Here is a 922,746-nt window from a genome sequence, read left to right on the forward strand (position 1 = left end):
GCAGCGCGGCCTGGGCACGCAGGTCGGACCAGCGCCAGAGGGCGAGCGCCGTGCTGGCACCGGCCGCCGCGGCCCAGCCCGCGTCGACCGGGCTGACTCCGGCATACGGCACCAGGACCACCGCGGCGCCGGTGAACCCGCTGGCGAGCACGCTCCAGCGGCGGGCGGAGCGGCGCAGCCGACGCAGGGTACGGAAGTAGCGGGTGCGCGGATCGGTCACTGCAGCTCTCCTCCCCCGCCGGCTGTGGTCGTCGGGCTGGCCGGCGCTCAGCTGGCAGCGCTGGCGTCGCCGGTGGTCTTGTCCTTGCCCATCGAGGCTCTCAACTGGTCCAGCCGGGCGACACCCGCGGTGTCCGCCGCGCTCGGGGTCGGCTCGACCGCCGGCGTGGGCTGACCACCGGCGGCCTGACCACCGGCGAGCTGCTCTCCGGCCATGCTTGCCCGGATCTGCTCCAGCCGCGACGATCCGGCCAGGTCGAGAGTGGACTTCTGTACCTCCAGCATCCGTCCCTCGACGGAGTTGCCGGCCAGTTCGGCACGGCCCATGGCCGTGGCGTACCGCTGTTCGATCTTGTCGCGGACCTCGTCCAGCGACGGCGTGTTCTTGGGCGCGGCGAGCGCCGACATCGATTCGAGGGATGCGGCGACCTTCTCCTGCATCTTGGCCTGCTCGAGCTGGCTGAGCAGCTTGGTCCGCTCGGCGAGCTTCTGCTGCAGGATCATCTGGTTGTTCTCCACCGCCTGGCGGGCCTGGGCAGCGGCGGCCAGCGACTGGTCGTGCAGGGTCTTGAGATCCTCCATCGCCTGCTCGCCCGACACGAGCTGGGTGGCCAGCGTCTGCGCGGTCTGCTCGTACTTGTTGGCTTCGGCCTCGTCACCGGACGACCGGGTCTTGTCGGCGAGTACCAACGCCTGGCGGGCCATCCCCTGCAGCCGCTCGACTTCACTCATCTGCCGGGAGAGCTTCATCTCCAGCTGCCGCTGGTTGCCGATGACCGCCGCAGCCTGCTGGACCAAGGCCTGGTGTTGCCGCTGGGCGTCCTCGATCGCCTGCTGGATCTGCACCTTGGGATCGGCATGGTCGCCTATCTTGGCGCTGAACAGCGCCATCAGGTAGCGCCAACCCTTGACGAACGGGTTCGCCATCTCTGCGGTATCCCCTCACTTATCGGCACGTACGGTCGGGCTGCGCCGCCGCCCGGACCCGGGCGGTGGTGCGGCGCACCCCTATCATCGTCCCAGGCCGACGCCACCGCGTCATGGGGCCGTCCGTCGGAATTCGGTAGGCACGCCAGTAGGGGATCCACCTTACTGGCGTGGATCCAGCTGACCACGCCGACGGGTCAGGCAGCGCAGAAGACGTCCCGATCACGGCCACCGGGGCTCGGCACCCGCCGGGTCGCCCGCAAAGTCGTCTTCAGCGGCGACTCACTACGCACGCAGACGGTCACCCCGCCCTCGGTCGCGAGCTGATGCACCGAGTGGTCGCGCGCGTCGCCGGCTCGGCCCGGCTCGGCCGGTCGCAGTGCCTCGTCGACACCGGTCGGGTCACCAGCGGCCAGCGTGGCCGTCGGCGCGTCCGGCTGCCCAGGAACGGCCACGAGCACACCCTGCATCTGCTCGGCCAACTCGACCGTGTGGCTCACGTCACGCAGGATCTCGGACAGCTGCGCACCGAGCGCGTCGCAGATCGCCGACAGCAGTTCGCTTGAGGCTTCCTTCTGCCCGCGCTCGACCTCCGACAGATAGCCGAGACTGACGTTCGCGGCGGTGGAAACCTCTCGCAGGGTCCGGCGCTGTCTCTGCCGTCGGGCTCGCAGCGCGTCACCGATGACGCGGCGTAGCAGGACCATCGCACCTCCCCCTGTTCGGGACCGGCCGGCGAGTGCCGGAGGCTTCCCGCAACCTTATCTGGTGCCCATCCATTCGACACCCCACCCAGCGGCACGAATGAGCGATCACCGTCTGAAAAGGTCGGGATTACAGCATATGTCCGTTCAAGCTACCGGGTCGGACCTGTCATCAGCCGAGGCGCGCCGGACGCACCTGCGCCGTGAGCAACCGTAGCGCCGCCGTGACAGAGGCCGCCCGGATGACGTCCCGTCCGCCGTGCAGATCCAGCCGCCGCACCAGGGGACCGGTCGGGCCGGCGAGTGCGACGTACACCCGTCCCACCGGCTTGCCTCCCTGCGGCCGCGGACCCGCGACCCCGGTGGTCGCCAACGCCCAGTCCGCACCGCACCGCGACCGGCCGCCCTCGGCCAGGGCGACCGCCACGTCCGGATCCACCGGTCCCCGCTCAGCCAGCAGCTGCGCCGGCACACCTGCCAGTGACGACTTCAGATCGGTGGCGTAGACGACCAGCCCGCCGCGAAACACCGCGCTGGCCCCGGCGACGCCGACCAACGCGGCGGCCACCAGCCCACCGGTGAGCGACTCCACCGTCGCCACGGTCTCGCCGCGTTCGACCAGCGCTCGGGTCACCGATCCGGCCGGGTCGTCACCACGCACGTCAGGGCCGCCCGCCCCGGGCCGGGCCGGCACGACGCAGCCGCACCGCGCGTACGACGTAGTCCAGTCCGGTGGCGAGCGTCACCACCAACGCTGCCGCCATGATCCAGCTGCCAGCGGCGGCGAGCACCGCCGGCAGCGGAAGCAGGTACCACACGATCGCCAGGATCTGCAGTGCCGTTTTCACCTTGCCGCCCCGACTGGCCGCGATGACGCCGTGCCGCAGGACCCAGAACCGGATGAGCGTGATACCGAACTCACGAGCGAGAATCAGCCCGGTCACCCACCAGGGCACCTGGTCGTACCAGGAGAGCAGGACCAGCGCGGTGCCGGTCAACGCCTTGTCCGCGATCGGGTCGGCGACCTTGCCGAACGACGTGACCAACGCGTACCGGCGGGCGATCCAGCCGTCGACCAGGTCGGTCACCGACGCGATCACGAACGTGAGGCAGGCGGCGATCCGCCAGCCCGGCTGCGTCATCGCGGAGACCAGCACCAGCACCACGAAGACCGGTACCAGCACCATACGCAGCCCGGTCAGCGCGTTCGCCGCGTTCACCACCGGTGGTGCGGCCGTGGCGGTGGAACGGACCCCACCGGCCCCACCGGAGCCACCCGGCCCGGTCACCGGCTCACCTGGCCACCGCCGACAGCGGACGTTGCCCGGCCGTGGGAGCCGCAGACGCGGCGGTTGTGGACAGCACCCGCACCGGTACGGCGATCAGGTCGACCCCTTCGGTCCCGGTCACCGTCGCCTCGACCAGGTCGCCCGCACGCAACCGGGTCAGATCCACCGGACACCGTCCGTCGGCGGATGCCGCCAGCGCCGTGGATCCGTCCACCTCCGGGGCCTGGTGCGCGGTGCGCCCCTCCACCACCGTGCCGTCGACGGAGTCCACCAGCACTTCCACGATGCTGCCGAGGCGCTCCTCGGCCCGCTGCGCGCAGAGCTCGTCGGCCAGCGCGCACAGCCGGTCGTAGCGTCGTTTGACCGTGGCCGTCCGGATCTTGCCGGGCAGCTGGGCCGCTTCGGTGCCGTCCTCGTCGCTGTAGTCGAACACGCCGATGGCGTCGAGCCGGGCCGCCGAGAGAAAACGGACAAGCTCGTCGACGTCGGCACGGGTCTCGCCGGGAAAGCCGACGATGAAGTTGCTCCGGGCCCCGGCCTGCGGCGCCATCGAGCGGGCCATGGACAGCAGCTCCAGGAACCGTTCGGTGGACCCGAACCGGCGCATCCGGCGCAGCACCGGCTCGCTGGCATGCTGGAAGGACAGGTCGAAGTACGGTGCCACCCCGGTGGTGGTGGCGATCGCCTCGATCAGACCCGGTCGGGTCTCCGCCGGCTGCAGATAGCTGACCCGCACCCGGACGATGCCGTCGATCTCGGCCAGCTGCGGCAGCAGCTTCTCCAGCAGCCGTGGGTCGCCGAGATCCTTGCCGTACGAGGTGGAGTTCTCGCTGACCAGGACGAGCTCGCGCACGCCGGTGCCGGCCAGCCAAGCCGCCTCGGCGAGCAGTTCGTCCGGGGTACGGGAGACGAACGCCCCACGAAAGGCCGGGATCGCGCAGAAGGTGCACCGGCGGTCGCAGCCGCTGGCCAGCTTCAACGACGCCACCGGACCGCTGTCCAGCCGGCGGCGCAGCACCTGCCGCAGATGCGCCGGGGTGTGCTCGTCGACCGTGGCGTGGCCGGGCACCACGACCGCGCTGTGCTGGCGCGACACCGGTGTCAGTGGCAGCAGCTGGCGGCGGTCCCGAGGGGTGTGCGCGGACAGTCGCTCGCCGGCCAGCACGGCGGTCAGCCGGGTGGAGATGTCCGGGTAGTCGTCGAACCCGAGAACCGCCTGCGCCTCCGGCAGATGCTCGGCGAGCTCCCGGCCGTACCGCTCGGCCATGCAGCCGGCGGCCACCACCTTCGCGCCGGTGTCGGCGGCGTCGAGCAGCGTCTGCACCGAGTCCTGCTTGGCCTTTTCGACGAACCCGCAGGTGTTGACCAGCACGACGTCGGCACCCGCGACGTCGGTGGCCACCTGCCAGCCATCGGCGTCCAGTCGCGCCGCCAGCTCCTCCGAGTCGACCTCGTTACGGGCGCAACCGAGGGTGAGCAGGGCGACCCGCCGCCCCGAGGGCGGCGGTGGAGTCGAGGCAAACGCAGACACCACCCGAGGGTACCGGGCCGGTCAGCCGGCCTCGGCGCCGCGCAGGCTCTCCAGCGCTTCTGCCAGCTCGTCCGGCTTGACCAGCACGTCACGCGCTTTCGAGCCTTCCGACGGGCCGACGATGCCTCGCGTCTCCATCAGGTCCATCAACCGACCCGCCTTGGCGAATCCGACCCGCAGCTTGCGCTGCAGCATCGAGGTCGACCCGAACTGTGAGGTGACCACCAGCTCGATCGCCTGCACCAGCAGGTCGAGATCGTCGCCGATGTCCTCGTCGATCTTCTTCTTGTTGTCCTGCGCCGCGGTGAGCACGTCCGGGCGGAATTCCGGCTCCCGCTGCTTCTTGCAGAAGGAGACGATGTCGTCGATTTCCTTCTCGCCGACCCAGGCACCCTGGATCCGCAGCGGCTTGGACGCGCCCATCGGCAGGAACAGCCCGTCGCCACGGCCGATGAGCTTCTCCGCACCCGGCTGGTCCAGGATCACCCGCGAGTCCGACAGCGACGAGGTGGCGAAAGCCAGCCGCGACGGCACGTTCGCCTTGATCAGACCGGTCACCACGTCCACCGACGGGCGCTGGGTGGCCAGCACCAGGTGGATCCCGGCGGCCCGGGCCAGCTGGGTGATCCGGACCACCGAATCCTCCACGTCGCGCGGTGCGACCATCATCAGGTCGGCCAGCTCGTCGACGATCACCAGCAGATACGGGTACGGCCGGATCTCCCGCTCGCTGCCCGGCGGCGCGGTGATCTCGCCCGCCCGGACCTTGCGGTTGTAGTCGTCGATGTGGCGGACCCCGTTGGCGGCCAGGTCGTCGTAGCGCATGTCCATCTCGCGCACCACCCACTCCAGCGACTCGGCCGCCTTCTTGGGATTGGTGACGATCGGCGTGACCAGGTGCGGGATGCCTTCGTACCCGGTCATCTCGACCCGCTTGGGGTCGACCAGCAGCAGCCGTACCTCGTCCGGGGTGGCCCGGCTGAGGATCGACACCAGCAGCGAGTTCAGGCAGGACGACTTGCCGGCGCCGGTGGCGCCGGCGATCAGGATGTGTGGCATCTTCGCCAGGTTGGCCACCACGTAGCCGCCCTCGATGTCCTTGCCGAGACCGACCACCATCGGATGGTGGTCGGCGGTCGCCACCCGGGATCGCAGCACGTCCCCGAGGGCGACGTCCTCCCGGTCGCTGTTCGGGATCTCCACCCCGACCGCGCTCTTGCCCGGGATCGGGCTCAGGATCCGCACGTCCGGCGACTTGACCGCGTACGCGATGTTGCGCGACAGCTGGGTGATCCGCTCGACCTTGACCCCGTGACCGAGCTCGACCTCGTAGCGGGTCACCGTCGGCCCACGGGTGAACCCGGTGACCGCCGCGTCCACGTCGAACTGCTCGAACACCCCCTGCAGCGCGGCGATCACCTCGTCGTTGGCCTTGCTGCGGGTCTTGGCCGGGGCGCCGGTGCGCAGCAGCTTCGCCGGTGGCAGGGTGTAGTCGCCGGCCAGCCCGGTGATCGCCAACTGCTCGGCCCGGGTCGGCACCGGCGAGTGCTCGGGTGGCTCGGGGGACCTGCGGGTGGCCGGTACCTTCGCCGGTGGCCGACGCGGCAGCTCGACCGTCTCCTGCAGGTCAAGCGGCTCGTCGGGGTCGGCGCTCGCGGTGAACTCGGCATCTCCGATGCGGCTGGCCTGCCGGCGCCGCGCCGGCCGACGGCGTGGCCGGTCCGGCCCGTCCCCCGGGTCGGGCGCGTCGGCCTCGCCACCACTGTCGTCGTCGGACTCCGGCGCACGGCCGGTCACCAGGCCGGCGAGCAGGCCGAGCCGCTCCGGAATCTTGTTGATCGGGGTGGCGGTCACCACCAGCAGCCCGAAGATCAGCAGCAGGATGAGCAGCGGCACACCGACCCAGTAGCTGACCGACATCTGCAGCACTTCGCCGATACCGAGCCCGATCAGCCCGCCGGCGTAGTCCCGCTGCAGTCCGTCGGCGGGATGCTGGCCGATGTGCAGCAGCCCGGCGGTGCCCACCAGCATCGCCGACCAACCGACCAGGCCGCGCCCGCGCGGCTCGGGTTCACCGGGCGGGTCACGCATCAGCCGTACCGCGCCGATCAGCAGCAACAGCGGCACCGCGACCGAGATCGCACCGATGAACAGCCGTAGCGTGTCCGCGATGCGGACCCCGAACGGCCCGGCCGCGCCGAACCAGACCGCCATCGCGGTCAGGATGGCCAGTCCGAGCAGGAAGAGCCCGGCACCGTCCCGGCGGTGCTCAGGACCGAGTTCGCGGGCGGTGGCGGCCCGGCGGCCGGCGGCCCGCACCGCCCAGCCGACACCGTGCGCCAGCCCCATCCAGGTAGCCCCGATCGCCCGCCCGACGAGCACCGCCGGTGAGCTGCGCGCCGGACGCCGGCGAGTGGGCGCGGCGGGCCGTTTGCGCGCCGGCTGACGGGCACGGCTGGCAGTGGCGCCCCGGGTCGCCGACCCGCCACGCCGCCGACTCGCCTGAGAGGTCCGGCCCGCCATAGAGTCACACGGTAACCCCGCCGACGGATAATTCCTCGCTTTTGATGGCCGTGTCCGCGCTCCGGTCGCTGGCACGGTTGTGCCACCATCTGCGTCGGCGCTTGTCTATCGCCTCTGTCGCCGTCCGCCCGTACCGAAAGGACCCCCGATGCCCCCGCCGGACCTGGACGACCTGTCGGACGCGCCTGCCGGCAGTGGCCAGATGCAGGTGCTGCGGCCGCTGACCACCGATTTGATCGCCAGCACGCTCGACGCCCGGGGGTACCGCTTCCAGAGCGACTCCGACGGCGATCTGGTAGGCCGTTGGAACGACAACGTGATCTTTTTCTCCCGGCTCGGCGCGCAAGGTGAACTCCTGCGGATCCGCACCATCGCGGCGACCGAGTTCACCGTCGACGACGTGCCGACCCTGTACGCCTTCTGCAATTCCTGGAACCACGACCGGCTGTGGCCGAAGACGTTCGTCCACGTCGACGACGACGGGACCGCCCGGGTCTGCGGCGAGGTGATCACCGATCTCGAACGCGGTGTGACCCCCGCTCAGCTCGACCACCTGATCAGCTGCGGCATCTCCACCGGTTGTCAGGTCTCCGACGCCGCCGCCGAGTTGGCGACCTGATCGGCATGGACCACCGGGACAACGACACGGGCGCTCAGGGCACCGGGACCGAGCACCGTTTCCAGGTCGACCTGCACGGCATCGTCGACCTGCTCAGCCATCATCTGTACGCCAGTCCCCGGGTGTTCGCCCGGGAACTGGTGCAGAACGCCACCGACGCCATCACCGCCCGCCGCGAGTTCGATCCGGGTTGGTCGGCCGGCACCGTGCGGATCGACTCCGCTGCCGACGGCAGCCTGCAGGTGCACGACGACGGCATCGGGCTCACCGACGCCGAGGTGCACACCTTCCTGGCCAGCGTCGGGCGTACCTCCAAGCGTGACGACCTCGGTTTCACCCGGCAGGACTTTCTCGGCCAGTTCGGCATCGGCCTGCTCTCCTGCTTCATGGTCGCCGACGCGGTCGAGGTGGTGACCCGCTCGGCCCGTGGCGGACCGGCGGTACGGTGGACCGGCTACGCCGACGGGCGGTACACCACGAGCGTCGACGACAGCGCCCGCGCCGAAATCGGCACGACGGTCACCCTGCGCCCGCGCCCCGACGCCGGGCACTGGCTGGCCGCCGGTCAGGTCCACACCCTGGTACGTGGATACGCGCAACTGCTGGACGTACCGGTGCTGTTCGGCGCGCCCGGCGTCGCACCGGTGCGGCTGACCGAGCCGCAGGCGCCGTGGGAGGTCGACCATCCCGATCCGCAGGCACGCCGGGAGGCGTTACTCGACTACGGCGCCACCCTGATCGGCGCCCGTCCGATGGATGTGATCGATCTGCGGGTTCCGGAGGCCGGTCTGGTCGGGGTCGGTTACGTGCTGCCCTCGGCCTCGGCTGTCGGGCAGGGCGGGCACCGGGTCTACCTCAAGCGGATGCTGCTCAGTGAGGACGCCGGCAAGCTGCTGCCGGAGTGGGCGTTCTTCGTCCGCGCGGTGGTCGACACCGCGCTGCTGCGCCCGACCGCCAGCCGGGAGTCGCTCTACGAGGACGACCTGCTCAGCAGTGTCCGGGAAGGGCTCGGTGAGCAGATCCGCAGCTGGCTGCTGGACCTGGCGGTCAGCCGGCCGCAGCGGCTCACCGCGTTCCTGCGGGTACACCATCTGGGGGTCAAGGCGCTGGCCGTACGCGATGACGACATGCTGCGTCTGGTCGATGCCTGGCTGCCGTTCGAGACCAGCCGCGGGATGATGCCGTTACGCACGTTCCGCCAGCAGCTGTCGATGATCCGGTACGTGGAGACCGTCGACGAGTTCCGCTCGCTGGCCGCGATCGCCTCCGCCGCCGGCACGCCGATCGTCAACGCGGGCTACGCCTACGACGCGGAGATCCTGCAACGGCTGCCCCGGCTGGACGCGGCGATCCGCACCCGCCGGCTCGACCCGGGAGAACTCGCCGCCCGGCTGGAGACCCTCTCCCCCGGGCAGCTCGCCACGGCGGCCGGGTTCCTGCGGATCGCCCAGACGGTGTTGGCCGAGCTGGACTGCGTACCCCAGGTCCGCCAGTTCGACCCGGTCACCGTGCCCGCGCTGTACGTGCACGGCCAGGCCGCCCGCGAGCAGGACAGCCTGCGCCGGGGCCGCGACGGATCCGACGAGCTCTGGTCCGACGTGTTGTCCGCGTTCGCCGACGTCGACGTCGACCACCGGCCCGAGCTGGTGTTCAACTGGCGACACCCGCTGATCCGCCGGCTCGCCGGCCAACCGCCGGGGCCGGCGTTACGGCACGCGGTGGAGGCGCTCTACGGTCAGGCGCTGCTCGCCGGCCACCATCCCCTGCGGGCGGTGGACAGCGCCGCCCTCAACCGATCCTTCCTGGCCCTGCTGGACAGGGCCTTCACCGACCCGGCCGGGCCGGGCACACCCGCGCAGGAGACCGAGTGACCGCCGAGGAGCTGATCCAGGCGCTGGACGAGGCGACCGACCTACCGGACGGTGACGGCAAGATCGCCGAACTGGAACGGATCGCGGCGCACGCCGACGCGGCCGGGCAGCCGCGTGTCGGGTTCGACGCCCGGATGGCGCTGATCGACACGTACAACAACCACACCGAGCGGTGGCGGATGCTGCCGGCGTTCGGCTGGTGTCTCAACCTGTTCGACCAGCAACCGGAACTGTTCGACGGGTGGGACGCCGAACTGCTGCGCTGGTACCACAAGTGGGCGGTGGCCACCCTGCGCAGCACTCCCCGGGTCGGGCTGGCCCAGACCCAGGCCGCGCTGGACGACATGCAGCGTCGGTTCACCGCCGGCGGGCACAGCCTGCAGGCCGTCTACAACCTGCGCTGCAAGATCGCCGACCATGTCGGGGACGAGTCGCAGGCCCGGCACTGGTTGGCGCAGTGGCGCACCGCCGTACGCGACGAGAACAGCGACTGCGCCGGCTGTGACCCCTCGCGCCAGGCCGAGCTGCTCGCCGGCTGGGGTGCGTGGGACGAAGCCCTGCAGGTGGTCGAGCCGGTGCTCAGCGGTGCGCTCGGTTGTGCCGAACAGCCCGAGAAGGCCCTGGTCGCGGTGATGATGCCGTACCTGCGGCTCGGCCGGTACGCCGATGCCGCCCAGGCCCATGTCCGTGCCTACCGGCGGCACCGGCACGAGCGGGACGCCTTCCCGTTTCTCGCCGAGCATCTGCGGTTCTGCGCGTTGACCAGCCACCACGACCGGGCACTCGCCATCCTGGCCGAGCACCTGGAGTGGTTCGACCGTCCGTACGACGACGCGTCGGCGATGGAGTTCGCCGCCGCCGCCGCGCTGGCCTGCCGGTTGGCGTCCGCCGCCGGGTACGGCGGGCGCACCGTCCACCGGCCCGAACACGGCGACCGGGCGGCGGGCGAGGTGACCGTCGAGGCGCTGGGTGCCGAGCTGTCCGCCGCCGCGCAGCAGCTGGCGGCGCGGTTCGACACTCGCAACGGCAGCGATCACCAGTCCCGTCGGATGGCTGGGTGGCTGGCGGCCGAGCCACTGACCGACGCCGTCGAACTGCCCGCGGACCAGCCGAGCACCACCGCGTACGAGCACGTGCAACTACCTGCCGAGGGGGTTCCCGACGTCGTCTCGCCGCTGACCCTGGAGGGGATCACCGCGGCGCTCAACGAGCGCGGTGACCGCTACTTCGTCGACGACGCCGGCGTGGTCGGCGGTAAGTGGGGACGGGCGGTGATCCAGTTCGAGCGGCTCGGCGAGCAGCGGGAGATTCTGCACGCCCGGGTGCTGGCCGACCGCCGGCTGCCGGCGGAGCGGCTACCGGAGGCGTTCCAGTTCTGCAACGCGTGGAACCACGACCGGCTACTGCCGAAGGTCTACGTGCACGACACCGGCCAGGGCGAGATTCTCCTCGCCGGTGATGTCAGCACCGACCTGGAGTTCGGTGTCAGTGGAGCCCAGCTTGCCATCCTGGTCAACGCGGCGATCGTCACCGCAGCGAGCTTCGCCGACGCCGTGGCCGAACTGCCCTGACCCGGTCGGGTCTTCGAACTGCCCTGACCCGGTCGGGTCTTCGAACTGCCCTGACCCGGTCGGGTCTTCGAACTGCCCTGAACGCGCCTATCCAGCTGACCGCGACGAGGCTGGCCAGCACCAGCCTGGCCAGCCAACCGTACTGCTCGGGGTAGATCACCCCAGCGAGATAGCGGTCGATGAATCCGACGTCGAAGCCGACCTGTCCGGCCTGACGGCGGGACCAGTGTTCGGCCGCGGTCAGCGGGCAGGTCAGATCGGCCGCCACCAGGAGCACTCCCCAGGCCGCCGCGGCGACGTGCAACCAGATGGTGCGGGGCCAGCGCCAGGCCAGGAACCCGCCGACCGCCAGGTAGGCCAGGTAGCCGAAGTGCAGCGTCAGGATGGCGGTGGTCAGTAGCTGGTAGCCCATTGCGCGTGCCTCCCCACCTGCCAGGCTACGAGCGGGCGGTGGCGGCCGGCAGGGTACGCGTACTCAGGCCGCGACCAGACGCGCGGAGTCCCCGGGGAGGGCGGTCCCCGGGGACTCCATGGTGGGCGGCGGTCAGTTCACCGAAAACCCGAGGAGGTAACCGCCCACGCCTTGTTCGGACTCCACCCGGTAGCGGTAGGCACCGGCGGGTCCGGAGAATGCCAGCAACGCCAGTGCACCGGGGGTGTCGGCCCAGGCGACCGTACGCCAACCGTCGGTGGTGAACCGCTGCAGCACCAGATCGACGTCAGTCCCGTCCGGACCTTGCAGACAGGCCCGGTGGCGTCCGGTCCCGGCGCGGAAGAACCGCCCGTCCGGCTGGATCTGCCGACTGCCGGGCCGGCTCAACTCACCTTCGCGGACCACCTCGTGCGCGGCGCACCGGTCCTGCGGGGCTGCGGTCGGCACGACATCCGCCGGCCCGGTCGGTGCGGCACTCGGCGCCGGCGCGCCCGGCGTTTCGCCGCCGCTGGTGGTGACCAGGGTCAGGTTGTTGGCCTGGAGGATCTCGGTCAGCGGTTGGAAGAACGTCACCCCGCCAATCCGGCAGTTGCCGGAGCCGCCGGAGGTGACTCCCTGCGCCTGGTCGCCGGAGAGCCAGGCACCGCCCGAGTCACCCGGCTCGGCGCAGACGTCGGTGCGGGTCAGCCCGGTGACGGTGCCCTCTGGATAGTTGACCGTCGCGTTCTTCGCCTGGATCCGTCCACAGCGGGTGCCGGTGGTCGAGCCGGACCGGCAGACGCTGGCGCCTACCGGGGCTTCCAGATTGCCGGCCACCGGCACCGTCGCACCGTTGAAGTCGTTGACCACCGGCTGCGCTGTCCAGTCGTCGTTGACCTCGACGAACGCCCAGTCGTCGCCGGGGAAGGACGAGGTACGGAAGACGCCCTGGGCGGCCTGGTTGAATCCGGTGGTCCGCGCGCCTGGCCGCCCACAGTGGCCGGCGGTGACGAAACCGCCGACCACCGAGAAACCGATTGAGCAGCGCCCGCTTCGATCGATAAAGTAGGGATCGCCACCGCGTACGTCGAACAGCGGCACCGGGGCCTCGTCGGAGGCGACGACCCGGACCGCCCCGGCCGGCACACCGGCAGCGGTCGCGAACGCGCGTGCGGCCGGCTCGGCGCCGGGCTGGGCGAGCAGTACGACGGTGTTGGCGGCGACGTCGACGTACCAGCCGGCCAGATCGGGTGTCGCGCTCGCCGCGCTGTCGTCGAGGCCTCGCTTGACCGTGTCCAGCGTCCGCTGGCTGCGGGCCACCACCCGGACCTGTGCACCGGTCGCCCGCACCTGGCCGGCCAGGGTCTCGTCGGTGACCGCGACGACGAGATCGGCACCGTCGTCGGTGAGCCACGCACCGCCGTAGGCCGTGTCCAACTCGGCGCGCAGCGCGCTGGCGGTTCGGCTGGCCCACCGCTCGGTCGCCAGCCGGGCCCGGGCCTGGCCAGCGCTGATTCTGAGGTCACGGCCGAGGGCCGCGACGACCTCCGGCGCCGCGACGTCCCCGGTGGCGGCTGCGGACTCAACGGCGGTGGCTGCGGACTCAACGGCGGTGATGTCCGGCGCGTGCCGCCCGTCGCCGGCGATCGCCGGCAGGGTCACCGCGGCCAGCAGACCGACGGTAGCCACCGTGACTCCTGCAGTGGTCATCCTCCGGCGCCGCATCGTGTCTCCCTCCGCCGCGTGCCCCGCGCTGGTCGCGCCGTGCGGAGGTACGGGCAATGCCCGTCGATGGATCAGGTTCGGCTGGATGCGGCATATCACAGCTGGCCGGGTGAACCGGACCCGCCCGTGGCGCGTACGACGTATCGCGCCCGGTAGTGGTCAGCCTCCACCTGGTCCTACCGGGCGGCGAAGTCCCCGCGCCCGATCCCACGGACGAAACTGCGCCACGGTCGCGGGTCGAACCGCAGGTGCGGGCCGTCGGGCAGGGCCGAGTCGCGCAACGCCACGCCTCCTGCGCAGGTAGCGGCGACCTCGACACACGCGTTCGTGTCGCATCGGCCGCTGCGCCGCCAACCATCGGTCGTTCGCAACATGGCACATCACACCTTTCTGGCATTCTGCACATTCAACGCATAGATTGCCAGACCGATACGCACCGAGCGTGGCCGGTGTCGACGGCGTCCAACCCGACGGTCGGCTCACCCGACGGTCGGCAGTGACCCAGGCCCGGCGAGCGCGGCGAGCGCGACGCAACGCTCGGCGATCAGCCGAGCCGAGGTCTGCTCATCGTGCGCGGCCCGCCAGATGTGCGCAAAGTAGTCGCGGTGGCGGCGGATCCGATGGGCGGCATGCACGATCTCGTCGACCAGGATCCCCTCGCGGTAGAGCAACGCGTCGTCCTCGTCGCCGAAGTCGAGCAGGGTGAACGGTGCGAGCATGGCCATGATCGCGGCGTCGGCGAACGGCGCGATCCGGACCTGGACGTTGGGCCGCCGCATCACCTGCAGCAGCTGGGTGAACTGCCCCGACATGATGCGCGGCCCGCCGACGGTGCGCCAGAGCACCGACTCGTCGAGCACCAGTCGCAACAACGGCGGATCGCTGCGGTCCAACACCTGCTGCCGGCGGCGCAACCGGGCTTCCAGGCGGAGCGCCCGGTCGGCCTCGGCGAGTTCGCTACGCCAGAAGTTCAGTACGAACTCCCCGTACTCGCGGGTCTGCAGCATGCCCGGAATCAGCGTCGGCTGGAACACCCGGATGGCGCTGGCCTCGCTCTCCAGCTGCAGCAGCTGCAGCATCGCCGGGGTGAGATGCTCCCGGTAGCGCGGCTCGTCCCACCAGCCGCGCAGCCGTGAGGTCCGGGCGTCGTGCAGCAGCCGCCGCACGTCGTCGTAGTCGTCGACACCGTACAACCCCAGCAACGCCCGCAGATCGGTGGCGGAGACGGTGACGTCGCCCTTCTCGATCCGGTTGACCTTGGAGACCGACCACTCGAGCGTTTCGGCCACCCGGCCCTGGGTCAGCCCCGCCGCTTCACGCGCACGGCGCAACGCGAGCCGCAGCCTCCATCGTGCCGCTGCTGGAGACCCGTTGGGGCCGGGACCGTCACGCATGTCCGCCCTTCCGGACGACGGTGAGTGACCGGCCCTCAGTATGCCGCCAAGTCGCGGCTGGGTCAGCCCTGGTCGGCCGCTGACCGTTACCGGATCGGCGTCAAACCTCCACCACGGTCGGCACGATCATCGGCCGGCGCCGGTACGCGTCGTTGACCCAGCGCCCCACGATCCGGCGGACCACCTGCTGCAGTTGGTGCGGGTCGGTGATGCCGTCGGCGGCAGCCCGCGTCAGCGCCTCGGTGATCAACGGAATGACGGCGTTGAACGCCTCCGGATCCTCGGAGAACCCCTTCGCGGACACGGTCGGGCCACCCACCACCTTCCCGGTCACCGAGTCGACCACGACGGTGGCCGCGATGAACCCGCCGTCACCGAGGATCCGCCGCTCGGTCAACAACGACTCACCGACGTCGCCGACCGCGAGCCCGTCCACGTAGACGTACCGGCTCTTGACGTGCCCGACGAGGCTGGCGTGCCCGTCGACCAGATCGACCACGTCGCCGTCCTCGCAGAGCACCACGCGCTGCGGGTCCAGGCCGGACTCGATCCCGAGCCGGGCGTGCGCCCGCAGGTGCCGCCACTCACCGTGCACCGGCAGCAGGTTGCTCGGCCGCACCACGTTGAGCAGGTAGAGCAGCTCCCCGGCCGGGGCGTGCCCGGAGACGTGCACCTTGGCCACGTCCTTGTGGATGACGGTCGCGCCGGCCCGGGACAGCTGGTTGATCACCCGGTAGACGGAGGTCTCGTTGCCCGGCACCAGCGAGCTGGCCAGCACCACGGTGTCACCCGGGGCCACGGTGATGTGCCGGTGGTCGCCGGTGGCCATCCGGCCGAGCGCACTCATCGGCTCGCCCTGCGAGCCGGTCGACATCAGCACGATCTCCTCGGGCCGCAGCCCGGTCACCTCGTCCATCCCGACGACCAGCCCGGGCGGAATGCGCAGCAGACCGAGATCACGGGCGATGCCCATGTTGCGCACCATGGAACGGCCGATCAGCGCCACCTTGCGGTCGTACTCGTACGCCGAGTCGAGGACCTGCTGCACGCGATGCACGTGCGAGGCGAAGCTCGCCACGATGATCCGGCCACGGGCCTTGGCGAAGATCGCGTCCAACACCGGGCCGATGTCGCGCTCCGGAGTGACGAAACCGGGCATCTCGGCGTTGGTCGAGTCGGACAGCAACAGGTCGACGCCCTCGGCCCCGAGGCGGGCGAACCCGGCCAGGTCGGTGATCCGCCCGTCCAGCGGTAGCTGGTCCATCTTGAAGTCACCGGTGTGCAGCACCAGCCCGGCCGGCGTACGGATGGCCACCGCGAGTGCGTCCGGAATGGAATGGTTGACCGCGAAGAACTCGCACTCGAACGGGCCGATCCGCTCACGCTGGCCTTCGCGGACGGTCAGCGCGTACGGCTCGATGCGCCGCTCGGCCAGCTTGGCCTCGACCAGAGCCAGGGTGAACTGCGAGCCGACCAGCGGGATGTCCGGCTTGTGGGCGAGCAGGTAGGGCACCGCACCGATGTGATCCTCGTGGCCGTGCGTCAGCACGATCGCCTGTACGTCGGCGAGCCGGTCCAGGATCGGGGTGAAGTCGGGCAGGATGAGGTCGACGCCTGGCTGCTCGACGTCGGGAAAGAGCACCCCGCAGTCGACGATCAGCAACTTGCCGTCGAACTCGAAGACGGTCATGTTGCGACCGATGGCACCGAGCCCGCCAAGAGGGATGATCCGCAGGCCGCCGGCGGGCAACGCCGGGGGCAGATCGAGTTCGACGTGCGCCTGGCTCACGGCAGCTCCAGCCCGGCGTCGGCGCAGTCGGCGCGCAACTGGTCGCGTTCGGCCTCGGTCGCGTCGGTCAACGGCGGTCGCACCGGGCCGGCGGGCATCCCGAGCGCCGCCAACGCGGCCTTGACCAGCATCGTGCCCGGGCTGCGGAAGATCCCGGTGAACAGCGGCAGCAGCCGCCGGTGCAGGGCCAGCGCGGTGGCGACGTCACCGGCGGCGTACGCCTCGATCATCTTCTTGGTGGGCGCGCCGACCAGATGGGTGGAGGTGCCGACCAGACCGACCCCGCCGACCGCCAGCATCGGCAGGGTGAGCGCGTCCTCGCCGCTGTAGAAGGCCAGGTCCGTCCGGCTGGTCACCCAGGAGGTGGCGGTCAGATCGCCCTTGGCGTCCTTGACTCCGACGATGCGCTCATGCTCGGCGAGGCGGACCAGGGTCTCGCTGGTCAGCGGGATCCCGGTGCGGTGCGGGATGTCGTAGGCCAGGATCGGCAGGCTGGTCGCGTCGGCGATCGCGGTGAAGTGCCGGACGACGCCGGTCTGCGGCGGCTTGTTGTAGTACGGCGTGACCACGAGCAGCCCGTGCGCCCCGGCCTTTTCCGCAGCGGTGGCCAGCTCGATGGTGTGCCGGGTGTCGTTGGTGCCGACGCCGGCAACCACCTGGGCACGGTCGCCGACGGCCTCCACGACCACCCGGAGCAGCCGATCCTTCTCGGCATCGGAGGTGGTCGGCGACTCGCCGGTGGTGCCGCTGATCACCAGCGCGTCGTTGGCCTGCTCGTCGACCAGGTAGCTGGCCAGGCGAGCGGCTCCGTCGAGATCGAGCGAACCGTCACCGGCCAGTGGTGTGACCATGGCCGTGAGAAGTCGCCCGAACGGACCCGGGGCGCCCGGACCGCTGCCGGCGAGGTGGTGCTGCGTCATATGGACAACCTATCGGACGAGCGCACCGCCTTCCCGGCGCTCCCGTACGGGTATGAGATCTACTCCGCTTGGCCGGTGTACGGGCTGTTCGCGACCTCGGTGCCGTCCGGCAGCGCGCTGATGGTGAAGTCGGCGAACACGTTCGGCGCCACCCGCTGCAGTTGCCGCAGGCACTCCACCGCGAGCTCACGGATCTCCACATCGGCGTGCTCGGTGGCCCGCATGCCGATGAAGTGTCGCCAGGCCCGGTAGTTGCCGGTCACCACGATCCGCGTCTCGGTGGCGTTGGGCAGCAACGCCCGGGCGGCCTGGCGGGCCTGCTTACGGCGCAGCGTCGGGTTCGCCACGTCGGCGAACCGCTTTTCCAGCCCTTCGAGCAGTTCGGTGTAGGCACGCACGCTCGCGTCCGCGGCGGCCACGAACCTCTCGTGCAACTGGGGATCCTCGGCGATCACGGACGGTTCGACCATCGCGGCGTCACGCTCGGGGACGTAGCGTTGGGACAGCTGGGAGTACGAGAAGTGCCGGTGCCGGACCAGCTCGTGGGTGAGCGACCGGGAGATCCCGGTGAGGTAGAAGGTGACGCTGCCGTGTTCCAGCACGGACAGGTGACCGCTGTCCAGGATGTGCTGGAGGTAGCCGGCGTTCGTGGCGGTGACCGGGTTGGGTTTGCGCCACGACTGGTAGCAGGCTCGCCCGGCGAACTCCGCCAGCGCCTGGCCGCCCTCGGCATCGGTCGACCAGTCGACCTCGGCAGGCGGCTCGAAGTGGGTCCACGCGATCAGCGTGACCTGCGGTGACACGATTTCCGGCATTTCTCGGACTCTAGTTGCCGCCGGTACCGGCGGCAACGCCGGTACCGGGCCGGACGGGGGCACAGACGTGTCGGAGGACGGCGGCACAGACGTGTCGGACGTCAGACGTCAGACGTAGAACCAGGTGAACGGTGCCCAGGGCAGATTGCGAAGCACGGCGAAGGCCAGCCAGACGCCGAGAGACCAGCCAATGACCGTCGGGCTGAGCTGCAGTTGCGGCAGCCGCCACCGGAACACCTGCTGGCCCGCCCAGGCAAGGTAGATGTAGAGCAGGAACGGAATCGCGAAGACCAGCAGCAGGTGGTGCCGGGCAGCGGCCCCGACGTCGCCGGTGAGCACGTACCACACCGCCCGGGTGCCGCCGCAGCCCGGACAGTCCAGGCCGGTGGTGAGCTTCAACAGGCAGGTCGGCGCCGCCTCGGCGGTGCTGTTCGTGGGATCGGTGACCACGGTGTACCCGGCGGCGGCACCGATGCAGCCGAGCACCGCGAGCGGCGCCAGCCAGCGCGGCGACCTGGCCACGAGCCGGTTGACGAAGCCGGTCAGCCGGTCCGGCTGGGGCACTTGCGACGGGTACGGATGTGCGATCACCGGACCCTCGACGGCGGCGGCTCGGCTCGCGCCGCTGCCGTCGGTGCTCACCATCGTCACGTGTCCTCCCGTGGAGCGGATTTTCTCACCGTACACCGCGATCGCACGCCGCTGGTCGGGTCCGGTGCCCGGTGCCCGGTGGGGATTCTCATCCCGCCGGCACCGCGCGCCGCCCGGCCACGGCGACCAGCGCGGCGGCGAGCGGGCCGGCGAAGTCACCGGCTACCGGCGCCGACACCTCGGACAGGCCCAACCAGCCGGCCATCCGGAACAGCTCGCTGGCCAGCGCGTCAGCGGTCCGCTCGGGGTCACCCGACGCGTCGCGGGCGCCGCCGCGGGTGTCGTGCGCCGGCGGCGGGACCAGCCAGGCGGCGGGGACCCGCAACACTCCGGCCGCCCGGTCCGCCTTGAGGTCGACCAACGCGGTCAGCCGGTCGCCTTCGAGCAACGGCAACACGTAGTAGCCGTACACCCGCTGGGCGGCCGGCACGTAGATCTCGATCCGGTAGCGCAGCCCGAACAGCCGCTCGGTGCGGGCCCGCTCCCACACCACCGGATCGAACGGGCTGATCAGCGTCGCCGCCCGTACCCAGCGCGGCAGCCGGGCACGGTGGTGCAGGTAGGCGGGCTGGCGCCAGCCCTGTACGGTCACTGGCCGCAGCACCCCTTCGGCGACGAGATCGGCGACGACCGGACGGACAGCCGACGCCGGCAACCGGAAGTAGTCGCGCAGCTCCGGCTCGGCCGCCACGCCCAGACTGCGAGCGGCGGTCTCGACCAGTTGCCGGTGCGCCTGCGCCTCGGTCGGTGTCGCGGCGCCCACCACGCGCGGTGGCAGCACCCGCTCGGGCAGGTCGTAGCAACGGGCGAAGGAGCCGCTACGCCGGGCCGAGGTGACCTCCCCGGCCCAGAAGAGGTATTCCAGGGCGGTCTTCACCGCCGACCAGTTCCAACCCCAGTTGCCGCTGGGCCGGGCGGCGTCCTGCTCGATCTCGGCGGCGGTCAGCGGTCCCTTGGCGCGGATCTCGTCACGTACCCAGGCCACCAGGTCGGGTTGCTCGACGGCGATGCGCCGCATGCCGCCCCAGGCGTCCTGGCGGGCTCGGGCCATCCGCCAGCGCAGCGCCGGCTGCAGGTCGACCGGGATGAGCGAGGCCTCGTGCCCCCAGTATTCGAACAGGTCACGGGGGGCGTGGAAGGCCGCCCGGTCCAGCAGCGCCGTCGGGTACGGGCCGAGCCGGCTGTACAACGGCAGGTAGTGGGCGCGTTGCAGGACGTTGACCGAGTCGATCTGGATCAGGCCGACCCGGTCCAGCACCCGGCGCAGGTGCCGACGGGTCGGCACGCCGGCCGGGGCGGGATCGGTGAACCCCTGGGCGGCCAGCGCGATCCGGCGGGCCTGAGCGAGTGAGAGACTGTCTGGCGCGGGCATCGCAGGGCAAGCTAACGCATCGGTACGACAATCGTCGCGCCGGAGCCACCGGAGCCCCCGGTGCGGGCGAGGACGAGCAGGCCGAGCGCCACGACGTAGCACAGGGCCGCGACCGCGTACGGCAGGCGGTAGCCGGCCTGTTGGGCCGCGCCGAGGACCGGGCCGGCGAGCAGGCCGCCGATCGGAATGCTGTTGGTGTACAGGGTGGAGGCACGCCCACGGTCGCGGGGCATCATGTCCTGCATGTACGTGATGCCGAGGCCGCTCAGCGCGGCGATCGCCGTTGCGTTCAGGACCTGCCCGGCGGCCAGTTGCCACAGGTCGGTCGCGAAGCAGACCAAGGTCATGTAGGCGAACCCGCAGCCGGCGCCGACGATCAGGAGCCGGCCCACCGGGATGCGCAGGGAGAGCACGCCGAGGCCGATCATGATGGGGATTTCGAGTCCGGCGCACAGGCCGAGCAGCAGACCGGCGGACCCGACCCCGTGCCCGAGTTCCCGGGTGGTGAACAGCGGAAGTGACTGGACGGCGAGGTTCGTGGCGGCCCAGGTGAGGACGAACACGGCCAGGTTCGACCAGATGGTACGCCGCGGTGCGTCGGCACCGTGTCCGTCGACGGTCGGGCCGTCGTCGGATACCGCCGCGCGTCGCCCACGCAACGCCAGGTACGCCACGGCCGCCGCCGTGGCGTACATCAGCGACGAGGTGGTGAACGTCAGAGTGAAACCACCGGTCGTGAGCAGCACCGAGGCCAGCGGTGGACCCGCCACCCAGGCGAGAGAGAAGAGCGTACGCAGCGTACTCATGGTCATCGCTACCCGGTCGGGTTCGGTCACCGACTCACGGGCGTAGGCGAACATCTGCGGCAACATCGCCTGTGCGCAGGCGGTCAGGGTGATCGTGATGATCAGGAAGGCCCAGTAGTCGCGTACGACGGCGGCCAACGCGCTGGAGGCGCAGCCGGCCAGCGCGGCGCCGGTCAGCAGCCCGCGCCGGCTCGGCAGTCGGTCGGAGATCCGGCCGATGATCGCGGACACCACGACCGAGGAGAGTGGTGCGACGACGAGAAGGACCGCGACCTGGGTGGCGTCGGCGCCGACGGCGTCGTCGAGGAAGAGGGTGAGGTACGGCGAGACCATCGCGGCCGACAACCCGACGGTGACAAAGACCAGTCCCAGCGCCGCCCACCGCCGCAGGGACTGCCGCACCGCAGCCACGATCGACAAGACTGCCCCCGGATGGACTGGACGCACGTGATCGACCCGTGCCGAGGCGACGATGTCACACTCACCGAGGCTGACCCGGTGCCGGGGCCGTTCCGTGTGCCGTCGCCCGCAGCACGCCCCGACACCTACGGTGCGAGGGATCCGACACTCGCCGCGCACTACTGGACGTAGACGACAAATCCGGATAGAAATCCTCATATGCCAGAAGTCAGACAAGAGACTCCGGACGACGCCGAAGCCATCGCCGGTGTCCACGTCCGGGCATGGCAGGCAGGCTACGCGGGCCTCGTCCCCGCCGATGTCCTCGACCGACTGAACGTCGCCGCCTGGGCGCAGCGACGCCGGGAGGTGGGCACCACCGCGCCGGACCATCCGTTCCGCACCCTGGTCGCCACCGACGGCGAGCGGATCGTCGGGTTCGGCACCTTCGGCCCGTACCGGATAGACCAGGACCGGGATCGGCTCGACCCGGCCTACGGCGAGATCGTCAGCATGTACGTCGACCCGACGTACTGGGGCCACGGGATCGGTCGGACCCTGCTCACCGCCTCGATCGCCGGGCTGACCGGGCAGGGCTGGCGCACGATGCGGTTGTGGGTGCTCGACGGCAACCACCGGGCGCGACGGTTCTACGAGGCGGCCGGATTGCGCCCGGACGGAGAACGCAGCGTCTACCAGGTCCCCCGGTCACCGGGACAAACCCCGGTCGGCCTCGACGAGGTGCGCTACCTGGCCCGCATCGACGACGGCCGGATCCTCGCCGACACCGGCTGAGCTGGCCGCCGCCGGCCGGCTCCGGTCGGCGGCCAGCCGGCGTACCGGCAGGAACAGCAGCAGCCCGACGCTCACCCAGGCGTACGCGTTACTGCCCACGAAACCGAGCAGGTTGGCGGCATCGGCATTGCGCCAGAGCCATACCAGCCGGCTGATCAACAACAGGTACGCGACCACGGCGAAGCCCAACAACGCCCGCCGCCGGCGACTGCCCCGGGCGGCGGCCAGCCCGTTGTCGACCAGCAGGACCAGCGCCGGCAGCAGCCAGACCAGGTGGTGCACCCAGGTCACCGGGCTGACCAGGCAGCCGACCACCGCGGTCAACGCGAACCCGGTGGTCTCGTCACCGGTGGCGACCGCGGCCCGACACCGCCACGCCCACCAGACGAGCGTGGCCGCCACCAGCACCAGCCACGCCGCCGTACTCGGGTGCAGCGGATCCAGCCGGGCGACGATCCCACGCAGCGACTGGTTCGACACGAAGTCGAGCGCCCCCACCCGGTCGGTGTTCCACAGCGCCTGGGTCCAGAACTCGCGGGAGGCGTCCGGGGCGAGCGCGGCGGCGATCAGAGTGGCCACAGTGGCGGTGACCGAGGCGGTGAGCGCGGCCCGCCAGCGCCGGGTGACCAGCAGGTAGACGATGAAGATGCCCGGCGTGAGCTTGATCGCGGTGGCCAGCCCGACACCCACCCCGGCGAACCGGCGCCACCGCCGGGACATCGGCGACCGGGCCGCCACCAGCCACAGCAGGTCGGCCGCGACCAGCACCAGCAGCAGCGTGTTGACCTGCCCGAAACTGACCGTCTCACGCATCGGCTCGTACGCGGCGACCAGGCACCCGGCGATCGCGAACGCGAACCAGCGGGTCCAGCCTTGCCGCCGGGCGACCGGGTCGACCAGCCACCACAGCAACAGGGCGCTGGTCACCACCGCCAAACTCACGCTCACCACGATCGCGAGGGGCCACGGCAGGAACGCCATCGGCAGCATGGTCAGCGCGGCGAACGGCGGATAGGTGAAGCCGTACTGGCTGAACGGCTTCATGTGGTCGTAGAGTTCGCCGCCGTCGCGCACCCAGTGGTGCATCGCGCCGTAGTAGACCTTCAGGTCGAAAAAGCCGTGCCGGTCGGCCGCGACGGCGAGGAACGCGGCGACGACGACCGCGAGGCCGGCCACGATCGCCATCTGCCGGCCGGTACGCCCGGCGGCCCGCTGCGGCATGGCCGCCCTCCTGTCCGTACGCTGACCAGTCATGGCGCTCGGATATGTCCGTCCTGCCCGACCGGGCGACGCTGGTGACATCGCCCGCATCCAGCTGACCACCTGGCGGATCGCCTACCGGCGACTGCTGCCCCGGCAGGTGCTCGACGGGCTGGACGAGGCCTGGCTGGCGCAGCGCTGGGACGCCGCGATCACCGGTGCGCCGTCGCCACGGCACCGGGTGCTGGTCGCCGTCGAGCAGGCCGAGCAATCGTATCTGGTGGGCTTCCTCGCGGCGGGCCCGGCCGACGAGCAGGCACTCGCGCCTGGCGAACCGCCCACCGCGCTCACCGATCGGGTGGCCGCAGTCACCGACCTGCTGGTCGAACCGCGCTGGGGACGGCGCGGACACGGCAGCCGACTGCTCGCCGCAGCCGTCGACCTGTGGCGCTCCGACGGCTTCGACACCGCTGTGGCCTGGGCGTTCGAGCGGGATCCGGCGACCCGTACGTTCCTCGGCTCGGCCGGCTGGGCGGCTGACGGCGCGGCCCGGGCACTGGACGTCGACGACCTGCTCGTGCCGCAGCTGCGGCTGCACGTGGCGGTGCCGCCGACCGACGAGCGACCGCCACCGGTCGACGGCGGGCCGGCCGTCGGTGACGTCAGTCGAGCAACGCGTCCAGCCCGACCGTGAGACCGGGTCGCCGCAGCACCGACCGGACGGCGAGCAGCACCCCGGGCATGAACGACACCCGGTCGTACGAGTCGTGTCGGATGGTCAGCGTCTCCCCGGTGGTGCCGAAGAGCACCTCCTGATGGGCGATGAGACCGGCGGCCCGCACCGAGTGCACGCGCACCCCGTCGACGTCGGCACCCCGGGCACCGGGCAGCTCGCTCGTGGTGGCGTCGGGCATCGCGCCCAGCCCGGCCGCCGTACGCGCCTGGGCGATCACCCGGGCGGTGTGGCTGGACGTGCCGCTCGGCGCGTCGACCTTGGCGGGGTGGTGCTGCTCGATGATTTCCACCGATTCGAAATAGCGGGCCGCCCGCGCCGCGAACTGCATCATCAGCACCGCGCCGATGCCGAAGTTGGGGGCGACGACCACGCCGACGGCGGGTTTCCCGGACAGCCAGCCACGGATCTGGTCGAACCGGTCGGCGGTGAATCCGCTGGTACCGACCACGGCGTTGACACCCTGGTCGACGCACCAGCGCAGGTTGTCCATGACCACGTCGGGCGTGGTGAAGTCGACGACCACGTCCGCCCCGGCGTCGCGGACGGCTGCCAGCCCGTCACCCTGGTCGACCATTGCCACCAGTTCGAGATCGCCGCTGGTGTTCACCGCCCGGCAGACCTCCGTGCCCATCCGGCCCTGGGCGCCGAGCACCGCCACCCGGGTCGGCCCGGCGACGGCCTGGTCACCGACGACGGCCTGGTCGGTCGGGGCAGCGGTCGCGGTCGCACCATTCTCACTCACCGGCACAACCTATCCCACCGCCAGCGGCCCGGTGGCATCGAGCGCGGCGGACTCCACCGGGCCGATCACCGCCAGCGACATCGGCCGGGTCAGCAGGTCGGCGGCGATCGCCCCGACGTCGTCCGCGGTGACGGCGGCCACCCGGGCCAGCAACTGGTCGACAGTCAACTGCTCGCCGTAGAGCAGTTCACCTTTTGCCAGCCGGCCCATCCGCGAACCGGTGTCCTCCAGCCCGAGCACGTAACCGCCGCGACTCATTCCCTTGCCCCGAGCGAGTTCATCGGCGTCGATGCCGTGGGTGACGACTCCGGTGAGTTCGGCGCGGACCAGCTCCAGCACCTCGTCGACCTTGCCGGGCGCACAGCCGGCGTACACCCCGAACATCCCGCCGTCGGCGTACTGGCTGGCGTATGAGTAGACGGAGTAGGCCAGCCCGCGACGTTCCCGTACCTGTTGGAACAGCCGGCTGGACATGCCGCCGCCGAGGACGTTGTTGAGCACCCCGAGGGCGAACCGTCGGTCGTCGCCACGGCTGATGCCCGGCCCGCCGAGCACCAGATGCGCCTGCTCGGTCTCCTTGCGCCGCAGTAGGACCCGGGGCGGGCGGATCCGTACCGCCGGGGTCGTCGGCCGTGGCGGGTCCGGTCGGCCCGGCGACCGGGGATCCAGCGGGCTGGCGCGCAGCGCAGCCCGAACCTGCTGGACCACGCTACGGTGATCGAGGTTGCCGGCGGCGGCGATCACCATCGCCCCGGGGGTGTACCGGCGGCGGTAGAAGTCGTTGATCTGCCGGCGGGTCAGCGCGGAGATCGTCGCCTCGGTGCCGGAGATCAGCCGGCCGAGCGGATGCGGGCCGAAGACCGCGCCGGCGAGCAGATCGTGGACCTCGTCGTCAGGCTCGTCGTCGTGCATGGCGATCTCTTCGAGGATCACCCCACGTTCGGTCTCCACGTCGGCCGGATCTATCACCGAGTTGGCGACCAGGTCGCAGACGACGTCGATGGCCAGCGGCAGATCCGCGTCGAGCACCCGGGCGTAGTAGCAGGTGTACTCCTTGGCCGTGAACGCGTTGGTCTCGCCCCCGACCGCCTCGATCGCGGCGGAGATCTCCCAGGCGGTACGCCGTCTGGTGCCTTTGAACAGCAGGTGTTCCAGAAAGTGGGAGGCACCGGAGCGGGCCGGGGTCTCGTCGCGGGAACCGACACCGACCCAGACGCCGAAGGAGACGCTGCGCATCGCCGGGATCGCCTCGGTGATCACCCGCAACCCGTTGGGCAGCACGGTACGGCGTACCGTGCCGCCCAACGGGTCGTCGGTGAGCGTCCTGGTCACCGGGCGGGACGGACCCCGGCCGGTGACCGGATCGGTCCGTGGCACCACCGGGTCAGCTGTGCCGGTTACGCCGCCGGCGCTGCTCGCCGCCCTCGCCGTCACCCCGGCTCGGGCCGCGGTCGCCGCGCTCGCGGTCGCCGCGATCGCGCGGCCCCCGGTCGCCGCGCTCCCGGCCGGCCGGCCGCTCGCCGCTGGCGTCTTCCGCCGCAGCCGGCGCCTCGGCGCCTTCCGGCCGTACCTTGTCCAGGTAGATCTTGCCTCGGGCGTCGATGTCGGCGATCTGCACCTCGACCTTGTCCCCGACGTTGAGGTGGTCCTCCACCCGCTCGACCCGCTTGCCGTCGCCCACCTTGGAGATGTGCAGCAGCCCGTCACGACCGGGCAGCAACGAGATGAAGGCGCCGAACGCGGCGGTCTTGACCACGGTGCCGAGGAACTTGTCGCCGACCTTCGGCAGGGTCGGGTTGGCGATCGCGTTGATCCGCTCGACCGCGGCCTCGGCGGCCGGTCCGTTCGTGGCGCCGACGTAGATCGTGCCGTCGTCCTCGATCGAGATGTCCGCTCCGGTCTCGTCCTGGATGGCGTTGATGGTCTGGCCCTTCGGGCCGATCACCATGCCGATCTTGTCGACCGGGATCTTCACGGTGGTCACCCGCGGTGCGTGCTCGCTCATCGCGGCCGGTGACCCGATCGCCTGGCCCATCACGCCCAGGATGGTCAGCCGCGCCTCACGGGCCTGCTGCAGCGCGGCGGCGAGCACGTCGGACGGGATACCGTCCAGCTTGGTGTCCAACTGCAGCGCGGTGACGAACTCCGGGGTCCCGGCGACCTTGAAGTCCATGTCGCCGAAGGCGTCCTCGGCACCGAGAATGTCGGTCAGCGTGACGAAACGGGTCTGACCGTCCACCTCGTCGGAGATCAGCCCCATCGCGATCCCGGCCACCGGAGCCTTCAGCGGCACGCCGGCGGACAGCATCGACAGGGTCGAGGCGCAGACCGAACCCATGCTGGTCGAGCCGTTGGAGCCGATCGCCTCGGAAACCTGGCGGATCGCGTACGGGAACTCCTCGCGCGAGGGCAGCACCGGAATCAGCGCCCGCTCGGCCAACGCGCCGTGACCGATCTCGCGGCGCTTGGGCGAGCCGACCCGGCCGGTCTCCCCGGTGGAGTACGGCGGGAAGTTGTAGTTGTGCATGTAGCGCTTGGCCTTGTCCGGGGAGAGCGTGTCCAGGGTCTGCTCCATCCGGAGCATGTTCAGCGTGCTGACCCCGAGGATCTGGGTCTCGCCGCGCTCGAACAGCGCCGAACCGTGCACCCGGGGCAGCACGCCGACCTCGGCGGTCAGCGGCCGGATGTCACGCGGCCCACGGCCGTCGATGCGTACCTGGTCGCGCAGCACCCGCGCACGCACCTCGGACTTGGTCAGCGACCGGAACGCCGCACCCAGCTCCTTCTCGCGGCCCTCGAAGCGCTCGGCCAGCTCTCCGGCGACCTTGTCCTTGATCCGCTCCAGCGCGTCCTCGCGCTCCGCCTTGGAGGCGATCTTGAGCGCCTCGGCGACCTCGTCCCGGCCGACGGCGGCGACCGCCTCGTAGACGTCGTCGCCGTAGTCCAGGAAGATCGGGAACTCGACCACCGGCTTGGCCGCGACGTCAGCGAGCTCGCGCTGCGCCCGGCACAGCTCGCGAATGGTCGGTTTGGCTGCTTCCAGGCCGCTGGCCACGATCTCCTCGGTCGGAGCGGTCGCCCCACCGGCGATCAGACCCACCGCGTCGGAGGTCGCTTCGGCTTCGACCATCATGATCGCCACGTCGCCGTCGGGCAGTGTCCGACCGGCGACGACCATGTCGAAAGTGGCCCGGGACAGTTCGTCCAACGTCGGGAACGACACCCACTGGCCCTCGACGTGGGCGACCCGGGTGGCCCCGATCGGCCCGGAGAACGGCAGGCCGGACAGTTTGGTCGACATCGACGCGGCGTTGATCGCGACCACGTCGTACGGGTGGGCCGGGTCGAGTGCGAGGACGGTCTCGACCACCTGCACCTCGTTGCGCAGGCCCTTGGTGAACGACGGGCGCAACGGCCGGTCGATCAGCCGGCAGGTGAGGATCGCTTCCTCGCTGGGCCGGCCCTCCCGGCGGAAGAAGGACCCGGGAATGCGGCCGGCGGCGTACATCCGCTCTTCCACGTCGACGGTGAGCGGGAAGAAGTCGAAGTGCTCGCGGGGCTGCTTGCTGGCCGTGGTGGCGGAGAGCACCACGGTGTCGCCGAGCTGGGCGATCACCGAGCCGGCCGCTTGGCGGGCCAGCCGTCCGGTGGAGAAGGTGATCTCCCGGGTGCCGAAGGACCCGTTGTCGATCACCGCGGTGCTGTGTTGGGTGCCGAGAGTGTTCTGCTCGGTCATTGTGCTGTCGCACTCCTTGTGTACGTCGGGTGGCCACGACGTCGGGGAGCTGCTCGGGCGGCCGGTCATCGATCGAAGCGCCCGGGGGAGCCGGCGTCGCCGGCTGGCCCGGGGGCCACTACCGAGGACCGGTACGCTGACCGGCTCCCCTTCGACAAATCGTCGTTGGCCGATGTCAAATGTGGTCCGGCGCGGGACGGCCGGGACGACCGCCGCCGCGCCGGGACGTCACCGCCGCAGACCCAACCGCTCGATGAGCGACCGGTAGCGGTTGATGTCCTTCTTCTGCAGGTAGTTGAGCAGCCGGCGGCGCCGACCGACCAGCAGGAGCAGACCACGACGGCTGTGGTGGTCGTGCTTGTGCACCTTGAGGTGCCCGGTGAGGTCGGCGATCCGCTTGGTCAACACGGCCACCTGGACCTCCGGCGAACCGGTGTCCGCGTCGGTGGTGGCGTAGTCCGCACGGATCTTGCGCTTGGCTTCCTGATCGAGCGCCATGATCTCCCTGATCTGTTAAGGGGTTTGCCTTTCGTTCGGTGCCCGCGGCGTCGTGCAGGCATGCCGGACGAACCGTCGGTGGTCCGACGCTGCCGTTCAGGCTACCAGCAGGTCGCCGGGCGGGGCCGCAAGGCCACGGTGCGTCGAATCCGTTCCGTCGCCCGGCGGCGGCGCTCAGGCCCCCAGTACCGCCCGTACCTGGGTCACGTCCTCGTTCATCTGGGCGATCAACGGTGCGACCCCGTCGTAGCGGCGGGTCTCCCGCAGCCGGGCGATGAAGTCGATCGCGACCTGCTCACCGTAGATGTCGCTGTCGAAGTCCAGGATGAAGGCCTCGACCCGGCGATCGCGACCGGCGAACGTCGGGTTTGTGCCGATGGAGGCGGCGGCCGGCAGACCGGGTCCTCCCCCGCTGAGTCCGTCGGGGCGGACCGGACCTTCCGAGCGGACCAGCCGGGCGGCGTAGATGCCGTCGGCGGGCACGGCGGTGTAGCGCGGGGTGAGCAGGTTCGCGGTCGGAAACCCGATCTCCCGGCCCCGCCGGTCGCCGCGGACGACCACGCCCTCAAGACGGTGCGGCCGGCCGAGCGCGGCCGCCGCGGCGGTCACGTCACCCGCGTCGATACAGGACCGGATGTACGTCGAGGAAAAGACCGTGCCGTCGTCGACGACCAGCTCCGCGCCCTCCACCGCGAAGCCGAAGGTGCGTCCGAGCCGCTCCAACAACGCCACGTCGCCGCTGGCCCGGTGCCCGAACCGGAAGTTCTCCCCGACCACGACCAAGGCCGCGTGCAACTGCTCGACGAGCAGATCGTGCACGAACTGCTCGGCGGTCAGCCGGGAGAACTCGATGGTGAACGGCAGCACGCAGAGCACGTCCACGCCGAGGGACTCGATCAGCTCCGCCTTGCGGGCCGGTCCGGTGAGTACCGCCGGATGGCTGCCGGGGCGCACCACCTCGGCCGGGTGCGGGTCGAAGGTGACCACGACCGACTGGACGCCGAGGTCGTGGGCACGCTTGACGGCGTGTCCGATGATCGCCTGGTGTCCGCGGTGGATGCCGTCGAACACACCGATGGTCACCACGGACCGGCCCCAGCCGCCGCCCGCCGATGGTACTCCGCGCATCCGTTGCATGCTGCCTCCTGCCTGTGCCGCCAGGATTCCATCCGGTCGTGCCGGGCCACCGGCCGGGTTCGATGCTGTCACGCCGGGACGAAGCACCGTACCGTCACGCCGGAGCGAGCACGATCTCCGCGCGGGCCCGGCCGTCCCGCTCGCAAACCACCGCGAGCAGTTCTCCGTCGGGAGCGAACACCGCGTACGGGCCGGGCTGGCCGGCCGGGGCGATCGGCCCACCGTGGCCGAGCACCCGGGCCTCGGCGGCGTCGACGTCGCGCCGGGGCAGGAACCGGCTGGCCGCCTCCGCCATCGGCAGCTGGACCACGTCCGGGGCACGATCCGCGAGCTCGGCCAGGGTGAGCGCCTCGGCCAGGTCGAATCCGCCGACCGCGCTACGGCGCAGGGCGGTGAGGTGTCCGCCGACGCCTAGCGCGGTGCCGAGATCACGGGCAATCGCCCGGACGTACGTACCCGAGGAGCAGGCGACCTCGACGTCGACGTCGACGGCCGCACCGGCCGGGCGGACGGCGTGCGCCTCGAGCCGGGAGATCGTCACCCGCCGTGCGGTCATGGCCACCTGTTCGCCGGCCCGGACCCGACGGTACGCCCGCTGGCCGTCGATCTTGATCGCGCTGACCGCGCTCGGCACCTGGTCGATCTCGCCGGTGAGTGCGGCCAACCCGGCTCGGATCTGTTCCTGGGTGGTCCCGGTCGCCGGGGTCCGGGCGGTCACCTCACCCTCGGCATCGTCGGTGACCGTCGACACGCCCAGCCTGATGGTGGCGGTGTACCGCTTGCCCGCACCGATCACGTAGGTGAGCAGCCGGGTGGCGCGGTTGACCGCGACGACCAGCACTCCGGTCGCCGCCGGATCCAGTGTTCCGCCGTGGCCGACCCGGCGGGTACCGGCCAACCGGCGGATCCGGGCGACGACGTCGTGCGAGGTCATCCCGGCCGGTTTGTCGACCACGATCAGTCCGTGCTCACTCACGGCTGCCAAGCCTGCCAGACGCCCGACTCGGTCGGCCAACGCAGGGCCCGGCCGGCGGTCGGGCGCGACCTGTCGGCACGCCGAGCACTGTCCATCGGGGCGAACGCAGGCGGTGAGTCAACGCCGCCAGGCGGATCACCATGAACACCGCGAGCCCGGCCCAGATACCGCCCAGGCCGAGGTCGAAGGCGTACCCGAGCCAGATGGCCGGCAGGAATCCGCCGAGCGCCGCGCCGATCGTCATGTTCCGCAGATATCGCAGGTCGCCGGCGCCGATGAAGACACCATCGAGAGCGAAGACCACGCCAGCCACCGGTTGCAGGGCGACGAACCACGGCCAGGCGATCATGGCTTGCTCGTGCACGCCGGGATCGGCGCTGAACCAGCTTGGGATCACGCCGGCGCCGAGCGCGAACAACAGTGCGAACGCGGTTCCGGCGAACGCACCGAGCAGCACGACCCGCCGGGCCAGGGCACGGGCGGCCCTGGCGTCACCGGCGCCCAGCGCGGCTCCGACCAACGACTGCGCGGCGATGGCCAGGGCGTCCATGGCCAGCGCCGTGAAGAACCACAACTGGATGGCGATCTGATGGGCGGCGACCTGCACGGTGCCGTACCGGGCAGCGATCGCCGTGGCGGACAGGAAGCTCGCCTGGAAAGCCGCGCCCCGGACCAACAGATCCCGGCCGACCGCCAGATGTGCGACGACCAGGTCCGGGCGTGGCCGCAGCGAGACCGCGGTCCGCACCAGCGCGTAGCCGAACAGCCCACCGCCGACGGTCTGTGCGAGGACGTTGGCCAGCGCCGATCCGGTCAGGCCGAACCCGGCCGGATAGACCAGAACCGGGCAGAGCAACGCCGACAGTACGTTGGCCGCGAGCACGAACCGTACCGGGCGCCGGGTTTCCTGTACCCCGCGCATCCACCCGTTCCCGGCGGCGGCGAGCAGCAGCCCCGGCGCGCCCCAGGCCGCCACCCGCAGCCACTGTCCGGCGGCGTCGGCGACCGGGTTCGCACCACCTGCGAGCGCGGTACTGATCGGCCCGGCCAACACCTGCATGGCCAACGCGAAGACCGCTCCGGCGACGAGCGCCAGCCAGGACGCCTGGACGCCTTCGGCAACCGCCGCGGCGCGGTCGCCGGCACCGTACCGGCGGGCGGCCCGACCGGTGGTCCCGTACGCGGCGGCGGTGCCGAGCCAGGCGGCCACGGACATCACCGTGCCGCCGATGGCGACGGCGGCGAGCGGCACCGGGCCGAGGTGACCCACGACAGCGGTGTCCACAAGCACGTAGAGCGGCTCCGCCGCCAGCACCACCAATGCGGGCAGGGCCAAGCCGGCGATCCGCCGGCTCAGTGCCGGGGACTGGGCGGGCGCCGGCACGTCGCTCGGTTTCATCGACGCCTAGCGTCGCAGCCTCCGGTAAGGATCGCTATCGCGTAGGTCACTTACCCGCAGGGTTGGTTACTGACGGGTGTCCATCGACATCTGCAGAGCCCGGCGGGCCTGCTCGCGGGCATCGTCGACATTTTCCGGCTTGGGCTTACTGGGCATGACGGCACGACCTTCTCGAACGGAGGTTCACACCCGGCGTTTCAGGCGGGCAGGCCGGGGTCACCGGGGGCCGCAGCCAGGCGGACAAGAGGCAGGCAGGTGTGGCCCGCAACAAAAACCAAGTTATCGTTCAGGTCCACATCCTGCGCACCGTTCCCACAATACGGGAAAGAAGAATCTCTATTTATCGATCAACGCGCAAAGAAGTGCCAACCCACCCACCACCAGAACCCGAGCACTCCGATCCGGCCAACCGGTACCCGGCCCACCTCGTACTGCATCACATAGGCACAGACGTCGCCGAAGGTCGGGATTCGGGAGCCGGGCCGCCGGGCCAACGCCTCGATCGCCACGAGCAGGATGATCGCGCTAGTGAACCCCGCGATGACCACGATCCTCGTCGTGCTCATCGACGCACCAGTGCCCAGAAGCCGGCAAGCCAGGCGAAGTAGGCCGCCGAACGTGGCAGCTGGTCCTCAAGTACCGGATCCGCCAGGCTGGAGAAGGTCGGAAAATCGTCGGTCGAGCCGAGCGCGAAGGTCACCGATTCGAACGCGGTGAACACGGCGATCGGCACCACCCACCAGACGGCGCCGTCACCGAGCCGGCGCGGGGTCGGACGCCGGGGCACCCGATGCGACAGGCCGAGCCAGATCAGCGCCCCGCCGGTGCCGATCGCGTACAGGTTCGCCGCGGCCGAGAACGACGGGAGCTGACCACCGACCAACGAGAACACGGCGATGATCGGCATCGAGACCGCCGGCCGGTCCCAGGCCCGAGGCATGTCCGCGGCAAGCTCAGGTGGCTGTTCCATCATCCGATTGTCGCCGTGAACACACGTCGGGTGAAGCGTGCCCGAACCCCGGCATGTCCCGGATTCTCCGCCCGCCCACCGCCAGCCGTGATACCGGTCAGCCCAGTTGGGTCCGGATCATCGCGATCACGTCCTCGGCACTGCCCGTGCCGGTGAACCCGGCGGCGTGCCGATGACCACCACCGCCGAGCGCGACCGCCACCCGGCTGACATCGACCCCACCCTTGCTCCGCATCGAAACCGCCCACCCGGCCTCGGCGATCTGCTTGAGCACGCAGCTGACGTCCGCCTCCACGGTGCAGCGCACCGAATCGATCAGGGCCTCCAGCACGTACGGGCGCTGGTCGTGCCGGTCCAGGTCAGCCAGGGTGGCATAGGTCCAGACCAGCCCCAGCCCGCCGGCCGCCGTCGGCTCGAGCACACTACGTCGTAGCGCTTCACCGAAAAGACGGACCGCCCCGAACGGCCGGCTGTCGAGGACCCGCCGGGCGATCTCCGCCGGACGAATCCCGGTAGCCAGCAGGCGGGCAGCCATCTGATGCACCGCCGGTGTCGTCATGTCGAACCGGAAGGATCCGGTGTCGGTGACCAACGCGACGTAGAGACACTCGGCGATCTGAGCGTCCAACCCGACCCCCAGCCGGTCCAGCAGCCGTTCGACGACCATCGAGGTGGCCGCCGCAGCCGGATCGATCAGGTGAATCCCGCCGAACCGGGTGTTGGACGCGTGGTGGTCCACGACGATCGACCGCGACGACGACATCCGGTCGGCCAGCGGGCCCAACCGGGACGCGCTGGCCACGTCGAAGCAGAGGATGAGGTCCGGATCATCCCAAACCGCTTCGGCCGGTACCAACAGGTCCGACCCGGGCATGCCGTGCAGCGCGGGCGGAAGTTCGGCGCTGCCGGGGAAACTGGCCTGGATCGACCTGCCGCCAAGGCGACGCAGGCCCAGCCCGAACCCGAGCATGCTGCCCAGCGCGTCGCCGTCCGGGTTGACGTGACACAGCAGCAGCACCCGGCCACCCGGCGGCACATCCTGAACGGCGGCGACCGCCGAACGCCATTCCTGTTCGGTGGGACCGGACGTCTGCGGTCCGGCCGGAACCGATGCATCCGGTCCAGCCGGACCGGGGCTCACCGCCGAGCGGTCGGCCAGCTGGCCCGCTGGTGAGGGCACACTGATCATCGCCGTTTCCCGTTCGGATCAAGCTCCGCGCCGGCCGATTCGTCGCCGGTTCCGGCACCGTCGGCCTCGGCGCCGTCGGCCTCGTCGCCGTCCGACTCGATCCGGTACGGCTGGGCTTCACCGGCGTAGTCGGCCGTTGCCGCCAACCGCTGCACCTCCGCGTCCGCGTCGCGGGCCGCCGCCAGCAGGTCGTCGATGTGCTTGGCGTGTTCCTGGACGTCGTCGTGGACGAAGGTGAGCGTCGGCGAGTGGCGTAGTCCCAGTGCCTTGCCGACGGTGCTGCGCAACAGGCCGTTGGCGCTGTCCAGCGCGGCCTTGGTGCCGGTCTGGGCCGCGGCGTCACCCAACACGGTGTAGTAGACCGTGGCGTCACGCAGGTCGGCGGTGATCCGCGCGTCGGTGATGGTGATCATACCGAGTCGTGGGTCCTTGATCTGGGTACGCACCACCGAAGCAACCAGCTCACGCACCCGCTCCGCGTGCCTGCGTACCCGGGCTGGATCAGTCATTCGCCACCTCCGCGGTGTGGTGCCAACGTGTCGACCCTACCCGTGCGCCGACGGATGGGCCGGGCAGTGCGCCCGGCACCGCGAGCCGCGCGCTGTCAGTCGTCGGCACCGTACACGCGCCGGCGGGCAGCGAGCAGTTCGACCTCCGGGCGGGCGGCGACCAGACGCTCGCAACTGTCCAGGACCTCCCGGACGTGCGCCGCGTCGGCGGCGATCACCGCCACCCCGATCTCGGCCCGCCCGTGCCGATCCAGCGCGCCGACCTCGGCGGCGCAGACCTCGAAACGACGCAGGGCCGCGACGATCGGGCGTACGTAGGAGCGCTTGGCCTTGAGCGAGCGTGAGTCGCCAGGCAGCAACATGTCGAAGACCACGGTTCCGGTGAACATCGCTCCGCAGGATAGTCGGCGATCGCCACGGATACGTCGACCTTGACGCGAAGCCCACGACAGACATCGGGCGGTCCGCGTCGGCACGGTCGTGCCGACGCGGACCGCCCGATTCAACCGGCGGGATCCAGGTACGGGATCAGGTACGGACCTTTTCTCGCATCTCGAAGGTCTCGATGATGTCGCCGACCTGGATGTTGTTGTAGTTGCCCAAGGTCAGACCACATTCGAAGCCCTCCCGGACCTCGGTCGCGTCGTCCTTGAAGCGCTTGAGCGAGTTGATGGTGAGGTTGTCCGCCACCACCGCGCCGTCGCGCAGCAACCGTGCCTTGCCGTTGCGGCGGATGATGCCCGACCGCACCAGGCAACCGGCGATGTTGCCGATCTTGGAGGAGCGGAAGACGTCGCGGATCTCCGCGCTGCCCAGCTCCACCTCCTCGAACTCCGGCTTGAGCAGGCCCTTGAGCGCCGCGTCGATCTCCTCGATGGCCTGGTAGATGACCGTGTAGTAACGGATCTCCACGCCCTCGCGGTCGGCGATCTCCCGGACCTTGTTGGAGGCCCGGACGTTGAAGCCGATGATCGTCGCCGCCTCGGCGGACGCGCTCGCGAGCATGACGTTGCTCTCGGTGATCGCGCCCACCCCCCGGTCGAGGATCCGCAACTGGACCTCGTCCGGGATGTCGAGCTTGAACAGCGCATCCTCCAGTGCCTCGACCGAACCGGAGACATCGCCCTTGAGGATCAGGTTGAGCGAGGTCTTCTCGCCCTCCTTGATCTGCTCCATGAGCGTCTCCAGCGTGGCCCGGCCGCGCGAGTTGGCGAAGCTCGCCGCCCGCCGCCGCGCCTGCCGCTGCTCGGCGATCTGGCGGACCGTACGGTCGTCCTGCGCGGCGAGGAACATGTCGCCGGCGCTGGGCACGGCGGTGAGGCCGAGCACCAACACCGGACGGGCCGGACCGGCCTCGCCGACCTGATTGCCGTTCTCGTCGAGCATCGCCCGCACTCGACCGTGGGCCCCACCGGCGACGATCGAGTCACCGGTACGCAGGGTGCCCTTCTGCACCAGGACGGTGGCCACCGCACCGCGGCCCTTGTCCAGGTGCGCCTCGATGGCGATGCCCTGGGCCGGCCCATCGGTCGGCGCGGTGAGTTCGAGCGTCGCGTCGGCGGTCAGCAGCACCGCCTCCAGCAGCTCGTCGATGCCGATGCCCGGCTTGGCCGCGACGTTGACGAACATCGTCTCGCCGCCGTACTCCTCGGCGACCAAGCCGTACTCGGTCAGTTGCTGACGGACCTTGTCCGGGTTGGCCTCCGGCTTGTCGATCTTGTTGACCGCGACCACGATCGGCACCTCGGCCGCCTTGGCGTGGTTGAGCGCCTCGATGGTCTGCGGCATGACGCCGTCGTCGGCCGCGACCACCAGCACCACGATGTCGGTGACCTGGGCACCACGGGCACGCATGGCGGTGAACGCCTCGTGGCCCGGGGTGTCGATGAAGGTCAACGCCCGGTCGACCCCGTCGTGTGGCACATGCACCTGGTAGGCACCGATGTGCTGGGTGATGCCGCCGGCCTCACCCTCGACGAGGTTGGTCTTGCGGATGGCGTCGAGCAGCTTGGTCTTACCGTGGTCGACGTGACCCATCACGGTCACCACCGGCGGCCGGGTGACCAGCCGCTCGGAATCCACCTCGGCGTCGAGGTCGATGTTGAACTGCGCGAGCAGTTCGCGGTCCTCGTCCTCGGGGCTGACGATCTGTACGTCGAACCCGAGGTGCTCGCCGAGCAACTGCAGCGTCTCGTCGGAGCAGGACTGGGTCGCGGTCACCATCTCGCCCAGGTTGAACATCTCCTGGACCAACGAACCCGGATTCGCGTTGATCTTGTCCGCGAAGTCCGACAGTGAAGCGCCACGCGACAACCGCACGACCTGGCCCTGGCCACGAGGGGCGCCCGAGCTCATGGTCGGCGCGGACAGGTTGTCGAACTCCTGTCTGCGCTGCTTCTTGGACTTGCGACCGCGGGTCGGGCGGCCACCCGGACGCCCGAAGGCACCGGCTGCGCCACCACCGCGTCCCCGGCCACCGGCACCGGGGCGGCCACCGCCGGCTCCGGCCGGCGCACCGCCACGGAAGCCACCACCGCCACCGCCGCCCCCACCGGGACCGCCACGGAAGCCACCACCACCGCCGCCGCCCCCACCGGGACCGCCACGGAAGCCACCACCACCGCCGCCGCCCCCACCGGGACCGCCACGGAAGCCACCACCACCGCCGCCGCCGCCACGGCCACCACCACCGCCGGGGCGCCCGGCACCGGTGCCCGGCCGACCGGGTCGTTGTGCAGGCATCGACGCAGGGCTCGGCCGGGGCGGCATCGACGCGGGACTGGGCCGGGGCGGCATCGACGCCGGGTTCGGCCGCTGGCCACCGCCGGGGGCGGGGCGCTGCCCACCGCCCTGAGTGATGCCAAAGGGATTGTTGCCACCGCTGCGACCCGGCGGGCGACCGCCCGACCGGCCTGGCCCGGGCGTCGGCGTGCCGGGCGCCGGTGGGCGACCACCGCCAGTCCGACCGGCGGCCGGGCTGCCCGGGCGCGGCGGAACTGAGCCCGGTCCGGGCTTGGGCCGTGGCGCGCCGCCGTCGGCCGGTGGCTCCCGACGGGTGGTGTCACGCTGCTTTGCGGCCTGCTGCGCCGCCTTGACGTTGGCCTCCTGCTCGGCCTTGAGCGCGGCTGCCCGCGCCTCGGCGGCGGCCACTTCGATGTCGTGCGCGCTCGCCGGCTTGGCCACCGGTGTCGACGACGGTGGTGGCGGCGGGCCCGGTACCGGGCCCTTGGGCCGCATCGACGACGGCGTGGCCGGGCGACGCGGCGGAGCCGGCTTGGCGGAGACTCTCGACTCGATGGTGTTCGTCGACGGTGCGGCCGGGGGCGCCGGAGACGCCGCCGGTGCCTGCGCGGACGCGGCGAACGCGCCACGGAGGCGGCGGGCGACGGGCGCCTCGACCGTGCTCGACGCGGACTTGACGAACTCGCCCATCTCTTTGAGTTTGGCGAGAACGGTCTTGCTTTCGACCCCGAGCTCCTTCGCAAGCTCGTGTACGCGGGCCTTGCCTGCCACTGCACTCCTCACTCCGAGGCCGTGCGGGCGGCACCCGCAGCGACCTCACTCGTGCACTTGAAGCCTGGTCATTGCTGGGACTTCATCGTGTGCTCATGTCGGTCGTCCTACCTTGCTGTGCGAACCTCGGCCGGCCGGATGGCCGGACGTAACGGTTGACGCGCGGATGTACTCGGCTAGCTCGCCGGAGTCAACGACACCGGTGAACCGCAACGCCCGCCCGAAGGCACGGCGCCGCTGCGCCAGCTCGAGACACGCCGGATCGGGATGCAGGTGCGCCCCCCGTCCCGGCAATCTCCGGACCGGATCTGGTAGCAGGCGAGACACACTCTCCCCCGCAACCACGACGATCCGTAGTAGCTCGTGAACCGGTGCACGTCGCCGGCAGCCCACACAGGTGCGCTCCGGCAACGCACGTCGTACCACGAAAGAAAGTCTACCCCGACGCGCCGGAGACCGCGCCGCCCGGTTCCGGGGCGGATTCCCGGCCACCCGACGCTGCCTCGGTGTCCGGACGGATGTCGATCCGCCAACCGGTCAACCGGGCGGCGAGCCGGGCATTCTGCCCTTCGCGCCCGATCGCCAGCGAAAGCTGGAAGTCGGGAACGGTGACCCGCGCCGTCCGGGTAGCGGCGTCCACCACGTCGACCCGCAGCGCCTTGGCCGGAGAGAGCGCGTTACCGACGAACGTCGCCGGCTCCTCGGACCAATCGATGATGTCGATCTTCTCGCCGTGCAGCTCGCTCATCACCGCCCGGACCCGCTGACCCATCGGGCCGATACAGGCGCCTTTGGCGTTGACTCCCGGCGTGGTCGACCGCACCGCGATCTTCGTCCGGTGGCCCGCCTCGCGGGCGATCGCGGCGATCTCCACCGTGCCGTCCGCGATCTCCGGCACCTCCAGAGCGAACAGCTTCTTCACCAGATTGGGATGGGACCGGGACAGCGTGATCTGCGGGCCGCGGAATCCCTTGGCCACGTGCACGACCACGCACCGGATCCGCTGGCCATGGCCGTACACCTCACCCGGCACCTGCTCGGCGGCGGGCAGCACCGCTTCCAGCTTGCCGAGATCGACCGTGACGATCCCCTTCTCGGTCCGGGCCTCGTGCGCCTGGATGACACCGGTCACCAGGTCGCCGTCGCGACCGGCGTATTCGCCGAAGTGGACCTCGTCGGTAGCTTCCCGCAACCGTTGCAGGATCACCTGCTTGGCGGTCATCGCCGCGATCCGCCCGAAATCATGTGGCGTGTCGTCCCACTCCCGTAGGACCGCGCCCTCCGCGTCGAGCTCCTGCGCGTACACCAACGCCGCGCCGCTCTTACGGTCGATCTCGATCCGGGCGTTGGTCTGCGCACCCTCGGTATGCCGGTACGCGGTCAGCAACGCGGCCTCGATCGCCGCAAGAATCGTGTCGAACGGGATTTCCCGCTCGCGCTCCAGTGCGCGCAGCGCCGCGAGGTCGATGTTCACCTCTCCTCGTCCTCCACTTCGTCGTCGACCGGGCCGTCGCTGTCCGCCGGCGAGTCGTCGAAATCCGTCAGCGAATCGTCGAAATCCGCCAGGTCGTCGTCGCCGACCTCGTCAAGGCGCTGGAATTCCACCTGGACCCGACCGGGACCGAGATCGGTGTACGGCCACTGCTGCAGCACGCCGTCGACGTCCAGACTGACCGAGTCGTCGTCGGCGGCGACGATCCGACCGGCCACCGCCCGCTGGCCCGCCGTCACCCGGACCAACCGGCCGGCGTTACGCCGCCAGTGCCGGGGCAGCCGCAGTGGCCGGTCGACGCCGGGCGAGCTGACCTCCAGCTGGTACTCCCCGACTATCAACTCCGTGCCGGTCGCCGCCTCCGCCTCGTCGAGCGCGGCGGAGACCGATCGGGAGACCGTGGCCACCGCGTCCAGCCCGATGCCGCCGTCGGCGTCGACGATCACCCGGACCAGGTGCCGGCGCCCGACCCGGGAGACCGACACATCCTCGAGATCGAATCCGGCCGCGTGCACGACCGGCTCGATCAGGGCGCGCAACCGCTCTCGGCGCGGTCCGGGCTCCGGGCGGGGTCGTTGTCCCGCGTCGGGACGCGACCGTGCCGCGGTCGGAGCGCGGCGTGAGCGGGCACCCGGTGACCTGCCGCCGGCGCGGTCACGCTGCGTCATCTCCGCACCCTTTCGCAGTCAACTTCGTCGAGCCCCGCCATGGCACGGCGGCCCTGCCGCCGGATGCGGCTCATCCGCGGCTGGGCAGAGCGTAACGCGCTTCCGCAGCGATCGACCTCCCGGCGCACCGACGAAACACGCAGCCTCGCCGGGGTAACCCGTCGCTGCGCCGAACGGTCTCCATCGAGACGATCCGGTGACCACTTTCCGTGTCCGTCCGACAACCCACTGCGTTAGCGAATCCCGTCGCCTTGCCCGTAACGACTCGCCGCTTCGGCCGATGGTGTTGACTAGCCCGGTGTCCAGCGCGAACCATCAACGGCTCGCCCCTGCCGGCTGCAGCCGCCGGGGCCTGATCCGCGGCGCCGCCAGCGCCCTGCTCGCCGTCACCGCCGGAGCCGGTTCGGCCGGCTGCGATCTGCTCGATCCTGCGCCTGAGCCCACGCCCGAGCCGGACCCGCTGGCCGACTTGCTCACCGGCACGGTCGAGTTGGCCGCGAGCTACGACGCCACCCGGCTCGCCCACCCCGATCTCGACGCGGAATTGGCACCGATCGCGGCCGCCCATCGCGCCCACGCCACCGAGCTGGCCCGGATCACCGGCATCACGCTCCCGGATCCAGCCAGCGTCAACCCGGCCGGCACGGCACCGGGTACGGGCTCGACGGCCACGCCGGGCGCGAGCACCCCGCCGGACGACGGCACACCGCGGCCGGGCTCCTCCCCGACCGCGCCCGCGGCGGGTCAGCCGCAGGTGCCGAGCGACCCGGCGGCCGCGCTGGCCGCGCTGCGCAGCGCCGAGGAGGCGGCGGCTGCCGCGGCGGCCGAAGCATGCCGTGCCGCGCCGGCCGACCGGGCGGCGTTGCTGGGTTCGATCACCGCGGCCCGCACCTGTCACATCGAGGTCCTGCGATGAACGAGATGGCGGTCCGACGATGAGTGACGCGTGGCAGGAAGCGCTCATGGCCGAGTACGCGGCGATCTTCGCCTACGGCGTGGTCGGGGTCCAGCTCAGTGCCGGTGCCGCCGATCAGGCCCGGGCGGTCGAGGCAGCACACCGCGCCCGGCGCGACATGCTCGTGCTACGGGCCGCCGGAGCGAGCCAGGTCCCGGTGGACCCGGCCTACCAGACCCCGTTCCCGGTCACCGACGCGGCCAGCGCACTGCGCCTCGCGGCGGAGGTGGAGGAACGGTGCGCCGCTGTGTGGCGGGCGGTGCTGCCCGTCAGCACCGGCGAGGAACGCGAGACCGCGCTCGACGCCCTGGTCGAGTACGCGGTGAACGCCACCCGCTGGCGGCTGACCGCCGGAATCACCCCTGCGGTACCCACCTGGCCGGGACTGCCCGGCTGAGGCGGGTACGCCGGCCGGCCGGGCCCGACGGCTCAGCGGAGGTCACCGCTCAGAGCATGCCGGCACCGACCCCGATCAACCGACCGACCAGGTAGGTCGCCCCGGTGGCCGCCGCGCCGAGCAGGAGCTGCCGTAACCCGGTACGCCACCATGGCCGGCCGGTGAAGCGGGCCACCGCCGCACCGGCCGCGAACAGCCCGAGCCCACCGACCGCAAGGGCAAGTTCCAGCTGTGGGAAGCCGAGCAGGAAGGTGATCAGCGGGACCAACGCACCGACGGAGAAACAGGCGAACGACGACAGGGCCGCCGTCCATGGGCTCGGCTGATCGTCCGGATCGACTCCGAGCTCTTCCTGTACGTGCAGGCGCAGCGCCGCCTCGGGCCGGTTCCGCAGTGCGGTGGCCACCTGCTCGGCGAGGTCCGCGGGCAGCCCGTGACTGGTGAGCATGCCGGCGAGCTCATGGGCTTCCGCGTCCGGATGGCGTTCAAGTTCGCGGCGTTCCTTGTCGACCTCGGCGGCGATCTGTTCGTTCTGGGTACGGACGCTGGTGTACTCCCCCAGACCCATCGAGATCGCGCCGGCCACCAGTCCGGCCGCCCCGGCCAGCACGATGCTCCGCGCCGACGCCCCGCCGCCGCCGACTCCGGCGATCAGCGCGATGTTCGTGACCAACCCGTCCATCGCCCCGAAGACCGCCGGGCGCAACCAGCCCCCGGCCACGTCGGCATGGTGTTCACCGGCGAGCGCCGCCGGGCCGACCGGGACCGTCACGGCAACGTGAGGATCTCGTGACCGTCGTCGGTCACCAGGATCGTGTGCTCGAACTGGGCGGTCCAGCGCCGGTCCTTGGTCACCACGGTCCAGCCGTCGCCCCAGATGTCGTACTCGTGCGTGCCGAGCGTGATCATCGGCTCGATGGTGAACGTCATGCCCGGTTCCATCACGTCGATCGGACGCGGGCTGTCGTAGTGCGGCACGTACAGACCACTGTGGAACGCTTCCCCGATGCCGTGCCCGGTGAAGTCACGGACCACACCGTAGCCGAAACGTCGGGCGTAGGACTCGATGACTCGCCCGATCACGTTGATCTGCCGGCCCGGCGCAACCGCCCGGATGCCCCGCATCATCGCCTCGTGGGTGCGCTCCACCAGCAGCCGGGCTTCCTCGGAGACCTCACCCACGCAGAAGGTGGCGTTGGTGTCGCCGTGCACACCGTCGACGTACGCGGTGACGTCGACGTTGACGATGTCACCGTCGACGAGCACCGTGGAGTCCGGGATTCCGTGGCAGATCACTTCGTTCAGACTCGTGCAGCACGACTTCGGGAAGCCCTTGTAGCCCAGGGTCGACGGATATGCGCCGTGATCACAGAGGAACTCGTGCACCACCCGGTCGATGTCGTCGGTCGTCACGCCGGGCTTGCAGTGCTCGCCGGCGAGTTGGACGGCCTGGGCCGCGAGCCGGCCCGCCACCCGCATCCGGTCGATGGTCTCCGGGTTCTGCACGTGCGAGCCGCGCCACTGCCTGGGCTGCTTCTTCCCGACGTACTCGGGTCGCGCGATGTGCGCCGGCACCTGCCGCCAAGGGGTGAGCGTGCCGGGGGTTAGCGGTGCGCGGACGATGGCCATGGGGTCCAGCCTATCCCTGCTCCCAGGGCTCCCCCGATTCTTGCCGGATCCGTACGGTTGTGCCATCTTCTACGTCGTGGATCACGAGGGCGAGATGCCCGCCTTTGCCGCCTCCGGCGCAACACCCGCCTTTGCCGCCTCCGGCGAGCTGGACGGCAGCCGGCTGACCGTCACCGTACGTGGCGAGGTCGACATGTCGACGGCCGCCGAGATGTTCCGGGCGGCCATTCGACCCGAAGCCGGCGAACTCACCCTTGACCTGCGACAGGTGTCGTTCTTCGACTCGGCCGCCATCCACGCGCTGCTCCAGCTCACGGAGCGGTACCCGCAGACGCTCACCGTGCTGGCGTCCTGGCAGGTGCGCCGTATCCTGGACATCTCCGGGCTCGGCGAGCAGCCATGGTTGGCAGGCTGAGCCGCCGAGCGGACAGGCCCGGGTGGCAGTCCCCGGTCGCGGTCAGTCCCCGGTCGCGGTCAGCCGGGTTTCGGCGCCGACGCCCGGTGGCCGGGCCAGGGTCCGGCGCATGGTCACCCGGCTGCCCTGCCTGTCGTGATCGATCTGGAGGTCGGCGAGGGCCGCGATGAGAGCCAGCCCGCGGCCACGGAAGCCCGTGGCGGTCGCCTCCCGCCAACTACCGCTGTCCTGCACGGTCGCGACCAGTTCGGGGCCGGTGATACACACTTCGACCGAAATGTCGGTCTCGGTGGGTGACACCGGATGCTCGATCGCGTTCGCCGCCGCTTCGGATATCGCGACAGTCAGGTCGAAGCGGTCGTTCTCCGCCAGGCCGTGCGCGGTGCAGAAGTCCTCCAGCCGGCGGCGCAGCAGCGCCAACTTCGTCGCCTCGGCGGGCAGCCGCACCATCAGCCGGTCCAGCTCGGTCGCCTCCAGCACCAGCACGGCGACATCGTCTCGACGCGGCCGGCGGGCAACCCGCAGCAGCAACTGGTCGGCCAGGTCCTCGACGTGGTCACCGCCGGCCCAGGCGTCGGAGCGGACCTGGTCCAGTCCGGCGTCGATGCCCTGGGCGCGGTCCTCGATCAGTCCGTCGGTGTAGCACAGCAGCCTGGTCCCGGCGTCGAGGCGGGCGGAGGCGGTCGGATAGACGCTGGCCGGGATCGCACCGATCGGCGGCCCGAGCGCCCGCCGATGCAGCAGCGAGGCGTCGGTGCCGGCCACCACCACCGGCGGTGGGTGACCGGCGCTGGTGTACCGCAGCTCACCGGTGCGCGGGTCGAACCACAGGCAGACCACGGTGGCCAGCGACCGACGGCTCATCGTCGCCATCAGCCGGTTCAGCCGGGTCAGTGCCTCGCCCGGCGCGAACCCCTCCAACAGGTATGCGCGTAGCGCGTTACGTAACTGTCCCATCGTGGCCGCCGCGGCGACGCCCTTGCCCACCACGTCACCGATGACCAGCACGAGCTGTCCGTCACCGACCTCCACGGCGTCGTACCAGTCACCGCCGACCTCAGCCTCGGCGTTGCCCGGCAGGTAACGACTGGCCAACAGGGCACCGGGGACCTTCGGCAACGCCTGCGGCAGCAGGCTGTGCTGCAGGGTGGTGGCGATCCGGTGCTCCGCCTCGTACAGCCGGGCATTGCCCAGCCGCAGCCCCACCATCCGGGCGAACTCCGCCAGCGCGGCCTCGTCGATGTCGGCGTCGACCCCGTCGACCGGCCAGATGAGCAGTTCTCCGAGCCGATCGCCGGAGGCACCGACGAACGGGATGGTGGTTGCCGGCTCGGCGGACGACTGGCCGCCGCCGTCGATCTCATGCCGGGCACCCGGCGCGGTGGCCACCACCCTGGCGGCCCGCACCAACTGCTGGACGTGCTCGACCGCTACCCGCAGCACCTCGTTGGTGGTCTGCGCGGTGTTCACCGCCACCGCGGCGTCGGCCAGCGCGCGCAACTGGTGGATGATCCGGCCGCGTAGCTGGCCGAGTTCGACGTTGGCCCGCACCCGGGCCACGAGCTCCTCCGCTGCGAACGGCTTGACCAGGTAGTCGTCGGCACCGGCGGCGAGCCCGCGGACCGCGGATCCGGGGCCGGCCCGCGCGGAGAGCACCACGATCGGCACGTGCCGGGTCCGTGGTTCCCGGCGCAGCGCCGCGACCAGACCGAATCCGTCGAGATTCGGCATCATCACGTCGGTGAGAACCAGGTCGAAGGCGGCCCGGGAGGCCAACTCCAGGGCAGTGACGCCGTCGGCCGCCGTGACGACCTGCCAGTACGGTGCCAGTAGCCGGCCCACATGATCACGTAGGTCGGCGTTGTCGTCGACGACCAGCACCCGGCCGACAGGCTGATCGACGCGGTGTGGCGCGACGCGGTCCCCGGTGGCCCCAGGGCCGATGGCGGGCACGGCCCCGGATTCGGGGCCGGCCCACCGCTCGATCTCGGCCAGGTGCAGGCGGGTCGGGGCGTCGGGCGCGCTGATGAGTTCGTCCTCGGCCGTGCCCGGCGACCACGTCGGACCGGCGACCACGGAGCCGGGCAGCTGGGCGACTCCGGTCGGAATCTCGACGGTGAAGGTGCTGCCCCGGCCGACTTCGCTGCGTACCGCGACCGTGCCACCGTGCAGCCCGACCAGTTCCCGAACCAGTGCCAGTCCGATCCCGGTGCCCTCGTAGCTGCGGGAGCGGGTGCCGGCAACGCGGTGGAACCGCTCGAACAGACGAGGTAGATCGGCGGCCGGGATGCCGACACCGGTGTCGGCGACAGTCAGCTCGACCGACTCGCCACGGCCGCGCAGCCGGACCGTGACGACCCCGTCGAAGGTGAACTTCAGCGCGTTGGAGAGCAGGTTCAGTACGACCTTCTCCCACAGGTCCGGATCGACGTGGACCTCGGCGGGCAGCGGTGGACAATCCACCACCAGGTCCAGTCCGGCACGCTGCGCCGCAGACCGGAACGTGCTGGCCAGACGATTGGTGTAGTCGGCCAGGTCGACCGGGCGCAGGGCGGCCCGGGCCCGGCCGGATTCCAGCTGTGAGAAGTCGAGCACCGTGTTCACCAGCTTGAGCAGCCGCAGGGCGTTGCGGTGCATCATGGCTGCCCTGTCACGGTGCCCGACCGGCAGATCCGGGTCGGCCAGCTGGTCCTCCAACGGGCCGAGCAACAGGGTGAGCGGAGTCCGGAACTCGTGGCTGACGTTGGCGAAAAAGTTGGTCTTGGCCCGGTCGATCGCAGCCAGTTCGGCGGCCCGGGCCTGCTCGTGCAGATACGCCCGCTGATTGGTCACCGCGCTGGATATCTGGGTCGCCAGCAGGTCGAGGAAGCCTCGGTAGTCGCTGCCGAAGGGCAGGTGCCGGCTGTGGCCGACGACGACCGCACCGACCGGCTCGGTGGCCGAGAAGATCGGCAGGACCAGTACGTCGGCTGCCGCACGGTCCGGCACAGTGGCGAGAAAGTCACTCGCGGACCCGGTCCGGCCGGCAGCCTCCCGCAGCGTGTCCAACAGGGCTACCGGGGCCGCAGCGGTCGCGTCGGTGCCGGCCTGCGGGTCGGCCGGTGCGACGACCGCCTCGGCCGGCACGCCGGTGCAGCCCGCGAGCCGGGCCGTCGCGGCGTCGGCACCCAGATAGAGCAACGCGAAAGGTACGTCGGCGCGGCAACTGTCCAGCGCTTCGAGCACCGCACGGCGTAGGTCGGCCTCGCTGCGCCCGTCGGACAGCCGAGTCCCGAGATCTGCCAGGGCCCGGATCCGGCGTTCCCCGATCACTCGTCCGGTGGTCTCGTTCACGATGCAGAAGACACCGGCGACGGTACCGTCCTCGGTGCGTAACGGGTCGTACGAGACGTCGAAGTAGGTCTCTTCGAGGAACCCGTGCCGCTCGAGCAGAAAGGGATGATCGCTACCCCGGTACGCCCGGCCGGTGTCGATCACCGCGGCGAACAGCGGTTCGAGCACGTCCCACAGCTCCGACCAGTGCTCAGCGGCGGGCTCGCCGAGCGCGTCCGGATGTTTGGCACCGATCGTCGGCAGGTAGGCGTCGTTGTAGAAGGCACGCAGTTGCGGCCCCCAGTACAGCACGATCTGCGCCTGGGACGCGAGCATCATGCCGACCGCCTGGCACAGGCTCGGCGGCCAGGTGCGCAGCGGTCCGAGCGGTGTGGCGCTCCAGTCGTGATCGCGGATCCGGACGCCCATCTCGCCGCCGCAGGCCAGCGCGGCGGCGAGCATGGCAGGGACGGCAGACCCAGGCGCCGTCGGTGCCGGTCCGGCTGAGGACTCCGGCGACCGATCACCTTCTGCCATTGCTGTCCACCTTCTATCCGTCGATGCCCGGCGGGCAGACCCGCCGGCGTTGTCTGCGATGCCCGGCGGGCAGGCCCGCCGGCGTTGCCTGCCCGGCAAGTTTCTGCCGGTCAACGACCTTGTCCGGTACCGGCTCTACCGGTGGTCCGCCTTCTACCCCGCTCGCCGTCGAACGTAACCCGACCGGCCGGCTGCCCGCGCTCGGGTCGGCCGGTCATGTCACCGAACGGGCTCGCCGGCCCGTCTTGCCGTATGTCACCTGACTTGGGTTATTTAGGCGTACGACGATCGGTGCGGCGCGTCGGCTTGACGGATACTTCACGGCAGGTCGCCGCGCCGAGACCGGAAGGTGATCGTCAACGTGGCCCGGGTCGGGATTCACCATGCCGCCGCCGTGCTCGGCTGCCGGCTTACCCGTTGCCTGCCGCCGCTCAGCCCGTTGTGTCCGGCTGGACGGCGGCTGACCGTCGGTGGATGAGCCGGCGTAATCACGCACGGTCACGAATGTGATGTCACCTCCTGCCCATTTCGGGCACTGCGTCGTGCTGCCTCCGTCCAGCCATCGCCATGTCCGCGGCGAGTGGAGCCAGACTGACGTCATCCCTGGCTTTTGAGGTGTGCCAGAGTCCACTCGCGATGGAGATCCCGTGTTACCCGGGCCGGCTCCAGCTCCCTGGTCACCGTGAGTGACCCGACTGGGGTCATGTGGTGCGTACGACGATCGGTGCGGCGTTTCCGCTGGTGGCAGCGGTGCCGCCCGTTGAGCGCCCCGACTGGAGGAGCGCCTTCGCACGGGATGGCGGCGTGTCGGCGTGGCGGATACCTGGCATCCGCCGGCGTGGGTCCTGGTGGGCACGTCGTGGTCGGCGGCCTTGCGGCTCTTCCGGTAAGTTTGATCATCCACATCGGATGCCCGCGTCTCTTCCGGGGCGTAGGGAAGTCGCCGAGATGGAACATCGTGCCGAGGTCAGGGTGTCGGGTAGTGCGCAGATTTCGACACGGTCGCGAGCAACACGGCAGGTCACAGCGCCGAGATCAGAAAATGATCTTCAACGTGACCCAACTCGGGCCCGCCAGCGCTGTCTGCGATGCCCGGCGGGCAGACCCGCCGGCGTTGCCTGCCCGGCAAGTTTCTGTCGGTCAACGACCTTGTCCGGTACCGGCTCTACCGGTGGTCCGCCTTCTACCCCGCTCGCCGTCGAACGTAACCCGACCGGCCGGCTGCCCGCGCTCGGGTCGGCCGGTCATGTCACCGAACGGGCTCGCCGGCCCGTCTTGCCGTATGTCAGGTGCCGGGAACCGGCGGGTCGACGGGTTGGTGAGCGGGTCCGGCAGGACCGGAAGGTGGCCAGTATGGCGGGTGGGATCAGGCGACTGCTGGAACAGGAGTTGGCGCAGCAGCCCGCACCGCCGATCGGCGATCTTGTGATCGACTCCGTACGGCACGGTCGTCGCCGCCGGCGGCTGCGCCGGATCGCCGTCGGCGTCGGCGTCGGCGGCACGTCCGGTGTCGCCGTCGCGACCGCTGCGGTGTTGCTGTTGTTGCCGACGCTGACCGATGGCGGCCTCCCGACGGCGGACCTCGTGCAGCCTGTCGCGGCACCACCGGCCGGGACAGCCACACCAGCGGCCGTGGCCGGATCGGACTCGTCCGCCCTGCCGGTAGCGGAACGGATCGGCGGGACGCCGATCGACGCGAGCGCACGACCGGTGGTGTCGCCCCCACGATGCGGTGGTCAGGACAGCGGCCGAGCGGAATCGACCGCAGCGGTCACTCCCCGCACCCAGATCGTCAACTGCCCGATCCCCGAGGAGCTGAACTTCAGCATCCCGTACGTCGTTGGCGGACCGGTCGCACCGGCCACCGCGTCGGGTGCGTTGGATCTACTCAGCGCCCTCCTTCCCAAGGGACGGACCAGCGGGTACGCCATGGGCGACGCGCGGGAGCTGGGCCCAGGGGCGGTGGCCGTACAGGTGTACCTGGATCGCGGCGACGGTCCCGCCATGATTCGCCTCTGGGTCTACCAGGACGAGCCGGCAGACGTGACGCACTGCGACATAGGCGAGTTGTGCTACCGACTGCCCGATGGCGGCGTCATCGCTCTTTATGATATTCCGGACAATTGCGTGGATGGCCGGTCGGTCGCGTTGCACCGGGCGGACGGAATCCGGATCCAATTGAATCTCGCCCGCTGTCTGGTGTGGAACGGCCGGACCAATCCGCCGATGCCGTTGGCGCTGAGCACCCAGGAGGCACTGACGGTCGTGCTCGACCCGCGTTGGGGCACCGAACTGCCCGCCGAATACGTCAAACGCGGTGCCGAGCGTTTCACGGAGCTGCCCTGGACCTGGGCCGACGGCGGATAGTCCCCCGCTACGCTTGACCGATGAGCAGCCTGCCTGCCTGGGACCGCGACCGCGACCGGGACCCGACCGGCCGGCCCCGCAACGCCCGGCCCCGCGACGGACTCGGCCGCCCGCTGCCGCACGGCGCCACCGGCGTCCCGACCACCCCGGATGATCTGGTGCTGACGCCGGGCGCCGCTCTCGACGAGGCGCAACGGCTGCTCGACGCCGGCCGACCGTTCCACGCCCATGAGGTCCTGGAAGCCGTGTGGAAGGCAGCGCCGCCGCCGGAGCGGGAGTTCTGGCGTGGGCTGGCCCAACTGGCCGTCGGGTTGACCCACGTACGGCGGGGCAACCCGACCGGTGCCGCCCGGCTGCTGACCCGCGCGGCAGACCGGATCGACGGTTACGCCGAGCGGTGCCCGTACGACGTACCCGTCGCGGACCTGGTGCGCTTCGGCCGCGAACTCGCCGAGCGGCTGTGCGATGGTCCGGTCAGCGCGCACGCCCCGGTTCCGGACGTTCCTCGGCTACGGCCGGCAGCGGGCCACCGCCGGACAGCCGAGCGGTGATCACCGCGGCCGGCACCGGCTTGCCGAAGTGCCAGCCCTGCGCCTGGTCGCAGCCGAGGGCGGCCAGTCGGGCCGCCTGCTGGGCGGTCTCCACCGCCTCCGCGGTCACCGTCAGGTTGAGCGCGTGGGCCAGTCGGACGAGCGCGTCGACGATCCGCTCGTCGCGGTCGGCTTCGGCGCCGGCGAGACGCATTCCCTCGACGAACGGGCCGGCGAGCTTGAGCACCTGGATCGGCATCCGACGCAGGTAGGCGAGGTTGGAGTAGCCGGTGCCGAAATCGTCGATGGCCAGCTGTACGCCGAGCCCGGCGAGGCGGCGCAGGGCACGCAGTGGCTCACCACCGGTCGCCATCACCGCGCTTTCAGTCAGCTCCAGCTGCAACAACTCGGGCGGCAGACCGGTGCGGGTCAGCACCCCGGCGACCTCGCCAACCAGTTGCGGGTCGCTGACCTGGCGGGCGGAGATGTTCACGCTCACCGCGATCGGGGTCTGCGGGCACGCCGCCCGCCATCTGCTGGCCTGGCGGCAGGACTGTTCCAGGACCCACCGGCCGAGCCGGACGATCAGCCCGGTCTCCTCGGCCAGGCCGATGAACCGGTCCGGCCCGAGCCGACCGAGTTCCGGATGCTGCCAGCGGACCAGTGCCTCCACCGCGGTCACCGTCCCGTCGGCGAGCCGGGTGATCGGCTGGTACTCCACGACGAGCTCGCCCCGGTCGAGCGCGGCCGGCAGCGCCGCGACCAGCGCCGAGCGGGTGACGTCGCGAGCGCCGCGCACCGGGTCGTACACCGCCCACTGCCCACGACCGTCGGCCTTGGCCCAGTAGAGAGTGGTGTCTGCGGCTTTCATCACGTCCGTCGGGTTGCTGCCGATCGCCGGTGCCGCCACGATGCCCACGCTCGCCGACACCATCAACTGATGTCCACCGATCTGCACCGGGGCGGCGACCGCGGCAAGCGCCGACCGCGCCACCGAGATCAGCTGGGCCGTACCGGAACAGTTCGCCACCAGGATCACGAACTCGTCCCCGCCCATCCGGGCGATCAGGTGCCCGGAGTTGGCGACGCTGTCCGCCAGCCGCCCGGCCACCACGGTCAGCAACTGATCGCCGACGTCGTGGCCGAGTGCGTCATTGATCGACTTGAACCCGTCCAGGTCGAGGAAACAGACGCCGACCCGTCGGTGCGGCTCAGCGGCGTCGGCGAGCGCCTGTGACAGCCGGTCGAAGAAGAGCACCCGGTTGGGCAGCCCGGTGAGCGGATCATGCTCGGCCTGGAAACGCAGCCGCTCCTGCATCTCGTAGCGGTCGTTGATGTCCTCCACCATGGCCACGGTGAATCGGGGACGACCGTCGTCGTGGCGGATCAGCGACATCGCCAGGTCCGTCCAGATGGCGGCACCGTCCTTGCGGTAGTAGCGCTTCTCCACCCGTACGCTGTCGTGCTTGCCCTCGATCAGCTCCAGGTAGAGCTGGTGCATCCCGGGAGCGTCGTCCGGGTGGAACAGCTGCGTCACATTGATCTCGCGCAACTCGTCGATGGTGTATCCGAGCATGTCCGCGAACGCCTGGTTGACCTCGGATATCCGGCCATCGATGTCGGCGATGCCGATGCCGATGGCGGCACCGCTGAACACCGCACGGAAGCGGGCCTCGCTGTCGTGCAGTGCCCGCTCGGCCGTGTCCCGGGCGCACCACGCCGCTTGGCGAATGCTCGACTGCTGATCGAACGTGCGGTTGCGCAACGCCCGGGCATAGCCCTCGGCGAGCGCCCCCTGCAGGTACCCGATCCGATCCCGGGCCCGCGTCGACGTGGTCAGTTCCGGCAGCACCGTCGGCAGAAAATCGGTGCCGAGCGCGCGTACCGACCAGTCGAGCACGGCCGGCTCGGTGAGGTGCCCGTCGACCAGCGCACGTCCCACCTCGCGAGCGGCCTGACTGTCGAAATCCGCTGCCTGCACGGCGAGCGCCAACCGCGTCGTGTACCCGTACAGGGTGTCGGTCGTCTCGTCGGTACTCAGCGGAAGGTAGCCGAGGGCGGCCGCGGCGGCGGCCCACTGCCGGGCGTAGCGCCACGCGCCGTCGGGGCCGCCGGCGCCGTCCGGACCGGACGCCGGCATGATCAAGCCGGAACGCCGTCGCGGTACGCCACGCCGCCGAACGCACCGAACCGCCGCGGGTGCCGTCGCGCGTCAAGCACCTCCGGATCCCGCACGTCGGCCCGCAGAATGGCGACCTGCCCGATCCCGCCCGATGCGCCGCCGGATTGCTCGGTCATCCTGCCTCAGCTCCCTTGCGGTGCGAGCTTCCTCGCTATGCGCCGGCCCATGCTAACGCCGCAACGCTGGAATGTGCACCGATGGCAGATTCACGACAATGCCCGGCTCCCGACCAGATTCACCGGGGCGATTCCAGCAGCAGTGCGATACCCTGGCCGACCCCGATGCACATCGTGCACAAAGCCCGCTGTGCCCGTCGGTGGTCGAGTTCCAGCGCGGCGGTCAGCGCCAGTCGGGCTCCGCTCGCGCCCAGCGGATGACCGAGTGCGATCGCACCGCCGTTGGGATTGACCTGCTCGGCGTCCTCCGGCAACCCCAGCTGCCGCAGCACCGCCACCGACTGCGCGGCGAACGCCTCGTTGAGCTCGATCACGTCCACCTCGGTCAGCTTGACACCGAGCCGGCCGAGCAGCCGCCGGGTGGCCGGCACCGGCCCGATGCCCATCACCCGGGGCGGGACTCCCGCGGTGGTCGCCCCGGCGACCCGGGCCAACGGTGTCAGTCCGTAGCGCTGTACCGCGGTGTCGCTGGCCACCAGCAGCGCGACCGCGCCATCGTTGACTCCGGACGAGTTGCCCGCGGTGACGGTGCCACCGTCGCGGAACGGGGTCGGCAGCGCGGCGAGCTTCTCCAGCGACGTGGCACGGGGGTGTTCGTCGATCGACACGGTCGCCGTGCCCGCGCGTCGCTGTGGTACCTCGACCGGCACGATCTCGCTGGCCAGCCGGCCACTGGCCTGGGCCCTGGCCGCCCTTTCCTGCGAACGCAGGGCGAACGCGTCCTGCGCGGCGCGGTCCACCTGGTAATCGGCGGCGACGTTCTCCGCGGTTTCCGGCATCGAGTCGATACCCCAGCCCGAGCGGATCAGCGGATTCACCAACCGCCAGCCGATGGTGGTGTCGTGGATCTCGGCCGACCGGGAGTACGGCGTGGCCGCCTTGGGCATGACGAACGGGGCCCGGCTCATGCTCTCCACCCCACCGGCGACGACGAGGTCGGCGTCACCGGCCACGATCGATCGGGCCGCGATCGCCAACGCGTCCAACCCGGAGCCGCAGAGCCGGTTGACCGTGGTACCACTCACCTCGGCCGGCAGACCGGCCAGCAGTACCGCCATCCGTGCCACGTTGCGGTTGTCCTCGCCAGCCTGGTTCGCGCAGCCGAGTACGACGTCGTCGGCCGCTGACCAGTCCACCGACGGGTGCCGGGCGACCAGCTCCCGGATCACGTGCGCGGCCAGGTCGTCCGGACGCACCGCGGCGAGGGCACCGGCGTAGCGGCCGAACGGGGTACGCACCCCGGCGACGAGATAGGCGATGGGCACGGCCTTGCCTCCTTGCTTAGGGTCGTCAGGCGGTGGCAGGGCTTCGGGTCGTCAGGCGGTGGCAGGGCTTCGGGTCGTCAGGCGGCGGATCGGCGTGCCGGCGGGCGCTGGCCCCGCTTGGCCGCCTGGATCTGCTCGTAGACGTGCCCGCGCAGCTGGGTGAAGCGTGGATCGGCCCGGGTGTGCAACTGGTCGCGGTCCACCGGCAGGTCGATCGGCAGGTTTTCCTGCACCACGGTAGGCGACGACGACAGGATCAACACCCGTTGGCCCAGGTAGACCGCTTCGTCGATGTCGTGCGTGACGAACAGGATGGTCACCCCGAGCCGCTGCCACAACTGGCGGATCAGATCCTCCAGGTCCGCCCGGGTCTGAGCGTCGACCGCGGCGAACGGCTCGTCCATCAGCAGCACGTCCGGCTGGTACGCCACCGCCCGGGCGATCGCCACCCGCTGCTGCATGCCGCCGGACAGCTGCCACGGATACGCACTGTGGGTGTCGGCGAGGCCGACCGCGGCGAGCGCGTCGTCCACCAGTTGCCGGCGCTTGGCCCGGGGCAGGCGCTTGTGCCGCAGCGGCAGCTCCACGTTGTCCCGAACGCTCATCCACGGAAAGAGGCTACGTCCGTACTCCTGAAAGACCACGGCCATGCCCGGCGGCGGTCCGGTGACCGGCTCGCCGCGCAGTCGCACCTGCCCGGAGGTCGGGGGCAGCAACCCGGCCATGCATTTGAGCAGGGTCGTCTTGCCGCAGCCGGATGGACCGACCAGGCACACCAGCTCACCGGCGTCGATCATGAAGGTGAGATCGCGTACCGCCTCGACCTGGCGCTGGCGCCCTTCGTAGACCTTGCGCAAGCCCTGGACATCGAGCATGGGCCCGTTACCTCTCTGTCTGTTCGCCGGCACGTCTGGCGGTCCGCCGGCGTGCCTGTGCCATCGACCGGCACGGATGCCGGTGGTGCTCATGAGCTGCGCTGCGCGCGCCGCAGGCCGTGGTACCAGGCCAGCGCCCGCGTTTCGACGTAGCGGAAGATCACCGACAGGGCGAACCCGAGCAGGCCGAGCAGCAGGATGCCGGTCCACATCTCCGGGATCGCGAAGCTGCGCTGGAACTGCACGATGGTGAAGCCCAGCCCGTTGCTGGCCGCGAACATCTCGCTGATCACCATCAGGATGATCCCGATCGACAGGGCCTGGCGCATGCCGGCGGCGATCTGCGGGCTGGCCGAGCGCAGCACCAGGTGACGCAGTCGGGCCGGCCCGGTCAGACCGTACGAGCGGGCGGTGTCGGCCAGCACCTCGTCAATGGCGCGCACACCCTCGACGGTGTTGAGCAGGATCGGCCACACGCACCCGGCGGCGATCACCACGACCTTCATGGTGTGGTCGATGCCGGCGAACAGCATGATGATCGGCACCAGCACCGGCGGCGGGACGGCCCGGAAGAACTCCAGCACCGGCTCCAGCACCGCCCGTACCGTCCGGAAGCTACCGACCAGCACGCCGAGCCCGACACCGACCAGCGCGGCCACCGCGTATCCGCCGGCCAGCCGCAGCAGGCTGGGCAGTACGTCGGCGCGCATCCGCTCGACCGTCCAGACCTCGGTGAACGTGGCGAGGATCTCGCGCAGCGGCGGAGAGTAGAAGTTGGTGCTGCCGTCGGTGCGCAACCACCAGATGGCCAGCAGCAGCACGGGCAACGCGACGGCCAGCAGCACCCGCCAGAGGATCCGCGTCACATGACCACCTCGTCGCGCATCGACTGGTGCCAGGACAGCGCCTGCCGCTCGACCAGCCGGGCGAGCAGGTTGATCGCGACACCGAGCAGACCGGTGACCACCACCAGGGCGTACATCAGGGGCACCGCGCCGGAGGTCTGCGCCACCGCGATCCGTTTGCCGAGCCCGGGGGCTCCGATGACGAGTTCCGCGGTGATCGCGAGCACCAGAGCGACGGCGGCGGCCAGCCGTACGCCGGTCATCACGTACGGCAGCGCGGTCGGCCAGACGACGTGCCGGATCCGGGCCCAGGCGTTCAGCCCGTAGCTGCGGGCGGTCTCGTCGGCCACCGGGTCGACGTCCTGTACGCCGTACAGCACCTGTACCAGCACCTGCCAGAACGATGCGTAGACCACCAGCAGCAGGACCGACTCGATCCCGGTGCCGTAGAGCAGCACGGCCAGCGGAATCAGCGCGACCGAGGGGATCGGGCGCAGGAACTCGATGGTCGACGCGGTCAGTGCGCGCAGCATCGGGACCGAGCCGATGAGCACGCCGGCGACGATTCCGGCGACGACCGCGATCGCCAGCCCGATCGCCCACGAGGTGAGGGTGTCGCCGAGCGCGGCCCAGAAGGTGGCGTCGGCGAGCAGCTCGGTTCCGGCGGCGAGGATGTCGGTGGCCGGTGGGAGGTATCGCGGCGAGACCAGCGGGGTGGCGGGCAGCACCTGCACCAAGACGAGCAGCCCGGCCATCCCGGCCAGGCCGAGCAGGGCCGCCGGCGGCCGACGGCGCGACGCACGGGCGTGTCGCGGCATCGCCCCGGGTACTGACGCGCCCTGGTCGGGGCCGGCGGTGCCGGCCCCGACCGAGGTCTTGTCGACCGCTGTCACGGCAGCAGGGCGTCCAGGTCGGGTTCGGTCTCGAAGACGCCGTCGGCGAGGCCGAGTTCGGCGACCCGCTCGATCGAGGCGCGGTTGATCTCGGCCGGCCACATCGGCAGCGTCATCGCGTCCAGGATGGCCTGATCGATGTCGGTGTAGCTGCGCAGCACGGTACGCACCTCGTCGGGGTGGGCGTTGGCGTACGACAGCGACTCGGCCATCGCCTCCTCGAAGGCGGCGACCAACTCGGGGTTCTCCTGGGCCAGCTTGGTGCTGGTGAAGTAGACAGCCACGGTCAGATTCGGCGCGGTGTCGACGAAGTTCCAGGCGACGACGCGGGCCCCGGCGTCCTTGGCGATCGCCAGCGACGGCTCGACCACCCAGGCGGCGTCCACGTCGCCGCTTTCCACGGCCGCAGGCATCTGCGGGAACGCCATCTCGACGAACTCGATGTCGTCGGGGTTGCCGCCGGCCTTGCGGACCGACTCCCGCACGCTGGTGTCACCGATGTTCTTCAGGGTGTTGACAGCGACCTTCTTACCGGCCAGGTCGGCGGCGGTCTGGATCGGGCTGTCCGCGGCGACCACCACGCCACCGAAGTCGGCGTCCGGATTGCCGGTGGAGGCCACGCCGTTGGCGACGATCTGGATCGGCACGTCCCGGGTCTGCGCGGTCAGCAACGACGTCACGTTGCTGAAGCCGAACTGGAACTGATCGCTGACCACCCCCGGGACGATGGCGGCGCCGCCCTGGCCGCTCTCCATCGTCAGGTTGATGCCACGCTTGGTGAAAAAGCCCTTTTCATCGCCGAGGTAGATCGGGGCGACGTCGACGATCGGGATGACGCCGACGGTGACGTCGGTGACCTCTTCGGTGCCACCGGCCTCGTCCGTGGCCGAGTCGGAGCCACAGGCTGCGGAGACCAGCAGGGCGGCTGCCATGGTGAGGGCGACGAGGGGCCGTCGCATGAGACCTCCAGTTGGGGATGGATGTTGCGTTGTCCGGGAGGTCCGGTCGGGAACGGCCACCCGACCCGGGCGGCGTTCGCTAACCGAACAGTGGTTCTTATGATGAACGTACGGCGTGGCCTGGCTCACGTCAACGTCACATGTCGGAAATGACCCCGCCATCCCGGCGGGGGAAGGGAGCGCCGTGCGTACCCAGGTTGGCATCATCGGAGCGGGACCGGCCGGGCTGATGCTCTCCCACCTGCTGCACCTGGAGGGTATCGACTCGGTCGTACTGGAGATCCGTGAGCGGTCGTACGTGGAGAGCCGGGTCCGCGCGGGGGTGCTCGAACACGACACCGCGGCGCTGCTGCGCGAGGTTGGCGTGGGCGCCCGGCTGGACCGCGAAGGGCTCGTGCACACCGGCGTCGAGCTGCGCTTCGGCGGTAGCTCGCGGCGCATCGACCTGGCCGCGCTGACCAGTGGCCGCAGCATCACCGTCTACGGCCAGCAGGAAGTGGTCAAGGATCTGATCGCCGCCCGGCTCGACGCCGGCGGGCAGATCTTGTTCGACGTCGGCGATGTCGCCCTCGACGGGCTGGACAGCGACGCCCCGGTGGTCCGGTTCACGCACGAGGGCACGATACGCGAGCTGCGGTGCGCCGTCGTCGCTGGCTGCGACGGCTTTCACGGAGTTTCCCGAGGCAGCGTCCCGGCGGCACAGCGGCGGACCGTGGAGCACGTCTATCCGTTCAGTTGGCTCGGCATCCTGGCCGAGGCGACGCCGTCGGCCACCGAGCTCATCTACGCCCATCACCGGCGTGGCTTCGCCCTGCACAGCATGCGCAGCCCCGAGGTAACCCGGCTCTACCTGCAGGTTCCACCCGACACCGGACTCGCCGACTGGCCGACCACACGGATCTGGGACGAGTTGCACACCCGGCTGGCGACCGACGACGGGTTCGCCCTCAAGGAGGGACCGATCCTGGAACAGGGCGTCACCCCGATGCGCAGCTTCGTTACCGAACCGATGCGCTACGGACGCCTGTTCCTGGCCGGTGACGCTGCTCACATCGTGCCGCCGACCGGGGCGAAAGGGCTCAATCTCGCGATGGCCGACGTCCGGTTCCTGGCCAGCGCCCTGATCGACTGGTTCCGCCAGGGACGCGAGTCGGGCCTGGACGAGTACTCCGCCCGGTGCCTTCGCCGGGTCTGGCGGGTGCAGCACTTCTCCGCCTGGATGACCGGCCTGCTGCACCGTCCGGCCGACGCCGACGAGTTCGCCGACCGGCTGCAGCTGGCCCACCTGGAGTACGTGGCCACGTCCACCGCCGCGGCGACCACCCTCGCGGAGAACTACGTCGGGCTGCCGTTGGACTGGAGCGATCGCGTTGACACATCAGCGAAACCGGCCGTACCGTTCGCTTAGCGAACGGATGTTCTGCACACGCACGGAGGATGAGGCATGGGTGAAACAACCTCACTGGCCGACGCGGTCGCCGAGCTGGTCCACGACGGGGACAGCGTCGCGCTGGAGGGTTTCACCCATTTGATCCCGACCGCCGCCGGACAGGAAATCATCCGCCAGGGCCGCCGCGACCTCACACTGATCCGGATGACCCCGGACATCGTCTACGACCAGCTGATCGGTGCCGGTTGTGCCCGCAAGCTGATCTTCAGCTGGGCGGGCAACCCGGGTGTCGGCTCACTGCACCGCTTTCGTGACGCTGTACAGCGCGGCTGGCCGCGGCCGCTGGAGATCGAGGAGCACAGTCACGCCGGGATGGCCAACCGGTACGTCGCCGGTGCCGCCGGGTTGCCGTTCGCCGTACTGCGCGGGTACGTCGGCACCGACCTGGTCGACCGGACTCCCACCATCGCCCCGATCACCTGCCCGTTCACCGGCGAGGTGCTCACCGCGGTGCCGGCGCTCAACCCCGACGTCGGCATCGTGCACGCCCAGCAGGCCGATCGACGCGGCAACGTGCAGATGTGGGGCATCACCGGGGTGCACAAGGAGGTCGTCCTGGCTGCCAGGCGGTCGCTGGTCACCGTCGAGGAGATCGTCGACGAGCTGACCCCCCGCCCAGGCGCGGTGGTGCTGCCGGCCTGGGCGATCACCCGGGTCGCCGAGGTACCCGGCGGTGCCCACCCCTCCTACGCCGACGGCTACAGCGACCGGGACAACGCCTACTACCAGCGGTGGGACGAGATCAGCCGGGACCGTGAGACGTTCACCCGCTGGCTCCACGAGCACGTCTTCGCCCCGGCGGGCACCGACGGCGCGTACGGTGGTGCCGCATGAAGGGCGCCCAGACCGAAGCCGCCGCCGACGGCTTCACCCGCGACGAGATGATGACCGTCGCCGCCGCCCGGGCACTGCCGGACGGGGCCCGGTGCTTCGTCGGTATCGGCCGGCCCAGCACCGCCGCCAACCTGGCCCGCCGTACCCACGCCCCTGACCTGGTGCTGATCTACGAGTCCGGCACGATCGGCGCGAAGCCCGACCGGCTGCCGCTGTCCATCGGCGACGGGATACTGGCCGAGACCGCCGACACGGTGGTTTCCGTACCGGAGATCTTCAACTACTGGCTACAGCCCGGTCGCATCGACATCGGGTTCCTCGGTGCCGCACAGATCGATCGGCACGCCAACATCAACACCACGGTCATCGGCGCGGACTACGCCGATCCGGCGGTGCGGTTGCCGGGCGCCGGTGGTGCCCCGGAGATCGCCGCCTCCTGCGGCGAGGTGGTCGTCATCGTGCCGCAAAGCCGGCGTACGTTCGTCGAACGGGTCGACTTCGTCACCTCCGTCGGATTCGGCACCGGTCCGGGCGACCGGCAACGGCTCGGCCTGCACGGACGCGGCCCGACACTGATCATCACCGACCTCGGGCTGCTCCGCCCGGATCCGGACACCTGCGAGCTGACTCTCACCCGGCTGCACCCCGGCGTCACGCTCGATCAGGTCACCGCCGCCACCGGCTGGCCGTTGAAGGTGGCCGCAGACCTGGACACCACCGCCGAACCCACGCCGCGGGAACTGGCCGCGCTGCGGCAACTGCTGCACGCCCAGCCGGGCGACTAGGCGCGACGAAGGAGGCACCGCACAGATGCCCGATCCCACCGCACTCGATTCCAGCAAGTCCGGCGACAACGCGCCGCGACCGGCGAACGGCCCCTCGCGGCTGCTGTTGCCCCGCTACCGACGGGACGACGTCGACGCCCACCCGCCGCTGCTCTCGCCCGGGTACAAGTCCACCGTCCTGCGTGCACCGGCCGAGCCGCTGGTCCTGCTGCCGCACACGCTCACCGAGATCACCGGTCCGCTGCTCGGCGAGGGGCGGATCACCGCCGCCGACGCCGACCTGACCCGCCACCCGAACGGGGAAGCCCAGGGCCAGCGGATCATCGTGCACGGCCAGGTCCGCGACAGCGACGGGCGACCGGTGCCAGACACCCTGGTGGAGGTCTGGCAGGCCAACGCCGGTGGACGCTACCTGCACAAACTCGACCAGCACGACGTACCGCTGGATCCGCATTTCACCGGCGTCGGTCGGGCGACGACCGACGCGACGGGCCGCTACCGGTTCGTGACCATCAAGCCCGGCGCCTACCCCTGGCGCAACCACTTCAACGCCTGGCGTCCGGCGCACATCCACTTCTCGTTGTTCGGCCGGGCCTTCACCCAACGGCTGGTCACCCAGATGTACTTTCCGGACGACCCGCTGTTTCCGTACGACCCGGTGCTCAACTCGATTCCGGACCAGGCTGCCCGACAGCGGCTGATAGCCAACTTCGACCTGGACAACACCGTCGAGGAATGGGCGCTCGGCTTCCGCTTCGACATCGTGCTGCGTGGCCGCGAGGCGACCCCGATGGAGGAGTCATGACCAGCACCACCGGCACGACCCCGGTGTCCGGGGTGGGCCTGGCCGCGATCACCGGGCTGGTGCCGGACTCCGGCACCGGACTGACCCCGGCGCAGACCGTCGGACCGTACCTGGCGATCGGGCTGCCCTGGCCGGACGGACCGTTCGTGCTCGACGAGGGCGCGCCCGGCGGGATCTGGCTCCGCGGGCGGCTGCTCGACGGCGCCGGTGCCCCGGTGCCGGACGGCCTGATCGAGACCTGGCAGGCCGATCCGCACGGCCGGTTCGACCATCCGGACGACCCGCGCGGCGCGGTCACCGGGTTCCGGGGCTTCGGCCGCTGCCCGACCGACGATGCCGGCGAGTGGGCGATCCACACCTGCAAACCCGGGCAGGTGCCCGGCCCGCACGGGCAGCCGCAGGCCCCGCACATCGACGTGTCGGTCTTCGCCCGTGGCCTGCTGCACCGGGTCGTCACCCGGATCTACTTCGCCGACGAAGCGGCGGCCAACACCGCCGATCCGGTGCTGGCCAGCGTCCCGGCGGCCCGCCGGGAAACCCTGATCGCGGTAGCGCAGCCGGACGGCTACCGTCTCGACATCCGGCTGCAGGGCAAGCGTGAGACCGTCTTCTTCGCCGTCTGATCGGCCGGACTCCAGCGACGTTGGCCTGTTCGACAGCCTGCTCGCCGCGGGCGGGGTCCGCGCCGCCGTGGACGACCACGCCTGGATACGCGCGATGCTCGATGTGCAGGCCGCGCTCGCGCGTGCCCAGGCGAGGATCGGTGCGGTGCCCGCCGACGCCGCCGCGGCGATCACCGCCGCGTGCCGGGAACACCGGTTCGATCCGGTGGTAATCGGTGCCGAGGCCACCGCCGCCGGCAACCCGGTGGTGCCGCTCGTCGCCGCGCTGCGCCGCGCCGTCGGCACCTCCGCCGCCAGTCACGTCCATGCCGGGGCGACCAGCCAGGACATTCTCGACTCGGCGACGATGCTGGTCGCGGGTCGGGCGCTCGAGCCGCTGCGCCAGGACATCAACCGGGCCGCAGCCGCAGCGGCCCGCCTCGCACACGCTCACGCAGACACGCTGATGCCGGCCCGAACCCTGTTGCAGCAGGCGTTGCCGACCACGTTCGGACTGGTCGCGGCCGGTTGGCTGGTCGCCCTGGACGCCACCGCCGGTCGATTGGCGACGATCCGTGACCGGGTGCTCGCGGTACAGCTCGGCGGCGCGGCCGGCACTCTCGCCGCGTTCGGGCCGGACGGATTGCGGTTGGTCCAGCTGGTCGCCACCGAGCTGGGGCTGACCGCGCCGACGCTGCCCTGGCACACCGACCGGACCAGGATCGCCGAGCTGGCCGGTGCGCTCGGCAGCACCGCCGGCAGCACCGCCAAGATCGCCCGCGACGTCACCTTGTACACGCAGACCGAGGTCGGCGAGCTCGCCGAGGGCCGTCCCGGCGGATCGTCGACCCTGCCGCACAAACGCAACCCGATCGCCGCGATCACCGCGCTGGCCTGCGCCAGCCAGGCCCCTGGCCTGGTCGCCACCCTGTTGGCCAGCATGGCCCAGGAACACCAGCGGGCCGCCGGTGCCTGGCACGCCGAGTGGCGGGCGTTACGGGCGCTCCTCGAATCGACCGGCTCGGCAGCGTACTGGCTGCGCACCTGCCTCGACGAGGTACGGGTGAACGCGGTCCGGATGCGGACCAACCTGGACCTCACCGGCGGCGTGCTGCTCGCCGAACAGGTCACCGGCGCTCTCGTCGAACGGCTTGGCCGGCACCAGGCCCACGAGATCGTCCGCCGGGCCGCCGACGACGGTCACGACGGCGACCGTCACGACGGCGACCGTCACGACGACGACGAACCGGCCGGCAGCTTCGGGCTGGCTGACCGGCTCGCCGCCGATCCGCAGGTCAACGCCGTCCTGAGCCGGGCGGATATTGACCGCCTGCTCGATCCCGCCGGGTATCTCGGTGCCCACCGCGAGCTGATCGACCGGGCACTGCGCGCCCATCACGGCAGGCTGCTGACCGAAGGGAGCACCGATTGACCGGCGTTGGCGTAGTGGAGCTGGACCACGAGTTCAGCGGACCATCGGACGGCCCGGTCGTGCTGCTGGCGAACTCCCTGGGCAGCACCCGGCGGATGTGGGACCCGCAGCTGCCGGCACTGACCCGCGCCGGCCTGCGGGTGCTGCGGTTCGACATGCGTGGGCATGGTGGCTCGCCGGTGCCACCCGGTCCGTACGCCATCGACGACCTCGGCGCGGACGTGCTCGCGCTGCTCGACCGGCTGGGCCTGGGCCGGGTGCACGTGGCGGGAGTCTCGCTCGGCGGAATGCTCGGCATGTGGCTGGCCGCGTACGCGCCGGCCCGCGTGGACCGACTGGTGCTCTGCTGCACATCGGCCAAGCTCGGCCCGCCGTCGGCGTGGGCGCAGCGGGCGACGACGGTACGGGCCGAGGGTGTCACCGCGGTCGCCGACTCGGTGGTCGCCCGCTGGTACACCCCGGAGTTCATCGCCCGTGAGCCTGCGGCCGTGGCCGCTGCCCGGGCCATGATCGCTGCCACGCCGGCCGAAGGGTACGCCGGTGGCTGTGCCGTGATCGAGCGCCTCGACCTGACAGCGGTGTTGCGGACGATCCACGCGCCGACGCTGGTGATCGCCGGTGCGGATGATCCCGCGACACCCCCCGAACATTCGGCGGTGATCGCCGAGGCTGTCCCCGGCGCGCGCCTGGTCGTGGTCGAGCAGGCCGCGCACCTGGCGAACCTGGAGCAACCGGAGGCCGTGTCCAGACTGATCGTCGAGCACCTGACGGGGCAGGAGACGAGTGGCAATGGCGACTGAACAGCCGGCAACGGACCAGAATTCTTCGACGGTGGACGGTCGGCAGGTGGCCGGGATGGCGGTACGCCGGGCCGTGCTCGGCGACGCGCACGTCGATCGGGCCATCGCCGGCACCACCGAATTCACCGCCGACTTCCAGGATTTCATCACCCGGTACGCCTGGGGCGACGTGTGGTCGCGCGACGGACTGGACCGCCGGACCCGCAGCTGTATCACCCTCGCGGTGCTGACCGCACTGCACTGCACCGACGAACTGGCGATGCACGTACGGGCCGCGCTGCGCAACGGGTTGACCCCGGCGGAGATCAGCGAGGTGCTGCTGCACACCGCGGTGTACGCGGGCGTACCGGCCGCGAACAGCGCGTTCGGGGCCGCCCAGCGTGTTCTGTCCGAAGTATCCGATGCGGCGGTCGACGGCTCCGACGTAGAAAGTCGGATGCCCGACAGTGGAACCGGATCATCGGAGGCGACCGTTGGCCCGGAACCCCGCTAGGGTGTCCGGCAAACAACCGGGAGAGCCATTGAGCGAGCACGGGCGGGAAGCTCACTTTGTGCAGTCACTGGAGCGCGGTTTGGCCGTGATCCGCGCGTTCGACGCACAACATCCAGAGTTGACACTCAGCGAAGTGGCCCGTGTCTGCGACCTGACCCGGGCCGCCGCCCGTCGGTTCCTACTCACCCTGGTCGACCTCGGCTACGTGCGTACCGACGGCCGGATGTTCTCACTCACCCCCCGCGTGCTGGAGTTGGGCTATGCCTACCTGTCCAGCATCTCGCTACCCGAGGTGGCCGAGCCGCATCTGGAACGTCTGGTCGCCCAGGTGCACGAGTCGTCCTCGGTGTGTGTGCTCGACGGTGAGTCGATCGTCTACGTGGCTCGGGTGCCCACCTCACGGATCATGACGGTGTCGATCAACGTGGGGACGAGATTCCCGGCGTACGCCACCTCGGTCGGCCGGGTGATGCTCGCTCATCTGTCGGAGGACGACCTCGCCGCCCGGCTGGACGGTGTCCGGTTGGACCGGTTGACCCACCGCACCATCACCACGGTCGCCGCTTTGCGCACCGAACTCGGGCGGGTCCGAGCTCAGGGGTACGCCATCGTGGACCAGGAGTTGGAGGAAGGGCTACGCTCGGTCGCCGCTCCGATCCGCGACCGGGTCGGCAAGGTGGTCGCCGCGGTCAACATCTCCGTGCATGCCAGCCGCAACACCGTCGAGTCGATCCGGCGGGAGCTGTTGCCACACCTGCTCGCCACCGCCGCGAAGATCGAAGCCGACCTGCGCATCGCAGCCCCCGGCCGAGCCCGCCGCCTCCCTGGCGCCTGACACCACCCGCGCCTGCCGCAGGCCCGGTGTCGGCCTAACGTAGCTCGCGGTCCAGCGGGATACGCTGATTCGGCACACCTCCTGCACGCGAAAATGCCCTACTGGATCGCAAACGCAGTCTTCCCGACATCCGCCGTTTCGGCGACTACTACGATGCCTGCCGAACTAACCTCCGTCTTTCGTCACGTCACAACACTATCCGAGCCCGCGCCGTTACCACCGCGTCCATTCGCCGGTCACCGATCAGACCGGACAACTCAGACCGCTGCCGTTGCGTCAACGCCACAATCACGACTCGACCACCGTGCAGGAATGTCAAACTATGTAGCTCAATTGCGTGATACTAGGCCCGTTGACTGGTGTCTGTCGGAGGAACGCCAGTTTCTTGGGTAAGGGTGAGGAGATCACGGCGCAGCCGCCTTACCTGCGGATGATTTGGGCCAAGGGCGGCCTCGCCGATCAGAACAGCCTTCTTCAGTTGATCGCGGGCACCGACAAGATCGCCCAGCTTTCGCAGTACCTGGCTCAGGTTACTGCAGCGCAGGCTCAGGTCTGGGTGATCGGGACCGAGCGCAGCTTCGCCGATCGAGAGAGCTCTCTCGAGTTGATCGCGCGCGCCGCTCAGGTCGCCCAGTTCAAGTAGTGCTCGTCCGAGGTTGTTTCGCCCGACGCCGAGCTGCGGGTGGTTGGACCCCAAGGCCGCCTCGCTGATTCGCAGCGCCTTCTCGAGCTGGATCCGAGCGCCGTCAAGATCCCCTATCTTTAGTAGCGTAACCCCCAGATTACTTCGCCTGATTCCGATATCTGGATGACTGGGACCAAGCGTCGCCTCACTGATGTGAAGGGCCTTCTCGAATTGTTCACGGGCTTCATCTAAATCATTTAGACTGTATAGTACACCACCCAAATTATTGCGCCAGATGGCGATATCGGAGTGGACGGGGCCGTGTATCGCTTCGCCCAGCCTAAGCGCCTCCTCAAACTGGTTTCGGGCACCGGCGTAGTCGCCCAACGCCAACAACACCTGCCCGAGAGTGTCGCGTCGCCAGCCGACGTCAAGGTGATCGGGGCCGAACGCGGCGGTCGTCATGTCGAAGGCCTGCTCGGCCAGCGGCTTAGCCCGCCGGTACTGTCCTTGTTCTCGCAGATATGTCGACGCTCGGTCCATCAACCAGCCAACCGCTTCGGAGCAAACGCCTAGTCTCTGAGCATGATCAGCGGCGGACAGTAGGTGCGGCAGCAGCCTCTGGCACTGTGGCCAAGTCTCTATCATGTCGCTTTCGCTGGGGAATCCTGCCCTGATGAGACGGGTCGCGGTGGTGGCCCATTCACGTTCGCCGGATTGGCCAAGCCGGGCTCGGATCACGGCCTGCACCAGCCGGTGTAAGCCGATCTCGGTGGGCTGGAGCGTCGCGAGCGAGTATCGGCCTACCATCGCCAGCAACCTGTTGTAGGCCAACCGATCAAGAACCGTCGTAGCAAGTCGCGGTGGCAACGCCTGGGGAAACTCCCCAGGCAACTCTCGAGGTACCTCGGGAGCGAGAAACGCCAGTAGGTTCAGTAGATCTTCGGCGGCTGGTGCCAGCTTGTGCACGCGATCCAGTGATACCGACCAGACAGTGGCGACTCGCTTGATGTCGCCACCGGCGCTGGTAGTCGGTTCGTCGAGGTGCAGATCAAAAACCTCACGTACCCGCTCCCGGACCAACTGCAGGTACCCATCCAGGCTCTCCTGCGTTTGTTCCAGATAGGCCGCTGCTTCCGTCAGGGCCAACGGTAGGTCTCCGAGTAGATCGGCTAGTGCATCCAGTGACGATTCGTCCGCATCCTGCGCATTACAACGAAGGCGAAGGAACGATTTTGATTCCGTCCGCTGCCAAACACCCAGTCGCCACGGCAACGCCCGCGCGGCCCAGGCTGACCACTGGGACGTTATCAGCACCGTGCCGTCTCCACCTGCCGGCATCAGACTGTCCAACAGTCGAGGTTCCTCCGCGTTGTCGTAAATTAGTAGCCAACGAGTGCGATTGCGTAGTGCTTCGAGGGCGGCAGTCGCCATCTGCTGCCGATGCCTGGACCGAGGCACTCCCAACCGGCGACTTAGTTGCGCCAACTGTGTCACTACGGACGTCGGCTGTTGAGCATCAAGCCACCAGATCAGGTCGTAGTTGGCGGAGAAGCGGTGCGCGAACTCTAGTGCCAATTCGGTCTTACCGGTTCCACCTAAACCGTAAATAACCCCTATTTTCGGCGAGAACGAAGACTCGGGTGTCAAATCGCCGAGCATCCGTCCGAGAATTTTCTGTCGTCCAGAGAAGAATCGATGCCGCGCCGGAAGGTTGCTTATCGGAGGCGCTGATCCGGGGAATCGAAAGAGTTCGTTTGGCGAGTGAGCATAAGTGGCGGGCGCGCCGGGGAACCGAGCAAAAGCTGGTCGATCAGGATTCCGTTCGACTGCCTGTAGTAGCCGCGCCCGAGCGCTGGTCTCGTCAAGGCCGACTAGGTCTAGGTAGACGCGCGACGCCAGCAGTCCGGACGGTTGACAGTCCTCGACTCGTACTGGTATCAGCAAGCCCAGATCTCCCCCGGGGTCCTTGACGAACGCTGCACGCCATTCCGCTTCACCGAACTTAGAGTCAAAGTAGGCATTCGACAACACTGCGATCGTCTGCTTGGCGGAGCGTGTCGCGTCATGCATTCTTCGAACGAAATCAGCGCCTGGTTGAAAGTCCCATGCCTGCAATAGTGTCGAATATCCTCGCTGCTCCAGGCTGGCCGCGATCCACTCGGCCCAGGAGCGATCCGATGCGGCGTAGCTGATGAAGAAGTATTGATCATTTTCTGGCGGGGTCATCGCACCCCCTATGGCGTAACACGATCGGCAACCGATTTCCATCGTACGCCATCCAGGGACTAGCCTCGATGATTCGCCGTGTCTGGCCCGACTTGGCTGGCAGAGTGGTCGGCCACGGGTAGCGGCAAGCCGCGTGATCAGTGCTTGACGGCGACGACGAATGCCGACCAGGCGGCCGGGTCGAAGATGAGGGTGGCCCCGGGGCGGTCCTTGGAGTCACGGACCAACACCAGCCCTGGAAGGTTGTCGGCGACCTCGACGCAGTTGCCACCCGAGGCGTTCGAACGCCTGGCGGTACGCCAGTTCGGCTCGGTCACAGCGCCCTCACCATCCCCCGGATCAGGTCCCGGGTCTGGAAGACGTTCAGGGCCAGCGCGTTGATCGAGTGCCATGCCCGGTCGAGGCCGGTCACCCGGGGCGAGTCGGTGATGACCCGACCCTCGAATAGATCCTCCACATACCCGGCGAGGCCACCGTTGTCGAGCGAGGCGAGCGCGAAAGATACCGACCGACCGGGATGCATGCCGACCCCGTCCGGCACGACGTGCACGAACGTCCGGTACCGCTCGGACTCCGCCAACAGCCGTTCCAGTTGGGCCTTCGCGATCGTCGGGTGGGCCGAACGGACGGCGCCGATGTCCATCATGAACACGCAGACCGGTGGATCCTCGCGGTCGAGGACGACCGCCTGACGCTCCATCCGGACGGCAAGCTGCTCCTCGATCTCGCGTGCGCCGCGCAGCCCGCTGTCCAGCACCGAGCGGGCGTAGTCCTCGGTCTGCAACAGCCCGGGAATGACACCAAGTTCGTAGTACCGCAACGTGGTGGCGGATTCCTCGAGTTGGGTCCACGGACGGAACCAGGCCGCCTGGGCCAGCCGGCGCCGCTCCCGTGCCTGTTCGCGGGCCTCGGCCGCCTCGGCGGCCAGTTGCTGGATGCGCTTTCCTGAACCGAGGAACTCGTCCAATCGCCGGGCGGTGTCGGACTGTGGCACGAGCCGGCCCTGCTCGAATGCCGCGATCAGCGAGCCGGAGACCAGGATCGCCTCGCCGACCTGCTCCTGCGTGACGGAACGCTCGTTGCGTAGCCGCCGGAGAGTTTCCGGAAGGGTGTTCACGTTCCACACCTCTCGGTACAGGTGAGTCGCAGGTAGGTGGGGCGGATCGCCGCCCGCCCATCTTCCACGGATCACCGGCAGGCGTCCAGGGTGGAGTTGGCAACTATACGCATTGATTCTCCGCACCGGAGATCGGCAAATGTCCGGCGACCGAGGTGCCGGACCATCACCAGGCTGCCCCGGTCGGTGCGATCCGGTGCAGATGCAAATGCAGGTGCGGGCGCTCGGTACTGGTTCTGGATCGAGAAGATGGCGGACGGAATAGAATGATCGAATTGGCGCGGACCAGGATGGCACGGAGCGACGTGGCACGGACGTGGCACGGTGGTCGGGTGCGTCATGGCCGGATGCGTCGTACCGGTTGGTTGGCCGCCGCGGCAGCCGCCGGGTCGGTGACCGGGGCCGCCGCGGTGACGGTCGCCGTAGTCGTCGGTGCCGGTTCGCCACTGAGCGGGTACGTCAGCGAGTCGGGCGTCGGCGACGGTGGCTACCCGCTGGTCTACCGGTCGGGCGTCGTCGCTCTGGCGGTGAGTCTGCTGCTGCTCGCCGGGGCGCTGCGACCGGTCCGCGCAGCCGCCTGGCTACTGGTCACCGCCGGCTCGGCGGCCACCGTGTCGGCGGCGGTGCCCTGTCGCGCCGGCTGTCCCTTGCCGCCGCATGATCCGGTCACCGCATCCGACCTGATACATGGCGGGGCAAGCATCGTCGCGGTCGCCTGCTGCGTCTTCGCGATGGTCGCCATCTGGTGGTCACCGGTATCGCCCCGTGCGCTGCGCCGGCTGGCCTTCGTGTCCGCCGTCACCGCGCTGCCGGTGTCCGGCGCGATCGGGCTGGCGATGTTGCTGATCGGCGGCGGTCTGCTGGTCGGCGTGCTGGAGCGCCTGCTGCTGCTGGTGATCACCGTGTGGTGCCTGGTCAGCGGAGTCCGCATAGCCTGCGGCTTCGCCCAACACCGCGATCCCGTTCAGAACAGTACGGTGGCGAAGGAGCCGACGCTACGGAAGCCACACCGGCGGTAGACCTGCCGGGCCGGTGCATTGTAGTCGTTGACGTACAGGCTCACCGTCGGCGCCACCCGGCGCAACGCGTCGCGGACCACCGCCGCCATCGCCGGGGTGGCCAGTCCTCGTCCCCGCCACCTGGGGTCGACCCAGACACCTTGGATCTGCGCGGTATGCCGGGTGACGACGGCCAGTTCGGCTTTGAACACGACGGTGCCGTCGACGATCCGGGCGTACGCGCGACGCGCGCGCACCAACTCGGCGATCCGCCGACGGTAGCCTCGACCGGCGTCGTCGGCGACCGGGGAGATGCCGACCTCCTCGGTGTACATCGCGACAGCGGCCGGAAACAGTGCGTCGACCTCGTCGAGGCGGACCAGGCGTACCCCGGGGTCGGCCGGCACCGCTGGCGGCCGGTCGGCGACCAGCAGCGGCTGCTCGGTGCGGACGTCCCGGGCCGGCCCCCAGTGATAGGCGAGCCGGTCCCACAGGCCGAGCACCGCTTCGGCCCGACCCACGATCGACACGCAGGTGCGTTCCTCGATGGCGAGCCGTTCGGCGAACGCGGCGACCGCCGCCGCGGACGCCTGTACCGGGGTCAGGTGACCGCCGAGCCAGCACAGCGACTCCAGTTGCCGGCGCGGGCCGTAACCGAAGATCCGGCCGTCAGAACGCCACCAGGCGAGTCCGTGGGCGGAAACCCGCTCAGCCACCTGTGGCGCGGCAAAGGGATCGAGGTCGAGGATCCGCTCCACCGCACCGCGCTCGGTCTCGCCGAGCTGGCGTACCGGCGTCGTCAGCACAGCTACAAGCCTGCCAGATCCGACCACGCCCGGCAGACCCGTTCCGCCGACACCTGCTCAGGCGGAGCCGCGGACCACCAACTCGGTGGGGAGAATGACCGCGGCATGCGAGTCGCCGCTCAGGTGGCCGAGCAGCAGCCGGACCATCTCGGCGCTGATCCGGCCAAGCGGTTGTCGGATGGTGGTCAGTTGCGGCAGCGAGGCGGTGGCGACCTCGGAGTCGTCGAAACCGCCGACCGCCACGTCGTCGGGCACCCGCCGGCCGGCTCGGTGCAGGGTGGCGATCGCACCGGCGGCCATCAGGTCGGAGCTGACGAAGACGGCGTCCAGGTCAGGAGCCTGCCGCAACAGCTGTTCCATCGCCGCCTCTCCCCCGGCCCGGGTGTAGTCGCCGGTGACGACCAGCCGGGAATCGGTGTCACCGAGCACATCGTGGAAGCCGGCCAGCCGCTCCACCCCGCCTGGAGTGTCCAACGGGCCGGTGATGGTGGCGATCGTCCGGTGCCCGCGCGAGCGCAGGTAGCTGACCATCTGCCGGGCCCCGTCGCGGTCGTCGGCGGCGACGTAGCTGACGTCGCGTTCGTGACCCAGTGGCTTGCCACAGACCACGAACGGCAGCCCGCGGGCCTTCAGCTCGTCGATCAGCGGGCTGCCGGCGTGGGTGGAGACCAGCAGCGCGCCATCGACGTGGCCGGCGGTGACGTAGCGGCCGACCCGTTTACGGTCCTCGGTCGTACCGGCGATGGTCAGCAGCAGGGTGATGTCCCGTTCGGCGAGCGACTGGGTGCAGCCGCGCAGCAGCGCGTTGAAGTTGGGATCCTCGAAGAGGCGGTCCTGTGGCTCGGACAGGATGAACGCCACCGAGTCCGACCGCTGGGTGACCAGGCTACGGGCATGCTGGTTGACCACGTACCCGGTCTTGCGGACGGCCCGCTCGACGGCCTCCGACGCCGGACCGCTGACGTTGTGCCCGCCGTTGAGCCAGCGGGAGACCGTGCCCCGGGAGACACCGGCCACCGCGGCGACGTCGTCCATCGTCGGACGGGCCCGCGCGGGGCGGGCCCGGTTCTTCTCAGGTCCGGCCACGGTCACATTCTCTCTCTTCCCCCGGTGCGTGATCACGCGGCTGATCAGCTGTTTCGCGATGCCGGATCGCGGGTCACGCCTTGATCGATCCGGACAGCAGGTCGATCCGCCAGTACCGCTGCAGGGAGAGGAATAGCGCCACCAACGGGATGATCGACAACAGCGACCCGGTGATCACCAAACTGTACAGGGCCGGCGTGGTGGAACCCTGGTTCAGCAAGGTGTACAAACCGAGGGTGACCGGGAACTTGTCGTCGTCGGCGAGCATGATGAACGGCAGCAGGAAGTTGTTCCAGATCGCGACGAACTGGAACAGGAACACCGTGATCAGGCCAGGGACCATCATCGGCACCGCCACCTGCCGGAAGATGCGCAATTCGCCGGCACCGTCGGTGCGGGCCGCCTCGATCACCGTGTCCGGCACCGCGGCGGCGGCGTAGATCCGGGCCAGGTATATGCCGTACGGGCTGACGATGCTGGGCAGCAGCACCGACCAGTAGGTGTCGGCCAGCCCCACCTTGGCCAGCAGCAGGTACTGCGGCACGGCGAGGATCACCCCGGGCACCAGTACCCCGGCGAGCAGCATGTTGAATATCGCCGACCGGCCGACGAACCGGTACTTGGCCAGGGTGTAGCCGCTGATCCCGGACAGCGCCGCGGACAGCAGCGCACCGACCCCGGCGTACAGGGCGGTGTTGGCCATCCACCGCCAGAACTGCCCGTCGCGGTACGCGGACAGCTCGGCGATGTTGTCCAGCAGCGAATCGCTGGGCGCGAAGGTGAACGTGGTGAACAGCGTCGAGCCGCTCTTGGTCGCCGCGACCAGTACCCAGGCCACCGGCAGCAGGCAGTAGAGGGCGCCGACGAGCAGCACGACGGTGGGGACCAGTTGCGGGCGTCGCCGGTGATCGCGGCGACCCATCACCGCTCCTGTCCGAAGGCCCGGTCCTGCACCAGCCGCAGAAAGCCGAACGAGAGCACCAGGGTGACCAGGGCGACGACCACCGAGGTGGCGGCGGCGGCATACCGGTCGTCGGTGGCGAACGCGTCCCGGTAGATCTTCATCAACGGGGTCCAGGTCGACGAGATCGAGTTGGTCAGCGGGCGCAGCGTCATCGGCTCGCTGAACACCTGCAGCGTGGCGATCATGGTGAACACCGTGGTCATCACCAACGCCGGCGTGAGCAACGGGATCTTGATCCGCCAGGCGATCTGCAACTCGGAGCATCCGTCGATGCGGGCCGACTCGTACAACTCCGGTGGGATCGCCCGCAGCGCGGTGAACAGCACGATCATGTTGAACCCGACGCCACCCCAGAGCGCGATGTTGACCACCGCGTAGAAGACCGTGCCGGTGCCGAGCAGGTTGGGCTCGGGCCCACCGAGCCGCTCCAGCAGGTAGTTCAGCGGGCTGGTGGCCGGCAGGTAGAGGAATCCCCAGAGCAGACTGGCGATCACCGCCGGGACCGCGTACGGCAGGAAGATCGCGATCCGGCTGAACCTCTGCAGACCGACCCGGGGCCGGTCCAGCAGCAGCGCGAACAGCAGCGCCAGCCCGAGCATCACCGGCACCAGCAGGGCGCCGTAGCCGAACACCCGCAGCGCACCGGTGAGCAGATCCGGGTCGCCGAGCGCGGTGCGGTAGTTCGCCAGGCCAGCGAAGACCTCGGTACGCGAGCCTCGGCCCAGCCCGAGGCCGGAAACCCGCGCCTTGCGCAGGCTCAGGTAGACCGCGTACCCGATGGGCAGCAGAAAGGTCAGCACGAACAGGGTCACCGCCGGGGTGAGGAAGGCGTACGGCACCGCCGTACGCCTTCCTCGGCGGCCACCGTGACGTACGCGGGTGGCCGACGGCATCGTCATTGCGCTACCGAGAAGCCGTTGCTGCGCATGTCGCCGACCGTTGCCTCCTGCATGGCGTCGACCGCGTCGGCGAACGGGGTGCCGTCGGTGATCGCCGCGGCGAACGAGTCCATGTAGGTCTGGTACGTGACGTTGACGTTGGGGCCCCAGGTGAACCCGGCGGCGGTGTCGGCGATCTGCTGGGCGAGGGGGTAGAAGTCGGGCTGGTTGGCGAAGAACGCCGGAGGGTCGGCCAGCGCCGGGCCGGTCTGCGCGTCGCGGGCCGCCGGGTAGATGGCGGACTCGCGGATCAGCAGCTCGGTGGCGGCGGGGTCGGTGTTCATCCAGGTGGCGAACTCGACGGCGGCTTCCTTGTGGGCCGACTTGTCGGTGACTCCGGTCGAGGATCCGCCCCAGTTGCCGGTGACGTTGGCTCCGGCGCTCCACTGCGGCAGCGGCGCCATCTCCCACAGCCCTTCGGTGTCCGGGGCGTTGCCGGCGAGCACGCCCGGGCCCCAGATGGCGCTCGGCCAGGCGAGCAGGGTGCCGTCGTTGAGCGCCTGGTTCCACTCCGGGGTGTACATCGGCTGGTCGTTGACGACACCTTCGTCGACCAGGCCGCCCCAGTAGTCGGCGACCCGGGTGGTGGCGGCGTCGTTGACGGTGACCCGCCACGTCTCCCCTTCGATCGCCCACCACGACGCACCGGCCTGCTGGGCCAGACCGGCGAACCAGCCCGGGTCGTTGGCGGAGAAGGTGGTCAGGTAGTGGTCGGTGGTCCGCGCCCGCAGGTCCCGGGCGGTCTGGGCGAACTCTTCCCAGGTGGTGGGGACAGCGAGGCCGTACTCGTCGAACAGGTCGGCCCGGTAGTACAGCATCATCGGCCCGGCGTCCTGTGGGATGGCGTAGACCGCGTCGGTGCCGAGGGTGACCTGCTGCCAGACACCGTCGGCAAAGCTGTCGGCGACGCCGTCGGTGAGGCCGGTGAGGTCGGCGAGGACGTCGTTGCTGACCAGGGTGGGCAGCGACTGGTACTCGACCTGGGCGAGATCCGGCGGGTTGCCGGCCTGGTTGGCGGTGAGCAGCTTGGTGACGATGTCACCGCCGCCGGCCTGCTTGCTGAGAGTGACCTGGACGTCCGGGTTGTCGGCGTTCCACGCGTCGACGACCTTCTCGATGTTGGGCGCCCAGGACCAGAAGGTCAGCTCGACCGGGCCTTCGTCACCGGGATCGGAGCCGCAGGCGGCGACCAGGCTGGCGGCGAGGGCGGTGACCACTATCTTCGCGCCGACGGAGCGTCTCATCTCAACCTCTCATCTTTCGCCCGTGTCATCGGATGGTGATCGGGAGGAAACATCTGTGAGCGCTCACAGTCTTGGTGCGCTGTTCACCTGTGTCAAGGCCCACATTAGGTCTAACCTTGCTGCTAGACCATGTGCAATCATGCCGTTACCTTGTTGGGAGCGCGTACAGTTTCGGAGCGTCACATGGTGCAGGCATCGCCCACTGCGGGATCCACTACGGCCGCCGTACCGCAGGTCGGGACAGCTCACCTGGCCCGACCCGGCCCCGGCACGGATCGCCGGCCGCCTATCCCTCGACTCGACCGGCTGGCGTACGGCGGGGACTACAACCCCGAACAGTGGCCGGCCGAGGTCTGGGCCGAGGACGTGGCGTTGATGCGCGCCGCCGGGGTCAACCTGGTCAGCGTCGGGATCTTCTCCTGGGCGCTGCTCGAGCCCGCTGCCGGAGAGTTCGACTTCGGCTGGCTGGACCGGGTGCTCGAACTGCTGCACGGCGGTGGGATCGCGGTCGACCTGGCTACCCCGACCGCCGTACCGCCGGCCTGGTTCCGCCGGGCGCACCCGCAGGCCCGGCTGGTCGACCGCACCGGCGCGGTACTCGGCGGCGGCGCCCGCCAGTCGTTCTGCCCCAGCTCACCGGCTTATGCTCAGGCGGCGACCCGGATCACCGAGGCGATCGCGGCCCGCTACGCCTGCCATCCGGCGTTGGCGCTGTGGCACGTGCACAACGAGTACGGCGGAGTCAACGCGCTGTGCTACTGCGCGACATCGGCCGAGGCGTTCCGCCGTTGGCTGCGCGAGCGCCACGGCGACGACCTGGCCGCGCTGAACACCGCCTGGGGCACCAGTTTCTGGGGGCAACGCTACGGCGACTGGGCCGAGATCGAGCCGCCGATCGCCGCACCGACCGCGGTCAACCCGGCCCAGCAGCTGGACTTCCTGCGGTTCTCCGCCGACACGCACCTGGCCAACTTCCGCCGCGAGCGCGACATCCTGCGCCGGCACACCCCGGACGTCCCGGTCACCACCAACTTCATGCTGGCCAACTGCAAGACGCTGGACTACTGGCGGTGGGCCGGCGAGGTCGACGTGGTCGCCAACGACCACTACCTGCAGGCCGAGCGGGCGGACAACCACATCGAGTTGGCCATGTGCGCCGACCTGACCCGGTCGATCGCCGGCGGGCGGCCGTGGCTGTTGATGGAGCACTCCACCGGCGCGGTCAACTGGCAGCCCCGCAACATCGCCAAGCGTCCCGGCGAGCTGGCCCGCAACAGTCTGACGCACGTCGCCCGCGGTGCCGAGTCGGTGCTGTTCTTCCAGTGGCGGGCGGCCCGGTTCGGGGCGGAGAAGTTCCACTCGGCGATGCTGCCGCACGGCGGCACCGGCACCCGGATCTGGCGGGAGGTGCTGCAGCTGGGTGCCGACGTGTTGCCCCGCCTCGACGAACTGCGCGGTACGGCGGTGGTCGCCGACGCCGCGTTGGTGTGGGACTGGCCATCCTGGTGGGCGCTTGAGCTGGACTGGCGCCCGTCGCAGGACCTGGACTACCGCGACCGGGTCGAGGCCTACTACGAGCGGCTGTGGCGGGACCGGTTGACCGTGGACTTCGCCGAGGCGGAGCAGCCGCTGGACGACTATCCGCTGGTCGTGGTGCCCAGCCTGTACCTGACCACGCCGGGCGCGGCAAAGAACCTGCGGCGGTACGTCGCCGACGGCGGGACCGTGCTGGTGTCGTACTTCTCCGGCATCGTGGACGCGACCGACACCGTCCACGCAGGTCCGTATCCGGGTGCGTTGCGCGAATTGCTCGGGCTGACGGTGGACGAGTTCCTGCCGCTGCGCCAGGGCGAGACGGTCGGGCTGGACGCCGGCGTGACCGGTGACGTCTGGGCCGAGGTGGTCGAACTGGCCGGGGCCGAGGCGGTACTGCGCTACGTCGACGGACCGGCGGCCGGGCGGCCGGCGGTCACCCGGCACCGGTTCGGCGCCGGCACCGCCTGGTACGTGTCCACCCGCCTGGACGCCGCCGCGCTGGCCCCGATCCTGGCCCGGGTCTACGCCGACGCCGGTATCGTCCCGCCAGCGGCCGCGCCGCCCGGTGTCCCCGACGGGGTGGAGCTGGTCCGCCGGACCGGCCCGACGGCCGACTACCTGATCGCTATCAACCACAGTGGAGTCGACGCCGGCGTGCCGGCCGCCGGTACTGATCTGATCACCGGTCTGACCTGCACCGACTCAGTCACGGTCCCGGCCGGTGGGGTATGCGTGGTGCGACTGGGGCAGGCGGTGCCACTTGACACGGATGGACGGTGATGATTCCGTGAGCGCTCACAGTGTTGCCTTGCTATGACGATCATGATTCGGTTGTGTTAGCAGCACAGAGCCGATCTCTGCGGCTGTAAGCGCTCCCAGTCTGCTCGTCGCGGCGGGCGACGAGCCACTCCACGCCACGGCACAGGCCGAATGCCGCCGGCGCCCAGTTCCGTCTCCACCGAGGAGGGGCGCAGCCATGCGCATCCGAAGATCCCTGTCCGCCGCGGTCGCGCTGACGACCGCCATCGTGATCCTCTCCCCCGCGGCGTCGTCCGCCGGCCGACCGGCGCCGCAGGTGGTCAACGCCGGCTTCGAGACCGCCACCGACCCGGCCACCCCCGACGGCTGGACCGAGACCGGCGACCGGGACGCGAGTTACGTCGAAGCCGGCGGACGCGCCGGTCAGCGGCGGCTGACCCACTGGTCTGCCGCCGCGTACCGGGTGCGAACCCAGCAGCAGCTGACCGGGCTCGCCCACGGCACGTACACGCTGCGGGCCGCGGTGCGCTCCAGCGGCGGGCAGCGCTCGGCGTACCTCGGGTTGTCCGACTGCGGGCGCGGCCCGGTGCACCGGGTCGACCTGCCCCGCACCGGCGACGAGTGGTGGGTCGAGTTGGTGCTGCGTGTCCGGGTCACCGCTGGCCGGTGCACCATCAGCCTGGTCTCCGAGGCCGACGCCGGCCAGTGGGCCAATTTCGACGACGTCAGCTTCGTCCGCTCGCACGGCCTCGACGGGCTGCCGGTGGCGATCGGCGGAGCCGACGTGTCGCACCTGACCAAGAACGAGGCGCACGGCGCGGTCTACCGCGACGCCCGTGGTCGTCGGGGCGACGCGCTGCGGATCCTCGCCGACAACGGCGTCAACCACGCCCGGCTCAAGGTCTGGGTGGACCCGGCCGACGGGTTCAGCGACAAGTCCGACGTACTCGTCAAGGCTCGCCGGGCCACGGCGCAGGGCATGAAGCTGCTGATCGACTTCCACTACTCCGACACCTGGGCCGACCCGGGCAAGCAGTACAAACCAGCCGCCTGGGCCGACCTGTCCTTCGACGACCTGCGTCAGGCCGTCTACGACCACACGTACGACGTGGTCTCCGCGCTGCGTCGGCAAGGTACACCGCCGGAGATGGTCCAGATCGGCAACGAGATCAACGGCGGAATGCTGTGGCCCGACGGCCGCTGGGACGACTGGGCCGGTCTGGCCGCCCTGCTCAGCGCCGGCTCCACCGCGGTCACCGACGCGTCGCCGCGCAGCAAGGTGGCGCTGCACCTGGCCGAGGGCGGCAACAACGGCGGGCACCGCTGGTGGTTCGACAACGCCGTGTCGTACGGGGTGCCGTTCGACGTCATCGCCGTGTCGCACTACACCTACTGGCACGGGCCGCTGGGCTATCTGCAGGCCAACCTGTTCGACCTGACCGCCCGCTATGGCAGGCCGATCATGGTGGTGGAGACCGCGTACGGCTTCACCCTCGATGAGAACGACCACGAAGCCAACATCTTCGACGCCGACCTGCAGGCCGAAGCCGGGTACCCGGCGACGCCGCAGGGCCAGGTCGAGGCGTTGCGCGACATCATCAACGTAATCGCCGCCGTGCCGAACGGCCAAGGGCTCGGCGTCTTCTACTGGGAGCCGACCTGGATCGCGGTGGACGGCGCCGGCTGGGATCCGGCCGACCCGGCCTCCGGGGACGGCTGGGAGAACCAGGCGGTCTTCGACTACTCCGGCACCGCACTGCCCGCTCTGCGGGTCTTCGACGAGATGGTGGCGCAGCACAAGGGACACGCAGGAGGCACGCGATGACCGTGGACAACCGTACCCGGGGCTTCCTGGCCCGCGCGGCGCTCGCGCTGGTCACGGTGGCCGCGACCGGCGCGGCGGCGTTCGGCGGCGGCCTGGCCGGCGGTACCGGCACCGCCGCCTACGCCGCCACGACGCTGGCCAACACCGGATTCGAGACGAACGGTGCCACCCAGACGCCGGCCGGTTGGTCGGAGTACTCGTCGACCGGGCAGACCAGCGCCAGCTACACCGAGTGGGGCGGGCGCTCCGGCAACTACCGACTGTCGCACTGGGCGTCGGGCACCTACCGGGTCGAGACCTACCAGTACCTGTCCGGACTGGCCAACGGCACGTACACGGCGCGGGCCTGGGTCCGCTCGGGCGGCGGGCAGTACGAGACCTACCTGGCGCTACGCAACTGCGGTGGCAACGAGGCCCGGGTGGCCATCCCCGCCACCGGCACCTGGACGCAGATCTCGGTCTCCACGGCCGTGACCAACGGGCAGTGCACGGTGAGCATCGTCTCCGACGCCCGGGCCGGGAACTGGATCAACGTGGACGACGTCGAGTTCACCGGCGGGTCGACCGACCCCGGCGATCCGGGCTCCCCGGGCGGCTTCATCGTCGGCGCCGACTTCTCCACCCTGGCCAAGAACGAGGACCGGGGTGCGGTCTACCGGGACGCGGCCGGCAACCAGCGGGACGCGGTCCAGCTGCTGCGCTCGTCCGGCGTCGACTACGCCCGGCTGAAGGTTTGGGTCAATCCGACCGACGGCTACAACAACAAAGCCCGGGTGCTGACCATGGCCAGCCGGGCCAAGGCGCAGGGGATGCGGCTGCTCGTCGACTTCCACTACTCCGACACCTGGGCCGACCCGGGCAAGCAGTACAAGCCCCGGGCCTGGCAGAACTACAGTGTCAACCAACTGCGCGACGCCGTCTACAACCACACGTACGACGTGCTGAGCGCGTTGCAGGCGCAGGGCACCACGGCAGACATGGTGCAGGTCGGCAACGAGGTCAACGACGGCATGCTCTGGCCGGAGGGACGCAGCAACAACTGGGGCAACCTGGCGATGTTCCTGACCGCCGGGGCGCAGGCGGTCAAGGCGGTCGACGCCGACACGCAGGTGATGCTGCATCTGGCCGAGGGCGGCAACAACAGCCAGCACCGCTGGTGGTTCGACCAGGCCACCTCGCGTGGGGTGCCGTTCGACGTGATCGGGGTGTCGCACTACCTCTACTGGCACGGCTCGATCGCCAGCCTGCGCACCAACATCAACGACCTGGCGTCGCGCTACCAGCGGCCGGTCGTGGTGGCGGAGACCGCGTACGGGTTCACCACCGCGCAGAACGACCACGAACCGAACATCTTCAACGCGTCGCTGGCCTCGGCCGGCGGTTACCCGGCGACGCCGCAGGGCCAGGCCGACGCCCTACGCGCGGTGTTCGACGCGGTGAAAGCGGTGCCGAACGGGCGCGGCCTCGGTGTCTTCTACTGGGAGCCGGCCTGGACCGCGGTTGCCGGCGGTGGTTGGGACCCGGACGACCCGTCGTCCGGCAACGGCTGGGAGAACCAGGCGGTCTTCGACTACTCCGGCCGGGCGTTGCCTGCGCTGGCCGTCTTCGGCCAGGTCTGACCTGGCCGTCCTCGGCCGGGCCGGGCCTACCAGCAGGTCGACCGTGGCGCGCAACTCCTCGGCGCGCTCATGATCTGCCTCAAGCACCAGGACCGTCGCGTTCACCAACGCCAGGTCCGCACGGGTCTGAACCCGCTGCGCCTCGCCGATCTCGGGAATTCGGCCGGTCTGCCCCACCTGGGCGAGGAGCCGGGCCGCCGGGGGCAACGACGCGCCGAACACCGCGCGCCGGTCGGGGTCGTTCGGATCCGGGGCGAGAAAGTACCCGCCGAAGGTGGCGAAGTCGTGCTTCGTGACGGTCTGCCAGCGCATCGCGGTCAGCGCCGTGTCCCAGCCGGGCGGTACCGGCAAGACGACGCCGTCGCGGGGAATATGGCCGAAGAGGGCGAGCGACACGATCGACGCCACCGTGACGTGCGGGCCGGCGAGCAGCGTGAGTGGCGCGCATGGAACAGCCAGCGTGAGAACCGATGTGTTGGCCATGAGGTTCACGCCGTACGGCGCGTTGAGCTTCGTGGTGAACAGCGGATTGTCGAAATTCAGCCAAAGCGTAGCCCGACGCGGACCAAGCCAACCGGACGCTCGCTCTTCGGCTACTGGACACCCGACCACCCACTCGGCCATATATTCTGATCCATCTATGGTCGTTCAGCCCTCGGGGAGCAGGTATGTCCGGCATCGGCAGCAGTCACCTCCGTCCCGGCCGCCGACGGACGGCTTTTCTGCTCACCGCCGTACTCACCGCCACCGCCGGGCTGACCCTGGCGATGGCGGCGTCCACGCCGGCCCAGGCGGTGGTGAGCCGGGCGGAGCTCGCCCTGCGCTGGGCGCCGATCCACCATCAGGACGTCGACGTCACCGGCAGTCACGCCCTGGCCGGACGGTCCGACTACCTCACCCGCATCGACTTCGACGGCGATCTCAACGGACGCAACAACTGGGACAACGCCGCGTATCCAGGGGTTTCCGTCGAAGCGCACGCCTACTACACCGTCCTGGAAACCAGCACCCACTGGTTCATCACGTACTTCTTCTTTCACCCCCGGGACTGGATCGATCACCCGCTGTTCGAAACGGAGCACGAGAACGACGGGGAGGGCGTGCTGCTCGCAGTTGAACGGGACGGCTCGACGTACGGGGTGCTACGCGCCGCGGTCACCGTCGCACACAGCGACTTCTACTCGTACGTGCCGACCGGCAGCACCTGGTCGGACGGACGGGAGACGATCGACGGAACACTGCAGCTGCAGTCCTCGCCGCGTGACTCGGTCCTGCGTCCGGTGACTGCCCAGGAGGCGAAAGGCCACGGGCTCAAGGCCCACCCGCAGTACCGGATCATCGGCGACGGCCTTACCTATTATCCGTCGACCATGGCCGAATCACCGGAGCATCCAGACGACCGGGACGTCGGTTACCGGCTCATCGACATCTTCGCCCCCGGTGGCCTGTGGGCCCAGCGCGACAACCCGGACCTCTTCGCCCACCTGGGCACCTTCGCCGGTGACACGTCGGGCGACTGCGGGCGGGGCACCTGGGCCTGCTCGACGAACTCGGCGAACGCCCCGTGGGGCTGGGACGACCGAGACGACCTACCCGGACGGGGCGAGATCGCGATCGATCCGGCCAAGCTGTCGGTCGAGTACTTCACCGTCCCGGGTGAACTGTCCCGCAGCTACACCTACAACCCGTACGCCAGCGCGGCGGCAGCGCTGGACGAGGCGGCCCGGACCGCCCCACCGGTCACCGACTGACAGCCCTGAGCACCTGAACGACCGGTAGGCCAGGTCGATTTCGTCGAGGAACCTCGGTCAGGTTCGACCTTCCTGCGGCCGGACGATGCCGGCGTCGTAGGCGTACACGATGGCCGCCGCCCGGTCCCGGGCGCCGAGCTTGCTGAAGATCGCTCCGACGTGGGTCTTCACGGTGGTCTCGGCCAGAAACAGCTGACCGGCGATCTCCTGGTTCGACGCACCCCGCGCCATCAGTCGCAGCACATCGAGCTCTCGGTCGGTCAGCGAGGCGATCCGGTCGTCCGGCCGGCCGGCCGGGCGGGTCAGCCGACGGTACGAATCGAGAATCGGACCGAGCAGCGAACCGTCGATCCAGGTGCCGCCGGCGGCGACCGTCCGGACCGCCTCGATCAGGTTCTCCGGCGTCGCGGACTTCAGCTCGAACCCGGCGGCACCGGCGTCGACCGCCGACCACAGCACCTCTTCTTCACCGAACGTGGTGAGGATGCACACCGGTGGTCCGTCCGCCGCCCGCAGCCGGCGGGTCGCCTCGACCCCGTCCACACCCGGCATTCGGACGTCCATGCACACCATGTCGGGTGTGCAGCGGGCCACTGCGGTCACCACCTCGTCCCCGTCGTTGCACTCCCCCACGACCTCGATGTCCGGCTGGCTGCGCAGGATCAGTCCGAGGCCGGCGCGCACCATCGGCTGGTCGTCGACCAGCAGCACACCTATCACGCCGGCACCCTGGCACGACCGGGTGCCGCCGGCACACCGGCGAGACGGCGCGGCAGGGTCGCCTCGACCAGCCAGCGGTCGTGGTCGACCCGGGCCCGGAAGGTGCCGTCGATGGCGGCCACCCGCTGTTCGAGCCCGGTCAGCCCCATCCCGACCGTGGCCGGTGGCGCCGCCGGCCGCAGTGCGCTCTCCACCCGCACGCCCACGTGATCACCGTCGATACCGATCCGGATCGTCGCGGCCGGTGCGCGAGCGTGCTTCGCGACGTTGGTGAGCGCTTCGCGAAGCACATCGTGCAGCACGATGCAGGGGGCGACCGCCACGCTGTCGACGTCGCCGCGCACATCGAGATCGATCTGCATGCCGGCGTCGCGGTAGCTGGCCACCAGGCGTTCCACCCCACCGGCGTCGACCGGCGCCAGCGAGTGGGTGCCCTGGCGCATCAGCATCAACGCCTGACGCAGTTCGTCCATCCCCCGCCGGCCCATCGTCTCGGCCTGCTGCAGCGCCTCGACCGCGGCGGCGGGTGAGGAGGTGAGCACCAGCCGGGCCCCGGCCAGGTGCAGCAGGACCACGCTGAAGCTGTGTCCCACCAGGTCGTGCAGCTCCCGCGCGATGCGTTGGCGGTCCTCGGCCACGGCGGCCTCGGCCAGCTTCGTGCGGGTGCGTTCCAACTCGTCGATCAGCACCCACTGCTGGCCCACGATGTGGCCGAACACCCAGGCGATCAGCAGCCCTCCGGACCACAGCCAGGGGCCGATGCCACGGTGCCAGGGATTGGTGCCGAGCATCCAGATCACGAACGGCGACACCAGGCTCAGCGCCTTCACGACGGTGTCGAGTCGCCGTGCCCGCTGACCTGGCCGCAGCCGGGAGCGGTCGGCCGCGACCACGGCGAGCGCGGTGGTGACCACCAGGTAGGCGCTCTGCGTGACGGCCGTCGCCTCGCCGAGCAGCGCCAGGGAGGTCACCCAGGTCAGCAGCAGCCAACCGGGCATCGACCGCCACACTCCCCGTACGATCAGCGCCGGCAGAATCAGCAACGCCGGGATCCACCCCCAGGCGGAGGCGTAGGCGAGATTCAGCACGCCCAGACCCGTACCGAGGATGGCCGCGCCGATGACGAATTCGTCGCGGTCGCGCAGCGGTGAGAGCATGCCTTGAAATATAGATGGATCCGCTCACCAGCAGCTCCGACCGTGGTGCCGCGCCAGCTCCTACTCCGGTAGGAGCTGGCGGCGCTTCTCCGTCCCGGGTACGCGCCACGATCGACACCCGGCTCCGACGACGCGACGGCCCGTTGATCTCTACCTTTCTGGTATCTGCCCGGAGTGACCGGGCCGCTGGGGAGGTCATGATGTTCACCGCGATCGGCCGGCTGGTGGTCCGGCGCACCAAGCTCGTCCTGTTCGGATCGTTGATCGTGTTCGCCGTGACGGTGTTGCTCGGCAGCGGCGTCTTCAATCACCTGCTGGCCGGCGGCTTCGAGGACCCTGGCTCCGAATCGTCCCAGGCGAGACGGATCCTCGCGGCCGAGTTCGATTCCGGGACCCCGGACATCCTGCTGGTGGCGACGGCGCGAGGTGGCGATGTGGACGCTGCGGTCGCGGTGGCCGCGGGCGCGGACCTGTCCGCGCGGATCGCCGCCGTCGAGGGCATCCGGGAGGTGACGTCGTACTGGGACCCGGGTTCGCCGCCGTCGCTGCGCTCGGCCGACGGTTCCGCGGCGCTGATCCTGGCCCGCTCCGCAGGCGACGAACAGACCGCGGCCGACACCATCGAGCGGGTACGCGAGGAGGTCGCCGACGTCGGCGGCCCGCTCACCGTCGAGGTCGGCGGCCCGGTCGCCGTCGGTGAGGCCATCGGCACCAATCTGGAGCACGATCTGCTGCTCGCCGAGACGATCGCCGTGCCACTCACCATGCTGCTGCTCGTCCTGGTCTTCCGCGGTGTCGTCGCGGCGGCGCTGCCGCTGGTCGTCGGTGGCGCGGCCGTGTCCGGCGCGTTCTTCGTGCTGTGGTCGGTGTCCCGGTTCACCGACGTCTCCGTGTTCTCGATCAATCTGGTCACCGCGTTGAGCCTCGGCCTAGCGATCGACTACGCGTTGCTGCTGGTCTCCCGCTTCCGAGAGGAGTTGGCGGCGGGCCACGGCGTGGACGACGCCACCATCCGCACCGTCGAGTCGGCCGGCCGTACGATCGCCTTCTCCGGGGTGACCGTCGCGGTGTCGCTGCTGGCGCTGATCGTCTTCCCGATGTACTTCCTGCGTTCGTTCGCCTACGCCGGGGTGGGCGTGCTGCTGGTCGCCGTGCTCGCCTCGGTGGTGACCCTGCCGGCTGTGCTGAAGCTGCTCGGACACCGGGTCGACGCCTGGCGGTTGCCGGGCACCCGGCACGGTGGCGGCGAGTCCCACCGGTGGGGACGCGTCGCTGAGTGGGTGCTGCGCCGGCCCGGCCGGGTGACCGTCGCGGTGCTCGCGTTTTTGCTGCTGGTCGGCGCGCCGTTTCTCGACGTCGAGTTCGGCACTCCGGACGCCCGGGCGCTGCCGGGTGACGACCCCACCCGGGTCGCCACCGAGCGGGCGGGCGACGACTTCGACTCCGGTGCGGCGGCGTTCCCGGTCGTCGTCGCCGGGTCGACGGCAGCGTCCGAGGTGGACCTGTACCTGGCGGAGGTGTCCCGGATCGACGACGTCGCCGAGGTGGTGACCGCTCGTGGTGTGTGGGTCGACGGGCGGTCCGTGGGCGGTCCCGCGCCGCAGGCACAGCGCTATCTCGCCGGCGACGGCGAATGGTTCGAGGTGGTGCCCTCGGTGGCGCCGATGTCGGCGCGGGCCGAGGACCTGGTCCACGAATTACGGGCGCTCGATCCGCCCTTCGAGGTGTACGTCGGAGGCAGCACCGCGCAACTGGTCGACACCAAGTCGGCGATCTTCTCCCTCGCCCCGTGGGCCGGGCTGTGGATCGCCGTGGCCACCTTCGTCCTGCTGTTCCTGATGTTCGGCAGTGTGCTGGTGCCGGTCAAGGCGATCCTGCTCAACACGCTCAGCCTGACCGCGACGTTCGGCGCCATGGTGTGGATCTTCCAGGAGGGCAATCTGGCCGGTGTGCTGGGCTTCACGGCGACCGGGCTGACCGACACGGCGATGGTGATCCTCATGTTCGCGATCGCCTTCGGACTGTCGATGGACTACGAGGTCTTCCTGCTGGCGCGGATCAAGGAGGAATACGACCGCACCGGGGACAACCACCGGGCGATCGTGACCGGACTCGCCCGCACCGGACGGATCGTGACCGCCGCCGCGTTGGTCCTGTCGATCACCTTCTTCGCGTTCGCCAGCAGCGGGGTCACCTTCATGAAGATGCTCGGTCTCGGGCTGGCCATCGCCGTGCTGGTCGACGCGTTCGTCATCCGGGCGGCCCTGGTTCCGGCGCTGATGCGGCTCGCCGGAGCGGCGAACTGGTGGGCCCCGGCCTGGGCCCGGCGCCTGCACGCCCGGATCGGGATCGACGAGTCCGCTGCCCTCCCGGACCCGGTCCGGCCCGACAGCCAGCCTGAGCACGAACTGGTTCGGCCCGCCGCCTGAGCACGGACGGGTTCCGGCCCACCGCCTGATCGCGGTCAGGCCAGGTCGCGAAGTGCGCCGGCGGCCCGGTCCCGCTCGTCCTCGTCGCCGGTCTCCGTCGCGATCGCCAGGGCCAGCCGGTGCCGTTCGATCGCCTCGTCGTCACGACCCAGGGCCTGCAGGGCACGACCTATCGCGTTCAGCACGCTCGCCTCGCCGTAGCGGTGTCGGATGCCGCGGAAGATGTCGAGTGCTTCCGCGAAATGCCCGATGGCCTGCTGATGCAGCCCTTGCAGGCTGAGCGCGGTGCCCAGGTTGCTCAACGCGGTCGCCTCGCCGTCGCGGTGCCCGATCTCGCGGAACAGGCTCAGCGCCGACCGTAACCGATCGGCCGCGGGGGCCGATTCGCCGAGCGAGGTGTACATGTCACCCAGATTGGTCAGTGCGATGGCCTGCCCGGTACGGGCACCCAGGGTGGCGAAGATGTCATGCGCGGCCAGGAACCGCTGCGCGGCCTGGGCATAGTCGCCGGTGGCGGATTCGAGGTTGCCGAGGTTGGTCAACGCCGAGGCGTGTCCGTGCGGGTCGTTGATCTCCTGGTAGATGGCCACCGCCTCGCGATGGCGGCGCGCCGACGAGGCCAGCCCACCGAGCCGTTCCTCGACGATGCCCAGGTTGGACAGGACCCGGGCCTGCCCGTGCCGGTTGTCGACCCGTCGGTACAGCGCCAGCGCCCGACTGAGCTCGGACAGCGCGGAGGAGTAGTGGCTGAGCAGCCGCTCGATCACGCCGGCGTTGGTCCGCAGGTGTGCCTCGGCGGTCGGGTCGGCCAGGTCCTGCGCGGCGCCGATGGCGTGCTCGTGGATCGGCTGCGCCTCGGTGCCGTGCCCTGCTTCCAGGTAACGGTAGACGGCGGTGGCCAGGTTGACGGCGTACTCCGGCCGCCGCTGTCTGCGGGCGAACTGGCAGATCGTGGCGAACGACGGCAGCTCACTGTCCAACCAGGCCAACGCGACGGCGGCGGAAAGCCGACCGGCGCCGGGTTTGAGCACGAGCCCGGCGCGTTGCCAGCTGGCGCTCCACTCCGGGTGCAGGGCGTCACTGGCGGCGACGGCGGTGTCCACGTAGTGGGCCAGCAGACGTTCGATCGCGGCATCGCGCTCGGTCGGTCCGTCGAATGCGCGGCTGAGCTCGGCGGCGTACGCCCGCAGCAGGTCGTGGAAGGCGTACCGACCCAGCGGATCGCACCGCATCAGGTGCGCACCGGTCAGCCGGTGTAGCAGCTGGGCGGTGGCGGCCTCGTCCGTACCCGACAGGGCGGCGGCACCGGCGAGCGTGCAGTACGGGACCGGGTTGAGGCCCAGCAGCCGGAACAACCGTCGTGCCGCGGCGTCCAAGCGTTGGTACGACCAGCCGAACACGTGCCGGATCGCCGCGCTGCCGCCCGCGTCCAGCAGATCCAACGGGCTGTCCCGGTGCAGTTGCGCGACGATCCCGGACAGCGGCAGGTGTGCCTGCGCTCCGGCGTACTCGGCGGCCAGCCGCAACGCGAGCGGCAGCCGGGCGCAGACGGCGGCGAGCGCGGCGACGCTCGTCTGGTCGGCCCGGGCGCGTTCACCCAGCAGCCGGTCGAGCAGTCCGGCGGCATCCGGCGGCGGCAGCAGATCGAGTTCGATGCGGCGCGCCCCGTGCAGCGCGACCAGCGCGGTCTGGCTGTCCCGGCTGGTGATCAGCACGAAAGTGTCGGGGGTGCCGGGCAACAACGGCCGGACCTGATCGGCCGAGGCGGCGTTGTCGAGCAGCACGAGCATCCGGCGACTGTCGGTCTCGGTGCGCCACCGGGCGGCACGTGACTCGGTGTCGGCCGGGATCTGCGGATCGGGCACCGCGACGGCGGTGAGCAGGCGACCCAGCGCCTCGTACGCGCTCATGGCGTGTTCCGTGTCGTCGCCACGCAGGTCGAGGTGGATCCATCCGTCGGGGAACCGGTCCCGGCGGAGGTGACCCCAGAACACCGCGAAAGCGGTCTTACCCACTCCTGCCGTACCACAGACGACGGCGGCACCGCAGGCTCCGCTGGCGTGCGCGGCGTCGAGCAGGGCGAGTTCGTCCACCCGGCCGACGAAGTCCGGCACGGGCGCCGGCAACTGACGCGGGACGAGCGGGGTGCCCCGCTCGGCCGGCTCGTCCAGCAACTGCCGGTGTGCCTGTGCGAGCTCCGGCCCGGGTGCCACGCCCAGTTCGTCGGCAAGCGCACGGCGGGTGGCCGCATAGTGTTCGAAGGCGAGCATCCGCTGGCCGGTGGCCTGGTACGCCCGGATCAGCGTGGCCTGCACCGCCTCGTCGAGCGGTTCCGCCGCGGCCCGAGCGGTCAGCGCCGCGAGGACCTCGGCCGCGTTGCCCGCTCGCAGCGCCAGATTCCAGTACGACAGCTGGGCCTGGCGGCGTTGCGCCTTGAGCCCCAGCACCGCCGGATGGTCGTCGAGCGCAGGCACGTCACAGAGCGGGTCGTCGGTCCACAGCCGCAGCGCGTCGCGCAGCAGGCTCACCGCGTACCCCGGATCGTCGCGGTCCGCCGCCACCTGCGCCATCGCCGCCAACCGGCGGAACCGTTGCAGGTCAGTGGCGTCGTCGGGCAGCCGCAGCAGGTACCCGTCACCGACGGTCGACAACACGCCGCCCTGCCCGCGCGGGGTGTGCTGCGGGTCCAGGAGCTTGCGCAGGTGCTTCGCGTGGGTGTGCAGCACGTTGACCGCGCTCGACGGGGGCCGCTCCCCCCACAGTGACTCGATCAGCTCCCGTCGGGTGGTCAGTCGCCCGACGTTGAGTGCCAGCAGACCGAGGACGTGGCGGCGGGCCGGCGGCCCCGGGTCCACCTCGCGGTCACCGTGCCACACGCGCAAGCGGCCAAGCACCTGCACCACCAACACCATCGGCAGTGTAGTGACGCTCGTCAGTGGTTGACCAGAGGATGTCCAGAGCCGCCCGCCTATCCTCGCCCAACGACTGTGGTGGAGGGAGAACCGGAGTGCACAGACGAAAGATCGGGATCGCCGGCGTCGTCCTGGGGGTGGTGGCGGCGGTCCTGCCGGTGACGTCGGCGGCGGCCGTACCCGCGTCGGGGGCCGGTGCCGCCGCGCTGCCCGCGTCGGGGGTCGGTGCCGGCACGCTGCCCGCGTCGGGGGCCGGCGCCGGCACGCCGACGTGCGGCGACGACATCACGCAGGACGCGGCGCGGCTGGCCGCGGCCGGCCGGTCCGGGCCGGCGACGTGCCTGCGCAAGAATGAGAGCAAGGACGGCTCCGGCCGTACGGGTGGCGACGGCGTGGGACTCGCCGCCGACATCTGCGGGGGAAGCACGACGAAGGCACGGGTCACCGCGTGCGTCGTCGAGGACGGCGTCCTGCTGATCTTCCTGGTGCCCAGCGGCCAGGTCATCGGCACGATCGGCTATACCGTGTCGAGCCTGACCACGGTCGACTACCGCTCACTGAGCTGGTCGCAGTCGTTTCACTACCAGGCCGACTACGTCACCGGTCAGAACAACGGTCCGGCCGTGACCGGCACCGCCATATACGCCGAACCCCAGTGCATCGCCAGCTGTACGGTGACCAGTACCTCGCTCATCGGCGGGTCGGCGTTGCCGGGCCGCATACACTCCGCCACCGGCTATTTCGCCAGCCCGATGAGCGGTGTCCGGTGGGCCGCGCAGAGCGGTTTCAAGTTCTGGTTCGCCAACTCGCTGTGGGTGAACGGGACGAGCAACGAGTTGACCACCACGCCGGGAGCGCACCGGTGCGACATCGCGCTCGGCGGCTACCCGCCGGGTTGCGTCTACGAAACGGTGCGCCCGGTGCTCGAGGTCCCGTCCTCGCGCTACCCTGACTACGCGTACCACCTCCGGCTGGCCCTGAACTACGGCCTGCCGAGAGTGCTGACCAGGACCCAGAGCACTGCGCTGCGGGAGGCCAACAACTGGGCCGCCTGCCCGACCGGGCCCAACTATCCCCGGCCGGACGGTAAGCAGTGCGACGAGTACCCGTTCGCGTCCACCTACGAAGGTGCGTCGACGCAGCCGTACGGCCGGCAGTTCTTCTTCATCGACTGGAACACCGGTCAGGGGTTCAGCTGCAACATGCCGTGGCTGCAGACCCGTACGTTGGGCGACTCCGACGGTTTCAGCGCCTGCATGATTCCCGCCGCCCAGAACTCCCTCGGCGGCAGCGACCTCGGTAACTTCTACTACAAGTCCCGGGTCCTCGACATGGACACGTTCGAGGTCCGGGTGACCTGACCATGGTACGGCGATCGGTGGTGCACGATCGGCGTACCACCGATCGCCGTACCGGGGCTCGGAGCTGTTCTGATCCGCCCTGGCCGTCACGAGTCACAAGGTCACGAGGCACAGCATGCGTCGACACGTCCCGCAGCACACCCGCAGGCATCCGTGCGGTCGGCGGAATCGGGCAGGGCGCAGTCGTCGCACTGCTCGCCCCGCCACGCCGCGACGCCTTCACGCACCGCCACCGCCGCGACGACCAGGGCGGCCACCGGGTCGGCCCAGGACCAGCCGAACGCCGCGTTCAGCGCCAGCCCGACCAGCACGATCACCGACAGGTACGTACACAGCATGGTCTGCACGGAGTCGGCGACCACGGTGGCCGAGCCGAGTTCCCGGCCGGTGCGCCGCTTCGCCCACACCAGCAGCGGCATCACCACCACCGAGGTGGCGGCCAGGCCGATCCCGACCGGGGAGCTGTCCGCCGTGCCGCCGCCCAGCAGTGACCGCACCGCGTCGACGGTGACCCAGGCGGCGAGAGCGAAGAACGACACCCCGATCAGCCGCAACGCGCGCCGTTCCCGCGTCTCGGGCAACCGGGACCGGAACTGCCAGATCACCACGATGGCGCTGGACACCTCGACGAAGGAGTCCAGCCCGAAGCCGAGCAGCGCGGTCGACGAGGCGGCCGCACCGGCGGCGACCGCGACCACGCCTTCGAGCAGGTTGTATCCGGCGGTGGCGTAGGCCAACTGCAGGCTGCGCCGGTTGAGCTGGTCGCGGCGGTACGGCGCGGGCGGCGGCAACCGTACCGGGTCGCTCATCGCCGGGCCGTCGGCATCCCGGCGGCCCGGCCGGTCGAGGCGAGCAGCCCTTCGGCGGCGCTGAGCAGGTCGAGCAGCTCGGGGCGGGTGAGCGCGTAGAACGACTGCCGGCCCTCGACCCGGTAGTCGACCAGCCCGCAGTCGCGCAGGCAGGCCAGGTGCTTGGAGACCGTCGACTGCGCCAGCCCGAGCTCGCCGGTCAGGTCGACCACCCGGGCCTCCCCGGCCGCCAGCCGGGCCACGATCCGCAGCCGAGTCTCGTCACCGAGCGAACGGAACAGCGCCACGGTAGGCGTCGCGCCGGCCGCGATCGCCGCGGTCACACACCTGTCTTCATCCATCGCCATAGCACGATGATATCCCGATCCGGCGATAAATCAACTCGTGCACGGGTTGGCCACGGCCGGTCGGCACGAGCGGGTCGCGGTGCTCTGTTTCGAGGCCGACGAGGAACGCTGCCATCGGCGCGTGCTGCTCCAGTGCATCGACGAGTTGATCACCGCTTCGGCTTCGGTGGCCGGTAGACGCCAAGCACGCTGAACACGTGCGCTCAGGTGGGCGGTCGGCTGGTGGTCGGTTCACCGCATCGGGGGCACCAGCGGCTCTTCACTCTGAAGCTGAACAGTCCGGCGAGGAAGCCGAGTAGCGCAGCACTCGTCAACGCACAGATGTCCATGGTGACGTACCTCCTGTTGGTCCGGTGGGAGCGTTGGTCTGGTAGGAGGGGGCCGGGCCGGGTGGTTGCCGCCACCGGGCCCGGCCCGCTCCGTCTCGACCCGGTGGGCCGCCCAGTGGGCAGCCCACCGGCAGGTCAGAGCGTGGGGCCGGCCCGCGCGCAGGGTCTACGGCTGGTCGTCGGCGAAGCGGTCGACGCTGTTCGGCGGCTTCCCCCGCTGCACCACACCGAGGCGGGTCAGGGCGCTCTTGTAGACGCCGATCGCGGCCATCCGCCCGTCGACCATCAGTCGTCCCGCCCGTCGTGGACGTACCCGTCCGGCCACAACCCGGCGTACTGCAACACCGCCCGCACCCGACGCGCCCGACCGTGGTCCCACCGGTCCAACACCGCCAACGCTTTGGTAAACGGCGGGCAGAACGCCGCCACGTCACACACCCGGCATTCGGCCGCGCGATTCGGCATGTGCCTGGCAACGGTCTGCGCCGCAGCCGCCAGCGCCAACGCCCGTGGCTGCCGGCGGCTGTCCGGCCGGTCGAAAAACCGGCAATCTATTGATCATCACACAACGGCTCAGGTGCGTCTTTGCTCCGTTGCCCTCGTTTCGGTCCACCGAAGGAACCTCCCCAAGCAAGAATTGGGCGACAAGTGGTTCTCTCCACCCTGGACCGGCCTGCCGGCCCGTCGATAGGTTTGGTTCGGGAGGCCACCGCGGTCGCCCTTGATCAATTGTTCGGCACCGGCACCCGGATCCAGGATCTGGCGCGGGACGCCCGGGGCGAGGCGGTGGCGCCGTGGCTACGACCGTGGGTGGACAACGAGAAGCGGGCGGTCCTGCTGCGGACCGTCGAGCACAGCCTCATCCCCGGCCTGCTGCAGACCGAGGCGTACGCCCGGGCGATCGTCAGCAGCGGCCAGCACACTCCGGACCAGATCGACGAGTTGGTGGCCATCCGGATGGCCCGGCAGGTCGCCGCCCTGCAGCGGGCCGAGCCGGTGACGCTGACCGCGCTGGTCGGCGAGGCCGCGCTGCACCTGGGCGACCCGGCGTTCATGAAGGACCAGCTCGAACACCTGGTCGACATCGGCCACCGGTTCAACGTGCACATCCGGGTGATCCCCCGCCGGGCCGGCCTGCACGCCGGGCTGACCGGGGCGTGCGTCCTGGCCACCCTGACCGGTGGCGCGCAAATCGCCTACGTGGAGGATCAGTTGCAGGGCCGCATCGCCGCCGCCAACAAGGACATGGCCGATCTGATTCGCACGTGGGAAGCTTTGAGCGGCATCGCATTGACCTGTGCACAGTCCCGCAATCTCATCCTGAAGGTGATCGATGAGCACGAAGAACGCGCCGCAGTGGCGCAAATCGAGCCGTAGCGGCAGCAACGGCGGCAACTGCATCGAGGTCGCCGACGACCTGCCCGGAGGCGTACTCGTCCGCGACAGTAAGGACACCACCGGACCCCATCTGACCTTCACCCCACCCTCCTGGCACGCTTTCCTCACCAACCTGCCCACCACCAACTGATCACCTCACCGCCGACCGGCGATCACACATCAGGAGCCCCGGCCACCCACCAGTTCGGGTCCGGGGCTTCGCCGTCGACGCCGACACGGCACCGCCCGCAGATAGACCCGCTCCCGCCACGATCGCGGAATTGCTGGCCGCCGGTTAGCCGACCGCGCTACGGATCGGCCGTCGCTGCCACCAGGCTGATCGCCGCTACCGGGACGGCAGGCGCAGCACACGGCTGAAACGATTCATGCCAACTGTCCGCCAGCCGGTCCAAGGAATCCTGGATTCGGGCGGCGAACGCACGGGACTGGGCGTCGTCGACCTCGGCGCACCGCTCGGCCGCAAGGTGCAGCAGTGCGCACGCGTCCTCCGGCGCATGGGTCAGGCCGGCCAGCGCGTGCATGGCCTGCGCCTGACCCCACGGGTTGTCCAGGTACGCATAGATCTGGATGGCACGGCGCAGCCGGACACGCGCCTCGGCCAGCCGGCCCGACTCGCGCAACGCGATGCCTTCGCCGTACACCGCGTGTGCCTCACCGAGGACCGGCCCGGCGCCGGAGCCGGCGTAGAGCCGGGTGGCCTCCGCGTACGCCTGGGCGGCGCCCGGCCAGCGGCCCAGGCTGCCCAACGTCTGCGCGATGTAGCGCAACGCCGCCGCGCTGGCGACCGAAACGCCGGCTGCGGTCAGGCCGCTGTCCTGACGGTAGTACCGCAGGATGGCGCGGTACGCCTCGAGCGCGCCGGCATGGTCGCCCTGCGCGTTCAGGGCGCTGGCCAGTCCGGCGAGCGCGTAGTGTTCGCCCAGGCCGTGACCGAGCTCTCGGAACTGCGCGCTGGCCCGGCGGGCCAGCGGTGCGGCCCGAGCGGGTCGGCCGAGCAGGCCGTGCAGCGTGGCCGCGTACGCTCGGGCCCACGCCTGCTCCCGTTGGTCACCGCAGTTGGTGGCGAGCCGCAATGCCTGCTCGTGGCTGCGCAGCGCGGGCCGGTACCGCTGCTCGCAGCAGGCCAATGCCCAGCCGAGGAAGTTGAGCAGGGCCGCCTGCTCGGCTACCCGGTTGGCGGCGCGCGCGGCGGCGACACCGAGCTGGAACACCTCCGGCCAGGGGTGCCCGTGCGCCACATCGGAGTACCAGTGCAGGGCGAGCACGGTACGGACCACGTCGTCGTACCGGCCCTGGGCGACGGCGTCGCGCAGCGCGGCGGTCCAGTTCGACGCCTCGACGGTCAGCCAGGCGCGGGCTTCGGCGTCGACGCCGGCGGGTCGCGGTGCCGCGTCCCGGTCGGCGGCCGCCGGCAGAAACGCGGCACCCGCCTGCGCCGTACGACCCAGCAGCCAGGTCGTCATCCGCTCGTGGGCGGACACCGCCCTTGCGGGTGCCTCGTCGGCGGCGAGGCACTCCTCGGCGTACAGCCCGATGAGGTCGTGAAAGCGGTACCGCTCACCGCTGGACGACAACAGACCCACATCGACAACCTCCTCGACCGTACGCCGTGCCTCGGCAACCGTGACGCCGGCCAGCGCGGCGGCGAGTTCGACGCCGAACGTGTCACCCGGCACCAGCGCCGCCAGCCGGAACAGTTGCCGTGCCGCCGGGCTGAGCTGCCGGTAGGACACCTCGAAGGCGGCCCGTACGTCGAGGTCGCCCGCCTTGAGCCCGGTGAGCCGGTGGCGCTGGTCGTCGAGTTGCTCGACGAGTTGCCCGACCTGCCAGCCGGGGCGGCTGGCCAGCCGGTTGCCGGCGATCCGCAGGGCCAGTGGAAGCCGGCCGCACAGGTCGACGAGCCGGTCGACCTGTGCGGTCTCTCGGGCGGCCCGGGCCGTGCCGAGGATGGTGCCCAGCATGGCGTAGGCCTCGTCGGGTGGCAGCTCGTCCAGTGCGATGCGATGCACCCCTTCCAGCCCGGACAGTGGCCGACGGCTGGTGACCAGCACGAGGCACTGGTGGCCGGCCGGCAACAGCGGCCGGACCTGAGCCTCGTCCGCGGCGTTGTCGAGTACGACGAGCAGCCGACGCCGGCGGGTGACGGTGCGGTACAGCCCGGCTCGTTCAGTGGGCTGTACCGGGATCCGGGCCGCGTCCACGCTCAGCGACCGCAGGAAGCCGCCGAGCACGTCATGCGGATGACGACGGTCGTCGACCGGGCCGCGCAGGTCGACGAAGAGTTGGCCGTCGGGAAAGTCCCCGCCGAACCGGTGCCCCGCGGCGACGGCCAGGCTGGTCTTGCCGGTGCCGGGCGGACCGTGCAGCAGCGCTACCACGGTGCCGTCGAGGTGACCGGCGGCCGCCTGCCCGGCGAATGTGCGCAGTGCCGCCAGCTCGGTGTCCCGGCCGGCCAGGTCTGCCACGGCCGGGGGTAGTTCCGCGGGCGCCCGCCACAGCGGGGCCGCCGGGTCCGGCTGGGCCGGCTCGGCGGCTGGCCCGGTGGTGAGCAGACGGCGCAGTCGCCCGACCCGTGCGGCGACGAGAAACCGGTTGCGCTGGGCCTCCGACCAGCCGAGGGCATCGGCCAGGATGCTCACCGTGCGTCGCTGCGGCGAGCTGACCCGGCCACGCTCCATCTCTCGGATGGCACGCACGCTGAGCGCTGTCAGCTCAGCCAGTGCCTCCTGGGTGAGGCCTCGGGCACGCCGGGATTCGGCCAGCAGGGTGCCGAGCGCCCAGCGTTCTTCCGGAAGGCTGCCGTCGATCGAAAATGACATTGACCACCCCCAATGACAGCGTGTTTGCATGCAGGGTATGCGAACACGTCAGCCACTGCAGTAGGTCCACATTGGTTGATTTCAACTCGGCCGGTGCCGCTCAGCCCGTAACTTTCGGAAGTTTCTCGGAAGGTTACCACTACTTACCATGATTAAGATCACACCCCTGGAATCGCTGCACGCCGGGCGTGCACCAGGTACGTCAGTACCTCCGGCGGGATCATCGGAGACCGCTCGTACGAGACCAGGAAGCCCTGCCCGCGCAACAGTTCGCACACCGCTTCCAGTCGGCCGCCGAGGTCCTGCACCTCGAGGGTGACCTGCCCGATCAGCGGCCACTGGTCGGCGTCGACGCCACGCAGCACGTCGAGTTCCGCCCCCTCGACATCGATCTTCAGCAGGTCGACCGGACGACCGGCGGGCAGAAACGACGACAGCCGCTGCACCGCGACGGCGACCGGGTAGCCGGTCAGCTCCCGCCGTACGTCGTCCGGCGGCTCCAATTGGGACATGACCGAGCGCTGCAACTCCTTCTCGTGCGGGTAGCGGGTCGAGTTGCCCGGCAGCAGCGGATAGTAGGTGAACTCGGCCTTCTCCTCACTCTGCTCGCCCAGCGCGTACTCCTCGATCACGACACCACTCAGGCGGTGCTCGTCGACGTTGCGTCGCAGCGCCTCCAGCGTCTCGGGCATCGGCTCGAACGCGAGCACCCGGCATGACGGGAACGCCCTGGTGATGAAGTACGAAAACAACCCGATGTTGGCGCCGACATCCACGACGAACGCGCACTCGGGCAACTCGACGTCGGCGTAACAGCCATGGTCGAAGATCTCCGCGTACTGGAAACGCGCCTCCTTCTGGCTCGGCGTCCAGAAGGACGCTCCAGATCCCAAGCGATACCTGCCAATGGGCATGACGGACCTCCAAGTGCCTGGCCGCAGGGGGGTGTCCCTATGGGTTGTGTCAAGCAGCGAGGCGGGGTTCGTCCGCCGTTTTGGGCTGGTATGGCCGCTGGGTCCGGAGCATGGCGTGGAGGACGTCGACGCGGCGGCGGGCGAGGCAGATGAGGGCGGCGTTGTGCTTCTTGCCCTCAGCGCGTTTGCGGTCGTAGTAGGCGCGGCTGAGCGGGTCGGCGAGCGCGGCGAACGCGGACAGGAAGAACGCGCGTTTCAGCTGCTTGTTGCCGCCCTTGGGTGGGTGTTCACCACGGATGCTGGTGCCGGATCGGCGGGTGACCGGGGCCAGGCCGGCGTAGGCGGCCAGGTGGCCGGGGGTGGGGAACGAGGTGCCGTCGCCGACTTCGAGCAGGATGCGGGCCGCGGTCCTGACGCCGATGCCGGGCATCGAGGTCAGGACCGGGGCAAGAGGGTGCGCATCAAGCATCCCTTCGACCTGTTCGGCGACCTGGTCGCGTTGTCGCAGCAGGTCACGCAGGCTGTCGGCGAGTCGGGGAAGGACGGTCTCGGCGGCGGTGGTACCGGGGACCACGACGGTCTGCGCGTCGAGCGCGGTGAAGATCTGCTCGACCAGGCGGGCGCCCATGCGTGGCGCGCGGGCCTTGACGATCTCGGTGAGTTTCGCCCGGCCAGCCCTGCGGATTCCGGTGGGTCCGCCGCACCGCGAGATGGCCTCCAGGACAGCGGGGTGCTGCAGTTTCGGGCCGAGGACGCGTTCCAGGGGTGGGTGGATCTGGGTGAGCAGGCCCCGGATGCGGTTGGCCACGCGGGTCACCTCGCCGGCGAGGTCGTCGTCGTAGCCGACCATCACCTCCAGCTCGGCGAGGGTCTCGTCGCCGGTGTCGACCCGGCGCAGGGTGTGGGGCAGGGTGCGGGCGGCGTCGGCGATGACGTACGCGTCGCGGGCGTCGGTCTTCGCGGTGCCGGGGTGCAGGTCGGCCAGGCGGCGCATGACCAGACCGGGCAGGTAGGCCACCTGGTGGCCGCAGGCGCGGGCGACCGCGACGGGCAGCGCGCCGATCGAGGCGGGCTGGTCGACCACGGCCAGGATCCGGCCGTGCCGGCCCAGCTTGTCGAACAGTTTCCGCAGGCCGGCTTCGGTGTTGGGCAGCGTCGCGTCGTGCAGCCTCTTGCCGTCGCGGTTCAACGCGACCGCGTGGTGTCCTTCCTTGCCGACGTCGAGTCCGATGAAGACGCCGAACCCGTCGTGCACAGCTTGCCTCCTCACGGCGATGACCTAGCTCGGCCGCTGGTCACGGCGCCGGACTGCCGGCATCCACGTTACGGAGAGACCTACCCCACGACGGGGGTGGCCGGGTCCCTATCAGCGGTCCGCCGACGCCACCCGGCCCGGCGACAACACCCCCCGGATCATGCGTACGACAGGGGCATTCAGTCATACCGAGCCGGGCGACCGAGTCGTCCCCGGCTGGGGACGATCAAAAAGGTAACGGGGAATGCCCGCCACTGTATGGGCGCGGCGACGCCGGGACCCGGCAGAGCGACCGGCACCCTTGTTCTGCCGCCGTAACTGCCTGGCAACGCACCGGTTCCCTCGGTGTGCTTGAGGCGGCCAGCTGAGGCACGAAGCACTCGGGAGGTGCCCCATGCCCGTAGATCCAGCACCACCGCACACCGTGATGGTCCGCCTGCTCGGCCCGATCGAGGTCGTGGTGGACGGCCAGCCGCTCCAGCTGGGTCACGCCCGACAACGCAGTGTCCTGGCTGTCCTCGCGATCGAGGCGAACCGGGTGGTCTCCCGCGCGCAGCTCGCCGAGCGGGTGTGGGGCGATGACGCGCCGGCTTCGGTGACCAACCTGCTCTACGGATACATCGGCCGGTTACGCACCCTGCTCACGCCGACCTGCGGGGCGGTACGCCTGGAGCGGCGCACCGGCGGATACCGCCTCGCGGTCGACGAAAACGCCGTCGACCTGCTGCGGTTCCGGCGTCTGGTAGCCCAGGCCAGGGCTGCGGGCACCGGCGCCGACGCGACCGGGTCATGGGAACAGGCTCTGGCCGTCTGGTCCGGCGAGCCGTTCAGCGGCACCGGCGACGGGTGGCTGGCCGCGCTACGCCGCCGGCTCGACGACGAACGCCGGACCGCCATTCTCGACGCCAACGAGCACCAACTGCGGGCCGGCGGCCACGACGCGCTGCTGGGTTCGTTGCGAGAGCTCGCCGCCGAGCACCCGGACGACGAGCGGGTGGCCGCGCAGCTTGCCACCGCCCTGCACCACGGCGGCCGGTCGGCGGAGGCGCTGGCCGTGCTGGCCCGCATCCGTCGCCGCCTCAGCCGCGAGTTCGGCCTCGGCACCGGACCCGGCCTCTACGAGCTGGAGCGACGCATCCTGCACGAACGGAGTCCGGCGCAACCCGCCTACTCGGCGTGAACCGCCGCGCGAACCGCGCTCGCGGGTGCCGGTACGCGGATGACGAACACGGTATAGACAGCACCCACCGCCCAGCTCAGCACGACCGCCCACAGGATGCCGTCCACGCCGAACCAGCGACCCAGCAGGTACGACAGCGGCAGCCGCACCGCCACGAAGGACAGCACCGTGCAGACCAGTGGCGGGCCGGTACGGCCCAGTCCGATCAGCCAACCGTGCGCCACCACCATCACCGTGTAGAGCAGGAAGAACGGGTAGGCGATGACGATGTAGCGGGCGATCAACGCCTGGGTGGCCGCGTCGCCGCCGAACACCGCCGCCACGACGGACGGCCGGGCCAGCAGGGCGGCCGTGACCGCGGCGGTCAGCGCCACGGTCAGCCACAGCGTCCGGCGCAGCCCGTCGGCGATCCGGTCCGCCCGGCCCGCACCGTGGTTCTGGGCGACGAACACCGTCAACGCCCCGGACAGGTTGAGGAAGATCAAACCGGTGAACAGTTCCAGCCGGGCCACCACCGTGACCGCGGCGAGCGCCACCGTGCCGTACCGCGCGACGATCAGCACCAGGATCAGCACGCCCAGCCCGATGAGGGCGTGCTGGACGGCCAGCGGCAGACCGAGGCGCAGCGACGCGCGCAACTCGGCGCCGAAGTCGTCCGACCCGCCGGCACCCGCAGCCGGCCAGCGGCGACGCAGCGCGACCAGGCCGACCGCGAGACCGACCAGGTTGGCCACCCCGGTGGCCGCCGCCGCGCCGGTCACGCCCCAGCCCAGCGGCGCGACGAACCACCACGCCAGGATCGCGTTGAGAGCGCTGGTCAGCACCGTCACCCGCAGCGCCGACCGGGCGTCACCCAGACCACGCTGGGCGGCGGTGACCGCGCCGAGGCCGAACACGGCTGGTAGACCCAGCGCGAGCGTCAGCAGGAACCGCCGCGCATCGGCCGCCACCGTCCCCTCGACCCCGATCAGGGTCAGCACCGGTCCGGTCACCGTGACGGTCAGCAGCAGGCAGACGACGGACCAGCCGGCCGTGACCGTGGCCAGGGCTGCGGCCACGGCCCGGCCAGGGCCGGTCCCGGCGCCCAGCTGCCCGCCCAACCGCACCGAGAACGCCGTCGCCGCACCGAAGAAGACCCCTGCCATCAGTGCGAACAGCGGCTGGCCGGCCCCGATCGCGGCGAGCCCGGTCACCCCGGTGTAGCGGCCGACGATGACGCTGTCGACGAGGAGGTACCCCTGCTGCGCGAGGTTCGCCGCGCCGAGTGGCAGGCCGAACCTGACGATCGAGGTCAGGACCGGCCCCCGGGTCAGGTCGCTCACCCCGCGGCGAGCTGCGGCTGGGCCGCGGTCGGCTCGCCGTACATCTCGTCGATGAACCGGGCGATCCTCGCGACGGTACGTTCGGTGAGCAGATCGACGGCGTCGAACGGCTGCTCGATGCAGGCGCTGATGTTCGCGGCGATGGTCAGCGCGGCGATCGAGTCGGCGCCCGTGTCCCGCAGGTCCGCCTCGACATCGACGCGCGCGACGCCGAGGGCGTGGGCCACGCACCGCCCGACCAGCCGCTCCAGCCCGGTGTACCGGCCGTCGGCCCGGCCGTCGAGCTCGACCTCGACGGCCCCGATGGCCGCGCGGGCCCGCCGCACGGCCAGTTCGACCCGGGCCTGCGACTCGGCCAGCCCGGCGGCGAGCTTCTCCCGGATCACCGGTTCGAGGGCCAGTGGAGCCGTCAGGATGCTCCGGGTCAGCTCGCTGCCGTAGTTGATCTCGCCGGCCAGGAACCGGCGCCGCGACGAACGCAGCCCTTCGTCCAGCAGGGCCACCCCCTGCGCGGTCGGGATGGACTTGAACGTCAGGTCGTCGTGGACGTTGTACTCGACCGCCATGCCGGCCTCCTTCCACGACACCCAGTCGACGGCCAACACGTGGCAGTCGGGGTCGGGGTTGGCCATGGCCAGGTTGTCCAGGTAGAAGTTGGCGGCCGCGTAGTCGGCCTGGCCCAGCGTCGGCATGGTCGCCGCGACCGACGACAGGTACACCACGAAGTCGGGCCGATCGCCGGCCGTGAGCCGGTCGATCAGGAACGCCCCGCGCAGCTTCCCGCGCAGCACCGACTCGAACTCGGTTACGTCGCAGTCGACGATCGGGCCGCTGCCGGCCACGCCCGCCGCGTGGACCACGCCGTCGAGACGCCCATGCCGCTGACGGATCCCGGCGACGACGGCGGCCAGGTCATCCTCGCCGCCGACGTCGGCCGCCACCACCGAGACGGTGGTGCCGAGCGCTTCGATCTCCCGCACGGCACGGAGCCGGTCGGCGACCGCGCTCCCGGTCGGCTCGGCGAGCAGGACGTCGTCCCAGCGTTCGCGCTCGGCCAGGCCGGACCGGCTGACCAGCACGAGGTTGATGCCCGGCTCGACGGTGGCGAAATGCCGGGCCGCCGCCAGGCCGAGTGCACCGGTGCCGCCGGTGACGAGGTACGTGCCGCCGGCCCGCAGGTACGGCCGCCGCCGCTGGGCCGGCGCGATCTCCGGCAGCTCGGCGAAAAACTCCTGATAGCGGGATCGGCCACGGAGCAGGTGCACGCCCGGCTCCGGGCACAGCAGTTCGTCACGCAGCAGCCCGGCCGGCACGTCCAGGTCGGTGTCCACCACCCGGACCGTCAGGTACGGGTATTCGCGGGCGATCGCGCGGGCCAGCCCGACCAGGGCGCCGTTCTCGGTGACCACCGCCGGCTCGGCCGCCACCGCGGCGACCGCGCGCCGGGTGAGCACGGTCAGGGTGAGCCGGGCACCGGCCGTCATCAGCGCCTTGCCCAGCATGAGCAGGGACGACAGGTTCTTGTGCAGCCGCTCGTCGAGCCGCGCCACGTCGGCGACCGGCTCCGCCTCGAAGGCCAGGGCGTGGACGACGTGCAGATAGTCCTGCTCGACAGCGAGGTCGGCGACCCGCTCCAGATCCGTCTCGTCGAGCTGGAATCCGTCCGTCTCGCCAGGACAGCCGCCCTCGACCACGCCGAGCCTCAGGAACTCCGCCTGCGGCAGCGCCGCCGCGAGCACCTGCTCGGCACCGGTGGCCGGGTCGACCAGGGCGAGGACCCGGGCCTCGGCGGCGGTGGCGCTGGCGTCCGGAGCAGGTTCGGCCAGGGCGAAGCCGACCTCGTGGGTCACCGGGTGGCGTACCGCCGGCACGCCGCCCACGCTGGCCGCCCAGTCCGCCGGGAAGTCGATCCAGCAGCGCTGCTCCTCGAACTCGTACCCGGGCAGCCACACCGTCCGCGCACCCTGCCCGGTGTACGGGGCCAGGAGGTCGACGTCGGCTCCGGCGAGGTACGCCCTGCCGAGCTCACCGAGATCGTCAAAGCCACCCGGAGCGTCAAAGCCACCCGGAGCGCCAAGGTCACCGGGCGCGCCGGTCGGGTCGTGCTCCGCCGCGGCGGCCAGCCTGGCCCGCAGGTCGGCCAGGTCTCGTACCCGGAAGGCGATGCGGTGCGGATGCCCGGAGCGGGACCGGCTCGCGCTGTAGCAGACGTCGCGCAGGGTCACCTCGGGCGACAGGCCGCCGCCGAGGTGGTCGAGGTACCGGCCGATCAGCCGGCGCAGCGCCGGCCCGGTCCGCGCGCTCAGGGTGAACAGCCACGGGCCGGGCCGGGCCGGCACCGCCGGCGCGACGGGATGCTCCTGCAGCACCACGTGCGCGTTGGTGCCGCCCAGCCCGAACGCGCTGACCCCGGCCCGGCGGGGATGGTCACCCGCGTCCCACGGCCGCGCGGTCGCCGGTACGTACACCGGGCCGGTGTCGAAGTCCAGCTGCGGGTTGAGGGTGCCGAGGCCGGCCAGCGGCGGGATCCGCCGATGCCGCAGCGTCAACGCCGCCTTGATCAGGCCGAGCACGCCGGAGCCCTCGAACAAATGCCCGACGTTGGCCTTCACCGTGCCGATCGCGCAGCCGCGCACCGTCTCGGTGTGCGCGCGGAACGCCCGGGTCAGCCCGTCGAGCTCGATCGGATCGCCGATCCGGGTGGCGGTGCCGTGCGCCTCCAGATAGCCGACGGTCTCCGGGGCGATGCCGGCGTCCGCCCAGGCGGCCAGCAGCAGCCGGGCCTGCGCTACGGGATCCGGCGCGGTCATGCTGTCCGAGTGTCCGTCGTGGTTGACGGCGCTGCCCTTGATCACCGCGTACACCTGGTCGCCGTCGGCCAACGCCCGGTCGAGCCGCTTGAGCACGACGACCCCGGAGCCCTCGCCGTAGCCGGTGCCGTCGGCGTCCTCACCGAAGGTGCGCGTCATGCCGTCGGACGACTCGATGCCGACCCGGGTGTGGGGATGGCGCACCGGCAGCATCACCACCCGGGTGCCGGCGGCGACGGCCATCTCGCACTCGCCGAGCAGCAGCGAGTTGGCCGCCAGGTGCACCGCCACCAGCGACGCCGAGCAGGCGCTGTCCACGACCAGGCTCGGACCCTGCAGGTCCAGCAGGTACGACAACCGGTTGGCCAGCATCGTCGGAAGGTTGCCGGTGAGACCGAGCTGGGTCAGCCCCGGGTCGATCCGGGCGCAGTACTCCAGGTAGGAGGCACCCGGATTGGCGGCGAACCCGACGAAGACGCCGGTGCGGCTGCCGGTGAGGCGGGCACCGGTGTAGCCGGCGTCCTCCAACGCCCGGTACATCGTGCGCAGGATCAGCCGCTGGTGCGGGTCGGTGACCGCGGCCTGCTTGGGTGTCATGCCGAAGAACTCGGGGTCGAACAGGTCGATCCGGTCCAGGTACGCGCCGGGGTAGAAGGCGATCGGGTCGCTGCCCCAATCGCCGACCGCGGACTCCCGCTGGTACGTCACGTACTCCTCGACGTCGGCGCGCCGGTGCGCCGGGAACGGTCGGGTGAGCGTCCGGCCGGTGCGGACGATGTCCCAGAAGGCGTGGATGTCCCGCGCCTGCGGTACCTCGACCGACATGCCGATGATCGCGATGTCTTTCGTCACTTGCCTACCTCGGTTCGCAGTCGGACGTCAGCGGATCTGATCGATCAGAGTGGTGAGGGTGGTGCCGTTGACCTCGTCGAAGTCGGTCACGCCGGCGGCGCGCAGGGACCGCACCGTGGCGACCCACTCGACCGGCGCGGCGATCTGCCGGCTGAGCAGGTCCACGGCCCTGGCCGGGTCGAACGGTTCGCCGGTGACGCTGGACATCACCGGGGTGTGGCCGGTGGCGAACTCCTCCCCGCGCAGCACCTCGGCGAACGCCTGGCCGGCCGCGCCCATCAGCGGGGTGTGGAACGGGCCGCTGACCGGCAACGGGGTGACCCGGTGGGCGCCCGCCTCCTGCAGCACCCGCACGGCCCGACGCAACTCGTCACGCCGGCCGGCGACGGCGACCTGCCGGTCGGAGTTACGGTTGGCGACGTACACGTGCGCCAGCCCGGCGCCGCGCAGCGTGGCCGCCACCATCCGGGCCGGCAGGCCGGTCACCGCGGCCATCGCGCCCCCGGCCACGCCGGCCATCAGCTCGGCCCGGACGGCCACCAGGCGCAGGCCGGTCATCAGGCCGACGACCCCGGCCGCGGCGAGGGCGTTGAACTCGCCCAGGCTGTGCCCGGCGAACCAGGCGTACCGCCCGGCGGCATCCGGCAGCGCCCGCGCAGCCAGCGCGTTGACGAGGTAGATCGCCGGCTGGGCGTACCGGGTGTCGCCCAACCGGCCGTCCGGGTCGTCCCGGCACAGCTCGGCCACGGACCAGCCGAGCACCTCGTCGGCCTCCTCGACCACGTCCTTGGCCGCGTCGAACAGGTCCGCGCCCATCCCCCGCCGCTGCACCCCCTGGCCCGGGAACACGAGTCCGCGCATGAACGCCCTCCTTGTCGTCACTGGCCGTCACTGGTCAGCGTTCGTCCTCACTGGTCAGCGCTGGTCGTCACTGGTCGGCGCCTCGGGTCAATGGGGCACCGCCTGGAACCGCAGCGGGTATCCGCGCCCGCGCAGGCTCTCCCGGGTGAACAGCCGGGCGGCGTTGCCCGGACCGAAGTCGACCACCCGGTCCGGCCGGGCCGCCGCGACGGCGGTGGTGACCGTGGTACGCCAGTCGACCGGCCGGCAGATCGCCTGCTCCAGGAAGTCCTGCAACAGGTCGGCGCGCTGCTGCAGGTTGTGCGGGGCGTCTGCGACGTACACCGGCACCGACAGGTCCACACCGTGCACCTGGTAGCCGATCGCCCTGCCGTCGCGGTGGATGAGCGCGACGGCCGGTGCGAGCAGGCTGGAGTGGAACGGTGCCGTGCTGGCCAGGAACGCCCAGCGGACCCGGTCCCGGTCGAACCGGTCGGCATGGGCCAGCCAGAAGTCGACGAGGGCGTCGGGCGTGCCGGCCAGCACGTGTGAGCGCTCCGAGTTGACGATGGCGACCTCGACCGGCCCCTCGTCGCCCTGGTACTCCGCCACGCACCGGCGCAGGTCCGCCTCACTGATCGCGGTGAGGCCCGCCATCGGCGTCGGAGCGGACGCTTCGGTGCCGGCCCGGGCCGCGTACGCCTCGGCCAGCCGCTGGCGGGCACCGCGTGCCTCGGACACCTCGTGGCAGCGCAGCATGATCACCGTGGCCAGCCCGATGGACACCTGGCTGAACGCGATGAACGCCCGCCGGTCCAGCCCTCGGCGGCCGGCGGCGATGGCCGCCTGCACCCCCATGCTGTGCCCGACCGCCGCGACCGGCTCACCGATCGCTTCCGAATCCGGCGGGCGCGGCCCCGGCTGCAGCAGGCACAGCTGGTACGCGTGGGCGCACACCGCCTGCACCAGCGAGTGCGTCAACGCGTCAGGCGGTGCCGGCGTGCCCCGCAGCCAGTCGGCCAGCGGCAACCCGCCGGGCAGGGCCTGCCGGCAGGCGTGCTCGCCGACGTGGTCGAAGGCGTCCCGCACCGCCGCCGTGACGGCCCGGAAGAAGCGGGTGTTCTCCGGACGGGCGGCCAGCTCGCGCAGCCGGTCGAGCGGGGTTCCGCCGCTGTCGGCGACACCGCTGAAGACGTACATCGGTCGCATCGGCTCAGCCCTCGGCGTCGTGGAAGGTCACCGGCGTCCGGTGCAGGTCCTCGCGCAGCAGCCGGGCGGCTTGTTCCTCCCGGACCCGCAGCCCCTGCAGCCGCCGGTGCAACTCGTCGAGGGACACGTCGGCGCCGCCGCCGTGGTAGCGGCCGACCCGCTCCTGCACCGCACCGACCGCCGCGGTGAGCTGCTCGTAGCGGGCCAGCACCTGCGGGCTGTGCGAGGTCCGCCGCAGGAACCGGCAGAACATCCCGCGCGAGCCGGCCAGCAGGGCCAGGCTGTTGACCGCCGGGGTGCGGTACGTCTCGGCGATCGCGGCACGCTCGGCCGGCAGGCTGTCGGCGATGATGTCGTAGAGCTCGAAGCGGTCGGTGTAGCCGGCCACCACGCGGTGGTAGCGCACGGCCAGCTCGGGCAGGTCCGGTTCGCCGACCCGCAGCAGGGTCTGGCAGTCGGTGAACCAGCGCTCCGGTTCCCGGGCGTAACCGGCCGCCAGGTCCGCCATCGGGATCAGGAAGCTGGTGTACTCATGGTTGTCGGTGGTGTTGTCGACGATCAGCACCGTCTGGCGGTCCGTGCTCAACCCGCAGACCAGGTACGAGTGCAGCTCGCGGTACTCGGACTCGATGGTGCCGTGCCGGCGCATGAAGTCGACCCAGTAGGCGAAGTCGGCGCGCGGCGCCATGAACAGCACCGGTTGGTCGTTGGCCAGGTACTCGGGTAGGGCGTCGCGCACCTCGTCGAGGTCCGCTTTGGCCTGGTGACCGGAGAACCAGCCGAGCGCGGCGAGGTCGTCGTCGCGCACGTACGGCGCCGGAAAGTCCCAGCGGTATCCCTTGCGGCGGTAGCAGTGCCGGTAGATGTCGTACGTCGAGCCGAGCGCGCCGTACAGCAGCAACTCCCACCACGGGCTGCGGCTGGCCACGAACGCGAGCACCTGGCCCTTGCGGCAGTTGAGATGGTTGGCCCGGTCCCGGTTCACGATCGCGTCGATCCCACCGATCGTGGTCACCCGACTGCCCTGCTGCACTGCCATGGCGAGCAACCTAGGGGGCGGGTGTGCAACCTTCGTGGAGAGAATGTGGAATCGATGGTGGGCGCGCCACACACGGGCGTCGCACGCCCACCACGGTGATCACCTACTCGTCACCAGATGCGCACTTCGTACACCCGCACCCGGGCACCCGCGAAGTCGGTACCCCACCACTTGTCCAGGGTGATCGTGTAGTAGCGCCCGTTCCGCTCGTAGTTGACCGTCGCCTTGTTGTTACCGGTGTCGAACCGGTAGACGCCGCCGATGTTCACCGCCGTGACGCCGGAGTTCGCGAAGCACCGGGCAGTGCCGACGCCACCGCCGAGATCGACGTGCAGGGTCAGGAAATCGGTCCGGTTTCCGCAGCCGACCTGGTTGATGGCCATGGCCGGGCTCGCCGGCAGGGCGAAGGTCAGGGCTACGACGGCCATCAACCCGACGGCGATCTTCTTGAGGCTCGACCTCATCTGGCTTGCTTTCCTTCCAGTGGTCCGATGTTCGGGCATAGTCAGAACGACGCGCCGCGCCTCCCCGTTCACGGCAGGCCGATGAATTTTGGTCTTCACCATCCGTTCTTCGGTACGCAAGGTCTGTGAGCTGGTGCCGCGGATTCACGTTGCCGGTCGGGGCCACCCGGACGCCCGCCGGGCGGAGGTGCGGACGGGTGCCACGTGGTGGGCGCGGGCGTCGCACGCCCACCACGGTGATCACCTACTCGTCACCAGATCCGTAGCTCGTACACCCGGACCCTGGCACCGAAGTCGGTGCCCTGCCACTTGTTCAGGGTGATCGTGTAGTAGCGCCCGTTCCGCTCGTAGTTGACCGTCGCCTTGTTGTTACCGGTGTCGAACCGGTAGACGCCGCCGATGTTCACCGCCGTGACGCCGGGGTTGGCATAGCACCGACTGGTGCCGAAACCACCGCCCTGATCGATGCGCAACTTGAGGAAATCGGTGCGGTCGCCACAGCTGACCTGGTTGATGGCCATGGCCGGGCTCGCCGGCAGGGCGAAGGTCAGGGCAACGACGGCCATCAACCCGACAGCGGTCTTCGCGATGCTCATCCTCATTCGACTGGTGTCCCCTCAGGATCCGATTGTTCGGGCAGAACCACAACGGTGCGGAGAGCCGTCTCGTTCACCAGAATCGGGCGAGTCTAGGGAGGTCCGTGGAGCACCGGATGACTTTGCGAGCGTCCTCACGTATGGTGCGTCGCGGCACGAGGAGGTACCCCGATGACCCTGCCGGCCGGCCGCGCCAGCTCCCGATCGTTGACCGCCGTCGTGCTGGCCGGTGCGCTGCTGCTCGCGGGCTGCGCCGGGCGGCCCGCGGCCCGGACGGACCAGTCGTCGACGACGGCTGCCGGGCCCGCCCGGAGCACCCCGGTGACGTCGGGCATACCGACGCCGACGGACCCGGCTCCGACGGACCCGGCGACCCCGGATCCGGGCCCGGATCCGACAGTAATGAGCCAACCCGCACCGGTCCGGGGCGCACCGGACCAGACGGCACCGCCGCCAGCGGTGGCGCCGTCGACCCGCAAAGGGGTCGGCGTCTGGAACTTCGACGGGGTGAGCGAGGCGCTGGCGAACTCGACAGCCGGCTGGTACTACACCTGGAGCACCCAGCACTCCGGCATCCGTACCCCGTCCGGGGTCACCTTCGTCCCGATGATCTGGGGTCCGGGCAGCGTGACCCCGGCGGAGTTGGCCCGTGCCGAGCAGGCCGGTCCCTACCTCCTCGGGTTCAACGAGCCGGACCTGGCGGAACAGTCGAACATGACCGTCGAGCAGGCGCTGGACCTGTGGCCGCAGTTGGCGGCGACGGGCAACGTCCTGGGTAGTCCGGCGGTGGCGTGGGGCGGCGCGGACGCCGGTGGCTGGCTGGACCGGTTCATGTCCGGTGCGCGGCAGCGCGGTCACCGGGTCGATTTCATCGCCCTGCACTGGTACGGCGGCGACTTCACCACCGGCAACGCGGTGAACCAACTCAAGCAGTACCTTCAGGCGGTGCACCAGCGGTACGGCAAGCCGATCTGGTTGACCGAGTTCGCGTTGATCCGCTTCGGTGCCGGCGGTCCGCAGTTTCCGAGCGAACAGCAGCAGGCCGCGTTCCTGAGCGCGGCGACCGAAATGCTCGCCGGCCTGCCCTACCTGCAGCGGTACGCGTGGTTCGGACTGCCCGCCACGGACCGGGACCGCACCGGCCTGTTCCGCGGCGGCACCCAGCCCACCGCCGTGGGACGGGCCTTCCAGGCCGCACACTGACCCGCACTGATTCGCCGTTCAGGCGATAGTGAAGGCCACCAGTACCGCCGCCGCACCCGCGACGACGAAATCCGGAAGCTGCGACAGCATCAGCCACCTCGTCAGGTTGCCCGGTGCCCGCCACCACGACTCCGGGGTGTAGTGCACAAAGGCCACCTTCAACGCATGAACCAGCGAGACGAAGAAGACGAATGCCAGGAGAAATGCCAGGACCACGAATGCGATGTCACCAGGTTGCACGATGACGATCGACACCAGAAAATAGATCAGCAACGTTACCGGCAGAGCAATACAGAATGCGACAAACCAGACAGTAGCCCGGGTCAGGTGTCGGAGCAACAGGTCCTCGACCTCACCTCCGGAGCCCTTGACGTCCGCCAGAAGCGCGTCGGACCGACTCTGGCCCGGCTCGGGATGCACGTCGAGCAGTCGGCTGACCGGGGTCGCCAACAGTCGCGCCAGGAACGCGCCAACATCCATGATCATCCCATCGGCCACCGGAACACCTTCTCGTAGTTATCGCAGGGCACGAGGGCCGCGTCAACCTCCGGACGCAGCCCTCGACCCGGCCCACTCGACGTGACCGGACCAGGTAGGTCAGAAGAACCTGCCCCAGTTCGCCACACGCGAGTTTCTGCATCGCGATCGGTACTTGCAGGCAGTGTAGGCAACCGCCACCGGATATGCACTTCGGGTGTCCAGCCTGCCCCACCACTTCGACTTCGCACGTTGCCGCTTCGAATCTGAACGATACTTGTTGCGAGAATTCACAACCTTGCGTTTGTCTTTCTTCGCACCCCGATAGTGCTTCTTCTTCGGGATGTTCTTCGCGGCGCGAGCGGCCCGAAACGTCGAGTATCCAGCCTTGAGTCCGCGTGCCGCGAATCCGGCACCGGGGATCGCCCCCGCGACGTCGAACGCGGCGGCCCCCCACCGCCCACCCCTGGCGTTCTTCACCGCGGAATAGGCGGCGAAGCCGACCGCGACCGCCCCCGCGATCGCGTTCACCGGCGGCGGCGTGAACATGGCTATCGTGCTGGCCACCAGCGCGGGGTTGTTCTTGACGAACCGACCGACGGCCTTGACGCCACGCCACAGCCGTCGGCCCCACTTGCCGTCGAGGTCCGTGCAGTTGATCGGATCCGCCGAGCAGTAGCCGTACGGGTTGGCGTTGCCGCCGTCGACGGAGTCCGGCTGCAGGAACATCCCCAGCACCGGGCTGTACAGCCGCACTCCCATCAGCACGACGTCGCCGAGTGCCTCCCGGGAGCGCTGCTTACCGCCGAGCCAGCCGTACCGCTCGTCCATCTGACCCTGGGCCGGTGCGCCGAATTCGTCATAGTCGAACAGCTCTGGCTCCACCATCGACCAGTCGAGCGTCACCGCGACGTCACCGTGCAGGTTGGTCAACTGGAACCGGACGTCACCGATGGCCGAGGTGGTCGCGGCGAGGTCCCCGTCCGGGCCGGGCACGTTGCGGGTGATCCGGCCGTCGACGGTGTCCTCGGTGACCCACCGGACCTCGTCGGTGTCGTCGCCGTAATGATTGATCTTGGTCGTCTGACCGGTCCAGATCTCGTCGACCGACGTCTCCGAGGTGAAGCTCAGCAGCCGGTTGGCCGGATCACGGGTCCAGGTCAGTCGGGCGTCATCCAGTTGCTGAGCAGCGACAAGGTCGTTGGCGAAGTACGTGTTCGCCAACCCGTCCGGCGTCGCGGTGATCCGGCCGAACGCGTCGTACTGATACCCGGCGTCGACGAGCCGGTCGGCGCTGTCGTAGGTGTGCTGCTCGTGGGAGGTCGCGGTGACTTCCTGACAGTCGCCATCCGGGTCCGGAGCATGGGTTCGCCGGTCGGTCCGGTTGGTCCGGCCATCGTAGTCGTAGGTGCGGGTGACGCAGCCGAGCGTCACCGCGACGTCCTGTCGGGCCCGGACCAGCCGACCGAGCCGGTCGTAGGAGTAGATCTTCTTGCCGCCGGTGTAGTCGTGGTTCACCCACTGACCGGCGCTGTTCTCGACGACCGACTCGGAGTAGATGACAACGTCGTCGACGTCTCGGGTATACACACGTTCGACCGGTTGCAGGTTGGCGTTGAGCCTGTCCCGACGGGTGACGCCGTTCGGGTAGGTCATCTCGACCAGTTGCTCGTCCGGGGCATAGCCTGCGCCGAACGTGCCGGCGATGCTGTCGGTGATACCGGTGACCAGCCCGCGCGGCTCTACGTCGCGGTCGTAGGCGAACGTCGTCCAGCCGGTCGGGTCGCTGACCTTCGCCAGGTTTCCGAACCGGTCGAACTCGGTGACCGTGGTGGCGTCGGTGGCGTCGGAGTACGAGATGAGCCTGCCGAGTAGGTCGTAGGAGCGGGTGATGCTGTCGGCGCCGACCGTGGTGGCGGCCAGTTCACCGGTGCCGCTGTCGAAGGTGTTCGTCACCGCGGCGATCGCCACCCCCTGGTCGGCCACGACGTGAGTGCCGATCGCCCGGCCGGCCGTATCGAATTCGGTGGTCGTCGTCCGGGTCACGGCTCCCACCGACTCGACTATCACCTCCGCGTCGCCGTACCGGTGATAGGCGGTGACCCGTCGCTGCGGCAACTGGCCGGACATTCGCGCCGGATCGTGGCCCGTCACACTGCCGATGGCACGGCTGAGGCACACCCGCCCGGCCCATTCCGGCTTGTTGCCGCAGGCACCGTCCTGCGTATTCGTCCCGGCGGTGTAGTAGATGTTCTCCCGGGCGCGCGCGTCGGAGCCGGTCGAGTCGAATCCCCAGGACCGCAACGCGTCGCCGGTGGTGTTGTAGACGCCGTATGCGCTCAGCGGGGAACCGCCTGGACCGGCGTCGACCGTCGTCCGGGTGAACTTCTTCAAGATCCAACCCGAGGTGCCACCGTTGTGTCCGTCGTAGCCGTAGGTGGTGGTCCGTACGTCGGCGTCGGGGTAACCGTCGACGGCGGCACCCGCTCGCTCGGTGGTGAGCAGGTGGTAGCTGGCGCCGTCGGGTTTGCCCTCGTCGTAGCTGTTGACGGTGTGGGCGCGGCCGATGACGGTGCTGCCGGCGGCGATGGCGGGTAGTGGCCCGCCACCGTCGGGGTCGGCGACGTCGTTTTCGAGGACCATGGTGACGGTGGGTCCCAGCGCCTCGACGAGGTCGACGCCGTCGCTGCCGTAGGTGTTGATGGTGGACAGCGCGTGGGCGCGGACCGCAGTGTCGGAGTTGGCCAGGCCGAGTTCGGCGAGGTAGGTGTCGGCGTCGGGCAGGATCCCGAGGGCCAGGGCCCGGTCGGTGGACTCCAGGATGCGGACGACGTTGCCGAACCGGTCGTACTCCTGGGTGTCGATGTGCCCGCCGGGGGTGGCGGTGTTGACCTCTTTGCCGCCGGCACCGAGGTAGTGCACCGTCGCGTACGGGTAGCCACCGCTGCCGGGTGAGCCCGGTGTGGCGCGGCTGCGGCCGGGCGGGTCCTCCGGGCCGAAGATCGCGGTGGCGTCGGTGGGCAGGTCTGTCTGGCCCCAGGTGGCGATCGAGGCCGGGCCGAGGTTGTACGGGCCGCCGGCCGACTGGGTCAGCGGCACGTTGTAGACGACGTTGGTGGCGATCTCGCCGTCGGTCACGGTGGCGGAGCCTTGCTGCAGGGCGGCGCGGCGGACCCGCAGCAGCCGGCCGGCGTTCTCGTCGCCGGCGAGGGCGGCGACCTGGTCGCCGGTGAGTGCGGTGGGGTGGATGCGGACGTCGTCGATCTCGCCGTCCCAGATGTTGGTCGGCGCGCCGGCCCACTTGGCCCGGCCGATGACGTAGTTGCCGCTGGCGTTCCAGCCGCCGGTGGCGGCGGTGGTGCTCTGCGGCACGCCGTTGACGTACAGCTTCATCTGGCCGGCAGCGGTGTCGTAAACGCCGGTGAGGTGGGTCCACTGCCCGGCTACCGGGGCGGCGTCGGACGATGCCCGGATCGGGGTGGCGGCGGTGTTGTCGGCCGACACCCGGGAGAACGCCCACCGGTCGGTGGCGGCGACGTAGTTGAGGAAGAACCCGGAGGTGCTGGAGCCGTCCTTGGACACGGCGGTCCGGTTGACCGACTTGTCCTTGATCCGTACCCAGGCCGAGACGCTGTAGGAGGCGGTGTTGGACAGGGCGGTGCCGGCAACGGTGATCTGCTGGCCGGTGCCGCCGGTGAATCCGGCCGACCGGTCATCGGGGTTGTCGGGATCGTTGCCCCGGCCCCAGGCGACGCCGCCGGCCATGGTGCCGTGCCGGGCCGCGCCGGAGGAGTCGGTCACCGAGGTGCCGGAGCTGGCGTCGAGGTCCCACCGCAGGGCGGCGGTGTCGACGTCGGGGTTGGCGTAGTCGACGTGCCAGGGCAGTTCCCCGGGTGGGGTGACGGTGGTGACCCGGCCACCGGTGTAGGCGTACGTGGTCTTCAACGCCGGGGTGACGCGCGGGTCCCACACCTCGCGGAGCTGGCCGAGGTCGTCGTAGGTGTAACGGGTGACCACAGTGGCGGTCATGGCGGAGGTGTCCGGGTCCCAGGCCCACAGCCGTACCTGGCTGACCCGGTCGGTGTAGTCACCGAACACGGCCTGCGACAGCCCGGGGGTGGTGGTCGTGGCGTAGGTGTATTCGAGGACCTCGCAGCCCCGGGCCGGCGTCGCCGTGGTGCAGTTGTCGGTGTCGTCGACGCCGGGCTCGACCGGGTTGATCACCTTGCGGAGCAGCAGCCGGCCGCCGGTGGTGTCGTAGACGAAGCGGGACGTGGTGTGCGACTCCGGCGTCCACGACGAGGTGGCCGCCCACACCCCACCCTGGCTGGTGAACTCGGTGACCGTGCCGTCGACCTCCGACAGCCGGTACGCCGTGGAGCCGATCCGGTCGAGTGTCATCCCTTCGGCGCCGGGCTCGGGGGTGAAGCTGGTGCCGTCGGGGTTGCGGGAGAAGGTGATCCAGCCGCCGCCGATCAGGTTGACCTGGGCGAGTGCCGGTTCGGGCAGGCTGATGGTGGTGTAGTCGACGTCGGTGGCACCGCCGGTGGCACCGCCGGACCACGCCGACCCGAACGGGGCGACGATCTCGGTGAACGACAGGTTGTCCCAGTAGACCTTGCGGCCGGAGCCACCCTGCATGCCGTTGTAGAGACGGACGAACGCCTCGGTCGCGCCGGCCGGCACGGTCATGTCGACGGAAAGTTCCTGCCAGCCTTCGGTGAACGCCGCCATCGGCGAGGCGACCTCGTGGTAGGCACCGCCGAGACGGTAGAAACCGACGATCCGTAGCCCGCGGAACGTGTTCGGCGGCACCAGACCGGTCGCCGCCGGCACGTAGATCCAGCCGGTCATCCGGTAGGTGCGCCCGGCGACCATGCCGAGCCGCATCCCGCCCACGTCGCCGCCGACCGTCGCATAGGTGTCGTCGCTGCTGGTCGTGACCGGGGTGATCTCCACCGAGTCCGTCGGGGTGACCTCCCCTTGGCCCCGGATCGTGGACCGGACCGCCGACGAGGTGCCCGGCACGGTGAAGCCGGTCAGGTCGGTGGACACCTGCTGCTGGTTCGCGGTCAGGACCTGCGGCATCGGCAGGTAGCCGTCGGTGGGGCGGCGCGACGACGTCGCCCGCGACACCGTCAACCCCAACTCGTCGGCGTCGGTCGAGGAGAGCGCGTAGTCACCGGTCAGCAGGTTGACCGACCCGGGGCCGAGGTCGTCGGTGGCCGCGCCGTCGCCGGAGGAGTCGACCGTCACCCGCACCCACGGCACGGTGTACGCCGGGGTCTGCCCGGTCGCCGTGAACATCTGGGCACGGACCTCCACCACCCCGCCGACCAGGCCGAGCGTGTCCGTGGCGTTCCACACCGCGTACCCGCCCAACGACGCCATCGACACCGGCGACGCCGACGTCGCGGTGATCGGCACCCCGGTCGACGAGGTCAGGTTCGCCGACGGCACCGGCAGCACCGCGCCACCAGGGCCGCGCCGGTACTCGAAGTACACCCGGGTGTAGCCGGCCACCGGCGTGGTGACTTCCAACTTCGTCCGCTTGACGACCGTCGCACCGGGCAGCGGCTGCGCCAACGCGGCGCTGCCCGCCTCGAACACGTACTGGTTCGGGTTGGACAGGTTCCCGGCACTGTCCTTGGCCTGCACGGTCAGCGTGCGGTGCCCGTCGCGCGGGGACAACGTCACCTGTTTGACGCCGGCCGCCGCCACGGTGGTCGCCGTGGTGTCGTAGTCGAGCCGGTAGACGAACGCCGCCAGGTCGTCGGTGCCGCCGGCCGGGGTGAAGGTGAACGTGTCCGGCTGGCTGGCGCCGCCGTGTGGGGCACCGTCGTCGAGATAGATGCCGGCGCTCACGAACGGCACGCCGGGCGGCGCGGTGTCCACCGTGAACGTCGTCCATGCCGACCAGTTGCCGTAGTTCCACGGGTCCTTGCCGCGCACCTGCCACTCGTACGCCGTGCCGTTGGTTAGGTCGACCGGCACCTGCCAGGACGCGGTCGACCCGTTCGTCCACGCCGGGCTACCCGAGCGCAGCCCGGACGACGACACCACCGCCTGGGTCGCCTTGTTGCGCACCACGAACTCGGCCTGCAACGTCTGCCCCGCGTTGCTGTCGGCCAGCTTCGCCGACACCGTCGGCCGCAGCGCGGTCGTGCGCCCGTTTGCCGCGCACGCCGTGTAGCAGGGGGCCACCGCGAGGTTGGTCGGCACCGCCGGTGCCGCGTTGTAGGTGATCGACACCAGCGGCGGGTTCGCCCCCTCGGCCGAGTGGAACCTCTTCCACCCCGAGGTCGACGACTCCGACGTCGCCCGCAGCATCACGCTCACGCTGCTCGACGAGTTGTCCGCCGCCCACTGCAACGCCGGACCCACCTCGATGTACACCCAGCCGTCACCGCACGACGAGTTGTAACCCCGGGTCTGCGACGAGGTGCCGACCTTCGTACGCGCCGTCGGCTGGTTGGTCCACCGCGCCGACGAGTCGACGTGGTCGGTCCGCCACGCCTCCCAGGTCGCCGCCGAGCACGACCACGAGTGGTGGTTCCACAGCCGCAACTTCGCCGTCATGATCCGCGAGCCGCCGAACCCGGTCGTGTTGAACCGCAGGTACGACCGGGCGGTCCAGGTTCCGCCATCGTTGCTGTAGCCCAGCTTCAGCTCGCTGGCGCCGGACTGGTCGCTGGTGTAACCGGTCTGTACGAACGCGTCGAACGCCGGGGACAGCGACGTCGGTGGGTCGATCGTCACCGGGAACACCAGGTCCGGCCGGGCCAGGAACTCGGCGTCCGGGATCAGCTCCAGGTCGGTGCGACCCGCGCCCCGCGACACCGTACGCAGCCCGACCGGCGCCGTGTCGACGTGCTCCAACGACCGCGGCGCCAGCCGCGCGTCCCACATCAACGGCGTCTGCGCCCGGCCCACCCGCCGACCCTCGCGGTCGGTGAACACCAACCCGCCCATCTCATCGGCCACCGGCCGCAATCCGGTCGTACGCATCGACAGGTTTATCCGCCGCACGTGCGCCAGCCCGCTCCGGTCACGGACCACGAAATGTTGCTCGAAGCCGGTCGCGTGGGCATGGAACACCAGATCCACCCCGGGCAGCAGATCCGGGTACGTCACCGTCCGCCCGGACAGCACCGGCTCCGGCACCGCACCCCGCCACGACAGCCCCGCCGAGCCGCCGTCGGGTCCGCCGTCATCAGCACCGTCACCCTCACCACCGTCACCATCAGCACCGCCGCCGGCTGTCTCGGCCGGCAGGTCGAGACTGACCAGCTCGTGCTCGCCGTCACCGGCCGCCGCGCCGGTGAACACCAATCCACGCGGGTGTGCCTGCGGCGCCACCCGGCCGTCCGGCCGGCGCCGCAGGGTCAGGTCGACCGGCACCCACCCGTCGCTGTCGCGCACCCGCACCGGTGCGAGGGCTTCCTCCCGGGTCAGCGTCCCGTCCGGATTCGCGAACACCTGGGTGGTCTCCGACCGCAGGCCCGCGACCTCCACCCGCTGCCCGCACAGCCGGGCCGCCACCGCCGCCGACACCTCGTCGGCCCGGTCGTCCGGACACACCGGTGCCGCCACTGCCTCGGGCTGCTGCTGGCCAGGTGCCGCTGCGGCCGGCGCGACACGCTGGACCGGCACATCGACCAACGTCGCCACCAGCACCAGCGACAACGCCACCGCGACCCGCCGCCACCAGCTGGCGAACCGGCCACCGGCCAAGGAAATGAACACACGCGAACGCCAACGATGCAACACCACGACGTCCTCCCCCGTTCGGGACGCAGAGTGAAAAGTGCTCGCAGCGTAGGGACGGGATTAGCCGGCTATCAATATCCAGCACGGCAGTTTTGCGCCCTGGCAGTAGATGAGTCAATACGCTCCAATCTGGACTCGATCGGACGGAAGCCGCTGATCGACGACTGGCGCAGCCGACCACCCGGTGTCATCATCTGCCGGTGCCCGTCACCCGCCGTACCCTGCTCGGGCTCGGCCTGGCCGGCGGTGCCGCCGCGCTCACCGGCTGCGCCGACCCGGGCTGCCCCAGCGTGCCCACCTTCGTGGGCGACGGCACCGCCGTGCCCGGCGTCGACCCGACCGGCGGGCCGTCGGCCAGCCCGGACCCGTCCGCGCGGACCGGCCTCGGCTCCGTCGGCACCACCAGCTCCTCCGCAGCACCCGGCACAGCCGGCAACAGCCCGGTCGCCGGCGAGGTCGCCAATCGTGCCCTCTCCGACGTCCTGCGCAGGTACCTGCAGCCGACCAGCGACAACCCGAGCCACCCCACGTACGCCGGCGCTGTCGCGGTGGTCACCGTCGCCGGCCGCACCGTCGCCCGCCTCGCCGTCGGCGACGCCCTGCGCTACGCCGCCGGCCCCACCGAGCTACCGGCGGCGCAACGGGTCGCCATGCGGCCCGACTCGATCCACGACCTCGCCTCCATCACCAAGGTGCACACCGCGATCCTCGCCCTGCGCCAGGTCGACGCCGGTCGCATCGACCTCGACGCCCCGGTCGTCGACTACCTGCCCGAATTCGACGGCCCCGGCAAGGCCGCGATCACCGTCGCCATGCTGCTCACCCACACCAGCGGCCTACCCGTCGGACCCAAGATCAGCCACATCAACGGGCGCGACGCCCGCTGGCATGCCGTCCTGGCCACCGGGCTCGTCGACGGCGCCACCCCCGGCAGCACGTTCCGCTACTCCAGCATCGGGCTGATGGCGCTCGGCCGGATCATCGAGAAAGTCACCAGACAGAACCTCGCCGACGCGCTCCGTACCGGCCTGACCGGGCCGCTCGGCCTCGCCGACACCGGCTTCACCCCCACCGACCGGCACTCCGCCGCCGACATCGCCGCCCGGATGGCCGCCACCGACGCCCGGTCCTCCCGCGGCCTGCTGCGCGGCATCGTCCACGACGACGTCGCCAACCAGCTCGGCGGCGTCGCCGGACACGCCGGCATCTTCGCCACCGCCGACGACGTCGCCGCCATCGGCAACCTGCTCCTCGACGGCGGCACCTACCAGGGCGTACGCATCCTCAGCGCCGCCACCACGGCACGGATGCTCGCCAACGCCAACAGCGGCCTGCCCGCCGTCGACCCGCAACGCCCCTACCGCACCTCCGACCACGGCCTCGGCGTCGTCCTCAACCAGCCCTGGTTCATGGGCGACCTGGCCGGCCCACGCAGCTTCGGCCACACCGGATTCTCCGGTACCTCACTGCTGGTCGACCCGGACCGCGGACTCGTCTTCGCCCTGCTCACCAACCGCGCCCACCCCAACTGGAGCTGGGCGGACCCCGACCCCGCCCGGGTTGCCGCCGCCAACGTCGTCGCCCGCGAATTCGGCTGAGTCGGCCGGCCTCACCACGCGCTGGGCGCATAGTCCTTGAGAAAGCACCCGTACACGTCCTCGCCCTGCTCACCACGGACGATCGGGTCGTACACCCGGGCCGCGCCGTCGACCAGGTCCAGCGGTGCGTGGAAACCCTCGTCCGCCAGCCGCATCTTGGTCGGGTGGGGCCGCTCGTCGGTGATCCATCCGGTGTCGACGCTGGTCATCAGGATGCCGTCGGTGAGCATTTCCCGGGCGCTGGTGCGGGTCAGCATGTTGAGCGCGGCCTTCGCCATGTTCGTGTGGGGGTGCCCTGCTCCCTTGTAGCCCCGGCTGAACTGTCCCTCCATCGCGGACACGTTCACCACGTACTTACGGCGGGCCGACGCGGCGGCCATTGCCGGACGCAGCCGGCTCACCAGGATGAACGGTGCGATCGTGTTGCACAACTGGACTTCGAGCAGCTCAACCGGGTCGACCTCGTGCACCCGTTGCACCCAGCTGTTGACCGGTTCCAGATCCGGCACCAGACCTCCGGCGTCGATCGCGGTTGCCGAGGCGATCCGATCCAGCGAGGCCGAACCGCTGGTCAGCGCAAGCGCGGTCAGCGCCTGCGGGGTGAGGGTGTGCGGTGGCGTCCCCGCCGGCTGTGGCTGGTGCTGCACCGCTCCCGCGGCCGCGATGGCGGTCACCGGGGCGCTTCGCCCGACGGCTACGGACGAGAAACTCACCATCTCCGGCAGCGGGCCGTCCGGCAGCGGCGCCGACTCGGCGGCCACCAACTGGGCGTACGCCCCTGGAGTGCGACGTACGGTCTGCGCCGCGTTGTTGATCAGGATGTCCAGCGGCCCTTGCCCGCCGACCGAGTCGGCCAGCGCGATCACCTGGGCCGGGTCGCGCAGATCGATCCCCACGATTCGCAGCCGGTGCAGCCACTGCCCGCTGTCAGGCATGCCGGCGAACCGGCGCGCGGCGTCCTGCGGAAACCGGGTGGTGATCGTCGTGTGGGCACCGTCACGCAGCAGCCGCAACGCGATGTACATACCGATCTTGGCCCGCCCGCCGGTGAGCAGCGCCCGCCGCCCGCCGAGGTCGGTCCGGGCATCCCGGCGCTCGTGGTTGAGCTTCGCGCACGGCGGGCACAGCTGGTGGTAGAAGGCGTCCACCTCACGGTAGCGCTCCTTGCAGATGTAGCAGGCCCGCGGCTTGCGCAGGGTCCCGGCGGTCGCCCCGGTGGCGGTGGAGGCGAGCGGGATGCCCCTGGTCTCGTCGTCGATGCGGCCCGGCGCCGCGGTGGCGGTAGCGGCGGTGACCGCGCGGTCGGCGGCGAGGACGGCGTCCCGCCGCTGCGCCCGCCGCCGCAACTTAACCGTCTTGTAGAGCTTCGCGGTGGCTCGCTGGACCCGCAGCACGTCCGGATGGTCGGGCGGCAACGCCTCCAGGGCGGCGAAGACGCTGAGGCAGGTCGCCATCTGCGCCGGGTCGATCCCGACGGGGACCGGTCCTTCGTCCGGCCGTACGTCGTCCCCTGTCATGCCCGTGCCGCCATGTCCGTACCGCCTCGTCCCTGTGTTCGCCCGTCATCCGGTGCGACCTGAAAACTCTACGCACCGCACGGGGTGGGACGCGACATCTGTGGGCAACCACCGAATGACGCCGAGACGACATGACGCCGAGACGACATGACGCTGAGACGATGCGGCCCTGCGTCGACACGGCCGTCGCGAATGACTCCGTCAGTGACGGCCGGCGAGCATCTGCGCGTTGTGTCGCTCAGCTGCCCGGGCAGCCAGAATCGCTCCGATGGCCAGGTACGCCAACCAGGTCAACGGCAGGGTGACCCAGCCGATGATCAGGAAGGTCAGCAGGACGTTGATCCAGAACAGGACCCAGAACGACACCATCAGCACGACGCCGGTCGCCACCTTGCCGGCGTAGATGTTTCCGATCCCGAAAATGCCGAACAGGCCCAGCACGAGTTCCAACGCGACGGCCGCACCGACCGACTTCGACGACACGACGACCTGGTGGGTCACCATCGGCGAGGGCCCAGGCTGCGTCGGCGGCAGCGCCATCGCTGCGGGTGGCGGTGCCCCCCAACCCTGCTGTGGCGAGCCGGTCGCGGGAACCGGTGGATAGGGATTCTGCTGCCACGGCTGCTGCGGGCCCTGATACGTCACTGCCGAAGTGTCGCAGGGCGGTGTCTCCTGACGACACCGTACGTTCGGCCGTCCCCGACTTCATCCGCCAGACGGCCGATCAGGGGCGCTAGCCTGTGACCATGCGACAGTTCGCGGCCGGTGACCGTCCCGATGGCTGACGCCGACGACGTGCGTCGGCTGGCGCTCGCCCTGCCGCACGTGGTCGAGAACGACAGCGACGGCTTCGACTTCCGAGTCGGGGACAAGGGTTTCGTCTGGTCGTATCCCGAACGCCGGGCAGGCAAGCCACGGGTCATCCGGACCGACATCGCCGTGCTGTACGTGGGCGACGAGGCGGAGAAGCAGGCGTTGCTGCTCGGCGAGCCCGAGCTGTTCTTCACCACCCGCGCGTACGACGAACTGCCGCTGGTCATGCTGCGGCTGGCGCGGGTGGACGTCGACCGGCTCGATGAGTTGGTCACCGACGCATGGCGGATGCGAGCACCGGACTCGCTCCAGTGAGCGCCGGACCGGGTCGGCGGGCGGCCCGCAGCTAACGCAGCGAGACCAGCCGCATCCCGGTCCGGAGCAGGACGACCGCGCCGCCCGCGACCATGACCAGGCCGATGCCGGGCAGCAACTGCCCCCACCCGCCGGTGGCCGAGCTCAGGTACACCAGGCGGGCGAGTTGCCAGCCGACGATGACGGCGACCGCGAGTCCCGGCACCAGACAGTGGGCGACGGCCACCTTCCGGTACGGAAGCAACGCGCCGGCCACCGCGATGAATCCGGCGCTGAGCGTCCACAGTCCCGGGCCGGCGGTGCCGGACAGCGGCCCGAACGGCGTGATGACCCACGGCAGCAGCGAGCCGACCAACGCGAGCAGGCCACCGACGATCATCCCGAGACTGCCGGCGTGCAGGACGCGACGGCGGGCCGGTGCGGCGGCGGGAGCGGTGTCAGCCATGTCTCGGATGCTAGGTCCGTAACGACCCGCTGACCTATCGGCAATCGACGAGTGGTCGGCCTGAGCCGATGGACGGCCACCGCTCCACCACAAAGGGCCGCAAAACAGACAGCCGTCCCCGGTCGTACCGCGCTGTCGACCGTTCACGGAGTCCAACGGACCGTTCAGCGCCCCAACCCGGCCCTACCGTGGATGACCTCTTGTGTGACCAGGCCTGGTCACGTTCTCTTCCCAGATTAAGGGTGTGACCGACCGCACAACCCGTCGGGCAGGACTGCCGCGCGGGAACCGCGGATCGGGCAGCGGCACCGCCGTGTCGTGCCGACCCGCAGGTCGGCACGACACGGTCCGTCACCGGATCTGCCGTTCCCATAACGACTAGGAGGCCCCACGTTGACCGAAGTAGCCCCCGATAAGAAAGCCGGTGGCGGCGAGCCACCACCACCGACGTCACCGGCGCCACCGGACAACGGATGGCGCCGGGAGTACTGGCGCCGCAACCTCCGACTGATGGTGATTCTGCTCAGCATCTGGTTCGTCGTCTCGTTCGGCTTCGGCATTCTGCTCGTCGAGCCACTGAACAACATCGAGATCGCCGGATTCCCGCTCGGCTTCTGGTTCGCCCAGCAGGGGTCGATCTACACGTTCGTGATCCTGATTCTGGTGTACGCCAAGTTGATGGACCGCCTCGACGACCAGTACGGCGTACGCGAACGTGAAAGGGAAGGAGGCGGACAGTGAGTCAGATCCAAGGCTGGACGCTCGGCTTCATCGTCCTGACGTTCGCCATCTACCTGTCCATCGCGTGGCGCAGCCGGGTCAAGGAGACCACCGGCTTCTACGTCGCCGGACAAGGCATTCCGACGGTCGCGAACGGTGCCGCCGTCGCCGCCGACTGGATGTCAGCGGCGTCGTTCATCTCGATGGCCGGTCTGATCGCCTTCCTGGGATCGGATGGTTCCATCTATCTGATGGGCTGGACCGGCGGGTACGTGTTACTGGCCCTGCTGATCGCCCCTTACCTCCGTAAATGGGGCAAGTTTACGGTGCCCGAGTTCGTCGGCGACCGCTACTCGGAGACCGTACGGACCATCGCCGCCGTCGCCGCCATCATCATTTCGTTCACCTACGTCGTCGGACAGATGCGCGGCGGAGGCATCGTCTTCAGTCGATTCCTCGGACTGGACATCACCGGCGGCGTCATCGTGGCGGCGCTGATCATTTTCGCGTACGCGGTGCTCGGCGGGATGAAGGGCATCACCTGGACCCAGGTGTCGCAGTACACGGTGCTCATCATCGCGTACCTGATTCCCGCCTTCGCGGTCGCTCAACAGATGACCGGCCTGCCGATCCCGCAGATCACGTTCGGGCAGATTCTCGACGAACTCAACGTGCTCAGCACGCAGATGGGGCTGAGCCAGTTCACCGAGGCGTTCTCGGCCCGGCCACAGATCGACGTCTTCCTCGTGACGATGTCGTTGATGATCGGCACCGCCGGCCTGCCACACGTGATCATCCGGTTCTACACCACCAAGACGGTCCGGGGTGCCCGCTACTCCGCGTTCTGGGCGCTGTTCTTCATCGCGCTGCTCTACACGACCGCTCCGGCGGTGGGTGCGTTCACCAAGCTGAATCTGCTGCAGGACGTGAACGGTGTTTCCGCCGACGCCCTGCCACGGTGGATCGAGAACTGGGCGGCGACAGGTCTGGTCACGGTCGGCGACGGCGTGCAGACCATCCAGACGGTCAGCAACAATCCAGCGTCCGGCGCAGACCTGATCGTCAACAACGACATCCTGGTCCTGGCCAGTCCCGAGATCGCCGGCCTACCCGCACCGATCGTCGGCCTGGTGGCGGCCGGCGGTATGGCCGCCGCGATGTCGACGGCAGCCGGTCTGCTGCTGGTCATCTCCTCGTCGTTCTCGCACGACCTGTACTTCCGTCGGGTCAAGCGCGACGCGACCGACAAGCAGCGGCTGCTCGCCGGCCGGATCGCCATGGGCCTGGCGGTGCTGATCTCGGTGTACGCCGGCATCAACCCGCCCGCGTTCGTGGCCCAGGTGGTGGCGTTCGCGTTCGGTCTCGCCGCATCCACCTTCTTCCCGGTGATCGTGCTCGGCATCTTCTGGAAACGATGTAACGCGGTCGGTGCGGCGTCCGGCATGATCGCCGGTCTCGTCTTCACCGCGAGTTACATGATCTACACCCTGGAGGTGTTCGGCACCTCCGCCAACGAGTACGTCTTCAACATCAGCCCGGAGGCCATCGGCACCATCGGCGCCATAGTCAATTTCATCGTCACGATCGTGGTGTCGAAGATGACCGCGCCGCCGCCGGAGGAGATCTCCGAGATGGTGGAGAACATCCGCTACCCGGCGACTCGCCAGGCCGTAGCGGCCAGCAGTTCCTCCGAGGCGGCCTGACCCGCACCCATCATCTGCGGCGCACGTCGCGAGGCTGTCGAACCATCGACCAGCACCGGCGGCCGGCACCGACAACGACGTCGGTGCCGGCCGCCGGCTGGTGAACAGCTGCCGCCCAACGACCGAGCAGCCGCCTCGGCAGCCCGAATGATCAGGACAAAACCCCTCCTGGCCTGTCCCCTGGTTGCCACAGTTGACACGTGCCCGACGACAGCCCGAAGCCGCACCCGACCGCCGGCGGCCTCCGCCTGGTGGGCCGGGATCCGCGGGCCGGCGGCGACGTCAGCTGGATGGAACTGTTCGTCGACCTGTTCTTCGTGTTCGCCTTCCTGAAGGTGACCGCCCTGATGTCGGCGGACCTGACGCCGGTGGGCGTGGTCCGCGGAATCCTCGTGCTCCTGCTGCTGTGGCACAGCTGGACGGCCTGCGCCTGGTTGGGGAACCTCATCCACCTCGACCGGGGCGTCATGCCGCTGATGATGGCGGGTATCGCCACCGTGGTCCTGGTGATCGGGGTCGCGGTGCCCGAGGCGTTCGTCGACCGCCCCGGGAGCCTGCCCGGTCCGCTCGTGGTGATGGGTGGCTACCTCCTGGTCCGGCTCTGCATACTCGTGGTTCTCACCCGCTTCAGGTGGCATGAAGGGCCGCCCGGGCGGCGGCCGGCGGCACTCGCCTGGTCGACCTTTGTCGCGTCCGCCGCGTTCCTGCTGACGGCTGCCCTGCTGCCGCCGCGTCTGCCCCCGGATCTCGATCCCGAGTTGGTGCGGATCGTGCTGTTCGCCCTGGCGCTGGGTGCCGACTTCGTCATCCTCGCCGCTGTCGGTCGGGGCAGTTGGCAGATCGTTTCGCCATGGCACCTGGCCGAGCGACACGGACTGATCGTCCTGATCGCGCTCGGCGAGACGATCATCTCCATCGGAACGAGTCGGGGTCTCGGCATGGACGAACCGGTCACCTGGCCGGTGCTCGGTGCCGCGATACTGGGCGTCGCCATCGTGTCGGTCCTCTGGTGGACCTACTTCGACCTGGCCAAGTCGGTCGGCGAGCACGCCCTGTGGCGCCGTCAGGGCATCGCCCAGACCCGGCTGGGCCGCGACGCCTACAGCGGGTTGCACCTGTTCATGATCGGCGGATTGATCATTTTCGCCCTCGGCCTCAAGCATGCCGTCGCCGTCGTATCGAAGCAGGACACGCATCCGTGGATACCGTCGGATGCCGTGATCCTCTACGGCGGGATCATGGTCTACCTGCTCGCTCTGGTCGCGTTCGAACGTCGTACGGCGCGGTTGTTGGGCCGTAGCCCGCTGGTCGGCGTCGGCCTGCTGCTGGCGCTGCTGCCGCTGGCGGCGAACCTTCTCCCGCTGGGCTCGTTGGCGCTGCTCGCCGCGGGCGTCGCCGGGATGGTGGTGGTCGACCGTACCCTGTTCCGGCGCCGGCACGAGCACCTGCACCGGACGGTCGAGCCCGAGGCGCTCCGGTTCAGCACCGTCACTCCGACGGAACTCTTCGTCGACCTGGTCTTCGTGTTCGCGTTCGTCCAGGTCACGGTCTTGATGACGCGGCAGCCCACGCTGCTGGGGGTGATCCAAGGGCTGACGCTGCTCGCCTTGCTCTGGTGGGCCTGGACCTCGTACGCCTGGCTGGCGAACGCGATCCGGACCGAGACCTCGCTGGCGCGGTTCGGCACCGCCGGTATCGTCACGGCGATCCTGGTGCTCGGCATCGCGATCCCGCAGGCGTTCGATCCGGGCCCGGCGAGTCTGCCCGGATCGCTGCTCGTCGTCGCGTGCTACCTCGTCAGCGAACTCATCCAGGGTGCCCTGCTCCGGCAGGCCGCCCGGTCGGATCCGGCACTACGCTCCATCGCCCGCCAGACCGCCGTCCCGTCGACGGTCAGTCTGCTCCTGCTGGCCGGCTTTGCCGTGGCCGAGCTGACGACCTCCGAGGTCGTGGCCCGCAGTCCGGCTGCCACGATCCTGTGGATCGGCGCGCTCGTCGTCCAGTTCGCGGGCAGCTACCGGACCGGGGTACGCGACTGGCGGCTCCGGTCGGTCCGGCACTGGATCGACCGGTATGCGCTGATCATGCTCATCGCCTTCGGCGAGGCGATCATCTCCATCGGAATCGCGGTGAACGGGCGTCGGGTATCGGGGACCGTGGTGGTCGTCGTCATCGCCACCGCGGTCGCCCTGGGCACCATGTGGTGGGCCTACTTCACCACCATCGACTCGGCACGCCTCGCGTTGCAGGCCCGCACCGGCGTGGAACGGGCCAAACTCGCCCGGGACGCCTACACGTACCTGCACCTGCCGATGGTGGCCGGCATCGTCCTCATCGCCTACGGGCTGCGGCAGATTCTGGCCCCACCCGAGGGCTCCGCCACCACGCTCGGCCACTACGCGCTCTTCCTCGGCGTCTCCTGTTACCTCGCCGCCAACCAGATGTTCTGGTGGCGCACCTGGCGCACGCTGAGCCGGCACCGGGTCGTCGGGTCCGTCGCGGTCATCGTCCTGGCCGTCCTGACCGCCCCGTTTCCCCCGGTCCTGGCGCTTGCGGTGCTCACCACGACCGGCGTCGCCTTCGCCGCGGTCGAGATGCTGCACATCGGCGACCCGCGCACCCGCCAACCCCGACCGGCGTCCTGACCCCTCCTCCCCGGCCGCGTCCGGGTCACGCTCGGACGGCCGAAGCTGGTCCACGTCGATCTTCCCAAACAGCGCGCGTGGCTGTTAGCACTGCCGGTCAAGCGCGCACGCCCCGGCCGAGAAGCCACCGGAGCACCTGCCGCGTGCCGGATCGCGCCGCCGGCCGGCACCTCCACCCGGGCACGCAGCCACTGCGGCAACTCATTCCAGGATCGTCCGTTGCCCAGGTGCTATTCGCCGACCCGGCCGTCGATACGCTCGCGCAGCAGGTCCGCATGGCCGTTGTGCCGGGCGTACTCCTCGATCAGGTGAGTCAGCACCCAGCGCAGCGAGACCGGTCCGTGCCGTCGGTGGTTGCCGGTGACACTCAGATCGCCCGTCTCGGCGACGAAGCGCTCGGCGTAGCGGACCTCGTCGCGCCAACTCGTCCAGGCCTGGGCGACGACCTCGGCATCGGCGACCGCGCCGGTGAACTCGCCGTCGGGGTCCAACTCGCTGTAGTAGATCGGCGGGGCGTCCTGGCCGGCCATCACCCGACGGAACCAGCCACGTTCCACGTCGGCGAGATGTCGGATCAGACCGAGCAGCGACATCGTCGACGGCGTCACCGCCCTGCGGGCCAGTTGCTCCGGGTCGAGTCCGGAACACTTCAGCTCCAGAGTTTCCCGGTGCCAGGCCAGGAAACCGGTGAGGACGGTCCGCTCGTCGCCCCGCAGCGCCGGATCGGTACGTGGATCGGCGTCGGGTTCCACAAACATGCTCACGCTGCCATCATCGACCGGTGGGGGTACGACCGCCAGGCGATTCCCGCGGCGCGACGGCCCGGAGCGTCACCGGTGCCGCCGAGCAGGTCGACGACACCGGTGACGCGGTGCTGGTCAGGCGATGCCGGTCAGACGGTGCCGGTGACGGACGACCCGCTACGGGTCACCCGGTAGGTGACGGTCGCTCCGCTCCAGAAGTGGAAGGTGAGCGTCACCTGCTGGCCGTCGTTGACCTCGGCGAAGAAATCCGAGGTCAGGGTGATCGTGCCGGCGTCGTAGTTCGGTCGGAAGGTGACGTCGAACTCCTTGTACGAGGTCCAGTTGTGCGGTCCGGCGTTGGAGCCGTCGGCGTACCTCGCTTCCATGGTGGCCAACTGGTCGCCACGGAAGGTCGTCGGGATGTTGAACGACGACGTGCTGCCGGTGGCGTTCTGCAACACCGGGGTGTCGTACGAGATGATGTTGATCCGCCACGGCACGCCCGCGGAGAAGCGGGCCTGCAGGGTGGCGTTCACCCCGTACGCCCGGTTGCCCACCAGCCTGGTGACCGCGGACGTGGTCAGCGTCAACTGGCTGCCGCTGATCGTGTAGTCGGTGCCCTGCACCAGGTTGGTGCTGCCCTGGCTCAGTCCGGTGAACGACAGTCCGTTGAGGTTCAGCGCCAGGGTCTTCGCGGTGATGCTGCCGGTACGCGGGACGAAGATCATGTCGCTGGCCGCGGTGCCGGATCGGGTGGTCCAGCTGGACTTGAGCTGCGCGATCAGCTCGGGGTCGCTCCACTGGAAGCTGGTCCGGCCGAGGTGCTGGCCGTTGTCCCACAGCTGGGTGGTGATGTTGCGGGTCCGCGCGTGGTAGCCGAAGAACTCGAAGAACTTCAACTTCTCGCCCTGCTGGATGGTGCCGGTGTGCCGGTCGAAACCGAGCAGGCCGTACTCACCGATGATGACCGGGATGCCACGGGAGACGAAGCTGCTGTGCACCCGGGTGAGCGAATCGATCACGTCCTGCTGGGCGGTGGCGTCGAACCGGTACCCGCCGGCCACGTTGACGCTGAACGGCCAGTAGCCGTAGTAGTGCACGGTGGCGACCAGGTTGGGGTCGTTCAGCGCGGTGAAGGTGCTGGCCAACTCGTCGATCCGGGCCTGGTCGGCCGACGTGTGCAGGGTCGGCAGGATGAGCAGCCGGGTGGCGTTGTTGCCGCCGGAGTTGCGGACGATCTGGTGGAAGGTCCGGTTGAGCTCGTCGAGCAGCTGTGCGTTCTGCGCGTCGCCGGAGCTGCCGGTGAACTGCGGTTCGTTGACGCTTTCGAAGTGCAGCTTGGTCGACGAGTTACGGAACGTGTTGGCGATCTGGGTCCACAGTGCCGTGTAGCGGGCCAGCACCGTGGTCCGGTTGCTCGGCATCGTGTTGATCCATTGCCACGAGTCGTGGTGCAGGTTGATCATCACGTAGAGGTCCTCGGCGAGGGCCCAGTCGACGACCTCCTTGACCCGGTTGAGCCGGGCCGCGTCGATGGTGTAGCTCGGCGCACCGCCATGATGATGGGTCCAGGTCACCGGGATCCGGATGCTCTTGAAGCCCTGCGCCTTGACGTTGCGGATCAACGCCTGGGTGATGACCGGGTTGCCCCACGATGTCTCGCCGCTGCCGCCGACGTTGTCACCGGTCGAGTCGAGGCTGTTGCCCAGGTTCCAGCCGGGCTGCATGTCGTTGACGATGGTCTGCGGGTTGCCCGGCGGGCGGGGGCTGCTGGTCGGTGTCGGCGACGGCGGTGCGGTGGTCGGCGGCACGGTCGGCGACGGCGAGCCGGTCGGCGGTGGGGTGGTGCCGCCGACGTTGCCGGTGCAGGTGACGCCGTTGAGGGCGAAGGTGGTCGGGGCGGTGTTGCTACCGGACCACGACCCGTTGAAACCGAACGAGACGGTCTGGTTGGTGCCGATGTTGGCGTTGTAGCTGACGTTGGTCGCGGTGACCTGGCTGCCGGAACTGGTGATGTTCGCGTTCCATGCCTGGGTGACCTGTTGTCCTGAAGGGAACGTCCAGGTCAACTGCCAGCCGCTGATCGGGTCGCCGAGGTTGGTGACGTTCACGTTGGCGGTGAAACCACCGGGCCACTGGGCGGATGCCGAGTAGACCACCCGGCAACCGGCGGCCGCATGGGCACTGGCGGTGACCGCGAAGCTGCCGCCGACCAGCGCTGCGGTTACCCCGCCTGCGATCAGGCCGGCGCGCCACCGCCGACCACGGGCCGTCGTTGTCTGTCGAATCATGTCGCTCCTCGCCGTGGGGTGCCTGCGCCGCAGGCAGCGGGACGGGCGCCGGCGCTCAGGGGGCGGCCAGCGCCAGCGAAGTGGCCGCAGACTAAGTCGGGAGACTAAACTTTGTCAATCGGCGTAGGCCTATGTAGGCAGCTAGTGATAGGCGCTGGCCTGGGCAGACCGTTCCAGAAATGCGAGATCCCGCCGAGGATCACCCACGGCGGGATCAGTACGACGGGTCGGGTTCATGGCGGTGGCCGGCTGCGCTACGCCAGCGAAACGTGTCAGTGCACAGCGACGTGTCAGTGCACGGTGACCGTGGGACCGCCGACCAGCTCGCGCAGTTCCTCCGGCAACTCGGCGCCCATCTCGTCGGCGATCCGCAGCGCCTCCTCCACCAGCGTCTCGACGATCTGCGACTCCGGCACCGTCTTGATCACCTCGCCCTTGACGAAGATCTGACCCCTGCCGTTGCCGGACGCCACCCCGAGATCGGCCTCCCGGGCCTCGCCGGGACCGTTCACCACACAGCCCATCACCGCCACCCGCAGCGGCGCCGGGAACCCGTCCAGCGCGGCGGTCACCTGGTCGGCGAGGGTGTAGACGTCGACCTGGGCCCGGCCGCAGGACGGGCAGGAGACGATCTCCAGGCCGCGTTCACGCAGCCCGAGCGACTCCAGGATCGCCGCGCCGACCTTGATTTCCTCCACCGGCGGCGCGGACAGCGACACCCGGATCGTGTCGCCGATCCCCTCGGCCAGCAACGCACCGAACGCCACCGCCGACTTGATCGTGCCCTGGAACGCCGGACCGGCCTCGGTCACCCCGAGATGCAGCGGGTAGTCGCACTGCTCGGCCAGCAGCCGGTACGCCCGGATCATCACCACCGGGTCGTTGTGCTTCACCGAAATTTTGATATCGCGGAAGTCGTGCTCCTCGAACAGCGAACACTCCCACAACGCCGACTCGACCAGCGCCTCCGCGGTCGCCTTGCCGTGCTTGGCCAGTAACCGCTTGTCCAGCGAACCGGCGTTGACCCCGATCCGGATCGGCACCTGCGCCGCCGACGCCGCCCTGGCGATCTCGGCCACCTTGTCGTCGAACTGCCGGATGTTGCCCGGGTTGACCCGCACCGCGGCACAGCCGGCGTCGATCGCGGCGAAGACGTACTTGGGCTGGAAGTGGATGTCGGCGATCACCGGGATCTGCGACTTGCGGGCGATCGCCGGCAGCGCGTCCGCGTCGTCCTGCGAGGGCACCGCCACCCGGACGATCTGGCAGCCGGACGCGGTCAGCTCAGCGATCTGCTGCAGGGTGGCGTTGACGTCCGAGGTCAGCGTGGTGGTCATCGACTGTACGGACACGGGCGCGCCGCCACCGACCGGCACCGGCCCCACCATGATCTGCCGGCTGATCCGGCGCGGCGCCAACGGCGGCGGAGGCACCGCCGGCATACCGAGACTGACAGCGGTCACCATGACGTCACCTCGTGAACAGCGTTATCGGATTGACCACGTCCGCGGTGATGGTCAGCAGCGTGAAAGCGCCACCGATCAGCAGGACCGCGTACGTGAGGGGCATCAGCTTGAAGTAGTCGACCCGACCCGGATCGGGCCGGCCCAGCACCGCGTACAGCCAGGACCGGCCCTTCTCGAACCAGGCGATGGCGATGTGCCCGCCGTCCAGCGGCAGCAACGGCAGCAGGTTGAACACCCCGACGAAGAAGTTCAGCGAGATGAACAGCAGGACGAACAGCTCCCAGGCGTCGTTGGCGACCGCCTCCCCGCCTAGCCGGCTGGCGCCGACCACGCTGATCGGGGTGTCGATGTCCCGCTCGGCGCCGGTGATCGAGGCCCACAGCGCCGGGATCTTCTCCGGGATCCGCATCATCGCCTCTACGGTGCCGACCGCCATCTGGCGCAGATAGTCGCCGGTGGCCCCGAACGCCTCCAGCGGCGAGTAGGTGACCATGGTCGGCTTCTCGATCCGCAGCCCGACGCCGAGTGCCGCCACCGTGCTCAGCGGACCGTCGTCGGTGCCGAGTTGTGGGCGCCGCACGGCGGCGAGATCGGCGGTGACCGTATCGGTCGCGCCGTCACGCTGGTAGGTGACCGTCGCGGCCCCGGGCCGCGCCGCACGGATCACCTCGAGCATGTCGCCCCAGGTCTCGACCTGGGCGCCGTTGACCGCGACGATGCGGTCACCGTCGCGCAGCCCGGCGAGCTTCGCCGGACTCTGCGGGTCGTCGGCCGTGCATGCCCGGGAGACGTACTCGACGACGACGCAGTCGGCCACCCCGACGATCGCCGGCTCCTGGCGGGCCTGCTCCTCGGTCGACGGGAACTCCGGGTTGGGCAGGCCCATGAAGACCGCGGCCAGCCAGAGCGCGACGATGGCCAGCCCGAAGTGGGTGATCGAACCGGCGGACATCACGATCGTGCGCTTCCACACCGGGTAGCGCCACATCACCCGGGACTCGTCGGCGGGAGCGACATCGTCGTCCTGCGGCGTCATCCCGACGATCTTGCAGAAGCCACCAAGGGGAATGGCTTTCAACCCGTACTCGGTCTCACCGCGCCGGAACGACCAGATGGTGGGGCCGAAGCCGACGAAGTAGCGGGTGACCTTCATCCCGAACTTCTTCGCGGTCACCATGTGACCGGCTTCGTGGAGGCTGACCGAGATGAGGATCGCGAGGGCGAACAGAACCACCCCGAGCAGGTACGCCATCAAGCTCCCTCCGCCGACGCACCGATGAGCTCCTGGGCTCGGGCCCGGGCCCAGGACTCCGCAGCGAGCACATCATCGACCGTACCCGGTTCACCGAAATCCGGTGCGGATGCCAGCACCCGTTCCACCGTGTCGACGATGCCGAGGAACGGTAGCCGGCCGGCGGCGAACGCGGCCACACACTCCTCGTTCGCCGCGTTGTACACCGCCGGGCGGCAGCGCCCCTCGGTGCCGACCTGCTTGGCCAGCGCCACCGCGGGGAACGCGGTGGCGTCCAGCGGCGCGAACTCCCAGGTGTGCGCCCGGGTCCAGTCCACCGCCGGCGTGGCGTCCGGGACCCGGGCGGGCCAGCCGAGCGCGAGCGCGATCGGCAGCCGCATGTCCGGCGGGCTGGCCTGGGCTATCGTCGACCCGTCCACGAACTCCACCATCGAATGGACCACCGACTGCGGGTGGACCATCACCTCGATACGTGGATAAGGGACGCCGAACAGTTCGTGCGCCTCGATGACCTCCAGACCCTTGTTGACCAGCGTAGCCGAGTTGATCGTGACCACCGGGCCCATGTCCCAGGTCGGATGGGCCAGCGCCTGCTCCGGAGTCACCCCGGTCAACTCGGCCCGTAATCGGCCTCGGAACGGGCCGCCGCTGGCGGTCACCACCAGCCGCCGTACTTCGTCGGCGGCACCTGACCGCAGGCACTGCGCCAAGGCGGAATGCTCCGAATCGACCGGCACGATCTGGTCCGGGCGCTTACGCGCGGCCCGCACGATCGGACCACCGGCGACCAGGGACTCCTTGTTGGCCAGGGCCAGGGTCCGCCCGGCGCCCAGCGCAGCCAGGGTCGGGGCCAGCCCTCGGGAGCCGTCGATGCCGTTGAGCACCACGTCACACGGCCACTGCGCGAGCTCGGTCATGGCCGACGGCCCGGCCAGGATCTTCGGGATCTTGAACCCGCCGGTCGGGTAGCCGCGGCGGGAAGCCTCCGCGTAGAAGGCGAGCTGCAGGTCCTGCGCCGCTGACGCGCGGGCCACCGCGACCGCCTCGACCCGCAACTGCAGGGCTTGGGCGGCGAGCAGTTCGACGTTGCCGCCGCCGGCACCGACACCGACCACCCGGAACCGGTCCGGATTACGGGCGACGATGTCGACCGCCTGGGTGCCGATCGAACCGGTCGAACCGAGCAGGACGATCTCTCGCGGGGAGGAAGTCACCGGTTCATTCTGACGCAGCCTCGTCAGGCAGATCGGCCGGGTCGATCGAGAACTCGAACGGCTCCTTCATCACGAACGGCGTGCCGGCGGCCCGGATCGGGAAAGCTGGGCCCATGATCGGGCATCGGGAAGGCTAGACCGATGGTCTCGCGAGGTCGCCGGCTGGTCAGGGCCGCGTTCCGGCCGCTGCGCGGGCAGGATCTGTCGCTGCACGCCGCCTCGATCACCTTCTTCGGCGCGATCGCCGTGGTGCCGGTGGTACTGCTGGCGATCTGGCTGACCGGGCTGCTCGCCGGTGCCGACCGGGTGCGCCGGCTCACCGACCCGGCGGTGGCCCTCTTGCCGGACCAGCTCGGCGCGGACCGGACCGCCGCCGCGCTGATCGACGCCGGACTGCAGCTCACTCCGCTGCTGGCGCTGGCCGCACTGCTGCCCGCCTCGCTGTACGGCGAAGGGCTGCGCCGGGCGTTCGTGTCGGTGTCGCCACCGCCGGAACCGGCCGAGTCGCTGGTCGGCTGGCGTGGCCGGGTGCTGCTGCTACCGGTGCTCGGCGCCGCCCCGGCGTTGATGATGCTGGTGTTGCTCGCCCTGCCGTCCGCCGCCGGGCTGTTCGCCCGGGGCGGCTGGGCGGGCGCGCTCGGGGTGCTCGTGTCGTTCCTGGTCGTCTGGCTGGGTCTGACCCCGGTGCTGGTCTGGGTGTTCCGGGTGGTCGGTCCGGGCAAGCCCGACTGGCTGGCCACCGTGGCGGTCGGCTCGTTCACCGCGGCCAACCTGTCCGGTTTCCTGCACGGGTTCATCCTGTTCTGCTCGCTGCCGTTGGACCTCGGCGTGCCGTTCGGCGGGCTCGACGAGGTCGGCGTGGCGGTCGCGGTGCTGCTCTGGCTCTATCTGCTGCACGTGATCGTGCTGGCCGGCTACTCCACCACCCTGGCGGTCAGCCGGTGGCGTCGCCGCCGGGTCGGGCGCCGGCCCCCGCGAGTTGCCGCAGCTCCGGCGACTCGTGCAGGCCGAACCGTCGATACAGCCGACCCAGCGGACCCGGCGCCCACCAGTTCCAGCGGCCCAGCAGTCGCATAGTCGCCGGCACCAGCAGCACCCGCACCAGCGTCGCGTCGACCACGATCGCCACGATCATCCCGACCCCGATCAACTTGATGAGCGAGATGCCTCCGGCGGCGAACCCGGCCACCACCACGATCAGCAGCAAGGCGGCGGCGGTGATGATCCGTCCGGTGTGCTGCAGCCCGGCGGCGACCGACGCGGTGTTGTCGCCGGTCCGGTCCCATTCCTCGCGAACCCGCGACAGCAGGAAGACCTCGTAGTCGGTGGCCAGCCCGAACAGCACCGCCAGCATCAGGATCGGATTGGTCGGATCGATGAATCCGGTCGGGGTGAAGCCGAGCCAGTCGGCGAAGTGCCCATCCTGGAACACCCAGACGACCACGCCGAACGAGGCGCCGATCGACACCAGGTTCATCAGCACCGCCTTGACCGGCAGCACCACCGAGCCGAACGCCAGGAACAGCAGCACCATGGTGGCCGTCGCCATCAGCACCGCCATCCACGGCAGGTAACTACCGAGGCTGTCGAGCATGTCGATGTCGGCGGCGGTGCGCCCGCCGACGAGCACCTCGGCCCCGCCCGGCGGGGGCAACTCGCGAATGGCATGGACGAGCGCCTGGGCGTCGTCGCCGGTCGGCTCGCCGGGGTAGCTGACCCGGATCAGCGCCGAGTCGTCGCGGGCCGCGACGAGCTGGGCCCCGGTCGCGCCCGGCAGCGCGGCGAGCTGGTCGGCGAAGGACTGCGCCAGCGCCGGGCCGGTCCCGGAGACCAGCACCTCGATCGGGCCGACGCTCGATCCGTCGGGGAAGTCGTCGGCGATCGCCTCGGCGACCTGCCGCGACTCGGTGCCGGCCGGCAGCACCCGCTCGTCGAAACCGCCGAACTCGGCCCGCAGGAACGGGGTGGCCAGCAGCAGCAACCCGATCACGACCACGGTGGCGTAGCGCACCGGGCGGCGCATCACGCTGCGCGCGATCCGTGCCCAGGCACCACCCCGGGTCGGACCGCCCGGCTCGGCCGTCCTCGACCGGTCGTCCCTCGACCGGTCGTCGGGCTCGGCCGCCGTCGGGCGCCGGCGCCACGGCAACGGTACGGCGAGCGCGTTGATCCGCGGGCCGAGCACCGCCAGCAGGGCCGGCAGGACGGTCACCGCGGCCAGCATGGCGACCAGCACGGCGGCCATCCCACCGAAGCCGATCCCGTTGAGAAACGGCTGCGGGAAGATCAGCAGGCTGGCCAGCGAGGTGCCGATGATCAATCCGGAGACGGCGACGGTCCGCCCTGCGGTGGCGACCGTACGTACCATCGCCTCCGCCGTGGGATAGCCGGCAGCCAGCTCCTCCCGGAACCGACTGACCACGAACAGCGCGTAATCGATCGCCATGCCCAGCCCGATCAGGGTGATGACGTTGATCGCGAAGACCGACACCTCGGTGACCAAGGTCAGTGCCCGGACAGCGACGAACGCGCCCAGGATGGCCAGCACGCCGACCAGCAACGGCATCGACGCGGCCACCAGCCCGCCGAAGATGAACACCAGCAGCACCAGCAGGATCGGCATGGCGATCAGCTCGGCCCTCGTGACGTCCCGGATGATCTGCTCGTTGGCGTGGTCCAGGAACGGTACCCCACCGCCGGCCTGCGTGATCAGCCCCGGCGCGGCCAGCAACGGCCGGATCCGCTCGTACGCGGCGATCTTGGCGTCCTCGTCGGCGCCGACGAGCTGGACCAGCGCGTACGTGGCCCGCCGGTCGGTGGAGACCAGCGCCGGAGACCCGGTGGTGTACCAACTGACGACGCTGGTCACCTCGGGTTGCCCGGCGACCTGGCCGAGCGTGGTGGTCACCGGCTGCGCGAACGCGGGATCGTCCACCGATGCGGTCGTACTGCGGTAGAGCACCAGCACGTCCACGTCCTGGTCGCCCAGCTCGGCGTTGATCCGTTCCCGGGCCTGCGCCGACTCGGCGTCCGGGTCGGCGAAACCGCCACCGGAGACCGCCCCGAACAGGCCGGTCCCCCAGGTCACCCCCGCGACCACCAGCACCGCGGCCGCGGCCAGCACCACCCACCGCGACCGGATGACGGCCCGTCCCCACCACGCGAACACGACTCGACTATCGCAGGCCGACCTGAGCCAAGGGCGGCGGATAGGCTCCGGGTATGGGTACGTCACACCGGCCGGTGGCCGACGGCGGGCCGCTGCCCGCACGGGCCGACGTGGTCGTCGTCGGCGCCGGACACAACGGCCTGGTCGCCGCGATCCTGCTGGCCCGGGCCGGGCTGGACGTGCTGGTGCTGGAGGCCGCCGAGGTGATCGGCGGGGCCACCCGCACCGAACAGCCCTTTCCCAAGGCGCCGGGGCTGCGCCACTCCACCGGGTCGTACCTGCTCGGGCTGATGCCGCCGGAGCTGCTGGCCACACTCGGCGTGGACATCCCGGTGCTGCGCCGCGACCCGCACTACTTCCTGCCCACCCCGGGCGGGCCCGGCTCGCCGTACCTGCGCTTCGGTGCCGACCGGGCGGCCACCCGGGCGCAGATGGCGGACACCTTCTCCCCCGCCGACGTGGCCGCCGACGACGCCATGCAGGCCGAGCTGGCGGCGCTGCGCGCGGACCTCGCCCCCGCCTGGCTGGCCGAACCGCTACCGGTGGAGCAGACCGCCGAACGCTACGTGCGCCCGGCACTGCGGCAGGTCTTCGTCGACCTGGTCCGTGGCTCGGTCGCCGACTACCTGGCCCGGTTCGGGTTCGCCGCTGAGCTGCTGGTCGCCATGTACGCGGTGACCGACGGGCTGAGCGGGCTGACCGCCGGGCCGGACGATCCCGGCACCGGACACAACTTCCTGGTGCACAACATGTGCCGACTGCCCGGCGCGGACGGCACCTGGATGATCGCCGCCGGCGGGATGGGCACGGTGTCACGGACCTTCGCCGACGCCGCTCGCGCCGCCGGCGCGCGGATCGTCACCGGCGCTCCGGTGACCGGGATCACCGTGACCGGCGGTCCGCCGGCCGGCGCCGCCGGTGTGGTGGTCGGCGGACCGGACGGCACCGCCCGGCAGGTGGCCGCCGAGGTGGTGCTGGGCGCCTGCGATCCGTACCGGCTGCTGGAGCTGGTCCCCGACGGCGCGCTGCCGGCCGAACTGACCGACCGGATCGGCGCCACCCGGCGTCCGGGCAGCACGTTGAAGGTCAACCTGGCGCTACGCGGGCTGCCCCGGTTCAGTTGCCTGCCCGACGGGGCGCCGAGCCCGTTCGGTGCCACCATCCACCTGCTGCCCGGTTCGGCGTCGCTGCTGGGTGGTGGTGACGGCGAGTCGCCGATGGCGGCGCTGCGGGCGATGTGGGCCGACGTGCGGGCCGGACGGCTGCCGGCCGAGCCGACCATCGAGTGGTACCTGCACACCACCGTCGACGAGTCGCTGCGCGACACGGCCGGGCACCACTCGTCGGCCCTGTTCGTCCAGTCCGTGCCGTACGTCCCGGCCGGGTCGTCGTGGGCGGCCGAACTGCCCGGCTACGTCGACCGGCTGCTGGCCGTCTGCGACCGGTACGCACCCGGCACCAGCGCGCTGGTCGCCGACGCGGTCCCGCTGGCCCCGCCCGGGATCGAGGCGCACTTCGGCATCACCGGCGGGCACATCCACCACGTGGACAACACGGTGTCGTTCACCGACCGGATGCCGTACGCCACCGGGCTGCCCGGCCTGTACGCCGGCAGCGCCGGCTGCCACCCGGCGGGCAGCGTTATCGGCGCCGCCGGACACAACGCCGCCCGGCGGATCCTCCGCGACCTGGGGCGCTGACCCACGATCTGACGTTGCCCCGGCGCCGCTACGACTGTGCCACCGGCTGGCCGGCCGACGACTCGGTTGGCGAGTCGGTTGGCGAGTCGGCCGGGGCGGATGCGTCGGCGCGTCGGGCCCTGATCTCGTGTCCGACGCTGGTCAGGCAGCGCCCGCTGGCCAGGTCGAACCGCCAACCGTGCAGCTGGCAGGTGAGCTGGTCGCCGTCGACGATGCCGAACCGGGTCAGGTCGGCCTTGAGGTGCGGGCAGCGCCGCTGCACGATCCAGTCACCGATCTTGATGTCCTCGGCGTCCGGGCGCTGCTCGGCGTACCAGCCCTCGGCGTACTGCAGCCGTTCCCGCGACAGGCACTTGAAGAAGGCGTAGACGAACTCGTTGTACTGGCCGATCCGGGCGGCGGAGAAGCGGCAGGACAGGAAGAGCGAGTTGACCCAGTCGACCTCACCGATGTGCAGCAGGTGCTCCACCAGGGCCCGCTGGGTGCGGAACCGGTAGCGGACCTTCTCGTCGGCGTACCGGCGGACCTGCTTGCCCGGGAAGTCCACCACGATCGACTCGACCGACTCACCGTCGTAGTCGACCAGGTCGAACCGGACCGGGCCGCCGACTCCCTTGGCCAGGTAGACCGACTCCTCCAGCAACGGCTCGACGCGCCGTTTCATCTCGGCCAGCACGTCGATCTCCGGGTGCCGCCAGGACGTCTTCTCCGCCTCGATGATCGGCCGCTTGCGCGCGCGCATCTCGACCAGGTGAGCCTTCTTGTCGGCGAAGAACTCCGCCACCGGCTGCGGGTGCGTGGTGCGGCAGTCGTCGGCGGTCACCTCGGCGACCGACCCGGGCAGCAGCACGATGCCGTTGGTGCCGCCGACCTTGGCGTACTCGTCCAGGAAGACCTGCTGGTCAGGGAAGATGTTGCCCTCGTCGCCGTGGATGTCGTTGAACTGCCACAGCTCGTCGTCGAGGAAGCACGGCGGGCCGGCGATCGGGAACACGTACGACGCCTTCAGATCGTCGATGTAGCGCCAGGTGCGGTCGAACTGGCGCTCCCGCTTCTGCTTGCCGAACGCCGTCTTGGCGTTGCTCGGCAGCTCGTACACCATGGGATACCAGATCGCGCCGGAGAACTGCAGCATGTGCGCGTGTACGTGACCGAGCGCGGCGAAGGTCGCCAGGTCGGTGGGGCGGGCGTCGTTCTGGTTGAGCAGTCGGATGCCGTCGTGCTCGACCCAGAGCGACGAGTCGCCGATCGGACCGTCGGTGGGGCTGGTCAATGCCTGGATCATGACGTTCAGCCCGCCGTCGAGCTCGACCACCTCGTTGGTCCTGGTCCGCAGGAAGCTGGTGAAGCCGAGCTCGCGCAGCTCGTCCTCCAGCTCCGAGGTGGGGTACTCGGGCAGCAGCACGGTGGCCCTCTTCGACACGTACCGCTTGAGGTGGGCCGCGTCGAAGTGGTCCCGGTGCAGGTGGGAGACGTAGAGGTAGTCGACCTTGCCGAGACTCTCCCAGTCCAGCCGGGAGTTGTCGGGGAAGGGAAACCATGAGGCGAAGTAGGCCGGATTGACCCACGGGTCGCACAGGATGCTGCCCGCAGCCGTGTCGATCCGCATGCTGGCGTGCCCGGTACCCGTCACTCGCACCGCGAAGACCCCCTAGGTTGCAAAACGAGGTGTATGCCGGAGACGCTACCGGAGGCACAGGACGCCCCGGCCGGCGACGCCGGGATCAACCACCCGGCCGGCACGGCGGGCCATGCGCGTGCCAGACTGAGCCCGGACCGATCTCCAGGCAATGAACGCGACCCGATCGCCGGGCCAGCAGCATCCGATCCACGCAAGGAGGACACCAGTGGCCGGAACCGAGCCGGTGACGTCGCCCGACCAGCACAAGCCGGGCCACCGCAAGGCTGGGCGGATCGGTGCCGTCGTCTCGGCGCTGGTGCTGCTGGCCATGCTCTTCGGCAACCACGAGGGGCGGATCGAGAACATCTGGCTGATCGGGCTGGCCGTCGGGCTGCTGGCGATCGTGATCGGCGACATCGTCCTACGCCGTAACGGACTGCGCTCCTGATCTCCGGCGGTCACAGCGTCTCCGGCTGTCAGCGCCCCCGGAGAATGTCCTGTACCTCCTTCAGCGCCGCGTCGACCTCTGCTTCGAAGTAGCCGCCGGTGACCAGCCCGAACTGCAGGGTGTCGAGGTCGGCGGTGTTGACCGGCATCGGCCCGCGACCAGCCATCGCCGTCAGGATGTCCTCGAACAGTCGGTCGACCTGCATGGGGTCGTATCCGCTGCCGAATCGGCGGACCTGGAAGGTGCGCCGGATCTGGTCGACCCGCTGCAGATCGTTGCCGGGCCCGCCGAGACCCGGGGGCGGGCCCATCGGGGCACCACCCATCCCGCCCGGACCACCCATCCCGCCCGGACCAGGCATCCCGCCAGGGCCGCCGCCCATCCCTCCTTGGCCGGGCCTGCCCTCGGGCGGTCCGGCCATCGGTGGCCCGCCCATCCCGGCGCGGCGATCCGGAAAATAGATCTCCGCGGTCATGTCGGCTTTGCCGTGCCGCCCCTGCTCGAACCCGTCGAACCGGCCTTGCGGGCCGGGTCCGAACCCGCTGTGCGGGCCGGGCCCGCTGTGCGGCCCGGCCGGTGGTGGACCTGCCGGCACCGGTGGGTAGCCGCCAGTGGCTCGCGGATCGTCGTACCGTCCGAACCCACCCGTCGGTTGCTCCGGATAGTGACCGTACGGGTCGCGGCTCGCGCCCGGCTGGGGTTGCTGCGGCCGGGGGGGTAGCTGCTGCGGCCCCGCGGCCGGGACCGGGCGCTCGTCGCGCATCGGCGGCGGCATACGGTCGGCCGGCGAGGGCCGGACCTCCGCCGCCCGCTTGGCCGGGCCGCGTTCCTCCAGCTCGGCGAGTTGCCGTTCCACCCGATCCAGGTGCAGGTCGACCTGCCATTCGTCGTAGCCGTTGAACCGGACCCGGAAGACGACATCGTGCACTTCCTGGGCGGAAACCGGTGATCCGACGGGCTCGCCGGCGAGCGTGGCTTCGACACGGTCGAGGAAGGCGTCGACCTCGTCGACCTTGTAGCCCCGACGAAGCGCCCTGCGCCGGAAGCGCTGTCCCTGACTCGCCACTACGTCTCCTGGTTCACTCGCTGATCACATCGGCAACTCACGACGCCACCTCAGCGGCGGCGAGCTGCCCGCACGCACCGTCGATCTCCCGGCCTCGGGTGTCCCGGACGGTGGCCGCGACACCGGCCGCGCGCAGCCGACGGACGAATTCCCGCTCGACCGGTTTGGGGCTGGCGTCCCAGCGGCTGCCCGGAGTCGGATTGAGCGGAATGAGATTCACATGAGCCATCCGACCGGCCAGCAATCGACCCAGCAGATCGGCCCGCCACGGTTGGTCGTTCACATCCCGGATCATCGCGTATTCGACGGACACCCGCCGACCCGTACGGCCCGCATATTCCCACGCGGCGTCGAGGACTTCAGCGACCTTCCATCGTTGGTTGACTGGCACGAGTTCATCGCGCAGATCATCATCGGGCGCGTGCAACGACAGCGCAAGTGTCACGGAAAGGTCTTCTCCGGCGAGGCGTCGGATCGCGGGCACCAGACCGACCGTGGAAACGGTCAGATGGCGCTGCGACAGCCCCAACCCCTCCGGCGGCGGGGCACACAGCCGGCGGACCGCGGCGATCACCCGGGAGTAGTTCGCCAGCGGCTCCCCCATGCCCATGAACACGACATGGGACAGCCGCCGCGGAGCGCCGCTGACCGCGCCACTCGCCGCCACCGCAGCCAGGTAGACGACCTGGTCGACGATCTCGGCGGTGGACAGGTTGCGGGTCAGCCCGGCCTGCCCGGTGGCGCAGAACGGGCAGGCCATCCCGCAACCGGCCTGGCTCGACACGCAGACGGTGACCCGGTCGGGGTAGCCCATCAGCACGCTCTCGACCAAGGCGCCGTCGTGCAGCCGCCACAGCGCCTTGCGGGTCGCCCCGCCGTCGCAGGTGTTCTCGCGGACCGGGGTGAGCAGGGTCGGCAGCAACCGTTGCGTGATCGGGTCCCGGGTGGCGGCCGGCAGGTCGGTCATCGCGGCCGGATCACGCACCAGCCGGCCGAAGTAGTGGGATGAGACCTGCTTGGCCCGGTAGGTGGGTTGCCCGAGTCCGGCCATGACCGCCTGCCGCCCGGCGAGATCGAGGTCAGCCAGGTGCTGCGGAGGCAAGGCGGGGCGGCCGCCGGACAGCGCAGGCGCCGGGCGGGTCGGGGTCAACGGCAGGATCTCCATGGCGGGTCCAGTCTCCCACGGTCGCGCCGCAGCCGACGTGCCGCAGGGCACGGATCGATCCATCATGATCACCAACCAGGCCTATGCCAGCTCCGGCACCGGCTCAGCCGGCCGGCGTGATCAGCGTAAGGACCAGGTAGGAAACCGGCAACGCGAACAGGATCGAGTCGAGCCGGTCCATCAGTCCGCCGTGTCCGGGCAGCAGGTTGCTCATGTCCTTGACCCGGAGATCCCTCTTGATCATGGATTCGCCGAGGTCTCCGAGGACGGCCGCGATCGAGACCGCGACCCCGAAGAGCGCACCCCACCAGGGCATCACGTCGAGGAACAGGAACAGCAGCAGGGCGCTGCCTGCGCCGGCCGCAGCGACCGAGCCGGCAAATCCCTCCCAGGACTTCTTCGGGCTCACGGTCGGCGCCATCTTGTGCCGCCCGAAGAAGACACCGGCCGCGTAACCGCCGGTGTCGGACAGGATCACCGCGGCGAGCGTTGCCAGGATCTGCAGATCACCGTCCGGGCGGCTGGCCAACAACGCGGCAAAGCCGCCGAGGAACGGGACGTAGAGCGCGACCAGCGTGGCCGCCGCAGCGTCGCGCTGGTAGCCGGTCGGACCGTCGCCAAGTCGCCAGATCAGCGTGGCGAGCACCGTCACCAGCAGCCCGAGCGCGAGGGCGTCCGGCCCGATCCGCCACGCCAGAAGTGTCATCAGGACACCGCCGGCCAGCAGGGGCGGCAGCGGCACTCGCGCACCGCTGGTACGCAGCGCCCGGCTCATCTCCCAGATGCCGACGCTGACCGCCGGGACGATGACGCCGAGGAACGCCGGTCGCCACAGGAGCAGCGAGCCGACGACGAGCGCGACGAGGCCGACGCCGACGCCGATCGCAGCCGGCAGGTTACGGCCGGCCCGACCCGACGCCCGATCGGGTGTCCCGGCAGGCGCCTGGTCAGCCCTTCCCCGGTCGGGGTCGGCGGTGGCGCCCAGGGAGACGGTGGGACCAGCATGGTCGGCCGCACCGGCGTGGTCGACGGCGTCGGGACGCGCGGTGCGGCGGCGTGCCGTGGCCCGCCGCCGCGCCGACTCCGGTCCGGCGCGGGGCGGGGAGCCGACCGCGCCGTCCGGCTCGGGGGAGCGCCGGCCGGTGGCGCCGTCGGGGAGGTACCGGCCGGTGGCACCGTCGGCCGGCGGCGCGGCGGGTGGACGGCTGGCCACCGTCCAGGCCGCAGCGCCGTATCCGGTTTCGGCCGACGGAGCGCGTCCGGCGAACCGGCCCGCGCCGGAGGCGGGGCCGGCGTACGGAAATTCTCCGGTCCCGGTGTACGGCCCGGCTGGTGCCGGGGCGTCGGGCCCGGTACGGCCCGCCCAGCCGGGCGGATCAGGCCGCTCGACCGCCGGATGGCCGTTGCGGGTCCCCGGGGCGGACGATTCAGGCGCGGCGCCGGGATGCCGCGCCCGAGTACGAGCGTCCGGGTAATCGCCGCCGGCGGTCTCGGGAACGGACATCAGACCTCGAGCAGCTCGGTTTCCTTGTGCTTGACCAAATCGTCGATGCTGGCGACGTACCGGTGGGTCAGGTCGTCCAGTTCCTTCTCGGCCCGCCGCCCGTCGTCCTCACCGGCCTCGCCGTCCTTGACGATCCGGTCAAGCTCCTCCTTGGCCTTGCGCCGGACGTTGCGGATGGCGACCTTGGCCTCCTCGCCCTTGCCCCGAGCCACCTTGATCATTTCCCGCCGGCGATCCTCAGTCATCTGCGGAAGCAGGATACGTAGCTGGTTACCTTCGTTGTTGGGGTTGACTCCGAGATCCGAATCCCGGATGGCCCGCTCCATCGCGGCGAGTTGGGACATGTCGTACGGCTTGATGATCGCCATGCGTGGCTCGGGCACCGCGACGGACGCCATCTGGGTGATCGGCGTCGGGCTGCCGTAGTAGTCCAGCACGATGCGGGAGAACATCGCGGGGGTGGCCCGCCCGGTACGGATCGCGCCCAGTTCTTCCTTGGCGTGCTCCACCGCGCGTTCCATCTTTTCCTCTGCTTCGAGCAGAGTCTCCTCGATCACCTGTTCCGTCGCCTCCTTCTGGTGTTCCCTGTCCTTGGTGACACCGTCGGCCGCCGCCCGCGGGCGGCGGCCGACGCGGTCAGGTCGTGATCAAGGTACCGATACGTTCACCGGCGACCGCGCGCACGATGGTGTCGTCACCCTGCGCGCCGAACACCAGCATCGGCAGGTCGTTGTCCATGCAGAGGCTGAACGCGGCGGCGTCGGCGACGCGTAGCCCGCGCCGCAACGCCTCGGCGAAGGTCACCGTGTCGAGTTTGCGGGCGGTGGGATCGGTACGCGGATCGGCCGTATACACCCCGTCGACACCGTTCTTGCTCATCAACACCACGTCGGCGTGGATCTCCAACGCCCGCTGGGCGGAGACCGTGTCGGTGGAGAAATAAGGCATCCCGGCACCGGCGCCGAAGATCACCACCCGGCCCTTCTCCAGGTGCCGGATCGCTCGCAGGGGGATGTACGGCTCGGCGACCTGCGCCATGGTGATGGCCGACTGCACCCGCGTCTCCACGCCCTCCTTCTCCAGGAAGTCCTGCAGCGCCAGGCAGTTCATCACCGTGCCCAGCATGCCCATGTAGTCGGCCCGGGCCCGGTCCATCCCGCGCTTTTGCAACTCCGCCCCACGGAAGAAGTTGCCGCCACCGACCACCACGGAGACCTGCACGCCGAGGCGGGACACGGTCGCGATCTGCCGGGCGATGTCCTGCACCACGTCGGGATCGACGCCGATCGCGCCGCCGCCGAACACCTCACCGGAGAGCTTCAGCACCACCCGTCGGGAGCGCCCGGGCGGCGGTGCCGTCGGATCGTCCGCCGCCAGCGTGTGCCCACTCATTACCTGCGTCATCCGACCCGCCCTTCCCTAGCTGCCGTCTGCGCCGCCTCGTCCACCCTACGGAACGAGGAGGCCGTGGTGCCTGTCACGTACACCAACGGCCTCCTCCGTCGTTCGTCAACCCGGTCCGGCAGGGCGAGTGTCCATGCCCCGGCCGCCGACGCCGCCTCCAGGGCCGGTCAGGCCTGGCCGACTTCGAACCGGACGAACCCGGTGACGTCGATGCCGGCCTCGGCGAGCACCCGCTTGACTGTCTTCTTGTTGTCCGCGACCGACGCCTGCTCCAGCAGGACGAAGTCCTTGAAGAAGGCGTTGACCCGGCCCTCGATGATCTTGGGCATGGCAGCTTCCGGCTTGCCTTCCTCGCGGGCGGTCTGCTCGGCGATACGGCGCTCCGACTCGACGGTGTCCGCCGGCACCTCGTCGCGGGTGAGGAACCGCGGCCGCATCGCCGCGATCTGCATCGCCACCCCGCGGGCGTCGGCCTCGCCGGCCTCGTCGGTCCTGCCGGCGTACGCCACCAGGACACCTACCTGCGGCGGCAGGTCCTGCGCCTTGCGGTGCAGATAGACCGCGACCGTGCCGTCGAGGCGGGCGAACCGGTTGAGCACCAGCTTCTCGCCGATCTTGGCGGACTGCTCCTGTACCGCGTCGGCGACCGACCGGCCGTCGGGCAGGCTGCTGCCCAGCAGTGCCCCGGCATCCGCCGCCTTGACCTGCTCCCCGTGCTCGACCAGCTGCTGGGCGAACGCGATGAAGTCGGTGTTCTTGGCGACGAAGTCGGTCTCGCAGTTGAGCTCCAGCAGCGCCGAACCGGCGTGCGCCACCAGCCCGTTGGCGGCGGTGCGCCCGGCCCGCTTGCCGACGTCCTTGGCACCCTTGATCCGCAGGATCTCGACGGCCTTGTCGAAGTCGCCCTCGGCCTCCTGCAGCGCCTTCTTGCAGTCCATCATGCCGGCGCCGGTGAGGTCGCGGAGCTTCTTGACGTCCGCGGCGGTGAAGTTGGACATGACTCTCTCTTCGATCTCGTCAGGCTGCTGATGCGTGGTCGTCATTCAGCGGCGGCGGAAGCGGGCTCGTTTTCCTTGTTCGCTGGTCCTTCGAGCAGCTCACGCTCCCACTCCGGAAGCGGCTCGTCGGTGCCGACGGCACCCGGCTCCGGCTTGTCCTCGGCACCTCGCGACTTGCCGGAGCGAGCGATCAGCCCGTCGGCGACCGCCGAGGCGACCACCCGGGTGAGCAGCTCGGCGGAACGGATCGCGTCGTCGTTGCCCGGGATCGGGAAGTCCACCTCATCGGGATCGCAGTTGGTGTCCAGCACCGCGATCACCGGAATGCCCAGCTTGCGGGCCTCGTCGACCGCGATGTGCTCCTTCTTGGTGTCGACGACCCAGATGGCCGCCGGCACCTTCTGCATGTCCCGCAACCCGCCGAGGGTACGGCTGAGCTTGTCCTTTTCCCGGGACAGCTGCAGGGTCTCCTTCTTGGTGTAGCCCTGCGCGGTGCCGGTGAGGTCGAGGGCCTCCAGCTCCTTCATCCGCTGCAGTCGCTTGTACACCGTCTGGAAGTTGGTCAGCATGCCGCCGAGCCAGCGGTGGTTGACGTACGGCTGACCGACCCTGGTGGCCTGCTCGGCGATCGCTTCCTGGGCCTGCTTCTTGGTGCCGACGAACAGGATGTTGCCGCCGTCCGCCACGGTGTCCCGCACGAAGGTGTACGCCTTCTCGATGTAGTCGAGAGTCTGCCGCAGGTCGATGATGTAGATGCCGTTGCGCTCGGTGAAGATGAACCGCTTCATCTTCGGGTTCCAGCGCCGGGTCTGGTGCCCGAAGTGAACACCGCTTTCCAGCAGCTGACGCATGGTCACGACGGCCATGTGTTTCTCCCTGTATGTATGTCCCTGGTTGTCACGCCGGCCGGGTGGCCGGGCGTCCTGGCGCCCGGTCGGCCGGTCATGGTGGGCCTGACTGATCAGGACCAGGGGACCGTCGCCCCCACAGCTGTCGCCAGGGAGAAGGGCGCGCGAGGTCGACCGCACAGCGGTCGCCAGTTGCCCAGTGTACGCCCTACGTCCGGTCCCAGGACCGCCAGGCCGGTTCGGTCACCGGGTCGAGCACCCGCTCGCGCACTCGAAGTCGACCGGCGGGGCCGGCGCCTTCAGCCGGCCAGGATCCGGGGCTCTCGGCCGGCTGAAGTCCGGTGCCTTCAGCCGGCCAGGCCAGCGACGACGAACAGCACCAGACCCACCAGGAGGTAGGCGGTCGGCGGGCGTAACCAGGCGTTGGTCGGGTCACCCACCTTGGTCGCCCCGGTGGTCAGCCCGAGCAGACCGACGCCGAACGCGGGCAGCGCCACCATCAACGCCGTACCGGCGACCACCGCACCTACCTGAACCGGGTCGGCGAGTGCCCCGTCCAGCAGCAGGCGCAGCGCCGGCACCTCGAAGATCATCACCCCGACGGCGTACAGGATGGCCAGTGCCGGGCGCCGGCTGCGGTAGACGCCGTCGCCGAAGACCCCGCCGGACGGTCCACCAGCCGGCGGCCGGCGGCCGTACTCGCCGGGCGGCGTTTCCGCCGGCTGGCGGGGGGACACCGGCGGCATCAGCCCGGTCGGCACGTTCACCGAGCTCGGCAGCTCACCCGACCGACTCGGATCACTGCCGCGGCCCGCGTCGCCATCCCGTACGGCGTCCCCCGCGGGCGCCGGATCGCCACTGTCCGGCTCCGGCGCGGCCGCCGCACGCCGGCCCGATTCACCGACATTTCGCCGACCGGGTTCGCCGGTCGGCCGCCGACCGGGTTCCGCTACGGCCCGTCGGCCGGGTTCCAGCGGTGCCGTCCGCGCCGATCGGCCCGTGCGCAGCTCGCCGGTGCTGTCTGCGGCGGTGAACTCATCGGTGTAACCGGACTGGTCGGGGTAGCGGCCCGGCTCACCGTACCGGCTGCCCATGCCGAGCGGATCGTCATCGAAGCGGTCGGCAGCGGATTCGGCCGACGACGCGGAGCCGCCGTTGCGCGGTTCCGCGACCGGATACCGGTCCGCGGAGCCGGACGGCCAGGGCTGCTCGATGTAGGTGCGCTCGGAGTACCACCGCGGGTCGGCGTCCTCCGGGTAGCTTCGGTTGGGGTCCACGGACAGGCACCGTATGTCACCGACCAGGGCCACCGCCACCTTGCCGTTCTGAGAATCTCTGGGATTCTCGGCCTGCTTCGCAGGGCACGCCTCCGGCTTGCGCCGGGTCTTACCCGTCCTGCGCCGGGGTCTTACCCGTCCTGCGCCCAAGCGGTCGGCGTCCCCGGAAACCACCGGCCGACGGCGACCCGCGATTTCGCCATGGTCCATTAGCACATCTGCCCGCCTTCCGGCCGAGGTGTCCACAGCCCGGGCGGCTGTGCACAGCCGTGCCCGCTGTGCGGCGGCACCGGCGGACGGGCGCCGACAGTTGCCCGATGAGCGCTGTCAGACAGGCAATCGGGGCGTACGGCGAACGGTGTGCGGTGAACCATCTCGTCGAGGCTCGTCATCGTCGACCGCAACTGGCGTTGCCGGTCCGGCGAGATCGACATCGTCGCCCGCGACGGCGACATCCTCGTGTTCTGCGAAGTGAAGACCAGGCGTACCAGCCGGTACGGCGATCCGGTCGAGGCCGTCACCGCCGCCAAGGCACGGCGCATCCGCCAGGTGGCCGCCGCCTGGTTGGCCGCCCACCGCGACCACGGCCGACGTGCGGTGCGTTTCGACGTCGTCGCCGTGCTGGTCGGCGGGCGCGGTGCGGCAAAGGTCGACCACCTGCAGGCGATGTTCTGAAAGCGGGTGGGCGAGCGGGGTGGGAGAGCAGGCGAGCTTCTGTAGCAGAAACACTTCATGATCGTTTCGCCGTCCACAGCCGCCGCCGCTGTCCACAGACCATTGCGATCAGGTGGTCCGCCCGCCGCCGAACGACCACAGTCGACGACATGACGAGTCACCGGGAGAACATTCGCGGCCGATCCGGCTTCGCGCGCGGGCAGGCCGGACCCACCGTCCTGGCCCTGGAGCTACCTGTCCTACCGACACGCGTGCTGGCGGGCGTGCGATGAGCTACGCCAAGGTCCTGTGTGTCGGGTTGGTCGGCGTCACCGGCCATCTGGTCGAAGTCGAGGCGGATGTCGCCGCCGGACTGCCGGCGGTGATCATCTCGGGGCTCCCCGACACCACCCTGCACGAGGCCCGAGACCGGGTGCGAGCCGCGATCGTCAATTCCGGCCAGCAGTGGCCGAGCAGGCGGATCACCGTCAATCTGCTGCCGGCCACCCTGCCGAAGATCGGTTCCGGGTTCGATCTCGCGGTGGCGACCGCCCTGCTCGGCGGGGCCGGCGAGCTGCCGCTCGCCCCGGTCGACGGCGTGGCGCTGCTCGGTGAACTCGGCCTCGACGGCACCGTGCGGCCGGTCCGCGGAGTGCTGCCGATGGTGGCCGCAGCGGCACGTGCCGGTGCGACCCGGGTCGTCGTTCCGGTGGCCAACGCAGCCGAAGCCGCCGCCGTGCCCGGCGTCCGGGTGAAGGCGGTGGACACGCTGCACCGGCTGGTCTCCTTCATCCATGGGGAAGGCGCCTTGCTCGACGCACCGATTCCGGCTCCGGCAGCTGCCCAACCAGGTCCGGATCTGGCCGATGTCGCTGGTCAGGGCCTGGGCAAGCGGGCCTTGGAGATCGCTGCGGCCGGCGGCCATCATCTCGCGTTGCTCGGACCGCCCGGTGCCGGCAAGACCATGCTGGCCGAGCGGCTCCCCGGCCTGCTACCGGAGCTCGACGACGAGGCTGCGCTGGAAGTCTCGGCGCTGCACTCGATCGCCGGCGTGCTACCACCCGGCAGCCCGCTGCTGCGACGGCCGCCGTTCCAGGCACCGCACCACTCGGCCACCGTCGCGTCCCTGGTCGGCGGCGGCACCGGTCTGGCCCGGCCCGGAGCGGTCTCCCTGGCCCACCAAGGAGTGCTCTTCCTCGACGAAGCCGCCGAGTTCAACACCCGCGCGCTGGAATCGTTGCGGCAGCCCTTGGAGAAGGGCCGGGTGTTGATCACTCGGGCGCTCGGGGTCACCGAATACCCGGCCCGGTGCCAACTCGTGCTGGCCGCCAATCCATGTCCGTGTGCCAAGCCCGCCGGCGACCAGTACTGCGAATGCCCGCCGACGGTGCGCCGTCGCTACCGTGCCCGGTTGTCGGGCCCGCTGATGGACCGGATCGACCTGCAGATCAACATTCCCGCGATCCGGGCCGCCGAGTTGCTCGCGACCAGTTCCCCGACGGAACCGTCCGCTGTCGTCGCCGACCGGGTCGCGGCCGCCCGGACCGCCGCCGTCGACCGCTGGTCGGGGTCGGGGTGGCGGAGCAACGCCACCGTACCGGGTCCGGCGCTACGCCAGCCCCCGTGGCGGCTGCCACCGGCCGACACGGCGGCGTTGCGGCACCGGCTCGACACCGGCGCCATCTCCGCTCGCGGCTTTGACCGGGTTCTGCGGTTGGCCTGGTCCATCGCCGACCTCGACGCGCGTACCCGCCCCGACTCCGGCGACGTCGACGAAGCCATCCAGTTGCGCACCGGAGAGATGTGATGAGTCAGACCGATCCTGATACCAAGCTCGCCAGAGTGGCGTTGACCTGGCTCGCCGAGCCCGGCAACGCTGCGGTCCATCGGCTGGTCAGCACGGTCGGACCGACGGCGGCGCTGGCCCAGATCCGCGAGGGCCAGGGCCTGGACGAGCCGGCCCGGACAGCGGCGGCGGCGCGCCGCTCGACCGCCGACCCGCACGAGGTGGCCGCTGCCGCGCTCGACCGAGCGGCGCGGGTGGGCGCACATCTGGTGACGCCCGAGGATCCCCAATGGCCACGGCAGATCGACGACCTGCTGCGTCTGGTACGCCGGTCGCATCCGGCCAGCGGCCCGGCTGGCCTGCGCGACAGCGCCCCACCGCTGGCGCTGTGGGTCCGCGGGCCGCTGCCGCTGGATGCCGCCTTGAGCAAGTCGGTGGCCGTGGTCGGAACGCGGGCACCGACCGAGTACGGCCGCCACGTCGGCGGGGAGCTCGGGCATGGTCTCGCCGACCGTGGCTGGACCGTCGTCTCCGGCGGCGCCTACGGCATCGACTCGGCCGCTCACCGTGGCGCGCTCGCCGCCGGCGGACCGACCGCAGCGGTTCTGGCCTGCGGTATAGACCGGCCCTACCCGAGTGGAAACGCCGCGTTGTTCGACCAGATCGCCGAGACCGGTCTGCTGATCAGCGAATGGTTGCCCGGAGCGGAGCCGCTGCGGCACCGTTTCCTGGTCCGCAACCGGCTGATCGCAGCGGTGACCTCCGGCACGGTGGTGGTCGAGGCCGGCGCGCGCAGCGGCGCGACCCAGACGGTACGCCGAGCGCTGGCCATCGGCCGGGCGGCCATGGTGGTGCCCGGCCCGGTGACCTCGGCGATGTCGGTCGGCTGCCATGAGATCCTGCGGGATCACCCGCAGGCACGGCTGGTCGCCGCAGTGGCGCACGTGCAGGAGGAGATCGGCCGGATCGGGTTCGATCTGGCACCGACCCCGCGCGGGCCGGTGCGGCCCCGGGACAAGCTCGACCCTCAGGCCGCCCGGATCCTCGAGGCGGTACCGGGTCGGGGTCTCATCGGCTTGGACGACCTGGCCGGCCGGGCCGGGGTGGACATCCGCACAGCCCTCCGGCAGGTCTCCGCGTTGCAGGCACAGGGCCTGCTGACCGGCGTTGATGGACGGTACCGGCTCACCCAGCCGGCTCCTCGGTGAGGTTAGTCAGGCCCGATTGAGCCGGCCTGACCAGTCAGCTCGGCCAGCCCGTCGGCGAGGCCACTTGACCAAGCGCCGGATCGGTCCGACAGTCGGCGGATGGGTCGACGCGAGTCCAACCGGAGCACGGCAGGCAGGCATGACAACCTACCGACGGCGCTGCGCGACGCTGTCGACGACTTCGCCCGGCAGCTGGCGCTGGTGGAGAACCGCTCGCCGCACACGGTCCGGGCCTATGTCAGCGATGTGGTGTCGCTGCTCGACCACGCCACCCGGATGGGCCGACAGGCTCTCCACGACCTGGACATCGCCGTGCTGCGGAGTTGGCTGGCTCAGCAACGCACGCTGGGCGCGGCCCGGACGACGCTGGCCCGCAGGGCCGCCACCGCGCGCACCTTCTGCGCCTGGGCGCACCGCAACGATCTGATCGGCACCGACCCGGCCGCGACCCTGGCCAGTCCCCGGCCGCATCGGACGTTGCCGACCGTGCTCCGGATCGAACAAGCGGCCCAGTTGATGATCGAGCCCGTCGGCGTGGACGACCCGCTACGGCTACGCGACCGCGCCGCCGTGGAACTGCTGTACGCCACCGGCATCCGGGTCAGCGAGCTGTGCGGCCTCGATCTGGGTGACGTCGACCATGGCCGTCGTCTGGTCCGGGTGCTCGGCAAGGGCGACCGGGAACGATCCGTGCCGTACGGTGAGCCCGCGGACGCCGCTGTCGAGGACTGGTTGCGCCGTGGCCGGCCGGCACTGGTCGGGCCACGATCCGGCGAGGCGCTACTGCTCGGTGCCAAGGGCGCACGGATACAGGCCACAGTGGTTCGCCGGATCGTCACCGGAGCTGCGCGGGCGGCTGGCGTACCGCACGTCACGCCGCACGGCCTACGCCACTCTGCCGCCACCCATCTGCTGGCTGGTGGCGCGGACCTGCGGTCCGTCCAGGAACTGCTCGGGCACGCCTCGCTGTCCAGCACCCAGATCTACACGCACGTCTCGGTGGAACGGCTCCGCGACGCCTACCGACAGGCACACCCGCGGGCCTGACCGGCCGTCGTACCGCGCCGGCGCTGGCGCGTGGGTGCCGGGTCCGGCGGGACGGCGCCGGCCCGGTCAGGTGCTTCAGTGGGCAGCAGGCCGGATCTACCCGATTGGCCTGTCGCTCTGCGGTGCGCTGGCTCTGCGGTGCGCTGGCCGGATCTAGTATCGCTCCATGAGTGCCGGTGTGGATCCCCCTGAACCGCTGCCCGGCGCACGGCTGCTGTTCTCACTCGATCCGGCGACCGCCCACCTGAACCATGGATCCTTCGGCGCGCCGCCGATCACCGTGCAGCGGACGCAGCACCGGATACGGGATGAAATGGAGTCCAACCCGGACAGATTCTTCACCCAAGGGTTGCCGGAACGACTGGCGCACACCCGCCGGCATCTGGCTGCTTTCCTGGGCACACCCGCGGACGGGGCGGCGTTGGTCGACAACGTCACCACGGCGACCGCCATCGTGCTGCAGTCGTTGGGGCTGTCGACCGGTGACGAGATCCTGCTCACCGACCATGGGTACGGGGCGGTCACGATGTCGGTCGACCGGGCGTGCCGGCGCACCGGAGCGACCCGACGGGTCGTGCGGATTCCGATCGAAGCGGATGCGGACGAGGTCCTCGAGACGATCCGTGCGGCGCTGCGACCGGGACGTACCCGATTGCTCGTGGTCGACCAGGTCACCTCACCGACCGCCCGGCTGTTCCCGGTGGCATCGATCGCCGCCGCTGCCAGCGACGCCGGTGTGCCGGTCATGGTGGACGCGGCGCACGTGCCGGGGATGCTGCCCGTCACGGTCGGCGACATAGGCGCCGACTTCTGGGTCGGCAACCTGCACAAGTGGGCGTTCGCACCACGTGGGACCGCCCTGCTCGCGGTCGCCGACCGCTGGCGGGAGCGAATCGAGCCGCTCGGAGTCTCCTGGGAGCAGGAGTCCGGCTACCCGCAACGGGTCCAGTGGCAAGGCACCCGGGACTACACCCCGTGGCTGGCCGCGCCGGCGGGCCTGTTCGCCTTGCGAAGCCTCGGCATCGACCGGGTTCGTACGCACAACGCCGCACTGGCGCACTACGGTCAGCGGGTCATCGGCGCCGCGCTCGGTGTGCCGCCGGAGGAGTTGCCGGTGCCGGACGGGCGGCTACCGGAGGCCGCCAGTCTGGCGATGCGGCTGATTCCGTTGCCCGACGGGATTGCCGGTGGCGTCGAGCAGGCGCAGGCGCTGCGGCTACGCATCGCCGAACAGCTCGCTGCCGAAGTGTCGGTCAACTGGTGGTCCGGCCGGACCTGGTTGCGCATCTGCGCCCAGGTCTACAACCGGGCCGAAGAGTACGACCGGATCGCCGGACAGCTTCCGGGGCTGCTCGATCGTGCCGCGAGCTAGCTCCCGCAGCCAGCCCTCGGTCGGCGGGCTCGGGCGGCCCGGCCCCGGGACCGGCCGCGACGCCCTGGAGCTGCTCGCCCTGAGCCAGCGGTAGCAGACGCACCCGGCCGTTGCCGAGCAGCAGCAGCGGATCGAGATAGGTGGCGCCATCGCCATCGTGCCGCAGCCCCCAGTGCAGGCATGCCGGTACCGGACAGCCGCGGTGACCGGCTGCCACGGTGCCGATCGCCGTCCCGGGATCCACCCGGGTGCCAGCCACGAGGACCGGATCGACCGGCTCGTACGTGGTCCGCAGCCCTCCGTCGTGGGTAACGCTCACCACTGATCGATCGGCGATCCGACCGGCATAGCTGACCGTGCCCGCGCCAGCGGACCGCACCGTGGCTCCTACGGCCGCAGCGAGGTCGACACCACGATGCCCGCGGCCCCACGGCACCGCGGGCGGGTCGAACCGCCGGGTGACCCGCCAGTCGCCGACCAGCGGCGCGACGAAGTGGTGGCGTGCGTACGGCACGGCCCGGTCACCGGGCGACGGCACGGCCCGGTCACCGGGCGACGGCACGGCGTCGGTTTCGGGCCCGTCCAGCGGTGCCGGGCTGCTGGTGGCGGTGGCGAGGGCGATCGCCAACACATAGATGTGATGTCGCATTCCGGCAGGTTGGCAGCCGTCAGTCGCCGCCCACAACAATGACCGGCATGGCCTGTGGACAGCCGGTCACCTGTGGATACCGAGCCGACGGGAAGCTCGATTTGGTATGGGGCGAGCCGTCGCCGGTCGCCGGGGGGTCGACCGCTGCGCTCAGCCGTTGAAACCCGAGTCCGCCGGAAGTGATATCTCTGGTTTGTCCAGTTCTTCGACATTTACGTCTTTGAACGTCATCACTCGGACGTTCTTCACGAAGCGGGCCGGGCGGTACATGTCCCAGACCCAGGCGTCGTGCATCTCGACCTCGAAGTACACCTCGCCGTCAGAATTGCGTACGTGCAGGTCGACCTGGTTCGCCAGATAGAACCGGCGCTCGGTCTCGACCACGTACGAAAACTGGCGGACGATGTCGCGGTACTCCCGGTAGAGCTGCAACTCCATCTCGGTCTCGTACTTTTCGAGATCTTCGGCGCTCATCGCCATCCGCCTTCCATGACCACATCTTCCCCCAGTAGCGCCGGTTGGCGAAGCTGCTCGTCCAACGCCACGCCGACGGTACCCCGTACCGGGTCGGGCCGCCCCATCGGCTCACTGTTGCCGATGTCCGTGCCGGTCTCACCTGCCGGTCGACGGGCGCGGGGTGGACGCGCCGACCGGCCGGCTACGGCCGCGACGTTGACGTACGAGAATCGGTGCTCGGCGCACGGCCCTTGCCGATGCAGCGCGGCTCGGTGGTCGGCGGTGACGTACCCCTTGTGCTCGGCGAACCCGTATCCCGGATAGCGATCGTCCAGCTCCACCATGATCCGGTCCCGGGTCACCTTGGCCAGCACGCTCGCCGCAGCGACGCAGGCGGCCACCCGGTCGCCCTTCCAGACCGCCAGCCCCGGTACGCCGAGCCCGTCGACACCGAACCCGTCGGTGAGTACGTAGTCCGGCGGCACGACCAGGCCGGCCAACGCCCGGCGCATCGCGGCCAGGTTGCACACGTGCAGACCAAGCCGGTCGACCTCGTCCGCCGGGACGACCACCACCCGGTACGCCAGTGCCTGGTCGCACACCGCAGTGTAGACCCGTTCCCGGGCGGCCGGGGTGAGCAACTTCGAGTCGGCCAGACCCGCCACCTCGCCCCGCCGTCCCGGCGGCAGCACCGCCGCCCCGGCCACCAGCGGGCCGGCACAGGCGCCCCGACCGGCCTCGTCGGCTCCGGCCACATGGGCGAACCCGCGCCGCTGCAAAGCGCGTTCCAGTGCGTAGAGTCCGGCATCGCGGCGGACCACGGTCCGCGGTGGGGTCAGCACGCCTCGGCCCTCCCGAGCAGGCGGTGCAGCAGCGCCGGCAGATCGGCCGGGTAGTAGCGCTGCCGGGTCACCGCCAGCTCCGCCACCGGCCACCACCGGTGACCGTCGATCGTTTCACGTTCAAGCTGGTCGAAGCCGCTGGTGTCGACCTGCCACGCAGGCACCCGTAGCAGGAAGAACTGCTGTTCCTGCCGGTACCGCCGCCCGCCGAAGGGGAACTCGACCGTCTCCTGCCAGACCGCGGTGCCGAGCTCAGTCGGCGTGATCCGCAGGCCGGTCTCCTCGGCGAGTTCCCGGGCCGCGCCGGCGGCCGCGCTCTCGCCGGGCAGCAGGCCACCGCCCGGGGTGAACCAGTATCGGTGTCCCGGCCGGGCCGGATCTCGCCCGTGCAGCAACAACACCCGGTCGGCCGAGTCGACCAGCAGGATTCGCGCGCCTCGACGGTGCCGCGTACCGCCGAGCGCGTGATCGGCCGTCAGCTCCGCGTCCGTCACCTGTCCAGCGTAGGAGACGTACCCGGCTCGCCGGGATGCGGCCGGCACGATTCCGTGGCCTCCGTGGACTGACTCCGCCGCCGCCCTGGGTCGCCGGTCATGAATCGGGCACGGACTCGAACGGCTCGGGTACGGTGAGCCAGGTCGCCCGGTCCAGCGGCCAGAAGACCGTGAACGCCCGGCCGACGACCGCGTCCTGCGAGATGGTGGCGATCTCGATGTCGCCGCCGCGATCCCAGTGCTCCAGGGAGTCGCCCGAGGCGGACCGGTGGTCGCCCATCACCCACAGCCGGCCTTCGGGCACGGTGATGTCGAACGGGCCGACCGCGGCCGGATCCTGGATCCCGCCCTCGGAGTAGATGTAGGGCTCGTCCAGCGGCTGCCCGTTGACGATCAGCCGTTCCTCGGGGTCACAGCACTCGACCCGGTCCCCGCCCACCCCGATGACCCGCTTGATGAAGTCCTCGCCGTCCGGGTTGCTGCTCCACTCCGGTGGTGCCCGGAACACGATGATCTCGCCGCGCTCGGGTGACCGGAAGTGGTAGACGACCTTGTTGACCAGCACCCGGTCGTAGATGTCGAGGGTGTGCTCCATCGACGGCGACGGGATGTAGAAGGTCTGCAGAACGAACGCCCGGACCAGGACTGCGACGAGAACCGCCACGCCCAACAGGATCGGTAGCTCACGCCAGAAGGAATTGGGCTTTTTCTTGGTCTGCTCGTCGATCACAACGGGAGCCTACGACGTCTGGCTGACAACGGCCGAGCGGAGCGCGAGGCGAACAGTAACGGAATCAGTACGGGAAGCACGACCACCAGGTCGCCCGAGGTTTCCGGAGTGCCGTCGGGACGATCGACCGCAGCCGGGGTCGCCGCCGGCGCCGGCAGGTCGTCGAAGGTGTCCGGCACGGACAACGGATCCCAGCGGTCCTGTGGCCACACGATCACGAAGGCGCGCCCGATGACGTTGTCGATCGGCACCTGACCCTGGCAGCGGGAGTCCTGGGACACCAACCGGTGGTCCCCCATCACGAACAGGTGTCCCGGCTCGACCACGATCTCCCCGAATCGGCGGGACCGACACTCACCGGGATTAGGCGGAATGTCGAGCGGGGAATCCTCCAGAACGTAGGCAGACTCGTCCAACGGCTGCCCGTTGACGGTGAGCCGGCCCTGGTCGTCACAGCAGAGGATGCGGTCGCCCGGCACCCCGATGACCCGCTTGATGAAGTCTTTCTCGCCGGGACGGCCGATGCCGACCAGATCACCGACGGTCCGGCTGAGTTTGGCCAGGAAGCCGAGATTCGGATCGTCGACGTGTTCCGGTGCCCAGTCGTTGGTGCCCCGGAAGACCACCACCTCACCGCGTGACGGGTCCCGGACATCGTAGACGACCTTGTTGACCAGGACCCGGTCCCCGATGAGCAGCGTCTCCTCCATAGAGCCCGAAGGGATGAAGAACGCCTGCAACAGGAACGACCGGATCAGCACCGCGAGACAGAAGGCCACGACGAGCAGCAGCGGGAGCTCCTGCCACAGTGGCATCTGGCGACGCCGCCGCTGGACCATCTGCATGCTGGACCGACTTGCCCGGCGCGGGCGGCCCCGCGTCGTCCGCGTCCCGGAGCCACCCTGTCGCCGGCCACGCTCGGCGCGCTCCGACGCCGGACCGCGCCGCTGCCAAGACTCCACGTCTTCGGTTGGATACACGCTACGCATCTCCCCGGTCCCGGGACATGGCGCTACCGCCCACGGCGCCTCTTGTCAGGCGCCACGAACGGGTGCTCGGCTGCCGCCCGCCGCCGCAGCGGATGCCGCGGATGTAGCGCTCCCCATCGGTCACTACCGCAAGGGTAGTTGGCCCGAGCCGCCAGCGGCAGTCCTCGAATCGGGATCCGGGAGGTTTCAACCGGGAATCGGGAGGATCCGGGTCAACTGACCTGCTTCTCCCGCTTTTCCTTGATCTTGGCGGCCTTACCACGCAGATCGCGCAGGTAGTAGAGCTTGGCGCGGCGGACGTCACCACGGGTCACCATCTCGATCCGGTCGATCGCCGGGCTGTTGACCGGGTAGGTCCGCTCGACTCCGACGCCAAAGCTCACCTTGCGCACGGTGAAGGTCTCCCGCAGGCCCGCGCCCTGACGGCGGATCACCACGCCCTGGAAGATCTGGACCCGGGAACGGGCGCCTTCGACGACCCGAGCGTGCACCTTGAGCGTGTCACCGGCTCGGAACTCCGGGAGGTCGGTCCGCTGCGACTGGGCGTCGAGCGCGTCCAGCGTGTTCATCGCTGCATCCTTGGGCTACTCAAGGCGCACCGTCTCCTGGTGCGCGGATGGATGATTCTGATCCCACCGTCAGGTCCCGTGCACCAGCGGTTCCACCCTGTCGGCGGGTCCACTGGGCTCGGCCGGACCCCGTGGCTGGCGGGATCCTCGCAGCCGGACGCGCTCGCCCGTCTGCGGCAACCCCACTACTCTGCCATATCACCGGCCGGGATTTGAAATCCGGCCGCCGTCAGCAGCGCAATGTCTTCTTTATCCAAATTGTCGGTCGACAACCTGGCGATCAGATCCGGCCGTCGGGCTGCGGTACGCAGCAGTGCCTGGTCCCGGCGCCAGCGGGCCACCCGGCCGTGGTCACCGGATCGCAGCACCGCCGGCACCTCGTGACCACGCCAGTGCGGTGGCTTGGTGTAGACCGGCGCCTCCAGCAGCCCGTCCGCATGCGACTCCTCGTCGAGCGAGCCGGCGTTGCCCAGCACTCCGGGCAACAGCCGGGTCACCGCTTCCAGGATGACCAGCACGGCCGCCTCACCGCCGAAGATCACGAAATCGCCGAGGGAGACCTCGCTCACCGGCATCCGGCCCGCCGCGTGATCGATCACCCGCTGGTCGATGCCCTCGTAGCGGCCACAGGCGAAGACCAGTCGCGGCTCGGCGGCGAACCGCTGCGCCAGCGGCTGGGTGAACGGTTCGCCCACCGGGGTGGGCACCACCAGCCGGGCCGGCGTGCGCTCCGGACCGGTCAACTCGTCCAGCGCGGCACCCCACGGCTCAGGGCGCATGACCATGCCCGCGCCACCGCCGTACGGGGTGTCGTCCACCGTACGGTGCACGTCGTGGGTCCATCGACGCAGATCGTGTAGATCCACGCCGAGTAGCCCCGCCCGGCAGGCCCGCCCGATCAGGGACAGCTCCAGCGGGGCGAAGTACTCGGGGAAGATCGTGACGACGTCGACCTGCAAGGTGGGCGGCATCTCCGCGCTCATCGGCTCGCTCACAGATCGAACAAGCCGGCCGGAGCGTCCACCACGATACGACCGCCCGCCAGGTCCACCTCCGGCACGATCGCGCGGACGAACGGCACCAGTGCGGTACCGCCGCCGGGGCGGCTCAGCACCAGCAGGTCGGACGCTGGTGCGTGATCGATCCGGGTGATCTCTCCCAGCGAGTCCCCCGCCGGGGACACCGCGGTCAGGCCGATCAACTGGTGGTCCCGGTACTCGTCCGGGTCCGCCGGATCGTCGACCTCGCTGCTCTCGACACAGAGCAGGACCCCCCGCAGGGTTTCCGCCACGTCACGGTCGGCGACGCCGACGAACTGCACCAGCGGCCGGCCCTGATGCCAGCGGACCGACTCGACGGTCAAGCTGTCGGGCACCCGTACCCGGACCGCACCGGCCGGCAGAGCCTCCCGCGACGGCGATTCGTCGCGCCGCACGGCGGTGGACGAGGCATCGGCCACCGCTGGATTGGTGACCGCCGGTACCGCCGCCGGATCGGTGATCAACACCGATCCGGCGACGAAGCGGGCCTCCGGCTCGTCGGTCCGTACCTCGACAGTGACCTCGCCACGGATGCCGTGCGGCCGGCCGATCCGGCCGACGATGAGCAGCATCAGTACGAGTCGACGATGTCGACGCGGACACCCCGGCCGCCGATCGACCCGATCACCTGGCGCAACGCCTTGGCGGTCCGACCACCTCGGCCGATGACCGTGCCGAGATCCTCCGGGTGCACCCGCACTTCCAGACGCTTGCCCCGGCGCGAGTCGATCAACCGGACTCGTACGTCGTCAGGATGCGTGACGATTCCCTTGACCAGATGCTCCAGCGCGGGCCGGAGAACCATGTCAGGACTGCTCGCCGGAGCCGGCACCGGCGGGCTCCTCGGTCTGGGCCGGCGCCTCGGCAGCGGGCTCCGCCTTCTTTTCGGCCTTCTCGACCTTCTCGACCTTCTTGGCCGGCTTGGTGGGAGTGTCGGCGATGCCGGCCACCGCCTTCGCCTCGGCCTCGTAGGCCGCCTTGCGGTCCGCCCGCTCGGGGGCGACCTGCAGCGGTTCCGGCGCCGGCAGGCCCTTGAACTTCTGCCAGTCACCGGTCTTTTCCAGCAGCCGCTGGACAGCCTCGCTCGGCTGGGCACCGACCGAGAGCCAGTACTGGACGCGGTCCGAGGTGACCTCGATGACCGACGGGTTCTCCTTCGGGTGGTAGATCCCGACAAACTCGATCGCCCGCCCGTCGCGCTTGGTACGCGCGTCGGCGACGACAATGCGGTACTGCGGGTTGCGGATCTTGCCCATCCGCAGAAGCCGGATCTTTACGGCCACGGTTTGTTCGCTCCTGTTGCGATCTTCACCGACCCCCGAGGGCGGTGCGCGGGTGAACGCCGACCGGCACAGTGGGGTTGGGCCAGAGGCAGCTCGGGTGGACTGGCGACGTGCCCGGGTAGAGGGCGCCGGACACGCACCGGATACCAACACACTATTGTGCCAGACCGGCCGCGTATCGCCACAACCGGAGGGCCCACCGGGCCACGTTGGCCGCGAGGCCGGCCGTCAGCCGGCCACCGGCGGGCGGTCCCAGCCCGACGGCAGCTCGGTCGGTGGCGTCCACGCGGGGTCCGGTTGGAAGTCGCACCAGGTGCCGTCGAACGGAAAGTCACCCGCCTCCGCGAGCTTGATCACCCGCCTGCCTTCGGCACGCACCGCAGCCGGGTCGGATACCCAGTAGTGCTGCGGGAACGCGAGGCGCTCGACGAACTCCTCCTCGTCCTTCCACGCCCAGCTGCGGTCCGGACGCACGATCACGTCCAGATCCTGATCGACGACGTCGATCCCGGTAAGGCCGTCGTCGGCCCAGCGCACACCCGGTTCCTCAAGGTTGACGTACCAGTTGAGGAACTTCCCGTCGTCATCGCGGAACCACCACACCGAGTGCGCCGCGCCGGCCGGCATGAACTTCAGCACCGGCGGGCCGAGCCAGAAACCGTGCTTGATCCGGTACGACCGGGTGATCCACTCGGTGAACGGCATCGCCCGCATACCCCGGCCGTCGTCGGCGACCTCGTTGGTCACCGGACTGCCGCGGTCGACCCAGACCAGCAGCCCTCGTTCGTCGTCGGCGACCACCCGGGCGGGACGCACCCAGCCGATGCGTCCCCGGCGCACGTTCCGGTGCATGATCAACTGACCTGGTCGGAACCGCATCGTCATCCCTTTCGCTCACCGTGCTCAACGACGACAACCGTGCCGATGCGGTGGGACGATCTGTCAGTACGCGCGGGCCAGCACCGCGACAAGGTCGGGCTCGTCGTCGCTGTCCGGCACCGTGCCGTCCGGCCGCTGCAGGCAACGGACCGTCACGCCTTGGGCGTTGGCCTCGGCCTCGCCGGCCGTGCCCACCGCCGACCAGGGGACCCGGGCCCAGCCGTCGACGGTCGCGGCGATCGCGTCGGCCAAGCCGGCCACCTCGACCGTACGCGACTCGCGCAGCGCCTGTGCCTGCTGGTACAGCGCCTGCTGATCGGCGTCGAGCGCGCCGCGTACCGCGCCGACCACATCCGCCACCGGCACCGCGGTCTTCGATCCGTCGGTACGCCGGACCAGCACCGCGTTGCCGACGGCGAGATCGCGTGGTCCGACCTCGACGCGTACCGGATAGCCCTTGAGCTCGGCGTCGACCGCCCGGCGGCCGAACGGGGTGTCCACCCGGTCGTCGAGGGCCACCCGGACTCCGGCGTCGCGCAGCGCGTCGCGCAGCTTGGCCGCCGCCGCACCGACCCCGTCGCCGTCCTTGACCACCATGACGTACGCCTGGACCGGCGCCAGCCTCGGCGGCACCCGCAGTCCGGCGTCGTCGCCGTGCACCATGATCAGCCCGCCGAGCATCCGGGTGGAGACCCCCCATGAGGTGGTCCAGGCGTGCTCCACCGTACGCTGCGCCGAGGTGTAGGTGATGTCGAAGGCCCGGGCGAAGTTCTGGCCCAGCTCGTGCGAGGTGCCCAACTGCAGCGCCTTGCCGTCGCCCATCATTCCTTCGAGGGTGTACGTGCTGGTCGCGCCGGCGAATCGCTCACCGGCGGTCTTGCGCCCGACGATGACCGGGATGGCCAGTACGTTGACCATGAAGTCCTCGTACACCTCGTGCAGGATGCGCCGGGCGTAGGCACGCGCGTCCGCGTAGTCGGCGTGCGCGGTGTGCCCCTCCTGCCAGAGGAACTCACTGGTACGAAGGAAGACCCGGGGGCGCAGCTCCCACCGCACGACGTTGGCCCACTGGTTGAGCAGCAGCGGCAGGTCCCGGTAGGAATCCACCCACTTGGCCATGAACTCGCCGATCACCGTCTCGCTGGTCGGGCGGACCACCACCGGCTCGGCGAGCTGTTTACCGCCGCCATGGGTGACCACGGCGAGCTCCGGGGAGAAGCCCTCCACGTGCTCGGCTTCCCGACGCAGGTAGCTTTCCGGAATGAACAGCGGAAAGTAGGCGTTCTCCGCTCCGGCCGCCTTGATCCGGGTGTCCATCTCGGACTGCATCCGCTCCCAGATGGCGTACCCGGTCGGTCGGATCACCATGGTCCCGCGCACCGGGCCGTTCTCGGCGAGCTGCGCCTTGGCGATCAGATCCTGGTACCAGCGGGGGAAGTCCTCCGCACGGGGTGTGAGCACGCGGGCCATGACCGGACATCCTATGCGCCCGCCGGAACGGTCGGTACCCGACCCGCCCGCGACGGTCGCCGTTGGCCGCGCCCACCCGGCGGTCAGTACCCGACCCGGACAGGCGCGGTCAGTACCCGACCCGGACAGGCGCGGTCAGTACACGACCCGCCCACGCAGGATGATCCGCTGCGGGGCCCGGACCACCCGCAGGTCGGCACGCGGGTCCGCCGGGTAGGCGACCAGGTCGGCCAGCCCGCCCTCGACCAGCCCGGGGAGCCCGAGCCAGTCCCGGGCGCCCCAGCTGGCGGCGGCCAGCACCGCCTCGGCCGGCAGCCCGGCCCGGGTGTGCAGGGCGAGCATCTCGTCGGCGGCCCGGCCGTGGACGATTCCGCCGCCGGCGTCGGTGCCCACGAAGATCGGCACCCCGGCCTGGTGCGCGGCCCGGACCACCTCGGGGAACCCGTCGCGCAGGGCGAGCATGTGTGCGGCGTACCGGGGGAACTTCTCCCGGGCCCGGTCGGCGATGCTGCCGAAGGTGGCGATGTTGATCATTGTCGGAACGAGCGCGATCCGCCGCCGGGCCATCTCGTCGATCAGGTCCAGGCGCAGCCCGGTGCCGTGTTCGACCGAGTCGACCCCGGCCCGGACCATGATCTCGACCGCGGTCTCGTCGAAGGTGTGCACAGCGATCCGGACGCCGGCGTCGTGGGCGGCACGGACCGCGTCGGTCATCGCCGCCGGGTCCCACGCCGGGGCCAGATCACCGGCGGAGCGTTCGATCCAGTCGCCGACCAGCTTGACCCAGCCGTTGCCCGCCTTGGCCTGTTCGGTGACCGTGTCGCGCAGCTGCTCCGCCGGCACCTCGACCCCGATGTCGCGCAGGTACCGCCGGGGCGGCGCGATATGTCGCCCGGCGCGGGCCAGCCGGGGCAGGTCCGGCTCGTCGTCCAGCTCCGGATACGGGTACGGCGAACCGGCGTCGCGCAGCGCGAGCACGCCGGTGTCCCGGTCGACGCGGGCGTGCACCCGTGCCTCGTCGAGCGAGTCGATCGACCGGCCGCCGTAGGCGATGCCGAGGTGGCAGTGCGCGTCGACCAGGCCCGGCAGGATGAACCCGCCGTCGACCACGGTGGTCGCCCCGGGCACCGGGGTCAGCGTCACCCGGTCGCCGACCAGCCAGAGGTCGCGGGTCTGGTCCTCGGGCAGCACGACGCCGCGCACGTGTAGCGCGGCCGGTACGGTCACCGCGGTACTCAGTCCTTCTCCCGCTTGGTCAGCTTGTTGAAGTCCAGCTTGGGCAGCTTGACTCCGGGCGGCAGTCCGTCGCCGCCGCCGAGCGCGTTGGGGTCGAAGCCGGGTGGCAGCTGCGGCATGCCGCCGCCGGGGAAGCCAGCCGGCATCCCACCGGTACGTTGGCGGGCACCGCCACCGCGGCCGCCCTTGGCACCCTTGCGCTTGTTCTTCGGCGACTTGGTCGCCTTGCGTCGGCCGCCACCGCCGGGCAGACCCATCATCCCGCCCATCTGCTTCATCATCTTCTGCGCCTCGGCGAAGCGGTTGAGCAGCTGGTTGACGTCCATCACGGTGACCCCGGAGCCGCCCGCGATCCGCGCCCGCCGGGAGCCGTTGATGATCTTGGGATTGGTTCGTTCGCCCGGCGTCATCGAGCGGATGATCGCGGTGACCTTGTCGAAGTGCTTGTCGTCGACCTCGGCCAGCTGGTCCTTCATCTGCCCCATGCCGGGCATCATGGCCAGCACGTTGGCGATCGGCCCCATCCGCCGCACCGCGATCAGCTGGTCGAGGAAGTCCTCCAGGGTGAACTGCTCGCCGCCCATCAGCTTGGCGGCCATCTTCTCCTTCTGATCGGCGTCGAAGGCCTGCTCGGCCTGCTCGATCAGGGTGAGCACGTCGCCCATGCCGAGGATCCGGCTGGCCATCCGGTCCGGATGGAAGACGTCGAAGTCGGCGAGCTTCTCGCCGGTAGAGGCGAACAGGATCGGCTGTCCGGTGACCTGCCGTACGGACAGCGCGGCACCGCCGCGGGCATCGCCGTCGAGCTTGGAGAGCACCACACCGGTGATGCCGACCCCGTCACGGAACGCCTCGGCGGTGCGCACCGCGTCCTGGCCGACCATCGCGTCGATGACGAAGATGACCTCGTCCGGGTCGACCGCGTCACGGATCGCCGCCGCCTGGGCCATCATCTCGGCGTCGATGCCGAGCCGGCCGGCGGTGTCGACGATGACGATGTCGCGGGCCGAACGCCGGGCGTGCTCGATCGAGGCGGTGGCGACGGCGACCGGGTCACCGACCCCGTTGCCCGGCTCCGGGGCGAAGACCTCGACACCGGCCTGACCGCCGAGTACCTGCAGCTGGCCGACCGCGTTGGGACGCTGCAGGTCGGCGGCGACCAGCAGCGGCTGGTGGCCCTGCGACCTCAGCCAGCGGGCGAGTTTGCCGGCGAGCGTGGTCTTTCCGGAACCTTGCAGGCCGGCCAGCATGAGCACGGTCGGTGGCTGCTTGGCGAACTGCAGCCGACGTTGCTCGCCGCCGAGGACGGCGACCAACTCCTCGTGCACGATCTTGATGACCTGCTGGGCCGGGTTGAGCGCCTGGGAGACCTCCGAACCGCGGGCCCGTTCCTTCACCCGGAAGATGAACGACTTCACCACCGGCAGGGCGACATCGGCCTCCAACAGCGCGAGCCGGATCTCCCGAGCGGTCGCGTCGATGTCGGCGTCGGTGAGCCGACCCTTGCCCCGGAGCTTGCCGAAGATCCCGGACAGTCGATCACTCAAAGTGTCAAACACGACGAAACTTCCCGTATGTCGATCCGGCAGGGTCAACTCGCAGCGGCAGCGGGTGACACGGCACCCCCGAGACCCGGCACCCCCGACCTCGCAAGCGTAACCGTCGACCCGACGACCCGCCGCCGCCACTCCACCAACCCGGCGATCTTGGACTTATCGCGGAATAGAACGGACAATCCTCACGGCCGGTCCAAGATCGTCGGACAGCGGGGAGGTCGGGACCGGGGGCGTCAGCCGGCGGCGGCGAGGACGGCTGCGGCGAACCGGTCCCGCTCGGCATCGTCCGGCCAGCCTCCGACCAGGTAGAAGGCGTCCACCACGTCGCCGCCGAGAGTCGAGATCCGGGCCGCCCGGACCTGCGCCCCGGCCTCGTCCAGTGCGCTGGTCACCCGGTAGAGCAGCCCGGCCGAGTCGGCCGCCCGTAGCTCCAGCACCACGGCATCGGTGGCGGCCGCCCGGAGCCAGACGACCCGGGGCTCGGCCCCGCCACGGCGACCGGCCAGCACCCGACCCCGCAGCCGCTGGACCACCGACACGTCACCGGTCACCGCCCGCCGCAGGTCGGCGGCGAGGGCGATGCTGTCCGGCGGCGTACCGTAACGGGGCTGCACCCGGAACTCCACCAGCGCCCGCCCGTCGACCAGGGAGGCGTCCGCGGTGAGTACGTCGAGCCGGTGCAACGCCAGCACCCCGGCGACCGCCGCGAGCAGCCCGCGCCGGTCGGCGGCGGCCACCGCCACCCGGTCCTCCCCGTCGATGTGCACCGCCGGCAACGGGCCGGCGACCAGCGCCGGATCGGGCCGTGGCGGATCGGGCAGCACGCCGGTATCCAGCGCGGTGTGCACCCGACGGACCAGTTCTGCGATCAGCCGGCCCTTCCAGCCCGACCAGGCGGCCGGTCCGGTGGCCAGCGCGTCCGCCCGAGCCAGGCCATGCAGCAGGCTCAGCGTGGTGGTGTCGCCGACCGCCTCGGCCACCCCGGAGATGGTCACCGGATCGCTGAGGTCCCGGCGGGTCGCCACCTCCGGCAGCAGCAGGTGCAACCGGACCATCTTCTCGATCACCGCGACGTCGGCGGGTGGCAGACCCACCCGGGCGGCGATCCGGGCGGCGATCGGCGCCCCGACGGCACTGTGGTCGCCGGGCAGCCCCTTGCCCACATCGTGCAGGAACGCCCCGAGCAGCAGCAGGTCCGGCCGGTCCACCTCGCGCGTGTACGCGGTGGCTTCCTGCGCCGCCTGCACCAGGTGACGGTCCAGGGTGAACCGGTGCACCGGGTTGTGCTGCGGCAGGCTGCGCATCCGGGGCCACTCCGGCAGCCAGCCGTCGACCAGCCCGTACCGGTCGCAGGTCTCCCAGGTGGGCACCAGATGAGGACCGGCGCCGAGCAGGGTCACCAGCGCCGCCCGGGCCGCGTCCGGCCACGGGGCCGGCAGCGGCGGGCAGTACGCGGCGAGCCACTCGCAGGTGGCCCGGGCGATCGGCAGCCGACTGGTGGCCGCCGCCGCGGCGACCCGCAGCGACAGGCTCGGATCGGGCCGGGCACCGATCGCGGCCCGGGCGAGCACCAGCTCCCCGTCGTGCTCGACCACGTCGCGGGCGACCGGACGGCGTACCGGCGGAGCGGCACCGCTGCGCCGCAGGCCGGAGCGCAGTCGCTCGGCGCTGCGCCAGCCGTCGTCGAGGGCGTGCGCGATGGTCCGGGCGTCGGAGGCGACCCGACGCAGCAGGGCCTCCGGATCGTCGAGGTCGAGCAGCCGGGCCACGGTCGCCCGTTCCTGGGCGACCAGACGGTCGACCCGACGGCCGACGGCCACGTGCAGGGCGTCGCGGGTGTCCAGCAGCCGCAGGTGGGCCGCACGGGCGGCGGGACGCATGCTGTCGGCGATGCCGGCGAGGGCGATACTTCGCAGGATCCCGACGTCACGCAGGCCGCCGGCAGCTTCCTTCAGATCGCCTTCGAGCAGGAAGGCCAGCTCGCCGTGGGTGCGCCAGCGGGCCTCGGTGATTTCGCGCAGCACCGGCAACTGCCGCAACGCGGTCCGCCGCCACTGGTCGGTCGCGGCGACCTGCAGGGCGGCGGTGAGGTCCCGGTCTCCGGCGACGTGCCGGGCGTCCAGCAGGCCGAGCGCGACCTTGACGTCGTCGTGCGCGACCGACAGGGCCTCCGGAAGGGTACGTACCGAGTGGTCCAGCCCGAGGCGCGCGTCCCAGATCGGGTACCAGATCCGGGCCGCCAGCTCGTCCATGCCGGGTACCCCCCGGTGCAGCAGGACCAGATCCAAATCACTGTACGGGGAGCACTGCAGCCGCCCGAGGCCGCCGACCGCGACCAGGGCTATCCCACTGATTCCGGCCGGCATCAGTCTGGTCAGCCAGACGTCGAGCGCCGCCGCACGCTCCACGCGTGCGGCGGCGCCGATGCCCATCGACAGTGACGGGCCGGGGCCGGCCGCGTGCTGTTGCCGGACCCCGACTCCGTCGACCATCTACTCTCCTGCGGGCGGCTCAGAGCGCGTCGAGACCGCGCTCACCGGTACGGACCCGGATAACGTCCTCGACGGCCGTCACCCAGACCTTCCCGTCGCCGATCTTCCCGGTCCGAGCCGCGGTGACCACCGCGTCGACGACCTTCTCGACGTCGATCTCGTCGGTCAGGATCTCGATCCGGATCTTCGGCAGGAACTCCACGGTGTACTCGGCACCCCGGTACACCTCGGTGTGCCCCTTCTGCCGTCCGTACCCCTGGACCTCGCTCACGGTCAGGCCGGCTACGCCCAGGGCGTGCAGGGCCTCCTTGACCGCGTCGAGCTGGTACGGCTTGATGACCGCAGTCACCAGCTTCATGTCTAACCCCTCCATCAGGGAACGTTAACCGGCGACCTTCTCGCTGACCGGAGCGGATTCGCCCGATGCGGCGGGCGCCTTCCCGATGCCGGCGGAGGCGAACCCGCCACCCGTGCTGCTGCCGAACTCGTACGCGGTCTCCGCGTGCTCGGCGGTGTCGATGCCCTCGACCTCGGTCTCGGTGCTGGCCCGGAAGCCGATGGTCTTCTCGATCGCGAAACCGATGATGTACGCCACCACGAACGAGTAGACGAGGACCGCGACCACACCGATGGCCTGCAGGCCGAGCAGGTCGATTCCGCCACCGTAGACCAGACCGGCGTTGCCCTCGCCGGCCAGGACCTCGACGGCCAGGAAACCGATCAGCAGCGAGCCGATGATGCCGCCGACCATGTGTACGGCGACCACGTCGAGCGAGTCGTCGTACTTGAGCTTGTACTTCAGGCCGACGGCCAGCGCGCAGACGACACCGGCGATGATGCCGAGCGCGATGGCACCGAGCGGCTCGAGGAAGGCACAGGCCGGGGTGATGCCGACCAGACCGGCGATGGCACCGGAGGCGGCACCGAGGGTGGTCGGCTTGCCGTCACGCAGCCACTCGACCACGATCCAGCCGAGGACCGCGGCGGCGGTGGCCACCTGGGTGTTGATGAAGGCGACCGACGCCGCGCCGTTGGCGGCCACGGCCGAGCCGGCGTTGAACCCGAACCAGCCGAACCACAGCAGGCCGGCGCCGAGCAGCACCATCGGCAGGTTGTGCGGCTTGAACTTGTCCTTGGGCCAGCCGACCCGTCTGCCGAGGACCAGCGCCAGCGCCAGCGCCGCGGCACCGGCGTTGATGTGCACCGCGGTACCACCGGCGAAGTCGAGGACGCCGAGCTCGAAGATCCAGCCACCGCCCCAGACCCAGTGCGCGACCGGGAAGTAGACCAGGGTGGCCCACAGGCCGGCGAAGAGCAGCCAGGAACCGAACTTTGCCCGGTCCGCGATCGCGCCGCTGATCAGGGCGACGGTGATGACCGCGAACATCATCTGGAAGGCGACGAAGAGCAGGTCCGGGATCCCGCCCTCGGTGCCGGACTCCAGCATGCCGCGCAGGCCAGCGTAGGACAGGTTGCCCGTGATGCCCGCGACGTCGTCACCGAAGGCGATGCTGTAGCCGTAGAAGACCCACAGCAGGCTGACCAGGCCGATCGCCCCGAAGCTCATCATCATCATGTTGAGCACGGACTTGGACCGCGTCATGCCACCATAGAACAGCGCCAAACCGGGCGTCATGAGCAACACCAGGGCGGCTGAAGTCAAAATCCAGGCGGTGGCACCAGAATCTAGTTCCGGCACGCTGCCTCCTCTCAGTTGGAAAACAAAACCGGCACCAAGAGGCAGCATCGCCCGCTCGCCGGTTGCGCGAAGCTTGCTGGGCTGCTGTTTCACACAGGGTGCCCACGCGGTTTCCAACACGTGACGGGTTGTTTCCAACATGTGAAGAAAACTTCACGATCCACGGATCAGGCGGGGGCATATCAACCGAATAGCCCCTGCCAACTGTCCGGAGAGCGACAGAACCTTGCGGCTTGGTCTCATCGACAGTGCCAACTGGCGCAGATGCCCACCCAGACTACCGACAGTCATTACGCTCTAGCGCAGCGCGTACTCCAGGATGTGGCGCTCGTAGTCGAGCAACCGCAGGTCCCGCATCGGGCGGCGCAGGTGCCCCTTGTGCACGATCCGCACGAACGCCGGATCACCGGCCGCCGCCATCCGCCGGATGCCCTCGATGTGGTCGACCACCCGCTTGCGGATCGTACGGACCAGTCGGTGCCGGTCCCGCGGGATCAGCCCGTAGGCGTCGGCGAACAGCCGCAGCCGGCGCGGCCGGTCGGGGCGCTGCCAGCCGAGCGTGTAGGAGTCCCGGTCGGAGAACAGCGGGACCCAGGTCCACGCGGCGTACGCCACGTCGTAGATCCGCGCACCCGGCGAGGCCAGGTCGAAGTCGATCAGCGCGAGGGTGCCGTCCGGCCGCCAGATGACGTTGTGCGGTGCGGCGTCGTGATGGCAGATGACCTCGGTGTCCGGCGGCGGCGGACCGAAGGAGCGCCAGACCGCGTTGGGCTGCGGCCGAAAGCCGTACTGCGCGTCATGGAACATCCGCAACATGGTCGCCACGGTCACCAACGCCTCGTCGCTGACCCAATGCGGCGCCAGGGGATACTCCCCGCACTCACCCTCGACGTACGACAACACCTCGCGGTTGCGTTCGTCCATGCCGAGCGCGCGGGGCGAGCCGGTGAACCCGACGTACTCCAGGTGTCGCAGCAGCGCGTGCACCGACGGGGTCCACGGGCCGACGTTGCGCCGCACCGTGTCGCCCACCCGGACCACGGTGCTCACGTTGCCGCCGCGCAGCGGGATCTCCTGCTGGGTCACGTACGGTCTGCCGAGCCGACGTGACCCCTGATCGCGACTAATCACCCGAGGCTACGCATCCGTTCCGCGTGATTCGACACCCATCAGGGCGTCGACGAACTGGGCCGGGTCGAACGGGGCGAGATCGTCCGGCCCCTCGCCCAGACCGACCAGCTTGACCGCGATGCCGAGCTTGCGTTGCACCGCGATGACGATGCCTCCCTTGGCTGTGCCGTCGAGCTTGGTCAGCACCACTCCGGTGACCTCGACCGCATCGGTGAACACACGGGCCTGCTCCAACCCATTCTGACCGGTGGTAGCGTCCAGCACGAGCAGTGTCTCGTGCACCGGACCGTGCTTGCTGACCACCCGCTTGACCTTGCCGAGTTCGTCCATCAGGCCGATCTTGTTCTGCAACCGGCCGGCAGTGTCGATCAACACCGCGTCGACCTTGGTGTCGACCCCACGCTTGACCGCGTCGAAGGCGACACTGGCCGGATCAGCTCCCTCCGGACCCCGGACGACCTCGGCCCCCACCCGGGAGGCCCAGGTGGTCAGCTGGTCGGCGGCGGCGGCCCGGAAGGTGTCCGCCGCGCCGAGCAGCACACTGCGGCCGTCCGCGACCAGCACTCGGCCGATCTTGCCGCAGGTGGTGGTCTTGCCCGCGCCGTTGACTCCGACCACCAGGATGACGCTGGGCTCGCCGGTCAGATTCAGTGTCCGGTCCAGCTGGGGATCGAGCGCGGTGACCAACTCCTCGGACAGCAGGGTCCGCAGCTGCGTCGCACTACGCGTGCCGAGCACCCGGGTGCGCTCCCGCAACCGGTCGACGATCTCCGCCGTCGCGTCGATGCCCACGTCGGCGCTGATCAGGTTCTCCTCGATCTCCTCCCACACGTCCTCGTCGAGGTGGTCGCGGGAGAGCAGGCTCAGCAGCCCTTTGCCGAGCAGGCTCTGCGAGCGCGACAGCCGGGTGCGCAACCGCACCAGCCGCCCGGCGGTCGGCTCGGGGCGCTCCAGCACCGGTGGCGCCGGTGCGACCGGCTCGGCCGGTGCCTGCTCCGGCTCGGCCGGTGGCGCCAGCGGCGGCTCGGCGATCACCACGCCGCCGGTGCGTTCGCCGTCCTCGCCGACGGGCGGGCGCTCCTGCTCCAGCCCACCACCCGGCTGGGTCGGTGGAGCCGGCGGCAACGGCGGCTGCCGGCGCAGCCGGGGCACCAGCAGCCCCACGCCCGCCAGGAGCAGCACGCCGAGCAGGATCGCGGCGAGGACGAGGTAATCCATGGGGAAATCCTGACAGATGGCCGGCGCGACTTCCCGCCCACCGCCAGCCTTCGGCCGGCGGGCCGGCCGGTACAGTGTCGCCGCCAGGGCCGGGGCGCGACCTGCCGGGGCGAACCGGCCACGTACCGCCGGAGAGAACCGACCACGTACGGCCACAGGAGTCCCAGCCGTACCCCGTACGGCAGGAATTCAGCCGATGCACAGGTCAGCACAGTCGGAAGCATCGCCACCACGGGTAAGAATGGGCGCGGCATCCCCCCGCCACCTTGGAGGTCGTTCATGTCGCGACGGCACGGCGCCGAGCTGCTGATCGGGCCGGTGTTGCGCCGCGTCGTCGGCCTGCGGGCGACCGTCTGGGTCGAGACCAGCGCGCCGGCCGCGGTCCGGGTCGACACCCAGTACGGTGCGACCGGAAGCGCCCACACGTTCAGCGCGTTCGGTCACCACTACGCGATCGTCGTCGTCGACGGGCTGCAACCGGGAAGCGTCGACCGGTACCAGGTGTTCCTCGACGACCGGCGGGTCTGGCCCGAACCGGACTCGCGGTACCCGGCGAGCGTGATCCGGACCCGCCGATCGGACGACACCGACCAGCCGGTACGCCTGCTGTTCGGCTCGTGCCGGGAGACCACCCAGCACTCGACCGCCCGGCGGCTGCCACCGGACGCGCTCGACGCGTACGCCCGGCGGCTGGCGCACCTGGACCCGGTCGGGGACGCCTGGCCGGATCTGCTGCTGCTGCTCGGCGACCAGGTGTACGCGGACGAGACCTCACCGCTGATCCGGCGGTTTCTCCGGCGCCGGCGCAAGCACCGTGGCCGGCCTCCGGGCGCCCCGGTCGACCAGGTGGTCAGCTTCACCGAATACACCCGGCTGTATCTGGAGTCGTGGCGGGACCCGGAGATCCGCTGGCTGCTGTCGACCGTACCCAGCGTGATGATCTTCGACGACCACGAGATCATCGACGACTGGAACACCTCCGCCGCCTGGCGCGCCGACATGCGCCGCGAGGCCTGGTGGTCCGAACGGATCAGCAGCGGGCTCGCGTCGTACTGGGTCTATCAGCACCTGGGCAACCTGTCACCGGCGGAGATCGCCGCCGACCCGGTTCACCGGGCGGTCGTCGCCGCCGGCGACGACGCCACCGATGTGCTGCGCGAGTTCGGTGAGCGGGTGGACACCGAGTCCGACGTGGCCCATGACCAGCGGCGTTGGGCGCAGGCCCAGTACCAGTGGAGCTATTCGCTGGACGTGGGCAACACCCGGGTACTCATGCTGGACAACCGCTGCAGCCGGGTGCTGCGGCCAGGTGCCCGTAGCATGCTGCCGGCCGGCGAATGGTCCTGGTTCACCGACCGGGTACACGGCCGCTACGAGCATCTGGTGGTCGGCTCGTCGCTGCCGTGGCTGCTGCCGCCCGGCATCCACCATCTGGAATCGTGGAACGAACGGATCGCCGAGTCGCCGCGCCGGTGGGTGGCCTCCGCCGCCGAGTGGATACGGCGAGGAGTGGATCTCGAACACTGGGCCGCGTTCCGGCGTTCCTTCGACGACCTCGGTCACCTGTTCACCCGGATCGGTTCCGGCCCGCGTACCCCCGGGGAGCCGGCCACCGGCGTGCCCACCGCCACGGCCGAGCGGGTCGGGGCCGGCCCCAGCTACCCGCCGCCGGCCTCGATCAGCGTCGTCTCCGGCGACGTGCACCACTCGTACGTGGCCCGAGCCGGCCTGCCCGGCCAGGTGCGCACCCCGGTGCACCAGCTGACCTGTTCCCCGATCCACAACCAGGTGCCCGCGGTGATGCGGCCGCTGATGCGGTTGGGCTGGTGGCGTGGGCCGGCCATGGCGGTACGCGTGCTGGCGCGCGGTGCGGGCCTGCCCGCACCGTCGGTACGGTGGCGCAAGCTCGACGGCCCGTACTTCGGGAACGCGGTGAGCACCCTCCTGCACGACGGGGCCACCGCGGAGGTGGTGCTGGAGGGCACCACCTCCGACGGCCTGTTACGAGAAGTGATCCGCCGCCGGCTCACCGCGCCGGTCACCGACCAGCCGGTCACGGACCAGCCGGTCGGTCCGGGCCGACGGCCTGCGGCTGATCCGGGCCGGGAGTCGGCTCCGGTTCCGGAGCCGGAGCCGGCGATCGACCGGCCGGGCGGTCGTCGGCCGACTTGAGCCGCTGGCTGATCACCTGGGTGACGCCGTTGCGCATGGTCACGCCGTACAACGCGTCCGCCACCTCCATGGTGCGCTTCTGGTGGGTGATGATGATCAACTGGCTACGGTCCCGCAGCTGGGCCATCAGCGTGATCAGCCGGCCCAGGTTGACGTCGTCGAGGGCGGCTTCGACCTCGTCCATGATGTAGAACGGGCTCGGCCGGGCCCGGAAGATCGCCACCAGCATCGCCACCGCGGTCAACGACCGCTCGCCGCCGGACAGCAGCGACAGTCGCTTGATCTTCTTGCCCGGTGGCCGGGCCTCGACCTCCACCCCGGTGGTGAGCAGGTCGTCCGGCTCGGTGAGCACCAGCCGGCCCTCGCCGCCGGGGAACAGCACCCGGAAGACCTCCTCGAACTCGCGGGCGGTGTCGGCATAGGCACTGGAGAAGACCTCAAGGATGCGCTCGTCGACGTCGGAGACGACGGTGAGCAGGTCCCTGCGGGTGGCCTTGAGATCCTCCAGCTGGTCGGAGAGAAACTTGTAGCGTTCCTCCAGCGCCGCGAACTCCTCCAGCGCCAGCGGGTTGACCTTGCCGAGCAGGGCCAACTCCCGCTCCGCCTTGCCGGCCCGCTTCTCCTGGGTCGCCCGGTCGAACGGCACCGGCACCGGCACCGGCTTGCCGTCGGCCGTGGCGGCGGCAACCTGCGCCTGGGTCGGCGGGACCGGCTGGTGCGGGCCGTACTCGGCGAGCAGCGTCTCGACGTCCAGCGAGAAGTCCTCGGCCGCCTTCGCTTCCAGCTGCTCGATCCGCAACCGCTGCTCGGCACGGGCGACCTCGTCACGGTGCACCGCGCTGGTGAGCCGTTCCAGCTCTGCGCCGAGCCGCTTGGCCGCGCCGCGTACCTCCTGCAACTCGGCCTCACGCGCGGCCCGGGACCGGGCGATCTCGTCGCGGGCGTGCGCGGCTTCGTCGAGGGACTCGGCGAGCCGGGCGAGCGCGAGCCGGGCACCGGCGGTGACCGCCCGGGCGATCGCCGCTCCCCTGGCCCGGGCCGCCCGACGGGCCGCGGCCCGCTCCCGCGCGGCACGCTCGGCCGCGGCCTGGCGCAGCAGCGAATCCGCCCGCCCGGATATCGAGGAAACCCGTTCCTCGGCGGTCCGCACCGCGAGCCGGACCTCCATCTCGTTCTGCCGGGCACCCGGCAGCATCGCCGCGAGCTGGTCGCGTTCGGCCGTCGAGGGATCCTCGTCGAGCGGGGTCGCCTCAGCCAGCCGCAGCCGTTCCGCCAGCTCGGCCAGGGCAGCCAGGTCGCGTTCCCGGCCCTGCGCGGCCTTGTCCCGGGAGGCGGCCAGCCGCTCCGCTTCCGCCCGCGCGGAGCGGGCGGCCGCGCCCAGCTCGGCGAGGCGGCGGGCGGCGGCGTTGCGCTGGCCCTCGGCCTGCCGGCGGGCGGCGGCGGCCTGCGTGACCTGTTCCTTGGCGGTGGCCGCGGCTTCCCGGGCTGCGGCGAGCTGGTCGTGCAGCTCGGCGACGGTGGTCTCGGCGGTGAGCCGGTTGCTGCGGGCTTCCTCGACCGCCGCCTGTACCTCGATGAAGCTGGGCGCCTTGGCGGAGCCGCCGGCCGCGGCGTACACCCCGACGATGTCCCCGTCCGGGGTGACCGCCCGCAGCCCTGGATTGTCCGCCACCGCCCGGGTGGCGCCCGCCAGGTCGGCGACCAGGATCACGTCGCGCAGTGCCCAGTGCAACGCCGGGCGCAACTGGTCGACGCAGGTGATCACGTCAGGTGCCCAGGTGGCGCCCGACGGTAGCGCCGGGCGCAACGCGTCGGCGGAGCCGATCATCCCCGGCCCGGCCGCACCGGCGACCAGCAGGCTGGCCCGGCCGGAATCCTGAATCTTCAGCAGCCGCATCGCCTCGGCGGCCTCGTCGACGCCGCTGACCGCGACGGCATCGGCCAGCGAGCCGAGCGCGGCGGCGAGCGCCGCCTCATGGCCCGGCGCGACGGTGAGCATGCCGGCCAGGCTGCCGAGCAGGCCGGGCACCTGGTCGGCCCGGGCCAGCAGGGCACCGGCGCCGTCGGCCCGGCGTAGTCCCATGGCCAGCGCATCCTCCCGGGCCTGCCAGGTCGCCGCCTCCTTCTCGGCCCGGCGTTCGGCGTCGGACAGCTGCCGGACCTGGGCGGCCGCGGCGTCGTGGGCGGCGACCGCGTCGGCGTGCCGCGCGTCCAGGTCGGCGTTGTCCCGATCGGCCTCGGTGGACTGCTCGGCAGCCATGTCCAGGTCCAGTTGGGCGGCCTCGGCCCGGGACTGCGCGTCGGCGTGCGCGGCGGTCAGCCGGGAGATCTCCTCGGCGGAGCTGGAGGTACGGGCCCGCGCCGAGTTGACCTGGCCGGTCAGCCGGGCCAGCCCTTCGCGCCGGTCGGCGATGGCTTTGGCGGCGACGACCAGCGCCCGTTCGGCCTCCGCCAGTTGCGCTTCCAGCTGCTGGCGGCCTTCCACCGCCTCGGCGAGGCGGATCTGGTCCTCGGTGAGCGCGGCTCGCAGGTCCTCCTCCTGAGCCCGAATCCGTTCGGCTTCGGCGGTCAGCTGCTCCGGGTCGCGACCGGGGCGTTCGTCGTCGGGCACCATGGACAGGTGCCGGAGCCGCTCGCCGGCGAGCTGCTCGGTGGAGCGGAACCGCTCCTGCAGGGTGGAAAGGGTGTACCAGGTGTCCTGCGCTGCGGTCAGCAGCGGGGCGTCAGAGGCCAGGGCGGCTTCCAGCTCGGCGAGGCGGACCTGCACCTCAGCGTGTTCTTCCTCCACCTCGGTGCGGCGCTGGCGCAGCGCCGTCTCATCGGCGATCTCCTTGTCCAGCGTGGCGCGCAGGGTGCTCAGGTCGTCGGCGAGCAGCCGCAGCCGGGCGTCGCGCAGGTCGGCCTGGATGCCGGCGGCCCGGCGGGCCACCTCGGCCTGCCGACCCAACGGCTTGAGCTGGCGTCGTAGCTCGGCGGTGAGGTCGGTGAGCCGGTCCAGGTTGGTCTGCATGGCGGTCAGCTTCCGCAACGCCTTTTCCTTGCGCTTGCGGTGCTTGAGCACGCCGGCGGCCTCCTCGATGAAGGCTCGCCGGTCCTCCGGCTTGGCGTGCAGTACGGCGTCGAGCTGGCCCTGGCCGACGATGACGTGCATCTCCCGGCCGATGCCGGAGTCGGAGAGCAGTTCCTGGATGTCGAGCAGCCGGCAGGAGTTGCCGTTGATCTCGTATTCGCTCTCGCCGGAGCGGAACATCCGCCGGGTGATCGACACCTCGGTGTACTCGATGGGCAGGGCGCCGTCGGTGTTGTCGATCGTCAGGGTCACCTCGGCCCGGCCCAGAGGTGCCCGGCCGGCGGTGCCGGCGAAGATGACGTCTTCCATCTTGCCGCCGCGTAGCGCCTTGGCGCCCTGCTCGCCGAGGACCCAGGCGATGGCGTCCACGACGTTGGACTTGCCGGAACCGTTGGGGCCGACCACGCAGGTGATCCCCGGTTCCAGCTTCAAGGTGGTGGCGGAGGCGAACGACTTGAAGCCCTTCACCGTCAAACTCTTGAGATGCACGGTCCGATTCCTCGTCCGACGGTCGTCGGGCGGCCGTCAGTCCTGGTCAGTACCGCACAGGCTAACTCGTCGACGCGACGACCACCGGTTTCGGCGCACGGCCGCGGGTGGCGCACGGCCACCCGAGCGGGTGGTCCCCAGGATGCCCACCCGGTCAGGCGGCAGGGCACTGGCCGGGGCCGGGCGCGGACAAAAAGCTGCGCGCCGCCACGGGTGGTGGTCGGCGCGCTGTGGGTGCGTGCGGTCAGTTCATGCACTGGCGGTGGGCGCCGGCGTGACCGGCGCCCCGAGATCAGGTGAGCGCAGGCTCAGCCAGCCGCAGCAGGCCGTCGGTCTCGGCGGCCGCCGCCGCGAGCCGATCGTTCTCCGCCCGCAGCCGGGTGATCTCGAACTCCAGTGCCTGTACCGTGGCACGCAATCGGGTGACCTCGTCGAGCAGACGCCGATCGGGTGCTGCACCAACGTGGCCGTAGAGGGCCTTCGCCATTTCGTCTCCTTGTAATGCGCTGCCGGAAAGGCCGGCCAACGCGCGCCCGTGAATCCTCGCGACTGTCCAACCCTCGGGCATGCGAGGGCGCGACTGGGCGCGACTGGCGACCTTCTTATGGTCCGCCGAAGTCGTCGCTTCGTCAAGTTCCACCAGACGAGGATCCCCACCGTTACAACAGAATCTTCGTCTCAAAAGGTACGAATAGGTCGAGAATTGCGGCACAGGTCACAACAACCTCGTCTACCAGGGCGATCGGGCATCCGGACCGGAAGAACCCCTGGCACCCGCCTTATCTCTTCCTTAGCGTGATCGCCGGGGTTCCTTAGAGGCGTTGCCGGCCGGCCGCGCACGACCGTAGCGTCACGTCCGGCTGAGCGCCCCGGCGAGCAGGCAGCACCGTCTGTCGTCGATCCCGGCACGTGGACCGCACACGTGCCCACCACAGGCGGAGGAACCGACGTTGTACCGGCGCAGCGACCCGGTCGATACCCCCGGCCCGGGCAGCCCGCCACCGTTCGGAGCACCCGCTGGCGAGCATCCGGTCACGTACCGGGAATCCGACCGCCTCGGGCAGAGCTCGTGGCGTGATCATCTCGACACCGAGCGGCACGCGGGCGAGGCTTCCGACCACGTCGGGTACCCCGGCGACCGGCAATGGGACGACCACGCCCAGTGGGACAGCAATCGCTCGCAGTGGGGCGAGGACGCCCAGCCGTACGGTGAACCCTGGGACAGCGGTCCGCAGGCCGGTAACTGGCCCGACCACGGGCGGTGGCGCCCAGAGGTTTCGGGTCCGCACCGGGACGTCGGTTACGACGTCGACTACGTGGATGCCACCCAGTACGCCGGCCGGCCGGATTCGTACCCGGACCAGGACTCGTACCCGGACCAGGACTCGTACCGGGATTACGACGGTCGGGATCCGGCCGACGCGGACGGTACCGACGGCTGGGCTGCCGAGCTCCCGCCTGAGCGCACCGACGGCTGGGCTGCCGAGCTTCCGCCTCCGGGTAGCGAGGACCCGACCAGCGCCCTGCCGTCGACCCGGGCCGCCCGCAGACGGGCGGCGACCGCCACGGCGCAGGCGGACAGGTCCGCCGGGCGGACCGGTCGTGGTCGCCGGGCTCCTGGTCCGGCCATGCTGGCCACTCTGGTGGCGGTGCTGCTGGTCACCGTCGGCGGCGGCGTGGCCATGCTGCGGTCCGGGTTGACCGACGCCGCCGGCACCGGGGCGGATCCGGCGGGTACGGTGGCGGCCGGCCCACAGACCACCGCGGACCGGTCGGGGCTATCCGACGAGACCGACGCTCCGCAGATCGGCGAACCCGAAGTGCTCGGGTTCGACCTCGGTCCTGCCCCGACGCCAAGCCCGGCACCGCCGCCGACCACCGCGACGCAGCCGACCCCGAGCAGCGGCGGCGGCACACCGCAGCAGCCATCGCGGACCACCGCGGCTCCGCCACCGGCGACAACCGCTGCCGCGCCCGAGCCCTCCGGCGGCGGCGACGGCGGCAACCAGTTCGAGCAAGAGGTCCTGGCCATCGTCAACCAGGAACGCGGCGCCAACGGGTGCGCGGCGGTCACCATCAACGCCAGGCTCTCCGAGGCGTCCCGGCTACACAGCGAGGACCAGGCGGCCAACAACACCATGTCGCACGAAGGCAGCGACGGCAGCTCTCCGTGGGAACGCGCCGAACGGGCCGGCTACCAGCAGGCGATCGGCGAGAACGTGGCTGCCGGCTACCCGAGCGCCGCAGCGGTGATGGAGGGCTGGATGAACAGCTCCGGCCATCGGGCCAACATCCTCAACTGTGACGCCGTCGCGATGGGCGTCGGCACCGCGAGGTCGTCGGACGGCACGCTCTACTGGACTCAGATGTTCGGCGCGGTGGCGTAACTGGACCTGCCCCCGGTGCCAGGCTGCGGCTGTCGGATCCGGACTTCCGGCTCCGCGACGGGACGAGGTCGCGGCTGGCACCGGGGACAGCTGAACGATGAACGGTTCATGAACGCCTCCCGACGGATGGCCGCGCCACACCGCCGGCACGGACGCCCTTCCTGCCCGTACGCGTTGAGCGACCGGTCGAAGTAGCCGCTGTCCCCGTTGACGTCGACGTACAGCGCGTCGAAGCTGGTGCCGCCCTGTCCGATCGCCTCGCGCAGCACGTCGCGCACGTGGGCGAGCAGTCGGGTGATGGCCGGTCCGGTCAGCCGGTCGGTCGGTCGGGTGCCGTGCAGCCTTGCCCGCCACAGCGCCTCGTCCGCGTAGATGTTGCCGATACCGGAGATCAGCGACTGGTCGAGCAACGCCCGCTTGATCTCGGTACGCCGCCGGCGCACCGCGGCGACGAACGCCGGGTCGGAGAATTCCGGATCGAGCGGATCCCGGGCGATGTGCGCGATCTCCGCCGGTAGCGCGGCGCCGCCGGCCGAGACGGCCAACCCGCCGAACGTACGCTGATCGACGAAACGTAGTTCCGGATCGCCATCGCGGAACCGGAACCGGATCCGCAGATGCGGTCCGTCCCCGGCGGTCGCCGGTTGCAGCAGGAACTGGCCGGACATGCCGAGATGACCGACGATCGCGTCGCCACTGTCCAGCGGCATCCACAGGTACTTGCCGCGCCGGCACACGTCCAGGACCTTCCGGTCTACCAGCACCGCGGCGAAATGGACGGGCCCGGGCGCGTGCCGGCGTACCGCACGTGGATGTCGGACCTCGACGGCGGCGAACCGGCGGCCGACGACCCAGCCGGCCAGGCCCTGCCGGACCGTCTCGACCTCGGGTAGCTCGGGCATTTCGCTCCTCAGTGGCCGGGGTCCGGGCTGTCTGGGCCATCCTGCCCGTCCGGGTGGTTGGCGCCGCGCTCCGTATCCACGTCCAGACCCAGAGTGACCGCGCCACCGGCGACGGCAGCGGCATCGGCCACCTCGGTCGAGAGGATCCGCCAGGCTGATTCGGCGGCCCGCTGCTCGGCTTCCTTCTTGCTCCGGCCCTCGGCCCCGCCGTAGCGCCGCCCGGCCACCACCACCCAGGCGGTGAACGTCTTCGCGTGGTCCGGTCCGGCATCGTCGATCCGGTACTCCGGCACGCCGAGTCCGAGCATCGCGGTGAGCTCCTGCAGACTGGTCTTCCAGTCGAGCGCGGCACCCCGGCGGGCCGACTCGGCCATCAACGGGTCGAACAGCCGGTGGATCACCAGCGCCGCGGTGTCCAGCCCGTACTGCAGGTAGATCGCACCGAGCAGGGCCTCCAGGGTGTCGGCCAGGATGCTGGCCTTGTCCCGCCCGCCGGTGGTCTCCTCCCCCTTGCCGAGCAACAGGTACGGGCCGAGGCCCTGCGGACCGAGCGCCCGCGCCACTTCGGCCAGCGCCCGCATGTTGACCACACTCGCCCGCAGCTTGGCGAGCTGCCCCTCGGGCAGGTCGGGATGGTTGTGGAACAGCGCCGAGGTGATCACCACCCCGAGCACCGAGTCGCCGAGGAACTCCAACCGCTCGTTGGTGGGCAGGCCGCCGTTCTCGTACGCGTACGACCGGTGGGTGAGCGCGCGCATCAGCAGGTCCGGTTCGAACGCGACGCCGAAGGCGGCTTCCAGATGGGTGACGGGCGGACGGCGGGACTGATTGTTGCTCATGGCGAAACCTCGTCTTGATCAGCGAGCAGCCGGGCGATGTCGGCGAGCATCCGGGCGATCATCGCGGTCACCTGGCGACGGTGCAGGTCGGCGGCGAGCGCGATCCCGGAGGCGAGGTCCGCCCCGGTCGCCGCACCGTGGCAGACCACGACCGTGCCGGCCACCCCGAGCAAGGTCGCTGCCCGTGGCGCGGTTGCGCCCGGTTCCCGGCCGCCGGCCATGGCGTACGCGCCCTCGATGCCCTTGAGTAGGACGTTGCCGGTGAATCCGTCGGTGACGACGACGTCCGCCCGGTCGCCGACCGTGGCGTCGTGCCCCTCGACCAGCCCGACGTACTCGCCGCCGGCCGGCAGGGTCAGGGTCTGCAGCAGGGCGTCGGCACCGCGACGGGCCCGGTCACCCTTGCCGGGCTCGGTGCCGATGGACAGCAGCCCGACCCGGGGGCGGCCACGGTCGAGCATCGCCGCCGCGTACGCGGCGCCGAGCAACGCGTGTCGGGCCAGGGTGGCCGGTCGGGCTTCGATCGAGGCACCGACGTCGAGCAGCGTGACCGGTCCGGCGACCGCCGGCAGCACGGCGGCGAGCGCGGGGCGGCGCACCAACGGCCAGCGACCGAACCCGAGGGCGGCGGCGGTGACGATCGCCCCGCTGGACCCGGCGGAGATCAGTGCGTCGGCCGCGCCTTCGGCGACCGCCGCCACGCTGGCCTGGGTCGTCGTGCCGGCACGGCCACCACGGACCGCCGGATCCGTCATCTGGGCGGTGTCACGCACCGGGCGTACGGCGATCCGGTCGCGCTGCGCGCCGGGCAGCGCGCCACGCACCTCGCCGGCCACGTCCGGCGGGCCGACGAGCAACAGGTGAAGATCGGGATCGGCGCGGCAGGCACGCAGAGCGCCGTCAACCACGACGGCGGGTGCCCCATCCCCGCCGAGGAGGTCAACGGCGATCCGCGGAGTGCCCGGTGCGAGGGCAGGGCCAGCCGGTTCCGGCCGGCCGGCCCGGTCCCAGGTCGGAACACTCCCGGTTCGCCAGTTGGTCCGCGCCGCCCGGTCGAAGACCGGCGGCGTCACGACGACGGGTCAGACCTCGACGACCTGGCGGCCGTTGTAGGTGCCGCAGACGGTGCAGGCGGTGTGCGGCCGCTTGGCGGACTTGCACTGCGGGCACTCGACGGTCACCACCGCAGCCGCCTTCCACTGGGACCGGCGGGAACGGGTGTTGCTGCGGGACATCCGGCGCTTGGGAACGGCCACGGTTCTTACTCCTCTTGGCGGATCAGTTTCGACAGGCCGGCCCACCTCGGGTCGACCTGCTGGTGGCTGTGGTCGTCCGGCAACTCGTCCCAGCGCACCCCGCATTCGGAGCACAGTCCCGGGCAGTCGTGCCGGCAGAGCGGGTTGGTCGGCAGCGCGAGCACCACCGAGTCCCGCAGCGCCGGCTCCAGGTCGATCAGATCGCCCTGCAACCGGCCCACCTCGTCGATATCGGTCGTCTCGTCCGTGGTGCTGTGTTCGTACGCGTACAGCTCCTGGATCATGACGGTCAGCGACTCGCTGATCGGACGCAGGCACCGCCCGCACTCGCCGGTGACCGGTCCGGAGACCGGTCCGGAGACGAGTACCCCCTCGGAGACCGACTCGAGCCGTAGTTCGAGGCTCAGGTCGGCGCCCTCCGGGACGCCGTTCAACTCCAGCCCGAGGTCCGCCGGCGCGGGGACCACCCGGCTCACGGTACGCAACGCCCCGGGGCGGCGCGGCAGTTCCCGGGTGTCGAGAACCAGCGGCGACCGAGGATTGAGTGTGTTCGACGAGTGATTGCGCATAGTCAGACTCCGGCCTGGTAGTGGCCGACAAAACAGGTTACCCGAGCGGCGGGAGCAGCGTCGAGTTGGGGCAGGGTCCGCCGGTTGTCGGCCAGGGCCCCCGGGGCCCGCCCGGCCGCCCCGAGGTGGGCAGGTGGGCAGCTCAGAAAGGCAGCGGCCGTTCGCTCTCGTCCCCGGCGAAGGTGCCGATCTCGCGCAACGCGTGCATCTTGTCGCGACCACGCTCGATCGAGGCCAACGCCCGGGTCAGGAACTGCTCGAAGTTCGCCAGCGCGGTGTCGACGTAGTCGTCCACCTCGGCCCGTAGCCGCTGCGCCTCGGACCGTGCCTCGGCCACGATCCGGGCACCCTCGTGCTCGGCGGAGACGGTGATCTCGTTGACCGACACCAGCCGGGCGTGCTCGGCCTCGGCTTCGGTGATGATCCGGTCGGCCTCGCGCTTGCCCGCTTCCATGATCTTGTCGCGCTCTTCCAGCAGCGCCGCGGCCCGGCGCAGGTCGGCGGGCAGCTCCGCGCGGAGTTGGTCCAGCGCACCGATCATCTCGGCCCGGTCGATCATGCAGTTGTTCCGAGACATCGGGACGGCCCGCGCGGTCTCCACCATCGCGATGATCTCGTCGATGCGGTCGAACGGATCCACCAGCATCTCACTCCCTGTTGTCGGAGGGTCGACCCAACATGATGGCAAGGCCGGGCCAGGACGTCATCATCGCAAGCGGCGGACCGGTCGGCGCTCCACCAACGATGCGAACCTGCGCAAGCCAATGATGCGATCCTGCGCGACAGGTGGTCCAACCCCCTAGGCTCCGGCGCGTCGGACCCACCGCACCATGCCGATCGGCGCATCCCGTCGATCGGCGCATCCCGTCGATCAGGTGGCGGCTGGCGGTGCGGCGCCCACCCGGGCGAGCAGCCGCTGCGCGACCAGGTCCGGCAGATGGGCGGAGACGTCACCGCCCCACTTGGCGACCTCCTTGACCAGGCTGGAGGACAGGAACGAGTAGAGCGGGTTGGTCGGCATGAACAGGGTCTCCACCCCGGCGAGCCCGATGTTCATCTGGGCCATCTGCAGCTCGTAGTCGAAATCGCTGACCGCCCGCAGCCCCTTGACCACGACCGCAGCCTGCTGAGCCTGGCAGAAGTCGACCAGCAGGCCACGGAACGATGCGACCCGGACGTTGCGGTACGATTCGGTGACCTCCCTGAGCATCGATATCCGCTCGTCGACGGTGAACAGACCAGCCTTGGACTGGTTGATCAGGACACCCACGATGACCTCGTCAAACAGCCGGCTCGCCCGGCCGATGATGTCGAGGTGTCCGTTGGTGACCGGGTCGAACGAGCCAGGACACACCGCACGTCTCATGATCGCCGACCGTACCAAAGCATTGTCTCGCCGTAACGCCGCCCGCGCCTGGCTGTGACGCCCTCCACCCAGGTCAGCGCCGGCCCTCTGGCCGATCGCTCGACCACCACCACGGCGTCGGGGGCAAGCCAGCAACCGGTGACCAGCGCATCGAGCACCGTACGGAGCTCCTCGTCGCCGACCGCGTACGGCGGGTCGGCGAAGACCACGTCGTAGCCGGCGGCCTCCGGCGGCGGCGCCGCCAGCGCGACCGCGACCTTGGCGGTGATCAGCCGGACGTCACCGCCGACCCGCAGCGCGGCGATGTTGTCCCGGATCGTGCGGGCGGCCCGAGCATCGGATTCGACCAGCAACACCTGCGCCGCGCCCCGGGACAGCGCCTCCAGGCCGACCGCGCCGCTGCCGGCGTACAGGTCGGCGAAGCGGGCGCCGGACAGTTCCGTCATCGTGGCCAGCGAGTTGAACAACGCCTCACGCACCCGGTCGGAGGTCGGTCGGGTGTGCGCCCCGGCGGGTGCCGCGATCCGGCGACCGCCGAACTGCCCGGAGATTATCCGGGTCATCGCCGGTCCACAGCGGGCAGCCGACCCACAGCGGGCAGCCGGCCCACGGCCACGACGGGCGAGGTGTCTACAGCCACGGACCGGACGCTACGCGATCACCGATCGGACGGCACCGTGACGGTGCCGCCGTGACCGCTGTGACCAATGTGACAAGTGGGGCGAAAAAAGCTACCAACAGCCGGGGAGTGAGCACATTGGGTACATCAACAATCTCGAATCAATAACATAAATCTTAGGTCGACCTGTGGGTCACCGCGGCGATTCGGGAGCCGCTATGGTCTGGCGCTGTGTCGGCGGGACCTCGCCGACCCGCACGACTCGCAGTGGCGTCGCACCACCACCAGCCGCCGATCGACCGGCCGATGGTCCGCTCTCGCGTCGTGCCTGGACCCCTTCAACAGGAGTACGTGTGAACCGTCTGAAGTCTCCGCTTCGGCGCGCCTTGGCCGTCGCGGCCGGCGCGACGATCGGCCTGACCGGCGCGGTGGCCCTCGCCACCCCCGCCAGCGCGCACTACACCGACCCGGTCGGCAGCGCGGTCTGTGACACCACCACCGGCGAGTGGGTCGTCACCTGGAGCGTCTCCAGCAACTGGCACTTCGATTCGACGCATTTCAGGCTGAAGGCCGTGCTGCACACCCCGCTCCGGTCACCGGTGGCGGGGATCGAACGGACCCCGATCCGGGACGGATACCCCTACCCCGTCGACGAGCCGATCGTCGGCGAGCAGCGGGTCCCGGGCAACGCCGAGCGGGCCAGCCTGGCCGTGATGGGCAGCTGGAACGACGGGTACGCGGAGGACGAGTTCCGCACGAGCAAGATCCGGTTCCTGGGCGAGTGCGCGATCGAGACGCCTGACCCCACCCCGTCCCCGACGGTCGACCCGAGTCCCGACCCGACGCCGGAGCCGAGCCCGACCGTCGACCCGACGCCGGAGCCGACCCAGTCGCCGGAGCCGGAGCCGATCGTCAGCCCGGCAGCCAGCTTCCTGTCCGACTGCGACGGCTTCGTCTGGGTGACCCTCAGCAACGGTGAGGATGCCACCGAGCCGGTCGAGATGACCGTCGTCGCCGATGACTTCAGCGAGACCCACACCATCGAACCCGGTGCCAGCAAGGACGACGTCGTCGTTCCGGGAGACGCCGGTCCGATCACCGTGTACGTCGGTGAGGAGCCGATCGGTGAGCCGTACACCTGGGAGGAGCCGGAGAACTGCGTCGAGCCCGGTGAGCCCGAGGGTGGCTACGAGTCCACCTGCGACGAACTCGTCATCGGCTTCGCCAACCCGGAAGACGGCGAAGCGTTCACCGTCATGCTCACCCCCAACTCGGGTGAGGCACAGACCGTGACCGTCGAGCCTGGAGCCACCGAGATCATCTCCTTCCCCGGTGAGGAGGGCCTCGAGGTCCACGTGCTCAGCGAGGAACTCGAAATCGACGAGACCATCGTGTGGGAGATGCCCGAGGACTGCGAAGGCGGCGAGGGTGGCGGCGGCGGTCTGCCGGTCACCGGTGCCGCCGCGGGCGGCATCGCCGCAGGCGCGCTCGTCCTGCTCGCGGTGGGGATCGGCCTGTTCCTCATGGCCCGCCGCCGGCGGATCACCTTCACCGCCTGACGGCAAGAGCCGCCGGGCGCAACGGAACCGCCCGGCGGCAGACAGGACATGCACGGACTGACTGACAGGTAGCAGCTGGATCAGCTCACCCCCCGGCGGGTCCGGCTGCACGGGCGGAAGGCGCGTCGATCGAAAACGATCGGCGCGCCTTCCGTCTTTGATCGGTCCTTGTGTCCGTTGACCGGATCTTTGATCGGTCCCTACGACCACTGACAGAGATGACGCACCGCCAGCGCGACCGGGCTCAGCCTTTTTCGAGATACTCGGCGCGTTCCTCGTCGACCAGGGCGCCGACCGCGTCGGCCAGCGCCGGGTGGCGGGTCAACTCGGGATCGCCGTCGAGCAGCTCGATCGCCTCGGACCGGGCCTCGACGATCAGATCGGTGTCCCGCAGCAGTGACAGCAACCGCAGGTGGGACCGGCGCCCGGACTGGGTGGCGCCGAGCACGTCGCCCTCCCGTCGCTGCTCCAGGTCCAACTCGGCGAGACGGAACCCGTCGGTGGTCGAGGCGACCGCGTCGAGGCGCTGGCGGGCCGGCGTACCCTCGACCGCGTCGGTGACCAGCAGGCACAGCCCGGCGGCTGAGCCCCGGCCCACCCGGCCACGCAACTGGTGCAGTTGGGACACCCCGAAGCGGTCGGCGTCCAGCACGATCATGACGGTCGCGTTGGGCACGTTCACCCCGACCTCGACCACCGTGGTGGCGACCAGCACGTCGAGGTCACCGGCGGCGAACGCACGCATCACCGTGTCCTTGGCGTCGGCCGGCAGCCGTCCGTGCAGCACGCCGAGCCGCAGTCCGTGCAGTGGTCCGTCGGCGAGCAACTCGGCGACCTCGGTCACCGCCAGCGGTGGTCGGCGCGCCGCCAGGTCACCGCCGGTGCCGGCACCGCTACCGCCGCCCGGGCCGGTGCCGTCGTCTGCCGCCGGGGCCTCCTCGTCGGTGCCGGTGCCGGCACCGTCGCCGATACGCGGACACACCACATACGCCTGGTGGCCGGCGGTCACCTCCTCACGCACCCGCCGCCAGGCCCGCTCCAGGAACGCCGGCTTCTCCGCCGCGGGCACCACGTGCGAGGCGATCGGCGAGCGGCCGTTCGGCAGCTGGGTCAGCGCGGAGGTCTCCAGGTCGCCGTAGACGGTCATGGCGACCGTGCGCGGAATCGGTGTCGCGGTCATCACCAGCACGTGCGGCGGCTGTTCCGCCTTGGCCCGCAGCGCGTCGCGCTGCTCCACTCCGAACCGGTGCTGCTCGTCGACTACCACCAGGCCGAGGTCGGCGAAGTCGACGCCCTCGTACAGCAGGGCGTGGGTGCCGATGACGATGCCGGCCCGGCCGTCGCGGACCTCGTCCAGTGCGGCCCGTCGGGCGGCGGCGCCCAGCGAGCCGGTGACCAGCACCACCCGGGTGCCGTCCGGGTCGCCGTCCAACTCACCGGCCCGGCCCAACGGGCCGAGCAGTTCCTGGATACCGCGATGGTGCTGGGCGGCGAGCACCTCGGTCGGGGCAAGCAGCGCCGCCTGCCCACCCGCGTCGACGACCTGCAGCATGGCCCGCAACGCGCAGACCGTCTTGCCGGAGCCGACCTCGCCCTGCAGCAGCCGGTGCATCGGGTGCGCGGTGGCCAGGTCGGCGGCGATCTCCTCACCGACCCGCTGCTGGCCGTCGGTCAGCTGGTACGGCAGCCGCGCGTCGAAGGTGGTCAGCAGGCCGGCGTCCGCGCGCGGCCGGGGCCGCGCCGGCGAGTCGGCGGCGCGCATCTTGCGCTGCACCAACGTCAGCTGTACGGCGAACGCCTCGTCCCACTTGAGCCGACGTCGGGCCCGGAACAGCTCCGCCTCACCGGCCGGGCGGTGGATCTGCCGCAGCGCGGCGTCCAGCCCGATCAGGTTGCGGCCGGCCCGCACCGCCGCCGGCATCGGATCCTCCGGCGCGGTGAGCACGTCCAGCACGGTACGCACACAGCGGGCTATCACCCAGGTCGGTACGGCGGCGGCCGCCGGATACACCGGGATCAGCGCGCCGGCGAACTCCTCCATCTCGTCTGCTTCGGTGGCCACCTCACCGTCGGCCGGGCCGTCGCCGAGCAGCACGTACTCGGGGCCGTTGAGCTGGCGGGCACCCCGGAACTCCGTCACCTTGCCGGCGAACAGCCCCCACCGCCCCGGTTTGAGGTCGCGCTCCCGCCACGCCTGGTTACCGAAGAAGGTCAACGTCAGGGTGCCGCCGGAGCCGTCCTCGACGACGGCTTCGAGCAGCTTGCCACGGCGCTGGCGCATCGGCCGTACGGTGGTCCTGCGCACCTGGCCGAGGACGGTGACCTGCTCCCCCACGGTCAGCGACCGGATGTCGGTGTGCTCGCCGCGCTGGTCGTAGCGGCGCGGAAAGTGGTAGAGCAGATCGCCGACGGTGTGCAGGCCGAGCTGGTCGGCCATCGCCTTGGCGGTCTTGCCGCCCAGGTTGGCCGCCAGCGGGGTGTCCATGGTGCACGGCTGCGTCATTCGACCCCCACGAGCAGCGGAAAGTGCGGCTGGCCGCCGACGAAGGTGTGCACCTCCACGAACGGCCACCGACGTTTGACGTGCGCTTCGACGGCGGCGGCGAGCCCGGCCGGGGCCTGCGCGCCAAGGATCAGCGTGATCAGCTCGCCGCCACCGCCGAGCAGCTGGTCGACCAGGTTGCGGCAGGTGGTGTCCAAGACGGCGCCGATCAACAGCACCTCGCCGTCGACCAGGGCGAGCACATCGCCGGGACGACAGCGGCCGGCCACGGTGAGCGCCTCACGGGCGGCGAAGCAGACCTCGGCGTACCGGCAGGCGCCGGCGGCCTCGGCCATCGCGATCACGTCGTCGTCGAAGCGGCGCCGCGGGTCACGTACCGCGAGGGCGGCGAGAGCCTGCACCGGGGAGCGGGTCGGCACCACCGCGACGGCCAGCCCGGCGGTTTCCGCCTCGCGGGCGGCCAACCCGGCCGCGGCCTGGGTGTCCGGGTCGTTGGGCAGCAGCACCACCTCGGTGGCGCCGGTGGCGCGAATCGCGTCGAGCAGTTGGCCGGTCGACGGCGACCCGCCGACCGTGGCGGCCCCCTCGCCGGCGAAGATCGCCGCCAGCCCGTCACCGGGCGCGGCCACCACGGCCGCCCGGCCGGGCACGGCCGTGACCGGTGCGGCCGTGACCGGCGCTGGCGGCTGGTCGGCGAAGCGGGCCACGGTGATCTGGTACGGCCGGCCGGCGCCGATCCCGGCCTCGATCGCGGCACCGACATCGTTGACATGCAGGTGGACGTTCCACACCGGAGGGTGATCGGGCGCGCCGGGCTCCTCGCCGGTGCCGACGACGATCAGCGAGTCGCCGAGGCGGGCGAGTTCGGCGCGCATCCGGCGGACCGCGTCGGCGGGCGCGTCGAGCAGGAACTGCACCTCGTAGGCGTACTCGCCGGACCTGGCCTCGCGCGCGGCGGTCGGCTCCCGGCCGGCGGCGCCGTCGTCATCCGATGCCCCTGCCGGATCCGTGCCGCCGGTGCCGGTGCTGGTGCTGGTGTGGACGGTGGTGCTGGTAACGGTGGTGCTGGTAACGGCGTCGGTCTCGGTGCCGACGTCAGCGCCGCCGCTGACCACGGTGAGCAGGGCGTCGAGCAGCACGCACAGGCCCCGGCCGCCGGCGTCGACGACACCGGCTCGGGCCAGCGCCGGCAACTGCGCAGGGGTGGCGGCGAGGGCGTCGCGGGCGGCGTCGGTGGCGGCGCGCAGCACGGTGGCCAGGTCGTCCGAGGTGGTCCGCTCCGCGGCCCGTGCGGCGGCGGCCACCACGCTCAACACGGTGCCCTCGACCGGCTTGGCGACCGCGGCGTACGCGGCCTCGGTGGCGGCGGTGAGCGCGGCGGACAGGGCCCGGCCGCGCACCACGGCGGTGTCGGTCAGCGCGTCGGCGAGGCCGCGCAGGATCTGCGAGACGATCACCCCGGAGTTGCCCCGGGCGCCGAGCAGCGCCCCCCGGGCCATCAGCCGCAGCACCCGGCCGTGGGAGGTCTGCTCACCCTCGGGCGAATTGTCCAGGTCGAGGGCGAGGGCGTGCTGCGCGGAGGTGAGGGTCAGCACCAGGTTGGTGCCGGTGTCGCCGTCCGGCACCGGATAGACGTTCAGCGCGTCGATCTCGCTCTGGTGCCGGCGCAGGGCGGCCAGCGCACCCGCGCACCACCGGCGGATCGCGGTGGCGTCGAGGGTGTCCAGCACGGCGATGAGCCTACTTGCGTGCCCCGACACCCGCCGGCATGTGCCCCGCCAGTCGCCGGCCGGAGGGTTGGGGCCGGGCCGGGCACGACACGACCTGCGAGTCGGGACGGGGAGGTGATTGGCCGGCCCGTGCCCCGATCGGGTAATCTGTTCAGGTTGTCTGGGCGGCGTGCGTGTCCAGCGACCGGCGACTTGATGAACGACAAATCCCCAGGAGTATCCCGTGGCTAGCGTGTGCGACGTCTGTGGCAAGGGGCCGGGCTTCGGTCACAACGTGCCGTGGTCGAAGAAGAAGACCAACCGTCGCTGGAACCCGAACATCCAGACGGTCCGCACCCCCGCCGGTGGCGGCAACACCCGCAAGGTGAAGGCCTGCACCTCCTGCCTGAAGGCCGGCAAGGTGGTCCGGGGCGCCTGAGCCTCACCCACGATCGTCGTTTCACCCAGCCGCCGGGTCAGTTGACCCGGCGGCTACATGTGTTGACGTCGTCGGTCGGCTGTGCGGAGGTCAGAGGACCCGGCCGAAGGAGAGGCAGCCGGGCGCGTCCCGGTAGTAGCCAAAGTTGGGAATCCGGGCGTACCCGGCGCTGTGGTAGAGCGAAACCGCCTCGGGCTGCTTGTCGCCGCACTCCAGGATCAGCCGGCGGCGGCCCTGCTTGGCGGCCGAGCGTTCCACGGCGGTGAGCAGCGTCCGGGCCAGCCCACGCCCACGCGCGGCGGCGGCGACGAACATCCGTTTCAACTCGGCGTCCTCGCCGGACGTGCCGTGACTGCGCCAGCCGGCACAGCCGACCGCAGCACGGTCGAGGTACGCCACCAGGAACGCGCCGCCGGGCGGGTCGAAGTCGGCCGGATCCACCGGGGTGTCGTCGCCGCTGCCGCCGTACCGGGCGCCGAGATCGGCCATGGCGGCGGCGACCAGCCGTTGCGCGGCGGTGTCGGTGTAGCGGACCCGGCGAATCTCGACGCCGGCCTTGTCGAGCAGATCGGTCACGGACAAAGGGTATGTCCGTGACCGCGCCTCACCCAGCAGCGGCCCCCGGCGGGCTCAGCAGCGGCCCCCGGGCCGGCTCACCGGAAGTGGTCCCAGCCGGCCGGCCCCTGCCAGGGGCGGCTGTCGACGGTCACCCCGCTGCCCTTGATGACGTGGCCGATGTGCCGCCAGCCCTTGGGCAGCGGCAGATCCTCGGGGAAGGTCGCGGCCAGGGCATGATCGTCCCCACCGCCGAAGATCCACTGGTACGGATCGACGCCGAGCGCGTTGGCCGTGTCGCGCATCTGCGGCGGCACCTCGAAGGCTTCGCCGCGCAGGTCGATGCCGACCCGGCTGGCGGCGGCGATGTGCCCCAGGTCGGCGAGCAGCCCGTCGGAAATGTCGATCATGGCGCTGGCGCCGGCGAGCGCGGCAGCGGGCCCGGCGGCGTACGGCACCTCCGGGCGTCGATACGCCTCCACCAGCAGCTTCGGTGACCGGAAACCGCGTGACAGTACGGTGTAGCCGGCGGCGGCGTAGCCGAGCCGCCCGGCGATCGCCACCACGTCCCCGGCGTGCGCCCCGCTGCGCAGCACCGGGTCGGCCCCGTCCAGGTCGCCGAGGGCGGTCACCGCGATCGTCAGCGTCGGGCTGGCCGACAGGTCCCCGCCGACCACCCCGGCGCCGACCGTGGCCGCCTCGGCGGCCAGCCCGGTGGCCAACTCCTCCGCCCAACTCGCCTCGGTGTCCGGCGGCGCGCAGAGCGCCACCAGCAGCGCGGTCGGCACCGCGCCCATCGCGACGATGTCGGCCAGGTTGGCGGCGGCGGCCCGGTGGCCGACATCGACGGCACTGGACCAGTCACGGCGGAAGTGGCGACCCTCGACGAGCACGTCGGTGGAGGCGACCACCCGGCCGTCCGGGGCGGCCACCACGGCCGCGTCGTCGCCGGGACCGAGCAGCGTGGCGGGGGCCGGCGGTAGTCGGGCGGTGACCCGGGAGATGAGCCCGAATTCGCCCGCCTGTGCCACACTCACCGGTCCTCCTCGGTCATCGTTCTTCCCACTCGGGCACCGTCATGAATCCGGCCTGCTCCGTACGGTAGTTTCACGTTCGAGCCGCTCCCGGGCGGCGGATAGGAGTCGGGTCGTGGTCCAGGCATACATCCTCATCCAGACCGAAGTCGGAAAGGCACGCGACGTGGCAGACTCGATCGCGGACATCTCCGGCGTGGTCCGGGTGGACGCGGTGACCGGACCGTACGACGTGGTCGTGCTCACCGAGGCGCACACCGTGGACGAACTCGGGACGATGATAGTCAGCCGCGTCCAAATGGTGCCGGGCATCACCCGCACCCTTACCTGCTCGGTGGTGCGACTGTAAGTGACCGACCGACTCACTCCCCCGCCGACCAGCGCATCCGTGCCCGACGCGACGCCGGGCGGGCCGGACCGGACCACCCGGCAGGCGGCGATCTGGGCCACCGTGGTCGCCCTGCCACTGACCCTCATCGTGGCGCTCACCGCGTTCAGCCGGCTCGCCGGCAGCGGCGGGCAGCCGGAGCCGGGGGCCGGGGCGGATCCGTCGGCAGGTGTATCGGCGTCGGCCGCCCCGGTGCCGACCACACCGGTGCAGATGGCCGCCCCCGCCCTGGACGAACGCGCCGAGATCGTCTGCCGGGCGCTGGTGTCGCAACTGCCCGGCACGCTGCGCGACCTGCGGCGGCGGCCGGTGACCGACGGGGCCGAGCAGAACGGCGCGTACGGCGAACCGCCGATCACCGTCGGCTGCGGGGTGCCACCGGCACAGTTCGAGCCGACCGACCTGGTCTATCCCCTCGACGGGGTCTGCTGGCACGCCGCCGAGACGTCCGACGCCACGATCTGGACCACCGTCGACCGGGAGATCCCGGTGCGGGTCACGGTGCCCGGCGCGTACGAGGAACCCGGCCAGTGGGTGATCGGCTTCTCCGACACGCTGATCGAGACGGTGCCCAGCGCCCCGGACGACGCGCCGCGCGGCTGCCGCCCCTGACCGGGGTCCGCTCCTGGCCGGCCTCGGTCCGGGCCGGGAGCGCCAGGCTCCCGCCGGGATGCGACCGGTCAGCGCAGGCCGGTGCCCCGGTTGAGCGCGGTGCGGATCAGCCGGTCGACCAGCTTCGGATACTCCAGGCCGGTCGCCGCCCACATCCGCGGGAACATCGACGTCGGGGTGAACCCGGGCATCGTGTTGATCTCGTTGAGATAGACCTGGTCGTCGCCGGTGACGAAGAAGTCGACCCGGGCCAGCCCGGCGCAGTCCAGCGCGGTGAACGTCCGGCAGGCGTAGTCCTGCACCTGCCGGGTGACCTGCTCGGGCAGCGCGGCCGGGATGTCGTACTCGCAGGAGTTGTCCAGATACTTGGCCTCGAAGTCGTAGAACTCGTGGTCGGTGACCACCCGTACCTCGGCCAGCAGGGACGCCTCGGGGCCGCCGCCGGCCTCGCCCTCGATCACCCCGCACTCCAGCTCGCGGCCGACGATCGCCGCCTCGACCAGCACCTTCGGGTCGATCCGGCGGGCCGTGGCGACGGCCGCGTCCAGGTCGGCCCAGTCGGAGACCTTGGTGATGCCGTACGACGAACCGGCGCGCGACGGCTTGACGAACACCGGCAGGCCGAGACGTTCCTTGTCGGCGTCGCTGAGGCTCACCCCGGCGCGCAGCACCGCGTACGGGCCGATCGGGATGCCCTCGACGGCGGCCAGCTTCTTGGCGAACTCCTTGTCCATCGCGGCGGCCGAGGCGAACACGCCGGCCCCGACGTACGGGATGCCGGCCATCTCCAGTAGCCCCTGGATGGTGCCGTCCTCGCCGTACGCGCCGTGCAACGCCGGGAAGACGACGTCGACGCCGGCCAGGGCGGCGGCTGGGCCATCGGCCGGATCCAGCACCATGATCCCGTTGCCGGTCGGGTCGGCGGGCAGCACCACGGCCGAGCCGGACCGGTCGGTGATCTCCGGCAGCTGCCGGTCGGTGATGGCCAGCTGGCTGCCGTCGCCGGTGGTGAGCACCCATCGCCCGGCGCGGGTGATGCCGACCGGGACGATCTCGTACTCGTCGGTGTCCAGGGCGGCCAGGATGCTGCCGGCGCTGACGCAGGAGATCGCGTGCTCGGTGCTGCGGCCGCCGAAGACGATGGCGACGCGGGTCTTGGCTGGGCTGGTCACAGGGGTGCCTTTCGTTCGCGGCCTGCACGCGCCCGCCGGGCGAGTCGGGGGGATCCCGGCGGCACGCGGTTCACGTCTTCGCGCTCACGCGGCTGACCCTACTCTGCGTGCCCGCCCGTCGTGCCCTGACCGGCCCGGGATCCTCCCGATAGTGCAGGGAGTAACCGGTGCGTAGCTGCCACCATCGAGCTGCGGCGATCGGTCGGGCTAAATCGACTCGAACGTGCCCCTGCGGACGCATCTGGCGAACGTTGTCCACTGGTCCGGCGTGAAGACCAGCACCGGGCCGTACTGGTCCTTGGAGTCGCGGACGCCGACGACGCCAGGTTGGTTGTCGGCGACTTCGACACAGTCGCCGCTGTTGCCGTTGCTGCGGGTGCTCTTGCGCCAGACCGCGCCGTGGCGGTCGAACATGTCCATTGACCTCATCGCATCTCCTCCATGGCGGCTTCGATCAACTTGACCGACTCGTCGGGGGTCGCCGCCAGAGCGAGCAACTGCTCGTAAGCCAGCGTATATCGCCTGACCTCGGCTGGATCGTCGACGTAGAGGCTGCGTGTTCGAATGTCGACACAGACGACGTCGGGGTCTTCGGCTTCAGCGAAGCGCAGAATGATGAAGCCTCCGTCCATCGACATGTACGCGCCAGCATCGAACGGGATGACCTGGATGGTGAGGTTCGCCTGCTTGCTCGACGACACCAGGTGGGCGAGCTGCCCACGCATCACGTCTCTGCCGCCGACCCCGCGCCGGACGGCCGCCTCGTCCAGGATCGCCCACAGTTGCGGCGCGTCGCGTCCCTTGACGATGGTCTGGCGCAGCAACCGGGCCTCGACCCGGCGGTTGATCTGCTCGTCGGTCTCGCCAGGTTGGGCTGCGCGGAAGATCGCTCGCGCGTACTCCTCGGTCTGGAGCAGGCCGGGGACGAGCAGGCTCTGGTAGGTGTGGATACTCGCGGCGTCGCCCTCGAAGCCCAGGTAGACCGAGAACTGGCGGGGCAAGAGGTCGTCATACTTGTGCCACCAGTCTCGCTGACGTGAGGCCGCGGCCATGGTGACCAACGCATCGACCTGTTCCGCGTCGGCGACGCCGTAGAGCTCTGCCAGGTCGGCCACGTCCCGTGGCGAGACCGGGACCAGCCCGCGCTCCATGCGACTGGCCTTGCTGACCGACCAGGCGAAACGGCGCGCCACCTCATCCAGCGTCAGTCCCTTGGCTGTGCGGAGTTCACGCAGCTCGATCCCCAATCGTCGTCTGCGGATCGAGCCCGAGCCCTTCACCATGCTGGCCAGTGTGTCAGGTCTGTAGGTCTCCATGGCAGCCAACGCTACCGCACACTTGCATAGGCCATGCTATTGCACGACGCTATTGCACGGCCTACGCTGTGGCTCATGTCCTGATAGACAACCGACTCCCAGGAGACAGTCATGTGGATGCCGCTGGCTACCGCCGCCACCGCAGATGCCCTGACTGCACCACCCGCTCGGCCCCCCAACCAGACGGCGCGCGAAAGGGCCAGGATGAAGCCGTTGATCCACGGCTACCTACGGGTGGATCGCGACGCCCACGATGGGGACATCCGGCAAGTGGAACTCGCACTCCGACTCTGGGCCAAGCAGCAGGGCTACTGCTTCGCCAGGATCTTCCACGAGTACGACGCCAGGCTGACCCGCGCGGGCTTTGCCGAGCTGACCGAGGAGATCATCCATTCCAAGGCCGAGCACGTCATCATGCCCAGCCTCTCCGACCTCTCCAGCCACCCACTCATCCGACGCCACCTACTCGACGCGCTGGAAGACGCAGGCGTCCAGATTCACGCCCTGCGTGAAGAATCGACTACGTGAGACTGCCGCCGTACGGCCAATCCACCTCTCTGCAGCACCGGCTGTGGCAATCCCAACCACTCTCCGTGAGCAGTTCCGGGGATCGACGCCACACCGCTACGCGGCGCGCCACCGACCACTCACCTACCTGGCCACGCCACCAGGCCGCAGGGGGCACAACAAGGCACTCAGTCCACAGCGAGACGATCAAAACGATGCATCGAAATATGATGCGTTCGTCCGACGGCAACGCTGACGGCAACACGGGCAACCAAGCACACCCATCGACGCACAACGCCATCACGCAGCAACGCTACGCAGTGCCACCGAGCATTGTCGGATCTGAAAGGAAGGCGGGCTCAACCGGCATCCGGTCGAGCCCGCTCAAGCTCCGTCCCAGAACGCGGGACGGCCCCTAATTTGCATCGACTTACATCATGCGACGTGCAATGTTCAGCGCCCAGATCAGGAATTCGGCCGACACGCCATCCAATCTCGGCTTAATTGAAACGCGCGCGCCACGCCAGTCCGAACCTCGATTGAATACTGCGACCACCGACTCTGCCGATGACACGGCAGGATCAATGAACTCGACAATTCGCTCGTCGCTTGTCGCGTCATCGAAGATAACAACTTGGATCTTACGACCCTCGAGGCTTATTCAGCAGGCCTCCGACTCGCTACAGTAGACCCCCAACAAAAAGGACGATCCGCTCTTCCGTAGGATGGAGTTACCACACCACATCTCAAAGAAAAGCGGACCGCCGGACATGTATCATACCACTGGCTTCACCACGGACCAGATCCGCGACCTCTGCGTGCTGGTCCGAACGGAATGCCAGGATCTGAATATGGAGCCCTGGCCCCCGGTCCTTGGTCTCTACCGCGCTGTCGTCGTCGCGTTGACCTACATGCGTCGTAACCGCGTCCAAGCGGAGATCGCTGAAGCGCACGGCGTCTCCCAGTCGACGATCTCGCGAGCGGTCACCGGCATCACCCCGGTCCTCGATCGCGTGCTGACGGAGTTCGTGCCGACAGCCGACGACCTCAGCCCGACCACCCAGTACATCGTCGACGGCACGCTGCTTCCCTGCTGGTCATGGCGCACGCACCGCTGTCTGTACTCCGGCAAGCACAAGACCACGGGCATGAGCGTTCAGGTCGCCTGCACCCTCGACGGTGCGCTCGCCTGGATCTCCGATCCCGTCACCGGCAACCACCACGACTCGTACGCGATCAACGACACCGAGGTCCTCGTCACCCTGAATCCCGGAGACTGGATCGGTGACAAGGGCTACGTCGGCAACGGCATGATCACCCCGTACAAGAAGCCCAAGGGCGGCGAGCTCGCGGAATGGCAGAAGGAATACAACAGGCAGGTCAACAAGATCCGCTGGGTTGTGGAACAGGTCATCGCGAACCTGAAGACATGGCGAATCCTGCACACCGACTACCGCAGACCGCTTGCGACCTTCACAGAAACGATCTCCTGCGTCATCGGGTTGCACTTCTATAGGATCGCCTGTGAATAGACCTCCTCGTAGTCTTCGCGAGCCATTTGCGCTGCTCCTAGTCGAGGAAACCCGAGAAGTTGCCATTGAGATCAAAGCGTGCTCCTCGGCCACCAGGAAGCCGAACATCGAGTGCGTCTTGCCACTGACCACCCACACGACCATACCCTAGATGCGCGACCGAGTCAGGATTCGTCAGAATATCGTCGAGCACGTCCTGACCTGCCGAGTTCGATCCTTGAGGGTTTTCTCGTCCGACGGGTCTCGGCCAATTTGAACCGGTGCCCGCGCGATCTGCATGCTTCTGCAAGGCGCGCCCAGCAACCGAGTAATCGCCCTTTTGCAGAGTTGCGCCAGACGCAGAAGCTGCGTCAAGGTCGATTAGTTCAGATGGGCCAGTTCCGCAGTTATGTACCAACACCGGTGTCTCGCCGGCCATCACATAGTACGTGTGGGATTTTCACCCCGTCACGCAGTGTGACTTACGTGTTCATGGCGTTTCACCTGGCCTTCCGGGATCGACGCCGCACCGCTACGCGGCACGCCACCGAACAGCCGGTCAGACTACCTCCGCCATTCTTCGAGATCATTCGATGTTCGGTCGGCACTGACGGCAACCGTGACGGCAACGCAGACCGCCCCACACGCCCTTCGGCACACAGCGATGGCGTGGAAGTTGCTTAGAGTGACTGAGATCGCCCCTTGCCCTCGGCGATGATCCGCGGTTCCAATGTGTCGAGAAACTCGTTCGACGCAATGACTTCTACTCCCACGGCAGCATCATCGAATTGCCCGAATCCCCGTGCAACAAATACATAGCTGGCAAACCTTTTCACCGCGACTGACAGCAGGGTGGGCGTTTGGGTACTAGCCGAAATTGACGAGGGAGTAAGGCTCACTAATGGGTCTGAGGCTTGGGTATCCACACCTAGACACACGGCATTCTCGCGCCGTGTGACTTCAAGAGCAACCGGAAGATCAACCGCGTTGATCCGAATGCTCCCACCGAAGCCAAGTGAGCCGTCCTCGTATTCAACCTTGATCTCTGAACGACGCCCCCCAGGAACACCGACTCCACGCTTTTGCATTGCGATCCATAGCCGGTCTCGCTCGGCGAGGTAGGCAGCCACACGGCTGGACCCCTTGACCGGCTGACCGAACGCCAGAAGCCAGAGTTGGTGCTGGTCAGAAGGCATCGTCGAGACGAGCGCCGAGTGGAATATCGACGACGCATCTGCAACCACCGCGTCAACAGTCTCCTGCGACGAACGGTGCAAATCGACCGAAAGTACACCCAAATCGTCCGGCAGGGCGAGACCACCAAAGATTGGCCAATCGCGAGCACGTTCACGACGAACTACTTGCCGCCTAGTAGTCATAGTGATCGCCATTTTCGGTATTGAAATGCGGGCCGCGGTTTTGCGACGGATCGTCAGGGAAAGCATGACCACCGGCGTCGTCCCGAATCCTCACGGTACGAGAGCCACCGCCTGGCGCTGGAACATCGAACTCATAGATGTAACCGGGCTGTCGGTCGACGTTCCTAAGCACTCTTGTAGGGCTCATGCTAGTTAGGATTCCAGAGTCTCGCTTCGCTTGGTTAAATGCACCACCTCGGCTAGCTCCCGGGGGCGAAAGATTCGGAGGTCTGCAGCCGCCGGTGTTGTGGACGAGGACCGGCGTGTTGCCGGCGAGCACATAGTACGCGTGGCGACGGTGCGGCCGTCACGGTACGTGACCTACGTTGTCCTGGCGTTGACCTGGCCTTCCTGTTCAGCCGGCACACATTCGGATCGACGATGGTCGGTGTTGACGGCAACGGTGACGGCAACCTGGACAGACTACGGCGCACCAGAGGCCACCGATCGCCGACCCGATCGCCCATACCGAGCGGCACAACCTCTTCATCGAAGAAGCGACCAGCACTCGTCCAGCCGCGGCAACTTCGCCCAGCCACCTGCCAACGCGCCGGCCGCCGCCGATCACGAGCAGCCGCCGGCGAAGCGTGGCAGCAAGCCCGGGCGCACCCGCGCGGCCAAGATCGGGTAGCCCAAGATCGGAGTTGGGCTCAAATTCGCTATACAGGATCAAGACGGCCCGGCTATGCCGGGCCGCGCGCACGCCCGCCAAGGCCGTGCCGCCGACCAAGAGCAAGGTCAACCCACCGGCCGAGGCCGTGACGATCCCTTCACCAACCACCCTCGACAAGTGGTTCCGGGGATCGACGCCGCACCACTACGCGGCACGCCACCGGTCCCGCTTCCGTCGCCATCCCGACCGGGTGGCACACCATCGATACATCGACAACAATCGTGTGCCTTTGACGGCAACCCGAGCAGCCAACCAGGGCCCCGGGCGGACGGCTGCTACGCTCTGTCATCCCCAACTAGTCCGCAGCCCTCCGAGCAGCCCGGTCACCTTCAGGAGTGTTCGCCAACCAGCAGCCTGCGCCGAGCGGCTCCCATTCCAGTTCATCGCACTGCCGAATCACCTGATTCGTCAATTGCTCATAACTTCCCTTCCATGGCCCGAAACCGTCCTCAGTAATATCTCCGGGGGTCATTAATCCACTGTCAACTAGGGCGCGGACTAGACCCACGGCTGCATCGCGTAATGTGACACCCTCGCTTGAGGCGGAGTCTCGTGCCTCGCCGATGACCCGGTCAATGGGCACCCAATCGTCCAAACCCTCGGCCAATATCTCCTGAATGACCGATTCACGGCTCCTCGACATGGACTTTCAGACCCTTCGAGTTTGGCGGGAAGATATCGATCGTGGCACCGCCTGATCGAGAGGCTCCACGCCATTGGATTACGGTTCCGTCGGCCTGTCGGTAAACCTCAGGGATCTTCGGCCCGCGAGCCGGAAGCTGCTCGGCACCATTAGTCATCCGACCGAACAGGTCGCGTAGTTCATCTTCGCTACCGACAGTTCTGACATGTGATTGCTTGCCGGTCGGCAGGTTATCAAAACTGCCCCTCCAGCAGCCGCCAGTGTTGTGGACCAGAACCGGCGTCTCACCGACCATCACATAGTACGTGTGGATGTCAGCGATGGTGAGGTCGTGCATGGTCGTGACGCTGTGGCGCGTCGTGATCTTCGCCACCTTGACGGTGGTGGCGTCGAGGGTGTGGAGGGTTTCGTTGGTGTTGAGGTCGGCGGCGTTGATCCAGGCTTGTTGGTCGTCGCTGTAGAAAGGGTGGTGGTTGGTAGTGTTGATGACGGTCGTGCCATCATCTGTGGCGACGGTGAGGTCGGTCAGGTCGGTGTCGCGATTGGTGTGGGTGGCGGTGACGGTCTTGGCGGTGGTGGTACCAGTTTCGGGGTTGGTGGCGGTCACCTGGTCGCCGACGTCGACATCTTTGATCGGCTTGGTGGTGCCATCGGCCATGAGGACGTGGGTGTCAGGCGCGAAACTATGAATGAGACACGCGACGATGTTGTCGGCGTAGCCGTCGACCTTGGTGGAAAGGCGGACACCAAGAGCGGCAGCTTTGACGCCGGACTTGAGCTTTCCTCCAATCGGTATGAAGGCCACGCCAGTCCAGATACAACCGGCAACCGATCCGTCGATGCAGGCTTGAGCGTCGGCTATACCGGTCACCTCGCCGATGATCGTTTGAAAAATCTCGTCTTGTTGCCTGTCGTACTCGCGACAGATGTCCGGCGAGTTGTAGCAGATCGCGCTCCAGATCGCGATTCGCTTTTGCTGCTGGTCGAGCGCACCGTATGCTTCCCGGAAATTTTCTTGGGCGGCTCTGTCGAGTGAGATGCTGTCCCTGCCGTCAAGCGTCTTGTTCGGGTTTTTCGGGTCGGCGCCGGGCCGCTGGCTGCCCTTCGGAGGCGACCATGGCTTTCCTGTTAGTTCTCGGTTTCCGGGTTTGCTGCCTGGGCGGGTTTTCCGGCCTTCGCCGTCGGAGCCGCCGGGGCCTTCGAAGAAGTAGAGGCCGGTGGGGTCGCTGTACGTGGTGGGGTTGTTGTTGGCGTAGGCGTAGCCGTGCATCTGCTGGGGGTTGGCCGGGTTCATGATGGGGTCGACGGAGATGAACTGGCCGAGGGCGGGGTCGTAGTGGCGGGCGCCGATGTGGGTGAGTCCGGTGGGGTCCTGGGTGCCGCCGACGAAGCCTTTCTCGCCGGGCCAGCTGGTGGGTGGGGTGCCGCGGGGGGCGCCGAAGGGGAGGGTGCGGCGGCGGGTGAGGTCGAGGGTGGTGGGGTCGATGGCGATCTGGTTGGTGCCATGGTGGTCGGGGATCAACCAGGTGAGGCCGGTGATGGTTCTGACGGCGATAGTCGCGCCGGAGTGGTGGTAGTAGCGGGTGCCGTCGATCTGGCCGCTACCAGCGTCGCGGCGGAGTTCGGTGTGGCCGAGGTAGAGGGTGGTGCCGGTGGCGTCGCGGCGCAGGAGCCGGTTGCCGTCGGCGTCGTAGATGTTGGTGGTGTCGAGGCCGGGCTGGGTGGTGGTCGCGAGGCGGCCTTCGGGGTCCCAGGTGAGGGTTTGGGTGACACCGTCGACGGCACGGGTGCTGGTGTGCCCGCCTGCCGTGTAGTCGTAGGTGTCGGTGCGGGTGGTTTCACCGGTGTGGGCGACTGCGGTGACGGCGTGGGGCCGAGGGCTGCCGGGGGTGGGGTAGCTGGAGGTGGCGGTCGTCGACCCGGTCGCGGACCAGGAGGTTTCGGTGAGCCGGTTGCCTGTCGGATCGTCGTAGGTGAAGGCGAGTCGGTAGGGGTCGGCGCCGGTGCGTTGCGGGGTGGCGCAGGTTCCGGTCGTTTCGGTCCAGGCCTGGGTGAGACGGCGGACGTGGTCGTAGGCGAAGCATTCGATCTGGTCGGTGACGCCGCCGGTGGCGCCGGCCATCGTCAGGACGTTGCCTGCGGGGTCGTAGCCGTAGGTGGTGGTGGAGGCGTCGTCCCAGGTACCGGGGGTGGACTGGTTCTCGGTGTCGACCTGGGAGGCGGCGAGCCGGCGGGTCGCCTCCTCGACTGGGGAGGAGATGCGGACCCGGTCACCGCCGGTGCCGAGGATGCGTTGGGCGACCGTGCCGTCGTAGTGGTAGCTGGTCGCGGACACGTACGTGTCGGTGCCCGATGCGAGGGTGGTGGGTAAGCCGGCGGTGCTGTAGCTGTGGGTCAACGTTTCGGCGGGCAGGCCACCGAGAGCGGGGAGGGTGGTGGTCGCGAGGGATCCGTCGACGTGGTAGGTGTTGCTGGTGGTGTAGGTGCCGGCCAGACCCGTCTCGACGGCGGGGATCGTGACGGTGGCGCCGAGGGGCCGGTAGCCGTCGTCGTAGCCGGTGACCGTGGTGGTGTACGTGTCACCGCCGATGTGGCGGGTGGCTGAGGTGAGTTGGCCGAGTTCGATGCTGTCGTAGGTCCAGGAGGCGCGTAGCGCTCCCGTTGACGTGTCGTCGCGCAGTTCGATTTGGCGGCCGAGATCGTCGTAGCCGTGCCAGAGGGTCTCACCGCGGCCGTCGGTGGTGGTGACCAGCTGACCGGCGTTGTCGTAGGTGCTGGTGGAGGTGCCGGCGTCAGGGTCGACGGTGCCGGTGCGCCGGCCGAGCAGATCATACGAATAGGTCCACTGGTTGCCGGCCGGGTCGGTGACGGTACTGAGCCAGCCTGCGGGGTCGTAGTCGTAGCTGGTCTCCTCGTAGGCGCCGGTCGGCGAGGAACCGGTGTGTTGGCGCAGGGCCGTTTGCCGGCCGTGGGCGTCGATGATCGACGTTGTGGGGGTGCCGCCGGCAGGTGGGTCGGCGGTGGTGCGGTCACCGTCGTAGCCGGTCACCGTCTCCCACTGCAAGCTGTTGGCCGACCACAGCTGCGCGCGGGTTTGCCGGCCGGCGCCGTCGTAGACGGTGCGGGTCTGTGACTCCACATCGGCGTCGGCGAAGGCGACCAGGGCACTGGTCGGGCCGGATGCGTCGTTGTAGAAGGTCGAGGTTTTGGCGGGCAGACCACGCACGTCGTACTGGCTGTCGCTGATGGTGCGGTTGCCGTCCGGTGCGGTGACCTGCGTCTGCCGGGGACGCAACAGGCCGTCGTAGATGTCGTAGCTGTCGATCTGGTTGCCGTTCGGGCCGAGGATGCGGGTCCGGACATGGTTGGGGACGGTTTTGCTGACCGTGTACGCGTACTCGGCGTCGGGGGTGGCGGTGGTGGCCCGGCCGGCCCGCCACGTCTTGGTCAGCCGTCCGAGCGGGTCGTACTCGGCGGTGCTCACCTTGTCGTTGACGTCGGCGATCTGGGTGGGCAGGCCACGCCTCGGGTCAAGGGTGGTGGTGACCTCGTGTCCGAGCGGGTTGGTGGTGGTGACGGTGGTCGTCGGGCCACCGACGGCCGGGGTGTAGTCGGTGGTCGTGGTGCGGTTCAACGCATCGGTGACGGTCAGCACCCGGCCGTGGACGTCGTAACTGGTCGTCCCGGTGATCAGGTACGCGGCTGTCGTACCGTTGTGCGACTGCGCGGTGTCGACCTTGGTGACCAGTCCACGGGTCGGCGTCGTGGTGTGGCTCGTCGCGCCGTCGTAGTAGAAGCGGGTGTCGGACAGCAGATCCTGCGGGTAGGACGGGGTGGTGGCGCACGGCGTCGCCACGGTCTCGGCCCGGGACGGGGTGTCGATCAGCCACGGGCCGCCGGTGTTACGGGCGTACGTGTAGGTGGTGCACACGTCGTCGTCGAGGGTCGCGACGTCACCCCGCTCGTCCGACGAGACCAGCGTGCCGTAGGTGGTGTCCCACGTGTTGACCGTGCGGGTCTGCCGCCACGTGCCGGCGTGCGCCAACCACGAGTACGTGTTGGTAACGAGGACCCGGGAGATCACCGACTGCCAGGTGGCCGGCTGGGCGTGAATCGGATCTTCCTCCCGGAGGGAGGTGCCGTAACCCGCCACCTGGTTGATCGTCCGGTACAACTGCTGCCCGCCCGGACTGGCGTAGTCGACCCGCTCGTACAGGAAACCGGCCCGCCACCAGTCGTCGCCGTGCACCGCACCGTCCGTGCCGGTGACCGTCACGCTGCGGGTGCCCTCACCGGCGTCGGTGCGGTCCCGGTGCATCCCCCGGAAGTACAGATACCGGGACTGGGTCTGCTGCCCGGTGCCGACACCGGTGGTGACCGTCACCGTTGGCCAGCCACGAAAGTCGGACCACGTCCGCAGCGGCAACGACCGCGACCACACATCCGCGTCGTTGTGATGCCACAACACGGTCGACGACGCGCCCGCCGTCGAGTAGGCGTAGGTGTGCGTCACCGGCGGCGACCCGCCCACCCGGTCCCGCTCCACCACCTGCGTCACCCGGTACTTGTTCCACCATGACCAGCCGGCCGGCGACCCGTCCGGCTTGTAGTACTGCGGGAAGCACCGCTTCGAGTTGTCGTCCGGATCCGCCTGCGACGTCACCGTGCAGTCCGACCCCTGATAAGTGATCTCGATCTTCCCGCCGGTCTCGTCGTAGATCTCGGTGACCCGGTACTTGTTCGTCACCGGCACCGCAGCCGACACGTTGTGGTCCGTCCGGTTCGCGAACAGGGTGCCGCCGAACGTCACCCACGGCAACGTGACCTGGCCCCCCGCGAGACCCGTGTGCTGGATGTTCGACAACCACAACGACGGCGGGTTCAACGCGTTACTCTCGTTCGTCGCGGGGAACGCCTGCGTCAGATCCCACCGGTCGACGTCCGCGTACACCCCACCGGTCCGCACCTGCGTCGTCACCGACGTCAACCGCTTCGCGGTGAAGTACGACGGTCCGATGTTGTTGTTGCACGGCGCCGCGTCACACTGCAGATCCCACGGCGTGTCCGGCCAGTTCGCCGCGTTCGGCGAACTCCCACTCCAACACGACGACAGACACCGGTCACCCACCGCGAACAACACCCGCATCGGCGGCGTCACCGCGTCCGCCTCACCCCCCGCCTGGGTGCCGTACTCGATCCGCCGTAGCACGCTCCCCCGGTCGTACTGCACCTGGTACGTGCCCGTCCCGGTGATTCCCGCCCGGCTCACCTCCCGGTCGTACCAGTACGACATCGAGTTACCGTGTGCGTCCACGACATAGTCGAGATTCCACCGGTACGCCATGAAACACCGCGAGGACAGAAAACTGCTCGACTGGTAGCACGGCTCCCACAGGTGGTTCGCGAACACCCCCTGACCCATCACCGAATTCGTCTCACGGTCCCCCGTGTTCCACCCCGGCAACCGCTGCCGACCGAAGTAGAACTGCGTCCCGTCCGTCGTGGTCAACCGCCACGTCTCACCGTTGTTCGTGTAGCCGTGTTGACCGGTCAGCAACTCGATCCGGGAGCCGTCGTCGTTCGCCAGGCGCCACTTGCCGTCACCGTCACCGAGAACGATCTCCGTCGCCTGCCCCCGCCACACCAACTTCGCGTTCGGCTCCCGCCAACACGGATCCGGCGTCGCGTCGGTGTGATGCGCGGGAAACCCCTCCAGGTCGTCACTACACACCCGGTACGACCGCTCGATATAGCCCGGATGATAGTCCCAGCCCTCCCCGATCCACGACGGCTGCGAGTTGTTCCCGTTCGTCCGGCCGTCCACCGCCGACGACGAGTAGTCGAACGACACCTCCGGCTCCAACCCGCCCGGCGCCGGCGGCACCGCCAACGGGTACGACCACGAGAACCCGCCACCGGACTGACCCGCCTGCCACGACGCCGGCTCTCCCAACGACGTCCGCTTGAACGACCCCGTCTCCCCCGCACCGGCAGCCATCAACGCCACCACCGCACCGCCGGCACCGGTCACGACAGCACGACCCGCCCGCGCCGCCACGGCCGACAGCGTCACATCCGCACCGATCCGCCCCGCCACCGGATCGTTGCGCGACCCCAACCCCACCGGCCCACCGCATCCGGGATCCAGCGTCTCCACCAACGCGCACTCCGGCACCGCCACCAGCCGCAACCGCGACGCCCACCCCGCCCCGAACGCCCCCGCGAACCCCGAATAGTCCAACTCCAGCCGCACCGCGTCACCAGCCACCGGCTCATCCACCGCTGCCACCCGCACCACCAACGCCATACCGGCAGCCGCTGCCTCACCCGGATCCGCCACCTCCACCCGCACACTGTCCGGCATCTCCGACGCATCCGCCCAGTCAGCCCGCAACCTGCCCGACAACACATCACCCGCCGGCTCCGGGGCCGACAACCGCACTGGCAACCCACCCACATCCACCGACGCCGAACCGTCCGACAGGTCCACCACCACAGACCCTGCCTCCGGCCACACCGGCGGCTCCGGCGTGAACCCCGGCAACGACGGCTCGTCCACCTCCTCCGCGGCCGCCACCGCCTCCTCCCGCACCGGCACCGACCGCTGACCCACCTCCGGCTCCGCCGCCGAACCCGCAGGCGCCGCCACCGCCGTGGGCACACCCAGCGCCGACGCCACCACCACCAACACCGTCACCGCCGCGACCCGGACACGCATACCCGACAACCAGCCGGCTACCCGACGACCCGACATCAGCGGCACCTCCAGGATCAGGACAGCTGCCCGCCAAACTACAGTGACCACCCGCTCACCGGAAGACATCAACAGATGAACCCGAAGACTTGAATACCGATCTGACCAGGCAGAACCTACTGTGGATCTACTCCTCGGACCGATCCACGGCGCACCGCCCGCCACGCGCAGACGCAGATGGTCTGAACCGATCCCTGAGTGTCGTCTATCTGTAGTGGATGCCGTCGTGCCGAAACCCGATCAGGAGACGGCATCCAGCGCACCGGTGACATCGGTGACCAGGTCGGCGGTGTCCTCGATGCCGCAGGAGAGCCGTACGAACCCGGGCGAGGTGTCGTCGCCCCACTGGGCCCGCCGATCAGCAGTCGTGTGTGGACCACCGAACGACGTCGCCGCCGATACCAGCTTCGACGCGGTCAGGAACCGGCCGACCCGCTCGGCGTCGCCCAGGTCGAACGACACGATCCCCGGGATCCGGCGCATCTGCGCCGCCGCGACCGCGTACGACGGGTCGTCCGGCAGGCCGGGCCAGCGTACGCCGGTGACGTCACGGCGCCCGGCCAATGCGGTGGCGACCGCTGCCGCGTTGGCCGACTGGCGGGCCAGCCGCAGGTCCAGTGTGGCCAGTGAGCGGTGCGCGAGCCAGCAGTCGAACGCCCCCGGCACCCCGCCGGTGAGCTTGCGCCACCGCTTCGCGGCGGCCAGCGCCGACGCCGACCGGGTGGCGAGGTAGCCGAGCAGCAGATCCGAGTGGCCAGCGAGGGCTTTGGTCCCGGAGGCGACCACCACGTCCGCGGCCAGCTCCAGCGGCCGCTGCCCGAGCGGCGTGGCGGCGGTGTTGTCGACCGCGACCAGCGCCCCGGCGTCGTGTGCCGCCGCCGCGAGCGCGGCGATGTCGCACACGTCCAGCCCCGGGTTGGCCGGCGTCTCCAGCAGCACCAACCGCACCCCGGCGAAGTCCGGATACGGCCCGGCGGTCGGGGCCAGCCGCACGCTCACCCCGAGCGGCTCCAGGATCTCGATGGCCAGGGCCCGCACCGTGTAGTAGCCGTCGGCCGGCAACAGCACCGTGTCGCCGGGGCGCAGCGCGGTCATCAGCAGCGCGCTGATCGCCGCCTGGCCGCTGGCGAAGACGAGACAGTCGCCGCCTTCCAGGTCGCCGACGGCCGATTCCAGCCGCCGCCGGGTGGGGTTGTCGTCCCGGCCGTACCCGTCGCGGTCCGGCGCCGGCCCGGTCACCGGGTCGAGGTGGTACGGGGCGGCGAAGACCGGGCCGGGCAGGAACGGCTGCCCCGGCACCGGTTCGGGCAACCCGGCCGCGACGCACCGGGTGCCGTCGCCGTACCCCGGGTCGCGGGAAGTAGCGGTCATGGCGATCATCCTGGCCGAGCGGGCCGACCGGCGGCAGGGCCTATTCCGGTTTCGTGGCCCTCGTCATCAGCAACGTCAACGCCGTACGCGGGTCGAGGCCCTCGTGGCAGATCCGTTCCACCTGCTCGGTGATCGGCATCTCCACCCCGTGCGCGCGGGCCAGGTCCCGGATCGACAGGCAGCTTTTCACCCCTTCGGCGGTCTGCCGGGTGGCGGCCTGCGCCTGGTCGAGGGTCTCCCCCCGTCCCAGGTGTTCGCCGAAGGTCCGGTTGCGCGACAGCGGCGACGAGCAGGTGGCGACCAGGTCGCCGAGCCCGGCCAGGCCGGCGAAGGTCAGCGGGTCGGCGCCGAGCGCGACACCGAGCCGGGCGGTTTCGGCCAGCCCTCGGGTGATCAGGGTGGCCTTGGTGTTGTCACCCAGACGCATCGCGGTGGCGATGCCGTACGCCAGGGCGATCACGTTCTTCACCGCCCCGCCCAGCTCGCAGCCGACCACGTCGTCGTTGGTGTACGGCCGCAGGTACGGCGTGAGCATCGCCTGCTGCACGGCAACGGTACGGGTGGCGTCGGTGCCGGCGACGACGCTGGCCGCCGGCTGCTCGGCGGCGATTTCGGCGGCCAGGTTCGGCCCGGAGACGACCACCACCCGGTCCTGGCCGACCCCGGCGGTCTCGACGATCACCTCGCTCATCCGCTTGGTGGTGCCGAGTTCGATCCCCTTCATCAGGCTCACCAGCGTCGCGTCGGGGCCGATGTGCGCGGCCCACTCACCCAGGTTGCCCCGCAGGGTCTGCGACGGTACGGCGAGCACGACCAGATCCGCTCCGGTGATCGCCTCGGCCGTGTCACTGGTGGCGGTGACCCGGTCGGGCAGCCGCACCGCCGGCAGGTAGTCGGGGTTGGTGCCGTACTCGCGGATCGCGGCGGCGACCGGCTCACGCCGCGCCCAGATGACCACGTCGGTCCCGGCGTCGGCGAGCACCTTCGCGAACGCGGTCCCCCACGATCCGGCACCGAGTACGACGGCCCGCCCGCGCCCGCTCACCGTCCCGGCTCCGAGTCGGCCGAGTCCGCCGAGTCCGCCGGGTCGGCCGAGTCGGCTGGCGCGGGCGGTGGCGTCGGCGCGGGCGGTGACGGCTTGCCGTTACGACGGCCCGGGGACGCGTACAGCGGTGGCGGGGTGCCGCCACGGATCTCGGCGAGCAGGTCCCGCACCCGCAGCATGACCGTCTCGGTGATCTCCTCCAGCACCGCGCGGGTCGGCTCGACCCCGGCCCAGCGACTCAGGTCGATCGGCTCGCCGGCCTTGACCGTGACCGGTTTGCCGGGCAGCAGGTTGAGTTTCCGGGTACGCGGGTCGTAGATCCGTTCCGGTCCCCACATCGCGACCGGCACGATCGGCGCACCGGTGGTCAGCGCGAGGCGGGCCGCGCCGGTCTTGCCGCGCATCGGCCACAGGTCCGGTTCCCGGGTGGTGGTCCCCTCCGGGTAGATGACCACCGCACCGCCCTCGTGCACCCCGGCGATCGCCGATTCGAGGGACCTGACCGCGTCGACGCTGCCCCGGTGCACCGGGATCTGTTTCACCTTGAGCAGCCACGGCCCGACCACCGGAATGGTGAACAGGCTGGCCTTGCCCAGGAAGCGCGGCCACCGGCCGGAGTCGTAGATGAAGTGGGCGACGATCAGCGGATCCGCATGCGACATATGGTTCGGCACGATGATGACGCCACCGGTACGGGGAATGTTCGCCATCCCCGACCAGTCCCGCCTGGTCCAGGCGACCAGCAGCGGCTTGACCACGATCACGACGAACCGCCGCCAGAAGCCCAGTCTCCGCCGCGCCACCCGATTCTCCTCGTCTCCCGTCCGCCGCCGCAGCGAATCATGCCTTGTCGGACCCGGCCAGGGCCAACGCGAGCCCATCCGGCAGGATCCCGGGAGTGCGGGAGGAAGCCTGGTCCGTGGTGCTGCCGGTCAAGCCGCTCGGCCGTGCCAAGAGCCGACTGCGTGGGGCGGTTCCCGGCGTCCGGCATGAGGAGTTGGCGCTGGCGCTGGCCTGCGACACCCTCGCCGCCGTCCTGGCCTGTCCGCTGGTCGTGGCGGCGGTGGTGGTGACCCCGGATCCGGTCGCGGCGGCCGCGCTGGCCGCGCTCGGTGCCCGTACCGTGGCCGAGCCTGGACCGGACGACGAACCCGGCGGTGACGGACCGGACGGCGGCGGGCTCAACGCCGCGTTCGCGCACGGCGCGGCGCTGGCCGCCGCTTCCGGGGCCTCGGTCGCGGCGCTCACCGCCGATCTGCCGGCGCTGCGCCCGGACGACCTGGTCGCGGCCCTGGCTGCCGCCGGCCGGATCGCGACGGGTCAGGGTGGGTCGGGGGCGCCGGGACGCAGTTTCGTGCCGGACGCGGCGGGCACCGGCACCGTACTGCTGGCCGCGGTGCGCCCGGCGGCGCTGAAGCCGAGGTTCGGCGCCGGGTCGGCGGCCCGGCACGCGGCTTCCGGCGCCCGCCGGCTGCCCGGCGACTGGCCGACGTTGCGTCGCGACGTCGACACCGCCGCCGACCTCGCCGCGGCGGCCGCGCTCGGTCTGGGCCGGCACACCGCCGCGCTGTGTCCGGCCGGGGTGGGTTGCTGATCGGTGCGGAGTCGCTGACCCGCGCCGGCACGGTAGCGTGCTGGCATGCAGGGCACGGTGGCGACGTACGATTCGGCGACTCGCAGCGGCACGGTGCTGCTCGACGACGGCGCGGAACTCGCGTTCCCAGCGGCGGCGTTCGATGCCTCCGGGCTGCGGCTGCTGCGACTGGGACAGCGGGTACGCATCGAGCACGATGAGTCCGGGCACGTTAAACGAATCACGTTGCCCACGTTTGACTAGCCCAACTCGGGACAAATTAATGTCACGTTCACCGTGATCAGGTCATGATTGCGGAGTGACGCCCGCCCCCTCCCGTCGAGCCGCCGATTCGCGTCGCGCCGCCGACCAGCCCGCTGCCGACCAGCCTGCTGCCGACCCCGCGACCCCGGCGCCCCGGACGGCCCGCCGCCGGTCGCCGAACGGCACTGCCCGCAAGTCGGCTGGCACGCCGGCAAAGAGCGCCACACCCGCCAGGATCGCCGCAGCGGCGAAAGGCGCCACACCGGCCAAGAGCACCCGCGCCAGAGGCACGTCGGCACGACGTACCCCGACGAAGAAGAGTCCGGCGAAGAAGGACCCTCCGGCCGAGACGGCTCCGGAGACGACCGAGCCGACGCCACAGGCGGTCGCGGAGTCCGCCGGCACGGCGCCCGCCTCACCGCTGCCGATCGAAGCACCGGATCTGGCCAATCCGGTGTCGGACACGGCGGAACCGGCCGCACCGGACGAGCCGGTGACCCCGGTAGCCGCGCAGCCGCTGCCCGACGACCGGTTCCTCAACCGGGAGCTGTCCTGGCTCGATTTCAACGCCCGGGTGCTGGAGCTGGCCGAGGACCCGCAGACCCCGCTGCTGGAACGGGCCAAGTTCCTGGCGATCTTCGCCAGCAACCTGGACGAGTTCTTCATGGTGCGCATCGCCGGGTTGAAGCGACGGCTGCAGGCCGGCCTGCCGATGCGCGGCGGTGATCGGCTACCGCTGCGCACCCAGCTGGAGCTGATCGCGGAAAAGACCGCCGGGCTGGTCGCCCGGCACGCCCAGTGTTTCACCGAGGAGGTACGCCCGAAGCTGGCCACCGAGGGCATCCACCTGATCCGCTGGGGCGATCTGGCGCCCGGGGAGCGCGAAGGGCTGCGCACCTACTTCCGGGAGCACATCTTCCCGGTGCTCACCCCGCTCGCCGTCGACCCGGCGCATCCGTTCCCGTACATCTCCAGCCGGTCGCTGAACCTGGCCGTCGCGGTCCGTGACCCGGACGGCGGGCCGGAGTTGTTCGCCCGGATCAAGGTGCCCAACAACGTGCCCCGGTTCGTGGTGGTCAGCCGCGAGGGCCTGGGCGCCCGGTTCCTGCCGGTCGAGGATCTCATCGCCGCCCAGCTCGGCCAGCTCTTCTCCGGCATGCAGGTGGTGGAGTGCCACCTGTTCCGGGTCACCCGCAACGCCGACTTCGAGGTCGACGAGGACCGCGACGAGGACCTGCTGCAGTCGCTGGAGCGCGAGCTGGCCCGGCGCCGGTTCGGCCCGCCGGTCCGCCTGGAGGTGGCCGCCTCCATTTCCGACCACATGCTCGACCTGCTGGTACGCGAGCTCGACATGGACAGCCACGACGTGCTGCGGGTGCCGGGCCTGCTGGACCTGTCGGCGCTGTGGCAGGTGTACGAGGAGTCCGACCGCTCCGACCTCAAGGACCGGCCGTTCGTGCCGGCCACCCACCCGCGTCTGGTCGAGGGCGAGGTGCCGCGCAGCGTGTTCGCCACGCTACGTGACGGCGACATCCTGGTGCACCACCCGTACCACTCGTTCTCCACCAGCGTGCAGCGCTTCATCGAGCAGGCCGCCGCCGATCCGCTGGTGCTGGCGATCAAGCAGACGCTGTACCGCACCAGCGGCGACTCCCCGATCGTGGACGCGCTGATCGAGGCCGCTGCGGCCGGTAAGCAGGTGGTGGTGCTGGTCGAGGTGAAGGCCCGGTTCGACGAGCAGGCCAACATCGGCTGGGCGCGGATGCTGGAGCGGGCCGGCTGTCACGTGGTGTACGGCCTGGTCGGGTTGAAGACGCACTGCAAGACCGCGCTGGTGGTCCGTCAGGAAGGCAACCAGATCCGCCGCTACTGCCACATCGGCACCGGCAACTACCACCCGAAGACGGCCAGGCTGTACGAGGACTTCGGCATGCTCACCGCCGATCCGGAGGTCGGCGCCGACCTGACCGACCTGTTCAACGTGCTCACCGGCTACAGCCGCCAGACCGCGTACCGCCGGCTGCTGGTCGCCCCGCACGGCGTACGCAGTGGTCTGATCGAGCGGATCGAGCGCGAGGTCGACCATGTGCGGGCCGGCCGCCCGGGGCTGGTGCAGCTCAAGGTGAACTCGCTGGTCGACGAGGAGGTCACCGATGCGCTCTACCGGGCCTCGCGGGCCGGGGTGCAGGTCGACCTGCTGATCCGGGGCATGTGCACGCTGCGGCCCGGGGTGCCGGGGCTGTCGGAGCACATCCGGGTTCGTTCGATCCTGGGCCGCTTCCTGGAGCATTCCCGGGTGTTCCGGTTCGGCAACGACGGCGACACCGAGTTCTGGATCGGCTCGTCCGACCTGATGCACCGCAACCTCGACCGCCGGGTGGAGGCGCTGGTGCAGGTGACCGATCCGGTGGCCCGCGCCGAGTTGGACCAGCTGATGACCGACGCGTTCAGCCCGGAGTGCGAGGCGTTCGAGCTGCACCCGGACGGCACCTGGAGCCGGCACCGGGCCAGCCCCGACCAGCCGATGGTGCACCTGCAGGAGCGGCTGCTGCGCCGGTTCATCGGCACCGGCGCCTGAGCTGGCACGGCGCTACGCTGGCCGGATGGTCGAGGAGGAGCGCAAGTACGAGGTCAGTACCGGGTTCGCCGTACCGGATCTGTCCGGTTGCCTGCCGGACGGCGGCCGGCTGGTGGAGGTGCCGGCGGTGAAGCTGACCGCGACCTACCTCGACACCGCCGATCTGCGGCTGGCCCGGGCGGGGGTGTCGCTGCGCCACCGGGTGGGCGACGCCGAGCCGTGGACGGTGAAACTGCCGGCGGACGTGCCGGGCGTGCGGCACGAGATCAGCCGCCCGGGTAAGCGGGGCAAGCCGCCGGCCGAGCTGGTGTGGTTGGTGACCGCGTACTCGCGCGGGGCGCCGCTGGCACCCGCGGCGACGGTACGCACCAGGCGCCGGGTGGTGGAGTTGCGCGACGGCGATGACACCCTGCTGGTGGAGCTGGCCGACGACGCGGTGTCGGTGCTCGACGGCGAGACCGTCCGGTCGAGCTTCCGCGAGGTCGAGGTCGAGCGCAAGGCCGGCGACCGGGAGCTGCTGGACCGGGTCGAGGAACAGTTGGTGGCGGCCGGGGCGACGGCCGGTGGGTTCACCCCCAAGCACGTACGTGCGTTGGGTGCCGCCGCGGCCGGCCCGCCGGACCTGGCGCCGGCCGGCGAGCTACCGGCGCAACCGTCCGCGGGTGACGTGGTGACCCGGGCGATCCGCGACGGCATCGCCCGGATTCTGGCGCACGACGCGCTGGTCCGGTTGCACGCGCCGGTCGGCGACGACGACACCGCCGTCCACCAGATGCGGGTGGGCTGCCGGCGGCTACGCAGCGACCTGCGCACCTTCCGGGTGCTGGTACGCAAGGGCTGGGCACGGCCGCTGCGCGACGAGCTGAAGTGGGTGGCCGGAGTGCTGGGCGGCGCGCGGGACGCCGAGGTGCTGCGGGAACGGCTGCGGCGCACCGCCGCCGCGGACCCGTTGGCACCGCTGCCGGAGTCGGCGGTCGGTCGCATCGATTCGGCGTTGGCCGACCGGCACGCGGCGGCACTGGACGAGGTGGACGCGGCGCTGCGGTCCGACCGGTACGTTGCGCTGGTGGAGATTCTGGTGCGGGCGGCCCGGGAGCCGCAGTTGACCGGGGTGGCCGATGGCCCCGCCGACGAGGTGCTGCCACGGCTGGTGGCCACGCCGTGGCGTCGGCTGGCCTACGGCGGCAACGGGGTGGACGGTGCCGCCGATCTGACGCTGGACGCGCCGGACGAGCGCTGGCACGCGGTGCGGATCAACGGGAAGAAGGCCCGCTACGCGGTGGACGCAGTCGCCTCCGTGATCGGCGACGAGGGCGCAGCCCGGCTGGCGAAGGCGTTGTCTCGGGTGCAGAACCTGCTCGGTGAACATCAGGACGGGGCGGTCGCGGCGCAGACCTGGCAGGAGATCGCCGCCGCGCATCCCGACGACCACGAGTTGGCGGTGACCGCCGGGCGGCTGGTGGAGCGGGAGCGGGTGGCGATCCGGGCCGCCCGGGCCGGTTTTCCGGCCGCCTGGCAGCGGTCGACGACCAAACGGCGGACCAAGTGGCTGCCGTGACCGAGGTGCGCGCCGCAGGCGGGGTGGTCTGGCGGAACGGCGATTCCGGCACCGTCGAGGTGTGTCTGGTGCACCGTCCGCGGCACGACGACTGGTCGCTGCCAAAGGGCAAACTGGAGCCGGCCGAGCACCCGTTGGCCGCGGCGGTGCGGGAGGTTGGTGAGGAGACCGGACTCAAGGCGGTGCCGCAGGTACGGCTGCCGTCGGTGCGGTACACCATGCCTGACGGCAACACCAAGGCGGTGGACTACTGGTCGATGCGGGTGGTGGCATCCCCCGGCGCGTCGGCGCTCCCCGTCCCGATCGAGGCTGCCGACGAGGTCGACGAGGTGTGCTGGTTGCCGCTGCGCCAGGCGCAGCAGCGGCTGACGTACCGGCACGACGTCGGTGTGCTGCGGGCGTTCGCGGAGCTGCCGGCGGTGTCGGTGGTGCTGGTCGTGGTGCGGCACGCCCATGCCGGCAGCCGGGACACCTGGCCCGGCCCGGATTCCGCGCGGCCGTTGGACCTCGCCGGGCTGCGTCAGGCGCGTGCGTTGGCCGGGTTGGTCGCGCTGGTCGGACCGCGCCGGGTGCTGTCGGCGTCGCCACGACGATGTGTGCAGACATTGGCGCCGCTGGCGCAGGCGCTGGACGTACCGGTCGAGGTGGACTCGGCGTTCGACGAGCCGCTGCCCGGCCAGCACCCGGACGAGTGTGCGCTGGTCGCCGCCGACCGCTTCGCACAGCTGGCGAAGGAAGGTACGCCGGCCGCCGTGTGCAGTCAGGGAAAGGTGATCCCGTCGGCGTTGGCGTTGTTGAGCGGCCGGGCATCGGCGGACTACCGCACCGCCAAGGGCAGTGGGTGGCTGCTGGCCTTCGCCGGGGACCGGTTCGTCGGCGCGGATCGCCTGTAGCCCGCGGACCGTTGATAGCCGCGCGGACAGCCGCGAAGGCGCCTACCGGATCGCGGTAGGCGCCTTCGCGCTGCCGGGTGCACGGCCGGTGTGGCCGCTGGGTCGGCGATGGGCTCAGCGGGTGGTTTTGCGGGCCGCGGACTTCTTGGCCGGAGCCTTCTTCGCCGGGGCCTTCTTGGCCGCCGTCGACTTCGCCGCCGTCGACTTCGCCGCAGTGGACTTGGTCGCAGTGGACTTGGTCGGCGTGGTCTTCTTGGCGGCCGTGGTCTTCTTGGCCGCCGCCGTCGAGCGGGTCGACTTGGTCGCCGCGGTCTTCTTCGCCGCGGTGGCCTTCGCCGTACCGGCGTTGGCGGTCTTCTTCGCCGGAGCCTTCTTCGCCGGGGCCTTCTTGGCCGGGGCCTTCTTGGCCGCCGTCGACTTCGCCGCAGTGGACTTGGCCGCCGTGGTCTTCTTGGCCGCAGCGCTCTTGGCCGCCGCCGTCGACTTTGTCGCGGTGGCCTTGGGAGCCTTGCCGCTGGCGACCATGTCCTTGAAGCCTGCGCCGGGCCGGAAGACCGGCACCGAGGTCTTCTTGACCTTCACTGCTTCGCCGGTACGCGGGTTGCGGGCTGTTCGAGCCGCTCGGACGCGCTTCTCGAACACCCCGAACCCGGTGATACCCACCCGGTCGCCCTTGGTGACTGCCGCCTGGACCTCGGCGAGGACAGCGTCGAGCGCGGTCGTCGCCGTCTTGCGGTCTCCCAGGCGGGCAGCGAGCGCGTCGATGAGCTCTGCCTTGTTCACGAGTTCCCTCCCGTATGTGCAACTGGACTCAACGAGCCATTCTGCGCGCACGGTATGCCCTGTACCGGCAGGACACAAACATCTGTGGGAAAAAAGTCCTTGTGTCGTAACGGATTCGCCCCCATCCGGTGGCCCGAGCCGTCCGGTTGGCATAGCCGGACGGGTGGTGTGCCACCGGATGAGGGCGAAATCGGGGCCGGCGAAGGGTGCTGAGAGGCCAACGGGACGCAATCGGCGACGGCAACCGGGCCGCTATGCGACGACAGGCCTGAACGGCGGCCGATGCTGCTCGTACTCGGTGATGGCGACCTCGTGACGCAGGGTCAGTCCAATGTCGTCCAGCCCTTCCATCAACCGCCAGCGGCTGAAGTCGTCGATCGGGAACGACCAGGTGGAGCCACCTGCTCTGACCTCACGGGCGCCCAGGTCGACGGTCACCTCAGCCGCCGGATCCGCCTCGACGAGGGCCCACAATTGCTCAATCGCCGGCATTTCCAGCTCGACCGGAAGGAGGCCTTCCTTGAGCGCGTTGCCGCGGAAGATGTCGCCGAAGCGGGGAGACATGACCGCACGAAAGCCCCAGTCCCGCAACGCCCACACCGCGTGCTCACGCGATGACCCGGTGCCGAACTCGGGGCCAGCGACGAGAATCGATGCCTCCGAATATGAAGGATTGTTCAAGACAAATCCTGGGTCTTCGCGCCAGGCGTTGAACAGACCATCGGCGAAGCCCGTCCGGGTGACCCTCTTCAGGTATACGGCGGGGATGATCTGATCCGTATCTACATTAGATCGGCGCAACGGGACGGCGATCCCGGAGTGCACGGTGAACTTGTCCATGTCCTGTAATCCCGTCTGTAGGTGCCTCAGTTGAGGTCCGCCGGTGCGGCCAGCCGGCCCACCACGGCGGTCGCTGCCGCGACCGGTGGCGACACCAGGTGGGTACGCCCGCCGCGGCCCTGCCGGCCCTCGAAGTTGCGGTTGGAGGTGGATGCCGAGCGCTCTCCCGGTGAGAGGGTGTCCGGGTTCATGCCCAGGCACATCGAGCAGCCGGCGAACCGCCACTCCGCCCCGGCGTCGGCGAAGACCTTGTCCAGCCCTTCGTTCTCCGCCGCCTCGCGTACCTTGGCCGAGCCGGGCACCACGAGCATCCGTACCCCGTCGGCGACCTTGCGTCCGCGCAGCACCTCCGCCGCGGCGCGCAGGTCCTCCAGCCGGCCGTTGGTGCAGGAACCGACGAAGACCACGTCGACGGCGACGTCGCGCAGGACCGTTCCGGGACGCAGGTCCATGTATTCCAGCGCGCGCCGGGCGGCGATCCGTTCGGCTTCGGTGGTGAACTGCTCCGGGTCGGGCACGCTGGCGCTCAGCGCCGCGCCCTGCCCCGGGTTGGTACCCCAGGTGACGAACGGCGTGATCTGGTTGGCGTCCAGGATCACCTCCGCGTCGAAGGTGGCGTCCTCGTCGGTGACCAGGCTGGACCAGTACGCCACGGCACCGTCCCAGTCGGTGCCCTGCGGGGCGTTCGAACGGCCCTTGAGGTACGCGAAGGTCGTCTCGTCCGGCGCGACCATGCCGGCCTTGGCACCCCACTCGATGGACATGTTGGCCACCGTCATCCGGCCCTCCATGGAGAGCTTGCGGATCGCCTCGCCGCGGTACTCCACGATGTGGCCGCGCCCGCCGCCGGTGCCGACCTGGGCGATCAGCGCGAGTACGAGATCCTTCGCGGTGACGCCCGGACCCAGTTCCCCGGTGACGGTGACCGCCATCGTCTTCGGCCGGGCCTGCGGCAGTGTCTGGGTGGCCAGCACGTGCTCCACCTCGCTGGTGCCGATACCGAAGGCGAGTGCGCCGAACGCACCATGGGTGGCGGTGTGCGAGTCGCCACAGACGATGGTCATACCCGGCTGGCTCAGGCCCAGCTGCGGGCCTATCACGTGCACGATTCCCTGGTTGTCGTCGCCGAGCGCGTGCAGCTTGACGCCGAACTCGGCGCAGTTGCGTCGCAGCGTCTCGATCTGCGTACGCGAGGTCGGGTCGCTGATCGTCAGCAGGTCACCGCGGCGGCTGCGGAAAGCCGGATCGGCGTACCCGGTCGGGGTGTTGTGGTCCTCGGTCGCCAGCGTCAGATCGGGTCGGCGTACCGGACGGCCGGCCGTCCGCAGCCCGTCGAACGCCTGCGGGCTGGTGACCTCGTGCAGCAGGTGCAGGTCGATGTAGAGCAGGTCCGGCTCGCCCGCGGCGGATCGCACCACGTGCGCGTCCCAGACCTTTTCGGCCAGGGTCCTGGGCGAGGCCGGCTTCGAAGTGTCTCCCACCATCTGGACATCCTAAATTCTGGGAGGTATGTTTCGGCTTGTGGGACACAGTATGAGCGGTGTCGGCGTTCTCGACAAGGCGGTGGTCATCCTCGCGGCCTGCGTGGACGGCGCCAGCCTGGCCGAGCTCGTCGAGCGGACCAAGCTGCCCCGGGCCACCGCGCACCGGCTGGCCCAGGCGCTGGAGATCCACCGGATGCTGGTCCGGGACACGCAGGGACGCTGGCGGCCCGGCCCCCGGTTGGGCGAGCTGGCCAATGCCGCGCCCGACGTCCTGCTGACCGCCGCGGAGCCGTTGCTGGCCGCGCTGCGGGACGCCACCGGGGAGAGCGCCCAGCTCTACCTGCGGCGAGCCGACGAGCGGATCTGCGTCGCCGCCGCCGAGCGCGCCAGCGGGCTGCGCGACACCGTGCCGATCGGGTCGGTGCTGCCGATGACCGCCGGTTCGGCCGCCCAGATCCTGCTCGCCTGGGAGCCGCCGGAAGCGGTCATGCCGCTGCTGCCCCGGTGCAAGTTCACCGGACGGACGCTGGCCGAGGTGCGCCGGCGGGGCTGGGCGCAGAGCGTCGCCGAACGCGAGGCCGGCGTCGCCAGCGTCTCCGCCCCGATCCGGGACCGCACCGGCCGGGTGATCGCCTCGGTGAGCGTGTCCGGGCCGATCGAACGGCTCGGCCGCCGCCCTGGCGAGCGGCACGCGATGGCCGTGGTCCGGGCCGGACAACGGCTGTCCGGGCTCTGAGTCGGCGAGTCCGGGCTGCGCGCCAGGCAAGTCACCCGAAGACAGGCGAGTCACCCGAAAACCGTCCGGGCGGCGGCCAGACCGGGCATGATGGGTGTGCACACCAGGTCAGGACGTGATGGGTGTGCACACGGGTGCCGCAACGGCAAAGGCGCCCTCGGCTGAGGGCGCCTCGATCAACTGTAGCCCCGACCGGATTCGAACCGGCGCTACCGCCTTGAGAGGGCGGCGTCCTGGGCCGCTAGACGACGGGGCCAGAACTTCCACTGTGTTCCGTAACCTCTTACCGCGTGTCCTTGCGGACAACGGTGCTGAACTCTAACAGAGACCAGCACCCCGATGCCATCTGGTGCCTGCATCGGTGGCTGGGGTACCAGGACTCGAACCTAGACTAACTGAACCAGAATCAGTCGGGCTGCCAATTACCCCATACCCCATCGGTGCTCGCCGCACCGGGACAGAACTCTACCTGACCCCATGGTGCGCGCCAAATCGGGTTACCGCAGCGGTTTACCCGTAGCTCACCACGAGCGCCGCCAGCGCAAGCGACCGGCACCGGCACCGGCACCGGCTCAGTCGACCGCCACCACCGGGTTCGTCAGCTCGCCGATGCCCTCGACACGGACCGCCACGGTGTCCCCGGCGGTCAACTCGCTCACCCCGGCCGGGGTCCCGGTCAGGATGACGTCTCCCGGCAGCAGTGTCATCACGTGCGACACGTACGACACCAGAGTCGGCACGTCGAAGACCATCTGCTTGGTCCGACCCAGCTGGCGTACCTCCAGCTGCGCCGGATCGGGCCCGACCTCGCAGCGCACCTCCAGGTCGGTCACGTCCAGCCCGGTGACGATCCACGGACCCAACGGACAGAACGAGTCGAAGCCCTTGGCCCTGGTCCACTGCCCGTCGGCGCGCTGCAGATCCCGGGCGGTGACATCGTTGGCGCAGGTGTAGCCGAAGATCGCCCGCTCGGCCGCGGCCCGGTCGGCCCGCCGGGCCCCAGGAGGACCGATCACCACCGCCAGTTCCGCTTCATGCTCCACCTGCCGCGACTGGGCGGGCAGCCGGATCGCGTCCAGCGGGCCGATGACCGATGTCGACGGCTTGAGGAACAACAGCGGCTCGGCCGGCACCTCGGCCCCGTGCTCGGCGGCGTGGTCGGCGTAGTTGCGCCCGACGCAGACCACCTTGCTGGGCAGGATCGGTGACAGGAGCCGGACGTCGGCCAGCGCCCAGCGCTGCGACGTGAAGGTGAGCCTGCCGAACGGATGGCCTTCGACCTCGGCGATGGTGAGCGCCCCCGGGCCGGCACCCGGCTCCCCTTCGACGACTCCGAACGACATGCCCTTGTCATGGGCGAAACGAGCGATACGCACCGGGCCAATCTATCGCCCTCGCCGGCGGCGGGCAGCGTAGCACCGTCGGCACGGCGGCGGAGCAGAAGCCGCCTTCGCTCCACCGGGCAGCCATTTCCCGCCTACCGTTCGGGTCGGAAGCGGGGATCGTGATGGTGATGTCATCGTGGCGGCGGGTGCTCGGCACCGGTGCGTTGGGGATCGTCCTGGCCGGCGGGTGGAGCTCGCTCGATCCGCCGGCAGGGCGGGCCCAGCCGGTGGTGCACGGGTCGGAGCAGGAACTGGTCGCGGTCGCGATCAACGACGTCGGGCAGAGCGCGCCGACGTACCAGATCGAGGCGGTCAACCGGACGGCGGCACCGGTCGACGTGACGCTGCGCCTCGGCGTGCCGAGCGACGCTTCGGTGGCGACGGTGGGCTCGGGCGGCCAGGTGGCGCAGACCGAGATCACCTGGCAGCTCAGTCTGCCCGGTAACGGCGCGGCGACGGTCAACGCCTCGTTCCGCCCCGGCGGTTCCACCGCCGCGCAGACCTTTCCGGTCTGCGCGTACGAGCGCGACACCGCCCGGCCGTACGACTGCGCGGCGGCCCGGTGGACCCCGTCCGCCGGGCTGGAGCCGACCGACCGGTCCTGGTGGCAGCGCCCGTCGATGCCGCTGCTCGCCGGCCTGAGCGCGCTCGTCGTGGTGACCATGATCGGCTACGGCTGGCGTCGGCGGCTGCAGGAGCGTCGGGTGGACCGCCGACGAATCGTGACCGCGGCCGGGCGGCGGATCCGGACGCCCGCCACGCCGCCACCGTCCACGCCGCGGTGGCGGCCCGGCACGCCGGTGGTGCTCGGTCTGCTCTGTGCGATGCTGGCCGGGTTGGCGGTGGCCTCGGTGCAGGCCGCCACGTACGGTTCGCAGCTGCTGGACCGGGCCAACCAGGCACCCAGCGGATGGATCGGCGACGCGCCGTCCGGCGGGTTCGGCGTCCTGCTCACCGAGTCCGCGTTCGAGTTCACCGTCTACCGGCTGGCCTGCGTGCCGGCCGGCGAGCAGGTACGGCGTTGCCTCGCCACGGTGGCGGTGCGCAACCGCAGCGACGCCGAACAGTTCTGGTACGCGCCGCTGCAACGGGCGCACCTGCCGACCGGCGACTGGGTGGGGGTGGACGAGAAGGCCACCCGGGAGGAGAACGGCGGGCGGGACATCTTCGCCGACCCGCTGCCGGCCGGGGCCAGACTGCTGGTGCCGTTGGCCTTCTCACTGCGCGGGGAGCTGGTGCCGCAACGGCTGGAGCTGCGTAGTGGGGCGTTCTCAGCCGGGGTCACCGTACGCTCGATTTGACCAAGTAAATCATCACAAAATGGACGAACGACTAACGTGGCGGGATCACGTCACGACGGCGGGGTGCATCGCGAGCAGCATGGCGAACCGGTGCCCGGTGCAATCTCCGTCGCGAACCAGGCTGGCCTCCTCGAACCGCCGCATCAGCGCCTGCAGTTCCTGGCGGAACTCGGCGATGCGATGCACCGGGATCTCGGCGAACCCGCGGCTGAGCACCATCCGGACCGGGTCCGGTGCCTCGCTGCTGCCGGAGATGGTGCCGGCGTTGAGGCCCAGCTCTATCTCGTCGCGGGTCTGTTCCAGCAGTGTGGCGACCACTTCGTGCATCGAGTTGGGCTCGTCGCCCGAACGGCGGTGGAAGGTCAGGTTGAGCTGCCCGGCACCGTACTGCTTCTCGATGATGCCGTTGACCACCCGGGTGTCCCGGATGTGCAGCAGCTCGTGCTGCTCCAACTGGTTCAGGTGGTAGTAGATCTTGGTCGGTGGGACACCGACGATGCGCGCCAGCTCCTTGGCCGTCCAGGTCCGCTCGGGTTCGGACATGGCCAGCTCCAGCACTCGCATCCGGATCGGGTCAGCCAGTGCCTTGAGGGTCGCCACGTCCTCGATCACCCGACTGACCAGCAACTCAGTCACCGCAGACCTCCCGTTCAACCGGTGTTACACGGTTGATTCTACCTCGACGATTGACTTGTGTCCTTCGCTCAGGATATTTTGAACGTCAACTGGATCTTACCAGTCCCGCCCAACCACTCCTGTGCCCGGGCCAGGTGCCGGGCCATCTCCCCCTTTGATCTCACCCCTCATCCGGAGGTTCACTGTGCCCACCAACCGGTTCTTCGCCATCGTTGCCGCAGTCGCTCTCGCCGCCCCCGCCGCGCCGGCCGCAGCCGCCGAAGCGCCGCAGCCGGAGCAGACGACCACCACTCAGGCCGAAGCCGCCGATATGATCGCCATCGAGCTGCCGGCCGACGAGACAGCCGACTGGCCCGGCAACTCCAGCGTCAACGCCGCCTGCGCGTTCCGCTGACCAGCAGCCTCACCAGCGCCGGACCCGGAGCGATGCCCCGGGTCCGGCGGCTTTGCCGACCCTGGAAAGGCTTGCCATGGCCCAGCCCGAGCTCGTCCTCAGCCGCTATCTCGTATTCAGCCCGACCAGTTACCGGCACCCCTCCGGCAGGTTGCTGCGGGCCCTCTACCACACCGCCCGCGCCCGGACCCTGCTGCTGGACACCCGTACCGTCGATGTGCTCGCCACCGACGGGCCGGCCGCGCTGCCCGCCGGCGAACAGACCCGGCTGACCGACCTGGGGGTGCTGGTTCCGGCCGGCACCGACGAGACCGCCGAGGTGATCGCGGCCGGCGCGCAGGCCGCCGAGACCAGCCGGCACCGCCAGTTCGTCGTCATGCCGACCGCCTACTGCAACATGGGCTGCGGCTACTGTGGACAGCGGCACCGGCGCGACGCACCGGCCACCCGGACGGTACGCCATCGCGACGCGGTCGCCGCCCGGGTCGAACGGGCGATGGCCGGTGGCGACCACGATTCGGTGCTGGTGCGCTGGTTCGGTGGCGAGCCCCTGATGGGGTACGCCGTGCTGCGCGACCTGTCCGCACGGTTCGTCGCCGCCGCCGACCGGCACCAGGTGGCCTACTCGGCGCTGTTGGTCACCAACGGTGCCCTGCTCGACGCCCGCAAGCTGCGCAGCCTGCACCTGGACTGCCGGGTCGACCAGCTGGAGATCACCATCGACGGACCGCAGCAGGTGCACGAACGGTCCCGCCCGCTCAACAGCGGCCAGGGTTCGTACGACCGGATCACCGCCGCGTTGCGGGCCATGCTCGACGACACGGACCTGGCCGGACTGCGGGCGACCGTACGGTCCAACATCGGGCTGCACAACGCCGGTCAGGCCACGGAGTTCGCCACCGCGATGCGCGACGCCGGCCTGGCCGACCCGCGGATCCGCTTCTACCCCTCGCCGGTCCACTCCTGGGGCAACGACGTCAGTGACCTGCGACTGCGCCAGCGCCAGGCCGCCGAGACCGAGTTGCGGTGGTACGCCGCCTACCTCGCCGCCGGGCTGCACTGCCGGGTGCTGCCCAGCCAGCCGGTACGGGTGGTGTGCACCGCCACCTCCCGGCACAGCGAGGTGCTCGCCCCGGACGGGCGTATCTACTCCTGCACCGAGCAACCGCTGGTACCCGGGTTCACCGACGAGCATGTCGGATCCGTGGACACCGCGAACCCGCGCCAGTTGCGACCTGCCGGCCGGTTCGACGACTGGTACACCGGCCTGGCCGCAGGCGAAACCGGTTGCCGGAATTGCCCGATCCTGCCGGTGTGCGGCGGGGCCTGCCCGAAGCTCTGGCGGGAGGGAACCCCGCCGTGTCCCCCGTTGAAGGACGGCCTCGCCGGGCGGATCGACCTGTTCGCCCGGTCATCGGGCCTCGTCCCCGCCTGATCCGGCCGGCACCCCGGTGCCACCGTCGCAGCCCGCTGCCGCCTCCACCGGAAAGTCCCACCGCAGCGCGAGCTGCGCGGTCTGGAAGCAGCGTTCCGCCCGGCCCTGGCCGGTCTGCTGGTTCGTCACCCGGACCAGACCTTCGTCGTGCAGCACCCGCAGGTGGTAGTGCATCAGGCTGAACGTGACGCCGAGCCGGCGGGCCAGTTGCCGGGCGGACAGGGCATGGTCGTACTCGGCGGTGAGCACACCGAGCACCTGCAACCGGATCGGGTCGGCGACCGCCCGCAACTCGTTGACTCCGGCGAGCACCCGCACCGCCGGCACGGGCGGGTCGCCAGCCGCCCCGGGATGCGCCGACGGGTCCGGTCGTGGCACACTGGGGTAGGCCCCCGACGTTCCCTGACGGTCGGGGGCCTTGTCGTCGCCCCACCGGTCCCCGGCGTTCATGCCGCACCTCCTGACGATCCGGCTTGGACCGCCGACGCCGGGAAGCGACCGACCGGCAGCAGGTAGGCCAGTACGTCGTCGACACCGTCGAGGCCGAGCAGCTCATGGGCGACGTCGTCGTAGAATCCGCCGATCGTGCCCACCGCCAGCCCGGTCGCGGCGGCCACCATCGACAGGGTCTGGGCCAGGTGACCCGCTTCGATGGCGGCGAAGCGCAGCGCCCGCATGCCGTACCGCTGGCGCAACTCCCCGACCTGTACGTACAGTCCGAGTACCGCCGGGACCTCGGCCAGTGCGATCCCGCCCACGTCGAGCGCGTCGACGCCGAACCACATCGACGACGCCTCCAGCTCCGGCACCGACGGCACCGCACCGATGCGCCACAGTTGGCGGTCGGCGTCGTCGACGTGGTAGACCCCTGGTGCCAGACCGGGCACGTCCCGGACGATCAGCCGCAGCCGGGCCAGGTACGTGGCACCGGCACTCGGATACGGACGGTGCGCGTAACGGTACGATCCGCCGTCCGGCAGCGGAACCTGTTCGGTGTGTGTGACGCCGTGGGCGCTCCACACCAGCGTGCCGAGCTCGGTCGCGCTGACCGGGCCGGTCAGTCGCCCCCGTCCGGAGACCCGCCGGCGCAGCACCTCGACGAGCGCGGCACGCGGCGGGTCCCCGGCGGGCAGAGCAACCGGCTGGTGGCCGAACCGGAACGGGGTCCCGCGCCGCTCCACATCCACCTCGCGCGGCCTCTGCGTCTCCAGCAGACCGGGCAGGAACTTGCTGGCTTCCTGGTAGCGCCGGTCGGCGGCGCGGGCACCGTCGGCGAAGAAGTCGGGCAGGCCGTCCGGCGCCAGTGCGGTCCCGGCGACCAGCCAGCAGACCGACCGCTCCTCGTCCGGCAGGATGCCGAGTCGGTTGAACAGCATGTGCAGCTGGGATCCCCAGATCCACCGCCAGCGGGGGTCGGCCGGCCCGGCGGCCGCCGGGCCCTCCAGCCGCTGGCGGGCCCGGCGGACAACCTGCGCCCAGCGGGCCGCCGGGGAACGGTCGGCGGCGTCGGCGGTGAGCGAGACGGTCCGGTCCCACCGACGGCGCAGCAGCGCGCCCTGGCTGGCGAGCACCCGGGCGGCCTGGCCCTGCACCGCGGCGGCCGGCAGCATCGCCACCTCGTTCTGCCACCGCCAGCCGGCGGCGTGTCCACGTAGCCAGCGGGCCCCGGACAGGTCGTCCAGACCCAGTGCGGCGGCGGTGGCGATGGCCAACTCGGCGGCGACGGCCAGCCGGGACCGTCCAGGCGGCACCGTCCCGACGATCCGGGCGCTGATCTCGCTGGACCGGCAGAACACGTCCTCGGCGACCGGCAGCGCCGCCGGACCACCGTACCGGCTGGTTTCCGGCACGTACGGTGTCTCGCGGACCTCGCCGTGGACGTGCCAGCCGGCACCGGACGACGCGGCCTGCCCGCCGAGCCGGCGGTAGTAGGCGTCGCGGTCGAGCTCGAACGTCTCGTACGGCGCCTGCGCGGCCAGCTCGCCGAGCCGCTCGCGCAACTCGTCGGCGACACCGGGCAGCGGGTCACGGATGCGCACCCGCAGGTGCGGTCCGCCCTCCCAGTAGCGGATGTAGAACCAGTCGGCGACGGCGCCGTCGGCGCGCAGCCGGCGCAGCACCGGGGCCACCGAACCGGCCAGGAACGCGTCGAGGTCGGCCGGCTGCCAGTAGGCGAAGCAGTGCAACCCCACCCAGGTACGGCGTTCGGTGGTGATGGTCGCGGTGGTCACAGCGGCACCTCCGGGTCGTCGAGGTCGTAGGCGAAGTCCCGCACCCGCGACCGGCCGATCAGCAACAGGTAGACGAGGTCGTGCCCGGCGGGAACGGTGGCAGCGGCCTCGACGACGACTTCCCGCACCGCGCGGACCGGGCGGCAGAACAGACCCGCGGCGCCCGCCGCCGTCGCGAGGTGCTGGGCGCAGGCGCCGGCGGCGTAGAGCAGCCGTGGGTACGCCTCGGCGCCCCCGGCCCGCACGGCCGCCGCGATGTCCGCGGTGATCAGCCAGGCCAGCGGCAGGCCGGCGACGTCGGTCTGCGAGCGCGGATAGGTGTACGCCCGTTGCAGCTGATCCAGCGCGGCGGCCGGGGCGGCGGCCGCGACCGGCCCGCCCGGCTCGGCGCGGTACCACCCGGGCTCGCGTCCGGTGACGTTGCCGACGGCCACGGTGTGCCGCAGGCCCGGCCAGGCACCCGGCGATCCGGCGGGGATCCGGTACGCGGCGTCGACCAGGTCGGTCAGCACGGCGCCGGGCAGCGGCCGGGGGTCCGCGCCGAAGCCGCACGGGCCGAGGCCGGAACTGCGCACGGCCCGCAGCCGTCGCCTCGGCCACGTCGGCGGAGTCGACCCGCCGAACGAGACCGTCAGGCCAGCGGCGGCGGTGCGGCTGGTCGCCGTCAGCCCGTAGCCGGCGGCGGCCTCGGTCAACGCACCGGCGACGTGTCCGGCTTCCAACACGGCGAGCGCCTCGGCGAGCCGGCCGTAGCCGGACGGCATCCGGTGCGGATGCCCGGCCAGCTCCACCATGGCCCAGTCGGCCGTCGGTGGGCCGTCGGCCCCGACCGACCCGGTCGCGGCTATCGCCCGCAACAGGCCGCGTACCGGATCCACCGCCCATCGCCGCCCGCCAAGCCACAACGCCACGTCGACCAGGTGCGCCGCGCGGGGCGACGGGTACGCCCGGTGGTCGTTGAACGGGTTCCACGGCTCGAACCGCCGTGGTGCCAGGGCGGCGGTGAGCACCTGGCGCAGCCGGGTGCCGCGCTCGCCGTACCCGGCGAGCGCGGCACCCAGCGGCGTCGCGGGGCCGGCTCGGTGCGGGTACGGCGGTGCCGCGCCGGGCTGGACGGCCTTGCCCGGCCCGTGTGCGTAGGCACCGGCGAGTACCTCGGGGACCGAGATGTCGGGCAGCGTGGGAGTCGACATGGCATGCCTCACGGGAACGGGTGCGGGTACAGGGTCAGGTCGTCGTACCGCAGCGGCGCCGGCACCCGGCCCAACTCGGCCGGTACCCGCAGCAGCCGGTCCAGGCCACGGGTGCGGTGGTACACGTGGCCGAAGGTCATCGGCAGGGTGCCCGGCACGATCACCTTCGCCGAGTGCAGGCCGAGGCGGTCCCGGGCCACCGGATCGGTCTGGTCCACCACGATCACCTCCAGCCCGCCGGCGGCCCACCGCTCGACGGTCTGCCCGAGCAGCACGGCGAGGTCGGTGACCGGGGCGGGCCGGCCGGGCCAGACCTCCCGCCAGTCGGCGGGCGTGGCGTCGGTGAGCAGGAACTCGTACCGGTGCCGGGCCTGCGGCGCGGTGTTCACCGCGACGTGCTCCTCCAACCCGGTGACCAGGGTCGGATCGTCGAGCATCGCCTGCAGCCGGACCGGATCGAGGTGACCGGGCTTGGAGCGGACCACCTCGGGCAGGCTGAACGTGTCCACGACCGCTTCGGCCGCCGCCGAACGCAAGGCGCAGCGGGGGTCGGGATGCGCGCCGGCAGCGAAGAACGCCTGCGGGGCGCCACTGTCCGGATCACGGTGCAGCACCAGGGCCAGCACGGTGGGCACGCCGAGATCGTTGGTAGCGTCGAAGAACAACAGGTCGTAGCCGATCGTGTCGAGCCGGTCCACCAGGTGCGGCAGCACCTGATCGTCGTCGGGCACCGCCACCGGGCGCAGTGGCGTGCGGGCGTACCAGGCCATCAGGAACGCGTCCCGCTCGGCGACCTCGTACATCCCGTACAGCGCGGCCTCGACGGCGCTGTTGCCCAGGCCGCAGCCGTTGGAGCTCTCGTAGAGAAACCGTGGCCCGCTGCCGTGCGGCAACCCCCAGTAGGCGACGTGTTCCGGCACCAGTACCGGCTCGCGCCGACCAAGCGACCAGCCGTACACCCAACGGGTCCGGGTGTGCGGGGTGTACGGCACCATCCGGAACGCCGGGTGGTCGTGGTACGCCGGATCGTGCAGGCCGAGGCGGGCCGGGTCGACCGCGCGCCGTGGGCCGAGCTCGGCGTAGCTCGCCTCGACCGCGGTACGCCGCCGGTGCGGGCGCATTCCGGTGGCCCGCTCGACCGCCTCGAACAGCGCGACCCGTTCCGCGTCGGCGAAATTGCCGGCCCGGCCGTAGCCGGCTTCCCGGATCTTGCCGTCGCTGGACAGTTCGCTGGTCATCAGCGCCATCGGGGACCGTTCGGTACGGATGACGTGGGCCACCGGCCCGTGCCGCCAGTCGAACAGCTCGCCACGCAGCGCTTCACGGCCGGTACGCGGGTTGGCGCCCCGAAGCGAGTACGGATCGCTGGTGGGTGCCGGGTCCAGCGGCAGCTCGGCACCGTGCGGAGTGTCCAGGGCCACCGGGCGGCAGATCCGGCAACCGGCCCGCCGGGGCCGGACCCGGTGGCTGCTGACGGTGGCGTGGTCCGTCCGGATGGCCACCACCACGCCATCGTGGGCGTCCGGATCGGCCAGCACGTCGGCGACGGCGGCCACGACGGTCGGCAGCTGGGTGGGTGGAATGGTGCCGCCGAGGCGCAGCAGCGGGTTCCCCGCCGGCACCGCCGGGCCGAACACCCGCAGCCGGGCCCGCTCGGCGCAGGCCAGGCAGGTCGTCGCCCCGGGCCGCAGCACCGGGCCGACCAGCACCAGGCTGCCGTCCAGGCGGACCGGCAGCCAGATCGCGACGCGGCTGAACGCGGCGTCGCTCAGCTGTGCGGCGAGCGCCGGTGACCAGTCGTCGAGCAGCACCACCGCGGCCGGCGGTAGTGCGGCGATCGCGCCTGCGGGATCGACCACGACGACACCGGGGTGCCCGGCCACGATCAGCGCGTCCGCCAGCGACCGGCCGGCGGCGCTACCCGGCCGGGCCGGCGGCGCGGCCACACCGGGCCGGTCCGGCAGGTCGGGCTCGTTCGGCAGGTCGGGCTCGTTCGGCAGGTCGGGCAGGGGCATCGGCAGCAGTGGTACGGAGCGGGTCGGCACGTCAGGCTCCTTCCCTCGGCGCGATCCAGCGGTAGCCGTGCACGGCGAACCCGGTGGCGGACAGGGCGTGGGTGAGCGCTGCGCCCGCCACCGGCGGCTGCGCCACGGCGGCCAGGCCGGCGTCACCAGCGGTGAGGACCGCCCGCAGATCGGCCTGCAGCCGTTCCTCGTTGTCGACGACCCCGGCCGGCCAGTACCAGGCATCGTCGGTCCACGGGGCCAGGTGCGCGTCGGTCGGCTGCCACGCCGGCGCCGCGCCGGTGAGGCTGACCGCCTCGGAGGGCACCTGGGCTCCGACGGCACGGGCCTGTGCCACACCGGTGGCGGCGAGCGCCGCCATCGCGGCCGCGTCCGCCGCGGTCGCCTCGACAGCCCAGGCCAGTACACCGCCCTCGGTGACGATCTCGGCGTGCACCACGCCGGGACCCAACCGGTGCGCCACCAGCCGGGCGGGTACGGCGTACCGCAGCGTCAGCGCCTTCCACCAGCGGCGGGCAGCGGGCGTCGCGGCCCATTCGTGCTCGCTCACCGCCGGGTTCCCGGGCTGGCCCGGGGCCGGGCTCGCGGTGCTGGCCGCCGGTCGATGGTGGATCGCGTGGGCGAGCCGGCGCAGCGCCACTCCGGCGGCGTGTCGGGCGTCGACGCCGACCGCGAACCGTTCGACCGCGAACGTCTCCGGCCGGTCCGCCGGACCCGGCCCGGTCGGCGCGAGCGCCGCCTCGGCGGCCCGGACGGTCGCGTCGATCCGCGCGGCGTCGGCGGTGGCGCCGATACCGAGCGCCGTACCGGCACGGGCCAGCATCGCCGGCACCTGCGGCAGGTCGCCGGGCAGCGCCGGGGGCAGCGCACCGAGCACCGGATCGCCGACGGCGTCCAGGCGCAGCCCTACCGCGTCGATGTCGGGTGCCGAGTCGGCAACCGCTGGCCGGGCCGCCGCCAGCCAGGGGTGGTACGTGGCACGGACCGGGTCGAGCCGGGCGACCAGCACCGACGGGTAGTGCGGGCCGGGTACGGCCGGTTCCCCGCCGGGCAGCGTCGCCGCCTCCTCGGCCGGGTCGGGCAGACCGGCGACGGCACAGACGATCCGGTGCACCGCCGCCGCGCCGACCAGGGCGGCCAGTGTCGGCACCACCTCGGCGCGGCCGGCGGCCGGTGGCAGCGCCAGCCGGGCAGCCACCGCGCCGGCGTGCCCGCCCACTTCGGATCGGGGCAGCACCGGGGTCACGTAGCCGATCTCCGGTGCGCAGCCGGCGGCTACCGCGACGTCACCGGCCTGCACGACGACCGCCCGGTCCGGTGCCTCGTCAGCCGGGGCCTCGCCAGCCCGGGCTTCGCGGCTCGCGCGATCACGGTCAGCGCGATCACAGTCGGCGCGATCGCGGCTCGGCACGGTGGCGACCGCGACGCCGGCGGCGGCCAGCGCCCGGGCCGCCGAGGCGGCCACCGGTCCCCGCCCGGTCACGGTGACCGTGCTCGCCCGCAGCCGGTCCCAGGCTGCGGCCGGCTCCGCGGCGACAGACTCCAACCAGCGGGCCAGATCGACCGGCGGCAGACCGCTGTCCTGCCGGTCCCCCCAGCCGGTCGGCACCTCGACCAACATGTCGTGCTCGCGCAACTGGTCCACGAGCAGGTTGACCACCCTCGCCACCTCGGGGCGCCCGCCGGGCGTGGCCAGCTGTGCCGGGGACATCCCGCTCGCCAGCCGGCGGGCCAGCGGCTGCCAGATCTTCCAGACGCCGCTGCCACCGCTGACCGTGAAGCTGGACGCCCAGCCGCGTACGTGCACCCCGGTCGCGGTCGGCGTGGCGAAGACCACCGGGCGCAGCCGTACCAGCACGGCCACCGCGGTGTCCCCGGTGGCCGGGGTGGCCAGGGTGGGCGGCGGCCCGGTCAGCGCACGGGTCGTCACGGCCGGACCTCCTCTGCGGTGGCGGCCAGCCTGTCCAGGTAGCCGTTGATACGTTCCTGCCAGGTCACCCCGGTGATCCGTTCCGCGGCCCGGCTCAGCAGGTAGGCGGCGAGGTAGCGCTCCAGCGGGCGGACGTCGAGCAGGCCCAGCAGCAGGTAGAGCACGTTGGTGGCGAACCGGTACGTGACGAACTCCCGCTCGTAGGGCACCCGGCTGAAGTCGATCTGACCCAGCAACTGGTGGTAGTCGCTGTACTCGGTCCGGTCCGGGTGCCAGCGATGAACGATCTCCGGGTCACCGACCTGCTCGGCCCGGGAAAGGTAGGTGAACCCGGGTACGGCCGGCAGCTCGCCCCGCCGGTAGGCGGCCTCGGCCGTCGCCCACGCCGTCGCCGTCCACTCCTGCCACGCCAGCTCCGCGGCGTCGGCTGCGCCGTCAGCGAGCCTCGCCACGAGTTCGGTGACCGGGTCGGCTCGCCGGCGCCAGTGGTCGTCGAACGCGCCCCGCACCTGCCCGGTCGGGTCGTTGAAGACAAGGAACTCTTCCAGGTGGGACAGGAAGGACTGGTGTCCGGCGCCCAATCCGAGCGGGTATCGGCTGGCGTGCAGCGACATCGCGGTCAGGCAGAGCCGTACCCGGGCCGAGGCGCTGTCACCCGCCGCGGCGAGCCGCTCGGCGGACGCAGCAACCGCCGGCAGGCCAAGCTGCAGCAGCCGGGCCCGGCATTCGACGGCGGCGGCCGACTCCAGCAGCACCGCCAGCGCGGTGTCGTCCACCGGCTCGATCCGGACCGTGTTGTCGGGATGGATCGGCTCGTACGGCGGCGGCACCAACTCGGCTCGGCCGGCCTGTTCGGCCTGGGCGAGCAACTCCGCCGTACCAATCTGCTCGGTCGACGGATGCGTGGTGAGATAGCGACGCAACCGGTCGGCGACCGTACCGGCGACGCCGGCCAGATCGACGCCGGTGCCCGACTTGGCGGCCGGGCCGGCCGGCGTGTGGCGACTCAGCCGGATCCGCAGGTGCGGGCCGTGCCGCCAGTGCCGCTCCAGATGGACGCCGGTGCCCTGACCGGCCGCCCACCGCGCGGCCGGCAGCACGGCCGCCCGCAGCAGGGGCAGTTTCGCTGGCGCGTAGTAGTAGCAGGCGATATCGAGTTGGTCACTCATCGCCACCCCATCCCTTCCGGTACGTTTCAGCCACCAGTTCGACGACCCGGCCGTCCGGGTTTCCAACACCGGGTACGGGCAGTGCCTCCTCGATCCGTACGGGACCCTCGTGCCGGCCGAGCAGGCGCGGCAGGCACCGCAGGTGCAGCGCGTTGCCCAGGTCCGCGTACTGCGGTTTGGGCAGGGAGAGATACCGCTGGTAGTCGTCCGGCCCGCCGCGGATGTCCGCACCCGCCGCGGCGACGAACACCTCGGCCGGCAGGCCCAGCCGGGCTCGCCAGCGGCTGACCGCGTCGAACGGGACGTCACCGTCGGCTTCCAGGTCGGCCCGCAACTGGCCCGCCTCGGCCGGCGGCAGCAGCCACGACCGGCGGCTGAGCACCAGGTCGCGGTACCGCAGCCGGGACCGGTGCCGGATGCTGCCGCCGACCTCGCCGACAGGGGCGAACGGTTGGAAACCGACCAGTCCGCTGCTGAGATCGAAGTGCAGCGGCACGGTCCGGTCCGGCATCACGAACGGGACCAGGAACCCGAGATAGAGCACGTCCAGGTCGGCGCCGGCACCGTCCAGGCAGAGCCGTACCTGATCGGTCACCGGGTCGTGCCGCAGCCCGACCTGGTCGGCGAGGACATCGGCCCAGCGGGCATCCTCGCCGACCTCGTCGTCGACGACCAGCGGATGCAGGTTGGCGTTGAAGCCGGCCACCGGGCGGAACTGGGCGGCCCGGGCGCCGCGTCCGAGGCCGGCCCGGATCTGCGCGGCGACCTGAGCCTTCGCCGAGGGGGCCACCAGGTCCAGGAAGCGGCTGGTGAACCGCCCCCAGCCGGCGTACACATGGTTGAGCACCAGCAGGTCGTCGCCGCCGCTGCGGGCCGGCTGAACGAAGAAGCTGTACGACGCGGGCCGCGCGGTGGCCCAGCCGGGCAGCGCCGCCGCCGCGTCACGCGGCACGTCCTCGGCGAGCCAGGCCTGAGCGGCGCCGGCCGGACCGCTGCGGCGGGCCTGGGCGACCAACTCGGCGCGGGCGGCGGCGAGCGTAAGCAGTTCCGGGGTGACCAGGTCGGCCAGGTCCGGGTCGTCGTTGACCACGCCGGTCGGCGAGACCAGGTTGTACGCCCGCCATACCTGGCTCATCTCCTGCGAGAAGTCGGCGGCGCGGGCGCAGTGGCCGCCCTCGCCGTACCGGTTCACGAAGCGGTCCCGGACCAGCCGGCGCAGCGGCAGGTACTGGTCGAACAGCTCGGCGAGGGTGGCGAGTCGGGTCAGTTGCGACGCGGCCCGCCGACCGTGCGCCGCACCCAACCGCGTCGGCTGCCGCAGACCGACGTCCTCGGCGAGCAGCGGGGCGTCGTGCCAGGGCAGGCCCACCGTGGTGTAGGCGGCCTGCCAGCTCGCACGCAGGCCGGCGAGTGCGGTGGCGCGTCGACCGGCCGGCACGTCGCCGAACCCGGCGGTACGCCGGCCGATGTCGTCGAGCAGGTCGGCCAGCTCCGCCCGGTCGTGCCGACGCAGCCAGGCAGCGGTGGCGGTGACCGCGAGCGGGTCCTGCGGGTCGACCGGCTCCACGGCCAGCAGCAACCCGGCGTCGATGATCTGGGTGACGTAGCGGGCAGCGGCCGGCCCGGTGCGCTGCGGCGGACCGGGCAGCCGGTCGGCGAGTCCGGCGACAAGGTCGTCGGGTGCGATCCCGGCGGCACCGACGGCCCGGACCCGGTCGAGCAGCAGTCGCAGCGGGCCGGTGCAGCCGAGGGCCACTTCTTCTTCGAGCACGGAGAGCACCCGGTCGACACCCTCGACGGGTCGGTCGCGCCGGAAGGTGAGCCGGTCTCCGTCGATGGTGATCGCCGCGGCCAGCCGGTGCGGTACCTGCGCACGCAGCGCCGGCTCGGCGAGCGCCGCGGCGACCAGCCGGACCAGCAGCGTACGGTTGGCCTGAGCGACAGCGACGGGCCACCGGTCCGGGCCGGTGCTTCGGTCCGGACCGGCACCGGGATCGTCGGGGTCGGGACCCGCGAGATCGGTGCCACCGGCCCAGTGCCCCCAGCCGACATAGGTGAACCAGGACAGGGGACTGGTCTTGGCGGTGGCGCGCAGGGCGTACCGCAGGGCGTTGGGTTCGGACTTGCGGGCCCGGCTGTCCGGCCGGTCACCGGCCGCCGCCGCCCGCTCGATGCCGCGCAACAGGTCGGCTCCGGTGAGGGTGACGGCCCGACGCAGCGGCTCGGCGGCGCACGTCTCGGCGAGCGCGGCCCGCTCGGCACCGAGCGCGGTGGTGGCCAGGTCGGCGAGTCGGGCCCGTACGTCGGCGGCCCGGCGCATCGCGTCCAGCCATTCGGGCAGATCGGGAATTCGCCCGACCAACCCGTCGACCTCGATGAGCCGCTCCGGACGTGGCGTCCGCCCGTTGTGCACGTCCCGGCGCAGCGGTAGCACCACCTTGCGGTGATACTCCGCCGGATGAGCGTCCGCGCTGGCGTAGAGCGCGTCGGCCAGCCGGGGTGCCAGCTCGCTGATGCGTACCCGCAGCTCGACGAGCCGTTGCAGGGCGGCCCGGAAATCCCGGGTCGGTGGCGGTGCCGGCGGGTACGGCAGCGCCGCCAGCCGGACCAACGCGTACGGCGCCAGCGCGGTGGTGGTCGCCGGCCGGACGGCCGGGGCCGGGACGACGGCGACCTCGCTCATCCGTACCGCACCCCCTCGTCGCGCCGGAACGCGGCGCGGGCGAGGACGGCGAACAGGGCCGTCCAGGCGAGCAGCAGGAACGCGACCCAGCTGGGTCCGATCAGGTGGTCGGCCCGGTCGATCAGGGCGAGTACGAAGTACTGGTACTGGTAGGTCGGCACGTACGGGACCACCGCGTGCAGCGCCGTCGGCAGGTAGTCCACCGGCACGAACAGCCCGCCGAAGAACGCCAGCAGCATGAACAGCAGGTTGGCCAGCATCATCGCCGGTTGCGGGGCGAGGCGGTAGCCGATCGCCATACCGAGCAGGCCGAACGGGATCGCGCCGACGACGACGGCGCCGAGCCAGACCGGCCAGGCCAGCAACGACAGCCGCAGATCGGTGGTGAACGCGGCGACGACCAGCAACGGAATCCAGCTGATCACGTTGAACGCGAGTACGTAGAGCATCCGCCCGGCGAACCTGGTCAGCGGGGACAGCGGCAGCAGCCGCAGCCGCTGCTCCCACGGGTTCTCCCGGTCGGCGGCCACCCCGGCGGCGAGCGAGGCGACGGTGACGTTGAGCGTGGTGTAGAGCAGGAACGGGGTGATCGCGTACTCGCTGCCCAGCCCGAGGTCGGCGAAGCGGCGGGCGTTGACCAGACCGAACAGCAGGAAGAAGACCAGCGGGAAGCCGAGCGCGGGGGCCCAGTAGGCGGGCATCCGCAGCGTGTCGAGGGCGTGTGCCCGGGCGTGCAGCAGGACGTAGCGCATGTCAGGCCACCTTCTCGGCAACGCGGATCTCGGTCCGGGCGACGGTGCCCGGGTCGACGGTCTTGCTGATCGTCCGGATCGCCTCCTCCAGGCCGACCCGCTCGACGCGGATGCCGGTGAACGGCACGTCGGCCCGGACCAGGGCCCGGACGGTGGCGTCGGGGTCAGCGGTGTAGATGTGGGTCCGGTTGCCGACCGTCTCGACCCGGTCGGCGGGGCCGGAGACGGCGATCGGCGGAAGGACGCCGGTCACTTCGACGTCGACCAGGTGCAGGCCGACCTCGGCGACGACCTCGGTCACCGAACCGGCGCGGGCGACCTGCCCGCCGGTCACCACCACGACCCGTTCGGCGAGGTGTTCGGCCTCGGCCATGTCGTGGGTGGTGAGCAGCACCGCGCTGCCTGCGGCGGCGACGTCGGCGATGGCCGTCCACAGTCCGTCGCGGCTGTCGGCGTCGAGTCCGGTGGTGGGCTCGTCGAGGAAGAGCAGTTCGGGGCGGCCGACCAGGGCGGTGGCCAGGGCGACCCGGCGGCGTTGTCCACCGGAGAGGGTGCCGCACCGCTTGTTCAGCAACGGTCCGAGGCCGAGTTGGTCGACGAGCTCCGCACGGGGCACCGGGTCCGGGTAGTGGGCGGCGATCAGGGCGAGGGTTTCGGCGACGGTGAGCCGCCAGGGCAGGGCGGTCCGCTGCGGGGTCAGACCGAGCCGCGCCTTGACGCCGATGTCGGCGGGGTTGGCGCCGAGCACCTCGACCCGGCCCGATCCGGGGCGGCGCAGGCCGGCGAGGATTTCGATCATGGTGGACTTGCCGGCGCCGTTGGGGCCGAGCACGGCGGTGACCCCGGCGGGCACCTCGAGGGAGACCGCGTCGAGCGCGACCACCTTGCCGTACGTCTTGGTGACGCTGTCGAGACGGGCGAGGACTTCCACGAGCACTCCTTGGGCATGTGACGCGCGGAGGGGGCGCACCGCGCCCCCTCCGCTCGATCGAACTGACGTGATTCGCCCTGCCTTGGCTACCGGCAATCCCTGACACTGCCGGTCGTGCCCTCGGCCGGGGCGGTGGTTGGCGTCAGACCGCCGGCTCCAGGGAGTCGGCGCAGGAGGCGCAGCACGAGCTGGCGCCGCAGCAGGAGCTGGAGCTGCAGCTCGACGAGCCGGAGGAGGCACCGGTCTCGGGCAGCGCGGCCGAGTCACGGATCGAGCTGACCGACAGCTCGTCGAGCTCGAGGTCTTCGACGTCGATGATTTCGTCGGACATGGGGTCCACCTTTCGTTGCAGGGTTTCGTCCTCGCGGGGGCGAGGGCGTCATGGGTGCCGGCGGGGGCTGCCGGCAAGTGGGTCAGGTGACGTAGCAGCAGGAGCAGGAGGCCCGGCCGGAGTCGTCGGCCGAGGAGGCACCGGTCTCGGGCAACGCCGCCGAGTCCCGCATCGCGGTCACGGTGAGCGGACCGAGATCCAGCCCGTCCACGTCGATGTCCAGGTCGTAGTCCTGGGCGAAATCCCAGGTTGTCGACGGATCCGCCAACATCGCGCACCTCCCTGTCGGCCCGGTAGCCGTCCGCTGGGCCACTCCTTGACTTCCACCTGACGTTCTAGCTTGTTGCTGCGCTTGAGATTAATTGAACGTCGAGTCAAGGTCAACCATTGGAAAGAGGTGAATCGGGCCGAGGTCCCGGTGCCCGGCCCGCGAAATACCCACAACAGACCTGCATCAGGTCTGAATCGGACGTCTGCTGCGGGACCGGCGGACGGCGCGCGCGGCACAGCCGCCGCAGCGCCCCGCTACGACGGGTCGGCGGTGGCTGACGGTGACGCGGCGCCCGCCTGCGCGAGCAGCGCTGCGCACACGTCGATGAGCCGGGCCCGTAGCTGCCCGGCCCGGCCGGCGAAGTCGCGTTGGCGAGCCACGTACTCCGCTTTGCCCTCGGGCGTCTCGATGGCTACCGCCGGTTCCCCGTACGAGGAAAAGTCGTACGGCGACGCCTGCATGTCGAGTCGGCGGATGTCCCCGGCCAACTCGAAACAGTCGAGCGCCAACTCGCCCGGGACCGCGGGGCCGAGCTTGGTCGCCCACTTGTGGCAGTCCATCGCGGCGTGCAGACAGCCTGGCTGGTCGAGCTCCACCTGCGTGTCTCTCGTCGGCTGTAGGCGGTTGAGGCCGACCGCGGCCGGGGCGAAGAACCGGAACGCGTCGAAGTGCGTACAGCGGACCTGGTGCGACTCGACCACCTCGTCGGTGCCCTGCTGCCCGAGTCGCAGCGGGACCGGGTGCCGGTGCGCACGCTGGCGGTACACCATCGCCCACTCATGCAGGCCGAAGCAGCCGGTGAAGGCTGGCCGCGCCGCGATGGCCGACAGCAGACGGTGGATGAAGCGCACCGACTCGGCCCGGTCGGCGAGAAACGACACGACGTCGAAGCTCACCACCGCCTGGGCGCTGGTGACGTACCAACGCCACCGCCGATGCGGGGCGGCGCCGTCCGGCCCGGGTTCCAGGAAGAATCCCACTCCCGGATGCCACCGTCGCAACAGCGCGGGCCGCGTGCCGTAGTAGTCGTACAGGAAGTCGTCGATCGCGTGGCGCTGCCCGGAGGCCCTGCGGGCGCGGTACCCCGCGGTCAGCGAGTCGGCCCGCTCGGCGTGGGCGTCGCGGAGCGCGGCCCAACGGGCGGCGGGGATCCTGGCCATCGGCGGCGGCCTCAGTCGGCCGGCTCGCCGGAGGTGTCCCCGACCCGCAACAGCGCCTCCCGGCGGCACAGCACGGTCACCCGGTACGACACCGCCAGGTTCGACCAGATCTCACCACGCAGGCACAAACAGACCCCGGCCCCTGGCTGCCCCTCGGGATGTTCGAAGAAGTCCACCGACGGCTCGGTGAGGGCGCCGACCAGTCCCTGGGTCTGCCGCGCGGTCACCGCGACCTGCAGCAACCCGGCGGTCACCTGGATCTCGACATCGTCGAGCGCGTCGATGTCGTACCAGTGGGTGTCCGGCAGGAACAGTTGGGCGTCGACGCTGCGGTGGGTGTAGTCCGGGCCGGCGATCCCGCTGCCGGCCGTCGGCCGGTCGCCGATCCAGGCGATGCCCGCGTAATCGGTACGCAGCCGCCGTGACTCGGTGTGCAACTCGATGACGAGGGTGTCGATACGGGGCTGGGCGTCGAACTGGACGGCTGCTTCGATCACCCTCGGGACCCTAGCACCGGGACGGTCCCGGACTTGCCGGCATATGCCGTGCCGGGTCGACGCTGCACGGCCACCGGCCCCGTCGGCCTCTCCCGCTGTCCACTCCGTCACCTTCACGGTCGCGTTCTGTCGCTCACCGCATCAGTAACTGCTCTTCGCCCCTCCGGAGGCACAGTCGAGTGCCTGATCGACGACCAGGTCGAGCGGGGTGTCCACGCCGTTGCGCCAGGCGACGTCGACGGCTCGCGGTCCGAGATCGGCGCGGGCGGCGGCCAGGGTGGTGTCCCGACGGGCGTCGACCGCGACCGGTGCCGCGAGCCCGTAGCGGCGGCGCAACGAATCGACCGCCGCGAGGATCCGGACGGCCAGGCCGGCGTCGTCGACGACGATGACTTCGGCCACCGTCTCCAGCGATGTCGCGAGGTCGGCCCGGTCGCCGAGCTCGAACCGGCGTTCCAACGCCGCGATGAACAACCGCAACGCCGCCGCCCGGTCACCGCGGGCGAGTTCACTCTGGCCGAGCAGATGCAGCGCGACCGCCTCGCCGAACAGGTCGCCCAGCTCGGTAGCCAGGTCGAGCGCGTCGCGGGCGACCTTCGCCGCAGCGGCCGGGTCCGGCCGGGCCAGCAGGATCTCCGCCTGACAGGTCAGGCCCAGCAGTACGCCGCGGCTGTTACCGGCTTCCCGCTCCAGGGCGAGACACCGGTCGATGTGCCAGTCGGCGTCGGCCACCTCGCCGAGCCGCAGACAGACCTTGGCGAGGTTGCCCAGGGCGATGGCCATCCCGGACTTGGCACCCAGCTCACGCCACACCTCCAGCCCGTAGCGAAGGTGGTCGGCCGCCTCGTCGTAGCGGCCGGCGAGCATCGCCGACACGCCGAGAATGTTGCGGGCCCGCGCGGTGCCCTCCAGATCACCGTCCTGCTGGCAGCTGGTCAGGCACTCACCGCCCAGCCGGGCTGCGGTGGCGGTGTCGTCCTGGGTCGCGGCGAGCACCGCCGCCGGGTAGAGCAACTGCCGGCGAGCGTCGGCCGGCAACCCGGCCGGTGCCGAGAGCACCTGATCGAGCCACTCCCGGCCGTCGCGGATCTGGCTGCCGTTGCGCCAGTACCGCCACAGGCCCAGGCACAACCGGGCGGCAGCGGCCAGCTCGCCACCACCGACCGCCTGGTCGAGCGCGGCACGCAGATCGGGATAGTCGTGGTCGAGCGATTCCGCCCAGCTCCCCTGCTCCGGTCCGGCCATGCCGACCGCTGCCCGGTCCGCCACCGTCATCCAGTAGGTCAGATAGTTGCTCCGGTGGCGGGCCTGCCGGTCGACGGTGGCCAGCTGCCGGGCCCGAGCCGCGATGGTGTTGAGCATGGCGTACCGCCGGGACCCCGCGCCGGTCGAGGCGATCAGCAGGCTCTTGCGTACCAGCGCCTCCAGCACCTCGCTGATCCGCGCGCTGTCCATCTCCTCGACGTCGGCGACGGCGGCGATCGCGGTGGCGGCAGCCGGAGCGGTGAACACCGCGGCCGCGGTGAACACCTCCTGGTGCAGCGGATCGAGCAGGCCGTAGCTCCAGTCCACGGTGCCGTGCAGGGTCTGCTGGCGCGCCGGGCGGTCCCGCGGGCCTGGACCGAGGGCGTCCAGATGCGGGAACAGTCGGTCCAGCAACTCGGCCGGGCTCAACTGGTCGATCCGGGCCGCGGCCAGCTCGATGGCCAGCGGCAGGCCGTCCAGGCGCCGGCACAGTCGCGCCACCGCCGGGAGTGTCTCGGTGGTCAGTGCGTAGTCGGCGTCGGCCGCCCTGGCGAGCTGGTCGAACAACGCGATCGCGGGATGTTCGGCCACCGCCCGGGTGGCGGCCGACGTCCCCTGCGGCAGATCCGTCAACGGCGGCAACGGCAACGGCGGAACCCGGTAGACCTGTTCGCCGTATATCCGCAGCGGCTCACGGCTGGTGGCGAGCACCCGGAGCCGGGCCGCACCGGCCAGCAGCTCACCCAACGGCGGTCCGGCACTGAGCGCCTGTTCCAGGTTGTCCAGCACCAGCAGCAGATCGGCGTCGGCGAGATGGTCGATCAACGGGGGCAGCACGGACTGTCCGGGCCACTGCGGCACGTCGACCGCTGCGGCCACCGCGCCGAGCACCTCGTCGGCGGTGCGGCAGGCGGCGAGCGCGACGAAGCAGACACCGTCGTCGAACCGCGACGCCGCGGTGGCGGCGACCGACAGCGACAGCCGGGTCTTGCCGATGCCGCCGGCTCCGACCAGGGTGATCAGGCGGCCGGTAGCCAGCAGGTCGGCGACCCGGCCGATGTCGTGGTCCCGACCGACCAGCGGGGTCATCGGGGTCGGTAGCCGCACCCGCCGGTCGGGGCGGGCCAGCACCTCCGGGCTGAGCGTCCAGCCGCCGGTGCCGGACCCGATCAGCCCACGGCGGGCGCGCATCCGGTCCAGCTCCCGGGCGGCGGCGGCCGGCAGCCCGGCGGACTGCCGGGCGAACCAGGAGACCAGGGTCCGACTGGGCTCACCGCGAAGCGTCGTCCGCAGCCAGATCCGCAACGTCGCCGGCGACCACGGGGTCAGTTCGATCTGGTCCAGCTCCGGCAGGTTCATGTCGGGCAGGTCGAGTCCGGGCAGCGGGTCAGGCCCGGCCACCGCCGTCGGCGCCCCGCCGCCGGCGGCCTCGGGCCTCGGCACGACCCGCCCGACGTCGGCACTGGCCTGCAGCAGGCCCAGCACCGCCGGCAGCAGCCGCGGCCGACACCACTGGCGCAGCAGCTGCGGCACCCGGTCGGCGGCGGCCAGGTCCGCGACCAGCAGAACCCGCTCGGCGAAGACCGGCAGCGGCAGCGGGTCGGGCTCGGCCGGCACGGTGACCACGGAGAATCCGCGCAGCGCGGCGAGGCGGGCCGCCTCGGCCAGGAAACGGCTGTGCCCGGCACCGCGTTGTCCGTGGACCCGCGCCACACCCCGGCCGAGGACCTGCAACCGGTTCAAGAACTCATGGGTACGCCGCAGCGCGTCGTCCCGCTCCCACAGCCGGGAGCCGGCTCCGTCGGTGGTCTCCACGTCGTCGGCGACCGCACCGTCACGGCCCCGCCGCTTGGCGAGATAGTTGCGCCGGTCGGCGTGCTCCAACAGGTCGACCGGGCTCGCGCCGTCTTCGGGAGCGGTCGCGACGCCGACGCTGACGGTCAGGTGCAGCGGCGGATCGCCGTCGAACTCGGTGCCACGCAGCTGCTCGGTCAGCCGCAGCGCGAGCCGGATCGCCTCGACCCGACCGGTCTCCGGCAGCACCACGACGAACTCGTCACCGCCGTAGCGGAACAGCATGTCCTGCGGACGGCAGATCTCCCGGACCCGTTCGGTGAGCTGTCGCAGTACCTGGTCACCCCGCAGGTGACCGTAAACATCATTGACTGTTTTGAAGAAGTCGATGTCGAACAGGAACACGCCGCAGGGTTGCGCGGGCCGACTCAACTGGCGCCTCAGGTAAGGCTCAAGGGACGCACGCGGACGGGCGCCCGTGACCGGATCGGTCGCCGCCACGTCGTACCTCTCACCGTCCTCGTCACCGCCGGCATGTCGGCGTGGTTAACAGTGTCGTTGCCTATGTCACCACAAACGCGATGTTATCCATCGACCACATGGTCCGGACTCACCCGGCCCGCCGCACGTCCTACACGATAGGAGGATGTTAGTTCTCAGCCATGGGGTTTCTGCTACGTAACGCGTCCACCGTGGTGATTCGTGATGACACACGCTCGCGGATGGACATTCAGGATCAGCTTGATCTTCTGCCGTCAGGAGGAACACACCGGTGCAAAGCACAAGTGCTGCGTTCGGGCAGCGCCGCGGCCGGAAACGGATCATCGTACTGTCGACTGTCCTCGCGCTGCTGGCCACGGGACCCGCCGGTTCCGGCCATGCGCCCATGGCGCAGGTCGGCACGCCGGCCGGTGGATTCGCCAGCCTCTGGAACGGCTCCGCCGGCAGTAGCCCGGGTACCTCGCTGGCCGACATCCGGACCATCGTCGGCGCGAACACCGCGACCACCGCGCACCTCGACGGCACCGGCATCGGCATCGCCATCATCGACACCGGTGTCGTACCGGTGCCCGGGTTGCCGGCCAACCGGATCGTGAACGGACCCGACCTGTCGTTCGAGTCGCAGGCCACCAACCTACGGTGGCTCGACACGTACGGACACGGCACCCACCTCGCCGGCGTGATCGTCGGTGACGACGCGACCAGCGGCTCCCTCGGGCTCGCCCCGAAGGCGAAGCTGACGTCGGTGAAGGTCGGGACCGCCAACGGCGCGGTCGACGTGTCACAGGTCATCGCGGCGGTCGACTGGGTGGTCGCCAACCGCAATCACGATCCGTCCCATCCGATCCGGGTACTCAACCTTGCCTACGGCAGCGCCGGCAACCCCGCCTTCTGGACCGATCCGCTGCATTTCGCGGTGGAACAGGCCTGGCATGCCGGCATCGTGGTGGTGGCCGCGGCCGGCAACGACGGCAACGGGTTCGGCCGGTTGGACAATCCGGCGGCCAATCCGTACGTCCTCGCGGTCGGAGCCAGCCTGACCAAGGGCACACTGACCACTGCGGATGACGAGTTGGCACCGTTCACCAACCTCGCCAACGCCGGCAAGCAGGTGGAAGTGCTCGCACCCGGCGAGTCGGTGCTCTCCCTGCGCAATCCGGGATCCAACGTAGACAACAGTTATCCCGGGGCTCGGGTCGGCACCACGCTGTTCCGTGGCACCGGCACGTCGCAGGCGGTCGCGGTCACCTCGGCCACCGCCGCCCTGCTGCTGCAGTCCAAGCCCTGGCTCACTCCGGACCAGGTCAAGCAGGTTCTGGTGGAAAGCGGGACCTTTTTGCCTAACGGCCCGGGGGCGAACTTCGGGCTACGCACCCTCAACCTGCACGCCGCGCTCGGCTACAGCCCGGTGTGGTACCCGCAGCAGTGGACGCGCTCCGACGGTACCGGCCCGATCGACACGTCCCGAGGCACCAGCCGGGTGGTCCGCAACGGCGTGACACTCGACGGCGAGCGGAGCATCTTCGGCACCTTCAGCAGCTCGGGGTGGGCCGGTCAGTCGGCGGCGCGCACCGCCTGGAGCGGCGGGCTGTGGCTCGGACACCGGATGGCCGGCGACGGTTGGACCGGCAGCTCCTGGGCCAGTCAAACCTGGGCCGGGGCCACCTGGACCTCGCCGTCCTGGGACGGCTCCGGATCGTGGACCGACCCCGCCTGGTCGAGCCACTTCTGGTCCACCGGCGCCTGGACGCCCGGCGACTGGGGCTCGCACTTCTGGTCCACCGACAGCTGGGCGAGCGCCTGCTGGTGCTGAACCACCACCGGCCCCGGATCAGTCGAGATCGCCGCGGCGCAGCCGTTTGGTCTGCGCCCGGCGTTTCTTGTCGGTGATCCGGCGCTCCTTGGCCGCTCGCGACGGCCGGGTCGGCCGTCGCGAGCGCGCCGGCGCGGCGACCGCGTCCCGCAGCACCACGGCGAGGCGCTCCCGGGCGGCGGCCCGGTTCGCCAGCTGGTTCCGGTGTTCGCTCGCGGTGATGGTGAGCACGCCGCCGACCAGCCTGCCGGCCAGCCGCTGCAGCGCCCGGTCGCGTAGCCACTGCGGCAACGCCGCCGAAGCGGCGACGTCGAACGACAGCTCGACCCGGGAGTCCGTGGTGTTGACGCCCTGGCCGCCGGGACCGGACGACCGGGAAAACCGCTCCGTCAGTTCACTGGCCGGAATCACCACATCTTCGGTGATCCGTACGTCCTGCGCCGCCACCACCTGACAGTACCGCCGATGCCCGGCTCAGCCACCACGTCGGATGATCGCATCCGCGGTCTGCTCCGCCCGCTGGATCGGGATCGCGAATCCGATTCCGATCGACCCGGCACCCTCCAGGGTCGCGATCGCGGTGTTGACCCCGATCACCTCACCGTCGGCGTTGACCAGCGGCCCGCCCGAGTTGCCCGGGTTGATCGAGGCATCGGTCTGTACGGCGGTCTGCCGCCCGCCGTTGCCCAACCGCACCTGCCGGTCCAGTGCGCTGACGATTCCGGCGGTGACAGTGCCGGACAGGCCCAGCGGTGAGCCGACCGCCAGGACGGCCTCACCGACCTGGGTCGAACCGGGTTCGGCAAGCACCAGCGGACGCAGGCCGGCCGACGCGGGCACCCGAAGGACCGCGATGTCGCTGCCCGGGTCGCGGCCGACGACCTCGGCGACGATCCGCCGGCCGTCGGGGGCGACCACGCTGATCTGGTGACCGTTGAGCGGTGTGCCCGGTGGGCTGTCCCCGTCGAGGATGTGATCGTTGGTGATGATGTGATGCTGGTCGTCGATGGCGAACCCGGACCCGCCGGACACCATGCTGCCCCGGCTGACCTGGACCGACACCACACCAGGCAGGGCTTGGGCGGCGGCGGCGACCAGATCCGCCGGTACGCCCGCGCCGGTCGACGGCGACGGCGACGGCGCACCCGCCGTGGGCCGTACCGGTCCTGGGCCGAAGCCGGCCACCGCCCCACCGGCCAGGCCGCCGGAGGTCACCGACAGCAGCACCACCCCTGCCGTGGCGAGGAGCCGGTGCCGCCAGCGGCCCGCAGGTTGCGGCACCGGCCCGGCCAGCCCTTCCAGCCGGGCCCAGGGATCCGTTTCCGGTGCGATGAACCCGGGACCCCGCGGCTCACCCAGCCCGGTTGGCACAGTCATGCTGTCCTCCTTCACGGCAGGCGGGCGAACCACAGCAGCGACGTACCGGCGGCGGCCAACGCGAGCAGCAGGCCCAGCCCGATGAACCGAGCGGACACGTCGGTCGGTTCCAGCCGGTAGCCCACCGACGTACCGATGTCCGCGTAGATCGAGCTCAGCTGCTTGCTGCTGGCCGCCTCGTGGTAGGCACCCCCGGTCAGGTCGGCGACGGCTTCGAGATTCTCACCGTCCACCGGCACCCGCAGCGGTCGGCCGCCGCCGTAGTCGATGTAGCCGGCGTCGGTGCCGACCGAGATGGTGTCGATCGGGATGCTCGCGTCGACCGCCTCGGCCGCCGCCGACTCGGGGGATCGGCCGGAAGTGTTCGCGCCGTCGGAGAGCAACACGATCCTGGCCGGTGGTGGTTCCTGCGCCGCTTTCGCGTCCAGCGAGCGGATCGCCTCCAGCGAGGTCTTGATCGCCTCGCCGATCGCGGTGCCCTGGGCACCGGTGATCCCCTCGGCCAGGCGGTCGATCCCAGCGGCGAGGGCTTCCCGGTCGGTGCCCGGTCCGACCAGTACCGAGGCGTTACCGGCGAACGCGACCAGGCCCACATTGAACTGACGGGGCAGGGCGTCGACGAACTCGTGCGCCGAGCGTTTCGCGGCGCTGAGCCGGTCCGGCCGTACGTCGTTGGCCAGCATCGAGGTCGACACATCCACCGCCACCATCACGGTGGCCCGTTCCCGGGGCACCCGTACGTCGTCCATCGGCCGGGCGAAGCCGGCCACCAGCAGCGCCAGCATGGCCAGGAACAACCCGGCCGGCAGGTGCCGACGCCATGCCGGTCGGTCCGGTGCCACCCGGTCCAGCAACCGCAGGTTGGTGAACCGGACCGCGTACCGGCTGCCCCGCCGTTGCCGCAACAGGTAGCCGCCGGCCAGCGCCAGCACGCCGAGGAGCAGCCAGAGGCGTTCCGGTGATTGCCAGCTCATCGGGTCGTCCCCTCCCGTTTCCCGGCGGCCGGTGCCGGTACGGCGGTGGCCGCCAACTGCCGCTGGCGGTGCACGTGCCGGACGATGTCGGCCACCCAGTCCCGATCAGTGCGCAGCACCAGATGGGCCGCGCCGGCCCGGCGGATCGCCCGGGCGATCTGGTCCCGCTGGGCGGCTGCCGCCTGCGCGTACCGCTGCCGCAGGTCCCGCCCGGCGGTGCTGATCTCACGCCGTCGGCCGGTTTCCGGGTCGATCAGCGTGATCACCCCGACGTCCGGCAGGTCGAGCTCGCGCGGATCGGTGACCTCCACCGCGAGCACCTGATGTGCGGCCGCCAGCCGGCGCAGCGACCGCTCCCAGTCCGGGCCGGTTCCACCGCCCGCTCGCCCGTCGTCGGAGAGCCCGCCGTCGGAGAGCCCGTCGTCGGAGAGCCCGTCGAGGAAGTCGGAGATCACCACGGCCAGCCCGCGCCGGGTGGCGGACCGGTGTAGCCCGTCGATGGCGTCGGCGAGACCGGGCAGGTGACCGGGTGGCGTCGCGTCGGGCGCCGTACGCGGCGCGGCCAGCAGCGCCCGCAGCAGGCACGACAGATGGTCGCGTCCGGTGCCGGTCGGAAAGCGCCGGATCCCGGTGGCGCCGAGCAGGTGTACGCCGAGGCGGTTGCCGGTCCCGGCGGTGAGGAAGCCGACCGTCGCGACCGCCGCCACCGCGAGCTCCCGCTTTTCCAGTTCGCCGGTGCCGAAGTCCATGCTGGGCGTGCCGTCCACCAGCACCTGGCAGGTCAGTTCCCGATCGGCGTCGACCTCGCGTACGTGCGGCACGGTGGTACGGGCGGTGACCGCCCAGTCCATCCGCCGTACCTCGTCCTCGCCGGGCCGGTACTCCCGGCTACCGGACAATTCGCTGCCGGCACCGGGCAGCAGGCCGAGGTACTGGCCGTGCAGCAGTCCGTCCAGCCGTCGGGTGACCGCCAGTTCGAGCCGCCGCACGGTGTCCGGCGGCGTGAGCTCCGGCAGCGTGGCGGGACCCACCGGCCCCGGTCGCTCGCGTCGGCCGGTCACGCCACAGCCGCCAGCCCGGGCCGCTGGTCGTGCGCGGGAGCGATCCGCGGGGGCGGCACCACCTGCACCAGCCGGCGGACGATGGATTCGGCGGTGATCCCGTCGGCGACCGCGTCGAAGGAGAGCACCAGCCGGTGGCCGATCACGTCGACCGCGAGTTCCCGCACGTCCTCGGGAAGTACGTAGTCACGACCGCGCAGCAGCGCCAGCCCACGGGCGGCGGCGACCATTCCGAGGGTGGCGCGCGGGCTGGCGCCGTACGCGAGCAGTCCGGCCAGTTCGGGCAGGCCGAACAGTTGGGGTCGGCGGGTGGCGAGCACCAGCCGGACGATGTACTCGGCGAGGGCGTGGTGCACGAAGACCTCGCGCGCCTGCCGCTGCATCTCACGCAACTGGCCGATGCCGAGCACCTGGCGCGACTGAGGGCGCTCGACCCCCATCCGGTAGAGGATGCCCAGTTCCTCCTCGTCGGTTGGGTAGTCGACCACGACCTTCATCAGGAACCGGTCGCGCTGGGCCTCCGGCAGCTGGTAGACCCCTTCGGACTCGATCGGATTCTGGGTGGCCAGCACCAGGAACGGTTCGGGCACCGGGTAGCTACGGCCGCCGATGGACACCTGGCGCTCGGCCATCGCCTCCAGCAACGCCGACTGGACCTTGGCCGGTGCCCGGTTGATCTCGTCGGCGAGGACCAGGTTGGCCATCACCGGGCCGAGTTCGACATCGAAGGTCTCGGTGGACGCGCGGTAGATCCGGGTCCCGACGATGTCCGACGGCACGAGATCCGGCGTGAACTGGATGCGCGCGAAGGTACCGCCGACCGCGACCGCAAGAGTCTGCGCGGCGAGGGTCTTGGCGATTCCCGGAACGCCTTCGAGCAGACAGTGGCCGTTGGCCAGCAACGAGGTCAGCAACCGCTCCACCAGTCGGTCCTGACCGACGATGACCCGTTTGACCTCGAACAGCGCCTGCTCCAAGGCTGCTGCGGCGGGGACGGCCCCGGCCGAGGGCTCCGTGCCCGGTTGTGGCTCGCTCGTCATCGCACCGTCCTCGCCTGGTCTGCCTCACCCGGGCCGCCCTCGCTCGTACCACCAGGGCTAGCCCGGCGCCCGGCGCGGGGTTGCCCGGGATCGGGACGCTCTAACACGACGGTGCCCGTCCGACCGGGTGATTACCGGTCATGGGATACGGACGGACCACCCCGTACCAGGCATTCGGCGACAGAGCCGCCACCGGTGGGCGGCGGTTGGGCCACGCCGGATACCGTGCCCAGCGTGGAGGTACCGACCGAGACGGTTGCGCCACCCCCTCCGGCCGCAGGACGGCTGCGTGGGCGATGGGGCTGGCTGGTGTGGTTCCTGGCGACTCCGGGCCTGCTCTGGGCGGTGATCCGGCTGGTCGGGTGGGAACGGGGACCGCTGGTGCAGTTGTTCGCGTTCACGCCTTATGTCGCGGCCTGGACACTGCTCCCGCTGATTCTGGCGGTGGTGCTGCGCCGGGTGTGGGCCGGCGCGGCCGCTCTGCTGGCGGTGGTGCTGCTGGCGGTCGCGGTACTGCCCAGGGCGGTGGCGGACGGCGGGCCGGCCGCTGACGGGACGGCCGACGGGCTGCACGTCCGGGTAGCGACCGCCAACCTCCTGGCCGGGGCGGCCGACCTGCCGGTGCTGATCGGCCTGCTGCACAAGGAGCAGGTCGACGTGCTCACGTTGCAGGAGTTCACCCCGGCCGCGCAGGCACGGCTGGACCACCTGGGCATAGCCGACCTGCTGCCGCACCGGCGGGCCGACGCGGAGGTCGGTACGACCGGGTCGGCGGTCTACTCGCGGTGGCCGCTGACCGACGAGGGCATGCGACGCAACGTCGGCGGGTTCGCCCAGTCGTACGCGACCGTACGGGTGCCCGGCAGCACCCCGGTCCTGGTCGAGTCGGCCCACCCGATGGCACCGTTCGCGCTGCACACGCTGCCGCTGTGGCGGGCCGACCTGGCCGGGCAGCCCCGGCCGGACCCGCGCGGCGCGCCCCGGATCCTCGCCGGGGACTTCAACGCCACGCTGGACCACGCGCCGCTGCGCCGGCTGATCGCCGCCGGCTACCTGGACGCGGCGGCGGCCACCGGCGACGGCCTGGTCGGCACCTGGGGTCCGTACGACGGCTCCCCGATCCCGCCGGTGACCCTCGACCGGGTCCTGGTGGACGAGCGGATCCGGGTGGACACGGTGTCGGTGCGCACGGTGCCCGGCAGCGACCACCGGATGGTCGTCGCCACGCTGGTGCTGCCGGTTCCGTGAGTCGCCCGGTCAGACCGCGGCCGAGGTACGGGCCAGCCCGTAGGTGAGCGCGTCGACCAGCGCGTGCCAACTGGCCTCGACCACGTTCTCGTGCACACCGACGGTGGTCCAGTCCCGGGCGTTGCCGTCGACCGTCTCGACCAGCACCCGGGTGATCGCGCCGGTGCCCTGGCTGCCCTCCAGGATGCGCACCTTGTAGTCGGCGAGTCGGAACCCGGTCAGCTCCGGGTAGTGGCTGCGCAGGGCCACCCGTAGCGCCTCGTCCAGGGCGTTGATCGGTCCGTTGCCCTCCGCGGTGGCGATCACCCGTTCCTCGCGTACCCGGACCTTCACGGTGGCCTCGGAGACGACCGCGTCGTCCTCGCGGTGCTCGACCTGCACCCGGTAGGACTCCAGGGTGAACGGACGCGCGGTGACGGTGCCGGCGTCGGCCGCGAGTTCGGAGCGGACCAGCAGTTCGAAGGACGCGTCGGCGGCCTCGAACGACCAGCCGCCGGCCTCCATCTCCTTGACCCGCTTGGTGACCCGAGACAGGGCGTCCGGATGGCCGGCCAGGTCCAGGCCGAGTTCCCGACTCTTCAGCTCGATGCTGGCCCGGCCGGCCATCTCGGTCACCAGGATCCGCATGTCGTTGCCGACAACCGACGGGTCGACGTGGTTGTACAGCACCGGATCCACTTTGATCGCGCTCGCGTGCAGCCCGGCCTTGTGGGCGAAGGCGGCGGCCCCGACATAGGCCTGGTGGGTGTCGGGGGCGATGTTGGCGATCTCGGCGATGGCGTGCGAGACGCGCACCATCTGCCCCAGGCAGCCGTCCGGTAGGACCGGCAACCCGAGCTTGAGTTGCAGGTTGGCCACCACCGCGAACAGGTCGGCGTTGCCGGGGCGTTCACCGTAGCCGTTGGCGGTGCCCTGGAAGTGACGTACGCCCGCTTCGACGGCGGCGACGGTGTTGGCCACCGCGCAGGAGGTGTCGTTCTGGCAGTGGATGCCGAGCCGGTCGGGAGCCAGTCCGGTGCGCCCGAGCAGGTCGGCGATGGCGGCTCCGATCTGCGACGGCAGCATGCCACCGTTGGTGTCGCACATCACCACGACCTCGGCGCCGGCGTCCGCCGCCGCCACGACCACCGAGGCGGTGTACGCCGGGTCGAACCGGAAGCCGTCGAAGAAGTGTTCGCAGTCGAGGAAGACCCGGCGGCCGGCGGCGACGAAGTGGGCGACGGTGTCGGCGACCATGGCGAGGTTCTCCGCCGCGCTGGTCCGCAACGCCCGCTCGACGTGGCGGATGTCGGACTTGGCCACCAGGCAGACGGCCGGGGTCTCGGCGTCGAGCAGCGCGCGTACCTGCGGATCGTCGGCGACCCGGACGCCGGCTTTGCGGGTGGCACCGAACGCGACCAGCGTGCCGTGCCGCAGGTCGAGTTCGGTGCGGGCTCTACGGAAGAACTCGGTGTCCTTCGGCATCGCCCCCGGCCAGCCGCCCTCGATGAAGCCGACCCCGAAGTCGTCGAGCAGCCGTGCGACGGCAAGTTTGTCGACCACCGAGTAGCTGATGCCCTCCCGTTGGGCACCGTCACGCAGAGTGGTGTCGTAGACCTGGAAAGTCATGTCAATCCTTTCGCTGATGCCTCGCTGTGCGCCGCACCGACCGCCGCAGTGGCGATGCCGACCCAGGGCTGATGGACGGACCTGGGCGTTGCGCGGGACGGCCGGACCGCCTCGACCCGCCCGTACCGGCCAACAAAAAGACCCCCCGCGGTTGCGGGAGGTCTGCGCGCTCGGCGGGCGGGTGCCGGGCGCGCTAGCTGCCGATAATCAGTACGAGGCGAGTCACGCGGGGTACTCTGCCACCGCCGCGCCGTCGGCCGGTAGTCGAATCCACATCGCGGGACGACCGGACGACCCCACCGAGCGATACCACTCTATGGCGACGAGGTGTAGCAATCGACCGACGCGGGTATCTCAGGGACTACGACGCAGTCAGCTCAGCCGAGCAGAGGAGTGACCTCCGATGGACAGGCTCGATCCGCAGGCAACCCCGTCCCAAATTCCGGACCCGATGCCGCTCGGCGGTCAGGGTGCCGTCGTCGGCGGTGCGCCGGCCGGCGACTTCGACCCGTGGCGCTACCGTGACGATGCCGGCGTCGACGGTGTCAACCTCGCCGGCTACCGGGTCGAGGCGACCGACGGCGGCATCGGCAAGATCGACTCTGCCAACCACGAACTGGACGGCAGCTACCTCGTCGTCGACACCGGTCCCTGGATCTTCGGCAAGAAGGTCATGCTCCCGGCCGGTGTGGTCAACCACGTCGACCACACCGAGGAGAAGGTGTACGTCGACCGGTCCAAGGACCAGATCAAGGAAGCCCCGGAGTACGACGACACGATGACCGGGGATGTCGCGTACCGCGATGAGCTCGGGTCCTACTACGGCGGCACCTACGGCACCCCGGTCCCGCCGTTCGCCCCCGGCCGGATCCGCTGAGCGAGGCCACACCGGGCCTCCGTGGGCGCGGCTTTCCGCCGACGCGGCGGCGTCGTTACCGTTGACGCCATGGATCTCGCCGCGATGACGCGTTCCCTGGCCTTCTCCACCATGTTCAACTTCCGCGACATCGGCGGCTACCCGGGCCTGGACGGCCGGACCGTACGGTGGCAGCGGATCTACCGCGCCGACTCACCGCACCGGCTCGACGCCGACGACGACGTGGCCTTCACCGCGCTCGGCGTGCGGACCGTGATCGACCTGCGCCGGCCGCAGGAGGTCGACAAGTACGGGCGGATCCGGCACGCGGACGGGCTGGAGTACCGCAACATCCATCTGACCCATCAGGACTGGAACGAGATCCCCTACCAGGAGGAGCAGGGCGCGGCGCGCTACCTCGCCAACCGGTACCACGACCTGGCGGAGCAGGCCGCCGACGGCATCGTCGCGGCCATCGCGCTGCTGGCCGAGGAGCAGGCCGCGCCGGCCGTGGTGCACTGCATGGCCGGCAAGGACCGCACCGGGGTGGTCTGTGCGATGGCCCTGTCCCTGCTGGGGGTGCGCGACTCGGTGATCGCCGAGGACTACGCCTTGAGCACGGCCGGCAGCGAACGTCTGCTGGCCTGGTTGAAGACCCGGCAGGGCGACAAACAGCTGGTGCCGGTGCCGTACTTCTCGTGCCCGGCGGAGGCGATGCAGACGTTCCTGACCGAGCTGCGGCAGCGCCACGGCTCCGTCGAGAACTACCTGCGCGGTGCCGGACTGTCGAGCGAGCGGATCGACGCGCTGCGGGAGCATCTGCTCAGCTGACGCCGGGCGGCGGAGCAGGCGTTCCCGCAGCGGCATCGTGCGGTTGCCGAAGCGGCCTCATGTGGTTGCCGACGGTGCCGGTCCAGCGGTCAGCGCCGGCTGCTAGAGCACACGGTGGACCCAGCCGTCCGGGTCGGCGACCCGGCCGCGCTGGATGTCCACCAGGCTCTGCCGCAGCGACATGGTCACCTGGCCGGGCCCGCCGTCGGCGATGGTGAACTCCCCGTCGGCCCCGCGCACCCGGCCGATCGGGGTGATCACCGCAGCGGTACCGCAGGCGAACACCTCACGCAGTCGGCCGCTGGCTGCGTCGGTGCGCCACTCGTCGAGGCTGACCGGGCGCTCGGCGACGTCGTGACCGGCCCGGCGGGCCAGGGTGATCAGCGAGTCCCGGGTGATACCGGGCAGAATGGCCCCGGTCAGCGGCGGCGTCACGATCGATCCGTCCTGGTAGACGAAGAAGACGTTCATGCCGCCGAGCTCGTCGACGTAGCGTCGCTGCACCGCGTCGAGGAACACCACCTGGTCGCAGCCGTGTTCGATGGCCTCGGCCTGCGCCACCAGCGAGGCGGCATAGTTGCCACCGCACTTCGCCGCCCCGGTCCCACCCGGCGCGGCCCTCGTGTAGAGCGAGGACACCCAGACCGTCACCGGTTTCACCCCACCGGAGAAGTACGAACCGACCGGGGAGGCGATCACCAGGTAGAGGTATTCGTGGGCCGGCCGCACACCGAGGAAAACCTCGCTCGCGAACATGAACGGACGCAGGTAGAGGCTGCCGTCGTCGCTGGTGGGAATCCACTGCCGATCCACGGTGATCAGTTGGTGCAGCGAATCCAGGAAGGCCTGCTCCGGCAGCGCCGGCATCGCCATCCGGGCCGCCGAGGCGGCGAACCGCGCCGCGTTGGCCGCCGGGCGGAACATCGTCACGCCGCCGTCCGCCGCGTGGTAGGCCTTGAGTCCTTCGAAGATCTCCTGGGCGTAGTGCAGCACGGCGGCGGCCGGATCCATCGGGATCGGGCCGCGCGGCTCCACCCGCGCGTCGTACCAGCCCTTGCCCTCGGCGTACCGAATGGTAACCATATGGTCGGTAAAGACCTGGCCGAATCCGGGATTGGCCAGCAGTGCTGCGCGTTCCGCGACGGCTACCGGGTGCGGATTCGGACGGATCTCGAAATCGAGTTTGTCACCGCCGATCATCGGGCTGACCTCCATGGCGAGAAATGACGGAGCTGTGACATGCAATTTACCCCGAACGTTCGTTCAGCGGGAACCACCGCAGCGGCGCCGTCGACATGGCGGTACCGCTGCCGGGACGGCCCGCGCGCCGCGGTGCCGACGGGGCAGGAACGTCCGACGTGGGAACATCCACCGCGACGACCGCCCTACCAGCACCGCGACGTCGGGTGTGGCGGTGGATCGGGCGCGCGGTGGAACGGACGTGACGCGGGCAGACCTGACGCGGGCAGGTCAGGCACCGTCCCGGGCGGGCAGCGCCGAGGGCCCGGCTGCGCCGGGTGGTCGGGTGGCGCCGCGCCGGGTAGCAGCGCTGCGCGGGGTGGCTCAGTCAGCCGGCGGCGTGCGCCGCGAGCCGATCACCGATTTCGGCGGTACGCAGCGCGGCTCCCGGGGCGCGGGAAGCCAGCTCGGCCGCGACCGCCTGGGATACTCGCTCGGCCTGGGCCGGGTGGCCGAGATGGTCGAGCAGCAGGGCGGCGGAGAGCACCGCGGCCACCGGGTCGGCGACCCCCTTGCCGGCGATGTCCGGGGCGGAACCGTGCACCGGCTCGAACATCGACGGGTACCGCCGCTCCGGATTGATGCAGCCGCTGGCGGCCAGGCCGATACCGCCGGTGACGGCGGCGGCGATGTCGGTGAGGATGTCACCGAACAGGTTGTCGGTGACCACCACGTCGTAGCGCTGCGGCTGGGTGACCATGAACATGGCCGCCGCGTCGACATGCTGGTATTCGGTCTCGACCGCCGGGAAGTCCGCTTTGACCGCGGCGAACGTCCGCGACCACAGTGCGCCGGCGTGTGTCAGCACGTTGGACTTGTGTACCAGGGTGACCTTGCGCCGTTCCCGCCGTTGAGCCCGGGTGAAGGCATCGCGGATCACCCGCTCGACGCCGTACCGGGTATTGAGACTCTCCTCGGTGGCCACCTCGGCCGGGGTCTCCCGGTGCAACGTCCCACCGGCTCCGGCGTACAGACCCTCGGTGCCTTCGCGGATCACCACGAAGTCGATCTCACCGGCCTTGACTCCGCCGAGCGGGCTGGCCGTACCCGGCCACAACCGGGCAGGCCGCAGGTTGACGTACTGGTCGAAGGCGAATCGCAGCTTGAGCAGCAGGCCCCGCTCCAGCACTCCGGGCGGCACGGTAGGGTCACCGACCGCGCCGAGCAGGATGGCGTCGTGCCCGGACAGCTCCTGCAGCACCGCGTCGGGCAACACTTCGCCGGTGCGGTGGTAGCGGGCCGCGCCGAGGTCGTACTCGGTGGCTTCCACCCCGGGCAGCACCGCGTCGATGACCTTCCGTGCCTGCGCGGTCACCTCGGCTCCGATGCCGTCTCCGGCCACGACCGCGATCCGCGCCATCGCCACGTCCACTCCTTCTCACGCCGAACCTACCGCCTAGCGAACGTTAAGCGATCGTCCCGCTGAACGGTACGTCGGTCTCACTATGCGGACACGCATGGACAACGCCGGGTATCTCCCGGCCACGCACAGCAAGTGCCCAGCGGGGCTTTACACCATACTTACGCCGGCCGACTACTGTAGGTGAAACCGGAATCCGGGCGCCGGTGAAGGAGTCGTGACGATGCTGGTACACCGTGCTGTCCAGCCTGAGCCGCCTGACCTGCTGGTCGGTCCGACCGCCCTGGCGAGCTCACCGGGGCATCGCCCGGCCGGGCGGCTCGTCGCCCGGCACACCGTCACCACCTCCACCGCCGAGTACCAACTGGTGCTGGTCGGCGGTGAGCGGATCGGACGGCGCGCACTGAGCGAAGCCATCGCCGACGCCGTGGCCGAACTGCGCGCCATCGACGTGACCTACAGTCCACTGCGGCCCAACAGTCTGGTCTCGCTGCTGCGCCGGGGCGAGGTGGCGCCGGAGGTCTACCCGCCGCTCGCCGACATCGTGGACCGTTGCACCGCCCTGCGGGTCGCGACACACGGCTGGTTCGACCCGTGGGCCGTCCCTGGTGGATTCGATCCGGCCGGAATGATCAAGGGTTGGGCGATCGAGCGGGCCGCGAGCCGGTTACGCGCCGCCGGGATCTGCGACTACGCCGTGATCAGCGGCGGCGACCTGACCGTACACGGACACGCGCCACACGGCGGGCCCTGGCGGATCGCCCTGCAACCAGCGCCGGCCGCCGACCAACCCGCGAGCGCGCCGGTACTGGTCACCATGGTGGACGGTGCCATCGGCACCTGCGGGCTCACCGCGCGGCGCGGGCCCGTGATCGATCCGCACGCCGGCTCGGTCGTCGACCGGTCGGCAGCCGCGATGGTGATCGGAGCCGATCTCGCCATCGCGGACGGGTACGCCACCGCGCTGTTCGCCGCTGGCACGCAGGGCAGGCACTGGTTTCCGACCGCAGACGGCTACCACGTGCTCGACCTGGCCTGCACAAGCTGAGCCCACGGGCAGCTCGTCGACGTGGGTGCGGGCCCGACGCGGTCAGCTCCCGCGGCCTCGGCAAAGGACCACGGGAGCTGACCGGCGACGCGTGCGCCAGGCTCGCGCACCGGGGGCGCTGTCGCCAGCGAGCGCAGCAGGACCGAACGTCACCCGAAGACGTCGGCCACCGGAACAACTCCTGGGCGACTGCATCGCCACGCTATCGATTCCGCGCGACAGGACGCAAGGTTTTGAGATTCTTCGTGCCGGCCCGGCCACGGTCGCGCCGGAGGCGGACCGCCACCGGGCTGGAATGATCAGCTGCAGTGATGGCACCCTATCCGGCGTGACATTTGATCTAGTCGTATGGGCGTTGGACGACAAGTCCACGTCGGCGGACGTACACGCGGCACATGAACTGTGCCGCCAGGGTGAGCACGCCGACGGCGACACCGACCGCCGGATAGCGGCCTTCTACTCCGCGCTGACCGCCCACTATCCAGACCGTCCCGCCGTGTCGGGCAACGCCGACTGCCCCTGGGCAAAGGTCCCACTGCACGCGGCTACCGACCATATCGAGATGAATCTGCACCACACCTGCGACGACGAGGTGCTGCTCGCGATCGAACGGCTGGCTCAGGAACACGACCTTGTCCTGCTCGATCCGCAGGACGGCTCGGTCTACCCGCCGGCGCAACGCATGTCGGCCCGGTGAACGGACGGCGGTTCGGGGAGCTGCCCCCCCGAACCGCCGCGCAGACCCACCAGCCGGGATCGGTCTCCCGCGCCGGGCCCGGACCCGCTCAGTCTTCGCGCAGGTCGACAGCGCTCGCGGCGGTCGCGCCGATCGAGCTCGCGGCCGTTCCGAGCGACTCCGCGCCGACCGCCGAGTCGACCGTGAGCGTCATCAGTGCCTCGCCGCCGGCCTCGCGCCGGGCGACCTGCATGGCCGCGATGTTCACCCCGGCCTCGCCGAGGATCGATCCGATCGTGCCGACCACGCCAGGACGGTCGGTGTAGCGGAAGAAGAGCAGAATGCCCTCGGCGGTCAGTTCCAGATCGAAACCGTCGACCTCGGTCAGCCGGATCAGGTCACGACCGGCGCTCGACACGACGGTGCCGGAGACACTGACCGTACGGCCGTCCGGCAGCACCCCGCGCAGCGTCACCAGATTGGGCTGCTCGGCGGTGTCCGGGTGGGCGACCAGCTCGACCTCGACGCCACGGTCGGCGGCCAGGTGCGGGGCGTTGACGTAGGTGACCTGCTCCTCGACCACCGAGGAGAACAGGCCCTTGGTGGCGGCCAGCTTCAACACCGACACCTCGTTGCTGACCACCTCGCCGCGTACCTCGACGGTGACGCTCGCCGCGACCACCCCGGCCACCGCGGTGAAGACCTTGCCGAGCTTCTCGGCCAACGGCAGCAGCGGGCGGACGTCCTCGGCGACCACCCCGCCGGCCTGCACGTTGACCGCGTCGGGGACGAATTCGCCCTGCAACGCCAGCTTGACGCTGCGGGCCACCGCCAGGCCGGCCTTGTCCTGCGCCTCGGCCGTCGACGCGCCCAGGTGCGGAGTGGCCACCACGTTGTCGAAGGCGAACAGCGGCGAGGAGGTGCACGGCTCCTTGGCGTACACGTCGACGCCGGCCCCGCCGACCCGCCCCTCGGCGAGGGCGTCCGCGAGCGCCTGCTCGTCGACCAGGCCACCCCGGGCGGCGTTGACGATCCGCACCCCGGGCTTGACGACGGCCAGTTCCTTCTCCCCGATCAGCCCCAGAGTCTCGGGTGTCTTCGGCAGGTGGATCGAGATGAAGTCACTTTCCCGCAGCAGTTCCTCCAGCCCCACCAGCCGAACGCCGAGTTGCGCGGCACGGGCCGGCTGGATGTACGGGTCGTACGCGATGAGCCGGGTGCCGAACGCGGCGATCCGCTGGGCGAACAGCACCCCGATCCGGCCGAGACCGACCACGCCGACCGTCTTGCCCTGAATCTCGACACCGGTGTACTTGGAACGCTTCCACTCGCCCGCCTTCAGCGCGGCGCTGGCGCTGGCCGTGTTGCGGGCCACCGCCAGCAGCAGGGCGATGGCCTGCTCGGCGGCGGAGACGATGTTCGAGGTGGGCGCGTTGACCACCATGACACCGCGGGCGGTGGCAGCGGGCACCTCGACGTTGTCCAGCCCGACCCCGGCGCGGGCGACCACCTTCAGGCGCCCGGCGGCGGCCAGCGCTTCGGCGTCGATCTGGGTGGCGCTACGCACGATCACCGCGTGGGCGTCGGCCAACGCGGCGAGCAGGGCCGGACGGTCGGTACCGTCGACGTGGCGGACGTCGAAATCGTGGGCGAGCACGTCGATGGCGGCGGGCGCGAGTTCTTCAGCGATCAGTACGACAGGATTCATTGGTCCTCATGGTCGTCCGGGACGGGTATCTGCGGCGGTGGGGCGCCGCTTCGCGCCCTACGCTCCCCCGGCCCCGGGTGTCGCGTCGGCGCGGAGGCGGCCTACCCGCGATCGTAGGCGCAGCCGTGGACGGCATGGCTCGGAGCCCGGGGTGAGGGCCCTCACAAATCAGACCTAACACCCGACCGGGCGCACCGGTGCCGGTCGGGTCATCGCCACAGGCATCGCCGTGTCGGCCGGGTGCCGGCCGACACGGCGACCACGATCAGGTGCTCGCCGCCGGGCCGACCGGCTGCCGGGCCATCGAGCCCCGCTCGATCGTCCCGTCGCCGATCTGGCGGAAGGTGCCGGCTTCCGTCTCCAACGTGTCGTAGAGCAGGTCGAAGGCGAGTGACCCGACCGGCGGATAGATCCGCTCGCGGGGCGGCTCGACTCCCGGCGGCAGCGCTCCCTGCGCGACCATGAACTCCAGGATCGCCTCACGGACCGCGGGCAGGCAGACCGGCGAGTGGTAGAGCACGTTCAGCGCCTGCATCCGCATGCCCTGTACGTGTTCCTCGCCCTTGTTGTCGTGGAAATGCGGGTTACGGGTCTCCACCTGCAGGACCGGCACCGAGCTTGCCAGCACCTCGGGGCAGTCGGTGTCCAGGATGCCACCGAAGCGCTCGAACAGATCGACGTACTCGTACGGCTCGACGGCGAAGCCACCGGCCAACCGCAGGCGCAGCCCGAGGTCGAGGCTGAGGGCGTGCTCGCCGGCATTACCGGTGGCGATGACCTCGGTGCCGAATCCGGAATACTCGGCGATCAGCCGGTTGAGGAAGCCGTTGGTGATCTCCGAGCTGCGACCCCGGCGGCTGAAGAACAGCCGGCCGTCGCGCAGCTTGGGTTTGGAGTGCCAGGAGATCCGGACCATCGAGTACGGGCTGTCGGCCAGGTGCAGCCCGGCGGCGTAGACCTTGCAGTACTCGTGCACCGCGCCGGGCACGTAGTTGTCGGCGTCGACGTAGCCGAGGTACTTGCGGCCGGTGAGCGCGGCCACGGCCATCCCGACCAGCATGGCTTCGCCCTTGCCGGCGCGGACCAACCCGGACTCGTCGATGAGTTCCGGCATGCCGGCAGCCTTCATGGCGGCGGCGAGTCCCGGATCTCGCTGGTGCACGGTTATCGCCGGACGGTCGGCGTATCGGCAGAACTGCTCGACTGTCTGCGCTTCGATCTCGTAACGGTCCACCGGCTGCCGTCCGCTGTTGGAGACGAGCACGATCAGGCAGTCATGCGGTATGCCGGAGAGCACTCCTTCGATCACCCTGCGTGTCTCGTTCATGCAGGGGATCACGACTACCAGGTCACGCTCGATCTCCCGGATGGCCTCCTGCGAGACGAGTCCACGGCCGCGGTCTCCGGTGACATCCCCCGAGTCCAGCTCGATGACACGCTGAAGCTCATGGATGCGAACGGCACCGAAGCGCTCCGAGCGGTGCGATTGCTCCAGACGCATGCGGGGCACATTACCCGAGGCAGCCATTAACTACCTGTAACCGTAGGTCAATAATCGGCGTCAGAAACCTCTCGCCCGAAATCGACGTCAGGCCGCAATCTCCCGGTAACGAAAGCCTTCCGGAGTTAGCCACAGAGCCCGCCACCAACTACGTATAGTGACGGGCCCCTCCGGTCGGATCAGGCCGTCTCGGTGATCGGCCGATCGACCCAGCTCATCATGCCGCGCAGCTTGCGACCGGTCTCCTCGATCGGGTGCGCCGCGCCCTCGGCCCGCCACTTGGCGAAGTTCGGCCGACCCGCGTCGTCCTCGGCGATCCACTCGCGGGCGAACTCACCGGACTGCACCTCGGCGAGGATCTTGCGCATCTCCTCCTTGACGCGGGCGTCCACCACCCGCGGGCCCCGGGAGTAGTCGCCGTACTCGGCGGTGTCCGACACGCTGTAGCGCATCCGGGCGATGCCACCCTCGTACATCAGGTCGACGATCAGCTTCAGCTCGTGCAGGCACTCGAAATACGCGATCTCCGGTGCGTAGCCGGCCTCGGTGAGCACCTCGAACCCGGTCTGCACCAGGGCCGCCGCACCCCCGCAGAGCACCGCCTGCTCGCCGAAGAGATCCGTCTCGGTCTCCTCGGTGAAAGTGGTCTTGATCACGCCGGCGCGGGTGCCGCCGATCGCCTTGGCGTACGCCAGCGCCAGGTCGAAGGCGCTGCCGGTGGCGTCCTGCTCGACCGCGACCAGACAGGGCACGCCCTTGCCGTCGACGTACTGGCGGCGTACCAGGTGTCCCGGGCCCTTCGGCGCCACCATCGCCACGTCGACGTCGGCCGGCGGGGTGATGAAGCCGTACCGGATGTTCAGCCCGTGGCCGAACAACAGCGCCTTGCCGGCCGTCAGGTGGGGCGCGATCGCCTCGGCGTAGAGCGAGCGCTGGGCGGTGTCCGGCGCCAGCACCATGATCACATCGACCTCGGCCGACGCTTCGGCCGGAGTCAGCACCCGCAGCCCTTGCTCCTGCGCCTTGACCCGGCTCTTGGATCCCTGCGGCAGGCCGATCACGACGTCGACGCCGGAATCGCGCAGAGACAGCGCATGGGCGTGGCCCTGGCTGCCGTACCCCAGCACGGCGACCTTCTTGCCCTGGATGATGCCCAGGTCCGCGTCGTCGTCGTAGAACACCTCAGCGGTCATGACTTCCCTCTCGTGTGCCCGGCCTCCCTGGCCGGCTTGTTTCTCAGGCGGCAGCAGACTGCCGCGGTGCGGATGCTCAGGCGGCGCGCAGAGCCGGCCCGGTGGTGATCGCCCGGGAACCGCGCCCGATGGCGACCAGCCCGGACTGCACCATCTCCTTGATCCCGAACGGTTCGAGATCGCGCAGCAGCGCGTCCAGCTTGTCGGACGTGCCGGTGGCCTCGACGGTGAGGGTGTCCGGTGCGACATCCACCACCCGGGCCCGGAACAGGTTGACCGTCTCCAGCACCTGTGATCGCATCGCCCGGTCGGCCCGGACCTTGACCAGCAGCAGTTGGCGGGCGACCGAGACGCCCGGATCGAGTTCCACGATCTTCAGTACGTTGATCAGCTTGTTGAGCTGCTTTGTCACCTGCTCCAGGGGTGAGGAGTCGGCGTCGACGACGATGGTGATCCGGGAGACCTCCGGATTCTCCGTCTCCCCGACCGCCAGCGAGTCGATGTTGAATCCGCGCCGGGAGAACAGGCCGGACACCCGGGCCAGCACCCCGGGCTTGTTCTCCACCAGCACGGAGAGCGTGTGCTTGGTCATCTGTCCCTCATCATCGGATCACAACCCAGATCCTGCGGCTTTCCGCAGGTCACAGGTCGTCGTCGTCGAAGTTCGGCCGGACGTCCCGGGCGAACATGATTTCATCGTTGCTGGTGCCGGCGGCGACCATGGGCCAGACCATGGCGTCCTTGCCGACCACGAAGTCGACCACGACCGGCACGTCGTCGATCTCCATCGCGGCGGCGATGGTCTTGTCCACGTCGGCGGCGTTCTCGCAACGCAGACCGACGCAGCCGAGTGCCTCGGCCAGCTTGACGAAGTCCGGAATCCGGTGCTTGTGGGTGCCCAGCTCGGTGTTGGAGTAGCGCTCCCCGTAGAACAGGGTCTGCCACTGCCGGACCATCCCCAGGTTGCCGTTGTTGATCACGGCGATCTTCACCGGGATGCCTTCCAACGCGCAGGTGGCCAGCTCCTGGTTGGTCATCTGGAAGCAGCCGTCTCCGTCGACCGCCCAGACCACCGTGTCCGGCTTGCCGACCTTGGCGCCCATCGCCGCCGGCACCGCGTACCCCATGGTGCCCAGGCCACCGGAGTTGAGCCAGGTGTTCGGGTTCTCGTACGAGATGAACTGGGACGCCCACATCTGGTGCTGGCCGACGCCGGCCACGTAGATCGCCTCGGGGCCGGCCAGCTTGCCCAGCCGCTCGATCACGTACTGCGGCGACAGGGTGCCGTCATCCGGCTCGTCGTAGCCGAGCGGATAACGCCGGCGCAGGTCGTCCAGCTGCGACCACCAGTCGGTGCGGTCGCCGGCACCGGCACCACCGCGCAGCGCCGCCGGGCGAGCGGCACTCCCGGCACCGGTCGCCGCGCGGCCGGCCGGGGCGCCCCGCTCCACCGCCTGGTACGCCTCGATCAGTTCGTCGATGACGTGCCCGGCGTCGCCGACGATCGGCACGTCGGCGACGCGGTTCTTGCCGATTTCCGCCGGATCGATGTCGGCGTGCACCACGGCCGCCTGCGGGGCGAACGAGTCCAACTTGCCGGTGACCCGGTCGTCGAACCGGGCACCGAGCGCCACCAGGAGATCCGCCTTCTGCAGCGCGTACACGGCCGCGACGGTGCCGTGCATGCCGGGCATGCCCAGGTGCTGCGGGTGCGAGTCGGGGAAGGCGCCACGGGCCATCAGGGTGGTGACCACCGGGATGCCGGTCAGCTCGGCGAGCCGGCGCAGTCCGTCGGTGGCCCGGGCCTTGAGCACCCCGCCGCCGACGTAGAGCACCGGCCGGCGGGCGGCGGCCATCAACCGGGCCGCCTCGCGGATCTGCTTGCCGTGCGGATGCAGGGTGGGTCGGTAACCGGGCAGGTCCAGCGTCGGCGGCCAGGCGAAGGTGGTCGGCGCCTGCAGCACGTCCTTGGGGATGTCGACCAGCACCGGCCCGGGTCGGCCGGTCGCGGCCAGGTGGAACGCCTCGGCCAGTACCCGCGGGATCTCCTCGCCCGACTGCACCAGGTAGTTGTGCTTGGTGATCGGCAGGGTGATGCCCTGGATGTCGGCCTCCTGGAAGGCGTCCGTGCCGATCGACGGGCGGGCCACCTGACCGGTGATGGCCACGATCGGCACCGAGTCCATGTACGCGTCGGCGATCGGGGTGACCAGGTTGGTCGCGCCGGGCCCGGAGGTCGCCATGCAGACCCCGACCCGCCCGGTGGCCTGGGCGTACCCGGTCGCCGCGTGCCCCGCCCCCTGCTCGTGCCGGACCAGGATGTGCCGCACCGTCGAGTCGTACAGCGGGTCGTAGGCCGGCAGGATCGCCCCGCCGGGGATGCCGAACACGACATCGACGCCGAGCGCCTCCAAGGACCGGACCAGGCAGCCCGCGCCGGAGACCGCTACCGGCGGTGCCGGCGGCGCGGTCGCGACATTGGCGAGGGTGGCCGGGGTCGGGGTGGGCCCCGCGGCCGACTGGACGCGGTGGGCGAGGGTCTCGGGCGTGGGTCTCGTCATGACGGTTCAGGCCTTCAGCTCGGTGGTCTCGTGACATGGTCGGTGGCGCGTGGGTCGCGGGCCGTTGTCCAGCGGCGGGTCGACCTCGGTGGGGTGAATCGGCCCCGGCCGGCCGGAAATCAACGGATCTTGACAATAAAAACGGCCCTCGTGCAGATGCACGGGGCCAGCGCACTCTCGGCGTGAGAGTGCGCTCAGGTAAGTACTCGAGACGACCTAGTCAGCGACATGGGGCTAAGCCTGACGCATCTCACGCGATGAGTCAACTCATCCCAGATTCTGGGCGGGCGATACCCGCTGCGCAGGTGGTGCCTGCTGCGCAGGTGACGGTGGCCGGCCGCCGTCCGCCGTCCGACGCGCTCCCGGGGAGGTGGCCGCCTCCAGCATCGCCTCCAGGTGCTCGGCCGGCACCGCCCAGCCGAACAGCGCGCCCTGACCGAACCGGCAGCCGGCCTCCACCACCACCGCCAGCTCCGCCTGGTTGGTCACTCCTTCCGCGATGACCTCCAGGCCCAGTTGGTGGCCGAGCCGCATCACGACGTCGACCATCGGGGCGAACGCCCGCCGCCCGGACGGCGCCGGGCGCGGCGGGCGCGGCGGCTCCTGCTCCGCGACCAGGCTATGGTCGATCTTGAGAATGTCGATCGGCAGGTTGCGCAACTGCCCGAGCGAGGAATAGCCGGCACCGAAGTCGTCGAGCGCGATCCGTACCCCCGTGGCGCGTAACGCCGTCAACCGGCGGATCAGCTCCGCCAGATCACGGGCGACCGCATGCTCGGTCACTTCCAGTACCAACCGTTGTGGCGGCACTCGGTAGCGCCGCAGTGCCTGGCTGACCTGGCCGACGTACTCCGGCGCGTGCAACTCGTACGGGGAAACGTTGACCGACACCCAGACGTCGTGGCCGTCGACCAGCCAGCGGGACAGCTGCCGGCAGGCCTCGTCGAGCACCCAGGCACCCAGCCGGCTGATCATGCCGCATTCCTCGGCCAGCGGAATGAACTCGTCCGGCGGCACCTTGCCCAGCTCGGGGTGGTGCCAGCGCAGCAGCGCCTCGGCGCCGACCGGGCGCACCGACGGCACCGCCGCCACCGGCTGGAAGGCCAGTCGCAGCTCACCGCGGTCGATCGCGCCACGCATCTCGTGCTCCAGCAGGATCCGCCGCCGCTGGGCCTGGTCGTACGAAACGTCGTACAGCTCGACCCGGTTCTTGCCCCGTTGCTTCGCCGAGCGCAGTGCCAGGTCCGCGTTACGCAGCAGTGTCGCCACGTCCGGCGCGGTGCCGCAACAGGCCATGCCGATGCTGGCCGACACGTAGATGGGGCTCTCGTCGTGCGGGTACGGCTCGTTGAGCACGGCGAGCAGGCGCGCCGCCGCCCGCTTGGCCTCGTCCGGATCGGTCAACGGCAGCAGTACCGCGAACTCGTCGCCACCGAGCCGGGCGGCCGTGCCGCCGACCGCGCAACCCGTCTGGCCGGTGGCGAGTCCGGCGGCCAGGCGGCGCCCCACCTCGACCAGCACCGAGTCGCCCACGTCGTGGCCCCGCATGTCGTTGACGGTCTTGAAGCCGTCGAGGTCCAGGGCGAGCAGCACGCCGGGACGTCGCGCCACGACGTAGTCGTAGATCTCCCGCAGCAGCGCTCGGCGATTGGCCAGGCCGGTCAGTGGGTCGGTGTGTGCCAGGTTGCGAAAGTGCGACTCACTGGCGGCCAGTTGCTCGGCGTACCGGCGGACGTCGAGCAGAGCGACGTACTGGCGGGCGACCAGAACGAAGCCCTGCAGGCTGGCGACCGCGACCGCGAGAACGGTGAACTGCCCGCCGCGCGTCTGGTGATACAGGCCCGCCGCGGCCATCGTCACCACCGGCAGGAACGCGTACCCGGTGCCCTTGGTGAGCAGGTCGAGACCTGCCTCGTCGGACTCGCCGGCCCGCCGACCGCCGTATCCGGTCAACGCCAGTCCGACCGGCAACACGGCGGCACCGGCCAGCGCCAGCCCGGGACCGGCCTGGCAGATACCGCTGGCGGTGCCGATCCCGCTGAGCCCGATCAGCACCGCGCCGGTGCCGCTGATCACCAGCCCGCGTCGGCGGCCGGTGCCCCGCAACGCGGTCACCACCGCCACCCCGGTGATCACGGCGATGGTGCCGGTGCTGGGCACGATCGCCGGGCAGCGGGCGGTGGCGGCCATGATGCCGGCGCCGGAGAACCACGCCGGCGGGGCGACCAGCACCCAGCCGGTGAACCACAGGGCGGTGCCGACCGCCAGGCAGTCCAGCAGGTAGCGGGGGGTAGGTCCGGGACGCCCGGCGGTGCCCGGCAGCCGTAGCAGCCCCCAGGCGAGCGACAGCCCGCTGAGGGTGTGCCCGACCGAGACCACCGAGGCGAGCAGGACTCGCTGCTCCAGATGCCGCTCCCAGGTGCCGGCCAGCGCCGCGACCCCGACCAGCGCGACAACCGTGCTGCCGGCGGCCAGCCCGGCACCGACCGCGATCAGCCGGCGGGCGTGGCCGCGTACTCCGCCGGTGCGCCGCGCGCCGACGAACAGCCATCCCGTGCCGAGCACCGCCACCAGCCCGATCGCCAGCGCGAGAGCCTGCATGCCCGGAGGGAGGTGCACGGGACAACTCTGCCGGATCGCGCGTGCGCTGTGGTGCCGGGGTGGCATCCGGTCCAGGTAACATCCCGACAAGTGAAACGCGCCACGGCTCACGGCGCGCCGGCGGCAACCCCGGTGTAACACTTGCCAAATGCCTGAGCTGCGGTCGAAGACCTCCACGCACGGTCGGACGATGGCCGGTGCCCGGGCCCTGTGGCGGGCCACCGGGATGACCGACGACGACTTCGGCAAGCCGATCGTGGCCATCGCCAACAGTTTCACCCAGTTCGTACCGGGACACGTACATCTGAAGGACCTCGGCGGGCTGGTCGCCGACGCCGTCGCCGACGCTGGCGGGGTCGGGCGTGAGTTCAACACCATCGCGGTCGACGACGGCATCGCGATGGGCCACGGCGGCATGCTGTACTCGCTGCCCAGCCGGGAGCTGATCGCCGACGCGGTCGAGTACATGGTCAACGCGCACTGCGCCGACGCGCTGGTCTGCATCTCGAACTGCGACAAGATCACGCCGGGGATGCTGCTCGCCGCGCTGCGGCTGAACATCCCGACCGTCTTCGTCTCCGGCGGGCCGATGGAGGCCGGAAAGACGGTCGCGATCGAGGGGATCGTGCATGCCAAGCTCGACCTGATCGACGCGATGATCGCCGCGTCGAACGAGGCGGTCACCGACGACCAGCTCGGCACCATCGAACGCTCCGCCTGCCCGACCTGCGGCTCCTGCTCCGGCATGTTCACCGCCAACTCGATGAACTGTCTGACCGAGGCGATCGGGCTGGCTCTGCCGGGCAACGGGTCGGTGCTGGCCACCCACGCCGCCCGCAGGTCACTGTTCGTCGAGGCCGGCCGGACCGCCGTGGAGATCGCCAAGCGGTGGTACGACGGTGACGACGCCTCGGTACTGCCCCGCTCGATCGCCGACCGGGCGGCGTTCGAGAACGCGGTCGCCCTCGACGTGGCGATGGGTGGCTCCACCAACACCGTGCTGCACCTGCTGGCCGCCGCCCGCGAGGCCGAGCTCGACTTCGGCGTGGCCGAGATCGACGCCATCTCCCGCCGGGTACCCTGCCTGGCCAAGGTCGCCCCGAACACCCCGAAATACCACATGGAGGACGTGCACCGGGCCGGCGGCATCCCGGCGATCCTCGGTGAGCTGGACCGGGCCGGCGCGCTGCGCCGCGACGTGCACGCGGTGCACTCGCCGTCGCTGACCCGGTGGCTGGCCGACTGGGACGTCCGGGGCGGGGCGGCGACCGACGAGGCGGTCGAGCTGTTCCACGCCGCACCGGGCGGGGTGCGCACCACCGAGCCGTTCTCCACCACCAACCGGTGGTCCAGCCTGGACACCGACGCGGCACAGGGCTGCATCCGCGACGTCGCGCACGCCTACTCCGCCGACGGCGGCCTGGCCATCCTGCACGGGAACCTGGCGCCCCAGGGCGCGGTGGTGAAGACCGCCGGGGTTCCCGAGGAGTGCCTGACCTTCCGCGGTCCGGTCAAGGTGTACGAGTCGCAGGAGGACACGGTGTCGGCGATCCTCGCCGGCGAGGTGGTCGCCGGGGACGTCGTCGTGGTCCGGTACGAGGGACCTCGGGGCGGGCCGGGCATGCAGGAGATGCTCTACCCGACCTCGTTCCTCAAGGGTCGGGGGCTCGGCCGGGCGTGTGCGCTGATCACCGACGGGCGGTTCTCCGGCGGCACGTCCGGATTGTCCATCGGACACGCCTCCCCCGAGGCCGCGTCCGGCGGCACGATCGCCCTGGTCGAGACGGGCGACGAGATCGTCATCGACATCCCGGCCCGCCGCCTGGAACTCAACGTGGCCGAGGAGACGTTGCAGGCCCGGCGGATCGCCCAGGAGAAGCGGGACCGCCCGTACACCCCGGTGGACCGGGACCGGCCGGTGTCGGCGGCGCTGCGGGCGTACGCGTCGATGGCGACCTCGGCCAGCGACGGCGCCTACCGCCGGGTCCCGGAGTGAGCGGCCACCGCCGGCGGCGGTAGGTACACCCGATAGCCCGGGGTGTCCACGGTGACCGGTTCGGCACCCGGGTAGAGCTCGGCGAGCCGGCGCCGGACCAGCAGGTGCGCGGGTGAGGCGATCGGCAGCACCCAGGCCGGATGCGGGGCGGCCGCCACCGCCTGCCGGTACGGCGGGTAGCGGTCCTGCCCCGGGCTCAGGTCGCCTTCGTCGATCACCGCGCAGACGATCTCCTCGTGGGTGGCGAAGGTGATGTTGTTGCACGTCCAGTACTCGCTGTAGACATGGCGCACGCCGAGTTGCCGGAGCTGGTCGATCATCGCCTGCCGATCGGCGGCCCATGACCGGTAGACCGGTACGGCGGTGGTGGCCTGCACCGTGGCCACGGCCATCGACAGCGCGGCGGCCACCAGCACCGGCGCCGCGGCCGATCCCCATCCCGACCGCCAGCCGACCCGTGCGGACCGGCGGACCGCCACCCACAGCGGCCACAGCAACGCCGGCAGGGAGATCGTGAGGGTGGCGAGGTAGCGGGCGCTTTCCTGCGGAGTGTTGCCGGCGGCGTCGCTGCGCACGTACAGCAGGACCGTCGACGCGGCCGCCAGCAGCAGCGCCAGGCGGGTCGCCTGGGCTGGTAGCCTCCCTGCTCGGGCGGCCGTCGCCCCGGTGCCGGCCTGGCGTAATCCCCGGACCGCAGCCACGACCGCGACCACCAGCAGGATCAGGAACACCGCCGCCCACCATGACTGCCAGCCCGCGCAGTGGCCCGGGGCGCAGAACCCCATCCCCATCGGTACGCCGAGCACCACCCCGCCGTACCACCGCTGCCCCCAGGACGCCGGCTCGCCGCCACCGCTGAGCGCGAGCAGCGTCAGGACCGTGCCGGCCGGGTTCATCTCCGGGTACCCGCCGCCAGCGATCAACTGGTTTTTCAACACCCGGTCGAACCGACCGCGAGCAACCCGACGACCAGCACCGGGAACCAGCGGCTTGGAAACAGGCACGCCGTCAGGCCCATGATCGCTTCGTCGCTGTTGGTCGGCGGGGCGCCCAGCAGGACCACCGCCAGCCGGAACGCCGTGCCGGCCACGATCAGACCGATCACGATCAAGTTGATCATGATCGTCGATTCCTGTCCGCGGGCTCTCCGCCACCACGCGACAACCCTCCGCAGATGGTCCCACCCGTCCGGCCGGTGCCACAAAACCGCAGATCAATCATCAGAAATCGAACTGGTGTGCGATGATGGTCCGGTGGCGAACGACGCCAGCATCCTGCACGCCGACCTGGACGCGTTCTACGCCTCGGTCGAGCAGCGAGACGATTCCGGGCTGCGTGGCCGGCCGGTGATCGTCGGCGGCGGTGTCGTGCTGGCCGCCAGCTACGAGGCCAAGGCGCGCGGGGTGCGCACCGCGATGCCCGGCCGGCAGGCCCGGCGGCTCTGCCCGGAGGCGGTGGTGGTGCCGCCCCGGATGGCGGCCTACTCCGCCGCCAGTCGGGCCGTGTTCGAGGTGTTCCGGCAGACCACCCCGTTGGTCGAGCCGCTCTCCATCGACGAGGCGTTTCTGGACGTCGGCGGACTGCGGCGGCTCGCCGGGGAGCCGGCCGCGATCGCCACCCGGCTGCGTGCCGAGGTACGCGAGCAGGTCGGGCTGCCGATCACCGTCGGCGTGGCCCGGACCAAGTTCCTCGCCAAGGTGGCCAGCGGCGTGGCCAAGCCGGACGGACTGCTGGTCGTCGCGCCCGACCAGGAGTTGGCCTTCCTGCATCCGCTGCCGGTCGAACGGCTCTGGGGGGTCGGCCCGGTGACCGCCGGCAAACTACGGGAGCGCGGCATCACCACCGTCGGCCGGGTGGCCCGACTCGGCGAGGCCGCCCTGGTCACGATGCTCGGCGCGGCGGCCGGCCAGCACCTGCACGCACTGGCGCACAACCAGGACCCGCGCCGGGTCCAGGTGGGGCGACGCCGAGGCTCGATCGGCTCGCAGCAGGCACTGGGCCGGGCGGCCCGGGGCAGCGTCGAGGTCGACGCGATCCTCGCCGGCCTGGTGGATCGGATCGGCCGCCGGATGCGCACCGCCGGTCGGACCGGGCGTACGGTGACTCTGCGGTTACGCTTCGGCGACTTCAGCCGGGCCACCCGCGCGCACACCCTGCCCCGGGCGACCGCTCAGACGTCGATCATCCTGGACACCGCCCGCGACCTGCTGGCCGCCGCCGCACCGATGATGGCTGAACGGGGACTGACTCTGGTCGGCGTCTCGGTCGGCAACCTCGACGGCGGGCAGGCCGTCCAGTTGGTGTTGCCGCTGGACGGCGCCGAGCCGGCGGCGGCACCGGCGGCGCTGGCCACGACGACCCCGCCGCCGGTCAGCCGGCAGGACAGCCTGGACGCGGCACTGGACGCGGTGCGGGACCGGTTCGGGTCGCGCGCGGTCAACCGGGCGGTGCTGCTCGGCCGTGATCTCGGGCCGGCCGTTCCGCTGCTGCCCGACTAGCGTTACGGGCATGCGTGCCCGCGCCCCGCTCGCCCTCGCCGCTGCGCAACCACCGTGCGTCGCGCACGACGTAACGGCGAACGCACCTGCCCATGCCGAAGCCGTCCACTCCGCCGGGGCCCAGGTGGTGCTGTTTCCGGAGATGTCGCTGACCGGCTACGAGTTCGACGCGGCACCGGTTCACCCGACCGACCCCGGCTCGCCCCGATCGTGGCCGCCTGCGCGGCCCGTGACGCGCTCGCACTGGTCGGCGCGCCGGTGACCGGCGACGATGGGCACCGGCACATCGGCGTCCTGGCGATCGACGGCCACGGGGTGCGGGTGGCGTACCGCAAGATGTGGCTCGGTGGTGCCGAGTCGACGCACTTCAGCCCCGGCCCGGCCCCGGCCGTCATCGAGATCGCCGGCTGGCGGCTCGGCCTGGCCGTCTGCAAGGACACCGGGGTGGCCCGGCACGCCGCCGACACGGCCGCGCTCGGCATCGACGCCTACCTGGCCGGCGCGCTGGACGCCCCGCACGAGTCGACTATCCAGGTGCAGCGGGCCCAGCGGATCACCGCCGAGCACCGTGTCTGGGTGGCGATCGCCAGCTTCGCCGGCGGCACCGGCGGGGGCTACGGCCAGGCCGCCGGCCGGTCCCGGATCTGGGCGCCGGACGGACGGCTGGTCGCCGAGGCCGGCGCCGAGCCGGGCAGCATCGCCCGCGCCGTCCTGACCGGTCGACCCGGCTCGGCCACACCGCCACCCGTCGACGGATCAGCGGACCAGCGCCGCTAGTGCGTCGGCGCCGGCTCCGGCCACAGCTCGACCGCACCGGCCGCCGCCTGCCGGATCAGGTCGGCCGCGATCTCCACCCGGCTGTGCGAGATCTCCTGCGCCGGCCAGGCACACTCGATGGACAGCTGCCCCTGCGGCGGCAGCGGCCACACCCAGAACTCCGCCTCGTGCCGCCACTGATCGGTGCTCGCCACCAGTGGCACCAGGACCGGGCCGTCCGGCTGGCCGGCGTCGGTCGGGGCCCGACGCAGGTTGGTCGCGCGGGCACCATTGGCGAACCGGACCGCCACCTCCAACCCGCCCACCCCGTCGACCGGAGTACGCGGCCGGGGCGCCACCGCGGTCCCGTCCGGTGACCGGACCGCCCCTGCCGCCGGCTCCGGCTGCGCCGGCTCCCGCAGGATCGCGCAGATCTCGAACTCGAACCCGGTCGGGTACGCCAGCAGGCTGGTCAAAATCACCGCGGCCCGGTCGCTACGGGCCAGCAGCAACTGCCCGGCGACCACCTGGCCGAGCACCGCCGACGGCCGGCGTGGTCCGGCCGGTCCCTCGGCACCGACCGGCCCTTCGGCACCGGCCCGTGGCGCATCGACATCGTCCATCGGCCAACCATGCCATGGATGCTCGCCGGCCGAGGGCACCGCCACCGGAGCGGCCCAGCAGATCCGCCACAATGGCGGGTACGGAGCCGTCCACCCGGTGGTCTACTGCTGCACCGGATCGCCACCAACCGGGTCGACGGCCAGATACCGGACCGGCCAGGTCGACGGCCAGGCACCGTCGATGGTCGCCGGGGCACCGTGCGGACCCGGTCAGCGGATTCGCTGACTGAGGATCTGGCCGGGCCACGGCCCATCAGGCAGATCGAGGGTGAACGGCTCGGCGGCGGTGAATCCGGCCCGCTCGTAGTAGCGGACCAACGCCCGGTCGCCGCCGGCGTAGCAGTCCACCCGCAGCAGGGTGGCGCCACGGTCGGCCGCGATCGACCGGGCACGTCGCAGCAGTGCCTGCCCAACGCCACGGCCGGCCCACTCGCGGTCGGTGACGAGCAGGTTGACGTAGAGTTCGGGTTCGTTGACCGGTGGGGCGTACGACCGGGCGGCGCCGACGGCGAGCGCGCCGACCACCCGCTCGCCGCTGTCGCAGGCCAGCACCAGCCCGCCCGCCTTCGCCCAGCCCGTGACCATGGCCTGCCGGCGCGGGTTCGTCGACTGGCGCTCGGTGCCCCACTGACCGGTCCGGCCGCGTGCGGCGAGCCAGCGCACGGCGCCGTCGAGCAGGGCGAGTACGGCAGGGACATCAGCTTCTGTGCCAGCCCGGTGGTAAACGTGCCCTGGTTCCTGATCTGCCTGACTCCCACCGCCGGTCCCCTGCATGACGGCCATCCTGCCGGTTGATCGACTTGCCGTCGACCGGTCAGAAGACCGGTCACTACCACCTGCCCGGCCGACCGGTGCCGATCTGGAAGGATTAGGCAGGCCGCTACCACGTGTACGAGGCTGTCACGCCGCCACACGCAACGCTATTCGGCTCGAACGTTGTCGATGTGGACGGTGCCCGGGTTGACGTAGACGTAGAACTCGCGTACGTCGGCGAGCGCCTCGGCGTCACAGGACATCTCGGTCAGCAGGTCGATCTCGACGGTGCCGGTGTAGTCCTGGTTCAGCCAGGTGAACGTCGACTGGCACCAGGTGTAGCTGGGCCCGGTCTGTACGGCGATCGCCGCGTTGGTGCCGACCGCCGGGTCGGTCCGCAGGTCGTACTTGAGCGTCACCCGGCCGGACAGGTCGACCGGCTCGGCGAACGACGCGCCGAACCAGCCGCCGCCGGTGGCGTCGACCCGCAGCCCATACGCCCCGTCGGTGGCGAACGCGTCGGACCGCGCGACGCTGCCGTTGCCCGGCTCCCAGGACGGCGGTCCCCAGCCGTCGACGCCTTCTTCGAAGGAGAACAGCACCTGGACGCCGGCCGGGTCGGGCCTCACCGTCACCACCAGGTCTGCGACGTTCGACGTACGCCAGGCATGGTCGCGCACCGTGTAGTGCGCCGTCACCCGCCCAGCGAAGCCGCCCGCCGGGACGAAGGTCACCGAGCCGTCGGCGGCGAGCGCGAAGCTTCCGCCGGTGACCTCGACGCCGCGCTGCTGACCGGCAGCGGCCGGATCGAGGTCGATCGTGGACGCGCGGACGGCGCCACGCCAGGCGATGTCGTTCGCGGTCGGCGTCAGCGTAGCGCTCTGGCCGAACTCGACGGTGGCCGTGTCGTTGTCGGCGACCGGCGGCCAGGAGCGGCGATCCCCCCGCACCGTCGCGCCCGCGTTCGACAGGGTGGTGCAGACCGGGCTGGGGCAGTAGACAGTGAAACCGTCGTAGTCCGGGTAGAGGCTGCCGTCGTCCTGCACGCCGGAGAGGATCCAGTAGAGGAATCCGGCGGTGTCGCCGGCGATCGCCGTGTCGGTCCAGTCACGGTAGACGACGTTGCGGGTCGATTTGTCGTGAATGCCGAACTCGCCGAACATCACCGGCTTGCGGACCTTCTTCGCCTCGTGAGCGTGCCGGGCGATCCACCCGGTGCCCCAGACTGCGTCCTTGCCCCAGTGGTCCGGGTAGAGGTGGTAGGAGATCACGTCGACGGCGGGCAGCATGCTCAACGCGACGCTGTCCACCCCTTCGCCGCAGTTGGTGGTCCAGTCGGCGCTGGCCGGATCGTCGCAGAAGAAGCCCTCGTCGCCGACGCTGGCCAACTGCCGGGGTGCGATCGACTTGACGTACCGGGTCATCTCGTCGGCCCAGGCGGTGAGCGTGTCGGTGGTGCAGTCCGGCGACGTCGGATACACCCCGGATCCCTTGCACCGTGGCTCGTTGCCCAGCTCCCAGGTCATCACCGTCGGGTCGTCTCGGTATTTCACCCCGGTGATGGTGTTGGTGCGGTTGAGCACGTGGGAGATCCAGTCCTTGTACCAGCCGCGGATCACCGGATCGGTGTAGAACTCGTCGTGGTACTGCCCGCCGCGCCAGCGTACGTACTGGTCCATGCCGCCGAAGTCGCGCCAGTTGTTGGTCAGCGGGATGACCAGTTTGATGCCGGCGTCGCGGGCTGTGGCGAGGACGTAGTCGAGGCGCGCCAGGCCGTCCGGCCCGTCGTGGTACGCCGGCCGGTCGCCGTCGAAGTACTGGAAGTAGACCCCGTCGGCGGGGCCGGCGACCGAGTCGGAGCCGTCGGCGTTGCCGATGTCGAGGAATCCCCAGGTACGCAGCACGGTGAACCCGGCCGCCTTCGCGTCGGCGAAGACGTCGTCGACCATCGTCGGTGACTTGTACATCAGGTAGTAGTTGTTGCTGCCGGCGAACCGGAACGTCCGGCCGTCGAGCTTGAGGTCGTCGCCGTGCCGGGTGACGAATCCGTTCGACGGCTGGCCGGGCTGGCCAGGGTGCGTCAGCGGTGCGGCCTGGGCGGGCCCGGCGGCGATGCCGATGATCAGTCCGGCCAGTGCGAGCAGCAGGCCTGCGGGGCGTGGGCGCATTCGGGTCTCCTTGACCGTGCAGCGGTGGAGGTCACTGACGCGCGGCCGCGTCCAGGGCGAGCGCGGCGGCGCCCAGCAGCCCGGCGTCGTTTCCGAGGCTGCTGGTGTGGATCCGGACCCGACGGACGAACTCCAGCCCGGTCAGCTCCGCGACGGCCCGGCGCAGCGGAGCGAACAGCACGTCACCGGCGGCGGCGACCCCGCCGCCGATGACGACGTCGTCGAGGTCGATCAGCGCGGTCGCGGAGACGACCGCTGCGGCCAGGGCGGTGGCGGCGCGCTCGAACGCGGCGACCGCGATCGGTACGCCGGCCCGGGCGTCCTCGGCGAGGGTACGGGCGTCGCCCGGCCGCTCGCCGGAGGACCAGCCCTGCCCGGTGGCCCAACGGACCATGGCCGGGCCGCTGGCGATCGCCTCGACGCAGCCCCGCCCGCCGCACGGGCAGGACGGCCCGGCCACGTCCACCACGATGTGGCCGATGTGGCCGGCGTTGCCGCTGCCGCCGGGGTACACCCGGCCGTCGATGACCAGGCCGCCGCCGACACCGGTGGAGACCACCATGCCGAGCAGGGCCCGCCCGGGGTAGCCGCCGCGCCAGTGCTCGCCCAGTGCCATGCAGTGCCCGTCGCCGGCGAGCACCGCAGGCCGGTCGGGAAGCAACGGCCGAAGCGAGTCGAGGATGCCGAAGTCCCGCCAGGCGGTGATGTTCACCGGGCTGATGGTTCCGTTGGCCGGGTCGAGCGGGCCGGCGGAGCCGACACCCAACCCGATCAGGTCGGCGGTGTCCCGCCCCGCGATGACCTGGCGGACCACCCGGTGCAGGGCGGCGGTGACCGGCGCCGGGTCCGGCCCGGCCGGGGTGGGCACCGCGCCCCGTACGGCGATGGTGCCGTCCGGTTCGACGACGGCGGCGGCCAGTTTGGTGCCGCCGACGTCGACCGCGAGGACGGGACCGGCTCTCACGAATCGCCGCTGGCGATGTCGTTGACGCACCGCAGCACCGGACGGCTGGTCAGCGCCGCCGGGTCGAGGCGTGCCGGATCGAGCCCGGCACCGCCGGTGACGGTGAACGTCGTCGACTCGCCGGGCAGCAGGGTGACCAGTGCCCGGTCGACCTCGGCGGCCGGGTCGAGCCGGTCGGGGAACAGCGTCAGGTCGCGCAGGACGGTCCGGGCGGTGACGGTGACCTGCAGCCCGCCGCCGGCCGCAGCGATCGTCGCCTCGTAGTCGGCGACCGGGTAGTCGATCTCCCGGTCCTCGGCAAAGAACCACCAGGCCCGCTGACCGGCCGCACCGGCCACACCGTCCGCGTCACCGGCCCCGGCTGCCTCGGCGAGCAGCAGCTCACCGCGTACGTCGTCGCTGCCGGCGAGTTCGGCGGGCAGCGCCACGGTGGCCGCCGAGTGGGCCGGCACGGCCAGCTCGAAGGTCGTCCTGGCACGCGGCGCACCGGTCAGGGTGAGCCGGCTGACCTGAACCGGAGCCTGCCAGCTGGCTCCGGTGTCGTTGACCGCGACCAGGGCGAGCCCGTTGCCGCGCGGCTGGATGGTGAGCAGCCGGTCGGCGTACGCGGCGCGCAGGGCGTACCACAGGGGTTTGCGCCGCCCGTCGCCGTCGATGGCCGCCCACGAGGTGACCGGCCAGCAGTCGTTGAGCTGCCACAGGATGGTACCCATGCACACGCCCCGGTGGGAACGGAAGTGCTCGACCCCGACGGCGATCGCCCGGGCCTGGTTGACCTGGGTCAGGTAGTGCCAGTCGTCGAAGTCGCGTGGGGTGGGCAGGTGGGCGTCGAGCCCACGGCGCAGCTTGAGATCGCCGTCGATGGCCTTCTGGTGGTGTGCCATCCCGGGCGAGTCGGGGGCCAGCGGCGAATCGCTCAGCGCGCGGCGCAGTGTCGCGTACGCCGGTGGCGCCTGGTAGCCGAACTCGGCGAGGAAGCGCGGCACGTACTGCCGGTACTTGAGGTAGTCGTCGGTGTTCCAGACGTCCCAGATGTGCATGGTGCCGTGCGCCGGCTCGTTGGGGTGCAGGTCGTCGCGGCCGGAGTACGGGCTGCCCGGCCAGTACGGCCGGGTCGGGTCGAGCTCGGCGACGATACCGGGCAGCAGGCGCAGGTAGTAGCCCTCGCCCCAGGTCCGTCCGTCGAGGGTGTCCTGCCAACCCCAGTCGTGCCAGCCCCAGATGTTCTCGTTGTTTCCGGTCCACAGCACCAGGCTGGGGTGCGGGGTGAGCCGGGCCACCTGGTAGCGGGCCTCGGCCGCCACCTCGGCCGCGACCGGTTCCTCCTCCGGATAGGCGGCGCAGGCGAACAGGAAGTCCTGCCCGACCAGCAGCCCCAGCTCGTCGGCGAGGTCGTAGAAGTCTTCCGACTCGTACCGGCCGCCGCCCCAGATCCGCAGGTAGTTGACGCCGGCGTCGACGGCCTGGCGGAACCGCTGGGTGTAGCGGGCCCGGTCGACCCGGGTCGGGAACACGTCGTCGGGAATCCAGTTGACGCCCCTGACGAACACCGGCACCCCGTTGACGACCAGGACGAACGCGCTGCCGTGGGCGTCCGGCGCGGTGTCGACCTCGACGGAGCGGAAACCGATCAGCCGCGACCAGGTGTCGAGCTCGGTGCCGCCGGCACCGCGCAGGGTGACGTCGAGACGGTGGCGGGCCGGGTCGCCGTACCCCCGGGGCCACCACAGCTGGGGGTCGGCGACGGTGAGGGTGACGACGGCGCCGCGCTGCCCGGCCGGGATGACCGTCTCGGCGCGGGCACCGGCCACCGCGGCGGTCACCACCAGCTCCTCGTCGGTCTCCCGGTCGACGTCGACGTGCACCTCGACCCGACCTTCGACACCGCCGGCCGGGTGCCGGGTGACGGTGACCAACGGCCGTACGGTGCTCAGCCGCGCCCCGCCCCAGCTGTGCAGGCCGATCTCCTGCCAGATGCCGGCGGTGACCAGGGTCGGCCCCCAGTCCCAGCCGAAGTTGCAGGCCATCTTGCGGATGAAGTTGAACGGCTCGGGGTAGGCGTTCGGGCGCTCGCCGAGCTGGTCCCGTAGTGCTTCGGCGTAGCGGTACGCCGAATCGAACCGGACCTGAAGGGTGTTGCGCCCGGTGTGCAGCGCGTCGCGGGCGGCGAACCGGTAGCCGCGGTGCATGTTGGCGGTGCGGCCCAGCTCGGCACCGTTGAGGGTGACCGTGGCGACCGTGTCGAGGCCGGCGCAGACCAGGTCGACCCGGGGATCGCCCGGGTCGACCCAGTCGAAGGTGGTCTCGTAGACCCAGTCGGTGCGACCGATCCAGGACAACCTCTTTTCGTTGTCGTCCAGGTAGGGATCGGGGATGAGGCCAGCGGCGAGCAGGTCGGTGTGGACACAGCCGGGTACGGCCGCGGACACGGCCGCCGTGCCGACGGCGGCCGATGCCTCGGCCCCGCCGGCCGGACGTACCGTCCAGCCCTCGTGCAGCGGTCGTACGGAAGTCATGCTGGCACCTCACTGATCTGCGCGATCCCGGTCGGGAACGGTGTGCTGGTGGCGCGACGGGTCACGATGCTCCCCAGGTCATGGGTGTCGGTACGGTTGACTACGAACGTTGTCGGTTCTGCACGACCGCTGTCAGTTCTTCACGGCGCCTTCCATGATTCCCCGGACGATCTGCCGGCCGCCGATGAAGAGCATGACCAGCAGCGGGATGGTCGCCACGAACGCCCCGGCGAGGACCCGCCGGTAGAGCACGTAGTTGCCGCTGGCCAGGTCGGACAGCGCCACCATGGAGGTCGGGTAGTAGGTACCGCCCAGGGTGATCAGCGGCCACTGGAAGTCGTTCCAGGTGGCCACGAAGGTGAGCAGGCCGAGGACGGCCATCGCCGGACGGACCGCCGGCAGCACCACGCTCCAGTAGATCCGCATCGTGGTGGCGCCGTCGATGCGGCCGGCCTCGATCAGCTCGTCCGGCACCGCCTCCAAGATGAACTGTCGCATATAGAAGACACCGAACGCGGTGACCAGGCCGGGCACGATGACCGCGACCAGGGTGCCGTTCCAACCGAGTTCGCCCATCAGGATGTAGAGAGCGACCACGCCGAGCTGGTTGGGCACGGTGAGGGTGAGCACCACGACGACCATCAGCACGTTGCGGCCCTTGAACCGCAGTTTGGCGAAGGCGAAGCCGGCCAGCGAGCAGAAGAACAGCACCGAGAACGTCACGACCGACGAGACGACGAAGCTGTTGCCCAACGACTGGGCGAAGTAGACGTCCGAGAGGCCGAACACCTCCCGCAGGTTGTTGAGCATCTCCCCGCCGGGCAGCAGCTTCGGCGGGATCCTCGCCAGGTCGGCGTCGGTGCCGCTGGCGATGACCACCATCCAGTAGAGCGGGAACGCGGAGAACAGGATGACCAGGCTGAGAAACAGGTAGTTCCAGAAACTGCCGGGGGTGTTGGCCGGCGCCCGGCCCATCAACGCCGGGTTGCGCCGGCGGGCCTTCGGCGGCTCGCCACCGCCCGATCGGCCGGGCTGTCCGGCGGGTGGGCGGGGCGTGGTGGTGGTGGTGCTCATCTGCGACCCCCTCCCAGGCGGTTGGCGATCAGCGCGTTGACGACCGCGATGATGACGATGATCAGGAACAGCGCCCAGGACATCGCCGCCGCGTAGCCCAGATTGAGGTCCTTCCAGCCGACCTTGTAGATCAGCTGGGCGATGGTCTGGAACTGACCGTTGGAGCCGCCGGTGGCCGCCTGCGAGTTCTGCTCGAACAGCATTGGCTCGGTGAACAGCTGCAACCCGCCGATGGTGGACAGGATCACCGTGAAGATCACCACAGGCCGGATCATCGGCACGGTGATTCGCCACAGCTGGCGCCACGGTCCGGCACCGTCGACCGCAGCCGCCTCGTAGATGTCGCGCGGGATGGACTGCATCGCGGCGAGATAGATCAGGGCGTTGTACCCGATCCACTTCCAGTTGACCATGGTGGCGATCGCGATCCATGACGCGGTCTTGGTGGACCGCCAGTCGATCGGCGCCTCGCCGCGCAGGTTCAGCACGTCGAGCACCCAGTTCGCGATGCCGAAGTCGCGGGCGAAGAAGACCGCGAACAGCAGGGTCGAGGCGGTGATCGGGGTGATGTACGGCAGCAGGATGCCGACCCGGAACCAGGTCTGCGCGCGCAGCTTCCGGTTCAGCAACGAGGCGATGATCAGGGCGAGGAACAGTTGCGGCACCGTGGAGAGCAGGAAGATGCCGAAGGTGTTGTAGAGCGCGTTCCAGAACCGGTCGTCGGTGAACAGTCGCTGGAAGTTCTCCATCCCGGCCCAGCCGGTGAGGCTGGCGTTGTCGAGCCGCCAGTGCCGCAGCGCCACGACTCCGTTGAAGATGATCGGGAACAGTCCGAAGACGATGAACAGGATGAAGAACGGCGAGATCAGGATGTACGGCATGTACCGCATGTCGAAGCGGTGCAGCCGGTTGCGCCAGGTCGAGACGGGCCGGGTCGGTTCCGGCTGGTGGGTGTGCGCGCCAGCGCGGGTACGTGGCGATGGGGGTGCGGCACGCGTAGCGGACATGGTTTGCCTCCAGAGTTGACCGTGCGGCGACCGCCCGCGCGGCGGGGGTGGGTGCCGGTTGCCGGCAAACCCACCCCCGCCGCGTCCGGCGGCTCGCGGCTGGTTACGCGTTCGCCGCCTTCTCGGCTTCCTTGACCGCCTCGGTCCACGCCTCGTCGGGCTTACCCTGCAGGTCCCCACTCTGCATGCGGTTGATCACGTTCTCGATCGCGACCCGGACCGGGCCGTTCTTCCGGCCCAGGTACTGCGGGGTGAGGTTCTTGGCCGTGTCGGAGAAGATCTGACCGACCGGCGCGTCGCTGAAGAACGGGTTGGTGAACTCGACGATCGCCGGGTCGTCGTAGAGCGCCGGCTGCGAGGGCAGGTTGCCGACCTTCTTGAAGATCTCGATCTGCTGCTCCGGCTGGATCAGCCACTCCAGGAACTTGTACGCCTCGTCGACGTTCTTGCCCTGCGCCGGAACGGTCAGGAACGACCCGCCCCAGTTGCCGCCACCGCCGGGGATGGCCGCGACGTCCCACTTGCCGGCGGTGTCGGGCGCGGTGTTCTGGATGTGGCCCATCATCCACGCCGGACAGGCCAGCACGGCGAAGTCGCCGTTGACGAAGCCGTTGTTCCACTCCGGGGAGAACGCGGCCAGGTTGGCCGACAGCCCGGCCTCGATGGCGCCCGCCGCCACCTCGAAGGCGACCTTCGGCCCGCCCTCCATCACCAGGTTCTCGTTGGTGTCGAAGACGCCGACCGGCTGCTGGCCCATCACCGGGTTGAAGATGTTGGTGGCCGAGTCGATGAACTTCTTGCCGCTGGCCGCCACGTACTCCTCGCCGGTGGCGATGAAGGCATCCCAGTCCGGCCAGAGCGCGGAGACCTCGTCGCGGTCGGTGGGCAGGCCGGCGTCGGCGAACAGGTCGGTGCGGTAGCACATGGCGAGGCCGCCGACGTCGGTGCCGAGGCCGATCTGGGTGGACCCGTCGGCGGACAACGTCTGCTGCCACTTCCAGTCCAGGTAACGCTCCTCGTACTGGCCGGCACCCTTGTCCAGCAGGTTGACGAACTTGTCGGCCTGCTCACGGAACTGGACCACGAAGCCTTCGTCGATGGCCGCGATGTCGGCCGCGCCGGAGCCGGCGATCAGCTTCTTCTGCAGGTCCTCGTGCTGGGCGTTGTATTCACCCGAGTTGAGGTTGATCCGGACGTTGGGGTTCTCCGCCTCGTACGCGGCCTTGAGGTCGTTGAGGCCGAAGTCGCCCCAGAAGGCGACGGTCAGCGTGACCGCGCCGCCTTCGTCCGAGCCACCGGGAGCGCCGCTGCAGCCGGCGATCAGGAGCGCGCCCGCGGCGCCCACGGCCGCTGTGCGCACCCAAGGGGTCCAACGCCGTTTCATGCCATCCTCCGAACAAATGTGGAAACGCTCCCATGATCGAGAAACGTTGACTGAACCGGATAAGTGAAGCCACCGTACGAGCGCACCTGGCCAGTGTCAATGGCGGGTTAACGCCGTGGCCAACCCGTAACCATGCCGACCTACGGCGCCGTCCGATGGTGCGCGGAAGAGCGCTCCCTGGCGCATCCGGACGCAGAACCGCGACCCTGTCGCCGGACGGCAATGCCGGCGGATATCGTTTCAACGAGCAAACTTAACCGGGCAAGGTGCCCTGCTACAGGATTCGGACCGAAGGAGCGCCGCCGGTGAAACGGCCGACCATCGCCGACATCGCCCGTCGGGCGGGCGTCTCGAAGGGGGCGGTCTCGTACGCCCTCAACGGCCAGCCCGGCGTCTCCGAAGCGACCAGGCAGCGGATCCTCAGCATCGCCGCCGAGATCGGTTTCAACCCGAACAGCGCCGCCCGGGCACTGTCCGGAGCCACTGCGAACGCCGTCGGGCTGGCGTTGAGCCGACCGGCCCGGATCCTCGGCATCGAGCCGTTCTTCATGGAGCTGATCAGCGGCGTCGAGGCCGAGCTGTCCGCCCGCTCGTACGCGCTGACCCTGCAGGTCGTCGCCGACACCGAGGCCGAGATCGCGGTCTACCGGCGCTGGTGGGGCGAGCGTCGGGTGGACGGGGTCTTCCTTTGTGACCTGCGGCTGGACGACCACCGGGTGCCGGCCCTGGAGCAACTGCAACTACCGGCGGTGGTGATCGGCGGGCCGGGGCACACCGGTTCACTGGCCAGCATCTGGGCCGACGACGCGGCGGCACTGGTCGAGACGGTCGAGTACCTGGTCGCCCTCGGGCACCGCCGGATCGCCCGGGTGGGCGGCCTGCCCGGCCTGCTGCACACCGAGATCCGCAGCGCGGCGTTCGCCGACATCTGTCATCGACTCGGCTTGCGGCAGTGCGTGACGGTGCCGTCGGACTACACCGGCGAGGAGGGCGCACGGGCCACCCGGCGGCTGCTCAGCGCGCCGTCCCGGCCCACCGCGATGATCTACGACAACGACGTGATGGCGATCGCCGGGTTGTCGGTGGCCCAGGAGATGGGCCTCGCGGTGCCCGGCGAGCTGTCGATCATCGCCTGGGACGACTCCCCGCTGTGCCAACTCGTACACCCGCCGTTGACCGCACTGAGCCGGGACATCCCGGCGCACGGCGCGCATGCCGCCCGGCAACTGCTCGCCACCATCGCCGGCGAACCGATCCAGGCGTACCAGGACGAGACCGCCCATCTGGCACCGCGCGGTAGCACCGCGCCACCACGCTCCGACTGAGACTCGTCCGTCCAGCTACTGGGACACGACTCTCACCCAGAGGCCCCTGAACCGGTTCAGTTTCCAATCAGTTAACAGGCACCAATCCCTGCATTCCGGACAGATCCCGTCCGGTCAGCGGCAACGACCCCACCCGACGGCGGAGTCGGACAGGTTGTCTCGGACAGGTTATCCTCGGCGTGGTCACGCGACTGGCGCAGCGAAGGTGGAACCGACCACCGGGGAGCGACCACCGACGTGCGCCGCGCGCCTGGGTGCACCGTCGACGGCACCGTCGTGCCCGGGACCCACCGGGCCGCCGGCCGCCCCGACTGCCAGGAGGGCACCCGTGCACGTACCGCAGATCCCCCACCTGACCGCCGCCGATCCGCAACTCGCCGAACTCGTCGAGGGCGAGGCCCGTCGTCAGCACGACAAGCTACGCATGATCGCCTCAGAGAACTACGTCTCCGCCGCGGTGCTGGAGGCCAGCGGCACCGTGCTGACGAACAAGTACTCCGAGGGCTACCCGGGCCGGCGCTACTACGAGGGCCAGCAGTTCATCGACCCGATCGAGGTCCTGGCCATCGAGCGGGCCAAGGCCGTGTTCGGGGCGGCGCACGCCAACGTCCAGCCGTACTCCGGGTCCCCGGCCAACCTCGCCGTCTATCTTGCCTTCCTCTCCCCCGGCGACACCGTGCTCGGAATGGGGCTGCCGATGGGCGGTCACCTCACCCACGGCTGGTCGGTGTCGGCCACCGGGAAGTGGTTCAACTCGGTGCGCTACGGCGTCTCCCGTGCCACCGGCCGGATCGACTTCGACGAGGTCCGTGACCTGGCCCGGCGCGAGCGGCCGAAGGTCATCTTCTGCGGCGGCACGGCGGTGCCCCGTACCATCGATTTTCCTGCCTTCGCCGACATCGCCCGCGAGGTCGACGCGATCCTGGTCGCCGACATCGCGCACATCGCCGGCCTGGTCGCCGGCGGCGCGCACCCGTCGCCGGTCGGCCACGCCGACGTGGTGACCACCACGACCCACAAAACCCTTCGCGGGCCACGCGGCGCGATGATCCTGACCACCGAGGAACATGCGGCAGCGATCGACAAGGCGGTCTTTCCTGGCTTGCAGGGGGGTCCGCACAACCACACCACCGCCGGTATCGCGGTGGCGTTGCGGGAGGCGTCCACCGAGGACTTCCGCCGGTACGCCCACCAGGTGGTCGCCAACGCGAAGGCACTCGCCGCGGCACTCGCCGGGCACGGCTTCGACCTGGTCTCCGGCGGCACCGACAACCACCTGATCCTGGCCGATCTGACCGGCAAGGGCATCGGCGGCAAGCCGGCCGCCCAGGCGCTGGACCGAGCCGGCATCGAGCTGAACTACAACACCGTGCCGTTCGACCCGCGCAAGCCGTTCGACCCGTCCGGGATCCGGCTCGGTACCGCCGCCTTCACCACCCGTGGGCTGACCGAGGTACAGATGCCGCAGGTCGCGACCTGGATCGACGACGCGGTGACCGCCGCCGTCAAGGACGACACCGCCGCGCTGGACCGGATCGCCGGCGAGGTAGCGGACCTGCTCGCCACCTACCCGATGCCCGGCTACACCCGCTGATCCCGTCACCGCTTCCGGCGGGGCGGAGCGGGACGCGGGCGGGGTCAGTGGGACGGGGTGTGGAATTCGGCGATGTACGCCTCGGCCCGTTCCGCCGGCGCGGGGCGGGCCAGGGCGTATCCCTGGCCGAATCGGCACCCGGCGGCCCGTGCCTGACCAACCTGGCGGGTGGTTTCCAGCCCTTCGGCGACGATCTCCAGCCCGAGCCGCCGGCCCAGGCTGACCACCACCTCCATCATCGGACGGGTGGGATCGGTCCGGGCGACGGAGTCGGTGATCAACGTACGGTCGACCTTGAGGATGTCCAGCGGCAGGCGGCGCAGCTGAGCGATCGAGGCCTGCCCCGCGCCGAAATCGTCCAACGCGATCCGGATCCCGCGAGCCCGCAGGTTGGCCAGTTGTACGGCGATCCTTGGCTGGTCCTCCGCCATCAGTGACTCGGCGACCTCGACGACCAGCCGTTCCGGTGCGATCTGGTGATCGGCCAGCGCCGCCGCCACGTCGGCGGCGAAGTCGGGTACGGCCAGCTCGACCGGGCTCACGTTGACCGAGAGCCAGAGGTCGTGGCCTTCCCGCAGCCAGGACGCGAGTTGCCGGCAGGCGACCACCCGCATCCAGCGCCCGACCTGCGACAACATCGACAGTTCCTGGGCAACCACGAGCAGCTCGGCCGGCAGTACGGTGCCCAGTGACGGGCTGCGCCAGCGCAGCAGCGCCTCCACGCCGACCGGCCGGCCGTCGGTCAGGTCCAGAATAGGCTGGTAGATGACATCGAGCTCGCCACGCCCGATAGCCCCCGGCAACTCGCGTTCCAGATCGAGCCGGCGGACCAGCTGTTCCTCCAGATAGGAGTCGTACCACTCGACCCGGTTACGGCCGAGTTGACAGGCCCGCCGCCGGGCCATGTCCGCCCGGCGCAGGACGTCGTCCACGCCGTCGCCGCCGGACAGCTCGGCCATGCCGATGCTCGCCTGCAGGTAGACAGTTGCGCCAGGCAGCTGGCACGGCTCACACAGCGCGGACACCAGCCGGGCGCCCGTGCCGTAGGCGAGCATCGGTCCGGCGACGGTGACGACCGCGAACTCGTCATCGCCGACCCGGGCCACCACGTCGTCCGGGTCGACGGTGTCCCGCAGCCGGCGGCCCACCTCGATCAGCACCGCGTCACCCGTTTCCCGGCCGTGCTGCTCGTTGATGCTGGACAGTCCGTGCAGCTCGATCATGAGCAGCGCACCGGGGTGGCCGGGCAACTCCCGGTGGCTGGCGATCTGCCGCATCAACTCCCGCCGGTTGGCCAGCCCGGTCAACTGGTCGGTGAAACCCAGCTTGTGCAGCCGGCGCTCCAGGCGCAGCCGCTCGCCCACGTCCCGGACATGTACGACCAGCGCCCCGACCTCCGGCACCCGACGCTGATCGGTCACCGTGGACTCGGTGTCGCGCCAACGCCCGTGCCCGTCGCGCAGCCGAGCGGTGACCAGCGGGATACGTCCCGGCCTCGTCGTGCGACCGGTCATCACTGCGCCCAGCACGGCGGTCACCTCGACCGCGTCCTCGGGGTGCATCAGGTCGCCGAACGGCCGGCCGAGCACGTCGGCGTCGGCCAGGCCGAACAGCCGGGCGGCGGCCGGCGACTGCCACCGTACGCGCAGGTCGTCGGTGAGGATCAAGGTGAGGTCGTTGCCGCCGGCGACCAGGGACCGGAAGTGCGCCTCCCGGACGCTGAGCCGCCGGGCGAAGGCCCGCACGTCGACCGCGGCCATCACCTCCCGGACCACCAGGGTGGGGATCACCGCCAGGCCGAGCAGGATCGACGTACGGTCGAACCGGCCCACCACCGCCATGTGGTAGACCGCCGCCACGGTGGCTACCAGGGCCGGCACGGTCACCAACGGGTACGCCGACAGCCGCCCGTGCAGCGGGGCGAGTGGCGCCGCACCGCCCAGGCCGGCCGCACCGCCCAGGCCGGCCGAGTCGGCCGAGTCGGCCGGAAGGCCGGCACCAGCCCCACTGTCCGGGTCGGTCCGCCCGCCCGCCAGGCTCGTCAGATGTTCCGTCTCGCGGCGGTGCGCCCCGAGCACCGTCAGCAGCACCCCGCCGACGACCGACGACGCGGCCACGCACCAGGCCCAGCCCGGGGCGTCGTACGCGAACAGCACGGTGAGCGACGCCAGCGCGACGACCGTGGCGACGGCACCACTGCCGCAGAACAGCACCGTCGGTCGCTGCCAGCGCACGCTCAGCACGGTCACGGTGATGATCGACACCACCGCGATCGCGCCGATGCCGGCGGTCAGGGCCGCCGGCGGCACCGGACCGGCGGGCCGCAGCAGCCAGCAGACGAACGTCAGGCTGATCCCGAAGCTCAGCCCGTCGACCAACCGCCGCAACCGCACTGCCCAGGTCTCGGCGGCACCGGGCAGCGTCAGTACGCCAGCCAGGTAGGCGGCCAGCGCCGGGATCAGCCCGGCCAGCGCCACGTCGGCGCGTACCGCCGACGGCACGAGCCCGGCGATACCGGCGGCGCCGGCGCCCACGACGGCGGCGACGGTCATGAAGCCGGTGCCCCGGCAGGCCTGGAACCCGGTCGACCTGGCGTGGATGTGCGCCGTGATCATGAACAGCCGTGCGCCGGGTACGGCGACTCCGGCGGTCATCCCCAGCGGCAGCGCGACCGCTGGCGGGAGCACGCCGGTAGCGCCGGCGACGAGTACGGCGGCGGCGAGCGCGGACATGGCGGGCAGAAATGGTCCGATAGCCCGGGCACGGTGCTGGCTGGGCCGGGACCGGGGTGGGTCGGGGTACGCCTCAGGCACGGCCGCCGGTCGCCTCCAGGGAAAGGGGTCAGGGCACAGGCGACACCGTCGGCCTCGCCTGTGCCTGCACAACGAGGCAACCCGGATCATGGTTACGGGTCGACCCGATGTGGATTGCGGCACCGGCCCGGGCGGACGGATCACCGCGTGACAGCCTACGCATCGCCCGGCCGGGTGTCGCCCGTGACAGGATGCCAGGATTGTCCCATGACTCGCAGGGCAACTGTCCGGTTCCGGCCACATCAGGCGATCATGCTGGCGGCGGTGATCGGGTTCGTCGGGTCGTTGCCGCTGGCCAGCACCCGTTGGTACCTGTTGCCGATCCTGTTGGTCCCGTTGGTGATCGCGATCTGGGCGGTCCGGGCCGGCACCGACGCCGACGACACCGGATTGCGGGTGCGCGCGCTGCTCGGTCAGCGCCGGATTCCATGGTCACGGGTGGCCGAGTTGGCCGCTGACCCGCGCGGTCGCGCGGTCGCTCGGTTGACCGACGGCGACCAGGTACGGCTTCCCGCCGTACGCGGGACGGATCTGCCCCGGCTGGTGGCGGCCAGCGGCCAGCCTTTGGATGACGCGCCCGGGGCCGGTCCGGCTCAGTAACCCTGCTCGACCACGTTGCGCAGCGTCTCTCCGTGCACGAAACGGCGCAACTGCCGCCCGGCGAGCCCGTACGCTCGGGGCAACAGCCCGCGGACCGAGCCGGCGATGTGCGGACTGATCACGACATTCGGCATCGTCCACAGCGGATGATCGGCCGGCAGTGGCTCGGGATCGGTCACGTCGACGACCGCACCGATGCGGCCGGTGGCCAGCTCGGCGGTCAGCGCGGCGGTGTCCGCCACGGGGCCACGGGCGGCGTTGACCAGCAGGGCCCCGTCCGGCATCGCGGCGAGAAAGGCGGCGTCGACCATGCCCCGGGTCTGGGCGGTCAGCGGCACGATCACCACCACGATGTTCGCGTGTGGCAGCAGCCGGGGCAGTTCGTCGACCGCGTGCACCCGCTCGGCCGGCCGGGCGGTCCGCGCCACCAGCGTGAGGTCTACTTCGAACGGTGCCAGCCGGGCGCACGCCGCCGCACCGATCGAGCCGGCACCGACGACGAGGATCCGCTTGCCGGCGAGCTCGTCGGTGGGCGCGAAGGCGTCGTAGGACCATTCCCGCCGGGCCTGGGACCGGACGAAGCCGGCGAAATCTCGTACGTGGGTGAGGATCGCCGTGACGATCCACTCCGCCGTCGACGAGTCGTGGACTCCCCGGGCGTCGCACAGGGTCACCCGCTCGGGCAGCCGACCCGCCCACGAGTCGGCGCCAGCGGTGAGCAGCTGCACCACGGCCAGTTCCGGCATCGTGCCGGCGAGTTCGGGGGTATCCGGACGGGCCAGGAACGGTGGCACCCAGAATCCGACTCCGGCGGGATCGCACGGCGACGCGGTGGGGTCGGCGACGACCTCGACCGTCACCCCCTCGGGCAGCGGTCCGAGCAGTTGCCGACCTTGTTGGTGAGGAATCCACATCTTCACCGGTCCGACAATAATGCCGGCGACCGCCACTCAGCGTTGGCTGCGCGACGGCCGCCACCGCGTGCTCGGGCCGCTCAGCCGGCGGTCAGGCCGGTTCGTACGTCATGCAGTCGGCCATGTCCCGACTCGGGCCCACCCGGATCGACGGCGCCCGGCATTCCAGCTCGGCGTTGAACCGGCAGTCGGCCCGTTTGCAGGCGCCGACCTGTGCGATCACCGCGTCCAGCCCGCCCTTGGTGGAGATGTCGAAGAACGTGTTGCAGCTGGCGTGTTCGGCGTCGACACCGACGGTGATGGCGAAGGCATGGCAGCCCTCATGCTGGTTGTAGGCGCAGTCGATGACGGTGCATTCCTGCACCCGGGGCATCTCCATCATCGCGGTCATGGTGGTCCTCCTCGGTATTCGGGTTCGGTACCCGGACGGTCGGCGCGCGTCCCAGCCGCGCCGTCAGGAAGACCGTACGGCGAAAAAGTCTTTAATGCTCTTTTATTTAATTTTGTCCAATTTTGGGTATGCTTACCTAAATCGAAGTTGGCTGCCCTTCCGTGCACGTCCACTACGACGGGCTAGTCTGATCCGGGTGAACGCACGCCCCCCGTACCGCCGCGCGACGAGCCGGGTGACCGCCACGGGCATTGCCACCAGCCTGGCTCTGGTCCTGCTCGCCGGCGGATGCGCGTTCGGTGAGCCAGAGCCCGATCAGGCCGGCGCGCCGCCCACGTTCCCCGCCCCCACCGCCACCCCGCCCGGCGGCGGCGTCGAACAGCAGATCGCGGTCACCGTGCTCGCCCGTGGCCTGGAAGTGCCCTGGGGTGTCGCTTTCCTACCGGACGGTGCCGCGCTGGTCACCGAACGGGACTCCGCGAGAATCCTGCGGGTTGGTCCGGGCTCGGACACCGAGGGCCTGACCGTCGAAGAGGTCCAGACCGTCGAGGGCGTCACCGGCGGGGGCGAGGGTGGCCTGCTCGGCATCGCCGTCTCGCCGCAGTACGACACCGACGAGACCGTCTTCATCTACTACTCGACGGCGCAGGACAACCGGATCGCCCGGCTCATCCTGGGCGAGGAGCCAGAACCGATCGTCACCGGGATCCCGGCCGCCGGAATCCACAACGGTGGCCGGCTGGCGTTCGGCCCGGACGGTTTCCTGTACGCGAGCACCGGCGACGCCTCCGACACCGGCCTGGCACAGGACCGGGAGAGCCTCGGCGGCAAGATCCTGCGGATGACCCCCGAGGGCGAACCCGCCCCGGGCAATCCCTTTGCGGATTCGCTGGTCTGGTCGCTGGGCCACCGCAACGTGCAGGGCATCGCCTGGGACGACCAGGACCGGCTGTACGCCACCGAGTTCGGTCAGAACACCTGGGACGAGATCAACCTGATCGAGCCGGGCAGCAACTACGGCTGGCCGGAGGTCGAGGGCACCGGCGGCGACGGACGCTTCGTGGATCCGCTGGTCACCTGGTCTACCGACGAGGCATCCTGTTCGGGCGCGGCGGTCGTCGGCACCATCCTGGCCGCCGCGTGCCTGCGGGGTGAACGCCTCTGGTTGGTCGAGCTGACCGGGTCAGGTACCGTCTTCGGCCAGCCCCGGTCGCTGCTCACCGAGGAGTACGGACGACTGCGGACCGTCGCACTCGCGCCGGACGGTTCAGTCTGGGTAACCACCTCGAACCATGACGGCCGCGGTGAGCCGGATCCGGCCGACGACCGGATCCTGCGGCTGGTGTTCGCCGACGGCGGTGCCGGGCGCAGCTGACCCGCCGTGACGCAGCGCCGGCGCGGGCGATGAACGGTTCAACCAGCAGCAGGACTTTCCGACCAGACAGGCATGATCCGACCATGAACGACGAGCAAGCAGCCGACCCTGGCCTTCCCGCCGCCGCCCGGCCTGACGCCCGTCAGGCCGGGCGGCGGGCCGCCACGGTAACGCGGGTCGGCGCGCTGACGCGGGCCACCGGACGTCAGCTGTACCGCGCCGCCCGGTCACGCCCGTCGCGCCGGCTCGCCACGACGTTGGCCGTGGTTCTGGTGAGCCTCGTCGGCGTCGTCATCGGCGTACTGCTCGGTGCCCGGACCGAGGTCGACATCGGGCCGTTCCGGGCGGAGATGGCGGTCACCCCGGCGGTCGACGGCGGCACCACGGTCTCGATCCCTCCGTTGGGATCGCTGCACCTGGACAGCCACGAGGGGCCGGTAGAGTTGTCCATCCGGCTCGGCTCCCTCGATCAGGTCCGGACCCTGGCCCTGATCGACGACCCGACCGGCATCACCCGGGCCAGCCAGACCGTGGTCAGCGACGTCACCGAGGGAGTCCTGCGACTCGGCGTCCGTACCCTCGCGGTCTCCGTGCTGGCGACCCTGGTCCTCGCCGCGTTGATCTTCCGGGACACCCGCCGGGTCGCCTGGTCCGGCACCCTCGCGCTGCTGGTCACCGGCGGCAGCCTCGGCCTCGCCGCGCTCACCCTGCGTCCCGAGTCGATCGAGGAGCCACGGTACGAGGGCCTGCTGGTCAACGCCCCGGCGGTGGTCGGTGACGTGCAGCGCATCGCCAGCAACTACAACCAGTACGCCGAGCAGCTGCAGCACATCGTGGCCAACGTCAGCCGGATCTACACGACGGTGTCGACGTTGCCGGTGTACGAGTCCGCGGAAGGCACGACCCGGGTGCTACACGTGTCGGACATGCACCTCAACCCGACCGGCTGGTCGGTCATCCGCACCGTGGTGGAGCAGTTCGACATCGACGTCGTCATCGACACCGGGGACATCACCGACTGGGGCAGCGAACCAGAGGCTGCCTTCGTCGCCTCGATCGGGCTGCTGGAGGTGCCGTACGTGTTCATCCGGGGCAACCACGACTCGGTGCGTACCCAGGAGGCGGTCGCTGGCCAGCCGAACGCGATCGTGCTGGACAACGAGGTGACCACGGTGGGCGGGCTGACCATCGCCGGCATCGGCGACCCACGGTTCACCCCGGACAAGCAGACCAGCCCGGCCGACGGCGGTCTGTCGAAACCGGCTGCCGAGCAGGTCATCGGGGTCGGCGAGCAACTGGCCGCGACGATACGCGCGGCCGGGGAGCCGGTGGACGTCGCGCTCGTGCACGACCCGGTGTCGGCGGGGCCGCTGTCCGGCACCTGCCCGCTGGTGCTGGCCGGGCACGTCCACAACAGACAGGTCCGGATGCTCGCCCAGGTCCCCGGCCAGCAGCCGACCCTGCTGCTGGTCGAGGGCTCGACCGGCGGGGCGGGGCTGCGCGGTCTGGAGGGCGAGGAGCCGACTCCGTTGGCCATGTCGGTGCTCTACTTCGATGCCGAGCAGCAACTGCAGGCGCACGACGACATCCGGGTCGGCGGCACCGGCCAGGCACAGGTCACCCTGGAACGGCACGTGGTCGCTGGCCCGGAACCCGATCCGGATCCGTCGGCGTCGCCGTCCACGACCCCGACTCCCGCTCAGTCCACGACCCCGGCACCCAGCCCGTCCTGACCTCGTCAGCGCCTCACTGGCGCGGGCTCACGGGTGCATCCGGGCGCCCTTGACGACCTTGTCGACCGGGTTGCGCGGGCCGTACACCGCCAGGCCGACCAGGTCGAGCTGATCGCCGGGTACGGCGCGCACCGCCGCCCGGTTCGCGACGTCGTGCCCGGTGGCGAACAGGTCGCCGGTGAACACCGCGACCGACAGGCCCAGCTCGACGGCCCGCCGGTCCGGGCCCGCGTACCGGTTGCGGGAGCTGCTGGACGCGCGGATCACCGCCGGGCTCACCCTCGACGAGGCGGCGGCGCTGCTGCATTTCGATCCGGCATATCTGGTACGCGCGTTCAACCGCGAATTCGGCATGCCGCCGCACCGCTATCTGACCGCTGGTCGGGTGGACCGGGCCCGGCGGCTGCTGCTCGACGGTGTCTCCGTCGGCGTCGCGGCCACCACGGCGGGCTTCTTCGACCAGTCGCACCTGACCCGGCATTTCACCAGGATCGTCGGCCTCACCCCGGGCCGTTTCGCGACGTCGTCACGACGATGAACCGGGTGGCCGGGACAGACTGGCGGCGTTCCCGTGCCTACGCCGGGTCCACCCTGTTCCTGGCGATCGCCGCGCTGATCTCCACGGTCGTCACCGCGTACTTCGCTCGTGAAGCGCTCTTCCCGCCGAGGCGACCGCTGGTTGTCCGCGTGCTCTCCCCGGACGGTCCTCCGCACTAGTCCATCCCCCTGCGGCCCGGGGTCCAGAACGGCTTGGTGATCACGTTGCGGCGCGGCCAGTTCCGCTCCTCGACCAGGTGGCGGCGGACCAGCTGGATCGTCCGGGCTTCCCCGGCCAGGTAGGCGCGGCCGGGCTCGGCGGGCAACTCCAGCCCGCGAACGGCCTCGACCAGGGTCTCGGAGGAAGCCGCGGACCGGCCCCGGCGGTAGCTCCACTCCAGATCCCAGCCCGTCTCTGGGTTCAGGCGCTCGTTGTGGGAGTCGATCAGGTTCAGGCGCTCGTCCGGGGAGTCGATCTCGAATCGGCCGAAGACCCGGGCGCTGGCCGGCAGCGCCCGCAGCATCGGACCGTAGGCGGCCTGCGCGGTCTCCTCCCCGGCGAAGAGGTGGTACGGCGCCGGGGCGGTGACGAAGGTGCCCTGCGGTTTCATCAGCATCAGCTCGTCGCCCGGCCGGGTGGTGCGTGCCCACTCGGCGCCAGGGCCGTCCCCGTGGTCGAAGACGACCAGCTCCATGGTCTGGTCCTGGTAGCTCCACACCGTGTAGGTGCGTAGCGTGCCGACCAGCCAGTCCACGGCGGCCGGCCCCGGGGCGAGCTGCAGGCGTACGTGCTGGCCGGGCAGCCGGTCGAGACCCGCCAGGTCGGGCCCGGTCAGCGTGACCAGCCGTAGGCGGGGGCCCAGCGGCTCGACCGCGAACCTGGGCGGCGACCAGCAGGCGGTCGAGCAGACGACGCTTCACGGTCGGTCCTCACAATCGGAGTCGAGGTTGTTCCCTGCCGATCGGCAAGACATGACTTGCCGATCGGCAAGTTATACCCTGTGGCGGTGACCTCCGCCAACCCCACTCCCGAGCCGATGCGGGAGCGCATCGTGGATGTCGCCGTCGAACTGTTCGCCCGTCAGGGCTACCAGGGCACGTCGCTGCGGCACATCGCGGAGCGGCTCGGCGTCAGCAAAGCGGCGGTGTACCACCACTTCCACGCCAAGGACGACATCGCCCGCACGGTCATCAGCCGAGCACTCGACGTACTCACCGAGGCGTCCGACCGGCTGGTGGTGGCCGGTACCGACCCGGGCGCCTGGCAGCGGGCCCTGCCGCAGATCATCGACATCGCCCTGCGGCACCGGCAGATGCTCGTGGTCCTGGAACGCAACGAGGACGTCTTCCACGCGCTGTTCGCCAACGACCCCGAGGTCGGTGCCCGGATGGCGGCGCAGAACACGAAGCTGTCGGCGCTCTTCGCCGACCCGGCGCTCGACCCGCAGGTCAGGGTCCGGCTCGGTAGCACCCTGGGCGCGATCTTCGGCCCCCTGGTGATGCTGTCGGACCACTATCAGGACCTGCCAGCCGACCAGCTGCGCGAGCAGCTGATGGAGGTCATCGAGGTGCTGCTGGGCGACCTGTGACCTGGCGGTCAAGGCCGACGGCTCGACGCGGAGCTCACCGTCTCCGAGCATCTGGTGGACACCAGGGTCAATGTTCTGCTGAGCGAGTGACCGCGCCGGGGCGACGCAGCGCCGAGGTACGAACGGTCACCATCATCATCTGGCCGTCCCGGTTGCCGTGCAGTCGGGTGCCGAGCAGGTGAATCCATTCGATGTTCGGATGGGCGGCCTCGGCGCGGACGTGGATCACGCGCAGTCGCAGCACCCCATCGCCGTTGAGATAGTCGGCCGCGCCGATCTCGATGGTGTCCCACGGCTGCACCAGGGGCGATTTCCCGGGCTCAGTCATCGCCGCCTGCCCCGGTGGTCGGGTCGGCGGTGAGCCAGATGCCGACCGAGGCGAGCAGCCGACGGATGGTCCGGGCGGCGTCACCGTCGTACCGGTCCAGGTAGGCCACCGCGAGCCGCAGCGCCGGGCAGCCGACGGTGCCGCAGCGCGGGCAGCCGGAGACCGGGTCGGGCAGGTGTATCGCGGCCAGGTGGCGGGCGCGGGCGATCACCGGGTGGTTGACGTAGCCGGGCACGGCGCTGCCGACCGGCACCGACATCCAGCCGAGTACGCCGGGCCGACGCCCCACGCCGGGCCGACGGACCGCGCCGACCGGACACAATTGATCTTTGCCATTCATTTTTGCGCCATGCATCCCCCATCGGGACAGCGATGGACGCCTTCTCAAATTTCCCACCTCTCCACCCTGGACTTTCCCACCTCCCCTATGGAAGGTTCGATTCGCCCTCGTAGCAACAACATCCATTACGGGGCCGGCCCTGCCCACCGCAAAGCAATTCTGTAGAGAGCTGGAGGAAACGAATGTCTGGAGCAGCGAGCGCTTATCTGATAGCGGAGCTCCGCCGCCGTCGCGAGTTGGCCGGGCTCACCCAGGAGCAGTGGGGTGCCGCGCTGCACTGGTCGGCCCAGCACGTCAGCGCGGTCGAGCGCGGTGCCCGGCCGATCCGGCTCGACTACCTGGCCACCATCGACCAGGTCTTCAACTGCGACTACTCGACCCTCTGGGAGCTGCTGCTGCGCACCGAGCGGGCGCCGGTCTGGCTGCGCCCGTGGCTGGAGCACGAGCGGGAGGCGATCATGCTGCGCTGGTACGAGCCGCTACTGGTGCCCGGCCTGCTGCAGACCGAGGCGTACGCCCGCGTCGTCCTCACCCACGCCGGGGTGGCGATCGACGACGTCGACACCACCGTCGGCGACCGGCTCGGCCGCCAGGAGATCCTGCACCGGGCCGAGCGGCCGTGCCGTTTCGTCGGGGTGATCGACGAGGCGGTGCTGACCCGGGCGGTCGGCGGCCCGGCGGTGATGCGTGAGCAGGTCCTGGCGCTGATCGCCGCCTGCGACCGGCCCAACGTCTCGATCCAGGTGGTGCCGGCCGGGGTCGGCGCCTACCCGGGGCTCAACGGCCCGTTCATCCTGGCCAGCCTGGACGGCCGGTCGGCGGGCTTCGTCGACGGGCCGTTGGAGGGCCAGACCATCGAGCTGGAGGCCGATCTGACCAGATTGGAGCACGCCTGGGAGTCGCTGCGGGAGTACGCTCTGCCCAGCGAGCAGTCCGTGGCGTTGATGCAGGAGGCGGCAGACAGATGGGCATGACGACCGATCCTCGACCGGCCTGGCGGACCAGCAGCCGCAGCAACGGCACCGGCGGCGCGTGTGTCGAGGTCGCCGACAACCTGCCCGGCCGGGTCCTGGTCCGCGACAGCAAGGACCGCACCGGCGGCACCCTCACCTTCACCCCCACCGCCTGGCAGACCTTCGTCAGCCACCACCAGCGATAGGTGTCACGGGCCGCGCCGGGTACCTGCCCGGCGCGGCTCGACCACCTGCCCGACCCAGCGGCTCCGGGTTGTTCGCACCTGACCGCAGGGTCGACCATGGACGGTATGGGATCCGCCGACGACATGTACCGCGCGGCGCTCGCGGCGGCCACGTCGAGCCCACAGCGCCGATACGACGGTGACCCCAGGGTGATGCTCACCGCCCTGCACGAGGCGGCGGCGCGGGGCGACGTACCAGCGGACGAGTTCGACGTGGCGCTGCTGCTCACCGAGAGCCTGCGCGCGATGGACGACCTCGACTACGCCTCGTTGGTCGACCTGGTTGCCCGTACCGACGCGTTGTTGGCCCGGATCGGTGCCGACCACCCGCAGTTCGGGCTGCTCACGCTCGCCGCCGTTTCGCTGCGATCCATGGCCGAGCTCACTCGGGCCGACCCGGACGTCTGGTCCCACCCGACGAGCGGGCGGCGGCCCGCTCTCGCCGCCGAGGTCGCACCGGACAATCCGTTTCAGCGGATCGGCGTACTGATGGACCTGCACACCGAACTGACCCGCCGGATGATGGCGGCGTTGTCCGACCCCGACGGACCGGACCGCCCGCCCACCGATGACGAGGTGATCCGGCTCCGCCGGCTGACCGCCCTCAACCCGGGCGTCGGGGCCGCTCCGCAGGGGGCATTGTTCGCCGCCGTCGCCGTCATGATCATGGTGCAGATCGAGGACCGGCCAGGCATCGCCACCGCCGCCATCAACGACCTGAAAACCGCGCTCCGACTGGCGCCCCCGGACGAGCCGTACCGGCCGTACTATCGCCGTCTGCTCGGCAATGCGTTGATCCGCCGGGCCGAAGCGACGCTGGCCGCCGCGTCGTACCCGGAAGCCTTCCTGATCCGCCCGTCGCCACGACCACGGGCGGCAGCCATCCGCGACCTCGACAGAGGCATCGCCACCTTGGAACAGGCCCTCGACGAGGCGCAGACGCCCGCGTTCCCGCTCTGGGCCGGCACCGCGCTGGCCCTCGCCGACGGCTACCGGCGCACCGACCGGCTCGCCGACGCGCGCCGGGTCGGGCTGCAGGCGCTCCGGGGTCACGCCTGGGCGGTGCTGCTGCAATCGACCACGGCCGCCGCGTCCACCGCCACGAACATGGTGGCCGAGGACGCCGTGCGCATCGCCGGCTGGTGTGTCGCCGACGGTGACGCCGTCGGCGCCGCCGCCGCGCTCGACGCCGGCCGAGGGCTCATCCTGTACGCCGCCACCGAGGTCGAGGACGTACCGGCGAAGCTGACCGCGGTCGGCGCGACCGACCTCGCCGGCCGCTGGCCGTCCGGACCGGCCGACCTGATTCCGACGCCGTTGCGCCGCGAAGCCTTCGAACGGCTGACTATGGACGGCACGCTGCTCGATCCACCGTCCGCCGACGAGACGCGGTCCGCCCTGCGCGCCGCCGGCGCAGGCGCACTCGTGTATCTCCTGGCCGCCCGCGACGCCGAGCCGGCCCGGGCGCCGACCGGTGCGGCGGCGCAGGCAGCCCGACCCGGCGCGGCCGTCGTCATCCCCGCCGACGGCCCGGCCGTCGTGCATCCGCTTCCGGAGTTGACCGTGCCGCCGCATCCGGTAGGTGGTGAGGGTGGGCGCGAGCTCGGCGTCGCGGGTCCGCCGCAGCCGCCGGACGCCTTGGAGTCGCTCTGCGACTGGGCCTGGCGGGTGGCGGTCGGTCCGCTGCTCGACGTCCTCCCGGACCGGGTGATCCTGGTGCCGATGGGCGAACTCGCCGGGGTGCCCTGGCACGCCGCCCGGCATCAGGTGCCCGACAAGCAGACCGCCGACGAGCAGACCGCTGACGTGGCCGGGTCGGCCCGCAGGTACGTGTACGCCGTCGAGCGGATGGTCATCTCGTACGCGGCCTCGGCCCGGCTGTTCTGCCGGGGCAGCCGACCGGTGCTGGACGGACCGATGCTCATCGTCGGCGACCCGGACAGCGCCGGTGCCGCCGACGATCTGCTCGGGGCCCGGCGGGAAGCGCTCGCGCTCCACGAGCGTCACCCCGAGGCGCGCTACGTCGGCCGACTCGCCGACGGCTCACCAAGCCCGGCGGGCGCCGGTGATCCCGACGACGTGCTCGCCTTTTCCGGCGGCGTACTGCATCTGGCCTGCCATGGCGTGGTCCGGGCCGGACTGGGCACCGACGACACCTCCTACCTGCTGCTCGCCGGCGGGCAGCGGCTCGCCGCCGAGCGGCTGGTCGCCGCGCGCGGACGGCCACGACCTGGGCTGGTGGTGCTGGCCGCGTGCAGCAGTGGAGTCTCCGGACGGGGCTGGGACGAAGCGTTCAGCATCAGCACCGCGTTCCTCGCCGGCGGCAGCGCGGCCGTCGTCGCCGCACAGTGGAGCGTGCCGGACGAGGCGACGTCGACGCTGATGCTGTCGTTCCACCGCCACCTCGACCGGCTTGGTGGATCGGCCGCCGACGCTCTCCGGGCGGCGCAGATCGACATGATCCGCGCCGCCGAACACCCTCGGTCCTGGGCGGGCTTCGTGCACTTCGGCCGGTGACCCGCCGCTGACGTCAGCCTTGCGCGCCGAGGCGGGACAGGATCAACTCCCGGACCGTACGGGCGTCCGCCTGGCCCTTGGTCGTCTTCATCACCGCGCCGACCAGCGCACCGGCCGCCGCGACCTTGCCGTCGCGGACCTTCGCCGCGATGTCCGGGTTGGCGGCGATCGCCTCGTCCACGGCGGCGGTCAACGCGCCGGTGTCGGAGACCACGCCCAGACCGCGAGCGGTCATCACCTCGGTCGGGGTGCCTTCCCCGGCGACCACCGCTTCGAGCACCGTACGGGCCAGCTTGTCGTTGAGTTTGCCGGCGTCGACCAGCCCCTGCAGTTCGGCCACGTGCGCCGGGGTGACCCCGAGCGCCGCCAGCTCGGTGCCGGTCTCGTTGGCCCGGCGGGCCAGCTCACCCAGCCACCACTTGCGGGCCCCGGCCGGCGTGGTGCCGGCCGCCACGGTCTGCTCGATCAGCTCGACCGCGCCGGCGTTGACCACCGACTGCATGTCGTGGTCGGTCAACCCCCACTGCTCCTGCAGCCGCCTACGGTGCACCCGGGGCAGCTCCGGCAGGGCCGCCTTCAGCTCGGCCACCCAGGCGACGTCCGGAGCGAGTGGCACCAGGTCCGGCTCCGGGAAGTAGCGGTAGTCGGTGGCGGTCTCCTTGGACCGACCGGACGTGGTGTCGCCGCTGTCCTCGTGGAAGTGCCGGGTCTCCTGCGTGATCCGGCCACCGGCGTCGAGCACCGACGCCTGGCGCAGCATCTCCGCGCGTACCGCCCGCTCCACCGACCGCAGCGAGTTGACGTTCTTGGTCTCGGTGCGGGTGCCCCACTCGGTCTGCCCGGCCGGGGTCAGCGACGTGTTCACGTCGCAGCGCAGCGAACCCTGCTCCATCCGTACGTCGGAGACGTCCAGCGAGCGGATCACGTCCCGCAGCTCGGTGACGTACGCGCGGGCCACCTGGGGCGCCCGGTCTCCGGTGCCGGGGATCGGCTTGGTGACGATCTCCACCAGCGGGATGCCGGCCCGGTTGTAGTCGACCAGCGACTCGGTCGCTCCGTGAATGCGCCCGGTCGCGCCGCCGACGTGCAGCGTCTTGCCGGTGTCCTCCTCCAGGTGCACCCGCTCGATGCCGATGCGCACCAGCTCGCCGTCGACCTCGACGTCCAGCCAGCCGTCCACGCACAGCGGCTCGTCGTACTGGCTGATCTGGTAGTTCTTCGGCATGTCCGGGTAGAAGTAGTTCTTCCGGGCGAACCGGCACCAGTGCGCGATCGAGCAGTTCAGTGCCAGCCCGATCCGGATCGTCGCCTCGATCGCCGCCTTGTTGGCCACCGGCAGCGAGCCGGGCAGGCCGAGGCAGACCGGGCAGACCTGGGTGTTCGGCTCGGCACCGAACTCGGTCGGGCAGCCGCAGAACATCTTGGTGTTGGTGCCCAGCTCGACGTGCGTCTCCAGGCCGATCACCGGCTCGTAGCGGGCGGCGACATCCTCGTACGTGGGCAACGCGGTCGTGCTCATCACATGCTCCAACTCTCGGCGCGGCACCGACCGCACCAGCCTAGTGTCCACCTGGGCTCCGCTCATCGACCCGGCCGGTACCCGAGCGCCACGAGCGCATGCCGGGTGTCTTCCCACCACCGCCGGTACGCCGGCACCTGCTGCAATCTGTCAAGGGGCACTGCGCAGCGCCTGCCCGTCGGCGAGTAGCCAGGCCTCGGTCTCCCGGACCGGGACCACCGCGACGAGTTGCTCCCGACGATCGGTCCAGCGTTTCCGCAACGGATCCAGCCACTCCCTGCGCACCCGTTCGGCGTTCGCCCCCTGGTCACGGTGAAAGAAGATGATGGTGAAGCCGCCGTCGCTACGGTCGACCAAGCCGATCACGTCGTCGATGCCAACCGGGCCAGACCGGGCGCGCAGCGGCTGTACGTCGGAAACGTACACCGTCTCATCGAACTCGATCAGGCACAGTTCTTCCAGTGCGCGTGCCAGTAGGCGGGGCAGGAAGCGGTCATCGCTGAGACCTTCGGAAATCAGTGCTGTCGAGAGGTAGCGCATCAGCGATCCAGTGTCTCCAAGACCTCGAACTCGGCAATCTCGGCCTTGCTGACCACGCCGCTCGGATCTTTGAGGTCCAGCGTCAGCTGATCGCCACCGATCAGGCGGCTACGAGTGATCCGGCTACGCGGTTCACCCTTACGGACCCGGGTCACCACGTCCAGGTAGACCGCATGGAGCCGCCCCCGCCCTCGCCGCGTTCCAACGCCCGCAGGATCGCCGGCGAATGGCTACTCAGAATCAACTGGGTCAATCGATTTCCGCCCGCTTCGTCGCGCTGCGCCAGCGACCGTTCGACAAGCGCCCGAAGGTAAAGCACGACCTGGGCAAGCCGCTGTGGGAAGATACCGTTCTCCGGCTCCTCGAAGCAGATCAGGCCTGCACCACGCGGATCGTAGAGCGCGGCGAGCAGCGCGATCGCGCGCAGCGTTCCGCCGGAGGCGACCCTGGCCGAAAACGGTGCCTCGTCGCGGGTCACCACCTCGACCTGCCGTTGCCGGCGCGCCTCGTCCTCGGCGAGGCGGACCCGAACCACGCCCGGTATCACTTCGGACACATCGGCGGAAAGGTCGTTCAACGCGCCCTCCCGCCGATCCTCGGTGCCCGTTTCCGCCGCCAGGTAGCGCAGCGTGTTGGCTAGATGCGCGCCGTTGGGCGCCAGGCTGTCCGGGTCGTCGTAGGAGTCCGGGGTACGCAGCGCACTCGGATCAAGGTGCAGCAACCGCCACGACTGCAACTCCCGCTTCAGCGCGTACAGCAGCGGGAAGTCGGTGGCGGTGGTCAAGCTGGACAGCACGGTCGCGGTCGCCGCCGTTGCCGGCAGCTTCCGCTTGCGGCCCTGATTTCCCTGCTGCCGGATACTGAAGACCGCGCGGCCCTGCTCGTCCTGCTCGGTCTCCAACAGTTCCCGGCCACCGCCGCGATAGCTGGCTACCTGCTTCCATCGTGGGATCAATGCCCGCAACGCGGCATCGTCGGACTCGGGGTTCCGGTACGCCGCCTCCCGCACCACGTACGGCCGGCGGGTACCGCTGCTACTCGCGAGCCGTAGCTCGATCGCCAGCTCGTAGCGCAACCGGGAGTGGTTGACCTCGGCCGTGTCGCCGAACGCGTCGGTCACCGACGGCCCCAGCAGCACTTCGACCGCGAAAGTCATCACCGGCATCTGGGTGCCGTCGGTGTGCCGATGGAACAGGTCGGGGACTTCGCCACGCATCTGCTGGGCGGCTTCCAGCAGCGGATCGTCGGCCAGCCGGGACAGGAACTGGATCGCGTCGAACAGGTTCGACTTGCCGGCCGCGTTCCGCCCGATGATCACGAGAAACGGCGGCACGTCCAGCGAGAAGTCGCGGAACGACTTGAATCCGTCGATCTCGATCCGGGTCAGCACGTCGCGGCTCAGAGCTCCGGCGGGGTGAGGATGCCGACCGCCGACTCCAGGGCCGCCGCGACCCGGTACATCCGGTCGTCGGCCATCGTCGGCGCCATCACCTGCAGACCGACCGGCAGCCCTTCGCTGAGCCCACACGGCACCGAGATGGCCGGGCCGCCGTACAGGTTGGTCGGGATGGTGAACAGGTCGGCCAGGTACATCTGGTACGGGTCGGCGGTGCGCGCCCCGAGCGGGAACGCCACGAACGGGGTGGTCGGCGAGATCAGCACGTCGACCTGCTCGAACGCGGCGGTGAAGTCGCGGGTGATCAGCGTGCGGACCTTCTGCGCCTGCCCGTAGTAGGCGTCGTAGTAGCCGCTGGACAGCGCGTACGTACCGATCATGATCCGCCGCTTGACCTCGGGCCCGAAGCCCTGGTCCCGGGTCAGCGACATGACCTCCTCCAGCGACCGGTTGCCGTCGTCGCCGCTGCGCAGCCCGTACCGCACGCCGTCGTAGCGGGCCAGGTTGGACGAGCATTCACTCGGCGCGATCAGGTAGTACGCCGGCAGCGCGTACCCGAAGTGTGGGCAGGACACCTCGACGATCTCGGCACCCAGCTTGGTCAGCGCGTCGACCGCGTCGCGGAACGCGGCCTGCACACCCGGCTCGACGCCGTCGCCGCTGGCGAACTGGGTGACCAGGCCGAGCCGCACTCCGGTCAGGTCGCCGGTGGCACCGGCCCGGGCCGCCTCGACCACCGGCGGCACGGCGGCCGGAATCGAGGTGGAGTCGCGCGGGTCGTGACCGGCGATCGCCTCGTGCAGCAGCGCCGCGTCGAGCACGGTCCGGGCGCACGGTCCGGGAGTGTCCAGCGAGGACGAGAAGGCGATCAGGCCGTAGCGTGAGGTGCCGCCGTACGTCGGTTTGGCGCCGACGGTGCCGGTGACCGCGCCGGGCTGGCGGATCGATCCGCCGGTGTCGGTGCCGATGGCCAGGGGAGCTTCGAACGCGGCGATCGCCGCCGCGCTGCCGCCGCCGGATCCGCCCGGGATCCGGGTCAGGTCCCACGGGTTGTACGTCGGCCCGTACGCCGAATACTCCGTCGACGAGCCCATCGCGAACTCGTCCATATTGGTCTTGCCCAGGATCGGCAGGCCGGCGGCGCGCAGCCGGCCGACGATCGTGGCGTCGTACGGCGGGCGCCAGCCCTGCAGGATCCGCGACCCGGCGGTGGTCGGCGTCCCCTTGGTGGTGACCACGTCCTTGACCGCGATCGGCACACCGGCGAGCGGGCCGAGTGGCTGGCCGGCGGCGCGGGCCGCGTCGACGGCCCGTGCGGCGGCGAGCGCACCGTCGGCGTCGACGTGCAGGTAGGCGTGCACCTGTTCGTCGACGCCCGTGATTCGGTCCAGGTGGGCGCGAGTGACGTCGACCGCGCTGGTGCTGCCGTCGGCGATCAGCCCGGCCAGCTGCGCAGCGGTCATCCCGGTGAGTTCGGCCATGGCTCAGACCTCCTCGTCCAGGATGCGCGGGACCCGGAACCGGCCGTCCTCGGCGTCCGGGGCACCGGCGAGCGCGTCGTCCCGACCCAGACCGGGTACGACGACGTCGTCACGCAGCACGTTGGTCAGCGGCACCGAGTGCGAGGTGGGTGGGATGTCATCGGCGGCGACCTCGCCGACCCGGGCGACGGACTGCAGGATGACGTCGAGCTGGCCGGCGAACGTGGCCAGCTCCTCCTCGGTCACGGCCAGCCGCGACAGTCGCGCCAGGTGCGCGACCTCCTCGCGGGAGATGGCGGCCATCTGCGCCCCCTTCGTACGGTGTCGAACGGTTGTCCAGAATCCTCGGCGCAGCGCGGCGTGCCGGCGCCGGACCCGACGAGTCTATTTCTCCGCGGGGTCGGGTGGCTCACTGGGCCGCTCCGACAGGGCCGGGGAGATCGGACGGTAGCGCGCCAACCAGCTGATGAAGTCGTCGGCCGGCATCGGCCGGGCGAAGAACCAGCCCTGGGCGACATGGCAGCCCAGGTCGTGCAGTCGTCGCCAGGAGGCCTCGTCCTCGACGCCTTCGGCGACCACCCGCAGCCCGAGCGCCCGGGCCAGCTCGATCACCGACTGGACGATCGCCGCGTCGTCGCTGTCGGCGGACATCCCGAGGACGAACGAACGGTCCACCTTCACCTCGGACAGCGGCAGCCGGCGCAGATGCTGCATGGAGGAGTATCCGGTGCCGAAGTCGTCGAGCGCGATCGCCACCCCGATGGCGTCCAGCCGCGAGATGGTGGCCAGCACCCGGCGCGGATCGGCCATCAGCGCGCCTTCGGTGATTTCCAGCTGGAGCCGGTCGGCGGGCAGATTGTGTCGGTTCAGCCGGTCGGCGATCTGGTCGGCGATCTCCCCGGTGTGCAGGTCGCGGACGCTCACGTTGACCGCGGCGCGAACCTTGATCCCGGTCGCCGCCCACTTGGCGAGCTGCTCGACGACATCGTCGACCACCCGGCGGGTGAGCAGGCGCATCACCGCGCTCTGCTCGGCCACCTTGATCAGTTCCTCGGGGTCGACCATGCCGCGACGCGGGTGCCGCCAGCGCAGCAGGGCCTCGACGCCGACCACGTCGCCGCTGGCGATCTCGATCTGCGGTTGGTAGTACATGGTGATCTCGCCGACCTCGTCGGCGTCGCCGCCCGGGTCGGCGGCGTGTGCCCCGTTGACGTCGAGCACCCGGCGCAGATCGGCGAGCAGGCTGAGCCGTTCGGGCGAGTTGTGGTCGGATTCGGCGGCGTAGACGGCGGTGCCGTCGCCGGTGTCCTTGGCGTCGTACATGGCCACGTCGGCGTGCTGCAGCAGGGTGGCGAAGTCTTCCCCGTGCTCGGGGAACAGCGCGATGCCGACCGATCCGCCCACGTCGAGCGGTAGCCCGTCCAGGGCCACCGGCTCGGCCAGCGCGGTGACCACCTCCTCGGCGAGGTCGCGAGCCTCGGCCGCGCCGGTGACCCGGGTGGCGAGGATGGCGAACTCGTCGCCGCCGAGACGCACGACGAGGTCCTGCGGTCGGACCACCATGGCCAGCCGTGCCCCGACCGCCACCAGCAGCCGGTCGCCGACCAGGTGCCCGAGCGCGTCGTTGACCCGTTTGAAGCGGTCCAGGTCGAGCAGCAGCAGGGCCATCCGCCCGTCCGGCGCACCACGGTGCAGCGCGTTGGCGTGCACCGGCACCTGGTCGGCGATCTCGGTGATCAACGCCTTGCGGTTGGCCAGCCCGGTCAGCGGATCGAGCCGGGCCGACCGTTCCTGTTCGCTGGCCAGCCACGCCATCCGGTAGACGGCGTAGATCGGCACCAGCACCAGTGGGATCAGCGCCGGATCGGCCTGTGCGGCGACGGCCAGCACCGGTCCCAGCAGCAGCAGTGATCCGGTGGAGAGCAGTTCGAAGCCGAGGCCGCGCCGGGCCGCCCGCCACCACCGGCCGCCGGAACGCAGCCGGATCGCCAGGGTGACCGTGGTGTAGTTGACCGCGGACCAGGCGGCCGCCGCAGCCACCGCCACCGCGACGTCACGCGGTCGCGGGCCGTCGCCACCGGCGAAGGCACCGGGCCCGGCCAGGGCGGCGACCGCGTCGGCGGCGGCCAGCGCCAGCGCGTACTGGGAGCTGTTGAACACCGCCCGCCACGGCACATGGCCGGCCCGCCAGGCGAAGACCGCGACCGCCACCGCCTGCACGGCGACCGCCGGGCCGAGCCCCCAGACGAGCACGATCGCGAAGGTGAAGCAAACCGACGGGAAGACCTCGGAGCGGCGGCGGCTCCCGGGCGGGGTGAACGGTCGGGCGTCCCCCACCACAGCCAGCAGGGCCATCATCCAGAACGCCGCCGGCAGCTGCGGCACCTGGGCGGGCAGGTCCCGCAGCGGTACGGCGCAGACCGTCATCGCCGCCGCGGTGACGGCACCGACGAACCCGAAGAACAGCGGCGCGCGCTGCGGGGGAACGGAGTTCCGCAATGCCGCGGCCTCCATGGGCCCTCCCGTCGCGATCCCGTGGCACCTGCCGGCCCGCCGCCGGGCATTCCCGCCGACGAACTACACCTTAAAGACGGCCGGCCGGCGGGTCAGGACCAAAGCGCGGTCGTGATTGATTTGAGACGCGGACGAGAACCGGTCGGGGTTCGGTTCGCGACGGTCGCACAGTCAATGGCGTCCGCGAATTGCTGGCCGCAAGCCCTCATTCGCCGGCCGGGTCATGTCCCGGCGCGGTCTGCGCGAGCGCCTGCGCCGCTGCCACCCCGTCGGTGAGCAGTACGCCGAAACCCTCCTCGTCGAGGACCGGCACCCGCAGCGACAGCGCCTTGTCGTATTTCGACCCCGGGTTCTCCCCGACGACGACGAATCCGGTCTTCTTCGACACGGACCCGCTCACCTTGCCGCCCCGGGACTGTACCGCTTCCGCCGCCTCGTCGCGGGAGTATCCGGCGAGCGACCCGGTGACCACCACGGTGATCCCGGTGAGCGGGCGCGGCGCGTCGTCCACACCGGCCTGCTCGGCCATCCGCACCCCGGCGGCACGCCAGCGCTGGATCACCTCGTGCGCGTACGGGGAGGCGAACCAGTCGGCGAGTGCCGCCGCGATCACCGGGCCCACACCGTCGACGTCCACCAGCTGCTCCTGCCCGGCGGTGGCGATGGCGTCGATCGACCGGAATTCTCTGGCCAGCGCCTGGGCGGCGACCGGGCCGACGTGGCGGATGGAGAAGGCGACGATGATTCGCCACAACGGGCGTTGCTTGGCCTCGTCGAGATTGGCCAGCAGTTTCTTGGCGTTCTCGCTCAGCTCGCCATCCTGGTTACGGAAGAACTCGACCGCGGCCAACCGGTCCGCGTCGAGATGGAAAAGATCACCAATGTTTCGTACGGCACCGGAATCGACGAGCGCGATCGCCGAACGCTCGCCGAGCGCCTCGATGTCAAGGACGCCACGGCTGGCGATGTACTCGAGTTTGCGGGTCAACTGGGCCGGGCAGTCGAGATTCGGGCAGCGGATGTCGGCGTCGCCCTCCTTTTCGTAGCGCAGCTCGGAGCCGCACTCCGGGCAGTGTGCCGGCATCACGAACTCGTGCTCGTCGCCGGTGCGCAGATCGACCACCGGGCTGACCACCTCGGGAATCACGTCGCCCGCCTTGCGGATCACCACCATGTCGCCGATCAGCACCCCCTTGCGGACCACCTCGCCGGCGTTGTGCAAGGTGGCGAAGCCGACCGTCGAGCCGGCGACCTTGACCGGTTCGAGTACGGCGTACGGAGTGACCCGGCCGGTCCGCCCGACGTTGACCCTGATGTCGAGCAGCCGGGTGTTGACCTCCTCCGGCGGGTACTTGTACGCGATCGCCCACCGGGGTGCGCGGCTGGTGGAACCCAATCTGCGCTGGACGGCCACCTCGTCGACCTTGACGACCACGCCGTCGATCTCGTGCTCGACCTCGTGCCGGCGGGTGGCGAACCGGGTGATGAACGCACGCACCCCGGCCAGGTCGGCGACCACCTCCCACCGCTGGCTGATCGGCAACCCCCAGGCCGCCAACTGCTGGTAGGCGGCGGACTGGCGGACCGGCTCGAAGCCCCGGCGGGCGCCGATACCGTGCACCACCATGCGCAGCCCGCGCCCGGCGGTGATCCGGGGATCCTTCTGCCGCAGCGAGCCAGCGGCGGCGTTGCGCGCATTGGCGAACGGGGCCTTGTCCTGCGCGACGAGGCTGGCGTTGAGCTCCTCGAACGCCGACACCGGAAAGTAGATCTCGCCACGGATCTCCAGCAGGTCGGGTGCCTCGCCGGTGAGACGCTCGGGGATCTGCCGGATGGTGCGCACGTTGGGGGTGATGTCCTCGCCGACCCGCCCGTCGCCACGGGTCGCCGCGCGCACCAGCGCTCCCTGCTCATAGGTGAGGTTGATCGCCAGGCCGTCGACCTTGAGCTCGCACAGGTAGGTGACCGGGCCGCCGGCGTCACGCTCGACCCGCTCCGCCCAGGCGGCGAGTTCGTCGTCGTCGAACGCGTTGTCCAGGCTCATCATCCGCTCGGCGTGCGAGACCGGGGCGAACTGGGTGGCGTAGGCGTAGCCGACCCGCTGGGTCGGCGAGTCCGGGGTGCGCAGTGCCGGATACCGCTGCTCGAGCGAGGTCAGCTCACGGATCAGCTGGTCGTACTGCCCGTCTGAGATCTCCGGCGAGTCGAGGACGTGGTAGCGGAACTGGTGGCGGTCGATCTCCTCGGCCAGGGTGGCGTGGCGTTCCCGGGCGCACGCGTCTGGCTCCTCCCCGGCCTGCGCCTCCTGGGCGGCGCTGACCTGCTGCGGGACGGCTTCCTCGGACACCGGCTGACCTCCGTGTTCGGATCTACCTCAGCACGGTATCGGTCAGCACCGACATTGAGGTACGGGCGGCTCAGCCTGCCCGGTCCGTGCCCTGCACCAGGCTGAACACCGCCACGCCGGCGCACCACAGGAAGCACAGCACCAGCACCGCCACCACCATCGCGACGACCAGCCCGCGATACATTGACCACCAGCCACGCCGTTGCGACGCCGGATCACCGTCGAAGCCCATCACCGGCCACGGTAGCCGCTGCCCGCCCCCGCTGCCCGCCGATCGTGCCCGGCCGGCGGTCGGCTACTGCTCGGCGAGTCGGCGGCCGGCGTCGCGACAGGCGGCGAGCGCGGACCGGGCGTACTGTCCAGAGGCACCGGCCAGGCCGCACGCCGGGGTCACCACGACCTGTGCGGCGGCCTGCTCCGCCGGGAAGCCGAGCTTCGACCAGAGGGTACGGATCCGCCCGGCCGCCGCCGCTGATGTCGGCGTGGCCGCTGATGTCGACATGGCCGCTGATGTCGGCGTGGCCGCCACCGCGCCGGCGAACAGGCCCAACCCGGCGTCGATCGCCTCGCCGAGCGGGTCGAGCTCGGCCAGCAGACTCAGGTCGACGGCGACCGCGACCGCGCCCGCCTGGCGGATCAGGCCCAGCGGTACGTCCGGCGCGCAGCAGTGCACCACCACCGGCACCGCCACCCCGGTGATCACCTCGGCGAGCAGGTCGCGCACGGTAGCGGTCTCGACGGCACGGTAGGTGTGCAGTCCGCTGTCGGTGGCCAGGGTGCCGGCGAGTACGGCGGGCAGCGACGGCTCGTCGAGCTGCAGCAGCAGCCGTGCGCCGGGTACCCGTCGGCTCACCTCGGCGACGTGCGCCCGCAGGCCCTCGGTGAGCGAGGCCGCCAGGTCGCGTACCGCACCGTGGTCGCGGATCAGCCGGCCGCCGAGACCGACGTCGAGGTTGGCGGCAAGGGTCCAGACGCCGGCCGACTGCACCTTCAGCGCCCCGGTGTACCCCTCGGCCTGCTCGGTCAGCTGGTCGAGATCGCGGTCGGCGAGGTCGAGCGCGCGGCGCAGGTCCCGCCCGGGGCGGTCGGCCACCCGCCAGCGGCCGGCGTACAACTCGACCGGCAGGTCGACGAGGAAAGCCGCGCTGCGGCCGACGATCTCCGCGCCCGGACCGCGCTGCGGCAGTTCGGCCAGGTGCGGCAGGGCCGGCAACTCGCCGAACACGATCCGCTGCGCCTCGGCGATGTCGGTGCCGGGCAGCGAGCCGATGCCGGTGGCGGCACCGGGCGGCCACGGCCACGATCGGTCCTGCGATGCGTCGGTCACGTCCGCGGACTCTACCGCCCGGCTCTTTCGTCCACGGATCTCGCCGGGGTGGTCAGGTGATGGTGGCGCAGCCGAGCACGATGTCGCCATCCGGATCCGGACGGTACGCGACCATCGCCTGCCCGGCGGCCACACCACGCAGCGGCTGGCGCAGCTCGGCGTGTATCCCGACGGCGGTCGCCTCGATCACCGCGGGCACCACCGAGCCGTGCGCCCGCACCTGGAGCATCGCCTCCACCGCCCCGTCCGGCGGTGCCCCACCGGTCCACACCGGTCGTACGCCGTCGACGGCGGTCACGTCGAGCGCCTCGGCCGGGCCGACGGTGACCGTGTTGGTGGCCGGTGTGATCGACAGCACGTAGCGGGGACGTCCGTCCGGGGCGGGCACACCGAGCCGCAGGCCACGGCGCTGGCCGACGGTGAATCCGTACGCTCCGGCATGGCTGCCCACCACCGCACCGGTGCTCGCGTCGACCACGTCACCGGGCGCGTCGCCGAGCCGCTGCGACAGGAACCGGCGGGTGTCGCCGTCGGCGATGAAACAGATGTCGTGCGAGTCGGGCTTGTCGGCCACCGCCAGCCCACGCCGCGCCGCCTCGGCCCGCACCTGCGCCTTGGTGGAATCGCCCAGCGGGAAGATCGCCCGGTCCAGCTGCGCCCGGGTCAGCACCGCGAGCACGTACGACTGGTCCTTGGCCAGATCCACGCTGCGCCGCAGCAGGCCGTCCGGGTCGAGCCGGGCGTGGTGCCCGGTGACCACGGCGTCGAACCCGAGCGCGACCGCCCGGTCCAGCACCGCCGCAAACTTGATCTTCTCATTGCAGCGCAGGCAGGGATTGGGGGTGCGTCCGGCGGCGTACTCGTCGACGAAGTCGTCGACCACGTCGGCGTGGAACCGCTCGGCCATGTCCCAGACGTAGAACGGGATGCCGATCACGTCGGCGGCCCGCCGCGCGTCGCGGGCGTCCTCGACCGTGCAGCAGCCGCGGGCACCGGTGCGGTAGGTCCGCGGGTTGCGGGCCAGCGCCAGGTGCACACCGGTCACCTCGTGGCCGGCCGCCACCGCCCGGGCAGCAGCCACCGCCGAGTCGACCCCGCCGGACATCGCCGCCAGCACCCGCACCGCAACCCCTCCTGCCGCTTCGTCGCCTGCCGCCTGTCGCTCTTCGTCGACTGCTGTCGAGCCTAGCCCGGGTCAGCGGGCCCGGCCGGGACGGGCGCCACGGACCGCACCGGCCCGCTGCGCCCGCTCCACCGCTCCGGGCAGCGCCGTGACCAGAGCATCGACATCGGCCGGAGTCGAGTCGTGCCCGAGCGTGAAGCGCAGCGACGAACGGGCACGGTCGTCGTCGGCGGCCATCGCGAGCAGCACGTGTGACGGCTCGGCCACCCCGGCCGAGCAGGCGGATCCGGTCGAACAGGCGATGCCCTGCGCGTCCAGCAGCAGCAACAGGGCGTCGCCCTCGCACCCGGGGAAGGAGAAGTGTGCGTTGCTCGGCAGCCGGTCGGCCGGGTCGCCGTTGTAGATCGCGTCCGGCACCGCCTGGCGTACCCGCTCGGTCAGGTCGTCGCGCAGCGCGCCGATCCGCGCCGCGTGTTCGGCCTGGCGCTTCACCGCGACCTCGACGGCGACCGCGAACGCCGCGATGCCGGCGGTGTCGAGGGTGCCGGAGCGGATGTCGCGTTCCTGCCCGCCGCCGTGCAGCAGCGGGATGCACGGCACGTCGCGGCCGAGCAGCAGCGCACCGACACCTGCCGGTCCGCCGAGCTTGTGCCCGCTGACGCTGAGTGCGGCGGCACCGCTGGCCGCGAAATCGACCGGCACCTGCCCGACGGCCTGGATCGCGTCGGTGTGCATGGGCACGCCCGCCGCCGCAGCGGTCGCGGCGAACGCCACGACCGGCTGGAGCGTGCCGACCTCGTTGTTGGCCCACATCACGGTTGCCAGGGCGATCTCGTCGGCCGCCGCGTCCAGCGCGGCCTGCAGCGACTCGGCGGCGACCCGACCCGAGGCGTCCACCGGCAGCCAGGTGATGTCGGCCTGCTCGTGCTCGACCAGCCAGTGCACCGCGTCGAGGACCGCGTGGTGCTCGATGGCGCTGGCCAGAATCCGCCGACGGGTGGGCGTCTCGGCGGCTCGCGCCCAGAAAATTCCCTTTACGGCCAGATTGTCACTCTCGGTGCCACCGGCCGTGAAGATCACCTCGGAGGGACGGGCGCCGAGCGCGGCGGCGACCCGTTCACGGGCCTCTTCGACGGTACGCCGGGCCGCCCGCCCGGCCGCATGCAGCGATGACGCGTTGCCGACCTGACGGGCGGTGGCGAGGTACACCTCCACCGCCTCGTCGAGCATCGGTGTGGTAGCAGCGTGATCCAGATAGGCCATCACCATCAAGCCTATCGGCCTGGCCAGGAAACCAGGCCAGCGCACGGGTGCGGCTGGCTCACTTGCGCCTGCGGACCTCCTCGACCGCCTGTGGCACCACCTTGAACAGATCGCCGACGACACCGAAGTCGGCGAGCTCGAAGATCGGGGCCTCACCGTCCTTGTTCACCGCGACGATCGTCTTGGAGGTCTGCATGCCGGCCCGGTGCTGGATCGCCCCGGAGATGCCCAGGGCGACGTACAGCTGCGGGGAGACGGTCTTGCCGGTCTGCCCGACCTGGAACTGGTGCGGGTAGAACCCGGAGTCGACCGCGGCCCGGGAGGCGCCGACGGCACCGCCGAGCAGGTCGGCGAGCTCCTCGACGAGCTTGAAGTTGTCGCCGCTGCCGACACCCCGGCCGCCCGAGACGACCACCGACGCCTCGGTGAGCTCGGGCCGGGAGCCGGACTGCTCGGTGACCCGTCGCACCACCCTGGCGAGCTTGTCGGCCTCGGTCGTTTGCACCTGGAGCTGCTCCACCTGGGGCTCGGTCGGCGCCGGCTCGGGCGACACGGAGTTGGGCCGCAGGGTCACCAACGGCAGGCCCCGGGTGACCCGGGAGGTCACGACGGTGGAACCGGCGAAGGCGACCTGGGTCGCGGTGCCGTCGGCGGCAAGGTCGACCACGTCGGTCAGCAGGCCGTTGTCCAGCCGTACGGCGAGCCGTCCGGCGATTTCCTTGCCTTCCTGGGAGGAGGCGAGCAGGACGGCGGCCGGCTGCACCCGGCCGATCAACTCGGTCAGCACGGTCACCTTCGGGGCGACCAGGTAACCGTCGATGTCGTCGCTTTCCGCGGCGTACACCTTGCCGGCGCCGTACTCACCGAGCTTGCCGGTCATCGCGGCGGCCGCGCCGGGAGCGCCGAGCACCACCGCGGACACCTCGCCGCCCAGCCTGCGGGCCAGGGTCAGCGACTCCAAGGTGACCTTCTTGACCTCGAACTCGCCGGTAGCCTCGACGACAACGAGAACTTCGGACATCACACCCACCCCGCTCACACGAACTTCTCGGACGACAGGAACTGGACCAGCTGCGTGCCGCCGTCGCCGCCGTCGACGACCTTCACCCCGGCCGAGCGCGGCGGACGCCTGCGGTGCTCGAGCACCCCGCTGGTCGCGCCGCCGAACCCGACGTCAGCCGGGGCCACCCCCAGGTCGGCCAGGGACAGCGTCCGCACCGGCTTCTTCTTGGCGGCCATGATGCCCTTGAACGAGGGGTAGCGGGGCTCGTTGATGGTGTCCCAGACCGACACCACCGCTGGCGTGGCGGCGGTCACCACCTCGTACCCTTCCTCGTTCTGCCGCTCCACGGTCAGGGTGGTGCCGTCCACGGTGAGTTTGCGGGCACCGGTGAGGGCCGCGATGCCGAGCCGCTCGGCGAGCATGTGCGGCATGACCTGCACCCGTCCGTCGGTGGATTCGGCGCCACAGAGAACGAGGTCGGCGTCGAGGCTTCGCAGGGCCGCGGCGAGCACTTTGGAGGTCGCGACCGCGCAGGAACCGCGCAGCGCGTCGTCGACGACATGTACCGCTTTGTCGGGCCCCATCGACATGGCCTTGCGGATCGACTCCGCCGCCTGCTCCGGCCCCATGGTGAGCACGGTCACCTCGCCGCCGTGGGCCTCGCGCAGCCGTAGCGCCTCCTCGATCGCGTACTCGTCCATCTCATTGATCACGTTGTTGGCCGACCCCCGGTCGACGGTGCTGTCGTCACCGCGCAGGGCACGCTCCGCGCCGGAGTCGGGCACCTGCTTGACGAGTACGACGATGTTCATCGCGCTTCGACGACCCTCCTGTTGTGGTGCTGCTTCCCGCCCTCGGCGCAGCCTCTCGCCACCTTAACGATCGGTCAACCGAGCGGCGGTGTGGGATCTCCCACCCGCAATGTTACCCGCCAGTAGGCAAGGGTCAAACGGCACCGCGCCGCAGGTCGGACGACCCGGGCCAGGCAGCCTGACACGGTGCCGTGATCGTCGCGGTCAGGAGGGCGTGGCCAGTGCCTGCCTGATCTTGTCGACCATCGTCGCCTCCGCCGGATCGACACCGGAGGCCGCCTGCGCCACCCGGTCCGCGGCGTCGATCACGGTAGACCGGTAGGGCTCCAGCTCCTGTGGAGCCTTGGCGGTGAGAATCGCCACCGATTCACGCAGCGCCGGCAGTACGAGCCGCTCGACCTCCGCCGGCGTGTCCCGGGGCAGCCTGGGCAGATCGCCGGTGGCCAGCACTTCTCTGACCAGCCCGGTCGCCCCGGCAAACGCACCAGAGGCGGCGAAACTCTCCTTGACCATCCCAAAGACCCCGGGATCGGCGTTCGACACCAGATAAACGGCACCGAACGCCGCCGTCTTCAAGGTGCTGCGCTCGTCGTCGGTCAGCTCCGCCACAGGTGGTGAGTCTAGTCGTCGATAATGATCCGCGTGTGGAGAGCGCTGCGTCAGTGGTTCGACCCTCGCGAGCTGCGCCGGGTGGGTACCGCGCCGGACTACCGGTTCTCCCTGGCCAACGAGCGGACGTTCCTGGCCTGGATCCGCACCGCGCTGGCGCTGGTGGCGGGCGGGCTGGCCACCGCGCAGTTCCTGCCGCAACTGTCCGTGGCGCATCTACGCGAAGGCCTCGCGGTCGCGCTGCTGTTGCTGGGCGGCACGGTCGCGCTGCGGGCGGTGGACCACTGGGCCCGGACCGAACGGGCCATGCGGCTGGGCGTCGACCTGCCCGCCTCCCACTTCCCGGCGATCCTGGCGATCTGCGTCGGCACCGGCGCCGCCGTGCTCACCGTCGTGGTCATCGTCGAGGCCGCCAGTGGCTGACCGGTCGGGCGGTCCGGCACCCGACCCGGGACTGCAGCCGGAGCGCACCCAGCTCGCCTGGCGCCGCTCGGCGCTCGCGCTGACCCTGGTGGTCGTGCTGACCACCCGGCTGGCCATCGAGCGCGGCGGCGGCGCCATGGTCATCGGTCTGCTGGCCATACTCGGTTGGGCGGCCGCGGTCGCCTACGCGTACCGCCGCACTCGGGGGCCGCACCGGCCGGCAGCCGGACAGATCGGCCACGAGGTGCCGCTGCTCGGTCTGCTCACCGCGGGGTACGCGGTACTCGGAGTGATCCTGATCCTGCACTGACTAGGCTGAGCCGTTCCGGCGGGGCATCATTGCGGGATGGCCCGCGTGTTCATCTTGCTCTTCATGCTCCACGTCGTGCTCATGGCGGTGGCGCTGATCAGCTGCCTATCGGCGGAAAAAGGTGACGTCCGCGCCCTGCCACGGCTGCTCTGGGTGCCGGTCATCATCGTCATCCCGCTCCTCGGTCCGGCCGCCTGGTTCCTCAGCCGGCGCACCGCTCTGGGCAGCACGCCGCCGCTCGGCGGCCCGCAGCGACCCGCCGGAGCCACGCCCCAGACCAAACGCCCGGTCGCCCCTGACGACGACCCAGAGTTCCTGCGTGCTCTCGACGCCGAACAGTCCAAGCAGGACCGGGAGCTGTTCGAGCGGTGGGAGGAGGACCTGCGCCGCCGGGAGAAGGAGATTCGGCGGCGGGAGGCCGGGGACCGGGAGGACCACCGCCCCGAGCCGTAAGGTCACACCCGGCGCTTGAACCTGGCCAGGGCCAGCGGCGCGAAGATCAGGGCGATGCCGAGCGCCCACAGCAGGGAGTAGCCGACCGGGCCTGCCGCCGCGGCGCCGCTGAGCAGTCCGCGGATCGCGTCGGACAGGATGGTGACCGGGTTGACCTCGACCCAGGCCTGCAGCCAACCCGGCATCGTCTCGGCGGGTACGAAGGCGTTGCTGGTGAAGGTGAGCGGAAAGATCACCATGAAGCCGAAGATCTGCACCTTTTCCGGCTCGCTCACCATCACGCCGACCAGCACCGAGATCCATGACGCGGCCAGGGTGAAGGCCAGGATCAGCGCGAACGCGCCGAGCAGCCCGAACACGCCACCGGTGACACGGAAACCGAGGATCATCCCCACGCCCAGCAGCAACGCCACCGACCACGCCTGCTTGACGGTGTCGGCGAGGATACGGCCGGCCAACGGGGCCCACCGGGCGATCGGCAACGACCAGAGCCGGTCGAACACCCCTTTCGTCAGGTCGCTGTTGAGTCCGAATCCGGTGGTCATGGTGGTGAACAGGGCGTTCTGCACGATGATGCCGGGCAGTGCGAAGGTGAGGTACTCCCCGGGCGAGCCGGCGATCGCACCGCCGAAGACGTAGGTGAACAGCAGCACGAACATCAGTGGTTGGATACTGAGATCGAGCAGCTCCATCGGGTTGTGCTTGATCTGGACCAGGCTGCGCCAGGCAAGGGTGCCGGTGTGGCGCAGCCCGGCCACCGGGTTCACCCACTGCTGGCTGCCGGCCAGACCGGGATCGGTAGCGGTAGCGGCGGTCATGCTCGGGTACCTTCCATCGTTTCGGTCGGTTGCTGCCGTCCGGTCGGTCGCTGGCCGGTGCTGGTCGGCGGCCCCGATGCGCCCGGCTCGGCGGGATGCCCGGTCAGGGAGAGGAAGACCTCGTCCAGGCTCGAGCCGCGCAGTGCGAGCTCCCCGACCCGGACCCCGCGATCGTCAAGCCGGCGGACCACCGCTGGCAGCAACGCGGCGTCCGTGGTGCTCACCGTCACCGTGGTCTGAGCCAGAACGGGCTCGTGGCCGGCGAGCTCGCGCAGCGTCGCCAGCACGGTCGGCAGGTCCGCCGGGTCAGCCGGGCGCACCGCCAGCACCTGGGCCCCGGTTTTGGCCTTGAGCTGCTCAGGAGTGCCGCTGGCGATCACCCGCCCGTGGTCGACGACCGCCAACTCGTCGGCGAGTTGGTCGGCCTCTTCGAGATACTGGGTGGTGAGCAGCACGGTCACCCCACCGGCGACCAGCCCACGGATCAGCTCCCACAACTCGTTGCGGCTGCGTGGATCCAACCCGGTGGTCGGCTCGTCGAGAAACAGCACCGGCGGCCGGCCCACCAGGCTGGCGGCCAGATCGAGCCGGCGGCGCATGCCACCGGAGTAGGTCTTGGCCGCCCGGTCGGCGGCATCGGTGAGATGGAACTCACGCAGTAGTTGGCTCGCCCGGGCTCGGGCGTCCGGCCGGGACAGCCCGAGCAGCCGACCGATCATCAGTAGGTTCTCGCTGCCGGTGAGGGTCTCGTCCACCGACGCGTACTGCCCGGTCAGGCCGATCCGTTGGCGGACCTGATGGGCCTGCCGGACCACGTCGAACCCGTGCACCCGGGCCTGCCCGGCGTCCGGGCGCAGCAGCGTGGCCAGCACCCGTACCGCCGTTGTCTTGCCCGCGCCGTTGGGCCCGAGCAGCCCGAACACCGTCCCCGTGCGGACCGCGAGATCCACCCCGGCCAGCGCGGTGGTCGGACCGAACCGCTTGACCAGCCCGTCGGCCCAGATCGCGTGCGACATTCTCGCTCCTGTCGTTCGTTCGTGAGACCACGATGAACGACAGGGCTGACACTTCGCCAAGCATTTGCCAACACCGACGGCCGGGCGCGGACATCAGGCCAGGTTCGACGACCGTGGGTAGGCGTCGTCCGGGTCGGTCAAGACATTGACGAGGTAGGGCACCCCGGCATCGAACGCCCGTCGCAGCGCCGGACCGATGTCGCCGGCCTTGGTCACGGTCTCCCCGGCCCCACCCAGCGCGCTGACGATCTCGTCGTAGCGCAGCCCCGGCTGCAGGTCCGCGGCGACGTCGTAGCCGTACATCGCCCGCATCGGGTGCTTTTCCAGGCCCCAGATGCCGTTGTTGCCGACCACGATCACCACCGGCAACTTCTGCCGGGCCAGGGACTCCACGTCCATCAGCGAAAAGCCCGCGGCACCGTCGCCCATCAACACACAGATCTGCCGGTCGGGGTAGGTGATCCGGGCACCCATCGCGTAGCCCATGCCGGTGCCGAGACAACCGTACGGGCCCGGATCGAGCCAGCTGCCGGGTACCGCCGGCTCCAGGTAACGCCCGGCGTACGAGACGAAGTCACCACCGTCGCCGATGGTCACCGCGTCCGGTTCGAGCATGGCGCGCAGCTCGCCGTAGATCCGTGCGGGCCGGATCGGGTCGGTCTCGGCGGCCAGTTCGGCGGCGTCCCGGGCCCGGGCGGCGTCCTCGGCGGTCCGCAGATCGGCCAGCCACCCGGTGTGGTCGGTCCGATCGCCGCCGTGATCAGCCAACGCGGACAGGATCAGCCGCAGGTCACCGGCGGGCGAAACGGCCGGTTGTACGTGGCCCGCCCGTTGGCTCGGCGCGTCGACGATGTGCACCACCTGAGCCACGCCGAAGTCGCCGAACCCGAGCCGGAAGTCCAGCGGGGTGCCGATCACCACGATCACGTCGGCACCGCCGAGGGCGGCCCGGCGGGCCTTGGCGAAGGCGAGCGGGTGGCCGGGCGGCAGCGCGCCGCGACCCATGCCGTTGGTGAAGACCGGCACCTGCAACGCCTCGGCGGCCTCCCGCAGGGCCGGGACGGCGTCGGCGGCGTACACGTCGGAGCCGGCGATGATCACCGGCCGGTCCGCGCCGGCGATCAGCCGGGCGGCCCTGGTCACCTCGTCGGGATCGGGCTCGATCACCGGCACCGCGGCGGCCACCGGCGGATCGACCTCGGCGGTCGAGAAGATCACCTCCAGCGGCAGGTCGAGGAAGGCCGGGCCACGGTGCGGGGTGAGCGCGGCGGTCAGCGCGGCGCCGATGGCCGCGGGGACGTTCTCGGTCGCGCCGACGGTGGCGGCGTGCTTGGTGACCGGGGCGACCAGCGGCACGTGGTCGATCTCCTGCAGGCTGCCGGCGCCCCAGCGGAACGCCGGCGCCCGACCACCGAGCACCAGCACCGGCGCGGCGTTGAACAAGGCGCTGGTCAGGCCGGAGATACCGTTGGTCACGCCGGGCCCGGCGGTCAGCGCGGCCAGGCCGGGCCGGCGTTGCAACTTGGCAACCGCCTCGGCGGCGAAGACCGCGGTCTGCTCGTGACGTACGTCGTAGAGCGGGAATCCGGCGCTGTGCGCGGCGTCGTACAGCGGGAAGATGTGCCCGCCGGAGAGGGTGAACAGCTCCCGGACGCCGTACGCCCGCACGGTCGCCAGCGCCAGTGCGCCGCCGTGTCCCTCGATCTGCTCCGCCATCGCCGGGTTCCTCCCCTCGTGCGGGACGCCGTCCGCCCCGCCCCACGGGCAGGTTACCGCCCAGTCACTTCGCGCTCTACCGGCCGGTGAAGTCGGGCCTGCGCTTGGCCACGAAGGCGGCCATGCCCTCGGTGCGATCGGCGGTGGCGAACAGCCCGGCGAACAGCTGGCTCTCCCAGGCCAGCCCGGCGGCCAGGTCCCGGTCCAGACCACCGTCGATGGCCAGCTTCGCCGCCCGCAGGGCCTGGGCCGGACCGGTGACGAAGGGCCGGACCAGGTCGAGCGCGCTGGCGTACACCTGATCGGCCGGCACCACCCGGTCGGCCAGGCCGATCTGACGCGCCTCGGCGGCGTCGACCATCCGGCCGGTGAAGATGATGTCCTTGGCCCGCGCCGGACCGACCAGCCGGGCCAGGCGCTGCGTGCCGCCGGCACCGGGGATCACCCCGAGCTTGATCTCGGGCTGGCCGAGCTTGGCGTCGTCGGCCACCACCCGCCAGTCGCAGGCCAGCGCCAGTTCGCAGCCACCGCCGAGGGCGTAGCCGGTGATCGCGGCGACCACCGGCTTGGGGATCCTGGCGACGGCGTCGAAGGCGCTGGAGAGGTTGGCGGCCCGGGTCGACATCGCCACGTACGACATGTCGGCCATCTCCTTGATGTCGGCACCGGCGGCGAAGACCTTCTCGCCGCCGTACACCACGACCGCCCGCACCTCGGGGTCGTCGGTGAGCGCCTGCGCCACGGCGCGCAACTGCTCCTGCACGGCCGTGTTGAGCGCGTTCATCGGCGGCCGGTCCAACCGGACGGTGGCGATCCCGCCATCGATCTCGACACGTACCAACTCGTCCACGGCAGACCTCCGGTGTCGGGTTGTGAGACAGCCTACGGGTAACCCCGGACAGTGGGTAACGTGATCCACAACGCGACGATGGGCGGGCGGATGATCACCTATTACGATGACAAATCCGTACGAGTTACCAGCGCTGAGATCCGGGTGGGTGAGCAGGTCTATCCCCTTGCCGAGCTGACCCGGATCTGGCACCGTCGGGGCGCCCGCTCATGGGGTGCCCTGGCCGGCCGCGGCATGGTCGGTGTCGCGTTCGTCGCGCCGGTGGCCACCGCGATCATCGGTCTGGTCACCGCGCTGACCATCGACGCGTCGACAAGCGTCACGATTGCTCTGGTCGGCGGCTCCATCCTGGTCGGACTCGCCATCGTGCCGCTGGCCGACCTGTTGCTCGGGTTGCTGGACGATTCCTACGACCGCGGCGCGTACGTCCTGGAGCTCTGGGCCGAGGTGCGCGGCACTCCGATCCTGCTGGTGGCCAGCCGGGACGCGTTGCGGATGGGACGCATCCAGCGGGCACTGCGCCGGGCGGTCGAAGCCGCGCTGGACGCCCGCCCCGCGCACTCGCCGCGCTCCGCGCGGTCCGCCGAACCGCCGGCCAAGGCCGGACCAGCCAAGGCCGGGCCGGCCAGAGCGAGGCCGGTCGCGGCGCGTACGGCGGCCGGCCTGCCCGGTCCAGGTGCCCAGCGGCGCTCGTCGGCGCGGCGCACAATGGGTTGATGCGACTGCCGCTGCCTGCCGATCTCGCCGCCGTCACCCGGACCATGGCCGCGACGGCGGCCGACGTCGCCGCCCGCGCGGCCGGGCGGGTGCTGGCACCAGCGGGCGGGCTTCTCGCCCAGGCCGGCCGACTCGCCGCCGGCTACGCCGGGGTGCCGTCGCGGGCGTTCGCCGTGCTGGACGAGATCGAAGCCCTGGTGCAACGGGTCGGCGCGGTGGTCGACCGGGTCGAGACGTTGCTGCAGCGCAGCGAGCTGGTTGTCGAGGAGACCGAGGAGGCGACCCGCCGGGTCGAGGTCATCGCCGCCGCGGCGACGGCCGCGGTGGAGGCGGCGACCCGGGTGGCGGCGGCCGCGGAGCAACTGCTCACCGACGCGGACCGGGTGGCGGTCGGCGCGAGCCGGGTGGTGGGACGCAGCGAGCAGATCGCCGCCCAGGCGACCGATCTGCTGGACGAGTACGAACCGACCCTACGCCGAGGTGCGCCGATGGCCCGGCACTTCATCGAGCAGTTGAGCGAGGACGAGGTCGTCGCGGCGATCGAGCTGGTCGACGAGCTGCCCCGGCTCACCCGACACATCCAGTCGGACATCCTGCCGATCCTGGCCACCCTGGATCGGGTCGGCCCGGACATCCACAGCCTGCTGGAGGTGACCCGGGACCTGAAGCTGGCGGTGGCCGGCATTCCCGGGCTGCGGATGCTGCGCCGACGCGGCGCTGACCGGCTCGGCGAGGACGAACAGGTACCGGCTCAGGAGCCGTGATCCGCGCCGGTACCGCACCGGCCGGCACCCGCTTCTAGTGACAGGGCTAGCTTATATAAGACACCACTGATAATCTGCCGGCTGGCCGGCCGGTCCGGTCCGGCCGCAGACCATGTCAAGGAGCAGTCGTGATCGACATCGACCAGCAGATCAGCACCGTGCAACGGCGTCTCGGCAGCCGGGTGCTCGAAGCCGGAACCGCCCGCGTGCAGACCATCGCCCAGACGTACCCGGCCGCCGTCGAGGACGTCTGGGACGCCTGTACCAACCCGGAACGGATCCCCCGCTGGTTCATGCCGGTGTCCGGGGACTTGCGCCTGCACGGTCGGTACCAACTCGAAAGCAACGCCGGCGGCGTCGTCGAACGCTGCGACCCGCCGAAGAGCTTCGCCGCCACCTGGGAGTTCGGCGGCGAGGTGAGCTGGATCGAAGTACGCCTCGCCCCGCTGGCCGACGGCCAGACCAGGTTCGAGCTTGAACACGTGGCGCACATCGACGACACCCGGTGGGAGCAGTTCGGGCCGGGCGCCACCGGAGTCGGCTGGGACCTGGCGCTGGTCGGGTTGACGTTGCACCTGTCGGCACCGGACGTCCTGGTCGACCCACAGGCCGGCGAGGCCTGGGCCGCCTCGGCGCAGGGACAGCGGTTCATCGCCCGCAGCAGCGATCAGTGGCGGCAGGCCAGCGTGGCGGCAGGCACCGATCCTGGACAGGCGACCGCCGCGGCGGCCCGGACCACCGCCTTCTACACCGGCAGTGGCGAGGTTCAACAGGATGTCCAGGCAGCCGACGACGACGATACGAGGCCGTCGGCCTGATCCTGGTCCTGGCGGCCGGGGACGGGCTCGCGCACGCCGACGGGGCTCGGGCGAAACCGCCCGGCGTCGCCCGGGTCAGGCCGGGGCCAGGTTCGGCCGGCGCAGGTCCGCCACGTCGACGACCTCTCGGCCGAGCGGCCAGAACGCAGCCGGGACCAGCTTGAAGTTGGCGAGGCCGAACGGGATGCCGATGACGGTCAGGCACAGGGTGACCCCGGTGACGATGTGGGTGAGCGCCAACCACCAGCCGGCCAGCAGCACCCAGAGAATGTTCGCCAGCCCGGACCCGATGCCGGCACCCGGCTTGGCGACCAGTGTGCGGCCGAACGGCCACAACGAGTAGTAGGCCAGTCGCAGTGACGCCACCCCGAACGGGATCGTGACGATCAGTACGAAACAGACCAGCGCCGCGATGCCGTACGCGATGCCGAGCACGATGCCGCCGCCGAAGAAGAGCCAGAGCAGATTGAGAATGACTCGCATATCCTGATCATCCCGCATCCGCGCCACCTGACGTCCGGTTTCACCGCCGGCCCACCCAGACGGCTGGGCAGCGGCGGGGCAGCGACGCGACCGCAGGATCACTCCACGTCGGCCGCCAACGCGTCGATCTCGGCCCGCTCGGGCAGCGATACCGAGGCGCCGAGCCGACGTACGCAGGCCGCACCGGCCGCCGACGCCCAACGCACCGCCGACCCCAGGTCCCGGCCCTCGCCCCAGGCCACCGCGAGCGCACCGGTGAACGCGTCCCCGGCCGCGGTCGAGTCGACCGTCGCCACCACGAAAGCGGGCACGTGGTGGGCCGGGCCGTCCCGGTCGACGAACCAGGCGCCCCGCGCGCCGAGTGTGAGCACCGCACGGGGTACCACCGACAACAGCGCCGTCGGATCCTCACCTGCGGCCCCGGCGATCGCGCGGGCCTCCACCTCGTTGACCACCAGCAGGTCGACGAGGTCGAGCAGCTCGGCTGGCAACTGCCGGGCCGGCGCCGCGTTGAGCACCACCCGGGTGCCCGCGTCGCGAGCCGCCGACGCGGCGGCCTGCACCGTCTCCAACGGGATCTCCAGCTGTGCCACCAGCACGTCCGCCCGCCGCACCGCAGCCAGCTCCGGCTCGGTCAACCCGTGGAACGCGGCATTGGCGCCGGGGGTGACCACGATCGCGTTTTCACCGGCCGCGTTGACCATCACGACCGCGACGCCGGAGGGCCCGTACACCACCCGCAGCTGGCTGGTGTCCACTCCGGAACGTGCGATCCGGCCGGTGAGGGTCACCCCGAACGAGTCGGAGCCGACCGCGCCCAGAAACACGCAGTCGCCGCCGGCTCGCGCCGCAGCGATGGCCTGGTTGGCGCCCTTGCCACCCGGCACGGTCACGAAGTCGCTGCCGAGCAGGGTCTCGCCCGGCTGCGGCAGCCGCGGCGCGGTCGCGACCAGATCCATGTTCGCGCTGCCCACCACGGCGATCCGTGGCCGCGACAGCCGGCTTCCGTCCGGCCGCGACAGCCGGCTTCCGTCCCGCCGGGCCATCCGGACCGCCTCAGGCGGCGCGGGCGGCGAAGCGCTCGCCCGCCCGGTCGACCACCAACGGCAGACCGAACGTCTTCGACAGCTGCTCGCCGGTGATCGTCTCGGCGAGCGGACCGGCGGCGACGATCGCGCCCTCACGCAACAGCAACGCGTGGGTGAAGCCCGGCGGAATCTCTTCCACGTGATGGGTGACCAGCACCAACGCCGGGGCCTGCGGATCCCGGGCGAGTTGGCCGAGCCGGGCGACCAACTCCTCCCGGCCGCCCAGGTCGAGTCCGGCGGCCGGTTCGTCGAGCAGCAGCAGCTCCGGATCCGTCATCATGGCGCGGGCGATCTGCACCCGCTTGCGCTCCCCCTCGGACAGGGTGCCGTAGCTCCGCTCGGCGAACGCGCCGACGCCGAACTGCCCGAGCAGCGCCCGGGCCTGGGCCTCATCGATCACGTCGTACCGTTCCCGCCACCGCCCCACCACCGACCAGGCCGCGGTGAGCACCACGTCCAGCACCCGTTCGGTGCCCGGGATCCGCTCGGCCAGCGCGGCCGTGGACAGCCCGATCCGGGTACGCAGCTCGGCCACGTCGGTCCGACCGAGCTGCTCGCCGAGCACCCGGACGGTGCCGGTGGTGGGATGCAGCCGGGCTGCGGCGAGGCTGAGCAGAGTGGTCTTGCCCGCGCCGTTGGGGCCGAGCACCACCCAGCGCTCGTCGGGACGCACCTGCAGCGTGATGCCCTGCAGCAGGGCCGTGCCGGAGCGGGTGACTCCCACCCCGTCGAGCTCGATCACGAGGTCGTCAGCAACGGTAGGCACCGGACCATCCAACCACGCCGGCCGGCGGACCGTCCCGCCTGGCCGGGCGGGGGTGGCCGGGCGGGGTGTGGCCGGCTCGACACGACCGCCGTGGTCAGACCACGGTGGAGCCGAAGACCTCGTCGCGGACCGCGTCCAGCGCGATCCGCAGCGCCCCCTGCAGCACCGGCTCGTCGGTCACTCCGGTGACCACGACCCGTGGGGCGACCAGGGTGATCGCGGCGACCTCGTGCTGCACCCGTTCGGCGAGCGCGCTGCCGCCCGCCACGCCGACCTCGCCGGTGAGCACGACCAGCGGCGGGTCGAGCACCACGCATGAGCTGGCGACACCGAGCGCGAGCCGGCGGGCCAGCTCGTCGAGCAGCGGTCCGCCACGGGTACCGGCGGCGATCGCCGCGTGCACCGCCTCACCCGCGCTGGCCGCCCGGAAGCCGTGCTCACGGGCTACCGCACGGACCGCGTCGGCCCCGGCGAGCTGCTGGAAGGCGGGCTTCGCCCGGCGGGACACGTCACGCGGGATCGGCGCGCCGGGCACCGGCAGGTAGCCGATCTCACCGGCGGCACCGGTGCTGCCGTGGTGCAGCCGGCCGCCGAGCATGATCGCCAGGCCGACGCCGACGCCAGCCCAGACCAGGACGAAGTCCTTGTCGTCGCGGGCGGCGCCGGCGTGCGCCTCGGCGACGGCGGCGAGGTTGACATCGTTTTCGAAGACCACCGTGGTGTCGAGGTCCTCGCGTAGCGCGGCGAGCAGACCTCGGTGCCAGCGCGGCAGGTTGTACGCGAAGGTGATGTCCCCGGTGCCCGGGTCGACCAGACCCGGCGTGCCCAGCACCACCCGTCGCACGCTGGCCAGCTGCGTGTCCGCGCTGGTGGCCGCCTGGACGACGGCGTTGTGCACGACACCGACCGGATCGTCGGTGTCTCTGGTGGACTGTTCGACCCGGCCGATCACCGCTCCGGTGATGTCGGCGCAGGCGGCGACCACCCGGTCCGGCCCGACATCGACCCCCACCACGTGCGCGCTGCCCGGTTCGACCGCGTACAGCTGGGCGTTGGGCCCCCGCCCGCCGGCCTGTTCGCCGACCCGGGTGACCAGTCCCCGTCCTTCGAGCCGCTCGACCAGTTGCGAGGCGGTCACCTTGGACAGTCCGGTCAGTTCGCCCAGCTGTGCCCGGGTCAACGGCCCACGGGCGATGAGCAGCTCCAGCGCGGCCCGGTCGTTGAGCGCTCGCAGCAACCGGGGCGTGCCGGGCAGGCGCGGGGAACCCATATGTCGTCCTCTAGCATTTAGGAAACTTAACTATTATCTTTGTGAACCTTAGTAGCCGTAGCGTAGTGGCCGCGCACACCCTCAGCGGTCCCACGACCCGGCACTCCAACGGCAACGACTGTGCCTTTCGCGGTGCGACACTCGGACCGCCGAAGGCGTCACGGAGGGAGAAACCGTGCCGATCGATCCGGGTCTGCGCAGCCTGGCGCTGCGTACCCTGCTGGCCGCGTTCCCCGGCACCACGGTGCCGCAATGGGCGATCGACCTGGTGGGCGACGGGCTCGCCGGGCACACTCTGTTCGGTGGCAACATCACCGATCCGGCGCAGATAGCCGCGACGACCGCCGCGTTGCGCGCGGCGCGTCCCGACGTACTCGTCGCCATCGACGAGGAGGGTGGCGACGTCACCCGGCTGGCACACGCCACCGGCAGTCCGTACCCGGGCAACGCCGCCCTCGGCGCGGTCGACGACCCGGCGCTCACCCGCCGGGTCTACCGGGCGATCGGCGACGAGCTGGCCGGTTGCGGCGCCAATCTCAACCTCGCCCCGACGGTGGACGTGAACACCGTCGACGACAACCCGATCATCGGGACCCGCTCGTTCGGCGCCGATCCCGCCCGGGTCGCCGTGCACGCCGCGGCGGCGGTCACCGGGCTGGCCGACGCCGGCGTCGCCAGCTGCGCGAAGCACTTCCCCGGCCACGGCGCGACGGTCACCGACTCGCACCTGGAGTTACCTACGGTGGACGTACCCTTGGCGGTGCTGCGCGACCGGGATCTACCGCCGTTCGCCGCGGTCGTCGGCGCCGACGTTCCGGCGATCATGACCGCGCACATCCGGGTTCCCGCGCTCACCGGCGACCTGCCGGCCACGCTCAGCCCGGCCACGCTGACCGGGCTGCTCCGTCAGGAGTACGGATTCACCGGCGTCGTCGTCACGGACGCGCTGGAGATGCGTGGCGCCACCCTTGCCGCCGGTGGGATCGTGCCGGCGGCCGTCGCCGCGCTGGCCGCCGGCGCCGACCTGCTCTGTATCGGCGCGCGGGTGGATCATGCCCTGGTGCAACAGGTCGCGACGGGGATCGCAGCGGCGGTCGCCGACCGGACGCTGCCGCTCGAACGGGTCGAGCAGGCGGCTGAGCGGGTGGCGGCGCTCGCCGCCGCCGTCCGCCCCGGTCCGGTGACGCCGGCCGGACCGACCGATCTCGGGTACGCGGTCGCGCGGCGCGCGGTCCGGGTGGAAGGTTCCCTCGACGGACTGGCGTCCGCGCTCGTCGTGCAGATGACCGCCGGTTCGACGATCGCCGAAGGCCGGGTGCCCTGGGGGCTCGGCCCGCATCTGCCCGGCACCGAACTGCTCCGGATCGTACCGGCGGAGGTGGGCGCCGACACGATCGCGGCGGCCGCCGCCGGCCGGCCGCTGGTGCTGGTCGGCCGGCACATCCATCGGGTGCCCGGCGCGCCCGAGCTGGTACACCGGCTCGCCGCCCGGCACGCCGTGTTCGTGGTCGAGATGGGCTGGCCGTCGGCCTGGCGACCGACCGGGGTACGGGCGTTCGTCACCACCTACGGCGCCAGCCACGCCAACGGCCGAGCCGCCGCGCAAGCCCTCGGCCTGGCCGCCTGATCCACCAGCCGACCTTCCGGCGATCTTGGGCTTATCGATGGACGTATCGGACAAAGTTCTCGATAAGCCCAAGATCGTGACAGCGATCAGTAGCGGTAGTGGTCCGGCTTGTACGGGCCGGCCACGTCGACGCCGATGTAGTCCGCCTGGGCCTTGGTCAGCACGGTCAGCTTGGCGCCGAACGCGTCGAGGTGCAGCCGCGCGACCTTTTCGTCGAGGTGCTTGGGCAGTACGTAGACCTGCTTGCCGTACTCGCCGATCTTGGTGTAGAGCTCCACCTGGGCGATCACCTGGTTGGAGAACGACGTGGACATCACGAAGCTCGGATGGCCGGTGGCGTTACCCAGGTTGAGCAGGCGGCCCTCGGACAGCACGAGCACCGAGTGCCCGTCGGGGAAGCGCCACTCGTCGACCTGCGGCTTGATGTTGATCCTCTCGATCCCCGGCACCCTCGCCAGGCCGGCCATGTCGATCTCGTTGTCGAAGTGGCCGACGTTGCCCACGATCGCGTTGTGCTTCATCCTGGCCATGTGATCGGCCAGGATGATGTCCTTGTTGCCGGTCGTGGTGATGAAGATGTCGCCGCGCTCGACGACGTCGTCCAGGGTCACCACGTCGAGGCCGTCCATCGCCGCCTGCAGGGCACAGATCGGGTCGATCTCGGTCACCACGACCCGGGCACCCTGGCCGCGCAGCGACTCCACCGCGCCCTTGCCGACATCGCCGTAGCCGCAGATCACCGTGAGCTTGCCGGCGATCATCACGTCGGTGGCCCGGTTGATGCCGTCGACCAGCGAGTGGCGGATGCCGTACTTGTTGTCGAACTTGCTCTTGGTCACCGAGTCGTTGACGTTGATCGCCGGGAACAGCAGGTTGCCCTCGCGCGCCAGCTCGTACAGGCGGTTGACGCCGGTGGTCGTCTCCTCCGAGACACCGATGATCGACTTGGCCATCTCGGTGTACCTGGTCGGGTCGGCGGCCAGTGACGCCCGCAGCGTCTCCAGGATGATGCCGTACTCCACCGAGTCGGACTCCGCGGTCGAGGGCACCGCGCCGGCCGCCTCGAACTGCTTGCCGAGGTGGACGAGCAGCGTCACGTCACCGCCGTCGTCGACGATCGAGTCCGGCCCGGTGCCGTCCGGCCAGGTGAGCATCTGCTCGGTGCACCACCAGTACTCGTCGAGGGTCTCACCCTTCCAGGCGTACACCGCGACGCCCTGCGGGTCGTCGACCGTGCCGTTCGGGCCGACGACGACCGCGGCGGCGGCGTGGTCCTGGGTGGAGAAGATGTTGCAGGAGACCCAGCGGACGTCGGCGCCGAGCGCGGTGAGGGTCTCGATGAGGACCGCGGTCTGTACGGTCATGTGCAGCGAGCCGGCGATCTTCTTGCCCTTGAACGGCTGCTGGGCGGCGTACTCACGGCGCAGCGCCATCAGGCCGGGCATCTCGTGCTCGGCGAGCTCGATCTCCTTGCGACCGAAGGTGGCCAGGGACAGGTCGGCGACTTTGAAGTCGTTGACCGAGCCTGCGCTGTCAGCGGTCAGAGTGACGGTCACGAATACTCCTCGGGTTTCTGCGGATGCGTCCGTCCAGCCGGGTACGGCGCACGACACCCATCCACCATACGGCCCGGAACGCCGGATCCGACCCGAGGGCGGCGACGGCACGGTCAGTCGCGGGCCAGCGCGAATCCCACCGCAGGACCGGTACCACCGCCGTAGGCGGCCTGAATGAGCAGTGCCGCGACCGGCTCCAGGTAGCGGGCGCTGGTCAGCGGTCCGGCGTCGACAGTATCGAATCCGAGCTGGGTGCCCAGTTCCTGAACGGTCTTCTTGGCAGCGAGGTCGTCCCCGGCCACCGGTACCGACTGACGCACACCGCCGAGCACCGGACGGGCGTGATTGGGCGCCAGTACGGTGTTGAAGGCCTTGACCACGTTCGCCGCCGGTATCCGCGCCGCGACCTGCTCGGCGGCTGAGGTGTCATGGCCGATCCGCAGTGACATGTGGTCTGGATCGAGCGGATTTGTCACGTCGATCACCGTGGTCCCGGCGAGGGCGTCGGCCATTGGGCCGGCCAGCGCGTCGGGCACGCCGTCGAATGGGACGGCCAGCACCACCAGCTCGGCAGCGGCGGCCTGGGCGGGCTCGACCGCGGTGACGCCGGTGGCCGTGGTGGCCTCCGCCAAGCGGGGCGAATCCGGGCTCGACGCGCAGAGTGCCACCTGGTGGCCTACCTCGGTCAGTCGGCGGGCCAGGGCGGATCCGACGTTGCCGGCGCCGATGATGCCGATGTCCATCAGTTTCTCCCTCTCCAGGCCGCTACCGCGACGGTTCTCCCTCTCCAGGCCGCTACCGCGACGGTTCTCCCTCTCCAGGCCGCTACCGCGACAGGCTTCCGCTGCGGACCACTGCTGATCCATCGGTTACCCCGCCGGGCAGGACGGAAACGACGACGGCCGACCGTTGATAGCTGGACCCGGCCGGCGAGGTCGCCGGCCGACACCGACGGTCAACGCCCCAACGGTTGCACCAGCTCCGGAGACGCGGTGTCCAGCGGGACCGCGGCCGGCGGCACCAACCCGAGTTGTACGCCCTGGCGGGACAGCAGCGATTCCAGCATCCAGTCGGCGGCGACCCGGACCCGGTTGCCCGGGATGGACGCCAGGTGGTAGCCGCGGGTCACCGCCTTGGCGACCGGACCGGCCAGCGGCACGTGCAGCGGGTTGGCCGCCGCCTGCGCCCCACCGAGGTCGACCGCGAAGCCGAGGTCCTTGTGCCGGTACGGACGAAACGAGCCGTGGCCGTACGAGGCGGCGACGTTGTGCGCGGCGAGCCGGCCCTGACGAACCGCGTGCTGGGCGGTCATCGGGGTGATCTCACCAGGACGACCCGGATCCGGCACCGCCGCCGCGTCGCCGCAGGCGAACACCTCCGGATGCTGCGGGACCGCGAGGAACTCGTCGACCACCATCCGGCCCTTGGTGGTGGCCAGGCCAAGATCGTCGACAACCGGATCGGGTCGCACCCCGACGCACCAGATCAGTGACCGGCTGGCGACGAACTCCCCGGTGGACAGCCGGACACCGTCGCTGGTGGCTTCCGCCACCGAGGTGCCGAACATCGTCTGCACCCCGCGCGAGTCGAGCACCCGCTGCGCGGTCGCCGACATCCGCTCGTCGAGTTCGGGCAGCACCCGGTCGGCAAGGTCCAGCAGCAGCCATCGCACCTGCTGACCGGCGAGCCGCGGGTGGCGTCGCAGCAGCAGTTTGGTGGCACTCACGCAATGCGCGGCGACCTCCGTACCGGTGTATCCGGCACCGACCACGACGAAGGTGCAGCGGGCCGCGCGCTCGGCCGGATCCTCGGCGAGGTCGGCCAGCTCGATCTGCCGGGTGAGGTGGTCGCGCAGGTAGAGCGCCTCCGGCAGGGTACGGAAGCCGTGTGCGTGCTCGTCGACCCCAGGAATCGGCAACAGCTTGTTGACGCTGCCGATCGACACGATCAACCGGTCGTATCGCATGTCCGCCGGGGATCCGTCGCCGTCGACGTAGCCGACCCGCCGATCCGCCAGGTCGATCCGGTCGATCTCGCCGAGCACGATCCGGACCCCGGGCAACGTGTCTGGTAGCGAGACGGTTACCCGTCGTGGCTCCAGCACGCCGGAGGCCACCTCCGGCAACAGCGGTACGTAGAGAAAGTAGTCGGTCGGGTTGATCAGGACGATCTCCGCCGCCCCGCGGGCCAGCCGGGAAAGGGTACGGGCGGCCTGGTAGCCGGCGAACCCGGCGCCCACGATGACGATGCGCGGTCGGCTCATTGCTGATCTCCGATCGGATACGAAACGGCAGGGGGTGTGTGCGGCCGGTGACGGCGGCGCGACATCCGGAAAGCGGGTGTCCCCTCGTCCGCCGGTCCCGGCGCCGCAGGCCGGACGGACTGCACGAGGACACCCACCAGAGGGTTCCGGCACCGCCCGCCGAACGAGCGGTCGGTGCATGGTCGGTGCGGCGGCGCCCCTCGCCGGGTGCCGCCGCACCGCCGGTGTCAGTTGTTCGGCTCGTCGGTGCTGATGTCGGCGAGCACCGAGTCGGGCTCCCATTCGACGGCGAGGTCACCCATCGACACCACGCCGACGAGGCGCCCGTCGTCGACCACCGGTAGCCGCCGTACCGAGTAGGTCCGCATCAGTTCCGCGGCGGCGACCGCGTCGTCGTACGGCGAAACCACCACCACGTCGTCGGTGAGAATCTGGCTGAGCTGGGTACTGGCCGGATCCATCTCGGCGGCCACCGCCCGGACGGTGATGTCCCGGTCGGTCACGATGCCCCGGATATCGCCATCATTGGTGACGATCACGTCACCAATGTCCGCGTCGCGCATCTGTCGCGCCGCCGCGGTCAGCAGGTCACTCGCGTCCATGGTGAACGGCCGGGCGGTCATGAACTCTCCGACAGTCGTCATCGCGCACTCCTCTCGGTATCGGCGCCACCTCCCGGGTACCCGGGCTGGGTGCGGGAAAACCAGACGCTCACACGGGTCAGCCGGCCGTCGCTCGCACGGGTCAGCCGACCGGCACCTGATCGGTTACCCTCGGAGCGAGTACGGCCTGCTGACGCCCTGGCAGTGCCGGGTAGGGAGCAGGTCGTGTGGGTGCGCCGGGCGGGCTGGCGTACGCCGAGTTTTTCTGACCGGGCGCTCCTCGCGCGTGACTGGACGTTCCTGGCGCGGACCGAGCGGTGGCGCGGGATGCCTGCGGCGCTGGCGCTGATCGCGGCGATCACCGTGGTGGACATCGTCACCCAGACCAACGCCGTGGTCCTGGGCTTTCTCTCCCTCCCCCCGCTGTTCGCGGCGGCGATCGAGAAGACCCGCCGCACCGCGGCGGTGGCGGCGGTCGCCTGCTTCGTCGCGCTGGTCGCCGGGTTGCCGAGCGGGGTGTTCGGCAGCCTTGACCATCTGCTGCGCACCAGTGTCGTGTTCGCGGTCGGTGTGGTCTCGATCTATGTCGCCCGCTCGCGCAACCTGCGGGAGGCCCGGCTGCGGCGGATGACCGAGATCGCCGAGGTCGCCCAGCACGCCGTGCTGCGTCCGCCACCACCGAGGTTGGACGATGTGGCCCTGGCGGCGCGCTATCTGTCCGCCTCCGAGGCGGCGAACGTCGGCGGCGACCTGTTCGCCGCGGTGGCCAGCCCGTACGGCGTCCGGCTGGTCATCGGAGACGCCTGCGGCAAGGGCCTGCAGGCGGTGCAGATGGCCGCTACCGTGATGGGAGCGTTCCGGCAGTCCGCGTTCGTCCAGCCAGAGCTGGCGGCGGTCGCCGCCGACCTGGACCAGGCGGTGTCGCGCGACGCCGCCGGCACCGGCCAGCCGGCTCAGTTCGTCACCGCCGCGCTGGTGGAGCTCTCCGGCGACACCCTGACCCTGATCAACTGTGGACATCCGGCCCCGGCGCTGCGCCAGGTGTCCGGCGTGCTGGAGATTCTGGAACCCACCGATCGTTACCCCCCGCTCGGGCTACGCCGCGACGCCCCACAGCCGCACCGGTTGATCCGTCCCTGGCGGCCCGGCGACCGGCTGCTGCTCTACACCGACGGGCTGGTCGAGGCCCGCAACGGTGGCGGCGACGTACTCGCCGCCACCCCGCTCATCGCCTGCCTGCAACTGCCGGATCGCGAGGAAGTGCTCGATCGGATCGTCGCCGAACTGCAGCGGCACGCCGGTGGACAGACCAACGACGACGCCGCCCTGCTGTTGGCCGAGCGGCAGGATGACTCGCTCAGCCAGGCCGGCCGGCTGAGCCGGTCCGACTGAGCCGGCCCGACTGAGCCGCGCCGGCGATCAGCAGCTCGGCGATCTGCACCGCGTTGAGGGCCGCGCCCTTGCGTAGGTTGTCGTTCGAGCAGAACAGGGCCAGCCCGTGCGCGACGGTTTCGTCGGCCCGGATCCGGCCGACGTACGTCGGATCCTGGCCGGCGGCCTGCAGCGGCGTCGGCACGTCCGACAACGCCACGCCCGGCGCTCCGGAGAGCAGTTGCCGCGCGCGCTGCGGGGTGATCGGCCGGGCGAAGCGCGCGTTGATCTGCAGGGAGTGTCCGGTGAAGACCGGCACCCGTACGCAGGTGCCGCTGACCAGCAGCTCCGGAACACCCAGAATCTTGCGGCTCTCGTTGCGCAGCTTCTGCTCCTCGTCGGTCTCCGCCGAGCCGTCGTCGACGATCGAACCGGCCAGCGGCAGTACGTTGAACGCGACCGGTCTGGCGAACGAGCGGGGCGGCGGAAACTCGACCGCGGTGCCGTCGAACGTCAACGCCGCCGCACCCTCGGCCACCTTGCGGACCTGCTCGTCGAGCTCGGCGACGCCGGCCAGGCCGGCCCCGGAGACCGCCTGGTAGGTCGACACCACCATGCTGACCAGGCCCGCCTCGGCATGCAGCGGGCGCAACACCGGCATCGCCGCCATGGTGGTGCAGTTGGGGTTGGCGATGATGCCCTTCGGGCGGTCGGCCGCCGCCTGCGGGTTCACCTCGGCGACCACCAACGGTACGTCGGGGTCCATCCGCCAGGCCGACGAGTTGTCGATCACCGTCGCGCCGGCCGCCGCGACCCGCGGCGCCAGCTCCTTCGAGATGCCCTTGCCGGCGGAGAACAGCACGATGTCGCAACCGGCGTAGTCGGCGGTGGCCGCGTCCTCGACCGGGACCTCACCGCCGCGCCAGGGCAGATTCCGCCCGGCCGAGCGAGCCGAGGCGAACAGCCGTATCTCGTCGACGGCCACCTCACGCTGCGCCAACACCTGCCGCATGACGCCACCGACCTGGCCGGTCGCGCCGACAATCCCGATCCTCATGTCGAGGAGGTTACCGAGGGGCCGGGGTGAGGCGGTACCGAGTTGCGCCACATCACGTCCGGCCCGCTCGCAGGGGTTCTGCCGACCCGCTCGTCAAGTTCAGCCGGAACGGCGGATGAGCCGGGGCTGGCGCCACATCGGCCAGAGCATCGGACCGCCGTCGGGCAGGGTGAACGGCGCGGCGGCGGTCGGCTGGTAGCCCAGCCTGGCGTACAGGTCCCGGGCGCCCGTACTACTGGCCACCACGTACGCCGCGCTGCCGGCGGTGTCGAAAATGGCGTGCCGGTGCGCCAGCAGCGCGGTGCCCAGGCCGTAGCCCTGCCGGCTCGGACTCACCCCGAGGTAGGCCAGGTAGTGGTGCTCCCCCACCGGGTGCCGCTCGGCCAGTGCGTCGTCGAGCAACCGGAACCGGTAGGCGTGCACGCCGCAGGTGTCGTCGAGCAACTGCTCGTACTCCACCGGATTGGGCAGGATCAGGCTGCACGGACGCCACACCGCGACCGCACTGTAGTCCTCGGTCAGATAGATGCTGCCCTGGCGCAACCCATAATCGATCAGGGCCGGGCAGAACCGCTGGAAGACCTGCCGTCGGGTGGCGGGATCCGGGATGAGCCAGGCGGCCTCGGGAGTGTCGAGGAAGGCGTCGACCAGGGTCCGGGCCACCCGTAGGGTGTCGGTGTAGGTCGCATACCGGATCATCACGGACGTCTCGAGCTGGGGCATCGGCGTTCGCCTCTCTGCGGCACGATGCGGACACCCGGGTACAACGGACGACACACCGTTTCGGGTTCGACTGTGTTCGGTCGCCTACCGTCAGCGATTGGGATCCCCGGTGGACACTCGCCCATGTATCAAGCTGCGACTTCAGCAGATACACTGGGTAATAGATGTCGATACAATGCAGCAAAACAGCTGACAACGGACCTCGAAAACGATTTCGGAGTCCCGCATGAACCGCACCTCGCCTCATACCCGTCGCGCCCGTCTAGCCAGGACGGCATTGATCTCCGGCATTCCGATCACCAGCGCCGCTGTCGGAATAACGACAAATCTTGTCACCGCTACTTGGAGCTGGACGCTGGGCAGCGCACTGCTCGCGTTCGTCGCCGGCAGCATCGCCGTCGCCGTGCTGGTCGACCGGGAGCACCACGTACCGGGAGCACCACCGCCGGCGCGGCCCGACCAGCCGGCTGAGGACAAGCGCGTAACGCCACCGGCGCAGGCGGCCGGCTCCGGCGTCAACACCCTCCCCCGCGACATCGGCGTCTTCACCGGTCGACATGAAGAGGTGCGACTCCTACTGGCGGCGGCCACCGGCGAAGAGGGATCCGCCCTGGCCATTCACGCTGTGGACGGGATGGGTGGGGTGGGCAAGACAGCCCTCGCCGTGCATGTCGCACACCTACTCGCCGCCGACTATCCCGATGCACAACTGTACGTGAATCTGCGTGGTTATCTCAGCGACCAGGCACCAATGAGAACCGACGAAGCGCTCGAAGTGCTCCTTGTCGCACTTGGCGTCCCATTGGATCGGATTCCGCCCAGCCCGGATGCCAGATCGGTGTTGTGGCGGGCACAGATTTCACGTCGACGCGCCGTGGTCGTCATCGACAACGCGTCCGACGCGGAACAGGTCCGCCCGTTGCTGCCCGGCACCGGGGAATGCGTCGCGATCATCACGAGTCGTCGCCGGCTCACCCTGCCCGATGTACGTCCGGTTTCGCTCGACACGATGCCGGCGCGGGAGGCGGTCGCGCTGTTCATCTCGATCGTCGGACCGATCCGCACCGCCGATCAACTGCCGACGGTCGACGCAGTCGTCGCCCGCTGCGGATATCTCCCGTTGGCCATTGAGGTCGCAGCCGCGTGGCTGGCCCACCGCCCGTCGAAGATAGTCGATGACCTACTGGCCGCGCTGGACACTCCACTCGATGCGGTGGTGGCCACCTTGGAGCTGTCGGTCCGCAGCCTCCCACCGGCCGCCAGGAAGGTATTCCTGCACCTCGGCCAGCATCCGGGTCCGAGCATCACCGCCGCAGTGGCGGCCGCCCTGACCGACCTCGACGAGGCCGGCGCCGACCGGGCAATCGACACGTTGTACGAACACAACCTCCTGCAGGAGGTCGCCCGTGGTCGGTACCAGTTTCACGACCTGGTGCGGGAATTCGCGCGGCAGGCCGCGGTCGATCTGGATGCGACCGGAGTGGAGCGGCTGCTTCGCAGATATCTGGAATCAGCGACGGTCGCCGACCGGCTGCTCGGTCCCGGTGTGCCCGGCTGCCCGGACCCGGTACCCGACGGCCGGACCGGGCAGACCAGCGACACCGCAGCTCGCGCCTGGTTCGCGGCGGAGCTACCCAACCTGCTCGCCTGCGCGCGCCACGCCATCGACCACCGCGTCGTGCCGTACGCATGGATGCTGCCGTCGGTGATGTCCCGCTTCTTCCGAGAACGGGGCTATGCCCTCCAGGCAAGACCGTTGCTGATCGGAGCGCTGCGGGTCGCGACCGACACGGGCGACCTGCTGGCAAAGGCGAACTGTCATCTTGGGCTCGGCACGCTGGATCAGATCGCCGGCAACCCCACCGCCGCACGAAGTCACTTCGATGCGGCGGACACGCACTACCAGCAGGTGAAGAGCCTGCTCGGCAGGGCCAACGTGCTGATGGAAATCGGCGTGCTCGACCAGATCGCCGGGGACTACCTGGCCGCACAGCGCCGGTTCGACGAGGCGATGCAGGGCTACCAACGGCTCGGCAACGTACTGGGGCAGGCCTACGCACATGCCGAACTGGCCGCCGTCGCCAAGCTGGTCAACCGCTACGCGGCAGCCCGGGCACACGCCAATCTGGCGCTGGAGTACTACGGCCGGGCCGGTAGCCAGGCCGGACAGGCCGAGGCGTACTCAAGTCTCGGCGGGATCGACCGGTTGACCGGTGACTGGGACGCCGCCCGGGTGCACTTGACCAGGGCGCTCCACCTGCACACCGCGTTAGGTCATGGCCGGGGACAGGCGTATGCCCAGGTCCAACTGGGCGCGCTGCATCGGGCGGCTGGAGAATACCCGGCAGCCCGCAAGCTGCTGTACGACGCGCTGACCAGCTATCACGACGCCGGCGACCGAATGGGCATGGCGTTCGCCTACAGCCAGCTCGGAATGCTCGACCGAGTAGTCGGGGAACATCCGACCGCCCGTAGTCATTTCGAGCAGGCCCTCAGCCTCTATCGAGGGGTGGGCAGCCTGGCCGGTGAAGCCAACACCCTGACCAGCCTCGGGATCCTGGAGCGGCTGATGGGTGACTACACCGCAGCGGTGGGCAATCTCGATCGAGCGCTCGGACTTTACTCCACTTTGGACGACCGTGCCGGCCAAGCGGACGCGCGGACGGAGCTCGCCACGGTCCATCAGGAGAGCGGGGACGTCACCGCGGCCCAGGCTCAACTCGCCCTTGCCCTGCCACTGTGGATCGCGGTCGACAACGCAGCCGCTGCGGACCGGGTAAGGGCGAGTCTGGCACTACTGCCCGAGTCAGGCCGGATCGCCGAGTAACTCCCCGAGGCCGGAGGCGGCCAGTTCGTCGCGCACCTGCGCGGCGTCGCCCTCCACTACGACGGTCAGGCCCTGGGCGTGCAGGTGGGTGGCGGCCGCGGCGGAGACCTGCTCGACCGTCGCCGACAACAGGTGTTCGCGCAGCCGGGCGTGGTAGTCGTCGGGCAGCCCGTAGACCACCAGGGTGGTCAGCGCGCTGGCGATCGCCGCCGGCGTCTGCAGCTCCACCGTCAGCTGCCCGGCCCGCCAGGAGCGGGCCGTCGCCAGCTCCTCCTCGGAGACACCGTCCGCCTGGGTCCGGGCCACCTCGCCGACCGCGTCGATGAGCGCGGGGGTGGTGACCGCGGTCTGCACGCTGGAGCTGACCGAGAACCTGCCGAACCGGCGGGCCAACCCGAAGTCGGACCGGATGCCGTACGTGTAGCCGCGTACCTCGCGGATCAGATGGTTGAGCCGTGAGGTGAAGGCACCGCCGAGCACGGTGCTGGCCAGGGTCATCGGCACGTAGTCCGGGTGGGACCGGTGCGGTGCCGGGTGACCGAGGCGCAGCGTGGACTGGACCGAGCCGGGCCGGTCGACCAGGATTATCCGCCGTCGGTCCCGCAACTGGACCGGCAACGGTGGATCGACCGGCGACGGTTCCCCACCGGTTCCGGCGAACGCGGTCGCCGCCAGCGCGTCCAGGTCGATCAAGTCCAGGTCACCGGTGACCAGCAGGGTGCCGGGCCGGCTGAACCAGGTGCGGTGGAAGTCGACCACGTCGGCGACGGTGACCGCGGCGACCGAGTCGGGGTCACCACCCATCGGCCGGCCGTGCCGCTGATCCGCGCCGAACAGGTCGGCCCGCAGCGCCGCGTCCGCCCGGGGGCCGGGGTTGGCCCAGTACATCCGCAGCGCGGTCGCCTCGTCGTCGCGGACCCGGCTGACGTCGGCCGGATCGAGTCGTGGCCGGCGGACCGCTTCGGCGAGCAGTTCGACGGCGGTGCCGAGGCGGGCCGCCGGAACCTGCACGCCGACCCGGAACGAATCCCAGTCCACCGAGAAGAACAACTCGGTGCCGAGGCTCTCCAGGGCCAGCGCGTAGGCGGCCGAGTCGCGGGCGGCGGTGCCTTCCTCCAGCGCCTTGGTCAGCACACCGGCGAGGCCTTCCCGGCCGGCCGGTTCGTGACCGGCACCGGCGTCGAGTAGCAGGCTGGCAACTGCCAACCGGTGGCCGGGCAGGTGGGCCGCGACGACCTCACCACCGGCGACCTGCCGGCGGATCACCTCGGGGAACCGGTACGGCCGGGCCGCGCCTGGACCGGGCCGCTGCGCGATGATCGTCACTTGTCGCCCTCCGGTAGGTAGCTGAGCTGGACCCGGTTGTCGGTCCGCAGCAGGCGTGCGGCCTCGTCGGTGACCGCCTCGGCGGTCACCGACAGCCACCCGGGCAGCCGCTCACCGGCCCGGGCAGGTTCGCCGAACAGCGTCGCGTAGCGGCCGAGGATGTCGGCCCGGCCTTCGAAGCTGGCGACCATCCGCCACCACGACGTGGTCAGCAGCGCCTGGGCGCGTTCGACCTCCGCCTCGGTGACCCCGTCCCGTGCCACCTCGTCGATGACCTCGGCGAGACCATCGGCGAGTCGCTCGGCGCTCACCTCGGGTTGGGCGGTCGCGGTGATGATCAGCGGGGCCGGGGCGTGCGCCAGATCGACACCGTAGGCGCCCAGGTAGTCGGGCTGGGCAAGCCGGGCACCGTCGGCGAGCCGCTGGTACAGCCGGCTGCCACGACCGCTGCCGAGTACGGTGCCGAGCACCGTCGCGACGTCGTACTTCGGTCCGCCGTACGGGTATGTCCGGTAGGCGAAGTAGTGCCGGGGCGCTGGCACGTCGGCGGTCACCAGTTGCTCGACCGGTCCGGCCAGCGGCGCGGGGTCACGCCCGTCCGGGGCCGGGGGGATGTCGCTGCGGGCGGCAATGCCGCCGAAATACTTGTCCGCCAGGCTCAACACCTCGTCGGTGTCGGTGTCACCGACCACGGTGAGCACCGCGTTGTTCGGCGCGTAGTACATCTGGTGGAACGCCTGAAAGGTCGCCAGATCGGCGGCGTTCAGATCGTCCATCGACCCGATGGTGGCATGATGGTACGGATGTCCGGGCGGGTACAGCAGCGGCAGCAGCCGTAGCCAGGCGTCGCCGTACGGAACGTTGTCGTAGCGCTGTCGCCGCTCGTTCTTGACCACCTCGCGTTGGTTGTCCAGGGTCTCCTGGGTCAACGCCGGCACCAGACCACCCATCCGGTCGGCCTCCAGCCACAGCGCGAGCGCGAGGTGCTCGGCCGGGATGGTCTCGAAGTAGTTCGTCCGGTCGGGGTTGGTGGTCGCGTTGAGCGAGCCGCCGGCCCCCTGCACCAGCTTCATGTGCTCGGTCTTGGCCACGTTGACCGAACCCTCGAACATCAGATGCTCGAAGAGGTGTGCGAAACCGGTCCGGCCGGTGGGCTCGTGTCGCGAGCCCACGTCGTACCAGAGGTTGACCGCTACGACCGGCACGCTGCGGTCGGTGCTGACGACGACCCGCAGTCCGTTGTCCAGCCTGGTGGTCTCGATCGGCCAGGGATACCCGTTGGGCGACATGTGCTCGACGTTAGCCGATGCGGACAGACCGCGACCGCACCGGCCCGGCCCGGTCGTCAGTCCGGCGGTTCGACCACCGGTACGGGCCGCGCGCCGCAGTGCTCCCGCACGGCGACTGCGTCCGGGCCCGCCACGCGCTGATCGGACTCGTCGAGGATCGCGGCGGCCTGGCGCACCGGATCGTCGCTGCCGGCCGCCGCCTCCTCGGGCAGCAGGTGGCCGGCGCGCGAGTCGATCCGATCCGCCTCGGGATCCGCGACAGGCTCGGTGACCGGGTCCGGCCCGGTCCGGGATTCGTTGGGATGCATGTCGGATGCCGTTACCCGCTACCGCGTCCGACTACGCCTGGCCGCCCGCGGGTCAGGACCGGAAGGGGCCCCGGACCTCGTAGGTGATCCCGCCGGAGGAGGCACCGGAGGTGCCCCGCTGGGAGGAGAAGTAGAGCCGGGAGCCGTCCGGGGAGAACGCCGGACCGCATATCTCCGACGACGACTGGCCGCCGATCCGCAGGAACGGCGCCACCCGTTCGTCCGGTGTGATGAGGCAGATCTCCATGTTGCCGCCGTCCTCGGCCACGTACAGGTCGCCGCCGTGCGATCCGGTGATGTTGTCGACCCCGGTCAGCGGCGGGGTGCCGGACACCAGCGAGTCGTCGTAGGCCAGGTCGATCCGTTGGTTCACCGCGTCGTACGCCCACACCCGGTTGTCGCCCTTGGTGGTGAACCAGCAGACGCCGTCGGCATAGTGGCAGCCTTCGCCACCGTTGAACCGTTTCGCACCGGAAACCTGGTCACGGGTCAGGGCCGGGCTGCCGTCCGGGTCGGGCACCTGGGCCCAGCTCACCGGCCCACTCGTGCCGGTGCCGGCGACCAGCACCTCCAGGACACCGGTGGACAGATCTGCCCAGGTGCTCGGGCGGAACCGGTAGAAGCAGCCGTTGGTCTCGTCCTCGGTCAGGTAGATCACCCGGCGGACCGGATCCGCGGCTGCGGCCTCGTGGCAGAACCGGCCCATGGCGGACCGGCGGACCGCGACGGTGCCGCCGAGCGGGTCGGTTTCGAAGACGTACCCGCGATTGACCTCCTCACAGGACAGCCAGGTGCCCCACGGCATCGCCCCGCCGGCACAGTTGCGGTTGGTGCCGGACAGGATCCGGTACGCCGAGGCGATGCCGCCGTCGGCGGTGAACCGGATCGCCGACGCGCCGCCGGTGATGGAGATCTCCGAGTTGGACACGTAGACCCAGCCGGAGCCGGCGGCGAAGCACGCGCCCCCGTCCGGCGCGTCGTGCCAGCGGTACGAGGTCGATCCGACCCGCTGACGGGATCGGGCGACGATCCGGCTGGTGAAGCCGCCGGGCAACGCGATGCCGTTGGCGTCGGGGCTGCCCAGCGGGCCGTACGGGCCGGTGCCGGGCTGGGCCGGGGCAGCGAACGCACCGGTCCAGAGGCTGCCGGAGAAGGTGACCGCTCCGGCGGCGACGACGCTGGTGCGCAGCAGGGTACGACGGTCCATCCCGACCTCCACATGGATTGGCCTAGGTCGATGACGCTAAACGCTCCCGGTGACCACAGATATCGACCAGAGTTAACAGGCGACGAGGAACCGGCGACGTCCGGCGACGGCGGCCGGCCGAGCATCCGGTACACTGAGCGCCGTGGTGCATACGTATCGATGGTTTAGGCGGCCGGCCCTGGTGCCGGTGACTCGGCCTTGACCTGACGTCACCCACCAGAGCCGGCCAAGGGCAGGGCAGCAAGCCCCTGCCCTTTTCCATGCCCCACGAGCAGCCGGCTCTGGCCTGGGGAACGCCGGCCCCCAGCGCAACCGGCGAAAGGAAACCCCACGATGATCCCCACCGGACGTGTCACCGACCAACGGATCGACCGGGTGGTCCCGCTAACCACCCCAGCGCTGCTGCATCACGAACTGCCGCTCGACGAGGAACTGGCCACGCGGGTCCTGCACGGCCGAAATCGGGTCGCCGACGTGCTGGACGGACGGGACGACCGTCTGCTGGTCGTGGTCGGTCCCTGTTCGGTGCACGACCCGGCCGCCGCGTTGGAGTACGCCCACCTGCTGGCCGCGCAGGCCGAACGGCTCGCCGACGACCTGTTGATCGTGATGCGGGTCTACTTCGAGAAGCCTCGCTCCACGGTCGGCTGGAAGGGCCTGATCAACGATCCCCGGCTGGACGGGTCCGGTGACGTCAACTCGGGTCTGCGGATCGCCCGCTCGTTGCTGCTGGAGGTGCTGCGCACCGGTCTGCCGGTCGGCTGCGAGTTCCTCGACCCGATCACGCCGCAGTACATCGCCGACACCGTCGCGTGGGGCGCGATCGGCGCCCGTACGGTGGAAAGCCAGGTGCACCGCCAGCTCGCCTCCGGGCTGTCCATGCCAATCGGCATGAAGAACCGACCGGACGGCAGCGTCGCGACGGCGGTGGACGCGATCCGGGCGGCCGCCGTACCGCATGTCTTCCCCGGCATCGACCTGTCGGGGACCCCGGCGATCCTGCACACCCGGGGCAATTCCGACTGTCACCTGGTGCTACGCGGCGGCGCCGACAAGCCCAACTACGACGCCGAATCCGTGGCCGGCGCGTTGGCGCTGCTACGTACCGCAGATCTGCCCGAGCGGCTGGTCGTCGACGCGAGCCACGGCAACAGCGGCAAGGACCACCGCCGCCAGCCGCTGGTGGTCGCCGACCTCGCCGCCCAGCTCGCCGCCGGGCAGCGTGGTCTGACCGGGGTGATGCTGGAGTCGTTCCTGGTGCCTGGGCGTCAGGACCTGGATCCGACCCGCGAGTTGGTGCCCGGGCAGTCGATCACCGATGCCTGCCTCGGCTGGGAGCAGACCGCCGAGGTGCTGCAGCGGCTGGCCGTTGCGGTGGGCGAGCGTCGGACGACGCTCGCCGCGGCACCATGGTGATGCCGTCGACGTCACGGTGATGCCGCCGGTCGCCGCAGGTTCCGCTGACGCGTCAGCGGGTGGCGCGGCCCGGCGCGTCGGTCGGCCGGTGCCCCGCCACCCTGGCGGCGATCCACACGAAGAAGACCGCGAGAGCCACCTGGATCGCGTGCCGCAACCAGTCGACACCAGCCGTCTCGCCGATCCCGAGCCAGGCGGCTATCACCCCGCCCAACAGGGCCGCGGCGATGCCGACGCCGATGGTGAGCCAGATCGAGATGTTCTGGCGGCCGGGCAGCAGCAGCCGCCCCAACGCGCCGATGACCGCGCCGGCGATGAGCGCCCACAGGATGGTGCCGATCATGATTCCACCTCCTCGACCGAGGGTAGGTGCGCTGGCCGACGCAGGAGGCCGAACACGGATGCCCGCAGGGTGAGTCACCCGGGCCAGGTACCGGACCGCCCCGCGACCCTGGAGGGTCGCGGGGCGGTCCGGCGCCGGCACGCAGGTCGCCTCTCGGCGAGTGGCACGACGCGGCTCCAGCCGGACGGTATTCCGCGAGGGCGATATTTGGTGAGGCCCGGGGACACTGGACGTGCCGACGTCCTACTCAACCACACGCCGGGCAGCGGTGTTCCCGCCCAGGCGTGGTGTCGATCACCACCGCAGCTCGATCACCACCGCAGCTCGATCACCACGGCGACCGGCGTTTGGTGGTCGTCGGCCCGGGTAGCAGGCATGGGTGACCGATGAACCGTCCCGGGCCGGGCTGTACGAACTGCTCGACGACATCTACCTGGGCAAGGAACGGGTCAGCCGGGCGGAGATCGCCCGTCGGGCCGTCGCCGCTGACCTACCGGCAGATCTACTGACCAGGATCAGCGCCCTACCCGAAGGTGAGTACGCCCAGGACGAGGCCGAGGAAGTCCTGCACCAGCCGAGGGAAGGCAGCTGACGAGGATGGCCGACGACGACTCCGACCGCAAGCAGCCAAGGCCGGCACTCGGTCAGACTCCGACCGGCCAGGCACCCGACGACGACGCCGACTTCGCCGGTGAGCACGACGACACCGCGGTGGCGAAGGACATCATCGAAGGCACGGACTCCGACCGTGAGCCGGAGACGCCACGCGGTTGGTCCGGGCTCGAACGGCCCGGCCTCACGGTCAACTGAGCCGACTGAGCCGTTGAGCCAGACGTCAGCCTGCGTTGAGGTTGTCGGAGATCGCCCGGACCAGGCTGGTCAGCGTTTCGTCCGCGATCCGGATGAGCTGCTCGTGCGGCAGGTCGGCATCCAGCTCCAAGCTGACCATCGCGCCGCCGGCCTGCACCGGATGTACCTGCACCGCGGCCGACCACGGCCCGTGCGGGGCCCGCCAGCGCGCCCGCAGGCCGTCGCCGCGCGTGCGTTGGGCGCGGGCGCTGTGCCGCAGGGGAGCCGGCAGCCACGCCGTACGTCGATCCGGGTCGGTGGCCGTGTCGAAAGCTACTTCGGGAGGCACCGACACCCCGCGTTCGACGGACGCAGCCACCGCTCACCGCCCCTCGCGCAACCGGGCCGGGTCGACTTCCCGGCCGGGATTGCGGGTGAGGTATTCGGTCTCCAGATCGGCCGTGCGGTGCAGATGGTTCGCGAGCGCCGCATCGGTGCCGTGCCGCAAGGTGTCCAGCCGGGTACGGTGCAGGCTGCCCATCTCGCGCAGCAGGTCGTCGTCGGTCAACGCGATCGGGTCGATGCCGGTTTCCGGGCCGCCGCCCGCACCGCCAGCGTCCCCAGCGTCACCGTCCCCGCCGACCGGGACCTGGCCGGGTCGTGGTTCGAACGGAGTGCCGGCCGCCGCTGGCGTGTAGTCGCCGTACCGTGCCGAGTCAGTCATCGGGGCCTCCGGGGAGTCGATGAGGCGTTCTCCGGCTGGTTTCCCCGACCGCCGGTCGGCAAACTTCCCAGAGCCCGCAGCCACGACCCCCTGGTGCCCGGAGCGTTCCGCTTCGTATCGGGCTCGCCGTCGTGGTATCGGATTCACCTACGACAGCTCGTCGGAGAGCCCGGTCGGACGCCGGTACGCTTCGTGCATGCGGCAGCTGTGGTCCCCAGCCTGGATCCTGCGTCATCTCGGCGCGGTAGTGCTGGTTGCGGGCTTTCTCGGGCTGGGCTGGTGGCAGATCAGCCGAGCCGCTGCCGGCAATACGCTAAGTTGGGCGTACGCGGTCGAATGGCCGGTCTTTGCTGGTTTCGTGGTGTTCGTCTGGGTCCGTGAAATGCGTCTGGCGACCCGGCAGGCCGCACCGGCCGGGTCGGCTGAGTCCGCCGGATCGGCCGGGTCCGCCGGATCAACCGAGGCGACTGGAGTTGGCGTGGCCGAGGCGGCGAACGACGCAGAGCCGGCCATCGGCCGGCCGATCCGCACCCGATCGATGCTCACCACGCCTGTCACGGGCACCGACGACCCCGAGTTGGCCGCGTACAACCGCTACCTGGCCTGGCTCAACGCCAATCCACAAGCCCGGGCAAGCGAGTATCCCGGCTGACCGTCCACGTCCCGGGACAGCTCCGAGCCCGGCAAGAATCCGGGCGCGGGCCCGGCAAGGAAGGGAAGACGATGTCTGGCGCTCTCACCCGGTACCGCCTGATCGCGTACGTGGTCGGGGTGGTGCTGATCGTGCTGATGGTGATCGGCATGCCGATGAAGTACTTCTTCGGCGAACCGGTCGTGGTGGAGACCGTCGGCCCGGCCCATGGTTTCCTCTATATGGTCTATCTGGTAGCAGCCTTCGACCTTGCCCGCCGGGCCAACTGGTCCCTGAGCCGGATCCTGGCGATCATGCTGGCCGGTACCGTGCCGTTCGTCTCGTTCTACGCCGAACGGGTGGTCACCCGCTGGGTACACCAGGCCAAGCAGGGACAACCGCAGACCGCCGTCAGTGGCTGACTGAGCCCGGCGGAGCACCGGTCTGCCGGCATCGCGGAAACGTTCCGGTGCCGAATCCGCCCGAATCAGCCCTGATTCGGGCGGATTCGCGGCGGGCGGCACGCGCTGGGCGGACCCTCCCGGTCCGGCCCAGCGCCGCTTCGGCCCAGCGCCGCTTCGCACCCGACGCCAGCGGAGCAACCGGTGCTACGACCGGCCCACCGGTCCGGCTGCGGTGAGCCGGGCCACGAAGGCCGTCCAGGCCGGGGCCGAGAACTCCAGGTGTACGTCGGGCTCGGTCGAGTTGCGTACCCCGACCGCCCGGCCGATCGCGGCGACTTCGACGCATGTCGTCGCCTCGCAACGACGGCTCTTGCGCCACGCCGGACCAGCAGTGTCCATCCCAGTCAACCCAGACTCCTTATAGGAATATTTCAGTAAATTTGCCATCAGAGCACGCAGGCAATCGGGCGGACTGTACCAGTCGCGATCTTGGACTCAGCGGGACGGGTACATCCCGCGGACGGTTACCACACAACAAGGGGCCAGCCGTCCATACCAGACCAGATGTGGTCGGTGTAGCGTGCAATCAGGTAGCAGCTAGCCAGGTGGCATTCTGCTGGCAGATCGCTCTTCCTGGCGGTTCACCCACCGGGCTGCCCCCGCTTGGAGCCGGTTCACTTCCCCGGAGCGTTCCATGCCTGCCCGACATGAGGGTCCGACCATCGGGCGTCGGCGCCTGCGCGCCGTATTGCGACGCGCACGCGAAGCCGCCGACCTGACCCAGGACTACGTCGCCCGGCAGATGGACTGGTCGCTGTCGAAGCTGATCCGCATCGAGTCCGGCTCGGTGAGCATCTCCACCAACGACGTCAAGGCGTTGCTGGACCTCTACGGCGTACGTGATCACCAGCAGGTGCAGGAATTGGTGGAGCTCGCCCGGGCCGCCCGGCGGCGGGCCTGGTGGAGCAGCTACAAGGATCAAGTGCCACCGGCGTACGCCGCGTACATCGGGCTGGAGGCAGAAGCAAGCGCGTTGCAGTACTTCCAGCCGATCAGCTTTCCCGGCCTGCTCCAGACCGAGGCGTACGCCCGAGCGGTCATCCCGGCCGACGGGCCGCACCACGTGCCCGCGGCGGAGATCGAAGGGCGGGTGCAGATCCGGCTGGCACGCCAGCATGAGGTGCTCTACGGCGCAGACCCGCCGGACATCGAGGTGATCCTCGACGAGGCCGCACTGCGGCGGATGACCGGCGGGCCGCGGGTACTTCGGGAACAACTTCAGCACGTGGCCAAGATGTGCGAGAGCACGCACATCACCGTACGGGTGCTGCCGTTCACCGCCGGCAGCAACACCATCCTCGGACCGTTCGTCATCCTGCGCTTCGCTGAGCAGGCCGAAACCGACGACGTGGTCTATGTCGAGAGCGCGCTGGTCGAAGAAATCGTCGACCGGCCGGCCGACGTCCAGTCGTACCAGCACGTCTTCGACCGGCTCAGGGCCGACTCGCTTCCGCCGGCCGAGTCACTGGCGCTGCTGCACCGCACCGCCCGCCAACTTGACGAACGTCCGGCGTAGTGACGGTCACGGCCGGCCAGGCAGCCACGGCTCGATGGTGATCACCGGATCCTTGGCCCTCGCCAGCCGGGACGCCTCCTGCGCCCGCATCACCGCTCGGCGCACCTGCCCGAACTGGCGCTCCTCGTCACTGCTGAACAGCAGCTTCCACGTCTGCTGGTGACGGCCCCACAGCTCGTACGGGCGGGGCCGTAGCCGATCGCCGAGCCAGGCCAGGCCGACCGGGACGAACGCGGCGACGAACAGGGCCAGGTAGGCACCGGCGCTGACCTCGTCCAAGCCTCGGGTGAACCCGATCACCAGCGCGATCCCGGCCAGCATCACCGCGACGAGAGCCACCGCCCGGGCGGTGATCCGGTCCCGGGCCCCCCGGGCGATACGCAACTGCGCGATGTCACGGATGGCGTAACGCTGACCGGCGACGACGAACCAGTCCCGGGTGACGCGGATGCCAGGCTGACGGTAGTACGCCGGTAGGCCGTCCGATCCACCGTTGCCCCGGCCGACCGACGCGGCCCCGGCCACGGGCTGCTGTCCGTATGTCGCGGCCCGGCTGTTGCGCGTCGCCGGCGCCGGGTAGGTCGATGGGGTTGCCGGGACGGTCGCCGGCGGGGGGTTCCACCCGCGAGGGCGGCTGGCGTCGCGCATCGGCGGGGATCCACGCAACGACGGGGTCTGGCGAGTAGCACGCATAGCGGCCTCCGAAGGGCTTGTGCGGCGCTGACCTTGCGGGTCCATTGTGCAAACAGCGAGCTACTCGATGGAAGATGAGCAATCTGCCACCTAGCAGAATGCCGTACGGCAGGACGCATCCTGGACGCCAATTGGAGGCTTTACGGGTAATTTGTCAGAGTTACCCGCCGGCAGCAACTGCCTCAACTTACTAAAGCGACAATTTGGTCTTGGATCACGGTAACACCTCGAGTCGATACTTTCCGTTACCAAGATGTCTCACCGACCCGTCGCAATGTCGTTAATCACGATCACGCTACTTTCCGGTCACAAGCGTTACGGCTAAATTGGTTCCGCTGGTCCGGTCGCCAGTCACCGACAGTGGTGACGCCGGTCCGGTGCCGCCGAATCATTCACGACAGAGATTACGTTCAGTAATCAAATTGTGATCGACTGTCAGTGACTCGGGGACCCACCGAGCATCTGGGGTGAATCCGCGTCCGACGCGGTAGGGCGATCTTCCCGCCCGAATCCGTCAGCTAACCCGGGAGGCGGCGATGGAAGAAGGGTTCTGCGTTCTTGTCATCAGCGCGGATTCTGCTGCGCACCCTCACGCTGGCCGGCGTGGTCCTCGGCTTGGTCGTACCCGCCGCCGCGGCCTCCGCCCAGCCCAGCGTCAGCGAACTCACGCAGCAGATCAACGAGGAATCGGCCGAGTTGGCAAAGGTCGTCGAGTCGTACAACCGGCTCCGTGAGGAGGCCAAGGCGACCCGGGCGGCAGCCGAGAAGATCAACTCCCAGCTCGGCCCGTTGGAGGCCGAGCTGGCCCGGGCAGAGACGGAAGTCGGGCAGATCGCGATCACGGCATACAAATCCGGCGGCCTGAGCACCGCCAGCGCACTACTCGACGGGACATCCGGCAGCTTCGTCGACCGGCTGGGCACCCTGGACCACCTGGCCCGCGACCGGCAGCAGCGGCTCACCAGCTTCACCGACACCCAGCTGACCTACCTGGCTGAGCAGGAGAAGCTGCAGGCGGCGCTCAAGAAGCAGGATGCCCAGGTGAAGGAGCTGGCCGACCGTAAGAAGCAGATCGAAGCCGACATCGACGAGCTGATGGCCAAGCGGGAGCAGGCCTACGGCACCGCGACCGAGACCGGTTCGTCGTACACCGGACCTGTGCCGTCGGTCTCCGGCGCCGCCGGCACGGCGGTCGAGTTCGCCTACGGAGCCATCGGCAAGCCGTACGTCTGGGCCGCCGACGGTCCCAACGGCTACGACTGTTCGGGCTTGACCCTCGCTGCCTGGCGGGCGGCCGGCAAGAGCCTGCCGCACAACGCCGCGATGCAGTGGGACGTGGTCGCCAAGATCGACCGTGGTTCTCTACAGCCGGGTGACCTGGTGTTCTACAGCAACCTCAACCACGTCGGGCTGTACGTCGGCAGCGGCAAGGTGATCCATGCACCGACTTTCGGTCGCGCCGTCGAATTGGCCAGCGTGGACATGATGACCCCGTACGGCTACGGCAGGGTGCGCTGACGCCGTCTGCGCCGTCCCCTGGGACACCGGTGGCCGGCGTCTCCTACTGGCAGGAGACGCCGGCCACCGTCATCATGGGCTCGGCTCAGGCGGCCTGCAGACCTTCGGCCCGGGCCAGCTCGCGGAGCCGGCCGAGCGCCTGGATCTCCAGCTGCCGGATCCGCTCGCGCGACAACGAGAACCGCGAGGCCACCTCGGTGAGCGAGTGCTCCCGCCCGTCCTCCAGTCCGTAGCGCGCCCGCATGATGCCGGCCGACCGGTCGTCCAGGTGGTTGAGCAGGCCCTCGATACGCTGGCGTTCCAGCCCGGTGAGCACGATGTCCTCGGGTGAGGGTGCGTCGCTGTCGGCGACGAGGTCGCCGAGATTGGTGTCACCGTCGTCGCCGACCGGCGTGTCGAGTGAGACCGTGTCCTGCGACCAACGCACCAGCTCGTGCACCCGCTCCACCGGCACGCCGAGCGCGGTGGCGATCTGCTCGGGCTCCGGGTCCGAGCCGAGCTCCCGGGTCAACTGACGGGCGACGTTGCGCATCCGGTTGACGTCCTCGACCAGGTGCACCGGCAGCCGGACGGTCCGCTCCTGCTGGGCGATCGCCCGGCTGATCGCCTGCCGGATCCACCAGGTCGCGTACGTGGAGAACTTGAAGCCACGCTCGTAGTCGAACTTCTCGACCGCCCGGACCAGACCTGTGTTGCCCTCCTGGATCAGGTCCAGCATCGGCATGCCGGAGCGCACGTAGCGGCGGGCGATCGACACCACCAGTCGCAGGTTGGCCCGGATGAACAGGTCCTTGGCCCGCTCACCCTCGAACACGAGACGCTCCAGTTCCTCCCGGCTGACCCCGGCGCGCGGGGTGCCCTGGTCCAGCAGGTACTCCGCGTACAGGCCGGCCTCGATCGCCCTGGAGAGTTCGACTTCCCGTGCGGCGTCGAGCAACGGCGTCCGGGAGATCTCATGCAGGTAGACACCGACCAGGTCCCGCTCCTCGGCGACCTCGTCGGTACGCAAAGTCATCGTCTTCTCCACGTTGCCCACGGCCCCCTCGTTTACCCCACTTGCTCTGTCACCTGCGGTGCGCATCTCCATCAGCCTCTCCCCCGTCACGTCCACCTTCCGGTCCGACGTACTGTTGTCTTGGTGGTGCGGCCGGCCGGCGCCGACATCTACACAACAGTTGAGACGCATCAGGGATTCCGTCTCGTGGCTCGAAGCTGACACGATTGCCTGAATAATCGCTGTGAGAAGGATTGGCGTTTCCTGCCAGGCACCCGGATCGTGCGCGGTGACGGCTGCGTCGCCGCGCCGCGACCGGCCGGCTGATCACCGCAACGGCCGCGACCAGCAGGAAGCTTCAAGCTTCCAGCACAGCACGACGGCACTGGGGCCGCAGCGATTCCCGTCACTGTCCCTCCTGCGATCCTCGTCACTGCCTACCGGTTTCGGGTCATGGCCAGGAGTACGGTCTGACCGGGCACCTGGTTCAGCCTCACCCGGCACGTCGGTCTCACCTGGCGACGTCGGTAAAGATCACCGGATGGCTCGCGTACCGTCGACACGATGTCGGAAAGCCGACGCGAGATGTCCGTCTCCGACAGCATTCCCGACCGGTGCGAGCGATTAAACCAAAATCACTTCTCGTCTCAATAGATGCTGAAGCTAGGCAGATCACTAGTAACGGTACAAATCACTAGCAATAGAGTGATGTCGACGGCGTCGCTCCAGGCCCTGCGGCGGGTGGTTCCGGTTGCGGCCGGCGGCCCGACACCGACTACCGTCACGGGTATGAGTGAGCGCACCGTGCTGGTCACCGGCAGCACCGGAGGTCTCGGCCCGACGGTCGTGGACGCCTTCGCCACCGGTGGTTGGCGGGTCGTGTCGACCAGCCGCACCGCCGGCACCGGCACTGTCGCCGCCACCGGCACCACCGCCATCCGCGCCGACCTGACCGATCCCGACCAGGTGAACGAGGTCGTTGCCACCGCCACAGCCGACCCGGCCGCCCCACTACGGGCCGTTGTCAACCTCGTCGGCGGGTACCGAGGGACGGGGGCGATCCATGAGACGCCGATCGACGACTTCGAGCAGATGATGCGAATCAACCTGCGGCCCACGTACTTGACCACCCGGGCCGCGCTGCCGCATCTCGTCGAGGCGGGCGGCGGTTCGGTCGTCTGCGTCTCGTCGCGAGCCGCGCTCGTCCCGTTCGCCGGGGCCGCCGGCTACGTGACCGCCAAGGCTGCGGTACTGGCCTTCGCGGCAGCGGTCGCGGTGGAGTACCGCGCCGCCGGAGTGCGGTGCAACACCGTTGTACCTGCGATGATCGATACGCCGGCCAACCGGCGCAGCCAGCCGGACGCCGACCACGCCAACTGGGTGCGACCCGCCGAGATCGCGCCCGTCATCGTCTTCCTGGCCGGTCCACAGTCCGCACCGACCTCGGGCGCGGTCGTGCCCGTCTACGGCTAGACGAGTAGTTCCGATGTCAGGGGTCGATGTCCGGGCGTGAAGAGAGGGTGTCCAAGATCGTGTTGTGACGCAAGACCTGGACACCCTCCTGACCGCACTGTACGTCAAGATCGACGACACCATCCGCACGCCCCGGTGGCGCGGCAGACCACCGCTGCTGACCGACTCGGAGCTGGTGTGCCTGGCCGTGGCGCAGGTCCTGCTCGGCGCCCGCTCGGAAGCCCACTGGATCCGCTACGCCCGCATCCACCTACGCCCCTGGTTTCCCTACCTGCCACAACGACCCGGCTACAACAAACGGCTCCGCGCCGCGCTACCACTGATCAAGAAGACGATCCGGGCCCTGGCCCGCGACAGTGACTTCTGGTTCGACAACCACTGGATCGTCGACTCTACCCCGGTGCCGTGCGGCATGTCCCGCCCCACCGTGCAACGCTCGGACCTGGCCGGCTGGGCCGGATACGGCTACTGCGCCTCCCACTCCCGGTTCTTCTGGGGACTGCGCCTGTACCTGGTCTGCACCCCGACCGGGATGCCGATCCTGTGGGCTTTGGCCAACCCGAAGCTCGGCGAGCGGGAGGTCCTCACCGCGATGCTGGAGGTCGAGGCCGGTGTCGTCGCCGAACACGACGGCATCCTGCTGATCAGCGACAAGGGCTTCGCGTCCGGACCCTTCGAGCGGAACCTCGCCGACCAGGGCATCACCCTGCTACGCCCGTCCCGCAAGAAGGAGAAGACCCGCCACGGCGAACCGCTGCTCAAGAAGGTCCGCCAGCTGATCGAGTCGGTCAACGACACCCTCAAAGGCCAACTCGACCTTGAACAACACGGCGGCCGGACCTTCACCGGTGTCGCCGTACGCGTCGCTCAACGCCTCCTCGCGATGGCCGCCGCGATCTGGCACAACAACAAGACCGGCGCACCCGTCACCCGGTCACTGATCGCCTACGACCACTGACCGAACTTCGGAACTACTCGTCTAGGGCACCGCTACGTCCCACGCCGGCCGGCCCGGCGGTTGAGGTCAGCCAGCGCCGGCCGGCAGCCACTGGGACAGGTGCTGGCGGATCGACTTCGCCACCTGCGCCGCGCTTCCCCGGGCGTCGATCACCACGAAACCAGCCGACTCGGGCAGCGACTGGTACGCCGCCGCGCTGCGGGCCAGATAGTCCAGCGACTCGCTGTCGGTGCCCCGCGCCTCGATCCGGCGACGGGCCTCGGCCGGCGGCAGCCAGAGCAGAAACGTCACGTCCGGCGCGGGAAAGGCCTGGTACGCCACTCGGGCGACCCGCTCCCACCGGACTGCCCGGTGGGCTCGGATGCTGGCGTACTGGCAAACGGCATAGCGATCCATCACGGCGATCCGCCGACCCGACCCGATCAGTGTCCGCGCGATGGCGAGCCAGCGCAGCAGCGCCTCCAGGAACAGCAGGCCGCCACGGCCGAGGAGCCGCCGCGCGTGCGGCTGCCCGAGCCGTACGGCGAGCCGGTCCATCCAGCGCCGGCCACCCGCGTTGCGGCAGTAGCGAGCCGGTCGCCCGGCCGCGGTCAATGCCTCGGCGAGCAGGTGTGCCTGCGTCGTCTTGCCCGCTCCGTCAATGCCTACCAGAGCGATCCGACGTGGCGTGGGTGCCGGTACGGACGGGGACGACGGTGCCGGCGCGGACGGGCGTCGGGAAGCCTGGGTCGGAGTGGCGAGCACCCTTCCAACGGTAGCGAGCACGCGCACCCCGGCCTGTCACGCGACCGACGGCACGGCGCGCCCAGCGCGAACCGGCACCACCGGTGCCACAGGTGTGAACGCGCCGCGCGTCGGGTAGGGGTGAGTCCCGTCACACACCACCACCCAGCACGGGAGCACAGATGGTTCGCCGAGAGGACGAGGGCCTGCTGCACACCCTCAAGCGGGTCGCGGCCGTGCTGAAGCAGTCGCAGATCCCCTTCGTACTGGGTGGCAGTTTCGCGGTGTACGCGCACGGCGGGCATTCCAGTGACCACGACGTGGATTTCCTGATCCGCGAGTCGGACGTCGATCCGGCGCTCGCCGCCCTGGTCGAGGCGGGGTTCACCGCCGAACGGCCGCCGGAGGACTGGCTGGTGAAGGTCTTCGACGAGCAACGGATGGTGGACCTCATCCACCGCCCGATCGAGACGCCGGTCACCGATGCGACGCTCGCGGACAGCGTGATCCGACCGGTGGACGCGATCCATCTGCCGGTGCTGCCGGCGACCCTGCTGATGGTGCACAAGCTGCTGAGCTATTCGCAGCACTACTGCGACTTCGCCCGGGCGCTACCGGTGGCCCGGTCGCTGCGGGAACAGATCGACTGGGAACGGGTACGTAAGGAAACCGCGCACTCGCCGTACGCCGAGGCGTTCCTGGTGTTGCTCGATCGCCTCGACGTGGTGCCGGACTACCAGCGGGAGGTACGAGATGACATCGAGGCAGTCACCGGACCGGCTTGACCAGGCCAGTCGGTACGGCGAATACACCGAGGCCACCGTGCAGCGGATGCTCAGTGAGGAGCCCACGGTCGCCGAGCAGGGAATCACCGTCGCCCGTCGGGATCACACCCTGGTCCTCGCCGGAGAGGTGGAGAGCGCGTACCGCCGGGACGAGATCGTCCGGCTGGTCACCGAACGGTTCCCGGACGTCGAGCTGACCTGCGACATCGCGGTCAGTCGGACCGGCGCGCCGACCGGGGCGGAGGAGTTGTCATGATCCGCATCGCGGCGGTGGGTGACGTGCACATGGACAGCGACGTGCTCGGACGGTTCCGTCCGGCGTTGTCGGGCATCGACGAACACGCCGACGTGCTGCTGCTCGCCGGAGATCTCACCCGGCACGGCACCGAGTCGGAGGCACGCTGTGTCGCCACGGAGTTCGGCGCAGCCGCTGTTCCGGTGGTCGCGGTGCTGGGCAACCACGACCACCACTGCGACCAGGTGCCACAGGTGGTGAAGATCCTGCAGGAAGCGGGCATCGCCGTGCTCGACGGCAGCGGCGTGGTGCTCGATCTGCCAGGTGGACGGCTCGGCGTGGCCGGGGTCAAGGGGTTCGGCGGAGGCTTCGCCGGCCGGTGCGCCAGCCAGTTCGGTGAACCGGAGATGAAAGCGTTCGTCGGCACCACCGCAGCCGCCGCCGACCAGCTCCGGCAGGCGCTGGCAGGTCTCGACTGCGACGTACGGGTCGCGTTGACCCATTACTCGCCGGTGCCGGAGACCCTGGCGGGCGAACCGTTGGAGATCTACCCGTTCCTGGGCTCGTATCTGCTGGCCGAGGCGATCGACGCGGTGCCGACCGCGCTCGCGGTGCACGGGCACGCCCACTTCGGCAGTGAACGGGGCACAACTCCCGGTGGGGTACGGGTGCGTAACGTCGCGCATCCGGTCATCAAGCAGGCGTACAGCGTGTTCGCTCTCACCGGGTCGGTGGCCGGCCGGGACGGCTAGAAGGTTTCCGTAGCCGGGCAGAAGGGTACTCATCAATCATGGAGCTACTTCTCTGGATTCTCGCAGTCGTACTGGTCGTTGCCGGTGTTCTCGCGCTCTTCCGCCGGCAGCTTCTCTGGGGGATCGTCCTGATCGTCGTCGGGTTGCTGGTCGGACCTGGTGGCGTGAGCCTGTTCGCTTGACCTGCGGGAAAGTCCCCCTGATCCGTATCAGCCCCCGGCCCGGCTCGGGCCGCTACGAAGCTTGCCGGGACCGCCCGTCGCCGATTGCGGACCTCCTCCCTCCCGCCGATCGGTGGTGGCGGTCCCGGCATACCCGTCTTCTCTCCTGATCTGGCGCTCCCCTGACACCCGCCCCGACCGACCGGACCAGCCGCCCGGTCTGAGTGATCGGTCAGGGTCGACGCGTGCCTGGACTGCAGGAGCCGGAGCAAGGTTTCCGAATTGTTACTGGCCTGTGGCGTGACAGGGGTGGACGAGTTCCGGTGCAAGCGCTTACATGTGAGGACGCCCAGACAGCAACCGACCGGCGTGCCCGAACCGCAGGACTCGCGGGCGGCGTCGGCTAGGAAGGGAGGACGGCATGGCGGTCTTCACCAGACCACGCCAGGCCTTCGCGCTCGCCAGCGTGATCGGGCTGGCGCTCACCGCCACCGCATGCACCTCAGACACCGGCACCAGCGCAGACCCGGACTCCGAGGAATGCGCCCCATACAGCGACTACCAGGGTACCGACGGCACCGAGGTGTCGATCTACGCCTCCATCCGGGACGCTGAGGCAGATCTGCTGGAGGAGTCCTGGAGCCAGTTCGTCGACTGCACCGGCATCGACATCGAGTACGAGGGCAGCGGCGAGTTCGAGGCCCAGCTGCAGGTCCGGGTGGACGGCGGCAACCCGCCGGACATCGCGTTCATCCCGCAGCCCGGCCTGGTGGGCCGCTTCGCCGAGTCCGGCCAGTTGCAGGCCGCCTCGGACGAGACCCGGGCAATGGCCGAGGAACACTACAGCGAGGACTGGCTGGCGTACGGCACCGTGGACGGCACCTTCTACGGGGCTCCGCTCGGTTCCAATGTCAAGTCCTTCGTCTGGTACTCGCCGAGCATGTTCGCCGACAACGGCTGGGAGATCCCGGAGACCTGGGACGACCTGATCGCGCTCAGCGACGAGATCGCGACCGGCGGCACCAAGCCGTGGTGCGTCGGCGTCGAGTCCGGTGACGCGACCGGCTGGCCGGCCACCGACTGGATCGAGGACATCATGCTCCGGACCCAGACGCCGGAGGTCTACGACCAGTGGACGACCCACGACATCGCGTTCAACGACCCGCGGGTCGCCGAGGCGGTCGACCAGGCCGGGGCGATCCTCAAGAACGAGGAGTACGTCAACGGCGGCTTCGGCGGCGTCTCCAGCATCACCGCAACATCCTTCCAGGAAGCGGGCACCCCGATCCTGTCCGGCGACTGCGCGCTGCACCGTCAGGCGAGCTTCTACGCCAACCAGTGGCCGGAGGGCACCGAGGTCGCCGAGGACGGTGACGTCTTCGCCTTCTACTTCCCGACCACCGACCCGAGCGCCGGCCAGCCGGTCCTCGGCGGTGGGGAGTTCACCGTCGCGTTCGCCGACCGCCCCGAGGTCCAGGCGGTGCAGACCTACCTGGCCTCGCCGGAGTACGCGAACAGCCGGGCCTCGCTCGGCAACTGGGTGTCGGCCAACAGCGGCCTGGACATCGCCAACGTGGAGAACCCGATCGACCGGCTCTCGGTCGAGATCCTGCAGGACGAGAACACCACGTTCCGCTTCGACGGGTCGGACCTGATGCCGGCCGCGGTCGGCGCCGGCACCTTCTGGCGCGGCATGGTCGACTGGCTCAGCGGTGACAGCACCGCCGAGGTCCTCGAATACATCGAAGGCTCCTGGCCGAGCGAGTGACACCACCACCCGGCCGGTCCGGTCCGACGTGTCGGACCGGACCGGCCGGTCCCGTATCCAGTCGACGCACCGCTGGGAGGGCGGATGTACTTCGACTTCGCAGACGAGGGCCCGAAGCTGGCGATGCTGCTGTACGGCCTGATCGCGTTCGCGGTCATCGTCGGAGGGCTGCTGTTGTTGCTCGACGCGGTGCCGACCTGGCTCACCCGGCGCCGGGAACAACGGCTGATCGCCGCTGGAGCCACCGGGGCGACCGCAGCCACCGGGGCGGCGGGCGGCTCCGTACCGGTCGGCCGTCGACGACGCGGCACCGAAGGCCTCTTCGGCACCTTCTTCCTGCTGCCGGCGTTGGTACTGCTGGCGATCGGTCTGGTCATCCCGGCACTGCGGACCATCGTACTGTCGTTGATGGACGGCCGCAGCGAGGACTGGGTCGGCCTGGACAACTACCGGTGGATGTTCGCCCAGGACGAGATCATCCAGGTGCTGACCAACACGCTGATCTGGGTGGTCCTGGTGCCGACCGTCGCCACGGCGGTCGGATTGATCTACGCCGTGCTGGTGGACAAGGCCCGGTTCGAGGCGCTGGCCAAGTCGCTGGTGTTCATGCCGATGGCCATCTCGTTCGTCGGTGCGAGCATCATCTGGCGGTTCGTGTACGCCTACCGTGGTGGTGAACAGGAACAGTACGGCCTGCTCAACTACCTCGTCACCCTGTTCGGCTGGGAGCCGCAGCGTTGGCTGCAGCTCAACGCGCCGCTGAACACCCTGCTGCTGATCGTGGTGATGATCTGGATCCAGGCCGGGTTCGCGATGGTGGTGCTGTCGGCCGCGATCAAGGCCATCCCCGCCGACATCATCGAAGCCGCCCGTCTCGACGGGGTGAACGCCTGGCAGATGTTCTGGCGGGTCACCATGCCCAGCATCCGACCGGCGCTGATCGTCGTGGTGGTGACCATCTCCATCGCCACCCTGAAGGTCTTCGACATCGTCCGGACCATGACCAACGGCAACTACGACACCGGCGTGATCGCCAACGAGATGTACAACCAGGCGTTCCGCTACGGCCAGACCGGTCAGGGCTCGGCGCTGGCGGTCTTCCTGTTCGTCCTGGTCATCCCGATCGTCATCTACCAGATCCGTAACCTGCGCAAGCAGCGGGAGGTGTGACACCGATGGCCACCACCACGACGCCCCCCGTGGCCGCACCGGCCACCAGCGGCGAGCAGCCGCCGCGTACTCGTGCCGGTCGGGTCCGCAAGCGGCTCAACACCCCGATCGCGACCATCGCCTCGGTCGTCATCGCCGTCGTCTGGACCATCCCGACCTTCGGCCTGTTCGTCTCCTCGTTCCGGCCCGCGGAGCAGATCAGGACCACCGGCTGGTGGACCTTCTTCGGCGACCCGCAGGTCACCCTGCAGAACTACCAGGACGTGCTGTTCGGCCGCTCGTCGTCGTCCGGGCAGCTGGCCAGCTACTTCATCAACTCCTTGGTGATCACGATCCCGTCGGTGCTGTTCCCGTTGGCCTTCGCGTCACTCGCCGCGTACGCGCTGGCCTGGATCAACTTCCGTGGTCGGGATCTGATCTACATCGGAGTCTTCGCGCTGCAGATCGTGCCGCTGCAGATGGCCCTGGTGCCGTTGCTGAGTTTCTTCTCCCGCGGCGTGACCATCGGTGGCGTGCCGATCACCCCGGCCTGGGATCTGTCCGACGAACAGCGGTTCATCCAGGTGTGGTTCGCACACACCTGCTTCGCGCTGCCGCTGGGTATCTTCCTGCTGCACAATTTCGTCTCCCAGCTGCCCAAGGATCTGATGGAGGCGGCCCGGGTGGACGGGGCGACGCATCCGAAGATCTTCCGGAGCATCGTGCTGCCGCTGATCACTCCGGCACTCGCCGCGTTCGGTATCTTCCAGTTCCTGTGGGTATGGAACGACCTGCTGGTCGCGTTGATCTTCGCCGGTGGCGGCAACGACGTGGCGCCACTCACTGTCCGCCTGGCCGAACTGGCCGGTACCCGGGGCGACGAATGGCAACGGCTCACCTCGGGTGCATTCGTCTCGATCGTCGTACCCCTGATCGTGTTCCTGTCCCTGCAGCGGTACTTCGTCCGCGGCCTGCTCGCCGGCAGCGTCAAGGGCTGACCGGCCGCTCGGGCCCGCGTTACGCACGCGGCAGGTGAACCATGACCAGAATCGACGACGTCGCCCGGTTGGCCGGAGTCTCCACGGCGACCGTCTCGCGGGCTCTGCGCGGCCTGCCGACGGTCACCGAGGCGACCCGGCTACGGGTGCTGGACGCCGCCGCCCAACTCGGATACATCGCCTCGCCCAGTGCCTCCCGGCTGGCCGGGGGCAAGACCCGGGCGGTGGCGGTCGTGGTGCCGCGGATCACCCGTTGGTTCTTCAGCACGGTGGTCGAGGCCGCCGAGGAGACTCTGCAGGAGGCCGGTTACGACCTGCTGTTGTACAACCTCGGCGGCCAGGAGCACGCCCGCCAGCGGCTGCTGCACACCGCAAACCTGCACCAGCGGGTCGACGCACTGATGCTGGTCGCGACGCCGCTGGAGCCGGTGGACTTCGCGGCGATCTCGGCGCTGGCGATGCCCGGTGTCACGGTCAGCTCCGGCACCGGGGTGCCCGGCTGGCCGAGCGTCCGGATCGACGACGTGGCCGCGGCCCGCAGCGCCACCGCCCATCTGCTCGGACTCGGGCACCGCCGGATCGCCCACATCTCCGGCAACTCCGCCGACGAGCTGGCGTTCACCACCCACCTCGACCGGCGCCGCGGATATCAGGAGGCGTTACGGGCCGCCGGACTGACCCCGGACCCGGCGCTGGACGTGGAGGGCGACTTCACCATCAACGGCGGCGGTCGGGCCGCTACTGAGCTGCTGCGCGTCGATCCACTGCCGACAGCCATCTTCGCCGCCTGCGACGAGATGGCCCTCGGCGCGATCGCCGCCGTACGGTCCGCCGGACTGCGGGTGCCGGCGGACGTCAGCGTGATCGGTGTGGACGACCACGACGTCGCCCGGGTGGTCGGGTTGACCACTGTCGCGCAACCCGCGGCCGAGCAGGGCCGACTCGCCGCCCGTACGCTGCTCGGCCCGCTGTCCGGCAGCAGCCGCACGGTCGCCGACGCCACCGTGATCCTGCCCACCCACCTGGTCGCCCGCGAGTCCACCGCCCCGCCCCGGGAAACCCGATGATTCCCGGCCCCGACCTGGTAGACCACATAACCGGGACCGCTACCGAACCAAGGAGTGCATCGGTGAACACACCAGTCACCCGAACCCGTGCCGACGACGCTGAATCCGCCGCCGGCGCGCAATGGTGGCGGCAGGCCGTCATCTACCAGATCTACCCGCGCTCCTTCGCCGACGCCGACGGTGACGGCATCGGCGACCTGCCCGGCGTCATCGCCCGCCTGGACCATCTGGTGGCACTGGGTGTCGACGCCGTCTGGCTCTCCCCGTTCTATCCGTCGCCGCAGGCCGACGCCGGCTACGACGTCGCCGACTACCGCGACGTGGACCCGGTCTTCGGACAACTGGCCGACGCCGACCGGCTGATCGCCGAGGCGCACGACCGCGGCCTGCGGGTGATCGTGGACCTGGTGCCGAACCACACGTCCTCGGCGCATCCCTGGTTCGTCGAGGCGCTCGACGCCGGACCGGACAGTCCGGCCCGTGACCGCTACGTTTTCCGCGACGGGCGTGGGCCCGGTGGACACCTGCCGCCGAACAGCTGGCGGTCGGTGTTCGGCGGACCGGCCTGGACCCGGGTGGACGGCCCCGACGGTACGCCGGGCCAGTGGTACCTGCACCTGTTCGACGCCGGCCAGCCCGATCTGAACTGGGATTCCCCGCAGGTGCGCGCCGAGTTCGTGGACATCCTGCGGTTCTGGCTCGACCACGGCGTGGACGGGTTCCGCGTCGACGTCGCCCACGGTCTGGTCAAGCAGGCGGACCTGGCGGACTGGCACTACCCGGAGGAGACCTCGTCGGGCGACCACGTCGACCAGCCCCGGCCGCCCATGTGGGACCAAGACGGGGTGCATGAGATCTACCGGCAGTGGCGCGCGGTGCTGGACGGCTACCCGGGCGAGCCGATCCTGGTGGCCGAGGCGTGGGTGCAGCCGGCGGAGCGGCTCGCCGCGTACGTGCGCCCGGACGAGATGCACCAGGCGTTCAACTTCGAGTACCTGGAAGCGGCATGGACCGCGGCCGTACAGCACACGGTGATCTCCCGGTCGCTGGCCGCCGCCGGTGCGGTCGGTGCCCCTACTACCTGGGTGTTGTCCAATCACGACGTGTTGCGGCACGCCACCCGGCTGGCGTTGCCGGTCGGTGAGCGTCGTCCGCGCGGCATCGGCGCCACCGATCCGCAGCCGGACACCGCGCTCGGGTTGCGCCGGGCCCGCGCCGCCAGCCTGCTGATGCTGGCGCTGCCCGGCTCGGCATACCTGTACCAGGGTGAGGAACTGGGCCTGCCGGAGCACACCACACTGCCCGACGAGGCCCGACAGGACCCAACCTGGCGGCGCAGCGGGCAGACCGAACGAGGTCGTGACGGCTGCCGGGTGCCGATCCCGTGGGAGGCCGACGCTCCCTCGTACGGCTTCGGGCCGGCCGACCACAGTTGGTTGCCGCAGCCGTCGGCCTGGGCCGAGTACGCCCTGGACCGGCAACTCGGCACGCCCGGCTCGACGTACGAGATGTACCGGGCCGCTTTGGCGCTGCGCCGCAAGTACGGGCTCGGTCTCGCCGAGCTGCACTGGCTGGAGTCTCCGGACGACGTGCTGGCCTTCCGGGTCGGTGAGCTGACCGTGGTGACGAACTTCGGCACCGAGCCGGTGTCGCTGCTGCCGGGAACCGAACCGGTGCAGGCCAGCGGGCCGCTGCTCGACGGCAACCGGGTGCCGACCGATGTCACGGTCTGGGCCCGCCGCCGTCCGTCGTGACCGTCGCGGGAGAGTCCGCGCCGGCCCGGGTGACGAGCAGGGCGTGCACCCGGGCGATGTCGGTCGGTGCGGTCCGTGACGCCAACCAGTACATGATTCCGGTCGGCACGAAGAACAGCTGGAAGGCGGCCAGCCCGACCGCGTAGTTCAGCGGTGGCGGCACCGCCACGCCGATGAGCCGCAGGGCGACCGGCAGCAGTCCGTTGCCGGTCGCCCGGCCGACGCCGTTGACCAGATTGCCGAGGCTGTAGACGGTGCCCCGGTGCTCCGGCGGGTTGACGTCGGCGATCAACGCGAACCAGTTCGGCGAGTTTGCCGAGGTCAACGCCAGGGCGAGCAGCGCGGTCAGAAAGGCCAGCCCGATGGTCGGCTCGGTCAGCACACCGCCCAGCACGGCGGCGGTCACCGCGCCGGCACCCGCGCCGTCGGGCACCTCGATGCGCATCGGCACGAAGAACAGCACCAGGTAGAACGGCACCGCGGCGAGGATGCCGACCGCGGCGACCAGGGCCCGGCCCCGAGGGGTACGCCGCTGCATCCGGTCGCCGACCAGCCCGCCGACGATGGACAGCGCCCCGCCGAGCTGGAACAGGGTGGCGAACACGCTGCCGACGACGATCGCCGTACCGGCCGAATAGCCCTGCTCCTCGGCGCGGGCCCGGAACAGCGCCGGCAGCCAGACCAGCGAGCCGAACGCGACCTGCGCGGTGAGGCCCTGCAGCACCAGCCACACGTTGGTCCGGCGCTCGACGATCGACGGCAGGTCGGCCCGGCCGATCCGGTGCTCGTAGTCGTCACCGGCGGCGAACCGGCCGGCGAGTTCGGGTTGGCTCTGCCCCCGCCGCACGTCGTAGGTGAACAGGTACGCGGCGCTGGCCAGTACCCCGGCGGCGGTCAGCACCAGGAACGGCCGGCGCCAGTCGTCGTGCCCGAGCAGCCCGCCGAGCAACGTGCCGGCCAGTGTGCCGACGCCCTGCGACAGCCCCCAGAAGCTCATCACCAGGCCTCGGCGCGCTGGCGTGATCAGGTCGCTGACCACGGAGAACCCGACCGAGGCGACCGCGCCCAGGCCGACCGCGGCGACCAGCTGGGCGGCGAGGAACACCGGGTAGCTGCCGGCCAGCCCGGTCCCGGCGGCACCCGCCGCCCAGATCAGTGTGCCGGTCATCAGCAGCGGCTTACGGTCGCCGCGGTCGCCGACGTACGCCCAGGCGACCGCGGCGACCGCGCTGACCAGGAAGGTCGCGGCGGTGACCGCCCCGATCGCGGCCTCCGGTACGGCGAGGGTGTCGGCGATGCTGCCGTACAGCGGCGGGACCAGACCGATCGTGACGTTGTCCAGTGACGCGAGCACGATGAACACGACGACGCTGTAGATGCGGCGGTGCACCCGTCCAGTGGTCAGCGTCATGCCGCTGAGTATGGATCAGCACCCCGCCGATCGGTTCGCGGGTCAGAGCCAGCAGAGCAGTTGTCCAGCTTGCTTGGCCCAGCCTGAGAGACTTTCTGCACGGGTCAGCACTCCGAGGACGATCCGCCAGGCCCTGCTGTGGCCGGAAGTCCGGCAGGCAGCCAACCTCCGCCAACGCAAGACCCGTCGCAGCCACCAGCGGACTGCCGGCCCTACGGGGACCGTATGCCACCCCAACTGCGACGGCTATGGGAGAGCGTGCCTGGTTGAACGGCAGCATCACCAACGCGCATACCGCCGCGACGCCCACGGTGAGCAGGTACGCCACGCCGACCGAGCGGTGCGCCACCGGCCAGCGGCGGCGCAGCCGGTGGCCTGAGATTGACGTCGTCGAGGTGACGCTGACGCACGCTATTTTGCCGAAATAACGTGCGTCAGCGTCACCTCGCGAACGCCCAGCCCGAGCTACTACAGCTCCGGCGCAAGCTTCCCTGCGCACTGAGCCACCGTGGGACAGCCGGCCGCCGGGCCGGTGGGTGCGGTCACGGATGAACAGTTGATCGCGATGCTGGTCGATCGGGCTCGTGGTGACGGGCTGCAACTGACCGGTGAGGGTGGGCTGCTGCAGCAGCTCACGAAGCGGGTTCTGGAGTCGGCGCTGGACGGTGAGATCACCGACCACGTCGGCTACGACAAGCACGACCCAGCTGGTCGAAACGGCGGGAACACGCGTAACGGCAGCCGGACCAAGACCGTGCTCACCGACGTCGGGCCGGTCGAGGTACACGTCCCCCGCGACGCGGCGGGCACGTTCGAGCCGCAGATCGTGCGCAAGCGGCAGCGGCGGGACTCCCCGCCTCGCCCCGTACATCTCATCCAGATCGGCAGACAGTTCGGCGACGTCATTCCGGACCCGCCGGAGCGGCTGACCCGGTCCCCCGAACTGTCCCGGGCGGTCCACGACGCGAACTCGACCGCCCGTACCCACATCCCGAACCGGACCACCGGCGAGTGCCACCGGTGCGGCGGTGGTCCGGACCCTGCCGGCCGTTCCTGCTGGCGATCGCCATCCTGGACCGCTGGGACCCCAGTAGCGCCCGGCGATTGGCTCCGTGCTCCGTCTCTCCGGGCTGATTCTCATGGGTGCTGCTCTACGGGTCAGCCGGCGGCGACCCGGTTCAGCACATGGTCGCGGGCTTCGGCGTATCGGTCGCGGATGGCCGGCACCGGATCGGCGGCGTACTCCTCGGTCTCGGCCGGGGTCCAGTCGGGTGCGTCGGCGGTGCCGGCCGCCAACCAGGCGGCCTGCCGGGCGGCACCGTCGGCGACGTACTCGCCGGGTGGCGGCACCAGCACCGGGCAGCCGAAGATCTCAGGGGCGATCCGGCGTACCGCGCCGGATCGGGCCCCGCCACCGACCAGGATGACCCGGTTGACGGTGGCGCCCTGGGCGACCAGGGCGTCCAAGCCGTCGGCCAGCGCGCAGAGCATGCCCTCGACGGCGGCCCGCGCCAGGTGGGCGGGGGTGCTGGTGGCCAGGGTGAGCCCGTGCAGCGAGCCGCTGGCCGTCGGCCGGTCCGGGGTGCGCTCCCCTTCCAGGTACGGCACCAGCACCAGCCCGTCGGCGCCGGCCGGCGCGCTGATCGCCAGCTCGGCGAGCCGGTCGTGGTCGACGCCGAGCATCGTGGCGGCGGCGTCCAGCACCCGGGCGGCGTTGAGGGTGGCGACCAGTGGCAGGAACCGGCCGGTGGTGTCGGCGAAGCCGGCCACCGTGCCGCTCGGGTCGGCGGCCGGGCTCTCCGCGACGCTGAACACGGTGCCGGAGGTGCCGATGGAGACGATGACGTCGCCGGGGCGGGCACCGACGCCGAGCGCGGCGGCGGCGTTGTCCCCAGCTCCCGGGCCGAGCGGGACACCGGTGGGCAGTGCCCCGGCCGGATCGGTCGGGCCGAGCACCCGCGGCACCACCGGCTGCCGTCCGAAGGCGTGTTCCAGCAGGTCGAGCCGGTACTGCCCGGTGGCGGCCGACCAGTATCCGGTGCCGCTGGCGTCGCTGCGGTCGGTGCGCAGCGTGTCGAGGTCGCCGCTGCCGGCCAGCCGCCAGGTGAGCCAGTCGTGCGGCAGGCAGACCGCCGTGGTCCGGGCGGCGGCGGCCGGCTCGTGACGGGCCAGCCAGCGCAGCTTGGTGATGGTGAAGCTGGCCACCGGGACCAGGCCGACCGCGTCCGCCCAGGCCCGCCTGCCGGCCGGCCCGCCGCCGAACTCGTCGATCAGTTCGGCGGCGGCACCGGCCGAGCGGGTGTCGTTCCACAGCAGCGCCGGCCGGACCACCTCGCCGGCGTCGTCGAGGCAGACCATGCCGTGCTGCTGGCCGGCGACCGCCGCGGCGGCGACGTCGGCCAGCCCGCCGGCCGCGTCGATCGCCTGTCGCAGCGCCGCCCACCAGGCGTCCGGATGCACCTCGGTGCCGTCCGGATGCGTGGCCCGACCTTCGCGGACGAGCGCACCGGTGTCCGCGTCACGAACCACCACCTTGCACGACTGGGTCGACGAGTCGACGCCGGCGACGAGGGTCACGGCTGGGTCCTCCACGGGTGCGGGTTCGGTCGGATGTGCTTTGGACTGATGTGCTCAGGACCGGGCGCCGAGCAGGTGCTCGACGGCGAGCTGGTTGAGCCGGACGAAGTGGAAGCCCCGGTCGGCACTCGCCTCCACGTCGAAATCCTCGAAGCTGGACCGGTCGGCCAGCAGGTCGGTGTAGCTCTCCCCCGGGTTCAGCGTCGGGGTGGCCAGGTCCGGCACCTGGCTGACGGCGAGCGCCTCCTGCACCTCGGGGTCGGCGCGGAACGCCGCGGCCCGCTCCTTGAGCAGCAAATAGGTACGCATGTTGGCGGCGGCCGATGCCCACACGCCGGTGTAGTCCTCGGTGCGCGACGGCTTGTAGTCGAAGTGCCGTGGGCCCTGGTAGGCGGGCCCGCCGTTCGGACCACCGTTTTCCAGCAGGTCGACCAGCGCGAACGCGTTCAGCAGGTCGCCGTGGCCGAAGACCAGGTCCTGGTCGAACTTGACGCCCCGCTGACCGTTGAGGTCGATGTGGAACAGCTTGCCGTGCCACAGCGCCTGGGCGATGCCGTGCACGAAGTTGAGTCCGGCCATCTGCTCGTGGCCGACCTCGGGGTTGAGCCCGACCAGCTCCGGGTGGGCCAGGCTGGAGATGAAGGCGAGTGCGTGCCCGACGGTCGGCAGCAGGATGTCGCCGCGCGGCTCGTTGGGCTTGGGCTCGATGGCGAATCGCAGGTCGTAGCCGCGGTCGATGACGTACTGGCCGAGCAGGTCGACGGCCTCCCGGTAGCGGTCGAGCGCGGCCCGGATGTCCTTGGCGTGGTCGTACTCCCCGCCCTCGCGCCCGCCCCACATGACGAAGGTCTTGGCACCGAGCTCGGCGGCAAGGTCGATGTTGCGTAGCACCTTGCGCAGCGCGAACCGGCGTACCGCCCGGTCGTTGCTGGTGAAGCCGCCGTCTTTGAAGACCGGGTGGCTGAACAGGTTGGTGGTGACCATCGGCACCACCAGGCCGGTCTCGTCGAGCGCCTTGCGGAACCGGGCGATGTGCTGGTCGCGGGTCGCGGCGTCGGCGCCGAACGGGATCAGGTCGTCGTCGTGGAACGTGATGCCGTACGCGCCGAGCCCGGCGAGTTGGTGCACCGCCTCCACCGGGTCGAGCGGGCCACGGCTGGCGTCGCCGAACTGATCACGGGCCTGCCAGCCAATGGTCCATAGCCCGAAGGAGAACTTGTCAGCCGGAGTGGGCTGGACTGCCATGGTGACCTCCACGTAACATGGCTGATTTGTTTAGCCATTGAATTATTTTCCTGTGGTGTGGCATTGTCAAGACCATGCCCACGCCAGATGCCCCGGTGACGGGACCTGCCGACACCGGCCGATCCACCCGCACCGGTCGGCCAGCCGGCGGGCCGCTGCGGCAGGCCGGTTTACGCGAGCACCACCTCGGCCTGGTCATGCGTCAGGTGGCGGCGGCGCGGCGCCCACCGTCACGGGCCGACATCGCCGCCGCCACCGGATTGACCCGGGCCACCGTCTCGGCACTGGTCGACGAGCTGATCACCGGTCGGCTGCTCGCCGAGGTCGCCCCACCGCCCCGGACCGGAGCCGGACGCCCGGCGACCGGGCTGGTCCTGGCCGCCGACGGGCCGGCCGGCCTCGGGCTGGAGATCAACGTCGACTACCTCGCCGCGTGTGTGGTCGACCTGGCCGGAACGGTGCGGCACCGGACCGTCCTGCGTGCCGATCAGCGACCCGACCAGCCGCGACAGGTGCTGGCCCGCCTCGCCGACCTCGCCGGCACCGCGCTGGCCGCACCGCAGGTCGCCGGCCTGACGCTGGCCGGCGCCGCAGTCGCCGTACCGGGTCTGGTGGCCCGCGACGGGCTCGTCCGCCTCGCGCCCAACCTGGGTTGGCACGACGTCGACGTGCCGGGCGCGTTGGCGCAGCAGCCCACTCTCGCCGATGTCGCGGTGGTGGTGGACAACGAGGCCAACCTGGCCGCGCTGGGCGAACTACACGCCCGTGCCGGTGAGCTCACCGACTTCGTCTACGTCTCCGGCGAGATCGGAATCGGCGCCGGCATCATCATCGACGGACACCTTTTCCGCGGAGCCCGGGGCTGGAGCGGCGAACTGGGCCACATGGCCGTCCGCCCGGACGGCCCGGCCTGCCGGTGCGGAGCCGCCGGCTGCCTGGAACAGTACGCCGGGCAGGAGGCGATCCTGCGGGCAGCCGGGGTGGCCCGAGCCGGTCTGCCGGCCGCAGCGGCGCTGCGTCGGCTGACCCGGCGCGCGGGGTCAGCCGACGTGGCGGCACGGTCCGCGCTGGACAGCGCCGCTACCGCCCTTGGCGTCGTGCTCGCCGGGGTGGTGAATCTGCTCGACGTGCAGACGGTGGTGCTGGGCGGGATCTATGCCCCGCTGGCGGACTGGATGGTGCCCCACGTCGAGGCGGAGATCACCCGACGGGTGCTCACGGCGGCGTGGTCTCCGGTCGCCGTACGTGCGTCGGTACTCGGCGCGGAGGCCGCCGCCACCGGTGCCGCGGGTTCGGTCGTCCGGGCGGTACGCGACCACCCCGCCCCCTGGCTCGTCCGCCCCTGACTCCGGCGCGCACTTTTCCCCTCGGGGCGGTGGGGCAGTGGGGGGGTGGGGGGTCAGTAGGCGCCGCGGCCGTTCACTACGGCGCCGAAGGTCTTCCAGAGGATGGTCAGATCGCTGGCGAGCGACCAGTTCTCCACGTAGTAGAGGTCCAGCCGGATGCCGTCCTCCCAGGACAGGTCGGACCGGCCGCTGACCTGCCACAATCCGGTCATACCCGGCTTGACCAGGAGCCGCCGGGCGACATCGCCGTCGTAGCGGGCCACCTCGGAGGGAAGCGGCGGCCGCGGACCGACCAGGCTCATGTGGCCGAACAACACGTTCGCCAGCTGCGGGAGCTCGTCCAGCGAGTATTTGCGCAGGAACTTGCCGACCCGGGTGATACGCGGGTCGTCGCGCATCTTGAACATCAGCCCGTCGGTTTCGTTCTTGGCGGCCAGCTTGGCGAGCAGGGCGTCGGCGTTGACGACCATGGTCCGGAACTTGTAGACGTGGAACTCCCGGCCACCCTGGCCGACCCGGACCTGCTTGAAGATGACCGGCCCCCGGCTGTCGAGCTTGATCGCGAGGGCGAGCACCGCGAGCAGCGGTGCCAGCAGGGTCACCGCCAGCATCGAGATCGACCGGTCGACGAAGCCCTTGACCAGCTTGCGGGTGCCCCGGAACTCCGGCGCCTCGACGTGGATCAGTGGCAGCCCGGCCACCGGCCTGGTGTGGATGCGCGGACCCGCGACGTCGGTCAGCGCCGGAGCGAGTACGAGATCGATCCCGGTGCCCTCCAGCTGCCAGCCGAGCCGACGCAGCCGGGTGGCGGTCAGCTCCCCGGACGCGGTGACCGCCACCGTGTCCGCGCCGGTCGCGGCGGCGGCGTCGGGAATGTTGCGGAACGAGCCGGCGACCGGCACGTCGCCGAGGCGCTGCGGCACCGGCGCCAGCAGCGCGTCCGGGATGCAGGCTCCGACCACCCGGTACCCGGCGTACGGCTCCCGGCGCAACGTGTGCACCAGTTCCAGTACGTGCGGGGTGTCCCCCACCACGAGCACCCGGCGGAACCAGCCGCTGCCCACCGCGCGGCGCCGGTGCAGCGCCTTACGGGCACCGAACCGCCCGGCGACCAGGCCGACGGTGCCGACCGCGAAGGCCACCGCGAGAAAGCCACGGCTGATGCCGACGTTGGCGACGTATCCGATGATCGCGACGGTGCCGGCGAGACGCAGGCTGGCGCTGACCACCCGCCGGTACTCGTCGGCGCCGTAGCCGAGCACCCGGTCGTCGTAGCAGCGCAACAGCTTCAACGAGACCAGCCAGGCGACCATCAGGCAGGGTGTCACCAGGACGTACGGCAGGTCCGTACCGGCAGCTTCCTCGGCACCGAAGCGGACCAGGTAGCCGGCCGCCACGGCAGCGCACAGGATACTGAAGTCGAGGGCGGCCACCGCCCGGATGTAGGCACGCTGGCGTGCGTGCAGGACCGCGATGGGTGCCTCCGGAGTGGAGTCCGGTTGCACGATCGCAGTGTTGACGAGTGTCGCCGACGTCACTAGCCCTCCCCAGCTCGCTCGAGTCGACGCATCCCCCGAGCCGCCCGCTGACCCGTCGTTGGTGCCTGCGGCGCCAGGGCACCCCGATATCTTGGCCTACCTGGTGGTGCGGTCGCAGCTTGCGACAGATTACTGTCACTTGACCGGAGCGCATTCACACCGCATGTACAATCTGGAGCCACCTGACAACCCTTAGTCATGAAGGGGTGTCGCAAACCACCCAGATTTCCCATAACAACCACTCACCGAACCGTCGTCGGTCGCAGGGCGATCGCCTTCAGCAGGATGTCACCGATGTTCGCCGGGTCCTCGGTGACGAAGACACCGCCGCCGGTGGTGTTGGTGATCGACTCCAGCTCCTCCTGACTCACCCCGTCGCCGATGCCGACGAAGATGACCTGGATGGGCCGCTGTGGATCAGCCGCGTCGGCCAGCTCGGCCAACAGCTGCTCCCGGGTCAGCCCGTTGTCGTCCTCGTTCCTACCATCAGTGAAGATCACCACCGAGTTGACACGCCCAGCTGCCCACTCTTCCTGCACCGCGAGGTACCCGGCCAGAGTGGTGTCGTAGAGGCCGGTGTTGCCGTTGCGCTTGGGCACCACCTCCACCAGGGAGTCTTCCAGCGCGTCCCGCTGGCTGCTGAGCGGAGCGATCGGGACCAGTTCGCGCCAGTCCTGGGCGCCCTCCAACTCGGTGGAGAAGATCCACAAACCGACCGCCCAGGAGTCGTCGAACAGCGCCAAGCCCCGGCGGGCCGCCTCCCGGGTGACATCCGCCCGGCTGGCGTTGTTCGCGGTCGGCACCGGCTCCAGCATCGACCCGGAGACGTCGATCACCGCGAGCATCCGGGCCGGCAGTGTCACCGCGGTCCAGGTGGCCAGCGTACGGTCGATGACCACCGGGTCCAGCCCGCCGGCAGCGGTGCCGCCGCCGTCCGGTGAGACCGTGGCCTGCGCGGTGCCCGCCGGACTCGGCGCGCCCTGCGGTGCGCTGAATCCCGTTCCCCAGGTGCCGTCCGGCGCCCGCAGCCCCTGCGCGCCGAGTTGATCTCTGAACAGCACGCCGCCCAGCACGGCGAAAAAGTTGGCCGCCGCCGCGGACTTGGCCGGATCGGCCCCCGGTAGCAGCGCGTACGGGTAGTCCAGCGACATCGGTGCCGGCTCAAGGTAGAGCGCGGCGAGAGAAATCGGCGGCTGGGTCGCGTTGTACTCGATCACGTCCTCCTCGCTGAGCGCGGCGGCGCTGAGCGAAGAGGCGATCGACGCCGGATCGGCCGAGCGCGGGAAGCGGGCCAACAGGTCGTCGCGCAGCGCCGACCGGCCGGTGGCCAGGGTCCGCAGCGCGGCGGTGGTCGCCTGCTGGGCGTTCTCCCCGGCCTCCCCGGCGGCCTCACCGAGGGCGAGCAGGCCGGAGAGTCCGGCCGCGTCGCGGGTCGGTTCGACGATGCCGGTGCGCAACTGGGTCCCGGTGGTGATCTGCTGCAACAGATCGGTCCAGGTGAGCTGCTGGTTCGGCCAACCGAGATTGGCGGCCACCGGCTCCGGCATGGCGACCACGACCGGGCTGCGGGCGACCGACTTGTTGTTCTCGGGTGCGAACCCGGGAGCCAACGAACTCAGCCGCAGCAGCCAGGTGGAGGAGTCGGGCACCCAGACGTCCGGGGCGACCGCGGTACCGCTGGCCTGTCCGACGCCGGCCAACGCCACGCCGTGCTGGCCGGCCACCACCGCAGCCACGTCGACCGGGTCGGTCGCGGTGATGTCGACCGCGACGCAGGTGTCGCCGACCGAGCCACCCTCGGTCCGCCACTGGTCGGCCGCCGCCTGTAGCGCCGGCGCGATCTCCGGGGACGCCGCCAGCGTCAACGGCAACTCGCCCGAGCACGACGCGGCGACCAGACGTTGATAACCGAGCCAGCCGCCTACCCCGACGACGACAAGCGCCATCGCGGTCGCGATGGCGCCTGCTCCGCGGATCCGGCTTCGCATCCGATGGCGGCCTGGCACGGTCCCATACTCCGGATGTGCACGCCCAGGTGGTAGGTACGTTCGGACGATAGTTACGGAGGAGAAACACTTGAATAGGATTTGGTGACTTGCCGTAGTCGCATCACTTCCGTACGTTTCAACCGACCTTCGATCAGGCATCCGCCAACGAAAACACCCAGCCGATCGCAGGTCGGCCGACAGTCACCGTCCGACACCGACTCACCAGGAAACCGGCAGCAGACACGTCGGACTCGGCACTGATACCGGGTCACCGAGAGCAACCGGAACACCACTAGAATCATCGACCACATAGGCGCTTATCGAATCGGATCGTTCGTTGGCGACATAGAGATGGTTGTCGACCAGCACGAAATGCCGGGGCCAACGACCGCCCGTAGCGACCTCGGTCACATAGCGCGGCTGCGCGGGCACGGCCAGCGCGAAGACCGCGATGGTGTCCGGCCCGCGATTGGCCACGTACAGGAACCGCCCGTCCGGGCCCATCGCGATCTCGGACGGTTGCGCACCGCCCGCCGTGCTCGCCGGCACCCGGCCACACTCGGTCAGCCGACCGGCACCATCGATCTCGTACGTGGTCACCGAGGCGTCCAACTCGCCGACCAGGTAGCCGTACCGACCGTCGGGGTGACGGGCCAGGTGCCGTGGCCCGCTGCCCGGCGCGGCCGCGACCGCGGGATCCGGCTCGGTCAGCGTCCCGGCCTGCGCGTCGAGCAGGTACCGGTGCACCGCGTCGGTGCCCAGATCAACCACGTACAGTCCGGGTCCGATCGGGTCGGGCGACACCATGTGCGCGTGCGGCCCCTCCTGCCGCCGTGGGTCCGGCCCGGCACCGGCGTGCACGTGCAGATCGCTGCGCGGCGCCAGGGCACCCTTGGTGGTGATCGGATGCACCGCGACGCTCCCGGTGCCGTAGTTGACGCTGACCAGATGCTCCCCGGAAGCCACGACCGCCAGGTGGCACGGACTGGTCCCGCCGGTGTCCTGGCTGCCCAGCGGACGGAGCGCCCCGTCGGCGTCCGCCGCCCAGGCGCTCACCATGCCCTGTTCGATTTCGCTGACCGCGTAGAGCACCGACCGGTCGGGGTGGCGGGCGAGAAAGGACGGGGAGGCGGACGGTGCGACCAGCACCGGCTCGCTGAGACGCCCGGTGGCCGGGTCCCGGCGCGCGAGCATGATCCCGGAACCGTTGCCGCCGGCGTCGGCCGTGTAGCACCCGAGATAGATCGTTTCGATCGCTGGGATGGGTTCCGTTGCACTCACCAGGGCTCCCCTGCCTGACCCGTACGGGCACTCGCTCGGACTCGAAAGATCCTATAGGATCTTTGATCTACCCGCCGCCCGGCGGGCCAACCACGAGGGAGTTCCCGTGCGGCCAGCCCGTCGACTCACGCTCACCGACGACGTGTACGGGACGATTCGCGCGCAGTTGATGGACCACATCGTCGCCCCCGGCGCCCGGATCAACATCGACGCCCTCGCCCGCAACCTGCAGGTCTCACCCACGCCGGTACGCGAGGCGCTCGCCCGGCTCGAAGCCGACGGGCTGGTCCGCAAGCGTCCACTGGTCGGATACACCGCCACTCCGCTGCTTACCCGCGAGGAGTTCGACGAACTCGTCGAGATGCGGCTGATTCTGGAGACCGCCGCGGCCCGCCGCGCGGCCGGGCGGCAGCATGTTCCGGTCGACCTGGACCGGCTGCGCGACGCGGCCGACCTGCCCGGCCCGGTGCCCGGCGCCCAGGGCTACGCCAGCATCGCGGCCTTCACGGCGGCCGACGCCCGGTTCCACAATCTGCTGGCCGAACTGTCCGGCAACGGGATGCTGCGCGAGGCCGTCGTCCGGCTCCGGCCGCACCTGCATCTGTTCCGTCTGCACTTTCCACCCACGCACTACCAGACCAGCGGCGCCGAACACCACCGGATCGTCGAGGCGGTGGCGGCGGGCGATCCGGATCGTGCCGACGCCGCGGTCCGCGACCACCTGCTCGCCGCACGCGAGCGCCATCTTCCCTACTTCCGGCCTGGGCCGGTCGGCCCTGCTCACGACGCAGGGCCGGCCGGCCCCACTGCCCGTTAGGACGTGCCGACGATGCGGATCGCGCTCTTCGTAACCTGTGTCAACGATCTGCTCTACCCGGGCACCGGGCGGGCCGTGGTCCGGCTCCTGGAACGGTTGGGACACACCGTCGAGTTCCCGCTGACGCAGACCTGCTGCGGGCAGATGCACGGCAACAGCGGCTACCGGGCCGAGGCGGTGCCCCTGGTCCGCAACGTCGTCGAGACGTTCCGCGACTATCCCGCCGTGGTCGCCCCGTCCGGCTCCTGCGTGGCCATGATCCGGGACGCGTACCCCCGGCTGGTCGTCGACGACGACCGGCTCGCCGCCGCCGTGGCCGAGTTGCGTCCCCGAGTGTACGAACTGTCCGAGTTGCTGGTGGACGTGCTGGGTGTCACCGACGTCGGCGCCTGGTTCCCGCACCCGGTGACCTACCACCCGACCTGCCACGGGCTGCGGATGCTGCGACTGGGCGAGCGCCCGCTACGGCTGCTGCGCGCGGTTCGCGGGCTCGACCTGATCGAGCTGCCCGATAGCACGGAATGCTGTGGTTTCGGCGGCACGTTCGCGGTCAAGAACGCGGCCGTGTCCACCGCCATGCTCGCCGACAAATGTCGGGCGGTGGCTGGCACCGGGGCGACGTACCTGGCTGCGGCCGACAACTCCTGTCTGGCACACATCGGCGGCGGACTGGCCCGCACGTCCACCGCGGTGCACGCCGTCCACTACGCCGAAATCCTGGCCAGCACCCCTGAGGAGCCACTGTGACCGGCACCGGCAACATCTCGGCCCATCAGCCCTTTCCCGCCGCCGCGACGCGTCAGCTGGCCAACACCCAGCTGCGCGCGAACCTCGACAGGGCCACCCGTACCATCCGGGCCAAGCGGGAGCGGGTCGTCGACGAGGTACCCGAATGGGAAGCCCTGCGCCTGGCCGGAGCGGCGATCAAAGACGACGTGCTGGACCGGCTGCCAGAGCTGCTGGAGCAGTTCGAAGCGGCGGCCGTCGCGGCCGGAGCGCAGGTGCACTGGGCCCGTGACGCGAGCGAAGCCGGTCACCTGGTGACCGACCTGGTCAAGGCCGCCGGTGCCGACGAGGTCGTGAAGATCAAGTCGATGGCGACCCAGGAGATCGGACTCAACGAGATTCTCGCCGCCGCCGGCATCGAGGCGATCGAGACCGACCTCGCCGAACTCATCGTCCAACTGGCCGGGGACACTCCCTCGCACATCCTGGTACCCGCGATCCACTACAACCGCACACAGATCAGGGACATCTTCGCCCGCCGGATGCCCGGGGTCGATCTGGCCACACTGACCGACGATCCGCCGGCCCTGGCCGAGGCCGCCCGCCGGCATCTGCGGCAGCGTTTCCTCTCCGCCCGGGTGGCGGTCTCCGGCGCGAACTTCGCGGTGGCGCAGACCGGCACCCTGGTCGTGGTCGAGTCCGAAGGCAACGGGCGGATGTGCCTCACCCTGCCACCGACGCTGATCTCCGTGGTCGGGGTGGAGAAGCTCGTGCCGACCTTCCAGGACCTGGAGGTCTTCCTGCAGCTGCTGCCACGTTCGTCCACCGGTGAACGAATGAACCCATACACGTCGATGTGGACCGGGGTGACCCCCGGGGACGGCCCGCAGGAGGTGCACATCGTGCTGGTCGACAACGGCCGGGCGGACACCCTCGCCGACCCGGTCGGTCGCCAGGCGCTGCGCTGCATCCGCTGCTCCGCCTGTCTCAACGTGTGTCCGGTGTACTCCCGGGTCGGTGGCCACGCGTACGGCTCGGTCTACCCCGGCCCGATCGGCGCCATCCTGTCGCCGCAGCTGACCGGCCCGCACTCGGCCGCCAACCGGACCCTGCCGTACGCGTCCACGCTCTGTGGGGCCTGTTTCGACGCCTGCCCGGTCCGGATCGACATCCCCGAGGTGCTGGTGCACCTGCGCCAGCAGGGGGTGGACGCGGTCCGGCACCGCCCGTCGGCGGAACGTGGCGCGATGCGGGCACTGTCCTGGACGATGCGCGACCGCCGCCGCTACACGACCGCGCTGCGCGCCGCCCGGCGGGGATCGGCACCGCTACGGCTGGTCACCGGCCGGCGCGGCACACTCCGGCGGCTGCCGTGGCCGCTCAACGCCTGGACCGCTGGCCGGGACGCGCCGCTGCCCGCGCCGCAGAGCTTCCGTGACTGGTGGCTGGCGCGCGACGCCCCACGATCCGACACCGCGACGCCGCCACGCCGCGACACACCGCAGCCCGGCGACGGACGGGAGATGCCACGGTGACCAGCGCCCGCGACGAGATCCTGAGCCGACTACGGGCTGCCCGGCACCTGGGGGGTCGGCCCGTGCCACGCGACGACCGGGCCGGTCGAGGGGGGACCGGCGGATCAGACACCGATGATCCGGTCGGGCTGCTGGTCGACCGGTTGCTCGACTACCGCGCGTCGGTCCACCGCTGTACCGCCGCCGAGCTGGCCGGCCGCCTCGCCACGGTGCTGGCCGCGGTGCCGGCGATCGCGGTGCCGGCGGATCTGCCGGCCGGCTGGCTGACCCGGTACCCGGGGACCGTGCTACGGGACAGCCGGGCGAGACCGCTGTCCGTGACCGATCTCGACACGCCGGGACTCGCCGCGGTGACCGGCTGCGCGGTGGCGATCGGACAGACCGGCACGTTGGTCCTGGACGCCTCGGCGACGCAGGGTCCCCGACGGCTCACGCTGGTGCCGGACCAGCACGTCTGTGTGGTACGGGTGGAGCAGGTGGTGTCCGGGGTACCCGCGGCGCTGGCCCGGATCGTCGACCCGACCCGGCCGCTAACCCTGGTCTCCGGACCGTCGGCCACCAGTGACATCGAACTGAACCGGGTGGAAGGGGTGCACGGGCCGCGCCGGCTCGACGTGATCCTCACCGGATGAACGCGCGGTCCACCGGGCTCACCCGGTCGGCACCGGCTGACCGCGCCGGTACGCCACATGCTCGACCAGTGCGATCAGGACCGTCTTGCCGGAATGCCGGTTGCGGGCGTCGCAGAGCACGACGGGCACGTCGGGGTCGAGATCGAGGGCCTGGCGGACCGACTCCGGGCTGAACTGCTGCGCGCCGTCGAAGCAGTTGACCCCCACGACGAACGGGGTGCCCCGTTGTTCGAAGTAGTCGACGGACGGGAAACAGTCCGCCAACCGGCGGGTGTCCGCCAACACGACCGCTCCCAGCGCACCGAACGCCAACTCGTCCCACAGGAACCAGAAACGGTCCTGGCCCGGCGTACCGAACAGGTAGACCTGCAGGTCGTCGTTGATGGTGATGCGGCCGAAGTCCATCGCGACGGTGGTGGTGTTCTTGGCCTCCACACCGGACGTGTCGTCGGTGCCCAGGCTGGCACTGGTCAGGACCTCTTCGGTCTGCAACGGTCGGATCTCGCTCACCGCCCCGACCAGGGTGGTCTTACCCACACCGAATCCCCCGGCGATGAGGATCTTCAGTGCCAGCGGGATACGCCGCGAGGGCTCGTTCCGGTTATAGCGCACGGAGTCCATTGACCACCGCCTTGAGTATGTCGTCGTGGGGGTGATTGGCCGAAGCCGGGGGTTCGTACAGGGCGATGAGGCCGGCGGCGAGCAGGTCGCCGAGGAGTACCCGGACCACGCCGAGGGCCAGGTCGAGGTCGGCCGCGAGGTCGGCCACGGATACCGGCTGCTGGGCCAGACCGATGATGCGTCGGTGCTCCGGCTGCAGGTACGCCTGCCCGTCGGCGTTCTCCGGCAGGCCAGCCACCACGAATGCAAGCAGGTCGAAGGCTGCGCTGCTCGGGCGTACCCGGCCTCCGGTCACCGCGTATGGACGGACCACCGGACCGGCGGCGGAGTCCAGCCAGTCGTGGCGCGGCCCGGCTGGGTCACCGTCCATCGGGTTGCGCCGCGGATGGTCGGGTCGAGGCGCTGAGGTTCTGTCCCACGCGGGTGACAAGCATCGCCATCTCGTACGCGATGAGGCCGATGTCCGCGTCGGCGTCGGCGAGCACGGCCAGGCAGGCACCATGCCCGGCGGCGGTGACGAACAGGTACGCCGACTCCATTTCGATCACGGTCTGCCGTACCGGGCCGGCGCCGAAGTGTCGGCTGGCGCCCTTGGCCAGGCTCTGGAACCCGGCGGCCATCGCCGCCATGTGCTCGGCGGCCTCGCGGGTGAGGCCGCGCGACGCCCCCATCAGCAACCCGTCGGCGGACAGGACCACCGCCTGCTGTGCGGGGGGAACCCGGTCGACCAGGTCGTCGAGCAGCCAGTCGAGGTTCATGGCATGCCGCATCGTGTGCACTGCTACAGCTCCCTCTGGGACTCGTCCGTCGCCACCGGTGGTGGGAGCACCGCGCCGGGGGGTGGCGTCGCGGTGCCACGTGCCGTGTCGTTGTCGAGACGATGCGTGTCATCGGTGGCGGCGCCCGGGGCGGACTCGACAGTGAGTTCGGCCGCGCGCCGACCCCGGGCGGTACCGGCCTGCAGGGCGGACATCAGCGCCCGGACTTCCTGCGGTGAACGCTGCGGAGACTCCCGGGACGGCGCAGCGCCGGTGTCGGCCGGGTCCGGCTGCTGACGCAGCTGGGGGGCGAGGCTGGACTGGCGGACCCGGCGGGGCAGACCGTCCTCGGTGGTGACCGGCTCGTCGCCGGCTCCGCGACGGCGCGTCGGCACTGTGGTGGGACGCCGCCGGGCCGGCAGTTGCGCGCCGGCCGGGTCCGGCACGCCGGGCACCGCCGGCACCGTCGGCACCGCGACCTGCTCGGTGCCTGGCCCGGCCACCGGTGCCGGGGACGCTGCCGAGACGGTCGCCGCCGAGACGCTGGCGGACGGCTCCGGTGCCGCCAGCGACCAGGGCCCGGGGTCGCCCGGCCCGAACTGGCCCGGCCCGAACTGGCCCGGCCCGAACTGGCCCGGCCCGGGGTTGCCCGGCCCGGCGGCGACCAGCGCGGTAGGCGGCCGGCCGGACGGCAACGCCAGCACTTCGGACTCGGGTACGACCAACTCGGTAGGGATCAGCGCCACCGCCGTGACCCCACCGAACGGGGACGGCCGTAGCCGGACCTGCACGCCGTGCCGGGCGGCGAGCTGCGCCACGACGAACAACCCCAGCCGGGCGCTGTTGTTCGGGTCGAAGTCGGGTGGCTGGGCGAGTCGCTGGTTGGCCTCCTCGATCGCCGTCGGTGCCATGCCGAGTCCACGGTCCTCGACCTCGACGGCGTACCCGTTGGGCACGCGTTGTCCGATGACGGTGACCCGGGTCTGCGGCGGGGAGAACGACGTCGCGTTCTCGATCAGTTCGGCGAGCAGATGGATGACGTCGCCGACCGCCCGGCCGGTCACGGCAGCCGGTTCTACCGTGGTGACGTACACCCGGGCGTAGTCCTCGACCTCGGAGACCGCGCCCCGGATGACGTCGACCACCGGCACCGGGTTGCGCCAGCCGCGACCCGGGGTGGCGCCGGCGAGGATGACCAGGTCCTCGGCATGGCGACGCATCCGGGTCGCCATGTGGTCGACCCGGAACAGATCCTCGAGTTCCTCCGGGTCGGTGCTGCGCCGCTCCATCCGGTCGAGCACGGCCAACTGCCGGTGCAGCAGTGTCTGGCTGCGTCGGGCGATGTTGAGGAAGGTCTCGTTGAGCCCACGCCGCAGCGCCGCCTCCTCCACGGCCGAGCGTACGGCGGTGCGCTGCACCTCGCTGAATGCGTGGCCGACCTGACCGATCTCGTCGGTGCCGTACTCCAGTGGCGGTGCCTCGACGTCGACATCGACGTCTTCGCCCTTGCGTAGCCGGGTGACGACGGAGGGAAGACGCTCACCGGCGAGATCCAGTGCGGCCGCCCGCAGTCCGGTGAGCCGGTGGATGATCGACCGGCCCACCCGTACCGAGATGATCACGGCCGCGACCACCCCGGCGAGACCGGCCAGACCGGCAGCGGCCAGCCGGGCCAGGATGCCGATCGCGGTCGGCATGCTCCGTTCCGTCAGGGCCTGCGCCGCCAGCAACTCGAAGTCGCGCAGCTGCTGCTGTACGGGTTCGTAGCTGCCGCGCCAGCGGGACTGCTCGACGGGTATCCCATCGACGCCGGGTTCGACGGCGATCAGCGCGTCCTGCATCTGACGCAACGCGAGGAAGTCGTCGCCGGCCGCGATCTGGTCGTAGGCCGAGCGGTCCGCGGCCGGCAGCTCGGCAACCGCGCGGTCGAGCAGGAACCGCTGGGTGGCGACGATCTCGACGAGCCTGCGCTGATCCCCGATGGTGAACTCGTCGGCGATGAACACGCCCGCGAGCAGCGCATCCGCACGCCCGAGGAACTCCCGACCCTGCCCGATCTCGGTGAGCGCGCCGGCCTGCCGGTTGATCTCGCTGTCGGGCAGGGTGGCCAGCGCCCCGAACATCTGGAACGTGGTGTCGATGATGCCGTTGTAGAGGCCGAGCGCACCGGGGGCGTCCATCTCGCGACGCTCGACGAAACCCCGCCCGGTACGCAGGATCTCCAACTCGGTGAGGGCGAGCGCGATCCGCTCATCCAGCACGGACGGATCGGTGGGCGGCTGGTCACCGCCGGCCCGGCGGCGGAACTGGTCGATCGCCTCGTCCGTGTCGTCCCACTGTGCCCGCAGCGCGGCCAGGTCGGCCGCGCGCAACCCGTCCTGCCCGTCGGGCCGGGAGAGATAGACCACAGCCAGCCGACGTTCCCGTTGAAGCTCACCGACGACCGCTTCACCGGGCCGGCCGACGTCGTCGAGCAGGCTCCGACTGCCCAACAGGCTCACCGCCGGTCCGACGGTCAGCGAGGTGGCGAAGATCCACAGTACGAGCAACGCGGCGATCGGGACAGCGACCAGCGCAACGATCTTGGATCGGATCGACCAGTTGCGGGTATTCATCAGACCTCGCCGACGCGTCATGTGGCAGAGCTGGCAGCGGAGGCCGGCCGATCGTCGCGGGTGAGCCGACGATCAGCGGCGTCCGTGCCTCCGGCAGGATACGTAATTAACGGCTCAGGCACTACCAGAGGCACCGAGCGGTCGATTGTGGGCACGGAGCGTATCGATACGACGGACGTCACGGTCCGGTTCGGCGACCGGGTCAACCAGTGTGCCGGAACTGGATTGAAGACCCCGGTACGACGGGAACATCCGGTGGTGAAGGAGGAACGCCCATGTCACCCACCGAGATCGTCATCGTGACCGTCGCCGTACTCGCTGTGCTCGCGGCGGCCGTACTGATCTGGAACTTCGTCCGCCGCCGCAATCTGCGCGCCACGTTCGGACCCGAGTACGACCGGGTGGTCGCCGAGCGGGACAGCCGCGGTGCCGCCGAGCGGGAACTGCGCGAGCGGGAGCGCCGGCGTGAACAGTTGACGATCACGCCGTTGAGCGAGGAGGCCAGGGCTCGTTACGCAGCGGCGTGGGAGGAGGTCCAGGCAGAGTTCGTAGACTCCCCCACGACGGCGGTCGGCAATGCCGACGAGTTGCTCACCCGGCTGATCGCCGAGCGTGGCTACCCCAGTGGTGACTACGCCGAGCAGACCGCCCAGCTGTCCGTCGACCACGCGCGCACGCTGAGCAGGTACCGCGAGGCCCACGAGATCCACCTGACCAACGAGCGCGGCGAGGCGGACACCGAGCAACTTCGCCAAGCCGTCGTGCACTACCGGGCGCTCTTCGCGGAGCTGCTCGGCGAGCAACCCATCCATCCCCCGGCTCCGGCGCAGACCGAAGCATCGACCCGTTGAGGAAAACCACCATGGCGCACACCGACCAGATGTACGACGACGACCGTACCCAGGTGATCACGGACGATCGCACCGAGGTGACCAGTCCGTTGCCGCCCGCCGACGATTCCGCGGACCGTACCCAGGTGGTCTCCGGCACAGCCGCCGTACCAGACCGGGCCGACGTGCCGGAAGACGCGCCGGGAGACGCGCCGGTCACCGATCCGGCACCGGCCACCGGCCTGTTCGAGCCAGGTACCGCCGACGCGTTCCGGGACCGGTGGCGCGAGGTGCAGTTGCGCTTCGTCGACGACCCGCGCGCGGCGGCGGAACAGGCCCAGACGCTGGTGACCGAGGCGGTGGAGGCGCTCACCGTGGCGCTCACCGCGCAGCGTGACGGGGCCGGCGGATGGTCCGGGGCCGGCCCGGAGGACACCGAGCGGCTTCGGATGGTGGTACGCCGCTACCGCGACCTGCTCGACCACCTGCTGGCGAGTTGAGCCCGGCCGACGGGATCCGCGAATAACCGAAGCGTCCTCGGGTACTGCCAACGGCGACGGACCGATGGGAGGAATCTCGATGACGGACCGGGATCGCGCGGTCGGGCGGGCGCCGGTGGAGGAGCAGCCGGAGGTGACGTCGGCGGTCGAGGACGACACCACCGTGCCGTTGCTGGTCACCGACCCAGACACCGGCCAGGACGACCCAGACTTCCGGCCGCCGCAGGGCAATGCCGGACCACCATCGCTGCGAACCGGGGCGGAACAGCCGTGGGACCCGGAAGACCTCGCGGTAGCCAAGGGCGGTGACGGCACCCGACCCCAGGTGGACCGGGCCAGACGGGAACTGGAGCAGGACGGACCGGCAGCGATCGAACGGACCGTGCCCTGACGGCCCGACGTCCGACGGCCGCGCACCGGTTCGCACCGCTCACACCCGTCGACACGAGCCGGATGGGCGGGGCCCGGAGTCGATCCGACGACTCCGGGCCCCGCAGAGACTGACCAGCCGGCTCCAGGCCCCCGTGCGGGGCCGGACCTGCCGCCTTACAGCGGCGGGTACGCGTTCTGCATCAGCTCCCGGATCTGGGCGGAGAACCAGTGTCCGGACACCGGGGCGTTCGCCAGCGCGCCGGTCGAGCTGTTGCCGTTACGGGGGTTACCGCCGTAGGTCGGGTCGCACATCCGGTCGAAGCCCTTGCCCTCGTCGTTCGGGATCTCCGAGCTGGAGCCGTCGGACTCACCCGGCGGCTTGATCCAGACGTAGGCGTCGATACCGGACGCGGGAGCGGCCGTCGGCCGCTCACCCAGACCAGCACCGGACTGGTTGCACCAGTTGCCCTTGTGGATCCGCCGGTCGATACGCGACTCGTTGATCCGGGTGTTCAGGTCACTGGCGTTGCTCGGCCCGCTCGGCCGGGCCGAACCGCCCCACCCGTTACGCGAGGTGTCGATCAGCATCCCGACGCCGGAGTTGAAGCCGGCCTGCACCAGCCGCTGCCGGAACGCCTGGGCGAACGACAACTCGTCGTTGTAGAGGTTCCAGTCGATCCAGGACGACTGGCGGGTGGTGGAGTCGACGGTGATGTACGGCTCCCGCAACGCCGAGTAGTTGGCGGTGTTGGTGATGAAGCCGTGCACGTCGGCGAAGGTGGACCCGGACGCCTGGGCGGCCTGCGCGATGACCTGCGCGGAGGCTCCGAAGTTGTCCTCCCAGCCGATCCAGCCGTGGTGGCCGGCGTCGATGTAGTTGTAGACGTTGGGCACGTCGCCGAGCTGCGCCAGGGCGTAGCCGACACCGTTGACGTAGTTGCCGTTGGCCAGCATCACGTCGCACTCAGGCGTGGCGGTCGGGCGGCTGCCGACGTTCGTGACCAGGTTCGGCAGCGAGTCGATCTCGATCACCGACACGATCCGCAGGGCCCGGTACTCCGCCCTCGACATGATCTCCCGAATCGGATCGATGTACTCCGTCCGGTAGACACCGATCTCAGTCGGACCCAACTCACCGTTGGACGCCAACGCCGCACAGTCACGACCCGGCAGGTTGTAGATCACGATCTGAACCACCAACGGACGACTGCCATTGGCCGCGTCCTGCCGGACCGCCTCATCCAGATGATCCGCCAGACCCATGTCACCCGTCGTCGGGCTGTTGTTGCCGTAGATCGCACTGGTGCGGTCCAACCACACACCCGTCGGCTGGTTCGCGATCCGGCTACCACCCGGCTCCGCCGAAACGTTCGCACTCCAGATCGGGTTCACATACACATCCGCACCCACGTACGGGTTGTCCACCCGCGGACCACCCGTCGGCGGCGGCGACGTCGGCGGCGCGGTCGTCGGCGGCGCGGTCGTCGGCGGGGCGGTCGTCGGCGGCGCCGTGGTGGGCGGCGCGGTCGTCGGCGGCGGCGTGGTGCCACCCACCTGGCCGGTGCAGGCGACGCCGTTGAGGTAGAACACCGTCGGTGCCGTGTTGGTGCCCGAGTAGCTCGCGTTGAAGCCCGGGTTCACGCTGGCGTTGGTGCCCAGCGAACCGTTCCATGGCGCATTGCGGAGAGTAACCTGACTCCCGCTCTGGGTGAATTCACTGTTCCAGGCCTGCGTGATCTGCTGGTTGCCGGAGTACTGCCACTGCAGGTTCCAGCCGTTGATCGGGTCGCCGAGGTTGGTGACCGTGAGGTTGGCGGTGAATCCGGTGTTCCACTGGTTGACCGAGTAGGTGACACGGCACCCGGCCGCAGCGCTGGCCTGGGTGGCCGCGACCACGAGCACACCGGAGCCGAGCACGACCGCGGCAGCGGCGGACAACCCGCGACGCAACCGCGAGCGTCCAGCCCCGCGTAGTGGGTTCAGGTTCATGCGGAGTTTTCTCCTCGCGACATAACTGGTCGCCGACACGACATGCCGGGACCCTGGTGAGGTCGGTGCACCACCTGCCGTCGTACGGACGACTCGGCGGGCGCGATCGCCGGTCCGGAAAACTCCGGTTGCCCTCGGCGACACAGCTGTGCTTGGCTGGCTCCGCAGCGCCAATCGATCATCATGATGTCATGGGAACGCTCCCACCGCAACCGCCCGGAAACCTCCCGGTGACCTTCTGGCACCACGGACAGTACCGTCGGCGATGATCGAACGACCCGGGACGGCACACCGTCCGCCGCGCGAGAGGGCTGCCGGCGACTGATCGACGGATCAGCGGTGCGCGCGCCCCGCCGGCCACCGCCACCCCCGCCACCAGCGACGACGAAAGCGCGGACAACGCAGCGGCCCACACCAGGCGCAGTCCGACCCACGCCGGTAGTGGCGGTGCGCCGCCCGGTCGTGCCCGCAGGTGCATTCGGCAGCCATCACCCACCCCCTTCGCCGACAGTAGTCACCCCACGCGCTTGCGATGTGACCCGGCTCACCCGACATCACCATGCCCGAAATAACCGTCATATCTGGTTGTTGACTCCCGGTGATGGACCGCTAGACCAGCCAGCGGCTCGCGAACGGCCCCGTGCCGCCTGGGACTCCCCACCCCTGTCACCTCCCGGAGGCCATCGGCATGTCCGTGTTCACCAGCACCCGTCCGGCACCCACCCGTCCGGCACCGCCGCCAACCGGGAGCGCCGTCACCCGGCCACCCACGGTGACCGTCGTCGTGCCCACCCGTAACGAGGAACGCAACCTGCCGCACGTGTTCGCCCGCATGCCGCGAGACGTCGACGAGGTCATCGTGGTCGACGGCGGCTCGGTGGACCGCACCGTGGCGGTGGCGCGCGAGCTCTGGCCGACGGCGATCGTGCTCCAGCAGACCCGCACCGGCAAAGGAAACGCGTTGGCGTGCGGTTTCGCGGCCGCGACCAGCGACATCGTGGTGATGATCGACGCCGACGGGTCGACCGACCCGGCCGAGATCCCGGGCTTCGTGGCAGCGCTGCTCGCCGGGGCCGACTTCGCCAAGGGTTCCCGCTTCCGCTCCGGCGGCGGCAGCCATGACATCACGCCACTGCGCCGGCTCGGCAACGAGGGTCTCAACGGCATGGTCAACCTGCTGTTCGGCACCCGCTTCACGGACCTGTGCTACGGCTACAACGCCTTCTGGCGGGGGGTGCTGCCCACGCTCGACCTGCCGGATCCGGCAGCCACCGCGCCGGGACACGGCGGCAAGCTCTGGGGCGACGGGTTCGAAATCGAAACGCTGATCAACGTCCGGGTCGCCACGAGCGGGCTGCGCATCGCCGAAGTACCCAGTGTCGAGCACCTGCGCATCCACGGCGAGAGCAATCTCGACACCGTACGTGACGGGACCCGGGTGCTGCGCACCATCCTGCACGAGTTCGGCCGGCGGGTCCGGCACCGTCGCCGCGCCGGCAGCCGTACGCCCGTCACCGTAACGGAGGGCTGAGCGATGCGAACCGCTCCACCGACGATCAGCGTGGTCATCCCGACCCACCACCCGGACCGGCTCGCCGGCCTGCGGGCCGCGGTCGACTCGGTGCGCCGTCAGGAGCCACCACCGGCGGAAGTCATCGTGGCCGTCGACCACCACCCGCAACTGCTCGCCCGGATCGCCCGGGAACTGCCCGGGGTCACCGTGCTCGGTAACGCCTACCGCCAGGGGGTCTCCGGCAACCGCAACACCGGGGCCTTCGCGGCCCGCGGCGAGCTGATCGCCTTCCTCGACGACGACGTCGTCGCGCACCCCGGCTGGCTGGCCGGGCTCACCGCCGCCTTCGACGACCCAGCCGTGATCGGCGCCGGAGGCCGGATCGAGCCCGCGTGGGAGCATCGTCAGCCCGACTGGTTTCCCGACGAGTTCCGGTGGACGGTCGGTGGCTCGTACGCCGGGCAGTCCGACCGTCCGGGCCCGGTCCGCAACGTCTGGTCGGCCGGCGTCGCGGTACGCCGCGAGACCTTCCTGTCGGTCGGCGGTTTCCGCACCGGCTTCGGCAAGGTAGGTAACCGTGCCCGACCCGAAGACACCGAGCTCTGCCTGCGGATGAGCGCTGCCTCCGGCGGGCGGTGGTGGTACGTACCGCACGCGGTGATCTCGCACGGTGTTCCCGTCACCCGCAGCACCTTCCGGTACTTCCTGCGCCGCTGCTTCGCCGAAGGCCGCGGCAAGATCATGATGGCCGGCCTGCTCGACGGCGCACCCAGCCTCGACGCCGAGCAGGACTACCTGCGCCGTACGGTGCCCCACGCGCTGCGCCGGGAAATCGCCGCCGCGCTGCGCGGCCGGGGCAACCGGCACGCCGCCCGCGCCGGCGCCATCCTCGCCGGGCTGGGCGCAGCCGGCGTCGGCGCCCTCGTCGAGATCGGAGCGAGCCGATGAACATCAATCTCAACCAGGACCTGGATCCACGCGTCGACTGCCCGGTGCCGAACGACCGGATCCCGGCGGTCGTGGTCGACCTGGAACTGACCGGCCCGCTGCCGGCGGTGCCCGGCGTCGACCCCACCGGCCGGCGGGTGCAACGGGCCTACCTGCTGGTCCGGCAGTTCACCCAGCCGATCGGCGCGCTACTGCTCGACGTACCGGTGGCCGGGCTGACCCCGGCGGAGCTGGCCGACGTCGTCGACCGGGAGATCCCGCCGGCCAGCCGGCCGGAACCCGGCTATCTGACCCGCCGCGCCGAGATCCTCGCCGACGCCCCGTCGATCACCGTGGTGGTGTGCACCCGGGAGCGGCCCGCCGGACTCGCCCGCACCCTGGACAGCGTCCTCGCCCAGCGCTATCCCGGATTCCGGGTGCTGGTCGTCGACAACGCTCCGGCCAGTGACGCCACCGCCGACGTGGTCGCCACGCTCGCCGCCCGCGGTGCCGCCGTCGACTACGTACGCGAGCCGCGCCCCGGCCTGTCGCACGCGCGCAACCGGGCCCTGCGGGCCGCGCCCGGCGAGATCCTCGCCTGGATCGACGACGACGAGGTGGCCGACCCGCACTGGCTGGCCGAGATCGCCCGGGCGTTCGCCGAGCACCCGGACGCCGGCGTGGTCACCGGCGCGATCGTGCCGGCCGAGCTGGCCACCGACGCCCAGCTGTGGTTCGAGCAGTACGGCGGGCACAGCAAGGGGCGCGGCTTCACACCCGACGTGTTCTCCCCCGCCACCGCACGTCGGCAGAGCCCGCTCTACCCGCTGCCGCCGTTCGGCGCCGGTGGCAACATGGCCTTCCGGCCGGGCGTACTGGACCGTGTCGGTGGCTTCGACACCGCGCTCGGCGCCGGTACCCGGGCGATGGGTTCCGAGGACACCCTGGCGCTGACCCAGGTGTTGCTCGCCGGCGGCACCGTCGCGTACCAACCGAGCGCCCTGATCTGGCACCACCACCGGCCGGATCTGGCCGGACTGCGTCGCCAGCTGGTCGGATACGGCACCGGGCTGACCGCGGCCTACACCAGCCTGCTGCTACGCGACCCCCGGCAGCTCGGGCCGCTGCTGCGGTTGGCCCCCACCGCACTACGTGATGTCAGTGGTGGCGGCGACCGGCTGGCCGGGCTGCGCGAGGACTTCCCCCGCGAGCTGGTCGGCGCCAACCGGCGGGGACTGCTCGCCGGGCCGGCGGCGTACCTACGCAGTCGTTGGGCCGACCGGCGAGGGCGGCGGCGGCTGCGGGAGCTGCCGTGACAGTCGTCGCCCGGACCAGGGCAGCCCAACCGGTGGTCGACCGGCCGCCGCCCCCGCCACCTCCGGCAACAACACCGACCGTCGACCGGCCGGTCGGTACCTTGCTGCGCAGTGCCGCCGCGTTGATGACCTCCACCGTGGCCAGCGCCGCGCTGGGGTTCGTGTTCTGGGTGGTGGCCGCCCGTTGGTTCCCGCCGGAAGCGGTCGGCCGGGCCTCCGCGGCGGTGTCGGCGATGACACTGCTGGCCGGACTCGCCCAACTCAACCTGATCAATCTGTACGCACGGTTCCTGCCCGGCGCGGGCCGGCACACCCGGCGGCTCGTGCTCACCGGGTACGCGGCCTCTGCCGCGATGTCACTGCTGCTCACCACCGGGTTCCTGGTGTTGGGTCGGGGCGGCGGGATCGTCGGCCCGGCGCCGACGCAGCAACTGGTGTTCGTGGCCGCGGTGATCGGTTCGGCGATCTTCTTCATCTCCGACGGGGTACTGACCGCGCTGCGGCGGGCGGGCAGCGTACCGGTGAAGAACGTGATCGCGTCCAGCGCGAAGCTGGCCCTGCTGCCGGTGCTCGCCGGCACCGCCGCTGGCGACGGCATGCTGATCGCCTGGTCCGCACCGATGCTGGTGGCGATGCTCGGCGTCAACTGGTGGGTACTCGGCCGGCTCGCCCCGGCGCACGCCCGCGCCGCCGGGCCCGCGCCGGCCCCGCACCGGCGCGAACTGCTCGGCTTCGCCTCCGCCGAGTACGTCAACGGGCTGCTCACCAACGCGGTGGCGTTCCTGCCGCCTGTCCTGGTCGCCGGGGTGCTCGGCGCCACCGCGAGCGCCTACTTCTACATTCCGTGGACCATCGGGGTGGCCGGCAGCACCCTGCTGTGGAACATCGTCACCTCGTTCGTGGTGACCGCCGCGAGCGATCCCGAGTCCGCTCGGGTCCACGTCAACCGGGCGGTCGGACTGGTCGGCGCGGTGGTACTGACCGGCGCCATGGTGCTCGGCGGGGCGGCCGCACCGGTGCTGCGGCTACTCGGCGGCGAGTACGCCGCGGCCGGCGCGGACACCCTGCGGCTGGTCGGGTTCTCCCTGCCGTTCACCGGGATCATCCTGCTCTACTGGGCATTCGCGATGATGGAGAAGCGGATGTGGCCGGTGGTAGCCGTGCAGTCGGCCGGCATTGCCGCCTTCCTGGCACTGAGCTGGTACGCGCTGCCCGTAGCCGGAATCGTCGCGCCGGCCGGGGCGCTGTGTCTGACGCAGGCGGCAGTGGCGCTCACCCTGCTGCCCGGTCTGATCCGCCGCTACCGTGCGACCGGGACCCCCGACCCGGCGTCGGCGGTCTGGGCACCGCGTACCACGCAGCGAACCTAGCCGGGCTTCGGAGCACCCACGGAGGAGTCTGATGACCGATCTCGCCGTCCGCCCCGCCGGACCCGCCATCCGCCCGGCAGCCGGGCGGGGCACCACGCCGTCTCGAACCACACCGTCTGGCACCACGCCGTCTCGTACCACGCCCGGTGGCACCACGCCCGGTAGGGCGGGGGGCGGCCGGGGCGCGGTGGCGTGGACCGGGCTGGCCGTCGCCGTCCTGGCGCTGGCGAGCATCGCGGTCGGCGGGCCCGCGCGGATGCCCGCCGCGGTGGCGTTCGCGTCGCTCGGCCCGGGTGCCGCCGTACTGAGCCATCTGCCCGTCCGGCAGCCGGCGACCCGGTGGGCACTGACCGTGCTGGCCAGCCTGGCGGCGTACGCCGCCGGAGCCACCGTCTCGGTGTGGATCGGTTGGTGGCGTCCAGAGCAGTTGGTCGGTGCGATGGCAGTCGCGGTGGCCGCCTCGTGCGGTGCCGCCGTGATCCGTCGCACCGCACGAGGCCGCCCGACGGCCGGTCGGATCCGAATCGGTGGTCGGGCGCTGCTGACACACGCCGCCGTGATCGTCGCCGCGCTGGCACTGTGGCAGTTCGCGATCAACCGCACGGATGCGTCCGCCGTCGGCGAGTTCGGGCTGCTCGCCACGATCCACCCGGCCTTCCTCGCCGCGCTCGGGATCACCGTCGCCGGGTTCGTCACGGTCCTGGCCGGCCTGCGTCCCGGATCCGGTTCCGGCGGACAGCGCGACCTCGGCATCGCCGCCGCCGGTTACCTGGTGCTGCTGGTGGTGCTGCTGCACGGCACCACCCCACTGCTGCTCGACCAGCCGCAGTACGCCTGGACCTACAAGCACCTCGGCGTGATCGAGTTCATCGCGGCCGGTAGCCCCGTCGGCGCCTCGGGCGACATCTACCAGCAGTGGCCCGCGCTGTTCGCCGGTGCCGCGCAACTCACGACGCTGGCCGGGACCACCCCTGCGGCGTTGGCCGATGCTTCCGCCGTGTTCTTCAACCTGACCGGCGCGCTTGTACTTTACGCGGTCGCGCACACACTCGCGGGTGATCGGCGGGTGGCGTATCTGACCGTGTTCGGGTTCCTTGCGATCAACTGGGTCGAGGAGGACTACCTCTCCCCGCAGGCCCTCGGTTTCCTGCTCAGCCTCGGCATCATGCTGGTGGTACTGAGCTGGCTGCGGTCGGACCGGACCCGTGTCCGCCGCGCCGGCGTCACCGCCGGTGCGGCCGGCCGCACCGGTGCCCACACCGGGGCTGCCGGCCGCGCGCTGGCCGTCGCCGTGGTGCTGGCTCTGACCACCGTCCTCGCGGCCGCCCACCAACTGTCGCCGTACCTGGTGGTGGCGCAGGTGACGGCGCTCGTCGCGGTCCGACGGGTCCGGCCACGCTGGCTGCCGCTGGCGATGGCGGTGGTGACGATCGGTTATCTGCTGCCTCGGTTCGGGTTCGTGTCGCAGGCGTTCGGCGTCTTCGACGGATTCGACATCTTCGCCAACGCGGCCGGCAACGCCGACGGCTGGGGATCCACCGGACAGGCGTTCTCCGCGGTGGTGGTCCGGACGCTGGCGCTGAGCGTCTGGGCGCTGACCGTGCTGGCGGTGCTGTCGTACTGGCGCCGGGTGTCCGGGCCGGGCAACCCGCGCCGGCTCGACGCCGTGCTGGTCCCCGCGGTGTTGGCGGCCACTCCGTTCGTGCTGCTCGCCGGGCAGAGTTACGGCGGCGAGGCGATCTACCGGGTCTTCCTGTTCTCCGCGCCGTGGTGTGCCTACCTGATCGCGACGGCGACCGTGGACCGGGCGGACCGGCGGCGACGGGCAGCCGGTCGGCGTCGCTGGCTCGGCCTGGTCACCGGGGTCACGGTCGCGGTGGCGCTGGCCGGGTTCGCGCTCGGCACGCTACAGGGCCGGCATGGACAGTTGCTGGTCGATCGGCAGAGCGGGGACGAGGTGAGCGCCGCCCGCTACCTGTACGCGAACGCGGAACCCGGGGCGACCATCGCGGTGGCCAGCTCGAATTTTCCGAGCCGGCTGACCGCGGCATACCCTGAGTTCAACGCGGACGTGCCGGCCGGCGAACCCGATCTGGTGGTCGGCGCCGACCTACGGGGACAGTCACTCGACGGCGAGCACCTGCCCGCGGTCGAGGAGTTTCTCCAGTCGTTCGACGGCGAGCCGGCGTACCTGGTCGTCAGCGACGGGATGCGCCGCCAGTCCGACTATTTCGGCTACTTTCCGCATGGGTCGCTGGACCGCCTGGTGGACCTGCTCGACGGGCGCGACGGTTGGTCGCTGTTCCACCGGTCCGACGACGTCACGATCTACCGTTACGCCGGCTGACCAGCTACGGCCGACCAACTACCCGCCATGCCCGGCTGGCCGTGTACTAGCATGATGATCGAGTCGATGTCCGCCGTACGCACCAGCAACGCCGTACGCACCAGCAGCAGTGCGGACCGTTTCGAGGAGGTGAGTTCCCATCAGCGCAACATCCAGCCGGGTGCTCCCGCCTCACGGCCGGCCGATCCGTCCGGCCTAGGCGTCTCCGAGCATCCGTGGCCTGCCGCGAAAGGCTCCGATGCCCGTTCATCTGTCGCCGCTGACCCAGTATCGACTCGTCGACCGGCTCCGCGCCGCCGGATGCGTCTTCGCCGAGGACGAAGCCCGGTTGCTGGCCGGTGCGGCCGCCACGCCGGACCGGCTGTCCGTGATGATCGGCCGCCGCTGCGCGGGGGACCCCTTGGAACACGTCCTCGGCTACGCGGAGTTCTGCGGGCGGCGGATCGCCGTCGGCACCGGCGTCTTCGTACCTCGACGGCGTACCGCGCTGCTCGCCGGCGTGGCGACCAAGGCGGTACGCCGTAGCAGGTCGGCCGTTCATGGCCGGGTGGTGCCCCGGCCGGTGATGGTCGAGCTGTGCTGTGGATCGGCGGCGGTGTCCGCGGTGGTGCTCAGCCGGATCGGCGGCGACCGGATCGAGGCGTACGCCGCGGACGTCGACCCGGTCGCCGCCGGGTACGCCCGCCGCAACGTCGCCGTTCCCGTCTTCGTCGGCGACCTGTACCAACCGCTGCCGGCCGGATTGCGACGCCGGATCGATGTGCTGGTGGCGAACGTGCCGTACGTGCCCACCAAGTTGATCGAACTGCTGCCGGCGGAGGCGCGCAGGCACGAGCCGCGGCACTGCCTCGACGGCGGGCCGGACGGTCTGGATCTGCTGCGTCGGGTGGTCAGGGACGCGACGAGTTGGTTGGCACCGGGAGGCCGACTGCTGGTGGAGGTGAGTGCCCACCAGACCACGCGGGCGGCGACCGCCGCGCGCGGCGGCGGGCTGACCGTCGAGGTGGTGACCGACGCCCGGCTGGACGCCACGGTCATGGTCGGTCGGCCGCGGCATCCGCCGCACCGGCTCCGGGCCGGGCGGTGAGCCACGGATCAGGACGGGGCGTAGCCGGCGACCCAGTCGATCTGGAGATTGACCACGTCCGGCGTGTGCTGATCCGGGCATGCCTCCCAGGTGTGCCCGCAGTACCACGCCTGACTCTGCAGGGCGAGTGCCATCGCCTCGTCGGGAACCTGGTCACCGCTGACCGTCGCCCAGGGTTCACCGTCCAAGGTATAGACCAGCTCACCCGGAGTCCACTGCAGACCGGCAGTGTGCCAGCGGGTGAAGTCGCCGGGCACGCTCCGCTCGATCGGCTCGCCGGTGACCGGGTGCAGGACGCCGTACATCCGGTCACGCCCCTTGCCGTTGTCCTCGGCGATGTCGATCTCCGGCGGGTACGTGTCGTCGCCCGGCCACAACAGCAGCGCGTACGCGATGCCGGTGCCACGGTCCATCCGGAACCGGATGTCGTACCGGCCGTAGGCGCGGTTGACCGACCGCCGGATCGACACCCCGCCGGTGACGTAGATGTTGTCGCGGGCGGCCTCGCGCCAACCCCCGATGGTGAGCATGCCGCCGCCGACGGAGACATGACCCGGGTCGAACCAGCCCCCTGGGTCCCCGTCCGGCTGCCCCGAGTAGGCGAACCAGTCCTCGCTCAGCTCGACGCCGGTGAAATCGTCGACGAAGATCTGCCGCCAGCCGGGTAGATCACCGCGAGGCGCCGCGATCCCGGACGGGTGCGCCGTGCCGCTGCCGCCGGCCGTGGTCGGCGGTGGACCGGCCCGCGGTGGCGGTCCGTTGCCCGCCGGTGCGGTGGGCTGAACCGTTGCGGTGCCGTGGCGCAGCAGGGGCACGGCGATACCGAGTGTCAGTACGACGGCGGCGAGCGCGGCGCCGACGGCGAACACGGTGCCCCGGCGATGCCACCAGCGGCCCGCGTTCATGTCAGTTGGCGTCCGGCCCGCCGCGCCACCCGTCGGGTCAGCCGCCAGGCCGGCTGGGCCAGCCGCTTGGCGTGCGGAATCATCCGTGGGCCGCCCGTGCGGACCAGGTCGAGCGTCGCGGCCGGATCATGGTCCACGGTCGGCAACAGCCGCGGTACGGCGAGCCTACGATCACCCGGGCGGTAGCGTCGCCGGCCGACCTCGCAGGCGTTGTCGTGGCCGGCCCGGCGAACCGCGGCCCGGACCCGCCAGTCGTGATATCCGTGCGGGTAGCAGAACGACCGGATCGGCTGTCCGAGTCGCTGTTCGAGCCGGTCCCGGGCGGTGACGATCTCGTCGGCGGCCCGACGGGGCGGCAATACGTCGAGCGGATGGTGCAGCAGTCCGTGCGAACCGATCTCGACGTGACCGGACTGGGCCACCTCGGTCAGTTGTGGCCAGTCGAGCAGCGGTCCGAAGGCGGCGGCCCACTGGCCGAGCCACCGTGCCGGTTGGCCGAGATGCGCGACTGACGGGTAGAGGGTGGCGCGGGCCCCGGCCGCGTCGAGCAGCGGCAACGCGCGGGTGAGAAAATCGGCGTACCCGTCGTCGAAGGTGAGCGCGACCAGCGGCGGGTTCGGCCGGCTGCGGTCCACGACGGCGGCGTCGAACAGGTCGAGAGCCTCGCTCAGACCCACCATTCGGTAGCCGGCGCCGGCGAGTGCGGCCAGTTGCTCGGCGAATCTGGCCACCGGTACGGCCAACGGGCGCAACGGCCCCCGGTCGACCGTGGAGATCGAGTGGTACATCAATACCGGCAGCGCTGCTGCCGGCGACCTGCCGGACGACGTCACCCGAGGTGTCTACCCCGTCTGGCCGGAGCAAACCTGCCCGTTGGGGGGTCGGCGGGGCTGCCCACCCGCCGGTCGAGGCACAGCATGTCGCAGGCCGTCGGTCAGCAGCCCGCACATGCGCCGACTGCGGGCACCTGGCGGGGGTCGGAGTTCGCCAGGTGCCCGCAGTCGGTGGTCGGGGCGGGCAGGCCGCGATCGGCGACCCGTCACCGAAATTTCCGGGCGATCATCCGGTAGTTTCGGTTGCCTCGCCGGAAATGTTACGGGCCCGATGCGCCCGGGTCAACGGGTTCCGAGGGTTGCGACCGCGCTGTCCACCGGAAAACTCCCGGTCGCTCACCCGCCGAGGGCCACGGAGGGTTCACCATCGGGGTGGCGCCACCAGCGCCAACGTGGCACGCAGCGCGTCGTACGCCGGTTTTGGCTGGAGGTCCTCGTCAAGGATGTTCGCCGCGCCCTGGCCCTCGAACCAGCCCGGCACCCAGGAGTACCTGTCGGTGAAGCCCCACACGGTGAACGAGTTGCAGCGAGACGCGAGCAGGCAACCCTGCAGCAGCGTGTCGTATCCCTGGGCCTGCGCCTGCAGCTTGATCGTCTCGGTGGGCATCGGCATCCGCACATCCGCCTCGGTGACGGCGGTCTCCAGCCCGAGCGCCTCGAACCGGCGAAGGTTCTCCGCCACCGCCGAAGCCGGCCAGAACCCGTACTGAATGCCCAGGTGGCCCTGGATCCCCATGCCGTGCACCGGTACCCGCTGCCGGCGCAGATCCTTGATCAACTCGTAGTAGGCGGTGCTCTTCTCGTTGATCCCCTCGACGTTGTAGTCGTTGAGGAAGAGCTTCGCGCTCGGGTCGGCCGCGTGCGCCCAGCGCAACGCGTCGGGGATGTACGAGGGGCCGAGCTCCCGCAGCCAGAAGCTGTCCCGCAACTCGCCCTCGTCATCGAAGATCTCGTTGGCCACGTCCCACTGGTAGACCCGGCCCTTGAAGTGGCGCATCGTGGCGGTGATGTGCTCGCGCAAGATCTTCCGCAGTTCGCCGGCGGTGATCTCGCCGGACTCGACGCCCTCGGTCAGCCAGGCCGGGTTCTGGTTGTGCCAGACCAGCACGTGGCCGCGTACCACCTGCTTGTTGCGCCGGGCGAAATCGACCAGCTCGTCGGCCTGGCCGTAGTCACGCTGGCCGCGGACCGGCTCCAGGGATTCCCACTTCATCACGTTCTCGGCGGTGACGCTGGAGAACTCGGTGGCGATGCGGTCGCGGTAGGTCTCGTCGGCACCCAGCGCTGCCATGTCGACAGCCGTGCCGATCTGCAGTTTGTTCCACCTGACCAGTTCACGCAGGCTCTGTTCGGTGCTGGGCGGGTCGCCGGCCGGTGGCCGGCCCGGGTGTGCGGTGGCGGCCACGCTGGCACCAACCGTAGTCAGCATTGCTACGGACAGTACGCCGGCGGCGAGTAGGCGGATCGCCTTCATGGCATTCCTTCCGGAGACTGCACGGGGGAAGTGCCGGCATGGACGGACGGGCCCGAACCGGTACGGGACCGAAATCTGGACGGTACTTTCCGGAACACTTCCGTAAGTTGTCTGGAACCTATGACCGCCGCAAGCCATAGTCAACCCTGGATCGCGCCCGCACACTCAGCACAGCACCGTTACCAGGGGTGAGCAGGACACGCCTGGGTTGGCCGGCGTGTCCGCGAAGTCGGGCTCAGTCCACCCAGCCGCACTTGCGCGAGAACCGGAGCAAATGGCCACGCAGCTCGACGATCTGTGCACCGGTCAGGTACGGAGCATCGGCGAGCAGCAGCTCGGTGATCCGCTGCAGATACTCCGGCTCGGAGAAGATCTCGCAGAGCTCGTCGTCGGCACCCTCGCCAGAAACGCTCACCGAGCGGGATCCACCGCCCGCCGGCGCGGCCGGGACATCGTCGAGGATCTCCACATCGTACGCTTTCGGGCCGCGACCACCGTCAATGACCTTGAAGGAAACCCGGGTGCCGGTCGCTACCCGGATACCACGCTGGGTCAACTCACCAGCGTGCACGAACACGTCATCGCCGCCGTCGTCCGGTGCGATGAACCCGTAGCCGCGGCCCTCGTCGAAGCGCACCACCCGGCCAACACCCATGCCATCCTCCAAACCACACCACCCTCGACCGCCACCAGCCGCCGATCACACATCGTACGCCGACGTACCACTGCGCCGGAGCATCGTTCGATCAACCCGGTCATGATGCCGAACCGCCCACAGTCTGACAACCGCGTGCTGGGAGGTGTTTACCCGGACGGCGCCGTCCGCATCCGGCACCGTCCTCATCCGGCACGGTCGGCGCCGGATGAGGACGGGGGATGTCGGCCCACGGGTTACGCAGTGGCCGTGCAGTTCACCGTCGGTACGCCGTTCGTCCCGGTCCACGTGCCGATGAAACCGAACGTGGTGCTGGCGCCGGCGGACAGCCGGCCGTTGTAGTCGACGTTGCGTGCGGTCACCAACGATCCTTGGCTGGCCACCGTCGCGTTCCAGACCTGACTGATCGTCTGGCCGTTGCCGTAGGTCCAGGTCACGGCCCAGCTGGTGACCGCTGTCGAGCCGGCGGTCACCCGGACCTCGCCCTGGAACCCACCTGGCCATTGGCTCGTCACCGTGTACCCTGCGGCGCAGCCCGCTCCGCCCGGCGGCGGCGTGGTCGGATTCGGCGGCGGGGTCGTGGGGTTCGGCGGCGGGGTCGTCGGATTCGGCGGCGGGGTGGTGACCGGACCGCCCCAACCCGCGGTCGAGTCCAGCCACGCTGCCCGACGCAGCATCCAGTCCTGCATGTACTGCACCTGGCCCTGCCAGGTGGGAGCGGTCGGGGTGATGAAGAACCCGATCATCGGCGTGGTCAAGTTCGGCCAGCGCTGGAAATTGCGCTGTGCCCCGTTGGCCAACGGCGTCGCCAGAGCGTTCACCCTGGCCTGCAGGGACGCGTTGGAAAGCAGACCACGGCGCAGGGACTGCCAGCGCAGCCGGATCTCGTTGACGAAGGCCGGATCCCGCATCAGCTGGTTGTACCAGTCGTTCGCCAGCGGCTGACGGGTCTGCTGGTACTGCCAGCCGGCGGTCTGGTTGTTGCCGAAGAAGCCGCCGACACCGAAGGTAAGGTCGTAGTCCCATAGTGGACCGGCGAATATCTTGGTGTCCCGGTCCTTGTAGAAGTACGCGCTGCGGACGTACGAGTCCATTTCGCGGCTGAGCTCGTTGAGGATGAGCTGATCGATGAAGGAGGGCACATCGATGTACGCCCGGTAGCCGGTGGCCGGGTCGGCGAAGTTCGGTGCCCGGAGCACATCGTGGAACTGCTGAATGTAGTTACGTAGCCAGTCACTCTGCTCCGGCTGCAGCGGGTCCGGGTCGGCGACCTCCAGATAGTTCCAGCAGGTCGCCGCCGGGCCGGTGCACGGCAGGGTCGGCTCCTCAGCGGCCATCCACTCGAACTTCCAGATGTAGCCACCGGTGATCTTCGGCAGGGTCCGGTCGTCCTCGTCCAACTGCTTGAGGTCGAGACGATTCTTGGAGTTCTTGATCGTCTCGACGATCATGTAGACGCCCATGTAGTCCTCGCTGCCGACCGGGCTGGCGTCGGTGTTGAGGTAGAACTCGGCAAAGGCGTACCGGGGAGCGGGCAGTCCCATCTCCCGGCCGAGATCGTAGACGAGCGCCTCACGGATCAGCGCTTTGTCGGTGAACGGCCCGCGCAGCACCCAGTCCGAGTCCTCCGGCATGCCCAGCACCGGATAGTCGGCGTCGTCGTCCTCGTTGTCCCAGAACTCGATTCGGTACGGCGTCTTGTCGAACGTCGCCGACGAGTTGCCGCGCAGCCGGAACCCGGCCCGGGTGGCCACGGTGGGCGCCGCCGCCAGCGATGTCGTCCCACCCGACGGTTGGAAGATCATCGTCGCGGCGTCGAAGTACTCCCGGTCCGGGCGGCCGGCACCGTACGAGTCGATCAGGATCAGCGGCAGGTCGTGGTTGGTGCTGGCGGCGGCGCGGGCGACGTACATCGCGGTGCCCGGTTCTCCGGCGGCCGCCGCGCCGACGAAGGCCTGCGCCCGCAGCTGGGTGGTGCCGGTCAGGCGCAGCGGCGAGCCGGGGTAGAGCGGTGATGCGGCGGTGGGCAACTGCCCGTCGGTGGTGTAGCGGATCTGCGCACCGCTGATCGCGGTGCTGAGCGAGACTGAGACCTCGCTCTGGAAGGTGCCGCTCGGCACCGAGAAGGTGATGTCACCGAGCAGTTCGTCGGCCGCCGCGGCAGTGGCCAACCCACTGTCGGGCGCGGCACCGGACGCGGCACCAGGCCCGGTGCCGGACGCGGTGCCGGAAATCGGTTCGGCCCCTGCTGGGGACGAGTACGGGATCAGCAGCCCGGCGATGAGCACGGCCGCGGCCACTGTGCCCACGGCGCGGACGGTCGCCGTGGTGCGGACGGTTAGACGCACGATGCCTCCTGTTCGAGTCGGCGGGTCATCAGCAGCTCCGGACCGCCCGACGGTGCGGCGCCGCAGAAATGCCGGCGCAGGGTACGCCGCCACGGGGTGTCCGGCAGTTCCGGACGCAGGGCGGCCAGGCCGGTGGCGTACTTGGAGATGCGGGCCGGCCGAAGGCCGCGATGCCACAGCATCCGGTCGACCAGCGACGCCGCTGCCCTGGTCTTGGTTTCGACCACGGCGAAGTCGGGCAGGTGCAGCATCCGGACACCGACGTGCCAGCTCAGGCCGGTGTCGATGGTGACCCGGCTGGCCGCACCGGCCAACAACAGCGTGCTGCGCCGGTAGCTGGTGACCAGCACTGGATGAAGGTCGCCGCCGGGCGAGATCGACTCCCGTAACAACGCCTCGTCGACGAAGTCACCACCGGGCCGTACGGTGGCGCGATCCTGCGGTCGATAGGGCAAGCGGTGTTTGGTGATGTTTCCCCGAGCTCCGTTGATCTTGACCTCCAACCAACACTGTCCGGAGTCGAGATAGGTTCGGGTACGCACCTTGAACCGCCGTCGGCGGCGGTACGCGGCACTGTGGTAGCTCACCAGCTCGGGCGTGTCGAAATACACCGACTCGTACCGGAACGAGCGCTCACCGTCGATGTCGAGCACCCGTGCGTACGGAGCGGCGCGGCTCAACAGCGGCGGCAGCTCGGCAAGCGGGACCAGATACTTGCGATCCACCCGGGTTTGCAGAGCGGCCTGGTCGATGAGTTCGGCCAGTCCGACCACGGCCAGGTCCGCCAGTGACGAGGCGATCGGCAATGTGATCATCACAGGGCTCCCGCCTGGGCCGGAGCGCCCGTGTTCGCCGCGGCGCCGGTGGTTGCGATCCGGCGACCGGCGACCGAGAAGCGGACGTCGACGATGGTCGTCTCGTTGACCAGATCGAGCCGCTGGACCGTGACCGTGTGCACCCGTGCACCAAGCAGCTGCTCCAGATGGGCGATCAGGGCGATCTGGTCGGTGTGCGCGGAATCGAGCACAATGATCTGATGACGGTAGTGCCGCAGCAGCCGGGGGTGGTCGCCGCTGAACATCACCACGAGGATCAACGCCATCAGTCCGGCGCTGAGCCAGATCGAGGTGGTGCTCAGCGCGCCGAGGATGCCTAGCGCAAGGGCGGAGAAGTAGTACGCGACCTCGTGCTGGTCCAGCTCCGTCGAGCGCAGGCGGATGATCGACAGTACGCCGAACAGCGCCAGGCCCAACCCGAGTCCGGCGCCGACGTTGCTGGCGCTCAGCGCGCTCGCGACGGCGAGCACGCCGACGTTGACGCCGAGGTAGGCGACGACGAGATCACGTCGGCGGTGGCGCGGGAAGTACAGCCCGAAGACGAGCAGCACCACCGCACAGATGTCGATCGCGAACAGGACGAGCTGCGACATCTCGTACGTTCCTCCTGGATCCACTGCCGGGCCCGATCGGTTCGCCTGCGGCGCTGCCAGCGCAGACACGGCACACCACTCGGAACCGCAGGCGAACAACCCCAGAACTTCCGGTAAACTTTCGGGAACTCTTCCGAAACGGTAGCCATGGCATCGACCGACGTCAATGCTTTAGTTCGGTTTGCCAGGTCCTGCGGCGTCAAACGACAGCACCGACGCGGCAGATGCCGGCATCGCCGCTGGTGGATGCGCTTCACGGCAGCCGGCCCACTGGATCTCTCACGGCAGCGGCGTACCGAAACTTTCGGCCATCACCGCCGACCGGACACGGCACCGGACCCACCGAAGCGCGACGGCGTCGCTCCCCCCGAGGCGTGACGTGGCTCGCCGGCCTGCGCCTACCGGGAGCGGTCGGAGCAGTCGGATCGTTGACGTAACCCACTGTCGGGACAGCAGATGACGAACGCTGACGGCACAGTGGCCCGATGCCCCGCGTCGCACGGATTCCTCGCGAGTTACGCCTCAAGCCATTCTCCGGCAGCGGCGCGGTGGCTGCCGGACTGCTCACCAAGCGCAATCTGACCGGCCCTTCCTGGCGCCGGCTCCTTCCCGACGTGTACGTCCATGCCTGCGCGTTCGATGATGGTGACCACCGAATGTGGTGCGAGGCGGCGGCGCTGAAGCTGCCCGCTGGCGGCGCGGTCAGCGGCCTGAGCGCGGCATTCCTGTGGGGTGTCGACCTGCTCCCCCGCCGCAGTCCGGTGCACATCACCCTGCCTCGCTCGGCGCGGCCCGATCCCCACCCGCGGTTGGCCGTCGCCCACTGGGCACTCGGCCCCGAGGACCTGACGCGGCTGTTCAGCGGGATACCGCTGACCACCGAGGTGCGTACGGCATTCGACCTGGGCAGATCACTGTCCCGCGCCGATGCGGTCGCTGCCGTCGACGCACTACTGCACCGCCGCCTACTGCGCCGCGAAGCGCTGACTCACTACGTCGGCTCCCACGCCGGACTGCCCGGCGTACGGCGGGTACGGGAACTCCTGCCCCTCGTCGAGGCGTCGAGCGAGTCGCCGATGGAGTCCCGGCTACGCTTACTGCTGCACGATGCCGGTCTGCCCCGCCCGCTCCCGCAGTACGAGATCCGGTTGTCCCCGGCGGCCACGCCGTCGAGCGCAAGGCGGGATGGCCCCTACCGGTCAGGCCGCTTCCTGGCCCGGGTCGACCTTGCCTATCCGCAGTGGCGGATCGCGATCGAGTACGAAGGTGATCACCACCGGGAGCGGGCAACGTTCCGCCGCGACGTCAGTCGCTTCAACGTGCTACGGGCGGCCGGCTGGCTGGTGTTGCGGTTCACAGCAGACGACGTACTTCGGCAAAGTGCGCAACTCATCCGAACTGTCCGACAGGCCATTGCCGAGCGCACCTGACAACCGTCGCTGCTCGCCGCACACGATGTGAGGCTGAAATACCTTACCTGGCTTGTGTAAGGTATCCCAGCCTCACATCGCCACCCAGACTCCCACCGCTGGCCGCGGGCGCAGGAGACGACGCCGCAGAAGTCCATCAAACCCGGGCTTGACGTACCGCTTCTTCAGCGGCAACCGGTACGCCATGGATCCTGATGTCGAACCGGCCTCGACCCCGATCGTTTCGACGTCTACGGCGACTGGACCGAACGGCCACCCGCGCGTACCCGGATCACCGTGATCCGAGCACGCGCTGAACCGGTGCACGGCACGGGTGGCGGGTCGGCCGCCCGGCTGGACGACCCGCCACCCGGTGCGCGCGTCAGATCAGGCGACGGCGCAGGGAGTGCCGTTCAGGGTGAACGAGCTTGGCCTACCACTGTTGCCGGTGTGGGTGGCCTGGAAGCCGATGCTCTGCGAACCGTTCGGCGCAATGGTCGGGTTGTAGGACATGTTGCGGGCCGATATCGCACCGCTGCTCGGGGAATAGGTGGCGTTCCAGCCCGAGATGATGCTCTGCCCGGACGGCAGGGTGAACGCCAGCGTCCAGCCGTTGATGCCGCTGGTGCCGGTATTGGTGATGGTGATCGAGGCGACCAACCCGGTGTTCCAGGCGTTCACCCCGTACGCGACCCGGCACGCGCCGGACGGCGGCGGGGTGGTCGGTGGTGCGGTCGTCGGCGGAGCCGTCGTGGGCGGAGCCGTCGTGGGCGGAGCGGTCGTCGGTGGGGCCGTCGTCGGCGGCGGGGTCGTCGGCGGAGCCGTCGTGGGCGGAGCCGTGGTCGGCGGAGCGGTGCCGTCCAGGCCGAAGAAGCGGATCACCTGGGCGGCGTCGACCGGCAGGTTGTGCCCGACACCCTGCATGCTGATCGCCTCGACCGGAGCCATACCGCCGGAGCTGCCGTACCGGGTACGGGTGTAGCCACCCTGGGGGCTGTCGGTGTAGGTCGGGGTCTGGCTCAAGCCGTGCACGTTGGTCCACTGCTTGATCTGCTCGGCGAAGTTCGGGTAGCGCAGCGTGTCGTCATTCGTGCCGTGCCAGATCTGCATCCGTGGCCACGGGCCGGAGTAGCCCGGGTTGGCGTTACGGACCGCGTCGCCCCACTGCTGCGCCGTACGGACGATCTGGCCGTTGGCGCACTGGCTGTTCCACTCGGAGCCGCCGGTGGTGGCGAAACAGGTGAACGGAACACCGGCGAACGACGCACCGGCGGCGAACACGTCCGGGTAGACGCCGAGCATGACGTTGGTCATCATCGCGCCGGACGACACCCCGGTGGCGAAGATCCGACCGGGATCGGCGTTGTACCTCTGCTGAACGTAGCTGATCATCGAGCGGATGCCGACCGGGTCGCTGCCACCGTTGCGGGTCAGTGCCTGTGGCGAGTAGACGTCGAAGCACTGGCTGCTGCGGGTCACCGACGGGTAGATGACGATGTAGCCGTAGCGGTCGGCCAACGAGGCGTACTGGGTGCCGGAGTAGAAGGCCGGCCCGGTGCCGGTGCAGTAGTGCATGGCGACCAGGATCGCCGGCCGGGGTGCGACCTGGTCCGGCACGTACAGGTACATCCGCAGGTTGCTCGGGTTGGTGCCGAAGTTGGTCACCTCGGTCAGCGTGGCCGCCGAGGCCGGCGTCGCCATCATCAGCGCGGCCGCCGCAGCGGTCGCCGTCGCCGCGGCGACGGCGAGGATCTTGGCTTTGAGTCTCATGTGGTGTTCCTCCGGAACGCGTGCAGGAGTATCTGACGCGGGGTTGCCCAGACGCCCGCTTTCTCCGGCTCGAAACAGTTACTAGTATCAGTAGAAACGGTTCGAGTGGCAAGGTCCACGCCCGATAACATCGAGATGCTCCTATGGAAGCGCTTCGACAGTACGTACCATGGGCCGGACAGGGACCCGATGGCAAGCGGAAGGTCGGCTCGATGGTCGTGGATCCAGCCTCGACGCACCAGCCCGGAGCCGTCCCGAACGGCACCGAGCCAAACGGCACCGAGCCGAACGGCACCGAGCCGAACGGCGACCCGCGCAACGGGCAGCGCCGCGGGCGGCGGCCACGGGAGCTTTCCGTCGCGACGATCGCGCGCCTCGCCGGGGTCTCCAAACCGACCGTGTCCAAAGTCCTCAACGGCCGGTCCGGGGTTGCGTTGACGACTCGCCGGCGGATCGAGACGCTGCTACGTGAGCACGGCTACCAGCGTCCCGGGAGCGTCAACCCCGCGCCCGGCATCGAGGTCATCTTCTACGAGCTGGAAAGCCACCTCGCGATCGAGATTCTTCGCGGGGTGGAGCAGGTGGCCAGCGTCCACGAGCTGTCGGTGGGCTTCACCGAAGCACGGGGACGGACCGTGCCGGGCCGGTCATGGGCCGAACAGTTACTCGCCCGCCGCCCGGTCGGGGTGATCGCCGTCTACTCCGCGTTCACCCCGGAGCAGCACGCGCAGCTGGCGGCCAGCGCCATTCCGCTCGTCGCGCTGGATCCGGTCGGGGAACCGCTGCACGCGACCCCGTCGGTCGGCGCCACCAACTGGAACGGCGGCATCACCGCCACCCGCCATCTGTTGAGCCTCGGTCACCGGCGGATCGCGGTGATCGGCGGACCCCGCGAGATGCTCGGCGCCCGGGCCCGGTTGGAGGGCTGTCGGGCGGCGTTGGACGCCGCCGGCGTCCAACTCGACGAGCGACTTGTCCGGAGCGGCCGGTTCTACTTCGAAGACGGCCAGCAGCTCGGTCGTGAGTTGCTGGACCGCCCCGATCCGCCGACCGCGGTGATCTGCGGCAACGACCTGCAGGCTCTCGGCGTCTATGCGACCGCCTGGCAGCTCGGCCTGCGTATCCCGGACGATCTGAGCGTCGTCGGTTTCGACGACATCGACAACGCCCGCTGGTGCTGCCCGCCGCTGACCACGATCCGCCAGCCGCTGGCGGAAATGGCGGCCACCGCCACCCGGATGGTGCTCGACCTCGCCGCCGGCCAGGAGATGACCCGGTCCCGGGTGGAGATCGGCACCACTCTGGTGGTCCGCAACAGCACCGCACCGCGTCGATGACTGGATGATTGCGCACTCAGTCAGATACTTTGTTTACCAATCGAGTCTGATCGATTACTCTCGGTGTGGTACCCGACCCGATCGGGGTGGCTGTGAACACATCACACGCGCCGAACACACTGCACACGCCCGCCTTCGCCGCCCACCGGCCCGCGCAAGCCATCGAACTCTGTGACTACAGTGGCCTGGCTCAGGTCCTGGCCTGGAACCGGAGCACCGGCCGGCGCGAGGTCCGCACGAACGCGCCGCACGGTGTGACCGCCTGCGACATCGAGCCGGACGGCAGGCACTTCTGGTGGTTCGACGCGGACGCGGCGGGCATCGGTGTCTGGCGGCGTCAACCGGTCACGCCCGCCCCAGCCGATTCCGCCCCAGCCGATCCCGAATCACCACCCGCAGCGCTCACCGGCCTGCCGCCCGGACGCCAGCACGGACTCGCCTTCGACGCCGCCGGCCGCCGCGCCGCAATCTGCATCGGCACCGGCGACGAGACGCGGTGCTACGTCGGTGTGCCCGGTGGGCCGGGCCACCTGGTGGCAGTCGCCGAGGGCTACACCACCCTGGTCGATCTGACCGCCGACGGACGCACTATCGCCCTGGCCGGGCGGGCCGGCGGTGACACCGCGATCAGCCTCATCCGCCTCGGCGACGGTCAGTGCGAAACCGTAGCCGGCAGCGACCACCACCGGATCTGGGCACTGGAGTTCCGCCCCGGCGATCGGCCCGCACCGCAACTTCTGGTCGTCGTCGAGACGCAGGGCCGCTACCAGGTGGGCACCTGGCAGCAGGATCGGGGCATCGAGTTGCCGCGAGACCTCTCGTACGACACCGAGGTCACCGCCCACTGGTACGGCCAGAACGGGCGGGTGCTGATCCAACATGACCGCGCTGGACGCAGCCGGCTACTGCTGGCCGACCTCGACACCGGCGAGCATGCCCACGACACCGGCGAGCATGCCACGGTCGCGACCCCGCCCGGCACCATCCTCGATCTGACCTGTGCCCCGGATGGCGGCATTCACTACGTCTGGACCTGTGAGTCGGTGCCGCCCCGGCGTCTGGTCGCCGATCCCGCAGCGGCGACGGCCGGACCGGCGCCGCCGGCCGACGCCAAGGCCGGGACCAAGGCCGACGCAGCCAGCGACACCAGCGCAGCCAGCGCCAGCGGCATGGCCGGGCGGACCGAGTTGTGGACCGGCCAACCGTACGGTCGGATCCACAGCTTCCTGGCCACCCCGGCCGGCACCGGGCCGTGGCCGACGCTGTTCCTGGTGCACGGCGGGCCGTACCTGCACGACCGCGACGCCTACGACCCCCGGGTCGAGCTGTTGGTACGAGCCGGTTACGCGGTGGTGCGCACCAACTACCGGGGATCGACCGGGTACGGACCCCGGTGGCAACGAGCGTTCGGGCACCGGGTCGGGCTGGCGCAACTGGACGACCTGGCGGCCGTACGCCGGCATCTGGTCCGCCTCGACGTCGCCGCACCGGGCCGAATCGGCCTGTGCGGCTACTCGTGGGGCGGCTACCTGGTCCTGCTCGCGATGGGCGTCGCCCCGGCCGAATGGTCGGTCGGCCTCGCCGTCTCTCCGGTCGCCGACTACCCGGCGGCCTACCGCGACACCACCACGGCGCTACGCGAAGTGGACGACGAACTTTTCGGCGGCGGTCCCGACGAGTTGCCGCAGCGGTACCGCGCCGCGAACCCGATGACCTACCTGGACCAGGTACGCGGGCCGCTGTTCATCGCCGCCGCCGTCGACGACGACCGCTGCCCACCGGATCAGGTACGCCGCTACGTCGCGGCGTTGCGCCGCCGTCGGGTGCCGCACCACCTGCACTGGATGTCCGGCGGCCATCACGGCGACGCCGCCGGCCAGACGCAGGCGTTCGACGAATTGCTCCGGTACGCCGGCGAGACGCTGCGACCGGACCGAAGCGGGGCGGCCGCGGCGAAAGGTCGCCCGTACCTGACAGCCAGCCAGGGAGGGAGGTGAATGCAATGAAGCGACGCAGCGTACGTCACGACCCGATCGCGACCAGCGAGCGGGAGCGCGGGGCGGTCATCGTCAAGATGCTCCTCGACATGGACCGGGCGGTACCGGCCAAGCGGACCGGCGTGACCGAGGCGGCGGCCGACAAGGTGGCCGGCGAGTGACGCAGCAGTGGTGACCGCGAGTTCAACGGCTTCGTTCCGGGGTGTCGAGCCAGCCGCTCCGGAACGGCGCCCACCAACGGGTGGAAGGGACCGGCGATGAAGGTCGTCCTGGTGCACATGCCGTGGGGATCGATCGACGTACCGTCGCTGGCGCTGGGCATCCTGCGTACGGCGGCCAGCCGGGCCGGCCACGAAGTCCAGGTCCGCTACGCCAACCTCGACTTCGTCGACTGGGTGACCAGGGTCACCGGCTTCACCCTGGCCGACTACCGGTACTTCTCGGAGTCCTCCTACTTTCTCGGGGCCGGAGACTGGGTCTTCTCGGGGTTACTCGACGACTCGGACCGGCCGTTCGACCCGTACGCCCGGTTACTCACCGAAGGTGGCGCGACCGACGCGGAGATCGCGTTGACCGGGGCGATGCACCGGATCGTGCCTGATTTCATCCGCGATCTCGCCACCGCACTGACCGCCGAGCTGGCCACGGACATGTCCGGCGAACCTGGCGGCGCGGTGGCCGGGGTCGTCGGTTTCACCACCACCTTCCAGCAGAACGCCGCCAGCCTCGCCGTCGCCCGGTTGATCAAGAAGTTGCGGCCGGACATCCGGATCGTGTTCGGCGGGGCCAACTGCGACGGTCCGCAGGGAGCGGCGCTGCACCGCAACTTCCGGTACGTCGACTACGTCGTACGTGGCGAAGGCGAGGTCGCCTTGCCGCAACTGCTCGACGCGCTCGACGCGCTCGATCCGCTGGATTCCGCCCCGCCCGAACAGGCAAGCCTGGCCGCCGTCTCCGGCCTGTGCTGGCGGGACCCGGACGGGACCGCCCGAGCCAATCCGATGTCGTCCCGGCCACTGCCGCCGACCGGCATCGTCGCTCCCGACTACACCGGCTACCTGGAACGGCTGGACGCTTCGGCGGCGGCCGACTGGGTGGCGCCCAGGCTGGTCGTCGAAGGATCCCGGGGCTGCTGGTGGGGCGAGAAACACCACTGTACGTTCTGCGGGCTCAATGGATCGTTCATGCAGTTCCGCAGCAAGAGTCCGGCCCGTTTCCTGGACGAGGTCCTCGACCTGGCCCGCCGCCACCAACTGCTCGACTTCATCGTGGTCGACAACATCCTCGACATGGCGTACTTCGACTCGGTGCTGCAACGGCTGGCCGATTCGGAGTACGACGTCCGCCTGCACTTCGAGGTCAAGGCCAACCTGCGCCGGCACCACTTCCAGCAGTTGAGCGACTCCGGCGCGGTCCAGGTCCAGCCAGGGGTGGAGAACCTCAGCAGCCACGTGCTGCGGCTGATGGACAAGGGCGTCACCGGCTGCCAGAACGTACGGGCGCTACGTGACGCGCAGAGCGCCGGTGTGACGGCCAGCTGGAACTATCTGTACGGGTTCCCCGGCGAGACGGCACAGGACTACACCGGCGTCATCGCGCAACTGCCGGCGTTGCACCACCTGGAGCCGCCGATCGGCTCCGCCCGGATCGCCATCGAACGGTTCAGCCCCTACTTCGACCGCCCCGAGCTAGGATTCGCCACCCTGCGGGCGGCCCCGCAGTACACCGAGATCTACCAGCTGCCCGAAGCCGAACTCGCGGATCTGGCGTACATCTTCACCTCGGTGCCCAGCGGCATCGACCAGGCGCAGGCCGCCGACCTCGACGCGGCGCTCGCCACCTGGCAGGCACGCTATCCGGTCAGCCGGCTCACGTACCAGGAACTGCCGGACCGGATCGTGCTGGTCAGCCAACGGGCCGGTTACGACTGGACGGTCATGGAGCTGGCCACGCCGCCCGAGATCGAGCTGTTCCGGCTGCTGGGGCAGCCGCGCACCGCCGCCACTCTCGCCGCCAAGGTGCCCGGTGGTGCGATGGTCGTCGAACCGCTGCTGGCGCACTGGTCGGCGCTGGGCCTGTTGTTCCACGACGGCGGCTACCAGGTGCACCTGGCGGTCGAGTCCAACAACCAGGTGCTGACCCGACTGGACCATCGCCGGGCCACCGACTCGGCAGCCACCGACTCCGCAGCCACCGCTCCGGCGGCCACCGCCGCCAGCCGGCCTGTCGTTGGCCGCTCTGAGGAGGAACCACGTGCCGCAGTCGTCGCCTGAGCGCACCGACCTGGCCGGGTGGACCGGGTGCGGGGTCGAGATCGAACTGTCCCGGGACTACGAGCCCGGTGCCGCGCGGATTCCGGGGATGTCCTTCGGCGTTCGGCGCATCACCGGCGGATGGGGGCCGCAGGTGGCGGATCTCTACCGGGCCGGCGTACGGCATGCGCGGCTCGCCGACCCGGTCGACCTGTGCCCGGACGCCGACGTCGCCGCCGCCCGCGCCCTGGTGCTGGTCCGGGAACTGACCGCGCATGCGATCGCCGTGGACTGGGTGGCCCGTTGCCACGACGGCTGCGCCGGTGGAGCTCTGTTCAACCACCTGTACCCGCCGGACCGGGTCGACGGTGCCGGTGACGACGCGGCGGTACGCGGCTGGCGTGAGTCGTTCTTCCTCGGCAAGTGCGTGTTCCGCCGTGGTCCCGGGTTCGCCGAGGTACGCGACCGGCGACTCGGTTCACTGGAGATGTTCACCATCGACGAACCGCGCCATCTGGCGGCGGTCGAGCGGATGACCGAAGGCGTCCCGACCGGACAGGTGCCCGCCACGGTACGCCGGGATCTGACCGACGCGCGGTTGATCGTCGAACAGGCCGGGCACCTGTGGTGGCTGCCGACCCGGGCGTACCGGTGGCCATTTCCGGCACTGGGCATTTGAGCACGCTGTTTCCCGCATGAACCGTTGCTGCGAGGAGGGGCTATTGGACACCGCGACCGGCACGCCGGCGCAGCCGCAGGTGCCGTACATCGCCGATCCGTACCCGACGTTGGCCCGGATCCGGGCCAACGGCCCGGTGTCGATCCTGCACAGCGACGAAGGCCTGCCGATGTGGGTGATCGCACGCTACCGGGACGTGCGGACGGTCCTGGCCGACCCACGGTTCGGCCAGGACGCGCGCCGCGCCCAGGCGCTGGCCGACAGCCGGGTCGCCGGGGTCACCCTCGGCGGTGACGTCGTCCACATGCTCAACAGCGACCCGCCGGACCACACCCGGTTGCGGCGGCTCATCCACGCGGCGTTCACCGCCCGGCGGGTGGCGGCGATGCGGCCGATGGTGGACCGGATCACCACCTCGCTGCTGGACGGCCTCGCCGGTCGGGAGACGGTGGACCTGGTGAAGGACTTCGCCTTTCCGCTGCCGATGCTGATCATCTGTGAGCTGCTCGGCTTCCCGGCCGAGGAGCGTGGCGCGTACCGGGCCTGGTCGACGGCGATCCTGACGCACAGCGACGATCCGGCCGACTTCGCCACGGCGCTGCGCGAGATGACCGACTACATCGCTGTCCAGTTGCGGCATCGGCGGACCCATCCCGGTGACGACATCCTGACCGAGCTGCTGACCGCGCGCGACGCCAACCAGCTCACCGACGACGAAATCGTCGGCATGGTCTTCCTGCTGCTGATCGGCGGCCACGAGACGACCGTCAACCTGCTCGGCACCGCCACCCTCGCCCTGTTACGCGATCCCGACCAGCACCGGTGGCTGCTGGCGAACCCGGACGCGCTGGCGGCCGGAATCGACGAGTTCCTCCGCTACGAGTCCCCGGTCAGTATGGCGACGCTGCGGTTCACCACCGAGCCGGTCACCGTCGACGACGTACCGATTCCGGCGGGTGAGCTGGTCCTGGTCTCGCTCGGCGGGGCCAACCGGGACCCGGACCGCTTCCCGGAGCCCGACCGGTTGATCCTCGACCGCAGGGATACCGGGCATCTCGCCTTCGGACACGGCCTGCACCGCTGTCTCGGCGCGTTTCTCGGCAAGCTCGAAGGCGAGGTGGCGCTCGGTGCTTTGCTGGCCCGCCACCCCGGGCTGACGCTCGCCGCCGACGAGCACCAGTTACCCTGGCGCAACACGATCATGCTGCGCGGGCTGGAGTCGCTGCCGGTGGCCCTCGATGGGTGAGGGCGCGGTGGCCACCGCCACCACCACGGCCGGCCGGTTCCGGCCGCAGCTCAGTTTCGCACCACTGCGCGTACGCGGGTACCGGCTGCTGTTCGCCGCAGAACTGGTGTCCGTCTTCGGCGACGCCTTCCACGCGGTGGCGCTGCCGTTCCTGGTGTACCAGCTCGGGGGCGGCGCCCGTGAACTCGGCCTGCTGGTCGCGGGCTACGGGCTGTGCCGGCTGGCGACGACGCCGCTGGGCGGGATCCTCTCCGACCGGATCGGCCCGTGGCGGGTGATGCTGATCTCCGACCTGAGCCGGGTCGTCCTCACCGCCGCCATCGTCGCCGCCGCCGTAGCCGGCGACCCGTCCGTACCGGTGGTCGCGGTGCTGGTCGCCGGCACCGGTCTGGGCGCCGGGCTGTTCCAACCGGCTGCCTACGCGATCACGCCACGGCTGCTGCCCACCGAGCAGTTGCAGGCCGGCAACGGGCTGCACACCACCGCCACCTTCGCCGCCGGGATGATCGGCCCAGGCGTGGCCGGGCTCGTGGTGGCCGCGCTGTCGCCAGCGGTGGCGTTCGGGGTGGACGCCGTGACCTTCGCCGTCTCGGCAGCCTGCCTGGCGATGATCGGCGGTGTCGGGCGCGCTTCCGCGATGCCGCCGAAAGCCACCAGCGGTGGCGACGGAGCCGCCCCGGCCGAGGCTCCGATCGGGTTCTGGCGACTGCTACGGGAGTCGGCGCTGCTGCGTACCGTGCTGGTGGTGACCGCCGCCGCCAACCTGACCGTCGGCGGGATGGTCCGGATCGGGTTACCGTCGCTGAGCAACGACGACTTCGCCGCCGGTGCGGGCGGGCTCGGCGGACTGCTGGCCGCCTTCACCGCCGGCTCGCTGGTCGGTGGGCTCTTCTCCGCCGGCCTGGCCGGACTGCCCCGGCGCGGGGCGACCGCGATGCTGTCCGGCATGGTGCTGGGCGTGGCGATCGCGCTGGTGCCGTTCGCCGGCTATCTCGGTGCCGTGCTGGCCCTGGTGGTGGCCGGGCTCGCCAGCACCGTCACGAACGTGCTGGTGATCACCATCGTGCAGCAGAGCACCGCGCCACACCTGCTCGGCCGGGTGATGAGCGCGATCGTCTTCGCCGCGCTGAGCCTGTTCCCCCTGTCGACGATCGCCGCCGGCCTGGTGGTCGACGTGTACGGCAGCACGGCGGTCTTCCTCGCCACCGGAGCCACGCTGCTGGCCGCGTTCGTCTACGGCCTCACCCGTCGCGAGCTGCGCCAACGGTGACGGCGAACCGGCACATACGCTGTGCCGATGACAGCTTCGACGGCGGTAGAGAGCAATCGACCAATGCCGGCGTACGTGGCGGTGATCGGACCCGGCGACGCGGCCACCGAGCTGGAGCGCCTCGCGTACCGGGTGGGTGAGCTGCTGGCCGATGCCGGCGCCGTTCTCATCTCCGGTGGCCGGGGCGGGGTGATGCGCGCCTCCTGCGCAGGTGCGGCCAGCCGTGGTGGGCAGGTGGTCGGCCTGCTGCCGGGCCCAGATCGTGCTCAAGGAAACGAATTCCTGACCGTCTCGCTGCCGACCGGATTGAGCGAGATGCGCAACTTCCTGGTCGTCAACGCCGCAGACGCGGTGATCGCCATCGGCGGGGGTTGGGGCACGTTGAGCGAGATCGCGCTCGCCCAGCGGGCCGGTAAGCCCCTGGTGGCGCTCACGAGCTGGACGGTGAGCCAGCCAGGAATGGACGTTGCGCTGCGGGCCGCCGCTACACCGGAGGATGCCACGGCCCAGGTGCTGGCATGGTGCGCCTCCAGCCAGTAACGCATCCCACTCGCCACCGCAACACCGCGAACCCGCCCTTTCCGATGCATCGGGTCGACGAAAGGAGGGACTAGTCGGTCTCTTTTCAGGGCATCGCGCTAGGCCATCGACCGGTAATATCCGGTCGCTGCCCTGGAGCCCCGACTCACCAACCGGGAATTGCAGGCAGCACATGACATCCTTTACCTGGTCACAAAAGGAGTGCAGTTGATGGAGTTCGATGAACGGGTCGCCGCGCTCGCCACAAAGGTCCGGAATCAGCGGGACGCGATTCAGACGGAAGAAGCCGCCAAGAACGCTTTCGTCATGCCGTTCATCTCAATGATCCTCGGCTACGATGTCTTCGATCCACTGGAGGTCGTTCCGGAATTCACCGCCGACGTCGGAACCAAGAAGGGCGAGAAGGTCGATTACGCGATCATGCATGCCGGCGAGGTACAGATCCTCATCGAATGCAAGCAGCCACGCGACTCCCTGAAAATTGAACATGCATCTCAGCTTTATCGATACTTTTCGGTCACAAATGCACGGATCGCCGTTCTCACAAATGGGCAGGTGTACCATTTTTACACCGATCTCGACGCCCCCAACAAGATGGACGCCAAGCCCTTCCTGGTGTTTGACCTAGAAGATATCGACGACAGCCTTCTGCCCGAACTGCGTAAGCTCACGAAGGAAGTATTCGATCTCGATTCGATCATCAGCGCAGCCGAGGAGTTGAAGTACCTCGGCCAGATCAAGCGTTCGATGGCAGCGCAGTTCAAAGACCCCGAGGACGAGTGGATCAGATTCTTCGCGACGCGGGTGTACGACGGTTCGTTCACCCAGAAGAGGCGCGAACAGTTCAGATCGCTCGTCTCCAAGGCCGCCTCGCAGTTCGTCAGGGACCAAGTAAACGAAAGACTGAAGGGCGCACTCTACGCAAGCCTTCCCAAGCAGGCTGCCGAAACACCCTCCGAAGCATTGGAGAGCCACGAAGTCGCGCTGAGCGACGTCGCCCGTGACACGGAGGTGGAAACCACGCTTGAAGAACTCACCGGCTATCAGATCATCAAGGCGATCGCATGCAGCGAAGTCAAGCCCCAACGCATTGTTGGCCGCGATGCGAAATCATACTTCGCAGTCATTCTAGACGACAACAATCGTAAACCAATCGCGCGTCTTCATTTCAACGGAAAGTCTCGGAAGTACGTTGGAACGTTCGACGCAGACAAGGCGGAGACCCGCCATCTGATTGGCTCTATCGACGACATCTATCTTCACGCTGACGCAATACGTACTGCGGTAAGGGCCTTCATGGGCGAGGGGGGAAACAAGACTCTTTGAGAAGCCGGGTATTCCCTCTGCAACCTGGTTCAGTGCGCCGATCGGGCTGCGCGGGTGCAGACAGCGGTCACGTCGTGAAATGGAGCCAGCCAGGCGGTAGCCACGAACGTTCGCGGTACTGAATGACACGCCGCCCGGCCCGTCAGCCGGGCGGCATCGTGGCGTCAGGCTGTGGCGGTCGTAGATCCGGTTGGCCAGCAAAGCTCGCTGTTGGAGGGGAACCGCAGGGATCCGTAGACGGTGTGGCATCCACCGGGGGCGGCCGCGGTCCACCAGCACACCACGCTTCCCGCTGCTGGTCATCAGCCATCTGGGTTCCGATGACCCCGTCGTCGTCGGCGACCTGCACCATGTCCATCCTGGCTATAGGCGGTCGCCGCGCCGGCGGTGAAGGTGTTCCCGCAGCCGCCGGCGCAGGCCACCGATCGGTCCGGTGGCGTCGAGCCGGCGCAGGAAATCCGGCACGCTCCAGGTGACGAGGGCGCCCTGCCGGGATAGGTACAGGCCGACCCGGTCGATGCCGTACCGGTCGTCGTAGTCCAGCAACAGGTAGCTGGCGAGTTGGTAGATCTCGTCACGGCCTAGCCGGCGGGGTTGGATGGCCGCCTTGCAGTCCAGCAGCAGGCCGTCGAGGATGAAGTCGGCGTCCGCTCCGCCGATGTCCTGGCTGCCGAGGAACGTCGGACCGCAGATCCGGGCAGTCGCGGGCAGTTCGAGGAACGGCCCGAACGGCTCCTGGGCGATCGCCAACTGCCGGTTGATGTCCTCGATGGCGTAGTCGGGAACCGCCATCAGGAGATCGTCGAGAGTGGTGGCCGGGGTGGCACCGGTCAACATGCTGTACCGCCGGATCTCACCGGTTCGGTAGATGTCTTCGTAGTAGGCGGCCACGAAGCACAGGCGGCCCAGGATCTCCCCGTCGAGGTCGTCGTCGCCATGCAAGTACGCGTCGACCATGGAGATCAGGTCGCGTCCGGCTCTGTGCAGGGCGTCCCGTACGGGTGGCACGAGTGCGCCTCGGAGGGGCAGGCGGCTGCCGACGGCGTCGACGCCGATGGTGACCGGCGCGCCGAAGGGATTACCCAGGCAGAGCCTGAGCCGGAAGTCGATGGCGTGGCCGAGCGCCGACCAGTCGGGGTATTTCACGTCGAGTGGCTGCACCGGGCGAGGCAGATCGCAGATTCGCCGAAGGTAGTCTTGTACAACGGCCGCGCTGTTCGGCAGGTGCTGGGCCACGAACTGCGACATCGGGGAGTTCGGATACCTCAGCTGGCGGGTCAGGCTGAGCTCGATCATCGGTCGCCCGGCCACCGTGCCGTCGCCGGCCGCCTCGGTGGCCTTCTCGTAGTCGTCGATCCAGGTGATGCCCGCCGGGTCGAGGTGGTGCCGGGCTCGGGTGACCGCCACATAGATCAGGCGGGCCTCAGTGGCCCGTAGCGGGCGCGGATTTCCGTCGTCGTCGACCGACGGTGCCGCGAAGCCGTCGCCGATCCGTACCCGCGACCACTCCCGGCCCTTGGCCTTGTGCGCGGTGGACACGGTGACCTTCGCGGTGCGCTCGTCTGCGAGCCGGTCGACCGCGTCGATGATCAGGTCCGGCCCGTAGGTGTCGACGAGCGTCACGATCGCCTTGAGATCCTGGCCGGCGGTGTCGTTCTCGGCGTACTCCTGCACGTCGGCCCAGGAGGTGAACAGGAACAGCTCCGGATGAGTGGTACGTCGACCGGACTTCAGAGCTTGGGCGGCCTGCGCGATGTTCCGCAGCGCGCCGCCGCCGCCCGTGAGCGCGACCGGTACGCCCCGCTCCAGAAAGCCGAGGACCTCCTGCATCGCGTCGGCGTTCCCCCGGCACAGCACGGCGTCGATCTCCGCCGCCGAGCCGACGCGGGAGTCGGTGGCGCTGTTCCCGGTCAGTTGCAGGTCCGACTCGGCGTGCCGGAGCCACCGGTTGGCCGTCCGGGCGATGCGTGGGCCGAAACGGAACGACTGCGTCAGGTACAGGTGATCCGCAGGGAAGCCGGTCATCACGTCCCGGGCGTTGCGCCAGGCGTAGATCTGCTGGGCCGGGTCGCCGACGCACACCCGCTGCGCGTTCTGGGCGAGGAAGACCTCCTCCAGTACCGGGTTGGTGTCCTGCGCCTCGTCGAGCAGGACGAAGTCCGCCGCGAGCGCGGGCTCGGTCAGCGCCCACATCTTTAGGTAGTGGTCGTGTTCGAAGCGCAGTTTGCCGTCCGTTGAGCAGATGTCGTCCCAGGCCCGGCACGCGTACGGGAGGAGCACCCGGGCGACGTGGTCCTGGGCCGCCGGGTCCAGCCCGTTGACCCGTTCCAGATGCCGGGCCATCAGCTGGCGGTCGGTGCTGTAGCAGAATCGACGAATCATGCCCATCACCAGGCGTGCCTGGTGTCCGCAGGCGATTGGACGGGAGCTGACCCACAGATTCTGGTGGATGCCCAGCAGCCGCGCGGTCTCCTTGGAGGGTATGCGGGCCGACCGGTTCAGACGTTCCCGGTAGTTCAGCCCGACGGCACGATGTGCCAGCGAGTGCGCGGTACGGCAGTCGACATTCGCCCCGAAGCGCTGCCTGGCCTCGTCGGCGATCGCCTTGTTGAATGCCACGTAGAGACCACGCTTCCTGGTAACGCCAGCCATCAGGACCAGCGTGGAGGTCTTACCGGTGCCAGCCCCAGCCACGAGGGCCAGTTCCCTACCCGCGAGGAACGTGTCCCGGGCGGCGAGCTGTTCCTCGGTCGGCTTGACGTCCATACGCCCCTTCCAGGACTGATTTCCGTGCTCAACCGTTGTGATCCCATGGACCACCGGCGGGTCCGCCCGAGCCCGAAAGCTGCTCGCGGAACCAGTGGAGCCTACTCGAAAGCAAGCGCGGTGTGATCACTCCGCTACCGTCATCGCGAGCAATTCGCGCTCTCATCAGGCACTCGGAGGGCCAAGAATTTCAAGGGCGCCCGAGAACACGTGCCCCGCTCCGTCCACGTGGTCAGCAGGCGCAGTCTTCGTATCCATGTGCTCCGCCCACCAGCGGACTTTGCGCGCGTTCAGCCCGAAAAGACCCGCCTGTTCCAACAGCTTCGACGCCTACAGTCCACACAGATTTCCCAGCGCCGGTAGTCCCACATCCCTTACCAGTCCATTGCCTGTGAGCCGCCGTGTGCCACCGGATGTCAGTCGCCGATCACGACCCCTCCGGACCCAGCGGGACTCCCCCGGACCAGGCGACCCGAACCGCCCCCGCCCAGGACAGAAGTGCCGTCCCAAAAGGCACAAGCCGCTGAAGTCTGAGCTCCGGACGGGCGCGCGCCTACCTCGCCACTCTCGCGGACCGCCTCACGCCGTACGCCGGGCTGCCGACGGTGCAGGAGGTCACCGCGCGCGTACGGCCGCTACTCCAAGCCGCCTAAATTCGCCCTGTCGCTCTGGCCAGCAGCACAGCGAGCAGACCGGCGACAGACCCCGCACCGACGATCTCCCCGGCGTGGATCCGTTGCTCTACCTCGGCCAGCGGGATCCAACCGATTCGCGCGGTCTCGTTGATGTCAGGCACGGTGCCCGTGGGGTCGGCCCCTCGGGACAGGTAGATGACGTTCTGCTGATCGATGGTGCCGACCATGGGCTGGAAGCCCAGCAGCGGCTCCATGGTCCTGGGCCGCCAGCCGGTCTCCTCCTCGACCTCCCGCGCCGCACAGACGACTGGGTCCTCGTCGTGGTCAAGATAGCCGCCCGGCAACTCCCAGACCCACCGGTCGATGATGAACCGGTGCCGCCACATCATCAGCACGCGGTCGGCATCGTCCAAGACGATCACCATCGCGGCGGACGGCACCCTGAGTACGTACTGCTCGAACCGGACGCCGTCGGGTAGCTCGACATCGGCGACGCTCAGCACGGCACGCCTCGTGTCGTCGATGACCCGCTCGTCGTGGATCATCCACTCACTTGCCCGCCGAGCACCGGTACTCATATGCCGCACCCTATCGCCGCATTGCTGGTCCGACTCGCGGTGCACGTTGATCCGGCTGGACGCGCCAGGCACAATCGCCGGGTGATCGCGAGCGTGTTCTTCGATGTGGGCGAGACCATCGTCGACGAGTCCCGTGAGTACGGGACCTGGGCGGACTGGCTCGGCGTGCCGCGCCACACCTTCTCCGCTGCCTTCGGAGCCGTGATCGCACGCGGCCTCGACTACCGGGAGACCTTCCAGGTGTTCCGGCCGGGGTTCGACCTGGCCGAGGAGCGGCAACGCCGGACGGCGGCGGGGCAGCCGGAATCCTTCACCGAGGAGGACCTGTACTCGGATGCCCGACCGTGCCTGGCGGCGCTGCGCGAGTCAGGGCTGCAGGTCGGCCTGGCCGGTAACCAGACGGCGCGGGCGGAGACGATCCTGCGGGCCCTCGACCTGCCGGTGGACATCATCGGCACCTCGGACGGCTGGGGTGTGGAGAAACCGTCTGCCGCGTTCTTCGACCGGGTGGTCGCCGAGGCAGGTTGCCCGGCTGACCAGGTGCTCTATGTCGGGGATCGGTTGGACAACGACATCCGGCCCGCGCAGCAGGCGGGGATCGCGACCGCCCTGATCCGTCGCGGCCCGTGGGGACACATCCTCGACGACCAGACGGTCATCGACCGCTGCCTGTTCCAGCTCGACTCGCTGGCAGAGCTGCCCGACCTCGTCCGCAAGCACAACGAGTCAGCTCGCTGACTATCCCGAAAGCGCGGCCCGGCCGGCGGTGAGAGCGGCGACGCGTTCGTCGAGCAGTGCGCCGTGTCGGCTGTCGCCGAGCGTCGGACGGACGGCTCGGACCCGGTCGAGGCCGGTGCCGTACCAGTCGGTGTGTAGGGCGTCGACGGCCTGGTTGAGGTAGTCGGCGGCGCGATCGCCGTCACCGCCATGCGCGGTGGCCAGGTCTGCGAGGACAACGCTGCGCTGCTTGGCGCTGGTGCCGGTGAGCGTGGCGAGCGCCTGGTTGAGCTGTCCGGCGGCTTCGCTGTGGTCGCCGCTGGCGAGGGCGGCGTACCCGGCGAACGAGTGCAGGCGGCCGTTGTCGTAGAAGTCGAGCCACTCGGGTGGGGTGGAGTCGCTGTCGACCGCGCCGGCGGCGAGGTCGATGTGGCGGCGACTCGCGGCCGCCTCTCCGGCGCGGGCCTCGACCTCCGAGGCGACGCAGTGCAGCCAGGAGCGGATTGTGGGGCTGACGCCGTGCCAGGTGTGTTGCAGGGCAGCGTCGATCAGCGGGCGGGCGTTGGCCGGTTGGTGGCCGAAGGCGGGGATGAACGCCATGTGGCCGAGGACGGTGGCGGCCAGGGCGTGGTCGCCGGCCTCACGGGTGGCGGCGAGGGCGACGTCGTAGCAGCGTTCGGCGACGGCGGGTTGGCTGAGGTCGAAGAAGGCGAGCCGGGCGGTGAGCAGCGCGGATTCCGCGAGGGCGCTGGCGAGAGTGGCCCGGCTGGTACCGGTGGCGGCGGCGCGCAGGAGTCCGACGCCGAGCTGGGTGTGGGCGTAGGCGGCCTCGTAGAGCGGGCGGGCCGGGCTGGTCCAGTACAGCTCACGCTGGCAGCGCACGATCTGCTGGTACGAGTCGGGGTCGACGGTTCTGCCGTCGGCGTGGGCGGCGTCTGGATCGAGGGACAGCAGGGGCGCGACCAGGGGCAGCATGCTGGCGCCGACGAGCGCGCGTAGTACCGATGCGCGGTCCCATCCGTTGCTGTTGTCGTCTCCAATGAGCATCTCCCACAACCTCCTGAACTCGTGCAGTGTTTCCGCGTCCGGGCGCACGGCCAGCTCGTCGGGGGTGAGCAGGCCGAGGTCGCTTGCCGGCTTGCCGAGGATCGCGACCAGATGCTTGCGGTAGCGCGGGTCGGGCCACCGCTCGCCGATCTCCCAGCGTCGGACGGTGTTGGCGTTGAGCCCGGTGTCGGTCTCGCCAGCGCGACTCATCTCGGCGCGGATGTGTTCGGTGATCTCCTCGTAGGACCAGCCGCGTTGGAGCCTTTCCCACGCGAGCCGCCGGTTCGGGGGGTAGCGCCGTCCCGCCATCACGTACCTCCGGGCTTCACCTGTCGACATGGATCACGCTAGCCACCGCGGCTACGGGTCGTCACTACCTGGTCGCGATTGGACGGGTAGCGGACGGTACCGGTCACCGCCTGTAGACGGTTCGCTGATGCCGAGCATCGAATGACGCCGCTCCCTGGCGCCCCCGATTCTCACCGACCCGATCCGTCAACGGCATGAGGTTCATGGTAGACACATCGATCAGATTCGAGAACGCGTCACCTCGGCAGGACCGGACTGCCGCCACGGCGGTCGGATTCGGTTCCGTGAGGTTGATTCCTCACCCGCGTACCGCCACTGGGGCTGCGCGGGTGGGTGACCGGCGGGGTGCTCCCAGCCGCCGCCTCGCGGTGGCGGACCCGCCGGTATCGCGGCGGGTCCGCCACTCCGGCGACCAACGCCGACGACCCGGCGGCGGGCTTGCCCGACTCAGGCGCGGCGTGCACAGGTCGGAGGCGGGACTGCGATGACGATCTACCTCTCCCGTAACGCCGCGAGGACGGCAGTTGTCGCCGGCACCGTCAGGTCGGGCGACGGCGGCTCGCCGATCGCGGGAGATGGCCCCGCCGCGCCGAGCACCGATCCTCCGCTGTTCACCCACGTCTGGCAGCGGCTGTTCGAACAGAGCGTGCGGAAGGAGCGACGCCGATAATGTCCCGCGTTCTGGTCACCGGAGCAGCCGGCTTCATCAGCTCGCACCTGGTTGACGCGCCGCCGGTCAGCGAAGTCAGGGGCGTCCGCCTGCATCAGCGGAGGCTCGGTGAACTGTGATGCATCGACCGATCTCGACCCTGCGCGGCACTCTGACTCACTCCACGGCCGTGGAGCTGTACCAGCGCCACCACGCCACCACAGCCAGAACGTGCTCGAGCTGTGGCAGAACTGCGCCATGCCCGGTACGGGCATCCGCCGCGTCTGTCATCGTGGCAGCCGGGGACGACCCTGATCGGTATCCCGGCTCGCCACCGCCTTCTTCTGGCCGCGAGCCGGACGCGGGACAGCTGCCGCCGGATCGCACGGGTTGGGCAGTCGCTGGGCGCAGCCGGGCGCTCAATCCCGAGGATCTGCTCTATGACCGCGATCATCGAGGTCGTTGAGATTTGGGCATACATGGCGCAATTGTCCAGTAAGGAGGATTGTGGTGACGCTGATGTCCAGTGCGGCTGGGCTGCCCAAGCGGTCATCGGGAGCACCAAGGGACCTGGTTCTTGCAGGGCATTGCCTACGGTTCACCGCCGACGCGCAGGGCCTGACGGATGACGCACTGGCGGTGTTGGCCCCGCCATGTTCAATGGCGGAGCCGTCGGCTACGAAACCTGGTTGGTCGGTCCACATCGCGCTTGCCTCGGTCAGCGCTGGTCGCCGCCGTGGCCATCCGGTCCTTTCATGGGCTGACATCGGCCGGCGGCTGGAGCTCGTCGATGTAGCGGGCGGCCGTCTTGTCCTCGCCGGTCAGTATCGGCGGGGCTCCGCTGAGACTCTCATTGAGGTAGACGCCCAGTCCCAACGAACACGGTTGCTGCTGCCCTCCGGGGACGAACCGAGCCGGCGGTGGCCGGACTGGGTTGGCCGGATGTTCTTCGGAACGCGCTTACTCGCGGATGGTTGGTACCTGATGCACGCTGCGGCCGTAAGCGTCGACACGGACGTCGGTCCTCAGGCGGTGGTCTTTCTTGCCGGCTCACATGGCGGCAAGTCGACGCTGGCGCACCGGGCGTCTGTCGAGTTGTCCGCCAAGTTCATGTCCGACGACCTTGTACTCCTCCGCCCCAGTTCCGGCGGCGTGATCGCGGTCGGCTGGCCAACCCGAGTCAGTATCCCGTTGGAACTTCTGAACACCATGACACACGAAAGGCCCACCACTGCGACTGCGCTCAACACCTTCGGGAGTAGCTCTCGACGGCACCGGTTGGTGCTCAGCCCACCCGAGTACGCTTCCATGTTTGACATCCAGCGGACCGGACCCACGATGGTGGGGGCGGTCGTCGTGGTCAGTCCAACCAGTGCCACCTCCCCGGGGCGGCACGGGCTGGTCGATGGGAATATCGGCGTAGACCGGCTCGGGTCAGCGCTGACGGTCGCGGCTCAGATTCCCGCTCAACGGTTGATGATGCTCGACCTTCTCGGTGTCGCTGGGCCGCCAGCGCAGCTGCTCCGGTCAACGGAGATCGGGCAGGCCGACTTGCTCGCTGCGCTCCGCAGCGCCGAGGTTGCGGTAGTCGAACTACGCGTACCGGACATGGCGCGGTTGCCGTCGCTGCCAGTATGGGATGCTCTCGCCGCCCACCTCCCCTGGATCATGGGGAGCGCGTCGTGACCATCCGTTGGGCTGTTCACAGCGGTAGCAACCGGTTGGTGGTAGCAGGACCACCCCACCTGGGCCGGTGGTGGCACACGCTCTTGGCGCAGATCCCCACTGCGCGCAGCGAACCAATCGAAGTGGATAGCGAGAACACGTCGCTCACCCTTGCTGACGCGACCACCCAGGCCGATGCCCGGCGCACCATCAACGCCAGATTCCATGCCGAGCACCTCTACGACGACACGCTGAGCGTGCACGGTGTCGCCGTGGCGAAGGCGGGCCACGCGATGCTGCTGATCGGCGACTACGGCGCCGGAAAGAGTCTCACTGGGCTGGCCATGATCACGTCGATGGGCTGGTCTCCCCTCGCGGGGGACACCTGCCTCGTGAGGCTGAATGGCCAGGGCAGCTTCGACGTGGTCGGCGGCACCCGCGCCTATGTGTTGCGACGATCTGCGATTGAGCGGTGGTTCCCCACCTTTGTTCTCGGCCAGCCGGATGACGAGCGGGTAGATCTCGCCGCGAGCCTTCCCAGTGACGCCAGCAATGCGGTCGCGGATCTTGCGGGCATCGTGATGGTGGCGGTGGATGGCAACAGCTTCGGGTCACCACCGGCTCCTTGTGGGGAACAGGTGGCCGCGAACGCGCTGTACCGGGCGAGCGGGCACCTGCTGAGCAAGATTCTGGACGACGCGGCGGCGGACCCGTTGTCGCTTCTGGAGGGCCCCGAGTTAGCCCGCCGTCGACTGCGGCTGGTGCGTCGGCTGGCATCCACCATTCGTTGTTGGTGGGTGCGGGGCAGCCCAGGCGACATCGCGTCGGTGGTTGATGCCATGCAGCGTGAGGAGGATCGGCGGTGAATACGTTAGCTGTGGCAGCGGTGGCGCTAGATTTCGGCGGCACGCTCGCAACTCCAGGGGCGTCACCGTGCGGCCGCGACGTCGTGGCCGTGTTGGAGTCGCGGTCTGGCTGGCCGAGTCCCGCTGGGCTTGACGTCGCGGTCGACGAAGTGCGTGCCGAGGCGAAGGCGGCATACCGGCAAGGTGTCCAGACACCGTGGGAGACGATTCTCGCGGATGCCTGGCAGCGCGTGAGCGCTCAGCCGCCAGACCTGGACGCGGTGGTTGACGCGCTGTGGGAGTCGGTGCCCGACGCTGTCGTCGATCCGCGTGCCGCCGCTGCGGTCCGGACGCTTCGCCGCAGCCAGCGGGAGCTGGTCCTGGCTTGCAACACTCAGCGCCCGATCGCCCACCGGCGACGGACGCTTGCGGTCGCCGGCTTGGTGGAGCATTTCGATGCCCTTGTGCTGTCCAGCGACATCGGGTTCACCAAGCCCGATCCCCGCTTCTACGCTGCGGTGGTCGACGCTGCCGGAGGTGTACCGGGGGCAGTGCTGTTCGTCGGCGACACTCTCGACAAGGACGTCGTCGGCCCGCGTGCCGCCGGGATGCGGGCTGCCCTGGTGTGCGCCGGGGAACCGCCGCCTGGCCTGCCCGAGGACGTCCCGGTCATCGCGCACGTGGCCGAGCTGCCAAACCTGCTGGAGCGATGGCCATGATCGATCCGAAAGGTATAGGTGCTCGGATCATCTTCCGGCGGGGTACCGCCACTGTCGTGCCGCGCGTGCCCGCGAGGCAGGGTTGGCTCGCGGCTCGGTACAGCGTGGTCAGCCCTGGGACTGAGCTGCGGCATCTTCTCGCCACAGCTGATGAAGACGATCATGCTGCCGGGTACATGACAGTCACCGATTCGCTGGATGGTGGGCAGCTACTGACACCCGTGCCTCACGGTGCTGACGCCCAGCCTGACGACCACCGCGCGCTGCCGATCCCGCCGGGGACCAGACCCGAGCACGTCGCAGTTGCCCGGTTCCAGCTGATAGCGGCTCTTGGCCTGCGCCGCTGGATGTCGGACAACCGCGTCTCGGAGCCGGTTGTAGTCATCGGCGGCGGACCGGTCGCCCTCGGCTGTGTGCTGGAACTCAAGCGCCGAGGTGTGGCGCAGGTGGTGGCAGTTACCCGGCATCCGCGACCGGCTGCGGCGGTCATACCGGACGTGACCATGCTGACCGAGCCGCCCGGGGTAGCGACGCAGACTTTTGTCATCGACTGCACCGGGCGTCCGACGCGAGCGCTGGCCATGGTCACCCCGGGCGGGCTCCTTGGCTTGCTGGGCACGCCGGGAGACGCGGCGGACCTGTCTTCCGCTGCCGTGCACCGGCAAGGCGTCGCTGTGGTGGGCATGCATGAACTTGCCGGTCACTCGGACCAGGCGAGGCGGTCGGCATTCGAGACCGTGCTGGGTTGGGTGGGCGACACGGTCGACATCGACGCAGTGCCGCGCTGGTTCGCCCGGTTTCCGGGCGAGCGGGCCGGTCCGTTCTACGCCGCTCTGGCCGGCAATCGGCGCGGTACTGCACCATTCGTGATCCTGGAGTGGTCGTGACCAGTTCGACGCCGACGGCCGTCGGCCTCTACAGCATCGGAATCCGTGGCGTCGATCCGGAAGCCCTACTCGCGCTCGCGGTGGAGCACGGGGTTCCGTTCTTGCACCTGCGCGGCGGCCCGCGCGGATTCGATCTGGCCAGGCGTGACACCCCCACGCTCGATCGGTGGGCCCGCTGCTCCCAGGTCAGCGTGCCGATCACCGTTGTCACCGCAGATCTCGATCTGATCGATTTCGCTCGGCCGGGCACTCCTACGTACTGGCGGGCCAGCGCCGAACTCAACCGGCTGGGCCACGCCGCGTCCGTACTGCGAGCGCACGCGGTTCGACTGCTCGCCAGGCATCACCTCGACCAGCGGCAGTGGGCCGACCTGGCGGTGCCAGACCTCGCCGCCCGCCACGGGCTGACGACGCTCATCGAGCTACATGAGCCGGCATGGTTCACAGATCATTCAGTCGATGCGCTGGTTACGCACCTCGAACGAGCCCCATGGCTCGCGTTGCTGATGGACACGGCTCAGATCCAACAGGCGTGGCGGCGTTCCGAGGATCCCGACAATCTCGCCGCTCAGGTGTCCGTCCTCGCACCGCGCACCCGCGTCATTCACATCAGCGACGGTGACGATCATGTGCCCGGTGCCGGCTACGAAATCGTGGCAAAGACGTTCGGGCACCTGGAGAACGACAGCCCGGTCGAGATCGCCTTCGAATGGACCGGCGCCGACCGCAGCCCGCAGGTCTGCCTGGACCGCTACCGCCGCGCCGTTGCCTGGTGGCACTCCCGCTCGGAGGCAAACCTATGACGTCCGCACCGACCGCGATGCCTCGCCGATGGGTCATTGCCACGGACTACCCACGCTGGCCGAGCCCGTACTTTGCTCACCTCCACCGTTACGCCCCGATGACGCTTCCGTTGGCCTTCCGTCCGGACCTCGCCAGCGTCAACGCGATGCAGCCGCCCGGCGTACTCAACCTGCACCGGCTCAAACGGCTCTACCACGACGCGTCTGAGGGGGCACGTACACCACAGGCTGCCGAAAGGTTGTTGGCGACCCTGGCCGGTCTGCGGCAGGCCGGCTGGCGCGTGGTCTGGACGGTCCACAACCTGAAACCGATCGACGGCGACGCGGCGACCGACACCGATGACACCGTGACCCGGGGTGTCCTCGACCTCGCCGACGTCGTCCTGTGCCACACGCACGCAGATGCCACCGCGCTGCGAGCCCGCACGGGCGCGGACGTGCGGGTGGTCGGCTGGGCCGGGCTGGACGACCCCGAGCGAGCGCCGAGCGGCGCGGTCTCCGAGCTGGTGAAGCACATGCGTGACCAGTCCCTGACGTTCCTGCTACTGGGCCACATCACCCGGTACAAGGACGTACCCGCCACCGCTGCGGCCTTCCTCGCTCACGCCACCCGCGCGAGCCTGGTAATCGCCGGCGCCAGCCGCGACCCAGCGATCTCGGCCGACATCAATCGCGTCGTCGCCGACGCCGAAGGCCGAGCCATCTGGTATCCACACCGCGTGCCACCTGAGCAGGCCGGCCACCTCTACGCTGCCGCAGACGCCGCTGTCTGCCCGTACCGCAGCGATGACGGCTACGACTTCTTCTCGGAGGTTCTGCACCCCAGCTCGGTCACCACCGCCATCTGCTATCACCTGCCGGTAATCGCCCCCGATCTACCCGCCGTCGAGGAAATCACCCGAGACCGTCCCCGATGGCTGACACCCGCCGAAGGCGACCTCGGACCCGCGATGGCCGCAGCGGAAGCCGCTCTGATGACACCACGACGTGCCGTCGAGCGGAAGGCCCCCAGGCCGCCGAGCAGCTCAGCCGGCCGGTGGAAACGCACCGGCCAGATCTACGAAGCGCTCGCCAAAGAACTGCTACCGGACCAACCCTCCGCACCAGCCGCGTCCGGTTGCCCACCACACGAAGTCGCGACGGGAGAGTCCCTCCGATGACCGAACTCACCAGCGAACCCGCACGCACGATCGCCGACCTTCTCCTGCGCCGCTACGGACTCGCACCGGCCCGTCTGGTCCAGCTACCCATCGGGCAGGGAACGACCAACTACCGGGCGACGTGCGTAGGCCGAGACGTCTTCGTCAAGAACTATCCACCCGGCACGGACCTGGCCGGCGAAGCCGCCGCTATCGAGCTGTCGGCACTCGCCGAGCGCCACGGCACGCCGGTCGCCGGGCTGCTCCGTAACCATGCCGGAGACCCGATCGACACCAGTTCCCTGTATGCGGTATCCGTGTGGGAGTGGATGCCCGGGGCCGTCGTCACCACTGACCTGACAGCGGGTCAGGCGCTCGCCGCTGGCACGACCCTTGGTCGTATCCACGCCGCCTTCGCCACCCTGCCCGCCAGCGCGGGACCATCGCCGCAAGCACAGAACTGGCTCGCCGTCGACCTCGTCGGTCTGGCAGCAACCGTCGACCGTCTCATCGACATCGCCGAGGCTCGCATCGCGGCCGGTCCTGCCGACCCCTTCGATACCCAAGCCGCCCGCACGCTCGCCGAGCGACGAGATTCCATCGCCGAAATTCCCCGGCTCATGAAGGACCTGCCCAAGCTCACCACCCAGATCCTGCACGGCGACTACAGCCCAGTGAACCTGATCTTCGATGGCGACCGGCTTTCCGCCGTGATCGATTTCCGGCCGCCGGACCCGTTCTTCGTCTCCTACGAGGTGGGCCGGGTGGCGTTCTACCCCAACACGGTCGCCACGACGGCAGATTGGCTCACCATCGCGCGAACGCTGATCGAAGGCTACGTGCGGACCAACCCCACGGTGACCGACGACGACATCCGGTCCTGTGCCCGGGTCGCGCTGCTGCAACTGCTCACCAGCCTGTACGGAGTCAAGCAGCACTACCTCAAGCCTGGCCTGTTCCAGGACGCCCTCGACGAATTCTGGCTCCTACGCCACCGCGCAGCGATCGTCCTGCTCGACCACCAGGCCGACACCGACGATCTCCTCCACGGCATCATCGCGGACCGCTGACACCAACCACCTCCTCACAGTGAGGAACATGATGACCACCCAGAACCCCCCACTCGACCGGAACTGGCACGTCCTACATGGCCCGGTGACCCCGGAGGAGTTGCGCGCAGCGCTGGGACAGATCGCCTCCGTGCACGGGCTCCTCGTCACCCACCCACAGCCCGACACAGCAGTCCTCCTGCGGGAGGACCAATCAGTGAATGTCACCGTCCGCTGGCGCGACCATCTCCCACAGGCCCCGGACAGCCAGGCCCACAACCTGGAGTCTGAAACGCACCTTGAAGTCCTGCTCGACTCCAGCGCCGACGACGCAACGAGAACCGCACTGGTCAACGATCTGACGCTGCGGCTGCGCCGCCACAGCGACAGCGAACTGGGTCGCCTCCGCACCCACTTGCCGCTCATCGACCAGTACGCCACCGCCGACCTCGGCCTCGACGGCTGGGCCCTGATCTTCCGCGACCACTATGTCGAAAACACGCTCGGATTTCTGCTCGGCATCCACCGCGCCGGAATCCCAGCACACCGGATCTATGCCCTAGCTAAAGGCGACCGCACTCTCCGCCGCGACCGAGTTCACGCCACGCTGCTTGCCCACGGCATCGCCAGCGGTGTCCTCGACAACACCGCAATCAACGCGCCCGCCAGCCACGAAATCGAGCTGGCAGCCGCGCGGGCCACCGTCGACGCCTTCATCGACGAGGCCCACGCCGCAGGATGTCGGGTGCTCGTCATCGACGACGGCGGGCTCATCGCACAGGGGTACGGCGGCAGAGATGCGCCCCGTCGCGTCGACGCCGCCATCGAGCTGACGGTGTCCGGAATCAAACGCATCGACGCCGCCGGGCCACTGGCGATCCCGGTGCTCAACCTCGCCCACTCCGAGCTCAAGACGCGCCTCGGATACCATGAGATCGCCGAATCCTGCGCCCGCCGCCTACGGGCTCTTCTGGCCGCCCACAAGCTCAGCGGACGTCGGGTGCTCGTCGTCGGCTTCGGTGAGCTTGGTTCGCGCCTCGCGGGCAACCTGCGCGCTCAGGGCGCCCAGGTCCACATCGTCGACACCGATCCGCTCACCCTCATCACCGCCGCCGAAGCCGGCTACACCACCCACCGCCGTGTCAGCGACGCGCTGATAGCCGCATCCCCATTCCTCGTCGTCGGTACCGCCGGAAACGACGCCATCACCGCCACCGACCTGACCCTCATGCCGGACGACGTGTTTCTCGCACCGTTTGCCACCAAGGATTTCAGCCTGCTCGCCACCCCCCGATACGCGGGACAGGCGACCAATGTCCCCGGCCTCGGTCGCAGATACCGCCTCGACAACGGACGCCACGCCACCGTGCTCGGCGACGGTCGCTCACTCAACCTGTACGAAGCCGACGCCATCCCCAACCAGGGCTACGACGCCTACCGGGCCGGCACCTTGATCGCCGCCGGGTGGATGTGCCGAAATGCAGACCAGCTGACGCCCGGCGTGCACGTCGAGGTCGTCAACGACGCCGTACGAGCCGCTGGGCTCTACGAGGCCTACTACGACACGTATCTCACGACGCCGCCAGCCGACACTCCGGCCGCGACCGCGCTCTCCGGCGCCGCACCCAACGTCGGCGGGCTGCGGGCCTGCATCGTCGGCTACGGCGTCGCCGGGCGCCTGCACGCGGAGATCCTCGCCGATGCGGGTGCATCGCTGACCATCCTCGACCCCAAGCACCAGCACCTCCCCAAAGACTTCCGCAAATTCACCACCGGCGTCGATGATCTGCCCGATGCCGTCGTATCGGCCGTGGCCCTGTGGTCGGTGTGCTGCCCTACCGCCGATCACCTTCCGGTCCTCCGATCGATCCTGGCCCGCGATCCGCAGGCACGGGTACTGCTGGAGAAGCCCGCCTGCCAGGGCCACGAGATCGCCGAACTGACCGCGCTGCTGGCCAGCCACCGCAATGCCCGGCTGGTCCTCGTCGACCAGTACCGGCACAGCCGGGCCCTCGACGCGCTATGGAAAACCGTCGGCGAGATCGAGCCCGACGCGACGATCCACCACATCGGCGTCACGTTCAGCAAGGACCGCACCGTCGACATCTCACGCGGACGCTTCGTCGACCGTTCCTACGGAGTGCTCGGCTACGAGTGGCTGCACATGCTCACCGCGCTACGGCAGTTCCTGCCCGCCGAGGTCTGGACAACGTACCTCGCAGATGACCCACAACGCTCCGAGCTGACCGCCACCTACGACCCACGCATGTTCGTCTCCGCGCTCACCGAACGAACGACCATCGCTGTCAACGACCACCACGTCACCCTCGAACTCGCCTCGACCATCACCGGCTCAACTGTCATCCTCGGCAGCACCCCTCGAACAGGCTCCGTCGGTCGCAGCCAGTGGAGCCGAGGCCGCCGGCCGTCAGACGACAGGCACCGCCACATCACGGTGCACGCCGGGCAAACCAGATTCGTGGCGCACCTCGACCCCGTCACAGCCCCAGACGGCTGGCAGCTCGATCGCAACCAGCACCGCATCACCGCACACCGAGGCGATCGCCTCCTGCACGACGACGTCATCGAAGATTCGCCCCTGCACACCGCAGTCCGCGACGCGGTGTCCCAGCTTCTCAGCGACAGCCCTATTCCGCCGCCAGACTTGTCACCGCTACGGCGAATCGCCGCTCTCGCTCAGCTCCTCCGCGCCCAGCAGCCCGACCTCGCGCTGACCGCGAGCTAGCCTGGGTGGGTTCACCGTCCACGACGCCTCGATCCAGGCCGGATCGATGATCCGGCTGTTCAACTGGTTAACGGATCGCGCCGCCTCGACCGCAGAGGCGCGCTTTGCCAAGCGTGCGATAGTCGTCGGCGTGGCGTTCCCGCTCGATGCGCTGTCCGACGCGGTGCTGGCGCGGACCGAAACCTGGTCGAGTCTGACCGTGTCGTGGCACACACGGCCGATCGAGCCGAACCACGGCAAGCCGATCGTAATCAGCGAACTCGAGTCCGCCTCGTGGATCGCCGAGATCGCAATCTGGAGCACCGGGGAAGCCGAACTGGCGACGGTCCGCCTGGCTGACGACAGGATCGTCAACAAGCACTACGACCTGCACAGCGTCGGCGATCTCGAACGGCTACTCGACGAACTCGTCGCTCTACTCACCGAAGACCGCATCCCCGAGGCCGCGATCGTCGCCCACCAGCCGACGACACCAAGATGAGACCACCCCGAGGGCTGCGCCGGTGGCGTCCACCAAGGCGGCCCTGGTCCCTTCGGACGGCGACCGGTCCAACGGCTCCCGAGCACCCGGCGAGCACCCGGCCGGCCGTGCGGCGTACGACCAAGGCCCCGACCGGGCGGAAACCGCCGGTCGGGGCCTTGGTGTCTGGTACGCCGCGTAGGACTCGAACCTACAACCCGCGGATTAAGAGCCAGCGTCGATCGACGCTTCCCGTCCGTCCGGGTCCCACCGGTCCACGTCGCTCCGGATTTCATCCGGTTCCAGCGGACGAACGTGCCGCACGATCCAGCCGACGTCGGTCCGGTGCACGGCCTCCGAGCACCCGACGAGCACCATGACCGGCGCCCAAGGATTGTTAAGCTACCCGGCTGACCCAAGCGTCACCCGGTCAAGCCGTCTGCTCGTGGTACCGGGGGTGGGGTTGACCCGGTTTGACGGACAGGGTCGGTAAGTTATCTCACGCTACCTTGCTGTCCGGCCTGCGGGAACAGGCCGTCGCCTCATACTCGGCCGGGCTCATGTAGTCCAGGGTGGAATGGCGGCGGCGGGTGTTGTACCACCCCTCGATCCACTCGAAGATCGCCGCACGGGCGGCGGCCCGGGTCGGCCACGCCCTCCGGTCGAGCAGTTCGGTCTTGATCGTGGCGAAGAACGACTCCGCGACGGCGTTGTCCCAGCACTGACCCCGCCCACCGACCGACAACCGCACCCCGTTGCGGTCGGCCAGCCGGGCGTACCGCGCACTCGTGTACTGACAACCCCTGTCGCTGTGGAAGATCACCGGCCCCCTCGGGCGTCGGACGGCGATCGCGGTGGACAACGCCTGAGCGGGCAGATCGGTCCGCAGGTGGTCGGCGGTCGCCCAGCCCACCACCCGACGTGACGCGATGTCGATGACGGTGGCGAGGTACAGCCAGCCCTCCCACGTGTGGATGTAGGTGATGTCGCCGCACCAGCGGGTGTCGACCCGGCCGGCGGCGACGTCGAAGTCCCGGCGGATCAGGTCCGCCGACAACGCCGCCCCCGGGTCGGGCACGGTCGTGGTGCGCCACCGCTTCGGCGTGCGGCCGCACAGCCCGGCGCCCCGCATCAGCCGCGCGACGCGTTTACGGGAGTGCCGCCGCCCCTGGGCGGCGAGTTCGGCGCGGACCCGGGGCGCGCCGTAGGTGCCGGCCGAGTCGGCGTGGATCTCCGCGATACGGGCGGCAAGGTCTGCGTCGTCGCGTTCCCGCCGCGACGGCCCGGTGCGGTGCTGGTAGTAGGCGGACCGGGAGACCTCCAGCAGCTCACAGGAACGCTTCACGTTCCCGTCGGGCCGCGCCTTCTCCGCCTCGATGAACGGGTACACGTTCACCGGGTCTCCGTCGCGAAGAAAGCCGTGGCGCGTTTGAGGATGTCGACGTCCTCGCGAAGCCGGCGGTTCTCCCGCCGCAGCCGCGCCAACTCGTCGCGCTCGTCGCTGGTCAACCCGTCCGACCGGGTGCCGGCGTCGACGTCGGCCTGCCTGACCCACTCACGGACCGCGGTCTCGGTCAGGTCGAAGTCCCTCGCGACCTGCACGATCGTCCGGTCACCCCGCCGGCACACCTCGACGATCTCCGCCTTGAACTCCGGCGTGAACGCTCTGCGCGGCCGGCGTGGTTTCTTGCCCATGCCTTCCATGATGAACATCCTCCCGAGGAGCACACAGCCCCTCTGAGCTGGGATGTCCGTCAAACCGGGTCAGGCCCAGGGTCGGGAACGCGTTCGTAGAGTAGATCCTCGGCGTCGAGCATCTCGCGCTCGGCTGCCTCCGCGAGATTCCGGTTGTCGATGAGCACCCCGAATTCGATATTGCCGTGCTCCGCACTCCAGGAGAAGTTCGCGCTGGTCACTAGCAAAAAGCGGTGATCTATCGCGATGAACTTCGCATGATTACGGACCTGGACACCATCGAACTCCTTCGTTCGCAGAACGGTCCCGGGGTGAAGATGTCTGGCCACCTCGAAGGTAGTCGGGGTCGAGCGGCTCGGGCTCTGGTCGGCAGCTGCCGTGTCGACGTAGACCCGCACGCCCAGCTCTGGCCGCAGCGCCGCGCGCCGGAGCGTTGTCCAGAGTGCGGATGAGCGTCGAAAGTTGAACGTGGAGCAGGTCACCGATTGCCGAGCGCGGTCGACGAGGTGGCTGATCGAGCTGGTGAGCGGGCCGCGCTGGGCGATGTGGCCAGGCATCGTCCACAGCGCGCTCACGGCGTTTGGGGCGGTGCGCGCCCCTTGGATCGCTCGCAGGACTGCGATCAGGGAGATGGTCGGGCTGGTCTCGGCCAGCGATCGGAGGTGGGCGCGGCGTCCGGCCGGGATGGTCTTCAGCGCGACGGTCAGGGTGTCGCCGTCGGCCAGCCGGTCGGCGAGCTGTTTCGCCTCGGTGCCGGTGAGTAGTTCACCCAGGCGCCGGGCGGCGGAGGCGTCAATCGATGTCTCCGAAGAATCCAACGCGGCTCCCGGGAAGGTTGACAAGCAGGCGGCGGTCCAGGAAGCGGTTCGCGCGTTCGCAGGACGTTTCGGACGCCATGACGCAGCAGTGGCACGCCGCGCCGTGGAGGAAGTCCTCGGACTTGTCGGGCTGTCGCATCGCGCAGATCGGGTCTGAGGAGCATCGCGTCGCGCGGTAGAGCGCGTTGGCCACCACTCGTTGCAGACGGGCGGGTTCGCTCTGCTGGACGAGTCCGCCGAGAGTGCCGTCGCTGTCGGACGCGGTGGTGCAGATCAGCAGGCCGGCCGCTGCCTCCCGGTTGTTTGTTTCCGGCCAGGCGTAGAGGCGTTCGCTCAGGCTCGCGGCGGAGTAACCACTGGTCATCGCCAGCTGCCGGATGAGTATGTGGGCCAGCGTGTGGACCAGCCAGTACCGGGGCGGTTTGAGGCGCGAGTCGGCGTGCACACTCTTGGCAGTTTCCGAGAAGCGCCGTTCGAAGTTGCGTTCGTGGGCGTCTCGGTGAGCCTCCCAGAGGTCGGTCGCGAGGATGCGTTTCTCCCAGGTGGCGACGGCCTGCTCGTCGAGTTGCAGGAAGATGCCTTCGCCGCGGTCCTCGGTGGCGACCGTCCAGGCCGGGCGCGGGGCGCGGGCGAGCGGGGCGAGGCGCTGGGGCAGGTCGCCGGCCCGGTCCATGTCGTCGATCCGGGTGAACCCGACCAAGGCGTTGACCTTCCGCAGCCGTTCGACGGCCAAAACCCGCACGATTTCGGTCCGAAGGTCGGCGTCGCGGTCACGCCTGGACAGTGTCAGTCCGCTCGTCTCGTCCTCGTGGCGCAGACCGAGTGGATCCTTCTGCAGGTAACGCCACTCGGGGACGAGCAGATCAACGGGATCCCAGTCGCGAAGCCATGCCTCCTGCTCCTCGGCCGACTCCGGGGGCGACATGGCGGCGGCGACAGCCTCGCTCAGCTGTTCGTCGGACAGTTCGGAGACGTCGACCTTGCCGTCGAGCACGTCCCGCAGCGTGTCGAGGTCGTCGCTGTACTTGGCGAGCTTGTCTCCGAGCGCGACGCGGATCCGGTTGGCGAGGTCGCTGGTGCGTTCCTGCTGGGACTCCGGCATCACGATAATCGACTGGGTGGCGGGGAACCACAGGTTCGACGCGCCGACGAGCATAAGCCTGGCCTTGTTGCGGCACCCGTTCGGCTCGAACGCGTCGAGGTGCGGATGACGGCCGCGGCAGTTCGGCAGTTTGCTGCGTCCGGCCTCGCCCTGTGCCTCGTTCATCGGTCGGCGCTGTCCGCAGGATTCGCAGTGGATGACCGCTGAGGCGCCCTTGCCGGCGGTGCGGTCGACCATCCTCAGCGCCGGGAACTCCGCCTCGGAACATGCCTTGCCGTGATGCACCCACAGGTCGTACGGGAACTCGTCGAGGTGACCGTCGACGCAGGCGAGCAGGTAGCGGGCCGGGATAGCGGTGCGGCTGGTCGCTTTGCGACTGCCGCCGCCTTTACGTCCGGTGCATTTGGCGTGTTCGAAACACGCCAGGTCCGTGCGGAACGGATGGGTGTTGGTGTATGAAAACTGTGAGAGCAGTCCGAGCATGTCGCAGCCGGTGCAGCGCAGCCACTGCGGGAAAACCCGAGCGGGTACGCCGAGGTCGTTGCCCTCGGTGGACAGGCTGACCTTCTTCTCCTGCCAGGGATGAGGACGCAACTGGACGTCGCGTGAGCGTAGAAGACGGGCGACCACCTCCCGCAGCCGCGGCGCGCGGATCTGCCGAATGCCGTCGCGGCGGCGCCAGATCCGGTCCCAGTCGTCGATTCCCGTGGGCATGATCGTGAACTGGGGAAGATCCATGATGGAACCGGGACCGTAGGTGTAGAGCAACGATGACGGACGGCCGGAGCCGACCTTGGCGCGGTTGTGCTTGGTCGCCTTCTCGGCTTCCTTCTCCGCATCGCCCAGCGGGTCGACGGCGGTCGCGGCGTCGTAGACGAATCTGGCTACGTCGGTCATGACGTTCCGCTCTCCTCGGGCAGTTCCCACCGCGGGGCGCCGGGCGGCGCAATGTAGAACAGGTTCTCCTTGATCGGGCTCACCAGCAGGTTGATCTCCGGCTGCACCTCACGCATCGAGTTGGCCACCACGAACGGGGGCGCGTCTCGCCCGTCGGCCCGGGACCGAGCGTTCTCTGCGCTCATCATCAGGGCGTCCTGGCGGCTGTCATCGGCCACCTTCTCGTACACCAAAGACTTGCGCCGGTCGGCCAGGTGCTTGCGTCGCTTGTCCCACTGGTCGAGCCGGTTGAGCAGCCGCTGCCGCGCTCGGTCCGCCGAGTCCTCGTCCGAGGCGTCCAACACCCGGTCGACCAGCGCGTCGATCAGCTCGACCGCGAAGGTGCGCTGGCCGTCGATCCGGCCGGCGCTCTGCTCCGGCGACAGCCCCTGCGCCTCGGCGGCCTGCACCACGCGAGCGGCGCTGATCAGGACCCCGTCGAGCCCGCGTTCCAGCGACGTCGTCGAGAACGGAGTTACCGACAACGCCTCGACTTGTGCGTAGAAGGTCTCGTGGTAGTGGCGGAACTGCTCGAAGTGGGCCAGGTCGCGGGGCCGCGCCCAGTTGCCCAGTGAGATCACCAGACCGGGCCGCTTAGCGTCACGGCCGACGCGCGAGGATGCCTGGATGTACTCGGCGGTGTTCTTCGGCTGACCAACGACGAGCATCAGCCCGAGCCTGGTCACGTCCACACCGACCTGAAGCATCGAGGTGGCCAGGACAGCATCGTACGGGCTCACGTCCCGGGAAGGCAGCGGCTTGTGCGCCTCGCGCAATGCCCGAAGCTCCCGCTTGCCGGCAGTGGAGTCGAACCGCGCGTCGAACGGCACCGCCATCTGGTCCAGGGTGGCGGTGATGTCGGCGCTGGAGACTCGGGACGTGAGCTCGGCGATGTTGAGCGACCCGAAGTTCGTTCCGGTCCGGCTCGGCAGCAACGACCAGGGACGCCTCTTGGCCAGGGCGGTCTGGATGTCGTCGCCCATGTATCGGGCCATGCCGGCAAGCTCCCGCGTAGCGCTGAAGTAGCCGACCAGCGTCAGGTACGGGTCGGCTACGTCACCGCACCGGTCCAGCAGCAACTGCGCTCCCGCCATCAGCACCTCGGCGACCCGGATCTCCGCGGTCGTCAGGCGAACCCCGGTGGTCGACAGCCCGACATAGCGCCGACCCGGGAACTCCTCCGAGATCTTCTCCTCCTTCGAGAAGAATGTCTTGCCGGCATCGAGGACCTGCGGCGGGAAGATCGTGACATCGCGGCCGTACAACGCGCGGACCTGGTCCGGGGCGTTGCGCGCGGTCGCGGTGGAGGCCACCACCAACGGCCGCACCCGATCACCGGCCGCCGTCCGCCAGCCGGCCATCACGTCGATGGCCACCTCGAACAACCCGACCGTCGTCCCGAGCGCACCGGTGATCAGGTGCAGCTCGTCCTGAATGATGAGGTCGGGTGGCCGCAACCGAGACGTCGGGTGCACGGCCGCCTGCGGAAAACCGTCCTTGCTCCGTGGGTGCTTGCTGCCGTCCTTGATGTCGCAGTGCCGATAATCGGCGTGCACGAAGCCGTGCCGCCCGCAGCGCCGCGACACGTAACCGAACAGCGACGCCGCCTCACCCTCGCGAGCCAGGCGGGCGAACTTGTCCACCGTGGCGATGAGGAACGCGGGCGCGAGCCGGTAGATCTCCTCGTCGACCGTGAGGACCGGCAGGCCGTCCGGCACCTCGCCACCCTCGGCGAACGGGCAGCCCGCCAGATCATCGCCGCAGTACACGAACACCCGGCGAGTCCCCTCGGCGGCGCGCACATTTCGGGCGCTGACCCGGCTGCCGCACCACGGACACCGCTGAATCTGCAACACCGTCAGCCGGTATCCGCCGCCGCTGCGGTTCGCCCGGTTGAGCTGCGTTGCGGCCTCGTCGTACCGCTTCGGGCTGACATCCGTGCCCACCCACAACCCGATCCGGAACGGCTCTGCGCCCCACGTCGCCTCATCCTTCAGGCGAACCCGTTCCGCGGCGCACACCAGCGTCGTGGCGCGCTGGAACTGCTGTGCGGTCAACAGCCGCAGCGTGTACCGCATAAGCACCGCCACACCGCGGCCACCGTCGAGCGGCCCGTCCGGGGTCTCGACGATGCCCTGTCGGCGGCGGATAGCGAACGTGTACGCGGCCAAGCCGAGATACGCCTCGGTCTTGCCACCACCGGTCGGGAAGAACAACAGCTGCGCCTTGGCCAGATCCCCGGAACGCCGCGGCGCCGCCGGATCACTCAACAGCGGAAGCTGCATCAACACGAACGCGAGCTGGAAGGTACGCCACGAGTGCGCCTTCGGCCCCTCGGCGAGCACCGCCTCCCGCGCCTGCTCGATGCTCTCCTTCGGGTTCTTCGCCCGGCGGGTGGCGACCTGCGACTGAACCCGCTGGTCGGCCATCACCCGGTTCATGAACCGGAAGCACCGCAACGCCTCTGGATCACCGAGCAGATGGTCTAGCCCTTCGGCGAGCTGCTGCTGAACCCGGCCTGCTTCCCGAACCGCATCTAGCCCTTCGCCACGCAGATGCTCGGGAAGCGCGTCGGCAACCTTTTTCTGACCTTCCAGCCAGGTCGCATAGCCCTTCACGATCGACTCAAGGCCGGCCCGCAGCTCTTCCTCGCTCGCCGACTCCAGACGCTTCATGTCCAGCAGCGCCGAACCGATCTCCTCGGCGGTGGTCTGCGGCGTTTGACACGTCGGCAACCAGGTCGTCCACACCGCACGCGCCCGCCGGGCGCCGTCCTCCACGTCCCAGTCGACCGAGCAGGTCCGACCCACAGCAAACTCCAGCCGGTCCCGATACTGCAACCGCAGCCGACGCAGCTCGTCATCGCGCTCCGGACGCGTATCAATCAACGGATCAGAGACCGGCAGGAACACATCCTCGCCACCCGCCTCGACCCGCAACACGGTCTGGAAAAGCCACGCGTTCACCGGGATCTTGCGGGGGGTCACCTGGTCATTGCACAGCGCGATTTCGATGAGCCGACAACCACGTTCCGGGGCGTCGTGCCGATCGATCCGAAGGACCACCTTGTCCTTCAACGACACCGTCGTGGTCTTTCCGGGTGCGAGGTCGGCGACGACGATCTTCGCCGGGATCTCGACGGGGGTGCGTTTGTAGCTGCGCATCCCGGCCTTGCCGTCCTCGCCCTTCTCCTTGATCGGCTCGTAGACACCCCACGACGCGGTCACCGTGAACTCCGCGACGTCCATAGGAAGCTGACAGCGCAGACCCATGGACGCGGGAATCATCAGCCCGCGCTTCTGCGGCTCGTCTTCCACGGCATCCTCATCGGCGCCCGCGCCGCTCTCCTCGACTGCGGTAACCGGAACGCCCCGGCTCTCTAGAGCGTCGAGGGCATCACCGACATCGGTGACGACATCGTCGGAGTCCGCGTCCTTCGGGTCGTCATTGCCGGCCTTGAGCCGCTCCGGAGCGATCCGACCCACCAAGTACACAACGTCAGGGGAAGCGTCGAGCACTTCCTCTGGACCGTTTGCTGGGCCGCGGAGCTCGCGTTCGAGGATATCGACCAGGTCTTCCCGTGCCGTCCACGACCGCCCGTCCGGCTCATACTTGAGCCGGTACTGCTGGTCCTTCGGCGGCTTCTGTGGGGCGGTCACTCGTCGTCCCCCTCATCCAATTCATCCTCAGTAGGCGGCGGTGCCTCACCCTGGGCTGCAGCGCGTCGGTGGTTTTCCGCCAGCAGCAGGTCGAGAATTTCCACACGCGCGTTCGGGCTTACGGTCCACCTCTGCATCCGACGATAGGTATGGAAGCCGTGATCCAGCGACACCGAACCCCATCCACACGCGCCCATGACGGCTTCGTCAAGTTCGACGTGGATAGCGCGAATTGCAGCAACGTCACGATCTGCGGAATCTATCGTGGCAGGATCGTTGATGAGATTGTAGAGGTCGGTCAACCCTATTTCCCGCCGAGCCATGATCTCTCGTCGACTAGAATCTAGCTTCCGACCCATCTGCTCCAGGCGTTCCGTTGGCAGCGGTCTCGGGAATGCAGCGAACACATTCGACGCGGTATAGCGCGGATCCCTGCGTAGACCCGATCCGTACTTAATCGCCCACATCTGGTGAGGGCTTGCCGACAATACGGCCTGATCGGCATAGGAATCGGTAGCGAAGATTACCAGCGCGTCACCGAACAAAAAGGACCTCTTCACGCGGTATGGCATGAGCGTAACAGAATGCCTTGAGGTCTATTCACAGGCGATCCTATAGAAGTGCAACCCGATGACGCAGGAGATCGTTTCTGTGAAGGTCGCAAGCGGTCTGCGGTAGTCGGTGTGCAGGATTCGCCATGTCTTCAGGTTCGCGATGACCTGTTCCACAACCCAGCGGATCTTGTTGACCTGCCTGTTGTATTCCTTCTGCCATTCCGCGAGCTCGCCGCCCTTGGGCTTCTTGTACGGGGTGATCATGCCGTTGCCGACGTAGCCCTTGTCACCGATCCAGTCTCCGGGATTCAGGGTGACGAGGACCTCGGTGTCGTTGATCGCGTACGAGTCGTGGTGGTTGCCGGTGACGGGATCGGAGATCCAGGCGAGCGCACCGTCGAGGGTGCAGGCGACCTGAACGCTCATGCCCGTGGTCTTGTGCTTGCCGGAGTACAGACAGCGGTGCGTGCGCCATGACCAGCAGGGAAGCAGCGTGCCGTCGACGATGTACTGGGTGGTCGGGCTGAGGTCGTCGGCTGTCGGCACGAACTCCGTCAGCACGCGATCGAGGACCGGGGTGATGCCGGTGACCGCTCGCGAGATCGTCGACTGGGAGACGCCGTGCGCTTCAGCGATCTCCGCTTGGACGCGGTTACGACGCATGTAGGTCAACGCGACGACGACAGCGCGGTAGAGACCAAGGACCGGGGGCCAGGGCTCCATATTCAGATCCTGGCATTCCGTTCGGACCAGCACGCAGAGGTCGCGGATCTGGTCCGTGGTGAAGCCAGTGGTATGATACATGTCCGGCGGTCCGCTTTTCTTTGAGATGTGGTGTGGTAACTCCATCCTACGGAAGAGCGGATCGTCCTTTTTGTTGGGGGTCTACTGTAGCGAGTCGGAGGCCTGCTGAATAAGCCTCCTTGCCATGACAAGAACCTCATCCAAACCTGCGATTGCCCGACGCATAGCTGGACGAGGTCGCTCAAAGAGCCACCATGGGGCGTCCCTCATTGCCATTGACCCTTTCGCCCGCTGTGGCTTTACGCGTTCGCGCACATGCCGGTAAGGGATGGGATATGCCCGCGCATCCTGCTCCGACGCTTCGTTGAAGTCGATAATCCATCTGGAAGCCGACGCATCATGACGCGAGTTTAGGTCGCCACCGTTGAGATATGGGAACAATATGCGAGCGTTTCGTTTGTCGGCTTTAATCCACGCATTCGCCTCATCGGGAGTAACAATGAATCCAGCTCCGGAAGGTTTGCATCCCTCAAACGCCGTAGCGAGATTTTCGACGAGCCGAACGGGTCGCCCTTCTACCTTGCCTGCGGGTTCCAATAATGTCGTGATCCGATGGGTTTGAACGCCGTCTGCGATTCTAGACACAGAGGGCGCAACGACGCCAGGCGATCCCCAGACTGCTGAGTATTCCAGGCTTGCTCCCTGCGCCGGCCAGGGTTCACTCTGGATCGACCTCGTAATGGTAAATCCCTTATCCACCATCTGATCCAGACCCACCTCGCGCGTTTTGCCTTGCGCGATACTGTTTGTTGCAATAAGGCCGAACGCGCTTCGACTCGCGGCGAGCCCGGCAGCTCGTAGGAAGAAGTAGGCTACGAGGTCGGCGTTGCCCCGTTGTCCATACGCGAGGATATGGACCAGCCAGTCTCGAACGTTAGACCCTATCGCGCCCGTAATATCTGACCCTGTTACGAAAGGCGGATTTCCGATGATCGAGTCGAAGCCACCACGCTCCATGACATCGGGCACGGCGAGGATCCAGTGCAATGGCTTCCAGCGCTCGTAATCGGTTTCCACCGTCGGGCTGAGGCCGGCGTCAAGGATCTTGTCGAGCATGGTGCGGTCCGGTGTGCCGCCAGAGCCAGGGTAGGCCTGCTCGATGGCGATGAGAAGGTTCTCGTACGCCTCGCGCAGTGCCCTTCCTGGCTTGCCGCCGAGCCGTAGTCCGGTGGCGACCACGGCATCGGCGATGTCGGTGAGCTGTGCCGTGAGTTGTTGGTATTCGCGCCACTGCCGGCGTTTGGTTGTTGCCGAGCGCTGCGGGTCGCTGTCGTCTACCTCAGTGGCGAGCTTCTGGCGCAGTCGGGCTGCTTTGCGGAGGATCCCGTCGATGTCGAGGTCGAGCAGGCTCGGCTGATGGGGTGCGGTGTCGGGGTTGATGTGTTTGTGCTTGAGCTGCCGGGCGTTGGTGAGGCCGAGCAGGGCGTTGCCGTGCAGGATCTTGTCGTCGACGAAGGAGAATGGCAGCTTCGGGTCGAGTGATACCAGCCAGAGCGAGAGCTTGCACATCTCGACTGCCATCACGTTGATGTCGGCGCCGTATAGGCAGGTTGCCACGATCGTGCGGATGGCGTGGGTCTGCTGTTCGTGCGGCGTGCCGACCGCGACGCCCTCACTGCGCCATGCCTCGACGAGGCGGGCGGTGAGGAAGCGGGCGGCGGCGACGAGGAACGCGCCGGAGCCGCAGGCGATGTCAGCGACCTTGAGGTCGAGGATACGGTCCGACGATACCGGCACCCAGCCGTCGACCTGCTGGTGTGGCCCCGGGTCGTAGACGAGCGGTTCGAGGGCGTAGTGGACGACCTCTTCGGCGAGAGAGCGCGGGGTGTAGTGGGCGCCTGCCGTCGCCCGCGACGGGGTTTCGACGACGAGGACACCGCCGGGGACGACGACGAGAGGGCGGTTACGCAGGTCGCGGCGGAGGATGCCGATAAAGGGGCGGAGCCGGTCGCGTAGATGCTCGTCGGTGGTGACCGCGCGCAGCGCGCGTTCGGCGTCCTCGACCTTCGCGCTGTCCCGGATCGCTTTCGTGAGTGCGGACTTGGACGGTGCGGTGGCCGCCGGCTGGTGTTCCTTGACCCACGCGAGGATGGAGTCGGACAGGGCCGCGTCGGTCTGCGTCTCGGCGGCGAGTGTTTCGAGCTGGGCGAGGGGGATCTCGGGTTCTTCGCCCTCCTTGCCGATGAGGCCGACGACGACCTCGTCGACCTGCGTGCTGGAGTAACCGAGCAGGCCCTCGTAGATGTAGCCGATCTGCTCGACGTCGATGTCGCGGAAAGAGATCCTGCGGGCCGGCTGCCCCTTGAGCTTGGCGACCTGGACGGCGTCCAGGACTTCCAGCATCACCCGGTCGCTGACGGTGATGGCGAGAGTGCTGCGGTCGTTGCGGGCGGTGAGGAAAGGGAAGCGGCTCGGGTCGAACAGTGACCCGCCGTACGAGGGCAAGCGGATGTCTTCGAACGACGAGCCGTGAAACAGCGCCTGTGAGGTGGCCAGGAGCCGGTGCCAGGTGAGGTAGGTGGCGTCGAGTGCCTCGGTGCCTTCCTCGCGGGCGCGGGCATCGAGGGCGTCCAGTTCTGCGCTGACGCCATAGCCTGCTGCGAACAGCCGTCCCTGGGGCAGCAGGCCGCGTTCCTCGGCGAAGAGCAGGAACACCACCCGCATCATTACCGTTACGGCCGCCTCGTATACGTGAGCGCGGTTGTTCGGCAGCGGATCGGGATCGGCGTCGAGGGCTGCTTCCGACAGGGCTTGGACGAGTAGTTCGACGGCGCGGCGGACCTGGGTGCCGAGCGCCTCGGTGACCTCTTCGGCGGCGGCGACGGATTGGCCGAACAGCTCGGTGAGCCGGTCTTGCGGTTTGCCGCCGACGAGTCGGCGGCGCTGGAGCAACTCGATGAACGCGTTGCGGGTTTGGGGTTCCTCGATCCAGGTCTGGGCGTCCACGATGCCTGAGGCGACCATGGTCTTCTCGCGGGCGCTGACGATCGCCCACCAACGGCCGTCGGTGACGACACCGATGGGAACCTTCGCCGTGCGCAGCAGTTCTTCCATGCGATCGATCGGGGTGGCGGCCCAGCCGTCGTTGAGCGGGTCGCGCAGGGAATCGACCGGGTCGGTGATGAGGACCAGCGCGCCGGTCAGATCGCCGTGGACGAGGGCGCCGTTGGGTTGTACGGTCACGGCGTGATTCGGTGAGCGCACGCTCGCGATGCCAGTGTCGGTGCGGTAGGTGTCGCCCCAACCGAGGACGTCGCGCACCACGACGTCGACCCAGGTGTCGCGGGCTTGGCGGTAGAGATCCAAGGCGGCGTCCCCGGGCTGCTTGTCCCAGTTCTCCCATGCCTTCTCGAACGCCGGCTTGGCATCCTTCAGCGCGGCGAGCACGTTGCGTTCCAGCTGCGGCATGCCCTGCGGCCACACTCGCCGCAGCGCCGGCACGGCCAGGAATGGACCGTCGGTGTCGACCAGCTCCAGCCACCCTCGGTGCAGGTCGGCAGCGGTCGGTGCGTGCTTGCGGATCATGCCGCGACCCTCCCCGCTTCGGCATCGGCCAGGGTTAACGCGAAGACGACTGCGGCAGCTGACACGTGCGGCTTGATGTCGCGATATCGCTCACGGATAGCGGCGATCTCGCGCTGTTCCTCGTCGTCCAGGCTCGCCAACCGGTCCTCCATGGCGCGTAGGTCGCGGCGTCGCTGGGCCTGCTGATCGTCGGTGAACAGGAGTTCTTCCTGGCTGCGGATCTCGGCGGTCAGCCGGTCGCGGGACTCTTGCAGGTTCGTGCGGAACGCGCCGAAGATTTCCCGTGCTCGGGTGACGTCGGAGTCCCGGCGCGCCTGTAGCGCCTCGGTGACCTTCTCCTGCCGGCTCGCGGCCTTGCGGGCCATCGCGGTCAGCAGACGGGCGCGCAGCCGGGAGTCCTCGGCGTTCCACAGGTCCGCAAGTACGGCGCGTACGGGTTCATCGGCCAGGGCAAGGTCGTGCGTGTCGAGTGTCTCGTCGAGGACCTGTTCTACCTTGGCCTCGGCCATCGCTTGGCCGTGGACCCGGACGCCGGTGAGGAACACCTCCTCGTGCAGGCGCAGGCCGCCCCGGCCGACGAGAACCAGGCGGGACACTGCGGCGACACAAGACTGTGGCAGGCCGTCGACGATGACGGCGGTGACCCGGTGGACAGGGGAGTCGACGCTGAACAGCGCGCTGCGCAGCACACGTGCCGAACGTTGCATCAGAGCGTGCCCGAGGTGGATGTGGACCAACTCCTTGTGGCGACCCTGCGCGGCCTTGTCGTCGAACGTGATCGGGCGGGGCACGCCGGGCTCGCTGCGGGTGTCCAGGCCACGTAACGCCGACTGCCATGCCGAGCCGAGGTTGGGTACGCGGAAAACCTCGGCGTCGAGGTCCTGGGCGAAGCTGTCGTCCGGTACCAGCGGCGGCTGCGCGGTGAGGGTCAGCGCGGTGTCGACGACCCGACGGGCGTTTGCGGCCGTCAGGTGCATCTCCGCCTTGCGGACGTCGTAATTGCGGGACAGCTCGGTCAGCTGACGGTTGAGTGTGATGCCACCGGCGAGAGCGCGGGTGATAACCGCGTTCCCGTCGTCAGGAGCAGGCGGCCTGCCTCTGCGGCCGGCCGCAGGCGGATTGAAGTGGTCCTGTACGGCGGCGGCGATCACCTGGTTGACCGAGCCCAGGTCAGCCGCGACCGTGCCGACCTTCTTGGCGATGTGCTCGATCAGGAAGTTCATGTCCCGCGCGTACGGGGTCTCGGTCGAGTCCGGCACCAACTGGTAGATCTCCGGGGTGTGGTTCTGGCCGTATCGGTCGATGCGGCCGATCCGCTGCTCCAGGCGCGACGGGTTGAACGGGATGTCGAAGTTGACCAGCCGGTGGCAGTGGTCCTGCAGGTCGATGCCTTCGCCGGCCGAGTCGGTGGCGACCAGCACCCGGACCGGGTACCTGACGGGGTCCTTGGTGAACTGGTCGCGGATCAGTTCCCGCTCGATTGCCGGCGTAGAGCCCTGGATAGTGGCGAGGACATCGCGGTAGCCGCGCTGCGCCAGCACGCGGGCGATCCAGTCCAGCGTGGCGGCGTACTCGGTGAAGACGACGACCCGCTCATTGGTGAACGTCTTGCCGTCGGGGCGGCAGATCGCGTTGAGGAAGCTGATCAGCGCGTCCAGACGGGAATCCGGGCGGTTCTCGTAGCGGCGGCCCCAGTCGATGAGCTTGTCGATTTCGTCGTTGGTCGCCGTCACGAGCGCATGGGAGCCCTTGCTCTGCCGCAGGGTTGTGAACTCGGGATGCTCGATGTCGCCCTCCTCCTCGTCGGATTGTCCGCTACCGAGCACCTCCTGGTAGTACTGCTCCTCGTCATTGATGGCCAGCCGGCCGCCGTCAGTCGCCTCCTCGTATAGCTCCAGCGTGCGGGCGAACGCCCACGGGCTGGACAAGAACCGCTTCTTCAGCAGCATGGCCACGATGCCGCCGGCACCCGACTTTCCGTTGGCGCGAGCGCTGTCAGCGAGGATCCGAGCGAGGGTGCCGAACTGCCGCTGCTCCTCATCGCTTGGCGTGAACACAATTGGTCGGAGCACTCGCTGGTGGAAGCCCTTCTCCGGCAGGTCGGTCTTCAACCGGCGGACCGCGATGTCGCGCAGCGCACGTTCGTCGAGGTTGGCGCCCCGGGTGAATCTGCGCCCGTCGATCATCTCCAACAGCGCGGTGAACGACTCCGAGTACCCGTTGTGCGGTGTGGCACTGAGGAAGAGCCGGTGCTCACATCTCTCGGCGAGTGCTTTGGTCGCCGTCGTGCGGTGGCTGTCCACGGCGTAGCCGCGCCGGCCGGGCGCGGTAGTGGGGCTGGCGGGTGCGACGTGGTGCGCCTCGTCCACCACCAGGACGTCGAAGGAGAAGCGCCGGGCGGTGGCCGTGTCCGCCACGTCGGCGTACACGTCGCGCAGTAGCCGCTGTGCCCGCAGACTGGGTAGCCACGACATGCTGACGATGACCCGGGGGAATAGCCGGAAGGGGTTAGCGTTCAGTCCGTGGCTGCGTCGGACGGTCGCCATCAGGTCGCTGTTGACGATGACGAAGTCGAGACCGAACTTCTCGCGCATCTCGTCCTGCCATTTCAGGGCGAGGCTTGGTGGGCACACGATGATCACGGTGCGGGCTCGGTGGCGCAGCAACAGCTCCTGGATGACCAGGCCGGCCTCGATCGTCTTGCCCAGGCCCACGTCGTCGGCGAGCAGCAGGTTGGTGCGCGACGACTGAAGTGCGCGCCGCAGCGGCTCCAGTTGGTATGCCTCGACGTTGGCGCCGCTGCGAAAGGGGGCCTGGTAGGAGTTCGTGTCGGCGGAGGTGACCGCGCCCCACCGCACCGCGTCGACGAACGCGGCGAGCGTGTTCGGGTCGTCGAATGCCTCCGGACTGATGGCCTCGGGGAGTCCTTGGTCCGGTGCAACCGTGTGGCCCACCTCCAGCTCCCAGACGACCGAGAGCTCCTGGCCGAGGCGGTCCTCCTCCAGCGACTGCAGCGCCACCACGTGCGTCAGGCCGGCTGCGCCCTCGTCGGCGGGGCTGCGGGGCAGACCCTGCGGGCGCACCTCGACCACGGCCCAGGTCGAGCCGCGTACGGTAACCGCCTGGCCCGGCTCAGGCAAGAGCGGCACGGCGAATCCGGGCTCATTGCCGGTCCGCTGGTTCGCCATGATCGTCACGTCAGTGTCTTCCCCTCATTGGTCACCGTCCGCCATTCTCCACAGGGCTTGCGATTTTCGCAAGGTCGTGGATAGGCTTGGTCTTGTGTCAAGCGTCGTCGAGCGAGTCCTGGGTCTGATCGAGGCATCCGGGATGAGCCGTCGCGCCTTCGGGCAGCGCATCGGCCTCGACGAATCGAAGATGTCGAAGTCCCTCAGCGGTGCGCGCCGGTTCTCCTCGGTCGATCTCGCCCGCATCGCGGAGCTATGCCAGGTCACCGTGGACTGGCTCATCACGGGTGACGAGCCACCCCTGGCGATGGCCGCGCGAACAACCGGCGGCAGCGCCACCACCGCGATTACCGCCGCGCGACGGTACAGCACGTTGCGCTCAGACATGGACTCGCTCGGCTACCCGCAGCCCTGGCGGCCGCTGACCGGCAGGCAGGAGGGCGGCGGGTACGCGGATCAGGGGCGCCGGCTCGCGCAGGAAGCCCTCGCCCGCGTGTCGCAGGCCGACCGGTCAGTGGCGACCGGAAACCTGGCCGGCGTGATTGAGGAAGTCTTCGGCGCCGACGTCGCCGTCGTCGAACTCGGCTCCGGCTTCGACGGCCTGGCGACCTCGTCCGAGCACGTCAAGCTCGTCGTCCTGGCCACCTCTCACATGCCCACCCGGCAACGGTTCACCCTCGCCCACGAGCTGGCCCACTTGCTCACCGACGATGACCAGGACGTCCACCTCGACCTGGACGTCTACGACAAGTCGCAGGCCAAGGACCCGAGCGAGATGCGGGCCAACGCCTTCGCCGCCGCCTTCCTCATGCCCGAGGACATACTCCGCCGCGCCGCCGGCACCACCGGCTTCACCGACACCACGTTCGCCGCACTCGCCTGCGACCTGATCGTGACGCCGTCCGCGTTGGCGTACCGGCTACTGCAGCTGCGGCTCATCGACGCGGGCGCCTGCGACCGCTTCAAGTCCCTCACCGCCGCCAAGGCCGCGCACACAGCCGGCCGGGGCGAGGCGTTCGCACACCTGGTCACCGAAGCGGCCCGACCACGCCCGCCCCGGCTTCTCGTCCGCGACACCTACGCCGCCTACGAAGCCGGCGCGGCGACCCTGCGCCCCTACGCAAGCCTGCTCGGAGTCGAGGTCGACCAACTCAGGCGCGAGATCGAGTTGGAGCACGGAACTCACGATGCCCCATGACCGAGTTCCTGTTTCCGGACAACACCGTCCTGTGCAACTTCGCCGCCGTGGACCGGCTCGACCTGCTCAAGGCGGTACTCAACGGACGGGGCCGCTGGACCGCAGCGGTCGCCTACGAGGCAAGCCAATCGGCGGACGTCCTACCCGCCCTGCACCGGCTCGCCTCGGACGGCTGGCTGGGCGAGGCGATCGAAATCACCGACGAGTCCGAGATCAAGCAAGTTAGCCGCATCCGACGCGCCGTGTTCGGCGGCACAGACGACAAGCCGCTCCAGCACCTCGGTGAAGCGGAGACCTGCCACGTGATCGAGCACTGGCCGGAATTCGCCGGCTCGTGGTGGATCTCCGACGACCAAGAGGCCCTGCGATTTGCCCGCTTCCGCGGAATCACCACGCGCGAAACGATCGACCTCGTCGCCGTCGCGGTCATCAACGGTGACCTGCTCACCCGCGAGGGCTTCGAGCTGATGCAGGCGATGTCCCAGCAAGAGCGGTACCTCCGGCTGCCCACCTCGGCAGCCGATCTCACCCGCTGACAACGGCCGGCTACCGTACGAGTGCGGAAGCGCATAGGAGGGATGAGTGGACGAGCTCTTCGACCTCGCCGGCGGCACCGCCGTGTCCGGGTCACCGGCTTCGGCGGAACTCTCAGCCTTCGACCGCACCTTCCCGGCGCGGGTCGCGGTGCTCATGCGATCCCGCCCAATCACCGAGGCGATCGTCGCCGCGAACCGGCAGGACTGGCCGGCGGCCACCTACGACCTCGCGACGTTCGCCCTCGCCGCCATAGATCTGGTCATTGCCCAGCAGGGCTTCGAGGAGGAAGCCACCTACGACGACGTCGTGGACGGCCTCACCACGCTCGCCCGCCGTACCGCACCGGAGCGGCCCACATCGGAACATCGCCGCGTGGGCGAGTACATCGTCAACGCACTCCTGAACCGGGGCGAGCGCGAGGCGCCGTTCACCTACCGGATCAGCGACTTCACCGACGAGGCCCGGACCCACCAGCGGCGGCAGGTGCAGTTCCGGCTGCTGATCGAGCGAGAGGACCCGGTACGCGGCGAGGTCGTCCTCAACGCCACCCGCGACGCGATCAACGCGCTGGTCGGTGGACTGGAGTTCGACGTCGAAGACGAGCAGGTCGCCAACGAGGTGCTACTGGAACGCCAGCTGGCCAAAGGAGCGTTCGACGCCGCGGAACGCGCCGCGGTCCGAGCTCGGCTGCTGTCGGTCTCGCTCGCCGAAGACCTCCACGAGCTAATCAAGAACACCCGCCGCGACCTGCGTGTCGTCATCCAGGAGTGGGCAACGGTCGTTCCGCAACGCCTGGCCACGGCCCGGAAACACATCGCCGGCCGGATGGAGGCCGAGCATCGCCTGCTCGCCAAGGTCCGCGAGTCGCTGGAATCCGACGACCAGCAGGTGACCATGGCGGCAGCCCGGATCGCCGCCCTGCTCACCGAATGTTCCCGTCGGCACGACGCGCTGCACCGGCAGGTCATCGCCGCGCGCAGCGTGTTCCTGGAGGAGCAGGATCGGCAGTCGTTCCGGTCACCGGCGCTGGGCCACCTGCCCGACCTCAGCCGTGAGATCCTCACCCCGTTGCTCGGCCTGGACAGCGAGACCGCCCTCCTGGTCACCGACAGGTGGCTGTCGGACATCACCGGTCCGCGCCCTCCAAAACTGCCTCGGCTGTACCGGCTGGTCTACGACCTGTGGGCGGTGCGCGACCCCACCGACGACGATCGTGACCTTGACGACGATGATGAGGCGGGAGACCCGGATCCGCCGACGATCGGGCCGGACATCGTGGACGCCGCGCGGCGGGTCGTCATCAGGATCGGCCTGCCCGCCCGCCTGTCGGCGCTACTCGCCGATGCCCTGACCGATCCCGGCCTAGACAGCGGCACTGACCGGCAGCGGGCCGCGGAGATCCTGGCGTTGGCCGCGCTGTGGTGCTTCGCGCCCGAGGAGACCGATACCGAGCACACCGCATCGGTCGACCTGACCGCGCGGATCCTGGGGCCGCGTGCCGTCGCGGACGCCGACGACCTGAAGCTCGATCTGCCGGGATGGGACGGCGACGACCTGATCATCGTTCCGCATCCCGACGCCCTGGCGACCGCCGACCCGCAACCGGTCACCGGCCACCCCTGGATACATGCGGAGACGCGATGACGCTGACACAGAACGATCACACCGACATCGGGACCCTCATCGCGTATGCGCTGCAACCCACCCGGCGACCCGGACGCAGCCATGAATACCGTCGGGTGCTCGGCCGGTACCGCACAGAGTCCGACTTCCGGATCGCCGCCGATGCTGTTCTACACGGCCTGCACGCCCGCGTCCTGTCCGACGGCGACTTCGGACTCGTCCTCGGCGTCAGCCCCGAGTCTCCGTTCGCCTACCGGGTCGGCGACATGCCCCACGCGGGAACCCGAATCGGGCGCCTGATGGCCGGCCTCGTCTTGGTCGGGGTGGCCGCCTACGCCTACCCCACCCCGGCCGATCTGGAGGAGGAACGAATTCGCCGCATGGCGGACGTCGAGTTCGAGCAGTGGATGCGCGCGATGTGCGAGCGCCTGCAAGAGCACGACGCCGCTGGGGAGCCGGTCCCCGACGACGGCTTGGACGAGGCGTGGCGGGCCTATCACGAGATGCCGTCCACGCTCGTCGGCGATAAGGGCCGCAGCTCCGGACGGCTATCGCCAAAATGCACCCTGTACTGGGTTCGCAACGTCCTCGGCTGGCTGGTGGAGCAGGGCATGGCTCGTGCCGACAGCACTGGCGGGACCTGGATGCTCACCGAGCGGTTCCGCGTCCAGGTCAAGGACATGGCCGGTGAACCTGCCTACACCTTCCTGGCGGACATCGCCCGACGGCCGCACATCCGGCCGTCAAGCCCCGCTGTCCAGCCGCCCGCCGCAGACGACGGGGAGCAAGCATGACCTACCATCTGGCCGCATTCCGGCTCCACTCGATCGGGGAGAGATCCGCTCGCTTCACCGACGTCACGCTCGACCTCACCGGCCCGGACGGCAGCAGCAGCCACCCCGCCGACTCGGTAGTGTGGCTGCGTAACGGAGGCGGCAAGTCCTCACTGCTGTCGCTGTTCTACGCGCTGCTGTTGCCGAGAGCTATCGACTTCATGGGGCGTACGGTGAAACGCAGCCTCACCGACTACGTCGACAGCGGCGACACCGCGCACACCGTCGCGGCGTGGCACCCGGCCGCCTCGGACACGTTGGACGGCTCGCCGGACCGCATCCTCATTACCGGAGTCGTCTACGAATGGTCCGACCTGCGCCGTCCGGCCGACGCCGACCGCGCCCGGGACCGGCTCGACACGACCTTCTACGCGTTCTATGCCATGCCTGGCGTGCTGGATCTGCACCGGCTCCCCATCCTCGACGCCGCAGGCGCACCCTGGCGCCGGGCGGCCTACGTCGCCGCCCTCAAGGAACACGCTGCGACCCACCCGCAAGCCATGGATCTGGTCACCACCGAAAAGCAACACGAGTGGACGGCAGCGCTGATCAGCCGGGGCCTCGACCCGGCGCTGTTTCGCACCCAGAAGCAGATGAACCACGTCGAGGGCGGCGTGGAGGACATGTTCCGGTTCTCGTCCGCCCGCGAGTTCATTGACCTGCTCATCGACCTCACGGTCGCACCGGAAGACGCGATCAGCGTCGCCGATCGCCTGGCCTCGATTGCGTCGCTGCTCGCGACCAAGCCCGCCAAGATGGCTGAGCGAGGCTTCTGCCTCGACTCGGCAACGGGCCTGGACCGCATCCACGTCTGCCAGCAGGAGGTCGACGCATCAGCCGTCGCCCTCCAACATGCCGTCAACGGATCGGCCAAACTCTCCGCCGCCTTTGCCGCGACAGTCACGCAGGCGAACAATCAGATCGAGGCGCTCGCCGCGCAGCGCGACGGTATTGAGAAGCGACGCGCCGCAGCGGTGACCGAAGGCGGCGCCGCGTACGAGCTTGTCTACCTGTACGAGGAACGCGCCGCCCAGATACGACTGAGCACCGCGCAGGACCAACTCAGCAAGGCCGACACCGACATCAGCAACGCCGCCGAACTCATCGAAGCCTGGGAGGCCGCCGGACACCTGGCGGAAAAAAAGGAGTTACAGGACGCGCTGGAGCGCACGCGGCGCGAGGCCGGCGAGGAACGGGAACGCACCGCGCCACTGCGGCGAGAGCACGACGAGCACACAGCTCGTCTGCAAACCCGCCTGCGTACACTCGTCGACGCCCACGAGACTACGGCAGGAACGGCCACCGAAGCCGCCATGAAGGCGAAGGCAGACGTCGAGGCCCACCGCGCGGCAGCGAAGAAGGCCGGCCAGGAGGCCCAGGCAGCGGACAAGGACGCGGCGACCGCGACCGCCCGGCTGGAGTCGCTGGCCACAGACCTAGGCACGGCTGTCCGCGACGGCGTGCTCCCGAACGAGCAGACCGACCCGGCCAAACATGACGCCGCTCTCGCCGAACAGCACACCACCCTCACGGGCATTCTTGCCGAGATCCAGAGCCGTCGTGAGCAACGCCCGGCGATTCGGCGCGCCCTGACCGGCACGCTCACCACGCTGACGGGTGAGCAGGTCCGGCTCGACGCGGAGCGTACCCGGCTCGCGGAGGACCGTGCCGCGTTCGCCGAACGCGCAGCCAAACTCGTCGCAAGCGAACGCGTGCAGGACCTAACCGAGGCCACCGGCGACGCGCCCGTGGATCTCTGGGCAGAGGCGGACACCCTGACCCGCCGGTTGTCCGACGCGATTGTCGACACCGACGTAGCGCTGGTGCGGCTGGAAGCCGAACGCATCGACGACCAGCGCATCCTCGACGTACACGCGCGCACCGGACTGCTACCCACCACCCTCGACGCCGAACGAGTCCAGGCTGTTCTGACCGAACACGGCGTCATGGCCGAAACCGGCTGGGCCCACCTGCGTACGCTGCTACCCGGTACACGCCTGCTCGAGACGGTCACGGAACCGGACCTCGCACGCCTCGGCGTCGGTCTCGTCATTCCCACCGCCCAGGCCACCGCCGCCGCGACCGCGTTGACCGGCGTCGACACGGCGACCACAGCACTCGTCGGCGTCTACACCGCGCAGGCCGCCGCCGCGATCGTCGGCTCCACCCATGCGGACCCCGACGCACCTGCTCCGGTGTGGGCCGGACTGCATCGGGGCTTGGTGGATCCGGCGTGGGCCGAAGGCACCGTTCGCCAGGTCGCGGGCCGCACCGAGGCGTACGACGGGCAACAGTCCCGCCTGACCGAAGCACGTGAGGCCGACAGGGTCTTGCTCGGCAAGTTCACCGAACTGCTCGCCGACTGCCCCGCCGGGCACCTCGACAGCCTCACCAGCCGCGTCGACGACCTCGACAGCACCCTGCGCGATGTCGCCGCAGCACTCGACAAGGCTCACGTGGATCTCGCCGAGCTCGACGAGGCGGAGGCGGCCGACACCGCAGCCGAGCAGCAAACGCAGCTCCGGATCTCCGACATCGAGAAATCACGCGCCCGCCTATCCGGCCTGATCCAAAAGATCGAGGCGGCCGTCGAATGGCGTAGGGACCTCGACGAGGCCGAGTCCCGAGCCAAGGACGCCCACACCCGGGCCGAGCGCCTCGCGGAGGAGGCCAACCGGGCGCTCGACCACGCCACCGAGCAGAGCAGGCTCGCCGACGCCGAGGGCAGGACCGCCAACGCATACCAGGGCGAGGCGGCCGGCCTGACATTCCTCGACTCCAAACCGGAGGTTCCCGACGATCCGGCGGCGTCCCTCGACATCCTCCGCGCTCGGCGCCAAGAGGCCGCCCGCGCCTGGGAAGTCCAAGCCTCCCAGTCCGTACTCGCCGAGCGGGAACGCAACCTCGCCGCCGCGCTGGCGACCGAGACGCAGGCCCTCGCCGCGGTCAGTGTCGAAGTCTTGGAACGTGCCGGTGTCCTGCTCACCACCGCGCAGGGACAAACCAAGCCGGCTCGGGCGGCGGCACTGGCCGCCGCCCGAGAAGCCAAGGAGGAGGCGGTCGGCCGGAAGGGCCGCGCCTCCGGCGACATCGCACAGCACTCGGCGACGCTCACCCGAGTTCGATCACGGCGCACCGATCCACCCAAGCGCGCGTTGCCTGTTGAACCGACCACAGCGGAGCAGGCCGACAACCTGGCCGCCGAATTTGAAGGGATCGGTCAAGCCTCCATCGAGAAGCGGGCAACTGCAGAGCGAGAACTCCGCGACCTTGAGGGCAAGCAGGGCGAATACCGGAGCCGGGTCACCGCGTTCGAATTGCTCGCCGACGGCCTTCCCGACCCGGCCGACTGGGGTGTCGCGCCCTTCGCCGGGTCTGAGGACGAGGCGAAGGCCCACAAACAGGCGGTCGTGCAAGCGCTGCGCGCCGCGGAGAAGGGCGCGAGCGACGCGGCGGTCTCCCGGGCGAACGCGGTCGGAGACTTGCGGACAACAGGCGGCAGGTACCCGGGGGTCGCTACACCCGCGAAAGACCGAGTGCTCCACGACACCGAAGAGGTGCTGGCGCAGCACGCGGGAACGCTGGCCAAGCAACTCAGACTGCGCGCGGACATGATCGACGGGGAACTCGCCGACATCGCCAAGGACCAGGCGATAGTGACCGACTCCCTCGCCCGTCTCGTCTCGAACACCCTCGACACCTTGCGCAAGGCCGAACGGTACTCGCGAGTGGCGACGAAGACCGGAGGCTGGGCCGGGAAGCAGATGCTCCGAATTTCCTTCGAGCCACCTGCCAGCGACGCGGACCTGCGCACCTACGTCAACCGCGTCGTGGAGCGGCGCATCGCGGATGGCGTCAAGCCGGAGGGACTGCCGTTGCTCAAGGATGCCGTCCACGAGGCAGCCGGGACCCGGGGCTTCACCGTCAAGGTACTCAAACCCGCCCTGGACCTCGTGCCCACCACTGAGGACATCACCCGGCTTGGCAAATGGTCGGGCGGAGAGAAGCTGACCGTCTGCGTCGCGCTCTACTGCACCATCGCGGCACTGCGCGCCGGCAACGCCGGACGCCGGGATCGCTCGGGCGGCGTGCTGCTGCTCGACAACCCGATCGGCCGTGCCTCACACGGCAGCCTCGTCGGCCTCCAACGAGCGGTCGCCGCCGCACACAAGGTCCAGCTCGTGTACACCACCGGGGTGAAGGACCCAGATGCCGTATCCCGGTTCCCCAACGTCATCCGGCTGGACAACCGCCCGGGCCGCACCCGGAACCGCCGCTACATTGTCCCGGACGACACGCTAACCGACGGAGCCAACCAGCGCCTCATCACCGGCGTCCGGGTCGCACACGACGAGTCGTCCAGCGGTCATGACAAGCACGGCCAGCCCGAGACTTCGACATGACTACGACGCTGGGTGACATCATCGCTGCCTACGTCGCGGAGCAGCCGGCCAGTCGAGTCCGGGTCGACGGCCTGCTACGGCATGCCACTGCCGTCGACCCTACGCTCGTCGGCGATCCGACAGCACGGGCCCGGCTCGCCGCCATCCTGACCGGCCTCGCCAAAGCGGGCGCCGTCGTGCTGCCAAAGGCACGCTCCGGCTGGGACGATCGAACGAAACCACCATTGCCGATATGGGTGGGCAAGCCGACGAAGCCACGTCGGACCCAAGCGGCACCGGCACCGCGAGTCTGGCCACAAGCACTCGAAGCAGCCGCCGCGATCGCAAGCCGACCAAACGAATACCAACTTCTGGACAAGATCGCCAGCTGGCTGCGGAACAACCCCGACGCTGAACCCGTCCCCCTTGAAGAACGCTCGTTGGAGATCCTCGACGACGAGAAGGCCCTCGCCATCGAAACGACCAAACGACTGTTCACCACCGGCGCCCTGACCCTCGACCTGCTTGCGTGCTACCCGACGCCCGTACCTTTTCCCTCCCAGCACGTCCCCGGGGTAGGGCCGACGCGGCTGCTGGTAGCGGAAAACAACGCGACGTTCCACTCGCTCCTGCAGGCCGCCCGACAAGTGGATCCCGACGTGCGCCCCGACCTGCACATCGGATGGGGCTGCGGCAACCAGTTCCCCACTTCCATCACAGCCGTGACCCTGCTCGACCCGGCGCCAACCGCACTGTACTACGTGGGCGACCTCGACGCCGCTGGACTGCGCATCGCGGCCGGCGCCGCCGCGAAGGCGAACGCGCACAAGTTGCCGCCCCTTCGACCTGCGACCGCGCTCTACGAGTGGCTGCTCGCCCACGGCGTTCCTCGCCCAGACAGGTCCAACCCTGGCATCAGCAACCCTGGCACGCTAATAGCCTTGATGCCGGAACATCTACATGAACCGGTCTCCCAGTTGCTCCGGGCACGCCGACGAATTGCTCAAGAGACCCTTGGCCTACGCGCGCTGCGCGCCAATCCAAATCTGCTTATGCAGGCCGTCGGTTAGCACGCGGAGGCGTAGCCCTATGGCGCTATGCCGACTGCGCTCCGCTAGCGGGACGTCGTGGGACGAGAGCGGCGGTGGCTTCGGCGGCAGCGTGAGACAGCTCGGGTAGGACGTCGCCGTAGAACTTGGCGGTGAAGTGTGGGCTGGAGTGGCGGAGCCGGTTGGAGATGACCTTCATCTGGACGCCGGCGGCGAGGCCCATGGTGGCGGCGCCGTGGCGAAGGTCGTGGAGCCGGATGGGTGGTAGTCCGGCTTGGGTGGCGAGGTGGTGGAAGTGGTCGGTGACGTCGGCGGGGTGTAGCCGGTCGCCGGTGGGGGTGGTGAACACCAGTCCGGTCTTGGTCCAGGCGGCTCCGGCGGCGAGGCGTTCGCGGTGGTGGCGTGCGCGGTGGGCGCGCAGGACTGCGACGGTTTCGGCGTCGAGGGCGATGGTGGCTTCGCTGTCGGTGGTTTTGGGGGTGTCGATGGCGGTGGCCCAGCCGTGTTGGACGAGTTGCCAGCGGACGGTGAGGGTGGCTGCGTCGAGGTCGAGGTCGTCCCAGTGCAGGCCGCAGGCTTCGCCTCGGCGTAGGCCGGTGAAGGTGATGAGGTGGTAGAGGGCGTAGAGCCGGTTGTTGGCGTCGTGGGTGTGGTCGAGGAAGCGTCCGGTGTGTTCGGGGGTCCAGATCATGACGGGGCTGGGGATTTTGCCGGTGTCGCGCCAGGTCTTGACGCGTTGGTCGGTCCAGATGGTCGGCTTCGGTGGCCGTGCTGGGGGTAGTTCGACCATGAGGGCGGGGTTGGTGTCGATGTAGCGGTGGCGGCGCATCGCGTCGTTGAGGGCCTTGCGCAGGGTGGCGTGGATGCGGTGCTGTGTGGCTGGGCCGACGATGCGCTGGTTTTTGACCTGGTCGCGGTTGGCGGGGTCGCGGCTGGCGCGAAGGGTGGCGATGGTGGTGTTGCTTTCGTCGATGGCGTCGTGCATGGCGTCGATGTGGCCGGGGCGGAGTCGGTCGATGCGCAGGTGGCCGAGGTACGGGATGAGGTACAGCCGGATGTGGCCTTCGTACGAGCGCAGGGTGCCTTTCTTGATGTTCTTGCGTCCGGCGAGCCAGTCGGTGAGGTAGTCGGCCATGGTGGGCAGTTCGGTGGGGGTGATGTCGAGATGCAGCGCTCGGCGGATCTGGTCTGGGGTGGGGATGGGTGCGCCGGTCTTGACGGCGGTTTCGATGAGGTCGCCGGTCTTGACGGTGGTGTGGGGGTCGGTGGGGTCGGGGACGGCGAGCGCGGCTCGGATGCGGTCCAGGACGGCGTCGGCGTCGGTCTGGTTGGTGTAGGGGCCGTGGCGGAGCGGGCGGCGGGTGCCGTCGGCGCGGGCGGGGATTTCGATCTGCCAGTGCCAGTGGCCGTGGTTGCGGGACCAGCCGCCGCCGGGCCGGCGAAGCTGGGGGCAGGAGCGTCCTAGTCGCCGGCCCGTCGAGGTGTCGCGGCAGCCGCAGCGTTTGAAGGTGGATCCCTTCACTCGTCGTCTCCTGGATGCTCGGGGTGGCGCCGCCAGCGGTGATGGTGGTGGTAGTCCGCTGGTGGCGGGGTCGTTGCATCCACGCTCGGCTCGGGCGCGGGATCAAGTCGCCGGCCGTCGTCGGGGGTGGTGTCGAGCAGGAGGAGTCGTAGAAGGCCTGCGACCGGGACGATGATGCGGGTGCCGGCCCGGATCACCGGTGTGGGGAAGGTGTCGGCGGCGGCCAGGCGGTAGGCCTGGGATCGGCTGATGCCGAGTACGGCTGCGGCGGTGGGCAGGGTGGTGGCGGCGCCGAGCGCGCGGATCCGTTCGGCGGTCCACGCCGTGCCTGCTGGCCGGTTCGGGTTGGTCGGTCGGGTGTCGCGGGTCGAGGTGGTGTTGGGGTTCACGGTGTGGGGTCTCCTGACTGCGGTGGAAGCTGTTGCGACGCGGATGCGGTGGCGGGTGTAGAAGCGGTGGGTGTCGGGGTTGGTGGTGGTGTGCTGTCACTGGCCGGTCCCCCGATGGCCTGGCGGTGAGACGACGCCGCCGATGGTTGTTCGGCTTTGAGGATCTTCAGCAGCTGCGAGGCTCTGGTGTTGGAGACGGTGTGTCCGGTGGAGCGCAGCGCGGCTGCCAGGGCCGCTCGGGTCAGCGGTTGGCCGTCGGTGGCGAGCTGGTTGTGGGCGTGTATGGCGGCGGTGAGTAACTCGTCGGTGGGGTGGGTGGACGGTCCGCGCCCTGATGGCTGGCGTCGGTGGACCGGTCCACCAGGACCGGGACGGTCCGGCTCGTCGTGATCGTGGTGGCTGTTGATGGTGTGGACGGTCGGCGCATACAGTGTTTCGTCCGCGTCCTCCGGTGGGGTGGACCGGCTTTCGCGGTCCCCGCCCGGGCGGGCCGGGTTGGCGGTGGACTGGTCCCCCTGCTGGACGGTCGGCGCGGCGGCGCCCGCTTGCGTGGGTACGGATTGGGGTGTGGTGTCGGCGTAGCCGAGAGCGATCTTGACCATGACGAGGAAGCCGAGCGCGGGCACGGCCGCGGCGATCCAGCCGATCGGTGACGGCTCGGCCTCCACGACCTGCGCCGCGAGCGACAACGTCACCGCGCAGGCCAGCACCGTCGCCGGGAACACCGTCGACACGCCGGCCCGTTTACGGCGGCGGAGTTCCAGTCCGGAGGCGATGGACATCAACTCCAGCACGATCGCGTCCGCCCAGGCGAGCCAGCCGGGCTGACCGTGCGCGGCGGCGACATCGCGGACGTGGGTGAAGCTGGCCGCGCCAGCCGCCCCGCCGATAGCGAGCATGATCACGACCTGGACGTAGCCCTCGACCCGGCTACGTCCCGAGCTGGCGTCCGGGTCACCTGATGCGGTCGCGACAGGCCACCTCCCCGGACCAGGCCACACGCGCCGCCCCCGGGCCACCCGGCCGTACGGACCGGACGGGTAGCCAGGTGGGCCCGGCCCGCTGGCCCAGGACCGTGAGCGGACCGGACCATCTGGGGGTCGCGGACCGGCCCGGCGCGGGCCGGGACGATACCTCTGCCCTCGCACTTTCGGGGCTGGCTGGTTCTGTCACCGGTCTGTCAGCCGCCTCCGGTGCGGCGCTGACAGACCGGCGGGAGGACCACCCCGCTGCGGCGCCGTACGGGCAACGGACAACGACGGCGGTCGGTGATCTGTCAACGGTCACGCCGCCGCCTCCTCGGCCAGGTGACGGTCGTCGACGACCCACACCGCCAGGTCGGCGAGCGTCTGTCGTGGTCCGTCGCCGCCGGCCACGGCCCACACCGCCCCGGCGGGGCTCAGGCCCGCCCTGGTGGCGTGGTCACGGGCTCCGGTGGCGACCGGCACCAGCGGCGGCGTATCGGCCAACAGCAGGCGCAGGTTACGTTCCCGGGCTGCGGAGTGCAGCCAGAACAGCACCGGCCACACCCGGCCCAGCCTGCCGAACAACTCCTCGTAGCCGGCCAGCTTGCGGGTCAGCACCGACAACTGCTCACCACCGGTGTCGAACTCGACGAAGAACGGCACCCCGACACCCCGCACCGTCCACAGTCCGTAGCCGTCCGGGCGTACCCGAGGCTGAAAGGCGCGCACCAGACCCGGATCCTCCGGCCGGGTGAACGCCCCCGAGCGTTGGCACGCCGCCTCCGACAACCACCGCCCGAGACGGGCCTCAGGGTGGGTGCGGGCGTAGCCGGCCAGGTCGGTGAAAAAGCCGTTCACCCCGAGCCGGTGCTCCAAGGTGCGGCTCGACGTCCACCGGCGCCGCTCCACCCGGGCATGATCCCGACGCGGTGGCCGCTCATCACGGCCAGCGGCCACGACCTCCGCGCCGAGCTGGTCAATGACGTAGTGATACGGGTACGAGCCGCCGTCGGCGCGCTGCGGCCGGAACCGCCCCACCAACCGCAACCGGTACAACGTCAGCAACCGGCGCTGACAGAAATCCAGCGACGGGAACAGGGCGTCCGCGATCTGGAACGAGGTCAGCACCCCGTGGTCGTAGAGCCAGCCCAGCAACACCCGATCCCGGGCAGTCAACTGCGACTGCACCCGCAGAACCGGATCATCCATCCACCATCACCTCCTCTCCGATACGCATACGAGCCCCCCGGGGGGGGGAGAGACCCGAGACCAGCACAGGTCTGTCGCAGGACAACCAGCCCTCGCTGACAGACCGCCCGACCTGCGGTGTAAGACGGAACCAGGGGTCCGTCCGGGGGACCGGTCCAAGACCGACCCCAACCCGGACGGCAAGCCCGACCCCCGAACGGGGGTCAAGCCGGAAACTGTCACCGCCACCAGCAACGGCAGCGGTCGAAAACATGGGGAAAAACAACAGAACTCCTCGTCGAAGACGACACCGACACCAGCGGAGCCGGCACCGGATGAATGAAAGCCGCAGACCGCGCCCACCAGGCGGCAAGCGACACCCGACAGGCAGCGGTAGCAGCGCAACGCCCCCCAAACCGAGGGCAAGGCAGCACAAACACCACTATGGACATGTCAAGGATCGAGCTGTCCCGAAGCAGGGACGACCATGCGGCAACGCAGACGTGCAGGAAGACATGCGCGACGACGTAGCCGAACCGACACGCAGCCGGTTCTGGCAGGGACTGGTCGAGCACAGTTCAGAGACAGGGCAACGCCGACGCGGTCAGCCACCAACGGCGCTGGCTACCCACCGGCTCACCCAGCCGGGAGAAGATCCTTCATGACGGTCCCCCTGTCGCTCATGACCATCGACGGCCTACCCACGTATCCGGGCCCGCAACGATCGACGACGCCGGCGAAGGAGCGCCACCAGACCAGCCGATCGAACCCGGCAGGCAGACCACCGAACGGTCGCACGTGTCCCAGTACGCTCCACCAGCAGCACCCTGTCAACCACCATCGCCAGCCACCGATCACGGCCCCTCTGGACTCAGCGGGACTCCCCCGGACCAGGCGACTCGGATCCGCATTGGCCAGGACGGAGATGCCGCCCGGAAAGGCGAAAAAATCTTGGCACGCACGAACTCTTGTCTCAAGATGTGAGACGTCGATTCGTCGGCGACGTTCACCCGGCTTGCGCACGTGCAGTCCGGTGAGCCGGAGCAAGCCGGCGCGGTGGGGGTGCAGGCAGCACAAGCCGCTGAGAATCTGAGATCCGAACGGGCGCGCGCCTACCTCGCCACTCTCGCGGACCGCCTCACGCCGTACGCCGGGCTGCCGACGGTGCAGGAGTTTTCCGCGCGCGTACGGCCGCTACTCCAAACCGCCTAAAGTCGCCCTGTCGCTTTGGCCAGCAGCACAGCGAGCAGACCGGCGACAGACCCCGCACCGACGATCTCCCCGGCGTGGATTCGTTGCTCTACCTCCGTCAGCGGGACCCAGCCGATTCGCGCGGTCTCGTTGATGTCAGGCGCGGCGCCCGTGGGCTCGGCCCCTCGGGACAGGTAGATGATGTTCTGCTGATCGATGGTGCCGACCATCGGCTGGAAGCCCAGCAGCGGCTCCATGGTCCTGGGCCGCCAGCCGGTCTCCTCCTCGACCTCCCGCGCCGCACAGACGACTGGGTCCTCGTCGTGGTCAAGATAGCCACCCGGCAACTCCCAGACCCACCGGTCGATGATGAACCGGTGCCGCCACATCATCAACACGCGGTCGGCATCGTCCAGAACGATCACCATCGCGGCGGACGGCACCCTGAGTACGTACTGCTCGAACCGGACGCCGTCGGGTAGTTCAACATCGGCGACGCTCAGCACGGCACGCCTCGTGTCGTCGATGACCCGCTCGTCGTGGATCGTCCACTCACTTGCCCGCCGAGCACCGGCTCCCATGTACCGCACCCTATCGCCGCGTTGCTGGTCCGACTCGCGAGGCACGTTGATCCGGCTGGGCGCGCCGGGCACAATCGCCGGGTGATCGCGAGCGTGTTCTTCGATGTGGGCGAGACCATCGTCGACGAGTCCCGTGAGTACGGGACCTGGGCGGACTGGCTCGGCGTACCGCGCCACACCTTCTCCGCCGTCTTCGGGGCGGTGATCGCGCGCGGCCTCGACTACCGGGAGACCTTCCAGGTGTTCCGGCCGGGGTTCGACCTGGCCGAGGAGCGGCAACGCCGGACGGCGGCGGGGCAGCCGGAATCCTTCACCGAGGAGGACCTGTACTCGGACGCCCGGCCGTGTCTAGCGGCACTGCGCGAGTCAGGGCTACAGGTCGGCCTGGCCGGTAACCAGACAGCGCGGGCGGAGACAATCCTGCGGGTCCTCGACCTGCCGGTGGACATCATCGGCACCTCGGACGGCTGGGGCGTGGAAAAGCCCTCCGCGGCGTTCTTCGACCGGATAGTCACCGAGGCAGGTTGCCCGGCTAGCCAGGTGCTCTATGTCGGGGATCGGCTGGACAACGACATCCGACCGGCGCAGCAGGCGGGGATCGCGACCGCCCTGATCCGTCGCGGCCCGTGGGGACACATCCTCGACGACCAGACGATCATCGACCGCTGCCTGTTCCAGCTCGACTCGCTGGCAGAGCTGCCCGACCTCGTCCGCAAGCACAACGAGTCAGCTCGCTGACTATCCCGAAAGCGCGGCCCGGCCGGCGGTGAGAGCGGCGACGCGTTCGTCGAGCAGGGCGCCGTGTCGGCTGTCGACGAGCGTCGGACGGACGGCTCGGACCCGGTCGAGGCCGGTGCCGTACCAGTCGGTGTGTAGGGCGTCGACGGCCTGGCTGAGGTAGTCGGCGGCGCGGTCCCCGTCACCGCCATGCGCGGTGGCCAGGTCGGCGAGAACAACGCTGCGCTGCTTGACGCTGGTGCCGGTGAGCATGGCGAGCGCCTGGTTGAGCCGTCGGCGGCTTCGCTGTGGTCGCCGCTGGCGAGTGCGGCGTACCCGGCGAGGTAGCAACCCGGGTGGCGAGAGATTCTCGCTCGGCGCGCGGTGCACAGAGGGCAAAGAGGCATGAACAGCAACTATTCACCCTGCGCGGTCACGGTCGGAGCAAGGTAACTCCTTTGCCAGGCGTGCGACAGCCACCGGTAGCATGAACAGCTATGACTGACACCTCTGCGGGCTCTGCCGTGCCGTCGGCACCGTCGTTGAACGGGCTGGAAGACAAGTGGGCGCGTCGCTGGGAGGAGCAGGGCGTATACCGGTTTGACCGGTCCGCCGACCGGGACGGGGTGTATTCCATCGACACGCCGCCGCCCACGGTGAGCGGGTCGCTACACGTCGGTCACGTTTTCTCGTATACGCACACCGACGTCATCGCCCGGTATCAGAGGATGCGGGGCAAGGCCGTGTTCTACCCGATGGGTTGGGACGACAACGGCCTGCCCACCGAGCGCCGGGTCCAGAACTTCTTCGGGGTGCGCTGCGACCCGTCCCTGCCGTACGACCCGGATTTCACTCCTCCAGAGCAGCCGGGCAAGTCGGAGATCCAGGTGTCTCGGCGCAACTTCATCGAGTTGTGCGAGCGGTTGACGGTCGCCGATGAGCAGGTGTTCGAGTTGCTGTGGCGGCGGCTGGGGCTGTCGGTCGACTGGCAGATGACCTACCAGACCATCAACGCCGACTCACGACGGGTGTCGCAGCGGGCGTTTCTGAGGAACGTCAAGCGCGGTGAGGCGTACCTATCCGAGGCGCCGACGCTGTGGGACGTCACGTACCGGACCGCGGTCGCGCAGGCGGAGCTGGAGGATCGGGAGCGGTCCGGCGCGCACCATCGGGTCGCATTCCACCGGCCGGACGGCAGCCCGGTCTACATCATGACCACCCGGCCGGAGTTGCTGCCGGCGTGCGTGGCGCTGGTGGCGCATCCGGATGACGAGCGGTACCGCGACCTGGTCGGCACGACCGTCCGTTCGCCGCTGTTCGGGGTCGAGGTTCCAGTCACCGCACACCGGCTCGCGGCTCCCGACAAGGGCACCGGCATCGCCATGATCTGCACATTCGGCGACCTGACCGACGTCCTGTGGTGGCGCGAGCTGCAGTTGGCCACCCGGCCGATCATCGGCCGGGACGGTCGCATACTGGCGGACCCGCCGCCCGGCTTGAACGACCCGCAGGGACGCGCTGCCTACGCCCAACTGGTTGGGGCCACCATGCACACTGCTCGGGAACGGGTGGTGGAGCTGCTGCGCGCGTCCGGGGACTTGGCCGGCGAGCCGGAGAAGATCACGCATCCGGTGAAGTTCTACGAGCGCGGAGACAAGCCGCTGGAGATCGTCACCACCCGACAGTGGTACCTGCGCAACGGAGGCCGCGACACCGACCTGCGCGAAAAGCTGTTGGGACGGGGCCGGGAGCTGGCCTGGCAGCCGGAGTACATGCGAGCCCGCTACGAGAGTTGGGTCGGTGGTCTGACTGGGGACTGGCTGGTCAGCCGGCAGCGGTTCTTCGGGGTGCCGATTCCGCTGTGGTACCCCCTCGACGAGCAGGGTGAGCCGGTCTATGACAAGCCGATCCTGCCCGATGAGGCGGCGTTGCCGGTGGACCCGAGCGTGGACACCCCGCCGGGCTACCAAGCTGAGCAGCGGGGAACGCCTGGAGGGTTCGTCGGGGACCCGGACGTCATGGACACCTGGGCGACGTCCTCGCTGACCCCGCAGATCGCCGGCAAGTGGGGCACCGACGATGACCTGTTCCAGCGGGTGTTCCCGATGGATCTGCGTCCTCAGGCGCACGAGATCATCCGGACCTGGCTGTTCTCCAGCGTCGTGCGGTCGCATCTGGAGCATGGCAGCCTGCCGTGGTCGCACGCGGCGATCTCCGGCTGGGTCCTGGACCCGGACCGCAAGAAGATGTCGAAGTCCAAGGGCAACGTCGTCACTCCGTTGGCGCTGCTGGAGGAGTACGGATCCGACGCGGCGCGCTACTGGGCGGTCAATGGCCGGCCGGGTACGGACACCGCATTTGATACCGGGCAGATGAAGGTCGGCCGCCGGCTGGCGATGAAGATTCTCAACGCCAGCCGGTTCGTGCTCGGCCTGGGTTCTCCGGCCGAATCCGCCACTGTGACCGAGGCCTTGGACCGGGCGATGCTCGCGGAGCTGGCCAGCGTGGTGGATGAAGCCACTGCCGCGTTGGACAGCTACGACTACGCCCGAGCATTGGAGCGCACTGAGCAGTTCTTTTGGCGGTTCTGCGACGACTACCTTGAGCTGGCCAAGAGCCGGGGGTACGGCGAACGTGGCTCCGAGCCAGCCGAGTCTGCCCGCGCCGCACTGACCATCGCCCTGGCCACGCTGCTGCGGCTGTTCGCGCCGTTCCTGCCCTTCGTCGCCGAGGAAGTGTGGTCGTGGTGGCGCACGGGCACTGTTCACCAGGCTGCCTGGCCCAACGGTGACGAGCTGCGCGCGGCTGTCGGTGGTGCCGACTCCACCGCGCTGACCGTTGCCAGTCAGGTCATCGCCGCGATCCGCAAGGCCAAGTCGGAGGCGAAGCTGTCCATGCGAGCCGACGTGTCCAAGGTCCTGGTCCGCGCCGAGCCAGAGATGCTAGTCGCGCTCGGCAGCGTCTCGGATGACCTGTGCGCCGCCGGCCGGGTCGCCTGGCTGGACACCGAGGAAGCTGGCGAACCAGGACTGACCACCCTGGTGACGGTGTAGCCAGAGGGCAATCGACGATCGGGCGCGGGGATCGTTCAGTTGAAAAGCCGGACGATCCCTCGCACCGTCGCTTCGATGGGATAGGTTGCCGCGTGCGCCAGGCTGCGTGACCGCGCCTGCGTGAGCAGGGCGGGGTCTGCGGCGAGTTCGGCTATGGCATCCACGATGTCAGTTTCGGTGGGCGGCACCAGACGAGCGTGCTTGTGAACTTCCGGATAGCACAGGGCGCTGGGGCAAACGCAAGCCGCCCCGGCTGCGGCGTGCTCAAGCATGGCCACTCCAAAGCTCTCCTCCGCAGAGCAGCTGTAGGAGATGTCCACCTGCGACAGCAGCTGCCAGTACGATCGTGCCGAGTCGAAGTGTTCCACGAAGCGAACTCTGTCGCCGCCCTGCGCTTGCAAGGAGCGAGCTAGCGTCAGGACCTCTTCCCTGAACTCGGGTGGACTGTGCTGGTCGTCGAGCCAGGTCCCCGCCCTGCCGATCGTGACGCGAAGGCCCGGATCTCGTTTCAACACTTCCGCCGCGACCCGCAGGGCCTTGTCCGGATTTTTCTGGCTGCGCCACATGTGCGCCCACAAGACATGGACTCCGGCTTTTTCGCGGCGATCGTCTCTGGCTGCTCGGATGCCGTTGATATCCACGCCAAGCGGCAGGATCGACACCTCGCTGTCGACGCCTGTCTGTCGCAGGTTGCCTGCCGTGTACTCGCTGTTTGCGGCGAGTATTCGACAGATCAGGAGGGTGTCTTGGAGTACTGGCGTGATCATGTGCCGGTAGGTCTGATGTCGCCAGTCCCAACCGAGGAGCTGGTCGGGAAACAGTACCCAACCGACAACGTCGGCACCTCGATCAAATGCCGTCATCGGTGTGACGGCTGATTCCATGACGGAGGGAGAAAGAAGTATACGGCTGCCTGCAGGCGGCGTGGACATCTGGCGGGGAGGGCTGAGCCAGTTGCCGCTCACCCCGCCGAAGGAGTCCGCAAGCAACTCCAGCCCACGTTCCCCGAGAAGGCCATCCCACATGTTCGCAAGAAAAATCATCGGAACATCCTCCTACCGACGCGCGTCCGCGCAATACCGAGGATCGTCCCATTATGGAATAGCGCAGCCGTGATCATGAACGCAAAACAGTACGCGATGTTCGCTGAAGTTACCTGGAGACGCCGGACGACCCCCGCACAAGGGGTTATCTGCCGCGACAACGCGATCCACCGCCGAAGCAGGTGAGTCGCCTGACCAAGCTCGAGCTGATCCCACGCTGCGGCACCGAGTTGGCCGCGGAGCCGACCCATTCCGATTCCGTGGCGGACCTTTCTACCAATGAAGGACCGGTAGGTAGAAGGGTAGAGTACCGCAACTGCCGTTTCGACCAACTGCGGGAATGCCCCGGACAGGCGGAGCCGGCAAGCGAGTTCGATATCGTCGACCCGGTTTCCCGCTGACAGGTCGAGACTAACGCTATCAAAGACAGTTCGAGTGATTCCGAGATTTGGGAACGACACAAACTTGACCGTACCGTCGGCGGCACGCGCAGCAGTTCGGTAGTGATCAATGAGCTCGTCGCATCTCTCAAAGAACCCTTCGGTTCTGCTCTGAATCAAACCAGTCACAATTCCGTGCTCCTCGACGCCGAGTGCCATCCGAGCTGCCCAATCGGGCGGGACCACAACGTCGTCGTCGGTGAAAAGAAGAGTGTCGTAGGCAGCGTTGTCGACGCCGAGGCGTCGGGCGAAGGACGACCCGCGACGACGTCCGGTCCAGATGACCGTGACCGGATGGACTTTCGCCGCCGACATCCACTCAGCGGGTACTGTTCCAGGCGGGCTGTCTCGGACGAGCACGATTTCAGCGGGTCCCGGAAGTTGTGATAGAGAAACGCCGAGCGCCTGGATGCTGTCGGTGACGGTTTCTGGATCCCGGATTGAGGCGACGACTACCGACACTCCCTTCGACGGGATCATGGCGCCCACTCCAAAAGTGTCCGCATCGAATTAGCCAGATCGTCGCCATCAGGTCGTACCTTTCGACCGTTCTGCACTGACGGGTTCGCCGGAAGGTAGCTGAGCGTTTCGAGGCAGCGCAGAATACCTGCGGTGACGGCCGCGAGTCTCAGGTCTGGGCTGAGCTGGTCCAGGTGAAGCCGCAGCCCTTGGCGCAGATTTGGATCAATGATTCCTTCGGCGAGCAGGCCACCGTAGTTCAGGACGGGGTGGCCGCCGATCGGCAGCTCCCAGTCGATGATTGACGCACCTCGGGGACCAATGATGATGTTGCCAGGCTTGAGGTCAGAGTGCACCAGATTCGGTCTGTCGGTGCTGACGAGGTGCATGTTCTGGACCGCAAGTTCGACGGCCGCTGCCAGCAATGAAGGATCGGCGAGCCGCTCTCGACCGATTACGGCGGCGTACTCATCAACCTGGTGATGAGTCTGGCTACCGGCCCCGCCTATCTCCCCATCGGCGGTGTGCAGGTAACCGTGGGACAATACCGGTAGCGCCGAGATGTGGCGGATCGTGGTATCCATAAGGGGCGTAATGGCTGCAGCGATTGTCGATGCGTCCAGGTGCCGAGCCGCCGCACCCAGATCTTCGCCGGGTAACAGTTGGTATATGAGAAACGGGGTGCCGAAGACCGGGCAGGCGAGCCCCCAGGACTCCGGCCTTGGAGTAGGAGCACCTATCCGGGCAAGCCGAATCAGTGTCTCCAGCTCACATGAAAAGCGATCGAGGTCTCGCTGGAGATAGATCCGGAGCATCAGATCGGGGCTTCCCTGGGATGCGACACGGACAGACATGTTGGCGCTGCCGCCAGGCATTACCCTGATCAGCATTCCGTCGCCAAAGTGGGCGGCGGTAGCCGCCCTGATCTTGGCACTGACAGTCTCGGCGGTCATTCAGTTACCGATCCTCGGGAACGGAACCGCGGTGCTTGGCGAGCTGCCGGACGAGTCGATCTCCGAATCCGGACTTGGCGCGCAGCCAGATTGAGTCGGCGTATTCGTCGGTCACATGGTCGGGGTGGTACCAGGATCCCTCCTCGAATGAAGTGTATGGGTGTCGCAGGTTGGGCGGTTCGTGATTGAAGTCGAATCCGGCGAGCAACTCTCTGCGCATCTGACCCAGTGGAGTCCGTGGGTGATAGGAGTACATGCTCATGCTGACGTACTCGACAAGTTCCTGTTCACGGAGACGTGTTGCATAGTCGAGCGTAGCTTCAACTGATTGCGGCGTCTCGTATGGCAGGCCGAACAGCAACGACACCCCCAGTCGGATGCCTGAATCGTTGCAGTTCCGTATGCCTGAGTCGATCTGCTCGGTCCGGAGTTTTTTGTGCATCAGATCCAGGCTATGGTTCGAGTACTGCTCGATCGAGGCGTACAGGTACACTAGGCCAAAGTCCCGCATCCGCGCCAACTCTTTTAGGTCCTGGACCTGGTCGAATCGCGTCAAGGCGCCGACCTCCAAGCCGAGGCCATGAAATCCTTTCAACAGTTCGGCGAAGGCAGGGTCATCCTGAACGGTGCTGTCGTCGAGGAATACGGCACGAACGCCAGAACTTGCTAGTTCTTGTGCTTCGGCAAGGATGTGGGAGTGGGAGCGAGACTGGTAGGGCAGTCCTTCGGAGCAGAAGTTGCACCGGGCTCGGCAACCCCGGTGTGTGATCATCGTGACGGTAGGTTTCCGATGCCCGCCGGCATCCCTGAAGCAGTCAAAGTCGTACAGATCCTCCACCGGTAGCAGATGTCGCGGCACGAAGGGAAGATCGTCCAAGGGAAGCGGGTTCCGGAAACGAACCGCTCGCCGGTCTCCGTCGAATACGTAGACTAGATTGGCCGCGCCCGGCAAACGTGAAGTCTCGTCCCGACGGGAATGCACCCGCGCAGTCGCCTCGGCGGCATTCTCGGCTCCAATGGTTGCCTCCACCAACCAGCGCAGGATGTATTCGCCGTCGCCACCTACCGCGAAGTCCACTGCGCTGCCGGCATCCCCGTCCAGCGGGTGCAGTTCAGGTGTGCGGCGAAGCACGAACGGCTCGAGTACCTCATCCAGATGCGGACCCCCCTGAATGATGATCACATTAGGGAGGATCTCTCGTGCGACTCGCCCGAGAAGCAGAGCGACGTGCCAGGAGTCATATGTTGAGCTGATGGCGAGGTGAGTCGGCCGCTCGCGGTCGAGCATCGCTCGCCACAGCAACGCCGCTTCCTCCGTGAACACCTTCGGATGGTAGATACGGTCGCAGTAGGAGATGTCGATCTGACCGTTGTCCACCGAGTGCACGAGGGGTGCAATTGCGTGGAGCAGGCTGCTCGGGTAACAGTTGAAGAAGCGGTCGTGGGTATCACGGGTAGGAGCGAATGCGAACAGCAATCTCGGTTGAGTGGAATGCACAGGTTCTCCCCAGAGGTAGCCTGGCCGGCGCCGACCGCAGTGCGACCAACACGGCTGTGGTAGCAAACATCCCGCCCGCCGGTCTACTTACGTTCGCCAATGAACGATGATCCAGGGGCGGCAACCAGGTGTCAAACTAGTTACTCTGAGTGAATGATACGGAGAAGCGGTTGCCGTGACGACGACGCACGCCTGTCGGGACAGCGCCATACCTACGGGTCTACTGCCCCTGCCACCTAGTAGAACGGTCGGCCCGGGACAAAGTGTTCAAGCGGTGAGCGAGCTCGCCTCTGAGCCTGGGGTTGCCCGGAGCGAGCCGGATCAACGCGGTAAGGGTGCTGAGCTCCCGGATGTTGTAGAGGGTGTCGTAGCCGGGCCAGTGTCGCAGGTCATGACCGTAGGCGTGAGCGAAGGCGTCGACGGTGGCCGGGTCGACGCCGAAGCGGGTCTCCGCATAGGTGGGGATGAGGTCGATTTCGAGTGGGCCGATGCTGACGGAGTCCCAGTCGCCAAGGACGGCCCGGTGCGGGCCGGCGTTCCAGAGCAGGTTTCCCGTGTACAGGTCGGCGTGGATGAGTCCGTGCCCGAGAGGGAACTGCAGGCCGTGATACTCGTCGCGGAGTTCCTTGATGCGGCGGGTGAGCCACGTGTGTTCGTCGTCAGTCAGGGCCTGACGGGCGGCGGGTGCCTGAACGGTCGACGTGAGCGTACGAAGGGGCTGGTACTGCGGCAGCGACGGCGGGTTGTCAGGAACCTGGTGCAGTGCAGCCGCGAGCCGGCCGAGGATTCTTGTGTCAGGCCAGCCGGTGTGCTCGGGCTGCGCGTAGTAGCGCCAGAAGCTGACAACTGTCGGAGCGTCGGCTGGGCCGAGAATCAGTGGTTGGGCCTCCCCGCTGGGCAGGTCCGTGGGGGCGGTCGCCGGGAAGCCCTGGTCGAGCAGCCAGCGGGTCACGTTGATGGCAGTGCGCGCCTTGTCAACTACTCCAGGCCCGTACCCGATTCGGGCGACGACTGGCACGGCGTCGAGGAGATACACGGCATTGGCGAAGTGGCGGATCAGTCGCGCGCCCGACGGGTAACCGGCACGGAGGCAGGCTGCGTCCAGGGCCGCTTGGAGGTTTTCCGGTCGCCTGTGGCGATCCGCACCAGGGCTCACGTGCTGATCTCGTTAGCTGAGTGCCGGCGGCACTGCTCGACCAGGTCGTCGATAGTGCCACGCATCTGGTGCGCGAGTCGCGCGTTCTGGTAGCGCGCCGTTGCGAGTTCACGCTTGAGCACGGTCAAGGGCTGCACGAGGGCCGGGATACGCATCGTCGAGGGCTGGGCATGCACCACGGCGAGGGCTTCGGCGGCGCCGTCCAGGTCGCGCAGCGGGTCGGCGACGCGTGCGGCGGCGACGTCGACCCAGGCGAGGGTTTCATCGCCGTAGGACCGCTGGTCAGCCGGGCCGCTGGCGTATGCGGCGATAGCGGCCAGCGACGCGTCGTGAGCGGCAGCGGCGTCGCCGAGACGCAGGAAAACCGAGCCGGCGTAGAAGCTCTGCTTGGCCGGGGTGAACTGCAAAATCCCGCCTATGTCGTCGAACTCGTCTCGCTGACCAGCGTAGTGATCGGCGCTGAGGTCACGGGCCGCGCGAGCCCGGTTGAGGGCTTCTCTGGCCGCCGGTGCGTTCCCCAAGCTGGCGTGCGCGCGCGCCTCAATGCTCGCCAGCCGTACCAGCACGGTACCGGGCACCGGCGCCCGGCGGGCGTGAACGGTGGCCTGCCCTGCCAATCGGACACCTTGCCCGGCCGCGCCGTACCACTCTTGGGTCATCGCCTGGTTGCCCAGGACCCACGCGGTCAGCGTAGGACTGTCCGCGCGTTCAGCGCAGGCGAGCGCAGCCTGCGTCTGGATCATGGCAGCTTGCGGCGCGCCGAGGTCCCCCGAGGCGTAGGCGAGGACCGCGCACGTGGTCCCCGCGAGCAGATAGGTCTCCCGCAGCCGGACCGGGTCCGGATGGTTCCGGATCAGGGTGAAGAGATCATCGCGGAGATCAACCAGATCAGCGAAGACCGGTGTCAGTGGTGAGTAGACATACGCGTGCGTCAGCGCCGTCAGCCGGGCTCGCAACGAGGCCAGCGACAGCTCCCCAAGTCGGGTCGAGTCGGCCCAGAGCGCGAACTTCGCCGAGCCTCGAGCGGCGTCGTCCACCGCCCCGGGAGCGATGTCGCGGCCCGCTTGAAGATGTGCCCTGTGCGGAGGGTCTTGTTCGGCTGTCAGAAGCTGATCGACGGCGTATCCGAACTCTGCCTCCACGACCCGACAGGTACTCGGCCGTGGCGCTGTCCTCACCTCGCCACCGAGCCACCGGTCAAGCTGCCGCAGGCTCAACGTGAAGTCCCGAACGCCCAGGACTCGCGCTCGCTTCTCCAGTGCCCTGAGTGTCTCCTCACGCGTCAGGCGCCGGTCCGTCATGAGTCGTTGCATGAGCGTGATCCGCGGCCGGGCACCCATCACACCTCCTACGGTCGAACGTAGTTGTCAGTAGACACACCGTAGCGACGGGCAAAAAGCCGTTCAACGTCCGCTGCTGGGCCAACGGAAGTCCCGACGCCACCGGACGAGATGCCAGCGCGGCTCCGCATGTCAACCCGGCGGCAGTCCGAGGGCGGAGCGCCGTCGTCCCGACGTCCCGCGAACCCGGCCAAGAATGGGCCTTCGAACCGGCACGCCCCGGCTCACCGAGGTTGCTTCATTCCACAAGGTCCACGCCTGTTCCGGCATGGACGACTCGCAGCTAGAAGGAGGTTCTGATCATGGCTACGGAAACGGGGACCCAGGCCGACGGTGCAGCCGCCCCCGTGCGCTGGCGCGGAGCCGGTTCGACCGTTGTCGGACGGACAGCAGCGGGCAGCGCCGAGGACACGATGCTGACTGGACTCCACTCATGTTAAACTCCGCGACTTACCTCAGCACCGAGGCTCTGGACCGCTTGAACAGGGCGCAGCAGGTCGTGAACAAGCATCTCCTCGAGTGCAGCGCCTGCGGTTCCAACCGGCTTTGCTATGACCGCATCGAAGCCGAGCGCGTCTTCCTCCGCTACGGGCGCCTCCCGCGACGTACCCCTGGCCTCACCGGCACCGCCGCCACCAAGCGCACCGGTCTGACCTGGCACTACCGTCTATGAAGTTCCCCTGGGACCTGACCGATCCGCCGGCGAAACCACCGCCCGGCTGCCGCGACGGCCAGCGCTGGCGCACCGCCCACGCCCTCTACCGCGAACACGACCTCGAAGACACTGGCGCGCACTGCCGCTGCGGCGAGTCGTGGCCGTGCTCTACTCACCGCCGCGCGATTCGCGCCCTGGCGACCGCGTACCTACAAGCCGGCCCTGTCATGGTAGGCGCTTCAACGGCGCACGACGTCTGTCGCTGGTGCGCCCGCACGATCGTTTCGCACCCGGACCACGGTTGGATCCATCCCTACGACGGGTACGTCACCTGCGACCCGCCCCACCCCGACGTCTCGCCGGCCGCCACCGCCGAACCAACCACCACCACCCGGTAGACCGTCCCTGACGGTGCCCTCGGTCCAGCCCCGGCCAGACCGGTCCAACGGCTCCCGAGCGCCCGGCGAGCACCCAGCCGGCGGTACGGCGTACGGCAAAAGGCCCCGACCGGGCGGAAACCGCCGGTCGGGGCCTTGGTGTCTGGTACGCCGCGTAGGACTCGAACCTACAACCCGCGGATTAAGAGTATGAAATCTTCGATGCCGCGCTCTGCGGACTGATGCCAGTCAAGACCGTTTGAGCAGGTGAAGGAGCCGGTGGCATGCCCCCACGTGCCGCCGGCTCCCGCACCGTTTCGGGACGTACGGTCTCCCCACGGTCTCCCCCTGACACTCCAGCCGAATCAATCAATCCATTCCGGGCAATCCGGTCTCGCATAGTGATCCAGATAACAAGAATCTCGGTGAGGGCTGCCGTCGCAGAGCGAGCGGGGCACGCCGAATATGCCGCAGTACGACACGGTGCTCGCCGAGGCCGAGGGGAGAGCCGGCCTGGACCGTCGACGACCTGACCGCTCTGACGAGCCGGTTCGGGCTCGTCACCGCCGCCGGCATCGTCCAGCGGTTGACTCTCGCATCTGATCCGCCGGTGCCGACGGAGGTCCTTCCGCTCGGTGAGGAGAAAAGGAGCGGTGAAGACCCGCTGCGGTGGCGCTCCCGGTTCGGTCGTCTGTCCCAGCGGGTGCTGAACGTTCCTCGCCGAGGACGGTGATTTCGCACGGACGCGGATCACCACCACGGTCAACAGGATCGGCCGAGCGCCGAAGATCATCGGTGCTTGCGGCGTAGTGCCTTCAGCCGGGCTGCCCGGTCCGCGCTCCGCGGGTCCTCCGGCTCGGCAACCGCCGGCCACGGTGTCGCGGGCGGCGCGGACAGCCTGAGCTTCACCGCGACCGCCTGCATGATTCGGGTGACGTCCTCGGCGGCCAGCCTGGCCGTGACACCCGGCGGCCGGTGCAACAGCCGCTGGAGCGGAAACCGGAAGTCGGCCCGGACGATACGGCCGCCGGTGCGCACAGCGCCACTGTCATCGTCGGTGAGCTCAATGACGAGGTCCAGCCGCTCACGGCCGGCAACCGCCCACCACGACCGCCAATCGTCGCGGGCGTCCAACGCCGTGGCGATCTCGTGGACGGCGTCGGCGTAGGAGAGCCAGTGCCCTGCGCTTCCGAACACCAGCGGCCGGCACCAGCCCGGTGGCCCGGCGATCTCCTCGAACACTCGGCCCAGCCGGTCGGCTTCGCTGAAGGACCACCGCCGCGTCGTCACGACGGCCGGGTCCGCACGGACCGACCCGTACACGTCGGGCCCGGCCGCGACCACCGCCAGTAGCAGATTCTCCAGCGCCGTACCGGTCAGGGGCAGCGGCTCGACACCCGGAGGATCCGACACATCGCCGACCAGCAGGCCCTGGAGCCGGCTTCCGTCCAGGGCCCGCACCATCTCGTCGACGCGCTGCTGCAACGCCGCCGCCAGGTCACCCAGCTCGCCGCACAGGCGCGCCACCGTTCGCTCGTCGGCCACCCCGCCGAGCGAACGGATCAACGCCCAGAACTCCTCATCGGTCACGAGAACACGTCCTCGAAGACGGGCCGGTCCGCGCCCCGAAGCGGGGCGCGGACCGGCCGGATGTCAGCGGCAACTACCGTACTGCCCGGGCGGGCAGTGCCAGTGTCGGGCGACGTACTTTAGGATCTGCGCGGCTTCCCAGCGACGGGCGTTGTACCAGCCGTGGAGTCCTCACCGGGCCCCGGATCATGCCGGCCACCTGGGAGAACCCGATGTTGAGATCCTGGCCGCCGGCGAACCACCGGCGCCGGACCTCCTTCGGACTTCTGCTGTCCGCAGCCCGGAGACAAATGTCCGCTGACCCGAATCATTCCCTGGCCGCTGGCAGGTCGACGGCTACGCGTACCGGATCCAGGCGGAAAACCCCTCGTGCGTGGGGAGGACTCAGGCGAGGTCAGTCGCAGCCAGAAGACTCGCGAACACCCCCACGTGCGTGGGAAGGACTTGTTCGCCGTGATCTGGTCCCAGGCCACGATCGGAACACCCCACGTGCGTGGGGAGGACATCGACTCCGGGTCGGCCCACCAGCAGGCCTGCGGAACACCCCCACGTGCGTGGGGAGGACTCCATGCCGCCGAGGCCGACCGTGGTGCGGGTGGGAACACCCCCACGTGCGTGGGGAGGACTGGATGATCTCCGTACGCGCTGTTCGGGGTACCGGAACACCCCCACGTGCGTGGGGAGGACACAGCGACGCGGCTGAGTAGATCGCGCCACACCGGAACACCCCCACGTGCGTGGGGAGGACGCCGCCACCCTGCTGACGACCTGGTCCTACGGCGGAACACCCCCACGTGCGTGGGGAGGACGCAGCACTGACACGGACCTGGCTCGCCGTCCTCGGAACACCCCCACGTGCGTGGGGAGGACGTGCTCTTCGTAGACGGCTATGACGCCGTCGGCGGAACACCCCCACGTGCGTGGGGAGGACGGCTTTGATCCAGGCGATGACGAGGGTTCCGGCGGAACACCCCCACGTACGTGGGGAGGACAAGTTCCGCAGTGCCGATCTGGAGAGCACCATCGGAACACCCCCACGTGCGTGGGGAGGACGGCAAGCCACTGGTGGAACATGGTGGCCTCCGCGGAACACCCCCACGTGCGTGGGGAGGACTCGCTGCCGATGTCCAGCGTGCGGCCGTTCTCCGGAACACCCCCACGTGCGTGGGGAGGACACCCTGCGCGACATCCGCGCGGCCATCACCAACGGAACACCCTGTCCCGCACCGGGTTTGATGGAGACATCGAAACCTGGGAGGAACACCAGCGATGCCCGCACCGAAGAAGTACTCCGACGAGCTGCGTGAGCGTGCGACCCGGTTGGCCCTCGACGCGCGCCGGGACCCGGCGTCCGCTGTCGGCGCGATCCGGCGGATCGCCGACCAGCTCGGCGTGCACCCCGAGGCGCTGCGGGTCTGGGTGAGGCAGGCCGAGACCGACGCCGGCGACCGTCCGGGCACCACCAGCGGCGACGCCGACCGCATCGCCGCGCTGGAACGGGAGGTCCGTGAGCTGCGGCGGGCGAACCAGATCCTGAAATCCGCCGCGAGTTTCTTCGCGGCGGAGCTGGACCGTCCGTCGCGATGAGAGTGGAGTTCGTCGACTCCCAGAAGGCCGAACACGGTGTCCAGCCGGTCCTGCGGGCGCTGCACGACACGCCGGCCGGGATCGCACCGTCGACCTACTACGCCGCCAAGGCCCGCCCCGCCTCGGCCCGATCGAGGCGCGACGAAGAGCTGACCGCGATGATCGCACAGGTCCACGCTGCCAACTACGGCGTCTACGGAGCCCGCAAGATCTGGCACGAGCTGCACCGGCAGGGCGTCAACGTGGCCCGGTGCACGGTCGAGCGGCTGATGCGTGAGTCCGGACTGCGTGGGCTGCTGCGCGACAGGTCACCGCGCACGACCCGGCCCGCCGCCGAGACCAGCCGGCCCGCTGACCTGGTCGAACGCGACTTCACCGCGGCGGGCCCGAATCGGCTGTGGGTCGCCGACCTGACCTACGTGCGTACCGCCGTGGGTTGGGTGTACGCGGCGTTCGTCCTCGACGTGTACTCCCGGGTGATCGTCGGCTGGCAGGTGGCCACCAGCCTGTACACGGATCTGGCGCTCGACGCGCTGAAGATGGCGATCTGGCGCCGCGAGAATCAGGGCGCTGACCTGGGCGGACTCGTGCACCACTCCGACCGGGGAGTTCAATATCGAGCGATTCGCTACAGTCAACGGCTCGCCGAGGCGGGCGCCGTCGCCTCGGTCGGCTCCCGGGGCGACTCGTACGACAACGCCATGGCCGAGGCGTTCAACTCCCTGTACAAGGCCGAACTCGTCCGCAACACCGGTCCGTGGCGCGGCCTCGACGACCTGGAGATGGCCACCGTCGAGTACATCGACTGGTACAACAACCGCCGCTGCACGGCGAGCTCGGCCACGTCCCGCCCGCCGAGTACGAAGCGCTACACGCGATGACCCACCCGGTCACCGCATCCCTGAAAACCAGATAACCAACTCTCCATCAAACCCGGGGCTTGACAGAGTTTCTGCGGAACACCCCCACGTGCGTGGGGAGGACGCGGTCGGCCCGGTTCGGCACCGGGCCCGGTGCGGAACACCCCCACGTGCGTGGGGAGGACGAGTTGTCGTTACTCGGGTTTCCCTGAAGTAGCGGAACACCCCCACGTGCGTGGGGAGGACCGTGCCCCCGCGTGCTCGGCCTCAAGTAGCTCCGGAACACCCCCACGTGCGTGGGGAGGACGTCACGATGCTGCCGACCGCCGCCACCAGCGCCGGAACACCCCCACGTGCGTGGGGAGGACTCGTTGAGGTTGCGGCCGTAGGCGGCCAGCACCGGAACACCCCCACGTGCGTGGGGAGGACCGTGGCGTGGTGGTGCACATCGCCGCCGGCTACTGGAACACCCCCACGTGCGTGGGGAGGACGATGGCGATCATCACCGCCGCCTCGACCTCGTCGGAACACCCCCACGTGCGTGGGGAGGACTCCGCGCGGGCTGGGCGGAAACGCTGGAGCTCCGGAACACCCCCACGTGCGTGGGGAGGACAGCTGGACCGACAGGCTGAGTCTCTGGTCAGCCGGAACACCCCCACGTGCGTGGGGAGGACCAGGACAACGTCGACCAGATAGCTGGTCGCGACGGAACACCCCCACGTGCGTGGGGAGGACTCGGCCGGGCTGGACGCCTCGGACCGGAGCAGCGGAACACCCCCACGTGCGTGGGGAGGACATGGGTCCGGCCGCCGACATCGTGGAGCCCGCCGGAACACCCCCACGTGCGTGGGGAGGACTCGATGGCGTCGTCGAGACCGGAGAACGCGGTCGGAACACCCCCACGTGCGTGGGGAGGACCCGCGTGCGGTGCCGTGGCCGTTCCGGTTCGGCGGAACACCCCCACGTGCGTGGGGAGGACCGGGAATGATGAATTGTCCGTACGTCCGGGCGGGGAACACCCCCACGTGCGTGGGGAGGACACTTCGCGACCTGCGGCGTTACGGGGTGGGGCGCGGGTTTTGGTTGGTGTGGTGGAAGTGTCGTACGCCTGTGGTTGCATGCGGCTGCTGTCGTGATCGTGAGTGGGGGATATCGGAGTGAGCGCCGATCGGGAGTGGGTCGATGCTGGGATCTGGGGGAAGTCTAGGGGGCTGGTGCGGCCGTACCCGTTGATCTGGCATCTGATCGACACGGCTGCGGTAGCCGGTGTGTTGTGGGATCGGTACTTGGCTGCGAATCAGCGCAGGATCATCGTGGAGGGCTTGGCCGTTGATGAGGGGCACGCCAGGTCGTTGATCATGTTCTGGGCCGGGTTGCATGACGTCGGTAAGGCGATACCTGGATTCCAGAAAAAGCACGAGGGTGCGTTCGCCGCGTTGCGCCGCGACGGCACCTATGAGGACTATCGCGGCGATTGCTCTTTGAACCACGACGTCGCTGGTCAGTTGGCGTTGCCGGAGCTTCTGGGTGCTCTCGGCTATCCGCAGTTGGGGCGCCGGGCCAGCGGTCGCCTGGCGTACCGGGTGGGGCAGGTCGTCGGTGGCCATCATGGTCGTTTTCATCAGACCAGCAGTCCTCATGGTGGGCGCCTGCAGTTGGGCGGGGGTCGCTGGGGTCGGCAGCGTGAGGCGTTGGTGCGGCTGGTTCATGGGGCGGTAGGTTCGCCCGCGCCGCCTGCGGCGGTGGATGCGGCGGCGTGTGTTCTGATCACGGGGCTTGTGATCTTGGCGGACTGGTTGGCGAGTCAGGAACACTTCCTTCGTCGGCAGCTGTCACAGGTGCCGGAGTTGGTGACGGTAGAGTCCGCTGGGGCTCATCTCTCGGCGCTGACCGGGCCGGCCGTGGGCTTGGTCGATGAGGCTGGGCTGGCGGTTCCGTCATATCGTGCGGCTGGTTTCGCCGATCTGTTCCCGCACCGTCCGAACGCGCTTCAGCGGTCGGTTATCGACGAGTTGCTGCCGGTGGTGGATGGTCCGGGGCTGCTGGTCGTGACGGCGGCGACGGGGGACGGTAAGACGGAAGTGGGATTGGAGGCGGCCCGCCGGTTGGCCGAGGTGTGTGGCGCGAGTGGTTTCTTCTTCGCGTTGCCGACGATGGCGACCTCGGACCAGATGTACCGGCGGGTGCGGGAGTTCGCGGTCAGGCTGGCTGATGGACCGGCGCCGGTCACGCTGTTGCACAGCATGTCGTGGTTGAACGCCGATTATGAAGCGCGGGCGGCTGTTGAGGTCGATGAGTTGGGTGCGGTGGTGTCCGACGACCCGGCCGGTCATGTGGTGGCGCCGGAGTGGCTGCGTGGCCGCAAGCGTGGACTGTTGGCCCCGATGGCGGTGGGCACGGTCGATCAGGCGCTGCTAGCCGCTTTGACTACCAAACACAACGCGCTGCGGTTGCTCGGCCTGTCGGGCAAGGTGTTCATCGTCGATGAGGCGCACTCCTACGACGAGTACATGAGCGCGTTGTTGCGGCGGCTGCTGAGCTGGTTGGGGCGGTACGGATGTCCGGTGGTGCTGCTGTCGGCGACGTTGCCGTCATCGCAGGCGTCGGCTCTTGTCCGGGCGTATCAGGAGGACGCCGGGGTGGAGCCGGCTCGGGTGTCCGTGCCGTATCCGGGCTGGACGTTCGTGCCCGCCGCGAAGGCCGACGTGGTCACGATCTCGGCGACGGCGCGTGAGCAGGTCGTGGCGGGCCGCACGATGCGATTCCGCCTCGACGTCCGGCCGGTCCGGCATGCCACGGGACCTGAGAGGCTGGTTCGCTAGGTCTTGTCCATTGTGGGTTGGTCTGATCGTGCGGATGTGAACGTTGGTCGTAACCGGTGAGGACCCGACCGCGTTGGGTCGATCATGGGTGAACGCGCGGCGTATCCGAGTGACCTGACCGACGAGCAGTGGGCGGTGATCGGACCGTTCCTGCGGGCGTGGAAGACCCGCCACCCGTCGGTGTCCGGGCATCAGGGCCGCTACGAGCTGCGGGAGATCGTGAACGCCATCTTCTACCAGAACCGGACCGGCTGTCAGTGGGCGTACCTGCCGCACGACCTGCCGCCGAAGTCCGCGACGTACTACTACTTCGCCCGGTGGCGTGACGACGGCACCGACCAGGTCGTCCACGACCTGCTGCGCTGCCAGGCACGGGAGAAGGCCGGCCGTACCGAGGACCCGACCGCGGTGGTGCTGGACACCCAGTCGGTCCGCGTGGCCAACAATGTGCCCGCCGCGACGACCGGCAAGGACGCCGCCAAGAAGGTACCGGGGCGGAAACGGGGCCTGGCAGTGGACGCGTTGGGGCTGGTCATCGCGGTCGTGGTCACCGCCGCGTCGGTCACCGACAACGCCATCGGCATCCGGCTGCTCGACCGGGTCGTCGCGCACACCCCCACCGTGACCCGCGCGTGGGTCGACGCCGGGTTCAAACAGGACATGGCGCTGCACGGCGCCCTGGTCGGCGTCGACGTCGAGGTCGTCAAACGCGCCGACACCCGGCCCGGGTTCGTACCGGTCCGCAGACGGTGGATCGTGGAACAGACCCTCGGCACCCTCATGCTGCACCGCCGTCTCGTCCGCGAGTACGAGAGCCGACCGGAGTCCAGCGTGTCACGGACCTGGTGGGCGTCCACCGCGAACCTGGTCCGCCGACTCACCGGCACCAGCACACCCACCTGGCGGCACCGGTGAACCTCACCACGGTCCTCGACCTGATCACCCACCGGGAAACCACCGCCGGCCAGACAGCCGACCGGCTCCGCGAGCAGATCGCCACACTTACCGCCGAACTCGGCCGCGTCGACAGCGAACTGGCCGCCCTGGCGACCACCCGCACCACCCTGCGCGCGCTCGCCGCCACCGAGTTCACCGCCGACGACCCGACCTTCGCCAGCACCCCCTACCAGCAGATCCTGGAAGTCCTCGCCACCGCACCCGCCGGGATGCGGGCGAAGGGCATCTGCCTCGCGCTCGGCGTCGAACCCTCACCGAAACACGTCGAAGGCACCCGCGCGAAGCTCAAACGCATGGTCAACCGCCAGGTCCTCACCGAAGACGAGCCCGGAGTATTCACTCTCGCCCCGAAAAGGACGTAATCTTCCGAACTGCCCTCTGAGGTGGACCCGCTGGATCGTCGAGGTGTCATACGGCAGGTGCTGGCGCCGGTGGCGTCAGGCGGTGGCTGCGCGGCCGTGGTCTGCAACACGGTCAACAACGCTCAGCAGACCTGGCGTCTGGTCCGTGACTGGGCGCCGACCGGCGTGGATGTGCTGCTGCTGCATTCCCGGTTCCCAGCTCGCCGCCGGGAGGAGATCACGGCGCAGATCACCGGCAGGTTGGGCAGGGACGGCGACCGGTCGGTTCCGGCAATCGTGGTGGCGACTCAGGTGATCGAGCAGTCGCTGGATCTGGACTTCGATCTGTTGGTGACCGACCTCGCGCCGATGGCCCAGTTGTTGCAGCGGGCGGGCCGGTGTCAGCGTCACCGCCGGGCCAGGCCGGCGTGGGCCGGACAACCGCAGGTGGTGGTGCTCGATCCGCGGGATGCGTCCGGTGACGGGCACGTCCGTCCGGTCGTGTGGGGTGACGTGTATGCGCGGTACCTGCTGCGGGCCACGCACCTGCGCCTGAAGGGGATCGACAGCATCGCCGTCCCGCAGTCTGTGCAGGAGCATGTGGAGGCGGTGTACGTTCCGGGGCCGATCGTCGACGATCCGGTGCTGAGCGCGGAGTATGACGAGTATTGGGCGCAGGGAACGGTGAAGCGGGGGGTCGCGGAACTGGGCGTCGTTCCTGACCCGGCGGAGGTGGCCGACCTGGCGGTGTTGAGTCACAACGACACACCGGAGTGGCTTGCGACGACGCGGCTGGGAGCGGACTCTGACCGGGTCCTGTGCTGCTACCTCGACGCCGACGGCCGGCAGTGGCTGGATCCGCACCGGCGGACCCCTCTGCCGCTGCGTGGCTCCGGTGCTGGCGGTCGGTTCAGGAACACGGAGGTTCGGACGGTTCTGCAGGAGACAATCCCGGTGCGGGCGAACCTCCTGCAGGGATACGAACCTTCCCTGGCCCTGCCTGCGAGTTGGGGTGACAACGGTTGGCTCAAGGACCTGCGGCCGCTGTGGTTCCAGATCGGTGAGGCCGGCCCGCAACCGGCTGTCTGGGGCAACAGGACGGCCCGACTCGACCAGGAAATCGGTCTCGAGGTGCTGTCGATCGGGGGAGCGCCGTAGTTCCGCTTTGGTCATCCATCCGACACGAGGCTTCGCGCCGGGCCATTGGTTCGGCAACCTCAGACCGGCCTTTTCTCAGGGAGTGTCATCGACATGACGAAATCGTTCGACCTGGTTGATCGGTCGTGGATTCCGATGGTGGCCGGAGGTGAGTCCGTGCTGGTCGGGCTCCGGGAGTTGTTTGTTCGGGCGGCGGAGTTCAATGACATGGTGTTGCCGGTGCCGCCGGCGGCGTCGGGGCTGTGGCGAATCCTGTACGCGATCGCCGCCCGGGTGACCGGGCTGGACACGGTGGGCGGGGCGCAGTGGCGGCGGCGCCAGGAGCAGGTCCTGGATCAGGGGGCGTTCGTCTCGGATGATGTGGACGCCTACTTCGCGAAGTACCAGGGACGGTTCGACCTGTTCGACCCTGTCCGCCCGTGGATGCAGGATCCCCGGCTGGCCGTGGAGTGCCCCAAGTCGTCGGGTGTGAACAAGTTGGTGTTCGACAGGCCGGCCGGTAACACGCAGGTGTGGTTCGGCCATCACACGGACGCCGACGCGGTGTCCGTTCCGGCTGGGGAGGCTGCCTGGTACCTGATCGCGCAGTTGTATTACGGCGCGTCGGGCCGGTGCAGCAGTCGTGAGGTGGCGGGTCAGAGGTTCGCCAACAGCAACGCTGGCCCGTTGCGTGGCGCCATGTCGTACCACCCGCTCGGCGAGAACCTGTTCGAGTCGCTGGTCGTGGGGGTTCCGCCCCGGGCGTCTGGGCAGGACGAAGGGCCTGACCTGTGTCCGTGGGAGCGGGATGAGTTGCCGGATCCGCTCGGTGTGCCGTGGTCGGCGTCGTGGCCGTGTGGTGCCTTGACCGGCAGGGCCCGGCACGCGGTGCTACTCGTTCCCGACGACGCCGGGGAGGCGGTGACGGACGCCTACGTGACGTGGTCGTTGCGTCTTCCCAGCCCGGTGCAGGTCGACCCGTATGTCGTGCGTCGGCAGAACAAGGAGGGCGGCTGGTATCAGCTTCCGGCTGACGGCTCCCGGGCGTTGTGGCGGGACGTCGAGGCCCTGCTGGGCGGCAACGCCGAGGTCAAGACCCACCGTCCCGACATCATGATCGCCGCGGCGGACCTCGGGCTGGACGGGCGGGTGCGGGCGTACGGGTTCGACCAGGACGGGCAGGCCAAGGACCGGCAGTGGTTCACGGCGGTGACCCCACCGGTCCTGGGTTGGCTTCGGGAGCGCGATCCGGTGACGGCCGACGGGGTGGCCGTGCTGACCAGGGCGGCGGAGACGATCGGCCGGCGGGTGGGCACGTCGTTACGGCAGGCGTGGCGGGACGTCGCCAACGTGAAGGACCGCGACGGCCCGTGGGCTCGCGCGGGCGAGGCGTACTACTGGTCGCGCGCGGAGGCGGTGTTCTGGGAGCACGTCGGTGAGGGCCGTTTCACCGACGGCGGCCGGGTGTTCGCCCGCCTCGGGCACGAAGCCATCGACTACGCCGCGGACGGTGAGGCGAGTCCACCCCGGATCGTGCAGGCCGTTCAAACGGCGCACCGGTTGCTGTCCACTCCAGCGAAGAAGGGATCCGCCACGTGACGTCCACGGATGTCGAACAACGGCCGTCTGACAGGTTCGTCAGCAGGGTCGCCGAGCGCTGCGCCCGCGATCGCGGCCAGCGGGCCGCGTTGCGTCGCGGTCTGCGTCGCCCCCCGGAGCAGGCGCACACGATGCACGCGGTCGTCGCCCCGCTGCTGCCCTCCGGAGTTTCCCCGGATCACGAGTACGCCTACTACGCCGTCGCGGCGATGATCGCGGCAGCCACGCGGGACCGGTCGGACACCAGCACGAGCGGTGAGGCGTCCGATGAGGATGACGCGGAGGAAACCGGCGGGCCGGACCTCGACGGCGGGCCGGTCACCCGCGCGGACCTGGGGGCGTCGATGGCGTGGGCGGTGTGCCGTCCAGGTAAGGGCCGCCGGGCGATGAACCGGGCCACTGCCGAGAAGCGGCTGCACCTGCTGGTCCGGCAGGGTCATCCGGGCGTGTACCAGCAGCTCGCCGGCGTCGTCCGCTACATCGGCGCGGTCGAGGTAGAGGTGAACTGGGGACAGCTGCTCGACGATCTCTGCCAGTGGCGGTACCGCCGTGACCGGGTCGCCAAACGGTGGCTCCAGTCGTACTACCGCGTCCTACACGAAGCCGACCGCCGCGCCGCGCGGCGCGACCCCAACCTGGAGGAGTCAGCATGACCGCCCGATACGTCGAGATCCACCTGCTGCAGACCGTTCCGTACGCCAACCTCAACCGCGACGACCTGGGCTCCCCGAAGACGGTGCGGTTCGGGTACGCCGACCGTACCCGCGTTTCCAGCCAGTGTTGGAAACGGTCTGTCCGGGAAGCGCTGGAGGTGTCCTCGGGTGACGCGGCCAAGCGCACCCGGCGGCTGCCGCAAGCCGTCCACGACCGGCTGGTCACGCGGGGCTGGGAGCCTGCGTCGGCGACCTACGCGGCGGCGCAGGTCATGGCCACGCTCGCCTCGATCGCGGTCAAGGCCGACGGTTTCAAAGTCGACAAGGAGACCGGCGAGGCGCAGGTGCTGTTCTACCTGCCGGAGCGGGCCTTCGACGAACTGGCCGACATCTGCGTTCAGCAGCGTGAGCGGCTCACCGGTCTGCAGTCGGGAACGGTCAAGCTCAAGAAGGGCGAGGCGCCGCTGCCGGCCGACGGCGTCCGCGACGTGATGGGCCGCCGCAACGACGTGATCAACCTGTTCGGGCGGATGCTGGCCGAGCTACCCGGCACCAACGTCGACGGCGCGGTCCAGGTCGCCCACGCGTTCACCACCCACGCCACCGATCCGCAGGTCGACTTCTTCACCGCCGTGGACGACCTCAAAGCCGACGCCGACCAGGCCGGCAGCGGGCACATGAACAGCGCCGAGTTCAGCGCCGGCACGTTCTACCGGTACGCCAGCGTCAACCTCGACGACCTCGTCACCAACCTCGGCGACACCGCCACGGCGACCGAACTCACCGCGGCGTTCCTGTCGGCGTTCATCACCGCCATGCCGCAGGCCAAGAAGAACTCCACCGCACCGTTCACCGTTCCCGACCTGGCCTACATCACGGTCCGCGCCGACCGGCCGGTCTCCCTGGCCGCCGCCTTCGAAACCCCGGTACGCGCGTCCCTGGACAGCGGCTACGCCGAACCGTCACGTCGGCAGCTCGCCGACTACGCCAGCCGCATCCACCGCCTCATCGGTGACCGCGGCCGGATCTACCACGGCTACGCCACGATCGACGACAAGGGCCTGGAACACCTCGGTGACGCACGTCAAAGCTTCGACAGCCTGATCGCCGCCGCCGTCGAGCACGTGGGGACGCGGTGACCGGTCTGCTGCTGCGGCTGGCCGGGCCCATGCAGTCCTGGGGCGACCACAGCACCTTCAGCGTCCGGGACACCGCCACCGTCCCGACCCGCTCAGCGATGATCGGCCTCATCGCCGCCGCCCTGGGACGCCGCCGCGGCGAGCCGCTCGACGACCTCGCCGCAGTGCACTTCACGGTCCGCGTCGACCGGCCCGGCACGCTCATGTCCGACTTCCACACCGTCGGTGGCGGCCTGCCCACCGATCGGACCGTGCCGACCGCCGAAGGCAAACGCCGGCAGGCCGGTGCCGCGACGATCGTCTCGCGCCGGTTCTACCTGGCAGACGCGGTGTTCACCGTCGCCGTCACCGGACCCGACACCCTCATACCCCGCCTGCACGACGCGCTCGCCAACCCCGTCTGGGGCCCGTACCTCGGGCGCCGGTCCTGCCCGGTGGAACATCCGTTCCTGCTGACAGGCCCGATCAGCGACGCGGTCGAGCGCCTGGACCACCTACCGCTGCACCGGCGCCGCCCCGCAGGCGACGCGACCACCGTCACGGTCGACTTCGTGACCGAGACACCCGGCGGCGACGGCGCAGCGAGCCGGATGACCCTCAACGACGTGCCCGTGGACCTGCACCCGAACCGGCGGCGCTACCTCACCCGCCAGGTCCACATCACCACCCGCACCCTGCCAGCCGACCTGTGCGCCGGCATCGGAACCGACTACCTGAACGCCCTCGACCAGCACCTACAAGGAGCCGGAACGTGACCGCCTGGCTGACCCGGATCTCACCCGATCTCCGACACCCGGCGGCACGACGCGACCTACGCGACATCACCGCCGTACACCGCCGGGTGATGTCGCTGGTCCCCGACGACCTCGGCGATCAGGCACGCCACCAGGCGGGTGTGCTGTTCCGGCTCGACCACACCACCACCGGCCCGGTACTGCTGGTCCAGACCACCATGGCACCCGACCCCGCCCGGCTGCCCGACAGCTACGGCACCGTCCAGACCCGCGACATCACCCCGCTGCTCAACGCCCTGACCACCGGAATGTCCGTGCACTACCGGATCGCCGCCAACGCCTCGAAACGCGCCTGGAAAGGCGACAACGCCGGCAAGGTCGTCGCCCTGTCCGGCCCACACGCCGAACAGTGGTGGCAACGCAAAGCCGACACCCACGGTCTGACCCTGCGCCACATGCACACCCAACCACAACCCGCCGCGGTCGGACGCGCGACTCCCGTACGCCACGCCATCACCCTGTTCGAAGGCCAAGCGTTCATCTCCAACCCGGACCAGGCACGCGCCGCCATCCTGTCCGGCATCGGCCGCGGACGATCATTCGGTTGCGGACTACTCAGCCTCGCTCCGGCGCCATGACCTCCACCGCACGACGCCGACTCGCCGCCCCGACCCTGGCCATGCTCCCCCGGGTCGCTGACTCACTCAGCTTCCTGTACGCCGACATCGTCCGCATCGTCCAAGACGACACCGGAGTCCTCGCCCAGGTCGACACCCCCAAAGGCACCGAACGCGTCTACCTGCCCACCGCCGCCATCAGCTGCCTCCTCCTCGGCCCCGGCACCTCCATCACCCAACGCGCCATGTCCACACTCGCCCGACACGGCACCACCATCGTCTGCGTCGGCTCCGGTGCCGTCCGCTGCTACGCCGGAATCACCCCCACATCCCTCACCACCACCTGGCTGGAAAAACAGGTCCGCTGCTGGGCCGACGACGACCAACGACTACAAGTCGCAACACGGATGTACGAACGCCGCTTCGGCGAAACCGTCCCCGAGGGCACCACCCTGGCACAGCTTCGCGGCATGGAAGGCCAGCGGATGAAAACCCTCTACCGGCTCCTCGCCCAGAAGTACCGCACCGGAAAATTCCGCCGCAACTACGACCCCGACGCCTGGGACACCCAGGACCCCGTGAACCTGGCCCTGTCCGCAGCCAGCGCCTGCCTGTACGGAGTCGTCCACGCGGTCATCCTCGCCCTCGGCTGCTCACCAGCACTCGGCTTCGTCCACAGCGGCACCCAACACGCCTTCGTCTACGACGTCGCCGACCTCTACAAGGCGAAGGTCACCGTGCCACTCGCCTTCTCCATGAGCACCTCCGCCCAACCCGAACGCGACGTCCGACGCAAACTCCGCGACCAGTTCCGCCTACTGAAACTGATGCCGGCCATCGTCACCGACATCCAGCACCTCCTCGACCCCGACAACGCCGTCAAACAGCGGCAACCCGCAGCCGAGATCACCTCCCTGTGGGATCCCGACACCGGCGCCATGCCCTCCGGCGTCAACTACGGCTCCGACTCCTGGGACTGAACCCATGGCGTCGATGGTCGTCATAGCCACCACCGCCGTGCCCGACCACCTACGGGGCGCGCTCAGCCGCTGGATGATCGAAGTCACCCCCGGCATGTTCGTCGGCACCCTGTCAGCAAAAGTCCGCGACGAACTGTGGAACGCCGCCAGCGCCGTCGTCGGCGACGGAGCCGCCGTCCTCCTCCACCCCGACGACACCGAGCAAGGCTTCACCCTGCACACCGCAGGACAACGCCGACGCCGCCCAATCAACTTCGACGGCCTCACCCTCGTAGCCATGAGCCCCCTCGAACCACAACACCCCGACACCACCACTGACGAAAGCTGGCCAACCGACTGGTAAAACCCCAGGTCGCGAAGTGTCCTCCCCACGCACGTGGGGGTGGTCCGTTCACCGTGGCATCGACGCCCCGGGTTTTCGAGTCCTCCCCACGCACGTGGGGGTGGTCCCACGGGCCAGCCGCGCGCGGCGTAGTCGAGCGCGTCCTCCCCACGCACGTGGGGGTGGTCCGTTCGGGAACGCACCCACCCGGCCGTCGCTGCCGTCCTCCCCACGCACGTGGGGGTGGTCCGGTCGCCCATCCGGTACTCGTCTGCCTGTCCCCGTCCTCCCCACGCACGTGGGGGTGGTCCGAGTGAGCGTTGAGCAGATTCTCCAGTACGGTTGTCCTCCCCACGCACGTGGGGGTGGTCCGTCTGTCAACGGTCAGTTGGTTCGCCGGGTGGGCGGACGTGGGGCATCCGGGCAGGCGGACAGCTTTTCTCCGGATGGGCGGTCACGAGATCTGGATGTTGTCTAGGTCAGTGGTGTGACTCCTTTCCCGGCGAGGGCCTCGGCGAGGCGGTGGCTGTCGCCCTTGGTCAGGACCAGGTGGGCGTGGTGCAGGAGCCGGTCGACGGTCGCGGTGGCGAGGGTCTTGGGCATGATCGTGTCGAAGCCGCTGGGGTGGATGTTGCTGGTCACGGCGATGGACCTGCGTTCGTAGGCGGCGTCGATGACGCGGTAGAACGCCTCGGCGGCGTCCTGCCCGGCGGGCAGCATGCCGATGTCGTCGACGACGATCAGGTCGACGCCGCAGATCCGGGCGATGGTCCGGGCGACGGAGCCGTCCACTTTCGCTTTCCCGATGGTCTGGGTCAGCGTTTCGAGGGTGAACCAGGCGACCCGCATGTCGGACTCGATCGCCGCCGCCGCGAGGCCTTCGACGAAGTGGGACTTGCCGGTCCCGGACGGGCCGGACACGACGAGGTTCTCGTGCCGGCCGACCCATTCCAGGGTGGTGAGGGCGTTCTGGGTGGCTTCGGGGATCGAGGAGTCCTCACCACGCCAGGACGTCAGGGTCTTGCCGCTGGGGAAGTTCGCGGTCTTGCGCCGCAACCTGCGGGTCGCGGCGTCCCGGCCGGTGACCTCCTCGTTGAGCAGGACCCGCAGGACCTCGGCGGGGTCCCAGCGTTGCGCGCGGGCGGTGGCGAGGACGTCGGGCGCCGCTTTCCGCAGGTAGGGCAGCCGCATCCGGCGCAGAATCCGCTCCAGATCCTCCGGCATCGGCGGGGCCTGGGGCCGGGTCATGAGCCGAATCCTTCCCACGGGCTGGTGCCGGGCTGCACCGAATGGCTCTCGTCGACGACCACCACATCCGTCGGCGCGCCAGCGGTCGCGAGGTGATCCAGGATGGACACGAGATCGCCGTCGTCGAACCGGCCCGCGATCGCCGCGAGACCCAGAGCGTGGTCGACCTGCTCACGGTCGATCGCGGCCGCCAACTCGACAGCCCTGCGCATCTTCGCCCGGACCCGGACCGCGCCGGCGGCACCGGCCTCGACGAGCCACCGGTGGGCGCCTTCACCCAGGTCCAGGAACGCGACCTCGTCCGCCGTGCGTGGCCTGGGCCGCGGTGGACGTGGCAGGTTCCCACCCCGATGGTGCGGGTAGTGGGCGTCGACGATCGACGGGTTCCCCGGCGTCGACAACCGGTGACGGGCGATCTCGGCCAGACCGGCGGCGGTCCGCCCGACGATCACGAGTTCATCGCCGTCGACCCGGCACCACACCTTCGTCGCGACGTGTCCCGGCGGGGTCGAGTACCGCACCGACCCGAACGACACCGTCTGATCGTCGTTGACCAGGCGTTCATCACCCAACGCCACCGCGTGCGGCCGGGCGGGCAGGACATGCAGGTGACGGCGTTCCTCCACGAGACGCACCGCCGGCACCGCGCGGGTCTCCCGGTGCACCCGGTTGTTGACCCGTTCGCACCAGTCGACGCAGGCGTCCGCCAACTCAGCGAACGACCCGTAGACGGGGGCGAGGTTCGCCGACGTCGGCACCAGATCCGCCTTCGCGATCTTCACCGTCGCTTCGACGCCGCCCTTCGACTCCGGGTCGAACGGCTCACACGTCTCGACCTTGCAGCCGTAGTGCCGGCCAGCGGCCACCATCTGCGGATGACGGACCGCGACACCAGCGACGTGCTCGACCGTCACCGTCTTCGCGTTGTCGGTCAACACATACGTCGGCGCGCCGCCGATCCGCCGCAGCGTCGTGTCCAGACACGACACCAACGTCGGCAGCGTCTGGTCCCAGACCGGCAACACCACCCGGAACCGCGACCACGACAACCACGCGCAGAACAGACTGGCCCGCCGTCCGGCGATGACCGGCCCGGAACCCCAGTCGAACTGGAGCCACATCCCGGGCTCAGGCGTCCACGGCCGGTACGAACGCCGCCGGCCCGCCTTCCACTGCGCCTTCGCCTGCGCGACCGCCCGCCTCGTCGACCGCTCGTTCCCGCTGTACCCCATCGCGGCCAGGCGCTGATGCACCACATCCGCGCGGATCCGCGCCTGGGAGGCCTCCACCAGCTCCTCGATCTTGTCCACGAACGGGTCCGTGACCCGCCGTCGACGCGCACGCGTGAACGGGTCACCACCCTCGTCACGGATCGCCACGTACCTCACCACCGTCTTCTCATCGACCCCGACCAGCCGCGCCGCCGAATGCGCACAGCGAGTCAGATCGAACGCTTCCAGAATCTCCACGATTTCCCTGCCAGACTTGGTCACGGGTCCCCCGACGTTGCAGCAGCTGATCTTCGACAATCAGTGCAACGACGCGGGGACCGCCTACACATCAGGGCGTCATCCACCGATCTCGTGACCGTCAACCCGGAGTTCCGCTGTCCGCCAACCCGGAGACAAATGTCCGCCCACCCGGATCATTCCGTGACCGCTGGCACTGTCCAGGCCCACCGTCTGCGCTTTCGCTCCAGCGTCCTCCCCACGCACGTGGGGGTGGTCCGGACCGGGTGGACGACTGGGGCAAGCCGTCGATGTCCTCCCCACGCACGTGGGGGTGGTCCTCGGTGTGACGCTTGCGGAGCCGCTGATACTCGGTCCTCCCCACGCACGTGGGGGTGGTCCGGTTGAGCTGATCCGGTATTGCGACAAGGAGCAGTCCTCCCCACGCACGTGGGGGTGGTCCGTCGGCCGTTCGGCAGCTGCAGAAGTGGGTGCCGTCCTCCCCACGCACGTGGGGGTGGTCCGGAGAAGGGCTTCTTCCAGTTCCAGCTGAACATGTCCTCCCCACGCACGTGGGGGTGGTCCGACCGAGGTCGACGCCAAGAAGCGGCTGATGTTGTCCTCCCCACGCACGTGGGGGTGGTCCGGTACTCAGCGTCTCGGGATCAGTGACCTTGTGGTCCTCCCCACGCACGTGGGGGTGGTCCGCGGCGGCGGTGGTGACTGGACCGGGGCGAACCGTCCTCCCCACGCACGTGGGGGTGGTCCGCCGGTGGTGGAGCAGCTCGACATCTTTTCGGCGTCCTCCCCACGCACGTGGGGGTGGTCCGGCGGCGGCCCCGACGGTGTGGGCGGTGACGGCGTCCTCCCCACGCACGTGGGGGTGGTCCGTGGACGGTCCCGTTGGCGAGCGCCTCGCCGATGTCCTCCCCACGCACGTGGGGGTGGTCCGTGGTGGCGAAATCGGGTACTACCGCAGAGCACGTCCTCCCCACGCACGTGGGGGTGGTCCGGAAACGCCGGTCGTTGCCGACATCGACGCGCTGTCCTCCCCACGCACGTGGGGGTGGTCCGCTGAACGTCAAGGGCTTCGAACTCGTCCTGCAGTCCTCCCCACGCACGTGGGGGTGGTCCGGCCGCCGAGGGTGCCCGTTTCGACTTGTACGCGTCCTCCCCACGCACGTGGGGGTGGTCCTCGTCGCACGTCCAGCGCGCTCCCTTGTGCGCGTCCTCCCCACGCACGTGGGGGTGGTCCGGCGGCCGAGATCGCAGAGGCCTTCCAGGAGGTGTCCTCCCCACGCACGTGGGGGTGGTCCGTGCGAGGCGGTGCTCACGACGGCATCCCGCCTGTCCTCCCCACGCACGTGGGGGTGGTCCTGCGACCGTGGGTGGACGCGGGTTTACGATCCCGTCCTCCCCACGCACGTGGGGGTGGTCCGGCCGGTGCCGATGACGGTGCTCTGACCAGTGCGTCCTCCCCACGCACGTGGGGGTGGTCCGTCGGCGAGTCTGTGGCTGACCGCTGCAGGCAAGTCCTCCCCACGCACGTGGGGGTGGTCCGCCGAGATCTTTGAACGCCTCACGCGAGCCGTCGTCCTCCCCACGCACGTGGGGGTGGTCCGTTGGGCGGAGACGATTGGACGATCACGTGGCAGTCCTCCCCACGCACGTGGGGGTGGTCCAGCGCCCGGTCGGGGCGCGACTTGAGACCCCGCCGTCCTCCCCACGCACGTGGGGGTGGTCCGCACGTTGACCCCTAGCTGTCAGGGGCAAGCCTGTCCTCCCCACGCACGTGGGGGTGGTCCGATGGCGGGCGTGAAAGCGATAATTTCCCTACGGTCCTCCCCACGCACGTGGGGGTGGTCCGCCCGGCGACTCTGACCGCTTCGTCCACTGCGCGTCCTCCCCACGCACGTGGGGGTGGTCCGTCGAGGCGAAGCTGACCGCCGTCTACCTGCTGGTCCTCCCCACGCACGTGGGGGTGGTCCGCCGGACGGAACACCGGCGTATACGTCCGCCTGGTCCTCCCCACGCACACGTGGGGGTGGTCCGGAGACGTAGACGGGGTTCGAGTCCCCGGTGCCGTCCTCCCCACGCACGTGGGGGTGGTCCGGTGGCGCGGTTGCGTCCGTCGACGGGCGCACCGTCCTCCCCACGCACGTGGGGGTGGTCCGCGAGAGTTACCCGGTGGAAGTTGCACGGGACGGTCCTCCCCACGCACGTGGGGGTGGTCCGGAACGACAGCACCCCGCTGAGGTTCTCCTGGCGTCCTCCCCACGCACGTGGGGGTGGTCCGCCGTGGCGGCGGGCCGACCCGATCGTCGTCATGTCCTCCCCACGCACGTGGGGGTGGTCCGCAGCGGCGGACGGTGTGCGGCCGGTTCGTCAGGTCCTCCCCACGCACGTGGGGGTGGTCCGGGCTCGTACAGTCCCGTCAACTGTTGACCGCCGTCCTCCCCACGCACGTGGGGGTGGTCCGTTGACCACGATCCGGCCCGGTGGTCCGGTCTCGTCCTCCCCACTCACGTGGGGGTGGTCCGGGTGATCATCTCGGGTCCCCCAGTGGTGGTGTGTCCTCCCCACGCACGTGGGGGTGGTCCGGTCCACTGCACCGGCAGCGCCTGGTCGGGCGAGTCCTCCCCACGCACGTGGGGGTGGTCCGTCGAGCGCGAATGCCCACGCCACTCCCCCAGTGTCCTCCCCACGTGCGTGGCGGTGGTCCGCGGAGGTGGCCGGTGGCTGAGCCCTGCGAGGTGTCCTCCCCACGCGCGTGGGGGCGGTCCGGTGGATCTGGACTGGTCGGGGCCGGAGCACTTGTCCTCCCCACGCACGTGGGGGTGGTCCGAACGTCCGCCTGTCCGCGGGCGCCACGACCTGTTGTCGACGACGCGTGAAAATTTCAAATGTCGTTGACACCTGTCCTACCCACGCACGCTCGCGGCGACAGCACCAGCTGCTGCTCGGTCCTCGAAGAGTGTTGTCAGCTGGGCACCGGATGGGACATCCCCGCCGGAATATGACCGGCATCCTTGCCGGCCGGCCAGGTTTACCAGGTCTGTCAGCCCTGCGACGGCGGTGTGTCGTGCAGCCGCCGTCGGCGCTGGTGTCCAGGCCGACGCAGGCAGGCTGGTAGTGGCGGCGTGTTGGGCCGCACCCGATCGAGTACTCCGCCCGGCGGCCCGCGTTTGCTGTCCTGCTCGCGGAGCTAGTCGCGCATCGAGTGGGTAGCTGTCGCGGAGTCTCTGCGGTGACGACCGGTCTCGAGGTGGACATCCTCACGCAGCCGGTCGACGATTCCGTCGGTCACTCGCAGCTGCTCCCATCTGCGATTCTGCCTGTGCACCGTCTCTCACGGCAGAGTCCGTCTGCGGCTGCCGCTACGGACAGCCGGTCCGCACCACGTACGGGTCGCGTTCACGCTGTCCCGACGCGGATGCTTCGGCGGGCGACCGGGCGCCTTGATCAACGGGAGCATCGGGTGCCACGGCTGTACGTCGGTCGAGCCCTATCCCGCCGACGGATAACGCCATCCGACACGCCTATCGAAAATAATCACTACGAGTGCACGAAGGGCATCCACGGGGATTCTAAATGGCATCTTGCAGAGTGGTAGTTGCGGGCTGGTCGCGGATTCGCTATGCGAACCGGTCGGCCTCCGGGCAGCAGGCCATTCGCGTGGCGCGAGTTTCTGCACCACTCCGCTGATGTGCCCACCATTGTGCAAGATCCTCCGAGCCGGCAGGGGTCCGCATTTGTGGAATTTCCACCGTTTGCGGCCTGGATGGTTCGCGCCGGTCCGCGCGCCGACGCACCGCGCGGGTGCGGTGTTCAGCCCGCTGCACTGTTCTGCTCACATGGTGCTGGCCATCGGTTGCCGCAGCTGCATACACTCGACGCATGTTCATCAGCGTCGATGATTTTACGGTCGTGCCGCTGGTGGTGTTGACCTTGCGGTGTGATCTGTTGCTGCGGTCGGATCATGATAGGAGGAGTGGTGGTCGAGGGTAGCTGGAGGAAGAGTAAGGCGAGTATGGCGGGTGACAACAATTGTGTGGAGGTGTCGTCCGGGACGGGGCGTGTTCTCGTCCGTGACTCGAAGGATCCCAATGGGGGCCGGCTGAGTTTCCCGACAGCGGGGTGGGCGTCGTTCGTTTCCTTGCTGAAGGCTGACATCAGCCCGCGTGGCGCCTCTTGACGGTTCTGTGGGTGTTGTCGACGGTGCCCGCCCCGCCGCAGGAAGAGGGGTTCTCCTACGGTGCGATGGGGTCACGGGCGGGCCTCGCCGGCTACGTGTTGTTACAGTTCTGCTTGTGCGGCGGTGATCAGGCGGAGGGTGTCGTCTTCGCTGGCCGCGATGGCTTCGAGGGTGTCGAAGTCCTGTCTGTATCTGGCGATGTCCTCCGGGCTGTCTTTTGTGGCCAGGCTGCTCTGGCCGCTTTCGAGGAAGAGCAGGTCGTCGTCGGCGGGGTCGGGGAACTCCAGAATGACGAATGACCCTCGTAGTCCGGGGTGCACTCCGGCGCGCAGGAAGATCGCCCTGAGGTGGACGTGTTTGAGAGCGGCGATCTCTTCGAGGCGTCTGAGTTGCGATCTCATGACCTTGACGCCGCCAGCGGGTCGGCGGATAGCGGACTCGTCGATGATGAAGTGCATCTGGGGTGGGTCGGGTCTCTCGAGGATCTCCTGTCGTTTCATTCGGACCTCGACCTGTCGCTCGATTGTCTGAGCGGAGAGTTCAGCGCCACCCACTCCGGTGATGACGGCCCGCGCGTACTCCTCGGTCTGCAGGAGTCCAGGAAGGACCTGTGGCTCTCCCTGACGTATGACCGATGCTGATCCTTCGACGTTGAGGTAGGTCAGGAAGTCCGAGTTCAGGATGTCCCGGTATGGACCCCATTGCTGTCTGCGGCCGTCCTTGGCCATGGCCGCCAGGTCGTTGACCGTGGCGGGGTCCGAGACGTTGTACTCCTCCAGGAGCGTGCGTAGGTCGCCGCGGGAGATACCGACCTGCCCGGTTTCGATGCGGATCATCTTGGACAGCGACCATCCCAGCTGCTCCGCCACCTCCTTCTGTGTCAGTTGCCTGTCCAGCCGGAGCCGACGTAGCTCCACCCGCAGCCGTCGTCGCTGCACTGCGGGGTCCGTGCCTGTTGTCATTGGTGCCTCTTCCTCCCCGTTTCGTGAGTTCGTCCGGGGCACTACTGTAGTGACCAGAAGTGCCGACACGACCACTGTGGGTAGTTGTCTGCAACTTGCCATAAGCTAGTAGCTACCCCGGTAGGATCACACGGTAATCTAGCTAGTCGCTTCTAGCTACGAGCAACTAGGTACCTGAGACGGCCATCTACGACGGGGAGTCGCCACCGCGCTGAGCCGTACCGAGGCAACGCCGCCTCCGCACCACCCCCCAGCACGCACAGCCCATACAGAAGGACGAGCTCGGTGCCCAGCAGCACGCCCCCCTCCGCAGACAATGGCGGGTCTCGGAGCACAACGACGGCAGCACCCACCACATCGGCGTCCCACCCGCACGACCAGGCCACGGAGTCCGGCAACGACGACACCGGCGACGCACACACAGGCGGCGACACCACCGACACCCTCACCGGCGCGGACCACTCCGCCACCGCGCCGGTCAACGAGCCCACGACCGGCTCCACCCGACCCGCGCCGCCACCACCCCCGCAACGCCCAGACGCCCCCACCCGGGGCGGCGACAGCAACGTCCCTGCGATACGGCCACCGGCCACCCGCACCACAGCATCAGTGCCTCGCGGCCCCGCGCCCGTCGTCGCGATACTCGACTTCCTCGAACGCCTCATCACAAACGGGCACACCACCGAGGAGGCGGCGAAGCTCTACACCATGATCGTGAAGCCCTGGCAACGAACCGTCCTGGTCCTGGCCGGCCTGCTCACGTTCATCGTGACGGCATGCCTCATCACTGTGGTCCTCGTCCCGCAGATCGCCGTGGTGCTGGCGGTACCCGCAGGCGGCGCCCTGTTCGGACTTGCGCAGCAGATCCGAGCAGGGTGGCGCAAGCGTCCACCGCGGGGATAGGCATCGACGTCACAAGAAACAGGTGTGTCTACCGTTCATCCCGGACACGAACAAGCCGCTCGACGGCCGGACCCAGCACCGGTTGCAGCCACCAGCCGACCAACCCGGTCCCGACCACCGTCCCGACCAGGACAAGCACCACACGAACACCCAAACTCAGACCGTCGGCGAAGACCCGCACCAGTAAGGCCACCACGACCAGCAGGACGCTCGCCACAGCCATGCCCGCACCAACGACGACAACAACACCTACCACCCGTCGTCGTGCCACCACACGGCCGCGCCGCCGCTCACCGCGATCCACGTCCATGTACTCACCCATCGCATTGTGATCGACGATCATCTTTGCAAGTTTGTGGCTTGAGGAGCCAGAACGCCTGCTCACGACCGATGATCCCCTAGCTAAACCCCGACCCTCATTCCAACACATCGACCAACGTGCAGGCCAGGGCAACACCGGCAAGGACGAGCACGACCCAGATGACCAGCGGCGGCGATCGACTCTTCCTGAAGGCGTACCCGCCCGGCATCGACCTGGCGGCTATCGACGTGGCACGCTGGCCCTGGGGGATGGCCGGGTACGCGGTGCGGTGATCGCTCTGCGCGGTCAGGATCAGCCGGACGATGTTTACGTGCAGGACGTCATGACTCACCCCGACACCCGGGGCCGTGGAAACGCCCGCGCGTTGCTTACCGTGGTGGCCGACCGCGCCGCCGGCTGGGGATGCCGGCGCCTGTACCTCACCTCCGAGCCGGACAACACCACCGCGCACTCGGTTTGGCTGTCGATGGGATTCACCAACATGCCCGGCGACCGGCGGGTCAACGGCATCGACGTGATCACCGCGTTCAAAGGACCGGGCAAGGACCGCGCCGTCTACCAGCGAGTACTGCCCTGAGCCGACACTGCAGGCGGGCTCCCGGAGCCGCAAAAGCTGGCACCAGGCGTGTCATGTGCCTGTGGAGGTCTGGCACTAGGGCGAAAAGTATGGCCGGGTGCCGACTGACCCTGGTGATCGGCCGGCGTGCTACGCGAGGTCTTCCACGGCCTGCACGATCGCCTGTGGTGAGGGCATGCGGTCGATCTCGGCGCGGACCTGTCGGGCACCGGCCTGGTGGGTGCCGCCGTCTAGGATCGCTTTGGCGTCGGCCCGGATGCGGCCAGGCTGGAGATGGTCGGGTCGGATGGTCAGGCCCATGCCGGCGGTCTCGCAGGCGTGCGCGTTGGCGGGTCGGTCGGCACCAGCCGGGACGCAGAGGACCGGGACGCCGTTGGCGGCCGCGGCGATCACGGTGCCCCAACCGCCGTGACAGATGACCAGGTCACACGACGGCAGTAGCCGGGTGAGGGGAACGTAGTCGGTGACGGTGATCGACGGTGGTTGGGGTTCGACTCGGACCGGATCGCAGTTGCCGGTGGTGGCGACGACGTCGGCGTCGAGATCGCGCAGGTCGCGGAGGACGGCGTTCAGTACGTCGACGCGGCTGCTGACCGTTCCCAGGCTGACATGGATCAGCGGCCGTCCACGACGTCGCGCGGGCGGCGACAGCCCGGGCGTGCCGGTGTCGTCGAACGGGACGGGCCGCAGGGACCGGGTATGCGGTGGGCGTGGCCGCCGGGTGGGCAGATCCAGCGACGGCGGGCACACGTCCAGGTAGAGGTCGCCGTCGACCCAGTTCAGGTCGTCGCCGGTGAGCCCTGCGCTTGACCACAGGCTACGCAGCCGGGCCGCCCCGGCGTCCACGACTTCCTCCACGTTGAGCCAGCGGCCGATCCCGTGGACCACGCACGGGACGCCGAGAATCGCCGCGGCGACGGCCCCTCCGAACTCCCAGATCTCACGCACGATGACGTCGGGCCGCCAACCGCTTGCCAGGCCGATCAGGTCTTCGGCCATGAGACCTGCGGTGCCGCAGAAGATCTCGTCGAGGAAGAACCGTTTGCCGTCGTCGCCGACGACCGCGTCGAGCGCGGGAAATGTGGCTGTCGCCTCAGACTCCAGCCAGTCCAGACCCGCACTGGCGGTGGGCAGGCCCGTCCGTTCCAGCTGAGGTTGGAAGGAGGCGGAGGACACGAGACGCACGTCGTGGCCGGCGTCTGCCATCGCCCGGGCCAGGGGAACCAGTGGATGCAGGTGACCAAGGGCGGGCTGGGTGGTCACCACGACACGCATCAGCCGTCTTACCTCCTCGCGTTCATCGCAGACCTTGTCGATGGCCTCCGCCGCCATCGGGGTGCGGGTGGATCGGGTGCGGCAGGGCCGTCCTGGCGCGGCACGTACTTCACGTCCTTGCATGCATCGTCGTCATGCCAGGGTAGTAGCGCTGTCGCGGTGAGCAGGATCGCCGCAGCAACGATCAAGGCGGTTCTGGCAGTGGTGGCGGCGGCGAGGAGACCGGCTGCGGCGATGAAGACCGGCTGGACCGTCTTGGACGTGATTGACCAGGCCATGACGACACGCGACATGTACTCGTCGGTGGTGGCGTTCATCCGGTATGTCGCGAAGGTGGGGTTGAACAGGCCGACGAAGAGCAGCAGCATGAATTCGGACACGGCGATCAACGCCAGTCCGCCGAGGGTGGCTGGGGCGAACGGGATCAGTCCCAGCCACAGGCAGCGTCCGACGCCGGCAGCCAGCAGCACCGTACGGTGGCCGAGGCGGTCGATGAGCGGCCTCGCCAGAAGCGAACCAGCGACGCCGGCGAGCGCGGAGAAGCCGAGTACGAGACCGTACTGCCACGGGGCGAAGCCGCGATCGCGCAGCATGAAAACCGTCAGAAGCGGGAACGCGGCCATGATGCAGCCGCCGAAGACCATCGCGTTGAAGAACAACGCTGTCAGGCCACGATGGCGCAGTATGTACCGCCAGCCGGCCAGAACGTCAGCGGACCAGTGATGCTCGGCAGCGCGCCGCGGCGGCGGACGTTCGGGAGCTGCCAGCCGGCGGATGCCGGCGGCGGAAGCGAGATAGCTGATCGCGTCGACCACCATCGCGGCCGGTACGCCGACCCAGGAGATGAGGAGGCCGCCGGCCGGCGGGCCGATGGCGTTCGCCGTCCACAGGGTGGCCTCGAAACGGCTGTTCGCATCGGCACGGTGCTCGCGCGGCACCAACGCCTTCAGGTTGGCCACGCCCGCGCAGTTGAACGCCAGCGTGGCAACGGTGTGCACCACGGCCACCACACACAGATGCCAGTAGGCGAGCCAGCCCAGATACGCGGCCACCGGCACCGACCCCACGGCGAGAAACCGCAGCAGATCCGTCCCGATCATGACCGGCCGCTTCGAGCGGTACTCGATCCATGGTCCGAGCGGCAGCGCGACCACGGCGGCGACCACACCGGACAGCACGGTCAGCATCGACACCCGCAGGTCCGAGGCATCCAGGAGCAGCACCGCGATGATCGACAGCGCCGAGTAGCCGACAGCCGTCCCCAGCTCGCTGGCACCGTACGCGGCCCACAGCCACCGGAAGTCACGACGCCAGACGCCGCCGGAGACCGGATCGGGAGACAGCGTGGAGCCTACGGACCCGGACGCTGACATCCGATGAGCGTGAAGGAGGCGGCCGGCGGCAACAAGCAGCCACACCGCAGCGTCGGAGCGTCCGTTCTATTGGACGAGAGTCCCCCTCAGCGCCACCTTGCCACGCGACGACGAGATCAGCGCGCTGATGCGCTCGTGACCAGCGCCGCGCTCAGCTTCGTCACGAACCGCGCCATGTGCGGATCGAAATGAGCGGCGGACCAGTCGACCGACTCATCCAGGTCGAACCAGGCCGTACCCCGGAACTCACCAGGGTCAGGCGTTATCGCCTCCGCACGGTCACTGGGCACCACCACCGAGTTGTCCGCGAAGTACTTCCACGAGTTGGTGTCGACTGCCAGGACGGGTCCGCCGATGTCCTGGCAGTCGCGCACGGGCACTATGGCATGAATGGGGACGGAATCGTCCGCCACCTCTACGCATGAGCCACTATTGTCGGAGCGGCTGGACTTCCGGAACCGCGCGGACTCGATCGCTTCGCTCGTCACGAAGCACGCACCGATATATCGAGGCTGATCGCAATATCCACCGCTTGATCAGGGGTGATGATCGCCTCTAGTAGCGTAACTTCACGAGGATCGAACGCCGTCAACACACTGCCCCGCAGGTCCGCGCGGGTAAAATCCGCCTCCCGAAGGCCCGCGCCGGACAGATCCACATCGCGCAGCACGACCCCCTGACACCGCGCGCCACTCAGATTCGCCCCACGCATCCGTACCCGGGTGAACTCGGCGGTGCCGAGGTCCGCGCCTAGTAACTCGACATCCGACCAGTCGCCGCCCTGCACCTCCAGACCAGACAGCTCACACCGGTCGAACACCGACGCGGTGAGTGTGCAATCCGTCAAAGACGCATCCCACCAATTGCAGCCAGCAAACCGGCAATCCTTGAATGTCGAACCGATAAGCTTCGTACAGTTGAAACGAACAGCGGTGAAGGTACAGGACTCGAAGGAGCAGTCCTCAAGCATCGCCTCACACAGGTCGACCTCCCGAATCGCGGCCCCCTCGTACCGCAACCCCACAAACCTCGCGGGCCCGTCCGGAGCCGATATCGGTACCGGCCAGTCACCACTTCCAACTACCCTCCGTGACGCCGGTGCCCGCCGCCCTGTCCTCATGCGTCATCACCCTCGATACGAATGCCCACCGCAGCCGCGAGCCCGTAAGAAAGGCTCATGAGATCAGTGTGATGCACAACAGCGCCCCGCCAACTCGACAGATCACCAACACCTGCCAGGTCGCAGCCACGAAACCGAGCACCGTCCATATCGGCATGATGAAACACCGCGCTGGTCAGATCGCAGTTCCGGAACGTCGCTCCGCGCAGGTCGGCATTCGTGAAGTCGGCGCTGGTCAAGTTGCATCCCTCAAACACCACCGCGTCAAACGCGGTCATCCGCCACGCTGACAAATCCGCACGACACTCAGTGATGGCGACATCCCGCACCAAGCCGTCAGCCCAGGTCAGACCGGTCGCCCGGCATTGCGCTAGTCGCGCCCTCGTCATACTGCCACCGTCGGCGCGCACATTGGCCAGACTGGAGTCCGTGAAAAGGCAGTCAGTGAACGCGACCTGGTCCAGGCGGCAGCCCGACAAGTCGGCACCTCGAAAACGGCACTGCGTGAACGCCAGCGAATCAACCTCCTGTCCTGCCAGGCTCAAACCGTAGAACGCTCGACGTTCAAGCTCCGACTCGGACTCTAACTCTGCGAATTCAAACAGCTCCAGTTCAGGTGGCGGCAAAGGACTTCGAGGCTCCCTCGCTCTACGCGGGGAGACGGAAGCACGCTTGGCAGGGGTGCGCCGCGAAGACATGCCCCACACCCTAGCCTCTTGCTGACGCATGAACACGTCGCCGCAGATGGCGGCAAAAAGGCGAGGTTCACCCGCGTCCAACGGGAGTCGACTTGGTGGGCAGGACCCGGTAAGCCTCCCGAGTGGGACAGGGCCGAAGCCCAGAATCCTGCTCCGCTCTCAGCGAGTTGTGTGGCCGGATGAGCAGGTACACCCACAGGTACACCACGAAGGCGCGACCGTCACCGTCAACGACCCCAGGTCATTCCCCGAGGCATCAACTCCCCGGCGGCGTGAGACGGGCTCGCGTTGTCGGCCCTGAGCCTCGATCCACGTGTGTCACGAACGTTGAAGGGAGCCTGATGTAGGAGGAGCTTCGGGACGACCGCGTCGGTGGATCGAGGCTCAGAGTCGGTCGTTCAGTAGGTATAGCAGCGCGACGAGGGTCGTGCCGGCGACCACGTGGCGCTTGTCGATCAGCGAGCGGATTTCGTTGATCGGTACCCATTCGACCTTGTCGCTTTCGAAGGCGTCCTTGGGCGGACCGATGTGGGTGGCGGAGTCGGCACGGAAGATGTGGTGCTCGGAGGTCATCAGACCGGGCGAGGGTTGGCTGTAGATCAGGGGTCGGATGGGGCGTCCGGGTCGCCAGCCGGTTTCCTCTTCGGCTTCGCGGGCGGCGGCATCGGCTGGGTCTTCGCCTGGTCTGATGCTGCCATGCGGGATCTCCCAGGCGTAGGTGTCGGTGATGAACCGGTGCCGCCACATGAGCAGCACGCGTCCGTCGTTGACCATGACGATGCCGGCGCCAGGGGCTGCTGTGCGGATGATGCGATGGTCGAGATGGCGTCCGTCGGGTAACTCGACGTCGGCGGTGGCGACGTGGACCCATTGGTCGCGGTAGAGGTCACGTTCACCATGGACTGTCCAGCGCATCAGCTTTCCTTCAGGTACAGGTATTCGTCGGCTCGTTCGAGGTATGCGGCGACCACGGGTTCGCCGGCATGTGGTCGCAGTGCTCGGGTTACGTGGGCGACGCGGTCGTGGAGGCGACCTGAGTCCATGCCGTCCGCCCGGTCGAGCATCCGTTCGGCCACGTGTACGCCACGGTCAAGTTCGCCCTGGGCGGTCAGGATAAGCGCCAGTCCCGCGTACCGGTGGACTTGGCCTCGTAGGTGGGTGGAGCCTGCCGTACGGACAGACTCCTCCGCGTAGATCCGGGCGGCGGGAAGGTCGTCGAGCCGGCGTAGCGCTTCAGCGAGCTGGGTTTCGATCAGGCCGGGTTGGACGTAGGAGACCTCGTCGTGTCCGTGGTGTTGGCCGAGGTTGGCGGCGATGGTCGCCGACGTGCGCAGGTGGGGGTGGGAGGCGCGGGCGTCACCCATGCGGGCGTATGCCTTGCCTGCGAGCGCGTGTAGGTCGGTGACCAGGGCAGGGCTCAACGAGGGGCCGCCCGCGCGGAGCGCGCTCTCAGCGTATTGGACGACGAGGCGGCGTTCCTCAAGGTAGAGGGCTTGGTTGGCGAGCAGGGCGACGACGTAGGCGCCGAACTGTCTGTCACCGGATGCTTTGGCGAGACGCAGGGCGGTGAACAAATGGCGTTGAGCGAGGGGTTGCTGGTTGGCGTCGTACGCGCAGACGCCGGCGAGCGCGGCGAGCCCGCCCACCGCCCGGTACAGCTGTCGGCCAAGGGCATTGTCGTAGGAGGCGCGCAGCAGTGGTGCCGCGCGTTGGGTAAGCAAGGCTGTGATGCGTGGGCGGACGGGCATGCCGCCGACGCGCCGGTACATCTCCTGGAAGTGGGTGCGAGCGCGGCGCAGCATCGCCACGTCGGCTGTGTCGACGCGACGTTCGCCGAGCCGCGCGATGAGGTCGTCTTCGGGCGGGTTCTCCCACTCGAAGACTGGAGCGGCGGCCTTCGCGCCAGTGAAGATCCTGCTGGGGACACGGCCGCGGCTGTCGCCGTGCCACAGTGCTGCGCCCTGCTCGACGGCTGCGGCGAGTGACGGCAGTCGGTCGGTTGCCTCGCCCCGAACCATGCCGATGTCAGCAAGCGTCACGTCGTTGCCCAGGCGTTCGGCGATGATCCGGCAGATCAACTCAGGGGCCGGGTCTCGGGGGATGGCATGGTCCCGGATCCACCGGGCCACAGAGGCGTGGTCGTAGCGTAGGCGCAGGTCGGCGCTGCGGATGTTGACCTGCTTGGCGAGGCCGGCGTGGGAGATGCCAGCGCGAGCCAGCAGTGCCTCCAGGAGCAGATTGGGCTCGGCCACAGAGGAAGCCTACGGAACGGACGCGCCACATGCGAAGCGTCGCGCTCTATTCACACCCTGTGTGGATTGAGTGCCACAACCGTCACCGTTCACACGCTGTCGTGACACGAATGCATCTCGTGTCATAGAGGCATCCCGATGCTGATTCCGGACCCCTCGCCTGACTGGCCTGACACCGCCGGAGAAGCCCGGAACCCGCAGGGGCCGCCGCGTCCGGTCGATGTCGGACCCGGCTTGCTGGAGTACCCAGAGCTCACAACGAAGGAGATCAGGTGACTACCACCTATCCCGACATCGACCGCCGAGAGGTCGATCCGCGGCTTGAGTCGGCGGCGATCGACCGGAGCGCTGCGGAACTCGCGGTCGCGGGTCTGCTGGCGGCGCTTGGCGTCGATGCTGCCAGCGAGATCGCCCTGCGGACCCCGGCACGGATGGTTGCCGGCCTGGCGGAACTGCTGAACGCCCCCGACTGGGAGTTCACCACCTTCGCCAACCGGGAAGGTCACCACGACCTGGTCTTGTCGCGCGATGTTCCGTTCACCTCGGTGTGCGCCCACCACCTGCTGCCGTTCTCCGGGCACGCGCACGTGGGTGTCTACCCCGGTGATCGGCTTCCTGGGCTGTCGAAGCTGGCCCGCACCGTCGAGACGTTCGCCGCCCGGCTGCAGGTGCAGGAGGAGCTTGGTCAGCAGATCGCCGGGTTCCTTGAGGAGAAGCTCGACTGCGCGGGCGTCGGCGTCGTCCTGCAGGCCGAGCACCTGTGCATGACCCGCCGTGGTGTTCGGGCCGTTGGCGCGAACACCCTCACCGTGGCCACCCGTGGCCGGCTGAGTACCGATAGCGCCGCCCGCGCCGAGTTCCTGCAGTTGGCCATGGTCGCCGGGCGGCCATCATGACGGGTCCAACATCCGTCGTGGCCGTGGATCTTCTGCCGCCGGCCCGCCCGATCGGTCACGCGGTGGCCATCGTGTCCGGAGGGCTCGACAGCACCACCCTGGCCTACTGGTTGCGTAGGCACGCCAACGGTTTGACGATACTGTCCGTCGACTATGGTCAGCGGCACCGTAAGGAGTTGCAGTTCGCGCGGGCGACGGCCCGTGTTCTCGACGCAGCGCACCACACCGCCGACCTGGCGTCACTGGGCGCGCTGCTGGGTGGGTCTGCGCTTACCGATACGGCCGTGGCGGTGCCCAACGGGCATTACACCGACGCGTCGATGGCGATCACCGTGGTCCCGAACCGCAACGCCCTGCTGCTTGACGTGGCGGTCGGCTTGGCCACCGTGCTGGGCGCGGACACGGTCGCGTTCGGCGCGCATGGCGGCGACCACGCGGTCTATCCCGACTGCCGGCCCGAGTTCCTTGCCGCCTATCAGCAGATGGCGACGGTGGCCGGGGCCGGCTTCCTGCCCGACGGGTTCCAGGTCATCGCACCGTTCATGGCGATGACCAAGACCGACATCGTGGCGCTCGCCGACCGGCTCGCCGTTCCGGCGGACAGCACCTGGTCGTGCTACCGCGGCGGCGACCTGCATTGCGGAACGTGCGGTACGTGCGTGGAACGTCGTGAGGCGTTCGCTCTCGCTGGCGTCGCCGACCCGACCCGCTACGCGGATGCCACCGACGCCGGCCGGGTGGGCTAGATGTACCGCATCGGTAAGGCTTTCACATTCGAGGCGGGGCATTGGCTGACCGGCTTGCCCGACGGCCACAGGTGCGCCCGTCAGCACGGCCACTCGTACATCGTCGAGGTCGTCCTAGCTTCGCCGACGTTGACCGATCCTGGTTTCGTGGTCGACTTCGGCGAGCTGGCGCCGCTGAAGGACCACCTGGATCAGGCGTTCGACCATCGTGTGCTCAACGACGTCGTCCCGGTCGTGCCGACCAGCGAAAACCTCGCCCGGGTGGTGTTCGAGTGGTGCGCCGCCAAGCTCACCCTGCCCCATGACGCCGTCGTCGAGTCTGTCCGGATCCGTGAAACGGCTGCCACTTGGGCGGAGTACCGCCCGGTGCCCGTCGGCAGGAGACATTCATGACCAGGATGGGCTTCCCGGCGCCTGCCGTCGCGTCCGCGGACCAGCGGGTACCGGTCGCGGAGCTGTTCTACTCGTTCCAGGGCGAGGGTGTGAACCTCGGCCGCCGCGCCTTGTTCGTCCGGTTCATAGGATGCAACCTGACGTGTGGTTATCCTCAGCCGCCCCGTACTGCTGGCGCACCAGCCGAGGGTGCCATGCGGTGCGACACCGAGTACACGTGGAACGCCGCCAAGCACGACCTCGGCGCCGGCCGGCACCTGAGTGCGGCTGAGATCTGGTCCGAGCTGCTTCAGCTCGATCCGGCCACCACAAACCCGGCGCTCCCGCCGGTCGATCTGATCGTCGTATCTGGCGGGGAACCGCTGATGCGCACGGACACCGTGCTGTATCTGGCACGCCAGGCGCGGTCGACCGGACGCCGTTTGGAGGTCGAGACGAACGCAACGATCGCCCCCGTCGGCGACTTGATTGACGCCGGTGTGTCGTTCAACGCGGGGCTGAAGTTGGCCAGCTCCGCGGTCCCGCGCGCCAAGCGAATCAAGCCAGCGGCCATCGCCGCGTTGCGAAGCACCGGCCGGACGCGGTGGAAGTTCGTCATCACCGGCCCGGACGACCTGGACGAGGTCGCCGCGCTACAGGACGAGTTCGCGCTCACCGGGATTTGGCTGTCGCCGGAAGGTGTCACCAGGCAGGCCGTTATTGACCGGATGCGCATGGTCGCCGATGAGGCGCTGGCCCGCGGCTGGAACCTTACTACTCGCCAGCACGTACTCATCTGGGGTGACGAGCGTGGCAAGTAGCGGAGAGCTTGTCGTAGAGGCCGGGCCTGGGCAGGGGCGTCTTTTCCTGGCGGCCGGTTCGCACGTGTACGGAAGCGAACCGTGCCCCAGCGGGGCTGGCCATCCGGGAAGTGTCCCTGCCGCCCAGGTTGCCTTCACCGTACCCGCGTACCCGCCGCGATGGATAGATGTCGACGGTGGTGTTCTTCCCGCCAGCCGGTGGCGCTCGGCCACCACCCTCACGGATCTGCAGTGGATGGCGGTTCCCGTCACCGTCGCCCTGCTCACCCACCTCGACGGCGCCGATCCGCCGTGCTGCCCCTGGTGTGCGGCGCTACCGGCGGCGAGCCTCACCTGGGGGCAGGCAGCCCGGGCGGCAGCGCAGCTGGGCGGGCGGCTGCCGACGTCACAGGAGTGGGAGTGGATGGCCGGGTCCGGCGTACGCCGCTACCCGTGGGGTGACGACGAGCCCGGTACCGGGCTGCTGCGGGCAAACGTCCGTGGTGTCGGCCCTGACGGGCCGACACCGGTCGGGGCGTACCCGCACGGTGCCACACCCGCCGGGATCTTCGACGTCGCCGGGAACGTGTGGGAGTGGACCAGCACCGTCGTGCCCGGCGGCTATGTCGTGCGCGGCGGCTCCTACCGCGCGCTCGCGCTGTACGCCCGCTGCGGCTACGGCAACGAGGTTCCGGCTTCGCTTGCCTCACCGGGGATCGGTGTGAGGGTGGTGCGTAGGCCATGACCATCAGCATCGCCAACCCGCTGCCGGCACTGCCGCGCGCCGCCGACCCGGTCAACTCCCGGCTGATCATCGTCGGATGCTGCCCCCGTAAGCGGGTCACCCGTCACCCGGTCCCGGCGCTCGACCTGTACGACGAAGGCTGCATCCCACCGCTGCGAGCCCGGCTCGGCACCAATCCCCGCCTGCGGAACCGGATCCGCATCCTGTCGGCCCGGCACGGCCTCGTCCATGCAGACACCCCGCTGCTCGCCTACGACCAGGCCCTCGACGCGGACACCGCCGCCAGGCTGCGTCCAGCGGTGACCGCGACGCTCGCCGACGACCTGGCCGCGACCGGGACACCGTGCGAGGTCCTGGCGATCGTCGAACCGCTGTACCTGGTCCTGATCGCCGACCTGCTCACCACCGGCGCCCGCGTCCACTGGGTGCCCGACTACTTCACCGGCTGGCCTGAGGCCAGCGCCGTCCTCGACTCGTGGAGCTGGACATGACCGCACACCTCGCCACACCAAGAGTGCCCTCGCAGCGGATCTTCGAAGGGCAGCGCATCTGGCACATGTCCACCGATCTGCTGACGGCCGCTACCTCGCTGCTCGCCGGAGCCGAGCAGCCGTTCGCTCCCGACGTGATCATCGGCATCGCCCGTGGCGGCGTGCCGGTCGCGTCGGCGCTGTCGCAGCTGATGCGCGTCCCGGATCAGGTGATCACGGCTCGCCACAACCTCGACGACAGGATCATGGTGCAGGCCACCGGCCGCGTCACCATCGACACCGCAGGGCTCCCGCGTGAACGGGCCGGACAGCGGATCCTGCTGGTCGACGACATCTGCGGCACCGGCGCCACGATCGATGCCGTCCGTGCCGCCCTGGACGCGCAGCTGCGACCGGCCGCGGTGCGCACGGTGGTGCTGTGCCGTAACAGCGGATCACCGGTCATGCCCGACACGTGGGTGTGGGATGTGGCGGACTGGACCGTGTTCCCGTGGGAGACCGACCCGGGCCAGGTGACCGAGTCGCTGCCCGTACCGGCCGGGGTGAGGCATCCATGACCAGCACCGCTTCGCTCACCGTCGGGATCGTCCTGTTGTCCTACGCCGAGAACGCCCCGGCAGGGCTCGAACGAAGCCTTGCGTCGCTGCGGCAAGGCCTGCGAGAGCTCGGCCACCGAGCGGTGATCGTCACCACTGCCGGCAACATCGCAGGCGACGACCCCGACCTGCTGCCGCTGACGTCTGTGACCGTTCCCGTCCCCGCTACCGAGGAGGAGCTTCTCGCCGCGCTCGCCGACCCGAAACCGGCGTGCACCGAACTGACTGGGCTGCTCGCCCGGGAACGCGTCGACATCGTTTGCTGGGCGGACGCGTCGTGGGGGATGGGCTACCTGGCGCCCGTCCCGCCAGGGGTTCGGTCCGCGTTACGGGTCGCGGTGATGCGCACCGATCCGCTGTTCCGGCAGGCACTCGACCGGCGACCAGACGCTGTCCTCACCCCGAGCCCCTACATGATCGCGGAGGCGGCAGCCGCCGGCTACGACACCACCGCCTGGCATCAGGTGCCCAACGCGCTGCTCACTGGCGGTCAGCCGCCGGACCACGAACGCCGCGAGCAGCTGCGCCGCACCGGACCGGTCCGCATCGTCACCCGCGCCGAACCCCACAAGGGGATCCTCGAACTGATCCAGGCCGTCCCCGCCGGACTCGGCCGCAGCGTGGAGATCGTGCTGGCCGCGGCCGGTTTCGAATACTGGCCCGGCATGCAGGACGCCGTGCTCGCGCAGTGCCGCGAAGCAGCCGGCCATGCCCCGGCAGATGTGCGGATCCTGCCGCCTTTGCCCTGGCAGGAGGTGACCGACTTCTTCGCCTGCGCCGCGCTGACGATTATCTCCACCACGAGCCCGGAGTCCTGGTGTAACGCCGCCGCCGAGGCCCTGTCCGCCGGCACCCCCGTGGTCGGCTACGACTTCGGACACGTTCCCGTACTCGCCGGCCCCGCCGGCGTCATGGTCACCCCCGCACCCTCCGGCGAACCCGCGACCACCCTGTGGAGCGCCGCGACCGGCCTGCTCAACGACCCCATCGCCTACCACGCCGCGAGCCGACAGGCCCCCGCCCAGGTCGCTGGCCACACGCCATACGCGTCCGCACAAGCGTTCCTGGCCTCGTTCGGACTTTGACCACCCCCACCCCTCACGGTTGGAGGACCCGTGCACCCCGCACCATCCACAACGCTCACCGCTGACGGTCTGTTCGGCCTGAGCGAAGGCCAACGCCTGCTCGCCGTGGTCAGCCACCCCGACGACGAAACCATCGGCCCCGGCGGCACGCTGTACCGCGCCGCCGCCGCGGGGATCGTCGTCGACGTGCTCGCCGTAGCGTGCCGCACCCGACCGATGTGGGGTGGAGACAGCGACCCCGCCGTGCGGGTCAAGGAGTTCAACGCCGCCTGCGACGCGCTCGGCGTCTACGGCCGGATCATCGCCTGGGTGGACGACGAGCGCGCCCACACCCCCGGCAACCACCCGTCCGACCTGGTCACGCTGATCGAGTCCGGAACCGAGGTATCGCTGTCCGAGACCCGACCCGACCTGATGCTGATCCCGTCCGCAACCGGCTTCCACCAGGACCACCTGGCGGTGCACCACGCCGGGATCGCAGCCGCCCGCCTCGGCGGCAACGGCAAACCCACGCCGCGAATCGTCCTGGGCTACTGCGGACCGGAGGACGTCTGGACCCGCACCGTCGAAGCATGGACGGTGCTGGTCGACACGACCGACAGCTGGCCCGCGAAGGAACAGGCCCTGCGCGCCCACGCCTCCCAGCTGCGTGACTGGCCACACCCGCGCAGCCTAGAAGGAATCCGGAAGCTGGACGCCGCCAACGGGGTGCGCATCGGCACCGACCTCGCCGAACAATTCGTCGCCTACCGGATCGCCTTCTGATGGGCGCTGTCGCTGACCCAGCCAGGGGCATCCTGGTCGCCCACCAACCCGCCTATCTGCCCTGGTGCGGCTACTTCTCCCGCCTGCTCGACGTCCCACAGATGATCATCCTCGATCATGTCCAGTTCTCCGAGCGCGGCTACCAGCACCGCAACCGCATCCTCGACCGGACCGGAACCCTGCGCTGGCTGACCGTTCCCGTCCGCCGCCGGTTTGGGCAGCCGCTGTGCGACGTGCGCATCGCCGACCCTGAATGGGCGCGCCGGCACTGGCGAACCCTCACCGCCACCTACGGAAAGGCCCCGTTCTGGCCGGTCTACGCCGACCATCTCGGCGCGGTATTCGCCCAACAATGGACGACCCTGGTCGACCTCGACCTTGCCCTGACCCGGCTGCTACTCGACGCGTTCGGCATGTCCGTCACCCTCGTGCGGTCCAGCACCGTTCACCCCGCCGGGACGAAAACCGCCATGCTGATCGACCTGTGCTCCCGCACCGGCGATCGGGTCCTGCGTGTCGGCACCGGCGCGCTGAAATACCTGGACCGGGCGGCCCTGCACGACGCGGGTATCAGAGTCGAAGTCGCCACCTACACCCACCCGCCCTACCCGCAGAACCATCCCGGCACGTTCATCCCCGCAGTATCCGTGATCGATCTGCTGGTCCAACAAGGACCAGCAGCACGCGACATACTGGCCCGCGGCTGCGCCATCACCCCATGGCCCACAACATGAGCGCAGCGACGGCTGGTCAGGCGGGACGGCACCCGGCAGCACACACGCTGATGCCGCTGGTCACCGACCCGGTCCGACTCAAAAACTGCGCTCGCGCCCTGATGCGCCACCGCGGCAGCCCCGGCAGCGACGGGATCCGCTGGACACAGTACCGCCGCGACCTCGACCGCAGGATCGCCAACCTCGCCACCCGCCTGAGCGCCGGCACATGGGCTCCCGCGCCGGCACGCCACGTCGTCCTACCGTCATGGGGCAAGGACATCGCCCTCGCGATCCCCACCGTCGAAGACCGCATCGTGCACCGCGCCCTGCGCGAAGCCGCAGAACTCATCCTGTGCGCCGACGCGTACCCGGACTGGATGTACGGGTGGCGACCCCGCGCCGGCCGGGTCGACGCGCTGCACGCCGCAGCCTCCCATCTCACGGCCGGCCGGAACTGGGTCGCGGACCTCGACGTCGCCGCCACGACCCGCGACGCCGACCTCAACAGTCTCGTCGACGGTCTGGCCTGCTGGATCAGCGACGGGACCTTCCTGGCGCTCGTCCGCACCGTCCTAGAGAACCTGCCGACACCGCTGGCACCCGGCAGCGGCCTGACACCGATGCTCACCAACATCCGGCTCCTACCCGTCGACGAGCGCCTGCGGGACCTGCCGGTCATCCGCGTCACGGACAACTACACCGTCTTCTGTCTCGACCGAGCCCACGCCGAGCTCCACGCCGCCCGGGTCGCCGACGCGCTATCGGCCCAAGGGCTTCGACCCAGCCCGACCAAGTCGCATGTCTGGCAGCCCAACCCCGAAGACCTCTACCTCGCAGGATGATCACGATGACCACAGCACGCGGCGGCCGACCGCCGTCCAGGGCCTTGCTGTACTGCACGTTCAACGGAGCCGCGAACTGCACCAACGGCATCGGCCGGCAGACCCAGACACTACTCGGCACCCTCACCCGCCGCTGGGAAAAGCTGACCGCGATCACCGGGCCGTTCACCCCGTACCTGGCGATCCCCGAACCCGGTCCTGCGACCTGGGCCTACGACCCGCACCTGCTGGCCGCCACGTGCCGGACCGTCGAAAGCCGCGGCGGACGAATCCTGCCGCTGGCATACGACACGACCGCCGCGTTCTGGACGCCGCCTGTGTGGCGACAACTGTCCCAGCAGGCAGCAGAAACGGCGCGAACCCTCGCAGGCCGCTATGACCATGTCGCTGTCATCGCGGTCGACACCCCGTTCGCCGGGACCGGCCGCGCCTTCCTCGAAGGAGCGCTTCTACCACCAGGAGCCGGCACCGTCGAAATCCTGTTGACCCTGTACGGGACGGCCTACGTACACAGTCATCCGGCACCGGACCCTGGACGGCTCGTGTGGGAGCAACGGTCGCTGACAGTCGCCGGGCAGCCCGGCGTGCGGGTCGCGGACATTGGCGAGGCATTCACCCGCCATCTGATCACCGAGTACGCCGTCGACCCAGCGCATCTGGTGCCGTACCGGTGCAGCCTCGACCTGACCGCCCCCGATCTGCAGCCGATGCCTGCGGCCGATGCGCTACAGATCACGGCCACGTTCGGCGTGCCGCTGGACCGCCCGATCGTGCTGGCCGTCGGCCGCACCGACCCCACCAAAGGCTTCGACCAGCTGATCACCGCCGTGGCACCGCTGCGGGACATCGTCCACCTCGTCGCCGTCATCGTCGCGTTCAGCGACGCCGACCCGCTGACCCGCACCTACCGGCAGCAGATCGCCGACGCCGGCCTACGAGCCACATACGTCGACCGGTTCACCCGGGACCTGCCACGCGCACTGGCCAGCCTTCCTCACACCGTCGCCGTCGTCTGCCCCTCCCGTGGCGAATCTCTGGCGAACCTCCCGTTCGAAGTGGGCCTGTGGGCTCGCCACCAAGGTCCGATCGTCGTCGCCCCGGCCCTCGGCGGTTTCCCCGAGACGATCACCGACCTCGACAACGGCCTGCTCTACAACCCCGCGGAACCTGGTGGCCTCACCGCGGCACTGCAGCACGTCATCGCGATGGACGACACCGCCCGATCGGCGATCCGCCAGCGGGCCTACCACAGGGTCGTGCGCGAGCGAGACGTCGTCACCGCATACGCCGAGACACTCACCCGTGCCTTCACCCCGACACCGGATCCAACCCGGTAGGCTCGACACCCGTCCCCGTCCCGAGAGAGGAACGGTGGGCACCCGCCCGCCCCGGTCACCGGCGATGATGTGCCGCGCCCACCGGAGGGGGAACCCTGTGACACCGTTGCTGACCGTCGATGGCCACCACTTGCTCTACCGCTCCTGGTGGGGATTCTCGCAACGGCGCATCACCTCTCGCGACGGCGACCGCGACTTGACCGGCGTGTTCGGATTCCTCGCGATCCTGCGCAAAACCCACCTGGAAATGGCGCCCGATCATGAGATCGTCGTGGTGTTCGACGGGGAGAACGCCGCCGCGACCCGTCAAACCCGAGACGCTGGCTATAAAGCCGACCGGGCCGACGCCGACCACAGCGCGATCCGATCGCTGCCGATGGTCAAGGACGGCCTCGACGCGGCCGGGATCGCCTGGCTCGAACTCGACGACCACGAAGGCGACGACGTGCTCGCCACGCTCGCCCGCACCGCAGTCGACAGCGGCCGCACGGTCACCTGCTACACCGGCGACCGGGACCTGCTGCAACTCGCCGCACCCCGCGTCACCATCCTCAACCCGGCCCGGCACCGGATCACCCCTACAGACGTGCTCACACGCCACAGAGTGACCCCAGCGCAGTGGCCCGACTTCCGAGCGTTGACCGGCGACCCCTCCGACAACATCCCTGGCGTACGCGGCGTAGGCCCCAAAACCGCAGCCGACCTGCTCGCCGGCGGTCTCCACCTCGACCACCTGCTCGGCAGCGGGCGACTGTCAGGCTCCCGTGGCCAGGCCATCGCCGACACCTGGACTCGCGTCCTCACCTGGCGAGACATCATCCGTCTCGACCAGCACCTCCCACTCGGAGGCGACCCGGCGACTGGCAACCCGACCCCGGCAATGCCGCGCGCCGCCGCGATTCTGGAGGACCTGAAGCTGTGGTGACCGCGACCGAACCGACCAAAGTGTTCCTCGACGCCGAGTTCCTCGGCACCGGCCGGCTGATCGTGCCCATCAGTATCGGCCTGGTCGCAGCAACAGGAGCGGAATACTACGCCGTGTACGCCGACATCGACCTACGGCAGGTCTCCAAACATCCGTGGCTGAACCAGCACGTCGCACCGCACCTACCGGTCTGCCGGACTGGCGCCGGCTGGACATGGGACCGCAGTCACCCCGAGTTCACTGCGGTCAAGCCCCGCACAGCGATCGCCCGAGAGGTCGCCGACTTCTTCGCCGAGCTGGCCAACCCGCAAATCTGGGCGTATTTCTCCCCGTACGACACTATCGTGCTCACGCAGCTCTACGGGCCGCTCAGTGACCTGCCACCGGGCATTCCCGGCTTCACCCAGGATCTGATGCACGAGGCGCACCGCAGCGGGACGGCCCTGCCAGAGCAGAAACCGCCGGTACATCACGCGCTGCACGACGCCCGCCATCGCTGTCACGATCGGGCTCATCGATACCCTGCCCAACGAAGCGTAGTCCGGCTGCCCTCGACCACTACCGCTCTGTGATCCGGCGGCATCACCAGCGCCGGATGATGTCTGTCCGGGGAAACGGCGGCCCAGACAAGATGGCACCGATGGTGACCCTGTCGGATGCTCTCGTACCGAGACCACCCGATTGGTCAATCCATGGACCGGGCCGGGTAGCCGGCCACGATGGCGGCCAGCGTCGGGATCTCCTCCCACCCCGGCCAGTCGCTGTTGAGCACGACCTGCCCGTCGGTGTGTCGTAGGACGGTGTCGGTGTCGAACTGCAGCACTGCTTCCGCCGGATGCGCCCGGAGCAGGGCGAGCACGGTGTCGAGGATCTCCCGGGTTTCCTGGTCGGCGGTCTCGATGGTGTCAACCGAACGGAGCCGGAACAGTGCGCCGATCTTCGGTTCTGCGATGCCTGCGTCGTGGGCGAGCTCGATTCGTTCCTCGCTGTCGACGGGCCAGGCGGTCACCGCGAGGGATTCACCGCGTCCCAGGCCGAAGTCGGTATGCTCGGCGTCGAACTCCGCCGCCAGCAGAGCGATTACCTGCTCTCGGGTCACGTCGGCTCCGCTGTAGAGCCAGTATTCGTTCGCCAACGCGAGGTCCTTTCTTCGTTACGGCTACAGGATCAACCGCGACTTTCTGTGACATTCAACCTGCTTCGGTCACGTTGATGATCAGTCGTCGATCTCAGCGCTGTGACCTGGTTCGTTGCTTGCGACCGCGCCGGGATTCGCGCACTAACAGGTGTGTTGTGTGTCGGGGAGGGTGAGGTCGTGCACCGGGGCGTCTGCTGGTAGGGGTGCCTGCCAGGGGAGGTGCACCGGGTGGGTGATGTCCCAGAGCCAGAGGTGGGGGTTGTAGTCGGCGTTGGTGTGGCGGAACAGGACGACGGTGTGGAGGGTGGATCCGGCGGCGAGGTAGGGAGCGAGTCGTGGGTAGACGGTGGTGAGGGTGGCGCCGGTTCGGCAGGTGTCGTCGGCGAGCAGGACTGTGCCGACGAGGCGACGGCCGTTGAGCGCGGTGTCCAGCGGGCGCAGGTCGACGGTGACGTGGCCGCTCGTTCGGGAATCGGCTGGGGCGGCGCGTTCGTGTCGGGCGTTGATGCGTAGCGGCTTGGTGGCGAGGCGGGTGGCGAGGCTGTGGGCGAGGGAGACACCGGTGGCTCCGATGCCGATCACGGCGGTGGTCGGTCCGAGCCGGCGAGTGACGGCGTCGGCGAGCAGTGTGGTGGCGTGCTCGTAGCTGGTGGGGGTGAGCCGGTGCACCGGGTGGCAGGTCGGGGCGGGCCGGTGGGGGCGGGCGGTGCTCACTCGGGCGGCTCCCTCCGTGGGCGGGTGGTCGCGGCGGTGGTGAGGTCGTCGGGTGCGGCGAGTGACTGATGTGCGGTGATGGACAGGGCGTGGCGGTCGTATCGCCAGATACGTCCGTCGGCGCGGATGGTGGTGGCACTGCCGGTGAGTTCACGGGTGCGCAGGTGCACGTGCAGGGTGTCGGGAATGCGCAGCCAGGTGGTGAGGTCGAGGGCGGCTACGTCGGTGAGCATCTGGTCCTGTAGTCGCAGTCCGGCGCCGGTGGGCAGCATCTGCAGGAAGGTGACGCCGGTGACGCCGAGGTCATGGGCGAGGTCGATGAGGCGTTGGGCCTCGTGTCGGTTGTCGGCCATGAGTACGGTCTGGATCTGCACGGGAATTCCGGAGTCGAGGGCGGCGTGGATGCCGGCGCGGGCGGCGGTGAAGCTGCCGGGGCCGCGGAGCCGGTCGTGGGTGGCCGGGGCGGCTCCGTCGAGCGAGACCCGGACGGCGTCGACGACACCGGTGAGTTCGTCGACACGGCGGGCCAGGTGGGTGCCGTTGGTGGTGACGGAGACCGCCGCCCGGCCGCCGGCGGTGATGGTGTCGGCGAGGCGGGGCAGGTCGGTGAGCAGGAGCGGTTCCCCACCGGAGATGTCGACGCCGAGCACTCCGCTGGCGGCGAGGATGTCGGCGATCCGTTGTCGGTGGGTCGAGTCGGGTTCGCGCAGGGTGGTGTCGTCGAGGCAGTGTGGGCAGCGCAGGTCGCAGCGGACGATCGGTGTCCAGCAGATGCTGGTGGGCTGCGATCGTTTGATCTGGTCGGGGGTGATGACCGGCCAGTTCCGTACCTGGGTGGGGTCGGCCTTCCGCCGGCCGGCGGGTAGCGGGTCCGGGGCCAGGTGGGTGGTACCGGTTACTGGGTCGTGGACGAGGTGGCCGTCGACGCCGTAGACCCGGGTCATCGCAGGACCTGCGCTCGGTCGAGTAGGTGTTTGGCCCGTGCGGTGAAGTCGGTTTCCCTGCTGGTGGAAGGTGCCGGCTGGTCGAGCAGATGCCGGTAGTAGGCGACGCGGGCCGGCGTGTCGGAGGCGGTGAGCTGGCGCTGTCGGCCGGCGTCGGGTGGGTTGATGCACCATGCGCGGAGCTGGCGCAGTGGTGCGACTTTGCAGCCGGCGGCGATGAGGGTAGCGCCGAGGTGGGCGCCTTCGAGGCCGGTGCCGCTGGCTGTCCAGCCCGGTTCGAAGCCGCCGACGTATGCGATCGCGGCTCGGGGCGCGGCGATCAGGGCGGGGTCGACCATTGCGGGGAGGTCGAGGTTGAAGTAGTGGGCAGCGTGGCCGAGGTCGATGAAGTCGCGGGTGTCGTCGAGTGGGCGCAGGTGTGACCAGTGGACTCGTTCGTCTGCGGCGAGGTCGGGTTCGCTGGTGGGGGTTTCGGCGCGTAGGTGTGGGCCGGGCTGGTAGGGGACGCGGTGGCGGAAGCCGGCCAGCAGGAGGCCGGGGTGGGCGCGGGCGCCGATGTCGGCGAGGGCGTGTGGGGTGAGGACCATGTCGGGGTCGAGGAAGACGACGGTGTCGGTGTCGGCGAGGTAGGCGCCGAGGTTGCGGGCTGCGGCGACGCCGACGGGTTCGGGCAGCCGGCAGGCGGTGTCGACGGCGGGATGCAGTCGGGCGATGGTGGCGGTGCTGTCGGAGGAGGCATCGTCGATGACGATGACCTGTACGGTGCCGGAGGTGTCCTGCCTGGCGAGTGCGTCGAGGACGCCGCGCAGGCTGTAGGCGTTGTCACGGGCCGGGATCACCACGGACACGGCGGTGCCGGCGGCGGCGCTGGCCGGGGTGGGCTGGTGCCAGCCCAGCCCGGCGCGGGCGGTGAATGCGGCGGTCAGACCCGTGTGGTCGTTGTCGCGGGCGGTGAGCGCGTGAGCGAGGGTCATGGCGGGCGTCATGGCTGCTCGTACTCCGTCGGGTCGGGCACCCCGGCGACGAAGAACGCTTCCCGACGTGCCACGCATGCGCCGCACGCGGCGCAGTGCCAGGCGCGGCCCTTGTAACAGGACCAGGTGTCGGCGAACGGCACCCGGAGCGTGACGCCCTCGGCGACGATGTCTGCTTTGGTAGAATCGGTGAACGGCGTGAGGAGCCGGAAGTCGGGGTGGAGGTAGCCGTCGTTGCCTGCGCGTGTCGCGCGTTCGTAGGCGGTGACGAACTCGGGCCGGTGGTCGGGGTGGATGGTGGGGTCGGCGGCGCGTCCGCCGAACGCGACCGCCTGGGCGTGGGTGGCGATGGCGTGGGCGGTGGCGATGCCCAGCATGATCGCGGTGCGGTTGGGAACGACGGTGGCGCGCATCGACGTGTCGGTGTAGTGGCCGTCGGGGATCGCGACCGCCGAGTCGGTCAGCGCGGACCCGGCCAGTAGATCGGTGATATCGCCGAGGTTGACGACCCGGTGCGTCACGCCGCTGAGGGCGGCGGCTGTCCGCCAGGCGTACTGAATCTCCCGCCGGTGTGTCTGGCCGTAGTTGAAGGTGAGCGTGGTGAGCCGCCAACCGGCGGCCGACAGCCGGTACGCGAGCACCGCGCTGTCCAAGCCACCGGACAGAAGGACCACTGCCCGCCGCTGCGAGCTACTGGATTTGGTGTCCACAGCTTCTCCTTAGTGAGGCCATCAAGGGCTAGTGCGAGCCGTCGCCGGGGTGCTGACCGCCTGTGAGTCGTCCGGCGACCTACGCGGGTGCCGGGGTTCGGCGTCGCCGGGCCGCCGGCCGTACCAGCCGATACCTGCGACCACCTGCTGAGGATCTGCCGGCGGTCGGGAGTCGTCGCGTTGAGCCTGGGTCACGGGTCACGCCCCGGGTTCCTGACCGAATACCGGTCGTTCGGCCGTCGGCACGACGCCGGGCATGAGATGGGCTGCGCCGGCCTGGGTCAGCAGGGTCGCCAGGGCGTCGCGGAGCGACGATCCTTGGTCCAGCCGCAGGTAGTGCGACCGCCGCTCCTCGAAACCACCCAGCTCGACACGGACGAAATCCGTCTGCGGCGGGTCGTCGACGAACCGCACGAGCTGGATGGCCACCTCCGTCGGGTACCGACCCGGCCGACGGTTCGGGTTGCAGTCGTACCGAGAGCTCCAGTGGGCCGGCGGCGACGTTTCAGGGTGGAACTCGTTGGCTCCGGCGGCGGTGCACTCGGTCGGCTCGCACCAGGCCGGGTGGTCCAGGCTGTCGACGGTGGAGGGAATGTCCATGATGGCCTTCTTCTCGGGATCGGATGTCACGCGGGGACAGCGGAGGTGTCGCGCGGTCGGGAAGGCAGCGCGCCGCCGCTGCGGGCGTTGACGCGCTGCCCCGGGTCCCGGGGCATCACTTGCTGGGGGAGCAACGTGTCGACGCCGGTGCCGCCACCGGTGTGTTGGTGGGTGACCCGTACCGCGAGGTCGGAGGCGGCGTCCACGACACCGGGACGCCACCCCCCGGCGCGCGGCGGCCACACCCACACCGGATCGTGCGGGTGGTAGGTGGCCGCTGCGGCGACCTCATCGGGGTTGCGCAGGTAGGGGTTGATCGACGGGGGGTGAGGGGTGGGATCGTGCATCATCGCTCCTGCTACACAGATTGCTATGTAATCGATGAAGGTTCCGGTGAGGGGCGAGGGGTCGGTGCCAGCGGGCCACCTCCTTTCGCGGTGACCGGTGGCGGCCGACCGTCGAGTGCGTTGCGTGAGCGGTGGAGTGCGAGGTCGGGGTGCCACCACACGATCGGCGTGGCGGCACGTTTCGCGACGAGCATGGCGAGATCCGCGCGGACTACTCCCTCGCCGAGACCGCCCACGTCGGTGACCTTTGCGATGCCCACCGACGCACCGACTTGCAGGAGCACGTTTCCGACCGCGACGGGTCGAGCGAGGCGCTCGACAACCTCGGCCGCGGCAGCCGCCGCCCGGCGCTTGCCACCGGCCACGAACCCGGCGAACTCGTCGCCGCCGAGTCGCGCCGACACGATGAGCCCGTCGACACCGGCGAGCCGCCGGGCCACCGCCACCAACACAGCGTCGCCGATGGCGTGCCCGAACAGATCGTTCACCGGCTTGAAGCGATCGAGATCGAGGACGAGAAGCGCACCGTCGAGTACGCCGCCCCGCCCCGCCAGGCCAGCGACGGCAGCGTGAAAGCCGTCCCTGTTGAGCAGGCCGGTCAGACGATCATGAGCCGCCGCCCACCTCGCCTGCCGCTCGGCCAGACGCAGCCGCGCAACCTCCGCACGCAGCAGACCAACCTGCCTGCCCAGCTCAGCGTGTTCGGCAACAGGACAGAGCCTGTCTCCGGCAGACGTTGATGACCTCACCGCCGCCACCGTTCGGCGCTGGGCGCGCGAAAGGCGGAGGAACGCTGGACGGTGTCAACTGTGGGGGGTACGACGCTGGCAAGGACGAGAACCATAGGATCTCCCGGTCCCTAGTGCGGTGTCGCCCAGACTGGGGCATCTCTGTCGAGCCTTCGAAGCTCGTAGTCACGCCATGACCACACACAAGCAGGTCATGCCTGAGAGTATGTACGTGATACTCTCATCGCACAAGTATTAGCGTGAGAGTATCTTGATCGTTCCCTGCTCAGGCTTGATGTGCAGTCTCAATGTGAGACACTGACTTGGCGGCCGGGTGTCCCCCAGGAGGTGAGGAACGTGCTTGCTTCAGCCCCAGTTGCCGGCCCGACCATCGTTCGTCGGCAGCTTGGACGTCGGCTCAAGCGGCTACGTGCCGGTGTATCCGTGGACGAGGTCGTGGCCCACCGCCAGCTGGGTATCTCTCGGGCGAAGCTGTTCAAGATGGAGGCCGGGCGTCATCCTGTGAAGCCGCAGGATGTAGCTGCGCTCTGCCGGCACTACGGTGCGAGCTCGAAGGAAACCGAGACCCTGACGGCACTGGCATTGGCGACGCAGGACGACAGCTGGTGGCACGTCTACGGCGTTGACGCGGTGCCAGAGTGGTTCTCGCTCTATCTTGACGTCGAACCTGCTGCAGCGACGATCCGCACCTACGAGGCAGAGCTGATCCCTGGCCTGCTGCAGACGCCCCAGTACGCTCGCGAGGTCTACCGGGCACGGAATCCGGGATCCCATCCCAGAGAGTACCCAGGTGACATCGAGAAGCGGGTGGCCGTGCGCATGGAACGGCAGGCCATACTGACGCGGGTGGATCCGGCGCCGCCGGAGCTACACGTGGTGCTCAACGAAGCGGCAATCCTGCGCCAGGTCGGCGGGGATGCCGTCATGAGGGAGCAGATCGCCCGTCTACGCGAGGCCGCCGAGCTTCCAAACGTCAAGGTCGAGGTACTACCGCTTGCTGCCGGGGCGCACGCGGCGATGGAGACCGCGTTCGTCATCCTCAACTTCCCCGAGCCTGACGACGACCCAGCGGTGGTCTATATCGACACCCCAAGCTCGGCCGCGTACCTGCAGAAGCAGGTCGACATTGACCGATACGAGCTCATCTTTGGTCACGTCAGCAACCAGTCCATCCCAGTCTTGGAGTACCTGACATGACTAACAGCCGGCCGCCTCGGCCCTACACCAAGAGCAGCCGGTCCGGTGGATCTGGTGGAAACTGCGTCGAGTGGGCCTTTCAGTCGGATGGCGTGTATCTCCGCGACAGTAAGGACCCGACCGGTCCCGAACTGCTCGTCACCTACCCCGAGTGGTCGTCCTTCGTCGCAGCGGCTGCGGCGGGCGATGACCACCGGCTGATCGAGCGTTGCCCGTCGCGCTCCGTGAATCTGCACCATGCTGGGCGAATGCTGCGTTTCACCTCATCCGAGTGGACAGCGTTCGTCGAAGCCGCACGTACGGGCGAGTGCTCTGCTCCTTCACGCAGTCCAGTCGGATCTGCGGCCGGTCGATAGCCTCCAAGGGCTAAGGCCCTCCGCTCACCAGCCGGCGACAGCAATGCGCGCTGGCTGGCATCCGATTCAGCGCGTTGCGGTGCGCAGAACAGATGCACCGGCAGGATGCCGCTTGGACTGTGAGGTGTTTGAGAGTCTTGCTGGGGGTGCGGAAGGAGCCGCAGTGGAGCCGGATAGCTGGCATCGGTGCCCGGTGTGCGTGGGTCCGATCGAGGATGTGTCAACCGTCATCGAGCTCACCGCTGAACATATGGTGGGCCGGGAGCTGCCGCCGGACGCGATCCCGGACGGTGCCCGGTATGGCTTCTATGTCGAGCCATGTGGCCATGAAGCGACAATTCTGCAATTGCGGGAGGTTGGCATTGAGGTCGAGCGGTTCGAGCACTGACCGCGCTCCGTCGGTGCTGTGTCGAGGGCGGCGGAGCTGGTGATGCCGGCGGCATCACCACGGGGCGCGTGAAGGGGCAGTGTCTATCAGTGTTCGCCACGTGACCGCGTCCGCCGTTGTTTTCGACGATGACGATCGAGTACTGCTGGTGCACCACCGCAAGATCGGCCTCTGGCTGTACCCGGGTGGTCACGTCGACCCGAATGAGACTCCGGCCGAGGCCGCTGTTCGTGAGGTCGTCGAGGAGACCGGCGTGCAGACCGTCGTTCTCGAAGGTCGGTGCCCATCGGCACATCGACTTCGTGTACGTGTGTCGGGCAGCCGGAGTGGACCTAGCGGTGCGGCTGGAGGAGGTCGTCGGCGCTCGTTGGGTGCCGGTCGCTGACGTCGCCGAGTTGCGCACTCCGGCCGAACTGCCCGATCTGGTCGTCGCGGCTGGGCAATGGGCCAAGGCGTGGCGCGGTTCCGGGCGGTGAGAGGGCTGGGACGATCCGGTCACTCGGGCGCGTAGGTCACGTACACGCCGCGGCCCTGGTGTCCCTGGAGCACGCCCCGTTCTTGTAGCCGGGCGAGTGCTTGACGGGCTGTGGGGGCTGAACATCCGTACTGCTCGCAGAGCTGAGCGGTGGAGGGCAGTTTGTCTCCGGGCTTCAGCTCGCCGGTGGCGATCGCGGTCTCGATGGCGCGCATGATGCGCCGGTACACCGGTTCGGCGGGTTGGGATGGGGTCGGCATGAGGGGCTCCCTTGCGTAGGTGGGGCCCATCGTACGGCTGACCTGGCGTTCCAGGTAACCATAGTAAGTCATGTTGACCTGACAAACTTTGCAATATAGGTTTTGGTTCCCGGCCGGGCGTTCCCCGCGTAGGGCCTGGAGCCATCTGGCCGGGAGCCCGCCTTCCCTTCTTTCGGTCGTGGCGCCACCCCCCGTTGCGTCAGGGCCTTCTCGGGGAAGGCGGGTCTGCATGCCTCTACTGCTGGCCAACTTATATTTCTAAGTAAGCGAGGTCTGATGGCATACACGGTCAGCCGCCGGCGGCTGCTACTCGGCAGCGCCGGGGCGGTGGCTCTGGCCGGCGTCGCGCCGATGTCGGCGTGTGGGGGTGGTGACCCGACGCCGGGTGGGTCGTCGCGGGAGAAGGTGACTGTCCTGACGGGGGCGGGGTTCCAGGGTCGTGAGGCGCCGCTCTTCGTCGCCCAGGCGCAGGGCTGGTTCGCCGAGGAAGGGTTGGAGGTGGAGGTGCTGCAGGGCAAGGGCAGCACCGAGAACCTGAAGCTGTTGGCGGCCGGGCAGGTCGAATTCGCGACCATCGATGTCAACGCCGGTCTCATCGAGTACACCCGGCCGGGCGGGATCCGGGACTTCGTCCTGACGTCGGTGCTGCACCAGAGGAATCTGGCCTGTTTCGTTGCGGTCACCAGTCGTGGGGTCACCGTCCCGAGTGATCTGGCGGGCCGGCGGCTGAGTTTCCTGCCGGGCGGGATCAACAAGCTGTTGTTTTCGACGTACGCGCAGCTGGCGGGTTTCGACGCGGGATCGGTGACCTGGGTGGCCAACCCGGTGCCGGCGCAGCACGTGCCGCTGCTTGCCGCCCGGCAGGTGGATGCGATCAGCCAGTTCGTGCCGGCCGTCGATCTGGTGCGGGAAACGGTGGGAGAGGAGGTCACCGTGCTGCCGTTCACCGACTATCTCACCGATCTGCACGGCTCCGCGATCGGTGTTACGACGGCGACCGCCGCCGGGCGGCCCGATCTGGTCCGTCGGTTCAACCGGGCGCTGCTGCGCGGGCTGCGGTTCGCGATCGACGACCCCGACACGGCGGGAACGATCTACGCGGGGCGGCCGGAGACGCAGGGCCAGCAGGCGCAGGAGGCGACGGCGGAGCTGACGCGGATGGCCGGGTACGTCACCCCGGTCGGTGACGTGCCGGTAGGGCACTTCGATCCCCGTCGGGTGGCCCGTAACGTCGCGATCCTGCAGGGCGCCGGAGCCCTCGGCGAGTCGGGGTTGTCCGAGTCGGATGTCGACACCGTGTTCGCCTACGACCTGGTCGGATAGGCGACCGTGCGGCGTTGTCACGATGCGGGCAGCCGGCTGCCGGCCGCGGTGGGGCGGGCTGCCCCGCCGGTGCTGGGCACCGCCGCTCTCCTCGCGCTGTGGTGGGCCGGGGTGGTGGCCTTCGACCTGCCCGCATTTCTGCTGCCGGCGCCGCCGGCGGTGGCAGCGGCGATCGTCGACCAGCCTGGCTACCTGCTGCACAACACCGCGGTCACCGCCGCGACGGCGGCGGCGGGCTATGGGCTGGCGGTCGCCACGGCCGGGCTGTTCGGGGCGGTGCTGGCGGTGTCGGGGCGGGTCGGCCGAGCGGTGACACCCATCCTGCTGCTGCTCAGCACGGTGCCCAAGCCGGCCGTGGTGCCGATCCTGATCGTCTGGCTGGGGTTCGGCGCCGGCCCGAAGCTGGTCCTGGTGTGGCTGATGTGCTTCTTCCCGATCGTGTCAGCCACCCACACCGGACTGACCGCCACCCCGGCTGAGCTGGTCGACGTGGCCCGGTCACTGGACGCCTCCCGCTGGCAGACGTTCACCCGCTTCCGGGCACCGGCGGCGTTGCCGTACCTGTTCTCCGGGCTGCGGACGGCGCTGCCGCTGGCCGTCATCGGCGCCGTGGTCGCCGAGCTGTTCGGCGGCACCAGCGGTCTGGGCGTCGTCATCCAGACCGCAGGCACCCGCACCGATGTGGCGTTCGCCGCCGTCGTCCTGCTCGCCGCCACGAGCACCGGACTGTTCTACCTACTCACCGCCGTCTGCGAGCGGGCGGCGCCCTGGATCCGGCACACCACCGCCTGAAACCGACGTTCCTGTCCGAGAAGGAGAGACCCCTCTGTGTCCCCGTACCTGTTCCACGACACCCCGGACACCGCATGCACCGATAGTGAGGCGATGTTGCAGGCCCTGGCCGGGATGCTCGACCCGTTCAGCCGCCGGCAGCTCCGCGCTGTCGGTGTACCGCCGCATGCCCGCTGCCTCGTCGTCGCGGTCGGCGCCAGCCGCATCGCCACGACCCTCGGCGAGATGACCCCGACCGGTGAGGTCATCGCCACCGACATCGACCTCACCCCCTGCCGGCGGCATCCCCGGGTCGCGTTGCTGCGGCACGACATCGTGCGGGATCCGCTGCCAGACGGACACTTCGACCTGATCCACGTCCGGCTGCTGCTCGGGCACCTGCCCGAGCGCCACGACGTCCTCGCCCGCCTCGGCGCGGCCCTGGCCCCTGGCGGAGTCCTCCTGGTCGAGGAGTTCGAGGCGACCTGGCGCAGCTCCGTGCTGGCCGCGCCCGACATCGACGAGGCCGACCGGTTGTTCGCCGCCTACCACGACGCGTTCCAGGCCACGCTTGTCACCGCCGGCAACGACCCCGCGTGGGGGCGACGGGCACACCACGCGATGCGCGGCCTCGGCCTGCACGTCGACACCAGCGGCTGGACCGGCACCTGGACCGGCGGCAGCGACGGCTGCCTACTGCCCAGAGCCACCGCCGCCGTCATCCGCGACCAGCTCACCACCGCCGGCATGACACCAGCCGACATCGACGCCTTCCGTGACCTGCTCACCGACCCCGGACTCGTGGTCAAAGGCAACCTCGCCCTGTCCCACATCGGCCACGCGGCCCCTACCTCGCCGACGTTCACGTCCCACGGCGGCTGAGCCGGCCACCGCTGATCAGGAGTCTTTCACCGTGCCCAGTTTCACCTTCGACCTTGCCGGCACCGCGCCGCTGCTCATGCACAACGCACGGTTGGTCGATCCCCTCGACACCATCGTGCGGCAGATCCGGCCCATCTCGGCCAAAGCGAAGAAGACCGACGACGACCACGCCGAGATCGCCCAGCTGGAATGGCTCGGCGGCCTCTACCACGACCCCGACATCGGTCCGTTCATCCCGGCACCGAACCTGACCAAGTGCCTCGTTGAGGGCGCCCGACTGTCACGCGACGGCAAGAAGGTCGAACGAGGCGTGCTGATCGAAACGATGATGGTCCCGGTGCTGTACGACGGCCCCCGTGATCCCGTCGCCCTCTACGCCGACACCCGCCACGTCCACCGCGCCCCCGTCAAGGTCGGAAACGCCCGCGTCATGCGCACCCGACCAGTGTTTCCTCGCTGGCGGTTACAGGCCCGCGGCGTCTACGACCCCGCCGTCATCAACCTGGCCGATCTCCGCAACGCCGCCCACACCGCCGGAGCGCTGATCGGACTCGGCGACGGACGGCCCACCTACGGCCGGTTCGTCGGCACCCTCGACGGCACGGACTGACATGGACACGCCCCACCCGACCCCACCCCCGGATGATGACCGCCGCGCCGCTCGCCGGCCTGGCCAACCGGTCGGCACCGTCCCCCGATGGCAGATCCTCGTCGCCGCGATGTCGCGGCTACAGCCCGGTGACATCCTCAGCTACGACGAGATGGGACAGCTGCTCGGCCTCGACCCCGCCGACCACACCGGTGGCCGGCAGGCCATCCACGCCGCCGCCCGCAAGGCCGCAGAGGTCCTGCTCACCCAGGACCGCAAGGTGTTCGCCGTCGCGCGGGGCCGCGGCTACCAGCACGCCCGCCCCAACCAGGTCCTCGACCTCGCGCACCGCCACCAGGCCCGCGCCGTCGCCGAGGTCACCGACGCCCACACCAAGGTCGACACCATCGACCTCACCAGCGTCGACGCGACCACCGCCAGGCTGGTCCAGGCCACCGCCACCGGATTCGCCCACCAGGCCGCGATGATGCGCCAGTTCGACGTCCGCCAGGACCGGCTCGACACCGCGATGGCCGCCTTGCAGCAAATCCCCCGGACCGGTGACGCCCAGACCGAGCTCCACCAGCTCCGGCACACCCCCGGCGTGCGGCGTGGCGGCGATGACAAGACCGCCTACCGGCCACCCTTTGTCGTTTCCCAGGTCTACCACCGGGCGACCGAACTCGAAACCGGCGGGCACGGCACACCGCCGTCTATCAGCTCCCCACACCCCGACCCAGGGGCGTAGGGGGAACCATGGCACGCCTGTGTCGCGGCGCGCCGAGCCAAGCCGCTCGCTCGGCTCGGCAGGGCAGCGCACGGCATCCCAGGGCCATCCAGGGAGGAACACCTCCGGGGTCCGGCACCCGACAACGGGCCGGACCCCGGAGCCCTCACCGGCCACGACGACACGAACCCAGCAGAACCTCAGCCCGCACACTCCCCGGCCGCCCGCCGAGGTGATGCCGCCGGCATCAGATCCCGCACCCCGACGAGGTACCAGTGACTCCACACCAGCCAGCACCAGCCGATGCGCCGTAGCGCCCTGACCGCCCGGCTCGCCCGAATGCGCGACAGCCAGGTCCGTGTCCGAGTCGGCGACCACCAGGTCGAGATCGTCGACGTTGACTACGACCCCGACCGCGACCACATCGTCATCGGCCTCGACCCGATGGCCACCGCCACCGGAGCAAACATGACACCCGGACATCAACACCAGTACGGACGAGAAAGGAGCGAGTAGTGATCGACATCGCCCTGTTCAACTACCAGGACGGCGGACGTGCGGCGGACGGCAGCTACGACTTCACCCCGCTCCAACGCGCCTTCGCCGACGTCACCACTGCGCCCGCCTTGATCCTGTTCTGCTTTACCGACCGCCGACAGTTCTGGGTGGCTTCTGAGCTGCGCTTTTCATGTCCCGTACATGTCAACGACGGTTGCGGCGTGAGGACATGGCGCTTCGGTGCCGCGCCGGAGCGGGCGGCGCGGCACCCAAGCGTGACGTTCCTATCGTTGTGGTTCCGGCCAGGGGTAGCCGAGTTGCTCGGCGTAGTCGCGCCGTCCGCCGACCACAGTGGCCTTGGTCTTCGGGTCGATGGTTTCCAGTTGTTGGGCAAGCCGGTCGGCCTGCTCGATGGCAGGTGTGTCGTCGACGGTGATGATGCGTTCGAACTGAAGCCAAGGCGTGTCGTCGGTGAATTTGGGGCGCTCGGGGTAGGTGAACGAGAACCGGACCTGGTCCGGTTCGTTGGCTCGTGCCCAGATCCAGCCCGGCTGGCACTCCCACCTTGTCAACAGGTCGGGCTGGGCGTCCAGTCGAGCGCGCAGCAGTCTGGCTGTTGTCCGGGCTGGCCACTCCCACGTGTAGTCGGTCTCGGCCCTGATGAGTTCGGCGTCGTACTGTTCTGCGCTGAACCGCATCTCGGGCGGCACGGCGGCGCTGGTGTGCCCGCGCCAGTCCCGCCATATCACGGTGTCGCCATCCCGCGCGATGGTGACGTACAGCGCTCCGCAGCAGCCTTCCGTGCAGTATGCCTCGGCCAGGCGCGCCTCGTGCGGCTCTTCCGCGGCGCGCAGGTGGCCACGGGTGAGCAGTGTCTCGGGCGGGTATGGCGGCCCTTTGTCGAAGGCTGCGGCGACAACTGGTCGGCCGTTGACCAGGATCCGTGTCTGGACGTCGTCACGCCGGAGCGGGTCCGGGGCAACCACGTTGATCTGGAACGGCTGCGGAGCTGGCGGGTCGTTCGCTGGACGCACCGCGTCGGCGACGCGGCGTCGCGCCCAGTCGGCTCGCTGTCGGGTGAGTGGATCAGTCGACTGCAACGCTGTGGCCAGGTGGCCGCTCCAATCGTGACGCAGGAGTGTCGTGCGCAGGTTGGCCACGGTTTCCTCGCGCTGGCCTGGGTTCCAGTCCAGGCAAGCCGCGAATCCGGTACGAAGGTCCTCGATGAGCGATGCCAGCATGGCGTATCGCTGCATCGACGCCGGGACGTCGGCAAGGCGTTGAGCCAGTGTGTGGTAGGCGCGCCGGGCGTCACCGTAGTCGACCAGTTGGGTCCGGTAGTCGTTGGGCGTGACCATGGCCAGCAGCAACTGTCCGGCCTGATCGAGCACCCTGTCATCGACGTTCGGGGCATCGAGTGCGTCGGCCAGCGACACCGCTTCGGCGACCTGCCTCGCCAAGGACGCGCTCATCTCTTCGTCGTTGACGGCGTGTCGCCGCAGCCAGGCAACGGCGTCGGGGTCGTCGCGCTGGCAAAGCGCCTCGATGGCCTTGATCCTGGCCCAGCGTTGGGAACGCTCGGCCAACCAGATCAGATTCGGGGTGGCGCTGGGCAGAGCCGTCAAGGCGGTGACCGCCAGCGGGCCGAAGTAGTCCAGCAACCCTATCGTTCTGATCAATGGAGCGTCGTCCGTCCGGCCGGTACCCGCCAGCAGGGCAAGGCCAACCATGGCAGGACGTCGATCGGTGGCATGGCGAACCAGCCACGCGCCGGTTTCCCTGGCGCGCTCAGCACCGAGCGTCGGCAGCTTGTCCACGGTGGATTCCACGGCCCGGCCGAAAAGGTCGAGGCGGGACAGGGCGTCGTGGAGAACTTGGACCGACGCGGAGGGGTCGGACAAGAACGCTTCGAGCACCGACATCAAGGCGGCGACGCGTTCGGCGGTCTTGGCTCGACGTTCCGGGCAGCGGCCAGCCCGGTCATCCGGATAAGGGCGGCCACCGCGAGGAAGCGGGGCATTGGGGTGCTGTTCATGGAGCCGCGTCGCGTGTTCGAACAGCGACAGTGGGCGGTCGAGCGCAATGCGCTCGTCAACCGTGCTCACCAGCGGGGGGAGGACTCGAATCTCTCAACCATGCCGATCACCCTGCCACCACGCCCCGTGCCGTGGCAAGCGGAACTCCTTGGAGCCGACGGCCGCCGATGCCTCAGCGGGCCGTCGTCTGCGCTCGACGGGGCACAGCGGTCGCGTGGCGCAATACGGTCACCGGGCGAGGTCGGCGGCGATTCGCGCCTCGAGATCGGCGATTCGCCTGTCCAGGAACCGGTTGTTGGTGCGAGCTGCGGTCAGCTTGTCGTCGAGTTGCCGGTTGGCCGCCGACAGTTGCCGGATCTGCTGTTTGAGCTGGGTGTTGGCGGAGCTGGCCGCTTGGCCGCTGCCGATGGTGTGGGCGGCCTGGGTGAGGTCGTCGAGCTGGCCCATCAGCTCGCCGATGCGGGTGCGCAGGGCGTGGATCTCGCTATGGCTGCGGCGGAGTTGGTCTTCGGCGTTGAGCGCGCGTTCACGCCAGGACGCTTCCTTCTGGCCGCTGGTGTACTCGACCTGCCGGCTGACGCGTCGTTGGTCGCGGTTGGTGGCGGTGGCCTCGGCGAGCAGACGCCGCGCGTCGGGGTTCTGGTAGAGGAAGGTGCGGGATACCCCGGCGAGATGCGCGACGCCGCGCACCGTGATACGGCTGCCGTCGCGTTGCATGCGGCCCACCGCGGTGCGGACGGTGTCCAGGAGACGCTGGACGTGGGCGCGACGCGCGGCGACCGCCGCTTCGGTGCTCACAGTTCGGCCTCCTTCGCGGGGTGTTCGTCATGAGCATCGGCGAGCTGAGCAACGCGGAACGCGGTGCTCCAGATGCGATGGAAGTAGTCCTGGGGCCGACGCAGGTCCAAGGCGAGCGCGTCGTCGAGCAGGCCGAGGCCGGCGAGGGCCTTTTCCAGGCCGTCGATGGCGCGGGCGGTGGGTGCGAACACCTGGTGCAGGTAATCGGCGGTGGCGTCGTCGGGGGCGCGTTCGGCGATGGCCATCCACTGCTCACGTTTGCGGCGCCAGTAGAGCAGGTCGGCACCGGACATGACGAACTTGTCGCAGCCCTCGCAGTTCAGTTTCCACGGGCAGGCGCCGCCGTCGACGACGGGCTGGAAGGTGCAGAAGCCGCCCTCAGTGGGGGTGCTGCGTCGGGACAGGTCGATCGCGAGGGCTTCGGCCCGCTCCCGGCTCAACCCAGCCGCGCCGTTGGTGAGCAGCTCGCCGGGGTTGGGTGCGCCGGGGCCAGCGACCCACACACGGCCGAGGACGTCGTCGATCTCCGACAGGGCGATCTTGGCGTAGTGCTCGGTCATCCGGGTGGAGACGTGGCCGAGGTAACGGCGGATGTGGTGCAGCGCGGCGCCGTTGGCCAACAGTCTGGTGGCCAGGGTGTGCCGGGCCTGGTGCGGCACCCACGTGCCGAGTTCCAGCCCGTCGACCCAGGCTCGGAAGTGCCTGTGGAACCAGGTGTAGGTGGCCGGGCGGGTCAGGTACCGGTTGCGCTGCGGGGACGGGAACAGCACCATCCGGGCGCGTTCGGCGTCGGTGGGTGGCCGGCCGTGGCGGTACTCGAACCGCTCGATCGCGACGCGTTGCCGTTCACGAAGCTTGTCGTAGAGGACTTCGGGGATGCGGATGGCCTCTTCGTAGTTGCCGACCTTGGTCTGGTCGTGCCACAGCATCGGCAGCCCGCTGTAGCGGCCGACGCAGTCCAGCGAGAGCCGGATGACCTCACTGGGCCGACGACCGGTGTAGACGAGGGCTTCCCAGATCAGCCGGATACCGCCGTCGTGTCGGTCGTGGACATCGGCCAGCACGGCCAGGTTGGCCTCGTCGGCCAGCGCCCTGGCGACGTCGTCGGGGAACGGGCGCCGGGTGCGGTTGGGTTCCACGCCACCAGCGGGTGCGGCCACGACGAACTCGCGGGCCAGCCCGATCCGCGCGACCGCCCCGCAATCCAGGGATTGACGCAGAACCTTGCGGATGTAGTTGGCGCCGATGCTGCGGCTGATGTCGCTGGCCGGGGCGGCTGTGCCGTCGCGGCGGCGGATCCCCAACGAGGGCAGGCCGTTGCGGGCCCGGTGCCGCTGGTCGGCGACGAAAGCGTGCATGTGCTCGGCCCGCAGCCGGGTCGGGTCGTGGCCGCCTTCGGGTGCTTCGAGCTCGAGGTAGGCGCTCAGCTCTGCGCAGGCGCGGCGTGCCCCGTCGTACGGGGTATCGCTACGCGGCGGCTTCGGCCGGCGCATCAGGCCGGCGAAGTAGTCCCACAGCGCATCGCGCAGCCACCGCTGGGACACCATCGTGAGGTCCCAGAAGCTACCCCGGGCGGGCAGCCGGGCGCCGAAATGGTCGAACTCGATGAAGCCGGCGTCCCTGGTGTCGGCCGGGCTGTAGTAGACCAGCCGAACCTGGTTGCGGATCTCGGTGACGATCATCCGGTCGGTGTTGGGGCAGCCCGCCGGCTCCACCGCCATCACCGACTCCACACCGTGGGCGCGACAGCGGTTGGCGAAGCCCTGCAACCAGCGCAGCGGCCACATCGAGTGGTGCGGCTGCTGCCCGTGTACGAACATGCCGTACTTGACCTCGGCCGCCAGCAGCGGGGACAGCCCGACCAGGTTGAGCCGGCCTGGCCGCCAGACCGCATCGACGCGTGCGCACCACGACCGGAACGCGGCCTCGTCGTCGAATCGCACGGCTCGGCCTTTGCCTCGCTGGCGACCCGGGCAGCCTGCGCGGCGGTACCGGTTCTCGTGGCCAGAGCACAGTCCCAGCGACGACGCCGCGAGCGAGGTGCACACCCGCACCTGGCATTCGCCGAACCCGGGCGCGGGTTGCTGGCCGGCCAGCCAGGACTCGAAGTCGCGCACGGGCTGCCGATGTTGCAGCGTCGCCCAGGCGTCGCCGTGGCGTCCGCACAGCCGCAGCCGGATGTTGCGCGATGGCCGGACCTGGCAGATCCGGCACGGTGGTGGTTCGACGTTCTCGCTCTCGTCCAACGGCTGCGCGCCGCGCACGAACGCCGCACGACCAAGCCCTCCTGCGCGTGCCTCGGCGAGCAGCTCCGTATGGCCGTTGCACAGGTCCTTGTTGTCCTGGCGGGCGCGCAAGCAGCCGGCGACGCGGCAGCCCCAGCCGAACACGGGGTGATCGCGGGGCAGCACGATCAGGTCCGGGCGCAGCAGCGGATCGAAGCGTGGCCCGCCGATCAGGGCGGCCAGCAGCTCCAAGCGGTCCCGGCCCACCCGAGTGTCCCGGCCGCCGTGCGGCGGGGTGAGGACCCGCAGCGTCGGCACAATGGCGGCGGTCATCCCGGCTCACCCCACACCCTGCGCAGGGCGGCGCTGAACGCCGGGTCGGTGATGTCGACATGCGCGTAGATCTCGTCGACCACCGCCGTGGAGGCCCAGCCACCAGCATCCCGGGCGATCATCAGATTTCCGCCAGCGGCGTCCAGGACCGCCGTGGCGAACGAGTGCCGGAAGGCGTGGGGCAGCACCGTGCCGAGCCCCGCACGGTGTCCGGCCCGGCGCAGCATCCGCCGTGCGGCGACCGCAGCCCACGGTTGGCCAGCGGCCGGTCCAGTCAGTTGCACCAACAGCATCCCGTGCTGCGCGCCGGCCGGGTACTCGGTGGTCACGTACTCGAAGTAGGTGTGGATCATCGCCGGGCTGACCCGCTTGATCAGCCCGCCCCGCACCGTGCCGTCCTCCAGCGACCACGGCCACTTCGTCTTGGCCGCGGCCAGGTTCGGGTTGTTCTCCCGATGACAGATGTGCGAGTGCGGTGTCCGGCACTCGTCGCACGGCGCGCCTTCGCGCAGATGGAGGTCCGACAGATGCAGTCCGCACAACTCGCCGATGCGGTACCCGGCATCGGCCAGCCAGGTCACGACCATCCGATCTCTCGCCGTGCGCGCCGCGGCGAGCAGACGGTCCTTGGCGCCGTCGGGCAGCATCTTCGGGTGCCGGCGACGCACCCGATGCGGCGCCAGCGGGTTGGCCGGCATCGCCTGTCTGAGGTGACCCAGCAGCGCCCGCTCGCGGTCGGCCCGCGACGGCAGCCGGGTCAGGTTCAACTGCCCGCCGAGCCGCTCGTTGATCCCCAACCCGGCCTGGTGCAGGTAGAACCCCTTCACACACGACGCCGCCGTGCCCAGCGTGCTCTGCCCCAACGGCCGGTCCCGCCATGGCTCACCGAACGGGCCGGCGAACTTCGCGCCGATTGCGGCCATGTACCGCTTCAGATCGTTCAGGGACGCCGCTTCCGGCGACAGTCCCTCCCTGTCCAGCCACCGCAGGTGATCGACCAGCAGGTACGCGTACGTCCGCTGCGTACCAGAACCGTCGAACTCGGTGAGGAACCGATCGGCCTGCCGATACACGATGCCGTCGGGCCACACGATCGTGTACGACCGGCGGCCACCGGGCCGACGGACTTCCTGCACCCGAAGGTCACCAACAACCGGCGTACCACTCACTCGTCCTCCGACCAACGATGGGAACCGACGTCCCGGACCAGTCGGTTAGAACGCACGCGAGGTCAAACGACAACGCCCGTACGGACGTCGCGTATACCCTGCGACCAGGTCGGAAAACTCTGCGAGGCCAAGCGGTATCGAGACAACGCCGGTGCGGCCAAGTACGCCGCCGCCGAGGCGCTGTCGGACCAACTCGGCGTGCCGTACGTCGCCGAGCTGGGCTGGATGCCACGCGGACCGATGCCGCCCGCGATCTTCTACAACCCGAACCTGCTGGTGCTACGCAACTGGTGGGGCCCCGACGACCCGGCGGTGTTCGACGACCAACGCAACGTCGCCCGGTTCGCCATCCGCGACAACGGACGAGTACGCGACGAACGGCGAGAATTCCTGGCCTTCGTGCACCACTTCGACCCGCGCTCCGGTGACGCCCGGCTGGAAGAAGCCAGACGCCTCAGCCGCTACGGCAGCACCGAGCCGCTGCCGGTCATCGGCGGCGGCGACCTCAACGGCACCGCGTCCGGCGGCCACCTTCCGCAGCGGGACTGGATGGCCGCCACACCCCACCAGCGCACCCACAAAGGCATGCTGCGGCCCGACGGCACCTGGGGGCCGGACACCCGCGCGCTCGACCACCTCATCGGCGACTGGGACGACACCACCGGGCAGCGCACGAACGGCTCTGGTCTGCACGCGGTCGCCGAAATTGCCTGGCGGACCAATTCCACCCAGCCGATCGCACCGACCGTCAACCCCGACATCGACCCCGGCGGTGGTCTGCTCATCGACTGGCTCCTGGCCAACGACGCCATGGCACCACACGTCCTGCCCGACACCTACCGCGTCCACCTACCCGACCCCGGCCAACGGCCGCCGTCGGACCACCGGCTCGTCACCGCCGCGATCGACCTGTAACGCCGACGGCCAGCCCAATGACCGCGTCAACGACCCCGTGACCTGCCGCCACGCAGGCGCCACCACCGCCTTCACCCGAGACCACACCGTTTGATCCGGAGAGGCAAACCCAATCGTGACCACCAACCCGTCCACCGCGGCGTTCGGCCGACCGAGTACCCAGGACGGCATTCCCGAGACGACTGACCGATGACCGAGGGCGCGGCCATAGCCGTAGGCATCATCCTGCTCGCCATCGCACTGCTACATAGCAGCCGCAGTCCGACCTGGGCCCTCGCCAAGTACCGCCTCCGGAAACTCCTCACCACCGCCGTCCTCATCCTGGCCGCCGTGATCATCTTGCGTCACGGGATGGGCGAGCCGAACGACCACTGACGAACTCCGGACGCGACCAGATCCTCCTGCACCTCGACCCGACCGCCCTCAACGACATCATCACCATCGTCACCCAGGACCAGACCAGCGCCACCACCCGGGAACCCAGGCCATGAACCACCACCACGGCGGCCACCTCGCCAGTCGCCCTGCCCAGAGAAGCAGCCAGGACACCTGCACCAACCCTGCCGATATGCTGCAGCCGGGCGGCGCGGCACCATCTCCATGTCGATCTCCCGCAAGAGCCGACCGCGCCGCCCACGCCACATCCCGACGGCCACGGCACCGCCGATGCTGTCCGGAGCACACGGACATCCACGGATAGGCGGCGCCCGCCGCTGCCTATGGTCGTCATGATCGCGGCTGCCATGATCGGATTCACCGCCTGCGCGCCCCCACCCAGCCAGCTGTCGTCCTCAACGAGGATGAGGCCCTGGCCGCCCCAATCCGGCAGGTCCACTGTGCCCGCGACGAACAACCTCACCCCCACCCCGGCGAATATAGCCAGCAGGTGCGACTCCAGCCTAAACCCCCGGATCCACCACCCTCCGACTCGCCGACCCGCAGACGCCGAGGCCGATGTCGGCGCGGGTCCGATCCCTGACCTGGTGAACCGCGACTTCACCGCCGCGCTCAGCCCATCCGCAGGAGATCCCGAAGCAACTCGTGAATTTCCGCGTATGTGTCTGGCGAGAGGTCCTCCGGGACTTCAACTTCGCGTGTGCGTACAAGGTCGTCGAGGAGTGCGCGGAGTTCGGCCGATCGGCCATCGGCCTGGGCGATGCGCATGGCGTCGATCCATGGGTGGTCGTCAAGACGGGTGGGGTCTGCGAGCCAGGCCCGTTCTACGGCCCACCGGGCACCGCTGGTGTCTCCAGCTTGGAGGTACAGGTCGACGAGTTGGTGCGCGGTGTCAACAACGGCGGAGGCGAGATTGTGCGGTTGTATGCCGCTTCCTGGTAGCCAAGTGTACGGGTTGCGGTAGCCCGATGAGTATGGCAGTTCTGCACCAGCGAGGGGTTCGCCGCGGACAAGTTCGAGTGCGCGGCGGAGGTCAGTTGCGCCTGCTACTCCCCTGGATTCGCCCCGAGCCCGGAGACGGCGGAACAGTTGCCAGTCGAGGAGTACGCCGGGGGTGAGGCGGTAAAGCCGGTCTGCTCCGGCGTTGGGCGGCAGCCATTGGGTTCCGTCGCTGTTCTCCCCGAGCCAGCGGCGAACTTTGCTGATGGCGACGCGGCGGCTCCTGGCGTTGACGCCTCGTTCTGGCCAGAGCGCGTCGTCGATTTGTTCGCCGGTAGCCCCGACTCGGCCCCGTTGTGCCAGGTAGACGACCAGCTCGGAGTAGAAGCGGATTCGCTCGTCGGGTGTCTCCCCGGGTGCGTCGACTTCGACGGGACCGAGGATGGCGATCCGCGGCCGGTAGGGGTCAGTTCGGTACCAGTCGTCGAGGTCCTCGTCGAGGGTGGGGTCGTGGGGTTTGCGGTAGGGGGTTAAGGGCGTCGGTCCGGTCCGGGTGGTCGCTCCGTTCGTGATCGGGGTGATGGCTGCGATGTCGGCTGGGTGCGCTGCGGTGGTGCCGGCTTGGGTGGGCGCCGGGGTGCTGCGGTCGGGTGCGGGCACGGCCGGTCGCCTTTCCTGTGCGTGTTCGTCTGTCGGGTGCACGTCGGGCACGCCGTGGTGGTTGTTCTCCTCTGGTGCCTCGTCTTGGGCTCGCGGGGAGAGGTCGTGGACGTCGAGTAGATGCCCATGCGCGTCGGTGCCCTCCGCCCAGGGGTCCGGCTCGGTTGCGGCGGGTACTTGCTCGTCGCCGGGCTGGTCCTCTGTGGGGGCGGTAGCGCGGGCGGCGCGCATGATGGGTGCGAGGCGGGTGAGTTGTTCGCGGGGGAGCCTGGTGGCGGCAGTGTTGGTGATGCTGAGCCAGTCGATGGTCAGGCTGCCCTTGGCGCTCACGTCGATCTGCCAGGTCGAGGGGGTGGCGGTGACGACTGCGACGGCAACGGCGCACGGGCCGACGGTGTGGAGTTCAGCGGCGAGGGTTGCCAGTTGTTCTTCGGCGTCGGTGGCGTCGGCGATTAGGAGCACGTGCGGCATCCATGCGTCGGCGACGATGTCGTTGACGCGGCCGGCGAAGGTGGATGTGATGCCGGTGTCGGTCATGGCCTTGGCGTTGGCTGCGGCGCGGCGTCTTGCGCGTTCGATCGCTCCGGTTGTCGAGGTTGTCGCGGTGATGCGGTTGCCGCCGATGTCGATCAGGTTGTCGGCGTCGAGGGGGTCGAATCCTGCCAGCACCACTTCTGCGTCGTCGCTCCACTGGTTGGTGGCGATTTCGGCAGCGACGTATCGGATGAGGTCGGCGGTTCGGTCGGCGTCGCCGCTGATGGTGAGCACGCCGGTCCGTTCGAGGTCGATGAGGAGATGGTCGCCGCCTGGTCGGGAGGCGACGGTGACGAGGGCTGGCAGGGGTGCCAGCGTCTCTTCGACGGTGGGAAGGGACGCCGTGGCGGGCAGCATCCAGGTCATTGCGGTGTCGTCGGCCTGGAAGGGTGGGGGCGCGGAGGTGTTGGGTGCGGCCAGCATGAGGTGAACCTCGCCTCCGGACAGCCAGGCTGCGGCGAGGTCGGGCAGGTTGCCGGGGTTGTGGTCGCGGAGGCCTGCGGCCAGGGCGCGGAGGGCATGGTCGAGCCGGTTGACGTCGACGGGTTGGGCCGCTGCTCGGACGCGACGTTCGATGGTGGGATTGGGCGTGTGGATTCGGCGGCCGGGGCGCCGGTGCTGACGCTGACGGTGTCGGCGTTGTGTGAGGCGGACCAGGAGCAGAGCGGCGAGCAGTCCGGCGGTTGCGAGGGCCGCGGTGATGGGTAGCGCGGCGTCGAGTTCGCGGTCGTCGGCGTTCGGGCCCGGTTGGTCCTCCTCTTCGGTGGTGACGGTAGGCGTTGATGTTGCTGTCTCGGGTGGCGTCGATGTTGGTGCAGACGCCTCGGGTGTCGGTGCGGCGCTGGCCGTCGGCGGCGGAGTCGGTGTCACTGGTGGCTGGTGGGGCGGCATCGACTGGTCGGGCACATTCTCTGGACCCTGCTGGCCGGGGGCGTTCTCGGTCGTTGGCGGTTTCGGGGGTGTGTGGAGTTCACCGGTGGCGTGGTGGCGGGGGCCTCGGTCGTGGGCGTCGGCCGGGAGTCGGAGTTTTTGCCCGGCGACGATGTGGTCGGGAAACCGGGGATCCGCCTTTTGTAGTTCGGGATTGAGCTTGGCGATGTCGATGTAGCGGTCGCCCTCGCCCAGGAACCGGTCGGCGACGTAGTACAGCCAGTCGCCACGCTCTACCTCATATACCGAGCTGTGGTCTGTCGCGGTCTGCTGGCTGAGGGTGGTTGTGGAAGAAGCGGTGTGGAAGGACGTGATGGTGGCGGTGCTCTGCCCGGACGCGGTGACGGTCAGGCTCGGAGGTGAGGGTGGCATGGTGACCGCGTTGGCGCTGGCCACGGCCGGTGCCGCGCCGATTGACAGGGCTGCGGCGACGAGGGCCGCTGCGCGACGTTGCTGCCAGGCGAGTCCGAGGAGTCGGGGAGGACGCCAACGGAAGGCGTGGCAGATGATCTCTACGAGGAGGGGAACAGCGAAGGACGTCCAGCCGATCCAGCCGGCCCAGGTGATCGCGGTCAGGAACAGCCCGCCGTCGTCCCTGCTGGTGAGTAGCTCTCCGAGCTGGGACAAGGTGGGCAGCTGTTCGGGTAGCGGGTTGCCGGCCAGGGCGTAGAGGGCGTACGGGATTCCGATCAGGGTGGCCAGGATGCTCAGTTGAGCTGCGAGGCGGGAGGCGATGCCGGTGCCGCGTGGCTGGCGCGTGTTCGGAGCGGTTCTGCGAGCCGGGTTGGGCATGGGTCATCCCACCAACAGGGTTGCGGTGACGGTCGACGTTGCGGGGATCGTCGTGATGCCGGGCAGGACGTCGACGAGAAGTGGGTCGTACTGCACGGTGACGGTGACGGTGAGCTGTTGGCCGTCGTCGGCTACGGTTGCCTGCCAGTCGGTGATTCCGGCGGTGGCGAGATAGTCCGCGACGGCGTCAACGGCGTTGGCAGTGTCGACTTCCTTCACCTCGCCGTTGATGGCTTCGGGTAGTCGGATCGCTTGTCCGCCCGCCCTGGCTGCTTCGGAAGCGATGTTGTCCGCCCTCTGGGTGGTGCGAACGTATCCGGCGCCGTCTCCGGCCAGGCCGATCATGGCGATCAGGCCGGGCAGGACGACGGCGTAGAACAGCCCGATCCGGCCGGCGTCGCGGCCGGCCGGCGAGTTTGCCGAGTGGCGTCGGTTCATCCGGTTCTGCTTCGGAAGAGATCGAGCGGTGAGCTGTAGACGGCCGTGATCCATCGTGAGGTCGGTGTACCGGGCATCGCGCCGGCGGACAGGTCGACGCGGCATTCGACGGTGACGGTCACGCTGGCCGGCTCGCCGACATCGCGGGCGAACTGGGTGGTGTCCACGTTGACGAGCAGGTTGAGGCAGTGGATGTTCTGGGCGTCCAGGGTGGTTTGTAGTGAAGACTCCGCGCGGCTTTGTGCGGTGGTGGCGTCGCGGGTGAGCGACGCGGCCCGTGCCGCGGAGTAGGTTGCCGCGTCGAGCGCTGCGTTTGCCAGGGAAACCCGCCCGACGAGCATGGCGAAGCTGGCTACCAGCAGCAGGCTGGGTGCCAGGATGGCCAGCTCGATGGTGACGGAGCCGCGTTGTCGCTCTTGTCGCCGTCTCACGAATCGCTCTCCGTGGTGAACCGCTCGATCGGGCTGTAGGCGGTCTGGCTGACCGTGAACCGGATGCCCAACCAGCCGATGACGTTCCCTGTGGTCGTGACGCGCACCGCGGTGGCCTCCCCTCCCCCTTCCGTGACGGGGGTGACCGTTATTTCCCAGTCGGTGAGCACGTCGCCCATGCGGGTCAGATAGGCGCTGGCCTGTGTGTGGCCGGCACCGTCGGGTGCCCCGTAGGCCGACTCGGCGGCGGCGCCCTGCTGTGCGGCGGCCAACGCGACCGTGCGCCCGTAGAAGACGATCGCGACCTGTACGCCGAGGAGAATCAGCATGACGAAGGTGGGAAACAGGATCGCCATCTCAATGTTGGTCGATCCCCGGTCGCTGGCTGGGCCCCTGAGTCGGCGGCGCCGGCTCAGGGGCTCAGCAGATGGGTGACTCACGGTGCGGGTACGGCCGGGGATGCGGCGTCCGGCCAGAGCCCGATCCATCCGTACACGTAGTCGGATGCGGCCGTGAGCAGGGCGAGCGCGACGACAGCCGCGACCGCGTAGATGATCGCGGTCGGCACGACTTCGCCTCGGTCATCGCGGTGCAGCGCCGCGAGCAGCCGCAGCGCGTACTCGGCCCAGCTAGCTCTGGTGGTGTCCATGACAGCCTCCTGTTTCGATGGTCAGTTGACGGCGGGCGCGGCAAGTAGCCGTGCCGCGAAGGGGTAGAGCGCCAGCAGCATGAGCACGACCAGCAGCAGCGCGCCGGGGATCTCCAGTTGCGAGGTACGCAGTTCGGCGTGGGCCAGCTCGTCGGTGCGGATCTGAGCCCGTAGTGACGTGGCTCGGGCACGCAATGTTCGGTAGACCTGCGCGCCGGTGACGCCGGCTGCCTGCATGATGTCGCCGAGGTCGCCGAGCTCTGGCACACCAAGGTCGGTGCCGAGTTGCTTGAGCCCGTCCCATGGGGCGGAGACGGATAGCTCCGCTCGAAGCAGGGTCTGCCGGATCCGGGCGAAGACCCAGCCGCTGCCTTTGCTTGCCGCGCGGATGAGCGATTCCTCGGTGCCACGGCCCGCCGCACGCTGCAGCGCAACCAAGTCGATGAAGGTGCACACCGCCCGACGGCATTCGCGCCTGGCGAAAGCGGCCTTGTGCCCAACGTCCCGGTAGACGATGAGGACGAGCAACGCGGCGAAGCCGACCGCGGCACCGACCGGTACGCCGGTGCCGAAGCTACGCCCCATCAGCGTCAGCAGGCCGAGCAGGACCGACGGTACCGCTAGCCCGATCAGTCCGGCCACGATGAGGCTGGTGACGAACTCCTCGGAGGTGCGGCCTAGTAGCCGCAGGTCAGTGGCTGGGATGACCCTCCGCATACGGTCAGCCAGCCGGCCGATGGCCACGGACCGCCCGGGGACCGCGTCGCCTGCCCCGCTTGGAGGTTGCAGCCGAGCCAATGCCGGGCCGAGCGATGGGCTGGCCGGGCGTAGCTCGTGGACGGCGAGGAACACCGCGAGGCCGAACCCTGCCCCGAGGCCGGCACTGATGCCGATCCAGGTGGGTGTCATGCCTGACTCCCTTCGACGGCGCTCGGGCCTGCGGTCAGAAACCTCTGTTCTGCCGGTGGCAGGCTCAGCGACCGTGCCCACCACAGGCAGCCGATGAAGGCGCATGCCAGGACAGCGAGCACGACTTGGCCACGGGTGTCGGCGTACGGGGCGGTGTACTCACCGCTGGCCAGGCCGAACCCGACCAGCAGGACCGACCCGATGGTGAGGAACCGGATCTGGAATCGCGCCCGAGCCCTCTTGGATGCGGTCTCCCGCCGCATGGCGACCTCGTCGGTCGCTGCTTCCGCGATACCAGTCAGCGCATCGGTCAGCTTGGCACCCCGGTCGCTGAGATGCAGCGCGAGAGCGACGACCACCTGGTCGCTGACCGGATCCCGGAGGGCTTCAGCGAACTCGTAGAGCGCCGCTTCTACGTCCCATCCGGCCTGGACACGCGCGGCGAGCATCTGAACCTCGGACGCGATCGCCGTCGGGGCAGTCTGCGCGGTCCCGACGATCGCTTCCTGGAGCCCAACTCCGGAGTCTTCCACGTCCCGCAGGCGTCGGGTCCATGCCTCTACCGCCTCGACGCGCGTGATCGCGCGCTGTTCCTCCTTTCCCGCAGACAGCAGCCAGGGCACGCCCGGGACCGCGAGAGCGACGAGTGGGGCCGCGACCGGAACCCCGCTGATAATCCAGGCGAAGATTCCGGCCGTGAACGCACCGAGCACCCAGGCTTGGTGACGACGCTGCGCTTGCCTGGTAGTGCCGGATCCGTACCAGAGCCAGCGGGCTCGCGCAGCCCATCGCGACGGTGGCCGGTCCGGCTCGGCGGTGCCGGCGAGCGCCGTGATACCCAGCGCGAGGCTGCCGATGAGACCGGCACCGACCAATGCAGCGATGAGGACCGGATTCATGACGGCCCACCGAGACGAGGTAACGGCCGTGGCCAGGTGCCCCGGCTGCGGTAGGCGGTCAGCACGGTGGAGTCATAGCCGACAAGGCGGAAGTGTTGTTTGAGTCGATCCGGTTGATGCATGGGCACGGCGCGTCCGTCGAGGCCGGGGCCGAAGACCTGCGTGGTGCGTGGGCGGCCGTCCTCCACCAGGCCACCGACCTCGATCACGTGGCTCACGAAGCGGTGCTTGCGGCCTCCGATCGCGCTCTCGTCGACGAGGCTGACATACACGACCAGGTCGAGTGCGTTGGCTACCTGAAGGTACGCGCGCCGGTCGGACCGTTCGTCGCGGTGGCTGAGCGCCAGCTCCACAACGCGGTCGAAGACAAGGCCGGGCTCGCGGGCGTGGATGGTGCACAGAGACCCGTTGGTCGTGCCCATCGCCTGGAGCATGGCGACGACCTCCCGGGACCGCACCTCGCCGACGATGATGCGCCGCGCGTTGAGCTGCAGACCGATCGGGATCAGGTCATCGAGAGTGATCTCCCCGACGGGCCGTCCGTCCGATCCTCTCTCTCCGTGGCCCTCCCTGGTCTCCATAGAGACTGCCCAGGGGTGACGGCCTGTCTTGTGTAGACCAAGTTCCCGCGCCTCCTCCATGATGATCATCCACTCGTCAGCCGGGATCTCGCTGGCCAGCGCGCGCAGAAGGCTGGTCTTGCCGCTTCCTGGTACGCCGGCGACCATGATGTTGAGGCCAGCCATCATCGCGGCGCGTAGGAAGTCCCGCAGAAGCGGATCGATCATGGCGCTCTTGTTCGGGTCCCCCTGGTCGAGGGTGACGAGTTCATCGAGCGTGACCTGGAGAATCTGGTGGCTCCGGATGACCGCTACCGGCCGCTGTGTCACGAGGTACGTCGCCGCCAGCCGCTGCCCGCCGGGCATCTCCATGCTCAGCGTGGGCTTGTCCTTCGTGAGCGCCCGTTCGGTGCCACCGGCACGGCGGGCGAGTGCCTGGAGCAGCAGGACAAGTTCCTCGTCGCTGTCCGCCACCGGTGATTCGATATCGACACGACCGTCGGGACGCTCCACGCGGACGCCGTCACATCCGAGAATGGTGATGGTGTCGAAGGGCTCGTGCAGCAGCCGATCAAGTCGGCCGAGGCCCAACAGCGCGGCGAGTACCCCGTCCAGCAGCCGCTGCCCGTAACTGGCGCTCAGCGGCGTCCCACTCGCCCGTTGCCGGTCGACATACTCATCAACGCGCCGCGATGCGATCCGTCGCGCCTCTGCCTCGCGGTCGGACAACCGGGTGTACTCGCGCCCGGCCAGCACCCGAGACAACTCGTCGCTGACCGATTTGTGGAGCGACCGAATCACAGCGTAGTCAGGCTCGGCCACCACCGCAGAGGACGACGGTGCAGGCGATACGACGAGCGCGGCGGCCCTCCCGTTGGGGTGCCCGTTCCCCGCCGAGCCTGCCACGCTCACCGTCGTGGGTGCCCCATCAACCGGATCACGCCACCGCGGATGCTCAAACGTCGGCATGCACAGCCTCCCAGATGCCGGGGCCGCGGAGACGCTCGCGCCGGCCGTTGATGGATCGCATGACCTTGCCCTCGGCGGCCGTCGCCGCGCGTAGCAACGGCCGGCGCGTACGAGCGGTGCCGCCATGCGCGAGCACGCGGGCGGAGCGGTCGTCGTGCGGAAGGTGAGCAATCACCGGTACGCCGAGATGCCGGGCCACGGCCCGGTCGTCGTAATCTCCATCGCCGACCACCACCAGCCCAATTCGCCCATCATCGGCAGGGCCCGCACTCGACAGGAGCGTCTGCACGACGGCACGGGCTGGCAGAAGCGAGGCCAGCGTCGGCTTCACCACGAGCAGCACGAGGTCTGCCCGGCCGAGCAACGGCCATGGGGCGTACGGGGTGACGAGCCGGCCGCAGTCGACGATGACGTCGAAGCCTGGGTTGCCATGTTCGAGCGAGGAGAAGAATCCCGCCAGGGAGTGCCAGGTGGGATCGAGGCTGGCCGCCTGGGCGGATGTCGCGATGCCGGGTAGCAGCAGACGGCGTGCCCCCGGTGGGTCCAAATCGACCAGGTGGGACCAGAACTGCTCGCTGGCCTGGCCCCGCAACTCGGCCACGACAAGCTGAATGAGCCCATGTCCGCCGTCCAGTTCCAGGTGCCGCAGGTAGCCGGCCCCGATGTCTCCGCCAGCGGGATCGCACTCGGCGAGCACGACTGGACGCGACCAGGTCAGCGTGAAGGCCAGACCGGTCGTGGTCACTCCGGGAGATCCCTTGGCGCTCGCAAGGCAGATGACCGCCATCGTCAGTTCCCCGCCGTCAGAGTGAGCACCAGTCGCCCTTGGGCAGCCAACCGGGCGACGATGGGGCCGTCGCTCTCCCGGACCGCGACCGACACTGTGGCCGTGCCATCGCGTGCCCCGGCGATGACATGCACCACCGTGGCGCGGATCGTGGGCGCAGCCGTCGCCGGTCCGTCCTGGCGTGTCTCCTCCGTCGAAACAAGCAGAACGGTCGACCCCGGACGCACAGTGGTGGACGGCATCTGACCGGCTTTGAGGGACAGCCCGACCACTTGGTCACCCGGCTCCGGAAACGGCTTGTCCACCAGGGCAGACGCATTCAGAAGACTGCCGGACAGCAGCGTCACCGAGGTGTACATGCCGATCACCGAGTCGACCCGGCTGCTCGGTACCGGCACGATCCCGGCGTTCGGGTTCAAGTGCACGGTGACCAGGTCGGCCGCGGCGAGTTGGGCGCCCACCGGCACGTCTCTGGCGATCGCCAGGTACGGCTCTGTGCGGCTCACGTACCCGAACAGCGCCGCCGCGCCGAGGGCACACACCGCCATGAGCGCCACCGCAACACCGAGGCGGCCACGGCGTACGGTGCGTACGCGGACCACTCGCGGCTGCGGAATCGCCGTCGTGGGCAGGCTGGAAAGGTCATCCGTCGTGGTCACCCGGTCACCACCTGAAGCTCGTCGATGCGAATTGATGTGCTGGACTCACGAGTCACCGTTTCGGCGCCAGTCGCGCCGCCGCCAACCACCCACCATTCGATGTGCCAGGTGGTCGTGGCGACGACCGTGTACCGCCCATCGGGCTGCGTACGACTGGGAACGGAATACCCGGGGTAGCCACACGTGGTGGACGCCGAAGCGCCATGCGTGGCCTTGTTGTACGGCGTACCTGGGTTCTCGCACGTGACCGACCGTCCGTCTCCCATGTCCCATCTGATCTCGGTAGCCTGGCCCCTGGCGGTAACGGACAGTCCCGGCACGGACGCCGTCGCCGTGATCGGTCCCCAGGTCAGCGGCGTGACGGCGGTCCACAGCCAGATCGGCAGACCCACAAGGCCAGATCCCGACGGATCGGGACTGATGCCGATCTCAGCGCCGCGCATCGGAAGCTCCCTGATGGCCCGCGCCGCCAACTCGGCCGGCGAAGGACTCCCAGGCGTGCCAGGCGGCGGATCCTCCCGCCACACAAGGGCACCAACCACGTCGCCAAAGCACCGCTGCCGGTACACCGCCCCATCGCCTGGCTCATGCCCCTCCCATGCTGGATCGCCCGCGGACGGCTGCGGAGATTCGAGGATGTAGTAGCAGCCATCGGCAGGGTTGAAATACCCCCAGCCGGCCTGCCAGCAGGGAACGACGACGCCGTTCGACCTGCACTCCTGCGTGCCACCGCCCTCTCCCCCACCAGGCGGCGCACCGCCTCCCTCTTCACCGGGCGTCTCGACCACGAGATAGCAGTCCCCCACAGGGGGGCACACCCAGTAGTCCGCCTGAGCCGGGGTCGCCACCGCACCGAGCCCGACAGCGACGAAGGCAGCCGTTAGTGCCGCGCGCCGCAGGATCCGGATCAGCATGTCGAACCTCTGTCCGCGGTCGACTCGTACACATACCAGTTGTCGTCGACACGCCTCACCTTCGCGACCACGGGGTACCTCTTCGCCTGGGCGGTTGGCTGCGCCTTTCCTCCGACCGCGTTCCAGTTCGTCGAGTCGAAGCAGTCCTGAATCACCGCCTCGTCCGCGGCAAGGCGAACTTCCGTCACCGTTGGGCTCCAGACCGGCCGACCCTCGTTGCGCACGCCGCTGCGCGACATGTTGAACAGGTTGTTCAGCAGCTGGCCCAACAAGGGCTCGCCGACGTAGGTCGCCAGTTCTTCGGTGCGGTAGTCGGCGGTCGCCGATGCCCTGATGTACGCCTCGAGGTAGCCGTTGTAGGTATCGAGAATCTCGCGTCGGGCCTGGTCCTCTTCCGAGGGCGGCGTCGGGGACGCCGTAGCCGAGGGGGACGCCGAGTCGGCTGGGCCGGCACCCGGCTCTGCCTGGGTGCACCCCGCCAGAACGCCTAGCGCGATTCCCAGCACGCAAACCCACGCGCCGCGCAGCTCGATCCGAGTCGCCATCTGAGTGCCTCCCTGCCTCCACGACCGCACGGAGGCGGCCGACCGGTCGGGGATGATGTCCCCACTCCAGCTTGGCGGCATGAACAGGCGCCAGCATCGCGGCTGCCGTCGGAGACGGTGTCGTGTGGACATGAGCGTTGACCGACTGCGCATCCGTTGCCACCTCCCCCGCACGGTAGGACGCACCCATTGGTCTTAGCGCATATAAACGCCGAACCGCTACGCACCGTTAGGTACGCCGCCGCGGTACGGTCATTCCGCCGCGCACCTGGACGTGCGTTGCGACAAGCGCGTCCCCAGCGGCGATGGATCTACCGCTTCCCACCCTGGCCCAGGTCCGGCGATCACAGATGCGGCCAACCGAAAGCAGTCGATCACACATCTCGATACATCACTACTCTCGGTATCTGCCGGCTTTGCCGGAGGCAGAGGTAGATCAACAAGGACCTTCCCCTTGCACCGTCCCTTCAGTACCCTCGGAGTACGGCCGATGGCCGCCACTCACCGACATCAGCGAGAGAGCCGCCGCCCGTAAGGAAGTGCCAAATGGAGATCCGAGAAGATAGAAGCGAACTACGCTCCGTGATGGATTTCTTCAGCACCCCGCTGATTGTCGATGTGCTGCTTGCCGCCAAGGATGGCCGCGCCCCCAGACAGTGCCCAACCCTCAGCACGTACGGTGACGCTATCGATACGGCAATTTCGGCGCTCGCGAGCACGGGCGCTGTCACCCAGGTCGCGAGCCCGAACCCAACGGCAGAGCCATCACTCAGACTGACCCACAAGGGTAGGAGGCTCTGCGATCTCGTCGAAGAGATCATCGGCCTCGGTACTTCCAACCGATCCGCATAGAGATAGTGACCAATCAAACAGTAAATACTATAGAGAACACCCGAAACGGGATGAAACGCTCCCTATTGCCTTGACAGCAAGACACGGATCGCCTACACATTGATGCTCTACTGTCGGGTAGCCGACACGTTGGGACAGACACAGCGGCGGGCGGCGACGCAGCACCGGGGGACGCAATGGAGTTCGGAGACCTGCTAGAAATCCGTGACATCGTACAGTATCAATATGTTATTGGTGCCGTGATCTGTCTCGGTGAGCGTCCGATGCGGTACGGCGAGCTGGGTGCAGCGATCACCGCGTGGACCGGCAGCCGCATCGGCGACGGCGAGGTCACCCGCACTGTCGCTCGGCTGGTTGACAGCGGTCTCGCACGGGAGACCTTCGTTGACGGGCACCGGGTGTTGACGCTCTCGAAGGCAGGGCTGCGCCGGCTGGAAACGATTCATTCGCTGGGCCGCGCGTTGCGCGGTGACGCTGACGGCCGGGATGACGGCAACAGAGCCTGAAAGGTTGATGTTCGTCGGCTTGTCGGCGTGGCGGCCAGGGCGCGGCGGCAAGCGGTCCGGGAACGGACCGTGACCTTGTTCGTCGAGGACCGGTGGGTGGGGTGCGGTTGGATGTGGATCGGTTGCCGACCGGAGAGATCGCATCTGAGCTGCGGGTTTCGGAGAAGTCGGTGCGTGAGTGGCGACGGCGGTGGATCGCCGGCGGGGCCAGGGCGCTGGCCTCGGCCGGGCCTGGTGGAGCCGACTGCAAACTCACCGCGCAGCAGCAGCGACAGCTTGTCGGGTTCCTGGACGAGGGGCCGGTTGTGCACGGTTGGGACGATGCCCGCTGGACCCTGGCCCGGGTCGCGGAACTGATCCGGCGTCACTTCGGGGTCGGGTACACGCTGCGCGGCGTGTCGTATCTGCTGCACCGGATGGGTTACAGCCTGCAGGTTCCCGCGCGACGGGCGGTCGAGCGTGACGAGCGGGCGATCGCGGCATGGCGGCGTCGGAGGTGGCCGGCGGTAAAAGGCTAGCGGCGGCGCGGGGTGCGTGGATCTGCTTTCAGGACGAGGCGGGTCAGACCCTGCGACCGCCGAGGAGCAGCAGGGCACTGGTGGGCCGCTGGCGAGGTGCCTGCAGGGGTTGCGGGTCCTTCTCCGGCGGCCCACCAGCGCCCTACTCAAGAACCTGAGTGACACCGTCGAGAAGGTCGTCCGTGGACACCGCCGGTGCCTGCAGACGCACACCGACCCGACACCAGCCCTGGCCGCACCTGCCCTGGGCGAGACGGCCGGGACGGGACGCCGGGCGGACAACACCCGCCACCGCCACGCCGCCGTACACGCCCTACGAGCCGAAGGACTCTCGATCAAAGCGACAGCCCGCCGGCTCGACATGAACGTCAGGACCGCCCGCAGATACGCCCGCGCCGCCACCGCCGAGGCGTTGATCGGCCCGAACACCAGCAGCCGACCCAGCGTCCTCGCCCTGTTCCACCCCTACCTGCGGCAACGACTCACCGACGGCGTCCACCAGACAGCCGACCTGCACGCCGAGATCCTGGCCCGCGGCTACCCGGGCAGCCTGCCCGTACTACGGGACTGGCTCGCCACGAATTGCACCCGACCCACCCCCGTGACCGTCCGGGTGCCGTACCCGGATCGACCGCGCCCGCAACTGCGGATACCCCGAACTCCGCGGCTTCGCCGCCGGCCCGGTCAGCGACCGCGACGCCGTCATCGCCGGCCTCACCCAGCCCTGGAGCTCAGGCCCAGTCGAAGGCCAGGTCAACCGCATCAAGACGATCAAACGGCAAATGTACGGCCGCGCGAACCTCGACCTCCTCCGCAAACACGTCCTCGCAGCAGCCTGAGCGACCGCCAAGACCAATCACAAAATATTCGCCAGAGCCAAATTTCAAATGTCGTTGACAAACCCATCTCAAACACGCTCTGAGCCGCTCGGTGAAGCCCCTATTCGGCAAAGATCGCCACATCGGATTGTCATGCTTGCGCGACGCGGCCCGACAGCTCTTGCGCGCTCCCTGCCACCGGGCGTGCCCCGCTCCTGTCCATGACAGCCTGCAGGACGCCACGGGCGACCGCGTAGGAGCCCTGCTCGGTGTCTGGGCTAATCCCCGCTAGTCGGTTGTGGTGCATGTGCAGGACACTGCGCAACTGGGACGAAGGAAAGGCAATCTGGCCCTTGGCAGCCAACGCCCGCAGGGCGTCGCCATACTGGGCGATCGATGGTGCCCGGCGTTCCCAGATGCGGGTCAGGTTCTCACCGCCGGGCAGATCCGCAAGTCTGTACTGACTCCCGCCGGAGCCAAGTAGCCGGACAGCTTCGCGCCGGTGGCGCTGGAAGACTTGGTGGTGCCTGCCCTTCGGGTAGCCTGCGAGCAGCCAGTCCTGCCACCCTTCCCCGTGCAACTGGGCCACCAGATCGAGGTAGTTCGCCGCAAGCAGCAGCTCTACCGGGAGATTTAGCAGGCCTTGCCCGCGCAGCGCGAGCTGCTCGATGACTGCGCGGGAGTCGGCGCAGAACGCCTGCTCGGCGACATCGATTGCATCAGGCCCACCGTAACGTGCGACCTCCGGACGATAGGTGCCGACTTCGAGGTCGTTCATCATTCCCCCCGCCGCGAGCCGGTCCGCCCAGTCGTGCACGGCAGGCAACAGTTCTGTGTGAAGGTCGGCCGGTATGCCGTGAAAACGGATCCGTAGGTGGGGTCCGCCGGCGTCGTAGCGGATGAAGTGCCAGCGGTCGGCGACCCGGTCCGCGTGCTCCAGCAACGCTGGCAGATGTCGGACGAGTATGTCGTCATGTCGGTCTGCGGTGGCGCCGATCCTTAGGTAGAGCCACTCACCGCCCGGTCGATGGACAGGCCGATTCGTCGTCCCGTCGATGGCAGCCTCGACTCGCGGCGGTAGTTTCACTGGAGGGATGGAGCGTGACAGGACAGGCCGAAGTGGGACGGCCACCTCGGCCGTATGACCAGCGGCCCACCCGGTGCCGTATTCACCGCCGAGCGGCTCTTCCCGGATCACCGTACTTCGCTCACTCCCTTGCAGTTCGGCGCGAAGCAGGAGCAGGTCGGCGGCCGAGCTGAGGTCCAGTGGCAGCCGCAGGTCGCCTCGAGCCACCTCTACGCGATCAGGGACCCTCCAGTCGTCCCGCCAGCGGTGGACCGCGTTCTGCCAGTCTTTGACGGTTAGCGCGGGATCGCGTAGTTGAGGGCAAGGCAGCCAGCGGGCGGACGAAAGAACGGTCCGGCCGTACCGGATCCGGGGCAGGAAGGGCAGCCGGTCCGCAGCTGGGCCCCAGTCCCAGAGTGGCCACTTGGGCGTGCGGAGTGCGCCGATCTGAAATAGGAACCGGACGATGTTAGGCGTGTCCGGGCCGATCTGGTTAGCGTGGAGGACTAGCGGCACGACCTCCCGCCCCGCGGATAGCGAGACGACGAACATTCGGTCCGGGCGAGCTCCGACGGCCAGGTCGTGGGGCTGCGAAGTATAAGGGTCAGTGGGGTCGGCGAATAGGCCAGCGCTCAGGACATAGCGAACTGCTTGCGGTACCTGGACGACGTTCAAACTGCGCGCGCTGATCGTAGCGCCGACGAGTTGAATCGGATGCGCCCCTGGCCACCCATGCGCCAACTCCTCGAGATGAGCGGCCAGCGCGTCGTGCAGATCGGGCAGGAGGCGCAGGAATCGTCCGAACATAGCACCAGGGCGAGTGTAGTTCATCGAGGAGAGGAGTAGACGGAACTCGCCAGCGCGGAGCCGCTCCGGGGAGTCCGCGAACAGTCCTGCACACGGTTCGACGTACGCCGCTGGTTGGTCAGCATCGCGCCAAGTAAGCCGTTCGGCTAGTTCCTCGTCAATGTAAACCTCCCGTTCGTGAAGGCCGGTCGCTCGCTGGGCGATGCCGCACATCAGTACATCTCGGTCTCCCAACGCTACGTTCGGTCGTGCTGGTGCCCGGTGACTGGGCGGGATCATGTATCCGGCTGGCGCTCCAAGCCCGGTGTGCGGGTCAAGAAGCTCCTTGATCGGCACGAGTCCGCGGAGTCCGTAGCGGGCGATGAACTCCTCCCGGTAGCTGGCTAATGCGGACTCCTGCGGCGGAGCCGATCGCCATGCGAAGGTCGCCGCTCGCTCGAGTTCGTCCGCCACCTGCACAGGAAGCACAAGCTGCGCGTCCACAGCAAGGTCGACCTGGAGCGGTCGGTCGTTGACGTGGATCTGGCGCATCGCGGTGGCGGCGTCGCGCAGGACCTGACGGCCCTCGCCGACGGGTGTCGTTCCGTATTGGTCCAACTTCCGTTCGATATCCGTGAGTGCCTCACGCGCCGGGTGTGTTGGCAGGCGGGCGAGGACCTCGAGAACGTGCCGCAGCGGGTCACCGGAGGTCACCGGCGGCTGCAGATCGCTCAGCAGAAATCGCCGTTCAACCAGGTTGGCCAGCACGGCTTGAACCGCGTTCTCCGTCATGCCCGGGAAGTCTGCGGAGACTTGGCGGACCAGATCGACGTAGCAGATGGGAGCCTGTGCGCCGGTCATCGCTCGCCGAACCGGGGCGGTGCATACGACTTCATCCTCAGCTTTGTCTTGAGGGTGCAGGCCCTCCGCGCCGAGCAGTCGCGGGACGACCAGCCGATCGTCCCGTTCGGCGCACAGGTCGTTGGCGACGACACGCAGCTCGGCGAGAACCTCTGGATCTCTGTGCAGGCCACGGACGACCTCGGTCAGCCAGCCCATGTCCGGGCGCACGTGCTTGCGATGCGCTGCGCCGATTGCAACCGTGGCCCGGTCACCGAAGCGCAACGAGGCGACCCCGGCCATCAGCCCGAAAGGCGTCGCACGCCGACGCATCCGATTTAGGTAACGGGCCGCCACGGCTGCTGCACGGCGCAGCTGCGCAGGCTTCAAAGGGCGACCGGTGGCCACGTCCTCCAGCGTGTCGTCCAAAGAAAGGCTAGACACCGCGATTGCTTCCCGGGCGACCGGATCGGCTGCCACTACGCGGAGGAATTCACACAGCTGCTCGGTGTCCTCCAGGTCCTCGGGCATATGCGAGTCGACCGTTTCGGCAGGAAGCAGCGAGAGTCGCGCAATCCCGAAACGGGCTGCCCGAAACTGCAGTTCATGAACCATTTGTCGCTCCTGTTCTGTGTTTGTGTCAGCCGAAGCAACGCGTGATTTCCGCCTCGGCGGCGGCCAGCCGTTCGGCAACCTGTGCCTCGTCTCTTCCTGACACCGTGATGACGGCGGCGGCCTGTTCCAGAGACCGGGGCGGCGGCAATTTATCACCACGGCCGACTCTCAGATGCAGGTCCACAAGCCACGGTTCGTCTAGCGTGACGTCCCGCGTCAGGGTCCGATCTGAGATGTAGAGGAACGAAAACCCAGTGATCTCGTCGCTCCACCCTGCTGACGCCGGTATCGGCCCGCCGAGTTGTGCGTTTAGCATCGTTGCGATGAGATCAATTCCGGTGCGAAAACGGAAACCCGCGCGTATGCCGCCCCCGCCCCAGCGCGCAGCGATCTCACAGAAGACGACTTCATTGTCCGAAACGAACGCCTCGTGATGCATGACGCCCGTGAAGTCCGGATAGCATTCGATGACGCGCTGGTTGAACGCTAGCAGGCGGTTCCGCAATGGGCCCTCCGCCAACTCGATGTCCCAGTAGTGGCTACCGCTTTGATAGCTGGTAGTCGGAAATACACTCCTGCCAACGGACGCCACCAAGACGCGCGAACTCTGCACTACGCTGTCGATGTGATAGATCCGCCCGTCAATGAACTCCTCCACCTCGAAGTCGGCAAGCCGGTCGCGATATCGCGCCTCGACCTGTTCGAGGGCGGCCACAGTGCAGACGATGTTGACGTCCTTAGAACCGGCGTCTAGACGTGGCTTGACGACAACAGTGCCAAACCTTTGGAGGAGGTCGCGGGCGTTGCCAGCCGAGTAGGGCGCAAAGCAAGGCACACGTACGCCTCGGGCGCGAAGAAACCCCTTCATCGGCACCTTGTCCCGGAAGATGACAATATCCTCGGGCCGGTCTCCTGGAATGTCCAACGCCTCCCGCAGCGTCGCTGCCGGTAGGAGTTGGCGCTCCGTCAATGCAACTACCCTTTCGGCCTTTGCTCCACCGAAGGCGCTTTGATACCGACCCGCTTCCAGCAGCGTCTCGATTTCTGAGCCCGGCGTGGCGACGACTGATTGTAAGGCGTTGCCGACCGCTAGGGGCAGCTTCTTGACGCTGGTGATCAGGCGAACGTCGAATCGGTCCTCTGGAAATAGAGACTCACCCGTTGGGGTCCGGTAATAGGAGGAGTCGAAACCCAGCCGGTCAAGCAGGATGATAGGGGTCTTCACGGCTTCAGCTCCTTAGGGATTATCGCTACAGGCCGCCGGCTTGACGTACTCGGTGAATCGCATGGCCAGCCAGCGGAGGTCCGGTTCGATCCGGGGCGGCGGCGTCATCCCTTGTATGGAATCGATTGTACAATGCACAAAGGTGGGGCCGGCACACCGGAGTCCAGCGCGCAGCAGCTCGCTGAGTCCGCCCACATCGCCGGTCTGCGACGCGTCACGGTAGCCGGCCGCAAGTGCCAGTGCGCCGAAGCGGATCCGCTCCGATGGGACCGCCTGTCCTCCTGTGGATTCGTAGCTTCGGTCATCTAGGACTAGGTGTACCAACCGCAGGTCTGGTAGCGCACCGGCGGTGAACAAACAGCTGGGATTCATCGTGAGGCTGCCGTCCCCGTCGACGACCACCACGGGACGCCGCGACGCTAGAGCAACACCGATTCCAATGTTGGCTGCGAGTCCCATACTGCCAGTCATGTAGAAGTGGTTGGCCCGATCGGCGATGCTCCGGGCGATACGGCAGGAATATCCCGTGGTGAAAATTACCGGCTCATCGGTAGTTTCCCGGATCACCGTGGCGATGGCGTCGGTCTTGTTCATGGCTGCCACCCAAACAGCGTCGGCCGGACTAGTAGGGCGGCTGCCGTCCGTTTCTTAACAACCAGTTGCCGGCTCCACTCGGCGTGGTCTGCTAGCCCAGCCTCATCTAGCCAAACGGCGGGGATCGCCGACTGCTGGAAAATTGGCTCGGTCAGGCGCCCCATTACCTCGTTCTCACTCGTCGCGTCTGGCGCGACACCGCGCATGCCGATGATGAACAGCAGCGGGATTCCGTAGGGTGTGACCAGAGATGCAATGGCGTTAACCGATTGACCCAGGCCTGAGTTCTGCATCAGGACGACCGGGCATTTTCCCATCAGAGCGCTCCCAGCAGCAACACCCACTGCGTTGTCCTCCCGGGAAACGGTTATCAGATCGGCCCCGGCCTGCAGTTGAGCGTAGAGGGGCGCGAGCACGCCACACGGCGTGCCGACGAACGGAGAGAATCCGTGCTCGATGAGCGCAGTTGCGAGTCTGGATGCGCAACTGCTGCCTTTCCTGTCCAACATGCGTTTGATGCCTCTCAATCGGATGAGTATCGGCTGCACCAGCCTCAAATGGCTCGCGGCTGCACGCTATACCCGGGTAGCCGGGCAGCCCTAGTCCGTATTCGGCGCCGTCTGGCGCTCGGATAGAAACATGTCCAAATCCACGTGCCTTACCCGATCCACGCCAGGCGCCTCGGCCTGATAGTCCACCCGGGCAGGTCGGCGCTCGTCGTAGAAATAGATCCCTTCGAGCAGGCTGTCGTCACCCTCTGCGAGTATGGGATTCGCAACAAGAAAGTCACGCACCTGGGGTGTGTCTCGGCGAACCTGGAGCCACAGCCGTTTGTTGCCAAAATGGTTTGGCGGCAGGATTACCCGAGTGCCGTAACGGCGCTTCATCTGAAAGGTACCCTTACTCAAGAAGGCTTCGGTGCCTTGCAGGTCGAGCCGCTTGACTCCATTTCGGCCAGCCCATTCGATCATTCGGAAGTACATGATCTTCAGTGCGCCGGCCGCGTAGTAGTCCTCACGGCCATCAAGAACTCCGAGCAGGCGCGATGTCAGGACGCCGGTTGCCCGATCCCAGTGGCACAGGTGTCCGGCGACGCGCTCGCCGTTCATCGACAAATAAAAGAGAATTCCCGACCGAAACAGGCACTCGTACGCTGTGTCCCTGCTCTCAGTGCGAGCCCGGCCGCCATAGCGCTGCGCCATGGTTGCCTGGTACATCCGTTCGTAGAAGTACTCGAACCAGCTGCTATCGCGTGCGATGCCGAAGCCCCAGTCAAACTTGCGCGACTGCTGGCGGAAGTCGCGCCTGCTGTGCTTGGAGGCGCGCAGCATCACCGCTTCGGTGTCGTCGTCGAAGTCCACAACGAAGTGCACCCGGATCGGAACTACCAGGGACGACGGCCTCGGTAGCCGGCGGGCACGTGCTGCATTGGTCCCGACAATCACGATGTCTGCGTCAGGCAACGCCCTTGGCGTCAACAGGCTGTTGCCCTGGATCGTTGAGGACTCCCGGACAACGCTGTCACCGGAGCCGTTTTCCCGCCGCTGCTCGGTGAACTCTAGCGTGTATGCGACTCCTTCAGGTAAACCCGCGTACGAGATGGAGAGCCCGCCGACATGCGAACGCACGGCCGGGAACTCAGCCCAGCTTCGCGTGTCCCAGCCGACCCGCAAGGCGGTCAGAATGGGATTGCTGCTGTTGCGCCACTCGTAACCAGCGCGAATACGAAGCCGCTGATGCGCAGGGACGCGCGACTGCAGCGGTGGCCATCCGACAACGTTCTGATCCAACCCAGCCCCCTAAGGCGATGGCGGTAACTGATGCCGGTTCGACTATGCCGTAGCTGCCTTGGCGACAATGTCCCGCAGTGAATCGGCGTCCTGGACCGGGTGCAACTCGCGGAGACTGAGAGCATCGAACTCTCCACGAGAGTAGATTCCGGAGCCGTGGACCAATATGTCCCAATCGGGCACGAGGTCCCGATCAATGGCGTTGAGAATTCCGGTCATCGCCATGATGAGGGACCACTCCAGCACCGCTGTCGGGTTCGCGGGAACGTGCAGGCCGGTCGGCTCCAGGAGCGCGCGAACCTGCCCGTATCGTTCCAGGCATTCTGCAAGGGACACAACGATCCCGCCGCCGCCTTGGGTGTGGATGAGCGAGTTCATCCTTGGCGAGGTGACTGGTGCCTTGGTGTAGAACGTCGTGTCGAGGACTTCGCGGGAGTCGAATGTGACCGTTGGAAAGCGAAGGTTCTCCCGCTGCTCGTATAGGCCCGTGAGGTTGTTCAGTTTGTACGCCGGCGTTTGACCTTCGGCGGTGCCCGCGTACAGGCTTTCGACCATGTCCGCCGTGCCAAGGTGCTGAACCAGAAAGTATCGAGATGGCCGTCCGGGCGCATGCGATCCGAGGAGTTCGCGTCCGTAGGCGTGCCCAAGCAGGCCGTACGCGCTAGATACCGCGTGTACGTGCAGGCGGTCGTGGCTAGGGGTTGGGGGATGAAGATCCGCCTCGACAAGCGCCCGCACCACATCGCCGACGAGATAGTTCTCCAGCCTAAGCGTGTACCAGAGGTGGGTGCTTGACTCCTTCTCCAGCGAGATGCGGTGCCGATCGACCATTCCCTGGGCGAGAGCCTTGACCGCATCAGGCTTCGAACCTGTGTATACGGCGATCGGATTACGGATGCGCAGGTCGGGTTGGGTGGCGAGTTCCGTGGCGCGGAGCTTGTGCCCCGACGCGGCAGGAACGACGACGATGATGTTGAGCTGCTCGGCTGTGACCAAGCCCAGCATAATCGCGCTCAGGACAGCGTCACGCAATGCGGTGGCCTTGTTCGCCGAAGACGGCGAGATGAGAGTTACCCGCTGGCCGGTGTATTGGATGAAACGGATCGCTCGTGCGACCATGACCAGCGACGCAAAGGTCTTGGTCGTTCTGGTGCCCGGATTGCAGGTGAGATCGAGAAGCGACAGCTTCCGCCCCTGGTACTCCGGCATCAGGCTGATTGCCGCAGAAGAGACGGACAAGTACTCGCGCATGGCCGGGGTCAGTTCAGGCAGGCCGATTCCCGGTGTGAAATCGGCAGAAGTACGCTCCTCGCCGCCGAGCAGTGCCTGTAGCGCGGATTGCACCTGCGCATAGTATGTGACAAGAGTGTTGTCAATCTTCATCTCAATCCCCCTCGCGACTCATAAAGTGCTCCGTTGCCGATCGGCCGCTAGCATTGACTTTTGTAGAGTTCCATTTGCACTGAGCTCTATCGACGTAACTCGAACGCTGGTTTATTCGGCCGACGGACCGTGCGGGAGAACCCGCACCGACTCAAACAAGTCAGTTAGATACCGCTCCAGAGATTCCGTCGAACCCGGTCCTATCAGCCCGCCTAGCGGCACGTGGGCGAACGCGTACGAGATAGTCGGCCTGAGTGGTTTAGCATTTCTCCGCTCGACCCAGCGCCGTATCAGGGGACCATCGCGAAACTCGTCAAGCCCAGAAATGCGGCAGTACGGGGTGCCCAGCGTATGCCCCGGGAACGTGAACCAACCGAACCTCTCCTCGGCCTCCGGCAATCTCGGCGGTGGCAGAGCGGATGCGCCTTCCACGGCTAGACGGATCGCCGCCCCGGGTAACCGGACGCCGGTGGCCAATTCGAAGGTGTCCATGGTGCCTCCGCTGCCGCACCGTGCCGCAACCTCCAGGAAGACCAACCCATCTGAAGACTCGATCGCCTCAAGGTGGAAGGGGCCGTCGATGATGCCGACCGCCTTAAGACAGGACAGCGACCAGTCAGCCAGGGCGCCTCCTGTCTCTGTCTGTATCGACCCCAGGGGCGCGCCGTACGCATAGCCGAGGCACGTTCCTACGTACCGGCTGGCCTGGATGACGGCCAGGGTGCCACCGGCCATCAGGCCGTCGATATGCAGTACTCGGCCATCGACGAACTCCTCGATCTCCCAGTCCTCGACTTGGCCGGACGAGCCCGCTTCGCTGACGGCCTCTAGGGCGGTGCCGGGCGAAGGGAACGTGACGACACCTGCGCTGGACGCACCTGCAACTGGCTTCACAACAGTGGACCCGGTCCAGGGAAGCGACGACGCACCACAACGGACCGCGCTAGCGAGTGACATGAAGCGTGGCACTCGGACGCCGGCGGCCGCCACTGCCGACTTCATCACCACCTTGTCCCTGGAAGGCAAAACCTCCCTCACGGTCGGACCGGGAACGCCGAGCGATTCACGTATGTGTGCTGCCGGGATCAGGTCGAATTCCGACAGAGCGAGAACGACGTCCGGAGCCGGCCGACCAGCCACGGCGGAGAGCACCTCCTGGGCTGTGTCACCGCTACCGGAACGCTCGATCGCGCGAAGCGGAACACTGTGGGGCACCGTTGTCAGCCGGTCGGCAGTGCCGACGTAGGTTACCTCGTGCTGGAAATGATCGATGTTTGCGGAGTAGCCCGCGAAGGAGTCTGAAAGACTATGCAAGACCAGGATGCGCACGGCACCTCCATTTTTAATAGTAGTGGAGAGCGCCGTCGTCAGACGGGAGCACCCATCAGGACTCCTGGCCATGCGCCGTACGGCCGGGTCACTGGTCCGATTTGATCCGTAGGGTTAAACCGCATCGAGCAGCCCGTCGCGACTCCGCCAGCGCAGAATGGCGAGATCCGAGGATTGGCTATTACGGTTTCGACGTGGCCGGCCTCGTCGATTAGTGCCTGGATCGGACGCCTTACGGGATAAACGACCTCCTGCGCGACTAAATACTCGGAATCCACCGACTGTCGCACGAGGTCCCCCCATTCCTGTGCCGAGGTATTCAGGCCGAAGAACACTTCCTGCGACGAGTAGCCTGCAGCGCCCTTGAGTACGAAGTGCTCCTGCCGGTCTATGAGCAACTGGGGCAGCTCGTATGTCTCGCCCCGCCAGGCGACTCGTCGATCACCCATCGTCCGGCTCCACGGAACGTAGCGCCGCACCAGGTCTCGGTCCTCGGCGGTCATCCAGTCGAAGCCTTCAGATACCATAGCCAGCACCTTTTTTGAATCCACCAGGCGAGCCGTTTGCGACGGTATGCCGACTAGGCCGCTTCGCATTGCTGACGCAAGCCCGGACAGGTCCCAGCCGCAGCTGTTAGCCTCCCGCTCTGAGAACTGCATGATGCCGACCAACTGACGGCCACTTGTCGAGCCCATTTCCTTAGCCAGCTCATTCAGGTCGGCGTACCGTGCCTGGACGCCGTACTCCTGGAGGAGTTTGATCTGGGCGTTGAAGTACCGCGTCGTCTTGGCTGGGTCATCGAGCGAGCCAACCAGCAGCGCAGCTGGTTCGATTCCTATATCTGCGCAGGTTCGTTCCACAAGTGACGCGATTAGCTGGTACAAGCTCTTCGCGGTCAACGGAGCTGCGCCAGCCTCCCGGCGGAGCCTCTGCCAGATGCGGTGTTCCAACTCGTATTCCAATGCGGCCCCGACGCCCGCTCCGACGTTGAACTCGACGAACTTTGGGCCGTCCTCCGCGACGACTACGTCCGCGCGCGACATGTCGATCGCGTGCGCGATCTCGAAATCGTTGTCGTCGGTGAATCGCGGGAAGTCCGCCGGATCGCCCTTCAGTGCCTTGAGCCGGCCACGATAGTCGGGCGCGAGATGCATAACTGCCCTGAGTTGGAGTTCGAGCAGCCGTTCGGTGGCATGCATGAGGTCTCGGTACGACTGCAAAGGGACGACCATCGGTTCGAACGCTCTAGGGAAGCGGGTCCTGGCTATTTCAGCGAGCTCGTTCTCGAATGTTACGGCCAATTTCCGGGGCGTCGGACCCCCGGTCCGCGGCTCATACTCGCCGAACCACGAGACGGACGTGGAACTCATCGATATGCACTCCTCTCTGCGAAAGTAGATCTGCCGGTCAGATCGGTGTGGCGGCCGCTTCCAGAGGACGCCGACCCCGCCTGTTCTTGGTCGTGTCGACGGGTGACTGGCAAGCTTCGGGCCGGTACCGGGCGAGGAACTCGGACACAACCTCGACTTGGGTCACAATGTCGTCAACCTGGCTGGTCGTGGGTTTGGTGCCATGGCCGTCCAACGCGCTGTTCCCGGTCTTGAGGTATACCGGTGAGGCGATCCGGACGAACTCTGGGGCGTCAAACGTTCGCACAAACCCACCCGAGAGGCGAGGGTTGTCGACATGAATGTCGATTGGGATAGAGACGGTAGCGCGGAGCGCGCCGATCATGGGCAACGTCAGGTCGCGCACTGGGTTGAAGCTGTTCGCGCCCAGCATCTCTAGAATTCGTGCGGAGGCAGGGTTGCCGTGACCGCAGTGCGCGGAGGCTTTCAGATGGATGTGAGCGGGAAGTTGGCCCGCCTTGCGCATTTGGTCTACCACCCACACTAGGCCCTCGTCGTATACGACAAAGCCACGTACGCCCAAGTCGATTGCTCGCTTGATATCTTCGATAGCCCGCACAACCTGTTCCTGACCACGCAGGCGATAGCCGGTTCGGGCTCCTTCTGGCGTCTGAACTCCGCCGCCAATATCGTAGGTGGCCCGAGGGCCGACTGACATCAGGATTTCCGCGCCGTATTGTGCGCCGAGATCGACGTACTGGCGGATCTCGTCGGCCGTGTGGCGAAACATGCCGAACGTTTCGGTGATTCGGTTGATGGTGAAACCGCGTCGCTGGCTTTCTGCCAGGATCCGGCCTGCCGCCTCCGCTGAGTTCACCGTGGGAACCTCGATGCGATAGTGGCCGCCGTCAGGGAAGGTCATCGTGGAATCAACCGGCTCGGTGTCGCCAGCGGGTAGGCCGAATCCGCGCAGTTGCAGGCGGGTCGCACTATAAAGCGTAGTCGTCGTACTCACCTCCATGCAGTTGGGGGCTCATTTCTTTGTCCGAGCTGTCTACAATCATCGTTGCCGGCGGGTGGACAAGAATGAGCTTTGGCCAGGGTTTCATGTGCAGCGTGAGCACAGATGTCCTATGTCTCACCCTGCGCCTTGAGCTCTGTGTGGCCTTGCGCAACACAGTAGAGGCGCTTCCCGTTCCGTGGCACGATTCGCATCTCTACCAGGTCGCACGAGCACTTGCTCCAACTTTTGCCTCGGCGAGCGAAGCTGCTGGGTCATTGAAAATTGCCGCTGGATCATCTAACTGGAGCAAACCCGCGCATCGACTCGAACGAACTCGTCTCGGGCAGGGACAGCGAGTACGGATTCAGCGGGTCCGACGTCCTGGAATCGACGTCAACGTCGGTGCCTATTCCAGCCTGCCTCGCAAGTTCCACGAAGACGTTAAGCGTGATGTGATCCTCGATGGCCACCCCAGTCGAGTCGAAGACTGTGGGTCCGTGTCGGGAATCGCCGGCGGACTCCGGCTCCGCGCAGATCTGTGCGAGAGTCAGGTGGACTTGGTTAGCTGAAAGCTGCTGACACTCGCCCTCTCGCAGTGCCTGTTCTGGATGATCGGCGCAAACCGTCGCGCGCAGCAGCAGGCTTCTGGGCAGCTCTACCTTGCCGACGAGGTCTGCGCCGACTGCGTTGACGTGCACATGGTCGGCTAGCCCCACGTCCTCGAATACCGGCCCCGCGCCGGCGCCGACGGAGGTGGCGGTCACGATGACGTCCGCGAACTTCCCGACCTCCTCGGGTGTCGCCTCCTCCACCTTGAGATTGAGGAACGCAACTCGGTCGGTATAACTGAGGAGATGCGCCCGGCACACATCCCATGCGAGCACACGCTCGATCGGCATGACTCGGCTGAGCGCATGCAGCTGGGTGACGGCCTGTGCACCCGTCCCGATAACGCCCACAGTGCCGCTGCCCGGAGCCGAGAGGACCCGCGTGGCGATGGCCGACGCAGCACCAGTCCGCATTGCGGTAAGCAGTGCGCCGTCGCACAGCGCAGTTGGCTGGCCGGTGACGTCATCGAACTGCGCGACCGTTGCGGCAATCGTGGGCAGGCCGAACTGCTGAGGGTTTGCCGGACTATATGACACCGTCTTAATCGTGGTGGATGCGCCGTCAACGCGGTGTGGCATCCACTCAATGATACCGGGGACGGGATGTGACCGGAGAAACCCGTCGCGCGTGGGAGACATAGCCGCCCGACCCGCGTGCACTTCGGCTAATCCCTCAGTGAGGCGCTCGATGATGCGGTCCATCACGCCATCGCTACCAAACGCCGTGAGGATCTGTTCGACATCTGACTGTGCTAGGAGCAGCATGTTCTCTTTTCCTTCACGAGAGAATTGGCAACCTGGATTGTTGGTGAGGTCAGGACCACGCAATTAATTCCCCGCTTATAGTGAAGCCAAGGAAGAAGGAAAACGTCACACGGCGGCCACCTGCAAAATCATCTACTTTATGAAAATTCCGGCAGTCAAAGAAGACGCCATCGCCCGGCATCGCGAGCAGTGTTGCGCTGGACGTTCCCACCAATAGGTCCTCCGCCCAGCCGTAACCGTCCCGCGCTTTGTCATCGCCAGGCACCCAGCGATGCCGCCAGACTGTCAGCGCACCGCCTGAAGCTGCTGCTGTAAGATGGAGGTTGAACGCAAGCTGAACGATGGGCTCGACGTCAAAGTGGCCAGGGAACTCACGGCTGATCTCGTCGTAGTGAATACGCGAACCGCTAGTGAATTCGCGCAATATCCCCACATGCAGGTCGCGACCCCGAATGGACGCTGGACGGACGGGCAGTGAAAGGCAGCGCGACAACCGCTGTAGCAAAAGGTCCGCTGGGTCGACCCCGCCAAACATCGCGGACATCCTGGCCCTCGCCTCGCCAGCCTCGTGCCAGTAATCCCCGCCGACGGCGCCCCGGGTGTAATGGTCGTAGACAGCCGGCCCTACCTTAAGAATCGGTGGGTCGAGCCGGCTCACATCATACGGCTCGAAGGTAGCCGATGTGATGCTGCGGCTCAGGCCGTCAGGCCCGCCATCGCAGAGATTCGGCCAACGGACGATGGCGCTGGTGCCAGCCGCAAGCCTGCGTAGTGCCCCAGGTAGGTTGGCATCAATAGCTGTCTCGGCGGAGAACAGCGGGTCAATGGTCGCACCGGCCACGCTTCACCACTCCAACTCTTCCGGTTGTACCTGCTAGATGCGAAGCCTGCGCCACGCGCGTCCGCGTGCCACAGAGCCTCGACGGGTCGATCTCGCTGACAGAGTCGATTGCGATTGTTGCGACGCATCGTGAACTCGCTGCATTGTTGCCTTGGTCGCAGCAGTTCTACCCGAATCGGGCGCGCGTGATATCGCCGCCAGGAACAGTTTTGCGCAGCGTTGGATACGCCCTACCCTCGCGCGGGCAGCGATGCCCAGCTGCAGAAGGCCGGGCATCCGCTTCGTTGTAGCCGCGTGCGGACTCCTACCCTTGGTCTGATTTTGACAGGGCTTGGGGAATGACTGCAACCCGCACTAAAGGCGCGACTAGCTGCTGATACTCTTCATGACTCCCCCGTATGCGCGACCCCGATTGGCGTTCGTTGGCTTGACTTAGAGCGAAACATGCACGACGGTCCGTGTCAACATTGACTTCGGTGAGTGACGACGGCTTATGCTGCCCCCGATGACGGCTCTTCGAAGTTGAGCGGGGTTCGCGGTTGACGGCGACCCTGGCGTAGAGGGCTCGCAGCCCTTCGGTGATCATCTGAGTGTCTAGATCGGATGGTCACAAGCGGAGAGCTGCGAGCATGGTCAACGATACGACCCGGCTGCTGGGCCTGGACGGCCTGGTGGTGGATCAGGTCAGGTTGGACCCCGACGGTGTCCCGGTGGTCGCTCTGTCTACCGCCGATGACCAGGCACGATGCTGCCCGGACTGCGGCACGCGGGCCCGGCGGGTCAAGGACCGGGTGACGACCCGGCCCCGGGACCTGCCCGTCGCGGGCCGGGCGACGCGGCTACGGTGGCGCAAACGCCGCTGGCACTGCGACCAGGGCGGATGCCGACGCCGGACGTTCACCGAGCAGGTGGCGCAGATCCCAGCCCGGCACCGGGTGACCGCCCGGTTGCGGCAGGCCGCCGGGGCGGCGGTCGCCGACGGCGCCCGCACGATCGTGCAGTCGGCCCGCGATCATGACCTGTCCTGGCCGGTGGTCGCGGCGGCGTTCACCGCCCACGCGGGCGTGGTGCTGCCCGACGAACCGGAACCGGTGGAGGTCCTCGGGATCGACGAGACCCGCCGGGGCCGGCCGAAGTGGGTCTTCGACCAGGCCGGCCGGGCGTGGCAGAGCAGTGTGGACCGGTGGCACGTCGGGATGTGTGACCTGTCCGGCGGTCAGGGACTCCTGGGCCAGGTCGAGGGCCGCACCGCCCAGGTGGTCGTCGACTGGCCCGGCCAACGCGGCCAGGCGTGGCGCGACCAGGTCCGGTACGTCGCGATCGACATGTGCGCGATCTTCAAGTCCGCGGTCCGTGAGGCGTTGCCGCACGCCGTCCTCGTCGTCGATCACTTCCACGTCGTGCGCCTCGCCCACCAGGCGCTCAACGAGGTCCGCCGTCGGGTCACCGTGCAGGTCCGGGGCCGCCGGGGTCGCGCCGGTGACCGCGAATGGGACCCGCGTAACCGGCTGACCCGCTCCGCGAGGCGGATGCGCGCTGACCGCGTCGACACGCTCTGCGACGAGATCGCCGGGCTACCCGCCGGGATCAGCGTGCCGGTCCTCGCCGCGTGGAACGCCAAGGAAGACCTCCTCGACCTGCTGGCCCTGGCCCGCACCCACCCGGACCGGGAACACGTCGCCCGGCTGCTGCACCGCTTCTACCAACGCTGCGCCGACAGCGCTCTACCCGAGCTTGCCCGCCTCGCGACCACGATCGAGATCTGGTGGCCCCAGATCCTCGCGTTCCTGCACACCGGTATCACCAACGCCGGCTCCGAAGGCACCAACCGGGTCATCAAGACCGTCGCCCGCGACGCCTACGGCTTCCGCAACCCGATCAACCAACGCCTACGAACCCGCTGCGCGACCACCCGAAAAAGCCGCGGCCACCTCAACCCCGCTTAACTTCGAAGAGCCCCGATGACGTGCCCGCGCACAGGAAGGTCAAAACCCCTCCTGCGGTCTGGCCGAGGGATATCACCGCGAGGCCAGCCGACGTGCCACGCCGGCATGGCATGGCGTAAGCCGGGGTCGGGACGCCGGGGTGTCGACAGGGCGGGGCGACTAACCTCGCGCCATCACTGACAGTGATACCGTGATCGCAGAGGTGCAACATCGGCCCGTGCCAGCCGGGCGGGCCAGCAGCTCATCCCGCGCTCGACGAGCCGCCTCCTCGGATGGGAACCGCCCCGGCACACCCGCTCCACCCGGCCCAACAGACTTCTCGTCGAGCAGTGGAAATACCAGCTCCCATGACCGCGCTCCGACAGCCTCAAGCACGCCTTGCCCAGCAGACGCCTGGCCGTCGAGTCCAAGCACCCACACCGCTTGATAATCACACCCTGGCTCTTCATCGCCTTGCCTTTTCCGATCTGGTGTACGCACACCTTGACGGAGTCACGACCAAGGACCGTCCCATTCAGGACAGTATAGCAAATACGTGCTGAATTGTATTGTTGTGCCCCGAACACGAAAGAGTGGAGATATGTAGGAATGTCCGCCTTGTAGTGATTCTGCGCGAGAGATGAAGGTTTGGCCCTTCGGAGTCACCCTGCTGGGGAGGCTTCAAACCACCTCGTGCTGCATTAGCTGAAGAATGTTGTGGTAAACGATGAGGAAAAGGCATCCAATCGAGATTGTCAGGTGGGGGTCTGGAAGGTAAGCGGAAGCGAATCGCTGATGACGTGTCGAAAATTAGAAGGTGGCATCGAAACCGGGGTGTCAATGCTATCCCCGGATGAGTCTGGCGGGGACCAGTTACTGGCCAGGCGGTGTCCGGCATATAGGCGACGCGAGCCCGACCTGCGGCTTTCGTGTGGAACGGGAGGAGGCGCGTGAGGAAACTACCCGCCGTGGCGGGTGAGAGAAAGCGTTCCGGACGGCCCGAAGCCGCGAGGAACTGAGTACCGTCGCCGATCGCGCCGGCGGACCGACCCGTAGTAGTGACGATGCTCCTGTAGTGGAGGTGGAGCGAAGGGATCGGGTCGTTCATGACTAGTTTACCCGATCAACCGGCGATTGCTGGGAGGAGTCGCGTGAATGAGCTGAAAGCACCGGGCAAGCCGTTCCTCATTTCGAAGCGGGCTGACTTGGAGGCGTACGAGAAGGTGAAAGCGGACAAGGCCGCGCCGGGTGTGGACGCGGTGTCCCTGGCGGAGTCCGAGAAGGATCTGAAGAACAACCTCTACAAGATCTAGAAATCGAATGTTATCAGGGACATAGTTTCCTCCGCCGGTGCGTGCGGTCGAGATCGCGAAGACCGGGAAAGGCGTGCGAACGCTCGGTGTTCCCACAGTCGGGGACAGGATCGCACAGACGGTGGCGGCACGGAAGCTGAAAGCGAGGGTCGAACCGATCTTCCACGCAGATTCGTACGGCTACCGACCTGGGCGGTCGGCGACCGACGCGGTAGCTGCCTGCCGGAGGCGGTGTTGGCTGAACGACTGGGTGATCGGTTTGGACATCCGGAAGTTCTTCGACACGGTCTCGTGGGAAGTGCTGCTGAAAGCGGTCCCCGCGCACACCGAGAAGCCCTGGGTATTGTTGTATGTGGAGCGCTGGCTGAAGGCCGGCCACGGACAGCCTCCGCTGCAACTACCGGATGGCGTTTTTCAACAGATAGATCGGGGTACTCCACAAGGCGCGTTATGCGCAGCTGCGCATAATCCGCCCTATGAGCAGTGCTGGGTTATGCGCAGGGTCTGTCCGTTGGGCCTGGAGAGACGGACAGGGAGTATCCAGCGCTGCGCATAACGTGGCGACGATTCCGATCAGGGCACGGCGTGGTGCCGGGCCCACGTGATCGGAGGTCGGTTGCGATGGTGATGTTGTCTGCGCTGGTGTCGGATCTGGACGCCGAGCTGAGGCGTCTGGGCTACAAGGAATCGACGTTGGTCTGGTATCGGGGCTGCTGGCGTCGTATGTCGAGGTTCTTCGTTGCTCGTGGCGTCGAGGATTTTTCCCTGGACATGGCGATGTCGTGGGTCGACGAGGCGTGCGACGGGTTCTTCGACAAGGAACGGGCGGGCACGCTCAAACCCACTGATGTCTACTTGTTCAGAGTCGCGCAGATGCTGGGCGAGTACGCGGCCCACGGGGCGGTGCTGCGCCGCTACTCGCGGTCGGTGAACAAGCTGGCCGGGGAGGACGCCGACGCGGTCGTCCGGTTCCAGGACTGGTTGCGGGCCGCTGACCTCGCGGTGTCGACCGTGCGGGTCTACACGACGGTGGCCGCGGAGTTCGTGGCGTTCATGGCCACCCGGGGAGGGCTGGCCCGGTGTGACGCCGGGGTGCTCGGGGCGTTCGTGGCAACACTGGCCGGATACCAGGCCAAGACCATCGAGCAGAAGATGTGCGCGGTGCGGTCGTTCCTGCGGTTCGCCTGCGCCGACGGGCTGGTCGACGCCGCCGTGCTGGACGCGGTCCCAGCGGTGCGCTCCAGCCGGCAGGCCAGGATCCCGTCGGTGTGGGATCCCGCAGAGGTTGCCCGGATCCTGGAGGCTGTCGATCGGGGTAACCCGTGCGGGAAGCGGGACTACGCGATCATTTTGCTGGTCGCCAGGCTCGGACTGCGGGGCGTTGACGTCAAACGGTTGGAGTTCGCCGACTTCGACTGGCCCGGAAACCGGCTCAGTGTGGCGCAGGCCAAGACCGGCGACCGGGTGCAGTTGCCGTTGTTGAAAGAGGTCGGCTGGGCGGTGATCGACTACATCCGCCATGGCCGGCCGGTCTGCGACTGCCCGCAGGTGTTCCTGCGACACCTCGCTCCGATCGGCCCGTTCTCCGACCAGGATCATCTGCATCAGATCCTGGTCAAACACGCCCGGGTGGCGCACGTACCCGATCAGCGAGAAACGCCGCCACGGCATGCACTCGCTGCGACACACCCTGGCCACCCGGTTGATGGAGGACGGCACACCGATCGAGCAGATCGCCGACGTCCTCGGCCACCAGTCGGTGCGATCGACCGGCGTGTATTTGAAGTCGTCGCTGGGTCTGCTGGCCCGCTGCGCGCTGGACCCCGACGCGCCCGGGTCGGAGGCGTCGCGATGAGCGCCGGCATCACGATGGCCGATGCGATCATCGCGCTGGTCGAGCAGAAACGCGCCGTCGGCTACAAGTACGCCGCCGAGGCGCGGGTGCTGGCCCGGTTCGAGACGTTCTGCCGCAGCGAGTTCCCTGGGCTGAACGCGCCCGATCAGGCCTCGGTCGAGGCGTGGCTTGCGGCCGCGCGGCGGCGGAAAGTCACCCCGGCGACCCTGCAGACGCTGGCCGCGCCGGTCCGGGAACTGGCCCGTTGGCTGGGCCGCCGGGGCACGCCGGCCTACGTCTTGCCCAAAGGCGCGCTGCCCAGACCCGCCCGCTACGTCCCGCACATCTACACCGACAAGGAACTGGCGGCCCTGTTCGCCCAGACCGATCGCTGCCGCTACTGCCCCCAGGTTCCGTTACGGCACCTGGTCATGCCGGTCCTGTTCCGCACGATCTACGCCTGCGGGCTACGGGCTTGCGAAGCCCGCCTGCTCCAGGTCGGCGACGTCGACCTCGACGCCGGCGTGCTGCAGATCCGCGACGCGAAGGGCGGCAAAGACCGGCAGGTGCCCGTCAGCGCGTCGTTGCGCGTCATGCTCACCGACTACCACGCTCAGCTCATCGGCCGCTCGGGCAGCATCTGGTTCTTCCCCGGCACGGCCGGAAAACCGCTGACGCTCGGGAACATCGACAAGAACTTCCGCCGATTCCTCTGGCAGGCCCGCATCTCCCACGGTGGTCGAGGCCGCGGCCCCCGCGTGCACGATCTGCGCCATACGTTCGTGGTCAACAACCTGCGTTCGTGGTTCGCCCACGGCGAGGACGTCGGCGCGTTGCTGCCGGTCCTGCAGACCTACCTGGGCCATTCCTCGATCGCCGACACCGCCTACTACCTGCGGCTGACCGCCGAGTCCTATCCCCACATCACCGCCCACGTCCAGCACACCATCGGCGAGATCGTCCCGCCCACCGCCGCCCGGCCGCGCCATGGCGACTGACTTCGCGGTCTTCCTGCGCCGTTTCCTCACCACGCACCTGGCCGGACTACGCGGCTACTCACCCAACACCATCGCGTCCTACCGCGACACGTTCAAGCTCCTGATCGTCTATCTCCGCGACGACCAAGCCGTCCCACCACAGAAACTCACCCTCGACCACATCGACGCCGCCGCGATCACCGGGTTCCTCAACTGGCTCGAAGCCGGCCGCCGCAACAGCGTGTCGACCCGCAACCAGCGGCTGGCCGCGATCAACTCGTTCTGCACCTGGATGCAAACCGAGGACCCCACCCGGATGGCCCGCTACCAGGACATCCTCGCCATCCCCGCCAAGAAACAGCCCCGCCCCTGCGTCAACCACCTGACCGTCGAGCAGACCCGCCTCCTGCTCGCCCAACCCGACCGGTCCACCCGTCGCGGACGCCGCGACGCGACCTTGCTCGCCACCCTCTACGACACCGCCGCCCGCGTCCAGGAACTCGCCGACCTCACCGTCCGCGACCTCCGCCTCGAACACCCCGCCATGGCGGCCCTGACCGGCAAAGGCGACAAGACACGCCACGTCCCCCTCATGGTCAACACGACCGCGATCCTGGCCGACTACCTGGCCGAACATCGCCTGGACAAGCCCGGCCACGACGACCACCCGATGTTCTTCAACCAACACCGGACCAAACTCAGCCGCGGCGGCATCGCCTGGATCATCCGCAAATACCTGGCCGGCACAAACACCCCGCGGCTCGCTGCCGCCAACGTCAGCCCGCACACCCTGCGCCACAGCAAAGCCATGCACCTCTACGAGGCAGGCGTCCCGCTGCCCTACATCCGCGACATCCTCGGACACGTCGACCTGTCCACCACCGAGATCTACACCCGAGCCTCAACCGAGGCCAAACGAAAAGCCCTCGAAGCCGCCTACACCGACGTCATCGCCACCGACGACCTACCCGAATGGAACCAAGACCCCGGACTACTCGACTGGCTCACCACCCTCTGACCCGACACACCCGCTTATGCGCAGCGCACAACCCCCGGAACCGTCCCCACCAGGCCCAACGGACAGACCCTGCGCATAACCCAGCACTGCTCATAGGGGTCCGCGATTTCCCCCGGTCCTGGCTAATCTGTTTCTCCATTACGCGTTCGACGCGTGGATGGCCAAGGTGTTCCCGGCTGTCCGGTTGGAGCGATACGTGGATGACGTGGTCGTGCATTGCGTCAGCAAACGGCAGGCACGGTACGTGCTGGCCGAGATCACGAAACGGATGACCGAGGTCGGGCTTGCCTTACACCCGGAGAAAACCCGGATCGTCTACTGTCAGGACGACAATCGGCGTGGCTCGACGAACACACCGATTTCGTCTTCCTCGGCTACGGCTTTCGGAGACGCTCCACAAAAACAAGGGAAGGAGCGATGTCCATGTCGTTCCTCCCGGCGATCAGTAAGCAGGCTCTGAAGAAAATCAGTTCACAGATGCGGTCATGGCGGCTGCACCACCGCGCCAGCCTTACCGAAGCGGACCTCGCACAGTGGATCAACCCCATCGTGCGAGGTTGGATGAACTACTACGGGGCGTTCTACCGATCAGCCTGTATCCCCTCCTGGAACGCATCAACGCCTACCTTCTGCGGTGGGTCCGTCGGAAGTACAAACGACTGCGGGGCAGCCGAAAGGCCAAGACAGCATGGAACAAAGCAGTCCGGAAACGACCGCGCGCCTTCGCCCACCGGGCCTGGGTCACGCACGCCCCCACAGTCTGGTGACCGGAGCGACAAGAGCTGTATAACGGGCGACCGCTACGTACGGTTCGGTGAGGGCCCGGGGGGTGGGGCAGCCGTTTCGAGTTCGATTGATCAAGTGGGTTACTGTCCGGATTGCCTCGTCGGACGGCTTGGATCCAGTAAGTCCGAGTGCTGGGAGCACACCGAACGTCCTCGGCAACCATCTGAGACCGTGGTGCCGGAAGAACTTGCGTGCGATACAGGTGGTGTACTCCTCGGCGTTTTGCCGCTTCGCCAAGGCAGAGTGTGGTCTGCAGCGCCCTACTGGGCGGCTGCACCCGAGGTCGCAGCCGCCCAAATTTGTCGGCGATGTTCAGCCGGTGGGCGATGAGGAGCTGGTGCCCATCTTCCGAATGCTGCCAATAACGATCGGTGCCGCGAGCAGCAGTACGACAATGCGGATTGCCCCCGCGCCAAGGAATGGGGCGCGGAGCCCGAAGTGCTGGGCAATGAGCCCGCCGAGCAGGCTGCCGACGGGCATGAGTCCCCAGCCGATCATTCGATAGACACTGTTGACTCGGCCGAGGAGTCGGTCGGGCACCATCTGCTGTCGGAGGCTCACCGTGACAATGCTGGTTACTGTGACGACGAGTCCGCACGCGCCGAGCAAGATGGTGAGAGCCCCACCATTCGGCGCCAAACCCATGGCAATATAGATCACAGCGTTGGCCGCATACGACAGCAGAAGGGCGGGGAGCGGGCCGAGCCATCGGGCGATTCGCGAGTTAACGAAGCCTCCGATGATGCTTCCTACGCCTACGCCTACGAGCATCAGCCCATAGTCTCTGTAAGATAGGTGAAGAGTCTGTGTAGCAAACAACACTAGTGTCGCGAAGCCCATTTGATGGCAGAACGTGTTCATGCCGAGCATGAAGGCAAGGGTCCGGAGAAGCCGGTGCCGCTTGAGCCACAGGAGCCCTTCGGTCATTTCGGCCCGCATTGAGGACTCTCTGCGGCTTCCCTTCTCGATCCGTGGCAGCGTGAATAGCAGGAAGGCGGAAAGGGCGAAGGATGCGGCGTCGAGGCCGAACGGCAGCGCGGCCGCGACCACGAACAGCAGGCTGCCGAGCGGTGGCCCAAGCATGCTCTGTCCCAGCGTCTGCACGACGTACTGATTCGCATTTGCGCGCTGCAGGAGCGGGGCCGGGACGAGCTGCGGTAGCACGGACTGGGCGGCGTTGGTGATCACCACTTGCGCGCTTCCTAGCAGGAAGCTAGCGGCCAGCAGAAGGGGAATGCTGGTGTGGCCTGTCGCTGCGGCCAGCGCTACGCCCGCCACGACGACACCTTGGAAGGCCTGGCAGCGCCACATAAGTGTCGCCCGATCATAGCGGTCGACGATCACACCGACCGGCAATGACAGCAACAGCCATGGTAGGTAGGTAGCAGTGGCGATTGCAGATATGTCGCGAGGATCCGTTGTGACACTAACGGCGAGGAGAGGCAATGCGGCGACGAAGGCTCCGTCGCCTACGCTGTTGATGGTGTTAGCCCACCAGAGACGCCAATAATGGCCGCCGAGCCGGCTCTTACCCTCTGTGGCGCGGTCGGCGTCACCGGCTTGTCTGAGCACCGGAGCGCCGGTCACTTTCCGGCCATCCAAGCAGCCCTCTTCCGGTAAGGAGTTGCTAGGCTGCGGAGATGTGTGTAGGCGCTATGCTTCGAACAATTAGCTGCCGGCATTAACGTTCACCTTTCATCTCGGATTCAGCCGCTGCGGAAAGCGCGAAAACAGGTCGATACCTGTCGACCAAAGGGCATCGGATGCCCGCACTTTTGAGCGGCGGCGACCGTCGATTCGAACATACTATCGAACGCCGGTTTCGTCCAGCCCCTCCAGCTTTGGGTCGGGATTCGTTCGTTGCTCTGGCATCGAGCTGGCCTTGTCCCCTTCCAGCAGCTGAGGTGAGGAGATGGGTCGATGCGTGGGAGGGTGTGTTTGGGGCGCGCCGAACAGGTTGTCAAGGGTCACGACGAAGTGGCTCTGGTGATCGCGGGCAGTCGATTAATCGGAGAGTAGGACGCGTCGGCGGAGCAGGTCGGGGTTGGCCCGGCCGTACATCTGCCTTTTGAGCATTTTGATGCGGTTCACAGAGCCTTCGACGGCACCGGAGTTCCAGCCCATGGTCAAGCCGGCTCTGACCGCGTCCCAGTCTGGGCGCAGGCCTTTGGCGAACGATCGGATCTCCGCGATGGTGCTGTGTTCGGCCTGTTCGACCCAGGCCGTGAGGTGGTCGCCGCCCCGGGTCCGGACCAGGTCGGTGAACCCGCGGGCCAGGTCTCGGATGGCCGCCAGATCCGGGCAGAGACCACACAGCCGAGCAAGTTCCTCCCGGTGTTCATCGGTGAGCTTGTCGATCGGGCGCATGATCCAGCCGGTGATGTCACGGGTGGGCGGCGCTGGTGGTACCGGCAGGCGCCGGCGTGTCACGGCCCCGGACGCTGATCAACCAACGGCGGAGCGTCCGCTCCGCCGTTGGTTGCCGCGACCGCGGATCTCGGTCAGCAGCTGGTTGGTGCCGGTCACTCCCTCAGTGATGCGTTGTCGCAGGTAGGGCTTGAAGGTGTCGAGGATGTTGTCCCGGACGGTGCCGTTCGGGCCAAGGAGGTCCTCGGGGGTGGCGGCATCGGCGTAACGGCGCACGGTCTTCGGGTCCAAACCGAGCCGCCGGGCGATCGTGTAGGCGCCGACGCCCTGGTCACGCAGGGCGTGGACGTCGGCGTGCCGGGTCCGGGTGCGCTGCACCCGTAGCCCTTGCGGCAACCGGATGACCTCAGGGATCGCCGCGTCCATCGGCCGGCTCACCGGCGTCGGTTCTGCCGCTGGCCGTTGTTCGGTCGACGGCATCAGGCAGCGGCGGTGATGGCCGACCGCCCTTCTCACCGCGTCAGACAGGTTGTGGAGCAAGGCACTGGTGGGCCGCTGGCGAGGTGCCCGCAGGGGTTGCGGGTCCTTTTCCGGCGGCCCCCAGTCCGAACGACGCATGCGACTTTCACCGCACGTCGCTCTCCGGTGACTACTACGTGAGTTGCGGGGTCGGTTGCCCCGCGTGGATCGCATCGTGGCATGAGGGGCAGACCACGAGGGTCTTGCGCCGCCGTCGTGCCATCTGCTGAGCCCACGCGGGTTGTGGCTGTCCCGGCCGGTGCAGGTCCGCCAGGCGGCGGACGTGGTGCACCGAGATGCCGTCGGTGTCGCGGCAGATCTCACATCGGTTCGCCAGCAGCCGGGTGACCAGCTCCTTGTGGCGGCTGATGCCCGGGACCGGGAGACGGTCGCCGAGGACCGCGTCCCGCTGCCGCCGGAGTCGATGGTGGTCTTGTACTTGCGGGCCATCTTCGACACCGACGAGCGGTGCTTGTTGGCCAGGGTCTTCAGCAGCGAGGTCTCCATGACCCAGTGCAGCCGGTAGAGCCGAGCGACGTTACCGGCCAGCAGGTAGTACTGGACGATGCCCCGGTATTCGGCTGCGTACGTGTTGACGATGGTGTGGTCGTCGTCGTTGATCAGCCGGGCCCGGCGCTCGGGTTTGCCGCGCGCCAGGTAGGGGGCACTCTTGGCCTTGATCACCGCCGGTGGGACACGCAGGCCGACGACACCGTTGGCGCTGCGACGGCCCCGGGTGACCTTGCGGTCGTTGTGGTGCACGGTGATTTCGTAGCCGAGGAATCTCGCCGCCTGAGTGCGGGCGTGCGTGATCAGGGTCTTCTCCTGCGACAGTTCCAGCTTGAGATCGTCACGCAGGAACGCCGCGAGGCGGGCCTTGATCTGTTCGGCTTCGGCCTTGGGTCCGGCGAACCCGAGCAGGGTGTCGTCGGCGTACCGGGCGCAATGCAACCGGCGGAAGCCCGGATCGCGGGGATCTCCGCTGGGCATCCCGCGCAGTTGTTGACGCAGCTTACGCGCCGTGGCGCGGTCACCACGCCGGTGTGCCCGGTCTCGCGCGGCGCGCACCCTGGCATAGGCGGTGTCCTGCTTGCGGATCCGCCCTCGGGTGTACTCCGGAATCAGAACGGTTTCCACGAACTCGTCCAACCGGTGCAGGTAGATATTGGAGAGCACGGGCGAGACGACTCCGCCCTATGAGCAGTGCTGGGTTATGCGCAGGGTCTGTCCGTTGGGCCTGGAGAGACGGACAGGGAGTATCCAGCGCTGCGCATAACGTGGCGACGATTCCGATCAGGGCACGGCGTGGTGCCGGGCCCACGTGATCGGAGGTCGGTTGCGATGGTGATGTTGTCTGCGCTGGTGTCGGATCTGGACGCCGAGCTGAGGCGTCTGGGCTACAAGGAATCGACGTTGGTCTGGTATCGGGGCTGCTGGCGTCGTATGTCGAGGTTCTTCGTTGCTCGTGGCGTCGAGGATTTTTCCCTGGACATGGCGATGTCGTGGGTCGACGAGGCGTGCGACGGGTTCTTCGACAAGGAACGGGCGGGCACGCTCAAACCCACTGATGTCTACTTGTTCAGAGTCGCGCAGATGCTGGGCGAGTACGCGGCCCACGGGGCGGTGCTGCGCCGCTACTCGCGGTCGGTGAACAAGCTGGCCGGGGAGGACGCCGACGCGGTCGTCCGGTTCCAGGACTGGTTGCGGGCCGCTGACCTCGCGGTGTCGACCGTGCGGGTCTACACGACGGTGGCCGCGGAGTTCGTGGCGTTCATGGCCACCCGGGGAGGGCTGGCCCGGTGTGACGCCGGGGTGCTCGGGGCGTTCGTGGCAACACTGGCCGGATACCAGGCCAAGACCATCGAGCAGAAGATGTGCGCGGTGCGGTCGTTCCTGCGGTTCGCCTGCGCCGACGGGCTGGTCGACGCCGCCGTGCTGGACGCGGTCCCAGCGGTGCGCTCCAGCCGGCAGGCCAGGATCCCGTCGGTGTGGGATCCCGCAGAGGTTGCCCGGATCCTGGAGGCTGTCGATCGGGGTAACCCGTGCGGGAAGCGGGACTACGCGATCATTTTGCTGGTCGCCAGGCTCGGACTGCGGGGCGTTGACGTCAAACGGTTGGAGTTCGCCGACTTCGACTGGCCCGGAAACCGGCTCAGTGTGGCGCAGGCCAAGACCGGCGACCGGGTGCAGTTGCCGTTGTTGAAAGAGGTCGGCTGGGCGGTGATCGACTACATCCGCCATGGCCGGCCGGTCTGCGACTGCCCGCAGGTGTTCCTGCGACACCTCGCTCCGATCGGCCCGTTCTCCGACCAGGATCATCTGCATCAGATCCTGGTCAAACACGCCCGGGTGGCGCACGTACCCGATCAGCGAGAAACGCCGCCACGGCATGCACTCGCTGCGACACACCCTGGCCACCCGGTTGATGGAGGACGGCACACCGATCGAGCAGATCGCCGACGTCCTCGGCCACCAGTCGGTGCGATCGACCGGCGTGTATTTGAAGTCGTCGCTGGGTCTGCTGGCCCGCTGCGCGCTGGACCCCGACGCGCCCGGGTCGGAGGCGTCGCGATGAGCGCCGGCATCACGATGGCCGATGCGATCATCGCGCTGGTCGAGCAGAAACGCGCCGTCGGCTACAAGTACGCCGCCGAGGCGCGGGTGCTGGCCCGGTTCGAGACGTTCTGCCGCAGCGAGTTCCCTGGGCTGAACGCGCCCGATCAGGCCTCGGTCGAGGCGTGGCTTGCGGCCGCGCGGCGGCGGAAAGTCACCCCGGCGACCCTGCAGACGCTGGCCGCGCCGGTCCGGGAACTGGCCCGTTGGCTGGGCCGCCGGGGCACGCCGGCCTACGTCTTGCCCAAAGGCGCGCTGCCCAGACCCGCCCGCTACGTCCCGCACATCTACACCGACAAGGAACTGGCGGCCCTGTTCGCCCAGACCGATCGCTGCCGCTACTGCCCCCAGGTTCCGTTACGGCACCTGGTCATGCCGGTCCTGTTCCGCACGATCTACGCCTGCGGGCTACGGGCTTGCGAAGCCCGCCTGCTCCAGGTCGGCGACGTCGACCTCGACGCCGGCGTGCTGCAGATCCGCGACGCGAAGGGCGGCAAAGACCGGCAGGTGCCCGTCAGCGCGTCGTTGCGCGTCATGCTCACCGACTACCACGCTCAGCTCATCGGCCGCTCGGGCAGCATCTGGTTCTTCCCCGGCACGGCCGGAAAACCGCTGACGCTCGGGAACATCGACAAGAACTTCCGCCGATTCCTCTGGCAGGCCCGCATCTCCCACGGTGGTCGAGGCCGCGGCCCCCGCGTGCACGATCTGCGCCATACGTTCGTGGTCAACAACCTGCGTTCGTGGTTCGCCCACGGCGAGGACGTCGGCGCGTTGCTGCCGGTCCTGCAGACCTACCTGGGCCATTCCTCGATCGCCGACACCGCCTACTACCTGCGGCTGACCGCCGAGTCCTATCCCCACATCACCGCCCACGTCCAGCACACCATCGGCGAGATCGTCCCGCCCACCGCCGCCCGGCCGCGCCATGGCGACTGACTTCGCGGTCTTCCTGCGCCGTTTCCTCACCACGCACCTGGCCGGACTACGCGGCTACTCACCCAACACCATCGCGTCCTACCGCGACACGTTCAAGCTCCTGATCGTCTATCTCCGCGACGACCAAGCCGTCCCACCACAGAAACTCACCCTCGACCACATCGACGCCGCCGCGATCACCGGGTTCCTCAACTGGCTCGAAGCCGGCCGCCGCAACAGCGTGTCGACCCGCAACCAGCGGCTGGCCGCGATCAACTCGTTCTGCACCTGGATGCAAACCGAGGACCCCACCCGGATGGCCCGCTACCAGGACATCCTCGCCATCCCCGCCAAGAAACAGCCCCGCCCCTGCGTCAACCACCTGACCGTCGAGCAGACCCGCCTCCTGCTCGCCCAACCCGACCGGTCCACCCGTCGCGGACGCCGCGACGCGACCTTGCTCGCCACCCTCTACGACACCGCCGCCCGCGTCCAGGAACTCGCCGACCTCACCGTCCGCGACCTCCGCCTCGAACACCCCGCCATGGCGGCCCTGACCGGCAAAGGCGACAAGACACGCCACGTCCCCCTCATGGTCAACACGACCGCGATCCTGGCCGACTACCTGGCCGAACATCGCCTGGACAAGCCCGGCCACGACGACCACCCGATGTTCTTCAACCAACACCGGACCAAACTCAGCCGCGGCGGCATCGCCTGGATCATCCGCAAATACCTGGCCGGCACAAACACCCCGCGGCTCGCTGCCGCCAACGTCAGCCCGCACACCCTGCGCCACAGCAAAGCCATGCACCTCTACGAGGCAGGCGTCCCGCTGCCCTACATCCGCGACATCCTCGGACACGTCGACCTGTCCACCACCGAGATCTACACCCGAGCCTCAACCGAGGCCAAACGAAAAGCCCTCGAAGCCGCCTACACCGACGTCATCGCCACCGACGACCTACCCGAATGGAACCAAGACCCCGGACTACTCGACTGGCTCACCACCCTCTGACCCGACACACCCGCTTATGCGCAGCGCACAACCCCCGGAACCGTCCCCACCAGGCCCAACGGACAGACCCTGCGCATAACCCAGCACTGCTCATAGGGCGCGTTATGCGCAGCTGCGCATAAGCCACCTTGCGGGACCCCGCTCAGCGTCGCGTTCCAGACCCAGTCCTCCAGGTATCCGGCTTGGAGCATGATCCGCATCAGCCGCAGGAACCGGTTGTCGTGGATGCGCTCGGCCATCGTGTCGAGCATGAGCTGATGGTCGAAACCTCGATCCCGGGGTGCTCGCGCAGCCAGGCTTCCAGGGTGTCGGCGGTGCGGTCGGGCAGTACGTCGATGCGGTCGTGTGTCTCGGCGTCGATGATGACGGTGGCGTAGCGGTGCCGCCGGCGTAGGGCGAAGTCGTCGACGCCGATCACCCGGGGCGTGCGTGCGGTGGGTAGCGGGATGCTCAGCAGGGTCCGCAGGGCCGTGTGGCGGGACAGGCCGATGGTGAGGGCCGCGAGTAGCCGTGCCCCGGCTCGGCCCGCCAGTTCGGTGACGATGGCCTTGACCTGCTGGGACAGCCGGTGTGTGCGTCGTTGGTAGCGCTCCAGGATTCCGGGGGTCTGCTCGCGGAAGGTCTGTCGGCAGCCGTGGGTGGGGCATACCAGGCGTCGCACCCGGACCCGGAGAACGGGCGGTGTCGGCCAGCCTCGTAAGTGTCCGGACTCGCTGTCGGCGGACAAGGCGTACTCCTCGAAGGCGAACCGGGCCGCGTTGCGCGCCCGCAAGATTGAGGCGGTGATCCCCGAGCGGACGGATCAGAAGGCCAACCGGGTGAGGAAGGGATCTTCCGGTGGGCGTCCACCGGTCTTCGATCCTGACCGGTACAGGCGGCGGAACCAGGTCGAGCGGGGTTTCGGTCGGCGGAAGCAGTAGCGTGGCCTGGCGACCAGGTACGACAAGCTTTCCGAGTCTTACCAGGCCACGCTGGACCTTGCTGAAACCCTCGATTGGCTCCGTGCGGTCCCGGACCGCACGTCATGATCCGCGAGACACGGCCTAGGGCTGGCGGTCGGGCTGATCCTGCGAGTGCAGGTCTTCCGCAGTTCGGTGCCCGAAGGGGACCTCCACTGGCCGTGTGCCCTCGATGTTCCCGCCCTGTCGCGGGCACCGTTCCCGTGCTGCAGGGTGTGGCCGAGTTGCGGTCGGGTCGATGCCGCTCGTGTGGGCTGCAGCTCGGACCTCCGAGGATGTCGGTGGAGCTGGCGGCAGCGAGTGCGCTCGGCGTCCTCACCGTCGTCGTCGATGAGCCGCTGCCGCTGCTTGCGTTTTGCTGGATGGCGGTGTTCGGCATCGCCCTCGCGGTCGTCGACGTCGCGGTCCATCGCCTGCCGGACCGGCTGACCGCGCTTCTCGCCAGCGGTGTGGCCGCGTCCCTGACCGTGGAATCGCTGATCCTTGGCGACGCGCGCCGCCTGGGGGAAGCGCTCGCCGCAGGTGTGGGCGCCGGGCTCTTCTACCTCTTGTTCTCGCTGCTGACCGGAGGTGGAATTGGCCTGGGCGACGCCAAGTTGGCGCTGGGCCTTGGTGCTGGAGCGGGCTGGTTCGGCTGGCCCTCGGTTGTGCTCATGACGTTCCTCGCGCTGGCGCTCACCGGGGTCGTAGCCGCCGCACTGATCGCACTGAGGAGGGCGGGACGCAAGGACGCGATCCCCCACGGGCCGTTCATGGTGCTCGCGGCGACGGTCACGGTCGTCCTCGCCTCGCTGTAGGATCTCACGCCCGGCGTCATCACCGTCTCAGCGACCGCGACGGGCTGCGCCTAGCCGGCACTGCGACCGTGTCCATCGGGAGCGAATCCGGTCGGGCCACCGTCGGTGTGATGTGGCCTGTTCGGGCGACGTTGGCGGGCCGCACGGGAGTCGCCGCAACCTCATTGGAAGGTGTCGGGGACTGGCTGCGGGCCGGACCTTCGGATACGCCTGCGGCGATGCCAGCCTTGGCCCGAACGATGCCACGAAAGTGATCCCACCGCTGGCCTCGGTCGGGATGGCCGTCTGGACAGTGCACCTCGGCATCGTCGAGTCGCTTCAGCGCTGTGGTCGCGTCGCCTCGTTTCATCGCCTCGGTGGCTTCTGCGAATGCCCTCGCCGCTGCTTTCCTGTTGATGGCGTGGATGCGGCCGTCGCCGAGACGCTCTCCCTCCAGCACTTCCGGATGGTTCCGGGCATAGGCAGTCATCCACTCTCGTTCCCGCGGCGTCGCCCGTGCTGCTTCGGCCGCGTATCGGACGCCGTCGCCGGTGAGGGCTTGGTAGCCAGGTCCGTACTGTTCCAACGCGAGCAGCAGTTGGCGCTCCCGCACGCGCGATTGTCTGCCAGCCAGTCCGTCGTCGCTTTCCGGTGTCTGCTGCTCGCTCCGCTCGTGGGCACCCGATCGCGTGTGGGACGCAGTCTGATCCGCTGGGGACGCTTGTATGTAGTCGCAGCCGTCGCGCCACTCGGCGAAGGACAACACGCCACATGCCCGCGCCTCGTCGAGCCAGTTCAGAGCTCCGGACAGGTCACCGGCGGCGTGGGCCGCCTCCGCTCGCTCGAATGCCTCTTCTCCGCGCCGCTGCCGGGCCTTGTCCCACTGGTCGGGGGTACGGTATGGAAGATCCAGCACCTCGGGGTGATCACCGATAAAGCTCTTGATCCACTCCTGCTCCGCCGGAGTGGCGTTGACCATCTCAGCGATGTAGCGGTGGGCTGCTCCGGTGCTCCGGTGGTAACCGGCGGCGTGTTCCTCGATCTTCAGCACGATCTCGCGGCGGCGGACCTGCTGCTCCCGATGGTCCAAGTCGTCAGCGTTTTGTCGCCTGTGGACGGTATTCGGCGTGACCTCACCGTCTTCGGGGTCGGTGTCGTGGCCAGGGGCTGCGTTCGGCTCGTCGCCGGGCGCTCTGGCCGGATGGGTCACTTCCGGTTCAGCCTCGGGCGGTGCTGCGGCCGTCTGGCTGTCGACGGCGTATCGGACGGCGGCGTGGACTGCCTCGGCGGCGGCGGTCTGCAACGCGACTCTGTCCTGCTGGTCGCCGAAGTAGGCCCATCGGAGGAGGTCAGTGCGTTGCTCGAACGCCTCCGCAAGGGTGTCGGCGAGTTTGTCGGCGAATGGGTGGGTGAAGTTGTCCGGGGAGTTGGCGAGTGCCCACACCTGCGTCTGCTGATCGTTGGCCAGCCCGGTTAGCACGGTGGAGAGCCAGGTGATGTCGTCTGCGCTCGCTCGTGCGCCGGGGCCGGTTGTCCAGGCGTCGAGGTTTACCGGTGCTGTCACGGTGACGATGGTGGTTGGCGGTGTGGGCGCGGTCTGCGGTACCGGCTCAGGCGAGGCGGCGATTGCGCCGGTCGGTTGATCGGTGGCGAGCGGAAGGCGTTGCTGTCCGCTCAGGTCGGCGGTTCTCGGCCAGTCCACTGGCTGGTCGATCGGGGTGAGGACGCATCGGCCGAGTTCCGTCTGCCGGTGCCCGTCGGTGGTGTCGTGGCCCTTGATCTTGCCAACGACGTGGACGTACGTGCCGGTACGGAAGGCGTTGAGGTTGGGCGCCCGCCACGTCCATAGGTTTCCGGACGCGTCGGCGAGGTAGAGCGTGGTGGCGGCGGACTGGCCGCCGCCACGCCGTTGGCGGTTGTAGCTGCGGGCGGCGAGGACTCGGGCGGTGAAGCTGACCTGGTCGGCCTTCTTGCCTTGCCATGTCGACGTTGCCGTGGTGCGGCGGATGGCGTCGTCTTGCAGGTGACGCTGGTAACTGGAAACCGCGGAGACCAAGGTAGCGAAGTGGCGAGGGCCGATGGTGTCTTCGGCGGCGGCGAGCCGCAGTTGGTAGGCGTAGTCGCTCACGTCGCGGTCGTGTAGCGCAATCGCGTACGCGCGGGCCGCTGCGGCTTGGTCGCGGGTTTCGTCGGTGACGGCTGCGTCCAGTTCCTCGCGCAGCCCGGCGGCGTCGTACCCATCGCCGTTGATGGCGGTGTCGACGATGGCGGCGGTCGGGACGAGTGTGCCGTCGCTGGCGTCGGCGTCGCGGCGGGACACCCATCCATAGAGTTGTACGGCGGCTGTCGTGAGGGTGAGGACCTGCATGGTGTCGTTGCCGTTGGGGTTTCCGGGACGGCCACCACGGATGATGGCTGGGTCGACGCGTCTCGGCGGCACCGTGGTCCCAACGGCGGCGGGGGCAGGTGGCGGCTCGGACCGACTCGCCTCGGCGATCTTCGCGTTCACCTCGTCCAGTCGCTGGCGGGCGGCACGTAGGGCCTCGGTGTGTTTGAAGGGCGCGTCGAGGCCGCTCGTGATCCTGTCGAGGTCTTGTTCTTTGCCTGCGAGGTCACGTTGCAGTTGCCCGACGATGGCGTCGAGCCCGCGCAGCCGCTTTTCCAACCTGTTGACGATGTCTGCGTTGTCCAGTTCGGTGTGGGAGAGTGCGAATTCGGCTCTGGGCAGGTCGGGCATGTTGACGTACAGCAGTCGCCGGTTCTGCGCCTCGATCCACCGATGTTCCGCCACGACCTGGAATCCACCGATGGTGGCGACCTCCTGCTCCCCGCGTGGCGGTGGAAGGGCGAGGGTCTTGAGCGCGTCACGCAGGAGGATGTTGCCCTGCTTGCGTTCTGCGGTTACTTGGCCGAGCACGGTGATGCGGAACTTCTCCCCGGTCGTGTCGATGCGGCGCGCTTGGGCTGCGATGGCCTCCTCGATCTCGGCCCGCTGAATGGTGATGTCCTGCTCGCGTTCCCGCCGGACCCACGCCATCCGGTCGCGTTCCCGGTGATGCGAGCGTTCCATCCGCTCCAACTTGGTCACTTCAGCCTGCAGCGCGGCGTGGTCGAGCAGCAGAGGGTTGCCGGTCGCCAACGCTTTCACCTCGTTGTACGACAACGCGGCGTCGCCGACGTCCTCGATCTCGCGGACGTCGAGCCGGCCGCGCATGAGTTGGGCGATGAACTCGGCCTTCCTTGCCACCGTCTGCCACATGAAGCCGTCGAACGAGCCTTCGGTGACGTACCGGATGATCTCGACCTCGTTGTTCTGGTTGCCTTGGCGGAGGATCCTGCCTTCTCGTTGTTGGAGATCGGCGGGCCGCCAGGGGCAATCCAGGTGATGCAACGCGACCGCGCGTTGCTGCACGTTGGTGCCGACGCCCATTTTCTCGGTGCTGCCGACCAGGACGCTGATGCGTCCGTCGCGGGCGGCGGCGAACAGTGCGGCCTTCTCGGCGTCGTTGCCGGCCTCATGCATGAATCGGATGTGAGCCCGGGGCACGCCACGAGCGACGAGTTGATCCCGCAGTTCGTCATAAGCGTTCCAGCCGGCAGCCGGCACGCCGAGGTCGCTGAAGACGATCTGGAGCCCGCCGGGACGCGGGTGGGCATTGCCGTCGCTGTCACTGAAGATGTCGTCGCGGTGTTCGGCGTAGATGCCGGCGATCGAGTCCGCGGCGGCGGTCAGCTTGCTTGACGAGCCTGGGGCTATGCCGCGGATGCCGAGCAGCGCTGACTGGACCTCCTCGTCGAAGTGCCCCGACCACAGTAGTTCAGGCTCAGCGACAATCGGTGCTGGCCATGCCATCGCCGCCGCCCGTTCCCCACCGGGGCCGACGTCGGGTCCTGACGGGGGTTGGGCGCTCCACAGACCGGCGAGTTCTGAGGCGAGTCGCTGACGGATACCCGAGTCCGCGAGGCGGTCGTAGGTGTCCATCAGCTCGGCGAGCCGGTCCGCAGTCAGGGTGCGGTCAGCGTTTGCCCCCTGGTACACGGCGGCGAGGGCCTGCTTGAGGGTCTGTGGCAGGTCACCGCTCCAAACCACACGCCCGGTGGCGTCCTCGACGCGGTCGGGCCAGCGAACGCTTCTTCCGACTTGTGCGTAAGGCGGCTCGGTCGCCCAATGGTCGATCAGGTGCTCTGCCACCCGCTGCCGGACATCGGCATCACCGAGCCCGTCGTAGGTGGCCAAGGTGTCGAGGATCTGGTCGCTCGTCAGCGGGCCGACGCTCCAGTCATGGGTGTCGACGAGGCGGAGCAGGGCCTGTTCGGTGGCGTGGTCGAACTGCCCCGACCACAACGTGTCGCCCTCGTCCTGCAGCACCTCGCCAGGCCACACAGTATTGGCGGGATCCAGGGGGTTTGGCCTCTGCCGAGCCCACCTGCCAGCGAGGTCGGCAGCCACTGCCGCGATAGCTGGCTCGCCTTCGAGTACCTCCAACCGACGCAGCACGTCTGCGATCTCGTCCGCCGTGGGCGGCACCAACCGCAGGTCCATCGCGGCTGAACGGCCGTTGTGCGTGATCTTCAGCAGGTTGTCGTCGGTGGGGTCGACGTCGCCGCGGCGGACCTTGTCGGCCCGGTCGACCAGGGCGGTGAGGTACTCGCTCAGCCCGTCGCTGGCGGGTACGACCACGGTCCGGGGCAGCCGCTGGCCATCCTCGCGTTGTTTGAGCGCCGGTACGGGCAGGGCCAGGTCTTCGGCTGTCTTGACGTCCGCGACCTGGTGGAGCAGCCGCAGCAGCTCGGGGACGTTGTAGAACTTGGCGAACCTGCTGTTGACCCGTAGACCGCCGCCCTCGGGGACGACCTCGATTCCTTCGACCGTTTCGCCGAACGTCGCCGCCCAGGCGTCGAACTCGTCGATGCGGAGGGAGCTCATGAGGTTCGGGGCGAGGTATTGAAGCATGGTGTGGACCTCGCCGAGCGAGTTCGCGACAGGTGTCGCGGTCGCGAGGGTGCCCACCCGGTCGTTGGTCTCGCGCAGCCACCGCAGCTTCATGTCCAGATCGGTGGACCTGTTGGATCCTGGGATTCCCATTCCAGGGATGCGGCTCGGCCGTTCCAGGTTCTTGAACAGGTGGCCCTCGTCGACGAACAGGTAGTCGACGCCCATCATCTCGAACGTCAGACCAGGGTCCTTCTTGGTGTCGAGCTTCTTCTTGATCCGCTCCTCAGCACGGCTGATGGCACCTTCGAGCTGCTTGACAAGCCGCTTCTGATCGGCGCTCTTCGCCGCTTCCAGCCGCTGTTCCAGCTTTTCGATCTTCGACTTCAGATACTTGCGCTGATACTCGGGCGACATGGCCACCTGCTCGAAGGCGCGGTGGGTCATTATGATGGCGTCCCACGCGCCGGTCGTCACCCTCGCCTGGAACAACCTGCGACGGTCCGCGGTCAGGTCCGCGCTGCTGGCTGAGAGCAGCCGCGCCTGGGGGTACAGCTGGAGGAATTCCCTGCTGAACTGCTCCAGCATGTGGTTCGGGACGATGATCATCGGCTTGCGGACCAGGCCGAGGCGACGCAGTTCCATCGCCCCCATGACCATCTCCGCTGTCTTGCCGGCCCCGACCTCGTGCCACAGTCCAACCGCCGGTTCATTGACGATCCGCGCTACCGCGCTGTGCTGGTGCGGGTGGGGTTTGAAGGTGAGGGCCAGGCCCGGCAGGGTCAGCTTCACTCCGTCGTACGAGCGCAGGACAATCGAGTTGAATCGCTCGTTGTAGACGGCCAGGTGAGCGTTGGCGCGCTGCGGATCCGACCACAGCCACTCGCTGAACCGTTCGTTGATTTCGGTCGCTTTGGTTTGCGCCGCGAGTGTGGCGTCGGCGTTGAGCCGGCGCTTCTCGGTTACCGGGTCGATGTCGTAGACGCGCACAGGCCGCTGCTTCAACAGGTCCTCGGCGATGTCGACGGCGGATCTCCGTTCGGTGCCCCACGTGCTCGTCGCGAGGGTCGAGGCGCGGCGCTTCGAGGTGACCGTCCAGTCCGTGCCGCCGTCACCGTGTTCGACGGCCAAGGTGGGGTCATCCAGGAGCTCTTGGAGGAACTGCGCGACCGTGTCGCCGCTGACCCAACTCGCGCCTAGGCGGACGCGGATCTCCTCCGGGGTGAGGTCAGCGGGTTTGACGGCGGTGAGGGCCTCGACGTTGGACGCGTACTGCTCGTCTTCCTCGGCTGCGGCACGGGCCTGGTCGAGCTTCAGTCGCACGTTGCCGGACAGGTATTCCGCCGCCGGAACGAGCCGTTCGGTGCCTGGTTCGTCGAAGACGAGGGTGCCCAGTTGCTGACGCGCGTCGTCCTCGTCCACGCCGAGCAGCCACGCCACCCGATTAAGGGTGATCTGGCCGTACACGTCCTGGCAGACCGCGATCGCGTCCTCGGGTGTCTCCGCGCCGAGCTTTGGTGCGCGCGGGGCGATGGCCCGGGTGGTGAAGATGTCGGACTTGTTGGCGATCTGCGATGCGTCGTCGAAGCGTTCCAGGGCGTAGACGAGGTTGGCGAACGGGTCGGCGCGGAATCCGCCCTGGGCTGGGGCGGCCCGTCGCAGGATCGGTTCGCCGGTCTCGTCGTCGACTTTGCCCGTCTCGTACGTGTTGTAGCGGTTGATCGGCCCGAACCGTGCGACGTAGCTGTCGTAGCGGCGGCCGAGCTGTGATCGCAGGTGATCGATCTCTTCGGTGTCGTCGGGCGTGGCTGCCTCGGCCTCCAGCAGCCGCATGGCGAGGTTGCGTAGTCGCAGCAGCTCTCGCAGTTCGTCAGTTTGCGTCTTCGGCGGCACATACGGCTCGGCTTGGCCGTTGATGACGCGGGTGAACGTGCCGTCCGTGCGCAGCGCCAGGTATCCATCGGGTTGCTGCGCTGCGGCGACGACGAAGGCGACCGGCTGCGGCTGTATGGCCTGCCGGGCAGGGCTGTAGGTCAGCGTCTGGGCTTGCGCTTCCGCGACGATGTCCTGCAAGGCGGCGCGGAGGGCCGGTGCGCAGTCGCGGTCACCGACAATGGCCAGCTCGTCCCCGCGGTGAAGGCCGCCGGTGCCGAGCCGGCCGAGCACCCGCCCCGGGCGGTCCAGGAAGTAGGCGTTGACGCGCACCTCATCCTCGCCCAGCGTGATTCGCCGGGTCGTTTCCCAGTCACGGGTGGAGGTGGCGGGGCGGCTTTCCTCACGGCGGCGCAGGATCAGTACGTCGATGACGGCGTCGGTGCCAGCAGCTCTCGCCATCGCCCCCGAGGGCAGCCGTACGGCACCGACGAGGTCGGCAAGTGAGGCGATCTCCCGGCGGGCCGCTGGGTTCGCGCGGTCCATGCTGAAGTGCGAGGTGAGCACCGCCATGAGCCCGCCTGGCCGCAGCAGATGCAGCCCTTTGATCATGAAGTGGTCGTGGATGCTGTGGCCGGCCGGGTTGTGCCGTCGGTCCGTGAGCGAGATCTTGCCGAAGGGGACGTTCCCGAGGACGAGGTCGAAGGCACCGGCGGGGATGCGGGTGTCGGCGAAGCTCTCGTTGAGGATCTGGGCGTCCGGGTAGAGGGCTGCAGAGATTGCTGCGGTGATCGGGTCCAGTTCGACACCGACCATCCGCGCGTTTTCGGGGGCGAACCCGATGAAGTTGCCCGAGCCGCTGCCAGGTTCAAGTACGTCGCCGTCAGTGAAGCCGAGTTGCCGCACGGCGTCCCACACGGCTTTGACGACGGAGGCGTCGGTGTAGTGGGCGTTGAGGGTGGTGCGTCGTGCGGCACGCCACTCGGTTTCGTCGAGCAGTTCGGCGAGTTGTTCCCGCGCCCAGACGTAGGTGGTGTGCTCGTCGCGTGCCGGGTCGAAGATGGCGGGGACGGCACCCCATCCGGACCAGCGGGCGAGTACCTGTTGCTCGTCCTCAGTGGCGGGCCGCTGGTCGGCTTGCAGCTGGCGCAGCAGGCGCAGCGCGGTGATGTTGGCCCTGATTCGGGCGGCCTGCCCGGAGGGGGCGAGATCGGCCTGCTCTGTGGGCCGGAACCTCGGCCCGCTCGGTTCTGCCCCGGCGTCGTACGGCTCGGCTTCGGAGGCTCGGGCCGGAGGAACGGGATCGCCCGCCGGCTCCGTTGGGGGTGCCGGCGGGTTGGGTGGCAGGTTCGCCAGATCGCCAAGCAGGTCGGTGGTCGCGGTCGGGGTGTTCGTCGGTCGCTGGGCGGGTGGGGTGACGGCTGGTGCGGTGGAGTCGGATGAAGCCGTCACCGCCGAGGGCGGCGCTACCGCCCCCGGCGGCGGTGCGGCGGGTACTAGCGGGTCGGGCTGAGGTCGGTCTCCGGGTCGGGCAGCATCTCGCGCAGCACCTGACCCTCGGCGCTCAACCGGGCGTTGTTCAGCCGACCGAGCTTGTCCAGGTATGTCTCCCGCTCCGGGTCCGGACCGGCCAGCGCCATGCTCAGTTCCTGGATCTGCTGGGCGATCTGCTCCCCCATGTCCGTGAAGAACTCGTCCGGCTTCGCGATCTGCCGGTATCGGTTCGGCAGGTGGTTCTGCCAGTGCATGCGTGCTTGCGCTGCGTACTGGTTCACTCGTCTCCACCTCCAATTCGTCGGAACCGGCTGGTTCCGGCGCCCGCGCCCAGAGGTAGTCGTCGAACGACAGTTGACCGGCTATCTCCTTGCGCCTTCTAGCCAATGGAATCACATCCCCCGCTGCCTGCGGACTCCCTATCTGAGCCGTCTACCTGGGCCGTCGTTGTGGTGCGTCGGTGCCGCCGACTAGGAAGTGCTGGGGCCGCTGACCGTGGTGTAACGCTGAGAAGCGGCGTCGGTACGGGCATGCTGCGGTCCGTCGTCTACCTGGAGTGAGGGCTGCTGGCCGCCCGGGGCAGATCCACCGCGCCCGGTTGGACGGCTGGCGATCTGGTGACAGGGCCCGACATGGTGGTCGCTGGCGTGGCGAAGCTCGCCTGGGCAACGCCGCGAGGTGGAGGCGTCGCCATGGGCGTCGGCGCGCTACCCGGACGGGAGGCCGCAGCGTCGCTCTGGACCGGCACCAGTTGGGTCTGGGCCGCGGTGGTCCGCGCGGTGACGGCTGCCGTACGGACGAAGTTGCGGGCCGCGTCGATGGGCAGCGGTCCGTTGGCGGCGTCTGTCAGGACGGTGAGGGTGGTCGGGTTGGTCCGGACTGCCACCCAGGGCCGGGACGTCAACCCGATGCACTCAACGAGCCCTCTGGTGATCTCTGACCAGTCGTGGTCGGAAAGTTGACGCTCGGTGGGATGGGTCCGCATCGCGAGCACGGTGACGCGGCCCCGGCCAGTGAGCCGCCGCAGGTTTTCACGCCAGGTTCCCACATGCCAGCCGCCGCCAACGTCGACGACATGGGTGTCGGTGGTTCGCTGAACGGAACCGGATCGGCCCGCTGCTCCCGCCGTGATCGAGGATGCGATCCGACGCGAGGACTGGGGGTCGTAGGTGTTCACCAGCATTCCTTGCCTCCGGGTGACGTCAGGTCTTGATCAGGTGTTGGAGGGAGCGAGCGATCTGGGGATCTGGTGGCTGTGGCTACCGCCGGATGTTCACCCCGACGGCGTCCATGAACAGCAGCGGGTCGATTGCGTTGTCGGCGTTCAGCGGTGGCGCGTTTCGATGCACCTCGAAATGCAGGTGAGGCCCTGAAGAACGGCCTGTGCTGCCGACCCAGCCGATGAGTTGACCGGCCTGGACCTGGGTGCCTGCCGAGACGGCGAGGCGTACGGCGTGGCAGTAACGGGTGGCGATGCCGGCGCCGTGGTTGATGTTGACCAGTAGTCCGCAGCCGGACAGGTTCGGGTTTCCGGGTCGGTCGCAGTAGTCGCTGTCGCATCCGGCGTAGATGACGACGCCGGCTGCTGCGGCGTAGATCGGGGTTCCGGTGTGCGCGGCGAGGTCGACGCCGTCGTGGCTGGGCCGCGATGGCGGCCGGAACCTGCTGACCAACTGGTAGCTGTCGACAGGTAGAGGCGGGTGCCAGGCGCCGGAGCCGCCTGTCGTGAGGGTGTACTTGTCGATGCGGGAGCGGATCTGCTGGGGGTAGTCGTGCGCCTTGCCCGCAGCGGGGACGCCGCCAGCGTCGAGAACGCACGTTCGGCCGCAGAAGTAGGCGGCCCAGGCGATGTCGAGCGGGTCACCGGACAGCAGGGCCGCCCCGATGTTGCGGGTGGCCCAGCCGACGAGGTCACACATCAGGCGGCCCATCGCATAGATTGCGTCCTCGGGGTCGTCCGGCGCGTTGCGGCCGTCGTTGTCGTAGTCGTCGCCCCAGGTAGCCCAGGTAGCAAGCTGAAACTGGGCTATGCCGATGGCGTCTCCGCCGCGTTCGGGTGGATTGTGGGCGACGGCACCGGCGTTCCAGCTGCTTTCCAGATCGATCTGCGCCGCGATCATCGGTGGGGTGATCTGTGGGCAGATCGAGCCGGCGCGCACCACCCACGGGACGAGGTGGCGAGCGTGCGCGGGGATGGCGTCGACGTTGAGTTGGCCTCCGCCAGCGGGGGCGGCGATCAATGTTGGGCTCGCCGCCAGCAGGGTGGCCGCACCTGAACTGACGAAGGCGACCAGGCCAGCCCCCACTACGAGCACGCTGGCAAGCAGCAGCACGACCGCCCAGGTCGACGTTGCATTGGCCTGCCCGTTCGTGTTGGTCATCGCGGTCACCAGACCTCGTAGTCGCTGATCCGCCAGCCAACCGTGGTCAGCCGAAGGGTGCATACGACGGTGTGGCGTTGCAGCGGGCCGCGCCAGCCGTCGCGCCCCACCGGCTGGACCGTGGTCAGCACGGCGTGATGCCGCTGTTCAGCAGTGTTCGGCGGGAGTGCGTCTCCGGCGTACGCGCTGACCTGGACCTCGCTGTAGGCGCGGTGGAGCGTCCATTCCTGCCACCACGGGCTGCGGCGTGGCAGAGCTCGACTCGAGACCGCGGCGGCCAGCGTCGCGTCAAGGTATGCCGCAGTCCGCTGGTATGCGTCGGCCGGGTCTCGATCGACGTTGGTGTCGATGAGGTGCACGGCGGCGGCGAACGCCTCGCACACCGCTGGCGGATCGAGGTAGTCGACTGATGGGTCGACAGCGAGAGGGCCCGGAGTCACGGTCACTTCTGGCCGGGCCTGTGGACTGGTGCAGGTGCTGGTGCTGGTGCTGGTGCAGGCTCCTAGCAACCCGGTGGTGAGAGCAAGCGCCAGAACGATGAGTCGACCGGTGAGGATCATGCTGGTCACGCTCGCGACCAACGGTTACCGGCGGCGCTGCCGTAGCCCCGTAGCCTGACGTACCGCTCCTCGCACGGCGGTGCGATCGCGCGAGTCGAAAGACGAGCGCTGCCTGCTCGGACACGACCTGGCTGCCGATCGCTGCCGCTATCACGCGCGCCGTGTTACGCGGCCGCCGCGAGACCGCAGCTCATCCACGGCGCTCCGCTCGCCGAAACCCGGCGGGGAGGCGGCGGAACGGGCGTCCTCCACATCGCCAGCGGGTCCGGGACGGCCGGCAGCCTGGGCTAGCCCTAACGCCCGTAGCGCTACCGCTGACCCTGGCGGCACCCGTAGCGGCCCCGCACCCCCACAAACGTCTCCGGCAGCGGCCCCCAACGAGGCCGCACTCGCATGTCGGAGGAGTTCAGCATGTTGCTCAAGCTCGTTGTCGCCGCCCAGTCGGTTCCCGCACTGGAAGCCCCAAATCCGGCTCCGTCGGCACCGCCCGGCATGACCGATGTGGCTACCACCTTTCTCGGCTGGGGCAAGTGGATTCTGCTGGTTGCCGGCGTTCTCGGGTTCATGATCTGCGCCGGAATGATGATCGTCGGCCGGCGCAACCGGTCGCAGACCGCCGTCGATGGCGCGGCCGGGGTGCCCTGGGTGCTCGCCGGTCTGGCGCTGACCAGCCTGGCGGCCGGCATCGCCGGGGTGGCGCTGACATGAGCCGTCCACGTTTCCGGCATGCGGCGCCCCGTCGTCGCATCCGCCCTCTGTCTATCGCCGCTGCCGGGCTGGTCCTGCTCGTGCTGGCCTCAGTCGCGGTTGCCCGGAGCAGCGACGCGCCCCGGCACTCTCAGACCCCGCCCGAGCAACAACTCGCCTCAGTGGATCCGCGGCCGATCGGTGACCAGACATCCGTGGCACCCCAGCAACCGGCTGTGGACATTGCCTGGCCGACCGACCTGACCTGGATCACTGTGGCCGGGCTCCATCTGCCCGTCTCCGCAGCAGCAGGTCCGAATGATCTGGCGGAGGGGCGGTCGCAGCGCTTCGCCCAAACACCGTCAGGTGCCGTTTTCGCGGCGCTTCACCTGCTGGTGCGTACCAGCCCGCAGGTGGGCCCGCGGATCTGGGAGCCGACGCTGCGTGAGCAGGTCGTCGGGCCGGACGTCGCCGCATATGTCGACGCAGTCACCCGGGGCTACGCCGTCGCCCGTGAGCAGTTGCAGACTCCCTACGGCGATCCGCTGGCTCCCATCTACGCCTCGATCGCCGGCGTACGGATCGACTCCTACAGCCCGCAGGCGGCGAGCCTTCGCCTGCTCATTGAGGCACCGGACGGCGAAGGCGGCATCGCCCGCGCGGCCACCGTCGTACAGGTCTCCTGGTCAGGTGAGGACTGGCACCTGGTCGCCCCACCACGTGGCGACTGGTCCACGGTGCGCGCACTGGTCGGGCCCGCCTTCGTCCGCGGCTACACGCCGCTGCCGGGCAGGTAGGCCATGTGCGACGCATGGGATCTCAAGTGCCAGTTCACGGAGGGTGCCACCGAAGTCGCCGGTGCGGTAGCGGACAGCATGATCGGTCACCTCGCCGGTCTGATTGGCGATGCGCAGTCCACCCTGATCACGTCAACGGTGACCTGGTGGCTGTACCTGCCGCCGGTTGATGTCGAGAATGCCCCGGCGGCGGGAACCCTTCAGCAGTGGATGCTGCCGATCGCCCTGCTGGTCGCGGTCGCCGGCATCATGTGGCAGTCCCTCCTGATGATGATCAACAGGAAGGGTGAACCGCTGATCGCGGTCGTGAAAGGGCTGTTCACTACCGCGTTGTTCGGCGCTCTAAGCCTCGCCGGCACTCAGATGCTGCTGAGGGCGTGCGAGTCCTACACCGAGTGGGTCCTCACCTGGGGTATGGACTGTGCCCCGGGCATCGGCCAGGACCCTGGCTGCAAGACCGACGCGCTCGCCGCGCGTATGCAGCTGCTGCTGATGCCGGCTGGCCCTGGCATCAGCAGCATCCTGGTGGTCGTCGTGGGCCTGTTCGTCCTCGTCGCCAGCATCATGCAGGCGATGTTGCTGCTGTTCCGCAGCGGCGGCATCATCATCCTCGCCGGGATGCTCCAGCTCGCCGCCAGCGGTACCTTCACCGGCGCCACAAGCAACTGGCTACGCCGAGTGCTCGGCTGGCTGCTCGCGCTGACCTTCTACGAGCCGTTCGCCGCTACCTCGTACGCGGTCGCGTTCATGCTCATCGGCGATCCCGAGAACCGCGACATCTCGACCTGGTTCACCGGGGCCGGCATGCTCGGACTGACTATCGTCGCACTGCCGGCAATGATGAAGTTTTTCAATTGGACCGTGGGTGCCGTCCAGCAGTCCGGCAACTCGGCGGGCATGCTGGCCACTGCGGGGGCTGCGGGTCTACACGCGGTCGCCTCGCGCCGTGGCTCGTCTGGCATGACGGCCACGGACTACGCCCGAGACATGGATCGCCGCAGCCCGCCGTCCTCGGGTGCCCAGGGCGACAGTGGCTCGGGGACTCCTCGACCGACACCGCCGACGTTCACCGGTCCGGCGCCCACCGGCGGCGCCACCCCGTCGGCGGGCACCACGACGACAACCACCGCGACTACCACAGCTGGTAGCGCCACCACGGCGACGGCCGCCGGCAGCAGCGCCGCAGCCGGTGCGGGCACGGGTGCCGCCGGAGCCGCCGGGGTCGGAGCATCCGCCGCCGCAGGTCCCGCCGCGCCCATCGTCGCCGGTGTCGTCGTCGGCGCCCAGGTCGCTGGGGCAGCAGCCAAGTCGGCGGCGAACACGGCCAGCCGTTCGACGGAAGACAGGTGAGCGAGATGTCCGCTGATTTTCCCGCCGACGAAACGCGCACCTACGGCGGATGGCGCCGGGCCAGGAACATGGGCCTGTTCGGACTCGGCTTCGGCCAGACGATGGTGGTGCTCGCGGCGATGACCGTCGCACTGATCACGATGTCGGTGAGCCTCGCCGCCATCGCTGTGGTCGGGCCGGTCTGCCTGATCATCATCATCGGCAACGTCGCCCAGTGGGACGGGGTGTCGCTGGCGCAGGCGCTTGTGCAGCGCCTCCGCTGGGTCACCGGTACCGCCCGTGGTCGGACAAGCTACCGCGGCGGTGTGATGTCGGCGCAGGAGCACGCCTGGCAGTTGCCGGGCGTGCTCGCCCCGACCGTGTTGTTGTCCGCGCAAGACGGCCACGGCGGCAACTACGGCGTGGTGTGGCATCGCAGGCTCGGGACCATGACGGTCACCTTGCGCTGCGCCGCGCAGTCCACCTGGTTGGCCGACTCCGCAGCGGCCACCGCGTGGGTGTCGAACTGGGGCGGCTGGCTGGCCGGTCTCGGCCATGTCCCGATCGTGCGGTGGGTCGCGGTCACCGTGGACACCGCGCCGGACTCCGGTACCCGACTGGCCGACTACATCACCGGACGGCTGGCTCCGGACGGACCAGCAGCGGCGGTACGGGTGCTTCAGCAGCTCGTCGCCACCGCTCCGCAGGCTGCGGCGGATGTTCAGACGACCGTGTCGATCACGTTCGACCCGGCCGCCTCACCGGCCCGTCCCAAGACGGTGCCGCAGTGCCTCACGGAGGTCGACCGCGCCCTGCCGGGCTTGCAGGACGCGCTGGCCGGGTGCGGGCTGACCGTGCTGGGACGAGCTACAGCCGCGCAGATCGCGGGGATCGTCCGGCACTGCTTCGACCCGAACAGCCGCGGCGACGTGACCCGGCTACTCAGCGCTGATCCTGGCACGGCAGCCGAACTGCTGGACTGGAGCAACGCCGGCCCGGTCGCCGCGCAGGAGCACACCGACCGGTACGAACACGACGATGCCACCAGCGTGACCTGGGCGTGGCACGAGGCACCGCGCCAGCCGGTCACCCATCACGTGCTCGCGCGGCTGCTCGCCCCCGGCGACCACCCGAAACGGGTCACGCTGATGTACCGGCCGTTGACTGCGGCGCAGGCCGCAGGCGAGGTCGAACGCCAAGTCAACGCCGCCCAGTTCCGCAGCTCCTACCGGCGAGCCCGCAAGCTCGACCCCACCGCGCGGGACATCGCCGACCACGAGCAGGCCGCCCAAGCCGCGCGAGAAGAGGCACTCGGAGCCGGTGTTGGCCTGATCAGCCTGTGGGTCACCGCCACCGTGTTCGATCCAGCCGAACTGGGCCGCGCCGTCGCCGACGTGGAGAGCCGCGCGGAGACCTGCAAGGTAAGGCTGCGCCGCCTATGGCGTTCCCAGGCCGCCGGATTCGCGGTCACCCTGCCGGCCGGAATCTGCCCGCCGGTGCTGGCCCAGCAGTGGCCCCGCTAACGCTTCCTCCATCTGCCTTCTGACGAATCAGAAACGAGGCACAAGGTGCACCGCAAGGACTACGACGAACTCGCCGACGTCATCGGCAACGTGACAGCCAACATGCTGACCAACCCGGCCGCTCTGCCCGAATCGATCACTCCGGCCCAGGCCCGGGAGCTCATCCACGAATTCGTGAGAGGCATGGCCTGGTGGTTTCCCAACTTCAACCGGCACTTCGACGAGACGAGGTTCCTCCGCGCTTGCGGCGTGCCGCTGTGGGAGGAACCGTCGAGCAGCCCCACGCCGCAGGGTGGCATCGAAGCTGCGCCTGACCGCAAGGCCGAAATCCGACCAGCGACACAGCCGGCAAGTGCAAACAAACCGACCCGGCCACAGGTTACTTCGCTGGCTGACGGACCAGCCACGTTACCTGCCGGAGAAACCGCAGGTCCTAGCGACGCGGAGACCCATCCGGTCGCGCTGGCGAAGGCATCCGGTCCGCCCGGTGGGTCCGGTCCTGCTACTTCCCCGGGCAGTGAGGCTCCCAGCCTGCCGCTTCCCGATCAGGGACCAACCCGGCGAACAGGAGCCACACCACGACGCCCGGACATCGGGCACCCAACTCGTCGATAGGGGGTATCACCAATGGCAGATGATCCGTACAACGATGTGTCGTACGGGGGAACCATCCCCCCGGCGTGGGGCTGGCGTCGGCCGGGTGCCGGACGGGCCGTGCATGTCACGGCCGGCACCGAGTACCAGGCCACCACCGTGCAGGCCGCCGGCCTTTACCCGTTCACCGCCGGCTCCGGCTCGCCGCTACTCGGTGTGCCGATCGGGCGCCACCAGCTCTGGGGCGAGTCAGTGCTCCTCGACCCGTTCGAGTGGCTCGGCGCCGGCTTGATCACCAACACCGGCGTCTTCGTTCTCGGTCAGCCAGGTGCCGGTAAGTCCGCGTTCGCCAAACGCCTGGTCATGGGCATGGCCGCCACCGGCGCTCAGGTGCTGATCCTGGGCGACACGAAGCCGGACTACACCAGGGTCGTGCAGCACCTCGACGGGCAGGTCATACGGGTCGGTAGAGGGATGGACCGGATCAACCCACTCGACGCCGGTCCACTCGGAACGGTGCTGTCGCGAATGAGCGGGGCGGACGCCGATCAGCTCCGTCTGGAACTGCGCGGACGGCGGCTCACCCTGCTCATCGCCTTGTGCACGTTGGTGCGAGACGGCGGGCGGGTCAGCAACACCGAGGAGGTCGTCCTCGGTCGTGTGGTGGATCTGCTCGCCGAGCGACGTGCCACCGACCCGGTGATCCCCGACGTGCTCGCGGTGCTCGAACAAGGGCCGGACACGATCCGGGCTGCAGCACGCGCCACCTCCCTGGCCGACTACCGCCGCCGCATCGACGACCTCGTCGCCACCCTCCGGCTGTTGTGCGAAGGAACCCTCGCCGGCGTCTTCGACGCCGCCACCTCCACCCCCATCGACCTGTCCGCCAAGGCGGTCAGTATCGACATCTCCAGGGTCGCCGCCGCAGGCGACAAGCTCGTCTCCGCCGCGATGCTCTCCACCTGGAGCTACGGGTACGCCGTCATCGACGCCGCAGCCGTACTCGCCGACCAGGGCCTCGCCCCCAGACGTCGGCACCTGGCAGTCATGGACGAGTTGTGGCGGGCGCTACGGGGAGCACCGGGCTTGGTGGAGCCAGCCGACGCGCTCACCCGACTGTCACGCAACCTCGGCGTATCGCAGATCATGCTCACCCACTCCCTGGACGACTTGGACGCGCTCGCCAGCGATGAGGACAGAGCCAAGGGACGCGGCATGGCCGAACGCTGCGCCATCAAGGTTCTGGCCGCTCTGCCCGGCCGGGAGCTGGACCGGATCAGCCAGATGGTCCGCCTCTCAGGGCCTGAACGGGACATGGTCGCCTCCTGGGCCGCCCCGGACGCTCTGGTACCCGGCGCGACACATCCGGGCCGCGGAAAGTACCTCGTCAAGACGGGCGAGCGGGCCGGCATGCCGGTGGCGCTGCACCTCGTCGGCGACGAGGTATCGCTGTACGACACCGACACGGCGGTGCGGGCGGGTGCCCGATGAACGGCGGCATCCGCAGCCAGCAGCCGATCTACCCCCGCGGCAGCGCGGGCGGACACCCCCTAACTCCATGGTTGATCCTTGGCGCTTGCGCCGCCGCCGCAGGGCTGACCTGGTTGGCGTGGCTGTCCGGACGACTCGCCGCTGTGGTGTCCGGGCACCCATGGAAAACCGGCCCGCCGTTCGGCTGGGACTTCACCAGCCACCTGGTCGACCAGGAATGGCAGCACCTGTGGCCTGGCGTGCCACCGCTACGGGTAGCGCTCATCTACACGCTGCTACTCACCGCGTTCGTCGTGCCGGGATTCTGGGGCTGGGCGTGGTGGCAGGCCCATCGCCCACAGGCCGGAGACCCTCTACCGTCTCTCGCCCGCGCCCGCGATGTCGACGAACTCATCGGCGTCACCGCGCTACGGCGTGCCCAACGGCTCCGGTCGAGCCTCGCCGGACGCGCCCCGAGGCAGGTCCCGGCCGCCGCGATCGGCATCGCCGTCGGACGGCTCGTCGCTGGCAGTCGGAAACGCGGCCCGGTGCTTCGGTCCAGCTGGGAGGACGTCATCCTCGCCGTGATGGCGCCCCGGGCGGGTAAGACAACCAGCCTGGCGGTACCCCCGATCCTGGACGCACCCGGGCCGGTGCTCGCGACAAGCAACCGCTCCGACCTGTGGGCCGCCACCGCGCGAGCCCGCCAGCGGATCGGCCGCGTCTGGACCTTCGACCCACAGCGGGTCACCCGCCAGCCACAAACCCTCTGGTGGGATCCTCTCGCCACGATCAACGGTGTCGAGGACGCCGCCCGGCTCGCCGACCACTTCATTCAGGAAATCCGCGGTGTCGGCTCCTCCGACCCGTTCTGGCCGCTCGCGGCCGGAGATCTGCTCACCTGTCTCTTCCTGGCAGCGGCCAACTCCGGCGGCACCCTCACCGATGTGCAAGCCTGGCTGTCCGACGTAACCACTCGCGAGCCGGTAACGCTGCTACGCGCCGCCGGATACCCGCAGGCCGCCCGGTCGCTTGCAGGTCGACAAGGCGGCGCCCCGGAGACCAGGGACGGGGTCTACGAAACCGCGCGCACCGCCGCCCGCTGCCTGTCCGACCCAGACATCATGGCCTGGGTCACCCCGCCGGCAAGCAGCATCGACCGCCTCGACGTCACGGCGTTCCCCACCTCCAACGACACGCTCTACCTCTTGTCCAAGGAAGGAGCGGGGGCCGCCGCTCCCCTGGTCGCCGCGCTCACCGACGCGGTGTTCCGCACCGCCGTCGTACACGCCGAAGCCGGTGGCGGCCGCATCGACCCACCCGTGCTGGCGGTGCTCGACGAGGCCGCGAACATCTGCAAGATCGCCGACTTGCCCCAGCTGTACAGCCACCTCGGCGGCCGAGGAATCATCCCCATCACCATCATCCAGAACATCGCCCAAGGCCAAGGGGTGTGGGGCGAACGAGGGATGACCGCCCTGTGGACCGCCGCCACGATCAAGCTCATCGGCGCCGGCTTGGACGATTCCCGCCACGCCGAAGACGTCTCCCGACTCATCGGCGACCACGACGTCGCGGTGACCTCGATCAACCGGGACGGCAACGGCCACACCAGCTACTCCACCAGCGCTCAACGACGGCGAATCCTCGAACCAGGAGATCTGCGGTCCCTCAAGCGCGGACGGGCGGTCCTGCTCGCGACCGGTGCCCGCGCCGCCATGATCGACCTGATGCCGTGGTACAGCGGCGACCACGCCGACACCATCGGCGCCGACACTGCCGCCAGCGTCGAGTCCATCACCCACAACGCCCGCACCGACCTTGACACCAGCCGACGCCGTTCCACACGGATCGACGTGGACAACCCCGGCTTCGACGACCGCGGGCATCAGTCATGAGCGGCAACCACCCAAGGTCGGAAGCGGAACAGCGTTGGCTGGAGGCGATGTTCGCCGACCTTCAACGTCAGATCGACGAGCTGGCCGGCGAGCTCCTGGCGCTGACCTACCTCGTACACGCCCACACCCTCGCCTCTCTGAAGGCCGAACCGGCGGCTGACGCCGACTTCGTACGGCGCACACGCGAGGAAACCGACGATGGCCGCTGACCACCCGCCACCCGAACGTTTGTACGCGGTCAACGACCTCGCCACACGCTTCTACGCCAGCCGGCTGACCACCTCGAAGAAAGCGACCCCCTACCTGCACAGCCACGGCATCAGCGACACCACCGACCCAGCGGGGCCATGGCGGATCGGGTACGCGCCGAAACGCTGGACCGAACTGGCAAGCCATCTGCAGCGAGCCGGCTTCACCACCGACGAGGTCACCGCCGCAGGTCTCGGATTCATTCACCGCACCAGCGGACAGCTCCTCGACCGATTCCGCGACCGGCTGATGTTCCCCATCACCGACGACCGCAACCGTGTCGTCGGCTTCACCGGCCGCGACCTGTCGGGTCACGCCGACGCCAAGTGGATGAACAGCCCGGACACCTCCCTCTACCACAAACGAGAGGTGCTCTTCGGCCTCGGACAACAACTCGCGCACCGCCCCGCCGGCATCGGCGACCCCGTGGTGTTCGTCGTCGAGGGAGCCGCCGACGTGCTCGCGATGCACCGCATGGCTGCCGCGCACTACGCCATCCCCGAGACGCAACCCGTCTACGCGGTCGCGCCGTGCGGCACCAATCTCACCCACGAACAACTCAACCTGCTCCAGCGGGCGCTACCCGGCGCACACCTGGTCCTGGCCTTCGACGGCGACGGCGGCGGACGCCGGGCCGCAGAGCGGGCCTACCCGATCGCGGCGCGATGGCCCGGTCAGCTCTCCGGAGTCCGCCTACCCAAGGGACAGGATCCCGCCGACATACTCGCGGACATGGGCCCCATCAGGGCAATGAGCGAAATCGTCGGCGCCATACAACCCCTCGCCCAGCTTCAGCTCACCAACAAGATCAGCGGCCTGTTCGAAAGCAGGCGCATCACGGATCCGGTCCGGTTCGTCGACGACCGACTCACCGCATACCATGCTATCGCCGAACTGTTCATCGACGCCCCGCACGCCACTCGCGCCATGGCGGAGGCCGCCTCCGAGCAACTCGGACTGGACGCCACTGACGTCGTACGCGGTGTCGTCGAGGCATGGGAGGCCCGAACAGACTCCCCCAGTGGATTGGACCCGCCCCCACCGCCCGACCCGCCACCGACGTCTCACACCGTGAGCTCTCCGCCTCCGTCGGACGACGAGCCACCGACCCCGGCCGCGAACGCGAACGCTGCTCCCATCACGGTATCCGCGTCCGCACGAAGCCGAGGCGGACGAACCACCCACACCGCCGCCATGTCCACTCGCCACGATCCCCGCACCGGGATCAGCGTCTGGGCGCTCGCCGACGGCATTGGGCGACACAGGGAAGCGACGACCGCGGCAGAGATGGCCGCCGACATCGCCGCCACCGTCACCCTGCGCTCATCGCCGGCGACCGGACTGCACGCCGCACGGGCAGCGGTCAACGCCATCTACGACGGCGTGCACCACAGCCAGGCCGGAGACGCGTCCCTTCTGGTCGTCTCGGCGTATCCCGCATCCGACAGCCGCCATGGCGTGCGGTTCGAAATCGCCTGGGCCGGGGACTGCCGCGCCTACACCATCAACGCCGGCCAACTCGCCCAAGTCACCGCCGACCACACCGCCGCGCGGAAACGCCGTGACCAAGGAGAACACACCTCGCACGGCGTCATCGCCGATACCCTGCTCACCTCCAGCGTCCGCGCCGGTGACATCAGCATCTGCCCGGTCGACGACGGCCCGATCCTGTTGTGCAACAGCTCCCTCCACAAGGCGATCCCCCCAGACCAGCTAGGTGCCGAACTGGCCGGGATGAGCGACGCCCAAGCCAGCGCGAACCGAATCATCAACGCCATCGGCTCGCACCATCCCGGCAACCCGGCCGTGTTGCTCATCCATGCCCGCTCAGCTCCGCCTTCACTAGTCACCACCACCGGGGCAACCCGGAAAACGACGCACACCGCCACCGGTTCAGCCGCTGCGCTGGCCAAGACCTCGTTCGTCACCTCGCTATCCGCAGAGCCTGCCCCGGCCGCCACCAGCGGCATGTCTTCTGGCACACCCGGTTGGTCACCCTCATTGCCGCTGCCACCGCGAAGCAGCCCACGCCGACCATGAACAGCAATAGAGAGGAAACCACGGTGAGCAAGCTAATCCGGGTCGACGAACAGGTGCACGCCGCGCTGCGCCAGCGTGCCATCGAATCACGCAAGCAGCCAAACGACGTTCTTCGGCAACTCCTCGGCCTGCCAGTGCCCAAGCGGAGCCCACGGCCCGCAGCGGGCCAGAGCATTCCGCACCCACAGTTTGAAGTACCAATCCTGAGCGCATTGGAACAACTCGGTGGCAGCGCACCTGCACACGAGGTCATCGAAAGGGTCGGACAGTTACTCGCCCGGCAGCTCACCGATGCCGACCGGCAGAAACTGGGTGACGGCCAGATACGGTGGCGGTTGCGCTGCAACGTAGCCCGAACCGACCTGATCAAACGCGGCCACCTGAGTACGCACAGTCCCCGCGGCCTGTGGGAAATAACGGATGCGGGCTTGGAACGCCTCCGCAAGTTCGATCAAGCCCTCACCCTCGTGGGCCAACAGCAGAACGCCGAGAGCGCACCAACCACGGCCCGAAGCTCGTTCGCCAGCCAGGCAACGAACGAGGCACCGGGACCTCCAGCCGCAGTCCCTTCCTCGCAGACGGACACCAAACGGTCCGCAACCCGGCGTCGCTGAGCCGGAAGCGCAATCCGTCCACCCCAGATGTGCACCGGTCGCACACCCGGTGGGATCGTCGACTGAAAACTGACGAAGCCAGTCAACGCGCTCGCGTCTGCGACCGTCTACCCGGCCCTCTCACGGGGACTCAGACTGCTCAAACTACACAACAGAAGACGACTTCGAACGGCGGCGGCGGCACCCGATCACCGGCAGGAACAGTGTTGTCAACGGCGGCCGGAGCGGCTCGCACGCGGCAAGGGCTCCTGTACCGCGCGGTCGGCTGCACGACCCGTATGCTGGCTCGGCTTGGCCTCGGCTGTTGCCGCGAACGCCAGCCTGGCCAGGCGCGGCGCGGTGCGCGGTAGCTGCGACGGCGCCGATGCGAGTGCGGAGGTTCCCACGGCGGCGAGCGCTGACCGCAGGCGGTAGACCTGCTCGGCGTTCGGCAGCGCAACGCACCATCGTTCGACAGCGTGATACACCAGCGACCTGGGCACGCGTTCGAGCTCCCGGCGGCCGACAACGAAGAAGTGGCGGTGTCGAGCGGCCGTCAGGGTTGCCGCATCCAGCACCTCCGACAATGACGGGAGCACCCCGGCCAGCTCGTCGATCGCTTCGAGTCGGAAGCCGCGCCTGATGCCCTGCCCTGGTCTCCGCGGTTCTGGGCGAACCCACCTGGTCACCAGGTCGAGCTCACGGGCCATTCGTGCTGCTTCCGGGCCGTGTGGGGGTGTGCCGCGAAACTGACCGGCCACATGGGCAGCTGTGCTCCACGATCGCCAGTCCGCGCCAGCGCCGGGTGAAGCGAGCGCGCTAACCGCGAGCGCTGCCTGGGTCGCCTTGGCCAGGTGCAGTGCGCGCACCTCGTCGGGGTTGCGGTGCATCCAGTCTCGTGCCGCGACCAACGATGTCCGCGCCGACGCTCCATCGCTGATGGCCCGGCGGGCTGGCGAGACCGGTGGCGGTTCCAGCAGGTGCAGCAGCGAAGGGGCCCCATCCGCGTCCGACGTAACCTGGTGCAGGACCTCGGTCAGGTAGCTGTCGTTGGTCCAGCGTGCCTCATCCGCAACCGTCTCGAAGGCCCGGTATGCGAGTCGATGGCTACTCGACAGCCACTCAGGTAGTTCTGCATCGATAGCCAGCATCGTCTTGGTCAGTGCTGCGATGTCGGCCAAGCCGGCTTTGCGCCCGGCGCCGGCGCGAATCGCCGTTCCCTCTGGAGTCAGCGGCTCCCGCGCGGGTGGTGCGTGGCTAGCCAGGATTTCCCCCGCCACCGCCACTGCCTCTGCCGCTGACTCCAGGTGGCGCCCGACCCTGCCGATCGCAGCCGTGGGATGGACAGCCGGCAGGTCGGAGCGAGCCGCAGCGGTGAGTCCTAGGTAGAGCCGAGTCGTGTGGTTTCCTGCCTGCATCTGCAAGGCGATATCGACGGTGCTGCGGTCAATGTCGGCACGAGCCGGCTGGCCGCCGATGACGAACTCCACGAGCTTGGCCAGCCGGGTATAGACGCGGTGCCGGGCTACGACGGTCGCTTCAACGTCATCGAGAGTGACCGCCGGGTTGGACGGTAGGCGTGCCTGCGCACCGGCAAGCTCGTCGTGCGCCCGCGAAAGCCAATGTCCGTACGTCACAACAGACCTCGCGCCGCACCGCTGAGCCGACCGGCTGTCGCGGCGTAGGCGAACCGACGCCCGGTCGGCAACTCCGGCTGTCTGCTCGCCTGGTCGTAGCCGTTCGCGAGTACCGACACGAAGCGGATCAGAGCCTGCTGCGTCGATGCGGACGTGATCGAGGACCGTGTGGCGAGTACGGCGATCGGCGCCGGATCTGGGTACAGCTCGGTGAGCGCGGCGAGCAGCTCGAACCCGAGCAGCGCCCATTCCCGGGAGGGCACATCCGGAGAATCGAAGGCCAGACCCGCAAGGCGCAGGCCGGCCTGTACCTCGGTCTCATCGACGACTCCCCGTTCCTCCAGATAGGCCGTGGCCTGCCGCAACGCGGTGATGTAGTTCATTCCCGAATCCTCCCGACTGCGTGTACGCGCCTCCACAGCGGTGGCGACGCCCTGTGGATAACCGGTGAAGCCCGTCGAGGCCCGGCCCGTCGAGTGTTGTCCACGCCGACTCGCCAACGGTGCCGATCAGGTGAAGCAAGAGCTGTTGTCGCAGAGGCCGACACCAGGCTCACCATCGAGCCCTGGCAGGGTCTGCTGCGCTCCGGGGATGGCGTCGACGAGAGGGCGGTTGTACCGCGACAGCCAGACCGGATCCTTGCCGAGCATGTTCCGCCGCGCGTTCAACAGGGCTTCCAGATCGCAGGCCGAGCGGAAGAGGCTCGGTCTGTCGCGCCGCATCTCGCCCCAGCGCCGAGGGGATTTCAGCGGGCAGAACCAGCAGGCCGACTTGGGTGGGATCGGCAGTTTTGCTGCGGCGATGATGCCTGCGCAGTCGTGCCGGCGCAGTGGCGGATCGTGGTCAAGCAGGGGGTACACCGGGATCTCGTACGGCATGCCCATACGTCGGTTGACGCGTTCGATCTCGTCGAGACTGATGCCGATGCCCACCGTCGCCGGGTCATCACGGCTGGCTCCACGTTGCTTCAACCACTTCCCAATGATCATGATCTTGAAGTCCGCAGTACACGATCTCGTGCCGGGTGCCCCGTTCGACATGCGAACGGGGATGGGCAGGCTGCGAGACCCATCGCGGGTGAGTCGGCCCCACAAGGTCTCGACGGCGCCGTCGCGGCGGACGCGGCGCAGTTCGTGAAGCTCGATGCCGTGCGCGGCCGCGTATGGCTTGGCGTACCGCTGCAGGTACGCCAGGGTTGCCGGGTCCTCGGAGTCGTCGCCTGTGTTCGCGAAGAGGAATGTCGGAAAGTTGATCCGGCCGGTGGCGGCGAGAACCAGCAGCGCCGTCGACTGAACCCCACCCCCGTACGCGACCGCTGGAATCGAGGTAGCCATCAGTCCCACCAGCCTTTGGGGGCGGGTTCGGCAGTCGCCGACGCAACTTCGGTGTGCCGAGCGGCGCGGTCGTCATCGGCGGCCCGGCACTGTCGGAAGGGACCGTCGTCGCCGAGCAGTTCGTGGATGTGCCGGTCGACCTCGATCGACCAGGCGGACATGCCGGTCGCTGCGAGGCGGTTGACTTCCCACGAACGCCAGAGCAGTTCGAGCCGCCAGATCGCCTCTGCGTGACGCCACCACTGGGGACACCAGTGCCAGCGCTGTCCGTCGACGCGCCACCCGAACATCGGTAGGAACAAGCCCGTGGCCCAGGCTTCGACGGTCGGGAACCGCAGTGCTGCCGGCGCGGTGGCGGGCGTCTGGTCGTCGAGCCGCTGGGTGAGTTCCGCGACCTGGTTCTGCAGGGCCGCGACCGTACCGGTCAGATCCTCGTCGCGGCGGCTGGTCACCGGCTCCTCCTCTGGGCGGGGTGCGCTACCGGGGCGCGGGGTGGCATCGAGGTCGGATGGGCGGTGAGTGCCTGCTGCGCAGGCAGAGCGAAGGACTCGGCCGCTAACCGTGCCGCCGGCTGGGCGGCTGCGGCGCGCGCGTCGGCGTCGAGGTCACCTGCGCGGCCCGAGGCCGCTGCGGCGGCGGCGCGAGCCGCTTGATGTTCATTGACCGCGGTGGCGGGGGCGTCGGGTGTGGCCGCAGTTGTGGCAGCGGTACGCCGCTCGGCCTCGGCTCGGTCGAGGAGCGTCTCGACGTGGGCCAGCGATTGTGCGGACCAACCGCTGTCTTCGAGGTTGCGTAGCAGCCGTGCCTGCCCGATCGGGTCCAACGTGCCGGCGAGTCGGGTGATCTCCTGGTCGAGCTCGTCGCCGATCTGCGTAAGGGCGCCGGCGGTGGAAGGTCGGCCGCCGTGCCTGCGGGCGGGGCCCGATCCGGACCAGACGTAGCGGGCCGCGTCGGCCATCGCTTCCTGGCGCGACAGCCCATCGTCGCGCCCACGGGCGTAGAAGTCGATCAAACTCGGGGCCCGACGTCGAAGTTCGTCTTCGGCCGCGGCCAGCACAGCCGCGTCGGTGGGATTACTCTCGGCGCTCTGAGCCGCCTGTCCCCAGTGCCGCGCCACCTCCACGAAGGGCAGGTCCGAGAGGTAGTCGCGGAGCCGCTCGCCGTCCCCGGCGAGACGGGACCACTCGCGCCTTCGCCGAGACGAGTCAGCTGCGGCGAGCCGGTCGGCATTCCGGCTCGTTTTCTGCTCGTCCCGATTCCGGCGACCCTGGTCGCGCAGTTCCTGTTCGGATCGGTTGGCCTTGACGCGGGCGTTCTCTGCCGCCAGCCGCGACCCGGCCTCGACGAGGACGCCGAGTGCCATGAGCCGTTCCATCGCGCGCTGGTTGCCCTCGCTCCAGGGATCGTGATGCTCGTGTTCCATGGTCGCGACGGTGCCGGTCGTGGGTAGTCGGCGGGGTTACCGGCGGGCGGTCCCGGCGGTGGTCAGATAGACAGGCCGCTACGGGTAGCGGTGAATCGCACACCGCTGTGAGACCGGGAATGCTGGCGGTGGATCGTCCGGGTCAGGCTGGGCAGTCGGTTTGCCGTCGAGTGCGCATCGGTTCGGCCCGCGACCGCCTGCGGCGAAATTCCCTGATTGCGTCGTAAGCGCCCGGGATCGCAGGCACACCTGCCATGCCAATGTGGCGAATGCGGGCTTGCGGTGGAGCGGCCCGATTCGTCGAGCGCGCTGGGCACGGCGTGGGTGTTGAGGGTCCTCGCCCCACTGTCGCCGCGCCCGTCGACGACGCATGTCATCCGACTACGCCTCGGTTCCGACGAAGCTTCCCCGCGCACTCCGCCAGGCCGGGTCGGCCCCTGCACCGGTCTTCCCCCGTCGCAAGGCTCCGGTCCTTGGGCCGTCAACTTGGCGAGTCAGCCGGCGGCCGAGTCGATGAGCTCGTCGGCGCCAGCGCTCAGCAGGTAGCCGGCGACACCGCGCCCCAGGTCGGCGGCGTCGGAGTGAGGTCCTCGCATGGTCGTGGTGACCTGTTTGGCGCCGTCGGGGCTGTAGACGGCGCCGTGCAGTCGTACCGTGTCGGTCTCGACTTGGGCGAGCCCGCCGATCGGGCTGTGGCAGTGGCCGGAGAGTGCGCGGAGCATGGCGCGTTCGGCGGTGGCCGCCAGCGCGGTGGCCGGATCGTTCAACCGGGCGACGAGGCTGGTGGTCGCGGTGTCGCTGGTGCGGGTGGTGACCACGATCGTGCCGGCGCCGACGGCGGGCAGCATGTCCTCGACCGGCAGCACCTGGGTGATCCGGGCGGTCTGGCCGATGCGGCGCAGCCCGGCGACGGCGAGGATCATCGCGTCGTACTCGCCGTCGTCGAGTTTGCGCAGTCTGGTGTTCGTGTTACCGCGTACGGCGGTCACCTGTAGGTGGGGCCAGCGGGTAGTGAGTTGGGCGCGACGGCGCGGCGAGCTGGTCGCGACGGTCGCGTCGGCGGGCAGGTCGTCGAGCGTGCCGCCGTGGCGGGACACCACCGCGTCATGGACGTCCTCGCGTGGCAGGTAGGCGGCGATCGCCAGCCCTTCGGGCAGGGCGACGTCACCGGGGACATCCTTGAGACAGTGGACGGCGACCGTGATCTCCCCGGCGAGTTGGGCGCGGTCCAGCTCTCGGACGAACGCGCCCTTGCCGCCGATGACCGCGAGGTCACCGGTCCACCGGTCGCCGCTGGTCGTCATCGGCACCAGCCGGATCTCCACGGCAGGGTCGAGCAGCGCCAGCACCTTACCGACCTGCTCCGCCTGCGCGAGGGCCATCGGAGAGGCTCGGGTGCCGACGGTGATCACATGTATCGCCACCCAGGAAGCGTACGGTCGAGTCGTGTCTGCGGTGGCTGCACGGCACGGCGATTCGTTCCACGATCGAGCAGCGCACCGCGATCTCGGCCGGCCGCTCGATGATCGTCAGCGTCTGCTCGAACGAGCGGGACTGCGTGGGTGACCGGCGGCAGGTGCACGCCTCACCGCCGGTGGTCTCCGTTCGAGGCGATGCAGTCAGGCCCGCCAGGTCGCGCGGCTAGCACTAGTCGACATCAAGGAGTCTCAGCAGGGCTGGAACGCTGACGAGGTAGCGACGCCCGATGCGGAGAATCTTCACCGGAAACTTGTTGGACTTGGCCAGCTCGTATGCTTTCGTCCGGCCGATGCCGAGGATCTCCCCGGCGGTCTCGACGTCGGTGGTCATGCCGAGGGCGCGTACCGCCTGCTCCGTCCAGACCTGAGACCGAGGTGTGGTCGCGGTGCTGGTCGCCATCGTGGTCCTCCCGCTGTTGTCCGGTGCCGGCCTGTCGGCCTGCGACAACAGCGACGGTGCCGATGGTGGGGTGGCAGCGGGGCTACCCCGTGGATGGGCTTGCGCTAGGCGTAGCACCGTTGGACCGAGAAGGACTGATCACCGCAGCCTGCCGGGTGCTACCGGTAACGTCGAGTCAGCTTTCGACACCGGGCTGTGTGACCTGCTTCGGCCGGCCTGTGCTCGACGCCGAGCCGGTCCGGCTGTTGATCCAGGTTTCGACTCGATGGCGCTTCCAGGAGCGGATCACCCCCCGGCGTCCCGGTTCCTCAACATCGGGCTTGATCAGGTAGCCGTCGCGGCCCTTGTCCCATGCCTGGGCGCTTTTCTCCACGTATTTCGACCACGTGCCGTGCGTGACTCCGATCAGGTCGCGGAACTCCTTCGCGGTGATCAGGTCGTCCGGGTCGCCCTCCAGGCTGACGTGGTGCACGCGCGCCATCCGGGCGGTCCGCTTGGATTGGAAGTACGAGACGTTGAACGCGTCGAGATCGTCGAGCGCGTACCACTCCTGGCCGTCCACTTCTCCGGCCGGATCCCGCCAGCCCGTGGTGGGACGCTGTTTGGGTGAGGCGACAAGGTTGATGGTGTGCAGGCTCCGGTTGAGGTACTCGGCGGCTCCGCGACGGTTCGTGCATGGGCGGCCGTTGATCACCCGTAGCTCCACGTCTCCCCCTGCGTTCACGTGCCGACGTGCCCGGCGTCGCCCGACAGTCCGCCGTTTCCGCTTCCGCTCCCCGCAGCCGGGTAATTCCGGTCGCGAATGAGGGTCACTGTACCGGCGGCAAGGTCATCCGGTGCTTTCGCCGCTTCCGGAAGCAGTACGTCGATCGTCATCACGAACCGTCGCAACGAGCCCGTGGGTTGGGGACGGAGCGTGCCGTTGACGGGCACGAGCCAGGCCCGGCCAGGTACGCACACGGTCACGCCTCCCGGCTGGCAACGGCCGGGAGACGTGACCGAGCGGAGTTGGCGTACCGGTCAGGCGGTGGCGGTCGCGAGTTCCCGGCGCGACGCCGCCGAGAGCACGCTCCGGATCGTCCTGTCTGACACGCCCACCCGCGATGCCAGTTCCTGCTGTTTCTCGTCCGGGTGATCCCGGTACGCTTCGAGCACCGCCAGTACGGTGGCCGGGCTGACCCGGTCGACCTGCGGCACCGGCCGCCCGTCGAACATCAGTGGCTCACTCGCTGGCGCGTTTGACGCCGTTCGGCGACGGCGCGGTGACATCTGCTCCATCAGGCTGCGGAGTTGTTCCTCCGCAGCCTCGCGGCGCTGCTGTTCGTCAGCGAGAGCGCGCTCGACGGTGGCCACCTGGACCTCAAGGTCTCTGCGGTGCCGCGCCTGCTCCGTGCTCGCGTGACGGAGGGTGGCTGCTTCCTCTTCCGCCTGTTCGCCGCGTCGACGCCATTCCTGCGCTTCCGCTTCCGCCCGCCCCTGGCTCCGAGCCGTCTGCTCTGCTTCCGCTCGGGCCGTCGCTGCCGCTTCTTCGGCAGCCGCCCGCAGTGCCGCTTCCTGGTCGGCCCGCTGCTTCGCCCGTTCCGCTTCCTGCTCCGCCTCCGCTCTCCGCGCTGCTTCCGCTTCCGCGGTGTGCCGGGCCGCGCGGGTTTCCGCTTCCGCCTGAACGCGGCCTGTCGCTTCTGCGTTCAGGCGCGCTTCCGCTTCCGCTGCCGCCGCGCGAGCCAGCCGGGCGTTCTCCTGTGCTGCTTCCATCTCCTTTCGCGCCGGTCCCGGCAGCGCCAGCGACGGTATCGGGGTGCCGGTCTGCGCGAGGTGCAGCAGCATCGTGAGTGCCTTGCCGGTCTCCCCGGCGCGGGCAGCGTTGCGGGCGGCGGTGCGTGCCTGTTTCCGGACGTCGGCCGCGAGTGACTCCCTCCGCTGCCGGTCCCGGTCGATTGAGGCGAGCCGGCTGCGTTCCCGGCGAGCGGCCTCGGCACGAGCGGCCAGGGCCGCCGCGCCAGGGCTCAGCCGGTCGAGCACGTCCAGCCGCCAGGCGCTGAAGGTCGAGCGGGGGGCCACCAGCCACCGCCGCCATCCGAACCGCTCCGGCGGAGCCGGTAGCATGCCCCGGTCCCGCAGCGCAGGGCGGTGTTTGGCGCCGCTGCGGACCTCCCACACGATGATGCCAAGCGCCGAGAGAAACGACAGTCCGACCGCCTTGACCGGGTCGGCGTGGTGGCCGATGGCGTTGATCGCCACCGCCGCCGCCGTGCAGATCCAGATCAGCGCCCGAGCCGCGAGCGCCCGCTCCCCGGCGAGCCGCTGCTGCTGCGCTGTCAGGGCCATCGCCAGGCCGGTGCCCTCGATGGCGACCGCCGCCACGACGCCGATCGGCGTGGGTAGACCGTTGATCCTGGCGGCGTCAACCTGCCCATACACGGCGCCCGCTACGGCGAGGCCGTAGATCACGCCGGAGTAGACCGACGCGGCGTTGGCCCGTACATACTCGACTCGACGCGCGTACCACGCCGCCGTGTCCCGCCGGCGGGTCCGCCGCCGCTTACGCCGCGCCTCGCGCTTGTCCTCGCGTTGCTTCCGCCGACGCTCGGCGCGGTCGGCCTGCTGCCGATCGCGATGGTCATCCAGGCGCAGCCGCCCTTCCTGCTCGCGCAGGCGACGCTCCACCGCCGCATCCTCGTCGGCGATCCGCTGCTCGCTGGCCAGCCGCTCCCGCTCGGCGGTCGCCAACTCACGGGCGACCCGCCGATCGGTCCGGGCCACGTTGGTCAGATCGGTGCTCATCGCGCCACCGGACCTTCCAGCACCCCGCGAGCCGGCACCGACCCTGTCGGCACCTGGCAAGTCGGGGGCCAGATTAACGGCGCTGTCGAAGCCGTAATGTCTGTCATGGGTCGGACCTCCGATGTCCGATCAAGGTCCCGGCCGGGAGGTTGCAGCCACCGTCCGGGACCGCTTGCGGTTACGGGCCGAATGGGACACCAACGGTGGGTGATCATCCGGCTCATCGTGGGAGCTACGGGTTATCGGCAGCGCTACGGGTAACGCCCCGGGTGTACGGTGCTCGACTTCCTGCGTGGCGCCGGCCGATCCGGCCGGCCGGCGGAGACGGCCCGCCGTCGACGCGGCGCTCAGCGTGCTGGCGACTCGCTGGGTGAGAGGTGGATCGGCGCGGCGAACGCGTTGACGCAGTAGCCGGAGCAGTGCCCCCGCCATGCGATGTCATCGATGTCGTCGGCGTAGAACAGATGACCGGCGGCCCGGCGAGTGCCGAGCCGGAACCCGGCAGCGCGAAGCCGGGTGGCGGCGTCGGCGCGGCTGATAACGTGCCAACCCACCGCGCGCAACACGGTCTCCACGTCGGCGGTCGTCCGCTGGGCGAACCCGTGCCCGGCCGGCAGAGGTACCGGTGTGGTCGCCTCCAGCAACCTGAACCCACGAGCCACAACCGGACCCTTGTCGTGATGGGGACGGATGCCGATCAGACCGGCGGCCCCGGTCGGCAGGTGCAGCCACACCTCACCGACATTGCCGGCAGCGAGCGGGTCGCCCGGCCACCCTTCGAGGGGACCAGCACCGCCGCAGCGGTCGACCGCGTCGCGATGGCTCGTAACGTGCGTGGTCATGGCGTCTCCGATGGACTTGGTGTCGGGCGCTGACAGCACCATCGACATGATTTGCAATGATACCGCATCTAGATTTGTTGTCAGCCGGGCCATCGAGCGCAGCCGCCGCTCATACCGGGCCTGCCCGTCCTGAATGATGCGGCGGCCATACCCACCTGCCGAGCCAGCCGGTACAGCTGGGCAGCGTGTAGCAGCCACGCTCTAGTTGTGCAGTAGGTCAGCTTCGGTGCGCAGCGGGTCACAGGGTCACCGCCGGGTCCGTCGCGAGCGGGTACGGCAGTTCGACCAGTCCGATTGGGCATCGCCGACGCCAGGCCCGGTCGCCCACCGGCCAGGCAAAGCGGTGGCAGCCGCGATGGCGTACCCGCCGAGCGCCGATCTGGGCGAGCGCGAGCTCCAGCCACTCGCCGGGGGCCAGGTCCACACCGGCACGCGTGTACTCGGCCCCCATCTCCGGCAAGGGCCGGGCACCCAATGCCACGATCGAGCCCTTCGCCGCCCGCCGGTACCGCGGCGGCGGCTCATCACTGCGTCAGCGCCTTCTTCACGGTGTTGCGAGGCATCCTCAACCGCCGTGCGATGGCCTGAATCGCTACACCCGCCAACCGCCACAGCCGCCGGATCTCCGCCCAGTCCTCCACGCTCAGCACCTCCCAATGCTTCAGGAGGTGGTCCCGATTCAGCCGGAACCACGTGGTCAGTTTTCAGCGGAGCTGACAGACTGAGGCGGGCATGGCCCGACTGGCGGTGCACCCTACACGCGATACCCTCGAACGTCTGTTCGGTTCGACCAGGCGATCCGGTAGGCTACCCCGCGCTGACGCGGTGAGGGGGCAACGTTGCGCTTAGTGGCAAACAGGTATCTCGTCAAGACCGACGCTGAGCGCATCGGCGGCCAAGGCAAAGTTGTCGAGGCAACCGACGGTGAAGATCGAGCCCGGGTCGCCCTGAAGCTGATCTCTCGACGCGACGCGGATGCGACGCAGCGCGCGTTCTTCCGACGCGAAGTCGATGCTCTTCACCGGTTGGATCATCCGAACATCGTGTCGTTGCGCGACTTCGGTGAGGATGAGCAGCAGGACGCCTTCTACCTGGTGATGCCGTGGTTCGACAAGAACCTGCTGCAGGAGTTAGCGGCCGAGGAGGACTTGGGCTGGGACGACTTCGCCGACCGGTGGGGGCTTCCGTTGGTGGAAGCGCTGGCCCACGCGCATGAGCGTGATGTTGTTCACCGCGACGTGAAACCGGCGAATATCTTGATCGCCGAGGACGGCAGCCCCAAGCTCGCCGATTTCGGCATCAGCAAGATCCGTAGCCAGATGATCACGGAGTTGACGCTCGTCGAGCACTTCTCCCGTCCGTACGCGCCGCCGGATCTGCAGGGCATGGCCAATGCCAGCCGGGATGTGTGGGGCTTCGCCGCGACCGCGTTGCGATGCCTGACCAACGGGCCGCTCGACGACTACCCCGATATTCAAACTGCTCTGGCCGACATCGATGTGCACCCGAGTGTGCACCAACTGCTCACTCAGTGCCTCAGCTACGACCCGCAGGCTCGGCCGCAGAGCGCGGCCGTGCTACGCAGCCGTCTGCGGGAGATCCAGTCCGCTCGGCGGCGTAGGTTCTCCGACTACGTCCGGCGGGTGGAGGTGCGGGTGAAGGACGAGGCGGCCCGGCGGCTTGCTGCGCCGCCGCTGGACCGCGACCCCGCAGCGATCGAGCGCGCTCTGACGAGTGAGCTTGTCCAGGGTGCGCATCTGTTGCGCTACGTCGACGGGGCAGGCACCGTCTCGGCCGACACGCTGGAGCTGATCGGCCGGGACCGCCGACTGCGGCTCGCGGTGGTGCCCGGCCGACACGAGCTCGTTCTGACCAAGGTCAACGAGGCCCCCGAAGCGGTCCTCGAAGGTCTGCGCCGACGGGGTTGGCCCGTGAGCGATCAGATCCTATGGACGTCACGTCCACAGCCGCCCGAGGCGGCGATGCAGGCCAAGGAGCTGGTCCTCGCCGGTGTCGACGATCACTACCTCCGGCTCGACGACGAGCGGGATCGTCAGTTCGAGAACCGCATGTTCGACGCATGGATCGACCTGCTCGACGCAAAGGAAGCCCTGGAGATTGAGCGGGAGCCGCCGCTGGCATACACGTCGATTGACGTAGAAGGCCGACGCGTCAAGTTCTTCCTGAAGGAGGCCAGCGGCTCGGACATCCTGGGGAAAGATCGGATCTGCCGCGGACCCGCCGGCCGGCTCGCCGGCGGCCCGGGCGTCGTGATCGCACAAGACGACACGACGATCACGCTCGCCTACACGAGGAAGATCAAGAGCCTGCCGGGAACTGGCGAGCTCGTGCGGTACATCGGCCCGACCGCAGAGGCGCTGCGCCGGCAGCGCGAAGCTGTTGTCAACGTCCGGGCCGGGATCTCGGTCCGCCCGCAGCTGCGCAAGCTGCTGCTCGACCCCACTCGGATCGCTGTCCCGGTTGCTCGCTTGATCGAGTCGTGGTCTGGCCGAGAACTGGACGAGGACAAAAAGTCTGCGGTCGCCGCGGCGATGGGAAGTCCCGACTTCTTCCTGCTAGAGGGTCCGCCGGGCACCGGCAAGACCAGGTTCATCACAGAGCTCGTCCAGCAGAAGCTGAAGCGCAAGCCCGACGCGCGGATTCTGCTGGTCAGCCAGACCCACGTGGCGGTCGACAACGCGCTGGTCCGCCTCGCCGAGGCCGGTGTGGCAGACCTCGTCCGGCTCGGCAAGGAGGACAATCCACGCATCGCCGCCGAGGCACGTGAGCATCTGCTGGACCGGAAGATGCCGGGCATCGTTCGCCAGGTCAGACAGCGGGCCGAGGCGGAACTGAAACGCCGCGCAACGGCCGTCGGAGTCGATCCCGGGCATGTGGCGGGCGCCGCGGCGATCCTTGAGCTGATCGAGGCGCTGCGTGAGCTCGGTGCCGCCCAGGCCCGCCTCGACGGCGTCGACACAGTCCGCAGCAGTAAGGGCGGGCGTCCACCCGACTTCGGAGAGCAAGACACCGAGGCGCAGACCGCCGCGCTCAACGACCGTGTTCAGTTGCTCGTAGAGCGGGCCGATGAGCTGCGCCAGCGTGCCAACGTGGCCTTGGACGGGGACCTGGAGCTGCCCCAGGATCTGACGCTGCAGGGCGCCCTGGACGCCTTCGACGCTGTCGTCGGCGACGATGACCAGCTTCGCAAGCTCGTCGAGCTGCTGACCCTGCAAGCCGAGTGGTTCCAGCGGATCGAGTCGGGCCGCGAGCTGGAAGGGGTGGTGCTGCGCGGCTCCAGGGTGGTTGCCGGTACCTGCCTCGGGTTCCTATCACACCCCGCCGTGCGTGACCTCGAGTTCGATCTGTGCATTCTCGACGAAGCGTCGAAGGCGACCGCGACCGAGACGTTGGTGCCGCTGTCGAGGTCCAAGCGATGGGTGCTGGTCGGCGACCCGCACCAGCTTCCGCCGATGCAGGAGGAAGTCCTCGACCAGCCCGACCTGATGCAACGCCACAACCTGGAACCCGCAGAGATCGGGCAGAGCCTCTTCCAGAGGCTGCTCGACCACGCGCCGGTAGGTGCCCGGCGTCAGCTGACCCGCCAGTACCGGATGGTCCCGGGCATCGGCGATCTCGTGTCGGCGTGCTTCTACGACGGCCGACTGGTGTCGATGTCGACTCATGCCCTGCCCGGCTGGAAGGCGTTGTACAAGCCGGTCACCTGGCTGGACACAGGTTCTATGGCCGACCGGCACGAACGGGCCGAAGGCACGAGCGTGGTCAACCACTGCGAGGAACGCATCATCCGGCGCGCGATCACCTCGCTTCGCGGCGCCGTGGACAAGGGCGTGATCAAACCTTCGGACGGCAAACCGCTGCGGGTCCTGGTGCTGACCGCCTACAGCAAGCAAATGGAGCAACTGCGCCGCGCGGTGGCCGGACCACCATCGCCGAACCTGGAGATCGAGGTCAACACCGTCGACGCCGTCCAGGGCCGCGAAGCCGACATCACTTTTTACTCCGTCGCCCGCAGCAACACACACCGCCGGCTGGGGTTCCTCGGACCGCTGCACTGGCGACGCATCAACGTCGCGCTGTCCCGGTCGCGCTACGGCCTGGTCATCGTCGGCGACGCCCCGTTCTGCGAGTCGATGCCCGGCCCGTTGAGCACGGTGCTGACCCACATCCGGCGCAACGGCGACACCTGCCGAATCGGAGACGCGCGCAATGGCTGACACCACCGTCATCGCGGCCCGCCGCTACAGCGACCAGCACCCCGGCTACCGACTCGCCTACGTCGGCGAAGCAGCCGTTCCGGTATCGCTGCTCACCCTCGATGTGCTGGCACAAGAACGCAAGAGGCTTCCCCTGGTGGACGAGTTCGTGCTGCGACTCGCAGACCATGGCATCCACAAGATCGACAAAATGGCGGCCGTTCTCGGCATCGACACGGCGACCGTCTCCGCTGCCGTCACGGCTCAAATGTCGGCCGAAACTGTCGAATACCGGCCGGACAGCTTGGGCGGCCATAAGGTGCTGCTGACCCCAGGCGGCCGGCGCGCGGTCGAAGAACTCTCGACCGTAACCCCGCAACGCACCGAATACCCGCAAGCCTTCGACCGGATGCTGTGGCAACCGACCCCACACGTCCGAGCTGACCTGGTCACCCGCGCCGACGCCGAATCGCAGGGCATGCGAATCCTGCCGTCCGTCCGCACTGCCGATGTAGACACCAGCGATGTGTCTCCCCGACGGCTCAACCTCCTGCTAGACCAGACTCAGCAGGACAACGGCCGCCCGGCGATCGAAGTGCTCAGCATCGAGGCAATCACCCGTCAGCCCCGGCTATGCTTGCCCGCCGTGCTGCTGGTCTTCGCCTCCGACAGGGCCGACGACCTACGCTTCAACATCGTCGTCGATGACATGCTCAGCGAGCACCACGACAACGCGCTGCACCAGGTGGGCGGGGTCGAACGAACCAAGATCCAAGTAGCGCCCGCCGTCGGTGAACCGGATCTCCCGCCACCGCTACGGCAGCAGCGCATACCATACGACGTAGTCCGTGACCTGCAACGCCGGGCCGACAACCTACCGACGCACGACGACAGCATGCCCGGCGCGGCATCGACCAGCGCCAAGGAGCACGAGAGCGTCACCGCCCGCACCGCGCTGGAAGCCCTGACCGTTCGCTCCGTGCCGCTGTTTGAGCATCGGGAACTGCTGACAACCGCGCTCAACACCGCCCGCAGCAGGTTCCTGCTGGCCGTACCGTTCGTCCGCGACGCCGTCGTCAATGGTGACTTCCTCGCGAAACTTGAGATCATGCTGCGCAGGTCCGGCCTGACCGCTCACATCGGTTACGGGCTTGGTCAAGACCCTGCGTGCAGCGACGACAACGCCCTCAGCCGACTGCGCGCACTCGCCCGTCGATACTCCCTGCTCAAGCTGGCCTACGTATCCGACCCCCATCCGAATGTCCTGATCTTCGACAACACGTGGGTAAACAGCGGCTTCGAATGGCTGTCGTTCCGCGACCAGCCCACACACACCTACCGCCCAGTGGAAGGAACGCTAGTACGGGACAAGACACATGTGGACGAGCGACACAACCACTATTCCGAGCTGATCAGTAGGGCCGACGCCGCAACCAGAGACTGATAGGGTGCAGCGTACCGCTCAGTGGCCGTAGTACGAATCGACATCGTCCAGCTCAACGGCTGTTTTCATCCCCGAGGTCGGCTGACCTCACGTAGGTAGCGCGTTGTTATACCAGTTTCCCTGCCGGAGCGCACGGATTCATAGGCGACGAATGGGGTGGTCTCTGCGAGACGACCGCCCGTTACCTTTTTGATCGTCCCCAGCCGGGGACGACTCGGTCGCCCGGCTCGGTATGACTGAATGCCCCTGTCGTACGCATGATCCGGGGGGTGTTGTCGCCGGGCCGGGTGGCGTCGGCGGACCGCTGATAGGGACCCGGCCACCCCCGTCGTGGGGTAGGTCTCTCCGTAACGTGGATGCCGGCAGTCCGGCGCCGTGACCAGCGGCCGAGCTAGGTCATCGCCGTGAGGAGGCAAGCTGTGCACGACGGGTTCGGCGTCTTCATCGGACTCGACGTCGGCAAGGAAGGACACCACGCGGTCGCGTTGAACCGCGACGGCAAGAGGCTGCACGACGCGACGCTGCCCAACACCGAAGCCGGCCTGCGGAAACTGTTCGACAAGCTGGGCCGGCACGGCCGGATCCTGGCCGTGGTCGACCAGCCCGCCTCGATCGGCGCGCTGCCCGTCGCGGTCGCCCGCGCCTGCGGCCACCAGGTGGCCTACCTGCCCGGTCTGGTCATGCGCCGCCTGGCCGACCTGCACCCCGGCACCGCGAAGACCGACGCCCGCGACGCGTACGTCATCGCCGACGCCGCCCGCACCCTGCCCCACACCCTGCGCCGGGTCGACACCGGCGACGAGACCCTCGCCGAGCTGGAGGTGATGGTCGGCTACGACGACGACCTCGCCGGCGAGGTGACCCGCGTGGCCAACCGCATCCGGGGCCTGCTCACCCAGATCCACCCACCCCTGGAACGCGTCCTCGGCCCGAAACTGCAGCACCCCGCTGTCCTGGAGGCCATCTCGCGGTGCGGCGGACCCACCGGAATCCGCAGGGCTGGCCGGGCGAAACTCACCGAGATCGTCAAGGCCCGCGCGCCACGCATGGGCGCCCGCCTGGTCGAGCAGATCTTCACCGCGCTCGACGCGCAGACCGTCGTGGTCCCCGGTACCACCGCCGCCGAGACCGTCCTTCCCCGACTCGCCGACAGCCTGCGTGACCTGCTGCGACAACGCGACCAGGTCGCCGAACAGGTCGAAGGGATGCTTGATGCGCACCCTCTTGCCCCGGTCCTGACCTCGATGCCCGGCATCGGCGTCAGGACCGCGGCCCGCATCCTGCTCGAAGTCGGCGACGGCACCTCGTTCCCCACCCCCGGCCACCTGGCCGCCTACGCCGGCCTGGCCCCGGTCACCCGCCGATCCGGCACCAGCATCCGTGGTGAACACCCACCCAAGGGCGGCAACAAGCAGCTGAAACGCGCGTTCTTCCTGTCCGCGTTCGCCGCGCTCGCCGACCCGCTCAGCCGCGCCTACTACGACCGCAAACGCGCTGAGGGCAAGAAGCACAACGCCGCCCTCATCTGCCTCGCCCGCCGCCGCGTCGACGTCCTCCACGCCATGCTCCGGACCCAGCGGCCATACCAGCCCAAAACGGCGGACGAACCCCGCCTCGCTGCTTGACACAACCCATAGGGACACCCCCCCGGAACCAAGAAGTGGGCTGCTGGCGCATATTCCTGCATGCCGGCCATATACGGATTCGTAGGTGACAAGGTCGGTCCCGTTGTCCTCCCCAGCAGTCTGGGCCGTCCGACGCTCGGTGTGGACCACCGTGGCGGCAGCGATTCACTGCCGAAAAACTATCTTGGATCGCCACAAACAAGCCCGCTGCGGTGCCGGCACCGACTGCACACGCCGTGCTGTGGACGGCCAGCACCCCGGCGCCCGCAGCCGCGGCAATCGTGGCCCACCGCCGCGAGCCGCCCGGGCCAGGCGTCGATGAGGTGCGTGTTCTGGTCATAGAGGTGTTGACTCCTTCGGATGTTGAGCGACGTTCGGATGGCAGTTGGGCTTAGTGCTTCAGGCGCCACCAGCACACCAGCACCCGACAGTCCGATCCTGGACAAGCTCGCGGGGCTCCAAGAGCTGACATGGGCCGGTACGGTCGTATCCGATGGTCCGCAAACCCCTCTTGGTCAATTCGAGTTGCTGCCGGTTTTGCTGCCACCGTTCCTGTACCGGCTGGCCAACCTGGTGGCTGCTGACCTGCCCGCCAGCCTGCGTCCTGCGAACTCGGTGCGGCCTCACCTGGGAGAACAAGCGCGCTACAGCGGTTGAATAGCTCGGGTCTGTAGCTGTCAGGGTGGTTCCGGTTCGAGTTCGAGTCCGGTCTGGGCAAGGAAGCCGGGTATCAGCTCGGGCCGGTACTGGATGCGTTTGAGCCGGTTGCGGATGATCGCGGCGAGGTGGTCCACGCCGTCGACGGCGAGGTTGCCCAGGCCGGCTTTCACTGTCGACCACAGACTCTCGACGGGGTTGAGGTCCGGGGCGTACACGGGTAGCTGGACCACGGTCAGCCACCGGTGGCGGGCGGCGGTCAGGCGACGCATCGTGGTGCTGGTGTGGGTGTTGACCCCGTCCCAGATCAGGATGATCGGGGCGTGGAGCTGGTGGTGCGCGGCGGTGATCAGGGCGGCGTAGTCGTCCTCGGACAGGCTGCGGCGTTCACCGGTGCGGTTGCGGTGCACACGGAGCCGGTAGAAGACGTCGCCGCGCCGGCCGGGTTTGAGGCAGACCAGGCCGGCGATCGAGACCCGGCCCGAGCCCTTGGCGTTGACCCGCACGACGGGTGTGTGTCCTCTGCGGGCCCAGGTGGTGGCCCGTGGCGGTCGCAGGGTCTGTCCGGCCTCGTCCTCGAAGACGATCCACGCCCCGGTCGCCGCCGCTAGCCTCGTACCTTGGCCCAGGTCGTGGCCCGCCAGGCGGCGATAGCGTCCTCATCGCGCTGGACCGCCCGGTGCTTCGGGACCTGCGGGGTGTAGCCGATGCGGTGCAGCAGGTAGGACACGCCGCGCAGGGTGTAGGAGGTGTGGAACAACCGGCCGATGAGCGTGGCGACCCGGGCGAGGGTCCAGCGTTGATCCTCGCTCCAGCCGTGTTCGGCTGGGCCGAGGTCGAGCTCGGCGCGTAGTCGCAGCAGCTGGTCGGGTGAGAGCCGGCAGATGGTTCCGCCGGGTCCGGTCGAGGCGAGGGCGGTCATCCCGCCCGTCTGCCAGCGGCGTCGCCACTGGTAGGCCGATTTCGTCGACACTCGCAGCCGGGCCGCGACCTCGGTCGCGGGGACACCGGCCGCGAACATCCGCGCCGCCTGCATCCTCACCTGCTCCCGCTTGGCCCGCCCGGCAGCGGACAGACCACCACTATCGGCGTACCTCATACCTCCGGCATAGACCGGCCGTCATTGATGGTCACGCCGACACGCCGCCTGTGATCAACCAGACCCGAACCGCCCAACAGACCCCGGCTATTCAACCGCTGTAGTAGGCCGTCAGTGGCGCTACTCCAGCATCGAGACGACCTGAGGGCCGAGCGGGTCGCCGATGAGTTCGAGGGAGTTGGCAGCCCTCGCCGCTAATTCCAGCGGCCCGATACCGGTTTGGAGCTTGCTATGCACAATCCGGTCGAGCCCGGCACCCACCAGCGGGGGTGCGGTACGCAGGGTGGCCTCCATCGCTACCGAGGCGGTCGTCCCACCGTGCACCACGATGTTACGCTGCCGGTACAGCCTACGCAGCACGCCCTCAAAGACAGCTCGCACGTCGCAAAGCTCCCTATAGGGGTTGGCCAAGACTGCAACCATCCGCTGGCGGGCTGCGGTGTCGCTCGACGACCGGGTGGCCAGCACCTGGCCGCTGGCCAGCGCATCGGCAACGACACGGCTGCGGTCGATGTTCTTTGTGTGTTGGCTGAGTTCTACGGACAAAGCGTCTGGGGACGATGGCGTGTGGCGCCACGAGAGCGTCGTGAGTTCGGCTCGTGGCCAAGAGCAGGTGACCAGGGCCGCAAGGCGATCGGCGGCGACGACGCGGCCGGGTTTGCCCTGACCAGTGTCGGCGGCGTGCGACAGCAACGATTCGATCGCTGACCAACCGCCGGAGATCGCCGGCGCGGGCGGTCCGGCGTTGAGCGGCGCGGCCATCTCCAGAGCGTCATCAAGCAGGTCCTGGCTAGACGTTGAGTACATGGTCCGTTCCCGCACCAGGGACAGGACGTCAACGCCGCGGGAGGGCGGGGCGACAGGCAGCGCCCGGTCGTGGCCACCGATCCAGACCTGTCCTACGGGCTCGATGCGGCTACTCGCTTCACCCCGCGCGTAGGAGGCGCGGGCCTGCAGCCGCTGGACGAGCGTGCCGGCGGCGCGGGCTGCAGCAGTCGGGTCCTTGGCGGTGATCGGGAACAGGAATGCCCCGTACTGACGGGGCGGCTGGATGACACCGTTGGCGGTAAACCACTCGGCGGCGCGAGTGGCATTCCGCCACTCCGGTAGGGGAACGGCGAGTTGATCATGATTGGGTAGGGAGATGAACGGTACCAACACCTCGTAGGCGGTGTCCGGCCGACGGGCTAAAGCGCACGCTTCGTCGAGCAGGTCGCCGAGCGTCGCTCCGGGCTTCTGCGACAGCTCTCGTGCCCAGCGGTGTAGCTGGCCCGAGCTATGGCCGAGGTCGAGCAGGTGAGTGGCGATCGCCCGCGCCAGCCGCTCGGCCGAAGGCAGGGGCCCGGCGTCGACGGCGTCGCGCCATCGGTCGAGGTAGCCGATGGTGATGGAGGGCAACAGCTGGCCCAGTTGCCGGCGTTCCGGACTGTTTGCCCCCAACCCGGACCGCAGCAGGCCAGTGAGGTGCCGCCGTAATTTGCTGTCACCGAGCCCTCGATCCGGTCCCAACTGACGCTCAAGTCCGTGCAGGTACCAGGTCACCGCCCCAGGCGAGATAACCTGGCGGGCCTGCCAGCGGCCGGCCTCATGAGCCTCGCTGAGAGCCAGGACGCTACTGACGTCCCAAAGACGACGAGGCCAAGGGGTCGTGTCGGCGAAGAAATCCAGGAGCCGCGCTGCGACATGACTTGCGTGGGTGTCAGTGGCCAGCGGAACCGCGAGCTGGGAGGACGGGGCAGCCATAGGTGCTATGCTTTCACCAGAGCAGCAAAACGCTCGTAGACTAAAGCAGGGGAGTCGTCCGCATAGCGGGCCACTCCCCTCTTTCTTTGACTACCCTGGGCGCAATGTCCGCTTTTAGGTGTCAATGAGCTGTCTTCTCGTTGAGCCTGATCTGGCCCCGGCCGGCCTCTGGCTGTTGCTGTCAGTGTTGGACGAACTGATGATCATGCCATCAGTACCAGCAGACCGTGAGCCAAACGGATCACACACCGCTCGTTCTCACATGTGTGATGCCGTCGCCCACACCATCACCGTCCGGTCGTGGCTGCCGGTGACGATGCGGGTGCGGCCATCCGGACCGGTCCACACCGCGACCGCCACTACCCAGTCAGTGTGGCCGGTGAGTTCGGCGAGTTGGGTGCCGCTGTCCGGGTCCCACACCCGCACCGTCCGGTCCCAGCTGCCGGTGACGATACGGGTGCGGCCATCCGGACCAGTCCACCCCGCGACCGCCACCACCACGCTGTTGTGGCTGGTGAGTTCGGCAGGTCGGGTGCCGCTGTCCGGGTCCCACACCCGCACCGTGTCGTCGTGGCTGCCAGAGGCAATGCGGATGCGGCCATCCGGACCGGACCACGCTGCGACCGCCACCACCGCGTCGGTGTGGCCGGTGAGTTCGGCGAGTCGGGTGCCGCTGTCCGCGTCCCACACCCGCACCGTCCGGTCCCAGCTGCCGGTGACGATACGGGTGCGGCCATCCGGACCGGACCACGCTGCGACCGCCACCACCGCGTCGGTGTGGCCGGTGAGTTCGGCAGGTCGGGTGCCGCTGTCCGGGTCCCACACCCGCACCGTGTCGTCGTGGCTGCCAGAGGCAATGCGGATGCGGCCATCCGGACCGGACCACGCTGCGACCGCCACCACCGCGTCGGTGTGGCCGGTGAGTTCGGCGAGTCGGGTGCCGCTGTCCGCGTCCCACACCCGCACCGTCCGGTCCCAGCTGCCGGTGACGATGCGGATGCGGCCATCCGGACCAGTCCACCCCGCGACCGCCACCACCACGCTGCTGTGGCCGGTGAGTTCGGCGAGTTGGGTACCGCTGTCCGCGTCCCACACCCGCACCGTCCGGTCGTGGCTGCCGGTGACAATACGGGTGCGGCCATCCGGACCAGTCCACGCTGCGACCGCCACCACCGCGTCGGTGTGGCCGGTGCTGGTATGCGGCGCCGTTCGCGTTCGCGGTACCCAGGACTCCGTTATCGCTCCCGTGTTGGTGCGGTGGTAGGTGATGTCGGCCCAGATCGCGGTGTGGACGTGCCAGGGCCAGGCAGGATGGTCGGTGATCAGAGCGTCAGCCAGTGCGGTGGCCCGGGTTTTGCGGGCCCACACGTGTAGCCACCAGGCCTGCCGGTCGGTGTTCCAGCCTTCCCAGTCTCTGGTGGTGGCGGCATCTAGCGCGGCAGCCGCGGTGATTGCTTCGCGGCTGGTGAGGGTGCGCGAGTGCTGCAGGATCCGCATGGGTGGGCAAGCCAGCAGGAATCCGGGATCGGTCATCAGGTCGTCGAGCAGGCGTGCGGCGGCGGCGTGGCTCGGCAGATGCAGGCGGGTGTAGTCGTCGATACAGGTCCAGCCGCGGGGCGCTGCTGGCCGGTGGAGGGCTGCCGGTGGCACGGTGGCTGCGATGTAGAGCCAGTAGCGGGCGGTCGTTGGCAGCAGTGTTGTGGTGATCGCTGTCTGGTCACGGCGGCGCAGACCGTCACGGTCCCGCAGGAGTTCGTCGGTGAGGGCCTGGTGGAACAGACGGGTGATCAGGTCGTAGTCGCTGGCTACTGTCTGCAGCAGATAGTCCGCAGCTGCGGAGCCGCGTAGAGCATCCAGGTCGGCGCCGGTTGCCGGGTAGCCGAGCACGGTGGCGAAGGTAACCCATCGGTCGTGGTCGAGGCCGCCTCCCTCGGCGTAGGCAAGCGCGGTCAACAGGCCCCTCGCCGCCACGGCGGCTTTCGGGTCGGCGAGCCGGTCAAGGTATTTGGTGATCGCCTCGCCGACGGTCGACGGGATCACCGTCGGGTCGAACCCCGGCAGGGCGGGGTTGACCACCTGCTTGCGGTCGGTCAGCGCCGCCGCGGCGAGCGCCGCGACCAGATAGCTACTGCCGGGCTGCTGGTGGTTGCTGCTGGCTCGGGTCGCGATCACCTTGGCCAGCCGGCCGGCGACCTGCGGCTGGTCCCGGTACGGGCTGGGCGGTTCCACACCGTCACCGGTCAGGATCGCGAGAATGAACTGTCGTAGCCCGTCGGGGTCGAGATAGCTAGGCGTGTCCAGGTCAACCAGGTTCTCGCCGTCAGGGCCGGGTACGCCCAGTGCCGGGAGCAACCCGCCTGGCCTGTACCGGTCACCGGCGCTCAGGGGACGGGTAGCGACCACGACCCGCAACCGCGGCAGCCGGGCCAGATCCGCCAACAGCAGAGCGATCCGACGAATCTCTCCGTCGAGAGCCTCGTCCAGTGCGTCGACCGCGACTACCAGCCGCGGCGGGACCCCACGGTCGTCTTTCAGGATTTCGTACAACTTACTCACCGAAACCGTGCCTGTGATCCCCGCCGCTTGGGCGACACCCTCGGCCACCTTGTCGCAGGTGGCACCGCGGGCATGGACCGCGACCCCCGCCACCGGCGAGTTCTGTTCCAGTTCCAGCACCACCCGGGCGAGCACCGCGGACTTACCCGCCCCGGGCTGCCCGGTGACCACCAGCGGCCGGCCCGGCGGCAGGTCGCGCCGCAGCCAGTCCCGCACCGCCTCCACCGCTTCCCGCCGACCCCGGAACCGGTCGGCACCGTAGACCCGGCCCTGATAACCCTGCGCACGAGAGATGAAGTGCCCCCGCGGATCATCCAGCCCAGCTATCACCCACCCCGGTCTGGGCCCTTTGCCGGCGTCCATCCACAGCTGGCGAATCCGCGCCCGCTCAGCGGCAACCTCGCCATCGCCTAAGTGAGCCAGGACCCCGGCAACCGTCTCCACATCGAGAATATTCTTCGGAAAATCCGGTTTGGAAAGAATCCGATAGATCGTGTCACTACTCGGTGCCCCTGGAAGATCAAGATCCTTCGCACTATTGGCTATTGCCACCAAGGTCGGCGTGCCCGCAACCTCATACAGCTCGTACAAGGCGTCCTTGAGGATCTTCAGCGCCCCCGCACGAACGTCGGGCCGGCTCACCAACCTTTGAGACCCGCTCTTCGACGCGGGCGGCTGCTGTTTCTCATCTCGACTCATCGCACACCAGCATCAACTACCCCGCTCACAACCACGCAGCAGGGTCCTCCCATCGCGACTGAAAATGATCTCCACGGATGCTCCGACAGTGGGGATACGAACCGCTGTCGCCGTCGCCAGCGACGCGACCCGCCCACCTCAGAACGAGGAGCACCCGATGCCCAACCGTCACGAACAGCCCCGCACCGTACGCGACAGGCTGACCGCCGCCGCCCTCACCGGCCTGATCGCCGGCACCGTCCGCGCAATCGTCGACTGGTTACTGCAGCACTTCACCCGCAGCTGATACCACCACCTGTGGGCTACCTGATGTCACCCCCCAACCAGCTCAGACCGAGGCCAGGCGTGGTTCCCGCCGCGCCACCGCATGGCAAAGGCAGGATCGAACAAGGAGAGCTGTTCAAGGATGGTGCACCCCGTCGATCTCTTCGATGGATGTGAGCGGGCGGGTCGCCGCCCTGGCAGGTCGATCTAGACGCCATTGGCGCGTCGCTGGTCGCCGTTCCTCCGGCCGCCGCAGTCCGGCGGCGGCCGGAGAGCCTCGCGGCTGGCTACGCTTCGGGGGCAGCGAGGGTTGCGGGGTCGGCGTCGGTGGCCGGTAGCGGTGACTCGCCGCATGCCCGCAGCTCGACTGTGGACAGCTCGTACCCGTTGGCTTCGAGGTAGCGCAGGTAGCGGGTGGTGCTGTCGCTGACGGTGCGCCACGAGTTGCGGCTCGTCGCGTCCTCGTACGCGGCGAGCAGCAGGCCCAGTGCGATCATCTGGGTGCGCTCGTCGTTGGCCTTACCGACGAGTTCGACCATCGCCGGGGCTCGCCGGCCGAGCGTGGGAGCCTGGTCCGGCAGCCCGAGCAGGTCATGGGCCAGTCGGTTGCCGCCGGTCAGCGCCGACGTGATGGCGTGGTCGGTACGGGCGAGGCTGCCGGCGATGAAGCCGGCGGCTGTCTTCGGCGCGGCTTTGCGAGCGAGGAACGTGCGCAGCCAGTTCCGGCGGACCGTCTCGGCGCTGTCCCACGCCTTGTTGGACTGGATCACGTCACGGCGCTGGACTCGGGCTTCCTCCCGTTCGGCGTCGGTCATCTCCGCGACGGTTTTGCGCCCGTTGCCAGAGTCGTGCCCCCGCCAGCGCAGCGCGTGTCCGTGGGCTGCGAAGTCGGCGCACACGTACTCAGGCAACCAGGCGCGGTACGGGCGGGCGGGTTCCGGCTCCTGCCCGTCCTCGTCTGCCTCGGTCGGGGTGTCGTCGCCCCACGGATCGTCCCCGTCGTCCCCGTCCCGGTCGTCCTCGTCCGGGTTGACCCATTCGTCGTCGAGAAAGGCAGCGTGCCCTGGGCAGGAGGCGTGGTTGTCCTCGGTGAGTTGTTCCTCCCCGTGCTTCAGCTCCGACAGACGCTTGACCTTTTCGTCGTTCCACGACGGCCGGTCAACCACGGTGATCCCGACGGCTGCGAGGGCTGCGGCGGCTTCGGCCTTGGCCGCCGTCTCCGCTCGGGCGTCACGCGACTTCTGCGCCTCGTGGTCGAATCCGCCGCGCTGAGCGGCGACCACGAGCCGCTTGACCGTCTCCGCGTCGTCCTCGAACTCCGCGACCACCGCGGCCTGGTCGATGCTCAAAAACTCCCACCGTTGGGTAGCGCCACGAGCGAGCTTGCTGCGGGCCACGGTGAGCGCCTTGTCGACCACGGGCCGGCTCGTGGACATCCGCTTGGCGATCTCCCCGGCCGGGACACCACACAGGGCGAGTTGGTCGTACGCGGCCACGCGCTCAGCGACGGTGAGGGGCTCGCGGTGGTCGTTCTCGTTCACTTGGTCGGTCAGCCGATCGGCCTCGTCCGGCTTGGGGACCACTATCACCCGTACCCACGGGCGCTTGGCCTGTACGGCCGCGAGGGTCCGGCGTTGCCCACGCAGCACTACGAGACGGCCGTCGTCGTCGCGGTAGGCGACAACCGGCTCCAGAACTCCACGAGTGCGGACGTTTTCCACGTAGGTCTTGCGCAGCCGTGGGTCCAGGCGCACGTTGGCGCCTACGACCAGTGCCGATGGGTCGGCACGAAGCAGTTCATCTTCGAACTGCTCGTCTTCGACGGCGGCCGTGGCCGTCATGGGAGCAGAGAACGTCACGGTGAAGGTCCTTCCGGGGGATGTGCGCGGGCAGCAGCGACCGCGACGGCGGCAGGCATGGCTGGCCCACCGCGTCGGCCGGCGGTTGGTGAAGCAGTGGGTGGCGACGAGCTGCGCTACAGGCAGCCCAGCGGCTACGCTGGCCGGTGCGAACCGTCTGGCGATACGCCGGGCTCGGGTTGTAGCGGCTTGGAGCCCCGGTGCCGGCCCTCGCGACACAAGACCGCGCGGGCCGGCACCGCTACTCCCGGTCCAGCGGGATCTCCATCTCGCACTGACCGATCAGTTTGCTGGCGCATCCACGTGCGGATACGGTACCGGGCCATCCCGTCAACGATGGGTAGCTCGGTGGTCTCCACGTCGACCGGCACCAGGGCGTCGGCCACGCGGAGGTATACAGCGGCGAGGGCATCGCGTACGGCGGGTCCGTGCAGATGCCGGGTGATCTCCGCGTGCGCGACCGCCCGCACGCCTCCCACGAGGAGGCCGGAATCTGGACGCAGCGTGGTCAGGATGATGTAGGTCGCGGACTCACGGGTGGGCATCACGTTCTCGGCTGGCGCTGGGTTCGAGTGCTCGGCGTCGCCGGGCTGCTGGCCGGTCACTGCGCACCGCCGGGGCTTTCGGCTCTGGTCACATCTGCGATCGACGGAAGGGCTTCCCACACCTGCCCGGTCCAGATCTGGTAGATCTCGCCGTCGTTCAGGGGCCGCTTGTAGTGGAGCGCCCGCACGATGGCCCCCCACCAGTCACGGTCGGCCGGTGCGCCAGCCCCGAACGGCACGCCCTTGACGTGACCGTGGCCTTGGCCGACCGGCTGAATAGGCGTAAGCAGGCGGATCGGCGTCCAGCCCCGTTCCAGCACCCGACGCAGGGCGTCGGCCGCCTCCTGCTCGTTGATCAGCGCGTCCGGCACGATCATGGTGCCCGGTGCCTCCCCAGTCGGCTCCGACGACGGAGCCGCCGGGGCGAGCAGGAACGTCTGTCCACCGGACAGGTCCAGGACCATGCCAGCGTCGGTGACGACGTTGTAACGGGTACGCCGGCCGGAAACGGCTTCCTTGCCGAGGACCGTCGCGACGGTCACCCCGGTCCTGATCCGGCTCGGGTGCCAGTCGCCCCGGGTACGGGTCGATGACTTCGTCACGTCGTCGGTGATGAGGATCCGATCACCCCGCACCAAGCGGGTGGTGGTCTTCTTTCCTTGCGCAGTCACGGAAGTTCCTCCTGTCTGGCGGTTGTCGGTGACGACGTGAGCCGGGTGGTAGCGACGCCCGAAGGCCGAACGCGTCGAGAGGTCAGGGCTGCGTGAGACCGGCCGAAGTGGTTCACCGGCAGGAGCGCCACGGGGTCGGGCGGCCCAACGCCCGTGGCTTGCTCCTGTCGTGCCGGCAGCGACGGTGGCCACCGCCACTTCCATCCAATGCTTCTAATGATGCCGCATCAAGTTTCAGGGTTGGTCCGCAACAGCCTCATCGGAGTTGGTCGTGGCCTCGCCGCGCTCACGGTGCCAGTCGAGGATCGCCAGCCGGCGCAGGCCGGTCGCCGTAGCGTCCCGTTTGGTGCGATGCCAGCCGGAAGCACCATCGCCCGGCAGCGTGAGCTGCCAAATCCCCGGCTCCCCGTAGGGCATCTCGGCTCGGGTGCGCTTGACGACCGAAACCCGCGCGTCCTTGTCCGGAATCGGAGTGCCTGCGGGGGCGACGCGCTCTGGTTCGCACTTGCGAACTGGCAGACCGCCGGCGAGCAACGCGAAGCTCAGGGTGACCCAAGGGCCACCGTCGCCGCCGCCGTACTCCACCGGATCGCGGTCGTACCACGAGATCACGCGATCACCGACGACAGGGACGCCGGCCGGCAACAAGGCAGTGCCAGCGTCGGCAACGTTCAACTGATCAGACATGCAAGTCCTTCCATCGGAGGTGGGCGAAAGCCCCGGGATCTACTTATAATGATACCGCATCAAAGCAAGAGAGGCCAGCCCATACAGCGTTTGACGTGCAGCAACGCTCCCAATGACACCGATACAACTGGCGTAGCAGGGCGCGACTCCCGCCGCCGAGGACGCCGGACAGCTCTGGCCGGACGCCCGTTCCAGCGCCCTTTCACAGCTCCACCTTGGAACACCGACCCGCCATCACGATCACCGAATTCCGCCGGACATCGGCTTCTCGGTGATCACGGGAAGGCAATGCGGAAGAAGAGAGAGGATCCGCTGAGCCGTGACCGAGGCGGAGATGATCTTGGGCGAGCAAGTTGTAGTACGGGTCACCGGACCTGCCGACCGAGCGCGGTCGGCAGGTCCGGCAACCCAGCGGAACGCTGACCCAGCGGGGTCAGCATGAGAGCAGCACCGTGGACACCGTAGCGCTGCTACGGCAGAGATCGGGACTGTCGACCGGCCCCCGGCCAGCTAATTTGGCAGCCGGCTCGCGCCACTTTGTTTCTAGGACCAGGCCGGAAGCGGACCCGTCCGACGGCAGTCCGCCCCGCCATGTGCACATGTGCTTCCGCTTCCCTAGCAGGGCGGAAGTCCTGGCAAGTCCGCTTCCAGTCGGAGGCTCTGCTTCCGTCGCCTCGCCCGAACCGGAAGCGGAACCTCACCGGCACCGCTTGCGCGTGGCGCTACCCGTAGCGCTTCCGGCAACCCGGCCGACCGACGTTCAAAGCGCACCAACCAGGAAGCGGAGGTGACGAGGTGGACACCAACCCACGGGCGGCGGCAGCGGTTGAAACGCAGCGCCCGCGCGGCGCGGATCGACGTCATCAGTTCCCCGGTCGAGGACAACGGATCAACCTCCGGCTCGACGAGTCCGAGCACAGCGACGTCCTAGAGGCTGCTGCCCGCGCAGGACTCACTCCGACCGGGTTCTGCGCCAATGCCGCGTTGGCCATGGCCCGGGGCACCGCCGGTCCCGGCGGCCTGGTTTCCGGTACCGGTGTCACCCGGGCGGAACTTGCCGCAATGCAGCGAGACCTGTTCTCCGCGCGTACCGCCGTTACGCGTACCGGCACCAACCTCAACCAGGCGACTGCGGCGCTCAACGCGACGGGTGAGGCGCCCGTCTGGCTCGCGCACGCGGTCAAGAGATGCGTGCATGCGCTCGACAAGCTCGACGCTGTCGTGGCTGACATCGACCGGCGGCTGCGCTGATCCCCGCCATCCATCCCCGCGGCACGAACGTGGGCGGCCTGCTCCGCTACCTGTTCGGTCCTGGGAAGAGCGAGGAACACGTCAACCCGCACCTCGTCGCCGCCTGGTCCGGCCCCGGTCAACTGCCATCGCTGGAACCCCCGACCGGGCCAACCGGCCGCCACGACATCCGGAACCTCGCCAGGCTGCTCGAACAGCCCGTACGCGCCGGCAGGAACCCGCCGCAGAAGTACGTCTGGCACGCCTCCGTCCGAAACCACATCACCGACCGCATTCTCAGCGACAGCCAATGGGCGCACATAGCTGCCGAGATGGTCGCCGCCGTCGGCATCGCTCCGCACGGCGACCCGGACGCCGTGCGCTGGGTCGCGGTCCGTCACGCCGACGATCACATCCACATCGTGGCCACGTTGGTACGGCAAGACGGCGAAACCGTCTGGGCCTGGAACGAACGCCTCAAGGCCCAAACCGCCGCCCGCGACCTCGAACAACGCTACGGCCTCCATCAGGTCGGCCCGGTCGACCACACCAGCCACCGCCGCCCCACCGCCGCCGAACAGAACAAGAGCCACCGCCAGGGCCGCCCGGAAATCCCACGGGACAGGCTCCGCCGCGAGGTTCGCGCCGCCGCAGCAGCATCCATCGGCGAGGACGACTTCCTCAACCGGCTCCAGGCCACCGGTGTCCTCGTACGGCTCCGGCACAGCACTACCAACCCAGACGAGGTCACCGGCTATGCCGTCGGACTCCCCGACCACCACACCAGCACCGGCGACACCGTCTGGTACGGCGGCGGCAGACTCGCCCCAGACCTCACCCTCCCCCAACTCCGACAACGCTGGGACTCGGGCCCCGGCACCCACCCACGCGGTGCCACGAAACGCCCAAGTGCCCAGCACCGAGCAGACACCTTCCGCAGAGCAACGGCAACCGCGGACCGCAGCGCCCGACACCTAGCAGAGGACCCTAGCGGCGACGAGGACGACACCGCGTCCCTCGCCTACGCCGCAGCCGACCTCCTCGCCTCCACCGCACGAGCCTTCGAGGGGCGCAAAGGCGGGACCCTCACCGACGCCTCAGAAACCTTCGACCGCGCAACCCGGGAACCATATCGGCGGCTCCCCCGCCACCCGCACCCCGCCGCAGGTCAACTCCGATCCATGTCCCGACTCATCGCGGCAGCGGGCCGGCTCACCAGCGAGGACGACACGACCGCGGCGCTCCAGCTCATACTGCGCCTGTCCATGATCGCGGACAACCTCGCCAACCTCCGCGAGGCCCAAGACAGGCTGCACCAGGCTCAGGCAGCCCGACAAGCCGCCGAAAACCTTCGCGCGGTCGCGGCGAACGCCGCTACCGCTCTGGCAGGCGCCCGAGCAGGCACCGTACCTGCACCAGCAACTCGGGAACGAGGTCAGCCCCGTGGCCGCGTGACGTGAGTGCCCACCATCCCTCAGCGGGACGGTGGGCACTCCTTTGATCCGTCTACTCGATGTCGTAGTCGTCGTAGTCGTACGGATCTTCCGCGTCGTTGCGGCCGGCTGCCTCCTGCGCCCGGTCGTCGAAGCCGCTGGTCGCGGTCGGCGAGTCCGGATCACGTTCGGCCGCAGCGCTGATGCGGTCGGCAGACTCGTGGTCCATCGGTGTGGATCGGGCCATGACGGTTCCTCCGTCGGCTCGCGCCCTCGGTTACGCCTGGGGCCACTCGCACCCGAGCCGCCCCCGCGACCCTGGTGACCGATCACTGGGCTACGTCGGCGCATGGCCCGCGCTGTACGGGCTGCCCGCTGATACGCCGCGCGTGGGGCACCCGGCGGGATCTGCCGGAGGTGCTCACCCCACGCTCCCGGCAAAGGAATGCCGGTCCCTCTTGGTTGGACTCCAGGCTACGTCGGTCGCCAGCAGGGCGCCTGCTGCCACGCCGACACCCGATGTTCGCGCGCCCACCACCAGGTCAACTGACTACGGCGGTAGATCGGGGCGTGCGCTGCTAGTGAAACAGTTCCTCGTGCTGGCGGCAGCGCTGCGTTCGCTTGCCGATGGTCTGGGCTCGAATTGGACGTCTGGGCCGCGCTACCCGTAACCCTTCCGGTAACGGCTAGCCGAGACGGTGCCTTGCATGGCGATCGTCCTCAGCCGGCCTGGCCGGCGTCCCCGTCCGGCACAGCCCAGTCGGGCCGGTAACGACCGGCAAGCACGTCGTCCACCAGCAACGCGACGATGCCCGAGGGCACCAGATCGGGTCGTAGCTTCCCGAGCTCGTGAACCTCGCGCAGGGTCAGCCTGATCTTCACCTGCTGATCCCGCTTCTCGCGCTCAGGTAGTGCTGGCAGGGCGGGATCCACGCTGCGGCGTCGCGGCATCGGGGACTCCTTGCCTACGGGGTTCAGGGCAGTACGACGACCTTGCCACATCCATGCAGCAACACGGGTACCCACCCGCAGATTCTTCAAGGTACCTTTTATAGGTACCTTGTTTAGGTACCGTTTCAGATGGGGAGGACACTGTGAGCGGTTCTACGTACAAGAGATGCCGATGCCGCGGAGAGGCAGGCCGCGAACTCGGCGCGAACTGTCCGTCGCTGCACCGCAAGGACGGGGCCTGGAACCCGCGACACGGCCAGTGGTACTTCCGGGTCGAGCTCCCGGTCATCCACGGGGCCCAACGGAAGGTGATGAAACGGGGCGGCTACGCCACACAGACCGAGGCCGACAACGCCCGTCAGCAAGTCGAACTGCTGCTTGCCATCCCCGACGCCGGCGTATCGGGCGATCAGGCCCGCCAAGACATTCTCACCGCCATCGAACGGGCGCTCAAGACAAAGCAGCCTCTGCCCAACTACGACGAGACGCGCAGGCGCTACCAGTCCGGCCAGATCATCAACGGGGACATGCTGGTCGAGCAGGGCCTCGACGAGTGGCTGGCCGGGCGCAAGATCGCTAAGGGCACACGCCGGTCGTACGAGGGGCACATCCGCCTCTACCTGAAGCCCCACCTCGGGCACCTGCCCATCGACCGGCTTCGGCGGGTACACATCTCCACGATGTTCGACGAGATCGACGCCAACAACGAGTTCATCCGATCAGCACGAGTGTCCGGCGACCCCGAGCAGCGGAGGAAGGTCAAGGGGCGTCGCATCGTTGGCGCCGCGACGAAGCAGCGAATCCGGGCAACGCTTCGAGCTGCGGTCAACCACTGGATCCGGGAGCAGATGATCACCATCAACCCAGCCAAGCTAGTGGAGCTTGACTCCGGCAAACGTCCAAAAGCCTTGATGTGGACCGACGCGCGGGTCGAAGCTTGGAAGGAGAATCGAGCACGGCACGCTGCAGCAGCGCTCGAGCTGGGTGCCGCCCGCGAGCGGCACGACGTTTCTGCCGTCCACCGGCTGCTCGTGGAGATCGACCACCTTGACACGACGGAGCGCCCCTCGCCGGTGATGGTCTGGACTGCCGAGCAGACCGGCTACTTCCTCGATTCCATCCACAACGACCGCCTGTACCCGCTATACCACCTGATCGCCTACCGCGGGCCCCGACGGGGCGAGGCGTGCGGCAGCCGCTGGGTAGACCTCAACAAACAGGCACACACCCTCAAGATCACCGAGCAGCTTGTGCAACTCGGCTGGGCAGTCGAGCCGGGCGCCCCGAAGAGCGATGCCGGCGGGCGTGAACTCACGCTCGATGACATCACCCTCAAGGTCATAGAGGCGTGGCGCAAACGTCAAGTCGCCGAGCGCCTAGCCTGGGGTGGCACGTGGATCAACTCGGGGCGAATCTTCACCCACGAAGACGGCAGCGCCCTACATCCAGCAGACGTCACCAAGCACTTCAACGAGTTGGTCGCAGCAGCCGGACTCCCTCCGATCCGCCTGCACGACCTCCGGCACGGTGCCGCGACGTTGGCCCTCGAAGGGGGCGTCGACATCAAGGTCGTCCAAGAAGAGCTGGGTCACTCCACGAGTACCCTCACCCGCGACACGTACACCAGCGTCTCGCCCCGACTCGCCCGCGAGGCGGCCGAGAAGATAGCCGGCATCGTGCCGCGCGCCGTGAAATCAGTCAGTGACGAAGCGGCTACGGGGACGGATGGTCTCCCTTCGGTCTCCCGTGACCCATGGACGACGAAGCGCGCCGATCCAAAGAGGGATCGACGCGCAGGTCGGAGTGGTACGCCGCGTAGGACTTGAACCTACAACCCGCGGATTAAGAGTCCGCTGCTCTGCCAGTTGAGCTAGCGGCGCTCGCTGACAACGCCGGCAACCCTAGCACGCTGGGCGACACAGCTTCCAACCGGTTGCCGGCGACGAGCCGACTGTCCGGCCGACCTGCCCACGTGCACGGATCTGGCACCCTTCCGGATCAGGCACGAACGCCGTGGCGGGTGATGCACGATGTCGGCAGGGACGCAACGAGGAACGGGGACTGGGATGGACAGGGTCAGGAGGAGTTGGCCGGTCGCGGTGACACTGGCAGTCATCGCCCCGGCGGCGTTGGTGGCCTGCGGGACGGACAAGGCGCCACGATTCGTCAACGGCAAGGCGGCGACCGCGAGTCCGACACCGCCGGAGCCGTACAAGTTTGATGTAACGCCGCAGACCGACGCGAAGGACCTGCCGGTCAGTACGGAGATCGGCACCACGGTCAGTGGAGGAGAGATCACCTCGGTGACGCTGACCGAGTCCGGCGGCGACGAGCTGAGCGGCAGCATGCGCGACGACGGCACCTCCTGGGTGCCGGACAAACCACTCAAGTACTCCAAGAAGTACACGGCCACGGTGGTCGCGACCAGCGCCGGTGGTGACGAGGAAACGAAGACCACGACGTTCACCACGATGGGCAAGACCGGCGCGCAGACCGGCACCGGCCTGTACCTGTTCGAGGGACGGACGTACGGAGTGGCGATGCCGGTGGTCGTCGAGTTCTTCCCCGGCATTCCGGAGAAACAGCGGGCCGGCGTACAGAGGCGGATGTTCGTTTCCACCGACCCGCCGCAGCCGGGCACCTGGTACTGGGTGTCCAACGGGACCCAGGCCTTCTACCGGGCGCCGGACTTCTGGCAGGCCGGCACCACGCTGAGCACCCGGATCGCGCTGGCCGGTCACCCGACCGGGGATGGCCGCTACGGCGACATGGACCGCTCGGCCACCGCCACGATCGGCGAAAAGGTGACCATGGAGGTCGACAACGCCAGCAAGCAGTTGTCGCTGTTCAAGGATGACAAGCTGGTCAAACAGATGCCGGTCAGCTTGGGCAAGGCGAGCACTCCGTCGTCGAGCGGCACGATGGTGGTGATGGACAAGCAGGAGCAGACGGTTTTCGACACGTTCGCCGAGTTGGGGCCGACCGAGGGCTACCGTACGGACATCTCGTTCGCCCAGCGCATCACCTGGGGTGGCGAGTTCATCCACGCCGCCCCGTGGTCCGTGGGCGACCAGGGTGTACGCAATGTGTCGCACGGCTGTGTCAACCTGTCGATGGACAACGCCAAGTGGCTGTTCAACCAGACCGCGGTCGGCACGCCGATCACGGTCAAGGGCACCGAGCGTAAGCTGGTCGACGGCAATGGTTGGACGGCGTGGAACCTCAGTTGGGCCGAGTTCGTCAAAGGTAGTGCCCTGCCGGTTCCGGCAGACCTGCAGCCGACCGCCGCCGCCGGGTCCGGCTCACCGACGCCGGCACCCATCCCGACGGCTACCTCGGGTTGACGCGTGTAGCGCGAACGTGCCCGGGGAAAGAGAACTACATCAAGACATTTTAATGACGAACGATGACGAGACCGGTTGCACCGTCGCAGTCGCCTATATACCGGCATGAACCGGGAATATCGGAGGCCGCGACGGTGCTGGTTCGGTTGAGGCACGAACCCGGGAGTTGCCCCATCGCGTCTTTGATGGACGATGGGTCTGGGGACCGAACTTTCGTGAGGGGATCATGCGAGTCAGCCGTAACAAGGTAACGCCGCGAGCCGGACGGGCACACCCGCCGGCCCTGCGGGCGCTCGCAGCCGTCGCGCTCGCCGCCACGCTGACGTTCACCAGCGCCTGCACCGGTAGCGGCGGCGCACCCACCTGGCAGGGTGGGGCCGAACCCGAGCCGAGCCCGAAGGCCCAGGCGACCATCAGTGAGCCGGCCGCCGACGCCGCCGAGGTGCCAACCTCGACAGCCATCACGTTCGCCACCACCGAGGCGGTGGAGACCACCGTCGAGCTCACCGACGCCGCCGGCGACCCGGTAGCGGGCGAGGTCAACGCGGCCGGCACCGAATTTCTGCCGGCCGGCCAGCTCGAATACGACGCGGCGTACACCGCCACGGTGACGGTGACCGGTGACGACGGCAGGACCTCCACGGTCAGCCACGACTTCCGTACGATGGCACAGCCGCAGAACCAGGTCCGGGTCTCCAGCTTCCTTGGCGACGGCGCGGTGGTCGGGGTCGGCATGCCGCTGATCGTTCGGTTCAGCCGCAACATCCCCGAGGACTATCGCGACGACGTGCAGCGCCGGATGAGTGTGCAGAGCACACCGGTCCAGGAAGGGATCTGGCACTGGGTCAGCCCGACCGAGGTCCAGTACCGGCCGCGCGAGTTCTGGCAGGCCGGCACCGAGCTGTTCTACAAGGTGCAGGCCGGTGGTCTGCCGTTGGGTGACGGCTGGTACGGCCGCAACGACCTGACCGTGCAGGCCGAGATCGGTGCGGCGCTGGTCATGACCGTCGACAACGCCACCAAGAAGATGGTCGTCACCAAGGACGGCCAGGTGGTCAAACAGATCCCGGTCAGCCTCGGCAAGCCGAAGACGCCCTCCTCCAGCGGCACCATGGTGGTGATGGAGAAATTCACGGAGACCGTCTTCGACACCATGGAAGAGCTCGGTCCGGAGGAGGGTTACCGGATCGACATCGAGTACGCCCAGCGGCTGACCTGGGGTGGCGAGTTCATCCACGCCGCCCCGTGGTCCGTGGGCGACCAGGGCGTACGCAACGTGTCGCACGGCTGCGTCAACATGTCGATGGACAACGCCAAGTGGCTGTTCAACCAGACCAAGGTCGGCGACCCGATCACGGTCAAGGGCACCGAGCGTAAGATCGCCATCGGCAACGGCTGGACGGTGTGGAACCTCAGCTGGGACGACCTCGTGTCCAGCAGCGTCGTGCCGTACGAGCCGCCGGCCGCCGCGTCACCGGACGACGAGGACGAGGACAGCACCGGTTCGCCGGACGACGGCACCGGACAGAGCTCCAGCCCGGACCCGCAGGCCTGAGGTCGTCGGGCAGCGCGAGACGACACAGCTGACGAAGGGTCGGTCAGGATCAACCTGACCGACCCTGTCGATGTGGGGTGACTGAAGGGACTTGAACCCTCGACACCCGGGACCACAACCCGGTGCTCTACCTGCTGAGCTACAGCCACCAAGAACCTCACCCGGCGGATCGCCGTGCGCGGTGCCGACCAATGATAGCCCTATCGCAGCGCTTCACGTCGACAGGGTTCCCGCCGACACGTACCGGCCGGTGGCGCTGTCGTGGCGGGCCGGCTACAAGCCAGCGGCGATCGCCTTGGCCGCGTCGACGTCGGGGCCGGGCAGCGGCACGAAGATGGCGCGCCGGTAGTACTCCAGCTCCCGGATGCTCTCCTGGATGTCCGCCAGCGCCCGGTGCGACAGCCCCTTCGCCGGCTGGCCGAAATAGACCCGCGGGTACCAGCGCCGGCACAGCTCCTTGATCGACGACACGTCGATCATGCGGTAGTGCAGGTAGGCGTCGAGCCGCGGCATGTCCCGGGCGATGAAGCCCCGGTCGGTGGCGATCGAGTTGCCGCACAGCGGCGCGGTCCGCGGCTCCCGGACCAGGCCGGTCACGTACTCCAGAATATGGTCCTCCGCTTCGGCCAGGCTGACCGTCGAGCGGCGGACCGCGTCGGTGAGCCCCGACTTGGCGTGCATCTCGCGGACCACGTCCGGCATACCGGCGAGCGACTCCTCGTCGGCGTGGATCACCAGATCGATCCCCTCGCCGAGCACGTTGAGATCCGAGTCGGTGACCAGCGCCGCCACCTCGATGAGCGCGTCCTTGCCGAGATCGAGCCCGGTCATCTCACAGTCGATCCAGACAAGAAGATCAGTCACGCGGACAGCCTACGCGCCGCCGTCCAGCCGGCAGCTGATCACCGCGTACGGGTGTCCGGTTAGGCTCGCGGCGTGCCCGCCGACACCGCGCCCGACCGCGTCGCGTCACGCTCACCTGGACGGTACGTCGCGATGCGACGCATCGCGATCGTCACCGGGCTCAGCACCGCCGTGGTCACGGCCTTGATCTGGTACGGCAACCGGCACAACTTCTACGACCTGCGCATCTACCTCAGCGCCATGCGCTGGTGGGCGTCGGGCCGGCCGCTGTACGACTACGTGCAACCCGACCCGGTGCAGGGCGAGCTCTACTTCACCTATCCCCCGTTCACGGCGCTGCTGCTGCGCCCGTTCGCCGTGCTGCCCACCGGCGCCACCGCCACGATCTTCACCATCGGTACCCTGCTGGCCGTGGTGGTCACCACCCGCTGGCTGCTCGCCCCGGTCGCCCGCCGGCGCGGGCTGCCGGTGTGGTGGCTGGTCGGGCTGACCGTACCGCTGGTGGTGCTGATCGAACCGACCCGGGAGACGATCTTCCTCGGGCAGCTCAACATGCTGCTGGTGGTGCTGATCGTGGCAGACCTGCGGTACGCCGTACCGCGCGGGTCGCGCTGGGCCGGTGTCGGCATCGGCCTGGCCACGGCGATCAAGCTGTTCCCGGGGATCTTCATCGTCTATCTGCTGGCCACCCGGCGGTGGCGGGCAGCTCTGGTGTCCTGTCTCGCGGCGGCCGGCGCGACGCTGCTCGCGGCGGCGGTCGCGCCGGCCGAGTCGTGGCGGTTCTGGACCCACGAGTTGTGGAGCACCGAGCGGGTGGGTCGCACCGACTACACCGGCAACCAGTCGGTGCAGGGGCTGCTCGCTCGGCTGGTCGCGCCGGACGAGTCGCCCCGGCTGCTGTGGTTGGTCCTGGTCGTCGCGGTCGCCGGTTTCGGGCTGTGGCGGGCCGCCCGGGCGGCCCGGGCCGGCGACGAACTGGCCGGGTTGGCGTTGACCGGACTGGTCGGCGCGCTGATCGCCCCGATCACCTGGCCACACCATGTCTACTGGTTCGTACCGGCACTGATCGTGCTGGTCGACGCCGCCCTGCGGCCGGCGGACCGGGCCCGGTCCGCCGGCCTGCTGGCGCTGGCCGCGACGGTGTTCGCCGCGCTGGTATTCGGTGTGGTGTCGCTGATCGACTGGGGTCACGAGCTGGTGCCGACCGATGATCCGGTCACCTTCGGACTGCGCAACCTCTACGTGCTGGCCGCCGCGCTGCTGCTGGTCAGCCTGCCGACCCGCCGGACGCCGCCGGATCATCGGCCGACGCCGTCTGACCGGCCGGGGTCGCCGAAGAAGCCGGCGTCGGCGGAGCTGGCTCGGCGCGACGGGTCCGGATGAACGCCAGGCCACCGAGCAACAGCCCGCCGAGGCCGGCGAGCAGGCCGACGATGCCGGTACCGAGCGCCAGCCCCGATCCGGTTCCGGCATCCCCGGCGGCGGATTCCTCGCCGGCCGGTGACTCACCACCGGTCGCGGCCCCGTCCCCGGGACCGGTGCCGTCGCCGGCCGCCGGCTCGTCGGCGGCGGCGAGCACGGTGAGCAGGCTCGCCGGCGTGGCCGGCTCGTCCTGGCCGGGCACCGGCACCTCGATCCACCGTACGATGTTGCCGTCGGAGTAGGTCTGCAGCGACTTGAACACCATTTGGTCGACGTCGGGCAGCGGACCCATCATCGCGACGAACTCCTGGAACTCGCCGGGCTGGACGGCCGATTCCGGATCGTCGGCGGTCCACACGATCCGGGCGACGGCCTCGGTCACCTGGGCACCGTGCACCTCCATCGGCGGGTCCACCGGCTGCCGCTGGACACTGGCCGTCCAGCCGGCGACCGGCAGCAGCGTCACCGAGGCGACCGGGGCATCCTCCGGCAGCACGAGCTCCACCTGGGTGGTGCTGGCCGAGTCGCTCTCGTTCGGCACCTGGAACGCCAGGCGTGCGTAGTCGCCGGCGATGGCCTGTTCCGGGCTCACGGTGATGTGGGCCGCCACGGGAACGGCCGACCCGAAGACGCCGACGAGGACGGCCGCGCCGGTGAGTCCCACGGCGCGGGCCAGCGTGCGTCGGTGACGGAGCATGGAAGCACCCTCTCTAGTTGATCTCCACGGTGGTGGACACGGTAGCTTGGTCGATGTCGGAAATGCGGACCGTGATACGCAGTTCCCAGTCTCCCGCGGTCGGTAGGCTGATCTCCCCGGTGGCGTGGTTGTCGGTCAGCGGCAGCAGCGGAATCTCGATCGGCTCCACCCCCTCGGCGGGCAGCGCCGCGGTCGCCTGCCACTCGATCACCGGCTGTGGGCGGTTCTCGGGAGTGTAGGCGTACAGGTGGACCGAGTTGTTGCCCCGACGGGACGGATCGACCTCGACCTGCAACGAGTAGATGTCACTGGTGAGCGTGGCGGAGAAGTAGCCGCTGGTGGCCCGCAGGTCCTCGCCGATCGCGGTCCGTGCCGGGGTGGTCTGCACCAGCACCGAGGTGACCGCCAGTACCACCACGGTGACCGCCAGCTCCGCGATGACGGCCTGACGGACCCGGCCGGGCCGGCCGGCGGCGGTACGGTTGCGCACCAGTTGGCGCGAGTACGCCGCCACCGCGAGCACGACCACGAATAGGCTGATCTTGGTCAACAGCAACCGCCCGTACGTGGTGCTGATCAACGCCTCGAGCGTGCCGACCTCGATCAGTGCCTGCACCGTGCCGGCCAGCAGCAGCGTGCACACCGCCAGCGCGGCCCACCGCGACCAGATCGGCAGGATCGCGCCCAGTTCGCGTTCGTCGGCGCGGGGCAGCAGGAACACCGCCAGCATCACCAGGCCGCCCAGCCACACCGCCATGCCGGCCAGGTGGGCCGAGTCGACCACCACCGATACCGCCGGCACCGGCGACGCGGACGGATGACCGGCCAGCGGCCAGGTGAACGTCCCGACCACGGCAAGCACCCCGAGCAGGATCCGGTCGCTGCGGCCGTCGGCGCCGGCCAGGAACGGCCGCAGCAGCACCGCGGCGGCGGCCAGTACGCCGAGCCGGACCAGCAGTGCGGCGCCGAGACCGCTGCCGAGGACGTCCCGCAGCGCCGCGCCGTCGACGTCGGTCAGCCCACCCCCGGTGACGTACGGCGCCTGCAGCCAGATGCCGGCGACGGTCGCCGCCGCCAGCACCCCGAGCCCGGTCCAGGCCACCCGACCCGCACCGGTGCGCGACAGCCGGCGTGGCCAGAGCATGCTGAGCACCAGCGCCGGCCCGACGATCAGCATCAGGCCGGCGTACCCGAAGAACTTCGCGACCTGGACCAGAGTGCTGACCACCGGGTCGGTGTCGGCACCGGCGGATTCGTCGGTGGGCACCGCCGACGGGGCACCGACCGAGTAGGTGAACCCGCCGGAGACCGGATGGCCGTCGGCCGAAATCACCCGGTAACTGACCAGGTAGGTGCCACGGGAGGACTGCTGGTCCACCGTGATGATGACCACCGCGCCGTCGAAGACCGGCTCGCCCTGGTCGACCCGCTGGCCGTCGGGGGCGATAACCCGCACCCGGTCCGGCACCTCGCGGACCGACTCGGAGAAGGTGAGTACCACCTCGGCCGGCGCGTTGGGCAGCACCGAGTCCAGCACCGGGCTGGTGCTGACCAGGACGGCGTGCGCGCTGGCCGGCGCGGCGGGCAGCAGTACGGCGGGCAGCGCGGCCAGGAACAGGCCGGCGACGGCCGCGAGACGCGAGACCCATCGATTCGTTGCGGCAGTCATGTCGCATATGTTCGCCGGTCGGCCCGACCTACCGCGACCCGGCTCTCCCTCATCATCGATTGGTCGGGTGACGCAACCGTAAAGTTCCACCCGAATCAGTCACGAAAGCGACAGCCCCGCCGGAGTTCAGCCCCGGTATTCGCCCACCCCTGCCGCAGATGTGACGCAGACCATCCAAAAATCGGGTTTGATGTCATAACATCGTGGAACCCAACGTCGGATACGAAACGACTAATCAACCATGACAGGCAGCACGGGCGTGCGCTGGCCGACGCTCCAGCCGTGGCTCAGCACCGCCGTCCGCCTCGGCTTGGCCGCGGTCTGGCTGGTCGCCGGCGGTTCGAAGGTCACCGACCTGGCCGCCTCCGGCCGAGCCGTCAACGCGTACCAGATCTTCCCGTACGACCTGGCAATGATTGTCGGTGCCGCGTTGCCCTTCGTCGAGCTGGCCCTCGGCGCGCTCCTGGTCGCCGGACTGGCCACCCGATTGGCCGCCGGTGTCTCCGGCGCGCTACTGGTGATCTTCGTCGCCGGCATCTCCTCCGCTTGGACGCGCGGCCTGCGCATCGACTGCGGCTGCTTCGGCACCGGCGGCGAGCTCGCCGCCGGCCAGAACCCCGGCTACGGCCTGGAGATAGCCCGCGACCTGGCATTCCTCGTCCTGGCCGGATTCCTGCTGTGGTTCCCGCGCAGCCGGTTCTCGACAGATTCGCACCTGGACCGAATCCTTACATAGACCAGATTCCTTTCACAGATCGGCGGTGACGGCGATGAGCCGACGAGTTGAGCAGAAGAAGGCCGCCCGGGTGGTACGCGAGCAGCTCGCCCGGGAACGGCGGCGGCAACGGACCCTCTGGACCTCGGTCATCGCCGCGGTCGCGCTGGTCCTCGCCGGTCTGATCGGCTGGACCGTCTACCAGACCCAACGCAGCGACGGATACACCGCCCCGGCCGCGGCCGTCGCCGACGACACCGGCATCGCCAGCGGCGACGGGCCGGTCACCGTCGATCTCTATGCCGACTTCCTCTGTCCCGCCTGCCGCCAGTTCGAGGAGCAGGTCGGCCCGACCCTCGACCAGCTCGTCGACGATGGCAGTATCACCCTGGTGTTCCACCCCGTGGCCATCCTCGACCGGCTCAGCAGCACCGCGTACTCGACGCGGGCGGCCGCCGCGTCCGGCTGCGCGGCCGACGGCGGCACGTTCCACGAGTACGCCGCCGCACTCTACGAGCAGCAACCGGCCGAAGGCGGCCCCGGCCTGACCGACGAGCAGTTGATCGAGATCGGCACCGGAGTCGGACTCGACGCCACCAGCTTCGGCCAGTGCGTCCAGGACGGCACCTACCACAGCTGGCCGGAGCACGTCACCGAGCAGGCCAGCCGGGCTGGCGTCACCGGCACCCCGACCGTGCTGGTCGCCGGCGAACGGGTGACCAACAGTGCTGACGCGATCGTCGCCGCCGTGGAGGCGGCCGGCTGACCCATGCGCGTCACCGCCGTACTCATCACCGCCGCCGCGCTGCTGGCCGGCACCGCGACCCCGGCCGCGGCGCACGGCGCGGACGCGCCGGCAGCCACCGACTACCGGGTGAGCGTGACCGGGATCAGCCCGGCCGTCGACGGACTCACCGTACGGGTGATCGAGGCCGGCGCGCGCCTGGAACTCGCCAACCACACCGGCCGGCCGATCGAGGTGCTCGGCTACGGCGGCGAGCCGTATCTGGAAATCCGCCCGACCGGTGTGTTCGAGAACCTCCGCTCCCCCACCACCTACCAGAACCGGACGTTGGCCGGCGACACCGCCGTGCCCGACACAGCCGACCCGACCGCGCCACCGGCCTGGCAGCGGGTCAGCGACGAACCGGTGGCCCGCTGGCACGACCAGCGAACCTACTGGCTCGGCGACGCCCTGCCGGCCGCCGTACAGGCCGAGCCGGACCGCCCGCACCAGGTACGCCAGTGGAGTGTCCCGCTACGTGACGGGGTGACCCCGTTCGAGGTACGCGGCACGCTGGACTGGATCCCGCCACCCGACCCCTCGCTGTGGTGGGCCGGCACGCTGCTGGGTGCGGTGCTGCTGACCGCCGGCCTGCTCGCCGCCGACCGGCGTGGCCGCGACGCCGCCGGTCGGCGCTCAGCGGGCGGGCGGCCCACCGGTGCCGGGCGGCTCGCCGCCGGCCTGCTCGGCGCGGCCGGTCTGGTCGCCATCGGCTACGTCGTGGCCCGGGCGTTCGACGCCGGTGCCGCCGGCCCGCTGGAACTCGCGTCCGCGTTGGCCCGTGGCCCGGTGTGGGCGCTGCTGAGTGGTGTCGCCGCGGTGGCGGCGGCCGGCTACGCCGCCAGCCGCGCCGGCGGTGACTTCGGGCTTGCGCTCGCCGGCACCTGCCTGGCGATCTTCGCCGGTGCCGGCAACGCCGCCGTGTTCACCCGGGCGGTCGCTCCGGTGCCGGGGCCGGCGCTGTGGCCACGGCTCACCGTCGCCGCCGTTCTCGCCTGCGGTACGGCGGTGGCCGTCGCCGCCGTGCTACGGCTGCGGGCCAGGGTCCCCCGCGCCGGAGCCCCGCACCGTGGCGATCCGACGAGCGGCCAGTTGACGGACGGCGAGGTCCGGGTCGAAGCCGACCGGTAGTTCGAGCCGGTGCCGGGCAAGCAACTGTTCGTCGGACAGCAGCTGCGCGGTCGGGCCGTCGGCGACCACCCGTCCGGCGTCCAGGATCACCGAGCGCTCGCACAGCTCCAGCGCGTACGGCAGATCGTGGGTGACCATCAGGATCGTCACCGGCAGCCGGTGCAGGATCTGCGCGAGGTCCCGCCGGGCCGCCGGGTCGAGGTTCGACGACGGCTCGTCGAGCACCAGGATCTCCGGGCGCATGGCCAGCACGGTCGCCACCGCCACTCGCCGGCGCTGACCGAACGACAGGTGCTGTGGGACACGGTCACGGTGCTCGGACATGCCGACCGCGGCGAGCGCCTCGTCGACCCGGGCGGTGAGTTGGGCGCCGCGCAGGCCCAGGTTCGCCGGCCCGAAGGCGACGTCCTCGGCCACCGTCGACAGGAACAGCTGGTCGTCCGGATCCTGGAAGACGACGCCCACCCGGCGACGGATCTCGGCCAGGGTCGTCCGCCGGCCGTCCACGGTCAGCCCGGCGACGGTGACCCGCCCGCCGCCACCGGCCAGTACACCGTTGAGGTGCAGCACCAGGGTGGTCTTGCCCGCCCCGTTCGGGCCGAGCAACGCCACCCGGGCACCCTTGGGCACCGTCAGGTCCACTCCGCGCAGCGCCGAGTGGCCGTCCGGATATGCGAAGTGCAGATCGCGCACCTGCAGCGACGGCGGAACATGACTGCTGTCCCGGGTGTCCGCGGTGACCGCCGTCATCCCAGCACCGCAGCCACGGCGACGGCCGCGGCGGCCACCGGCAGTGCCCCGGCCGCCAGCCACTGGCCGGTGGACGCCACCGAGGCGGCCTGCCAGGCCGGTGGCATCCGGCCGGCGTACCCGCGCGAGACCATCGCCAGGTAGACCCGCTCGCCGCGTTCGAAGGCCCGCAGGAACAGCGCGCCGACGCCGGCGGCGAACCCACGCAGCTGCCACAGGAAGCGGGGATCGTCGCCGCGCGAGATGCGCGCGATACGCATCCGCCGCGCCTCACCGACCAGCACGTCCAGGTAGCGCAGCATGAACGCGGCGATCTGGGTGACGATCGCCGGGCAGCGCAACCGGTCCAGCCCGACCAGCAGGTCCCGGCTGGTGGTGGTCGCCGCCAGCAGCAGCGAGGCGAGCACCCCGAGAGTGCCCTTGGCCAGGATGTTCCAGCCGCCGTAGAGGCCCTCCACCGACAGGCGTACACCCGCGACGGTGACCTGCTCGCCGCCGGCGAGAAATGGCAGGGCGAAGGCGAAGACCACGAACGGCACCTCGATCAGTGACCGGCGGGCCAGCCAGCCGGCGGGCACCCGGGCGACCGCGGCGACCGCCGCGATCAGCACCGCGTACCCGCCGAAGGCCCACAGCTCCACGCGCGGCGTGGCCACCACCACGACGGTGAAGGCCAGCATCGCCGCGATCTTGACCTCTGGCGCCAGCCGGTGCACCGGGCCGTCACCGTCGCGGTGCAGCAGATGCGCGTGTCCTGCGCCCATCCCGGCAGGCTACTCGGCGCCGACCGGCCCGCCCGGCGGCCCGCCGGCCGCGGCCGACTCTGCGGCCTGTCGGCGGCCCCGCGACAGCCAGAACAGGCCGCCGGCGACCGCGAAGGTGAGCAGCACCCCGACGACGCCCGCGACGGCGGTACCAAGGAACTCGTTGTCCAGTGCGGTCAGACCGTAGTCGGCGAACGGACTGTCGGCCAGTTCGTGGTCCTCGGCACCGAGCGCCATGCAGCTGCCGCCGACGATCTCCTCGTTCTCGTCGAGCACGCAGCCCTTGGTCGAGGCCGAGTCGAGCCCGTCCGGTGAGCCGGACGCGAAGTTGCTCACCACTGCGGCGAGCAGCAGCGAGACCAGCAGGCCGGCGAGCAGGAATCCGGTGTTGCGCTTCATGCCGCACCTCCGGCGGGGACGTTCCGGCTGCTGGCGGCACCGGCGGCGGGCCGCAGCCCGCGTAGGGCGTACACCAGGTCTGGGCGGGTCCTGGCGACGGTGACCACGGTGACCGCGGCGATCAGCCCTTCGCCGACGCCGATCAGGACATGGGTACCGACCATCGTGGCCAGCACCTGCCCGAGGCCGACGTCCTGCAGCTGGGTGGTGCCGCCGAGGGCGTACTGCAGGACGAAGCTCAGCGCGGCGGCCACCACGCTGACCACGGAGGCGACGAAGGCGGTCACGGCCAGCCCGGTCGGGTTGCGCGGCAGCACCCGCAGCAGCACGAAGATCAGCCCGTACGCGGCGGCGGTGCCGACCAGAGCCATGTTGGTGATGTTCGGGCCGATCGCGGTGACCCCGCCATCGGCGAACACCAGCGCCTGCACGATCAGCACGATCGACACACACAGTGCGCCGACCCATGGCCCGACCAGCAGCGCGGCGAGCGCGCCGCCGAGCAGGTGGCCGCTGACCCCGGGCAGCACCGGGAAGTTCAGCATCTGGACGGCGAAAATGAAGGCGGCGACCAGCCCGGCCATCGGGGCGAGCCGGTCGTCGAGGTCGCGGCGGCCGCGAGCCACGCAGTACGCGAAGCCCACTGCGGCGATCACCGCGTAACTGATCGCTACGGGGCCGTTGAGCACCCCGTTCTGGATGTGGAGTGCGAGGGGGTCCACGAGGTTCCTCCGAAGCTGGGAGTCCGAGGGGTCGCGTGACCAGCCTATTTCGGTGTCGGTGCTCTTGCATAGAGGATGCAACTAGCCAGCCGTGGCGACACGGCCGGCCCACGGCCGGCCCACTGCCGGCCGGTAGGCTCCCTCGCATGACCGCTGCTTCGTCCGCTGGCCCCGTCCGCCTCGTACCAGGGGATCCGGCCCCGGATTTCACCCTGCCGACCGACACCGGTGACCAGTTGTCCCTCAAGGAGCTACGCGGACGCAACGTCGTGCTGTACGCGTACCCGGCGGCGATGACGCCCGGCTGTACCAAGCAAGCATGTGATTTCCGCGACTCGCTGGCGTCGCTGCAGGCCGCCGGCTACGAGGTGGTGGGCATCTCGCCGGACGAACCGAGCAAACTGGCTCAGTTCCGGGAGCGCGACGGCCTCACCTTCCCGCTGGTCGCCGACCAGGACAAGACGGTGCTCACCGCGTACGGCGCTTACGGCGAGAAGCAGCTGTACGGCCGGACCGTCACCGGCGTGATCCGGTCGACCTTCGTCATCGACCCGGACGGGCGGATCACCAAGGCGCTCTACAACGTCAAGGCCACCGGCCACGTCGCCAAGCTGCGCCGCGACCTCGGCCTGGACTGAGTGAGCCCAGCTGTTATCAGACCAACCGGCCGTTAGCCTACGATCGACGCCAATGTCATACCGGCCCGCTAGCCTCCAGCCATGCGTTATTCACCGGAGCTGCTGCGGCAGGCCGTCGAGCAATCCTCGAACATGTGCGCTGTACTACGCTTTCTCGGGCTGCCCATCAATGGCGGTTCGCATGCGCACCTGCGGCGGCGGATCGACGCCCTCGGCATCGACCGATCCCACTTCACAGGTCCGGTGGCCAGTGGCAGTTCACGGCGCCGTCGCAGGGCCGACGAGGTACTGGTGCTACGTGCTCCCGAGCGGCGCCGCGCACACCCTGACATCCTGCGTCGCTCGCTTACCGAACTCGGCGTACCGATGGTGTGTTCGGAGTGCGGCACCGGCGAGCAGTGGAACGGACGACCACTGACCCTGCAGGTCGATCATGTTGACGGACGATTCTGGGACTGTCGGCCGGAGAACCTTAGGCTGTTGTGTCCGAACTGCCACACCCAGACAGCCAACTACGCCGGGCGCAATCGACAACGCCCGCTCGCCACGAAGCCGATCACACAACCGGCTCCAGCGCTGCCACCCAGAACGGGTAAACCGGTAAATGTCTCAGCGGTGTTACGTCAGGTCGACGATGGTCTGCTCGGCGTCTCTGCGGCAGCCCGGTTGATCGGATGCCACCGTAACCATGTGTACCGACTACGGCACAGAATGGCAGCCGAATCCGCCGGCCATCCACGTCAACGGCGCGGTCGAGCAGCCGCTCATCGCGATCGGGTAATCGCATTCGCTCTCGACAACCCAGATCTGGGGCCAAAGCGTCTCGCGCGTGAGCTACGTGCCGCCGGCCCGAGAGGCTGCGTGATCAGTCACGGGTCGGTCACTCGCATTCTGCAATCGGCAAAGCTCTCCACCATCTCGGCGCGTCGCGCTGCGGCTGCGGCTGCGGCTCAGCATGGCCAAGATCACCGCGACAGGGCAGGCCGGGAGGGCAGTGGCCACTGGGACACTCTAGACTCGGTCGAGTCGGCGGGAGTGGCGTAATGGCAGCCGCGGCAGGTTTAGGTCCTGTTGTCCGGAAGGACGTGGGGGTTCGACTCCCCCCTCCCGCACTTCCGGGGGCTCTCGCTCCACGGTGCCGGGCTGGGTTGATCGCATCAGCCGCCGGATTGCCTGGTCGTCCCCGATTTACGCCCGAACCGGATATCCCGGCGTCGGCATCGCCGCAGGTGACTGTGGGTCACGGCTATGGTCCGGGGCAGCCGAGCTACTGACGATGCTCCGAGGCTGCAACGAGATCCATAATCCACCGGTGCAGTTCGAACTTGACCCACCACTCGACGCTGGCCTACGCGAGCGAGTGATCGCCATCTGGACGGACGCCACCAACGCCGGAGGGGCGGTCGGGTTCGTCGCTCCGGTGACCGCCGACCGGGTGCGCCCGACCGCCGAGGACACGTTCGCCGCGGTCGCGGCCGGCGTCGACCGGCTGCTCGTCGGCTACGACGCGGCCGGGCTGGCGGCGTTCGTCTTCATCACCAGCAACCGGTTCGACCTCAAGGAGCACTGGCGAGTGCTCAAGCGGGTGGTGGTCGCACCGGACCGGCAGGGCCGCGGCTACGGCACGGCTCTGATGGCCGAGGCGGAGCGGGTCGCCCGGCAGATGGGTCTCGCGGCGCTCCAGGTCACCGTCCGGGACGGGCACGGCCTGCCCGCGTTCTACCAACGGTGCGGCTACCGGGAGGTGGGTCGGCTACCCGGCGCGCTACGGGTGGCCGACGGTGACGACCGCGACGAGATCATCATGTGGCGCGACCTCGACTGACGGCGCCGGGAGCGGCGCGGACCGGCGTGTTCGACCGCCGGCCCGACCTGCGGCAACAGGTGTACTTAGGTTCTCTGACGCCCACACTGATCGTGCGATGGTCCGGCGACGCTCCCCCGGCTACCACTGCTGTCGGCGGCACCGGAGGGTGCCGACGCGCCGGGCGTGGCCGCCCCGGTGGCCGCTGCCGGTGGGCCGGTCGCCGGGACCCCGGTGGGCGGCGCGGCGGACGGCGCCGGTCGCGGTTCCCCGCCGGGGCCGGAGTCGCCAGAGCCGGAGCCAGTGCCGGAACCGGCGTCGGCGTCGGCGTCGGCGTCGGCTGAGCCAGTGTCGGCCGAGCCGGACCCACCCGAGGCGGAACCCGAACCGGCAGCACCGGCACCGGCGCCGTACAGCCGTACGTCGGTGGTCTGCACCTGCTCCGGCGCCATCCGGATGCCGGACGCGACCGCCTGGTTGCCGTACACGTCGGTGACCCGCAGGGTGTACGGGCCGGGCCCGAGGCCGTCGTCGGCGAGCCAGTAGTTGTAGTCCTGCCGGACCAGCGTGCGCCAGCCGGACCCGATCCGAGCCTGTACCGAGGCGAGTGGGTTGCCGTGGTCGGTGACCCGCACCGCGAACCACCACTGCGAGGCGCCTTCCTTGATCCGGAAGGCGAGCGGGCCGACCGGCGGGTCGACCACGGCGCGGTAGCTGACCGGGACGATCCCCTGGACCGGGTCGGCGATGCGGGCGAACGCCTCCCGGGACAGGTCGATATGCCCGGTCGGGCACTCCGGGCACTGATCCATGACGATGACCCGTACGCTGCCACGCGGCCCGGTGACGTCGAGGTAGCCGCCGCAGGCCGCCGCTGCAGCGTACTCGTTCGGGCCGAGCGCCACGTACATCCGGTTGGTCGGCGCGGAGCCGAACGAGCAGTTGCCACCCTGTCCCTGCGAGTCGTAGAAGGTTGCCTTGCCCTGGTGAGTGGTGCCACCCACCGGCGGCGCGGCGCAGGCCGGCGCGGCACCGACCTGGGCGGTCAGCGCCAGGCCGAGGGCCGCTGCGGCGGCGGCCGCGCCGCAGCCGGCGAGCCACCGGGTCCAGCGGATCGGCACCCGGTGGCCGCCGCGACGCCATATCGAGGGCCGGTCGCTGGTCGCGTCGTCGGTCACGAACGGTGATGCTGCCCGATGGCGGTACGGCAGAGCAATGGTCCTAAGTGAGACCTAAGGGTGATTCTGGGTGAACCGGGTCACCGGTGGCGATCGGGCCACCCGTTTCCGGAATGATGTTGACCCCGAACAGGACCTTACCGGCGACCCGGCGGTGCCGGGCGAGGATTCGCAGCGGCTGCTCGCCGCGTTCGCCGGTGTCCTGGTCGGTGGTGGTGACCACGCAGCGGGCACAGGACTTGGCCACCCGGAAGGTGACGGCACCGATCCGCAGCCGGGTGCCCAGCCAGGTGTCCTCGGCCCACGGCTCGACACCGGCGACGACGATGTTGGGCCGGAGGCGGTCCATCGGCAGCGGCACGGCCGGGTCGCCGGTCTCGGCGAGCCAGCCGTTGAGCATGTCGAGGGAGGCGGTGTTGGTCAGCAGCAGCGGGTAACCGTCGGCGAAGCTGACCACGTCGCCCGGGTGGCCGTGGATCGGGTCGACGGCGCGGGCGGTCGGGTCGGCGAGCCAGACCAGCCGGGCGGGCCGGCCGAGCAGGTCGCCGAGCCAGTCCGTGGCGGCGTCGCCGGCGAGCCGGGCCGGGACCGGGTCCATGTTCCGGAAGACCCGGACCGGCACCGGTCGGCCGTCGACCGGTTCCGGCACGTCGAGCGCGGGCCGGCCGACAGCGCGCAGGACGAGCCGGCCGGGTGCGGTCCGGGGGTGGATGGTGACCAGGCGCGGGGTGGTGCGCTGGGTGAGGCCGACACCCTCCGGGTCGATGATCATCCAGCGGCGGTCGCCGGCCAGACCCCAGGGTTCGACCCGGGCGTCGGCGTGGTCGAGCCGGCGGCACCCCTTGACCGGGTACGTGTGCAGCGCGGCGACCCTGGCGCCGGTCACCAGGCCAGGCCGATCCCGTCGCCGACGTACCAGTGCCGGGCCGGGGTCTCCCGGTAGGCGAGGAACTTGCGCCCGGTGCGTTCGGCGTATTCGGCGAGCACGTTGGTGCTGGTGGCGTTGTCGGTGAGCAGCATGGCACCGGAGGCGAGGTGGGCCTCGACGGCTTCGAACTCGCGTCGCTCGTGCGCGGAGCTGTGGTCGCTGTCGTGCAGGAACAGGTCGACCGGCCGGTCCAGCGCGCCGATGCTGGCGATCGAGTCGCCGATCACCAGGTCGACCACCGTGGACCAGGGTTCGGCCTTGGCCAGGTAGCCGGCTTCGGGGTTGATGTCCAGGCTGGTGACCCGGCCGGGGTGGCCCTCGGCGGTGTTACGCAGCAGGGCGGCGGCCAGGACGCAGCTGCCGAGTCCCTTGTCGACGCCGGTTTCCACGATGTGCCCGGGGCGGCGGGCCCGGACGATGGCGTACCAGCCGATCCGGCGGGCGTAGCGGACGGTGCGGTCGGCGAGGCCACGGCGGGCCGCGGTGGCGGTGGTGGTCTCGATGTGCCGGCGCAGCTCCTGGTCGGACTCGATCTCGTCGAGATACGCCTTGACCTGCTTGACCGGCACGTCACAGGTGATCGCGACGAACCAGGCGAGGTGTTCGCGGCTGAGCCGGGTCAGGTCGTACGTGTAGTTGTGGTGCTCGCGGGAGGTGAACAGCCAGCGGGCGGAGGTCCTGAGGACCTGCGCGTCGTGGCGGGCCACCCGCAGCATCCGGGTGGGGAAGGCGGCCACCGGGGCGAGCGGGGTACGGGCCAGGGTGCGACGGAGCCTCGTGCGATCCACGGGCTGGTTTCTACCACACCGCGCGACGTTGCCGGTTGAATGAATTCATGCATACAGTGTTTTCGTGAATGACAGCGACGTCATGCCGGCGGCTTCGGCCGAACGGGTGCTCGACCTGTTCACCGGGGTACGCCTCACCCCCACCCAGCGCCGGATCGCGCACAGCCTGGTGCAGCACGCCGGCTCGGCCGCGTTCCTGTCGGCCGCCGAGGTCGCTGAGTTGGCCCGGGTGAGCCAACCGTCGGTGACCCGGTTCGCGATGGCGCTCGGTTACGACGGCTACCCGGCGCTGCGCCGCCGGCTACGGGAGTTCGCCACCGGCCCCGGCCCGGCCGGGACATCGGCCGGGGCTCCAGCCGGGACATCACCCGGAGGAGGCGGGCCCGCGGCCCGCGACGCCCGCCGGGGCACCCGACGCTCGACCGCCGCCGACAACGAGATGCAGCGGGCGATCCGGGCCGAGGCCCGGCACCTGAGCCTGCTCGCCGACCAGCTCGCCGACCGGGACCGGCTCACCGCCGCCGGCGCCGTGCTGGCCGGCACCACTCCGCTGCCGGTGCTCGGCGTGCGGGCCGCCGCACCGCTGGCCAACTACTTCGGCTTCTTCGCCGCCAAGGTCCGCCCGGACGTACGGGTGTTCGACAGCGGTGGCAGCCTGCTGCCGGAACGGTTGGAGCAGGCCCGCGACGCCGGCGCTAACGCGCTGCTGGCGATCGTGCTGCCCCGCTACCCGCGGGAGGCGGTGGACGCCCTGGCCGAGGCCCGCGCGATCGGTCTGTCGGTGGTGCTGATCACCGACTCGGCGTTGAGCCCGGCCGCCGAGCACGCCGACCTGGTGCTGCCCGCGCAGGTCGGTGACCAGTTGGTCTTCGATCTGCACGCCGCACCCATGGCGTTGGCGATGGTGCTGCTGCAGGCGATCTGCGACGCGGCACCCGGTGAGGCGCAGCGCCGGCTGGAACAGTTCGAACGCTCCGCCACCCAGCGCAGCGTGTTCGTGGACTGAGACGACGTCTTCGTTGACCGAGGGCCCAGGCACACCGGAGGTGACCAGGAATGGCCGCGACGATAGCGGCGGCGCGCGGTGCCACCCGTACCGCCAAGGGGTGGCCGCAGGAGGCGGCGATCCGGATGTTGATGAACAACCTGGACCCGCAGGTCGCCGAGCGTCCGGACGACCTGGTGGTGTACGGCGGCACCGGCCGTGCCGCCCGCGACTGGCCGTCCTACCACGCGCTGGTGCGCACGCTGACCGACCTCGACGACGACGAGACGATGCTGGTGCAGTCCGGCCGGCCGGTCGGGGTGCTGCGCACCCACGAGTGGGCGCCCCGGGTGCTGCTGGCCAACTCCAACCTGGTCGGCGACTGGGCCACCTGGCCGGAGTTCCGGCGCCTGGAGCGGCTCGGGCTGACCATGTACGGGCAGATGACCGCCGGGTCGTGGATCTACATCGGCACCCAGGGCATCCTGCAGGGCACCTACGAGACGTTCGCCGCGGTGGCCGCGAAGCTGGCCACCCGCTCGGCCGGCCTCGCCGCCAGCGGCGGCTCGACGGGCGACGGCCCGGCCCAGAGCGACGATCCGGCGGCGCCGCCGTCCTGGGTCGGCGCGGTCGGCTCGGCGTCGCTGGCCGGGACGTTGACGCTGACCGCCGGCTGCGGCGGAATGGGCGGGGCACAACCCCTGGCGGTCACCATGAACGGCGGTGCCTGCCTGATCGTCGACGTGGACCCGCAGCGGCTGGCCCGCCGGGTCGCCACCCGGTACCTGGACACCGTCGCCGACTCCCTCGACGAGGCGGTGGTGCTGGCGCTCGCCGCCCGGCGGGAACGCCGGGCGCTGTCGGTGGGAGTGGTGGGCAACGCGGCCACCGTCTTCCCGCAGCTGCTGGCCCGAGGCGTGGAGATCGACATCGTCACCGACCAGACCAGCGCGCACGACCCGCTCAGCTACGTGCCGGCGGGAGTCGCGGTGGCCGACGCCGCCGGGTACGCCCGGCGGTCCCCGCAGGAGTACACCGACCGGGCCCGTGCCTCGATGGCCCGCCACGTCGCCGCGATGGTCGGTTTCGCCGACGCCGGCGCGGAGGTGTTCGACTACGGCAACTCGATCCGCGACGAGGCCCGGCTCGGTGGCTTCGAGCGGGCGTTCGACTTTCCCGGCTTCGTGCCGGCGTACATCCGGCCGCTGTTCTGTGCCGGCAAGGGCCCGTTCCGGTGGGCGGCGCTGTCCGGCGACCCGGCCGACATCGCCGCCACCGACCGGGCGATCCTGGACCTGTTCGGCGACAACGAGGCGCTGTCGCGCTGGATCCGGCTGGCCGGCGAGCGGGTGGCGTTCCAGGGGTTGCCGGCCCGGATCTGCTGGCTCGGGTACGGCGAGCGCGACGTCGCCGGGGTGCGGTTCAACGAGATGGTGGCCCGGGGCGAGCTGTCCGCTCCGGTGGTGATCGGCCGGGACCATCTCGACTGCGGTTCGGTCGCCTCGCCGTACCGCGAGACCGAGGCGATGCTCGACGGCTCGGACGCCATCGCCGACTGGCCGCTGCTGAACGCCCTGGTCAGCACGGCCAGCGGTGCGTCCTGGGTGAGCATCCACCACGGCGGTGGGGTCGGCATCGGCCGGTCGCTGCACGCCGGGCAGGTGTGCGTCGCGGACGGCTCGGCGCTGGCCGGGCAGAAGATCGAACGGGTGCTGCGCAACGATCCGGCCACCGGGGTGCTGCGCCACGTCGACGCCGGCTACCGGTTGGCCCGCGACGTCGCGGACCGGCACGACCTGTCGGTGCCGATGGACCGGCCGTGACCGGGGCGACCCGGTTCCGGGCGGTGTGGGACGAGCTGGCCGGCATCGGCCGGGACCCGGTCACCGGCGGCTACCTGCGGTACGCCTGGTCGGCGGCCGAGCTGGCCTGCCGGGAGTGGTTCGTCGCGGCGGCCACCCGGCGCGGGCTGGCCGTGCACGCCGACGGCAACGGCAACCTGTGGGCCGACTGGGTGCCGTCGGGGGTGGATCCGGCGGCACCGGCGGTGGTCACCGGTTCGCACCTCGACTCGGTGCCGCACGGCGGCGGCTACGACGGTCCGCTCGGCGTCGTGTCCGCCCTGCTCGCCGTCGACGAACTGCGGGCCGACGGCTTCGCCCCGGCCCGGCCGATCACCGTGGCCGCGTTCGTCGAGGAGGAAGGGGCCCGGTTCGGCGTGGCCTGCCTCGGTTCCCGGTTGCTCACCGGCAGCGTCGCCGCCGACTGGGCGCTGGCGCTGGTCGACCGGGACGGGGTCACCCTGGCCGAGGCGATGCGTGCGGCCGGTGCCGACCCGACGGCGGTCGGTCCCGATCCCGACCGGCTGGCCCGCGTCGGGTGTTACGTCGAGTTGCACATCGAGCAGGGTCGGGCGCTGGTGCACACCGGCGCACCGGTCGGGGTGGCGAGCATGATCTGGCCGCACGGGCGGTGGCGGCTGGAGTTCGCCGGTGAGGGCAACCACGCCGGCACCACCCGGATGGCCGACCGCCGGGATCCGATGCCGACCTGCGCGTACACGGTGCTCGCCGGGCAGGCGCAGGCCCGTCGGCTGGGCGGGCACGCCACGGTCGGCCGGATCGAGGTGGCGCCCAACGCGACGAACGCCGTACCGGCGCTGGTGCGGGCCTGGCTGGACGCGCGCGCCCCGGACGCGGCCACCCTGGCGGAGCTCGTCGACGCGATCACCGGGGAGGCGGCGGCGCGGGCCGCGGCGGACGGCGTCACGGTGACGGTCGTCCACGAGTCGGACAGTCCCGTGGTGGCCTTCGATCCGGCGCTGGCCGGCCGGCTCACCGCCGCGATCGGCGCCGCGCTGCCCGGATCGGGGGCACCACCGGTGCTGCCGACCGCCGCCGGGCACGACGCCGGTATCCTCGCCGGCCGGGTCCCCACCGCGATGATCTTCGTACGGAATCCGACCGGGGTGTCGCACGCCCCGGCCGAGGCCGCCACCGACGCCGACTGCGCCGTCGGGGTGCGGGCGCTGGCCGCCGTCCTGGCCGATCTGGCGGCCAAGCCGTGACCGCCACCGCGGGTCCCGGCCCGGCCGCCACCCGCTGGTATGCCGAGTACGCCTGGCTGGGCGGGCCGGAGCCGGCCGCCGGGGTGCTGATCGAAGCACAGGGCGGGCGGTTCACGGCGGTGCGGGCACAGGTGCCTCCTCCGGCGGGGGTGCCCCGGCTGCCCGGGCTCACCCTGCCCGGACTGGCCGATGCCCACTCACACGCCTTCCACCGGGCGCTGCGCGGGCGCACCCACGCCGAGAAGGGCAGTTTCTGGACCTGGCGGGAACGGATGTACGCCGTCGCCGACCGGCTGAACCCGGACAGCTACCTGGCGCTGGCCCGGGCGGTGTACGCCGAGTTGGCGCTGGCCGGGGCGAGCTGCGTCGGCGAGTTCCACTACCTGCACCACGACCCGCGGGGCCGGCCGTACGCCGACCCGAACGTGATGGCCGACGCGCTGGCCCAGGCCGCCGCCGACGCCGGAATCCGGATCACCCTGCTGGACACCTGCTACCTGGCCGCCGGGGTGGACGGCGCGCCGCTGGCCGGGACGCAACGTCGCTTCGGCGACGCCGACGTGGCGGCATGGGCGTCCCGGGCCGGTGCCTGGGAACCGGCCGGCGGGCACGCCCGGCCGGGTGCGGCGGTCCACTCGGTGCGGGCGGTGCCGGCGGCGGCGCTGCCCGAGGTCGCCGGTTGGGCTGCGCGGCGGCACGCCCCGTTGCACGTGCACCTGTCGGAGCAGCCGGCGGAGAACGACGCCTGCCTGGCCCGGCACGGCCGCACCCCGGCGGCGTTGCTGGCGGACGCGGGTGTGCTCGGACCGCGTACCACCGCGGTGCACGCCACCCATCTCACCGGCGCGGACGTCGCACTGCTCGGCGACAGCGGCACCGGCGTCTGCCTGTGTCCCACGACCGAGCGGGACCTGGCCGACGGGATCGGGCCAGCCGGCTCGCTGGCCGCCGCCGGGGTGCCGCTGAGCCTGGGCAGCGACAGCCACGCGGTGATCGACCTGTTCGAGGAGGCGCGGGCGGTGGAGGCGCACGAGCGGCTGCGTACCGGGCGGCGCGGCCACTTCCCCCCGGCCGATCTGGTCGCCATGGCGACCAGCGCCGGGCATGCGGCGCTGGGCTGGCCGGACGCCGGAGTGATCGCTCCCGGTGCCCGCGCCGACCTGGTCACCGTACGGTCCGACAGCCCGCGTACCGCCGGGGTCGACCCGGCCGGGCTGCCGCTGGCGGCCACCGCCGCGGACGTGACCGACGTGGTGGTCGGCGGGCGGCCGGTGGTCCGGGCCGGCCGGCACCTGCACATCGATGTGGCGGCGGAGCTGACCGCCGCGATCCGGGCGGTGACCCGGTGATGCCCGCGTCCGTGCCGGCGCCGGCACCTGTCGCACCCGGGTCCGTGCCGGCGCCGGCACCTGGCACCCTGCTGGTGGACGGGATCGGTGAGCTGGTCACCAACGATCCGGCGCACGGCGGCGGCCCGCTGGGCCGGCTGACGCGGGCGGCGGTGCTGATCGACGGGGATCGGATCGCCTGGGTGGGTCGCTCGGCCGACGCCCCGGCGGCGGACCGGCGGCTGCCGGCCGAGGGTCGGGCCGGGCTACCCGGGTTCGTGGACAGCCACGCGCACCTGGTGTTCGCCGGCGACCGGGCGGGCGAGTTCGCCGCCCGGATGGCCGGGGCCCGCTACGACGGCGGCGGCATCCGGTCGACGGTGGCCGCGACCCGGGCGGCCGGCGACGGCGAGTTGCGCGCCACCGCCGGGCGGCTGCGCCGCGAGGCGCTGCGGCAGGGCACCACCACGATCGAGATCAAGTCCGGGTACGGGCTCAGCGTCGCCGACGAGGCCAGATCACTGCGGATCGCGGCCGAGTTCACGGCGGAGACGACGTTCCTCGGCGCGCACGTGGTGCCGGCCGAGTACGCCGGCCGCGCCGACGCCTACGTGGACCTGGTGACCGGCCCGATGCTGGCGGCTGCCGTCCCGTACGCCCGATGGATGGACGTGTTCTGCGAGCGCGGCGCGTTCGACGGCGACCAGGCACGGGCGGTGCTGGCCGCCGGTGCCGCCGCCGGGCTCGGGTTGCGGGTGCACGCCAACCAGCTCGGCCCGGGGCCGGGCGTGGCGCTGGCCGGGGAACTGGGGGCGGCCAGCGCGGACCACTGCACCCATCTGTCCGATGCCGACGTGGCCGTGCTGGCCGCCGGGTCCACGGTGGCCACCCTGCTGCCGGGCGCGGAGTTCTCCACCCGGTCACGGTACCCGGACGCACGCCGGCTGCTCGATGCCGGCGTGACGGTGGCGCTGGCCACCGACTGCAACCCCGGTTCGTCGTACACCACGTCGATGCCGTTGTGCGTCGCGCTGGCGGTGCGGGAGATGGCGATGACGCCCGCCGAGGCGGTGTGGGCGGCCACCGCCGGCGGGGCACGGGCGCTGCGCCGCGACGACGTGGGCGTGCTGCGCCTCGGTGCCCGTGCCGATCTGGTGCTGCTGGACGCGCCGTCGTACCTGCACCTGGCCTACCGGCCGGGAGTGCCACTGATCAGCCAGGTTCTGCACGACGGAGCACCGATCCTGCCGGACGGAGGGTAGCCGGATGTCCACTGTGATGATCGAACCGGACGGCCTGACCGCCGCGCAGGTGCGGGCGGTGGCCCGCGACGGCGCACCGGTCGAGCTGAGCCCGCGGACGGTGGCGGCGATGACCCGCAGCCGCGACATCGTCGAGTCGATCGAACGCGACGGCCGCCCGGTCTACGGCGTGTCCACCGGGTTCGGCGCGTTGGCCAGCAGCTTCGTCTCGCCGCAGCGGCGTACGGAGCTGCAGCACGCGCTGATCCGCTCGCACGCGGCCGGCGTCGGCGCACCGATGCCCGACGAGGTGGTGCGGGCGATGATCGTGCTACGGGTACGGTCGCTGGCGTTCGGCCGTTCCGGGGTGCGTCCGCTGCTCGCCCAGGCGTTGCTGGATCTGCTCAACCATCGGGTAACGCCATGGGTGCCGGAGCACGGTTCGCTGGGTGCCTCCGGTGACCTGGCGCCGCTGGCGCACTGCGCGCTGGTGCTGCTCGGTGAGGGCTGGGTGCGCGATCCGGCGACCGGCGCGCGGGTCGACGCGGCGTCGGCGCTGCGCGAAGCCGGGCTGGTTCCGGTGCGGCTGGCCGCCAAGGAAGGGCTGGCGCTGATCAACGGCACCGACGGGATGCTGGGCATGCTGCTGCTGGCGGTCGCCGACGCCGGGCACCTGTTCACCATGGCGGACGTGACCGCGGCGCTGGCGATCGAGGCGATGCTCGGCTCGGACCGACCGTTCCAGGCCGAGCTGCACGCCATCCGACCACATCCCGGCCAGGCGGTGTCGGCCGGCAACATCCACCGGCTGCTGCAGCATTCGGCGGTGATGGACTCGCACCGCGACGACCTGCTGCACGCGGTGCAGGACGCCTACTCGATGCGGTGTGCCCCGCAGGTCGCCGGTGCGGCCCGGGACACCCTGGCGTTCGCCGCCACGATCGCCGGCCGGGAGCTGGGGTCGGTGGTGGACAACCCGGTGGTGCTACCGGACGGGCGGGTCGAGTCGACCGGCAACTTCCACGGCGCGCCGCTCGGGTTCGCCGCCGACTTCCTGGCCATCGCCGCCGCGGAGGTGGGCGCGATCAGCGAACGGCGGGTGGACCGGCTGCTCGACGTCAACCGGTCACGGGACCTACCGGCGTTCCTGTCCCCCGACGCCGGGGTCAACTCGGGACTGATGATCGCCCAGTACACCGCGGCCGGGATCGTCGCGGAGAACCGGCGGCTCGCCTCACCGGCCTCGGTGGACTCGGTGCCGACCTCCGGGATGCAGGAGGACCACGTGTCGATGGGCTGGGCGGCGACCCGCAAGCTGCGTACCGTGCTGGACAACCTGACCAGCCTGTTGGCGGTGGAGCTGCTCGCCGCGGTGCGCGGGCTGCAGCTACGGGCGCCGTTGCGGGCGTCACCGGCCGGGCGGGCGGCGGTGAAGCTGGTCGGCGACTTCGCGGGCGAGCCGGGGCCGGACGTCTTTCTCGCCCCGGCGCTGGAGGCGGCCCGGGACGTGGTGGCCGGCCGTGAGCTGCGCGACGCGATCGAAGCCGAACTCGGCCCGTTGCGATGAACGATCTGCCGCATCGATGCTCCCGGCCGGCGGTGATCGAGGTCAGATGCCCCGGCCCTGACTTGGGTCATGTGGTGCGTACGACGATCGGTGCGGCGTTTCCGCTGCAGGAGCACCTTCGCACTGGATAGCGGCGCGTCGGCTTGACGGATACTTCACGGCAGGTCGCCGCGCCGACATCGGAAGGTGATCGTCAACGTGGCCCGGGTCGGGATTCACCATGCCGCCGCCGTGCTCGGCTGCCGGCTTACCCGTTGCCTGCCGCCGCTGAGCCCGTTGTGTCCGGCTGGACGGCGGCTGACCGTCGGTGGATGAGCCGGCGTAATCACGCACGGTCACGAATGTGATGTCACCTCCTGCCCATTTCGGGCACTGCGTCGTGCTGCCTCCGTCCAGCCATCGTCATGTCTGCGGCGAGTGGAGCCAGACTGACGTCATCCCTGGCTTTTGAGGTGTGCCAGAGTCCACTCGCGATGGAGATCCCGTGGTTACCCGGGCCGGCTCCAGCTCCCTGGTCACCGTGAGTGACCCGACTGGGGTCATGTGGTGCGTACGACGATCGGTGCGGCTTTTCCGCTGGTGGCAGCGGTGCCGCCCGTTGAGCGCCCCGACTGGAGGAGCGCCTTCGCTCTGGATGGCGGCGTGTCGGCGTGGGCGGATACCTGGCATCCGCCGGCGTGGGTCCTGGTGGGCACGTCGTGGTCGGCGGCCCTTGCGGCTCTTCCGGTAGGCTTGATCATCCACATCGGATGCTGGTGTCTCTTCCTGGGCGTAGGGAAGTCGCCAAGATGGAACATCGTGCCGAGGTCAGGGTGTCGGTTAGTGCGCAGATTTCGACACTCGCGAGCAACACGGCAGGTCACAACGCCGAGATCAGAAAATGATCTTCAACGTGGTGGCCGGCCGTGAGCTGCGCGACGCGATCGAAGCCGAACTCGGCCCGTTGCGCTGAACGATCTGCCGCATCGATGCTCCCGGCCAGCGGTGATCGAGGTCAGATACCCCGGCCCCGGCGGTGCAACGAACGCAGCACCAGGTCCGGACGCACCGCCCCGCTGGCCACGGCCAGAGCGAGGTAGGCGCGCGGTTCACGCGGGTTGTGGGCCAGCGTGTGCCGGGCCCAGCGCAGAGCCCCCCGGCGGTGACCGGCGGCGGCCTGGGCGAAGGCGATCTGGCCGGCCACCCGGGCCTGCCCGGCCGGCTGCGTGGCGAACTCCGGATAGCGCTCCAGCAGCCACTGCAGGGCGGTCGCTATGGTGTCCCAGCGCTGCGCGAAGTACGACCGTTTGTGCCAGCGGACCAGCACGTACGGGGTGCGCAGGTTGATCAGCGGGGCGCTGCGGGCGGCCCGGAGCAGAAATTCGTAGTCCTCGGCGTAGCCGCCCGGAATGTCCTCGTCGACGAGCCCGAACCCGTCGATCAGCGCGGCCCGGCGGATGAGGAACGTGGACGGATGCAGCTCGGTCATCCGGTCGCGCAGCAGCGCGTCGAGCGGCACCCTGTCCCGGTCGAGAACCCGGTCGGTGGTGGCTCCGTCGTAGCTGATCCGGATGCCGCAGCTGACGAACTCGGCGCCGTGACCGGCGTCGATCGCGGCGACCTGGGCGGCGAGCTTTCCGGGCAGCCACTGGTCGTCGTCGTCGCAGAAGGCGACCAGTTCGCCGGCGGCGGCCAGGATGCCGGTGTTACGGGCGCCGGCCAGGCCGGCGGACCGGCTGTTGGTGACCACCCGCACCGGTCGGTCGGCATCCGGGGTGGCCACCGCCGGATCCGGAGTGGACTGGTCGTACACCACGATGGTCTCGACCAGGCCGGGGTAGTCCTGGGTGCGGATCGCGGCGATGGTTTCGCGCAGCAGTTCGGGGCGGTCCCGGGTGGGCACCACGACGCTGACGGTCGGGGCCGGTGCGGGCCGGCCGCTCACCGCTGCCGCCGAATGGACAGCCGGCGTGGGTTGGCGGAGGCGATGAGCTCCTCGACGATCCGGCCGACCCGGGCGACGGCCTCCAGCGGAGAGGCCGCCAGTGCAGAGGCCGCGGTACCGGCCCGGCCGGCGGTGACGAAGCCATCGGGATCCCGCAACCCGGTGTCGAGGGCGGCAGCCAGTTCCGCGCGTGATTCGCACAGGTGGACCAGCCCGGCGGCGGCGAGTCGCCGGGCGAACAGCAGCTGGTGGTCGTCGACGTGTTCGCGGTGGGCAGGATCACGGGGTACGACGATCGGCAGGTGCCGGTGGCGGCGGGCCTCCAGGATGGTGGCCGGCCCGCCGTGGCAGACGACGAGGCTAGCGCCGGCCATGGCCCGTTGCATCGTGTCGTGATCCAGAAAGGCACTGGCACCGTCGAGGTCCGGAGTCCGGCTGTGGCCGTACTGGATGATCATGTCAGCGCGACCACGCGCGCCTGTGTGCCAGTCCTCGAGCCAGTCGATCAGCCGGTCGAACCGGTGCCGGTCGGTCCCGACCGCGACCAGGACCGTCGCCGGACGGGGCGTGGTGCGCTGGCGCGGGATACGCACGGCAGCGGCGGTCACCGTGCTGGCCAGTAGCGGGGCCGGGCGCGGGAATCCCGGATCCGACAGGGTGGAATCCACCATGACCGACTCCTTGACCTGGTCATACGTTGAATTGTTACAGGCACGTATCATCGTCGTTCGAGAATGGTCTGGCTTATAGCAGGTTGCCGACCACGATCGCCTCCGGGTACTGGCGACGCTGTTCTTCCCACTGCACGAGCATGGCCGACAGAAAGGGCCGACAGAGTCGCGCGGTCAAAGTCGGGGTGTCAATTCGGTCATAAACCTCGATGTAGACCGCAGGTATCCGACGCAGCCAGGAGAGCATCACGAACGGCAGGGCCACTCCGGCCCCCGTGGTCACCACCGCGGCGACCTCACGGCGCCGGAAGATTCGTACGGCCAGCCACGCGTTGCGGATCAGGTTCGGCACGTTCCTCGTGGTTGGATGGTGGGCCCAGACGACGTCCTCGTCGCGCAGCAGCGAGGTGGCGTCCGGTGTGTCGAAAGTGACCCAGAATCGACGCCTGGTGGCGTACCACGGCTCCAGGGCAAGCAGTTGCGCGAGGTGCCCCCCGCTCGAGCCAACGAGCAGGATGGTCGGCGCAGCAGCGACATCGTCCATCTTGTTGGCCACAGATGCCCCCAGAGTTCACTAGCCGGCCAACCGCTGTTTGACTAACCAAGATATAAGACGGGGGCAGAAAAGAGAATTGGCGCCGGTCTTTTGGCACGAACTCGCCGCTCAGCGACACATCCGCCCTCGCCGCGACGACCGCGCCGAGCGGCGTTCACCGACACCCGCGCCATGTTGCCCGATCGCCAATTCCGCAAGTAGCGGCAGGCCAGCATGCTCAAAATCCTATCGCCTCAGTGGGCTTAATGGGATTTGGCCACACCGCCGACCGGCCTGCCGCTGGTCAGCCGACGCGGCGTTGCTCGACCACGTCGAGCAACGCCGGATGCAGCTCCGGATTCCAGCCGGCCCCGCCCGCGGCCAGCCGCCAGGTCCGCAGCCACATCTCGATCAGGTAACTCTGCACGACCACGAACCGCCGCTCGGCGTCCAGGCCGAGCAGTCCGGCATGGCGCCGCAGCTGCCCGTCCGCCTCGACGGCCGCGGCGGCGACCGGCTCCGATCGCAGGACCACAGCCCGTTGGAAGGCATCGTGTGCCAGGTCGAAACCGACCGGGACGTCCGGTCCACTGTGCTCCCAGTCCCAGGCCACCAGCTGACCCGCGTGCCGGCCCAGGTTCCACGGCACCCAGTCGCCGTGCCAGTGGCCGAACTCCAGCGTGACCGTGCCGAACCGATCGGCGAGATGACGCACCGCCGCCAGCGCCCGCCCGCCGGCCGTACCAGCCGTGCCGGCCGGGCCAGCCGTACCGGCGGCCGACTCGGCGGCGAGCCGGTGCAGCCGGTCGAGGAACCTGGAGCCGTGCAGTGGACACGGTGTCGCGGGCGGGCCGCCACGGCGGGCCACCGCCAGCACCGTTTCGGGCGCGGCGACCCCGGTGCCGAGTCCACGTACCCGCGGCGGCAGCGGCTCGACCACGGTGACCGCCTGGCCCGCCCAGTCGCCGGCGAGCAGCACGCCGGGTACCACCGGGTGGCCGCCGGGGGCGGGGCCGGCGGGCGGCGGATCGGCCAACGCCGCCGCCTCCGCCCGTACCAGCTCCCGGGTGGCGTCGTTCCAGCCGATCTTCGCGTAGCCGCGCGGCTGCCCGCCCGCGTCGAACAGTTGCACGGTGGGTTTGTGGTTCGGATCCGGCGGTCGCACACCGATCGCCGCGTACCAGCGTCGCCCGCCCAGCCGGTCAGCGAGATGGTCCACCAGCATCAGCTCACCCGGCGGTACGCCCTCGACCGGCACGGACACGCTGAGCACCGGCGGGCGGGCCAGCTCCAGTGCCCCGAACCGGGCCGCCAGGCCCAGCACGGCCCGGGGCAACCGTACCGGTAGCGGGCGCAACGCGTTGTACGCCCAGACCGACGCCGCGGTGACCCGACGCCGGCCGAGTGGCAGCAGGAAACGGGCGCGTGCCAGCGACGGCACGACGGCGTAGCGGGCCGTCACCCGGTAGCCCGGTCGGGGCACCGCGCCCCGATCGCCGGCTGCGCCGAGCGCCAGGCGCAGCCGGCGATCGGGAAACACCGCCCGGGTGACCCAGCCCAGCCCGTCGCCGCGATCCCGCGGATCCGACCCGGCCACAGCCGGATCCGTCGCGCCCGGTCCGGCTCCCGCCGGTCCGGTCATCGCGGCGACCCGGCCCAGTCCAGCGGCAGGTCCAGCCGCTGCCGCAGCGCTTCGTTGTAAGGCTGGTAGTAGGCGGTCAACTCGGCTCGCAGCACTTCGTCCAGCGGTGCCGACCGGCGGTCGTTGTAGACCTTGAAGGCCAGTGGTTCGTGCTCGGGCAGGCCGAGGAAGTCCAGGGTACGCAGGTAGGCCGTCCGGGTGTCGCGGTAGAACTCCTCGCTGGTCAGGAAGAGGAACTGGGATCGGTCGAACCGCACCAGCCAGGGCTCGAGGTGCTCCAGGTAGCGCCCCCGGGCCCGGTAGCTGTACCAGTCGTACGCCTCGCTGAAGTACGTCGGATCGACGATCAGCCGTTCCCGCTCGCCAGCGGTGCGTTCCTCCTCCCGGGCCAGGGCCTGCGGGAAGTCCAACGGCTCCTTGCCCTCGGTACGGCGTTCCTTCCAATGCGAGTACGCCCGTTCCACCGGGTCGCGCAACAACACGATCAGGCGTACCTCCGGCAACAGCCGCTGCACCCGCTCGGCGGCCAGCGGATGGAACATGTACAGCGGCGCGGCCTCGCCGGCCCGCACCGGAGCGCCGTACCGGGCGGCCAGCGCGGTCCGCTGGCGCCGAGTGGGAAAGTGCGACCGGTACCACGCCTCGCCACGCGTCCAGTGCTCCTCGAAGTAGTGGGTCGCCTTGGTGTTCCAGGCCGGAAAGAGCCGGGGCACCAACGGATGCTGGATCAGGTAGTTCCACAGTGATGTGGTGCCACCCCGCTTCGTCCCGATGATCAGGAAGTCCGGCAGCGGGCGCTGGTCGCTGGTACGCACCCCGTAGTGCACCATCGACTGCCGTACCCGGTCGGTCACCTGCGCCGGCACCACCTGCTTGATCCGGTCCCTGATGGACGGCATGGCTGTCTCACCCACCTTTCTGTCGCAAGCTCGGCCACAACCCGCGCCGCTTGTCCAATGCACGCCGCAGCCGGCGCCGCACCCCCGGCACGGTCAGCGCGGCGAGGCCGACCACGACCAGCAGCACCAACGCCAGCACGAGGCCGCCGGCACCCCGCCCGGCCAGCGCCGTCGCGAGTGCGCTCACCGCACCGACGCCGAACAGCACCGCCCCCGCCGCGACCACCGTCGCCCGGTCCACCAGCGGCTGACCGACCACGACCCGGGCGGCCACCGCCGCGATCAGGTTCTCCAGCACGATCCCGGTGCCCCAGGCCACCGCGACGCCGAGTACGCCGTACCGTGGCACCAGCACGTACCCCAGCGCCACCGTGACGGTCAGGTTCACCACCGTGGCCAGCAGGTGCAGGCCGCTGCGGCCGCTCATCAGCAACAGCGTCTGCACGTTGCCCACGGCGATGTTGACCAGCATCGCGACGGCGAGCACGGTCATCGCGGCGGCCCCGGCGGCGAACTCCGGCCCGAAGATGGCCAGGAATCCCGGCGCGAAGACCGCGAGCAGCAGGTAGACCGGCCAGGACAGGACCAGCGCCCAGACGGTCATCTGCCGATGCACGGCGGCGGCCTGCGCCGGTCGGTCCGCACCGAGCAGTCTCGACAGCTGCGGCGCGACGGCGACCCGTAGTCCCTGCAGGGCCAACTGTCCGGCGAGAACGTACCGGCCGACCGCGCCGAAGATGCCCGCTTCGGTCTGGCCCGCCAACACCGCGGCCAGCAGCACCCCGATCCACATGCTGCCGGCGTCGATCACGGCCGAGCCGGCACGGGGCAGCGCGAACCGCCAGAAGCCGCCCCAGTCGCCGGGCCGGGAACGCAGCCCGGCGCCCGCGCCGATGCCGAGCGGTCCGGCGACCAGCCAGGCACAGGCCAGCAGCGCGACCAGCGCCGGGGCCAGCCAGCCGGCCACACCGAACAGCACGGACGAGCTGGTCAGCGCGGCCAGCCCGACCAGCAGTGGCCGTCCGATCGGCAGTAGGAAGAACTGCACCGCGACGTACCCGCCGATCGGTCGTACCCCGCGCACCGCGGCCAGTGCCAGCCCGGTCGCGACCAGGACCGGCAGTCCGATGGCGCAGAGCCGGACCAGCGACGCGTCCGGCCCGACGACCGTGCCGTCCGACCCGGTCACCGCGCCGCCCGGCCCGGCGACCGACTGGTCGAACAGCACAGCGGCCAGTCGCGGCGCGGCGAGCAGACCGACGGCGGCGACCACGGCCACGACCAGCAGTGGCGGCAGCAGCGCCACCGGCAGCATCCGAGCGGCGTCGCCACCGGCACCGGTACGTCGCCGGGGCAGCGCCCAGAGCAGACCGGTCTCCGCGCCCAGAGTGCAGCTGGCGGCAACGACGGTGAGCAGGCCCACTGCGGTGAAGAACGCCCCGGCACCGGTCGGTCCGTAGCCACGGGTGACCACCACCGCCAGGACGAACCCGAACAGGCCGCTGACCGCGGCACCTGCCAGCCCGATCGCGCCGCTGCGAGCGCTGCGCCGGGCCTCCCGCCGATCCGCGACGGCGCCCGGCGACCCTGGGGCCGTCGTGCTCATCGGCCGGCTCCCGGCGATCGTCCGGCCATCACCGGTGCCGCCGCAGCCAGTGCCGGCGCCGCCGCAACCAGTGCCGGTGCTGGTGCCGGCCCGGCCGTGCCACGCTGTCGCTCGACCAGCGCCAACGCGACGGCGGTCGCGTAGAAGGCCGCGGTGAGGTTCTGGTTGACCAACCCGTAGAAGGGCAGTTGGACCAGAGCGATCAGCGGCACTATCGACAACCACTGTGCCGCCGCCGACCGGGCCGGCCAGCAGACGGCCAGCACCAGCAGGAACCAGCCGACGAAGCAGACCAGCGCGGGTATGCCGTGGCTGAACAGCACCGTCCAGAGCTGGCCCTGGGTTCCGATCGGCGCGTTCGCCGACACGGTGTCGACCTGCAGCGGCGTGCCGAACCCGAGCAGCGGTGACCGCTCGACCCAGCGCAGCACCTCCAGATACAGCGACAGCCGGTCGGTGTTGGTGTTGCTGACGGCGACCCGGCGCTCGATCAACTCACCGATCGGGATGACGAGCGCCGCCACGCCCCCGATGGCCAGTACGCCGAGCGTGGAGGCCAACGCCTTGACATTGCCCCGGACCGCTGCCCGCAGCCCGAGCGCGACGAGCCCCACCCCGAGGCTGAGAAACATGCCCCGGTTGAGGGTCAGGAAGGCCGGTGGCAGCGACAGCGGCAGCGCGACCAGCAGCACGGTGCGCGCCGGTCCCCGTACCCCCAACAGCAGGCAGGCGACCACGGCGGGCAGCATGATCGCGTACGTGCTGCCGAAGGTGTTGGTGTACGCGAACGGAGCCGCCGGCCGGTAGATCGGGTCGAGCGAGCGGGCGCTGAACTCGGTGGCCTCGGCGTGCACCATGTCCCGGATGAACGGGTGGCCGGCCAGCCCACCCGGCAGCAGCAACTCCATCGGCGTGGTCATCGCGAAACGCGGCACCAGCACGCCGAGCCAGCCGAGCAGCACGAGCGCGACGAAGAAGGCGCACAGCGGTCCGAGCACCACCGTCAGCGTGGCCCGCTCGCGGGACATCGTGTAGACGTAGCAGCAGACGATCAGCGCGGTCAGGTAGAAGACCAACCGCAGCGCGAAGGTCAGCAGGGACGACAGGTTGGCCAACTGGGTGGCACTGACCACGACGAGGGCCAGGAAAATCAGCCACACCCCGCTGCCGACGGGCAGCGGAACCCCGCCCCGGGTGATCATGATGATCAGCAGCAACGCGCCGAAGACCGGCCAGCCGAAGTAGAAGACACCAAAGATCCACCAGACAGGGACCAGCCCGAACATCACCCACAGCGGCCAGATCGGCAGCGCCGGGGAACGCCGGACCGGCTCAGCCACGTCCGCTGCCGGTCAGCACGAAACCGAGCGGGTCAGCCCCGGCCGCGCGGATCCGGTCGGCCAGCCGGCGCAGGTCCGCCAGCCGGGTGCGGTCCCGCTCCACCACCACGATGGCGGTTCCGGAGCGTGCCTCCCGGACACCGCGTTCGTCCGATTCGGCCGGTGGTGCGTTGAACAGCACGATGCTGCCGTCCGCTGGCGCTTGGGCGTACGGCCCGATCCGGACCATCCCGGTGCCGACGGTGAGGGCGTCCAACGGCAGGGTACGCACGGCGACGGTACCGATGACGCCGCGCTCCGCCCCGTCGAAGGCCCGGCTGTCGCCGTTCGGGACCCGGCTGTCGCCGTCCGACCGGCGATCGGCGGCCGGTCCGCCGTCCGGTCCGGACTGGAGCGCGGTCGCGGTCGCACCGGGCTTCGGCCGTGGCGACGGCCGCCTGGTGCCGCCGCTGCCGCCGGCCGGCGCGTCGGTCAGATCGGTGACCCGAGGCAGGATGACCGTACGGTCGTCGCCGCCGGCCACCGACATCACCATGGTGTCGTCCGGATCGCCGCCACGGTCATCCGCACCACGGTCACCGGTGTCCGGATCGCCGATGTCCGGATCGCCGGTGTTCCCGGCGCCGGTCCTCCCGACGCTGGGTTGGGCGGGTACGAACGGCACCGAAGGCACCCGCCGCCGGTCGGCGAGCAGCGCGTCGCGCAACGCCCGTAGGCGGTGGTTGTCATCACCGACGTACACGTCGCGGCCGTCAGCGGCGAGCGCCACCGCGAGACTGGCCGTCATCGGCGTGATGTCTTCCCGGCGGCGTGCGGCGATCACCACCACGGGCGTCCGCGGTTCCTGCCGAAGCTGCTCGGCGATGGCCATGGCCACGTACCGCGCGTCGGCGTCCACGGTCCGGGCGTCGACGCGCGGACCGCGGCGGCGGACCATGCCGAGCAACGGCATGCCGGTGGCGTCCCGGGCGTCTGTCTCGCTGCGCACCCGGCGGTCCGTCGACTCGCGTAGATAGCTGAACACCACGCCGAGGAGCGCGCCGGCCAGCAGCCCGGCGGCCAGGTACAGGATCCGGGACTGCCCGGCCGTGGTGAGCTGCTGCTGGGCCCGCTGGGTGACCCAGCCGGGCGTGACGTCGATCGCCGCGATCTCGGTGCGGGCGGAGTTGAGCTCGGTCAGCTGATTGCTGAGCGAGCCGAACTCGGCCAGCGCGGCATCGGCGGCAACGCCGTCGGTGTCGGCCTCGGCCACCCGGCGCTGCACGTCGGCCTGCTGCTCGGCCACCTTGGCGATGCTCCCGTCGTAGGACGCCAGCATGTCGGCGCGCTGTTGCTCGTACATCTGCTCACGCACGGCGAGATAGGTGCTGGCGGCGAGGTTGACCGTGGCCACCGCCGCGTCGACCGTGTCCGCCGCATAGGTGAACCGCAGGATCTGGCCGCCGGCGGGTACCTCGATCTCCAGCGCCCGACGAACCGTGACAAGGTCGGTGCCGCGCTCCTGCGCGATCCGGGACAACACGTCGGTGCTGGTGGCGATGCCACTTTCGACGTTCATGTTGATCGACCGGTCGGCACCTGCGCCCGGGTAGGTGAAGGCGTCGGTGACCACCGGACGCACCGCGACGACCGCGGTCGCGGTCGCCGCCGGCGGCGCGACCAGCAGGAAGCCGATGGCCAGCAACAGTCCCACGGCGGCGCCCGCCACCACGACGGGCCAGCGCAGCAGTGGGATCCGCAGCAGCTCGGGCAGGGTGACGGTGCGCTGTGGTTGGTCGCTGGTCGACAGGTGGTCACTCATCGAATTTCTTCACAATCTGCTGCGGGTTGCCGGCTACCACCACACCTACGGGTACGTCCACACGAACCACTGTCGCCGCCCCCACCACGCTGTCGTGGCCGATCCGGACGCCTTTGAGTACGAGCGCGTGAGCCCCGACCCAGACGTTGTCCTCGACCACGATGGGTGCCCGGGTCGCCGACATCGGGGGTGCGTGGCGCATCAGCGGAGGGAGGTTGTGGAAGTCGTTGTCCATCAGCTCGCAATCGGACAACAGGCAGCGGTCGCCGATGTCCACGGTGGTCCACACACCGATCCAGGTCGCGTTGAGCAGGCAGTCGGCACCGACCCGGACCTCCCCCGGGCCGGCGAACCGGACGAGCTTGTTCAGCCGGGTCCGGTCCCCGATGCTCACCCGCACCCCTCGGCGTAGCCGCACCCTGCCGCGGATCTCGACGTCCTTACCGAGACGCAGACGAGGGTATTTGACCCGGTAGTAGCCGCGCTTGACCGCGAAGGCCATCCGTAGCAGTCGGCTCTGACGCCGAGTGGTCGTCCCCACGGGTGCGCCTCCCTGTCGAATGAATCCTCCACTCTACAAAACTGCCGGGTGGGCCGGTTCCTCACGTAACCGGCCCACCGGCAATTACCAGGTCAACATTTCCATCCCGTTACTCCACCGCGAAGAACATCGACCTGTTGCTCCAGTCCAGGGCCGGATCCGGCTCCGCCAACACGGTGCCGGCCGCCGCGTCCACCGCCACGCCGGCGGTCGGATCGAACGGAACCGAGCGCAGCCGACCGTCGGTCGAGCCGAAGACCACATTGCCGTCGACCCATGCCATGCCGCGCACCGTCGTCCAGGTCATGCCGCTGGTCGGCACCACGAACTCGGTGCCGCCGAGATAGTTGCCGTCGAGTTCGAAGTACCGGTAGAAGAGTTGATTGTTGCCACTGCCCGTACGGGTGTAGTAAAGACGCCCGTCAAGGTAGAAAGCGGCATTCATCGCCAATGCGTTGAACCAGTCGTTGTACCCCGAAGCCTCCCACGACCCGCCGACCGTGTTCCCGTTGAACGTCGAGATGTCCAACCGGGCGCCGGTAGGCGTGCCGGCGACCGACCGGGCCCAGTAGACCCGGTCGTGCACCCGCCAGATCGCACCCGCACCAACGAGGTTGGGCTGGTTGCTCACCGTCGCGGCGCCGAGGGTGGTCCCGTCGAACGGCACCTTGGTCAGGTCACCGGTCGGCGAGGCCAGGTAGAGGTGACCGGTGGCACCCGTCGGAGGGTTCCGGGGGGTGATGCCGCGCCCGCCCGCCGTCGGGAACATGCCCAGCCGGCCGTGGTACTCGTTGCCCATCCCGTCGGAGTCGTGGCCGAAGTAGAGCCCGTCGGAGCCGAACCACAGCACCGGTACGTCCGGTCCCCAACTGACCGCTCCCGGCGGCAGCGCGGATCCACCGCTACGGCGCGGGTTCCAGTTCACCGGCATGCCGGTGGCGACGGTGACCGCGCCGACCCCGAGCCGGTCGATGGCGCCGTTGCCGGCCGCGTCGCTACGGTTGGGGTTGTTCAGCCAACGGAAGTGCCCGCCCAGGTAGGCGATCCCATTGCGGACCGCGACCGCGGTGATGGTGTCGTTGCCGGTGAAGTTGACCCAGGTGGCGTCGATGTTGCTGCCCCGGGTGGCGGTCTCGAACCGCAACAGCGCGTCGCAGTACGCCGCCGGCCAGCCCGCGCCGCCGTTGGTGCCGACGACGAAGTAGCTGCTGTCCTCGCCGAAGTTGAGATCCTGCACGTAGTGGGTGAAGGTCTGCCAGGAGCAGTTGGGCTGGAACCGCTGGTTGCTGTTCCAGTCGACCACGGTCGGCGTGCCGGTCAGGTCGACCATGGCGATCTGTTCCCTGGGCAGGCCCTCGACCTCACGGAAGTTTCCACCGAAGACCAGCGTGTCACCGTCCGGTGAGACGTCGAGGGTCCAGACGTAGGGCGCCACGTCGTGGCGACCCACCGCGATGTCGACGGCGAAGGTCGGGTCGATCTCACCGGTCGCGGCGTCGAGCCGGGCGAGCCCGGCGTGCGCGGTGCCGTTGAGCCAGTTGAAGGCCCCACCGACGTAGAGTTTGCCGGCGCTGACGTCCAGGTCCCGGACCGTACCACCGTCGGAGCGACCTTCCCAGGAGGCGACGGTGCCGCCGAAGACCGGATCGAGCGCGACCAGGTTACGCCGGGGTTGCCCGTTGACGTTACGGAACACCCCACCGACGATCAGGTGCCCGTTGGGACTGACCGCGAGAGCGTTGACCGCCCCGTCGAGCACGGGCGCGAAGCCGGCCACGATCGCACCGCTCGCCCGATGGTAGGCGAACAGGTAGGGGTGGGATTGCCAGATGACCGCTCCGACCGAACGCGCCTGGGTGAAGGTGCCACCGACGTAGATCACGTCGCCGATCTCGGCGAAGGCACGCGTCTCGCCGTTACGCGCGTTCGGAGTCTGGTCGACCGGGTCGGTGGCGACCAGGGTGGCTGGCCCGGGAACAGGGACGATAGCGGCCGCGGCCGCGGTGGCGGTGGTCGCGAGCAGGAGCACTGACACGAGCGTCGAAACGCCAGCGGCCAGCAACGATGTCCGCAAACGGGAGCCGCCGGGCAGAGGCCTACCGGGCTGGGATTGGTTCACGCTTCCCTCCAGATGGGAAATTATCTCAGCTAGCGTGAGCCAACCTCAGCCGGGTTAGACATCCACCGATCGGCTGTCTGGTTACCGAATTGCCGGTGGCTTGCCGGATCGAGCTGCGTTGTGTCGGTTTATCGATTGACAGGGACTGGCTGGTTGAAGTACAGGTCGTTGCCTGCTCTGGTGAATCCGGTGAGCGCCGACGGCGTGTGGTTCATCGTCATGTCGCAGGTCGCCGAGGTCGTCGTGGAGCCGGCGGAGTTGAAGTAGACCACCGCCTTCACCTTCGGGTGGGCCTTGACCGCCGCCGGGAACTGTTCGAACCACCGCCGCTTGGCCGCCGGGTCCTCGGTGTCGAAGTTCGTGCCGAACTCCGCCAGCATCCGCGGCTTGCCCGCGCCGATGCCGTGTTCATCGAGCCAGCGGTAGAAGCCGCCGACCGTCGTATGTGGGTCCTTCCAGGTCTTGCCGCCGTTGCAGGCGTAGAAGTTGTACGGGTCGTAGCCGACCCAGTCCACGTAGGCGTCACCCGGGTACAGGCCGGCGTACCTGTCGTAGTGCCCGGACCAACCCATCATGACCCACACCCAGACGGCGTTGTCCGCCCCTGCCTTGGCGAACCGGTGATGCACGTGCTGCCAGGCCCGGACGAAGTCGGCGTCGCTGCCCTTGGCCGGCTCGTCCTCGGGCTCGTGGTCGAAGCCGATGAACACCGGGACGCCGGTGGCCTTGATCCGTCCCGCCACGTCGTCGATCACGTCGTCGTACCGTCCGCTGTAGACGTCACGCCAGCTCAGCGTGGTGCCGTTGGAGAAGACGCGTGACTCCCAGGCGAAGAACATCAGCCGGCCGCCGCGCATCTGCGCCCGCTCGAACTCGTCCGGGAAGGCACCGTTGCTGCCGGCATTGGAAAAGTCGTGGTAGCGGTGGACGATGTCGAACCGCCGGCCGACCTGCGCCTCGACCTCGGCCACCGCCGCGCCGTGGTCCCACCCCCTGGCCGCGCTGGTCGGCGAGTACATTCCCCACCACGCCCCGCAGGACGGCACCAGCAGGCCGGAGACCCGCCCACAGCCGACGCCCGGATCGGGCGGACCGGCCGACGGCGACGCCGGAGCCGGCGGGCTCGCCGGACCCGACGGCGATGCCGCCGACGTGGTGGGTGCCGGCACGGTGGTCGGCGCCTCGGCCGGGGTGGTCGGCGCCGCCGACGCGATAGGTGTGCCTCCGGGCGGGCCGGACCGGCCAGGCTCTCCGGTCGTCGGATAGGTGATCAGCAGCCGGGGCCGGATCGAGGGATCGCGGTACTCCCTGGACGGCCAGTAGACCCGGCTGGACAGCCCTGCCTGGCGCAGCGCGAAGGTGTACGTGCCGTTGCCGGTCACCCCGCCCGACACGTCCCACTCGTTGTATCCCTTGCGGACCCCGACGACTGTCGCGAGCGTCTCGGCGGTCGCCGCCAGGGCGGCCGCGCCCTCGGTCAGCGCCGGGCGCGGCTGGCGTGCGTCGAGCGTGGTCAGATGGGCCGAGACCTGCGCGTCGAGGTCCTGCCAGGAGTACAGCTGCAGGCGTACCCGCACGTCACGCGCACCGACCGGAATACCGTCCACGACGAATTCGACCACCGCGTCGCGCGCTCCACGAGGGTTGCGCTCGCAGCGTATGGGGCATGTGGCGAGGGTCGTCTTGACTGCGTTGTCACCGTCTTGCGGCACGTCGGTCGCGGTGGTGTCAGCTGCTGACATGACCACGATCTCGTCGTCGGCGATCAATGGAAGCGCCGTGACCGCCATGCCGGCCAGCAGGACCAGACATGCCCCGCCGACGATGACCCGGCGACGTACCGATCCGGTTCGGCCGATGGCGTCGATCAATCTGTGGCTACTCAAGAAAACAGCCCCCTGTGACACGGACTTGCCACGCCGAGCGTATCGGGGGTGAGCTCAGCCATACATCGAGCAACCACAGATCTAAGCACCAATTAAAGCTACCGGTGTGGGCGGCGGCGCACCGTCGGGCACGCCGGCGATGCCGACGACGATCAGCCCAGCGCCTTGGCGATGACCTTCGCCATCAGGCGAAACGCCTTTCCTCGGTGGCTGATCGCGTCCTTTTGCGCCGGAGTGAGCTCGGCGTTGGTCAGCTCCTGCCCGTCGCCGAGGAAGATCGGGTCGTACCCGAATCCACCGTCGCCCCGGCCCGTGCGCAGCAGTCGCCCGGACTGCCGGCCCTCGACCAGGTGCTCCTTGCCGCCGGGCAGCACCAGCGCCGCGGCGCACACGAATGCCGCAGAGCGGTGCTCGTCCGGCACGTCGCCGAGCTGGGCCAACAGTAGGCCGAGGTTGGCCCGGTCGTCGCCGTGGCGCCCGGACCACCGCGCGCTGAACACCCCCGGCATGCCGCCCATGGCGTCCACCGCCAGACCGGAGTCGTCGGCGACCGTGGGCAGGCCGGTGTAGCGGCTCCCCTCTCTGGCCTTGAGCAGGGCGTTCTCTCCGAAGGTCAGACCGGCTTCGGGCACCTCGGGGTAGGGCTCCACGTCCGCCAGACCGACCAGCTCGACCCGGTGGGCGCCGAGCGCGCCGTCCAGGATGCGCTGCAACTCGGCGAGTTTCTTGACGTTACGGGTGGCCAGCAGCAACCGGGTGCCGGCCGGCGGGGCGCCGGTCACTGGTCGAGCACCTTGCGCTGGGCAGCGGCGAGTTCGGCGCAGCCGGCTACCGCCAGATCCAGCAGGGCGTCGAGCTGGTCGCGGCCGAACACCGCCGCCTCCGCGGTCCCCTGCACCTCGACGAAGTCGCCGTTGCCGGTACACACCACGTTCATGTCGACGTCGGCAGCCACGTCTTCCAGATAGCACAGGTCGAGCCGGGATTCGCCGCCGATCACCCCGACACTGACCGCCGCGACCGAACCCGGCATCACCTCGGCCGGCTTGCCGATCAGTGACCTGCGCCCGGCGAGCCACCGGACCGCGTCGTGCAGCGCCACGTAGGCGCCGGTGATCGCGGCGGTACGGGTACCGCCGTCGGCCTGCAGCACGTCGCAGTCGAGCACGATCGAGTTTTCGCCGAGTGCCTTCAGATCCAGCGAGGCACGCAGGCTCCGTCCGATCAGGCGGGAGATCTCATGAGTACGGCCGCCCAGGCGCCCCTTGACGCTCTCCCGGTCGGACCGGGTGGTGGTGGCCCGGGGAAGCATCGCGTACTCGGCGGTGACCCAGCCCAGGCCGGAACCCTTGCGCCAGCGCGGCACCCCCTCGGTGACGCTGGCGGTGCAGAGCACCTTCGTCTGCCCGAACTCGACCAGCACCGAACCTTCCGGGTGCATGCTCCAGTTGCGGGTCAGGGTCACCGGCCGTAGCTGCGCACGGGTGCGTCCATCAGGTCGTGCCATGCGCAGAGCCTATGTGCCGCCCGTCACCCGGCCGAGGCCGGGTGTGTGTCCTGCCCCGGTTGGTTCAGGCCGCCACCGGCAGTCGGGCGGGTACACCGGGAACGTCGAGCACCGCGCGGTAGTGCTCGATCAACTCGTCGCCGACCGCCGCCCAGGTCCGGCCGGCCAACGCGGCTCGCGCCGCCTGCCCGTACCGGGACCGGCGCTGCGGATCGGCGGCCAGACCGGCGACCGCGTCGGCGATGGCCGCGCCGTCGTTCGCGGGCACCAGCAGCCCGGTCACCCCGGACGTGACCAGATCGACCGGCCCGCCGGCCGCCGGGGCGATCACCGGAACGCCGCTGGCCTGTGCCTCCTGCACCGTCTGGCCGAAGGTCTCGTGCGGGCCGGTGTGCACGAAGATGTCGAAGCTGGCGTACAGTCGGGCCAGCTCCTCGCCGTGGCGGGCACCCAGGAACTGGACAGCGGGCAGGGCCCGTTCCAGTTCCCTGCGGGCCGGACCGTCACCGACCACCACCACCCGTACCCCGGGCAGCTGGCTGGTCCGCGCGAGCAGATCGACCCGCTTCTCGGCGGCCAGCCGGCCCACGTACCCGATCAGCACCTCGCCGCCGGCGGCGAGTTCCCGACGTACCTGCTCGCTGCGACGGTCCGGCGCGAACCGGACAGGATCGATGCCCCGGCCCCAGATCCGCACCCGTTCGATGCCGTTGGCCGTCAGATCGGCGGCGGCCGTGGTGGACGGGGCCAGGGTGCGGTCCGCCGCGTTGTGGATCTCCCGCAGCCAGCGCCACACCGTGGCCACGCTCCATCCGAGGTGGTACGCACGGGCGTAGGCGGCCACGTCGGTCTGGTAGACCGCCAGGGTGGGCAGGCGCAGCCGCCGGGCCACCGTCAGTCCCCGAGCGCCGAGAACGAACGGGCTGGCCAGGTGCACCACATCCGGGGCATGCCGGACCAGCACCTCGGTCAGCCGCCGGCTCGGCAGCCCGAGCCGGAAACTGCGGTACAACGGCACCGGCAGGCTGGGCACGCGGACCACCGGGTACGGCTGGTCCCCGGTCACCCCGCGACTGGCAGCGGCGGGTGCCGGTGCGATGACCATCGGCTCGTGCCCCCGCTGCACCAGGTGTTCGGCGACCCGGACGACGGAGTGCGCCACCCCGTTGAGATCCGGCGGGAATGACTCGGTGACAATCGCGACACGCATGGGGTCACGTTCGCGTCCACGCGAGTGGCCGAGACTACGTGGCGTTGACCAGTGGGCGAACACTGCGGCAAGAGAACGGACACCGTGCCGTCGCAGGGCGGTGCGGTAGTCGTGGGTCAGATTTCGTACCGGGCACCGGCGCGGACGATTTCGATCGGGCCGTCGAAGGTCGAGGCCGCGGCCTCGAACGTCGACGCTTCGCTGCCCCACGCGGTGACCAGGTGGGTCAACAGCAGCCGACCGACCCCGGCCTTGGTGGCCGCCTCGCCCGCCTCACGACCGGTCAGGTGCAGATCGGGCGGATTGTCCACGCCGTCGAGATAACTCGCCTCGCACAGGAACACGTCGGCCTCCTGCGCCAGGCGCAACAGCGCGTCGCAGGGTGCGGTGTCCGATGAGTAGCTCAATACGCGGTCGCCGTGCTCGACCCGGACCCCGTAGGTCTCCACCGGATGGTTGACCCGGTCGACCGTGACGTGCAACGGGCCGATCGGAAAGCTGCCCGGTTGCAGGCCGTAGAAAGTGTAGACGTCGTCCACCGGGGCGCCGTCCGGGCTGTAGGCGGTCGCGATCCGGTCGGGAGCACCGGCCGGGGCGTAGACCGGCAGCGGCGGGTACGGCCCGTCCGGGGCGTAGCGACGCACCACCACGTACGTACAGGCGTCGAGCATGTGATCGCAGTGCAGGTGGGTCAGCAGGATCGCGTCCACCGCGTGCAGGCCGGCATAGCGTTGAAGCGCGGACAGGGATCCGGAACCGAAATCAATCAGTAGCCGGAACCCCTCCGCCTCGATGAGATAGGCCGAGCAGGCAGACTCAGGCCCCGGAAAACTGCCAGCACAGCCGAGAACAGTCAAACGCATCAAGTGGTCCAATGGTCACGCAAAGACATCGACAACGCGCCGACCATGCCATCGAAGATCTCCCCCAGCGGCTCTGCCACGCTCGGCAGCCTACGCCGCAGTCTGCGAGGTCATGAAAGATCCGCTGCAACTTGTCGCGAACGTGACACAGAAGCGCGAACAACCGGAGCGACTTCGACAAGCCGACCACCGTCGCCCATAGCACAACCAATCATTTGCCCAGCGGACAGCCGGGCTCGGCTATGCCCAGAGCTGACCTTCGAGCGCTTCCTCGGCATCGGCGAGTGTGCCACCGTAGGCACCGGTCGAGAGGTACTTCCAACCGGCGTCGGCGACCAGGAACGCCACATCCGCCCGCCGACCGGCCTTGACGGCTTCGTGCGCGACGGCGAGGGCGGCGTGCAGCACCGCACCGGTGGAGAACCCCGCGAAGAGTCCCTCCACCTCGACCAGTTGGCGGGTGCGCAACACCGCGTCGCGGGTGCCGACGGAGAACCGACGGGTGAGCACGTTGGCGTCGTACAACTCGGGTACGTAGCCTTCGTCGATGTTGCGCAGGCCGTACACCAGCTCGCCGTACCGGGGTTCGGCCGCGACGACCTCGATGCCGTCGACCTTCTCCCGCAGGTACCGTCCGGTGCCCATCAGGGTGCCGGTGGTGCCCAGCCCGGCGACGAAGTGGGTGATCGTCGGCAGGTCGCGCAGCAGCTCAGGCCCGGTGGTCTCGAAATGGGCCTGCGCGTTGCCGGCGTTGCCGTACTGGTAGAGCATCACCCAGTCGGGGTGCTCGGTGGCGATCTGCTTCGCGGTCGCCACCGCCTGGTTGGAGCCACCGGCCGCCGGGGAGAAGATGATTTCCGCGCCGTACATCCGCAGCATTTGCACCCGCTCCGCGGAGACGTTCTCCGGCATCACACAGACCAACCGGTAACCGCGCAGCTTTGCCACCATGGCCAGGGAGATGCCGGTGTTGCCGCTGGTGGGTTCGAGGATGGTGTCGCCGGGCCGCAGCCGGCCGGCCTGTTCGGCCGAGCGGACCATGAACATCGCGGCCCGGTCCTTGACGCTGCCGGTCGGGTTGCGGTCCTCCAGCTTCGCCCAGAGCCGCACCGGTGGTGCCCCGTCGGGCACCACCGGGGAGAGCCGCGGCAAGCCGACCAGCGGAGTGCCGCCGCACGCGTCCAGCAGGCTGTCGTAACGCGCCATCGCCGGACCCCCGCTCAGCCCGCGGCAGGCCGCGTGGCCGGTGCCGACAGGTGACCGGCCGGCGCCGACTGATGGCCCAGCAGCGCGGCGGCCGCGGCGAACCCGAGGGCGCCGCCGGCAACGGCCGGCAGGACCGTCACCGTGTCGCCGTCCGACAGCTTCGCGTCCAGTGCGCCGAGGAAACGGACGTCCTCGTCGTTGACGTAGATGTTGACGAACCGGTGCAGCGTGCCCTCGGCGGTCACCAGTCGGCCGCGCAGCCCGCCGTACTTGGCGTCCAGGTCGTCGAGCAGAGCCGCCAGGGTGTCGCCACTGCCCTCGACGACCTTTGCTCCGCCGGTGTAGCTGCGCAGGATGGTGGGTACGCGTACTTCGATTGCCATTGAGGTGCTCCTAAAACGACGGTGGGTGGGATCAGACTGCGGTGCGGGTGCGGCGCCGGAATCAGCGGCCGGACGGACACTCGTAGTCGACCGTCGTCGGGGTCTGCCCGAACAGGTACGACTGCACCGCGTGCGAATCGACACCGGCGTCGATGAGATCGACCGGTTCCTCGGTCACCACGCTGTCCACGATGCGGAACGACCGGATCTCGGTGACCTCGGGATCACGGGTGGAGACCAACAGGTAGTGGGCCTCGGGCCAGCCGGCGATCGCCGCGTCGGTGCGGGACGGGTACGCCTCGGTCGCGGTATGCGAGTGGTAGATCACCACCGGCTCCTCGTCCCGGTCGTCCATCTCCCGCCAGAGCTGCAACTGCTCCATCGAGTCGAACTCGTAGAACGTCATCGAGCGGGCCGCGTTCTGCATCGGGACGTGCCGGGTGGGGGTATCCGAGCCCACCGGTCCCGCGACCACGCCACACGCCTCGTCAGGATGGTCCCGGCGGGCGTGGGCGACGATCGCGTCGATGATCGACCGGTCGATGCTCAGCACGCCCACCAGACTACCGCCTTTCGCGGCCCGGACCCGGCGTGGTGGTCGTCACCCGTGGGGCGCAGGGCCGGGCGGGGCAGCGGTCCACGGCCGGCCCGACTAGTCGATCATGGCCCCGAGCAGGGACTCCTGCAGATAGCCGAGGTAGGCGTACACCGAAAGCTGGAAGAGCCGGCCCGAGGACGGATCCGCCGTCTCGGCCGCCGAGAGCTCGGCACCGAGATCGGTGTCCGGTTTGATGTCCAGCCGCACACCCATGGCCAGCCGGGCGTCGTTGATCGCCCGCAACCACGCCTCCGCCGTCTCGCCGTCCAGGCGGACCTCTCCCCCTTGCTCACCGGGCAGTGCCGCCAGCACCGCACCCGCTTGGTCGATCTTGGCGGTCTTGAGATCACTTTCGGTGTAGCGACGGAACTCCGCCGAGCTGTCGGGATCGTCCGGATAGGTGTCTGGAAACAGCCGACCGACGACCGGGTCGTCGTGGTCGAACCCCTCGGTCAGCAGGCCGACCACTTCCGCCGCGACCTTGCGCAGCACGCGTACCTCATCGGGGGTGAAGGTGGCGACGATCCGCCCGCCCCAGCGCCGGAACATGCTCATGCCCGATCGACGGTCGCCCACAGCCCGTACGAATGCAGCCGGGACGCGTCGAGCTCCATGCGTTCCCGGGCACCGCTGGACACCACCGCCTTGCCCTTGTGATGCACGTCGAGCATCAACTGCTCCGCCTTCGCGTGGCTGTACCCGAACAGTCGCTGGAACACCCAGGTCACGTACGTCATGAGGTTGACCGGATCGTCCCACACGATAGTCACCCACAGTCGCTCGTCACCCGGCACCTCACCAATGTCCGGCGTCTCGACCGGAGCAACCTGTGGAGCCGCCATGCCCCCCATCGTGCCACCGCCACCACGCGCGTGAGCAATCGGAACGGTCATCCGATCCGCTACCGGGGCAGTTCGCCGAGGTCGATCGCGTCGGCGAGCAGTCTTGCCAGACCTCGAAGCAGTGCGTCGAACCGCTGCGTGACCTCCCGGGACAGGGCGATCTCCAGCGCCCGGACCACCTGCTGGGTCCACCAGCGGGCCTGCTCGGGCGCCATGCCGGAGGGCCCGGTCGCGGGATGCCAGCAGTCGGCGGCCAGCGCCAGGCCGATCGGCGGCAGCACGGACCACGACCCGGGCATCGAGTAACCGGCAAAGACATCCGCCGGCTGGTCGGACGGCACGCCGACGGACACCCGATGGTCGGACGGCACGCCGACGGACACCCGATGGTCGGACGGCACGCCGACGGACACCGACCGCACCTCGCCGGACGCGGAGCAGAGCAAGCCGGCCGCCATCGGGCCCGGCGACAGGTCTGACAGCATCCGGCCGCGCAGCGACTCCCCGACCCGTCGGCGATTTTCAGGCCCGGGCCGGACCCCGGGCAGCAGACCGCACATCTGGTCGATGATTCCGTCCACCGCGGCGGCGATCGACGCCGCCGTCTTGGTGGCCAGCGCGAGCAACTCACCGTCCAGGAAGCCGGCGGTGGCCGCGGGACCGCCGCCGAAGAGTACTTCCTGCACCCCGGCCAGGTGGATGTTGGCCAGGTCGATCGCGAGCTCCTGGCGCACCCGCTGGCCGGCCCGGCGTACCGAGCGGTCCAACTGGTGGGGCCAGTCGGCACCGCCGGTCGCGTCCGGCCGCGTCGCGGGCGTGCGGCGTCGTGCCGCCTCGCGGTCGGCGAGCGCACCGCCGGTACGGTGCAGCGTCTCCCGGTCCGCCCAGTCGATCAACGTCCGGCGCAGGTGCGCCACGTCCCCCGCCGCCGGATCGACCGCCAGCCAGGACGCACCGGCGAAGTCGGGCACGGTGGCCGAGATCGCCGCCGCCGGCGTCACCGCGAGGAACACCGCGGCACCGGCCGCGACGGTCTGCCGCAACAGGTCGTACTCGGGCTGCTGCGGAGGTGGGCCGGCGCCGATCACGAACAACAGCGCGCCGCCGCGACGCGCCGCGTCGACCAGCACGGCCCTGCGGGAATCGGTCCGCGCCCCGGTGTCCGGTGTGTCGACCAAGGTGAAATGCCGTAGCAGTCGGTCCGGTCGGGTCATCTCGATCCGCCGGGGTGGCCGGGGCAACGATGTCGCCGGGTCGGAGCGCGCGGTACGGACGGGGATCGGCCAGGGTTCCGGCCAACCGGGCAGGTATGCGCCGATCCACGTCCGGCTGCCGTAACGGACCGTCAGATAGCTCGGCGAGGGCCGGTCGACCGGTGGCACGGCGTCGCCGAGCAATGCGGACAGTACCGCGCCCCGGCTGTCCCGGTCGCTGCCGGCGATCACCACGGCGACCGGTTCGTCGGCCGGCCACGACCGGCCGGTCGGACGGAGGTCCGGGCTCTGCGCCGGATCCATCGCGGGCACCCCGCCCGGGTCGGCCGCCGACCCGCCTGCCGGCGACGCGGCCGCTCGCCCACCGGGCTGGCGCCGGGTCCGGGACCCGCGCTGGCGGGACGTCGGAACCCGGCCGGCCGGCAACGGGACGTTGGACGCGGTCGCTGACTGCATGGATCTAGCTCCTTTGTGTGCTGATGGCCACAAGTACCAGCAAGCCAACGCTATGTGCATGATCAGTTACATAACGACAACTGTCTCTACTCAACTGATCAAACACTCGATACTCAAATGCGCTCCGTCACCGGGCCAGGTCGCTGGGCGATGGTTCTATATGCTGCCCTGCCATGAGCCTGTGGAGCTTTGTGGGACGGGCCGAGGAGCTCGATCGGCTGTCCGCCGCGGCCACCGGCGGCGGACGCGGCCTGATCCTCAGCGGCTCGGCCGGTATCGGCAAGAGTAGGCTGCTGCGCGAAGTCGTCGACCGGCTGCCGACGGAGACGTACGCCGTCTGGTTCGCCTCGGGCAGTATCAGCGCCGCCGGGCTGCCGTTCGCCGGGCTCGCCCAGGTCCTGCCGGCGGAACAACCGCCCGGACTGTCACCGTCCGCACTGCTGCGGTGGGCGGTCGAGTCGCTGCGCCAGCGGGCTGCCGGACGGCCGATCGTGCTCGCCATCGACGACGCGCACCTGCTCGACCCGTCCTCGGCCGCGGTCACCAATCTGATCGCCCGCTCCGGTCGGGCCACTGTGCTCGGTACCCTGCGCAGCGGGGAGCCGGTGCCCCTACCGGTACGCGCGTTGTGGGCCGATGACCTGGTCGAACACGAGGAGCTGCGCCCGCTGAGCGTGCCGGACACGGCTGGGCTGCTGACCGAGATGCTGGGCGGGCCGCTCGATCCGCCGTCCGCCGAGCGGCTGTGGCGACTGTCCGAAGGCAACCCGCTGCTGCTGCGGGAGCTCGTCATCGCCGCCCAGTCCGGACACGAACTGACCCAGGCGTACGGGGTCTGGCGGTGGACCGGCCGGTTGGAACTCGCCCCCAGCCTGACCGATCTGATCGACACCCGCATCGGCGCGCTCAGCCCGCAGGTCCGGGCGGTCGTCGAACTCGTCGCGTTCGGCCAGCCGATCGGCCTGCGTCTGCTGCTACGTACCACTCGTCCGGACGATGTGGAGACCGCCGAGGAACGCGGCCTGATCCGGGTGGTGGTCGACGACCGGCGGCACGACGTGCACCTGGCACACCCGCTGTACGGCGAGGTGGTACGCCGCCGCTGTCCGGTGACCCGGGCCCAGCGGCTGCAGGCCCAGCTCGCCACGCTGGTCGAGCGGGCCGGGGCCCGCCGCCGAGACGATCTGCTGCGGGTCGCGGTGTGGCGGCTGGAGTCGGACACCGCCGACGATCCGGCCGTGCTGCTCACTGCCGCCGCGCAGGCGTTCGCCGGCTACGACATCCCGCTGGCCGACCGGCTGGCCGCGCGGGCGCTGGCCGTCGGCGGCGGTTTCGCGGCGGCCGAGCTGATGGCCACCATCCTGATGTTCCGCGACGAGCCCGAGCGGGCACTGGTGATCATCGAGTCGGTCCGCGACGAGATCACCACTGACGAGCGGCGCAGTCACTGGCTGATGGTGTTCGGCCTGGTCGCCTACTGGGGGCTCGGGCAGGAGTCCACCGTAGAGGAGCTGGCGGCGGGCGCCGAGCAGCTGCCCGACCCCGCCGCCCGGGTCCGGGTCAACTCGTTCGAGGCGATCATGCGGCTGCACCGGCTGGAATGCGACGCGGCGCTGCGCCTGGCCAGGTCGGTACTGGACCGGCCGGTCGCCAGCCCCGCTGCCCATGGCCTCGCGCAGTGCACGATCGCCCACCTGCAGGCCGCGCAGGGCGACTTCACCGGCTCCACCCGGGCGATCACCCGGGTGGAGGCCGACGCCACCCGCTGGCGGGCCGAACTGCCGTACCTGCAGCTGGCCCTGGAGCTGGCCCGCGGCACCCGGCTGGTGCTCGCCGGCGACCTGGCCGGCATCGACGCGATCGTCGCCGAGGAGTTCGCCGACCTGGCCGATGCCGGGGACTTCCGGCTGGGCTCGGGCTACCTGTCGGTGATCCGGGCGCAAGCCGCCCGGCTGCGTGGCCGGCTCGACGAGGCGGTCCGGCACAGCCGGCAGGCCTGCGCCGTCCTCGCCTCCGGCCGGGTGTTCGCCGGCCTGGCACACGCCGAACGCGCGTACGCCGCGGCCCTGCGCAACGAGCCTGTGGAGGCCCGGGTTGCGATGACCGACTCCGACCGTGCCCAGGCACCCGGCATGGCGATCCTGTATCCGTGGCGGGAGCAGGCCAGGTGCTGGGTGGCGGTGGCCGAGGGCGATCAGGCCGGTGCCGTCGCCATGCTGCTGGAGCTGGCCAGCAGGCTGCGGGCGGACGGTTTCGCCGGGCACGAGTTGCTGGTGTTGCACGACCTGGTCCGCCTCGACCGGGCCGAGCTGGCCGCCGACCGGCTCGCCGAACTGGTCGGGCAGGTCGAGGGCCCACTGCCCGCCCTCGTCCTGCGCCAGGCCCGCGGCGCCAGCGGCGGCCCGTACGGCGAACTGATGCGCGCCGCCAACGGGTTCGCCGAACTGGGGTTGTACCTGTTCGCGGCCGAGTCGGCGGCGATGGCGGTGCACCGGTCCCGGGTGGCCCGCGCGCCCCTGGTCGGACAGGCGAACGTGCTGCTCGGCGAGCTGATGCAGCATTGCGCCGAGGTGCATACGCCGGCGCTGCTGGCCGGCCAGCCCCGGCTCACCGATCGGGAGAACCAGGTGGCCCGGCTGGCGGCGGCCGGGGTGGCCAGCAAGGACATCGCCGAACGGTTGTTCCTGTCCCCCCGCACGGTGGAGAACCATCTGCAGCGGGCGTACGGCAAGCTGGGCGTGACCAGCCGCACGGAGCTCGCCAGCGCGTTGCGGGCGCTGCCGCCGCCAGCCGTACAGTAGCCGGGTGACCAGCCAGAGCCCCGCGCTGCTGACCGACCACTACGAGCTGACCATGCTCACTGCCGCGTTGGCCGATGGCAGTGCGCACCGGCACTGCGTGTTCGAGGTCTTCGCCCGCCGACTGCCGACCGGGCGGCGTTACGGCGTGGTCGCCGGCATCGGGCGCCTGGTCGAGCTGATCCGTGACTTCCAGTTCGATCCGGACACCATCGGTTACCTGCGGGACCGGGGTGTGGTCGACGCCACCACCGCGAAGTGGCTGGCCGACTACCGGTTCACCGGCGACATCGACGGGTACGCCGAGGGGGAGCTGTTCTTCCCCAACTCGCCGATCCTCACCGTGTCCGGCACCTTCGCCGAGTGCGTCCTGCTGGAGACGCTGGTGCTGTCGGTGCTCAACCATGACTGCGCGATCGCGGCCGCGGCGGCCCGGGCGGTGACCGCCGCCCGCGGCCGGCCGGTGATCGAGATGGGTTCACGACGCACCCACGAGCAGGCCGCGGTCGCCTCGGCCCGGGCCGCGTACCTGGCTGGTTTCGCCGCGACCTCGAACCTGGCGGCCGGTGCCCGGCACGGCATCCCGACCGCGGGCACCTCGGCGCACGCGTTCACGCTGCTGCACGACGACGAACGGACCGCGTTCGCCTCCCAGGTGGCCGCGCTGGGCAGCGACACCACGTTGCTGGTCGACACCTACAGCATCAGCGACGGCATCCGCAACGCGATCGCGGTCGCCGGCCCGGACCTGCGGGCCATCCGCATCGACTCCGGTGACCTGTCGGTGCTGGCCCAGCAGTCCCGGGAGCTGCTGGACTCGCTCGGCGCGACCGAAACCAAGATCATCGTTTCGGGCGACCTCGACGAGTACGCGATCGCCGCCCTCGCCGCCGAGCCGGTGGACATGTACGGGGCAGGCACCGCCGTCGTCACCGGCTCCGGCGCCCCGACCGCCGGGCTGGTCTACAAGCTGGTCGAGGTCGACGGGCGCCCGGTGGTCAAGCGCTCGGAGAACAAGGCCACCGTGGGCGGGCGCAAAGTGGCGGTACGCCGGCACAAGCCGACCGGCACCGCGACCGAGGAGATCGTCGTCTCCCAGGGGGTGCCGGACCGGGTCAACGGCGACCGGGTGCTGCAACGGTCCTTCGTCGCCGCCGGTGAGCTGTTGGACGTACCGACCCTGGCGGACTCCCGCGAGCATCTGCGCCGCTGCCTGATCTCGATACCGTGGGAAGGGCTGAAACTGTCGGCCGGCGATCCGGCGATCCCGGTCACCATCGTGCCGGCGGAGTAGCGGCCGGCACGTCGCAACCAGACGTCCGGAACCGACCGGCACCGGCACCGGAAGGAGAGACCGATGCACCGCGCGTTGATCATCGTCGACGTACAGAACGACTTCTGCGAGGGTGGCTCGCTCGCGGTCGGCGGCGGCGCCGGCGTGGCGGCGGCGATCTCCCGCACCGTCGCGCAGGCGCCCGCGCAGCGCTGGCAGCACGTGGTGGCCACCAAGGACTACCACATCGACCCCGGCGCGCACTTCGCCGACCAGCCGGACTTCGTCGACTCCTGGCCGCCGCACTGCGTGGTCGGCACCGGCGGCGCCGACTTCCACCCCGATCTCGACACCGGCGCCGTCGAAGCGGTTTTCCACAAGGGTCGGTACGCCGCCGCGTACTCCGGATTCGAGGGTCGCACCGACGACGGCGCGGACCTGGCCGGCTGGCTGCGCGAACGTGGCATCACCGGCGTGGACATCGTCGGCATCGCCACCGACCACTGCGTACGGGCGACCGCGCTGGACGCCGCCCGGGCCGGTTTCGACACGACGGTCCTGCTCGACCTGACCGCCGGTGTCGACCCGGCCACCACCGAGGTCGCGCTGGACAAGCTGCGTACGGCCGGAGTCACGCTCAGTGGCGAGCCCGTCCTGCGCGCCTGACGTTCCCGCTCCTGCCACCCGGGGCGGAATCACCTACCCGCAATCCGATGGCGCGATGTCGTACCCGGCGGGGATGATGCCCGCCGGAGGTAGCGACCGCGATGAGAATGGCCCCTTACCGACAGGCACTCGCCCTGCCCGGTGTCCTGCGCCTGCTCGCCGTGTCGATCCTGGCGCGGATTCCGAACACGGCCGCCGGGGTGGCACTCACCCTGTACGTGGTGCTGGAGCTCAGGCGGGGCTACGCCGCCGCCGGTCTGGTCGGCACCGCGTTGACCGTCGGTGGCGCGATCGGTGCGCCGCTGCTCGGACGGTTGATCGACCGGCACGGATTGCGGCCGGTGCTGGCCGGATCGGTCTGCGCACAGGCGGCGTTCTGGGGTTGCGCCCAGGCCCTGCCCTACCCTGGGCTGCTGGTGGCGGCGGTCGTCGGCGGCCTGCTGACGCTGCCGGTCTTCTCGGTGATCCGCCAGTCACTGGCCGCCCTCGTGCCGCCCGAGCAACGACGGCCGGCGTACGCGCTGGACTCGATGTCCGTCGAGGTCTCCTTCATGATCGGGCCGGCGCTGGCCGTCGGGCTGGCCACCGCCGTGTCCGCCCGGGCCGCGATTCTCATGGTCGGTGCCGGCCTGGTCGGGGCCGGTCTGCTGCTGTTCGCCGTCAACCCGCCGATCCGGGCACTGCACGAGACCCCGCCGCAGGCCGGGGTGCGCGTCCCGCGGCGACAATGGCTCACGCCGCGGTTGCTCGGGGTGTTCGCGGCCGGCGGTGCCGCGACGCTGGTCCTCGGTGGCACCGACGTGGCACTCGTCGCCACGCTGCGGGAGAGCGGACAGCTGGCGTACACCGGCGTGGTCCTGGTGGCCTGGGGGGCGTACTCACTGGCCGGCGGGTTCGCCTACGGCGCGACCCGCCGGACGCTACCGCCGGTCGGCTTGATGATGCTGCTCGCGGTGGCCACCATCCCGGTCGGCGTCGGCGGCGGCACGTGGTGGCTGCTCGGGCTGGCGCTGCTGCCCGCCGGGATGCTCTGCGCGCCGACGATAGCGGCGACGGCGGACGCGGTCAGCCGGCTGGCACCGGCGGCGGTACGCGGTGAGGCGATGGGGCTGCACGGCTCGGCGATGACCGTCGGGATGGCGGTGGGCGCTCCGCTCGCCGGCGCGGTCGCCGACGTCGCCGATCCGGCGTGGGCGTTCGTCGCGATCGGCACGGTCGGCCTGTTGGTGGCGTTACCCGTGCTGGCCTACCAGACCCCGACGATCTTGGGCTTGTCGAACGACACAACGGGCATGTCGTCTCGATAAATCCAAGATCGTCGGGATGTTGTGGCCGGGCCAGGGGACGCCGAGTCAGTTGATGTTGGCGGCGGTGTCTTCCTGGTAACTGGTACCGCCATCGGACTCGCTGGTCAACGGCTTGGCACCGCCCTCCGGCGGGCCGGCCACGGACTGGTGGCCGGCGGCCAGCTCGGGGAACTTGAGATCGAACGCCGGCCGCTCGGATCTGATCCGCGGCATCCGGTCGAAGTTACGCAGCGGTGGTGGGCAGCTGGTGGCCCACTCGAGCGAGTTGCCGTGCCCCCACGGGTCGTCCACCTCGACCAGCGGACCGGCCTTGTACGACTTCCACACGTTGTAGAGGAACGGCAGCGTCGACACGCCGGTGATGAACGAGCCGACGGTGGAGATCGTGTTCAGCGTGGTGAAGCCGTCGGTGGGCAGGTAGTCGGCGTACCGGCGGGGGAAGCCCTCGGTGCCGAGCCAGTGCTGCACCAGGAAGGTGGTGTGGAAACCGATGAAGGTGAGCCAGAAGTGCACCCGGCCGAGCCGCTCGTCGAGCATCCGCCCGGTGAACTTCGGGAACCAAAAGTAGATCCCGGCGAACACCGCGAAGACGATGGTGCCGAAGAGTACGTAGTGGAAGTGCGCCACCACGAAGTACGAGTCGGAGACGTGGAAGTCCAGCGGTGGGCTGGCCAGCAGCACCCCCGACAGGCCGCCGAAGAGGAAGGTCACCAGGAAACCGATCGCCCAGAGCATCGGGTTCTCGAAGCTGATCTGGCCACGCCACATGGTGCCGATCCAGTTGAAGAACTTCATGCCGGTCGGCACGGCGATCAGGAAGCTCAGGAAGCTGAAGAACGGCAGCAGCACCGCCCCGGTGGCGAACATGTGGTGTGCCCAGACACTCATCGACAGCGCCGCGATCGCGATCGTCGCGGCGACCAGCCCCTTGTAGCCGAAGATCGGCTTACGGGAGAAGACCGGGATGATCTCGCTGATGATGCCGAAGAACGGCAGCGCGATGATGTACACCTCGGGGTGGCCGAAGAACCAGAACAGGTGCTGCCACAGCAGCGGTCCGCCGGTCTCCGGGGCGTACACGTGCGCGCCGAGCATCCGGTCGGCGGCGAGCGCGAACAACGCGGCGGCCAGCAACGGGAAGACCATGATCACCAACAGGCTGGTGATCAGGATGTTCCAGGTGAAGATCGGCATCCGGAACATCGTCATGCCGGGGGCGCGCAGGGTCAGGATCGTGGTGATCATGTTGACCGCGCCGAGGATGGTGCCGAGGCCGGAGATCGCCAACCCGACGATCCACATGTTGGCGCCGACGCCGGGCGAGTGTTCGACGCTGCTCAGCGGGGTGTAGGCGAACCAACCGAAGTCCGCCGCCCCACCCGGAGTGAGGAATCCGCCCATCGTCAGCGTGCCGCCGAACAGGTACAACCAGTACGCGAAGCTGTTCAGCCGGGGAAACGAAACATCCGGCGCGCCGATCTGGATCGGCGTAATGTAGTTGGCGAACGCGAACACGATCGGCGTTGCGAAGAACAGCAGCATGACCGTGCCGTGCATGGTGAACAGCTGGTTGTACTGCTCCGGTGAGAGAAACTGCATTCCGGGCCGGGCCAGTTCGGCCCGCATGATCAACGCCATCAGGCCGCCGAGCATGAAGAACACGAAGGCGGTGACCATGTACATGATCCCGATCTGCTTCGCGTCGGTGGTGCGCAGCAGCCGTGCCATGGCCGAACCCCGGATCGGCTCCCGGACCGGGAAGGGCCGGGTGGCGATCGGCTTCGGTGCGACGGTGGTCACGAATGGCCTCCGGTTCTCGTCTATGCCGCGGCACCGCGCTGCTGGTCTGCCGGCCGTGCCTCGCAGGCGAGGATAGTCCCCGCTCGTCCCCGGTCCGCACGCCGGGTACCGGGACGCACCGGCTGGTCACACCGCAGGCCCGGTTCCGGTCGACCAGCGACGCCCCGGACCGGCCGGCGGCGCTCAGGCCGGGTCGGTCAGCAGCCGGTAGTGCTCCTGGAAGATCCGGGCGCCCTTGTCGCGCAGCTGCGGATCGCGCAGACCGGGCGCGACGTCTCGGGTCCGGTCACGGTCGCGGGTCCGGTCCAGCACCCACTGGGTACGGGGACGACGCCGGCTCTCGTACCCGACGAGCGCCTCGGCCACGGACGGGCGGGTGCGCAGCATCTCGGCGAGCACCAGGGCGTCCTCGAACGCCATGGCCGCTCCTTGCGACAGCGTCGGCGAGGTGGCGTGTGCCGCGTCCCCGACGAGCACCACGGCGCCCCGGGACCAACTCGGCACCTCCACCTCGTCGGTGACGGCGACCTGCACCCCTTCCATGGCGTCGAGCACGGCCGGCACCGGTCCGCCGTACCCGCCGAAGATTTCGCGTACCCGGGCCAGCGGGTCGGCCGGCGGCGTGGACCCGGTCGGCAGCGGCTCGTCGGCATAACAGTAGAGCCGGCCGTAGCCCATCGGCATCAGAACGATTCCCGACCGTTGGCCGAGCAGCGCGGTCCACTCGTCGATCTGCGGACCGCCGGTGATCACGCTGCGGTACGCGATCGTCCCGACCGGGTGCGCCGCGCCGCCCAGCCCGGCCAGTCGACGTACCGTCGACCGGCGTCCGTCGGCACCGACGACCAGGTCGTACTCGGCGTACGAACCGTCGCCGAAGGCGACCTTGGTGGTCTCGTCGTCCATCTCCAGGTCGCACACCTCGGTGTTGTGCCGCACTTCGCCGCCGGCTCCGGTGAGCAGCACCCGATGCAGGTCGGCCCGGGGCAACGCTCGGCACTCACCGACACCGTGCCACAGCTGTTCGAGATCGACGCCGCACAGTGGGTCGCCGGCCGAGTCGAAGTAGCGCTGTCTGCGGATCACCGCGCCGAGCGGACGCAGCGGATTGTCCAGGCCGAGGTCCCGCAGGGCCCGAATCGCGTTGCCCGGCAGAAAGATGCCGGCACCAGCCACAACCGACGGTGCGAGCTTCTCCACCACCACTGGCCGTAGGCCAGCCAACCGCAGCGCGCGGGCCAGCGCCAATCCGGCAACGCTGGCGCCGACGACGAGCACGCGCACGGGTGCTTGAGCCATAGTCCGCGCCGCCTCCGGGGGAATAGACACTCATTGAAGCCAAGAGACTACTGCCGGCAACACTGTCGGCGGTAGGCCCATCCCACCCTCTTATTTCGCGCAGATCTTGCGGTTATGGTGCCCATGACAATCTGGTTAAATCGCCCGACTTGCGCCCAGCGGGCGCGAACCGTCGACTCGGGACCACGATGGCAACATCCACTCGTGGAAATCTTAACGGGTCAACAGTGCCCGTGGCAGCCACCAACTCCACGCAGGTCCGCGTACGCGACTCAGCGTTGCACGCGCGCGCCGCCACCGGCCACCAGCGACTCGACCTCCTTGCGGCTGGCCATGGAGGTGTCGCCCGGAGTCGTCATGGCCAACGCGCCGTGCGCGGCACCGTACTCGACCGCGAGTGCCAGGTCGCCGAACTCCAGCAGGCCGTAGAGCAGCCCGGAGGCGAAGCTGTCCCCGCCGCCCACCCGGTCCATGATCTCCAGGCCCGGCCGGTGGGTGGCCGTCACGAAACCGGTCGCGGACGACCAGGCGATCGCCCCCCAGTCGTTCACCGTGGCGGTCCGCACAGTACGCAGCGTGGTCGCGACGACCTTGAAATGGGGGTACGCCCGGGACACCTCGGTGATCATGCGCTGGAAGTTCGCCACTTCGAGCTCGGTCAGACTGTCGTCGGTGTCCGGCACGGCGAAGCCGAGACTGGCGGTGAAGTCCTCCTCGTTGCCGATCATGACGTCGACGTACCCGGCCAGCCGTCGGTTGACCTCCTGGGCGCGGGCCTGCCCGCCGACCGCCTTCCACAGGCTGGGGCGGTAGTTGAGGTCGTACGAGATCACCGTGCCGTGCCGGCGGGCGGCGGCCATCGCCGCCTCGATGGTGTCCGGCGTGGTCCGCGACAGCGCGGCGTAGATGCCACCGGTGTGCAGCCAGCGCACCCCCAGGGTGCCGAACAGGTGGTCCCAGTCGACGTCGTCGGGACGCAACTGACTGGCCGCGGTGTGGCCACGGTCCGAGGTGCCGACCGCACCACGGACACCGAAGCCACGCTCGGTGAAGTTGAGACCGTTGCGTACGGAGCGCCCGATGCCGTCGTAGGGCATCCAGCGGACGAACGAGGTGTCCACCCCGCCCTGCAGGATCAGATCCTCCAGCAGGCGTCCGACCTCGTTGTCGGCGAACGCGGTGACCACGGCGGTACGCAGTCCGAAGCACCGGCGCAGGCCACGCGCGACGTTGTACTCGCCGCCACCTTCCCAGGCCCGGAAGGTACGGGTGGTACGCACCCGCCCCTCTCCCGGATCCAGCCGCAGCATGACCTCCCCGAGCGACACCAGGTCGTAGCGACACTGTTGCGCTGCCCTCGGGCGCAGCGGCGTTACAGGGTGGGCTTCCGACATGTCCTCGTCTCCTGGATGGGAAAGATGCGGATCGTCGTTGACGTCACGGCAGCGGCCATGGAACGGCTCAGCCGCTGATCACTCTTTCGCCGCGGGCGGCGGCGACCGCAGCGGCGGTCAGCCGGGTCACCTCGGCCCAGTCGCCGGCGTCCAGCAGTGTGGGGGCGACCATCCACGTGCCACCGACGGCGAGCACGGCCGGATGGGCCAGGTAACCGGCGACGTTGGCGGTGTTCACTCCGCCGGTCGGGATGAACCGTACCGACCGGAACGGCGCGGCGAGGGCGGCGACCATGCCGATGCCGCCGAGTTGCTCGGCCGGGAAGAACTTGACCGTGTCCAGACCGGCGTCGAGCGCCATCTGGATCTCGGTCGCGCTGGAGACGCCCGGAAACACCGGTACATCGAGTTCCTGGCATCGGCGTACCACCGCCGGACCGAAGCCGGGGCTGACCACGAACCGCGCGCCGGCCTGCACCGCGCGGTCGACCTGCTCGACGGTGAGGACGGTGCCGGCCCCGACGAGCATCTGCGGGTGTCGTGCCATCGCGGCGATGGCGTCGGCGGCCGCCGCGGTCCGGAAGGTCACCTCGGCGGTCCGCAGACCACCGTCGGCCAGCGCGGCGGCCAACGGCTGCGCGCCGGCCGGATCGGACAGCACGACAACCGGCAGGATCCGCCCGGCACCGATCACCGAGACGACGTCGCCGCCGAACTTCTGTTCACCATCATGAACATTGGTCACGTATCTGACCCTACTCTGCGCGCCGACCCTGTCAACCAACCCGTCGTTCTGGCTAGAGTGACCGCCATGGCGGCGAACGAGGGGTTCCAGCCGGTCAAGTCGGCCGGCCGGACACTTGAGGTGCTGGAGGCCCTGGCCGCCACACCCGAGCGGCGCTCCCTCGGCGAACTCGCCCGGACCCTGCGGATTCCCAAGAGCAGCCTGCACGGCATCCTGCGCACGATGGTGCAGCGCGGCTGGGTGGAGACCGACGGCACCGGCACCCGATTCGGCCTCGGCGTACGCGCTCTGCAGGTCGGCGCCGCCTATCTGGCGGCGGACGACGCGGTGAGCCTGCTCGACGGGATCCTCGACGGGTTGGCCGGGAGGTTCGGGGAGACCGTCCATCTCGGGCGCCTCGACGGAGCGCACGTGGTCTACCTGGCCAAACGCGAGTCGGTCCATCCGTTGCGGCTGTACAGCGCGATCGGCCGCCAGTTGCCCGCGCACGCCACCGCGCTCGGCAAGGTACTGCTCGCCGAGCATCCCGACGACCTGGTCGACCGCCTGCTCACCTGGCCGTTGCACCGGTTGACCAGGCGCACGATCGTCGAGCCGGCGGCGTTGCACGCCGAGCTCGCCACCATCCGGGAACGTGGTTACGCCGTCGACCGCGAGGAGAACACCGAGGGCATCGTGTGCCTGGCGATGGCGATGCCGCTGCACCACCCGGCCACCGACGCGATCAGCCTGTCCATCCCGGCCGCCCGGGTCGACGCGGCCGGCGAGGCGAGCGTGGCCGACGCGCTGCGGGCCGCCGCCGACCAGGTCCGGGCCGCCCGCAGCCTGATCACGACCTGATCGGGCAACGCAACGCTGCGACGGCCGGACCGGCAGGAAAACGCCGTCCCACCACACGAACAGCTTCCGACCAGCCAAGCAGATCGCTATCGATCTATATCTGGCATCGATTTCCGGCTACGTGTTGCCGGCTCTTTTCAGGTGTGTGAATGTGCCCTAGCGTCTATGGGAGCGCTCCCGCGACGTTAGTTCGGTACCTACCCCACCCCACGGACAGACAACCAAGGAGCACGATGAGACGCCCGATCCGCGCCGCCGCAGCAGCCGGCCTGCTGCTCACCGGTAGCCTTGTCGCCGTGATCGCCGCCACGCCCGCCCAGGCTGACACGGTGATCTGCGAGCAGTACGGCACCACCACGATCCAGGGCCGTTACGTGGTGCAGAACAACCGCTGGGGAACCACCGCCCAGCAGTGCATCAACGTGACCAGCACCGGCTTTTCGATCACCGCGCAACAGGGCAGTTCGCCGACCAACGGAGCACCCGTTTCGTACCCGTCGGTCTTCTACGGCTGCCATTACACCAACTGTTCCCCGGGCACCAACCTGCCGATCCAGGTCAGCCGGATCAGCAGCGCGCCGAGCAGCATCGACTACACGTACGTGAGCAGCGGGACGTACAACGCCTCGTACGACATCTGGCTCGACCCGACGCCACGGACCAACGGTGTCAACCAGATGGAGATCATGATCTGGTTCCACCGGCAGGGCTCGATCCAGCCCATCGGTTCGCCGGTCGGCACGGCCACCGTCGGCGGTCGCAGTTGGCAGGTCTGGACGGGCGGCAACGGCGCCAACAACGTCGTGTCGTACCTCGCCCAGTCCTCGATCACCAGCTGGAACTTTGACGTGCTGGACTTCATCGACGACGTACGGGCCCGTGGCCAGATCACCAACTCCTGGTACCTGACCAGCATCCAGGCCGGCTTCGAGCCGTGGAACGGCGGTACCGGTGCCGGGGTGAACACCTTCTCGGCGGCAGTCAACACCGGCGGCACGCCACCGACCACCGCGCCGCCGACCACGGCGCCGCCGACCACGGCGCCACCGACCACCCCACCGCCGGCCGGTGTCGGCTGCCGGGTCGGCTACACCCCGAACACGTGGAACAACGGATACACCGTCGACGTACGGATCAGCAACACCGGTAACAGCACGATCAACGGCTGGACGCTGGCGTACCAGTTGCCGGCGGGTCAGACCATCAGCAACTCGTGGAACGCCACCGTGTCGCAGAGCGGCTCCTCGGTGACCGCCCGCGACGTGGGTTGGAACGGGACCATCGCGCCCAACGGCACCGTGTCCTTCGGCTACCAGGCGACCTACAGCGGGTCGTACTCCTCACCGACCAGCTTCACCCTCAACGGCACGTCCTGCGTCACCGCCTGATCCAGTCACGACGGTCTGCCGACCTGCTCGCCCGCCGTCGTCGTCGAGCGGGTCGGCAGGCCCAGGATCGGGCCCAGGAGCACCGGGCTGGGCGCGGTCTGGGCGCGGGCTAGGCGTCAATTGCCGCCATCTCCTCCGGACTCAGCTCGAAACTAAAGATGTCAGCATTTGTCGTGATCCGCTGAGGTGTGACCGACTTTGGGATTACCACGATCCCGTGCTGGACGTGCCAGCGCAACACCACCTGCGCGGCGGTGACCTGATGCGCCCGGGCGATCCGCAGCAGCGTCGGATCGTCGAGATCGGTGTTCTTGAACGGGCTGTACCCCTCGACCACGATCCCCCGGGCCCGGTGTTCGTCCAGGCTGCGCCGATCGTGCCGACCCGGCGCCCAGGGCACTTGATTGACCACAGGGGTCACTCCGGTCGCGTCGGCCAACTCGTCGATCTGGCCGACGCCGTAGTTGCTGACCCCGATGGCACGGGCCGCCCCCTTGTCCCGCTGGGCGATGAATTCCCGCCATGTCGGCAGACCGGGGTCGCCACCGTACGGTGGCCAGTGCACCAGCCAGAGATCGACGTAGTCGGTGCCGAGCGCGGCCAGACTCGCGGCCATGGTTTCCGGCTCGCGGCCGGCCCGCTCGGGCGGTAGCTTGGTGGTGACGAAGATGTCTTCGCGCGGGACACCGCTGTCCCTGATCGCCCTGCCCACCTGCGCCTCGTTGCCGTACATCGTTGCGGTGTCCACGTGCCGGTACCCAGCGTCAAGGGCGACGCGCATCGCCCGATAGCCGGATTCGCCGGTGGCCCGCCAGGTGCCAAAACCCAGCAACGGCATCTCGACCTCAGAAGTGAGGGGTACCACTAGCTGCTCTGCGTACCCTGCCATGTCCGGCACCTACCCTCCACGACCTGCGGCTATGCCTAGCCGGACGATGCATCGTCCGGTTGCTGACACTGGTTGCCACCCGGGGAGCCGAGGGCACATGCTGTTCACCGCGCGTACATTCGTCGTTACCAAACCATCATCGGGGTGGTTCTGACCTGGTCAGCTGACCAGGTCAGAGATCAACAGGACGGGAATATGAGCAACATCGGCACCACCACTGCCACGGAAACGCTGGACGCCTCCACCACGACTGCGGCAGCGCCGGCCGCAGGCCCGACGACCACCGGGACACCGCCTACGCTAACGACCCGACCAGCCGCTCTCGACGCCGGCTACCCGGCCGACTCGGTCACCGGCCAGACGCTCGACGACCTGTGGCACATGGCCCGCGCGGTGCTCGACGCCAACTGGTCCCACAACCACACGGTGCCCTCGCGTACTCTCTACCCGCACCAGTGGAGCTGGGACGCGGCCTTCATCAGCATCGGTCTGGCCCGGGTCAACCCGCAGCGGGCCTGGCAGGACCTGCGCAGCCTGTTTCTCGCCCAGTGGCCCGACGGTCGGGTGCCGCACATCGTCTTCGATCCCAACGTCGCCGAACGCGACTACTTTCCCGGCCCGACTTTCTGGCAGGTGCCACGGTTGCGGCCAGGGCATTCGGACGGAACCGGGATCGTCCAACCGCCCGCGCACGCGATCGCCGTCTGGGAGATCTACCGCCGGTCGCCGGACGACCGGTCGCTGGCCGAGCTGCGCTGGTTCTACCCCCGGTTGGTCGCCGCCCAGGACTACCTGCTGACCTGCCGTGACGCGGGCCGCGGTGGGCTGGCCAGCATCGTGCACCCGTGGGAGTCCGGACTGGACAACAGCCCGGCCTGGGACGCAGCCCTGTCCGCCGTACCGGCCGACCTGGGCGTGCTCGCCGGCCGGCAACGCCACGACAACCGCGTCGCCGCGGTGGCCCACCGGCCGACCGACGAGGACTACGCCCGGTTCGTCGCGTTGGCACTGGCCTACCGCGACGGCGGTTACCGCGACGACGACCTCCCCGGACGGCACGACTTCGTGGTCGAGTGCCCGACGTTCAACGCGCTGCTCAGCGCCGCCGAGCGGGCACTGGCCGCGATCGCCACGGTGATCGGCGTCGATCCGGGACCGCACCTGGCACGGGCCCGGCGGATCACCCAGGCGATCGACGAACGGCTGTGGAATCCGCAGACCGGCATGTACCACGCCTTGGACGTACGCACCGGGCGGCTGAGCCCGGCGCGCTGCGTCAGCGGACTTGTGCCGCTGATCCTGCCCGATCTTCCGGCACCGCGGGCAGCGGCGCTGATGGCGATGGCCGAGTCCGCCCGGTTCGGGATCTCGGCCGCGATGCCGGTGGCGAGCTACGACCGTACGGCGGACGACTTCGACCCGGTGCGGTACTGGCGTGGCCCGGTCTGGATCAACATCAACTGGCTGCTCTGCCGTGGGCTTCGCGACCATGGCCGGCCCGCACAGGCCGCGCAACTCCGTACTGCGATGTTGGATCTGGTCCGCCGATCCGGTTACTACGAGTATTTCCATCCGGTGACCGGCGACGGGGTGGGATCGGCCGCCTTCAGTTGGACCGCGGCGCTGGTCCTGGATCTCCTGGCTGACCCGGAAGGACTGGACGAAGTGACGAGTGACCAGGCGGCCGCGGTTACCGGACGGTAGTCGAACAGGTGTCGACCAGCGCCGATCCGACACTCCGCCCGATACCAATGCCCTTTTGGGCTGGCCACCCGCAGATGCTGGTGATTCCGAGATTACTCGCAATCCGGTCAGCAACCGATTGCACTGCCATGAGAAACGTCCGTAAGTAGCCACTCGAATACCGTGAGTCGCAGTTCGCCGTACGGTGAGCGACCGACGGCCTCACGGATGGTTCCCGCCCGCCGGCAGGGCATCTATCTTTCCCTGCCGGCGGGCACCAAGCCGGGCCGCAGGTCGTACGCCCGGAGGTCGCCCACCGCTGTTCGCTGTGACCGCCAGGGGGGTGGGCGATGCAATCTGCACACGAAGCCGTACGGCAACCCGTGACCAAACCGTTCGGCCGGCGACGCCAGCTCGACGGACCCATGCTGCGTTCTGTAATCGCGGCACTGGTGATCCTTCCTGTCTGCGTGCTCTTCGTGCAGCTGTGGCGAGGCACCTCGACGGACATCGCCTTCGCCGAGCGCGAGCGCGAAGGCGTGGCGTATCTCGACGCGCTCAACGAACTCACCGTCGCCGTGGTCGACGCGCAGTCGGCCGCCGTGGCCGGACAGCCGGTCAACGACGAGGCGCTGGCCCGCGCGCTCGACTCCGTCGCCCAGGTCGACGAGCGCCACGGCGCGTCGCTACGGGCGCAGGAGCGCTGGAACACCTTGCGGGCGGCGGTGGAGGCGCTGCCGGACCGGCAGTTCCCAGACCGGACCGCGGCCTATGTCGCGTACGGCGAGGTCACCGAGCTGCTGCTGGCTCAGTACGCGCGGGTACGGGAAAGCTCGAACCTGATCCGGGATCCGGAAGGCGACGCCTACCACCTGCAGGACGGCGCGGCCGAGGAGTTGCCGGAGGCGATCGTGGCGACCGCCCGCTTCGCGGACCTCGCCGTGTTGTTGCCGGCCCGCCCCACCGCCGAGCGCGGGCTGGCCCTGGTCGAGTTGATCGCGGCGATGAACGATGTCCTCTCCCCCGCCGACGACCTGGCCAGCAACGTCCAGGCCGCGGTGGAGAGCACCGACAGCCGGACGATGAGCAGCAATCTGCTGGCCCAGGTCGACCGGTTCCGGCGCAGCATGGACGGGATCGCGGCAGCAGCTGCCACGCTCAACGCCGGCAGCGGCGCCAACGCCGGTGACAGCGGCAACGGATCGGGCGCACCGCAGGTCAGCCAGCTGGTCCAGCTACGCGGCGAGGCACAGGCAGCCGCCGCCGAACTGGCCGCCACCATGCTGACCGAACTGGACGGCCTGATCGCGGATCGGCTCGCCGAGCTGCGTCGGGGCCAGTGGCTCTCGGTAGGTGCGCTGGTCGTGGCGATCGCGCTCGCCTTCGCTCCGATCGTGACCACCTACGTACGGGGTGCTGGCCACCCGGCCGGGTCGGGGCCGTCAACGGCGGACCGGCCCGGCGGGTCCGAGCGACGAGGTCCGGACCAGCCACCCCGGTGGCCGGAACTGGAGACGGTGCCGCGCGACCCGGCCGGCACCGACGGCACCGACGGCACCGGAACGGGACGACGGGGGCAGACAGTTGCTGCTCGATAGGCTCCGGATCCGCGGAAAGCTCGCGCTGCTGGTGATGGTCCCGCTGATCACGGTCGCGGCGCTGACCGTGCCGATCGTGGTCGACCGGCTCGCCTTGGCCAACCGGGCAGCCGAGATCGTCCGTACCGTGCAGGCCGGCGGCCGGGTCGGTTCGCTCGTCCAGGACCTGCAGCAGGAACGGTTGTTGGCGGTCGGCCACCTGCTCGGCGCGGTGGACCGGTCCCGGCTGGTGCTGCAGGAGGCGACGATCACCGACCGGATCGCCGACATCCGGGCGGACATCGGCGGGATGCTCGGCCCGGAACTGGCCGCGGCGGTCGACGCCGTCGACGATCTGGCCGGGCTCCGCGACGAGGTCCTGACCGGCACGGCCGACAGCGATCAGGTGATGGCCAGCTACGGTGCGCTCATCGTCCGGTTGATCGACTCGATGCGGCTGGTCGACACCGCGGACGTGACGACAGCGGAAGGCCGGCAGATCGTCGCGCTGGACGCCGCGCTACGGCTGGACGACGCGATCAGCTCCGGTGCCACCCACATGCTGCTGGTGGTCGGGACCCGCAGCGCCGCGGCGACGGCCCGGTACGCGACGAGCCTGGTCGCCGCGCAGGACAACGCCACCCGCTTCAGCCGGTTCGCCACCACCGACCAGTTGGCCCTCTACGAACTGGTCGAAGAGGCCCTCGACCAGCGGCTCGGCGTCGGTTTCTCCGCCCAGTCGCAGAGCGGCGCCCTAGACGGGTCCTCGACGGATCCGACCCAGGCACTGGCCGAGCTGACCGCGCCGGTGCTCTTCCCGTCCCTGGAGTCGCTGATCGCACTCGGCCGGTTCGTGGAACGGAAGATCGTCATCGACGTCTCGGGCGAGGTGGCCCGGCGGCAGGAGCAGGTGCTGGTCACCGCGTACGGCGTGGTCGCCGGCGTCGGCCTGATCCTGCTCGCGGTGATCGCGTTGAGCCTGGTCATCGCCCGGTCGGTCGCCCGGCCGTTGGCCCGGCTAACGTCCTCGGCCGACCGCGTCGCCCGGATCGCCGAAGCGGAGCTGGTGCGCGTCGCCGACGACGAGGCGGAGACCCCGGACCCGGTACGGCTCGACCCGGTCGACGTGAGCGGCACCGACGAGATCGGCGATCTGGCGCGGGCGTTCGAGCGGGTGCAGAGTACCGCCGCCCGGCTCGTCGAACGGCAGGTGTCCAGCCGGCGCAACGTGGCGCAGATGTTCGGTCACGTCGGTCGGCGTACGCAGAATCTGGTCGGTCGACAGCTGGCCCTCATCGACCGGCTGGAGCGCGAGGAGACCGAACCGCACCGACTACAGCACCTGTACCGGCTGGACCACGTCTCCAGCCGGCTGCGCCGCAACGCGGGCAGCCTGGTCGTGCTCTCCGGTGCCACGGGCGCGGCCGAACACATGTCGCCACTGCCGGTGTCGGACGTCATCCGGCTGGCTCTCGGTGAGATCGAGGACTACACCCGGGTCGACGTCGCGGCCCCGACCGGTCGTGCCCTGCGGCCGTCGGTCATCGCGGACGTGGTGTTGCTGCTCGCCGAGGTGATGGAGAACGCCACGGTCTTCTCACCGCCGCACACCCGGGTGAGCGTCACCGCCACACCGGTCGACGACGGGCTACGCATCACGGTCGTCGACCGTGGTCTCGGGCTCTCGCCGCAGCGGTTGGCCGAGGAGAACACCCGGCTGACCCGGCGGGAACGGTTGGATCTGGTTCCCACCGAGGTCCTCGGTCTGTTCGTCGTCGGCCGGCTCGCCCGCCGGCACGGCATCGACGTCGAACTGTCGGCCACCGACGGCGCAGGCGTGACGGTCACCATCGATCTCGGTGCCGAACTGCTGGTCGCTCCCGCCAGTGAGCTGCCAACCCAGGCCGCACCGGCACACCCGGCACCCAGGTGGCCGACACCGGTCCAGCCGGCCCGACTGGCCCCGGTGCCGGAGTCGCCGGACCACACTGGTGGGCTGACCGGGTTGCCCCAACGGCGGCGAGCAGTGGCGCTGGCGTCGGTAACCGACATGGCTCGTGACGGGTCCGATCCCGAACGCGATTCGGCTGCCGCAGACTCGGCCGCCACCAGCACACCGGCCACCAGCACACCTGCCTTCGACACGTCCGCCCTGGCTCGGGCCACGCGCACGCTCGGTGCCGGCACCCCATGGAACGCCTTCGCGCCACCGGCACCGGTCCCACCGGCACCGGCACCGGCACCGGCCACACTGGCACCATCGCCGCCGTCGGCGACGCCGGTTGCCACCCCGGTGCCCGCTGCCAAGGAGCCGGGTGGACGGACACCGCTGCGGCAACGGGTGCCGGGCGCGCAGCATCCGGTCGGCACCGGGCCAGCACCGCAGGTCGGCACCGGGCCAGCAGCGGCCGGCGACCGGACCGGCCAACCTGCCGGCGACCCGGCCACCGCCCGCGCCTTGGTCGAGGAGTTCGAAGCCGGGGTCCGGCGGGCACAGGACCAGGTCGCCAGGGACGCCGCCGGCACCGGATCGATCCGTCTGACCCAGCGGGTACCCGGCGCGAGCCTGCCAGATCCACCACCGGCTGCCCGCAACGGTGCCCACCAACCGTGGCCGCCGGATCCGCAGGCGGCCAAGAACGCACTGGACGAGTTCGAGACCGGCGTCCGGCAGGCGCTCACCGAAATCACCGCACGACACCAGCACCGTAAAGGAACGGAAGCATGACCAGTCCGTACAGCCCGGAAACGGCTGAACGCACGGCGCAGACCACGGGCACGAACGGCGCGCTCAGCGCCGAGGCACAAACTTTCAACTGGTTGCTGGATTCGTTCACCTCCAGCACGGCCGGCGTCCGGGAGGCGATCGCGGTCTCCTCGGACGGACTCCTGATGGCCATGTCGGCGATCCAGGACCGGGCGAACGCGGAGCGCCTCGCCGCGGTCGTCTCCGGCATGACCAGCCTGGCCGGCGGCGCCGCCAACTGGTACTCGCTGGGCGCCTTGAACCGCGTGGTGGTGGACATGGCCGACGGGTATCTGCTGATCAGTTCGATCAGCAGCGGTTCGGTACTCGGCGTGATCGCCGACCGTTCGGCCAGCCTCGGTACGGTGGCGTACGAGATGACGCTGTTCGCCGGACGGGCGGGCGGCGCACTCACTCCCCGGCTGATCGCCGAGTTGAAGAACTCCGTCCAGTCCTGACCCGCTCCCCGCCCCAAGGCGGTGGATTCCTCCGGCCGCCCGGAAGGATTCCTGGTTCACCGCGGACAGCACGAAAGGAGAGTCCTCGTGTCTGACGTCCACTCCGCAGGCGTTCATGGTTTCGACCGGCCCGACCGCGACCGCGGTGTTCGTGGCGGCCTTGACGTCCCGACCATGCCGGGTGAACGACGCCGACTGGCAGCCGTACCGGTGGTTTCCCGGTGACCCGACCCCCGTCCGACACGGGCGACTCTGGCGATTCGGTTGGACCGCCGCTACGGATCCGGCCCTACCTGCGTACCCCTCCTCCCGGCGACGGTAGTCCCGGGGCGGAGCGGGACCGTACCGGCCGGGATCGCGACCGTGCCGACCACGACCCGGACGACAGCCCGCCGGAAGCCGACGCCGGCCCGGTCGTACCCACCCTGCGGCCGTTCGTACTCACCGCCGGACGGGTCACCGGGGCCGATCCGGACATCGGACTGGAAACACAGGTCACCGCTCGCATTCCAAACCCGTTCCGGCCCGGCCCGCCGGTGCAGAACCTGGCACCCGAGTCGCAGGCGATCCTCGCCCTCGCCGCCGATCCGATCTCCGTGGCGGAGATCTCCGCCCGGTTGGGGCTGCACCTGGGGGTCACCCGGGTGCTGGTGGGCGACCTTCGGGCCGCCGCCCATCTCGACGTACACGTCCGCGACGTCGAGGCCCCCGCCGACGCCGACACCATCCTGCGAGTGATCCGTGGACTACGTGCCATCTCCTGAGTTCCCGCCCGTCGACCCGCCGCCCGGTGCCCGGCACCGGGCGGCGACCCGCACCGCGCCGATTCCCGTCAAGATCGTCATCGCGGGCGGCTTCGGAGTCGGCAAGACCACCACCGTCGGCGCCATCTCCGAGATCGCTCCGTTGACCACCGAGGCGGAGATGACCGCGGTGTCCGTCGGCATCGACGATCCCGGCCCGGAATCCGGCAAGACCACCACCACGGTGGCGATGGACTTTGGCTGCGTCACCATCGACCAGAGCCTCAAGCTCTATCTGTTCGGTACGCCCGGCCAGACCCGCTTCGGTTTCATGTGGGACGACCTGGCCCGCGGCGCGCTCGGTGCACTCGTCGTGGTGGACAGCTCACGCTTGGATGACTGCTATCCCGCGGTCGACTACTTCGAGCGGGCCGGGCTGCCGTTCGTAGTGGGTGTAAATACCTTCGAGGGGCAGCTAGGCCATAGCATTGACGAGGTGAGGTGGGCGTTGGCCACCGACGCGGCCGTGCCGGTCATCGCGTTCGACGCACGCGACCGGCTGTCGGTACGCGACGCCCTGCTGGTGGTCCTGGACCGTGCGCTGGACCGGGCGGTTAGGAGTCAGCCATCCTGACGGAGTAACGGAGGGGAGAGACATGCGTGGTGACCTGGACGACGCACTCGCCCGACTCGCCAGGCGCGATCAGTTGCAGCGACGGGTGAATCAGGGCAGCGACCCGACGGGTACCGCCGCGCAGGAGATCGCCGCCGCCGTCCGCGAGGTGGTGCAACGCCACCCCGGGCTGCACGCGACGATCCGGCTGGAAAGCGGTGGTCAGACGATGGAACTGACCGTCGGCTACCAGGGCGGGCGGGTACATGTCGCAGTCGTCGGCGACCGGCCGGCGGCCCGACCGTACGACGGAGCCGGCCAGTCCGACGCGCCGCGCCAGTCTGAGCTGCCGCGCCGGGCCGATCTGCCGCGCCGGGCCGACGACCACACCGGTACGACGAACGCTGCGGCCGGCGACGCGCCGGTGATCGCCGGCACGTTCACCGAGTCGCCCGCAGCCGGCGTCCCCACCGCCGGGGGACCACCGGAGTGGCCGCCCCGGATGGAGATCACGCCAGCCGGCTCGGCCGCCCGGCTCGCGGAGCTCATCCGCCAGGACCCGTCCCTGCTCAACGGCGCGGACGACAGCTGACCGGGCCGGCCGGGGTCAGGCGGTCGGCGGCTCGTCCCGGCCGGCGGCTTCCGCCGCGTCGGCCTCCTCCTTCGTCCGGTGCACCACGCCGTCGGCATGCTCCGCGGGCCCGTACACCGTGTAGAGGACCAGCGGATTCGGGCCGGTGTTGACGAAGTTGTGCTTGGTGCCCGCCGGCACGACCACGAGGTCGCCCTGGGCCACCTCGCGACGTTCGCCGGCCACCTCCGCCGCACCGACCCCGCTGACGAAGGTCAGGATCTGATCGACGTGATCGTGAACTTCCTCACCTATCTCGCCGCCTGGCGGGATTGTCATGATCACCAGTTGGGAATGTGCGCCGGTCCAGAGCACCCTGCGGAAGTCCTGGCTCTGCTCGGCAACGGTGGCAATCGAAAAGTGCTCCATACCGCTCAAGGTACCCTCCACCGGCCGTTGTCACGCCTGCAGACCGTCATGACAACTCGGCGATCGCCTCGACCAGCAACCAGCAGCCGAACACCGCGAACAACGCGGCGGCTCCGTACCCGACGGCCCGCTCCGGCAGTCTCCTGCCGAGCCACCGTCCCACGGCGATGGCCAGGGCGTCCGCGGCGACCATGCCCAGGGTCGAACCGAGCCAGGTCCCGAACCAGTCGTGTCCCGCAGCAAGGGTGATCGTCGCGAGCATTGTCTTGTCTCCCAGCTCGGCCAGGAAGAAGGCGATCCCTACGGCCACGATCGCCGATCGGGTGGTCCGCTGCGCACGCCGGGCCTCGTCCTCGCTCAGTGAGTCACCGCGTAGGGTCCAGACACCGAATCCGAAGAACGCCAGCGCCGCCGCGAGCGAGATCCAGCCGGTCGGCAGCGCCACGCCCAGTCCGTACCCGATGCCGACCGACACCAGGTGCACCAGCGAGGTAGCCACGGTGATGCCGAGCAGAACCGGCCAGATCTTGAACCGGGTGGCGAAGGTCAGCGCCATCAACTGCGACTTGTCGCCCAACTCGGCGACGAAAATCACGCCGAAGCTCACCGCTGTCGCGGCCAGAAACCCGTCCATCGTGCCCCTCATCCGATCCGGGCCGGATCGGGGCATGCGGACCTCGACCCGGCTTGTGCAGCCAGAGTCGAAGGTCTCGCCCACCTGGCGGCAAGCCGCCAGGTCGCCGCAGCCGGATGCTGATCACCGGCATCAACCGGGTGCTCGGCACCAGTGTGTCGACTGCGATGTTGGGAGCTACTCCCCCTCGTTGGAACCGAGAGTAGTCGATCCGGCGGTCCCGACGCCAGACAGTGATCTGACACACGGGCCCGGGTCCACGGGCCCGCGGCGTTTCCGTTACGTTCACCATCGTCCGCGATACCTCGACGCTCATCGTCCGCCAGCGGCACCATCGCCCAGGGTGGACGTGGCGGCGACGCTCGCGGACACTATGCCGGAGCTTCCAGGAACATCAATCGCCGATACCGTGGTGAGGGCGTGACCATGACCGAGCCGATCCTGGTGGTCGATGTCGGCACATCGGGCACCCGGGTGGCGCTGGTCGTCGCAGACCAGACAACCCTGGTCAAGGAGCCGGCCAGCGGAGCCACCAGCTGGCCGTCGTCAGTGTGCCTGGCCGATGAGGGATTTCTGGTCGGTACGCCGGCCGAGGTGCGCAAACGAGCGGCCCCCCGACGCTACATCGACGGGCCCCGTCGAGCCGTCGACGCGCAGGCCGCGATGCGGCTGGAGCACCGGGAGGTGACCGGCGTCGAGGCGCTGACCGCCTACCTCACCGTCATCGGCACCGAGGTGCAGCAGTTCTACGGTGGACCCATCGACCGGCTGACGCTCACCGTGCCGGCCGACTACCTACCCGGCGACCCCCGCCGTGACGCGATGATCTCCATCGGGGAGGCCGCCGGGTTCCGGGACGTCGAACTGATCAGCGGCACGGTCGCCGCCGCGCTGGACCCGCAGACCGACGGCAACCTGTCGTCCGGTGCGCTCGTGCTGGTCTGCGACGTCGGCGCGACCTGGACCGCCGCGGTGGTCCAGGTGTACGGCAGCCACACCGTGCAGCTCGCCCAGGACAGCAGTGACGCCGGCCGGGAACTCGACGCGCTGCTCATCAATGATCTTCGGACCGAAGGACGGTCCTGGCTGGAGCCGATGCTGGCCGCTCCCGGCGATTCCGGTCTGCGCGCCTACTACGAGGCGATCGACTTCGCCCGTCGGCTCAAGCACCAACTGGTCGACAGCGACGAGGTCGTCGATCACCTGACCCCCCTCACCCCGCCGTACCGGCTCACCCGGGCCTGGCTCGACGCGTTCGCCGAACCGGCGCTGCGCTGGCTGGTGGACAGCGCACACAACGTCCTGGCCACGGTCGGCGTCTCGCCAGCCGATGTCGCCGCGGTGGTCGTCGCCGGCGGCAACGCGTACGTGCCGGCGGTGCACGCCGCGCTGCGCGCCGGGCTCGGACTCGACGGCGCGGCCGGGGCCGGTGGGGGCGGCGAACGGCTGCGCAGCGGCGCGCACCCGGAGTTGGCGGTGCTGCGTGGCGCGGCCCGGTTCGCGGCCGGCGGCACCGCCCGCGTCGTCGTCGCCGAGCCGCCGCGCTGGCGGGTCGAACCCGCCTCCTGGGAGATTCCCGGAGGCCGGGCTCGGCTGCTGCGCTGGTGCGTACCGCCCGGTGAGCCGTACCCGGCCGGCACCGTGTTGGCGCACATCCGCACCCCCGACGAGCGGGTCTTCGAACTGGCCGCCGCCCAGCATGGCCGTCAACTCGGCGATCAGGCCTTCCCCGGCGACCTCGTCGGACCGGTCCTGGTGGTGGCCACCGCCAAGGATCCGGTCGCCCTGCAACGCCAGCCGCCACCACGGCGACGGCATCTCGAATCCGCTGGGACATGGCTGCTCACCCCGGATGGTGAGCACCTGGTGGAGTGCGACCGGGCCGCCCAGACCGTTCGACTGCGGTCGATCGCCGACGATCTGATCCGCGCGGAGTTCCGCCCGGACCACGCGGCCGGCCCGCGACCGCAGGGCCGGGTCTTCATCGATCCGGACGGGCGGCTGACCGTCGTCGCCTGGGACGCCGACGGCTTCATCTCGGTGTGGGACGTCGAAACCGGCAAGCTGAACGCCCGGTTCCGCGATCCGGGAGAGCCGGACCGGGTGCTGGTCGACGAGATCGGCTGGCGGGCGGCAGCCGAGGGTCACGCCAAGGCGGTCGGGCGCTACCGGCGCACGGTGACCACCTTGTGGGATCTGCGCACCGGCAATCGCATCGACCGGATCACCGACGACCGTTGGCAGCAACGGATGCCGGAGTTCACCGACCAGAGCCGGACACAGGGGTTCGGTGGCGGTGGCCCCAGCCCGGACGGGCAGTTGCAGGCCATCGTAACCAGCCACGACGGGATCGCCGCCGTGGTGTTGCAGGACGCGGCAACCGGGCAGGAACTGTTCCGGGTGCTGGGCGGAACCGGACAGCAGGTACGGGTCGGGTTCAGCGCCGACAGCCGGCATCTGCTGGCCAACTGGGAGTCCGAGGAGCGGAGCCTGATCGATGTCTGGGATGTCTGACCAGCCGGTGCTGGTCGTCGACTTCGGCACGTCGTCGTCGGCCGCCACCGTCGTCGTCGGCGAGGCCAGCTACCCGGTGCCGGACCCGGTGACCGGGTCCGGCACCTGGCCGTCGGCGGTGCACTGGGACGGGCAGAGCATGATCGTCGGCGCGCTCGCCGAACGGCGCAAGCGGTCGGAACCGACCGCGTACGCCGCCGAGTTCAAGCGCGGCATGGCGGCCGACGTGCCGGTGGCGCTCGGCGACCGGCGGTTCCGGCCGATCGAGCAGGTCGCTGCGGTGCTGACCGCGCTACGTGCCGAGGCCGAACGGCGCTACGGCACCCCGATCGGGCGGACGGTGGTGACGATCCCGGCCTCGTACGGCCCGCAGGATCCGCGCCGGGCGCAGATGATCGCGGCGGCGGAGGCGGCCGGGCTGGGACCGGTCGAGTTGCTGCCCGAGCCGGTGGCCGCCGCGTTCGCCCCAGTCACCGGACCGGCCCCGGCCCCGGGTGAGCTGGTACTGGTCTACGACCTCGGCGGCGGCACCTTCGACACCGCCCTGGTACGCATCGACGAACGCTGGCACGAGGTGCTCGGCCACGCCGCGATCGACGACTGTGGTGGGCGCGACATCGACTCGCTGCTGGCCAGCCGGATTCACGCCGACGGCCAGGACTGGCTGAGCCCGCTGCTGATCACGGCCGCGAACAGTCAGTCCGAGCCGGCGTCCCTGCGGCTGGGCATGGCGGTGACCGACTTCGCCAAGCGGATCAAACACCAGCTCAGCGACATGCCGACGGTGGAGGACTTCCTGCTGCCGGACACCCCGGCGTACCGGATGACCCGTGCCGATCTGGCTCAGCTGGTCGCCCCGCTGTTGGACCGGACGCTCGACTGCTGCCGGCGGCTGCTGGCCGACCTGCGGGTGCCGGCGGCAAACCTCGGCTCGGTACTGCTGGTCGGTGGCGGGGCCCGGATGCCCGCGGTCGCCGAGGCCGTGCAGCACGCGTTCAACCGCCCGTTGCGCCAGGTCGAGGAGCCGGAGCTGGCCACCGTGCAGGGGGCCGCCCGTTGGCTGCCGCGTAGCGGCCCCCGGACGATCCGCGCCTCGGCGGAGACCAACCAGATGGTTCCCCTGTCGTTCACCATCCCGGGCGGCTCGGCCCGGCTGTTGCGCTGGCTGATCGTGCCGGGTCAGCCGTACCCGGCGGGCACGCCCCTGGCCCGGGTACGGCTGACCGGCGGCGCGTTGTGGGACCTGGTGGCTGCCACGGCCGGCACTCTCGATCGGCTGCTGGTGGCGCCGAGCACCGACATCGCCAGCCACCAGTGGCTGGCGCTCAGCCAGTCCTGACACACTCAGCCAATCCTGACAACACTCAGCCAGTCCTGACAGCAGCCGGTCCGGTATCGCGCTCATCTCGCGCTCAGCCGGAAGGCGGGGCCCCTCGGCGGCGGGACCCGGCGCTCAGCAGCCGGAACATGGCCAGCCACTGCTCCGGCCACACCGCGCCGGCCAGGGTGTCGGGCGGCAACCGGGTCGCCCGCGCGGCGCCGGCGACCTGGCCGGCCGGGTAAGCGCGCCGTAGCGAGGCCACGACCGATCCGCCGACCCCGCTGAAGCCGAGTTCGACGAAGCGGTGGTACGCGGGCATGGACCCCGGTGCCAGCAACGGCACCGGACGGCGGTCCAGCCGCAGGATGCCGCCATCGACCCGGGGGACCGGCCGGAAGGCACTGCGCCGGATCCGCCCGGCGAGCCGCCAGTCGAACAGCGGCCAGGTCCGGACCGTGAGCAGGCTCCAGTGTCCGAAGTCGCCGGTCCGCTTGCGGGCGTACTCCAGTTGGGTCACCAGGGTTGCCGAGCGTAGCCCGGTGGCGTGCAGGCACCAGTCGACGATCGGCGCGGTCGCCGCGTACGGGATGTTGCCGACCACGGCGAACGGCCCGTCCGGCGCGGTAGCGGACAGGAAGTCGGCCGGCACCGGCGTCACGTTGGGCAGGTCGGCGCAGCAGCGCCTCAGCCGGTCGAACATGGCCGGATCCACCTCGTACGCCAGTAGCCGGGTGCCGCTGCCGGCGAGCGCCCGGGTCAGCTGGCCGGCACCGGCGCCCACCTCGATGGTGAGCTGCGCCGGGTCCGGCTGGGCGGCCCGGACGAACAGCTTGATCGCCGACCGGTCGTGCAGGAAGGTCTGTGACAGGACACGTCGGGTCCGGTCGGCGGCACCGCGCCGGGTCCGGTCGGTCCCGACGCGTTCGGGAACGGAAGTCGTCGATGGTCGTTGAGCGTTCGTGGGTCGTTGTCGGTGGTTCGGTTGACGTGCCACGCCTGGTCCTCCGGCAGAGCCGATCCGAGATGGAGACAAGGGCTCGGGACGCCATGGCCGGACCGCCAGGTCACGCAGAAAGCAAGTGATCGATGTGGTCCGCCGCCGAGGTCCTGGGGTGCGACCGCGGCGCGGGGACGGGTCGAATCAGACGCCGGACGCGACCTGGCCACCGGCCAGGGCGGGACGCCGGACACGCGGACGGGCCACCGGAAGCAGCAGCCATCCGACCGGCGTACGGCCGGCACGGATCAGCGCGTGGAACGTGATCGACACAGCGCGACGCTATCCCGGGCTGCTCCAGCGGACAACCGGTTTTCGACCCGGACGTGACCGGACCAGCCGGATCGCCGTTGTCAACGCGTGCGACCCGAGCAACCATCAGCGCCCGTCTCGCCGGCCGGCACGGTACCCGGCGGGCCGGTGGACCACTGCTACGACCGGCTGGTCCGGGTGGCATACCTGGTGATGACGGACTCGACGGAGGCCGGCGGAGACCCGGACGGTCCGGCCTCGATCGCCCGGGCGCACCGTGTCGTCCGGCGATCGCTGCCGTGGCGCCCGGTCGGCGAGGCCGATCACCTGTGGCTGCTGGCCCGGGTGCTGCGCAGAGCGGGCAGGCCTGGCCGGTTCAGCTGTCCGACACCGCCCCGTTGGGGCAGACCGGTACCGGCCGGGCGAGAACCGCAGTGGGATCGACTGTTCACCGCGCTGGCCACCCTGCCCGCGCCGGTACGCGCCGGATACGTCCTGTTGATGGTGGAGCGGTTGTCTGCACGTGACGCGGTTCAGGTGCTGTACGAGGCGGGCTGGCCGGATCCGGTGGCGCAGGTCGTGGCCGCCGTCACCGAGCGGCAGCGGCTCGCCGACGCCGTGGGGCTCACGCCGCGCCGGCAGCGGGAACTACTCACCGGCCCAGCCGCCGATCCGACGACCGTTCGGTTGCAGGCACCCGATCTGCGCGCACTCCGGCTGGCCCGACTCGGCCGGCGCGCCGCCGTGGTAGCGATCGCGCTGGTCGCCGCGACCGTCCTGGCCACGGCGACGCCGCAGCTGGGCAGGTACGTACCGGGCCACGACCCGCGCTCGGCGGGTACGCCGTCCGGTACGCCGTCGGACGGCGAGATCCGTCGGGTCGCCGAGCAGGCCTGGACCGGGGCCGCCCAGCTCACCATGGCGTCGTGGCCGACCCGCGGCGACCGGGTCGGCGACGTCCAGTTGGTGACCGCCGCGCACGACGCCTGGCTCGGCCTCGCCGAACTGATCGACCGGGATCCGAGGGCTGAGGAAGCCGCGTACGGATCGAGTCCGGTGGATCCGGACGGCACGCCGGTCGGCCTGGCCGTGTCGACCACCGCCGGGGTGGTCACCGCGCGGGCACCGCGCGGCGTCGGGCTGGCGCCGCCGGTCGGCGCCGCCCAACTGCTGTACGCCGGGAAACTGCCGCCGGGCGGGCCGGCCGCGTCGACAGCCGCCACGTCGACAGCCGCCACGTCAACGGCCGCCGGCCAGTCGCCGGATTCCCCGGCGACGGTGGTGGCGCTTGCCGACGCGACCAGGATCGTGGTCTACCGGGTGGCCGGGGCGTCCCGGTCGCTCCGCGTCGAGCCGGCGCCGGCGGCCGAGCCGCAGTCGGCCAGCGCGATCCGGATCAGCGGGCACGACGAACCGGTACGGTACCTGGTCGCGCCATGGGTGAACGGCATCGAGACCAGGACGCTGGCCGACCGGGAACCAGGAGGCGACCGACAATCAGGAGGCGACCGGAAACCGGGCAGAGACCAGACACCGGCCACGGGTCGGTGGCGGCCGTTGCCGGTGGTCGCCGGGGTGACCGGGCCGGCACCCACCGGCGCAGCCGGTTGCTGGTCAGGTCCGTTGCTGCGGCTGCGCGCCACCGACGTGCAGTCCGGCCAGCCGTACACCCTGGCCGACTTGGGTCGGACCACCCTCAGTAGGCTCGCCCACCTGCCGGTCGGCTCCGATCCGGGCGATCCGCCGCAGGACCCGGACGCCGTCGGTGGCGCTGGGCTCTGGTCCACGCTCGGCTGCCTGATCGGCGAACTCGCCGGACGCGGAGCGGCGTCGGTGCTGGCCTGGGAAATCTGGTCCGGGCCACTGCCGGGGACGACGCACGACGTCGCGATCGCCTGCCTGCGGGCCGAACTGCCCCGAGACGCCAGTCTGGTCGCCGCGGTCCTGTTGGTGCCGGGCGCACCGGCCCGCGCGGTGGCGACCGCGGCCGACACCCGGTTGTGCAGTCCACTCGCTCCGGCGGTGGTCGTCAGTTGGTGGTGGGCGGCAGGCGGTGATCGCTGGCACCACGTGACGGTCGGCGGTGGCCCGGTGACCGACATCGTGGTACGCATCGGCGGCGCGACCGCCCGCGGTGATCGGATGGTGGTCTCGGCGGCGCGACCGCAGGGCCCGATCGGTCCGGTCAGCGTCGCCGCCACGGACAGCGCCGGGCAGGCCGTACCGGTGCTGGGCTAGGTGCGGCTCGGTCACCGGGTGCCCGTCGGTGAGCGTGCGCCACTCGGCCGTCGGCTACTCGACGTCGACGCTGCGCTGCTGCGCCCGGGCGGATTCGGCGGCGGCGAGCACCGCGACCACCTCGCGGGCGAACCGCACGTCACAGGGGTGGCCGGGTTGCCCGGCCGCCACCTGGTCGAGCAGTGCGTCGATGGTGCCGTGAAACGCCTGTACCGCGGTGATGTCCCGGCGCGGCACCGGCACGACGCCCGGTTCGCCGAAGAAGGTGAAGTCGAAGATCTTGGCTGCCGGCGGCCCGTCGAGGTTGAGCGACAGGCTGCTCGTCGCGCCGCCGGTGTGCCGCAACAGCAGGTGCACGCCGCCGGCCGGGCCGTCCATCGCCGCGACGCTCGTCACCGGGCCGAGTACCGGCAGCACGATGGACAGCGCGTGCGGCCCGATGTCCCACAGCCCGCCGTAGGTCTGCCGCCACGGCGAGGCACCGTACGGGCTACCCGGCTCGGAGACGGCGACGAAGATGGCGCCCCGCGCGCCGTGCCAGGTCTCGCCGACAGCGGTGGTCAGGAACTCCTCCATCGCGGGGTTGAAGCGGCTGGTGAAGAAGACCACCGATGCCACCGACTGCCGGTCGACCGCGGCGACGACCTGGTCGGCGGCGGACAGGGTCAACGCGAGTGGCTTGTCCAACAGCAGGTGCCGGCCGGCGGCGGCGGCGCGAAGCGCGATGTCCGCCTGCACGTCCGGCGGCAACGCCACGGCGACCGCGTCCACGTCGGCGAGCAACGCGTCCACCTCCCGGTACGGCGGCACGTCGTACTGGGAGGCCACCGCCTCGGTCCTGCTCCGGTCGCGGCCCCAGACGCCGGCCAACTCCACCGCCGGATGCGCCGTGAGGGCTGCGGCGTGGGTGTGCACCGCCCAGTAACCGGTACCGAACAGACCGAATCGCAGCGCCATCGTTCGCTCCCCTTCTCGACCGCAGGCCAGTGTGCCGCATCCGCTTCGCCCGGCGATGCTCGGCAGGCGGTGGATCAACGACGCCGCCGGCCCCCGGCGGCATGGTCGGCGGCGTACCGGGCCTCCTCGGCATCCAGTGCCGCCGCCGCGGCTTCGTCGATGAGCGCGGCGGCGGCCACCTCGGCGATCCGGGCCGCGTCGGCCGCCCGGCGGGCGAGCGCCGCCGCCGCGTCGTACTCGCGCCGCGCCGCCCGGTCCCGCATCCGCAACTGATCGGCGGCGCGGTCGAGGTCCCGGCGGCCCGGATCCGAGCCTGAGTCGGGATCCCCGGACCGCTGCCACACCTGCCGCAGTTGGTCGACCGAGATGTCACCGCGCCGGTACGCGGTGAAGGCGGCCCGGCTGAGGTCCCGGTCGAGCGCGGTGCCGGCGGCGGGTACCACCCGCGTGGTCGGTGGAACCGCGCCATCGGCGGAGGCCGCCACCGGCCGGCGGCGGGCGGCGTGCAACGCCTGCTGATATGCCAGACCGGCGTCCTCTTGACGCCGCCAGGCGTCATCGCGGGCCTGTTCCGCGGCGATGGCGCGGTGTCGGGCCGCGGCAGCCGTCCCTCGCGCGGCGGCCGCAGCCGCGGCGATCGTGGCGGCTTCGGCGGTCAACTCGTCGGCGTCGGTGCGCAGCTGACGATGGTCGGGACGGTCGCCGGCCGGCCGGTCGGCGATGGCGGCGAGGGCGAGCAGCGCCAGCAGCACACAGCAGCAGACGATCAGCAGTCCCCAGATGCCGGCGCCGGTCACCGCGCCCTCCCCAGGTGGTTCGGACGGTCCCGGAGTTGACTATAGACTCCGGCTGATACCGAGAGCCACCGTCTGGACACACCTGGCCGGGCCCCATCCCGTCGCCGACCTGCCGCAACGGGTTGGATCCCTGGTGAGTATGGTGTTGGCGTGGCTGTGCCAGATGAGGTGGCGGCGCGGTGAACGGGCCGATAGCGACCGTGGCCATCGTCGGTGCGTTGGCAGTGGCCGGCTGGGCTCTGTTGTGCGCCGCACTCGACCGGACACCGGGCCGGCTCCAGTTCGGCGGGCTCGTCGTGGTCGAGGTCGTACTGCTCGTCCTGGCGGTGGTCGCCGCGGTGTCGGCGCTCGGCGGTCACCGACCCGGCGATCCACCTGTCTTCATTGGATATCTGATAACCACCCTCAGCCTGCCCCCGATGGCGGCGGTGCTGGGCCGGATGGAGCCCACCCGCTGGGGATCGCTCACCATCGGCGTCTTCTGCCTGGTGATCCCGGTGCTCGTGGTCCGGTTGCAGCAGACCTGGACGGCGGTGGCCGGTGGCTGAGCAGCCTACGACCGGCGGCACCGCTGCCGAAGACCCGCCGTCGGGTACCCGGGTGCGCAAAGGGCCTGGTCGCGTACTCATCGGCGTGTACGTGCTGTTCGCCATCGCCGCCTCGGCCCGCGCCGGGGTGCAGATCGCCACCAAGTTCTCCGACGCGCCGGTGGCGTACCTGTTGTCGGCGTTCGCCGCGCTGGTCTATCTGGTCGCGGCCGTCGGGCTGAGCGTCGGCGGACCGGTGGGGCGGCGGATCGCGTACACCTGCTGCACCGTGGAGCTGGTGGGCGTGCTCGGCATCGGCACCGCGAGTCTGGCCATATCCGCCGCGTTCCCGGACGAGACCGTCTGGTCCGGCTACGGCAGCGGGTACGGCTTCATCCCGCTGGTGTTGCCGGTGCTGGGACTGCTCTGGCTGCGCCGTACCAGGGCTCGTCGGTAGTTTCCTCTTCGGTCCGTCGACCGCGACCGTCGGATCCGCTGTGCACGGTCGCTCCGGGTTGAACTGCCGGGCCAGGCGGCCACCACGCACCGTGCCCGGTCTGTAATCATCGACTCGGGTTCCGTGATCGGTACCCGGGGTCGGATTGCTAAGTGAAGAGGGCGATGAACCATGGCGACCATCTACGATGTCGCGCGGCAGGCAGAGGTCTCCCCAGCTACCGTGTCCAGAGTCGTCAACGGCCACGCCAATGTGGATCCGGCCCTCGCCGAACGGGTCCGTCGTGCCATGCGGGAGCTGGACTACCGGCCCAACGCCGTCGCCCGGAATCTACGCCGCAGCCGGACCACCCTGTGGGCGGTGGTGATCAGCGACATCGGTAATCCGTTCTTCACCGCCGTGGTACGCGGCGTCGAGGACATCGCCCAACGGGCCGGATACTCGGTGGTGCTGTGCAACACCGACGAGGACCCGGCCAAGGAGGCCCGCTACCTCAACGCCGTACTCGCCGAACAGGTCGCTGGCGTGATCATCGCCCCGTCCGGTCCGGCCGCCGGCCTGGATCGGCTCACCGACGCCCGGGTGCCGATGGTCGTGATCGACCGGCAGTTGCACGGCGGCCGGGTCGACACCGTGCTGGTCGACAACGAACACGGTGCCCAGCTCGCCACCGCCCACCTGGTCGAATCCGGGTACCAACGGATCGCCTGCATCACCGGCCGGCGCGGCGTCTACACCGCGAGCAGCCGGCTCACCGGTTACCGGCGGGCGCTGGCCGACGCCGGCCGGCCGTACGAGGAGGACCTGGTCCGCTATGCCGACTTCCGCTCCGACGGCGGCTACCGGGCGATGGCGGATCTGTTGCGGCTGGCGACACCGCCGGACGCGCTGTTCGTGGCGAACAACCTGATGACGGTCGGCGCGGTGGAGTGTCTGGTCGACAACGGGGTGAAGGTGCCGACCGAGATGGGCGTGGTGGGGTTCGACGAACTGCCCTGGGCGCATCTGGTCCGCCCCGCGTTGACCACGGTCACGCAACCCACGTACCAGCTCGGGGAGAGCGCTGCCCGGCTGCTCACCGAACGGATCGCCGCCCCCGACCGGGCGGCGGCCACGGTCACCCTGCCGACGAAGCTGCAGATCCGGGAGAGTTCGACCGGCCGGCCGGGCTGAGCACACCGCAGGTGTACGTCCTCGCCTTGGCGGGTACCGCAGGGACCCGACCGGACGCGAGGAGGCCCATGGCTGTCACCGTCGATACGCCGTCGGCCGCTGCTCCACCGCCGGACGCCGGTGGGGTGACCGGCTGGGTGGCCGGCGTGATCGAGAGCCTCGGCGAAATCGGCGTCGGACTGCTCGTCGCGTTGGAGAGCATCGTCCCGCCGATCCCCAGCGAGGTGGTGCTGGCCATGGCCGGCTATCTGGCCAGCACGGATCGGGTCAACCTGGTCGGGGTGTGGCTGTGCGCGACCGCTGGATCACTTGCCGGCGCGTTGTTGCTCTACTGGCTGGGTGCCGCGATCGGAGAGGACCGGCTTCGGCGGTGGCTGCACAAGGTGCCGTTGGTCGGCCTGGAGGATCTGGACAAGGCGGACCGGTGGTTCGAGCGGTACGGCCGCTGGGCGGTGCTGATCGGCCGGATGGTGCCGGTGGTCCGCAGCCTGGTCTCGGTCCCGGCCGGCGCCAACCGGATGCCGTTGGGCCAGTTCGGCACGTTGACCACGGTAGGCAGCGGGGTGTGGAACTCGTTGTTCGTCGGTGCCGGGTATCTGTTGGGTTCCCGCTGGGAGCAGGCCGAGCAGTACAGCCGCTGGTTCGACATCGCGATCTTCGTACTGCTCGGCGGGCTCGTCGTCTACTGGGTGATCGGTCAGGTGCGGCGTCGCCGGCGGTGACCGGGCCGGGCCGCCCGCCGGCCGCCGCTCAGCGGAAACCGGCGGTGATCGCGGTGAACTCCCAGTCCCGCTGGTCGATACTGCTGCAGCCGGAGCTCAGTGGCGCGCCCGGGCAGGGCCGGTCCCGGTTGACCGACCAGAAGGCGAGCCGGGCCAGTCCCCGTGCCCGGGCCCAGTCACGGATCTGGGTCCACTGTGCGGCGGTGGTGATCTCGCCCTGGTCCGAGCGCCCGTTCATGCCGGAGATCCCCATTCGGGCGTACGCGGTGGCGTCGTTCCAGCCGTACGCGGCCTTGAGGGTGTTCCGCAGCCCATCGGCGGCGCTGACCGTCGCGGAATACATGTTGGCGTGGCCACCGAAGTTGAACGGCATGATCGTCCAGATGTCGACTCCGGCCTGCAACTCGGCGCCCCGGTTGATCATCCGGGTGCCCCACCAGGTCGGGCCGGTGGTGGCGGTACCGATGGTGACGATGGTGATCAGACCGGGATTGTTCTGCTTGAGGATCTTCAACGCACCCAGGATCCGGTCCTGCACCGCCTCGTTCTCGAACTCGTCGACGTTCTCCACGTCCATGTCGATCGCGCGCAACCGGTAGGCGTTGATGACCTGTTGCAGGGCACCGGCCAGGGCCGCCGCCGAGGAACAGTTGGGGCCGAGCTTGTTGCCGCTCCAGCCGCCGACCGACGGGATGATGTCGCCGCCGGCGGCCCGGATCGCCGCGATCTGCGCGGCGTCGCTGCCGCCGAGCAGCGGCCGTACGCCGTCCCAGGCCGGGGTACAACCACCTCCGGAGAGGATGAACGCCCGGGTGAACCAGCGGATCCCGGTGGCGGACATGACCGTCGCCGGTGCCGGGGCGTTGCCCCAGTCGTAGATGTACGGCGCGGCGGCCATGCCGGCGGGCTGCTGCGGTGGTGTGGTGGGTGGCGGTGTCGGGTTCGTCGTCGGCGGCGGGGTGGTCGGCGGCGGTCCACCGCTGCACGAGGTGCCGTTGACCACGCAGTTCGTCGGGTCGCCGGTGCCGGCGGCGATGAAGCCGAAGGAGGTGCTCGCGCCGGGCGCGAGGGTCCCGTTCCAGCTCTGGTTGACCGCGGTGATCCGCTGGCCGGAGGTGGTCAGCCGGGCGTCCCAGAAGCTGCTGACCCGGGTACCGGCCGGTAGGTCGAACTGCACCGTCCAGGAGCTGATCGACGCCGAGGTGTTGTTGGTGACGGTGAACTTGGCCTCGTACCCGCTGCTCCAGCTGGCGGTGCGAACGAAGGTCGCGGTGGCGGCGGATGCCGCCGGGGCGAAAAGTACGGTCGCGGCGGCGACCAGGGTGGTCAGGCCGGCGGTGAACGCCACGGCGCGAAAGGGCTGGGATCTCAAGCGAACCTCCATCATCGGTCGGTCGTTCGGTGCGGCGGCAGACACCGGCACCGGAGATGTTCAGGGCAGCGTGGCCAGATGCGGCTTGACGGTGCGGGCGAAGGAGTTGCCGTTGGTCACGTCCCAGTTGATCGACCAGGTCATCGCGCCACGGATGCCCGGATAGGTCCGCGGTGGTCGGAAGCTGCCGCAGTTGGTGGCCCGGGCCAGACAGGTCAGCGCCTGGTTCACCGTTGCCGGGGCGACCACCCCGCCGCCGGCCGCACCGGGACCGGCCGGCAGCCCCAGCGCCACCTGGTCCGGTCGCAGTCCCGCCTCCAGCTGCAGGCAGGCCAGGGCGGTGAGGAAGTTGACCGTGCCCTGGCTGTACGGGAACTGCTGGTCGCAGCCGAGCATCGTGCCAGAGTTGTAGTACTGGGTGTGTACTACGGTGAGAATGTCACGGATGTCCAGCGCCAGGCGGAAGTAGGACACGCTCGGTGACTGCATGTCGATGGTCTGCGGCGCCATCGTGATGATCAGACCCGATCCGGTCCTGGCCCGCAGCGCACGCAGGGCCTGAGCCATGTACGTCGGGTTCAGTCCGTTCTCCAGGTCGATGTCGACGCCGTCGAAGCCGTACCGCTGGATGAGCTGGTGCATGCTGTCGGCGAGCGCGGTGGCCGAGGCGGCGTCGTTGACCGCGACCCGGCCGGTCTCGCCACCGATCGAGATGATCACCTTCTTGCCACGTTGGTGCAGGGTGGCGACGTCGGCGGTGAACTGGGCGTCGGTGTAGCCGCCAAGGGCGGCCGAGAGACCCGGGTCGACGCCGAAGTCGACTGCGCCGGGTGTGCCGGTCGCTTCGGCGAAGGCGACCGCGATCAGGTCGTACTCGGCCGGCACGTCACGCAGCCGCAGCTCGACGGCCTGGTTGTCGAAGTTGTGCCAGTAGCCGGTGAGAAAGTGCCTGGGCAGCCCGTCCCCGCCCGGCGGCACCGTGGTGGGCGGAGCCGTGGTGGGCGGCGTGGTCGTCGGCGGAGCGGTCGTCGGCGCTGGCGTCGTCGGCGCTGGCGTCGTCGGCGCTGGCGTCGTCGGGGGCGCGGTCGTCGGGCCGGGTGTCTGCGGCTGGCCGGCGCAGGGCACGCCGTTGAGCGTGCATCGCTGCGGCGCGCCCGGTCCGGCGCCGATGAACCCGAACGACACCGAGGCCCCCGGGGCGACCTGCCCGTTCCAGCTGCGGTTGGTGAAGGTGTACCGCTGGCCGGAGACGGTGAGCAGGGCGTCCCAGTAGGTGCCGACGGTGGTGCCGGCAGGCAGGTCGAAGGCGACGGTCCACGAGGTGATGGCCGCCGAGCCCCCGTTGGTTATCGTGATCCGGCCTTCCCAGCCGGTACCCCAGTCCGAGGTCTTGACGAACGTGGCCGTCGGACCGGCGGCCAGGGCCGGCCCGGCCGTCCAGACGACGCCGCCTGCGGCCACCGCCGCGGCCAGCAACGGCGCCAACACCCGTACCCGTCTCATCGACGTCCTCCCAAGCAGCCATCGACAGATGGCCAATTATTAGGAGTATTAACAGTTACTGTAAAGACCTCTTCTTAAAAATGTCGCCGGCCGGCCTGCCCGTGAGCAGACCGGCCGGCGAACCGGTGCCGGGGTCAGCGGCGGAAGTGGAACCAGTTGACGTTGACGAAGTCGCTGGGCTGGCCACTGGTGAAGGTCAGGTACACGGTCTGCCGGCCGGTCACGCCGGAGACGTTGCCCGGCACCGTCTGCCAGGTCTGCCAGCCACCGGTGTTGCCCACCGCGAAGCTGCCGATCGGCGTACTGGTCGGACTGCCGATCCGGACCTGGATCAGACCACTGACGCCGGCCGCCGCGCCGGAGGCGACCCGGGCCACGAAGTCACGCGGTGGCGTCGAGCCGAAGTCCACGTTGTCGTAGCGCGCCCAGTCCCCGTTGGCCAGCCAGCCGATGTTCTGGCCGCCCTCGCTGCACGCCTCGACGCCGACGCCGTTCTGCCCGTTGTACGACTCCGCCTGGATCGCCGCGTAGGCGTTCACGCCACCACCGGGCGGCGGCGTGGTCGGCGGCGGCGGGGTGGTCGGCGGCGTGCCACCGCCGCGGGTGTAGACGGCCACGTAGTCGACCAGCATCGGTACGCCGGAGACGGTGTTCGCCGTCGGCGTCGTCGACCCGGCCACACCGTTCGGGAAGGCCCCGCCCATCGCCACGTTGAGCAGGATGAAGTACCCGGCGTGACTGGTCATGTTGGACCAGTGCGGTTCGGGGATCTGCCCCTGGGTGACGGTGTGGTAATGCTGCCCGTCGACGTACCAGCGCAGCTGTTGCGGGCTCACCCCGGCGTCCCACTCGAAGCGGTACGTGTGAAACGCAGACTGGCAGGTGCTACCCGGACAGGCCCGGGAGCCGCCGAGGCCGTTGAACTCGTCGCACGGCCCGCCGGGCGCGACGCCGCAGTGCAGCACCCCCCAGACGTTGTTCAGACCGTTGACGTTCTCCATCACGTCGAACTCACCGATCGCCGGCCAGTTCTGGTAGTTGCCCCGGTACGGCGAACCGAGCGCCCAGAACGCCGGCCAGTAGCCGGCTGCGGCGGCCCCGGTCACGTTCGGCACCTGGATGCGCCCCTCGATCGCCAGCACACCGCCGGACGGCGGCTTGAAGTTGCTGCGTGTCGTCTCGATCCGGGCCGAGGTCCAGTTGCCTGCGCCGTCGCGGATCGGCGTGATCCGCAGGTTGCCGTTGCCATCGTGGCGGACGTTGGCGGTGCTGTTGGTGTACGTCTGGATCTCCCCGGTGCCCCACTGGGGTGGTCCGCCGGGGTAACTGGTGCCGGTGTCGATGATCCAGTTCGCCGACGAGGGCAGCGTGTTGGCAGCGCCGGTGAAGTCGTCGCTCCAGACCAGATTCCAGCCGGGTGGGGTGGGCGGTACGGCGGCGTTGGCGTGTACGGCGACCGACGCGATCGCCACGGTCGCCGCGGCCAGGACGGCAGCCGCCAGGGTGCGCCGGCGACGCGTCGGTCTGACCGGATGGGGCAGCGGTTTCATCACGGGACTCCTTGGGTGAACCGACAGGGTGTCCTGACACCGCAACGGGATCGGCAGCTCCGCCAGAGAGCGTTCTCCCCGAGAGTCCGATCGACGCTACGAGCAGGACAAGTGAGCAGATGAGGACGGATCGAACGCTTCCCTCTCATCAAGAGAGCGCTCTCAGAGGTTGTACGTCGCGGGACCCTACTTGTCAACAGCGGTCGATGCCATCCCACTGCGGCAACAGCGCCTGCTCCAGCGCGGTCCAGCTGGTCGTGGCGGCCAGGTACAGCCCGGCCGCCAGCGGCAGCACCAACGCGACCGCCACCGAGCCGTACGGCAGCAGCGGCATCACCCGCTGCAGCACCCCGCCGGCCGGGGCGGCACCGGTCTGGTTGCTGGTGACGGCCCGGCGCAGCCGGCGCGAGGTCGCCCACGCGGCCATCAGGACGACCGTCAGCACCCCGACGAACACCAGGACCTCATCGGCGCCGGCGAGACCCGCCGGCCGGGTATCGAGGCCGACGCCGAGAAAGGACCCGGCGAGCAGAGCGCCGCCGTCCGACCCGACCGGTTGCGTGACCAGCTGGTACATGAGCACGAAGAACGGGGCCTGCAGCACCGCCGGCAGGCATCCGGCCAGCGGCGAGGCGCCGGCCGAGCGGTACAGCGCCATCGTCTCGACGGCGAGCCGCCGGGGTTCGTCGGCGTACCGCCGATTCAGCTCACGCAGCTGCGGAGCCAGCGCCGCACGGCGCGACTCGGCCCGGACCTGCAGCCAGGACAGTGGGCTGAGCAACAGACGGACGGCGATGGTGGCCGCGACGATGGCGAGCGCGGTCGCGTTCGCGCCGGCCAGCGGTACGAGGGCACTCGACAACGCGGCGACCAGCTGGGCGGCCGATCCGACGACGGTGTCGAACGGCCCGAACGCGGTGTCGAACGGCCCGAACGCGGTGTCGGACAATCCGAACGCGGAGGAGAACGAACCAGCGGTGGCGGCGGGCGTACCGATGGCGGTGGACAGGTAGGCAGACAGGGCGGCAGGCATCGATGGACCTCCGAGGGCTGGCCCCGGTGGCCGCGCACCGGAGTGAGTCGGGCACCGGGGTGAAGGGAACTGGGCGCCGGATCAGGCAGCTGCGATCGCCGGATCGGGGATCAAGCAGGTGCGGTCAGGCGGCGGCCAGGGGCCCGAGGTCGGGGGCGGCCCGGTGCGTCCGGGTCGAGCTGCCGGGAACTCCCCTGCGGGCGGCGACGCGGCGGCTCGACGGGGGACAGTCGCTCGGCGTCGGGGCGCGGCAGACCGGTCCCGAGCAGGATCTGGGCAGCCAGCACGACCGCGAACGCCATGGCGACCGAGGCGGCGGTCGCGGCCAGGTGGCTCGGCGGGGCGCCGGCCAGGCTCAGCAACGGGTACGCGTACGCCCAGCAACCTGCCAGGATCACTACGACGCGCGACACGACTATCAGAGTACGGAGCCGGGGCAACCTGGCCCGACGAGGGAAGCGGGGATGGAGGCACAAATTCGTACAATTGGTCCGGACAGCCGGGTGCCTGTTTTCGCCCGGAGACCGTCGGCAGAAGGAGCCGGAGTGCGCGCGATCCGTGAAGCAAGCCGTTGACCGACTGGTTCGCGCACACCGTCGTGGCAACCGGCCGGCTCCCGCTGTTCTGCTTCTTCGTCGGGGTGGTCGTCGGCTTCGCGTTCATCCGCTTCTCGGTCCGGATGATCCGGGCCCGGGTGCGCTGGTGGCCGGGCAACATCACCCCGGGCGACCTGCACATCCACCATGTCGTCTTCGGGGTGGTGTTCATGCTCGTGGCCGGGGTCGCCGGGCTGGTGATCCCGGTGCAGGTGACGCCGTGGCGAGCGGTCGCCGCCGCGGTGTTCGGCGTCGGCGCGGCTCTGGTCCTGGACGAGTTCGCCCTGCTGCTGCACCTGAGCGACGTCTACTGGTCGGAACGCGGCCGCACGTCGATCGACGCGGTGTTCGTGGCGATCGCGCTGTCCGGGTTGCTGCTGCTCGGGCTACGGCCGCTGGGGGCCAACGAGTTCCTGACCGGGGAAACGGATCCGGCTCAGTTCACCGGTGCCGCGCTGATCGTGATCAACCTGGTACTGGCCGGGATCACCTTGATCAAGGGCAAGATCTGGACCGGCCTGCTGGGGCTGTTCATCCCCGTCCTGCTGATCGTCGGAGCGCTGCGCCTGGCCCGTCCCCACTCACCCTGGGCCCGTTGGTTCTACCGGGGCGAGAGCCGCTGGGCGCAATGGCGACGGGCCCGCGCCGCCGCCCGGGAGCGGCGCTATCGACAGCCGATCATCCTGTTCAAGATCCGGGTCCAGGAGTTGATCGCCGGTCGGCACGACCTGCCGCTGCCCCGACCTCCCCGACCTCCCCGGCGCTGACCGCCGCTCGACCACCCGCACCGCCGGCTACCCGCCCGCCGCTGCGGCCTATCTGCCGACAAATTGCAGCCTATGGCAGCGCTGGAGGCGGAAGATGACCTCATGTCGACCTGCGCGGTAGCACCCGACCACGCCACCGGACGAGGGGTGTTTGCCGTACCTGCCCCACCGGGTAAGCCCACGCCCGCAGGTCGACCGGCGGCCGTACCGGATCGGCCGGCAGCCGTACCGGCAGGCCGACCGGTAGCCCGGTCGGCCCGGACTGACAGGCGGTGCCCCCGGTGATCAGCAGTACCGTCGCGCCAGCTGCGGCCCTGCACCGACCGGGCGAACTGACCGTCGGGGTGGAAGAGGAGTTCCTGCTGGTCGATCCGGTCAGCGGCGCTGCCGTGCCGGCCGTCGCCGAAGTCCTCGAACAGATCCCGCCGGAACTGCGTGGACAGGTGCAACGCGAGTTCCAGACCAGCCAGATCGAGATCGGCAGCCCACCCGGGCTGGATCTGCGCGCACTCCGGCGTACCCTCGGCACGCTGCGCACCGCGGTGTCCGACGCCGCCGCACGGGTCGGTGCCCGGCTGATAGCGGTCGGCACCGCCCCGGTCGCCGGGCCCCAGCCGGACGTGGTCGACGACCCCCGGTTTCACCGGATCGTCGAACGGTACGGGATGCTGGTGCCCGGCCCCGGCAACAACGGCCTGCACGTCCACGTCGGGGTGCCGGATCCGGAAACCGGCGTCCAGGTGCTCAACCACCTGCGGCCCTGGCTGCCGGTCCTGCAGGCGGCCACCGCCAACTCCCCCTTCTTCCAGGGCGCCGACACCGGGTACGCGAGCTGGCGGTCGATGATGTGGGAGCGTTGGCCGGCGGTCGCCCCGGCACCCCGGCTGCGCTCGCACGCGCATTACCTGCAGCTGGTCGACGACCTGCTCACCACCGGAATCATCCTCGACGAGGGGATGCTCTACTGGTACGCCCGGCTGTCGGCGCACTACCCGACCGTCGAGGTCCGGCTCGGTGACGTCTGCCCGAGCCTCGACGACACCATCCTGCTCGCGGCGCTGACCCGTGCTCTGGTCGGCGCCGCGCTCGACGCCGTCGAGCAGGATCGCCCGGTGCCGAAGGTCGAGCACCACGTGCTGGTGGCGGCACACTGGCGGGCCGCCCACGACGGGCTGGAAGGAGTCGGTGTCGACCTGACCGGGCCGTCACCGGCGGTACGCCCCGGCTGGCATCTACTGCGCCGACTGGTCGAGACCGTCCGGCCGCATCTGGACCGGCACGGCGACGTGGCCCTGGTCAACTCGTTGCTGGGCCGGCTACGGTCCCGGGGCACCGGCGCGGCCCGGCAGCGTGCCGTCCACGCCGCCAGTGGCGACCTGCGGGACGTCGTCGAGTTCCTGGCCGAGCAGACCCGCAGCCGGTCGGTGCTCCCGGCCCCGCCACACATGGCGGCCGACGACGTCGGGACCCACGACGTCGGGGCCGCGTCCACGACACCGGATGGACGACGACAGGAAGGGCAGTGACGTGCCGCAACGATTGGTCGTGATCGGTGGCGACGCCGCCGGAATGTCGGCGGCGTCGCAGGCTCGCCAGCTACGTGACGCCGACGATCTGGAGATCGTCGCCTTCGAACGGGGCAGGTTCACCTCGTACTCCGCCTGCGGCATCCCGTACTGGATCTCGGGCCTGGTGAAGGACCATCAGGAACTGATCGTGCGGGAGCCCGAGACGTTCCGCCGGGACTACGACATCGACGTACGGATCCGTCACGAGGTGACGCACATCGACCTGGACGCGCGCGAGGTGGTCGCGACATCGTCCGCCGACGGCGACCGCGAGGTACGCGAACACTTCGACATCCTGGTGTACGCCACCGGCGCGGTGCCGACCCGCCCGCAGTGGGCGAGGACCGACACGATGGGAGTCTTCGGGGTACAGACCCTTGACGACGCCGCCGCCCTGCGTGACTGGTTGGACCAGGACGAGCCCCCGCGCCGGGCGGTGGTCGTCGGCGGCGGCTACATCGGGGTGGAGATGGCCGAGGCGCTGATCCGGCGCGGCTTGGCGGTCACCTTGATCGACCGTGGCGAGCAACCGATGTCCACCGTCGATCCGGACATGGGGGTCAAGGTCCGGGACGCGCTGGCCGGGCTCGGCATCGACGTACGCAGCGGGGTCCTGGTCACCGGACTGGACGAACGCGACGGCCGGGTGCGCGGGGTACGCACGGACGACGACACGGTGCCGGCCGACGTCGTGGTCCTGGGTCTGGGGGTGCGGCCGAACACCGGGCTTGCCGAGCGGGCCGGACTGCCGGTCGGCGTCACCGGCGGAATCCGTACCGACCTGCAGATGCGGGTGATCGGAGTGCCCGACGTGTGGGCGGCCGGCGATTGCGTCGAGACTTTCCACCGGGTCAGCGGGCAGCCGGTGCACGTGCCGCTCGGCACCCATGCCAACAAGCAGGGCCGGGTCGCCGGGTTCAACATCGGTGGCAGCTACGCCACCTTCCCCGGCGTGATCGGCACCGCGGTGACCAAGGTGTGCGAGTTGGAGGTGGCCCGCACCGGACTGCTGGAACAGGAAGCCCACGATGTCGGCTACTCGTTCGTCACCGCCACCGTCGAGTCCAGCAACCGGGCCGGCTACTTCCCGGGGGCGGCTCCGATGACCATCAAACTGATCGCCGAGCAGCACACCGGCCAGTTGCTCGGCGCGCAGATCGTCGGATCGACCGAGGCCGCCAAGCGGATCGACGTGCTGGCGGTGGCGGTGTGGAACCGGATGTCGGTGTCTGAGATGACGGCGCTCGATCTGGGCTACGCACCGCCGTTCTCGCCGGTCTGGGATCCGGTCCTGGTCGCCGCCAGACGGGCCAACGACATCGTCTCGAACACCGACTGAGACTCGAACACCGACGAGCACCGACACCGGCACCGAACCGGTCCGCTGACGCTGGCGGACAATGGCGTCCGTGCCCGCCGCCAGCCCGCGCCCGTCCACCGGGCCATTCGCCGGCCCTGCCGGGCCATCCACTGCGCATGCCGGCGTGTCGGACCTGATCGCCCGGTACGCCGACCGGTGGTCGCTACGGACAGGGGCACCGCTACCCGGCGGGTACGTCTCGGTGGTGGTCGCCGCCCGCTGCGTGGACGGCACCGACGCGGTACTGAAGCTGCAGCCGCCGGGCGACCGGGAAAGCGAGCTCGAAGCGGCGGCGTTGGCCTGCTGGAACGGGCAGGCGGCGGTCAGGCTGCTGGCCCACGATCCGGTCGGGCGGGCGCTGCTGATCGAACGATGCCGGCCCGGCGATCCGGTTGCCTCGTTGGCACCCGAGGCGGCCCTGGACGTGTACGTCGACCTGCTGCCCCGGCTGTGGCGACCGGTGACCGGGCCGTTCACCCCACTGACCCGGGAGGCACGACGCTGGGCGACGAACATTCCGAAGCGCTGGGAGCAGGCCGGCCGGCCGTTCGAACGGCGGCTGGTCGACGCCGCAGTCGATCTGCTCACCGGGCTCGCGGCCAGCCAGCCGCAGACGCAGGTGCTGCTGCACCAGGACCTGCATGCCGGCAACGTGCTGCGGGCACAGCGCGAACCGTGGCTGGTGATCGATCCCAAACCGCTGGTCGGCGAGCGGGCGTTCGGGCTGGCACCGGTGGTGCGCGGTGTCGAGTTGGGGCACTCTCGCGCCCTGGTACGCCGCCGGCTCGACCGGCTTAGCGCCGAACTGGGCGTGGACCGGCAGCGGGCCTGCGGCTGGACCATCGGTCAGAGCCTCGCCTGGGCGTTCACCGACGGCCCGCCGCTGACCGCACACCTCGACGTGGTCCGCTGGTTGCTGAGCGAGCTGAGCGACCGCTGAGGCAGCGGCTCGCCCGGCGCCACCGGCCGGGTCGGCCGGCCGATAAGCTCCACAGGGTGGAGGACCCCGCAGCGCGCCGCAGCGACGACCATCTGCGCGTCTCCGACGCCGAGCGCGAGCAGGTGGTCGAACTACTCGGCCAGGCGACGGCGGAGGGCCGGTTGACCCTCGACGAGTACGCCGAGCGCGCCACCGACGCGCACAGTGCCCGGACCCGGGGCGAGTTGGCCCGGCTCACCGCGGATCTGCCGGTCGGCCCGCCGGTGCCGGGCAGGATCGTCGGTCCTCCGGGTGGGATCGTCGGTCCTCCGGGCGCGGCGGCACCGGCCCCGACCGAACGCATGATCGCCATCTTCGGCGACGAGGTCCGCAAGGGACACTGGCTGGTGCCCGAACGGGTGGACGCCCGAGCAATCTTCGGTGACTGCAAGATCGACCTCCAGAACGCCCAGTTGCAGCACCATCTGACGACGATCGAGGTGTGGGCGGTCTTCGGATCGGTGACGATCTACGTACCGGAAGGTCTCGACGTGCGGATGAGCGGCACGGCCGCCTTCGGCGAGAAGAAGTCGAAGCTCACGGCACCGCCCCGCCCGGGTGCCCCGATCATCCAGGTCACCTGCAACGTGGTCTTCGGTTCGGTCACCGTACGGCCGCCCCGGCGCAAGTGGTGGTGAGCGCGACTGCCGCGAGTCAGCCGGCCGATGGCTGGCAGGTCGGGCACCAGTAGGAGTTGCGGGCGGCGAGCACCGCCCGCGCCACGGTGCCGCCGCAGAGCAGGCACGGCAGGCCGGCGCGGCGGTAGACGTACACCTCCCCACCGTGCCGGTCGACCCGCGGCGCCCGATCCATCGCCTCCGGCAGGTGCTCGGCGCGCACCGTGTCGATCCGGCCGGCGGCCACCCCCGCGCGCATCAGGACTACCAGGTCGGCCCAGATCACCGCCCACCGGTCGGCGGACAGCGAGCGGCCGGGCAGGGTCGGTGCGATCCCGGCGCGGAACAGCACCTCGGTGGCGTAGACCAGACCGACTCCGGCGACGATCGACTGGTCGAGCAGCAGCGCGCCGAGCGGTCTGCCGCTGCGCCGGATCCGGTCGCCAGCGGAATCTCCGTCGGCGTCGTCGCGCAGCGGATCGGCGCCGAGCCGCCCGCGCAGCGCGTCGGCTTCGGCCTCGGTGAACAACTCGCAGGCGGCCGGCCCACGCAGGTCGAGCCAGTGCCGCCCACCCGCTTGTCCACCGACCAGACGCAGCCGGATCTGCCCGACCGGATCCGGCGGCGCACCCGGGCCGTCGGCGACGGTGCCGTAGAGCCCGAGATGCACGTGCAGGATGCCGCCGCCGGCGCCGCCACGGTAGTGGTGCAGCAGGTGTTTGCCGTATGCCTCGGTGGCGGTCAGGGTGGCACCGGTCAGCCGGGCGGCACCGGCCATGAATCGGCCCTGCGGGCTGGTCGCCTCGACCACCGATCCGCCCAACACGGCGTGGTGGTGTGCCGCCAGCCGGTGGATCGTGTGTCCCTCGGGCATGGACGTCAAGGGTAGTCAGCGCGGTGTCGCACCTGTCAGCTGCCCACCCGAGCAGCCCCCTGGAAGGCCCCAGTGACGACAACGCCGACTCACATGACCCGGCCCAGCGTCGAGGTAACAGAGATGGACGCAGCGGAATGGAAGGCCACGGTTCAGCGCGCCCTCGACGGCCTACGATTGACGTACGATCAGCTCGCCGACCAGGCACAGCGACGGGACTTCAGCTCCCTTGCTGCCCTGAAATTGTGGGTGGCCATCGGTGGCAAGCGCCCCTGACATCGGGGCGGCGCAAGTGTCGGCACCAAGTTGGACAAGCGCACGCTCCAATCAGCGCCGGTCCGGCTCAGGTCCCAGGCCCGCGGGCCGATCTGGATCGATCTCAGCTGCAAGCTCATGCTGGACACGGACGAAGGACTGTTCCCCGCCGTGCGAAGCTCGTACGTCGGCGTCCACCTCGGCGAGTCTGCCGAGCACCCGGTTCTTCACTATGACTTCGAACGCGACAAGGACAAGTACACCGAGGCTCACGTCCAGGTCTACGGTCACCACAGGCCATTTGAGGAGTACCTGACCGAAATTGGCGCCAAAGCCCGGTTGGAGAAGCTACACCTGCCGGTAGGGGGTCGACGATTTCGGCCATCACTCGATGGACATCATCGAATTTCTGGTAGCGGAAAAGGAAGCGGATGCCGCGTCGTTGCCGTCGCGTCGCGGGCACCGGCCAAAGCGACGGTAGACAGGGCCAATGCGACGGTAGATGCGACGGCGAGGGCAGCGACAGGCCACCGGGACCGGGACAGCCACCCCACCCTGCCCTGCCCGCCCCGCCAGGGCGGGCAGGGCAGGGCACCGGATCGGCGTCTACGCCTGTTTCGGCGAGCGGCGATGGACATTCGGGTGTGGCGGACCGGACATCGGGGTATCCGGTTGTCGTAACCGCCGGTGCAGGCATCCATCCGGAGGCATGAGCCGGCGCATCGATAAGGAGGTGTCCCATGCCCAGGATCCCGATGCTCTCCCGGCGGTCGGAGCCGGTGGAGCCGGCACGGTCCGACGAGCCGACCACACCCCGCAGCACGACGGCCGCCGCTACCGCCGACCGGGAGCATGCCCGGCGTTCGGCCGAGCACGCCAACGCGGAACGGGCGGCGGCGCAACGGGCCGCCGACCGCGCCGAGACGCAGCGGCTCGACACCGCCCGGACCGGCGGTGACCGCCCCGCGCCCGCCGGCGCCGCCGGTGGCGCCACCGCGGTGGCCGACCCGGCTACCCGCCCGACGCCAGGTCCCCGACCCGAACCACCCACCCGGGAGGAGACCCCGTCCCGGCCCGCTCCCCCGCCCGCCCCGGCTGGCCCGCGCCCCCGGGCGAGCGTGCTCGCCACGCTCGGCCTGATCATCGGGATCACCGGCGCGCTGTTCGTGCTCTCCGGCCCACTGGCGCCGTACGGCATCGCGCTCGGCGTGCTCGCGCTGGCGCTCGGGATCGGCGGGGTCTCGGCCACCAGCCGTCGACACGTGGCCGGCCGCACCGAGGCGCTGATCGGCATCGTTCTCGCCCTCGGAACGATGATCGTCGGCAGCCTGGCGATGACCGGCGCGCTCAGCTGGCTCACCACCGAGACGGACATGGTGACCCAGGTACGCGAGTGGCTTGATTCACAGTTTGGCGCGATCTTCTGACGGGCATCCGGTAACGCGATGGTGGGCCGCCGGTACGGTGGTGCCACCGCACGACAAGATGCCGCATCGCGGTGGTTCACCGCCGGCAGCCGTCATCGGGGGGCGACAGTGTTGTCGCCCCCCGACATGCTGTCCCGACTGGGTCACCGAACGCGATAGCGCGCGATTGCGCAACGAATCAGTTGTCACAGCACCTGCATGCGCAACGATCTGCGATCAGACGCAAGGCTTTCCGATGGTTTCTGTGGGTTCAAGCCCTTAGCGTGAGAACGAGCGCCAGCCCCCAGAGCGCAGCGCCGGGGCGCGCCCGACCTCAGGAGCCCGACGCATGACGATGCACGCCACCCCCCGACACTTCCTGATGTGCCGGCCGACGTACTTCGCCGTGGAATACGCGATCAACCCATGGATGGACCCGGCCCGCCCGGTCGACCGGGAGCTGGCCCTCGCCCAGTGGACGCGGTTACGCCAGACGTACCTCGAACTGGGTCACACGGTCGACGAGATCGAGCCGCTACCCGGCCTGCCCGACATGGTCTTCGCCGCCAACGGTGCCACCGTCATCGACGGGCAGGCCCTCGCGGTGCAGTTCCGCGAGCCGCAGCGGGCCGACGAGGCACCCGCCTACCGGGGCTGGCTGGAGCAGGCCGGGTTCGTCGTGCACGACGCCAAGTACGTCAACGAGGGTGAAGGCGATCTGCTGCTGGCCGGCGACTTCGTGCTGGCCGGCACCGGCTTCCGCACCTCGCACGCCGCGCACGCCCGCGTCCAGGAGGTCTTCGGCCGCCCGGTGATCACCCTGCAGCTGGTGGACCCGTGCTTCTACCATCTGGACACCGCGCTGTGCGTGCTCGACGAGCGGACCATCGCCTACCTGCCGGAGGCGTTCTCGCCCGGCAGCCAGGCCGTGCTGCGCCGGCTGTTCCCCGACGCGATCCTGGCCGACCTGCCCGACGCCGCCGCGTTCGGGCTCAACGCGGTCAGCGACGGCCATCACGTGGTGCTGCCGGTGCAGGCCGCCGGACTGATCTCGACGCTGCGCGCACGCGGCTACCATCCGATCGGGGTGGACCTGTCGGAGCTACGCAAGGCCGGCGGCGGGCCCAAGTGCTGCACGCTGGAGCTGAGAGGGGCCGGCCGATGATCGTGGACGGGATGCTGCGCACGCCGGAGGCGTTGCACGACGCACAACGGTGGACCGCGCACAACTACCACCCGCTGCCGGTGGTGATCGGCACCGCCACCGGCGCCTGGGTCACCGACATCGACGGGCGGCGCTATTTGGACTGCCTCGCCGGCTACTCGGCGCTCAACTTCGGCCACCGGCACCCCCGGCTGATCGCGGCGGCGCACGCCCAGCTCGACCGACTCACGCTCACCAGCCGGGCGTTCGTGCACGACCGGTTCGCCGACTTCTGCCGGGAGTTGGCCGCGCTGTGCGGCAAGGACATGGTGCTGCCGATGAACACCGGCGCCGAGGCGGTGGAAACCGCGATCAAGGTGGCCCGCAAGTGGGGTCACCAGGTCAAGGGCGTACCGGACGGCCAGGCCACCATCGTGGTCGCGGCCGGCAACTTCCACGGTCGGACCACGACCATCATCAGCTTCTCCACCGACCCGGACGCGCGGGACGGTTTCGGACCGTACACCCCCGGCTTCACGGTCGTCCCGTACGGCGACCTGGCCGCGCTCGCCGACGCGATCGACGAGACCTGCGTGGCGGTGCTGCTGGAGCCGATCCAGGGCGAGCAGGGCGTGGTGGTGCCACCGGACGGCTACCTGACCGGGGTACGTGACCTGTGCACCCGCAACGACGTGCTGTTCCTCGCCGACGAGATCCAGTCGGGGCTGGGCCGCACCGGGAACACGTTCGCCTGCGATCACGAGGGCGTCCAGCCCGACATGTACATCCTCGGCAAGGCGCTCGGCGGCGGCATCGTGCCGGTGTCGGCGGTGGTCGCCGACCACTCGGTGCTCGGCGTCCTACGTCCCGGCGAGCACGGGTCCACCTTCGGCGGCAATCCGCTGGCCTGCGCGGTGGGCACCGAGGTGGTCCGGCTGCTGGCCACCGGCGAATACCAGCGCCGCTCGGCGGAGCAGGGCGCGCGGCTGCACGCCGCGCTGCGGGCGCTGCGTGAGCAGGGGCGCCTGGTCGCGGTCCGGGGCCGGGGGCTGTGGGCCGGGATCGATCTGGACCCGCAGGCGATGACCGGGCGGCAGGCGTGCGAGCGGCTCGCCGAACGCGGCGTCCTGGTCAAGGACACCCACGGCGCGACGATCCGGCTCGCCCCGCCGCTGGTGGTCGGACCCGACGACGTGGACTTCGCCATCGAACAGCTTTCCTTCGTGCTGCGCTGAGCACACCGGCCGGCCGGGGGGCGATGCGCCGCCCGGCCGGGGGCCGGCCCACCCGTGGGCGGGCCGGCCGCGTCGACCGCGGATCAGCCGCCGGTCAGCAGGTGGCGAGCATGCTCGACAGCGCCGACTTCTCCGCGCTGTCGACGGTCAGGCCGTAGTACCACTTCGCCTGGATCCAGGCACGGGCGTACGTGCAGCGGAACGAGGCCAGCGGCGGCTGCCAGCTCGCCGGGTCCTTGTCTCCCTTGGCCTGGTTGACGTTGTCGGTGACCGCCCAGAGTTCGGGTCCGCCGAGGTCGTTGGCGTACGTCTGGCGTCGGGCCGTCGTCCACGACCAGGCGCCGGAGCGCCATGCCTCGGCGAGCGGGACCATGTGGTCGATGTCGACATCGGCCGGGTCGGTCCAGGTCGCCCCGTCGAACGGGCTGTACCAGGATCCCGAGGTCGGGTAGCAGCTGCTGTTGACCACGACGTTGCGGCCGTCGCGCTTGAGCACTTCCTCGCGGGTGTTGCACGATCCGGAGATGGTGATCCAGTGCGGGAACAGGTTGCGGTTGTAGCTGGACTGGTGCGACTCGGCGGCAACGGTGAGCGAGTTCAGCCGGCTGAGCGCGGTGCTGTAGGACGGGATGTTCGGCGGGGTGGCGCTGGCCGGGACGGCGAGCAGACCGACGGCGACGGCGACGGCCGCTGTCGCGGCGACGACGGCTCTGGTGATGCGGCGGGTCACGGGGATCTCCTGACTCTGCCCTGCCGCGGCCGGATTGGGGGGTCTCCCGGTCTTGGGTGCGCGACAGGCACATCGATGCAGGGAAATCTAATGATCGTGGTGGCCGCCGCCGAGACAACCGTGTGAACGCCGTGTGAAGAAGTCCTTGACCAGGCAACACGCCCATGATCGACAGCCGGACGAAACAGACCCACCCGACCCACCCGACCAGATTGGCCAGACATGAGGTATCCGATTCCGACCCCCGCGCCGGGGCAGTTGAGCACGATGACCCGGCCACGTGGCGGCGACTGGCTCGACACGGAGATGGCCGTGCTGGCGGCCGACGGCGTCGACGTGCTCGTCTGTCTGCTCACCACCGGCGAGCTCGACGAACTCGACCTGGCCGACGAGGCGGCTGCGGCCGCCCGCGCCGGGCTGGAGTTCCACCGGCTGCCGGTCACCGACTTCGGCGTGCCGGACCGGGCCGCCGCGCGGCCCCTGCTCGACCTGCTGCACCAGCGGCTCGTCGCCGGACACGACGTCGCCGTGCACTGCCGGGCCGGCATCGGCCGGTCCTCGGTCATCGCCGCCGCCTGCCTGGTCGGGCTCGGCGTCGAGCGCACCGAGGTCTGGCGGATCATCGCCACCGCACGCGGCGTACCGGTGCCGGAGACCGACGAGCAGCGCGCCTGGCTGGCCGACGGTTGACCCCGCGTCAGCTGGTGGACAGCTGACTCCCGCGTCGACCGTCGGCGCTCACGCCGCTCGCTCGTCGGTCAGGATGCGGTCGAGGGTGCGCCGGCCCATCCGACTCATCGCCGGATTACTGTCCACGTAGTACCAGACCGCACCCATCGCCTGCTCGAACGCCCATGCCTTGCCGCGCTGCCACTCCAGGTCGGCACAGCCCAGCTCGGTACGCAGCACCTGCCGAGGGCCGTCTGCCAGCAGGTGCCAGGCGGCGACCAGGTCCAGCGCCGGGTCGGCCGGGGCGAGCGCGCCGACGTCGAGGACCCCGGCCAGCCGGCCATCCGACACCAGCACGTTGCCGGGAATGAGGTCGCGGTGGGACATCACGTCAGCGTCCGGGCCGTGCGGCAGCTCACGCAACGCCGACCAGATCCGACGCAACCGGGGTACGTCGAGCAGCCGCTCACTGTGTCCGAAGCAGGTCTGCATCCACTCGTCGTGCGAGCGCAGCTCGCCGCCCCGCCAGCCGCCCTGGAAGCTCCGTCCCCGGGTGTCGATCGCCCGTACGCCCCGGATGAACTCCGCCAGGTCGCGGGCGAACCCGACCGACCCTCCCGGATCTGCGTCGGGGTCGGCGGCCACCGTGCCCGGCAGCCAGGTCTGCACCGACCAGGGCAGCGGGTAGCCGGCTCCGGGCTGCCCGAGGGCGACCGGCTCCGGGGTCGGGAACCGGGTCCGCCCGGCCAACTCGCGGCCGGCGTCGGCCTCCCGCGTCAGCCGGCGTCGCACCGAGTCGACGTCGTCGGGTTCCAGCGGGAATCGGGCCGCGAAGCGGTCCCCGATGCGGAAGATCGCGTTGACCGTGCCGTGCTGGTCGACGCCGTCGACCGGCAGCTTCCGCCACTGCGGAAACTGCTCGTACACCAGGGTGCGCACCGTCTCGACCGGTACGGTCAGCTGGTCGGGATGCATCCGCACGGCGGGACCGGCGGCCGTCAGCGGGGCACGGCGTACGCCAGCGGCAGCGGTTGCGGCTGGCCGGGCCAGGTGCCGGTCAGCAGTTCACCGTTCCTGCGCCCGGGCTGGCCGTCGAGGCGGCGCAGCACGGTCAACTCGACCCGCTCGGTGACGATCAGCGTGGGATCGCCGTCGACGATCCGGCTGACCGTGCCCACGGCGGGCACGGCAGCGGGCACCGCGGCGCCGGTCGTACCGCTGCCGGTCGTAGCGCTGCCGGTGATGTCCATGCTGAGCGGACGGATCTCGCGGACGCCGTCGACCTCGAAATACTCCTGCGCCTGGCCGGCATCGGCGAGGATGGCGCCGGCCAGGGCGGCGGCGTAGACCGGGTCGCCGCACGCGTCGTACACCCAGCGGGGGCCGAGCGCCGAGTGGTCCATGGTGCCGACCAGCCATGCGTCACCGCCGTCCAGCGGCGCACCACGGTAGGTCAACGGCACCTGGAGCACCGGGCCGGTCTCGGCGCGGACCAGGATCGTCTCCATGCCCACGTCGCCGGCCGGGTCGTCGAACCGGTACCCCGCCACCCGTTCGAGATCCGCAGTGGACCGCCCCGGCCACCAGTCGCGCCCCGGCAGCCAGGCGGCGAGGAGTTCGAGTTTGGTCGGGCGCAGCTCCGCCCGGTGCAGTAACGCCACCCGCCGATCGTAACGGTCACCCGTGCGACCGGCGCCTACTGCTTGTCGTGGACGGTCACCGCGTAGCCGTCCGGGTCGACGAAGGTGAAGGTGCGACCGAACGGGCCGTCGAACGGTGCGGCGGCGATCGGGGTGCCGGCGGCGGCCAGCCGGTCGTGCAGCGCCTGCGCGTCGGTGGCGTGCAGCCACAGCGCCACGCCGAGGCCGGGGCGGCCGCCGGCATCGAGATCCACGCCGGGCAGCGGGTCCCGCACCGCGAAGGGCACCGGCGTGGTGGCGAACACGACGGCGCCGGGCGGACTGACCGGAGCCCGGCGCAGGCCGAGCCGCTCCTCGTAGAAGGCGGCGGCGCGGTCCAGGTCGCGCACCTGCAGGGCGACGAAATCCGGTCCGGTGACGGTCATGATGCGATCTCCCACTCTCATGTCAAAGTCCTGACATGCCCGAGCATATGTCAGGATACTGACATGGCGCAACACGAGCCGGTCGGCCCACCGGACAGCGACGAGACCACGGGCCAGGCGGACAGCGACGAGACCGTCGGCCCGGTGGACGACGCCGTCGGTTACGTGCTCAAGCAGGCCGCGGTCGCCCTGCGCACCGCGATGGACGCGGCGCTACGGCCGATGCGGCTGACGGTGCCGCAGTACGCCTGCCTGGAACTGCTGGGCCAGCGTCCCAACCTGTCCAACGCCGAGCTGGCCCGGGGCGCCTTCGTCACCCGTCAGTCGATGAACGTGGTCCTGCGCGGCCTGGAGGAACGCGGTCTGGTCACCCGGCCGGCGACCGCGCCGCACGGGCGTGAACTGCCCGCGGCGCTGACCGACGCCGGGCGCGACCAGCTGCGGACCGCCAGCGCGGCGGTACGGCGGGTGGAGAAGCAGATGTGCGCCGGCCTGTCCCCGGCCCGCCAGCAGGAGCTCCTGGAAGGCCTGACCACGTGTGTCGGCAACCTCACCGGCCCGACCTGACCCGCCGGTAACAGGAGCCGCCGACGGGCAGAGCCGGTCGGCAGCATCGCCACCGACGGCGGTGCCGGCCGGAACGTTCCCGACCGGCACCGCCGCCCGCTCAGATCAACTCGCGCAGATGCCGTACGCGAACAGTGCCCACGGCAGCACCGGACCGGAGGCGCTGGCCCGGGTGGCCACCTTGTCCGTGCCGATGGCGTGCACCAGGTCGAGGAAGATCTCCCCACCGCCGCCCGACACCGATCCCCCGATCCCGTAGAGGGCGGTCCCGGCCGGGCACGACCCGGTGATGCTCTTCGAGTCGTCCGCGCTCAGCGGATTGGCGAACTCGACCCGCTGGACACCCCTGACGCTCGCGCAGACCGCGTACGCGGTCACCGACCAGTTGGTCGGCGTCGTACCGGGAACGACCGTGCCACGGACGCTGACCGAGGTCAGGTCGGCCGTCGGCACGACGTAGTCGAGGACGACGTCGCCGAAACCGTTGTTGATCCGCCCGCCGGCTCCGATCACCCGCTTGCCGCCACACGAGACCGAGGCGATCTGGGTGTTCGGGGCCTGGGTGAACGAGACCACGTCCCAGCCGGGCGGGGCCGGCGCGCACATCGCCTCCGCGGTGAGCGCCCAGTTGCCCCCGTCCGGGTGCACCTCACGCATCCGGGCCACGAAACCGGTGCCGTTGTTCAGCGGCTCCAGCCGGTCCAGCGACACCAGCCCCTGATGTGACGCGGCGGGTGCGGTCAGGTAGCCACCGCCACCGGTGACCACCGTCCCGGGCGGGCAGGACACCGTCATGTTCTTGTCCGAGCTGGTGCTCGCCGAGGTGGCCCCGACCCGCACCAGGCCGGGCGGATCGGCGGCGGCCGGCCCCGCCGGGCCGAGCCCGACGAGGACGGTGCCGACGAGCACGGCGGCGGCGAACCCGGCACGCGCCGTTGTGACTGCCTTCACGATTCCCCCATTCTTTCGGTACGCCGGCCGCAGCCCGGCCGGCTCGTTTGACACTGGACGGTCTCGCTTGGCGTCGGCTATGCGACCGCTAGGCGCGCTGCCCCGGGCCTGACGACGAGAATGGCCAGCGCCCACGAAGGACGGGAACGGCGCCGATGAGGTTTCGGATACTTGGTCCGGTCGAGGTCGTCGTCGACGCTCGGGCGCTGCCCATCGGCCGGCCGCAGGAACGGGCCGTGCTGGCCCTGCTCCTGCTGGACGCCGGCCGGGTCGTGCCCACCGGCCGGATCGCCACCGCGCTGTGGGGTGACGGACCGCCGGCGAGCGCACGGACCCAGGTGCAGGTCTGCGTGTCGCGGATCCGCGCCGCGCTGCGCGCCGCCGGTCTCGGTGACACGCTGTCCACTGAGGCCGGTGGCTACCGCCTCGCGGCCACCGGCGACTGCGACTACCCGGAGTTCACCGCGCTCGTCGGCCGGGCGCGCGCCGCTGCCGTCGCCGGGGCATCGGCGGCGGCGGCCGAATCGCTGCGCGCCGGTCTCGCCCTGTGGCGGGGCGAACCGCTGACCGGCGCGGCCGGGGCGTTCGTCGAGGCAGCGGTCACCGCGCTGCAGGCGGACCGGCTCGCCGCCCAGGAGTTGCTGGCCGAGGTCGAGATCGCCGAGCGGCGGTACGCGGCGGCGATCGAACTGCTCGGTCCGCTCGCCACCGCGCACCCGCTGCGGGAACGCCTCGTCGGGTTGCTGATGCTCGCGCTGGCCGGACACGGCCAGCAGGCACAGGCCCTTTCCCTGTACGAGCGGACCCGTGCCCGGCTGCGCGACGAACTCGGCGTGGCACCCGGATCCGACCTGAGCCGGGCCCACCTACGGGTGCTACGCCATGAGCTACCCGTCCCGCCGCCGACCGGGTCCCGCACCCCGGCCCGGCGGTCGGCCCGCACACCCGCCCAGCTACCGCCGGGTGTCCCCCGCTTCGCCGGCCGGGTCGCCGCCCTCGCCCGCCTGGACGCGCTCCTGCCCGCCGAGCCCACCGACGCCCCGACCACCGTGGTGATCTCGGCGATCGGCGGTACGGCCGGGGTGGGCAAGACCGCGCTCGCGGTGCACTGGATGCACCGGGTCGCGGCCCGCTTCCCCGACGGACAGCTCTACGCCAACCTGCGCGGCTTCGATCCCGACGGACGCACCGCCACCGCCGGCGAGGTGCTGCGCGGCTTCCTCGCCGCGCTCGGCGTCCATCCACAGCAGATTCCGGCCGACGCGGGCCAGCAGGCCGACCTGTACCGCAGCCTGATGTACGGCCGGCGGATGGCGGTGCTGCTGGACAACGCCCGCGACGCCGAGCAGGTACGCCCGCTGCTGCCCGGCGCACCCGGCTGCCTGGTCCTGGTCACCAGCCGGGACCGGCTCACCGGCCTGGTGGTCGCCGAGGGCGCCCAGGCGTTGCCGCTGGACCTGCTCTCCGTCGAGGAGTCCCGGCGCCTGCTCGCCGCCCGGGTGGGTGCCGACCGGATCGCGGCCGAGCCGGCGGCCGTCGACGACATCGTCACCGTCTGCGCCCGGCTGCCGCTGGCGCTGGCCATCGTGGCCGCCCGGATCGCCGCCACCCCGGACTTCCCGCTCGCCGGGCACGCCACCGAGCTCCGTGGCACACCGGGTCAACTGGCTCCGTTCACGGCGGCGGATCCGCGTACCGACGTACGGATGGTCTTCTCGTGGTCGTACCGCACGCTCGACGCGCCGTCCGCCCGGCTGTTCCGGCTGCTGGGCCTGCATCCCGGCCCGGAGGTGTCGGTCGCGGCGGCGGCGAGCCTCGCCGGTGTGCCGGTGCCGGCGGTCCGTCCGCTGCTGGCCGCGCTGACCGAGGCGAACCTGCTCACCGAACGCGGGCCCGGCCGCTACGACCAGCACGACCTGCTGCGGGCGTACGCCGCGGAGCTGGCCGCCGACCTCGACGCGGTCGACGACCGGGACGCCGCCGACCGGCGGTTGCTGGACCACTGTCTGCACACCGCACGGGCGGCCGACCTCGGCATCGACCCGTACCGGCTGGCGACGCCGACGCCGCTGCCCAAGCCGGACCCGGCGGCGACGGTGCTCGACCATGCCGGCCACGCCGCTGCGCTGGCCTGGCTGCGGGCGGAACGGCCGGTGCTGCTCGCCATCGTGCGCCAGGCCGCCGACGCCGGCCACGACTGGTACACCTGGCAGCTGGCCGCCACCCTGGTCACGTTCCTGGACCGGCAGGGGCACTGGCACGATCTGGCCGCGTCGCAGGCGACCGCGCTGGCCGCCGCCCGCCGCGACCGGTCGCTGCTCGGGCAGGTACAGGCCCACCGGGGGCTGGCGATCGCGTACACCTGGTTGGGTCGCACCGGCGACGCCCGGGTCGAATACCGGCACAGCCTGGAGCTCAACCGTGCGGTGGGCGACCGCGAGGGACAGGCCGACGCGCACCTCGGTCTGTGCTGGGTGCTGGCCCGCGAGGGCGACCTCGACGGGGCGTTGGAGCAGGCGCGGTCGGCGTCGACGCTGTACCGGGCGGTCGGCTCACCGGCCGGGCAGGCGAAGGCACTCAACAACAGCGGCTGGCTACAGGCCCGGCGCGGCGCGTTCGACGAGGCCCTGACCTGCTGTGAGCAGGCGCTGGCGCTGCACGAGCGGCACGGCGACCGGCACGGGGCGGCGCTGTCCTGGGACAACCTCGGCTACGTACGGCACCGGCTGGGCGAGCACGTGGCGGCGGCCGACTGCTACGAGCGGGCGCTGGCGCTGCACCGCCGGCTCGGCGACCGGTACGACGAGGCCGATGTGCTGGTCAACCTGGGTGAGACGCACGATGCCGCCGGTGACCGCGCCGCCGCCCGCGCCGCCTGGAGCGAGGCGCTCGGCATCTACGAAGACCTCGGCCACCCCGACGCCGACCGGGTCCGTCGCCGGATCAACGGCTAGCACAAGCGGCGAGCAGGTGCAGCCGTTCGGCGTCGGCGCTGCCGGGTGCGGCGGTGTAGACGATCAGGATCGGCCCGGTGCGTCCCGGCGGCGCGTAGGCGTCCCAGTCCAGGTGCAGCTCACCGACCTGCGGATGCCGGAACGTCTTGCTGCCGTTGACCGATTCGCGTACGTCGTGGCGGGCCCAGAGCCTGCGGAACTCCTCGCTGCGGATGCTGAGCGTGCCGACGATCTCCTGAGCGCGCGGGTGCTCCGGGTCGGCGGCGACCGCCGCGCGCAGAAAGCCCAGGTAGTCCAGCACCGTTTCCCGCCAGCCGACGCACCGGTCGTGCTCCTCGGCGTAGGTGAACATGTCGATCAGCGCGTTGCCCGGACCGATGCCCGGGTGGAGCGCGGCGGCCATGCTGTTCCAGGCGAGCAGGTCCAGGTGGCGGCTGACCACCACGGCCGGCGTGTGCAGGCTGTGCAGCAGCCGGCGGGTGCTCTCCGGGACCGTTTCGCGGGTACGCCGCCGTGGCTTCGGCGGCTGCTGCGCGCGGCGGGCGAGAGCACGCAGGTGGCGGGTCTCCTCGGCGTTCAGCGCCAGAGCGCGGGCGATGCCGGTCAGCACGTCGTCGGACGGGCGGACGTCCCGGCCCTGCTCCATACGCTGGTAGTAGTCGGTGCTCACCCCGGCGAGCAGGGCCAACTCCTCGCGGCGCAGGCCGGCGACCCGCCGTCGGGGGCCGGGTGCCAGCCCGATCTCCTCGGGGCGCAGCCGGGACCGGCGGTTACGCAGGAAATCGGCCAGCTCACGGGCGTAGACCGTGGTCGTCACACCGCCAAGTGTGCCGCTGGGACCCCTCGGCAGGGTAGGTCCCGTGGTCCCAGGTTGGTGGGGTCTCTCCGGAGGACCGCGCGGCTGCCTAGCGTCGCCGCCATGCAGAACTGGACTGAAGATCAGATTCCCGACCAACGTGGCCGGCGCGCGGTGGTGACCGGGGCGAACTCGGGCGTGGGCCGGGTCACCGCGCTGGAGCTGGCCCGGCACGGCGCCGCCGTGGTGCTCGCGGTGCGCAACGTGGCGGCCGGCGAGGAGGCCGCCGCCGGGATCCGGCACGCGGTGCCGGGCGCCGACGTCGAGGTCCGCGAGCTGGATCTGGCGTCACTCGCGTCGATCCGCGCCTTCGCGTCGGACTTCGCCGGTGGCGTCGACCTGCTGGTGAACAACGCCGGCCTGGTGCTGACCGGCCCGCGACCGCCGCTGACCGTGGACGGGTTCGACCTGCAGATGGGCACGAACGCGCTCGGCCCGTACGCGCTGACCGGTTTGCTGCTCGACCGGCTGGCCGCCGGCAAGGAACCCCGGGTGGTCACCGTGTCGTCGATCGTCCACAAATGGCGCAATCTCGACCTTGGCGACCTGATGTCCGAACGCTCCTACAGCGGCAACCGGGCGTACTCGTTGTCGAAGCTGGTCGGCACGGTCCTCGGCCTGGAGCTGGACCGGCGGCTGCGGGCCGCCGGATCACCGGTGATCAGCGTGCTCGCCCACCCCGGCATGACCCGCACCAACCTCACCCCGCGCGCGATGGCCGACCGGAGCCCGCTGATGCGTGCCGCCAGCCGGCTGATGTCGCTGGCCGTCAGCCCGGTCGAGGCGGGGGCCCGACCCCAGCTGTACGCCGCGACCGCGCCCGGCGTACGAGGCGGGCAGTTCTTCGGCCCGCGCGGGTTCCAGGAGATCCGTGGGCCGGTCACCGAGGTGCGGGCCAGCGCTCAGGCCCGTGATCCGGGCAACGGCCGACGGATGTGGGCGCAGGCGGCCCGGCTCACCGGCGTCGCGTATCTCTGACCGCCGCAGAAGACCATCTTGGGACCAACCCATCGATGGACGTAAGGTCGACCACGACGACGACCACGACCTGGCCGGCCGGCGCCGACCGGCCATCGACCACCTGCGGAGGTGTGCGTTGACGCTCGTTGCCGGGGTGGACACGTCGACCCAGTCGACCAAGGTCGTGGTGTGCGACGCGGACACCGGCCAGGTGCTGCGCGAGGGCCGCGCCCCGCACCCGGACGGCACCGAGGTCGATCCGCACGTGTGGTGGGCCGCCTGGGAGCAGGCCAGCGCCGGGCTGCTGGACGGGGTCGCCGCGATCGGCGTCGGCGGGCAGCAGCAGGGCATGATCTGCCTCGACGACGCCGGCGAGGTGGTCCGGGACGCCCTGCTGTGGAACGACACCCGCTCGGCGCAGGCCGCGGTCGATCTCACCGACGAGTTCGGCGGTCCGAAGGCGTGGGCCGACGCGGTCGGGCTGGTGCCGGTGGCCAGCTTCACCGTCACCAAGCTGCGCTGGTTCGCCCGCGCCGAGCCGCAGCTCGCGGCCCGGACCGAGACCGTACTGTTGCCGCACGACTGGCTCACCCACCGGCTGCGGGCCGACGGCGGTCAGCCGACGACCGACCGGGGCGAGGCCTCCGGCACCGGCTACTGGTCGGCGGCGGCCGGGGACTACCGGCGGGACCTGGTGCGGCTCGCGTTCGGGCGGGACGTGGCGCTGCCCCGGGTCGCCGGGCCCGCCGAGGTGGTCGGCGAGACCGCGTCCGGCGCGCTGCTCTCGGCCGGCACCGGCGACACCATGGGTACGGCGTTCGGCGTCGGCCTGCGCCCCGGCGAGGTGGTGGTGTCGCTGGGCACCTCGGGCTGTGTGTCCGGGGTGAGTGAGCTGCCGACCGCCGACCCGAGCGGGCTGGTGGCCGGCTACGCCGACGCGACCGGCCGGTTCCTGCCGCTGGTCTGCACGCTCAACGCGGCCCGGGTGCTGGTCACCGTCGCCGACCTGCTGGGCCGGTCGCTGGCCGAGTTGGACGAGTTGGCGCTGTCGGCACCGCCGGGCGCGGGCGGATTGACGCTGCTGCCGTACCTGGACGGGGAACGCACCCCGAACCTGCCCGACGCGCACGGTCTGCTCGCCGGGATCACCCGGGCGAACGCGTCGGCGGCGAACCTGGCCCGGGCGGCGGTGGAGGGCATGCTCGGCGGCATCGCCGACGCCCTCGACGCGCTGCGCGTCCAGGACGTGCCGGTCGACCGGGTGCTGCTGGTCGGCGGTGCGGCCCAGTCCCGCGCGGTACGGGCGATCGCGCCGGCACTGTTCGGCGCGCCGGTGAGCGTGCCCCGCCCCGCCGAGTACGTGGCGCTCGGCGCGGCCCGGCAGGCGGCCTGGGCGCTGTCCGGTGCCGCCGAGCCGCCGCGGTGGCCGGTCGAGGCCGAGGAGGTCACCGCCGCCGCCACCCCGCAGGTGCACCAGCGCTACGTCGACGTGCGCGACCGGGCGCTGCCGCTGCTGGCCTGACGAAGTTCAGCCGAGCAGGTCTTCGATGTCGGCGGCGGACAGTTGGGCAGAGGCGAACTCGCCCCCGTCGAGCACGCTGCTGAACAGCTCGGCCTTGCGCTGCTTCAACGCCATGACCTTCTCCTCGATGGTGTCCTTGGCGACCATCCGGTAGACCATGACGTTCGACGTCTGGCCGATCCGGTGGGCGCGGTCGACGGCCTGGGCCTCGGTCGCCGGATTCCACCATGGATCGAGCAGGATGCAGTAGTCGGCCTCGGTGAGGTTGAGGCCGAAACCGCCCGCCTTGAGGCTGATCAGGAACACGTCGGCGGTGCCGCCTTTGAACTCGGCGATCACGGCGGCCCGGTTGCCGGTCGATCCGTCGAGGTAGCCGCATCGGAAGCCGGCGGCGACGAGTCGGTCACGCGCCGCGCCGAGGAAGCGCGTGAACTGGCTGAACACCAGCGTACGGTGGCCTTCGGCGACCAGGTTGGTGATCTGCTCGACCAGCACGTCCAGCTTGGTCGACGGGACGCCCTGATGCTTCGGGTCGACCAACGCGACGTCGAGACTCGCCTGGCGCAGCAACGTCAACGACCGGAAGATCTCGAAGCGGTTCTTCTCCAGATCCCCGAGCAGGCCGAGGACCTTCTGCCGTTCCCGCTGCAGATAGGCCTGGTAGATCCGGCGATGCTTACGGTCGAGGTCGAGTTCGAGGACCTGTTCCTGCTTCTCGGGCAGGTCGGCGGCGACCTCCGCCTTGCGGCGACGCAACATCAGCGGCCGGATGCGCCGGCGCAGCTGGGCGAGCCGGTCACCGTCGTGGTCCTTCTCGATCGGCGTACGGTAGTAGTCGGTGAACCGGTCCAGCCGGGGAAACAGCCCAGGGGCGGTGATCGAACACAGCGCCCAGAGTTCGAGCAGGTTGTTCTCCATCGGTGTACCGGTGATGGCCAGCTTGAACGGCGCCGACAGCAGCTTGGCGCACCGGTGGCTCTGCGACTGGTGGTTCTTGACGAACTGGGCCTCGTCGAGGATCAGGCCGGCCCAGTCGAGCGCCTGGTAGTCGTCGAACTCCAGCCGCAGCAGCGTGTACGAGGTGACGACGATGTCCGCCCCGGCCGCGGCCTCGGCGAGTTCCATGCCGCGCCGCGCCGTGGTCTGGGTGACCGCCCGCACGGTGAGGTCCGGGGTGAACCGCGCGGCCTCGTTGACCCAGTTGTGGATGACGCTGGCGGGGGCGACGACGAGAAACGGTCCGTCGGCGCGGGCGTGCCGGATCAGCGCCAGCGCCTGCAGGGTCTTGCCGAGGCCCATGTCGTCGGCCAGGATGCCGCCGAGCTGGTGTTCCCGCAGGGCGGCGAGCCAGCGGAACCCGTCGAGCTGGTACGGGCGCAGCTCCGCCCGTACCTCCTCGGGCACCTGGTGGTCGACGGCGGCGCCGGCGGCGGCCAGCTCGCGGACCGCGCGCTGCCAGGCGGCGGCCTGCCCGGTGATCTCCCCCAGCTCGGCCAGTTCGGCCCAGAGGCCGACCTGGAACCGGCCGACGCGCAGCAGGCCCGGCGGCCGGTCCTCCAGTGCCCGCGATTCGTCGATCAGCTCGCGGAGCTGAGCGAACTCGGGGCGGTCGAGGCTGAAGTACGTGCCGCTGGGCAGGATCAGGTATTGCCGGTCCTGCGCCAGCGCGGTGAACAGCTGATCGAAGACGACCTGCTCGCCGCCGACGCTGACCTGCACGGACAGGTCGAACCAGTCGTGTTCGCCGGCATGGTCGGTGCCGGCGAACCGAATGACCGGCGCCTCGTCCGCCTCCCGGTAGTCCGGAATGGACTCGTCGGTCGACTCGACCACGTCGACACCGTCGATATCGGCGATCCGGGGTACGACCTCACTGAGGAACCGGATCATGGCGTCGCCGCTGAGCGTGGCCAGGGCGGCGAGTCGCGGACCGCTCGGCGTCGACTCGATCGCCTCCGGGACCGCCTTGGCCGTCACCTCGGTGACCTGGTTGACGACGGCGTCACGCGGGTCGGCGTACCCGCGCGGGCCGGCCGCCCACAGCGGCTCGGCCTGCCGGTGCGCTCCGATCGCGCGGATCCACTGCCAGTGGACTGACAGCGCCTGTCCCGGCAGCGGTGTCACGGCCAGGGTGAGCGTGGGCGGCGACACCGGTGGCAGGCGCACCGCCGGGCCGGCGGCGACGACCTCGACCTGTTTGAGCAGCTCCGGGTAGAACCGTTCGAAGAACCGCGCCTCGTCGGCAGCGGGGACGCGGATCGCGGCACCGGCCAGGGCCTTCGCCGCCGCCGGGGACACCGCGCCGGACAGCGGTGCCAGCCGCAGCACCCGGTCCCGGGGTTGCGGCTCGACGCCGCCGCGCTCCCCCCACCAGGCGATCCCGTGCGCCGGTCGGCCGACGAAGACGGAGAACTCGGCGGCGACGGGTACGCCGTCGGCCAGCAGCACCGGCTGCACGATCAGGTCCTCGTCGGTGCGGTCGACCTGGACCGACAGCCGGGCCGGCTGCCGGCCGACGACCACCGGTCGGGCATACTTGCCGGGTTGGACCAGCGGCAGCCCGGCTTCGTCGGCCTCGGCCAGCAGGTCCCAGATCCGCCGGCTCGCGAACGCGTCCAGGAAGATCGTCGTCGGGGGGCTGTAGTAGCCGTACCGGTCGGCGTCCACCATCGACAACGTGAGGATCTCGCCGAGCAGCTGGCGGTGCCGTTTGGATTCGGGCGACCTGCCGTAGCCGGCATATTGTACGTTCGACCAGCTGATGCCGGAGCGGACCCAGCCGTTCTGGCCGGGTAGGACCGGACGCAGCGCGATGCGGCCGGCGTGCCCACCGCCGGCCGCGCCCGGCTTGACCAGCTCGAACTGCAGGCCGACGGTCGCCTGCTGCGGCGCGGCGGTGACGGCCGGGGCGACGTGCGATACCAGCGCCGACAGGCTCTTCTCCCAGGTCGCCGTCGTCGCGCCGGACCCTTGCCGCTGCTGTGGGACGGTCGGCGTGCCGATGACGGTCTGCAACACCAGCGCGTACGGGTGGGCGCAGGATTCCTGGCCGCAGGAGCAGGCACCGTCGACGCTGACGAGGAGCCCTTCGTCATCGGTCGTGACCGCCGCTGTCACCGTGCCAGCCGGTCCGGCGTCCAGCCGGGCCTGGGCGTGCCCGGTCGACGGATCCCAACGGGCTCCGGTCAGCTCGCCGTGCGCAAGATGGGTACGGGCGCGCAGGAAGCCCCGCACGCCCACAATCTCACACAGCGCCGCTTCTTCGACGGTGAGTTTTAGCTTCGCCACTGATCGTCGTCTCCCGAGTCGGCCACGTCGCGACGTAGATTAGCCGGGTTGTCAGCGCAACGATTGATCGCCCACGCCGGTGACGCGCCACGCCTCGATGGCGTCAGCGACGCGGCTGTCACGCCGTTCCCGTGCCCGTACGATGATCTCGTCGACAGATACTCCGTGACGCCGGACCAGTTCGATCGCTACGGCGAACACCGCCACCCAGGATGCGTCGGCGAGATGTTCCCTGACCACGTCGATGAATGCGTCAGCTGACATCCTGGCCAGGTGGGAAGCGGCGAGGTGCTCACGGAACGCGGTGTGCGTGAAGGCGAACCACTCCCGCTCGACCTCTCTCAGCACGATGACGCGCGACGTCAACGCGTGGACAAGCAGCTCCGTACGTCGACGGTGGCCGGCTCCATGGAGGTCGTGAACCACTCGGCGAGCCAGGTCGCCGATCACGTCACCGCTGATCACGACGCGGTCATCCGAACTGGACTGCATGTGGTACGCGATGCGTTCCAGAGCCTCGCGCAGGTCACTGGCGGTGGGTTCGAGGGTGCCTCGGCTGTACTCCCGGGAGTAGACCATCTGTTCGACGATCTCCTGCATGAGCCCGGTGAAGCTCCCCGCCGCCAGATGGTCGGAATCCGACATCGACAACGCCATCTGCAGCCCTAGCGGGCTCATCACGGCCGGGTTGTCGTACCGAGGAAAGCCCTTCATGCCGGTCTTGCCGAACTTGGCCAGGTAGATCGCCGCCAGATCCCGGTCCCACTGCCTGATGCCCACCTGGTCGAAGCCGGGCAGATCATCGTGCAACGCGGCGTACGGCCGGGTGGTCACGAGCATCGGCACCTGCGGGTTCTCCCCGGCGAACCGCCGCACCGACGCCACGGTTTCACGACGAGCCCGGTCGACGACCTCGTCCAAGCCGTCCAGCACCAGAAAGACCTGCCCGCTGCGCAACGCGACGTCCAACGCGTCCGGAGTCAACTCGATCCCACACCGATGGGTGAGGCTGCGTCTGATGAGGGCGGGCACGCCACCCTCGTCGTCACTCGCGCGCCAATCGCGCAGCAGGACCATGATCGGCAGCGGGCCCTGCTGGTCGCGAAGCCGCCGTTGCGCCGCCCCGTGGCACAGATGGTTCACCATCGTGGTCTTGCCGGTGCCACCCGGTGCGACCAGCATGAGCCGACGGCGGGCCGGGAACACCTCGGCGAGTTTGCTTGCTCCGCTGGTCGGCTCCGCCGGCAGCAACGGGGTGTCCAACGGGGTGTCCACGTACAGGTCGGCGGGCCGGAGGTCACGCAGACTCGTTCTTCTGGCAAGTGCCGGCAGCAGGTTCAGCTCGAACTCGAACTGGGGCAGATAGTCGGTGTCGAGCCGGTTCAGCGACCAAATGGTCATCCGCTCCTGAGCTGCGCGCTGCCGGTCCGGCTGTTCCTCGGCTGCTGCCAACTGGCGGGCGCGCAGCCACAGCAGATCATGCATGCGTACGGCGGTGTCGGTCTCGGGCTGCAGGAACGCGTACCCGATCAGCTGGTCGAGGATCTCCTCCGCCAGGTCGGCATCGTCAGCGACCAATGCTCGGACCAGGTCCGGGTTCATCAGCGACGACGGCGCGAGCCCGAGCAGCCGGTAACCGCGCGCGACGGCGGGCGGCAGTTCCCGGTACGCCAGCTCGAAGCTCGCCTGCACGGATAGCTCCCCCGCGGCGAGTTTCCTGAGCCGGTCCGAACCAGGGCCACCCAGTCTGCGCGCCAGGTCTCGCCAGGTCCAGTGGGGTCGAGCTTTGAGCATGGCTCCGGCAATCCGCAGCGCCAGCGGAAGGTTCGCGGCGCATCGGTTGATCTGCCGCACCTCGGCCTGGTCGGCTTCGGTGATCTCGCGCATCGCGACGGCGGCCAGCATCACCATGGCCTCATCGTCGGGCAGCGGTTGCAGTGGCAGGATCCGGACGCCGGGCAGCTCGGAGATCGGCGTCCAGCTCGTGATAAACACCACCGCCTCGGAAACTCCGGGCAGCAACGGCTCGACCTGAACGGCGCTGGAGGCGTTGTCAATGACAATCACCGATCGCCGACCGGCCAGCGCCGACCGGTAGTACGCGGAACGCAGCAACAGGCCGCTCGGCACCTCGGCCGGCTGCACGCCAAGTTGCACGAGTACCCCGCCGAGCAGGTCTTCCACCAGAATCGGCTGATCGGTCGACCTGAAGTCGAAGTACAGCTGGCAGTCGGGGAATCTGTCACTCACCTGGTGCGCGAGGTAGATCGCCAGAGCCGACTTTCCCGCCCCGGCAAGACCCGCGACGTTGATGACCGTCGGCCGGGACCCGATGTCCAGCCACTGGTGGATCGTGCCGATCTGCGCCCGCCGGCCGCTGAAATCGGGTGCGGCGAACGGCAACTGCCGCACCTGCTTCGGCGCTCTCAGCCCGACTTCGACGGGACCGTAGTTGTTTCCGCCAATATTCAGCTGCACAGCGTGGTCGGCCGCCTCGGCGGCGACTCTGCTTGCGGGCTGGGGATCCATCGCAGGGGCGCCCATCAGGTGAAGGTCACCGGTCCGTAGTTGTCGCCGCCGATGTTGATCTGCTTGGCGTTGTCCCGGGCCACCGCGATCACCGTCGCCAGTTTCTGGTCGCCGCCGGCCTGGTCCAGCAGGGTGGCCACATCGGCACGAAACACTGGGTCAGCTACGGCTGCGGCGTGCACCTCGCCGGCTATCACCTGCGCATCGGCGTCGTTACCGCCGTCAGCTCCGCGTTCGCCCGTTGTCAGCCGGTCAAGCGCATTCGCACCACCGGGTGTCAGACGTGCCCGCACCGCACCCAGCATCCGCTGGACCGCCCGCCACGCGTCGGTACCCGCCTGGTTGGCGAAGCCTTCAGCGGCGCTGGCACCGGCCACCGCCGCGACTGCAAGTCCGATCGACACCGGATCCATCCGCCTGCCTCGTCTCCGGAGGGTTGAGCTGAATCAATCGCAGGGGCGATTATCCGGTTCCAGTTGCATTCATCAAGGACGGAGTCAGAAACCGGTCACGTCCAGAGTTGGCTGCGAGATACCGGGCCGATCGGCGAGCCCTCCCCGCCGTTACGATGACCGCCGTGACCCGTACGGATACGGCAGCCCGGGTGATGTCTGCCCCGGTCGAGCGTATCTACGCCGCCCTGGTCGACCCGGACGCACTCACCGCCTGGCTGCCGCCGCAGGAGACGCCCGGCCGGTTCGCCGGATCAGCCCAGATCGTCTGCTGGTCGGCCGGTACGATCCCAGCCTCGGCCAGTTCCGCTTCGGCTACTTCGAGGGCGACGCCGCGCAGGTTGGCGATGACCTGGGCGGAGAGCACACCCGCAGCCCAACCCTCGATTGCGCGGGACAGTAGTCGTTGTGGTGCCCGCCGTCGGTTCGAGTCGGCCTGCAGTGCGTTGTACTGGTCGATCCATCCGAAACGGACAGCGAGTTGGGGGGTCGTCACTCCCATCCACTCCGCTTTCCTGACGGCCTCGATGTACCCGGCCTGCTCCAAAGCGATGGCGGCAACGGCTGGGGACACCAGGTAGCGCTGGACGACGGCGGATAGCACGGACCGACTGGTCACCCGCTGGTCTGTGAGGAACTGCTGCAGACCATCCAGCGGCAACAGCAGGTGCCGGGCGAAGGCGTCGGCCCGGATCTCCGCCGGCGATCGTCTGCCGCAGTTGCCCGCACCGTCGGCCGCCCAGTCGCCGAACTGCACGTGGCCGAGCTCGTGGGCGAGCGTGCTGCGCTGCCGCATCGGGTACCGGGTCCGGGCGACGCCGATGAAGACGGTGCCGTAGGCCGGGTCGCACATGGTCAGACCGTGTTCGTCGGGTCCGGCGTCAAGGACCGCCACATCGACGCCGGTGGTCTGTTCGATGACCGCGACGAGATCACCCAGCGGCTGAATCCCGAGGTGATGCTCCAAGCGGAAACAGCTGGCCGCCGCGCGTCCCTGTGCTTCAGCTGTCACGCCCGGAACCGATGTCGCTGACGGCAGGGATAGCTTGTTGGTGAAGATAGTCATCAAGCTCCAGAAACCCCAGAAGGGCCTGTCTCATCCCCTCCATGTCCGGACCACCGGTCGCTCTGGCGGCGAACTGGACCCGGTCCGCCACCGCCACTACCCCGGTGAGCTGAGCAACCGTGTGCCCAGTCGCCCAGGCAATAGCGACGATCTCCGGCATCTTGGCCACCCGATCGCCGGAGATGATGCGCGACAGGGTCGACTGCGAGACACCTGAACGTTCGGCGAGAGCTCGCTGGCTCAGACCAGCGGCGATCCGAGCACGTTCGATCCGGACCCCGGTACTCATTGCCGCCACCCTTTCCGGCTTGAATCAGCTTCCCATGCGGTGATTCAGTCTACCTCTCCCAGGGCCTCCTGTCTTGCACTGCCGGCACGGCCGACGCCCAGCAGTCAGACCGCGAGGCGGTCTCGAAGCCGGTGGCGAAGTAGCCAGGAGTGCCACCAGGGCGTGGCTATCCTCGGCCTGAACTACTCGGCTCGCCGACGATCGCCGGCTCCGCGGCACGCAGCGGTGGGAGACTTGTGACAGCATCCGTCAGGAGGTGAGTCTGCCGATGACCGTTGCCGCACTTGATCACCCCGAGCCGTGGACCGAGGCCGAGTACTTCGCGCTCGGGGAAACCCGAAACCGGATCGAGTTGATCGACGGAGGACTGTGGCTGAGCCCCGCACCGAACAGACCGCACCAGGACATCTCGTTCCTCCTCCTGACGGCGATCCGGCCGGCCGCGCGATCGGCGGGTCTGCGGGCACACGAGGCGGTCAACGTACGGCTGGCCGCCAACCGGATCGTGATCCCGGACCTGGTGGTGGCGAAGGTCGGACGGCTCGGCGGCGTCGCCGACGCGCACGAGGTCGTCCTGGCCGGGGAGATCACCTCGCCGAGCACTGTCGCCACCGACCGCGTACAGAGAATGCAGTTCTACGCCGCCGCGCGGATCGGCTGGTACCTGCTCGTCGAGCCCGACATGGTCGAGTACGAATCACTCACGCTGCGGCTGTTCCGCTTGGAGGGCGAGCACTACGTCGAGCATGTGGTTGCCGCAGACGGACAGCGGCTGACCTCCGACCTTCCGTTTCCGATCGAGATCACGACCAACGCCCTGCTCGACTTCTCAACCACTAATGACTGTGATCGCTCATCACTCGGTCGTTAGTGATGTGTCGAAGCTGAGGCAGACATCCGGCGGCGCGCCCGGCACCGAGGCCACCTCGGATTGGTACCAGCGCGGTCCCACCGCGTCGGTCGCCACCCGCAGCCAGAACGACTGCGCTCCGGGGTTGTACGACTGGAAGACGATCCTCCACCGGCCTGGCCATCCGGCGATGACCTGGCCAGCCGCCACACGTCCCACGCCGGTCCGCCGCAACGGCCGGACCACGAAGCAGTCGTTGATCGAGGCAACCTGATCAACCCGGCCCGCCATGACGAATCCGCCGAGCCCTCCCGCCACTGTGATCAGCCAGGTCCGAGTGTGCGGATCCGCGCCAGCCAGAAAACGGTCGAGACGGCGATTGTGGTAGGTGCCGTCCGCGTTCGGCAGGTGACGATACGCCTCAGCGAGGTCGTACCGGTACAGCTGCCCCAGGTTGCCGAGCACCGCACGGTGGGACCGGTCGACCGGCGTCAGGCGACCGGCGCCGATGGAAGCCCCGGCGGACGCACGCCGGCCACGGTGGTCAACGTATGGCTGACGGGGTGTGGGCGACGAAGGCGGACCAGGCGACCGGCGCGAAAGCCAGGGTGCCACCGGCCCGGTCCTTGGAGTCCCGCACCAGCACCCGGCCCGGCAGATTGTCGGCGACCTCCACGCAATCGCCACCGTTGGGGCTGCTGCGGCTGGATTTGCGCCAGATCGGCTCACTCGCGTTCATCGAACATCCCCAATCGGATTGCGGCCCGGGATCCGGGCCTGGCTTGGACGAGTACCTGGTGTTTGGACTCCCACAACTGTCGCACCTGCGGAGGCAGGACCAGGGTTGGCCAGAGGCGGACGAGCGTTCCGCCGTCCAGCCATCGAGCGAGATCATCGACTGTCGTCGCTTCGCGGAGCACCGTCTCGTACAAGCTGGCCAGCCGGCGAGGGTTGGCGAGGTCATACTGCGCTCGCCCCGACCAGTCCAACCTCTTGATCAGCGTGACCTGGCCACTGACCGGCCCGCGCAGATCGTCGAGCCGTTCGCTGACCACGTACGGACGCTGGTCGGCGTAGCGCGATCCGGGCGGCACGGCTCGCGCCGCCGGACTCGTCCCCGGTTGGTGATACGGGGACGAGCCGGTCGGCTGAGCGCACATGCCTAAAAGGCGGGGTGAGGCGGCGTTGGGGGTGGGTCAGCGTACGGCTGACGGGGTGTGGGCGAGGAAGGCGGACCAGGCGGCCGGCGCGAAAGCCAGGGTGCCACCGGCCCGGTCCTTGGAGTCCCGCACCAGCACCCGGCCCGGCAGATTGTCGGCGACCTCCACACAGTTGCCGCCGTTGGAGCTGCTGCGGCTGGACTTGCGCCAGATCGGCTCACTCGTGTTCATCGATCATCCTCACGATCAGATCGCGGCTCTGGCTGACGGTGAGCGCCAGTCCCGACAAAGCATCCCACGTCTGTTCCAGGTCAAGCACGTCCTGAGCCTCGGTGACGATCCGGCCGCTCAACTGGTCGTCCAGGTAGCCGATCCGCCGGTCGTTGGAGAGGCAGGCGACCACGAACGCGCCCGCGATCCCGGGGTGCATGCCGACGTCAGCGGGGAGCACCCGGATCTGAACATCCGGACGGTGGCCGATGTCGACCAGGTGCTCCAGCTGGTCCTTCATGAAGGCAGCGGTCAGGCGCAGCGCCGCCTCGGCGATGATCGCGGTGAACTGGATGTCCTCGTCGCGGTCCAGCGTCGCCGACTGGCGTTCCAGTCGGACGGCGAGCGCCTCGTCGAGCCGCCGCCGGGTGCGCGGGCCGACGGCGAGGACCGCGCGGGCGTACGCCTCGGTCTGCAACAGCCCCGGCACCACCAGCGGCTCGAACGAGCGCAGCACCAGCGCGCGGCGCTCACTCTCCAGCCAGGAGCGCAGCCACAGGGCCTGCGAATTCTCCCGCGCGGCGGCGGACAGCCGCTGGATCTCGTCACCGGTGCCGTACAACTCGTCAAGATCCAATGCCGTTCAGATAGGGCGTTTGGCGAGGTCGGCGTGGTGGGCTGACGTCGGTTGTGGGTGGGCCGGTACGGTGGCTGGCCGTGACGTCATCGGTAGTCGAGACAGGATCACGGCCGTGGGGCCGGTTGACCGACCACATCGGGCTGGGTGTGGTGTCGGCCCGGTTCAGTCGTGACCTGCTGGAAGAGGTCCTGAACCGTACCGAGCGGCGGGAGAAACGCTCCCGGCGGCTGCCCGCGCACGTGATGATCCGGTACGTGATCGCGATGGGCCTGTTCTTCGCCGAGTCGTATGACGAGGTGATGCGCCGGCTGGTCGGTAACCTGCGCAGACTCGGCTCGTGGGACGACGACTGGCAGGTCCCGACCAGGTCCGCGATCACCCAGGCCCGGCAACGGCTCGGGCCTGAGCCGATGAAAGCGCTGTTCGCCCGGGCCGCGGTGCCCCTGGCCGGTCCGGGGACGAAAGGCGCGTGGTTGGCCCGACGCCGGCTGGTGGCGATCGACGCGACCAGCTTCGACGTGGCCGACACCCCGGCGAACGTGGAACGGTTCGGCCGGATGGGGTCGGGGCCGAAGTCGTCGGCCTATCCGAAGCTGCACGTCGCGGCCCTGGCCGAGTGCGGCACCCACGCGATCGTGGGCGCGGTGCTCGGTGGCTGCCGCACCGGGGAACGCACCCTGGCCGCCGACCTCACCAGCGTGGTGGAGCCGGACATGCTGGTCCTGGCCGACGCCGGCCTCTACTCCTGGGAACTGTTCAACCGGTACGCGGACACCGGCGCGGACCTGGCCTGGAGGGTCGGCGCGTCGGTGTCGATCGGCCACGTCCGCTGGCTGCCCGACGGTTCCTACCTCGCCCTGGCCTACCGGCCCGGACTGAGCGCCGACCGACGCCGTCGTCTGGTCGAACTGGCCGTTGCCGGCGGCGACATCGACCCGGACGTGGCGCGGCTGGTGCGGGTGGTCGAGTACACCGTGCCGGAGCGTAACCCCGATGGTGACCTGATCACCCTGGTCACCACGGTCCTCGACCCCCACGAGATACCCGCTGCGGACCTCGCCGCCGCATACCAGCAACGGTGGGAGGAGGAGTCCGCCCTCGGCGAGATCAAGACCGACCTACGCGGCCGAGGCGAGGTCCTGCGGTCGAAGACCCCGGACCTGGTCGAACAACAGATGTGGGGACTGCTGCTGGCCCACTACGCCATCCGGGCGTTGTTGGTCGACGCCGCCGACCCAGCCGGCTACGACCCGGACCGGATGTCGTTCATACAGGGCGTCCGGGTCGTCCGCCGCCAGGTCACCGACCAGGCGGCCATCACCCCCTGAGCGCCTGAACGCCGCTGTCGCCGACGCCATCGCCGAACTCCTGCGTCACCGACTCCCGCCACGCCGACACCGCACCTGCCCCCGCGCGATCAAACGCGCCCGTCACAACTCCTACCGCGTCAAACGCCCCACCGACCGCGACACCCGCCACCCCGGACCACCAACACCCCACCTGGCCTGCCCAAACATCCTTAACTGAACGGCATTGCGTCAAGATCGGCGGCGGTGTCCGCCATCGGGATCAGCTTGCCGGTCTCGAACCCGCCGATCGTCGAATTGCTGACCCGGATGGCCTCGCCCACCTGCGCCTGGGTGAGGTTGCGCTTGGCGCGCTCGCGGCGGAGCAGATCCTGAAGCTCACTCATTGACTGGCCTCCACTGGAATCCATTGGTGCGTGCTGGAGTGATTTCCCGTTCGGCACTGCGCTGCCAGAATCTTCCCCTGTCCACGTCGGTTAGTCCAGGGTGGAAATACGACAACCTTTTCGCGGCAAGGGGGACGACGTGTTCAGGAACGACGGGATCGGGGGTACGCCCCGCCTCGCCAGGTACACCTCGATCGGTACGCCACCACGCGGGAACAGGGAAAGCGACTCCACCCCGAATCGTCCGCCGCTGCCGAGGCGGACTCCCGGAGAAACCGACATCAATCAAGATCCACGATTCCGGCTGCTGTCCGCACGCGCGTCCGCGCCAACACCGGCACCGGCACCGGCACCGGCACCGGCACCGGCACCGGCACAACCGTCGGGCACGACGCCGACGAATCACGAGAGGGAAGTCGATCATGTCGTGCTGGCGCGAGCACGGGAAATCGTCAGCACGCACCTGCCGAGCCGGCTGGCCGAATGCCGGGTGTGCAATTCTGCGGCGCTCTGCGAACCGTTCACGAAGGCACTGGCAGTCCTGCAACGGCACGACCCCGGGAAAGCGCGACGGGTGATGGCCGTGCTCTATCTGGCCGGGCTGTGGCCCCCGGCGTACGTCGACGCCGGGGACGACGACGATGCCGCGTAAGGAACTGCTCCGCGTCGGCGACACGCTGCGCCTGGGCAAGGCCGACTGGGTGTACGGCGACCGGTCGATGACCGTCCGGGTCGCCGATATCCGCTACGGCCTCGATCAGCGGGAGTCGCTGGTGGTCGGCGTCATCGCCACGGTGGTGGCCAGCGGTCGCGACGGCCGGATGGTCGCGATCGCGATCTACAAGACCGCCCTGACCCGCCCCGGTGTCCTGGAACGCGCCCGCCCCGTCAACGGCCACGACCCGACCGGAGGCGACGACTGAAGAGACCCCGACACCGTGACATGAGGTCTCTGGCCCTCCAGGTAGGGGCGCTTATCCCGGGCGGTTGACGGTGCGGATCGACATGGTCGGCGCGTCGGCCATCACCGAGCTGGGATTCGACACGCCGCCGGTGGCCCAGACCCGCGACCGCGCGATGTGTACGCCCGGATACAGCTCCACCACGTCGGCGGGCAGCAGCGGCCGGGCCTGCCGCTTGATGGTGCGGCGTTCCTCGTCGTCCATCGACCCGCCCGGGCGCACCCCGGTGCCGTTGGTACTGACGTCCTGCACCACCAGTTCGGTGCCGTGCAGCTCGAACCGGACGTGACTGCGGCTGATCCAGCGGCGGGCCTCCTCGGTCAGCCACTGCCCGAGCATGATGCCTTCGCCGCGTTCGGGTGCCCGGCCGACCACCACCGGATGGTCGGCGGAGACGACGAACCGCTGCCGGACCGAGCCGTCGACGCGGATCGACAGCACCTCGGCCGGCGGTCGCGGGCCGGTCTCGGCGAGCCGCTCGCCGTGCCGAGGGCAGGTGGGTCTGCCGGTACGCAGCGTCGGCGGCGGCTGGCCGCCGGGGCGACCGACCCGCATCCGGCCGAACAGCGCGCAATCCGGGTCGGGGCAGTGCCACAGCCGGACGAGCAGTTGCGCGCCGTCCGGTGACGGGTCGACGCTGACCGGGGCCGTCGCGCCACCGCCGGACCGGGCGACCAGCGCCGGTCCGCCGTGGCCGGGTAGCGGGGCGAGCAGCCGGCCGGGCTGACCGAGCCACTGGTAGCGGCCCCGCAGGCCGTCGAAGCGGTTGCGGCTGAGCACCGGCAGGCCGAGCAGCTCGGCGACCTCCAGCAGCCGGTCGGCCGGGTCGGCGAGCACCTCGACGAGGCCGTCGTCGGCCCACCGGCGGGCCACCATCCGCTCGTTGGAGGTCAGGTCGGCGTCGGAGAGCAGGCCGCGGTGCACGATGACGTACACCGGGACGTTCTCCTCGGCGACGCTGCGCCCGAGCGCGTCGATGAGCTGCCCGAGGCGCAGCATGTTCGCCGGGCGGCCGTTGTCGAAGTCGGCGTACCGCACGACCTCGGCCAGGTCCACGACGGCGCGTGCGGTCGCCGGATCGGTGCTGAGCCGGCGCTCGATCGCGTCGAGCACCTTACTGACCTCGAATCTCACCGCTTGCCTCCCCCGGGTGTCGGATCCGCACCGCGACCGTCTGTCTCAGCTCCGCGTGTCCAGCTCTGCGCCGTCAGCGTCAGTCCCGCGCCGTCGGCGTCAGCTCTGCGCCGCGATGATCTCATCGATGCGGCGGGCCAGGTCGATGTCGAGCTGGGTGGTGCCGCCGGCGGAATGGGTGCGGCACCGGAACGTCAGGTTCCGCCACCGGATGTCGATGTCCGGGTGGTGGTCCATCTCCTCGGCGACCGTGGCGACCCGGGTCACCACGGCGATCGCGTCGGGAAAGGTCGGCAACTGCGCCGTACGCGCGATCGCGCCGGAGTCGCCGGACCAGTCCGGCATCCCGGCGAGCGCGGCGCGTACCGCCGCCGGTTCGAGCACCTCCGCCATGCCGCTGACCTTACCTTCTCGGCCGCCGTCCGGACCTTCTCCACCACCGGTCCGGACCTTCTCCACCACCGGTCCGAACCTTGTCCACCGCCGTCCGGGAGGGTGCGAGCCGCCGCCGAGCCGGGATTGCGATGGCTGGTTACGCTGGCCGCGCACCAGCCGGCGCAGCGTCTCGGCCGGCCCACCAATCGACAAGGATGGACCCTTCATGCGCACTCGACGGCTGACCACCGCAGGGCTCGGCGTCGTCGCCACGCTCGCACTCGCACTCACCGGATGTGCCGGCACGACTACTACCGGATCATCCACATCGGAATCCGGTGCCGAGGCTGGCACCGAGGCCGGTGCGGCCAGCGACCAGGACGATGCCCGCGAGGCGTTGACCGCCGCCGCCGCGAAGCTCAACGAAGACACCGTGCGGGTGGCGATGACCCTCGCGATGGGCGCCGACGGCAGCATGGAGGCCACCGGTGCCATGGACCCGGCCAACCGACGAGGCCGGTTCGAAATTCACGTGGCTGTCGACGGCGAGCTGATGAAGATTGAGATGATCATGCTTGAGCAGGACATGTACCTGCAGCTGGCCGGCGACGAGATGGCCGAGCTCGCCGATGTCTGGATGCACATCGACCGGTCGAAGCTGCCCGAGGGCAGCAGCTTCGACATGATGCCGCAGGACGACCCGGCCGGCGCGGAGGACATGGTCCGGGACCTGATCGACATCGAGTGGACCGGGGACGACACTCTCGCCGGCACCATCGACATGACCAAGTCGCCGACCGCCGACCCGGAGATGATCGACGCGCTCGGCGAGGGAGCCGACTCGGTGCCGTTCACCGCCACTCTCGACGACGAGGGCCGCCTCGTCGAAATGATCATCGAGACCTCCAGTCTGGCATCGGAGATGGGTGACATGGAGACCCGTTACTCCGGCTTCGGCGAGCCGGTCGACGTCCAGGCCCCGACCGACGGCGAGATCATGCCGCTGCCGGACGCCATGCTGGGCATGTTCGACGCCTGACGCGTACGACGGTCCGGGGGCCGCGTGACCCGCGACCCCCGGGCGTGCGCCGTGGCCCCACTCAGCGTGCCGTGCCCCCGCTCAGCGCAGCGGCCGGCCGACGGCGTGCAGGTGGCGCAACGCCTCGGCGTACGAGTCGAGCAGCCCGGCCTCGGTGTACGGCAGCCCGTGCTCCCGGCAGTGGGCACGCACGATCGGCCGGGCGTGCCGCAGGTGCGGGCGCGGCATGCTCGGGAACAGGTGGTGCTCGATCTGGTAGTTGAGCCCGCCGAGCAGCAGGTCGGTGAACCAGCCGCCGCGCACGTTGCGTGAGGTCAGCACCTGCTTGCGCAGGAAGTCCAGGTTGTCGGCGGCGGAGAAGGTCGGCATCCCCTTGTGGTTGGGCGCGAACGCGCATCCCATGTACAGCCCCCACAGCCCCTGGTGCACCGCGATGAACGCCACGGCCCGCCCCGGTGGCAGCGTGGCGAAGACCAGGCCGAGGTACGCCGCCGTGTGCACCGCCAGCAGCGACCCTTCGAGCACACGGCGGCGGACCGGGCCGGACAGCACCGCCCGCACGCTGGACACCCGCAGCGACAGCCCTTCCAGCAACAGCATCGGGAAGAACAGGTACGCCTGCCAGCGCGCCAGCCACCGGGCCGCGCCCTGGGTGGCGGCGGCCTGCTCCGGCGTCCAGACCAGCGCCCCGGCCCCCACGTCCGGGTCGTCGTCGATGTGGTTCGGGTTGGCGTGGTGGCGGGTGTGCTTGTCCATCCACCAGCCGTAGCCGAGCCCGGTCGCCAGGTTGCCCAGCAGCAGGCCGGCGGTTTCGCTGGCCCGCCGGGTGCGGAACATCTGCCGGTGGCCGGCGTCGTGGCCGAGGAACGCGACCTGGGTCGCGGCGACGGCGAGCCCGGCCGCGGTGAGCAGCTGCCACCAACTGTCCCCGGCGAGGACGAACACCGCCCAGCCGGCGACGTAGGCGCCCACGGTGCAGATGATGCGGGCGGCGTACCAGGCGGGCCGGCGCTCCAGCAGGCCGGCCTGGCCGACCCGGCGGGACAACGCGGCGTAATCACTGCCCCGGCCGGTGCCGGGGCGGATGGGTGCGGCAACAGTCATCGGTCATCCGTCTCGCTCGGTGGCAGCCCCGGCACCCCGGCCAGGGCCTGCCATCGAGTCTGCGGATTTAGGTCGCGCTGAGTAATCCTGTGCTCCCCCGCAACCCGGGTAGGGACAGCCATACCCGGGCCGACGCCCCACCCCCGACTATCCCAAGATCGTCGAGGGTGGGGCGGGTGCGGGGATCAGGTCATCCGGGTGACTGCGGAGCGTAGCCGACGGAGATCGCGGCGGCGACGTTCGTAGGTGATCGCGAGCGTGATCAACAGCAGCCCGCCGGCGGCCAGGAAACTCCACCGGGGCAGCAGGTCCCAGACCGCGACCAGCTCCCGCACCGCTACGACGGAGAGGACCGCGCCACCGAGCACCACCGGCGCCTGCCTGCGGTACACCGCGCCGACCACCACCACGGCCAGCGCGCCGACCCCGAGCAGCAGCCGGCGCACCGGCTGGCCCTCGGCGACCAGCACCGAGCCCAGGCTGGGCAGCAGGGCGGCGGCCAGTCCGGGGCCGTACCCGAGCCAGCTCGACAGCTGCGGGCGGGCCCGCAGCGCCAGCCAGCCCACGGCCAGCCCGACCACGGCCGGCGGCACGGTGTACGCCTCGGTCAGCGCCACCTCGGTGGCGACCAGCAGCAGCCACCAGGCACCGATCTCGCTGGCCAGCGCGGCGGCGGTGAGTGCCCACGGCCGGTGCGGCAGGGCCGCACGACGCCGGTCGCCGCCTGCCGCCGGCAGAACGCCGACCTGCGGCAGGCGCACCGCCGCCAGCGCCCGGGCGCCGAGCACCAGGCCCCACAGGGTGCAGATGCCGGCCGCGTGCCGGGCCGAGCCGACGGTCATCAGCAGCGCCGCGACCGCAGCGGCATGGCCGGCCGCTTCGACACCCACCGCTTCGGCCCGTCGTCGCGCCACACCGTCCGGCACCCCGGCGGGCGTCCGGGCGATCAGCAGGACACCGGCCGCCAGCGCGGCGGTGGCGACCGCGAGCACGGCGTACCCGCTGGCCCGCACGGCCAGCCCGGCGGCCTGGGCACCGGCGAGTGCGAGTACCGAGGCGGCGACCACCGCGGCGACCCAGCCGGTGACCCGCACCTGCGTACGGGAACCGGCGTACCCGGCGTGGCCGGCGACCGCCACGACGGCGGCCAGCGCGGTCAGCGTGGCGGCCTCGGTGGGCAACATGGCGGCCAGGCCGGCGGCGGCCAGCGGGACACCGGTCGGCACCGCCACGGCGGCGGTCCGGGCCACTCGGCTGCGGGCCGCCGTCACCAGCGCGGCGAGCCCGGCCGCCAGGCTGACCGCCGGCACCAGCGGCCACGGGGCAGTGGCCGCGGTCAGGGCGACCAGCACGGCGAGCAGACCGGCCGGGGCGGCGAACAGCACGGCGCGTCGCCGGGCGAGCAGACCGGCCACGGCGGCCAGTACGGCGAGCGTGACCGCGGCGGCCGCCGGGACGCGCGCCGGCTGGGCGGGGGTGAGCCCGGCGCCCTCCGGCACTCCGGTCCAGATGGCGTCCACCCACAGGTACGGCTCCAGCAGCACCGCACGCAGCGCCGGCAGCACGGACCCCACGGCCGGCAGGGCCAGCACCGCCGCCCCGGCGACCAGCGCCAGCCGCAGGCCGCGCACCGACACCCGGTCCGGGTCCGGGTCCCGGATCAACAACGCGGCGGCGAGCAGCAGCGCGCCCCAGGCGGCGTACCCGCCGGCCGACTCCCCCGGCAGCGGATCGGCGATGCTGCCGGACGCCGGTGCCAGCACCGCACCGACGGTGGCGAGGGCGAACGCGGCGACGGCGTACCGCAGGTAGTCCGGCCACCAGCGGCGGACCGCGACCAGCGCGACCGGCAACAGCGTCGCGGCGATCACGGCGGCCCGCGCCGACCAGCCGGCGGCCACCCCGCCGGCGACCTGATCCGCCGCCGGTCCGGTGCCGTGCCAGCCGGCGGTGTGCACCGTCAGGGCGGCGGTGGCCGGCCAGGCCAGGACGGCCACCGCGAGTCCGGTCCCGCCGACCAGCCGGTGGTGACGGCCGGTGGCACCCGCGTCGACGGCCCGGCGGGCGACAGCGGCGCTCGCCAGGCCGATGGCGACCGTCCCGACGGCCATCGCGGTGGCGACCGCCGGAGCACCACCACTGAGCAGGCAGGCGTACCCGAGCAGGGCGGCCGCGGCGAGACCGCTCGGCGCGGCGACCGCCACCGAGCGGGTCCACGCGGCCCGCACCGCCAACACGGCGGCCGCCACCGCAGCCGCGGTGGCCAGTGCCCACCAGGGCACCGGCACCGCCTCCGGAACGGCCAGCAGCAACGCCGCGCCACCGACGACGAGTACGGCGGGCCGGGCCACCCGGGGCAGCGACGCCACCGCGGCGACGGTGGCCAGCAGCACCGCCACCGGCAGTTGCCAGTCCAGCGGGGCGTCGATCGGCCCGGGTCCGGCCCGCCACAACGGTCGGGCGGCCTGCACGCCGACGGCGGCGGCGATCAGGGCGGCCGCCAGGAGGATCTGGCTGATCACGCCGGTGACCAGCAGCGTGCCCGCCCACAGTCCGGTATGGAAACTTGTCGGCAGGCGTCGCCGGGCCGCGGTGACGAGCAGTGCCAGCCCGGCGGCGGCCACGGCGGCGGCCAGCAGGGGTAGCGGCGGGTCCGGCTCGACCGCCGCTCGGACCAGGGCGAGGGTCAGCGCCGGTGGCAGCCCGGCCAGCGCCACCGCGAGCGGCCACCGCCGCCCGGCCGGCCGGGCGGCGGTGGCCGCGACGAGCGCGACGCCGACCGCCACGGCGAGCAGCGGGGTACCGGCCAACGCCGGGGCTCCGTCCGGGTGCCCGGCGACGAACGCGACCAGCGCGGCGACGTTGGCGGCGACCAGCGCCAGCCCGACGAGCACCCAACCGGTGATCCGCAGGCCGGCCGGACGCGGTGTGTTGAGCGCGACGAGGGCCAGGGTGACCCCGGCCGCGCCGAGCAGCATCAAGGTCCAGCCGGCGGCGTCGGCGTGGGCGTCGGCGGCGAGCAGCGGCAGCACCGGCCAGGCCGCGAGCAGGGTGACGTACCGGGCCGCGCTGACTCCGGTGAGCAGGTGATATCCGGCGGCCACCAGGCCGGTGACGACGAACGCGGCGGCGGCGTACCGGGGTGCGGGCAGCGAGGCCGCGCCGAACAGGTCGACGTAGCGGGCGGCGTAGCCGTCGAGGAGCACCAGCAGCAGGCCGAGGGCGGTGAAGGTTTCGGCGGTGCCGCGCAGGCCGCGCCAGGTGGCCAGCGGCGGCAGGGCGAGCACGACGGCGGTGACCCCGGCCAGGATGGCGGCCCGCCCGGCCACGCCGACGGTGGCCCAGGCGACGGCGGTGAACACGACCGCGGCGGTGCCGAGCAGCAGTCCACCCAGGACGAACAGGACGTTCTGCACGGTACGGGTGGAGGTTTCCGCCGGCCGCGCCGACGGCGGGGCGGGAGCCGAGGCCGGCGCGGGAACCGCGGACTGCGCGGGAACCGCGGACTGGACGGCAGGAGTCGACGGCTGAGCCGGGCGGTGTGCCGTACCGCGTACCGCCGCTTGCACCTGGACCGCCAATTCGTGCCGGCGCAGCTGCGCGGCGCGCAACTGACCGCTCAGTCCGATCCAGGCCTGTCGGGCCTGCTCGGTCCGCGCGGCCAGTCCGGCGATCTCACCGTCGAGCCGGATCACCTCGGCGGCGACCGGGTCCGGCGCCCGGCCGCAACCTGGGCATGCGGCGGCCAGCGTGGTCGTGGTGCCGCAGACAGGGCAGGGGTAACGGAGCGGCGCGGTACTGCTCATGGCGGTGCTGCTCATACCGGAATGGTTGCCCGCCGACAGGTCGCTTCGACAGAGTCCAGATACTCAAATTCGACCCTGAATTACCAGCTCAGGGCCGAGTGTGTTCATGCACCCACCGTGCGTAGTCAGGGTTGCCGGCTTCGATGACGGTGACCAGGATTTCAGGAATGTCGTACGGGTGTGCTGTCCGAAGGTAGTCGACCAGTGGCTCACTGCGATCATTGGCGGTCTTGAACTGCACGGACCATTCCTTGGTGGTCTCCACTCGGCCCTCCCACCAGTAGGTGCTGGCTACCGGTCCACCGATCTGGGCACAGGCGGCGAACCGCCCGGCCACGGCGGAAGCGGCGAGCACCTCGGCAACCGAGCGGGCATCCACCACCGTCGTCACCACGGAGATCTGTTCCACGGGGCGAACCCTACGCCCTCAAGGTGTCCGAGTGGTTCTTCTCGATCCACGAGTCGATCCGGGACCACCAGTCGTACAGCCATTCGATCCGTTCGTCCCGCCCTGCCGGAATCTCCTCCGGCGGCACCGACCAGAAGCGCATCACGATCCGTTTGTCCATTGGCAGTTCCCGCCATGCATCGGCGACGGTGACCATCCGATCCAGGCCGGTGTGCGCGACGAAAATGACGCCGGCATCCGGCGCGGCGTCCAATGCGGCGAGCAGCCCGCCGGGGCGGGGCGCGAGCACGTGCCGCATCGCCTCGGCACGCGCCGCCATGCCGTGCAGACCGAGGGAGTGCAGCCGGTCGATGGCCCGGCTGCGCCGGCCGGGGGTGAAGTTGCCGCCCTCAGGGAAGATGACGAACGCGTCGTTGGCGTCGAGGCCGGTGGCCAGGTGGGCGATCTGCGTCTCGACCGGTTCGGTGCGCTCGCCGCCAGGGGCGATGAACCGGTTGGGCAACCGGTTGAGCAACACGTCGATCGCCGGATCCCACTGCAGGGTTTCCTTGAGCACGATCCGTGGCTCCCGGTCGAACCAGTTGACCAGGCCGTGGATCAGGATGAACGAGTCGCCGGGGCCGGCGTGCCGGGAGACCACCAGCTCGGGACGGCCGGGCAGGGCGGTGTCGGGATCGGTGCCCACGACGTCGATGCTCAGCCGCAGCGACCAGCGGGCGTGCCAGAAGAAGAAGGTCAGGAACCAGCCGGTCAGCACGTAGTGCGCCCGCTGGAACGCCGAGCTGCGGATCTTCCAGCCGCACCCGGAGGCGAGCCAGAGCCCGAAGAGGGCGACCAGCGCGGCGGCGTCCCACAGCAGGTAGACCGCGGCGATCCAGAACAGCCGCAGCACCCGCAGCCGGCCGGGCACCAGCAACGACGCGGCGGCGGCCAGGAACACCCAGAACGGCAACGTGGTCACCATCGCGACGGCGAGCAGCAGGACCGCCGGTCCGAACAGGACCCGGCGCACCCAGCGGGGTGGCAGCGGCATCAGCAACCGGCCACGTTGGTCTTGAGGTAACGCCGCGACGCCGTGTAGGCGCGGCTGATCCGGCGCCCGACCGCGGTCATGTCCCGGTACGCCCACGGTGTGTCATCGCGGGTCTCCCCTCCCCCGGTCGGCAACACGTGCACCTCCACATCGTGGCCGACGGCCGCCAGTTCCCGGGCGAACCGGTGCCGGCGGGAGATCTCGAACGCGACCTGGGCGACCTCCCAGGGCCGCCGAGGTGGGCTGAGCGACCGCTCGATCCGACCGACCTGGAGGACGAAGATGCGCCGGGCACCGGCCTCGACCGCCTTGCCGATCGGGATCGAGTTGACGATGCCGCCGTCGATGAAGTGCTCGCCGTCGATCTCGGTCGGTGGCAGCAGACCGGGCACCGCGGCCGACGCGAGCACGGCGGGCACCAGCGGGCCGGTGTCGAACCAGTGCTCGGCGGCGCGTTCGATGCTCGCCGCGCAGCAGGTGAACGGCACCTTGAGGTCGGCGAAGGTGGCGGTGTCGCCGAGCTCGGCCGCCAGCAGCCGGCGCAGTGGTCGCGGCGAGTGCAGGTGGGTACGGGCGGCGAACCGACGCAGCTGCCGGGCCATCGAGTCGCCGTACACTTCGCTGGCTTCCGGGGAGGCCCACAGCCGGACCAGCCGCAGGGTGACCGCCTCGGTCGGGTCGGCGGCGACGAGCACCCCGTTGACCGCGCCGATCGAGGTGCCGATCACGAGATCGGGACGGATACCGGAGCGGAACAGGGCACGGAGCATCCCGACCTCGACCGCGCCCAACACGCCGCCGCCGCCGAGCACGAACGCCACCGGGCCGTCGACCATGGCGTCCATCCTGGCACGGGGGTGACGGCGACGAGATGCGGAGCCGGTCGGACCGCATCCGGTATGGCCAGCAGTTAGGCAATCGATAGCTATGTCGGCTTAAATGATAAATGTTCAGCTGTTTAACCTGCCGTTGACAGGACGTGCTAATTCGCGGAGCCTGATACGACCTCCCACTCCCCAGGCAGGTGCGAACAACGATGGCATCGCTGCACGCGGGCGAACTGCTCGCCCGCAGGTACCGTCTCATCGATCGGATCGGCGCCGGCGGTATGTCTGTCATCTGGCGTGCCCGCGACGAGGTGCTCGACCGGGTGGTCGCGGTCAAGGTGCTCGCCGCGTCGCTGTCGGCCGACGCCAGGTTCCGTGGCATGGTCCGCGAGGAGGCCCGCTCCGCCGCGCAACTGATCCATCCGCACGTCACCGCGGTGCACGACTACGGCGAATCGGTGGCCCCGGACGGCACGGTCACGGCGTTCGTCGTCATGGAGCTGCTCTCCGGCGAGGAGTTGGACGCCCGGCTCACCGCGGGACCGCTGCCCTGGCCGCAGGCGGTGGAGATCTGCGCCCAGGCCGCCGAGGCGCTCGCCGCCGCGCACCGGTTGGGCATCGTGCACCGCGACGTGACCCCGGCCAACATCATGATGACCCTGGTCGGCGCCAAGGTGCTCGACTTCGGCATCGCCACCCAGATCGGCGCACCCGACGAGGACGAGGACGGCGAGACCTTCGGCACCCCGGCGTACGTGGCACCGGAGCGCCTCGACGGCCGCCCGGCCCAACCGGCGACCGACGTCTACTCCCTCGGCGTACTGCTCTACGAGACACTCACCGGTCGGGTGCCGTATCCGGCCGACACCTGGGAGGACCTGCACCGGGCGCTCGACCAGGAGATTCCACCACTGGTGGTGCCCGGGCTACCCGGGCCGGTCGTCGAGGTGTGTCTGCGCTGCCTGTCCCGCGATCCGCTGGACCGGCCGACCGCGCACCAGGTCGGCGTCGCGCTGCGCGACCAGCTGCTGCCGGCCGACCCGCAGGCCGCCACCATGCTCTCCCCGACCGTCACGCTGCCGACGGTGGTTCCCGACCTCCCGGCGGGCAGCTCCGCCGCTGCCGGCACCGGGCCGGGCGGCTCGGTGGCGGGCGGCTCGGTGGCGGGCGGCTCGGTGGCGGGCACTGGTGAGCGCCGGGGCGACGCCGGTGGGCGCCGGGGCATGGGTTCGCCCCGGTTCGCCGCGCTCGTCGCCGCGAGCGCCGCTACCGTCGCGCTCGTCGCGGTCGTACTGCTGCTGCGGCCGTGGGCGGGTGAGATGCCGCTGGTCGCCGGCCCCAGTCCGACCGGTTCGCCGGTGCCGCCGGCGTCACCACCAGCGACGCCACCAGCGGCATCCGTCGGACCCACCGCAGGCGATACCGCGAGCGCCGGCGTACCTGTCCCGAGCATCACCACGGTCGCCCCGACCACGGCGCTGCCCACCGTGCCCACCGTCGACGACGCGATCGTCCTGATCGGTCAGGTCATCGACGACGGCATCGCCGAAGGTGCCATCCGCCGGGACGCCGGGCTGGACCTGCAGAATCTGCTCCGCAACCTGCAGACCTCGCTGACCAGCGGATCAGCCGACATCGAGCGGGAGGTAGACCAGATGCGGCAGAAGGTGGGAATCCGTGCCAACGAGGGTGCGATCACCTATGCGTACGCGCGAGAACTCGGCGCCGCGCTCGACCTGTTGGCCGGCGCCGCTACCTGAGCCCGAACCCGAGTCAGCCCAGTCGGATCCGCTCGCCGGACCGGTCGAACAGCAGTAGCCGGTCGACGGCGACGGCGAGGACCAGCGTCTGTCCGGGTCGGGGCAGCCCGGGTGCCGGGACCCGGACAACGACGTCACCGCCGGCCGCCGTCTCCTGCGGTTCCGGCTCGTAGACGGGGTAGAACCCGTACTCGGTCCGCGCGGTCGGCGGCGGATCGGGCCGCCGGTGGTGCGGGATGATCCGGGCGATGGCCTGGCGGATCTGGTGCCCGCTCGGCGGTTCCTCGGCGAGCAGTTCGGCCAGATGGGTGTCCGGGTCCGGCAGGTCGAGCCGCGTCTGGGCGGGGGCGCTCGGCAGGCTGCCGGTATCCACCCAGACCAACGCCTCGTGGCCGAGGTTCTCCACTGTGCGCACGGTGCCGCGCAGCACGACCTGCGGCTGGTCGGTGGCCGACGCGCCGGTCCCACCCGGCACGTCCGCACCGGTCACGGACGCCGCCGGGGACAGTGCGTCGGCGCGCAGTGCCACGGTGACCCGCTCGGTGTGATGTTCGGCGAGACCGGCCAACCGGGGGTCGTCCGCCGGCAGTTCGAGCACCTGTGCGCCCAGGTCGAGCACAATGCGGCCGGGCTCGGCGTACACCGCGCCCTGCAGCAGACTGGTCCGTGGGTTGCCGAGGAACGCCGCGACGAAGACGTTGGCCGGGTCGCCGTACACCTCGGCCGGCGGCCCGATCTGCTGCAGCCGGCCACGGCGCAGCACCGCGAGCTGGTCGGCCATGGTCAACGCCTCGGTCTGGTCGTGGGTGACGTAGACGGTCGTCACGGACCGGCGCCGGGCCAGCGCGGTGACGTCGGCACGCAGCTCGGCCCGCAATCCCGCGTCTATGTTCGACAACGGCTCGTCCAGCAGGAACGCCTTCGGGTCACGGACGATGGCCCGGGCCATGGCGACCCGCTGACGCTGTCCGCCGGACAGCGTCGTCGGCGGGCGGTGCAGGTGCTCGGCGATCCCCAGCTCCGCCGCGACCTCACGGATCCGCTCCTGCACCGCGGGCGCCTGCCCCATCCGCAAGGGGAAGGCGATGTTCTGCGCCACGGTCAGATGCGGATACAGGGCGTAGTCCTGGAAGACCATCGCCACCTGCCGCCGCTGGGTCGACCAATCGTCGGCAACGCGGCCGTCGATCAGCACATGCCCGGACGTCGGTTCCTCCAGGCCGGCGAGCAGCCGCAGGATCGTCGATTTCCCACACCCCGTCGGACCCAGCAGGACCAGGAACTGTCCCGGCTGCACCGCAAGGCTGACCTCGTCGACGGCCACGGTGCCGTCGTCGAATATCTTCGTCAACCGGTCGGTGGCGATGGCGACCAAGCGACTACCTCCTACCCCTATCGTCGGGGCAGAGACCCATCGGCGCCAGTCCCTGTCGACAGGCGGCCGGCCATGACCGCCGAGCGGTCGTCAGCGGAATTCGTCGGGCAGGTGGAGGTTGCTGCCGATCAACCCGCCGCCGGCCGCTGGTGGCGGCTCATAGCTCGGTGGCGGCTCGTGGTGGGACTGGTGCTCGACCGTACGGTCGAGCCAGCCGTCTCCGTTGTCGTCGTACTGGGTCTGATCGAAGTACCCGTCGCCGTCGGTGTCGTAGGAGGCCGACTCGACCAGGCCGTCGGCGTCGTCGTCGCGGCCGATGAAGTCGACCCGACCGTCGCCGTCGTGGTCGACCAGGATGTCCACGCCGCCGTCGGAGCGACCCCGGACGATGTGCCGGTCCCACTGGCCGTCGCCGTCGACGTCGACCCGGGTCTGGTAGCCCTCCGGCACCGGTGGCTCGATCTGTTGGGGTGCCGGACCCAGCATCGCGTCACCCGGTTGCAGCAGCGAACTGATCGAAGCGCCGAGCCCGCCCGCTTCGCCGGTGTGGCCAGTCGCTGGCGGCACGGGAGCCTGCCCGAAGCCGCTGGTCGCCTCCGCCGGACCGAAACCGCTGGTCGCATCGAACCGGTCGCCGAACCCGCTGGGAGGTGCCGGACGGTCGCCGAATCCACTGACCGGGTCCGCCGAGCGGTCGCCGAACCCACTCGTCGCCGTCGGGCTGTCGCCGAACCCGCTGCCTGCCGAGCCGGAACCGAACGCCTGGTCGGCGACCCCGGCCACCGGGCCGAAGTCGCCGAGCCCGCCCATCATGCCGGTGAGCGGGGAGAGCAGACCGAACCCGCTGGACTGGTTGGCCCGGGCCTCCACGCCGGTCGTATCGGCCGTCCCGGCCCCGCTCATCTGGGTGCGCAGCAGCTCCACCTCGTCGGCGGAGAGCTGGTAGCCGGCGAGCGCGGCGGCCGGATCGGCGCCGAGCGCCGACGCGAACCCGGGATCGGTCAACAGCCGTTCGAGTACGGTGTCGAAGTCGCTCATCGAAGCTGTCCCCTCGTCGATGACAATCCAGGGTAGTCCTGCCTGGCAATCGACCTTCAAGACCGTACCGCCGCCGTCACCACCAGCTTGGTGGCCCTGGTCGGATCGGCTCAATCCGGGTTCTTGCGGACAACCAGCATCGGGTACCGGGCGAGCCGGGCGCTCCACCCGGGCAGGCGGTCCTCGACCGCCGCCACCCCGGACACCATCGCCCGGCCGGTCCGCCCGCCGGGCACCAACGTACGGGTGATCTCTGGTGCCAGGATGGACCAGCTCCGGACCTCGATCCGCGCACGGTCGCGCAGCCCGGCCCGCAGCCGTCGATGGTCGACCGGGTGGTAGGGCAGCGCCGGGAGGTCCACCACCGGGCGGGAGTCCAGCCGCAGTCGACGGGCCAGGCTCTGCAGCCGGGCGAACGTCTGGATGTAGACCACCACCGCGACACCGCCGGGCCGCAGGACCCGGCAGATCTCCGCCAGCGCCAGGAGTTGCCGGTCCGGCGCGAGGTGGTAGAGCACGTGAGCGCAGAGCACCCGGCCGAAGGTGGCCGCAGGGAAGGGCAACCGACAGATGTCGGCCTGCAGGTAGCTGGCGGCGTCACCGAGGGTCTGCCGCGCACCGCGCAACGCCGCCGCCGCGAGGTCGAGATTGACCCGCAGATCACCGTTGGCCTCGACCTGCAGCGGCGCCCCACCGCACCCCAGGTCCAGCAGCGGGCCGGCGCCCGCCAGCAGCTCAGCGACCCGCTGGTCCCGGCGCCGATGGTAGCCGTCCATCACCGGACGCAGGTCGACGAAGGCCTCCGCGTCCTGATACTGCCCGGACGATCCTCGCTGCCAGCCGTAGGTTTCGTAGAACTGCCGTACCGCCACGTCGTCTTCGCGGGTCTGGGTCATGCGGCCAATACTGGTCCATTCAGATATCGCAATCAATCATTGCGGCACCCACACTGCGGGCCAGCCTGGTGGCCTCGATCAGTCCAGCTCCGGCATAGGGACGGGCTGCGGCCGTGGCCGGCAGGTGCCGCACTGCAGTGCGTCCTCCACCACCAGCCCTTCCGCCCGGCTCCGATGCTCAGAACGGTGCACTTCAAGCAGGTACGGGCCGAAGCGGGCATGGTCCTCGCAAACCCCCCGGCTGCAGAACCGGCACCCGCCCCGTGCCGCCTTCGGACAGAACCAACAAAGCACCTATATCTCCACTCAGGTAGACCGGCTCATCTCAAGGTGATGACCACTGGCTGGCACGGCACGACAGAAACCTTCGACTCGACCGAGTCGGTCAGTCCGCCCCGGTCGGTGACCACCGCACGGATTGTCAGAGAACCGCCTCTGTTGGGCTCCCCGGGGTACGGGACCGGACCGACGGAGCCGTAGTGGATGTCCCCGTCCGGCTGCATGACCATGCTGCCCTGTGCGAATCCACTCCACGTCAGCACCACCCGGAAGCCCGGCGTGTCGTCACTCACCCGCGCCGAAGCCGAGGCGGTGGTCGAGTTCGCACCGCCGCACGGGAACCCGTCCTGGTCTTCTTGGCCGATCTGGCCGGACGGCACGGTCACCCAGGTGATGACCGGCGGCTCGTTCGGCGGTGGTGCGGTCGTGGGCGGAGCCGTGGTGGGTGGTGCGGTCGTGGGCGGCAGGGTCGTGGGCGGTGGTGGCGTGGTCGGCGGAGCTGTGGTCGGCGGCGGCGTGGGTGACGAGGTCGGACCGGGCGTGCGGGTCGGACCCGGCGTCGGGCTGGACGGTGCCGGCGGGGTGGTGGTCAGGCCGGGCACCGGCAACCGACTCGGTGACGGCACCGGCTGACTGGTGGCCGACAGGTCCGGTGCCGGACTCTCCACCGTCGGCGACGGCGGGGTCGGCGACCCCGGCGGGACCGCGGTGCTCGGCGTACCGCCGGGTGGTGACACCGCCGTCCCGTCACCGCAGCCGAGCCGTTCCCCGGTGGCCGGCTGCGTCACGCCGCTGCGCCGTACCTCGCCGGCGGAGACCCGGACCACGCCCGTGTTGACCGCGAACCAGGCTTCTCCCCGGTTCGCCACCGCCTCGCCCTGGCTCTCGACCGTCAGCGCCAGTGGCTCGAAAGCGGTCGACGTACTGGCCGTGTCCGCGAGGATCCGGCCCCGTTCCAGCCTCAGCTCCCCGTTCGGCGCGACCGGTCGTGCCCCGGTGCTCCACAGCGTCCCGACCCGTACCTGTACGCCGGCGCAGAGCACGGTCGCCGCGCCACCACGGAAGGTCAGCTCACCGGTCGACCGGTCGCGCACCCCGATCCGGTCGCCGTCACCGACGTAGTGGGCCCCGCCGCTGCGCAAGGTGATCGAACGCCCGGCGGTGGTCTGCACCACGGCCACCCCGCGTTCGACCCGCAGCAGCGCCCGGTCGGTGGGCATCTCCGCCCACGCCGGACCGGGTCGCAGGTTGCTGCCGGTGATCAGGAGTGCGAACAGCAGCAGGAGCAGCACCAGCCACCACAGCCGGCGTTCGAAGCGCCGGTCGACGTCGTCGTCCGCGTCGGGCGGCGGCGGACCGGGCGGTGCGGCCAGCGGCGGGTAGTCGGCGGGCGGGTGCACCCCGCTGGCCGGGGCACCGCCCCGGGTCGCGGCGGCGTCGGCGGCGACCACCTCGGCCGGGGCGGCACCGAGCAGCATGGGCAGGCCCGCGACGGCCGGCAGCTGCCACAGCCGCGACGGGGTCCGGGTGACCGCTACCGTGTCCGGCGGCGGCGCGCCGACCGGGCCGATCATCGTGCCACGGCGCAGCTCGGTGCCGTCGGCGAGGGCGATCACCCCGGATTCGACCACGACCGCGTCGTACGGCCCGGCCAGGCGCACCGGCGCTCCCGGCGGCACGGAGACCGGCCGGGCCCGGGCGACCAGCCCCAACCGGTCCTCGGGCGTCAGCCCGGACAGCGCCGGCGTCTCGACGAACAGCGCCTCGGCGGCGGCCCGGTCGGCCGGCGGCGGGCCGGGCAGCGGACCGACGATGGTGGCGACCGCGGCCGGCGGCAGCGCCAACAGGGTCGTGCCGGCGGTGTGCCAGCTCAACGTCGCCGCGCTACCGGTGAGCGCGCTGGCCAGGCCGACCAGCCCGCCCGGGCCGAGCCGCTGGCGCACCGTGCCGGCCGGATCGCCAGGTGAGCGACCTTCCACCGCGCCGTCGACGACGACGAACACGGCCGGTTGGGCGGCACCGGCGGCGACGAGTTGCTGACCGGTGTGCGGATGCATCCAGCGTGCCTGGGCGGCGAGCCGGTTGAGCGCTTCCGGCGGCAGCACCCGCAGCGCGCTGGCGCGCAGCGCGTCGAGCCGACGCGGGGTGTCCGAGGCGTGCCGGCGCTCGGCCAGCGCCGTGCGCAGCCGCCGCCACCGCCGGACCAGCCAGCCGGCGGCCAGGTAGACCAGCGGCGCGGCCAGCCCGGCGACCACCGCGGCCAGCAGCAGCCGGGCCGGCCAGCCGGACCGCCACAGCCCGATGACCAGCCCGGCTACCCGGTCGGTCCAGATCCGCCAGAACAGGTTGACCGCGATGACCAGCCAGAGCACGGCGAGCATGCCGTAGAGGGCGACGAGTCGCCCTTCGCGGTCCAGCGCCGACCAGCGGGGTGCCCGCCGACGCAGCTTGCCGGTGACGTACGCCAGCCCGCGGGCCCGCAGGTTGGGAATCTCCAACCAGTCCATCAGCAGGTAGTAGCCGTCGAGCGCGAGGAACGGATTGAGGTTGAACAGCGCGTTGAGGTACCAGGCGAAGGCGAGCTTGAAGGTCCATGGCGCGGCGGCCGGGAACACCAACCCGACGATGCCGGCCACGCCGGCGAGGACGAGCCCGGCGGCCGGCCCGGCGGCGGTGGTGATCAGCCGCGAGCGGCGTCCGGCCATCCAGACGTCGGTGGTGTCGACGAAGACCGACGGGATGCCGAAATACACCAGGAACCCGGCGGCCGGCACCCGCCGGCCGGCGTGTTTCGTCGCCAGCGCGTGACCGAGTTCGTGGCAGGCCAGCGCCATCACGTTCAGCCCGAGCAGCACGGCCGCGCCGGCCACGTACGAGCCGCCGGTGAGGAAGACCGACTGTTCGCCGCGCCACCAGGTCCAGCAGAAGGCGACGAAGCCGGCCAGCGCGACGACACCCAGCGTGATCGCCGCCGCGCGGGTGAACAACAGCCGGCCGCCGCCGCGGTAGAGGACCCCGATCAGCGGATCGACGTTGGCCAGCACGGTACGTCGACCCTGCGCCACCGCCAGCAGGCTGCGGCCCAGCCGCGCCGGCCAGGGCCGGCGGTGCACCTTGTCCAGCGGCCGGAACGCGTCGACCGGCAGCTCGGCCAGCATCCGGTTGCCGGCCAGGTCGGCGACGACCCGGGTGACCTGGTCCGGGGCGAGCCGGCCGGCGATGCGGGCGAACTCGGCGACCAGCCGGGCCACCGTACGGCTGCCGTCCATCAGCTGGGCGAGTCGCCACTCCTCCGGTGCGAGCCGCAGGTAGCAGCTGCCGCCGCGGTCGTCGGGGGAACGCAGCATGACGTACGGCACGCCGCGCACCGAGGCCAGCTCTACGTACTCGATACCGGGGCGCAGCACCGGTCGGGCGCGGGCCGGATTGAGCCGTTCGACGACGGCTTCCCACAGCCCGGCGTCGGCGGGCGCGACCGGTTGTCCCGGTGCCCGGCCGGCCAGGGCCTCCCACACGCTCATCCTGGTCTCGACGACCGTCACTGCCTGCTCCTCCGCCGATCTACGCGGCTGCAGGTTAGACCGCCGTGTCGACCGTACGCGACTGCTGGACCGCTTTCGGACAGCATGTCCTGCGAAAGTTGCCTGGTCGATCGACTACGCCGGGATCAGCAACTCATCCTTTCGGCCAGGGTACGGGCCCGGAACATCTGTACCTTCCTGGCCGTACGCACCACATAGGAACGCAGCAGGGTGGGCATCTGCAGGGTGACGCTCACCGTCACGACGGTGCCCGGATCGTGGCCGACGCCGGTGCCGGCCGGCTCGACGTCCATCACGAACCGGACCCGGACCCGGGCCGGGCTGCGCACCCGCATGACGAGTCGTCGACCCGGCACGGTGTTGGTCTGGCACACCCGCAGAATGTTGTCGTAGTGCAGCGGCCCGGCGACGGTGAACCGCTCCACGGCCACGTACCGCAACTCCTGCTGACCGGCCGGGTCGGTGCCGCGCTCGATGTCACGCACCGCCACGATCAGCGGCGACAGGCCGATGTGATTGGTCGGCTCGGCCAGGTGGTCGTAGACCCGCCGCGGCGGCGCGGCGACCGGGAACTGATCGACGAACGTCTCGATGCGCATGGCCCGTCAATGTAGCGAGCGGCGGGTGGGGTGACCAACCCCCTTGGTCACCCCACCCGCCGCTCTTCCAGGGGAGGCAGGCTCTTTCTCGGGCATCCGGTTTCCCGGGCAGCCGGCTGACGGGCACCCGCTCAGGGTGCTTCGGCGAGCGTGGCGGTAGTGGTCTGTTCCTCGTCCTCACGCTGGTAGGTGATCTCGATCTGTGCGCCGACGTCGCCGGCCTGTACCACCGCGACCAGGTCGTCGGAGTCGTTGACCGGGGTGTCGTCGATCCGGGTGACGACGTCGCCGCGGGTGAGTCCGGCTTGGTCGGCGGGGCTGCCTTCCTCCACCGCCGCGATCACCGCGCCGCCGGTCTCGGAGTCGGTCACGCTGACCCCGAGGTACGGGTGGCTGACCTCCTCGCCGGCCATCAGCGCCTCGGCGACCTCCTTGGCCTTGTTGCTGGGGATCGCGAAGCCGACGCCGATGTTGCCCTCGCCCTGGCCGGAGGTGGCGATCGCGGTGTTGATGCCGATCACCTCACCGGCGGTGTTGACCAGCGCCCCGCCGGAGTTGCCCGGGTTGATCGGGGCGTCGGTCTGCAACAGACCGGACATCGAGGTGACACCGGTGCCACCGCCGCCGAACGGGTTCTGCTGTTGGCTGCCACCCACGGCGATGGTGCGGTCCTGGGCGCTGATGATGCCGGCGGTCACCGAGCCCTGCAGCCCCAACGGGCTGCCCAGGGCCAGCACGGTGTCGCCGACCCGCATCGCGCTGCTGTCGCCGAAGGTCGCCGCCGACAGCCCGTCGACGCCGTCGACCTCGACCACCGCGAGGTCCGTCCGCGCGTCGGTGCCGATCACGGTGCCATCGGCGCTGCTGCCGTCGGCGAAGATCACGCTGACCGAGTCGCCCTGGGCGGACGCGACGACGTGGTTGTTGGTCAGGATGAACCCGTCGGCGTTGAGCACCACCCCGGAGCCCTCCCCGGACCCGGTGGAGATCGACACGACGCTGTCCTGGACGGCGTCGGCGATCTCCGCGAGCGAGGAACGGTCGATCACCGGCGCGGTGCTGCCGGAGCCGCTGTTGCTGGTCTGCACCGCCGGGGTCACCGCGTCATCGTCGAAGGCGGTGACGATGGCGGCACCGGCGACACCGGAGCCCAGCATCAGCAGCACGGCGACGGCCGCCGCCGCGACGGTGCGACCCGCTCGGCCGCCTTGGCGCTGCCCGGCGGCCTGCGGCGGCTGACCGGCGTACGGCCAGCCGACGGTCGGCTCACCCGGTCCGGGTCCATAGCCCGGTCCGGGTCCGTGACCCTGGCCGTAGTCCGGGCCGTGACCGGGGTACGGCTGGACAGCCGGCTGACCGGCGTACGGCTGACCGGCGTACGGATGGTTGGTCGGCGTCCAGCCGGCGGACTGTCGTTCGCCGCCGGGGGCGCTGGTCGGGGCCGCTGCATCCGGTGCTGGTGCCGCTGGTGCTGGTGCCTGCCATGGGTTGGCCGGCGGTTGAGCCGTGCCCGACGGCTCTGCCGGCGGTGTGGTCTCGTGCTCGCTCATGTATTCAGCTTGCCCACTGGCTCTTTGATCCACCTGATTTCCGGCTGAGGTTTTGCTGAAAGTCATGATTCGTTACCGTCGATCAATCCGGTGGCCGCGAGCGGCAGCCGGACCCGGAAGGTGGCACCGTCGCCGGGCCGGCTGTCCACCTCCACGCTGCCCTGGTGGGCGGCGACCAGCGCCGCGACGATGGCCAGCCCGAGCCCGGTGCCGGCCGGGCGCTCGGCGGTACGGGTACGCGACGCGTCGACCCGGTAGAACCGTTCGAAGACCCGTTCGGCCTGTTCACCGGTGAGTCCGGGACCGTCGTCGGCGACCTCGATCACCGCGTACCCGGGCTCGTCGGCGCGCAGCCGCAGGGTCACCGCCGCGTCCGCCGGGGTGTGGTTCACCGCGTTGGCCATCAGGTTGCCGATCACCTGACGCAGCCGGGCGTCGTCGCCGAGCACCACCAGCGTGCCGGCACCGGGGCCGATGTCCAGCTCGATCCGGCGCCGCGGGTCGACCGCCCGTGCCGCCTGCACCGCGTCGCTGACCAGCACCGGCAGCTCCACCGGCGCCAGTTCCAGCGGCCGTTCCCGGTCCAGCCGGGCGAGCAGCAGCAGGTCCTCCACGAGCAGACCCATCCGGGAGGCCTCGTCCTCGATCCGACGCACCAGCCGGGCCGCCTCCTCGGGCGAGGCGGCGGCCGCCCCCTGGCGGTACAGCTCGGCGAACCCCCGGATGGTGGTCAGCGGGGTGCGCAGCTCGTGCGAGGCGTCGGCGACGAACTGGCGCATCCGTTCCTCGGACCGGCGGGCCCGTGCTTCGGAGCGCTGCGCCGCCGTAGCCGCCTCCCGGGCGGCGGACTCGGCCATCCGGGCCGCCCACTCCGATGCCGCCCGGGCGGTGAACGCCGCCTCGATCTGGGTCAACATCGCGTTGAGGGTCCGCGACAACCGGCCCAGTTCGGTCTGCGGCACCCGCACCCCGGGCTCCGGGTCGGGGACCCGGCGGCTGAGATCACCGGCGGCGATCGCCGACGCGGTCTGCTCGATCTCGACCAGTGGCTTGAGGTTGGACCGGACGATCGCCGCGCCGGCCAGCGCGAGCAGCACCACGACCCCGCAGCCGACCAGGATGTCGATCCAGACCAGCCGGCTGACCGCCAAATCGGCGTCGGTCAGGCTCTGCCCGACGGCGATCACCTGGCCGGTGGGCAGCGACGCGTAGAGCATCCGCCAGCGGGGTGCGCCGTCGCTGGCGATGGCGGTGAACGGTTCACCGCGCAGCCGCTCGAACCCGGCCAGGTCGCCCGGCCACTGGGGCAGATCGCCGCGGTCGAGCCGTTCGGTGTCGTACCACGGGGTGCCCGGCACGCCGTCGCCGTCGGTGGCGATGACCAGATAGTCGGTGGGCAGTCGAAGGGTGACCTTGTCCGGCTGCTCCCACGGCGGCCGGCTGGTCACCTGGCCGAGATAGGCCTGCAGCTGGGCGACGTAGGCCCGCAGATCCGAGTCGATCTGCTCGACCAGGTAGCTGCGCAGGAACACCGCCGTGCTCACGCTGATCACCAGCAGGGCGGTGACGACCAGCGCGAGCACCGAGGTGACGAGCTTGACCCGCAGCGGTACGCGGCGCAGCCAGCCGAGCATCGGCGCCGGCGGGTTCACGCCGCCGGTTTACGCAGGACGTACCCGACGCCACGGAGGGTATGGATCAGCCGTGGCTGGGTGTTGTCGACCTTGCGCCGCAGGTAGGAGATGTAGGACTCGACGATGTTGTCGTCGCCACGGAAGTCGTAGTTCCACACGTGGTCGAGGATCTGCGCCTTGGACAGCACCCGGTTGGCGTTGAGCATCAGGTAGCGCAGCAGCTTGAACTCGGTCGGCGACAGCTGCACCCGGTTGCCGGCCCGGTACACCTCGTGGGTCTCCTCGTCCAACTCCAGGTCGGCGAAGGTCAGCCGGGAGGTGACCTGGTCGCCGTTGCCGGTACGGCGCAGCACCGCCCGGATCCGGGCGGTCAGCTCCTCCAGCGAGAACGGCTTGGTGACGTAGTCGTCGCCACCGAGGGTCAGTCCGCGGATCTTGTCGTCGGTCGCGTCGCGGGCGGTCAGGAAGACCACCGGGGTACGGGTACCCGCCTCCCGCATCATCCGGATGACCTCGAATCCGTCGAGGTCGGGCAGCATCACGTCGAGCACCACCAGGTCGGGACGACGGTCCCGGGCGGCGTTGAGTGCGGCACTGCCGCTGGTCGCGGTGGTGACGTCGAAACCGGCGAAGCGCAGACTGGCGGAAAGGAGTTCGAGGATGTTCGGGTCGTCCTCGACGACAAGAAGTCTCGCCTCGGTCTGCGGTGCGGCCATGCCGGCTATCATCCCCGAGGGAGCTGGATCCCGCCTGTAGGACGGCTGACAATCGCCTGAGAGCAAGCTCGGGAGTAGCTGGTGCCCGCCTCAGGCGACGAGGTCGAGGGCCGAGCGGATCGGTCCAGCGGCCGGGTCCGCGAGCCGGGCCAGCGCCCGCCGGTGCGGCACCCGGTCCGGTCGTAGCGGCACCCCGGCGTCGACGGTCACCACCAGGTGACGCAGCGCCAGTATCCGGCGGGCCGACGGCCACAGCGCCTCCTCGCCGATGAAGGCGGTGACGCTGGTCGGCACCGGCACCGGCACCGGCACCGGCGCCGGCACGGGCACCGAGGCCGGCACCGGCCGGCCGGCCGGACGGCTGGCGAAATGGTAGGTCAGCGTCAGCGGAACGACCGGCGCGCCCGCGTCGACCGCGGCCTGGAACAGGGCCGGACGAAACGGCACCGGGTCGCGCCGTCCGGAGGCGCATCCGTCACCGGCCGGGAACCGCTCCATGATGCCGCAGGTCGTCGTGCCCTGCGGGAAGACCGCGACGTGGCTGCCGGCCCGCAGTGCCGCAGCGACCTGCGCGACGGTGCGCGGCAGGGTGCGCGGCCGGTCGCGGTCGATGAACAGGGTGCCACCGACGCGAGCCAGCGACCCGATCATCGGCCATCTGCCGACTTCGCTCTTGGCCAGCATCCGCACCGGTGCGACGGCGAGGATCGCCAGGGTGTCGAGCCAGGAGATGTGATTCGCGGCCAGCAACGCGGGCTGGCGCGGCAACCGGCCGGCCAGGCGCAGCCGTACGCCGAAGGCACGCAACAGGCCGCGCGCCCAGCGGCTGCCCGCCACCGGCCGCAGCCGCCGGGGCAGCACGGGCAGCAGTACCAGCAGAAACACTCCGGTCAGCAGCATGGCGAGCACCCCCGCCAGGCGCAGCACCGGGGTCAGCGGCCCGGCCGCCGGCAGGGTGCCGACCGGGGGCAGGCAACCCGGGCCGCAGCCGGACCGGGGACGCCAGAAGGTTGTCGGGACGGTCAGGGAGGCGTTCATCGGCCCTCCAGGAAATGTCGCAGGTAGCGGGGATCCATCCGGTCCAGCGACAGCAGGACGTACAGGTCCGCGACGGCGAAGTCGGGGTCGTAGGCCGGTTCGCCGCACACCCAGGCCCCGAGCCGCAGGTAGCCACGCAGCAGCGGCGGCATCGGCGTGCGTCGGACGGCGGCCGGCGCGTCCGTAGCCGGCGCGTCCGTAGCCGGCGCGTCCGTAGCCGGCGCGTCCGTGGCCGGCGCGTCCGTAGCCGGCGGTGCGGCTGGCCCCTGCGCCGATGGCTCGGCCAGCCAGGGACGCCGGGGCCGGACCCGCAGCAGCGGCGGGGCCAGATGCGTGTGCCGGACCTGGTCCCACACCGCGTGCGCGGTCGCCCCACCGTCGTGCAGCGGCAGGGAGGCGCAGCCGCCCAGCCACCGCAGGTTGCGTACCTGCATGTAGCGGGCGATCCCGGACCAGATCAGGTTGATCACCGCGCCGGTACGGTGCTCCGGATGCACGCAGGACCTGCCCGCTTCGACCAGATGGGCGTCGAGCAGGCGCAGCGGGCGGGTGTCGAACTCGGAGTCGCTGTACCGGCGTCCGAGCCGGGCCGCCCGCGCCGGCGGCAGCAGTCGGTACGTCCCCACCACCGCCCCGGTGCGCTGCTCCTGGACGATCAGGTGATCGCAGTGGGCGTCGAAGTCGTCGACGTCGCGCCCACCGGGCCCGGTGCCGGCCAGCCGGGCGCCGAACTCGGCCGCGAAGACCTGGTGCCGTAGCCGTTGTGCGGCGGCGACCTGATCGCCGTCCTCGGCGAGCGAAACGGAGTACCCACCGGTCCTGCCCGGCGCGGGGGCGGTCAGCAACATGGCCATGACATGTGTGTAAGGGGTGCCGGAACCGTCGACGTGTCGACCACGGATGGCACCGGTGTCGATCGGGTGAACGCCGGTGGCAGGCTGCTGCAAGGATGGGCGCGTGATCATTCCCGCCCGGTTCAACGGCCCGGCCGGCTCGGCCAACGGCGGATACGCCGCCGGGTTGTTCGCCCAGGCGTGGCCCGCCGCCCGGTCGGTGACCGGGGTCACCGACCCGCCGGTCCGGGTCACCCTGCGCCGTCCTCCGCCGCTGGACACGCCGCTGCGCGCGGTGCCGGTCACACCGGTCCGGCTGCGGATCGAAGTCGACCGGACCGGGTCCGCCGACGACTCCGGCCTGGTAGCCGAGGTCGAACAGGTGGACACCCCGCTCGGTCCGCCGGTCGCCCCGGTGTCACCGCGGCGGGCGGTCGCCGCCGGCGCCGCGTACCCCGGCTTTTCCGCGCACCCGTTTCCCAGCTGCTACGTCTGCGGTCCGCGGCACCCCGACGGCCTACGGATCTTTCCCGGTCCGGTGGGTGACGGGCGCGTCGCAGCGCCGTTTCTGGTGCCCGCGTCCACTACGGTGGCGACCGTCTGGGCAGCGCTGGACTGCCCCGGTGGCTGGGCGGTGCTGGCCCCGGGCCGGCCGTACGTGCTCGGCCGGATGACCGCGACGGTCGCCACGCCGCCGGTGCCCGGTCAGCGGTGCGTGGTGGTCGGCGAACTGGTCGCGGCCAGTGGCCGCAAGGCCGAGGTCCGCACGGCGCTGTACGACCCCACCGGCGGGGTGCTCGGGCAGGCGCGGGCGACGTGGATCGCGGTGGCCGCGCCGGACGCCGGTGCGCCCGCCTGATCGTGACCGGGTCGACGCCGACCGGGTTGACCCTGATGGGAAGGAGTCACATGTCGGACGGACGCATCGTCGTCTCCGGGCTGACGAAGCAGTACCGCAACGTACGGGCGGTCGACAACCTGTCGTTCACCGTGGAGCCCGGCCGGGTGACCGGCTTCCTCGGGCCGAACGGGGCAGGCAAGACCACCACGCTGCGGATGATGCTCAACCTGGTCACACCGACCAGCGGGCACGCCACCATCGGCGGGGCCCGGTACGCGGATCTGACCGACCCGCTGCGGCACGTCGGCGCGGTGCTGGAGGCGTCCAGCGCGCACAAGGGCCGGACCGGCGTCAACCACCTGCGGGTGATCTGCGCCGCGGCTGGCCTGCCACGGGCACGGGCCGACGAGGCGCTGACCATGGTCGGGCTGACCCCGGCGGCCAAGCGCAAGTTCAAGGGCTACTCGCTGGGTATGCGCCAACGGCTGGGCATCGCCGCGGCGATGCTCGGGGACCCACGGGTGCTGATCCTCGACGAACCGGCCAACGGACTCGACCCCGAGGGCATCCGGTGGATGCGGGACCTGCTCAAGAGTTTCGCGGCGCAGGGCCGTACGGTGCTCGTCTCCAGCCATCTGCTGGCCGAGATGCAGCTGCTGGCCGACGATGTGGTGATCATCGCGGCGGGCCGGCTGGTCCGGCACGGACCGGTGGCCGAGGTGATGGCCTCGATGTCCGGCGCCGTGACGGTACGGGTGCGGACCCCGCACGTCGACCGGCTGGTCCCGGCGCTCGACAAGGCCGGCGCCACGGTGGCACCGACGCCGGACGGCGCGTTGCTGGTGACCGGGGTGGACGCCCCGGCGGTCGGCCGGGCCGCGCTGGCCGAGGGCGTGGAACTGCACGAGCTCAGCACCGAACGCCCCGACCTGGAACGGGTCTTCCTCGAACTGACCGGCGCGAAGGCGGCTATCCGATGAACCTGGTACGCAGCGAGTTTCTCAAGATCAGCACAACCAACACCTGGTGGATCTTCGCGCTGATCTACCTGCCGTTGTGGGCGCTGACCCTGCTGGTCAACTATCTGCAGACCAGCGTGCTGGCGGACTCCAGCCGTCTCGGCGAGGTCTCGCCGGCCGACGCCGAGGTGTTCGACGTGATCAGCGAGCCGCCGGCGCTGGCCGCCAACCTCTACACCAACGGTCAGTTCTTCGGCCTGCTCATCGTGATGCTGCTCGGCACGATCGTGGTCACCAACGAGTACTTCCACCAGACCGCGACCACCACCTTCCTGACCACTCCGCAGCGGACCGCGGTGATCCTCGCCAAGCTGGCCGCCGCGATGCTGCTGGGCGCCCTGTTCTGGCTGGTCACGACCGGGTTCAATTTGATCGGCGGCAGCCTGATCATGGTCTCGCTGGACCTGGGTGCACAGCTCGGCACCGGTACGGTGTGGGAGGCGGTCGGGCTCAACGGCCTCGCGTACCTGCTCTGGGCGATCTTCGGGGTCGGCTTCGGCGTGCTGATCCGCAGCCAGCTCGGCGCGACCGTCTCGGCCATCCTGCTCTACCTCGGCGGCTACCTGGGCGCCGCGATCATCCTCAACATCCTGGCGGCCCGGTTCGGTGACTGGATCAGCGACCTACAGGTGATCGTGCCGTCGCTGGCGTCGCAGCTGCTGGTGGCCGGGACCGACGACCTGCCGGGCAGCCCGCCGCGCTGGACCGGCGCGGTGGTGCTGATCGGTTACGCGCTGGTGACCGGGATCGTCGGCACCATCATCACCCGGCGCCGAGACATCTCCTGACGCCGAGGCCGCTGACGCCGGGCCTGACGTCGGGGGCCGCCTCGTCGGGGGCCGCCTCGCCAGGGGTCCGAACCACGGTCGGGGCCGGTGGGACCGACGTTGTGAAAAGTGACACGAGTCGCATGCGACAATGCCGGCCGTCGGAGCACGGCGTAGCCTGGAAGCCGTCCCCGACCAGCGCCCCGATACGTGGTGGCGTCCCCGCGTGACAATCCGACCCGCGTGAAAGAGGCGATTACCGGCCGTGTCAACCCAGCAGACCTCGCAGGAAAACCCGCTGGCGGGTTTCGGCCCGAACGAGTGGATCGTCGATGAGATGTACCAGAAGTATCTCACCGATCCCGGCAGTGTCGACCCGGCTTGGCATGACTTTTTCGCCGACTACCAGCCGGCCCCGTCGGCCGCCGGGTCCGGGCAGTCGGTGACACCGGCGGAGGCTACCGCCGAGGCCGGCGCGGCGACGGCAGCCCGGGTGGGCACGGACGCACCGGCCGCGCGCCCGGTCCGCCAGCCGGCGGACCGCGGCACCACCGCAGCGGTGGGCGCCCCCCCGCCCACGCAGGTGACGAGCGGCCCGACCCGGGCGAACGCGGGCGGCGCGCCGGCCACCGGAACGACGGTGACGAAGACCGCCACGACCAAGGAGGCACCGGCCAAGCAACCGGTTCCGGGCAAGGCGGCCGGCGGCGGTAGAGCAGCCGGTGGCGGTAAGGATGCCGGGGGCAAGGCGACCGCGCCCAAGGCACCGGCCGGCGCGGCAGGTCCGACGGACACCGCCAGCGAAGGCAGCCGACGGACGCCCCTGCGCGGCGTGGCCGCCCGGATCGTGCAGAACATGGACGCCTCGCTCACGGTGCCGACCGCGACGAGCGTGCGGGCGGTGCCGGCGAAACTGCTGGTCGACAACCGCATCGTGATCAACAACCACCTGGCGCGGGGCCGGGGCGGCAAGGTCAGCTTCACCCACCTGATCGGGTACGCGCTGGTCCGGGCGCTCGCCGAGCATCCCGAGATGAACAACTCGTTCGCCGAGGTCGACGGCAAGCCGACCATGGTCGCGCCCGGGCACGTCAACCTCGGCATCGCGATCGACCTGGCCAGGCCGGACGGCTCACGCACCCTGGTGGTGCCGTCCATCAAGGGCTGCGAGCTGCTGGACTTCCGGCAGTTCTGGCAGGCCTACGAGGACATCGTCCGCCGCGCCCGGCGTAACGAACTGACCATGGAGGACTACGGCGGCACCACCATCTCGCTGACCAACCCGGGGGGCATCGGCACCGTGCACTCCCAGCCCCGGCTGATGGTCGGCCAGGGCACGATCATCGGGGTCGGCGCGATGGAGTACCCGGCACCGTACGCCGGCATGTCCGAGGAGACCCTCGCCGATCTGGCGGTCAGCAAGGTCATCACGCTGACCAGCACCTACGACCACCGGATCATCCAGGGCGCGCAGTCGGGCGAGTTCCTCAAGATCATGCACGAGCTGATCCTGGGCGAGCACGGCTTCTACGACCAGATCTTCACCTCGCTGCGCATCCCGTACGAGCCGGTGCGCTGGGTGCGTGACGTGGCGGTCAGTTCCGAGGGCCAGATCAACAAGACCGCCCGGGTCAACGAACTGATCCACGCCTACCGGGTGCGCGGGCACCTGATGGCCGACACCGACCCGCTCGAATTCAAGATCCGCAAGCACCCGGACCTAGACGTGCTGGAGCACGGCCTGACCCTGTGGGACCTGGACCGCACCTTCCCGGTCGACGGTTTCGCCGGCAAGCAGCGGATGAAGCTGCGCCAGATCCTCGGCGTGCTGCGCGACTCGTACTGCCGCCGGGTCGGCGTCGAGTACATGCACATCCAGGATCCGGAGGAACGCCACTGGATTCAGGAGCGGATCGAACGTGGCTACGAAAAGCCCGACGCCGGCGAGCAGAAGCACATCCTCAACCGGCTCAATGCGGCCGAGGCGTTCGAAACCTTCCTGCAGACCAAGTACGTCGGCCAGAAGCGGTTCTCGCTGGAGGGCGGGGAGTCGCTGATCCCGCTGTTGGACGAGATCCTGCAGGCCTCGGCCCGGGCCAACCTGGACGAGGTGGTCATCGGCATGGCCCACCGCGGCCGGCTCAACGTGCTGGCCAACATCGTCGGCAAGCCGTACGAAAAGATCTTTTCCGAGTTCGAGGGCCACCTCGACCCGAAATCCACCCAGGGTTCCGGCGACGTCAAGTACCACCTCGGTCAGGTCGGCAAGTTCACCACCCCGGACGGCGAGTACGGCATCACGGTCTCGGTGACCGCCAACCCGTCGCATCTGGAGGCGGTCGACCCGGTACTGGAAGGCATCGTACGGGCCAAGCAGGACCGCATCGATCTCAAGCTGGAGGGCTACACGGTGCTGCCGCTGCTGGTGCACGGTGACGCCGCGTTCGCCGGCCAGGGTGTGGTCGCCGAGACGCTCAACCTGTCCCAGCTGCGCGGCTACCGCACCGGCGGATCGGTGCACGTGGTGGTCAACAACCAGGTCGGTTTCACCACCGCGCCGGAATACAGCCGTTCCTCGCTGTACTGCACCGACGTGGCCCGGATGATCCAGGCACCGATCTTCCACGTCAACGGCGACGATCCGGAGGCGGTGGTCCGGGTGGCCCGGCTGGCCTTCGAGTACCGCCAGGCGTTCAACAAGGACGTGGTGATCGACCTGGTCTGCTACCGCCGGCGCGGGCACAACGAGGGTGACGACCCGTCGATGACCAATCCGCTGATGTACTCGATCATCGATTCCAAGCGCAGTGTCCGCAAGCTCTACACCGAGGAGCTGATCGGTCGCGGTGACATCACCGTCACCGACGCCGAGGAGCTGCTGCGTGACTACCAGGCCAGGTTGGAGCAGGTCTTCAAGGCGACCCGGGACGCCGCCACCTCGGCCGCCAGCCGGCTACCCAGCCCGCAGCCCGAGCCGGAGCCGGAGGTGGCCACCGCGGTCGACGCCGCGGCCGTACGGGCCGTCGGTGAGGCGCACGTCAACCTGCCGGACGGCTTCACCCCGCACCGACGGATCCAGCAGCTGCTGGAACGGCGCGCCAAGATGGCGGTGGCCGGCGACATCGACTGGGGCTTCGGCGAGATCATCGCCATCGGCACCCTGCTCGCCGACGGGATCACCGTACGCCTGGCCGGTCAGGACTCGCGCCGGGGCACCTTCGTGCAGCGGCACGCCTCGGTGCTGGAGGCCAGGACCGGCGGGGACTACCTGCCACTGTCCAGCCTGACCACCAACGGGTCCCGGTTCTTCGTACACGACTCCCTGCTCAGCGAGTACGCGGCGATGGGCTTCGAGTACGGCTACTCGGTGGAGAACCCGGAGGCGCTGGTGCTGTGGGAGGCGCAGTTCGGCGACTTCGTCAACGGCGCCCAGTCGATCGTCGACGAATTCGTCTCCTCCGGCGAGGTCAAGTGGGGGCAGCGCTCGGCGTTGACCCTGCTGCTGCCGCACGGCCACGAAGGGCAGGGCCCGGACCACACCTCCGGCCGTCCCGAGCGCTACCTGCAACTGTGCGCCGAGGACAACATGCGCATCGCGATCCCGACCACCCCGGCCAACTACTTCCACCTGCTGCGCCGGCAGGCCATCTCGTCCAAGCGCAAGCCGCTGGTCGTGTTCACGCCGAAGTCGCTGCTGCGGCACAAGCTCTGCGTGTCCACCGTGGAAGACTTCACCTCCGGCACCTTCCAGCCGGTGCTGACCGATCCGGTGGCCAACGGCCGACCGGAAGCGGTCAAGCGGGTGCTGCTCTGCACCGGCAAGGTCTACTACGACCTGGTACAGGCCCGGACCGAGCGGCACAGGGTCGCCGGTGGCAACGGGCAGATCGACACCGACGCGGCGATCATCCGGGTGGAACAGCTCTACCCACTGCCGGTGCAGCCGCTGCGGGCCGCGCTGGCGGCGTACCCGAACGCCGAGGACTTCGCCTGGGTGCAGGAGGAACCGGCCAACCAGGGTGCCTGGTCGTTCGTGGCGCTCAACCTGCTGGAGCACCTCGACGGCGTACGGCTGCGACGGATCTCCCGGCCGGCGGCGGCGGCGCCGGCGGTCGGCTCGACCAAGCAGCACGACGTCGAGCAGGCGGCTCTCATCGACGCGGCGCTGCCGCGCCGCTGAGAGGGATCCGACATGTACTTCACCGACCGCGGCATCGAGGAGTTGGCGCAGCGGCGTGGCGAGGAGGAGGTCGCCATCTCCTGGCTCGCCGAGCGGCTGCGTGACTTCGTCGACCTGCACCCGGAGTTCGAGACCCCGGTCGAGCGGCTCGCCACCTGGTTGGCCCGGCTCGACGACGAGGACGACTGAGCCGCCGTACCGGGGGACGCCCGTCCCGGCACGGCCGGGACCAAGGTCACCAGACCGCCACCGCCCCGGCCTTGTAGGTTGGGGCGGTGGCGCGAAGTGTCTACCTGGCCGGCCTGGGTCCCGGTGGTGGCAAGTCCACCGTCGCGCTCGGCCTGGCCGAGCTGCTGTCCCGCCGGGTCGAACGGATCGGGGTGTTCCGGCCGCTGGTCGCCGACGACGGGCCGGACGCGACGCTGACCCTGCTGCGTGAGCGGTACCGGATCGACCTGCCCGAGGACCAGCTGTACGGGGCCCGCTACGCCGAGGCGGCCGAACTGGTCGCCGACGGCCGGCGGGAAGAGTTGATCTCCCAGATCGTCGGGCGGTACCGGGAGCTGGAGCGGCGCTGTCCGGCCGTCCTGGTGATCGGCAGCGACTTCGACGACCCCGGCGACAACGGCGGACTGCCCCGCGAGCTGGCCTTCAACGCCCGGCTGGCCACCGAGTTCGGCAGCGTGGTGGTCGCCATCGTCGACGGGCTGCGTCGCGACACCGCCGAGGTGGCCGGTGCCACCCGCAGCGCGTACCACTCGCTGACCGAGCTCGGCGCGACGGTGCTCGCGGTGATCGTCAACCGGGCCACGACCGCGGTCACAGCGCCGGACCTGCCGGTGCCGGTGTACGCGATCCCGGAGATTCCGGCGGTGTCCGCGCCCACCGTCGCCGAGGTCGCCGCCGCCCTCGACGCCACCGTGCTGGCCGGTGACGATACGGCGCTCGGCCGCGACGTACTCGACTACGTGGTCGGCGCCGCGCACGTGCCGGTGCTGCTCGACCACCTCGTCGACGGTGCCCTGGTGATCACCCCCGGGGACCGGGCCGACCTGCTGGTGGCGGTCGGCGCCGCGCACGCCGCCGGGCTGGTCTCGCTGGCCGGGGTGGCGCTGACCCTCGGCGAGCAGCCCGATCCACGGGCGATGCGCCTGGTCGGCCGGCTCGGTACCAACCTGGCGGTGCTGTCCGTGCCGTCGGACAGTTTCCACGCGGTCGCCGCCGCCGGGCGCATCTCCGGGCGGCCCAGCCCGGCCAATCCCCGCAAGGTGGAGGCCGCGCTCGGCGCCTTCGAGTCCAGCGTGGACACGGCTGAGCTGGCCCGGCGTCTCGACGTCACGCGGTCGGCCCGCGTCACCCCGATGATGTTCGAGTACGAGCTGATCGACCGGGCCCGCGCCGACCGGCGCCGACTGGTGCTGCCCGAAGGCACCGACGAGCGGATCCTGCGCGCCACCGAGATCCTGCTGCGCCGGGGCGTCGCCGAGTTGACTTTGCTCGGCGACGCCGACGAGATCGCCCGCCGGGCACGGGAGATCGGCGTACAGATCGACGGTGCGCGGATCGTCGACCCGGTCACCAGCTCGTGGCGCGACGGCTTCGCCGCCGGCTACGCACAGCTGCGCCGGCACAAGGGAGTGACCCTGGAGCTGGCCCACGACGTGATGGGCGACGTCAACTACTTCGGCACGATGATGGTGCACGCCGGCCACGTCGACGGCATGGTTTCCGGCGCGACGCACACCACGGCGGCCACGATCCGCCCGGCATTCGAGATCATCAAGACGGTGCCGGAGGTGTCGGTCGCGTCCAGCGTCTTCTTCATGCTGCTCGCCGACCGGGTGCTGGTGTACGGCGACTGCGCGGTCAACCCCGACCCGGACGCCGAGCAGCTGGCCGACATCGCGGTCAGCTCGGCGCAGACCGCCGCCCGGTTCGGCATCGAGCCCAGGGTGGCGATGCTGTCGTACTCCACCGGGGCCTCCGGCAGCGGTGACGACGTCCGCAAGGTCGCCACCGCCACCGAACTGGTCCGCAAACGTCGCCCCGATCTGCTGGTCGAAGGCCCCATCCAGTACGACGCGGCGATCGATCCGACCGTCGCCGCGACCAAGCTGCCCGGCAGCGAGGTCGCCGGACGGGCCACCGTCTTCGTGTTTCCGGACCTCAACACCGGCAACAACACCTACAAGGCGGTGCAGCGCTCGGCCGGCGCGGTCGCCGTCGGGCCGGTCATGCAGGGTCTGCGCCGGCCGGTGAACGACCTCTCCCGGGGAGCTACCGTGCCCGACATCGTCAACACCGTCGCGATCACCGCGATCCAGGCCGCCGGTGAGCGCTGATGGACCTGGCCCGCATCCTGGTGCTCAACTGCGGCTCGTCGTCACTGAAGTACCAGCTCTTCGACGGCGACCGGGTCGTCACCAGAGGGATCGTCGAACGGATCGGCGAGCCGGACGGCGGCCCGGCCGACCACGCGGCGGCGCTGCGGCTGGTGGCCGGTCGGGTCGACCTGGCCGGGCTCGCCGGAGTCGGGCACCGGGTGGTGCACGGCGGGGTGCGCTTCGCCGAGCCGACGCTGGTCACCGACCAGGTGGTCGACGAGATCGAGCGGCTGGTGCCACTCGCCCCGCTGCACAACCCGGCCAACCTCACCGGTATCGCCCAGGCCCGGCGGCTGCTGCCGGCGGTGCCGCAGGTCGCGGTCTTCGACACCGCGTTCCACCAGACATTGCCGCCGGAGCAGGCGACCTACGCGATCGACGCCGACAGCGCGGCACGCTACGGCATCCGCCGGTACGGCTTCCACGGCACCTCCCACGCGTACGTGTCGCGGCGCACCGCGGCCGTGCTCGGCCTGGAGCTGGCCGAGGTCAACACGATCACCCTGCATCTGGGCAACGGCGCCAGCGCGTGCGCGGTGGCGGGCGGGCGCAGCGTGGCCACCTCGATGGGTCTGTCGCCGCTGGAGGGTCTGGTGATGGGCACCCGCAGCGGCGACCTCGACCCGGCAATCGTGTTCCACCTGGAGCGTGTCGCCGGTTGGTCCACCGCCGAGGTCGACCGGCTGCTCAACCAGCGCAGCGGGCTGGTCGGGCTGTGCGGTGCCGGCGACATGCGTGAGGTGCTGCGCCGGCGTGACGACGGCGATCCGGCGGCCCGGCTGGCGTTCGACGTCTACTGCGCCCGAATCCGGTTCTACGTCGGCGGTTACTACGCGTTGCTGGGCCGGGTGGACGCGATCGTCTTCACCGCCGGGGTGGGCGAGAACGCCGCCGCGGTGCGCGCTGGCGCGCTGGACGGACTCGGGCAGTTGGGCGTCCTGGTCGACCCGGCCCGCAACGGCGGCGGCTCGGGTGAGCGGCTGATCTCCCCGGACGGCACTCCGGTGGGCGTCTGGGTGATCCCGACCGACGAGGAATACGAGATCGCCAGCCAGACCCGGGCCGTGCTGCGGGAGTCGGCCAGCGGCTGAATCAGCCGCTCAGACGAGCAGCCAGACGGCGAGCACGGCTACGATCACCACCGCGACCGCGATGCCGATGATCAGTGGCAGCCGGGACGGCTGCTCGGGAACCGACGGCGGCTGGGCGGTCTGGAAGGCACGGAACGCCTCGGTGTTGCCGCTGGGGTCGACGTACTCGTCAGGCATGGCGACGACCCTAGCGAAGTCCGGCAAGTGCTGCCATGACCGGCTACCAGCCTGTCGGAACAGTGGCCGACCCGGCGGATGCCCGGTAACAATCGTCCAGTGCCCGCGACCCGTCCCACCGCCCGTCCCGTCGCCGCCGTCGCGCGTCCGCTCGCCGCGGCGCTGACGACGGTGCTGGTCGGGTCGACGACGGTGCTGGCCGGCTGCGGCACCGCGCCCGACGCGGCACCCGGGGCGGCGGCACCGGCGGACGCACCGCTGACGGACGCACCGGCGACGGGCACGCCCTCACCGGTCACGTCGACGACGCCGGCCGGGGCGGCCCCGGGCCGCCCGGCACCGGCGGAGGAGTTCCCGGTCGCCTACCGCACCGTCGACCTCAACCGCGACGGCAACCGCCGGTTGCCGGTGCGGGTCTGGTACCCGGCGGCCGGAGACGCCGTCGCCGACGGACGCTTTCCGGTGGTGCTGTTCAGCCACGGCCTGGGCGGCGTGCCGGCCGACTACCGGGTGGTGTTGGAGCAGTGGGCGGCGGCCGGGTTCGTCGTCGCCGCGCCCACCTACCCGTACACCAGTCAGGGTGGTTCCGGTGGCAACGCGCTCGACGTGCTCAACCAGCCGGCCGACGCCTCGTACGTGCTGGACGAACTGCTCGCGCTCGACGCCCGGCCGGGCGATTCGTTCGCCGGGCGGCTCGACGTGGACCGGGTGGCCGCCGCCGGTCACTCCGCCGGCGGGATCACCACGGTCGGGCTGTTCACCGTCGCCCGCGACGACCGGCTGGACGCCGGCATCGTGTTGGCCGGCAGCGCGCTCGGCGTGGGCACGGCGTTCAGCGGTGCCGCCGCCCCGCAACTGTTCATCCACGGCGAACTCGACGAGGTGGTGTCGTACGCGTCCGGCAAGGCGGCGTACGACCGGGTGCCCTGGCCGAAGGCGATGTTGAGCCTGCCCGACGGCGACCACGGCCGGTCGTTGCTGCAGCCCGGCGATCCGGCCTTCGCGGTGGTCCTCGACACGAGTACCGACTTCCTGCGCTGGACGCTCTACGGCGACGCGACGGCCCGGCAACGGCTCGACGCGGTGCCGCCGGCCGGGGTGGCGATCCTCGACAACCAGCTCTGACACGCCGCCCGGCGTCGTCACGGCCGGACGGGCTACCTGCGGTGGTCCAGCACCAGCTTGCCGAACACCGCGCCGGTCTGCAGCCGGGCGAACGCCTGTCGGATCTCGGTGAAGCCGAACTCGGTGTCGATGGCCGGCCGGATGCCCCGCCGATCGCACAGCGCGACCAACTCGCGCAGCTCGCCGATGGTGCCCATCGACGTACCGAGGATCTCCAACTGCATGGCGAAGACACGGCGCAGGTCGACCGGCGGCCGGTGCCCGCTGGTGGCGCCGGAGACCACGATGCGGGCTCCGGGCCGGGCAGACTTCATCGAATGGTCGAAGGTCGCCTCGCCGACCGTCTCGATCACCACGTCGACCCGCTCGGGCAGCCGCGTACCGGGTACGGCGGCGGTGGCGCCGAGGGCTGCCACCCGTTCTCGTTTGGCGCCGTCCCGGCTGGTCGCGTAGACCCGCTTGCCGAGCGCCACAGCGAGCACCACGGCCGCCGTCGCCACTCCCCCACCCGCGCCTTGGACCAGCACCGACTCGCCCTGCTCGACACGTCCCGTGGTGACGAGCATCCGGTACGCGGTCAGCCAGGCGGTGGGCAGGCAGGCGGCTTCGGCGAAGGACAGCCCCGCGGGCTTGGGTACCAGGTTGGCCCGGGGTACGGCGACCCGGTCGGCGAAGGTGCCGGGATGGCGCTCGGACAGGATCGACCTGCCGCGCGGGTCGTCCGGGTCGGGGATCACCGGATACACGACGACCTCGTTGCCGTCCGGGTCGATGCCCGCCGCGTCGCAACCGAGGATCATCGGCAACTGGTCGGCGGCGAGCCCCACCCCGCGCAGCGACCACAGGTCGTGGTGGTTCAGTGAACTGGCCCGTACCTCGACCGTGGTCCACCCTGGCGTCGGGTCCGGATCGGGCTGCTCGCCGACGCTCAGCGCGGCGAGCGGGTCGGCGTCGTCCAGGGCCGAGGCGAAGACTGCTCGCATGCACCGCACGCTAGCAGCCCCGACGTCCTCGCTGGCGCGATGTCCTCGCTGGTTCGACGTCGGGGCCGGCGGGAGCCGGATCTGTCCGTGCGGTGGGTGGTCCCGCTCAGCGCAGCAGCATGAGTGCGGTGAGTACGACCAGCGCGACCCCGGCGATCAGGAACGCCATGGCCAACTCATGCGACCTGGCCGGGCCGGCCGAGGAACGTCGGTCCGGCTCGACCGGTAGATCCGCCAGGACCGCCGCCAGCTCGCCGTGCGTCCGGGCGCGCAGGGTCCGCTCCACCCGGTCGGCGTGCTCATCGAGACTCAACCGCCCGGCCGAGGTGTGCCGCTCCAGACAGCGCACGACCCGCTCCCGGTCCTCGTCCGAGGCACGCGGTGTTTCCGCTCCTGCGATGAGGCTGCTCGTCATCGAGCGAATCCTGCGTGACCGAGACGGCGTCTGGCGGCAGATCGTGGACGAACGGGACCTGCGGCCGTTGATCAGCCAGATGATCAGCAGCTCGGCGCTGAGCCTCGCGATCTACGGCGCGGTGCTCGGGGCATCGTACGGCTGGCCGCAGATCATCTCCTCGCTGGTCAAGCTGCCGTTGCTGTTCCTGGCGACGCTGGCCATCTGCCTGCCCACCCTGTACCTGTTCAACCTGGTCTTCGGCGCTCGGCTGTCGGTGGTTCAGGCGGTCGCGCTGATCCTGGTGTCGATCACCGTGACCGCCGCGCTGACCCTGGCGTTCGCGCCGGTCAGCCTCTTCTTCCTGGTGACCGCGCAGAGCTACGAGTTCTACAAACTGCTCAACGTGACCATTCTGATACTTTCAGCCATCATCGGCCTCCGTTTCCTGGTGGCGGGCATGCGGGCGCTCAACGACCATCAGCAGCGGGTGGCCATGGCGGTCGTGCCGGCGACACCCGCGACCGTGCCAACGCAGCCGGTGCCGGTGCCGGTAGCGGTGCCGGCGACCGTGCCGACCGGGGCGGCGCCTGTTGCGGCGGCGACCGAGGCCGGGGCGGTCCCAGCGGTGAACGGCATGCCCGACCGGCCCCAACTGCCCGTGCACCCGTCGGCGCGTCACGGTCAGCCACTCGGCACGGCTGCGCAGCGGCCTGCCAGCATGGGTCTCGTCTACATCTGGATCATGCTCTTCGGGTTCGTCGGCACCCAGCTTGCCTGGACGCTACGACCCTTCTTCGGCGACCCCGGCGGGCCGTTCAGTGTGTTCCGCGAGATCGACGGCACGTTCTACGCCGACCTCCTACGTACCATCGGCCGGTTGCTCGGCGGCTGACCAGCGTCTGACGGTGCCGTTGCCACCGGGCGCGGCCCATCCGGGCCGGGCGCGCCCCATCCGGGTCATCAGTCGGGCGTCCACCACGATCGGTTGACGCAGAGCCGGACGACACTCCGGCGCTGGCCCCGCTCTGCATCAACCGATCTTCGGCCTCGGCGTGCTGCAACCCGACCGGTTCCCCGCCCGCCTCTCCCGACCCGGATCAGCGGCGGGCGACTCCTTCCCGGCGGGCAGCGGCGGCGACCGCCGCGGCGACCGCCGGAGCAACCCGTGGGTCGAGCGCGGACGGCACGAATTCCTCCGGCCGGAGCAGATCGGCGACCACGGCGGCGATGGCGTCCGCGGCGGCGACCTTCATGCCTTCGGTGATCCGGGTGGCTCCGGCGTCGAGCGCGCCCCGGAAGACCCCCGGGAAGGCCAGCACGTTGTTGATCTGGTTGGGGAAGTCGCTGCGGCCGGTGGCGACGAGTGCGGCGTACCGGCGGGCGATCTCCGGATGCACCTCGGGCGTCGGGTTGGCCAGCGCGAAGATGATGCCGCCGGGAGCCATGCCGGCGACCGCTGCCTCCTCGATCTGGCCGCCGGAGAGGCCGATCAGCACGTCCGCGCCGACCAGCGCGTCGGCGATGCCACCGGCGCAGCCGGCGGTCATCGCGGCCAGTTCCGCCTTGATGCCACTGAGATCGGCACGGTCGGCGTGGATGATGCCACGCGAGTCGCAGACGACGGTGTTCGCCGGCTCGACGCCACCGGCGACGAGCATCTTGGTCACCGCCACCCCGGCCGCCCCAGCACCGCTGATCACGACTCGCAGCTCCCCGAGCTCGCGGCCGAGCAGGGTAGCGGCGTTGCGCAGCGCGGCGAGCACGACGATCGCCGTGCCGTGCTGGTCGTCGTGGAAGACCGGGATCGGCAACGCCGCGTCGAGCCTGCGTTCGATCTCGAAACACCGTGGTGCGCTGATGTCCTCCAGGTTGATCCCGCCGAAGGACGGGGCGAGCGCGGTGACCGCCGCGACGATCCCGTCGATGTCGCGGGTGTCGAGACAGATCGGCACGGCGTCGACGTCACCGAACTGCTTGAACAGCACGGCTTTGCCCTCCATCACGGGCATCGCCGCCCGGGGGCCGATGTCGCCCAGGCCGAGCACGGCGGTGCCGTCGGTGACGACCGCGACGGTGTGTGACACCCAGGTGTATTCGTCGACCAGGGCGGGGTCGGCGGCGATGGCCTCGCACACCCGGGCCACGCCCGGGGTGTAGGCAAGGGACAGGTCTTCCCGGTCGGCCAGCGCGACCGTGGGGGCGATCGACATCTTGCCGCCCCGATGCAGGTCGAAGACCGGATCAGAGATTGCCACTGTAGACATGGTGACTCCTCAGCCGTCGAGCATGGGAAATGTCGCCGGCTCGGCGCGAGGTCAGCGTTGACCGGCGAGGCGCTGCGGGGGTCACCCGAGTTATGTGACGAGCATAGTGTCACACAGGGTGGCTGACGACGAAGCGGGTCGTACTCACCGGTAACGAAAAAGCCGCGGTCGTGGCCAGTACCGCAGCACGACCCGTCCCCGCACGTCGGCCACCCCGTACGCCCGGGAGTCGTCGACGATCAGCCCGTTGTCACCGCGAATCCACCAACCGCCGTCCTGTCGCCGGATCGCCCGCTTGACGACCAGCAGATCCGGCCGGGTCCGGAAGGTGGCGACCACCACATCACCCGGACGCACCGCCCCGGCACCCTGGCGGACCAGCAACGCGTCACCATGGTGCAATGTCGGGACCATCGACGGCCCGTGCACCAGCACGGCGAACAGCGGGGCCCGCACTTGTACCTCCCCGCGGGTAAGGCGGCCGGATGCGCGATAAGGTCGGCCGGGGAGAACTTTTCCCACCTTACGCGTGCCGGCGATCGTGCCGTCGGCCAACCCTACGGAGGGTCCTGATGCGACTTCCACGCATGCTTACTCCGCGCACGGTGGTCAGCGCCCACTGCGATCTGCCGTGTGGCGTCTACGACCCGGCGCAGGCTCGGATCGAGGCGGAATCGCTCAAGGCGATAGCCGAGAAGTACCAGGCGAACACCGATCCCGAGTTCCGCACCCGGGCCCTGATCATCAAGGAACAGCGGTCCGAGTTGGTCAAGCACCACCTGTGGGTGCTCTGGACCGACTACTTCAAGCCGCCGCACTTCGAGAAGTACCCGCAGCTTCACGTGCTGTTCAACGAGGCCACGAAGCTCGCCGGCGGCGGCGGCGGGACCAAGGCTTCGGTCGACCCGGCCAAGGCCGACGAACTGCTGCAGAAGATCGACGAGATCGCCAAGATCTTCTGGGAGACCAAGCAGGCCTGACGAGCTGCGTCTGACCGGGTGCCCCGGCCGGCACGAGTGCGAGTGCCGGCCGGCGTCCCGGTCGGCCACCCGGCTCGACGAGCGCGTGAACCGCCGGCTCGTCCTGGAGCCTCGCTGGAGGGAGCCGGTGTGGGCAACAAATTGTCGCGGATGAGGCCACGCTGATCGATATCAACCGGTAGAGTCCACGCGGGGGTATGCCGGGATGAGTTCGCTGGTCACACAATCAGAGTCGACGCTCGATGACGACGTCGTGCTACTCACCGTGCCCGCTGATGGCGGCTATCTGAGTGTCCTGCGGACGGCGACGGCCGGACTGGCCGCCCGGCTACAGTTCGCACTCGACGAAATCGAAGATCTGCGCATCGCGGTCGACGAGGCGTGCGCCATACTGCTCGCGGTGGCCGCCCGCGGCGCCGATCTTGAGTGTCGCTTCTCGGTCACCGAGGACGCACTCACCGTCGAGGTCACGGTATCGACCGTACGCGGTGCCAAGCTGCCGCCGGAGCCGTCCTTCGCCTGGCAGGTGCTTCGGGCGCTGACCACCTCCACGACCGCCGCCATCGACGGTGGCCAGGCCAGCATCAAACTCCTCAATCGCCGGTCCGCCGGCCGCTGATCCCGGCACCGGTTCGCCAGCCGGACCCGGCCGGTTCGCCAGCCGGACCGGGCCGCTTCAGTGCCGGCCGGACGCTCGTCAGCGCAGGCCGAACGCCCCGGTGCTGGGTGGGCTCACCAGCAGGACGCAGACCACCAGCCCGAGCACGATCAGCGGCACGCCCAGCCAGGACGAACCACCCACGATCAGGTAGTAGCCGACCGGCAGCAGCATCAACTGCAACACGATGGCGGGCGCCCGCGCCGCGGCGCGACGCCGGTAGAGCAGCCGGGCGAGCAGAGCCAGCAGCGCGGCACCGCCGACCGCGAAACCGGTCACGATGAGTGCCGACGCGAGATCGGTAGCTGTCCCGGCGACGTCCTGATAGGCGAGGTATCCGGCGATCAGACCGAGCGCCACCGCTTCGCCGGCGAGTAACCGGACCGCCCACCGCAGCGTCGCCGGAGTGGGCTGTACGTCACTGGTCACGGCGTCACGATACCCGCGTCGCGGCGCGATACAGTGCCGGCCATGCGGGCCCTCCTGGTGGTCAATCCCAAGGCCACCACCACCAGCGAACGCACCTGGGATCTGATCGTCCGGGCGTTGCGCAGCGAAGTCGACCTGTCGGTGGAGTACACCCGCCGGCGTGGGCATGCGGTGGCGCTCACCCGCGCGGCCGCGGAGGACGGCTTCGACGTCGTGGTCACCCTGGGCGGCGACGGTACGGTCAACGAAGCGGTGAACGGGCTGATGACCTCCGCACCGGCGCTGGCCGCGCCGGCATCGGCCGCGAGCCGGCTACCCGTGCTGGCCGTGGTGCCGGGCGGCTCCACCAACGTCTTCGCCCGCGCCATCGGCCTTCCGCCGCAGTGGTCGGAGGCGACGAGCGTCTTGCTGGAAGGGCTGCGCGCCGGGCGACTGCGGACCATCGGTCTGGGTCGGGCCGATGACCGGTACTTCACCTTCTGCGCGGGCCTCGGTCTGGACGCAGCGGTCATCCGGCAGGTCGAGCGGGCCCGGCTGCGCGGGCGCAAGTCGACGGCCGGCCTCTACCTGCGGTCGATGGTCGGCGAGTTCTTCATCGGCATGGACCGGCGGCACCCGGCGATCCGGCTGGAGCAGCCGGGAGAGCCGACAGAATTGGAGTTGGCCACGGTGGTCATTCAGAACACCGCTCCGTGGACCTTCATCGGAGATCGGGCGATCAACCCGAATCCGGCGGCGTCGTTCGACCTCGGCCTGGATGTGTTGGCCCTGCGGCAACTGCGTGTGCCGAGTACGGCACGCACGATGGCACAGGTGGCGGCGCGGCGGCCGGATCCTCGGGGACGGAAGGTGGTCCAATTGCATAATTTGTCCGAATTTACGCTATCCGCAACTCGACCACAGGCCTTTCAACTCGACGGAGATTATCTCGGAGAACGGCTCAAGGTCCGCTTCACGGCAGTCAGAGAAGCACTTCGGGTCGTGTTCTGACACTCTCCGTAACCAGATGACAACTGCAGAGCGTGACGAGTCAGCCGGGAGACACGTGGCGGAAATGCCTGCAGTGCAGGGCGGACCGTACTACATTGATTCTTGACTGTCGCACTCCGGGTGTCGGTGGGTGTCAGAAAAGGGACAAACAGGTCGTGACGTTGCTCACCCAAGTGGACTTTTTCTGAGCACCACTCTTGACATCACAGGAGTTCGTGAAAGTATTCACAAGCGGACCGATTCACCCGGGACGTTGCCTGGATGCGCTCGCCACGCGGCAGCTCGGAGCAACGTTCCAACAGGCTAACGCCTGCTCACGCGCTGCCGATCCGACAGATGCACTCTGTCGTGGCCGGCCTCGCGGGCGCATAGAGAAAGACCGGAGCATTTACCGCCACCGATCCAGAATGAGGAGTGTTGCCGCCATGGACTGGCGTCACCATGCTGCCTGCCGCGACGAGGACCCGGAGCTGTTCTTCCCGATCGGGACGTCCGGCCCCGCGATCCTGCAGGTCGAGCAGGCCAAGGCCGTCTGCCGGCGTTGCTCCGTGACCGACGAGTGCCTGCAATGGGCACTGGAGTCCGGGCAGGACGCAGGCGTCTGGGGCGGGATGAGCGAAGAGGAGCGGCGCGCCGTCAAGCGTCGCGGCGGACTGCGCGTCCTGCGCGCTCACACAGCCTGACCCCACATCACCACCAACCACGCGACGTCCGAACGACGCCCCGGAGTCAGCTCCGGGGCGTCTCGCGTTGTCCAGGGAACCCGCCGGATCAGCAGGCCGGCACCGGCAGAGCCGCTTGGTCGATCCGGCACAGCACCAGTCGGGCCACTTCGGCGGCACCGGCCAGCGGAGCGGCGACGTGCCGCACACCGGCCCCCCGGGCCGACCCCACCGCCGTGTCGAAAAGCAGTCCCGGCGCCAGGAAGTAGGCCGCCAGTGCCACCCGCCGGGCACCTGCCGACCGCAGCGTGCGAACGACCGTACCGGTGCTCGGCGGTGAGGCCGACGCGTAGCCGGCGGCGCACGGCACGGCGAGCGCGGCACCGAGTGCCGCAGCCGCGGCAGCGACGGTACGCCGGGCCGGCTCCGACCGGGTACCCGCCGCGGCCAGCACCACCGCGTCCCAGCCGGATCCCGCCTCGGCGAGCCGCCGACGCAACCCGGCCACCAGCAACGGATCCACGGTGCCGGCGCCGACCGCCGGCCCGAGTACGCCGGTGAGGGTGACCGGCATCCGCAGCCCGTCGAGTCGGGCCGCCCGCACCACCTGCGGAACGTCTACTCGCCCGTGGAACGCCTCGGTCAACAGCAGCGGCACCACCGTCGCCCGGTCGTACCCGGCGGCCTGCAGATCGGCGAGCACCGCGCCCGGCCGGGCCCCGGCGTGGTCCAGGTAGGCGGCCCGTACGTCGACCCCGGGGCGGGCCGCGGCCACCGAGCGCACCAGCGACCTGGTGGCCGCCGCCGCCCGCGGGTCCCGGCTGCCGTGCGCCACGAGCACGATCGGATCCGTCGCGGCGCGGGCGGATCCGGCCGGCGGCGAACCGGACGCTTCGGGCCCGACCAGCACAGATCCGGCTGTCCCGGACCCGAACGGGCCGATCATGCGTGCAGGCCGCACTCGGTTTTGTCGAACATCGCCCACCGCCCGGCCCGGGGATCCTCCCCGGCGGTGGTCCGCCGGGTACACGGCCAGCAGCCGATCGAGGTGTAGCCCTGCCGGAACAGCTCGTTGACCGGCACGGTCCACCGGGAGACATAGGCGTCCACGTCGGCCTGGGTCCAGGCGGCGATCGGGTTGACCTTGACCCGGCCGCGCCGGGCGTCGAAGCCGACCACCGGGGTGTTGACCCGGGTCGGCGACTCGTCGCGGCGCAACCCGGCCGCCCAGGCGTCGTAGTCGCCCAACGCCCGCTCCAGCGGCTCGACCTTGCGCAGCGCGCAGCACTCGTCCGGAGCCCGGTTGAACAACCGTGGACCGTACTCGCCGTCCTGCTGGCCCACGGTCATCCGGGGCCGGATCGACCGGACGGTGACCGGCATCGTGGCGGCCACCTGGTCGCGGACCCGCAGTGTCTCCGGAAAATGCAGCCCGGTGTCCAGAAACACCACGTCGACGCCAGGGGCGACCCGGGAGGCCAGGTGCGCCAGCACTCCGTCGGCCATCGAACTGGTGAGGCAGAACCGGTCGCCGAAGGTGTCCGCCGCCCACCGGACGATCTCCTCGGCCGGGGCGTCGGCCAGCTCACGGCCGGCCCGCTCGGCGAGCGCCCGCAGCTCGGCGGGGCTACGACGGGTCGGCGGGCGCTCGGCCATCGGGCCGATCCGGACCAGATTCAGATCAGCGGCGAGGACCGGGGCCATCATGACCTCACCTGCCGGGCCAGCAGCCCGGTGAACGTGACGGTGAAGACCCGGGCGCAGGCGTGGCACTCCCACCCGGTGTGCGCCCCCTCGTGCGGGCGCAGATCCTCCTCGCCGCAGTACGGGCAGTAGAGCGGTGCCGCGCGTGTCTCGGCGCTCATGATCGCACCTCACCTCGCTCGTTCATCGCAACTCCTCCTCGTCGGCCCGCACGACCCAGTGGGCGAACGTCTCGCCGTCGGCGCGAGCGGCCAGGTAGCGGCGGACCACGCGTTCGACGTACTCGGGAAGCTCGTCCGCGGTGGTCTTCAGGCCGCGGACCTTGCGGCCGAACCCGGCGGTCTGTCCCTGGGCCATGCCGAGACCACCGCCGAGATGGATCTGGTAGCCCTCCACCTGGTTGCCGTCCGGGCCGACCACCAGCTGACCCTTGAGTCCGATGTCGGCGACCTGGGTGCGGGCGCAGGCGTTGGGGCACCCGTTGATGTGGATCGAGATGTCGGTGCCGTCGTCGAGGCCGGCCGTGGCCAGCCGTTGTTCGAGGCGCTCGACCAGGTCCGCGCCGCGCTTTTTGGTCTCGACGATGGCGAGCTTGCAGTACTCGATCCCGGTGCAGGCCATGGTGCCCCGTCGCCAGGTCGACGGACGGGCCTGCAACCCGATCGCCCGCATCCCGTCGACCAGTGACTCGACCCGCTGCGGCGCGATGTCCAGCACCAGCAACTTCTGGTACGGGGTGAGCCGCACCCGGTCCGAACCGTGCTCGGCGGCCAGCTCGGCCAGGGCGGCGAGCTGGCTGCCGGAGACCCGGCCGACCACCGGGGCGGCGCCGACGTAGCGCCGGCCGTCGGCCTGGTCGTGCACGCCGACGTGGTCGATCGGCTTGTCCGGCAGCTGCGGCGCCGGTCCGTCCAACAGGGTCCGGCCGAGGTACTCCTTCTCCAGCACCTGCCGGAACTTCTCCGGACCCCAGTCGGCGACCAGAAACTTCAACCGGGCGCGGTGCCGCAGCCGGCGGTAACCGTAGTCGCGGAAGATGCCGACGACTCCCGCCCAGACGTCCGGCACCTCGGACAGCGGCACCCACACCCCGAGTCGCTTGGCGATCATCGGGTTGGTGGAGAGCCCACCGCCGACCCACAGGTCGAACCCGGGGCCGTGGTCGGGGTGGTCGACACCGACGAAGGAGATGTCGTTGACCTCGTACGGGGTGTCGGCCAGCCAGGAGATCGACGACTTGAACTTGCGGGGCAGGTTGGAGAACTCCGTGCTGCCCACGTACCGCCGGATGATCTCGTCGATCGCCGGGGTGGGGTCGACCTTCTCGGTGGCGGCGACGCCGGCGACCGGGCTGCCGAGCACGATCCGCGGGCAGTCGCCGCACGCCTCGGTGGTCTGCAGGCCGACGGCTTCGAGCGCCCGCCAGATGGCCGGCATGTCCTCGACCCGGATCCAGTGCAGCTGGATGTTCTGCCGGTCGGTGATGTCGGCGGTGTCGCGCGCGTACCGCTGCGAGATGTCGGCGATGGTCCGCAGCTGGGCCAGGTTGAGCTGACCACCGTCGATGCGCACCCGGAGCATGAAGTACTCGTCTTCCAGCTCGTGTGGCTCCAGCACGGCGGTGCGCCCGCCGTCGATGCCCGCCTTGCGCTGGGTGTAGAGGCCCCACCAGCGGAACCGGCCGCGCAGGTCGGCCGGATCGATCGAGGCGAACCCGCGGTGGGCGTAGATGTTCTCGATGCGGGCTCGGACGTTGAGCGGATCATCGTCCTTCTTGTTCCGCTCGTTGGGGTTGAGCGGCTCGCGGTGCCCGAGCGCCCACTGTCCCTCACCACGCCGGCGGCCGGGTCGGGTCGGGGTGCTGCTGCGCGCCATCGCGGCGTCCTCCGTGTCTACGTATCGATCGCGTCTACGTATCGATCAGTTTCGAATAAGCGGCACGGACGCCGGGGCCATCTCAGATGGCCGGACTCAGGCTGGAGCTAGGCCGGCGCGGATGCCGCCCGGAACACAAAAAAGGTCGGGCGTACTCAGCCGGCCGGACAGATGGCGCTGCGGACGCGTCCGTAGTCGACGTGGCGGCGGGCCACGAAGCGGCGCTCAACGGCAGCGGTCATGTACGGTATGCTGCCACATCCGTACTGCGCAGGCCAGGAAACCAGCGCCGGCATCCCACATGACGGGCGCCGGGTGACCGGCCTCACCTGCGGCCGAGCGGCACCACCAGGACCGCCTCGGTGCCGCCCTCGGCGCGATTACGCAGCTCGATGCTTCCCCGCAGTTCGCCGGTGGCAAGCGCCCGGACGATCTGCAGTCCGAGCCGGCTCCCGGCGTCGGCGTCGAAGTCGGCCGGCAGCCCCTGGCCGTTGTCGGCCACTGTCACGTGCAGCTGTTTGCGGAGCCGTTGCACGGTCATCACCACCCGGGCGCCGGGCCAGGCCACGTCGGCCGGCTCGGCGGGGGGCGGAAACCCGTGCTCGACCGCGTTGAGCAGCAGTTCGTTGAGCACCATCACCAGCGAGGTGGCGATCTCGGCGGGCAGTACGCCGAAGCTGCCCGCCCGGTGCATCGCCACACTGATCTCGGTGCTGGCCACCTCGGTGGCCGCGCTGGCCACCCGGTCGACGATGCCGTCGAACTCGACCGCCTCGTCGCTGGACATCGACAGCGTCTCGTGCACCAGAGCGATGGAGGCGACCCGGCGTACCGATTCCTCCAGGGCGGCCCGCGCGCTCGGCTGCTCCACCCGGCGGGCCTGCAGCCGCAGCAGCGCGGCGACCGTCTGCAGATTGTTCTTCACCCGGTGGTGGATCTCCCGGATGGTGGCGTCCTTGGTGATCAGCGCCCGGTCCCGGCGACGTACCTCGGTGGTGTCGCGGACCAGCACCAGGGCGCCGATCGGCACGCCGGCGGGCATCAACGGCAGGGCCCGGGTGAGCATGGCGGCGCCGCGTGCGTCGATCTCCTTGCGGGCCGGAGCCTCGCCACGCAGCGAGGCCAGGAAACGGTTCGCCACGTCGGTGCCGTCCAGCGGATCGTCGGCGAGTCGGTGGACCAGCACGGCCAGGTCCTCGCCGACCAGGTGCGCGGAGAACCCGAGCCGACGGAACGCCGACTGGGCGTTCGGGCTGGCGTAGGTGACCTTGCCGCTGGCGTCCAGCCGGATCAGCCCGTCACCGACGCGGGGCGCGGAGGTGGTCTCCCCGGGATGGCGCACCGGCGGGAAGGTCCCGTCGGCGACCATCTGGGCCAGGTCGTCCGCGGTGGTCAGGTAGTTGAGTTCGAGCTGGCTGGGGGTTCGCGCGGTGGACAGGTTGGTGTCCCGGCCGATCACGGCGATCACCCGCCCCGTTTCGCCGGCGGCGTCGCGTAGCCGCACCGGCATGGCCTCGTGCCGGGCCGGGGTGTTGCCGTACCAGACGGGATCGCCCTCCCGCCAGATCCGGCCCTGGGCGTACGCGATGGTCAGGTGCGCGATCTCCGGGCCGTCCACCGTCCGGCCGACCTGATCGTCCTGGTACGCCGTGGGCGCCGTGGTCGGACGTACCTGGGCCACGCACAGGAACGAGCCGCCCGCCGCCACCGGCACCCACAGCAGCAGATCGGCGAAGGACAGGTCGGACAACAGCTGCCACTCCCCGGCCAGCCGGTGCAGGTGGTCGATGTCGACCGGGCGCAGCGAGGTGTGCTCTTCGACGAGATCGCGCAGGGTGGACACACCCGTAGCCTGCCATGCGCGGGGTCAGCCCGGCAGGTCCGTCACCGGGTCGCGGTCACCTTGGCCAGCCCACGCGGGGTGTCCGGATCCTCGCCGCGGGCCAGGGCGAGGGCCAGCGCCAGCCGTTGTGCCGGCAGGATGTCCAGCATCGGGGCGTACCTCTCGTCCACCCGCGGTAGCACGATCCCGGTGCCACCGGCACCGATGGTGAGTACGTCGGCCCGCCGCTCGCCGAGGCGACGTAGCACCTCGCGCATGGCCGCGCCACCCGGGCCGGAGCCGACGACGGCCAGCACCGGCACGTCCGGATCGGCCATGGCGAGTGGGCCGTGCAGCAGGTCCGCACCGGAGAAGGCCAACGCCGGCAGGTAGGAGGTCTCCATCAGTTTGAGCGCGGTCTCCCGGGCCGTCGGGTAGGCGTACCCCCGGCCGGTGGTGACCAACTGGGCGGCGAAGCGGTAACGCGGCGCGAGGTCGGTGGCCGCGCGGTCGGCCAGGACCTCGTCGGCCAGCCCGGGCAGGGTGTCCAACGCCGCCCGTTCGGCCGCCGGTAGCCGGCCGTCGCCGCAGCGGATGCCCTCGATGAGCATCAGCAGGGCGAGCAGTTCCGCGGTGTACGTCTTGGTCGCGGCGACCGCCCGTTCGTGACCGGCCGCGATGTCCACGTGGAACTCGGCGGCTTGCGCCAGGGCCGAGTCGGGGTTGTTGGTGACCGCCAGGGTCAACGCCCGTTGGGCCCGAGCGACCTGCAGCACCTCGGCCAGGTCCGGCGAGCCACCGCTCTGGCTGACGCCGATGACGAGCGCGTGCCGCAGGTCCGGCCGGGCGCCGAAGAGGGTGATCGCGCTCGGCGAGGCGAGGCCGGCGGGCAACCCGAGCCGGATCTCGGTGAGGTACGCCGCGTACAGCGCGGCGTGGTCGGAGGTGCCACGGGCGGTGAACACGACATGCCGAGGCTGGTGTCGGGCGACGGCCGCCGCCACGGTCGCGATCGCGCCGGCCTGGTCGGATTCGAGCAGCCGGGCGTATCCGGCCGGCTGCTCGGCGATGTCGGCGGCCATTCCGGCTCCCGGCTGCGCCGGTCCGACCGCAGCACCTGGCGGGTTCCCGTCTCCCGGTTGACTCACGGCGCCTCCCCAGTTTCCGCGTCCACCGAACGCTGCGCATTGCCGCTCGAATTCTGCTCATTCTTGCACGTTGTAGCACCAAAGATCAACCAAACAAGCAGTAACGCGCAGGGTACGACGAATCGCGCTCCGTGCCCTAGGCTGCCGGAGCCAAGGGGGGACGATCACGCTGCGAGGATCGGAAGAACGTGTCCGAGGGACTGCACGACCCACGCCTGGCCGCCGAGGGTGAGCTGGCGCTGGCTCGGATGGCGCTGGCGGAGGGCGACTACCGACATGCCGCCGACCACGTCGCCGGAGCCATCACCCATGCCCCGACCATGCCGGAAGTTCACGAGATGCTCACCCGGCTGGCAGCGCGTACGGCCGGCGGTCTCGACCTGTTCCCGTTGGAGGAACACGTCTTCATCGGTGCCGTCGTCGCCCGGGCACACCTGCTGGCCGCCGCGGGGCGCCCCGGTGAGGGCCTGGAACTGCTCGCCGCGGCCACCGGCCACACGCCGACGATGGACTGGGCCGGGGTGCCCTGGATCAGCGCCGCGGAGTTGCCTGACCGGGTCGACCCCGACCAGATAGCCATCGTACTCATGCAGATCTGCGCGAGCGTGCCCGATCCGGTGCCGGTCACCGACCGCCGGCCGCTGCTGCCGTACCTGCGGCTCGCCGAGCACGCCACGGCCGCGCACGCCGAGCACGGGCTTCTGCTCGGTGCCAGTTCAGCGCTGGCCCGCCGGCTCGGCGAGATCGGCATCGCACTCGACTGGGCGGTGCAGGGGGTCCAGGCCGAACCGTCCAAACTGGCCGAGGTCTGGCTCGGATACGCGTACCGCAGCGCGGGTCGCACCGGTGACGCGATCGCCGCGCTGCGGCGCGCCAGTGCGCACGACCCGGACGACCTGTCGATCTACGCCGACATCGCCGGCACGCTGGCCGACGCCGGGCGGCTCGACGCCGCGCTCGACTGGATCGACCAGGCGCTGATCCGCAACCCGACGTTCGACTGCGCGGTGCACACCGCGCACCGACTGCGCTTCCGGCGCGACGGCGACCTGAGCCACCTGATCGCGCTCGCGGACTTCCAGCGCGATCATCCGGACGACACCCACGAACACCACGACCTGGCCGAATGCTGCCACGACCGGCCGTGGCTGTCCCGGCTACCGGCCGCTGGCGGGACCGTGGTCGCCACCATCGAACGGGCGCTCACCCGCGGCCAGGTGCCGAGCCGGTTGTCGCTGCGGCACCCGGAACCGCCCAGCGCGATGCGGCTGCTGGACGCTGCCTTCCCGGGACTGCCGGTCACCGTCGAGCGGACCCCGACGCCCGACCCACGGCAGCCACGGCGCACCTCGGTACGGGAATTGTGGCGCTACGCTGGTTGGCAGCCGGACCCGGCGCTGGAGCATCCGTCCGCCCAGGCCTGCGAGCGCATCCGGCAGGTGGCACGCCCCGGATGGCAGCACCCGCCGGGGGCCTACGACGACGCGGTCGCGTTGGCCACCCTCGACGTGGACGACCTGCTCGGCCTGCTGGTCCATCCGCCACCGCCCGACGATGCCACCGTCGACCCGGCTGGTTGGCTGCGGTGCGTGCAGGTATGGGCGTGTCTGGGCATGCTGCATCACCGCACCGACGAGGCCTGGCCAGGCTCGACCAGGCGCCGGGTTCTCGTCGACGTCGCCTGGGGCGTCGAGGACTGGGCCGCCGAAGCCGCGCTCTTCGCGCTGGTCACGGCTGCCTGGGTGGATCCGGCGGTACGCCCGGACGTGGCCCGGGTGGTCGCGGAACGGCTGACCGACGCGGTGGAGGTGGCCGGTCATCGGAGCATGCCGATCCTACGGTCGTTGGGACATCTGGCTCTGGCCACACCGGAACTGGATCCGGACACGGCGGCCACCGCTCGGCGGGTCGTCGGCCGATCGGCCCGGATCCCGCGCCAGCGCCGCCCCGGGCTGCTCCGCCGGCTGCTCGGTCGGCCGTGACCCGCTGACCCGCCGGCAGTGACCAGCCGGCAGTAGCCGCTCAGCAGCGACCGGGCCTACTCGATGACCGCGATCAGATCGCCCTCCTGCACCACGTCGCCTTCGTCGACCGCGAGTCGGGCCACCACGCCGTCGCGCTCGACGATCACCGGAATCTCCATCTTCATGGACTCCAGGATCACCAGGGTGTCCCCGTCCGCGACGGTGTCACCAGCGGTGACCACCACCTTCCAGACGTTCGCCACCATCTCGGCCCGGATCTCCTCGGCCATCGCCGCCCTCCCTCATCCACCGACGCGATGTGGGAACGGTATCCAACAATGTGCCCACCACGCATGCCGGTCACCGGGCCGGCCTAGCATCAACTCTGTCAGCTCCCGGTCCACGGGAGGTTTCGTCCCGACGGGAGGACAGATGGCCAAGAAGTCACGCAAGAAGAAGGCCCGCAAGAAGAGCGCGGCCAACCACGGCAAGCGCCCCAACTCCTGAGTCGTCGCCGCTCGTCGGGGCGGGATCCGATGGTCCCGACCCGGCGGGCAGGCACGAGCTGTCAGTCCGGCAGGTACTCCCGTGAATCGCCTTCGAAGACGAACTCGCTGAGCCTGGCCCGCAGTCGGTCGCGCAACTCGGCCGGCGCGATCTCCTTGCCGCAACACCGCGCGACGAGCGCCTTGACCTCCTGCTCGATGCCGTACTCGCGCAGGCAGCGCGAGCATTCGTCGAGGTGGTGGCGGATCAGCCGGCGCCGCTCGTCGGCGCACTCCAGGTCCAGGTAGAGGTAGACCTCGGCGAGCACCTGACGGCAGTCCTGGTCGAATGAGTCACCGCCTTGCACGATTGTCACACCTCCTGGCGGGCTGCGGTGGAGTTGGTCGACCGGGCACGGTTGAGCCCGCGATCGGCGGCATAACGCTCCAGCATGCCACGCAGGTTCCGCCGGCCACGGTGCAACCGGGACATTACCGTCCCGATCGGAGTGCCCATGATGTCAGCGATCTCCTTGTAGGAGAAGCCTTCGACGTCCGCGAGGTAGACCGCGAGTCGGAACTCCTCGGGCAGCTGCTGCAGGGCGTTCTTGACGTCGCTGTCGGGAAGGCGTTCCAAGGCCTCGGTCTCGGCCGACTTGAGCCCGCTCGACGTGTGCGACTCGGCGGCGGCGAGCTGCCAGTCGGTGATCTCCTCGGTGGGGGCCTGCACCGGCTGGCGCTGGCGCCGACGATAGGAGTTGATGTAGGTGTTGGTCAGGATGCGGTAGAGCCAGGCCTTGAGGTTGGTGCCCTCCTCGAACTGGTGGAAGGCGGAGTACGCCTTGAGGAACGTCTCCTGCACCAGGTCCTCGGCATCGGCCGGGTTACGGGTCATCCGCAACCCCGCCGCGTACAACTGGTCGACGAAGGGCAGCGCGTCGCGTTCGAACCGCGCACGCCGATCGTCTGTCCGCTCGGATCGGGTCAACCCCTTGTCCCCCCTCGACTGTCCCGCCGAGGATACGCGGAAAACCTGACCCGTAGACGTGCTTCGGCCAGGTGTGCCCGCGCTCACCGATCGCGACACTGCCGCGTCTGCGGATCGTCGGGCAGTCGACGACCCGGTCGACGACCCGGTCGACGGCCACGACGAGTCACCGGTGGCGAGCCGCGCCGCCAGCCACACGTCAGGTGACCAATCGGTCGCGTTTCGCAGATCCGGTCGGACTGCCGACCGACCAACCAGCCCGGTCCCGCCCTGTATGTCGGCTCGCACCGGTTCACCCCTTCTCGCAGATCGCTCCTGCGGGGTTGTAACGCCGGCCGGGTACGGCGGCATTCCGCACATCGCGGCCTGCCGGTCCCGGGGTGACCTGGCCCGCGCCGCGTTCACCGGCCGGCCTTCCGCCGCGCCTCCCGGCTCCGTACGCGGTGGTTCCGGAACCGGGAGGGGCCTGGGAGGCTCCGCGGTGGTGTAGCCACTGCGGCGTTCGGGCGGGTGCCCGCGGCACCGCGCCCACCGGATGCAACGAGGTCCGGGGGGATCAGACACGGACACCGGCTACGGACACCGGTCAGCGACGTGCCCAGCCGTGCCGGGCCAGCCAGTCGACCGCCACCTCGGCCAGTCCGGCGGGGTCGCCCCGCAGGTCGTGCCGCTCCCCCCGGCGGATCACCACGTCCCGCTGCGGGCCAGCGGCCGGTACGCCGAACGGATCGCGGTCGCCGTTGATCACCAGGGTCGGTCGGTCGGTACGTAACTCGTCCGCCCGGGAACGCTGCGGGCGGCCCGGCGGGTGGAGCGGAAACGCCAGGGCGATGACACCGGCGGCCCCGACAGCCGCAGCGCTGCGGCAGGCGACCCGGGCGCCGCTGGAACGACCGCCGACGATCAACGGTGGCGGATCCTCGAACCGGGCGAGGATGCCGACGACGACGGCGTGCCAGGCCTCGTCCAACTGCTGGGCGGGCGCCGGAGCCCGACGACCGGCGACCCGGTAGGGCTGGGTGACCCGGGCGACCGCGACGGCGGCCCGGACGGCGGCGGCACGCAGGGCCACCAGATCCGCCGCGGTGACGTCGCCGCCGGCACCGTGCCCCAGCACGAGCAGGCTCGCCGGTGGCGCCAGCGGCGTCACCAGGTCGATCCGGGCCGGCCCGCGCGGTGTGTCCACAAGCTGGGCGCCGGTCGGCCCATCGGCTGCGGCCCGGGTCAACTCAGTGGGACCAGGCTCAACAGCCGGTCGCGCACCGGTGGGCCGGACTCGGCCGGCGGCGGCGTGTCAGGCCCGGCCCCGCCTTGCCAGGCCACCAGCATCGCCCGGCGTTCCCGTGGTGTGGTCGCCCCCCACACGCCATGGCTGTCACCGGCATCGAGTGCCCACGCCAGGCACGGACCCTGCACCTGACATGTCCGGCAGAGCGCCACCGCCGCGTCGGCCGGTTCGCTCGGCGCCGGGAAGAACGTCTCCGGGTCGACGCTCTGGCAGACGCCTCGGGTCCGCCAGGCCTCGTCCAGCCGACGTTCCGCCAGCGCCCTGAGCAGCCTGGGGTCGCGGCGCGCGGCGGCTACCTCGTGCGGGCGAGGCATTCGCGCCCGAGTCATTTACCCACCTCCCCCGTGGGATGATAGACATTGATCAAAGTCGCTAGATTGGGTCGAATCAAATTCCACTGTCGGCGCTGGTTTCTATCGCACTTCGCCGGGGGCAGACAAGAGGTAGCATCGATTCTGGGAAAAATACGGCCCGGCGATTCGGTCCCAACTCTGGCAAACCTCCGCCTGAGTATCGGACCGATCACGTTTGGTGATCCCCGCTCTGCCCCACGTGAGTGGGAGCGGTACCATGGCGCGGTCAGAAAAGTACGGACTGGCCGGCGTCGTCTGGCCCGTTCATCGCCCCTCGCGGAGTCACCCGTTGCACCAGCTCGACGCCGTTGTTCCGGACGTTGCCGACGGCCGGGCCCACCGGCCGGATCTCGATGCCGTCGAGAAAATCCCGATCGGGCGGCGCAAGCGACGCACTGCCATCCACATCCGGGTCGAGCCATTCCGACCAGCGATCAGGCGGCAGCAACAGCGGCATTCGATCATGAACGTCGGCCAACCGGCCGTCCGCCACGGTGGTAATGACGCTACTGGTGATCAACGGTTCGTCCCGTCCCCAGACCGACCAGATGCCGGCGAAGGCGAGCACCTGGCCGCTCGCCGATGCCATGAAGTACGCCTGGGCGCCGGCCCGTCGACCACCGGCCGGGCGGACCCACTCGTACCATCCGTCCGCCGGGACCAGACAGCGACGCCGGGCAAAGGACGGGGCGAACGCCCGACTGGTGGCGACCGTCTCCGCCCTGGCGTTGATCATGCGCGCGCCGGATCTGGCGTCGCTGGCCCACGGCGGGACCAGACCCCACCGGGCGACGGTGAGCACCCGTCCCACGGCTGCCTCCGCGTCGGTGTCGTCACCCGCATCGGCCCCGGCACGTCGGGACAGCCGTACGATCGGCACCGGATCGGTCGGTGCCACGTTGTAGTCCGCCGTCAACGACGCACCGGTGTCGTCGGCCGCTTCGAAGATCGAGCTCAGATCCGCCGAGCTGCGCGTAGTCGCGTACCGCCCGCACATGCCGACCAGGTTAGTCGGCGATCCGGCGTCACTTGGCACACTGTACGGGTGCCCGAAGCCAACAGTCCCGAGCCCTACGAACCCTGGCCCGCGCCCACCGCCGCCGGCGGCGTCCACCTCTCGGTACGCCTGCCCGGGTCCAAGTCGATGACCGCACGCGCGCTGGTGCTCAGTGCGCTCGGCGACACGGCCGGCACCGTCACCCGGCCGTTGCGGGCCCGGGACACCGTGCTGATGGCCGCCGGGCTGGCCGCGATGGGCACCGGCGTGGACACCACCGCGACGCGGCAGTGGCAGGTGCGACCCGCGCCGCTGCGTGGTCCGGCTCACGTCGACGTCGGACTGGCCGGCACCATCATGCGGTTCCTGCCGGCGGTCGCCGGCCTGGCCGACGGTCCGGTCACCTTCGCCGGCGATCCGGCCGCCCATGCCCGTCCGCTCGGCCCGCTGCTCGACGGGCTGCGCTCACTCGGCCTGCGCATCGACGCGGCACCCGGCGGCGGCCTGCCGATCACCGTGTCCGGCCGTGGGCGGATCGCCGGCGGCGAGGTCACCGTCGATGCTTCCAAGTCCAGTCAGTTCGTCTCCGGCCTGCTGCTGGCCGCGCCCCGGTTCGACCGGGGGATCCTGGTCCGGCACGTCGGTCCGCCGCTGCCGTCCGCCCCGCACGTGCGGATGACCGTACGGATGCTGCGGGCCGCCGGTGCGACGGTGGACGACGTGGCGGCGCACACCTGGCGGGTCGAGCCGGGCGACCTGCACGGCCGGGACTGGCCGATCGAGCCCGACCTGTCCGGGGCGCTGCCGTTCTTCGCCGCCGCGCTGGTCACCGGCGGCACGGTCACCTTGCGTGATCTGCCGGTCGAGAGCGCCCAACCGGTGGCACAACTGATCGGGCTGATCGAAAGACTCGGCGGGCAGGCCACGGCCGGGCCGGACGGATTGACCGTACGCGGCACCGGCACCATCCATGGCATCGACGCCGATCTGCGCGACGTGAGCGAGCTGACCCCGGTGCTGGCGGCGCTGGCGGCGCTGGCCGACGCGCCGTCGCGGCTGACCGGCGTGGCGCACATCCGCGGACACGAGACCGACCGCATCGCGGCGCTCGCCGCCGAACTGGGCGGGCTCGGTGCCGAGGTGACCGAACTGCCGGACGGGTTGCAGATCGACCCCAAGCCGCTGCACGGCGGCCCGTTCCGCACCTACGACGACCACCGGATGGCCCACGCGGCGGCGGTACTCGGGCTGGCGGTACCCGGTATCACCCTCACCGACGTGGCGTGCACGTCCAAGACCCTGCCGGAGTTTCCGGCACTATGGTCGACGATGGCGGCCGACGCCGGTGCGGGCGAGGCGCGGCGGTAGCTCGGCGGCCGACCGTGGCGGCCATCAGCAACCAGCGGTAGCGCTCCGGCCGCCGGAGCGAACGCACGCGGAAGGGAGCGTCTCCTGGCCGGCAGGCGCAGGGAGTACGACGAGGACGACGTACGGGTCCGCCCGCAACGGTCCTCCCGTCCGCGCACCCGCACCCGGCCTGCGCACTCCGACGCCGTCGACGGGTTCGTCGTCGCGGTGGACCGGGGCCGCTACGGCTGCGTGCTCAACGGGTCGGCCGTCCCGGACCCGGGGCCCGGGCCGGTTGCGATGGTGACCGCGATGCGGGCCCGGGAACTGGGCCGCCGGTCCGTCGTGGTCGGCGACCGGGTCAGCCTGGTCGGCGACGTGTCCGGCACGGCCGGGGCCCTCGCCCGCATCGTGCGGATCGCCGAGCGCGTCTCGGTGCTGCGTCGCACCGCGGATGACGACGACACCACCCCGCAGGGACGGCTCGAACGGGTGGTGGTGGCGAACGCCGACCTGCTGGTGATCGTCAGCGCGCTGGCGGACCCGCCACCCCGGACCGGATTCATCGACCGTTGCCTGGTCGCCGCGTACGACGCCGGGATCGACCCGCTGCTCTGCCTGACCAAGGCCGATCTGGCCAGCGCGGAACCGGTGATCGGTTACTACCGTGATCTTGACCTCGATCACGTGCTGTGCCGGCCCGGTAGCGACCTCACCGAGTTGCGCGGGCGCCTCGCCGGACGACTGTCGGTGCTGGTGGGACACTCCGGCGTCGGCAAGAGCACGCTGGTCAACCGGCTCGTGCCGCAGGCCGTACGGGCGGTCGGTCGGGTCAGTGCCATCGGCCGGGGCCGGCACACCTCGTCCAGCGCGGTGGCGTTGCGGCTGCCCCGGCTGGAGCCGACGTCGGCGGGACCGGAGCCGGGGTGGATCGTCGACACCCCGGGCGTACGCAGCTTCGGGCTCGCCCACGTGTCCGCCGACAGTCTGCTGCACGGCTTCCCCGATCTGGTCGACGGCACTCTGGCCTGCCCGCCGAACTGCGAGCACACCACCGACGCCGAGGGTTGCCAACTGGCCGACTGGGTGGTTGCCGGCAACGCGGACCCGCGCCGGCTGGCATCGTTCCGGCGGCTGTTGGACTCCAGGGCGGGCGAACTCGACACGCCGGACGCGCCGGACACGCCGACGGAGCGCCCTGGCTGAGGCAGCCCGGCTGATCGCCGGACGCGGTACGGTGATCTATACGCGGCGGGAGGTCCGACCATTGCGCTGGGTAATCGGATACCTTTCCCGCCATGGCCCGGTACGCCGACGATCTCTCCCTCGCCCACCTGCTCGCCGACACCGCAGACTCGATCTCGATGGCCCGGTTCCGCTCCCTCGACCTGGCCGTGACGGCGAAACCGGACCTCACACCCGTGTCTGACGCGGATACCGCCGTGGAGAAGGCGCTGCGCTCGACACTCGCCCGTACCCGCCCACGCGACGGGGTGCTCGGCGAGGAGTTCGGGGCGTCGGTGGCGGCGGCCGGCCCGGGCAACCGCCAGTGGGTGATCGACCCGATCGACGGCACCAAGAACTTCATCCGGGGCGTGCCGATCTGGGCCACCCTGATCGCCCTGATGGAGGCCGACCAGCCCGTCGTCGGGCTGGTCTCCGCTCCGGCGCTGGGCCGCCGCTGGTGGGCGGCGACCGGACACGGCGCGTACGCCGGTCGGCACACCGCCGCGGCCACTCCGATCCGGGTCTCCGGGGTACGTCGGCTGGCGGACGCCAGTTTCTGCTACTCGTCGCTGACCAGCTGGGAGGAGTCGGGGCGGCTGGACGCGATGCTGGACATCATGCGTTCCGTGTGGCGCAGCCGCGCGTACGGCGACTTCTACGGCTACATGCTGGTCGCGGAGGGTGCGGTCGACGCGATGGTGGAGCCCGAGCTGTCCCTGTGGGATCTCGCCGCGCTGATCCCGATCGTCACCGAGGCCGGGGGCACCTTCACCGACCTGACCGGTCGCCCCGGCCCGGCCGGTGGCAGCGCGGTGGCCAGCAACGGCCGGCTGCACTCCGACCTGCTGCACCGCCTCGACCGCACCTCCCCGACGATCTTGGACTGATCGACGGACAAAACAGAGATTTCTTCGCGATAAGCCCAAGATCGTCGAAGGTGGGGGCGACCGTCTATCCTCGCCGGGTGACGTCGACCGGATGGTGTTTCCTCGCGGCGATGGTCGCCACCTACGGCCTGGCCCACCTGTTCCAGGCGATCGCCGCCGCCCGTACGACGGTCCGCCACTGCTTCGACCCCGGGCTGCTGCTGCGGCTGGCCCGGCACCGGGTCTACCTGGTCGGCATCGGCTGCCAGATCGCCGCATTCGTGCTGGCCTTCCTTGCCCGGCGATACCTGCCGCTGTTCCTGGTCCAGGCGAGTGTGGCCGCCGCGCTCGGGGTGACGGCGCTACTCGGCGTCCTGGTGCTGAACTGGCGGCTCCCTCGCACCGAGGTCATCCTGCTGGTCCTGCTGCTGATCGGGGTGATCGCGCTCGTCGTCGCGGCTCAGCCGGCGCCGGCGCACCCGTTGGGGCCACGGGCGGTCCTCGCGCTCACCGGCGCCACCGGCGTCATCGCGGCGACTAGCGCGGTCGCGGCCCGGGTGCCGGGTCCGGCCGGCTCGGTCCTACTCGGACTGCTCGCCGGCTTCGCCTTCTCCGCTGCGGCGATCGCCTCCCGACCGTTGGCCGGCGCCGCCTCGTACCGGGAATTCTTCACCGAACCGCTGCTCTACCTGCTGATCACGCACTCAGCCATCGGCCAGTGGCTGATCGGTCTGGCGATGCAGCGGGGCTCGGTGACCGCCGCGATCGCGGCGATGGACGCCGCCGGCGCCGTCCCGGCGGCGATCGCCGGGCTGCTGCTGCTCGGCGACAAGATCTGGCCCGGCCGTGAGTGGCTGGCCGCAGCCGGCTTCCTGATCACCCTGGTGGCGGTGGTCGGCCTGGCCCGGTTCGCCGCAGCGCAACACCACCCCGCGCCGACCGCGACCCGGGCAGCCGATTCGACACCGGCAGGCGGCCCGACAGCAGCGGCCGACCAGCGGCAAGCGGCCAGCCTGGCTCAGGCGGCACGGGCCGGTGTGACCGTCGACGCGGCGGACGCCGCGGTCGCTTCCGCGGCCTCGATCGCGGCCAGATCGATCTCTATGTCGACCGGTTCGATCGAGTCGCCGTCGGGCAGTGGCGCCGCCGAACTGGATCCGGCCGGGACCAGCGGTCCCCGCAGCCCGATCACCCGCTGGTAGAGCCGCTCCGTCGCCGCCGCGGCCCGCTCCCAGCCGTACCGGCACCGGATCCGGTCGACCGCGGCGTGACCGTAGGCGAAGCGCTCCGCCTCACTGGCAAGCAGCCGACGTAGCGTGACCCCGAGTGCCCGCACGTCGCCGACCGGAACCAGGCAGCCGGTGACGGCATCGACCACACAATCGGCCACGCCGCCGTGTGCGTACCCGACGACCGGAATACCGCAGGCCATCGCTTCCAGCGCGACGGTGCCCGACGGTGCGTACCGGGCGGTGCAGGCGACCACGTCCACCGACCGGTACAGCTGCGGCATCTCCGCAGCGGGTACCGCGCCGACCAACTCCACCTGGTCGGCGACCGCGCACCGCTGGGCCAACTCGCGCAGCCGCCTCGCCGCGGGGTGACCGTTCAGCGCCGCCCGGGACGGACCGCCGGCGATCAGCAGGTCGACGTCGCTGGCAAGGCGCAGCGCCCGGATCACGTCCTCGTGGCCGTACCCCGGGGTGAGGTCACCGACGGCGAGCACCCGACGACGACGGCGCTGCGGCGGATCGCTGTCCGGGGTGAACCTCGCCGTGTCGATCCCTGGCGGGATCATCACCACCGACGCCCGGTCCCGGCCCATCCGGGCCAGTTCCTCGACCTCGTCGGTGCACTGCGCGACCGCCGCGTCGACCACCCGGCTGAGCGCGCGTTCCAGCGGAATCCGGACCTGCGGTCCACGGTACTCGGCACCGAGTTGGCGCTGCTGCTGACTGCCGATGCTGTGAAAGGTCTGGACCAGGGGGATTCCGGTCGGGCCGGTGGCCGCCGCAGCCGCCAGTCCGCCCGGCCAGAAGTGTCCGTGCACCAGGTCCGGGACCCACTGCCCGGCATCCCACTGCTCAGCCAGCCAGCGTCCCGCCTGGGGCAGGTCGGCGAGAAAGTCTCCGGTGGGCAGCGGGGCCGGCGGGCCTACCGGTATCAGCACCACCTGATAGCCGTCGTGCTCGCGGACCGCCGGTTCGTCCGGGGCCGTCCACCGCTGATACACCCGTACGTCGTGACCGAGCGCGACCAACTCGGCCGCGAGGCGGGCGATGTGCTGACCGGTGCCGGTCAATATCCGACCATCGGGGTCACGGTGTGCGGGGTCGCGATCTACGAGGTCACAGCCGATGGATACTCCACCGTGGGCGGACACCAGGCCGACACGCATCTGTCACCTCCGTTGCTCGTCACGGGTGGTAGCGGTTCTTTCTAACCGCTGCGATGGTGCGAATCTGCCGGTTCCGGCGAGCACCACCCTGGGGTGAGCGCAGATGGGTGAGGCGCGGGCGCGCACCCGGACGGTATGACCGGATCAAACCGGGGTACCCGTACGCATGGCAGCGACCAGGACACAGCGCCGCCGGATCCGCCCATCAGGTACGTCGGTGCAGATCGGGATGGCCCGACCCGGCACAGGCCGTCGGCTCACGCTGCTGCTGGCCGGCCTGGCGCTCGGCTACCTGGCCGGCCGACTGGCCGGCACCACGCGTCGCTGTGGACCGGCCAGCGGCGGACCGACCGGCAGCGGACCGACCGGCAGCGGACCGACCGGCAGTGTCCGGTCGGCGGGTGCGGGCCGGACAGCGGCGGCACCGGTGTGGGGCGAGGCCGCCCCGGTCCGTCCGGCGGTCCCTCCGGCCGGACAGCGGCCCGGCACAGACCTCGGCTACCACCCGGGACGGCACGCGGACGACGAGTTCGCGGCCGACACCGTGAGCGGGGCGTCGGCGACGACGCCGTCGCATCCGTACGAGGTGCCTCCCGGCCGGACCACGGCGACTCCTGCCGCGCCGGTCGGACAGCCGTCGTCGCCGGACGGTCGCCGCCCGCGCGGTGGCGTGTGTGGCGGCCGCGGTGACGGGTAATGGGACGGCATGCGCGAAGACGACTTCCCCAGGCCGGTTTCCGACACCGAGTCCGAAGGCATCCCGGAGACCGCGGATGACGACTCGACCGCGTACGACGACGTGCAGAGCGGGCGGGAGGCCGACGGTCCGGATCCGGAGACGATCCCGGTGGACTCGCCAGTGGCGGTCGACCATTTCGGCAACACCGCGCAGGAACAGCTCGACGGGGAATCGCTCGACTACAAGATCGCCCGGGAGGCGCTGGAGCGGCCGGTGACCGACCTGCTCGCCGGATCGGCGGACACCGCGCTGGGCGACGAGGCGGACAGCGAGGACGCGCAGCGCCAGGCGCAACGGGACGCGGACGTGCTCGATCCCGGTCCGTACTCGGACCCGCGCTCACCGGTGTCGGTGTACGACCATGGGCAGCTCGGCGACGGCGACGACGGGGCGCTGGTGGGCCGGCTCGTCGAGCCGGACGAAGGGGCGCACGTCGATGCCGAACCCGATTCGGTGGCGATGGACGCCGGAGCCGCCGGCGGCGGGGCGAGCGCGGAGGAGCTGGCCGTCCGTCCCACCCAGCCGCCGCCGGACCGGCCGGTCGAGCGCTGAGGCGGTCCGGCGCTACCCGTCGAGGCCCTGCTCGATCGCGTACCGGGTGAGTTCCACCCGGTTGTGCAGCTGCAGCTTGCCGAGGGTGTTCTGCACGTGATTCTGCACCGTACGGTGCGACAGTCCGAGCCGCTGCGCGATCTGCTTGTACGACAGCCCTTTGGCCACCAGGCGCAGCACCTCGGTTTCCCGATCGGTGAGCCGTGGGCGGTCGTCGCCCGGTTCCGGCGCGGCGGCCAGCCGGCGGTACTCGCCGAGCACCAGCCCGGCCAGCCCGGGGGTGAAAACGGCGTCACCCACGGCGGTACGACGTACCGCGTCCAGGAATTCAACCGGGCTGGCCGACTTGACCAGGTAGCCGGTGGCACCGGCCTTCACCGCGTCCAACACACTCTGCTGCTCGCCGCTGGCCGACAGCATCAGCACCCGTACTCCGGGTTGGGCGGCGAGCAGACCACTGATCACCTCGACACCGGACATGTCGGGCAGTTGTAGATCCAACACCACGACATGTGGTCGGGCGGCCGCGCAGATCCGGATCGCCTGGCGGCCCTCACCGGTAGTGGCCACGACATCGTGTCCGGCCTCAACGAGATCCCGGGCGACGCCCGCGCGCCACATCGGATGGTCATCGACCACCATCACCCGGATCGGCGCGGGCTGTTCCATCGACCGGGCACCGGCTGTCGGGTGCCGCTCGGCTTCCACGTCTGGCTCTCCTCGTCAGCCGGGCATCGGCCGCGGCACTCTCAGCTCGATCTCCGTGCCCTCGCCCGGCGCGGACACGATGCGTACCGTGCCTCCGAGTGCGGCTATCCGCCCCTGGATGGACTGGCTGACCCCGAGCCGGCCCTGAGCTGCGGCCTCGGCGAGCCGGCCGGGCCGGATACCGCACCCGTCGTCCCGGATCGACACGGTGATCGTGCCGTCTTCGTCTTCGAGCAGCAACCAGCCGCGGACATCGGGACCGCCGTGACGCGAGGCGTTGTCCAGCGCGGCGCCCACCGCCGCGTCCAGCTGGGCGGCCAGGTCGGCAGGCAGGTGCACCGGCTCGGCCGGCGCGGCCACCGACACCCGCGGCGAGGCATACCGGGTGATCACCGCGCGCAGGTCGGACACCGTCGCGGCCGACGGCGCCGGCCCGACCGGAACCGGCCCGACCGGAACCGGCCCGACCGGAACCTTGCCGGCCGAGACCTGCCCGACCGGCGGAACGGCGGCGAGCCGGCTGGTGACCAGGTTGCGTAGGGCCGATTCCTGCTCACCGGCGAGGCGGGCCAGTTCGCCTGCCTCGCCGTCGAGATGGGCACCCCGCCGGGCGACCATGGCGAGCACCTGCAGCACCGAATCGTGGATGTCCCTGGCCAGCCGCTCGCGCTCCCGGGTGGCAGCGGCCCACTCGCGGGTGGCCGCCTCCAGTTCGATCGCCCGCTGCAGCCGGTCCTCCGCGTCGACGATCAGCCGGGCGACGTGGCCGACGGCGATCCCGGCGAGCAGCATCAGCGCACCAGGAGTCACCGACGACTCGTTCAGGCGTTCCCGGACGGCGAGATCGGCGGCGGTGAGCACCAGGGCGGCGGTCGCCCCGAGCCGGCGCCCACCGGCGACGGCCCAGGCCAGCACCGGGCCGGCCAGCCAGGCCACGGCGAGGGTCGGCACCGCGTCGGCCAGCGCGGCCCGCCCGATTACCCACGGACTGACCAGCAACGGAGTCAGGCCGGCGAGCAGGTCCGCGACCAGCAACGGCCAGCGGCGCCACGCCGGGCGGGCGTACGCGTAGCTGGCCGCCACTGTCCAGCCGATCATGCCGAGCAGCACCGGAACCGCGGCGACCGGATGCGCGTAATCGCCGACGTTACGGGCGTAGAGCACCAGCACGTAGCCGAGGGCGGTGAACCGGAAGACGGTGATCGACCGCCAGAGCGGGACCAGCAGAGTGCCCGCCGGCGGGGAGCTCTGGTGCACCTGACGACCATGGCACATCAGGTACCGAGCGGCGACAATGGGCGGGCGGCCCAGCCGGGTCGATGTGCATTTCCCCACAGCTCAACGTAGGGTGAGAATGCCGCGAAAGCACCTTTCGACCAGCAGCCGGATGGGCCATGACCGATGCAGATCCTCCGTCATCGCGTACGGTCGTGCCTATCGGCCCGATAGATCTGCTCAGCGAGCGCTTCGACCGGGGCCAGGTCACTGACCTGCGGCACCGCGTCGCCTCGTGCGCCAGCGAGGCGGGCATGGGCGGCCAGCGGCTGGACGACTTCGTGCTCGCGGTCAACGAGCTGATCACCAATGCGGTACGCCACGGTGGCGGGCGCGGCTGGCTGCGCATGTGGCGCGAGGCGCAGTCGATGTTCTGTGAGGTCTCCGACAACGGTGACGGAATCGCCTCCGAGCAGTTGCGCAACCGGGACCGCCCGGCACCGAACACGGCTGGCGGTTGGGGGCTGTGGCTGACCGAACGACTGACCGACACCATGGCGGTCGCCACCGGGTCGGAGGGTACGAGCGTCCGGATCAGCCTGCGGTTGTCCGACACCGGCACCGGTTCCCCCGGGCGCCAGCCGGCCGGGCCGGCACCGCGCGGCTGACCGCCCCGCGGTTCGCACCGGGCACAGCGGCTCAGCTGAACAGCGCGCTCACCGACTCGCCGTTGTGGATGCGCCGCATCGCCTCGGCCAGTGCCGGCGCGACCGAGAGCACCTGCAGCTTGGGCACCTGCTTGGCGCTCGGGATCGGCACGGTGTTGGTGCAGACGATTTCCAGTACGCCGTCCTGATTGCTCAACCGGTCCAGCGCTCCACTGGCGAACAGACCATGGGTGCAGGCGATCCGGATCGACCGGACCTTGAGTTCACGCAGGTGATCGATGAGTTCGATCACCGTACTGCCCTTGGCGATCTCGTCGTCCAGGACGATCACGTCGCGGTCGGCGACGTCACCGATCACCGCGCTGATCTGCACCCGGTCGTCGCTGAACCGTTGCTTGGCGCCGGCGGCGACCGGGGTGCCGAGCATGCGCGCGAAGGCGGCGGCCTCCTTGGCGTTGCCCAGGTCGGGTGAGACGACCACGGAGTCGCTCAGGTCGTAGCCGTGGAAGTGGGCGGCGAGCTCCCGCAGCGCGTGCAGGTGATCGACGGGGACGCTGAAAAAGCCGTGCACCTGCGGCGAGTGCAGGGTCATCGCCAGGACCCGGTCCGCGCCGGCGGAGACCAGCAGGTCGGCGACGAGCCGGGCACCGATCGAGATCCTCGGCGCGTCCTTCTTGTCGGAGCGGGCGTACGCGTAGTGTGGCAGCACCACGGTGATCCGGCCGGCGGACGCGCCCCGGGCGGCGTCCAGCATCAGCAGCAACTCGACCAGATGCTCCTGCACCGGCGGGACCAGTGGCTGGATCAGGAACACGTCGCGTTCCCGGCAGTTCGCCTGCAGTTGGACCTCCAGGCAGTCGTTGGCGAACCGGGAGACCCGCACCGGGTGCAGCGGGACGTCGAGATGGGTGCAGATCTCGGCCGCCAGGTCGGGGTGGGCACTTCCGCTGAATACCGCAATGTCACGCACGGGGTGCATCGTAGGGCAGCCGCCACCAGGCCAGGCAACAGACCGAAAGCAGGTGAGAGCGCTCTATTGACATCAAGCTCATCAATCAGTAAACCTTGTTTCCAATTTTGCTGGTCGAGTCGAAAGCGATGATGCCGCATGTCCGAGCCACAGAGCCGCACGTCCAGACCATGCAGCCGCAACACGTCCAGGCGATTCCGCAGACTGATCGCGGTCGGCGCGACCGCGGCAGCCACCGCCGGCCTGCTGGCCCTGCCCTCCGGCGGCGGCACCGCCGCAGCCGCCCCGGGACCCCTCACCTGGTCCGACGAGTTCAACGGCGCCGCCGGCACCGCACCGGACGCGGCCAAGTGGCGACGTGACATCGGCGGCGGCGGTTGGGGCAACAACGAGCTGCAGTACTACACCGGCAGCACCGCCAACGCCGCGCACGACGGCAACGGCAACCTGGTCGTCACCGCCCGTCGGGAGAACCCGGCCGGCTACAACTGCTGGTACGGCAGCTGCCAGTACACCTCCGCGCGACTGCTCACCGCCGGCACCTTCACCCAGGCGTACGGGCGGTTCGAGGCCCGCATCAAGATTCCCCGCGGCCAGGGCATCTGGCCGGCGTTCTGGATGCTCGGCGACAACTTCGGTTCGGTCGGCTGGCCGGACAGCGGCGAGATCGACATCATGGAAAACATCGGCCGCGAGCCCGCCACCGTGCACGGCACCCTGCACGGCCCCGGCTACTCCGGCGGCGCTGCGGTGACCGGCAGCTACACGACGCCCGGCGGTCGCCCGCTCGCCGACGACTTCCACGTCTTCGCCGTCGACTGGGCACCGGACGCGATCACCTGGTCGGTCGACGGCACCGTCTACTCCCGCAAGACCGCCGCCGACCTGCGCGGCAACCGGTGGGTCTTCGACCACCCGTTCTTCATGATCCTCAACGTGGCGGTCGGCGGGAACTGGCCCGGCTCACCCGACGGCAGCACCAGCTTCCCGCAGCAGATGCTGGTCGACTACGTCCGGGTCTACGCCCACGACGACGGCGGCGGCACCGGCGGCGGCCAGATCACCGGCTACGGCGGCAAGTGCGTCGACGTCGCGGCGGCGAACACCGCCAACGGCACGCAGATCCAGCTCTACGACTGCAACGGCACCGCCGCCCAGCGCTGGACCTGGGCCGCCGACGGGTCGGTACGCGCGCTCGGCAAGTGCCTCGACGTCGCCGCCGGGGGCACCGCCAACGGCACCCGGGTGCAGCTGTACGACTGCAACGGCACCGCCGCCCAGCGGTGGGTGTTCTCCGCCGCCGGCGACATCGTCAACCCGCAGGCGAACAAGTGCCTCGACGCCACCGGGGTCAGCTCGGCCAACGGCACGCCGCTGCAGATCTGGGAGTGCGGCGGCGGCCCCAACCAGAAATGGCAGCGCTCCTGACCTGGTCCTGCGCCGGCCGCCCGGCTCAGCCGAACTGCTTCTGCACGAACTCCACCGCACGCTGATCGAAATGGGATCGGCCACCGTCGTGGCCGTCCCACTCGTACACCTCGATCTCCTTGGGCCCGGCGTAGGCGTTGTAGGCGGCGAACACGGTCGACGGCGGGCAGGTCTGGTCCATCAACGCGACGCTGAACAGCGCCGGCGCGCTCGCCCAGGGCACCAGGTGGGCGGCGTCGACGTAGTCGACCGTGGCCAGGGCGGCGGCGGCCCGCTCCGGCTGGATCCGGCAGAAACGGACCAACTCGTTGTACGGATCCGCGTCGGTGATCGTCACGGCGCGGCGGATGTGGCACAGGAACGGCACCCGGGACACCGTGGCGGCGACCCGGTCACCGGCCAACGCCGCAGCGGCCAGCGCCACGCCGCCGCCCTGGCTGGTGCCGACCACGGCCAGCCGCGACCCGTCCACCCCGGGCAGGTCAGGGGCGATCTCCACGGCCCGGACCGCGTCGGTGATCAGCCGGCGGTAGAAGTAGCTGGCCGGATCGAGCACGCCCCGGGTCAGGTAGCCGGAAGTGGCCGGGCCGGAGCCGTCCGGCCCGGCGTCCGGCGTGTCGCCGCCGCGCCAGGAGCCGCCCTGGCCACGGGTGTCCATCACCAGGTGGGCGAAGCCGGCGGCGGCCCACAGCAACCACTCGTGTGGGCGGCCCCGGCCGCCGCCGTACCCGATGAACTCGACCACGACCGGCAACGGCCCGGCGGCGGCGGCCGGGACGTTGAGCCAGGCCTTGATCTCCTGACCGGCGAAGCCGGTGAAGCTGACGTCGTACGTGGTGATCGCGCGCAACGGCGTGTCCACCGGGGTGGCCACCGGCTTGGCAGCCATCGACCGGGCGTCGGACAGCGTGTCGTCCCAGAACGCGCGCAGATCCGCCGGGGGTGACAGCTCAGGCTGATAGCGCCGCAGCTGATCGAGGGGGAGATCGAACCAGGCCATGGCCGGCACGGTACCAGCGCCAGCTTGGTCCGAGGGGACCCGCGTCGCCGGCCATACTGACCGGATGACCGACCAGACCGGCCAGAACACCGCCACCATCAGCCGACAGCGGCACATCGCCGCGATCGATCAGGGCACCACGTCGTCACGGTGCATCGTCTTCGACGCCACCGGCTCGGTGGTCGCCCTGGCCCAACGCGAGCACCGGCAGATCTTCCCCCGGCCGGGCTGGGTCGAACACGACGCCGAGGAGATCTGGACCAACGTCGAGCAGGTGGTCCGCCAGGCGCTGGCCGACGCCGGCACCACGCCGGACGGCAGCGGGCTGGCCGCGATCGGCATCACCAACCAGCGGGAAACCACCGTGCTGTGGGACCGGGCCACCGGCCGCCCGGTGCACCACGCCATCGTCTGGCAGGACACCCGTACCGGTCCGCAGCTGCGCCGGCTCGGCCAGGCGTACGGCGAGCAGCGGCTGCGGGCGCGCACCGGGCTGCCACTGGCGACCTACTTCGCCGGGCCGAAGGCGATGTGGCTGCTGGAACACATCGACGGGCTTCGTGAGCGGGCCGAGCGCGGCGAACTGCTGTTCGGCACGATGGAGAGCTGGCTGATCTGGAAGCTGACCGGCCGGCACGTCACCGACGTGACCAACGCCAGCCGTACGCTGCTGATGGACGTGCACCGGCGGTGCTGGGACGAGGAGATCCTGGCCGCGGCGGGTATCCCGGCCGCGATGCTGCCGGAGATCGTCCCGTCGGCCTCGATCTACGGCGTGGCGGACGCCGACGTCGCCGGCGGGGCGCTGGCCGGCGTACCGGTGGCCAGCGCGCTCGGTGACCAGCAGGCGGCGCTGTTCGGGCAGACCTGTTTCCAGCCGGGCGAGGCCAAGTGCACCTACGGCACCGGCAGCTTCCTGCTGCTCAACACCGGGACCAGCGCGGTCACCTCGCAGCACGGGCTGCTGACCACGGTGGCGTACCAGATCGGCGATTCCCCGGCGCACTACGCGCTGGAAGGCGCGATCGCGGTGACCGGGTCGTTGGTGCAGTGGTTGCGCGACAACCTCGGGCTGATCTCCAGCGCGCCGCAGATCGAGGAGCTGGCCCGCAGCGTCGACGACAACGGCGGCTGCTACATCGTGCCGGCGTTCTCCGGGCTGTTCGCCCCGCACTGGCGGGCCGACGCCCGGGGCGTGGTCGCCGGGCTGACCGGCTACATCACCAAGGGGCACCTGGCCCGCGCGGTGCTGGAAGCGTCGGCGTGGCAGACCCGTGAGGTGGTCGACGCCATGAACGCCGACTCCGACGTGGCGCTGCGCCGGCTGCGGGTCGACGGCGGGATGACCGCCAACGGGCTGCTGATGCAGTTCCTCGCCGACGTGCTCGACGTGCCGGTGGTGCGCCCGGCGGTCAGCGAGACCACCTGCCTGGGGGCGGCGTACGCGGCCGGGCTGGCGGTCGGCTTCTGGCCCGACCTGGACACGCTGCGTGCCCAGTGGCGGGCCGACGCGCACTGGCGCCCAACGATGGACCCGGCGCACCGCGACCGGGAGTACGCCCAGTGGCGCAAGGCCGTCAGCCGCACCCTCGACTGGGTCGACGACTGACGGCCAGCCGCACCGCCGTTCAGCCCTCAGAAACTCACGCAGCGTCACCTCTTCGGGTCGGGTTCACCCGTCAGGCTTGATGCCACGGGTGCATCAAGATGCACCCGTGGCATCAAGCCCGCGAGGCACCTCGGGTTGGTTCCCGGATCCGGCGATCGGGCGCGGCGACCACTTCGCCCGACACGCCGACACCAGCCCGTACAACGCCTACGTCGATCGACCAGCGATGCTCGCCCTCGCCGGAGACGTCGGCGGGCAGCGGATTCTGGATGTCGGTTGCGGGGCGGGGCACTACGCGGCGGAGCTGCTGTCGCGCGGTGCCGAGGTCGTCGGGATCGACGACAGCGCGACACTACTGGCGCACGCCCGGCGCAGGTTGGGCGACCGGGCCGACCTGCACCGGCACTGATTTCCACGACCCATCCGACCGCCGACTGGCGACACTTCGGCGGCTCGTACTTCGCCGACGACTGGGTGGACCTTCCGCTGGCCGGCGGCCCGCTGTCGATCCGCTACCAACGTATGACGCTGGAAACGTTCCTGGGCGAGCTGCTGGACGCCGGCTTGCGCCTGGAGCGGTTCGTCGAACCACGCCCGGTGTCCAGCCTCCTGAACGTCGACGAGGCGGCCTACCACAAGCTGCACCAGTCGCCGTCCTTCGTCGCTGTCCGGCTCCGGCGACCCTGACGACAGGCGGAGGTCCGGTGCCTCGTTGGTCTGCGGGGCACCGGACCACACAGTCGAGGGAACATCGTCTCTGTCAGGGGGCGAGTCGGTGCAGGTCGCGCGGGAAGAGGGTGACCTGCCGGATGTTCGGTACGCCGAGCAGCCGGGCCACGAACCGCTCCAGCCCGAACGCGAAGCCGCCGTGCGGCGGCATGCCGTACCGCATCGCGTCCAGATAACCGGCGTACGGGGTCAGGTCGGTCTCGCCCCGCTCGGCGAGCGCCTGCGCGTAGTCGCCGTGCCGGTGCAGCCGCTGCCCGCCGCTGACCAGCTCCACCCCCCGGAAGATCAGGTCGATGGCGCGGGAGTAGCCGGGCCGGGCCGGGTCCGGATGGGTGTAGAACGCCCGGTGCCGGGTCGGATAGCCCTCGACGAAGACGAAGTCGCTGCCGTGCTCGCGCAGCGCCCACTCCCCCAGCCAGCGTTCGTGCTCCGGTGCCAGGTCCGGCTCACCGGTCACGTCCCGGCCGGTCGCCGCGCTGATCATCGCCAGGACGTCGGCGAAGTGCACGATCACCGGCTCGGCCGGCAACGCCGGCATTCGTACGTCGAGCAGCTCCAGCGCCGGCCCGGCGCGTTCGGTGACCGCCGCCAGCATGCCGGCGACGGTGGCGTGGCAGGCGGCGATCACGTCCCGATGGTCGTCGACGAAGCCGAGTTCGGCGTCGAGCGACGTGTACGCGGCCAGATGCCGGGCGGTGTCGCTCGGTTCGGCCCGGAACACCGGCCCCACCTCGAAGACCCGTTCGAAGACGCCCACCATGATCTGCTTGTACAGCTGCGGTGACTGGGCAAGATAGGCCCGGCGGCCGAAGTAGCCGAGGGCGAAGACGTTCGCGCCGCTCTCGGTCGCCGTACCGACGATCTTCGGAGTGTGGATCTCGACGAACCCCGTGCTGGTCAGGGTGTCCCGGAAACCGGCGACGGCGGCGGCCGCTATCCGGTGCGTGGCAGCCAGCTTCGGGTGCCGCAGCGCCACCGGCGCGTGGTCCAGGATCGTCGGCAGGGTGGCCCGCAGGTCCGGCCGATACAGATCGAACGGTACGGGTGCCGCCGGGTCGGTCAGCGCGGTGATCGTCGGGTCGGTGACCTCGACGCCGCCGGGGGCGGCCGGCTGGGCGGTCACGGTCCCGGTGACGGTGACCGTGGTCTCCTCCGGCAGGTGTTCGAGCTGGGCCCGTACCGCCGGGTCGGTGACGACGACCTGGGCGAGCCCGGCGGCGTCGCGCAGGATCAGGAACGCGACGGATTTCAGCAGCCGCCGCCGGTGAATCCAGCCAGCCAACCGTACGGGCTTTTCGACGTAGGCGGGCAGTTGAGCGGAAAGGATGCGTTGCATGGTGGTGACCTCCTGGAGTGTGCGCAACGCGTCCCCAGAGAGGTGCGGGCGAGCGGGATCCTCGCGGTGCCACCACACCTTCACCGCGCCGCCGCGTGGTGCGGGCGGCGTGGCCTTCGCTTACCCGTGACGTGGGCGAGTCGGCGGGAGTCTACTGAGCCCGGACGGGCCGTTCTTTCCCGCAGCTCAGGAGGGTCTTCACGGCCGGGCCGGAGTCCACCCTCTCAGCTGTGGGCGGCTCTCTGTCACTCCGGTGGGCGCAACCGCTACTCGGCTCCGTCGTCGCTGTTGGCTGTCGACGTTAGCGGTACGGCGTCGCCGTCCGCATCCGGAATCCGACCGGTCAGGCTCGGTCCGCACGTCGGACCCGTAGCCCAGTCACCGCCGCGATCGTTTCGAAGTCGTTGTCGATGTGCAGAACTGTCAGACCCCAGGCTTGCGCGGTGGCGGCGATGAGGAGGTCGACTACGGATGGCCCCTTGTGGTTCCCGAGGTTGACCAGTTCATGTTGCGTACGTTCAACGAAGCCCCAGGCGCTGTCCGGCACGGGATGCCAGGAGAACAGTGATCGAAGCGTGGCCTGTAGTTGATCACGGTCTGCCTTGCTAGCCACCGCGCGGGTCAGCTCCGCCTCGACAGGAGGGCAGACCGCGACGAGGCCGGCGCGGACCACATCGAGCCACTGCGGAGCGATGTCCTGTCTCCGTCGAAGGCGCACCACCATCGACGTGTCGGCCAGGTAGGTCACGCCGCGATGTCCTTGTGATCGTCAGCCTCGTCCTGCTCGATGAGGTCGACATCGAGCCGGCCGAGTAGCTCGCGGAAGGACTCCAGCAACTCGGCACGACGGTTGGCGTCGACTGCGGCGGCCAGCTCAAGCGCGGCGTTCACCGTGTCCCGCTTGGTGGTGGTCCGCAGGGCACGCTGAGCGCGGAGCAGCATCTCGTCGTCGACGTCGATCACAGTGCGACTCATATATCTCACCCACCCGATAGATATCGAGATGCCAGCCTACCACCGTATCCATCGTCGGTGTTGCCGCTGGCGGGCGGCCCGTTGCACGGCATGCCCGGGTCGTCAGCCGTCAGCAGGGCTGTCAGCTGGCTTGCGCCAGACGGAGACGTGCTTGTCGCTGTCGGAGGTGAACGGCGACCCGTCCCAGTCCGCTACCCGCTGCTCCAGCGTCAGGCCGGCCAGCCGGGCCATCAGGTCGCACTCAGCCGGCCAGATGTAGCGGAAGTTGCTGAAGAAGTAGCTGGCGCTGCCATCGTCACCCCGCTGATAGTGGTGCGAGGTCCCCTGCTGGGTGACCATGTCCAAGGTGTCGAAGCCGACGTGTCGGTCCGTCACCTCGAACGGCACCGCCGACTGCCCCGGCGGGAAGCGCCGGATGCCCGGCACCCACAGCTCGACGACGAAACGCCCGCCGGGCGACAGGTGCCGGGCGGCGTTGCGGAAGCACTCCACCTGCTCGCCCTGCGTGCGCAGGTTTCCGATGCTGTTGTACACGACGTATACCAGGGAGAACCGCCCGGGAACCGTCGCCGTCGCCATGTCGCCGACGACGACCGGCAGGTCGTCTGCCAGTGGGACCTTGCGGCGGAGTTGATCGACCATCGGCTGCGACAGCTCGATCCCGCTCACCGGAATGCCCTTCGCGGAAAGCGGGATCGCCACCCGGCCGGTGCCGATCGCGAACTCCAGCGCAGGACCGGTGCCGGCCAGTTGGGCCAGAAACTCCACTGTCGGCGCAAGTACATGTGGGGCGAACATCTCGGCCGAGCCCTTGTCGTACGCCTGCGCTGCCCGCTCGTCCCACAGGTCACTGCTCGTCATGGGCACGATACTCAAAGCGTTCCCGTACGCACGCAAGTCATTAAGTGCGGAGTGGTCACACCGTCGAGGTGAGGCTGACGCACGTCATTTCGCGATTTGAGGTGTGTCAGCCTCACCTCGATGCGGCGGACGACGGCGGTGCGGCGCGCCCCAGGTGGCGGCGAAGGTCTCGGTAGGGTCAGCGCCGTGACCGTCGCGCGATCCCTCGTCCTGTTCGTCCTCGCCGCGCTGGCCGAGATCGGTGGGGCGTGGCTGATCTGGCAGGGCTGGCGGGAGCACCGCGGCCTGCTGTGGATCGCCGCCGGGGTGATGGCGCTCGGGCTGTACGGGTTCGCGGCGTCGCTGCAGCCGGACCCGCACTTCGGCCGGATCCTCGCCGCCTACGGTGGGGTCTTCGTCGCCGGTTCACTCGCCTGGGGCGTCGTCGTGGACAAGTTCCGGCCGGACCGCTGGGACATCACCGGCGCGGCGATCTGCCTGATCGGCGTCGCCGTGATCATGTACGCCCCACGCGGCTGAGCCAGCACAGCCACGCTGTCGGCGGTGCTCCTGAAGCCGGGAGTGTCTTCTTTAGTCGGATGCGCGACTGGACCGGCGTATCGGGCAGAAAACGACGGCTACGACAGGGCAAGCTCCTCCGATGTCCCGCCCCGCCACGGTGCCACGTGAGTTGAGCTTCGAGCCGTTCTCCGGTAGCCGTGCCATCGCTGCCGGCCTGATCACCCGGCGGATGCTCGACGGCCCATCCTGGCGCCGCATCCTGCCCGACGTCTACGTGCACAGGAGCTCGTACGACCCCGACGACCACCGGATGTGGTGCGTGGCCGCCGCCGTACGGCTGCCGCCCAGGGCGGTGATCCACGAGCTCAGCGCGGCCTACCTTTGGGGGATCGATCTTCTGCCGCTACGCGGTCCCGGGCAGCCGATGGTGCCGGTACACATTGCCCTACCGAAGACGGCCAGGCGATACTCACACCCCAGGGTAAAGTCCACATACCGGACGCTCGCCCCTGACGACATCACGTCCTTGACCGGACTCCCCTTGACCGCTGGAGTCCGTACCGCGTTCGACCTGGGTCGCTCGCTGCCGCGCGCCGACGCGCTCGGCGCCCTCGACACCGTCCTACGCCGCCGCCTCGTCACGCGCAACAACCTCGCGGCATACATCGACACCCGCCCCGGGTTGCGCGGCCTACAACAGGTCCGGGAGCTTATTGCCCTCGCCGAGCCGTTGAGCGAATCGCCGATGGAGAGCCGACTCCGTCTGCTGCTGCACGACGCCGGCCTGCCAAGACCTACGCCGCAGTACGAGGTGCGGGACGCCCCGTCAGGTAAGAATGGGCGATTTATCGCGCGGGTCGACCTGGCGTACCCGCAGTGGCGGATCGCCATCGAGTACGAAGGTGACCACCACCGGGAGCGAGCGACGTTCCGCAAGGACGTGTACCGCTTCAACGCGCTCCGGGAAGCCGGCTGGCTTGCGCTCCGCTTCACCGCCGACGACGTACTCCGCAGGAAGGAACAAGTCGTGCAAAAGGTACGGTACGCGATCGCCGAGCGCGCCAGCTGACCATGTCGCGCACTGTCGAGGTGACACTGACACACGTAATTCCCGCGTTTTAACGTGCGTCAGCGTCACCTCGACGCCGAGCCGCGCCGAAGGGCGGCCACGAAGCCAGACCAGGAGGCGCCAGAAAAGGACAACACCGGACCGTACGGATCCTTCGAATCCCGCACCGCGACGCCGAGTGCGTCAGGGCCAACCACCCCAGTGAGCCCAGCCACCTCGACGCAGTTGGAGTTCGATCCGCTGCGGCTCGACTTGCGCCACGCCAGGTCCGGCAGGTCGGCTGCGTTCATCCTCGCCTCACTCACGCTCGTGTTCTGTTGCGAGCCGGGCCACCAGGTCGATCGACTCGGCGGGGCTCAGCGCCACTGTGAGCAGCCTATCCAGTTCCTCGCGAAAAAAGCTCACCTGCTCGGGCTCCTCCAGGAACAACCCGGAGATCTTGTGCTCAAGGTGCACGACCGTCCGGTTGCGTGGGAAGTCGAGGATGGCGAATGCGCCGTCCAGTCCCGTGTAGCCACCGACTGACTGCGGCACCACCTGGAGGGTGACGTTCGGGCGGTCAGCGGCGTCGATGAGGTGCCGCAGTTGCCGGCTCATCACCCATGGACCACCGAGCGGCCGACGCAGCGCCGTCTCGTCCAGGATCGCGTGCAGCGCTGGTGGTTCTGACCTCGCCAGGATGGCTTGGCGGCCGAGCCGAGCGGTGACTCTGGTCTGCGTGTCGGCCTCCGGAACGCCACAACCTCGCAGTACCGCTCTGGTGTAGTCCGGGGTCTGCAGCAGACCTGGCACGAGCAGCGGCTCGAAGTCGACGATCGCCGACGCCTCGGCCTCCAACTGGATCAACGTCCGGGACTCGACCGGGAGACCGCCCAGCACCTCCCACCAGCCGGGCTCGGAACGCTCCGACATGGCGAGCAGCCGCTGCCGTTCCTCACCGGTGACACCGTAGATGACCAGCAGGGATGCGACATCCTCCAGCTTGCTGCCCTGGCGGCCGGTCTCCATTCTGGACAACTTCGACGCCGGCCAGCCGAGTCTCGCCGCCACCCCACGGACGCTCAGCTTCCTGCCCTGCCGCAGCGTGCGCAGTTCGCCGGCGAGGCCACGGATGGCGATCGTGGGCGGCGTTGGCTTGGTCATCGAAATCCTCCTGTCCCCGACCTCTTGACAGGAGGCTACCGCCGTAGCCATGTTGTATGCAACGTTGCTTCTCTGAGAGATACAGCCTGAGTGAGGTGAGCCAGTGATGTTGGTGAAGGTGCGGGCGTACGACCCGGCGGACAGCCCGGGGCCGATCCCGTCGGTGATCGACCACTTCCGGCCCGGCCCGGAACTGCCCGAGCAGCTCAGCGAGGCGGAGCACACGGCGGCCCGCTACACGGTGGTGCTGGTGCCGCCGGAGGAGGCGGAGATCCTCGACCTCGGCAGGGAGAACCCAGGGCTCAAGCTCTACCTGGACCACCACTGGGAGGCGGACGTGTCCGACCTCGACGAGGCGGCGACGCTGATCTCCGAGCACTGCGGCAAACCGGTCACGCTGGTCGAGCACCGGGCCGACCTGCACTACTGGACGGCGTATGTGGAGCTGCCCTACGCCGACGGCGGAAACTGACGCAGCGCCAGGAAGGCGAAGTGCGTACTGACGAACGGCTGCCGGGCTGGCCGTGATCGGCCGGCCCGGCAACGTACAGCGCGGTCTTCAGGCTGACGACGTGCGGTGGGCCCGGACGACGAAGTCGTGGATGGTCAGCTGCTTCGAGTCGTGCTGCACCTCTCTCGTCCGGGACTCCGCGACGGCCACCTCCCACTGGACTTCGGGCAGGGACCCGACGACGGCGTCCAAGCCGATCGACGCGGCCTGAGGGGCGTGGGCCGCCGAGTGGGTGTCGGCGTGGTCGTGGCCGACGACCAGCAGCGTCCCGCCGGGGGCGACGGCGGCGGCCAGGCGTGCCACGAACTGGTCGAACGGCAGGTCGGGGTGCACGTACTGACTGATCACCAGGTCGTAGCGCTGCGACGGCTCCCAACAGGTCAGGTCGGCGGTGAACCAGGTGATGCGCTGCGCGACGCCCGGTTCCTGCTGCGCGGCGAGCTTCTCGGCGCGGCCGATCGCGGTCGACGAGGCGTCGACGGCGGTCACCTGCCAGCCTCGGCTGGCGAGCCAGATCGCGTCGGCACCGGTGCCGCAGCCCGCGTCGAGCGCCGTACCCGGGGGCAAATCTGCGACCTCGGCGACCAGCTGTGGTCCCGGCGAGACGTGTCCCGTCGGGCGTGCCTGATAGTGCTGCTCCCACCAGTGCGCACTGAACGCGGGATGATCGGCATGCGTCTCGTTGCTCATGTCCCGACGGTAGTGAACCTTCCGAAAACTGGAAGAGTTCATGCGGTTTCCGCAAGAAGGCGGTCGGTGGCGCCTAACATGATGGGCGTGTCAGAGGTCGATCTTTCCGACGTGGTCCGGCAGCGCATCCGTGGTCTGCGGCAGGCACGTGGCTGGAGTCTCGACTCGCTCGCCGCCCGGTGCCACCTCAGCCCGTCCACGGTGAGCCGCATCGAGACCGGCCACCGGCGGATCGACCTGGACCAGCTCGTCGCCCTGGCCCGGGCGCTGGACACCACGATCGATCAGCTCGTCGAGCCGGTCGACGACGCCGATGTGCTCATCCGGCCGATGGAACACCAGGAGCCGGGCCTGGCCACCTGGGTGCTGTCGCGCAGCTCAGGGCAGCCGGGCGGCAGCATGGTGGCGAAGATGCGGATCACGCCGGAGCGCCGGACCGGTCCGGGGCAGCTGAGCGTGCACCCTGGGCGGGAGTGGTTCTTCGTGCTCAGCGGCACCGCGTTGCTGCACCTGGGTGAGCGGCAGATTCCGGTCGGTCCGGGGAACGCGGCGGAGTTCTCCACGATGATTCCGCACTCGATCGGCGCGGTGAACGGGCCGGTTGAAATCATCACCATTTTCGACCAGGACGGCGAGCGGGCACACGCGCAGTCGTCGAGCGACGCGCCGCCCGGTTGAGCGACGGGCACCGCTATTGCTGCCAGCCTTGGTGCCGATAGCGCAAGACGGCGTGAGCTTTCCCCGCATGACCTCTTGACGAGGTGACGCACTCTCACCAGGTGCGGCCGGTGATCCGTTCGTAGACCTCGACGTAGCGGGCCCGGGTCACCTCGACGATCTCGGCCGGCACCTCGGGAGCCGGTGGCCGCTTGTCCCAGCCGGTGCCGGCGGCCCAGTCCCGCACGTACTGCTTGTCGAAGGAGAACTGCGGACGGCCCGGCTGGTACGCGTCGGCCGGCCAGAACCGGGACGAGTCGCTGGTCAGCACCTCGTCGGCGAGGACCAGGGTGCCGTCCGGTGCCCAGCCCAGCTCGATCTTGGTGTCGGCGACGATCAGGCCACGTTCCTCGGCCAGCGCCGCGCCGCGCCGATAGACGTCCAGGGTGATGTCGCGCAGCCGCTGCGCGGTCTCGGCGCCGACCTGCGTGACGACGTCGGCGTACGTGATGAACTCGTCGTGTTCGCCGACCGGCGCCTTGGTGGTCGGGGTGAAGATCGGTTCGGGCAGCCTCGACGCCTCGACCAGGCCGGCCGGCAGCGTGATCCCGGAGACCGAACCGGTCTTCTCGTACTCTTTCAGCCCAAGTCCGGTGAGGTAGCCCCGGGCGATGCACTCGACCGGCACCATGTCCAGTCGGCGACAGCGGATGGCCCGGCCGGCGAATTGGGCCGGCACGTCGGTGGCGGAGATGACGTGATGCGGCACCAGATCGGCGAGTTGCTCGAACCACCACAGCGACAGCGCGGTGAGCAGTTTGCCCTTGTCCGGTATCGGGGTGGGCAGCACGACGTCGTAGACGCTGATCCGGTCGGAGGCGACCAGGATCAGGTCGTCGCCGTCGGCGTACACGTCCCTGACCTTGCCCGAGTGCAGCAGCTTCACGCCGGCAAGTACATCACGGACCCCGCTGCCGCCCGTCGAGGCCGCCGCTGGTGAGACCGGCGACGAGCAGGTCCGACAGGCCGCGTCGCAGATATATCCACCCCTATCACTGCGGTCGGTCGCACCATTTGATCGATTATCTCGAATGACGCCGATTCGTTACATGCGGTACACGTGACCATCCATTCAGGATTGATCAGGCTGGGGAGAGATCCGGCCAAATACAGCTAAGTAGATCGTTGGCGCCCGAACGCCCGCTGGTACCATCGCAGCCGAGACTTCGTGGCCGCTGACGACGCGGGGAATGCTGGAGGTAATGTGAGCAGGCCATCCATTTTGCTGCTAGGCGCGGACCCCTATGTTCTGCGTGCCTGCGACCAGCATGACGTCGATGCCGTGCTGCTGTGCAATTCGGGTGCCTACGACTCGGGCCGCATCCGGATGCCCGCCCGAGGGACCATGATCCGGGTCGACGACGTGACCAACGCCGAGGACTGCCTCGGCGCCCTGCACCGGGCCGGCCTGAGCGACCACCAGTTCGACGCGGTGCAGACCACCTGGGAATTCTCCATGGTCACCGAGGCGGTCCTGGGTCAGGCCCTGGGCTGCCGGTCGCTGGACCCGACGGTCGCGTTGCACTTCCGCGACAAGTCCCTGCAGAAGGCACGTCTTCGTGCCGCCGGTGTGCCGGTCACCCGGTCCGTGGTCATCGAGGACATCTTCGACGTCAGCGGCGTTCCGCTGGAGTTCGAGCGGGCGGTGTTGAAGCCCATCGCCGGCGGCGGGACCGCCTCCACCAGCGTCGTACGGGAACGCGCGGACCTGGAGAAGGTCAGTCGCACCTGCCGCGAGGAGAAGGAAACCAAGCGCACCTTCCTGTTGGAGGAGTTCGTCGAAGGCGACGAGTGGATGGCCGAGGGTGTGGTGTTCGGCGGCGAGGTGCTGTTCTTCGGCCTCGGCGCGTACACCGAGCCGTGCCTCGACGCGCTCACCGGCCAGGTCCCGATCTCGCTCCGCCGGCTCGACCCGACCCGGGAGGCCGAGGCGTACGAGACCACCGGCCCGGTGGTCCGCGCCGCGATCGCCGCGCTGGGATTGCAGGACGGCGTGTTCCACATGGAGCTCTTCCGCGAGCGCGACAGCGGGCGGATCGTGTTCAGCGAGTGCGCCGCGCGCCGTGGCGGGGCCATGACCCAGGAGCAGGTGCTGGCGAAGTTCAACGTCGACCTCGGTGAGGCCGCGCTGTTCTGCGCGCTGGGCCGGCGGCCGGACATCAACGTGAAGGTCAACCCGAAGGTGGTCGGCTGCGCCGGGCTGTTCGGCCCGGCCGGCACGCTCGTCAGCTATCCCACCCCGGACGAGATGCTGAGCCAGCCCGACGTGGTCTTCGCCCAGTCGTGGGTTCCCCCGGGTGCGAACCTCAACACGAAGTTCTCGGCGTCGGCGGACATGCTCGCCGCGATGCTGCTCATGACCGAGACCGTCGAGGAGTTCGACGAGCGGGTACGGCAGTTGCGCGAGTGGTTCGGTGACCGGGTGGTCGTGGCCGAGCCGGCACTGACCAGCGGGCAGCGGTGGGCCTGGCAGCAGCGGAACTGGCCGGAACGGCAGTACCGCGACTGGCTCTACGACGGGCAGTGAGCGCGCAGGCGGGGGCACCCGCTGACTCGTCACCGGCGTCGGCGTCGGGCCCGGCGGACATCCCCCACCCGCCGTCCGGCCGGGTCCGCAGGACGCTGAGCCGGTTACTGCCGCCGACCGGTCCGCAGCGGGCGCTGGCCAGCTCGGTGTTCGCGGTGACCGTCGGCGGCGGGCTGCTGCTGGGCAGCAGCACGCTGTACCTGACCCGGATCATCGGGATGTCGGCGACCGAGGTCGGCAGCGGCCTCACCGTGGGCGCTGTGGCCGGCCTGGTGGCCGGGCCGCTGATGGGGCATGTCGCGGACCGGCGCGGCCCACGGGAAGTGCACATGGTGACGATGCTCTGCGGCGCGGCGGCGACCGCAGGCTTCGTGGTGGTGCGATCGTTCTGGGCGTTGGTGCTGGTCTCGCTGTTCACGACGCTGGTCAGCGCGGCGGGGCAGGCGAGCCGGGCACCGCTGATCCGGGCGGTCGCGGCCGGCCGTACCACCTGGTTCCTGTCGTACCAGCGGGCGATCTCCAACGTGGGCATCATGGCCGGCACGCTGATCTCCACGATCGGCATCCAGCTGGACACCGGCCCGGTCTACATCACGATGATCCTCGCCGCGGCCGTGACCTTCGTGCTGGCCAGTGCGGTGCTGGCCCGGATACCGCACGTCGAGCCGCTGGCGTCGGTGCCCAGCCAGGGGCGCTGGGTGGCGCTGCGGGACCGGCCGTACCTGCTGGTGACGTTGATCAACGGGGCGATGTCGGTGCACCTCGCGATCCCGGCGTTCGCCCTGCCGTTGTGGATCGTGAACAACACCACCGCACCACGGGTGGCGGTCACCGGATTCGTGCTACTCAACGGCATTTTGATCGTCGCCCTGCAGGTGCAGGTGAGCCGGGGCGTGATCAGTCCGGTCGCCGCCGGGCGGCGGATGGTCTGGGCGGGTGCCGCGTTGCTGCTGTCTCTCGCCCTGATCGGGGCGATGGCGGGCGTGCCGTGGTGGACCGCGCTGCTGCTGTTGTCGGCCGCGACCGTGGTCTACACGTTCGGTGAGCTCTGGCACGCCGCCGCCTCCTTCGAGCTCGCGTTCGGCCTGGCGATGCCGCACGCGCAGGGCCAGTACGCCGGGGCGTTCGGCCTCGGGCAGGGTGCGGCGAACGCGGCCGGGCCGGCGATCCTCGCTGTACTCTGCCTCAACGGCGGACTGCCCGGGTGGATCGCGCTGGGTGCCATGCTGATGGTCCTCGGCCTGCTGACGCCGGCCGCGGTCCGCTGGGCGCAGCACAACCGGTTCGACTCCCCCGCGGCGCCGGTCACGCCTGCGGTCGCGACGTGACGACAACGGAAGTGAAACTTATGTCGAGTGAGGACGTCTACCACAAGTTGATCACCCTGCTCGACGAGCGGGGTGCCAGCTACCGGGTGATCGAGCACGAGCCGGAAGGTGTCACGGAGGCGGTGAGCCGGCTGCGCGGCCACGACCCGGGGCAGGCGGCGAAGTGCATCATCATCATGGTCAAGGTCGGCAAGAAGGTCACCCGCTACATGGCTGCCGTCATCCCCGGTGACAAGCGGGTCGACTTCGCCAGGATCAAGGCACTGTTCGACGGCACGTACGCCTCGTTCGCGTCGCGCGAGGTCGCCGAAGAGCTGGCGGGTACCGCGATCGGGACCATCCCGCCGTTCGCCTTCCACGAGCGGCTGGAGCTGGTCATGGATCCGGAGCTGCTCCAGCACCCCGAGGTGTTCTTCAACGCCGCCCGGCTGGACCGGACGATCGCGCTGGCGACCGCCGACTACCTGACGATCGCCGAGCCCCGGGTGGAGCCGATCGCGCAGTCCTGAACCGTCCCGTCCGACCGTCCCGTCCGGCCGTTGCGGGCGGCCGTTGCGAGCGGCCGCCCGGTCAGTTCAGCAGCCGCAACGCGGCGGCGTGCAGCCGGGCGTCGCCGGCGGCCACCACCTGGTCGCGCGTCGCCGACCGCTGGTCGACAACCGCCGCCGGCTGCTGACCTGCCGCCGCCGACCGCGGGCCAGCCGCCGCCGACGGCGACTGGTCCGGCGACGTCAACCGCAGCTCGGCACCCGACCAGTCGGTCAGCATGCCGCCGGCGCCACCGATGACGGCGGCGGGGGCGAACAGGTCGTAGGCCTGCAGCCCGCCGTCGACCACCAGGTCGGTCCGTCCGCTGGCCAGCAGTGCGTACGCGAACGAACTGGCACCGTACATGGTGTAGCGGACCTGTTTGCGGACCCGGGTGAACGCCTCGAACTCCTCGGGCACGAAGAAGTCCGGGTTGGAGCAGGTGGTGAGCGCCGCCGACAGATCGGGGCAGCGTCTGGTCCGGACCGTTCGGCCGTTGCGCCGCGCGAACAGTCCGGCCACCCCGACCCACCGGTCACCGGTGGCCGGGTAGTCGAGCACCCCGATCCAGGGCCGGCCGTGCCGGCTCACCCCGATCAGGGTGCCGTACAGCGGTATCCCGGCGACGAGGTGGGCGGTGCCGTCGACGGGGTCGACGATCCAGGTCACGTCGGCGTCCAGGTTGGCGCAGCCGTACTCCTCCCCCAGGATGCCGTGCCCGGGGTACGCCGCGCTGATCCGCTCGCGCAGCCGGGTCTCGATGGCCCGGTCCACCTCGGTGACGAAACTGTTGTCCGCCTTGGTGTCCGCGTGGGTGGCTGTGGCGGTGGGTGCGGCGGCGGCGAGCAGCCGGCGGCTGTCGTCGGCGAGGCACTCGGCGAACCGGACCAGCTCCGCGGTGTACGTGTCGATCATCAGATCCCGCCTTCGACGCTGAGCTGCCACAACGTGTCGGCGAACGCCCAGTCGACCCAGGGCAGCAGCGCCTCTATGTCCGAGGCTTCGACGGTCGGGCCGCCCCAGATCCGGATCCCGGGCGGTGCCTCCCGGTGGGCGCCGATGTCGTAGCCGGCACCGTGCTCCGCCACCTTCGCGCACACCGCCCGGACGAACGCGGCCTGCCGGCCGGGCGGGAGCCCGTCGAGGACCGGGTGGCGCAACCGCAGGCAGATGCTCGTCGACGAGATCGTCTCGGGGTCGCGGGCGAGAAACTCCACGTACGGATTGCCGCGCACCCACCGGCGCACGACGTCGAGGTTGCGAAGTGAGCGCGCGATGAGCGCGGGGGTCCCGCCGAGCGCGGCGCACCAGTCGAGCGCGGTGAGGACGTCCTCGACCGCCAGCATCGACGGCGAGTTGATGGTGAACCCCTGAAACAGGTCGTCGTCGAGCTTGCCGTCCCGGCTCAGCCGGAAGATCTTCGGCAGCGGCCGGTCCGGTTGGAACAACGCGAGCCGTTCGACGGCCGCCGGCGACAGGGCGATCATCCCGTGCGCGCCCTCGCCGCCCAACGCCTTCTGCCAGGACCAGGTGATGGCGTCCAACTTGGTGTAGTCGATCTCCATGGCGAAGATCGCCGAGGTCGCGTCGCAGATGGTCAGGCCGCGCCGATCGGCGGGAATCCAGTCCGCCGCGGGCACCCGGACCCCGGACGTGGTGCCGTTCCAGCAGAACACGACGTCGCGGTCGAAGTCGACCCGGCTCAGATCGGGCAGTTCGCCGTACGTGTCCGCCCGGTGCTCGGCCACGTCGGGCAGGCCCAGCTGTGCCACGACGTCGTGGAGCCAGGTGAAGCCGAAGTTCTCCCAGCAGCAGACCGCCACCCCGGTGTGTCCGAGCAGGTTCCACATCAGCATCTCGATGGCGCCGGTGTCGGAGCCGGGGACGACCGCGACCCGGTAGTCGGGTGGCAACCCGAGGACGTCCCGGGACTTTTCGATCACCGCGCGCAGTTTCTCCTGGCCCGCCGGGTCACGGTGGGACCGGCCGACGAAGGCGTCGGTGAGCTGGTCCGGTGCCCAGCCCGGCCGCTTCGCGCAGGGGCCGGAGGAGAACCAGGGTCGGACGGGCCTGACCACGGGTGGCACCGGTCGTGGGGGATCCGTGGTGGGCGTCATGCGGCCAGGCTGACGAAGTGCCGGCGCGCCCCCTGGAACGCGAACCGCCCGTGCTGCACCACCTGGTTGTCCAGCACGAGCACGTCGCCGTCACGCATCCGTACCGCTCGGGTGGACTGCCACAGCAGCCCGCGCAGCGCGGCGATCAGGTCCTCGTCGATAGGGGTGCCGTCGCCGTAGGTGGTCGTCGCCGGGTAGTCCTGGTCGGGCAGATCACCGGGGAAGTCCGGATGCGACCGCCAATAGGAGCAGTGCAGTTCGGTGACCTGGTTGAACCACAGCTGCTCACCGGTGTCCGGGTGGGCGACGAACGCGTCCCGCTGGTAGTGGTAGCGTAGCCGCCCGTCACCGGCCCACCGGTACTCGTACCCGCCGGCACGCAGGTGCTCCTCGACAAGGTGCCGATCGCCGGTGCCGAACGTCTCGGCCCAGCTCGTCTGACCGGGTGACGACCTGCTCGGCAGGCTGCGGTGGTAGCGGATGCCGCGTTGCTGGAAAATCCGCCTGATGTCGTCGGGAAGCCTGCCGGTGGTGTCCCGGATGTCGTTGATCGGGACCTCGCCGCCGGTGGTCGCGGCGCGTTCGCAGAAGAACATGATCTTCCGGGGGTACGTGGGCAGGTACGCCATCTCGTTGTGCGGCGACAACGTGATCCGGGGATCCTCCTCGGTGGTGTTGAGCGCGACGTCGGAGTCCCGTTTGCGCACGGCGATCCCACCCTGGTAACCCATGCGCCGGTAACCGAGGGCCGCTACCAGCCATTCGAAGTCTGCCCGGTCGACCAGCGGCAGCCCGCGCAGCAGCACCCCACCGGACGCGGGCAGCGCCTCGTCGATGGCTCGGCGGACCTCGGCGGCCAGCGCGGCGCGGGGGATGTCCCCTGCCGCCTCGGCCAGCAGGGTCGGGATCATCTGCCCGACGTCCGGCACGGACTCGGGGAACCATTCGTGTGCCGAGCCGGCGAGGAAGGGCCGGTCGCGGACCGGGACCCGGAACTCCTCGCCGGGCCCGACCGGGCGGAAGGTGGGCGTGGCCGCCCCTGACGCTACGTTCACCATGTGGTCACCTCGTGGTCGACGTTGTCCGGGCCCACCGGGTGTCCCCGCAGGACGCACACCTCGTGAAAGACCGGTAGCGCGGGATGGGCGGTGAGGCGTTGCCTCGCCTCGCCCGCGCTGATCCGCTGACTGCCGCCGGGATCGGCGTAGAACTCGCAGGTGAAGTCGTGCTCGTAGCCCGTACCGCGCAGCGCGGTTTCCAGCCCGGCGAAGAAGGAGATGTCGGTCTGGCCGTCCTGGCGGACGATGCGTGAGGTGAGTTCCTCGGGGCGGTAGCCGTTGGACCGGAACAACTGCAGCAGGACGTTCTTGCCGATCCGGCCACCGAGGTTGAGGACGACCTGGGCCTGTGGCGCGCAGGCGCGGACCCGCCGCAGCAGCGCCTCGATCAGCCCGAGACCGACCGCGTTGAACGGGTACTGGTGAAACGCCGCCCACGGGTAGTAGTGCGCGCCGTGGTCGTCCAGATGCCGGCCGGCTACTGCGGTCGTACGCAGTGCGGCCGAGTTGAACCGGGTGCACATCGCATCCTCCGGATCCGGCACCTGCGGGATGGACGCCACGACGACGTCCACGCCGGCCGCCTGCGCCGCGGCCGGCGGGTCCAGCAGGTTCACCGCGCCCTCGACGGGCCGGAACCGGTCGAGCAGGTCCGGCACGGCCTCGGCGACGAACCGACGGGCCAGCCCGGTCAGCCGGGGATCCAGGTCGCTGCCCAGCACCACCGACGCGGCGCAGTGCCGCAACATGTAGGCGACGTTCACACCGCTACCGACCCCGACCTCGTACACCCGCCGGCCGCCCAGGCCGGCCCGGTCGAGCCCGGCCTGGAAGGTCAGCGTCCACGGGTCGCCAGGATCGAAGGCGAAGCTCGGCATCGGGTCGGCGGGCCGGTCCGCAGGGCCTGCCTGGACCGTTGTCACCGATTCGGGGCTCATGTCATTGACCTCCTATCGCGCGGCGGGCGGCGGGTTGCGGCCGGTCCGCCGGGTCGTCGTCGATCAGCAGGACCTCACCGGCCGCACCGCGCAGGCAGTGGTCGGACCGCATCGACGCGGCGTAGCCGCCGGCGTTGAGCAGCGCCACCCGGTCGCCCTCGCGTAGCAGGGTCATCCGGTGCTCGGCCGCCCAGACGTCGAGCGTCTCGTTGATGTTGCCGACCACGGTGTACGTGCACTCGCCCTCCGCCCATCGGGGAGCGACGGCGACGGGTTCACAGGGCAGGCCGTAGAAGGCCGGCTCCATCGCCAGGTTGAACCCGGCGTCGAGGCCGGCGAATCGCACCTCGCGCCGCTGTTCCACCGAGGTGACGGTGGTCAGCAGCAGTCCGGCGTCTTTGGCGAAGTAGTCGCCTGGTTCGACCGCGACCCGCAGCCCACGGCCGGCGAAGCGGGCGGCGATCGTGTCCGCCCAGACGGTCAGGTCCAGCGGCTGGTCCGTGGCGGTGTGCGGCACGCCCAGGCCGCCGCCGAGGTTGATCTCCCGCAGATCGGCGAAGGCGTCGAGGAACTCGCCGGCCGCGTCGAACGCGGCGGCGAGTTGCCCGAGCTGCCCGTCGAGGTAGCCGCAGCCGACGTGCATGTGCAGCCGGACGACACGCAGCTGCCACTGTTCGGCGATCGTCCTCGCCTCGTCGACGTGTTCGGGATAGATGCCGAACTTGGTGGTCGCGGCACCGCTGTAGGTCAGCAGCTCCTTGTCCTGGTAGCCCACGCCGACCGCCGGGTTGATCCGTAGGCCGATCTCCCGGCCGGGGCCGGCCCGGCCGAGCCGGGCCAGCGACGACAGTGAGTCCACGTTGACCCGCAGCCCCGGGAACCTCGACAACACGTCGATGTCGCGGGCGGACAGCGACGTTCCGGTGTACGAGATCGCCTCGACCGGAAACCCGCACCCGAGCACGTGCATCAGTTCCCCGGTGGAGCAGACGTCGACGCCGCACAGGTCACGGGTGCGCAGGTACGCCAGCAGCGCCGGGGAGCGGTTGGCCTTGACCGCGTAGTAGATCCGGTGCTCGACCCCGGCGTGGGACAGTGCCGCCGCCACCCGGTGGATGTTGTCCCGCACCCGGCTGGCCCGCAACACGTACGTCGGCGTGCCGACCTGCCCCGCGAGCTCTTCCAGGTCGGTGCCGCCGAGGTGTAGCCGGCCACCGTGGTAGCGCAGGTCGTCGCGTTGCCACCAGGACGACGGCGCGGCCGGCCCGGTGTCGCCGTCCGCGATCACGTACCGCACCCGGGAGGCGATGTCGGCGAGCGCGTCGGAGATGTCCTGCGGTTCGCACCCCGCGCCGAGGACGACCCGCAACGGCGTGTCGGTGCCCTGGCTGGTGATGGCGGCCTGTTTGATCCGCAGCACCGCCAGTGCCGGTGGCAGGCCGCGGCAGTCGAGAATGGCTGGCGACGCGTCCATGACGTCCCGGTCCCTAACCGAGGTCGCCGGCGGCCAGGTCCCGCTCGGCCCGGGCGAGTGAGTCGGCCACGATGGACACCATCCGGTCGATCTCGCCGGTGGTGATGATCAACGGCGGCGACAGGATGCACAGGTTCTCGGACGGCCGTACCAGCAGCCCGGACGTCTCGCAGTAGTGGTCGACCCGGCGGGCAAGGGCCTGGTTGCGCAGGGTGGGCCCCTGCTCACCGGGCACCTGGCACTCCACACAGGCCATCAGGTGATCGCCGCGCACGGCGGCCACGATCGGCGAGGCACGCAGTTCGCGCAGTCGCCGCAGGAAGTACGGGCCTACCTCGCGTACGTGCCCGCAGATGTCGTCGCGTCGCATCACCTCGATGTTGGCGAGCGCGGTGGCGCAGGCGACCGGATGGCCGGAGTAGGTGAACCCGTTCGAGAAGACCGGCTTGGCCGGGTCGGCCGTGCGGGCCAGCGTGTCGGCGACGTGGTCGGCGACGAGCACCGCGCCGAGCGGCTGGTAACCCGATGTCAGACCCTTCGCCGTGACCAGCATGTCCGGCACGATCCCGAACCTGGTCTCGGAGGCGAAGAAGTGCCCGAGCCGGCCGAATCCGCAGACCACCTCGTCGGAGACGTAGAGGATGTCGTGCCGCCGGCAGAGCTCCCGGGCCGCCTGGTGATAACCCGGCGGCGGCACCAGGACCCCGCCCGAGGCGAGCACCGGTTCGGCGATGAAACAGGCGATGTTCTCGGCGCCGATGCGCAGCACCGCCGCCTCCATGCCGGTGATCAGCTCGTCGAGCCGCTGCCCGGCGGACACGGCGGACACGTCCGGGTCGAACACCGGGCATTCGAGGTGGTGCACCCAGTCGTTCTCGTAGTGGAAGTAGGTGCGGTCCGCGCTCTTGCCGCACAGCGACGCCGCGAGGAACGTGCTGCCGTGATAGGCGTTGTCCAGCGTCAGGACGTGGTGTTTCGCCGGCCGTCCCTGGCTGGCGAAGTAGTAGTGCGCGATGCGGACGGCGGACTCCACCGCCGTCGAGCCGCCGGTGGTGAAGTGGACCCGGTTCAGGTCGCCGGGTGCCAGCTCGGCCAGTGTCGCGGCGAGTTCCGCCGCCGGTTCGTTGACCATGTCGCCGAACGGGGTGAAGTACGGCATCCGGCGGGCCTGGGCGGCCATCGCCGCGATGAGTTCGTCCCGGCCGTACCCGACCGTGACGCACCACATGCCGCCGATCGCGTCGAGGTAACGCCGGCCCTGACTGTCGATCACCTCGACGCCACGGGCTTCGGACACCACGAGCGACTCCGGACGGCCCAGCGTGCTCAGATCCGCCCACGGATGCAGGACGTGACGGGCGTCCATCGCCACGTGCGACGTGGCGGTGCCCGGCGTACGGGCGTCGGTGTCGTGGGTGTTGTGCGGCAATGCCCTGCTCCCTGTCGGTCGACCGGCGGCTACGGCGTGCCGAGGATCGCGCGGTAGTGGTCGTGGGTCGCGGTGACGGCGCTGGCCCGGTAGCTGGCGTGGTACTCGGCGAGGCTCGGATAGCCCGCTTCGCCTTCCTTCGCCAGCGCCTCGACGAAGCCGCCGTCGCGGATGTCTTCGATGATCTGCCGGCCCTTGGCCCTGACCTCGTCGCCGATCAGCCTGCCGAGGTAGCGCTGCACGCCGAACCGGCAGGTCGGCGAGCCCTGCTGCTCGATCACCTCGTACAGGCCGGTCGTCGCGGCCTCCACCATCATTTCCGCCATCTCCCCCGAGGCGTACATGTCGAGCAGGGCGGGAAGCGGGTCGTAGCCGGCCTCGACCAGCACCTCGAAGGCCATCCGGCAGGCGTCGAGCAGCAGCGGGGTCAGGAACTGCTCCTGGAACAGGTCGAGCTCGGTCTCGACGGCGTGCGACACCGGCAGTACGCCGTAGCGGGTGAAACCGACCGCCTTGGCCAGGCCGAGTGTGCGGCGCAGCGCCGTGCCCGACGGGTCCTGCACGACGTCGACGAAGGCCAGCACCCCGCTGCCGTCGAGGTAGCGCTGCCGGATCGGCTTGCCGAACATCTTCGGCGCCAGCAGCGCCACGTCGATGTGGCGGGGCAGGTCGATCCGCCGGTACCGGATGGAGAATCCGTGCGCCACCACGAACAGCGCGCCGTCGTCGAGGTACGGCGCGATCTGCCCGTCGTACACCTCGGGGTGCGCCTCGTCGGGGATCAGCAGCAGCACGATCGACGCGGCGCGCACCGCCTGGGCGATCGGCCGGGTGTCGAAGCCGTCGTCGATGGCGGCCGTCCGGTACTCGTCGGCACGGTTGCCGACGACCACCCGTACGCCGCTGTCGCGCAGGTTGGCCGCGAAGGCCTTGCCCTGGATGCCGTAGCCGATGACGGCGACGGTCGCTCCGTCGATGTCGTCGAGACTCGCGTCCCTTTCGAAGTACATGCCTGACCGCTCTCCGTGAGTGGGTGTACGTATGGAGAGGTCCGCCCACGCCCGGCGCGGCACCGCGTCTGGGTAGGTGGACCGTGCGTACGAGGAATCGGAGGGACAGGGATCGTGGTCCGCTGGTCGACGGGTCGACGGGTCGGTCAGTCGACGCCGCCGGCCCGCGCGGGCTCGGCGCGGACGGTGGCGGGTGGCGCGGGAGGCGCTGCCTGAGTTGCGTGGGCGATCTGGCCGGACAGCGACGCGGGTTCGTGACCCCGCAGCCGGTCGCCCAGCTCCGTGTAGGCCATGTTGCGGGTGTAGATCTGCGCGAACCGCTCCCACTGCGCGCGACGCTGTTGCCCGCTCCAGTGCAGCAGGTCACCCATCTGCCGCAGGACCAGGTCGAGCACGGCCAGGTCGAGATCGCAGCGACCGACGTCGTCGAACACCACGGCGTCGCGGATTCCACCGGCGTTGAGCAGGTAGTCCGCGTAGCTGGTGGCCATCAACTGGTCGACGTGGTGTTCGACCTTCCGCCGGACGAAGTCCGAATCCCGCTGCGGCGGTTGCCCGATGTGCGGCGCGTAACGGTCCTCGTCCGGTACGGCCAGGAACTCCATCCGGTGCGTCGTCGAGCGCCCGAGCCGCTTGACGTCCTTGCGGCGTAGCTCGCGGGCGATGTGCGCGGCCACCTCACGACCGGCCCACCGGAACTCGGTGAGCTTCACGTTGATCATGTCGTAGACGACGCCGCCACCGCAGCGCCGCACGGCGATACGGAACATGCGGGAGATGTCCTGCACCGCGATCTGGCCACCGTCGGTCGAGGCCAGCGGACGGATCCCGCAGAACACGTTGAAGATGTCCCGCCGGCTGATCTTCCACCGGTCCCCGACCAGGGCGTTGTACGAGTGCAGCAGTTCCTCGATCTCGTCTTCCTCGGGAACGACAAGGTCGGGGTCGGCGTGTGCCCGGTCGGTGGTGGTGCACTGGATGTACCAGAGCCCGTGCTGGTGGAACGGCCGCAGGTAGTGTTGGCGGACCGCGTTGAGCGGCACCAGCCCGACCTGCAGCGCGGGATCCGCGGACAGGCTCTCGTGGATGAACTGGTTGGTCGCCTCCAGGTGCGACCCTCGGGAGTAGACCACCGAGGTCCGGTTGTCCGGCTGGACGGTCCGATTGCGTGCCTGGTCGATCCAGGGGCCGGCGGCGTTGGTGATCGTGTGCGCCTTGACGGTGATCGTCTGCGGCAGCGTGTCGTGCGGGAAGCGCCGGGCCAGCGTCACCAGGAAGTAGCCGCCGTCCGGGTCCTCGATCCACTCGTAGTGTTCGACCTCGACGTGGCACAGCGCGTGGATGGGATGCGCGTCGGTGCCCCGGTGGTACGCGTCGCGGATCGCCTTGGTGACCAGGATCTTGTCGTTGTTCGCCTTGCCTTCCCAGTACCTGATGCCGCCGAGCACGTCGTCGGCGGCCAGATTCGGTAGTTCCCGGTGCAGCGACGCCTTGTTCCAGTACAGCTTCACCCGGCTGAACCGGGGGGCAAAGCTGAGCCAGGCCCAGCAGGCGGCGAAGGCGTCGTACAGCGAGATCCCGAAGAACACCGACCACTTCTTCTCGGGGCTGTCCGGCAGGACGAACACCACGTTCGGGATCTCGTCGACGGTCCGGCGGCTGGTGTCGAGCAGGATCTTGCGTTCCCGGGTCCCGTACCAGACCAGCTGCAGATCCAGCCAGGCTCCCCGCAGGTTCTGGGCGAACGTCTGCCTGATCTTCGGGTCGCGGCGCAGGCGCACCGCCAGCAGCAGGCGGTGGAAGGCCATCCTGAGGTAGCGGATGCCGGGGTGGATCGCCTTGCCCGTCTTGCTGGACGTCTCGCCGCCGAACGTGCCCCGCTCGACCAGGACCGCGCTGGCGTTGGACCGGGAGGCCAGGTCACGCAGTACCCCGGCGCCCGCCGCCCCGCCTCCGATGATCAGCGTGTCGTAGACGAGGTCGGGTCCGACCCGCGACCGCTCGGCCAGCTCCCGGTACTGGCGTACGACGTCCGGCATGGCGAACGTGCCGGTGACCTGGTCGGCTACCTGCGTCGCCTCGATCACGATGTTCGACCTCCTCGTTGTACCGCGACCACCCGATGGGCGGCGTCGCGCCAGGCGCGGAACGTGACCGCTTGGTCAGGCGGGACCGGTGCGGTCACCTGCCAGTCCCACGCTGTGTCGATCATGTACGTCATGAACGCGCGGATCTGGTCGCGGGTCATGCCTCGCGCGCCGTGGCGCTGCTCGACCAGGCGTTCCTGTGCCTCGCGTTCCCGGACCATCTGCTCGAAGGACGGCCAGTCGAAGCACCAGAGCGCGTCCATCCGGTCGAACACGGGTCGCCACGAGCGCAGGCTCTCCGCGACCCGGCGGCGCAGCCCGTCCGGCACCGATGCCGGATCCACCGTGGTGTCGGCGCCGGCGAACCAGAGGTCGAAGAGGAAGACGCCGACGGTGCCCCGTACCTCGAACCAGCGGTCGGGCCCGGACGGATGATCGTCGAGCTTCTTGTCGAAGTTGGCCATCCGGATCACGCCATGAGCGTGGCTGTGCTCCATTTCGTGCAGGTTCCGCAGCAGCCAGTCGAGATCGTGGGTGCCGGGCAGCGCACGGTTGGACACCCCCGGTACGCCCGGATCGTATCCGTGGGCGACGAGCCGTTCGCGGTCACCGCGGCCGAGGTACCAGTGGTCGCCGCTGCGGGCCACGGCCCGCCCCTGGGTCTCGGTGTCGAGCAGCTCGTCGAGCACGACCGCGAGGGCGTTGGTCAGCACCGTCTTTCCGGCGCCGGGGCTTCCGTTGAAGCCCATCACGTAGAGCTCGTCGGGGCGCCGCCGCTGCTTCTGTGCCATGATCCATCCGGCGAGCGGAAGGTAGAGCCGCCACAGCTCGACCACCGGCACCGGGGTGGCGGCACCGGGGAAGTACGACCGCCACCACCGGGCGAACCCCGGCCAGACCTGCCGCAGTGTCCGGATCCGCTGTTCGGTCCCCCGGTGGTCGGGCGCCGCGCCGGACGTCTCCTGGACGAACCGCGCCGGGACCGGATCCTGCCGGGTCGCCTCGACGAGGGTCGTCAGGTCGTCCCGGCCGAGGGCGGCTCCCTCGGCGACCGGTCGCAGGATCAGGTCGAGACGCGCGTCGGACGCGGTCGGCGGCTCGGACGCGGCCAGTACGTCGGACGCGGTCGGCAGCTCGGCACTGGTCCGCGCGACAGCTCGGGTTCCGCCGACGTTCCCGGACATGCCGCCACCTCCGATCGTGCCTGTCGTGTGTGTTCAGTAGTTGGCGAGCAGCGTGTACAGATCGCCGAGCAGCTGGTCGGGTTTCGCGATCGCCGCCAGCGGCACGTCCTTGCCGAACGACCTGGCGAACTCACCTCTGATCCGGGCGAAGTCCAGGGAGTCGAGTCCGAGCTCGACAAGCTTCTTCGACTCGTCCCACTGGTGCACGTAGGCACCCAGGAAGGTGCGGACGTCGTCGGCGTCGCCCGCTGGTGCCGGGGTGGCGTGCGCGCTGGCGACCGGGTACGGGTCGAGGGCCGGGCCGGTGTCGGCGAGCGCCGACAGCAGCGGCAGGCCGGTCCACGGTGACCGGTGCCAGTCGACGTCGCAGGCAACCAGGTTGTGCCGCGTCGTACTGCCCGCCAGGGTGGCGGCGAGCGCGTCGCCGAGCAGCCGCAACCCGGTGCCGCTGCGCAGCGGTGTCTCCCCGCTCACCCGCGCCGCGTCGCGCGCCCTCGCGCTACGCGCCGCCATCCCGACGTCCGCCCAGCTCCCCCAGTCGATCGCGACGACACTCGGCCCGGCACCCGGCGCCGACCACATCGCGTACGCGTCCATCCAGGCGTTGGCCGCCGCGTAGTTCGCCTGGCCGGGTGCGCCGAACAGTCCACTGGTGGAGGAGAAGGCGACGACCCATCCCGCGCCGGCCAGCCGGCCCAGTTCCACCAGCCGGGCCAGGGCGAGCTTCGGAGCGAGGACCGCCGGGAGCCGGTCCGGGGTCAGGTTGCGCACCATCGCGTCGTCGAGGCTGCCGGCCAGGTGCAGGACGCCGGCCAACGGACCGGTAGCGGCGGCGAGCGCCGCCGGATCGACCGGTCCGGTCAGATCCAGCTCCAGGAAGCGCACGCCCGTCCGCAGGTCGCCCGGGTCCGCCCGGCCGGACACCACGATCCGTCCCGGCGCCACGCCCTGGTGTTGGATGAGCCAGTCGGTCACCACCCGACCGATGCCGCCCGCTCCTCCGGTGAGCAGGTAGCGACCGGCGGCGGTGCCGAGCGTCCCGGCAGGCAGCTGCGGCAGGCTGACCGGGAGCAGCCGCTGGGCGAACAGGCATCCGCCACGGTAGAGCAGGTCGGTCTCTGCCGGGTGGGCGGCCGCGGCACGCAGGATCTGGTCGAGCTGCCCGTCCCGCCCGCCGGTGCCGTCCGCCGGCCAGTCACCGAGATGGACCCGCTGGATGGTGAGCCCCGGCTCCTCCTGGTCCAGTGACCGGGTCATGCCGGCCACGATCCCGCTGCCGGCACCGGCCGGCACGAGCACCACCAGCCGTCCACGTACCTCTGCCTCGGCGACACCGCGCAGCAGGTCGAGCAGCCGGGCGCCGTGCTCGGTCGGGGTGGTTGCGGGTGACATCCGGCACAGCAGCGCGACCCGGGCGCCACCGTCGGCGAGGCCGTCGCGGACGAACCGCACCGCGTCGGCCGTGGAGGTAGCGTCGATGTCGAGCCACCGGACCGGGTCGTCCGGGTCGACGACCCGCGCCGGGGCGACCGGCGCCCACGCCAGCTCGTGGCACCGGTCCACCCGCCGGTCGCCGTTGCCGCCACCGGGCGGGTCGAGGCGCTCGATCAGCGAGACGATCCCGTCGAGAATGCCGGTCCGTTCACGCAGCATGAAGTCGTGCGCACCGTCGTGCTGGCGTACATCGGTGATCACACTGCTGGTGACCGCCGTCCATGCCGGGGCCGACCCGCTGGGGAAGGACGGGTCGTGCGTACCGCAGTGCACCTGTACCGGCGCGTCGATCAGCGCGACCCCGTGCTCCGCCTGCCGTCGACGGATCCGCAGCTCCGCGCGGGCATCGGCGGCGAGGTCCGCTCGCAGGACCGGCAGCACCGTCCGGCGCCACCGCGGGTCGTCACGGACCTCGTCGGGTGCCATGAGGTAGGTGTCGACGGGATCATCGCCCGGTTCGAAGCCCGGTACGACCGGTGCCCGACCGACGAGGCAGACCAGGGCGATCCGCCGGTCCCGGGCCCAGTCGGCGAGCGGTCCGCCGAGCAGGTCCAGCAGCAGGGTGGCCCCGAAACTCATCCCGCAGAACGCCACCGCGCGCGGGCCGGCATCCGAGCGGATGTCATCGGCCAGTCCCGCCAGCAGTCGCAGGTCGTCCGCGTCGGTGACGTCCGGGCCGGCCGGGGCACCGGTGCTGGCCTCGGGGCCGGCGCGGTCCGGCAGCTCGACGGCGGCGATGTCCAGCCAGGACGGTGCCGTGCGCGCCCAGGACTGGAACGCGGCCGAACCGCCGCCGGCGTACGGCAGGCAGTACAGCGTCATCGCGGCGTCCGGCTTGGCGACGAACCGGACGATCCGGGCGGTCCGCACCGTCGCCCCGCTCACGTCGGCCGGGCGGATCGTCTCGGGATCGCCGTCGACGTAGATCGACGCCTCCGGGCGGGTCCAGAATCTGGTCCGCTCGAAACTGTACGTAGGCAGCCGGTGTCGGACACCGGAGGGCACCGGCGGCGTCGCCGGTACGTCGTGCAGCGCGCCGAAGTCGACGTCGACACCACGCCGCCACAGGTCCCCGATGGTGTCCAACAAGACCACGTCGTCGTCTCGGTCGGGACGCCGGCGGTCGTGCACGAGGCTGACCGGCTCGGGAACCGGGCCGTCCAGGTTCGCCAGACACTTGCCGGCCAGCGTGGTGAGCACACCGCCCGGCCCGACCTCCAGCAGGACGTCGGGTGCCCACTTGAGCAGGGTCGCCACGTCGTCGCGCCAGCGCACCGTGGCGGTCACGTGGTCGCCCCAGTAGGTGTCCGGACGGTAGCCGGCGTCGAGCCAGGTGCCGGTGATGTTGCTGGCCATCGGCACGGTCGGTACCCGTGCATCAAGGTCCGCCGTCACCGCGTACAGCCGCTCGGCCACCGGTGCCAGCAGGGCGCTGTGGAACGGGTGCGACACCGGGACCGGGCGGCAGGCGTAGCCCATCGCCGGCAGGTCGGCCCGCGCCCGGCGCAACGCGGCCGGTGTCCCGGACAGCACCACCCGGGCGGGCGCGTTCTCCACGGCGAGCCAGAGGTCCGGGCGCCCGGCCAGCCAGTCGTGCAGTCGTTGCTCGTCGCCGACGACGCTGAGCATCCCGCCCAGTCCGGCATCGGCGTCGTCGGGTCGCGCCGCGGCCGGCAGCGCCTCGGTCGCCTGGGCCCGTACGGCGACGAGCTCCGCCGCTTCGTCCAGGGTGAGCAGGCCGGAGACGATCGCGGCGACGTACTCGCCGATGCTGTGACCGGCCACCGCCACGGGCCGTACGCCGAGGTCGACGAGGGTCGACGCGAGCGCGTACTCCACGGCGAACAGCCCGCACTGGGTCACCGTCGGGCGCTGGACCGTGCGCTCGTCGGCGTCCAGGATCGCCGTGGCGGGATCGTCGGGCAGGTGCCGGGCGAGGCTGCGGCAGGCCGCGTCGAAGTACCGACGGAACCGGCCACCGTCAGCACGTCCCCGGTGGAGTCCGCGCGCCATCGCGGCGGACTGGGAGCCCTGGCCCGGGAAGCAGAAGGCGACCGTCGTCGCTCCGGCCGGCCGTCCCGCACCGGCCAGCAGCCGTTCGCCGAGGCGCACCGGGTCGGCTCCGGACACCGCCTCCGCGGTCACCACGGTGCTGGCCCGGACGGAATGCGCCTGCCTGGTCAGTTGTCCGGTCCGGATCGCCGGGCCGACCTCGTCGGCGGGCAGCGTGGTGACGAACCGGGTGAGCCGGTCGACGTTGCGGCCCAGCGCCCGTTCGGTGGCACCGGACACGGTCAGCAGGTGCAGCGGACTCGACGGCGGGTTCGGGTCACCGGCGGGCCGGGCCACCGGGACCGCCGGGACCGCCGGGACCGCGACGGGCGGCGGTGCTTCTTCGACGATCACGTGGGCGTTGGTGCCGCCGATGCCGAAGCTGGAGACGCCGGCCCGGCGTGGCAACTGGGTCCCGGGATCGGCCACCGTCCAGTCGCCCCGGCCGCGCCGGACCACGAACGGCGACCGGTCGCCCTCGACCAGGTCGACCAGTTTCGGGTTGAGCGTCCGGTAGTGCACGGTCGGCACGAGTGTCCGATGGTGCAGGCACAACACGGTCTTGATCAGACCGGTGATGCCGGCGGCGCAGTTGGCGTGGCCGATGTTGCCCTTGACACTGCCGATCTCGCAGCGCCCGGTCGCCGGGGCGGAGCCGGGCCGGTGCCGGTCGAACGCGTCGCGCAAACCGGCGATCTCGATGGCGTCACCGACGTGGGTGGCCGTCGCATGGCACTCCACGTAGGAAATCTGCTCGGCGGTGACGCCGGCCATCGCCATCGCGTCGGAGATGCACTGTGCCTGGGCACTGGCGCTCGGCGCGGTGTAGCCCGCCTTCATCCGTCCGTCGTTGGACACCCCGAAGCCGGTCAGGACGGCCCACACGTCGTCGCCGTCGGCGATCGCGTCGTCGAGACGTTTGAGCACCACCGCGCCGACCGCGTCGCCGAACAGCGTCCCGCTCGCCTCGGCGTCGAACGGGCGGACCCGCCCGTCCACGCTGCCCACCAGCCCTTCCTCGTAGCGGTAGCCGAAGTTCGGGAAGTTGATCGAGGAGGCGCCGGCCACCGCCATGGCACACTGTCCGGTCATGATCGCCTGAGCGGCCGCCGCCACCGCGACCAGGCCGCTGCTGCACGCCGAGGTCACCGTGACCGCCGGGCCGCCCAGGTCCAGCAGGTACGCCACCCGGGTCGCGATGTAGTCCTTCTCGTTGCCGATCTCGGTGAGGAACAGCCCGGCCGGGTCCAGGGGCTGCGTCAGGCCGCCGCCCTGGAGATGGTGGACGAGGTAGCCGTCGATGCCGCAGGCGGCGAAGACACCGGTCCGGTGGCGGTACGGGTTGTCCGCCCGCGCGTACCCGGCCTGTTCGAGCGCGCCGCACGCCACTTCGATGAAGACCCGGTGCTGGGGATCCATCAGCAGCGCTTCCCGCTGGCCGATGCCCCAGAACTCGGCGTCGAACGCGTCGACGTCGTCGATGATCTGGCCGGCGCCGACCCACTGCCGATGGGTGCGTACCTCGTTCGGCACGCCCTTGCGACGCAGCCGCTCGGCGGAGAACGTGGTCAGCGAGTCGACCCCCGCGGTGAGGTTCGCCCAGAAGTCGTCGAGTGTGGCCGCACCGGGAAAGCGCCCGGCCATCCCGACGATCGCCAGCCTGGTGGTCGTCGTCGGGTCGGGCCGCCGTCGCCTACCGTCCGCCGTCCGGTCGCCGCCCACCGGAGTGCCCGCGCAGCGCGCCGCCATGGCCCGTACCGTGTTGAACTGGAAGACCTCGATCACCGCGAGGGACAGGCCGAACCGCTGCGCCAGCAACCCGGACAGCCGGGCCGCGCTCAGCGAGTCGCCGCCGACGTCGAAGAAGTTGTCGTCGGGCGCGGGCGGCGGACCACCGAGCACCTCCTGCCAGGCGGCCGCGATCCGCTGCTGCATCGTCGTCAGCGGGCCGGGCGACCCCGGACCGAGCCCGGATCCGGGGCCGAAGCCTGACCCGGAGCCTGCCCCGGAGCCTGACCCGGAGTCGAAGGGCGGCCCGGAGCCCGGCGTCGGTGCGGGCGCGGCGTCGTCCGGTGGCGGCGGCAGCGCGGACAGATCGAGCTTGCGCGAGTCACCGCGGCTGATCGGCAGGGTGTCGAGTCCGATGACGTGCCGGGGTCGGGCGTACTCGGGCAGGTTTGTGCGGGCGCGCTGACGCAGCCGCGCCAGTGCGGTCTCCGATGGCGCGCCGTCGTCGCCGACGGCGTACGCCACCAGTCCCGTCGGCTGACGGATGCGGCTGTCCACGATGGGCCGTACGACGACCCGCGAGACGTCCTGCTGGCCGCTCAGGGCGTGCTCGACAGCGCGCAGCGACACCTTGAAGCCACGGATCTTGACCACGTCCCCGACCCGGCCGAGGATCTCCAGCTCGCCGCCGGGCAGGAAGCGGGCCCGGTCACCCGTACGGTAGAAGGTCGCCTCGGCGAACGGCGACGTGGCGAGAGCGTCCGGGCAGGGCACGAACCGTTCCGCTGTCTTCGCCGGGTCATTGAGGTAGCCGACGGCGACACCGGGGCCGGCGACGTACAACTCGCCGACGCCGCCGTAGGGCACCGGCCGGGCCCGGTCGTCGAGCAGGACGGCGGCGCTGCCGGCCAGGACTCGGCCGACCGGCGCGTAGGACGATGCCGACGTCACCGCGGCGGCGCCGTCGGCCGGGCGGGGCAGCAGGTCGGCGTACGACACGTCGAGGCTCTCCCACGTGCTGTACGCGTTGACCAGCCGTACCTGCTCGGGGAACAGCCCGGCGGCCTTGTCGACGACGCGGACCGGGACCACCTCGCCCATCAGGAACACGATCTCCAGGTGCTGGAGTTGCCGGGCCAGCGACGCCGCGGCGACGGGGTGGTCCAGCACGCTTTCCAGCAGCGAGGGCGTGACGACGAGGCGGGTGATGCCGTGCGTGGCGATGGTACGCACCAGCCGTACCGGATCGACGATGTCCTCGTCGGCAACGACCACGGCCGGCTTCCCCTGCAGCAGCGGACGCAGGCACTCCCAGGCGAAGAAGACGTTCAGCCCTTCGCGCGACGATTCCTGGTACGGGTAGCGCTCGTACCGCGCGTCGAAGCAGTAGAGGCAGCCGAGGTGGGTGTTGAGGACCGCCTTCGGCGTGCCGGACGTCCCGCTCGTCATGGAGATCAGCGCGATGTCGGACGGCTCGACGGAGGGAAGGCTCAGCTGCGCGGGCCGGCTGAGCTGCTCCTGCGGCGGCGCGCCGTCGAGCACCAGCAGCCGTTCGGGGCTGCGGTACGCGGCGGGCAGCAGGTCGGCCAGCTCGGCGGTCGTCACCACGGCCCGCACGCCCGCGCTGTCCAGGAACTGGGCGAGCAACGTCGCCGGCCAGTTCTTCTCCAGCAGACAGGCCGCAGCGCCCAGGCCGAAACAGGTGAGCAGGGCGACGCAGTATTCGGCGGAGTGCGGCAGGAGCAGTCCGACCGCGTCGCCCTTGCCGATGCCGCCGGCGGCCATCCGGGCGGCAAGGGCGGTGACGGTGTGGTCGAGCTGGCGGTAGCTCCACTGCCGGGGGTGGTCGACCAGGGCGAGGGCTTCGGGTGCCGCCGCGACCTGGGCCCGGAACCGGTCCCACAGGCTGCCCGGAACCTGGGGGCGGTAGTGGGGGTCGGTGACGGCGATCGCCGGGCCGAGGCGGGTCCGCACCTGGTCGAGGTGCCCGCCGATGCTGGCCAGCAGGGCGGCTTGGGAGCTGACCGGGTAGAAGTGGTCGCCGGGAAGGACCTCGACGGCGAACGGCACGGCGTCGGCGAAATGTTCGCGCCAGGCATGCAGGTCGGCCAGGTCGACCGTGCGGTCCCGCGCGCCGCCGTACACGACCGACGCGACGGCGAGCCGTTCGCCCGCCGCGTCACCGGTTCGGCACGGATAGGTCTCGTCGAGCCACAGGTCGGCGCGCAGCGGCGGGATGACGAGCCGGAGCAGGTCCTGATCGGCGAGCAGTTCCGCCGGGACGAGTCCCCATGCGCGCACGAGATCGAGCAACTCGTCCTCGGCGAGGGCGTGCATGCTCCGGCCGGCAGGCAGGTGCGGTGCCCGGTGCGCGGACAGGAACAGGACCTCCGGCTGGCGACGACCGGACCGGCCCAGTTGTCGACAGACGTCGAACGCGGTCAGTGCGCCGAAACTGTGGCCGAAGAACGCGAAGGGCGTCCCGTCGTCGATGCTCCGGACATTGTCGACAAGATCGTCGACCAGGGACGACCAGTGTCGATAGGGAACACTGTCGCGCCGGTTGCCCCGGCCCGGTAGGGAGAACGACACCACTTCGACGTCGTCCGGCAGGCCGGCGGGCCATCCATTGAATATGGAATGATTGCCACCGGCGTGCGGAAAGGCGAACAACCGGAGGGCGACGTCCTCGCGTCGGGAAAGAAAGGCGACTTCGATACTGCCGGTCGGGCCGAAAGCTCCCGTAGACCGTACCAAAGCGACACTCCCCCCCGCGTTGTCAGTGGTGATCATCAGACGCGTGGCCACTGTAGCAACGCGGACTGTGGACAGGGAGCGCGTCGTCGGCTGGCGTAAGTATTCGCATACACCATCTTCTACCCATGTCCTCTATAGATCCTGGATCTCGACAGGCCGAATACGGCAGGTCTGGGCGCAAGCCGGGCAGAAAGCCTTGGCTTGCGTCAGCTTGACCGGACTGTCCTGGTGAATCCACGCCCGCCGGATGCCCGTCCACCCAAGGCTGGTAGGGCGGACGGGCGGGCCAGGCAGGGGGGTGGAAACCTGGCCGATCCCGTCACACCGCCGAGGATTCCCGGATCGGCGGCGCGGCGGCGCTCAGCGGTACGGCGCTGCACCGGCGCACGTCAGTGGCACGACACTGGAACGGCACCAAGGAAAGCGTTTTCCAGTCAGTCGAACATTACGGGCACATTGCCCTCATGTCAACGCGTCGATCATCGGCAGTTCGACGATCGACCGATCGGACCGTTGACACCCACCGGGTCGACTTGTGTAAATGGTCGGGCCGCCGACCGGTCGACCCGCCCTGATCAGGAGAAACTCGTGCCACCATCCACGACCTCAACACGTGGAGCATTCCCCCGCACACTGGCGGTCGTACTCGCTGTCACCATCGCGGCGGCCGGGTGCGGCGTGGGCACCACCGGCGAGACCGACGACGGACCGGTCGAGCTGTCCATCTTCTGGTGGGGCGCCGAGCGCCGGGCCGAGCTGACCCAACAGGCACTCGATGTCTACAGCACCCGCAACCCCGGGGTGAGATTCAAGGTGACCTGGCAGGGCTACAGCGGCTACTACGACAAATTGTCCAGCCAGGCTGCCGCCGGTAACGCACCTGACCTGTTCCAGATCGACGACAACTACCTGACCGAGTACGCCGAACGGGATGTCGTGCTGGACCTGACCGGGTACGTCGACAGTGACGAACTCGATCTTTCGCAGTTTCCCAACAGTCTGGTCCAGTACGGACAGCTCGGTGGCCGGACGGTGGCGGTCGCCGCCGCGGCCAACACACCCGGCATGATCTACAACAAGACGCTCGTCGACGAGCTCGGCGTGGCCGAACCGACGATCGGGATGAGCTACGACGAACTCATCGACTGGGCCAGCGAGATCACCGTGCGCACCGAGGGCGAGGTCGCCGGCACCATGGATCCGTCCGGCGACTACAAGGCCCTCTGGCTCTGGCTGCGTTCACAGGACATGGAACTCTACCGGGGCCGTCAGATGGGGTTCGGCACCGCAGAGCTGACCGCCTGGTTCGAGTTGTGGCAGCGGGCGCGGGAGCGCGACGCCACCCCGAGCGTCGCGGTGATAGCGGCGGCCAACAGCGGCGACGTGACCCAGCAACTGGTCGTCACCGGGGCGGCGGCTACCTCGTTCATGTGGTCGAACCAACTCGCCGAACTGCAGAAACACACCTCTGACGACCTACGCGTGGTGTCCTATCCGGGCGATCCGTCCGGCCAGTGGGCACGAGCTTCGATGTACTGGGCCGGTTTCCGTGGCACCCGGCATCCGCAGGTCGTGGTCGATGTGATCGATTTCCTGGTCAACGATCCACAGGCGGGCCGGGTCCTCGGCACCGAGCGCGGCCTCAGCTCTAATCTCGAGGTCCGCGAGGCCGTGCAGACGACGCTCGCCGACGAGAAGATGAAGGTGTCGGTCGCGTTCGAACAGGAGATGGCCGAGTTGTACGGGTCGGCACCGGTGCCCCCACCGCGTGGCCACGTCCGGATCCGTGCCCTGCTCATCACCGCGGCGGAGAGCGTGCAGGCCGGCCAGGCCACTCCGCGACAGGCCGCCGAGGAGTTCCTCGCGCAAGCCAACGCCGCGCTGGCAGGCTGAGCGAGCCGGCCGAACGGGCGGCCCGAGCGGGTCCGCCACATGGCGAGAACCGGGTAACAGCGCGTTACATTGGTCGACGTCGTGCCGTTCGAACCGTACCGTCGGCGTGGGAGGTACTCCGATGCCGGAGGAATACATCGGCCTGCGGGTCGCGCGGTGGCGTGACATCGCGGGTATGACGCAGCAACAGCTCGCCGCCGAGATCGGGGTAAGCCGCGAGTACGTCTCAATGATCGAAAACGGCAAGCGGGCGGTGACCAAACGGTCGATGCTGATCGCGCTCGCCTCTGCTCTCGGGGTTTCCACCACGGATCTGACGGCGCAGCCGTACCTGCCGAGATCCCGCAACGATCTCGCGCTGTACGCCGCCGTACCGGCGATCCGCAAGGCGATGGACGACGACGAACCGGCCACCGCCCGCCCGGCGGCGCAGCTCGCCGCCGAGGCGGACCGGGCGATGCGGGCCCGGATGGCCTGCGACAACCCGACGCTCGGGGTGCTGTTGCCCCGGCTGATCTGCGACGTCCGCTCGACGGCGAACGTCGACGACGACCCGGTCGCCCACCGCATCGCCGTCCAGGCCCTGGTCACCGGCTCACTGGCGCTCAAGCCGCAGGGCCACGTCGATCTGGCGATGCGGCTGGCCGAGCGCGCGGTACGGGCCGCCGAGCTCACCGCCGACCCGGCCTGCGTCGCCGCCGCCGACTACGCGCTGGCACAGGCGATCCTGGCCACTGGACTACGCAAGCGGTCCTGGACCCTGGCCAGTACGGCAGCTGAGAAGATCCAGCGGCGCTGCGGCACCGACGAGTGCCGCGCCTGGTACGGCATGTTGAACCTGCACGCGGCGATGTCGGCGGCCAGTCTCAGCCAGTACGACCTCGCCGAGGGACACCTGGCCGAGGCCGAGGCCGCTGCCCGTCGTACCGCCGGCGATCCGTGGCGGATGGAGTTCACCACGGCCAACGTGGCGGTGTGGCGGGTCGGGGTGGTGCTGGAGAACGGCGAACCGGCCAAGGCTCCCGAGCTGGCCCGCCAGGTGGATCAGAGCACGCTGCGGACCCCGCAGCGACGGGCCAGGCTGCACATGGACGCCGGGCGCGGGCTGCACGCCGCCAAACGCAACGAGGAGGCGGTTCGCGCCTTCCTGCGGGCCGAGTCGATCGCCCCGCACGAGACCCGCAGCCGGGCCGCCGTACGCGAGATCATCGCGCACATGGTCCGCGACTCCCCGCTGCGCGGTGGCTCCGACGAGCTGCGGCAACTCGCGGTCCGGATGGGGATCGATCCGCTCTCGCCTGAAGGGCACGCAACGTAACCGTCGGTTACGCAAAAGCCGCCTACGGTCCTTTACCGTCGTCAGTACGGGGTACGGCGCCGGGTGTCAGTGGAGAGCCCTCGGCGCCGTACCCCGGCCTCTGACGCCCCCGGCGCACCGCGGTGACCAGCCCCTCGGCTCCCTGCGCCCGTCGCACCCGGACAGTCCTGACAGGAGGGACCGTGGTCTCGTACGACGAGTACCTGTTCGCCGTCGCGGCGACGCTGGCCCGCCGGCACCGCCCGCAGTGGTCATGGCGACGGTGGCGGCGCACCTGCCGGTGCGGGGCCGAACTCCCCTGCCGGGTCCTGCACCGGGTGCCCATCAACCGGGGCCACTGGCCGCGCTGATCCGGAGGCCGACCAGGCCGGCCCCGGTCACCAGCACCGCCAGCGCGACCAGCACCTGCGGCAGGTCGGCACCGTCCGCGGTGTCCGCCGCCCGGCCCACCGCCGAGGTGGACCCCGCATCGGCGCCCGGACCGGCCGCCGGGGTCAGCACCGCCGCGGTGGCGACCAGCGACGGTGCCGGACGCTCCGTGTCCGGCTCGGTGCCGGTCCAGTCGTAGCCCGACCCGTCGGCGCACCGCTGCACGGCGGGAAACCAGAACGTCTGGCCCACGGCGCCGGTCAGCCGCACCAGCACCGAGAACTCGGCGGCCCCGGCGGCGATCTGCGCGTCGTCGATCGCCGGCCCGGCCCAGTCGACCCGGCTCGGCGTGACCTCGGCGGTCCAGCCCGGTGGCTGTCCGGTGGCGGTCGCGGCGATCGCGCCCTCGGGCATGCGCACCGACAACTCGGTGGTGTCGGCGGTGTCGCAGCCGTGGTCGAAGGTGAAGGTCAATGTGGTCGCGCCGGCACCGTTGGGCTGCGCACCGGCCAGTTGGGTGTGGGCGGCCGCCGGCGTCGCCAGCCCACCGGCGGCGACGCCGGCGAGCACCGCTCCCAGCGCGGGCGCCAGCAGCAGGCGACCGGCCAGCCGCCGGCCGAGCAGCCAACTCATGGGATCACCACCGACAGTGTCGCGATCGGGCTGTCGAACCGGGAGGTACGGGCGTTGACGGTGACCACCCACTCGCCGGCCAACGGGAAGTCGGCGACCGCCTCGTACCGGCCGGTGCCCACCTGGGACAGTCGGCGTTGCAGCGGTCCCACCCCGAGCTCAGGCTGGCTGACGGTCACCGTCGGCGCGGCCACCGGCTCCAGCGGCTGTCCCGCGCCGTCGAACAGTGCCAGCTCCAACGCGTTGATCCCGGTCGTACCGGGGGTTATCCGGACCCGTACCGTACCGTCACCGAGAACGCCGTCGACGGTACGGGCGCCGGCCACGGTCTGGGCACCGTCGACCGGCCGGGCCCCGGTGGCACCACCGGTCGGGTCGCGGGTGACCAGCACTCCGGTGATGGCGAGCACCGCGACGAGCAGCACCGCTTCCGCCCGTACGGTGCGTCGCAGCACCCGCGAGGCGGCCGGCTCGCTACCCGGGCGGACCACCCGGGGCACCAGCCGGTAGCGGTTCCAACCGGCGATGCCGAGCAGCACCGCCACCACCGCGACCTTGGCGAGCAGCAGCTGGCCGTACGTGGTGTCGGTCAACGCCGACCAGGAACCGAGGATCCGCCAGCCCAGCAGCACCCCGGCCAGCCCGAGCAACGCCACCGCGGCGGCGGCCGCCTGGGAGAACCCGGCCACGGACCGGGCCCGAAGTTCGGTCGGCAGCTCGCCGGACCGGTCGGCCAGCACCTGCCACAGGCCGAGGACGCCACCGACCCAGACCGCGGCGGTGACCACATGCAACAGGTCGGCACCGAGGACCAGCCAGGCCGGTCCGGTGCTACGGGTGTGCCCGACGACGGCCAGAGCGCCAAGGGCGAGCGCGGCACCCGCGAAGACCGCAGCGGCACCTGCCCGGCCCCGGCCGGGCCCGACCCGCCGGCCGCCGACGGCGACCAGGACCACGACGACACCGGCCGCGGTGAGCCCGGCCGCCAGACCCAGGTCGGATCCGTACCCGTCGCGCCAGGTAGCCAGACTGGCCAGCGCGGACACCTCCGCTGCGTCCTGCCACCCGGTGACCACCGGGGGCATGACGATCAGCGCGGCCAACGCCAGTGCGCCGAGCGCCCGTACGCCCCGGCGCTGCCGGCGACGCAGCGCGGCGAGGGCATCCGCGCTGGCCGGACCACGCACGAACGCGTACCCGAAGACAGCCAGCCCGGCGCTGGCGAGCACACCGACGTACAGCACCGCCTCGGTGACCGGACGCAACACCCGCAGGCCGGCACCGGGTTCGGCGACCGGGATGATGACACTGCCGGCGCTCGGCGCACCGATCGCGAAGCTGAACCCGCCGGCCACCGGATGGCTGTCAGCCGAGATCACCCGATAGCTGACCACGTACGTACCGTCGGTCAGCTCCGGCGGCAGATCGATCACGACCGTGGTGTCGACCGAGCGGGCCGACGCGTCGAGCGCAGTGCCGGCCGCGTCGAGCAGCTGGATACCGCCGGCGCGCAGCTGGACCTGCTCGTTGAAGGTCAGCGTGACCCGGGCGGGCGCCTCGGCGAGCAGCGCCCCGTCGGCCGGGTCGGTGCCGAGTAGCGTCGCGTGCGCGGCGGCCGGGCCGGCGGGCGCGGCGAGCGTCAACAGCACGCCGAGCACCATCGCGGGTACGGCGACCCGACCCGCCCGCCGTACCCGCGATGCGCCGCGGCCCGGCCGCGCCCTGCGGCGCGGCCGGTGCGGTGAGCGCACGCCTACGCGGTCTTCCTGGTCCGGTGCAGCGCCAGCGCACCGGCGAGGAAGCCCAGCAGGCCGAGGAACAGACCGAACCAGCCGGCGAGGGAACCGCCACCTGCGTCGGTGGTCGAGCTGGCGGCCGCCAGCTCCGGTGAGGCGGCGTCGCCGTCCTCGCCGACCTCGTCGTCGCTGCTCGCGCCGTCGCCGGCGTGCTCGCCGTCGTCCTCGGCCGCGGTCAGTACGAACGACGGTGCGGGGTGGTCCAGCTCGTGGCCGTCCTGACCGTCCTCGGGCACCTGGGCCCAGGCCGTCTCGCCCTGCTCGCAGGTCTGGACGGCGGGGAAGATCAGGGTCTCGCCAGGAGTTTCGGGCAGCCGCAGGGACAGCTCGAAGGCGTCCCGGTGATCGTCGGGCAGCGGCGTCTTGGCGGTGTAGACGATCTCGGTGACCCGCTCGGTGAGCTCGTTGCCGTGGCTGTCGGTGACCGGCGGGTCCAGCTCGGCCATCACCTTCGCCACCGTCCAACCCTGGTTGACGGTGGGCGTGACCGCGTTGATCGGTTCCGGGATCTGGATGGCGACCTCGGTGGTGGCCGAGCCGTCGCAGCCGTGCGGTACCGAGACGGTCAGCACGGTGTACGAGCCGGCGGTGGTGACGCTGGGGGTGACGGTCACATGGGCGGCTGCCGGTGCGCCGGCGAGCAGCACGAGGCCGCCGGCGGCGGCCGCGACGGCACCGACCCGGGCGGCGCGGCGCAGGGTGGATTGCATTGACGGGAACCTCTCGACAGGTTGATCACCCGGCGTCCCGGGTAGGCGGACGTATGGCACGTTGAGGTAGTCGCGTGCCGCTGCCTGCTGGTTCCCGCGCGTTCACGTCGTCTGCGGAGCCCGCCAGAGTCGTCGGTCACCAAACTACCGTGGCGTACGCCACATCGGCCAGACCGGCGGTCCGTCCGGCAGCTGGATCGGCCCGCGCGAGACGTACCCGTGGCACAGGTAGAGATCCCGGTTACGCGGGGTGGTGGCTTCCAGGTACGCCGGCAGCGCCGAGCAGTCGAGCAGCCGGTGGTGGTACTCCAGCAGTGCGGTGCCGACACCCCGGCCCTGCAGCCACGGCGTCACCCCGAGGTACGCGAGGTGGTGGTGCGGCTCATCCGGCTGATGCGACCGCAGCACCGCGTCGAGAGTGGCGATCCGGTGCTGCCAGATGCCGGCGGCGAGCAGCAGTCGGCGCTGGTGGGCGGTGACGTGGCCGGCGGGTAGCGGTCGCTGCTGGTCACGCCAGATCGCCACCCCGCTGTACGGGCCGGCGATGTAGACCGGGGCGCCGCTGTCCAGGGCGTGCTCCAGTTCGATGGTGAACAGCGTCCGGAAGGTGGTGACCCGCGCGTCGATGTCGCCGACGAGCCACCGCGACACGGGCGCGATCAGAAACGCCTCGGTGAGCAGGGTCGCCGCTTGTGGAACGTCGTCGTGGGTGGCGGTCCGGACAGCGGTCGTCGGTGTGGTCGTGGTCATAGGTTCCTCCATGGTGAACGGTGGTGGCCAAATCGGGTCGTCGGGTGGCGGTCAGGCCCGACCGGACAGCACGGCGTTGCCGACCGCCGCGCCGGTGTGGACCAGCAGGTCCCGAAACGTCGGCCGCATCTGGTGCAGCAGCACGGCGAGGTGCTGGCCGACCTCAGGGTCGGCACCGTCGAGCAGGTAGGTGTCCAGCCCGGTCTGAGTGGCCAGCCCGGCGAGGAACAGGTCGGCCTCGTCGAGTGGCTCCAGCCGGCGCAGTCGCATCGACAGCCGTGCCCAGGGCCAGGCCGCCGTGTTCATGTCCACCGGCACGTACACGGTGCGGGTACGCATCAGTCGGCGGGATTGTTCGGCCCGCAGCACCCCGGCGGCGACGAGCCGTCGCGCGACATGCCGGTGCGCCCGTTCGGACAGCACGGCGAGCCAGGTTCGGACGGCGGTGTGCGCAGGCTCGTCGAGGAGCAGCCCGAGCACCGACCGGCCCAACGGGTCACCGGGTGCACCCGGGTCGACCACCCACATGTGTCCCGAGCTGACGGTCACCGCGCCCGTGGTGACCAGCTCCCCGACAACCGCACTTGCCAGGCCGAGGCCGACCGCACGTGGATGCAGCCTGGGCCGACCGGTGACGTCGTGATGGGCGAGCAGGAAGAACTCGTCCGCGAGCAGATGCGCCATGTCATATCAATCCAGCCCATCATTGGGCGCACGTTCGTACGCGACGCCAGCCCAACCGCGTGGGCGGTCGGGACGGGAGTGAATCAGGCGGGTGTGCTGTCGGGGGAGAGCCTCTTGGCGGGTGCGGTCACGTGGACCAGATGAGCTCCAGTTCGTCGGCGGTGCCGCCGATCCGGACCTCGGTCAGCACCTGGCGCAGGGTCTCGGTGACAGTTCCCGTCCCGGCACGGCGCAACAGATCTGGAAAGCGTGCTGCGACAGCGTCGAATACGGCCTGGTCGACGGTGCGTGCGTCGACCGGGCTCAGCCGACAACCGCACGGCGCGCCGTACGTCCGGCCGTCGAGTCGGGTCATCGGGATCATCTGCCGGCGACACGGCGCGCAGAAGAGCAGGCCAGCCAGTGGGGACGTGTCGGTTCCGGTGGGGTCACCGCCGGACGCGATGCGAATTCCACTCGGATATGCGTTGTCAGTGATCTCGTGGCGCATGTCGCGGCTCATGGCCATCGCCAACTCCTCAGTCTGATCACTGGGCGGATCCGCCGCCATCGGCGTACGCAGATCGAGTTTGCCAGGGTACCCACAATGGTGCAATATCTAACGCGCCGGTGAAACCACTATCAATCTTTGAAAACCCGAGATTCTTGTAGGTTTGCCCCATCGACTCGCCCGATATCGAGCGTCGACGATACTGTGGGACCCGAACGGACGAGTGACGTCGCGCCGACCAACGAGGACGGTGACCAACCGGTGGACCCCACCGGGCACGCGTCTCCGATAGCCTGTTACTCCCACGCCTCGTGCGGATGATCCCGGTGGCCGGCGGGCCCCTCCCCATCACCCTCGTCTCGCCGGCCACCGCCGGCGGTCCCGCTGACCGGCGTCCGGCACGCCCGGCATGGGCTCAGCACCCAGAGCCACCGGCTCCGGCCGGACGCGGCCCGCGGCGCCGAGCTAGTCGATCGAAAACCGACAATCGGTCGGTCTGCCGCTTGACGACAGTGACAGCAGCGGGACAATCCTAATGTTGAAAGATGGGAATGCGGCGCGCTGGCGCAATCATGGTCGTCGCAGGCGGCGCTGCCGCTGCCAGCATGATGATCGGCCTGGTGACCAACGCCGCTTCCGAGCAGGAGTGGCCGGGTCAGCTCAGACTCATGCAGCAACATCCCTGGCTCGCTCTGGCAGCGCTCTCCCTGATTACCATCGCGCTGACCGCGACGTTCGCCCTCATCTCGGACGCACCGACCACGGTGCGCCGAGCGGTGGGACTGGCCACGACGGTCGAACCCGGACCAACCGCAGAGCCGACACGGGCGGCGGAGCCGGGACCGACAGCCGCGGTGGTCATGCGGTCACTACCACGCGCTGCGGGCGACTTCACCGACCGCAGCGACGAGCTGAGTCGGCTCGTGGATGTCGTCGAGCGGGCCGCCACCACCACATCCCAGCTGCCGATCATCGCGATCGATGGCATGGCCGGGATCGGTAAGACCAGCTTCGCCGTACACGCCAGCCGTCGTCTCGCGGCTCGCTTTCCCGACGGCCAACTGTTCGTCAACCTCAACGGCCACACGGTGGGCCAGCGGCCCGTCCTGCCCGCCGACGCACTCGCCTGCCTCCTCCTCGCCGACGGGGTGTCCGCGCACGCGATACCGGCGATGGACGACCAGCAGGCGGTCATCCAGGCACGCGGGTCGCTGTGGCGCAGCAGGCTGGACAACCAGCGAAAAATCATCATCCTCGACAATGCCCTTGATTTTCCGCAAATCGAGCCGCTGCTACCCGGAGACGGCTCCTGCCTCGTGATCGTGACAAGCCGCCGCCGGCTGTTCGGCACCGATGCCGTCACCATCCCCCTGCACCCGTTGTCCAGGGCCGATACCGCGATCATGTTCACGTCACTGACCAGAGATCCGAGACGGACCGGGAATTCCACGGCAGCCGACGGATCGGGGCGGGCCGGCGACGACGGGTCGATACATCGGCTGGTCGATGTCTCCGGCGGCCTGCCGTTGGCGATCGCGCTGCTCGCCGCCCAGATCATTCACCATCCGAGCTGGACCTACAGCGATCTCGACCACCATCTGCGACGTGGCCCGCACCGTCGACGTGACATCCGGGCCGGACACCGCGCCGTCGCCGCCGCATTCGATCTGTCGTACCACGACCTACCAGCCGAGACACAAGACTTCTTCCGGAAGATCAGCACATTTCCCGGTCAGGATCTCGATCGTTATTCAGCTGCCGCGGTCGCCGGAACGGGGTCGGACGAAGCCCAGGACCGGCTCGACAGCTTGTTCGAGGTGCACCTCATCGAGGAAAATGAAAATCTTCGATACCGGATGCATGACCTGGTCCGCGACTACGGAACCATGCTGGCGGGGTCCGATATGAGCACCGATCAGACAGATGTCCTGCAACGCGTCGGAAACCATTATCTTGCCACGCTCGCCGACGCGAACTGGTTCCTGAGCAGGGTCCGGCTCGATCCACGTCCACGCGCCGCCGACCCGGCAGCCGCTCCGGACATAACCAGCCGCGCCGGCGCGATCCGCTGGCTGGAATCGGAACGCGCCAACCTGTTGGCCTGTATCGAGCAGGCCCGCGACCACCAGCTGCACCGCCTGGTCATCCGGCTCGCCGCTGCGGTGGCGCCGTTTCTACGGCAGGCCGGTCCGTGGGACCAGGCGGCGAAGCTGCACCGATCCGCTGCGGACACCGCGCACACGGCCGGTGATTCCACCGCCGAGGCGGAAGCACTGCTCAACCTGGGCGTCGTCCGGCGCATGATGGGCTCGTACGCCGACGCGCTGGCGGCGTTCACCGACGCCCTGGGCATCTACCGCAGCCTCGACCAAGCGCCGGGGCAGGCCGCGGTGCTCAACCAGATGGGCATCGTCTGGTATCTCACCGGCGACCACGGCGCTGCCGAACAGGCCCAGATCGAGTCCCGCCAGCGGGCGCGCGAAGCCGGCGACCAGCTCATCGAGGCGAACGCGCTCGCCGATCTCGGGATGGTCCACCGGCAGACCAGCCGCTACCGGTCGTCCGCGCAGGCCCAGTCCGCCGCGCTGGAGATCTACCGACGCCTGGAAGACCAGTACGGCCAGGCCAACGCCCTGCGGGACCTGGGGGTGGTCGCCTGCCAGCGAGGCGACCACGAGTACGCGTTGGACTGCCACCGCCAGGCGATCGACCTCTACCGACAACTCGACGACCGGTTGCACCAGGCGTACACGCTCAACGAAATGGGCGTCGTGTACCGCTACCGCGGGCAACTCGACGCCGCCCGCACCGCCAGCGAGCAGGCACTACGGATCAACGCGGGCCTCGGCGACCGCTTTGTCGAAGCGACCGGTCTCAAACAGCTGGCCGTCGTGCAACGGCTGGCCGGCGACGCGGCGGGAGCGGCCGTGACCCAGGAGCGTGCGCTGGCCGTGTTCGAGGAGATCGGTAGCCGCACCGGGACCGGCGCGGCACTGGCCGAGCTGGGACTGCTCGCCGGACAGGCCGGCGACATGGGACTCGCCGGACAGCGGTTGGACCGGGCGGAGGCGATCGCCGCCCAAACCGGCGACCGGTACGCCGAGGCGGAGATTCGCAATCACCGTGCCGCGGTGCTGCTGCGACATTCGCAGGACCGCCAGGCGGTCGAAGCCGCAGTGGCGGCGGCCGCGATCGCCCGCGAGATCGAATGTCCGCTGGAACAGGCGCGTGGGCAGTATCTGTCCGGCCTCGCCCGGCACGCGGGTGGCGATCTCGATGGGGCGCGGTCCGACCTGGCCGAGGCTCTGGCGACGTACGAGCAGCTGCGTCTGCCACAGGCAATGGCCCAGGTACGGACGGCGATCTCGCAGGTCAACGAAATTCGGTGACCGGGTTGGTAACGGGTGCCCTCTGTCGTACCGCAAATAGTGCGAACCAACAATCGGATCACTTACGTTGATATTCCTGCCGGGCCTACGCTTTCAATCGCAAGGAACACGCGACGAATCAACAAGATCGAGGTTTCGAGATGGCTCATCCGAACGACTCGTCGACCCCGGCCGGAGCAACGGTCCGGCCGGACGACGGTGGCCATGGCGCCGCTGCGCCGCCCGCCGCGCTGGCGCAGATCGTGGCCCGCGTCCAGCAGCGGATCGCGGCCGACAACGATGGACCGCGACCGGCCTCCGGTGGGCACCCGGCGTCGACCGGATCAGGTCAGCGCTGACCGTCCGACGGTGTCATGGCCGCCTTCGACACGTTCGTACTCAAGGTCGCCAACCGCTGCAACATCGACTGCGACTACTGTTACGTGTTCAACCGTGTCGACCAGCGGGCGCGTCGGTTGCCCGCCCGGATGGGGTTGCCGGTGGCGAGCGCCGCGGCCGACCGGATAGCCGAATACGCCATCCGCAACCGACTCCACCGGGTACACGTCGTGTTGCATGGCGGGGAGCCGCTGCTGGCCGGCGTGGCGCACCTCGACGCGCTGCTGAGCACGGTTCTCGTTCGGGTCGGCGCGGTCAGCGACGTCCACCTGCAACTGCAGACGAACGCGACGCTGGTCCATCCTGGCTGGCTCGATCTGTTCGAGCGGCTTCAGGTCGCCGTCGGGGTCAGCCTCGACGGCCCGCCGCAGGCCAACGATCTGCACCGGTTGACCCGGGCCGGCAGGTCGACCGCCGCCGCCGCAGAGCGCGGCATCGCGCTGCTGCGCAGCCGGCCCGGCCTGCTCGCCGGGGTGCTGGCCGTGGTGGATCTCGGCAACGACCCGGTCGAGGTGTACCGACACCTCGCCGGGCTGGCACCTCCGATGATCGACTTCAACCTGCCACACGCGACGTACGACGAGCCGCCGCCGCGGGCCGGGCACCCCGACGACGCGTACGGCCGGTGGCTCGCCGGGGTCTACGACGCCTGGCTCGCCGACAGCGGCCAGGTCCCGCAGATCCGGGTACTCGAGGACATCGTGGCGCTCAGTTGCGGCGCGCGGGGCTCCGTCGAATCGCTCGGCCTCGCCCCGTCCGGGGTCGTGGTGATCGAATCCGATGGTGGGATCGAGAGCACCGACGCGTTGCGGGCCACCGCCAAAGGCGCCAGCCAGGTAGGCATGAACGTGTTCACGCACGGTCTGGACGACGCCGTGGCACATCCCGAGGTACGGCTACGGCGAGGTGGCCGCGACACGCTGGCCGGCACCTGCCTGCGCTGCGACCTCGTCGAGGTCTGCGGCGGTGGGCACATCGCCCACCGGTACCGGGCCGCAGACGGATTCCGCAACCCGTCCGTCTACTGTGCTGATCTTGACTATGTGATCAGGCATGTACAGCAGTCGATAGCGCGTCATCCGGACACCGGGCTGATCCTGCGCACCACGCACCGACACACCATGGCCGCCGGCGACCCCGGCGCGGGCAGAGGGAGAGTTCCTTGACGACAGCCAAGATCCGTAAGGCCACCCCGCAGGACGTGGCGCAGCTCGCGACCCTCATCGGCGAGATCGAACGGTTCTACGGGGCGAGCCACATCCAGGACTACGAGGAGCGGGTCGAGCAGGTCAGAGAGGCGCTGTTCGGCGTACCGCCGATCGCTTCCGTCCTGATCGCCGAGGACGACCGCGGCCAGCACCTCGGCCTGGCCGCCTACTCCTATCTCTGGCCGGCGGCCGGATCGACCCACTCGCTGTTCCTCAAGGAGCTGTTCGTCCGTGAACCGGGCCGACGCAGGGGTATCGGTTCGCAGCTCGTCAGCCGGCTCCGGCAGATCGCGGCCGAGCGGCCCGGCTGTACGCGGATGGAGTGGAACACCGACCGGGACAATCCGGCCGCCCGCTCGTTCTACCAGTCGCTCGGCTTCCCGGAACACAACGGCAAGATCGTCTACCGGATCACGTGTTGATTGGCGAGTGCTCACGGCCCGATGTGCCGGGTGACTGCCCACTCTCGCATTGGTATTCTTGAATACATTTGTCCGGTCGGTGACCGTCCACCCGGGTCCGAGTGTCGTGACCGGCCCACCCCGACCCGGCACCGACCGGATCCCCCCGCAAGGAGCCACCAGCGCCATCCGGAAGGAAGCAGATGAAGCGTGTCCTCCTGCGCGCGGCGACCGTCCTCGCCGCCGCGCTCACCGCCGGCGCCATCGCAGCCAGCGGCGCGACGGCCAGTCCCGCCATCACACGACGGTTGGGGACCGGCCGCTGCCCGACGATCCGATCTCGGCGCGAACAGCGCCGTCCGTGGCATCGACCGGGTGGTGATCCAGGTCTGCCGGGTATCGCTGCTCGGCACCAGCCCGATCCCCGACTACTGCGGCCGCGCGTACACGTTCACCCCGATCTTCCCGACCGCACCCGTCTGAATGTGAGCGCCCTGGTCTCGGCTGACCCGGTCAGATCCAGATGGTGCCCAGCCAGGCGGTCACGGCAGCGGCCACCAGCAGGCCGATGTTGAGCCCGATCAGCCGGGCCTCACCCCGGGACAGGTGGACCACGATGCCACCGGCCTGGACCAGGACCAGGCCGATCGCGGCGGCGATGGCGAGCCAGGCCGCGATCCCGGTCAGCGGTGGCAGGACCAGGCCGGCCGCGCCGAGCACCTCCAGCACCCCGATGGTCCGGACCAGCGGCATCGGGACCCGGTCGACCCAGCCCATCATGGGTCGGAGCTGCTCCCGGCTCTGGGCGACCTTCTTGCCGCCGGCGTAGAGGTAGAAGACCGCCAGCAAGGCGGCGATGATCCAGTAGGCCAGTTCCATGGTTGCTCCTCGACGGGCGAAATCGACGGCACCAGTACGGTTACCATCCGTAAGTAGCCACATCATGCGGCACGGTCGAGAGGCTTACAAAAGGCACACGCGTGTGCGTGAGGCACAGGGAGTTGTCGGTGTCGGAGTACCAGCACACCTGCATGATCCGAGGCGACGCGGGCGCGACGATCCGCCCGATCCTCGACCGGATCTGCAACAAGTGGACGCTGCTGATCGTGGTGACCCTCGACCGGGGCACGCTGCGCTTCACCGACCTGCAGCACCAGATCCCGGGAATCTCCCAGCGCATGCTCACCTTGACGCTGCGGAACCTGGAGCGGGACGGCCTGATCACCCGGACGGTGTACGCGGAAGTCCCGCCCCGGGTGGAGTACGCGTTGACCCCGACCGGCAAGAGCCTGATCCCGCCCGCACTGGCCCTGGCCAGCTGGGCGATCGAACACGTGCCGCACATCGAGGCCAGCCGGGCCGCCCACCAGATTGGACCGTCGGCGACAAACGGCTCGTAGCATCGACGGGTTTGCCGCCTGTCGATGCCTTCGGGCAGGATCCGTTCGGGAGGATCACATCGAATGGCGACAGCGCACCTGATTCTGAGCATCGGCAACAGTCACACCATCGGCCGGGACAAGTCCGTCGACCGGGACCGGTTCCACCCGAAGGTGTACCAGTGGACGAAGGACGGTGCCCTCGACCGGCCGTCCCGGGCGATGCTCGACCACGTCGACGGGGAGTCGGACGAGTTCTCCCCCGATCTCACCTTCGCCGACGCCTACCTCGCCGCGAATCCGTCGATCGACATGCTGGTGTTCGTGCCGCACGCGGAGGGCGGCACCGGCTTCAAGGACAAGAGGGAGAACTGGTCCCTCGGTGGACGTCTGCTGACCGGCGCGGTCGACCGGTACAACGCCGCGCACGCGGCGCTGGTCGCCACCGGAACCTCGGTCGTGCCGGCCGGCGCGCTGTTCCACAACGCCAACCCCGACTACGACCGGTCGGACCCGGACACGCACCGGGAAGACATCGGCAACCTCATTCGCCATCTGCGGGAGAACCTGGCGGGCTACACGCCGCGTACCCCGGTCGTCATCGGCGGCGGCATGAACGCAGCGGAGTTCGCGACGCTGGAGTCGGCCAACTTCGCGCTCTTCCAGGCGAACCTGAACGGCGCCGACAAGCGGCACCCGTACGTCGGCACCTTCGACACGATCAACCCCCGGCATGGTTTCGCCAAAGGGCTTCCGGTGCCGCAGTGCGACCCGATCCACGCGTCCCGGCTCGGCGACCAGACGATCGGGTTGCTGCGCTACTTCGCGCTCGCGCGGGCGGCGGTGAACGCCGACCCCCGATCGCCGTTCGGCGAGCTGTCCTTCGCCGCAGATCTCACCGCCTTCTGGGATTTCCGGTCCGGCACGCCGCTGGACTTCAGCGGCAACGACAACCACCTGACCCGCTTCGGCGACCAGCCGCCGCTGTACCGCCTCGATGCCCAGCTCGACGCGCTCGCCTGGGTACGCCCCGCGCCGTCGCAGACGCGGATCCACCAGGTGCCCATGCGGCTGCCGGCCAGCTACACCGTCGCGGCGTACCTGAAGCTGGACACGTTGGATGAGCCGATGGCCTTCCTGCAGCAGGCGGACGGCCCGGTGGCACATCAGCACCGACTGCAGTACAGCAGGTCGAACAAGGACATCCGGGCCGGCCACGGCGGCTCCGCCGACGCGGTCACCTTCCCCGCCTCCCTGATCGACACGACCAGCTATTTTCTGCTGACGCTGAGCTACGACGCGTCATCGGGGATCATGAAGCTGGGTCTCAACGGCACCGTGGAGTCGAAGAACGAGAACGTGTCGCCGCACGGTTCCCGGGTGGGCAGCTTCCTCGGCGCGGCCGACGCCGATGGCAGCAATCCGCTGATCGGCGCGATGGCGTACGCGATGGTGGTGGATCGCGCGCTGACGAACCCGGAGCTCAAGGAGCTGTGGCGGGCCACCGCGCTGCTCGGGTTGCCCGTACACCCCAGGTCGTGACGGCAGGATACCGGGCAGGGACAGCAAGTCAGGGTAGGGACAGCAGGTCGGCGCTGTCGGCCCACAGGGCGTCCCGGGCGTCGTCGCTGCGGGCCAGGCGCGACGGAGCGGTCCAGGTGAGCCGGTTGCGCACGACGCGGGCGTAGTAGTGCCCGGGTGGGGCCGTGACGGTGCCGAGGGTGAGGTCGGCCAGGGCCGCGGCCACCGCGTCGCGGCGGTTGAACCGGGGCATCAGCCGGGTCGCCCGGCTGAGCAGTCGCCAGGCCAGCCGCATCGCGGGCGAGGTGTCCCGTAGCAGCCCGGTGCCGGGGGTCGGTCCGGGGTCGAACGCCATGACCCGCCAGTGCCCGCTGCGGGCTTCGGGCCGGGCGGCCAGGGCACGCACGGTCAGCACGTTGCACAGTTTCGACGACGTGTACGCGCGACCGCCGGCCGCTCGCGGGTCGGTGTCGCGCCCAGGATCGGTCTCGGGGCGGGCCAGCAGACGGGCGTCCGCGTGTCGGGGTGACGTCCGCAGCAGCGTGCCGTGGTCGGGGTCGTGGGTGCCGCTGGTGGTGACAATGATGATGGCCTTCGGCGCCAGGTGCGACATCAGCAGCCGGATCAGCAGGTAGTGCGCGAGGTGGTTGACCGCGAAGGTGGTCTCGAAGCCGTCGGCGGTGCGTTGGTCACCGGTGCGGAAGGTGAGTCCGGCGTTCAGCACGAGCGCGTCGACCGGGGCGCCGTCGAGGCGGTCGGTGATGGCTCCGGCGAAGGCGCGGACACTGTCCAGCCGCGCGAGGTCCAGGGGCAGGGCGTCGGGGTCGCCCGACGCGGCGCCGCGGGTGCCGGACAGGACTCGGGTGTCTGGCCGTGCGGCCAGGCGCGCCCGAGTGTCCGCGCCGAATCCTGACGTGCCGCCGGTCATCACGATGGTCTTCACGGGTCCGACAATATGAGTGTGTCACTCATGTTGTCAACCGGAGTTCGTCACTCACTTTCCTTCGCTGGATAATGTCCCGGTGACCTCATCCTCCTCGCCTCCGCCGCAGCCCAGACGGATGCGGGCCGACGCCCAGCGCAACCGGGCCCGGATCCTGGCCGCCGCCGAGCAGGTCTTCGCGGCGGACGGCCCGTCGGCCTCGACCGAGGACCTCGCCGAGCTCGCCGGAGTGGCGATCGGCACGGTCTTTCGGCATTTCCCGACGAAGGCTGCCCTGATCGAGGCGGTGTTCGTGTCCCGGCTGCGGGCGATCACCGCCTACGCGCGGGAGATGGCCGCCGCCGATGACGTCGCTGACGGTTTCTTCGCGTTCTTCACCGAGGCCGTCCGGCAGTCGACGATCAAACACGTTTTCACCGACGCCACCGACTCAGGCGACGAGGCGATGGCCGCTGTGTGGGCGGCGATCGCCTCGGCCGGCGCCGACCTGCGCGACGCGATGAGCGAGTTGCTGGCCAGAGCGCAGCAGGCCGGTGTCGTACGCCCGGACATCGCCACACCCGAGCTGATCGGGCTGATGAACGGCACCGCGCGGGCGCTGGAGCAGGTCGGACCCGACCAGCAAGGCAGGCAACGGATCCTCGCCGTCCTGCACGACGGCCTTCGGCCCCGCCACGGCCAGGTGCCGTCACCGTAGTGTCGACAGCATGGACGTGGTTGCCGGGCGGACCCGCAGCCAGCCCGCCTACCGGACCCGCGCTGGTCGCTCAGAGCCGGTTGAGGACTCTTCCCAGCTGTTCCTCGGCACGGGACGTCTCATCCCATCCCCGGCCGACCACCACATACTCGACCGTGCCGGTGTCCTCGGTCGTGTCGTTGTAGATGATCACGCCGTGATCCGACCCCCGGGTGAACAGCAGCCCTTGCTCGTTCAGTGCCTTCGCGAGAAGGTCGCACCCGGGCGCGGGCACGTCGATCCGCGAGGCGAGGACGTAGTGGTCGAGGTAGTCCTGGCCCAGCAGCCGTCGTCCGATGGTGTCGATGCCGGTCGTGCCGCCGACCCGCCCGTTGAATTCGTTGAACAGCAGTTCGCCTGACCTGGTGAGGATCGCATCGATGTTCATCGGGCCGTAGTAGCCGAGTTGCTGGGCGACGATTGCGACCTGCTGCATGTAGGCACCCAGATGCGCGTGCAGTCTGGGCGTGAGGTCCTGTGGCGGGTAGACGCTGCCCTTCCAGGTCTCGGCCATGCGCAGGTCGCTGTAGCTCATCAGCGTCGGCGCGCCGGTCCGCGGCACGAACACGTCGGCGGACAGTTCGCGGGCCGACTCGTGGTAGACCTCGATGACGCTGTGCGCGGGACTGGCGCCGGCCGGCAGGTCGGGCACGTCCGTGAGGCCGAACGGGCTGAGTGCCGACGTGACCGTCGCACGGTCCGTCGCGGCCAGGTGGACCACGTAGTGGGCACCGGCCTGTTTGCCTCCCTCGACCGTCGTCAACAGGATATTGCCGTCTCCACCGGCATTCACGTCCTGCTTGATGATCACGGCCCCGGTGCGGGCGAGCAGTTCGGACACGCCGTCGACGAGCTCCGGTCCGCGATCCACCACGCGTCCCTCCGCGACCGGGATGCCGCAGGCCGTCGCCATCGACCGGAACACCGATTTGGAGTTGACGAGTTCCGCGGTCCCCTGCGCGAAGCGTACGGACTCCTCCGCGCCGATGCCGAGCAGGCGTTCCCAGCTCGCGATATCCCGGTCGTGTATGTAGCACTCCAGACGCCACGGATCCGCGGCGCCGTCGCCGGCGCCGACACCGTCGCCGACGCTTCCAGCCATGAGGTCGAGCAGTGCCTCGGCGAGCTGGGGTCGCCCGCCGGGATACCACCCGTCGCCGGGGTAATCAGGCAAGGAGAGCACAGTGGGCGGGGACGCGAGGCCGAGCAACTCGGTGACGTACGACAGCCAGGCATCACTGATGCTGCCCGGAAGGATCACCATGTCGCCCTCGTTCACCGACCACAGCATCCGGTTGGCGAGAAAACGGTAGGAGTCCTTCGCGTCATCCGGGACGTCATCCGGCCGAGCCGCCATCGCACGGCTGGTCGAATTGGCGAATATCAGCTTTGGCAACGGTCGTCCTCCCGGCTTGGCGTGGTGTCCCCGGGTAGGGCCTTGACCACGTTGGTGTGAATAGCGCTGCAACTCGACTCTTCGATGCCGCCGAGGCACTGGTGAAACAGGGTCGACAACGAGAAGGTGAAGCTGTCAAGCGCCGGAGTGCACCGGCATCGGCAGCGGCGGGTATCACGTGTACACGGTTCCGTGACTTCCGACAAATGTCTTCTTCCATGTTGCTCTCTTCGCAGTGCGTCCCCGTCGCGTACGTCCTCCGACCGCGCCGATCCACCTCGACCACTACGGAGCTCGACATTGGCGCGCGGGCACCGCTTACATTCAATTTAGAGATGCCGCCTTCCGTGACGGCAACTTCACGCTCAGGACCGGCGACGCACCACGCGCCGTGACCTCCACATCGGATTCCGACTCTCATCGCACTCTGTGAGGGCAATTCAGAAGAAGCGCCGATCCGCTACTCCCACCATGATGTGTGGGTCACAGAACGCTTGCCGTCAGGGTCATTTGCAGGGAGTGATGAAGGCCATGAAATACGATTCAACCATGTCCGACGTCATGGATGTGAGATCCGAATACATTCGTGCCAGATGGGCGTTCGTTGACGGAGAGCGAATGGTCTCGCTGCTGAGTTCACTCGGTGCGACGGACGAGGATTTCGAGCGGCTCAAGCTGGTAAGCGACCAGCTGAAGTCGGATCCCACGCTCCCTTTCCGAAAGAGCAGGAACGGGCGGATCTGCCTGGACCCGAAGACGCGACGCGGATATCGACTGGAATCGCAGCCCTTCGTTCTCTCCCGCGAAGAGGATTTCGTCCGGCACGACTCGGAGACGCTGCGCAGGTTCGACGAGGTGCAGGACGACCTGCAGCTGAACACCGCGCTGCAGGCGATGCTCGTCTTCAAGTTCCTCGTCATCCACGGTGTCGACGTGGCACGGCGGCCCCGGCTGGACTACGGACGCGCCGAATGGATCTGCACTTTGTTCAACCTCAGGACCGTCACGACCACGGGCCTGCTGGGCGAACCCGCACTGGAGGGCGTGCATTCCGACGGGGTCGATCACACCATGACCACGTTCCTCTCCGCACGCAACATGACCGCCGACAGCGCGCAGACCTTCCTCCACGACATGGAAGAGGCCAACGGCAGCCGGTGGAATGAGACGGATCCTGCGTTGGTCAAGGGCAGGGCGCAGCACCGCGACTTCCTGGACACCTTGCTGGTCGTCGATCACGAGTACAAGCACAGCGTCTCGCCGGTCTTCCCGATCGACGACACCGAGTCGGCCATCCGGGACATGCTCATTTTCTTCACCAGGAAGCCCACCGAGAAGGGACACGTCTCGTTCCGGTACGACTCGATCGCCCCGCACCGGACGCTGCCCATGTCGTTCGGCCTGCCCGCAGACCTCCCCGCTCTCGCACCCGCGAACTGATCGGAGTGACACATGACCCAAGAGGTGCCTGCAACGGTCGAGGCCATCGAGCGCGTGTGGTACGACGGCAGCTGTCACTGTGGCGGGGTGACGTTCGCTGCGGCGGCCAGCCGAAACCTGACCATCACACTGTGCAATTGCGGGATCTGTCACAGGCACGGCCATCAGGAACTGATGGTCCCGGAGGAGCGGTTCAAGCTGCATCAGGGGCAGGAGTTCCTCAAGCCGTACCGGTTCGGTAACCGCATCGCGGACCATACCTTCTGCGCGGTCTGCGGCGTACTGCCCTTCTACCGTCCTCGGTCGCATCCCACCGGCTATTTCAGCGTCAACGCGCGGTGCCTCGACCTCTCCCCCGCGGAGCACATCGAGTTCGTGGAGTTCGACGGTCAGAACTGGGACGCGAGCATCGCCGCTGGGAAACACGTGCTGACGGAGTAGGTGACATCGCAGGTGTGGACAGGTTTCGACACCATCACGGTGGACTCGTTGCGCGAGCGCGACGGGCTCAAGTGGGCCACGGCCGGCCCGGGCAGACTGGCGGCGTGTGTGGCCGAGATGGACTTCGGGACCGCTCCCGAGATCACGGCGGCGTTGCACGACGCGGTGAACCGCAGTCAGGTCGGTTATCTGACGCCCCAGCTGACGGCACAGCTGGCCGAGGCGTGTGCTGCCTGGCAACACGACAGGTACGGATGGGACCTGTCACCGGCTGACGTACGGCCGTTGCCGGACGTCATCCGTGCCCTGCACATCGCCGTCGAGTGCTTCTCCCAGCCCGGCTCCGCCGTCATCGTGCCGGTGCCCGCGTACCCGCCCTTCCTGGTCGTCCCCCGGCTGCTCGGTCGGCGCGTCATCGAGATCGAGATGCTGCAGTCCGGTGGGCGCTACGGCTACGACCTGGTCGCCCTCGACCGTGCCTTCGCTGCGGGCGGGAACCTGGTCGTCCTGTGCAATCCCCACAACCCCCTCGGCGCGGTCATGGAGCCCGGCGAACTACTGGCCGTCGCGGAGGTCGTCGAACGGCATCGTGGCCGGGTGTTCAGCGACGAGGTCCACGCGCCGCTCGTCTATCCGGGGCACCGCCATGTCCCGTACGCGACCATCTGTGACGCCGCGGCGGGGCATACGGTGACGGCCACGTCCACGTCGAAGGCGTGGAACGTGGCGGGGCTGAAATGTGCCCAGTTGTTGACCAGCAACGACGCCGATCGGAAGCGGTGGAGTGAACTCGGACGGCTGCACACCGACGGCACCGCCACCCTGGGCGTCCTGGCTGCCACGACCGCGTACCTGACCGGTGGGCCGTGGCTCGACACGGTGCTCGCCCGACTCGACCGCAACCGTCATCTGCTGGCCGAGTTGCTCGGCTCGCACCTGCCGATGGCCCGCTACACCCCGCCCGAAGGCACCTACCTGGGCTGGCTCGACCTGCGCGACTACCCGCCGTCCGCGGACCTCGCCGAACGCGCGCGGGTGACCGTGATGGACGGTGCCGAGTTCGGTTCGCCCGGCACGGGTTGTCTCAGGCTCAACTTCGCCACGACCCCCGCTATTCTCGCCGAGATCGTACGACGGTTGGCCCACGCCGCCGGAGCAGCGGGTCCCATACGGTCGATGACATCCCGGAGGTTGGTCCCTTGACGACAGTGGACGTGCCCGAGCGGGTACGGCCGGCCGACGACCTGCTGCGCTCCCATCGCGGCTTCCGTCTGCTGTTCGCCTCCGATGTGGTCAGCCGCACCGGCGGCCAGGTCGCGCTCGTCGCCCTGCCGCTGATCGCGGTGCTCGTGCTGGACGCCTCCGCCCGGCAGGTCGGGCTGCTGGTGGCGTCGGGCACGCTCGCCTTTCTCGTCGTCGCGCTGCCGGCCGGGGTCTGGGTGGACCGGCTACGGCAGCGGTCGGTGCTGGTGGCCGCCGATCTGACCCGCGCGCTGGCGCTGCTGTCGGTGCCGGTGACAGCCGCGTTCGGCGCGCTCAGCCTCGGGCAGCTGTACCTGGTCGCCCTGGTGATCGGTGTCGGCAATGTCTTCTTCGACGTGGCGCAGCAGGGCTACGTCACGTACCTGGTGGGCAAGGACCGTCTGCTGTCCGGGTTCGGCAAGCTGGAGGTGTCGGGGAACGGGAGTCTGCTGGTCGGGCCGCCCGCCGGAGGGGCGTTGGTCCAACTGGTCACCGCCTCGGGCGCGTTGGCGTTCAACGCGGTCTGCCACCTGGCCTCCGCCTGGCTGCTCGGCAGAATCAGACCGCGAGAGCCGCAGGTCCGGCGGCTCGGCCAGCGGCCACGGTTGGGCCGGGAACTCACGATCGGCGTACAGTACGTCGCCGGTCAACCGATCCTCCGGCTGGTCGTGCTACACGGCATGATCGCTCTGCTGTTCGAGTACGCGCTGCTCACCGTCCAGCCGTTGCTGCTGGTGGGCACGCTCGGCCTGTCGCCAGCGACGTACGGCCTGGTGACCGGGGCCGTCGCGGTCGGCGGGGTGGTCGGCGGCGTGTTCGCCAACCGCTTCGTCGCGACGTTCGGGATCGCCCGTACGCTGTGGCTGCCGTTCGCCGTGACGTTCCCGCTGCTGCTGCTCATGCCGCTGGTCGGTCAGGGCTGGCTGGTGGCGCTCTACCCGATCGGCTACGCCGCCTACATCGGCGGCAGCGCCATCCAGAACGTCGCGCAGATCACCTACCGTCAGGCCATCTGCCCGCCGGAACTGCACGGGCGGATGAACTCCGCCATGCGGTTCCTGATGTGGGGCATGATGCCGGTGGGCGGGGTGTTCGGCGGCTTCCTGGTCCAGGCCGTCGGGGAACGGACCGCTCTGTGGGTGTGCGCCGTCGGGATGCTGGCCAGCCTGCTGCCGATGCTCGGCAGACCGGTGCTTCGGCTGCCCCGCGACGCCGGCATCGGTCAGGGGTGATCACACTCCGCCAGCCGGGTCCGCGACTGCGTCTGCGGCAACTGCGCCTACGGTGACTGCGCTGGTCAGGCGGGCCGCGAGCGTAGCCACCGCGGCGCGCAGCTGTGGGCCGCCGTCGACCCGGAAGGCGAACGGCAGCCGGGCCAGCCACTCCTGCGCGTACATGCCGGGGTTGTTCGTGCTGCCGACGAGGACGCACCCATCGCCGTAGGGTTCGAGGCGACCCATCGCGGCGTGGATCCACGGCGCTACCTCGGCCGGCGGGGCCTCGACCACGACGCGGGTGGGAAACTCCCAGCCGGTGGCCAGGTTCTCCGCCACCGCCGCCACCGGGTCGAGGTCGTCGGGGGGCGTGAAGGCGCGTTCGGTCTGGCGGACCCGGCGGATCCGGTCGATCCGGTAGGTACGCAGCGCGTCGGCGCGGTGGCAGTGGCAGAGCAGATACCAGCGGCCGTGGCGCACGACGATCGCCCACGGGTCGACCTCGGCCTCCCACTCGCCGCCGGATCCGCCGCCGGACCGGCTGCCGGATCCGCCACCGGATCGGCTGCGGTAGGTCAGCGCCACGCCCCGGCGGGCGGCGATGGCGGCGACGAGCGCGCCGGCGGTGGCCGGGTCCGGGCAGGTCGGGTACCGGTCCGGCGTGGCCGAGGCGTGCTCCCGCAACGCCACCGCCTGCCGGCCGACGCTGTCCGGCAGCGCCCGGATGACCTTGTCGAGGGCGAGTCCGACGATGTCGTCGGCGGCCGTGGCAGCCGGCTGGCCGTCCAGCACCGCCATCACCAGGCCGAGCGCCTCGGGCTCGGTGAAGACGACCGGTGGCAGCCGCGTCCCGCGACCGAGCCGGTAGCCGCCGTACGGGCCGCGGGTGGACTCCACCGGGATCCCCGCCTCGCGCAGGATGCCGACGTAGCGGCGCGCGGCACGCTCGGTGACGCCCAGGCCCGCCGCGAGTTCGTCGGCCGTGACGCCCGGCCGGTTCTGCAGAATCTCGATGGTGCGCAGCGCCCGCGCGGTCGGGCTGAGGTCGGTCGGCACCCGGGCAGGTTAGAAGATCGTCCGAGGAACCGGAAGTCGATCGTCCGGAACTGGTTCTACGGTGCCTTGACGACACGTTGGAGCAAGGAGACTGATCGTGGACATTCTGCTCATCGCCGGCCTGTGGCTCGACGGCTCGGCCTGGGACGAGGTCGCACTCGCACTGCGGGAGCTCGGCCACCGGCCGGTGCCGCTGACCCTGCCGGGCCAGGGCGATGGCTCCTCCTCCGCGACCCTCGACGACCAGGTGGCGGCGGTGCTCGCCGCCGTGGACGCGGCGGCCGACCCGCCGATGGTCGTCGGACATTCGGCCGCCTGCACGCTGGCCTGGCTGGCCGCCGACGCCCGACCGGCGCGGGTGGCGAAGGTCGCCCTGATCGGCGGGTTCCCGACCGCCGACGGGCAGCCGTACGCCGACTTCTTCGAGCCGCGCGACGGCGTCGTACCCTTCCCCGGATGGGCGCCGTTCGACGGACCGGACGCCGCCGACCTGGACGAACCGGCCCGGCAGCGGATCGCGTCGGCGGCCATTCCGGTCCCCGTCGGCGTGTCCAAAGGCCTGGTACGGCTGACCGACGAGCGGCGGTTCGACGTACCGGTGCTGCTCGTCTGCCCGGAGTTCACCCCCGCCGAGGCCCGGCAGTGGATCGACGCCGGCGACGTGCCCGAGCTCGCCCGCGCCAAGCACCTGGAGTACGTCGACATCGACTCTGGCCACTGGCCGATGTTCACCCGGCCGGCCGAACTCGCCCGCCTGCTCGCCGAGGCGGCGACCGACCGCTGAGTGGTACCTGTCCTCGCCCAACGAGGTCTACCACCTGACGCAGCAGCAGGACGGCAACCTAGTCCTGTACAGGTCCGCCACCAGCGTGCTGTGGTCGTCCGGCACGCACCAGACCGTGGTGGGCGGCATGAGCATCCGGGAGACCCGGGCGCAGGCTGACGGCAAGCTGGTCGTCTACGCCGGCTCGGCCGCCACCGCTCCGGCCCAGTTCGACGTCAATGCGCCATGCCGCTCGACTTCACGTACGCCCCGCTCGACTTCACGTACGCCCCGCGCCACTCGCTGTACGTCAATGCTCTCGCCAATTCGATACCACTTTGATATAGACAGTGCACTGAGGATCGCACGGAAGCCCCGGGAACCACCAACGCTAGGATCATTCGTATCGGGGCATTAACCGGGCGACGATCGGAGTGGTGTTGGGACCGAACACGCAGACCACACGTGCGCAGATCATCCGGTTCTGGCGGACGGTGGAAATGTTCAGTCCGCAGGGTGTCGAGAAGACCGACCCGGATCGACTGGTGTTCCCGGTCAGCTCCGGGCAGCCATTACCCTGGGAAAAGAGCCACCAGCTCGCCCGGCGGAAGCTACACCGCATGCAGGCCTGGCAACATGTCGTTTACCTGGGCATCTACCGCCTCGACCACCTGTTCGAGAAGCTGGCGACGGTCTTCGGGCCGGACCAGGACAGCTATGACGAGCGGCCAGCAGGAGAGAGCGCCCTCGCCGCCTTCGTGGTCGACGAGCACGGTGTGGTCCTTCCCGAGTCGGTAGTGCTGTCGAGCTGCGCCTGGGCCACCGGCAAGGTGGTAAGGGACAAACGCCCCGACGGAGACCTACTGTCCGAGTTTCACGACGTGACATCCACATTCCGGAAGACAGTGAAGGCGATCACTGGCGAGGACGACTACTCCGATAAGCCCGTGCCGAGATGGCAGTGGTTGCCGTATCTGATAGATCACGAGCTACTCGCCTCGTGCCTGGAGACGGCGGCGGAGGTAACAGGCATCGACACGTTGCTGTCGTGCACCGAAATCAGGATCAAAAGCCAGATCGTGGCCCGCAGCGCCGCGCAGGCCGCCGGCAGCGAGTTCCTCAACAGCTTCATCATGAACGATCTCGATCTGGTCGCGGACGAGACAGCCAACGGCAGCATCGGCGTCGCGCTGCGGGACTACCTACGTCCCGAGGCCGACATCACGACCAGGGACCGGGTAAACGTACGAGATCGGACCGACGCGGTGTTGACGGCGACGGCACCGGACACCGTTCCGGCGGGACGCTGGCCGAGCCAACCGGAGCACGCGCTCGCGCTCAATCAGCAACTCGCGGTCAACGACGCCTTGAGCATGACCACCGGCGGCGTACGCGGCGTCAACGGCCCACCCGGCACAGGCAAGACCACGATGCTGCGCGACCTCGTAGCCGCGCTCGTCGTCGAGCGCGCCCACCGGCTGGCAGCGCTGACCGACCCGCGCCAGGCGTTCACCGGCCGGACGCTGCGCTGGCGGACCGCGACACGGACCCGCACCGTGAACGTGTGGCGTCCGGCCCTCACCGGCTTCGAGATGGTCGTCGCTTCGGCGAACAACGGCGCCGTACAGAACGTCACCGACGAAATCCCCGCCGCTGGGGCGATCGGCGAGTCGTGGCGGGAACAGGCCGCCGCCGTGGACTATTTCCCCGATGTCGCCACGGCGCTGCTCGCCAAAGGCCCGGACGCCACGGCCACACCGGTCACGGATCACGCGTGGGCGCTGGTCGCGGCACGGCTGGGCAACAAGAGCAACCGCAGCCGCTTCGTCGACAGGTTCTGGTACCACACCCCGGACAAACCGACGGACAGGCCAGCCGACAAACGCACGGGTGAGAGCGACGACGGTCACCGCTGGTCGGGACTGCTGTCGGTACTCAAGGAGTACGAGCAGACCGGCCCGGACGTCCCCTGGCCGCAGGCGGTGGCACAGTTTCGGGCTGCGGAAACCCGTGTGGCGCGGCTCCGTACGCAACGGACCGAGGTCTACCGGGACGTCCAGCGCCGGGCGCAGCTCGCCGAGAAGCTCGCTGACCTGCGTCACGCGGTGAAATCGGCGACGGACGCGGTCGAGGCGGCGCGACTACGGCACACGGCGGCCGTCGACGACGAACGCGCGCGGGCGGCGGAGGCCGACCGGATCGCACGGACCCGCCAGGCCGAAGCCGAACAGGACGCCCGCCGGCGCCTCGTGGCCGCCGAACAGAGCATCGCGGACGGTCAACGCCAGGCCGAACGCCTGATCGCAGGCCGTAGAGCGACCGCGGAGCGGGCTGTCCGGTCGTGGGAGGCCGAGCTGAGCCGACGGTGGCAGACCCGCGCCGCACACCAACAGTCGCGGCCGAGCCTGTGGGAGTGGTTGCGCACCCTCGGCGAGGCCTACCGGAGCTGGTCACACTACGACCGTTGGCTCCTCAACGAGGTCCACCGGGCACAAGCGTCACTCGACGCCGCGCACGCGGAGTCGAGCGCCGCCCAGCGGGAAATCGACGCCGTATATCAGGGTGTGGACGACACACGGCGCGAAGCGGACGCGATCAAGCGCAAGCTGGACGCGGGCATTCCCAAGCCAAAGGTCGACCACCCGCCGCTGGCCGCCGCCCGGCGGTCGGTCGAGTCGGCCGCCCGCGAGGTCTCGGCCGCCGACCGGGTCCTCCGCGAGACCGAGGACGCAATACGGGCAGCCGACAGCGAGCTGGCCGCGCTGGACGTCGCCCTCGCCCGGGCGGCCGATGCCCTCGGCCGGCACTACCCGGACGCCGGCTGGCACACCGATCGTCCGCGCCGGGAAACGGCGGCACCCTGGACCGACAAGGACTGGAACACGGCCCGCAGCGAGCTGTTTCTCGCCGCGTTGGCGCTGCACAAGGCGTTTCTTCGGCACAGCGCCGCCCCGCTGCGACGCAACCTGCAGGCCGCGATGGACCTGGTCAGCGGGGACGCCCCCGACGACGTGCCCGCCGATGCGGCGTTGGCGGCCTGGCAGAGCCTGTTCTTCGTCGTACCAGTGGTGTCCACCACCTTCGCCTCGTACGCCCGACTGTTCGGCCACCTCGGCAAGGAGGCGCTCGGGTGGTTGCTGATCGACGAAGCCGGCCAGGCGACGCCGCAGAACGCCGTCGGCGCGCTCTGGCGGGCCAAACGCGCCGTGGTTGTCGGCGACCCGCTGCAGCTGGAGCCGATCACCACCCTGCCGTTCCGTACCGAACAGGCGATCCGGGCCGAACTCAAGGTCGACGAGCAGTGGTCGCCCAGCCGTACCTCGGTGCAGCGTCTCGCTGACCGGCTGACGCCGCTGGGCACCTGGTTGACGGACGCCGACGACAGCAACCCGACCTGGGTCGGTGTGCCGTTGACGGTGCACCGACGCTGCGACCAACCGATGTTCGACATCGTCAACCAGGTCGCCTATGACGGCCTGATGATCGACGGCACCGGTACGGCGGCCCGGGAGAGATTTCGCGCCGACTACCCGACGCTGCCCCCGTCGAAGTGGATCGACATCGCGGGCTCCGCGGCGCAGGGTCACTGGATTCCCGACCAGGGCCGACAACTCGACCGCATCCTCGGAACGCTCGCCGACCTGGGCTTCGACATGTCGGAGGTGATGGTGATCGGCCCGTTCCGTGACGTCGCCCGTGAGGTCAGGCGGCGTACCTGGCGCTATCCCGGCTTGGTCGCCGGCACCGTACACACCGCCCAGGGCAAGCAGGCCGATGTCGTGGTGTTCGTCCTGGGCGGTGCGCCCGACCGCCTCGGCGCGCTCCGGTGGGCGTCGAGCAAGCCGAACCTGCTCAACGTCGCGGTCAGCCGGGCCAAACGCAGGCTGTACGTCATCGGGGACCGAAAGGTGTGGTCGACGATGCGCTACTTCGATGTCCTCGCGGCGAAGCTGCCCCACCAGTCCCCAATCGAACCGTAGCGCCGCCCGGCAGGTCAGGCGGTCGTTCGACCGAGTTCCGCGTCGATTCGCCGTTGTTCGGCGTCACGTAGCCGCCGGTAGTGCTCCGCTCTGGCCTGGTCGCCGGCCTTCTCGGCGGCTTCGATAGCGGTCCGTAGCACCACCGGGGGCAGTGCCGGGACCTGGCGTGCCTGCCGGTCGGCCTCGGCGAACACCACGCCGGCCAGCCCGCTTCCAGGGAGTGTCGGCGTACCGCAGCCTCTCGCGCTGAGCCGCAATCTCCCGCGCGGACGCCCCAGGTCAGCCAACTGGTAGTGCAGCACGCCCAGGGTCACCCTGCCCCACTCACGGCCGGCCGCCCAGCGGAGCCGGTACGCGGCGGCCGGGTCGGCCGGGAAGCGCGACCGCTCGTTCGCCGCCCACTGCGCGACGTCGTCGGGCCATCGATCGTACTGCAACGCCCACAGCCCGCCCGGCGCCGCGTGGCGGTCGTCGTCGTAGCGGTCGTCGTAGCGGTCGTCGTCGTAGCGGTCGTCGTCGGCGCCGGTGGCGCGCTCGTACCGAAGCTCATGCCAGGCGGACGGAGCCCGCATCAGGGTCCCGATCACGCCCGCGCCGCCTCCATGACCGGTCGAGGACCGCACGGGGTGGTTGGTCGGGTGGTGCACCGCCCCGGCGCATCGCCCGCAGCGGCGGTCCGGCGGCCGGCAGGTGCGCATGTCGCGTCCGTGAAGATCATCGAATGGCGACACTTGATCAATTCAGGCCGCGAGCTGAAAAGAAATGATCTCGCAACTTCCATCTGACGCCGGCATGCCGTAGTCAGAATTCTGTCACTAGGCCACAGAGATCATTCATGGGCTTCAACAGAAGTTACAGTGGAACCACCGTGACTACCCGCAAGTAGCGAGCACCAGCAACCAAAGCCGAACCAGGGACACTTATGTCGGTAGAGGATGTTGCGAAGATCATTAGACAAGCGGTCGAGGAACTGAATCGATCGACCGCCGGTCGCATCGGCGACGAGGTTCAAGGTGTCATGACAGCGCTGACCCTGACGCTGCAGGGAGCGCAGGCCCCAGACGCCCTGTCAGCCTTGGCTGAGCTTCGCGCTGCGGTCGACGAACTCGAAGGCGTACGAGTTGAACTGGACGCGGCGGCCGGCGAGTGCAGAAACTACCTTCGGGTCATGGGGGCGTAGTTGGCGCTCGACAAGGTCATATCCGCCCTTCAACGAGCGGTGCGGCAGCTACCAACGCGATCAGTCGCCGACCTGGCGGCAAGAACCGCCAAGCTGACCGAGGCGCTACAGAGGTCCACCCGAGGAAGCAGCAATCCACACATACTCGCCGCGATCGCAGCGGTCAATCGTGCACAACAGCATCTCACCGCCGCACTGGAGCATCTGTCCAGGTCACGGGAGCACATCAGCAACTACGCCGGCAGGATCAACGGATCTTCAATCGAATCCGAAAGCTCTTCGTCGCCGTCTCCGGCGAGCGCTTCGTGGTCTCGTCCGGAAACCCTCCCCCGAGATGTCGCGGAGGCAGGATCGACGTTCCTGCCGCGCCCGGAAGGCGTGAGCCGTCCCACCTCGGGCATCTACGCCGGCAACCAGGTCGAGTCTGGCGGACGGGACAAAAGCGTTGCAGCGGACCTGAAATCCGATCCCCTGCGAGGCCCACCTGTCACCTTTTATCAACACGTCGAGTCCAAAGTAGCCGCGATGATGCGGCGCGACGGCACCGACAAGGCGGATCTCGTGCTCGACAACACCGTGTGTGGAAGCAATCAACGAGACCAGGATCATGAATGGTCCTGCGACAAGATTTTGCCGTCCATCATTCCCTCGGGCTCCGAGCTAACGATCTACGCGACACGGGACCAGGGAAAAACCTGGTGGAAAAGGACTTACGTGGGCACGGGCGAGAGGATCATCCGATGAAGTTCGTCATGACCGACTACCACGGACATCGGGAGCCGCTGGCCGGCCCGGATGACGCCGGTGAGTGGTTCGACGAGCAGGCAACATCGATCATGCCGCACGGCGGATGTGGCCAGACGATATGGTTCGGACCGGCGGACGCACCGCCCGAACTACGAATCGACGTGGACATCGACGTCGGACGAGCTGCCCTGCGCTGGTCAGACGGCTCGTACGGCGTACAGCTCGACCCGACCGTGCCGATAGCCGTGCTGGAGTCGCCGGACAGCGGGACCGTTGACGTGCCCGCCTGGCTGGCCCGGGTCGGCGTCGACACCGCCCGACAGGCCATTGTCGAGTACGTGACGACCGGCCAACGACCGACCGGCCTCACCTGGTCGTCAGCACCGCCGGACCAGGCAGCACCGCCGGACCAGCCAGGGCCGACGGCCGCTGGCTGAGGCGCCCTCTGCGCATACGACAAGGGCAGCCGCAGAACGAACCACAGCACCACCACGCCAGACGCTGCGGGAATTCGCCACCTCTGCGCCGCGCGGGATCCGTCACCGCTACTCACACCGGTAACGATGCGTTCCGGCTCACGGAGCGTGCCCAGCCCCGCGACGTCGTCGACGCACAGTTCGCCGTCGGGCAGGCGGACGGTCCGGCGCACTTTGGCAATCCGTACGGTGGCGCGGGAGCCCATCGCCAGGATGGCAGCGTGCATCTGCTCGCGGCCGGTGACCGCCGTCTCGTACTCGTCGCAGGAGAGCGCGTTGTCGACGGGGCGTTTCAGGGTGAAGGTGTGCCGGCGGTCGACGGCCGCAATCGTACGAAGGGGACGCCGGTCTTGCTGTCGCCGTACGACCGGGTGGCGGGGGCGTACGCCTGATCGTCCTGGACGACCGGCGGACCCGGCTCGATGCCGCGTGCGGTGAGCGCGACGAGCAGCGCTTCCCGGTCCTGGACGCGGTACTTGACCTCGGCCTCACGCACCACGCCTCCACCTGCCGTCGCCACACTGATTGCGCAGCGTCGCACGACCGTCACCGGACCGACAAACGCGGCACGCCAGCGCCGCGTCTTCGCCGGCCGAGCCACCGTGCCAAGAACCCCAGCTGCTCATACCCAATGGAGTAATGCAGGGTTCACAAGGAAACAACGTACGGCTCGTGCAAGAAGTACGGTTCGTACGTGACCGCAGAACCGACCAAGCCCGATCAGGAGCTGAGCATCTCGGCCGCCCGGCACCAAACCGGTCTCGCTGGCAGAGCTTCGCACCGAGTTCGGGTTGTGACCGGACCAACTCGGCGGCCGCCGTATGAGATCCAGCTCGATACGAAGCCGCCAAGCTGCTGCGCAAGCTAGACCGGCCCGTCCAGTCCCGGTGCGGGACAAGACCGGCAGGCCGATCGCGGCGATCAGTAGGGCCGTCCGGCTTCTCTCATCGAGCCATGCCGGTGAGCTCGTCCCGGAACGTGGTGGTCCACTCGTCGATCTCCGCCCCTGACCAGTTCAGATGCCGCGGCGAATATTTCCAACGGATGCGCGTCGTCCCCCCGGCGATGTTGCATTCGAGGTAGAGCGGCGATTGTCGTACGCCGGCCTCGGGATCCCCCATGTCGCCGAGCGGGGACTCGCGCAGCGAGAACAGGCCGCTGCCGCTGCGCGTCGGTGCCTCTCCCTGGAAGTTGAACCACAGCGTCGGGGCAGGTGCACTCCGGATGTGGTTCTGCACGGCCGGATCGTCGTTCAGATACTTGAGCGCGTCAAACGACATGCCCGCGGAAGGGACACGGGTGAGCCGCTCGGCCACCGCGGTCACCGTCTCTCCCGGGCTCTGGGCGATGCTGTCCTCGAAGGCGAGCGGGAAAGCGCACTGCACGTTGCCCGCCGTCCGCGAGAGGTCGAGGCCGTGCACCGCCGTCTGTCGCCCCGAGCTGGCCAGCTCGATGACGAGACGACCGCATTTCCACTGGCGTTGAGCGGTCCGCAGCAGCGCGGCGAGCAGCGTTGTCGCGATCGGCGCCCGAGGTCCGTCCGGGCCACCTATCCGCATGTTGCGAAGCGCGCGCGTCTCATCGGGTCGGAGGTACTGGTCGGCGTACGCCAGGTCCTTCAGCAGGATGCCCGGTTGCACCCGCGAGTCGTAGGCGGCCGGTGGCGGCACGGCGAGCTGTTCGCGCCAGAAGTCCAGGTCGGTCGTCGCTTCCCCACGCGCGAAGTCGCTCATCCGGCGGGTGAACGCCTCGAAGCTCGCCGACGACTGCGGCAGACCGAGGGGCTCGCCGCGTTCCTCCCCCCGGCAGAGGCGGTCCAGTTCGTCGACCAGGATGCCCAGCGTGACACCGTCCATGACGAGGTGGTTGACGGTGATGAACAGGCGTTGCTCCGAGCCGGTCTCCACCAGCAGGAGCCGCATCACCGGGCCGCTCTCCAGGCTGAGGCGGCGATGCTGCTCGTTGAGCAGAGGCAGGAGATCGTCGGACTCGTGCACCGTGACCGACTCGACGGCGAAGCTGCCCTCGACGTCGCCGTAGCGCTGGGCGAAGCCGCCGTCGACCCGGCGGAACCGGAGGCGCAGCGCCTCGTGCCGGGCGACCAGCGCAGCCGTGGCACGGCGAAGCTGTTCCGGCGTGAGCCGCCGGTGCACGTCCAGCATGACCGCGCGGCTCCACCAGGTCCACTGTCCCCGCTGTAGGGCGGCCGTCTGCCCGGCGCTGAACGGGACGTCGCCCGTGCTCCGGCCCGCCGCTTCGCCGGGCTCGGAGGGCGCCAGCGCGAACCACCGTACGACCGAGGTCGCCATCGCCCGCAGGGTCGTGCCGTCGTCGACGCTTGCCGGCGGTACGCGCGCTCCGGTCCGGTCCTCGATGCGCTTCGCCAGGTCCATCAACCCGAGCGAGTCGAGGCCGAGATCGCGGAGCGGCTGATCCACCGGCACGTCGTCTGGACCGGGCGACTGCAACAAGGCGGCGACCTCGGTCTGCAGCAGCCGGAGCACGTACTCCGTGCCCGCAGCATCGGCGGGGACCTCCGGCGCCGCCCGGTGCTGTCCGGAGAGGGCCGACGAGCGCAGCGAGCCGCTCGCCCAGCGCTGCCTGCATTCGCCGCGCCGGAGCTTTCCACTGGTCGTCTTCGGCAGACTGTCCGGCCTCATCAGCAGGACCTCGTGACACTGCACGCCGCAGTGCGCGGCCACCGCGGCGCGAATCGCGGCCACCGCGCGGTCGAGCGGGACGGACTCTCCGCCGCCGAGGAACTCCCTGCGCACCTCAGCGGCCACCACGACCCGTTCGACGCCGTCAACCTGCACGCCGAAGGCGACCGCGTTACCCGTCCGCAGGATCGGGTCGGCCGCCACCACCGCCGCCTCGAGATCCTGCGGATGGATGTTGCGACCGCCGACGATGATGAGGTCCTTGAGCCGGCCGCAGACGAACACCTCACCGTCGTCGCCGACAACCCCGAGGTCACCGGTACGCAGGAATCGCCGCCCGTCGTCGTCGGATGCCAGGCGCGCGGCGAAGACGGCCGCGTTCTCCTCGTCGGTCCGTCCCCAGTAGCCCTCCGACACGCTCGGGCTCGAGACCCAGAGTTCGCCGACGGCGCCGGGTGGCCGGGGAAGCCGCGTGACGGGGTCGACGGCGATCACCGAAACGCCCAGTTCCGCGTCGGGGACGCCGCTGCCCACCAGCGTCACCACGGGTGCGTGTGGTGACGGCGGGACGATCACGCCGTCCCGGTCCAGCACCGTCCGGTCCCCCCGAAGCAGCGTCGGCTTCCGGCCGGCCTGACCACAGACGAACAGCACGGACTCCGCCATACCGTAGACGTTGCAGAGCGATGCCGGGTCGAGGCCCATCGGCGCGAGCCCGGCTCCGACGCGGTCCATCGTCGCGGGCAGCATCGGCTCACCGCCCTGCAGGGTGGCGCGGAGCGACGAGAGGTCGAGCGTCCCGCCGTCGCCCAGGCCGCGGAGCACGTAGTCGTACCCGAAATTGGGCCCGGCGATGTGTGTGCCGCGATAGCGGTCGATCGCCTCCAGCCACAGGCGCGGCGAGGCGAGGAAGGTCATCGGGGAGAAGGCGACGCAGCGCGCACCGGTGTACATCGCATTGAGGATCCCGCCGGCGAGCCCCATGTCGTGGAACAGGGGCACCCAGCCGACGAGCACCGATTCGCTGTCGACGTGTGTGTTGCGTGCGATGAGTTCGAGGTTGTGCACGAGGTTCCGGTGACGCACGACCACGCCCTTGGGCGCCGACGTCGAGCCGGAGGTGTACTGGAGATACACGATGTCGTCCGGGCCGAACCTGCTCGCCGCGTGGGCGAGCGCGGCCGCGGCCTCTCCCGGCTCGGCACGCCGGATACGATTCGACAGCAGCCAGGTGAGCGCGGGCCAGCTCGAACTCTCGCGGCCGCGCAGACGGCTGGTCACGGTGTCGCGCACCGACGCTAGGGTCGTGAGCGCGCGATACTTCGCATGCGTGAGCGCGACGCGTGCGCCGCTGTCCTCGACGATATGGCGGAGCTTCGGCAGTTCCCGGTCGAGATGCCGTGGGTCGGGGCTCGCGACCGGGACCGCGATCGCGCCGGCCAGCATGCAGCCGAAGAAGCTCGCGACGAACTCGAGACCGTCCGGCGGAAAGACCAGGAGAACGGGATCGCCGGGCCCGACCCCGGCCGTCCGGAGGAGATCGGCAGCCCCGACCGCACGGCGCGCGATTTCCTCGCAATCGGCCGCGTCCACCTCCACCCCGTGCCGGTCGAGAAACGAATACAGGGGAGCCCGGGGAGCGATGTCGAGACGCTCGACCATCGTGTCGAGGAGGCTCGCGGTCAACCTGGCTCCGTACGTCTGTTCTGATCGGACTACCAACGAAGAGACTCCCGGGTCTAGTTTCAACGCCGCTCGGTCAGGGCGGGTGGGTGGCTAGACCCATCATGGGGCCCCCGAACGACCGACACTTGAGGGAAAGCTGACGGGAGCCTGAGGAACCATGGCGGGGTCATGGGGCCGCCGCACTCATCTAGGCGCGACTACCCGGAGTGATGGAGGCATGCGCACCAAGCCCGACCCGACGGTCGTGTTGACCGGTGAGCCGGAGCGTTCCCCTCTCGTCAGGATGGTGTGAGACACCCCGTGTGATGGGGGTGCTGACCTGAGGACGGGGATCGGAGATCCTTGTGTACGTGTCCACTTCATCTGGCAAGCAGCCGACGTCCGGCGGCGGGGACCCGGTGCCGAAGCCGTCGCGGCGGGTCTTCAGCCCGGAGTACAAGCTCGCGATGGTCGCCGAGTACGAGAACGCCCCGAACGGCGAGAAGGGTGCGATCCCTGCGCCGGAAGGCCTGTACTCGTCGCACATCATCGAGCGCTTCGCTGCACCCGACAGCCGGAAGTAGGAACGAACACATGTGGCCGTCGCTGACTACGACCCGACCGGGCACCGCCCGACCTGCGTCACCTGGTCACCGCCGCCGGAACGGCCGGCAGGGCACGGCGCTCGCCGGGTGAAGGTGAACTGGTCCTACGATCGCGGCGACCGTAGGGAAAGCCACAGCACCGCCAAGACGGACGCCACTGCTCTGGGCTCCCTGCTGCGCGAGATCCAGCAGCGCGCCGAACCGGTCGTCGTGACGATCTATGGTGCCGGACCAGACAGCCCCGACGAGCTGACCCCCGGGCTACAGCTCGGGCTCGGCCACCCCGACCATGCCTTCGTCGCCTACATCGCCGACGACGGCTACCACCTCACCGCGCCCGATGTCCGGCCGCCAACGACCGGGATCAGCTTCGACCTCGGCGGCGTTCCCACCGAGTACGCGGCCGAGCACCTGCGCCTTCGCCCCGAAACTGCGATCGCGGCCGCAGTCGGCTATCTGCGGACCGGCCGCGCACCGCCGACCCTGCCACGACCGGCCGCCGATCGGGAGAGGATGACGCCGTGAAGGGACACCACACCAGGTGGACTGTTCCGGACGAGCACCGGGCAAGCCCTGAGTACGTCGAGGCCGGTGCCCGCATCGCTCTCGGGCAGGCCGTTTACGATCGTCGGGTCGCGCTCGGCCTCAGCCAGGCCGAGCTCGCCGCTCGGGCTGGCACCACGCAGACCGTGATCTCGCGGCTCGAAGGTGGCGCGGTCACGCCGACGCTCCCGCTGCTTCATCGCCTGGCCGGGGCGCTGGAAGGCGAGCTGGACATCAAGATCACCGGCACCAGCACCCGCGCGGAGTTCCCGCTTGCCCCGTGACCTGCTCGCCTGCTGGAGCTGGGCACCGAGGCGCTGCTTGTCAGCTCCCGTGCCCTGCCGGTCCGAAGTGCAGTTGCGGTACGTCGTACAGGTCGGGGTTCGGTAGCCGGCGCATGGTCGGTGCGGTGACTTCGATGATGAGCATTTCGGTGAGGAACTGGACGGTGGCGTCGAGGAGGTGACTGGTGTGGGCGGTGGCGCTGTGTTCCTTGAGTCCGACGGTGAGGTGGATGTGGGGTGTGATGGTCCCGGTGGTGTCGTCCCAGGCGATGGTGCCGCCGCCGAGGGCTTCGATGTTGGTGAGGTCGACGTGTGACCAGACGGGTGCGTCGGGGTTGTCGAGGCGTTGGCAGGTGCCGACGATTTTCGCCGTGGCGAGGCCGGCGATGAACATCGGGATGTAGCCCTGTCGGATGTCGTGGGTGCGGCAGGCGTCGGTGAGGGCGGTGAAGAAGTCGTCGCCGTGGTCGAAGACGACGCCGATCATGCGGCCGGGGGTCAGGTCGTGGCTACGCATCTGTCGGGCTCGTTCCCGGCCGGTCGTCGCTGCTGGTGGTGGTGGTCCAGGGCCAGGCGGTGGGTTCGGTGAGTCCGCCGGCCGTGGTGACCGCGGCCGCGATGTCGTGCGGCTTCGTGTCGGCGGCGAGCAGGGCGCGGAGCAGGATGCGGGCCTTGTAGGGGTGGAGCCAACCGGCGGGGATGAGACCGCGACCGATGAGGTCCTGCTCGGAGCCGGGGAAGCCGTAGGTGCGGGTGAGGGCGGGTCCGGCGGGGGTGCGGGAGGCGAGGACGACGGGGATTCGTCCGGCGAGGGTGGTGAGGGTGTCGACGAGGGGTTCGGGGACGTGGCCGACGCCGAATCCGGCGACGACGAGGCCGTCGCAGGGCCGACCGATGGCGTCGAGGAGCGTGGGGTCGTCGTCGAGGGTGACGGTGTGCAGGGCGACGGTCGCGGTGTCTGCCCGGCGTGGGGCGGGGAGGGTCATCCGGTAGGGCACCTGGTTGAGCATCCGTACGGTGCCTTCGAGGACGTAGCCGAGGGGGCCGGTGTCCAGGGAGCGGAAGGTGGCGCCGCTGGTGGAGTGGGTCTTGGTCACCCATCGTGCGGCGTGGATCTCGTCGGCGAAGGCGACGAGGCAGCCCTGGTCCCGCGCCGCCGGGGAGGCGGCGGTGTGGATGGCGGCGAGGATGTTCGCGGGGCCGTCGGCGCCGGCGAGGGTGGGGTTACGCATCGCGCCGGTGACGACGACCGGTTCGGGGCGGTGGTGCAGCAGGTCGAGCAGGTAGGCGGTTTCCTCGATGGTGTCGGTGCCCTGGGTGACGACGACACCGGCCGCGCCGCCGGCCAGGGCGCGCGTCGCGGCGGTGTGCAGGTCGGTGAGGTCGGCGACGGTGAGGCTCGCGCCGGGGCGGCGGCGGAAGTCGACGACGTCGACCGCGATTGAGGCGTCGGCGAGTCCGGGTACGGCGTCGACGAGTTGCTGGGCGGTCAGAGTGGGGCTGACCGCGCCGCCGCCGGTGCTGCTGGTCATGGCGATGGTGCCGCCGAGGCCGAACACCACCACCCGTGGCGTGGACGTTGCCGGGGTTGAGGACACCGGGTTCCTTCCGTACGGACGGGAGTTGTGACGAGCACCGGGCAAGCCCTGAGTACGTCGAGGCCGGTTCTGCTACCGCGCAGCTGGGGCCGGTCACTTCCGACGGCGGAGCCGCTCGTTCAGGCGTTGCTCGTAGCTGACGACGTTGTCTTTCCGGAGCCAGTACACGTTTGGTCGCCGGGCGGATGCCACCGTGCAGATCTCGGCGAGGTTGGCTCCGACGACCTCCAGGATTTCCGCGCGGCTGATCCCGCCGGGGAAGAGGAACATGTGGACCTTCGCGTCGAGGAGTGCGCGGATCTCCACTTCCCGCTTGAGGATGTTCTGGTCACGCCCGAACACCACCCAGCCCTTCGATCCGACCACCGGCAGCCACTCCTCATCGCGGAGCCCTGCTTCGAGCCGCTCCCTGCCGAACACCGATGCAGGGCTGTGTACGACGTAGCCCAGACCGACGATGAACCGGCGCAACGAGCGCCCGTGCATGTTCTCGTCGACGTAGAACTCAGGCGGCGACGCCCAGGAGGATGCGGGCGGAGGTACGGACGTCGCTGATGGAGAGGCCGAACTCGTCCGCGACCGTTTCAGCGCTCTCACCTGCCTTGATCATGCCTGCGACGTCCGCCACCCTCGTTCCGGTGCCGGCGAAGATGGGCTGGCCGAAGGCTCGGCGCACGTCGACCTCTACCTTCGACGGGAGCCAGGCGGACAGTTGCAGCCGCTCCGGGAAGCCATCGCCGCCGAAAGCGATGTACTGCATGTGATCGGCGACGATCTCCCGGATCACGTGCTGGTTGGTGCCGCCGACGATGAGCCCGTGATCGGCCAGGCTCTTGTTGAAGTCCCACAGGACGTCGACTCCGTCGGTAGCCAGCTCGGGTGCGACGAGCACGTACTCGCGGCCGAACTCCTGCTGCAGGGCTTCGAGGGCGGGGCGGATCCGTTGCGGACGCACGCCGGCAGTACGCAGCGCCTCCAACACGTGCGCCTCGGCCAGGGCGATGAAGGTGACCGGCAGCGGACTCGACTGAGGGTCAGCGATGTGCAGCAGCGGCCCGCCCCGGGGGTAGCCCTTCGCCCAGCGGTGGAAGGTCTGCTGCGGCACCCGCAGGTGCCGTGCGGCCTGGGTGAAGTTGAGGATTCCCTCGGTGAACCGGATGTCGTTCATTCCACCCCCTCAACGTCCCGACCGGTCGTCAGCATCGCACGTGAGGTCCACCCGTCGCATCAGCTCCCGCTCCGTGTCACGGAACACGGTCTGAGAGGGCAGTTCGGAAGATTACGTCCTTTTCGGGGCGAGAGTGAATACTCCGGGCTCGTCTTCGGTGAGGACCTGGCGGTTGACCATGCGTTTGAGCTTCGCGCGGGTGCCTTCGACGTGTTTCGGTGAGGGTTCGACGCCGAGCGCGAGGCAGATGCCCTTCGCCCGCATCCCGGCGGGTGCGGTGGCGAGGACTTCCAGGATCTGCTGGTAGGGGGTGCTGGCGAAGGTCGGGTCGTCGGCGGTGAACTCGGTGGCGGCGAGCGCGCGCAGGGTGGTGCGGGTGGTCGCCAGGGCGGCCAGTTCGCTGTCGACGCGGCCGAGTTCGGCGGTAAGTGTGGCGATCTGCTCGCGGAGCCGGTCGGCTGTCTGGCCGGCGGTGGTTTCCCGGTGGGTGATCAGGTCGAGGACCGTGGTGAGGTTCACCGGTGCCGCCAGGTGGGTGTGCTGGTGCCGGTGAGTCGGCGGACCAGGTTCGCGGTGGACGCCCACCAGGTCCGTGACACGCTGGACTCCGGTCGGCTCTCGTACTCGCGGACGAGACGGCGGTGCAGCATGAGGGTGCCGAGGGTCTGTTCCACGATCCACCGTCTGCGGACCGGTACGAACCCGGGCCGGGTGTCGGCGCGTTTGACGACCTCGACGTCGACGCCGACCAGGGCGCCGTGCAGCGCCATGTCCTGTTTGAACCCGGCGTCGACCCACGCGCGGGTCACGGTGGGGGTGTGCGCGACGACCCGGTCGAGCAGCCGGATGCCGATGGCGTTGTCGGTGACCGACGCGGCGGTGACCACGACCGCGATGACCAGCCCCAACGCGTCCACTGCCAGGCCCCGTTTCCGCCCCGGTACCTTCTTGGCGGCGTCCTTGCCGGTCGTCGCGGCGGGCACATTGTTGGCCACGCGGACCGACTGGGTGTCCAGCACCACCGCGGTCGGGTCCTCGGTACGGCCGGCCTTCTCCCGTGCCTGGCAGCGCAGCAGGTCGTGGACGACCTGGTCGGTGCCGTCGTCACGCCACCGGGCGAAGTAGTAGTACGTCGCGGACTTCGGCGGCAGGTCGTGCGGCAGGTACGCCCACTGACAGCCGGTCCGGTTCTGGTAGAAGATGGCGTTCACGATCTCCCGCAGCTCGTAGCGGCCCTGATGCCCGGACAC

General features: G+C 69.9%; 806 protein-coding genes, 5 tRNA genes, 19 pseudogenes, 5 CRISPR repeat arrays and 2 riboswitches (2 of these 837 running past the window's edge). Of the genes and pseudogenes, 340 read left to right on the forward strand and 490 right to left on the reverse strand.

The genetic code is table 11. The features are described from left to right. The 8 genes and pseudogenes from pspM to ACN27F_RS07930 all read right to left on the reverse strand — a co-directional run. Window positions 1–220 carry the 5' end (the start) of a phage shock envelope stress response protein PspM gene (gene pspM / locus ACN27F_RS07895; protein WP_421432004.1) on the reverse strand. The gene continues 566 nt to the left of window position 1, outside the view, so only the first 220 of its 786 coding nucleotides appear in the window; the start codon lies at window positions 218–220; its stop codon lies beyond the left edge, outside the window. Between the two features lie 47 nt (window positions 221–267). Beyond that, window positions 268–1,146, reverse strand: coding sequence for a PspA/IM30 family protein (locus tag ACN27F_RS07900; protein WP_421432006.1), 879 nt, complete (start codon window positions 1,144–1,146; stop codon window positions 268–270). A 197-nt stretch (window positions 1,147–1,343) separates the two neighbouring features. Next, window positions 1,344–1,853: a helix-turn-helix domain-containing protein gene (locus tag ACN27F_RS07905; RefSeq protein ID WP_421432007.1), complete on the reverse strand. Its 510-nt coding sequence runs from the start codon at window positions 1,851–1,853 to the stop codon at window positions 1,344–1,346. Window positions 1,854–2,022: 169 nt separating this feature from the next. Next, the gene (locus ACN27F_RS07910; protein WP_421432009.1) at window positions 2,023–2,511 is read right to left on the reverse strand and encodes a CinA family protein; all 489 of its coding nucleotides are present in this window, start codon (window positions 2,509–2,511) and stop codon (window positions 2,023–2,025) included. A 1-nt stretch (window position 2,512) separates the two neighbouring features. Continuing rightward, the gene (pgsA, locus tag ACN27F_RS07915) at window positions 2,513–3,139 is read right to left on the reverse strand and encodes a CDP-diacylglycerol--glycerol-3-phosphate 3-phosphatidyltransferase (RefSeq protein ID WP_421432010.1); all 627 of its coding nucleotides are present in this window, start codon (window positions 3,137–3,139) and stop codon (window positions 2,513–2,515) included. A 4-nt stretch (window positions 3,140–3,143) separates the two neighbouring features. Beyond that, window positions 3,144–4,673, reverse strand: coding sequence for a 30S ribosomal protein S12 methylthiotransferase RimO (rimO, locus tag ACN27F_RS07920; RefSeq protein WP_421432012.1), 1,530 nt, complete (start codon window positions 4,671–4,673; stop codon window positions 3,144–3,146). Window positions 4,674–4,691: 18 nt separating this feature from the next. Then, a pseudogene (locus ACN27F_RS07925) lies at window positions 4,692–6,302 on the reverse strand (DNA translocase FtsK); the annotation flags it as partial. 156 nt (window positions 6,303–6,458) lie between these two features. After that, window positions 6,459–7,193, reverse strand: a pseudogene (locus ACN27F_RS07930) (DNA translocase FtsK 4TM domain-containing protein); the annotation flags it as partial. A 148-nt stretch (window positions 7,194–7,341) separates the two neighbouring features. Between ACN27F_RS07930 and ACN27F_RS07935 the strand changes: the two are divergent. The 3 genes from ACN27F_RS07935 to ACN27F_RS07945 are packed head-to-tail and all read left to right on the forward strand — an operon-like array spanning window position 7,342 to window position 11,254. After that, a complete protein-coding gene (locus ACN27F_RS07935; protein ID WP_421432014.1) occupies window positions 7,342–7,812 on the forward strand; it encodes a YbjN domain-containing protein in 471 nt (156 codons plus the stop codon). Window positions 7,813–7,817: 5 nt separating this feature from the next. Next, on the forward strand, window positions 7,818–9,683 hold the full coding sequence (locus ACN27F_RS07940) for an HSP90 family protein (RefSeq protein WP_421432016.1): 1,866 nt from the start codon (window positions 7,818–7,820) through the stop codon (window positions 9,681–9,683). Further along, window positions 9,680–11,254 (forward strand): YbjN domain-containing protein, encoded by a 1,575-nt coding sequence (locus ACN27F_RS07945; RefSeq protein ID WP_421432017.1) that lies wholly within the window; start codon window positions 9,680–9,682, stop codon window positions 11,252–11,254. Before ACN27F_RS07940 ends, ACN27F_RS07945 begins: the two co-directional genes overlap by 4 nt. Here the strand turns inward: ACN27F_RS07945 and ACN27F_RS07950 are convergent. From ACN27F_RS07950 to ACN27F_RS07995, 10 genes are all read right to left on the reverse strand, one after another. Beyond that, on the reverse strand, window positions 11,211–11,666 hold the full coding sequence (locus ACN27F_RS07950; protein ID WP_421432019.1) for a DUF2784 domain-containing protein: 456 nt from the start codon (window positions 11,664–11,666) through the stop codon (window positions 11,211–11,213). The genes ACN27F_RS07945 and ACN27F_RS07950 overlap by 44 nt on opposite strands. Window positions 11,667–11,798: 132 nt before the next feature. Continuing rightward, a complete protein-coding gene (locus tag ACN27F_RS07955) occupies window positions 11,799–13,355 on the reverse strand; it encodes a S1 family peptidase (protein ID WP_421432020.1) in 1,557 nt (518 codons plus the stop codon). A 212-nt stretch (window positions 13,356–13,567) separates the two neighbouring features. Then, window positions 13,568–13,765: a DUF397 domain-containing protein gene (locus ACN27F_RS07960; RefSeq protein WP_421432021.1), complete on the reverse strand. Its 198-nt coding sequence runs from the start codon at window positions 13,763–13,765 to the stop codon at window positions 13,568–13,570. Between the two features lie 105 nt (window positions 13,766–13,870). Further along, window positions 13,871–14,785, reverse strand: coding sequence for a helix-turn-helix domain-containing protein (locus tag ACN27F_RS07965; RefSeq protein WP_421432023.1), 915 nt, complete (start codon window positions 14,783–14,785; stop codon window positions 13,871–13,873). 100 nt (window positions 14,786–14,885) lie between these two features. Further along, window positions 14,886–16,574, reverse strand: a complete 1,689-nt coding sequence (locus ACN27F_RS07970; protein WP_421432025.1) for a ribonuclease J — start codon at window positions 16,572–16,574, stop codon at window positions 14,886–14,888. Continuing rightward, on the reverse strand, window positions 16,571–17,494 hold the full coding sequence (gene dapA, locus ACN27F_RS07975) for a 4-hydroxy-tetrahydrodipicolinate synthase (protein WP_421432027.1): 924 nt from the start codon (window positions 17,492–17,494) through the stop codon (window positions 16,571–16,573). The genes ACN27F_RS07970 and dapA overlap by 4 nt, the downstream gene beginning before the upstream one ends. A gap of 59 nt (window positions 17,495–17,553) precedes the next feature. After that, window positions 17,554–18,309, reverse strand: coding sequence for an FAD-dependent thymidylate synthase (gene thyX, locus ACN27F_RS07980; RefSeq protein WP_421432028.1), 756 nt, complete (start codon window positions 18,307–18,309; stop codon window positions 17,554–17,556). A 108-nt stretch (window positions 18,310–18,417) separates the two neighbouring features. Further along, the gene (locus ACN27F_RS07985) at window positions 18,418–18,954 is read right to left on the reverse strand and encodes a DUF2752 domain-containing protein (RefSeq protein WP_421432030.1); all 537 of its coding nucleotides are present in this window, start codon (window positions 18,952–18,954) and stop codon (window positions 18,418–18,420) included. Window positions 18,955–19,048: 94 nt separating this feature from the next. Then, window positions 19,049–20,332, reverse strand: coding sequence for a winged helix-turn-helix domain-containing protein (locus tag ACN27F_RS07990; RefSeq protein ID WP_421432032.1), 1,284 nt, complete (start codon window positions 20,330–20,332; stop codon window positions 19,049–19,051). 11 nt (window positions 20,333–20,343) lie between these two features. Further along, window positions 20,344–21,540, reverse strand: a complete 1,197-nt coding sequence (locus ACN27F_RS07995) for an MFS transporter (RefSeq protein WP_421432034.1) — start codon at window positions 21,538–21,540, stop codon at window positions 20,344–20,346. A 216-nt stretch (window positions 21,541–21,756) separates the two neighbouring features. Between ACN27F_RS07995 and ACN27F_RS08000 the strand changes: the two genes are divergently transcribed. Then, window positions 21,757–22,332, forward strand: a complete 576-nt coding sequence (locus ACN27F_RS08000) for a GNAT family N-acetyltransferase (RefSeq protein ID WP_421432036.1) — start codon at window positions 21,757–21,759, stop codon at window positions 22,330–22,332. On the opposite strand, the gene ACN27F_RS08005 is transcribed toward ACN27F_RS08000, so the two are convergent. After that, complete coding sequence (locus ACN27F_RS08005) at window positions 22,246–23,553, reverse strand: glycosyltransferase 87 family protein (protein WP_421432037.1); 1,308 nt, start codon at window positions 23,551–23,553, stop codon at window positions 22,246–22,248. The two genes, ACN27F_RS08000 and ACN27F_RS08005, sit on opposite strands and share 87 nt — an antisense overlap. Window positions 23,554–23,584: 31 nt before the next feature. On the opposite strand from ACN27F_RS08005, the gene ACN27F_RS08010 reads away from it, so the two are divergent. Continuing rightward, window positions 23,585–24,226 carry a GNAT family N-acetyltransferase gene (locus ACN27F_RS08010; RefSeq protein WP_421432039.1) on the forward strand — a complete coding sequence of 214 codons (642 nt, stop codon included), beginning with the start codon at window positions 23,585–23,587 and terminating at the stop codon, window positions 24,224–24,226. Here the strand turns inward: ACN27F_RS08010 and dapB are convergent. From dapB to rimP, 16 genes are all read right to left on the reverse strand, one after another. Next, window positions 24,195–24,926 (reverse strand): 4-hydroxy-tetrahydrodipicolinate reductase, encoded by a 732-nt coding sequence (gene dapB, locus ACN27F_RS08015; protein ID WP_421440044.1) that lies wholly within the window; start codon window positions 24,924–24,926, stop codon window positions 24,195–24,197. The genes ACN27F_RS08010 and dapB overlap by 32 nt on opposite strands. Before the next feature lie 93 nt (window positions 24,927–25,019). Beyond that, a complete protein-coding gene (locus ACN27F_RS08020; RefSeq protein WP_421440045.1) occupies window positions 25,020–26,387 on the reverse strand; it encodes a M16 family metallopeptidase in 1,368 nt (455 codons plus the stop codon). 7 nt (window positions 26,388–26,394) lie between these two features. After that, window positions 26,395–28,746 carry a polyribonucleotide nucleotidyltransferase gene (locus ACN27F_RS08025; RefSeq protein WP_421432041.1) on the reverse strand — a complete coding sequence of 784 codons (2,352 nt, stop codon included), beginning with the start codon at window positions 28,744–28,746 and terminating at the stop codon, window positions 26,395–26,397. Between the two features lie 228 nt (window positions 28,747–28,974). Then, entirely contained in the window at window positions 28,975–29,244 is a 270-nt protein-coding gene (rpsO, locus tag ACN27F_RS08030; protein ID WP_421432042.1) for a 30S ribosomal protein S15, read from the reverse strand. 174 nt (window positions 29,245–29,418) lie between these two features. Further along, window positions 29,419–30,381, reverse strand: a complete 963-nt coding sequence (locus tag ACN27F_RS08035; protein ID WP_421432044.1) for a bifunctional riboflavin kinase/FAD synthetase — start codon at window positions 30,379–30,381, stop codon at window positions 29,419–29,421. Window positions 30,382–30,475: 94 nt separating this feature from the next. After that, on the reverse strand, window positions 30,476–31,357 hold the full coding sequence (gene truB, locus ACN27F_RS08040) for a tRNA pseudouridine(55) synthase TruB (RefSeq protein WP_421432046.1): 882 nt from the start codon (window positions 31,355–31,357) through the stop codon (window positions 30,476–30,478). Further along, window positions 31,350–32,756, reverse strand: a complete 1,407-nt coding sequence (locus tag ACN27F_RS08045) for an MATE family efflux transporter (RefSeq protein WP_421432048.1) — start codon at window positions 32,754–32,756, stop codon at window positions 31,350–31,352. Before ACN27F_RS08045 ends, truB begins: the two co-directional genes overlap by 8 nt. Window positions 32,757–33,103: 347 nt before the next feature. Next, on the reverse strand, window positions 33,104–33,322 hold the full coding sequence (locus tag ACN27F_RS08050) for a DUF6186 family protein (protein WP_421432050.1): 219 nt from the start codon (window positions 33,320–33,322) through the stop codon (window positions 33,104–33,106). Then, on the reverse strand, window positions 33,319–33,726 hold the full coding sequence (locus ACN27F_RS08055) for a hypothetical protein (protein WP_421432052.1): 408 nt from the start codon (window positions 33,724–33,726) through the stop codon (window positions 33,319–33,321). The genes ACN27F_RS08050 and ACN27F_RS08055 overlap by 4 nt, the downstream gene beginning before the upstream one ends. A 97-nt stretch (window positions 33,727–33,823) precedes the next feature. Further along, the gene (locus ACN27F_RS08060) at window positions 33,824–34,915 is read right to left on the reverse strand and encodes a DHH family phosphoesterase (protein WP_421432053.1); all 1,092 of its coding nucleotides are present in this window, start codon (window positions 34,913–34,915) and stop codon (window positions 33,824–33,826) included. Beyond that, the gene (gene rbfA, locus ACN27F_RS08065) at window positions 34,912–35,424 is read right to left on the reverse strand and encodes a 30S ribosome-binding factor RbfA (RefSeq protein WP_421432055.1); all 513 of its coding nucleotides are present in this window, start codon (window positions 35,422–35,424) and stop codon (window positions 34,912–34,914) included. The genes ACN27F_RS08060 and rbfA overlap by 4 nt, the downstream gene beginning before the upstream one ends. A 95-nt stretch (window positions 35,425–35,519) precedes the next feature. Beyond that, window positions 35,520–35,813: a DUF503 domain-containing protein gene (locus tag ACN27F_RS08070; protein ID WP_421432056.1), complete on the reverse strand. Its 294-nt coding sequence runs from the start codon at window positions 35,811–35,813 to the stop codon at window positions 35,520–35,522. Window positions 35,814–35,952: 139 nt separating this feature from the next. Next, the gene (gene infB, locus ACN27F_RS08075; protein WP_421432058.1) at window positions 35,953–38,937 is read right to left on the reverse strand and encodes a translation initiation factor IF-2; all 2,985 of its coding nucleotides are present in this window, start codon (window positions 38,935–38,937) and stop codon (window positions 35,953–35,955) included. 93 nt (window positions 38,938–39,030) lie between these two features. Then, window positions 39,031–39,429, reverse strand: coding sequence for a YlxR family protein (locus tag ACN27F_RS08080; RefSeq protein WP_421432059.1), 399 nt, complete (start codon window positions 39,427–39,429; stop codon window positions 39,031–39,033). Next, complete coding sequence (nusA, locus tag ACN27F_RS08085; protein ID WP_421432061.1) at window positions 39,374–40,411, reverse strand: transcription termination factor NusA; 1,038 nt, start codon at window positions 40,409–40,411, stop codon at window positions 39,374–39,376. The genes ACN27F_RS08080 and nusA overlap by 56 nt, the downstream gene beginning before the upstream one ends. Then, window positions 40,408–41,097, reverse strand: coding sequence for a ribosome maturation factor RimP (gene rimP, locus ACN27F_RS08090; protein WP_421432063.1), 690 nt, complete (start codon window positions 41,095–41,097; stop codon window positions 40,408–40,410). The genes nusA and rimP overlap by 4 nt, the downstream gene beginning before the upstream one ends. A 298-nt stretch (window positions 41,098–41,395) precedes the next feature. Between rimP and ACN27F_RS08095 the strand changes: the two genes are divergently transcribed. Further along, window positions 41,396–42,013 carry a hypothetical protein gene (locus ACN27F_RS08095; RefSeq protein WP_421432065.1) on the forward strand — a complete coding sequence of 206 codons (618 nt, stop codon included), beginning with the start codon at window positions 41,396–41,398 and terminating at the stop codon, window positions 42,011–42,013. Window positions 42,014–42,032: 19 nt separating this feature from the next. Continuing rightward, window positions 42,033–42,449: a ferritin-like domain-containing protein gene (locus ACN27F_RS08100; RefSeq protein ID WP_421432067.1), complete on the forward strand. Its 417-nt coding sequence runs from the start codon at window positions 42,033–42,035 to the stop codon at window positions 42,447–42,449. Window positions 42,450–42,498: 49 nt separating this feature from the next. On the opposite strand, the gene ACN27F_RS08105 is transcribed toward ACN27F_RS08100, so the two are convergent. Both ACN27F_RS08105 and map read right to left on the reverse strand, forming a co-directional pair. Beyond that, window positions 42,499–43,221 (reverse strand): VIT1/CCC1 transporter family protein, encoded by a 723-nt coding sequence (locus ACN27F_RS08105; RefSeq protein ID WP_421432069.1) that lies wholly within the window; start codon window positions 43,219–43,221, stop codon window positions 42,499–42,501. Beyond that, on the reverse strand, window positions 43,218–44,078 hold the full coding sequence (gene map, locus ACN27F_RS08110) for a type I methionyl aminopeptidase (protein WP_421432070.1): 861 nt from the start codon (window positions 44,076–44,078) through the stop codon (window positions 43,218–43,220). Before map ends, ACN27F_RS08105 begins: the two co-directional genes overlap by 4 nt. A 76-nt stretch (window positions 44,079–44,154) precedes the next feature. On the opposite strand from map, the gene ACN27F_RS08115 reads away from it, so the two are divergent. Then, window positions 44,155–44,493, forward strand: coding sequence for an STAS domain-containing protein (locus ACN27F_RS08115; protein WP_421432072.1), 339 nt, complete (start codon window positions 44,155–44,157; stop codon window positions 44,491–44,493). 42 nt (window positions 44,494–44,535) lie between these two features. Here the strand turns inward: ACN27F_RS08115 and ACN27F_RS08120 are convergent, their stop codons facing one another. Next, a complete protein-coding gene (locus ACN27F_RS08120; protein ID WP_421432074.1) occupies window positions 44,536–48,267 on the reverse strand; it encodes a SpoIIE family protein phosphatase in 3,732 nt (1,243 codons plus the stop codon). Window positions 48,268–49,695: 1,428 nt separating this feature from the next. Here ACN27F_RS08120 and ACN27F_RS08125 point away from each other — a divergent pair. Both ACN27F_RS08125 and ACN27F_RS08130 read left to right on the forward strand, forming a co-directional pair. Continuing rightward, entirely contained in the window at window positions 49,696–50,709 is a 1,014-nt protein-coding gene (locus ACN27F_RS08125) for a hypothetical protein (protein ID WP_421432076.1), read from the forward strand. Window positions 50,710–50,729: 20 nt separating this feature from the next. Then, window positions 50,730–51,260 (forward strand): DUF309 domain-containing protein, encoded by a 531-nt coding sequence (locus ACN27F_RS08130; protein WP_421432078.1) that lies wholly within the window; start codon window positions 50,730–50,732, stop codon window positions 51,258–51,260. Here ACN27F_RS08130 and ACN27F_RS08135 read toward each other — a convergent pair. From ACN27F_RS08135 to ACN27F_RS08165, 7 genes are all read right to left on the reverse strand, one after another. Next, window positions 51,184–53,379 carry a putative bifunctional diguanylate cyclase/phosphodiesterase gene (locus ACN27F_RS08135; RefSeq protein WP_421432079.1) on the reverse strand — a complete coding sequence of 732 codons (2,196 nt, stop codon included), beginning with the start codon at window positions 53,377–53,379 and terminating at the stop codon, window positions 51,184–51,186. The genes ACN27F_RS08130 and ACN27F_RS08135 overlap by 77 nt on opposite strands. Before the next feature lie 2 nt (window positions 53,380–53,381). Continuing rightward, window positions 53,382–53,537 (reverse strand): hypothetical protein, encoded by a 156-nt coding sequence (locus ACN27F_RS08140; protein WP_421432081.1) that lies wholly within the window; start codon window positions 53,535–53,537, stop codon window positions 53,382–53,384. 119 nt (window positions 53,538–53,656) lie between these two features. After that, a complete protein-coding gene (gene pcaF / locus ACN27F_RS08145) occupies window positions 53,657–54,862 on the reverse strand; it encodes a 3-oxoadipyl-CoA thiolase (RefSeq protein ID WP_421432082.1) in 1,206 nt (401 codons plus the stop codon). A gap of 77 nt (window positions 54,863–54,939) precedes the next feature. Then, complete coding sequence (locus tag ACN27F_RS08150) at window positions 54,940–55,737, reverse strand: ABC transporter ATP-binding protein (RefSeq protein ID WP_421432083.1); 798 nt, start codon at window positions 55,735–55,737, stop codon at window positions 54,940–54,942. A gap of 89 nt (window positions 55,738–55,826) precedes the next feature. Beyond that, window positions 55,827–56,603, reverse strand: coding sequence for an ABC transporter permease (locus tag ACN27F_RS08155; RefSeq protein WP_421432085.1), 777 nt, complete (start codon window positions 56,601–56,603; stop codon window positions 55,827–55,829). Next, a complete protein-coding gene (locus ACN27F_RS08160; protein WP_421432086.1) occupies window positions 56,600–57,475 on the reverse strand; it encodes an ABC transporter permease in 876 nt (291 codons plus the stop codon). The genes ACN27F_RS08155 and ACN27F_RS08160 overlap by 4 nt, the downstream gene beginning before the upstream one ends. Then, entirely contained in the window at window positions 57,472–58,434 is a 963-nt protein-coding gene (locus tag ACN27F_RS08165; RefSeq protein ID WP_421432087.1) for an ABC transporter substrate-binding protein, read from the reverse strand. The genes ACN27F_RS08160 and ACN27F_RS08165 overlap by 4 nt, the downstream gene beginning before the upstream one ends. Before the next feature lie 184 nt (window positions 58,435–58,618). On the opposite strand from ACN27F_RS08165, the gene ACN27F_RS08170 reads away from it, so the two are divergent. The 9 genes and pseudogenes from ACN27F_RS08170 (at window position 58,619) to ACN27F_RS08210 (ending at window position 66,470) form a co-directional block, all read left to right on the forward strand. Continuing rightward, window positions 58,619–59,842 carry a 4-hydroxybenzoate 3-monooxygenase gene (locus tag ACN27F_RS08170; protein ID WP_421432088.1) on the forward strand — a complete coding sequence of 408 codons (1,224 nt, stop codon included), beginning with the start codon at window positions 58,619–58,621 and terminating at the stop codon, window positions 59,840–59,842. 36 nt (window positions 59,843–59,878) lie between these two features. Then, entirely contained in the window at window positions 59,879–60,718 is an 840-nt protein-coding gene (locus ACN27F_RS08175) for a CoA transferase subunit A (protein ID WP_421432089.1), read from the forward strand. Further along, window positions 60,715–61,503 (forward strand): CoA-transferase subunit beta, encoded by a 789-nt coding sequence (locus ACN27F_RS08180; protein WP_421432090.1) that lies wholly within the window; start codon window positions 60,715–60,717, stop codon window positions 61,501–61,503. The genes ACN27F_RS08175 and ACN27F_RS08180 overlap by 4 nt, the downstream gene beginning before the upstream one ends. Window positions 61,504–61,528: 25 nt before the next feature. Beyond that, entirely contained in the window at window positions 61,529–62,308 is a 780-nt protein-coding gene (gene pcaH, locus ACN27F_RS08185; RefSeq protein WP_421432091.1) for a protocatechuate 3,4-dioxygenase subunit beta, read from the forward strand. Then, window positions 62,305–62,931 carry a protocatechuate 3,4-dioxygenase subunit alpha gene (pcaG, locus tag ACN27F_RS08190; protein ID WP_421432092.1) on the forward strand — a complete coding sequence of 209 codons (627 nt, stop codon included), beginning with the start codon at window positions 62,305–62,307 and terminating at the stop codon, window positions 62,929–62,931. The genes pcaH and pcaG overlap by 4 nt, the downstream gene beginning before the upstream one ends. Next, a complete protein-coding gene (gene pcaB, locus ACN27F_RS08195) occupies window positions 62,906–64,342 on the forward strand; it encodes a 3-carboxy-cis,cis-muconate cycloisomerase (RefSeq protein WP_421432093.1) in 1,437 nt (478 codons plus the stop codon). Before pcaG ends, pcaB begins: the two co-directional genes overlap by 26 nt. After that, a complete protein-coding gene (gene pcaD / locus ACN27F_RS08200; protein WP_421432094.1) occupies window positions 64,339–65,142 on the forward strand; it encodes a 3-oxoadipate enol-lactonase in 804 nt (267 codons plus the stop codon). The genes pcaB and pcaD overlap by 4 nt, the downstream gene beginning before the upstream one ends. Window positions 65,143–65,197: 55 nt before the next feature. Further along, window positions 65,198–65,539 (forward strand): annotated as a pseudogene (pcaC, locus tag ACN27F_RS08205) (4-carboxymuconolactone decarboxylase); the annotation flags it as partial. A 154-nt stretch (window positions 65,540–65,693) separates the two neighbouring features. Further along, window positions 65,694–66,470 (forward strand): IclR family transcriptional regulator domain-containing protein, encoded by a 777-nt coding sequence (locus tag ACN27F_RS08210; protein WP_421432095.1) that lies wholly within the window; start codon window positions 65,694–65,696, stop codon window positions 66,468–66,470. Window positions 66,471–66,813: 343 nt separating this feature from the next. On the opposite strand, the gene fxsT is transcribed toward ACN27F_RS08210, so the two are convergent. The 3 genes from fxsT to ACN27F_RS08225 form a co-directional block, all read right to left on the reverse strand. Continuing rightward, the gene (gene fxsT, locus ACN27F_RS08215; RefSeq protein ID WP_421432097.1) at window positions 66,814–69,324 is read right to left on the reverse strand and encodes an FxSxx-COOH system tetratricopeptide repeat protein; all 2,511 of its coding nucleotides are present in this window, start codon (window positions 69,322–69,324) and stop codon (window positions 66,814–66,816) included. A 137-nt stretch (window positions 69,325–69,461) separates the two neighbouring features. Continuing rightward, a complete protein-coding gene (locus ACN27F_RS08220) occupies window positions 69,462–69,641 on the reverse strand; it encodes a DUF397 domain-containing protein (RefSeq protein ID WP_421432098.1) in 180 nt (59 codons plus the stop codon). Beyond that, on the reverse strand, window positions 69,638–70,441 hold the full coding sequence (locus ACN27F_RS08225) for a helix-turn-helix domain-containing protein (RefSeq protein ID WP_421432100.1): 804 nt from the start codon (window positions 70,439–70,441) through the stop codon (window positions 69,638–69,640). The genes ACN27F_RS08220 and ACN27F_RS08225 overlap by 4 nt, the downstream gene beginning before the upstream one ends. Window positions 70,442–70,746: 305 nt before the next feature. Between ACN27F_RS08225 and ACN27F_RS08230 the strand changes: the two genes are divergently transcribed. Then, window positions 70,747–71,460 carry a DUF998 domain-containing protein gene (locus tag ACN27F_RS08230; protein WP_421432102.1) on the forward strand — a complete coding sequence of 238 codons (714 nt, stop codon included), beginning with the start codon at window positions 70,747–70,749 and terminating at the stop codon, window positions 71,458–71,460. On the opposite strand, the gene ACN27F_RS08235 is transcribed toward ACN27F_RS08230, so the two are convergent. The 5 genes from ACN27F_RS08235 to ACN27F_RS08255 form a co-directional block, all read right to left on the reverse strand. Then, window positions 71,406–72,245, reverse strand: coding sequence for a GNAT family N-acetyltransferase (locus tag ACN27F_RS08235; RefSeq protein WP_421432104.1), 840 nt, complete (start codon window positions 72,243–72,245; stop codon window positions 71,406–71,408). The two genes, ACN27F_RS08230 and ACN27F_RS08235, sit on opposite strands and share 55 nt — an antisense overlap. A gap of 57 nt (window positions 72,246–72,302) precedes the next feature. Next, the gene (locus tag ACN27F_RS08240; protein ID WP_421432105.1) at window positions 72,303–73,331 is read right to left on the reverse strand and encodes a LacI family DNA-binding transcriptional regulator; all 1,029 of its coding nucleotides are present in this window, start codon (window positions 73,329–73,331) and stop codon (window positions 72,303–72,305) included. 73 nt (window positions 73,332–73,404) lie between these two features. After that, a complete protein-coding gene (locus ACN27F_RS08245; protein ID WP_421432106.1) occupies window positions 73,405–74,253 on the reverse strand; it encodes a carbohydrate ABC transporter permease in 849 nt (282 codons plus the stop codon). Beyond that, complete coding sequence (locus ACN27F_RS08250; protein ID WP_421432108.1) at window positions 74,253–75,194, reverse strand: carbohydrate ABC transporter permease; 942 nt, start codon at window positions 75,192–75,194, stop codon at window positions 74,253–74,255. Before ACN27F_RS08250 ends, ACN27F_RS08245 begins: the two co-directional genes overlap by 1 nt. Beyond that, the gene (locus ACN27F_RS08255) at window positions 75,191–76,477 is read right to left on the reverse strand and encodes an ABC transporter substrate-binding protein (protein ID WP_421432110.1); all 1,287 of its coding nucleotides are present in this window, start codon (window positions 76,475–76,477) and stop codon (window positions 75,191–75,193) included. Before ACN27F_RS08255 ends, ACN27F_RS08250 begins: the two co-directional genes overlap by 4 nt. A gap of 183 nt (window positions 76,478–76,660) precedes the next feature. Here ACN27F_RS08255 and ACN27F_RS08260 point away from each other — a divergent pair, with 183 nt between their 5' ends. From ACN27F_RS08260 to ACN27F_RS08275, 4 genes are all read left to right on the forward strand, one after another. Then, on the forward strand, window positions 76,661–78,793 hold the full coding sequence (locus ACN27F_RS08260) for a beta-galactosidase (RefSeq protein WP_421432112.1): 2,133 nt from the start codon (window positions 76,661–76,663) through the stop codon (window positions 78,791–78,793). Window positions 78,794–78,989: 196 nt separating this feature from the next. Beyond that, complete coding sequence (locus ACN27F_RS08265) at window positions 78,990–80,597, forward strand: glycoside hydrolase family 53 protein (RefSeq protein ID WP_421432114.1); 1,608 nt, start codon at window positions 78,990–78,992, stop codon at window positions 80,595–80,597. Further along, the gene (locus ACN27F_RS08270) at window positions 80,594–82,216 is read left to right on the forward strand and encodes a glycoside hydrolase family 53 protein (RefSeq protein ID WP_421432115.1); all 1,623 of its coding nucleotides are present in this window, start codon (window positions 80,594–80,596) and stop codon (window positions 82,214–82,216) included. The genes ACN27F_RS08265 and ACN27F_RS08270 overlap by 4 nt, the downstream gene beginning before the upstream one ends. Window positions 82,217–82,884: 668 nt before the next feature. Next, on the forward strand, window positions 82,885–83,967 hold the full coding sequence (locus ACN27F_RS08275) for a hypothetical protein (RefSeq protein WP_421432117.1): 1,083 nt from the start codon (window positions 82,885–82,887) through the stop codon (window positions 83,965–83,967). 57 nt (window positions 83,968–84,024) lie between these two features. Here the strand turns inward: ACN27F_RS08275 and ACN27F_RS08280 are convergent, their stop codons facing one another. Then, window positions 84,025–84,687 carry a response regulator gene (locus ACN27F_RS08280; RefSeq protein WP_421432118.1) on the reverse strand — a complete coding sequence of 221 codons (663 nt, stop codon included), beginning with the start codon at window positions 84,685–84,687 and terminating at the stop codon, window positions 84,025–84,027. Next, window positions 84,684–85,844 carry a sensor histidine kinase gene (locus ACN27F_RS08285; protein WP_421432120.1) on the reverse strand — a complete coding sequence of 387 codons (1,161 nt, stop codon included), beginning with the start codon at window positions 85,842–85,844 and terminating at the stop codon, window positions 84,684–84,686. Before ACN27F_RS08285 ends, ACN27F_RS08280 begins: the two co-directional genes overlap by 4 nt. A gap of 200 nt (window positions 85,845–86,044) precedes the next feature. On the opposite strand from ACN27F_RS08285, the gene ACN27F_RS08290 reads away from it, so the two are divergent. Next, entirely contained in the window at window positions 86,045–88,273 is a 2,229-nt protein-coding gene (locus ACN27F_RS08290; RefSeq protein WP_421432122.1) for an MMPL family transporter, read from the forward strand. A gap of 35 nt (window positions 88,274–88,308) precedes the next feature. Here ACN27F_RS08290 and ACN27F_RS08295 read toward each other — a convergent pair whose 3' ends face one another. Then, window positions 88,309–91,182 carry a tetratricopeptide repeat protein gene (locus ACN27F_RS08295; protein WP_421432123.1) on the reverse strand — a complete coding sequence of 958 codons (2,874 nt, stop codon included), beginning with the start codon at window positions 91,180–91,182 and terminating at the stop codon, window positions 88,309–88,311. A 98-nt stretch (window positions 91,183–91,280) separates the two neighbouring features. Between ACN27F_RS08295 and ACN27F_RS08300 the strand changes: the two genes are divergently transcribed. Then, the gene (locus tag ACN27F_RS08300; protein ID WP_421432125.1) at window positions 91,281–92,546 is read left to right on the forward strand and encodes a NucA/NucB deoxyribonuclease domain-containing protein; all 1,266 of its coding nucleotides are present in this window, start codon (window positions 91,281–91,283) and stop codon (window positions 92,544–92,546) included. Between the two features lie 101 nt (window positions 92,547–92,647). On the opposite strand, the gene ACN27F_RS08305 is transcribed toward ACN27F_RS08300, so the two are convergent. Further along, complete coding sequence (locus tag ACN27F_RS08305; protein ID WP_421432127.1) at window positions 92,648–93,355, reverse strand: cation transporter; 708 nt, start codon at window positions 93,353–93,355, stop codon at window positions 92,648–92,650. Then, window positions 93,352–93,696, reverse strand: a complete 345-nt coding sequence (locus ACN27F_RS08310) for an ArsR/SmtB family transcription factor (protein WP_421440047.1) — start codon at window positions 93,694–93,696, stop codon at window positions 93,352–93,354. Before ACN27F_RS08310 ends, ACN27F_RS08305 begins: the two co-directional genes overlap by 4 nt. A gap of 43 nt (window positions 93,697–93,739) precedes the next feature. Between ACN27F_RS08310 and ACN27F_RS08315 the strand changes: the two genes are divergently transcribed. After that, window positions 93,740–93,895 (forward strand): DUF488 family protein, encoded by a 156-nt coding sequence (locus ACN27F_RS08315; protein ID WP_421432129.1) that lies wholly within the window; start codon window positions 93,740–93,742, stop codon window positions 93,893–93,895. 421 nt (window positions 93,896–94,316) lie between these two features. On the opposite strand, the gene ACN27F_RS08320 is transcribed toward ACN27F_RS08315, so the two are convergent. Further along, on the reverse strand, window positions 94,317–94,496 hold the full coding sequence (locus ACN27F_RS08320; protein WP_421432130.1) for a hypothetical protein: 180 nt from the start codon (window positions 94,494–94,496) through the stop codon (window positions 94,317–94,319). Between the two features lie 183 nt (window positions 94,497–94,679). On the opposite strand from ACN27F_RS08320, the gene ACN27F_RS08325 reads away from it, so the two are divergent. Then, window positions 94,680–95,408 (forward strand): DUF5753 domain-containing protein, encoded by a 729-nt coding sequence (locus ACN27F_RS08325; protein WP_421432131.1) that lies wholly within the window; start codon window positions 94,680–94,682, stop codon window positions 95,406–95,408. Beyond that, on the forward strand, window positions 95,365–95,559 hold the full coding sequence (locus ACN27F_RS08330) for a DUF397 domain-containing protein (protein WP_421432133.1): 195 nt from the start codon (window positions 95,365–95,367) through the stop codon (window positions 95,557–95,559). The genes ACN27F_RS08325 and ACN27F_RS08330 overlap by 44 nt, the downstream gene beginning before the upstream one ends. Window positions 95,560–95,716: 157 nt before the next feature. On the opposite strand, the gene ACN27F_RS08335 is transcribed toward ACN27F_RS08330, so the two are convergent. The 3 genes from ACN27F_RS08335 to ACN27F_RS08345 form a co-directional block, all read right to left on the reverse strand. Further along, complete coding sequence (locus ACN27F_RS08335; RefSeq protein WP_421432135.1) at window positions 95,717–98,248, reverse strand: ATP-binding protein; 2,532 nt, start codon at window positions 98,246–98,248, stop codon at window positions 95,717–95,719. Between the two features lie 158 nt (window positions 98,249–98,406). Continuing rightward, the gene (locus ACN27F_RS08340; RefSeq protein ID WP_421432136.1) at window positions 98,407–99,141 is read right to left on the reverse strand and encodes an FkbM family methyltransferase; all 735 of its coding nucleotides are present in this window, start codon (window positions 99,139–99,141) and stop codon (window positions 98,407–98,409) included. A 70-nt stretch (window positions 99,142–99,211) separates the two neighbouring features. Next, window positions 99,212–100,432, reverse strand: coding sequence for an IS110 family transposase (locus ACN27F_RS08345; protein ID WP_421431791.1), 1,221 nt, complete (start codon window positions 100,430–100,432; stop codon window positions 99,212–99,214). A 379-nt stretch (window positions 100,433–100,811) separates the two neighbouring features. Between ACN27F_RS08345 and ACN27F_RS08350 the strand changes: the two genes are divergently transcribed. Then, window positions 100,812–101,597: an AfsR/SARP family transcriptional regulator gene (locus tag ACN27F_RS08350; protein ID WP_421432138.1), complete on the forward strand. Its 786-nt coding sequence runs from the start codon at window positions 100,812–100,814 to the stop codon at window positions 101,595–101,597. On the opposite strand, the gene ACN27F_RS08355 is transcribed toward ACN27F_RS08350, so the two are convergent. The 7 genes from ACN27F_RS08355 to ACN27F_RS08385 all read right to left on the reverse strand — a co-directional run bounded on the left by ACN27F_RS08355 (window position 101,585) and on the right by ACN27F_RS08385 (window position 110,729). Next, window positions 101,585–102,919: an MATE family efflux transporter gene (locus tag ACN27F_RS08355; protein WP_421432140.1), complete on the reverse strand. Its 1,335-nt coding sequence runs from the start codon at window positions 102,917–102,919 to the stop codon at window positions 101,585–101,587. The genes ACN27F_RS08350 and ACN27F_RS08355 overlap by 13 nt on opposite strands. Continuing rightward, on the reverse strand, window positions 102,916–106,581 hold the full coding sequence (locus tag ACN27F_RS08360) for an SDR family NAD(P)-dependent oxidoreductase (protein WP_421432141.1): 3,666 nt from the start codon (window positions 106,579–106,581) through the stop codon (window positions 102,916–102,918). Before ACN27F_RS08360 ends, ACN27F_RS08355 begins: the two co-directional genes overlap by 4 nt. 27 nt (window positions 106,582–106,608) lie before the next feature. Next, window positions 106,609–107,442 carry an ACP S-malonyltransferase gene (locus ACN27F_RS08365; protein WP_421432142.1) on the reverse strand — a complete coding sequence of 278 codons (834 nt, stop codon included), beginning with the start codon at window positions 107,440–107,442 and terminating at the stop codon, window positions 106,609–106,611. A gap of 87 nt (window positions 107,443–107,529) precedes the next feature. Next, entirely contained in the window at window positions 107,530–108,621 is a 1,092-nt protein-coding gene (locus ACN27F_RS08370) for a hypothetical protein (protein WP_421432144.1), read from the reverse strand. Window positions 108,622–108,634: 13 nt separating this feature from the next. After that, a complete protein-coding gene (locus ACN27F_RS08375) occupies window positions 108,635–109,669 on the reverse strand; it encodes a hypothetical protein (RefSeq protein ID WP_421432146.1) in 1,035 nt (344 codons plus the stop codon). A gap of 110 nt (window positions 109,670–109,779) precedes the next feature. Continuing rightward, a complete protein-coding gene (locus tag ACN27F_RS08380; protein WP_421432147.1) occupies window positions 109,780–110,133 on the reverse strand; it encodes a beta/gamma crystallin domain-containing protein in 354 nt (117 codons plus the stop codon). A gap of 251 nt (window positions 110,134–110,384) precedes the next feature. Further along, a complete protein-coding gene (locus ACN27F_RS08385; protein ID WP_421432149.1) occupies window positions 110,385–110,729 on the reverse strand; it encodes a beta/gamma crystallin domain-containing protein in 345 nt (114 codons plus the stop codon). Window positions 110,730–110,900: 171 nt separating this feature from the next. On the opposite strand from ACN27F_RS08385, the gene ACN27F_RS08390 reads away from it, so the two are divergent. Next, window positions 110,901–111,932 carry a glycosyl hydrolase gene (locus ACN27F_RS08390; protein ID WP_421432150.1) on the forward strand — a complete coding sequence of 344 codons (1,032 nt, stop codon included), beginning with the start codon at window positions 110,901–110,903 and terminating at the stop codon, window positions 111,930–111,932. Between the two features lie 18 nt (window positions 111,933–111,950). On the opposite strand, the gene ACN27F_RS08395 is transcribed toward ACN27F_RS08390, so the two are convergent. Both ACN27F_RS08395 and ACN27F_RS08400 read right to left on the reverse strand, forming a co-directional pair. Next, window positions 111,951–112,430, reverse strand: a complete 480-nt coding sequence (locus ACN27F_RS08395) for a hypothetical protein (RefSeq protein WP_421432151.1) — start codon at window positions 112,428–112,430, stop codon at window positions 111,951–111,953. A 99-nt stretch (window positions 112,431–112,529) separates the two neighbouring features. Beyond that, window positions 112,530–120,155 (reverse strand): LamG-like jellyroll fold domain-containing protein, encoded by a 7,626-nt coding sequence (locus ACN27F_RS08400; protein WP_421432153.1) that lies wholly within the window; start codon window positions 120,153–120,155, stop codon window positions 112,530–112,532. A gap of 224 nt (window positions 120,156–120,379) precedes the next feature. Here ACN27F_RS08400 and ACN27F_RS08405 point away from each other — a divergent pair, with 224 nt between their 5' ends. After that, complete coding sequence (locus ACN27F_RS08405) at window positions 120,380–121,777, forward strand: serine hydrolase domain-containing protein (protein ID WP_421432155.1); 1,398 nt, start codon at window positions 120,380–120,382, stop codon at window positions 121,775–121,777. A gap of 11 nt (window positions 121,778–121,788) precedes the next feature. Here ACN27F_RS08405 and ACN27F_RS08410 read toward each other — a convergent pair whose 3' ends face one another. Together ACN27F_RS08410 and ACN27F_RS08415 are read right to left on the reverse strand one after the other, a co-directional pair. Then, window positions 121,789–123,294, reverse strand: coding sequence for an SDR family NAD(P)-dependent oxidoreductase (locus ACN27F_RS08410; protein WP_421432157.1), 1,506 nt, complete (start codon window positions 123,292–123,294; stop codon window positions 121,789–121,791). A 201-nt stretch (window positions 123,295–123,495) separates the two neighbouring features. Beyond that, a complete protein-coding gene (locus ACN27F_RS08415) occupies window positions 123,496–123,939 on the reverse strand; it encodes a hypothetical protein (RefSeq protein WP_421432158.1) in 444 nt (147 codons plus the stop codon). A 132-nt stretch (window positions 123,940–124,071) separates the two neighbouring features. On the opposite strand from ACN27F_RS08415, the gene ACN27F_RS08420 reads away from it, so the two are divergent. Next, window positions 124,072–124,422, forward strand: coding sequence for an MmcQ/YjbR family DNA-binding protein (locus ACN27F_RS08420; RefSeq protein WP_421432159.1), 351 nt, complete (start codon window positions 124,072–124,074; stop codon window positions 124,420–124,422). Window positions 124,423–124,453: 31 nt separating this feature from the next. On the opposite strand, the gene ACN27F_RS08425 is transcribed toward ACN27F_RS08420, so the two are convergent. Then, window positions 124,454–124,867, reverse strand: coding sequence for a hypothetical protein (locus ACN27F_RS08425; protein WP_421432161.1), 414 nt, complete (start codon window positions 124,865–124,867; stop codon window positions 124,454–124,456). A gap of 393 nt (window positions 124,868–125,260) precedes the next feature. Here ACN27F_RS08425 and ACN27F_RS08430 point away from each other — a divergent pair, with 393 nt between their 5' ends. From ACN27F_RS08430 to ACN27F_RS08440, 3 genes are all read left to right on the forward strand, one after another. After that, the gene (locus ACN27F_RS08430; protein WP_421432162.1) at window positions 125,261–125,608 is read left to right on the forward strand and encodes a DUF4212 domain-containing protein; all 348 of its coding nucleotides are present in this window, start codon (window positions 125,261–125,263) and stop codon (window positions 125,606–125,608) included. Further along, the gene (locus ACN27F_RS08435) at window positions 125,605–127,290 is read left to right on the forward strand and encodes a sodium:solute symporter family protein (protein ID WP_421432163.1); all 1,686 of its coding nucleotides are present in this window, start codon (window positions 125,605–125,607) and stop codon (window positions 127,288–127,290) included. The genes ACN27F_RS08430 and ACN27F_RS08435 overlap by 4 nt, the downstream gene beginning before the upstream one ends. 200 nt (window positions 127,291–127,490) lie before the next feature. Continuing rightward, window positions 127,491–129,935, forward strand: a complete 2,445-nt coding sequence (locus tag ACN27F_RS08440) for a low temperature requirement protein A (protein WP_421432165.1) — start codon at window positions 127,491–127,493, stop codon at window positions 129,933–129,935. A gap of 230 nt (window positions 129,936–130,165) precedes the next feature. Here the strand turns inward: ACN27F_RS08440 and ACN27F_RS08445 are convergent, their stop codons facing one another. The 5 genes from ACN27F_RS08445 to dxr all read right to left on the reverse strand — a co-directional run bounded on the left by ACN27F_RS08445 (window position 130,166) and on the right by dxr (window position 136,880). Next, complete coding sequence (locus ACN27F_RS08445; protein ID WP_421440048.1) at window positions 130,166–130,693, reverse strand: DinB family protein; 528 nt, start codon at window positions 130,691–130,693, stop codon at window positions 130,166–130,168. A gap of 134 nt (window positions 130,694–130,827) precedes the next feature. Beyond that, window positions 130,828–132,969, reverse strand: coding sequence for a cellulase family glycosylhydrolase (locus ACN27F_RS08450; protein ID WP_421432166.1), 2,142 nt, complete (start codon window positions 132,967–132,969; stop codon window positions 130,828–130,830). Between the two features lie 290 nt (window positions 132,970–133,259). Next, a complete protein-coding gene (gene ispG / locus ACN27F_RS08455; RefSeq protein ID WP_421440050.1) occupies window positions 133,260–134,432 on the reverse strand; it encodes a flavodoxin-dependent (E)-4-hydroxy-3-methylbut-2-enyl-diphosphate synthase in 1,173 nt (390 codons plus the stop codon). Between the two features lie 7 nt (window positions 134,433–134,439). Further along, complete coding sequence (locus tag ACN27F_RS08460) at window positions 134,440–135,687, reverse strand: M50 family metallopeptidase (RefSeq protein WP_421432168.1); 1,248 nt, start codon at window positions 135,685–135,687, stop codon at window positions 134,440–134,442. Beyond that, window positions 135,687–136,880, reverse strand: coding sequence for a 1-deoxy-D-xylulose-5-phosphate reductoisomerase (dxr, locus tag ACN27F_RS08465; RefSeq protein ID WP_421440052.1), 1,194 nt, complete (start codon window positions 136,878–136,880; stop codon window positions 135,687–135,689). The genes ACN27F_RS08460 and dxr overlap by 1 nt, the downstream gene beginning before the upstream one ends. Before the next feature lie 162 nt (window positions 136,881–137,042). Between dxr and ACN27F_RS08470 the strand changes: the two genes are divergently transcribed. Then, a complete protein-coding gene (locus tag ACN27F_RS08470; protein ID WP_421432170.1) occupies window positions 137,043–137,978 on the forward strand; it encodes a YhjD/YihY/BrkB family envelope integrity protein in 936 nt (311 codons plus the stop codon). Between the two features lie 22 nt (window positions 137,979–138,000). Here ACN27F_RS08470 and ACN27F_RS08475 read toward each other — a convergent pair. Next, window positions 138,001–140,172, reverse strand: a pseudogene (locus tag ACN27F_RS08475) (MMPL family transporter); the annotation flags it as partial. Between ACN27F_RS08475 and ACN27F_RS08480 the strand changes: the two are divergent. Next, a complete protein-coding gene (locus tag ACN27F_RS08480; RefSeq protein ID WP_421432172.1) occupies window positions 140,124–141,770 on the forward strand; it encodes a phytoene desaturase family protein in 1,647 nt (548 codons plus the stop codon). The pseudogene ACN27F_RS08475 and the gene ACN27F_RS08480 overlap by 49 nt on opposite strands. A gap of 28 nt (window positions 141,771–141,798) precedes the next feature. On the opposite strand, the gene ACN27F_RS08485 is transcribed toward ACN27F_RS08480, so the two are convergent. Beyond that, window positions 141,799–143,409: a Rieske 2Fe-2S domain-containing protein gene (locus ACN27F_RS08485; RefSeq protein ID WP_421432173.1), complete on the reverse strand. Its 1,611-nt coding sequence runs from the start codon at window positions 143,407–143,409 to the stop codon at window positions 141,799–141,801. Window positions 143,410–143,560: 151 nt separating this feature from the next. Here ACN27F_RS08485 and ACN27F_RS08490 point away from each other — a divergent pair, with 151 nt between their 5' ends. Further along, window positions 143,561–143,839: a DUF2631 domain-containing protein gene (locus tag ACN27F_RS08490; protein ID WP_421432175.1), complete on the forward strand. Its 279-nt coding sequence runs from the start codon at window positions 143,561–143,563 to the stop codon at window positions 143,837–143,839. Between the two features lie 28 nt (window positions 143,840–143,867). Here ACN27F_RS08490 and ACN27F_RS08495 read toward each other — a convergent pair whose 3' ends face one another. From ACN27F_RS08495 to ACN27F_RS08530, 8 genes are all read right to left on the reverse strand, one after another. Then, window positions 143,868–144,905, reverse strand: a complete 1,038-nt coding sequence (locus ACN27F_RS08495) for a DivIVA domain-containing protein (protein WP_421432177.1) — start codon at window positions 144,903–144,905, stop codon at window positions 143,868–143,870. A 37-nt stretch (window positions 144,906–144,942) separates the two neighbouring features. Then, the gene (gene rlmN / locus ACN27F_RS08500; protein ID WP_421432179.1) at window positions 144,943–146,070 is read right to left on the reverse strand and encodes a 23S rRNA (adenine(2503)-C(2))-methyltransferase RlmN; all 1,128 of its coding nucleotides are present in this window, start codon (window positions 146,068–146,070) and stop codon (window positions 144,943–144,945) included. Between the two features lie 103 nt (window positions 146,071–146,173). Continuing rightward, window positions 146,174–147,574 (reverse strand): phosphatidate cytidylyltransferase, encoded by a 1,401-nt coding sequence (locus tag ACN27F_RS08505; protein WP_421432180.1) that lies wholly within the window; start codon window positions 147,572–147,574, stop codon window positions 146,174–146,176. Beyond that, the gene (frr, locus tag ACN27F_RS08510; RefSeq protein WP_421432181.1) at window positions 147,574–148,131 is read right to left on the reverse strand and encodes a ribosome recycling factor; all 558 of its coding nucleotides are present in this window, start codon (window positions 148,129–148,131) and stop codon (window positions 147,574–147,576) included. Before frr ends, ACN27F_RS08505 begins: the two co-directional genes overlap by 1 nt. A 79-nt stretch (window positions 148,132–148,210) precedes the next feature. Continuing rightward, window positions 148,211–148,978, reverse strand: coding sequence for a UMP kinase (gene pyrH, locus ACN27F_RS08515; protein ID WP_421432182.1), 768 nt, complete (start codon window positions 148,976–148,978; stop codon window positions 148,211–148,213). A 167-nt stretch (window positions 148,979–149,145) separates the two neighbouring features. Next, window positions 149,146–149,976, reverse strand: a complete 831-nt coding sequence (gene tsf, locus ACN27F_RS08520; protein ID WP_421432184.1) for a translation elongation factor Ts — start codon at window positions 149,974–149,976, stop codon at window positions 149,146–149,148. Window positions 149,977–150,017: 41 nt separating this feature from the next. Continuing rightward, on the reverse strand, window positions 150,018–150,842 hold the full coding sequence (gene rpsB, locus ACN27F_RS08525) for a 30S ribosomal protein S2 (protein WP_421432186.1): 825 nt from the start codon (window positions 150,840–150,842) through the stop codon (window positions 150,018–150,020). Window positions 150,843–151,171: 329 nt separating this feature from the next. Next, window positions 151,172–152,101 (reverse strand): hypothetical protein, encoded by a 930-nt coding sequence (locus ACN27F_RS08530; protein ID WP_421432188.1) that lies wholly within the window; start codon window positions 152,099–152,101, stop codon window positions 151,172–151,174. 317 nt (window positions 152,102–152,418) lie between these two features. Between ACN27F_RS08530 and ACN27F_RS08535 the strand changes: the two are divergent. From ACN27F_RS08535 to ACN27F_RS08555, 5 genes and pseudogenes are all read left to right on the forward strand, one after another. Continuing rightward, window positions 152,419–152,776: pseudogene (locus ACN27F_RS08535) on the forward strand (YraN family protein). A gap of 268 nt (window positions 152,777–153,044) precedes the next feature. Continuing rightward, complete coding sequence (locus ACN27F_RS08540; protein WP_421432190.1) at window positions 153,045–154,562, forward strand: YifB family Mg chelatase-like AAA ATPase; 1,518 nt, start codon at window positions 153,045–153,047, stop codon at window positions 154,560–154,562. After that, window positions 154,562–155,749 (forward strand): DNA-processing protein DprA, encoded by a 1,188-nt coding sequence (dprA, locus tag ACN27F_RS08545; protein ID WP_421432191.1) that lies wholly within the window; start codon window positions 154,562–154,564, stop codon window positions 155,747–155,749. Before ACN27F_RS08540 ends, dprA begins: the two co-directional genes overlap by 1 nt. 99 nt (window positions 155,750–155,848) lie before the next feature. After that, window positions 155,849–156,796: a tyrosine recombinase XerC gene (locus ACN27F_RS08550; protein WP_421432193.1), complete on the forward strand. Its 948-nt coding sequence runs from the start codon at window positions 155,849–155,851 to the stop codon at window positions 156,794–156,796. Window positions 156,797–156,962: 166 nt separating this feature from the next. After that, window positions 156,963–158,168, forward strand: a complete 1,206-nt coding sequence (locus tag ACN27F_RS08555) for an aminotransferase class V-fold PLP-dependent enzyme (protein ID WP_421432195.1) — start codon at window positions 156,963–156,965, stop codon at window positions 158,166–158,168. Here ACN27F_RS08555 and ACN27F_RS08560 read toward each other — a convergent pair. The 20 genes from ACN27F_RS08560 to ftsY all read right to left on the reverse strand — a co-directional run bounded on the left by ACN27F_RS08560 (window position 158,050) and on the right by ftsY (window position 176,901). After that, window positions 158,050–158,817, reverse strand: coding sequence for a M23 family metallopeptidase (locus tag ACN27F_RS08560; protein ID WP_421432197.1), 768 nt, complete (start codon window positions 158,815–158,817; stop codon window positions 158,050–158,052). The two genes, ACN27F_RS08555 and ACN27F_RS08560, sit on opposite strands and share 119 nt — an antisense overlap. Before the next feature lie 150 nt (window positions 158,818–158,967). Further along, entirely contained in the window at window positions 158,968–159,291 is a 324-nt protein-coding gene (locus tag ACN27F_RS08565) for a DUF2469 domain-containing protein (protein ID WP_421432199.1), read from the reverse strand. Next, window positions 159,288–160,115, reverse strand: coding sequence for a ribonuclease HII (locus tag ACN27F_RS08570; protein ID WP_421432201.1), 828 nt, complete (start codon window positions 160,113–160,115; stop codon window positions 159,288–159,290). Before ACN27F_RS08570 ends, ACN27F_RS08565 begins: the two co-directional genes overlap by 4 nt. Beyond that, window positions 160,109–160,609: an NUDIX hydrolase gene (locus ACN27F_RS08575; protein WP_421432203.1), complete on the reverse strand. Its 501-nt coding sequence runs from the start codon at window positions 160,607–160,609 to the stop codon at window positions 160,109–160,111. The genes ACN27F_RS08570 and ACN27F_RS08575 overlap by 7 nt, the downstream gene beginning before the upstream one ends. A 97-nt stretch (window positions 160,610–160,706) precedes the next feature. Further along, entirely contained in the window at window positions 160,707–161,339 is a 633-nt protein-coding gene (gene lepB, locus ACN27F_RS08580) for a signal peptidase I (RefSeq protein WP_421432205.1), read from the reverse strand. After that, window positions 161,336–162,184, reverse strand: a complete 849-nt coding sequence (gene lepB, locus ACN27F_RS08585; RefSeq protein ID WP_421432207.1) for a signal peptidase I — start codon at window positions 162,182–162,184, stop codon at window positions 161,336–161,338. The genes lepB (ACN27F_RS08580) and lepB (ACN27F_RS08585) overlap by 4 nt, the downstream gene beginning before the upstream one ends. A gap of 356 nt (window positions 162,185–162,540) precedes the next feature. Then, on the reverse strand, window positions 162,541–162,897 hold the full coding sequence (gene rplS / locus ACN27F_RS08590) for a 50S ribosomal protein L19 (protein WP_421432208.1): 357 nt from the start codon (window positions 162,895–162,897) through the stop codon (window positions 162,541–162,543). Window positions 162,898–163,082: 185 nt separating this feature from the next. Next, window positions 163,083–163,856: a tRNA (guanosine(37)-N1)-methyltransferase TrmD gene (trmD, locus tag ACN27F_RS08595; protein WP_421440054.1), complete on the reverse strand. Its 774-nt coding sequence runs from the start codon at window positions 163,854–163,856 to the stop codon at window positions 163,083–163,085. Between the two features lie 32 nt (window positions 163,857–163,888). Then, window positions 163,889–164,506 carry a ribosome maturation factor RimM gene (gene rimM / locus ACN27F_RS08600; protein WP_421440056.1) on the reverse strand — a complete coding sequence of 206 codons (618 nt, stop codon included), beginning with the start codon at window positions 164,504–164,506 and terminating at the stop codon, window positions 163,889–163,891. A 2-nt stretch (window positions 164,507–164,508) separates the two neighbouring features. Then, window positions 164,509–164,742, reverse strand: a complete 234-nt coding sequence (locus tag ACN27F_RS08605; RefSeq protein WP_421432210.1) for an RNA-binding protein — start codon at window positions 164,740–164,742, stop codon at window positions 164,509–164,511. Window position 164,743: 1 nt separating this feature from the next. Then, the gene (gene rpsP, locus ACN27F_RS08610) at window positions 164,744–165,220 is read right to left on the reverse strand and encodes a 30S ribosomal protein S16 (protein WP_421432212.1); all 477 of its coding nucleotides are present in this window, start codon (window positions 165,218–165,220) and stop codon (window positions 164,744–164,746) included. Window positions 165,221–165,448: 228 nt separating this feature from the next. After that, a complete protein-coding gene (locus ACN27F_RS08615) occupies window positions 165,449–166,099 on the reverse strand; it encodes a DUF402 domain-containing protein (RefSeq protein WP_421432214.1) in 651 nt (216 codons plus the stop codon). A 63-nt stretch (window positions 166,100–166,162) separates the two neighbouring features. After that, window positions 166,163–167,569, reverse strand: coding sequence for a proline--tRNA ligase (gene proS, locus ACN27F_RS08620; protein WP_421432215.1), 1,407 nt, complete (start codon window positions 167,567–167,569; stop codon window positions 166,163–166,165). 135 nt (window positions 167,570–167,704) lie between these two features. Continuing rightward, the gene (locus ACN27F_RS08625; RefSeq protein WP_421432216.1) at window positions 167,705–168,796 is read right to left on the reverse strand and encodes an amidohydrolase family protein; all 1,092 of its coding nucleotides are present in this window, start codon (window positions 168,794–168,796) and stop codon (window positions 167,705–167,707) included. A gap of 8 nt (window positions 168,797–168,804) precedes the next feature. Beyond that, a complete protein-coding gene (ffh, locus tag ACN27F_RS08630; RefSeq protein WP_421432217.1) occupies window positions 168,805–170,364 on the reverse strand; it encodes a signal recognition particle protein in 1,560 nt (519 codons plus the stop codon). A 230-nt stretch (window positions 170,365–170,594) separates the two neighbouring features. Then, complete coding sequence (locus ACN27F_RS08635) at window positions 170,595–172,853, reverse strand: [protein-PII] uridylyltransferase (RefSeq protein ID WP_421432218.1); 2,259 nt, start codon at window positions 172,851–172,853, stop codon at window positions 170,595–170,597. A gap of 19 nt (window positions 172,854–172,872) precedes the next feature. Further along, complete coding sequence (locus tag ACN27F_RS08640) at window positions 172,873–173,211, reverse strand: P-II family nitrogen regulator (protein ID WP_421432219.1); 339 nt, start codon at window positions 173,209–173,211, stop codon at window positions 172,873–172,875. A gap of 24 nt (window positions 173,212–173,235) precedes the next feature. Continuing rightward, window positions 173,236–174,600, reverse strand: coding sequence for an ammonium transporter (locus ACN27F_RS08645; RefSeq protein WP_421432221.1), 1,365 nt, complete (start codon window positions 174,598–174,600; stop codon window positions 173,236–173,238). A 249-nt stretch (window positions 174,601–174,849) separates the two neighbouring features. Then, window positions 174,850–175,683: an aminoglycoside phosphotransferase family protein gene (locus ACN27F_RS08650; protein WP_421432223.1), complete on the reverse strand. Its 834-nt coding sequence runs from the start codon at window positions 175,681–175,683 to the stop codon at window positions 174,850–174,852. A gap of 6 nt (window positions 175,684–175,689) precedes the next feature. Continuing rightward, complete coding sequence (gene ftsY / locus ACN27F_RS08655; protein ID WP_421432224.1) at window positions 175,690–176,901, reverse strand: signal recognition particle-docking protein FtsY; 1,212 nt, start codon at window positions 176,899–176,901, stop codon at window positions 175,690–175,692. A 279-nt stretch (window positions 176,902–177,180) separates the two neighbouring features. Here ftsY and ACN27F_RS08660 point away from each other — a divergent pair. Then, window positions 177,181–179,007: pseudogene (locus ACN27F_RS08660) on the forward strand (alkaline phosphatase D family protein); the annotation flags it as partial. A gap of 49 nt (window positions 179,008–179,056) precedes the next feature. Here the strand turns inward: ACN27F_RS08660 and smc are convergent. Continuing rightward, a pseudogene (gene smc / locus ACN27F_RS08665) lies at window positions 179,057–182,632 on the reverse strand (chromosome segregation protein SMC); the annotation flags it as partial. A gap of 292 nt (window positions 182,633–182,924) precedes the next feature. Continuing rightward, window positions 182,925–183,119: a hypothetical protein gene (locus tag ACN27F_RS08670; RefSeq protein WP_421432225.1), complete on the reverse strand. Its 195-nt coding sequence runs from the start codon at window positions 183,117–183,119 to the stop codon at window positions 182,925–182,927. 463 nt (window positions 183,120–183,582) lie between these two features. Here ACN27F_RS08670 and ACN27F_RS08675 point away from each other — a divergent pair, with 463 nt between their 5' ends. Beyond that, window positions 183,583–185,019, forward strand: coding sequence for a CAP domain-containing protein (locus tag ACN27F_RS08675; protein ID WP_421432226.1), 1,437 nt, complete (start codon window positions 183,583–183,585; stop codon window positions 185,017–185,019). 62 nt (window positions 185,020–185,081) lie between these two features. On the opposite strand, the pseudogene mutM reads toward ACN27F_RS08675, so the two are convergent. The 8 genes and pseudogenes from mutM to rsmD all read right to left on the reverse strand — a co-directional run. Continuing rightward, window positions 185,082–185,921 (reverse strand): annotated as a pseudogene (mutM, locus tag ACN27F_RS08680) (bifunctional DNA-formamidopyrimidine glycosylase/DNA-(apurinic or apyrimidinic site) lyase); the annotation flags it as partial. An 8-nt stretch (window positions 185,922–185,929) separates the two neighbouring features. Further along, window positions 185,930–186,760: a ribonuclease III gene (gene rnc / locus ACN27F_RS08685; RefSeq protein WP_421432227.1), complete on the reverse strand. Its 831-nt coding sequence runs from the start codon at window positions 186,758–186,760 to the stop codon at window positions 185,930–185,932. Continuing rightward, window positions 186,757–187,710, reverse strand: a complete 954-nt coding sequence (locus tag ACN27F_RS08690; RefSeq protein ID WP_421440058.1) for a phosphate acyltransferase PlsX — start codon at window positions 187,708–187,710, stop codon at window positions 186,757–186,759. The genes rnc and ACN27F_RS08690 overlap by 4 nt, the downstream gene beginning before the upstream one ends. Before the next feature lie 132 nt (window positions 187,711–187,842). Continuing rightward, complete coding sequence (gene rpmF / locus ACN27F_RS08695) at window positions 187,843–188,016, reverse strand: 50S ribosomal protein L32 (protein WP_421432229.1); 174 nt, start codon at window positions 188,014–188,016, stop codon at window positions 187,843–187,845. Window positions 188,017–188,021: 5 nt separating this feature from the next. Continuing rightward, on the reverse strand, window positions 188,022–188,585 hold the full coding sequence (locus ACN27F_RS08700) for a YceD family protein (protein ID WP_421432230.1): 564 nt from the start codon (window positions 188,583–188,585) through the stop codon (window positions 188,022–188,024). Window positions 188,586–188,727: 142 nt separating this feature from the next. Then, entirely contained in the window at window positions 188,728–189,225 is a 498-nt protein-coding gene (locus ACN27F_RS08705; protein WP_421440059.1) for a hypothetical protein, read from the reverse strand. Between the two features lie 231 nt (window positions 189,226–189,456). Then, the gene (gene coaD / locus ACN27F_RS08710) at window positions 189,457–189,951 is read right to left on the reverse strand and encodes a pantetheine-phosphate adenylyltransferase (RefSeq protein WP_421432231.1); all 495 of its coding nucleotides are present in this window, start codon (window positions 189,949–189,951) and stop codon (window positions 189,457–189,459) included. Beyond that, the gene (gene rsmD / locus ACN27F_RS08715; protein WP_421432233.1) at window positions 189,948–190,514 is read right to left on the reverse strand and encodes a 16S rRNA (guanine(966)-N(2))-methyltransferase RsmD; all 567 of its coding nucleotides are present in this window, start codon (window positions 190,512–190,514) and stop codon (window positions 189,948–189,950) included. The genes coaD and rsmD overlap by 4 nt, the downstream gene beginning before the upstream one ends. A 409-nt stretch (window positions 190,515–190,923) precedes the next feature. Here rsmD and ACN27F_RS08720 point away from each other — a divergent pair, with 409 nt between their 5' ends. Then, window positions 190,924–192,129: a cell wall anchor protein gene (locus ACN27F_RS08720; protein ID WP_421432234.1), complete on the forward strand. Its 1,206-nt coding sequence runs from the start codon at window positions 190,924–190,926 to the stop codon at window positions 192,127–192,129. 244 nt (window positions 192,130–192,373) lie between these two features. On the opposite strand, the gene recG is transcribed toward ACN27F_RS08720, so the two are convergent. Together recG and ACN27F_RS08730 are read right to left on the reverse strand one after the other, a co-directional pair. Further along, a complete protein-coding gene (recG, locus tag ACN27F_RS08725; protein ID WP_421432236.1) occupies window positions 192,374–194,632 on the reverse strand; it encodes an ATP-dependent DNA helicase RecG in 2,259 nt (752 codons plus the stop codon). After that, entirely contained in the window at window positions 194,629–196,362 is a 1,734-nt protein-coding gene (locus tag ACN27F_RS08730) for a DAK2 domain-containing protein (protein WP_421432238.1), read from the reverse strand. Before ACN27F_RS08730 ends, recG begins: the two co-directional genes overlap by 4 nt. Window positions 196,363–196,585: 223 nt before the next feature. On the opposite strand from ACN27F_RS08730, the gene rpmB reads away from it, so the two are divergent. Beyond that, on the forward strand, window positions 196,586–196,780 hold the full coding sequence (rpmB, locus tag ACN27F_RS08735) for a 50S ribosomal protein L28 (RefSeq protein ID WP_326554943.1): 195 nt from the start codon (window positions 196,586–196,588) through the stop codon (window positions 196,778–196,780). A gap of 90 nt (window positions 196,781–196,870) precedes the next feature. On the opposite strand, the gene ACN27F_RS08740 is transcribed toward rpmB, so the two are convergent. Both ACN27F_RS08740 and ACN27F_RS08745 read right to left on the reverse strand, forming a co-directional pair. Next, on the reverse strand, window positions 196,871–197,347 hold the full coding sequence (locus ACN27F_RS08740) for a GNAT family N-acetyltransferase (protein WP_421440060.1): 477 nt from the start codon (window positions 197,345–197,347) through the stop codon (window positions 196,871–196,873). 86 nt (window positions 197,348–197,433) lie between these two features. Beyond that, window positions 197,434–198,372, reverse strand: coding sequence for a thiamine-phosphate kinase (locus ACN27F_RS08745; protein ID WP_421432240.1), 939 nt, complete (start codon window positions 198,370–198,372; stop codon window positions 197,434–197,436). Between the two features lie 112 nt (window positions 198,373–198,484). Between ACN27F_RS08745 and ACN27F_RS08750 the strand changes: the two genes are divergently transcribed. Next, on the forward strand, window positions 198,485–198,718 hold the full coding sequence (locus ACN27F_RS08750; RefSeq protein ID WP_421432242.1) for an Lrp/AsnC ligand binding domain-containing protein: 234 nt from the start codon (window positions 198,485–198,487) through the stop codon (window positions 198,716–198,718). Beyond that, a complete protein-coding gene (locus ACN27F_RS08755; protein ID WP_421432244.1) occupies window positions 198,719–199,369 on the forward strand; it encodes a DUF3515 domain-containing protein in 651 nt (216 codons plus the stop codon). 68 nt (window positions 199,370–199,437) lie between these two features. Here ACN27F_RS08755 and ACN27F_RS08760 read toward each other — a convergent pair whose 3' ends face one another. The 3 genes from ACN27F_RS08760 to ACN27F_RS08770 form a co-directional block, all read right to left on the reverse strand. Beyond that, window positions 199,438–200,541: a D-alanine--D-alanine ligase family protein gene (locus ACN27F_RS08760; RefSeq protein ID WP_421432246.1), complete on the reverse strand. Its 1,104-nt coding sequence runs from the start codon at window positions 200,539–200,541 to the stop codon at window positions 199,438–199,440. 207 nt (window positions 200,542–200,748) lie between these two features. Continuing rightward, complete coding sequence (locus ACN27F_RS08765; RefSeq protein WP_421440062.1) at window positions 200,749–200,955, reverse strand: DUF397 domain-containing protein; 207 nt, start codon at window positions 200,953–200,955, stop codon at window positions 200,749–200,751. 11 nt (window positions 200,956–200,966) lie between these two features. Beyond that, window positions 200,967–201,857 carry a helix-turn-helix domain-containing protein gene (locus tag ACN27F_RS08770; protein ID WP_421432248.1) on the reverse strand — a complete coding sequence of 297 codons (891 nt, stop codon included), beginning with the start codon at window positions 201,855–201,857 and terminating at the stop codon, window positions 200,967–200,969. A 111-nt stretch (window positions 201,858–201,968) separates the two neighbouring features. Between ACN27F_RS08770 and ACN27F_RS08775 the strand changes: the two genes are divergently transcribed. Both ACN27F_RS08775 and ACN27F_RS08780 read left to right on the forward strand, forming a co-directional pair. After that, entirely contained in the window at window positions 201,969–202,385 is a 417-nt protein-coding gene (locus ACN27F_RS08775; protein WP_421432249.1) for a hypothetical protein, read from the forward strand. Between the two features lie 749 nt (window positions 202,386–203,134). Then, window positions 203,135–203,896, forward strand: a complete 762-nt coding sequence (locus ACN27F_RS08780; RefSeq protein WP_421432251.1) for a transposase family protein — start codon at window positions 203,135–203,137, stop codon at window positions 203,894–203,896. Window positions 203,897–204,555: 659 nt separating this feature from the next. On the opposite strand, the gene ACN27F_RS08785 is transcribed toward ACN27F_RS08780, so the two are convergent. The 6 genes and pseudogenes from ACN27F_RS08785 to ACN27F_RS08810 form a co-directional block, all read right to left on the reverse strand. Next, window positions 204,556–205,320 (reverse strand): hypothetical protein, encoded by a 765-nt coding sequence (locus ACN27F_RS08785; RefSeq protein ID WP_421440612.1) that lies wholly within the window; start codon window positions 205,318–205,320, stop codon window positions 204,556–204,558. After that, window positions 205,244–205,441, reverse strand: coding sequence for an HNH/endonuclease VII fold putative polymorphic toxin (locus ACN27F_RS08790; RefSeq protein WP_421432252.1), 198 nt, complete (start codon window positions 205,439–205,441; stop codon window positions 205,244–205,246). The genes ACN27F_RS08785 and ACN27F_RS08790 overlap by 77 nt, the downstream gene beginning before the upstream one ends. Before the next feature lie 1,151 nt (window positions 205,442–206,592). Continuing rightward, on the reverse strand, window positions 206,593–213,414 hold the full coding sequence (locus ACN27F_RS08795; protein ID WP_421432253.1) for a polymorphic toxin-type HINT domain-containing protein: 6,822 nt from the start codon (window positions 213,412–213,414) through the stop codon (window positions 206,593–206,595). Between the two features lie 189 nt (window positions 213,415–213,603). Further along, window positions 213,604–214,734 (reverse strand): cystathionine gamma-lyase, encoded by a 1,131-nt coding sequence (locus tag ACN27F_RS08800; protein ID WP_421432254.1) that lies wholly within the window; start codon window positions 214,732–214,734, stop codon window positions 213,604–213,606. A 40-nt stretch (window positions 214,735–214,774) separates the two neighbouring features. Continuing rightward, on the reverse strand, window positions 214,775–215,779 hold the full coding sequence (locus ACN27F_RS08805) for an NAD(P)H-dependent glycerol-3-phosphate dehydrogenase (RefSeq protein ID WP_421432256.1): 1,005 nt from the start codon (window positions 215,777–215,779) through the stop codon (window positions 214,775–214,777). Between the two features lie 104 nt (window positions 215,780–215,883). Next, window positions 215,884–216,582 (reverse strand): annotated as a pseudogene (locus ACN27F_RS08810) (lysophospholipid acyltransferase family protein); the annotation flags it as partial. Between the two features lie 95 nt (window positions 216,583–216,677). On the opposite strand from ACN27F_RS08810, the gene cofC reads away from it, so the two are divergent. The 5 genes from cofC (at window position 216,678) to ACN27F_RS08835 (ending at window position 222,645) form a co-directional block, all read left to right on the forward strand. Beyond that, entirely contained in the window at window positions 216,678–217,373 is a 696-nt protein-coding gene (gene cofC / locus ACN27F_RS08815) for a 2-phospho-L-lactate guanylyltransferase (protein ID WP_421432258.1), read from the forward strand. A 45-nt stretch (window positions 217,374–217,418) separates the two neighbouring features. Then, on the forward strand, window positions 217,419–217,616 hold the full coding sequence (locus ACN27F_RS08820) for a cold-shock protein (RefSeq protein WP_421432260.1): 198 nt from the start codon (window positions 217,419–217,421) through the stop codon (window positions 217,614–217,616). A 442-nt stretch (window positions 217,617–218,058) separates the two neighbouring features. Continuing rightward, a complete protein-coding gene (locus tag ACN27F_RS08825; RefSeq protein WP_421440064.1) occupies window positions 218,059–220,194 on the forward strand; it encodes an RNA degradosome polyphosphate kinase in 2,136 nt (711 codons plus the stop codon). 25 nt (window positions 220,195–220,219) lie between these two features. Further along, window positions 220,220–221,752: a CHAD domain-containing protein gene (locus ACN27F_RS08830; protein ID WP_421432262.1), complete on the forward strand. Its 1,533-nt coding sequence runs from the start codon at window positions 220,220–220,222 to the stop codon at window positions 221,750–221,752. Further along, window positions 221,740–222,645, forward strand: coding sequence for an NUDIX hydrolase (locus ACN27F_RS08835; RefSeq protein WP_421432264.1), 906 nt, complete (start codon window positions 221,740–221,742; stop codon window positions 222,643–222,645). The genes ACN27F_RS08830 and ACN27F_RS08835 overlap by 13 nt, the downstream gene beginning before the upstream one ends. 114 nt (window positions 222,646–222,759) lie before the next feature. Here ACN27F_RS08835 and ACN27F_RS08840 read toward each other — a convergent pair whose 3' ends face one another. From ACN27F_RS08840 to leuC, 3 genes are all read right to left on the reverse strand, one after another. Next, window positions 222,760–223,428: an HU family DNA-binding protein gene (locus ACN27F_RS08840; protein WP_421432265.1), complete on the reverse strand. Its 669-nt coding sequence runs from the start codon at window positions 223,426–223,428 to the stop codon at window positions 222,760–222,762. 252 nt (window positions 223,429–223,680) lie between these two features. Continuing rightward, window positions 223,681–224,268: a 3-isopropylmalate dehydratase small subunit gene (gene leuD / locus ACN27F_RS08845; protein WP_421432267.1), complete on the reverse strand. Its 588-nt coding sequence runs from the start codon at window positions 224,266–224,268 to the stop codon at window positions 223,681–223,683. Window positions 224,269–224,294: 26 nt separating this feature from the next. Continuing rightward, window positions 224,295–225,752: a 3-isopropylmalate dehydratase large subunit gene (gene leuC / locus ACN27F_RS08850; protein ID WP_421432269.1), complete on the reverse strand. Its 1,458-nt coding sequence runs from the start codon at window positions 225,750–225,752 to the stop codon at window positions 224,295–224,297. A gap of 49 nt (window positions 225,753–225,801) precedes the next feature. Between leuC and ACN27F_RS08855 the strand changes: the two genes are divergently transcribed. Continuing rightward, window positions 225,802–226,488 carry an IclR family transcriptional regulator gene (locus ACN27F_RS08855; RefSeq protein WP_326554961.1) on the forward strand — a complete coding sequence of 229 codons (687 nt, stop codon included), beginning with the start codon at window positions 225,802–225,804 and terminating at the stop codon, window positions 226,486–226,488. 183 nt (window positions 226,489–226,671) lie between these two features. Here ACN27F_RS08855 and ACN27F_RS08860 read toward each other — a convergent pair. The 3 genes from ACN27F_RS08860 to ACN27F_RS08870 form a co-directional block, all read right to left on the reverse strand. After that, window positions 226,672–226,744: transfer RNA gene (locus ACN27F_RS08860), tRNA-Glu, on the reverse strand. Between the two features lie 106 nt (window positions 226,745–226,850). Then, a tRNA-Gln gene (locus ACN27F_RS08865) sits at window positions 226,851–226,925 on the reverse strand. 135 nt (window positions 226,926–227,060) lie between these two features. Further along, entirely contained in the window at window positions 227,061–227,864 is an 804-nt protein-coding gene (locus ACN27F_RS08870; protein WP_421432271.1) for a fumarylacetoacetate hydrolase family protein, read from the reverse strand. Between the two features lie 137 nt (window positions 227,865–228,001). Between ACN27F_RS08870 and ACN27F_RS08875 the strand changes: the two genes are divergently transcribed. Further along, entirely contained in the window at window positions 228,002–229,174 is a 1,173-nt protein-coding gene (locus ACN27F_RS08875; RefSeq protein WP_421432273.1) for a hypothetical protein, read from the forward strand. Window positions 229,175–229,219: 45 nt separating this feature from the next. Here the strand turns inward: ACN27F_RS08875 and ACN27F_RS08880 are convergent, their stop codons facing one another. Further along, window positions 229,220–229,810 carry a helix-turn-helix domain-containing protein gene (locus ACN27F_RS08880; RefSeq protein ID WP_421432275.1) on the reverse strand — a complete coding sequence of 197 codons (591 nt, stop codon included), beginning with the start codon at window positions 229,808–229,810 and terminating at the stop codon, window positions 229,220–229,222. Window positions 229,811–229,994: 184 nt separating this feature from the next. Between ACN27F_RS08880 and ACN27F_RS08885 the strand changes: the two genes are divergently transcribed. Continuing rightward, window positions 229,995–230,204, forward strand: a complete 210-nt coding sequence (locus ACN27F_RS08885) for a hypothetical protein (RefSeq protein ID WP_421432277.1) — start codon at window positions 229,995–229,997, stop codon at window positions 230,202–230,204. 76 nt (window positions 230,205–230,280) lie between these two features. After that, complete coding sequence (locus ACN27F_RS08890) at window positions 230,281–231,639, forward strand: radical SAM protein (protein WP_421432279.1); 1,359 nt, start codon at window positions 230,281–230,283, stop codon at window positions 231,637–231,639. Here the strand turns inward: ACN27F_RS08890 and ACN27F_RS08895 are convergent. The 14 genes from ACN27F_RS08895 to ACN27F_RS08960 all read right to left on the reverse strand — a co-directional run bounded on the left by ACN27F_RS08895 (window position 231,616) and on the right by ACN27F_RS08960 (window position 250,351). Then, a complete protein-coding gene (locus ACN27F_RS08895) occupies window positions 231,616–232,089 on the reverse strand; it encodes an ArsR/SmtB family transcription factor (protein ID WP_421432281.1) in 474 nt (157 codons plus the stop codon). The genes ACN27F_RS08890 and ACN27F_RS08895 overlap by 24 nt on opposite strands. Further along, entirely contained in the window at window positions 232,086–233,870 is a 1,785-nt protein-coding gene (locus tag ACN27F_RS08900; RefSeq protein ID WP_421432283.1) for a thiopeptide-type bacteriocin biosynthesis protein, read from the reverse strand. Before ACN27F_RS08900 ends, ACN27F_RS08895 begins: the two co-directional genes overlap by 4 nt. Next, window positions 233,867–235,063, reverse strand: coding sequence for a hypothetical protein (locus ACN27F_RS08905; RefSeq protein ID WP_421432285.1), 1,197 nt, complete (start codon window positions 235,061–235,063; stop codon window positions 233,867–233,869). The genes ACN27F_RS08900 and ACN27F_RS08905 overlap by 4 nt, the downstream gene beginning before the upstream one ends. Before the next feature lie 8 nt (window positions 235,064–235,071). Next, the gene (locus tag ACN27F_RS08910) at window positions 235,072–237,108 is read right to left on the reverse strand and encodes a TOMM precursor leader peptide-binding protein (RefSeq protein WP_421432287.1); all 2,037 of its coding nucleotides are present in this window, start codon (window positions 237,106–237,108) and stop codon (window positions 235,072–235,074) included. Window position 237,109: 1 nt separating this feature from the next. Then, entirely contained in the window at window positions 237,110–239,017 is a 1,908-nt protein-coding gene (locus tag ACN27F_RS08915; protein WP_421432289.1) for a hypothetical protein, read from the reverse strand. After that, on the reverse strand, window positions 239,014–240,186 hold the full coding sequence (locus ACN27F_RS08920; RefSeq protein WP_421432291.1) for a hypothetical protein: 1,173 nt from the start codon (window positions 240,184–240,186) through the stop codon (window positions 239,014–239,016). Before ACN27F_RS08920 ends, ACN27F_RS08915 begins: the two co-directional genes overlap by 4 nt. After that, window positions 240,179–242,869 carry a lantibiotic dehydratase gene (locus ACN27F_RS08925; RefSeq protein WP_421432293.1) on the reverse strand — a complete coding sequence of 897 codons (2,691 nt, stop codon included), beginning with the start codon at window positions 242,867–242,869 and terminating at the stop codon, window positions 240,179–240,181. Before ACN27F_RS08925 ends, ACN27F_RS08920 begins: the two co-directional genes overlap by 8 nt. After that, window positions 242,866–243,621 (reverse strand): ABC transporter permease, encoded by a 756-nt coding sequence (locus ACN27F_RS08930; protein ID WP_421432296.1) that lies wholly within the window; start codon window positions 243,619–243,621, stop codon window positions 242,866–242,868. The genes ACN27F_RS08925 and ACN27F_RS08930 overlap by 4 nt, the downstream gene beginning before the upstream one ends. Window position 243,622: 1 nt before the next feature. Next, window positions 243,623–244,552, reverse strand: a complete 930-nt coding sequence (locus ACN27F_RS08935; RefSeq protein WP_421432298.1) for an ABC transporter ATP-binding protein — start codon at window positions 244,550–244,552, stop codon at window positions 243,623–243,625. Window positions 244,553–244,694: 142 nt separating this feature from the next. Next, on the reverse strand, window positions 244,695–244,883 hold the full coding sequence (locus tag ACN27F_RS08940) for a thiazolylpeptide-type bacteriocin (RefSeq protein WP_421432300.1): 189 nt from the start codon (window positions 244,881–244,883) through the stop codon (window positions 244,695–244,697). An 82-nt stretch (window positions 244,884–244,965) separates the two neighbouring features. Next, a complete protein-coding gene (locus tag ACN27F_RS08945; protein ID WP_421432303.1) occupies window positions 244,966–245,154 on the reverse strand; it encodes a thiopeptide-type bacteriocin in 189 nt (62 codons plus the stop codon). 254 nt (window positions 245,155–245,408) lie between these two features. Continuing rightward, window positions 245,409–246,314 carry a 3-methyladenine DNA glycosylase gene (locus ACN27F_RS08950; protein ID WP_421432305.1) on the reverse strand — a complete coding sequence of 302 codons (906 nt, stop codon included), beginning with the start codon at window positions 246,312–246,314 and terminating at the stop codon, window positions 245,409–245,411. Between the two features lie 11 nt (window positions 246,315–246,325). After that, window positions 246,326–246,811 (reverse strand): hypothetical protein, encoded by a 486-nt coding sequence (locus ACN27F_RS08955; RefSeq protein WP_421432307.1) that lies wholly within the window; start codon window positions 246,809–246,811, stop codon window positions 246,326–246,328. Between the two features lie 141 nt (window positions 246,812–246,952). Then, on the reverse strand, window positions 246,953–250,351 hold the full coding sequence (locus tag ACN27F_RS08960; protein ID WP_421432309.1) for a diguanylate cyclase: 3,399 nt from the start codon (window positions 250,349–250,351) through the stop codon (window positions 246,953–246,955). 385 nt (window positions 250,352–250,736) lie between these two features. Here ACN27F_RS08960 and ACN27F_RS08965 point away from each other — a divergent pair, with 385 nt between their 5' ends. Next, a complete protein-coding gene (locus tag ACN27F_RS08965) occupies window positions 250,737–252,164 on the forward strand; it encodes a S8 family serine peptidase (protein WP_421432310.1) in 1,428 nt (475 codons plus the stop codon). A gap of 18 nt (window positions 252,165–252,182) precedes the next feature. On the opposite strand, the gene arfB is transcribed toward ACN27F_RS08965, so the two are convergent. From arfB to ACN27F_RS08990, 5 genes are read right to left on the reverse strand one after another with little or no spacing between them, the layout of a single operon-like run. Continuing rightward, window positions 252,183–252,590: an alternative ribosome rescue aminoacyl-tRNA hydrolase ArfB gene (arfB, locus tag ACN27F_RS08970; protein ID WP_421440066.1), complete on the reverse strand. Its 408-nt coding sequence runs from the start codon at window positions 252,588–252,590 to the stop codon at window positions 252,183–252,185. A gap of 48 nt (window positions 252,591–252,638) precedes the next feature. Continuing rightward, window positions 252,639–253,541 (reverse strand): S1C family serine protease, encoded by a 903-nt coding sequence (locus ACN27F_RS08975; RefSeq protein ID WP_421432312.1) that lies wholly within the window; start codon window positions 253,539–253,541, stop codon window positions 252,639–252,641. Window positions 253,542–253,552: 11 nt separating this feature from the next. Further along, on the reverse strand, window positions 253,553–254,515 hold the full coding sequence (locus ACN27F_RS08980; RefSeq protein WP_421432314.1) for a VWA domain-containing protein: 963 nt from the start codon (window positions 254,513–254,515) through the stop codon (window positions 253,553–253,555). Continuing rightward, window positions 254,512–255,546, reverse strand: coding sequence for a DUF58 domain-containing protein (locus tag ACN27F_RS08985; RefSeq protein WP_421440068.1), 1,035 nt, complete (start codon window positions 255,544–255,546; stop codon window positions 254,512–254,514). Before ACN27F_RS08985 ends, ACN27F_RS08980 begins: the two co-directional genes overlap by 4 nt. A 26-nt stretch (window positions 255,547–255,572) precedes the next feature. Then, window positions 255,573–256,616, reverse strand: a complete 1,044-nt coding sequence (locus ACN27F_RS08990; RefSeq protein ID WP_421432316.1) for an AAA family ATPase — start codon at window positions 256,614–256,616, stop codon at window positions 255,573–255,575. A gap of 285 nt (window positions 256,617–256,901) precedes the next feature. Between ACN27F_RS08990 and ACN27F_RS08995 the strand changes: the two genes are divergently transcribed. Further along, window positions 256,902–257,864, forward strand: a complete 963-nt coding sequence (locus ACN27F_RS08995) for an endonuclease/exonuclease/phosphatase family protein (protein ID WP_421440070.1) — start codon at window positions 256,902–256,904, stop codon at window positions 257,862–257,864. A gap of 9 nt (window positions 257,865–257,873) precedes the next feature. Here the strand turns inward: ACN27F_RS08995 and cimA are convergent, their stop codons facing one another. Then, window positions 257,874–259,472, reverse strand: a complete 1,599-nt coding sequence (gene cimA / locus ACN27F_RS09000) for a citramalate synthase (protein ID WP_421432319.1) — start codon at window positions 259,470–259,472, stop codon at window positions 257,874–257,876. 403 nt (window positions 259,473–259,875) lie between these two features. On the opposite strand from cimA, the gene ACN27F_RS09005 reads away from it, so the two are divergent. After that, complete coding sequence (locus tag ACN27F_RS09005) at window positions 259,876–260,349, forward strand: PRC-barrel domain containing protein (protein ID WP_421432322.1); 474 nt, start codon at window positions 259,876–259,878, stop codon at window positions 260,347–260,349. Between the two features lie 69 nt (window positions 260,350–260,418). Next, window positions 260,419–261,159: a tyrosine-protein phosphatase gene (locus ACN27F_RS09010; protein ID WP_421432324.1), complete on the forward strand. Its 741-nt coding sequence runs from the start codon at window positions 260,419–260,421 to the stop codon at window positions 261,157–261,159. Window positions 261,160–261,261: 102 nt separating this feature from the next. On the opposite strand, the gene ACN27F_RS09015 is transcribed toward ACN27F_RS09010, so the two are convergent. Together ACN27F_RS09015 and ACN27F_RS09020 are read right to left on the reverse strand one after the other, a co-directional pair. Next, window positions 261,262–262,359, reverse strand: coding sequence for a branched-chain amino acid aminotransferase (locus tag ACN27F_RS09015; protein ID WP_421432327.1), 1,098 nt, complete (start codon window positions 262,357–262,359; stop codon window positions 261,262–261,264). A gap of 367 nt (window positions 262,360–262,726) precedes the next feature. After that, window positions 262,727–263,758 (reverse strand): 3-isopropylmalate dehydrogenase, encoded by a 1,032-nt coding sequence (locus tag ACN27F_RS09020; RefSeq protein ID WP_421440072.1) that lies wholly within the window; start codon window positions 263,756–263,758, stop codon window positions 262,727–262,729. A gap of 223 nt (window positions 263,759–263,981) precedes the next feature. Between ACN27F_RS09020 and ACN27F_RS09025 the strand changes: the two genes are divergently transcribed. Both ACN27F_RS09025 and ACN27F_RS09030 read left to right on the forward strand, forming a co-directional pair. Continuing rightward, on the forward strand, window positions 263,982–264,806 hold the full coding sequence (locus ACN27F_RS09025) for an FAD:protein FMN transferase (RefSeq protein WP_421432329.1): 825 nt from the start codon (window positions 263,982–263,984) through the stop codon (window positions 264,804–264,806). A 295-nt stretch (window positions 264,807–265,101) separates the two neighbouring features. Beyond that, the gene (locus tag ACN27F_RS09030; protein ID WP_421432331.1) at window positions 265,102–265,503 is read left to right on the forward strand and encodes a hypothetical protein; all 402 of its coding nucleotides are present in this window, start codon (window positions 265,102–265,104) and stop codon (window positions 265,501–265,503) included. Window positions 265,504–265,591: 88 nt separating this feature from the next. Here the strand turns inward: ACN27F_RS09030 and serA are convergent, their stop codons facing one another. The 6 genes from serA to ACN27F_RS09060 all read right to left on the reverse strand — a co-directional run bounded on the left by serA (window position 265,592) and on the right by ACN27F_RS09060 (window position 275,064). Continuing rightward, window positions 265,592–267,190: a phosphoglycerate dehydrogenase gene (serA, locus tag ACN27F_RS09035; RefSeq protein WP_421432333.1), complete on the reverse strand. Its 1,599-nt coding sequence runs from the start codon at window positions 267,188–267,190 to the stop codon at window positions 265,592–265,594. A 265-nt stretch (window positions 267,191–267,455) separates the two neighbouring features. Further along, window positions 267,456–268,691, reverse strand: a complete 1,236-nt coding sequence (gene mpgS / locus ACN27F_RS09040; RefSeq protein WP_421432335.1) for a mannosyl-3-phosphoglycerate synthase — start codon at window positions 268,689–268,691, stop codon at window positions 267,456–267,458. 179 nt (window positions 268,692–268,870) lie between these two features. Continuing rightward, window positions 268,871–269,884, reverse strand: a complete 1,014-nt coding sequence (gene ilvC / locus ACN27F_RS09045) for a ketol-acid reductoisomerase (protein ID WP_421432337.1) — start codon at window positions 269,882–269,884, stop codon at window positions 268,871–268,873. A gap of 76 nt (window positions 269,885–269,960) precedes the next feature. Further along, window positions 269,961–270,476: an acetolactate synthase small subunit gene (gene ilvN, locus ACN27F_RS09050; RefSeq protein ID WP_421432340.1), complete on the reverse strand. Its 516-nt coding sequence runs from the start codon at window positions 270,474–270,476 to the stop codon at window positions 269,961–269,963. A gap of 49 nt (window positions 270,477–270,525) precedes the next feature. Continuing rightward, window positions 270,526–272,445 (reverse strand): acetolactate synthase large subunit, encoded by a 1,920-nt coding sequence (locus ACN27F_RS09055; RefSeq protein ID WP_421432343.1) that lies wholly within the window; start codon window positions 272,443–272,445, stop codon window positions 270,526–270,528. A gap of 267 nt (window positions 272,446–272,712) precedes the next feature. Then, a complete protein-coding gene (locus tag ACN27F_RS09060) occupies window positions 272,713–275,064 on the reverse strand; it encodes a putative bifunctional diguanylate cyclase/phosphodiesterase (protein ID WP_421432346.1) in 2,352 nt (783 codons plus the stop codon). 130 nt (window positions 275,065–275,194) lie between these two features. On the opposite strand from ACN27F_RS09060, the gene ilvD reads away from it, so the two are divergent. After that, window positions 275,195–277,042 carry a dihydroxy-acid dehydratase gene (ilvD, locus tag ACN27F_RS09065; protein WP_421432349.1) on the forward strand — a complete coding sequence of 616 codons (1,848 nt, stop codon included), beginning with the start codon at window positions 275,195–275,197 and terminating at the stop codon, window positions 277,040–277,042. Here the strand turns inward: ilvD and ACN27F_RS09070 are convergent. Both ACN27F_RS09070 and ACN27F_RS09075 read right to left on the reverse strand, forming a co-directional pair. Next, complete coding sequence (locus ACN27F_RS09070) at window positions 277,021–277,980, reverse strand: hypothetical protein (protein ID WP_421432351.1); 960 nt, start codon at window positions 277,978–277,980, stop codon at window positions 277,021–277,023. The genes ilvD and ACN27F_RS09070 overlap by 22 nt on opposite strands. After that, window positions 277,974–278,162: a hypothetical protein gene (locus ACN27F_RS09075; protein ID WP_421432354.1), complete on the reverse strand. Its 189-nt coding sequence runs from the start codon at window positions 278,160–278,162 to the stop codon at window positions 277,974–277,976. The genes ACN27F_RS09070 and ACN27F_RS09075 overlap by 7 nt, the downstream gene beginning before the upstream one ends. A 133-nt stretch (window positions 278,163–278,295) precedes the next feature. Between ACN27F_RS09075 and dinB the strand changes: the two genes are divergently transcribed. After that, the gene (gene dinB, locus ACN27F_RS09080) at window positions 278,296–279,540 is read left to right on the forward strand and encodes a DNA polymerase IV (RefSeq protein WP_421432356.1); all 1,245 of its coding nucleotides are present in this window, start codon (window positions 278,296–278,298) and stop codon (window positions 279,538–279,540) included. A gap of 10 nt (window positions 279,541–279,550) precedes the next feature. After that, window positions 279,551–280,317 (forward strand): annotated as a pseudogene (locus ACN27F_RS09085) (carbon-nitrogen hydrolase family protein). Here ACN27F_RS09085 and ACN27F_RS09090 read toward each other — a convergent pair. The 8 genes from ACN27F_RS09090 to ACN27F_RS09125 form a co-directional block, all read right to left on the reverse strand. Next, the gene (locus tag ACN27F_RS09090; RefSeq protein WP_421432359.1) at window positions 280,314–280,919 is read right to left on the reverse strand and encodes a hypothetical protein; all 606 of its coding nucleotides are present in this window, start codon (window positions 280,917–280,919) and stop codon (window positions 280,314–280,316) included. The pseudogene ACN27F_RS09085 and the gene ACN27F_RS09090 sit on opposite strands and share 4 nt — an antisense overlap. A 210-nt stretch (window positions 280,920–281,129) precedes the next feature. Then, a complete protein-coding gene (locus ACN27F_RS09095; protein ID WP_421432361.1) occupies window positions 281,130–281,693 on the reverse strand; it encodes a GNAT family N-acetyltransferase in 564 nt (187 codons plus the stop codon). A gap of 146 nt (window positions 281,694–281,839) precedes the next feature. Then, window positions 281,840–283,840, reverse strand: coding sequence for a cellulase family glycosylhydrolase (locus ACN27F_RS09100; RefSeq protein ID WP_421432364.1), 2,001 nt, complete (start codon window positions 283,838–283,840; stop codon window positions 281,840–281,842). A gap of 31 nt (window positions 283,841–283,871) precedes the next feature. Beyond that, entirely contained in the window at window positions 283,872–284,804 is a 933-nt protein-coding gene (locus ACN27F_RS09105; protein WP_421432367.1) for an ROK family protein, read from the reverse strand. Then, window positions 284,801–287,320, reverse strand: coding sequence for a glycoside hydrolase family 2 protein (locus ACN27F_RS09110; protein ID WP_421432370.1), 2,520 nt, complete (start codon window positions 287,318–287,320; stop codon window positions 284,801–284,803). Before ACN27F_RS09110 ends, ACN27F_RS09105 begins: the two co-directional genes overlap by 4 nt. A gap of 132 nt (window positions 287,321–287,452) precedes the next feature. Beyond that, complete coding sequence (locus ACN27F_RS09115) at window positions 287,453–288,295, reverse strand: carbohydrate ABC transporter permease (RefSeq protein WP_421440074.1); 843 nt, start codon at window positions 288,293–288,295, stop codon at window positions 287,453–287,455. A 95-nt stretch (window positions 288,296–288,390) separates the two neighbouring features. Continuing rightward, on the reverse strand, window positions 288,391–289,401 hold the full coding sequence (locus ACN27F_RS09120; protein WP_421432373.1) for a carbohydrate ABC transporter permease: 1,011 nt from the start codon (window positions 289,399–289,401) through the stop codon (window positions 288,391–288,393). Between the two features lie 103 nt (window positions 289,402–289,504). Further along, window positions 289,505–290,761 (reverse strand): extracellular solute-binding protein, encoded by a 1,257-nt coding sequence (locus ACN27F_RS09125; RefSeq protein ID WP_421432375.1) that lies wholly within the window; start codon window positions 290,759–290,761, stop codon window positions 289,505–289,507. A gap of 329 nt (window positions 290,762–291,090) precedes the next feature. Between ACN27F_RS09125 and ACN27F_RS09130 the strand changes: the two genes are divergently transcribed. Further along, window positions 291,091–292,110, forward strand: a complete 1,020-nt coding sequence (locus ACN27F_RS09130; RefSeq protein WP_421432378.1) for a LacI family DNA-binding transcriptional regulator — start codon at window positions 291,091–291,093, stop codon at window positions 292,108–292,110. A gap of 177 nt (window positions 292,111–292,287) precedes the next feature. Beyond that, window positions 292,288–292,373: riboswitch (ZMP/ZTP riboswitch) on the forward strand. A gap of 65 nt (window positions 292,374–292,438) precedes the next feature. Beyond that, the gene (glyA, locus tag ACN27F_RS09135) at window positions 292,439–293,704 is read left to right on the forward strand and encodes a serine hydroxymethyltransferase (protein ID WP_421432381.1); all 1,266 of its coding nucleotides are present in this window, start codon (window positions 292,439–292,441) and stop codon (window positions 293,702–293,704) included. Window positions 293,705–293,748: 44 nt separating this feature from the next. Here glyA and ACN27F_RS09140 read toward each other — a convergent pair whose 3' ends face one another. Then, window positions 293,749–296,517, reverse strand: a complete 2,769-nt coding sequence (locus tag ACN27F_RS09140; protein WP_421432384.1) for a putative bifunctional diguanylate cyclase/phosphodiesterase — start codon at window positions 296,515–296,517, stop codon at window positions 293,749–293,751. 207 nt (window positions 296,518–296,724) lie between these two features. On the opposite strand from ACN27F_RS09140, the gene ACN27F_RS09145 reads away from it, so the two are divergent. Next, window positions 296,725–297,117: a PH domain-containing protein gene (locus ACN27F_RS09145; protein WP_421432385.1), complete on the forward strand. Its 393-nt coding sequence runs from the start codon at window positions 296,725–296,727 to the stop codon at window positions 297,115–297,117. Here ACN27F_RS09145 and ACN27F_RS09150 read toward each other — a convergent pair. Together ACN27F_RS09150 and ACN27F_RS09155 are read right to left on the reverse strand one after the other, a co-directional pair. Next, entirely contained in the window at window positions 297,111–298,037 is a 927-nt protein-coding gene (locus ACN27F_RS09150) for a 2-hydroxyacid dehydrogenase (protein WP_421432387.1), read from the reverse strand. The genes ACN27F_RS09145 and ACN27F_RS09150 overlap by 7 nt on opposite strands. Before the next feature lie 85 nt (window positions 298,038–298,122). Then, window positions 298,123–298,422: a DUF1540 domain-containing protein gene (locus ACN27F_RS09155; protein WP_421432388.1), complete on the reverse strand. Its 300-nt coding sequence runs from the start codon at window positions 298,420–298,422 to the stop codon at window positions 298,123–298,125. A gap of 196 nt (window positions 298,423–298,618) precedes the next feature. On the opposite strand from ACN27F_RS09155, the gene ACN27F_RS09160 reads away from it, so the two are divergent. Next, a complete protein-coding gene (locus ACN27F_RS09160; RefSeq protein WP_421432389.1) occupies window positions 298,619–299,797 on the forward strand; it encodes a PQQ-dependent sugar dehydrogenase in 1,179 nt (392 codons plus the stop codon). 83 nt (window positions 299,798–299,880) lie between these two features. After that, the gene (locus tag ACN27F_RS09165; protein ID WP_421432392.1) at window positions 299,881–301,530 is read left to right on the forward strand and encodes a metallophosphoesterase family protein; all 1,650 of its coding nucleotides are present in this window, start codon (window positions 299,881–299,883) and stop codon (window positions 301,528–301,530) included. Window positions 301,531–301,557: 27 nt separating this feature from the next. Here ACN27F_RS09165 and ACN27F_RS09170 read toward each other — a convergent pair whose 3' ends face one another. Then, a complete protein-coding gene (locus ACN27F_RS09170) occupies window positions 301,558–301,797 on the reverse strand; it encodes a DUF2000 family protein (protein WP_421432394.1) in 240 nt (79 codons plus the stop codon). Here ACN27F_RS09170 and ACN27F_RS09175 point away from each other — a divergent pair. Together ACN27F_RS09175 and ACN27F_RS09180 are read left to right on the forward strand one after the other, a co-directional pair. Beyond that, on the forward strand, window positions 301,769–302,068 hold the full coding sequence (locus ACN27F_RS09175) for a helix-turn-helix transcriptional regulator (RefSeq protein ID WP_421432396.1): 300 nt from the start codon (window positions 301,769–301,771) through the stop codon (window positions 302,066–302,068). The genes ACN27F_RS09170 and ACN27F_RS09175 overlap by 29 nt on opposite strands. A 5-nt stretch (window positions 302,069–302,073) precedes the next feature. After that, window positions 302,074–302,247: a hypothetical protein gene (locus tag ACN27F_RS09180; protein ID WP_421432399.1), complete on the forward strand. Its 174-nt coding sequence runs from the start codon at window positions 302,074–302,076 to the stop codon at window positions 302,245–302,247. Here ACN27F_RS09180 and ACN27F_RS09185 read toward each other — a convergent pair. Further along, window positions 302,244–302,822 (reverse strand): siderophore-interacting protein, encoded by a 579-nt coding sequence (locus ACN27F_RS09185; protein ID WP_421432400.1) that lies wholly within the window; start codon window positions 302,820–302,822, stop codon window positions 302,244–302,246. The two genes, ACN27F_RS09180 and ACN27F_RS09185, sit on opposite strands and share 4 nt — an antisense overlap. 252 nt (window positions 302,823–303,074) lie before the next feature. Here ACN27F_RS09185 and ACN27F_RS09190 point away from each other — a divergent pair, with 252 nt between their 5' ends. Next, on the forward strand, window positions 303,075–303,656 hold the full coding sequence (locus ACN27F_RS09190) for a TetR/AcrR family transcriptional regulator (RefSeq protein WP_421432402.1): 582 nt from the start codon (window positions 303,075–303,077) through the stop codon (window positions 303,654–303,656). A 67-nt stretch (window positions 303,657–303,723) separates the two neighbouring features. Here the strand turns inward: ACN27F_RS09190 and ACN27F_RS09195 are convergent, their stop codons facing one another. Together ACN27F_RS09195 and ACN27F_RS09200 are read right to left on the reverse strand one after the other, a co-directional pair. Next, window positions 303,724–303,984 carry a hypothetical protein gene (locus ACN27F_RS09195; protein WP_421432404.1) on the reverse strand — a complete coding sequence of 87 codons (261 nt, stop codon included), beginning with the start codon at window positions 303,982–303,984 and terminating at the stop codon, window positions 303,724–303,726. Continuing rightward, complete coding sequence (locus ACN27F_RS09200; protein ID WP_421432406.1) at window positions 303,977–304,324, reverse strand: hypothetical protein; 348 nt, start codon at window positions 304,322–304,324, stop codon at window positions 303,977–303,979. Before ACN27F_RS09200 ends, ACN27F_RS09195 begins: the two co-directional genes overlap by 8 nt. Window positions 304,325–304,506: 182 nt before the next feature. Here ACN27F_RS09200 and ACN27F_RS09205 point away from each other — a divergent pair, with 182 nt between their 5' ends. The 3 genes from ACN27F_RS09205 to ACN27F_RS09215 all read left to right on the forward strand — a co-directional run bounded on the left by ACN27F_RS09205 (window position 304,507) and on the right by ACN27F_RS09215 (window position 308,039). After that, the gene (locus tag ACN27F_RS09205; protein ID WP_421432407.1) at window positions 304,507–305,298 is read left to right on the forward strand and encodes a helix-turn-helix domain-containing protein; all 792 of its coding nucleotides are present in this window, start codon (window positions 304,507–304,509) and stop codon (window positions 305,296–305,298) included. After that, on the forward strand, window positions 305,295–305,483 hold the full coding sequence (locus ACN27F_RS09210) for a DUF397 domain-containing protein (protein ID WP_421432409.1): 189 nt from the start codon (window positions 305,295–305,297) through the stop codon (window positions 305,481–305,483). The genes ACN27F_RS09205 and ACN27F_RS09210 overlap by 4 nt, the downstream gene beginning before the upstream one ends. 105 nt (window positions 305,484–305,588) lie before the next feature. After that, entirely contained in the window at window positions 305,589–308,039 is a 2,451-nt protein-coding gene (locus tag ACN27F_RS09215; RefSeq protein ID WP_421432412.1) for a CHAT domain-containing protein, read from the forward strand. A 13-nt stretch (window positions 308,040–308,052) separates the two neighbouring features. Here the strand turns inward: ACN27F_RS09215 and gatB are convergent, their stop codons facing one another. The 15 genes from gatB to ACN27F_RS09290 form a co-directional block, all read right to left on the reverse strand. Beyond that, window positions 308,053–309,558 carry an Asp-tRNA(Asn)/Glu-tRNA(Gln) amidotransferase subunit GatB gene (gatB, locus tag ACN27F_RS09220; protein WP_421440076.1) on the reverse strand — a complete coding sequence of 502 codons (1,506 nt, stop codon included), beginning with the start codon at window positions 309,556–309,558 and terminating at the stop codon, window positions 308,053–308,055. Between the two features lie 150 nt (window positions 309,559–309,708). Then, the gene (locus tag ACN27F_RS09225) at window positions 309,709–310,098 is read right to left on the reverse strand and encodes a DUF4276 family protein (RefSeq protein ID WP_421432414.1); all 390 of its coding nucleotides are present in this window, start codon (window positions 310,096–310,098) and stop codon (window positions 309,709–309,711) included. Beyond that, entirely contained in the window at window positions 310,098–310,253 is a 156-nt protein-coding gene (locus tag ACN27F_RS09230; RefSeq protein ID WP_421432416.1) for a hypothetical protein, read from the reverse strand. Before ACN27F_RS09230 ends, ACN27F_RS09225 begins: the two co-directional genes overlap by 1 nt. Then, on the reverse strand, window positions 310,250–311,488 hold the full coding sequence (locus ACN27F_RS09235) for an AAA family ATPase (protein WP_421432417.1): 1,239 nt from the start codon (window positions 311,486–311,488) through the stop codon (window positions 310,250–310,252). The genes ACN27F_RS09230 and ACN27F_RS09235 overlap by 4 nt, the downstream gene beginning before the upstream one ends. A gap of 8 nt (window positions 311,489–311,496) precedes the next feature. Next, window positions 311,497–312,975: an Asp-tRNA(Asn)/Glu-tRNA(Gln) amidotransferase subunit GatA gene (gatA, locus tag ACN27F_RS09240; RefSeq protein ID WP_421432419.1), complete on the reverse strand. Its 1,479-nt coding sequence runs from the start codon at window positions 312,973–312,975 to the stop codon at window positions 311,497–311,499. Between the two features lie 3 nt (window positions 312,976–312,978). Further along, entirely contained in the window at window positions 312,979–313,278 is a 300-nt protein-coding gene (gene gatC / locus ACN27F_RS09245; RefSeq protein ID WP_421432422.1) for an Asp-tRNA(Asn)/Glu-tRNA(Gln) amidotransferase subunit GatC, read from the reverse strand. Between the two features lie 81 nt (window positions 313,279–313,359). After that, complete coding sequence (locus ACN27F_RS09250; protein ID WP_421432424.1) at window positions 313,360–315,489, reverse strand: putative bifunctional diguanylate cyclase/phosphodiesterase; 2,130 nt, start codon at window positions 315,487–315,489, stop codon at window positions 313,360–313,362. A 205-nt stretch (window positions 315,490–315,694) separates the two neighbouring features. Further along, window positions 315,695–317,836 carry an NAD-dependent DNA ligase LigA gene (gene ligA / locus ACN27F_RS09255; RefSeq protein WP_421432427.1) on the reverse strand — a complete coding sequence of 714 codons (2,142 nt, stop codon included), beginning with the start codon at window positions 317,834–317,836 and terminating at the stop codon, window positions 315,695–315,697. Window positions 317,837–317,906: 70 nt separating this feature from the next. Next, complete coding sequence (locus tag ACN27F_RS09260) at window positions 317,907–318,068, reverse strand: hypothetical protein (RefSeq protein WP_421432430.1); 162 nt, start codon at window positions 318,066–318,068, stop codon at window positions 317,907–317,909. A 63-nt stretch (window positions 318,069–318,131) separates the two neighbouring features. Continuing rightward, window positions 318,132–319,163, reverse strand: coding sequence for a methionine synthase (locus tag ACN27F_RS09265; protein ID WP_421432432.1), 1,032 nt, complete (start codon window positions 319,161–319,163; stop codon window positions 318,132–318,134). Between the two features lie 52 nt (window positions 319,164–319,215). Further along, window positions 319,216–320,286, reverse strand: a complete 1,071-nt coding sequence (gene mnmA / locus ACN27F_RS09270) for a tRNA 2-thiouridine(34) synthase MnmA (protein WP_421432435.1) — start codon at window positions 320,284–320,286, stop codon at window positions 319,216–319,218. A gap of 72 nt (window positions 320,287–320,358) precedes the next feature. Next, entirely contained in the window at window positions 320,359–321,549 is a 1,191-nt protein-coding gene (locus ACN27F_RS09275; RefSeq protein WP_421432438.1) for a cysteine desulfurase family protein, read from the reverse strand. 58 nt (window positions 321,550–321,607) lie between these two features. Continuing rightward, the gene (locus ACN27F_RS09280) at window positions 321,608–322,570 is read right to left on the reverse strand and encodes an electron transfer flavoprotein subunit alpha/FixB family protein (protein ID WP_421432440.1); all 963 of its coding nucleotides are present in this window, start codon (window positions 322,568–322,570) and stop codon (window positions 321,608–321,610) included. A 14-nt stretch (window positions 322,571–322,584) separates the two neighbouring features. Then, window positions 322,585–323,364 (reverse strand): electron transfer flavoprotein subunit beta/FixA family protein, encoded by a 780-nt coding sequence (locus ACN27F_RS09285; protein ID WP_421432443.1) that lies wholly within the window; start codon window positions 323,362–323,364, stop codon window positions 322,585–322,587. 204 nt (window positions 323,365–323,568) lie between these two features. Beyond that, window positions 323,569–323,973 carry a hypothetical protein gene (locus ACN27F_RS09290; RefSeq protein ID WP_421432445.1) on the reverse strand — a complete coding sequence of 135 codons (405 nt, stop codon included), beginning with the start codon at window positions 323,971–323,973 and terminating at the stop codon, window positions 323,569–323,571. A 24-nt stretch (window positions 323,974–323,997) separates the two neighbouring features. On the opposite strand from ACN27F_RS09290, the gene ACN27F_RS09295 reads away from it, so the two are divergent. Genes ACN27F_RS09295 through ACN27F_RS09305 form a run of 3 tightly spaced genes read left to right on the forward strand, consistent with a single transcriptional unit; the run spans window position 323,998 to window position 325,159 of the window. Beyond that, window positions 323,998–324,396, forward strand: a complete 399-nt coding sequence (locus ACN27F_RS09295) for a YidH family protein (protein ID WP_421432448.1) — start codon at window positions 323,998–324,000, stop codon at window positions 324,394–324,396. After that, complete coding sequence (locus ACN27F_RS09300) at window positions 324,389–324,706, forward strand: DUF202 domain-containing protein (RefSeq protein WP_421432450.1); 318 nt, start codon at window positions 324,389–324,391, stop codon at window positions 324,704–324,706. Before ACN27F_RS09295 ends, ACN27F_RS09300 begins: the two co-directional genes overlap by 8 nt. Before the next feature lie 36 nt (window positions 324,707–324,742). Then, window positions 324,743–325,159, forward strand: coding sequence for a PLD nuclease N-terminal domain-containing protein (locus tag ACN27F_RS09305; RefSeq protein WP_421432452.1), 417 nt, complete (start codon window positions 324,743–324,745; stop codon window positions 325,157–325,159). 2 nt (window positions 325,160–325,161) lie between these two features. Here ACN27F_RS09305 and ACN27F_RS09310 read toward each other — a convergent pair whose 3' ends face one another. The 4 genes from ACN27F_RS09310 to ACN27F_RS09325 all read right to left on the reverse strand — a co-directional run bounded on the left by ACN27F_RS09310 (window position 325,162) and on the right by ACN27F_RS09325 (window position 329,559). Next, entirely contained in the window at window positions 325,162–325,977 is an 816-nt protein-coding gene (locus ACN27F_RS09310; RefSeq protein ID WP_421432455.1) for an ABC transporter permease, read from the reverse strand. After that, entirely contained in the window at window positions 325,974–326,993 is a 1,020-nt protein-coding gene (locus tag ACN27F_RS09315) for an ATP-binding cassette domain-containing protein (RefSeq protein WP_421432458.1), read from the reverse strand. The genes ACN27F_RS09310 and ACN27F_RS09315 overlap by 4 nt, the downstream gene beginning before the upstream one ends. A gap of 93 nt (window positions 326,994–327,086) precedes the next feature. Then, the gene (locus ACN27F_RS09320) at window positions 327,087–328,709 is read right to left on the reverse strand and encodes an acetolactate synthase (protein ID WP_421432461.1); all 1,623 of its coding nucleotides are present in this window, start codon (window positions 328,707–328,709) and stop codon (window positions 327,087–327,089) included. A 76-nt stretch (window positions 328,710–328,785) separates the two neighbouring features. Beyond that, a complete protein-coding gene (locus tag ACN27F_RS09325; protein ID WP_421432463.1) occupies window positions 328,786–329,559 on the reverse strand; it encodes an enoyl-CoA hydratase/isomerase family protein in 774 nt (257 codons plus the stop codon). 60 nt (window positions 329,560–329,619) lie between these two features. Here ACN27F_RS09325 and ACN27F_RS09330 point away from each other — a divergent pair, with 60 nt between their 5' ends. The 3 genes from ACN27F_RS09330 (at window position 329,620) to ACN27F_RS09340 (ending at window position 331,858) form a co-directional block, all read left to right on the forward strand. Next, on the forward strand, window positions 329,620–330,276 hold the full coding sequence (locus ACN27F_RS09330) for a DUF6232 family protein (protein ID WP_421432466.1): 657 nt from the start codon (window positions 329,620–329,622) through the stop codon (window positions 330,274–330,276). Beyond that, window positions 330,276–331,040 carry a hypothetical protein gene (locus ACN27F_RS09335; RefSeq protein WP_421432469.1) on the forward strand — a complete coding sequence of 255 codons (765 nt, stop codon included), beginning with the start codon at window positions 330,276–330,278 and terminating at the stop codon, window positions 331,038–331,040. The genes ACN27F_RS09330 and ACN27F_RS09335 overlap by 1 nt, the downstream gene beginning before the upstream one ends. A 128-nt stretch (window positions 331,041–331,168) precedes the next feature. Next, window positions 331,169–331,858 (forward strand): SRPBCC family protein, encoded by a 690-nt coding sequence (locus tag ACN27F_RS09340; protein WP_421432471.1) that lies wholly within the window; start codon window positions 331,169–331,171, stop codon window positions 331,856–331,858. Window positions 331,859–331,933: 75 nt separating this feature from the next. On the opposite strand, the gene ACN27F_RS09345 is transcribed toward ACN27F_RS09340, so the two are convergent. The 4 genes from ACN27F_RS09345 to ACN27F_RS09360 all read right to left on the reverse strand — a co-directional run bounded on the left by ACN27F_RS09345 (window position 331,934) and on the right by ACN27F_RS09360 (window position 335,465). Continuing rightward, window positions 331,934–332,341, reverse strand: coding sequence for a YccF domain-containing protein (locus ACN27F_RS09345; protein ID WP_421432474.1), 408 nt, complete (start codon window positions 332,339–332,341; stop codon window positions 331,934–331,936). A gap of 98 nt (window positions 332,342–332,439) precedes the next feature. After that, a complete protein-coding gene (locus tag ACN27F_RS09350) occupies window positions 332,440–333,387 on the reverse strand; it encodes a ribokinase (protein ID WP_421432476.1) in 948 nt (315 codons plus the stop codon). 10 nt (window positions 333,388–333,397) lie between these two features. Then, window positions 333,398–334,195, reverse strand: a complete 798-nt coding sequence (locus ACN27F_RS09355) for an ABC transporter ATP-binding protein (RefSeq protein ID WP_421432479.1) — start codon at window positions 334,193–334,195, stop codon at window positions 333,398–333,400. Window positions 334,196–334,289: 94 nt separating this feature from the next. Further along, window positions 334,290–335,465: an ROK family transcriptional regulator gene (locus ACN27F_RS09360; RefSeq protein WP_421432482.1), complete on the reverse strand. Its 1,176-nt coding sequence runs from the start codon at window positions 335,463–335,465 to the stop codon at window positions 334,290–334,292. 175 nt (window positions 335,466–335,640) lie between these two features. Between ACN27F_RS09360 and ACN27F_RS09365 the strand changes: the two genes are divergently transcribed. Next, window positions 335,641–337,092 carry a glycoside hydrolase family 3 N-terminal domain-containing protein gene (locus tag ACN27F_RS09365; protein WP_421432484.1) on the forward strand — a complete coding sequence of 484 codons (1,452 nt, stop codon included), beginning with the start codon at window positions 335,641–335,643 and terminating at the stop codon, window positions 337,090–337,092. Between the two features lie 86 nt (window positions 337,093–337,178). On the opposite strand, the gene ahcY is transcribed toward ACN27F_RS09365, so the two are convergent. From ahcY to ACN27F_RS09385, 4 genes are all read right to left on the reverse strand, one after another. Continuing rightward, window positions 337,179–338,648, reverse strand: coding sequence for an adenosylhomocysteinase (gene ahcY, locus ACN27F_RS09370; RefSeq protein ID WP_421432487.1), 1,470 nt, complete (start codon window positions 338,646–338,648; stop codon window positions 337,179–337,181). 113 nt (window positions 338,649–338,761) lie between these two features. Beyond that, window positions 338,762–339,391: an NADPH-dependent F420 reductase gene (locus ACN27F_RS09375; RefSeq protein ID WP_421432490.1), complete on the reverse strand. Its 630-nt coding sequence runs from the start codon at window positions 339,389–339,391 to the stop codon at window positions 338,762–338,764. Window positions 339,392–339,603: 212 nt separating this feature from the next. After that, window positions 339,604–340,911 (reverse strand): NAD(P)/FAD-dependent oxidoreductase, encoded by a 1,308-nt coding sequence (locus ACN27F_RS09380; RefSeq protein WP_421432492.1) that lies wholly within the window; start codon window positions 340,909–340,911, stop codon window positions 339,604–339,606. Between the two features lie 227 nt (window positions 340,912–341,138). Then, window positions 341,139–341,555 carry a CBS domain-containing protein gene (locus tag ACN27F_RS09385; RefSeq protein WP_421432494.1) on the reverse strand — a complete coding sequence of 139 codons (417 nt, stop codon included), beginning with the start codon at window positions 341,553–341,555 and terminating at the stop codon, window positions 341,139–341,141. Between the two features lie 183 nt (window positions 341,556–341,738). On the opposite strand from ACN27F_RS09385, the gene ACN27F_RS09390 reads away from it, so the two are divergent. After that, window positions 341,739–342,905 carry a PP2C family protein-serine/threonine phosphatase gene (locus ACN27F_RS09390; protein ID WP_421432497.1) on the forward strand — a complete coding sequence of 389 codons (1,167 nt, stop codon included), beginning with the start codon at window positions 341,739–341,741 and terminating at the stop codon, window positions 342,903–342,905. Here the strand turns inward: ACN27F_RS09390 and ACN27F_RS09395 are convergent. Together ACN27F_RS09395 and ACN27F_RS09400 are read right to left on the reverse strand one after the other, a co-directional pair. Next, window positions 342,871–343,941, reverse strand: a complete 1,071-nt coding sequence (locus ACN27F_RS09395) for an aspartate-semialdehyde dehydrogenase (RefSeq protein WP_421432500.1) — start codon at window positions 343,939–343,941, stop codon at window positions 342,871–342,873. The two genes, ACN27F_RS09390 and ACN27F_RS09395, sit on opposite strands and share 35 nt — an antisense overlap. Window positions 343,942–344,040: 99 nt before the next feature. Beyond that, window positions 344,041–344,664, reverse strand: coding sequence for a GNAT family N-acetyltransferase (locus ACN27F_RS09400; protein ID WP_421432503.1), 624 nt, complete (start codon window positions 344,662–344,664; stop codon window positions 344,041–344,043). 277 nt (window positions 344,665–344,941) lie between these two features. Here ACN27F_RS09400 and ACN27F_RS09405 point away from each other — a divergent pair, with 277 nt between their 5' ends. Next, window positions 344,942–347,491 (forward strand): ATP-binding protein, encoded by a 2,550-nt coding sequence (locus ACN27F_RS09405; protein WP_421432506.1) that lies wholly within the window; start codon window positions 344,942–344,944, stop codon window positions 347,489–347,491. Here the strand turns inward: ACN27F_RS09405 and ACN27F_RS09410 are convergent. Genes ACN27F_RS09410 through ACN27F_RS09425 form a run of 4 tightly spaced genes read right to left on the reverse strand, consistent with a single transcriptional unit; the run spans window position 347,471 to window position 351,621 of the window. After that, entirely contained in the window at window positions 347,471–348,817 is a 1,347-nt protein-coding gene (locus ACN27F_RS09410) for a M16 family metallopeptidase (RefSeq protein WP_421432508.1), read from the reverse strand. The two genes, ACN27F_RS09405 and ACN27F_RS09410, sit on opposite strands and share 21 nt — an antisense overlap. Further along, window positions 348,814–350,106 (reverse strand): M16 family metallopeptidase, encoded by a 1,293-nt coding sequence (locus ACN27F_RS09415; protein ID WP_421432514.1) that lies wholly within the window; start codon window positions 350,104–350,106, stop codon window positions 348,814–348,816. The genes ACN27F_RS09410 and ACN27F_RS09415 overlap by 4 nt, the downstream gene beginning before the upstream one ends. Window positions 350,107–350,162: 56 nt before the next feature. Further along, entirely contained in the window at window positions 350,163–350,414 is a 252-nt protein-coding gene (locus ACN27F_RS09420) for a hypothetical protein (protein WP_421432516.1), read from the reverse strand. Between the two features lie 52 nt (window positions 350,415–350,466). Continuing rightward, window positions 350,467–351,621 (reverse strand): alkaline phosphatase PhoX, encoded by a 1,155-nt coding sequence (locus ACN27F_RS09425; RefSeq protein ID WP_421432519.1) that lies wholly within the window; start codon window positions 351,619–351,621, stop codon window positions 350,467–350,469. Between the two features lie 333 nt (window positions 351,622–351,954). Here ACN27F_RS09425 and ACN27F_RS09430 point away from each other — a divergent pair, with 333 nt between their 5' ends. Then, the gene (locus ACN27F_RS09430; protein ID WP_421432522.1) at window positions 351,955–353,037 is read left to right on the forward strand and encodes a 3-deoxy-7-phosphoheptulonate synthase; all 1,083 of its coding nucleotides are present in this window, start codon (window positions 351,955–351,957) and stop codon (window positions 353,035–353,037) included. Window positions 353,038–353,089: 52 nt separating this feature from the next. Here ACN27F_RS09430 and ACN27F_RS09435 read toward each other — a convergent pair whose 3' ends face one another. After that, the gene (locus ACN27F_RS09435) at window positions 353,090–353,380 is read right to left on the reverse strand and encodes a GlsB/YeaQ/YmgE family stress response membrane protein (protein WP_421432524.1); all 291 of its coding nucleotides are present in this window, start codon (window positions 353,378–353,380) and stop codon (window positions 353,090–353,092) included. A 379-nt stretch (window positions 353,381–353,759) separates the two neighbouring features. Between ACN27F_RS09435 and ACN27F_RS09440 the strand changes: the two genes are divergently transcribed. Further along, complete coding sequence (locus ACN27F_RS09440; protein WP_421432527.1) at window positions 353,760–353,972, forward strand: hypothetical protein; 213 nt, start codon at window positions 353,760–353,762, stop codon at window positions 353,970–353,972. A 5-nt stretch (window positions 353,973–353,977) separates the two neighbouring features. Then, entirely contained in the window at window positions 353,978–354,190 is a 213-nt protein-coding gene (locus ACN27F_RS09445) for a hypothetical protein (RefSeq protein ID WP_421432530.1), read from the forward strand. Window positions 354,191–354,215: 25 nt separating this feature from the next. Here the strand turns inward: ACN27F_RS09445 and ACN27F_RS09450 are convergent, their stop codons facing one another. Together ACN27F_RS09450 and ACN27F_RS09455 are read right to left on the reverse strand one after the other, a co-directional pair. Then, on the reverse strand, window positions 354,216–354,548 hold the full coding sequence (locus ACN27F_RS09450; RefSeq protein ID WP_421432532.1) for a hypothetical protein: 333 nt from the start codon (window positions 354,546–354,548) through the stop codon (window positions 354,216–354,218). A 3-nt stretch (window positions 354,549–354,551) separates the two neighbouring features. Continuing rightward, complete coding sequence (locus ACN27F_RS09455) at window positions 354,552–354,893, reverse strand: DUF6158 family protein (RefSeq protein WP_421432534.1); 342 nt, start codon at window positions 354,891–354,893, stop codon at window positions 354,552–354,554. 196 nt (window positions 354,894–355,089) lie between these two features. Between ACN27F_RS09455 and ACN27F_RS09460 the strand changes: the two genes are divergently transcribed. Both ACN27F_RS09460 and ACN27F_RS09465 read left to right on the forward strand, forming a co-directional pair. Next, complete coding sequence (locus ACN27F_RS09460; protein ID WP_421432536.1) at window positions 355,090–355,545, forward strand: hypothetical protein; 456 nt, start codon at window positions 355,090–355,092, stop codon at window positions 355,543–355,545. A gap of 71 nt (window positions 355,546–355,616) precedes the next feature. Beyond that, complete coding sequence (locus ACN27F_RS09465) at window positions 355,617–355,946, forward strand: DUF3817 domain-containing protein (protein WP_421432538.1); 330 nt, start codon at window positions 355,617–355,619, stop codon at window positions 355,944–355,946. Between the two features lie 186 nt (window positions 355,947–356,132). Here the strand turns inward: ACN27F_RS09465 and ACN27F_RS09470 are convergent, their stop codons facing one another. Next, the gene (locus ACN27F_RS09470) at window positions 356,133–356,327 is read right to left on the reverse strand and encodes a DUF397 domain-containing protein (RefSeq protein ID WP_421440077.1); all 195 of its coding nucleotides are present in this window, start codon (window positions 356,325–356,327) and stop codon (window positions 356,133–356,135) included. A gap of 295 nt (window positions 356,328–356,622) precedes the next feature. Here ACN27F_RS09470 and ACN27F_RS09475 point away from each other — a divergent pair, with 295 nt between their 5' ends. Further along, complete coding sequence (locus ACN27F_RS09475; protein ID WP_421432541.1) at window positions 356,623–357,504, forward strand: helix-turn-helix domain-containing protein; 882 nt, start codon at window positions 356,623–356,625, stop codon at window positions 357,502–357,504. Between the two features lie 6 nt (window positions 357,505–357,510). Here ACN27F_RS09475 and ACN27F_RS09480 read toward each other — a convergent pair whose 3' ends face one another. Next, on the reverse strand, window positions 357,511–358,197 hold the full coding sequence (locus ACN27F_RS09480; RefSeq protein ID WP_421432543.1) for a DUF6232 family protein: 687 nt from the start codon (window positions 358,195–358,197) through the stop codon (window positions 357,511–357,513). A gap of 419 nt (window positions 358,198–358,616) precedes the next feature. After that, window positions 358,617–358,745: riboswitch (cyclic di-AMP (ydaO/yuaA leader) on the forward strand. A 10-nt stretch (window positions 358,746–358,755) separates the two neighbouring features. Here ACN27F_RS09480 and ACN27F_RS09485 point away from each other — a divergent pair. Further along, on the forward strand, window positions 358,756–359,715 hold the full coding sequence (locus ACN27F_RS09485) for an NlpC/P60 family protein (RefSeq protein WP_421432546.1): 960 nt from the start codon (window positions 358,756–358,758) through the stop codon (window positions 359,713–359,715). A gap of 85 nt (window positions 359,716–359,800) precedes the next feature. Here ACN27F_RS09485 and ACN27F_RS09490 read toward each other — a convergent pair whose 3' ends face one another. Continuing rightward, a complete protein-coding gene (locus tag ACN27F_RS09490; RefSeq protein WP_421432549.1) occupies window positions 359,801–360,730 on the reverse strand; it encodes a sigma-70 family RNA polymerase sigma factor in 930 nt (309 codons plus the stop codon). A 768-nt stretch (window positions 360,731–361,498) separates the two neighbouring features. Here ACN27F_RS09490 and ACN27F_RS09495 point away from each other — a divergent pair. Together ACN27F_RS09495 and ACN27F_RS09500 are read left to right on the forward strand one after the other, a co-directional pair. Continuing rightward, window positions 361,499–362,182, forward strand: a complete 684-nt coding sequence (locus ACN27F_RS09495; RefSeq protein WP_421432551.1) for an SDR family NAD(P)-dependent oxidoreductase — start codon at window positions 361,499–361,501, stop codon at window positions 362,180–362,182. A 64-nt stretch (window positions 362,183–362,246) separates the two neighbouring features. Continuing rightward, the gene (locus ACN27F_RS09500; protein WP_421432554.1) at window positions 362,247–363,140 is read left to right on the forward strand and encodes an IS982 family transposase; all 894 of its coding nucleotides are present in this window, start codon (window positions 362,247–362,249) and stop codon (window positions 363,138–363,140) included. Between the two features lie 66 nt (window positions 363,141–363,206). On the opposite strand, the gene ACN27F_RS09505 is transcribed toward ACN27F_RS09500, so the two are convergent. Beyond that, window positions 363,207–363,884, reverse strand: coding sequence for a dTMP kinase (locus tag ACN27F_RS09505; protein ID WP_421432557.1), 678 nt, complete (start codon window positions 363,882–363,884; stop codon window positions 363,207–363,209). Between the two features lie 161 nt (window positions 363,885–364,045). On the opposite strand from ACN27F_RS09505, the gene ACN27F_RS09510 reads away from it, so the two are divergent. The 9 genes from ACN27F_RS09510 to ACN27F_RS09550 all read left to right on the forward strand — a co-directional run bounded on the left by ACN27F_RS09510 (window position 364,046) and on the right by ACN27F_RS09550 (window position 372,532). Continuing rightward, a complete protein-coding gene (locus ACN27F_RS09510; RefSeq protein WP_421432559.1) occupies window positions 364,046–364,648 on the forward strand; it encodes a nucleotidyltransferase in 603 nt (200 codons plus the stop codon). Further along, window positions 364,617–364,904 carry a hypothetical protein gene (locus ACN27F_RS09515; RefSeq protein WP_421432562.1) on the forward strand — a complete coding sequence of 96 codons (288 nt, stop codon included), beginning with the start codon at window positions 364,617–364,619 and terminating at the stop codon, window positions 364,902–364,904. Before ACN27F_RS09510 ends, ACN27F_RS09515 begins: the two co-directional genes overlap by 32 nt. Next, window positions 364,901–365,635 (forward strand): metallophosphoesterase family protein, encoded by a 735-nt coding sequence (locus tag ACN27F_RS09520; protein WP_421432564.1) that lies wholly within the window; start codon window positions 364,901–364,903, stop codon window positions 365,633–365,635. The genes ACN27F_RS09515 and ACN27F_RS09520 overlap by 4 nt, the downstream gene beginning before the upstream one ends. Before the next feature lie 38 nt (window positions 365,636–365,673). After that, a complete protein-coding gene (locus ACN27F_RS09525; RefSeq protein ID WP_199757467.1) occupies window positions 365,674–365,817 on the forward strand; it encodes a GPGG-motif small membrane protein in 144 nt (47 codons plus the stop codon). A 400-nt stretch (window positions 365,818–366,217) separates the two neighbouring features. After that, complete coding sequence (locus tag ACN27F_RS09530) at window positions 366,218–367,564, forward strand: ABC transporter substrate-binding protein (protein ID WP_421432567.1); 1,347 nt, start codon at window positions 366,218–366,220, stop codon at window positions 367,562–367,564. Between the two features lie 84 nt (window positions 367,565–367,648). Next, window positions 367,649–368,734 carry a carbohydrate ABC transporter permease gene (locus ACN27F_RS09535; RefSeq protein WP_421432569.1) on the forward strand — a complete coding sequence of 362 codons (1,086 nt, stop codon included), beginning with the start codon at window positions 367,649–367,651 and terminating at the stop codon, window positions 368,732–368,734. Between the two features lie 5 nt (window positions 368,735–368,739). After that, window positions 368,740–369,711, forward strand: coding sequence for a carbohydrate ABC transporter permease (locus tag ACN27F_RS09540; protein WP_421432572.1), 972 nt, complete (start codon window positions 368,740–368,742; stop codon window positions 369,709–369,711). 41 nt (window positions 369,712–369,752) lie between these two features. Further along, window positions 369,753–370,778 (forward strand): LacI family DNA-binding transcriptional regulator, encoded by a 1,026-nt coding sequence (locus ACN27F_RS09545; protein ID WP_421432575.1) that lies wholly within the window; start codon window positions 369,753–369,755, stop codon window positions 370,776–370,778. After that, window positions 370,775–372,532 (forward strand): glycoside hydrolase family 13 protein, encoded by a 1,758-nt coding sequence (locus tag ACN27F_RS09550; protein ID WP_421432577.1) that lies wholly within the window; start codon window positions 370,775–370,777, stop codon window positions 372,530–372,532. The genes ACN27F_RS09545 and ACN27F_RS09550 overlap by 4 nt, the downstream gene beginning before the upstream one ends. Here the strand turns inward: ACN27F_RS09550 and ACN27F_RS09555 are convergent. Next, window positions 372,501–373,943 (reverse strand): MFS transporter, encoded by a 1,443-nt coding sequence (locus ACN27F_RS09555; protein ID WP_421432581.1) that lies wholly within the window; start codon window positions 373,941–373,943, stop codon window positions 372,501–372,503. The two genes, ACN27F_RS09550 and ACN27F_RS09555, sit on opposite strands and share 32 nt — an antisense overlap. A gap of 266 nt (window positions 373,944–374,209) precedes the next feature. Between ACN27F_RS09555 and ACN27F_RS09560 the strand changes: the two genes are divergently transcribed. Both ACN27F_RS09560 and ACN27F_RS09565 read left to right on the forward strand, forming a co-directional pair. After that, window positions 374,210–374,371, forward strand: coding sequence for a hypothetical protein (locus ACN27F_RS09560; RefSeq protein ID WP_421432584.1), 162 nt, complete (start codon window positions 374,210–374,212; stop codon window positions 374,369–374,371). A gap of 137 nt (window positions 374,372–374,508) precedes the next feature. Beyond that, window positions 374,509–374,790 (forward strand): annotated as a pseudogene (locus tag ACN27F_RS09565) (transposase); the annotation flags it as partial. A 311-nt stretch (window positions 374,791–375,101) separates the two neighbouring features. On the opposite strand, the gene xylB reads toward ACN27F_RS09565, so the two are convergent. Further along, window positions 375,102–376,520: a xylulokinase gene (gene xylB / locus ACN27F_RS09570; protein ID WP_421432586.1), complete on the reverse strand. Its 1,419-nt coding sequence runs from the start codon at window positions 376,518–376,520 to the stop codon at window positions 375,102–375,104. Between the two features lie 54 nt (window positions 376,521–376,574). Then, a complete protein-coding gene (gene xylA, locus ACN27F_RS09575) occupies window positions 376,575–377,765 on the reverse strand; it encodes a xylose isomerase (protein WP_421432588.1) in 1,191 nt (396 codons plus the stop codon). A 74-nt stretch (window positions 377,766–377,839) separates the two neighbouring features. Here xylA and ACN27F_RS09580 point away from each other — a divergent pair, with 74 nt between their 5' ends. Continuing rightward, the gene (locus tag ACN27F_RS09580) at window positions 377,840–379,111 is read left to right on the forward strand and encodes an ROK family protein (RefSeq protein ID WP_421432590.1); all 1,272 of its coding nucleotides are present in this window, start codon (window positions 377,840–377,842) and stop codon (window positions 379,109–379,111) included. A 53-nt stretch (window positions 379,112–379,164) separates the two neighbouring features. Here the strand turns inward: ACN27F_RS09580 and ACN27F_RS09585 are convergent, their stop codons facing one another. The 3 genes from ACN27F_RS09585 to ACN27F_RS09595 form a co-directional block, all read right to left on the reverse strand. Continuing rightward, window positions 379,165–380,616, reverse strand: a complete 1,452-nt coding sequence (locus tag ACN27F_RS09585) for a sugar transferase (protein WP_421440079.1) — start codon at window positions 380,614–380,616, stop codon at window positions 379,165–379,167. A gap of 275 nt (window positions 380,617–380,891) precedes the next feature. Then, window positions 380,892–382,595, reverse strand: a complete 1,704-nt coding sequence (locus ACN27F_RS09590) for a VWA domain-containing protein (protein ID WP_421432592.1) — start codon at window positions 382,593–382,595, stop codon at window positions 380,892–380,894. Window positions 382,596–382,856: 261 nt separating this feature from the next. Beyond that, window positions 382,857–383,918: a lactonase family protein gene (locus ACN27F_RS09595; RefSeq protein ID WP_421432595.1), complete on the reverse strand. Its 1,062-nt coding sequence runs from the start codon at window positions 383,916–383,918 to the stop codon at window positions 382,857–382,859. A gap of 106 nt (window positions 383,919–384,024) precedes the next feature. Here ACN27F_RS09595 and ACN27F_RS09600 point away from each other — a divergent pair, with 106 nt between their 5' ends. The 4 genes from ACN27F_RS09600 to ACN27F_RS09615 are packed head-to-tail and all read left to right on the forward strand — an operon-like array spanning window position 384,025 to window position 387,628. Then, complete coding sequence (locus ACN27F_RS09600; RefSeq protein WP_421432596.1) at window positions 384,025–384,735, forward strand: GntR family transcriptional regulator; 711 nt, start codon at window positions 384,025–384,027, stop codon at window positions 384,733–384,735. 12 nt (window positions 384,736–384,747) lie between these two features. Then, window positions 384,748–385,482, forward strand: coding sequence for a (Fe-S)-binding protein (locus ACN27F_RS09605; RefSeq protein WP_421432599.1), 735 nt, complete (start codon window positions 384,748–384,750; stop codon window positions 385,480–385,482). Beyond that, the gene (locus ACN27F_RS09610) at window positions 385,479–386,996 is read left to right on the forward strand and encodes a lactate utilization protein B (protein ID WP_421432602.1); all 1,518 of its coding nucleotides are present in this window, start codon (window positions 385,479–385,481) and stop codon (window positions 386,994–386,996) included. Before ACN27F_RS09605 ends, ACN27F_RS09610 begins: the two co-directional genes overlap by 4 nt. Next, complete coding sequence (locus tag ACN27F_RS09615; protein WP_421432605.1) at window positions 386,993–387,628, forward strand: LutC/YkgG family protein; 636 nt, start codon at window positions 386,993–386,995, stop codon at window positions 387,626–387,628. Before ACN27F_RS09610 ends, ACN27F_RS09615 begins: the two co-directional genes overlap by 4 nt. An 18-nt stretch (window positions 387,629–387,646) precedes the next feature. Here the strand turns inward: ACN27F_RS09615 and ACN27F_RS09620 are convergent, their stop codons facing one another. The 4 genes from ACN27F_RS09620 to ACN27F_RS09635 are packed head-to-tail and all read right to left on the reverse strand — an operon-like array spanning window position 387,647 to window position 391,622. Next, complete coding sequence (locus tag ACN27F_RS09620; RefSeq protein ID WP_421432606.1) at window positions 387,647–388,249, reverse strand: GTP-binding protein; 603 nt, start codon at window positions 388,247–388,249, stop codon at window positions 387,647–387,649. After that, complete coding sequence (locus ACN27F_RS09625; protein WP_421432609.1) at window positions 388,230–388,619, reverse strand: DUF742 domain-containing protein; 390 nt, start codon at window positions 388,617–388,619, stop codon at window positions 388,230–388,232. Before ACN27F_RS09625 ends, ACN27F_RS09620 begins: the two co-directional genes overlap by 20 nt. Then, window positions 388,609–389,019, reverse strand: coding sequence for a roadblock/LC7 domain-containing protein (locus tag ACN27F_RS09630; protein ID WP_421440081.1), 411 nt, complete (start codon window positions 389,017–389,019; stop codon window positions 388,609–388,611). The genes ACN27F_RS09625 and ACN27F_RS09630 overlap by 11 nt, the downstream gene beginning before the upstream one ends. A gap of 11 nt (window positions 389,020–389,030) precedes the next feature. Continuing rightward, complete coding sequence (locus ACN27F_RS09635) at window positions 389,031–391,622, reverse strand: nitrate- and nitrite sensing domain-containing protein (RefSeq protein WP_421432611.1); 2,592 nt, start codon at window positions 391,620–391,622, stop codon at window positions 389,031–389,033. A 275-nt stretch (window positions 391,623–391,897) separates the two neighbouring features. Here ACN27F_RS09635 and ACN27F_RS09640 point away from each other — a divergent pair, with 275 nt between their 5' ends. The 3 genes from ACN27F_RS09640 (at window position 391,898) to ACN27F_RS09650 (ending at window position 393,343) form a co-directional block, all read left to right on the forward strand. Beyond that, window positions 391,898–392,473, forward strand: a complete 576-nt coding sequence (locus tag ACN27F_RS09640) for a hypothetical protein (RefSeq protein ID WP_421432613.1) — start codon at window positions 391,898–391,900, stop codon at window positions 392,471–392,473. A gap of 11 nt (window positions 392,474–392,484) precedes the next feature. After that, window positions 392,485–392,952 (forward strand): hypothetical protein, encoded by a 468-nt coding sequence (locus tag ACN27F_RS09645; protein WP_421432616.1) that lies wholly within the window; start codon window positions 392,485–392,487, stop codon window positions 392,950–392,952. Window positions 392,953–393,031: 79 nt separating this feature from the next. After that, window positions 393,032–393,343 carry a hypothetical protein gene (locus tag ACN27F_RS09650; RefSeq protein ID WP_421432619.1) on the forward strand — a complete coding sequence of 104 codons (312 nt, stop codon included), beginning with the start codon at window positions 393,032–393,034 and terminating at the stop codon, window positions 393,341–393,343. A 155-nt stretch (window positions 393,344–393,498) separates the two neighbouring features. Here the strand turns inward: ACN27F_RS09650 and ACN27F_RS09655 are convergent, their stop codons facing one another. Further along, window positions 393,499–395,313: a glycoside hydrolase family 6 protein gene (locus ACN27F_RS09655; RefSeq protein WP_421432621.1), complete on the reverse strand. Its 1,815-nt coding sequence runs from the start codon at window positions 395,311–395,313 to the stop codon at window positions 393,499–393,501. Between the two features lie 688 nt (window positions 395,314–396,001). Between ACN27F_RS09655 and ACN27F_RS09660 the strand changes: the two genes are divergently transcribed. The 6 genes from ACN27F_RS09660 to ACN27F_RS09685 all read left to right on the forward strand — a co-directional run bounded on the left by ACN27F_RS09660 (window position 396,002) and on the right by ACN27F_RS09685 (window position 403,873). Then, on the forward strand, window positions 396,002–396,844 hold the full coding sequence (locus tag ACN27F_RS09660; RefSeq protein ID WP_421432623.1) for a glycosyltransferase family 2 protein: 843 nt from the start codon (window positions 396,002–396,004) through the stop codon (window positions 396,842–396,844). A gap of 3 nt (window positions 396,845–396,847) precedes the next feature. Continuing rightward, a complete protein-coding gene (locus ACN27F_RS09665; RefSeq protein ID WP_421432625.1) occupies window positions 396,848–397,774 on the forward strand; it encodes a glycosyltransferase family 2 protein in 927 nt (308 codons plus the stop codon). After that, entirely contained in the window at window positions 397,771–399,069 is a 1,299-nt protein-coding gene (locus tag ACN27F_RS09670) for a glycosyltransferase (RefSeq protein WP_421432628.1), read from the forward strand. The genes ACN27F_RS09665 and ACN27F_RS09670 overlap by 4 nt, the downstream gene beginning before the upstream one ends. Next, window positions 399,066–400,439 (forward strand): lipopolysaccharide biosynthesis protein, encoded by a 1,374-nt coding sequence (locus ACN27F_RS09675; protein WP_421432630.1) that lies wholly within the window; start codon window positions 399,066–399,068, stop codon window positions 400,437–400,439. Before ACN27F_RS09670 ends, ACN27F_RS09675 begins: the two co-directional genes overlap by 4 nt. Before the next feature lie 31 nt (window positions 400,440–400,470). Beyond that, the gene (locus ACN27F_RS09680) at window positions 400,471–402,786 is read left to right on the forward strand and encodes a hypothetical protein (RefSeq protein WP_421432632.1); all 2,316 of its coding nucleotides are present in this window, start codon (window positions 400,471–400,473) and stop codon (window positions 402,784–402,786) included. A gap of 238 nt (window positions 402,787–403,024) precedes the next feature. After that, complete coding sequence (locus ACN27F_RS09685; RefSeq protein WP_421432634.1) at window positions 403,025–403,873, forward strand: putative protein N(5)-glutamine methyltransferase; 849 nt, start codon at window positions 403,025–403,027, stop codon at window positions 403,871–403,873. A gap of 8 nt (window positions 403,874–403,881) precedes the next feature. Here the strand turns inward: ACN27F_RS09685 and ACN27F_RS09690 are convergent, their stop codons facing one another. From ACN27F_RS09690 to ACN27F_RS09720, 7 genes are all read right to left on the reverse strand, one after another. After that, complete coding sequence (locus tag ACN27F_RS09690; RefSeq protein WP_421432637.1) at window positions 403,882–404,778, reverse strand: glycoside hydrolase family 16 protein; 897 nt, start codon at window positions 404,776–404,778, stop codon at window positions 403,882–403,884. Beyond that, window positions 404,775–405,611, reverse strand: coding sequence for a polysaccharide deacetylase family protein (locus ACN27F_RS09695; protein WP_421432639.1), 837 nt, complete (start codon window positions 405,609–405,611; stop codon window positions 404,775–404,777). Before ACN27F_RS09695 ends, ACN27F_RS09690 begins: the two co-directional genes overlap by 4 nt. Window positions 405,612–405,972: 361 nt before the next feature. Beyond that, window positions 405,973–407,085, reverse strand: coding sequence for an endo-1,4-beta-xylanase (locus ACN27F_RS09700; protein WP_421432641.1), 1,113 nt, complete (start codon window positions 407,083–407,085; stop codon window positions 405,973–405,975). 235 nt (window positions 407,086–407,320) lie between these two features. Then, window positions 407,321–407,740 carry a cold-shock protein gene (locus ACN27F_RS09705; RefSeq protein ID WP_421432644.1) on the reverse strand — a complete coding sequence of 140 codons (420 nt, stop codon included), beginning with the start codon at window positions 407,738–407,740 and terminating at the stop codon, window positions 407,321–407,323. Between the two features lie 236 nt (window positions 407,741–407,976). Next, complete coding sequence (locus ACN27F_RS09710) at window positions 407,977–410,088, reverse strand: CotH kinase family protein (protein ID WP_421432646.1); 2,112 nt, start codon at window positions 410,086–410,088, stop codon at window positions 407,977–407,979. Further along, window positions 410,079–410,903 carry a polyphosphate polymerase domain-containing protein gene (locus tag ACN27F_RS09715; RefSeq protein ID WP_421432649.1) on the reverse strand — a complete coding sequence of 275 codons (825 nt, stop codon included), beginning with the start codon at window positions 410,901–410,903 and terminating at the stop codon, window positions 410,079–410,081. Before ACN27F_RS09715 ends, ACN27F_RS09710 begins: the two co-directional genes overlap by 10 nt. Next, window positions 410,903–411,517, reverse strand: a complete 615-nt coding sequence (locus ACN27F_RS09720; protein WP_421432651.1) for a DUF4956 domain-containing protein — start codon at window positions 411,515–411,517, stop codon at window positions 410,903–410,905. Before ACN27F_RS09720 ends, ACN27F_RS09715 begins: the two co-directional genes overlap by 1 nt. A gap of 485 nt (window positions 411,518–412,002) precedes the next feature. On the opposite strand from ACN27F_RS09720, the gene ACN27F_RS09725 reads away from it, so the two are divergent. Next, window positions 412,003–412,947, forward strand: a complete 945-nt coding sequence (locus ACN27F_RS09725; protein ID WP_421432654.1) for an endonuclease domain-containing protein — start codon at window positions 412,003–412,005, stop codon at window positions 412,945–412,947. A 366-nt stretch (window positions 412,948–413,313) separates the two neighbouring features. Here ACN27F_RS09725 and ACN27F_RS09730 read toward each other — a convergent pair whose 3' ends face one another. Continuing rightward, the gene (locus ACN27F_RS09730; protein ID WP_421432656.1) at window positions 413,314–414,696 is read right to left on the reverse strand and encodes a PHB depolymerase family esterase; all 1,383 of its coding nucleotides are present in this window, start codon (window positions 414,694–414,696) and stop codon (window positions 413,314–413,316) included. 212 nt (window positions 414,697–414,908) lie between these two features. Here ACN27F_RS09730 and ACN27F_RS09735 point away from each other — a divergent pair, with 212 nt between their 5' ends. The 9 genes from ACN27F_RS09735 (at window position 414,909) to ACN27F_RS09775 (ending at window position 425,343) form a co-directional block, all read left to right on the forward strand. Further along, window positions 414,909–416,033, forward strand: coding sequence for a LacI family DNA-binding transcriptional regulator (locus tag ACN27F_RS09735; RefSeq protein ID WP_421432659.1), 1,125 nt, complete (start codon window positions 414,909–414,911; stop codon window positions 416,031–416,033). Window positions 416,034–416,125: 92 nt separating this feature from the next. Further along, window positions 416,126–418,030: an alpha/beta hydrolase family protein gene (locus ACN27F_RS09740; protein WP_421432662.1), complete on the forward strand. Its 1,905-nt coding sequence runs from the start codon at window positions 416,126–416,128 to the stop codon at window positions 418,028–418,030. A 5-nt stretch (window positions 418,031–418,035) separates the two neighbouring features. Beyond that, complete coding sequence (locus ACN27F_RS09745) at window positions 418,036–418,191, forward strand: hypothetical protein (protein WP_421432664.1); 156 nt, start codon at window positions 418,036–418,038, stop codon at window positions 418,189–418,191. A 96-nt stretch (window positions 418,192–418,287) separates the two neighbouring features. Next, the gene (locus ACN27F_RS09750; protein ID WP_421432667.1) at window positions 418,288–420,303 is read left to right on the forward strand and encodes a RiPP maturation radical SAM C-methyltransferase; all 2,016 of its coding nucleotides are present in this window, start codon (window positions 418,288–418,290) and stop codon (window positions 420,301–420,303) included. Beyond that, a complete protein-coding gene (locus tag ACN27F_RS09755; RefSeq protein ID WP_421432669.1) occupies window positions 420,284–420,961 on the forward strand; it encodes a DUF5825 family protein in 678 nt (225 codons plus the stop codon). Before ACN27F_RS09750 ends, ACN27F_RS09755 begins: the two co-directional genes overlap by 20 nt. A 43-nt stretch (window positions 420,962–421,004) precedes the next feature. Further along, window positions 421,005–422,207 carry a cytochrome P450 family protein gene (locus ACN27F_RS09760; RefSeq protein ID WP_421432672.1) on the forward strand — a complete coding sequence of 401 codons (1,203 nt, stop codon included), beginning with the start codon at window positions 421,005–421,007 and terminating at the stop codon, window positions 422,205–422,207. Further along, window positions 422,200–423,477 (forward strand): MFS transporter, encoded by a 1,278-nt coding sequence (locus tag ACN27F_RS09765; protein ID WP_421432675.1) that lies wholly within the window; start codon window positions 422,200–422,202, stop codon window positions 423,475–423,477. The genes ACN27F_RS09760 and ACN27F_RS09765 overlap by 8 nt, the downstream gene beginning before the upstream one ends. A gap of 27 nt (window positions 423,478–423,504) precedes the next feature. After that, window positions 423,505–424,017 (forward strand): TIGR00725 family protein, encoded by a 513-nt coding sequence (locus tag ACN27F_RS09770; protein ID WP_421432677.1) that lies wholly within the window; start codon window positions 423,505–423,507, stop codon window positions 424,015–424,017. Between the two features lie 210 nt (window positions 424,018–424,227). Further along, window positions 424,228–425,343 (forward strand): type I restriction endonuclease, encoded by a 1,116-nt coding sequence (locus tag ACN27F_RS09775; protein ID WP_421432680.1) that lies wholly within the window; start codon window positions 424,228–424,230, stop codon window positions 425,341–425,343. Between the two features lie 363 nt (window positions 425,344–425,706). Here the strand turns inward: ACN27F_RS09775 and ACN27F_RS09780 are convergent, their stop codons facing one another. Next, a complete protein-coding gene (locus ACN27F_RS09780; protein WP_421432682.1) occupies window positions 425,707–428,109 on the reverse strand; it encodes a UvrD-helicase domain-containing protein in 2,403 nt (800 codons plus the stop codon). A gap of 649 nt (window positions 428,110–428,758) precedes the next feature. Beyond that, window positions 428,759–429,322: an NUDIX hydrolase gene (locus tag ACN27F_RS09785; RefSeq protein WP_421432684.1), complete on the reverse strand. Its 564-nt coding sequence runs from the start codon at window positions 429,320–429,322 to the stop codon at window positions 428,759–428,761. An 81-nt stretch (window positions 429,323–429,403) separates the two neighbouring features. Between ACN27F_RS09785 and ACN27F_RS09790 the strand changes: the two genes are divergently transcribed. Continuing rightward, window positions 429,404–430,060 (forward strand): HAD family hydrolase, encoded by a 657-nt coding sequence (locus tag ACN27F_RS09790; RefSeq protein WP_421432686.1) that lies wholly within the window; start codon window positions 429,404–429,406, stop codon window positions 430,058–430,060. On the opposite strand, the gene ACN27F_RS09795 is transcribed toward ACN27F_RS09790, so the two are convergent. Beyond that, window positions 430,061–431,395: an XRE family transcriptional regulator gene (locus ACN27F_RS09795; RefSeq protein ID WP_421432689.1), complete on the reverse strand. Its 1,335-nt coding sequence runs from the start codon at window positions 431,393–431,395 to the stop codon at window positions 430,061–430,063. It abuts the gene before it with no gap. A gap of 484 nt (window positions 431,396–431,879) precedes the next feature. On the opposite strand from ACN27F_RS09795, the gene amcA reads away from it, so the two are divergent. From amcA to ACN27F_RS09845, 10 genes are all read left to right on the forward strand, one after another. Further along, complete coding sequence (amcA, locus tag ACN27F_RS09800) at window positions 431,880–432,065, forward strand: multiple cyclophane-containing RiPP AmcA (RefSeq protein WP_421432692.1); 186 nt, start codon at window positions 431,880–431,882, stop codon at window positions 432,063–432,065. Window positions 432,066–432,986: 921 nt separating this feature from the next. Then, a complete protein-coding gene (locus ACN27F_RS09805; RefSeq protein WP_421432695.1) occupies window positions 432,987–433,730 on the forward strand; it encodes a hypothetical protein in 744 nt (247 codons plus the stop codon). A gap of 83 nt (window positions 433,731–433,813) precedes the next feature. Beyond that, window positions 433,814–434,575, forward strand: a complete 762-nt coding sequence (locus ACN27F_RS09810; RefSeq protein WP_421432698.1) for a hypothetical protein — start codon at window positions 433,814–433,816, stop codon at window positions 434,573–434,575. Beyond that, entirely contained in the window at window positions 434,572–435,273 is a 702-nt protein-coding gene (locus ACN27F_RS09815; RefSeq protein WP_421432701.1) for an HAD family hydrolase, read from the forward strand. The genes ACN27F_RS09810 and ACN27F_RS09815 overlap by 4 nt, the downstream gene beginning before the upstream one ends. Continuing rightward, window positions 435,264–436,160, forward strand: coding sequence for a hypothetical protein (locus ACN27F_RS09820; RefSeq protein WP_421432704.1), 897 nt, complete (start codon window positions 435,264–435,266; stop codon window positions 436,158–436,160). Before ACN27F_RS09815 ends, ACN27F_RS09820 begins: the two co-directional genes overlap by 10 nt. Next, window positions 436,157–436,963, forward strand: coding sequence for a sugar phosphate isomerase/epimerase family protein (locus tag ACN27F_RS09825; RefSeq protein ID WP_421432707.1), 807 nt, complete (start codon window positions 436,157–436,159; stop codon window positions 436,961–436,963). Before ACN27F_RS09820 ends, ACN27F_RS09825 begins: the two co-directional genes overlap by 4 nt. Window positions 436,964–437,061: 98 nt before the next feature. Next, complete coding sequence (locus ACN27F_RS09830; RefSeq protein WP_421432710.1) at window positions 437,062–438,123, forward strand: glycosyltransferase; 1,062 nt, start codon at window positions 437,062–437,064, stop codon at window positions 438,121–438,123. Next, on the forward strand, window positions 438,120–439,172 hold the full coding sequence (locus tag ACN27F_RS09835; protein ID WP_421432713.1) for a phosphotransferase enzyme family protein: 1,053 nt from the start codon (window positions 438,120–438,122) through the stop codon (window positions 439,170–439,172). Before ACN27F_RS09830 ends, ACN27F_RS09835 begins: the two co-directional genes overlap by 4 nt. A 28-nt stretch (window positions 439,173–439,200) precedes the next feature. Next, the gene (locus tag ACN27F_RS09840; RefSeq protein WP_421432716.1) at window positions 439,201–441,897 is read left to right on the forward strand and encodes an NAD(P)-dependent oxidoreductase; all 2,697 of its coding nucleotides are present in this window, start codon (window positions 439,201–439,203) and stop codon (window positions 441,895–441,897) included. A gap of 46 nt (window positions 441,898–441,943) precedes the next feature. Then, entirely contained in the window at window positions 441,944–442,378 is a 435-nt protein-coding gene (locus tag ACN27F_RS09845) for a hypothetical protein (RefSeq protein WP_421432718.1), read from the forward strand. A 478-nt stretch (window positions 442,379–442,856) separates the two neighbouring features. Here the strand turns inward: ACN27F_RS09845 and ACN27F_RS09850 are convergent, their stop codons facing one another. The 9 genes from ACN27F_RS09850 to drmD all read right to left on the reverse strand — a co-directional run bounded on the left by ACN27F_RS09850 (window position 442,857) and on the right by drmD (window position 458,638). Further along, a complete protein-coding gene (locus ACN27F_RS09850; RefSeq protein ID WP_421432721.1) occupies window positions 442,857–443,753 on the reverse strand; it encodes an IS3 family transposase in 897 nt (298 codons plus the stop codon). After that, entirely contained in the window at window positions 443,750–444,052 is a 303-nt protein-coding gene (locus ACN27F_RS09855) for a transposase (RefSeq protein ID WP_421432723.1), read from the reverse strand. Before ACN27F_RS09855 ends, ACN27F_RS09850 begins: the two co-directional genes overlap by 4 nt. A 59-nt stretch (window positions 444,053–444,111) precedes the next feature. After that, the gene (drmC, locus tag ACN27F_RS09860; protein WP_421432726.1) at window positions 444,112–444,870 is read right to left on the reverse strand and encodes a DISARM system phospholipase D-like protein DrmC; all 759 of its coding nucleotides are present in this window, start codon (window positions 444,868–444,870) and stop codon (window positions 444,112–444,114) included. Continuing rightward, the gene (drmB, locus tag ACN27F_RS09865; protein ID WP_421432730.1) at window positions 444,845–446,869 is read right to left on the reverse strand and encodes a DrmB family protein; all 2,025 of its coding nucleotides are present in this window, start codon (window positions 446,867–446,869) and stop codon (window positions 444,845–444,847) included. Before drmB ends, drmC begins: the two co-directional genes overlap by 26 nt. Then, window positions 446,866–450,567, reverse strand: a complete 3,702-nt coding sequence (drmA, locus tag ACN27F_RS09870) for a DISARM system helicase DrmA (protein ID WP_421432733.1) — start codon at window positions 450,565–450,567, stop codon at window positions 446,866–446,868. The genes drmB and drmA overlap by 4 nt, the downstream gene beginning before the upstream one ends. Further along, window positions 450,564–450,869: a hypothetical protein gene (locus tag ACN27F_RS09875; RefSeq protein WP_421432736.1), complete on the reverse strand. Its 306-nt coding sequence runs from the start codon at window positions 450,867–450,869 to the stop codon at window positions 450,564–450,566. The genes drmA and ACN27F_RS09875 overlap by 4 nt, the downstream gene beginning before the upstream one ends. 294 nt (window positions 450,870–451,163) lie before the next feature. Beyond that, a complete protein-coding gene (locus tag ACN27F_RS09880) occupies window positions 451,164–451,925 on the reverse strand; it encodes a transposase family protein (protein ID WP_421432251.1) in 762 nt (253 codons plus the stop codon). A gap of 81 nt (window positions 451,926–452,006) precedes the next feature. Further along, window positions 452,007–455,450: a DNA methyltransferase gene (locus ACN27F_RS09885; protein WP_421432739.1), complete on the reverse strand. Its 3,444-nt coding sequence runs from the start codon at window positions 455,448–455,450 to the stop codon at window positions 452,007–452,009. Continuing rightward, complete coding sequence (drmD, locus tag ACN27F_RS09890; protein WP_421432742.1) at window positions 455,447–458,638, reverse strand: DISARM system SNF2-like helicase DrmD; 3,192 nt, start codon at window positions 458,636–458,638, stop codon at window positions 455,447–455,449. Before drmD ends, ACN27F_RS09885 begins: the two co-directional genes overlap by 4 nt. Before the next feature lie 94 nt (window positions 458,639–458,732). Between drmD and ACN27F_RS09895 the strand changes: the two genes are divergently transcribed. The 6 genes from ACN27F_RS09895 to ACN27F_RS09920 all read left to right on the forward strand — a co-directional run bounded on the left by ACN27F_RS09895 (window position 458,733) and on the right by ACN27F_RS09920 (window position 468,281). After that, window positions 458,733–459,836, forward strand: coding sequence for a helix-turn-helix domain-containing protein (locus tag ACN27F_RS09895; protein WP_421432745.1), 1,104 nt, complete (start codon window positions 458,733–458,735; stop codon window positions 459,834–459,836). 47 nt (window positions 459,837–459,883) lie between these two features. Next, window positions 459,884–460,372 carry a hypothetical protein gene (locus tag ACN27F_RS09900; RefSeq protein WP_421432748.1) on the forward strand — a complete coding sequence of 163 codons (489 nt, stop codon included), beginning with the start codon at window positions 459,884–459,886 and terminating at the stop codon, window positions 460,370–460,372. Between the two features lie 46 nt (window positions 460,373–460,418). Beyond that, on the forward strand, window positions 460,419–462,017 hold the full coding sequence (locus ACN27F_RS09905) for a hypothetical protein (protein ID WP_421432751.1): 1,599 nt from the start codon (window positions 460,419–460,421) through the stop codon (window positions 462,015–462,017). Continuing rightward, window positions 462,014–462,790 (forward strand): hypothetical protein, encoded by a 777-nt coding sequence (locus ACN27F_RS09910; protein WP_421432753.1) that lies wholly within the window; start codon window positions 462,014–462,016, stop codon window positions 462,788–462,790. Before ACN27F_RS09905 ends, ACN27F_RS09910 begins: the two co-directional genes overlap by 4 nt. Window positions 462,791–462,909: 119 nt before the next feature. Continuing rightward, window positions 462,910–467,232: a hypothetical protein gene (locus tag ACN27F_RS09915; protein ID WP_421432756.1), complete on the forward strand. Its 4,323-nt coding sequence runs from the start codon at window positions 462,910–462,912 to the stop codon at window positions 467,230–467,232. Continuing rightward, window positions 467,229–468,281 carry a Wadjet anti-phage system protein JetD domain-containing protein gene (locus tag ACN27F_RS09920; RefSeq protein WP_421432758.1) on the forward strand — a complete coding sequence of 351 codons (1,053 nt, stop codon included), beginning with the start codon at window positions 467,229–467,231 and terminating at the stop codon, window positions 468,279–468,281. The genes ACN27F_RS09915 and ACN27F_RS09920 overlap by 4 nt, the downstream gene beginning before the upstream one ends. 25 nt (window positions 468,282–468,306) lie before the next feature. Here the strand turns inward: ACN27F_RS09920 and ACN27F_RS09925 are convergent, their stop codons facing one another. The 5 genes from ACN27F_RS09925 to ACN27F_RS09945 form a co-directional block, all read right to left on the reverse strand. After that, entirely contained in the window at window positions 468,307–469,782 is a 1,476-nt protein-coding gene (locus ACN27F_RS09925; RefSeq protein WP_421432761.1) for a tyrosine-type recombinase/integrase, read from the reverse strand. Further along, window positions 469,779–470,171 (reverse strand): hypothetical protein, encoded by a 393-nt coding sequence (locus ACN27F_RS09930; RefSeq protein WP_421432764.1) that lies wholly within the window; start codon window positions 470,169–470,171, stop codon window positions 469,779–469,781. Before ACN27F_RS09930 ends, ACN27F_RS09925 begins: the two co-directional genes overlap by 4 nt. Beyond that, window positions 470,168–471,070 carry a DUF2637 domain-containing protein gene (locus ACN27F_RS09935; protein ID WP_421440082.1) on the reverse strand — a complete coding sequence of 301 codons (903 nt, stop codon included), beginning with the start codon at window positions 471,068–471,070 and terminating at the stop codon, window positions 470,168–470,170. The genes ACN27F_RS09930 and ACN27F_RS09935 overlap by 4 nt, the downstream gene beginning before the upstream one ends. A gap of 384 nt (window positions 471,071–471,454) precedes the next feature. Beyond that, window positions 471,455–472,345 (reverse strand): replication-relaxation family protein, encoded by an 891-nt coding sequence (locus ACN27F_RS09940; protein ID WP_421432767.1) that lies wholly within the window; start codon window positions 472,343–472,345, stop codon window positions 471,455–471,457. 1,187 nt (window positions 472,346–473,532) lie between these two features. Then, on the reverse strand, window positions 473,533–474,096 hold the full coding sequence (locus ACN27F_RS09945) for an NUDIX hydrolase (protein ID WP_421432769.1): 564 nt from the start codon (window positions 474,094–474,096) through the stop codon (window positions 473,533–473,535). Between the two features lie 81 nt (window positions 474,097–474,177). Between ACN27F_RS09945 and ACN27F_RS09950 the strand changes: the two genes are divergently transcribed. Further along, a complete protein-coding gene (locus tag ACN27F_RS09950; protein WP_421432771.1) occupies window positions 474,178–474,834 on the forward strand; it encodes an HAD family hydrolase in 657 nt (218 codons plus the stop codon). On the opposite strand, the gene ACN27F_RS09955 is transcribed toward ACN27F_RS09950, so the two are convergent. Next, window positions 474,835–475,086, reverse strand: a complete 252-nt coding sequence (locus tag ACN27F_RS09955; protein ID WP_421432774.1) for a hypothetical protein — start codon at window positions 475,084–475,086, stop codon at window positions 474,835–474,837. It lies immediately after the preceding gene. Between the two features lie 224 nt (window positions 475,087–475,310). Here ACN27F_RS09955 and valS point away from each other — a divergent pair, with 224 nt between their 5' ends. Next, the gene (valS, locus tag ACN27F_RS09960; protein ID WP_421432777.1) at window positions 475,311–477,866 is read left to right on the forward strand and encodes a valine--tRNA ligase; all 2,556 of its coding nucleotides are present in this window, start codon (window positions 475,311–475,313) and stop codon (window positions 477,864–477,866) included. A 35-nt stretch (window positions 477,867–477,901) separates the two neighbouring features. On the opposite strand, the gene ACN27F_RS09965 is transcribed toward valS, so the two are convergent. The 6 genes from ACN27F_RS09965 to ACN27F_RS09990 form a co-directional block, all read right to left on the reverse strand. Then, window positions 477,902–478,909 carry a glycosyltransferase family 4 protein gene (locus ACN27F_RS09965; protein ID WP_421432780.1) on the reverse strand — a complete coding sequence of 336 codons (1,008 nt, stop codon included), beginning with the start codon at window positions 478,907–478,909 and terminating at the stop codon, window positions 477,902–477,904. Further along, window positions 478,906–479,829 carry a glycosyltransferase family 2 protein gene (locus tag ACN27F_RS09970; protein ID WP_421440084.1) on the reverse strand — a complete coding sequence of 308 codons (924 nt, stop codon included), beginning with the start codon at window positions 479,827–479,829 and terminating at the stop codon, window positions 478,906–478,908. The genes ACN27F_RS09965 and ACN27F_RS09970 overlap by 4 nt, the downstream gene beginning before the upstream one ends. Beyond that, the gene (locus ACN27F_RS09975; RefSeq protein ID WP_421432781.1) at window positions 479,826–480,761 is read right to left on the reverse strand and encodes a phosphotransferase family protein; all 936 of its coding nucleotides are present in this window, start codon (window positions 480,759–480,761) and stop codon (window positions 479,826–479,828) included. Before ACN27F_RS09975 ends, ACN27F_RS09970 begins: the two co-directional genes overlap by 4 nt. Before the next feature lie 4 nt (window positions 480,762–480,765). After that, on the reverse strand, window positions 480,766–482,259 hold the full coding sequence (locus ACN27F_RS09980) for a B12-binding domain-containing radical SAM protein (RefSeq protein WP_421432784.1): 1,494 nt from the start codon (window positions 482,257–482,259) through the stop codon (window positions 480,766–480,768). 220 nt (window positions 482,260–482,479) lie between these two features. Then, window positions 482,480–483,415, reverse strand: a complete 936-nt coding sequence (locus ACN27F_RS09985) for a phosphotransferase (protein WP_421432787.1) — start codon at window positions 483,413–483,415, stop codon at window positions 482,480–482,482. After that, entirely contained in the window at window positions 483,412–484,557 is a 1,146-nt protein-coding gene (locus ACN27F_RS09990) for a hypothetical protein (RefSeq protein ID WP_421432790.1), read from the reverse strand. Before ACN27F_RS09990 ends, ACN27F_RS09985 begins: the two co-directional genes overlap by 4 nt. A gap of 867 nt (window positions 484,558–485,424) precedes the next feature. On the opposite strand from ACN27F_RS09990, the gene ACN27F_RS09995 reads away from it, so the two are divergent. Further along, the gene (locus ACN27F_RS09995) at window positions 485,425–485,808 is read left to right on the forward strand and encodes a hypothetical protein (RefSeq protein ID WP_421432792.1); all 384 of its coding nucleotides are present in this window, start codon (window positions 485,425–485,427) and stop codon (window positions 485,806–485,808) included. 768 nt (window positions 485,809–486,576) lie between these two features. Here the strand turns inward: ACN27F_RS09995 and ACN27F_RS10000 are convergent. After that, a complete protein-coding gene (locus ACN27F_RS10000) occupies window positions 486,577–487,377 on the reverse strand; it encodes a hypothetical protein (protein ID WP_421432794.1) in 801 nt (266 codons plus the stop codon). 536 nt (window positions 487,378–487,913) lie between these two features. After that, a CRISPR array of direct repeats spans window positions 487,914–488,553; the repeat unit is 29 nt; unit sequence CGGAACACCCCCACGTGCGTGGGGAGGAC. A gap of 93 nt (window positions 488,554–488,646) precedes the next feature. On the opposite strand from ACN27F_RS10000, the pseudogene ACN27F_RS10005 reads away from it, so the two are divergent. The 12 genes and pseudogenes from ACN27F_RS10005 to cas2e all read left to right on the forward strand — a co-directional run bounded on the left by ACN27F_RS10005 (window position 488,647) and on the right by cas2e (window position 501,146). Continuing rightward, window positions 488,647–489,880, forward strand: a pseudogene (locus ACN27F_RS10005) (IS3 family transposase). A gap of 39 nt (window positions 489,881–489,919) precedes the next feature. Beyond that, window positions 489,920–490,864: a CRISPR direct-repeat array (repeat unit 29 nt; unit sequence CGGAACACCCCCACGTGCGTGGGGAGGAC). A 117-nt stretch (window positions 490,865–490,981) separates the two neighbouring features. After that, a complete protein-coding gene (locus ACN27F_RS10010; protein ID WP_421432797.1) occupies window positions 490,982–492,646 on the forward strand; it encodes a CRISPR-associated endonuclease Cas3'' in 1,665 nt (554 codons plus the stop codon). Window positions 492,647–492,730: 84 nt separating this feature from the next. Next, on the forward strand, window positions 492,731–493,561 hold the full coding sequence (locus tag ACN27F_RS10015; protein WP_421432800.1) for an IS5 family transposase: 831 nt from the start codon (window positions 492,731–492,733) through the stop codon (window positions 493,559–493,561). Further along, window positions 493,558–493,965, forward strand: coding sequence for a hypothetical protein (locus ACN27F_RS10020; protein ID WP_421432803.1), 408 nt, complete (start codon window positions 493,558–493,560; stop codon window positions 493,963–493,965). The genes ACN27F_RS10015 and ACN27F_RS10020 overlap by 4 nt, the downstream gene beginning before the upstream one ends. A 57-nt stretch (window positions 493,966–494,022) precedes the next feature. Beyond that, the gene (cas3, locus tag ACN27F_RS10025; protein WP_421432805.1) at window positions 494,023–495,102 is read left to right on the forward strand and encodes a CRISPR-associated helicase Cas3'; all 1,080 of its coding nucleotides are present in this window, start codon (window positions 494,023–494,025) and stop codon (window positions 495,100–495,102) included. A gap of 93 nt (window positions 495,103–495,195) precedes the next feature. Beyond that, complete coding sequence (gene casA, locus ACN27F_RS10030) at window positions 495,196–496,680, forward strand: type I-E CRISPR-associated protein Cse1/CasA (protein WP_421432808.1); 1,485 nt, start codon at window positions 495,196–495,198, stop codon at window positions 496,678–496,680. Next, window positions 496,677–497,333: a type I-E CRISPR-associated protein Cse2/CasB gene (gene casB, locus ACN27F_RS10035; protein WP_421432810.1), complete on the forward strand. Its 657-nt coding sequence runs from the start codon at window positions 496,677–496,679 to the stop codon at window positions 497,331–497,333. The genes casA and casB overlap by 4 nt, the downstream gene beginning before the upstream one ends. After that, a complete protein-coding gene (cas7e, locus tag ACN27F_RS10040; RefSeq protein ID WP_421432813.1) occupies window positions 497,330–498,472 on the forward strand; it encodes a type I-E CRISPR-associated protein Cas7/Cse4/CasC in 1,143 nt (380 codons plus the stop codon). The genes casB and cas7e overlap by 4 nt, the downstream gene beginning before the upstream one ends. Beyond that, window positions 498,469–499,227: a type I-E CRISPR-associated protein Cas5/CasD gene (gene cas5e, locus ACN27F_RS10045; RefSeq protein WP_421432816.1), complete on the forward strand. Its 759-nt coding sequence runs from the start codon at window positions 498,469–498,471 to the stop codon at window positions 499,225–499,227. Before cas7e ends, cas5e begins: the two co-directional genes overlap by 4 nt. Beyond that, window positions 499,224–499,844, forward strand: a complete 621-nt coding sequence (locus ACN27F_RS10050) for a type I-E CRISPR-associated protein Cas6/Cse3/CasE (RefSeq protein ID WP_421432819.1) — start codon at window positions 499,224–499,226, stop codon at window positions 499,842–499,844. Before cas5e ends, ACN27F_RS10050 begins: the two co-directional genes overlap by 4 nt. Further along, window positions 499,841–500,803 carry a type I-E CRISPR-associated endonuclease Cas1e gene (gene cas1e, locus ACN27F_RS10055; RefSeq protein ID WP_421432822.1) on the forward strand — a complete coding sequence of 321 codons (963 nt, stop codon included), beginning with the start codon at window positions 499,841–499,843 and terminating at the stop codon, window positions 500,801–500,803. Before ACN27F_RS10050 ends, cas1e begins: the two co-directional genes overlap by 4 nt. Before the next feature lie 4 nt (window positions 500,804–500,807). Then, window positions 500,808–501,146, forward strand: a complete 339-nt coding sequence (gene cas2e / locus ACN27F_RS10060) for a type I-E CRISPR-associated endoribonuclease Cas2e (RefSeq protein ID WP_421432823.1) — start codon at window positions 500,808–500,810, stop codon at window positions 501,144–501,146. Between the two features lie 18 nt (window positions 501,147–501,164). Beyond that, window positions 501,165–501,498: a CRISPR direct-repeat array (repeat unit 29 nt; unit sequence GTCCTCCCCACGCACGTGGGGGTGGTCCG). Between the two features lie 101 nt (window positions 501,499–501,599). Here cas2e and istB read toward each other — a convergent pair. Next, on the reverse strand, window positions 501,600–502,373 hold the full coding sequence (gene istB / locus ACN27F_RS10065; RefSeq protein WP_421432826.1) for an IS21-like element helper ATPase IstB: 774 nt from the start codon (window positions 502,371–502,373) through the stop codon (window positions 501,600–501,602). After that, window positions 502,370–503,866 (reverse strand): IS21 family transposase, encoded by a 1,497-nt coding sequence (gene istA / locus ACN27F_RS10070; protein ID WP_421432828.1) that lies wholly within the window; start codon window positions 503,864–503,866, stop codon window positions 502,370–502,372. The genes istB and istA overlap by 4 nt, the downstream gene beginning before the upstream one ends. Window positions 503,867–504,073: 207 nt before the next feature. Beyond that, window positions 504,074–505,811: a CRISPR direct-repeat array (repeat unit 29 nt; unit sequence GTCCTCCCCACGCACGTGGGGGTGGTCCG). Window positions 505,812–505,905: 94 nt separating this feature from the next. Then, window positions 505,906–506,666: a CRISPR direct-repeat array (repeat unit 29 nt; unit sequence GTCCTCCCCACGCACGTGGGGGTGGTCCG). A gap of 1,134 nt (window positions 506,667–507,800) precedes the next feature. On the opposite strand from istA, the gene ACN27F_RS10075 reads away from it, so the two are divergent. Beyond that, on the forward strand, window positions 507,801–508,016 hold the full coding sequence (locus tag ACN27F_RS10075; protein WP_421432831.1) for a DUF397 domain-containing protein: 216 nt from the start codon (window positions 507,801–507,803) through the stop codon (window positions 508,014–508,016). Between the two features lie 101 nt (window positions 508,017–508,117). Here ACN27F_RS10075 and ACN27F_RS10080 read toward each other — a convergent pair whose 3' ends face one another. Beyond that, window positions 508,118–508,978: a helix-turn-helix domain-containing protein gene (locus ACN27F_RS10080; RefSeq protein ID WP_421432832.1), complete on the reverse strand. Its 861-nt coding sequence runs from the start codon at window positions 508,976–508,978 to the stop codon at window positions 508,118–508,120. A 609-nt stretch (window positions 508,979–509,587) separates the two neighbouring features. On the opposite strand from ACN27F_RS10080, the gene ACN27F_RS10085 reads away from it, so the two are divergent. Further along, window positions 509,588–509,881, forward strand: a complete 294-nt coding sequence (locus ACN27F_RS10085) for a hypothetical protein (RefSeq protein WP_421432833.1) — start codon at window positions 509,588–509,590, stop codon at window positions 509,879–509,881. A gap of 28 nt (window positions 509,882–509,909) precedes the next feature. Here the strand turns inward: ACN27F_RS10085 and ACN27F_RS10090 are convergent, their stop codons facing one another. After that, a complete protein-coding gene (locus ACN27F_RS10090; RefSeq protein ID WP_421432836.1) occupies window positions 509,910–510,224 on the reverse strand; it encodes a hypothetical protein in 315 nt (104 codons plus the stop codon). A 247-nt stretch (window positions 510,225–510,471) separates the two neighbouring features. Here ACN27F_RS10090 and ACN27F_RS10095 point away from each other — a divergent pair, with 247 nt between their 5' ends. Then, the gene (locus ACN27F_RS10095) at window positions 510,472–510,780 is read left to right on the forward strand and encodes a GNAT family N-acetyltransferase (protein ID WP_421432838.1); all 309 of its coding nucleotides are present in this window, start codon (window positions 510,472–510,474) and stop codon (window positions 510,778–510,780) included. Between the two features lie 129 nt (window positions 510,781–510,909). On the opposite strand, the gene ACN27F_RS10100 is transcribed toward ACN27F_RS10095, so the two are convergent. The 7 genes from ACN27F_RS10100 to ACN27F_RS10130 form a co-directional block, all read right to left on the reverse strand. After that, on the reverse strand, window positions 510,910–512,055 hold the full coding sequence (locus ACN27F_RS10100; RefSeq protein WP_421432840.1) for a glycosyltransferase: 1,146 nt from the start codon (window positions 512,053–512,055) through the stop codon (window positions 510,910–510,912). Window positions 512,056–512,063: 8 nt separating this feature from the next. Next, a complete protein-coding gene (locus ACN27F_RS10105) occupies window positions 512,064–513,428 on the reverse strand; it encodes an MFS transporter (protein ID WP_421432842.1) in 1,365 nt (454 codons plus the stop codon). A 116-nt stretch (window positions 513,429–513,544) separates the two neighbouring features. Further along, window positions 513,545–513,916: a DUF397 domain-containing protein gene (locus tag ACN27F_RS10110; protein WP_421432845.1), complete on the reverse strand. Its 372-nt coding sequence runs from the start codon at window positions 513,914–513,916 to the stop codon at window positions 513,545–513,547. Then, the gene (locus ACN27F_RS10115) at window positions 513,913–514,446 is read right to left on the reverse strand and encodes a pentapeptide repeat-containing protein (protein WP_421432847.1); all 534 of its coding nucleotides are present in this window, start codon (window positions 514,444–514,446) and stop codon (window positions 513,913–513,915) included. Before ACN27F_RS10115 ends, ACN27F_RS10110 begins: the two co-directional genes overlap by 4 nt. 98 nt (window positions 514,447–514,544) lie before the next feature. Beyond that, window positions 514,545–515,246: a pentapeptide repeat-containing protein gene (locus ACN27F_RS10120; RefSeq protein ID WP_421432850.1), complete on the reverse strand. Its 702-nt coding sequence runs from the start codon at window positions 515,244–515,246 to the stop codon at window positions 514,545–514,547. Window positions 515,247–515,630: 384 nt separating this feature from the next. Then, the gene (locus ACN27F_RS10125; RefSeq protein WP_326550197.1) at window positions 515,631–516,161 is read right to left on the reverse strand and encodes an NUDIX domain-containing protein; all 531 of its coding nucleotides are present in this window, start codon (window positions 516,159–516,161) and stop codon (window positions 515,631–515,633) included. After that, the gene (locus ACN27F_RS10130; RefSeq protein ID WP_421432852.1) at window positions 516,161–517,498 is read right to left on the reverse strand and encodes a hypothetical protein; all 1,338 of its coding nucleotides are present in this window, start codon (window positions 517,496–517,498) and stop codon (window positions 516,161–516,163) included. The genes ACN27F_RS10125 and ACN27F_RS10130 overlap by 1 nt, the downstream gene beginning before the upstream one ends. Window positions 517,499–517,770: 272 nt before the next feature. Between ACN27F_RS10130 and folE the strand changes: the two genes are divergently transcribed. The 14 genes from folE (at window position 517,771) to ACN27F_RS10200 (ending at window position 528,386) form a co-directional block, all read left to right on the forward strand. Further along, window positions 517,771–518,394: a GTP cyclohydrolase I FolE gene (gene folE / locus ACN27F_RS10135; RefSeq protein WP_326550195.1), complete on the forward strand. Its 624-nt coding sequence runs from the start codon at window positions 517,771–517,773 to the stop codon at window positions 518,392–518,394. A 17-nt stretch (window positions 518,395–518,411) separates the two neighbouring features. After that, window positions 518,412–519,140 (forward strand): 7-cyano-7-deazaguanine synthase QueC, encoded by a 729-nt coding sequence (queC, locus tag ACN27F_RS10140; protein WP_421432855.1) that lies wholly within the window; start codon window positions 518,412–518,414, stop codon window positions 519,138–519,140. Beyond that, complete coding sequence (locus ACN27F_RS10145) at window positions 519,141–519,533, forward strand: 6-pyruvoyl trahydropterin synthase family protein (RefSeq protein ID WP_421432858.1); 393 nt, start codon at window positions 519,141–519,143, stop codon at window positions 519,531–519,533. Between the two features lie 89 nt (window positions 519,534–519,622). Further along, window positions 519,623–520,333 carry a 7-carboxy-7-deazaguanine synthase QueE gene (locus ACN27F_RS10150; protein ID WP_326550192.1) on the forward strand — a complete coding sequence of 237 codons (711 nt, stop codon included), beginning with the start codon at window positions 519,623–519,625 and terminating at the stop codon, window positions 520,331–520,333. A gap of 235 nt (window positions 520,334–520,568) precedes the next feature. After that, on the forward strand, window positions 520,569–521,057 hold the full coding sequence (locus ACN27F_RS10155) for a formylglycine-generating enzyme family protein (protein WP_421432860.1): 489 nt from the start codon (window positions 520,569–520,571) through the stop codon (window positions 521,055–521,057). After that, on the forward strand, window positions 521,054–521,548 hold the full coding sequence (locus tag ACN27F_RS10160) for a hypothetical protein (RefSeq protein WP_421432862.1): 495 nt from the start codon (window positions 521,054–521,056) through the stop codon (window positions 521,546–521,548). The genes ACN27F_RS10155 and ACN27F_RS10160 overlap by 4 nt, the downstream gene beginning before the upstream one ends. Next, a complete protein-coding gene (locus ACN27F_RS10165) occupies window positions 521,545–522,105 on the forward strand; it encodes a phosphoribosyltransferase (protein ID WP_421432865.1) in 561 nt (186 codons plus the stop codon). The genes ACN27F_RS10160 and ACN27F_RS10165 overlap by 4 nt, the downstream gene beginning before the upstream one ends. Beyond that, entirely contained in the window at window positions 522,102–523,229 is a 1,128-nt protein-coding gene (locus ACN27F_RS10170) for a glycosyltransferase family 4 protein (RefSeq protein ID WP_421432867.1), read from the forward strand. The genes ACN27F_RS10165 and ACN27F_RS10170 overlap by 4 nt, the downstream gene beginning before the upstream one ends. A gap of 30 nt (window positions 523,230–523,259) precedes the next feature. Further along, entirely contained in the window at window positions 523,260–523,994 is a 735-nt protein-coding gene (locus ACN27F_RS10175; protein ID WP_326550187.1) for a PIG-L deacetylase family protein, read from the forward strand. Beyond that, window positions 523,994–524,728 carry a WbqC family protein gene (locus tag ACN27F_RS10180; protein ID WP_326550186.1) on the forward strand — a complete coding sequence of 245 codons (735 nt, stop codon included), beginning with the start codon at window positions 523,994–523,996 and terminating at the stop codon, window positions 524,726–524,728. The genes ACN27F_RS10175 and ACN27F_RS10180 overlap by 1 nt, the downstream gene beginning before the upstream one ends. Continuing rightward, entirely contained in the window at window positions 524,725–525,552 is an 828-nt protein-coding gene (locus ACN27F_RS10185) for an RNA-directed DNA polymerase (Reverse transcriptase) (protein WP_421432870.1), read from the forward strand. The genes ACN27F_RS10180 and ACN27F_RS10185 overlap by 4 nt, the downstream gene beginning before the upstream one ends. 5 nt (window positions 525,553–525,557) lie before the next feature. Next, complete coding sequence (locus tag ACN27F_RS10190) at window positions 525,558–526,889, forward strand: glycosyltransferase (RefSeq protein ID WP_421432872.1); 1,332 nt, start codon at window positions 525,558–525,560, stop codon at window positions 526,887–526,889. A 97-nt stretch (window positions 526,890–526,986) separates the two neighbouring features. Continuing rightward, a complete protein-coding gene (locus ACN27F_RS10195; RefSeq protein ID WP_421432874.1) occupies window positions 526,987–527,814 on the forward strand; it encodes a 5'-3' exonuclease in 828 nt (275 codons plus the stop codon). Further along, window positions 527,811–528,386 carry a 3'-5' exoribonuclease domain-containing protein gene (locus ACN27F_RS10200; protein ID WP_421432876.1) on the forward strand — a complete coding sequence of 192 codons (576 nt, stop codon included), beginning with the start codon at window positions 527,811–527,813 and terminating at the stop codon, window positions 528,384–528,386. The genes ACN27F_RS10195 and ACN27F_RS10200 overlap by 4 nt, the downstream gene beginning before the upstream one ends. A gap of 113 nt (window positions 528,387–528,499) precedes the next feature. Here ACN27F_RS10200 and ACN27F_RS10205 read toward each other — a convergent pair whose 3' ends face one another. The 8 genes from ACN27F_RS10205 to ACN27F_RS10240 form a co-directional block, all read right to left on the reverse strand. Beyond that, entirely contained in the window at window positions 528,500–528,949 is a 450-nt protein-coding gene (locus tag ACN27F_RS10205) for a SitI3 family protein (protein WP_421432879.1), read from the reverse strand. A 144-nt stretch (window positions 528,950–529,093) separates the two neighbouring features. After that, on the reverse strand, window positions 529,094–529,666 hold the full coding sequence (locus ACN27F_RS10210; protein ID WP_421432882.1) for a phosphoribosyltransferase: 573 nt from the start codon (window positions 529,664–529,666) through the stop codon (window positions 529,094–529,096). Continuing rightward, window positions 529,663–530,610, reverse strand: coding sequence for a radical SAM protein (locus tag ACN27F_RS10215; RefSeq protein ID WP_421432884.1), 948 nt, complete (start codon window positions 530,608–530,610; stop codon window positions 529,663–529,665). Before ACN27F_RS10215 ends, ACN27F_RS10210 begins: the two co-directional genes overlap by 4 nt. Next, window positions 530,607–531,596, reverse strand: a complete 990-nt coding sequence (locus tag ACN27F_RS10220; RefSeq protein ID WP_421432886.1) for a glycosyltransferase family 2 protein — start codon at window positions 531,594–531,596, stop codon at window positions 530,607–530,609. The genes ACN27F_RS10215 and ACN27F_RS10220 overlap by 4 nt, the downstream gene beginning before the upstream one ends. Beyond that, on the reverse strand, window positions 531,593–532,294 hold the full coding sequence (gene queC / locus ACN27F_RS10225) for a 7-cyano-7-deazaguanine synthase QueC (protein ID WP_421432889.1): 702 nt from the start codon (window positions 532,292–532,294) through the stop codon (window positions 531,593–531,595). The genes ACN27F_RS10220 and queC (ACN27F_RS10225) overlap by 4 nt, the downstream gene beginning before the upstream one ends. A 198-nt stretch (window positions 532,295–532,492) precedes the next feature. Further along, window positions 532,493–532,924, reverse strand: a complete 432-nt coding sequence (locus tag ACN27F_RS10230) for a hypothetical protein (RefSeq protein WP_421432892.1) — start codon at window positions 532,922–532,924, stop codon at window positions 532,493–532,495. Next, complete coding sequence (locus ACN27F_RS10235; RefSeq protein ID WP_421432895.1) at window positions 532,921–533,241, reverse strand: hypothetical protein; 321 nt, start codon at window positions 533,239–533,241, stop codon at window positions 532,921–532,923. The genes ACN27F_RS10230 and ACN27F_RS10235 overlap by 4 nt, the downstream gene beginning before the upstream one ends. 23 nt (window positions 533,242–533,264) lie before the next feature. Next, window positions 533,265–533,999 carry a diguanylate cyclase domain-containing protein gene (locus ACN27F_RS10240; protein ID WP_421432898.1) on the reverse strand — a complete coding sequence of 245 codons (735 nt, stop codon included), beginning with the start codon at window positions 533,997–533,999 and terminating at the stop codon, window positions 533,265–533,267. Window positions 534,000–534,326: 327 nt separating this feature from the next. On the opposite strand from ACN27F_RS10240, the gene ACN27F_RS10245 reads away from it, so the two are divergent. The 5 genes from ACN27F_RS10245 to ACN27F_RS10265 all read left to right on the forward strand — a co-directional run bounded on the left by ACN27F_RS10245 (window position 534,327) and on the right by ACN27F_RS10265 (window position 536,407). Then, the gene (locus ACN27F_RS10245; RefSeq protein WP_421432901.1) at window positions 534,327–535,187 is read left to right on the forward strand and encodes a helix-turn-helix domain-containing protein; all 861 of its coding nucleotides are present in this window, start codon (window positions 534,327–534,329) and stop codon (window positions 535,185–535,187) included. Further along, window positions 535,184–535,543, forward strand: a complete 360-nt coding sequence (locus ACN27F_RS10250) for a DUF397 domain-containing protein (RefSeq protein WP_421432902.1) — start codon at window positions 535,184–535,186, stop codon at window positions 535,541–535,543. The genes ACN27F_RS10245 and ACN27F_RS10250 overlap by 4 nt, the downstream gene beginning before the upstream one ends. A gap of 163 nt (window positions 535,544–535,706) precedes the next feature. After that, window positions 535,707–535,931: a hypothetical protein gene (locus ACN27F_RS10255; protein WP_421432904.1), complete on the forward strand. Its 225-nt coding sequence runs from the start codon at window positions 535,707–535,709 to the stop codon at window positions 535,929–535,931. 148 nt (window positions 535,932–536,079) lie between these two features. Further along, window positions 536,080–536,316, forward strand: a complete 237-nt coding sequence (locus ACN27F_RS10260) for an NUDIX domain-containing protein (protein WP_421440086.1) — start codon at window positions 536,080–536,082, stop codon at window positions 536,314–536,316. Then, a complete protein-coding gene (locus ACN27F_RS10265; RefSeq protein WP_421440613.1) occupies window positions 536,270–536,407 on the forward strand; it encodes a hypothetical protein in 138 nt (45 codons plus the stop codon). Before ACN27F_RS10260 ends, ACN27F_RS10265 begins: the two co-directional genes overlap by 47 nt. Window positions 536,408–536,426: 19 nt before the next feature. Here the strand turns inward: ACN27F_RS10265 and ACN27F_RS10270 are convergent, their stop codons facing one another. Then, a complete protein-coding gene (locus ACN27F_RS10270) occupies window positions 536,427–536,666 on the reverse strand; it encodes a winged helix-turn-helix domain-containing protein (protein ID WP_326550167.1) in 240 nt (79 codons plus the stop codon). A gap of 276 nt (window positions 536,667–536,942) precedes the next feature. Here ACN27F_RS10270 and ACN27F_RS10275 point away from each other — a divergent pair, with 276 nt between their 5' ends. The 6 genes from ACN27F_RS10275 to ACN27F_RS10300 all read left to right on the forward strand — a co-directional run bounded on the left by ACN27F_RS10275 (window position 536,943) and on the right by ACN27F_RS10300 (window position 541,474). Beyond that, window positions 536,943–537,989 (forward strand): ABC transporter substrate-binding protein, encoded by a 1,047-nt coding sequence (locus ACN27F_RS10275; RefSeq protein WP_421432906.1) that lies wholly within the window; start codon window positions 536,943–536,945, stop codon window positions 537,987–537,989. 6 nt (window positions 537,990–537,995) lie between these two features. Further along, window positions 537,996–538,781: an ABC transporter permease gene (locus ACN27F_RS10280; protein WP_421432909.1), complete on the forward strand. Its 786-nt coding sequence runs from the start codon at window positions 537,996–537,998 to the stop codon at window positions 538,779–538,781. Between the two features lie 36 nt (window positions 538,782–538,817). Beyond that, a complete protein-coding gene (locus ACN27F_RS10285) occupies window positions 538,818–539,642 on the forward strand; it encodes a class I SAM-dependent methyltransferase (protein WP_421432912.1) in 825 nt (274 codons plus the stop codon). A gap of 31 nt (window positions 539,643–539,673) precedes the next feature. Beyond that, window positions 539,674–540,252: a hypothetical protein gene (locus ACN27F_RS10290; protein ID WP_421432915.1), complete on the forward strand. Its 579-nt coding sequence runs from the start codon at window positions 539,674–539,676 to the stop codon at window positions 540,250–540,252. Between the two features lies 1 nt (window position 540,253). Then, on the forward strand, window positions 540,254–540,979 hold the full coding sequence (locus tag ACN27F_RS10295) for a hypothetical protein (RefSeq protein ID WP_421432917.1): 726 nt from the start codon (window positions 540,254–540,256) through the stop codon (window positions 540,977–540,979). Between the two features lie 282 nt (window positions 540,980–541,261). Further along, window positions 541,262–541,474, forward strand: coding sequence for a hypothetical protein (locus ACN27F_RS10300; protein ID WP_421432920.1), 213 nt, complete (start codon window positions 541,262–541,264; stop codon window positions 541,472–541,474). A 266-nt stretch (window positions 541,475–541,740) separates the two neighbouring features. Here ACN27F_RS10300 and ACN27F_RS10305 read toward each other — a convergent pair whose 3' ends face one another. The 4 genes from ACN27F_RS10305 to ACN27F_RS10320 all read right to left on the reverse strand — a co-directional run bounded on the left by ACN27F_RS10305 (window position 541,741) and on the right by ACN27F_RS10320 (window position 547,984). Continuing rightward, window positions 541,741–543,561 (reverse strand): hypothetical protein, encoded by a 1,821-nt coding sequence (locus ACN27F_RS10305; protein WP_421432922.1) that lies wholly within the window; start codon window positions 543,559–543,561, stop codon window positions 541,741–541,743. 159 nt (window positions 543,562–543,720) lie between these two features. Beyond that, on the reverse strand, window positions 543,721–544,290 hold the full coding sequence (locus tag ACN27F_RS10310) for a DUF6262 family protein (protein WP_421432925.1): 570 nt from the start codon (window positions 544,288–544,290) through the stop codon (window positions 543,721–543,723). Beyond that, entirely contained in the window at window positions 544,287–546,848 is a 2,562-nt protein-coding gene (locus ACN27F_RS10315; protein ID WP_421432928.1) for a tyrosine-type recombinase/integrase, read from the reverse strand. Before ACN27F_RS10315 ends, ACN27F_RS10310 begins: the two co-directional genes overlap by 4 nt. Further along, complete coding sequence (locus ACN27F_RS10320) at window positions 546,845–547,984, reverse strand: tyrosine-type recombinase/integrase (protein ID WP_421432930.1); 1,140 nt, start codon at window positions 547,982–547,984, stop codon at window positions 546,845–546,847. Before ACN27F_RS10320 ends, ACN27F_RS10315 begins: the two co-directional genes overlap by 4 nt. A gap of 231 nt (window positions 547,985–548,215) precedes the next feature. On the opposite strand from ACN27F_RS10320, the gene ACN27F_RS10325 reads away from it, so the two are divergent. Continuing rightward, a complete protein-coding gene (locus ACN27F_RS10325; RefSeq protein ID WP_421432932.1) occupies window positions 548,216–548,932 on the forward strand; it encodes a hypothetical protein in 717 nt (238 codons plus the stop codon). 189 nt (window positions 548,933–549,121) lie between these two features. Further along, the gene (locus tag ACN27F_RS10330) at window positions 549,122–549,307 is read left to right on the forward strand and encodes a hypothetical protein (RefSeq protein ID WP_421432933.1); all 186 of its coding nucleotides are present in this window, start codon (window positions 549,122–549,124) and stop codon (window positions 549,305–549,307) included. Window positions 549,308–549,940: 633 nt separating this feature from the next. On the opposite strand, the gene ACN27F_RS10335 is transcribed toward ACN27F_RS10330, so the two are convergent. From ACN27F_RS10335 to ACN27F_RS10390, 12 genes are all read right to left on the reverse strand, one after another. After that, window positions 549,941–553,183 (reverse strand): peptidoglycan-binding protein, encoded by a 3,243-nt coding sequence (locus ACN27F_RS10335; protein WP_421432935.1) that lies wholly within the window; start codon window positions 553,181–553,183, stop codon window positions 549,941–549,943. Window positions 553,184–553,186: 3 nt separating this feature from the next. Further along, window positions 553,187–553,621, reverse strand: coding sequence for a pilus assembly protein TadG-related protein (locus ACN27F_RS10340; protein WP_421432937.1), 435 nt, complete (start codon window positions 553,619–553,621; stop codon window positions 553,187–553,189). After that, the gene (locus ACN27F_RS10345) at window positions 553,618–554,052 is read right to left on the reverse strand and encodes a TadE/TadG family type IV pilus assembly protein (RefSeq protein WP_421432939.1); all 435 of its coding nucleotides are present in this window, start codon (window positions 554,050–554,052) and stop codon (window positions 553,618–553,620) included. Before ACN27F_RS10345 ends, ACN27F_RS10340 begins: the two co-directional genes overlap by 4 nt. Continuing rightward, on the reverse strand, window positions 554,049–554,540 hold the full coding sequence (locus ACN27F_RS10350; protein WP_421432942.1) for a TadE family protein: 492 nt from the start codon (window positions 554,538–554,540) through the stop codon (window positions 554,049–554,051). The genes ACN27F_RS10345 and ACN27F_RS10350 overlap by 4 nt, the downstream gene beginning before the upstream one ends. Next, window positions 554,489–554,701, reverse strand: a complete 213-nt coding sequence (locus tag ACN27F_RS10355; RefSeq protein ID WP_421432945.1) for a hypothetical protein — start codon at window positions 554,699–554,701, stop codon at window positions 554,489–554,491. Before ACN27F_RS10355 ends, ACN27F_RS10350 begins: the two co-directional genes overlap by 52 nt. 21 nt (window positions 554,702–554,722) lie before the next feature. After that, window positions 554,723–555,610 carry a type II secretion system F family protein gene (locus ACN27F_RS10360; protein WP_421432947.1) on the reverse strand — a complete coding sequence of 296 codons (888 nt, stop codon included), beginning with the start codon at window positions 555,608–555,610 and terminating at the stop codon, window positions 554,723–554,725. Next, a complete protein-coding gene (locus ACN27F_RS10365; protein ID WP_421432949.1) occupies window positions 555,607–556,509 on the reverse strand; it encodes a type II secretion system F family protein in 903 nt (300 codons plus the stop codon). Before ACN27F_RS10365 ends, ACN27F_RS10360 begins: the two co-directional genes overlap by 4 nt. Continuing rightward, window positions 556,506–558,038, reverse strand: a complete 1,533-nt coding sequence (locus ACN27F_RS10370) for an ATPase, T2SS/T4P/T4SS family (RefSeq protein ID WP_421432951.1) — start codon at window positions 558,036–558,038, stop codon at window positions 556,506–556,508. Before ACN27F_RS10370 ends, ACN27F_RS10365 begins: the two co-directional genes overlap by 4 nt. Further along, window positions 558,025–558,783: a ParA family protein gene (locus ACN27F_RS10375; RefSeq protein ID WP_421432953.1), complete on the reverse strand. Its 759-nt coding sequence runs from the start codon at window positions 558,781–558,783 to the stop codon at window positions 558,025–558,027. Before ACN27F_RS10375 ends, ACN27F_RS10370 begins: the two co-directional genes overlap by 14 nt. Window positions 558,784–558,827: 44 nt before the next feature. Further along, the gene (locus ACN27F_RS10380; protein ID WP_421432956.1) at window positions 558,828–559,484 is read right to left on the reverse strand and encodes an SAF domain-containing protein; all 657 of its coding nucleotides are present in this window, start codon (window positions 559,482–559,484) and stop codon (window positions 558,828–558,830) included. Then, window positions 559,481–559,927: a hypothetical protein gene (locus ACN27F_RS10385; RefSeq protein WP_421432958.1), complete on the reverse strand. Its 447-nt coding sequence runs from the start codon at window positions 559,925–559,927 to the stop codon at window positions 559,481–559,483. Before ACN27F_RS10385 ends, ACN27F_RS10380 begins: the two co-directional genes overlap by 4 nt. Before the next feature lie 464 nt (window positions 559,928–560,391). After that, the gene (locus ACN27F_RS10390) at window positions 560,392–560,943 is read right to left on the reverse strand and encodes a hypothetical protein (protein ID WP_421432960.1); all 552 of its coding nucleotides are present in this window, start codon (window positions 560,941–560,943) and stop codon (window positions 560,392–560,394) included. Between the two features lie 585 nt (window positions 560,944–561,528). On the opposite strand from ACN27F_RS10390, the gene ACN27F_RS10395 reads away from it, so the two are divergent. The 4 genes and pseudogenes from ACN27F_RS10395 to ACN27F_RS10410 all read left to right on the forward strand — a co-directional run. After that, window positions 561,529–561,795 (forward strand): hypothetical protein, encoded by a 267-nt coding sequence (locus ACN27F_RS10395; RefSeq protein WP_421432963.1) that lies wholly within the window; start codon window positions 561,529–561,531, stop codon window positions 561,793–561,795. Between the two features lie 176 nt (window positions 561,796–561,971). Further along, window positions 561,972–562,301: a hypothetical protein gene (locus tag ACN27F_RS10400; RefSeq protein WP_421432965.1), complete on the forward strand. Its 330-nt coding sequence runs from the start codon at window positions 561,972–561,974 to the stop codon at window positions 562,299–562,301. 113 nt (window positions 562,302–562,414) lie between these two features. Next, entirely contained in the window at window positions 562,415–562,819 is a 405-nt protein-coding gene (locus ACN27F_RS10405; RefSeq protein WP_421440088.1) for a winged helix-turn-helix domain-containing protein, read from the forward strand. A gap of 668 nt (window positions 562,820–563,487) precedes the next feature. Beyond that, window positions 563,488–563,658: pseudogene (locus ACN27F_RS10410) on the forward strand (transposase); the annotation flags it as partial. Between the two features lie 130 nt (window positions 563,659–563,788). Here ACN27F_RS10410 and ACN27F_RS10415 read toward each other — a convergent pair. The 11 genes from ACN27F_RS10415 to ACN27F_RS10465 all read right to left on the reverse strand — a co-directional run bounded on the left by ACN27F_RS10415 (window position 563,789) and on the right by ACN27F_RS10465 (window position 577,831). Next, complete coding sequence (locus tag ACN27F_RS10415; protein ID WP_421432967.1) at window positions 563,789–566,944, reverse strand: lantibiotic dehydratase; 3,156 nt, start codon at window positions 566,942–566,944, stop codon at window positions 563,789–563,791. Window positions 566,945–566,969: 25 nt separating this feature from the next. Beyond that, window positions 566,970–568,169, reverse strand: coding sequence for an ATP-grasp domain-containing protein (locus ACN27F_RS10420; protein WP_421432969.1), 1,200 nt, complete (start codon window positions 568,167–568,169; stop codon window positions 566,970–566,972). Between the two features lie 12 nt (window positions 568,170–568,181). Further along, window positions 568,182–568,763: a thiamine pyrophosphate-dependent enzyme gene (locus ACN27F_RS10425; protein ID WP_421432971.1), complete on the reverse strand. Its 582-nt coding sequence runs from the start codon at window positions 568,761–568,763 to the stop codon at window positions 568,182–568,184. Next, entirely contained in the window at window positions 568,760–569,290 is a 531-nt protein-coding gene (locus ACN27F_RS10430) for a thiamine pyrophosphate-binding protein (RefSeq protein ID WP_421432972.1), read from the reverse strand. The genes ACN27F_RS10425 and ACN27F_RS10430 overlap by 4 nt, the downstream gene beginning before the upstream one ends. A gap of 72 nt (window positions 569,291–569,362) precedes the next feature. Beyond that, a complete protein-coding gene (locus ACN27F_RS10435) occupies window positions 569,363–570,553 on the reverse strand; it encodes a GNAT family N-acetyltransferase (protein ID WP_421432975.1) in 1,191 nt (396 codons plus the stop codon). 42 nt (window positions 570,554–570,595) lie between these two features. Further along, window positions 570,596–571,936 (reverse strand): DUF6002 family protein, encoded by a 1,341-nt coding sequence (locus tag ACN27F_RS10440; protein ID WP_421432977.1) that lies wholly within the window; start codon window positions 571,934–571,936, stop codon window positions 570,596–570,598. Window positions 571,937–572,047: 111 nt separating this feature from the next. Beyond that, window positions 572,048–573,265 (reverse strand): ATP-grasp domain-containing protein, encoded by a 1,218-nt coding sequence (locus ACN27F_RS10445; RefSeq protein ID WP_421432979.1) that lies wholly within the window; start codon window positions 573,263–573,265, stop codon window positions 572,048–572,050. A gap of 38 nt (window positions 573,266–573,303) precedes the next feature. Continuing rightward, a complete protein-coding gene (locus ACN27F_RS10450) occupies window positions 573,304–574,464 on the reverse strand; it encodes a hypothetical protein (RefSeq protein ID WP_421432982.1) in 1,161 nt (386 codons plus the stop codon). A 208-nt stretch (window positions 574,465–574,672) separates the two neighbouring features. Next, window positions 574,673–575,635: a hypothetical protein gene (locus tag ACN27F_RS10455; RefSeq protein ID WP_421432984.1), complete on the reverse strand. Its 963-nt coding sequence runs from the start codon at window positions 575,633–575,635 to the stop codon at window positions 574,673–574,675. 275 nt (window positions 575,636–575,910) lie between these two features. Continuing rightward, window positions 575,911–576,990 carry an ornithine cyclodeaminase family protein gene (locus ACN27F_RS10460; protein WP_421432985.1) on the reverse strand — a complete coding sequence of 360 codons (1,080 nt, stop codon included), beginning with the start codon at window positions 576,988–576,990 and terminating at the stop codon, window positions 575,911–575,913. A 49-nt stretch (window positions 576,991–577,039) separates the two neighbouring features. Continuing rightward, complete coding sequence (locus tag ACN27F_RS10465; protein ID WP_421432987.1) at window positions 577,040–577,831, reverse strand: hypothetical protein; 792 nt, start codon at window positions 577,829–577,831, stop codon at window positions 577,040–577,042. A gap of 629 nt (window positions 577,832–578,460) precedes the next feature. Between ACN27F_RS10465 and ACN27F_RS10470 the strand changes: the two genes are divergently transcribed. The 7 genes from ACN27F_RS10470 (at window position 578,461) to ACN27F_RS10500 (ending at window position 586,014) form a co-directional block, all read left to right on the forward strand. Beyond that, window positions 578,461–579,777, forward strand: coding sequence for an ISL3 family transposase (locus ACN27F_RS10470; RefSeq protein WP_421432990.1), 1,317 nt, complete (start codon window positions 578,461–578,463; stop codon window positions 579,775–579,777). Between the two features lie 1,130 nt (window positions 579,778–580,907). Beyond that, window positions 580,908–581,069 carry a hypothetical protein gene (locus ACN27F_RS10475; RefSeq protein ID WP_421432993.1) on the forward strand — a complete coding sequence of 54 codons (162 nt, stop codon included), beginning with the start codon at window positions 580,908–580,910 and terminating at the stop codon, window positions 581,067–581,069. Between the two features lie 37 nt (window positions 581,070–581,106). Further along, complete coding sequence (locus tag ACN27F_RS10480) at window positions 581,107–581,625, forward strand: reverse transcriptase domain-containing protein (protein WP_421432995.1); 519 nt, start codon at window positions 581,107–581,109, stop codon at window positions 581,623–581,625. 65 nt (window positions 581,626–581,690) lie between these two features. Continuing rightward, a complete protein-coding gene (locus ACN27F_RS10485; protein ID WP_421432997.1) occupies window positions 581,691–583,901 on the forward strand; it encodes a tyrosine-type recombinase/integrase in 2,211 nt (736 codons plus the stop codon). Then, complete coding sequence (locus ACN27F_RS10490) at window positions 583,891–584,898, forward strand: tyrosine-type recombinase/integrase (RefSeq protein ID WP_421433000.1); 1,008 nt, start codon at window positions 583,891–583,893, stop codon at window positions 584,896–584,898. The genes ACN27F_RS10485 and ACN27F_RS10490 overlap by 11 nt, the downstream gene beginning before the upstream one ends. A gap of 118 nt (window positions 584,899–585,016) precedes the next feature. Further along, the gene (locus tag ACN27F_RS10495; protein ID WP_421440090.1) at window positions 585,017–585,358 is read left to right on the forward strand and encodes a reverse transcriptase domain-containing protein; all 342 of its coding nucleotides are present in this window, start codon (window positions 585,017–585,019) and stop codon (window positions 585,356–585,358) included. Further along, window positions 585,322–586,014, forward strand: coding sequence for a group II intron maturase-specific domain-containing protein (locus ACN27F_RS10500; RefSeq protein ID WP_421433002.1), 693 nt, complete (start codon window positions 585,322–585,324; stop codon window positions 586,012–586,014). Before ACN27F_RS10495 ends, ACN27F_RS10500 begins: the two co-directional genes overlap by 37 nt. Here ACN27F_RS10500 and ACN27F_RS10505 read toward each other — a convergent pair. From ACN27F_RS10505 to ACN27F_RS10515, 3 genes are all read right to left on the reverse strand, one after another. Next, a complete protein-coding gene (locus ACN27F_RS10505; RefSeq protein WP_421433004.1) occupies window positions 585,997–587,271 on the reverse strand; it encodes an MFS transporter in 1,275 nt (424 codons plus the stop codon). The two genes, ACN27F_RS10500 and ACN27F_RS10505, sit on opposite strands and share 18 nt — an antisense overlap. Window positions 587,272–587,688: 417 nt before the next feature. Next, complete coding sequence (locus ACN27F_RS10510) at window positions 587,689–588,051, reverse strand: ISL3 family transposase (RefSeq protein WP_421440091.1); 363 nt, start codon at window positions 588,049–588,051, stop codon at window positions 587,689–587,691. A gap of 78 nt (window positions 588,052–588,129) precedes the next feature. Next, the gene (locus tag ACN27F_RS10515; RefSeq protein WP_421433005.1) at window positions 588,130–589,746 is read right to left on the reverse strand and encodes a group II intron reverse transcriptase/maturase; all 1,617 of its coding nucleotides are present in this window, start codon (window positions 589,744–589,746) and stop codon (window positions 588,130–588,132) included. A gap of 165 nt (window positions 589,747–589,911) precedes the next feature. Here ACN27F_RS10515 and ACN27F_RS10520 point away from each other — a divergent pair, with 165 nt between their 5' ends. Then, window positions 589,912–592,122: a tyrosine-type recombinase/integrase gene (locus ACN27F_RS10520; protein WP_421432997.1), complete on the forward strand. Its 2,211-nt coding sequence runs from the start codon at window positions 589,912–589,914 to the stop codon at window positions 592,120–592,122. Continuing rightward, window positions 592,112–593,119, forward strand: a complete 1,008-nt coding sequence (locus ACN27F_RS10525; protein WP_421433000.1) for a tyrosine-type recombinase/integrase — start codon at window positions 592,112–592,114, stop codon at window positions 593,117–593,119. The genes ACN27F_RS10520 and ACN27F_RS10525 overlap by 11 nt, the downstream gene beginning before the upstream one ends. A 265-nt stretch (window positions 593,120–593,384) precedes the next feature. On the opposite strand, the pseudogene ACN27F_RS10530 reads toward ACN27F_RS10525, so the two are convergent. After that, a pseudogene (locus ACN27F_RS10530) lies at window positions 593,385–593,795 on the reverse strand (transposase); the annotation flags it as partial. On the opposite strand from ACN27F_RS10530, the gene ACN27F_RS10535 reads away from it, so the two are divergent. Both ACN27F_RS10535 and ACN27F_RS10540 read left to right on the forward strand, forming a co-directional pair. Continuing rightward, window positions 593,758–594,039, forward strand: coding sequence for a transposase (locus tag ACN27F_RS10535; RefSeq protein ID WP_421433008.1), 282 nt, complete (start codon window positions 593,758–593,760; stop codon window positions 594,037–594,039). The pseudogene ACN27F_RS10530 and the gene ACN27F_RS10535 overlap by 38 nt on opposite strands. A gap of 314 nt (window positions 594,040–594,353) precedes the next feature. Continuing rightward, window positions 594,354–594,875, forward strand: a complete 522-nt coding sequence (locus tag ACN27F_RS10540; protein ID WP_421433010.1) for a prepilin peptidase — start codon at window positions 594,354–594,356, stop codon at window positions 594,873–594,875. Window positions 594,876–594,894: 19 nt separating this feature from the next. Here ACN27F_RS10540 and ACN27F_RS10545 read toward each other — a convergent pair whose 3' ends face one another. The 4 genes from ACN27F_RS10545 to ACN27F_RS10560 form a co-directional block, all read right to left on the reverse strand. Further along, entirely contained in the window at window positions 594,895–603,111 is an 8,217-nt protein-coding gene (locus ACN27F_RS10545) for a hypothetical protein (RefSeq protein ID WP_421433013.1), read from the reverse strand. Window positions 603,112–603,155: 44 nt separating this feature from the next. Then, entirely contained in the window at window positions 603,156–603,434 is a 279-nt protein-coding gene (locus tag ACN27F_RS10550) for a hypothetical protein (protein WP_421433016.1), read from the reverse strand. Window positions 603,435–604,412: 978 nt separating this feature from the next. Beyond that, window positions 604,413–605,534, reverse strand: coding sequence for a peptidoglycan DD-metalloendopeptidase family protein (locus ACN27F_RS10555; protein WP_421433019.1), 1,122 nt, complete (start codon window positions 605,532–605,534; stop codon window positions 604,413–604,415). Between the two features lie 5 nt (window positions 605,535–605,539). Then, window positions 605,540–606,094 (reverse strand): hypothetical protein, encoded by a 555-nt coding sequence (locus tag ACN27F_RS10560; protein WP_421440093.1) that lies wholly within the window; start codon window positions 606,092–606,094, stop codon window positions 605,540–605,542. A gap of 411 nt (window positions 606,095–606,505) precedes the next feature. On the opposite strand from ACN27F_RS10560, the gene ACN27F_RS10565 reads away from it, so the two are divergent. From ACN27F_RS10565 to ACN27F_RS10610, 10 genes are all read left to right on the forward strand, one after another. Further along, window positions 606,506–606,802 carry a hypothetical protein gene (locus ACN27F_RS10565; protein WP_421433021.1) on the forward strand — a complete coding sequence of 99 codons (297 nt, stop codon included), beginning with the start codon at window positions 606,506–606,508 and terminating at the stop codon, window positions 606,800–606,802. 215 nt (window positions 606,803–607,017) lie between these two features. Further along, window positions 607,018–607,578 carry a hypothetical protein gene (locus ACN27F_RS10570; protein WP_421433024.1) on the forward strand — a complete coding sequence of 187 codons (561 nt, stop codon included), beginning with the start codon at window positions 607,018–607,020 and terminating at the stop codon, window positions 607,576–607,578. A gap of 3 nt (window positions 607,579–607,581) precedes the next feature. Further along, a complete protein-coding gene (locus ACN27F_RS10575; RefSeq protein ID WP_421433027.1) occupies window positions 607,582–608,928 on the forward strand; it encodes a hypothetical protein in 1,347 nt (448 codons plus the stop codon). Window positions 608,929–608,933: 5 nt separating this feature from the next. Further along, window positions 608,934–610,430 (forward strand): SCO6880 family protein, encoded by a 1,497-nt coding sequence (locus ACN27F_RS10580; protein ID WP_421433030.1) that lies wholly within the window; start codon window positions 608,934–608,936, stop codon window positions 610,428–610,430. A gap of 45 nt (window positions 610,431–610,475) precedes the next feature. Beyond that, on the forward strand, window positions 610,476–611,045 hold the full coding sequence (locus ACN27F_RS10585) for a hypothetical protein (protein WP_421433033.1): 570 nt from the start codon (window positions 610,476–610,478) through the stop codon (window positions 611,043–611,045). Window positions 611,046–611,057: 12 nt separating this feature from the next. After that, window positions 611,058–612,515 carry a hypothetical protein gene (locus tag ACN27F_RS10590; RefSeq protein ID WP_421433035.1) on the forward strand — a complete coding sequence of 486 codons (1,458 nt, stop codon included), beginning with the start codon at window positions 611,058–611,060 and terminating at the stop codon, window positions 612,513–612,515. A gap of 71 nt (window positions 612,516–612,586) precedes the next feature. Next, entirely contained in the window at window positions 612,587–614,392 is a 1,806-nt protein-coding gene (locus ACN27F_RS10595; protein WP_421433037.1) for a type IV secretory system conjugative DNA transfer family protein, read from the forward strand. Then, window positions 614,389–614,601, forward strand: a complete 213-nt coding sequence (locus tag ACN27F_RS10600) for a hypothetical protein (RefSeq protein WP_421433040.1) — start codon at window positions 614,389–614,391, stop codon at window positions 614,599–614,601. The genes ACN27F_RS10595 and ACN27F_RS10600 overlap by 4 nt, the downstream gene beginning before the upstream one ends. Continuing rightward, window positions 614,591–616,681 (forward strand): toprim domain-containing protein, encoded by a 2,091-nt coding sequence (locus ACN27F_RS10605; RefSeq protein WP_421433042.1) that lies wholly within the window; start codon window positions 614,591–614,593, stop codon window positions 616,679–616,681. Before ACN27F_RS10600 ends, ACN27F_RS10605 begins: the two co-directional genes overlap by 11 nt. 23 nt (window positions 616,682–616,704) lie before the next feature. Beyond that, window positions 616,705–617,295 carry a winged helix-turn-helix domain-containing protein gene (locus tag ACN27F_RS10610; protein ID WP_421433044.1) on the forward strand — a complete coding sequence of 197 codons (591 nt, stop codon included), beginning with the start codon at window positions 616,705–616,707 and terminating at the stop codon, window positions 617,293–617,295. 209 nt (window positions 617,296–617,504) lie between these two features. Here ACN27F_RS10610 and ACN27F_RS10615 read toward each other — a convergent pair whose 3' ends face one another. The 12 genes and pseudogenes from ACN27F_RS10615 to ACN27F_RS10670 all read right to left on the reverse strand — a co-directional run. After that, entirely contained in the window at window positions 617,505–618,911 is a 1,407-nt protein-coding gene (locus ACN27F_RS10615) for a hypothetical protein (protein WP_421433045.1), read from the reverse strand. Continuing rightward, the gene (locus tag ACN27F_RS10620) at window positions 618,908–619,294 is read right to left on the reverse strand and encodes a hypothetical protein (protein ID WP_421433047.1); all 387 of its coding nucleotides are present in this window, start codon (window positions 619,292–619,294) and stop codon (window positions 618,908–618,910) included. The genes ACN27F_RS10615 and ACN27F_RS10620 overlap by 4 nt, the downstream gene beginning before the upstream one ends. Window positions 619,295–619,420: 126 nt before the next feature. Continuing rightward, complete coding sequence (locus tag ACN27F_RS10625; RefSeq protein WP_421433048.1) at window positions 619,421–620,245, reverse strand: phosphoadenosine phosphosulfate reductase; 825 nt, start codon at window positions 620,243–620,245, stop codon at window positions 619,421–619,423. Further along, window positions 620,245–620,697 carry a DUF4913 domain-containing protein gene (locus ACN27F_RS10630; RefSeq protein ID WP_421433050.1) on the reverse strand — a complete coding sequence of 151 codons (453 nt, stop codon included), beginning with the start codon at window positions 620,695–620,697 and terminating at the stop codon, window positions 620,245–620,247. Before ACN27F_RS10630 ends, ACN27F_RS10625 begins: the two co-directional genes overlap by 1 nt. Continuing rightward, on the reverse strand, window positions 620,694–621,668 hold the full coding sequence (locus ACN27F_RS10635) for a hypothetical protein (RefSeq protein WP_421433052.1): 975 nt from the start codon (window positions 621,666–621,668) through the stop codon (window positions 620,694–620,696). Before ACN27F_RS10635 ends, ACN27F_RS10630 begins: the two co-directional genes overlap by 4 nt. Window positions 621,669–622,162: 494 nt before the next feature. Continuing rightward, window positions 622,163–623,092 (reverse strand): hydroxymethylbilane synthase, encoded by a 930-nt coding sequence (gene hemC, locus ACN27F_RS10640; protein WP_421433054.1) that lies wholly within the window; start codon window positions 623,090–623,092, stop codon window positions 622,163–622,165. 223 nt (window positions 623,093–623,315) lie between these two features. After that, on the reverse strand, window positions 623,316–623,546 hold the full coding sequence (locus ACN27F_RS10645) for a helix-turn-helix domain-containing protein (RefSeq protein ID WP_421433056.1): 231 nt from the start codon (window positions 623,544–623,546) through the stop codon (window positions 623,316–623,318). A gap of 175 nt (window positions 623,547–623,721) precedes the next feature. After that, window positions 623,722–624,240 carry a hypothetical protein gene (locus tag ACN27F_RS10650; RefSeq protein ID WP_421433058.1) on the reverse strand — a complete coding sequence of 173 codons (519 nt, stop codon included), beginning with the start codon at window positions 624,238–624,240 and terminating at the stop codon, window positions 623,722–623,724. Window positions 624,241–624,566: 326 nt separating this feature from the next. Continuing rightward, a complete protein-coding gene (locus tag ACN27F_RS10655; RefSeq protein ID WP_421433060.1) occupies window positions 624,567–626,327 on the reverse strand; it encodes a DUF2637 domain-containing protein in 1,761 nt (586 codons plus the stop codon). Between the two features lie 347 nt (window positions 626,328–626,674). Continuing rightward, window positions 626,675–627,169 carry a hypothetical protein gene (locus ACN27F_RS10660; RefSeq protein WP_421433062.1) on the reverse strand — a complete coding sequence of 165 codons (495 nt, stop codon included), beginning with the start codon at window positions 627,167–627,169 and terminating at the stop codon, window positions 626,675–626,677. Window positions 627,170–627,407: 238 nt separating this feature from the next. After that, the gene (locus tag ACN27F_RS10665) at window positions 627,408–627,650 is read right to left on the reverse strand and encodes a hypothetical protein (RefSeq protein ID WP_421440615.1); all 243 of its coding nucleotides are present in this window, start codon (window positions 627,648–627,650) and stop codon (window positions 627,408–627,410) included. A gap of 15 nt (window positions 627,651–627,665) precedes the next feature. Next, window positions 627,666–627,810 (reverse strand): annotated as a pseudogene (locus ACN27F_RS10670) (IS21 family transposase); the annotation flags it as partial. Between the two features lie 207 nt (window positions 627,811–628,017). Between ACN27F_RS10670 and ACN27F_RS10675 the strand changes: the two are divergent. The 4 genes from ACN27F_RS10675 (at window position 628,018) to ACN27F_RS10690 (ending at window position 635,112) form a co-directional block, all read left to right on the forward strand. Next, window positions 628,018–631,407 carry an AAA domain-containing protein gene (locus tag ACN27F_RS10675; RefSeq protein WP_421433063.1) on the forward strand — a complete coding sequence of 1,130 codons (3,390 nt, stop codon included), beginning with the start codon at window positions 628,018–628,020 and terminating at the stop codon, window positions 631,405–631,407. Continuing rightward, on the forward strand, window positions 631,400–632,830 hold the full coding sequence (locus ACN27F_RS10680) for a hypothetical protein (protein ID WP_421433065.1): 1,431 nt from the start codon (window positions 631,400–631,402) through the stop codon (window positions 632,828–632,830). The genes ACN27F_RS10675 and ACN27F_RS10680 overlap by 8 nt, the downstream gene beginning before the upstream one ends. A 404-nt stretch (window positions 632,831–633,234) precedes the next feature. Then, window positions 633,235–634,455 (forward strand): IS110 family transposase, encoded by a 1,221-nt coding sequence (locus ACN27F_RS10685; protein ID WP_421431791.1) that lies wholly within the window; start codon window positions 633,235–633,237, stop codon window positions 634,453–634,455. Between the two features lie 360 nt (window positions 634,456–634,815). After that, window positions 634,816–635,112 (forward strand): hypothetical protein, encoded by a 297-nt coding sequence (locus tag ACN27F_RS10690; RefSeq protein ID WP_421433066.1) that lies wholly within the window; start codon window positions 634,816–634,818, stop codon window positions 635,110–635,112. Window positions 635,113–635,132: 20 nt separating this feature from the next. On the opposite strand, the gene ACN27F_RS10695 is transcribed toward ACN27F_RS10690, so the two are convergent. The 4 genes from ACN27F_RS10695 to ACN27F_RS10710 form a co-directional block, all read right to left on the reverse strand. Beyond that, the gene (locus ACN27F_RS10695; RefSeq protein ID WP_421440095.1) at window positions 635,133–635,756 is read right to left on the reverse strand and encodes a transposase; all 624 of its coding nucleotides are present in this window, start codon (window positions 635,754–635,756) and stop codon (window positions 635,133–635,135) included. Next, the gene (locus ACN27F_RS10700; protein WP_421433068.1) at window positions 635,720–636,211 is read right to left on the reverse strand and encodes a winged helix-turn-helix domain-containing protein; all 492 of its coding nucleotides are present in this window, start codon (window positions 636,209–636,211) and stop codon (window positions 635,720–635,722) included. The genes ACN27F_RS10695 and ACN27F_RS10700 overlap by 37 nt, the downstream gene beginning before the upstream one ends. Before the next feature lie 120 nt (window positions 636,212–636,331). After that, the gene (locus tag ACN27F_RS10705; protein WP_421433070.1) at window positions 636,332–637,753 is read right to left on the reverse strand and encodes an integrase; all 1,422 of its coding nucleotides are present in this window, start codon (window positions 637,751–637,753) and stop codon (window positions 636,332–636,334) included. A 459-nt stretch (window positions 637,754–638,212) separates the two neighbouring features. Further along, on the reverse strand, window positions 638,213–640,840 hold the full coding sequence (locus ACN27F_RS10710; RefSeq protein WP_421433072.1) for a hypothetical protein: 2,628 nt from the start codon (window positions 640,838–640,840) through the stop codon (window positions 638,213–638,215). A 526-nt stretch (window positions 640,841–641,366) separates the two neighbouring features. On the opposite strand from ACN27F_RS10710, the gene ACN27F_RS10715 reads away from it, so the two are divergent. Next, window positions 641,367–641,495, forward strand: a complete 129-nt coding sequence (locus tag ACN27F_RS10715; protein WP_421433073.1) for a hypothetical protein — start codon at window positions 641,367–641,369, stop codon at window positions 641,493–641,495. 265 nt (window positions 641,496–641,760) lie between these two features. Here the strand turns inward: ACN27F_RS10715 and ACN27F_RS10720 are convergent, their stop codons facing one another. The 3 genes from ACN27F_RS10720 to ACN27F_RS10730 all read right to left on the reverse strand — a co-directional run bounded on the left by ACN27F_RS10720 (window position 641,761) and on the right by ACN27F_RS10730 (window position 645,235). After that, on the reverse strand, window positions 641,761–643,314 hold the full coding sequence (locus tag ACN27F_RS10720) for a ParB/RepB/Spo0J family partition protein (RefSeq protein WP_421433075.1): 1,554 nt from the start codon (window positions 643,312–643,314) through the stop codon (window positions 641,761–641,763). Between the two features lie 619 nt (window positions 643,315–643,933). Further along, on the reverse strand, window positions 643,934–644,548 hold the full coding sequence (locus ACN27F_RS10725) for a hypothetical protein (RefSeq protein ID WP_421433077.1): 615 nt from the start codon (window positions 644,546–644,548) through the stop codon (window positions 643,934–643,936). A 234-nt stretch (window positions 644,549–644,782) separates the two neighbouring features. Continuing rightward, entirely contained in the window at window positions 644,783–645,235 is a 453-nt protein-coding gene (locus ACN27F_RS10730; protein WP_421433078.1) for a hypothetical protein, read from the reverse strand. 795 nt (window positions 645,236–646,030) lie between these two features. Between ACN27F_RS10730 and ACN27F_RS10735 the strand changes: the two genes are divergently transcribed. Both ACN27F_RS10735 and ACN27F_RS10740 read left to right on the forward strand, forming a co-directional pair. Beyond that, window positions 646,031–646,486, forward strand: coding sequence for a hypothetical protein (locus ACN27F_RS10735; protein ID WP_421433080.1), 456 nt, complete (start codon window positions 646,031–646,033; stop codon window positions 646,484–646,486). A gap of 29 nt (window positions 646,487–646,515) precedes the next feature. Next, the gene (locus ACN27F_RS10740) at window positions 646,516–647,925 is read left to right on the forward strand and encodes a relaxase/mobilization nuclease domain-containing protein (protein WP_421433082.1); all 1,410 of its coding nucleotides are present in this window, start codon (window positions 646,516–646,518) and stop codon (window positions 647,923–647,925) included. A 46-nt stretch (window positions 647,926–647,971) separates the two neighbouring features. Here the strand turns inward: ACN27F_RS10740 and ACN27F_RS10745 are convergent, their stop codons facing one another. Next, window positions 647,972–648,145, reverse strand: a complete 174-nt coding sequence (locus ACN27F_RS10745) for a hypothetical protein (RefSeq protein ID WP_421433084.1) — start codon at window positions 648,143–648,145, stop codon at window positions 647,972–647,974. Window positions 648,146–648,618: 473 nt separating this feature from the next. Further along, the gene (locus tag ACN27F_RS10750) at window positions 648,619–648,849 is read right to left on the reverse strand and encodes a hypothetical protein (protein WP_421433086.1); all 231 of its coding nucleotides are present in this window, start codon (window positions 648,847–648,849) and stop codon (window positions 648,619–648,621) included. A 143-nt stretch (window positions 648,850–648,992) separates the two neighbouring features. Between ACN27F_RS10750 and ACN27F_RS10755 the strand changes: the two genes are divergently transcribed. After that, the gene (locus ACN27F_RS10755; protein ID WP_421433087.1) at window positions 648,993–650,675 is read left to right on the forward strand and encodes a tyrosine-type recombinase/integrase; all 1,683 of its coding nucleotides are present in this window, start codon (window positions 648,993–648,995) and stop codon (window positions 650,673–650,675) included. Here the strand turns inward: ACN27F_RS10755 and ACN27F_RS10760 are convergent. After that, window positions 650,654–650,729, reverse strand: a tRNA-Lys gene (locus ACN27F_RS10760). The two genes, ACN27F_RS10755 and ACN27F_RS10760, sit on opposite strands and share 22 nt — an antisense overlap. 186 nt (window positions 650,730–650,915) lie before the next feature. Here ACN27F_RS10760 and ACN27F_RS10765 point away from each other — a divergent pair. Further along, a complete protein-coding gene (locus ACN27F_RS10765) occupies window positions 650,916–652,193 on the forward strand; it encodes an Ig-like domain-containing protein (protein WP_421433089.1) in 1,278 nt (425 codons plus the stop codon). 226 nt (window positions 652,194–652,419) lie between these two features. Beyond that, a complete protein-coding gene (locus tag ACN27F_RS10770; protein WP_421433091.1) occupies window positions 652,420–653,748 on the forward strand; it encodes an Ig-like domain-containing protein in 1,329 nt (442 codons plus the stop codon). Between the two features lie 73 nt (window positions 653,749–653,821). Here ACN27F_RS10770 and ACN27F_RS10775 read toward each other — a convergent pair. Further along, window positions 653,822–653,897 (reverse strand) — tRNA-His (locus ACN27F_RS10775). A 124-nt stretch (window positions 653,898–654,021) separates the two neighbouring features. Beyond that, window positions 654,022–654,579, reverse strand: a complete 558-nt coding sequence (gene orn / locus ACN27F_RS10780) for an oligoribonuclease (RefSeq protein ID WP_421440096.1) — start codon at window positions 654,577–654,579, stop codon at window positions 654,022–654,024. A 105-nt stretch (window positions 654,580–654,684) separates the two neighbouring features. On the opposite strand from orn, the gene ACN27F_RS10785 reads away from it, so the two are divergent. Next, window positions 654,685–655,995 (forward strand): glycosyltransferase 87 family protein, encoded by a 1,311-nt coding sequence (locus ACN27F_RS10785; RefSeq protein ID WP_421433093.1) that lies wholly within the window; start codon window positions 654,685–654,687, stop codon window positions 655,993–655,995. On the opposite strand, the gene ACN27F_RS10790 is transcribed toward ACN27F_RS10785, so the two are convergent. Together ACN27F_RS10790 and ACN27F_RS10795 are read right to left on the reverse strand one after the other, a co-directional pair. Beyond that, complete coding sequence (locus tag ACN27F_RS10790; protein ID WP_421433094.1) at window positions 655,880–656,731, reverse strand: YcnI family protein; 852 nt, start codon at window positions 656,729–656,731, stop codon at window positions 655,880–655,882. The two genes, ACN27F_RS10785 and ACN27F_RS10790, sit on opposite strands and share 116 nt — an antisense overlap. 13 nt (window positions 656,732–656,744) lie before the next feature. Further along, on the reverse strand, window positions 656,745–658,409 hold the full coding sequence (locus ACN27F_RS10795; protein WP_421440098.1) for a copper resistance CopC/CopD family protein: 1,665 nt from the start codon (window positions 658,407–658,409) through the stop codon (window positions 656,745–656,747). Between the two features lie 232 nt (window positions 658,410–658,641). Here ACN27F_RS10795 and ACN27F_RS10800 point away from each other — a divergent pair, with 232 nt between their 5' ends. The 3 genes from ACN27F_RS10800 to ACN27F_RS10810 are packed head-to-tail and all read left to right on the forward strand — an operon-like array spanning window position 658,642 to window position 661,030. Continuing rightward, window positions 658,642–659,136: a MauE/DoxX family redox-associated membrane protein gene (locus tag ACN27F_RS10800; protein ID WP_421433096.1), complete on the forward strand. Its 495-nt coding sequence runs from the start codon at window positions 658,642–658,644 to the stop codon at window positions 659,134–659,136. Between the two features lie 34 nt (window positions 659,137–659,170). Beyond that, complete coding sequence (locus tag ACN27F_RS10805; protein ID WP_421433098.1) at window positions 659,171–659,881, forward strand: DsbA family protein; 711 nt, start codon at window positions 659,171–659,173, stop codon at window positions 659,879–659,881. 3 nt (window positions 659,882–659,884) lie between these two features. Continuing rightward, the gene (locus ACN27F_RS10810) at window positions 659,885–661,030 is read left to right on the forward strand and encodes a hypothetical protein (RefSeq protein ID WP_421433100.1); all 1,146 of its coding nucleotides are present in this window, start codon (window positions 659,885–659,887) and stop codon (window positions 661,028–661,030) included. Here the strand turns inward: ACN27F_RS10810 and ACN27F_RS10815 are convergent. The 4 genes and pseudogenes from ACN27F_RS10815 to ACN27F_RS10830 form a co-directional block, all read right to left on the reverse strand. Continuing rightward, window positions 661,010–661,780, reverse strand: a pseudogene (locus ACN27F_RS10815) (energy-coupling factor ABC transporter ATP-binding protein); the annotation flags it as partial. The gene ACN27F_RS10810 and the pseudogene ACN27F_RS10815 overlap by 21 nt on opposite strands. After that, window positions 661,777–662,544 (reverse strand): cobalt ECF transporter T component CbiQ, encoded by a 768-nt coding sequence (gene cbiQ / locus ACN27F_RS10820; RefSeq protein WP_421433102.1) that lies wholly within the window; start codon window positions 662,542–662,544, stop codon window positions 661,777–661,779. The gene cbiQ and the pseudogene ACN27F_RS10815, both read right to left, overlap by 4 nt. A 9-nt stretch (window positions 662,545–662,553) precedes the next feature. Then, window positions 662,554–662,943 carry a PDGLE domain-containing protein gene (locus ACN27F_RS10825; RefSeq protein ID WP_421433104.1) on the reverse strand — a complete coding sequence of 130 codons (390 nt, stop codon included), beginning with the start codon at window positions 662,941–662,943 and terminating at the stop codon, window positions 662,554–662,556. Next, on the reverse strand, window positions 662,940–663,665 hold the full coding sequence (locus ACN27F_RS10830) for an energy-coupling factor ABC transporter permease (protein WP_421433106.1): 726 nt from the start codon (window positions 663,663–663,665) through the stop codon (window positions 662,940–662,942). Before ACN27F_RS10830 ends, ACN27F_RS10825 begins: the two co-directional genes overlap by 4 nt. Before the next feature lie 146 nt (window positions 663,666–663,811). Here ACN27F_RS10830 and bcp point away from each other — a divergent pair, with 146 nt between their 5' ends. The 4 genes from bcp (at window position 663,812) to ACN27F_RS10850 (ending at window position 666,128) form a co-directional block, all read left to right on the forward strand. Then, window positions 663,812–664,303 (forward strand): thioredoxin-dependent thiol peroxidase, encoded by a 492-nt coding sequence (bcp, locus tag ACN27F_RS10835; RefSeq protein WP_421433108.1) that lies wholly within the window; start codon window positions 663,812–663,814, stop codon window positions 664,301–664,303. Between the two features lie 366 nt (window positions 664,304–664,669). Further along, window positions 664,670–665,347, forward strand: coding sequence for a helix-turn-helix domain-containing protein (locus ACN27F_RS10840; RefSeq protein WP_421440100.1), 678 nt, complete (start codon window positions 664,670–664,672; stop codon window positions 665,345–665,347). Next, window positions 665,333–665,415: transfer RNA gene (locus ACN27F_RS10845), tRNA-Leu, on the forward strand. Before ACN27F_RS10840 ends, ACN27F_RS10845 begins: the two co-directional genes overlap by 15 nt. Before the next feature lie 164 nt (window positions 665,416–665,579). Continuing rightward, the gene (locus ACN27F_RS10850) at window positions 665,580–666,128 is read left to right on the forward strand and encodes a GNAT family N-acetyltransferase (protein WP_421433110.1); all 549 of its coding nucleotides are present in this window, start codon (window positions 665,580–665,582) and stop codon (window positions 666,126–666,128) included. A 65-nt stretch (window positions 666,129–666,193) separates the two neighbouring features. On the opposite strand, the gene ACN27F_RS10855 is transcribed toward ACN27F_RS10850, so the two are convergent. Genes ACN27F_RS10855 through ACN27F_RS10865 form a run of 3 tightly spaced genes read right to left on the reverse strand, consistent with a single transcriptional unit; the run spans window position 666,194 to window position 669,001 of the window. Further along, window positions 666,194–667,285, reverse strand: a complete 1,092-nt coding sequence (locus ACN27F_RS10855; protein ID WP_421433111.1) for an expansin EXLX1 family cellulose-binding protein — start codon at window positions 667,283–667,285, stop codon at window positions 666,194–666,196. A 43-nt stretch (window positions 667,286–667,328) separates the two neighbouring features. Continuing rightward, the gene (locus ACN27F_RS10860) at window positions 667,329–668,171 is read right to left on the reverse strand and encodes an MOSC domain-containing protein (protein WP_421433113.1); all 843 of its coding nucleotides are present in this window, start codon (window positions 668,169–668,171) and stop codon (window positions 667,329–667,331) included. Continuing rightward, window positions 668,168–669,001 carry a class I SAM-dependent methyltransferase gene (locus tag ACN27F_RS10865; RefSeq protein ID WP_421433115.1) on the reverse strand — a complete coding sequence of 278 codons (834 nt, stop codon included), beginning with the start codon at window positions 668,999–669,001 and terminating at the stop codon, window positions 668,168–668,170. Before ACN27F_RS10865 ends, ACN27F_RS10860 begins: the two co-directional genes overlap by 4 nt. A 64-nt stretch (window positions 669,002–669,065) precedes the next feature. On the opposite strand from ACN27F_RS10865, the gene ACN27F_RS10870 reads away from it, so the two are divergent. From ACN27F_RS10870 to hutH, 6 genes are read left to right on the forward strand one after another with little or no spacing between them, the layout of a single operon-like run. Further along, a complete protein-coding gene (locus tag ACN27F_RS10870; RefSeq protein WP_421433117.1) occupies window positions 669,066–670,007 on the forward strand; it encodes a MurR/RpiR family transcriptional regulator in 942 nt (313 codons plus the stop codon). Window positions 670,008–670,057: 50 nt separating this feature from the next. Further along, a complete protein-coding gene (gene hutU / locus ACN27F_RS10875; RefSeq protein WP_421433118.1) occupies window positions 670,058–671,809 on the forward strand; it encodes a urocanate hydratase in 1,752 nt (583 codons plus the stop codon). Continuing rightward, window positions 671,806–673,053, forward strand: a complete 1,248-nt coding sequence (locus ACN27F_RS10880) for an allantoate amidohydrolase (protein WP_421433120.1) — start codon at window positions 671,806–671,808, stop codon at window positions 673,051–673,053. The genes hutU and ACN27F_RS10880 overlap by 4 nt, the downstream gene beginning before the upstream one ends. Continuing rightward, the gene (locus tag ACN27F_RS10885) at window positions 673,050–674,402 is read left to right on the forward strand and encodes a formimidoylglutamate deiminase (protein ID WP_421433122.1); all 1,353 of its coding nucleotides are present in this window, start codon (window positions 673,050–673,052) and stop codon (window positions 674,400–674,402) included. The genes ACN27F_RS10880 and ACN27F_RS10885 overlap by 4 nt, the downstream gene beginning before the upstream one ends. Beyond that, on the forward strand, window positions 674,402–675,643 hold the full coding sequence (gene hutI / locus ACN27F_RS10890; protein WP_421433124.1) for an imidazolonepropionase: 1,242 nt from the start codon (window positions 674,402–674,404) through the stop codon (window positions 675,641–675,643). The genes ACN27F_RS10885 and hutI overlap by 1 nt, the downstream gene beginning before the upstream one ends. A gap of 4 nt (window positions 675,644–675,647) precedes the next feature. Further along, window positions 675,648–677,189, forward strand: coding sequence for a histidine ammonia-lyase (gene hutH / locus ACN27F_RS10895; RefSeq protein WP_421433125.1), 1,542 nt, complete (start codon window positions 675,648–675,650; stop codon window positions 677,187–677,189). Window positions 677,190–678,183: 994 nt separating this feature from the next. Here the strand turns inward: hutH and ACN27F_RS10900 are convergent. The 21 genes from ACN27F_RS10900 to ACN27F_RS11000 form a co-directional block, all read right to left on the reverse strand. Then, window positions 678,184–679,113 (reverse strand): glycosyltransferase family 2 protein, encoded by a 930-nt coding sequence (locus ACN27F_RS10900; RefSeq protein WP_421433127.1) that lies wholly within the window; start codon window positions 679,111–679,113, stop codon window positions 678,184–678,186. Further along, window positions 679,110–679,733 carry a glycosyltransferase gene (locus ACN27F_RS10905; RefSeq protein ID WP_421440102.1) on the reverse strand — a complete coding sequence of 208 codons (624 nt, stop codon included), beginning with the start codon at window positions 679,731–679,733 and terminating at the stop codon, window positions 679,110–679,112. The genes ACN27F_RS10900 and ACN27F_RS10905 overlap by 4 nt, the downstream gene beginning before the upstream one ends. Window positions 679,734–679,857: 124 nt before the next feature. After that, window positions 679,858–680,328: a UDP-N-acetylglucosamine--LPS N-acetylglucosamine transferase gene (locus ACN27F_RS10910; RefSeq protein ID WP_421440104.1), complete on the reverse strand. Its 471-nt coding sequence runs from the start codon at window positions 680,326–680,328 to the stop codon at window positions 679,858–679,860. A 295-nt stretch (window positions 680,329–680,623) separates the two neighbouring features. Continuing rightward, window positions 680,624–681,961, reverse strand: a complete 1,338-nt coding sequence (locus tag ACN27F_RS10915) for a hypothetical protein (protein ID WP_421433129.1) — start codon at window positions 681,959–681,961, stop codon at window positions 680,624–680,626. Continuing rightward, complete coding sequence (locus ACN27F_RS10920) at window positions 681,958–682,860, reverse strand: sulfotransferase domain-containing protein (RefSeq protein WP_421433130.1); 903 nt, start codon at window positions 682,858–682,860, stop codon at window positions 681,958–681,960. Before ACN27F_RS10920 ends, ACN27F_RS10915 begins: the two co-directional genes overlap by 4 nt. A 7-nt stretch (window positions 682,861–682,867) precedes the next feature. After that, the gene (locus ACN27F_RS10925; RefSeq protein WP_421433132.1) at window positions 682,868–684,466 is read right to left on the reverse strand and encodes a lipopolysaccharide biosynthesis protein; all 1,599 of its coding nucleotides are present in this window, start codon (window positions 684,464–684,466) and stop codon (window positions 682,868–682,870) included. After that, window positions 684,463–685,752 (reverse strand): O-antigen ligase family protein, encoded by a 1,290-nt coding sequence (locus tag ACN27F_RS10930; RefSeq protein ID WP_421440106.1) that lies wholly within the window; start codon window positions 685,750–685,752, stop codon window positions 684,463–684,465. Before ACN27F_RS10930 ends, ACN27F_RS10925 begins: the two co-directional genes overlap by 4 nt. A gap of 46 nt (window positions 685,753–685,798) precedes the next feature. Continuing rightward, window positions 685,799–687,607, reverse strand: a complete 1,809-nt coding sequence (locus tag ACN27F_RS10935; protein ID WP_421433134.1) for a lipopolysaccharide biosynthesis protein — start codon at window positions 687,605–687,607, stop codon at window positions 685,799–685,801. Next, the gene (locus ACN27F_RS10940) at window positions 687,600–688,109 is read right to left on the reverse strand and encodes an acyltransferase (RefSeq protein WP_421440108.1); all 510 of its coding nucleotides are present in this window, start codon (window positions 688,107–688,109) and stop codon (window positions 687,600–687,602) included. Before ACN27F_RS10940 ends, ACN27F_RS10935 begins: the two co-directional genes overlap by 8 nt. A 148-nt stretch (window positions 688,110–688,257) precedes the next feature. Further along, entirely contained in the window at window positions 688,258–690,207 is a 1,950-nt protein-coding gene (locus tag ACN27F_RS10945) for a delta-60 repeat domain-containing protein (protein ID WP_421440110.1), read from the reverse strand. Window positions 690,208–690,395: 188 nt separating this feature from the next. Further along, window positions 690,396–692,153, reverse strand: a complete 1,758-nt coding sequence (locus tag ACN27F_RS10950) for a glycoside hydrolase family 26 protein (RefSeq protein ID WP_421433136.1) — start codon at window positions 692,151–692,153, stop codon at window positions 690,396–690,398. 152 nt (window positions 692,154–692,305) lie between these two features. After that, complete coding sequence (gene rdgB, locus ACN27F_RS10955) at window positions 692,306–692,935, reverse strand: RdgB/HAM1 family non-canonical purine NTP pyrophosphatase (RefSeq protein WP_421433138.1); 630 nt, start codon at window positions 692,933–692,935, stop codon at window positions 692,306–692,308. Beyond that, a complete protein-coding gene (gene rph, locus ACN27F_RS10960) occupies window positions 692,932–693,660 on the reverse strand; it encodes a ribonuclease PH (RefSeq protein WP_421433140.1) in 729 nt (242 codons plus the stop codon). Before rph ends, rdgB begins: the two co-directional genes overlap by 4 nt. Before the next feature lie 64 nt (window positions 693,661–693,724). Next, window positions 693,725–694,870: a glycosyltransferase family 4 protein gene (locus ACN27F_RS10965; protein ID WP_421433142.1), complete on the reverse strand. Its 1,146-nt coding sequence runs from the start codon at window positions 694,868–694,870 to the stop codon at window positions 693,725–693,727. A 116-nt stretch (window positions 694,871–694,986) separates the two neighbouring features. Beyond that, window positions 694,987–695,733, reverse strand: a complete 747-nt coding sequence (locus ACN27F_RS10970) for an MBL fold metallo-hydrolase (protein ID WP_421433144.1) — start codon at window positions 695,731–695,733, stop codon at window positions 694,987–694,989. A 240-nt stretch (window positions 695,734–695,973) separates the two neighbouring features. Continuing rightward, on the reverse strand, window positions 695,974–696,939 hold the full coding sequence (locus ACN27F_RS10975) for a PLP-dependent cysteine synthase family protein (RefSeq protein WP_421433146.1): 966 nt from the start codon (window positions 696,937–696,939) through the stop codon (window positions 695,974–695,976). 14 nt (window positions 696,940–696,953) lie between these two features. Beyond that, window positions 696,954–697,322 (reverse strand): MoaD family protein, encoded by a 369-nt coding sequence (locus ACN27F_RS10980; protein ID WP_421433148.1) that lies wholly within the window; start codon window positions 697,320–697,322, stop codon window positions 696,954–696,956. Between the two features lie 61 nt (window positions 697,323–697,383). Next, window positions 697,384–697,875 carry a Mov34/MPN/PAD-1 family protein gene (locus ACN27F_RS10985; protein WP_421433150.1) on the reverse strand — a complete coding sequence of 164 codons (492 nt, stop codon included), beginning with the start codon at window positions 697,873–697,875 and terminating at the stop codon, window positions 697,384–697,386. A gap of 99 nt (window positions 697,876–697,974) precedes the next feature. Continuing rightward, entirely contained in the window at window positions 697,975–698,475 is a 501-nt protein-coding gene (locus tag ACN27F_RS10990; RefSeq protein ID WP_421433152.1) for a DUF2017 domain-containing protein, read from the reverse strand. After that, the gene (gene clpS / locus ACN27F_RS10995) at window positions 698,472–698,762 is read right to left on the reverse strand and encodes an ATP-dependent Clp protease adapter ClpS (RefSeq protein ID WP_421433154.1); all 291 of its coding nucleotides are present in this window, start codon (window positions 698,760–698,762) and stop codon (window positions 698,472–698,474) included. Before clpS ends, ACN27F_RS10990 begins: the two co-directional genes overlap by 4 nt. Window positions 698,763–698,821: 59 nt before the next feature. Next, window positions 698,822–700,432 carry a hypothetical protein gene (locus tag ACN27F_RS11000; RefSeq protein WP_421433155.1) on the reverse strand — a complete coding sequence of 537 codons (1,611 nt, stop codon included), beginning with the start codon at window positions 700,430–700,432 and terminating at the stop codon, window positions 698,822–698,824. A 173-nt stretch (window positions 700,433–700,605) separates the two neighbouring features. On the opposite strand from ACN27F_RS11000, the gene ACN27F_RS11005 reads away from it, so the two are divergent. From ACN27F_RS11005 to ACN27F_RS11020, 4 genes are all read left to right on the forward strand, one after another. Then, window positions 700,606–703,233, forward strand: coding sequence for a LuxR C-terminal-related transcriptional regulator (locus tag ACN27F_RS11005; protein ID WP_421433157.1), 2,628 nt, complete (start codon window positions 700,606–700,608; stop codon window positions 703,231–703,233). 4 nt (window positions 703,234–703,237) lie between these two features. Further along, window positions 703,238–704,524, forward strand: coding sequence for a nicotinate phosphoribosyltransferase (locus ACN27F_RS11010; protein ID WP_421433159.1), 1,287 nt, complete (start codon window positions 703,238–703,240; stop codon window positions 704,522–704,524). Window positions 704,525–704,587: 63 nt separating this feature from the next. Next, window positions 704,588–705,169 (forward strand): isochorismatase family protein, encoded by a 582-nt coding sequence (locus ACN27F_RS11015; RefSeq protein WP_421433161.1) that lies wholly within the window; start codon window positions 704,588–704,590, stop codon window positions 705,167–705,169. A 101-nt stretch (window positions 705,170–705,270) separates the two neighbouring features. Beyond that, on the forward strand, window positions 705,271–706,476 hold the full coding sequence (locus ACN27F_RS11020) for an MFS transporter (RefSeq protein ID WP_421433163.1): 1,206 nt from the start codon (window positions 705,271–705,273) through the stop codon (window positions 706,474–706,476). Between the two features lie 45 nt (window positions 706,477–706,521). Here ACN27F_RS11020 and ctaD read toward each other — a convergent pair whose 3' ends face one another. From ctaD to eda, 4 genes are all read right to left on the reverse strand, one after another. Beyond that, entirely contained in the window at window positions 706,522–708,276 is a 1,755-nt protein-coding gene (gene ctaD / locus ACN27F_RS11025) for a cytochrome c oxidase subunit I (RefSeq protein WP_421433165.1), read from the reverse strand. Between the two features lie 183 nt (window positions 708,277–708,459). Next, entirely contained in the window at window positions 708,460–709,575 is a 1,116-nt protein-coding gene (locus ACN27F_RS11030; protein WP_421433167.1) for an FAD-dependent monooxygenase, read from the reverse strand. 272 nt (window positions 709,576–709,847) lie between these two features. Further along, window positions 709,848–710,969 (reverse strand): sugar kinase, encoded by a 1,122-nt coding sequence (locus ACN27F_RS11035; RefSeq protein ID WP_421433168.1) that lies wholly within the window; start codon window positions 710,967–710,969, stop codon window positions 709,848–709,850. Between the two features lie 67 nt (window positions 710,970–711,036). Continuing rightward, on the reverse strand, window positions 711,037–711,714 hold the full coding sequence (gene eda / locus ACN27F_RS11040; RefSeq protein WP_421433170.1) for a bifunctional 4-hydroxy-2-oxoglutarate aldolase/2-dehydro-3-deoxy-phosphogluconate aldolase: 678 nt from the start codon (window positions 711,712–711,714) through the stop codon (window positions 711,037–711,039). A gap of 66 nt (window positions 711,715–711,780) precedes the next feature. Here eda and ACN27F_RS11045 point away from each other — a divergent pair, with 66 nt between their 5' ends. Both ACN27F_RS11045 and ACN27F_RS11050 read left to right on the forward strand, forming a co-directional pair. Continuing rightward, on the forward strand, window positions 711,781–712,554 hold the full coding sequence (locus ACN27F_RS11045) for an IclR family transcriptional regulator (protein WP_421433172.1): 774 nt from the start codon (window positions 711,781–711,783) through the stop codon (window positions 712,552–712,554). Between the two features lie 233 nt (window positions 712,555–712,787). Then, the gene (locus ACN27F_RS11050; protein ID WP_421433174.1) at window positions 712,788–713,942 is read left to right on the forward strand and encodes a GH12 family glycosyl hydrolase domain-containing protein; all 1,155 of its coding nucleotides are present in this window, start codon (window positions 712,788–712,790) and stop codon (window positions 713,940–713,942) included. A gap of 109 nt (window positions 713,943–714,051) precedes the next feature. On the opposite strand, the gene ACN27F_RS11055 is transcribed toward ACN27F_RS11050, so the two are convergent. Next, a complete protein-coding gene (locus ACN27F_RS11055) occupies window positions 714,052–714,831 on the reverse strand; it encodes an aldo/keto reductase (RefSeq protein WP_421433176.1) in 780 nt (259 codons plus the stop codon). 195 nt (window positions 714,832–715,026) lie between these two features. Between ACN27F_RS11055 and ACN27F_RS11060 the strand changes: the two genes are divergently transcribed. The 7 genes from ACN27F_RS11060 to ACN27F_RS11090 all read left to right on the forward strand — a co-directional run bounded on the left by ACN27F_RS11060 (window position 715,027) and on the right by ACN27F_RS11090 (window position 723,243). After that, window positions 715,027–716,535 carry an MGH1-like glycoside hydrolase domain-containing protein gene (locus tag ACN27F_RS11060; protein WP_421433178.1) on the forward strand — a complete coding sequence of 503 codons (1,509 nt, stop codon included), beginning with the start codon at window positions 715,027–715,029 and terminating at the stop codon, window positions 716,533–716,535. A 404-nt stretch (window positions 716,536–716,939) separates the two neighbouring features. After that, window positions 716,940–718,112 (forward strand): hypothetical protein, encoded by a 1,173-nt coding sequence (locus ACN27F_RS11065; RefSeq protein ID WP_421433180.1) that lies wholly within the window; start codon window positions 716,940–716,942, stop codon window positions 718,110–718,112. Then, a complete protein-coding gene (locus tag ACN27F_RS11070; RefSeq protein WP_421433182.1) occupies window positions 718,099–720,819 on the forward strand; it encodes a nitrate- and nitrite sensing domain-containing protein in 2,721 nt (906 codons plus the stop codon). Before ACN27F_RS11065 ends, ACN27F_RS11070 begins: the two co-directional genes overlap by 14 nt. Then, on the forward strand, window positions 720,816–721,295 hold the full coding sequence (locus tag ACN27F_RS11075; protein ID WP_421433184.1) for a roadblock/LC7 domain-containing protein: 480 nt from the start codon (window positions 720,816–720,818) through the stop codon (window positions 721,293–721,295). The genes ACN27F_RS11070 and ACN27F_RS11075 overlap by 4 nt, the downstream gene beginning before the upstream one ends. Window positions 721,296–721,516: 221 nt before the next feature. Next, on the forward strand, window positions 721,517–722,059 hold the full coding sequence (locus ACN27F_RS11080; RefSeq protein ID WP_421433186.1) for a DUF742 domain-containing protein: 543 nt from the start codon (window positions 721,517–721,519) through the stop codon (window positions 722,057–722,059). Next, complete coding sequence (locus tag ACN27F_RS11085) at window positions 722,037–722,672, forward strand: GTP-binding protein (RefSeq protein WP_421433188.1); 636 nt, start codon at window positions 722,037–722,039, stop codon at window positions 722,670–722,672. The genes ACN27F_RS11080 and ACN27F_RS11085 overlap by 23 nt, the downstream gene beginning before the upstream one ends. 22 nt (window positions 722,673–722,694) lie before the next feature. Beyond that, window positions 722,695–723,243: a hypothetical protein gene (locus ACN27F_RS11090; RefSeq protein ID WP_421433190.1), complete on the forward strand. Its 549-nt coding sequence runs from the start codon at window positions 722,695–722,697 to the stop codon at window positions 723,241–723,243. Between the two features lie 15 nt (window positions 723,244–723,258). On the opposite strand, the gene ACN27F_RS11095 is transcribed toward ACN27F_RS11090, so the two are convergent. Further along, window positions 723,259–723,651, reverse strand: a complete 393-nt coding sequence (locus tag ACN27F_RS11095) for a cupin domain-containing protein (protein WP_421433192.1) — start codon at window positions 723,649–723,651, stop codon at window positions 723,259–723,261. Window positions 723,652–723,697: 46 nt separating this feature from the next. Continuing rightward, window positions 723,698–724,285: a TMEM165/GDT1 family protein gene (locus tag ACN27F_RS11100; protein ID WP_421433194.1), complete on the reverse strand. Its 588-nt coding sequence runs from the start codon at window positions 724,283–724,285 to the stop codon at window positions 723,698–723,700. Between the two features lie 426 nt (window positions 724,286–724,711). On the opposite strand from ACN27F_RS11100, the gene ACN27F_RS11105 reads away from it, so the two are divergent. Both ACN27F_RS11105 and ACN27F_RS11110 read left to right on the forward strand, forming a co-directional pair. Then, on the forward strand, window positions 724,712–726,799 hold the full coding sequence (locus ACN27F_RS11105; RefSeq protein ID WP_421433196.1) for an Hsp70 family protein: 2,088 nt from the start codon (window positions 724,712–724,714) through the stop codon (window positions 726,797–726,799). Continuing rightward, window positions 726,783–728,138, forward strand: coding sequence for an Hsp70 family protein (locus ACN27F_RS11110; protein ID WP_421433198.1), 1,356 nt, complete (start codon window positions 726,783–726,785; stop codon window positions 728,136–728,138). Before ACN27F_RS11105 ends, ACN27F_RS11110 begins: the two co-directional genes overlap by 17 nt. 73 nt (window positions 728,139–728,211) lie before the next feature. On the opposite strand, the gene erm is transcribed toward ACN27F_RS11110, so the two are convergent. After that, window positions 728,212–729,114, reverse strand: a complete 903-nt coding sequence (gene erm / locus ACN27F_RS11115; RefSeq protein WP_421433200.1) for an ErmE/ErmH/ErmO/ErmR family 23S rRNA (adenine(2058)-N(6))-methyltransferase — start codon at window positions 729,112–729,114, stop codon at window positions 728,212–728,214. 147 nt (window positions 729,115–729,261) lie between these two features. Further along, on the reverse strand, window positions 729,262–729,390 hold the full coding sequence (locus tag ACN27F_RS11120) for a hypothetical protein (RefSeq protein WP_421433202.1): 129 nt from the start codon (window positions 729,388–729,390) through the stop codon (window positions 729,262–729,264). 147 nt (window positions 729,391–729,537) lie between these two features. On the opposite strand from ACN27F_RS11120, the gene ACN27F_RS11125 reads away from it, so the two are divergent. Beyond that, window positions 729,538–731,607 carry a hypothetical protein gene (locus ACN27F_RS11125; RefSeq protein WP_421433203.1) on the forward strand — a complete coding sequence of 690 codons (2,070 nt, stop codon included), beginning with the start codon at window positions 729,538–729,540 and terminating at the stop codon, window positions 731,605–731,607. A 54-nt stretch (window positions 731,608–731,661) separates the two neighbouring features. On the opposite strand, the gene ACN27F_RS11130 is transcribed toward ACN27F_RS11125, so the two are convergent. Both ACN27F_RS11130 and ACN27F_RS11135 read right to left on the reverse strand, forming a co-directional pair. Further along, window positions 731,662–732,564 (reverse strand): Gfo/Idh/MocA family protein, encoded by a 903-nt coding sequence (locus ACN27F_RS11130; protein ID WP_421433204.1) that lies wholly within the window; start codon window positions 732,562–732,564, stop codon window positions 731,662–731,664. 74 nt (window positions 732,565–732,638) lie between these two features. Then, window positions 732,639–733,361 carry a hypothetical protein gene (locus tag ACN27F_RS11135; protein WP_421433205.1) on the reverse strand — a complete coding sequence of 241 codons (723 nt, stop codon included), beginning with the start codon at window positions 733,359–733,361 and terminating at the stop codon, window positions 732,639–732,641. A gap of 179 nt (window positions 733,362–733,540) precedes the next feature. Between ACN27F_RS11135 and ACN27F_RS11140 the strand changes: the two genes are divergently transcribed. From ACN27F_RS11140 to ACN27F_RS11155, 4 genes are all read left to right on the forward strand, one after another. Continuing rightward, a complete protein-coding gene (locus ACN27F_RS11140) occupies window positions 733,541–733,909 on the forward strand; it encodes a hypothetical protein (protein WP_421433206.1) in 369 nt (122 codons plus the stop codon). Further along, on the forward strand, window positions 733,902–734,345 hold the full coding sequence (locus tag ACN27F_RS11145; RefSeq protein WP_421433207.1) for a hypothetical protein: 444 nt from the start codon (window positions 733,902–733,904) through the stop codon (window positions 734,343–734,345). The genes ACN27F_RS11140 and ACN27F_RS11145 overlap by 8 nt, the downstream gene beginning before the upstream one ends. Before the next feature lie 171 nt (window positions 734,346–734,516). After that, on the forward strand, window positions 734,517–735,518 hold the full coding sequence (locus ACN27F_RS11150; RefSeq protein ID WP_421433208.1) for a LacI family DNA-binding transcriptional regulator: 1,002 nt from the start codon (window positions 734,517–734,519) through the stop codon (window positions 735,516–735,518). Window positions 735,519–735,586: 68 nt separating this feature from the next. After that, window positions 735,587–736,240 carry a DedA family protein gene (locus ACN27F_RS11155; protein WP_421433209.1) on the forward strand — a complete coding sequence of 218 codons (654 nt, stop codon included), beginning with the start codon at window positions 735,587–735,589 and terminating at the stop codon, window positions 736,238–736,240. Between the two features lie 28 nt (window positions 736,241–736,268). On the opposite strand, the gene ACN27F_RS11160 is transcribed toward ACN27F_RS11155, so the two are convergent. The 5 genes from ACN27F_RS11160 to ACN27F_RS11180 all read right to left on the reverse strand — a co-directional run bounded on the left by ACN27F_RS11160 (window position 736,269) and on the right by ACN27F_RS11180 (window position 742,111). Then, the gene (locus ACN27F_RS11160) at window positions 736,269–737,612 is read right to left on the reverse strand and encodes a cellulose binding domain-containing protein (protein ID WP_421433210.1); all 1,344 of its coding nucleotides are present in this window, start codon (window positions 737,610–737,612) and stop codon (window positions 736,269–736,271) included. A gap of 60 nt (window positions 737,613–737,672) precedes the next feature. Beyond that, the gene (locus ACN27F_RS11165; protein WP_421433211.1) at window positions 737,673–739,115 is read right to left on the reverse strand and encodes a chitinase; all 1,443 of its coding nucleotides are present in this window, start codon (window positions 739,113–739,115) and stop codon (window positions 737,673–737,675) included. 134 nt (window positions 739,116–739,249) lie between these two features. Beyond that, entirely contained in the window at window positions 739,250–740,665 is a 1,416-nt protein-coding gene (locus ACN27F_RS11170) for a carbohydrate-binding protein (protein WP_421433212.1), read from the reverse strand. Between the two features lie 193 nt (window positions 740,666–740,858). Then, on the reverse strand, window positions 740,859–741,698 hold the full coding sequence (gene yidC / locus ACN27F_RS11175) for a membrane protein insertase YidC (RefSeq protein ID WP_421433213.1): 840 nt from the start codon (window positions 741,696–741,698) through the stop codon (window positions 740,859–740,861). A 110-nt stretch (window positions 741,699–741,808) separates the two neighbouring features. Then, window positions 741,809–742,111, reverse strand: a complete 303-nt coding sequence (locus ACN27F_RS11180; RefSeq protein WP_421433214.1) for a DUF6412 domain-containing protein — start codon at window positions 742,109–742,111, stop codon at window positions 741,809–741,811. A 158-nt stretch (window positions 742,112–742,269) separates the two neighbouring features. Between ACN27F_RS11180 and ACN27F_RS11185 the strand changes: the two genes are divergently transcribed. The 5 genes from ACN27F_RS11185 (at window position 742,270) to ACN27F_RS11205 (ending at window position 747,606) form a co-directional block, all read left to right on the forward strand. After that, complete coding sequence (locus ACN27F_RS11185) at window positions 742,270–743,061, forward strand: hypothetical protein (RefSeq protein WP_421433215.1); 792 nt, start codon at window positions 742,270–742,272, stop codon at window positions 743,059–743,061. Between the two features lie 281 nt (window positions 743,062–743,342). Beyond that, window positions 743,343–744,587: a carboxylate-amine ligase gene (locus ACN27F_RS11190; RefSeq protein ID WP_421433216.1), complete on the forward strand. Its 1,245-nt coding sequence runs from the start codon at window positions 743,343–743,345 to the stop codon at window positions 744,585–744,587. 1 nt (window position 744,588) lies between these two features. Continuing rightward, entirely contained in the window at window positions 744,589–745,968 is a 1,380-nt protein-coding gene (locus ACN27F_RS11195; RefSeq protein ID WP_421440112.1) for an FAD-dependent oxidoreductase, read from the forward strand. 145 nt (window positions 745,969–746,113) lie between these two features. After that, complete coding sequence (locus ACN27F_RS11200; protein ID WP_421433217.1) at window positions 746,114–746,929, forward strand: aminoglycoside phosphotransferase family protein; 816 nt, start codon at window positions 746,114–746,116, stop codon at window positions 746,927–746,929. A 56-nt stretch (window positions 746,930–746,985) separates the two neighbouring features. After that, window positions 746,986–747,606, forward strand: a complete 621-nt coding sequence (locus tag ACN27F_RS11205) for a DUF1707 SHOCT-like domain-containing protein (RefSeq protein ID WP_421433218.1) — start codon at window positions 746,986–746,988, stop codon at window positions 747,604–747,606. A 16-nt stretch (window positions 747,607–747,622) separates the two neighbouring features. Here ACN27F_RS11205 and ACN27F_RS11210 read toward each other — a convergent pair whose 3' ends face one another. Then, window positions 747,623–748,459, reverse strand: coding sequence for an Fpg/Nei family DNA glycosylase (locus ACN27F_RS11210; protein WP_421433219.1), 837 nt, complete (start codon window positions 748,457–748,459; stop codon window positions 747,623–747,625). Between the two features lie 123 nt (window positions 748,460–748,582). On the opposite strand from ACN27F_RS11210, the gene ACN27F_RS11215 reads away from it, so the two are divergent. Further along, window positions 748,583–748,735, forward strand: coding sequence for a hypothetical protein (locus ACN27F_RS11215; protein WP_421433220.1), 153 nt, complete (start codon window positions 748,583–748,585; stop codon window positions 748,733–748,735). Between the two features lie 51 nt (window positions 748,736–748,786). Here ACN27F_RS11215 and ACN27F_RS11220 read toward each other — a convergent pair whose 3' ends face one another. Further along, window positions 748,787–749,005: a hypothetical protein gene (locus ACN27F_RS11220; protein WP_421433221.1), complete on the reverse strand. Its 219-nt coding sequence runs from the start codon at window positions 749,003–749,005 to the stop codon at window positions 748,787–748,789. A 449-nt stretch (window positions 749,006–749,454) separates the two neighbouring features. Here ACN27F_RS11220 and ACN27F_RS11225 point away from each other — a divergent pair, with 449 nt between their 5' ends. From ACN27F_RS11225 to rocD, 3 genes are all read left to right on the forward strand, one after another. Then, window positions 749,455–750,141 (forward strand): thrombospondin, encoded by a 687-nt coding sequence (locus ACN27F_RS11225; RefSeq protein WP_421433222.1) that lies wholly within the window; start codon window positions 749,455–749,457, stop codon window positions 750,139–750,141. A gap of 334 nt (window positions 750,142–750,475) precedes the next feature. After that, a complete protein-coding gene (gene ddaH / locus ACN27F_RS11230) occupies window positions 750,476–751,285 on the forward strand; it encodes a dimethylargininase (protein ID WP_421440114.1) in 810 nt (269 codons plus the stop codon). After that, window positions 751,282–752,499 carry an ornithine--oxo-acid transaminase gene (gene rocD / locus ACN27F_RS11235; RefSeq protein ID WP_421433223.1) on the forward strand — a complete coding sequence of 406 codons (1,218 nt, stop codon included), beginning with the start codon at window positions 751,282–751,284 and terminating at the stop codon, window positions 752,497–752,499. Before ddaH ends, rocD begins: the two co-directional genes overlap by 4 nt. A gap of 94 nt (window positions 752,500–752,593) precedes the next feature. Here rocD and ACN27F_RS11240 read toward each other — a convergent pair whose 3' ends face one another. Continuing rightward, on the reverse strand, window positions 752,594–753,235 hold the full coding sequence (locus ACN27F_RS11240; protein WP_421440116.1) for an HNH endonuclease family protein: 642 nt from the start codon (window positions 753,233–753,235) through the stop codon (window positions 752,594–752,596). 216 nt (window positions 753,236–753,451) lie between these two features. On the opposite strand from ACN27F_RS11240, the gene ACN27F_RS11245 reads away from it, so the two are divergent. Next, entirely contained in the window at window positions 753,452–753,919 is a 468-nt protein-coding gene (locus ACN27F_RS11245) for a protein-tyrosine phosphatase family protein (RefSeq protein ID WP_421433224.1), read from the forward strand. A 48-nt stretch (window positions 753,920–753,967) separates the two neighbouring features. Here ACN27F_RS11245 and ACN27F_RS11250 read toward each other — a convergent pair whose 3' ends face one another. Genes ACN27F_RS11250 through ACN27F_RS11260 form a run of 3 tightly spaced genes read right to left on the reverse strand, consistent with a single transcriptional unit; the run spans window position 753,968 to window position 755,963 of the window. After that, a complete protein-coding gene (locus ACN27F_RS11250) occupies window positions 753,968–754,873 on the reverse strand; it encodes an aminoglycoside phosphotransferase family protein (protein ID WP_421433225.1) in 906 nt (301 codons plus the stop codon). 23 nt (window positions 754,874–754,896) lie between these two features. Then, a complete protein-coding gene (locus ACN27F_RS11255; RefSeq protein ID WP_421433226.1) occupies window positions 754,897–755,559 on the reverse strand; it encodes a CG0192-related protein in 663 nt (220 codons plus the stop codon). A gap of 35 nt (window positions 755,560–755,594) precedes the next feature. Then, window positions 755,595–755,963, reverse strand: coding sequence for a VOC family protein (locus ACN27F_RS11260; RefSeq protein WP_421433227.1), 369 nt, complete (start codon window positions 755,961–755,963; stop codon window positions 755,595–755,597). A gap of 63 nt (window positions 755,964–756,026) precedes the next feature. Between ACN27F_RS11260 and ACN27F_RS11265 the strand changes: the two genes are divergently transcribed. Continuing rightward, window positions 756,027–756,530 (forward strand): MarR family winged helix-turn-helix transcriptional regulator, encoded by a 504-nt coding sequence (locus ACN27F_RS11265; protein WP_421433228.1) that lies wholly within the window; start codon window positions 756,027–756,029, stop codon window positions 756,528–756,530. 105 nt (window positions 756,531–756,635) lie between these two features. Here ACN27F_RS11265 and ACN27F_RS11270 read toward each other — a convergent pair whose 3' ends face one another. After that, window positions 756,636–757,481 carry a hypothetical protein gene (locus ACN27F_RS11270; RefSeq protein ID WP_421433229.1) on the reverse strand — a complete coding sequence of 282 codons (846 nt, stop codon included), beginning with the start codon at window positions 757,479–757,481 and terminating at the stop codon, window positions 756,636–756,638. A gap of 155 nt (window positions 757,482–757,636) precedes the next feature. On the opposite strand from ACN27F_RS11270, the gene ACN27F_RS11275 reads away from it, so the two are divergent. After that, window positions 757,637–760,435, forward strand: coding sequence for an AfsR/SARP family transcriptional regulator (locus tag ACN27F_RS11275; protein WP_421433230.1), 2,799 nt, complete (start codon window positions 757,637–757,639; stop codon window positions 760,433–760,435). Here ACN27F_RS11275 and ACN27F_RS11280 read toward each other — a convergent pair. Then, window positions 760,425–761,252 carry a helix-turn-helix domain-containing protein gene (locus ACN27F_RS11280; protein ID WP_421433231.1) on the reverse strand — a complete coding sequence of 276 codons (828 nt, stop codon included), beginning with the start codon at window positions 761,250–761,252 and terminating at the stop codon, window positions 760,425–760,427. The two genes, ACN27F_RS11275 and ACN27F_RS11280, sit on opposite strands and share 11 nt — an antisense overlap. A 102-nt stretch (window positions 761,253–761,354) precedes the next feature. Between ACN27F_RS11280 and ACN27F_RS11285 the strand changes: the two genes are divergently transcribed. Together ACN27F_RS11285 and ACN27F_RS11290 are read left to right on the forward strand one after the other, a co-directional pair. Next, entirely contained in the window at window positions 761,355–762,269 is a 915-nt protein-coding gene (locus tag ACN27F_RS11285; RefSeq protein WP_421433232.1) for an oxidoreductase, read from the forward strand. A gap of 118 nt (window positions 762,270–762,387) precedes the next feature. Further along, window positions 762,388–763,773 carry a xylulokinase gene (locus ACN27F_RS11290; protein ID WP_421433233.1) on the forward strand — a complete coding sequence of 462 codons (1,386 nt, stop codon included), beginning with the start codon at window positions 762,388–762,390 and terminating at the stop codon, window positions 763,771–763,773. A 6-nt stretch (window positions 763,774–763,779) separates the two neighbouring features. Here ACN27F_RS11290 and ACN27F_RS11295 read toward each other — a convergent pair whose 3' ends face one another. The 5 genes from ACN27F_RS11295 to ACN27F_RS11315 all read right to left on the reverse strand — a co-directional run bounded on the left by ACN27F_RS11295 (window position 763,780) and on the right by ACN27F_RS11315 (window position 771,397). Beyond that, on the reverse strand, window positions 763,780–767,061 hold the full coding sequence (locus tag ACN27F_RS11295; protein WP_421433234.1) for an SNF2-related protein: 3,282 nt from the start codon (window positions 767,059–767,061) through the stop codon (window positions 763,780–763,782). 51 nt (window positions 767,062–767,112) lie between these two features. Further along, window positions 767,113–769,605, reverse strand: a complete 2,493-nt coding sequence (locus tag ACN27F_RS11300) for an NACHT domain-containing protein (protein WP_421433235.1) — start codon at window positions 769,603–769,605, stop codon at window positions 767,113–767,115. Next, a complete protein-coding gene (locus tag ACN27F_RS11305; protein WP_421433236.1) occupies window positions 769,605–769,994 on the reverse strand; it encodes a hypothetical protein in 390 nt (129 codons plus the stop codon). The genes ACN27F_RS11300 and ACN27F_RS11305 overlap by 1 nt, the downstream gene beginning before the upstream one ends. 226 nt (window positions 769,995–770,220) lie before the next feature. Continuing rightward, window positions 770,221–771,054: an ImmA/IrrE family metallo-endopeptidase gene (locus ACN27F_RS11310; protein WP_421433237.1), complete on the reverse strand. Its 834-nt coding sequence runs from the start codon at window positions 771,052–771,054 to the stop codon at window positions 770,221–770,223. Beyond that, window positions 771,044–771,397 carry a helix-turn-helix domain-containing protein gene (locus ACN27F_RS11315; protein ID WP_421433238.1) on the reverse strand — a complete coding sequence of 118 codons (354 nt, stop codon included), beginning with the start codon at window positions 771,395–771,397 and terminating at the stop codon, window positions 771,044–771,046. Before ACN27F_RS11315 ends, ACN27F_RS11310 begins: the two co-directional genes overlap by 11 nt. A 268-nt stretch (window positions 771,398–771,665) precedes the next feature. Here ACN27F_RS11315 and ACN27F_RS11320 point away from each other — a divergent pair, with 268 nt between their 5' ends. Continuing rightward, window positions 771,666–772,268 carry a Uma2 family endonuclease gene (locus tag ACN27F_RS11320; RefSeq protein ID WP_421433239.1) on the forward strand — a complete coding sequence of 201 codons (603 nt, stop codon included), beginning with the start codon at window positions 771,666–771,668 and terminating at the stop codon, window positions 772,266–772,268. Here the strand turns inward: ACN27F_RS11320 and ACN27F_RS11325 are convergent. From ACN27F_RS11325 to ACN27F_RS11345, 5 genes are all read right to left on the reverse strand, one after another. Next, on the reverse strand, window positions 772,254–772,712 hold the full coding sequence (locus tag ACN27F_RS11325; RefSeq protein ID WP_421433240.1) for a GNAT family N-acetyltransferase: 459 nt from the start codon (window positions 772,710–772,712) through the stop codon (window positions 772,254–772,256). The two genes, ACN27F_RS11320 and ACN27F_RS11325, sit on opposite strands and share 15 nt — an antisense overlap. Window positions 772,713–772,791: 79 nt before the next feature. Next, window positions 772,792–772,986, reverse strand: coding sequence for a DUF397 domain-containing protein (locus ACN27F_RS11330; RefSeq protein WP_421433241.1), 195 nt, complete (start codon window positions 772,984–772,986; stop codon window positions 772,792–772,794). Beyond that, on the reverse strand, window positions 772,973–773,341 hold the full coding sequence (locus ACN27F_RS11335) for a hypothetical protein (RefSeq protein WP_421433242.1): 369 nt from the start codon (window positions 773,339–773,341) through the stop codon (window positions 772,973–772,975). Before ACN27F_RS11335 ends, ACN27F_RS11330 begins: the two co-directional genes overlap by 14 nt. Window positions 773,342–773,443: 102 nt before the next feature. Next, complete coding sequence (locus ACN27F_RS11340; RefSeq protein WP_421433243.1) at window positions 773,444–773,638, reverse strand: DUF397 domain-containing protein; 195 nt, start codon at window positions 773,636–773,638, stop codon at window positions 773,444–773,446. Next, the gene (locus ACN27F_RS11345; RefSeq protein WP_421433244.1) at window positions 773,625–774,254 is read right to left on the reverse strand and encodes a DUF5753 domain-containing protein; all 630 of its coding nucleotides are present in this window, start codon (window positions 774,252–774,254) and stop codon (window positions 773,625–773,627) included. The genes ACN27F_RS11340 and ACN27F_RS11345 overlap by 14 nt, the downstream gene beginning before the upstream one ends. Window positions 774,255–774,334: 80 nt before the next feature. On the opposite strand from ACN27F_RS11345, the gene ACN27F_RS11350 reads away from it, so the two are divergent. Further along, window positions 774,335–775,585 carry an IS4 family transposase gene (locus tag ACN27F_RS11350; RefSeq protein WP_416594627.1) on the forward strand — a complete coding sequence of 417 codons (1,251 nt, stop codon included), beginning with the start codon at window positions 774,335–774,337 and terminating at the stop codon, window positions 775,583–775,585. Between the two features lie 191 nt (window positions 775,586–775,776). On the opposite strand, the gene ACN27F_RS11355 is transcribed toward ACN27F_RS11350, so the two are convergent. After that, complete coding sequence (locus tag ACN27F_RS11355; protein ID WP_421433245.1) at window positions 775,777–775,950, reverse strand: helix-turn-helix domain-containing protein; 174 nt, start codon at window positions 775,948–775,950, stop codon at window positions 775,777–775,779. A gap of 427 nt (window positions 775,951–776,377) precedes the next feature. On the opposite strand from ACN27F_RS11355, the gene ACN27F_RS11360 reads away from it, so the two are divergent. Both ACN27F_RS11360 and ACN27F_RS11365 read left to right on the forward strand, forming a co-directional pair. Then, a complete protein-coding gene (locus tag ACN27F_RS11360; RefSeq protein ID WP_421433246.1) occupies window positions 776,378–776,602 on the forward strand; it encodes a hypothetical protein in 225 nt (74 codons plus the stop codon). Continuing rightward, window positions 776,592–776,873: a hypothetical protein gene (locus ACN27F_RS11365; protein WP_421433247.1), complete on the forward strand. Its 282-nt coding sequence runs from the start codon at window positions 776,592–776,594 to the stop codon at window positions 776,871–776,873. Before ACN27F_RS11360 ends, ACN27F_RS11365 begins: the two co-directional genes overlap by 11 nt. Before the next feature lie 51 nt (window positions 776,874–776,924). On the opposite strand, the gene ACN27F_RS11370 is transcribed toward ACN27F_RS11365, so the two are convergent. After that, window positions 776,925–778,046: an FHA domain-containing protein gene (locus ACN27F_RS11370; protein ID WP_421433248.1), complete on the reverse strand. Its 1,122-nt coding sequence runs from the start codon at window positions 778,044–778,046 to the stop codon at window positions 776,925–776,927. A 99-nt stretch (window positions 778,047–778,145) separates the two neighbouring features. Continuing rightward, window positions 778,146–778,439 (reverse strand): 4a-hydroxytetrahydrobiopterin dehydratase, encoded by a 294-nt coding sequence (locus ACN27F_RS11375; protein WP_421440118.1) that lies wholly within the window; start codon window positions 778,437–778,439, stop codon window positions 778,146–778,148. Between the two features lie 208 nt (window positions 778,440–778,647). On the opposite strand from ACN27F_RS11375, the gene ACN27F_RS11380 reads away from it, so the two are divergent. Next, window positions 778,648–779,460 carry a hypothetical protein gene (locus ACN27F_RS11380; RefSeq protein ID WP_421433249.1) on the forward strand — a complete coding sequence of 271 codons (813 nt, stop codon included), beginning with the start codon at window positions 778,648–778,650 and terminating at the stop codon, window positions 779,458–779,460. 81 nt (window positions 779,461–779,541) lie between these two features. Here ACN27F_RS11380 and ACN27F_RS11385 read toward each other — a convergent pair whose 3' ends face one another. The 5 genes from ACN27F_RS11385 to ACN27F_RS11405 form a co-directional block, all read right to left on the reverse strand. Next, window positions 779,542–780,564 carry a fatty acid desaturase family protein gene (locus ACN27F_RS11385; RefSeq protein WP_421433250.1) on the reverse strand — a complete coding sequence of 341 codons (1,023 nt, stop codon included), beginning with the start codon at window positions 780,562–780,564 and terminating at the stop codon, window positions 779,542–779,544. A 185-nt stretch (window positions 780,565–780,749) separates the two neighbouring features. Next, complete coding sequence (locus ACN27F_RS11390; RefSeq protein WP_421433251.1) at window positions 780,750–784,385, reverse strand: SCO7613 C-terminal domain-containing membrane protein; 3,636 nt, start codon at window positions 784,383–784,385, stop codon at window positions 780,750–780,752. A 73-nt stretch (window positions 784,386–784,458) separates the two neighbouring features. Beyond that, window positions 784,459–784,779: a divalent-cation tolerance protein CutA gene (cutA, locus tag ACN27F_RS11395; RefSeq protein ID WP_421433252.1), complete on the reverse strand. Its 321-nt coding sequence runs from the start codon at window positions 784,777–784,779 to the stop codon at window positions 784,459–784,461. 10 nt (window positions 784,780–784,789) lie between these two features. After that, window positions 784,790–785,812, reverse strand: a complete 1,023-nt coding sequence (locus ACN27F_RS11400) for a 1-acyl-sn-glycerol-3-phosphate acyltransferase (RefSeq protein ID WP_421433253.1) — start codon at window positions 785,810–785,812, stop codon at window positions 784,790–784,792. Continuing rightward, entirely contained in the window at window positions 785,812–786,648 is an 837-nt protein-coding gene (locus tag ACN27F_RS11405; RefSeq protein ID WP_421440120.1) for a patatin-like phospholipase family protein, read from the reverse strand. The genes ACN27F_RS11400 and ACN27F_RS11405 overlap by 1 nt, the downstream gene beginning before the upstream one ends. A 200-nt stretch (window positions 786,649–786,848) precedes the next feature. On the opposite strand from ACN27F_RS11405, the gene ACN27F_RS11410 reads away from it, so the two are divergent. Continuing rightward, window positions 786,849–788,399, forward strand: a complete 1,551-nt coding sequence (locus ACN27F_RS11410) for a serine/threonine-protein kinase (RefSeq protein WP_421433254.1) — start codon at window positions 786,849–786,851, stop codon at window positions 788,397–788,399. 13 nt (window positions 788,400–788,412) lie between these two features. Here the strand turns inward: ACN27F_RS11410 and ACN27F_RS11415 are convergent, their stop codons facing one another. The 10 genes from ACN27F_RS11415 to ACN27F_RS11460 form a co-directional block, all read right to left on the reverse strand. Beyond that, window positions 788,413–789,774 carry an ABC transporter ATP-binding protein gene (locus ACN27F_RS11415; RefSeq protein ID WP_421433255.1) on the reverse strand — a complete coding sequence of 454 codons (1,362 nt, stop codon included), beginning with the start codon at window positions 789,772–789,774 and terminating at the stop codon, window positions 788,413–788,415. A gap of 90 nt (window positions 789,775–789,864) precedes the next feature. Further along, window positions 789,865–790,812: an Os1348 family NHLP clan protein gene (locus ACN27F_RS11420; protein WP_421433256.1), complete on the reverse strand. Its 948-nt coding sequence runs from the start codon at window positions 790,810–790,812 to the stop codon at window positions 789,865–789,867. Window positions 790,813–790,922: 110 nt separating this feature from the next. After that, a complete protein-coding gene (locus ACN27F_RS11425; protein ID WP_421433257.1) occupies window positions 790,923–791,708 on the reverse strand; it encodes a class I SAM-dependent methyltransferase in 786 nt (261 codons plus the stop codon). A 320-nt stretch (window positions 791,709–792,028) separates the two neighbouring features. Further along, the gene (locus ACN27F_RS11430) at window positions 792,029–795,529 is read right to left on the reverse strand and encodes a cyclic nucleotide-binding protein (RefSeq protein WP_421433258.1); all 3,501 of its coding nucleotides are present in this window, start codon (window positions 795,527–795,529) and stop codon (window positions 792,029–792,031) included. A gap of 125 nt (window positions 795,530–795,654) precedes the next feature. After that, window positions 795,655–796,128: an SRPBCC family protein gene (locus tag ACN27F_RS11435; protein WP_421433259.1), complete on the reverse strand. Its 474-nt coding sequence runs from the start codon at window positions 796,126–796,128 to the stop codon at window positions 795,655–795,657. A gap of 131 nt (window positions 796,129–796,259) precedes the next feature. Continuing rightward, the gene (locus ACN27F_RS11440) at window positions 796,260–797,678 is read right to left on the reverse strand and encodes a S1C family serine protease (RefSeq protein ID WP_421433260.1); all 1,419 of its coding nucleotides are present in this window, start codon (window positions 797,676–797,678) and stop codon (window positions 796,260–796,262) included. A 62-nt stretch (window positions 797,679–797,740) separates the two neighbouring features. Further along, complete coding sequence (locus ACN27F_RS11445; protein WP_421440122.1) at window positions 797,741–799,312, reverse strand: sensor histidine kinase; 1,572 nt, start codon at window positions 799,310–799,312, stop codon at window positions 797,741–797,743. Window positions 799,313–799,326: 14 nt separating this feature from the next. Then, window positions 799,327–800,028, reverse strand: a complete 702-nt coding sequence (locus ACN27F_RS11450) for a response regulator transcription factor (protein WP_421433261.1) — start codon at window positions 800,026–800,028, stop codon at window positions 799,327–799,329. Between the two features lie 90 nt (window positions 800,029–800,118). Then, window positions 800,119–801,066 carry a lysophospholipid acyltransferase family protein gene (locus ACN27F_RS11455; RefSeq protein ID WP_421433262.1) on the reverse strand — a complete coding sequence of 316 codons (948 nt, stop codon included), beginning with the start codon at window positions 801,064–801,066 and terminating at the stop codon, window positions 800,119–800,121. After that, on the reverse strand, window positions 801,063–801,911 hold the full coding sequence (locus tag ACN27F_RS11460) for a GNAT family N-acetyltransferase (protein WP_421440124.1): 849 nt from the start codon (window positions 801,909–801,911) through the stop codon (window positions 801,063–801,065). The genes ACN27F_RS11455 and ACN27F_RS11460 overlap by 4 nt, the downstream gene beginning before the upstream one ends. A gap of 112 nt (window positions 801,912–802,023) precedes the next feature. Here ACN27F_RS11460 and ACN27F_RS11465 point away from each other — a divergent pair, with 112 nt between their 5' ends. The 7 genes from ACN27F_RS11465 to ACN27F_RS11495 all read left to right on the forward strand — a co-directional run bounded on the left by ACN27F_RS11465 (window position 802,024) and on the right by ACN27F_RS11495 (window position 812,181). Next, complete coding sequence (locus ACN27F_RS11465) at window positions 802,024–802,758, forward strand: hypothetical protein (RefSeq protein WP_421433263.1); 735 nt, start codon at window positions 802,024–802,026, stop codon at window positions 802,756–802,758. 50 nt (window positions 802,759–802,808) lie between these two features. Continuing rightward, window positions 802,809–803,720, forward strand: a complete 912-nt coding sequence (locus ACN27F_RS11470) for an ABC transporter ATP-binding protein (protein WP_421433264.1) — start codon at window positions 802,809–802,811, stop codon at window positions 803,718–803,720. Further along, window positions 803,717–804,547: an ABC transporter permease gene (locus ACN27F_RS11475; protein ID WP_421433265.1), complete on the forward strand. Its 831-nt coding sequence runs from the start codon at window positions 803,717–803,719 to the stop codon at window positions 804,545–804,547. The genes ACN27F_RS11470 and ACN27F_RS11475 overlap by 4 nt, the downstream gene beginning before the upstream one ends. Before the next feature lie 244 nt (window positions 804,548–804,791). Beyond that, window positions 804,792–808,706, forward strand: a complete 3,915-nt coding sequence (locus tag ACN27F_RS11480) for a multifunctional oxoglutarate decarboxylase/oxoglutarate dehydrogenase thiamine pyrophosphate-binding subunit/dihydrolipoyllysine-residue succinyltransferase subunit (protein WP_421433266.1) — start codon at window positions 804,792–804,794, stop codon at window positions 808,704–808,706. 12 nt (window positions 808,707–808,718) lie between these two features. Continuing rightward, window positions 808,719–808,895, forward strand: a complete 177-nt coding sequence (locus tag ACN27F_RS11485) for a DUF6104 family protein (protein ID WP_421433267.1) — start codon at window positions 808,719–808,721, stop codon at window positions 808,893–808,895. 86 nt (window positions 808,896–808,981) lie between these two features. Next, window positions 808,982–811,048 (forward strand): phosphate acetyltransferase, encoded by a 2,067-nt coding sequence (gene pta / locus ACN27F_RS11490; RefSeq protein WP_421433268.1) that lies wholly within the window; start codon window positions 808,982–808,984, stop codon window positions 811,046–811,048. 5 nt (window positions 811,049–811,053) lie between these two features. Continuing rightward, the gene (locus ACN27F_RS11495) at window positions 811,054–812,181 is read left to right on the forward strand and encodes an acetate/propionate family kinase (RefSeq protein ID WP_421440126.1); all 1,128 of its coding nucleotides are present in this window, start codon (window positions 811,054–811,056) and stop codon (window positions 812,179–812,181) included. Between the two features lie 9 nt (window positions 812,182–812,190). Here the strand turns inward: ACN27F_RS11495 and ACN27F_RS11500 are convergent, their stop codons facing one another. Then, window positions 812,191–812,358 carry a hypothetical protein gene (locus tag ACN27F_RS11500; RefSeq protein ID WP_421433269.1) on the reverse strand — a complete coding sequence of 56 codons (168 nt, stop codon included), beginning with the start codon at window positions 812,356–812,358 and terminating at the stop codon, window positions 812,191–812,193. Between the two features lie 99 nt (window positions 812,359–812,457). Between ACN27F_RS11500 and ACN27F_RS11505 the strand changes: the two genes are divergently transcribed. Beyond that, entirely contained in the window at window positions 812,458–813,483 is a 1,026-nt protein-coding gene (locus ACN27F_RS11505; RefSeq protein WP_421433270.1) for an alpha/beta hydrolase family protein, read from the forward strand. Window positions 813,484–813,515: 32 nt separating this feature from the next. Here the strand turns inward: ACN27F_RS11505 and ACN27F_RS11510 are convergent, their stop codons facing one another. Continuing rightward, entirely contained in the window at window positions 813,516–814,466 is a 951-nt protein-coding gene (locus ACN27F_RS11510; RefSeq protein ID WP_421433271.1) for a zinc-binding dehydrogenase, read from the reverse strand. 106 nt (window positions 814,467–814,572) lie between these two features. Next, window positions 814,573–814,881, reverse strand: coding sequence for a DUF1707 SHOCT-like domain-containing protein (locus tag ACN27F_RS11515; protein ID WP_421433272.1), 309 nt, complete (start codon window positions 814,879–814,881; stop codon window positions 814,573–814,575). Here ACN27F_RS11515 and ACN27F_RS11520 point away from each other — a divergent pair. Beyond that, window positions 814,865–815,755 (forward strand): hypothetical protein, encoded by an 891-nt coding sequence (locus ACN27F_RS11520; RefSeq protein WP_421433273.1) that lies wholly within the window; start codon window positions 814,865–814,867, stop codon window positions 815,753–815,755. The two genes, ACN27F_RS11515 and ACN27F_RS11520, sit on opposite strands and share 17 nt — an antisense overlap. 205 nt (window positions 815,756–815,960) lie before the next feature. Here ACN27F_RS11520 and ACN27F_RS11525 read toward each other — a convergent pair whose 3' ends face one another. Then, window positions 815,961–817,127, reverse strand: coding sequence for an NAD(P)-dependent malic enzyme (locus ACN27F_RS11525; RefSeq protein ID WP_421433274.1), 1,167 nt, complete (start codon window positions 817,125–817,127; stop codon window positions 815,961–815,963). Window positions 817,128–817,271: 144 nt separating this feature from the next. After that, complete coding sequence (locus ACN27F_RS11530) at window positions 817,272–817,583, reverse strand: S24/S26 family peptidase (RefSeq protein WP_421433275.1); 312 nt, start codon at window positions 817,581–817,583, stop codon at window positions 817,272–817,274. A gap of 116 nt (window positions 817,584–817,699) precedes the next feature. On the opposite strand from ACN27F_RS11530, the gene sodN reads away from it, so the two are divergent. Together sodN and ACN27F_RS11540 are read left to right on the forward strand one after the other, a co-directional pair. Further along, window positions 817,700–818,107 (forward strand): superoxide dismutase, Ni, encoded by a 408-nt coding sequence (sodN, locus tag ACN27F_RS11535; RefSeq protein WP_421433276.1) that lies wholly within the window; start codon window positions 817,700–817,702, stop codon window positions 818,105–818,107. 205 nt (window positions 818,108–818,312) lie between these two features. Further along, window positions 818,313–818,726, forward strand: coding sequence for an ATP-binding protein (locus ACN27F_RS11540; protein WP_421433277.1), 414 nt, complete (start codon window positions 818,313–818,315; stop codon window positions 818,724–818,726). Between the two features lie 78 nt (window positions 818,727–818,804). On the opposite strand, the gene ACN27F_RS11545 is transcribed toward ACN27F_RS11540, so the two are convergent. Beyond that, window positions 818,805–819,194 carry a hypothetical protein gene (locus tag ACN27F_RS11545; protein ID WP_421433278.1) on the reverse strand — a complete coding sequence of 130 codons (390 nt, stop codon included), beginning with the start codon at window positions 819,192–819,194 and terminating at the stop codon, window positions 818,805–818,807. A gap of 42 nt (window positions 819,195–819,236) precedes the next feature. On the opposite strand from ACN27F_RS11545, the gene ACN27F_RS11550 reads away from it, so the two are divergent. Further along, on the forward strand, window positions 819,237–820,184 hold the full coding sequence (locus tag ACN27F_RS11550; protein ID WP_421433279.1) for a diacylglycerol/lipid kinase family protein: 948 nt from the start codon (window positions 819,237–819,239) through the stop codon (window positions 820,182–820,184). 425 nt (window positions 820,185–820,609) lie between these two features. Further along, window positions 820,610–820,867 (forward strand): WhiB family transcriptional regulator, encoded by a 258-nt coding sequence (locus tag ACN27F_RS11555; protein WP_421433280.1) that lies wholly within the window; start codon window positions 820,610–820,612, stop codon window positions 820,865–820,867. Between the two features lie 88 nt (window positions 820,868–820,955). Here ACN27F_RS11555 and ACN27F_RS11560 read toward each other — a convergent pair whose 3' ends face one another. From ACN27F_RS11560 to ACN27F_RS11585, 6 genes are all read right to left on the reverse strand, one after another. Further along, the gene (locus ACN27F_RS11560; RefSeq protein WP_421433281.1) at window positions 820,956–821,807 is read right to left on the reverse strand and encodes a sirohydrochlorin chelatase; all 852 of its coding nucleotides are present in this window, start codon (window positions 821,805–821,807) and stop codon (window positions 820,956–820,958) included. Continuing rightward, on the reverse strand, window positions 821,789–822,553 hold the full coding sequence (locus tag ACN27F_RS11565) for a phosphoadenylyl-sulfate reductase (RefSeq protein ID WP_421433282.1): 765 nt from the start codon (window positions 822,551–822,553) through the stop codon (window positions 821,789–821,791). The genes ACN27F_RS11560 and ACN27F_RS11565 overlap by 19 nt, the downstream gene beginning before the upstream one ends. Then, the gene (locus ACN27F_RS11570; RefSeq protein WP_421433283.1) at window positions 822,550–822,711 is read right to left on the reverse strand and encodes a hypothetical protein; all 162 of its coding nucleotides are present in this window, start codon (window positions 822,709–822,711) and stop codon (window positions 822,550–822,552) included. The genes ACN27F_RS11565 and ACN27F_RS11570 overlap by 4 nt, the downstream gene beginning before the upstream one ends. A 22-nt stretch (window positions 822,712–822,733) precedes the next feature. After that, window positions 822,734–824,425, reverse strand: coding sequence for a nitrite/sulfite reductase (locus ACN27F_RS11575; RefSeq protein WP_421433284.1), 1,692 nt, complete (start codon window positions 824,423–824,425; stop codon window positions 822,734–822,736). A gap of 325 nt (window positions 824,426–824,750) precedes the next feature. Continuing rightward, window positions 824,751–826,268 (reverse strand): sensor histidine kinase, encoded by a 1,518-nt coding sequence (locus ACN27F_RS11580; protein WP_421433285.1) that lies wholly within the window; start codon window positions 826,266–826,268, stop codon window positions 824,751–824,753. 41 nt (window positions 826,269–826,309) lie between these two features. Next, on the reverse strand, window positions 826,310–827,329 hold the full coding sequence (locus tag ACN27F_RS11585) for an SIS domain-containing protein (protein WP_421440128.1): 1,020 nt from the start codon (window positions 827,327–827,329) through the stop codon (window positions 826,310–826,312). Between the two features lie 314 nt (window positions 827,330–827,643). Between ACN27F_RS11585 and ACN27F_RS11590 the strand changes: the two genes are divergently transcribed. Beyond that, the gene (locus ACN27F_RS11590) at window positions 827,644–829,377 is read left to right on the forward strand and encodes a tetratricopeptide repeat protein (protein WP_421440130.1); all 1,734 of its coding nucleotides are present in this window, start codon (window positions 827,644–827,646) and stop codon (window positions 829,375–829,377) included. 56 nt (window positions 829,378–829,433) lie between these two features. On the opposite strand, the gene ACN27F_RS11595 is transcribed toward ACN27F_RS11590, so the two are convergent. Then, window positions 829,434–829,649, reverse strand: a complete 216-nt coding sequence (locus ACN27F_RS11595) for a biotin/lipoyl-binding carrier protein (RefSeq protein ID WP_421433286.1) — start codon at window positions 829,647–829,649, stop codon at window positions 829,434–829,436. A gap of 142 nt (window positions 829,650–829,791) precedes the next feature. On the opposite strand from ACN27F_RS11595, the gene ACN27F_RS11600 reads away from it, so the two are divergent. After that, window positions 829,792–829,866 (forward strand): 50S ribosomal protein bL37, encoded by a 75-nt coding sequence (locus ACN27F_RS11600; RefSeq protein WP_369814844.1) that lies wholly within the window; start codon window positions 829,792–829,794, stop codon window positions 829,864–829,866. A gap of 61 nt (window positions 829,867–829,927) precedes the next feature. On the opposite strand, the gene rsrA is transcribed toward ACN27F_RS11600, so the two are convergent. From rsrA to ACN27F_RS11625, 5 genes are all read right to left on the reverse strand, one after another. After that, window positions 829,928–830,212, reverse strand: coding sequence for a mycothiol system anti-sigma-R factor (gene rsrA / locus ACN27F_RS11605; RefSeq protein WP_421440132.1), 285 nt, complete (start codon window positions 830,210–830,212; stop codon window positions 829,928–829,930). 5 nt (window positions 830,213–830,217) lie between these two features. Next, entirely contained in the window at window positions 830,218–831,030 is an 813-nt protein-coding gene (locus tag ACN27F_RS11610; protein ID WP_421433287.1) for a sigma-70 family RNA polymerase sigma factor, read from the reverse strand. Window positions 831,031–831,418: 388 nt separating this feature from the next. After that, window positions 831,419–832,060 (reverse strand): alpha/beta family hydrolase, encoded by a 642-nt coding sequence (locus tag ACN27F_RS11615; protein WP_421433288.1) that lies wholly within the window; start codon window positions 832,058–832,060, stop codon window positions 831,419–831,421. Beyond that, window positions 832,057–832,449 (reverse strand): WhiB family transcriptional regulator, encoded by a 393-nt coding sequence (locus ACN27F_RS11620; RefSeq protein WP_421433289.1) that lies wholly within the window; start codon window positions 832,447–832,449, stop codon window positions 832,057–832,059. Before ACN27F_RS11620 ends, ACN27F_RS11615 begins: the two co-directional genes overlap by 4 nt. 250 nt (window positions 832,450–832,699) lie before the next feature. Then, window positions 832,700–833,470: an SOS response-associated peptidase gene (locus ACN27F_RS11625; RefSeq protein WP_421433290.1), complete on the reverse strand. Its 771-nt coding sequence runs from the start codon at window positions 833,468–833,470 to the stop codon at window positions 832,700–832,702. A gap of 48 nt (window positions 833,471–833,518) precedes the next feature. Here ACN27F_RS11625 and aroA point away from each other — a divergent pair, with 48 nt between their 5' ends. From aroA to ACN27F_RS11645, 4 genes and pseudogenes are all read left to right on the forward strand, one after another. Beyond that, complete coding sequence (gene aroA, locus ACN27F_RS11630; protein ID WP_421433291.1) at window positions 833,519–834,838, forward strand: 3-phosphoshikimate 1-carboxyvinyltransferase; 1,320 nt, start codon at window positions 833,519–833,521, stop codon at window positions 834,836–834,838. Window positions 834,839–835,045: 207 nt separating this feature from the next. Beyond that, window positions 835,046–836,023, forward strand: a complete 978-nt coding sequence (rsgA, locus tag ACN27F_RS11635; RefSeq protein WP_421433292.1) for a ribosome small subunit-dependent GTPase A — start codon at window positions 835,046–835,048, stop codon at window positions 836,021–836,023. A 92-nt stretch (window positions 836,024–836,115) separates the two neighbouring features. Then, window positions 836,116–836,931, forward strand: coding sequence for a histidinol-phosphatase (hisN, locus tag ACN27F_RS11640; protein WP_421433293.1), 816 nt, complete (start codon window positions 836,116–836,118; stop codon window positions 836,929–836,931). Between the two features lie 110 nt (window positions 836,932–837,041). After that, a pseudogene (locus ACN27F_RS11645) lies at window positions 837,042–837,947 on the forward strand (hypothetical protein); the annotation flags it as partial. On the opposite strand, the gene ACN27F_RS11650 reads toward ACN27F_RS11645, so the two are convergent. Beyond that, window positions 837,929–839,308 carry a glycosyltransferase gene (locus ACN27F_RS11650; protein ID WP_421433294.1) on the reverse strand — a complete coding sequence of 460 codons (1,380 nt, stop codon included), beginning with the start codon at window positions 839,306–839,308 and terminating at the stop codon, window positions 837,929–837,931. The pseudogene ACN27F_RS11645 and the gene ACN27F_RS11650 sit on opposite strands and share 19 nt — an antisense overlap. 217 nt (window positions 839,309–839,525) lie before the next feature. Between ACN27F_RS11650 and ACN27F_RS11655 the strand changes: the two genes are divergently transcribed. Together ACN27F_RS11655 and ACN27F_RS11660 are read left to right on the forward strand one after the other, a co-directional pair. Continuing rightward, on the forward strand, window positions 839,526–840,005 hold the full coding sequence (locus tag ACN27F_RS11655) for a hypothetical protein (RefSeq protein WP_421433296.1): 480 nt from the start codon (window positions 839,526–839,528) through the stop codon (window positions 840,003–840,005). A gap of 9 nt (window positions 840,006–840,014) precedes the next feature. Continuing rightward, a complete protein-coding gene (locus tag ACN27F_RS11660; protein WP_421433297.1) occupies window positions 840,015–840,599 on the forward strand; it encodes a DUF5709 domain-containing protein in 585 nt (194 codons plus the stop codon). Window positions 840,600–840,611: 12 nt separating this feature from the next. Here ACN27F_RS11660 and ACN27F_RS11665 read toward each other — a convergent pair whose 3' ends face one another. Both ACN27F_RS11665 and macS read right to left on the reverse strand, forming a co-directional pair. Then, window positions 840,612–841,241, reverse strand: coding sequence for a response regulator (locus ACN27F_RS11665; protein WP_421440134.1), 630 nt, complete (start codon window positions 841,239–841,241; stop codon window positions 840,612–840,614). An 81-nt stretch (window positions 841,242–841,322) separates the two neighbouring features. Beyond that, window positions 841,323–842,564: a MacS family sensor histidine kinase gene (macS, locus tag ACN27F_RS11670; RefSeq protein ID WP_421433298.1), complete on the reverse strand. Its 1,242-nt coding sequence runs from the start codon at window positions 842,562–842,564 to the stop codon at window positions 841,323–841,325. A 137-nt stretch (window positions 842,565–842,701) separates the two neighbouring features. On the opposite strand from macS, the pseudogene ACN27F_RS11675 reads away from it, so the two are divergent. Next, window positions 842,702–843,152: pseudogene (locus ACN27F_RS11675) on the forward strand (ATP-binding protein); the annotation flags it as partial. Window positions 843,153–843,221: 69 nt separating this feature from the next. On the opposite strand, the gene ACN27F_RS11680 reads toward ACN27F_RS11675, so the two are convergent. After that, window positions 843,222–844,160 carry a ribose-phosphate diphosphokinase gene (locus ACN27F_RS11680; RefSeq protein WP_421433299.1) on the reverse strand — a complete coding sequence of 313 codons (939 nt, stop codon included), beginning with the start codon at window positions 844,158–844,160 and terminating at the stop codon, window positions 843,222–843,224. 138 nt (window positions 844,161–844,298) lie between these two features. On the opposite strand from ACN27F_RS11680, the gene ACN27F_RS11685 reads away from it, so the two are divergent. Continuing rightward, complete coding sequence (locus ACN27F_RS11685) at window positions 844,299–845,588, forward strand: lectin (protein ID WP_421433301.1); 1,290 nt, start codon at window positions 844,299–844,301, stop codon at window positions 845,586–845,588. A 25-nt stretch (window positions 845,589–845,613) separates the two neighbouring features. On the opposite strand, the gene ACN27F_RS11690 is transcribed toward ACN27F_RS11685, so the two are convergent. Beyond that, complete coding sequence (locus ACN27F_RS11690; RefSeq protein WP_421433302.1) at window positions 845,614–846,588, reverse strand: acetylxylan esterase; 975 nt, start codon at window positions 846,586–846,588, stop codon at window positions 845,614–845,616. Between the two features lie 64 nt (window positions 846,589–846,652). Here ACN27F_RS11690 and glpK point away from each other — a divergent pair, with 64 nt between their 5' ends. The 3 genes from glpK (at window position 846,653) to ACN27F_RS11705 (ending at window position 848,884) form a co-directional block, all read left to right on the forward strand. Further along, complete coding sequence (gene glpK, locus ACN27F_RS11695) at window positions 846,653–848,197, forward strand: glycerol kinase GlpK (protein WP_421433303.1); 1,545 nt, start codon at window positions 846,653–846,655, stop codon at window positions 848,195–848,197. A gap of 106 nt (window positions 848,198–848,303) precedes the next feature. Beyond that, on the forward strand, window positions 848,304–848,606 hold the full coding sequence (locus ACN27F_RS11700) for a class I SAM-dependent methyltransferase (RefSeq protein WP_421433305.1): 303 nt from the start codon (window positions 848,304–848,306) through the stop codon (window positions 848,604–848,606). A 65-nt stretch (window positions 848,607–848,671) separates the two neighbouring features. Beyond that, window positions 848,672–848,884, forward strand: a complete 213-nt coding sequence (locus ACN27F_RS11705; RefSeq protein ID WP_421433306.1) for a hypothetical protein — start codon at window positions 848,672–848,674, stop codon at window positions 848,882–848,884. A 73-nt stretch (window positions 848,885–848,957) separates the two neighbouring features. Here ACN27F_RS11705 and aspS read toward each other — a convergent pair whose 3' ends face one another. From aspS to ACN27F_RS11725, 4 genes are all read right to left on the reverse strand, one after another. Then, entirely contained in the window at window positions 848,958–850,262 is a 1,305-nt protein-coding gene (gene aspS / locus ACN27F_RS11710) for an aspartate--tRNA(Asn) ligase (protein WP_421433307.1), read from the reverse strand. Window positions 850,263–850,605: 343 nt separating this feature from the next. Beyond that, on the reverse strand, window positions 850,606–851,010 hold the full coding sequence (locus ACN27F_RS11715) for a PIN domain-containing protein (RefSeq protein WP_421433308.1): 405 nt from the start codon (window positions 851,008–851,010) through the stop codon (window positions 850,606–850,608). Further along, a complete protein-coding gene (locus ACN27F_RS11720; protein ID WP_289207607.1) occupies window positions 851,007–851,237 on the reverse strand; it encodes a type II toxin-antitoxin system VapB family antitoxin in 231 nt (76 codons plus the stop codon). The genes ACN27F_RS11715 and ACN27F_RS11720 overlap by 4 nt, the downstream gene beginning before the upstream one ends. Before the next feature lie 102 nt (window positions 851,238–851,339). Beyond that, window positions 851,340–852,098 (reverse strand): class I SAM-dependent DNA methyltransferase, encoded by a 759-nt coding sequence (locus tag ACN27F_RS11725; protein ID WP_421433310.1) that lies wholly within the window; start codon window positions 852,096–852,098, stop codon window positions 851,340–851,342. Between the two features lie 186 nt (window positions 852,099–852,284). Here ACN27F_RS11725 and ACN27F_RS11730 point away from each other — a divergent pair, with 186 nt between their 5' ends. Continuing rightward, window positions 852,285–852,617: a YnfA family protein gene (locus ACN27F_RS11730; protein WP_282234084.1), complete on the forward strand. Its 333-nt coding sequence runs from the start codon at window positions 852,285–852,287 to the stop codon at window positions 852,615–852,617. Between the two features lie 121 nt (window positions 852,618–852,738). Further along, window positions 852,739–853,668 (forward strand): DUF559 domain-containing protein, encoded by a 930-nt coding sequence (locus tag ACN27F_RS11735; protein ID WP_421433311.1) that lies wholly within the window; start codon window positions 852,739–852,741, stop codon window positions 853,666–853,668. A gap of 65 nt (window positions 853,669–853,733) precedes the next feature. Here ACN27F_RS11735 and ACN27F_RS11740 read toward each other — a convergent pair whose 3' ends face one another. Both ACN27F_RS11740 and ACN27F_RS11745 read right to left on the reverse strand, forming a co-directional pair. Next, the gene (locus ACN27F_RS11740) at window positions 853,734–853,958 is read right to left on the reverse strand and encodes a DUF397 domain-containing protein (RefSeq protein ID WP_421440136.1); all 225 of its coding nucleotides are present in this window, start codon (window positions 853,956–853,958) and stop codon (window positions 853,734–853,736) included. A 7-nt stretch (window positions 853,959–853,965) separates the two neighbouring features. Continuing rightward, on the reverse strand, window positions 853,966–854,811 hold the full coding sequence (locus ACN27F_RS11745) for a helix-turn-helix domain-containing protein (RefSeq protein WP_421433313.1): 846 nt from the start codon (window positions 854,809–854,811) through the stop codon (window positions 853,966–853,968). 106 nt (window positions 854,812–854,917) lie between these two features. On the opposite strand from ACN27F_RS11745, the gene ACN27F_RS11750 reads away from it, so the two are divergent. Beyond that, entirely contained in the window at window positions 854,918–855,283 is a 366-nt protein-coding gene (locus ACN27F_RS11750; protein ID WP_421433314.1) for a hypothetical protein, read from the forward strand. An 87-nt stretch (window positions 855,284–855,370) separates the two neighbouring features. Here the strand turns inward: ACN27F_RS11750 and ACN27F_RS11755 are convergent, their stop codons facing one another. Continuing rightward, window positions 855,371–856,012 carry a class I SAM-dependent methyltransferase gene (locus ACN27F_RS11755; protein WP_421433315.1) on the reverse strand — a complete coding sequence of 214 codons (642 nt, stop codon included), beginning with the start codon at window positions 856,010–856,012 and terminating at the stop codon, window positions 855,371–855,373. A gap of 87 nt (window positions 856,013–856,099) precedes the next feature. Between ACN27F_RS11755 and ACN27F_RS11760 the strand changes: the two genes are divergently transcribed. After that, window positions 856,100–856,690: a helix-turn-helix domain-containing protein gene (locus ACN27F_RS11760; protein WP_421433317.1), complete on the forward strand. Its 591-nt coding sequence runs from the start codon at window positions 856,100–856,102 to the stop codon at window positions 856,688–856,690. 94 nt (window positions 856,691–856,784) lie between these two features. Here the strand turns inward: ACN27F_RS11760 and ACN27F_RS11765 are convergent, their stop codons facing one another. Beyond that, on the reverse strand, window positions 856,785–857,615 hold the full coding sequence (locus tag ACN27F_RS11765) for a phosphoribosylaminoimidazolesuccinocarboxamide synthase (RefSeq protein ID WP_421433319.1): 831 nt from the start codon (window positions 857,613–857,615) through the stop codon (window positions 856,785–856,787). A gap of 318 nt (window positions 857,616–857,933) precedes the next feature. Between ACN27F_RS11765 and ACN27F_RS11770 the strand changes: the two genes are divergently transcribed. Genes ACN27F_RS11770 through ACN27F_RS11780 form a run of 3 tightly spaced genes read left to right on the forward strand, consistent with a single transcriptional unit; the run spans window position 857,934 to window position 861,093 of the window. After that, on the forward strand, window positions 857,934–859,256 hold the full coding sequence (locus ACN27F_RS11770; protein WP_421433320.1) for an ATP-grasp domain-containing protein: 1,323 nt from the start codon (window positions 857,934–857,936) through the stop codon (window positions 859,254–859,256). Next, window positions 859,253–860,584: an MFS transporter gene (locus ACN27F_RS11775; RefSeq protein WP_421433321.1), complete on the forward strand. Its 1,332-nt coding sequence runs from the start codon at window positions 859,253–859,255 to the stop codon at window positions 860,582–860,584. The genes ACN27F_RS11770 and ACN27F_RS11775 overlap by 4 nt, the downstream gene beginning before the upstream one ends. Window positions 860,585–860,604: 20 nt before the next feature. Next, window positions 860,605–861,093, forward strand: a complete 489-nt coding sequence (locus ACN27F_RS11780) for a YbaK/EbsC family protein (protein ID WP_421433322.1) — start codon at window positions 860,605–860,607, stop codon at window positions 861,091–861,093. Between the two features lie 61 nt (window positions 861,094–861,154). Here the strand turns inward: ACN27F_RS11780 and ACN27F_RS11785 are convergent, their stop codons facing one another. The 10 genes from ACN27F_RS11785 to ACN27F_RS11830 all read right to left on the reverse strand — a co-directional run bounded on the left by ACN27F_RS11785 (window position 861,155) and on the right by ACN27F_RS11830 (window position 880,440). After that, a complete protein-coding gene (locus ACN27F_RS11785; RefSeq protein WP_421433323.1) occupies window positions 861,155–862,027 on the reverse strand; it encodes an inositol monophosphatase family protein in 873 nt (290 codons plus the stop codon). Continuing rightward, window positions 862,027–863,229, reverse strand: a complete 1,203-nt coding sequence (locus ACN27F_RS11790) for a phosphoserine transaminase (RefSeq protein ID WP_421433325.1) — start codon at window positions 863,227–863,229, stop codon at window positions 862,027–862,029. Before ACN27F_RS11790 ends, ACN27F_RS11785 begins: the two co-directional genes overlap by 1 nt. Further along, a complete protein-coding gene (locus ACN27F_RS11795) occupies window positions 863,226–864,287 on the reverse strand; it encodes a TauD/TfdA family dioxygenase (RefSeq protein WP_421433326.1) in 1,062 nt (353 codons plus the stop codon). The genes ACN27F_RS11790 and ACN27F_RS11795 overlap by 4 nt, the downstream gene beginning before the upstream one ends. Further along, complete coding sequence (locus ACN27F_RS11800) at window positions 864,281–865,225, reverse strand: hypothetical protein (RefSeq protein WP_421433328.1); 945 nt, start codon at window positions 865,223–865,225, stop codon at window positions 864,281–864,283. The genes ACN27F_RS11795 and ACN27F_RS11800 overlap by 7 nt, the downstream gene beginning before the upstream one ends. A gap of 1 nt (window position 865,226) precedes the next feature. Continuing rightward, a complete protein-coding gene (locus tag ACN27F_RS11805; protein ID WP_421433330.1) occupies window positions 865,227–866,699 on the reverse strand; it encodes a diaminopimelate decarboxylase in 1,473 nt (490 codons plus the stop codon). Window positions 866,700–866,712: 13 nt separating this feature from the next. Then, the gene (locus ACN27F_RS11810; protein WP_421433332.1) at window positions 866,713–868,128 is read right to left on the reverse strand and encodes an aminotransferase; all 1,416 of its coding nucleotides are present in this window, start codon (window positions 868,126–868,128) and stop codon (window positions 866,713–866,715) included. A gap of 29 nt (window positions 868,129–868,157) precedes the next feature. Further along, complete coding sequence (locus tag ACN27F_RS11815) at window positions 868,158–869,138, reverse strand: NAD(P)-binding domain-containing protein (protein ID WP_421433334.1); 981 nt, start codon at window positions 869,136–869,138, stop codon at window positions 868,158–868,160. A gap of 146 nt (window positions 869,139–869,284) precedes the next feature. Beyond that, window positions 869,285–871,225 carry an FAD-dependent oxidoreductase gene (locus ACN27F_RS11820; protein WP_421433335.1) on the reverse strand — a complete coding sequence of 647 codons (1,941 nt, stop codon included), beginning with the start codon at window positions 871,223–871,225 and terminating at the stop codon, window positions 869,285–869,287. Next, window positions 871,222–872,409 carry a hypothetical protein gene (locus ACN27F_RS11825; protein ID WP_421433336.1) on the reverse strand — a complete coding sequence of 396 codons (1,188 nt, stop codon included), beginning with the start codon at window positions 872,407–872,409 and terminating at the stop codon, window positions 871,222–871,224. The genes ACN27F_RS11820 and ACN27F_RS11825 overlap by 4 nt, the downstream gene beginning before the upstream one ends. Before the next feature lie 33 nt (window positions 872,410–872,442). Next, window positions 872,443–880,440, reverse strand: a complete 7,998-nt coding sequence (locus ACN27F_RS11830; RefSeq protein WP_421433337.1) for a beta-ketoacyl synthase N-terminal-like domain-containing protein — start codon at window positions 880,438–880,440, stop codon at window positions 872,443–872,445. Between the two features lie 588 nt (window positions 880,441–881,028). On the opposite strand from ACN27F_RS11830, the gene ACN27F_RS11835 reads away from it, so the two are divergent. The 3 genes from ACN27F_RS11835 to ACN27F_RS11845 all read left to right on the forward strand — a co-directional run bounded on the left by ACN27F_RS11835 (window position 881,029) and on the right by ACN27F_RS11845 (window position 884,001). After that, window positions 881,029–882,333 (forward strand): ABC transporter substrate-binding protein, encoded by a 1,305-nt coding sequence (locus ACN27F_RS11835; protein ID WP_421433339.1) that lies wholly within the window; start codon window positions 881,029–881,031, stop codon window positions 882,331–882,333. Window positions 882,334–882,454: 121 nt separating this feature from the next. Further along, window positions 882,455–883,651, forward strand: a complete 1,197-nt coding sequence (locus ACN27F_RS11840; protein WP_421433340.1) for a helix-turn-helix domain-containing protein — start codon at window positions 882,455–882,457, stop codon at window positions 883,649–883,651. 182 nt (window positions 883,652–883,833) lie between these two features. After that, window positions 883,834–884,001: a hypothetical protein gene (locus ACN27F_RS11845; protein WP_421433341.1), complete on the forward strand. Its 168-nt coding sequence runs from the start codon at window positions 883,834–883,836 to the stop codon at window positions 883,999–884,001. On the opposite strand, the gene ACN27F_RS11850 is transcribed toward ACN27F_RS11845, so the two are convergent. From ACN27F_RS11850 to ACN27F_RS11875, 6 genes are all read right to left on the reverse strand, one after another. Continuing rightward, window positions 883,976–884,653 carry a DUF1775 domain-containing protein gene (locus tag ACN27F_RS11850; RefSeq protein WP_421433342.1) on the reverse strand — a complete coding sequence of 226 codons (678 nt, stop codon included), beginning with the start codon at window positions 884,651–884,653 and terminating at the stop codon, window positions 883,976–883,978. The two genes, ACN27F_RS11845 and ACN27F_RS11850, sit on opposite strands and share 26 nt — an antisense overlap. Beyond that, window positions 884,650–886,404, reverse strand: coding sequence for a copper resistance CopC/CopD family protein (locus tag ACN27F_RS11855; RefSeq protein ID WP_421433343.1), 1,755 nt, complete (start codon window positions 886,402–886,404; stop codon window positions 884,650–884,652). The genes ACN27F_RS11850 and ACN27F_RS11855 overlap by 4 nt, the downstream gene beginning before the upstream one ends. 2 nt (window positions 886,405–886,406) lie before the next feature. Continuing rightward, the gene (locus ACN27F_RS11860; RefSeq protein WP_421433344.1) at window positions 886,407–887,159 is read right to left on the reverse strand and encodes a YcnI family protein; all 753 of its coding nucleotides are present in this window, start codon (window positions 887,157–887,159) and stop codon (window positions 886,407–886,409) included. A gap of 144 nt (window positions 887,160–887,303) precedes the next feature. Continuing rightward, on the reverse strand, window positions 887,304–887,909 hold the full coding sequence (locus ACN27F_RS11865) for a GNAT family N-acetyltransferase (RefSeq protein WP_421433345.1): 606 nt from the start codon (window positions 887,907–887,909) through the stop codon (window positions 887,304–887,306). Window positions 887,910–887,960: 51 nt separating this feature from the next. Further along, window positions 887,961–888,593 (reverse strand): GOLPH3/VPS74 family protein, encoded by a 633-nt coding sequence (locus ACN27F_RS11870; protein WP_421433347.1) that lies wholly within the window; start codon window positions 888,591–888,593, stop codon window positions 887,961–887,963. A 127-nt stretch (window positions 888,594–888,720) separates the two neighbouring features. Further along, window positions 888,721–889,101: a zinc ribbon domain-containing protein gene (locus ACN27F_RS11875; RefSeq protein ID WP_421433349.1), complete on the reverse strand. Its 381-nt coding sequence runs from the start codon at window positions 889,099–889,101 to the stop codon at window positions 888,721–888,723. 602 nt (window positions 889,102–889,703) lie between these two features. Between ACN27F_RS11875 and ACN27F_RS11880 the strand changes: the two genes are divergently transcribed. The 4 genes from ACN27F_RS11880 to ACN27F_RS11895 all read left to right on the forward strand — a co-directional run bounded on the left by ACN27F_RS11880 (window position 889,704) and on the right by ACN27F_RS11895 (window position 894,480). Continuing rightward, a complete protein-coding gene (locus ACN27F_RS11880; RefSeq protein WP_421433351.1) occupies window positions 889,704–892,472 on the forward strand; it encodes an ATP-binding protein in 2,769 nt (922 codons plus the stop codon). Between the two features lie 140 nt (window positions 892,473–892,612). Beyond that, entirely contained in the window at window positions 892,613–892,810 is a 198-nt protein-coding gene (locus tag ACN27F_RS11885) for a hypothetical protein (protein WP_421433352.1), read from the forward strand. 15 nt (window positions 892,811–892,825) lie between these two features. Next, window positions 892,826–894,016 carry an FxsB family cyclophane-forming radical SAM/SPASM peptide maturase gene (locus ACN27F_RS11890; protein ID WP_421433354.1) on the forward strand — a complete coding sequence of 397 codons (1,191 nt, stop codon included), beginning with the start codon at window positions 892,826–892,828 and terminating at the stop codon, window positions 894,014–894,016. Beyond that, window positions 894,013–894,480 (forward strand): GNAT family N-acetyltransferase, encoded by a 468-nt coding sequence (locus tag ACN27F_RS11895; protein ID WP_421433355.1) that lies wholly within the window; start codon window positions 894,013–894,015, stop codon window positions 894,478–894,480. The genes ACN27F_RS11890 and ACN27F_RS11895 overlap by 4 nt, the downstream gene beginning before the upstream one ends. 492 nt (window positions 894,481–894,972) lie before the next feature. Here the strand turns inward: ACN27F_RS11895 and ACN27F_RS11900 are convergent, their stop codons facing one another. After that, complete coding sequence (locus tag ACN27F_RS11900; protein ID WP_421433356.1) at window positions 894,973–895,338, reverse strand: DoxX family protein; 366 nt, start codon at window positions 895,336–895,338, stop codon at window positions 894,973–894,975. 128 nt (window positions 895,339–895,466) lie between these two features. Between ACN27F_RS11900 and ACN27F_RS11905 the strand changes: the two genes are divergently transcribed. Together ACN27F_RS11905 and ACN27F_RS11910 are read left to right on the forward strand one after the other, a co-directional pair. Continuing rightward, entirely contained in the window at window positions 895,467–895,859 is a 393-nt protein-coding gene (locus ACN27F_RS11905; RefSeq protein WP_421433357.1) for a winged helix-turn-helix transcriptional regulator, read from the forward strand. Between the two features lie 63 nt (window positions 895,860–895,922). After that, window positions 895,923–897,380 carry a LamG-like jellyroll fold domain-containing protein gene (locus ACN27F_RS11910; protein WP_421433358.1) on the forward strand — a complete coding sequence of 486 codons (1,458 nt, stop codon included), beginning with the start codon at window positions 895,923–895,925 and terminating at the stop codon, window positions 897,378–897,380. 28 nt (window positions 897,381–897,408) lie between these two features. Here the strand turns inward: ACN27F_RS11910 and ACN27F_RS11915 are convergent, their stop codons facing one another. Next, the gene (locus ACN27F_RS11915) at window positions 897,409–898,302 is read right to left on the reverse strand and encodes an SDR family NAD(P)-dependent oxidoreductase (RefSeq protein WP_421433359.1); all 894 of its coding nucleotides are present in this window, start codon (window positions 898,300–898,302) and stop codon (window positions 897,409–897,411) included. Window positions 898,303–898,381: 79 nt separating this feature from the next. On the opposite strand from ACN27F_RS11915, the gene ACN27F_RS11920 reads away from it, so the two are divergent. Continuing rightward, complete coding sequence (locus tag ACN27F_RS11920) at window positions 898,382–898,999, forward strand: TetR/AcrR family transcriptional regulator (RefSeq protein ID WP_421433360.1); 618 nt, start codon at window positions 898,382–898,384, stop codon at window positions 898,997–898,999. A 70-nt stretch (window positions 899,000–899,069) separates the two neighbouring features. Here the strand turns inward: ACN27F_RS11920 and ACN27F_RS11925 are convergent, their stop codons facing one another. Continuing rightward, the gene (locus ACN27F_RS11925; RefSeq protein WP_421433361.1) at window positions 899,070–900,434 is read right to left on the reverse strand and encodes a peptide ligase PGM1-related protein; all 1,365 of its coding nucleotides are present in this window, start codon (window positions 900,432–900,434) and stop codon (window positions 899,070–899,072) included. 522 nt (window positions 900,435–900,956) lie between these two features. Here ACN27F_RS11925 and ACN27F_RS11930 point away from each other — a divergent pair. From ACN27F_RS11930 to ACN27F_RS11945, 4 genes are read left to right on the forward strand one after another with little or no spacing between them, the layout of a single operon-like run. Beyond that, complete coding sequence (locus ACN27F_RS11930; protein ID WP_421440138.1) at window positions 900,957–901,874, forward strand: 2OG-Fe dioxygenase family protein; 918 nt, start codon at window positions 900,957–900,959, stop codon at window positions 901,872–901,874. A gap of 12 nt (window positions 901,875–901,886) precedes the next feature. Beyond that, complete coding sequence (locus ACN27F_RS11935; RefSeq protein ID WP_421433362.1) at window positions 901,887–902,315, forward strand: GFA family protein; 429 nt, start codon at window positions 901,887–901,889, stop codon at window positions 902,313–902,315. Next, complete coding sequence (locus ACN27F_RS11940) at window positions 902,316–903,518, forward strand: MalY/PatB family protein (RefSeq protein ID WP_421433363.1); 1,203 nt, start codon at window positions 902,316–902,318, stop codon at window positions 903,516–903,518. A 5-nt stretch (window positions 903,519–903,523) separates the two neighbouring features. Next, window positions 903,524–904,789, forward strand: a complete 1,266-nt coding sequence (locus ACN27F_RS11945) for an MFS transporter (protein ID WP_421440140.1) — start codon at window positions 903,524–903,526, stop codon at window positions 904,787–904,789. On the opposite strand, the gene ACN27F_RS11950 is transcribed toward ACN27F_RS11945, so the two are convergent. Beyond that, a complete protein-coding gene (locus tag ACN27F_RS11950; RefSeq protein WP_421433364.1) occupies window positions 904,790–905,827 on the reverse strand; it encodes a helix-turn-helix transcriptional regulator in 1,038 nt (345 codons plus the stop codon). It abuts the gene before it with no gap. Between the two features lie 97 nt (window positions 905,828–905,924). Between ACN27F_RS11950 and ACN27F_RS11955 the strand changes: the two genes are divergently transcribed. Both ACN27F_RS11955 and ACN27F_RS11960 read left to right on the forward strand, forming a co-directional pair. Beyond that, entirely contained in the window at window positions 905,925–906,611 is a 687-nt protein-coding gene (locus tag ACN27F_RS11955) for an alpha/beta fold hydrolase (protein ID WP_421433365.1), read from the forward strand. Window positions 906,612–907,027: 416 nt separating this feature from the next. Continuing rightward, window positions 907,028–910,570, forward strand: coding sequence for an AAA domain-containing protein (locus tag ACN27F_RS11960; protein ID WP_421433366.1), 3,543 nt, complete (start codon window positions 907,028–907,030; stop codon window positions 910,568–910,570). Between the two features lie 14 nt (window positions 910,571–910,584). Here ACN27F_RS11960 and ACN27F_RS11965 read toward each other — a convergent pair whose 3' ends face one another. Beyond that, window positions 910,585–911,157: a hypothetical protein gene (locus ACN27F_RS11965; protein WP_421433367.1), complete on the reverse strand. Its 573-nt coding sequence runs from the start codon at window positions 911,155–911,157 to the stop codon at window positions 910,585–910,587. Between the two features lie 335 nt (window positions 911,158–911,492). Here ACN27F_RS11965 and ACN27F_RS11970 point away from each other — a divergent pair, with 335 nt between their 5' ends. From ACN27F_RS11970 to ACN27F_RS11980, 3 genes are read left to right on the forward strand one after another with little or no spacing between them, the layout of a single operon-like run. Further along, window positions 911,493–911,750: a hypothetical protein gene (locus ACN27F_RS11970; protein ID WP_421433368.1), complete on the forward strand. Its 258-nt coding sequence runs from the start codon at window positions 911,493–911,495 to the stop codon at window positions 911,748–911,750. After that, on the forward strand, window positions 911,751–912,494 hold the full coding sequence (locus ACN27F_RS11975) for a DddA-like double-stranded DNA deaminase toxin (protein WP_421433369.1): 744 nt from the start codon (window positions 911,751–911,753) through the stop codon (window positions 912,492–912,494). After that, a complete protein-coding gene (locus ACN27F_RS11980) occupies window positions 912,491–912,934 on the forward strand; it encodes an Imm1 family immunity protein (protein WP_421433370.1) in 444 nt (147 codons plus the stop codon). The genes ACN27F_RS11975 and ACN27F_RS11980 overlap by 4 nt, the downstream gene beginning before the upstream one ends. A 331-nt stretch (window positions 912,935–913,265) precedes the next feature. Here ACN27F_RS11980 and ACN27F_RS11985 read toward each other — a convergent pair whose 3' ends face one another. The 3 genes and pseudogenes from ACN27F_RS11985 to ACN27F_RS11995 form a co-directional block, all read right to left on the reverse strand. Then, entirely contained in the window at window positions 913,266–913,469 is a 204-nt protein-coding gene (locus ACN27F_RS11985; protein ID WP_421433371.1) for a hypothetical protein, read from the reverse strand. 448 nt (window positions 913,470–913,917) lie between these two features. Then, window positions 913,918–915,633 (reverse strand): condensation domain-containing protein, encoded by a 1,716-nt coding sequence (locus ACN27F_RS11990; protein WP_421440142.1) that lies wholly within the window; start codon window positions 915,631–915,633, stop codon window positions 913,918–913,920. A gap of 411 nt (window positions 915,634–916,044) precedes the next feature. Then, window positions 916,045–917,295 (reverse strand): annotated as a pseudogene (locus ACN27F_RS11995) (AMP-binding protein); the annotation flags it as partial. Window positions 917,296–917,669: 374 nt separating this feature from the next. On the opposite strand from ACN27F_RS11995, the gene ACN27F_RS12000 reads away from it, so the two are divergent. From ACN27F_RS12000 to ACN27F_RS12010, 3 genes are read left to right on the forward strand one after another with little or no spacing between them, the layout of a single operon-like run. Then, a complete protein-coding gene (locus tag ACN27F_RS12000; protein WP_421433372.1) occupies window positions 917,670–917,882 on the forward strand; it encodes a hypothetical protein in 213 nt (70 codons plus the stop codon). Window positions 917,883–917,894: 12 nt separating this feature from the next. Next, a complete protein-coding gene (locus ACN27F_RS12005; protein ID WP_421433374.1) occupies window positions 917,895–918,428 on the forward strand; it encodes an Imm1 family immunity protein in 534 nt (177 codons plus the stop codon). Continuing rightward, complete coding sequence (locus tag ACN27F_RS12010; RefSeq protein ID WP_421433375.1) at window positions 918,425–918,730, forward strand: helix-turn-helix domain-containing protein; 306 nt, start codon at window positions 918,425–918,427, stop codon at window positions 918,728–918,730. Before ACN27F_RS12005 ends, ACN27F_RS12010 begins: the two co-directional genes overlap by 4 nt. A 40-nt stretch (window positions 918,731–918,770) precedes the next feature. Here the strand turns inward: ACN27F_RS12010 and ACN27F_RS12015 are convergent, their stop codons facing one another. From ACN27F_RS12015 to ACN27F_RS12040, 6 genes are all read right to left on the reverse strand, one after another. Then, window positions 918,771–919,247 carry a PPC domain-containing DNA-binding protein gene (locus ACN27F_RS12015; protein WP_421433376.1) on the reverse strand — a complete coding sequence of 159 codons (477 nt, stop codon included), beginning with the start codon at window positions 919,245–919,247 and terminating at the stop codon, window positions 918,771–918,773. Beyond that, window positions 919,240–920,328, reverse strand: coding sequence for an asparaginase (locus ACN27F_RS12020; protein WP_421433377.1), 1,089 nt, complete (start codon window positions 920,326–920,328; stop codon window positions 919,240–919,242). The genes ACN27F_RS12015 and ACN27F_RS12020 overlap by 8 nt, the downstream gene beginning before the upstream one ends. A 93-nt stretch (window positions 920,329–920,421) precedes the next feature. Further along, window positions 920,422–920,799 carry a hypothetical protein gene (locus ACN27F_RS12025; protein ID WP_421433378.1) on the reverse strand — a complete coding sequence of 126 codons (378 nt, stop codon included), beginning with the start codon at window positions 920,797–920,799 and terminating at the stop codon, window positions 920,422–920,424. A gap of 34 nt (window positions 920,800–920,833) precedes the next feature. Beyond that, the gene (locus tag ACN27F_RS12030; RefSeq protein WP_421433379.1) at window positions 920,834–921,496 is read right to left on the reverse strand and encodes a DUF433 domain-containing protein; all 663 of its coding nucleotides are present in this window, start codon (window positions 921,494–921,496) and stop codon (window positions 920,834–920,836) included. Between the two features lie 111 nt (window positions 921,497–921,607). Next, window positions 921,608–922,015 carry a hypothetical protein gene (locus ACN27F_RS12035; protein ID WP_421432803.1) on the reverse strand — a complete coding sequence of 136 codons (408 nt, stop codon included), beginning with the start codon at window positions 922,013–922,015 and terminating at the stop codon, window positions 921,608–921,610. Continuing rightward, window positions 922,012–922,746, reverse strand: partial view of an IS5 family transposase gene (locus ACN27F_RS12040; protein WP_421432800.1) — the 3' portion only. 96 nt of this gene lie beyond the right edge of the window; only the last 735 of its 831 coding nucleotides appear in the window; the start codon falls outside the window, past its right edge — the gene reads right to left on this strand; the stop codon is at window positions 922,012–922,014. The genes ACN27F_RS12035 and ACN27F_RS12040 overlap by 4 nt, the downstream gene beginning before the upstream one ends.

The organism is Solwaraspora sp. WMMB335 (assembly GCF_049179075.1).
In the GTDB taxonomy this organism is placed as follows: Bacteria; Actinomycetota; Actinomycetes; order Mycobacteriales; family Micromonosporaceae; genus Micromonospora_E.

Bases quoted from the DNA above. Each gene is read 5' to 3' on its own strand.
- ACN27F_RS07900 (WP_421432006.1), bottom strand. From the start codon at position 1,146: ATGGCGAACCCGTTCGTCAAGGGTTGGCGCTACCTGATGGCGCTGTTC.
- ACN27F_RS07905 (WP_421432007.1), bottom strand. From the start codon at position 1,853: ATGGTCCTGCTACGCCGCGTCATCGGTGACGCGCTGCGAGCCCGACGG.
- ACN27F_RS07935 (WP_421432014.1), top strand. From the start codon at position 7,342: ATGCCCCCGCCGGACCTGGACGACCTGTCGGACGCGCCTGCCGGCAGT.
- ACN27F_RS07940 (WP_421432016.1), top strand. From the start codon at position 7,818: ATGGACCACCGGGACAACGACACGGGCGCTCAGGGCACCGGGACCGAG.
- ACN27F_RS07950 (WP_421432019.1), bottom strand. From the start codon at position 11,666: ATGGGCTACCAGCTACTGACCACCGCCATCCTGACGCTGCACTTCGGC.
- ACN27F_RS07960 (WP_421432021.1), bottom strand. From the start codon at position 13,765: ATGTTGCGAACGACCGATGGTTGGCGGCGCAGCGGCCGATGCGACACG.
- ACN27F_RS07965 (WP_421432023.1), bottom strand. From the start codon at position 14,785: ATGCGTGACGGTCCCGGCCCCAACGGGTCTCCAGCAGCGGCACGATGG.
- dapA (WP_421432027.1), bottom strand. From the start codon at position 17,494: ATGACGCAGCACCACCTCGCCGGCAGCGGTCCGGGCGCCCCGGGTCCG.
- thyX (WP_421432028.1), bottom strand. From the start codon at position 18,309: ATGCCGGAAATCGTGTCACCGCAGGTCACGCTGATCGCGTGGACCCAC.
- ACN27F_RS07985 (WP_421432030.1), bottom strand. From the start codon at position 18,954: ATGGTGAGCACCGACGGCAGCGGCGCGAGCCGAGCCGCCGCCGTCGAG.
- ACN27F_RS07990 (WP_421432032.1), bottom strand. From the start codon at position 20,332: ATGCCCGCGCCAGACAGTCTCTCACTCGCTCAGGCCCGCCGGATCGCG.
- ACN27F_RS08000 (WP_421432036.1), top strand. From the start codon at position 21,757: ATGCCAGAAGTCAGACAAGAGACTCCGGACGACGCCGAAGCCATCGCC.
- ACN27F_RS08005 (WP_421432037.1), bottom strand. From the start codon at position 23,553: ATGCCGCAGCGGGCCGCCGGGCGTACCGGCCGGCAGATGGCGATCGTG.
- ACN27F_RS08010 (WP_421432039.1), top strand. From the start codon at position 23,585: ATGGCGCTCGGATATGTCCGTCCTGCCCGACCGGGCGACGCTGGTGAC.
- ACN27F_RS08025 (WP_421432041.1), bottom strand. From the start codon at position 28,746: ATGACCGAGCAGAACACTCTCGGCACCCAACACAGCACCGCGGTGATC.
- rpsO (WP_421432042.1), bottom strand. From the start codon at position 29,244: ATGGCGCTCGATCAGGAAGCCAAGCGCAAGATCCGTGCGGACTACGCC.
- ACN27F_RS08035 (WP_421432044.1), bottom strand. From the start codon at position 30,381: ATGCAACGGATGCGCGGAGTACCATCGGCGGGCGGCGGCTGGGGCCGG.
- ACN27F_RS08045 (WP_421432048.1), bottom strand. From the start codon at position 32,756: ATGAAACCGAGCGACGTGCCGGCGCCCGCCCAGTCCCCGGCACTGAGC.
- ACN27F_RS08050 (WP_421432050.1), bottom strand. From the start codon at position 33,322: ATGAGCACGACGAGGATCGTGGTCATCGCGGGGTTCACTAGCGCGATC.
- ACN27F_RS08055 (WP_421432052.1), bottom strand. From the start codon at position 33,726: ATGGAACAGCCACCTGAGCTTGCCGCGGACATGCCTCGGGCCTGGGAC.
- ACN27F_RS08060 (WP_421432053.1), bottom strand. From the start codon at position 34,915: ATGATCAGTGTGCCCTCACCAGCGGGCCAGCTGGCCGACCGCTCGGCG.
- rbfA (WP_421432055.1), bottom strand. From the start codon at position 35,424: ATGACTGATCCAGCCCGGGTACGCAGGCACGCGGAGCGGGTGCGTGAG.
- ACN27F_RS08070 (WP_421432056.1), bottom strand. From the start codon at position 35,813: ATGTTCACCGGAACCGTGGTCTTCGACATGTTGCTGCCTGGCGACTCA.
- rimP (WP_421432063.1), bottom strand. From the start codon at position 41,097: ATGACGCAGCGTGACCGCGCCGGCGGCAGGTCACCGGGTGCCCGCTCA.
- ACN27F_RS08100 (WP_421432067.1), top strand. From the start codon at position 42,033: ATGAGTGACGCGTGGCAGGAAGCGCTCATGGCCGAGTACGCGGCGATC.
- map (WP_421432070.1), bottom strand. From the start codon at position 44,078: ATGGCCATCGTCCGCGCACCGCTAACCCCCGGCACGCTCACCCCTTGG.
- ACN27F_RS08120 (WP_421432074.1), bottom strand. From the start codon at position 48,267: ATGCTCGCCGCCGCGCTGGCCTGCGGCGGCGAGATGGGCGTCCGGATC.
- ACN27F_RS08125 (WP_421432076.1), top strand. From the start codon at position 49,696: ATGGCGGGTGGGATCAGGCGACTGCTGGAACAGGAGTTGGCGCAGCAG.
- ACN27F_RS08130 (WP_421432078.1), top strand. From the start codon at position 50,730: ATGAGCAGCCTGCCTGCCTGGGACCGCGACCGCGACCGGGACCCGACC.
- ACN27F_RS08135 (WP_421432079.1), bottom strand. From the start codon at position 53,379: ATGCCGGCGTCCGGTCCGGACGGCGCCGGCGGCCCCGACGGCGCGTGG.
- ACN27F_RS08140 (WP_421432081.1), bottom strand. From the start codon at position 53,537: ATGACCGAGCAATCCGGCGGCGCATCGGGCGGGATCGGGCAGGTCGCC.
- ACN27F_RS08150 (WP_421432083.1), bottom strand. From the start codon at position 55,737: ATGCTCGATGTCCAGGGCTTGCGCAAGGTCTACGAAGGGCGCCAGCGC.
- ACN27F_RS08165 (WP_421432087.1), bottom strand. From the start codon at position 58,434: ATGCGACGGCCCCTCGTCGCCCTCACCATGGCAGCCGCCCTGCTGGTC.
- ACN27F_RS08175 (WP_421432089.1), top strand. From the start codon at position 59,879: ATGGGTGAAACAACCTCACTGGCCGACGCGGTCGCCGAGCTGGTCCAC.
- ACN27F_RS08180 (WP_421432090.1), top strand. From the start codon at position 60,715: ATGAAGGGCGCCCAGACCGAAGCCGCCGCCGACGGCTTCACCCGCGAC.
- pcaH (WP_421432091.1), top strand. From the start codon at position 61,529: ATGCCCGATCCCACCGCACTCGATTCCAGCAAGTCCGGCGACAACGCG.
- pcaG (WP_421432092.1), top strand. From the start codon at position 62,305: ATGACCAGCACCACCGGCACGACCCCGGTGTCCGGGGTGGGCCTGGCC.
- fxsT (WP_421432097.1), bottom strand. From the start codon at position 69,324: ATGACCCCGCCAGAAAATGATCAATACTTCTTCATCAGCTACGCCGCA.
- ACN27F_RS08245 (WP_421432106.1), bottom strand. From the start codon at position 74,253: ATGGGTCGCCGCGATCACCGGCGACGCCCGCAACTGGTCCCCACCGTC.
- ACN27F_RS08250 (WP_421432108.1), bottom strand. From the start codon at position 75,194: ATGACGATGCCGTCGGCCACCCGCGTACGTCACGGTGGCCGCCGAGGA.
- ACN27F_RS08255 (WP_421432110.1), bottom strand. From the start codon at position 76,477: ATGAGACGCTCCGTCGGCGCGAAGATAGTGGTCACCGCCCTCGCCGCC.
- ACN27F_RS08260 (WP_421432112.1), top strand. From the start codon at position 76,661: ATGGTGCAGGCATCGCCCACTGCGGGATCCACTACGGCCGCCGTACCG.
- ACN27F_RS08265 (WP_421432114.1), top strand. From the start codon at position 78,990: ATGCGCATCCGAAGATCCCTGTCCGCCGCGGTCGCGCTGACGACCGCC.
- ACN27F_RS08270 (WP_421432115.1), top strand. From the start codon at position 80,594: ATGACCGTGGACAACCGTACCCGGGGCTTCCTGGCCCGCGCGGCGCTC.
- ACN27F_RS08275 (WP_421432117.1), top strand. From the start codon at position 82,885: ATGTCCGGCATCGGCAGCAGTCACCTCCGTCCCGGCCGCCGACGGACG.
- ACN27F_RS08285 (WP_421432120.1), bottom strand. From the start codon at position 85,844: ATGCTCTCACCGCTGCGCGACCGCGACGAATTCGTCATCGGCGCGGCC.
- ACN27F_RS08290 (WP_421432122.1), top strand. From the start codon at position 86,045: ATGTTCACCGCGATCGGCCGGCTGGTGGTCCGGCGCACCAAGCTCGTC.
- ACN27F_RS08305 (WP_421432127.1), bottom strand. From the start codon at position 93,355: ATGAGCGACCCGGTACGGTTGCCGCCGCCCGCGCCGTACCGCCGCGAC.
- ACN27F_RS08310 (WP_421440047.1), bottom strand. From the start codon at position 93,696: ATGGATGAAGACAGGTGTGTGACCGCGGCGATCGCGGCCGGCGCGACG.
- ACN27F_RS08320 (WP_421432130.1), bottom strand. From the start codon at position 94,496: ATGCCGAATCGCGCGGCCGAATGCCGGGTGTGTGACGTGGCGGCGTTC.
- ACN27F_RS08330 (WP_421432133.1), top strand. From the start codon at position 95,365: ATGAGCACGAAGAACGCGCCGCAGTGGCGCAAATCGAGCCGTAGCGGC.
- ACN27F_RS08335 (WP_421432135.1), bottom strand. From the start codon at position 98,248: ATGTCATTTTCGATCGACGGCAGCCTTCCGGAAGAACGCTGGGCGCTC.
- ACN27F_RS08350 (WP_421432138.1), top strand. From the start codon at position 100,812: ATGCCCGTAGATCCAGCACCACCGCACACCGTGATGGTCCGCCTGCTC.
- ACN27F_RS08365 (WP_421432142.1), bottom strand. From the start codon at position 107,442: ATGCGCGGACTCGTGTTCCCGGGCCAGGGGGTGCAGCGGCGGGGGATG.
- ACN27F_RS08370 (WP_421432144.1), bottom strand. From the start codon at position 108,621: ATGTACGTCTTCAGCGGTGTCGCCGACAGCGGCGGAACCCCGCTCGAC.
- ACN27F_RS08375 (WP_421432146.1), bottom strand. From the start codon at position 109,669: ATGGCAGTGCAGCAGGGCAGTCGGGTGACCACGATCGGTGGGATCGAC.
- ACN27F_RS08380 (WP_421432147.1), bottom strand. From the start codon at position 110,133: ATGAGGTCGAGCCTCAAGAAGATCGCCGTCGGGTTGATGGCCGTCGTA.
- ACN27F_RS08385 (WP_421432149.1), bottom strand. From the start codon at position 110,729: ATGAGCATCGCGAAGACCGCTGTCGGGTTGATGGCCGTCGTTGCCCTG.
- ACN27F_RS08390 (WP_421432150.1), top strand. From the start codon at position 110,901: ATGACCCTGCCGGCCGGCCGCGCCAGCTCCCGATCGTTGACCGCCGTC.
- ACN27F_RS08410 (WP_421432157.1), bottom strand. From the start codon at position 123,294: ATGACAGGGGACGACGTACGGCCGGACGAAGGACCGGTCCCCGTCGGG.
- ACN27F_RS08420 (WP_421432159.1), top strand. From the start codon at position 124,072: ATGGCTGACGCCGACGACGTGCGTCGGCTGGCGCTCGCCCTGCCGCAC.
- ACN27F_RS08425 (WP_421432161.1), bottom strand. From the start codon at position 124,867: ATGGCTGACACCGCTCCCGCCGCCGCACCGGCCCGCCGTCGCGTCCTG.
- ACN27F_RS08445 (WP_421440048.1), bottom strand. From the start codon at position 130,693: ATGTTTGTGGAACCCGACGCCGATCCACGTACCGATCCGGCGCTGCGG.
- ACN27F_RS08450 (WP_421432166.1), bottom strand. From the start codon at position 132,969: ATGATTCGACAGACAACGACGGCCCGTGGTCGGCGGTGGCGCGCCGGC.
- ACN27F_RS08460 (WP_421432168.1), bottom strand. From the start codon at position 135,687: ATGGCGTACCTGCTCGGGGTGGTTCTGTTCGCCCTCGCGATCCTCATC.
- ACN27F_RS08470 (WP_421432170.1), top strand. From the start codon at position 137,043: ATGGTCTCGCGAGGTCGCCGGCTGGTCAGGGCCGCGTTCCGGCCGCTG.
- ACN27F_RS08480 (WP_421432172.1), top strand. From the start codon at position 140,124: ATGGGTACGTCACACCGGCCGGTGGCCGACGGCGGGCCGCTGCCCGCA.
- ACN27F_RS08490 (WP_421432175.1), top strand. From the start codon at position 143,561: ATGAACGCGACCCGATCGCCGGGCCAGCAGCATCCGATCCACGCAAGG.
- rlmN (WP_421432179.1), bottom strand. From the start codon at position 146,070: ATGGAGATCCTGCCGTTGACCCCGACCCGCCCGGCGCCTGCGCTGTCC.
- ACN27F_RS08505 (WP_421432180.1), bottom strand. From the start codon at position 147,574: ATGTCCGTTCCCGAGACCGCCGGCGGCGATTACCCGGACGCTCGTACT.
- pyrH (WP_421432182.1), bottom strand. From the start codon at position 148,978: ATGACGCAGGTAATGAGTGGGCACACGCTGGCGGCGGACGATCCGACG.
- tsf (WP_421432184.1), bottom strand. From the start codon at position 149,976: ATGTCCAACTTCACCGCCGCGGACGTCAAGAAGCTCCGCGACCTCACC.
- rpsB (WP_421432186.1), bottom strand. From the start codon at position 150,842: ATGGCCGTCGTGACCATGCGTCAGCTGCTGGAAAGCGGTGTTCACTTC.
- ACN27F_RS08540 (WP_421432190.1), top strand. From the start codon at position 153,045: ATGAGCTACGCCAAGGTCCTGTGTGTCGGGTTGGTCGGCGTCACCGGC.
- dprA (WP_421432191.1), top strand. From the start codon at position 154,562: ATGAGTCAGACCGATCCTGATACCAAGCTCGCCAGAGTGGCGTTGACC.
- ACN27F_RS08550 (WP_421432193.1), top strand. From the start codon at position 155,849: ATGGGTCGACGCGAGTCCAACCGGAGCACGGCAGGCAGGCATGACAAC.
- ACN27F_RS08555 (WP_421432195.1), top strand. From the start codon at position 156,963: ATGAGTGCCGGTGTGGATCCCCCTGAACCGCTGCCCGGCGCACGGCTG.
- ACN27F_RS08560 (WP_421432197.1), bottom strand. From the start codon at position 158,817: ATGCGACATCACATCTATGTGTTGGCGATCGCCCTCGCCACCGCCACC.
- ACN27F_RS08565 (WP_421432199.1), bottom strand. From the start codon at position 159,291: ATGAGCGCCGAAGATCTCGAAAAGTACGAGACCGAGATGGAGTTGCAG.
- lepB (WP_421432207.1), bottom strand. From the start codon at position 162,184: ATGCAGATGGTCCAGCGGCGGCGTCGCCAGATGCCACTGTGGCAGGAG.
- rplS (WP_421432208.1), bottom strand. From the start codon at position 162,897: ATGAACACGCTGGACGCGCTCGACGCCCAGTCGCAGCGGACCGACCTC.
- ACN27F_RS08605 (WP_421432210.1), bottom strand. From the start codon at position 164,742: ATGGTTCTCCGGCCCGCGCTGGAGCATCTGGTCAAGGGAATCGTCACG.
- ACN27F_RS08615 (WP_421432214.1), bottom strand. From the start codon at position 166,099: ATGCGGTTCCGACCAGGTCAGTTGATCATGCACCGGAACGTGCGCCGG.
- proS (WP_421432215.1), bottom strand. From the start codon at position 167,569: ATGGCCCGCGTGCTCACACCCCGTGCGGAGGACTTCCCCCGCTGGTAC.
- ACN27F_RS08635 (WP_421432218.1), bottom strand. From the start codon at position 172,853: ATGGTCGACGGAGTCGGGGTCCGGCAACAGCACGCGGCCGGCCCCGGC.
- ACN27F_RS08640 (WP_421432219.1), bottom strand. From the start codon at position 173,211: ATGAAGCTGGTGACTGCGGTCATCAAGCCGTACCAGCTCGACGCGGTC.
- ACN27F_RS08645 (WP_421432221.1), bottom strand. From the start codon at position 174,600: ATGCTGCCTCTTGGTGCCGGTTTTGTTTTCCAACTGAGAGGAGGCAGC.
- ftsY (WP_421432224.1), bottom strand. From the start codon at position 176,901: ATGGATTACCTCGTCCTCGCCGCGATCCTGCTCGGCGTGCTGCTCCTG.
- ACN27F_RS08670 (WP_421432225.1), bottom strand. From the start codon at position 183,119: ATGGCGAAGGCCCTCTACGGCCACGTTGGTGCAGCACCCGATCGGCGT.
- rnc (WP_421432227.1), bottom strand. From the start codon at position 186,760: ATGAGCAACAATCAGTCCCGCCGTCCGCCCGTCACCCATCTGGAAGCC.
- ACN27F_RS08700 (WP_421432230.1), bottom strand. From the start codon at position 188,585: ATGCGCAATCACTCGTCGAACACACTCAATCCTCGGTCGCCGCTGGTT.
- coaD (WP_421432231.1), bottom strand. From the start codon at position 189,951: ATGAGACGTGCGGTGTGTCCTGGCTCGTTCGACCCGGTCACCAACGGA.
- rsmD (WP_421432233.1), bottom strand. From the start codon at position 190,514: ATGACCCGGATAATCTCCGGGCAGTTCGGCGGTCGCCGGATCGCGGCA.
- recG (WP_421432236.1), bottom strand. From the start codon at position 194,632: ATGACGCAGCCGTGCACCATGGACACCCCGCTGGCGGCCAACCTGGGC.
- ACN27F_RS08765 (WP_421440062.1), bottom strand. From the start codon at position 200,955: ATGTTCGACCGCCACGGCGCGGTCTGGCGCAAGAGCACCCGCAGCAAC.
- ACN27F_RS08770 (WP_421432248.1), bottom strand. From the start codon at position 201,857: ATGGAGACCTACAGACCTGACACACTGGCCAGCATGGTGAAGGGCTCG.
- ACN27F_RS08775 (WP_421432249.1), top strand. From the start codon at position 201,969: ATGTGGATGCCGCTGGCTACCGCCGCCACCGCAGATGCCCTGACTGCA.
- ACN27F_RS08780 (WP_421432251.1), top strand. From the start codon at position 203,135: ATGTATCATACCACTGGCTTCACCACGGACCAGATCCGCGACCTCTGC.
- ACN27F_RS08785 (WP_421440612.1), bottom strand. From the start codon at position 205,320: ATGCTTTCCCTGACGATCCGTCGCAAAACCGCGGCCCGCATTTCAATA.
- ACN27F_RS08790 (WP_421432252.1), bottom strand. From the start codon at position 205,441: ATGAGCCCTACAAGAGTGCTTAGGAACGTCGACCGACAGCCCGGTTAC.
- ACN27F_RS08800 (WP_421432254.1), bottom strand. From the start codon at position 214,734: ATGACCGCTACTTCCCGCGACCCGGGGTACGGCGACGGCACCCGGTGC.
- ACN27F_RS08820 (WP_421432260.1), top strand. From the start codon at position 217,419: ATGCAGGGCACGGTGGCGACGTACGATTCGGCGACTCGCAGCGGCACG.
- ACN27F_RS08830 (WP_421432262.1), top strand. From the start codon at position 220,220: ATGGTCGAGGAGGAGCGCAAGTACGAGGTCAGTACCGGGTTCGCCGTA.
- leuD (WP_421432267.1), bottom strand. From the start codon at position 224,268: ATGGACAAGTTCACCGTGCACTCCGGGATCGCCGTCCCGTTGCGCCGA.
- leuC (WP_421432269.1), bottom strand. From the start codon at position 225,752: ATGGTGGGAGACACTTCGAAGCCGGCCTCGCCCAGGACCCTGGCCGAA.
- ACN27F_RS08855 (WP_326554961.1), top strand. From the start codon at position 225,802: ATGAGCGGTGTCGGCGTTCTCGACAAGGCGGTGGTCATCCTCGCGGCC.
- ACN27F_RS08875 (WP_421432273.1), top strand. From the start codon at position 228,002: ATGTCATCGTGGCGGCGGGTGCTCGGCACCGGTGCGTTGGGGATCGTC.
- ACN27F_RS08890 (WP_421432279.1), top strand. From the start codon at position 230,281: ATGGCCCAGCCCGAGCTCGTCCTCAGCCGCTATCTCGTATTCAGCCCG.
- ACN27F_RS08895 (WP_421432281.1), bottom strand. From the start codon at position 232,089: ATGAACGCCGGGGACCGGTGGGGCGACGACAAGGCCCCCGACCGTCAG.
- ACN27F_RS08905 (WP_421432285.1), bottom strand. From the start codon at position 235,063: ATGTCGACTCCCACGCTGCCCGACATCTCGGTCCCCGAGGTACTCGCC.
- ACN27F_RS08920 (WP_421432291.1), bottom strand. From the start codon at position 240,186: ATGAGTGACCAACTCGATATCGCCTGCTACTACTACGCGCCAGCGAAA.
- ACN27F_RS08925 (WP_421432293.1), bottom strand. From the start codon at position 242,869: ATGAGCGAGGTCGCCGTCGTCCCGGCCCCGGCCGTCCGGCCGGCGACC.
- ACN27F_RS08930 (WP_421432296.1), bottom strand. From the start codon at position 243,621: ATGCGCTACGTCCTGCTGCACGCCCGGGCACACGCCCTCGACACGCTG.
- ACN27F_RS08940 (WP_421432300.1), bottom strand. From the start codon at position 244,883: ATGTCCGACGAAATCATCGACGTCGAAGACCTCGAGCTCGACGAGCTG.
- ACN27F_RS08945 (WP_421432303.1), bottom strand. From the start codon at position 245,154: ATGTTGGCGGATCCGTCGACAACCTGGGATTTCGCCCAGGACTACGAC.
- ACN27F_RS08950 (WP_421432305.1), bottom strand. From the start codon at position 246,314: ATGGCCAGGATCCCCGCCGCCCGTTGGGCCGCGCTCCGCGACGCCCAC.
- ACN27F_RS08965 (WP_421432310.1), top strand. From the start codon at position 250,737: ATGGCGCAGGTCGGCACGCCGGCCGGTGGATTCGCCAGCCTCTGGAAC.
- ACN27F_RS08975 (WP_421432312.1), bottom strand. From the start codon at position 253,541: ATGACTGTGCCAACCGGGCTGGGTGAGCCGCGGGGTCCCGGGTTCATC.
- ACN27F_RS08980 (WP_421432314.1), bottom strand. From the start codon at position 254,515: ATGAGCTGGCAATCACCGGAACGCCTCTGGCTGCTCCTCGGCGTGCTG.
- ACN27F_RS08990 (WP_421432316.1), bottom strand. From the start codon at position 256,616: ATGACGAGCGAGCCACAACCGGGCACGGAGCCCTCGGCCGGGGCCGTC.
- cimA (WP_421432319.1), bottom strand. From the start codon at position 259,472: ATGACTTTCCAGGTCTACGACACCACTCTGCGTGACGGTGCCCAACGG.
- ACN27F_RS09005 (WP_421432322.1), top strand. From the start codon at position 259,876: ATGGACAGGCTCGATCCGCAGGCAACCCCGTCCCAAATTCCGGACCCG.
- ACN27F_RS09010 (WP_421432324.1), top strand. From the start codon at position 260,419: ATGGATCTCGCCGCGATGACGCGTTCCCTGGCCTTCTCCACCATGTTC.
- ACN27F_RS09015 (WP_421432327.1), bottom strand. From the start codon at position 262,359: ATGATCGGCGGTGACAAACTCGATTTCGAGATCCGTCCGAATCCGCAC.
- ACN27F_RS09020 (WP_421440072.1), bottom strand. From the start codon at position 263,758: ATGGCGCGGATCGCGGTCGTGGCCGGAGACGGCATCGGAGCCGAGGTG.
- ACN27F_RS09025 (WP_421432329.1), top strand. From the start codon at position 263,982: ATGCTGGTACACCGTGCTGTCCAGCCTGAGCCGCCTGACCTGCTGGTC.
- ACN27F_RS09030 (WP_421432331.1), top strand. From the start codon at position 265,102: ATGATCAGCTGCAGTGATGGCACCCTATCCGGCGTGACATTTGATCTA.
- serA (WP_421432333.1), bottom strand. From the start codon at position 267,190: ATGAATCCTGTCGTACTGATCGCTGAAGAACTCGCGCCCGCCGCCATC.
- mpgS (WP_421432335.1), bottom strand. From the start codon at position 268,691: ATGCGTCTGGAGCAATCGCACCGCTCGGAGCGCTTCGGTGCCGTTCGC.
- ilvC (WP_421432337.1), bottom strand. From the start codon at position 269,884: ATGACCGCTGAGGTGTTCTACGACGACGACGCGGACCTGGGCATCATC.
- ilvN (WP_421432340.1), bottom strand. From the start codon at position 270,476: ATGACCAAGCACACGCTCTCCGTGCTGGTGGAGAACAAGCCCGGGGTG.
- ACN27F_RS09055 (WP_421432343.1), bottom strand. From the start codon at position 272,445: ATGACGAGACCCACGCCCGAGACCCTCGCCCACCGCGTCCAGTCGGCC.
- ilvD (WP_421432349.1), top strand. From the start codon at position 275,195: ATGCCTGAGCTGCGGTCGAAGACCTCCACGCACGGTCGGACGATGGCC.
- ACN27F_RS09075 (WP_421432354.1), bottom strand. From the start codon at position 278,162: ATGATCAACTTGATCGTGATCGGTCTGATCGTGGCCGGCACGGCGTTC.
- ACN27F_RS09090 (WP_421432359.1), bottom strand. From the start codon at position 280,919: ATGGACGATGTCGATGCGCCACGGGCCGGTGCCGAAGGGCCGGTCGGT.
- ACN27F_RS09095 (WP_421432361.1), bottom strand. From the start codon at position 281,693: ATGCAGGGGACCGGCGGTGGGAGTCAGGCAGATCAGGAACCAGGGCAC.
- ACN27F_RS09100 (WP_421432364.1), bottom strand. From the start codon at position 283,840: ATGCGCCCACGCCCCGCAGGCCTGCTGCTCGCACTGGCCGGACTGATC.
- ACN27F_RS09110 (WP_421432370.1), bottom strand. From the start codon at position 287,320: ATGACTTCCGTACGACCGCTGCACGAGGGCTGGACGGTACGTCCGGCC.
- ACN27F_RS09115 (WP_421440074.1), bottom strand. From the start codon at position 288,295: ATGGGCCGGGCGCCGGCCAACACCCCCGGCAGTTTCTGGAACTACCTG.
- ACN27F_RS09120 (WP_421432373.1), bottom strand. From the start codon at position 289,401: ATGTCCGCTACGCGTGCCGCACCCCCATCGCCACGTACCCGCGCTGGC.
- ACN27F_RS09145 (WP_421432385.1), top strand. From the start codon at position 296,725: ATGACTCGCAGGGCAACTGTCCGGTTCCGGCCACATCAGGCGATCATG.
- ACN27F_RS09155 (WP_421432388.1), bottom strand. From the start codon at position 298,422: ATGACCGCGATGATGGAGATGCCCCGGGTGCAGGAATGCACCGTCATC.
- ACN27F_RS09165 (WP_421432392.1), top strand. From the start codon at position 299,881: ATGAACGACGAGCAAGCAGCCGACCCTGGCCTTCCCGCCGCCGCCCGG.
- ACN27F_RS09195 (WP_421432404.1), bottom strand. From the start codon at position 303,984: ATGACTGAGCCCGGGAAATCGCCCCTGGTGCAGCCGTGGGACACCATC.
- ACN27F_RS09200 (WP_421432406.1), bottom strand. From the start codon at position 304,324: ATGAATGGCAAAGATCAATTGTGTCCGGTCGGCGCGGTCCGTCGGCCC.
- ACN27F_RS09205 (WP_421432407.1), top strand. From the start codon at position 304,507: ATGTCTGGAGCAGCGAGCGCTTATCTGATAGCGGAGCTCCGCCGCCGT.
- ACN27F_RS09210 (WP_421432409.1), top strand. From the start codon at position 305,295: ATGACGACCGATCCTCGACCGGCCTGGCGGACCAGCAGCCGCAGCAAC.
- ACN27F_RS09215 (WP_421432412.1), top strand. From the start codon at position 305,589: ATGGGATCCGCCGACGACATGTACCGCGCGGCGCTCGCGGCGGCCACG.
- gatB (WP_421440076.1), bottom strand. From the start codon at position 309,558: ATGAGCACGACCGCGTTGCCCACGTACGAGGATGTCGCCGCCCGCTAC.
- ACN27F_RS09225 (WP_421432414.1), bottom strand. From the start codon at position 310,098: ATGCGCTACCTCTCGACAGCACTGATTTCCGAAGGTCTCAGCGATGAC.
- gatA (WP_421432419.1), bottom strand. From the start codon at position 312,975: ATGGCCGAACTCACCGGGATGACCGCTGCGCAGCTGGCCGGGCTGATC.
- gatC (WP_421432422.1), bottom strand. From the start codon at position 313,278: ATGGCCGCCATCTCCCGCGAGGAGGTCGCGCACCTGGCGCGACTGTCG.
- ACN27F_RS09250 (WP_421432424.1), bottom strand. From the start codon at position 315,489: ATGGAGGCCGCGGCATTGCGGAACTCCGTTCCCCCGCAGCGCGCGCCG.
- ACN27F_RS09260 (WP_421432430.1), bottom strand. From the start codon at position 318,068: ATGGGCTTCGACGGTGATCCGGCGTCGCAACGGCGTGGCTGGTGGTCA.
- ACN27F_RS09275 (WP_421432438.1), bottom strand. From the start codon at position 321,549: ATGGCCTATCTGGATCACGCTGCTACCACACCGATGCTCGACGAGGCG.
- ACN27F_RS09280 (WP_421432440.1), bottom strand. From the start codon at position 322,570: ATGTCCGAAGTTCTCGTTGTCGTCGAGGCTACCGGCGAGTTCGAGGTC.
- ACN27F_RS09285 (WP_421432443.1), bottom strand. From the start codon at position 323,364: ATGAACATCGTCGTACTCGTCAAGCAGGTGCCCGACTCCGGCGCGGAG.
- ACN27F_RS09295 (WP_421432448.1), top strand. From the start codon at position 323,998: ATGATCCGCGTGTGGAGAGCGCTGCGTCAGTGGTTCGACCCTCGCGAG.
- ACN27F_RS09305 (WP_421432452.1), top strand. From the start codon at position 324,743: ATGGCCCGCGTGTTCATCTTGCTCTTCATGCTCCACGTCGTGCTCATG.
- ACN27F_RS09310 (WP_421432455.1), bottom strand. From the start codon at position 325,977: ATGACCGCCGCTACCGCTACCGATCCCGGTCTGGCCGGCAGCCAGCAG.
- ACN27F_RS09315 (WP_421432458.1), bottom strand. From the start codon at position 326,993: ATGTCGCACGCGATCTGGGCCGACGGGCTGGTCAAGCGGTTCGGTCCG.
- ACN27F_RS09320 (WP_421432461.1), bottom strand. From the start codon at position 328,709: ATGGCGGAGCAGATCGAGGGACACGGCGGCGCACTGGCGCTGGCGACC.
- ACN27F_RS09335 (WP_421432469.1), top strand. From the start codon at position 330,276: ATGCGACTGCCGCTGCCTGCCGATCTCGCCGCCGTCACCCGGACCATG.
- ACN27F_RS09345 (WP_421432474.1), bottom strand. From the start codon at position 332,341: ATGCGAGTCATTCTCAATCTGCTCTGGCTCTTCTTCGGCGGCGGCATC.
- ACN27F_RS09350 (WP_421432476.1), bottom strand. From the start codon at position 333,387: ATGGCCCGGCGGGACGGAAGCCGGCTGTCGCGGCCGGACGGAAGCCGG.
- ACN27F_RS09360 (WP_421432482.1), bottom strand. From the start codon at position 335,465: ATGGGTTCCCCGCGCCTGCCCGGCACGCCCCGGTTGCTGCGAGCGCTC.
- ACN27F_RS09375 (WP_421432490.1), bottom strand. From the start codon at position 339,391: ATGGACATCGGCATCATCGGCGCCGGCAACGTCGGATCCGCCCTGGCC.
- ACN27F_RS09380 (WP_421432492.1), bottom strand. From the start codon at position 340,911: ATGAGCCGACCGCGCATCGTCATCGTGGGCGCCGGGTTCGCCGGCTAC.
- ACN27F_RS09385 (WP_421432494.1), bottom strand. From the start codon at position 341,555: ATGACGACTGTCGGAGAGTTCATGACCGCCCGGCCGTTCACCATGGAC.
- ACN27F_RS09395 (WP_421432500.1), bottom strand. From the start codon at position 343,941: ATGAGGATCGGGATTGTCGGCGCGACCGGCCAGGTCGGTGGCGTCATG.
- ACN27F_RS09400 (WP_421432503.1), bottom strand. From the start codon at position 344,664: ATGCCCCAGCTCGAGACGTCCGTGATGATCCGGTATGCGACCTACACC.
- ACN27F_RS09415 (WP_421432514.1), bottom strand. From the start codon at position 350,106: ATGTCGCCCAACGGGTATCCCTGGCCGATCGAGACCACCAGGCTGGAC.
- ACN27F_RS09420 (WP_421432516.1), bottom strand. From the start codon at position 350,414: ATGCATCCCAACGAATCCCGGACCGGGCCGGACCCGGTCACCGAGCCT.
- ACN27F_RS09425 (WP_421432519.1), bottom strand. From the start codon at position 351,621: ATGGACCGTCGTACCCTGCTGCGCACCAGCGTCGTCGCCGCCGGAGCG.
- ACN27F_RS09430 (WP_421432522.1), top strand. From the start codon at position 351,955: ATGATCCCCACCGGACGTGTCACCGACCAACGGATCGACCGGGTGGTC.
- ACN27F_RS09435 (WP_421432524.1), bottom strand. From the start codon at position 353,380: ATGATCGGCACCATCCTGTGGGCGCTCATCGCCGGCGCGGTCATCGGC.
- ACN27F_RS09445 (WP_421432530.1), top strand. From the start codon at position 353,978: ATGGCCGACGACGACTCCGACCGCAAGCAGCCAAGGCCGGCACTCGGT.
- ACN27F_RS09455 (WP_421432534.1), bottom strand. From the start codon at position 354,893: ATGACTGACTCGGCACGGTACGGCGACTACACGCCAGCGGCGGCCGGC.
- ACN27F_RS09460 (WP_421432536.1), top strand. From the start codon at position 355,090: ATGCGGCAGCTGTGGTCCCCAGCCTGGATCCTGCGTCATCTCGGCGCG.
- ACN27F_RS09465 (WP_421432538.1), top strand. From the start codon at position 355,617: ATGTCTGGCGCTCTCACCCGGTACCGCCTGATCGCGTACGTGGTCGGG.
- ACN27F_RS09470 (WP_421440077.1), bottom strand. From the start codon at position 356,327: ATGGACACTGCTGGTCCGGCGTGGCGCAAGAGCCGTCGTTGCGAGGCG.
- ACN27F_RS09475 (WP_421432541.1), top strand. From the start codon at position 356,623: ATGCCTGCCCGACATGAGGGTCCGACCATCGGGCGTCGGCGCCTGCGC.
- ACN27F_RS09480 (WP_421432543.1), bottom strand. From the start codon at position 358,197: ATGCGTGCTACTCGCCAGACCCCGTCGTTGCGTGGATCCCCGCCGATG.
- ACN27F_RS09490 (WP_421432549.1), bottom strand. From the start codon at position 360,730: ATGACTTTGCGTACCGACGAGGTCGCCGAGGAGCGGGACCTGGTCGGT.
- ACN27F_RS09495 (WP_421432551.1), top strand. From the start codon at position 361,499: ATGAGTGAGCGCACCGTGCTGGTCACCGGCAGCACCGGAGGTCTCGGC.
- ACN27F_RS09510 (WP_421432559.1), top strand. From the start codon at position 364,046: ATGGTTCGCCGAGAGGACGAGGGCCTGCTGCACACCCTCAAGCGGGTC.
- ACN27F_RS09515 (WP_421432562.1), top strand. From the start codon at position 364,617: ATGACATCGAGGCAGTCACCGGACCGGCTTGACCAGGCCAGTCGGTAC.
- ACN27F_RS09520 (WP_421432564.1), top strand. From the start codon at position 364,901: ATGATCCGCATCGCGGCGGTGGGTGACGTGCACATGGACAGCGACGTG.
- ACN27F_RS09525 (WP_199757467.1), top strand. From the start codon at position 365,674: ATGGAGCTACTTCTCTGGATTCTCGCAGTCGTACTGGTCGTTGCCGGT.
- ACN27F_RS09530 (WP_421432567.1), top strand. From the start codon at position 366,218: ATGGCGGTCTTCACCAGACCACGCCAGGCCTTCGCGCTCGCCAGCGTG.
- ACN27F_RS09535 (WP_421432569.1), top strand. From the start codon at position 367,649: ATGTACTTCGACTTCGCAGACGAGGGCCCGAAGCTGGCGATGCTGCTG.
- ACN27F_RS09540 (WP_421432572.1), top strand. From the start codon at position 368,740: ATGGCCACCACCACGACGCCCCCCGTGGCCGCACCGGCCACCAGCGGC.
- ACN27F_RS09545 (WP_421432575.1), top strand. From the start codon at position 369,753: ATGACCAGAATCGACGACGTCGCCCGGTTGGCCGGAGTCTCCACGGCG.
- ACN27F_RS09550 (WP_421432577.1), top strand. From the start codon at position 370,775: ATGATTCCCGGCCCCGACCTGGTAGACCACATAACCGGGACCGCTACC.
- ACN27F_RS09555 (WP_421432581.1), bottom strand. From the start codon at position 373,943: ATGACGCTGACCACTGGACGGGTGCACCGCCGCATCTACAGCGTCGTC.
- xylA (WP_421432588.1), bottom strand. From the start codon at position 377,765: ATGGCAGTCCAGCCCACTCCGGCTGACAAGTTCTCCTTCGGGCTATGG.
- ACN27F_RS09580 (WP_421432590.1), top strand. From the start codon at position 377,840: ATGCCCACGCCAGATGCCCCGGTGACGGGACCTGCCGACACCGGCCGA.
- ACN27F_RS09590 (WP_421432592.1), bottom strand. From the start codon at position 382,595: ATGGCGCTTGTCGTCGTCGGGGTAGGCGGCTGGCTCGGTTATCAACGT.
- ACN27F_RS09605 (WP_421432599.1), top strand. From the start codon at position 384,748: ATGCGGATCGCGCTCTTCGTAACCTGTGTCAACGATCTGCTCTACCCG.
- ACN27F_RS09620 (WP_421432606.1), bottom strand. From the start codon at position 388,249: ATGGACTCCGTGCGCTATAACCGGAACGAGCCCTCGCGGCGTATCCCG.
- ACN27F_RS09625 (WP_421432609.1), bottom strand. From the start codon at position 388,619: ATGGACGGTGACCCAGCCGGGCCGCGCCACGACTGGCTGGACTCCGCC.
- ACN27F_RS09630 (WP_421440081.1), bottom strand. From the start codon at position 389,019: ATGCGGCATGCCATGAACCTCGACTGGCTGCTCGACGACCTGGTCGAC.
- ACN27F_RS09635 (WP_421432611.1), bottom strand. From the start codon at position 391,622: ATGAATACCCGCAACTGGTCGATCCGATCCAAGATCGTTGCGCTGGTC.
- ACN27F_RS09640 (WP_421432613.1), top strand. From the start codon at position 391,898: ATGTCACCCACCGAGATCGTCATCGTGACCGTCGCCGTACTCGCTGTG.
- ACN27F_RS09645 (WP_421432616.1), top strand. From the start codon at position 392,485: ATGGCGCACACCGACCAGATGTACGACGACGACCGTACCCAGGTGATC.
- ACN27F_RS09650 (WP_421432619.1), top strand. From the start codon at position 393,032: ATGACGGACCGGGATCGCGCGGTCGGGCGGGCGCCGGTGGAGGAGCAG.
- ACN27F_RS09655 (WP_421432621.1), bottom strand. From the start codon at position 395,313: ATGAACCTGAACCCACTACGCGGGGCTGGACGCTCGCGGTTGCGTCGC.
- ACN27F_RS09660 (WP_421432623.1), top strand. From the start codon at position 396,002: ATGTCCGTGTTCACCAGCACCCGTCCGGCACCCACCCGTCCGGCACCG.
- ACN27F_RS09665 (WP_421432625.1), top strand. From the start codon at position 396,848: ATGCGAACCGCTCCACCGACGATCAGCGTGGTCATCCCGACCCACCAC.
- ACN27F_RS09670 (WP_421432628.1), top strand. From the start codon at position 397,771: ATGAACATCAATCTCAACCAGGACCTGGATCCACGCGTCGACTGCCCG.
- ACN27F_RS09680 (WP_421432632.1), top strand. From the start codon at position 400,471: ATGACCGATCTCGCCGTCCGCCCCGCCGGACCCGCCATCCGCCCGGCA.
- ACN27F_RS09685 (WP_421432634.1), top strand. From the start codon at position 403,025: ATGCCCGTTCATCTGTCGCCGCTGACCCAGTATCGACTCGTCGACCGG.
- ACN27F_RS09690 (WP_421432637.1), bottom strand. From the start codon at position 404,778: ATGAACGCGGGCCGCTGGTGGCATCGCCGGGGCACCGTGTTCGCCGTC.
- ACN27F_RS09700 (WP_421432641.1), bottom strand. From the start codon at position 407,085: ATGAAGGCGATCCGCCTACTCGCCGCCGGCGTACTGTCCGTAGCAATG.
- ACN27F_RS09705 (WP_421432644.1), bottom strand. From the start codon at position 407,740: ATGGGTGTTGGCCGGGTGGTGCGCTTCGACGAGGGCCGCGGCTACGGG.
- ACN27F_RS09715 (WP_421432649.1), bottom strand. From the start codon at position 410,903: ATGATCACATTGCCGATCGCCTCGTCACTGGCGGACCTGGCCGTGGTC.
- ACN27F_RS09720 (WP_421432651.1), bottom strand. From the start codon at position 411,517: ATGTCGCAGCTCGTCCTGTTCGCGATCGACATCTGTGCGGTGGTGCTG.
- ACN27F_RS09725 (WP_421432654.1), top strand. From the start codon at position 412,003: ATGCCCCGCGTCGCACGGATTCCTCGCGAGTTACGCCTCAAGCCATTC.
- ACN27F_RS09730 (WP_421432656.1), bottom strand. From the start codon at position 414,696: ATGAGACTCAAAGCCAAGATCCTCGCCGTCGCCGCGGCGACGGCGACC.
- ACN27F_RS09735 (WP_421432659.1), top strand. From the start codon at position 414,909: ATGGTCGTGGATCCAGCCTCGACGCACCAGCCCGGAGCCGTCCCGAAC.
- ACN27F_RS09745 (WP_421432664.1), top strand. From the start codon at position 418,036: ATGAAGCGACGCAGCGTACGTCACGACCCGATCGCGACCAGCGAGCGG.
- ACN27F_RS09750 (WP_421432667.1), top strand. From the start codon at position 418,288: ATGAAGGTCGTCCTGGTGCACATGCCGTGGGGATCGATCGACGTACCG.
- ACN27F_RS09765 (WP_421432675.1), top strand. From the start codon at position 422,200: ATGGGTGAGGGCGCGGTGGCCACCGCCACCACCACGGCCGGCCGGTTC.
- ACN27F_RS09770 (WP_421432677.1), top strand. From the start codon at position 423,505: ATGACAGCTTCGACGGCGGTAGAGAGCAATCGACCAATGCCGGCGTAC.
- ACN27F_RS09775 (WP_421432680.1), top strand. From the start codon at position 424,228: ATGGAGTTCGATGAACGGGTCGCCGCGCTCGCCACAAAGGTCCGGAAT.
- ACN27F_RS09780 (WP_421432682.1), bottom strand. From the start codon at position 428,109: ATGGACGTCAAGCCGACCGAGGAACAGCTCGCCGCCCGGGACACGTTC.
- ACN27F_RS09785 (WP_421432684.1), bottom strand. From the start codon at position 429,322: ATGAGTACCGGTGCTCGGCGGGCAAGTGAGTGGATGATCCACGACGAG.
- ACN27F_RS09795 (WP_421432689.1), bottom strand. From the start codon at position 431,395: ATGGCGGGACGGCGCTACCCCCCGAACCGGCGGCTCGCGTGGGAAAGG.
- amcA (WP_421432692.1), top strand. From the start codon at position 431,880: ATGACGATCTACCTCTCCCGTAACGCCGCGAGGACGGCAGTTGTCGCC.
- ACN27F_RS09805 (WP_421432695.1), top strand. From the start codon at position 432,987: ATGTTCTTCGGAACGCGCTTACTCGCGGATGGTTGGTACCTGATGCAC.
- ACN27F_RS09820 (WP_421432704.1), top strand. From the start codon at position 435,264: ATGGCCATGATCGATCCGAAAGGTATAGGTGCTCGGATCATCTTCCGG.
- ACN27F_RS09830 (WP_421432710.1), top strand. From the start codon at position 437,062: ATGACGCTTCCGTTGGCCTTCCGTCCGGACCTCGCCAGCGTCAACGCG.
- ACN27F_RS09835 (WP_421432713.1), top strand. From the start codon at position 438,120: ATGACCGAACTCACCAGCGAACCCGCACGCACGATCGCCGACCTTCTC.
- ACN27F_RS09840 (WP_421432716.1), top strand. From the start codon at position 439,201: ATGATGACCACCCAGAACCCCCCACTCGACCGGAACTGGCACGTCCTA.
- ACN27F_RS09845 (WP_421432718.1), top strand. From the start codon at position 441,944: ATGATCCGGCTGTTCAACTGGTTAACGGATCGCGCCGCCTCGACCGCA.
- ACN27F_RS09855 (WP_421432723.1), bottom strand. From the start codon at position 444,052: ATGGGCAAGAAACCACGCCGGCCGCGCAGAGCGTTCACGCCGGAGTTC.
- drmB (WP_421432730.1), bottom strand. From the start codon at position 446,869: ATGACCGACGTAGCCAGATTCGTCTACGACGCCGCGACCGCCGTCGAC.
- ACN27F_RS09880 (WP_421432251.1), bottom strand. From the start codon at position 451,925: ATGTATCATACCACTGGCTTCACCACGGACCAGATCCGCGACCTCTGC.
- ACN27F_RS09885 (WP_421432739.1), bottom strand. From the start codon at position 455,450: ATGATCCGCAAGCACGCACCGACCGCTGCCGACCTGCACCGAGGGTGG.
- drmD (WP_421432742.1), bottom strand. From the start codon at position 458,638: ATGGCGAACCAGCGGACCGGCAATGAGCCCGGATTCGCCGTGCCGCTC.
- ACN27F_RS09910 (WP_421432753.1), top strand. From the start codon at position 462,014: ATGACGCTGACACAGAACGATCACACCGACATCGGGACCCTCATCGCG.
- ACN27F_RS09920 (WP_421432758.1), top strand. From the start codon at position 467,229: ATGACTACGACGCTGGGTGACATCATCGCTGCCTACGTCGCGGAGCAG.
- ACN27F_RS09935 (WP_421440082.1), bottom strand. From the start codon at position 471,070: ATGCTCGCTATCGGCGGGGCGGCTGGCGCGGCCAGCTTCACCCACGTC.
- ACN27F_RS09940 (WP_421432767.1), bottom strand. From the start codon at position 472,345: ATGGATGATCCGGTTCTGCGGGTGCAGTCGCAGTTGACTGCCCGGGAT.
- ACN27F_RS09945 (WP_421432769.1), bottom strand. From the start codon at position 474,096: ATGGGAGCCGGTGCTCGGCGGGCAAGTGAGTGGACGATCCACGACGAG.
- ACN27F_RS09955 (WP_421432774.1), bottom strand. From the start codon at position 475,086: ATGCTCACCGGCACCAGCGTCAAGCAGCGCAGCGTTGTTCTCGCCGAC.
- valS (WP_421432777.1), top strand. From the start codon at position 475,311: ATGACTGACACCTCTGCGGGCTCTGCCGTGCCGTCGGCACCGTCGTTG.
- ACN27F_RS09965 (WP_421432780.1), bottom strand. From the start codon at position 478,909: ATGATTTTTCTTGCGAACATGTGGGATGGCCTTCTCGGGGAACGTGGG.
- ACN27F_RS09970 (WP_421440084.1), bottom strand. From the start codon at position 479,829: ATGATCCCGTCGAAGGGAGTGTCGGTAGTCGTCGCCTCAATCCGGGAT.
- ACN27F_RS09975 (WP_421432781.1), bottom strand. From the start codon at position 480,761: ATGACCGCCGAGACTGTCAGTGCCAAGATCAGGGCGGCTACCGCCGCC.
- ACN27F_RS09995 (WP_421432792.1), top strand. From the start codon at position 485,425: ATGAAGTTCCCCTGGGACCTGACCGATCCGCCGGCGAAACCACCGCCC.
- ACN27F_RS10015 (WP_421432800.1), top strand. From the start codon at position 492,731: ATGGGTGAACGCGCGGCGTATCCGAGTGACCTGACCGACGAGCAGTGG.
- casA (WP_421432808.1), top strand. From the start codon at position 495,196: ATGACGAAATCGTTCGACCTGGTTGATCGGTCGTGGATTCCGATGGTG.
- cas7e (WP_421432813.1), top strand. From the start codon at position 497,330: ATGACCGCCCGATACGTCGAGATCCACCTGCTGCAGACCGTTCCGTAC.
- cas1e (WP_421432822.1), top strand. From the start codon at position 499,841: ATGACCTCCACCGCACGACGCCGACTCGCCGCCCCGACCCTGGCCATG.
- cas2e (WP_421432823.1), top strand. From the start codon at position 500,808: ATGGCGTCGATGGTCGTCATAGCCACCACCGCCGTGCCCGACCACCTA.
- istB (WP_421432826.1), bottom strand. From the start codon at position 502,373: ATGACCCGGCCCCAGGCCCCGCCGATGCCGGAGGATCTGGAGCGGATT.
- ACN27F_RS10075 (WP_421432831.1), top strand. From the start codon at position 507,801: ATGATAGGAGGAGTGGTGGTCGAGGGTAGCTGGAGGAAGAGTAAGGCG.
- ACN27F_RS10080 (WP_421432832.1), bottom strand. From the start codon at position 508,978: ATGACAACAGGCACGGACCCCGCAGTGCAGCGACGACGGCTGCGGGTG.
- ACN27F_RS10090 (WP_421432836.1), bottom strand. From the start codon at position 510,224: ATGATCGTCGATCACAATGCGATGGGTGAGTACATGGACGTGGATCGC.
- ACN27F_RS10100 (WP_421432840.1), bottom strand. From the start codon at position 512,055: ATGCGTGTCGTGGTGACCACCCAGCCCGCCCTTGGTCACCTGCATCCA.
- ACN27F_RS10105 (WP_421432842.1), bottom strand. From the start codon at position 513,428: ATGTCAGCGTCCGGGTCCGTAGGCTCCACGCTGTCTCCCGATCCGGTC.
- ACN27F_RS10120 (WP_421432850.1), bottom strand. From the start codon at position 515,246: ATGTCTTCGCGGCGCACCCCTGCCAAGCGTGCTTCCGTCTCCCCGCGT.
- ACN27F_RS10125 (WP_326550197.1), bottom strand. From the start codon at position 516,161: ATGCGCTGGACAGTCCATGGTGAACGTGACCTCTACCGCGACCAATGG.
- ACN27F_RS10145 (WP_421432858.1), top strand. From the start codon at position 519,141: ATGTACCGCATCGGTAAGGCTTTCACATTCGAGGCGGGGCATTGGCTG.
- ACN27F_RS10155 (WP_421432860.1), top strand. From the start codon at position 520,569: ATGGCGGTTCCCGTCACCGTCGCCCTGCTCACCCACCTCGACGGCGCC.
- ACN27F_RS10160 (WP_421432862.1), top strand. From the start codon at position 521,054: ATGACCATCAGCATCGCCAACCCGCTGCCGGCACTGCCGCGCGCCGCC.
- ACN27F_RS10165 (WP_421432865.1), top strand. From the start codon at position 521,545: ATGACCGCACACCTCGCCACACCAAGAGTGCCCTCGCAGCGGATCTTC.
- ACN27F_RS10170 (WP_421432867.1), top strand. From the start codon at position 522,102: ATGACCAGCACCGCTTCGCTCACCGTCGGGATCGTCCTGTTGTCCTAC.
- ACN27F_RS10180 (WP_326550186.1), top strand. From the start codon at position 523,994: ATGGGCGCTGTCGCTGACCCAGCCAGGGGCATCCTGGTCGCCCACCAA.
- ACN27F_RS10185 (WP_421432870.1), top strand. From the start codon at position 524,725: ATGAGCGCAGCGACGGCTGGTCAGGCGGGACGGCACCCGGCAGCACAC.
- ACN27F_RS10190 (WP_421432872.1), top strand. From the start codon at position 525,558: ATGACCACAGCACGCGGCGGCCGACCGCCGTCCAGGGCCTTGCTGTAC.
- ACN27F_RS10215 (WP_421432884.1), bottom strand. From the start codon at position 530,610: ATGACCCGGGTCTACGGCGTCGACGGCCACCTCGTCCACGACCCAGTA.
- ACN27F_RS10220 (WP_421432886.1), bottom strand. From the start codon at position 531,596: ATGACGCCCGCCATGACCCTCGCTCACGCGCTCACCGCCCGCGACAAC.
- ACN27F_RS10235 (WP_421432895.1), bottom strand. From the start codon at position 533,241: ATGCACGATCCCACCCCTCACCCCCCGTCGATCAACCCCTACCTGCGC.
- ACN27F_RS10250 (WP_421432902.1), top strand. From the start codon at position 535,184: ATGACTAACAGCCGGCCGCCTCGGCCCTACACCAAGAGCAGCCGGTCC.
- ACN27F_RS10270 (WP_326550167.1), bottom strand. From the start codon at position 536,666: ATGCCGACCCCATCCCAACCCGCCGAACCGGTGTACCGGCGCATCATG.
- ACN27F_RS10275 (WP_421432906.1), top strand. From the start codon at position 536,943: ATGGCATACACGGTCAGCCGCCGGCGGCTGCTACTCGGCAGCGCCGGG.
- ACN27F_RS10295 (WP_421432917.1), top strand. From the start codon at position 540,254: ATGGACACGCCCCACCCGACCCCACCCCCGGATGATGACCGCCGCGCC.
- ACN27F_RS10300 (WP_421432920.1), top strand. From the start codon at position 541,262: ATGCGCCGTAGCGCCCTGACCGCCCGGCTCGCCCGAATGCGCGACAGC.
- ACN27F_RS10315 (WP_421432928.1), bottom strand. From the start codon at position 546,848: ATGACCGCCGCCATTGTGCCGACGCTGCGGGTCCTCACCCCGCCGCAC.
- ACN27F_RS10330 (WP_421432933.1), top strand. From the start codon at position 549,122: ATGACCGAGGGCGCGGCCATAGCCGTAGGCATCATCCTGCTCGCCATC.
- ACN27F_RS10335 (WP_421432935.1), bottom strand. From the start codon at position 553,183: ATGCCCAACCCGGCTCGCAGAACCGCTCCGAACACGCGCCAGCCACGC.
- ACN27F_RS10340 (WP_421432937.1), bottom strand. From the start codon at position 553,621: ATGAACCGACGCCACTCGGCAAACTCGCCGGCCGGCCGCGACGCCGGC.
- ACN27F_RS10350 (WP_421432942.1), bottom strand. From the start codon at position 554,540: ATGGATCGGGCTCTGGCCGGACGCCGCATCCCCGGCCGTACCCGCACC.
- ACN27F_RS10355 (WP_421432945.1), bottom strand. From the start codon at position 554,701: ATGGACACCACCAGAGCTAGCTGGGCCGAGTACGCGCTGCGGCTGCTC.
- ACN27F_RS10360 (WP_421432947.1), bottom strand. From the start codon at position 555,610: ATGACACCCACCTGGATCGGCATCAGTGCCGGCCTCGGGGCAGGGTTC.
- ACN27F_RS10365 (WP_421432949.1), bottom strand. From the start codon at position 556,509: ATGAATCCGGTCCTCATCGCTGCATTGGTCGGTGCCGGTCTCATCGGC.
- ACN27F_RS10370 (WP_421432951.1), bottom strand. From the start codon at position 558,038: ATGCCGACGTTTGAGCATCCGCGGTGGCGTGATCCGGTTGATGGGGCA.
- ACN27F_RS10385 (WP_421432958.1), bottom strand. From the start codon at position 559,927: ATGCGCGGCGCTGAGATCGGCATCAGTCCCGATCCGTCGGGATCTGGC.
- ACN27F_RS10390 (WP_421432960.1), bottom strand. From the start codon at position 560,943: ATGGCGACTCGGATCGAGCTGCGCGGCGCGTGGGTTTGCGTGCTGGGA.
- ACN27F_RS10395 (WP_421432963.1), top strand. From the start codon at position 561,529: ATGGATTTCTTCAGCACCCCGCTGATTGTCGATGTGCTGCTTGCCGCC.
- ACN27F_RS10400 (WP_421432965.1), top strand. From the start codon at position 561,972: ATGGAGTTCGGAGACCTGCTAGAAATCCGTGACATCGTACAGTATCAA.
- ACN27F_RS10415 (WP_421432967.1), bottom strand. From the start codon at position 566,944: ATGGTTCATGAACTGCAGTTTCGGGCAGCCCGTTTCGGGATTGCGCGA.
- ACN27F_RS10425 (WP_421432971.1), bottom strand. From the start codon at position 568,763: ATGAACAAGACCGACGCCATCGCCACGGTGATCCGGGAAACTACCGAT.
- ACN27F_RS10440 (WP_421432977.1), bottom strand. From the start codon at position 571,936: ATGAAGATTGACAACACTCTTGTCACATACTATGCGCAGGTGCAATCC.
- ACN27F_RS10450 (WP_421432982.1), bottom strand. From the start codon at position 574,464: ATGCATGCCACCGAACGGCTGCTCGAACTCCAACTCAGGGCAGTTATG.
- ACN27F_RS10455 (WP_421432984.1), bottom strand. From the start codon at position 575,635: ATGGAGGTGAGTACGACGACTACGCTTTATAGTGCGACCCGCCTGCAA.
- ACN27F_RS10460 (WP_421432985.1), bottom strand. From the start codon at position 576,990: ATGCTGCTCCTAGCACAGTCAGATGTCGAACAGATCCTCACGGCGTTT.
- ACN27F_RS10470 (WP_421432990.1), top strand. From the start codon at position 578,461: ATGGTCAACGATACGACCCGGCTGCTGGGCCTGGACGGCCTGGTGGTG.
- ACN27F_RS10485 (WP_421432997.1), top strand. From the start codon at position 581,691: ATGGTGATGTTGTCTGCGCTGGTGTCGGATCTGGACGCCGAGCTGAGG.
- ACN27F_RS10490 (WP_421433000.1), top strand. From the start codon at position 583,891: ATGGCGACTGACTTCGCGGTCTTCCTGCGCCGTTTCCTCACCACGCAC.
- ACN27F_RS10500 (WP_421433002.1), top strand. From the start codon at position 585,322: ATGTCGTTCCTCCCGGCGATCAGTAAGCAGGCTCTGAAGAAAATCAGT.
- ACN27F_RS10510 (WP_421440091.1), bottom strand. From the start codon at position 588,051: ATGCGCCCGATCGACAAGCTCACCGATGAACACCGGGAGGAACTTGCT.
- ACN27F_RS10520 (WP_421432997.1), top strand. From the start codon at position 589,912: ATGGTGATGTTGTCTGCGCTGGTGTCGGATCTGGACGCCGAGCTGAGG.
- ACN27F_RS10525 (WP_421433000.1), top strand. From the start codon at position 592,112: ATGGCGACTGACTTCGCGGTCTTCCTGCGCCGTTTCCTCACCACGCAC.
- ACN27F_RS10540 (WP_421433010.1), top strand. From the start codon at position 594,354: ATGTCGGTGGAGCTGGCGGCAGCGAGTGCGCTCGGCGTCCTCACCGTC.
- ACN27F_RS10555 (WP_421433019.1), bottom strand. From the start codon at position 605,534: ATGACCAACACGAACGGGCAGGCCAATGCAACGTCGACCTGGGCGGTC.
- ACN27F_RS10560 (WP_421440093.1), bottom strand. From the start codon at position 606,094: ATGATCCTCACCGGTCGACTCATCGTTCTGGCGCTTGCTCTCACCACC.
- ACN27F_RS10565 (WP_421433021.1), top strand. From the start codon at position 606,506: ATGTTGCTCAAGCTCGTTGTCGCCGCCCAGTCGGTTCCCGCACTGGAA.
- ACN27F_RS10575 (WP_421433027.1), top strand. From the start codon at position 607,582: ATGTGCGACGCATGGGATCTCAAGTGCCAGTTCACGGAGGGTGCCACC.
- ACN27F_RS10580 (WP_421433030.1), top strand. From the start codon at position 608,934: ATGTCCGCTGATTTTCCCGCCGACGAAACGCGCACCTACGGCGGATGG.
- ACN27F_RS10590 (WP_421433035.1), top strand. From the start codon at position 611,058: ATGGCAGATGATCCGTACAACGATGTGTCGTACGGGGGAACCATCCCC.
- ACN27F_RS10600 (WP_421433040.1), top strand. From the start codon at position 614,389: ATGAGCGGCAACCACCCAAGGTCGGAAGCGGAACAGCGTTGGCTGGAG.
- ACN27F_RS10605 (WP_421433042.1), top strand. From the start codon at position 614,591: ATGGCCGCTGACCACCCGCCACCCGAACGTTTGTACGCGGTCAACGAC.
- ACN27F_RS10620 (WP_421433047.1), bottom strand. From the start codon at position 619,294: ATGAACTACATCACCGCGTTGCGGCAGGCCACGGCCTATCTGGAGGAA.
- ACN27F_RS10625 (WP_421433048.1), bottom strand. From the start codon at position 620,245: ATGGCTACCTCGATTCCAGCGGTCGCGTACGGGGGTGGGGTTCAGTCG.
- ACN27F_RS10635 (WP_421433052.1), bottom strand. From the start codon at position 621,668: ATGGAACACGAGCATCACGATCCCTGGAGCGAGGGCAACCAGCGCGCG.
- ACN27F_RS10645 (WP_421433056.1), bottom strand. From the start codon at position 623,546: ATGGCGACCAGCACCGCGACCACACCTCGGTCTCAGGTCTGGACGGAG.
- ACN27F_RS10655 (WP_421433060.1), bottom strand. From the start codon at position 626,327: ATGAGCACCGATCTGACCAACGTGGCCCGGACCGATCGGCGGGTCGCC.
- ACN27F_RS10660 (WP_421433062.1), bottom strand. From the start codon at position 627,169: ATGACCACGCACGTTACGAGCCATCGCGACGCGGTCGACCGCTGCGGC.
- ACN27F_RS10680 (WP_421433065.1), top strand. From the start codon at position 631,400: ATGGCTGACACCACCGTCATCGCGGCCCGCCGCTACAGCGACCAGCAC.
- ACN27F_RS10690 (WP_421433066.1), top strand. From the start codon at position 634,816: ATGTTGAGCGACGTTCGGATGGCAGTTGGGCTTAGTGCTTCAGGCGCC.
- ACN27F_RS10700 (WP_421433068.1), bottom strand. From the start codon at position 636,211: ATGAGGTACGCCGATAGTGGTGGTCTGTCCGCTGCCGGGCGGGCCAAG.
- ACN27F_RS10715 (WP_421433073.1), top strand. From the start codon at position 641,367: ATGCCCAACCGTCACGAACAGCCCCGCACCGTACGCGACAGGCTGACC.
- ACN27F_RS10720 (WP_421433075.1), bottom strand. From the start codon at position 643,314: ATGACGGCCACGGCCGCCGTCGAAGACGAGCAGTTCGAAGATGAACTG.
- ACN27F_RS10730 (WP_421433078.1), bottom strand. From the start codon at position 645,235: ATGTCTGATCAGTTGAACGTTGCCGACGCTGGCACTGCCTTGTTGCCG.
- ACN27F_RS10745 (WP_421433084.1), bottom strand. From the start codon at position 648,145: ATGGCCCGATCCACACCGATGGACCACGAGTCTGCCGACCGCATCAGC.
- ACN27F_RS10750 (WP_421433086.1), bottom strand. From the start codon at position 648,849: ATGCCGCGACGCCGCAGCGTGGATCCCGCCCTGCCAGCACTACCTGAG.
- ACN27F_RS10765 (WP_421433089.1), top strand. From the start codon at position 650,916: ATGGACAGGGTCAGGAGGAGTTGGCCGGTCGCGGTGACACTGGCAGTC.
- ACN27F_RS10770 (WP_421433091.1), top strand. From the start codon at position 652,420: ATGCGAGTCAGCCGTAACAAGGTAACGCCGCGAGCCGGACGGGCACAC.
- orn (WP_421440096.1), bottom strand. From the start codon at position 654,579: ATGACCGGGCTCGATCTCGGCAAGGACGCGCTCATCGAGGTGGCGGCG.
- ACN27F_RS10790 (WP_421433094.1), bottom strand. From the start codon at position 656,731: ATGCTCCGTCACCGACGCACGCTGGCCCGCGCCGTGGGACTCACCGGC.
- ACN27F_RS10800 (WP_421433096.1), top strand. From the start codon at position 658,642: ATGACAGGCAGCACGGGCGTGCGCTGGCCGACGCTCCAGCCGTGGCTC.
- ACN27F_RS10805 (WP_421433098.1), top strand. From the start codon at position 659,171: ATGAGCCGACGAGTTGAGCAGAAGAAGGCCGCCCGGGTGGTACGCGAG.
- ACN27F_RS10810 (WP_421433100.1), top strand. From the start codon at position 659,885: ATGCGCGTCACCGCCGTACTCATCACCGCCGCCGCGCTGCTGGCCGGC.
- cbiQ (WP_421433102.1), bottom strand. From the start codon at position 662,544: ATGGGCGCAGGACACGCGCATCTGCTGCACCGCGACGGTGACGGCCCG.
- ACN27F_RS10825 (WP_421433104.1), bottom strand. From the start codon at position 662,943: ATGAAGCGCAACACCGGATTCCTGCTCGCCGGCCTGCTGGTCTCGCTG.
- bcp (WP_421433108.1), top strand. From the start codon at position 663,812: ATGACCGCTGCTTCGTCCGCTGGCCCCGTCCGCCTCGTACCAGGGGAT.
- ACN27F_RS10840 (WP_421440100.1), top strand. From the start codon at position 664,670: ATGGTGTGTTCGGAGTGCGGCACCGGCGAGCAGTGGAACGGACGACCA.
- ACN27F_RS10850 (WP_421433110.1), top strand. From the start codon at position 665,580: ATGCTCCGAGGCTGCAACGAGATCCATAATCCACCGGTGCAGTTCGAA.
- hutU (WP_421433118.1), top strand. From the start codon at position 670,058: ATGGCCGCGACGATAGCGGCGGCGCGCGGTGCCACCCGTACCGCCAAG.
- hutI (WP_421433124.1), top strand. From the start codon at position 674,402: ATGCCCGCGTCCGTGCCGGCGCCGGCACCTGTCGCACCCGGGTCCGTG.
- hutH (WP_421433125.1), top strand. From the start codon at position 675,648: ATGTCCACTGTGATGATCGAACCGGACGGCCTGACCGCCGCGCAGGTG.
- ACN27F_RS10910 (WP_421440104.1), bottom strand. From the start codon at position 680,328: ATGGACGATGTCGCTGCTGCGCCGACCATCCTGCTCGTTGGCTCGAGC.
- ACN27F_RS10915 (WP_421433129.1), bottom strand. From the start codon at position 681,961: ATGACCGGACCGGCGGGAGCCGGACCGGGCGCGACGGATCCGGCTGTG.
- ACN27F_RS10920 (WP_421433130.1), bottom strand. From the start codon at position 682,860: ATGCCGTCCATCAGGGACCGGATCAAGCAGGTGGTGCCGGCGCAGGTG.
- ACN27F_RS10925 (WP_421433132.1), bottom strand. From the start codon at position 684,466: ATGAGCACGACGGCCCCAGGGTCGCCGGGCGCCGTCGCGGATCGGCGG.
- ACN27F_RS10930 (WP_421440106.1), bottom strand. From the start codon at position 685,752: ATGTTCGGGCTGGTCCCTGTCTGGTGGATCTTTGGTGTCTTCTACTTC.
- ACN27F_RS10935 (WP_421433134.1), bottom strand. From the start codon at position 687,607: ATGAGTGACCACCTGTCGACCAGCGACCAACCACAGCGCACCGTCACC.
- ACN27F_RS10940 (WP_421440108.1), bottom strand. From the start codon at position 688,109: ATGGCCTTCGCGGTCAAGCGCGGCTACTACCGGGTCAAATACCCTCGT.
- rph (WP_421433140.1), bottom strand. From the start codon at position 693,660: ATGGCACGACCTGATGGACGCACCCGTGCGCAGCTACGGCCGGTGACC.
- ACN27F_RS10965 (WP_421433142.1), bottom strand. From the start codon at position 694,870: ATGCGTGTCGCGATTGTCACCGAGTCATTCCCGCCGGATCTCAACGGG.
- ACN27F_RS10970 (WP_421433144.1), bottom strand. From the start codon at position 695,733: ATGCGTTTGACTGTTCTCGGCTGTGCTGGCAGTTTTCCGGGGCCTGAG.
- ACN27F_RS10975 (WP_421433146.1), bottom strand. From the start codon at position 696,939: ATGGCGCGTTACGACAGCCTGCTGGACGCGTGCGGCGGCACTCCGCTG.
- ACN27F_RS10980 (WP_421433148.1), bottom strand. From the start codon at position 697,322: ATGGCAATCGAAGTACGCGTACCCACCATCCTGCGCAGCTACACCGGC.
- ACN27F_RS10990 (WP_421433152.1), bottom strand. From the start codon at position 698,475: ATGAGCATGTTCCGGCGCTGGGGCGGGCGGATCGTCGCCACCTTCACC.
- clpS (WP_421433154.1), bottom strand. From the start codon at position 698,762: ATGGCGGCTCCACAGGTTGCTCCGGTCGAGACGCCGGACATTGGTGAG.
- ACN27F_RS11000 (WP_421433155.1), bottom strand. From the start codon at position 700,432: ATGCAGTCAGCGACCGCGTCCAACGTCCCGTTGCCGGCCGGCCGGGTT.
- ACN27F_RS11005 (WP_421433157.1), top strand. From the start codon at position 700,606: ATGAGCCTGTGGAGCTTTGTGGGACGGGCCGAGGAGCTCGATCGGCTG.
- ACN27F_RS11015 (WP_421433161.1), top strand. From the start codon at position 704,588: ATGCACCGCGCGTTGATCATCGTCGACGTACAGAACGACTTCTGCGAG.
- ACN27F_RS11020 (WP_421433163.1), top strand. From the start codon at position 705,271: ATGAGAATGGCCCCTTACCGACAGGCACTCGCCCTGCCCGGTGTCCTG.
- ACN27F_RS11030 (WP_421433167.1), bottom strand. From the start codon at position 709,575: ATGGCTCAAGCACCCGTGCGCGTGCTCGTCGTCGGCGCCAGCGTTGCC.
- ACN27F_RS11035 (WP_421433168.1), bottom strand. From the start codon at position 710,969: ATGTCGGAAGCCCACCCTGTAACGCCGCTGCGCCCGAGGGCAGCGCAA.
- ACN27F_RS11045 (WP_421433172.1), top strand. From the start codon at position 711,781: ATGGCGGCGAACGAGGGGTTCCAGCCGGTCAAGTCGGCCGGCCGGACA.
- ACN27F_RS11050 (WP_421433174.1), top strand. From the start codon at position 712,788: ATGAGACGCCCGATCCGCGCCGCCGCAGCAGCCGGCCTGCTGCTCACC.
- ACN27F_RS11055 (WP_421433176.1), bottom strand. From the start codon at position 714,831: ATGGCAGGGTACGCAGAGCAGCTAGTGGTACCCCTCACTTCTGAGGTC.
- ACN27F_RS11060 (WP_421433178.1), top strand. From the start codon at position 715,027: ATGAGCAACATCGGCACCACCACTGCCACGGAAACGCTGGACGCCTCC.
- ACN27F_RS11065 (WP_421433180.1), top strand. From the start codon at position 716,940: ATGCTGCGTTCTGTAATCGCGGCACTGGTGATCCTTCCTGTCTGCGTG.
- ACN27F_RS11075 (WP_421433184.1), top strand. From the start codon at position 720,816: ATGACCAGTCCGTACAGCCCGGAAACGGCTGAACGCACGGCGCAGACC.
- ACN27F_RS11090 (WP_421433190.1), top strand. From the start codon at position 722,695: ATGCGTGGTGACCTGGACGACGCACTCGCCCGACTCGCCAGGCGCGAT.
- ACN27F_RS11095 (WP_421433192.1), bottom strand. From the start codon at position 723,651: ATGGAGCACTTTTCGATTGCCACCGTTGCCGAGCAGAGCCAGGACTTC.
- ACN27F_RS11100 (WP_421433194.1), bottom strand. From the start codon at position 724,285: ATGGACGGGTTTCTGGCCGCGACAGCGGTGAGCTTCGGCGTGATTTTC.
- ACN27F_RS11105 (WP_421433196.1), top strand. From the start codon at position 724,712: ATGACCGAGCCGATCCTGGTGGTCGATGTCGGCACATCGGGCACCCGG.
- ACN27F_RS11110 (WP_421433198.1), top strand. From the start codon at position 726,783: ATGTCTGGGATGTCTGACCAGCCGGTGCTGGTCGTCGACTTCGGCACG.
- ACN27F_RS11130 (WP_421433204.1), bottom strand. From the start codon at position 732,564: ATGGCGCTGCGATTCGGTCTGTTCGGTACCGGTTACTGGGCGGTGCAC.
- ACN27F_RS11150 (WP_421433208.1), top strand. From the start codon at position 734,517: ATGGCGACCATCTACGATGTCGCGCGGCAGGCAGAGGTCTCCCCAGCT.
- ACN27F_RS11155 (WP_421433209.1), top strand. From the start codon at position 735,587: ATGGCTGTCACCGTCGATACGCCGTCGGCCGCTGCTCCACCGCCGGAC.
- ACN27F_RS11165 (WP_421433211.1), bottom strand. From the start codon at position 739,115: ATGAGACGGGTACGGGTGTTGGCGCCGTTGCTGGCCGCGGCGGTGGCC.
- ACN27F_RS11170 (WP_421433212.1), bottom strand. From the start codon at position 740,665: ATGAAACCGCTGCCCCATCCGGTCAGACCGACGCGTCGCCGGCGCACC.
- yidC (WP_421433213.1), bottom strand. From the start codon at position 741,698: ATGCCTGCCGCCCTGTCTGCCTACCTGTCCACCGCCATCGGTACGCCC.
- ACN27F_RS11210 (WP_421433219.1), bottom strand. From the start codon at position 748,459: ATGCCCGAGGGACACACGATCCACCGGCTGGCGGCACACCACCACGCC.
- ACN27F_RS11215 (WP_421433220.1), top strand. From the start codon at position 748,583: ATGGACGCAGCGGAATGGAAGGCCACGGTTCAGCGCGCCCTCGACGGC.
- ACN27F_RS11225 (WP_421433222.1), top strand. From the start codon at position 749,455: ATGCCCAGGATCCCGATGCTCTCCCGGCGGTCGGAGCCGGTGGAGCCG.
- ddaH (WP_421440114.1), top strand. From the start codon at position 750,476: ATGCACGCCACCCCCCGACACTTCCTGATGTGCCGGCCGACGTACTTC.
- rocD (WP_421433223.1), top strand. From the start codon at position 751,282: ATGATCGTGGACGGGATGCTGCGCACGCCGGAGGCGTTGCACGACGCA.
- ACN27F_RS11245 (WP_421433224.1), top strand. From the start codon at position 753,452: ATGAGGTATCCGATTCCGACCCCCGCGCCGGGGCAGTTGAGCACGATG.
- ACN27F_RS11250 (WP_421433225.1), bottom strand. From the start codon at position 754,873: ATGCATCCCGACCAGCTGACCGTACCGGTCGAGACGGTGCGCACCCTG.
- ACN27F_RS11260 (WP_421433227.1), bottom strand. From the start codon at position 755,963: ATGACCGTCACCGGACCGGATTTCGTCGCCCTGCAGGTGCGCGACCTG.
- ACN27F_RS11265 (WP_421433228.1), top strand. From the start codon at position 756,027: ATGGCGCAACACGAGCCGGTCGGCCCACCGGACAGCGACGAGACCACG.
- ACN27F_RS11275 (WP_421433230.1), top strand. From the start codon at position 757,637: ATGAGGTTTCGGATACTTGGTCCGGTCGAGGTCGTCGTCGACGCTCGG.
- ACN27F_RS11285 (WP_421433232.1), top strand. From the start codon at position 761,355: ATGCAGAACTGGACTGAAGATCAGATTCCCGACCAACGTGGCCGGCGC.
- ACN27F_RS11300 (WP_421433235.1), bottom strand. From the start codon at position 769,605: ATGGGCGCCCCTGCGATGGATCCCCAGCCCGCAAGCAGAGTCGCCGCC.
- ACN27F_RS11315 (WP_421433238.1), bottom strand. From the start codon at position 771,397: ATGAGTACCGGGGTCCGGATCGAACGTGCTCGGATCGCCGCTGGTCTG.
- ACN27F_RS11320 (WP_421433239.1), top strand. From the start codon at position 771,666: ATGACCGTTGCCGCACTTGATCACCCCGAGCCGTGGACCGAGGCCGAG.
- ACN27F_RS11330 (WP_421433241.1), bottom strand. From the start codon at position 772,986: ATGAACGCGAGTGAGCCGATCTGGCGCAAATCCAGCCGCAGCAGCCCC.
- ACN27F_RS11340 (WP_421433243.1), bottom strand. From the start codon at position 773,638: ATGAACACGAGTGAGCCGATCTGGCGCAAGTCCAGCCGCAGCAGCTCC.
- ACN27F_RS11355 (WP_421433245.1), bottom strand. From the start codon at position 775,950: ATGAGTGAGCTTCAGGATCTGCTCCGCCGCGAGCGCGCCAAGCGCAAC.
- ACN27F_RS11365 (WP_421433247.1), top strand. From the start codon at position 776,592: ATGCCGCGTAAGGAACTGCTCCGCGTCGGCGACACGCTGCGCCTGGGC.
- ACN27F_RS11375 (WP_421440118.1), bottom strand. From the start codon at position 778,439: ATGGCGGAGGTGCTCGAACCGGCGGCGGTACGCGCCGCGCTCGCCGGG.
- ACN27F_RS11380 (WP_421433249.1), top strand. From the start codon at position 778,648: ATGCGCACTCGACGGCTGACCACCGCAGGGCTCGGCGTCGTCGCCACG.
- ACN27F_RS11385 (WP_421433250.1), bottom strand. From the start codon at position 780,564: ATGACTGTTGCCGCACCCATCCGCCCCGGCACCGGCCGGGGCAGTGAT.
- ACN27F_RS11390 (WP_421433251.1), bottom strand. From the start codon at position 784,385: ATGAGCAGCACCGCCATGAGCAGTACCGCGCCGCTCCGTTACCCCTGC.
- ACN27F_RS11400 (WP_421433253.1), bottom strand. From the start codon at position 785,812: ATGCCGCTGCCACCCCGCTGGGTGCGCCGGGTCCTGTTCGGACCGGCG.
- ACN27F_RS11405 (WP_421440120.1), bottom strand. From the start codon at position 786,648: ATGGTCGACGGCCCGGTGGCGTTCGTGCTCGGCGGCGGCGGCGTGTTG.
- ACN27F_RS11410 (WP_421433254.1), top strand. From the start codon at position 786,849: ATGGCATCGCTGCACGCGGGCGAACTGCTCGCCCGCAGGTACCGTCTC.
- ACN27F_RS11420 (WP_421433256.1), bottom strand. From the start codon at position 790,812: ATGAGCGACTTCGACACCGTACTCGAACGGCTGTTGACCGATCCCGGG.
- ACN27F_RS11425 (WP_421433257.1), bottom strand. From the start codon at position 791,708: ATGACCCAGACCCGCGAAGACGACGTGGCGGTACGGCAGTTCTACGAA.
- ACN27F_RS11435 (WP_421433259.1), bottom strand. From the start codon at position 796,128: ATGCGCATCGAGACGTTCGTCGATCAGTTCCCGGTCGCCGCGCCGCCG.
- ACN27F_RS11440 (WP_421433260.1), bottom strand. From the start codon at position 797,678: ATGAGCGAGCACGAGACCACACCGCCGGCAGAGCCGTCGGGCACGGCT.
- ACN27F_RS11445 (WP_421440122.1), bottom strand. From the start codon at position 799,312: ATGCTCGGCTGGCTGCGCCGCGTACCGCTGCGGGTCAAGCTCGTCACC.
- ACN27F_RS11450 (WP_421433261.1), bottom strand. From the start codon at position 800,028: ATGGCCGCACCGCAGACCGAGGCGAGACTTCTTGTCGTCGAGGACGAC.
- ACN27F_RS11455 (WP_421433262.1), bottom strand. From the start codon at position 801,066: ATGAACGCCTCCCTGACCGTCCCGACAACCTTCTGGCGTCCCCGGTCC.
- ACN27F_RS11470 (WP_421433264.1), top strand. From the start codon at position 802,809: ATGTCGGACGGACGCATCGTCGTCTCCGGGCTGACGAAGCAGTACCGC.
- ACN27F_RS11475 (WP_421433265.1), top strand. From the start codon at position 803,717: ATGAACCTGGTACGCAGCGAGTTTCTCAAGATCAGCACAACCAACACC.
- ACN27F_RS11485 (WP_421433267.1), top strand. From the start codon at position 808,719: ATGTACTTCACCGACCGCGGCATCGAGGAGTTGGCGCAGCGGCGTGGC.
- ACN27F_RS11500 (WP_421433269.1), bottom strand. From the start codon at position 812,358: ATGCCTGACGAGTACGTCGACCCCAGCGGCAACACCGAGGCGTTCCGT.
- ACN27F_RS11510 (WP_421433271.1), bottom strand. From the start codon at position 814,466: ATGCGAGCAGTCTTCGCCTCGGCCCTGGACGACGCCGACCCGCTCGCC.
- ACN27F_RS11520 (WP_421433273.1), top strand. From the start codon at position 814,865: ATGAGGCTGCTCGTCATCGAGCGAATCCTGCGTGACCGAGACGGCGTC.
- ACN27F_RS11515 (WP_421433272.1), bottom strand. From the start codon at position 814,881: ATGACGAGCAGCCTCATCGCAGGAGCGGAAACACCGCGTGCCTCGGAC.
- ACN27F_RS11525 (WP_421433274.1), bottom strand. From the start codon at position 817,127: ATGTCTACAGTGGCAATCTCTGATCCGGTCTTCGACCTGCATCGGGGC.
- sodN (WP_421433276.1), top strand. From the start codon at position 817,700: ATGCGACTTCCACGCATGCTTACTCCGCGCACGGTGGTCAGCGCCCAC.
- ACN27F_RS11540 (WP_421433277.1), top strand. From the start codon at position 818,313: ATGAGTTCGCTGGTCACACAATCAGAGTCGACGCTCGATGACGACGTC.
- ACN27F_RS11550 (WP_421433279.1), top strand. From the start codon at position 819,237: ATGCGGGCCCTCCTGGTGGTCAATCCCAAGGCCACCACCACCAGCGAA.
- ACN27F_RS11555 (WP_421433280.1), top strand. From the start codon at position 820,610: ATGGACTGGCGTCACCATGCTGCCTGCCGCGACGAGGACCCGGAGCTG.
- ACN27F_RS11565 (WP_421433282.1), bottom strand. From the start codon at position 822,553: ATGATGGCCCCGGTCCTCGCCGCTGATCTGAATCTGGTCCGGATCGGC.
- ACN27F_RS11570 (WP_421433283.1), bottom strand. From the start codon at position 822,711: ATGAGCGCCGAGACACGCGCGGCACCGCTCTACTGCCCGTACTGCGGC.
- ACN27F_RS11575 (WP_421433284.1), bottom strand. From the start codon at position 824,425: ATGGCGCGCAGCAGCACCCCGACCCGACCCGGCCGCCGGCGTGGTGAG.
- ACN27F_RS11585 (WP_421440128.1), bottom strand. From the start codon at position 827,329: ATGGCCGCCGACATCGCCGAGCAGCCGGCCGGATACGCCCGGCTGCTC.
- ACN27F_RS11590 (WP_421440130.1), top strand. From the start codon at position 827,644: ATGGCGCTGGCGGAGGGCGACTACCGACATGCCGCCGACCACGTCGCC.
- ACN27F_RS11595 (WP_421433286.1), bottom strand. From the start codon at position 829,649: ATGGCCGAGGAGATCCGGGCCGAGATGGTGGCGAACGTCTGGAAGGTG.
- ACN27F_RS11620 (WP_421433289.1), bottom strand. From the start codon at position 832,449: ATGACTCGGGCGCGAATGCCTCGCCCGCACGAGGTAGCCGCCGCGCGC.
- ACN27F_RS11625 (WP_421433290.1), bottom strand. From the start codon at position 833,470: ATGTGCGGGCGGTACGCGACTACGCGCAGCTCGGCGGATCTGAGCTCG.
- hisN (WP_421433293.1), top strand. From the start codon at position 836,116: ATGGCCCGGTACGCCGACGATCTCTCCCTCGCCCACCTGCTCGCCGAC.
- ACN27F_RS11650 (WP_421433294.1), bottom strand. From the start codon at position 839,308: ATGCGTGTCGGCCTGGTGTCCGCCCACGGTGGAGTATCCATCGGCTGT.
- ACN27F_RS11660 (WP_421433297.1), top strand. From the start codon at position 840,015: ATGCGCGAAGACGACTTCCCCAGGCCGGTTTCCGACACCGAGTCCGAA.
- ACN27F_RS11665 (WP_421440134.1), bottom strand. From the start codon at position 841,241: ATGGTGGTCGATGACCATCCGATGTGGCGCGCGGGCGTCGCCCGGGAT.
- ACN27F_RS11685 (WP_421433301.1), top strand. From the start codon at position 844,299: ATGTCCGAGCCACAGAGCCGCACGTCCAGACCATGCAGCCGCAACACG.
- ACN27F_RS11690 (WP_421433302.1), bottom strand. From the start codon at position 846,588: ATGGCCTGGTTCGATCTCCCCCTCGATCAGCTGCGGCGCTATCAGCCT.
- glpK (WP_421433303.1), top strand. From the start codon at position 846,653: ATGACCGACCAGACCGGCCAGAACACCGCCACCATCAGCCGACAGCGG.
- aspS (WP_421433307.1), bottom strand. From the start codon at position 850,262: ATGCAACGCATCCTTTCCGCTCAACTGCCCGCCTACGTCGAAAAGCCC.
- ACN27F_RS11720 (WP_289207607.1), bottom strand. From the start codon at position 851,237: ATGAGTCGCACTGTGATCGACGTCGACGACGAGATGCTGCTCCGCGCT.
- ACN27F_RS11725 (WP_421433310.1), bottom strand. From the start codon at position 852,098: ATGACGAGCAGTGACCTGTGGGACGAGCGGGCAGCGCAGGCGTACGAC.
- ACN27F_RS11735 (WP_421433311.1), top strand. From the start codon at position 852,739: ATGTCCCGCCCCGCCACGGTGCCACGTGAGTTGAGCTTCGAGCCGTTC.
- ACN27F_RS11740 (WP_421440136.1), bottom strand. From the start codon at position 853,958: ATGAACGCAGCCGACCTGCCGGACCTGGCGTGGCGCAAGTCGAGCCGC.
- ACN27F_RS11745 (WP_421433313.1), bottom strand. From the start codon at position 854,811: ATGACCAAGCCAACGCCGCCCACGATCGCCATCCGTGGCCTCGCCGGC.
- ACN27F_RS11750 (WP_421433314.1), top strand. From the start codon at position 854,918: ATGTTGGTGAAGGTGCGGGCGTACGACCCGGCGGACAGCCCGGGGCCG.
- ACN27F_RS11755 (WP_421433315.1), bottom strand. From the start codon at position 856,012: ATGAGCAACGAGACGCATGCCGATCATCCCGCGTTCAGTGCGCACTGG.
- ACN27F_RS11780 (WP_421433322.1), top strand. From the start codon at position 860,605: ATGTCGAGTGAGGACGTCTACCACAAGTTGATCACCCTGCTCGACGAG.
- ACN27F_RS11785 (WP_421433323.1), bottom strand. From the start codon at position 862,027: ATGATCGACACGTACACCGCGGAGCTGGTCCGGTTCGCCGAGTGCCTC.
- ACN27F_RS11790 (WP_421433325.1), bottom strand. From the start codon at position 863,229: ATGACGCCCACCACGGATCCCCCACGACCGGTGCCACCCGTGGTCAGG.
- ACN27F_RS11795 (WP_421433326.1), bottom strand. From the start codon at position 864,287: ATGGTGAACGTAGCGTCAGGGGCGGCCACGCCCACCTTCCGCCCGGTC.
- ACN27F_RS11800 (WP_421433328.1), bottom strand. From the start codon at position 865,225: ATGAGCCCCGAATCGGTGACAACGGTCCAGGCAGGCCCTGCGGACCGG.
- ACN27F_RS11805 (WP_421433330.1), bottom strand. From the start codon at position 866,699: ATGGACGCGTCGCCAGCCATTCTCGACTGCCGCGGCCTGCCACCGGCA.
- ACN27F_RS11815 (WP_421433334.1), bottom strand. From the start codon at position 869,138: ATGTACTTCGAAAGGGACGCGAGTCTCGACGACATCGACGGAGCGACC.
- ACN27F_RS11825 (WP_421433336.1), bottom strand. From the start codon at position 872,409: ATGTCCGGGAACGTCGGCGGAACCCGAGCTGTCGCGCGGACCAGTGCC.
- ACN27F_RS11840 (WP_421433340.1), top strand. From the start codon at position 882,455: ATGCCGGAGGAATACATCGGCCTGCGGGTCGCGCGGTGGCGTGACATC.
- ACN27F_RS11850 (WP_421433342.1), bottom strand. From the start codon at position 884,653: ATGAGTTGGCTGCTCGGCCGGCGGCTGGCCGGTCGCCTGCTGCTGGCG.
- ACN27F_RS11860 (WP_421433344.1), bottom strand. From the start codon at position 887,159: ATGCAATCCACCCTGCGCCGCGCCGCCCGGGTCGGTGCCGTCGCGGCC.
- ACN27F_RS11865 (WP_421433345.1), bottom strand. From the start codon at position 887,909: ATGACCACGACCACACCGACGACCGCTGTCCGGACCGCCACCCACGAC.
- ACN27F_RS11870 (WP_421433347.1), bottom strand. From the start codon at position 888,593: ATGGCGCATCTGCTCGCGGACGAGTTCTTCCTGCTCGCCCATCACGAC.
- ACN27F_RS11875 (WP_421433349.1), bottom strand. From the start codon at position 889,101: ATGGCCATGAGCCGCGACATGCGCCACGAGATCACTGACAACGCATAT.
- ACN27F_RS11885 (WP_421433352.1), top strand. From the start codon at position 892,613: ATGGCTCATCCGAACGACTCGTCGACCCCGGCCGGAGCAACGGTCCGG.
- ACN27F_RS11890 (WP_421433354.1), top strand. From the start codon at position 892,826: ATGGCCGCCTTCGACACGTTCGTACTCAAGGTCGCCAACCGCTGCAAC.
- ACN27F_RS11900 (WP_421433356.1), bottom strand. From the start codon at position 895,338: ATGGAACTGGCCTACTGGATCATCGCCGCCTTGCTGGCGGTCTTCTAC.
- ACN27F_RS11910 (WP_421433358.1), top strand. From the start codon at position 895,923: ATGGCGACAGCGCACCTGATTCTGAGCATCGGCAACAGTCACACCATC.
- ACN27F_RS11930 (WP_421440138.1), top strand. From the start codon at position 900,957: ATGAAGGCCATGAAATACGATTCAACCATGTCCGACGTCATGGATGTG.
- ACN27F_RS11935 (WP_421433362.1), top strand. From the start codon at position 901,887: ATGACCCAAGAGGTGCCTGCAACGGTCGAGGCCATCGAGCGCGTGTGG.
- ACN27F_RS11970 (WP_421433368.1), top strand. From the start codon at position 911,493: ATGTCGGTAGAGGATGTTGCGAAGATCATTAGACAAGCGGTCGAGGAA.
- ACN27F_RS11980 (WP_421433370.1), top strand. From the start codon at position 912,491: ATGAAGTTCGTCATGACCGACTACCACGGACATCGGGAGCCGCTGGCC.
- ACN27F_RS11990 (WP_421440142.1), bottom strand. From the start codon at position 915,633: ATGAGGCCGGACAGTCTGCCGAAGACGACCAGTGGAAAGCTCCGGCGC.
- ACN27F_RS12015 (WP_421433376.1), bottom strand. From the start codon at position 919,247: ATGCGTAGCCACGACCTGACCCCCGGCCGCATGATCGGCGTCGTCTTC.
- ACN27F_RS12030 (WP_421433379.1), bottom strand. From the start codon at position 921,496: ATGAACGACATCCGGTTCACCGAGGGAATCCTCAACTTCACCCAGGCC.